General features: G+C 34.2%; 812 protein-coding genes, 88 pseudogenes, 3 riboswitches and 11 other annotated features (2 of these 914 cut by a window edge). Of the genes and pseudogenes, 676 read left to right on the top strand and 224 right to left on the bottom strand.

The window, feature by feature from the left end; translation table 11 throughout:
* The 26 genes and pseudogenes from fliI to JFU18_RS07080 all read left to right on the top strand — a co-directional run.
* On the top strand, window positions 1-895 hold the 3' portion of the coding sequence (fliI, locus tag JFU18_RS07200; protein ID WP_016094396.1) for a flagellar protein export ATPase FliI. Its footprint begins 410 nt before the window's first position; 895 of the gene's 1,305 nt are visible here — the last part of the coding sequence; its start codon lies off the left edge, out of view; the stop codon is at window positions 893-895.
* A 115-nt stretch (window positions 896-1,010) separates the two neighbouring features.
* Window positions 1,011-1,421, top strand: a complete 411-nt coding sequence (locus JFU18_RS07195; RefSeq protein WP_002012036.1) for a hypothetical protein — start codon at window positions 1,011-1,013, stop codon at window positions 1,419-1,421.
* Between the two features lie 10 nt (window positions 1,422-1,431).
* Window positions 1,432-2,541 carry a flagellar hook-length control protein FliK gene (locus JFU18_RS07190; RefSeq protein ID WP_201034959.1) on the top strand — a complete coding sequence of 370 codons (1,110 nt, stop codon included), beginning with the start codon at window positions 1,432-1,434 and terminating at the stop codon, window positions 2,539-2,541.
* Window positions 2,542-2,544: 3 nt separating this feature from the next.
* A complete protein-coding gene (locus tag JFU18_RS07185; RefSeq protein ID WP_002012033.1) occupies window positions 2,545-3,123 on the top strand; it encodes a flagellar hook assembly protein FlgD in 579 nt (192 codons plus the stop codon).
* 16 nt (window positions 3,124-3,139) lie between these two features.
* Window positions 3,140-4,363 (top strand): flagellar hook protein FlgE, encoded by a 1,224-nt coding sequence (locus tag JFU18_RS07180; RefSeq protein ID WP_002064635.1) that lies wholly within the window; start codon window positions 3,140-3,142, stop codon window positions 4,361-4,363.
* Window positions 4,364-4,412: 49 nt separating this feature from the next.
* Window positions 4,413-4,748 (top strand): DUF3964 family protein, encoded by a 336-nt coding sequence (locus tag JFU18_RS07175; RefSeq protein ID WP_002064636.1) that lies wholly within the window; start codon window positions 4,413-4,415, stop codon window positions 4,746-4,748.
* A gap of 275 nt (window positions 4,749-5,023) precedes the next feature.
* The gene (locus JFU18_RS07170) at window positions 5,024-5,509 is read left to right on the top strand and encodes a hypothetical protein (RefSeq protein ID WP_002064637.1); all 486 of its coding nucleotides are present in this window, start codon (window positions 5,024-5,026) and stop codon (window positions 5,507-5,509) included.
* 141 nt (window positions 5,510-5,650) lie between these two features.
* Window positions 5,651-6,559: a chemotaxis protein gene (locus JFU18_RS07165; RefSeq protein WP_002064638.1), complete on the top strand. Its 909-nt coding sequence runs from the start codon at window positions 5,651-5,653 to the stop codon at window positions 6,557-6,559.
* Window positions 6,560-7,049: 490 nt separating this feature from the next.
* On the top strand, window positions 7,050-7,997 hold the full coding sequence (locus JFU18_RS07160; RefSeq protein WP_201034978.1) for a DNA-binding domain-containing protein: 948 nt from the start codon (window positions 7,050-7,052) through the stop codon (window positions 7,995-7,997).
* Between the two features lie 95 nt (window positions 7,998-8,092).
* Window positions 8,093-8,322: pseudogene (locus tag JFU18_RS29820) on the top strand (Ger(x)C family spore germination protein); the annotation flags it as partial.
* Between the two features lie 448 nt (window positions 8,323-8,770).
* Window positions 8,771-10,003, top strand: a complete 1,233-nt coding sequence (locus JFU18_RS07155) for an N-acetylmuramoyl-L-alanine amidase (protein WP_201034960.1) — start codon at window positions 8,771-8,773, stop codon at window positions 10,001-10,003.
* 546 nt (window positions 10,004-10,549) lie between these two features.
* Window positions 10,550-13,285, top strand: a complete 2,736-nt coding sequence (locus tag JFU18_RS07150; RefSeq protein WP_201050290.1) for a sensor domain-containing protein — start codon at window positions 10,550-10,552, stop codon at window positions 13,283-13,285.
* A gap of 156 nt (window positions 13,286-13,441) precedes the next feature.
* Entirely contained in the window at window positions 13,442-14,218 is a 777-nt protein-coding gene (locus JFU18_RS07145) for a TerC family protein (RefSeq protein ID WP_002086470.1), read from the top strand.
* A gap of 104 nt (window positions 14,219-14,322) precedes the next feature.
* On the top strand, window positions 14,323-14,514 hold the full coding sequence (locus JFU18_RS07140) for a hypothetical protein (RefSeq protein ID WP_002158491.1): 192 nt from the start codon (window positions 14,323-14,325) through the stop codon (window positions 14,512-14,514).
* Window positions 14,483-17,422, top strand: coding sequence for a formate dehydrogenase subunit alpha (fdhF, locus tag JFU18_RS07135; protein ID WP_201034961.1), 2,940 nt, complete (start codon window positions 14,483-14,485; stop codon window positions 17,420-17,422). Before JFU18_RS07140 ends, fdhF begins: the two co-directional genes overlap by 32 nt.
* A 15-nt stretch (window positions 17,423-17,437) precedes the next feature.
* A complete protein-coding gene (locus JFU18_RS07130; RefSeq protein ID WP_098776897.1) occupies window positions 17,438-17,920 on the top strand; it encodes a helical membrane plugin domain-containing protein in 483 nt (160 codons plus the stop codon).
* A gap of 150 nt (window positions 17,921-18,070) precedes the next feature.
* Window positions 18,071-18,415, top strand: coding sequence for a Na-translocating system protein MpsC family protein (locus JFU18_RS07125; RefSeq protein ID WP_002012015.1), 345 nt, complete (start codon window positions 18,071-18,073; stop codon window positions 18,413-18,415).
* A gap of 16 nt (window positions 18,416-18,431) precedes the next feature.
* Complete coding sequence (fdhD, locus tag JFU18_RS07120; protein WP_201032856.1) at window positions 18,432-19,229, top strand: formate dehydrogenase accessory sulfurtransferase FdhD; 798 nt, start codon at window positions 18,432-18,434, stop codon at window positions 19,227-19,229.
* Window positions 19,230-19,249: 20 nt separating this feature from the next.
* Entirely contained in the window at window positions 19,250-20,266 is a 1,017-nt protein-coding gene (gene moaA, locus JFU18_RS07115) for a GTP 3',8-cyclase MoaA (protein WP_201032858.1), read from the top strand.
* A 207-nt stretch (window positions 20,267-20,473) separates the two neighbouring features.
* Complete coding sequence (locus tag JFU18_RS07110; RefSeq protein WP_151304690.1) at window positions 20,474-21,268, top strand: formate channel; 795 nt, start codon at window positions 20,474-20,476, stop codon at window positions 21,266-21,268.
* A gap of 24 nt (window positions 21,269-21,292) precedes the next feature.
* On the top strand, window positions 21,293-22,309 hold the full coding sequence (locus JFU18_RS07105; RefSeq protein ID WP_201034962.1) for a molybdopterin-synthase adenylyltransferase MoeB: 1,017 nt from the start codon (window positions 21,293-21,295) through the stop codon (window positions 22,307-22,309).
* Between the two features lie 19 nt (window positions 22,310-22,328).
* Window positions 22,329-23,642, top strand: coding sequence for a molybdopterin molybdotransferase MoeA (locus JFU18_RS07100; protein ID WP_201034979.1), 1,314 nt, complete (start codon window positions 22,329-22,331; stop codon window positions 23,640-23,642).
* Window positions 23,623-24,087 carry a molybdenum cofactor biosynthesis protein MoaE gene (locus JFU18_RS07095; RefSeq protein WP_201034963.1) on the top strand — a complete coding sequence of 155 codons (465 nt, stop codon included), beginning with the start codon at window positions 23,623-23,625 and terminating at the stop codon, window positions 24,085-24,087. Before JFU18_RS07100 ends, JFU18_RS07095 begins: the two co-directional genes overlap by 20 nt.
* A gap of 4 nt (window positions 24,088-24,091) precedes the next feature.
* Window positions 24,092-24,328, top strand: a complete 237-nt coding sequence (moaD, locus tag JFU18_RS07090) for a molybdopterin converting factor subunit 1 (protein ID WP_201034964.1) — start codon at window positions 24,092-24,094, stop codon at window positions 24,326-24,328.
* Window positions 24,329-24,376: 48 nt separating this feature from the next.
* Window positions 24,377-24,856: a cyclic pyranopterin monophosphate synthase MoaC gene (gene moaC / locus JFU18_RS07085; RefSeq protein WP_201034965.1), complete on the top strand. Its 480-nt coding sequence runs from the start codon at window positions 24,377-24,379 to the stop codon at window positions 24,854-24,856.
* Between the two features lie 29 nt (window positions 24,857-24,885).
* A complete protein-coding gene (locus JFU18_RS07080) occupies window positions 24,886-25,938 on the top strand; it encodes a P-loop NTPase (protein ID WP_201034966.1) in 1,053 nt (350 codons plus the stop codon).
* Window positions 25,939-26,025: 87 nt separating this feature from the next.
* Here the strand turns inward: JFU18_RS07080 and JFU18_RS07075 are convergent, their stop codons facing one another.
* Window positions 26,026-26,826: a flagellin N-terminal helical domain-containing protein gene (locus tag JFU18_RS07075; protein ID WP_201034967.1), complete on the bottom strand. Its 801-nt coding sequence runs from the start codon at window positions 26,824-26,826 to the stop codon at window positions 26,026-26,028.
* Between the two features lie 234 nt (window positions 26,827-27,060).
* Complete coding sequence (locus tag JFU18_RS07070) at window positions 27,061-28,422, bottom strand: flagellin N-terminal helical domain-containing protein (RefSeq protein ID WP_144512480.1); 1,362 nt, start codon at window positions 28,420-28,422, stop codon at window positions 27,061-27,063.
* Between the two features lie 256 nt (window positions 28,423-28,678).
* On the opposite strand from JFU18_RS07070, the gene JFU18_RS07065 reads away from it, so the two are divergent.
* From JFU18_RS07065 to JFU18_RS06985, 17 genes are all read left to right on the top strand, one after another.
* Window positions 28,679-29,464, top strand: coding sequence for a lytic transglycosylase domain-containing protein (locus JFU18_RS07065; protein ID WP_002168719.1), 786 nt, complete (start codon window positions 28,679-28,681; stop codon window positions 29,462-29,464).
* Between the two features lie 62 nt (window positions 29,465-29,526).
* Window positions 29,527-29,751 carry a flagellar motor switch protein FliN gene (locus JFU18_RS07060; protein ID WP_000775712.1) on the top strand — a complete coding sequence of 75 codons (225 nt, stop codon included), beginning with the start codon at window positions 29,527-29,529 and terminating at the stop codon, window positions 29,749-29,751.
* A gap of 14 nt (window positions 29,752-29,765) precedes the next feature.
* Window positions 29,766-30,752: a flagellar motor switch protein FliM gene (gene fliM, locus JFU18_RS07055; RefSeq protein ID WP_201034968.1), complete on the top strand. Its 987-nt coding sequence runs from the start codon at window positions 29,766-29,768 to the stop codon at window positions 30,750-30,752.
* 10 nt (window positions 30,753-30,762) lie between these two features.
* Window positions 30,763-31,122 carry a flagellar motor switch protein FliN gene (gene fliN / locus JFU18_RS07050; protein WP_002064660.1) on the top strand — a complete coding sequence of 120 codons (360 nt, stop codon included), beginning with the start codon at window positions 30,763-30,765 and terminating at the stop codon, window positions 31,120-31,122.
* A gap of 12 nt (window positions 31,123-31,134) precedes the next feature.
* The gene (locus JFU18_RS07045) at window positions 31,135-31,455 is read left to right on the top strand and encodes a hypothetical protein (RefSeq protein WP_000121176.1); all 321 of its coding nucleotides are present in this window, start codon (window positions 31,135-31,137) and stop codon (window positions 31,453-31,455) included.
* Window positions 31,452-32,210 (top strand): flagellar type III secretion system pore protein FliP, encoded by a 759-nt coding sequence (locus tag JFU18_RS07040; RefSeq protein ID WP_016092914.1) that lies wholly within the window; start codon window positions 31,452-31,454, stop codon window positions 32,208-32,210. Before JFU18_RS07045 ends, JFU18_RS07040 begins: the two co-directional genes overlap by 4 nt.
* A gap of 33 nt (window positions 32,211-32,243) precedes the next feature.
* The gene (locus tag JFU18_RS07035) at window positions 32,244-32,519 is read left to right on the top strand and encodes a flagellar biosynthetic protein FliQ (RefSeq protein WP_002011993.1); all 276 of its coding nucleotides are present in this window, start codon (window positions 32,244-32,246) and stop codon (window positions 32,517-32,519) included.
* Window positions 32,520-32,534: 15 nt separating this feature from the next.
* On the top strand, window positions 32,535-33,296 hold the full coding sequence (locus tag JFU18_RS07030; RefSeq protein ID WP_001055697.1) for a flagellar biosynthetic protein FliR: 762 nt from the start codon (window positions 32,535-32,537) through the stop codon (window positions 33,294-33,296).
* 10 nt (window positions 33,297-33,306) lie between these two features.
* Window positions 33,307-34,353 carry a flagellar type III secretion system protein FlhB gene (gene flhB, locus JFU18_RS07025; RefSeq protein ID WP_085310243.1) on the top strand — a complete coding sequence of 349 codons (1,047 nt, stop codon included), beginning with the start codon at window positions 33,307-33,309 and terminating at the stop codon, window positions 34,351-34,353.
* Window positions 34,354-34,376: 23 nt separating this feature from the next.
* Window positions 34,377-36,443, top strand: a complete 2,067-nt coding sequence (gene flhA / locus JFU18_RS07020) for a flagellar biosynthesis protein FlhA (protein WP_201033590.1) — start codon at window positions 34,377-34,379, stop codon at window positions 36,441-36,443.
* Between the two features lie 14 nt (window positions 36,444-36,457).
* Window positions 36,458-37,768: a flagellar biosynthesis GTPase FlhF gene (flhF, locus tag JFU18_RS07015; protein WP_201033591.1), complete on the top strand. Its 1,311-nt coding sequence runs from the start codon at window positions 36,458-36,460 to the stop codon at window positions 37,766-37,768.
* 43 nt (window positions 37,769-37,811) lie between these two features.
* Complete coding sequence (locus JFU18_RS07010) at window positions 37,812-38,615, top strand: flagellar basal-body rod protein FlgG (RefSeq protein WP_085310248.1); 804 nt, start codon at window positions 37,812-37,814, stop codon at window positions 38,613-38,615.
* A gap of 306 nt (window positions 38,616-38,921) precedes the next feature.
* A complete protein-coding gene (locus JFU18_RS07005) occupies window positions 38,922-40,220 on the top strand; it encodes an NtaA/DmoA family FMN-dependent monooxygenase (RefSeq protein ID WP_201033592.1) in 1,299 nt (432 codons plus the stop codon).
* Between the two features lie 183 nt (window positions 40,221-40,403).
* A complete protein-coding gene (locus tag JFU18_RS07000; protein WP_085310252.1) occupies window positions 40,404-41,240 on the top strand; it encodes a TrmB family transcriptional regulator in 837 nt (278 codons plus the stop codon).
* Window positions 41,230-41,958, top strand: coding sequence for an AzlC family ABC transporter permease (locus JFU18_RS06995; protein ID WP_201032867.1), 729 nt, complete (start codon window positions 41,230-41,232; stop codon window positions 41,956-41,958). The genes JFU18_RS07000 and JFU18_RS06995 overlap by 11 nt, the downstream gene beginning before the upstream one ends.
* Window positions 41,949-42,260 carry an AzlD domain-containing protein gene (locus tag JFU18_RS06990; protein WP_002086437.1) on the top strand — a complete coding sequence of 104 codons (312 nt, stop codon included), beginning with the start codon at window positions 41,949-41,951 and terminating at the stop codon, window positions 42,258-42,260. Before JFU18_RS06995 ends, JFU18_RS06990 begins: the two co-directional genes overlap by 10 nt.
* A gap of 62 nt (window positions 42,261-42,322) precedes the next feature.
* Window positions 42,323-42,493: a DUF3951 domain-containing protein gene (locus JFU18_RS06985; protein WP_201032869.1), complete on the top strand. Its 171-nt coding sequence runs from the start codon at window positions 42,323-42,325 to the stop codon at window positions 42,491-42,493.
* A gap of 82 nt (window positions 42,494-42,575) precedes the next feature.
* Here the strand turns inward: JFU18_RS06985 and JFU18_RS06980 are convergent, their stop codons facing one another.
* The 6 genes from JFU18_RS06980 to JFU18_RS06955 all read right to left on the bottom strand — a co-directional run bounded on the left by JFU18_RS06980 (window position 42,576) and on the right by JFU18_RS06955 (window position 45,891).
* Window positions 42,576-43,163: a VanZ family protein gene (locus JFU18_RS06980; protein WP_002011980.1), complete on the bottom strand. Its 588-nt coding sequence runs from the start codon at window positions 43,161-43,163 to the stop codon at window positions 42,576-42,578.
* Window positions 43,164-43,237: 74 nt separating this feature from the next.
* On the bottom strand, window positions 43,238-43,504 hold the full coding sequence (locus tag JFU18_RS06975) for a hypothetical protein (protein ID WP_201033311.1): 267 nt from the start codon (window positions 43,502-43,504) through the stop codon (window positions 43,238-43,240).
* A 36-nt stretch (window positions 43,505-43,540) separates the two neighbouring features.
* Window positions 43,541-43,900 carry a hypothetical protein gene (locus JFU18_RS06970; RefSeq protein WP_201032871.1) on the bottom strand — a complete coding sequence of 120 codons (360 nt, stop codon included), beginning with the start codon at window positions 43,898-43,900 and terminating at the stop codon, window positions 43,541-43,543.
* Window positions 43,901-43,911: 11 nt separating this feature from the next.
* Window positions 43,912-44,247 (bottom strand): antibiotic biosynthesis monooxygenase family protein, encoded by a 336-nt coding sequence (locus tag JFU18_RS06965; RefSeq protein WP_201033593.1) that lies wholly within the window; start codon window positions 44,245-44,247, stop codon window positions 43,912-43,914.
* A 180-nt stretch (window positions 44,248-44,427) separates the two neighbouring features.
* Entirely contained in the window at window positions 44,428-44,607 is a 180-nt protein-coding gene (locus JFU18_RS06960) for an H-type small acid-soluble spore protein (protein ID WP_001025736.1), read from the bottom strand.
* Between the two features lie 66 nt (window positions 44,608-44,673).
* Window positions 44,674-45,891, bottom strand: coding sequence for a helix-turn-helix domain-containing protein (locus JFU18_RS06955; protein ID WP_201032875.1), 1,218 nt, complete (start codon window positions 45,889-45,891; stop codon window positions 44,674-44,676).
* 117 nt (window positions 45,892-46,008) lie between these two features.
* Between JFU18_RS06955 and JFU18_RS06950 the strand changes: the two genes are divergently transcribed.
* Both JFU18_RS06950 and JFU18_RS06945 read left to right on the top strand, forming a co-directional pair.
* Window positions 46,009-47,277 carry an MFS transporter gene (locus tag JFU18_RS06950; RefSeq protein WP_002031019.1) on the top strand — a complete coding sequence of 423 codons (1,269 nt, stop codon included), beginning with the start codon at window positions 46,009-46,011 and terminating at the stop codon, window positions 47,275-47,277.
* Window positions 47,278-47,386: 109 nt separating this feature from the next.
* Window positions 47,387-47,911, top strand: coding sequence for an outer membrane protein assembly factor BamD (locus tag JFU18_RS06945; protein WP_002086429.1), 525 nt, complete (start codon window positions 47,387-47,389; stop codon window positions 47,909-47,911).
* Between the two features lie 40 nt (window positions 47,912-47,951).
* Here JFU18_RS06945 and JFU18_RS06940 read toward each other — a convergent pair whose 3' ends face one another.
* The gene (locus tag JFU18_RS06940) at window positions 47,952-48,845 is read right to left on the bottom strand and encodes a LysR family transcriptional regulator (RefSeq protein WP_201032877.1); all 894 of its coding nucleotides are present in this window, start codon (window positions 48,843-48,845) and stop codon (window positions 47,952-47,954) included.
* Window positions 48,846-49,006: 161 nt separating this feature from the next.
* Between JFU18_RS06940 and JFU18_RS06935 the strand changes: the two genes are divergently transcribed.
* The 5 genes and pseudogenes from JFU18_RS06935 (at window position 49,007) to JFU18_RS06915 (ending at window position 54,799) form a co-directional block, all read left to right on the top strand.
* Entirely contained in the window at window positions 49,007-49,999 is a 993-nt protein-coding gene (locus JFU18_RS06935) for an ABC transporter ATP-binding protein (RefSeq protein ID WP_002126662.1), read from the top strand.
* Entirely contained in the window at window positions 49,977-51,002 is a 1,026-nt protein-coding gene (locus tag JFU18_RS06930) for an ABC transporter substrate-binding protein (protein WP_201032879.1), read from the top strand. Before JFU18_RS06935 ends, JFU18_RS06930 begins: the two co-directional genes overlap by 23 nt.
* Before the next feature lie 12 nt (window positions 51,003-51,014).
* Window positions 51,015-52,686 (top strand): annotated as a pseudogene (locus JFU18_RS06925) (ABC transporter permease).
* The gene (locus JFU18_RS06920; RefSeq protein ID WP_201032887.1) at window positions 52,683-53,945 is read left to right on the top strand and encodes an MBL fold metallo-hydrolase; all 1,263 of its coding nucleotides are present in this window, start codon (window positions 52,683-52,685) and stop codon (window positions 53,943-53,945) included. The pseudogene JFU18_RS06925 and the gene JFU18_RS06920 overlap by 4 nt, the downstream one beginning before the upstream one ends.
* A gap of 20 nt (window positions 53,946-53,965) precedes the next feature.
* Window positions 53,966-54,799: a hypothetical protein gene (locus JFU18_RS06915; RefSeq protein WP_016103090.1), complete on the top strand. Its 834-nt coding sequence runs from the start codon at window positions 53,966-53,968 to the stop codon at window positions 54,797-54,799.
* 53 nt (window positions 54,800-54,852) lie between these two features.
* On the opposite strand, the gene JFU18_RS06910 is transcribed toward JFU18_RS06915, so the two are convergent.
* The gene (locus tag JFU18_RS06910; protein WP_201032889.1) at window positions 54,853-55,275 is read right to left on the bottom strand and encodes a YfmQ family protein; all 423 of its coding nucleotides are present in this window, start codon (window positions 55,273-55,275) and stop codon (window positions 54,853-54,855) included.
* Window positions 55,276-55,406: 131 nt separating this feature from the next.
* Here JFU18_RS06910 and JFU18_RS30320 point away from each other — a divergent pair.
* The 6 genes and pseudogenes from JFU18_RS30320 to JFU18_RS06885 all read left to right on the top strand — a co-directional run.
* Window positions 55,407-55,469 (top strand): annotated as a pseudogene (locus JFU18_RS30320) (multidrug transporter MatE); the annotation flags it as partial.
* 119 nt (window positions 55,470-55,588) lie between these two features.
* Entirely contained in the window at window positions 55,589-55,750 is a 162-nt protein-coding gene (locus tag JFU18_RS06905) for a hypothetical protein (protein ID WP_000109008.1), read from the top strand.
* A 161-nt stretch (window positions 55,751-55,911) separates the two neighbouring features.
* Window positions 55,912-56,547 carry a cupin domain-containing protein gene (locus tag JFU18_RS06900; RefSeq protein WP_002193122.1) on the top strand — a complete coding sequence of 212 codons (636 nt, stop codon included), beginning with the start codon at window positions 55,912-55,914 and terminating at the stop codon, window positions 56,545-56,547.
* Window positions 56,548-56,647: 100 nt separating this feature from the next.
* A pseudogene (locus tag JFU18_RS06895) lies at window positions 56,648-57,740 on the top strand (serine hydrolase).
* Window positions 57,741-57,863: 123 nt separating this feature from the next.
* On the top strand, window positions 57,864-58,439 hold the full coding sequence (locus JFU18_RS06890) for a histidine phosphatase family protein (RefSeq protein ID WP_201032893.1): 576 nt from the start codon (window positions 57,864-57,866) through the stop codon (window positions 58,437-58,439).
* Window positions 58,440-58,528: 89 nt separating this feature from the next.
* On the top strand, window positions 58,529-58,900 hold the full coding sequence (locus JFU18_RS06885; protein WP_201033594.1) for a hypothetical protein: 372 nt from the start codon (window positions 58,529-58,531) through the stop codon (window positions 58,898-58,900).
* A gap of 39 nt (window positions 58,901-58,939) precedes the next feature.
* Here the strand turns inward: JFU18_RS06885 and JFU18_RS06880 are convergent.
* The 3 genes and pseudogenes from JFU18_RS06880 to JFU18_RS06870 all read right to left on the bottom strand — a co-directional run bounded on the left by JFU18_RS06880 (window position 58,940) and on the right by JFU18_RS06870 (window position 60,535).
* Window positions 58,940-59,860 (bottom strand): annotated as a pseudogene (locus tag JFU18_RS06880) (alpha/beta fold hydrolase).
* On the bottom strand, window positions 59,812-60,141 hold the full coding sequence (locus JFU18_RS06875) for a DUF3147 family protein (RefSeq protein ID WP_002086410.1): 330 nt from the start codon (window positions 60,139-60,141) through the stop codon (window positions 59,812-59,814). Before JFU18_RS06875 ends, JFU18_RS06880 begins: the two are co-directional and overlap by 49 nt.
* Window positions 60,125-60,535 carry a MarR family winged helix-turn-helix transcriptional regulator gene (locus tag JFU18_RS06870; RefSeq protein WP_002030991.1) on the bottom strand — a complete coding sequence of 137 codons (411 nt, stop codon included), beginning with the start codon at window positions 60,533-60,535 and terminating at the stop codon, window positions 60,125-60,127. Before JFU18_RS06870 ends, JFU18_RS06875 begins: the two co-directional genes overlap by 17 nt.
* A 124-nt stretch (window positions 60,536-60,659) precedes the next feature.
* Between JFU18_RS06870 and JFU18_RS06865 the strand changes: the two genes are divergently transcribed.
* The gene (locus JFU18_RS06865) at window positions 60,660-61,487 is read left to right on the top strand and encodes a PP2C family serine/threonine-protein phosphatase (RefSeq protein ID WP_002012083.1); all 828 of its coding nucleotides are present in this window, start codon (window positions 60,660-60,662) and stop codon (window positions 61,485-61,487) included.
* 46 nt (window positions 61,488-61,533) lie between these two features.
* Here JFU18_RS06865 and asnB (JFU18_RS06860) read toward each other — a convergent pair whose 3' ends face one another.
* The gene (gene asnB, locus JFU18_RS06860) at window positions 61,534-63,357 is read right to left on the bottom strand and encodes an asparagine synthase (glutamine-hydrolyzing) (protein WP_201033595.1); all 1,824 of its coding nucleotides are present in this window, start codon (window positions 63,355-63,357) and stop codon (window positions 61,534-61,536) included.
* Between the two features lie 268 nt (window positions 63,358-63,625).
* Between asnB (JFU18_RS06860) and JFU18_RS06855 the strand changes: the two genes are divergently transcribed.
* Together JFU18_RS06855 and JFU18_RS06850 are read left to right on the top strand one after the other, a co-directional pair.
* On the top strand, window positions 63,626-64,192 hold the full coding sequence (locus JFU18_RS06855) for a sigma-70 family RNA polymerase sigma factor (protein ID WP_085310294.1): 567 nt from the start codon (window positions 63,626-63,628) through the stop codon (window positions 64,190-64,192).
* Window positions 64,189-65,286, top strand: coding sequence for a DUF4179 domain-containing protein (locus tag JFU18_RS06850; protein WP_201033596.1), 1,098 nt, complete (start codon window positions 64,189-64,191; stop codon window positions 65,284-65,286). Before JFU18_RS06855 ends, JFU18_RS06850 begins: the two co-directional genes overlap by 4 nt.
* Window positions 65,287-65,326: 40 nt before the next feature.
* Here JFU18_RS06850 and JFU18_RS06845 read toward each other — a convergent pair whose 3' ends face one another.
* The gene (locus JFU18_RS06845; RefSeq protein WP_201033597.1) at window positions 65,327-66,400 is read right to left on the bottom strand and encodes a beta propeller repeat protein; all 1,074 of its coding nucleotides are present in this window, start codon (window positions 66,398-66,400) and stop codon (window positions 65,327-65,329) included.
* A gap of 268 nt (window positions 66,401-66,668) precedes the next feature.
* Here JFU18_RS06845 and JFU18_RS06840 point away from each other — a divergent pair, with 268 nt between their 5' ends.
* Together JFU18_RS06840 and fbpA are read left to right on the top strand one after the other, a co-directional pair.
* On the top strand, window positions 66,669-67,568 hold the full coding sequence (locus tag JFU18_RS06840) for a cation diffusion facilitator family transporter (RefSeq protein ID WP_201033598.1): 900 nt from the start codon (window positions 66,669-66,671) through the stop codon (window positions 67,566-67,568).
* 193 nt (window positions 67,569-67,761) lie between these two features.
* Window positions 67,762-67,932, top strand: coding sequence for a Fur-regulated basic protein FbpA (gene fbpA / locus JFU18_RS06835; protein WP_002012091.1), 171 nt, complete (start codon window positions 67,762-67,764; stop codon window positions 67,930-67,932).
* A 49-nt stretch (window positions 67,933-67,981) separates the two neighbouring features.
* On the opposite strand, the gene JFU18_RS06830 is transcribed toward fbpA, so the two are convergent.
* Together JFU18_RS06830 and JFU18_RS06825 are read right to left on the bottom strand one after the other, a co-directional pair.
* Window positions 67,982-68,653, bottom strand: a complete 672-nt coding sequence (locus tag JFU18_RS06830) for a GntR family transcriptional regulator (protein ID WP_016092892.1) — start codon at window positions 68,651-68,653, stop codon at window positions 67,982-67,984.
* Between the two features lie 16 nt (window positions 68,654-68,669).
* Entirely contained in the window at window positions 68,670-69,635 is a 966-nt protein-coding gene (locus JFU18_RS06825; RefSeq protein ID WP_201033599.1) for a DMT family transporter, read from the bottom strand.
* Between the two features lie 369 nt (window positions 69,636-70,004).
* Here JFU18_RS06825 and JFU18_RS06820 point away from each other — a divergent pair, with 369 nt between their 5' ends.
* The 3 genes from JFU18_RS06820 to fumC all read left to right on the top strand — a co-directional run bounded on the left by JFU18_RS06820 (window position 70,005) and on the right by fumC (window position 73,977).
* Entirely contained in the window at window positions 70,005-70,664 is a 660-nt protein-coding gene (locus tag JFU18_RS06820; RefSeq protein ID WP_002030981.1) for a class I SAM-dependent methyltransferase, read from the top strand.
* Between the two features lie 395 nt (window positions 70,665-71,059).
* A complete protein-coding gene (gene nhaC / locus JFU18_RS06815; protein WP_085310304.1) occupies window positions 71,060-72,463 on the top strand; it encodes a Na+/H+ antiporter NhaC in 1,404 nt (467 codons plus the stop codon).
* Window positions 72,464-72,588: 125 nt separating this feature from the next.
* On the top strand, window positions 72,589-73,977 hold the full coding sequence (gene fumC / locus JFU18_RS06810; RefSeq protein WP_201033600.1) for a class II fumarate hydratase: 1,389 nt from the start codon (window positions 72,589-72,591) through the stop codon (window positions 73,975-73,977).
* Between the two features lie 97 nt (window positions 73,978-74,074).
* Here the strand turns inward: fumC and JFU18_RS06805 are convergent, their stop codons facing one another.
* Window positions 74,075-74,497: a PH domain-containing protein gene (locus JFU18_RS06805; protein WP_137058673.1), complete on the bottom strand. Its 423-nt coding sequence runs from the start codon at window positions 74,495-74,497 to the stop codon at window positions 74,075-74,077.
* Window positions 74,498-74,629: 132 nt separating this feature from the next.
* Between JFU18_RS06805 and JFU18_RS06800 the strand changes: the two genes are divergently transcribed.
* From JFU18_RS06800 to JFU18_RS06790, 3 genes are all read left to right on the top strand, one after another.
* Entirely contained in the window at window positions 74,630-74,821 is a 192-nt protein-coding gene (locus JFU18_RS06800; RefSeq protein WP_137058674.1) for a hypothetical protein, read from the top strand.
* Window positions 74,822-75,164: 343 nt separating this feature from the next.
* Window positions 75,165-75,929: a DUF2087 domain-containing protein gene (locus JFU18_RS06795; RefSeq protein ID WP_002189118.1), complete on the top strand. Its 765-nt coding sequence runs from the start codon at window positions 75,165-75,167 to the stop codon at window positions 75,927-75,929.
* Window positions 75,930-76,157: 228 nt separating this feature from the next.
* Window positions 76,158-77,567, top strand: a complete 1,410-nt coding sequence (locus JFU18_RS06790) for an MATE family efflux transporter (RefSeq protein ID WP_061688931.1) — start codon at window positions 76,158-76,160, stop codon at window positions 77,565-77,567.
* 53 nt (window positions 77,568-77,620) lie between these two features.
* On the opposite strand, the gene JFU18_RS06785 is transcribed toward JFU18_RS06790, so the two are convergent.
* The gene (locus JFU18_RS06785) at window positions 77,621-78,319 is read right to left on the bottom strand and encodes a peptidase E (RefSeq protein WP_201033601.1); all 699 of its coding nucleotides are present in this window, start codon (window positions 78,317-78,319) and stop codon (window positions 77,621-77,623) included.
* Between the two features lie 543 nt (window positions 78,320-78,862).
* Here JFU18_RS06785 and JFU18_RS06780 point away from each other — a divergent pair.
* From JFU18_RS06780 to JFU18_RS06755, 6 genes and pseudogenes are all read left to right on the top strand, one after another.
* A pseudogene (locus JFU18_RS06780) lies at window positions 78,863-79,260 on the top strand (DUF3942 family protein).
* A 125-nt stretch (window positions 79,261-79,385) separates the two neighbouring features.
* Window positions 79,386-79,802 (top strand): BlaI/MecI/CopY family transcriptional regulator, encoded by a 417-nt coding sequence (locus JFU18_RS06775; protein WP_002031086.1) that lies wholly within the window; start codon window positions 79,386-79,388, stop codon window positions 79,800-79,802.
* Between the two features lies 1 nt (window position 79,803).
* Window positions 79,804-80,616 (top strand): M56 family metallopeptidase, encoded by an 813-nt coding sequence (locus JFU18_RS06770; RefSeq protein ID WP_002012264.1) that lies wholly within the window; start codon window positions 79,804-79,806, stop codon window positions 80,614-80,616.
* A 54-nt stretch (window positions 80,617-80,670) separates the two neighbouring features.
* Window positions 80,671-81,384 (top strand): cytochrome c-type biogenesis protein CcdA, encoded by a 714-nt coding sequence (ccdA, locus tag JFU18_RS06765; protein ID WP_050000188.1) that lies wholly within the window; start codon window positions 80,671-80,673, stop codon window positions 81,382-81,384.
* Window positions 81,385-81,402: 18 nt separating this feature from the next.
* Complete coding sequence (locus JFU18_RS06760) at window positions 81,403-81,957, top strand: TlpA family protein disulfide reductase (RefSeq protein WP_002031090.1); 555 nt, start codon at window positions 81,403-81,405, stop codon at window positions 81,955-81,957.
* Between the two features lie 14 nt (window positions 81,958-81,971).
* The gene (locus JFU18_RS06755) at window positions 81,972-82,655 is read left to right on the top strand and encodes a prolipoprotein diacylglyceryl transferase family protein (protein ID WP_201033602.1); all 684 of its coding nucleotides are present in this window, start codon (window positions 81,972-81,974) and stop codon (window positions 82,653-82,655) included.
* A gap of 48 nt (window positions 82,656-82,703) precedes the next feature.
* Here JFU18_RS06755 and JFU18_RS06750 read toward each other — a convergent pair whose 3' ends face one another.
* Entirely contained in the window at window positions 82,704-83,249 is a 546-nt protein-coding gene (locus JFU18_RS06750) for a helix-turn-helix domain-containing protein (RefSeq protein ID WP_002012259.1), read from the bottom strand.
* Between the two features lie 149 nt (window positions 83,250-83,398).
* Between JFU18_RS06750 and JFU18_RS06745 the strand changes: the two genes are divergently transcribed.
* Together JFU18_RS06745 and JFU18_RS06740 are read left to right on the top strand one after the other, a co-directional pair.
* Complete coding sequence (locus JFU18_RS06745; RefSeq protein ID WP_201033603.1) at window positions 83,399-84,736, top strand: D-serine ammonia-lyase; 1,338 nt, start codon at window positions 83,399-83,401, stop codon at window positions 84,734-84,736.
* 154 nt (window positions 84,737-84,890) lie between these two features.
* Window positions 84,891-86,138 carry a DUF445 domain-containing protein gene (locus JFU18_RS06740; protein WP_201033604.1) on the top strand — a complete coding sequence of 416 codons (1,248 nt, stop codon included), beginning with the start codon at window positions 84,891-84,893 and terminating at the stop codon, window positions 86,136-86,138.
* Window positions 86,139-86,168: 30 nt separating this feature from the next.
* Here JFU18_RS06740 and exsE read toward each other — a convergent pair whose 3' ends face one another.
* From exsE to JFU18_RS06720, 4 genes are read right to left on the bottom strand one after another with little or no spacing between them, the layout of a single operon-like run.
* Window positions 86,169-87,125, bottom strand: a complete 957-nt coding sequence (exsE, locus tag JFU18_RS06735) for an exosporium protein ExsE (RefSeq protein ID WP_085310314.1) — start codon at window positions 87,123-87,125, stop codon at window positions 86,169-86,171.
* Window positions 87,122-88,192, bottom strand: coding sequence for a hypothetical protein (locus tag JFU18_RS06730; RefSeq protein ID WP_085310316.1), 1,071 nt, complete (start codon window positions 88,190-88,192; stop codon window positions 87,122-87,124). Before JFU18_RS06730 ends, exsE begins: the two co-directional genes overlap by 4 nt.
* Window positions 88,185-88,628 carry a hypothetical protein gene (locus JFU18_RS06725; RefSeq protein ID WP_002126705.1) on the bottom strand — a complete coding sequence of 148 codons (444 nt, stop codon included), beginning with the start codon at window positions 88,626-88,628 and terminating at the stop codon, window positions 88,185-88,187. Before JFU18_RS06725 ends, JFU18_RS06730 begins: the two co-directional genes overlap by 8 nt.
* The gene (locus JFU18_RS06720) at window positions 88,625-89,113 is read right to left on the bottom strand and encodes an RNA polymerase sigma factor (RefSeq protein ID WP_080019334.1); all 489 of its coding nucleotides are present in this window, start codon (window positions 89,111-89,113) and stop codon (window positions 88,625-88,627) included. The genes JFU18_RS06725 and JFU18_RS06720 overlap by 4 nt, the downstream gene beginning before the upstream one ends.
* Before the next feature lie 276 nt (window positions 89,114-89,389).
* On the opposite strand from JFU18_RS06720, the gene JFU18_RS06715 reads away from it, so the two are divergent.
* The 6 genes and pseudogenes from JFU18_RS06715 (at window position 89,390) to cls (JFU18_RS06690) (ending at window position 95,843) form a co-directional block, all read left to right on the top strand.
* The gene (locus JFU18_RS06715; RefSeq protein ID WP_002012250.1) at window positions 89,390-90,028 is read left to right on the top strand and encodes a response regulator transcription factor; all 639 of its coding nucleotides are present in this window, start codon (window positions 89,390-89,392) and stop codon (window positions 90,026-90,028) included.
* A gap of 4 nt (window positions 90,029-90,032) precedes the next feature.
* Window positions 90,033-91,132, top strand: a pseudogene (locus JFU18_RS06710) (sensor histidine kinase).
* 136 nt (window positions 91,133-91,268) lie between these two features.
* Window positions 91,269-92,207 (top strand): ABC transporter ATP-binding protein, encoded by a 939-nt coding sequence (locus JFU18_RS06705; protein WP_002086377.1) that lies wholly within the window; start codon window positions 91,269-91,271, stop codon window positions 92,205-92,207.
* A gap of 36 nt (window positions 92,208-92,243) precedes the next feature.
* A complete protein-coding gene (locus tag JFU18_RS06700) occupies window positions 92,244-93,353 on the top strand; it encodes an ABC transporter permease (protein WP_201033606.1) in 1,110 nt (369 codons plus the stop codon).
* Between the two features lies 1 nt (window position 93,354).
* Entirely contained in the window at window positions 93,355-94,500 is a 1,146-nt protein-coding gene (locus tag JFU18_RS06695; protein ID WP_201033607.1) for an ABC transporter permease, read from the top strand.
* A gap of 131 nt (window positions 94,501-94,631) precedes the next feature.
* Window positions 94,632-95,843 carry a cardiolipin synthase gene (cls, locus tag JFU18_RS06690; protein ID WP_201033608.1) on the top strand — a complete coding sequence of 404 codons (1,212 nt, stop codon included), beginning with the start codon at window positions 94,632-94,634 and terminating at the stop codon, window positions 95,841-95,843.
* Between the two features lie 53 nt (window positions 95,844-95,896).
* Here the strand turns inward: cls (JFU18_RS06690) and pyrH are convergent, their stop codons facing one another.
* Window positions 95,897-96,640, bottom strand: coding sequence for a UMP kinase (pyrH, locus tag JFU18_RS06685; RefSeq protein ID WP_002012233.1), 744 nt, complete (start codon window positions 96,638-96,640; stop codon window positions 95,897-95,899).
* A 380-nt stretch (window positions 96,641-97,020) separates the two neighbouring features.
* On the opposite strand from pyrH, the gene JFU18_RS06680 reads away from it, so the two are divergent.
* The 8 genes from JFU18_RS06680 to JFU18_RS06645 all read left to right on the top strand — a co-directional run bounded on the left by JFU18_RS06680 (window position 97,021) and on the right by JFU18_RS06645 (window position 109,433).
* Complete coding sequence (locus JFU18_RS06680) at window positions 97,021-98,292, top strand: cation:dicarboxylate symporter family transporter (RefSeq protein WP_002086365.1); 1,272 nt, start codon at window positions 97,021-97,023, stop codon at window positions 98,290-98,292.
* A 24-nt stretch (window positions 98,293-98,316) separates the two neighbouring features.
* Window positions 98,317-99,756 (top strand): aspartate ammonia-lyase, encoded by a 1,440-nt coding sequence (gene aspA / locus JFU18_RS06675; protein WP_002012229.1) that lies wholly within the window; start codon window positions 98,317-98,319, stop codon window positions 99,754-99,756.
* A 74-nt stretch (window positions 99,757-99,830) separates the two neighbouring features.
* Window positions 99,831-101,543, top strand: coding sequence for an oxaloacetate-decarboxylating malate dehydrogenase (malS, locus tag JFU18_RS06670; RefSeq protein ID WP_002012227.1), 1,713 nt, complete (start codon window positions 99,831-99,833; stop codon window positions 101,541-101,543).
* Between the two features lie 64 nt (window positions 101,544-101,607).
* The gene (locus JFU18_RS06665; protein ID WP_187770546.1) at window positions 101,608-102,906 is read left to right on the top strand and encodes an ATP-binding protein; all 1,299 of its coding nucleotides are present in this window, start codon (window positions 101,608-101,610) and stop codon (window positions 102,904-102,906) included.
* A 2-nt stretch (window positions 102,907-102,908) separates the two neighbouring features.
* On the top strand, window positions 102,909-103,841 hold the full coding sequence (locus tag JFU18_RS06660) for a response regulator (RefSeq protein WP_002135525.1): 933 nt from the start codon (window positions 102,909-102,911) through the stop codon (window positions 103,839-103,841).
* A 161-nt stretch (window positions 103,842-104,002) separates the two neighbouring features.
* Window positions 104,003-104,473, top strand: a complete 471-nt coding sequence (locus tag JFU18_RS06655) for a MarR family transcriptional regulator (protein WP_137057905.1) — start codon at window positions 104,003-104,005, stop codon at window positions 104,471-104,473.
* 146 nt (window positions 104,474-104,619) lie between these two features.
* Window positions 104,620-105,855 (top strand): MFS transporter, encoded by a 1,236-nt coding sequence (locus JFU18_RS06650; RefSeq protein ID WP_033730545.1) that lies wholly within the window; start codon window positions 104,620-104,622, stop codon window positions 105,853-105,855.
* A 371-nt stretch (window positions 105,856-106,226) separates the two neighbouring features.
* On the top strand, window positions 106,227-109,433 hold the full coding sequence (locus JFU18_RS06645; RefSeq protein WP_201033609.1) for a DEAD/DEAH box helicase: 3,207 nt from the start codon (window positions 106,227-106,229) through the stop codon (window positions 109,431-109,433).
* A 135-nt stretch (window positions 109,434-109,568) separates the two neighbouring features.
* Here the strand turns inward: JFU18_RS06645 and JFU18_RS06640 are convergent, their stop codons facing one another.
* Entirely contained in the window at window positions 109,569-109,700 is a 132-nt protein-coding gene (locus JFU18_RS06640) for a DUF3934 family protein (RefSeq protein ID WP_000047589.1), read from the bottom strand.
* Window positions 109,701-110,108: 408 nt separating this feature from the next.
* Window positions 110,109-110,368, top strand: a binding site (T-box leader).
* 70 nt (window positions 110,369-110,438) lie between these two features.
* On the opposite strand from JFU18_RS06640, the gene asnA reads away from it, so the two are divergent.
* Window positions 110,439-111,422, top strand: coding sequence for an aspartate--ammonia ligase (gene asnA, locus JFU18_RS06635; RefSeq protein ID WP_201033610.1), 984 nt, complete (start codon window positions 110,439-110,441; stop codon window positions 111,420-111,422).
* 538 nt (window positions 111,423-111,960) lie between these two features.
* On the opposite strand, the gene JFU18_RS06630 is transcribed toward asnA, so the two are convergent.
* Both JFU18_RS06630 and JFU18_RS06625 read right to left on the bottom strand, forming a co-directional pair.
* Window positions 111,961-112,413 carry a VOC family protein gene (locus tag JFU18_RS06630; protein WP_002165992.1) on the bottom strand — a complete coding sequence of 151 codons (453 nt, stop codon included), beginning with the start codon at window positions 112,411-112,413 and terminating at the stop codon, window positions 111,961-111,963.
* A gap of 280 nt (window positions 112,414-112,693) precedes the next feature.
* Window positions 112,694-113,923: an aspartate kinase gene (locus JFU18_RS06625; RefSeq protein WP_061688939.1), complete on the bottom strand. Its 1,230-nt coding sequence runs from the start codon at window positions 113,921-113,923 to the stop codon at window positions 112,694-112,696.
* Between the two features lie 201 nt (window positions 113,924-114,124).
* Window positions 114,125-114,311: riboswitch (Lysine riboswitch) on the bottom strand.
* 192 nt (window positions 114,312-114,503) lie between these two features.
* On the opposite strand from JFU18_RS06625, the gene JFU18_RS06620 reads away from it, so the two are divergent.
* The 3 genes from JFU18_RS06620 to JFU18_RS06610 are packed head-to-tail and all read left to right on the top strand — an operon-like array spanning window position 114,504 to window position 117,659.
* On the top strand, window positions 114,504-115,412 hold the full coding sequence (locus JFU18_RS06620; RefSeq protein WP_002126739.1) for a DoxX-like family protein: 909 nt from the start codon (window positions 114,504-114,506) through the stop codon (window positions 115,410-115,412).
* 4 nt (window positions 115,413-115,416) lie between these two features.
* Window positions 115,417-116,028, top strand: a complete 612-nt coding sequence (locus JFU18_RS06615) for a DUF4166 domain-containing protein (RefSeq protein ID WP_113708692.1) — start codon at window positions 115,417-115,419, stop codon at window positions 116,026-116,028.
* A 5-nt stretch (window positions 116,029-116,033) separates the two neighbouring features.
* Window positions 116,034-117,659 (top strand): YndJ family protein, encoded by a 1,626-nt coding sequence (locus JFU18_RS06610; protein WP_201050289.1) that lies wholly within the window; start codon window positions 116,034-116,036, stop codon window positions 117,657-117,659.
* A 27-nt stretch (window positions 117,660-117,686) separates the two neighbouring features.
* Here JFU18_RS06610 and JFU18_RS06605 read toward each other — a convergent pair whose 3' ends face one another.
* A complete protein-coding gene (locus JFU18_RS06605) occupies window positions 117,687-118,172 on the bottom strand; it encodes an 8-oxo-dGTP diphosphatase (protein WP_201032928.1) in 486 nt (161 codons plus the stop codon).
* 168 nt (window positions 118,173-118,340) lie between these two features.
* On the opposite strand from JFU18_RS06605, the pseudogene JFU18_RS30315 reads away from it, so the two are divergent.
* The 4 genes and pseudogenes from JFU18_RS30315 (at window position 118,341) to JFU18_RS06585 (ending at window position 122,989) form a co-directional block, all read left to right on the top strand.
* Window positions 118,341-119,584 (top strand): annotated as a pseudogene (locus JFU18_RS30315) (N-acetylmuramoyl-L-alanine amidase).
* Between the two features lie 257 nt (window positions 119,585-119,841).
* Window positions 119,842-121,221 (top strand): S-layer homology domain-containing protein, encoded by a 1,380-nt coding sequence (locus JFU18_RS06595; RefSeq protein ID WP_201032930.1) that lies wholly within the window; start codon window positions 119,842-119,844, stop codon window positions 121,219-121,221.
* Window positions 121,222-121,418: 197 nt separating this feature from the next.
* Entirely contained in the window at window positions 121,419-122,681 is a 1,263-nt protein-coding gene (locus JFU18_RS06590) for an MFS transporter (RefSeq protein ID WP_201033611.1), read from the top strand.
* A gap of 29 nt (window positions 122,682-122,710) precedes the next feature.
* Entirely contained in the window at window positions 122,711-122,989 is a 279-nt protein-coding gene (locus JFU18_RS06585) for a hypothetical protein (RefSeq protein ID WP_098776980.1), read from the top strand.
* 19 nt (window positions 122,990-123,008) lie between these two features.
* Here JFU18_RS06585 and JFU18_RS06580 read toward each other — a convergent pair whose 3' ends face one another.
* Window positions 123,009-123,473, bottom strand: a complete 465-nt coding sequence (locus tag JFU18_RS06580; RefSeq protein WP_201032934.1) for a hypothetical protein — start codon at window positions 123,471-123,473, stop codon at window positions 123,009-123,011.
* Between the two features lie 89 nt (window positions 123,474-123,562).
* Here JFU18_RS06580 and JFU18_RS06575 point away from each other — a divergent pair, with 89 nt between their 5' ends.
* The 5 genes from JFU18_RS06575 (at window position 123,563) to JFU18_RS06555 (ending at window position 128,946) form a co-directional block, all read left to right on the top strand.
* Complete coding sequence (locus JFU18_RS06575; RefSeq protein WP_085310357.1) at window positions 123,563-123,871, top strand: alpha/beta hydrolase; 309 nt, start codon at window positions 123,563-123,565, stop codon at window positions 123,869-123,871.
* 327 nt (window positions 123,872-124,198) lie between these two features.
* The gene (locus JFU18_RS06570; RefSeq protein ID WP_201033612.1) at window positions 124,199-125,014 is read left to right on the top strand and encodes a polyphosphate kinase 2 family protein; all 816 of its coding nucleotides are present in this window, start codon (window positions 124,199-124,201) and stop codon (window positions 125,012-125,014) included.
* A gap of 158 nt (window positions 125,015-125,172) precedes the next feature.
* Complete coding sequence (locus JFU18_RS06565) at window positions 125,173-125,712, top strand: PadR family transcriptional regulator (RefSeq protein WP_085310361.1); 540 nt, start codon at window positions 125,173-125,175, stop codon at window positions 125,710-125,712.
* A 35-nt stretch (window positions 125,713-125,747) separates the two neighbouring features.
* A complete protein-coding gene (locus tag JFU18_RS06560) occupies window positions 125,748-127,496 on the top strand; it encodes an MFS transporter (RefSeq protein WP_201033613.1) in 1,749 nt (582 codons plus the stop codon).
* Window positions 127,497-127,668: 172 nt separating this feature from the next.
* Window positions 127,669-128,946 (top strand): MFS transporter, encoded by a 1,278-nt coding sequence (locus tag JFU18_RS06555; protein WP_201033614.1) that lies wholly within the window; start codon window positions 127,669-127,671, stop codon window positions 128,944-128,946.
* 48 nt (window positions 128,947-128,994) lie between these two features.
* Here the strand turns inward: JFU18_RS06555 and JFU18_RS06550 are convergent, their stop codons facing one another.
* Window positions 128,995-129,978 (bottom strand): ketoacyl-ACP synthase III, encoded by a 984-nt coding sequence (locus JFU18_RS06550; protein ID WP_201033615.1) that lies wholly within the window; start codon window positions 129,976-129,978, stop codon window positions 128,995-128,997.
* 181 nt (window positions 129,979-130,159) lie between these two features.
* Between JFU18_RS06550 and JFU18_RS06545 the strand changes: the two genes are divergently transcribed.
* From JFU18_RS06545 to JFU18_RS06520, 6 genes are all read left to right on the top strand, one after another.
* Window positions 130,160-130,714 carry a cobalamin biosynthesis protein CbiN gene (locus JFU18_RS06545; protein WP_201033616.1) on the top strand — a complete coding sequence of 185 codons (555 nt, stop codon included), beginning with the start codon at window positions 130,160-130,162 and terminating at the stop codon, window positions 130,712-130,714.
* 480 nt (window positions 130,715-131,194) lie between these two features.
* The gene (hflX, locus tag JFU18_RS06540) at window positions 131,195-132,454 is read left to right on the top strand and encodes a GTPase HflX (protein ID WP_002012171.1); all 1,260 of its coding nucleotides are present in this window, start codon (window positions 131,195-131,197) and stop codon (window positions 132,452-132,454) included.
* A gap of 268 nt (window positions 132,455-132,722) precedes the next feature.
* Window positions 132,723-133,934: an MFS transporter gene (locus JFU18_RS06535; RefSeq protein ID WP_003188609.1), complete on the top strand. Its 1,212-nt coding sequence runs from the start codon at window positions 132,723-132,725 to the stop codon at window positions 133,932-133,934.
* A gap of 10 nt (window positions 133,935-133,944) precedes the next feature.
* Window positions 133,945-134,862, top strand: a complete 918-nt coding sequence (cysK, locus tag JFU18_RS06530; protein WP_201033617.1) for a cysteine synthase A — start codon at window positions 133,945-133,947, stop codon at window positions 134,860-134,862.
* 94 nt (window positions 134,863-134,956) lie between these two features.
* Window positions 134,957-135,469, top strand: a complete 513-nt coding sequence (locus JFU18_RS06525; RefSeq protein ID WP_307838347.1) for a GNAT family N-acetyltransferase — start codon at window positions 134,957-134,959, stop codon at window positions 135,467-135,469.
* 93 nt (window positions 135,470-135,562) lie between these two features.
* A complete protein-coding gene (locus JFU18_RS06520; protein WP_201033619.1) occupies window positions 135,563-136,387 on the top strand; it encodes a DUF4037 domain-containing protein in 825 nt (274 codons plus the stop codon).
* 41 nt (window positions 136,388-136,428) lie between these two features.
* Here JFU18_RS06520 and JFU18_RS06515 read toward each other — a convergent pair whose 3' ends face one another.
* Window positions 136,429-138,063 (bottom strand): putative polysaccharide biosynthesis protein, encoded by a 1,635-nt coding sequence (locus JFU18_RS06515; protein WP_201033620.1) that lies wholly within the window; start codon window positions 138,061-138,063, stop codon window positions 136,429-136,431.
* A 220-nt stretch (window positions 138,064-138,283) separates the two neighbouring features.
* Window positions 138,284-138,506 (top strand) — a binding site (T-box leader).
* Window positions 138,507-138,810: 304 nt separating this feature from the next.
* Here JFU18_RS06515 and JFU18_RS06510 point away from each other — a divergent pair.
* Window positions 138,811-140,154: a sodium-dependent transporter gene (locus JFU18_RS06510; RefSeq protein ID WP_061675714.1), complete on the top strand. Its 1,344-nt coding sequence runs from the start codon at window positions 138,811-138,813 to the stop codon at window positions 140,152-140,154.
* 118 nt (window positions 140,155-140,272) lie between these two features.
* Here JFU18_RS06510 and JFU18_RS06505 read toward each other — a convergent pair whose 3' ends face one another.
* A complete protein-coding gene (locus tag JFU18_RS06505) occupies window positions 140,273-140,977 on the bottom strand; it encodes a polysaccharide deacetylase family protein (RefSeq protein WP_016119999.1) in 705 nt (234 codons plus the stop codon).
* Between the two features lie 326 nt (window positions 140,978-141,303).
* On the opposite strand from JFU18_RS06505, the gene JFU18_RS06500 reads away from it, so the two are divergent.
* The 5 genes from JFU18_RS06500 to JFU18_RS06480 all read left to right on the top strand — a co-directional run bounded on the left by JFU18_RS06500 (window position 141,304) and on the right by JFU18_RS06480 (window position 144,781).
* Window positions 141,304-141,567 carry a CD3324 family protein gene (locus JFU18_RS06500; protein ID WP_002031213.1) on the top strand — a complete coding sequence of 88 codons (264 nt, stop codon included), beginning with the start codon at window positions 141,304-141,306 and terminating at the stop codon, window positions 141,565-141,567.
* 155 nt (window positions 141,568-141,722) lie between these two features.
* Window positions 141,723-142,409: a DUF421 domain-containing protein gene (locus JFU18_RS06495; RefSeq protein WP_201032948.1), complete on the top strand. Its 687-nt coding sequence runs from the start codon at window positions 141,723-141,725 to the stop codon at window positions 142,407-142,409.
* A gap of 264 nt (window positions 142,410-142,673) precedes the next feature.
* The gene (locus JFU18_RS06490) at window positions 142,674-143,315 is read left to right on the top strand and encodes a FusB/FusC family EF-G-binding protein (RefSeq protein ID WP_201032950.1); all 642 of its coding nucleotides are present in this window, start codon (window positions 142,674-142,676) and stop codon (window positions 143,313-143,315) included.
* A gap of 164 nt (window positions 143,316-143,479) precedes the next feature.
* Entirely contained in the window at window positions 143,480-144,376 is an 897-nt protein-coding gene (locus JFU18_RS06485) for an RCC1 domain-containing protein (RefSeq protein ID WP_201032955.1), read from the top strand.
* A 204-nt stretch (window positions 144,377-144,580) separates the two neighbouring features.
* A complete protein-coding gene (locus JFU18_RS06480) occupies window positions 144,581-144,781 on the top strand; it encodes a hypothetical protein (RefSeq protein WP_002141267.1) in 201 nt (66 codons plus the stop codon).
* Between the two features lie 166 nt (window positions 144,782-144,947).
* On the opposite strand, the gene msrA is transcribed toward JFU18_RS06480, so the two are convergent.
* On the bottom strand, window positions 144,948-145,481 hold the full coding sequence (gene msrA / locus JFU18_RS06475) for a peptide-methionine (S)-S-oxide reductase MsrA (protein ID WP_113708704.1): 534 nt from the start codon (window positions 145,479-145,481) through the stop codon (window positions 144,948-144,950).
* Window positions 145,482-145,727: 246 nt separating this feature from the next.
* Here msrA and JFU18_RS06470 point away from each other — a divergent pair, with 246 nt between their 5' ends.
* From JFU18_RS06470 to JFU18_RS06455, 4 genes are read left to right on the top strand one after another with little or no spacing between them, the layout of a single operon-like run.
* On the top strand, window positions 145,728-147,356 hold the full coding sequence (locus tag JFU18_RS06470) for a multicopper oxidase family protein (RefSeq protein WP_201033621.1): 1,629 nt from the start codon (window positions 145,728-145,730) through the stop codon (window positions 147,354-147,356).
* A gap of 16 nt (window positions 147,357-147,372) precedes the next feature.
* Complete coding sequence (locus JFU18_RS06465; protein ID WP_201032960.1) at window positions 147,373-148,617, top strand: copper resistance CopC/CopD family protein; 1,245 nt, start codon at window positions 147,373-147,375, stop codon at window positions 148,615-148,617.
* A gap of 27 nt (window positions 148,618-148,644) precedes the next feature.
* Window positions 148,645-150,135, top strand: coding sequence for a sensor histidine kinase (locus tag JFU18_RS06460; protein ID WP_201032961.1), 1,491 nt, complete (start codon window positions 148,645-148,647; stop codon window positions 150,133-150,135).
* A gap of 15 nt (window positions 150,136-150,150) precedes the next feature.
* On the top strand, window positions 150,151-150,840 hold the full coding sequence (locus JFU18_RS06455; RefSeq protein ID WP_201032962.1) for a response regulator transcription factor: 690 nt from the start codon (window positions 150,151-150,153) through the stop codon (window positions 150,838-150,840).
* Between the two features lie 44 nt (window positions 150,841-150,884).
* Here the strand turns inward: JFU18_RS06455 and JFU18_RS06450 are convergent, their stop codons facing one another.
* On the bottom strand, window positions 150,885-151,643 hold the full coding sequence (locus JFU18_RS06450; protein ID WP_002141274.1) for an SDR family oxidoreductase: 759 nt from the start codon (window positions 151,641-151,643) through the stop codon (window positions 150,885-150,887).
* A 261-nt stretch (window positions 151,644-151,904) separates the two neighbouring features.
* Window positions 151,905-152,150: a binding site (T-box leader), on the top strand.
* Window positions 152,151-152,253: 103 nt separating this feature from the next.
* On the opposite strand from JFU18_RS06450, the gene ilvD reads away from it, so the two are divergent.
* On the top strand, window positions 152,254-153,927 hold the full coding sequence (gene ilvD / locus JFU18_RS06445) for a dihydroxy-acid dehydratase (protein ID WP_002012150.1): 1,674 nt from the start codon (window positions 152,254-152,256) through the stop codon (window positions 153,925-153,927).
* Window positions 153,928-153,959: 32 nt separating this feature from the next.
* Entirely contained in the window at window positions 153,960-155,222 is a 1,263-nt protein-coding gene (ilvA, locus tag JFU18_RS06440; RefSeq protein WP_201033622.1) for a threonine ammonia-lyase IlvA, read from the top strand.
* 96 nt (window positions 155,223-155,318) lie between these two features.
* Here ilvA and JFU18_RS06435 read toward each other — a convergent pair whose 3' ends face one another.
* The gene (locus JFU18_RS06435) at window positions 155,319-155,546 is read right to left on the bottom strand and encodes a hypothetical protein (RefSeq protein ID WP_201032965.1); all 228 of its coding nucleotides are present in this window, start codon (window positions 155,544-155,546) and stop codon (window positions 155,319-155,321) included.
* Between the two features lie 52 nt (window positions 155,547-155,598).
* Window positions 155,599-156,702: a CapA family protein gene (locus tag JFU18_RS06430; RefSeq protein WP_201033623.1), complete on the bottom strand. Its 1,104-nt coding sequence runs from the start codon at window positions 156,700-156,702 to the stop codon at window positions 155,599-155,601.
* A gap of 213 nt (window positions 156,703-156,915) precedes the next feature.
* Between JFU18_RS06430 and JFU18_RS06425 the strand changes: the two genes are divergently transcribed.
* From JFU18_RS06425 to JFU18_RS06415, 3 genes are all read left to right on the top strand, one after another.
* Window positions 156,916-157,635 carry a DUF554 domain-containing protein gene (locus tag JFU18_RS06425; protein ID WP_000236011.1) on the top strand — a complete coding sequence of 240 codons (720 nt, stop codon included), beginning with the start codon at window positions 156,916-156,918 and terminating at the stop codon, window positions 157,633-157,635.
* Window positions 157,636-157,649: 14 nt separating this feature from the next.
* Window positions 157,650-158,516, top strand: a complete 867-nt coding sequence (locus JFU18_RS06420; RefSeq protein ID WP_002126793.1) for a GNAT family N-acetyltransferase — start codon at window positions 157,650-157,652, stop codon at window positions 158,514-158,516.
* Between the two features lie 116 nt (window positions 158,517-158,632).
* Complete coding sequence (locus JFU18_RS06415) at window positions 158,633-159,847, top strand: multidrug efflux MFS transporter (protein WP_002086285.1); 1,215 nt, start codon at window positions 158,633-158,635, stop codon at window positions 159,845-159,847.
* A gap of 55 nt (window positions 159,848-159,902) precedes the next feature.
* Here the strand turns inward: JFU18_RS06415 and JFU18_RS06410 are convergent, their stop codons facing one another.
* Window positions 159,903-160,664 carry a DODA-type extradiol aromatic ring-opening family dioxygenase gene (locus tag JFU18_RS06410; RefSeq protein WP_201033625.1) on the bottom strand — a complete coding sequence of 254 codons (762 nt, stop codon included), beginning with the start codon at window positions 160,662-160,664 and terminating at the stop codon, window positions 159,903-159,905.
* 209 nt (window positions 160,665-160,873) lie between these two features.
* Between JFU18_RS06410 and JFU18_RS06405 the strand changes: the two are divergent.
* From JFU18_RS06405 to JFU18_RS06385, 6 genes and pseudogenes are all read left to right on the top strand, one after another.
* A pseudogene (locus JFU18_RS06405) lies at window positions 160,874-161,335 on the top strand (alpha/beta hydrolase); the annotation flags it as partial.
* Between the two features lie 1,991 nt (window positions 161,336-163,326).
* Window positions 163,327-163,470 (top strand): annotated as a pseudogene (locus JFU18_RS29805) (IS607 family transposase); the annotation flags it as partial.
* A pseudogene (locus JFU18_RS06400) lies at window positions 163,430-164,560 on the top strand (RNA-guided endonuclease InsQ/TnpB family protein). The pseudogenes JFU18_RS29805 and JFU18_RS06400, both read left to right, overlap by 41 nt.
* A 141-nt stretch (window positions 164,561-164,701) precedes the next feature.
* A pseudogene (locus JFU18_RS06395) lies at window positions 164,702-164,932 on the top strand (pentapeptide repeat-containing protein); the annotation flags it as partial.
* 122 nt (window positions 164,933-165,054) lie between these two features.
* Window positions 165,055-165,414, top strand: coding sequence for a YunG family protein (locus JFU18_RS06390; protein WP_002086281.1), 360 nt, complete (start codon window positions 165,055-165,057; stop codon window positions 165,412-165,414).
* Window positions 165,415-165,467: 53 nt separating this feature from the next.
* Window positions 165,468-166,793: a bifunctional S-methyl-5'-thioadenosine deaminase/S-adenosylhomocysteine deaminase gene (locus tag JFU18_RS06385; RefSeq protein WP_201032967.1), complete on the top strand. Its 1,326-nt coding sequence runs from the start codon at window positions 165,468-165,470 to the stop codon at window positions 166,791-166,793.
* A gap of 207 nt (window positions 166,794-167,000) precedes the next feature.
* Here the strand turns inward: JFU18_RS06385 and JFU18_RS06380 are convergent, their stop codons facing one another.
* Window positions 167,001-168,383 (bottom strand): alpha/beta hydrolase, encoded by a 1,383-nt coding sequence (locus tag JFU18_RS06380; RefSeq protein ID WP_201033626.1) that lies wholly within the window; start codon window positions 168,381-168,383, stop codon window positions 167,001-167,003.
* Window positions 168,384-168,943: 560 nt separating this feature from the next.
* Here JFU18_RS06380 and JFU18_RS06375 point away from each other — a divergent pair.
* Window positions 168,944-170,571, top strand: a pseudogene (locus JFU18_RS06375) (peptide ABC transporter substrate-binding protein).
* A 64-nt stretch (window positions 170,572-170,635) separates the two neighbouring features.
* On the opposite strand, the gene JFU18_RS06370 reads toward JFU18_RS06375, so the two are convergent.
* A complete protein-coding gene (locus tag JFU18_RS06370) occupies window positions 170,636-171,166 on the bottom strand; it encodes a GNAT family N-acetyltransferase (protein ID WP_002126807.1) in 531 nt (176 codons plus the stop codon).
* A gap of 53 nt (window positions 171,167-171,219) precedes the next feature.
* Here JFU18_RS06370 and JFU18_RS06365 point away from each other — a divergent pair.
* A pseudogene (locus tag JFU18_RS06365) lies at window positions 171,220-171,492 on the top strand (M23 family peptidase); the annotation flags it as partial.
* Between the two features lie 59 nt (window positions 171,493-171,551).
* On the opposite strand, the gene JFU18_RS06360 reads toward JFU18_RS06365, so the two are convergent.
* On the bottom strand, window positions 171,552-172,847 hold the full coding sequence (locus tag JFU18_RS06360; protein WP_016103141.1) for an Nramp family divalent metal transporter: 1,296 nt from the start codon (window positions 172,845-172,847) through the stop codon (window positions 171,552-171,554).
* 493 nt (window positions 172,848-173,340) lie between these two features.
* On the opposite strand from JFU18_RS06360, the gene trhO reads away from it, so the two are divergent.
* Together trhO and JFU18_RS06350 are read left to right on the top strand one after the other, a co-directional pair.
* Complete coding sequence (gene trhO / locus JFU18_RS06355) at window positions 173,341-174,300, top strand: oxygen-dependent tRNA uridine(34) hydroxylase TrhO (protein ID WP_002086277.1); 960 nt, start codon at window positions 173,341-173,343, stop codon at window positions 174,298-174,300.
* A 135-nt stretch (window positions 174,301-174,435) separates the two neighbouring features.
* Window positions 174,436-175,783, top strand: a pseudogene (locus tag JFU18_RS06350) (IS3 family transposase).
* A 60-nt stretch (window positions 175,784-175,843) separates the two neighbouring features.
* On the opposite strand, the gene JFU18_RS06345 reads toward JFU18_RS06350, so the two are convergent.
* A complete protein-coding gene (locus tag JFU18_RS06345; protein ID WP_078185667.1) occupies window positions 175,844-177,319 on the bottom strand; it encodes a hypothetical protein in 1,476 nt (491 codons plus the stop codon).
* Window positions 177,320-177,494: 175 nt separating this feature from the next.
* Here JFU18_RS06345 and panE point away from each other — a divergent pair, with 175 nt between their 5' ends.
* The gene (gene panE / locus JFU18_RS06340) at window positions 177,495-178,427 is read left to right on the top strand and encodes a 2-dehydropantoate 2-reductase (RefSeq protein WP_061675695.1); all 933 of its coding nucleotides are present in this window, start codon (window positions 177,495-177,497) and stop codon (window positions 178,425-178,427) included.
* Between the two features lie 62 nt (window positions 178,428-178,489).
* On the opposite strand, the gene JFU18_RS30180 is transcribed toward panE, so the two are convergent.
* Window positions 178,490-178,618: a hypothetical protein gene (locus JFU18_RS30180; protein WP_002086273.1), complete on the bottom strand. Its 129-nt coding sequence runs from the start codon at window positions 178,616-178,618 to the stop codon at window positions 178,490-178,492.
* A 139-nt stretch (window positions 178,619-178,757) separates the two neighbouring features.
* Window positions 178,758-178,904: riboswitch (cyclic di-AMP (ydaO/yuaA leader) on the top strand.
* A gap of 142 nt (window positions 178,905-179,046) precedes the next feature.
* On the opposite strand from JFU18_RS30180, the gene JFU18_RS06335 reads away from it, so the two are divergent.
* The 5 genes and pseudogenes from JFU18_RS06335 (at window position 179,047) to JFU18_RS06315 (ending at window position 185,930) form a co-directional block, all read left to right on the top strand.
* Complete coding sequence (locus JFU18_RS06335) at window positions 179,047-180,873, top strand: APC family permease (protein ID WP_201032971.1); 1,827 nt, start codon at window positions 179,047-179,049, stop codon at window positions 180,871-180,873.
* Window positions 180,874-181,477: 604 nt separating this feature from the next.
* On the top strand, window positions 181,478-182,638 hold the full coding sequence (nheA, locus tag JFU18_RS06330; RefSeq protein ID WP_201032972.1) for a non-hemolytic enterotoxin NHE subunit A: 1,161 nt from the start codon (window positions 181,478-181,480) through the stop codon (window positions 182,636-182,638).
* Window positions 182,639-182,675: 37 nt separating this feature from the next.
* The gene (nheB, locus tag JFU18_RS06325) at window positions 182,676-183,884 is read left to right on the top strand and encodes a non-hemolytic enterotoxin NHE subunit B (protein ID WP_201032973.1); all 1,209 of its coding nucleotides are present in this window, start codon (window positions 182,676-182,678) and stop codon (window positions 183,882-183,884) included.
* Between the two features lie 106 nt (window positions 183,885-183,990).
* The gene (nheC, locus tag JFU18_RS06320) at window positions 183,991-185,070 is read left to right on the top strand and encodes a non-hemolytic enterotoxin subunit C (protein ID WP_201032974.1); all 1,080 of its coding nucleotides are present in this window, start codon (window positions 183,991-183,993) and stop codon (window positions 185,068-185,070) included.
* Between the two features lie 232 nt (window positions 185,071-185,302).
* Window positions 185,303-185,930 (top strand): annotated as a pseudogene (locus tag JFU18_RS06315) (LysE family translocator).
* Between the two features lie 237 nt (window positions 185,931-186,167).
* Here JFU18_RS06315 and JFU18_RS06310 read toward each other — a convergent pair.
* Window positions 186,168-186,436, bottom strand: a pseudogene (locus JFU18_RS06310) (hypothetical protein).
* Between the two features lie 341 nt (window positions 186,437-186,777).
* Here JFU18_RS06310 and JFU18_RS06305 point away from each other — a divergent pair.
* From JFU18_RS06305 to JFU18_RS06280, 6 genes are all read left to right on the top strand, one after another.
* Entirely contained in the window at window positions 186,778-187,728 is a 951-nt protein-coding gene (locus tag JFU18_RS06305; protein WP_002158329.1) for a nucleoside hydrolase, read from the top strand.
* 685 nt (window positions 187,729-188,413) lie between these two features.
* The gene (locus JFU18_RS06300) at window positions 188,414-188,857 is read left to right on the top strand and encodes a carboxymuconolactone decarboxylase family protein (protein ID WP_000083030.1); all 444 of its coding nucleotides are present in this window, start codon (window positions 188,414-188,416) and stop codon (window positions 188,855-188,857) included.
* A gap of 241 nt (window positions 188,858-189,098) precedes the next feature.
* Window positions 189,099-189,629, top strand: a complete 531-nt coding sequence (locus tag JFU18_RS06295) for a GNAT family N-acetyltransferase (RefSeq protein WP_201033628.1) — start codon at window positions 189,099-189,101, stop codon at window positions 189,627-189,629.
* A gap of 552 nt (window positions 189,630-190,181) precedes the next feature.
* Window positions 190,182-190,577 carry a DUF3224 domain-containing protein gene (locus JFU18_RS06290; protein WP_201033629.1) on the top strand — a complete coding sequence of 132 codons (396 nt, stop codon included), beginning with the start codon at window positions 190,182-190,184 and terminating at the stop codon, window positions 190,575-190,577.
* A 115-nt stretch (window positions 190,578-190,692) separates the two neighbouring features.
* Complete coding sequence (locus JFU18_RS06285; RefSeq protein ID WP_201033630.1) at window positions 190,693-191,583, top strand: virginiamycin B lyase family protein; 891 nt, start codon at window positions 190,693-190,695, stop codon at window positions 191,581-191,583.
* 670 nt (window positions 191,584-192,253) lie between these two features.
* Entirely contained in the window at window positions 192,254-193,201 is a 948-nt protein-coding gene (locus tag JFU18_RS06280) for a DNA-binding transcriptional repressor DeoR (RefSeq protein ID WP_201032978.1), read from the top strand.
* A 48-nt stretch (window positions 193,202-193,249) separates the two neighbouring features.
* On the opposite strand, the gene JFU18_RS06275 is transcribed toward JFU18_RS06280, so the two are convergent.
* Window positions 193,250-193,612: a hypothetical protein gene (locus JFU18_RS06275; protein WP_201033631.1), complete on the bottom strand. Its 363-nt coding sequence runs from the start codon at window positions 193,610-193,612 to the stop codon at window positions 193,250-193,252.
* Window positions 193,613-193,768: 156 nt separating this feature from the next.
* Between JFU18_RS06275 and deoC the strand changes: the two genes are divergently transcribed.
* The 6 genes from deoC to JFU18_RS06245 all read left to right on the top strand — a co-directional run bounded on the left by deoC (window position 193,769) and on the right by JFU18_RS06245 (window position 198,554).
* On the top strand, window positions 193,769-194,440 hold the full coding sequence (gene deoC / locus JFU18_RS06270; protein WP_002012110.1) for a deoxyribose-phosphate aldolase: 672 nt from the start codon (window positions 193,769-193,771) through the stop codon (window positions 194,438-194,440).
* Between the two features lie 105 nt (window positions 194,441-194,545).
* A complete protein-coding gene (locus JFU18_RS06265) occupies window positions 194,546-195,727 on the top strand; it encodes a NupC/NupG family nucleoside CNT transporter (protein WP_002035026.1) in 1,182 nt (393 codons plus the stop codon).
* Between the two features lie 36 nt (window positions 195,728-195,763).
* Window positions 195,764-197,065 (top strand): pyrimidine-nucleoside phosphorylase, encoded by a 1,302-nt coding sequence (locus JFU18_RS06260; RefSeq protein WP_002165965.1) that lies wholly within the window; start codon window positions 195,764-195,766, stop codon window positions 197,063-197,065.
* Window positions 197,066-197,098: 33 nt separating this feature from the next.
* Window positions 197,099-197,494: a cytidine deaminase gene (locus JFU18_RS06255; RefSeq protein ID WP_002158324.1), complete on the top strand. Its 396-nt coding sequence runs from the start codon at window positions 197,099-197,101 to the stop codon at window positions 197,492-197,494.
* Window positions 197,495-197,660: 166 nt separating this feature from the next.
* Complete coding sequence (locus JFU18_RS06250) at window positions 197,661-198,056, top strand: DUF2871 domain-containing protein (RefSeq protein WP_201032979.1); 396 nt, start codon at window positions 197,661-197,663, stop codon at window positions 198,054-198,056.
* 15 nt (window positions 198,057-198,071) lie between these two features.
* Window positions 198,072-198,554: a CcdC family protein gene (locus JFU18_RS06245; RefSeq protein WP_060751261.1), complete on the top strand. Its 483-nt coding sequence runs from the start codon at window positions 198,072-198,074 to the stop codon at window positions 198,552-198,554.
* A gap of 50 nt (window positions 198,555-198,604) precedes the next feature.
* Here JFU18_RS06245 and JFU18_RS06240 read toward each other — a convergent pair whose 3' ends face one another.
* Window positions 198,605-198,835 (bottom strand): DUF896 domain-containing protein, encoded by a 231-nt coding sequence (locus JFU18_RS06240; protein ID WP_001179619.1) that lies wholly within the window; start codon window positions 198,833-198,835, stop codon window positions 198,605-198,607.
* Between the two features lie 146 nt (window positions 198,836-198,981).
* The gene (locus JFU18_RS06235; protein WP_201032980.1) at window positions 198,982-199,689 is read right to left on the bottom strand and encodes an alpha/beta fold hydrolase; all 708 of its coding nucleotides are present in this window, start codon (window positions 199,687-199,689) and stop codon (window positions 198,982-198,984) included.
* 143 nt (window positions 199,690-199,832) lie between these two features.
* Between JFU18_RS06235 and JFU18_RS06230 the strand changes: the two genes are divergently transcribed.
* Window positions 199,833-200,705, top strand: coding sequence for a LysR family transcriptional regulator (locus JFU18_RS06230; protein WP_201032981.1), 873 nt, complete (start codon window positions 199,833-199,835; stop codon window positions 200,703-200,705).
* A gap of 53 nt (window positions 200,706-200,758) precedes the next feature.
* Here JFU18_RS06230 and JFU18_RS06225 read toward each other — a convergent pair whose 3' ends face one another.
* On the bottom strand, window positions 200,759-201,076 hold the full coding sequence (locus tag JFU18_RS06225; protein ID WP_235706399.1) for an urease accessory protein UreH domain-containing protein: 318 nt from the start codon (window positions 201,074-201,076) through the stop codon (window positions 200,759-200,761).
* 41 nt (window positions 201,077-201,117) lie between these two features.
* Window positions 201,118-202,110, bottom strand: a complete 993-nt coding sequence (locus JFU18_RS06220; protein ID WP_201033632.1) for a F510_1955 family glycosylhydrolase — start codon at window positions 202,108-202,110, stop codon at window positions 201,118-201,120.
* 223 nt (window positions 202,111-202,333) lie between these two features.
* Here JFU18_RS06220 and JFU18_RS06215 point away from each other — a divergent pair, with 223 nt between their 5' ends.
* Together JFU18_RS06215 and JFU18_RS06210 are read left to right on the top strand one after the other, a co-directional pair.
* On the top strand, window positions 202,334-203,617 hold the full coding sequence (locus JFU18_RS06215; protein WP_201032983.1) for an aminopeptidase P family protein: 1,284 nt from the start codon (window positions 202,334-202,336) through the stop codon (window positions 203,615-203,617).
* Window positions 203,618-203,735: 118 nt separating this feature from the next.
* A complete protein-coding gene (locus JFU18_RS06210) occupies window positions 203,736-205,370 on the top strand; it encodes a multicopper oxidase family protein (protein ID WP_201032984.1) in 1,635 nt (544 codons plus the stop codon).
* 51 nt (window positions 205,371-205,421) lie between these two features.
* On the opposite strand, the gene JFU18_RS06205 is transcribed toward JFU18_RS06210, so the two are convergent.
* A complete protein-coding gene (locus tag JFU18_RS06205) occupies window positions 205,422-205,967 on the bottom strand; it encodes a hypothetical protein (RefSeq protein ID WP_002141309.1) in 546 nt (181 codons plus the stop codon).
* A 438-nt stretch (window positions 205,968-206,405) separates the two neighbouring features.
* Here JFU18_RS06205 and topB point away from each other — a divergent pair, with 438 nt between their 5' ends.
* On the top strand, window positions 206,406-208,550 hold the full coding sequence (gene topB / locus JFU18_RS06200; protein ID WP_002012275.1) for a DNA topoisomerase III: 2,145 nt from the start codon (window positions 206,406-206,408) through the stop codon (window positions 208,548-208,550).
* Between the two features lie 386 nt (window positions 208,551-208,936).
* On the opposite strand, the gene JFU18_RS06195 is transcribed toward topB, so the two are convergent.
* Both JFU18_RS06195 and JFU18_RS06190 read right to left on the bottom strand, forming a co-directional pair.
* Window positions 208,937-209,680, bottom strand: coding sequence for a hypothetical protein (locus tag JFU18_RS06195; RefSeq protein ID WP_201033633.1), 744 nt, complete (start codon window positions 209,678-209,680; stop codon window positions 208,937-208,939).
* Window positions 209,681-209,713: 33 nt separating this feature from the next.
* A complete protein-coding gene (locus JFU18_RS06190; protein WP_201034582.1) occupies window positions 209,714-210,325 on the bottom strand; it encodes a zinc metalloprotease in 612 nt (203 codons plus the stop codon).
* Between the two features lie 321 nt (window positions 210,326-210,646).
* Between JFU18_RS06190 and JFU18_RS06185 the strand changes: the two genes are divergently transcribed.
* From JFU18_RS06185 to JFU18_RS06175, 4 genes and pseudogenes are all read left to right on the top strand, one after another.
* On the top strand, window positions 210,647-210,886 hold the full coding sequence (locus tag JFU18_RS06185; protein WP_201032986.1) for a hypothetical protein: 240 nt from the start codon (window positions 210,647-210,649) through the stop codon (window positions 210,884-210,886).
* A 245-nt stretch (window positions 210,887-211,131) separates the two neighbouring features.
* Window positions 211,132-211,260 carry a hypothetical protein gene (locus tag JFU18_RS30480; RefSeq protein WP_277956386.1) on the top strand — a complete coding sequence of 43 codons (129 nt, stop codon included), beginning with the start codon at window positions 211,132-211,134 and terminating at the stop codon, window positions 211,258-211,260.
* A gap of 15 nt (window positions 211,261-211,275) precedes the next feature.
* Window positions 211,276-212,013 carry a phosphotransferase family protein gene (locus tag JFU18_RS06180; protein WP_374101386.1) on the top strand — a complete coding sequence of 246 codons (738 nt, stop codon included), beginning with the start codon at window positions 211,276-211,278 and terminating at the stop codon, window positions 212,011-212,013.
* Between the two features lie 610 nt (window positions 212,014-212,623).
* A pseudogene (locus JFU18_RS06175) lies at window positions 212,624-213,870 on the top strand (DUF4153 domain-containing protein).
* 125 nt (window positions 213,871-213,995) lie between these two features.
* Here JFU18_RS06175 and JFU18_RS06170 read toward each other — a convergent pair.
* Window positions 213,996-214,961 carry an arsenic resistance protein gene (locus JFU18_RS06170; protein ID WP_085310469.1) on the bottom strand — a complete coding sequence of 322 codons (966 nt, stop codon included), beginning with the start codon at window positions 214,959-214,961 and terminating at the stop codon, window positions 213,996-213,998.
* A 312-nt stretch (window positions 214,962-215,273) separates the two neighbouring features.
* On the opposite strand from JFU18_RS06170, the gene JFU18_RS06165 reads away from it, so the two are divergent.
* The 7 genes and pseudogenes from JFU18_RS06165 to JFU18_RS06135 all read left to right on the top strand — a co-directional run bounded on the left by JFU18_RS06165 (window position 215,274) and on the right by JFU18_RS06135 (window position 222,307).
* On the top strand, window positions 215,274-215,966 hold the full coding sequence (locus tag JFU18_RS06165; RefSeq protein WP_201033634.1) for an FMN-dependent NADH-azoreductase: 693 nt from the start codon (window positions 215,274-215,276) through the stop codon (window positions 215,964-215,966).
* Window positions 215,967-216,202: 236 nt separating this feature from the next.
* On the top strand, window positions 216,203-217,561 hold the full coding sequence (brnQ, locus tag JFU18_RS06160; protein ID WP_085310473.1) for a branched-chain amino acid transport system II carrier protein: 1,359 nt from the start codon (window positions 216,203-216,205) through the stop codon (window positions 217,559-217,561).
* An 86-nt stretch (window positions 217,562-217,647) separates the two neighbouring features.
* A complete protein-coding gene (locus JFU18_RS06155; protein ID WP_085310475.1) occupies window positions 217,648-218,067 on the top strand; it encodes a VOC family protein in 420 nt (139 codons plus the stop codon).
* Between the two features lie 308 nt (window positions 218,068-218,375).
* On the top strand, window positions 218,376-219,389 hold the full coding sequence (locus tag JFU18_RS06150) for a CgeB family protein (RefSeq protein WP_033730339.1): 1,014 nt from the start codon (window positions 218,376-218,378) through the stop codon (window positions 219,387-219,389).
* A gap of 60 nt (window positions 219,390-219,449) precedes the next feature.
* Window positions 219,450-219,557 (top strand): annotated as a pseudogene (locus tag JFU18_RS06145) (glyoxalase); the annotation flags it as partial.
* Window positions 219,558-220,001: 444 nt separating this feature from the next.
* On the top strand, window positions 220,002-221,651 hold the full coding sequence (locus JFU18_RS06140) for a copper resistance CopC/CopD family protein (protein WP_201032987.1): 1,650 nt from the start codon (window positions 220,002-220,004) through the stop codon (window positions 221,649-221,651).
* A gap of 35 nt (window positions 221,652-221,686) precedes the next feature.
* Window positions 221,687-222,307 (top strand): YcnI family copper-binding membrane protein, encoded by a 621-nt coding sequence (locus JFU18_RS06135; protein WP_002126863.1) that lies wholly within the window; start codon window positions 221,687-221,689, stop codon window positions 222,305-222,307.
* 118 nt (window positions 222,308-222,425) lie between these two features.
* Here the strand turns inward: JFU18_RS06135 and JFU18_RS06130 are convergent, their stop codons facing one another.
* Both JFU18_RS06130 and JFU18_RS06125 read right to left on the bottom strand, forming a co-directional pair.
* Window positions 222,426-223,202, bottom strand: a complete 777-nt coding sequence (locus JFU18_RS06130; protein ID WP_201032988.1) for an alpha/beta fold hydrolase — start codon at window positions 223,200-223,202, stop codon at window positions 222,426-222,428.
* 185 nt (window positions 223,203-223,387) lie between these two features.
* Window positions 223,388-224,293: a DMT family transporter gene (locus tag JFU18_RS06125; RefSeq protein ID WP_137058018.1), complete on the bottom strand. Its 906-nt coding sequence runs from the start codon at window positions 224,291-224,293 to the stop codon at window positions 223,388-223,390.
* 97 nt (window positions 224,294-224,390) lie between these two features.
* Between JFU18_RS06125 and JFU18_RS06120 the strand changes: the two genes are divergently transcribed.
* The 4 genes from JFU18_RS06120 (at window position 224,391) to JFU18_RS06105 (ending at window position 227,241) form a co-directional block, all read left to right on the top strand.
* Window positions 224,391-225,260 carry a LysR family transcriptional regulator gene (locus JFU18_RS06120; protein ID WP_002012297.1) on the top strand — a complete coding sequence of 290 codons (870 nt, stop codon included), beginning with the start codon at window positions 224,391-224,393 and terminating at the stop codon, window positions 225,258-225,260.
* Window positions 225,261-225,379: 119 nt separating this feature from the next.
* Window positions 225,380-225,811, top strand: coding sequence for an Rrf2 family transcriptional regulator (locus JFU18_RS06115; protein WP_002186124.1), 432 nt, complete (start codon window positions 225,380-225,382; stop codon window positions 225,809-225,811).
* Between the two features lie 103 nt (window positions 225,812-225,914).
* Complete coding sequence (locus JFU18_RS06110) at window positions 225,915-226,565, top strand: DsbA family oxidoreductase (RefSeq protein ID WP_002064866.1); 651 nt, start codon at window positions 225,915-225,917, stop codon at window positions 226,563-226,565.
* Window positions 226,566-226,638: 73 nt separating this feature from the next.
* Entirely contained in the window at window positions 226,639-227,241 is a 603-nt protein-coding gene (locus tag JFU18_RS06105; RefSeq protein WP_159146463.1) for a nitroreductase family protein, read from the top strand.
* 164 nt (window positions 227,242-227,405) lie between these two features.
* On the opposite strand, the gene JFU18_RS06100 is transcribed toward JFU18_RS06105, so the two are convergent.
* Complete coding sequence (locus JFU18_RS06100; RefSeq protein WP_201033635.1) at window positions 227,406-227,825, bottom strand: GNAT family N-acetyltransferase; 420 nt, start codon at window positions 227,823-227,825, stop codon at window positions 227,406-227,408.
* A gap of 189 nt (window positions 227,826-228,014) precedes the next feature.
* On the opposite strand from JFU18_RS06100, the gene JFU18_RS30175 reads away from it, so the two are divergent.
* The 3 genes from JFU18_RS30175 (at window position 228,015) to JFU18_RS06090 (ending at window position 231,046) form a co-directional block, all read left to right on the top strand.
* Window positions 228,015-228,149 carry a hypothetical protein gene (locus JFU18_RS30175; RefSeq protein WP_002012306.1) on the top strand — a complete coding sequence of 45 codons (135 nt, stop codon included), beginning with the start codon at window positions 228,015-228,017 and terminating at the stop codon, window positions 228,147-228,149.
* A gap of 107 nt (window positions 228,150-228,256) precedes the next feature.
* A complete protein-coding gene (locus JFU18_RS06095) occupies window positions 228,257-229,867 on the top strand; it encodes an amidase family protein (RefSeq protein ID WP_201032990.1) in 1,611 nt (536 codons plus the stop codon).
* Window positions 229,868-230,026: 159 nt separating this feature from the next.
* Window positions 230,027-231,046, top strand: coding sequence for an AI-2E family transporter (locus JFU18_RS06090; protein ID WP_201032991.1), 1,020 nt, complete (start codon window positions 230,027-230,029; stop codon window positions 231,044-231,046).
* Window positions 231,047-231,092: 46 nt separating this feature from the next.
* Here JFU18_RS06090 and JFU18_RS06085 read toward each other — a convergent pair whose 3' ends face one another.
* Both JFU18_RS06085 and JFU18_RS06080 read right to left on the bottom strand, forming a co-directional pair.
* Window positions 231,093-231,377 (bottom strand): YesK family protein, encoded by a 285-nt coding sequence (locus JFU18_RS06085; protein ID WP_002086206.1) that lies wholly within the window; start codon window positions 231,375-231,377, stop codon window positions 231,093-231,095.
* A gap of 112 nt (window positions 231,378-231,489) precedes the next feature.
* On the bottom strand, window positions 231,490-232,434 hold the full coding sequence (locus tag JFU18_RS06080) for an L-lactate dehydrogenase (protein WP_002012312.1): 945 nt from the start codon (window positions 232,432-232,434) through the stop codon (window positions 231,490-231,492).
* A gap of 200 nt (window positions 232,435-232,634) precedes the next feature.
* Between JFU18_RS06080 and JFU18_RS06075 the strand changes: the two genes are divergently transcribed.
* The 7 genes from JFU18_RS06075 to JFU18_RS06045 all read left to right on the top strand — a co-directional run bounded on the left by JFU18_RS06075 (window position 232,635) and on the right by JFU18_RS06045 (window position 240,051).
* Window positions 232,635-234,071: a flavin monoamine oxidase family protein gene (locus JFU18_RS06075; RefSeq protein WP_201033636.1), complete on the top strand. Its 1,437-nt coding sequence runs from the start codon at window positions 232,635-232,637 to the stop codon at window positions 234,069-234,071.
* A gap of 117 nt (window positions 234,072-234,188) precedes the next feature.
* Window positions 234,189-235,106: a CobW family GTP-binding protein gene (locus JFU18_RS06070; RefSeq protein WP_170972649.1), complete on the top strand. Its 918-nt coding sequence runs from the start codon at window positions 234,189-234,191 to the stop codon at window positions 235,104-235,106.
* Window positions 235,107-235,404: 298 nt separating this feature from the next.
* Complete coding sequence (locus tag JFU18_RS06065) at window positions 235,405-236,622, top strand: substrate-binding domain-containing protein (protein WP_201050288.1); 1,218 nt, start codon at window positions 235,405-235,407, stop codon at window positions 236,620-236,622.
* A gap of 90 nt (window positions 236,623-236,712) precedes the next feature.
* On the top strand, window positions 236,713-237,486 hold the full coding sequence (locus JFU18_RS06060; protein ID WP_016103178.1) for an ABC transporter ATP-binding protein: 774 nt from the start codon (window positions 236,713-236,715) through the stop codon (window positions 237,484-237,486).
* Window positions 237,464-238,165: a branched-chain amino acid ABC transporter ATP-binding protein gene (locus tag JFU18_RS06055; RefSeq protein WP_016103179.1), complete on the top strand. Its 702-nt coding sequence runs from the start codon at window positions 237,464-237,466 to the stop codon at window positions 238,163-238,165. Before JFU18_RS06060 ends, JFU18_RS06055 begins: the two co-directional genes overlap by 23 nt.
* Before the next feature lie 22 nt (window positions 238,166-238,187).
* Window positions 238,188-239,048 carry a branched-chain amino acid ABC transporter permease gene (locus tag JFU18_RS06050; protein WP_193654048.1) on the top strand — a complete coding sequence of 287 codons (861 nt, stop codon included), beginning with the start codon at window positions 238,188-238,190 and terminating at the stop codon, window positions 239,046-239,048.
* A 49-nt stretch (window positions 239,049-239,097) separates the two neighbouring features.
* On the top strand, window positions 239,098-240,051 hold the full coding sequence (locus JFU18_RS06045) for a branched-chain amino acid ABC transporter permease (RefSeq protein ID WP_002126891.1): 954 nt from the start codon (window positions 239,098-239,100) through the stop codon (window positions 240,049-240,051).
* 164 nt (window positions 240,052-240,215) lie between these two features.
* On the opposite strand, the gene JFU18_RS06040 is transcribed toward JFU18_RS06045, so the two are convergent.
* Window positions 240,216-241,004: a LysR family transcriptional regulator gene (locus tag JFU18_RS06040; protein ID WP_002031321.1), complete on the bottom strand. Its 789-nt coding sequence runs from the start codon at window positions 241,002-241,004 to the stop codon at window positions 240,216-240,218.
* Between the two features lie 120 nt (window positions 241,005-241,124).
* Between JFU18_RS06040 and JFU18_RS06035 the strand changes: the two genes are divergently transcribed.
* The 12 genes from JFU18_RS06035 (at window position 241,125) to JFU18_RS05980 (ending at window position 252,640) form a co-directional block, all read left to right on the top strand.
* Window positions 241,125-241,691, top strand: coding sequence for a DUF4865 family protein (locus JFU18_RS06035; RefSeq protein WP_201033638.1), 567 nt, complete (start codon window positions 241,125-241,127; stop codon window positions 241,689-241,691).
* Between the two features lie 24 nt (window positions 241,692-241,715).
* Window positions 241,716-242,126, top strand: coding sequence for a tautomerase family protein (locus JFU18_RS06030; protein ID WP_002126897.1), 411 nt, complete (start codon window positions 241,716-241,718; stop codon window positions 242,124-242,126).
* Window positions 242,123-242,446 carry a carboxymuconolactone decarboxylase family protein gene (locus JFU18_RS06025; protein ID WP_242486437.1) on the top strand — a complete coding sequence of 108 codons (324 nt, stop codon included), beginning with the start codon at window positions 242,123-242,125 and terminating at the stop codon, window positions 242,444-242,446. The genes JFU18_RS06030 and JFU18_RS06025 overlap by 4 nt, the downstream gene beginning before the upstream one ends.
* Window positions 242,447-242,547: 101 nt before the next feature.
* Window positions 242,548-242,991 carry a MarR family winged helix-turn-helix transcriptional regulator gene (locus JFU18_RS06020; protein WP_002012331.1) on the top strand — a complete coding sequence of 148 codons (444 nt, stop codon included), beginning with the start codon at window positions 242,548-242,550 and terminating at the stop codon, window positions 242,989-242,991.
* Between the two features lie 52 nt (window positions 242,992-243,043).
* Complete coding sequence (locus JFU18_RS06015) at window positions 243,044-243,985, top strand: ring-cleaving dioxygenase (protein ID WP_201033640.1); 942 nt, start codon at window positions 243,044-243,046, stop codon at window positions 243,983-243,985.
* 16 nt (window positions 243,986-244,001) lie between these two features.
* Complete coding sequence (locus JFU18_RS06010; RefSeq protein WP_002126901.1) at window positions 244,002-245,057, top strand: LLM class flavin-dependent oxidoreductase; 1,056 nt, start codon at window positions 244,002-244,004, stop codon at window positions 245,055-245,057.
* Between the two features lie 624 nt (window positions 245,058-245,681).
* Entirely contained in the window at window positions 245,682-247,085 is a 1,404-nt protein-coding gene (gene cydA, locus JFU18_RS06005) for a cytochrome ubiquinol oxidase subunit I (RefSeq protein ID WP_201033641.1), read from the top strand.
* On the top strand, window positions 247,072-248,088 hold the full coding sequence (gene cydB / locus JFU18_RS06000) for a cytochrome d ubiquinol oxidase subunit II (RefSeq protein WP_016103182.1): 1,017 nt from the start codon (window positions 247,072-247,074) through the stop codon (window positions 248,086-248,088). The genes cydA and cydB overlap by 14 nt, the downstream gene beginning before the upstream one ends.
* Entirely contained in the window at window positions 248,088-249,809 is a 1,722-nt protein-coding gene (cydD, locus tag JFU18_RS05995; protein WP_201033642.1) for a thiol reductant ABC exporter subunit CydD, read from the top strand. Before cydB ends, cydD begins: the two co-directional genes overlap by 1 nt.
* Window positions 249,806-251,530, top strand: coding sequence for a thiol reductant ABC exporter subunit CydC (gene cydC, locus JFU18_RS05990; protein ID WP_201033643.1), 1,725 nt, complete (start codon window positions 249,806-249,808; stop codon window positions 251,528-251,530). The genes cydD and cydC overlap by 4 nt, the downstream gene beginning before the upstream one ends.
* Before the next feature lie 194 nt (window positions 251,531-251,724).
* Window positions 251,725-251,946: a hypothetical protein gene (locus tag JFU18_RS05985; RefSeq protein WP_063217781.1), complete on the top strand. Its 222-nt coding sequence runs from the start codon at window positions 251,725-251,727 to the stop codon at window positions 251,944-251,946.
* Between the two features lie 244 nt (window positions 251,947-252,190).
* Window positions 252,191-252,640, top strand: a complete 450-nt coding sequence (locus tag JFU18_RS05980; RefSeq protein ID WP_002012340.1) for a DUF6376 family protein — start codon at window positions 252,191-252,193, stop codon at window positions 252,638-252,640.
* A gap of 35 nt (window positions 252,641-252,675) precedes the next feature.
* On the opposite strand, the gene JFU18_RS05975 is transcribed toward JFU18_RS05980, so the two are convergent.
* From JFU18_RS05975 to JFU18_RS05965, 3 genes are all read right to left on the bottom strand, one after another.
* On the bottom strand, window positions 252,676-253,014 hold the full coding sequence (locus tag JFU18_RS05975; RefSeq protein WP_002135751.1) for an EamA family transporter: 339 nt from the start codon (window positions 253,012-253,014) through the stop codon (window positions 252,676-252,678).
* A complete protein-coding gene (locus tag JFU18_RS05970; RefSeq protein ID WP_002086172.1) occupies window positions 253,007-253,348 on the bottom strand; it encodes an EamA family transporter in 342 nt (113 codons plus the stop codon). Before JFU18_RS05970 ends, JFU18_RS05975 begins: the two co-directional genes overlap by 8 nt.
* A 202-nt stretch (window positions 253,349-253,550) precedes the next feature.
* Window positions 253,551-254,552, bottom strand: a complete 1,002-nt coding sequence (locus tag JFU18_RS05965) for a S66 family peptidase (RefSeq protein ID WP_201033644.1) — start codon at window positions 254,550-254,552, stop codon at window positions 253,551-253,553.
* Between the two features lie 219 nt (window positions 254,553-254,771).
* Here JFU18_RS05965 and JFU18_RS05960 point away from each other — a divergent pair, with 219 nt between their 5' ends.
* Complete coding sequence (locus JFU18_RS05960) at window positions 254,772-255,725, top strand: D-alanyl-D-alanine carboxypeptidase family protein (protein ID WP_201033645.1); 954 nt, start codon at window positions 254,772-254,774, stop codon at window positions 255,723-255,725.
* 241 nt (window positions 255,726-255,966) lie between these two features.
* On the top strand, window positions 255,967-256,566 hold the full coding sequence (locus JFU18_RS05955) for a nitroreductase family protein (protein ID WP_016094247.1): 600 nt from the start codon (window positions 255,967-255,969) through the stop codon (window positions 256,564-256,566).
* A gap of 44 nt (window positions 256,567-256,610) precedes the next feature.
* On the opposite strand, the gene JFU18_RS05950 is transcribed toward JFU18_RS05955, so the two are convergent.
* The gene (locus JFU18_RS05950; protein ID WP_170972603.1) at window positions 256,611-256,781 is read right to left on the bottom strand and encodes a hypothetical protein; all 171 of its coding nucleotides are present in this window, start codon (window positions 256,779-256,781) and stop codon (window positions 256,611-256,613) included.
* Window positions 256,782-257,376: 595 nt separating this feature from the next.
* Between JFU18_RS05950 and entFM the strand changes: the two genes are divergently transcribed.
* Window positions 257,377-258,663 carry an enterotoxin EntFM gene (gene entFM / locus JFU18_RS05945; RefSeq protein WP_201033646.1) on the top strand — a complete coding sequence of 429 codons (1,287 nt, stop codon included), beginning with the start codon at window positions 257,377-257,379 and terminating at the stop codon, window positions 258,661-258,663.
* 180 nt (window positions 258,664-258,843) lie between these two features.
* On the opposite strand, the gene JFU18_RS05940 is transcribed toward entFM, so the two are convergent.
* On the bottom strand, window positions 258,844-259,608 hold the full coding sequence (locus tag JFU18_RS05940) for an alpha/beta fold hydrolase (RefSeq protein WP_002135756.1): 765 nt from the start codon (window positions 259,606-259,608) through the stop codon (window positions 258,844-258,846).
* A gap of 277 nt (window positions 259,609-259,885) precedes the next feature.
* Between JFU18_RS05940 and JFU18_RS05935 the strand changes: the two genes are divergently transcribed.
* The 8 genes from JFU18_RS05935 (at window position 259,886) to JFU18_RS05900 (ending at window position 267,601) form a co-directional block, all read left to right on the top strand.
* A complete protein-coding gene (locus tag JFU18_RS05935; protein ID WP_201033004.1) occupies window positions 259,886-261,646 on the top strand; it encodes an ABC transporter ATP-binding protein in 1,761 nt (586 codons plus the stop codon).
* Between the two features lie 86 nt (window positions 261,647-261,732).
* Complete coding sequence (gene hitR, locus JFU18_RS05930) at window positions 261,733-262,410, top strand: envelope stress response regulator transcription factor HitR (protein ID WP_002031358.1); 678 nt, start codon at window positions 261,733-261,735, stop codon at window positions 262,408-262,410.
* On the top strand, window positions 262,407-263,480 hold the full coding sequence (gene hitS, locus JFU18_RS05925) for an envelope stress sensor histidine kinase HitS (RefSeq protein ID WP_016103187.1): 1,074 nt from the start codon (window positions 262,407-262,409) through the stop codon (window positions 263,478-263,480). The genes hitR and hitS overlap by 4 nt, the downstream gene beginning before the upstream one ends.
* Window positions 263,481-263,648: 168 nt before the next feature.
* Window positions 263,649-264,368, top strand: a complete 720-nt coding sequence (locus JFU18_RS05920; protein ID WP_002012353.1) for a 3-ketoacyl-ACP reductase — start codon at window positions 263,649-263,651, stop codon at window positions 264,366-264,368.
* 149 nt (window positions 264,369-264,517) lie between these two features.
* Window positions 264,518-265,189, top strand: a complete 672-nt coding sequence (locus JFU18_RS05915) for an O-methyltransferase (RefSeq protein ID WP_088039228.1) — start codon at window positions 264,518-264,520, stop codon at window positions 265,187-265,189.
* Between the two features lie 133 nt (window positions 265,190-265,322).
* On the top strand, window positions 265,323-266,201 hold the full coding sequence (locus JFU18_RS05910) for an aminoglycoside 6-adenylyltransferase (protein WP_201050287.1): 879 nt from the start codon (window positions 265,323-265,325) through the stop codon (window positions 266,199-266,201).
* 160 nt (window positions 266,202-266,361) lie between these two features.
* The gene (locus tag JFU18_RS05905) at window positions 266,362-267,192 is read left to right on the top strand and encodes a peptidoglycan-N-acetylglucosamine deacetylase (RefSeq protein WP_088039229.1); all 831 of its coding nucleotides are present in this window, start codon (window positions 266,362-266,364) and stop codon (window positions 267,190-267,192) included.
* A gap of 70 nt (window positions 267,193-267,262) precedes the next feature.
* The gene (locus tag JFU18_RS05900) at window positions 267,263-267,601 is read left to right on the top strand and encodes an SdpI family protein (protein ID WP_201033313.1); all 339 of its coding nucleotides are present in this window, start codon (window positions 267,263-267,265) and stop codon (window positions 267,599-267,601) included.
* A gap of 44 nt (window positions 267,602-267,645) precedes the next feature.
* On the opposite strand, the gene JFU18_RS05895 is transcribed toward JFU18_RS05900, so the two are convergent.
* Window positions 267,646-268,254, bottom strand: a complete 609-nt coding sequence (locus JFU18_RS05895) for an NUDIX hydrolase (RefSeq protein ID WP_002126927.1) — start codon at window positions 268,252-268,254, stop codon at window positions 267,646-267,648.
* Between the two features lie 81 nt (window positions 268,255-268,335).
* Here JFU18_RS05895 and JFU18_RS05890 point away from each other — a divergent pair, with 81 nt between their 5' ends.
* The 20 genes and pseudogenes from JFU18_RS05890 (at window position 268,336) to bcbE (ending at window position 290,070) form a co-directional block, all read left to right on the top strand.
* On the top strand, window positions 268,336-268,974 hold the full coding sequence (locus JFU18_RS05890) for a pyridoxamine 5'-phosphate oxidase family protein (RefSeq protein WP_002012360.1): 639 nt from the start codon (window positions 268,336-268,338) through the stop codon (window positions 268,972-268,974).
* A gap of 236 nt (window positions 268,975-269,210) precedes the next feature.
* Window positions 269,211-269,442, top strand: a binding site (T-box leader).
* Between the two features lie 114 nt (window positions 269,443-269,556).
* Window positions 269,557-269,788, top strand: a binding site (T-box leader).
* Between the two features lie 307 nt (window positions 269,789-270,095).
* A complete protein-coding gene (locus JFU18_RS05885; protein ID WP_149190403.1) occupies window positions 270,096-271,391 on the top strand; it encodes a homoserine dehydrogenase in 1,296 nt (431 codons plus the stop codon).
* Window positions 271,384-272,442 (top strand): threonine synthase, encoded by a 1,059-nt coding sequence (gene thrC / locus JFU18_RS05880; protein ID WP_002189302.1) that lies wholly within the window; start codon window positions 271,384-271,386, stop codon window positions 272,440-272,442. The genes JFU18_RS05885 and thrC overlap by 8 nt, the downstream gene beginning before the upstream one ends.
* On the top strand, window positions 272,439-273,332 hold the full coding sequence (thrB, locus tag JFU18_RS05875) for a homoserine kinase (RefSeq protein ID WP_002189304.1): 894 nt from the start codon (window positions 272,439-272,441) through the stop codon (window positions 273,330-273,332). Before thrC ends, thrB begins: the two co-directional genes overlap by 4 nt.
* Window positions 273,333-273,424: 92 nt before the next feature.
* Window positions 273,425-273,637: a DUF6366 family protein gene (locus tag JFU18_RS05870; RefSeq protein WP_201033007.1), complete on the top strand. Its 213-nt coding sequence runs from the start codon at window positions 273,425-273,427 to the stop codon at window positions 273,635-273,637.
* Window positions 273,638-273,854: 217 nt separating this feature from the next.
* Complete coding sequence (locus JFU18_RS05865; RefSeq protein WP_201033647.1) at window positions 273,855-276,158, top strand: glycoside hydrolase; 2,304 nt, start codon at window positions 273,855-273,857, stop codon at window positions 276,156-276,158.
* 359 nt (window positions 276,159-276,517) lie between these two features.
* Window positions 276,518-277,519, top strand: coding sequence for an LCP family protein (locus JFU18_RS05860; RefSeq protein WP_085310538.1), 1,002 nt, complete (start codon window positions 276,518-276,520; stop codon window positions 277,517-277,519).
* Window positions 277,520-277,581: 62 nt separating this feature from the next.
* A pseudogene (locus tag JFU18_RS30475) lies at window positions 277,582-277,842 on the top strand (sensor histidine kinase); the annotation flags it as partial.
* A 134-nt stretch (window positions 277,843-277,976) separates the two neighbouring features.
* Complete coding sequence (locus JFU18_RS05855; RefSeq protein WP_085310540.1) at window positions 277,977-278,798, top strand: peptidoglycan-N-acetylglucosamine deacetylase; 822 nt, start codon at window positions 277,977-277,979, stop codon at window positions 278,796-278,798.
* Window positions 278,799-278,812: 14 nt separating this feature from the next.
* Window positions 278,813-279,469, top strand: a complete 657-nt coding sequence (locus JFU18_RS05850) for a YkyA family protein (protein ID WP_002086134.1) — start codon at window positions 278,813-278,815, stop codon at window positions 279,467-279,469.
* Between the two features lie 158 nt (window positions 279,470-279,627).
* Window positions 279,628-280,308, top strand: a complete 681-nt coding sequence (locus tag JFU18_RS05845) for an MgtC/SapB family protein (RefSeq protein WP_002012374.1) — start codon at window positions 279,628-279,630, stop codon at window positions 280,306-280,308.
* Between the two features lie 77 nt (window positions 280,309-280,385).
* Window positions 280,386-280,922 carry a GNAT family N-acetyltransferase gene (locus tag JFU18_RS05840; protein WP_201033648.1) on the top strand — a complete coding sequence of 179 codons (537 nt, stop codon included), beginning with the start codon at window positions 280,386-280,388 and terminating at the stop codon, window positions 280,920-280,922.
* A gap of 250 nt (window positions 280,923-281,172) precedes the next feature.
* Window positions 281,173-282,981 (top strand): IucA/IucC family protein, encoded by a 1,809-nt coding sequence (locus tag JFU18_RS05835; RefSeq protein WP_201033649.1) that lies wholly within the window; start codon window positions 281,173-281,175, stop codon window positions 282,979-282,981.
* A gap of 67 nt (window positions 282,982-283,048) precedes the next feature.
* Window positions 283,049-284,890 carry an IucA/IucC family protein gene (locus JFU18_RS05830; protein ID WP_137057973.1) on the top strand — a complete coding sequence of 614 codons (1,842 nt, stop codon included), beginning with the start codon at window positions 283,049-283,051 and terminating at the stop codon, window positions 284,888-284,890.
* Window positions 284,877-286,115 (top strand): AMP-binding protein, encoded by a 1,239-nt coding sequence (locus JFU18_RS05825; RefSeq protein ID WP_201033650.1) that lies wholly within the window; start codon window positions 284,877-284,879, stop codon window positions 286,113-286,115. The genes JFU18_RS05830 and JFU18_RS05825 overlap by 14 nt, the downstream gene beginning before the upstream one ends.
* Window positions 286,112-286,387, top strand: coding sequence for a petrobactin biosynthesis protein AsbD (gene asbD / locus JFU18_RS05820; RefSeq protein ID WP_002064932.1), 276 nt, complete (start codon window positions 286,112-286,114; stop codon window positions 286,385-286,387). Before JFU18_RS05825 ends, asbD begins: the two co-directional genes overlap by 4 nt.
* A gap of 24 nt (window positions 286,388-286,411) precedes the next feature.
* Complete coding sequence (locus tag JFU18_RS05815) at window positions 286,412-287,362, top strand: DUF6005 family protein (RefSeq protein WP_201033651.1); 951 nt, start codon at window positions 286,412-286,414, stop codon at window positions 287,360-287,362.
* Window positions 287,363-287,430: 68 nt separating this feature from the next.
* Window positions 287,431-288,273 carry a sugar phosphate isomerase/epimerase family protein gene (locus tag JFU18_RS05810; protein WP_201033652.1) on the top strand — a complete coding sequence of 281 codons (843 nt, stop codon included), beginning with the start codon at window positions 287,431-287,433 and terminating at the stop codon, window positions 288,271-288,273.
* A 122-nt stretch (window positions 288,274-288,395) separates the two neighbouring features.
* Window positions 288,396-288,602, top strand: coding sequence for an alpha/beta-type small acid-soluble spore protein (locus JFU18_RS05805; protein WP_000113539.1), 207 nt, complete (start codon window positions 288,396-288,398; stop codon window positions 288,600-288,602).
* Between the two features lie 217 nt (window positions 288,603-288,819).
* A complete protein-coding gene (bcbE, locus tag JFU18_RS05800) occupies window positions 288,820-290,070 on the top strand; it encodes a bacillibactin exporter BcbE (protein ID WP_078184742.1) in 1,251 nt (416 codons plus the stop codon).
* Between the two features lie 48 nt (window positions 290,071-290,118).
* Here the strand turns inward: bcbE and JFU18_RS05795 are convergent, their stop codons facing one another.
* Complete coding sequence (locus tag JFU18_RS05795) at window positions 290,119-290,736, bottom strand: LysE/ArgO family amino acid transporter (protein ID WP_002189328.1); 618 nt, start codon at window positions 290,734-290,736, stop codon at window positions 290,119-290,121.
* A gap of 122 nt (window positions 290,737-290,858) precedes the next feature.
* Between JFU18_RS05795 and JFU18_RS05790 the strand changes: the two genes are divergently transcribed.
* Complete coding sequence (locus tag JFU18_RS05790; protein WP_201033653.1) at window positions 290,859-292,301, top strand: aminotransferase-like domain-containing protein; 1,443 nt, start codon at window positions 290,859-290,861, stop codon at window positions 292,299-292,301.
* 12 nt (window positions 292,302-292,313) lie between these two features.
* Window positions 292,314-292,481, top strand: a complete 168-nt coding sequence (locus JFU18_RS05785) for a DUF3933 family protein (RefSeq protein WP_201033654.1) — start codon at window positions 292,314-292,316, stop codon at window positions 292,479-292,481.
* A gap of 95 nt (window positions 292,482-292,576) precedes the next feature.
* Here the strand turns inward: JFU18_RS05785 and JFU18_RS05780 are convergent, their stop codons facing one another.
* Complete coding sequence (locus tag JFU18_RS05780; protein ID WP_002141372.1) at window positions 292,577-293,542, bottom strand: patatin-like phospholipase family protein; 966 nt, start codon at window positions 293,540-293,542, stop codon at window positions 292,577-292,579.
* An 82-nt stretch (window positions 293,543-293,624) separates the two neighbouring features.
* On the bottom strand, window positions 293,625-293,777 hold the full coding sequence (locus tag JFU18_RS05775; protein WP_201033655.1) for a YjcZ family sporulation protein: 153 nt from the start codon (window positions 293,775-293,777) through the stop codon (window positions 293,625-293,627).
* A 224-nt stretch (window positions 293,778-294,001) separates the two neighbouring features.
* On the opposite strand from JFU18_RS05775, the gene JFU18_RS05770 reads away from it, so the two are divergent.
* The 5 genes and pseudogenes from JFU18_RS05770 to JFU18_RS05750 all read left to right on the top strand — a co-directional run bounded on the left by JFU18_RS05770 (window position 294,002) and on the right by JFU18_RS05750 (window position 298,310).
* Window positions 294,002-294,754 (top strand): YwqG family protein, encoded by a 753-nt coding sequence (locus tag JFU18_RS05770; RefSeq protein WP_201033656.1) that lies wholly within the window; start codon window positions 294,002-294,004, stop codon window positions 294,752-294,754.
* Between the two features lie 146 nt (window positions 294,755-294,900).
* Window positions 294,901-296,061, top strand: coding sequence for a transglutaminase domain-containing protein (locus tag JFU18_RS05765; RefSeq protein ID WP_085310557.1), 1,161 nt, complete (start codon window positions 294,901-294,903; stop codon window positions 296,059-296,061).
* Between the two features lie 71 nt (window positions 296,062-296,132).
* Window positions 296,133-297,489 (top strand): annotated as a pseudogene (locus tag JFU18_RS05760) (IS3 family transposase).
* 131 nt (window positions 297,490-297,620) lie between these two features.
* Entirely contained in the window at window positions 297,621-297,821 is a 201-nt protein-coding gene (locus JFU18_RS05755; RefSeq protein ID WP_002141377.1) for a DUF4083 domain-containing protein, read from the top strand.
* A gap of 27 nt (window positions 297,822-297,848) precedes the next feature.
* Window positions 297,849-298,310, top strand: coding sequence for an NUDIX hydrolase (locus tag JFU18_RS05750; protein WP_002141378.1), 462 nt, complete (start codon window positions 297,849-297,851; stop codon window positions 298,308-298,310).
* 44 nt (window positions 298,311-298,354) lie between these two features.
* On the opposite strand, the gene nadE is transcribed toward JFU18_RS05750, so the two are convergent.
* Window positions 298,355-299,173, bottom strand: coding sequence for an ammonia-dependent NAD(+) synthetase (gene nadE, locus JFU18_RS05745; RefSeq protein WP_002064947.1), 819 nt, complete (start codon window positions 299,171-299,173; stop codon window positions 298,355-298,357).
* A gap of 264 nt (window positions 299,174-299,437) precedes the next feature.
* On the opposite strand from nadE, the gene JFU18_RS05740 reads away from it, so the two are divergent.
* From JFU18_RS05740 to JFU18_RS05730, 3 genes are all read left to right on the top strand, one after another.
* A complete protein-coding gene (locus JFU18_RS05740; RefSeq protein ID WP_085310561.1) occupies window positions 299,438-301,318 on the top strand; it encodes an FtsX-like permease family protein in 1,881 nt (626 codons plus the stop codon).
* A 118-nt stretch (window positions 301,319-301,436) separates the two neighbouring features.
* Window positions 301,437-301,724, top strand: a complete 288-nt coding sequence (locus JFU18_RS05735) for an AbrB/MazE/SpoVT family DNA-binding domain-containing protein (protein ID WP_002012401.1) — start codon at window positions 301,437-301,439, stop codon at window positions 301,722-301,724.
* Window positions 301,725-302,058: 334 nt separating this feature from the next.
* Window positions 302,059-303,009: a serine protease gene (locus JFU18_RS05730; protein ID WP_201033658.1), complete on the top strand. Its 951-nt coding sequence runs from the start codon at window positions 302,059-302,061 to the stop codon at window positions 303,007-303,009.
* A 40-nt stretch (window positions 303,010-303,049) separates the two neighbouring features.
* Here JFU18_RS05730 and JFU18_RS05725 read toward each other — a convergent pair whose 3' ends face one another.
* Window positions 303,050-303,358: an ArsR/SmtB family transcription factor gene (locus JFU18_RS05725; protein ID WP_137058543.1), complete on the bottom strand. Its 309-nt coding sequence runs from the start codon at window positions 303,356-303,358 to the stop codon at window positions 303,050-303,052.
* Window positions 303,359-303,465: 107 nt separating this feature from the next.
* Between JFU18_RS05725 and JFU18_RS05720 the strand changes: the two genes are divergently transcribed.
* Window positions 303,466-304,401 carry an aldo/keto reductase gene (locus JFU18_RS05720; RefSeq protein ID WP_201033021.1) on the top strand — a complete coding sequence of 312 codons (936 nt, stop codon included), beginning with the start codon at window positions 303,466-303,468 and terminating at the stop codon, window positions 304,399-304,401.
* A 49-nt stretch (window positions 304,402-304,450) separates the two neighbouring features.
* The gene (locus JFU18_RS05715; protein WP_113938265.1) at window positions 304,451-305,626 is read left to right on the top strand and encodes an MFS transporter; all 1,176 of its coding nucleotides are present in this window, start codon (window positions 304,451-304,453) and stop codon (window positions 305,624-305,626) included.
* Window positions 305,627-305,811: 185 nt separating this feature from the next.
* Here JFU18_RS05715 and JFU18_RS05710 read toward each other — a convergent pair whose 3' ends face one another.
* Together JFU18_RS05710 and JFU18_RS05705 are read right to left on the bottom strand one after the other, a co-directional pair.
* Window positions 305,812-306,036 (bottom strand): hypothetical protein, encoded by a 225-nt coding sequence (locus JFU18_RS05710; protein WP_002064959.1) that lies wholly within the window; start codon window positions 306,034-306,036, stop codon window positions 305,812-305,814.
* Between the two features lie 84 nt (window positions 306,037-306,120).
* Window positions 306,121-306,468, bottom strand: coding sequence for a DUF4257 domain-containing protein (locus JFU18_RS05705; RefSeq protein WP_000426320.1), 348 nt, complete (start codon window positions 306,466-306,468; stop codon window positions 306,121-306,123).
* A 196-nt stretch (window positions 306,469-306,664) separates the two neighbouring features.
* Here JFU18_RS05705 and JFU18_RS05700 point away from each other — a divergent pair, with 196 nt between their 5' ends.
* The 5 genes from JFU18_RS05700 to JFU18_RS05680 all read left to right on the top strand — a co-directional run bounded on the left by JFU18_RS05700 (window position 306,665) and on the right by JFU18_RS05680 (window position 311,720).
* Window positions 306,665-307,192: a DinB family protein gene (locus JFU18_RS05700; protein WP_201033659.1), complete on the top strand. Its 528-nt coding sequence runs from the start codon at window positions 306,665-306,667 to the stop codon at window positions 307,190-307,192.
* 182 nt (window positions 307,193-307,374) lie between these two features.
* Window positions 307,375-308,424 carry a ribosome small subunit-dependent GTPase A gene (gene rsgA, locus JFU18_RS05695; RefSeq protein WP_016102176.1) on the top strand — a complete coding sequence of 350 codons (1,050 nt, stop codon included), beginning with the start codon at window positions 307,375-307,377 and terminating at the stop codon, window positions 308,422-308,424.
* A 208-nt stretch (window positions 308,425-308,632) separates the two neighbouring features.
* Window positions 308,633-310,615 (top strand): methyl-accepting chemotaxis protein, encoded by a 1,983-nt coding sequence (locus tag JFU18_RS05690; protein ID WP_201050286.1) that lies wholly within the window; start codon window positions 308,633-308,635, stop codon window positions 310,613-310,615.
* Window positions 310,616-310,778: 163 nt separating this feature from the next.
* The gene (locus JFU18_RS05685; protein WP_016102175.1) at window positions 310,779-311,084 is read left to right on the top strand and encodes a hypothetical protein; all 306 of its coding nucleotides are present in this window, start codon (window positions 310,779-310,781) and stop codon (window positions 311,082-311,084) included.
* A gap of 267 nt (window positions 311,085-311,351) precedes the next feature.
* Window positions 311,352-311,720, top strand: a complete 369-nt coding sequence (locus tag JFU18_RS05680; protein ID WP_201033661.1) for a DUF3979 family protein — start codon at window positions 311,352-311,354, stop codon at window positions 311,718-311,720.
* A 33-nt stretch (window positions 311,721-311,753) separates the two neighbouring features.
* Here the strand turns inward: JFU18_RS05680 and JFU18_RS05675 are convergent, their stop codons facing one another.
* Entirely contained in the window at window positions 311,754-312,794 is a 1,041-nt protein-coding gene (locus JFU18_RS05675; protein WP_002031445.1) for a YkvI family membrane protein, read from the bottom strand.
* A 235-nt stretch (window positions 312,795-313,029) separates the two neighbouring features.
* On the opposite strand from JFU18_RS05675, the gene JFU18_RS05670 reads away from it, so the two are divergent.
* From JFU18_RS05670 to JFU18_RS05660, 3 genes are all read left to right on the top strand, one after another.
* Window positions 313,030-313,473 carry a Dps family protein gene (locus JFU18_RS05670; protein WP_002012416.1) on the top strand — a complete coding sequence of 148 codons (444 nt, stop codon included), beginning with the start codon at window positions 313,030-313,032 and terminating at the stop codon, window positions 313,471-313,473.
* A gap of 108 nt (window positions 313,474-313,581) precedes the next feature.
* Complete coding sequence (locus JFU18_RS05665) at window positions 313,582-314,082, top strand: DUF3939 domain-containing protein (protein WP_151304634.1); 501 nt, start codon at window positions 313,582-313,584, stop codon at window positions 314,080-314,082.
* Window positions 314,083-314,298: 216 nt separating this feature from the next.
* Window positions 314,299-315,240, top strand: coding sequence for an alpha/beta hydrolase (locus JFU18_RS05660; protein WP_201033662.1), 942 nt, complete (start codon window positions 314,299-314,301; stop codon window positions 315,238-315,240).
* Window positions 315,241-315,292: 52 nt separating this feature from the next.
* On the opposite strand, the gene JFU18_RS05655 is transcribed toward JFU18_RS05660, so the two are convergent.
* Both JFU18_RS05655 and JFU18_RS05650 read right to left on the bottom strand, forming a co-directional pair.
* A complete protein-coding gene (locus JFU18_RS05655; RefSeq protein ID WP_201033663.1) occupies window positions 315,293-316,294 on the bottom strand; it encodes an LLM class flavin-dependent oxidoreductase in 1,002 nt (333 codons plus the stop codon).
* A 104-nt stretch (window positions 316,295-316,398) separates the two neighbouring features.
* Window positions 316,399-316,590, bottom strand: coding sequence for a DUF3896 family protein (locus tag JFU18_RS05650; protein ID WP_002012420.1), 192 nt, complete (start codon window positions 316,588-316,590; stop codon window positions 316,399-316,401).
* Window positions 316,591-316,777: 187 nt separating this feature from the next.
* Here JFU18_RS05650 and JFU18_RS05645 point away from each other — a divergent pair, with 187 nt between their 5' ends.
* Window positions 316,778-318,250 carry a flavin monoamine oxidase family protein gene (locus JFU18_RS05645; RefSeq protein WP_201033664.1) on the top strand — a complete coding sequence of 491 codons (1,473 nt, stop codon included), beginning with the start codon at window positions 316,778-316,780 and terminating at the stop codon, window positions 318,248-318,250.
* Between the two features lie 75 nt (window positions 318,251-318,325).
* Window positions 318,326-318,910: a GNAT family N-acetyltransferase gene (locus JFU18_RS05640; RefSeq protein ID WP_002126982.1), complete on the top strand. Its 585-nt coding sequence runs from the start codon at window positions 318,326-318,328 to the stop codon at window positions 318,908-318,910.
* A 387-nt stretch (window positions 318,911-319,297) separates the two neighbouring features.
* Here JFU18_RS05640 and JFU18_RS05635 read toward each other — a convergent pair whose 3' ends face one another.
* The 4 genes from JFU18_RS05635 to JFU18_RS05620 all read right to left on the bottom strand — a co-directional run bounded on the left by JFU18_RS05635 (window position 319,298) and on the right by JFU18_RS05620 (window position 322,679).
* Window positions 319,298-319,867: a YdeI/OmpD-associated family protein gene (locus JFU18_RS05635; RefSeq protein ID WP_242486438.1), complete on the bottom strand. Its 570-nt coding sequence runs from the start codon at window positions 319,865-319,867 to the stop codon at window positions 319,298-319,300.
* Entirely contained in the window at window positions 319,852-320,784 is a 933-nt protein-coding gene (locus JFU18_RS05630) for an alpha/beta fold hydrolase (RefSeq protein WP_098635367.1), read from the bottom strand. Before JFU18_RS05630 ends, JFU18_RS05635 begins: the two co-directional genes overlap by 16 nt.
* 92 nt (window positions 320,785-320,876) lie before the next feature.
* The gene (locus JFU18_RS05625; protein ID WP_061675446.1) at window positions 320,877-321,806 is read right to left on the bottom strand and encodes a helix-turn-helix transcriptional regulator; all 930 of its coding nucleotides are present in this window, start codon (window positions 321,804-321,806) and stop codon (window positions 320,877-320,879) included.
* A gap of 225 nt (window positions 321,807-322,031) precedes the next feature.
* Window positions 322,032-322,679: a hypothetical protein gene (locus JFU18_RS05620; protein ID WP_157404896.1), complete on the bottom strand. Its 648-nt coding sequence runs from the start codon at window positions 322,677-322,679 to the stop codon at window positions 322,032-322,034.
* 353 nt (window positions 322,680-323,032) lie between these two features.
* Between JFU18_RS05620 and JFU18_RS05615 the strand changes: the two genes are divergently transcribed.
* Window positions 323,033-323,716 (top strand): DUF4145 domain-containing protein, encoded by a 684-nt coding sequence (locus JFU18_RS05615; protein ID WP_085310583.1) that lies wholly within the window; start codon window positions 323,033-323,035, stop codon window positions 323,714-323,716.
* A gap of 342 nt (window positions 323,717-324,058) precedes the next feature.
* Here the strand turns inward: JFU18_RS05615 and JFU18_RS05610 are convergent, their stop codons facing one another.
* The gene (locus tag JFU18_RS05610; protein ID WP_002141394.1) at window positions 324,059-324,961 is read right to left on the bottom strand and encodes an aldo/keto reductase; all 903 of its coding nucleotides are present in this window, start codon (window positions 324,959-324,961) and stop codon (window positions 324,059-324,061) included.
* 166 nt (window positions 324,962-325,127) lie between these two features.
* Between JFU18_RS05610 and JFU18_RS05605 the strand changes: the two genes are divergently transcribed.
* Entirely contained in the window at window positions 325,128-326,078 is a 951-nt protein-coding gene (locus tag JFU18_RS05605) for a CobW family GTP-binding protein (RefSeq protein ID WP_002086082.1), read from the top strand.
* A gap of 137 nt (window positions 326,079-326,215) precedes the next feature.
* Here JFU18_RS05605 and JFU18_RS05600 read toward each other — a convergent pair whose 3' ends face one another.
* Both JFU18_RS05600 and JFU18_RS05595 read right to left on the bottom strand, forming a co-directional pair.
* Window positions 326,216-326,686: a GNAT family N-acetyltransferase gene (locus JFU18_RS05600; protein ID WP_201033666.1), complete on the bottom strand. Its 471-nt coding sequence runs from the start codon at window positions 326,684-326,686 to the stop codon at window positions 326,216-326,218.
* A 136-nt stretch (window positions 326,687-326,822) separates the two neighbouring features.
* Window positions 326,823-327,774: pseudogene (locus JFU18_RS05595) on the bottom strand (metal ABC transporter substrate-binding protein).
* Between the two features lie 197 nt (window positions 327,775-327,971).
* Between JFU18_RS05595 and JFU18_RS05590 the strand changes: the two are divergent.
* Entirely contained in the window at window positions 327,972-328,196 is a 225-nt protein-coding gene (locus tag JFU18_RS05590) for a hypothetical protein (protein WP_002012427.1), read from the top strand.
* A 116-nt stretch (window positions 328,197-328,312) separates the two neighbouring features.
* On the top strand, window positions 328,313-328,972 hold the full coding sequence (locus JFU18_RS05585; protein WP_085310591.1) for an oxidoreductase: 660 nt from the start codon (window positions 328,313-328,315) through the stop codon (window positions 328,970-328,972).
* Between the two features lie 29 nt (window positions 328,973-329,001).
* Here JFU18_RS05585 and namA read toward each other — a convergent pair whose 3' ends face one another.
* Window positions 329,002-330,039, bottom strand: coding sequence for an NADPH dehydrogenase NamA (gene namA / locus JFU18_RS05580; RefSeq protein WP_085310593.1), 1,038 nt, complete (start codon window positions 330,037-330,039; stop codon window positions 329,002-329,004).
* A 133-nt stretch (window positions 330,040-330,172) separates the two neighbouring features.
* Between namA and JFU18_RS05575 the strand changes: the two genes are divergently transcribed.
* From JFU18_RS05575 to JFU18_RS05550, 6 genes are all read left to right on the top strand, one after another.
* Complete coding sequence (locus JFU18_RS05575; RefSeq protein ID WP_002031467.1) at window positions 330,173-330,625, top strand: methylated-DNA--[protein]-cysteine S-methyltransferase; 453 nt, start codon at window positions 330,173-330,175, stop codon at window positions 330,623-330,625.
* Between the two features lie 7 nt (window positions 330,626-330,632).
* Window positions 330,633-331,643, top strand: a complete 1,011-nt coding sequence (locus JFU18_RS05570) for a DUF2628 domain-containing protein (RefSeq protein ID WP_201033667.1) — start codon at window positions 330,633-330,635, stop codon at window positions 331,641-331,643.
* A 76-nt stretch (window positions 331,644-331,719) separates the two neighbouring features.
* Window positions 331,720-333,381, top strand: coding sequence for a peptide ABC transporter substrate-binding protein (locus JFU18_RS05565; protein WP_085310597.1), 1,662 nt, complete (start codon window positions 331,720-331,722; stop codon window positions 333,379-333,381).
* Window positions 333,382-333,440: 59 nt separating this feature from the next.
* Complete coding sequence (gene fosB / locus JFU18_RS05560) at window positions 333,441-333,857, top strand: FosBx1 family fosfomycin resistance bacillithiol transferase (RefSeq protein WP_201033668.1); 417 nt, start codon at window positions 333,441-333,443, stop codon at window positions 333,855-333,857.
* A 12-nt stretch (window positions 333,858-333,869) separates the two neighbouring features.
* Window positions 333,870-334,415 carry a short-chain dehydrogenase gene (locus tag JFU18_RS05555; RefSeq protein ID WP_002031473.1) on the top strand — a complete coding sequence of 182 codons (546 nt, stop codon included), beginning with the start codon at window positions 333,870-333,872 and terminating at the stop codon, window positions 334,413-334,415.
* Between the two features lie 13 nt (window positions 334,416-334,428).
* Window positions 334,429-335,040 carry a phosphoserine phosphatase 1 gene (locus JFU18_RS05550; protein WP_002012438.1) on the top strand — a complete coding sequence of 204 codons (612 nt, stop codon included), beginning with the start codon at window positions 334,429-334,431 and terminating at the stop codon, window positions 335,038-335,040.
* 46 nt (window positions 335,041-335,086) lie between these two features.
* On the opposite strand, the gene exsB is transcribed toward JFU18_RS05550, so the two are convergent.
* On the bottom strand, window positions 335,087-335,686 hold the full coding sequence (gene exsB / locus JFU18_RS05545; RefSeq protein WP_201033669.1) for an exosporium protein ExsB: 600 nt from the start codon (window positions 335,684-335,686) through the stop codon (window positions 335,087-335,089).
* Between the two features lie 181 nt (window positions 335,687-335,867).
* Between exsB and cotH the strand changes: the two genes are divergently transcribed.
* The 8 genes from cotH to JFU18_RS05505 all read left to right on the top strand — a co-directional run bounded on the left by cotH (window position 335,868) and on the right by JFU18_RS05505 (window position 343,570).
* Window positions 335,868-336,944: a spore coat protein CotH gene (gene cotH, locus JFU18_RS05540; protein WP_000937998.1), complete on the top strand. Its 1,077-nt coding sequence runs from the start codon at window positions 335,868-335,870 to the stop codon at window positions 336,942-336,944.
* Between the two features lie 105 nt (window positions 336,945-337,049).
* On the top strand, window positions 337,050-337,667 hold the full coding sequence (locus JFU18_RS05535) for an NUDIX hydrolase N-terminal domain-containing protein (protein ID WP_016102166.1): 618 nt from the start codon (window positions 337,050-337,052) through the stop codon (window positions 337,665-337,667).
* A gap of 104 nt (window positions 337,668-337,771) precedes the next feature.
* Window positions 337,772-338,374, top strand: a complete 603-nt coding sequence (gene uptA, locus JFU18_RS05530; protein WP_000881203.1) for an undecaprenyl phosphate transporter UptA — start codon at window positions 337,772-337,774, stop codon at window positions 338,372-338,374.
* Between the two features lie 96 nt (window positions 338,375-338,470).
* On the top strand, window positions 338,471-339,850 hold the full coding sequence (locus tag JFU18_RS05525) for a putative polysaccharide biosynthesis protein (RefSeq protein ID WP_201033670.1): 1,380 nt from the start codon (window positions 338,471-338,473) through the stop codon (window positions 339,848-339,850).
* A gap of 184 nt (window positions 339,851-340,034) precedes the next feature.
* On the top strand, window positions 340,035-340,976 hold the full coding sequence (locus JFU18_RS05520) for a magnesium transporter CorA family protein (protein ID WP_000932392.1): 942 nt from the start codon (window positions 340,035-340,037) through the stop codon (window positions 340,974-340,976).
* Window positions 340,977-341,174: 198 nt separating this feature from the next.
* Complete coding sequence (locus JFU18_RS05515; protein WP_000418724.1) at window positions 341,175-342,071, top strand: permease; 897 nt, start codon at window positions 341,175-341,177, stop codon at window positions 342,069-342,071.
* Window positions 342,072-342,074: 3 nt separating this feature from the next.
* Window positions 342,075-342,944, top strand: coding sequence for a TIGR03943 family putative permease subunit (locus JFU18_RS05510; protein WP_002012447.1), 870 nt, complete (start codon window positions 342,075-342,077; stop codon window positions 342,942-342,944).
* A 119-nt stretch (window positions 342,945-343,063) separates the two neighbouring features.
* Window positions 343,064-343,570 (top strand): acyl-CoA thioesterase, encoded by a 507-nt coding sequence (locus JFU18_RS05505; protein WP_002012448.1) that lies wholly within the window; start codon window positions 343,064-343,066, stop codon window positions 343,568-343,570.
* 129 nt (window positions 343,571-343,699) lie between these two features.
* On the opposite strand, the gene JFU18_RS05500 is transcribed toward JFU18_RS05505, so the two are convergent.
* Window positions 343,700-343,786, bottom strand: coding sequence for a YjcZ family sporulation protein (locus JFU18_RS05500; protein ID WP_000505094.1), 87 nt, complete (start codon window positions 343,784-343,786; stop codon window positions 343,700-343,702).
* Between the two features lie 159 nt (window positions 343,787-343,945).
* Between JFU18_RS05500 and cls (JFU18_RS05495) the strand changes: the two genes are divergently transcribed.
* The 4 genes from cls (JFU18_RS05495) to JFU18_RS05480 all read left to right on the top strand — a co-directional run bounded on the left by cls (JFU18_RS05495) (window position 343,946) and on the right by JFU18_RS05480 (window position 346,863).
* Window positions 343,946-345,130 carry a cardiolipin synthase gene (cls, locus tag JFU18_RS05495; protein WP_002141405.1) on the top strand — a complete coding sequence of 395 codons (1,185 nt, stop codon included), beginning with the start codon at window positions 343,946-343,948 and terminating at the stop codon, window positions 345,128-345,130.
* Window positions 345,131-345,162: 32 nt separating this feature from the next.
* On the top strand, window positions 345,163-345,627 hold the full coding sequence (locus tag JFU18_RS05490) for a spore coat protein (protein ID WP_002012450.1): 465 nt from the start codon (window positions 345,163-345,165) through the stop codon (window positions 345,625-345,627).
* Between the two features lie 196 nt (window positions 345,628-345,823).
* Window positions 345,824-346,003 carry a hypothetical protein gene (locus JFU18_RS05485; RefSeq protein ID WP_002086048.1) on the top strand — a complete coding sequence of 60 codons (180 nt, stop codon included), beginning with the start codon at window positions 345,824-345,826 and terminating at the stop codon, window positions 346,001-346,003.
* A 239-nt stretch (window positions 346,004-346,242) separates the two neighbouring features.
* Complete coding sequence (locus JFU18_RS05480) at window positions 346,243-346,863, top strand: NAD(P)-dependent oxidoreductase (RefSeq protein ID WP_002086047.1); 621 nt, start codon at window positions 346,243-346,245, stop codon at window positions 346,861-346,863.
* Window positions 346,864-346,887: 24 nt separating this feature from the next.
* Here JFU18_RS05480 and JFU18_RS05475 read toward each other — a convergent pair whose 3' ends face one another.
* The 3 genes from JFU18_RS05475 to JFU18_RS05465 all read right to left on the bottom strand — a co-directional run bounded on the left by JFU18_RS05475 (window position 346,888) and on the right by JFU18_RS05465 (window position 349,777).
* Entirely contained in the window at window positions 346,888-347,370 is a 483-nt protein-coding gene (locus tag JFU18_RS05475; RefSeq protein WP_000217328.1) for a DUF456 domain-containing protein, read from the bottom strand.
* Between the two features lies 1 nt (window position 347,371).
* The gene (locus JFU18_RS05470) at window positions 347,372-348,679 is read right to left on the bottom strand and encodes a hemolysin family protein (RefSeq protein ID WP_002086044.1); all 1,308 of its coding nucleotides are present in this window, start codon (window positions 348,677-348,679) and stop codon (window positions 347,372-347,374) included.
* Window positions 348,680-348,889: 210 nt separating this feature from the next.
* Window positions 348,890-349,777: a hypothetical protein gene (locus JFU18_RS05465; RefSeq protein ID WP_002168576.1), complete on the bottom strand. Its 888-nt coding sequence runs from the start codon at window positions 349,775-349,777 to the stop codon at window positions 348,890-348,892.
* Between the two features lie 269 nt (window positions 349,778-350,046).
* On the opposite strand from JFU18_RS05465, the gene JFU18_RS05460 reads away from it, so the two are divergent.
* The 6 genes from JFU18_RS05460 to JFU18_RS05435 all read left to right on the top strand — a co-directional run bounded on the left by JFU18_RS05460 (window position 350,047) and on the right by JFU18_RS05435 (window position 354,841).
* On the top strand, window positions 350,047-350,634 hold the full coding sequence (locus JFU18_RS05460) for a TetR/AcrR family transcriptional regulator (RefSeq protein WP_002086042.1): 588 nt from the start codon (window positions 350,047-350,049) through the stop codon (window positions 350,632-350,634).
* An 8-nt stretch (window positions 350,635-350,642) separates the two neighbouring features.
* Complete coding sequence (locus JFU18_RS05455) at window positions 350,643-351,287, top strand: HXXEE domain-containing protein (protein ID WP_002148541.1); 645 nt, start codon at window positions 350,643-350,645, stop codon at window positions 351,285-351,287.
* Between the two features lie 175 nt (window positions 351,288-351,462).
* Complete coding sequence (gene cbpA, locus JFU18_RS05450) at window positions 351,463-352,110, top strand: cyclic di-AMP binding protein CbpA (RefSeq protein WP_002186059.1); 648 nt, start codon at window positions 351,463-351,465, stop codon at window positions 352,108-352,110.
* Window positions 352,111-352,560: 450 nt separating this feature from the next.
* Window positions 352,561-353,898: a branched-chain amino acid transport system II carrier protein BrnQ4 gene (brnQ4, locus tag JFU18_RS05445; RefSeq protein ID WP_400517919.1), complete on the top strand. Its 1,338-nt coding sequence runs from the start codon at window positions 352,561-352,563 to the stop codon at window positions 353,896-353,898.
* Between the two features lie 66 nt (window positions 353,899-353,964).
* A complete protein-coding gene (gene csaA, locus JFU18_RS05440) occupies window positions 353,965-354,294 on the top strand; it encodes a chaperone CsaA (protein ID WP_001263027.1) in 330 nt (109 codons plus the stop codon).
* Entirely contained in the window at window positions 354,275-354,841 is a 567-nt protein-coding gene (locus tag JFU18_RS05435; RefSeq protein WP_137057348.1) for a DUF1572 domain-containing protein, read from the top strand. Before csaA ends, JFU18_RS05435 begins: the two co-directional genes overlap by 20 nt.
* On the opposite strand, the gene JFU18_RS29800 is transcribed toward JFU18_RS05435, so the two are convergent.
* On the bottom strand, window positions 354,814-355,119 hold the full coding sequence (locus tag JFU18_RS29800) for a permease (RefSeq protein ID WP_080466632.1): 306 nt from the start codon (window positions 355,117-355,119) through the stop codon (window positions 354,814-354,816). The two genes, JFU18_RS05435 and JFU18_RS29800, sit on opposite strands and share 28 nt — an antisense overlap.
* Before the next feature lie 4 nt (window positions 355,120-355,123).
* Window positions 355,124-355,420, bottom strand: coding sequence for a hypothetical protein (locus tag JFU18_RS05430; RefSeq protein WP_002012463.1), 297 nt, complete (start codon window positions 355,418-355,420; stop codon window positions 355,124-355,126).
* 89 nt (window positions 355,421-355,509) lie between these two features.
* On the opposite strand from JFU18_RS05430, the gene spoIIP (JFU18_RS05425) reads away from it, so the two are divergent.
* The 5 genes from spoIIP (JFU18_RS05425) to JFU18_RS05405 all read left to right on the top strand — a co-directional run bounded on the left by spoIIP (JFU18_RS05425) (window position 355,510) and on the right by JFU18_RS05405 (window position 360,333).
* Window positions 355,510-356,664 (top strand): stage II sporulation protein SpoIIP, encoded by a 1,155-nt coding sequence (spoIIP, locus tag JFU18_RS05425; protein WP_002135865.1) that lies wholly within the window; start codon window positions 355,510-355,512, stop codon window positions 356,662-356,664.
* Between the two features lie 286 nt (window positions 356,665-356,950).
* The gene (locus tag JFU18_RS05420; RefSeq protein WP_085310617.1) at window positions 356,951-357,448 is read left to right on the top strand and encodes a GNAT family N-acetyltransferase; all 498 of its coding nucleotides are present in this window, start codon (window positions 356,951-356,953) and stop codon (window positions 357,446-357,448) included.
* Between the two features lie 11 nt (window positions 357,449-357,459).
* Window positions 357,460-358,200 carry a M15 family metallopeptidase gene (locus tag JFU18_RS05415; RefSeq protein WP_085310619.1) on the top strand — a complete coding sequence of 247 codons (741 nt, stop codon included), beginning with the start codon at window positions 357,460-357,462 and terminating at the stop codon, window positions 358,198-358,200.
* A gap of 23 nt (window positions 358,201-358,223) precedes the next feature.
* Window positions 358,224-358,670: an NUDIX hydrolase gene (locus JFU18_RS05410; RefSeq protein ID WP_002065031.1), complete on the top strand. Its 447-nt coding sequence runs from the start codon at window positions 358,224-358,226 to the stop codon at window positions 358,668-358,670.
* A 187-nt stretch (window positions 358,671-358,857) separates the two neighbouring features.
* Complete coding sequence (locus JFU18_RS05405; RefSeq protein WP_201033040.1) at window positions 358,858-360,333, top strand: amidase family protein; 1,476 nt, start codon at window positions 358,858-358,860, stop codon at window positions 360,331-360,333.
* A gap of 49 nt (window positions 360,334-360,382) precedes the next feature.
* Here JFU18_RS05405 and JFU18_RS05400 read toward each other — a convergent pair whose 3' ends face one another.
* Window positions 360,383-361,600, bottom strand: a complete 1,218-nt coding sequence (locus JFU18_RS05400; RefSeq protein ID WP_201033041.1) for an MFS transporter — start codon at window positions 361,598-361,600, stop codon at window positions 360,383-360,385.
* A 275-nt stretch (window positions 361,601-361,875) separates the two neighbouring features.
* Here JFU18_RS05400 and JFU18_RS05395 point away from each other — a divergent pair, with 275 nt between their 5' ends.
* From JFU18_RS05395 to JFU18_RS05365, 7 genes and pseudogenes are all read left to right on the top strand, one after another.
* On the top strand, window positions 361,876-362,304 hold the full coding sequence (locus JFU18_RS05395) for an NfeD family protein (protein ID WP_002012470.1): 429 nt from the start codon (window positions 361,876-361,878) through the stop codon (window positions 362,302-362,304).
* Between the two features lie 2 nt (window positions 362,305-362,306).
* Window positions 362,307-363,278 carry an SPFH domain-containing protein gene (locus JFU18_RS05390; protein WP_002012471.1) on the top strand — a complete coding sequence of 324 codons (972 nt, stop codon included), beginning with the start codon at window positions 362,307-362,309 and terminating at the stop codon, window positions 363,276-363,278.
* A gap of 73 nt (window positions 363,279-363,351) precedes the next feature.
* Window positions 363,352-364,506 carry a stage II sporulation protein P gene (gene spoIIP, locus JFU18_RS05385; RefSeq protein ID WP_201033672.1) on the top strand — a complete coding sequence of 385 codons (1,155 nt, stop codon included), beginning with the start codon at window positions 363,352-363,354 and terminating at the stop codon, window positions 364,504-364,506.
* Between the two features lie 90 nt (window positions 364,507-364,596).
* Window positions 364,597-365,187 carry a histidine phosphatase family protein gene (locus tag JFU18_RS05380; protein WP_137057353.1) on the top strand — a complete coding sequence of 197 codons (591 nt, stop codon included), beginning with the start codon at window positions 364,597-364,599 and terminating at the stop codon, window positions 365,185-365,187.
* Window positions 365,188-365,253: 66 nt separating this feature from the next.
* Window positions 365,254-365,969, top strand: a pseudogene (locus tag JFU18_RS05375) (Cof-type HAD-IIB family hydrolase).
* Window positions 365,970-366,116: 147 nt separating this feature from the next.
* The gene (locus JFU18_RS05370) at window positions 366,117-366,662 is read left to right on the top strand and encodes a MarR family winged helix-turn-helix transcriptional regulator (protein WP_201033673.1); all 546 of its coding nucleotides are present in this window, start codon (window positions 366,117-366,119) and stop codon (window positions 366,660-366,662) included.
* A 204-nt stretch (window positions 366,663-366,866) separates the two neighbouring features.
* A complete protein-coding gene (locus tag JFU18_RS05365; RefSeq protein ID WP_201034585.1) occupies window positions 366,867-368,063 on the top strand; it encodes an MFS transporter in 1,197 nt (398 codons plus the stop codon).
* Here the strand turns inward: JFU18_RS05365 and JFU18_RS05360 are convergent.
* Window positions 368,032-368,493 (bottom strand): DinB family protein, encoded by a 462-nt coding sequence (locus JFU18_RS05360; protein ID WP_085310659.1) that lies wholly within the window; start codon window positions 368,491-368,493, stop codon window positions 368,032-368,034. The genes JFU18_RS05365 and JFU18_RS05360 overlap by 32 nt on opposite strands.
* A 171-nt stretch (window positions 368,494-368,664) precedes the next feature.
* Here JFU18_RS05360 and alr (JFU18_RS05355) point away from each other — a divergent pair, with 171 nt between their 5' ends.
* Window positions 368,665-369,861, top strand: coding sequence for an alanine racemase (gene alr, locus JFU18_RS05355; RefSeq protein ID WP_201033674.1), 1,197 nt, complete (start codon window positions 368,665-368,667; stop codon window positions 369,859-369,861).
* A 10-nt stretch (window positions 369,862-369,871) separates the two neighbouring features.
* Here the strand turns inward: alr (JFU18_RS05355) and JFU18_RS30470 are convergent.
* The 3 genes and pseudogenes from JFU18_RS30470 to JFU18_RS05345 form a co-directional block, all read right to left on the bottom strand.
* Window positions 369,872-370,006, bottom strand: a pseudogene (locus JFU18_RS30470) (class I SAM-dependent methyltransferase); the annotation flags it as partial.
* Window positions 369,999-370,865: a GNAT family N-acetyltransferase gene (locus tag JFU18_RS05350; RefSeq protein WP_085310661.1), complete on the bottom strand. Its 867-nt coding sequence runs from the start codon at window positions 370,863-370,865 to the stop codon at window positions 369,999-370,001. The pseudogene JFU18_RS30470 and the gene JFU18_RS05350, both read right to left, overlap by 8 nt.
* A 23-nt stretch (window positions 370,866-370,888) precedes the next feature.
* Window positions 370,889-371,767 carry a phosphotransferase gene (locus tag JFU18_RS05345; RefSeq protein ID WP_201033675.1) on the bottom strand — a complete coding sequence of 293 codons (879 nt, stop codon included), beginning with the start codon at window positions 371,765-371,767 and terminating at the stop codon, window positions 370,889-370,891.
* Window positions 371,768-372,130: 363 nt separating this feature from the next.
* Here JFU18_RS05345 and JFU18_RS05340 point away from each other — a divergent pair, with 363 nt between their 5' ends.
* Window positions 372,131-373,339: a macrolide family glycosyltransferase gene (locus JFU18_RS05340; RefSeq protein ID WP_201033676.1), complete on the top strand. Its 1,209-nt coding sequence runs from the start codon at window positions 372,131-372,133 to the stop codon at window positions 373,337-373,339.
* A 169-nt stretch (window positions 373,340-373,508) separates the two neighbouring features.
* Window positions 373,509-374,366, top strand: coding sequence for a YitT family protein (locus JFU18_RS05335; RefSeq protein ID WP_201033677.1), 858 nt, complete (start codon window positions 373,509-373,511; stop codon window positions 374,364-374,366).
* A 44-nt stretch (window positions 374,367-374,410) separates the two neighbouring features.
* On the opposite strand, the gene pdxR is transcribed toward JFU18_RS05335, so the two are convergent.
* Complete coding sequence (pdxR, locus tag JFU18_RS05330; protein WP_201033678.1) at window positions 374,411-375,811, bottom strand: MocR-like pyridoxine biosynthesis transcription factor PdxR; 1,401 nt, start codon at window positions 375,809-375,811, stop codon at window positions 374,411-374,413.
* Window positions 375,812-375,942: 131 nt separating this feature from the next.
* Between pdxR and JFU18_RS05325 the strand changes: the two are divergent.
* The 27 genes and pseudogenes from JFU18_RS05325 (at window position 375,943) to JFU18_RS05200 (ending at window position 402,162) form a co-directional block, all read left to right on the top strand.
* Window positions 375,943-376,364: pseudogene (locus JFU18_RS05325) on the top strand (GNAT family N-acetyltransferase).
* Between the two features lie 147 nt (window positions 376,365-376,511).
* Window positions 376,512-377,639, top strand: a complete 1,128-nt coding sequence (locus JFU18_RS05320) for a metallophosphoesterase (RefSeq protein ID WP_201033680.1) — start codon at window positions 376,512-376,514, stop codon at window positions 377,637-377,639.
* A 232-nt stretch (window positions 377,640-377,871) separates the two neighbouring features.
* Window positions 377,872-378,438: a GNAT family N-acetyltransferase gene (locus JFU18_RS05315; protein ID WP_061675480.1), complete on the top strand. Its 567-nt coding sequence runs from the start codon at window positions 377,872-377,874 to the stop codon at window positions 378,436-378,438.
* Between the two features lie 6 nt (window positions 378,439-378,444).
* A complete protein-coding gene (locus JFU18_RS05310) occupies window positions 378,445-379,005 on the top strand; it encodes a 2'-5' RNA ligase family protein (RefSeq protein WP_061675481.1) in 561 nt (186 codons plus the stop codon).
* Window positions 379,002-379,487 (top strand): GNAT family N-acetyltransferase, encoded by a 486-nt coding sequence (locus tag JFU18_RS05305; RefSeq protein ID WP_002127033.1) that lies wholly within the window; start codon window positions 379,002-379,004, stop codon window positions 379,485-379,487. The genes JFU18_RS05310 and JFU18_RS05305 overlap by 4 nt, the downstream gene beginning before the upstream one ends.
* Window positions 379,488-379,499: 12 nt before the next feature.
* Window positions 379,500-379,889, top strand: a complete 390-nt coding sequence (locus JFU18_RS05300; protein ID WP_002065050.1) for a cupin domain-containing protein — start codon at window positions 379,500-379,502, stop codon at window positions 379,887-379,889.
* The gene (locus tag JFU18_RS05295; protein WP_002127034.1) at window positions 379,870-380,298 is read left to right on the top strand and encodes a GNAT family N-acetyltransferase; all 429 of its coding nucleotides are present in this window, start codon (window positions 379,870-379,872) and stop codon (window positions 380,296-380,298) included. Before JFU18_RS05300 ends, JFU18_RS05295 begins: the two co-directional genes overlap by 20 nt.
* Window positions 380,299-380,606: 308 nt before the next feature.
* Window positions 380,607-380,903, top strand: coding sequence for a WXG100 family type VII secretion target (locus tag JFU18_RS05290; protein WP_000918598.1), 297 nt, complete (start codon window positions 380,607-380,609; stop codon window positions 380,901-380,903).
* 125 nt (window positions 380,904-381,028) lie between these two features.
* Window positions 381,029-384,805: a type VII secretion protein EsaA gene (esaA, locus tag JFU18_RS05285; RefSeq protein WP_201033681.1), complete on the top strand. Its 3,777-nt coding sequence runs from the start codon at window positions 381,029-381,031 to the stop codon at window positions 384,803-384,805.
* On the top strand, window positions 384,777-385,280 hold the full coding sequence (essA, locus tag JFU18_RS05280) for a type VII secretion protein EssA (protein WP_085310677.1): 504 nt from the start codon (window positions 384,777-384,779) through the stop codon (window positions 385,278-385,280). The genes esaA and essA overlap by 29 nt, the downstream gene beginning before the upstream one ends.
* Before the next feature lie 4 nt (window positions 385,281-385,284).
* Window positions 385,285-385,536 carry an EsaB/YukD family protein gene (locus JFU18_RS05275; protein ID WP_001007571.1) on the top strand — a complete coding sequence of 84 codons (252 nt, stop codon included), beginning with the start codon at window positions 385,285-385,287 and terminating at the stop codon, window positions 385,534-385,536.
* 72 nt (window positions 385,537-385,608) lie between these two features.
* Window positions 385,609-386,808 (top strand): type VII secretion protein EssB, encoded by a 1,200-nt coding sequence (essB, locus tag JFU18_RS05270; RefSeq protein ID WP_201033682.1) that lies wholly within the window; start codon window positions 385,609-385,611, stop codon window positions 386,806-386,808.
* Between the two features lie 43 nt (window positions 386,809-386,851).
* Window positions 386,852-391,363: a type VII secretion protein EssC gene (gene essC, locus JFU18_RS05265; RefSeq protein WP_201033683.1), complete on the top strand. Its 4,512-nt coding sequence runs from the start codon at window positions 386,852-386,854 to the stop codon at window positions 391,361-391,363.
* 12 nt (window positions 391,364-391,375) lie between these two features.
* A complete protein-coding gene (locus JFU18_RS05260) occupies window positions 391,376-391,798 on the top strand; it encodes a YwqH-like family protein (protein ID WP_016092741.1) in 423 nt (140 codons plus the stop codon).
* Window positions 391,799-391,801: 3 nt separating this feature from the next.
* The gene (locus JFU18_RS05255) at window positions 391,802-392,098 is read left to right on the top strand and encodes a TIGR04197 family type VII secretion effector (protein ID WP_000503891.1); all 297 of its coding nucleotides are present in this window, start codon (window positions 391,802-391,804) and stop codon (window positions 392,096-392,098) included.
* 20 nt (window positions 392,099-392,118) lie between these two features.
* Entirely contained in the window at window positions 392,119-393,621 is a 1,503-nt protein-coding gene (locus tag JFU18_RS05250; protein ID WP_201033684.1) for a T7SS effector LXG polymorphic toxin, read from the top strand.
* A 29-nt stretch (window positions 393,622-393,650) separates the two neighbouring features.
* A pseudogene (locus JFU18_RS05245) lies at window positions 393,651-394,434 on the top strand (hypothetical protein).
* A gap of 135 nt (window positions 394,435-394,569) precedes the next feature.
* Window positions 394,570-395,031: a DUF5085 family protein gene (locus JFU18_RS05240; RefSeq protein WP_085310689.1), complete on the top strand. Its 462-nt coding sequence runs from the start codon at window positions 394,570-394,572 to the stop codon at window positions 395,029-395,031.
* Window positions 395,028-395,474 (top strand): DUF5085 family protein, encoded by a 447-nt coding sequence (locus JFU18_RS05235; RefSeq protein ID WP_002186033.1) that lies wholly within the window; start codon window positions 395,028-395,030, stop codon window positions 395,472-395,474. Before JFU18_RS05240 ends, JFU18_RS05235 begins: the two co-directional genes overlap by 4 nt.
* 116 nt (window positions 395,475-395,590) lie before the next feature.
* Complete coding sequence (locus JFU18_RS05230; RefSeq protein WP_201033685.1) at window positions 395,591-396,124, top strand: hypothetical protein; 534 nt, start codon at window positions 395,591-395,593, stop codon at window positions 396,122-396,124.
* Between the two features lie 225 nt (window positions 396,125-396,349).
* Window positions 396,350-396,595 carry a hypothetical protein gene (locus JFU18_RS29795; protein WP_033708124.1) on the top strand — a complete coding sequence of 82 codons (246 nt, stop codon included), beginning with the start codon at window positions 396,350-396,352 and terminating at the stop codon, window positions 396,593-396,595.
* Window positions 396,596-396,777: 182 nt separating this feature from the next.
* Window positions 396,778-397,560 (top strand): hypothetical protein, encoded by a 783-nt coding sequence (locus JFU18_RS05225; protein WP_201050284.1) that lies wholly within the window; start codon window positions 396,778-396,780, stop codon window positions 397,558-397,560.
* Between the two features lie 63 nt (window positions 397,561-397,623).
* Window positions 397,624-398,412 carry a hypothetical protein gene (locus JFU18_RS05220; RefSeq protein ID WP_201033687.1) on the top strand — a complete coding sequence of 263 codons (789 nt, stop codon included), beginning with the start codon at window positions 397,624-397,626 and terminating at the stop codon, window positions 398,410-398,412.
* 204 nt (window positions 398,413-398,616) lie between these two features.
* Window positions 398,617-399,441: a DUF3952 domain-containing protein gene (locus JFU18_RS05215; RefSeq protein ID WP_201033688.1), complete on the top strand. Its 825-nt coding sequence runs from the start codon at window positions 398,617-398,619 to the stop codon at window positions 399,439-399,441.
* Window positions 399,442-399,540: 99 nt separating this feature from the next.
* The gene (locus JFU18_RS05210; RefSeq protein WP_201033689.1) at window positions 399,541-400,335 is read left to right on the top strand and encodes a hypothetical protein; all 795 of its coding nucleotides are present in this window, start codon (window positions 399,541-399,543) and stop codon (window positions 400,333-400,335) included.
* Between the two features lie 186 nt (window positions 400,336-400,521).
* Window positions 400,522-401,334 (top strand): DUF3952 domain-containing protein, encoded by an 813-nt coding sequence (locus JFU18_RS05205; protein ID WP_131246660.1) that lies wholly within the window; start codon window positions 400,522-400,524, stop codon window positions 401,332-401,334.
* A gap of 34 nt (window positions 401,335-401,368) precedes the next feature.
* A pseudogene (locus JFU18_RS05200) lies at window positions 401,369-402,162 on the top strand (DUF3952 domain-containing protein).
* A 349-nt stretch (window positions 402,163-402,511) separates the two neighbouring features.
* On the opposite strand, the gene JFU18_RS05195 reads toward JFU18_RS05200, so the two are convergent.
* On the bottom strand, window positions 402,512-403,297 hold the full coding sequence (locus JFU18_RS05195; RefSeq protein WP_016092730.1) for a GNAT family N-acetyltransferase: 786 nt from the start codon (window positions 403,295-403,297) through the stop codon (window positions 402,512-402,514).
* A 131-nt stretch (window positions 403,298-403,428) separates the two neighbouring features.
* Between JFU18_RS05195 and ytfJ the strand changes: the two genes are divergently transcribed.
* The 4 genes from ytfJ to JFU18_RS05175 all read left to right on the top strand — a co-directional run bounded on the left by ytfJ (window position 403,429) and on the right by JFU18_RS05175 (window position 405,445).
* Window positions 403,429-403,854, top strand: coding sequence for a GerW family sporulation protein (gene ytfJ, locus JFU18_RS05190; protein WP_016092729.1), 426 nt, complete (start codon window positions 403,429-403,431; stop codon window positions 403,852-403,854).
* A gap of 160 nt (window positions 403,855-404,014) precedes the next feature.
* Window positions 404,015-404,791: a hypothetical protein gene (locus tag JFU18_RS05185; RefSeq protein ID WP_002085994.1), complete on the top strand. Its 777-nt coding sequence runs from the start codon at window positions 404,015-404,017 to the stop codon at window positions 404,789-404,791.
* Window positions 404,792-404,842: 51 nt separating this feature from the next.
* A complete protein-coding gene (locus tag JFU18_RS05180) occupies window positions 404,843-405,163 on the top strand; it encodes a hypothetical protein (protein WP_201033690.1) in 321 nt (106 codons plus the stop codon).
* A 69-nt stretch (window positions 405,164-405,232) separates the two neighbouring features.
* A complete protein-coding gene (locus JFU18_RS05175; protein ID WP_002012518.1) occupies window positions 405,233-405,445 on the top strand; it encodes a hypothetical protein in 213 nt (70 codons plus the stop codon).
* A 29-nt stretch (window positions 405,446-405,474) separates the two neighbouring features.
* On the opposite strand, the gene JFU18_RS05170 is transcribed toward JFU18_RS05175, so the two are convergent.
* Window positions 405,475-405,813 (bottom strand): hypothetical protein, encoded by a 339-nt coding sequence (locus JFU18_RS05170; RefSeq protein WP_001253195.1) that lies wholly within the window; start codon window positions 405,811-405,813, stop codon window positions 405,475-405,477.
* A 359-nt stretch (window positions 405,814-406,172) separates the two neighbouring features.
* Here JFU18_RS05170 and JFU18_RS05165 point away from each other — a divergent pair, with 359 nt between their 5' ends.
* From JFU18_RS05165 to JFU18_RS05145, 5 genes and pseudogenes are all read left to right on the top strand, one after another.
* Complete coding sequence (locus tag JFU18_RS05165) at window positions 406,173-406,853, top strand: class I SAM-dependent methyltransferase (protein WP_002085991.1); 681 nt, start codon at window positions 406,173-406,175, stop codon at window positions 406,851-406,853.
* A gap of 93 nt (window positions 406,854-406,946) precedes the next feature.
* Complete coding sequence (locus JFU18_RS05160; protein WP_207192197.1) at window positions 406,947-408,635, top strand: formate--tetrahydrofolate ligase; 1,689 nt, start codon at window positions 406,947-406,949, stop codon at window positions 408,633-408,635.
* 90 nt (window positions 408,636-408,725) lie between these two features.
* Complete coding sequence (locus JFU18_RS05155; protein ID WP_002065080.1) at window positions 408,726-409,253, top strand: hypothetical protein; 528 nt, start codon at window positions 408,726-408,728, stop codon at window positions 409,251-409,253.
* A 19-nt stretch (window positions 409,254-409,272) separates the two neighbouring features.
* Window positions 409,273-410,442: a DEAD/DEAH box helicase gene (locus JFU18_RS05150; protein WP_002012513.1), complete on the top strand. Its 1,170-nt coding sequence runs from the start codon at window positions 409,273-409,275 to the stop codon at window positions 410,440-410,442.
* A 14-nt stretch (window positions 410,443-410,456) separates the two neighbouring features.
* Window positions 410,457-410,537, top strand: a pseudogene (locus tag JFU18_RS05145) (VOC family protein); the annotation flags it as partial.
* A 44-nt stretch (window positions 410,538-410,581) separates the two neighbouring features.
* Here the strand turns inward: JFU18_RS05145 and JFU18_RS05140 are convergent.
* Both JFU18_RS05140 and JFU18_RS05135 read right to left on the bottom strand, forming a co-directional pair.
* Window positions 410,582-411,220, bottom strand: a complete 639-nt coding sequence (locus JFU18_RS05140) for a zinc dependent phospholipase C family protein (RefSeq protein ID WP_085310711.1) — start codon at window positions 411,218-411,220, stop codon at window positions 410,582-410,584.
* A 29-nt stretch (window positions 411,221-411,249) separates the two neighbouring features.
* Complete coding sequence (locus JFU18_RS05135) at window positions 411,250-412,236, bottom strand: quinone oxidoreductase family protein (protein WP_002141439.1); 987 nt, start codon at window positions 412,234-412,236, stop codon at window positions 411,250-411,252.
* A 206-nt stretch (window positions 412,237-412,442) separates the two neighbouring features.
* Between JFU18_RS05135 and JFU18_RS05130 the strand changes: the two genes are divergently transcribed.
* Both JFU18_RS05130 and JFU18_RS05125 read left to right on the top strand, forming a co-directional pair.
* Window positions 412,443-413,021, top strand: a complete 579-nt coding sequence (locus JFU18_RS05130; protein ID WP_085310713.1) for a sigma-70 family RNA polymerase sigma factor — start codon at window positions 412,443-412,445, stop codon at window positions 413,019-413,021.
* Complete coding sequence (locus tag JFU18_RS05125; protein WP_201033692.1) at window positions 413,018-413,698, top strand: DUF3600 domain-containing protein; 681 nt, start codon at window positions 413,018-413,020, stop codon at window positions 413,696-413,698. Before JFU18_RS05130 ends, JFU18_RS05125 begins: the two co-directional genes overlap by 4 nt.
* Window positions 413,699-413,752: 54 nt before the next feature.
* Here JFU18_RS05125 and JFU18_RS05120 read toward each other — a convergent pair whose 3' ends face one another.
* The 4 genes from JFU18_RS05120 to JFU18_RS05100 form a co-directional block, all read right to left on the bottom strand.
* Entirely contained in the window at window positions 413,753-413,995 is a 243-nt protein-coding gene (locus JFU18_RS05120; protein ID WP_201033693.1) for a hypothetical protein, read from the bottom strand.
* Between the two features lie 311 nt (window positions 413,996-414,306).
* On the bottom strand, window positions 414,307-414,741 hold the full coding sequence (locus tag JFU18_RS05110) for a hypothetical protein (RefSeq protein ID WP_201050283.1): 435 nt from the start codon (window positions 414,739-414,741) through the stop codon (window positions 414,307-414,309).
* 85 nt (window positions 414,742-414,826) lie between these two features.
* Window positions 414,827-415,798, bottom strand: coding sequence for an MBL fold metallo-hydrolase (locus JFU18_RS05105; protein WP_201033695.1), 972 nt, complete (start codon window positions 415,796-415,798; stop codon window positions 414,827-414,829).
* A gap of 249 nt (window positions 415,799-416,047) precedes the next feature.
* A complete protein-coding gene (locus JFU18_RS05100) occupies window positions 416,048-416,257 on the bottom strand; it encodes a DUF3925 family protein (protein WP_000844974.1) in 210 nt (69 codons plus the stop codon).
* A gap of 225 nt (window positions 416,258-416,482) precedes the next feature.
* Between JFU18_RS05100 and bsaA the strand changes: the two genes are divergently transcribed.
* Entirely contained in the window at window positions 416,483-416,965 is a 483-nt protein-coding gene (bsaA, locus tag JFU18_RS05095) for a glutathione peroxidase (protein ID WP_201033061.1), read from the top strand.
* Between the two features lie 96 nt (window positions 416,966-417,061).
* Here the strand turns inward: bsaA and JFU18_RS05090 are convergent.
* The 3 genes and pseudogenes from JFU18_RS05090 to JFU18_RS05080 form a co-directional block, all read right to left on the bottom strand.
* Window positions 417,062-419,289, bottom strand: a pseudogene (locus tag JFU18_RS05090) (transglutaminase TgpA family protein).
* Entirely contained in the window at window positions 419,286-420,500 is a 1,215-nt protein-coding gene (locus JFU18_RS05085; protein ID WP_201034587.1) for a DUF58 domain-containing protein, read from the bottom strand. The pseudogene JFU18_RS05090 and the gene JFU18_RS05085 overlap by 4 nt, the downstream one beginning before the upstream one ends.
* Window positions 420,500-421,462 (bottom strand): AAA family ATPase, encoded by a 963-nt coding sequence (locus JFU18_RS05080; RefSeq protein ID WP_201033696.1) that lies wholly within the window; start codon window positions 421,460-421,462, stop codon window positions 420,500-420,502. The genes JFU18_RS05085 and JFU18_RS05080 overlap by 1 nt, the downstream gene beginning before the upstream one ends.
* A gap of 710 nt (window positions 421,463-422,172) precedes the next feature.
* Between JFU18_RS05080 and JFU18_RS05075 the strand changes: the two genes are divergently transcribed.
* Genes JFU18_RS05075 through narI form a run of 4 tightly spaced genes read left to right on the top strand, consistent with a single transcriptional unit; the run spans window position 422,173 to window position 428,578 of the window.
* On the top strand, window positions 422,173-425,856 hold the full coding sequence (locus tag JFU18_RS05075; protein ID WP_201033697.1) for a nitrate reductase subunit alpha: 3,684 nt from the start codon (window positions 422,173-422,175) through the stop codon (window positions 425,854-425,856).
* Window positions 425,846-427,321 (top strand): nitrate reductase subunit beta, encoded by a 1,476-nt coding sequence (gene narH, locus JFU18_RS05070; RefSeq protein WP_061675506.1) that lies wholly within the window; start codon window positions 425,846-425,848, stop codon window positions 427,319-427,321. The genes JFU18_RS05075 and narH overlap by 11 nt, the downstream gene beginning before the upstream one ends.
* 19 nt (window positions 427,322-427,340) lie before the next feature.
* Window positions 427,341-427,871 carry a nitrate reductase molybdenum cofactor assembly chaperone gene (gene narJ, locus JFU18_RS05065; protein ID WP_002031591.1) on the top strand — a complete coding sequence of 177 codons (531 nt, stop codon included), beginning with the start codon at window positions 427,341-427,343 and terminating at the stop codon, window positions 427,869-427,871.
* Between the two features lie 17 nt (window positions 427,872-427,888).
* Entirely contained in the window at window positions 427,889-428,578 is a 690-nt protein-coding gene (gene narI, locus JFU18_RS05060) for a respiratory nitrate reductase subunit gamma (protein WP_048561722.1), read from the top strand.
* An 81-nt stretch (window positions 428,579-428,659) separates the two neighbouring features.
* On the opposite strand, the gene JFU18_RS05055 is transcribed toward narI, so the two are convergent.
* A complete protein-coding gene (locus JFU18_RS05055) occupies window positions 428,660-429,352 on the bottom strand; it encodes a Crp/Fnr family transcriptional regulator (protein ID WP_201033698.1) in 693 nt (230 codons plus the stop codon).
* Between the two features lie 279 nt (window positions 429,353-429,631).
* Between JFU18_RS05055 and moaA (JFU18_RS05050) the strand changes: the two genes are divergently transcribed.
* The 7 genes from moaA (JFU18_RS05050) to JFU18_RS05020 all read left to right on the top strand — a co-directional run bounded on the left by moaA (JFU18_RS05050) (window position 429,632) and on the right by JFU18_RS05020 (window position 435,563).
* Window positions 429,632-430,645 carry a GTP 3',8-cyclase MoaA gene (gene moaA / locus JFU18_RS05050; RefSeq protein WP_201033699.1) on the top strand — a complete coding sequence of 338 codons (1,014 nt, stop codon included), beginning with the start codon at window positions 429,632-429,634 and terminating at the stop codon, window positions 430,643-430,645.
* A 17-nt stretch (window positions 430,646-430,662) separates the two neighbouring features.
* Entirely contained in the window at window positions 430,663-431,676 is a 1,014-nt protein-coding gene (locus JFU18_RS05045; RefSeq protein WP_201033700.1) for a molybdopterin-synthase adenylyltransferase MoeB, read from the top strand.
* Between the two features lie 43 nt (window positions 431,677-431,719).
* On the top strand, window positions 431,720-433,009 hold the full coding sequence (locus tag JFU18_RS05040; RefSeq protein WP_201033701.1) for a molybdopterin molybdotransferase MoeA: 1,290 nt from the start codon (window positions 431,720-431,722) through the stop codon (window positions 433,007-433,009).
* Between the two features lie 44 nt (window positions 433,010-433,053).
* A complete protein-coding gene (locus JFU18_RS05035) occupies window positions 433,054-433,524 on the top strand; it encodes a molybdenum cofactor biosynthesis protein MoaE (protein WP_002127097.1) in 471 nt (156 codons plus the stop codon).
* The gene (gene moaD / locus JFU18_RS05030; RefSeq protein WP_201033702.1) at window positions 433,521-433,754 is read left to right on the top strand and encodes a molybdopterin converting factor subunit 1; all 234 of its coding nucleotides are present in this window, start codon (window positions 433,521-433,523) and stop codon (window positions 433,752-433,754) included. Before JFU18_RS05035 ends, moaD (JFU18_RS05030) begins: the two co-directional genes overlap by 4 nt.
* An 80-nt stretch (window positions 433,755-433,834) precedes the next feature.
* A complete protein-coding gene (gene narK, locus JFU18_RS05025) occupies window positions 433,835-435,004 on the top strand; it encodes a nitrate transporter NarK (protein ID WP_201033703.1) in 1,170 nt (389 codons plus the stop codon).
* A 55-nt stretch (window positions 435,005-435,059) separates the two neighbouring features.
* Window positions 435,060-435,563: a SpoIIAA family protein gene (locus JFU18_RS05020; protein ID WP_043313905.1), complete on the top strand. Its 504-nt coding sequence runs from the start codon at window positions 435,060-435,062 to the stop codon at window positions 435,561-435,563.
* 222 nt (window positions 435,564-435,785) lie between these two features.
* Here the strand turns inward: JFU18_RS05020 and JFU18_RS05015 are convergent, their stop codons facing one another.
* The 7 genes from JFU18_RS05015 to JFU18_RS04985 form a co-directional block, all read right to left on the bottom strand.
* Window positions 435,786-436,259 carry a precorrin-2 dehydrogenase gene (locus tag JFU18_RS05015; protein ID WP_201033704.1) on the bottom strand — a complete coding sequence of 158 codons (474 nt, stop codon included), beginning with the start codon at window positions 436,257-436,259 and terminating at the stop codon, window positions 435,786-435,788.
* Entirely contained in the window at window positions 436,252-436,962 is a 711-nt protein-coding gene (locus JFU18_RS05010; RefSeq protein WP_201033076.1) for a sirohydrochlorin chelatase, read from the bottom strand. The genes JFU18_RS05015 and JFU18_RS05010 overlap by 8 nt, the downstream gene beginning before the upstream one ends.
* Window positions 436,959-438,383, bottom strand: a complete 1,425-nt coding sequence (locus tag JFU18_RS05005) for a uroporphyrin-III C-methyltransferase (RefSeq protein WP_201033705.1) — start codon at window positions 438,381-438,383, stop codon at window positions 436,959-436,961. The genes JFU18_RS05010 and JFU18_RS05005 overlap by 4 nt, the downstream gene beginning before the upstream one ends.
* A gap of 212 nt (window positions 438,384-438,595) precedes the next feature.
* The gene (gene nirD / locus JFU18_RS05000) at window positions 438,596-438,910 is read right to left on the bottom strand and encodes a nitrite reductase small subunit NirD (protein ID WP_201033706.1); all 315 of its coding nucleotides are present in this window, start codon (window positions 438,908-438,910) and stop codon (window positions 438,596-438,598) included.
* Between the two features lie 15 nt (window positions 438,911-438,925).
* Complete coding sequence (nirB, locus tag JFU18_RS04995) at window positions 438,926-441,331, bottom strand: NADPH-nitrite reductase large subunit (RefSeq protein WP_201050281.1); 2,406 nt, start codon at window positions 441,329-441,331, stop codon at window positions 438,926-438,928.
* 246 nt (window positions 441,332-441,577) lie between these two features.
* On the bottom strand, window positions 441,578-442,285 hold the full coding sequence (ric, locus tag JFU18_RS04990) for an iron-sulfur cluster repair di-iron protein (RefSeq protein WP_201033079.1): 708 nt from the start codon (window positions 442,283-442,285) through the stop codon (window positions 441,578-441,580).
* A 214-nt stretch (window positions 442,286-442,499) separates the two neighbouring features.
* Window positions 442,500-443,411 carry an excalibur calcium-binding domain-containing protein gene (locus JFU18_RS04985; RefSeq protein ID WP_201050279.1) on the bottom strand — a complete coding sequence of 304 codons (912 nt, stop codon included), beginning with the start codon at window positions 443,409-443,411 and terminating at the stop codon, window positions 442,500-442,502.
* Between the two features lie 208 nt (window positions 443,412-443,619).
* Here JFU18_RS04985 and exsG point away from each other — a divergent pair, with 208 nt between their 5' ends.
* From exsG to JFU18_RS04965, 4 genes are all read left to right on the top strand, one after another.
* A complete protein-coding gene (gene exsG / locus JFU18_RS04980) occupies window positions 443,620-443,772 on the top strand; it encodes an exosporium protein ExsG (protein WP_000395676.1) in 153 nt (50 codons plus the stop codon).
* 249 nt (window positions 443,773-444,021) lie between these two features.
* Window positions 444,022-444,231, top strand: a complete 210-nt coding sequence (locus tag JFU18_RS04975; protein ID WP_002085943.1) for a hypothetical protein — start codon at window positions 444,022-444,024, stop codon at window positions 444,229-444,231.
* 262 nt (window positions 444,232-444,493) lie between these two features.
* The gene (locus JFU18_RS04970; RefSeq protein WP_374101385.1) at window positions 444,494-446,104 is read left to right on the top strand and encodes a lipase family alpha/beta hydrolase; all 1,611 of its coding nucleotides are present in this window, start codon (window positions 444,494-444,496) and stop codon (window positions 446,102-446,104) included.
* A gap of 324 nt (window positions 446,105-446,428) precedes the next feature.
* The gene (locus tag JFU18_RS04965) at window positions 446,429-446,704 is read left to right on the top strand and encodes a stage V sporulation protein S (protein ID WP_002035358.1); all 276 of its coding nucleotides are present in this window, start codon (window positions 446,429-446,431) and stop codon (window positions 446,702-446,704) included.
* Window positions 446,705-447,064: 360 nt separating this feature from the next.
* Here JFU18_RS04965 and JFU18_RS04960 read toward each other — a convergent pair.
* Window positions 447,065-447,742, bottom strand: a pseudogene (locus JFU18_RS04960) (site-specific integrase); the annotation flags it as partial.
* A gap of 35 nt (window positions 447,743-447,777) precedes the next feature.
* On the opposite strand from JFU18_RS04960, the gene JFU18_RS04955 reads away from it, so the two are divergent.
* Window positions 447,778-447,954, top strand: a complete 177-nt coding sequence (locus JFU18_RS04955) for a DUF3954 domain-containing protein (RefSeq protein ID WP_307838357.1) — start codon at window positions 447,778-447,780, stop codon at window positions 447,952-447,954.
* A gap of 119 nt (window positions 447,955-448,073) precedes the next feature.
* On the opposite strand, the gene JFU18_RS04950 is transcribed toward JFU18_RS04955, so the two are convergent.
* From JFU18_RS04950 to JFU18_RS04940, 3 genes are all read right to left on the bottom strand, one after another.
* Window positions 448,074-448,940, bottom strand: coding sequence for an exosporium protein D (locus JFU18_RS04950; RefSeq protein ID WP_201050276.1), 867 nt, complete (start codon window positions 448,938-448,940; stop codon window positions 448,074-448,076).
* Window positions 448,941-449,234: 294 nt separating this feature from the next.
* Window positions 449,235-449,801 carry an exosporium leader peptide-containing protein gene (locus JFU18_RS04945; RefSeq protein ID WP_201033710.1) on the bottom strand — a complete coding sequence of 189 codons (567 nt, stop codon included), beginning with the start codon at window positions 449,799-449,801 and terminating at the stop codon, window positions 449,235-449,237.
* Window positions 449,802-451,382: 1,581 nt separating this feature from the next.
* A complete protein-coding gene (locus JFU18_RS04940) occupies window positions 451,383-451,667 on the bottom strand; it encodes a DUF4183 domain-containing protein (RefSeq protein WP_137058269.1) in 285 nt (94 codons plus the stop codon).
* A 390-nt stretch (window positions 451,668-452,057) separates the two neighbouring features.
* On the opposite strand from JFU18_RS04940, the gene JFU18_RS04935 reads away from it, so the two are divergent.
* The 4 genes from JFU18_RS04935 (at window position 452,058) to JFU18_RS04920 (ending at window position 455,020) form a co-directional block, all read left to right on the top strand.
* On the top strand, window positions 452,058-452,660 hold the full coding sequence (locus JFU18_RS04935; RefSeq protein ID WP_201033085.1) for a DUF6944 family repetitive protein: 603 nt from the start codon (window positions 452,058-452,060) through the stop codon (window positions 452,658-452,660).
* A gap of 201 nt (window positions 452,661-452,861) precedes the next feature.
* Window positions 452,862-453,332, top strand: coding sequence for an ArpU family phage packaging/lysis transcriptional regulator (locus tag JFU18_RS04930; protein ID WP_201033086.1), 471 nt, complete (start codon window positions 452,862-452,864; stop codon window positions 453,330-453,332).
* Window positions 453,329-453,871: a site-specific integrase gene (locus JFU18_RS04925; protein WP_201033087.1), complete on the top strand. Its 543-nt coding sequence runs from the start codon at window positions 453,329-453,331 to the stop codon at window positions 453,869-453,871. Before JFU18_RS04930 ends, JFU18_RS04925 begins: the two co-directional genes overlap by 4 nt.
* Window positions 453,872-454,066: 195 nt before the next feature.
* Window positions 454,067-455,020 carry a nucleoside 2-deoxyribosyltransferase gene (locus tag JFU18_RS04920; RefSeq protein ID WP_137058271.1) on the top strand — a complete coding sequence of 318 codons (954 nt, stop codon included), beginning with the start codon at window positions 454,067-454,069 and terminating at the stop codon, window positions 455,018-455,020.
* Between the two features lie 720 nt (window positions 455,021-455,740).
* On the opposite strand, the pseudogene JFU18_RS04915 reads toward JFU18_RS04920, so the two are convergent.
* Window positions 455,741-456,045: pseudogene (locus JFU18_RS04915) on the bottom strand (WGxxGxxG family protein).
* Between the two features lie 344 nt (window positions 456,046-456,389).
* Here JFU18_RS04915 and JFU18_RS04910 point away from each other — a divergent pair.
* Window positions 456,390-456,907 (top strand): annotated as a pseudogene (locus tag JFU18_RS04910) (DUF3231 family protein).
* A gap of 220 nt (window positions 456,908-457,127) precedes the next feature.
* Here the strand turns inward: JFU18_RS04910 and JFU18_RS04905 are convergent.
* Complete coding sequence (locus JFU18_RS04905; RefSeq protein ID WP_085310810.1) at window positions 457,128-457,805, bottom strand: hypothetical protein; 678 nt, start codon at window positions 457,803-457,805, stop codon at window positions 457,128-457,130.
* A 109-nt stretch (window positions 457,806-457,914) separates the two neighbouring features.
* Here JFU18_RS04905 and JFU18_RS04900 point away from each other — a divergent pair, with 109 nt between their 5' ends.
* The 5 genes from JFU18_RS04900 to JFU18_RS04880 all read left to right on the top strand — a co-directional run bounded on the left by JFU18_RS04900 (window position 457,915) and on the right by JFU18_RS04880 (window position 462,109).
* Entirely contained in the window at window positions 457,915-458,562 is a 648-nt protein-coding gene (locus JFU18_RS04900; protein ID WP_201033090.1) for an HD domain-containing protein, read from the top strand.
* A complete protein-coding gene (locus JFU18_RS04895; RefSeq protein ID WP_201033091.1) occupies window positions 458,559-460,454 on the top strand; it encodes an ABC-F family ATP-binding cassette domain-containing protein in 1,896 nt (631 codons plus the stop codon). The genes JFU18_RS04900 and JFU18_RS04895 overlap by 4 nt, the downstream gene beginning before the upstream one ends.
* Window positions 460,455-460,529: 75 nt before the next feature.
* On the top strand, window positions 460,530-461,261 hold the full coding sequence (locus tag JFU18_RS04890; RefSeq protein WP_016126856.1) for a Bax inhibitor-1/YccA family protein: 732 nt from the start codon (window positions 460,530-460,532) through the stop codon (window positions 461,259-461,261).
* A gap of 93 nt (window positions 461,262-461,354) precedes the next feature.
* A complete protein-coding gene (locus JFU18_RS04885) occupies window positions 461,355-461,609 on the top strand; it encodes a DUF4318 domain-containing protein (RefSeq protein WP_201033092.1) in 255 nt (84 codons plus the stop codon).
* Window positions 461,610-461,770: 161 nt separating this feature from the next.
* Window positions 461,771-462,109 carry a single-stranded DNA-binding protein gene (locus tag JFU18_RS04880; RefSeq protein WP_085310818.1) on the top strand — a complete coding sequence of 113 codons (339 nt, stop codon included), beginning with the start codon at window positions 461,771-461,773 and terminating at the stop codon, window positions 462,107-462,109.
* Window positions 462,110-462,158: 49 nt separating this feature from the next.
* Here the strand turns inward: JFU18_RS04880 and JFU18_RS04875 are convergent.
* The 3 genes and pseudogenes from JFU18_RS04875 to JFU18_RS04865 form a co-directional block, all read right to left on the bottom strand.
* Window positions 462,159-462,748, bottom strand: a pseudogene (locus JFU18_RS04875) (TetR/AcrR family transcriptional regulator).
* A 76-nt stretch (window positions 462,749-462,824) separates the two neighbouring features.
* Complete coding sequence (locus tag JFU18_RS04870; protein ID WP_235661789.1) at window positions 462,825-463,265, bottom strand: hypothetical protein; 441 nt, start codon at window positions 463,263-463,265, stop codon at window positions 462,825-462,827.
* Between the two features lie 28 nt (window positions 463,266-463,293).
* The gene (locus JFU18_RS04865; RefSeq protein ID WP_201033093.1) at window positions 463,294-464,427 is read right to left on the bottom strand and encodes an FAD-dependent monooxygenase; all 1,134 of its coding nucleotides are present in this window, start codon (window positions 464,425-464,427) and stop codon (window positions 463,294-463,296) included.
* Window positions 464,428-464,686: 259 nt separating this feature from the next.
* Between JFU18_RS04865 and JFU18_RS04860 the strand changes: the two genes are divergently transcribed.
* From JFU18_RS04860 to ileS, 10 genes and pseudogenes are all read left to right on the top strand, one after another.
* Window positions 464,687-465,814 (top strand): conserved virulence factor C family protein, encoded by a 1,128-nt coding sequence (locus tag JFU18_RS04860; protein ID WP_137057477.1) that lies wholly within the window; start codon window positions 464,687-464,689, stop codon window positions 465,812-465,814.
* A gap of 3 nt (window positions 465,815-465,817) precedes the next feature.
* A complete protein-coding gene (locus JFU18_RS04855; protein WP_085310828.1) occupies window positions 465,818-466,201 on the top strand; it encodes a thiol-disulfide oxidoreductase DCC family protein in 384 nt (127 codons plus the stop codon).
* A gap of 82 nt (window positions 466,202-466,283) precedes the next feature.
* Complete coding sequence (locus tag JFU18_RS04850; RefSeq protein ID WP_025149348.1) at window positions 466,284-466,718, top strand: BrxA/BrxB family bacilliredoxin; 435 nt, start codon at window positions 466,284-466,286, stop codon at window positions 466,716-466,718.
* A 49-nt stretch (window positions 466,719-466,767) separates the two neighbouring features.
* Complete coding sequence (locus tag JFU18_RS04845) at window positions 466,768-467,544, top strand: class I SAM-dependent methyltransferase (RefSeq protein ID WP_137057478.1); 777 nt, start codon at window positions 466,768-466,770, stop codon at window positions 467,542-467,544.
* Window positions 467,545-467,584: 40 nt separating this feature from the next.
* Window positions 467,585-467,799, top strand: a binding site (T-box leader).
* A gap of 45 nt (window positions 467,800-467,844) precedes the next feature.
* Window positions 467,845-469,533 (top strand): arginine--tRNA ligase, encoded by a 1,689-nt coding sequence (gene argS / locus JFU18_RS04840; RefSeq protein ID WP_201033094.1) that lies wholly within the window; start codon window positions 467,845-467,847, stop codon window positions 469,531-469,533.
* A 171-nt stretch (window positions 469,534-469,704) separates the two neighbouring features.
* On the top strand, window positions 469,705-470,034 hold the full coding sequence (locus tag JFU18_RS04835; protein WP_085310836.1) for a DUF2085 domain-containing protein: 330 nt from the start codon (window positions 469,705-469,707) through the stop codon (window positions 470,032-470,034).
* Window positions 470,035-470,063: 29 nt separating this feature from the next.
* Window positions 470,064-470,281 (top strand): annotated as a pseudogene (locus JFU18_RS04830) (hypothetical protein).
* A gap of 223 nt (window positions 470,282-470,504) precedes the next feature.
* Complete coding sequence (locus tag JFU18_RS04825) at window positions 470,505-471,383, top strand: class I SAM-dependent methyltransferase (RefSeq protein ID WP_201033096.1); 879 nt, start codon at window positions 470,505-470,507, stop codon at window positions 471,381-471,383.
* Between the two features lie 418 nt (window positions 471,384-471,801).
* Window positions 471,802-476,013: a bacteriocin-processing peptidase family protein gene (locus tag JFU18_RS04820; RefSeq protein ID WP_201033713.1), complete on the top strand. Its 4,212-nt coding sequence runs from the start codon at window positions 471,802-471,804 to the stop codon at window positions 476,011-476,013.
* A gap of 98 nt (window positions 476,014-476,111) precedes the next feature.
* Window positions 476,112-476,350: a binding site (T-box leader), on the top strand.
* A gap of 54 nt (window positions 476,351-476,404) precedes the next feature.
* Complete coding sequence (gene ileS / locus JFU18_RS04815) at window positions 476,405-479,506, top strand: isoleucine--tRNA ligase (protein WP_201033714.1); 3,102 nt, start codon at window positions 476,405-476,407, stop codon at window positions 479,504-479,506.
* A gap of 52 nt (window positions 479,507-479,558) precedes the next feature.
* On the opposite strand, the gene JFU18_RS04810 is transcribed toward ileS, so the two are convergent.
* Window positions 479,559-480,644: a DUF418 domain-containing protein gene (locus JFU18_RS04810; protein WP_201033715.1), complete on the bottom strand. Its 1,086-nt coding sequence runs from the start codon at window positions 480,642-480,644 to the stop codon at window positions 479,559-479,561.
* Between the two features lies 1 nt (window position 480,645).
* On the bottom strand, window positions 480,646-481,230 hold the full coding sequence (locus JFU18_RS04805; RefSeq protein ID WP_002136053.1) for a TetR/AcrR family transcriptional regulator: 585 nt from the start codon (window positions 481,228-481,230) through the stop codon (window positions 480,646-480,648).
* 327 nt (window positions 481,231-481,557) lie between these two features.
* On the opposite strand from JFU18_RS04805, the gene JFU18_RS04800 reads away from it, so the two are divergent.
* Window positions 481,558-483,069, top strand: a complete 1,512-nt coding sequence (locus JFU18_RS04800; RefSeq protein ID WP_201033100.1) for a M36 family metallopeptidase — start codon at window positions 481,558-481,560, stop codon at window positions 483,067-483,069.
* Window positions 483,070-483,174: 105 nt separating this feature from the next.
* Here JFU18_RS04800 and JFU18_RS04795 read toward each other — a convergent pair whose 3' ends face one another.
* Window positions 483,175-483,654 carry a hypothetical protein gene (locus JFU18_RS04795; protein ID WP_201033101.1) on the bottom strand — a complete coding sequence of 160 codons (480 nt, stop codon included), beginning with the start codon at window positions 483,652-483,654 and terminating at the stop codon, window positions 483,175-483,177.
* A gap of 254 nt (window positions 483,655-483,908) precedes the next feature.
* Window positions 483,909-484,120, top strand: a binding site (T-box leader).
* Between the two features lie 105 nt (window positions 484,121-484,225).
* On the opposite strand from JFU18_RS04795, the gene aspS reads away from it, so the two are divergent.
* The 3 genes from aspS to JFU18_RS04780 all read left to right on the top strand — a co-directional run bounded on the left by aspS (window position 484,226) and on the right by JFU18_RS04780 (window position 488,349).
* Window positions 484,226-485,524 carry an aspartate--tRNA(Asn) ligase gene (gene aspS, locus JFU18_RS04790; protein WP_201033102.1) on the top strand — a complete coding sequence of 433 codons (1,299 nt, stop codon included), beginning with the start codon at window positions 484,226-484,228 and terminating at the stop codon, window positions 485,522-485,524.
* A 168-nt stretch (window positions 485,525-485,692) separates the two neighbouring features.
* Window positions 485,693-485,941: a binding site (T-box leader), on the top strand.
* 116 nt (window positions 485,942-486,057) lie between these two features.
* Complete coding sequence (locus JFU18_RS04785) at window positions 486,058-487,398, top strand: sodium-dependent transporter (protein ID WP_087962962.1); 1,341 nt, start codon at window positions 486,058-486,060, stop codon at window positions 487,396-487,398.
* Between the two features lie 36 nt (window positions 487,399-487,434).
* Window positions 487,435-488,349, top strand: a complete 915-nt coding sequence (locus JFU18_RS04780; protein WP_201033103.1) for an alpha/beta fold hydrolase — start codon at window positions 487,435-487,437, stop codon at window positions 488,347-488,349.
* Window positions 488,350-488,388: 39 nt separating this feature from the next.
* Here JFU18_RS04780 and JFU18_RS04775 read toward each other — a convergent pair whose 3' ends face one another.
* Complete coding sequence (locus tag JFU18_RS04775) at window positions 488,389-488,964, bottom strand: nucleotidyltransferase family protein (protein ID WP_201033716.1); 576 nt, start codon at window positions 488,962-488,964, stop codon at window positions 488,389-488,391.
* Window positions 488,965-488,988: 24 nt separating this feature from the next.
* Window positions 488,989-489,786 (bottom strand): lipid II flippase family protein, encoded by a 798-nt coding sequence (locus JFU18_RS04770; RefSeq protein ID WP_002141610.1) that lies wholly within the window; start codon window positions 489,784-489,786, stop codon window positions 488,989-488,991.
* A 191-nt stretch (window positions 489,787-489,977) separates the two neighbouring features.
* Between JFU18_RS04770 and JFU18_RS04765 the strand changes: the two genes are divergently transcribed.
* The 6 genes from JFU18_RS04765 to JFU18_RS04740 all read left to right on the top strand — a co-directional run bounded on the left by JFU18_RS04765 (window position 489,978) and on the right by JFU18_RS04740 (window position 495,586).
* On the top strand, window positions 489,978-490,643 hold the full coding sequence (locus JFU18_RS04765; RefSeq protein ID WP_201033105.1) for an HAD family hydrolase: 666 nt from the start codon (window positions 489,978-489,980) through the stop codon (window positions 490,641-490,643).
* A 369-nt stretch (window positions 490,644-491,012) separates the two neighbouring features.
* Complete coding sequence (locus JFU18_RS04760; protein WP_002065163.1) at window positions 491,013-492,452, top strand: GntP family permease; 1,440 nt, start codon at window positions 491,013-491,015, stop codon at window positions 492,450-492,452.
* Between the two features lie 87 nt (window positions 492,453-492,539).
* On the top strand, window positions 492,540-493,742 hold the full coding sequence (locus JFU18_RS04755) for an iron-containing alcohol dehydrogenase (protein ID WP_201033317.1): 1,203 nt from the start codon (window positions 492,540-492,542) through the stop codon (window positions 493,740-493,742).
* A gap of 146 nt (window positions 493,743-493,888) precedes the next feature.
* Window positions 493,889-494,587 carry an aspartate/glutamate racemase family protein gene (locus tag JFU18_RS04750; protein WP_002065165.1) on the top strand — a complete coding sequence of 233 codons (699 nt, stop codon included), beginning with the start codon at window positions 493,889-493,891 and terminating at the stop codon, window positions 494,585-494,587.
* Between the two features lie 88 nt (window positions 494,588-494,675).
* Window positions 494,676-495,149 carry an SAM-dependent methyltransferase gene (locus JFU18_RS04745; protein WP_201033106.1) on the top strand — a complete coding sequence of 158 codons (474 nt, stop codon included), beginning with the start codon at window positions 494,676-494,678 and terminating at the stop codon, window positions 495,147-495,149.
* Window positions 495,146-495,586, top strand: a complete 441-nt coding sequence (locus JFU18_RS04740; RefSeq protein ID WP_016094139.1) for a GNAT family N-acetyltransferase — start codon at window positions 495,146-495,148, stop codon at window positions 495,584-495,586. The genes JFU18_RS04745 and JFU18_RS04740 overlap by 4 nt, the downstream gene beginning before the upstream one ends.
* Window positions 495,587-495,641: 55 nt before the next feature.
* Here JFU18_RS04740 and JFU18_RS04735 read toward each other — a convergent pair whose 3' ends face one another.
* Both JFU18_RS04735 and JFU18_RS04730 read right to left on the bottom strand, forming a co-directional pair.
* Window positions 495,642-496,169, bottom strand: a complete 528-nt coding sequence (locus JFU18_RS04735; protein ID WP_201033107.1) for an HAD-IIIA family hydrolase — start codon at window positions 496,167-496,169, stop codon at window positions 495,642-495,644.
* 29 nt (window positions 496,170-496,198) lie between these two features.
* Complete coding sequence (locus JFU18_RS04730; protein WP_201033717.1) at window positions 496,199-496,630, bottom strand: GNAT family N-acetyltransferase; 432 nt, start codon at window positions 496,628-496,630, stop codon at window positions 496,199-496,201.
* 166 nt (window positions 496,631-496,796) lie between these two features.
* Here JFU18_RS04730 and JFU18_RS04725 point away from each other — a divergent pair, with 166 nt between their 5' ends.
* The 8 genes and pseudogenes from JFU18_RS04725 to JFU18_RS04695 all read left to right on the top strand — a co-directional run bounded on the left by JFU18_RS04725 (window position 496,797) and on the right by JFU18_RS04695 (window position 503,570).
* Complete coding sequence (locus JFU18_RS04725) at window positions 496,797-497,507, top strand: ABC transporter ATP-binding protein (RefSeq protein ID WP_201033718.1); 711 nt, start codon at window positions 496,797-496,799, stop codon at window positions 497,505-497,507.
* Window positions 497,500-498,699 (top strand): ABC transporter permease, encoded by a 1,200-nt coding sequence (locus JFU18_RS04720; protein ID WP_201050275.1) that lies wholly within the window; start codon window positions 497,500-497,502, stop codon window positions 498,697-498,699. Before JFU18_RS04725 ends, JFU18_RS04720 begins: the two co-directional genes overlap by 8 nt.
* Before the next feature lie 282 nt (window positions 498,700-498,981).
* Complete coding sequence (locus JFU18_RS04715) at window positions 498,982-499,569, top strand: YpjP family protein (RefSeq protein ID WP_002031682.1); 588 nt, start codon at window positions 498,982-498,984, stop codon at window positions 499,567-499,569.
* Window positions 499,570-499,656: 87 nt separating this feature from the next.
* Window positions 499,657-500,193 (top strand): annotated as a pseudogene (locus tag JFU18_RS04710) (HAD-IIIA family hydrolase); the annotation flags it as partial.
* A 43-nt stretch (window positions 500,194-500,236) separates the two neighbouring features.
* Window positions 500,237-500,385 (top strand): annotated as a pseudogene (locus JFU18_RS30630) (VOC family protein); the annotation flags it as partial.
* An 11-nt stretch (window positions 500,386-500,396) separates the two neighbouring features.
* Window positions 500,397-501,328: pseudogene (locus JFU18_RS04705) on the top strand (aminoglycoside phosphotransferase family protein).
* A gap of 139 nt (window positions 501,329-501,467) precedes the next feature.
* The gene (locus JFU18_RS04700) at window positions 501,468-502,349 is read left to right on the top strand and encodes an AraC family transcriptional regulator (RefSeq protein ID WP_201050272.1); all 882 of its coding nucleotides are present in this window, start codon (window positions 501,468-501,470) and stop codon (window positions 502,347-502,349) included.
* Window positions 502,350-502,460: 111 nt separating this feature from the next.
* On the top strand, window positions 502,461-503,570 hold the full coding sequence (locus tag JFU18_RS04695) for an alpha/beta hydrolase (RefSeq protein ID WP_201033114.1): 1,110 nt from the start codon (window positions 502,461-502,463) through the stop codon (window positions 503,568-503,570).
* Window positions 503,571-503,621: 51 nt separating this feature from the next.
* Here the strand turns inward: JFU18_RS04695 and JFU18_RS04690 are convergent, their stop codons facing one another.
* On the bottom strand, window positions 503,622-505,079 hold the full coding sequence (locus tag JFU18_RS04690) for a serine hydrolase (protein WP_201033721.1): 1,458 nt from the start codon (window positions 505,077-505,079) through the stop codon (window positions 503,622-503,624).
* Window positions 505,080-505,277: 198 nt separating this feature from the next.
* Here JFU18_RS04690 and JFU18_RS04685 point away from each other — a divergent pair, with 198 nt between their 5' ends.
* The 5 genes and pseudogenes from JFU18_RS04685 to JFU18_RS04665 all read left to right on the top strand — a co-directional run bounded on the left by JFU18_RS04685 (window position 505,278) and on the right by JFU18_RS04665 (window position 510,590).
* Window positions 505,278-506,234 (top strand): thymidylate synthase, encoded by a 957-nt coding sequence (locus JFU18_RS04685; RefSeq protein WP_002065184.1) that lies wholly within the window; start codon window positions 505,278-505,280, stop codon window positions 506,232-506,234.
* 19 nt (window positions 506,235-506,253) lie between these two features.
* Entirely contained in the window at window positions 506,254-506,742 is a 489-nt protein-coding gene (locus tag JFU18_RS04680) for a dihydrofolate reductase (protein WP_002031690.1), read from the top strand.
* A gap of 154 nt (window positions 506,743-506,896) precedes the next feature.
* Window positions 506,897-508,882: a penicillin-binding protein 3 gene (gene pbpC / locus JFU18_RS04675; RefSeq protein ID WP_201033116.1), complete on the top strand. Its 1,986-nt coding sequence runs from the start codon at window positions 506,897-506,899 to the stop codon at window positions 508,880-508,882.
* A gap of 240 nt (window positions 508,883-509,122) precedes the next feature.
* On the top strand, window positions 509,123-509,758 hold the full coding sequence (locus tag JFU18_RS04670) for an FMN-dependent NADH-azoreductase (protein ID WP_002012622.1): 636 nt from the start codon (window positions 509,123-509,125) through the stop codon (window positions 509,756-509,758).
* Between the two features lie 111 nt (window positions 509,759-509,869).
* Window positions 509,870-510,590 (top strand): annotated as a pseudogene (locus tag JFU18_RS04665) (lysophospholipid acyltransferase family protein).
* Between the two features lie 37 nt (window positions 510,591-510,627).
* Here the strand turns inward: JFU18_RS04665 and trhA are convergent.
* Complete coding sequence (trhA, locus tag JFU18_RS04660; protein ID WP_002085872.1) at window positions 510,628-511,284, bottom strand: PAQR family membrane homeostasis protein TrhA; 657 nt, start codon at window positions 511,282-511,284, stop codon at window positions 510,628-510,630.
* 209 nt (window positions 511,285-511,493) lie between these two features.
* Between trhA and JFU18_RS04655 the strand changes: the two genes are divergently transcribed.
* The 4 genes from JFU18_RS04655 (at window position 511,494) to JFU18_RS04640 (ending at window position 514,043) form a co-directional block, all read left to right on the top strand.
* Window positions 511,494-511,673, top strand: coding sequence for a twin-arginine translocase TatA/TatE family subunit (locus tag JFU18_RS04655; RefSeq protein WP_002012719.1), 180 nt, complete (start codon window positions 511,494-511,496; stop codon window positions 511,671-511,673).
* A gap of 53 nt (window positions 511,674-511,726) precedes the next feature.
* Window positions 511,727-512,467, top strand: a complete 741-nt coding sequence (gene tatC, locus JFU18_RS04650) for a twin-arginine translocase subunit TatC (RefSeq protein ID WP_201033723.1) — start codon at window positions 511,727-511,729, stop codon at window positions 512,465-512,467.
* Between the two features lie 328 nt (window positions 512,468-512,795).
* Window positions 512,796-513,047: a DUF2535 family protein gene (locus JFU18_RS04645; protein WP_201033118.1), complete on the top strand. Its 252-nt coding sequence runs from the start codon at window positions 512,796-512,798 to the stop codon at window positions 513,045-513,047.
* A gap of 153 nt (window positions 513,048-513,200) precedes the next feature.
* On the top strand, window positions 513,201-514,043 hold the full coding sequence (locus JFU18_RS04640; RefSeq protein ID WP_201033724.1) for a DegV family protein: 843 nt from the start codon (window positions 513,201-513,203) through the stop codon (window positions 514,041-514,043).
* 188 nt (window positions 514,044-514,231) lie between these two features.
* On the opposite strand, the gene JFU18_RS04635 is transcribed toward JFU18_RS04640, so the two are convergent.
* Entirely contained in the window at window positions 514,232-515,206 is a 975-nt protein-coding gene (locus tag JFU18_RS04635; RefSeq protein WP_201050271.1) for an MBL fold metallo-hydrolase, read from the bottom strand.
* 335 nt (window positions 515,207-515,541) lie between these two features.
* Between JFU18_RS04635 and JFU18_RS04630 the strand changes: the two genes are divergently transcribed.
* Complete coding sequence (locus JFU18_RS04630; RefSeq protein ID WP_201033725.1) at window positions 515,542-516,129, top strand: SCO family protein; 588 nt, start codon at window positions 515,542-515,544, stop codon at window positions 516,127-516,129.
* Window positions 516,130-516,165: 36 nt separating this feature from the next.
* Here the strand turns inward: JFU18_RS04630 and JFU18_RS04625 are convergent, their stop codons facing one another.
* Complete coding sequence (locus JFU18_RS04625; protein WP_002012708.1) at window positions 516,166-516,633, bottom strand: Hsp20/alpha crystallin family protein; 468 nt, start codon at window positions 516,631-516,633, stop codon at window positions 516,166-516,168.
* Window positions 516,634-516,850: 217 nt separating this feature from the next.
* Between JFU18_RS04625 and asnB (JFU18_RS04620) the strand changes: the two genes are divergently transcribed.
* From asnB (JFU18_RS04620) to JFU18_RS04575, 10 genes are all read left to right on the top strand, one after another.
* Window positions 516,851-518,752, top strand: a complete 1,902-nt coding sequence (gene asnB, locus JFU18_RS04620) for an asparagine synthase (glutamine-hydrolyzing) (RefSeq protein WP_002012706.1) — start codon at window positions 516,851-516,853, stop codon at window positions 518,750-518,752.
* Window positions 518,753-518,843: 91 nt separating this feature from the next.
* The gene (locus JFU18_RS04615; protein WP_002012705.1) at window positions 518,844-519,203 is read left to right on the top strand and encodes a GNAT family N-acetyltransferase; all 360 of its coding nucleotides are present in this window, start codon (window positions 518,844-518,846) and stop codon (window positions 519,201-519,203) included.
* 45 nt (window positions 519,204-519,248) lie between these two features.
* On the top strand, window positions 519,249-519,584 hold the full coding sequence (locus JFU18_RS04610) for a hypothetical protein (RefSeq protein ID WP_078176649.1): 336 nt from the start codon (window positions 519,249-519,251) through the stop codon (window positions 519,582-519,584).
* A gap of 106 nt (window positions 519,585-519,690) precedes the next feature.
* Window positions 519,691-520,692, top strand: coding sequence for an N-acetylmuramoyl-L-alanine amidase (locus tag JFU18_RS04605; RefSeq protein WP_201033726.1), 1,002 nt, complete (start codon window positions 519,691-519,693; stop codon window positions 520,690-520,692).
* Window positions 520,693-520,926: 234 nt separating this feature from the next.
* Window positions 520,927-521,889 (top strand): ABC transporter substrate-binding protein, encoded by a 963-nt coding sequence (locus JFU18_RS04600; protein ID WP_002127211.1) that lies wholly within the window; start codon window positions 520,927-520,929, stop codon window positions 521,887-521,889.
* A gap of 132 nt (window positions 521,890-522,021) precedes the next feature.
* Entirely contained in the window at window positions 522,022-522,897 is an 876-nt protein-coding gene (gene dat / locus JFU18_RS04595) for a D-amino-acid transaminase (protein ID WP_201033123.1), read from the top strand.
* A 98-nt stretch (window positions 522,898-522,995) separates the two neighbouring features.
* A complete protein-coding gene (locus JFU18_RS04590) occupies window positions 522,996-523,643 on the top strand; it encodes a nitroreductase family protein (protein ID WP_002012699.1) in 648 nt (215 codons plus the stop codon).
* Between the two features lie 566 nt (window positions 523,644-524,209).
* Window positions 524,210-525,364: a group II intron reverse transcriptase/maturase gene (gene ltrA / locus JFU18_RS04585; protein ID WP_307838510.1), complete on the top strand. Its 1,155-nt coding sequence runs from the start codon at window positions 524,210-524,212 to the stop codon at window positions 525,362-525,364.
* A 507-nt stretch (window positions 525,365-525,871) separates the two neighbouring features.
* Window positions 525,872-526,360: a putative periplasmic lipoprotein gene (locus JFU18_RS04580; protein ID WP_002065200.1), complete on the top strand. Its 489-nt coding sequence runs from the start codon at window positions 525,872-525,874 to the stop codon at window positions 526,358-526,360.
* Between the two features lie 564 nt (window positions 526,361-526,924).
* Window positions 526,925-527,473: a cysteine hydrolase family protein gene (locus JFU18_RS04575; RefSeq protein WP_098167765.1), complete on the top strand. Its 549-nt coding sequence runs from the start codon at window positions 526,925-526,927 to the stop codon at window positions 527,471-527,473.
* Between the two features lie 32 nt (window positions 527,474-527,505).
* On the opposite strand, the pseudogene JFU18_RS04570 reads toward JFU18_RS04575, so the two are convergent.
* Window positions 527,506-527,595: pseudogene (locus tag JFU18_RS04570) on the bottom strand (NUDIX hydrolase); the annotation flags it as partial.
* Between the two features lie 412 nt (window positions 527,596-528,007).
* Window positions 528,008-528,367 (bottom strand): annotated as a pseudogene (locus JFU18_RS04565) (NUDIX hydrolase); the annotation flags it as partial.
* A 364-nt stretch (window positions 528,368-528,731) separates the two neighbouring features.
* Here JFU18_RS04565 and JFU18_RS04560 point away from each other — a divergent pair.
* The 5 genes and pseudogenes from JFU18_RS04560 to adhP all read left to right on the top strand — a co-directional run bounded on the left by JFU18_RS04560 (window position 528,732) and on the right by adhP (window position 534,106).
* Window positions 528,732-529,625: a mechanosensitive ion channel family protein gene (locus JFU18_RS04560; protein WP_201033125.1), complete on the top strand. Its 894-nt coding sequence runs from the start codon at window positions 528,732-528,734 to the stop codon at window positions 529,623-529,625.
* Window positions 529,626-529,792: 167 nt separating this feature from the next.
* Window positions 529,793-530,911: a GAF domain-containing sensor histidine kinase gene (locus JFU18_RS04555; protein ID WP_002031724.1), complete on the top strand. Its 1,119-nt coding sequence runs from the start codon at window positions 529,793-529,795 to the stop codon at window positions 530,909-530,911.
* 14 nt (window positions 530,912-530,925) lie between these two features.
* Complete coding sequence (locus tag JFU18_RS04550) at window positions 530,926-531,561, top strand: response regulator (RefSeq protein WP_201033126.1); 636 nt, start codon at window positions 530,926-530,928, stop codon at window positions 531,559-531,561.
* A gap of 286 nt (window positions 531,562-531,847) precedes the next feature.
* Window positions 531,848-532,702, top strand: coding sequence for a MurR/RpiR family transcriptional regulator (locus tag JFU18_RS04545; RefSeq protein WP_002031820.1), 855 nt, complete (start codon window positions 531,848-531,850; stop codon window positions 532,700-532,702).
* 380 nt (window positions 532,703-533,082) lie between these two features.
* Window positions 533,083-534,106, top strand: a pseudogene (adhP, locus tag JFU18_RS04540) (alcohol dehydrogenase AdhP).
* A 152-nt stretch (window positions 534,107-534,258) separates the two neighbouring features.
* On the opposite strand, the gene JFU18_RS04535 reads toward adhP, so the two are convergent.
* Both JFU18_RS04535 and JFU18_RS04530 read right to left on the bottom strand, forming a co-directional pair.
* On the bottom strand, window positions 534,259-535,278 hold the full coding sequence (locus tag JFU18_RS04535; RefSeq protein ID WP_002127221.1) for an ABC transporter permease: 1,020 nt from the start codon (window positions 535,276-535,278) through the stop codon (window positions 534,259-534,261).
* Window positions 535,275-536,177 (bottom strand): ABC transporter permease subunit, encoded by a 903-nt coding sequence (locus JFU18_RS04530; RefSeq protein WP_201050270.1) that lies wholly within the window; start codon window positions 536,175-536,177, stop codon window positions 535,275-535,277. Before JFU18_RS04530 ends, JFU18_RS04535 begins: the two co-directional genes overlap by 4 nt.
* 394 nt (window positions 536,178-536,571) lie before the next feature.
* On the opposite strand from JFU18_RS04530, the gene gntK reads away from it, so the two are divergent.
* The 13 genes from gntK to JFU18_RS04465 all read left to right on the top strand — a co-directional run bounded on the left by gntK (window position 536,572) and on the right by JFU18_RS04465 (window position 552,151).
* Window positions 536,572-538,110 (top strand): gluconokinase, encoded by a 1,539-nt coding sequence (gene gntK / locus JFU18_RS04525; protein ID WP_201033729.1) that lies wholly within the window; start codon window positions 536,572-536,574, stop codon window positions 538,108-538,110.
* Window positions 538,111-538,124: 14 nt separating this feature from the next.
* Window positions 538,125-539,474: a GntP family permease gene (locus JFU18_RS04520; RefSeq protein WP_002141651.1), complete on the top strand. Its 1,350-nt coding sequence runs from the start codon at window positions 538,125-538,127 to the stop codon at window positions 539,472-539,474.
* Window positions 539,475-539,492: 18 nt separating this feature from the next.
* On the top strand, window positions 539,493-540,389 hold the full coding sequence (gnd, locus tag JFU18_RS04515; protein WP_201033129.1) for a phosphogluconate dehydrogenase (NAD(+)-dependent, decarboxylating): 897 nt from the start codon (window positions 539,493-539,495) through the stop codon (window positions 540,387-540,389).
* 152 nt (window positions 540,390-540,541) lie between these two features.
* Entirely contained in the window at window positions 540,542-541,078 is a 537-nt protein-coding gene (locus JFU18_RS04510; RefSeq protein WP_002031805.1) for an NADPH-dependent FMN reductase, read from the top strand.
* Between the two features lies 1 nt (window position 541,079).
* Window positions 541,080-542,309 (top strand): MFS transporter, encoded by a 1,230-nt coding sequence (locus tag JFU18_RS04505; RefSeq protein WP_016102081.1) that lies wholly within the window; start codon window positions 541,080-541,082, stop codon window positions 542,307-542,309.
* Window positions 542,310-542,372: 63 nt separating this feature from the next.
* The gene (locus JFU18_RS04500; protein WP_201033131.1) at window positions 542,373-542,930 is read left to right on the top strand and encodes a YdcF family protein; all 558 of its coding nucleotides are present in this window, start codon (window positions 542,373-542,375) and stop codon (window positions 542,928-542,930) included.
* A gap of 102 nt (window positions 542,931-543,032) precedes the next feature.
* Window positions 543,033-543,980, top strand: a complete 948-nt coding sequence (locus tag JFU18_RS04495; RefSeq protein WP_033708324.1) for an ABC transporter ATP-binding protein — start codon at window positions 543,033-543,035, stop codon at window positions 543,978-543,980.
* Between the two features lie 3 nt (window positions 543,981-543,983).
* On the top strand, window positions 543,984-545,618 hold the full coding sequence (locus tag JFU18_RS04490; protein WP_201033730.1) for an ABC transporter permease/substrate-binding protein: 1,635 nt from the start codon (window positions 543,984-543,986) through the stop codon (window positions 545,616-545,618).
* A gap of 89 nt (window positions 545,619-545,707) precedes the next feature.
* The gene (locus JFU18_RS04485; protein WP_002085826.1) at window positions 545,708-547,135 is read left to right on the top strand and encodes a basic amino acid/polyamine antiporter; all 1,428 of its coding nucleotides are present in this window, start codon (window positions 545,708-545,710) and stop codon (window positions 547,133-547,135) included.
* Window positions 547,136-547,211: 76 nt separating this feature from the next.
* On the top strand, window positions 547,212-547,472 hold the full coding sequence (locus tag JFU18_RS04480) for a hypothetical protein (RefSeq protein WP_002085825.1): 261 nt from the start codon (window positions 547,212-547,214) through the stop codon (window positions 547,470-547,472).
* Window positions 547,473-547,578: 106 nt separating this feature from the next.
* Window positions 547,579-549,396 (top strand): AAA family ATPase, encoded by a 1,818-nt coding sequence (locus JFU18_RS04475; protein ID WP_201033731.1) that lies wholly within the window; start codon window positions 547,579-547,581, stop codon window positions 549,394-549,396.
* The gene (locus tag JFU18_RS04470) at window positions 549,386-551,236 is read left to right on the top strand and encodes a hypothetical protein (protein WP_002136129.1); all 1,851 of its coding nucleotides are present in this window, start codon (window positions 549,386-549,388) and stop codon (window positions 551,234-551,236) included. Before JFU18_RS04475 ends, JFU18_RS04470 begins: the two co-directional genes overlap by 11 nt.
* Window positions 551,237-551,551: 315 nt before the next feature.
* Window positions 551,552-552,151, top strand: coding sequence for a hypothetical protein (locus JFU18_RS04465; protein ID WP_201050399.1), 600 nt, complete (start codon window positions 551,552-551,554; stop codon window positions 552,149-552,151).
* Between the two features lie 101 nt (window positions 552,152-552,252).
* On the opposite strand, the gene racA is transcribed toward JFU18_RS04465, so the two are convergent.
* Complete coding sequence (gene racA / locus JFU18_RS04460; RefSeq protein ID WP_002012665.1) at window positions 552,253-552,795, bottom strand: chromosome-anchoring protein RacA; 543 nt, start codon at window positions 552,793-552,795, stop codon at window positions 552,253-552,255.
* 363 nt (window positions 552,796-553,158) lie between these two features.
* On the opposite strand from racA, the gene JFU18_RS04455 reads away from it, so the two are divergent.
* Window positions 553,159-554,514: a hemolysin family protein gene (locus JFU18_RS04455; protein ID WP_002127238.1), complete on the top strand. Its 1,356-nt coding sequence runs from the start codon at window positions 553,159-553,161 to the stop codon at window positions 554,512-554,514.
* 144 nt (window positions 554,515-554,658) lie between these two features.
* Window positions 554,659-556,083: an aldehyde dehydrogenase family protein gene (locus JFU18_RS04450; RefSeq protein ID WP_201033732.1), complete on the top strand. Its 1,425-nt coding sequence runs from the start codon at window positions 554,659-554,661 to the stop codon at window positions 556,081-556,083.
* Between the two features lie 120 nt (window positions 556,084-556,203).
* Here the strand turns inward: JFU18_RS04450 and JFU18_RS04445 are convergent, their stop codons facing one another.
* The gene (locus JFU18_RS04445; RefSeq protein ID WP_002141658.1) at window positions 556,204-556,596 is read right to left on the bottom strand and encodes a YueI family protein; all 393 of its coding nucleotides are present in this window, start codon (window positions 556,594-556,596) and stop codon (window positions 556,204-556,206) included.
* Between the two features lie 240 nt (window positions 556,597-556,836).
* Here JFU18_RS04445 and JFU18_RS04440 point away from each other — a divergent pair, with 240 nt between their 5' ends.
* Window positions 556,837-557,970 (top strand): BA2291 family sporulation histidine kinase, encoded by a 1,134-nt coding sequence (locus JFU18_RS04440; protein ID WP_002031784.1) that lies wholly within the window; start codon window positions 556,837-556,839, stop codon window positions 557,968-557,970.
* A gap of 33 nt (window positions 557,971-558,003) precedes the next feature.
* Here the strand turns inward: JFU18_RS04440 and JFU18_RS04435 are convergent, their stop codons facing one another.
* The gene (locus tag JFU18_RS04435; RefSeq protein WP_002012659.1) at window positions 558,004-558,753 is read right to left on the bottom strand and encodes a DUF4397 domain-containing protein; all 750 of its coding nucleotides are present in this window, start codon (window positions 558,751-558,753) and stop codon (window positions 558,004-558,006) included.
* Between the two features lie 801 nt (window positions 558,754-559,554).
* Between JFU18_RS04435 and JFU18_RS04430 the strand changes: the two genes are divergently transcribed.
* The 10 genes from JFU18_RS04430 to JFU18_RS04385 all read left to right on the top strand — a co-directional run bounded on the left by JFU18_RS04430 (window position 559,555) and on the right by JFU18_RS04385 (window position 569,074).
* Window positions 559,555-560,865 carry an aspartate aminotransferase family protein gene (locus JFU18_RS04430; RefSeq protein WP_033708325.1) on the top strand — a complete coding sequence of 437 codons (1,311 nt, stop codon included), beginning with the start codon at window positions 559,555-559,557 and terminating at the stop codon, window positions 560,863-560,865.
* Window positions 560,862-561,560: an acetate CoA-transferase subunit alpha gene (atoD, locus tag JFU18_RS04425; RefSeq protein WP_201033137.1), complete on the top strand. Its 699-nt coding sequence runs from the start codon at window positions 560,862-560,864 to the stop codon at window positions 561,558-561,560. Before JFU18_RS04430 ends, atoD begins: the two co-directional genes overlap by 4 nt.
* Window positions 561,545-562,207, top strand: coding sequence for a CoA transferase subunit B (locus JFU18_RS04420; RefSeq protein ID WP_002127246.1), 663 nt, complete (start codon window positions 561,545-561,547; stop codon window positions 562,205-562,207). The genes atoD and JFU18_RS04420 overlap by 16 nt, the downstream gene beginning before the upstream one ends.
* Before the next feature lie 16 nt (window positions 562,208-562,223).
* On the top strand, window positions 562,224-563,492 hold the full coding sequence (locus tag JFU18_RS04415; protein ID WP_002012655.1) for a peptidase: 1,269 nt from the start codon (window positions 562,224-562,226) through the stop codon (window positions 563,490-563,492).
* Window positions 563,489-564,388: a putative beta-lysine N-acetyltransferase gene (gene ablB, locus JFU18_RS04410; RefSeq protein ID WP_201033138.1), complete on the top strand. Its 900-nt coding sequence runs from the start codon at window positions 563,489-563,491 to the stop codon at window positions 564,386-564,388. The genes JFU18_RS04415 and ablB overlap by 4 nt, the downstream gene beginning before the upstream one ends.
* Before the next feature lie 178 nt (window positions 564,389-564,566).
* Window positions 564,567-565,952 carry an arginine utilization transcriptional regulator RocR gene (gene rocR, locus JFU18_RS04405; protein WP_002012652.1) on the top strand — a complete coding sequence of 462 codons (1,386 nt, stop codon included), beginning with the start codon at window positions 564,567-564,569 and terminating at the stop codon, window positions 565,950-565,952.
* Window positions 565,953-566,162: 210 nt separating this feature from the next.
* On the top strand, window positions 566,163-567,581 hold the full coding sequence (kamA, locus tag JFU18_RS04400) for a lysine 2,3-aminomutase (RefSeq protein WP_002012651.1): 1,419 nt from the start codon (window positions 566,163-566,165) through the stop codon (window positions 567,579-567,581).
* Complete coding sequence (locus tag JFU18_RS04395) at window positions 567,578-567,850, top strand: YokU family protein (RefSeq protein ID WP_002085797.1); 273 nt, start codon at window positions 567,578-567,580, stop codon at window positions 567,848-567,850. Before kamA ends, JFU18_RS04395 begins: the two co-directional genes overlap by 4 nt.
* Before the next feature lie 72 nt (window positions 567,851-567,922).
* A complete protein-coding gene (locus JFU18_RS04390; RefSeq protein WP_002085796.1) occupies window positions 567,923-568,138 on the top strand; it encodes a YozE family protein in 216 nt (71 codons plus the stop codon).
* A gap of 273 nt (window positions 568,139-568,411) precedes the next feature.
* A complete protein-coding gene (locus tag JFU18_RS04385) occupies window positions 568,412-569,074 on the top strand; it encodes a hypothetical protein (RefSeq protein WP_002012647.1) in 663 nt (220 codons plus the stop codon).
* Between the two features lie 4 nt (window positions 569,075-569,078).
* On the opposite strand, the gene JFU18_RS04380 is transcribed toward JFU18_RS04385, so the two are convergent.
* Entirely contained in the window at window positions 569,079-569,234 is a 156-nt protein-coding gene (locus JFU18_RS04380) for a DUF3930 family protein (RefSeq protein WP_002095676.1), read from the bottom strand.
* A gap of 149 nt (window positions 569,235-569,383) precedes the next feature.
* Here JFU18_RS04380 and JFU18_RS04375 point away from each other — a divergent pair, with 149 nt between their 5' ends.
* The 5 genes and pseudogenes from JFU18_RS04375 to JFU18_RS04355 all read left to right on the top strand — a co-directional run bounded on the left by JFU18_RS04375 (window position 569,384) and on the right by JFU18_RS04355 (window position 572,125).
* A complete protein-coding gene (locus JFU18_RS04375) occupies window positions 569,384-569,563 on the top strand; it encodes a YozD family protein (protein ID WP_002012644.1) in 180 nt (59 codons plus the stop codon).
* A 110-nt stretch (window positions 569,564-569,673) separates the two neighbouring features.
* Complete coding sequence (locus JFU18_RS04370; RefSeq protein ID WP_002141661.1) at window positions 569,674-569,856, top strand: hypothetical protein; 183 nt, start codon at window positions 569,674-569,676, stop codon at window positions 569,854-569,856.
* Window positions 569,856-570,676: pseudogene (locus JFU18_RS04365) on the top strand (serine/threonine protein kinase). The gene JFU18_RS04370 and the pseudogene JFU18_RS04365 overlap by 1 nt, the downstream one beginning before the upstream one ends.
* Window positions 570,658-571,413, top strand: a complete 756-nt coding sequence (locus JFU18_RS04360; protein WP_085310912.1) for a sporulation protein — start codon at window positions 570,658-570,660, stop codon at window positions 571,411-571,413. The pseudogene JFU18_RS04365 and the gene JFU18_RS04360 overlap by 19 nt, the downstream one beginning before the upstream one ends.
* 77 nt (window positions 571,414-571,490) lie before the next feature.
* Window positions 571,491-572,125: pseudogene (locus JFU18_RS04355) on the top strand (phosphatase PAP2 family protein).
* Here the strand turns inward: JFU18_RS04355 and JFU18_RS04350 are convergent.
* The 3 genes from JFU18_RS04350 to JFU18_RS04340 form a co-directional block, all read right to left on the bottom strand.
* Complete coding sequence (locus tag JFU18_RS04350; protein WP_002085782.1) at window positions 572,115-572,996, bottom strand: cation diffusion facilitator family transporter; 882 nt, start codon at window positions 572,994-572,996, stop codon at window positions 572,115-572,117. The pseudogene JFU18_RS04355 and the gene JFU18_RS04350 sit on opposite strands and share 11 nt — an antisense overlap.
* Window positions 572,997-573,572: 576 nt before the next feature.
* Window positions 573,573-573,887 carry a thioredoxin family protein gene (locus JFU18_RS04345; protein ID WP_201033733.1) on the bottom strand — a complete coding sequence of 105 codons (315 nt, stop codon included), beginning with the start codon at window positions 573,885-573,887 and terminating at the stop codon, window positions 573,573-573,575.
* Between the two features lie 79 nt (window positions 573,888-573,966).
* Complete coding sequence (locus tag JFU18_RS04340) at window positions 573,967-574,329, bottom strand: tyrosine-type recombinase/integrase (protein WP_201033140.1); 363 nt, start codon at window positions 574,327-574,329, stop codon at window positions 573,967-573,969.
* Between the two features lie 199 nt (window positions 574,330-574,528).
* On the opposite strand from JFU18_RS04340, the gene JFU18_RS04335 reads away from it, so the two are divergent.
* Window positions 574,529-574,684, top strand: a complete 156-nt coding sequence (locus JFU18_RS04335) for a hypothetical protein (protein ID WP_002065248.1) — start codon at window positions 574,529-574,531, stop codon at window positions 574,682-574,684.
* Window positions 574,685-574,690: 6 nt separating this feature from the next.
* Here the strand turns inward: JFU18_RS04335 and JFU18_RS04330 are convergent, their stop codons facing one another.
* Window positions 574,691-575,299 carry a hypothetical protein gene (locus JFU18_RS04330; RefSeq protein ID WP_002012636.1) on the bottom strand — a complete coding sequence of 203 codons (609 nt, stop codon included), beginning with the start codon at window positions 575,297-575,299 and terminating at the stop codon, window positions 574,691-574,693.
* A 76-nt stretch (window positions 575,300-575,375) separates the two neighbouring features.
* On the opposite strand from JFU18_RS04330, the gene JFU18_RS04325 reads away from it, so the two are divergent.
* The 4 genes and pseudogenes from JFU18_RS04325 (at window position 575,376) to JFU18_RS04310 (ending at window position 578,390) form a co-directional block, all read left to right on the top strand.
* Window positions 575,376-575,597 (top strand): hypothetical protein, encoded by a 222-nt coding sequence (locus tag JFU18_RS04325; RefSeq protein WP_201034588.1) that lies wholly within the window; start codon window positions 575,376-575,378, stop codon window positions 575,595-575,597.
* Window positions 575,598-576,113: 516 nt separating this feature from the next.
* Window positions 576,114-576,299: pseudogene (locus JFU18_RS04320) on the top strand (hypothetical protein); the annotation flags it as partial.
* 820 nt (window positions 576,300-577,119) lie between these two features.
* The gene (locus JFU18_RS04315; RefSeq protein WP_201033143.1) at window positions 577,120-577,695 is read left to right on the top strand and encodes a C1q-like domain-containing protein; all 576 of its coding nucleotides are present in this window, start codon (window positions 577,120-577,122) and stop codon (window positions 577,693-577,695) included.
* A 137-nt stretch (window positions 577,696-577,832) separates the two neighbouring features.
* Window positions 577,833-578,390 (top strand): C1q-like domain-containing protein, encoded by a 558-nt coding sequence (locus JFU18_RS04310; RefSeq protein WP_201033735.1) that lies wholly within the window; start codon window positions 577,833-577,835, stop codon window positions 578,388-578,390.
* Between the two features lie 92 nt (window positions 578,391-578,482).
* Here the strand turns inward: JFU18_RS04310 and JFU18_RS04305 are convergent, their stop codons facing one another.
* Complete coding sequence (locus JFU18_RS04305) at window positions 578,483-578,695, bottom strand: hypothetical protein (RefSeq protein ID WP_002012629.1); 213 nt, start codon at window positions 578,693-578,695, stop codon at window positions 578,483-578,485.
* A 220-nt stretch (window positions 578,696-578,915) separates the two neighbouring features.
* Here JFU18_RS04305 and JFU18_RS04300 point away from each other — a divergent pair, with 220 nt between their 5' ends.
* Entirely contained in the window at window positions 578,916-579,419 is a 504-nt protein-coding gene (locus JFU18_RS04300; protein WP_002012628.1) for a MepB family protein, read from the top strand.
* Between the two features lie 303 nt (window positions 579,420-579,722).
* On the opposite strand, the gene JFU18_RS04295 is transcribed toward JFU18_RS04300, so the two are convergent.
* Both JFU18_RS04295 and JFU18_RS04290 read right to left on the bottom strand, forming a co-directional pair.
* A protein-coding gene (locus JFU18_RS04295; protein ID WP_201050269.1) for an IS3 family transposase occupies window positions 579,723-581,077 on the bottom strand; the annotation gives its coding sequence in 2 pieces (ribosomal slippage) (window positions 579,723-580,624 and window positions 580,624-581,077; 1,356 coding nt in all).
* A gap of 132 nt (window positions 581,078-581,209) precedes the next feature.
* Window positions 581,210-581,404, bottom strand: a complete 195-nt coding sequence (locus JFU18_RS04290; protein WP_002165873.1) for a hypothetical protein — start codon at window positions 581,402-581,404, stop codon at window positions 581,210-581,212.
* Between the two features lie 569 nt (window positions 581,405-581,973).
* On the opposite strand from JFU18_RS04290, the gene JFU18_RS04285 reads away from it, so the two are divergent.
* From JFU18_RS04285 to JFU18_RS04260, 6 genes and pseudogenes are all read left to right on the top strand, one after another.
* On the top strand, window positions 581,974-582,969 hold the full coding sequence (locus JFU18_RS04285; RefSeq protein WP_201033146.1) for a glycoside hydrolase family 25 protein: 996 nt from the start codon (window positions 581,974-581,976) through the stop codon (window positions 582,967-582,969).
* A 556-nt stretch (window positions 582,970-583,525) separates the two neighbouring features.
* Entirely contained in the window at window positions 583,526-584,824 is a 1,299-nt protein-coding gene (ltrA, locus tag JFU18_RS04280; protein WP_201033737.1) for a group II intron reverse transcriptase/maturase, read from the top strand.
* 257 nt (window positions 584,825-585,081) lie between these two features.
* A complete protein-coding gene (locus tag JFU18_RS04275) occupies window positions 585,082-585,933 on the top strand; it encodes a peptidylprolyl isomerase PrsA (RefSeq protein WP_002031835.1) in 852 nt (283 codons plus the stop codon).
* A 524-nt stretch (window positions 585,934-586,457) separates the two neighbouring features.
* Window positions 586,458-586,679 (top strand): hypothetical protein, encoded by a 222-nt coding sequence (locus JFU18_RS04270; protein ID WP_002012623.1) that lies wholly within the window; start codon window positions 586,458-586,460, stop codon window positions 586,677-586,679.
* A gap of 565 nt (window positions 586,680-587,244) precedes the next feature.
* A pseudogene (locus tag JFU18_RS04265) lies at window positions 587,245-587,517 on the top strand (zinc ribbon domain-containing protein); the annotation flags it as partial.
* Window positions 587,518-587,627: 110 nt separating this feature from the next.
* A complete protein-coding gene (locus tag JFU18_RS04260) occupies window positions 587,628-587,963 on the top strand; it encodes a YolD-like family protein (protein ID WP_201033147.1) in 336 nt (111 codons plus the stop codon).
* A gap of 290 nt (window positions 587,964-588,253) precedes the next feature.
* Here JFU18_RS04260 and gerPF read toward each other — a convergent pair whose 3' ends face one another.
* A complete protein-coding gene (gene gerPF, locus JFU18_RS04255) occupies window positions 588,254-588,469 on the bottom strand; it encodes a spore germination protein GerPF (RefSeq protein ID WP_001141569.1) in 216 nt (71 codons plus the stop codon).
* A 212-nt stretch (window positions 588,470-588,681) separates the two neighbouring features.
* On the opposite strand from gerPF, the gene JFU18_RS04250 reads away from it, so the two are divergent.
* From JFU18_RS04250 to JFU18_RS04235, 4 genes are all read left to right on the top strand, one after another.
* The gene (locus JFU18_RS04250; protein WP_002127270.1) at window positions 588,682-589,020 is read left to right on the top strand and encodes a hypothetical protein; all 339 of its coding nucleotides are present in this window, start codon (window positions 588,682-588,684) and stop codon (window positions 589,018-589,020) included.
* Between the two features lie 325 nt (window positions 589,021-589,345).
* Window positions 589,346-590,053, top strand: a complete 708-nt coding sequence (locus JFU18_RS04245; protein WP_201033148.1) for an SDR family oxidoreductase — start codon at window positions 589,346-589,348, stop codon at window positions 590,051-590,053.
* Between the two features lie 253 nt (window positions 590,054-590,306).
* Window positions 590,307-590,966, top strand: a complete 660-nt coding sequence (locus JFU18_RS04240) for a DUF6944 family repetitive protein (RefSeq protein WP_002035373.1) — start codon at window positions 590,307-590,309, stop codon at window positions 590,964-590,966.
* Between the two features lie 300 nt (window positions 590,967-591,266).
* Complete coding sequence (locus JFU18_RS04235; protein WP_002085763.1) at window positions 591,267-591,479, top strand: YqaE/Pmp3 family membrane protein; 213 nt, start codon at window positions 591,267-591,269, stop codon at window positions 591,477-591,479.
* Window positions 591,480-591,546: 67 nt separating this feature from the next.
* On the opposite strand, the gene JFU18_RS04230 is transcribed toward JFU18_RS04235, so the two are convergent.
* A complete protein-coding gene (locus JFU18_RS04230; RefSeq protein WP_002085762.1) occupies window positions 591,547-591,756 on the bottom strand; it encodes a KTSC domain-containing protein in 210 nt (69 codons plus the stop codon).
* 466 nt (window positions 591,757-592,222) lie between these two features.
* On the opposite strand from JFU18_RS04230, the gene JFU18_RS04225 reads away from it, so the two are divergent.
* A complete protein-coding gene (locus JFU18_RS04225; protein WP_201033738.1) occupies window positions 592,223-594,766 on the top strand; it encodes a transglycosylase domain-containing protein in 2,544 nt (847 codons plus the stop codon).
* An 80-nt stretch (window positions 594,767-594,846) separates the two neighbouring features.
* Here the strand turns inward: JFU18_RS04225 and JFU18_RS04220 are convergent, their stop codons facing one another.
* On the bottom strand, window positions 594,847-595,125 hold the full coding sequence (locus JFU18_RS04220; protein ID WP_085310934.1) for a hypothetical protein: 279 nt from the start codon (window positions 595,123-595,125) through the stop codon (window positions 594,847-594,849).
* 238 nt (window positions 595,126-595,363) lie between these two features.
* Here JFU18_RS04220 and JFU18_RS04215 point away from each other — a divergent pair, with 238 nt between their 5' ends.
* From JFU18_RS04215 to JFU18_RS04180, 8 genes and pseudogenes are all read left to right on the top strand, one after another.
* Window positions 595,364-596,509 (top strand): MFS transporter, encoded by a 1,146-nt coding sequence (locus tag JFU18_RS04215; protein WP_201033739.1) that lies wholly within the window; start codon window positions 595,364-595,366, stop codon window positions 596,507-596,509.
* A gap of 15 nt (window positions 596,510-596,524) precedes the next feature.
* Window positions 596,525-596,796: pseudogene (locus JFU18_RS04210) on the top strand (HesB/YadR/YfhF family protein).
* A gap of 415 nt (window positions 596,797-597,211) precedes the next feature.
* Complete coding sequence (mmgD, locus tag JFU18_RS04205) at window positions 597,212-598,333, top strand: citrate synthase (protein ID WP_002127276.1); 1,122 nt, start codon at window positions 597,212-597,214, stop codon at window positions 598,331-598,333.
* Window positions 598,334-598,431: 98 nt separating this feature from the next.
* Window positions 598,432-599,868: a 2-methylcitrate dehydratase gene (gene prpD / locus JFU18_RS04200; protein WP_002085755.1), complete on the top strand. Its 1,437-nt coding sequence runs from the start codon at window positions 598,432-598,434 to the stop codon at window positions 599,866-599,868.
* An 18-nt stretch (window positions 599,869-599,886) separates the two neighbouring features.
* Window positions 599,887-600,795 carry a methylisocitrate lyase gene (gene prpB, locus JFU18_RS04195; protein ID WP_002168448.1) on the top strand — a complete coding sequence of 303 codons (909 nt, stop codon included), beginning with the start codon at window positions 599,887-599,889 and terminating at the stop codon, window positions 600,793-600,795.
* Between the two features lie 155 nt (window positions 600,796-600,950).
* Window positions 600,951-602,660, top strand: coding sequence for an acyl-CoA dehydrogenase family protein (locus JFU18_RS04190; protein ID WP_201033740.1), 1,710 nt, complete (start codon window positions 600,951-600,953; stop codon window positions 602,658-602,660).
* Window positions 602,661-602,676: 16 nt separating this feature from the next.
* The gene (locus JFU18_RS04185; protein WP_201033152.1) at window positions 602,677-603,567 is read left to right on the top strand and encodes an NAD(P)-dependent oxidoreductase; all 891 of its coding nucleotides are present in this window, start codon (window positions 602,677-602,679) and stop codon (window positions 603,565-603,567) included.
* A 39-nt stretch (window positions 603,568-603,606) separates the two neighbouring features.
* Entirely contained in the window at window positions 603,607-605,067 is a 1,461-nt protein-coding gene (locus JFU18_RS04180; protein ID WP_016126890.1) for a CoA-acylating methylmalonate-semialdehyde dehydrogenase, read from the top strand.
* Window positions 605,068-605,173: 106 nt separating this feature from the next.
* Here JFU18_RS04180 and JFU18_RS04175 read toward each other — a convergent pair whose 3' ends face one another.
* Window positions 605,174-605,806: a LysE family translocator gene (locus tag JFU18_RS04175; protein WP_201034589.1), complete on the bottom strand. Its 633-nt coding sequence runs from the start codon at window positions 605,804-605,806 to the stop codon at window positions 605,174-605,176.
* Between the two features lie 159 nt (window positions 605,807-605,965).
* Window positions 605,966-607,018 (bottom strand): enoyl-CoA hydratase/isomerase family protein, encoded by a 1,053-nt coding sequence (locus JFU18_RS04170; protein WP_002065275.1) that lies wholly within the window; start codon window positions 607,016-607,018, stop codon window positions 605,966-605,968.
* 350 nt (window positions 607,019-607,368) lie between these two features.
* On the opposite strand from JFU18_RS04170, the gene JFU18_RS04165 reads away from it, so the two are divergent.
* The 4 genes from JFU18_RS04165 (at window position 607,369) to JFU18_RS04150 (ending at window position 612,309) form a co-directional block, all read left to right on the top strand.
* Window positions 607,369-607,626: a hypothetical protein gene (locus JFU18_RS04165; protein WP_002012747.1), complete on the top strand. Its 258-nt coding sequence runs from the start codon at window positions 607,369-607,371 to the stop codon at window positions 607,624-607,626.
* Between the two features lie 184 nt (window positions 607,627-607,810).
* A complete protein-coding gene (locus tag JFU18_RS04160) occupies window positions 607,811-608,050 on the top strand; it encodes a DUF2584 family protein (protein ID WP_002085739.1) in 240 nt (79 codons plus the stop codon).
* 15 nt (window positions 608,051-608,065) lie between these two features.
* Entirely contained in the window at window positions 608,066-609,223 is a 1,158-nt protein-coding gene (locus JFU18_RS04155) for an exonuclease SbcCD subunit D (RefSeq protein WP_201033154.1), read from the top strand.
* The gene (locus JFU18_RS04150; protein ID WP_201033742.1) at window positions 609,220-612,309 is read left to right on the top strand and encodes an AAA family ATPase; all 3,090 of its coding nucleotides are present in this window, start codon (window positions 609,220-609,222) and stop codon (window positions 612,307-612,309) included. Before JFU18_RS04155 ends, JFU18_RS04150 begins: the two co-directional genes overlap by 4 nt.
* 86 nt (window positions 612,310-612,395) lie before the next feature.
* On the opposite strand, the gene JFU18_RS04145 is transcribed toward JFU18_RS04150, so the two are convergent.
* Window positions 612,396-612,569 carry a hypothetical protein gene (locus JFU18_RS04145; RefSeq protein ID WP_002012755.1) on the bottom strand — a complete coding sequence of 58 codons (174 nt, stop codon included), beginning with the start codon at window positions 612,567-612,569 and terminating at the stop codon, window positions 612,396-612,398.
* Between the two features lie 332 nt (window positions 612,570-612,901).
* Between JFU18_RS04145 and JFU18_RS04140 the strand changes: the two are divergent.
* A pseudogene (locus tag JFU18_RS04140) lies at window positions 612,902-614,271 on the top strand (lytic polysaccharide monooxygenase).
* Window positions 614,272-614,396: 125 nt separating this feature from the next.
* Here JFU18_RS04140 and JFU18_RS04135 read toward each other — a convergent pair.
* A complete protein-coding gene (locus tag JFU18_RS04135) occupies window positions 614,397-614,534 on the bottom strand; it encodes a hypothetical protein (protein ID WP_002012757.1) in 138 nt (45 codons plus the stop codon).
* A 483-nt stretch (window positions 614,535-615,017) separates the two neighbouring features.
* On the opposite strand from JFU18_RS04135, the gene alr (JFU18_RS04130) reads away from it, so the two are divergent.
* Both alr (JFU18_RS04130) and JFU18_RS04125 read left to right on the top strand, forming a co-directional pair.
* Window positions 615,018-616,214, top strand: coding sequence for an alanine racemase (gene alr, locus JFU18_RS04130; protein ID WP_201033156.1), 1,197 nt, complete (start codon window positions 615,018-615,020; stop codon window positions 616,212-616,214).
* A gap of 219 nt (window positions 616,215-616,433) precedes the next feature.
* The gene (locus JFU18_RS04125) at window positions 616,434-616,733 is read left to right on the top strand and encodes an ArsR/SmtB family transcription factor (protein WP_002012759.1); all 300 of its coding nucleotides are present in this window, start codon (window positions 616,434-616,436) and stop codon (window positions 616,731-616,733) included.
* A 63-nt stretch (window positions 616,734-616,796) separates the two neighbouring features.
* On the opposite strand, the gene JFU18_RS04120 is transcribed toward JFU18_RS04125, so the two are convergent.
* A complete protein-coding gene (locus tag JFU18_RS04120) occupies window positions 616,797-616,982 on the bottom strand; it encodes a YkvS family protein (RefSeq protein ID WP_002012762.1) in 186 nt (61 codons plus the stop codon).
* A gap of 652 nt (window positions 616,983-617,634) precedes the next feature.
* Here JFU18_RS04120 and JFU18_RS04115 point away from each other — a divergent pair.
* The 10 genes and pseudogenes from JFU18_RS04115 to JFU18_RS04070 all read left to right on the top strand — a co-directional run bounded on the left by JFU18_RS04115 (window position 617,635) and on the right by JFU18_RS04070 (window position 634,273).
* Complete coding sequence (locus tag JFU18_RS04115; RefSeq protein WP_002127286.1) at window positions 617,635-618,837, top strand: L-lactate MFS transporter; 1,203 nt, start codon at window positions 617,635-617,637, stop codon at window positions 618,835-618,837.
* Between the two features lie 628 nt (window positions 618,838-619,465).
* Window positions 619,466-620,251: a 2,3-dihydro-2,3-dihydroxybenzoate dehydrogenase gene (gene dhbA / locus JFU18_RS04110; protein WP_002012767.1), complete on the top strand. Its 786-nt coding sequence runs from the start codon at window positions 619,466-619,468 to the stop codon at window positions 620,249-620,251.
* A 26-nt stretch (window positions 620,252-620,277) separates the two neighbouring features.
* The gene (gene dhbC / locus JFU18_RS04105; RefSeq protein ID WP_201033159.1) at window positions 620,278-621,477 is read left to right on the top strand and encodes an isochorismate synthase DhbC; all 1,200 of its coding nucleotides are present in this window, start codon (window positions 620,278-620,280) and stop codon (window positions 621,475-621,477) included.
* A gap of 12 nt (window positions 621,478-621,489) precedes the next feature.
* The gene (locus JFU18_RS04100; protein ID WP_002192926.1) at window positions 621,490-623,106 is read left to right on the top strand and encodes a (2,3-dihydroxybenzoyl)adenylate synthase; all 1,617 of its coding nucleotides are present in this window, start codon (window positions 621,490-621,492) and stop codon (window positions 623,104-623,106) included.
* Window positions 623,107-623,130: 24 nt separating this feature from the next.
* A complete protein-coding gene (locus JFU18_RS04095; RefSeq protein WP_201033160.1) occupies window positions 623,131-624,024 on the top strand; it encodes an isochorismatase family protein in 894 nt (297 codons plus the stop codon).
* 33 nt (window positions 624,025-624,057) lie between these two features.
* Window positions 624,058-631,217, top strand: a pseudogene (locus JFU18_RS04090) (amino acid adenylation domain-containing protein).
* Window positions 631,214-631,438 (top strand): MbtH family protein, encoded by a 225-nt coding sequence (locus JFU18_RS04085; RefSeq protein WP_000184075.1) that lies wholly within the window; start codon window positions 631,214-631,216, stop codon window positions 631,436-631,438. The pseudogene JFU18_RS04090 and the gene JFU18_RS04085 overlap by 4 nt, the downstream one beginning before the upstream one ends.
* Window positions 631,438-632,880, top strand: a complete 1,443-nt coding sequence (locus JFU18_RS04080) for an MDR family MFS transporter (RefSeq protein ID WP_002127292.1) — start codon at window positions 631,438-631,440, stop codon at window positions 632,878-632,880. The genes JFU18_RS04085 and JFU18_RS04080 overlap by 1 nt, the downstream gene beginning before the upstream one ends.
* Window positions 632,881-632,944: 64 nt before the next feature.
* Window positions 632,945-633,694 carry a 4'-phosphopantetheinyl transferase Sfp gene (sfp, locus tag JFU18_RS04075; protein ID WP_201033162.1) on the top strand — a complete coding sequence of 250 codons (750 nt, stop codon included), beginning with the start codon at window positions 632,945-632,947 and terminating at the stop codon, window positions 633,692-633,694.
* Between the two features lie 36 nt (window positions 633,695-633,730).
* Window positions 633,731-634,273 carry a hypothetical protein gene (locus tag JFU18_RS04070; RefSeq protein WP_016094085.1) on the top strand — a complete coding sequence of 181 codons (543 nt, stop codon included), beginning with the start codon at window positions 633,731-633,733 and terminating at the stop codon, window positions 634,271-634,273.
* Between the two features lie 71 nt (window positions 634,274-634,344).
* On the opposite strand, the gene JFU18_RS04065 is transcribed toward JFU18_RS04070, so the two are convergent.
* A complete protein-coding gene (locus JFU18_RS04065; RefSeq protein ID WP_002012780.1) occupies window positions 634,345-634,617 on the bottom strand; it encodes an HU family DNA-binding protein in 273 nt (90 codons plus the stop codon).
* Window positions 634,618-634,821: 204 nt separating this feature from the next.
* On the opposite strand from JFU18_RS04065, the pseudogene JFU18_RS04060 reads away from it, so the two are divergent.
* Together JFU18_RS04060 and JFU18_RS04055 are read left to right on the top strand one after the other, a co-directional pair.
* Window positions 634,822-635,588, top strand: a pseudogene (locus JFU18_RS04060) (DUF3891 family protein).
* A gap of 14 nt (window positions 635,589-635,602) precedes the next feature.
* The gene (locus JFU18_RS04055; protein WP_193664643.1) at window positions 635,603-636,133 is read left to right on the top strand and encodes a DinB family protein; all 531 of its coding nucleotides are present in this window, start codon (window positions 635,603-635,605) and stop codon (window positions 636,131-636,133) included.
* Between the two features lie 48 nt (window positions 636,134-636,181).
* Here JFU18_RS04055 and JFU18_RS04050 read toward each other — a convergent pair whose 3' ends face one another.
* Complete coding sequence (locus JFU18_RS04050; protein WP_002065299.1) at window positions 636,182-637,549, bottom strand: alanine/glycine:cation symporter family protein; 1,368 nt, start codon at window positions 637,547-637,549, stop codon at window positions 636,182-636,184.
* 107 nt (window positions 637,550-637,656) lie between these two features.
* Window positions 637,657-637,776: riboswitch (glycine riboswitch) on the bottom strand.
* Between the two features lie 435 nt (window positions 637,777-638,211).
* On the opposite strand from JFU18_RS04050, the pseudogene JFU18_RS04045 reads away from it, so the two are divergent.
* From JFU18_RS04045 to thrS, 6 genes and pseudogenes are all read left to right on the top strand, one after another.
* Window positions 638,212-639,031, top strand: a pseudogene (locus tag JFU18_RS04045) (nucleotidyltransferase).
* A gap of 156 nt (window positions 639,032-639,187) precedes the next feature.
* Window positions 639,188-639,445: a PhzF family phenazine biosynthesis protein gene (locus tag JFU18_RS04040; protein WP_080448095.1), complete on the top strand. Its 258-nt coding sequence runs from the start codon at window positions 639,188-639,190 to the stop codon at window positions 639,443-639,445.
* A gap of 24 nt (window positions 639,446-639,469) precedes the next feature.
* Window positions 639,470-640,099, top strand: a complete 630-nt coding sequence (locus JFU18_RS04035) for a DUF4937 domain-containing protein (RefSeq protein ID WP_098168164.1) — start codon at window positions 639,470-639,472, stop codon at window positions 640,097-640,099.
* A gap of 99 nt (window positions 640,100-640,198) precedes the next feature.
* Complete coding sequence (locus JFU18_RS04030) at window positions 640,199-640,564, top strand: VOC family protein (RefSeq protein WP_002031902.1); 366 nt, start codon at window positions 640,199-640,201, stop codon at window positions 640,562-640,564.
* A 444-nt stretch (window positions 640,565-641,008) separates the two neighbouring features.
* Window positions 641,009-641,716 (top strand): pseudouridine synthase, encoded by a 708-nt coding sequence (locus JFU18_RS04025; RefSeq protein ID WP_002085707.1) that lies wholly within the window; start codon window positions 641,009-641,011, stop codon window positions 641,714-641,716.
* A gap of 121 nt (window positions 641,717-641,837) precedes the next feature.
* Window positions 641,838-642,062, top strand: a binding site (T-box leader).
* 37 nt (window positions 642,063-642,099) lie between these two features.
* Window positions 642,100-642,322, top strand: a binding site (T-box leader).
* 44 nt (window positions 642,323-642,366) lie between these two features.
* The gene (thrS, locus tag JFU18_RS04020; RefSeq protein WP_201033744.1) at window positions 642,367-644,286 is read left to right on the top strand and encodes a threonine--tRNA ligase; all 1,920 of its coding nucleotides are present in this window, start codon (window positions 642,367-642,369) and stop codon (window positions 644,284-644,286) included.
* 165 nt (window positions 644,287-644,451) lie between these two features.
* Here thrS and JFU18_RS04015 read toward each other — a convergent pair whose 3' ends face one another.
* Together JFU18_RS04015 and JFU18_RS04010 are read right to left on the bottom strand one after the other, a co-directional pair.
* Window positions 644,452-644,670, bottom strand: coding sequence for a helix-turn-helix domain-containing protein (locus tag JFU18_RS04015; protein ID WP_002168434.1), 219 nt, complete (start codon window positions 644,668-644,670; stop codon window positions 644,452-644,454).
* Window positions 644,671-644,680: 10 nt separating this feature from the next.
* Window positions 644,681-645,163 (bottom strand): DUF2975 domain-containing protein, encoded by a 483-nt coding sequence (locus JFU18_RS04010; RefSeq protein WP_016102056.1) that lies wholly within the window; start codon window positions 645,161-645,163, stop codon window positions 644,681-644,683.
* Window positions 645,164-645,551: 388 nt separating this feature from the next.
* Here JFU18_RS04010 and JFU18_RS04005 point away from each other — a divergent pair, with 388 nt between their 5' ends.
* The 5 genes from JFU18_RS04005 to JFU18_RS03985 all read left to right on the top strand — a co-directional run bounded on the left by JFU18_RS04005 (window position 645,552) and on the right by JFU18_RS03985 (window position 651,617).
* A complete protein-coding gene (locus tag JFU18_RS04005; protein ID WP_201033166.1) occupies window positions 645,552-646,319 on the top strand; it encodes an ABC transporter ATP-binding protein in 768 nt (255 codons plus the stop codon).
* A 13-nt stretch (window positions 646,320-646,332) separates the two neighbouring features.
* Window positions 646,333-648,216 carry an ABC transporter permease gene (locus tag JFU18_RS04000; RefSeq protein WP_201050268.1) on the top strand — a complete coding sequence of 628 codons (1,884 nt, stop codon included), beginning with the start codon at window positions 646,333-646,335 and terminating at the stop codon, window positions 648,214-648,216.
* A 272-nt stretch (window positions 648,217-648,488) separates the two neighbouring features.
* On the top strand, window positions 648,489-649,520 hold the full coding sequence (locus JFU18_RS03995; RefSeq protein ID WP_201033746.1) for an alpha/beta fold hydrolase: 1,032 nt from the start codon (window positions 648,489-648,491) through the stop codon (window positions 649,518-649,520).
* Window positions 649,521-649,744: 224 nt separating this feature from the next.
* The gene (locus JFU18_RS03990) at window positions 649,745-650,611 is read left to right on the top strand and encodes an ABC transporter permease subunit (RefSeq protein WP_002031892.1); all 867 of its coding nucleotides are present in this window, start codon (window positions 649,745-649,747) and stop codon (window positions 650,609-650,611) included.
* 1 nt (window position 650,612) lies between these two features.
* Window positions 650,613-651,617: an ABC transporter permease gene (locus tag JFU18_RS03985; protein ID WP_201033747.1), complete on the top strand. Its 1,005-nt coding sequence runs from the start codon at window positions 650,613-650,615 to the stop codon at window positions 651,615-651,617.
* A gap of 53 nt (window positions 651,618-651,670) precedes the next feature.
* Here the strand turns inward: JFU18_RS03985 and JFU18_RS03980 are convergent, their stop codons facing one another.
* Together JFU18_RS03980 and JFU18_RS03975 are read right to left on the bottom strand one after the other, a co-directional pair.
* The gene (locus JFU18_RS03980; RefSeq protein WP_201033748.1) at window positions 651,671-653,371 is read right to left on the bottom strand and encodes a pyruvate oxidase; all 1,701 of its coding nucleotides are present in this window, start codon (window positions 653,369-653,371) and stop codon (window positions 651,671-651,673) included.
* Window positions 653,372-653,454: 83 nt separating this feature from the next.
* Entirely contained in the window at window positions 653,455-654,192 is a 738-nt protein-coding gene (locus tag JFU18_RS03975; protein WP_085310993.1) for a ZIP family metal transporter, read from the bottom strand.
* Window positions 654,193-654,299: 107 nt separating this feature from the next.
* Between JFU18_RS03975 and JFU18_RS03970 the strand changes: the two are divergent.
* Both JFU18_RS03970 and JFU18_RS29780 read left to right on the top strand, forming a co-directional pair.
* A pseudogene (locus JFU18_RS03970) lies at window positions 654,300-654,665 on the top strand (SAM-dependent methyltransferase); the annotation flags it as partial.
* A gap of 349 nt (window positions 654,666-655,014) precedes the next feature.
* Window positions 655,015-655,713, top strand: a complete 699-nt coding sequence (locus JFU18_RS29780; protein WP_242486440.1) for a DUF7003 family protein — start codon at window positions 655,015-655,017, stop codon at window positions 655,711-655,713.
* 11 nt (window positions 655,714-655,724) lie between these two features.
* Here the strand turns inward: JFU18_RS29780 and JFU18_RS29775 are convergent.
* Window positions 655,725-655,826 (bottom strand): annotated as a pseudogene (locus tag JFU18_RS29775) (ArsR/SmtB family transcription factor); the annotation flags it as partial.
* Between the two features lie 472 nt (window positions 655,827-656,298).
* Between JFU18_RS29775 and JFU18_RS03960 the strand changes: the two are divergent.
* Window positions 656,299-657,612 (top strand): hemolysin family protein, encoded by a 1,314-nt coding sequence (locus JFU18_RS03960; RefSeq protein ID WP_088292232.1) that lies wholly within the window; start codon window positions 656,299-656,301, stop codon window positions 657,610-657,612.
* 386 nt (window positions 657,613-657,998) lie between these two features.
* Window positions 657,999-658,865 (top strand): MBL fold metallo-hydrolase, encoded by an 867-nt coding sequence (locus JFU18_RS03955; RefSeq protein ID WP_137077157.1) that lies wholly within the window; start codon window positions 657,999-658,001, stop codon window positions 658,863-658,865.
* A 165-nt stretch (window positions 658,866-659,030) separates the two neighbouring features.
* Here the strand turns inward: JFU18_RS03955 and JFU18_RS03950 are convergent, their stop codons facing one another.
* Both JFU18_RS03950 and JFU18_RS03945 read right to left on the bottom strand, forming a co-directional pair.
* The gene (locus JFU18_RS03950) at window positions 659,031-659,984 is read right to left on the bottom strand and encodes a nucleoside hydrolase (RefSeq protein WP_002141712.1); all 954 of its coding nucleotides are present in this window, start codon (window positions 659,982-659,984) and stop codon (window positions 659,031-659,033) included.
* A gap of 33 nt (window positions 659,985-660,017) precedes the next feature.
* The gene (locus JFU18_RS03945; protein ID WP_061688777.1) at window positions 660,018-660,620 is read right to left on the bottom strand and encodes a DUF2441 domain-containing protein; all 603 of its coding nucleotides are present in this window, start codon (window positions 660,618-660,620) and stop codon (window positions 660,018-660,020) included.
* Window positions 660,621-660,731: 111 nt separating this feature from the next.
* Between JFU18_RS03945 and JFU18_RS30310 the strand changes: the two genes are divergently transcribed.
* From JFU18_RS30310 to JFU18_RS03925, 5 genes are all read left to right on the top strand, one after another.
* The gene (locus JFU18_RS30310) at window positions 660,732-660,968 is read left to right on the top strand and encodes a hypothetical protein (RefSeq protein WP_232301881.1); all 237 of its coding nucleotides are present in this window, start codon (window positions 660,732-660,734) and stop codon (window positions 660,966-660,968) included.
* A complete protein-coding gene (locus tag JFU18_RS03940) occupies window positions 660,886-661,335 on the top strand; it encodes a DUF2798 domain-containing protein (RefSeq protein ID WP_002031882.1) in 450 nt (149 codons plus the stop codon). The genes JFU18_RS30310 and JFU18_RS03940 overlap by 83 nt, the downstream gene beginning before the upstream one ends.
* A 398-nt stretch (window positions 661,336-661,733) precedes the next feature.
* Entirely contained in the window at window positions 661,734-661,874 is a 141-nt protein-coding gene (locus JFU18_RS03935) for a proline iminopeptidase (RefSeq protein ID WP_201033169.1), read from the top strand.
* Window positions 661,875-661,958: 84 nt separating this feature from the next.
* Window positions 661,959-662,486 carry a GNAT family N-acetyltransferase gene (locus JFU18_RS03930; RefSeq protein WP_201033749.1) on the top strand — a complete coding sequence of 176 codons (528 nt, stop codon included), beginning with the start codon at window positions 661,959-661,961 and terminating at the stop codon, window positions 662,484-662,486.
* 297 nt (window positions 662,487-662,783) lie between these two features.
* Entirely contained in the window at window positions 662,784-663,287 is a 504-nt protein-coding gene (locus tag JFU18_RS03925; protein ID WP_201033171.1) for a GNAT family N-acetyltransferase, read from the top strand.
* A 375-nt stretch (window positions 663,288-663,662) separates the two neighbouring features.
* On the opposite strand, the gene JFU18_RS03920 is transcribed toward JFU18_RS03925, so the two are convergent.
* Both JFU18_RS03920 and JFU18_RS03915 read right to left on the bottom strand, forming a co-directional pair.
* Window positions 663,663-664,484 (bottom strand): class I SAM-dependent methyltransferase, encoded by an 822-nt coding sequence (locus JFU18_RS03920; RefSeq protein WP_201033750.1) that lies wholly within the window; start codon window positions 664,482-664,484, stop codon window positions 663,663-663,665.
* A 45-nt stretch (window positions 664,485-664,529) separates the two neighbouring features.
* Window positions 664,530-664,970, bottom strand: a complete 441-nt coding sequence (locus tag JFU18_RS03915; RefSeq protein ID WP_201050266.1) for a MarR family winged helix-turn-helix transcriptional regulator — start codon at window positions 664,968-664,970, stop codon at window positions 664,530-664,532.
* Between the two features lie 672 nt (window positions 664,971-665,642).
* On the opposite strand from JFU18_RS03915, the gene JFU18_RS03910 reads away from it, so the two are divergent.
* Both JFU18_RS03910 and JFU18_RS03905 read left to right on the top strand, forming a co-directional pair.
* On the top strand, window positions 665,643-666,050 hold the full coding sequence (locus tag JFU18_RS03910; protein ID WP_201033173.1) for a GNAT family N-acetyltransferase: 408 nt from the start codon (window positions 665,643-665,645) through the stop codon (window positions 666,048-666,050).
* An 82-nt stretch (window positions 666,051-666,132) separates the two neighbouring features.
* Window positions 666,133-666,786 carry an MBL fold metallo-hydrolase gene (locus tag JFU18_RS03905; RefSeq protein ID WP_201033174.1) on the top strand — a complete coding sequence of 218 codons (654 nt, stop codon included), beginning with the start codon at window positions 666,133-666,135 and terminating at the stop codon, window positions 666,784-666,786.
* A 126-nt stretch (window positions 666,787-666,912) separates the two neighbouring features.
* On the opposite strand, the gene JFU18_RS03900 is transcribed toward JFU18_RS03905, so the two are convergent.
* Window positions 666,913-667,536, bottom strand: coding sequence for a TetR/AcrR family transcriptional regulator (locus tag JFU18_RS03900; protein WP_002085667.1), 624 nt, complete (start codon window positions 667,534-667,536; stop codon window positions 666,913-666,915).
* A gap of 122 nt (window positions 667,537-667,658) precedes the next feature.
* Here JFU18_RS03900 and JFU18_RS03895 point away from each other — a divergent pair, with 122 nt between their 5' ends.
* The 22 genes and pseudogenes from JFU18_RS03895 (at window position 667,659) to JFU18_RS03800 (ending at window position 696,145) form a co-directional block, all read left to right on the top strand.
* On the top strand, window positions 667,659-669,893 hold the full coding sequence (locus JFU18_RS03895) for an MMPL family transporter (protein ID WP_201050264.1): 2,235 nt from the start codon (window positions 667,659-667,661) through the stop codon (window positions 669,891-669,893).
* Window positions 669,894-670,324: 431 nt separating this feature from the next.
* The gene (locus JFU18_RS03890; protein WP_201050262.1) at window positions 670,325-671,905 is read left to right on the top strand and encodes a spore germination protein; all 1,581 of its coding nucleotides are present in this window, start codon (window positions 670,325-670,327) and stop codon (window positions 671,903-671,905) included.
* The gene (locus JFU18_RS03885; RefSeq protein ID WP_085311018.1) at window positions 671,902-673,005 is read left to right on the top strand and encodes a spore germination protein; all 1,104 of its coding nucleotides are present in this window, start codon (window positions 671,902-671,904) and stop codon (window positions 673,003-673,005) included. Before JFU18_RS03890 ends, JFU18_RS03885 begins: the two co-directional genes overlap by 4 nt.
* A complete protein-coding gene (locus JFU18_RS03880; protein ID WP_201033177.1) occupies window positions 672,989-674,194 on the top strand; it encodes a Ger(x)C family spore germination protein in 1,206 nt (401 codons plus the stop codon). Before JFU18_RS03885 ends, JFU18_RS03880 begins: the two co-directional genes overlap by 17 nt.
* 199 nt (window positions 674,195-674,393) lie before the next feature.
* A pseudogene (locus JFU18_RS03875) lies at window positions 674,394-674,492 on the top strand (GNAT family N-acetyltransferase); the annotation flags it as partial.
* 54 nt (window positions 674,493-674,546) lie between these two features.
* Window positions 674,547-675,443, top strand: a complete 897-nt coding sequence (locus JFU18_RS03870) for a GNAT family N-acetyltransferase (RefSeq protein WP_201033178.1) — start codon at window positions 674,547-674,549, stop codon at window positions 675,441-675,443.
* 186 nt (window positions 675,444-675,629) lie between these two features.
* A complete protein-coding gene (locus tag JFU18_RS03865; RefSeq protein WP_060751767.1) occupies window positions 675,630-676,142 on the top strand; it encodes a GNAT family N-acetyltransferase in 513 nt (170 codons plus the stop codon).
* Between the two features lie 1,150 nt (window positions 676,143-677,292).
* Window positions 677,293-677,703 carry a MarR family winged helix-turn-helix transcriptional regulator gene (locus JFU18_RS03860; protein ID WP_201033183.1) on the top strand — a complete coding sequence of 137 codons (411 nt, stop codon included), beginning with the start codon at window positions 677,293-677,295 and terminating at the stop codon, window positions 677,701-677,703.
* 132 nt (window positions 677,704-677,835) lie between these two features.
* A complete protein-coding gene (locus JFU18_RS03855) occupies window positions 677,836-679,605 on the top strand; it encodes an ABC transporter ATP-binding protein (RefSeq protein ID WP_201033752.1) in 1,770 nt (589 codons plus the stop codon).
* A complete protein-coding gene (locus tag JFU18_RS03850) occupies window positions 679,592-681,448 on the top strand; it encodes an ABC transporter ATP-binding protein (RefSeq protein WP_201033753.1) in 1,857 nt (618 codons plus the stop codon). Before JFU18_RS03855 ends, JFU18_RS03850 begins: the two co-directional genes overlap by 14 nt.
* 643 nt (window positions 681,449-682,091) lie before the next feature.
* Window positions 682,092-684,047, top strand: a complete 1,956-nt coding sequence (locus JFU18_RS03845; protein WP_201050261.1) for an ABC transporter ATP-binding protein/permease — start codon at window positions 682,092-682,094, stop codon at window positions 684,045-684,047.
* A gap of 179 nt (window positions 684,048-684,226) precedes the next feature.
* A pseudogene (locus JFU18_RS03840) lies at window positions 684,227-684,851 on the top strand (TetR/AcrR family transcriptional regulator).
* Between the two features lie 35 nt (window positions 684,852-684,886).
* Complete coding sequence (locus tag JFU18_RS03835) at window positions 684,887-685,498, top strand: GTP pyrophosphokinase (RefSeq protein WP_201033319.1); 612 nt, start codon at window positions 684,887-684,889, stop codon at window positions 685,496-685,498.
* Window positions 685,499-685,620: 122 nt separating this feature from the next.
* Entirely contained in the window at window positions 685,621-686,460 is an 840-nt protein-coding gene (locus JFU18_RS03830; protein ID WP_374101396.1) for a YitT family protein, read from the top strand.
* 275 nt (window positions 686,461-686,735) lie between these two features.
* Complete coding sequence (locus JFU18_RS03825) at window positions 686,736-687,941, top strand: macrolide family glycosyltransferase (protein ID WP_201033190.1); 1,206 nt, start codon at window positions 686,736-686,738, stop codon at window positions 687,939-687,941.
* Between the two features lie 233 nt (window positions 687,942-688,174).
* Window positions 688,175-689,014: a TnsA endonuclease N-terminal domain-containing protein gene (locus JFU18_RS03820; RefSeq protein ID WP_201033755.1), complete on the top strand. Its 840-nt coding sequence runs from the start codon at window positions 688,175-688,177 to the stop codon at window positions 689,012-689,014.
* Window positions 688,986-691,138, top strand: a pseudogene (locus JFU18_RS03815) (Mu transposase C-terminal domain-containing protein). Before JFU18_RS03820 ends, JFU18_RS03815 begins: the two are co-directional and overlap by 29 nt.
* Window positions 691,131-692,771, top strand: a complete 1,641-nt coding sequence (locus JFU18_RS03810; RefSeq protein ID WP_201050258.1) for an ATP-binding protein — start codon at window positions 691,131-691,133, stop codon at window positions 692,769-692,771. Before JFU18_RS03815 ends, JFU18_RS03810 begins: the two are co-directional and overlap by 8 nt.
* A 322-nt stretch (window positions 692,772-693,093) precedes the next feature.
* Entirely contained in the window at window positions 693,094-693,363 is a 270-nt protein-coding gene (locus JFU18_RS29770) for a TniQ family protein (protein ID WP_307838512.1), read from the top strand.
* Entirely contained in the window at window positions 693,351-694,172 is an 822-nt protein-coding gene (locus JFU18_RS29765; protein WP_242486442.1) for a TnsD family Tn7-like transposition protein, read from the top strand. The genes JFU18_RS29770 and JFU18_RS29765 overlap by 13 nt, the downstream gene beginning before the upstream one ends.
* Window positions 694,173-694,259: 87 nt before the next feature.
* Window positions 694,260-694,682 (top strand): hypothetical protein, encoded by a 423-nt coding sequence (locus JFU18_RS29760; RefSeq protein WP_242488449.1) that lies wholly within the window; start codon window positions 694,260-694,262, stop codon window positions 694,680-694,682.
* Between the two features lie 557 nt (window positions 694,683-695,239).
* The gene (locus JFU18_RS03800; RefSeq protein WP_201033756.1) at window positions 695,240-696,145 is read left to right on the top strand and encodes a DUF2935 domain-containing protein; all 906 of its coding nucleotides are present in this window, start codon (window positions 695,240-695,242) and stop codon (window positions 696,143-696,145) included.
* A 201-nt stretch (window positions 696,146-696,346) separates the two neighbouring features.
* Here JFU18_RS03800 and JFU18_RS03795 read toward each other — a convergent pair whose 3' ends face one another.
* Window positions 696,347-697,237, bottom strand: coding sequence for a DMT family transporter (locus JFU18_RS03795; RefSeq protein ID WP_098634986.1), 891 nt, complete (start codon window positions 697,235-697,237; stop codon window positions 696,347-696,349).
* 114 nt (window positions 697,238-697,351) lie between these two features.
* Between JFU18_RS03795 and JFU18_RS03790 the strand changes: the two genes are divergently transcribed.
* The 4 genes from JFU18_RS03790 to JFU18_RS03775 all read left to right on the top strand — a co-directional run bounded on the left by JFU18_RS03790 (window position 697,352) and on the right by JFU18_RS03775 (window position 701,316).
* Entirely contained in the window at window positions 697,352-697,969 is a 618-nt protein-coding gene (locus tag JFU18_RS03790) for an XRE family transcriptional regulator (RefSeq protein ID WP_201033320.1), read from the top strand.
* 446 nt (window positions 697,970-698,415) lie between these two features.
* Entirely contained in the window at window positions 698,416-699,366 is a 951-nt protein-coding gene (locus JFU18_RS03785; RefSeq protein ID WP_201033757.1) for a hypothetical protein, read from the top strand.
* A gap of 241 nt (window positions 699,367-699,607) precedes the next feature.
* Entirely contained in the window at window positions 699,608-699,757 is a 150-nt protein-coding gene (locus JFU18_RS03780; protein ID WP_002012842.1) for an aspartyl-phosphate phosphatase Spo0E family protein, read from the top strand.
* Window positions 699,758-699,915: 158 nt separating this feature from the next.
* On the top strand, window positions 699,916-701,316 hold the full coding sequence (locus JFU18_RS03775) for a protoporphyrinogen oxidase (protein WP_201033200.1): 1,401 nt from the start codon (window positions 699,916-699,918) through the stop codon (window positions 701,314-701,316).
* Window positions 701,317-701,381: 65 nt separating this feature from the next.
* On the opposite strand, the gene JFU18_RS03770 is transcribed toward JFU18_RS03775, so the two are convergent.
* On the bottom strand, window positions 701,382-701,930 hold the full coding sequence (locus tag JFU18_RS03770; protein WP_016102030.1) for a hypothetical protein: 549 nt from the start codon (window positions 701,928-701,930) through the stop codon (window positions 701,382-701,384).
* A 230-nt stretch (window positions 701,931-702,160) separates the two neighbouring features.
* Between JFU18_RS03770 and JFU18_RS03765 the strand changes: the two genes are divergently transcribed.
* Window positions 702,161-702,712 carry a GNAT family N-acetyltransferase gene (locus JFU18_RS03765; RefSeq protein ID WP_002031946.1) on the top strand — a complete coding sequence of 184 codons (552 nt, stop codon included), beginning with the start codon at window positions 702,161-702,163 and terminating at the stop codon, window positions 702,710-702,712.
* A 43-nt stretch (window positions 702,713-702,755) separates the two neighbouring features.
* Here JFU18_RS03765 and JFU18_RS03760 read toward each other — a convergent pair whose 3' ends face one another.
* Window positions 702,756-702,941, bottom strand: a complete 186-nt coding sequence (locus tag JFU18_RS03760) for a cold-shock protein (protein ID WP_000286202.1) — start codon at window positions 702,939-702,941, stop codon at window positions 702,756-702,758.
* Window positions 702,942-703,027: 86 nt separating this feature from the next.
* Entirely contained in the window at window positions 703,028-703,231 is a 204-nt protein-coding gene (gene cspD, locus JFU18_RS03755) for a cold-shock protein CspD (RefSeq protein ID WP_002012849.1), read from the bottom strand.
* A gap of 383 nt (window positions 703,232-703,614) precedes the next feature.
* Between cspD and JFU18_RS03750 the strand changes: the two genes are divergently transcribed.
* The 4 genes from JFU18_RS03750 (at window position 703,615) to JFU18_RS03735 (ending at window position 706,553) form a co-directional block, all read left to right on the top strand.
* A complete protein-coding gene (locus tag JFU18_RS03750) occupies window positions 703,615-704,511 on the top strand; it encodes a CPBP family intramembrane glutamic endopeptidase (RefSeq protein WP_201033758.1) in 897 nt (298 codons plus the stop codon).
* 17 nt (window positions 704,512-704,528) lie between these two features.
* The gene (locus JFU18_RS03745; protein WP_201033759.1) at window positions 704,529-705,170 is read left to right on the top strand and encodes a chloramphenicol acetyltransferase; all 642 of its coding nucleotides are present in this window, start codon (window positions 704,529-704,531) and stop codon (window positions 705,168-705,170) included.
* Between the two features lie 238 nt (window positions 705,171-705,408).
* On the top strand, window positions 705,409-706,014 hold the full coding sequence (locus JFU18_RS03740) for a PRK06770 family protein (RefSeq protein ID WP_002085644.1): 606 nt from the start codon (window positions 705,409-705,411) through the stop codon (window positions 706,012-706,014).
* Between the two features lie 275 nt (window positions 706,015-706,289).
* Entirely contained in the window at window positions 706,290-706,553 is a 264-nt protein-coding gene (locus JFU18_RS03735) for a hypothetical protein (RefSeq protein WP_201033205.1), read from the top strand.
* A 101-nt stretch (window positions 706,554-706,654) separates the two neighbouring features.
* On the opposite strand, the gene JFU18_RS03730 is transcribed toward JFU18_RS03735, so the two are convergent.
* Complete coding sequence (locus JFU18_RS03730; RefSeq protein ID WP_201034590.1) at window positions 706,655-707,557, bottom strand: LysR family transcriptional regulator; 903 nt, start codon at window positions 707,555-707,557, stop codon at window positions 706,655-706,657.
* Window positions 707,558-707,686: 129 nt separating this feature from the next.
* Between JFU18_RS03730 and gabT the strand changes: the two genes are divergently transcribed.
* The 12 genes and pseudogenes from gabT to JFU18_RS03670 form a co-directional block, all read left to right on the top strand.
* A complete protein-coding gene (gene gabT, locus JFU18_RS03725) occupies window positions 707,687-709,012 on the top strand; it encodes a 4-aminobutyrate--2-oxoglutarate transaminase (protein WP_201033760.1) in 1,326 nt (441 codons plus the stop codon).
* An 11-nt stretch (window positions 709,013-709,023) separates the two neighbouring features.
* Window positions 709,024-709,716, top strand: a complete 693-nt coding sequence (locus JFU18_RS03720) for an MOSC domain-containing protein (protein WP_085311053.1) — start codon at window positions 709,024-709,026, stop codon at window positions 709,714-709,716.
* Between the two features lie 262 nt (window positions 709,717-709,978).
* Complete coding sequence (locus JFU18_RS03715; protein ID WP_201033761.1) at window positions 709,979-710,863, top strand: GNAT family N-acetyltransferase; 885 nt, start codon at window positions 709,979-709,981, stop codon at window positions 710,861-710,863.
* Between the two features lie 344 nt (window positions 710,864-711,207).
* Window positions 711,208-712,962, top strand: coding sequence for an ABC transporter ATP-binding protein (locus JFU18_RS03710; RefSeq protein ID WP_016092610.1), 1,755 nt, complete (start codon window positions 711,208-711,210; stop codon window positions 712,960-712,962).
* Window positions 712,955-714,751, top strand: a complete 1,797-nt coding sequence (locus tag JFU18_RS03705; protein ID WP_201033213.1) for an ABC transporter ATP-binding protein — start codon at window positions 712,955-712,957, stop codon at window positions 714,749-714,751. The genes JFU18_RS03710 and JFU18_RS03705 overlap by 8 nt, the downstream gene beginning before the upstream one ends.
* A gap of 99 nt (window positions 714,752-714,850) precedes the next feature.
* Window positions 714,851-714,931, top strand: a complete 81-nt coding sequence (locus JFU18_RS30465) for a DUF3983 domain-containing protein (protein ID WP_137059908.1) — start codon at window positions 714,851-714,853, stop codon at window positions 714,929-714,931.
* A gap of 115 nt (window positions 714,932-715,046) precedes the next feature.
* Entirely contained in the window at window positions 715,047-715,217 is a 171-nt protein-coding gene (locus tag JFU18_RS03695) for a hypothetical protein (RefSeq protein ID WP_170972783.1), read from the top strand.
* Window positions 715,218-715,244: 27 nt separating this feature from the next.
* Window positions 715,245-715,727, top strand: a complete 483-nt coding sequence (locus JFU18_RS03690) for an ArpU family phage packaging/lysis transcriptional regulator (RefSeq protein ID WP_201033215.1) — start codon at window positions 715,245-715,247, stop codon at window positions 715,725-715,727.
* Window positions 715,727-716,026: a hypothetical protein gene (locus tag JFU18_RS03685; protein ID WP_201033216.1), complete on the top strand. Its 300-nt coding sequence runs from the start codon at window positions 715,727-715,729 to the stop codon at window positions 716,024-716,026. Before JFU18_RS03690 ends, JFU18_RS03685 begins: the two co-directional genes overlap by 1 nt.
* Before the next feature lie 37 nt (window positions 716,027-716,063).
* Window positions 716,064-716,213: pseudogene (locus JFU18_RS03680) on the top strand (hemolysin XhlA family protein); the annotation flags it as partial.
* 32 nt (window positions 716,214-716,245) lie between these two features.
* A pseudogene (locus tag JFU18_RS03675) lies at window positions 716,246-716,486 on the top strand (holin).
* Window positions 716,487-716,536: 50 nt separating this feature from the next.
* Window positions 716,537-716,749 (top strand): annotated as a pseudogene (locus JFU18_RS03670) (spore coat protein); the annotation flags it as partial.
* A gap of 334 nt (window positions 716,750-717,083) precedes the next feature.
* Here the strand turns inward: JFU18_RS03670 and splB are convergent.
* The 3 genes from splB to JFU18_RS29755 form a co-directional block, all read right to left on the bottom strand.
* Entirely contained in the window at window positions 717,084-718,112 is a 1,029-nt protein-coding gene (gene splB / locus JFU18_RS03665) for a spore photoproduct lyase (RefSeq protein WP_201033223.1), read from the bottom strand.
* Complete coding sequence (locus tag JFU18_RS03660; protein ID WP_201033762.1) at window positions 718,109-718,372, bottom strand: transcriptional regulator SplA domain-containing protein; 264 nt, start codon at window positions 718,370-718,372, stop codon at window positions 718,109-718,111. Before JFU18_RS03660 ends, splB begins: the two co-directional genes overlap by 4 nt.
* A gap of 174 nt (window positions 718,373-718,546) precedes the next feature.
* On the bottom strand, window positions 718,547-718,720 hold the full coding sequence (locus JFU18_RS29755; RefSeq protein WP_000354585.1) for a hypothetical protein: 174 nt from the start codon (window positions 718,718-718,720) through the stop codon (window positions 718,547-718,549).
* Window positions 718,721-718,947: 227 nt separating this feature from the next.
* Here JFU18_RS29755 and JFU18_RS03650 point away from each other — a divergent pair, with 227 nt between their 5' ends.
* Window positions 718,948-719,310, top strand: coding sequence for a carboxymuconolactone decarboxylase family protein (locus JFU18_RS03650; RefSeq protein WP_201033763.1), 363 nt, complete (start codon window positions 718,948-718,950; stop codon window positions 719,308-719,310).
* Between the two features lie 118 nt (window positions 719,311-719,428).
* Here the strand turns inward: JFU18_RS03650 and JFU18_RS03645 are convergent, their stop codons facing one another.
* The 3 genes from JFU18_RS03645 to JFU18_RS03635 all read right to left on the bottom strand — a co-directional run bounded on the left by JFU18_RS03645 (window position 719,429) and on the right by JFU18_RS03635 (window position 722,687).
* Complete coding sequence (locus tag JFU18_RS03645) at window positions 719,429-719,884, bottom strand: TspO/MBR family protein (RefSeq protein WP_137058488.1); 456 nt, start codon at window positions 719,882-719,884, stop codon at window positions 719,429-719,431.
* Between the two features lie 1,183 nt (window positions 719,885-721,067).
* Window positions 721,068-721,928 carry an exosporium protein D gene (locus JFU18_RS03640; RefSeq protein WP_201033764.1) on the bottom strand — a complete coding sequence of 287 codons (861 nt, stop codon included), beginning with the start codon at window positions 721,926-721,928 and terminating at the stop codon, window positions 721,068-721,070.
* 174 nt (window positions 721,929-722,102) lie between these two features.
* The gene (locus JFU18_RS03635; RefSeq protein ID WP_078176188.1) at window positions 722,103-722,687 is read right to left on the bottom strand and encodes a LysE family translocator; all 585 of its coding nucleotides are present in this window, start codon (window positions 722,685-722,687) and stop codon (window positions 722,103-722,105) included.
* Window positions 722,688-722,804: 117 nt separating this feature from the next.
* Between JFU18_RS03635 and JFU18_RS03630 the strand changes: the two genes are divergently transcribed.
* Window positions 722,805-723,362, top strand: a complete 558-nt coding sequence (locus tag JFU18_RS03630; protein WP_201050256.1) for a helix-turn-helix domain-containing protein — start codon at window positions 722,805-722,807, stop codon at window positions 723,360-723,362.
* 321 nt (window positions 723,363-723,683) lie between these two features.
* On the opposite strand, the gene JFU18_RS03625 is transcribed toward JFU18_RS03630, so the two are convergent.
* Window positions 723,684-724,133 (bottom strand): BclA C-terminal domain-containing protein, encoded by a 450-nt coding sequence (locus tag JFU18_RS03625; protein ID WP_201033765.1) that lies wholly within the window; start codon window positions 724,131-724,133, stop codon window positions 723,684-723,686.
* A 362-nt stretch (window positions 724,134-724,495) separates the two neighbouring features.
* Between JFU18_RS03625 and JFU18_RS03620 the strand changes: the two are divergent.
* A pseudogene (locus JFU18_RS03620) lies at window positions 724,496-725,540 on the top strand (DUF4183 domain-containing protein).
* Window positions 725,541-725,602: 62 nt separating this feature from the next.
* Here the strand turns inward: JFU18_RS03620 and JFU18_RS03615 are convergent.
* Window positions 725,603-725,893 carry a DUF4183 domain-containing protein gene (locus tag JFU18_RS03615; protein WP_201050253.1) on the bottom strand — a complete coding sequence of 97 codons (291 nt, stop codon included), beginning with the start codon at window positions 725,891-725,893 and terminating at the stop codon, window positions 725,603-725,605.
* 477 nt (window positions 725,894-726,370) lie between these two features.
* Between JFU18_RS03615 and JFU18_RS03610 the strand changes: the two genes are divergently transcribed.
* Complete coding sequence (locus tag JFU18_RS03610) at window positions 726,371-727,663, top strand: exosporium glycoprotein BclB-related protein (protein WP_201050252.1); 1,293 nt, start codon at window positions 726,371-726,373, stop codon at window positions 727,661-727,663.
* Window positions 727,664-728,280: 617 nt separating this feature from the next.
* Here the strand turns inward: JFU18_RS03610 and JFU18_RS03605 are convergent.
* Complete coding sequence (locus JFU18_RS03605; RefSeq protein ID WP_201033768.1) at window positions 728,281-728,913, bottom strand: cupin domain-containing protein; 633 nt, start codon at window positions 728,911-728,913, stop codon at window positions 728,281-728,283.
* A 293-nt stretch (window positions 728,914-729,206) separates the two neighbouring features.
* Window positions 729,207-729,761 (bottom strand): annotated as a pseudogene (locus tag JFU18_RS03600) (TGS domain-containing protein); the annotation flags it as partial.
* 156 nt (window positions 729,762-729,917) lie between these two features.
* Here JFU18_RS03600 and JFU18_RS03595 point away from each other — a divergent pair.
* From JFU18_RS03595 to JFU18_RS03585, 3 genes are all read left to right on the top strand, one after another.
* Window positions 729,918-730,223 (top strand): luciferase domain-containing protein, encoded by a 306-nt coding sequence (locus JFU18_RS03595; RefSeq protein ID WP_002085572.1) that lies wholly within the window; start codon window positions 729,918-729,920, stop codon window positions 730,221-730,223.
* Between the two features lie 94 nt (window positions 730,224-730,317).
* The gene (locus JFU18_RS03590; protein WP_201033770.1) at window positions 730,318-731,628 is read left to right on the top strand and encodes a phytoene desaturase family protein; all 1,311 of its coding nucleotides are present in this window, start codon (window positions 730,318-730,320) and stop codon (window positions 731,626-731,628) included.
* Window positions 731,606-732,475, top strand: coding sequence for a sigma-70 family RNA polymerase sigma factor (locus JFU18_RS03585; protein WP_201033771.1), 870 nt, complete (start codon window positions 731,606-731,608; stop codon window positions 732,473-732,475). Before JFU18_RS03590 ends, JFU18_RS03585 begins: the two co-directional genes overlap by 23 nt.
* Before the next feature lie 35 nt (window positions 732,476-732,510).
* Here JFU18_RS03585 and JFU18_RS03580 read toward each other — a convergent pair whose 3' ends face one another.
* Window positions 732,511-732,669, bottom strand: coding sequence for a hypothetical protein (locus JFU18_RS03580; RefSeq protein WP_002085567.1), 159 nt, complete (start codon window positions 732,667-732,669; stop codon window positions 732,511-732,513).
* A 305-nt stretch (window positions 732,670-732,974) separates the two neighbouring features.
* On the opposite strand from JFU18_RS03580, the gene JFU18_RS03575 reads away from it, so the two are divergent.
* From JFU18_RS03575 to JFU18_RS03565, 3 genes are all read left to right on the top strand, one after another.
* Entirely contained in the window at window positions 732,975-733,568 is a 594-nt protein-coding gene (locus JFU18_RS03575) for an O-methyltransferase (protein ID WP_002085565.1), read from the top strand.
* Between the two features lie 348 nt (window positions 733,569-733,916).
* Window positions 733,917-735,029 carry a toxic anion resistance protein gene (locus JFU18_RS03570; RefSeq protein ID WP_201033772.1) on the top strand — a complete coding sequence of 371 codons (1,113 nt, stop codon included), beginning with the start codon at window positions 733,917-733,919 and terminating at the stop codon, window positions 735,027-735,029.
* A gap of 24 nt (window positions 735,030-735,053) precedes the next feature.
* A complete protein-coding gene (locus tag JFU18_RS03565) occupies window positions 735,054-735,887 on the top strand; it encodes a DUF3974 domain-containing protein (protein WP_201033773.1) in 834 nt (277 codons plus the stop codon).
* Between the two features lie 56 nt (window positions 735,888-735,943).
* On the opposite strand, the gene JFU18_RS03560 is transcribed toward JFU18_RS03565, so the two are convergent.
* Window positions 735,944-737,503, bottom strand: a complete 1,560-nt coding sequence (locus JFU18_RS03560; RefSeq protein ID WP_201033774.1) for a glycoside hydrolase family 10-like protein — start codon at window positions 737,501-737,503, stop codon at window positions 735,944-735,946.
* A gap of 226 nt (window positions 737,504-737,729) precedes the next feature.
* Between JFU18_RS03560 and JFU18_RS03555 the strand changes: the two genes are divergently transcribed.
* From JFU18_RS03555 to JFU18_RS03525, 7 genes are all read left to right on the top strand, one after another.
* On the top strand, window positions 737,730-738,035 hold the full coding sequence (locus JFU18_RS03555) for a PTS sugar transporter subunit IIB (RefSeq protein WP_000865888.1): 306 nt from the start codon (window positions 737,730-737,732) through the stop codon (window positions 738,033-738,035).
* Window positions 738,036-738,046: 11 nt separating this feature from the next.
* Window positions 738,047-739,330: a PTS sugar transporter subunit IIC gene (locus JFU18_RS03550; RefSeq protein ID WP_201033775.1), complete on the top strand. Its 1,284-nt coding sequence runs from the start codon at window positions 738,047-738,049 to the stop codon at window positions 739,328-739,330.
* Between the two features lie 78 nt (window positions 739,331-739,408).
* On the top strand, window positions 739,409-739,675 hold the full coding sequence (locus JFU18_RS03545) for a hypothetical protein (protein WP_002136308.1): 267 nt from the start codon (window positions 739,409-739,411) through the stop codon (window positions 739,673-739,675).
* 21 nt (window positions 739,676-739,696) lie between these two features.
* Window positions 739,697-740,848, top strand: coding sequence for an anhydro-N-acetylmuramic acid kinase AnmK (gene anmK, locus JFU18_RS03540; RefSeq protein ID WP_201033776.1), 1,152 nt, complete (start codon window positions 739,697-739,699; stop codon window positions 740,846-740,848).
* 18 nt (window positions 740,849-740,866) lie between these two features.
* On the top strand, window positions 740,867-741,766 hold the full coding sequence (locus JFU18_RS03535) for a BadF/BadG/BcrA/BcrD ATPase family protein (RefSeq protein WP_061689423.1): 900 nt from the start codon (window positions 740,867-740,869) through the stop codon (window positions 741,764-741,766).
* Window positions 741,767-741,901: 135 nt separating this feature from the next.
* The gene (gene plsY, locus JFU18_RS03530; RefSeq protein WP_201033777.1) at window positions 741,902-742,450 is read left to right on the top strand and encodes a glycerol-3-phosphate 1-O-acyltransferase PlsY; all 549 of its coding nucleotides are present in this window, start codon (window positions 741,902-741,904) and stop codon (window positions 742,448-742,450) included.
* A gap of 69 nt (window positions 742,451-742,519) precedes the next feature.
* Window positions 742,520-744,103, top strand: a complete 1,584-nt coding sequence (locus tag JFU18_RS03525) for an aminotransferase class V-fold PLP-dependent enzyme (protein ID WP_201050251.1) — start codon at window positions 742,520-742,522, stop codon at window positions 744,101-744,103.
* A 127-nt stretch (window positions 744,104-744,230) separates the two neighbouring features.
* Here the strand turns inward: JFU18_RS03525 and JFU18_RS03520 are convergent, their stop codons facing one another.
* Window positions 744,231-744,368 (bottom strand): DUF3956 domain-containing protein, encoded by a 138-nt coding sequence (locus tag JFU18_RS03520; RefSeq protein WP_002127410.1) that lies wholly within the window; start codon window positions 744,366-744,368, stop codon window positions 744,231-744,233.
* 343 nt (window positions 744,369-744,711) lie between these two features.
* Between JFU18_RS03520 and JFU18_RS03515 the strand changes: the two genes are divergently transcribed.
* The gene (locus JFU18_RS03515; RefSeq protein ID WP_000416118.1) at window positions 744,712-744,924 is read left to right on the top strand and encodes a hypothetical protein; all 213 of its coding nucleotides are present in this window, start codon (window positions 744,712-744,714) and stop codon (window positions 744,922-744,924) included.
* 247 nt (window positions 744,925-745,171) lie between these two features.
* On the opposite strand, the gene JFU18_RS03510 is transcribed toward JFU18_RS03515, so the two are convergent.
* On the bottom strand, window positions 745,172-745,501 hold the full coding sequence (locus tag JFU18_RS03510; RefSeq protein WP_201033778.1) for a YkvA family protein: 330 nt from the start codon (window positions 745,499-745,501) through the stop codon (window positions 745,172-745,174).
* Between the two features lie 218 nt (window positions 745,502-745,719).
* On the opposite strand from JFU18_RS03510, the gene JFU18_RS03505 reads away from it, so the two are divergent.
* From JFU18_RS03505 to JFU18_RS03490, 4 genes and pseudogenes are all read left to right on the top strand, one after another.
* Window positions 745,720-745,977 (top strand): hypothetical protein, encoded by a 258-nt coding sequence (locus JFU18_RS03505; RefSeq protein WP_201050250.1) that lies wholly within the window; start codon window positions 745,720-745,722, stop codon window positions 745,975-745,977.
* A pseudogene (locus JFU18_RS30305) lies at window positions 745,928-746,936 on the top strand (N-acetylmuramoyl-L-alanine amidase); the annotation flags it as partial. The gene JFU18_RS03505 and the pseudogene JFU18_RS30305, both read left to right, overlap by 50 nt.
* Window positions 746,937-746,978: 42 nt before the next feature.
* Entirely contained in the window at window positions 746,979-747,770 is a 792-nt protein-coding gene (locus JFU18_RS03495) for an exosporium leader peptide-containing protein (RefSeq protein ID WP_033733145.1), read from the top strand.
* Window positions 747,771-747,836: 66 nt separating this feature from the next.
* Window positions 747,837-748,038 (top strand): annotated as a pseudogene (locus JFU18_RS03490) (N-acetylmuramoyl-L-alanine amidase); the annotation flags it as partial.
* A 216-nt stretch (window positions 748,039-748,254) separates the two neighbouring features.
* Here the strand turns inward: JFU18_RS03490 and JFU18_RS29750 are convergent.
* A pseudogene (locus JFU18_RS29750) lies at window positions 748,255-748,443 on the bottom strand (hypothetical protein); the annotation flags it as partial.
* A gap of 18 nt (window positions 748,444-748,461) precedes the next feature.
* Here JFU18_RS29750 and JFU18_RS03485 point away from each other — a divergent pair.
* From JFU18_RS03485 to JFU18_RS03470, 4 genes are all read left to right on the top strand, one after another.
* Entirely contained in the window at window positions 748,462-748,731 is a 270-nt protein-coding gene (locus JFU18_RS03485; protein ID WP_201033256.1) for a hypothetical protein, read from the top strand.
* Between the two features lie 73 nt (window positions 748,732-748,804).
* Window positions 748,805-750,169: a DEAD/DEAH box helicase gene (locus tag JFU18_RS03480; RefSeq protein ID WP_201033779.1), complete on the top strand. Its 1,365-nt coding sequence runs from the start codon at window positions 748,805-748,807 to the stop codon at window positions 750,167-750,169.
* Between the two features lie 366 nt (window positions 750,170-750,535).
* A complete protein-coding gene (locus JFU18_RS03475; RefSeq protein ID WP_201033259.1) occupies window positions 750,536-751,246 on the top strand; it encodes a class I SAM-dependent methyltransferase in 711 nt (236 codons plus the stop codon).
* Window positions 751,247-751,364: 118 nt separating this feature from the next.
* On the top strand, window positions 751,365-751,778 hold the full coding sequence (locus JFU18_RS03470) for a VOC family protein (protein ID WP_137059925.1): 414 nt from the start codon (window positions 751,365-751,367) through the stop codon (window positions 751,776-751,778).
* Between the two features lie 176 nt (window positions 751,779-751,954).
* Here the strand turns inward: JFU18_RS03470 and JFU18_RS03465 are convergent.
* Window positions 751,955-752,586 (bottom strand): annotated as a pseudogene (locus JFU18_RS03465) (type 1 glutamine amidotransferase family protein).
* A gap of 272 nt (window positions 752,587-752,858) precedes the next feature.
* Here JFU18_RS03465 and JFU18_RS03460 point away from each other — a divergent pair.
* The 5 genes from JFU18_RS03460 to spoIISB all read left to right on the top strand — a co-directional run bounded on the left by JFU18_RS03460 (window position 752,859) and on the right by spoIISB (window position 755,794).
* Window positions 752,859-753,335, top strand: coding sequence for a MarR family winged helix-turn-helix transcriptional regulator (locus JFU18_RS03460; protein WP_002017049.1), 477 nt, complete (start codon window positions 752,859-752,861; stop codon window positions 753,333-753,335).
* A 153-nt stretch (window positions 753,336-753,488) separates the two neighbouring features.
* Window positions 753,489-754,226: a 2,3-diphosphoglycerate-dependent phosphoglycerate mutase gene (gpmA, locus tag JFU18_RS03455; protein WP_201033260.1), complete on the top strand. Its 738-nt coding sequence runs from the start codon at window positions 753,489-753,491 to the stop codon at window positions 754,224-754,226.
* A gap of 339 nt (window positions 754,227-754,565) precedes the next feature.
* Window positions 754,566-755,306 carry a type II toxin-antitoxin system SpoIISA family toxin gene (locus JFU18_RS03450; RefSeq protein ID WP_201033262.1) on the top strand — a complete coding sequence of 247 codons (741 nt, stop codon included), beginning with the start codon at window positions 754,566-754,568 and terminating at the stop codon, window positions 755,304-755,306.
* A 111-nt stretch (window positions 755,307-755,417) separates the two neighbouring features.
* Window positions 755,418-755,543 carry a hypothetical protein gene (locus tag JFU18_RS03445; RefSeq protein ID WP_000588712.1) on the top strand — a complete coding sequence of 42 codons (126 nt, stop codon included), beginning with the start codon at window positions 755,418-755,420 and terminating at the stop codon, window positions 755,541-755,543.
* A gap of 74 nt (window positions 755,544-755,617) precedes the next feature.
* Complete coding sequence (spoIISB, locus tag JFU18_RS03440) at window positions 755,618-755,794, top strand: stage II sporulation protein SB (RefSeq protein ID WP_002017052.1); 177 nt, start codon at window positions 755,618-755,620, stop codon at window positions 755,792-755,794.
* 19 nt (window positions 755,795-755,813) lie between these two features.
* Here spoIISB and JFU18_RS03435 read toward each other — a convergent pair whose 3' ends face one another.
* Window positions 755,814-756,203, bottom strand: a complete 390-nt coding sequence (locus JFU18_RS03435; protein WP_201033323.1) for a YxeA family protein — start codon at window positions 756,201-756,203, stop codon at window positions 755,814-755,816.
* 252 nt (window positions 756,204-756,455) lie between these two features.
* Here JFU18_RS03435 and JFU18_RS03430 point away from each other — a divergent pair, with 252 nt between their 5' ends.
* From JFU18_RS03430 to JFU18_RS03310, 26 genes and pseudogenes are all read left to right on the top strand, one after another.
* Window positions 756,456-757,925: an aminoacyl-histidine dipeptidase gene (locus JFU18_RS03430; RefSeq protein ID WP_201033781.1), complete on the top strand. Its 1,470-nt coding sequence runs from the start codon at window positions 756,456-756,458 to the stop codon at window positions 757,923-757,925.
* A gap of 359 nt (window positions 757,926-758,284) precedes the next feature.
* Window positions 758,285-758,434, top strand: coding sequence for a hypothetical protein (locus JFU18_RS03425; RefSeq protein ID WP_201033782.1), 150 nt, complete (start codon window positions 758,285-758,287; stop codon window positions 758,432-758,434).
* A 682-nt stretch (window positions 758,435-759,116) separates the two neighbouring features.
* On the top strand, window positions 759,117-759,776 hold the full coding sequence (locus JFU18_RS03420; RefSeq protein WP_201033783.1) for a CatB-related O-acetyltransferase: 660 nt from the start codon (window positions 759,117-759,119) through the stop codon (window positions 759,774-759,776).
* Window positions 759,777-760,494: 718 nt separating this feature from the next.
* Complete coding sequence (locus tag JFU18_RS03415; protein WP_201033784.1) at window positions 760,495-761,256, top strand: ABC transporter ATP-binding protein; 762 nt, start codon at window positions 760,495-760,497, stop codon at window positions 761,254-761,256.
* Window positions 761,257-761,272: 16 nt separating this feature from the next.
* Entirely contained in the window at window positions 761,273-763,120 is a 1,848-nt protein-coding gene (locus tag JFU18_RS03410; RefSeq protein WP_201033785.1) for an FtsX-like permease family protein, read from the top strand.
* A 350-nt stretch (window positions 763,121-763,470) separates the two neighbouring features.
* The gene (locus JFU18_RS03405) at window positions 763,471-764,637 is read left to right on the top strand and encodes a hypothetical protein (RefSeq protein WP_201033786.1); all 1,167 of its coding nucleotides are present in this window, start codon (window positions 763,471-763,473) and stop codon (window positions 764,635-764,637) included.
* 347 nt (window positions 764,638-764,984) lie between these two features.
* Complete coding sequence (locus JFU18_RS03400) at window positions 764,985-765,671, top strand: response regulator transcription factor (protein WP_002085507.1); 687 nt, start codon at window positions 764,985-764,987, stop codon at window positions 765,669-765,671.
* A pseudogene (locus JFU18_RS03395) lies at window positions 765,668-766,751 on the top strand (sensor histidine kinase). The gene JFU18_RS03400 and the pseudogene JFU18_RS03395 overlap by 4 nt, the downstream one beginning before the upstream one ends.
* Before the next feature lie 165 nt (window positions 766,752-766,916).
* Window positions 766,917-767,219: pseudogene (locus JFU18_RS03390) on the top strand (SDR family oxidoreductase); the annotation flags it as partial.
* A 448-nt stretch (window positions 767,220-767,667) separates the two neighbouring features.
* Window positions 767,668-768,981, top strand: coding sequence for a D-alanyl-D-alanine carboxypeptidase family protein (locus tag JFU18_RS03385; RefSeq protein WP_307838348.1), 1,314 nt, complete (start codon window positions 767,668-767,670; stop codon window positions 768,979-768,981).
* A 754-nt stretch (window positions 768,982-769,735) separates the two neighbouring features.
* Complete coding sequence (locus tag JFU18_RS03380; protein WP_201033789.1) at window positions 769,736-770,251, top strand: transglycosylase SLT domain-containing protein; 516 nt, start codon at window positions 769,736-769,738, stop codon at window positions 770,249-770,251.
* A gap of 141 nt (window positions 770,252-770,392) precedes the next feature.
* Window positions 770,393-771,550 (top strand): acyltransferase family protein, encoded by a 1,158-nt coding sequence (locus JFU18_RS03375; protein WP_002032176.1) that lies wholly within the window; start codon window positions 770,393-770,395, stop codon window positions 771,548-771,550.
* A gap of 89 nt (window positions 771,551-771,639) precedes the next feature.
* Window positions 771,640-771,832 (top strand): annotated as a pseudogene (locus JFU18_RS29740) (Fic family protein); the annotation flags it as partial.
* Window positions 771,833-771,934: 102 nt separating this feature from the next.
* A complete protein-coding gene (locus tag JFU18_RS03370) occupies window positions 771,935-772,966 on the top strand; it encodes a VanZ family protein (protein ID WP_201033791.1) in 1,032 nt (343 codons plus the stop codon).
* A gap of 142 nt (window positions 772,967-773,108) precedes the next feature.
* Entirely contained in the window at window positions 773,109-773,726 is a 618-nt protein-coding gene (locus JFU18_RS03365; protein ID WP_137057945.1) for an SGNH/GDSL hydrolase family protein, read from the top strand.
* 1,103 nt (window positions 773,727-774,829) lie between these two features.
* On the top strand, window positions 774,830-776,083 hold the full coding sequence (locus JFU18_RS03360; RefSeq protein WP_201033283.1) for an MFS transporter: 1,254 nt from the start codon (window positions 774,830-774,832) through the stop codon (window positions 776,081-776,083).
* A 13-nt stretch (window positions 776,084-776,096) separates the two neighbouring features.
* Entirely contained in the window at window positions 776,097-780,653 is a 4,557-nt protein-coding gene (locus tag JFU18_RS03355) for a non-ribosomal peptide synthetase (RefSeq protein WP_201033792.1), read from the top strand.
* A gap of 2 nt (window positions 780,654-780,655) precedes the next feature.
* Window positions 780,656-787,126: a non-ribosomal peptide synthetase gene (locus JFU18_RS03350; protein ID WP_201033793.1), complete on the top strand. Its 6,471-nt coding sequence runs from the start codon at window positions 780,656-780,658 to the stop codon at window positions 787,124-787,126.
* Complete coding sequence (locus JFU18_RS03345) at window positions 787,123-802,005, top strand: non-ribosomal peptide synthetase (protein WP_201050249.1); 14,883 nt, start codon at window positions 787,123-787,125, stop codon at window positions 802,003-802,005. Before JFU18_RS03350 ends, JFU18_RS03345 begins: the two co-directional genes overlap by 4 nt.
* A gap of 360 nt (window positions 802,006-802,365) precedes the next feature.
* A complete protein-coding gene (locus tag JFU18_RS03340; RefSeq protein ID WP_374101384.1) occupies window positions 802,366-803,070 on the top strand; it encodes a 4'-phosphopantetheinyl transferase family protein in 705 nt (234 codons plus the stop codon).
* Entirely contained in the window at window positions 803,057-803,779 is a 723-nt protein-coding gene (locus JFU18_RS03335; RefSeq protein WP_085311153.1) for a thioesterase II family protein, read from the top strand. The genes JFU18_RS03340 and JFU18_RS03335 overlap by 14 nt, the downstream gene beginning before the upstream one ends.
* A 375-nt stretch (window positions 803,780-804,154) precedes the next feature.
* Window positions 804,155-804,907 (top strand): annotated as a pseudogene (locus JFU18_RS03330) (SDR family oxidoreductase).
* A gap of 259 nt (window positions 804,908-805,166) precedes the next feature.
* The gene (locus JFU18_RS03325; RefSeq protein ID WP_201033288.1) at window positions 805,167-805,652 is read left to right on the top strand and encodes a DUF4879 domain-containing protein; all 486 of its coding nucleotides are present in this window, start codon (window positions 805,167-805,169) and stop codon (window positions 805,650-805,652) included.
* A gap of 498 nt (window positions 805,653-806,150) precedes the next feature.
* The gene (locus JFU18_RS03320; RefSeq protein WP_201033289.1) at window positions 806,151-808,112 is read left to right on the top strand and encodes a DUF3472 domain-containing protein; all 1,962 of its coding nucleotides are present in this window, start codon (window positions 806,151-806,153) and stop codon (window positions 808,110-808,112) included.
* 222 nt (window positions 808,113-808,334) lie between these two features.
* A pseudogene (locus tag JFU18_RS03315) lies at window positions 808,335-808,580 on the top strand (helix-turn-helix domain-containing protein); the annotation flags it as partial.
* Between the two features lie 1,231 nt (window positions 808,581-809,811).
* Window positions 809,812-810,198 carry a DUF1643 domain-containing protein gene (locus JFU18_RS03310; RefSeq protein WP_201033795.1) on the top strand — a complete coding sequence of 129 codons (387 nt, stop codon included), beginning with the start codon at window positions 809,812-809,814 and terminating at the stop codon, window positions 810,196-810,198.
* A 41-nt stretch (window positions 810,199-810,239) separates the two neighbouring features.
* Here the strand turns inward: JFU18_RS03310 and JFU18_RS03305 are convergent, their stop codons facing one another.
* The 3 genes from JFU18_RS03305 to JFU18_RS03295 all read right to left on the bottom strand — a co-directional run bounded on the left by JFU18_RS03305 (window position 810,240) and on the right by JFU18_RS03295 (window position 811,432).
* Window positions 810,240-810,482 carry a hypothetical protein gene (locus JFU18_RS03305; protein ID WP_201033796.1) on the bottom strand — a complete coding sequence of 81 codons (243 nt, stop codon included), beginning with the start codon at window positions 810,480-810,482 and terminating at the stop codon, window positions 810,240-810,242.
* 214 nt (window positions 810,483-810,696) lie between these two features.
* Window positions 810,697-810,858, bottom strand: a complete 162-nt coding sequence (locus tag JFU18_RS03300) for a hypothetical protein (protein ID WP_170972577.1) — start codon at window positions 810,856-810,858, stop codon at window positions 810,697-810,699.
* A gap of 115 nt (window positions 810,859-810,973) precedes the next feature.
* Window positions 810,974-811,432, bottom strand: a complete 459-nt coding sequence (locus JFU18_RS03295) for a DUF5065 family protein (protein ID WP_085311163.1) — start codon at window positions 811,430-811,432, stop codon at window positions 810,974-810,976.
* A 314-nt stretch (window positions 811,433-811,746) separates the two neighbouring features.
* Between JFU18_RS03295 and JFU18_RS29735 the strand changes: the two genes are divergently transcribed.
* The 4 genes from JFU18_RS29735 (at window position 811,747) to JFU18_RS03275 (ending at window position 817,121) form a co-directional block, all read left to right on the top strand.
* On the top strand, window positions 811,747-812,478 hold the full coding sequence (locus tag JFU18_RS29735) for a YncE family protein (protein ID WP_242486443.1): 732 nt from the start codon (window positions 811,747-811,749) through the stop codon (window positions 812,476-812,478).
* Window positions 812,479-813,045: 567 nt separating this feature from the next.
* Window positions 813,046-815,019: a penicillin-binding transpeptidase domain-containing protein gene (locus JFU18_RS03285; protein WP_201033291.1), complete on the top strand. Its 1,974-nt coding sequence runs from the start codon at window positions 813,046-813,048 to the stop codon at window positions 815,017-815,019.
* 751 nt (window positions 815,020-815,770) lie between these two features.
* Entirely contained in the window at window positions 815,771-816,304 is a 534-nt protein-coding gene (locus JFU18_RS03280) for an RNA polymerase sigma factor (RefSeq protein ID WP_002127457.1), read from the top strand.
* Window positions 816,294-817,121, top strand: a complete 828-nt coding sequence (locus JFU18_RS03275; RefSeq protein ID WP_201033292.1) for an SH3 domain-containing protein — start codon at window positions 816,294-816,296, stop codon at window positions 817,119-817,121. Before JFU18_RS03280 ends, JFU18_RS03275 begins: the two co-directional genes overlap by 11 nt.
* An 11-nt stretch (window positions 817,122-817,132) precedes the next feature.
* Here JFU18_RS03275 and JFU18_RS03270 read toward each other — a convergent pair whose 3' ends face one another.
* Window positions 817,133-818,893, bottom strand: a complete 1,761-nt coding sequence (locus tag JFU18_RS03270) for a peptidoglycan D,D-transpeptidase FtsI family protein (protein WP_201050248.1) — start codon at window positions 818,891-818,893, stop codon at window positions 817,133-817,135.
* A gap of 407 nt (window positions 818,894-819,300) precedes the next feature.
* On the opposite strand from JFU18_RS03270, the gene JFU18_RS03265 reads away from it, so the two are divergent.
* Window positions 819,301-821,436: a peptidoglycan D,D-transpeptidase FtsI family protein gene (locus JFU18_RS03265; RefSeq protein ID WP_201033293.1), complete on the top strand. Its 2,136-nt coding sequence runs from the start codon at window positions 819,301-819,303 to the stop codon at window positions 821,434-821,436.
* A 147-nt stretch (window positions 821,437-821,583) separates the two neighbouring features.
* On the opposite strand, the gene JFU18_RS03260 is transcribed toward JFU18_RS03265, so the two are convergent.
* Complete coding sequence (locus tag JFU18_RS03260) at window positions 821,584-822,381, bottom strand: IS3 family transposase (RefSeq protein ID WP_201050247.1); 798 nt, start codon at window positions 822,379-822,381, stop codon at window positions 821,584-821,586.
* A gap of 92 nt (window positions 822,382-822,473) precedes the next feature.
* A complete protein-coding gene (locus JFU18_RS03255; RefSeq protein WP_201031948.1) occupies window positions 822,474-822,770 on the bottom strand; it encodes a transposase in 297 nt (98 codons plus the stop codon).
* 407 nt (window positions 822,771-823,177) lie between these two features.
* Here JFU18_RS03255 and bla point away from each other — a divergent pair, with 407 nt between their 5' ends.
* Entirely contained in the window at window positions 823,178-824,104 is a 927-nt protein-coding gene (gene bla, locus JFU18_RS03250; RefSeq protein ID WP_374101395.1) for a class A beta-lactamase Bla1, read from the top strand.
* A 7-nt stretch (window positions 824,105-824,111) separates the two neighbouring features.
* Here the strand turns inward: bla and JFU18_RS30460 are convergent.
* Window positions 824,112-824,198: pseudogene (locus tag JFU18_RS30460) on the bottom strand (undecaprenyl-diphosphatase); the annotation flags it as partial.
* Between the two features lie 607 nt (window positions 824,199-824,805).
* Between JFU18_RS30460 and hblC the strand changes: the two are divergent.
* The 6 genes and pseudogenes from hblC to JFU18_RS29730 all read left to right on the top strand — a co-directional run bounded on the left by hblC (window position 824,806) and on the right by JFU18_RS29730 (window position 832,817).
* Window positions 824,806-826,125, top strand: coding sequence for a hemolysin BL lytic component L2 (gene hblC / locus JFU18_RS03245; RefSeq protein ID WP_201033294.1), 1,320 nt, complete (start codon window positions 824,806-824,808; stop codon window positions 826,123-826,125).
* A gap of 62 nt (window positions 826,126-826,187) precedes the next feature.
* The gene (gene hblD, locus JFU18_RS03240) at window positions 826,188-827,432 is read left to right on the top strand and encodes a hemolysin BL lytic component L1 (RefSeq protein ID WP_201034592.1); all 1,245 of its coding nucleotides are present in this window, start codon (window positions 826,188-826,190) and stop codon (window positions 827,430-827,432) included.
* A gap of 31 nt (window positions 827,433-827,463) precedes the next feature.
* Window positions 827,464-828,597, top strand: coding sequence for a hemolysin BL binding component B (gene hblA, locus JFU18_RS03235; RefSeq protein ID WP_016101979.1), 1,134 nt, complete (start codon window positions 827,464-827,466; stop codon window positions 828,595-828,597).
* Between the two features lie 511 nt (window positions 828,598-829,108).
* On the top strand, window positions 829,109-831,718 hold the full coding sequence (locus JFU18_RS03230; protein ID WP_201050245.1) for a putative mucin/carbohydrate-binding domain-containing protein: 2,610 nt from the start codon (window positions 829,109-829,111) through the stop codon (window positions 831,716-831,718).
* A 6-nt stretch (window positions 831,719-831,724) separates the two neighbouring features.
* Window positions 831,725-832,128 (top strand): annotated as a pseudogene (locus JFU18_RS03225) (fascin domain-containing protein); the annotation flags it as partial.
* A 436-nt stretch (window positions 832,129-832,564) separates the two neighbouring features.
* Window positions 832,565-832,817 (top strand): annotated as a pseudogene (locus JFU18_RS29730) (hypothetical protein).
* A gap of 219 nt (window positions 832,818-833,036) precedes the next feature.
* On the opposite strand, the gene JFU18_RS03220 reads toward JFU18_RS29730, so the two are convergent.
* The gene (locus JFU18_RS03220) at window positions 833,037-834,326 is read right to left on the bottom strand and encodes a glycosyltransferase family 2 protein (protein WP_085311181.1); all 1,290 of its coding nucleotides are present in this window, start codon (window positions 834,324-834,326) and stop codon (window positions 833,037-833,039) included.
* 269 nt (window positions 834,327-834,595) lie between these two features.
* Between JFU18_RS03220 and JFU18_RS03215 the strand changes: the two are divergent.
* The 12 genes and pseudogenes from JFU18_RS03215 (at window position 834,596) to JFU18_RS03160 (ending at window position 846,148) form a co-directional block, all read left to right on the top strand.
* A pseudogene (locus JFU18_RS03215) lies at window positions 834,596-835,362 on the top strand (glycosyltransferase family 2 protein).
* Window positions 835,363-835,366: 4 nt separating this feature from the next.
* The gene (locus JFU18_RS03210; RefSeq protein ID WP_201034593.1) at window positions 835,367-836,770 is read left to right on the top strand and encodes a CDP-glycerol glycerophosphotransferase family protein; all 1,404 of its coding nucleotides are present in this window, start codon (window positions 835,367-835,369) and stop codon (window positions 836,768-836,770) included.
* Window positions 836,771-836,998: 228 nt separating this feature from the next.
* Entirely contained in the window at window positions 836,999-838,024 is a 1,026-nt protein-coding gene (locus JFU18_RS03205; RefSeq protein ID WP_201033799.1) for an SDR family NAD(P)-dependent oxidoreductase, read from the top strand.
* Window positions 838,021-838,987 (top strand): annotated as a pseudogene (locus JFU18_RS03200) (dTDP-glucose 4,6-dehydratase). Before JFU18_RS03205 ends, JFU18_RS03200 begins: the two are co-directional and overlap by 4 nt.
* Complete coding sequence (pseC, locus tag JFU18_RS03195; protein ID WP_201031020.1) at window positions 838,987-840,192, top strand: UDP-4-amino-4,6-dideoxy-N-acetyl-beta-L-altrosamine transaminase; 1,206 nt, start codon at window positions 838,987-838,989, stop codon at window positions 840,190-840,192. Before JFU18_RS03200 ends, pseC begins: the two are co-directional and overlap by 1 nt.
* 21 nt (window positions 840,193-840,213) lie before the next feature.
* Window positions 840,214-841,188, top strand: a complete 975-nt coding sequence (locus JFU18_RS03190; RefSeq protein ID WP_201050243.1) for a cytidylyltransferase domain-containing protein — start codon at window positions 840,214-840,216, stop codon at window positions 841,186-841,188.
* Window positions 841,189-841,241: 53 nt separating this feature from the next.
* Entirely contained in the window at window positions 841,242-842,327 is a 1,086-nt protein-coding gene (gene pseG, locus JFU18_RS03185; RefSeq protein WP_201034594.1) for a UDP-2,4-diacetamido-2,4,6-trideoxy-beta-L-altropyranose hydrolase, read from the top strand.
* Window position 842,328: 1 nt separating this feature from the next.
* On the top strand, window positions 842,329-842,889 hold the full coding sequence (gene pseH / locus JFU18_RS03180) for a UDP-4-amino-4,6-dideoxy-N-acetyl-beta-L-altrosamine N-acetyltransferase (RefSeq protein ID WP_085311197.1): 561 nt from the start codon (window positions 842,329-842,331) through the stop codon (window positions 842,887-842,889).
* Entirely contained in the window at window positions 842,882-843,937 is a 1,056-nt protein-coding gene (gene pseI, locus JFU18_RS03175; RefSeq protein WP_201033800.1) for a pseudaminic acid synthase, read from the top strand. The genes pseH and pseI overlap by 8 nt, the downstream gene beginning before the upstream one ends.
* 667 nt (window positions 843,938-844,604) lie before the next feature.
* A pseudogene (locus tag JFU18_RS03170) lies at window positions 844,605-844,873 on the top strand (FtsW/RodA/SpoVE family cell cycle protein); the annotation flags it as partial.
* 337 nt (window positions 844,874-845,210) lie between these two features.
* Window positions 845,211-845,414, top strand: a pseudogene (locus JFU18_RS03165) (phage holin family protein); the annotation flags it as partial.
* Complete coding sequence (locus tag JFU18_RS03160; protein WP_201031016.1) at window positions 845,414-846,148, top strand: N-acetylmuramoyl-L-alanine amidase; 735 nt, start codon at window positions 845,414-845,416, stop codon at window positions 846,146-846,148. The pseudogene JFU18_RS03165 and the gene JFU18_RS03160, both read left to right, overlap by 1 nt.
* Window positions 846,149-846,347: 199 nt before the next feature.
* Here the strand turns inward: JFU18_RS03160 and JFU18_RS03155 are convergent, their stop codons facing one another.
* The 3 genes from JFU18_RS03155 to JFU18_RS03145 form a co-directional block, all read right to left on the bottom strand.
* Entirely contained in the window at window positions 846,348-847,325 is a 978-nt protein-coding gene (locus JFU18_RS03155) for a CgeB family protein (protein WP_201050241.1), read from the bottom strand.
* Window positions 847,326-847,356: 31 nt separating this feature from the next.
* Window positions 847,357-847,602, bottom strand: coding sequence for a CGEA protein (locus JFU18_RS03150; protein ID WP_085311207.1), 246 nt, complete (start codon window positions 847,600-847,602; stop codon window positions 847,357-847,359).
* Window positions 847,603-847,818: 216 nt separating this feature from the next.
* The gene (locus JFU18_RS03145; protein ID WP_193665755.1) at window positions 847,819-848,052 is read right to left on the bottom strand and encodes a CGEA protein; all 234 of its coding nucleotides are present in this window, start codon (window positions 848,050-848,052) and stop codon (window positions 847,819-847,821) included.
* 1,405 nt (window positions 848,053-849,457) lie between these two features.
* On the opposite strand from JFU18_RS03145, the gene JFU18_RS03140 reads away from it, so the two are divergent.
* Both JFU18_RS03140 and JFU18_RS03135 read left to right on the top strand, forming a co-directional pair.
* Window positions 849,458-850,657: an NAD(P)/FAD-dependent oxidoreductase gene (locus JFU18_RS03140; protein ID WP_201031024.1), complete on the top strand. Its 1,200-nt coding sequence runs from the start codon at window positions 849,458-849,460 to the stop codon at window positions 850,655-850,657.
* A 66-nt stretch (window positions 850,658-850,723) separates the two neighbouring features.
* Window positions 850,724-852,160, top strand: coding sequence for an MBL fold metallo-hydrolase (locus JFU18_RS03135; RefSeq protein ID WP_201031025.1), 1,437 nt, complete (start codon window positions 850,724-850,726; stop codon window positions 852,158-852,160).
* Window positions 852,161-852,656: 496 nt separating this feature from the next.
* Here JFU18_RS03135 and JFU18_RS03130 read toward each other — a convergent pair.
* The 5 genes and pseudogenes from JFU18_RS03130 to JFU18_RS03110 all read right to left on the bottom strand — a co-directional run bounded on the left by JFU18_RS03130 (window position 852,657) and on the right by JFU18_RS03110 (window position 860,226).
* Window positions 852,657-853,783 (bottom strand): annotated as a pseudogene (locus JFU18_RS03130) (Ger(x)C family spore germination protein).
* Window positions 853,780-854,882, bottom strand: a pseudogene (locus tag JFU18_RS03125) (GerAB/ArcD/ProY family transporter). Before JFU18_RS03125 ends, JFU18_RS03130 begins: the two co-directional pseudogenes overlap by 4 nt.
* Window positions 854,869-856,377: a spore germination protein gene (locus JFU18_RS03120; RefSeq protein ID WP_085311217.1), complete on the bottom strand. Its 1,509-nt coding sequence runs from the start codon at window positions 856,375-856,377 to the stop codon at window positions 854,869-854,871. Before JFU18_RS03120 ends, JFU18_RS03125 begins: the two are co-directional and overlap by 14 nt.
* Before the next feature lie 843 nt (window positions 856,378-857,220).
* Entirely contained in the window at window positions 857,221-858,264 is a 1,044-nt protein-coding gene (locus JFU18_RS03115) for a Fic family protein (RefSeq protein WP_085311219.1), read from the bottom strand.
* Between the two features lie 1,638 nt (window positions 858,265-859,902).
* Complete coding sequence (locus tag JFU18_RS03110) at window positions 859,903-860,226, bottom strand: hypothetical protein (protein WP_201033802.1); 324 nt, start codon at window positions 860,224-860,226, stop codon at window positions 859,903-859,905.
* A 458-nt stretch (window positions 860,227-860,684) separates the two neighbouring features.
* Here JFU18_RS03110 and JFU18_RS03105 point away from each other — a divergent pair, with 458 nt between their 5' ends.
* The gene (locus JFU18_RS03105; protein ID WP_201031027.1) at window positions 860,685-860,978 is read left to right on the top strand and encodes an ArsR/SmtB family transcription factor; all 294 of its coding nucleotides are present in this window, start codon (window positions 860,685-860,687) and stop codon (window positions 860,976-860,978) included.
* A gap of 182 nt (window positions 860,979-861,160) precedes the next feature.
* Here the strand turns inward: JFU18_RS03105 and JFU18_RS03100 are convergent, their stop codons facing one another.
* Window positions 861,161-862,285 carry an alpha/beta hydrolase gene (locus JFU18_RS03100; RefSeq protein ID WP_201031028.1) on the bottom strand — a complete coding sequence of 375 codons (1,125 nt, stop codon included), beginning with the start codon at window positions 862,283-862,285 and terminating at the stop codon, window positions 861,161-861,163.
* A 147-nt stretch (window positions 862,286-862,432) separates the two neighbouring features.
* On the opposite strand from JFU18_RS03100, the gene JFU18_RS03095 reads away from it, so the two are divergent.
* Complete coding sequence (locus JFU18_RS03095) at window positions 862,433-863,008, top strand: TetR/AcrR family transcriptional regulator (RefSeq protein ID WP_002085457.1); 576 nt, start codon at window positions 862,433-862,435, stop codon at window positions 863,006-863,008.
* A gap of 288 nt (window positions 863,009-863,296) precedes the next feature.
* Window positions 863,297-864,673 carry a lytic polysaccharide monooxygenase gene (locus tag JFU18_RS03090; RefSeq protein WP_201033803.1) on the top strand — a complete coding sequence of 459 codons (1,377 nt, stop codon included), beginning with the start codon at window positions 863,297-863,299 and terminating at the stop codon, window positions 864,671-864,673.
* A 153-nt stretch (window positions 864,674-864,826) separates the two neighbouring features.
* On the opposite strand, the gene JFU18_RS03085 is transcribed toward JFU18_RS03090, so the two are convergent.
* Both JFU18_RS03085 and JFU18_RS03080 read right to left on the bottom strand, forming a co-directional pair.
* A complete protein-coding gene (locus tag JFU18_RS03085; RefSeq protein ID WP_201050239.1) occupies window positions 864,827-866,242 on the bottom strand; it encodes a phosphatidylinositol-specific phospholipase C in 1,416 nt (471 codons plus the stop codon).
* Between the two features lie 421 nt (window positions 866,243-866,663).
* Window positions 866,664-867,233, bottom strand: a complete 570-nt coding sequence (locus tag JFU18_RS03080; RefSeq protein WP_002065511.1) for a hypothetical protein — start codon at window positions 867,231-867,233, stop codon at window positions 866,664-866,666.
* A gap of 644 nt (window positions 867,234-867,877) precedes the next feature.
* Between JFU18_RS03080 and JFU18_RS03075 the strand changes: the two genes are divergently transcribed.
* From JFU18_RS03075 to JFU18_RS03015, 13 genes are all read left to right on the top strand, one after another.
* Complete coding sequence (locus tag JFU18_RS03075; protein ID WP_201031030.1) at window positions 867,878-868,720, top strand: metallophosphoesterase; 843 nt, start codon at window positions 867,878-867,880, stop codon at window positions 868,718-868,720.
* A 216-nt stretch (window positions 868,721-868,936) separates the two neighbouring features.
* On the top strand, window positions 868,937-869,188 hold the full coding sequence (locus JFU18_RS03070; protein ID WP_002017002.1) for a hypothetical protein: 252 nt from the start codon (window positions 868,937-868,939) through the stop codon (window positions 869,186-869,188).
* Window positions 869,189-869,372: 184 nt separating this feature from the next.
* Entirely contained in the window at window positions 869,373-870,098 is a 726-nt protein-coding gene (locus JFU18_RS03065; RefSeq protein WP_201031031.1) for an ABC transporter ATP-binding protein, read from the top strand.
* The gene (locus JFU18_RS03060) at window positions 870,095-871,114 is read left to right on the top strand and encodes an ABC transporter permease (protein WP_201050236.1); all 1,020 of its coding nucleotides are present in this window, start codon (window positions 870,095-870,097) and stop codon (window positions 871,112-871,114) included. The genes JFU18_RS03065 and JFU18_RS03060 overlap by 4 nt, the downstream gene beginning before the upstream one ends.
* A gap of 24 nt (window positions 871,115-871,138) precedes the next feature.
* Window positions 871,139-871,792, top strand: coding sequence for a TetR/AcrR family transcriptional regulator (locus JFU18_RS03055; protein ID WP_201033804.1), 654 nt, complete (start codon window positions 871,139-871,141; stop codon window positions 871,790-871,792).
* A gap of 4 nt (window positions 871,793-871,796) precedes the next feature.
* The gene (locus tag JFU18_RS03050) at window positions 871,797-872,765 is read left to right on the top strand and encodes a YbgA family protein (protein WP_002127490.1); all 969 of its coding nucleotides are present in this window, start codon (window positions 871,797-871,799) and stop codon (window positions 872,763-872,765) included.
* Between the two features lie 216 nt (window positions 872,766-872,981).
* On the top strand, window positions 872,982-874,127 hold the full coding sequence (locus JFU18_RS03045) for an acyl-CoA dehydrogenase (RefSeq protein ID WP_098636724.1): 1,146 nt from the start codon (window positions 872,982-872,984) through the stop codon (window positions 874,125-874,127).
* A 15-nt stretch (window positions 874,128-874,142) separates the two neighbouring features.
* The gene (locus tag JFU18_RS03040; RefSeq protein WP_201031033.1) at window positions 874,143-875,480 is read left to right on the top strand and encodes an acetyl-CoA carboxylase biotin carboxylase subunit; all 1,338 of its coding nucleotides are present in this window, start codon (window positions 874,143-874,145) and stop codon (window positions 875,478-875,480) included.
* 26 nt (window positions 875,481-875,506) lie between these two features.
* On the top strand, window positions 875,507-875,722 hold the full coding sequence (locus JFU18_RS03035) for an acetyl-CoA carboxylase biotin carboxyl carrier protein subunit (RefSeq protein ID WP_001985297.1): 216 nt from the start codon (window positions 875,507-875,509) through the stop codon (window positions 875,720-875,722).
* 21 nt (window positions 875,723-875,743) lie between these two features.
* The gene (gene mvaB / locus JFU18_RS03030) at window positions 875,744-876,655 is read left to right on the top strand and encodes a hydroxymethylglutaryl-CoA lyase (RefSeq protein ID WP_002017011.1); all 912 of its coding nucleotides are present in this window, start codon (window positions 875,744-875,746) and stop codon (window positions 876,653-876,655) included.
* Window positions 876,656-876,659: 4 nt separating this feature from the next.
* On the top strand, window positions 876,660-877,448 hold the full coding sequence (locus JFU18_RS03025; protein ID WP_002017012.1) for an enoyl-CoA hydratase: 789 nt from the start codon (window positions 876,660-876,662) through the stop codon (window positions 877,446-877,448).
* Window positions 877,449-877,450: 2 nt separating this feature from the next.
* Window positions 877,451-878,992, top strand: a complete 1,542-nt coding sequence (locus JFU18_RS03020; protein WP_002017014.1) for an acyl-CoA carboxylase subunit beta — start codon at window positions 877,451-877,453, stop codon at window positions 878,990-878,992.
* Between the two features lie 48 nt (window positions 878,993-879,040).
* On the top strand, window positions 879,041-880,981 hold the full coding sequence (locus JFU18_RS03015) for an AMP-binding protein (protein ID WP_201033805.1): 1,941 nt from the start codon (window positions 879,041-879,043) through the stop codon (window positions 880,979-880,981).
* Window positions 880,982-881,427: 446 nt separating this feature from the next.
* On the opposite strand, the gene JFU18_RS03010 is transcribed toward JFU18_RS03015, so the two are convergent.
* From JFU18_RS03010 to JFU18_RS03000, 3 genes are all read right to left on the bottom strand, one after another.
* Window positions 881,428-881,622 (bottom strand): hypothetical protein, encoded by a 195-nt coding sequence (locus JFU18_RS03010; RefSeq protein ID WP_201031035.1) that lies wholly within the window; start codon window positions 881,620-881,622, stop codon window positions 881,428-881,430.
* Window positions 881,623-881,923: 301 nt separating this feature from the next.
* Window positions 881,924-882,361: an exosporium leader peptide-containing protein gene (locus tag JFU18_RS30300; protein ID WP_201033806.1), complete on the bottom strand. Its 438-nt coding sequence runs from the start codon at window positions 882,359-882,361 to the stop codon at window positions 881,924-881,926.
* Between the two features lie 197 nt (window positions 882,362-882,558).
* Complete coding sequence (locus tag JFU18_RS03000; protein WP_201031037.1) at window positions 882,559-882,927, bottom strand: FtsB family cell division protein; 369 nt, start codon at window positions 882,925-882,927, stop codon at window positions 882,559-882,561.
* A 328-nt stretch (window positions 882,928-883,255) separates the two neighbouring features.
* Here JFU18_RS03000 and JFU18_RS02995 point away from each other — a divergent pair, with 328 nt between their 5' ends.
* Both JFU18_RS02995 and JFU18_RS02990 read left to right on the top strand, forming a co-directional pair.
* Entirely contained in the window at window positions 883,256-883,423 is a 168-nt protein-coding gene (locus JFU18_RS02995) for a hypothetical protein (RefSeq protein WP_170972723.1), read from the top strand.
* A 166-nt stretch (window positions 883,424-883,589) separates the two neighbouring features.
* Window positions 883,590-883,970, top strand: coding sequence for a hypothetical protein (locus JFU18_RS02990; protein WP_002127497.1), 381 nt, complete (start codon window positions 883,590-883,592; stop codon window positions 883,968-883,970).
* Window positions 883,971-884,077: 107 nt separating this feature from the next.
* Here JFU18_RS02990 and JFU18_RS02985 read toward each other — a convergent pair whose 3' ends face one another.
* Window positions 884,078-884,380 (bottom strand): hypothetical protein, encoded by a 303-nt coding sequence (locus JFU18_RS02985; protein WP_306426517.1) that lies wholly within the window; start codon window positions 884,378-884,380, stop codon window positions 884,078-884,080.
* A 461-nt stretch (window positions 884,381-884,841) separates the two neighbouring features.
* Between JFU18_RS02985 and JFU18_RS02980 the strand changes: the two genes are divergently transcribed.
* Together JFU18_RS02980 and ltrA (JFU18_RS02975) are read left to right on the top strand one after the other, a co-directional pair.
* The gene (locus JFU18_RS02980; RefSeq protein ID WP_002032241.1) at window positions 884,842-885,198 is read left to right on the top strand and encodes a hypothetical protein; all 357 of its coding nucleotides are present in this window, start codon (window positions 884,842-884,844) and stop codon (window positions 885,196-885,198) included.
* A gap of 571 nt (window positions 885,199-885,769) precedes the next feature.
* Window positions 885,770-887,065, top strand: coding sequence for a group II intron reverse transcriptase/maturase (gene ltrA, locus JFU18_RS02975; protein ID WP_201050398.1), 1,296 nt, complete (start codon window positions 885,770-885,772; stop codon window positions 887,063-887,065).
* A gap of 118 nt (window positions 887,066-887,183) precedes the next feature.
* Here ltrA (JFU18_RS02975) and JFU18_RS02970 read toward each other — a convergent pair.
* A pseudogene (locus JFU18_RS02970) lies at window positions 887,184-888,645 on the bottom strand (IS1182 family transposase).
* A 225-nt stretch (window positions 888,646-888,870) separates the two neighbouring features.
* Between JFU18_RS02970 and JFU18_RS02965 the strand changes: the two are divergent.
* The 3 genes and pseudogenes from JFU18_RS02965 to JFU18_RS02955 form a co-directional block, all read left to right on the top strand.
* Complete coding sequence (locus JFU18_RS02965) at window positions 888,871-889,386, top strand: GNAT family N-acetyltransferase (protein ID WP_201031038.1); 516 nt, start codon at window positions 888,871-888,873, stop codon at window positions 889,384-889,386.
* A 46-nt stretch (window positions 889,387-889,432) separates the two neighbouring features.
* Window positions 889,433-889,993, top strand: a complete 561-nt coding sequence (locus JFU18_RS02960; RefSeq protein WP_201031039.1) for a nucleoside/nucleotide kinase family protein — start codon at window positions 889,433-889,435, stop codon at window positions 889,991-889,993.
* A 20-nt stretch (window positions 889,994-890,013) separates the two neighbouring features.
* A pseudogene (locus JFU18_RS02955) lies at window positions 890,014-890,247 on the top strand (DinB family protein); the annotation flags it as partial.
* A gap of 58 nt (window positions 890,248-890,305) precedes the next feature.
* Here the strand turns inward: JFU18_RS02955 and JFU18_RS02950 are convergent.
* The 3 genes and pseudogenes from JFU18_RS02950 to JFU18_RS02940 form a co-directional block, all read right to left on the bottom strand.
* Window positions 890,306-891,321 (bottom strand): annotated as a pseudogene (locus JFU18_RS02950) (D-alanyl-D-alanine carboxypeptidase family protein).
* A gap of 181 nt (window positions 891,322-891,502) precedes the next feature.
* Window positions 891,503-892,659, bottom strand: a pseudogene (locus tag JFU18_RS02945) (sensor histidine kinase).
* A complete protein-coding gene (locus tag JFU18_RS02940; protein WP_002016575.1) occupies window positions 892,649-893,344 on the bottom strand; it encodes a response regulator transcription factor in 696 nt (231 codons plus the stop codon). The pseudogene JFU18_RS02945 and the gene JFU18_RS02940 overlap by 11 nt, the downstream one beginning before the upstream one ends.
* Window positions 893,345-893,541: 197 nt before the next feature.
* On the opposite strand from JFU18_RS02940, the gene yqeK reads away from it, so the two are divergent.
* The 12 genes and pseudogenes from yqeK to JFU18_RS02880 all read left to right on the top strand — a co-directional run bounded on the left by yqeK (window position 893,542) and on the right by JFU18_RS02880 (window position 905,809).
* The gene (gene yqeK / locus JFU18_RS02935) at window positions 893,542-894,150 is read left to right on the top strand and encodes a bis(5'-nucleosyl)-tetraphosphatase (symmetrical) YqeK (protein WP_201033810.1); all 609 of its coding nucleotides are present in this window, start codon (window positions 893,542-893,544) and stop codon (window positions 894,148-894,150) included.
* A 13-nt stretch (window positions 894,151-894,163) separates the two neighbouring features.
* A pseudogene (locus JFU18_RS02930) lies at window positions 894,164-894,837 on the top strand (DUF3885 domain-containing protein).
* A 24-nt stretch (window positions 894,838-894,861) separates the two neighbouring features.
* Window positions 894,862-895,572, top strand: coding sequence for a 5'-methylthioadenosine/S-adenosylhomocysteine nucleosidase (gene mtnN, locus JFU18_RS02925; RefSeq protein ID WP_044440808.1), 711 nt, complete (start codon window positions 894,862-894,864; stop codon window positions 895,570-895,572).
* 16 nt (window positions 895,573-895,588) lie between these two features.
* Entirely contained in the window at window positions 895,589-896,224 is a 636-nt protein-coding gene (locus JFU18_RS02920) for an SDR family oxidoreductase (protein ID WP_201050234.1), read from the top strand.
* Between the two features lie 102 nt (window positions 896,225-896,326).
* On the top strand, window positions 896,327-897,175 hold the full coding sequence (locus JFU18_RS02915) for a GNAT family N-acetyltransferase (RefSeq protein WP_201033811.1): 849 nt from the start codon (window positions 896,327-896,329) through the stop codon (window positions 897,173-897,175).
* A 192-nt stretch (window positions 897,176-897,367) separates the two neighbouring features.
* Window positions 897,368-897,931, top strand: a complete 564-nt coding sequence (locus tag JFU18_RS02910; RefSeq protein WP_201033812.1) for a class I SAM-dependent methyltransferase — start codon at window positions 897,368-897,370, stop codon at window positions 897,929-897,931.
* 441 nt (window positions 897,932-898,372) lie between these two features.
* Window positions 898,373-898,853, top strand: a pseudogene (locus JFU18_RS02905) (SRPBCC family protein).
* A gap of 79 nt (window positions 898,854-898,932) precedes the next feature.
* Window positions 898,933-902,104, top strand: a pseudogene (locus JFU18_RS02900) (ATP-binding cassette domain-containing protein).
* A gap of 446 nt (window positions 902,105-902,550) precedes the next feature.
* Window positions 902,551-902,892 (top strand): PadR family transcriptional regulator, encoded by a 342-nt coding sequence (locus JFU18_RS02895; RefSeq protein WP_002085418.1) that lies wholly within the window; start codon window positions 902,551-902,553, stop codon window positions 902,890-902,892.
* A complete protein-coding gene (locus tag JFU18_RS02890) occupies window positions 902,889-903,404 on the top strand; it encodes a DUF1129 domain-containing protein (protein ID WP_201031046.1) in 516 nt (171 codons plus the stop codon). The genes JFU18_RS02895 and JFU18_RS02890 overlap by 4 nt, the downstream gene beginning before the upstream one ends.
* Before the next feature lies 1 nt (window position 903,405).
* Window positions 903,406-904,866: a serine hydrolase domain-containing protein gene (locus JFU18_RS02885; protein WP_201050232.1), complete on the top strand. Its 1,461-nt coding sequence runs from the start codon at window positions 903,406-903,408 to the stop codon at window positions 904,864-904,866.
* Window positions 904,867-904,996: 130 nt separating this feature from the next.
* Window positions 904,997-905,809 (top strand): MerR family transcriptional regulator, encoded by an 813-nt coding sequence (locus JFU18_RS02880; protein WP_201031048.1) that lies wholly within the window; start codon window positions 904,997-904,999, stop codon window positions 905,807-905,809.
* A gap of 140 nt (window positions 905,810-905,949) precedes the next feature.
* On the opposite strand, the gene JFU18_RS02875 is transcribed toward JFU18_RS02880, so the two are convergent.
* A complete protein-coding gene (locus JFU18_RS02875) occupies window positions 905,950-906,666 on the bottom strand; it encodes an SDR family oxidoreductase (RefSeq protein WP_201031049.1) in 717 nt (238 codons plus the stop codon).
* 186 nt (window positions 906,667-906,852) lie between these two features.
* On the opposite strand from JFU18_RS02875, the gene JFU18_RS02870 reads away from it, so the two are divergent.
* The 8 genes from JFU18_RS02870 to JFU18_RS02835 all read left to right on the top strand — a co-directional run bounded on the left by JFU18_RS02870 (window position 906,853) and on the right by JFU18_RS02835 (window position 913,988).
* The gene (locus JFU18_RS02870) at window positions 906,853-907,200 is read left to right on the top strand and encodes a winged helix-turn-helix transcriptional regulator (RefSeq protein ID WP_085311273.1); all 348 of its coding nucleotides are present in this window, start codon (window positions 906,853-906,855) and stop codon (window positions 907,198-907,200) included.
* Between the two features lie 292 nt (window positions 907,201-907,492).
* A complete protein-coding gene (locus tag JFU18_RS02865) occupies window positions 907,493-908,245 on the top strand; it encodes a class I SAM-dependent methyltransferase (protein WP_201031050.1) in 753 nt (250 codons plus the stop codon).
* A gap of 136 nt (window positions 908,246-908,381) precedes the next feature.
* Window positions 908,382-909,215 (top strand): alpha/beta fold hydrolase, encoded by an 834-nt coding sequence (locus tag JFU18_RS02860; RefSeq protein WP_201031051.1) that lies wholly within the window; start codon window positions 908,382-908,384, stop codon window positions 909,213-909,215.
* A 117-nt stretch (window positions 909,216-909,332) separates the two neighbouring features.
* On the top strand, window positions 909,333-910,127 hold the full coding sequence (locus tag JFU18_RS02855) for a VOC family protein (protein WP_201033815.1): 795 nt from the start codon (window positions 909,333-909,335) through the stop codon (window positions 910,125-910,127).
* Window positions 910,128-910,241: 114 nt separating this feature from the next.
* Window positions 910,242-910,949, top strand: a complete 708-nt coding sequence (locus JFU18_RS02850) for a phosphotransferase family protein (protein WP_201033816.1) — start codon at window positions 910,242-910,244, stop codon at window positions 910,947-910,949.
* Window positions 910,950-911,105: 156 nt separating this feature from the next.
* Window positions 911,106-911,702, top strand: a complete 597-nt coding sequence (locus tag JFU18_RS02845) for a TetR/AcrR family transcriptional regulator (protein WP_016091395.1) — start codon at window positions 911,106-911,108, stop codon at window positions 911,700-911,702.
* A gap of 204 nt (window positions 911,703-911,906) precedes the next feature.
* Window positions 911,907-913,286, top strand: coding sequence for a dihydrolipoyl dehydrogenase (lpdA, locus tag JFU18_RS02840; RefSeq protein WP_201033817.1), 1,380 nt, complete (start codon window positions 911,907-911,909; stop codon window positions 913,284-913,286).
* Between the two features lie 246 nt (window positions 913,287-913,532).
* On the top strand, window positions 913,533-913,988 hold the full coding sequence (locus JFU18_RS02835) for a cupin domain-containing protein (protein ID WP_201031055.1): 456 nt from the start codon (window positions 913,533-913,535) through the stop codon (window positions 913,986-913,988).
* A 114-nt stretch (window positions 913,989-914,102) separates the two neighbouring features.
* Here the strand turns inward: JFU18_RS02835 and JFU18_RS02830 are convergent.
* A pseudogene (locus JFU18_RS02830) lies at window positions 914,103-914,606 on the bottom strand (phosphotransferase enzyme family protein); the annotation flags it as partial.
* Window positions 914,607-914,994: 388 nt separating this feature from the next.
* Here JFU18_RS02830 and JFU18_RS02825 point away from each other — a divergent pair.
* Window positions 914,995-916,071 carry a helix-turn-helix domain-containing protein gene (locus JFU18_RS02825; RefSeq protein ID WP_201050231.1) on the top strand — a complete coding sequence of 359 codons (1,077 nt, stop codon included), beginning with the start codon at window positions 914,995-914,997 and terminating at the stop codon, window positions 916,069-916,071.
* A gap of 68 nt (window positions 916,072-916,139) precedes the next feature.
* Here the strand turns inward: JFU18_RS02825 and JFU18_RS02820 are convergent.
* Both JFU18_RS02820 and JFU18_RS02815 read right to left on the bottom strand, forming a co-directional pair.
* A pseudogene (locus JFU18_RS02820) lies at window positions 916,140-917,832 on the bottom strand (M3 family oligoendopeptidase).
* A gap of 17 nt (window positions 917,833-917,849) precedes the next feature.
* A complete protein-coding gene (locus JFU18_RS02815) occupies window positions 917,850-918,788 on the bottom strand; it encodes a DMT family transporter (protein WP_201033818.1) in 939 nt (312 codons plus the stop codon).
* 121 nt (window positions 918,789-918,909) lie between these two features.
* On the opposite strand from JFU18_RS02815, the pseudogene JFU18_RS02810 reads away from it, so the two are divergent.
* The 3 genes and pseudogenes from JFU18_RS02810 to JFU18_RS02800 all read left to right on the top strand — a co-directional run bounded on the left by JFU18_RS02810 (window position 918,910) and on the right by JFU18_RS02800 (window position 921,953).
* Window positions 918,910-920,072: pseudogene (locus JFU18_RS02810) on the top strand (aminotransferase-like domain-containing protein).
* Window positions 920,073-920,523: 451 nt separating this feature from the next.
* Window positions 920,524-920,940, top strand: coding sequence for a VOC family protein (locus JFU18_RS02805; RefSeq protein ID WP_002127537.1), 417 nt, complete (start codon window positions 920,524-920,526; stop codon window positions 920,938-920,940).
* Between the two features lie 134 nt (window positions 920,941-921,074).
* On the top strand, window positions 921,075-921,953 hold the full coding sequence (locus JFU18_RS02800) for an SDR family oxidoreductase (RefSeq protein ID WP_201033820.1): 879 nt from the start codon (window positions 921,075-921,077) through the stop codon (window positions 921,951-921,953).
* Window positions 921,954-922,187: 234 nt separating this feature from the next.
* On the opposite strand, the gene JFU18_RS02795 is transcribed toward JFU18_RS02800, so the two are convergent.
* Window positions 922,188-922,746: the 3' portion of a CPBP family intramembrane glutamic endopeptidase gene (locus JFU18_RS02795; RefSeq protein WP_085311295.1), read on the bottom strand. The gene runs 95 nt beyond the window's last position; 559 of the gene's 654 nt are visible here — the last part of the coding sequence; its start codon lies off the right edge, out of view; its stop codon occupies window positions 922,188-922,190.

Genomic DNA, 922,746 nt, shown 5'->3' with positions numbered 1-922,746 from the left:
AATTACAGATGTATTTGAAACGGGAATTAAATCGATTGATTCCATGTTAACGATTGGGATTGGTCAAAAGATTGGTATTTTCGCAGGATCGGGTGTTGGTAAATCTACCTTGCTTGGAATGATTGCGAAAAACGCAAAAGCTGATATTAACGTTATTAGTTTAGTAGGAGAACGTGGCCGAGAAGTAAAAGACTTTATTCGAAAAGAATTAGGCGAAGAAGGTATGAAAAAAAGTGTCGTTGTTGTAGCAACGTCAGATGAAAGTCACCTTATGCAACTTCGTGCGGCTAAGCTTGCAACATCTATTGCTGAATATTTCCGTGACCAAGGTAATAACGTACTACTTATGATGGATTCTGTTACTCGTTTTGCTGATGCACGCCGAAGTGTTGATATTGCGGTAAAGGAATTACCGATCGGTGGTAAAACACTGTTAATGGAAAGTTATATGAAAAAGTTATTAGAACGATCAGGAAAAACGCAAAAAGGGTCAATAACAGGTATTTATACAGTGTTAGTTGATGGTGATGATTTAAATGGTCCTGTACCAGATTTAGCTCGTGGTATTTTAGATGGACATATTGTATTAAAACGTGAGCTCGCAACTCTTAGTCATTACCCTGCCATTTCGGTATTAGATTCGGTAAGTAGGATTATGGAAGAAATCGTATCGCCGAATCATTGGCAACTTGCAAATGAAATGAGAAAAATTCTATCTATTTATAAAGAGAATGAATTGTATTTTAAACTTGGAACAATTCAAGAGAATGAAGAAAATGCTTATATTTTTAAATGTAAAAATAAAGTAGAAGCTATAAATACGTTTTTAAAACAAGGTCGAACGGATAGTTTTCAGTTTGAAGATGTTGTCCAAGCGATGCACCATATTGTATAGGACCTCGCCCTTTGAGGTCTTATTTTTTTGATTTTAATATTTCACAGATTTTTTTGTAAAAAAACTATATAATAGAAAAAGGTAACGTTATAATAGGAAGGGGCTATGAAAACGGGTGGATAAGCAGCAGTACGACACGATTAAATTGCAGATTAATCAAGAGAAAGAACATATCTTGAAAGAAGTGTACGAACTAACAGCTGAAAAAAGAAAAATAGAACAAAAAAAAGAATATGATCTATATGTTGTGAAATCACGCAATAAGGTTGTACAAACGGGACAACGTATTATGGCTGGTATGCTTTCATCACATACATTTTCACCTGAAAGAATAGAAGAATGGAATCGAAAAATTAAAAAAACAGAAGGTTTTATTCAAAAAAATGAAAGCTTTTTAGAGCAAATAAAAGAAAAAGAACGTGTCATTGATGAAATGTATGAAGAAGATTGTAAGAAGCTTGCGAAAGTAAAAGAAAAGCTGGAAGAAAAAATGCTTCTTGATTTAAAAATGTGTATGAACGGATGAGGTGGATGTAGTGATACAGTTTGTATTACCGGTGCAGCAAAGTTTACCTCCGCAAAAAGAAAAAGGGCTAGAAGTACAATCGAAAAATGAAAATTCTTCATTCGATAATACAATGAGAATTGAAAATAAAAAACAGCCGAAAACGGAGAAAACGAAACGAGAAGAAGCACCAGAAGAAGAGAAGAAAGAATATATTCTCGCAAAAAAAACGGTAACGAAAGAAGAGCCGATTGTAAAGAAAGAAGAAAAGAAAGAGACAGAACAGTTATTGTTAGCTGTATCTGAGCAGATGGTTGCAATTGAGCAATTGCGTGTGCAGCCAGAATTGTTATATCAATACATACAAAAAATACAGGCGTTATATAAAGAATACGGAAATATTAAACTGAACGAATTGCCCGCAGCTGAATTACAGCAATTACAAGAGCTTTTTTCTAACATGAATATTAAAAATGCCATATGTTTAGAAGACACAATGCAAATGGCGCTAGACAAGGTGACGATGCTAGAGCAGACGTTGCAAGTATTAAAAGTCGTAGAATCAGAAACTTGTAATATTGCAAAGAAACAAGAGGAGTCTAAGGAAGTAGAACTCCCGAAAGCAGAGAGCGATGATGTGAAGGTAGAGTTACCAAAAGTCGATCAGTTAAATGACTCAAGTTCGGCCGGAGCTGAGTTATTAAATAAAGCAACTGGGACTGATCAAATAGGAAAACAAAATAGTGGAGCTGAGAAGGTTACATTACCTGACTTAGGCAAGAAAATGGAAGCACAAGTAGAGGCTCTGCAAAAGTTTGTAGTGAAACAAGAACGTGTTTTATTCCAGCTAAATCCAGAGAAACTTGGTTCATTAACTGTATTTATGAAAAAGCATGGAGATCAAATTGAAGTCCATGTAGAAATGGAAAAACACGATGCGAAAAAGCGTGTTGAAATAATTTTTGACGAATTGAAGCTAAAGTTAAAAGAAAAAGAAATTAATATTCAAATTAGTTATTCAGAAAAAGATGAAAATCGTAAAGAACAGCGAGAGCAAGAGCAAAGACAAAAACAAAAATTAGCAAATACGAAACATGAGAAACAACAGTCAAAAGAATTTGCGGGATTATTGGAGGAATAAAGCGTGCCAACAGTTGGATTAAATACAACGAGTACAAATCATATTCCGTTACAAGCAGGAGCGCAAAAAAGTAATGTACCTGTTAACGGTGTACAATCGCCAGTTCAACAAACAAATGGAGTTTCAGCAGGAGAGCAAAAGACTCCTGGTGTAATGGGGAAAGATGATTTTCTAAAATTATTTTTATCAAGTTTCCAGCACCAAGATCCATTCAATGCGATGGATATGAATCAAATGATGAATCAGACAGCGCAGTTATCTCTTATGGAACAAGTGCAAAATATGACAAAAGCAGTTGATTCTTTAAGAACGACGATGTATTCGACAGCGCTTGATGGCGGAATGAAGTTTTTAGGGAAATACGTAAGAGGGATCGACGGTGACGGTAAAAAAGTAACTGGTCAAGTAGAGACAGTTCGCCTTGCGGAAAATAATGATGTACAGCTCGTTATTGATAATAAGATTGTATCTCTTCGCTTTGTTGAGAGGGTGTCTGATAAACCGATTGGAGAAACGAATCCAGAAGATGCAAAGAAAGACGATCAAAAAGTAACTGAAGAAGTAAAAACTACAAATTCATAAGGAGTGTACATACGTTATGATTAAAGCGTTATATACAAGTATTACAGGGATGAATGCAACACAAAATGCATTAAGTGTAACTTCAAATAATATTGCCAATGCACAAACAGTTGGTTATAAAAAACAAAAAGCAATGTTTGATGATTTACTATATAACAATTCAATTGGTGCAAAAGCCGACGATAAATATGCTGGAACAAATCCAAAAAGTATCGGTAACGGTGTAAAATTGAGCGGAACGGTTACAGATTATAGCGATGGTACAATTACTTTAACGGGTGGTAAAACGCAAGCAGCAATGGAAGGTAATGGTTTCTTCGTAGTAGGTGATTCAAAAGGCGGAAATATGGAATTTACGCGTAAAGGTACGTTTGCAATATCTTCAGATTACTATATTACGAATACAGAAGGACAATATGTATTTGCTTATCCTGCAAATGCCGCGACTGGTGAAGTTGATTTATCTGGTATTCCAGGACCGTTGCAAATTCCAATGGGAACGGCAATTGGTGGTATTCGAACATCAAAAGGTGTAGTTGGAGGGAATATTCCAGCTGATGCAAAAGCAATTGCACAAGAGATACCTGTATATGATAATGCTGGTAATACATGGACAATGCGTGTAGAGTTTACACAAACGAGCGAACATAATTATTCATATAAAGTACAGATGCGTAATGATTCGAAAAAAGCAACAACATTTGAAGATGTTCCAGGTGCAGGCGGTAATATGACATTTGATGCTGTTGGAAATCCAAGTCCGAAAGAGCAATCGGCTAATATTCCATTTAATGGCGGCAATATAAAACTAGACCTAAGTCAGTTAACGAATCATCCGACAGATAAAACATTATCAGTAACAGGTGTAGATGGTAGAGCAGCAGCAACTGTTAAAGATTGCTTTATTGCTGACGGTGGATACGTGATGGTAAAATATTCTGATGGAAGTATGAAAGCTGCTGGCCAATTAGCTGTTGCGATGTTCCCGAACGAAGGCGGCCTAATGAAAACGGGTAATGGTAACTATACGGCGACGAATACAACTGGTATTTTAGCACTTGGTGCATCTGGCCAAAACGGTGCAGGAAAAATACGTGGTGGTGCACAAGAAGGTGCAAACGTAGATTTATCTGTAGAATTCGTTGATTTAATGTTATACCAACGCGGATTCCAAGGAAATGCGAAAGTAATCAAAATTTCAGATGAAGTATTAAATGAAGTTGTGAACTTAATTCGATAATAAATCGTAAAGAAAAATTGTAACGTAGTAGGAAGGGTTTTATATTCGTATGACAAGACAAGAGCGAATTTTACAATTGCCTTTTTTCGAAAATAAACGTGAGCTTGCTGAGCAAGTGTTAAAAATAGAACGAGAAGAGCATATATATTTACCAGATCAATTTGAAATCAAACAAGTGCCTCCATATTCGTTTGGTGAAAAACAAGCAATCATTGGCTGTATACACGAGTTTTATTTCGTAAGTATTGGTAGCGATAGTGTTTGGAAGTATCAACTGTTTAAAGATGAGATGAAGTGCCGTGAGTTTTTCGTTATGTTGCCGGATATTACGGATCAGCAGCTTGCTTTTTGGTTCAATAACATTGAGCTGTTGAAAGGGGCTTAAAATCTCTTAAAAGCTTTCTTTTAGGTTTTGAGAGATGTCCTAGCGATGTGTAGTAGCGGTTAGTGCCTATGAGTGGATCGCGCATTGTGAGAACAGAGATATGGAGTGGTTCTAGGTTAGTTGAAGAGGCCAAAAGCCAAGTGTTTAGATGGTGCCTCATCACTTTTGGGAGAGAGGATTTATCCGAGTCTAGAAGCATTGATTTGAAATAGATTTAGATTAATTAAGATATTGTACAATTAGACTAAGTTTATATAAAAGGAGAGGTGAGGAGGATGGCGCAGAATAAGTATCGCGTTACATTCATTTCGCCAAGTGAGGTTGAGCAACGTACTGTAATGGCGGCGAGTAGTTTACCTAATTTAATACGTCAAGTAGAGAGTATTATTGCAGATCAGAACGGTTATTTTGTAAATGATAAAAAAAATAATTGCTATTTTAAAGTGATTAAAGAAAATGTTACGTTTATTCAATATGAGTTACTATTTTCGGATAAGGAAATTCACATTGAAAAGTTAAAACATATAGCACCGGCGGTATTGAAACAATTATTTAAAAAAATAAACGATCCGGAATTATATGCACTTGCACTCCTTGATGTTGATATAGCGACGAAAGAATATGTGCTAGGAGAAATGGGTCCAGAGCTAAGAATGAGAGTGGAAACAGAGCTTTCAAAAAAATGGGAAGCGATGCCGACAGAAATTGTAGGAGCACAAGAAGTGTTACTAGAGGCACTTGCTTCGTTTATACAAGATTAAGTTTTACCGGTAGTATTTCTACTTTAAAACTGTGAGAATCATTCAACTATCTATATTTTTCATATAGGTAGTTGACTTTTCGGTTTTAATAAAGCTTAATAATTAAATATACGGAATTAATGGAAGGGGAGCGACACCTTTATGTCACAAGCACAAAGTATTTTATTAGAAAGCGGAACAAACGAATTAGAAATCGTAACGTACACTGTTGGTGAAAATTTATTTAGTATTAATGTAATGAAAGTGCGTGAAATTATTAATCCATTCCCTGTTACAACTGTGCCAGAATCTCATCATGCAGTTGAAGGTGTTGTTCAAGTACGTGGTGAAATTTTACCTGTTATTAACTTAGCAACGGCTCTTAATTTAAAATCTATAAAACCACTTGATCAAACGAAATTTATCATTTCAGAATTAAACCAAATGAAAGTTATTTTCCGTGTTGATGAAGTGCATCGTATTCAACGTATTTCATGGGAACAAATTGATGAACCAGCTTCATTATCTATGGGACTAGAAGAAACGACATCTGGAATTGTAAAGCTAGATGGGAAAATCATCTTATTATTAGATTATGAAAAAATTGTATGTGAAATTAGCGGTACTGGTTATGACAATAAATCACTTTCAGGATTAGAGCAAAAAACAGATCGAGCTGAAAAAGTTATTTATATTGCAGAAGATTCAGCGATGCTTCGTCAAATACTAGAAGAAACATTATCATCAGCTGGATATACGAAAATGAACTTCTTCAGCAATGGTGCAGAAGCATTAGCTCAAATTGAAAAATTAGCAAAAGAGCAAGGTGAAAAAATGTATGAACATATTCACCTGCTTATTACAGATATTGAAATGCCGAAAATGGATGGACACCACTTAACGAAAGTAATTAAAGATAGTGAAGTAATGAATCAATTACCAGTCATTATTTTCTCTTCATTAATTACAAATGAATTATTCCATAAAGGTGAAGCAGTAGGAGCGAATGCTCAAGTAAGTAAGCCAGATATCCAAGAATTAATCGGGCTAGTTGATAAGTTAGTACTATAAAGCTTCTTTTAGTTGGAAGAGAGGAGCCAGCCATGTGTGTAAAGACAGAAAGGTTGAGTGTTTCTGAGATATTTTTGTTTTTCTGTAGCCACCGTGGTAATAATGGTCATTCTTTCGGTTAATTCGTTAGCGTTGTGTAAAACCCTCACCTTTACTATAAAGGTGAGGGTTTTCTTACATGATGTTCAATTATTTCATCTATAAGATTTCGTGGTGACGCAAGCTTTTTCGGTGAAAATATATTAGAAATACCATATAATATAATTAAGTAGAATTTTTCTGATATAATATTTTACTTAGCTATTTTTTATTTTTTAATATTTGTTAACAATCATTTTTTATTTCGATACTTTTTATACCTTTTTGTATGTTAATTATTTGACAGATAATTTCGAAATGTTATAATATGGATATGTAAAAATTTCTATTTTCTTAAAGGGCATGGGAGTCATATGAGAATTGTGAAAGGATGAGGGGAGTGACACAGATTATGTATCACCACACAGCAATCAATGTATTAAGTCTTTTACAAAACATGTCAAATAATAAAACGAACGATATGAAATTAGAGGCGGAATTTAAAAAAATAGAGAAACAATTCCAAATCGGGTATGAAGAGCTAATCGATTTATATAATAGAATGGTATTATTTCAAATAGATATAGAAAAAAATGGCGGTATGCGAGAATATGAAAAATCAGCGATTACTTGGTTGAAGTCTGAACTAGAATTATTGTATGAAGTGTATCAATTTTGTCAACGTCATGGCTTAAACATCGCAAATATTTCAAAATATGTTAGTAAAAATGAATTGAATCTTTTTCGAAAAACGGAAAGTCAATTGCAAAATACCTATTATAAATTAAAAAAACAAGAAATCCCGTTTGAAAATATTGAAAAACAAAAGCCGGGGCGAAAACGTAAATATGCACCTGTAAAAGAGACAATTGCTGAGACAAAACAAGAAAGTAAGCAGGAAGTAATTGAAGACGTTCGAAATGGAGATGATGAAAAAAGCCTCGTAACAGTTATATCTGGCATCGTGGATAACTTTGAAACAATTAGTCAATGTAGTGACAAGAAAGAACACGAATTGCATCAGTTCATGGAGGGAATCTATAAGCTTTCCAGTATGGCAGCAGAGCGTTCAAAAGATGAAAAGAATGCACGTGGTCTTGAAGGTGAATTAAATTCATTACGAGCTGAAAATGAAAGATTAAAACGAGAGAAGGAAGAACTCGTTCATGATATTAAAGAGATGACGCATCATTTAATTCATTTCATTACGAGCTCGGATATCGATCAAATTCGTACATTGCCTTACTTCGTAAAAGAATGCAAACAAGATCTACATAAGCTAGGGTTATATAACGCTCAAGACGGAAAAATGAAAATTATGGTTGACCGTAGTGGACAAGTTATGACCGTAACACAATAAAAAAATTGGGTACAAAATAAAAGGGAGATACATAGTGTATATGTATTTCCCTTTTGTTTTGTATGGAATCATTTCGGGCAGAGGAAAAGTTATAATTAATTTTAGTAAATCAAAAATTTGTACAAAAGGAAGGAGCTAGGTCTTACTTTGTAGTATTGTGATCCGAAAAATACTGGGAATATGCGTATTGTCACTGTGAAAGGGCTTAATACATAATGATTTTAAAGATAAACCGACTCTTCCTCAATATTTAACTGATTTAATTGAGGTGAATAAGTTGTATAATCGTACAGTTGTTATTACATTTCATCAACAAACTTTTAATACGGAGAATTGAAGAGTAAAGTAGGATTCCAAAGCATAGCCAAAAAGGTGGCTGTTATAAGTTATTTGCCTACCAAGATAATTAATATTTGTTTAAAATATAAGATTACTATTTTATTATACCGAGTAATTATTCACATTATATAATAATTACTTACTACATAATTAACATGGTTATCTTACAAAAATGTAAGGTTTTTTTAATTGACACTCGTACATATGAGTAACTATACTGGTTACACGACGTTGGTGAATATATTTAATAGTTTCTATCTATAAGTGTATGTCTCAGGATTCTTTTCGGAATAATAGTTCGATTTGTATTTAATATCTTTAATATAGGGATAACGCGGATTTAATCTATTCTTTATTCTAGGTCGTATTATTTAAAGATTAACTATAAATGATATATTTACCAACTTGTAATAATTTTTTAGAGGTGCTAAATTTTGAAGAAAAAATTAATTGCTACAGGAATTCTTGCTGGAAGTCTACTATCCTACTCATCTAGTGCATTTGCAAATACTCATAAATTCCAAGATGTTCCTGCATGGGCTGACAAATCCGTTAATTATTTAGTTGATAAAAAAGTATTGAGTGGTTATCCAGATGGAACTTTTGGTTCAAGTGATACATTAGATAGGGCTTCTGCGGCAACAATTATGACAAAGGCCCTTGGTATACATATTGACTTAAATGCAAAACCATCTTTTACAGATTCACAAAACCACTGGGGAACGCCGTATATTGCCGCAGCTGAAAAAGCAGGAATAATTAAAGGTGAAGGAAATGGAATATTTAATCCTTCTGGAAAAGTTACTCGTGCTGCAATGGCAACAATGTTAGTAAATGCATATAAGCTACAAGATAGAACAAATAGTAATGGGCAAAGTAAATTTGATGATTTAAAAGGACATTGGGGTGAAAAATTTGCCAATATTTTAATTGATTTAAAGATTTCTGTTGGTACTGATAATGGTTGGCAACCAAATAAATTCATAACACGTGCAGAAGCCGCACAACTTACTGCCAAAACAGATACCCTTCAATACAGTCCGAAAAACCCTTTAGAAAGTAAAACAATCATTATTGATCCTGGACATGGTGGTGCAGATCCCGGAAAGTCCACAAAAGGATTGCCTGAAAGTAAAATCGTATTAGACACTTCCTTACGCCTACAACAATTGCTCGAAAAACATACACCATTTACAGTTTTACTAACTCGTGAATCTGATACTAGACCTGGACATGACCAAAAAAGCTCTTTACAGGAACGTGTTAAATTTGCTAAGCAAAATGAGGGGGATATCTTTATAAGCATTCATGCAAATGCTTTTAATGGTAATGCAAAAGGGACAGAAACATACTACTATAAATCTTCTGAATCCGAAAAAACAAATCCTCATGTGGAAGAAAGTCGTGTGTTAGCGGAAAAAATTCAAACACGTTTAGTAGAGGCTCTTCAAACACGTGATAGAGGCGTTAAACATGGAGATCTTCATGTTATAAGAGAAAACGACATGCCAGCTGTGTTAACGGAACTGGCTTTTATAGATAATGGTATCGATTACAGTAAACTATTTACGGCAAACGGCAGACAGATTGCAGCAGAAGCCATTTATGAAGGGGTTTTAGATTATTATGAATGGAAAGGAAATAATGTATCTGAATATAGATTGTAATAGGTAAAAGAAAGTTTAGTAATTCTAGGAATATGAAATTTATAAATTGCTAAAGTATAGTTTTGTTATTTGAAATGTGTTTTAGTTTTATAGTGTATACTAGCACCGACTTATTAAGGATTATAAATAAGTCGGTGTTTAAGTTAGCGTACTTAATGAATACTATAGAAGTTATGAAGAAAAAAGATAAATAGATAGGGGCATACACCTACATTCATTATTTTTACGTGAAATTTTAATTTAAAAATAGTTAAGTTATATGATTCAGATGGGCAGTATACAATTAGTTCAAAGAAAACATTCTTTGAACTAATTAGCTATTAAATAAACTTGTTACATAAATAGTTCGTATAACAATAATTGATAGTGTTAAGGACATAGCTGTTCATATTTTTTTGTAATTCCTGTTATGGAATTGTTAAATATTTGCAGGTGTAATGTAAGGCTGCTTTATTTTGAAAGAAATCTTGTGAAATGGTCATAATATGAATAATAATTAGAAACAAATTTTTAAAAAATGATGAAAGACTTAAGAAGGTGAATATATTGCTTAAACATTCACATTTGCAATTTATCTTATTAACAATAGCTCTAATATTCTATATAAGCTTTTGTTTTATATTTTTATTTGTTTTTCCGAATCATTATTTTGTATCAGATTTTAATATCCGACTATCATCCTTAGTTGTTGAAACTACTGTATTTATCTCATTACTTTATTCTATATTATCCGGAAAAATTAAGTTAGGAGTATTCCGGGTTTGCATTACTATTGCAATAGGGTGTTTCTTGATCGGGAATTTTATATCCGCTTTTCAAGTACTTAATGTAGAATTACCGATACAAAATTTTAATATCTCTGATGTGTTTTTGTTGTTTTTCTTATTCTTCTTTCTCTTTGCATTCTTTTATAAAATCATTATGGAATGTAACAAGTGGGAAAAAGCGTATTTAATTTGTGATTTATGTATTGTTGTTACTGCTATTTTTACATTAGAGTGGTACCTGTTTAATAAACCTTCTGCAAATATCTTATTCTTATCAATTGGAGATGTTTTTCTCTCATTTATTTTTCCGATTATAGATTTATTACTTCTTTTATTAGGAGTTAGTCTAATCTTTCGACCAGCTATTTTTAATGCGAAAAGTAAATTATTTATTTTTATTCTCGTATTAACTGGATTGGCTATTACGGACTACTTGTATTTTTACTTACAAGATGATTTGTCAGATCGTTCACTTATATTATTAAGGTGTTTGTATAGAGTTTTCCTATTATTAATTGCTATTGCTGCTTCGATCTCAAAGAATGCATCTTCTAGAAGGAATTATTTCATTATCGATCCCACATTTGGGAAGAAACTTCTTGTTATATTTCCTTATCTTGCAGTTGCGGTATTAATTGGCTTTACTTTAAAAGAGCAAACTGCCTCGGCTACACTTATTACTGGGAATTGTATTGCATTTGTATTTGTGCTGATTCGTCATACTATCGTACGAATGCAAAACAGAGATTTAACCGAAATGTTAAAAGTGTTTAATAATCAATTAGAACAAAAAGTATCTCAAAGAACAGAAGATTTAATAAACAAATCCAATGACTTGGTCAAAAATCAAGAGAGATTTAAGTCATTATATGAGTATCATCCAGATCCTATTTTAACGATTAATTCAAATGGTACTGTGTTAAATATAAACCAGGCTGGAAGTATGTTATTAGGAAAAAACAGTGATGAATTAATAGGTAAAGAGTGCTTCTCGATTTTTTTAGACGAAGATAGATCTGAATTGGAAGCAGCTCTACAGGAAGGGAAACGATGCAGTTCGGCTTCGTTACAATTACGTGTGAAAAATAATAATGAGAAGGACATTCATTTTTGGTACGTCACCATTGTTCCTATTATGATAGAAGGACAAACTTTTGGGAGTTATGTAATGGTAAAAGACATTACGAGAATGAAGAAACAACAAGATGAGATAAACTATCTAGCATTCCATGATACAGTGACGGAGATTGGAAATCGAATATTCTTCCAAAAAGAATTAGAAAAATCCATTGAGCGTGCACGAAAAACGCAGGGTGAATTTGGACTCTTGTATATAGATTTAAATCGTTTTAAAACCATTAACGATACACTGGGACATTCAATTGGTGACAGTGTTTTAAAAGAAGTTGCTAAACGTTTTAGGACATGTCTGTCACCGGCTATTCCTCTAGCGAGAATAGGGGGAGATGAGTTTGCGATCATAGTCCATAACCACACAGAGCAACAGCTATTGGATTTGTGTGAAACTCTATTTCGTATAACTGAAGAACCATTTGTAGTTAATCAACATAGTTTTTATTTATCTCTTAGTATAGGAATAGCGGTGTATCCGTTTGGAGGAATAAATACTACTACACTTTTACAACATGCTGATATTGCTATGTATAGTGCAAAGGAAAAAGGTAATAATGCTGTTTGCATGTATGACGAGACATTATCAAAAAAAATAACAAGACGATTACGATTAGAGCAGGATTTACCGAAGGCATTAGAAAATAATGAGTTGTTTTTATTATATCAACCACAAGTTGACAGTAAGACTGGTATGGTTATTGGTGCAGAGGCTTTAATTCGTTGGCAACATCCAGAACTGGGACTTATTTCTCCTTTTGAATTTATACCTATCGCGGAAGAAACGTCGCAAATTATTCTAATTGGGAAATGGACGTTACAGGAAGCGTGTCGACAACTGAAAAAGTGGCATTCTGCAGGCTATGTAAATCTAAAAATGGGGATAAATTTATCTGCTATAGAGTTTGAACAGAAAGATTTTGTTCAAGCAATCATATCTACCATAGAAGAAGTAGGGGTACCTGCTAGTTCGATTGATTTAGAATTAACAGAGAGAATAGCAATGGTAGATGAAAAAGAAACGTTAGCGAAGTTAAAAGCATTAAAATCATATGGTGTACATTTATCAATTGACGATTTTGGCACAGGGTATTCTTCATTAGCATATCTCCCTTTGTATCCAATTGATACCTTAAAAATTCCAAGAGAATTTGTTAATAGGATCGGAAATTCTACTGATGGAAATGAAATTATTCATACCATTATTTCACTAGCGCATACTTTAAACATGAAAGTGATCGCAGAAGGGGTAGAAACGAAGGAACAATTAACAGTGTTACAACGTAATGCATGTTATCTAATTCAGGGCTATTACTACAGTAAACCTGTAAGTGAAGATGAATTCATCAAGTTTTTAAGCACAATGTCGCGTCGCCTTTTCTAAGAAAACCACAATCTAGATTTGTTTTTTGTTGAAATTATAACAAATAGAGGACAGCAAAGTAACTGTCAAAATGTTTTAGCATTTAATTTGGCTTAATAGGAAATTCTAATGAGCAAAGACCTTATCTGATTTTAGTTTTAGAAAGGAGAGAAGCGGATGGATTCAATATGGCTAGAGTATGCTTGGGCATTATTAATTTTAATCGGATTAGAAGGATTGTTATCGGCTGACAATGCCCTTGTACTAGCAGTTATAGCCAAGCATTTACCCGAAGAAGAGAAAAAAAGAGCTATAAATTACGGAATTATTATGGCCTTTGTTTTTCGATTTGCAGCCCTGTTTGCGATTTCATTTATTGCAAATGTTTGGCAAATACAGGCGATAGGAGCAGCTTATCTTCTTTACTTAGGATTAAAGCATGTCATTCAGGCGCAATTCGGAAAAAATAATCAAAATATTCACAAGGAAGATGAAAAGGAAGCAGCAGGAAAAAGTTACTGGTTCACAGTAGGAAAGATTGCATTAGCGGACCTTGCCTTTGCGATTGATTCAATATTAGCCGCAGTTGCTCTTGCTCTGGGGCTTCCAGATTCTCCGCTTGATGATTTCGGAGGTATGGATGGAGGACAGTTCATTGTTGTACTTCTTGGAGGGATAGCTGGACTTATTTTAATTAAATTTGCGGCAACTTGGTTTGTACAATTACTGGAGAAACGTCCAGCACTAGAAACAACAGCATATGCAATTGTTGCCTGGGTCGGCGTCAAACTTGCTGTAATTACACTTGCCCATGAGGATATAGGTATTTTAGATCATGATTTTCCACACAGTACAACTTGGACTTTAATCTTCTACGGAGTATTAGTTGCCATCGCACTCATTGGTTGGTTTGCACCGGGAAGTAAGTCATCTCAGAATAATCCTAAAATGTAATACAAAGGTCAGAGCATTATGTGCTTTGTCCTTTGTAATGATAATTATATTGTGTATTTTTCGATTTAACGCTATAATTACAGTGTTAAAGATGGAATCGTGATATGACCTGTTATGAATCTATCATTTTATTTATGAATAAATGGATTGGTATTTTAGCAAGATGTGCTAATAAACTACTCCACCATGATGATAACGTGCCAAAAATGTGGTGCGTATATTTTCGTGGTGGAGTTTTTTTATTCTCAAAAAGGGGGAGTAACCATGAACGACAGCATGGTTCATATTACAATTAACGGCAAAGAGTATATTGCTGAGCCTGGTTCAACTATACTGGGCATTATTAATGAGAACGGAATTGAACATCCACAAATTTGTTACGTGCCGGAAGTGGATCCTATTCAAACGTGTGATACTTGTATTGTAGAAGTGAACGGAAAGCTTGTGCGATCCTGTTCTACTGTAGTGACGAGCGGTATGAATATTGAGTTGTCCTCTACTAGTGCGAAGGCAGCACAACATGAGGCGATGGACCGTTTACTAGAAAATCATTTACTGTACTGTACGGTTTGTGACAACAATAACGGGAATTGTAAACTGCATAATACGGCAGAATTAATGGAAATTGAGCATCAAAAATATCCTTATGAGCCAAAAGTTGATGCAAGCGAAGTTGATATGTCTCATCCATTTTATCGCTATGATCCGAATCAATGTATCGCGTGCGGTCAATGTGTAGAGGTGTGTCAAAACTTACAAGTTAATGAAACGTTATCTATTGATTGGGAGGCAGAGCGCCCGCGTGTTATTTGGGATGAAGGAGTAGATATTAACGATTCTTCATGTGTAAGCTGCGGTCAATGTGTAACGATTTGTCCTTGTAATGCTTTAATGGAGAAATCGATGCTTGGTGAAGCTGGATTTATGACTGGGCTGAAGCCGGATATTCTTGAACCTATGGTCGATCTTATTAAAGAGGTTGAACCTGGATATAGCGGTATTTTCGCTGTGTCAGAAGTAGAAGCTGCGATGCGCGACACTCGTACGAAGAAGACGAAAACAGTATGTACGTTTTGTGGTGTAGGTTGTTCATTTGAAGTATGGACGAAAGGGCGCAAAATTTTAAAGGTGCAACCAACTTCTGAGGCACCAGTTAATGCAATTTCTACTTGTGTAAAAGGAAAATTCGGTTGGGATTTCGTTAATTCTGAAAAACGACTTACGAAACCTTTAATTCGTAAAAATGGAGTGTTCGTTGAATCGACTTGGGAAGAAGCGCTTCATGTAGTGGCGAATAAATTGGGCTCTATTAAAGAAGAGTACGGTAAAGGCTCTATCGGCTTTATTTCTTCTTCTAAAATTACGAATGAAGATAATTATGTTATTCAAAAATTAGCGCGTCAAGTGTTCGAAACGAATAATGTTGATAACTGCTCACGTTATTGTCAATCACCAGCGACAGATGGATTGTTCCGCACTATTGGAATGGGCGGGGATGCAGGAACGATTAAAGATATTGCGCAATCAGGTCTTGTTATTATCGTCGGTTGTAATCCAACAGAAGGTCATCCTGTGCTAGCAACTCGTGTGAAACGTGCGCATAAACTTCACGGTCAAAAACTAATTGTTGCAGATCTTCGTAAAACTGAAATGGCAGAGCGTTCGGATATCTTTATTAGTCCAAAGCAAGGAACGGACCAAGTATGGTTAATGGCTGTTACGAAATATATGATTGATCAAGGTTGGCACGATCAGCAGTTCATCGATGAGAATGTAAACTTCTTTGATGATTTCAAAGATAGTCTCGCGGAATATACGCTTGAATATGCAGAAGAGATTACAGGTATTTCAAAAGAAACGCTCGTTAAAATGGCAGAAATGATTCGTGATGCAGACGGTACGTGTATTCTTTGGGGAATGGGCGTAACGCAAAATACAGGTGGTTCAGATACTTCCGCTGCGATTTCAAACTTACTTCTTGCAACAGGAAACTATCGCCGTCCAGGTGCTGGTGCATATCCGCTTCGAGGTCATAATAACGTACAAGGTGCTTGTGATATGGGAACACTTCCAGGTTGGCTTCCAGGATATCAGCACGTTACTGACGATGTAGAACGTGCGAAATTTGAAATAGCTTACGGAGTAAAAATTGATAACAAACCAGGTCTTAATAACATTGAAATGCTTCACGCAATTGATGAAGGAAAAATGAAAGCTATGTACCTTGTTGGAGAAGATATGGCTCTTGTAGACTCTAACGCAAATCACGTACATGAAGTGTTATCAAGCCTTGAATTTTTTGTCGTTCAAGATGTGTTCCTTTCTAAAACAGCTCAATACGCTGATGTAGTATTACCAGCAGCGCCATCTCTTGAAAAAGAAGGTACTTTTACAAATACAGAGCGTCGTGTACAAAGATTATATCAAGTGCTTCCAACGCTAGGAGATGCGAAACCAGACTGGTGGATTGTGCAGGCAATTGCTAATAAATTAGGTGCAGACTGGAGCTATAATCACCCAAGTGAAATCTTTGCGGAAATGGCAAGCTTATCACCACTATTTGCACACGCAAACTATGAAGTGCTTGAAAGGTGGAACAGTTTCCACTGGGGAAGTTTTGATGGAACGAATACACCGCTTCTTTTCCAAGATGGATTTAACTTCCCAGACAAAAAGGCTCGTTTTGCGATAGCTGATTGGGTACGTCCTGCTGCATTCCCAGCAGAATACGATCTTCACATTAATAACGGCCGTATGCTTGAACATTTCCATGAAGGGAACATGACAAATAAATCAACTGGTATTCAATCGAAAGTACCAGGTGTTTTCGTCGAAGTTTCTCCAGAACTTGCAAGGGAACGCGGAGTGAAAACTGGTTCGTTAGTACGCCTTGTTTCTCCATTCGGGGCACTTAAATTACGTGCACTTGTAACGGATCGTGTAAAAGCGAATGAACTGTATTTACCGATGAACTCGACGGATAAAGAATCGGCAATTAATTTCTTAACAGGTCCTGCCGTTGACTTGCGTACAAACACGCCGGCATATAAGCAAACGAAAGTACGTATGGAAGTGTTAGAAGTTGATGGCGAAAATCCGATGCCAAAAACGAACCCACGTAATAAAAAGCGTCATCCTCAAAACGGAATTGAGGTAAATCGTAAGTGGGCTCGTCCAGGATACGTACATTTAACGGATAACTAAGGGGGAGAAAAGAATATGGCAGCACCTATTCAAGCGGTCCAGAAGCAGGAGCTAACTGAGGAAGACATAAAACAACAAAAACTCGAAGACTTAAAAGAACTGCTAGCTAATAATGAAGATGCTTTAAATCAAATGTTTAATATAGTAGGTGAATTAAATGACATTGGGGTGCTGGAAGCAGCAAATTCTATGCTGAAAGCGAAAGAACCAATCGCAAAAATCGTTCTAGGCCAAGTCACTCGTGAACCAGTTACAAATTTAATTAATAATATGATGGGCGCTGCAGGAGCTTTAACAGAACTTGATCCGGAACTTACGAAAAAGCTTATAGGTAGCGTATTGACAGGTATGGATGAAGGAAACCAGCATTTGCAAAGCAATAAAAAAGTAGGAATATTAGACCTTATGAAAGTACTGAAGGATCCAGATATTAATCGTGCTATCGGATTTGGTCTTCATTTCTTAAAAGGTATGGGTAAAGGGTTAAAAGAAGAATAGATAAGCAACAATAATAGTATTTCATATGTTGTTTGCGTACTTGAGGTAATTGTAAAAGATGATCCATTTCGTCTCATTATTAAATAGTTTAGACGAAATGATCATTTTGTTAAAATAGTTGTGATGGAATAACTAGGAAGGAATGAGAGTATGTCAAAAATGGTACATGAATTTAATGATATGATCCGAAAGCTTCGAAAAGAGTTGTTCGGGAAAGGGCCGGAAAGAATTCATACTGTATTTACCGAGAACATGGCGATTGCAACACTTTATGGGAATTTAACACCTACTGAGAAATTTATTTCGGGAACTACGGATGGGGCGGAAATGGTTCATATGGCTCGAACGAAAATGATTCAAGAAGTGTATGTGGCTAATCCTCATGAACATTTAGAAGAACTTGTTGGTGCGAAGTTAGTTCATCTGTTTTCTGATATGAAAGTAGATGAAGATATTGCAGTTTCCGTGTTTGTTTTTGATAAAAATATAACGTGAGAGAAGGATGCTCATCGTGAAATCGATTCAGGTGGAACGGAAAATTTTTAAATATGAGCAAGGGGAATTTAAACATATAGAGGACAGCATTGTAACAGAGTTTCCTGTTACGGTTAAAATTAACGGCCAGGAATTTGTTACAATGGTTAGTACTCCAGAGTATATTGAAGATATGGTAATTGGCTTTTTAGCCTCTGAAGGCATTATCCGAAAGTATGAAGATATTGATGAAATATGGATGCAAGAAAAAGAAGGCTATGTACATGTAAAAACGACGAAAATCAATCCTTATTATCGTGACATACAAAACAAACGTTATATTACTTCGTGCTGTGGAATGAGTAGGCAAGGGTTTGTTTTTGCGAACGATGCGCTGACTGCGAAAGAAATGAATGATATTCGCGTACAGATCTCTGCCGAGGATTGTTTTCGGTTAATGAATGATATGCAGCAATCTGCGTCTACGTTTCAACATACAGGCGGCGTTCATAATGCAGCTTTATGTAATGTGAGTGGAATTGTTTTAAGCCGCATGGATATAGGAAGACATAACGCTTTAGACAAAATTTACGGCTATTGTTTAAAAAATAACATTTCGATTGGTGATAAAATTATTGTTTTTAGTGGACGTATCTCTTCTGAAATTCTATTAAAAGTTGCGAAAATTGGCTGTGAAGTAATATTGTCAAAATCAGCTCCAACTGAGTTAGCGTTAGAACTAGCGGAGCAGTTAGGGATTACTACAATAGGCTTCATTCGTAATAAATCTTTAAATGTATATACGCATCCAGAGCGGATTATAAATATAAAATAAGTAGAAACGAGGCAATAATCATGAAATCTGTTACATTAGACAAATTAGATCGTCCTTTAAAGGATTTACGTATTTCTGTTACTGATCGCTGTAATTTTCGCTGTCGATATTGTATGCCAGAAGAAATATTTGGTCGTGATTATTCTTTTTTGTCTAATGATAAAATTTTATCTTTTGATGAAATTGAAAGGATTACACGTATTTTCGTTTCTTTAGGTGTAAGAAAGCTACGTATTACCGGGGGAGAGCCTTTACTTCGAAAAGACTTACCTGAACTCATACAGCGGTTAAACGAAATTGAAGGAGTAGAGGATATTGGTTTAACGACAAATGGATCATTACTTAAAAAGTTTGCTCCAGATTTATATAAGGCGGGTTTATCTCGTGTGACAGTTAGTTTAGACTCGTTAAATGAAGAACGATTCTCTTATTTAAATGGGAATAGAAGTAAAGTAAAAACGGTTCTTGCGGGAATACAGGCTGCAGCGGAAGCCGGAATGAAAATTAAAATGAACATGGTTGTTCAAAAAGGGAAAAATGAACAAGACATCGTTCAGATGGCAGAGTACTTTAAAGAGAATAAGCATATCCTTCGGTTCATTGAATATATGGATGTCGGAAATTTTAACGGCTGGGAATTAGGCGAAGTAGTTTCTAAGCAAGAAATAGTAGAGATGATTCATAAAGTGATGCCGCTTGAACGTATTGAGGCGAACTATCCTGGTGAAGTTGCGACACGTTATCGCTATATCGGTAGTGATGAAGAAATAGGAATTATTTCATCTGTAACGGATTCGTTCTGTTCATCATGTACAAGAGCGCGTATTTCAGCAGAAGGAAAATTGTATACATGTTTGTTTGCGTCCAAAGGAAACAATCTTAAAGAATTACTTCGCTTTGGATATACGGATGAGGAGATTACTAATGTTATTCGTGACATTTGGAATAATCGTTCAGACCGTTATTCAGATGAACGGTTAAGCAATACGAATAAAAAAGCAATGCCGAAAATTGAAATGTCGCATATCGGTGGCTGAGAAGCTACTAAGAATGTAGATTCTCTTTGTTAACGTAAATAGTGGGAAATGTGCAAGTTTTGTACACTTTCTATGAGTATAGTAAAAATGATGATTGATATTTCTGTAAGAGATATGCAGAGAGATTAAGCAGCATTCAAAAATCCTTACGATGATAAGGGTTTTTGGTGCTGCTTTTTTTAGATGAGAAAAATGGAGGAATTGGTTATGGCATTTCATAAACCGGAACAAATTGCTGCGCTTGTGATTGAATCCGGTGTTCAAAAGGTGAGGCAACCGCTATCAGCGATGCTTATTCTTGGTTTTTTAGGAGGAGCATTCATTTCGTTAGGATTTTTACTTAATATTCGTGTTCTAGGTAATGTACCAGAGCAGTGGGGAAGTTTAGTCAATTTTATAGGAGGAGCAGTTTTTCCTATAGGACTTATGCTCGTTGTTTTAGCAGGAGGAGAATTAATTACGGGAAACATGATGTCGATGGCCATGGCACTGTATGCACGGAAAATTTCATTGAAACATGTGTTAAACAATTGGACGTGGATCACTTTAACGAACTTCGCAGGTGCGCTTTTCGTAGCGTATTGTTTCGGTCATCTTGGCGGGTTAACTGAAGGTGCCTATTTAAATAAAACGATAGCGATAGCTCAAGATAAGTTACATGAATCTTTCGGGAGAACTTTAATTTTGGCAATTGGCTGTAACTGGCTCGTTTGCCTTGCAATTTGGTTAGCATACGGAACGAACGATTTAATCGGAAAGATTGTTGGGATTTGGATTCCGATTATGGCGTTTGTCGTAATTGGGTTTCAGCAAGTAGTAGCAAATATGTTTGTCATTTCAGCCGTGATTTTTGCGGGTCACCTTACGTGGATGGATCTTGCGAAAAACTTTGTGCCTGTCTTTATCGGAAATGTAATTGGCGGAGCTGGATTTGTTGGATTCGCTTATTTTTCTTGTTATCAGAAACAAAGTGCTACCGAAGAAGATGTATTGAAAAAATAACAGTATATGAAAGGAAGGCACCTCATGATAGAGCGGTATTCACGACAACAGCTGTTCACTCCTATTGGAAAAGAAGGGCAAGAGAAGATTAGAAATAAGCATGTATTAATAATAGGGGCAGGTGCGTTAGGAAGTGCAAGTGCAGAGGCGTTTGTACGTGCAGGTATCGGGAAATTAACGATTATTGATCGCGATTACGTAGAATGGAGCAATTTACAGCGGCAACAACTTTACGCTGAACAAGATGCGATAGAAAAGTTGCCAAAAGCAATCGCAGCGCAGAATCGTCTCAAACAAATTAATTCAGACGTGCAAATGCAAGCGCTAGTAATGGATGCAAGAGTAGATAATATGGAAGCTTTATTAGGTGGTGTCGATGTCATTATTGATGCCACAGATAATTTCGATATTCGGTTTGTAATCAATGATATATCACAAAAACATAATATCCCTTGGATTTACGGTTCTTGTGTCGGAAGTTATGGCATGAGCTATACAATTATTCCGAAGAAAACACCGTGCTTACATTGTGTGTTGAAAAGTGTTCCTGTCACAGGGGCGACGTGTGACACAGTTGGAATTATTAGTCCAGCTGTTCAAATCGTTGCAGCGTACCAAGTGGCAGAAGCATTCAAAATTTTAGTAGAAGACTATGAAGCAGTTCGGAAAACTTTTTTAATGTTTGATATATGGAGTAATCAATATCATTCTATCAAACTAGGAAAAATCAAAACGGAAGACTGTCCTTCGTGCGGAACAAATAGAACTTATCCTTATTTATCATACGAAAATCAAACGAAGACAGCTGTGTTATGTGGAAGAAGTACAGTTCAAATTAGACCAGCGCATAATAGACATTACAACTTTGATGAGTTAGAAAAAGTATTAAAGAATCACGGGAAAGTTGATCGGAATCCGTATTTGCTCTCTTGCCAATTAGAAGAGTATCGCATCGTCATTTTTCATGATGGTCGTGTATTCATTCATGGCATGAATGAAATTCAAAAAGCAAAACAACTATACTATCGGTTATTAGGCTAATAGAAAGGGATTGGTAATGATGGAAAGAAGGGTACCGATTACAGTTGAAGAGGCTGTTCGTAAAGTGATGGAATTTGCTAATTGTGGTGTAAAAGAACTAGTACCACTGGAATTAGCATACGGACGTACGTTAGCAGAAGATTTAGTGGCGGATCACGATGTGCCTTCTTTCAATCGCTCGCCATATGATGGATTTGCTATTAGGGCAGAAGATACTTCGCGAGCAAGTCGTGAGAATCCGATCGTATTTGAAGTAATTGGTGAAATTGGAGCAGGTTCCGTATTTCCTACAGAAGTAGGAGCGCTTCAAGCAGTTCGAATTATGACAGGGGCACAAATTCCGAAAGGATGTAACGCGGTCGTCATGCTAGAACTGACTCGTCATCGTCAATATAACAATATCGGAAAAAGCTATATGGAAGTGAGACGCTCATTTAAAGAAGGGGACAATATATCCTTTCAAGGTGAAGACGCACGTAAAGGAACCGTTCTCGCAAAAAGAGGTAGTTACATTAATCCAGGTATTTCAGCTCTTCTTGCTACATTCGGTTATAGCGAAGTTCCAGTAGCGAAAAAGCCCATAATTGGACTATTAGCGACTGGGAGTGAACTTCTCGATGTAAATGAAGAACTACAACCTGGGAAAATCCGAAATAGTAATACGTATATGATATCGTCTCAAATTCGAAGAGCAGGTGGAAGAGTAAAATACTTCGGGAAGTTTAGTGACGATTTTAATACGTGCTACGAAGCAGTGAAAAGAGCGTTAAGCGAAGTTGACATGTTAATTACAACTGGTGGTGTTTCGGTAGGCGACTATGACTATTTGCCAGCTATATACGAAAGGTTAGGCGCATCAGTTCTTTTTAATAAAGTAGCCATGCGGCCGGGTAGCGTCACGACTGTAGCGCAATTAAACGGAAAATTATTATTTGGATTATCAGGTAATCCATCTGCTTGCTATGTAGGTTTTGAATTATTCGTAAAACCTAGCATTCGTGCGTATATGTTTAGCGAAAAACCACATGTAAAACGAGAAAAAGCAATGCTCGGAGAAGACTTTCTAAAACCTAATCCATTTACAAGGTTTGTACGAGGTAAGCTTCAGTATAACGAAGGACAACTAATCGCTTATCCATCAGGATTTGATAAATCTAGTTCCGTTTCTTCATTAGCAGAATCAAACATTTTTATCGTCCTACAGGGCGGAACGAGAGGATATAAGAAAGGGATGTTTGTAGACATTCTTTTATTAGAAGATAACGAAGGTAGTGAATGGCCTTGGACATTCCGTAAAGTGGGGAGAGGTTTTGATGGGACAAGCAAGATTTGAAATTGTCGATAATCCGATTGTAGTTGAAGAAGTAACGAATAAAGTAGCAAGAAGAGAAGCAGGAGCCATTACAACTTTTATTGGAACGGTTAGAGAATTAACGAAAGGAAAACGAACGTTACATCTTGAGTATGAAGCATATAAACCGATGGCGGTAAAAAAGCTTACTGAAATTGGAGAAGAAATTAAGAAACAGTGGCCGGATGCGAAAATAGCAATCACGCACCGAGTAGGACGACTAGAAATAATGGATATTGCCGTTGTCATTGCAGTATCATCACCACATCGTAAAGTAGCGTACGAAGCGAATGAATACGCAATTGAACGTATAAAGAGAATCGTCCCAATTTGGAAAAAAGAATTTTGGGAAGATGGAACAGAGTGGATTGGAGATCAACTTGAAAATACTCCATATCCAGAAGGAAAACCAAAGAAAGAAGAATGAGAGAATGATTACAATTTTACTGTTTGCAAATTTACGAGAAGAAGTTGGCTCAGAGAGATTAGCCATAATAGAAAAAAGAGAGATAAATGTTCATCAATTGAAAAAATGGCTGAAAGATAACTATCAATTACAGACGCTAGATAAAGTTATGGCAGCAATCAATGAAGAATTTGTAACGGACGAAGATGTTGTAAAACCTGGAGATACCGTCGCGTTTATCCCGCCTGTAAGTGGAGGTTAATTCTTCTTATTTGAATACCGCATCTTTTATAAATTAAGGAGGATCATTATGAGTGAATTTTCGCACTGGAATGAAGAGGGCAGAGCCAAAATGGTTGATATCTCTCAAAAGGATATTTCAACACGCACAGCTGTTGCGCAAAGTACGATTTCTTTATCAAATGAACTATTTGAGGAAATTCAAAGTGGTGGATTGAAAAAAGGAGACCCGCTCCAAGTTGCGCAAGTTGCTGGCATAATCGGTGCTAAAAAAACAGCGGATATAATTCCGATGTGTCATCCGATATTAATCCAAGGAACAGACTTTACGTTTCATTATGAAAAGAAAACTGATGGCTATGAATTAATCATACGAGCTACAGTAAAATGTAGTGGGAAAACAGGTGTAGAAATGGAAGCATTAACTGCTGTATCAATCGCCGCCCTTACGTTTTACGATATGTGTAAAGCAGTTGATAAAACGATAGTCATGAAAGAAACGTATTTAGTACAAAAAACGGGTGGGAAAAGCGGAGACTTTTTTCACTAGGTAAAATAATTACAATGGAAGGAATGTGTATGATGATTACTCACGAACAGATTATGAACGCGTTAAGCCATGTCGAAGATCCAGAGTTACACAAAAGTATTGTGGAACTAAATATGGTTAGAAATATAAAAATAGATGGTACAGAAGTTGGGCTAGAAGTAGTTTTAACGATACAAGGTTGTCCGTTGAAAGCAAAAATTCAACAAGATATTGAAGAATCTCTTCGAAATATTGGGGCATCAAAAGTTTCTTTAACATTCGGTTCTATGACAACAGAAGAACGAGCAGCATTAACAGCATCTTTAAAGAAAGAGGCTAGAACAGAAACAGGTATGCCTAGTATGCTTCGATCTGATTCAGGGGTGCGTTTTATTACTATAACAAGCGGAAAAGGCGGAGTTGGAAAATCAACTGTGACGAGTAACCTTGCTACTGCTTTAGCTCGTATGGGCAAAAAGGTTGGGATTTTAGATGCAGATATATATGGATTTAGTATCCCAGCGATGATGGAAACGAAAGAAAAGCCAACGATGATCGATCAAACGGCAATTCCAGTCGTTAGTCACGGTGTTAAAATTATGTCGATGGGATTCTTCACAGATGGTAATAACCCAGTAATGTGGCGAGGACCAATGTTAAACAAATGGATTCAAAACTTCCTTGCGAACACGCACTGGGGAGAATTAGACTATCTACTTCTTGATTTACCACCTGGAACAGGAGACGTTGCGATAGATGTGGCTGCAATGATTCCACAAGCGAAGGAAATAATCGTTACAACTCCTCATAGTGTAGCTTCATTTGTCGCGTCTAGAGTAGGAGTAATGGCAAAACATACGAAACACGATATTTTAGGTATTGTTGAAAATATGGCATATTACGAAGAACAAGATGGCTCAAGAAACTATCTCTTCGGAAAAGGCGGTGGTGAAATGTTAGCAGAACAACTGCAAACAGAAGTAATCGTCCAAATACCTTTTGCAAAACGTGAAGAAAATAAGGGCTCATGTGTGTATGATGAAGATTCACTCGTTGGGGAGATTTTTACTTCTTTAGCTGAGGATATTATTTATAAAGGATAGGCTGATATAAAAAGTGGGATACATAGCACGTATGTATCCCACTTTTTATTTTTAATGGAGTTATTTCAATAGTTTTAAAGGTTATATTTAAGATTGCAGTAACTTCGAAACCATTTGCGGAATTTGATTAACTTGTGAAACCATACTAAGTGCAACTTCAGTTAACAATTTAAACTTTAAAAAATCACTCATCTCTTGCGCCATATCTGCATCTTCAATTCGAGAAGCAGCATCGGTTAACGCTGTACTTTGACTATTTAAATTCTCCATATTAAATTGCAAACGATTTATCATAGCGCCAAGATCAGCACGATGAAGTGATACATTTTGTAAAGCATCTCCAATTTTACGAATCGCCACTCTTGCTTCTTGTTCTGTTGAAATCTTGATGTCATGTTGTGTAGGGGAAGGGGGAATATATTTCGTGATATCTACTGTATGACCGATATCATCTAACGTAATAGGACGGTTTTGTCCGTCAAATACAGATAAATCATTAAACTGAGTTGTCTCACCGATATAGCTAATTTGTTCAGTTAAAGATTGAAACTCTTTATTCAGCGAATTACGGTTTGTATTTGAATTTGTACCACTTGCAGATTGAATAGCTAAATCACGCATACGTTGCAAAATATTTGTAACAGTTTGAAGGGCAGCTTCGGCTGTACGAAGCATCGATATCGCATCCTCATTATTACGAATTGCCACACGCATACCACTTTCTCTCGCATGCATACGAGTCACAATCGCAATATTAGCGGGATTATCAGAAGCATCATTCAACTTCTTACCAGTCGCCAAATGCTCCATCGCAACATTCATACGCCTCTCATTCTCATACAACGACTGCCTCTCATTCATACTTAAAACATTCGTACCAATACGCATAATAGACACTCCTTATAGATTCATATAGGGTCTTAAAGCTAATAAACGGCTATGAAAAGAAAAAGGGACTTATGCTCATTTAACATGGGATGGGGTAGGAATAGGCACTGACCGCTTCTAAATACGGATGGAGCTTCTCTCCAGGCTGAAAAGAAAGCTTTTAATCTATTTATATAGAAAAAATGAACCTCTCCGCAAGCAGAGAGGTTCATTCATGAAACTAACTCAAATGGCTTATTGTAATAATTTAGAAACCATTTGTGGAGTTTGGTTTGCTTGAGAAAGCATGCTGATACCAGCTTCGTTCAAGATTTTGAACTTAGTCATTTCAGACATTTCTTTCGCCATGTCAGCGTCTTCGATTTGAGAAGCAGCTGAAGCCATGCTAGCAGATTGGCTCTTAAGGTTGTTTACGTTAAAGTCAAGACGGTTTAATGTAGCACCTAGAGTTGCACGGTTGTCAGCAACTGTTTTTAATGCAGCATCAATTTTACTTACCGCATCTAATGGAGTACCATTTGTAGCAGCAGCTTTAGCAGTTTCAAATTTAGAAACTAAATCTTTAGAACCTACTGTATTCTCCATTACTCCTTTAGCATCTTCTAATTTTTGTTTGTTAACAGCATTACTTGTATCTGCTTCATAAACAGCTTTAGCAGCAAGGTAATCTTTAGCCGGTGTATCTAGGTTGGTTTTAGCTTGTTTATAATCTGTAACTAATTTAGCAGCTTTTACATCTTGGTCAGAAGCTACTGTAGCTAGAGTAAGTTCAGCTTTTTTACCGTTTTCTGAAGCTTCTAATGCATCGAATTTGTTAATTAATTCTAGGGCTTTAGCTTTATCATTAGGATCAACAGTGTTTGTAATAGCGTCTTTAGCAGTAGTTTTATCTCCTGCATTAGCAGCGGTAATATAAGCTTTTGCTAGCGTAGCAGCAGCTTTATCAGGACCAGCTGCTCCGTCACCAATCGCAATAACTGATGCTTTAAATGATGTAGTTAGCGCAGTAGCTTTATCAACAGCTTCACTTGCATCAACAGTAGCTTTTGCAAGTGGGTTAGCAGAAGCACCAATCGCTAATTGGTCAATTCCAAGAGATTTTAAAGAAGCTGATTTTAAGTTAATACCGATTTGTTGATTACCATCTGAAGAGTCTAATGTTTGAATGTCAATAGATGAATCAGACTGTAATAAGTTTTTATCATTGAATTGTGTGTTCTCTGAAATGTAAGTAATTTGCTTTTGTAGTTCTGCAAATTCTTTTTGCATTGCAGCTTGGTTATCAGATGTATTTGTGCCGTTTGCAGATTGGTTTGCAAGGTCACGCATACGAAGTAAGATGTTAGATACAGATCCTAAAGCTGAGTCAGCTGTACGGATTAATGACATACCATCTTGTGTGTTGTTAGCAGCTACGTTAAGACCGCTTTCACGAGCACGCATACGAGTTGCGATTGCAAGACCTGCTGCATCGTCAGAAGCGTTGTTGATACGTTTACCGCTTGATAAACGGTCCATAGAATTGCTCATTTTTGCTTGGTTTTGACGCATGTATTCTTGCGTACGTAAACTATTAATGTTTGTATTAATTCTCATGTTAAGAACCCCCATTTTTTTATATTGACTTTTCTGCAAATCGAAAAACGGTAATATGCGAAAAAATCGATTTCGAGATTTATTGTAAGCCTTGCTATAACGGGTGTCAACTAAAAATTCGAATTAATAAATATAAAAAAATAACAGTTTAACAATATATTCATTTTTTTATTAAAATATTATTAAAAGGATTATTGCAAACTTTTTTAAAAAACTCTAATATTAGATTATCTTTGTTTACCGAAAAGGTGATATTATGGTAATTGGAAATATAGTAAAAGAAGTTCTTGCATATAAAAAAGGACAAATGCAGCAAAAGTTAAGTAGTCCGCAGGCGTTCGTTAGTAGTCGTTTTCAAGATCAATTGCAGAGTGAACCTGTAAAAGAGGCGAAGGTTACTCCGCAAACGGCAAAAGTAGAAGATATGAGTCAGCCGGTACAATCTACGAAAATAGAAACGGTTTTTAATAAACCAGAAGAATCTATTAATAAAGTAGAGGAAGCGAGTAAGCCTGAGGAAAAAGCTGAAACGAAGAAAGTAGATGAAGTGCAAGTTGCACAAAAAGAGTTTGAGCGACGTTTCTCAGAAACGAAAAATGAGCCTGCTGATACGTGGGGATTAACGAATAAATATAATATTCAGAAAATACGTTCTTCAAATGAAGGTAAGTATGAGGATATTATTGATCGCGTAAGTAATACATATGGAATTCCGAAAACGTTAATTCAAAAAATGATTGAAGTAGAGTCTAATTTTAATCCGAAAACGGTGTCACATGCAGGGGCGATGGGGCTCATGCAGCTTATGCCAGCGAATGTGAAAGAGATGGGTATAAAAAATCCATTCTCACCAGCTGAAAGTATTGAAGGCGGTGTGAAAGAGTTAAGCGGTTATTTAAAGAAAAATAACGGTGATCTCGTATTGGCGCTTGCTTCTTATAATGCTGGCCCTGGTAATGTGAGAAAGTACGGAGGCGTACCGCCATTTAAAGAAACGCAAGGATATATTAAAAAAATATTAAATATCGACGTTTCAAAATAAGAAATTTCATATATAGAGAGAACATGAAATTTTCGTGAACATGATATGGGAGTTGGCTAGATTTGAAATTACAAGATGATATTCCGTTAACAATTTATTTTGAAATCGGAAATACGAAAAAGAAAATTGAAGATCTGCTTCATATTACGAAAGGTACATTGTATCGTCTTGAAAATTCAACGAAAAATACGGTGCGTCTTATGCTTGAGAATGAAGAGATTGGAACCGGAAAGATTTTGACGAAGAATGGGAAAATGTACGTTGAAATCGTTGAATTGAAAAGGTAGGGAAGGGGATTGTCATGAGTGGCGAAAAATTAAGCCAAGAGCAAATTGATGCCCTGCTGAAGGCGGTAAATGAAGGCGAAGAAATGCCAGCTTTCGCACAAGAAGCAGGGAAGCAAGATAAATTTCAAGAGTATGATTTTAATAGACCGGAGAAGTTTGGTGTTGAGCATTTACGTAGTTTGCAGGCAATTGCGTCTACGTTTGGAAAGCAGACGTCGCAGACGTTGTCAGCGCGTATGCGTATTCCAATTGAACTCGAGCCCTCGGCCGTTGAGCAAGTTCCATTTACAAGTGAGTATGTAGAGAAAATGCCGAAAGATTATTATTTATATTGCGTGATAGATCTAGGTTTACCAGAGCTTGGAGAAATTGTTATTGAGATTGATTTAGCGTTCGTCATTTATATTCATGAATGCTGGCTTGGCGGAGATAGTAAGCGTAACTTTACGATGCGCAGACCGCTAACGGCGTTTGAGTTTTTAACGCTTGATAATATATTCTTGCTTCTTTGTAAAAATTTAGAGCAATCATTTGAAAGCGTTGTTGCGATTGAACCGAAGTTTGTAACGACGGAGACAGATCCGAATGCGCTAAAGATTACGACAGCGAGCGATATTATTTCATTACTGAACGTAAATATGAAAACAGAGTTTTGGAATACGACGGTTCGTATTGGAATTCCGTTCTTATCTGTTGAAGAAATTATGGATAAGTTAACGTCTGAAAATATTGTCGAACATTCTTCGGATAAGCGTAAAAAGTATACGTCTGAAGTAGAAGTGAAAGTAAATCAAGTGTACAAACCTGTTCACGTTGCGATTGGTGAGCAAAAGATGACGATTGGTGAGATTGAGAAAGTTGAAGAAGGCGATATTATTCCGCTTCATACAAAGGTTTCAGACCAATTGCGTGGTTATGTAGATGGAAAACATAAATTTAATTGTTTTATCGGGAAAGATGGAACGCGTAAGGCGCTCCTATTTAAAAGTTTTATAGAGTAGGAGGATCCATATGAAGCATGAAGTATCTCCTGTGTCATTAATGGGATTAGAAGAATTTGCAGGGAAGCGAAATGAAGCGGGTAAAGCGCATATTGATACCGTTTCGGATATTTCGATTGAACTTGGTGTAAAGCTTGGGAAGTCATCGATTCAGCTTGGCGATGTGAAACAATTAAAAGTTGGCGATGTTCTTGAAGTAGAGAAAAATTTAGGACATAAAGTAGATGTATATTTAAGTGATATGAAAGTCGGTATTGGTGAGGCAATAGTAATGGACGAGAAGTTTGGCATTATTATTTCTGAAATTGAAGCTGACAAGAAACACGCGGCGCTTATGAAGGCGCAAAATCAAATGCAGGATAAAGAGTAGAGGAGGAGTCATATGTCGTATATGACGACCTTATTTCAAGTCGTTTTACTGTTTGGTGCGCTCGGCTATGGTGCATATTATATGACGAAAAAGACGCGCAAACAGCAGTTTTTTAAGCAAGGTGAAAACGGCCATATTCAAGTGAAAGACGGTGTTTATTTAAATCATCAAACGAGCGCCTTTTTATTTGAAGTGGACGGGAAGCAAGTGTTTACTGTTATAAGTAATAACGGTGTACAATCTGTGCAATTAACAGGAACAGGAAATCAGTTTCAACAAGCGCTAGAAGACGCGGTGAAGAGTGAAACGAAAAAAGTAGAGGATCCATCATGAGAATAAAGAAACAGTTATCGTTATTTGCCGTTATTTTCGTATTTTCTATTGTTTTTTCAATTGTTTTTGTAAATCCAGCGTATGCAGCCTCGAACGGTTTTATTAATTTCGAAAATGGAAAAGAGTTTACGAGTAATTCAAGTGTACAACTATTCGCACTCGTTACCCTTCTATCATTATCTTCTTCTATCGTTCTTTTATTTACGCATTTTACTTATTTTATGATCGTTCTTGGGATTACTCGTCAAGGGCTTGGGGTTATGAATTTACCACCAAACCAAGTGCTTGTTGGGCTCGCTTTATTTTTATCACTATTTACGATGCAACCAGTACTCGGTCAGTTAAAGAGTGATGTGTGGGACCCGATGACGAAAGAAAAAATAACAGTAAGTCAAGCTGCGGAGACGACAGCTCCGATTATGAAAGATTATATGTCGAAGCATACGTATAAGCATGATTTGAAAATGATGCTGAAAGTGCGTGGAGAAGAGTTGCCGAAAGATTTAAAGGATCTTTCATTGTTTACGCTTGTGCCATCCTTTACGTTAACGCAAATTCAAAAAGGTTTACTTACAGGGATGTTCATTTATTTAGCGTTTGTCTTTATTGATTTAATTATTAGTACACTTTTAATGTACCTTGGGATGATGATGGTACCGCCGATGATTTTAAGTTTACCATTTAAAATACTTGTTTTCGTATATTTAGGTGGATATACAAAAATCGTCGATATTATGTTTAAAACGGTCGCCTGAAGCGTTTGATGCTATGTGATAGGAGTCATATAAATGAATACGTCACCAATTATAGATATTTTCCAAACCTTTTTTTATAAAGGGGTTATGATTTTAATGCCGATTGCCGTTGTGAGTATGATTGTCGTTATTATTATCGCCGTTATTATGGCGATGATGCAAATTCAAGAGCAAACGTTGACGTTTTTACCGAAAATGGCGAGTATTGTGCTCGTTATTATCATTTTAGGTCCGTGGATGTTTCAAGAGTTAACGATGCTTATTTTAGATTTATTTGATAAAATCCCATCGCTATTGCGTTCGTACTAAGATAGGTGAACTGAAATGAATATGGAATTATGGGCGGCGACGTTTTTTGCGTTTTGTCGCATTACTTCATTTTTATATTTTCTACCGTTTTTCTCAGGCCGATCAATTCCGGCGATGGCAAAGGTTACATTTGGACTCGCTCTTTCGATTACAGTGGCAGATCAAGTGGATGTCTCTCACATAAAGACAGTTTGGGATGTAGCAGCTTATGCAGGAACGCAAATTGTAATTGGGTTATCACTTTCAAAAATTGTAGAGATGCTGTGGAACATTCCGAAAATGGCAGGGCATATTTTAGACTTTGATATCGGTTTATCACAGGCGAGTTTATTTGATGTAAATGCAGGGTCACAGTCCACTTTGCTATCAACAATTTTTGATATATTTTTTCTTATTATTTTTATTTCACTTGGCGGCATTAACTATTTCGTTGCCACGATTTTAAAGTCGTTTCAATATACAGAGGCGATTTCAAAATTGTTGACGACTAGTTTTTTAGATAGTCTACTCGCAACGTTATTATTTGCAATTACATCAGCGGTTGAAATTGCTTTGCCACTTATGGGCAGTCTATTCATTATTAATTTCGTCCTTATTTTAATCGCAAAAAATGCACCGCAATTAAACGTTTTTATGAATGCGTACGTAATTAAAATAACGTGTGGTATTTTGTTTATTGCGATGAGTGTACCGATGCTCGGTTATGTGTTTAAAAATATGACAGACGTATTACTGGAAGAGTATACGAAACTATTTAACTTTTTCTTAACGAAGTAGGGGGACGCGCATGGCAAAGGATAATAAAACAGAAAAGGCCACCCCGCAGAAGCGTAAAAAATCGCGTGAAGAAGGGAATATCGCCCGGAGTAAAGATTTAAATAATTTATTTTCCATTCTTGTATTAGCAGTTGTCGTTTACTTTTTCGGAGATTGGCTCGGTTATGAGATCGCACATTCCGTAGCGGTACTGTTTGATCAAATTGGAAAAAATACAGATTCGACCGAGTATTTTTATTTAATGGGCATATTACTTCTGAAAGTATCGGCTCCTATATTAATACTTGTATATGCTTTTCATTTGTTCAATTATATGATTCAAGTTGGTTTCTTATTTTCTTCTAAAGTACTTAAGCCGAAAGCATCACGTATTAATCCGAAAAACTATTTTACGAGATTGTTTAGTCGTAAAAGTTTAGTAGATATTTTGAAATCACTATTTTATATGGGATTAATCGGTTACGTTTCTTACGTTCTCTTTAAAAAGAATTTAGAGAAGATTGTTAGTATGATTGGATTTAACTGGACAGCGTCACTTACTGAAATTATTAGCCAAATTAAATTTATCTTTCTAGCCATTTTAATTATTTTAATCATTCTTTCAATTATTGATTTCATTTATCAAAAATGGGAGTACGAACAAGATATTAAGATGAAAAAAGAAGAAGTGAAAAGGGAGCATAAAGATAATGAAGGGGACCCGCAAGTAAAGGGGAAACGAAAAAACTTTATGCATGCCATCTTGCAAGGGACAATCGCGAAGAAGATGGATGGCGCAACGTTTATTGTGAACAACCCGACGCACATTTCAGTTGTGCTTCGTTACAATAAACAAATTGATGCGGCGCCAATTGTCGTTGCAAAAGGGGAAGATGAGCTCGCATTATATATACGAACGCTTGCCCGTGAACAAGAAATACCAATGGTAGAGAACCGTCCGCTCGCTCGTTCTTTATATTATCAAGTCGAGGAAGATGAGACGATTCCAGAAGATTTATATGTAGCTGTAATTGAAGTTATGCGCTATTTAATTCAAACGAAAGAACTTGAAGTATAATAGCGCGTTTGGAGGGGATCTCTTTGTTTAAGATGGATTCTGCAAGAACCTATTTTTCTATCTTTTTAGCAGCGTCATTCGTTGTGGCGCTCTTAATTCCACTTCCACCATTTATACTTGATATCGTTATCGTTTTTCTACTAAGTATGTCAGTGCTTATTTATATGCGAGCTACAAGTATTAACGAGTGGGATGAATTAAAGTCATTTCCGACGATGTTGTTATTAATCGGGATTTTCCGCGTATCGATTAACGTTTCGACGACGCGAGCGATTTTAACAGACGGAAATGCGGGTCATGTTATTGAAGAGTTCGGCCAGTTCGTAATTGGCGGAAACTTATTAATTGGTATCGTTATTTTTATAGTATTAATCATATTCCAGTTTATCGTTGCAAACGGTGCGTCTCGTACAGCTGAAGTAGCAGCTCGTTTTACACTTGATTCTTTACCAGGGAAACAAATGTCTATCGATGCTGACTTGAATCAGCGTCTTATTACAGAAAAAGATGCACAGGCGAAACGAAAAAAATTAAATATGGAAACAGAGTTTTACGGAGCGATGGATGGTGCCGGAAAGTTCATTAAAGGGGACGTTATTTTCGGGATTGTCATTTTATTTGTAAACATTATTTTCGGCTTAATTGTTGGTATAATGCAGCAAGGAATGAGCTTTGCAGATGCGGCTATTCACTATACACAGTTAACTGTCGGTGACGGAATTGTAAACCAAATCGGTTCGTTAATGCTTGCGATTTCAACAGGTATTATCGTAACGCGTGTATTTGACGGTTCAGCAGATACAGTAACTGAAGGAATCTTTAAAGAGTTATTAGCGCATGAAGTTGTTGTATATGCACTCGGTGGTTTATTTATCGCAATGGGTGTTTTTACACCGCTACCATTTTTACCATTTGCTCTCGTTGGAGGCACGATTATTTTCTTAGGAGTTCGTAATAAAAAGCGAATAAAGAAAGAAAAAGAAGACGAGCTTCAAAAAGAATTAGAAATGATTCAAGGCGATGAAGAGCAACTGCAACAAGTGGAAGATTCATTCGGAGTCTTTACAGATAAATATCCAATTATTGTAGAGCTCGGTTTAGATTTAGCGGCACTTGTAAAGCAGAAAATTAACGGGGAAACAGCTCGTGATAAAGTTGTTCTAATGAGGAAATCAATTATTACCGACCTTGGTATTAACGTTCCTGGAATTAACTTTAAAGATAATACGAGTTTTAGACCGCGCGGACGTTACATTATTCGTATTAAAGGTGCGAAAGCTGCTGAAGGTGTTTTAAAATCAGGTTATTTACTAGCACTGAAAACACCGAACGTAATGGCTGATTTAGATGCAGAACCAGCGAAAGATCCAATTTTTGGTGAAGATGGATATTGGATTTTGGAGCATATGGTACAAGATGCACAAATGAAGGGCTATCAAGTGTTAGAGCCGCTTAGCATTTTAATTACGCATTTAGATGTTGTCGTTAGACGTAACCTTCATGAGTTAATTCAGCGTCAACATGTGAAAGACTTGATTCACTCGCTTGAAACTGATAATGGCGTTTTATTAGAAGAAATTAAAAAGAAAGAAATTGATTTATCACTCGTTCAAAATGTTATTAAACAACTGCTGAAAGAAGGAATTTCAATCCGTGATTTACCAACGATTATTGAAGGTATTATTGACGGGAAAGAAATTTATCAAAACCATGTTGATGGTGTCACTGCATTTGTACGTGAATGTATTTCAAAAGTTATTTGTGAGAGTGCGAAAAATCCTGATGGGAAAATTTATGCAGCACTTTTCGCTGATTCGCTTGAGTTAGATGCAGATGTTGTTAATAATTCATACCAAGGTTATTTATTAAACTGGGATTTAGATTTAGAAACGCGTGTAGTAGAACAAGTACAGCGCGTTTTCAAACAAGCTCGTTTAATGGGACGAGAGCCAGTATTATTAACGCGTAGAAAAGATTTCAGGTTTGCGATTGTGAGACTTCTTGAACGTTATCAAATAGAAGCTAAAGTATTATGTATTAGTGAATTGGCACCAGAAATTGTTGTAGATCAAATTGCTTATATTGAATAGTAGGAGGTGAAGTAATGGAAAGTACAGAAAAAAAAGAAGCGTTAATGCGAATAAAAGCAGCTTCGAAAAATGAATTGTATCGAAAGTTATTTGACCAATATGGTACAGATTATTACTACGTTGTCGATGAAAGTGTAAAACGAAACATTCCGTTTTTTTGGAAAAAGAATTATGAAATGTTAGTCGCTTTTCCTGAAGATCAACAGGCTGAAAATAGCGAAGGAACAACTCAATTTCATGAGCAATTAATGGATGTTGTAGGTGAACCTTCAGAAGAAATCGTGAAGGTGAATGGAATTCAATCAGTCTTGCACAATTTAGAAAACGTAACGACTTCTATGTCGTACGCAGCGATGCAAACAGGAAATAGTGAAGAATGGGCAAGAAAAAAAGAGAAACTATTACAACTGTTTGAAAAAGGTATTGTCGTTGTGAAACATACAGAAGAGACGAAAGTAGCTAAAAAACAGCCTGTTGTGAAACAAGCTATTCCTGTAAAGAAAGAAGAAGTAGTTATAAAAAAAGAAAAACAGGAATCTGTACCATTTATTATTCAAAAAGTAATTCGGATGTTAGAACAAAACGATGTGGAACAATATTTCATTCATGCATATGCTGAAAAATTAAAAGTGAAGTTTGAGAATGCAACGATGATTACAGAAGAAGAAGTCATCGGATACATATTGGAAGATATGAGATCTCATTTCAATACTGAAAACGTATTTGAAAAAGAGGTACAAACAATTGCATTAATCGGTCCAACTGGCGTTGGAAAAACGACGACACTTGCGAAAATGGCATGGCAGTTTCACGGTAAGAAAAAAACGGTTGGTTTTATTACAACAGATCACTCTCGCATCGGAACGGTACAGCAACTGCAAGATTACGTGAAAACAATTGGATCAGAAGTTATCGCTGTGCGGGATGAAGCCGCAATGGCACGCGCGCTTACTTATTTTAAAGAAGAAGCGCGCGTCGATTATATTTTAATAGATACAGCCGGAAAAAATTATCGTACGTCAGAAACGGTTGAAGAAATGATTGAGACGATGGGGCAAGTAGAGCCAGATTATATTTGTTTAACGTTATCAGCTTCTATGAAAAGTAAAGACATGATTGAAATCATTACGAACTTTAAAGATATTCATATTGATGGTATCGTGTTTACGAAATTTGATGAAACAGCAAGTAGTGGTGAATTGTTGAAAATTCCAGCAGTATCATCAGCTCCAATTGTATTAATGACAGACGGACAAGACGTGAAGCAACATATACATATCGCTACAGCTGAACATTTAGCAAAACAAATGTTACAAACATCGTAAGAAAAGAGGTGAAGAATAAGGCGCTTGCCTTATTCAAATGAGTATGAACGGTCTTTATATAGGTTCTATGGGTATGATGAATTACATGCAGCATATTAATGTTCATTCGAATAACGTCGCAAATGCCCAAACGACAGGATTTAAAGCAGAAAACATGACGTCTAAAGTATTTGATGTGCAAGACACATATCGCCGCGGAGACGGATCGGCGACAAATATCGGTTCGGTCGATTACGCTGTCGTACCAGCTGCGACGCATGTGAACTTAGTACAAGGAAATGTACAAATGACAAATAGTGCTACAGATTTCTTTTTAGACGACGGTGCGGCTGGCACATCATCATTTTTCGTTACATCTAAAAATGATGAAACATTTTTAACGAGAGACGGTAGTTTTACATTAAATAGTGACCGTTATTTACAAACATCTTCAGGTGCTTATGTTATGGATGTAAATAATGAACGTATTCGTATTCCAGAAAATGTAGATTTCTTCGTATCTAATAATGGAGAAATTTATAGAGAAATTAACGAAGGAACGCTGCAAAAACCAGATATTAAGAGAATAGTAATTGCACAATTGCAAACGAAAACAGTCGATGCAGAAACGAACGCTCGCCTTGTGCAACGAGAAAATAAAAGTTTTACACTAGCAGAAGGTAACATCGCTGATTTACCGAATGGAACAGGGATTGTGAAAAATCATATGCTAGAAAATTCAAATGTAGATATGACGAAAGAGATGGCAGATTTAATGACGAATCAAAAAATGATTCAAGCATCGCAGCGCATCATGACTTCGTTTGATAAAATTTATGAAAAAGAAGCGAATGAAATATTGAGATAAAGTGAAACTTTAATCAGTGGGGGGCATCCCCCACTGATTATTAGTTGAACCAATCGGGCATTTACGGGCAGTTATTCCCCGCCTAACTTCTGGTTTTGAGCTAGGAGCCGTACTGCCCGTTAATGCGGGATAAAGGACTCCCATTAGCGGGAGTCTTTTTTGTTGTTGCATTTATTTCAGTAACATCATAAAATGATAATGATTATCAATGTCATTATTGTTATTCTTTAAAAAGAATGGAGGTTGTGATTGTATCAGTCTTTGCTTAACTAGGTGAATTAAAAACTAAGGGGAAGGTGTGTACATATGTCTACCAAAAAACAGCTTTGCATTGGGTTATGTTTGATTTCTAGAAAGAAAGAACAAGAGAATAAGTTTGATTCAGGAATCGATGAACAAGTAGAGTTAGCAAGACTGGCAGAGAAGGCTAAGTTAGATTTTGTTTTTAAAGCGGATTATTTAGTGACACATCCAGATTTAATTGCACGTAATAAGGGGAATGTAATTTTAGATCCAACATTACTTTTTACCGCTATTGCTTATGCGACAGAGAAAATTGGAGTCGTTACGACCGCTTCAACATCATTTTATCCACCATATATACTAGCGAGGCAACTACAATCTTTAAATTGGATTAGTAACGGCCGAGTAGGATGGAACATTGTCACATCAATTGATGGTGCTGAAAACTTTGGTGAGACAGGGATGCCACCATCTGAAGAGCGATACGCGAAAGCGGCAGAATGTACAGATTTAGTTAGAAAACTTTGGAGGAGCCATCCTTATGAAGTTTTAAAAGAAGACAACGCAGATGTAATTAGAGAAATGGTACAGCCAATTGAGCATCGTGGTGAACATTTTGAGGTGAAAGGTCCACTTAATGTTCCGCAACATATTTCTGGGGAAATGCCTTTATTTCAAGCGGGTGCTTCAGAGTCTGGCCGGAATTTTGCTGCTTCTGTTGCGGATGCAATTTTCGCCGCGATGCCAGATGTAGAGTCAGGAATCGAACTTCGTCAAGATTTAAGAAGAAGAGCAGAAAAGCATGGCCGAAAGCAAGATGATATACGTGTATTGCCTGGTTTATATTTCTTTATTGGTGATACATATGAAGAAGCACTTGAAATGCATAGGCAAGCTCATCAACATCTTACGAGGGAGAAGAGATGTGCTTTACTCGAAATGGTTCTCGGATTAGACGTTAGAGGGATACCATTAGAAAGTAAGGTTACTGAACATATGCTGCCGAGTAGGAATCAAACTGTACGCAGTAAAACACATGCCGAATTATTGCGGAATTTCATCATTAAAAATGAACCAACTGTTGAGCAAATACTAGAACGACCAGAAATTGTTGGTTCTGCTCATTGGGTCGCTATTGGCACACCACAAGACGTTTTCAAACAAATTATAGAAAGATTTGAAGCAGGGGCACTAGATGGATTCATTGCAATTCCAGGCGGACCTCCTAAATCATTGGATCTATTCTTTAGTGAAGTGATTCCTTTATTCGTGAGAGCAGGTGTATTTAGAGAAGAGTATACAGGTTCAACCTTGCGTGAACATTTAGAGGGGACTTTATCAAATACTTTGCTGTTAAAATAAGTGGAATAGTATGTAGAAAAGGTCTTTCATAAGAAGGCTTTTTCTTTTTTGTTAAAATTTCAGAATTATCAATTGACTTTAGGGGTCTTCTTTTTTTATATTAGTAGGTATAGTAATAACTACTAATATAAAATGAATGCATCGTTTTCAAATGAGAGCTATGTAGATTATGAGGGGTTACCGATGGATGAAATAATAAAAGAGTTACAAAAGTTAGGTTTTTCCCAGTATGAATGTAAAGCGTATATTGGACTATTAAAACATTATCCAGTAACAGGTTATGAAGTGAGTAAACAAACAGGGGTACCTCGTTCGATGATTTATGAAGTACTTGGCAAGTTGATGGATAAAGGAGCGGTGCATATCGTTCCTTCTGAACCAGTGAAATATGTACCAGTGCCAGCTACGGAATTAATGGATCGAATGCGAAAAGATTTTGAAAAGTCCTTTGCATTTTTAGACCAGAAATTAAATTGTTTAGAACAAGAGCGGCAAATTGATGTAATTTCGCATATTCGCTCAAATGATCGTGTTTTAAAAGAAATATGCAATATAATTAATAGAGCAAAAGAAGAGCTATGGATTTCTGTATGGGAAGATCAAGTGCACGAGATTGAGCCGTTCATTCATCAAAAGGAAGAGGAAGGCGTACATATATTTTCCATTTTATTTGGTGCTCCAGAAACAAAAATAGGAGCGACATTTCATCATAATTATATGACACCTCACGTCGTTGAAAAAAGAATGGGAGGTCATTTAACTGTTATCGCGCGTGATGGGGAAGAAGTATTAATTGCTAACTTCTCAAATGATAGCACTTCATGGGCCGTTACAACGTATGATCCAGCTCTAGTTCTCGTTGCTACGGAGTATGTGCGGCACGACATTATGGTGGAAGAGATTACGAAGGAGTTTGGAGCTGATAAATTAGATACATTATGGCGTGAAAACATAGATTTAGTTCATGTCGTAACAGGCAAACGTAGTATGGAAGAAATGGAGGGAGAGAATGGTGAATAAAGCTCAGGCACATATGACATTGCAGAGTGATGATACATTTCAACAAGGTGTAAAGGATTGTTTACCAACTGTATTTGGATATTTGAGCATTGGTATAGCGGCTGGTGTTATTGCGAAAACAGCTGGTTTCTCCATCATTGAAATTGCTTTTATGTCCACTTTAATTTACGCAGGTTCTGCTCAATTTATATTAGCGGGTATGTATGCAGCGGGTGCCCCAGCCTCGGCAATTATTTTTACTGTGTTCTTTGTTAATTTACGTCACTTATTAATGAGTGCTGCACTCGCACCTTACTTCACCAAGATACCTCTTTTTAAAAATTTAATAATTGGTTCGCAAATTACAGATGAAACTTTCGGCGTTGCAGTGCAACAAGCAGCACAAAAAGGCCATTTAGGCGAGAAATGGATGATGGGACTTAATGTAACAGCATATTTAAATTGGATTTTAGCTACAGTTCTCGGAGGGCTTTTTGGAGAGTGGATACCAGATCCTCATACGTACGGAATGGATTATGCGTTACCAGCGATGTTTATCGGATTATTTGTACTTCAGCTAATAAGTAGTAAACCGAAACTAGCCATTCATCTAAGTGTTGCAATTGTAGCGATTATTATCGCATACGTTTCACACTTATTTATGCCAGATAGTATAGCAGTTATTATCGCAACACTTTTAGCTGCGACAATCGGGGTGGTGATTGAAAAATGGAAGTAAGATTGGACGTATTATTCCTTTTACTAGCAGCAGGAGCTGTCACACTCGTACCACGTATTTTACCTCTTCTCGTATTTAGTAAACTACAAATTCCAGACTGGGGTTTAAAATGGTTAAATTACATACCAATTGCGATATTAGCAGCACTTTTAGCACAAGTATTATTTATGCATGAGACAGTGCAGTGGGATTATATCATTGCGGCAATTCCTACATTTTTCGTAGCGATATATACTCGTAGTTTATTAGGAACAGTATTAACAGGAGTCATTGTAATTATTTTGTTACGTTTATTTTTCTAAAAAGGATTCAGCTCATATAATAGCGAAAGGTGTAATAACATGAAATATATAGGGGTGGTGTTATGATACTTTTAACGATAGGTGCTATTTTATTCACGGTATTCATTTTCTTTATTATCGGTTTTATTACGTTTTTGATGGTGGTTGATAAGGCGACACCTCAAATTTATTACACACCTTGTGAAACTATGACAATAAAATCTAAAGGTAAAAATAGAAGGAAGAAAAGTTGAACGAAGGCTTTTCTTTCTTCTATTTTTCTTGCTTTATAATGTTCTATAAAACGTTATAGAACATGCTAATGTAAAAGGGAAGTCATGTTGAGGAATTGTTCGTTTCATAAATATATCTTAAAAAGGAATTCAATTTAATATCAAGTTTGTGTATAAATGTTCTATACACAAGGGTAAAGCCTTTTGATATACCATACCCTAAAATGACACCCATACAATTAAAAATTACATCGTTTATATCGACATATCGAAAAGTGAATCCGGCATAAAGTGCGGATAAAAGTTGTAGATTTTCTAACAAGAACCCTAAGACAATTCCTGATAAAACAACTTGTTTGAAATTCGTCTTTTTTATGTAAGGAAAACCAAAGCCAAAAGGAATTGTTAGTAGTATATTAAGTAATGATGTTGTTATAGCGAAATGCTCCGTGTTGAATGGTATAAAATTAGCATCTCTCCAAACATTTTGTCCAATTTCTTTTTTCATATTTTCATCTATAATAATTGGGAATTGGGTATAATTAAGTACTACACAAAGGTACAAATAAAATATTGAAAAAAATAGTAAGTACATGTTCCTCTTTTTTAGGTGTAACTTAAAAAAGAGGAGTAAAAATAACCATATAATAAATGCTCCAATAAGAATAAAACCATCAAAGTCAATTAGCATGTTTAAAATCCCTCATATTTTCATATTTAAACTATGATGTCTATTATTAGACATCATAGTTTAGTAGCAATATTTTAATTAGATATTTTTCCGTTCCCTTTTACATTCTGTCCATCGTCATTTGTTTTCCAAATAAATAAGTAGTATTCATTTGAATTTGTATCAACATTGTATGCACTAGAGAAAGATTTATTTATGCCGCCATTAACTGTTCCATAACTAGGGTCCGAACCCCATGCAGATCTGTACAGAGTATATTTTACATCGTAAGGTCCCATAGCTCCTCCATCAGTAGAATATACATATGCGCTCCCGTTGATATATACACTTCCTTTAGACAGTGTGTGGAACTGTTTGTTTTTACTACCATTTCACAGTCACATTCCCGAAAGAACTAACAACAATAATCCAAATAGAAAACTAATAAAAGAAAGAAAACCGATAGATATGGAAAAAATACGATTGTTCTTCCATTCGCGTGCGAAAACGATAAATCCTAAAACGCAAAGGAAAAACCAAATGGGTAGGAATATAAATCGACTAACTTTCTCAGGCAGAAATGAATAAAAATTTGTTAAATATAATATCCAATTCGTAAAAAATAGAGCACATACGATGAATGATTGTAAGTATGGTCGGTTTAGAAAATTTCCTTTTTTAACCGTCATAAAAATGAGAGCTAATGCTGAAATGAAGGGAATTATTATGAATATGAGTAATAGTAATGTTAGTGGCATATGAAACTCCTTTACAAGATTTCTCTCTGAAACTTATATTCTTTCTCAACAAGGCAGATACGCAGGTGGAAGTTTTCATACCATTGCTCACGGCCTCTTTTTTTCGCTTCTTTATGTAAGGCGTTCCTTTTCCAATTTTCAATTGCTTCAAGTGACTCCCAATAAGAAATTGTAATTCCGAGTCCGGAATGATCACGTGCGCTTTCTACACCTAAAAATCCAGGTTGCTGTTTCGCAAGTTCCTCCATTTTTTCGGCAACGGTACTATAATCTGTTTTATCATTTGAAAGGTTAGAAGTGAATATAACTGCATAATAGGGCTTGTTTTTTTCTAAATCATATTTCATTATTTTCCCCCTTAATGTATAGTTCGAATAATTAATTCATAGTTTGTATTTTAGCAGGTTAAAAAAAGAAGTAGAAGATTCTTATTTTTTTAGGTGTTGTAAAACAGAGGATAGAAGGGATTTATATTAAGTAATCTAAAGTAAGAAAAATGCCACTTCAAAAAAAAGAAGTGGCATTTTTTATATTTCCTCTAAGCTATTAACTGGAACAGTTAATTCGCGTTTTGGATTTGTTACTTCATATATGCGGGCGGTTTCGTTGCTTTCGTCAACGTGTTGAATCATAACAGGCATGCCTTGAAAACTGACATTGGCTTCTTCAGATGACTCGGAAAGCTCTTTTGCGCGTTGTATATTCATTTATATTCCTCCCATCATTATTATCTTTGCAAAAAAGGAGGAATAATATACCATTTCGAGACATTTTTAAAGTTTTTGTATTATTTGTAATGTTTCTTTAATAAATGAAGAGAAGATGGAATCAGGATAGTCATCTATCGCTTGAACTGCTTCTTTTGCTTCTTTCAGAGCAGATTTTTTATCTTGAAGTTCTATATAGCAAAGGGCACGATAAGATCCAGCTGTTAATAACCATGATTGATCAAGTGGATGGCTCATATAATTTGGTATGATAGCACGTTGTAATGTTTCCGAAGCTTCCTCGTAACGTTTTAAACCATATAAAGATTTTCCTTTTTCAAGATAATACAGTCCATTGTCTTGAAAAATTGGCTCGTTTTTTAGTTTTTCTCGAAAGTGCTCTAGATGCTCTAATGCGATTGTATATTCATTCGTAACGGTGTTGTAGTAATAAGCTTTTAATATATCTATATTTGCAATGGATAAAGTATCTTCTGTAAATATAGCAAATTGCTCAGATTTTTTTATGTAATATAAATATCGTTCTTTATCAGCTGTAATGATTTTTTGATAAGATAAAATACGATAAAAATCATCTGTTTTATAATACACTTGATGTTTTTTTGAAAATGCAAGTGCATCAAAAATGACTTTTTCACATTTTTCATAATCACCATATGCGAGTAAAATAATTGCTTCTTTTAAGTATAATTGTATATGCGTAATAAGATCCATTTCTAAATTCTTCGTTTTATATTCATCACGAATAATGGTAATCATCTGTAAACATTCTTTATATTTTTTACGTTTGAAGAGCATATAGTAAAACAGTAGTTTCGTTTCAGTGCTTTCTCGATATAAAGTATATTTTTCAAATATAGAAATAGCGGTTTCGACGTAATATTCAATATTATAATCGTTCATAATAGCTGCTCCAGTTATGAACTGTTTATATATACGAGCCGTATTTAAAGTAGAAGGTAGCTCTTTTTGAACGATAGGTAGTAAAGTATCATATACTTCATCGCATTTATTTGTCTTTATTAGTTCCTCCATTTTTTGAATGAGTTCTACAATTTCTCCATCATCATCATCTTCTAGTAAAAAACTCATTTCACATCCAAGTTTATTAGCGATATATTGTAATGTTTTCATAGAAGGTGTAGCTTTTCCATTTTCAATTTGACTTAACATACTTTTTGTCAGTTCTGAACCTGCTAATTCAGTTTGAGTAAGCTTTTTTTCTTTTCGTAACGTTTTAATTTTCTCGCCGAGAGTAGCCATCATATGCTCCTTTATAATCAAAAAGTTAAATGTAATTAAACTTTTCGTTGTAAAAATTGGAAAGTTGTATATATAATAAGTTTAGCACAATTTAACTTTTAAAGGGAGAGTGTCATAATGGGGGATGTAAGTATAGGTCAAAATGATTGGAAAATGAAGATTGCAACGAGAAATATTATTTTAATGATGATTGGAAAAATGACGTCCTTGTTAGGGGCGGGTATTTATACGTTTGCAATGGGATTATACGTATTAAAGACAACTGGTTCAGGAATGGGGTTTGCAACTACTCTTATTTGCGGATCAATACCAAGAATGATCTGTGGCCCAATTGCAGGTGCTGTAGCTGACCGTGTGAACCGAAGATGGCTTGTAATTGGCACTGATTTATTAAGTAGCTTAACAATGCTTATTATGTTTATTCTTGCTACTATATTTGGACCATCACTTCTGTTTATTTATGTATCAGCGGCATTATTATCAATTTGTGCAAGTTTTTATTCTGTTTCATTAACTTCGTCTATTCCTAATTTAGTAGATGAGGAGCGTATTCAAAAAGCGAGTGCTTTAAATCAGACGGCATCATCTTTATCGAATATTTTAGCGCCGATTATTGGAGGAGTTGTATTTGGTTTCTTTTCAATCAAAACATTTTTCCTGTTAAATAGTATTACATTCTTTTTAGCAGTTATTGTACAATTATTCATCGTATTTGATTTATATAAAAAAGAATTGGCCGAAAGTAAAGAGCATTTCTTGACGAGTATAAAAGAAGGTTTTTCATATGTGAAACGACAGCATGAAATATATGGTTTAATGAAAATTGCAGTAGGGGTAAACTTTTTTGCGAGTGCACTTTTCGTTTCGCTTCCATATATTATTATTAAAAATTTGCATTTATCCTCGAAGCAACTCGGTGTTGTAGAGGGAATGTTAGCAGTCGGGATGCTAATTGGTGCAATTGTTTTATCAGTACGTAAAGAAGTGAATAATCCGTTTCGTTCTGTTTATATTGGACTGTTTTTATTTGCGGGCTTGAGTTTATGCACAGTCTTTCCGTTGTTAGTTATCATTCCGAAAGTAGCAAGTTTTATTTACTATATCACTTTTATGATTTTAACCGGTATATCAATGATGGTTGTAAATATCCCGATGCAAGTACATATGCAAAAGACGACAGATCCAAACTATTTAGGACGTGTATTCGGTCTACTTGAAACAATTTCTACTGCAATCGCACCGCTTGGAATGATTGTATATGGATTATTATTAGATATGTTACCGACTAGCATTGTTATGATGACATTAGGTGGAGGATTATTGTTAGTTGTATTAGTTGGAGTAAAGCAGCATATGGCGAAAAAACAAGTGGATGTATCGGTTTAAAAGAAAATTTTAACAATATAAAAATGACCATATTAGTATTTTAGTTTTTGAAACTCCTTTTCATGTATGTTACAGTAAAGTGAGCAGGCAAAGAAAAGGAGAAAACATCATGAGAAAATTAAGTTTTGTAATGCTTTTTCTGTTAGTCGTAATGACTGGATGTAGTAATTATGACACGTATATTGAAACAGGTATGCAATCATTGAAAAATGAAAAATATAGTGATGCGATTATGTGGTTTGAAAAAGCGGAAAAAGAGAAATCAGGAAATGAAGCGAAGGCATATAAAGAAGTCGCTCAGTTACTAGATCGCGGTGCGACAGCATTAAAAGACGGTAAGTATTTAGAAACGAAAGATATTGCAAATGAAGTGTTACAAAAGAAAAAAGATGATGCACTTGAAAAAGCTGTGACATCAAATGCAGAGAATATGCTTCAAAAAGCAAAAGATGTGGAAGAGAAAGTAAATGAAAGAGTAGCGAAACGAAAAAAGGTAAATGAAGAAGGAATCGATAAATTAATTAAAGCTGTTGATAGTATAGATGATGTAAAAGAAAAAGAGAAAAAAGTTTCAGAAGCATTAGATAAGGCTGAAGAGGCACAAGCAAAAATTGAGGATAAGAAAAACAAATAGAGTTATAGTTTAAAAGGCTGTCGTGTATAACGACAGCCTTTTAATTTTTTTCTGCAAAAGAAGTAATGCTATGTAGTAAAAAAGAAATTATTTTAGAATTCCATCTGTCCTCATGATGAATGGTATAAATATTACGCTGAAATTCAAAATCAGGGATCGGTATATAGCATAGCTCATTTCGTTGTACTTCTTGCTCAATAGCAAGTTTTGAAATAAAGGCAACCCCATTACCATGTTTTAAAATTTGTTTCATCGTTTCTAATGAATCTAGTTCAATTTCTGATTGGAATGTAATGTTATGTGCTAACGTCCATTGTGTAAGTAAATCTCTCGTTGTAGATGGGTTACGATGCAATAATATACGTTCTTTTTCGATATCTTGTAATGATACATTTGTTCTTTTAGAAAGATGATGTTCTTTGGAAAAGGCAAGAACAAGTGTATCAGGCATTACATTCATTTGTTTTAGAAGTGGTTCGTCAAACGGTGCCGCAGAAATTACCCCGAGATCAATTTCATGATTTTGTAGCATCGTTCGAATTTCAGGAGCTGTTTTTACTATGAGTGTTATTTTTATATTTGGAAATTCGCATTGAAATTGGTGAACAACTTCTGGTAAAAGATAAGTCGCGGGTACATAACTAGCACCAATTGTTATAGCGCCTTTATTAAAATCTTTAAACTCTTGTGTGACCCGCCTAGCTTCTTTCATAAGTGCATCTATTTTACAAGCATAATGATGCAATGCCTCACCAGCTTCTGTTAAGAAATACCTTCCGGAACGTAATTCAAATAAAGGCACACCAAGTTCCTCTTCTAAGCTTTTTATATGAAACGTAATAGTAGGTTGTTTAACGCCAAGTTTTTCTGCAACGATAGTAAGCTTTTTATATTTCTTAATAAGCACTACAATTTCTAATTTTAAGAGATTCATGATAAGTTGGCCCCTTTTTCTTCTAACTATAGAAAAAATCTATAGAAATAAATAGTTTATTAGAGATTTTTTAATTTAATCTTTACAGTACATTAACATTCAGTATAAAACTTCCAGATAGAATGAAAGCAGGTTAAGAATGAGGGGAGAGATGTGAAACGATGGATATTAAAATTCATGGATTAGAAAAGGCATTTGGGAAAACACAGGCGTTAAAGCCGTTACAGATTGTAATGAAAAAAGGGGAATTCACCACACTTTTAGGACCTTCAGGATGCGGGAAAACGACTTTACTTAGAATGATTGCAGGGCTTGAGGAACCGGATAAAGGTGAAATATATTTTGGAGATAAGTGCATGTATTCTTCTGCTAAAAAGATAAAAACATCTCCTCATGAGCGGAATATCGGCATGGTATTTCAAGATTTTGCTTTATGGCCGCATATGACTGTATTTGAAAATGTTGCATTTGGTTTAAGGGCTACAAAGCAAACGAATCACTTAAGAGAAAAGGTAGAAGATGCGATAAAGCGAGTTCGTTTGCAAGGTATGGAGAAAAGATATCCGCATGAACTCTCCGGTGGACAGCAGCAACGTGTCGCATTTGCTAGAGCAATTGTAACGAAACCTCATTTTATTTTGTTCGATGAACCGTTAAGTGCACTCGATGCAATTTTGCGAGAAGAAATGCGATTAGAACTTATGGACATCGTTCATTCAATTGGTTTAACGGCATTGTATGTAACACATGATCAAACAGAAGCTATGTCAATGTCAGACCAAATTATTGTCATGAAGCAGGGTGAAGTATTACAAAAAGGAACACCAGAAGACATTTATGTGAAACCGTCTCATGAATTTGTTGCAAAATTTATTGGTAAGGCAAATTGGCTTGTAGAGGGGAAAAAAATGATTCGTCCAGAGCATGTGAGCTGGACAAAAAATGACTTGTGCGAAATGTATACAGGTGAAGTTCAGCACGTTACATATGTAGGAGAACGTTATGAAGTGAAAGTAAACATGGGGACACTCGGTGTATGGACAGCTTATCACAATAGTAAGCTAAGCGTTGGTAAACCGGTATCGTTATATGTACCAAAAAAATGTATTCATCATATAGGGGGAGAATCGTATGAAGAAATTCAGTTCGCTTAAGTCTTTATTTGTATGTACTTTACTATTTTCTGCTGTAGTAACAGGTTGTAGCTCAAAGACAGGCAGTGTAGATGCAAAAAATAAAAACGCTAATGAAAAGAAAATCGTTGTATATAGTGCAGGACCAAAAGGATTAGCAGAAAAAATTCAAAAGGACTTTGAAAAGAAAACAGGGATAAAAGTAGAAATGTTTCAAGGAACAACAGGTAAGATTTTAGCAAGAATGGAGGCTGAAAAGAAAAATCCAGTCGTTGACGTTGTCGTACTTGCTTCTTTACCAGCGATGGAAGGATTAAAAAAAGATGGGCAAACGTTAGCTTATAAAGAAGCAAAACAAGCTGATAAGCTTCGTTCTGAATGGTCGGATGATAAAGGACATTATTTTGGATATAGTGCTTCAGCATTAGGAATTGTGTATAACACAAAAAATGTGAAGACAGCACCTGAAGATTGGAGCGATATAACGAAAGGAGAATGGAAAGGGAAAGTGAATCTTCCAGATCCAGCACTTTCAGGTTCAGCTTTAGACTTTGTAACAGGATATGTGAAAAAGAATGGACAAGATGGATGGAATTTATTTGAACAGCTTAAGAAAAATGAAGTTACAGTAGCTGGGGCAAACCAAGAAGCGTTAGACCCAGTTGTAACAGGTGCGAAAGATATGGTAATTGCGGGTGTTGACTATATGACGTACAGTGCAAAAGCAAAGGGTGAACCGGTTGATATCGTATATCCAAAAAGCGGAACAGTCATTAGTCCACGTGCAGCAGGCATTATGAAGGATAGTAAAAATGTAGAAGGTGCAAAAGAGTTTATTGATTATTTATTATCAGATGATGTGCAAAAACAAGTTTCTAAAGCGTATTTGTTGCCAGGTAGAAAAGATATAAAAGTTGAAAATAGACCGAATGTAGAAGAGATTCCAGTATTAAATATTGATTGGAAAACAGTTGAGAAAGAACAAGATGAAATAGCAAAACAATTTAAGAAAGTATTTCAATAAGATGGTGATTACATGGTAAATCGATTCGTATCAGTAAGACAAGTTGGAATGACAGTAGCGTTGTTACTTGTGGCGATGTTAATCGTCATTCCGCTTTTTCTCATTTTATTTTCTAGTGTATATGAAAATAGCAGTTGGAATTTTTTAAAGCCTTTTGAAGTCATGCAGAGTGGTGGATTAGCTGGGATTTTTCTAAATTCGATGCTTCTAGGTGTACTCGTTGTAATAGGAGCTACAATATTTGCGTTTCCATTGGCGTTCATTATGAGCAAAACAGATGTAGGAAAGTATAGTAAGTTAGATATTGTTTTTATGATCCCATTTATGACCCCGCCCTATATCGGATCGATGGGCTGGATTTTGTTCATGCAACCTAACGGTTATTTTGAACAATTTTTTCCGGCTTTAAAGCCGATTTCATCATCGTTTTTTAGTTTAGGCGGTATGGTTTTAATTATGAGTCTGCATTTATTCCCATTCCTTTACTTCATGTTGAAAAACACGTTACTTCATATTGGGAGTAGTAAAGAAGAAGCGGCAGCAGTTCATGGTGGAAGTTTTTTCTATCGTTTAAGAAAAATAATACTACCGTTATTGTTATCAAGTTATGTAATGGGTGCTTTACTCATTTTCGTAAAGACGATTGCTGAATTTGGAACACCAGCTACATTCGGACGTAGAATAGGATTCCATGTGTTAACATCTGAGATTCATAAATTTATCTCTAGTTGGCCGATTGATTTTGGCAGTGCCACAGCACTATCTTCTTTATTACTTAGTGCGTGTATGCTCATTTGGTATATGCAAAATGTATTGAATCGAAAGTATACATATGCAATGGTTAGTGGAAAAGGTGTGAAATCTAAAAGGTATACTTTGTCTATATTTGCGCGCGTTATAGCATGGGTTTATGTAATTGGCTTACTAATAGTAGCAATTGGAATCCCATACTTTTCTATACTTATTGCTTCTTTGTCGAAGTTAAGAGGCGGTGGCTTACATTTTAATAACTTTACAACAAGCCATTATGAAGCATTATTTACAATTGGTTCTCCGGGATTAGAAGCTTTATGGAACAGTTTTCTTTTTTCACTCGTAACGGCGATTGTTGCTGTAATTATTGGCGTATTTTTGGCGCTTATGATTCGAAAGGGGAAAAAGTCCTCTGAAAAATGGCTTGATATGTGCGGCATGTTACCGAATATGGTACCAGGAATAGTGATGGTTGTAGGGCTTATTTTATTTTGGAATTCACCCTATATGCCTATGTCAATTTACAATACACCAGTCATGGTTATCGTAACGTATGTTGTTCTCTTTTTACCTTATACGGTGCAGTATGTAAAAGCATCGCTCGGACAAATTGATGATTCTCTTGTACAGGCAGGAAGTATTTTTTCTAGGAATTATATTTATATTTTTAGAAAAATAATATTGCCGCTTATTATTCCAGGAATTCTTGTTCGGATGGGCGATGACATTTACGATTTCGATAAGAGAGTTAGTAGCATCGCTTCTCGTACTACCTCCATCAGTAGAAACGTCAGCAACGTTTATTTTTGCTCAATTTGAACAAGGAGAAGTATCTATAGGAATGGCAATGGCTGTTGTTTCTGTTGGGCTTACAACAATGTGCTTATTACTTCTGCAACATATGGAGCAAAAACGAAAAGGGGTAGCATGATGAGGATGGAAGTATGGGGAGGAGCGGGAGAATACGGTCGTTCCTGCTATTTTGTAAAAAATAAAGAGACAAAAATAGTATTTGATTGTGGTATTAATCGATCATATGAGGATAGTTATCCTAAAATAGAAAGAGAAGTTGTTCCATGTTTGGATGCAGTATTTTTATCACATATTCATGAAGACCATACGATGGGTTTACCTTTATTGACGAAGTATGGATATAAGAAAAAAATTTGGACGACTCGTTATACGAAGGAGCAACTTCCAGCTTATTTTGAAAAATGGGGAAACTACAATCTTTCAAAAGGGTGGAATTTACCTTATAACGATCAAAATATTAAAGATCTAAATTATGTATGTATTGATGAGATTAGTAATCCAAATGAATGGATACAGATTACACCAACGTTGCGGTTTCAATGGGGGTATAGTGGGCATGTATTAGGAGCTGTTTGGTTTTTAGTGGATATGTGTAATACATACGTATTTTATTCTGGTGATTATTCAGCAGAATCTAATATACTACGAGCTAATTTACCTGAAAATTTGCGAAGCGATATAAAAATTGCAATTGTAGATGCCGCTTATCACACTGATGATGTTTCACAAAAGGAACGAGTAGACGAATTATGTGCAGAAATTGAAAGAGTTGCTCAAAATAAAGGAACGGCATTACTACCACTGCCCTCACTTGGTAGGGCGCAAGATATAGTATTGTATTTATATGAACGATATAAAGAGTTTCCGCTTATAGTAGATAAAGAAATTTTGGTTGGTTTTGAAGAAATGTTCATATATAAAGATTGGCTAAAAAATAATGAAAAACTTGAACGGGTTGTGGAGGATTTAAAAAGAAACATAATAGTTATGGATAAGGAAATTTGTATGCAAAATAGTTACGGAATAGTTGTAATGAGTGATGCGAATATGCAAACGAAACGAGCACAGTTGTATTATGAACAACTTCGGCATGAAGAACGAAATTCGATTATCTTTACTGGACATATTGCTAAAGGAAGTTTTGCAGAAAAAGTTTTGAAGGAACGTGTAGGTAAAGAATGTAGGGTGAAGCGAGTTCCATATAAAGTTCATCAAAGTATAAGTGACGTTAAGGAAATGTTAAATACACTATTACCAGAACATACGGTGTTAGTACATGCTTTGAAAGAGGATACGGATCGATTACAACAAAAGCTAAGCACAGCAGGATATGAAAATGTGTATTCGCTTACTCTGGAACGTATAGAAGTAATTTAAAATGTAAAGGAGATCGGTATATGAAAAAGGTATTTGTATTCGTAAGTATTTTCTTTTGTTGTTTCCTTTATCATGTTAAGGAAGGGTTTGCTGCTAGTCCAATGAAACCTAGTTTTGAAGTGAAGTTATTATTAAAGCCAGAACAAGTATTAGGTTATAACAAAGAGATGAAGCAAGAGGTACTAGAACATTTCCAGGCTGGTACAAATTATGAAAGAATACAGGTGCAATTTTTAGATACAGCAAATAAAAATTTAAGTAATGAAGGTTGGTTTGCGAGAATTCGAAAGAAAGAATTTAGTAAAGATTTTGAACTAACATATAAAAAAAGATATCCTATTCAAAATGGTGTAATTCAAGAAGCACTAGAAGTGGCTAAAAAGGATGGATTTGATAGTAAAACTGATAATTATGAGGCGGAAATAGATTGGGGATTTGAGAAGAAAACGTTAAGTATTTCAAATAAGAAAAGTTACAGTGCTAAAGGATATGGAGTACTTGATTTACCAAACGAACGAGTTGCTCAAAACATGTTAATAGAAAAGTTGCCAGGGAAAATGAACAAATGGTTGTATACGAATTGGGGAGAAGAAATGCTCAAGAATTCTCGTATTTATGGTCCTGTATTAATGAAACGGTATACAGGTGAATTTGAAAATATAAAAACGAATATTGAAATTTGGCCATTAAGTAATACCGGGAAAATAGAAGATGACTTCGTAATAGAAGTGTCGTTTAAAACAAATGAGGAAAGTATCGCGACAAAACAAAGAGAATTATTAATGGCGAGTATAGAGAAAAAAGGATGGTTGTTACCGAAAGATAGTTTGAAGACAGAGCTTATTTTTCAGTAAATAGGAAAGAAGGAATCCATGTGCCATGGATTCCTTCTTCTAATATATGAGTATTAAGCTAAATCAGCTGACACGAACATATCATTATTTTGAAGGTTTTTAGAGCGTAAACTATAAGCAACTACCTTCTTTTTATGTTGTTTTACTACATCAACATGCTCTTCATGACTATAAATATAAAATGTAAAATCTTTTTTGCCACGTTTTGCATTGATAATTAAAGGAGTGCCTTCATTGTGTGGTGGTGCATAATAGCGATCTAAAAATAATCCTTCGTTAAAATCATGAATAATTTTGGATTTCTTTTCGCCTTTTAAGTTATTTCCATTGATTGTAACAGTCACATTCTCTTCTTCAAGTTGTGGATGTGTTTCGTACTTGCTAATAATGGATTCAATAGCAGAGTTAGGAAGGCTAGAAACAATAATTTTAAATGCTCCAAATACAACTAACATTACAATAAACCAAGTCGTCATAGTATTTCATCCCCTTTATCTCACAGTAACGGTCCGTAAAATCCTGGTTGGTGCGGGCTAATAATCAGTGTGGGATAGATACCCCGTACTGACTAAAATTTCACTTTATCCTATTTAACAATATAACTCATGTGGCAATAGTACATATGGTGAAGTTTTGTATAATTTGTGAAAAATATTCCATTTTTATGAACTAAATATTAGAAAAATCAATTTTGTTACAAAAAGTTGAAATCGAAGTATTTTAAAAGAAAAAGGTTTATAATAAAAATATAACTAATAACAACATTACTAATTATAAGGAAGTGTAACTATGAGTACTGTAACAATCGTATATGGTATTATTCTTTCTACAATTATTGTTTTATTTATTGTCGGGGTATCGCGTTATATTCATAAGTGGAAAGAAGGAGTTGCGAAATTAAATCACATTGAAGAAGAACTTAGTGATTTAATGTTACATCATGGTAAGTAAAAAGTTTATTTTTTAACTAAATAATGTGAAAAAAATCACAAAACATGCTCTCATCATGAAGGCATGTTTTTTTGTTATGTGAATGATAGGCACATTCATACATTTTTTCCATACGATACAGTGTGAAAGTAGAAATGTTCGGAGTGGAAAAGAGGGATAAAATGAGTAGTTCAGGCTATGTTCCAGATAATAAAAATTTAAAGAAAAGCTCAGGAACTCCAAACCTTTTCTTTGATTCGAGAAAAAATGTCTTTTTTAAAAGAGATGAGAAAAACGTTGCATATGAAGTTACCTCAACGCAGTTACCTGCGATGATAGGAGGGGCGTTTGTTGATTTGTTTATGACAAAAGGGCATATGCGGGAACCACATTGGCATCCGAATGCGTGGGAATTAGATGTTGTTGTATCAGGAGAAGCAGTTACATCCATTTTAAATCCCGAAACGAATCAATTGCAAAATTATCATGTGAAAGCGGGGCAAACTGTCTTTATTCCAATGGGATGGTGGCATTGGATTACAGCGGTAACAGAAGAAGTACAATTACATTTGTTCTTCAATAACGATCAGTTTGAAACAGCAGAGGGGTCAGACATACTTAGATTAACACCGCCAGAAGTATTTCAAGCTGCATACGGTGTAAGTGCAGAAAAATTAGGAAAGGACCTTTCGCCAATTAAGGAGTCAGTTGTAATTGGTCCTCCTAACTCAAATCGACTAAATAGCGTTAAAGAAAGTGACGACTCAAATATAGTTGTTACGTTAAATGGACAAATAACATCATGTGAAATAGAGTAACTCTTTCTTTTTTTAGGAAGAGTTACTCTGTTTTGTATAATTTTGTATTTTTATTCGTTATAATTATTATATAGAAGGGAATTTATAGAGGGGGCATATTGTGAACATATTAAAGATTATAGGAATTGTTGCAGGAGTCATTATAGTAGCCGTTATAGCTTTCTTTTTTATTATGAAGTACTATTTGTCAAAAGAGGATCCTGATTACGTATTAAACTACATAAAAGAACATAAAGGTGATGAAACGTGTTCATTACTAATTAGAAAAAATGGGGAAGTATTAACATCTATAAATGAAAATGTAAAATTGCCATTAGCGAGTACGGCAAAAATCGTCATAGCAGTTGAATTTGCTAAGCAAGTGTCAGAAGGAAAAATAAGTCGAGATGAACAAATTTCATTGCAGGATTTAGAAAAATATTATGTTAAAAACACTGATGGTGGAGCGCATCCTGACTGGTTAGAAGATTCAAAAGTAAGAGAGTTAGTGCAAAATGGACAGATTACTTTAGAAGAAGTGGCTAAAGGGATGATTCATTATAGTTCTAATGCGAATACAACGTATTTGTTAGATAAGCTTAGAATAGAAAGAGTAAATGATAGCTTAAAAGAGTTAGAACTTACTAGTCATGACAAGTTCTCTTCGTATACTGCTTCACTATATATGAGAGGGTATGTAGAAAAGGAGCTTAATGAGCCAGAAAATCAATCGTTAGAAATGATACGTAACATGTCTAATGATGAATATAATAAGCACGTGTTACAAATACATGAATGGATGAAAGATGAAGGTGAATGGAAGAAACGTGATATACCATTAAAAATAGATATGGAATTCCAGCGTATTTGGTCAGATCGATTAGTGAGTGCAAATGCTAAAGATTATTTGAGTTTAATGGAAAAGATAAATAGTAGAAATTATTTTCCAAAATCAATGCAAGATGAAATTGATAATGTTTTTAAAGGAACAGTTGAAAATAGTAAGTTGGAATATCTCTGGTCAAAAAGGTGGTTCTACCGCATTCGTATTGACAAAAAGTTTGTATACTACAGATAAGAAAGGGAATAAGGTAGAAGTTGTAATTATGTTTAACGATATAGAAGATCAAGTTGCATATCAAAAGCTGAGAAATAATATAGATTATTTTATTCAAGATGCTATAACAGATGAAGAATTCAGAAAAAAGTTATAATGGAATAATTTTATTATGTAAACAAAAGAGCGCTTTTTAAAAGGCGCTCTTTTCTATTCATGATACAGGATTTCCTATTTACTGCATGGAATATAGATTGAAACTAAGAAAGGCAGTTGAATAATGACTACAGTATATTTCGTTCGCCACGCTCACTCTACATATACAAAGGAAGAAAGGGAACGTCCCTTATCTGAAGAAGGAGAGATTGATGCAGGTAATGTAACAAGTTTGTTAAAGGATAAAAAAATTGATGTTGTTATTTCTAGCCCGTATAAAAGGGCGATTCAAACCGTGCAAGGAATTGCGAATACATATAATTTATCAATACAACTGGAAGAAGATTTACGGGAAAGGTTATTAAGTAAAGAGCCAGTAACAGATTTTAACGATGCTATTCAGAAGGTATGGGAAGACTGGACTTTTGCATACGAAGGCGGAGAATCAAATGATGTAGCGCAAAGACGCGCTGTAATATGTATGCAAAGTATATTAAAAAAATATAAAGGTAAGAATATTGTAATAGGTACTCATGGGAATATTATGGTATTACTAATGAATTATTTTGATTCGAAATATGGTTTTCAGTTTTGGAAAACCCTTCATATGCCTGATGTGTATAAATTAACTTTTGATAATAATTGTTTCAGTTCTGCTGAAAGAATACAGTCTACAGATTATCAGATAAATAATTTGTAAAAGTTTATCAAAAAAAGAGGAAAGGGAGAAGGTATTGTAGAAGTATGACTTTGTAACATAAAAAATATTGGTTAAAGGAGGCTGTTTACATGTTTGAGAAAGAGAAAGAAGGGCTTATTGAAGTTCACAACGTATATGAAATCGCACCAGCAGATGGAGCAATTATAGGTATGGCAACGGAAGAAGAAGTGGAGATTGCTGCTGAACTGGAGTTACAGTACTATGCCCATTCTCGTTTATTAGAAGCAAATATTCAGTTAGACGGTTCCTCCTATAAAGAGTTACTTCAGGAGTTCCAGGAGTACGAAAGAAAATCAATGAACTTTTGGAGAGCAATACATAAACGTTTAGCTGTGCCGTGGGCATGGGTACTACGTATTGATGTTGCGAACGGTCCTATATATGTAAGCAATGGGAGTTCGTATTATGAAGAAGTCGATGATGAAGAAGACTATGAATAGATAAGTAAGGAAGCAGCTTTAGTTGCTTCCTTTTTTTATTTACAATAAGTGAATGGCTTCAATGATAGCATCTGGACGATCGTTTTCTATCCCGTGACTAGCATGTTCAGCCAAAATGTATTGGCTGTTTATTGAGAGATTTAATTGTTCACGAATAAGTTCTTGCCACATATCTTCAAGTTGTGTAGCTTCTTCTTTTGGCATACCGCCCTCAATCAATTGAGCAATAGAATATTGAGGATCTCTACCGATAACGATTAATGGTATTTCTAATGTTTTATGTTGTTTTTTTATTGAGCGAGCACAATTTTTCCACTCGGACAGTTCAGAAGCTGTCGCTTTATATAAGGAAGGAGATGTAGAAAATTTGATATGCTGTTTTGTTGTATTGACGAGCATAGGTTTTAGTTCAGTATAAAGCGCGTCTGCATCCATGTTGGAGTAGGTATGATATTTTTGTAGCCACATATCATCAGAATCAGTTTGATCAGAAACTGGTAAATGAAGCTCATCTAATCGGTGTAAGTTCATGGAAGTAGAATCAACTAAAAGAAGTGCTTGCAGCCTATCTTCATGTAACATTGCAAAATGTTGTGCACATAACCCTCCATAGGAATGGCCGATTAGAATGATTGGCTTGTGAATATGGAGTTTGTTTAGTAACATATGTAGTTCCTTTGTAACTTGCCTTGCTGTACGTGGAGTATTTCCTAGCTCACTTTTTCCGTAACCTGGGCGATGGTATGAAACAACTGTAAAGTGTTGTGAAAGCTCTTCTATAATAGGGAGCCAATCATAAAATGATCAAGTCATTCCTGTTTGAATGACTACAGTTTGTTTACTGTTACCTCTTATATATACTTCTACAGTTTGTCCAAATATCTCTATTGATCTATTAATAGTAATTCCCCCTAAGCTTGAAATACTTTTTGGCAAGTAAAGACGATACACCAGGCACATATGCCGAAGAGTATAGATGTACTAAGTGAAAAGGAGTTCTTTAAACCGATATAAACAATAAATAATAGTAGTGCGGATGCAGGAAATCCATATAATACGCCTAAAGCGAATTGACTTAATTCTTGTTTACTCCCACCTTCGAAAGAAATCCAAAATAGGCTTAGTAAACTAACGAGTGGAAGGGCAGCGATAAAGCCGCCTATCGTACTATAATGTTTAGCGACTTCAGTAATAACGCCGATAATAAGTGCCGAAACGATTACTTTAACGAGGAAATGCATATTTTGCCTCCTTCGCTAATAACGAAAAGGCTTTTTCAATTAATTGTTGTTCTTCTTTTGATAACTGTGATTCTAATATTTTTATCTTTTCTTTATCTAGTAAAGTATGCTTTTCTAATACTTCAATGCCTTCTTTCGTTAAAGTAAGGTTTACAACCCTTTCATCGTGTTTGTTTCTTTCTTTTATAATAAATCCTTTTTGAATAAGGCGCTTTACGTGTTCAGATGCTGTGTTATGAGAGAGACTAAGCTCAGTAGCAACTTTTCCAATTGTTATATCTTTCTCACGAGAAACGATTTGTAAAATACGAATAGCTTGGTGAGAAAGGTTGTCTTCATATTCATATCGTAAGTGATAATAAATACTTTCCCAATGTTGATTAATGTCTTTCATAATGATAAATCCTCCTATTTTTATATCGTATAGTAAGATATATTCGTTGATCCAGAAGTAAAATCCTTTTATTTTCATTAAAAATGTTGAAAAAGTTTATTTTTATTGAAATATAAGGTAATCTATGTGTAAAGGTATACATTTAGCAAGAGAGAGGATGATAGCTGTGAATACATTTAAATGGATTAGTCATGAAAAGATGTATGTAGATCAAATACATGTTGAAAAATGTGGTCCTCTTTCAGTCGGCGTATATGGAGGAAATCAAGAGAGTGATGCATATGAAAGAGGAGATGCAGTGCTAGCTTGGTGGGATCCGAAATTAGAATTTGAATTTGTTATGATTTTTGATACACATCATAAAACGAAAAATATACATTATATAATAGAAGCGATTTCAGAAAGAGAAGAAAAACTAAAAGAGTTATTTTCATACCCAATCCATTTAGCTTTTCATCATACACATATGTATTTATTAGCGTTATTTACAGATGAGCTCTTTATCGAGAAATGTGACCAAGATGATGAGGAACTTGCATGTTTAATTTGTTTACGAAAAGGCGAGTTCTTATATTGGCTATCAGTTGGTGATTGCTTCGCGTATTTATTCCATTCAGAGCAAACGAAAAATGGAAAAGGTAGGCTAAATAAGCGTAAGAACTATGAGTATATAGGAAGAAAAAATGTTTTTGCAGCGAATACACCTTGTTTTACATCAGGGGTAAGGGGATTAGAAAAAGGTCAGAATCACATTGTAATGGCAACGGATGGTATTTTAGAGTGTGATAAACTAAAGTTTGATGATGATCAATCTTTAGTAGAAATATTACACGACGGATCTTGTTTACAGATTGAGCCTGTATTAACAAATGTACTTCAGTGGAAAGGTAGAGATTGTGCCACTATTATTGGATGGTCCATCGATACTGAAAATAGACAATGTGCCAATTAATAAATGAAAGAGAGTTCAAGGGTTTTTGTCCTTGAACTCTTTTTTGTTAAGCAATATGAATATGATACGTTTTTAACCATTCATTTACTTGTAGCATATACTCCATAGCACTTCTTGCTTCAAAATTGGTAATCTCTTTGTTACTTTGATCAGCAATTGCAAGTAATATGGAATGGTTAATGAGTGAGAAAACAGGATTGTTTTTATTACTGCACATATCAAGCGTTAAATTGCGGATTGTTTGTAAATAGTATGGATCCTGTGAAGTAGGGTAAGCGCTTTTTCTTCTATTTCGCACATCATCAGGTAAAGCTGGTTTCAGCGCTCTACGTAAAATTCCCTTTTCGATATTATCAATACTTTTTATGTTGAAAGGAACGTTCCATAAATATTCAACTAATCTATAATCGCAAAACGGTACACGAACTTCAAATCCTACAGCCATACTCATACGGTCTTTACGGTCGAGTAAGAACGGAAGGAATCGTGTTAAAAATAAATAAAACATTTGACGTTGTTTCGCGGATTTTTTACTTTCACCTTCAAGAGTAGGTACTTCAAGAGCAGCTTCATGGAATCGTTTATTAATATACTGCTCAGGATTACATTGAGTTGTTACGTCGTTTAATAATAGAGAAGATGTGTTTTTCCAGTTTGTTAACCACGGAAACTTATCTACATATAATAGTTCTTCTTGATGAAACCAAGGATATCCCCCGAATACTTCATCAGCAGATTCTCCAGATAAAGCTACGGTTGCATCTTTTTTCATTTCGCAAAATAGTAAATAAAGTGAAGTTTCCATTTCACCAGCACTGGGTAAATCTTTCGCGTGAAGGGGAACGAATAAGTGATTTGCTAACTCTTCAGCATTCACAATAATGTCATGATGCGACGTCCCTACATGTTCAGAAACACGTTTTACCCAAGGAGCGTCTAAACCAGTGCGAGCAAATGTCAGTTCGAAATCTTTCGCGCTATTTAAAAAGTCGATTGAATATGTGTGAAGTGTTTTGTGTTCCTTTCTAAATTCTTTACCTGCCAGTGCAGTAATACCACTAGAATCTAATCCGCCTGATAACATACAAACGAGAGGAACATCGGCAATTAATTGTCTTTTTACTGTATCTTGTAAAATAGATAAAATATGTGATGATGTATCTTCAGTAGAATCTGTATGAATCTTACTTTCTAAATTCCAATACTTTTGAACTACTTTTTTATCACGTGTGAATGTTATAGAATGTCCAGCACGAACTTCTTGAATATGTTTAAAGACGCCACATCCTGGAGTTCGAAATAAGCCTAATCCAAATATTTCATTTATTCCATCCGCATCAATTTCAGCAGGAACAGATGGATGAGCTAATAACGCTTTTATTTCAGATCCGAAAATAATACTGTCATTTCTTTCCGTATAAAAAAGTGGTTTTACACCTAAATGATCGCGTGCTAAAAATAATTGTTGCTTCTGATCATCCCATAAGGCGAAAGCGAAAATTCCGTTTAAATGTTGTACGCAGTCTTCTTTCCATTCTAAATAAGCATGTAGTAACACTTCTGTATCTGAGTGAGTTTCAAATGCATGCCCACGTTTTTGAAGCTGCTCTCTCAGCTCACGAAAATTATAAATTTCTCCATTATAAGTAAGAGCATACGTATAATCACCGGCACGGAATGTTTTTGGCTGCGTCCCGCCTTCTGGGTCAATAACAATTAAACGTCGGTGTGCAAAAGCCGCATGAGGTGAAAACCAAAATCCTTCAGCATCAGGACCGCGATGCTGAATACTATTCGCCATCTTTTCTAAAATAACATGTTCATTTGAAAGATCCTTTTTCCAATCTACCCAACCTGTAATTCCACACATACAAATCTCATCTCCTAATTTAAAATTATAAAAGTAGATTAATTAAATGAAATGTACACCAGGTTAAAGAGTGTCTGCATAAATAGTGTACTACACTAATTGAATTACAGACTTGAGAAAATTTTCTTCAAGCTTATATTTATATGAGACAATGGCTAAGGAAAAGTATTCCATTACATACAAAAAATAAAAAAGATGAGAGAAAATATTTTTTTAGACGTTATATAGGGTGTAAAAGCTTTTACAAAAAAATAAGGGGAATCGCTACATGAAATCAAATGAGAAAAATTTTATAAAAAGATTACAACGGCAAAAAGAAGATGCGCTAGAATTCGTTGTCGATACATATTTACCACTTATAAAAGGAATCACGCACAAAGTTCTTCTTCCAGTTCAAAATGATGGACTCATAGAGGAATGTGTAAACGATATATTTCTTTCCATTTGGAATAACGCAAATAAATTTCATGGAGAGCCGAGTGACTTTAAAAAATGGATAGCGGCGATTGCAAAGTTTAAGGCGATTGATTATTACCGGAAAGCGACTAAAAAAGTAGAAATTATTTCAGATGAGTTTCATATAAGTACGGAAAAATCGGCAGAAGACGAATTAATTCTTATGGAAGATAGGGAAGAGTTATTGAAGCTTATTAATCAATTAGAACCGTTAGATCAAAAGGTGTTCATTATGAAATATCTTCTCGGTATGAAGACAGAGGAAATCGGTGACAAGTTAGGATTAACCAGGGCGGCGATCGATAATCGTGTGTACCGGGGAAAAAAGAAACTACAACAAAATGCTACGAATATTAGTTTTGGAGGTAGTGCAATATGAAAGACATTTATGAACTATTAAATGACATTGATATAGATGAAAAAGAACTTGAGACTTCTGAAATTGAAAAAGAAAAAGTGAAACGTAATTTAAAACGATCTATACGTACGAAGAAAAAGATGAAAACTTGGAAAAAAGGTGTCGCTGCTGCATCCATTTTAGTAGGATTATCAGTTGTAACACTCGGTATCGGATTTCCTACATATGCTGGAGGATTGCCAATTGTAGGTGACATATTCCGCTTTTTAGATAACGGTAGAACAGGATTATATGAAAATTATAAAGAGTTTTCGACTGAATTGAATATGACGAGAGAGAGTAATGGGGTTAAAGTTACAATTAATGATGCTGTGTTCGATGGTAGAACAATTACAATCACATATTCTATTGAGAGTGAAAAAGATTTAGGAGAGAAACCGTTCCTATTTGGAAGTCCGCAAGTTATGGGCTTTAATGGCGGAGGAGGTAGTTCAAACGTTTCAAAAGTTGGAGAGGGAAAATATGTAGGTATGACTACGATGAGTGGTCATGGTAGTGAAAGGTTAGATGTTGCAAATGTTTGGTGGGATATAGAGGCAATTGAGTTGGATTATGAAGGTAATGTAATAAAGGGGAACTGGAATTTCGCGCTTAGTGTAAAAGCAATGGATAGTACGGAAGTAAAGGTTAATAGGGTTTCTGAAAATGAATTAATAAAAGTAAATATAGACAAAATGGAAGTAACCCCAATGTCATGTATCGTTTTTTTCAATCAAGAAGAATCTAAGGCATTAAGAAGTATATGGGATAGTGCGGATGTTGAGTTAGAAATAAAAGATGATTTAGGAAATCATTATGCTGGTGAAGGAAATGGCGGAAGTAGTACAGTAGCAGAGCCACATAAAAGTAGTTGGAGTGCTACATTCCAAAAGTTAAACGAAAATGCAACAAAGCTTATCGTTACACCTCGTGTGCACTTGCGAGTTCATACACCTGAAAATCATGGTGGAGTGGAGTATGTGAATGGAAAAGAGAAGAAAATTGAAGTGCCGAAAAAAGAAGCGAAGAGTAAAGATATTGTTCTAGATGATATTGTAATTGATTTAAAGAAATAAAAGAGAGACTGCCTAAAAACATTAGGCAGTCTCTTTTTCGTTAAAAACTAGTTACGAGTAACGCATGCGGATGCTGCGTTTTATACTCATCTTTCCACGGAATATTTAGTTGTTCCCACGATTCGCCGCTATCATTGGATTGAAAGACGCCATTATTATTTAAAGTGTAAAACGTATGTGGTTCTGCTTCGTTTGTTGCAAACATTGAAATGACTGTACCAATTGCAGATGGTAGTCCTTGCTGTACTTGCTCGAACGGAGTATCTTTCGTTTTTCGATATATATAAGATTCATAAGGAATACGGTGATGAGCAAGATCAGCACTCGGTGCAGCAGAAACGAGAATCGTATCACAATCAGCTGGATTGATAGCCATGCTGTATAAATAATGATGTTCAAGTCCTTCACTACATGAGATCCAGCTGTTTCCACTGTTATAACTTTCAAGATATGCACGATCAGGTCCGCCCATAAATCCGTCACCACATGATGCATAAAGGCGATTTGGGGCTTCAGGGTGCATGAGTAATTGATGAGCATCGATAGGAGCACCGAATTTTTTATCAATCCATGTATGCCCTTTATCATTACTTTGAATAACAGCACCAGCTTCAATTGAAACATGGATTGTATTTGGAGTGTTTGGATCAACTGTAATCCAGCGAACGTGATGGGTGAAAGGTCTAGGCGGAAAAGCCCACGTATAAGAAGATAATAATGATTTCATATTTTTAAGTTCAGTCCACGTTTCACCACCATTTTCTGAACGGAATAAAGCACTAGGCTCTGTACCTACATAAACGACACCATATCCGTTAACTTGTTCATTAGGGCTTATCGTAATGGAAGTAATCGAAGAATGTAAAATACCATCCTCTTTAGGGAAATCAAAGTAACGATATGAATCTCCAATTGGTCTCCACGAATCCCCGCCATCGTCACTTAGCCATAAACCTCGTCCAAATGTCCCGCAATATACACGATTTGTTTGGAATGGATCAACCACAATACAGGTAGGTTGCATATTTTGTAAATGATATGTGGTTTCATAGTTACCATATTGTTCTTTTACTACAACAAGTTCACGCTCCATGCAGAGAAATAGTCGTTTCAATTTTGTAACCCCCTTAAAAATTCTTTCATTAGTAAACAATATGAAAATAAAAAAGAAGTAGTCTTGTTTTTAGTTGAGAAAAAGGACTTGTTTGAAAAGTAGCGAAGTTTGTATACAGAGGAAGCGGGATAAAGTGAAACTTTAATCAGTGGGGTATTGTTCATCTTCTACGGATTAGTAGCATTCACTATCGGGCGTTAATGGGGGATAAAGATAGGGAATGTGTTTCATACTAACATACAGATATTGCACTTAAAGGAGTATTTGTATGGGACATTCACATGATCACGGTCATTCAAAAAATAAAAAGGCGTTATTAATTGCCTTCCTATTAACAACAAGCTTTATGATTGCTGAAGTTATTGGCGGATTTGTAACGAATAGCTTAGCACTATTGTCTGACGCAGGGCATATGTTAAGTGATGCAGTATCCTTAGCTTTAAGTTTACTTGCGTTCAAGCTTGGGGAAAAAACGGAAACGGCCGCGAAAACATATGGGTATAAGCGAGTCGAAATGTTAGCGGCATTATGTAATGGTGTCGTTCTTATTGTCATTTCAGTATATATTTTTATTGAAGCAATTCTTCGTTTTAAGGAACCAGTTGAAATCGTTAGTAATGGAATGCTCATTATTGCTGTGCTTGGTCTGCTTATTAATATTGTATCAGCTTGGATATTAATGAGAGGCGGAGATGTGAAAGGTAATTTAAATTTAAGAAGTGCATTCTTACATGTACTAGGGGATTTATTAGGTTCAGTTGGAGCGATTATTGCTGCGTTACTTATCAAATTTTTTGGATGGACTGCTGCAGATGCGGTTGCTAGTATTCTTGTGTCTATTTTAGTCATTATAAGTGGATGGCGTGTAACACGTGATACAGTTCATATATTAATGGAAGGTGCACCGCAGCACATAGATGCTGAAGAGGTGAAAAATACATTATTAAATATTACTATTGTAAAAGAAGTTCATGATTTACATATATGGTCTGTAACATCAGATTTTCAAGTATTAACTTGTCATCTTATTATCGAAGGTAATGAAACGCAAAGCGTATTGAAAGAAGCAACGGATGTATTAAAGGGGAAATTTCATGTAGAACATGTCACCATTCAAGTTGAAATAGAAGGTGAATTTAACCATAATGAGACAACTTGCAAAGTATGAAAGAAAAAGGGTATGAAAAAATGTCATAACATTTTTCGCGTGGCATACATATATATAATGTGGCTACAAATACTTTGTAAGGTAAATATTTCATAAGATTACTTTACTTATTAAGAATCATCTTTTATAATCAAAAGTGGTAATTGATAAAGATTATCATTTTCAATGATCGTAGAAAGGAGTTTTTTAAAAGATGAGTAGTCAACTCCGTTTTGCTGTTGAAAATCGTAAGAGACATTTAATTGATGAGTTAATTGGAGCAGGGGTGTTTAAGATTCGCGACCGACAATTATACGAGCTGTCTTTAGAGGAATTGGAAAAAGAGTACGAGCATATTGAAGATTACGCAAATATTCAGGCATAGCATATAGATTATTAAAGAAGGAGCTGGTTACATTGCGTAACCAGCTTTATTATTTCACAGAAATTATTTTTTGTATTTCTTTCATTGGACGGAGCCAGTTTTGAGACATCATTTGTTCCATTCGTTTTTCGTCCTGCTTTTGTAGTGCTTGAATTATAGAGTGATGTTCTTTAATAGATTGACTTGCAGGCACGAAGTTTTGGAAAAATAAATATTCAAGGCGTAAAATGTGAAGTTGCATATTTTCTAGAAAAGGTTCAATATATCGGTTTTTAGCAATAGAAGTAATTGTATTGTGAAATCGTATATCTAGTTCTAAAGCTTTTTTTGAATCTTTTTCATGTATAGATTGTTGAAAAGCATCATTTATCTCGGAAAGTAGTTTAATATCAGCGTCTGTAACTTTTTGAAGTGCTTGCTTTCCTATAATTGAGTGAAGACCAGCTATCGTCTCATAAATGATAGATACGTCGTCTAGCTTAATAGGCGCGATTTTCGTTTTTTGCCCAGGTACCATTTCAACTAATCCAGAAAGCTCTAAAATTTGTAAAGCTTCTCTAACAGGTGTTCTGCTTACTCCTAGTGCTTCTGCCAATTCCCCATCATTTATTTTTTCATCAGGTCGTAAAACACCTTCTATAATCCAATCTTGCAGTTGATTTAAAACGAGTGACTTTGCTGAAACTCTTCCTGGTTTTTTATAATTTTGAGGGACAGGCATAGTGAATTCAATCCTTTCATTGTATATGTTTCTTTTTCGTATTAACAAGCTTTAATTTTGGTTTTCCTTTATCCGGTTTTTGGCTTAATATGAGCACCATTACAATTACACAAAAAGCACCTAATAACTGAAAAGATTGAAAGGGTACGTGCAAAATAAGCACAGAAGAAATAATAGCTGCGAGTGGTTCTGTACAGCCAAATAATGTTGTTTCTTTAGGCGTAAGGTATCTTATGCTATCTAAGTATAAATAAAATGCGATGAGTGTCCCGAAAATGACGACAAATGTAATGAGCGGGAGGGTACTTAGTTTTACATATTTCATAGTTGATAATAAAATGAATTCGTTTGTGGAAATAAAGTGTAAAATCGTTACGCCAATCCCCCCAATGATCATCCCCCATCCAACGATAACAGATGAAGACCACTTTTCTAACAATTCTTTTGAATACAAACTATAAAATGCAAGAGATAGTCCAGATAAAATGCCCCAAATGATAGCAGGTGTAGATACAGCTAAGTTATGAACAGAACCGTTTGTTAATAGGAGAAAAGTCCCTACTAATGAGAGGGTAATTGAAATATAATCAATTTTTGATGGACGAACGCTCCATTTGAAAAGTAAGTATACAGTGATAAATATAGGGGCTAAATATTGTAACAAAGTTGCAACAGCAGCGTTTCCTTCTTTAATAGAAGCGAAGTACGTGTACTGTACAGCAAGCATGCCTAAAAGACCGAACAAAATTATCTTATTTGCATCAGACTTTTGTTTCCAAATCCCAAATATTTCTTTTTTGTCCGCTCCGAATGATGACATAATGAGTAAAATAGCACCGGATATAAGCAAACGGATTGTAACTAACCATTCAGTAGAAACGTTTTCATATTGAAAAAGTTGTTGCGCAGCTGTTCCGGATAAGCCCCATAAACAAGCACCGATTACAACCATAATAATTCCTTTTAAACGATTTGAATCCATAAAATATATAAGTCCTCCTTTTTAAAAAAATATATTGGATACAATATGCAATATATCACAGAATGGAATATCAATAAACTGAAATTTCTAATTAAAAATAAAATTGTTTATCCCGCATTAACGGGCAGTAAGACTCCCACCTTGAAATCCGGCGAATGCGAGGAAGTTAGGTGGGAGTCGTGCTGCTCGTAAAAGTCCAAGTGGTGAGGGCTAATAATCAGTGGAGGATGGAAAAACCCCCACTGATTAAATTTTCATTTTATTAAGAACGATCATCTTTTTATGAAATATAATCATAATCGCGACGCCAAAAAAATAAAGATAAGAGTAATTTGGTTTGTTAAAAATATGTGTATAAGGAGATACGTGATGAACTGGGTTACTCATAAACCATCGTTTGAATTTGAAAATTTTAGTCCTATTATTCGGTCACAATCTGCGTGGAGTGGGCATTTAGATTTCGCATATGATTTAGTAAGATTTGAAGAACCAGCAACTTTAGTTGAGTTAGGTACGCATTTAGGTGCTTCCTTTTTTAGTTTTTGCCAGGGGGTAAAAGATGGTGGGTTAGCCACAAAATGTTTTGCTGTAGATACTTGGGCTGGAGATGGGCATACAGGTCCATATGGAGAAGGGGTTTTTCAAATAGTAGAAAAAGTGGTGAGGGATAACTACCTGAATATAGGGAATTTAATTCGGTCTACTTTTGATGATGCTCTGGATGAGTTTCAAGATGAAACGATAAATCTTTTGCATATTGATGGCTATCATACGTATGAAGCTGTTTCTCATGATTATAAAACATGGTTACCTAAAGTTGCGAAAAACGGTATTGTATTATTTCATGATATTGAAGTTAAAAACGGTGATTTCGGTGTGTATAAGTTTTGGGATGAGGTCAAGGTGAAATACCCTCATTTTCAGTTTGGGCATTCATATGGACTCGGAGTTTTATTTCCGAAAGGTTGTAGCGATAAGTTTTCGGAAATACTTAAAAATAAAGAAGAGATACAAAATATGTATAAATAAAAGAGGGGCATGCATCGATTAAATGATGTGTGCTCTTTTTTTATGTGGAAATATATTATTACATATGAGATGAAAGCGGTAGTAAAAAGTTTTGTTGAGGCAAATATTAAAAAGGTTATTATGGGTTAATAATTAGTGGGGATGGATAAAACCCTCATTGATTAAAGTTTTATTTCATTAGGTGTTTTTATCTAAATAAATAAAAATACAACATTTTTTATATTTTTCATTGCGAAAAGCGCAATCTACTTTTACAATAGAAAGGGTTGTGAATATATTATACTGAAAAAATAAATCGAAATAATATGAAAATTTTGTTTTGTCTTCGCTAATTGTATACTACATACACGTAAGACTACATACATCATGTTATCGACTTGTAAGGAGAGAAGAAAATGAAAAGTGTAAGATTACCATCGATGCTAGAAATTATTATTCTTTTATGCCTATTTCTTGCTGTCGTCTTTTCCTTCCAAACGATTTTTGATCTCCCAATTCAATTAGCGCTATTTATTTCATGGTTTTTAGTTATTGCGCTTGGATTAAGATTAGGATTTCGTTATCAAGAATTGCAAGATGCAATTACGAAAGGGATTTCTAATGGATTAGAAGCAATTCTTATTTTAGTTGCAGTTGGGGCTTTAATTGGAACGTGGATTGCTGGTGGGGTTGTACCTACATTAATTTATTATGGATTAGAATTCATTCACCCTAGCATATTCTTATTGGCAACTTTAATTATTTGTTCAATCACTTCTATCGCGACAGGAACATCATGGGGAACAGTTGGAACTGCAGGTATTGCTATGATGGCGATAGGTGAAGGGCTTGGATTACCACTTCCGCTTGTTGCGGGTGCAGTCCTTTCAGGAGCTTATTTCGGAGACAAATTATCACCACTTTCTGATAGCACAGTTCTTGCAGCTTCTATGGCGAAAGTAGATGTTATCGCTCACGTTCGAGCTATGCTCGTATTAGACGTTCCAGCTTATATTATTACCAGCATTATGTTTACTGTTGCTGGATGGATGTATGGCGGGGATAATGTAGATTTAAATAGAGTTGAGTTTTTAAAAGAATCTTTATTAAAGCACTTTGATATTAAAATATGGATGCTTGTTCCAGCGGTAATTGTTATTATGCTATTGGCGATGAAGAAACCATCTATGCCAACAATTGCTATGGGAGCTTTAATTGGTGCAATTTGGGCAACACTTTTCCAAGGAATGAACTTTGGAGAGGCAATTGGAACAGCATATAACGGATTCTCAATTCAATCTGGTGTCGAGTTTGTCGATAAGTTATTAAACCGTGGTGGAATTAATGGTATGCTTGGTTCAGTAGCTGTTATTATTTTCGGATTAGGTTTTGGTGGATTACTTGAAAAGTTAGGTGTTCTAAAGGTAATCGTATCGAAATTTGAGAAGAAATTAAATTCTGCAGGTAATGTAACATTGTCTACATTAATCGTTGCGTTTTTAGCTAACATATTTGGTTGTGCGATGTACGTATCACTTATTTTAACACCAAAAATTATGGAAGAAAGCTATGATAAATTAAAAATAGATCGCCGCGTATTAGCACGTAACTCAGAAGTAGGTGGAACTTTGACTTCTGGTATGGTTCCATGGTCTGATAATGGTATTTTTATGGCTGGTATTTTAGGTGTATCAACATTATCATACGTTCCATTTATGTGGCTAAGCTTCGTATCACTCATTTTAGCAGTTATTTATGGATATACAGGCAAGTTCATTTGGTATGTAGATGATGCGGATAAAGGAAAGCAAGCATCATAAAAAAATTACCTTCTGTGGTGGCAGAAGGTGATTTTTTTATATGAATCAATGAGAATTCTTATCATTTGATAGAAAGTCTGTTAAAATAAAAGATGTAGGTATTTTATTTTCAAGGGGATGAAAAAATGGAGTACAGAATTGAAAGAGATACATTAGGAGAAATGAAAGTTCCAGCTGATAAATTATGGGCAGCACAAACGCAGCGTAGTAAGGAAAATTTTCCGATTGGAACAGAGCATATGCCGCTTGAAATTGTAAAAGCATTTGCGATTTTAAAGAAGAGTGCAGCGCTTAGTAATCAAAAATTAGGAAAGCTATCAGAAGAGAAGACACAAGCAATTGTGGAAGCTGCTGATGAAGTTATCGCAGAAAAATGGAATGAACATTTTCCACTTGTCGTATGGCAAACCGGTAGTGGTACACAATCGAATATGAATGTAAATGAAGTAATTGCAAACCGCGGTAATCAAATTTTGAAAGAAAAGGGATCTGACGTACATATTCATCCGAATGATGACGTGAACATGTCTCAAAGTTCAAATGATACGTTCCCAACAGCACTTCATGTAGCGTGTGTAATTGCGGTAGAAAATCATGTATTGCCAGCTATTACGAAATTAAAAGAAACATTAGCAGAAAAAGTAACTGCATTTGAACATATTATTAAAATCGGTCGTACGCATTTACAAGATGCAACACCTTTAACGTTAGGACAAGAAATTAGCGGATGGCACCGTATGCTTGAAAAAACAGAGCGTATGATTGCAGATAGCAATACATATATGAAAGAATTAGCAATTGGTGGTACTGCGGTTGGAACTGGAATTAATGCGCACCCTAAATTTGGTGAGATGGTAGCGGAAGAAATTAGTCTGTTTACAGGTAAACAATTTATTTCTGCACCAAATAAATTCCATGCGTTAACGAGCCATGATGAAGTTGTATTTGCACATGGAGCATTAAAAGCATTAGCTGCTGATTTAATGAAGATAGCTAACGATGTGCGCTGGCTTGCAAGTGGTCCACGAAGTGGTCTTGGGGAAATTATTATCCCTGCAAATGAACCAGGAAGCTCTATTATGCCAGGTAAAGTAAATCCAACGCAAAGTGAAGCATTAACAATGGTTGTAGCACAAGTTATGGGGAATGACACAACAATCGGATTTGCTGCGAGCCAAGGTAATTTTGAGCTAAACGTATTCAAACCAGTTATTGCTTACAACTTCCTGCAATCTGCTCACTTATTAGCGGATGCAACCGTTTCGTTTAATGATAAATGTGCAGTTGGTATTGAAGCAGATGAAGAAGTAATTAATGAAAATGTAAATCGTTCATTAATGCTTGTAACAGCGCTAAACCCACATATCGGGTATGAAAATGCCGCGAAAATTGCAAAGCATGCCCATAAAGAAGGGTTAACTTTAAAAGAAGCAGCATTGCAATCTGGACTACTAACAGAAGAGCAATTTGATGAGATTGTAGATCCGAAAAAAATGATTGCTCCGAAAGAATAATAGAAGAAGCCAAGGTTCTTAGTATAGAATCTTGGCTTTTTTTGTATATTCATTTTTATGCTTCCTCCACTTGTACTATTGCAAGCTTCAAAAGATATTATTTGTTAGCAGACGTATTCATTACTTTCATATGTGGGCAGTTCTCTTTTAAGAGTAAAATGAATTTTTCTTCTTCTTGTGGTACGAAAGTTGTCACTGAGTCAAATAAATTATAATCAATTTCTAATTGCTGCCTAGTCCATTTTTCTGAACGGAGTGTTTTGCCAGAGTATTTAATGTGACGGATATTTTCAAATGGAATTTCAGTACGTAATATGAAACCGTGTTTTACAATAAGAGAAGATTCCGTTATGTTGTAGTGAGAGAAATAGAATGAAGAGAGATTCACGATATTTAACAGCATCATAAGAGTGAAAAAAATAGAATTTTCATTTTGGAAGAATAGCGAAATGAAAAAAAAAATTATAAATAATGTAATGAAAATGACGTGAAATGGATTTTTTTTCGCTTTAAACTTCAAGTTAGTCACCTCGTTATACGTGTTCATTAACTAAATTAAATCATAACATCGTAATAAACCGAAAGAATATGCAGAATTGCATATTCTTTCGGTTTATTATTCGTGTAAAATTTTTTGATAGGATAAATTTAAATGAAGTTTTTAGTAGTGGAGTGGCATAAAGTGACTAACAAGAATAGAAGTGTAGTGCTAGTCATAATTAGTTGTATGCTGATTATGAGTGGCTGCTCAAATAGATTCGTTGAGGATGGAAATCGAAAACATGTATTTGTAAAAGCAAGTAAAGTTTTAGTAGAGGTTGTTTATAAAATATATAAAAGGTAAAAGGTGTTTTCGTATATGGAAACACCTTTTTTGTAGTTAAAATTGAATGCTGAAGTTTTGGAATGTGTGAATGCCGGTTCCATGTTGAATTAGGTTTGTATCACTTAAATATTGAACAGCATATTTCACATTTTAATAATAAGTCGTTTCTAAAAACACATTCGCTGTTTGTTGGGATAAGTCCTTTTTATAACATATAAATAGATATTTTTATAAAAGTTTGTAAAATAGGTAAACGAAACATTGAATTGTTTGCTTTTTATATGGTAAGATGATGGAGTGGTAATAAACGATATCGTAATTTGTTTATGGTTTTAATAAACTTTTTGGAGGAATGTTTAGTATGAGTGATATTTCAGAGAAGTTTTGGGATGCGTCGATAGAGGAATTGAAGAAAGGGTATGTATTTGACGAGGAAGCAGAGGAGTATGTTTGTTTAGCTTGTGGAGAAACGTTTATTAAAGGAGTTATTTATCAAGAAAATCAAGTTTTGTATGAAGCAGAGAAGTTTGTACAGTTGCATATTCAAAATGAGCATACATCTATGTTTGAATATTTATTAAATCTTGATAAAAAGTTTACAGGCTTAACTGATTTGCAAAAGAAAATGGTTCAGTTTTTCCATATGGGACTTAACGATAAAGAGATTGTAAAAGAAATGGATGGCGGGAGCACATCGACGATTCGCAATCATCGATTTACATTGCGCGAGAAAATGAAGCAAGCGAAAGTATTTTTAGCGTTAATGGAATTGTCAGAAGAAAAATCAAAAGTTCAAACTAAATTTGTACCGATTCATAGAACAGCTACGATGGTGGATGATAGATACAATATTACAGAGGAAGAAAATGCTGAAGTTTTAACAGCGCATTTTACAGAAGGTTTGGATGGACCGCTTTCTAAATTTCCGAAAAAGCAAAAGCGGAAATTGATTATATTACGTCATTTAGTGAAGAAATTCGATAGTAATAAAAAGTATACTGAAAAAGAAGTAAATATAGTTTTAGAAAATATATATCCGGATTTTGTAACTTTGAGAAGATATTTAATCGAATATGGTTTTTTAGATAGAACAGCTGATGGAAGCCAATATTGGGTGAAGTTATAAGAATGAAGAGAAGAAAATGAATAGATGCACATAATAAAAACAACTATACAAAGAGATAGAGGATTACAGATACGAAAAATATGTTAAAGTTCTATGATGAATTTGAAAATAGTGAGTGGAAGAAGCAATTACTTTGACGAGCAAACAGTATAGAAATGGTTGGAGTAATTACAACTATTTGAGCACGGATTTAACCGTGCAGATTTTAAATAAAAGGAGAAATGAAATTTGAAACCACCTACAGATAACGATAAAGAAGGTGTAGAGTCACAGAAGTCAGAAACAGAACATAAGCCGATATGGAAATCGATGTCCATGTTTTTAGTGCCGTTACTTTTAAGTAATGTATTACAATCAGTTGGACAGTTATTTGGAATGGTAGTAGTAGGAAGATGGCTTGGCGTAAATGATCTAGCAGCTATATCGGCATTTTTCCCGTTATTTTTCCTACTCGTTTCATTTGTAATTGGAATTGGTTCTGGTAGTTCAATTTTAATTGGTCAGGCATTTGGTGCTAAAAATGAGGAGCGCTTAAAAGCTATCGTTGGTACGACGCTTACGTTTACTTTTATTATAGGAGTCGTGTTGGCGATAATAGGTAGTATTTTTGCGATGGATATTATGCGTCTTATGGGAACGCCAGAAAATATTATTGAAATAAGTGTGCATTACGCAAGAATTTTATTTATATCTATGCCAGTATTATTTTTATATTTTGCATACACAACATTTATGAGAGGTACAGGAGATTCAAAAACGCCATTTTACTTTTTAATCGTAAGTACAGCGCTAAATATGATTTTATTACCAATTCTTATTTTTGGCTGGTTAGGAGCTCCGAAATTAGATGTTTACGGAGCGGCCTATGCTTCAGTTATATCTACAGTTATTACGTTTATTGTCATGCTAGTGTATTTAAAGAAGAAAAATCATCCACTACAATTAGACGGGACAGTAAGAAAATATCTTCGTATGGACTGGGAGTTATTAAAATTATTGTTACGCCTCGGTATTCCAGCGAGTATTAATATGATATTAGTTTCATTATCAGAGATCGCGGTAATCGCATTTGTAAATCGGTACGGTTCAGATGCAACAGCGGCGTATGGTGTTGTGAACCAAGTTGCAAGTTATGTACAAATGCCAGCGGTTAGCCTCGGTATTACAGTATCAATTTTTGCAGCGCAATCAATTGGTGCGAACCAATTTGATCGATTACAGAAAGTTGTTAAGGCCGGAATTATTATGAATTATATCATTGGTGGTGTATTAATATCTCTTATTTACTTGTTCTCAAGAGATATTTTAGCACTATTTTTAACAAGTCAAAATACAATTGACATTGCTCATAGTCTAATCATGATTACATTATGGAGCTACTTAATTTTCGGTCATGCACAAATTATTAGTGCGACAATGCGAGCAAGTGGTACTGTACTATGGCCAACTGTAATCAGTGTTGTATCAATTTGGCTTGTTGAAGTACCTGTGGCGTATTATCTTTCTTACCATACGAGCCTTGGAATAGAAGGGATATGGATTGGGTATCCAGCTGCATTCATCGTCAGCTTAATATTACAGTATGCATATTATAAGCTTTCATGGCAGAAGAAACGAATTACACGATTAGTGAGTTAAAAGATGAAAATGTCCCTAAGTCATTATACTTAGGGACATTTTTTTATGAATGCTTATAAATAACTTTTTAAAGTTATGTCAAAATGTTGTCTAATGAGTTCTCCATTATTCATATAAAACTCCCAAGCTGTATCTGGCTCACCGATAATTTCAAATGAATCTTCTGTAATATATAAAGCGCAATTATCTTCTAATGCAATACCTTCTATATTACCTTGGTGAGTTTGTAAAAACGTATGGAAGGCATTCATTCTATTTAATTGATTGTAATGGGGGCAAAATCTTTTGTTAACAATACCCCAGCCACTACTTTCTATATAACCGGAACCTTCATAATCTGAACGAATGCTAGATGTGAACCAGCACATAGCACCGGCACTATATCCTGCAATAAGTGTTCCACGTTTTAAAGCAAATAGTAACTTTTCATCTAGTTTATGTTCTTTCCACTGTTCAAGCATGTGAACGTAATTTCCACCGCCAAGGTAAATTAAATCGGCAGAATGAATCATCTCATCTATTTCATATTTAGTAGGTGTTTCGGTTGAAATACGTAAAATTTGAACCTCACAATGTAATTGCTTTTCAAATGTTGCTAAAAATAACTTTATATATCCTTCATCATCACGACTAGCTGTAGGAATGAATAATACTTTTGGGTATTGTTTATTCGTTAATTCTATAAGTCGTTCATTAATATGCAAGTGATTTGGATCTTGTAAATCACCGCCACCAATGACAGCTAATTTCATAGTAAAGCACCACCTAATAATATTTGTTATGTAAAAATTCGATAGTGGGGAGTTACATTCCTTCTGTGATTTAATGAATAAGGGGAAATAAAGTGAACAATATATTGAAATAGCATAAGGATTCGATAGCTGTGGATAGAAAGGAATTAGAAGCAGTTTATCCCGCTATTTGCGGGCAGTAAACTCCCGCCTCAAAATTCGATTGGAGCAAAGCAGTTAGGTGGGAGCCCTGCTGCCCGTAAACGCCCGATTGGTGTGGGCTAATAATCAATGGTGGATGAACAAAATCCCCATTGATTAAAGTTTCACTTTATTGATATATAATACTGGAAAATATTGTTTCAAAATATGGGAACAATATGTTTAAATGAATATAACGACGTACTAATGAATGTTGAAAGAGTATTTATATTTAAAAAGTACAGGGAATACCAAAAGTTTTACAAAAGTGTTTTTTACTTTTTATAGGAACTTATTTTATAATATAGTTAAATTATATTAATATATTTATTAGTGTAGACTAAAAAGAGGGAGCGTGAAAGAGTGGATTTTCGATTTGAGTTCGCAGCGAAGGTGAAAGAATATTTAGATGATGAAAAAGATGAAAAAATAATAAAAGATGGACACAGAGATATAATTTATAAATATTTATATCCGTTAGAGAGTGAAATTGGAATTTTTAAAAACCCTAACTTTACTTTTTTGCATCAGGAAGACGTTCACATATAGTATTAGAAAATATTGAATTTAAAACAGAAGTAAACGTAGAAAGTAATATAATTGAAATTACAAAAATAGTGGATAATGTGGTGATTCCATTAGATACTATCGTAGCTAAAGATCGGGAATTATTTGCACTTGGGCGTAATGAGAAATTTAGTGTGCAAATATTAGAATATTATCTCTATGATACATTTGGAGAGAAGTTAGGTTTACAATGAATCGAACGTGGTACAGATAACTAATTAGTGGAGATTAGGATTCATTTAAGTATCAGTTAATATCATTTATGTTTGACCTTCTATATATTTTATACTACAATCTGTAGTGTGAAAGGGGCCATACGATGTTTACTCAAAACTACAAGTTAAATGAGCAAGGGCTAAATCACTTTTTCGGACCGCTTGAAGCGAAAATAATGGAAATTGTTTGGGCTACTGAGGGTATTACCATTAAAGATGTGCAACAGAGATTAAGTGAAGAATCCCCGGTGAATTTTAATACTGTAATGACAGTTATGAACAGATTAGTAGAGAAAGCACATTTAGAAAAGCATATTGTGAAAAGAAGTGGTATGTATCGTACTACACAAACGAAGGAAGAATTTTTATCTAATCAAACGAAGAAAATGACACAGGAATTAATGGGTGAATTTGGAGATCTTGTTGTGAACCATATGATAGATGAGTTAGAACAAGCTGATCCATCTTTAATAAAAAAATTAGAAGAGAAATTAAGTCGGCTAAAAAAAGAGGACCGATAAAATGAAGTGGCAAATGCGTAAAATCGTTTTGTTAGCAGTGACTATTAGTGTGCTTTTTTTAAGCATGTTAGTATACTACGTTACATACCCATTTCTTTTTCAAAATAAAGCATTTTTCCTTTCTCAATTTTGTTTATTTGAATTACAAAAACATATGAGGGAACTATCAATACTTCGTATAATGATAGCCGGATTACTGTTATTTACTGTAATCATTATGAGTAAAAGAATTTGGAAGCAATTTTTTTATAGTAAAAGATTGAAAAGAAATCTCGTGTCTATTACTAGAAAAGGAAAGCAAGTGTACGTATTATCAACGTTACAGATTACGGCATTTACAATTGGATTATTTCGACCGAAAATTGTCATTTCAGAAGGAATGTTTCAGGCATTTTCTGAGGAAGAAATTGATGCGATTGTATTACATGAGGAATATCATCAAAAAAATCGAGATCCATTAAAGTTATTTTTCTTTACATTGTTAGCTGAGGGAATGATGTATATTCCTATATTAAAAGGGATGTTGCAGCGTTATCATGTATATCAAGAGCTATCAGCAGATAAATATGCGATGCAAAAAATGAAATCTTCATTTGAGCTAGGTAGTGCATTATTAAAGTTAATTAAAATAAAGACGATGGAAAATCAATGTATTACAGCGTCGTTTGCGAAAACCGCAATTAATTTACGAATTGAGCAAGTGTTGAATGAGAAAGTTGTTAAGCTGAATATGCCATTACATACAAATTCAGTATATGTAACGTTAGGGCTATTTTGTATGTCGATTGTACTTATTGTCGGAGAGTGCATATAGCTTCTTTTTTTAATAATTAACACTACGTATTGTAGTGTGTTTAGGAGGGATAAAATGAATGCGGCGGATTTAACAATTTGGCTAGTAGTAGGGGCTGGGATACTTTCATTTATATCACCATGTTCTTTACCGCTATATCCATCTTATTTATCATATATTACAGGTGTGTCTATTCAAGATTTAAAAGAAAATCGTGGGATTATGCAAAAGTCAGCGATTATACATACAGTATTTTTTATGATCGGTTTCTCGGTTATATTTTATGTGTTAGGTTTATCGGTGAGTTGGATTGGGATTACTTTTTCATCTAATCAAAGATTGATTCAGCAAATTGGTGGGGTTTTTATTGTTTTGATGGGGTTATTTATGACTGGATTGTTTCAGCCTAAGTGGCTTATGGCAGAGAAAAAAGTGCAGTATAGAAGTAAATCGACAGGATATATTCGCTCAGTTTTGGTCGGCATGACATATGCAGCAGGATGGACACCGTGTGTTGGTCCGATATTTTCTGCAGTGCTTATGCTCGGGGCGACCAATCCGGAAAGTGCGCTTCTTTATATTACGGCATATACTCTTGGCTTTGCAGTTCCGTTTTTCGTGATGGCATTTTTTATTGGAAAGGTAAAATGGATTGTTACTTATGCCAATGTCATGATGAAAATCGGCGGTGGAATGATGATTTTAACAGGGGTTTTATTATATACAAATCAAATGACGAAAATTACAGCGTTCTTTATTCGTCTATTCGGCGGATTTACGGGATTTTAGAAATGAGGAGGAAGAAAAGTGAAGAAACTAATTGCTATTATACTAGCTGGGGCACTAATTTGGGCCGGAGTTAACTTTTATAATACTAAGAAAGAAGAAAAAGAAAGAAAAGCGAAACAAGCGGAGTTACAAGAGAAGGAAGTATTACCACAAGTGGGATTTAAAGCGCCGAACATAACATTAAAAGGATTAGATGGGAAGCTTTATTCGTTAAATGATGCAAAGGGAAAACCATATGTTATTAATTTTTGGGCATCATGGTGTGGTCCATGTGAAATGGAGGCTCCTGATCTAGTTCGTTTGTATGATAAATATAAGGAGGATGTTGAAATCTTTGCGGTAAATGCAACAATCGGGGATCCAGTACAAGAAGCGAGCGCATTTGCAGATCGTCACGGATTTAAATTTCCTGTTCTATTAGATATGGACGGAGTAGCTGGAATAGATTATAAAGTATTTTCTTTACCAACGACATTTTTTGTTAATAAAGATGGAATTATTGTAGATCATGCACGAGGTGTATTACCTCCAGATCAATTAGAAGAGAAGTTTAAGAAAATAATTGAGAATTAAGAGGGGATTTCATAGTGATGGAGTGGATGGTGAGGTTACAACCCGTTTCTCTTATAATAGGAAGTTTATTTGGATTTACTCTAATGAAACTAAGGATGAAAAAGCAAAATATTCAATATGAAAAAATGATGGATGCAGTAACGAATGGCTTTCTTATCATTGTATTAGTATGGAAATTCGCACCGGCAATTTTAAATCCGGTATGGGCCATTGGGGCGCCAATGCCAGCATTATTAGCTGTAGGAAGTATTCAGCATATTATAGTAGGGTGCGTAATTGCGAGTATATATATTGTTTGGAAAAGTAAAAAAGAGCAATTTTCTCTTCGGATTTTACTTGATACATTACCTTTTGGATTTTGCATGAGTATAATCTTTTATTTTATATTCCATCAAGAAGTAGGTGCACAAACGACACTGCCGTGGGGGATGAAAATATATGAATCAAAATTTTTGTATCATCCTATTTTCATGTATGAGATTATACTCGCACTCGGTATAATTGGCTCGTTATGGATTAAAAATGAAAGATTAGGAAATGGAAAGAATATAATCTTTTTTCTAATTTGCGAGGGAATTGCTCATATCATTATTTCACTTATTAGTGAACAAAATTCAGTTCTAGTTGGTCTTTCAATACAGCAAATAATCAGTTTTTGTGTTATTAGTTTAGGGATTTTGTTAGTACCAAAAAAATAAAAGTAGCCATGCACGGAGAGCATGGCTATTTTTGTATCATCATATGAATTAAAAAATCGGCGGAGTAACAGAAAATAAAACAATCGCATTTTTCTCGAATTGATTTACCCATTTATGTTTTAAATAAGCTGGTATTTTTACGCTATCACCAGTTTCTAATGTGTATTCTTCTTCATTTAAGTGCAATGTGATTTTTCCGTCTAATACAAATGCTAATTCTTCACCTTTATGTTCTAGAACATTTTCTGATGAAGCAGTATTTGGTGGGATAGTCATAATTGCTGTTGCTAAATTTCCTGTGAAATCAGGTGATAACAATTCATATGATAAATTATCGATAATCATTTTTTTTCTTTTATGAGAACGTACAATTAAATCGTCTGTATTATTTTCTTCAAGTAAAAAACTAAATGTTGGAACATCAAGAGCTTTTGCAAGTACCTTTAATGTTTGAATAGAAGGGTTAGCAGAACCACGTTCAATTTGACTAAGCATTGATGGTGTGATTTCGGCCATCTTTGCTAATTCTTTACTAGTTAATCCTTTTTCTTTTCTTTGTTTTTCAATCTTTTTACCAATATCTATATTTTCCATAATAAATGCTCCTTAATAATTATTAAATTATATTTAAATAAATTAAATTTAAATTAACTAAAATGAATTATTTATGTTAAACTATATTAAAATTAATTTAATTATAATTTATTATATGGCTATCTACAAGGATATGAGGAGGAAGAGGAATGAAGGAGATAGAGGCATTAAAAGAGCAATATCCACTAGTAAATAACTTAATCACAACAGAAGAAGTATTTTGGGTAAACCCGAATATGGAAAAGTATGAAACAGCAATAAAAAATTCGCCACTTAATGAAGAACATGTAAAAGATGCGGAAGAGAGATTAAAGCGTTTTGCACCATATATTGCGAAAGTATTTCCTGAAACGAAAGAAACAGGCGGTATTATAGAATCACCTTTAGTGAAAATCTCTTCTATGAAACAATCTTTAGAGAAAAGTTATGGGAAACCTATTTTAGGGGAATTACTATTAAAATGTGATAGCGGGCTTCCGATATCAGGATCAATAAAAGCTAGAGGCGGAATATACGAAGTGCTGAAACATGCAGAGCAACTGGCACTTCAGCATGGAATGTTAACAGGGAAAGATGATTATTCAATTTTAGATAGTGATAGATTTAGAGATTTTTTTGCGAAGTATTCAATTGCAGTAGGTTCTACTGGAAATTTAGGGCTTAGCATCGGTATTATGAGTGCGAAATTAGGTTTCAATGTGACAGTCCATATGTCAGCAGACGCAAAGGAATGGAAAAAAGATTTATTAAGAAGTAAAGGTGTAAACGTTATTGAATATGAAGCTGATTATAGTAAAGCAGTAGAAGAAGGAAGACTGCAAGCAGATGCAGATCCTAGCTGTTATTTTGTTGATGATGAAAACTCACATGATTTATTTTTAGGATACGCAGTAGCAGCGTCACGTTTACAAAAACAATTAGAAGAGTTAGAGATTGTAGTAGATGAAGAATACCCTTTATTCGTTTATCTTCCGTGCGGGGTAGGTGGTGGGCCTGGTGGAGTAGCATTCGGCTTAAAGTTATTGTACAAAGACAATGTGCATTGTTTCTTTGCTGAGCCTACGCACTCTCCGTGTATGTTACTCGGTTTAATGACAGGGCTTCACGATAAAATTGCCGTTCAAGATATCGGAATTGATAATGTAACCGATGCGGATGGACTTGCGGTAGGAAGACCATCTGGATTTGTCGGTAAAACGATGGAACCATTTTTGAGTGGAAATTACACAGTAAGTGATGAGGAGTTATATAGATTATTAAAAGAACTGGCTGATACTGAAAATATTTATTTAGAGCCTTCTGCATTAGCGGGTATGATAGGGCCGTTGAATGTATGTAAAGCTGAAAATGAGTATTTACAAAAACAACAGTTAACAGAGAAGGTGAAGAAAGGTACTCATATTGTGTGGGGAACTGGTGGGAGTATGGTTCCGGAAGACGTGATGAATGGGTATTATAAGAAAGGTTTGGAATTAACGTTAAAATAAAAATGAGGCTATTCACAGCCTCATTTTTTTCATGTGCATAAAATTCTTTGTTATTTTCGCATTAGTTCATTATAGTATAGATATAAAGGATTGCTAATATCGAATAAATATAACAAAAAAGCTTTATTTTACATAATAAGAGGATGTGTATACGATGTCATTACAGACTAAATATATAGCGGGTATTTCGCTTGGGGTTATGGGCGTAGGTTTTGCGGCTTCAATCCCTTTTCAAGGAACGGTAGCTGGAGAAATTATACAAGGTGGATTTGAAGCTGGGTTAGTTGGTGGACTTGCGGATTGGTTTGCGGTTACAGCTTTATTCCGTCATCCGTTGGGAATCCCAATTCCACATACAGCATTATTACCGAAAAATCGTAAGCGGGTAACAAAGGGACTCGTTTCTACGTTAGAAAATGAATGGCTGACGAAAGACAGTATTACAAGTAAAGTAAAAGAAATGCAGCTAGCGCAAATGGTACTGCAAATTGCTGAGAAAGAGTTACAGTCTGATGCTGTGAAAAAAGGAATTGTAACAATTGCTGAGAAAGCGATTCTTCAAATAGATACAGAAAAATTAGCTGTTATTATTGAAAAAGAATTAAAAACGTATTTGCATACAATTAACACAAGTAACATATTACAAGTGCTTGTGGATCAATTAGTAGTGCAAGAATATGATGAAAAAACACTTGATTACATATTAGTAAAAGTGAAAAATTGGACAGCAGAGGATGAAGCACGTTATCAGCTCGGAAGCTTAGGCATGAAGGCGATGGAAAACATAAAAGTAGATGGATTCCTACAGTTTACTTTGAAATCGTTTATGAATATTGTTGATGAGGATAAAATCGGCGGCATTTTGCAGAAGTTTATCATTAGCAATATTAACAGCTTACAAGATGCAGATAATAGCACAAGGCAACTTATATTAGCGAAAATTCGTCAAGAGATTATAAATGTAAAAGAAAATGAATCTTTATTACAGGAATTAGAGAAGTGGAAAGAAAAATGGATTGCAAATTGGGATGCTACTGACAAAATAAAAGAGATGCTAGAGCAAGTACAGAGTAGGGCAGTTACTTTTGTGAAGAATGAAGAATTTGCTGATAAATATGTTGTTCCATTCTTACAAACACAAATGAATAAAATAAAAGAAGACGAACTGACTGTTCAAAAAATAGAAGATTGGTTACAAAAACAAGTTGTTACTATTGTTGAAAAGAATCATTCGAAAATTGGAAAGCTTGTGCAAGAAAACCTTGATAAGTTAGATGATAAAACATTAATCGAAATGATTGAAAATAATGTCGGTAAAGATTTGCAGTGGATTCGTGTGAACGGGGCTGTTTGTGGTTTTATGATTGGATTAGTTTTAGAAGGAATAAAAGCGATTATATGAGAAAAACCTTCCACAATTGTGGAAGGTTTCTTATTTTTCGATAACACTCATATTTATATTATAAGCTTTCTCGATATTTAATTTGTACGTCCCATTTCCTGTTTTTATCGAGTTTTTATACCAATGTTCTTGCCCGTTTAATTCTGGATTTTCTTCTGAAGAATTATTTTCTTTTTTCGTTAAATCTTCTACTTGTTCCCAAGGTGTGTTCCCGTGAGTTTCTTTTTTGTTTGTTATGGCGATTAAAGATACATCACTTTCTTTTACTAAATGAACAGATACATTTGAACTTTCTTGTACAAACCAATTATTTTGTAATTGACCTGGATAAAGAGATAGTTCGTTATTTGAAGCGCGGATCTCTACATTTTTATTTTGCGGAAGAACGAGTGTTTGTTTCATCTGTGGTGTTGAGTTAAATAACGTATGCTGAACCGGTAATGATTTTAAAGTTATATACATCGTTTCTCCAGCTGTTTGAACTGAAAGGAAATCCTCTTGTTTTAAATTGAGTTTTTCATTTGCTTTCGTCGTCATTTCATATGTTCCAAGAAGATGAATTTGATTTGTATTATTTCCCTCTATCGTTAGAGGGTGATGCCCCGCATCCACTACAATTTTTTTGATAGATTCAGGTATATCAAGTTGTCCGTCTGGAATATTACTCGTTTGCCTAGTTGTGTTAATAGAATGACGAACTTCTTCTAGTAATCCAGTTGATAATAAACAGTAAAAAGCAATTCCAACGCTTCCTAAAACTCCGATAAAGAAAATACTAAAAATATCATATTTAATAAATGAATGTTCCTTCTTAGAAAATAGAAGGTATAGTAAAACTTCAGCGCCAAGTATGATAAGTAAAACAGGCCACCAGGCTGTTAATGTATCTAATGCTTGAACGCCTTTTACGACTGAAAATAGTAAAAAGCAACCTAATAAAATAATTGAAATCCCCATCGAGAATGTTCCAACGCGCCATGTTCTCATTCTTTTGTACCACCTTTGTTTTCTTTATTTCCAAGTAACAATTTAAAGCCGCCACCAATTAAAAAGAGAGCAACGATAGATGTTTGGAAATAGCGATAATATAGTTCGCTAAGATGAATATTAAATATAGTTGCAAAGTAGTCATTCAAAATAGGAAGGACTGTTTGATCTAATAAATAATAACCACCGAGTGTAATTAATCCGATACCGATCCATCTTTGATGATTTATAAAATAATCTATGATAGGTTCGTCATTAACACGTTCTTTTCCGTATTTTGCAGTTTGCTGTAACGCATCAAAAAAGCTATAGAACCAAATAATTGGTACTAAAAATAAAAACGCAGAAAGTCTTAATAAGTCGAGCAAATAAATAGATAGTAAAAAGGCTGCCATAAGCTGGAGACCACGGCGCTGTAAGCCTAAATACATATGTCCTGCTCCAGGAAACATTGCTAAAATGGAAGCGAATGTTTTATTTTTCTTTCCTTGTTCTCGGTGCTCTTCAAATTCTTCAAAAATAGTCCGATCAACTAATTGCTCTCCGCGTTCTTTTTTCTGTAGTTGTTGAACAACGTCGAAGAAGTTATAAATCCATAAAACAGGTAACGTAATAAGGAAGATAAGGAAACTTCCTTGAGATGTTAAGAGTGCAACGAATATAATCATACTTCCGATTCCTGTGCAAGCGACTAAAAATGTAAGTCCGCGTTGCATAAGTCCTAATTGAAAATGACCAAGCCCAGGAATGATTGATAGAAGAATGATATAAAATCGTTCGCTTTCTTTAGAGGACTCTGTAAATTCTCCGGCTGCTTGTTTTTTCGATTGGTTAATAATAGTGATAACTAAATCTAATAAATTGATCGCCCATAACACGACTAGTAAAAATAGAGAAAGAAAAGCAATATCACGCGCTCCTAATGCTATTGTACAAAATGCTGCAAAGATAAATAGAAATAAAGCCCCTCCGCTATATAAAATAAACCGTCCTATCTTTTTTAAATATAAATGTCCAAGCCCAGGAATTAGCCCTAACACAAGTGCTAAAAAGGGATTTTTATTCATGCTTTGAACCTCCGTCCTTTTTTGATGTGTCTACCGATTTGTTTACAATTTGTTGTGAGATAGAAGACTCGTTATGTTTTGAAGATTTCTCGAAATTTGATGTCGCTGTGAAAATATACTGGAATAAACCACTTACCATAAAAATAATTGTAGCCGCAGTCGCAATTATGTAGTGAATAATTGTGCGCTTTAGTGAGTTTGTTTTTATATTTTCATTAGGCTGTAACGTTTCAAAATTAATTTGCGTCATAACTTCGTTCGTAAATGAATCATCATTTATCATTGGAAGGTTTTCATGTTGTTCATCAATACTTTCCATATAAAGTGCTAAACAATGATCACATTCATAAAGATGTTCTTCCATAGATTCACGTTCATTGTTTGATATAACATCTAATGTATAATTGCGCCAATCTTCTTTTGAATAATGCATCATAGAAACTCTTCCTCCTTCCAATGTTTTTTAATCCATTTTCTTGCCCGATACAGTTTCATTTCGACTGTTTTCACTTCAATATTTTCTTGCAAAGCAATTTCTTGATAACTTTTTTCTTCTAAGTAATGTGCGAGAACGACGTCACGGTAATTGTCGGGAAGTTCTCGCAGTTTTTGAGCAATGAGTAATTTTTGCTCTTTCGTCAATAATAATGCCTCGATATTATGAGAGGATTTTATATTTTCCGCAGTTTCTTTACATAAGGAGAGTTCTTCGTTTTCTCTAGCTTTTTTTCTCTTATAATCAATAGCGTGATTGGTGGCAATACGTGCCATCCACGTTTTTAATCCGCGAAATTGATAATTTGGGAGAGAGGCGTGAATTTTTACGAATACTTCTTGTGTAACATCTTTAGCATCTTCTTCATGTCTTAAAATAGAAAAGATAACTTGAAAAATATAATGACGATATGTTTGTACAAGGATACGAAAAGCATGTTCGCTTCCTTGTTGTGCTTTTTCAACTAATTGTTTTTCCTCAATCGGTCTCTCCCTCCTTTTTGACGCATTCTATTATATAGACGTAAGAAATGATAAGTCACCCTACACATGTTATAAAAAAAGAATAATATATTTTTAGCAGGAGGGCTATATGAAAAAGGTGTGAAAAAATGGTAAAGAGAAGTATATAATGAGCAAAGAGGAAATGCTACATGGAGAAAGGATGTGAATGTTAGTAGGATAAGGTCCATACTAACAAACATGAAAATTAAAATATTAATAGCCGATGATAATTCTTTTATTAGAGAAGGTATGAAAATTATTTTAAATACATATGAAGAGTTTGAAGTATTAGATACCGTAAATGATGGAAAAGAAGCTGTAGCGTATTGTAAAAAGTATGAAGTTGATATTGCGCTTTTAGATGTTCGTATGCCAAACATGAACGGGGTAGAGGCGACGAAGTTAATTTGTGAAGAGACAAAAACGAAGCCTCTCATTTTAACGACATTTGATGATGATGAATATATTTTGGACGCAGTAAAAAACGGAGCGAAAGGTTATTTATTAAAAAATAATGATCCGGAGCGTATTCGTGATGCGATAAAAGGAGTTTATAACGGTCAAACTGTTATGCAAGATGTAGTGCTTGATAAAATTAAGTCTAATTTAATGGAAAGTAAAGAGGAAGAATCTAAAATTGATAAGAGCCTTTTCACAGAAAGAGAGCTTAGTATTATCGCATTAATTGCGAAAGGTTTCTCAAATAAAGAAATTTCGAAGCAACTTTTCATATCTGAAGGAACGATTGCAAATTATATTACATCAGTTTTAGGGAAAACTGGACTAGAACATCGCACGCAAATTGCGATTTATTACTTAACAGGGAAAGTAGATTAATGTTATGGAATTTTGGTTAACTGTAAGTAAACTTATTGTCTTTTTATATATAGTGTTTAGCTACATTCATTTAAATGTTACGAACTTACCATGGATTATACTTACTTTGCTTTTATATCTTTCTGTAAACGTGTTGATCTCTATATTTAAAAAAGATACGTACAAAAACATATTAACTTGTGTGTCAATTGGCGTAGTTATGTTATTTGCATGGAAGATTCATCCGTTTTTTATTTTGTTTTTACCTTTGAACTTATATGAAATTGCAAATTATTACATAAAAAAGAAATGGTTAATCTTTTTCATTATGATTCTTCCTATTATTTTTATAGGTGAAGGTATTCAGATGACGTATGGACTTATTAGTGCATTTTGTTTTTTTCCTTAACGATAGCTCACCGCTATATAGTACGATTATTAAAACTAGAAATGCAAAATGATAAAATGAGAAAAGACATACAAAGACTTACGAAAAGCTTAAATGAAAATAAAGATTACATAAGGCAATCTGAATACACATTTAAATTAGAGGAAAGAAATCGACTATCTCAAGAAATTCATGATAAAATCGGTCACTCAATGACAGGTGCACTAATTCAAATGGAAGCAGCGAAGAGATTAATGGAAATAGATAAAGTGAAATCTGCTGAGTTATTACAAAATGCCATTCATATTTCAAAAGATGGCATTGAAAGCATTCGGATTACATTAAAAAATATGAAGCCACCAACTGAGCAAATTGGCATTCATCGTATGAAATTATTCATAGAGGAATTTGCCGGTAAGCATGATATGAATATTCCTTTCGTTTATAAAGGTAACTTAGATATGATTTCTCCCATTCAGTGGAAAATTGTCGGTGAAAACGTTACAGAGGCGTTAACAAATGCGATGAAATACGCTGATGCGACAGTCATTTCAATCGATATTCATGTACTGAACAAGATGGTGAAAGTACAAGTGAAGGATAATGGTAAAGGTGCAGCTCTTGTTAAGAAAGGTCTCGGTATTATGGGGATGGAGGAGCGAACAGCGTCTGTAAACGGAAAAATTATTGTAGATGGAACAAGTGGTTTTTCAGTAACAATGTTATTGCCGATATAAGAGGATGAGACGAGGATGAATCATCTCATATGAAAAAAGTGAATAATCTCATGTGAAAAGGGTGAACTTCTGCACTGAGCAGGTTCATTCTTTTTGTTTATAATAAAAGCAGAGAAACCGAAATAGGGGTGAAATGATGAACACATTGGAAATTAAAAATTTAACGAAAAAATTTGGTGACTTCATCGCAGTAGATAATATGTCTTTATCTATTAAAGAAGGAGAGATATTTGGCTTTTTAGGATCAAATGGTGCTGGTAAAAGTACAACGATTAATATGATTGCTGGTTTGTTAAGAAGTAATGAAGGTGAAATTAGCATACTAGGAAAAAATATAAAGAAACATAATCGATTTGCGAAAATGAATATCGGTATCGTTCCGCAAGATATTGCGATTTATGAAGAGTTAACTGCCTATGAAAATGTGAAATTCTTTGCTGGATTGTATGGATTACGAGGAGCCGAGCTAAAAGCGAGAGTAGAGGAAGCACTTCAATTTGTAGGCCTTAGTGATAAACATAAAAGTTATCCGAAAAACTTTTCTGGCGGGATGAAACGAAGACTGAATATCGCTTGTGCAATCGCTCATAGACCGAAGTTAATTATTATGGATGAACCGACAGTTGGAATTGATCCGCAGTCAAGGAACTACATTCTTCAGTCTGTCCGAAAATTAAATGAAATGGGAAGTACGATTATTTATACGAGTCACTACATGGAAGAAGTAGAAGAGATTTGTACGAAAATAGCAATTGTCGATCACGGTAAAGTAATTGCAGAAGGAACGAAAGAACAGTTAAAAGCGATTATTACAGATACGAAAGATATTTGGATTGAAGTAAAGTCAGTAGAAAATTTAGATGTAGAAAATTTAAAAGAGATAAATGGTGTGAAAGCTGTTCAAATTGAAGAGAACGTAATCAAGGTAAACTCGGATGCAGGATTAAATAATTTAAATAAAATTATTCAGCATTTCATTAATCATGACATTGAAATTCGTTCGTTAGAGGAGCAGGCTCCAAACTTAGAAACAGTATTTCTTACGTTAACTGGAAGAAACTTACGAGATAAATAAAGGTAAATGAAGAAAAGGTAAAGGGAGGTTCATCAATTGAACATCTTTAACATTGCAGTGATGCACATTAAAAGAGATTTCAGGGACGTAAGAACTTTAGTTTTTATGTTAGCATTTCCGATTGTACTTATGCTTGTGTTAGGAACAGCGTTAACGAATGCATTTAATAGCGATAGTCAATCGTTTAAGGATATACAAGTGCTATATAAAGATGAAGCAAGTAGCACGTTTTCTCAATCATTTGAAGCATTTACGAAAGAAGTCGATAAATCAGGTATTCATTTTAAAAAAGCTTCCGAAGGTATAGATGGGAAAGAAGAAGTGAAGCAAAATAAATATGCTGCTTATGTAGAGTTAAATAAAGATGGTGCAAAATTTTATGGAAGTGACAAAAGTAGTATTGAGGGAAGTATTGTGGAAGGCATGCTTACAACATTTGTTGATAAGTACAACGTAGTGGCCGAAGTTGCAAAAGTAGATCCGAGTAAGGTTAGCGCAGTTATTTCAAATGGAAATCATAATGATTATATTAAAGAAACATCTTTACAAGCTGCTAAAAAACCAGGTTCTATGGATTACTATGCGGTTGTAATGACGACGATGATTGCACTGTACGCTGCAATGGGGGCGAGTTTTTTAATTCGAGGAGAACGAATACGTAAAACAGGAGATCGTTTAATTGCAGCACCTATAAGTAAGGCTGAAATTTTCATTGGGAAAGTGCTCGGTAGTCTTGTAGCGAATGCACTTTGTCTATTACTTGTCGTTTTATTTAGTAAATTTGTTTTTCAAGCGAATTGGGGCGACCATATTGGAATCATATTTATTATTTTACTAACAGAAGTCTTTTTAGCAATTAGCTTCGGTTTAGGAATCGGATATATTACAAAAACAGGTGAGGCATCTAGAGCGATTATTATGGTTGTTGTGCAATTAGCGTCTATTTTGGGTGGTGCGTATTTCGTAGTGGAAGAAAATTCCGTTACGAATTTATCACCATTAACGTGGGCAAACACAGCTATTATGAAAATTATTTATGCAAATGATGTAGGAGCGGCACTGCCGGTAATATCTTTAAATCTTGGGATTTCAGCAATCTTCTTATTAATTGCGATTATTGCATTACGTAGACGGGAGGGGCTATAGTATGAAAGATATTTTATGGCTCATACAAAAGACGTTATCTGTGCTTCTGAAAAATAAAAAGGGGTTACTCATTATTATTAGCTTGCCGATAATAGGAACGCTTATTTCCTTTTCGATATATGGGAATGTAGGGCAAGGAACGTTAAATATTGGGGTTATAAATAAAGAAAATCAACCTATCGCAAATGATACAGTGAAATTTTTAGAAGGACTCAATCATGTAAATGTTAGTAAAATTAAGGAATCTGAAGTGGAAGATAAACTCACTTCAAAAAAACTTGATGGTGTTATTACATTACAGTCGGGTTTTTCTGAAAGTGTTCGAGAAGGGAAACCGAGTCATATTGAGATTTCATCGATTAAAGGCGATCAAGTAACAGGATTTATAAAATCGTATTTATATAACTATGTTGATAACATCGCTGCGATTAGTAAAGTGGCAGGGGCCGATCAAAGTACGTTTAATAGTATGTACGCTGGTTATCAAAAAAGTTCATTTAAAGTAAAGTCTGAGACACTTGAAGATACTTCAAAAAATAAAGATATGACAAATCAAACGATGGGTTATCTTATTATGTTTATGTTATTTTCAGCAGCGAACTTATCAGGATTTATCTTAAAAGAAAAAGAGAATAGAACGTACTTTAGATTATTATCAACGCCGATAGATGGGAAGAAATTTATATTATCTAATGTTGCAGTAAATATGATGATATTAACAATACAAATTGTCATTGCAGTCTTATTTATGACGAATGTTTTTCACACAACTATAAATATGCCTTTCATAGTTATGATTGGTGTGCTTATGATATTCGCTTTAATTGCAATTGGTTTATCATTAGTCATTGTGTCTTTTTCAAAAAGTTCAACTGCTTCAAATGCAATGCAAAATATAGTAATAGTACCAACATGTTTACTTGCTGGATGTTATTTCCCGTACGACATTATGCCGAAAGCAGTACAAAAAGTAGCTGATTTCCTTCCACAGCGTTGGTTACTAGATACGATTTCAAAACTACAGCAAGGCATTCCATTTTCTGAGTTGTATTTAAATATTTTAATTTTATTCGCTTTCGCGATAGCATTCTTCTTAATTGCTATTTATAAGTTTGGAAGAAATAATGATGCGAGGAACTTTGTTTAATGAAAAAGGGTGTGGCGTAAATGCCACGCCTTTTTTGTTCGTAATTAAAAGTAAGGAATACATTTCGTATGAAAAAGTAATTTAATGAAACACTACGAAATAGTAAGTAATATGATCGGAAGGAAATCAAAATGATTAAAAAGATATTGCGAGTTACTTCTATTATTATTGCTATTTTCGTTGTTATTTTAATTTGGATGCATATTGACGTTACTCTCGGAAGGAAGATGGAAGCTGGGAAAAACATGCCGACAGAGTATGCGTCTCATTATAGTGATTTTCAATTATATGTAGAAGGGAAGTCGTTTTATAAACAGTTATTTACTGATATAAGGGAAGCGAAAAGTTCCATTTACACTTATTTTTTCATTTTGTCGGATGATAAAAGTAGCCATACTTTTTTAAACTTATTAAAAGAGAAAGCGAAAGAAGGAGTAAACGTATATTTATCGGTTGATTTAATTAATGATTTATCATTTGAAAGAAAGATGAAAAAAGAATTACAAGAAAGTGGTGTTCATTTTACATACAGTAGAAAACAAGAATTGCCATTCGGATTTTATTCAATTCACCATCGTAATCATCGTCGTATTACGACGATTGATGGGGAGATTGGCTATACGGGTGGCTTTAATATAGGAGATGAATATTTAGGGAAAGATAAGAAATTTGGATACTGGCGTGATTATCATGTACGACTCAGAGGAGAAGGAGCGAAAGATTTAGAAGAGCAGTTTGCTTTAGATTGGAAACGAGACACGAAAGAGGATATAAAGAGGAGTACGAATAAGGCTAGTAAAGGGAATACGTTACATACAATGGCTAGTTACAATGGGCATCACGTCGCTGAAAAATATGTAGAGTTAATAAAACAAGCGAAGCATTCGATTGTCATTACGACGCCATATTTTATAGCGAAAAATAAAGGGTTAATGAACGCTTTAATCGCGGCGCAGAAACGTGGTGTTACAGTAAAAATACTTTGGTCATATAAACCAGACATTCCTCTCATTAAAGAGGCGGCATATCCATACATACGTCAAGCTGTTAATAATGGGATTACTGTATACGGTTATAAAAAAGGTATGTTTCATGGAAAGTTAATGCTGATTGATAATGAATTAACCGTTATTGGTACAACAAACTTTACTGCGCGTAGCTTCTATATAAATGATGAGATGAATTTGTATATTCATGGTGGTCCTATCGTAGCGCAAGTAAATGAGGCGTTAACGCAAGACATTGGTGATTCGAAAGAGATGACAGAAACATTTTTTGACAACTTATCTTTCTGGGAGCGTTGTAAGGAGAAAGTAGTTGGATGGGTTGATTTTTATTTGTGACGATTAACGAACAAAGGGTGTCTATAAAAGGCACCCTTTGTTAATGGAAAATACTATTTTTCATGCACAAGCATCGAAACATCATCATTAATCAACGTCCCAACATGTTCACCTAAACAAATTCTTTTCATAACACCAGGCTCATCAAAGTTAAAGACGTGTGCCGGTAAATTATAATCTCGGGCAAGTAATAAAGCTGCTTGATCCATTACTTGTATGTTTTGCCTAACAATATCGTTATAGTTCAGTTTGCTGTACATTTTCGCTGATTTGTTATGTTTCGGATCACTTGTAAAGACACCGTCTACTCCTTGTTTTGCGACTAAAATGGCGTCGCTATTCATTTCAATGGCTCTTTGTACACTTGGGTAATCTGTTGTAACGAATGGTTGCCCGTTACCACCACCGAATATGACAACATAACCGTTATCTAAATGATGTACTGCACGTAGGCGAATATATGGTTCAGCTACTGCATTAAAAGGGATGGAAGTCATAACGCGTACTTCTCTATCTGTTTTACTTGTTAAAACGCCGCGAAGCATTAAGCTGTTAATAATCGTACCTAGCGTACCGATATTATCAGCTTCTACACGATCAATTCCCCATTCTTCAGCTAGATGACCTCTGAAAATATTACCGCCGCCGATGACAATGGATACTTCGATATCTAGGTCAATAATGGATATTATTTCGTTTGCGATATGTTCTAATCGTTTGGAGTTAAAGCTATTTCCAGATTGATCAGCGAGTGCGCCGCCACTTAGTTTAATTAAGACGCGTTTATATGGTTTCATAACAATTCCCCCTATATAGATTGCAATAAAAAAGGAACAAAGGCGAATGCCTTTGTTCCTTCGTAAGAAAATGAAATAGAAAAGAAATAGATATGATGAACTTCTTCACGTGATTTTTCATAACATCCACTCCTTTTCATCCCCATTTATTTAGAATACGTATATCTTTTAGATTATACGAAATAATCTGATGTTTTATCAAGGTTATTTTATTTCTTTTTTATAAAAAAGTGTCAATGAATATTATAAGAAATAAATTTGAATTTTTTGTGACGAACTTGTAGGTTTTTGTATGATTTTGTAGGTTCGCATATATGATGTGTGAGTAAGCTTTTATAAATACGAAATGAAAGCGTTCGCATAAAAGGGGATGAACATAAATGAAAAAATTCGGATTGGCAACACAAATTTTTGTCGCGCTTGTTTTAGGGATTGTAGTAGGGGCAGTCTTTTATGGCAATAAAACGGCGATTTCTTATATCACACCAATTGGGGATATATTTATTCACTTAATTAAGATGATTGTAGTACCAATTGTTATTTCAGCATTAATTGTTGCGGTAGCTGGTGTAGGTGATATGAAAAAGCTTGGGAAACTGGGCGGTAAGACAATTCTTTATTTCGAAATTATTACGACGATTGCTATTTTAATGGGATTACTTGCAGCAAATATATTCCAACCAGGTACTGGCGTTGATATGAGTAATTTACAGCAAAGTGATATTTCTTCTTATAAACAAACAGCAGATGCAACAGAGAAGAAAGGCTTTGCAGAAACGATTGTTCATATTGTACCGAAAAATATATTTGAGTCTATTACACAAGGTGACTTATTACCGATTATATTCTTCTCAGTACTATTCGGTTTAGGAGTTGCAGCAATCGGAGAAAAAGGAAAGCCTGTTTTTAACTTTTTTGAAGGTGTGCTCGAAGCGATGTTCTGGGTTACAAATCAAGTGATGAAATTCGCACCATTTGGTGTATTCGCATTAATTGCTGTTACGGTTGCAAAATTTGGTGTAGCAACACTACTTCCTTTAGGAAAACTAGTGCTAGCTGTATACGTAACTGTTATACTATTCGTTGTGATTGTATTAGGTATTAATGCGCGAATGGTTGGAGTAAATATTTTTACATTAATGAAAATTTTAAAAGAAGAACTTATTCTTTCATTTACGACAGCAAGTTCAGAAGCTGTTTTACCTAATATAATGAGAAAAATGGAAGAGTTCGGTTGTCCAAAGGCAGTTGCCTCTTTCGTAATTCCGACAGGTTATACATTTAACTTGACTGGATCAGCTATTTATCAAGCGTTAGCGGCATTGTTTGTTGCACAAATGTACGGTGTACACATGTCACTGACGGAGCAAATAACGCTATTATTCGTTCTCATGTTAACATCCAAAGGTATGGCGGGAGTTCCGGGTGCATCATTCGTTGTTGTATTAGCGACGTTAGGATCAATGGGCTTACCGCTAGAAGGCATCGCATTAATTGCGGGAATTGACCGCATTTTAGATATGATTCGCTCAGCTGTCAATGTATTAGGAAATGCATTAGCTGCCATTGTTATGTCGAAGTGGGAAGGCGAATTCGATGATGAGAAAGCAAAACAATATGTAGAAACGGTCAAACAAACAAAAGCAGCGTAAGAGATTGTTAAGGAGTGAGTAATCATGGCAACATTAACTGAAGTTAAAAATGGAGTACGAATTGAAAAAGATTTTTTAGGTGAAAAAGAAGTACCAAATTATGCGTACTACGGTGTACAAACAATGCGTGCAGTGGAGAATTTCCCGATTACAGGATACAAAGTCCATGAAGGTTTAATTAAAGCGTTAGCAATTGTAAAAAAAGCGGCAGCACTTGCTAATGCAGATGTAGGAAGATTGGAATTGAAAAAGGGTGGTGCTATCGCAGAAGCATCACAAGAAATCCTTGAGGGGAAATGGCATGATCATTTCATCGTTGATCCAATTCAAGGTGGTGCAGGAACTTCAATGAATATGAACGCAAATGAAGTCATTGCCAATCGTGCCCTTGAATTATTAGGAATGGAAAAGGGAGACTATGATTATATTAGTCCAAACAGTCATGTAAATATGGCACAATCAACAAACGATGCATTCCCAACAGCGATTCATATTGCAACATTAAATGCATTAGAAGGCTTATTACAAACAATGGGTTATATGCATGATGTATTTGAATTAAAAGCAGAACAGTTCGATCATGTTATTAAAATGGGTCGTACACATTTACAAGATGCTGTGCCAATTCGTCTTGGACAAGAATTTAAAGCATACTCCCGCGTACTTGAACGTGACATGAAACGTATCAAGCAATCACGTCAACATTTATATGAAGTAAATATGGGAGCAACTGCAGTTGGTACAGGCTTAAATGCAGATCCAGAATATATTGAAGCAGTTGTAAAACATTTAGCTACAATTAGTGAACTACCACTTGTTGGTGCAGAAGATTTAGTAGATGCAACTCAAAATACGGATGCGTACACTGAAGTATCTGCAGCACTTAAAGTATGTATGATGAACATGTCTAAAATTGCGAACGACCTTCGTCTAATGGCATCAGGTCCACGCGTTGGATTAGCGGAAATTATGCTACCAGCTCGTCAACCAGGTTCATCTATTATGCCAGGGAAAGTAAACCCTGTTATGCCAGAAGTAATTAATCAAATTGCGTTCCAAGTAATTGGTAACGACCATACCATTTGCCTTGCTTCAGAAGCAGGACAATTAGAATTAAATGTTATGGAACCAGTACTTGTTTTCAACTTACTTCAATCTATTAGCATTATGAATAACGGTTTCCGTGCCTTTACAGATAATTGCTTAAAAGGAATTGAAGCGAATGAAGATCGCTTAAAAGAGTACGTTGAGAAGAGTGTAGGAATTATTACAGCCGTGAACCCTCATATCGGCTATGAAGCAGCAGCTCGCGTTGCGAAAGAAGCAATTGCGACAGGGCAATCCGTTCGAGAACTATGTGTGAAAAATGGTGTATTGTCACAAGAAGAATTAGAGTTAATTCTAGATCCATTCGAAATGACACACCCAGGGATTGCAGGAGCAACTCTTTTAAAGAAAAATTAAAAGAAGAGGGGGACAATCCCCTCTTTTTTGTTTACAATATAGAAATGCTATATATGAATAGAGGTAGGGATGTTATGAGTAAGTTTACAGTGGCTTCTAATGGTGCATTAGAAACAACATTAAGAGGAGCAGAAGTATTATCAACACCACTTTTAAATAAAGGGGTAGCTTTCACACAAGAGGAAAGAGAAGAGTTAGGTTTAAAAGGGTTACTACCGCCAGCGGTTTTAACGTTAGAAGAACAAGCACGCCGAGCATATGAACAATTTAGTTCTCAGCCGGATGATTTATTAAAGAATGTATACTTAACAGCGTTACATGATCGAAATGAAGTGTTATTTTATCGTATTTTAACAGAGCATTTACGTGAAATGTTACCGATTGTATATACACCAACTGTAGGTGTAGCAATTCAAAGATATAGTCATGAATACCGTAAACCACGTGGCATTTATTTATCAATTAACGATCCATCAGGTATTGAAGATGCATTTGCAAATATCGGTGCAACAGCTGAAAACATTGATTTAGTCGTTGTAACGGATGGAGAAGGTATATTAGGAATTGGTGATTGGGGTGTTGGTGGAATTAACATCGCAATTGGGAAATTGGCTGTATATACGGCCGCAGTTGGAATCGATCCTAGCCGTGTATTACCGGTAATTTTAGATGTAGGTACAAATCGTGAGGAATTATTAAACAATCCATTTTATATTGGAAATCGTCACCCTCGTATAACAGGTGAAGCTTACGATGAATTTATTGATACGTTTGTTCAAGCGGTAAATAAACAATTCCCGAAAGCACTTCTACATTGGGAAGACTTCAGTTCTCGAAATGCACGAAAAATTTTAGATAAATATCGTCATGACGTTTGTACGTTTAATGATGATATTCAAGGTACAGGGGCAGTTTCACTTGCTGCTGTATTATCGGCAGTAAAAGCTTCTGGTGTACCGTTAAGTGAACACCGCGTTGTTGTGTTTGGTGCTGGTACGGCTGGAATCGGTATCGCAGATCAAGTAAGAGATGCAATGGTTCGTGTCGGCTTATCAGACGAAGAATCACATAATCGTTTCTGGTGTATTGACCGTAATGGGTTGGTTACAGATAATATGGAAGATCTTCTTGATTTCCAAATTCCATATGCAAGAAAAGAAGCTGAAGTAAGTGATTGGAAACAAAATGATGCTATCGGACTTGCTGAAGTTGTGAAACATGTAAAACCGACAATTTTAATTGGTACATCTACTGTTGCAGGCGCATTTAAAGAGGAAATTATTAAAGAAATGGCTTCTCACGTAGAAAGACCAATCATTTTACCAATGTCGAATCCAACGCCACTTGCTGAAGCGAAACCAGCAGATTTAATCGAGTGGACAGAAGGAAAAGCATTAGTTGCAACAGGAAGTCCGTTTGAACCGGTTACATATAACGGTGTAACGTATGTGATTGGACAGTCAAATAACGCACTTATTTTCCCAGGACTAGGTCTTGGTACAATTGTTGTTCGTGCAAGCGTCATGACGGATGGAATGTTCGCAGCAGCAGCAGAAGCAGTTGCAAGTATGGTAGATACAAGTCAGCCAGGAGCGCCTATTTTGCCAGAAGTTGAAGAGTTACGTAATATCTCTGAACTGGTTGCGATTGAAGTAGCGAAAGTCGCAGTTGCAGAAGGTGTTGCTAGAGAGAACTTAAGTGATGACGATATTAAGATTGCAGTAAAAGAAGCAATATGGGAACCGGAGTATCGCCAAATAAAAGCGGTAGAAAAGGTTAGAATATAGAAATAAAGCCCGTTTATAATTATAAGCGGGCTTTCACTTTTACAATTGAAAAAAAGCATAGGAAGTGGCACCTTTGAATTGGAATCAATTATGGAAGAAAGATATGTATCTTTTAATTATATTAATGGTTGTTGTTCCGATTGCTGGAGAGCTGAATTTTCATCCTTTTAATGATATGTTTCGTGTTAGTTTCGGGACACCGCTTTTCTTCTTTTTATTACTATTTTTAAGAAGAGTGCCAGCAGCAGCTGCAGGTATTCTTGTAGGTATATCTGTAGTCTTATTTCGTGTATGTCTTGACTGGGTATTGCAAGGTTCATTCCATATGACAGAATCATTTTATTTGCGTTATCCTGTGTTCTTTTATTATTTTATTTATGGAAGTCTTTTTTCGCTTTGTAGGGTGAATAAGTTTCATCAGAAGCCAATTGTGATAGGATGTCTTGGAATTACAATTGAAATTATCGCAAGTATGTCTGAACTTGCGTTTTATCATATGTTAGTGCTGGGGACAACGATAACAGTTTCTGAAGTGAATAAACTAATTATTATTGCTATTTTTCGTAGTTTCTTTGCGCTTGGTTTTTTAAATATGATGAACTTGTATGAAACAAAATTAAAAGAATCACAAGTGCGAAAAGAAAATGAAAAAATGTTGCTGCATCTTTCTAACTTATATGTGGAATCTGTTCATTTGAAAAAAACGTTACAAAATGCGGAGTTAATTACACAAACAGCGTATCAATTATATCGGAATTTACAAGCGAACGGTGATTCGAGTAGTAAAACAGCATTGAAAATAGCGGGAGAAGTACATGAAATAAAAAAGGATAATCAAAGAATTTTTGCAGGATTATCTAAACTGTTATTAGATAAAAATGTGGCTGAGTATGTAGAAGGACATGAGCTTGCGGAAATGATTGTGAGAATAAATGAGAAGTACGCTGAAATGTTGGGAAAAGATATACGTTTTTCTAAACATATAGAAGGTGAGCATGCAGAATATCATGTGTATACGGTCTTATCAATTTTTAATAATTTAGTTGCAAATGCAGTTGAAGCAATTGCGAATAATGGCGTTATTATTATTAAGTTATATAAACTTGATAACCATATATTTTTTGAAGTAATTGATGATGGACCTGGTATTGCACAAAAATATAAGAAATTAGTATTTAAGCCTGGATTTACTTCAAAGTATGATCAAACGGGAACACCATCAACAGGAATTGGACTTTCTTACATAAACGAAATGGTAACAGAGCTCGGAGGAGAAGTGAGATTAGAAGACCGAGAAACTGGCGGAGGGTGTAAGTTTGTCGTTTGTTTACCTGAGTGCAGTTTAAAGCGGGAAGGAGAATGAAGTTGTTTTATTATATCGTAGATGATGATGAAGTTTTCCGCTCCATGCTTTCACAAATTATTGAAGATGGCGATCTTGGGGAAGTAATTGGAGAGTCGGAAGATGGAGCTTTTATTGAAGCGGATCAATTAAATTTTAAAAAAGTAGATATTTTATTTATTGATTTATTAATGCCAATGCGAGATGGGATTGAAACAGTTCGCCATATTGCATCCTCCTTTACAGGGAAAATCATTATGATTTCTCAAGTTGAATCGAAACAGCTTATTGGTGAGGCGTATACACTTGGTGTTGAATATTATATTACGAAACCATTAAATAAAATTGAGGTTGTATCTGTTGTACGTAAAGTAATGGAACGTATTCGTTTAGAGCGCTCTATACATGATATTCAAAAATCATTGAATAACGTTTTTAAGTGGGAACAGCCGCAAGTTCGAAATGAGCCAATGCAAGAAGGAAAAAGAATAGCAGATTCAGGGCGCTATTTATTATCAGAACTCGGTATTGCAGGAGAGAATGGAAGTAAAGATTTACTTAGTATGTTGGAATATTTATATGGACAAGAAAAAGAGCAAACGTTTGAATTTGGATTTCCTGCGCTAAAAGATATCTTTCACCATATAACTATAAGGAAATTAGAGAATATAGCTTCAGATGCAGATATAGATAAGGAGAGAAAAGCATCTGAACAAAGGGTACGTAGAGCGATTTATCAATCGTTAAATCACTTAGCTTCCCTTGGATTAACAGACTTTTCAAATCCGAAATTTGAAAGCTATGCTCCGAAATTTTTTGATTTCACTGTAGTTAGAAAACGAATGACAGAAATGACAAAGGATGAAGTAGCAACTTCTGGCCATATACGAATTAATACGAAGAAGTTTATTCAAGTGTTGTATTTTGAGGCAAAACGGTTGATGGAGATAGAGTGAAAAGAGATAAGTGTTTCAGATTGTAGACAAAGTCTTGTTCAAGTGACATTGAGTTTCTTGGTGCTTAACATGCTTTTGACTCTCTTTTTTAATTAGAGTTGGAATAGAAACAAAAAATAAATATAATATTGTTAATGCACCAACGGGGAGGAGGACAGGACATGAATAAAGAAGAAAAGGTCATAGTGGGTTTCAGGGACTTATACAATAAGATTGTTTGGCTTAATAAGGATAAGATGGAAGACAGTCTTAAGGGTTATAATTCTTCTGAAGTACATTGTATCGAATACATTGAAAAAAATGTAGATTCTAACGTGACAAAACTTGCGGAGGCCTTTTATATGACTCGCGGTGCCATAAGTAGAATAACTAAAAAACTTATAAAAAAAGGCCTTATCGAAAGTTATCAGAAGTCGGATAATAAGAAAGAAATCTATTTTAGGCTTACTGAACAAGGGAAAGTAATTTATAAAATACATGAGGATCTGCACAAAGAGTTTGAAGAACGGGATAAAGTTGTGTTTGATCAAGTAACCGAGGAAGAATTTGATAGTATACTTAGCTTCGTGGAAAAGTATAGTAGACATTTGGATACAGAAATAAAGAAACAAGGTGTACATATTAAGTCGTAATCTATTCAAAAAATAAAAATGAAACGGCAGGCAGTCCAAGGATGGACCGCCTTTTTTATTGTTGTAATTTTGTTGACAGGGAAACGAAATGGAGTTATTGTTTTGTTGACAAGGAAACAAAAATAACTGTTGGGGAGAGAATGTAAATGTCCAAATTCAGATCACATAATGAACATAATACGGAACGAGTCATAGATAAACACGCCTTACTATTCGGTCTCATCTCTGTGTTTCTTTGCGGAATAGGATTCAGTATTATAATACCTGTCGTTCCATTTTTAGTGCAGCCATATACAAGTAATTCGGCAGAACAAGCGGTCGTCGTTACGCTATTAACTTCTGTTTATGCAGTCTGCGTATTTTTTGCGGCTCCCGCACTTGGAGCTTTGAGTGATAAATATGGTCGTCGTCCATTACTTTTAGTATGCCTTTTCGGTTCCGCAATCGGGTACTTAGTTTTTGGCATAGGAGGAGCTCTATGGATACTATTTGCTGGGCGCATAATAGAAGGTATAACAGGAGGGAGCATAAGCACTATCTTCGCATATTTTGCAGATATTATTCCTCCAGAACAAAGAACGAAATACTTCGGATGGGTAAGTGCGGTTGTAGGAGTAGGTACTGTAATTGGACCAACTATAGGTGGATATCTTGCCAAGTTTGGTTATTCTGTACCTATGTATTTTGGAGCAATAATAACTTTATTAAATGTTGTTTATGGAATCTTATATATGCCTGAGAGCCTTGACAAAAATAATAGATTGAAAGAGATTACCTTTGTAAGATTGAATCCATTTACACAGCTTGCAAATATACTTTCCATGAAAAATTTAAAATGGCTACTTGTCTCAGCATTTTTACTTTGGATACCAAATGGATCTTTACAGGCAATTTTTTCACAATTTACAATGGATACTTTTAGTTGGAAGCCTGCGTTAATCGGACTTATGTTTTCAATTATGGGATTCCAAGATATCATTTCACAAAGTTTCATAATGCCAAAACTTTTGACAAAACTTACTGATAAACAGATAGCAATTCTCGGAATGGTTTCGGAGATTATAGGTTATAGTCTTATTGCAGCATCAGCTTTGTTCTCATTTTATCCGTTTCTTATCGCTGGAATGTTTATATTTGGTTTTGGTGATTCCATCTTTGGACCTTCATTCAATGGGATGCTCTCGAAGTCTGTCGATTCTAGTGAACAAGGAAGGATTCAAGGAGGTAGTCAATCTGTTCAAGCTTTAGCAAGAATGATTGGGCCAATCATTGGAGGGCAAATTTATGTTTCACTTGGGCATGCCGCACCTGCTTGTATGGGGATCATCCTTATAGTAGCCGCAATAACAGTCTTATATAAGGGCACGCATGAAAATATGTAAATTACGTACTTTATCCTCCTTTTATAGACAGTAAGCCCCTTGTATCAAAATTTTCACATCCATCTCAATGGTGTGTGTGAAAAACTTTTATTACTCTTCTTCATAAAATCATATCTTTTAAATTATTGATGCGATGGCCGGTAAAACTTTTACATGAATAATGTAGAAGATATTTAAATACTACGCTGGAAGCTTTCAGAATCGCCTGCATAATAGGCAGTTTTAACAAGTACTGAAACTCTATTTGCTTACAGTCTGAGGTGTTTATAAATAAGTATCTTTTTTGTTAAACCAACATTTTATATTTACTCGTGAAGCATGTAAAATGTTAAGTAAGAGAAAATGGTTTTACAGTAAGGAAGTGTCAAAAAATGAGTTTTACATTAAATAAATCGATTATTAAAGAAGTATGCGGAGAGACCTCATATAAAAGAGGTGAAGCTTATTATAAAGCAAATAAAGTAATAATAAATCATTATGATGAAAATAAAGAAATTTGCGAGGCAACGGTAAAAGGGAATGAAGATTTTCATGTTACAGTAGAAAAAGCTAAAAAAGGTGATGTTGTTGCGAAATGTAGTTGTCCTTCGTTAGCGTCTTTTCAAACATACTGTCAACATGTTGCGGCAGTATTGATACAAATAAATTATAATCAGCAAACCGGTGGAATGGTGCCTATTAGTAGCGGAAACATGAGCGGAAATGAACAATTAACAAGCGGGATGTTTCATTTATTTGCAGAAAAACCATTAAGACCAAAAAGTAAACAACACCGTTTTGATACACGTGAAATACTTCATGTTGAATTTATATGTACGCCAGTAGTTACGAAAAATGGTGGGGCACTGCTAGGTATTCAGTTTAAACTCGCCAAGATGTATTTTGTAAATCATATTAGAGAATTTCTTTCCAATGTGGAGAAAAGAGAGTCCTATAATTGCTCGAATGAATTTACATATACACCGGATGTACATAGCTTTAAGCGAGAAACGGATGCGATTATTCAGCAGCTCATTAAAATTTATCATAATGAAAAAATGTATGAGGATACACTGGAAGTACATGCAAAACAAGATGATAGTATGATTTTAATACCGCCAGCTTCATGGAAGGATATGCTATCTTTACTTTCTAAAGTTGAGTTTGTGGGACTTAATCAAGATGGAAAATCTTTTCACGGTTTACAAATTTCAAAAGGGCTACTTCCTTTACATTTTGAGTTTAATAAAGGGAGTAACGGTGGGTTTACACTTTATATTGACGGCTTACAACAAGTAGAAGTAATGGATACGTATAGTTATGCTCTATTTGGAGGGAAACTGTATCAGTTGAACGCTGAGGATTGTAAGCGGCTTATCGAATTACAAAAAATGATGAATCGTTCTAGTAGTAACCAATTGTATATTCCAGCAGATAAGATGGAGCACTTTGTAGCAAAAGTTGTACCAGGGTTAATGAAGCTTGGTACTGTGCGAATTGATGAAGTAATATCAGATCGTGTGGAAACGCCTTCGCTAAAAGCAAAATTGTATTTAGATCGAGTGAAAAATCGTTTGCTAGCAGGTCTCGAATTTCATTATGGAAACGTCGTGATTAATCCGTTAGAAGAGGATGGGCAGCCATCTGTTTTTAATCGTGATGAGAAAAAGGAAAAAGAGATTTTAGACATTATGAGTGAAAGTGCCTTCGCGAAAACGGAAGGCGGTTATTTTATGCATAATGAAGAAGCTGAGTATAACTTTTTATATCATGCTGTTCCAACGTTAAAAGGTTTAGTTGATATTTATGCGACGTTAGCAATCAAATTACGAATTCATAAGGGAGACACAGCTCCTCTTATAAGAGTTAGAAGGAAAGAGAGAATTGATTGGTTGTCATTCCGCTTTGATATAAAAGGTATTCCAGAGGCAGAAATTAAAGGGGTATTAGTCGCTCTTGAGGAGAAACGAAAATATTATCGTTTAGCAAGTGGTGCTCTACTATCACTTGAGAGTAAAGAGTTTAATGATATTAATCAGTTTATAAAAGAATCTAGTATTCGAAAAGAATTTTTAAAGGGCGAAGAAATAGATGTCCCTCTTATTCGTAGTGTGAAATGGATGAATTCACTGCAAGAAGGAAACGTATTAAGTTTAGATGAGTCTGTTCAAGAATTGGTAGAGAACATTCAAAACCCTAAAAAGCTTAAGTTTGCGGTGCCAATTGGCTTAGATGCGATAATGAGAGAGTATCAAACATACGGATTCCAGTGGATGAAAACACTTGCCTATTATCGTTTTGGCGGCATTTTAGCTGATGATATGGGACTGGGGAAAACGTTGCAAAGTATTGCTTTTATAGACTCTGTTTTGCCGGAAATTCGAGAGAAGAAACTGCCTATATTAGTTGTTTCTCCGTCGTCCCTCGTTTACAACTGGCTTAGCGAGTTAAAAAAATTCGCTCCACATATTAGAGCAGTTATTGCCGATGGAAATCAAGCAGAGCGCCGAAAAATTTTAAAAGATATAACGAAATTTGATGTAGTAATTACGTCATATCCTTTACTGAGAAGAGATATAAGGTTATATGCGCAGCCATTTCATACGCTATTTCTTGATGAAGCACAAGCATTTAAAAATCATACGACGCAAACTGCAAGAGCGGTAAAAACAGTGCAGGCGGAGTACCGTTTTGGATTAACAGGAACACCTGTAGAAAATTCATTAGAAGAGCTATGGTCTATCTTCCACGTTGTCTTCCCAGAATTATTACCGGGAAGAAAAGAGTTCGGTGATTTAAGACGAGAAGATATTGCGAAGCGGGTAAAACCATTCGTGTTAAGAAGGTTAAAGGGTGATGTATTACACGAACTCCCAGAAAAAATTGAGCACTTACAATCATCAGAACTTTTACCAGATCAAAAGAGGCTTTACGCAGCTTATTTAGCAAAGTTAAGAGAAGAAACGTTAAAACATTTGGATAAAGATACGTTACGTAAAAATAAAATTCGGGTTTTAGCTGGTTTAACGAGACTACGGCAAATTTGTTGTCATCCTGCTTTGTTTGTTGATGACTATAAAGGTAGTTCAGCTAAATTTGATCAGCTGCTAGAAATTTTGGAGGAATGCAGAAGTACAGGGAAGAGAATTCTTATCTTTTCCCAATTTACGAAGATGCTTTCGATAATCGGACGTGAATTAAATCGTCAAGCAGTTCCATACTTTTATTTAGACGGGAGTACACCAGCGCAAGAACGTGTAGAGCTATGCAATCGGTTTAACGAAGGAGAAGGGGATCTATTTCTTATTTCGTTAAAAGCTGGTGGCACAGGACTAAATTTAACAGGTGCAGATACAGTTATATTGTACGACTTGTGGTGGAATCCAGCTGTTGAACAACAAGCTGCGGATAGAGCGTATCGAATGGGACAAAAAAATACAGTGCAAGTGATTAAGTTAGTAGCACATGGAACAATTGAAGAAAAAATGCACGAGTTACAAGAGAGTAAGAAAAATTTAATCGCTGAAATTATCGAGCCGGGAGAAGAGAAGTTATCTTCTATTACGGAGGAAGAAATCCGCGATATTCTTATGATTTAATATAGAAAAAGCTATGCTTTCATAGAGATGAAAGCATAGCTTTTTTGTTGTAATAATTATATTTTGTTTTGTACAAAGTAAAGAGATAAAGTGAAACTTTAAATAGTGGGAGTTGTTCGTCTCCCACTATTTATTTTATTTCTTTGTACCTTTACTTTTGTATGGTTTTGCAGCTTTCTTTTTCGCACTTGATTGCCAACGGTTCCATCCTTTACTTCCTGTACCTTGTCCTACACCTTTTTTCGGTTTTGCTTTCGTTTTACTCATATGATCACTCCGTTATATAAAAAATCTGATTTGATAATAGCCAATGTTTTAGAAAAATACTATCGATAAATGACTATGCTTGCTTTAAATAAAAACAAACTGCTTGAGTGCTATAGTATATCATGAAATTGCGAGTAAACTGAAAGGAATTATAAAGAAAATGAAAATAATAAGAAATACTGCGGATTCTATATTTCGAACAATCACACTAGTTGTTGTATATATGTTAGTTTCAATTAGTGAAATGTTTTTTGGATTGAAGAGACAAAGGAAATAAAAATGTTATATTAAGAACAATCGGTAAAGGCATAAAATAAAGAATTGAAAAATTTTTTAAAACTTTTTGTTGACTTTATCGATTTTTTGTATAGAATAATCATTAATAAAATGTTTCAGAGATGTGACAATAAAACGACTATGAAAGGACGAGTAGTAGTAGGATGTAGTTTAAGCGAGTCAGGGGCGGTGTGAGCCTGATACGAAGCCTATTATGAAGAACCTCCTGGAGTCGCTAACCGAAATCCTTTATAGGAAAGTAGACTTAGCCGGGAACTTCGCCGTTACAAGAAGAACAGTATCGAGATTTTTTAATCTCCGTACTGTATAAGTGAGCAACCTCTGTTGCTAATTTGGGTGGTACCGCGGAACCAAAGTCTTTCGTCCCAGTTTTTTGGGAAAGAAGGGCTTTTTTTGTTGGCTTCTTTTCACAACATCCAAACATTTTAGGAGGAAACCACCATGTATCAATCATTAATGACAGTAAGAGAGACTCAAATCGCAATTAAGGAAGTTAAAACATTTTTCGAGGATCAATTAGCAAAACGTCTTGAACTATTCCGCGTATCTGCACCATTATTCGTAACGAAAAAATCAGGATTAAACGATCACTTAAACGGTGTAGAACGTCCAATTGAATTTGATATGTTACATTCAGGAGAAGAATTAGAAATTGTGCATTCACTAGCGAAGTGGAAAAGATTCGCATTACATGAATACGGATATGAAGCTGGTGAAGGTTTATATACAAACATGAACGCGATTCGTCGTGATGAAGAACTTGATGCAACGCATTCCATTTATGTTGACCAATGGGATTGGGAAAAAATCGTTCAAAAAGAATGGCGTACTATCGATTACTTACAAAAAACAGTACAAACAATTTATGGAATATTCAAAGAATTGGAAGATCACTTATTTGAAAAGTATCCGTTCCTTGGAAAGTATTTACCAGAAGAAATTGTTTTCATTACTTCTCAAGAACTGGAAGATAAATATCCAGAATTAACACCGAAAGATCGTGAACATGCAATTGCGAAAGAACACGGTGCAGTCTTTATTATTGGAATTGGTGATGCACTCTGTTCAGGTGAAAAGCACGATGGACGCGCGTCCGATTATGATGATTGGAAATTAAACGGTGACATTTTATTCTGGCACCCAGTACTACAAGCTTCGTTCGAATTATCATCAATGGGAATTCGTGTTGATAGTAAAGCACTTGATGAGCAATTAACGAAAACTGGTGAAGACTTCAAACGTGAATATGATTTCCATAAAGGTATTTTAGAAGACGTACTACCATTAACAATTGGTGGTGGTATCGGCCAATCAAGAATGTGTATGTACTTCTTACGTAAAGCACATATCGGTGAAGTTCAATCTTCTGTATGGCCTGATGATTTACGTGAAGCTTGCAAGAAAGAAAACATTCATTTGTTTTAATAGAAGTGAGAGAGAATAGCTCAAACATAGAGCTATTCTTTCTTTTTTATTTTGTAAACAAATAGTTTACAGTGAGTTTTACTAATGGTTTCTTTTTCGTCTCCTTTTATATTGGATTTGGTTTGCTAATTATAATTGCATTCATTGATTATGAAAAAATACAGGTGGTTGTATTAGGAGTTGCACTATTCATGATGGTATTTTACTCGGATGTGAAGAAAGTTATTTTGAATGAATATAGAGCGTTTTTTCATGGGAAAGAGCGATAAGATATAAAATGAGAAGAGTCAGTTATATTTCCTAGGAAAGGATAAAATGAATAATTAAATTATTTTATAATGATTTTGGGATGTTGATAATATGTTAAAGAACGATTTGGATAGAGTCTTGAAATCTATGTGTAAAATGAAAATACATTTTTAAAAGCTCAAACAAGCATAACCACGTTCTAAAGTTAGGACGTGGTTAAAAATATGGTTTAATTGATAATGAAATTCTGTTTGGCAAAGCCAATAACTTTTTATAAAAAATTACTTAATTATTTGTTACCGATTTCTTCCGCCAAACCGATTAGAATTCCTTCGGTTCCACGAATGTAGCAGAGTCGATACGAGTTCTCATACTGAACTACTTCTCCAACGAGCTGAGCACCATGCTTAGTAAGTCTGGATACCATTTCGTCAATGTCTTCAACGGTGAACATGACGCGCAGATAACCGAGGGCGTTTACAGGAGCTGTCCGGTGATCTGCTATAGTAGGTGGGGTGAGAAATCGCGAAAGTTCAATTCGGCTGTGACCATCTGGCGTAACCATCATAGCAATCTCTACGCACTGAGAACCGAGTCCAGTTACGCGACCAGCCCATTCACCTTCGACAGTAGCTCGCCCTTCGAGTTTTAATCCAATCTCCTTGAAGAAAGAGATTGCGTTATCAAGAGATTCTACAACGATGCTGACATTGTCCATTCTTAGTAATCTGTTGTTTGCCATAGTCTTTATCTCCTTATGTGTAAAAATTTATCCCGCTATTTGCGGGCAATAAGACTCCCACCTCAAAATTCGGCGAATGCGAGGAATTTAGGTGGGAGATAACTGCCCGATTGTTGAATATAATGACTTTCTTCCGTTTTTTAACAATTTTATTGTTCTTCAAACGACTTTATTTTAAACTAAATAACCTTTTTCTCACTTTCCACTATGCAAACAGCTTTCTATTTATATAGGAAGGAAATAGATTCATATAATTTGTTGTAAGTTTTACTGGTGGAAATTAAATCATTTGCACTAAAGGTTCAATTTTCGCCATAAATGATTGATGAAGTGCTTCAACACCCGTTACTAAATGAAGACGGTCAATAACGACAGATACTTTAATTTCTGATGTACTTACCATTTTAATATGAATATCTTCTTCTTTTAAAGTAGTGAACATATTCGCAGCAACTCCTGGGTTAGATACCATACCAGATCCTACAATTGATACTTTTGCTAAATGATTTTCATATTCTACAGATTCGTAGTGAAGTGCTTCTTGATTTTGTTCCAATACTTCTAATGTTTCTCTTAAATCATTAGAATGGATTGAGAAGGAGAGGTGAACAGTTCCTTCATTTGTAATACTTTGAATAATAATATCTACATTAATATGTGCTGCTGCTAATGTAGAGAAAACTGTTGAAAGTGCACCTTGTTCTAATCCTTTAATTGTGACGCGTGTAATATTATCCTCAAATGCAATACCTTTAACGATTGATTGTTGTTCCATGTTACATTCTCCCCTTACAATTGTTCCGTTTTCTTGTTCCATACTTGAGCGAACTTCTAAAATTACATTATGATTTTTAGCGAATTCAACAGCGCGTGGGTGTAATACGCCAGCACCGAGGTTGGCAAGCTCTAACATTTCGTCATAAGAAATTTCATCTAATTTATAAGCATCTTGTACAACTCGTGGATCAGTCGTATATACGCCGGTCACATCCGTATAAATATCACATTTTTTTGCTTTTAGTGCAGCAGCTAATGCGACAGCAGTTGTATCGGAGCCACCGCGGCCAAGTGTGGTAATTTCATTTTCTTCACTTATTCCTTGGAAACCAGCTACTATAACAATCGTGCCTTCAGTAAGGTGAGACTGAATACGAGTGGTGTTAATGTCAGTAATCCGTGCACTACTATGTACAGATTCTGTCGTAATACCAGCTTGCCATCCTGTTAATGAAATTGCGTTATAACCTTTTGTTTGTAGTGCTATTGTTAATAATGAAATAGTTACTTGTTCTCCTGTAGATAGGAGCATATCCATTTCACGTTTACTTGGATTTTCAGTAATAGCGTTAGCAAGTGCTACAAGTTTATCCGTACTTTTTCCCATTGCTGAAACGACAGAGACAATACTATGTCCTCGTTCATATTCTTCAATAATTAAATTTGCTACATGTTGAATGCGTTCGACGCTTCCGACAGAAGTACCGCCAAATTTTTGTACAATCGTTTCCATTACGAATTCCTTCTTTCGTCCATTTTTAAGAATAGGTTAGGACATATACAAATCCCAATATTCCTGTAGTTACCAGAGAGAAAAACAAAAAACACCATCTCAAATAAGTGAGGATGGTGCTGTTACAGGAAAAGGGAAACAGAAAACGGAGCTAATAAAAAAACCGCCAAAAAAGGAATATCATAAAAATGATATCTCTTTTTTGTAGATAGCTCTTCATACGTACACGTCTGTACATATGACAGTTCTGTTTCTATTCGAAAACAGCCCCAATTGATAAATGCAGAGAAATTTATCAATTTCGGCAACACTTCCTTTCCTCTAAAATCATAGACATCTCTGTGTCTCCTTTAGAATACTTATAAGCGTTGCAACCTCTATCTCACGTTTTAGGCGAGAGTGTATGATTTATGAAGTTGTTGGTAACATTTGTTTTATAATAATTTAAATTTTTCAGGGAATCAAGTGTTTTTTGTATTTTTTTGAAATTCTATCTTTTTATTAAATTAGTTTGTGAAAAATGTAGCAAAATCGATTCATTGCATGTACATTGAAAATATAGCGCATGGGAGGTGGAAGGATGGGGAAGAAAAAGCCTATTTATGTAGCAACAGAAATGAACACAACAATGGAGAAACTATGGGCATATACACAAGAGCCTGATATACATACAGAGTGGGATGCTCGTTTTACTGAGATTTCGTATTTAGAAAAAAAAGAGGGAGAACCACAGAAGTTTTTATATAAAACAAAGATCGGATTTGGACTTGAAATAGCCGGAGAAGGGGAATCGATAGGTGAAATAAGAAAAGAAACTGGAGAACGCATTTCCTCTTTAAAATTTTGGACAGACAATCAATTATCACTTATACAAATAGGGCGTGGTTATTGGAAGTATACACCGAATGAAGAACATATTCATTTTGAAACGCAATATGATTATGATACGAGATTTGGTCGTATAGGAAATGTGATAGATTTATATGTTTTTCGTCCACTATTAGGTTGGGCGACAGCATGGAGTTTTGATGCTTTAAAATTATGGTTAGAAAAGGGACTTCATCCTAAGTTGCTAATTAGAAGAACGATGACGTATTGGCTAGTTTGCTTTTTATTTGCTTTCGTATGGTTATATCAAGGGATTGTACCGAAATTGATGTTTACTCATTCAGAAGAAGTAAAGATGCTTTCTGCACTAATCGGATCGAATGAAAGTAGTATTTTTATACTTAAAATAGTTGGATTTTTAGAAATAATATGGGGTGTTATGTGGCTATTGCCACTTCAAAAGCGAAAACTATTTATATTGCATATTATATTGTTGATAGTTTTAACATTAGCGGCAGGATCGACGAATATCGCTAGTTTTACGCAACCGTTTAATCCGATTACATTAAATTTTCTTCTAATAGGGTTATCGATTGTCGGTTATATAAATAGCACTAATTTGCCAAGCGCAAAAAATTGCAAGAGGACGAGAAAGGGATAAGTATATGGTTAATATTTATGAAAGATTATTAGGGGATTCTTATAAAAGGCTTCATCCAAAATTGCAGGAACGATATGCGATAACAAAGGAAAATAGCTTTATTGGCAAAGGGGAAATGGATGAAATTTATGGAGGATCTTTTTTCGTTAAATTAATATTAAAAATTACATCGAAGTTTCGAATGTTTTTCTCTGAGCGAGGGCAAAAAGTTCCGTTTGTGATACATAATACCGCTGAGCGAGATGAACATGGAAATGAGTTTGTACGGTGGAATCGTACTTTTTATTTTCATAATAAGAAAAGATATTTTAACGCTGTTATGCAGTTGGATGAAGAGAATAATGAAATTGTAGATTATTTTGGTGAGCCACATTTACTCGTTTCTACATTGAATTTTTATATTGATGAAAAAGGCGGGATGCATATTTCTTCAAAGAAACAATGGTTTTTTATGTTTGGAAGAAAAATCCCGTTACCAAAATTTTTATATGGAGAGGCAAAAATTGTTGAAAGTTATGATGATGCACTGCAATGTTTTCGAATTCATGTACAAGTACGGAATCCGTTAATTGGTTCGTTATTTTCATATAAGGGAACATTTGTGGAAAGGGAATAAACGATATGAAAAATATACTATTTGGGCTTGCTTGCTATATTATTTTTCTAATATGTGAGTGGTCAAATGTAAACCCAGTTGAAGCAATTATTTTATTATCTATTTTGTTATTTATCCCGATGTCTTTTTGTATTATTGACAAGAAAAAAAGAAATGGATCGTATGTATTATTTTATAAATTTGTATCGTTTTTATATCCAATCGCAGCAATCAGTGCGATGCTAGCTTTCGTAACAAATCACTATTTCTTTGCGCTACTTTGGTTTGCATATACAGGAATCGTTGCGTTATTTGGTGTAAGTAGATTGTTAGAAAGAGGATGGAAACCGATAGAAGAGACGGCTATCGATAGTGCGTTTATTTATTTGTTTTTAGGTGGTTTTTGGTTTTTTGCTTCAGTAGCAAAGGTTTCAATTATGCACTTTAGTTCTGACATTGTTTTACTTACAGCGGCACACTTTCATTACTCGGCATTTCTATTGCCGTTATCAGCTGGTTTACTTGGAAGGAAAAGAGAGCGGGGAAGTAAGTTATATGACTCTATTATGTTTATCATCGTCATTTCTCCAATGACAGTTGCAGTAGGAATTACGTATTCGAGGGTGTTTGAATTTTTTGCAGTGTTCATATATTTATGTGCCATTTATGGATATGGGATTTACGTATGGAGAACGAAATTCAATGCTATAAGTGCAAAGATTCTCCTTACTCTTTCATCCAGTATACTTATGGTAACAATAATGTTTTCACTCATATATTCATACGGGAATTTCAAACAAGTAATGACGATTACAATTGCACAAATGGTCTGGATTCACGGTGTTGTAAATGGAATTGGAGTAGCGTTACCAGCTTTTCTTGGTTGGATGATTGAAAAGAGTACTCCGAATTATAAATATTACGGGAAAACAATGAGCAGGTTAAGAGGAAATGCGACAGTTGGTGAAGCATTTTTACATAATAGAAATTTAATAGATAGCAAGGAATACAAAGGTTTAGTTGATAAAATGAATGATTTTCATAGTGAGGCATTTGACGTGACGAAGATTCCTTTAAGTATTACTCGTTTCTATGAAAATACAAAAGAGTATGAGTTACAATCGCATATAAAATGGAATCGTTGGTTCCGCCCGCTTGCATTTTGCTATGAGAAAATGAGTAAGCGTGTAGGACAAATACATTTAGGAATGGGCGGTAAGTGGGAAACGATGCATGGCTCTATCATTGGGGTAATAGATGAGAAGGATGGAAGAGAGAATGTAAGGGCTTGGCTAAGAAAAAATGAAGCAGGAGAATCTATTTTTGTAGCTCTTTACTCAAAACATACCCATGAGGATGAGAAATACATGAATATCGGATTACCTTTACCATATTCGAATATGACGGGGATTTTGAAATTATGTAATAAGAATAAAGATTTAATCATTACTAGTAAGTTGAGAAGAAATGGTAAGGGAGATGAGGGGATTTATTTATATACTCGTTTCTTTACAATACGTTTACCATTAGCAGAGACATTTATCATTAAAGAGAGCGCGAACCAAATGTTAACAGCTCACCATAGAATGTGGATATTCGGAGTCAAGTTTTTAGAAATTGATTATGAGATTAAGAAAATAGAGGAGAAGTAAGAGAAGCTTGGAGAGATTCCAAGCTTTTTATGTATGGGTAATTGTCATAGCAACTTGTTTATCTAAGTCACGATCCCAAACACGTTGAATTTCGAAAGTGCTTTTTTCAAAAAATAATGGGAATCTTTCTTTAAACCACCCTTGCATGGGAAGCTGTAACGCAGAGTCAATTGGAACCCATACTAATTCTCCTTCTGGAGGGTGAGGGAGAAGGTTACCTTCAAATGAATTTGTCCAATAATTGAAAACCATATAGCGAACCTGTTCTTTTGGATTTACATATTCATCTAATCCCTTAAAAGTTAAATTTGAAACAAGTAATCCAGTTTCTTCTTTTACTTCTCGTTTAGCAGCTTGAACGATACTTTCTGGGAAATCTACTTTTCCGCCCGGAGCGATGTAACCAGGGAAGCCTAGATGATCGGGGCGTTGTATTAGTAATACTTCATTATTATGCTGAATCATACACATTGTATAAATACGGTGTTCTATATCTTTCCAATTCTTGCTCATACGAATATCTCCTTTTATAAAATCTTATAGTTTTTTACTATAGTTATTTATGACAAAAAATACAATAATAATACAAAATTATACAAAATGCAATTGACTATTACTAATTTTCAGAACTATAATTATTCTGTTACATAAAACATTGTACTTGAGAGGGGAATATATTCTATGAAAAATAGAATAATCGCAGCAGGAGTAATTGCAGCTAGTATATTATCTTATTCATCTAGTAGTTTTGCACAAACAAAAACGTTTCCAGATGTCCCAGCTAAACATTGGGCAGAAGATTCTATTTACTATTTAGTAGAGAAAGGTGCAGTTAAAGGTAATGATAAAGGAATGTTCGAGCCTGAAAAAGAAATCACTCGTGCAGAAGCAGCTACAATGATGGCTAAAATCTTAAACTTACCAATCGATTCAGGTGCTAAACCATCTTACGCTGATGCTCAAAAACACTGGGCTACTCCAATCATCGCAGCTGTAGAAAAAGCTGGCGTTGTTAAAGGTAAAGATAACGGCACATTCGATCCAGACGGAAAAATCGACCGCGTTTCAATGGCATCTCTACTTGTAGAAGCTTACAAATTAGATTCTAAAGTAAACGGTACTCCAGTAACTAAATTCAGTGATTTAGAAAAAAGCTGGGGGAAAGCAAAAGCTAACATCCTAGTTGAATTAGGGATTTCTGTTGGTACTGGTAACAAATGGGAGCCTGAAAAAACTCTAACTAAAGCAGAAGCAGCTCAATTTATTACAAAGGCTGACTCAATTCAAGTTGGAAATCCATTAGTGGAAAAGGTAGTTATTATTGATCCTGGTCATGGAGGATTTGATCCAGGGAATCCAGGGCAAGGTGTAGAGGAAAGTGAAATTGTATTTGATATATCTTTAAGATTACAGCAATTGTTAGAAAAAAATACACCTTTAAAAGCTTTGTTAACACGTGAAGAGAACGGGAATCCAGGAAGTAACAAGAATGAGTCTCTTGTGAATCGAGTGAAATTTGGTCAAGAGAACAATGCAGATATATTTGTAAGCATTCATGCAAACTCTTCTCAAAATCATGATGGTTATGGAACGGAAACATATTATTATAAAAAATCCAAGCGTGGAGAAGAGACACAGATTGAAAAGGATAGCGAAGTATTAGCGAAAAAATTCAAAAGCGAGTAGTAGAGGCACTACATACAAGAGATAGAGATATAAAAGATGATCATTCATTTTATGTAGTAAATAAAAATACAGTACCAGCAGTTTTAACAGAGATTGCCTTTATTGATAATAATATAGATAATGGCAAATTAGCTACTGAATCAGGAAGACAAATTGCTGCAGAGGCAGTTTATGCTGGGATTTTAGATTATTATGAGTGGAAAGGTTTCGATGTTTCAAAATATCGTTTAGCTAAATAAAAAATATTAATTGTTAAGTCCATCATCTATATAGAGATGATGGACTTTTTATATGAGTTTATATAATTTTGTATCAAAATAAAAAGATATATCGTATTATGCTGATTATAAATAAAATAATGGTAGATTAGTTTATTTGTATCACGTATACTTTTAGTGTTGACTAATTAAGAGTTTGTTAGTTTGATAGGGAAAATTTTATTATAAAGGGAGGCAAGTTAACACGGGACAAGCATATACATAACGTGTTAAAAAATATGAAAAAAATTATTTCTAATGTGTTAGCAGTGACAGTCGCACTTCAAGTAGTGATGGCTCCGGCAACTTCATTTGCAGCTGAAAAAGATTTTCCAGACGTTCCAAAAGGTCATTGGTCGTATAAAGCAATTACTAATTTAACGTCAAAAGAAATTATTGCAGGATATGATAATGGTAAGTTTGGATTCGGGGATGTTGTAACTCGTGAGCAAGTAGCCGCATTAATGTATCGCGCGTTAAAGGCAGAAGTGAAAAGCGAATATAAAAATCCATACTCTGATATTAACGAAGGGACAACAATGTTCCAAAAAGAAATTTTAGCTTTAACAGATATGGGGATTTTCGTAGGTGATGGTAAAGGAACATTTAGACCGAAAGAATCTTTAACTCGTGCTGAAATGGCTGTAATTTTACAGAAAGCCTTTAAACTAAAAGTAAAAGCTAATCATACATTTAATGATGTTCCGAAAGATCATTGGGCAAATGAAGCGATTAGTGCATTAGAGTCTAACGGTGTTGCTGCAGGTAATGGAGCAGGTGCATTTAATCCAACAGGTGTTTTAACACGTGAAGAATATGCACAATTTTTATATAACGCCATGGCATCATATATCGATTTAGATGTAACATTACCTTCTAATGTAACAGCTCAAGAGATTGATAATTATATTAAAAGATATCATCCCGATAGTCCGCTTGTTGGAGTTGGACAAGACTTTATTAAAGCGCAAAACGAGTATGGCGTGAACTCTTTATATTTAGCAGCACATGCAATCTTAGAATCTGGATACGGGAAATCAGAAATTGCATATCGTAAACATAATTTATTTGGACTACGAGCGTATGATTGGGATCCATTCGCACATGCAAAATATTTACCATCTTATGGATTAAGTATTTCATACAATGCTGATTATGTGAGAAAGAATTACTTAGAACAAGGTGCTAAGTATTTCAAAGGTTACACATTACCTGCGATGAATGTAATGTATTCAACTGATAAAGAATGGGCTGGCAAAATCGCTAATATTATGGAACGTATTAAGCCTTTCAATAACAAAGATTATCAAAATATAAACCGATTGCCGAAAAACCCTAATACATTAAATGTAGAGGCATTAGGCGAAACAATTCCATATAAAGATTATGCAAAAGATGCGAAAGCTACTGTTCAAACTGTAGGATCTTACTATCAAGTTCCATTCCCGTTTAACAATCCAATTAAGAGTGTACCAAACGTTACACAAAATGAAGTTGGAAAATTAGAAAATGGTACAAAAGTAAATGTATATCGCGAAGATCCAAATGGCTGGGTAGAATTCTCACTTGAAAATGCTCCAGAAAAATATTGGACATTGAAGAAGAACTTAAAATTATAAAGTGGAAAGGTGTTTTCATATATGAAAACACCTTTTTTATTTATATTCAACATGTAATATTTGTAGATTCATTATGATATTCTTTTTTATATTTTTACCAATAATCTAACAGTTTCATATATAATTAAAGGCATTAAAGATTGAATTTTCTGTATTTATTCTTGGGTATTAACTTAATTTGAAAAGAGGAGAGAGATGTGCAAGGAGAAATACCAACAGAGAAAAATTCAGGTTATGTCGGTAAATTGTTATTGCCAGTTAAAATGTCACCACACTTTAAGTTTTTATGGATTGGACAATTACTTTCGACTTTAGGTAGTTCGATAACGATGGTTATTCTGCCAGTCGTTGTGTATTCATTAACTGGTTCAACAGTTGTAATGGGAATGACTATGGGAATGTACATGCTTCCTAATATTCTAGCGTTACCGTTTGCTGGATTAGTCGTGGATCGTATTGACCGGGTGAAATTGATGTTATTTACAGATATAATCCGCTGCATATTAATGCACTTATTTGCAACACTTATATTTATGGACGTTTTAACAATTCCACTTCTATATGTACTCGTAGCGTTATATAGACTTATGGAAGGGATATTTCAGCCGGCATATTCAGCTGTAAGAGCGAAAGTATTTGTACCGGAAATTCGAAATGCAGCTAACGCATTAACGCAAATGAGTAATCAGGGTATACGATTAATTGGACCGGCTCTTGGAGGGTTGATAGTATCAGTTACATCTGCAGGGATAGGCTTCGGACTAGATGCAGCAACGTATTTATTATCATTTTTATGTTTATTATTTTTAAAAGAAATTAAGTTTAAAAAAATAAAATCCATTGAAAAAAGTAAGATCGATTACAAACAAGAGTTTATGGAAGGTATTTTAGTTTTAAAAAGTCATCCGTGGTTGTGGATTACCATTCTAGTCTTTTCTTTCGTTAATATTTGTTATGCAGGCGTTATCGTTGTATTAATTCCATGGTTGTTTAATGTTCATCATCATTTTGAAGCTTACGTGTATGGCTTAGGTATGGCTGCTTCTGGTGCTGGAGCTGTAATTGCAGCACTAATTTTTGGTGGGAGGCAGCAGTGGCAAAAGAGAGGATTACTTGCGTATGGTGGTGTTTTAATAAGTGGAATGGCGCTATTAATTATGCCTTTCGTTTCTTGGGCACCTGCCTTAATTGGATTAATGGCAATTGAAGGATTCGGTATTATGATATTTGGGCTCATTTGGGAAACAAGTGTACAAGAGCTTGTACCAGAAGAAGCATTTGGGAGAGTGGCAAGTCTTGATATGTTAGGTTCATTTGCTTTATTGCCATTAGGGTATGTGGTTGTAGGCTGGTTAGCTACTGTAATAGGTGGAAAGATAACAATCATAATGCTAGCTATTTTAGTAATCATAACAATTGGAATGGCATTGTCTGTACCAAGTATTCGGCGGTTCGATTGATTATGTAGGCTAAAAGGGGGATATGGTATATGAATATAGAAAACCTACATGATTTACTAGTACATGAGTTGGGATGTAAATACGTTTTGGGAGAAAAGGTATTTGAAGCAAAGAATTTTACGGTGTATATTGCTACTCCTATAGAAAATAAAATGACATATAATCGATTCATCTTAATTAAGCATTTGTCTAATGAAGAGCCTTCCGTACATGTTTGGGACAAAAAAATCTGTGTAGACGCTACAAAAATACATATTGCAAAAGAAGTGACAGAAGCAATTCAATCTGGTTTTGTAAATGAAAAGTAAGCCCTAATCAAATTAGGACTTACTCTTCATTAAACACAAATGTTTGTTTCATTTTTTTACTCTCATGTACTGGATGGCCGTTGTAAGAGAAATTCTTTTCTTCCCAAGTAATGACGACTTTAAAATTATGGCTATTAAAGTCTAACGGGAATACCATGTAGTTAAAGCTTGTATGACTTTTTGAAACGTTGTTATTTAATGTAGTAGGGCTAAAAGTTGCTTTAGATGTAGGTGTGTTATCAAGTATTTCTACGGATACATTTGATACATCATTACCAATATTTTTTAAGAGTAAACTATACGTATCATATACACCTTGTTTTGGCTGCACTGCTTGCTTGTTTGAGTTATGAGATTTGTCAATTTCGATATACCACTGTTTAGACTTTGATGCAATTGGTAGTGATTGAAATGTGTATGCACTAGCTTGTATTGGTAGTGCTAAGCAGATTAGTGCAAAGAGAGAAAATATTTTTCGTTTCATCTTTAGAGAGCTCCCATTCTTTAATGGATTTATTTGTTATTATCTTCTCTTTTTAAGATAATATACCATGTAGTTTAGGGGAGGGTATATTGAAAGAATTAGTAAGTATGGGAAGCAGCATGTTTCTACAACTGTTATTTTTGTATATATTTATTTCTGTTGTTTTATTGGAACTCAATCCATGGTATGCGGTAGTGGTTTATGTGGCTATTGCTATAATCAGTCTTCTGCTAGGAATATACTCGATTGCTTTCTCTATGAAGAGTAGCTTGAATACTATTTTTCTAACACTACCAGGTGGAATTATAATAACATTATTTTCAATATTAATTATTGGATTTACAGTGATTGCTTACTTTTTACGAGAAGGAGATATTCCGCCTGTAATTCGTTTGTAGTATAAGTGAATCGATAGAGCTTCTATCTTTTCGTTATTAATCTTCCCAAGTATGTCACACGCACATTAAAAAAACAAGGAAACTATGTAAAGATTTTTCGGCATAGTTTCCTTATTTTGTTTTTTTTGATTAATAATAAATGCTTGCTAAAGGATACGAAAAAGCATATCAGGGGGATTAATTTATTAATATAAAGTAGCGTCCAACTTATAAAAGATAGATATAGGTGGAGGGGTACGAGTATTAGTTAAAAGAGATATTAATATGAAAATATTACCAATAAATATGTTAAAATAACATTGTCATATAACAAGGGGGATTCGTTTGATGGAAAAAGAGCATATTGCTAAAGTAGATTTAACGAAAAGAATTGAATCAAAATCTAAGTACAATAAGAAACTTGAAAAATATCAAATGCGCTTATTGGCACTACAGCAGATTTTAAAAGAAGAAAACATAGCTGTTATGCTCGTTATGGAAGGTTGGGATGCGGCAGGTAAAGGCGGAGCAATTAAGCGAGTGACTGAACATCTTGATCCACGCGGATTCCAAGTAAATCCAATTGGAGCGCCTACTCCTCATGAAAAACGGTATCATTATTTGCAACGTTTTTGGCGGAAACTGCCTCAGTACGGGCAAATTACTATATTCGACCGTTCATGGTATGGGCGTGTATTAGTTGAACGTGTTGAAGGCTTTGCTACAAACGAAGAGTGGACGAGAGCGTATGGTGAAATTAATGATTTCGAAAAACTATTAACAGATGATCATTACATAATAGGAAAGTTTTTCTATCATATTAGTAAAGATGAGCAGTTAAAGAGATTTACAGAAAGAGAGAACAACCCTCTTAAAAGGTGGAAAATTACAGATGAAGACTGGCGAAATCGTGAAAAATGGGATGAGTATGTCGAAGCAATAGAAGACATGTTTGAAAATACAAATAAGCCGAATGCAAAATGGCATATTATCGCGAGTAATGATAAATTATACGCCCGTTTGAAAACATTGAAAGTAATTATTTCATTAATTGAGGATTATTTCTTAGAGCATAATATAGAATTACCTTCTTATTATAATGAAATAAAAGAAGGAAAGAAAAAGAAAATTGAATCTGTGCAAGAAGTAAAGGTTAAAAAGTAAAGTTTGTATAGGGACTACTTGGTAATTTGTGTTAATTGAATTACCAGGTAGTTTTTATTTAGAAACATTTTACAATTTTTGAAAAAAGGTATATAATCAACAATCATATTAATATTGTTAATATGATTGTTGATTATATACTATACGGGGGTCTTAATTTGAAGGGAAGAGATGTTGTTTTAGGCTTATTAATGCAAAAAGAATTATCTGGTTATGATATTAAAATCGTTTTTGAAGACGTATTTACTCATTTTTTTGATGGAAGCTTTGGAATGATTTACCCAACATTACGTCAGTTGGAAAAAGAGGGGAAAATAAAAAAAGAGGTTATCATGCAAGAAGGGAAACCAAATAAGAAAATGTACTTTATTACAGATGAAGGGCGTGAAGAGTTTTATCAATACATGCAAACGGATGTAGAGAAAGATGTTTTACGTTCAGATTTTTTAATGAGGCTGTATTTTGGTAATTATAGTGATGATAGGGCGATAAAAAAATGGATTGAAGACGAAATTCAACGGAAAGAAGCATACATTGCGGATCTTCGATTGAAATATGAAAAATGGAGGGAAGGTATTACTTTCGTTGAGGAAATTTCACTTGATGTAGGTATTGCAACATATAGTGCGCAAGTAGAAACGCTGAAGAGAAAGTTAGAGCAGTTAGAAGCGAAAGACAATAATAAAACAGAAGAATGAAAATGTGTTCAAAATAAATAAAGGGGTAGATGAACATGGAGCAAGCAAGGGGACTGAAAATCGTCTTTCTAATGTGCTTAGGTATTTTTCTTTGTATGATTGATACGACAATTATGAATATAGCTTTACCGGCAATACAATCAAGTGTAAATACTTCGTTAGAAAAGATGTCTTGGGTATTAAATGTATATACAATGACTATTGCAGTACTCGCAATTCCGCTAGGACGGATAGCTGATATTTTTGGAAAAGCAAAGATGTATATTCTTGGTTTGGTGATTTTTGGTGGTGGGTCAGTACTTTGTGCTTTTGCTAATACAGGTGACTTCCTTATTTTTTCTCGTTTTATACAAAGTGTTGGAGCAGCAATTTTATTTCCGACAAGTATGGTAATTGGTGTATCAGCTATGCCGTTAGCAAAGAGGCATGTTGCACTTGCTATTTTAGGAGTAACGCAAGGATTGTCAGCTGCACTTGGTCCGGTAATAGGCGGAATTATTACGCAAAATGTAGGATGGAGATGGGTGTTCTTCGTCAATGTTCCGATTTGTATTCTTGGAATCATTTTATGCTGTATTATGTTACAAGTAAAAAATGAAGAACGTATTATTTCAAAAATTGATTGGATTGGACTCATATTAAGTAGTTTAGCGATTTTTTCTTTTACCCTCGTATTAGTGAAAGGTAATACGTGGGGATGGCAAAGTAATATCGCTTTGTCCTGTTATGCAATTAGCACTATTTCTCTTATTCTATTTGTTTTAGTGGAACGAAAGATTCATAATCCGATGGTGAATTTAAAATTATTTAAAGATCGAATGTTTGTAGGAGCGTCTATCGTTGTTATATTAAGTAATTTGTTTTTAATTGGAGTAACTGTGTTGCTTCCAACATTCTTGACAAAAATACAGCACCGAACGGAAATTGAAGCTGCTTTTTTAGTGACACCTATTTCAGCGATGATATTTTTTGTCTCACCGGTTGCAGCAACTTTAATTAAAAAATTTGGAAAAGTAACTATTATTTTGTCAGGGTTTCTTATTATGGGGCTATCCTACTATTGGCTGCAAATGATTGACGTCAATTCAACAAATACAGAAATTATTATCCCATGTATGATATTAGGCGTTGGATATGGTTTAGTAGTAGGTCCAATTACAGTTTTAAGTGCATCTTCGTTTGAAGGGGAATTATTAACTGCTTCTCAAAGTGTTGTCTCGATGTTACGTCAAGTAGGTATTGTATTAGCGGTAGCGATATTTGTATCTAACTTAACACACAACTTATCTGTAAATAAAGAGAATGTATATCGTTATGCAGAAGAAAAAGTGCGTAATATTCATGTGGATAGTGCTCAGCAAACTGAGATATTACAAGTAACAAAAGAAAAAATAGAGAAGAAAAGTATAGAAACAAATGTAGAAAAGAAACAAAATGAAACATTTGTGGGGTTAAGTAAAGAGAAAAAAGATGAATTAATTCACCAAAAGGTGGATGAGGTATTAAGTGGAGTACCAGTAGAATATAGAAATATAAAAAGAGAAGAAGTTACGAATCGAGTAACAAAAGAAGTTGAAAAACAAGAAGAGAATATAAAGAAAGAAATACTCGTATTTTCAAATGACGTGAATCATTATACTCAGAATCAGATGGCTATGAGTTTTACAGATTTATATAAAGCGAGTGTACCAATTATTTTAGTTTGTGCTTTAGTAAGTTTGTTGTTTTGGGAAGGGAAAGCTTTAAGTAAGAGGAGAAGGGAAAGAGTAGTAGAGGAAGTGTAAAGAAAACCAGGCTAATATATTAGCCTGGTTTTCTTTACACTAGTATGGAAGGAAGATCTGAGTTAAGTTCATTCAACTTATGACTATGATAAATTAACGAATACAATTATCATTAGATATGAAAATATAGTACATTAATAAGAGTAATGTATTTTATTAAGTAGGTGAGAAAATGTTAAATAAAGCGGATGCTTCAATAAGTAACCACATGTATACAGAAGAAGAGCAACAAAAATTATATAAACGAACGTTAATAATCGTAAGTATTTCACAAATGTTTGGTGGGGCGGGGTTAGCTGCTGGAATTACAGTGGGGGCACTACTTGCACAGCAAATGCTTGGGACAGATGCATATGCAGGATTACCAGCTGCTATGTTTACGTTGGGATCTGCGGTAGCCGCTTTCTTTGTTGGGAAGTTATCGCAAAAATATGGTCGCCGAATAGGACTTGCAACAGGGTTTATAGTAGGGGGACTAGGGGCTATTGGAGTTGTATTGGCTGCGTTAACAAATAGTATTATTCTTTTACTAGTTTCTTTACTCATATATGGTGCAGGTACAGCGACGAATCTACAATCTCGTTATGCTGGTACCGATTTAGCAGATAAGAAGCAGCGAGCAACTGCTATTAGTATTACGATGGTTATGACGACTTTTGGTGCAGTAGCTGGTCCAAATTTAGTAGGCGTAATGGGAGATTTTGCCCATTCAATTGGAATTCCTAACCTTGCTGGTCCGTTCATATTATCAGCAGTGGCATTTATACTTGCGGGTCTTGTACTTTTTGTTATGCTTCGTCCAGATCCGTTAATTATTGCTAACATAATAGAAAAATATAAACAGGAACATACATATAAAGGACAATCGGTAACTAATGAAACGTTAGAAAATAAACGGGGTATTACCATCGGAGCAATCGTTATGATACTTACTCAAATAGTTATGGTTGCGATTATGACTATGACTCCAGTTCACATGGGACACCACGGTCATGGATTAAGTGCAGTAGGTCTCGTGATTGGTTTTCATGTCGGTGCAATGTACCTGCCATCACTTGTTACAGGAATGTTAATTGATAAAATTGGCCGTACTAAGATGAGTATAGCTGGTGGGGTGATTTTACTTGCAGCGGGTGTCATAGCTGCGATAGCACCGAGTGATTCTTTACTATTATTAATTGTTGCTCTTTCTTTATTTGGATTAGGATGGAATCTCGGATTGATTAGTGGTACAGCACAAATCGTTGATTCCACAACTCCTTCTACACGTGCTAAAACACAAGGGAAAATAGATGTTTTTATTGCGTTAGCCGGAGCTTCAGGTGGAGCGATGTCAGGAATGGTAGTAGCTAATTCCAGTTATGCGGCATTATCATTAGCGGGAGGATTGTTAGCATTATTGCTAATTCCTGTTGTGATGTGGTCTCGGTTAGGTAAAAAAAATTCATGAAATTAAAAAGAGGTTCTAGTTATTTCCTAGAACCTCTTTTTAATTCGTTTAACTTAAATCCCACTCCACAATAAGCCCTAAATGCGTAAGTCCACCGCCAAATCCGTATAGCAAAAGTGTGTCTCCGTTATTTAATCTTCCTTCTTTTCTAGCTAAATCTAAAGCGAGTGGAATAGAGACGGAAGATGTATTCCCCATATCTTCCACACTCGTTAATGTTTTTTGAATAGATATTTTTGATTTTTCGCAAATAGATTCAATCATTCTTAAGTTAGCACTATGTGGTATGAACCAGTCTATATCATCTATTTGCAAATTTGCAGTATGTAATAGTTCTTTTATGCCGTATGGTACTGTTCGTACAGCCCATTTATATACTTTTCTTCCATTTTGAACGATTTTTTCACTTGTTTGTAGTGGTGTGCCATTCATAGTAGTAGATAAGTTTGTTCTGTATAGATGAATGCCACCGTCACCGTTTGTTCCCATGTGAGCAGCGATAAAGCTTGGTTTGTTTTCATCTCTTTCTAATAAAATAGCTCCAGCGCCATCACCGAACAAAATACAGGTCGTTCTATCGGTGTAATCAGTAACTTTAGATAATGTCTCTGTCGCTATGACGAGTACTTTTTGATGTGATCCAGAAGTGATTAAGCTATTACCGACATGCAGTCCGTATGTGAAACCAGCGCAAGTTGCATTTAAATCAAAAGCTAGTGTATGAGGTATGTTGAAGTATTGTTGTATTTGGCAAGCGACACTAGGAAAAACATAATCAGCAGTAGTTGTAGCGACGATGATACAGTCAATATCTTCTAAGTTTTTCTTATATGTTGTACATAAATTTTCGATGGCTTTAATGGCTAAGTGTGAGGAGTATTCGTCTTCGTTAGCAATTCTTCTTTCCTTCATTCCTGTTCTTTGTACAATCCATTCATCATTCGTATGGACCATCTTTTCTAAATCGTTATTAGACAATACTTGATCTGGAACATAAGTACCAATTGCGGTAATACGAGATTTAGAATTCATAGGGACATCTCCTATTTTTTATTTTATAACCTGATACTAATATCAGGTTATAAAAATGTCAATAAAGACTTTTATTGTATGGAAGCGATAATGTTTAATTTACTCTGGAGGAATTTGGCGAGTAGCTTAAAAATAATATACGAGAAGCTTTTGAAATTGATAATGAAGGGAGTGGGGCTCCTTGAAAAGAATTTTGCGCATGTTGTCTGTTATCATTATTTGTAGCTTTATTCTTATTGTTTTTCCAGATAAATCTTATGCTTGTGACTGTATTAAAAAATCTCCAGAGGATGCATTTCAAAAAAATGATGTGGTGTTTGAGGGGGAAGTAATTGAGGTTGGAAGGAAAGAAGGGATTGGAATTGAAGTTTTATTTGAAGTGAAGAAAATTTGGAAAGGGACAAGTTCTTCGCAAATTATTGTATATACAAATGGTGGTGATTGTGTGTTTCACTTTGTAGAGGGAGGAGAGTACTTAGTATATTCTTCTCAAAGAGGATCAGAAAAACAATTACACACACATAGTTGTAGTAGAACGAAGAGATTAGATGAGGCAGGGGCGGACAAAGTGGCTTTAAGTCAATTTACAAAAGAGTCTGTTCCAACGAAGAAAGTGAATTTAAAAGGGGATATGGTGAGCGGCTTAAGTTTGTGGCAAGTTGTGGTTATTGTTATAGGTGTATTATTCATTGTAGCTGTGGTTATTTTTATTGTGAGAAGAACTCGCAAAAAATGACGATTAAAGTAAAAATATAAAGATTTTCTTTCTGTTTCTATAGGTGGTTTAATCTTGTGAAAGCGAATTACTTATGCTACACTTTATGTAACTTAAAATGAACGGAGGGGCTTCCTTTGATCTTAATCAGATTACGTCTCAATACTTTGTGCCGATAATTGAATAGCGCTCAAAGGCTCTGTCTGTGTACAGAGTGAACGGGATTGGTCTGCCTATTTTAAAGGAACCCTTTATTAAGCTTATATGTGAAAAAGAGGGAGGGACGAATACGCCCTCTTTTTGTTTTGCCTTTATAAATAGAATGGGATCGTATAGGTGAGCACTTGTTGGATACGTATACTATCTTGGGACTTTTTGACCATGTATAGGACGAAAGCACTGCTTTCTTCTATTTCTTTGGTGAACCCTTATCCGTTTACGAAAACACAGGCAGTGACCTGTGTTTTTTATTTTGCGTAATCGAAATGGAGGAATAAATATATGGAAGAATTATTACAAAGAGCAATATTAGTTGGAGTAAATTTAGGTAAGGAAGCTGATTTTGCATATTCGATGGAAGAGTTAGCAAATCTTACGGAAGCTTGTGATGTGGAAGTAATCGGTCAAGTGACGCAAAATTTACAACGAGTAAATCCGTCGCATTATATTGGAAAAGGGAAGATTGAAGAAGTAGCAGCGTATGTGAAAGAAGCAGATGCAAATATGGTCATCTTTAATGACGAATTATCTCCTTCACAAATTCGAAATTTAGAAGAGGATTTAGATTGTAAAGTAATTGATCGTACCATTTTAATTTTAGATATCTTTGCGCAACGTGCGAAAACGAAAGAAGCGCAGTTGCAAGTAGAAGTGGCCCATCTTCAGTACATGATGCCTCGTTTAATCGGTCTTCGTGAATCTTTAGGAAGACAAAGCGGGGGAGTTGGCACGAAAAATAAAGGTGTCGGTGAGAAGAAGTTGGAATTAGATCGTCGTAAAATTGAAGAACAAATTGCGGCCCTAAATAAAGAATTAGAAGCACTTGTTGCACAGCGCCAAACCCAGCGTAAACAACGTAAGAAAAATGAAATTCCAGTTGTGTCGTTAGTAGGATATACGAATGCAGGTAAATCAACGATAATGAATACAATGCTTGAAATTTTTAATGGTACTGTAGAGAAACAAGTATTTGAAAAAGATATGTTATTTGCGACGTTAGAGACATCTGTACGAAATATTGATTTGCCGGATAATAAATCATTTTTATTAACGGATACTGTTGGATTTGTAAGTAAATTACCGCATCATCTTGTGAAAGCATTCCGTTCAACGCTAGAGGAAGTGGCGGAAGCAGATTTACTTATTCACGTTGTAGATTACTCAAATCCCAATTATGAGCAATTAATTGATATTACAAATGAAACGTTAAAGAAAATTGGCGTGGAAAATATCCCGACGATTTATGCATACAACAAATCAGATTTGGTAGATGTTGAAATTCCGAAAGTGCAAGAAGATCGCGTTTATCTATCTGCGAAGAAACATGTTGGAATTGAAGAGCTTGTAGAAGTAGTTCGTTCACACATTTATAAAGAGTATACGAAGTGTGAAATGTTAATTCCGTATGATCAAGGACAGGTAGTTTCGTATTTCAACAATCATGCACACGTTTTATCTACGAGTTATGAAAACGAAGGTACGAAAATGGCACTAGAATGTAAGACGAGTGATTATGAGAAATATAAGCGTTTTTCTATTTAATAAAAAAAGGCGATCCTAATATGTTTTAGGATCGTCTTTTTCTTCATAGTTGCAAGCCTTCCTTTCGTCCTGTCCCAGTATAAAAGAAAATACAGAGAGTTCATATAAACAATTCCGATAAAACACATAAAAAAAATATATTTTATTAGAAGTTGTATTTCTGGATAAAAAAACGAAACCAGTATAGAATAGAAATGTTTCAAAAATCAGAATTTATTACACCTACTGTAATAAATATATATTTTGTACAGAAAGGAGAAATACACATATGCAGGCAGTTTCACAAAAAAATACAGTAGAAACACCGACAATATATCGTATTTTATTTGCGATTAGCTTCGGACATTTTTTAAATGATTCGATGCAAGCAGTTGTGCCAGCGTTGTTTCCTATTTTGGAAAAAACGATGAATTTATCCTATATGCAAGTAGGGTGGATTGCGTTTGCGTTAAATATGACGTCATCGATTATGCAGCCGGTTTTTGGGATGTATTCAGATAAGAAGCCGTCACCGTTTTTATTACCGCTCGGTATGTTTTCGAGTATGCTTGGGATGATTGGACTCGCATTTGCACCGAACTTTATAGTTGTTATTATTTCTGTTTTATTTATTGGATTAGGTTCCGCGGTCTTTCATCCGGAGGGCGCTCGTGTTGCTTACATGGCAGCCGGTGCAAAACGAGGTTTAGCACAAGCGATTTATCAAGTGGGGGGAAATACAGGGAATTCTCTAGCACCTATTTTTACAGCATTAATTTTCGTTCCGCTCGGTCAAATTGGTTCTTTAGGTTTTACAGCCTTTGCAGCAGTAGGAATTGTATTACTAATTTTCGTATCAAATTGGTATAAAAATGAATTAGCCACTGGTGCTGTAAGAAGGAAAAAGAGGGCTGCACTTGAGGCTGAAAATGCGATTGTAAGTACGCACATTAAATTTGTTATTATACTTCTTGTTTTTCTAACATTCGTACGTTCTTGGTACGGTGCTGGTATCGGGAATTTCTATCAATTTTATTTAATAGAGCATTACGGTTTATCTATAAAAAATGCACAGTATTTCGTCTTCGCTTTTATGATTGCTGGTGTATTAGGTACTTTCTTTGGTGGTCCGTTAGCAGATAAATTCGGTAAGAAAAAGATAATTGTATTTTCAATGCTCGGTTCAGCACCGCTTGCACTTTTACTACCTCACGTTTCGCTCGTGTGGGTTGTACCATTATTTTTATGTATTGGTTTTATTAGTTCTAGTAGTTTTAGTGTAATTGTTGTATATGCACAAGAGCTTGTTCCTGGAAAAGTAGGGATGGTATCAGGGTTAATTGTTGGCCTTGCGTTTGGTCTTGGAGCATTAGGTGCTGTAGTCCTTGGAAAATTAGCTGATATGTATAGCCTTCAATTTATTATGCTATTATGTAGTGGTTTACCATTAATTGGACTTACTTCATTGTTGCTGCCAAATGATAAGAAAACGATAGAATAGGGGATGCGCTATGAAATTATGTGAAAATGTTACAGAATTAATAGGAGATACACCTGTCGTCCGATTATCTAAATTTATTCCAGAGGACGCAGCGGATGTGTATGTAAAACTGGAAATGTTTAATCCGTCACGCAGTGTGAAAGATCGTGCAGCCTATAATTTACTTCATGCCGCTGAGGAAAAGGGACTTATAAAACCTGGTGATACAATTATTGAACCGACAAGTGGAAATACAGGAATTGGCTTAGCGATGAATGCAGCTGCTAAAGGATATAAAGCTATTTTAATTATGCCAGATAATATGTCCAAAGAGCGTATTAATTTATTGAAAGCATACGGCGCAGAAGTAGTTTTAACACCAGCAGAACAAAGAATGCCAGGAGCAATTGCGAAGGCGGTAGAGTTACAAAAAGAAATTCCAAATAGTTTTATTCCGCAGCAATTTGAAAACCCAGCAAATCCGAATATTCATCGTTATACGACTGCACTTGAAATTTATGAACAAATGGATGGAGAGCTTGATGCATTTGTAGCAACCGCAGGAACAGGTGGAACAATTACAGGGACCGGTGAAACGTTAAAAGAGAAACTACCAAACTTATATATTGCCGTAGTAGAACCGAAAGGATCACCAGTGTTATCTGGTGGTGTTCCAGGCCCTCATAAACTAGTCGGAACAAGCCCAGGGTTTATTCCCAAAAACTTAAATACAGAAGTGTATAACGAAATTATGCAAATTGCAGATGAAGAGGCATTAACTACAATGAGGAACTTGGCAAGACAAGAAGGATTACTAGTAGGGCCATCTTCAGGAGCTTCTGTTTACGCAGCAATTATGATAGCGAAGCGTTTAGGTGCTGGTAAAAAAGTTTTATGTATTGCACCTGATACAGGGGAGCGCTATTTAAGTATGGGGCTATTTGAATAAAAGTGATAGAAGCACCTTAATAGTAAGGATGAAAATCCACTATTAAGGTGTTTCTTTTAGAAAAATAGATAATGGGTGAGTGGGGAGAATGACAATGAAGCTATTGAAACCAACATACGAATATAGCGAACAAATTATGGAGTATAGGCAGGCGTTTTTACATTCAGGAGAAGAACCGCACGGTAGTTGTTCTTTACAAAATTTCGATTCTATTGGTGAATGGTTTGAAAAAGTAAGTACACAAGAAGAAGGAAAAAATTTACCATCTAATCGAGTACCATCTAGTCAGTTTTTTAGTGTTGAGAATGGAAAAATAATAGGTTTTGTGAATATTCGACACCGGTTAAATCCAGAATTATTACTGGAAAGCGGTCATATCGGTTATAGTGTCCATCCGAATAAACGTCGCCTAGGTTACGCGACAAAACAATTGAAACTTGCATTAAGTGAAGCGCAAAAGTTAGGGTTGAAGAAAGTGTTAATAACTTGTGATAAAGCTAATATTGGTTCGGCTAAAACGATTCAAAAGGTTGGCGGTGTGCTAGAAAATGAAGTAGTTTCTTCTAATTCTGGCGAAATTGTTCAGCGTTATTGGGTAGAAATATGATTTAGTGGAAATTTGAAAAGGTAATATAATGTTTAATATCGAAATAGATAAATGAAAAGTAAGGGGAGTACTGCAGTTTTAGGGGGAAATGCAATGGGATTAAAAGAGAAAGCGATAGAGATGTCGGAGATTTATAGGCAAAACCAGAAAGTCGAAGCTATTATTTTAGCAGGATCTGTAGCGAGAAAGTTAGAAGATGAACATTCAGATATTGAATTACATATTTTATGGTCAGAACCACCAGAGGATGAAGAGCGTCTAGGTCCAATTAATAATATTGGTGGAACGATTTTGTCATATCATCCTTACGAGGACGAGGAATGGTCGGAAACGTATTTGACGAAAGAAGGAATTAAACTAGAGATTAGTAACTTTTTAACATTAACAGTAGAAAAAATTATTTCAGAAGTTATAGAGCAGTATGATACAAATTATGAGAAACAATGTATTGTATCATCGGTTCATGATGGTGTGAGTTTGTATGGAGAAGTAAAAGTACATGCTCTAAAAGATAGGATTGAAGTATATCCAGAAGAACTGGCGAAAAGGATGATTTCAGAAAAACTTTGGTTTAGTAATCGTTGGCATAATCGAGAGGCGCTTTTAAAACGAAAAGACTGGCTTATGCTTTATGATGTTATTTGTGAAGTACAAAGGGATTTATTCGGTGTTTTATTCGGTTTGAATAGAATGTACGTGCACCATCCTGCATTTAAATGGATGGCTTATAATGTAGAGCGTATGAATATTAAACCTGAAAATCTATATGAGCGTATGGCGGATACGCTGATAGAGGAACCGGAGTATAGTGTACAGGAGTTAGAAGTGTTGATCGAAGAGGTATTACATTTAGTAGAACAATATGCTCCAGAATTAAATATTGCTGAACAACAAAAGCGCATTCAATATGCGAAGTAAAAAAACAAGAGATGTAACAACGCGTTACATCTCTTGTTTTTTTATTTTACTAACTTTCCTAGTATAGGTAATCGTTGAATCCTATCACCGAGAATATGCGAAGCAAGTCCACTCGTTAATACGAATAAAAGATAAACAAGTCCTCCTGCTGCGGCGCATATAAACACAATGATCAGTGATTCTATATAAGATTGTCCAGGAATAATCCAGCTTATAATTGCTCTTAATGCAATTACAACAGCAGACATTGCTGCGGAGTAAATCGTAATAAGAAATACTGTTTTTGCTGTTTCGCCAATTTTAAATTTCGCAAACTTAACGATGCAGTACAACATAATAATATTTGAAACGAGATATCCAAGAATTGTTCCAAGTACAGCACCATGTCCACCGAATAAATGTAAGAGCGGTGTGTTCACCACAATTTTAACGAGAATACCGGCTGAGAATGCAATCATTGTTTTTCTTTGATAATCAATTCCTTGTAATATAGCGGCTGAAACTGTGAAAATTGCACTTAATACAGCAGAAGGTGCAAATGAAATTAAATATTGTGATCCACCAAGTGCAATTTCAGGATTTACATAAACCATGCGGAATGCATCGTAAGCGATACTAGCAAGACCGAATGCGGCTGGGATAGTGAAGAATAACAACACTTGAAATATCTTTGAAATTTGTCCTTGTAATTCATCTAGCTTCCCGCTTGTAAATGATTTCGTTATAGCCGGAATAATTGTTAATGAGAATCCAGTTGCAAGTGAAGCCGGAATCATAATTAACTTTTGGGCATAGTTCGTTATATAAGCGAAAACTGCATTCGCAGTTTCTAAAGGTTCTCCCATTGCTCTAAGGACATCAGCTACGGTATATTGATCTACTAACGTATAGAGCGGGATTGCAATGCCTACAAATACAATTGGAATTGCATAACGTAGTAATTCCATATAAATACTTCTTAACGGAATGTTTGATGATCTCGTTTTCAGCTCACCTTCAGGAGGTTTTAATCCATTATATTTTTTCCAGTACATCATTAAAATAGAGACGCTTGCAAGTGCCCCGATAACAGCACCAAATGTAGCAACTGCAACAGAAGAAGCTACTGAACCTCCTAATAGTTTTGAGACGATAAAACTACCAACTAAAATGAAAACGACACGTGCGATTTGTTCTACGACTTGAGAAACAGCACTTGGTTTCATATGTTGAAAACCTTGGAAATAACCACGTGTAACACTCATAGCTGGTACGATAATAAGCGCGAAGCTTAATGCTCGCATTGTAAGTGTTACGTCTGCGATAAATTGTGGATCTGGTGTTTTCGAGCGAATAATAAATTGTGATATGTACGGTGCTCCAATAAATAAAGTTAAAAATCCTAAAAAGCCCATAAACATCATTAATTTTACGCTCGAGTTATACAATTTTTTACTTGTACTATAATCACCAAGTGCATTATGTTTTGCAACAAATTTTGAGACGGCAATAGGAATACCAGCTGTTGAAAAGCTTAATAAAATACCGTACCAAGAGTATGCGTATCCATATAAAGCGACCCCTTGCGTTCCAACTAATAATTGAAAGGGGAAAAAGTATATAAAACCTAAAATTCGTGAAATCATTGTTGCACCACTTAATAAAGCGGTACCTTTTAAAACTTTTGAAGTAGACAAAATTCTTTCCTCCTACTCGTGCTGTCTTGCATTTATCGTATACTACTATAAACCTGCTAGAGAAGTTAATACAGTATAAACCATAAATGTTCTAATACTATTCATACAAAAGTCATATTTTGAATCTTTAAATAGAATGTAATGCATAAAATTTCAAAATATAAGTTGACACTATTTTTAATGTATGATAAAAATGATAGTAATCAATTCGGAAAATAATATTTGGGCAATGAAAGGGTATAGTAGTGAATATCTCCCTATTTCAGAGAGCTGATGGTTGGTGTGAATCAGTATATAGATTATTCATGAAGTTCGTCCTGGAGCATCTTTCATAAATCTCACATTATGAGGAAATGAAAGACGGTAGTTTATACCGTTATCAAATAAAGTGGTGAAGATTGTTTCACAACTAGGGTGGTACCGCGATATTTATCGTCCCTACGTATTTACGTAGGGACGTTTTTTATTTAGGTCCTAATTTTGGTGTGGCTTCATAACTAGGGTGGTACCGCGATATTTTATCGTCCCTACGTATTTGCGTAGGGACGTTTTTTATTTAGGTCCTAACTTTGGTGTATCTTCACAACTAGGGTGGTACCGCGATATTTTTGTCGTCCCTACGTATTTACGTAGGGACGTTTTTTATTAGGGAGGAAGTGAACGTATTAGAAAAGAGTATGGATAGAACAATATAAATACCGGATTGTAAAACAGAAAAAGATAAAGATAAAGAGAGGAGATTAACAAATGAATTCACAGCAATGGACATCGAAATTAGGTTTCGTATTAGCTGCAGCAGGTTCAGCGATTGGTCTTGGAGCGATTTGGAAGTTCCCGTATATGGCCGGAATTGGAGGAGGCGGCGCGTTCTTCCTTATTTTCATCGGTTTCACATTATTAATTGGTTTACCGCTATTATTAGCTGAATTCGTTATCGGAAGAAGTACACAAAAAGAGGCCGTTGAGGCGTATAGCGAAATCGCACCAAAAACACTATGGCCTTGGTTAGGTAAATTAGGGATTGTAACTTGTTTCATACTACTTTCTTTCTACAGTGTTGTAGGGGGATGGATTTTACTATATTTATGGAATGCAATTACAGGTAGACTATGGGAAGGAAATGGGGCATACGAAGCTACGTTTGGTGAAATCATTTCCAATCCATATTTAGCAGTTGGATCACAGCTATTATTCATCCTTATTACTATTTTTATCGTAAGTAAAGGTGTACAAAATGGTGTTGAAAAAGTAAATAAATATTTCATGCCAGCATTATTCGTATTATTCTTTGTACTAATTGTTCGTGCACTTACTTTAGACGGTGCTGGAGAAGGAGTTCGATTCTTCTTACAACCTGATTTCTCAAACGTAACGTCAGAAATCATTTTATATGCAATGGGGCAATCGTTCTTCTCGCTATCTGTCGGTGTAGCCGTTATGGTAACGTATAGCTCATACTTACCGAAAGAAGAAAGTTTACCGCGTTCAGCATTTTCTATCGTAGCTTTAACACTTGTTATTACATTACTTGCAGGGCTAGCGATTTTCCCTGTTGTATTCGCATTTGGAATGGAACCATCTCAAGGGCCGGGGCTATTGTTTATCGTACTGCCAGCTATTTTCAGTAAAATGGCATTCGGGAAATTATTCTTCATTGTTTTCTTATTACTATTCTTCTTTGCTACTATTACATCAGCAATTTCGATGTTAGAAATTAGTGTTGCGTCTTTAACAACTAAAGGTAAAAGTAAAGGGAAACGTGAAAAAATGGCTTTAATTGTTGGGTTGTTAATCTTTGTTGTAGGGGTTCCATCAGCCTTATCATTCGGTTTGTTAAGTGATGTGAAACCATTTGGGAAAACAATTTTTGATTTAGCAGACTATGCGGTTAGTAACATACTAATGCCACTTGGTGTTTTATTAGTTTCCATCTTTGTCCCTTTAAAAATGAAGAAAGATGTATTAATGAAAGAACTTGGTGTAAGTAAAAATAAAGGCTATAAACTGTTCGTATTATGGTTATTCTTACTTCGCTATATTGCACCAATTGCGATTATTATCGTATTCCTAAATGTACTTGGAATTATATAAAAAGAAAGGTAGCGTATCGCTCTATGATACGCTACCTTTTTATCCCGTAAAAGCCCGATTGGTGAGGGCTAATAATCAGTGGGGGCTGGACAAAGCCCCCACTGATTAAAGTTTCACTTTATTTTGCTCTTTTTTGTAATTCGTTTACTGTTACGAACTGATAGCCCTTCTTAGATAAAGAGTCTAAAATACCTTCAATGGTCTGTAAATTTTCATTAGACTCATCATACATAGAGTGTAATAAAATGATAGAACCTGGTTTTACATTTTTACTAACATATTCAATTTTATCAGCTGTAGATGTATAAAAAGTATCAGGTTCAAGGTCCCATGTGATTGTTTCGATATTGTTTTTATTTAAATAATAGGGCAGACCAATTAGCTTTTTACCGTTAGGTGGTCTAAAATCAATTTCATCTGTATATCCTGTTTGACGGATTATCGAGTTCGTTTTTTCTATTTCTTCTTTAATAAAAGAAGGAGTTTTGAAAACCATTCTGTTATGAGAGTATGTATGGTTTCCAATTTGGTGTCCAGATTGTACGATATCTTCTCCTAACGATAGGTTTTTCTCTAGTTCATTTCCGATTAAAAAGAAAGTAGCTTTTGCATTGTATCGATCTAGTAGCGGTAATATTTGTTTTACATTGTTAGTAGGACCATCATCAAAAGTTAAAGCAATCACTTTTTCATTTGTTTCTACTCGGTTTGTTAAACCTCCAAACAATTGAAAACTTCTTGCGTTCATCAATTTGTATGTTCCGAATAATGCTACAGTAATAATGAATAATGTAACGATTGTAATGATTATATTCTTTTTCATAACGCAACCTCACTATACTTTTGGATTGGACTAAAAAGTATTATATCAAACTAAGTAACTTCGTGCTTTAAAAAGGATGTGGATGCAAGGGGAGGAAATTTATCATATAATAAAATGCAAAAGGTATATTAGGAGGTGTTTATATGGCGATTATAATTCAATTGCCAGACACTGCAGCGTCTCATGCAAAGCCAAGTATGGAAATGGCGATACTTTGCGTGGGGTAGACAAGTAATATACAATCGCCTAAATGAGCTCGTATCATTTTTTATATTTGGCTTTGCACCTTATTGAAATGAACCATAAAAAATAAGGGGCGAGCAGAAATGAAATACGTTAAAGCTGCGACGGTTTTACCAGAAAGTTTAATTGCTGAAATTCAAAAGTATATACAAGGTGAAACAATTTACATTCCAAAACAAGAAACAAAACATTGTAAATGGGGTACACAATCTGGAGGAAGAAAACAACTAGATGAAAGAAACAAAGCTATTAAAGAAGCGTTTAAAAGTGGAATTTCCATTCATCAACTTGCGGAGGAGCATTTTCTTTCCGGAGAAACGATTAAAAAGATTGTGTATTCTAAATGAAAATAAAAGAGTCTAGTTCAATTATTAAATTGAACTAGACTCTTTTTGTTTTGTATCTATTGGATATGAATGGGCAAGATAATAGAAAAAATGTGCCGGCTTTTTACTAAATAGAATATAGAGCATTTGAGTGAAAAGCAGAAAGGTGAGCATATATGAATCATCTAGGACAAATAACGATAGAACTATTTTTTGGTTTTTTTGTGCTATTGATTGCTACTAAAATATTAGGGAAGACACAAATATCTCAGTTAACGCCATTTGATTTTATTTCTGCCATAGTTCTCGGAGAATTAGTAGGAAATACTATATATGATCCGGAAATAAAAGTATGGTCTATTTTATATGCAGTACTTGTATGGGTAGTGTTAATTTATACAATAGAAGTGATAACGCAAAAATTTAGGGGGACGAGAAGTTTTTTTGAAGGCTCTCCTTCAATCATTATCCGTAATGGATATATTGACCGGGAACAACTAAGTTCAAATCATTTGGATATTAATCAACTACAACAAATGCTAAGACAACAAAAAGATATATTTTCAATCCGAGAAGTTGAATATATGATTTTGGAACCTAATGGAAACATAAGTGTTCTGAAGAAAAGCAAATATGAATCTCCTACTATAAATGATTTAAGTTTAAAACATAAACCTGTATACTTACCGATTTCATTAATTAGTGATGGGAAAGTAGTTAAGGATAATTTGAGGGAAGCAGGATTTGATGAAGGATGGCTTTATAAACAAATAAAGCAAAAAGGGATTACTAAATTTGAGGACGTACTATATGCGGAATGGAAAACAGATGATGGATTCTTTTGTCAGGAGATGAATCGGTAGAAAATAACCGATGTAGTTATGTAATTTTCATTTCTAAACTATCTTTTACATATCAAAAAACTGAATCATTGTATACAATAAAGTGAAACTTTAATCAGTGGGGGTTTTGTTCATCCCACTGATTATTAGTTGAACCAATCGGGCGTTTACGGGCATTCGATCTCCCGCCTAACTTCTTTGCTTCAGCCGAATTTTAAGGTGGGAGTCTTACTGCCCGTTAATGCGGGGTAAGACTAGATCAACAATTTGTATGGAGTGATAAAGATGGAAGCTTTTATTAGAAGTGATCAATACAATTTTATAAAGTCACAAGCTTATATTTTAGCAAATGGGCATGCAACGGCAAATGATAGAGGTGTAATTCAAGCGTTAAAATCACTTGCAATTGAAAAAATAATACATGTATTTGAGAATTTAACGGATGAACAGAAAGAGTTAATTGATACGGTATTAACAGTTCAAAATAGAGAAGATGCAGAATCGTTTTTAATGAAAATAAATCCGTATGTCATTCCGTTTCAGGAAGTTACAGCACAAACATTAAAAAAATTATTTCCTAAAGCAAAAAAATTAAAACTGCCTGATATGGAAGAACTGGACATGAAAGAATTATCTTATTTAAGTTGGATTGACAAAGGATCAAGTAGGAAATTTATTGTAGCGAAAAATGATAAAAATAAGTTTGTTGGTCTGCAAGGAACATTTCAAAGTTTAAATAAAAAAAGCATTTGTTCATTATGTCATGGGCATGAAGAAGTAGGTATGTTTTTAGTTGAAATTAAAGGTGATGTACCAGGAACTTTCGTTAGAAAGGGAAACTATATTTGCAAAGATGGTGTAGCTTGTAATCATAATATGAAATCGCTTGATAAATTGAACGATTTTATTGAACGATTGAAGAAATAAAGAAGAAACCTCTAGTATTTAAACTGGAGGTTTTTATTTTTTGAAGAAGTAATAATAGGCTTCTTTTGTAGCTGTAGATTTATAAAAAAAGTCAGGTCATTTATAATGAAATTTGATAAAAATATCTATTTGGATACAGTTGCTTATTTTGAAGGAGGTAAAACATGAATTACATTTCACCGAAAGAAGAAATGTTAAAAGTGAAACGGTGGCCTAAAGATATGATAGCGGCAGGTCGTGGACATACAGTTGCTCTAAAATCGGATGGTACGGTGGTAGCAGTGGGGCGAAATAAAGAAGGTGAATGCAATGTAAGCGGCTGGCGTGATATTGAAGCAGTCGCTGCGGGCAATGTTCATATGGCGACGAACACTGGGAACGCTCATACAATCGCTCTTAAAAGTGATAATACTGTGGAAGCGGTGGGTTGGAATAAGCATGAACAATGTGATGTAAATGATTGGCATAATGTTGTAGCGGTTGCGGCAGGGTGGCGTCGTACCATTGGCCTTAAACCGGATGGCACAGTAATAGCAGTGGGGCGAAATAAAGAAGGAGAATGTAATATAAGTAGCTGGAGAGATATTGTGGTGGTCACGGCGGGTGACTGGCATACAGTCGGTCTTAAAATGGACGGCACAGTGACCACTGTGGGGAATAATCGATATGGCCAATGCAATGTAAGTGGATGGCGTGGTATTGTGGCGATAGCGGCGGGATATCTTCATACAGTTGGTCTTAAATCTGACGGTATGGTGACGGCTGTGGGTAATAATAAACATGACCAATGTGATGTAAGCGATTGGCGCGATATTGTGGCGATAGCGGTAGGGAGTAATCATACAATCGCTCTGAAATCAGATGGTACCGTGGTGGCAGTCGGCTGGAATGAGTATGGCCAATGTAATGTAAGTGATTGGCGTGATATTGTAGCGATAGCGGCAGGTTGTGCGCATACGGTCGGACTTAAATTAGATGGCACCGTGGTGGCAGTAGGTGATAATACATACGGTCAATGCGATGTAGGTAGCTGGCGCAACATCCGATTGCCTGGCAAATAGTTAATTCACAACAAATCACTAGTAATATTATTCTAGTTTAGGAGTAATTATGGAATAGGATATGTAGATAAGAATCCCTTTTTAAAAGAGGTTCTTATTCTTTTTCCATAAAATGAGTGTCTAAATGGAATTTTTGAACAAACTTTATTTCAAAGCTACAGTAGAAAGTATAAATTACAAATAAAGCATAGGAGAGCTGAAGAAATGCTTAAAAAGTTTTTGCTTTCTTTACCGGATGTTTTACTTGTATGCATTGTTATCTACATAACATACACAACTACTCTTAGTTTTGTACAGATGTTAGTAATTTCAATTGCAATCGGAATCGTCGGTGGTTTTGTTATAAGAATTTGTAAGGATGTATTCACGTATATAAGGTGGACAATTAAACAGAGGAAATCTTGAATACGTTGTATTGCTATTAGGAGGAGAGGAAATGACTAAGAAAAAGAGTAGAGTGAAAAATGAAATAGCACTTTGGACATTAACAGCGGTTGTTCTCATCATTGTATGGTACTTTTTTCAAAGATAAAAATGCATCGTACTTAAAAGGTACGATGCATTTTTATTATTATTTTTGCCAATTTTCTTTTATAAAGTCTTCACGACCAGATTCTTTTTGCTCGGTAGCATATTTCTCTGGATTCTTTTTATAGAAATGCTGGTGGTATTCCTCTGCTTCATAAAAAGGTGCAGCTGAGCGAATTTCAGTCACAATAGGACCTTTAAACATACCGCTTTCTGCTAGAGCTTGTTTTGATTTTTCAGCAAGCTCTTTTTGCGTTTCGTTATGATAAAAAATTGCTGTGCGGTAAGATGGACCACGATCGAAAAATTGTCCGCCGTCATCAGTTGGATCAATTTGTGGCCAATATAAATCTAGTAATTTTTGATAAGGAAAAATAGAAGGATCGAATGTAATTTGTACAACTTCTAAATGTCCAGATGTTCCAGTCTTTACTTGTTCGTATGTTGGGTTTTCTACATGACCACCTGCATAGCCGGAAAGTACTTTTTGAATACCGGGAAGCTCATCAAATGGTTTTACCATGCACCAAAAACAACCGCCTGCGAAGGTTGCGAGTTCGTATGTTTTTTCAGACATTGCTGTAATCCTCCTAAATATATATGTTTTATACAGTATTATATAAAATGTTTTATTGCGCAATAAAAAAGATTTAGAAGTAAATAAAAATTGAAATATATTTCTTTATAAAGTCTTTAAAATTCCTTCAAAGTTTCTTTTTTCTGAGTGTTATGATGTAAATCGAAGTGAATATGTGAGGTGATAGGCAATGAATCCACGTATGAAAATTAATAGTTTACAACAAAAAATGAAAGAGAGACTAATATGAAAAAAGAATTTATACAAAGTGATTTAAGAAATATATTGATTGCGGCATGCTTACTATTAGGGTTAGTTGTTTTCGGATATTTTTTAATTAATAATTACCCAGGTACAAATGAAAAAAAGAAGTTAAGAGACGTAACATCTACTTCAGAATCAATTACATCTCTTACGAATTCAGATGCCAAAAAAAGGGTTACAAAAACTTTTAATATTACGACGAAAGTAGCAAGTTTAGATTTGGGAAATGGAAAAAAGGTAGATGCATGGACCTTTGATGGAACATCACCGGGTACTCAAATTCGAGTTAAACAAGGTGAACGTATTGTTGTAAATTTGAAAAATGAATTACCAGAACCGGTTACAATCCATTGGCACGGATTAGATGTTCCTGCGGCGGTAGATGGTGTTCCAGGTGTTACGCAAAATGCTATAAAACCAGGTGAAACATATACATACGCATTTAATGCTGATCAGGTGGGGACATATTGGTATCATTCACATCAAAAAAGTGCAAAACAAACGGAGCGGGGACTATTTGGAACCATTGTTATTGAACCGAATAAAGCAGCTGTAAAATATGAAAAGGATTATACAGTGGCAATCCATGAATGGAAAGCAGGAGACATAAAAACCCGTAAGCATAATGGCGAACAAGATAAAGATTGGGATAGCTATCCTAGCAATCATATTCGAAATGAAAAGGCGCAAACTTTAGAAGGACCATTAATGATGCCAAGTAATGATCAACTCAAAGATTTATCTGATGGAGATGATTACGATGTATTTACATTAAATGATACAAGTGAGGGACTACGATTGGATGCAAAACCAGGTGAAACAGTACGCCTTCGCTTAATTAATGCTGGGAATAATACGCATTTAATGACATTAGTTGGGGCGCCATTTCAAATTATTGCATTAGATGGTCGTGACATAAAAGGTGGGGACGAGCTAGATAAAGCAATTCTTCCGATGGGAGCTGCACAACGTTATGACCTTGTTTTTAAAATGCCAGAAACAACGAGTGTAAAACTTATTAATGTTGATCCATCTAAGAAAATGAATCGAATGTTAACGACGACTATTGGGAACGGTTCTTTTCCGAAAAAACCTGTTGATATAAAGAGTTATCCATGGTTTGACTTTACGAAATATGGAGAAAAAGAAGTTGGCAAGTTTACGATAGATTCAAAGTTTACAAAAGTCTATGATATGGATTTGGCAGAAGGTGTGAAAGATGTAAATGGACAAGAAAAATGGGTGTATACGATTAATGGAAAGACATCACCTGACATTCCACCAATTAAAGTAGAGAAAGGGGATAAAGTTAAGATTCGATTTAAAAATAAGGGGGAAGAAATTCATCCAATGCATTTGCATGGACATACATTCCAGGTTATTTCTAAAAATGGTAAACCAATGGAGGGAAGTCCGATTTACTTAGATACAGTTAATGTTTTTCCGGGAGAAGAATATGAAATTGCTCTAGAGGCAAATAATAGTGGACTATGGATGGTTCATTGTCATCATCTCGTTCATGCGGAAAAAGGAATGCATACGATGATGAATTATGAGGGGGTAACTACTCCGTTTTCTACAGGAGATCACGCGGGTAATCATCCAGAATAATAATACGGAGGTTTTCATGCTTTATAGAATGATAGTATTTATTGTAATAAGTACAAGTATATTTTTATTTTCTCATAGTAGTGTATTTGCTCATACAAGTGTTGTAGGAGCCACCCCTAAAGAGGGTGAGGTTCTTACAGTACAACCGGAACAGATTATTCTTGAATTTAGTGAACCAGTTGCGGGAAATGTAGTTAATATTGAATTGCTAGATGCAAGTGCAAAGAGAGTGCAAGTATCAAAGGTTGAAATATTAGATAACCCAGCAAAAATAAAAGTGAAAATACCAAACTTAAATAATGGTACTTACACAGTAAGGTGGTCTATGATTTCTGCAGACGGACATCCGAGTGAGGGAGGCTATCCCTTTTCAATTGGAGAAGAAGTACAAACTAATGTAGTGGTAGAGGAAAATGCGAGTGGGAGTGGCTCAGTATTTTCAGATGTTATGATAGTAACACTACGCTATATTGTTGAGGGAATGATTTTAATTGGAGCAGGAGTAAAGTGGCTCGATATGTTTGTAAAGCGTTATAGATTACCTTCCATATTGCAAAGAATGAAGAATATGAAAAAGATTTTTTTCTCTATACTTGTAGTAGGATTAATAGCCGAATTAATAGTATATAAGTCAGTTATTCCGAAGGGAAGTTTACTTATTCATTCGCCATTTTCAGTTATTATTATGATTCAACTGCTATTATTAGTTCTTATGTCTTTGCGGCATATGGGGAACGAATGGTATGCGCTAATTTGGGGATTTCTTGTTGCGAGTTTTTCTTTCACAGGTCATGTATGGATTACTAATCCAAATTGGGCAGCAGTTATAATTAGAATGGTCCACGTTATGAGTATTGCAGTGTGGCTAGGAGCACTTATTTATTTAGCTCTTGTTATAGTGTGGACAACATTATACAAAATTACATTTGATCAAAAGAGTTTCCGTAAGCATTTTAGCATTATTGCTGGTATTTCATTTATTCTAGCATTTCTTTCTGGGGAATTAATTGTGTTTTTACAGACAAGGAATTGGGTACTTTTTAATTTTAATTCAATATGGACGAACCTTTTAAATATAAAGATTCTTACTGTATGTATAATTACAATTGTAGCATGGAGACAAACGAAAACATGGGGTAACGATATCGGAACAGTTAATCGCCGTTTATTGCTCTTAGAAATTGTTCTAGCTATACTCGTATTATTAGCTGGTATTTGGATGAGTCAAGTTTCGTTTCCGGTGAATTCTGTAACAAGCTAAAATTATAATGTTCATAGGAGTTCTGTAATGTCAATCCGTATTAGATTGCTGTTGTCGTATGTTGCGATGGTAATTATTCCAATCGTTTTTTGCGGTATAGCAGTTATGTTAATTAGTGTTACTTTATTTGGTGATATTCGTATTGCAAAAGCAATCATTGGTCTTAATCAAAATAGTCATTCTCTCATTGATAAAGAGCAGGAGGGAGCTATTCGTACAAAAGAAGATGAAGATGATATTTTTAGTAGGTTGAAAATTCTTTCATCGTATGCTCCAGATAAATTGGAGGATATAAATTTTTTAAAGGAAACTGATAAAGAATTAAACGATAATCAAGCAGGATTACTAATTCGAAAAAATGATGAGCTTAAATATTCATCCCCATATTTTAAAATCTCTTCGTTTGATAAATACCTACCCGCATTTGAAACGGAAGGACAAAGAAAGGGAATGGATGTGAAAATAGAGGGTAATTCTTTTTACTATAAGCAATTTGATTACTACGATGAAGAGAAGGATAAGGTTAGTATTTTTGTATTTGAGTATGTAAATCCTTTAGAAGAAATGATTAGAGAATTTTTCCCGTATTTCGTATGCTCTTTAATACTGGGGTTAATTATTACGAATGGAATATTAACATATTTTATATCACGGAGTATTATTAAACCCTTACATTCATTAAAGCAGGCAACGGAAAGAATTCAAAAGGGTGATTTAGATTTTCAAGTAAAGCCGCTTGCGAAAGATGAAATAGGTGAATTAAGTTTATCGTTTGAAGAGATGCGTGGCAGGTTGAAGGAATCGGTCGAGTTGCAAATGCAATATGAAAAGAATCGTAAAGAGTTGCTTTCAAATATTTCTCATGATTTACGGACGCCGATAACGGCTATTAAAGGTTATGTACAAGGAATTAAAGAAGGTATCGCTCGAACTCCAGAACAATTAGATAAATATTTAACGATTATTTATCATAAAGTGTTTGATATGGATCAATTAATTGACGAGCTTTTTCTCTTTTCAAAACTTGATTTGAAAGAGGAACCGTTTCAATTTGAAGAGGTTGAAATTAATCAATACTTATCTGATTGTATAGAAGAACTACAGCTTGAATTGCAAGATAAGGGAATTGCAGTGAGTTGGGATGCTCAAAAGGATACTTCTATTTTGGTAAAAGGTGATCGTGAAAAATTACGTCGTGTTATTACAAATATCATTTGGAATAGTGTGAAGTATATGGATAAAGAAGAAAGATATATAGGAATTCGCATGACCGAATCTATTGATTATGTAACGATTTACATAAAAGATAATGGGATAGGAATAGAGGAGAAGGCGATGCCTTATATATTTGAAAGATTTTATCGTGCAGATCATTCTAGAAATTCTAAAACGGGTGGAAGCGGACTTGGTTTGTCAATTGCACATCAGATTATCACACAACATGGTGGTGATATTTGGGTAGAAAGCAAAAAAGGTAAAGGAACGACGCTGGCATTTACATTACAAAAAATCAATTAGAAAAAGGAGAGCATCTTGAAAAGAATTTTAATTATTGAAGATGAAGCTATTATAGCAGAGTTAGAAAAGGATTATTTAGAGGTTGCGGGGTATACAGTAGATATTGATTACTCTGGCGAAAAAGGTTTACAAAGAGTTCTTCTGGAGGATTATGACTTGTTAATTTTAGACATAATGTTACCGGGAATAGATGGATATGAAATTTGTAAACAAGTTCGATTGAAAAAGGACATACCAATACTTATGGTGTCCGCAAAACAAGAGGAAATCGATAAAATTAAAGGGTTAGGTTTTGGAGCAGATGATTATATTATAAAACCATTTAGCCCAAGTGAAATGGTGGCGCGTGTAAACGCTCATCTAGCCCGTTATGATCGTTTAACAGGGAAGCGAGAAAAAATAAAAGATGAAATTCGTATTCGAGGATTGCTTATTTATAAATCGGCACGACGTGTATTTATAAATGGAACTGAGGTCATGTTAACAGGAAAAGAATTTGATTTATTAACTTGTATGGCGGAACATCCAAACCAAGTATTTAGTAAAGATCGTCTCTTTGAAACTGTATGGGGGATGGATGTAATTGGTGATGCAGCAACGGTTGCTGTACATGTGAAAAATATTCGTCAAAAAATTGAACTCGATCCATTTGATAAATCATACATTGAAACAATTTGGGGAGTAGGATATCGTTTTACACACTAATAAAAAAGTCAGCATTTTTGCTGGCTTTTTTATTGTAAATGAATTTACAAACAAGATCCTCCGCTAACATCAATCAATTGTCCAGTAACCCAGCGACTATCAGGAGAAGCGAGAAATGCAGCAGTGTCGGCAATGTCTTCTACTTCACCTAATCGATTGAAAGCTGAAATGTTAGTAGCATATTGTTTCATCATTGGATCGCTCAAGAGTTCCGCATTCATATCTGTTTTAATGAAGCCTGGAAGTATTGCATTTACAGTAATACCTCGTGCGCCAAGTTGTTTTGCTAGAGTGAAAGTCATTGTGTTAATTGCACCTTTCGTCATACTATATGCAACGAAATCAGGTAAAGAAATGCGAGTTGCGGCTGATGAGATATTAACAATCCGGCTATTGTCACGTAAACGCGGTAGAGCTTGTTGGATGATGAAGAATGGTGCTTTTGCATTTACTGAAACGATTCTATCAAAAAATTGTTCAGTCGTTTCTTCAATAAAAGCACCAGGTCCAATTCCAGCGTTGTTTATTAAAATATCAAATTCCGTTCCACCAGTTCGCTTTTGCAATTCAGTATCTAAAGAATTATATAGGTTTTCTACACCGTGTAAAGATTCAAGATTTGCACCGATAGAAAAAGCTGATCCGCCATTTGATTGAATTTCATGAACAGTTTCTTCAGCATCTTCTTTTCGGTTACCATAATGAACAGCAACTAATGCACCATCGTTTGCTAAACGTTTTGCGATAGCACGTCCAATTCCTCGGCTTGCTCCAGTAACTAATGCTATTTTACCTTTTAACATAGTTCTCTCATCTCCTCATGAAATTTTTATATGTTTTAAGTTGTTTTTCTTTATGTAGAAAAGCAAACATACTTAAGTAATATATGAGTACGTGTAAGAAGTTCATTCCAATTTTGTTTTGAGAAAAATAAACAACCTTTTGGTGTATGAATTGAACTTTAAAAATGAATTTTTAAAAAAATGTTGACAATGAAAAGAACAAAGTCCTATAATACGTTTAACAAATAAAAGCCAATTATGAATTTTCAGACTTTATATTATATATATGCAAAGAAGAGGAAAGTAGATGATTATGATCGTTTCAGAGAGCTACTCCAAGGCTGCGAGAGTAGTAAGCATCGAATCATTGAATATCACCTCGGAGCATCGCTTGCGAAAGGGAAACTGAGTAGAGGGCGGCGGTATCGTCTCCGGTAAAAGGACGGGGGTCTGGTTGGACCTACAAAGCTTATATTTCGTGAGAAGTGTAAGGAAGCTGAGTGGTAACGCGAAACTCTCGCCTCAGCAATCAAAGCTACTATTAAGTAGTAGTTGATTGCTGAGGTGAGAGTTTTTATTTTAAAAAATAGATTAAGTAAGAGAAAAAATGTGTAAGAAGGGATTTGACAAGATGAGAAGTGACATGATTAAAAAAGGTTTTGATAAAGCTCCGCATCGTAGTTTATTAAAAGCAACTGGTTTAAAAGATGAAGATTTTGATAAACCATTCATAGCAATTTGTAATTCTTTTATTGAAATTATTCCGGGTCATAAGCACTTAAATGAGTTTGGGAAACTTGTTAAAGAAGCAGTACGTGCAGCAGGCATGGTTCCATTTGAATTTAATACAATTGGAGTAGATGACGGTATTGCGATGGGTCATATCGGTATGCGTTATTCGCTTCCGAGTCGTGAAATCATTGCAGATTCAGTAGAAACAGTTGTAAATGCACACTGGTTTGACGGAATGATTTGTATTCCAAACTGTGACAAAATTACACCAGGTATGATGATGGCTGCACTTCGAATAAACATTCCAACTGTTTTTGTTTCAGGTGGACCGATGGCAGCTGGGAAAACATCTAAAGGGGAAGTTGTCGATTTAAGTTCTGTTTTTGAAGGGGTAGGAGCCTACCAATCTGGGAAAATTTCAGAAGAAGAATTAAAGGATATTGAAGATCATGGCTGTCCATCTTGTGGTTCTTGTTCCGGTATGTTTACAGCGAACTCTATGAACTGTTTATGTGAAGTGTTAGGTTTAGCTCTTCCTGGTAACGGGAGTATTTTAGCGATTGATCCAAGACGTGAGGAGTTAATTAAACAAGCAGCAGAAAAATTAAAAATTTTAATTGAAAGAGATATTAAACCACGCGACATTGTAACAGAAGAAGCAATTGATGATGCGTTTGCACTTGATATGGCGATGGGTGGATCAACGAATACAGTATTACACACGTTAGCACTCGCACAAGAGGCGGGGTTAGATTACGATATGAACCGCATTGATGCAGTTTCAAGGCGTGTACCGCATTTATGTAAAGTAAGTCCAGCTTCTAATTGGCATATGGAAGATATCGATCGCGCAGGCGGGATTAGTGCAATTTTGAAAGAGATGAGCCGAAAAGAAGGGGTACTTCACCTTGATCGTATAACCGCTACTGGGCAAACATTAAGAGAAAACATTGCTCATGCAGAGATTCAAGATAAGGAAGTTATTCATTCTCTAGAAAATCCTCATAGTGAAGAAGGAGGATTACGTATATTAAAAGGAAACCTTGCGAAAGACGGAGCGGTTATTAAAAGCGGAGCAACAGAAGTAAAACGATTTGAAGGACCTTGCGTTATTTTTAATTCACAAGATGAGGCGCTTGCCGGCATTATGCTTGGGAAAGTTAAGAAAGGAGATGTAGTTGTTATTCGCTATGAAGGACCAAGAGGCGGACCTGGTATGCCGGAAATGTTAGCACCAACATCAGCAATTGCTGGTATGGGATTAGGAGCAGATGTTGCACTTTTAACTGATGGTCGCTTCTCTGGTGCTTCACGTGGTATTTCGGTAGGGCATATTTCACCAGAAGCAGCAGCTGGCGGAACGATTGCACTTCTTGAACAAGGAGATATTGTATGTATTGATGTTGAGGAACGCTTGTTAGAAGTGAGAGTTAGTGATGAGGAATTAGAGAAGCGTAAAAAAGGGTGGAAACGACCAGAACCAAAAGTGAAAACTGGGTGGCTTGGACGTTATGCACAAATGGTAACATCGGCGAATACAGGTGCAGTTCTGAAAATCCCGAATTTTGATTGAGCCAATATAAAAAGAGATAAGGATGATATAAAATGGTGCAAAATGTAAAGGAGAGAGTGAAAATTGAAGATATCTTAATGGCTCATAATTGCATGAAAGATATCGTTATTAAAACACCGTTACAACGAGATTCAGTTTTATCTGAGAAATATGAATGTGACGTATATGTTAAGCGAGAAGATTTACAAGTTATTCGTTCTTTCAAAATTCGTGGTGCGTATAATTTAATTCAAAGTTTACCGAAAGAAAAGTTACAAAATGGTGTTGTTTGTGCAAGTGCTGGTAATCATGCACAAGGAGTTGCTTATACGTGTAATTTATTGAATATTCCGTCAAAAATTTTCATGCCGACAACGACACCTAAGCAAAAAGTATCACAAGTTGAATTTTTCGGTGGTGATTTCGCAGACATTGTATTAGTTGGTGATACATTTGATAGTTCTTTCCAAGAGGCGCAGCGCTATTGTGTAGAAAATAGGATGACATTTGTACATCCGTTTGATGATCCGTATGTCGTTGCTGGTCAAGGAACAGTCGCTGTTGAAATTATGCATGATATGGAGAAACCAGTTGATTATATATTTACAGCAATTGGCGGTGGTGGATTAGCATCTGGTATTGGTACATATGTAAAGGGGGTTAGTCCTACTACAAAGGTAATCGGTGTAGAACCGATGGGAGCTGCATCTATGAAAGAAGCTTTTCTTCAAAATGAAAATGTTGCATTAGAAAAGATTGATAGTTTTGTTGATGGAGCAGCTGTTAAGAAGGTAGGAAAGTTAACTTTTGAAACATGTAAAGATGTAATTGATGATATTGTTTTAGTACCGGAGGGAAAGGTTTGTACAACGATTTTAGAACTGTATAAGAAAAATGCGATTGTAGCAGAGCCAGCTGGTGCGCTTTCTATTGCGGCACTTGATCTATACAGAGATGAAATAAAGGGAAAAACAGTTGTATGCACGTTAAGTGGTGGAAATAATGATATTGATAGAATGCAAGAAATGAAAGAACGATCCCTTATTCATGAAGGATTAAAGCACTATTTCATCATTGAATTTCCGCAACGTTCAGGAGCACTACGAGAGTTTCTTGATAAAGGATTAGGACCGGAAGATGATATTACTCGCTTTGAGTATATTAAGAAACATAATAAAGAAAATGGTCCAGCTTTAGTGGGGGTAGAATTAAAGCATAAGGAAGACTATGAAGCTTTAATTACTCGTTTTCAAGAAAATAACATTCAATTCGTGGAGCTTAATAAAAATCCTGTGCTGTTTGATTTACTTATTTAATAAAAGAAAAGAGTTAACATACAATTCTACTTGAAATAAAAAAGATAGATACAGGAGGGAAATCCTGCTTGTTCTATCTTTTTTATTCTTTGAAAGTTAAACGAAATACGTTCCATATTCAAGTAGGATAAAGCTAGTTAACCAAAAAAGTATTGCAATACGAATGATTACATACATTGTAAATTCAAAGGGAGTAAGTTTTCTCTCTCGCTTTATTTTTCTTAGAAGTCTAACAGAAAAAAATGAACATAAAAGCAGGATCGCTATAGATATTTTATACACGTTTTCTAACAGACTTATATTTTCTAATAAGTTTTTCAGCATATTCATCACCTATCCCGTAATGTATGTTACAGAGAAATGAATCTCGTGCTGTTTAGTTGCGTTTGTTTATTATTTTCCCAGTGTCATCAATTTCTACATCAGTTGAAACCGTTTGTAAATATTGCAGTGCTTTTTTCTTTTCTTCTTCATTTACAGGAGAAACTTGGTTGTTGCGAATGATGTAAGGATTGAATGACATTTGGACATCCTTACCTTTAAAGGTTAAAGTTAATACGCCTGTTTCGGCACTCTTTCCATTTACATAATTCGGGAATAAAAAGTTTCCTAACGAGTATGCGATAGGAACTTTATTGTAATACTCAAATCCTTGTAACCAATGCGGGTGACTTCCAACGATTGCATCAGCACCCGCCTCTACCATTTTCGGAACATATTGTTTCTGGTATTCTATTGGGCGATTAGATTTTTCGACGCCCCAATGCATATAGACGATTACATAATCAGCATCTTTCCTTTGCTCTTGAATCGTTTTTGTTACAAGATCTAGGTCATATCCGTTTGCAACGCCGGGTTTATTGTCACCAGCTACCCAATTAAAGTTGGGCATAAAGCGTACAAAGGAAAGAAATTTAAACTTTTTTCCTTTTACAGTTAGTTCACGAGCAGTATAAGCATCTTCAGCATTTTTTCCGGCTCCAGTGTAAGGTAGTTTTAATTTTTCGACGTGAGAAATGGTGTCTAGTAGTCCATCTTGCCCATAATCAAGCGTATGGTTATTGCCAATGTTCACGATGTCATATCCGGTGTTTTTAATGGCTTGTAGTGTGGATGGATCACCTTTAATCCAAAATTGTTGCCCAGGTACTTTTTTTTCTCTCGTTGTAAATGCTGACTCTAAATTAACAAAAGAAATATCAGCTTTCGTTATTTCTTCTTTTACGTGTTGGAATGGATAATCAGCCCCATTTTTTTCGATTACGGGACGTAATTGCCAATCGAACATTGTATCACCAGAGAAGGTGAGTGTGATTTCAGGGTCTTCGGTTTTCTTTTCGCTTTTTGAAGCTGTTTTACTAGATTTGTTTTGCATATCAGGTTTGTCTTTCGCTTTTGAAATAAAAGAGTAGTTGATTAATAAAACAATTGGTGTAATGAAAAAGGCTATTAACAGAAATCGTTTTAGTAAAGTTTTCATAAATACCTTCCCTTTTGAGTTTATCCCGCAATTAGATTAACAATGAATCTACTAAAGGCAATCGGTCTTTGTATAGTTACAAAAAAATAGCGGGTTATGTAGTGAAAAACGTTTGTTAATATTCACAATATTACGTTAACATATAGGTAACCTGTAAATCAATGTATAAACCAAAATATAGAAATAAAGAATTCGAAGGGTGAAGAATGAGAAATGGTTATATTAGGAGCAGTTGTAAATGGGATTTGTATTATATTTGGTACTTTACTTGGTAAATTATTTAGTGCGATTCCAGAAAGTATGAAGGGAACAATTATGCATGCAATTGGTTTAGCGGTTACTGTACTTGGACTTCAAATGGCATTAAAAAGTGAAAATTTTCTTGTTGTCATACTAAGTTTAGTTATTGGTACGGTAATCGGAGAATGGCTACAATTAGAAGAAAGGTTAAAACTGTTAGGGGATTGGCTAGAAAATAAAGTTGGATCGAAAGGGAAAGGGAGCATATCAGAAGGCTTTGTAACAGCCACGCTTATTTTTGCAATCGGAGCGATGGGGATACTTGGTGCATTGGACAGTGGGATTCGCGGAAATCATGATATTTTATTTACAAAGGCGATTATCGATGGATTCATTTCTATTATATTAACGACAACTCTAGGAATTGGCGTAGTATTTTCAGCGATTCCAGTGATTTTATATGAGGGAGGTATTGCAGTTTTTGCAACACAAATTAATAGTTTTGTTCCAAAAGAATTAATGAATCAATTTATAGTGGAAATGACGGCTACTGGCGGTATTATGATATTCGCAATCGGATTAAACTTACTTGGATTTATTAAAATTAAAGTGGCAAATTTACTTCCAGGCATATTAATGGTTGGAGTAATTGTTTCTATTATATACGGTTATGGTTTGATAATAAGTCATTAGGGGAAGGGATATAGATGATGGAATTCCAATTTACAAAACGTGCATATAAAATATTGGAGATTGCAGCAGAAGAGGCTGAGTGTAGTAAAGGTATTATCCATCCAGTTCATCTATTTATAGGCGCTTGTAAGGAAGGTACTGGAGTTTGCGCGGAGTTACATATGTATTTATTTCACACGGTGGGTATGGATTTTTTAGCAAAGATATCGTTACTCCAACAATATTATGCAAATGAAATAGAATACATAAATGTTGGGGAGTTTAAAGTTTCAAATAAGACGATAGAAGTTTTAAAAGTAGCGAAGAAACGGATGGAACGTTTTCAGCAAATAGTAATAAATGAAGGGCATGTTTTATATGCAATTTTTCAAGGGGATACAGTTATTGATAAGGTTATAAGTGAAAAGATGAAAAAAGATCTATTGCAAATTACATCTGAACCAAGAGACTTGACGGTTGCATTAACAATATTTGATCCTATTTGTAATAGTTTAAGCTGTAATATTAGAAAAGCGATCTCTTCTGATTTTGAAAAGTTGGCACGTTTTGTTAAGGATGAATTTGGTGAGCGTTGGTTAAAATCTTTAGATTATGGATTTCGGACATATAAAGAAGAGTTACCTATTTTTATTGCTGAACAAGGAGGAGAAATCATTGGTTTCGCTTGTTACGATGTTGTGAGAGGAAAGAAAGGGTTGTTTGGCCCGATGGGTACAGCGAAACATAATCGTGTGAACGGTGTTGGGAAGACGTTATTGAATCATTGTTTATATAACATGAAGAAAAGCGGATATGAGTATGCAATTATAGGACAAGCAGGTCCGATTGAGTTTTACGAGCGATGCTGTAATGCACGTTTAATACCCATAGGAGATAATTAACTCTATCCCTTTGCAAAGAATGCAAAGGGATAGAGTTTTATTATGTATAAAGCAAATTACTAAACTTTTTCTAGAAAACGGTGTAGAATGGGTATCGAATGAAAGAAGGTGTGAAAATGGCCAGCTGGAAACGAAATTTAATGATTTGTTGGCTAGGTTGTTTTACCACTGCAGCCGGTATGAGTTTAGTAATTCCTTTTTTATCTTTTTATATTGAGGAATTAGGGGTGACCGGCACTTCTAGTATTGCACAGTGGTCGGGACTTGCATTTGGTGTGACATTTTTAATGGGTGCGATCGTATCACCAATATGGGGCAAGCTTGGTGATATACATGGTCGGAAATTGATGCTTATACGTGCGAGCCTTGGTATGGCGATAATTATGACGCTTATGGGGTTTGTGACAGATGTGTATCAATTAGTCGCACTTCGGTTTTTAATGGGATCGGTATCAGGTTTCCTTTCTACAGCGATGACACTTATTGCTGCAGAAACTCCGCAAGAACATTCAGGTTGGGCAATTTCTACAATTTCAACTGGAGGCGTGAGCGGTTCATTACTTGGGCCGATACTCGGAGGTTATTTGTCAGAGTTAATTGGAATGCGCCATGTTTTTCTAGTTACAGGAGCTTTCTTATTCCTTTCCTTTCTTATCGTCTTTTTCTTCTTACATGAGGAGAAACATTCTGCTAAAGAAAAAAAGGCACAGCCGAAAAAAGTATGGACGATGGTCCCTGCAAAACATTTAATAATAAGTTTATTTGTAGCAACGTTTATTATTCAGCTTGCAAATATGTCGATTCAACCTATTATTACGTTGTACGTAAAGCATTTGGCAGGACCAGGAACAGATCATATTGAAATGCTTGCAGGTGCAGTCATGTCTGCGACAGGATTAGCAGTAATTTTAGCAGCTCCTAAGCTAGGAAGATTATCAGATCATATTGGACCTCAAAAAACGTTAGTTGTAGCGTTGTTTGCTGCAGGAATTATTTTTATTCCGCAAGCATTTGTAACCTCAGCTTGGCAACTATTAATTCTTCGCTTTTTATTAGGTATTGCACAAGCAGGACTATTACCTTCCGTACAAACTCTACTAAAACAACATACGCCAACCCATGTAACGGGACGAATATTTGGATATAATCAATCGTTTCAGTTTTTAGGAAATATGATTGGGCCAGTACTTGGTGGACAAATTGCAGCTCATGCAGGCTTCCAATATGTTTTCTTCTCTACATCATCACTATTATTTATTGCGTGCATTTGGGTTTATTTTCATAGTAAGAACGAAGAGGTATCAGAGAAACGACATTTGGAAGTTAGTTAACTATGTGAATGAAAAACAGAAAAAGGATGAAGCAATATTGCTTCATCCTTTTTCATTAAAATTGAAGGCAAAGATAACTTAATGTACCAAGCTCGTAGCTACGGTGAATGACCGTACCGTCGTTCTCACCACTACCCATCGCGATAAATAGAGGAACAAAATGTTCCCCTCTTGGTACAGCTAATTGTGCATGAGGAGCATTTCTTTCCCAGTTAAACAATGCATCTTTATCGCTAGTATGCATATGATTTATAATCCAATCATCAAATTCAATCGCCCATTGTTCCGGAGTTGTTTCATTCCATTTTAATGCTCGTAAATTATGAACAGTAACTCCGCTGCCGATTACTAAAATATCTTCTTGTCCAAGTCCTTTTAGTGCTTCTCCAATTTCAAATTGTTCTTTTGCAGGAAGGAATGGATTTACTGATATTTGTACGACAGGAATATTGGCTTCTGGGTACATACGATGCAGGAGTGTCCATGAGCCATGATCTAAACCTCTCGTCATATTATGATGGACTGGAATGCCTTTGTTTTTAAATTTTGTTTCTAGCATAGACGCAATGCTAGAAGAGCCTTTCGCATGATATTTGATTTCGTATAACTCAGGAGGAAAACCTCCAAAGTCATAAATTGTTTCATATACTTCATCTGAAGAGGAGATCGTTAATACTTCACTTTCCCAGTGAGCGGTAAAAATAACAATAGCTTTCGGTTTATATGTTTCTCCAAGTGTCTTTAAAAAGCGTGTATAGTCTGTATCTTGAATAGCAAGCATAGGTGATCCATGTGCTAAAAATAGTGAGGGCATCATGATTAAAACCTCCTAAAAATATATTAATTACTTTATGTAAGTAACTATATAATTTTATTTTAAATTCGTCAAGATAATAGTTTAATATGTAATCGGAAAAATAGATCATTTGTCATAATGAAAGCAATTGCATATAATACATAATAAGAATAATGAATGTTTATTCATTATAAAAAAAGATATACATAATAGATTTGGAGGCTGTCGGAATGAGCATACAGGAAAATTTCGTTACGGCATTGGATAAATCGGAAATTTACTTGCGTAAATGGTTACCAGAAGGAAATCCGCGGGGAATTGTTCAAATTGCACATGGTATGACAGAACATGCAGGTGTTTATACAGAATTTATTGATGCCTTATTAGAAGCAGGATATGGTGTTTATGCTCATGATCATAAAGGGCATGGAAAAACAGTAAAAAGAGAAGAAGACTATGGTCATTTTGAACCAAATGTAGGTTGGAATCAGGCTGTGTCTGATGTTATCTTTGTTTCGGAAATGATAAAAGAAGAGCAGACATGCCCGTTATTTTTACTTGGACATAGTATGGGTTCTTTTTTATCAAGACGTGCTGTACAATTTAAAGGTGAATTATATGATGGATTCCTTATTTCAGGAACTGGTGGAAATCCAGGGCTTTTAGGAAGTATCGGTCATAAAGTAGCCACCTGTTCAAGATGTGCGGCTAAAACCCGAAAGTCAGAATATGGAAAAACTACACTCTTCAGAGCTTTAACCTTTGCTTTTTATAAAAACCAAATCCGCTGAAATTTGAGTTTGGATCTTTAAGTGAAAACTGATCGGGTTTCAATTTCATCTCTGTTACGGATGACCATATGCGTTATTTTGCACATTGAACCTGAAGGATTTCAACAACAGAGTTGAAATAAACCGTCAAGAAGAATGAAGAGAGTACCAAAATGTATACATTTTCATCTTCTTCTCGTTGATCTGGCGCGGATCTACTGGGCTTTGAGGTTACAGGAAAGTGAAATACGGCTATAAAAATCAGTTGAAGGATGTAACAGCACAATACCTGCGAAAATCGTTTGGGCTGTAAACATCGTTAACTTTCGTGATAGGATTAAGAAGAATCATATTTAAGTTGATTTCAGCGGATTCAGTGTAAAGCTATACAGCAAAGGGCTCTTTTCTTTGAAGTGAGGATTTCATCGGAGGATTGGAGTTGTCCACGAACAGTTTACAAGGCAAGAATTTATGTCTAAGGAACGATTTTCTGTGAAAGATATTGGGTAAGAAGAAGAAGGCCGAAAAAAGCTAACCATAAAATGTTTTCGGGATAAGTCCGTATCAGGTTTTACCGAAAACGCATTTTCGCAGTCTATGCTGGTTCCATACCCGTTTCGCATCGCTTCTGTCATCATCAAAAAGAACTTCTACGTTTTATGACTTATGATTTTTGGTACAGAATTTACAGTATCAGGAGCGGCAGGAAAGGAGCCTGCCGTATTTGGTTACCAGGATTTCAGGAGCGGAACTGAGCGGAATACCCGCAATATGTTGCTATATCGTTGAGTCATATACCAGAATTTTTGGAGTTTTGCGGAACTTAATAAACAAATGTTAGAGCTGCTTTCTTATTATTTATTCCCTGCACAGTTAATTTATTAAATTACAACACTTCCGGCGGAATCTCTGAAGCTCCGCTGCTATCAAAGCCTTTCACTTACAATCGCATCAGTTCGGAAGCAATGGTGGGGGTTCGCGCTTCACGGAACAATCCACCTAAAGCTTTGACGTTCGTTTTAACAGCGTGACGCTAAATGATGGTAAGCGAATGTTGCTGAAAAATCATCGGATTCGTTTGCGAGGTTATGATCACCCAAACACAGTAAAAAATGTTGGTTTTCAAAATGAATCATCTAAGTTAAGTTTGATTAGAATGGCATTCAGCGCGATATCTCTCGCATTCTTGACGAGGTAGCTAACGCGAAATACTGAACGGTGGAAAAGATGCTTCTGATAAATAAACAGCACCAGTGCGGCGTGGCATGGCAGCACGGGGAGTCTTTAAGGGATAACTAAGAGTGCGCTAACTCTGGACCGGAACCGGGTATAATCATTAAATATATCAAAACATGGGGTCCTATAAATTCTTTACTATTACGGATGGCGGGGTAAAGTCATTAATCATTTGGAGGGTGGTCAATATCAGAACTAATTACCTGCTGAAGATTTGCCGCATCTATTGTCTTTCACTAGAATTACCTGCAAAAACGATGGAATTAACAATACATAAAAAGACATTTCGGTGTCGGATTTTTCTATTCAGAAAGCCCGATATCTTTCAGCCGCATGTCAAGGGAGCGCACCCAAGTAATCTTTACAGTGTTGAGCCAGCCAGCGGAGTCGGTTCTAGCGGAGTTTTCAAAAACATTGAAGGCTGATCAGCAAATGTTTCTTACCTCTTAGCATCTTTGGGACAGCTGTTTGGGCCCTTATCAAGATGGTTCTGGAATAAAACTTATAAGAAGAAACTTAATATAAATTAACGGGCTTCGAAGACTCGTGGTTGGCGTTCTTCAACCCTTTTTAAAGCGGAACGTGAGGCTACAGTTATGGGTTTGGTTTAAGAGGTTTTATTCTCTTCGGGCCGCGTTAATATAACTAATTTCACCCCACTGCAAAATGCGGAGGATGGTTTCGTAGAAGACCTTGTTCAGATCATTACAGTATTTAGTTGTAAACTTCAAGGCAAGCGCTCTAAAAAGACCAAACAGATAATCAAGGAGTTGATTTCTGATGATATTGGCGAAGAAAGTCAGATTGATTCCAACGTCTGAACAAGAAAAAGTGCTTAGAAACCATGCTGGAGCTTCAAGATTCGCTTATAACTATTGTAAAAGAATGAGTGATAGATACTATAAGCTATTTGGAAAATCTGTTTCACAGTTAGCTTTACAGAAACGATTTACAAAGATCAAGAAGCGAAAGTGATATGAGTGGTTAAATGACATCAACGCACAAGTTCCAAAACAGGCTTCAAAAGATTTTGACAAGGCGCGAAAAAATTCGTTCAAAAAGTACAAAAATGGCTATCACACTTCTTATAAAACCAAAAAAGATTTAATCCAAGGATTTTATGCCAATTATGAAAGACTGATTATAGGAAAGAAAGTAGTTGATATTCAGTCTATTGGAGAAGTGAAAACAAGCCAACAACTACCAAGAAACAAAAAACCATCAAATCCAAGAGTTACATTTGATGGTCGTCACTGGTGGATTAGTGTAGGGTTCAAAGAAGAATTCGAACCACCAGAACTAACCAATGAGTCGATTGGTGTGGACGTTGGTTTAAAAGAGTTGTTTGTAGCTTCTAATGGTACGAAAGAACGAAATATAAACAAAGATGCTAAGGTTAAAAAACTTTTGAAAAGGAAAAAGTCAGCGCAAAGAGATATGTCTAGGAGATTTAAAAAAGGTGTAAAAATTCAATCTGCCGGATATGAAAAAGCTAAAACTGAGCACCTTCGGTTATCTAGGAAAATTACGAATATCCGAAATAACCATATCCATCAAGCAACAGCTAAATTGGTGAAAACCAAACCAATGAGGATTGTTGTGGAAGACTTACCTATCTCAAACCTGTTAAAAAACAAAAAACTATCGAAAGCATTTTCATTTCAAAAATTAAACTTCTTCTTTCAATGTTTATCATACAAGTGCGATAAGTATGGCATTGAGTATGTAAAAGCTGATAAATGGTTCGCCTCAAGCAAGATTTGCTCATGTTGTGGCGTTAAATACAACCATTCAGTTCAACCAGAAGGGCAGTGGAGTTTAAAAATACGTGAGTGGTGTTGTGTTGGGTGCAATAGCCATCACGAGAGGGATTTAAATGCTGCGATAAATTTATCAAGATGGGTAAAATAAATGCTTGGTAATAGGAGGTAACGATACTGCCTCGTGTGGAGTGTTATACCCCTCGTCCCTTCGGGGGTGCGAGAACACTTTGAAGCACTAACTTGTGTAAATTTGATTGAATTGTATAGATTTAGTTAAGTTTATCGTATCGGTATTCGTTTAATTGAAGCTGACCTATATGAATGTAATTTAGAAAAAGCAGATTTGCGTGAAGCGGATTTAACGGGCGCACAATTAGGTAAGGTGAAACTTAGTGGTGCGGATTTAAGAGGAGCTGTAGTTGATAGAGTTGATTTTAAAGCTTTTGATTTAAAAAACGTGAAATTAGATATAGCGCAGGCGGTTGCAGTTGCGAGATGTTATGGAGCAAAGGTGAATTAAATCATTTGTAACACCGTTCAATATATTGAACGGTGTTACAAATAGTAATGATTTTTAAAGATTGCCTTTTACCGCTTTTATAATATGATGTGTGAAATTGCTAATGTCAGGAGATGCTGAATATGGATAGCATAAAGATTAAACAACTATATGAAGCATTAAGAAAATCTTGGTCAATAGAAACGAGTTCTAAGTGGACGAGCGAAAGCCCAGCAAAGGGACAATGTGGTGTAACGGCCCTTATTGTCCAAGAATTGTGTGGGGGAGAGATAATAAAGACGAAGATAGGTGAAGTATGGCATTTCTACAATAAAGTAGATGGGAAAAGGTATGATTTTACTAGGACCCAATTTCATGAAACATTAAACTATATGGACATGAAGTCGAGCCGTGAAGAAGCATTTGCAGATACAAATGAAAAACAATATAGCATTTTGAAGGAAAAGACAACGAAAGAATTAAAATTATCTTTTGACTCTTAATCTTCAATAAGTTACTATAATGGTGGTAACTAATTAAAGGGAACTTCATAGAGTTGAAAGGGGAAATACTTTTGAAAACAACTTATGTAAACGCTACAATTGCAACGATGAATGAACAAAATGAAGTGATAGAAAATGGATATATCATTGTAGAAAATGATCAAATTATAGATATAAATAGCGGAGAATTCGCTAACGATTTTGAAGTAGATGAAGTAATTGACATGGAAGGAAAGTGGGTTTTACCAGGGCTTGTCAATACACATACACACGTTGTAATGAGTCTCTTAAGAGGTATTGGCGATGATATGTTATTGCAGCCATGGCTTGAGACGAGAATTTGGCCACTTGAAAGTCAGTTTACGCCAGAGCTTGCGGTCGCTAGCACGGAATTAGGATTACTTGAAATGGTGAAAAGTGGTACAACATCATTCTCTGATATGTTTAATCCTATTGGAGTAGACCAAGATGCAATTATGGAAACGGTATCAAGGAGTGGAATGCGTGCTGCTGTTTCAAGAACTTTATTTAGCTTCGGAACGAAAGACGATGAAAAGAAAGCGATAGAAGAAGCTGAGAAATATGTGAAGCGCTACTATAAAGAAAGTGGTATGTTAACTACGATGGTTGCGCCGCATAGTCCATATACATGTTCCACAGAACTGTTAGAAGAGTGTGCTCGTATTGCAGTAGAAAATCAAACGATGGTTCATATTCATCTTTCTGAAACAGAGCGTGAAGTACGTGATATTGAAGCACAGTATGGGAAGCGTCCAGTAGAATATGCAGCAAGTTGTGGATTGTTTAAACGTCCAACGGTTATTGCACACGGTGTAGTATTAAATGAAAATGAGCGTGCATTTTTAGCAGAACATGATGTTCGAGTAGCACATAACCCAAATAGTAATTTAAAACTAGGTTCTGGTATAGCGAATGTAAAAGCGATGCTAGAAGCAGGGATGAAAGTAGGAATTGCAACAGATAGTGTGGCGTCTAACAACAATTTAGATATGTTTGAAGAAATGCGCATTGCAACATTATTACAAAAAGGTATTCATCAAGATGCAACAGCATTACCAGTTGAAACAGCTCTTTCTCTTGCGACAAAAGGAGCTGCGGAAGTAATTGGTATGAAACAAACGGGATCACTTGAGGTTGGTAAGTGTGCTGATTTTATTACGATTGATCCATCTAATAAGCCACATTTACAACCGGCAGATGAAGTGTTATCACATCTTGTGTATGCAGCTAGTGGAAAAGATATAAGCGATGTAATTATTAATGGTAAACGTGTCGTTTGGAATGGTGAATGTAAAACGTTAGATGAAGAGCGTATTATATTTGAAGCAAGTCGTTATAAACGAGGTTTACAAAGATAGGTAATTTCAGGCTGTGGAGAAGACTTTCTCCACAGCCTATTTTTGTGCCTTTCCCTTTTTTATGTGTCAACACTGATAAAAAGAGGAGAAGGAGAGATTTTTTATTAGTGTTGATTAATAAAACAGAAGAGAATGGTTTAGATAAAATCACTAGTTTCAAAAAATCCTTCATGCAATCATTATTGCATGAAGGATTTTGATGTTTTCTTATTTTCTTGTCTCATTGACCCATGTAATAATGTCCCGGATGACATACTCGGGAACATTAGCAGGGATTTCGTATTCACTAGGAAGACTTGATTCCCCATCACCCTCGGTGAAAAAATGATTCAATTTCGGGTATTCTTTGAACTGGACATTCTTGCGGTTTGAAAGTCCTTCCTGCCATTTAGTATATTCATCTTTTACTGTTACTTGATAATCGCGTGCTCCTTGCAGAATGAGTAAAGGCTCTTTTCGTGATTTTGCCTCTTCAACTGGACGCCACCTAGAAACATCATACATAAAATGAGGCGACCCAAAATTGTAGCCAGCTGGAGGATGGTCAGGATTGAACGTAGGATCCTGGATAAAAGCGACCTGTCTTTTTAGTTCATCGATTTCTTCCTTTGACGCCCCAAGGTATTGATACTGATCAATGGCAATGTCAGTCAAAGGGCGAGCAGGTGGTGCAAGCAAGATACTTCCTCGGACAAGTGAGGAAGGCGCTTTGCTCAGTATACGAGGCATTGTGCCAGCTCCTAGGCTATGTCCAAGAATGAAAATATTATTTGGATCAATGCCTTCCTGCTGCGCTGCTGATTTTGCTGCATATATGGCATCATCTGTAGTATCACGGTCTAACGTAACAGGTTCTGTACTCATCTTTAATGCGTGTTCAAAGGTGCGTTTTTCATAGCGTAACACCGCAATTCTGTTGGACGAAAGGCCCGCCGCAATGTCTCGTAAGATTTTTGTCCCGAGATATGTACTATCGCGATCATGGATGCCAGCACCATGAACAAGAACAACTACGGGTACCTTTTCACCAGGCTTATGTTTCGGAACCGTTAATGTGGCTGGTAACGGATAGGTAGAATTTCCAATGACGATTTCACGTTCTTGATAGGAAGTAGGTTGATCATAGCTAGGATGCGGGATAATATAAGGTTCCGGAGGCATCCTTACCCCAACTTCATCTACTTTCCCGCCAGGTGTGAATTTAAGGAGTAACGGTATCGTAGTTCCTTGGGTAGTTCCTGGAATTTCCACCGTCTGATGGACCAAGTTTCGTTCTTTTATCACCGGGGTTCCCATGCTTTTTATCCCGCTCCAGTCACTTAGTTTCCACCAGTTTTGTAATGTGCTTGCTGTAAACTTGGATTGAAAAGCAGCAGACGTCAACTGAAGTGCCTCTGCATACTTACCTTGCTGGAGATATTCAAAAAATAATGATGTACGCTCCGTTAAAGAGATTCGTTTCTTTTCTGCAGATTGCTCCTCGCGTGTATCTGCGTGAATAGCTGTTGTAAGCGGGAAAGATGAAACACCTAAAGAAAAGAGTAGGGTAAAGGTAAGTACTGATTTTTGTATTTTCTTTTTTTTATTCATGTTTTAACCTCCAATATGTGATGGTAAAAAACAGGTATGGTAATTAGGGTTCTGGTGTAAAAACGTCTGAACCATTGATATGTTCATCTAAAACCAACAGTACTGACTTTGTCTTAATCGCTCTGGAAACTCTTAACCTCTTTTCCTTCACTTCATATTTTGACTATACGAAACAAAGCTCTCGTTTTTCTTACTTGAACCTTACAAAATCCTTAAGTATATAAGATTTGTAAAATAACACTTTCTATCCGAACTACTTTTTATATGTCAACACAGATAAAAAAGAGAAAAGGAAAAATTTCTTAGGATGATGCTTTAAAAATCATTGTGATGAAAGCGTATCTTTTTCTATGTAAGATTTAATTCCGAAAGAACATTTCCTTCATACAATTAAGGCGACAATTAGTTTTGATTTTATTAAGGAAAAGCTATCCTTTTTTAAAAGGATAGCTTTTTTTCTTGAACGAATAAATATTCAAAAGAATGTCGCATCTTTCTATTCATATTTCTGCTATAATATATAACGCTTTATAATATTTTATACTTAAGGAGAACAACTCATGAAGCGAAAGAAGAGCCGTTTAATGGTAATGGCACTTGTTACCGCTTTATTATTAACAGCTTGTAATAATAAAGCGAATAAAAGTGAAACAGAGGCAAAAAAACAAGTATTAAATGTAACAGTATCAGAAGAAATTCCTTCTCTTGATACTGCGAAAACGATGGATGGTACATCAGCACATGTTATGCAAAACATATTTGAAGGGTTGTATGTATTAGATGATCAAGATCAGCCTATTCCAGCAGTAGCAAAATCGTTTAAAAGAAGTGAAGATGGTAAAAAATATACATTTGATTTGCGTAAAGATGCAAAATGGTCAAATGGAGACAGTGTGACAGCAAATGATTTTATGTTTGCATGGAAACGTGCAATTAATTCTGAAACAGCGTCTCAATATGCGTACATGCTCTTTTACGTGAAAAATGCGAAAGAGATAAATAAGGGAACAATGCCTCTTGATGAACTTGGGGTTAAAGTTATAAATGATTATAAGTTAGAAGTGGAACTCGAACAGCCAATTCCTTATTTTTTACAGTTGTTAGCACTACCTATTTACTTACCACAGCATGAATCATTTTTGAAAGAACAAGGAAAGAATTATGCATTGGAACCTAGTAATCTCATATATAATGGGCCATTTGTATTAGAGAAATGGAAGCATGAACAAGAGTTTCAATTAAAGAAGAATGCTACATATTGGGATGAAAAGAAAGTGAAATTAGACGAGATAAACTTTCAAATTGTAAAAGATACAATGACGGTTGTTAATTTATACGAAGCTGGTGATTTGGATCGAGTGCCTATTAATTCGCAATTTGTAGACAAGTATAAAGGGAATAAGGAATTACATATGTCAAGCGATCCTGGAATTGCTATGCTACGTTTTAATGAGAAAAATAATGCGTTAGCAAATAAGAAAGTACGTCAATCTATTTCATTAGCGTTAAATAAGAAGGATTTTGTTACTCACTTTATTAATAACGGGGCAAAACCTGCAAGTGGACTTGTACCAGTTGGTCATGTAAATGAAGAGACTGGTAAAGATTTTAGAAAAGAAAACGGAGATCTTTCTCCATATGATTTGCAAAATGCGAAAAAGATTTGGGAAGAAGCGAAAAAAGAACTTGGAGTAGAACAAATAAAACTCGAGTTTTTAACGTTTGAACAAGATAACGCAAAACGTATGGCGGAATATATAAAAGGTGACTTAGAGAAGAATTTGCATGGATTAACGATACAAATTAAACAACAGCCATTTAAGCAGAAATTACAATTAGAACAAACAGGTGATTACGATATATCTATGGTAAATTGGGGACCAGATTATAAAGATCCAATTAGTTATTTAGAGCTATTTACGACAAATAATCCAAATAATAAAATGAATTATTCTAATCCTCATTACGATGAGCTAATAAAAAAGCTAAAAATGATCTTATACTAGATCAAAAGAAAAGATGGGAAGCGTTGCGAGAAGCTGAGCAGGTCATATTAGAGGACGCTGCGGTAGCGCCGCTTTATCATATTGGTTCCGCTTATGTACAAAAGGATTATGTAAAAGGAATTGAAAAGCATCAATTTGGTGGCGTTTATACTTATAAGAATGCTTATATCGATAATAAGTAAAACTATTAATCAAAAAAGAAACCTTACTTTTAAAAGTGAGGTTTCTTTTTTGGAATTATATCTATTAAACGGATTTTAATAAAGAATAAAAATTCGTATCATATGGGATATCATCTTGATACATATAGTTTTTTAGAATCCCTTCTTTTTCAAATCCTAATTTTAATAGCACTTTATTTGAAGCTTCGTTTTCAAGAAATACAATTGCCCCGATACGTTTTAAATGAAGCGTATGGAAGCCATAAGATATAATTTCAGAAACTGCCTCAGTAGCATATCCATTTCCCCAGTGTTCAGGCAAAAAGGCATAACTTATATTTGCTCGTTTATGTTCGGAAGACCAATCATGAAAACCAATTGTTCCGATGAGCCCTTTCTTGTCTTTTAATTCGATTCCCCATTTAATGCCGCTTCTTGCGTTGTACCCCAATTTAAAATTAGTAAGGATTTGTTTTACTTGATCCAAATTTTGCAATGGTTTTTGGCCATAATGGCGCAGGACATCGGTATTAGAAAAGCACTGTAATATACTCGGTGCATCTTCGTCGGTAAGTTCTCGTAAAATGAGTCGGTTGGTTTTTAATATAGGAAACATGCTTTCACTCCATTTCTTCTGAAACTAGAATGTGTTGTTATTATATAATTTAATCTGAAAATAAAGATTATTCAAGGGGTAAGGATGATTTTGAATCTATGGCTGTTAATCATATTTATTTACGACTAGATGAATCGGGGGTATTTTTGTTTCTTACACAAGTCGGTAACTCAGGAAGTTCAAGTGAACCACATTTACATATCCATCATCAAAGGCAGGATCCATCCAAGGTGAGTATGTTTTTCACTGAAGGCTTACCACTTTATTTTCGAACTGAAAAAGGTGCGATAATGCCGGAAAGAGGGACATACATAAGTGGTAAGTAGAAGGAAATCATTTCATACAAAAAGGGTATTCCAAATCAAATTTGGAATACCCTTTTTTATTAACCTACAAATGTTTGATACAGTAAGAAAATATTTAAAACGATAATAAGTGCAGCGATTAACCACGCGATAAATGTTGTAATGCGATGGTTGACGAGTGCACCCATAATCTTCTTATTACTTGTAAACATAATAAGTGGTACTAATGCAAAGGCAATACCGAAAGATAAGACAACTTGACTCATAACGAGAGCGTAAGTTGGATTTACACCTAAAGCGATAATAACGAGAGGCGGAATCATTGTTATAAATCGGCGTAAGTATAACGGAATATGCATTCGAATGAATCCTTGCATAATAATATCACCAGACATCGTACCAACAGAAGAACTAGATAAACCTGCTGATAAAAGTCCAATCCCAAATAATGCAGCCGATACAGGACCGACTAAATTACTGAACTGGTTAAAAGCAACATCAAGGTCTTCAACGTGCAAGCCGTTTTTAAAGAATAGTGCAGCTGCTACAATTAACATACTTGCATTAATTGCTCCAGCGATAACCATTGCAATAATAATATCGATGAATTCGAAGCGGAAAATCTTTTTCTTTTGTTCATCATTTGTTCCGACTACACGGCGCTGCGTTAAGGCCGAATGTAAATATATCGCGTGCGGCATCACTGTCGCACCTAAAATTCCAGCTGCTAAAAGGATGCTATCTACACCTTGGAATTTTGGAGTGAAAAGTCCGGAGAGTAGAGGGCTTAATTCCGGTTTTGCGTAAAAGACTTGGATACCAAAAGCGATAACAACGATAAAAATCATACCTGTTATGATAGCTTCTAATGGACGAAAGCCTCTGCGTTGAAATTCAAGAATAATAAATGATCCAACTGCTGTAATTAAAGCAGCTGGTAACATCGGAATTCCAAATAGTAAGTATAAGCCAAGTGCTGCCCCGATAAATTCAGCTAAATCTGTAGCCATAATAACGAGTTCCCCTTGTATCCATAAACCGATGGAAACTGGTTTGGGGAAGTTTTCGCGAGCTACTTCAGGAAGATTTCTCCCAGTAGCGATTCCTAATTTAGCTGATAAAGTTTGAATTAATACAGCCATTAAATTAGAAGCGAGTATTACCCAAAGCAATAAATACCCATATTGTGATCCAGCTGCGATATTTGTAGCGAAGTTCCCAGGATCAATATAAGCAACTGATGCGATGAAAGCAGGTCCTAAGAATGGTAACAGTCTTTTAAAGCCTTTTGTTTGTCCACTTAACGCTAAATGGGCTGATTGAACTGTTGTACTTTGAGAAGGGACTTGTTCATTTTTTGTTATATCTTTATTCATATTAGTATTCCCCTTTGAAATCTTAACTTGATTAAAGTTTCACTTTATTCTTACTCGTTATTTCAATACGTTTAGATATATGATGTGGCAATTTCATTTGAACATAAAAGTTTCCTTAATGCAAATTATATGACTGTGTGCAATGAATGGTGTGACGATGCAAAAATATTTTGGGAGTTTATGGTTGCTGAATAAGGGAGAAGATAATAAATTATAGGGTTGTTTTTGAAATTTATGTGAACATACAGCCTATATTACAGCATATTAATTGATGGAAATGAAATTGTATGATATATAATATATTGGGATTACAACCTAACCGTAGTGTTTTGTTCTGTAATCTTGTTTTTATTTCTGTTAACTTATAGAAAAAATTGTAAATAGAAGAAAATAGGCTACGTATAATTTTGTATATATTTTCTTATTATATATGTTTTGATATGAACGTTAACTTATACATGATTTTAAAATTTAGATAGGTGGTAGAAATACATTGGCAACTACAAAACCATATAGAGTATTACTATATTACATGTACACAACAATTGAAAACCCAGAAGAATTTGCTGAACAGCATTTAGAATTTTGTAAATCACTTGAGTTAAAAGGAAGAATTCTTGTAGCGACAGAAGGAATTAACGGAACTTGTTCTGGTACTGTTGAGCAAACAGAAAAATACGTGGAAGCGATGAACAATGACCCACGTTTTGCTGGAATCGTGTTTAAAATTGATGAGGCGGATGAACATGCATTCAAGAAAATGCACGTACGTCCTCGTTCAGAGTTAGTTACACTTCGTCTAGAAGACGACATTAACCCGAAAGAAATTACTGGGAAGTATTTAGAACCAAAAGATTTTTATGAGGCAATGAAACAAGAAGATACAGTTATCATTGATGCACGAAATGATTATGAATTTGATTTAGGACACTTCAAAGGTGCGATTAAACCAGATATTGAATCATTCCGTGAATTACCAGATTGGATTAGAGAAAATAAAGAAACACTTGAAGGTAAAAAGATTTTAACGTACTGTACAGGGGGAATTCGTTGTGAGAAATTCTCAGGTTGGTTAGTTCGTGAAGGTTATGAAGATGTAAGCCAGCTTCATGGCGGAATTGTAACGTACGGAAAAGATCCAGAAGTACAAGGTGAACTTTGGGATGGTCAATGTTACGTATTTGATGAGCGTATCGCTGTACCAGTAAACCAAAAAGAGCACGTTATCGTTGGTAAAGATCATTTTACAGGTGAACCTTGCGAGCGCTATGTAAACTGTGCAAACCCTGAATGTAACAAGAAAATTTTATGTTCTGAAGAAAGTGAAGCAAAACATTTACGTGCATGTTCTCATGAATGTCGTGTACACCCACGTAACCGTTACATCGTGCAACACGAATTAACAGAAGAGCAAGTAGCTGCTACATTAGAAAAAATCGAAGCAGGTAAGTAAGCAAAATTAGCTTAATAAAAAAACAGATGGTAGCATCGTAAAATGTACCCTACAGAATAGACACTGAAAAAAAAGTCTATTCTATAGGGTATTTCTTGTATAATGAGAGAAAATTGGGATCGGAGAAAGTTCAAAATGACAAAAAAGCTATTTACAGAAAGAGACATTCAAATTCTATCAAATAACCCCTACATAAAATCTGTAAGTCAGAAAGGTATCACTTATACACTTATACAGATGAATTTAAGCGTATTTTTATTGAGGAAAATGAGAAAGGAAAACTACCTCGAAATATTTTTGAAGAATGTGGTTTTGATATAGATATGATTGGAATGAAACGAATTATGTCATCAGGAAGTAGGTGGCGTGCTGCTTACAGAAAAAATGGTGTATTTGGTTTGCGAGATACACGCACCCAAAACGCGGGCGCGGGAAGAACTCTTGAGAGAGAGCTTACGTTAGAAGAGAAGTATGCTCGTTTAGAAGCCGAACGGAACTTACTAAAGGCAGAAAATGAATTGTTAAAAAAGATCAAACTTATGGAAGGGAGGATGAGAAGGAAATAACGTTATCACCTAGTCAGAAATATATCCTGATTCGTTCTGTCATCATAAAATATAACTTAAGAAATATGGTGAGTTATTTGTGTAAAGTAGTCGGTGTATCCCGTTCGGGATACTATAATTATTTTTCCATTTCATCTCAAGAACAACGGAAACAAAAGAACAATCAAGATGAAATCGTGAAAGAAATCATATTAAAAGCACTTCGATTTAGAAATCGAAAGAAAGGGGCTCGTCAAATAAAAATGACATTGGTGGGTCATTTTCAAGTTGTCTACAATTTAAAGCGTATCCGTAGAATCATGAAAAAATATGAGATTGTCTGTCCGATTCGGAAAGCAAATCCTTATAAAAGAATGCTGAAAGCTTCAAAAGAACATCGAGTAGTGCCGAATCAATTAAATCGAGAATTTAAACAAAACACCCCAGGAAAAACGCTTCTTACAGATATCACTTATTTAGTTTACGGTAAGAATAAAAGAGCTTATTTATCTACAATTTTAGATGGCTCAACCAATGAAATTTTAGCTTACCATGTTTCAGAACAGATGACATTAGACCTCGTAACAACAACTCTTCATAAACTAAAACGGAATAAGAGGATTCGATTGACTGAAGGTGCATATATTCATTCAGATCAAGGAGCCCACTACACAAGCCCTACCTACCAAAAATTAGTCAAAAAGCTAAAGCTCGGACAATCTATGTCAAGAAGAGGGAACTGTTGGGATAACGCTCCACAAGAATCATTTTTTGGTCATCTGAAAGATGAAGCACATATAAAACCTTGCGAGTCTTTTACTGAGTTGAAACAAGAGATTAAGAAATATATGACGTACTATAATCACTATAGATATCAATGGAATTTAAAAAAGATGACTCCTGTTGGATACAGAAATCATCTTCTTGATGTTGCCTAACTTTTTTAAAAATGTCCTTTACAAAGGGTACAGATTATCGTGCTGCCATCTGTTTTTTAGTTACTTTGTACTATCCTTCTCTTTCACAGCAGAAAGTACAGTTTGTTTTACCCATGCTTTTCTTCTTTTATGTTGTACACTCCATTGGTATAAACTTTGTATACCTAAAATAAGTGAAATGACTATACCGCTAATCGCTATTAATAGAGCGAAAAATTCAAAAGGCGATGATATTTTGTTTGAATCGGTGTTTCTTAAAAGGTCAATCATAGTAAACCCTAACATTTGGCCTACAACAGAATAGAGCGTTAAAATTAATAATAAGAGGCTATCTTTTTTTGAAGCAACATTTTCTTGATATTTAAATAAACTATCGAGATTTTGTTTCGCGTTCGTGTACAGTACTTCAATGTTAAAAAGTTTTCTTAGACGAAAGAAAATATCTTCACTTTGTGATTGGGATACTAATTCTAAAGAAAAATAATTAGCTGTAAACGAATTTATTGAATAAATTAATTTCTCTATCTCATTTGTATCTTGTTCAATATTTAATTCAGCATAGGCGTTTGCCATCTTTAATAAAACAACTTTATGAAATAAATTTAATAATAAAGCGTAATAAAACTCCCCGTACATTTGGCTAGCAAGTTTAGTGACTGCTTGTTCACCTTCATTTGTAATACATGTGAAAATATGTTCTTCCATAATAAAGTAACGGTTAGGAGCCCATCTTTGATAAGAATGTTTTGTTAAATAATTGTGAATATAAGGAACATTATTTGCACTAATATATGGCTTACCATCATCTGATAATCCAGAAAGACTGGAAGCTCGATATACATCGATTATATGAAGGTCTGACTCTTTGTTTATGGATAATAGAGTTTGTACATACATTCGCTGGTCTTCAAAGAAAGGGAATGTTTGAAAGTAAGAACTCCGCAATCTCTTGTTCTCAAAGAAGTCTGTTAAACCATGAAATAAATCACCGAATATAAGTTTTTCTACTTGTGAATATTTTTTTCCATCACATTCAATACAAATAGTCTCAGTCGTATCACTTTTAGTTTCAAGTACACGGAAGCGAGCCGCGAATTCAATTGCTTCTGATAATGTCATGTTAGGAGCGGTTTTTATTTCTGTCCGAATTGTTAAGAACCCAAGCTCATAAGGACAAAGTGTTACATCAATAGAATGTATCTTGAATGGAACGGAAATAAGGTTAGTTGTTAAATGTCCATTTAAATTAAGGTCTTTAGAATAGCGCTGTAATCCTTTTTGATGTTCTGAATGAGGAAAGAGAATTTTATTTGTAAAGGAAAGATAGTATGCTTCCATATTTTGATGTGAAACTTGAAATTTCCCGTAATATGTATTTTCATCTTCAAGATGATCGAGTCGAAAAGGTCGAAAATCATTTTTTTGTAAGAAAGGGAACATATTTTGTTCATATCCAGTTTTAAACGAAAACGGGAATATAAATTGAAATATAGCTGTTGTTACATCTTTTTCCTCGATTGTTTGTATTGCCTCCATTTACATTGTTTCCTTTCCGTATAAGCTATAGAAACAACATGCCCAATTTTTCTTGAAAATAACCTCTCTTGTTCATTAGATTAAGAATGAAAATTCAGCTTATTTAACAAGGGACATGTATAATGTTATGTATACTAAAATTAGTATAATTGTGTTAGAAAAAGGGGGATGTTGTATGCGTATTTTAGTATTAGGAGCTGGGGGCGTTGGCGGATTTTTCGGTGGCCGATTAGTAGAAAAGGGAGAAGATGTTACATTTCTCGTTCGCAGCAAAAGAAAACAGCAATTAGAAGAAAAAGGCCTTGTTATTCGTAGTGTTAATGGAGATTTTTCATTTCAACCGAAATTGGTAACGAAAGAAGATAGAACGACTCCATTTGATGTGATTTTATTTTCAACAAAAGCGTATCATTTACACGAGGCGACCATAGATTTAAAGCCGTTTGTAGGTAAAAATACTGTAATAATCCCATTGTTAAATGGTATCGCTCATTTATCACTATTACAAAAGGAATTCGGTGAAGAGAAAGTAATTGGCGGTCTATGCTTTATCGAGACGACATTAAACGATCAGGGAGAAATTGTACAAACGAGTGCTGCCAACAGACTTGTATTTGGGGAAATTAAGCCTCAAGATTCAGAGAGAATAAAGCTTATTTCTAAAACATTTGCAGATACAAAAGCTAGTTTTGTTTTAAGTGAAAATATTGTGCAAGATATGTGGCATAAATATTTATTTATCACCGTAATGTCAGGTGTGACAACATTAATGCGTGCGCCGATAGGACCGATTCGTGAGAGTGATGGAGGCCGAGAATTTATTAGGAACTTATTTGAAGAATCAGTGCAAATCATGAAATCTATGGGGGCTCCAGTTAAGGACAATATCGCCCAGGAACATATGAAAACGATTGATAAAATTTCGTATGACATGAAGTCATCGATGCAACGGGATATGGAAAAAGGTTCGCTCATTGAAGGGAAGCATTTACAAGGATACTTATTGAAATTAGCAGAGGAAATGTCTATAGATGTGCCTTTATTAAGTGTTGTGTATCAGAATTTAAAGGTATATGAAAAAATGATTTTTACTAAAGAAATGGTATGAAAAAGAGTAAAGGATAGCAAAATATAAATGTTGCTATCCTTTTTTTGTTTCTTTTTGACAATTTATTCGTTTCTTTTCGGTTTATCTGTCGTATTTCGTTCTCTTTCACGTTTACCATATAGCTGATTAATTTCATTTGCTACTGCATCTAAATAGGAATCGGAAAAAAGTGGCTTCTTTTCTTTAGACATACGGGACTCCTTTGTGGATTTTTAGTATTCATTATGTATATTTTTCGGTGGATTATGCGCAATCGTTTTAATTTTTTTCTTTTTTAAAATTTTTGTTTACTTTTTGAAAATAAAGGAGTATTATAATCCACAGTTTCAATTTTCTAAATCGCTGAAGCCGCATGGTGCGGGGGACCCGTTCTTATGGATTAGTACATAATCCAATGGGGTGAATCCTTGAAAAAGGTAGGGCTACTCATAGGCCCGAATCCGACAGCTAACCTCGTAAGCGTTATATTGAGAAGGAAGGTGGAGCTTGTGCGACAAAAAAAATAATGTCTACAAGTCTATTTCGTTATGGCTTGTAGACATTTTTGTTTTCTGAAGAAATAGTTTATCGCTGTAACTAGCAGAATCGTTCGTACAAAATTATTGGAGAGTGGACAGCATTGGTTTCATCTATTAAAAGATTTTTAATTGGAAGACCGTTAAAATCAACTGAGTTAGGAGAGCAAAAGCTTAATAAAACGAAGGCGCTAGCCATTTTATCTTCTGACGCATTGTCATCGGTTGCATACGGACCAGAGCAAATATTAATTGCACTAGCAGGTCTTGGAGCAATAGCTTATTGGTATTCCATTCCGATAGCTGTTGGGGTATTAGTATTATTGACAGCTCTTATTTTATCTTATCGACAAATTATTTTTGCTTACCCTCATGGCGGCGGAGCATATGTTGTATCAAAAGAAAATTTAGGGATGAATCCGGGATTAATAGCTGGAGGATCTTTATTAGTCGATTACATTTTAACTGTTGCAGTAAGTGTGTCCGCAGGTACAGATGCGCTCACATCAGCTTTTCCTAGTTTACATGCACATAATGTAATCATTGCGATTATATTTGTCATATTGATTACCATCTTAAATTTAAGAGGCGTAACGGAATCAGCTTCCGTTTTAGCATATCCGGTTTATTTATTCGTTGTAGCATTATTTATATTAATTGGTGTAGGAATATATAATATTTTGACTGGTCACGTTTCACCCACGCTGCATTCGCCAATTGGAACACCAGTTGCGGGAATTAGTTTGTTCTTACTGTTACGAGCATTTGCTTCAGGAAGCTCTGCTTTAACGGGTGTTGAGGCGATATCTAACGCAATTCCAAACTTTAAAGATCCTGCACCTAACAATGCAGCGAAAACATTGCTTGCAATGGGTGCATTACTTGCAGTTTTATTTTCTGGAATTGTCTTTTTAGCTTATTATTACGGAATTAATCCAAGTAAGGAAGTAACAGTCGTTTCACAAATTGCTGAACAAACTTTTGGACGTAATTTCATGTACTATTTCATACAAGGTACAACAGCTTTAATATTAATTCTTGCGGCTAACACAGGTTATTCTGCATTTCCACTATTAGCGGTTAATCTTGCAAAAGATAAGTTCATACCGAGAATGTTTACGATTAGAGGAGACCGCCTAGGTTATTCAAACGGTATTATTATACTTGGGATTTCTTCGATTATTTTAATTGTAGCTTTTCAGGGGAAAACAGAACACTTGATTCCGCTATATGCAGTAGGGGTATTTATTCCGTTTACACTTTCTCAAACTGGAATGGTACTAAAATGGCTTCGTGAAAAGCCTGAAGGATGGGCTTTAAGATTAACGGTTAATTTAATTGGTGCAGTCATTAGTTTTATCGTTATGAGCATGTTCTTTTTAACTAAGTTCGCACAAGTTTGGTCAATCCTTATTTTCTTACCTTTCATTATCTTCTTGTTCCATCGAATTAAGAAGCATTATGATGCAGTGGGCGATCAATTAAGTTTAAAAACTTGTGAACCACTTGTTCCGATTAAAGGGAATGTAATTGTCGTTCCAGTAGCTGGTATGACTCATGTAGTAGAAAATTCATTGAACTATGCTAAGGCTCTTTCTGCAGATCAAGTTATCGCTGTATATGTTGCTTTTGACAGAGAAGAGGAAAAGAAATTTGAAGAGAAATGGGAGAAGTGGCAACCTGAAGTAAGGCTTGTTACATTACATTCTCATTATAGAAGCATTATTCAGCCGCTTACAAAATTTATTGACACAGTGCAATATAAAGCGAGTGAATCAAATTACCGAGTTACGGTCGTTATACCACAGTTTATTCCGAAAAAAGGTTGGCATAACATTCTTCATAATCAGTCTAGTTTACTCATTCGTGCGTATTTACTCTATAAAAGAAATGTTGTTATTACGACAGTACCGTATCATTTGAAAAAGTAAGGGAATTTTTTAAGGATAACTTCACGAAAGTGAAGTTATCCTTTTTGTGTATATGCTATGCATAATTGCATATGGATTTAAAAAATATATTAGTATAATTTTAATAGCTATGAATATGTAGTGTTTCCTGTTGTGGTATATAGATAGTTTAATCGAGAAAGTGAATTGAATTTTATTTTGGGATAAGGACATGAGAGCTTGAAAATAAAGGGAATTAAAATACTTCTTTACGTTATATAAATAGCTGTGTTTAAATGACCTTACAGTACAAAACTTACATGAAAACAAAACGAAATTTCATACTTTCACACGTTAATTAGTTTAAAATGAATAATATTTTCATGTAATATATTCACTGTGTGAATGTGGAAATCGCAATAAAATAGAAAATTTATACAGTTCTATTCATACTAAGCACATATGAAAAGTTATGAAGTGTTTTATAACAATAAGTAAGTACTGTAGAAATAAAGTTTGAGAGAGGTGGTTCGTACATAACTCACGGTGAGAACGTTCTCTATTTTTAACCATCTCAAATCATTTGCAAGAAAATAGAATACTAAAATGCGATAGTAATAGTTGCTAATACATAGGAGGAGTTAAAGTGAAAAAGACTTTAATTACAGGGTTATTGGTTACAGCAGTATCTACGAGTTGCTTCGTTCCTGTAAGCGCTTACGCTAAGGAGGGGCAAACAGAAGTGAAAACAGTATATGCGCAAAATGTAATTGCTCCAAATACATTATCCAATTCAATTAGAATGTTAGGATCACAGTCACCGCTTATACAAGCATACGGATTAGTTATTTTGCAACAGCCAGACATTAAGGTAAACGCTATGAGTAGTTTAACGAATCATCAAAAATTTGCAAAAACGAATGTACGAGAGTGGATTGATGAATATAATCCGAAGCTAATCGACTTAAATCAAGAGATGATGAGATACAGCACTAGATTTAATAGCTATTATAGTAAGCTCTATGAACTAGCAGGAAAAGTAAATGAAGATGAACAGGCAAAAGCAGATTTTACAAACGCATATGGAAAATTACAATTGCAAGTCCAAAGCATTCAAGAGAGTATGGAGCAAGATTTATTAGAGTTAAATCGATTTAAAACGGTATTAGACAAAGATAGTAATAACTTATCAACTAAAGCTGATGAAGCAATAAAAACACTGCAAGGATCAAGTGGAGATATTGTGAAATTAAGAGAAGACATAAAAAGAATTCAAGGGGAAATTCAAGCTGAACTAACTACTATTTTGAATAGACCACAAGAAATTATTAAAGGTTCTATTAATATCGGTAAACAAGTATTTACAATTACAAATCAAACTGCACAAACGAAAACAATCGACTTTGTTTCTATCGGTACTTTAAGTAATGAAATTGTAAATGCTGCAGATAGTCAAACGAGGGAAGCAGCTCTTCGTATTCAACAAAAGCAAAAAGAGTTATTACCGCTAATTCAGAAGTTATCACAAACTGAATTAGAGGCGACTCAAATTACATTTGTTGAAGATCAAGTAAGCAGCTTTACAGAACTAATTGATCGCCAAATTACAACTTTAGAAACGTTATTAACGGATTGGAAAGTTTTAAATAATAATATGATCCAAATTCAAACAAATATTGAAGAAGGCACGTATACAGACAGTAGTTTACTTCAAAAACATTTCAATCAACTTAAAAAAGTAAGTGATGAAATGAATAAGCAAACAAATCAATTTGAAGATTACGTTACAAACGTTGAAGTACATTAAACAGAAAAATAATTAGCGATATAGGGAGAGAAGAAAAATGACAAAAAAACCATATAAAGTAATGGCTCTATCAGCACTTATGGCAGTATTTGCAGCAGGGAATATTATGCCGGCCCATACGTATGCAGCTGAAAGTACAGTGAAACAAGCTCCAGTTCATGCTGTAGCAAAAGCTTATAATGACTACGAAGAATATTCATTAGGACCAGAAGGCCTGAAAGATGCAATGGAAAGAACAGGTTCAAACGCTTTAGTAATGGATCTGTACGCTTTAACAATTATTAAACAAGGTAATGTTAACTTTGGTAATGTATCGTCTGTTGATGCGGCTTTAAAAGGGAAAGTGATTCAGCACCAGGATACAGCTAGAGGAAATGCGAAGCAATGGTTAGATGTATTAAAACCACAGCTTATTTCAACGAATCAAAATATTATTAATTACAATACGAAATTCCAAAACTATTATGATACTTTAGTTGCTGCGGTTGATGCAAAGGATAAAGCAACTCTTACGAAAGGTCTAACTAGATTATCAAGTAGTATTACTGAAAATAAAGCGCAAGTAGATCAGTTAGTAGAAGACTTAAAGAAATTCCGAAATAAAATGACGTCGGATACTCAAAATTTCAAGGGAGATGCAAATCAAATTACATCTATATTAGCTAGTCAAGATGCTGGAATTCCGCTTCTGCAAAATCAAATTACAACGTACAATGAAGCGATTAGTAAATATAATGCAATTATTATCGGTTCATCAGTTGCGACAGCTCTAGGGCCAATTGCAATTATCGGTGGTGCAGTAGTTATTGCTACAGGTGCAGGAACGCCGCTAGGAGTCGCGTTAATTGCAGGTGGTGCAGCAGCTGTAGGTGGTGGAACAGCTGGAATCGTATTAGCGAAGAAAGAGCTTGATAATGCACAGGCAGAAATTCAAAAGATAACAGGACAAGTTACAACTGCCCAATTAGAAGTGGCAGGACTAACGAACATTAAAACACAAACTGAGTATTTAACAAACACAATTGATACAGCAATTACAGCGTTGCAAAATATTTCAAACCAATGGTATACAATGGGATCGAAATATAATTCATTACTTCAAAATGTAGACTCTATTAGTCCAAACGACCTTGTTTTCATTAAGGAAGACTTGAATATAGCTAAAGATAGCTGGAAAAACATTAAAGACTATGCAGAAAAGATTTATGCTGAAGATATTAAAGTAGTAGATACGAAAAAAGCATAATTGAATAAGAATCGTAAGAGCGTTAAGTATTAATGAATGAGTTGAAGCTCCTGTTCAGTTGTGAGCAGGAGCTTTTGATATCCTTTAAAGAGAATAGGTGAAAAGTATGGAGAAAAGATTTTATAAGAAATGTCTTTTAGCAATAATGATTGCTGGAGTGGCAACGAGTAATGTGCTTCCTTTACATCCTTTTGCAGCGGAACAAAACGTAAAAACATTGCAAGAAAATGCGAAAAATTATTCTCTCGGACCAGCAGGGTTCCAAGATGTAATGGGGCAAACGACATCGAGCATATTCGCAATGGATTCATATGCAAAATTAATTCAAAATCAACAAGAGACTGATTTGAGTAAAATAAGTTCAATTAATGGTAATTTAAGAGGGAATATGATTCAGCATCAAAAAGATGCAAAAATTAATGCGGCATATTGGTTAAATAATATGAAGCCTCAAATTATGAAAACGGATCAAAATATTATTGATTACAACAATACTTTTCAAGCGTACTATAGTGACATGCTATTAGCGATTGATCAAAAAGATAGCGTAAAGTTAAAAGCGGATTTAGAAAAGTTGTATGCGGACATTTTAAAGAATCAAAATGAGGTAGATGTATTATTAGGGAATTTGAAAGCTTTTCGCGATAGAATGGCGAAAGACACAAATAGTTTTAAAGAGGATACAAATCAATTAACAGCGATTTTGGCAAGTACGAATGCTGGTATTCCAGCATTAGAGCAACAAATAAATACATATAATGATTCGATTAAAAAGAGTAATGATATGGTTATCGCTGGTGGTGTACTTTGCGTAGCGCTAATAACATGTCTTGCTGGCGGACCGATGATTGCGATTGCGAAAAAAGATATTGCAAATGCAGAACGAGAAATAGCCAGTTTAAAGAATAGAATTTCAGGAGCACAAGCAGAAGTGGCAATTTTGACAGATGTGAAAAATAAAACGACTAATATGACAGAAACAATTGATGCAGCAATTACAGCACTGCAAAACATATCAAATCAGTGGTATACGGTAGGTGCGAAATATAATAATTTACTACAAAACGTAAAAGGAATGAGTCCAGAAGAATTTACGTTTATAAAAGAAGATTTAAATACAGCGAAAGATAGCTGGAAGGATGTAAAAGATTATACAGAAAAATTACATGAGGGTGTGACGAAATAAACAGTGGACTAGTTCCGCTGTTTATTTTTTATCCCGTTTTTTGTGAGAGAGAGCTTGTAATTTTACCCATAAGTTTGCCGTGCATTTTATCAATGTAACTTTAGGATAATGTTTGGTCAAATTGATACTAATAACCTTGATAAACTCTTGATCACGCTTTTTATATTTAATATTTTAAGTAAAAAAGCTATACTATAGGCAAAACTAAAAATTGGAAAGGAAATACTAGAACATGGAAAATTATTTGTTATTTATCCTTACAGCAATCCTAATCATAATAATGCCTGGTCCCGGTTTTGCTTTAGTTACAAAAAACACTATCTCGCATGGTAAAAATGGTGGGATAAAGACCGTCTTAGGAACGGTATCTGGAATGATGATTCATACAATAATGGCTACGCTAGGACTCTCTGCCATCCTAATGAAATTCTCTATGTTATTTACATTTATAAAATATCTTTGGAGCTTTTTATTTAATTTACTTAGCTGTAAAGTCAATTAAAAGTGCCTTACATAAAAAAGAAGATATGTCAGGTTCAGTGGGAATGAACTCTAAGGATATTGGAACGATTAAAAGTTTTAGACAAGGATTTACCACGGCAATCTTAAATCCAAAAACTGCTGTATTTTTCCTTAGTTTTCTACCCCAATTTATTGTGAGCAATCAAAGTCATCTCTTCCAATTTCTTTTGTTAGGACTCACATTTACGACTTTGACAGCAATATGGTATTTACTTTATATCTCACTCATACGTCAATTAAGAACTTTTTTAAGAAAAGAAAAAGTGAACCGTACAATAGAAGGTATTACTGGCACAGTATTATTAGTATTTGGAGTTAGATTGTTTTTCCAAAAATAAATATGTATATGAAAAGAGAAATAATCAATGGTGGTTATTTCTCTTATTCACTTATTCTAAAACTACCATTATAGATTTCTAGAGGTGAGATGATTTTTTGTTGGGTATTTATGTTACTATCACTGTAAAAATTGTGAAGAAATGTACTTAAACTAACGGGGCAGGATAGTTGAATAAAAATATTTTTATAAGTTAAATTTATTGAATATCATAAAATATTTATAATTAAACTTTTTTCTAAATCAACACTCGATGGCGAGGTGGTGTTACCTCAAATATAATTATTTTATTTGAAGATTTCATTTTAATTTTTTCAAATCTTTTCATAGGTTGATATACAAAGACGTGTAGTGATAAGCCTATAACTGCAGTAATGTTTAAAATAATACTTATAATCATTAAAGACCATTCTATAACTGGAGAAAAGTATCCGTTCGTACTTAATGTAGAAGAACTTACATCTAGTATTAAAATAACTATTAGTATAAAGGTAAGTTTTTAACCAATTTGAATCCCCCCTTTTAAGAGTAATATCTTCATATCATTATATCTAAAAAATAAATTATATAATTGATTATAAGATAGTTATCTATGAGAATTTAACTTGTTTTTTCGTTTTGGGGTGTTAAAAAATTCTTAAGTTGATGGGCATGGGATAGCACACCATGCCTATGAACTTAAGAACAGAAACTTACGCTTGAACATAATATCAAATTTAGATGAGCAAAGCTATTTCAAGTGAATAGAATCCACTCTTTAAGAATACATAAAATATATACATACAAGCTTAGTCTGATCACTACATCATTAGTGAAAGTAGGATTCTATAGATTTTGGAGGAAGAGATATGAAAAAAAAGGTTCTCCTGTTTACAGATTTGGGGATTGATGATGCGTTTGCTATACTGTACACTTTTTTTCGTAAAGACATTCAACTTGTAGGAATTGTAGCCGATTATGGAAATGTATCCAGAGAAAATGCAATAAGAAATATTAACTATTTGAAGTACATTGCGGGAAGAGAAGAGATACCCGTATTCCTTGGTGCTTCTGTACCGTTGACAGGTATATTGATTCAGTATTTCCCTGAGGTACATGGAAAAGTCGGATTAGGACCTATCATTCCCCCTGAAATTTCATATCCAGTTTATCCTTTAAATGATATTTATCAAATTATAGAATCAAATTTAGAAGATCTTACAATTATCAATTTAGGAAGACTTTCTTCGCTAGCTACGACTTTTGTGTTGAATTTAGAAACAATGCGAAACGTAAGAGAATGCATTTGCATGGGGGGAGCTTTTTTCTATCCAGGTAACGTAACTGCTGTGGCTGAAGCTAACTTTTACTCAGACCCTTATGCAGCAAACTTAATTCTGCAGCATGCAAAGAACTTGACAATTATTCCTTTAAATGTGACTCAACATGCGATTGTTACACCCGAAATGGTCCAGCAAATTGATGCATTTCATCGGAATACACAGGACCTTGCAGGACTCATCATCAAACCTATGTTAGACTATTATTATAAATTCTACTCCAAGTCTAATCCTGGTATAAGTGGAAGCCCTATGCATGATTTTGTAACAGTGTGGTATTTGCTGAATCAAGAGGCTGTTGGCCTTTCAAGAGTACCCATTAAAGTAATTCCTGATCAAGGAGAAGGATTTGGTCAAAGTATTGCAGACTTTCGTTTTGCTACTAATCCAGGCTATAAAGCGCATAATGTAGCTTTTCAGCTTGATTATGAAAGATTCAAGAAGGATATTATGGAAACGTTTTTAAAGAAGAGAGTGTAACAGACTTTATTAACTTCAGATAATAGGGATTATGTGAATGAAATGCCACTTTACTTAACGTACAGGAATTCGACTTTTTTAAGTTAAAATTCGCTTAGCATATAAAACTTCCAAAATGTTGGCTGTATCCCATCACTATCAAGCTAACAAAACAAAATCCACCTAAAATGAAAAAATCCGCTGACTTCTCAAAGTAATTAACTGTAGTGAAAGAAAATTTTTATTTTGGGGGTACATTAAAACTTTAGCTTGACGGGCAGGGGGTCTCGTCACATGCCTATCAAGCTAAGAAATTAGTTGTTCTCCAAAACGAAAAAATTAACTAAATCCCCATAAATAACTATAGGAAGATAAAAACACTGTAGCTTTCGAATAAAGTTTGATCAAAATTATGTAGTTGTTTGGTGATAATAAAATTGTTTCATTTATAATAAAATCATTTAAAAATTAATAAAGTTATTCAATTTATTCTGACGGTAATAATAAAGTAATTAAAAAGTGAAAACATTTGTTTGGAAAATACGTTTACTCATTTGCGATATTTACGTACCATGAAACAACTAATTACACTGTCTATAACTGAAATTCTCTTTGATTTCGAATGCCTTACAAACAAAAAAATAGCACTAATGTTCGTATGAAGGTATAATTATAAGTATCTTAAAATCAAAGGAGGTCTTGCCTTATGAGTCAAAGAATTTCCTACTATGATGTTGCACCTGATGGCATGAAAATTATGATGGATATGGAGAAGTACACTAAGAAATCTACAATTAATCGAATTACTAGAGAACTTATAAAGATTAGAGTCTCTCAAATTAACGGTTGTGCTTTCTGCATGGATATGCATACATCAGATGCCCGTAAGATAGGTGAAACCGAACAACGAATTTATTGCTTGAATGCTTGGAATGAATGTGATTTTTATACACCTGAAGAGAAAGTTGCTCTTGAACTATCTGAGCATATTACTCTAATTCCCACTAAAAGAGTTCCTGAAGACCTATATAAGCGAGTACGTGAACACTATGACGAGAAACAATATGTTGACCTTGTTCTGGTAATTAATCAAATCAACAGTTGGAATAGAATTTCTATTGCAATGGGAAATACAGCAACTAAAAAATAATTGCTCTCAACGAACGGTAAATAAGAATAAAATTAAAGATGTTAAAAAATCACAATACAATTGTTTCATTTTTCTTTATTACGCAGTTAGCATAAACTGTGACATAACCAAATTTTTGAAATTTATTGGTTCATCCTTTATAGCTTTTATAATAATATTATCTTGAAACACGAAGGGACTGAACTATGCGCAGATATCAATATCTTGACCCCAAAATAAAAACATAATGGAGGTAAAAATATTGATTACAGAACTACAAACCGAAAGATTAGTTTTAAGAAAAATGAAAGTATCAGACTCAGCTAGCATGTTTACAATTTGGGCGGATCCAGAAGTTACAAAATTTATGAATATCAATAGTTTTACTGATGAAAGCCAAGCGGTAGATATGATTAAAATGCTTGATAAGTTATCTCGGGAAAACAGAGCTATTCGTTATTCAATAATTGAATTAGAATCAAATGAAATTATCGGTTCTTGTGGTTATAATTCATTTGATTTCAAAAACGCCAAAGCAGAAATTGGTTACGATATTAGTAAAGCTTTTTGGGGTAAGGGGTATGCGCCAGAAGCCATTCTCTCTTTAATGGATTATGCGTTTAGTACTTTAGAATTCAATAGAATAGAAGCAAAAGTTGAATCTGAAAACATCAATTCAATAAAAGTCTTACAAAAGTTAAACTTTACATTCGAAGGGACAATGAGAAAGTGTGAAAAATCTAATGAAAAGTTTATTGATCTAAGTATTTATTCAAAATTAATAACAGATTAACTTATATTACTTAGCCTACATTCCTTAAAATGTAGGCTATTAAATACCCTCGAAGCATCTTTAATTGCTATTAATTGAAAGTGAGGGCTACGGCTCTCTTTTTTAATTCACAATTTCTAGTACAATTGAAATAATTAAGAAACGTATAGAGTAATCCGTCCGATCTTAACCACTGAAGAAAAATTAACAGAGGAAGAGATCATGAACTTTGCTGTTGAAATGAGGGAAAAGAAATAGAAGGACACAACTATATAATAAGAAAAGTCTAGAAGATACGTAATATTTAAAAATGAACCGTCTCATAAAGAACATGTAGTAATTTCTACGTGTTCTTTTTTAATAAAAATGAAAGTAAACTGTTAAATAAAAATTTACTTTCAATGTCATATAAGAAGAACAAAAAATAAGTCGTCTTTTGCTCTTAACAGGGTCTTACCAGACGGCATCCGTTACTTTAGAAACACTCCTATGAGATATAATTATTGATGGTACTTTTTAGGTGATATACTGGAGGTAGATTACTCATCTAATGATGAAGGGAGGTTTACGCGTATGGAAGTAACATTTACAGTAAGTAAATGGGATGAAAAGCCAGTCAATGACACTAGAAAAGATTTCCCTATTAATATTGCCCATGTCGAATATGATATTGACGGTGAATTAAAAGAAAAAGCTTTTGTTGAATATTTATTATATTATTTAGAATCAACTATAGATGATGGTCACTTGGCTACTGCTAAAATTTCCGGATTTTTACATTTCGAAGGAATTTATAAGGGAAAACGAGGGACATTTACAGCTATAGAGCAAGGGATATTTGATAAAGGAAATCTAGATTCCCCTGCAACAATCATCAAAGCTACTGGTGAATTAGAAAGCCTGAAAGGGTCCTATAATTATAAGTTTACAGGTCAAACCAGTAAAATGATTCTAGACTTTGAATTCTAACAAAATATCTTATAATTTAGCAAAAAGGGCATCCACTGTAATACCAGGAATGTCCTTTTTTAAACTAAATTATACCGAAAAACAAGACTCGAAATTTTCAATGGGAGGAAATGATATGAGGATCACGATACAAGAATATGTGGTCAATGAAATAGATTCAGGACCATATGGAATAACCGTAGGAAAAGACGGAGCATTGTGGTTTACGGAACAGAAAGGGAATCAAATTGGTAGAATAAATGCTACTGGTGAAATAAATTCTTTTCCCATTCCGACAGCAAATGCAGGAGCTATGTCAATTATCTCGGACCAGACCGGTGACTTATGGTTTACGGAATATAACTCAAGCAAGATCGGTAAAATGTCGATGAACGGTCTTTTTGAAGAATATGTACTCCCTACAACGAACGCTGCACCTTTTGGCATAACGGAAGGCCCAGATGGAGCAATATGGTTTACAGAAATGAATAATGGTAGGATCGGAAGAATAACAAAGTCAGGGGAAATCACCGAGTTTGAATTGCCTAACTCCAAATCATTTCCCTCTTTTATTACTCTGGGATCAGACGGTGCATTATGGTTTACACAGAATCAGAACAATAGGATTGGGAGAATAACCACTAAAGGTGAGGTCAAAGAATATCCAATCCCAACACCCAACTCCGGGCCAGTTGGAATTGCGAGCGGACCAGATGGAGCAATATGGTTTGTGCAAATCATAGGCAATAAAATTGGTAGAATTACGTTCGAAGGTGAGATCAAAGAATTTGTTATACCGACGCCGAACGCTCGTCCTCATGCCATAATACCTGGGAAGAACAGAGATCTTTGGTTCACAGAATGGGGAGGTAACCAAATCAGCCGTATTACAGTTGAAGGAGTTATTACGGAATATACGATACCTACAAATAATGCAGAGCCACATGGTATCACGTTTTGTCCGGATGGCGATCTTTGGTTCGCTGAAGAGTGTAATCAAATTGGACGTCTAACAATCATTGCGTAATAGGGATATCGTCCATCGCTATCAAGCTCAGAAAAGTAAATATCCCATCACCATCAAGTTAAGAATTTGGTTGCTCCCCAAAACGAAAAAATGTGCTTTTTTGTTACAAGTAGCACAAAATTTCGTTCTGGGGGTACTATAAAATTTTAGCTTGATGGCTATGGGGTCTCGCCATCAAAACGTGAATTTCGCACGCTAAGGAATTTCTATGTTAAAAAACTTGGTTTTACCGTACGTTAAGGAAGTTCAATAAACAATATTTAATGTTTGTTATTGGAGGGTTTTGTTATTGTTACTACAGAAAGAACAAAAAGAATGAATTAAATATGAATCGATTTATCCCGCTATTTGCGGGCAGTAAGACTCCCACCTCAAAATTCGGTGAATGCGAGGAAGTTAGGTGGGAGTTGGACTGCCCGTTAAAGCCCGATTGGTGAGGGAAAATAATCAGTGGGGGATGGACAAAACCCCCACTGATTAAAGTTTCACTTTATCTGATTCAAGATCATTTGTATCGAGTGTATGAAGCTGAAAAATAAAAGTTTCATTGTAAATCCTAAGTGGAGTAGAAGTTTAGGTTGATAAATAAGGGAGTCGAAATTTCTTGCATAAAGCTGTATAATGCTTGTAACGAAAGGGAAATACAGGAAAGGATTTGTAATGAGGTACTATGGAAAAAGATAAACAACAATTAAGCGTTGAAGTTGCAAGATTATATTATCAATCAGATTATAGTCAGCAAGAAATTGCTAACAAATTAAATATCTCAAGACCGACAATCTCAAGATTATTAAAGTACGCGAAAGAAAAAGGATTTGTTCAAATTAGTATAGCTGATCCGTTTGCTGATTTAGATAACGTCGGGAACTTACTTAAAGAAAAGTACAACTTGTTAGAGGCGCATGTTGTATTTTCTCCAGTGCCAGAATATGCAACGATTACTGAGTATATTAGTAAATATGCAGCTGAGTATATGGAAAAGACAGTGAAAACTGGTGATATCGTTGGTGTAAGCTGGGGAATGACGATGTATGAAATCGCTAGGAAAATCGTACCGCAACATGTAAAAGGTGTAGAGGTTGTCCAGTTAAAAGGTGGCATTAGTCACTCAAGTGTAAATACATATGCGAATGAAACGATCGCGTTATTTGCAGATGCTTTTCAAACGACGCCAAGAAATCTACCTCTTCCAGTTATATTTGATAATGCGGTGACAAAAGAATTAGTGGAGCAGGATCGACATATTCATCACATTATTGAAATGGGAAAACAAGCGAATATTGCAATTTTTACTGTCGGAACAGTGCGTGATGAAGCGTTATTATTCCGATTAGGATATTTAGATATGGATGAAACGAACATTTTGAAAAAACAAGCTGTCGGTGACATTTGTTCACGTTTCTTTGACGGAGATGGAAATATTAGTAGTGAAGAAATTAATAAGCGTACAATTGGAATTGAGTTAGAGGAACTTAAATTAAAGAAACGTTCTATTTTAGTTGCAGGTGGTAATAGAAAAATAAAAGCAATTGATGGTGCGTTACGTGGCGGGTATGCAAATGTACTAATTATAGATCAGCATACAGCGAAAGAATTGTTACATTATCAAAAAGGTTAGAAATAAAAGGCTTTCTCAAAATATTAATTTTGAGAAAGCCTTTTATTTTTAGTATGAATAAATCAATGTGTAGTACCTTGTAAAGTATTTGTAAGGAACGCTCTTTGATTGATCTCCTTTTTCAAAAATTAGTGAGTTAGCCATAATATCTCTATCTACAAAACTCCATCCATCTTGCTCCATCATATCGATAAAAGGTTCCATTTTTCCGCGCTTTACTAAGTAGGGGTATTGATTATTTATCGGTTCTACTTCCACCATTTCTTTATCTTGAATAACCATCTTAGACATAGCTAAAGCAAATGGAACTGGGTTTCCTTCTTGGAAAATAACATCCCTTTTATAAAAAATAAATATGGATAGTGAGGTGCATACTAGCAATGTGAATATAAAGAATTTTGACTTAAACAAGTGGTTCACATCCTTTATTTACAAGCTTATACTACTTTCAATGTATTACAAGAAATTCCCTTCTGAAAAAGAATGAACAAAAGTTCAAAAGTGTATTTACATTTGTTCAACTAAGGGTTAGAATGAAGTTGTTAAAAGATATGAGGAGTGAAGATAATGAACATTGCAAAGTTAATTGATCATACAATTTTAAAACCAAATTCTACAAAAGAAGATGTTATGAAAGTAATCGAAGAGGCAAAGCAATACAAATTTGCTTCAGTTTGTATTAATCCTACATGGGTAAAGCTAGCTGCTGAAGAATTAGCTGGACATGATGTAGACGTTTGTACTGTAATCGGTTTCCCATTAGGAGCAAGCACTACTGAAACAAAAGCATTCGAAACAAAAGATGCTATCGCAAAAGGTGCAACTGAAGTTGATATGGTAATCAACGTAGGTGCTCTAAAAGATGGCGACAACGAATTCGTTGAAAAAGACATTTATGAAGTAGTACAAGCAGCAAAAGGAAAAGCTCTTGTAAAAGTAATCATTGAAACTTGCCTTCTAACAGATGAAGAAAAAGTTCGTGCTTGTGAATTATCAGTAAAAGCTGGCGCTGATTTCGTAAAAACTTCAACTGGATTCTCAACTGGCGGAGCAACTGCTGAAGATATCGCGTTAATGCGTAAAACAGTTGGACCAAACGTTGGCGTGAAAGCATCTGGCGGCGTTCGTACACGTGAAGATGCAGACAAAATGGTAGAGGCTGGAGCTTCTCGCGTTGGAGCAAGTGCTAGTGTTGCAATCGTATTAAATGATGCAAAAGGTGCTACAGATAACTACTAATCAATAAAGTGTGAAAAGCAATAGATACACGTTTAAAGTAAAGTGTATCTATTGCTTTAACAATTGAAAAGAATGTAAGCGGATACGAATGGGAGGAGAAGGCTTATGAAATACTTAATCGGTGTTTTAGGCCTCGTATTGATTTTAGGTATCGCTTGGCTTGCTAGTAATGATAGAAAGAAAGTCAAATATCGCCCAATCATAACGATGGTTATATTACAATTCATTTTGGGGTTTTTATTATTAAATACAAGTGTAGGGAATATATTAATTAGCGGAATAGCAGATGGTTTTGGAGAATTATTAAAATATGCCGCTGATGGTGTGAATTTCGTATTTGGTGGATTAGTAAATCAAAAAGAGTTTTCATTCTTTTTAAGTGTATTAATGCCAATCGTATTTATATCAGCTTTAATAGGTATTTTGCAACACATTAAAGTATTACCTATTATTGTGAAATCTATCGGTCTAGTATTAAGTAAAGTAAATGGGATGGGGAAACTCGAATCATATAACGCGGTAGCTTCTGCGATTTTAGGACAATCTGAAGTGTTTATTTCAGTTAAAAAACAACTAGGATTATTGCCAGAGAAAAGAATGTATACATTATGTGCATCTGCAATGTCTACGGTATCTATGTCTATCGTTGGATCATATATGGTGTTATTAAAACCGCAATATGTTGTAACCGCTTTAGTGCTTAACTTATTCGGTGGCTTTATTATTGCGTCTATCATTAACCCGTATGAAGTTACTGAAGAAGAAGATATGTTAGAAGTACAAGAAGAAGAGAAAAAGACATTCTTTGAAGTATTAGGGGAATACATTATAGATGGATTTAAAGTTGCGATTACAGTAGCAGCTATGTTAATCGGTTTCGTTGCCCTTATCGCATTCATTAATGCAGTGTTTAAAGGTGTAATCGGTATCTCATTCCAAGAAATTCTTGGTTATGTATTTGCACCATTTGCATTTATTATGGGTGTTCCATGGCATGAAGCAGTTAACGCAGGGAATATTATGGCGACAAAACTTGTATCAAATGAATTTGTTGCGATGACAGATTTAGCACAAGGAAACTTTAATTTCTCAGATAGAACGACAGCGATTATATCTGTATTCTTAGTTTCATTTGCAAACTTCTCCTCAATTGGAATTATTGCTGGGGCAGTTAAGAGCTTAAATGAAAAACAAGGGAATGTAGTCGCAAGATTTGGTTTGAAATTACTTTTCGGTGCAACGTTAGTAAGTTTCTTATCAGCAACAATCGTTGGCTTATTATTTTAACAGATTCATATAATATAAAAAGGAATGGTGATTGTAATGAGAATGGTAGATATTATTGCGAAAAAACGTGATGGAAAAGAATTAACAACTGAAGAAATTAATTTCTTTATTAACGGTTATACAGACGGAAGTATTCCTGACTATCAAGCGAGTGCACTTGCAATGGCAATTTTCTTTAAAGATATGACGGATCGTGAACGTGCAGATTTAACGATGGCAATGGTTGAGTCTGGAGAAACAATTGACTTATCAGCAATTGAAGGCATTAAAGTAGATAAGCATTCAACTGGCGGTGTTGGTGATACAACAACATTAGTATTAGGACCATTAGTCGCTGCTTTAGATGTACCAGTAGCAAAAATGTCTGGTCGTGGTTTAGGACATACGGGCGGGACAATTGATAAATTAGAAGCGGTAGAAGGATTCCACGTTGAAATTACGAAAGAACAGTTCATTGATATTGTAAACCGTGACAAAGTGGCTGTTATCGGACAAACAGGAAACTTAACACCTGCAGATAAAAAAATCTATGCACTTCGTGATGTAACAGGAACAGTAAACTCGATTCCTTTAATCGCAAGTTCAATTATGAGTAAAAAAATAGCAGCTGGTGCTGATGCGATCGTACTTGATGTAAAAACAGGTGCAGGAGCATTTATGAAAACAGAAGAAGATGCAAAAGAATTAGCTCATGCAATGGTACGTATCGGAAATAATGTTGGACGTCAAACGATGGCAGTAATTTCAGATATGTCACAACCTCTTGGTTTTGCGATTGGTAACGCTCTAGAAGTGAAGGAAGCAATTGATACTTTAAAAGGCGAAGGTCCAGAAGATTTAACAGAATTAGTACTTGTATTAGGTAGCCAAATGGTTGTACTTGCGAAAAAAGCAAATACATTAGAAGAAGCTCGTGAAATGCTAATTGAAGTGATGAAAAATGGAAAAGCAACTGAGAAATTTAAAGAGTTCTTAAGCAACCAAGGCGGAGACAGCTCGATTGTAGACAATCCAGAAAAAATGCCACAAGCGAAGTATGTAATTGATGTACCTGCAAAAACTTCAGGTGTGATTTCAAACATTGTTGCAGATGAAATCGGTATCGCAGCTATGTTATTAGGTGCAGGTCGTGCGACAAAAGAAGATGAAATCGATTTAGCGGTAGGATTAATGTTACGTAAAAAAGTTGGCGATGCAGTAAAAGAAGGCGAGCCGTTCGTAACGATCTATGCAAATCGCGAAAATGTAGAAGATGTAAAAGCAAAAATCTATGAGAACATTTCTATCGCTGAAACAGCAGTGGCTCCTAAATTAGTTCATACAGTTATTACTGACTAATCATAATTACATTTACTTTGAGGAGGAAATAATATGGATAAGAAAAAATATATCGAAGAAGCAAATAAGATGTTATCGAAAGCGTATATTCCGTATTCTAAATTTCCTGTTGGCGCAGCATTAGTTACGAAAGAAGGTAAAATTTATACTGGTTGTAATATAGAAAATGCTTCTTACGGTTTATGTAACTGTGCAGAAAGAACAGCGATCTTTAAAGCAGTATCAGAAGGTGAGCGCGATTTTAGTTACTTAGTCATTACAGGCGAAACAGACGGACCGATTTCACCATGTGGTGCATGTAGACAAGTTATTGCTGAATTTTGTAATCCGAAAATGCCAGTTTTACTAACAAATGTAAAAGGCGATGAAAAAGAAGTGACTGTAGAGCAGTTACTGCCTGGTGCCTTTTCAATTGAAGATTTAAAATAAGTTAAAAGGCCATTCCACAATTAATAGTTGTGGAATGGCCTTTTTTATTTTCAATAATAGAATGTAATAATCTGTTCATATTCCGTTCATAAACTTTGCGTAAAATGATTGCAGTGAATAAAGAAAATGACAATATGAATTGTCGTTCTACAGCAGGAGGAATATGATGAAGAAATTATATAATGCAGCATTCATTTACTTAATTATTGGTTTATTATCAGGTGTATTTGCTAGAGAGTATATGAAAGCGCAAGGAATTAAAGGATCCACTATGTTGCAATTAGTGCATACACACGTATTAGTGCTCGGCTTCGTATTCTTTTTGATCGCTTTAGCTCTATTTAAAGTATTTAATGTCCGTGAAACAAAAAGTTTTCGTGCGTGGTTTGTTGTTTATAACATAGGACTTATTTTTACAATCGCTACAATGGTATTTAGAGGTATTCTACAAGTGAATGGAACTGACTTTAATGGTTTAAGCCATATGGCTGGATTAGGTCATGTCATTATAAGTGTTGGGCTCGTTTGGTTTATGATTTTGCTCAAAAAATCTTTTAAATAGATAGGAGTGGAGAGTATGAGTTTAGCACTTTTATCAAGTATAGTAGCGGTTTGTATGGCCGTTGGAGTTATGTTTCTTCGCTTTAAGTCAGCGAAAAAACCGGTAACGAAAAAGAAAATTATATTACCGCCAATTTTTATGAGCACTGGTGCAATGATGTACTTCTTACCAGAGTTTCGATTAACGTCTTTAGAAATAGTAGAGGCAATTAGCGTAGGACTTATTTTCTCTATATTTCTTATTAAAACATCTAAGTTCGAAATAAGAGGCGAAGACATATATATGAAACCATCAAAAGCGTTCATATTTATTTTAGTTGGTTTATTAGCTGTCCGGGTAGCATTAAAATCATATTTAAGTCAATCAATTGATTTAGCACAATTAAGCGGGATGTTTTTCTTACTCGCATTTGCGATGATTGTATCGTGGAGAATTGCGATGTATCGCTCGTTTACTAAATTAGAAAAGACAATAAAAAGAGCTGGAATTTCTATATAGGAATTTCAGCTCTTTTTATGTTTTATACGATTGTTTTTTTAGTTTTGATTTCATTTGCTTAATTTTAAACGTATTTGAGCATCTTGTAATGCAACTGGTGTAACATTAAGACCATTGTGATCAACAATTTTTGTGTTTAATAAAATGGAATCTAAGCTCCCGCGAAATGTTTTTGTATAGTTTTGACGCAACATTTGTTGTTCTTGTTTTTCATCAACTGTTAATCCAGATGTTCTTTCTTTTTTTGATAATTCGTTAATACGGAATAAAATGTTTTGCATTTTGTTCACCTCTTATTTTAAATTAAATTAGTTACTTACTAATTTATAGTTATTTTAACTTTTTCATATGAATATGTCAAGAAGGGTAAAAGAAAAGTAGACACCCGTATTACAGTAAGTGGGTGTCTACAAGGAAAATATAAGGTTTAGCTTAATTCATGTAAGTGACTAACAAGTTCTGCTGTTTTAGAAAAGAATGGAGAATGATCAGCTTCCAAAGTAATGATTTTCACACAAGGAGTTTCTGTATTCATTCGGCGCTGAAAATCAATCGGAATTGCTCTATCTAGAGTCGTTTCGATATAAATACGATCTATAGTTCCAAAGTTTTCTTCAGATATTTTTATCTCTTGCTGGAATGGTCCTAGTGGTTGAGGACGCATTTGTTTGAAAGAAGATTCTTTAATAGCTGCATCTTCTGTAGCATTTAAAAATGTTTGTTCAGTCAACTCTGGTATAAGTTCTGCAGTCATGTCATTCTCATTAATTGAGAATTGTGGACCAGCTTCACCATCTAATTTACTACCAAGACTTTCTCCGCTTTGTGGTAAGAATGCACAAAGATATACTAATTTATCGATTTTATTTGGTATAAGTTCAGCTGTTTGAGTGATCACAATTCCACCCATACTATGTCCAACAAGAATAACTTTTTCATTTTGTTGATCTATAGTAGCTGTTACTACATTAACATAAGAATCTAACGTTATATTTTGTGATGGAGTCATATCTTTTCCACTTCCAGGTAAGTCTAGTGTAACAACTGTATGTCCGAAAGCCTCTAGTTGAGGTTTTACAAATTCCCATGCCCATTCGCCTTGCCATGCTCCATGTACTAAAACGTAAGTACTCATTTAACCAACACTCCTCTAATGATTATAAGATTTATTCTTTCGTGATATTGATGATGTATACTTAGTGTATAGGAAGTGGTTTGATAAATATAATGAAGGTTATTTATAGATGATATAAATATCTTTTATATAAGGAGAACAGAATGAACGTTTTTGATTTTAAAGTTTTTAAAAATGTGGCTCGGTTGAACAGCATTAGTTTAGCAGCGAAAGAATTACATATGACACAGCCGGCTATAACTCATATCATAAACAAATTAGAGAAACGATATGCTTTAACTTTATTTGATCGCTCTAGAAAAGGAACGATGTTAACTGAAAATGGAAAGGAATTTTTAGTTTGTGTAGATCGACTTCTAATGGAGTATGAAAACCTTGAAGAAACAGCTTTACAATTAAAAAATAATAACTTGTATAAGATTGTATTAGCTACATATCCTTCAGTTACTGTATATTGTTTGGCGGAGTGTATCGAACTAGGTAATTTTGATCAAAGTCAGTATGTGCTTGCAGTTCGAGAAGGAAGCTATCAAGAAGTGTTAGATTGGCTGTCTTCTGGAAGTGCAGATTTTTCTATTTCTATAAAAGAAAATTTAATACCAGGATTTCATTATGATGTAATTGGTGAAGATCCGTATGTTATGGTTTCTTCTAAGTCAGTTCCATCTGGTCTTACAATGAAAGAGTTGAAAAATTATCCTTTTATAATGCCGCTCTCTGGTTGTAAAGAAGTACTTGAACCATATTTGACGAAAAATGAAATAGTAGTTAATAAAGTGATGGAATCAGAGACAATTAGTTCGGCGTTAGCACTGGCTTTACAAGTTAAAGGAATAACAATCGTTCCATTATCAGGACTTCATAAACAAATTATTCATGACTTCATCGTGCAACCGATAGAAATTAAAATTCCACGACAACTTATTATGCAATGGTCACCTAAAAAAGAAAATGACCCATTGTTTCTGACGTTTGCTATGAATTTATTAGCGCAGTTACAAAAAAAGAAAAAATAATAACATGTTTGTAAAAAAGGTAAGTTCGACTCACTTGAACTTGCCTTTTTTATTTATACCCAATATAAGGATATATCATAAAGTCCGATTAAAATGAGTAGTACCCCTGCTATACGCTGAATGTTTTTTCCTGTTTTTCGGCTCTTTTTAAGTAGTGCTCCATTTAATCCAAGGTAGGAGATGATGAACATAAGTACAACGATAGGTAGAGCGGTTCCTATTGAAAAGAATGTCGGAAATAAGTACCCATAATTATATGATAAAGATAAAGGGATTAACGTTCCGAAAAATAGCACAAACATAGTCGGACAGAAAGCTAAAGAAAAGAAGAACCCAAGTGAAAATGAGCTGACTTCATTTTGTTTTCGTATAAATTTGATAGGGAAGATGGTAGAGAAGAAACTTCTTCCTTTTATAATACCTGATAAGTTCCATTTTTAGTAAGCTGTTTCCACGTTTTACCGTCATCTGTAGAGAGGAACACATTTGCTTTCATTGTAGCAAAAACTATTTCAGCTGAATTTTGAGGATTTTGTGATATGTACATAATTGTATCTTTAGAATCTAAAGATGGAATCTGTAAGTTTGTTTCTTCATTTGTAGCAATTGATTTCTTCGTAATCAGTTGCTCAGTTTGCTTATTAATAGAGGCATAGATAATGTCTTCATTACTTAATGTAACTGCGGTCGATTCAACTGGTTTAGAAAATAGTTCAAATGTATTTCCATAATCTGTAGACAAATATACACCGTCTTTAGCACTTACCGCGACTACACTAGATTGATCTGGATGTGCTGAAAAGGAATGGATTGTACTTGAAAGACCGTTTAATTTACTATTTTTCCAATCTTGTCCGTTGTTCGTACTGAAATAAAAACCTTGTTGTAATTTAGAATTTGGACGCTCATTGTATAAATAAATTGCTTCCGTATTATATCCGACAGCAAGGTTATGAAAATCAGATTCTCCATAAAAGGTTAGCTTTTCAAGGGTATTACCACCATCAGAACTTTTCATTAATCCTAAAGGGTTTTTTAAGTTTGCTCCTGGTTCAGGATGCCCGCTAGCAAAAAATCCATTTTTTGTTGTCTGAAAGCCCATATAATCGTGTAACTGTGTAGTAGTTTCAAACCATTTACCATTTTGATAAACTTTTATACCACTGTGAGTTGCGATAGAAACCCCAGGCATATTTCCCGCGTAGCCAATTCCATGAATGTGTTCGATTTTTCCAGATGTAATTTCTTTATAAAAGTTTTGCGGAATCGTATTTGCTGTTTCCTTATTTTTGGGTTGAGATTGCACGGTTTCTTTTTTAGCTGGTGCTGTTTCAGCATTGCTAGAACATCCTGAAATTATGAATAAAGAAGTAATTGCTAACCCTGTTGCTACATAATGTTTCACTTTTGTAGACTCCTTTCCATATATATGAGATTTTAAGTATATGGAATAAATGTCAAGAAATTGTGGAGTGGTATGCATAATTTAGAGTGGAAGGGGCCCTAGTAATGAAGATTTTCTTTTCTCTATGAGTACTATTAATTGACGAAAAATTATAACAATAATAGAATGAATTATATTGGATAATCAGTTTCAAAATTATACATAGAACGCTAGGGGGATTATTATGAAATCAACATTTTTTGCTCAAAATAGAGAACGATTAGTAAACACATTACCGGATGAATCTATTACTATTTTATTTGCTGGGCAAGCACCTCATATGTCAGCCGATGCACATTATAAATTTGTGCCGAATCGAAATTTTTACTATTTAACGGGAATCGATGAGCCAAATGTTATTTTCATGTTGAAAAAGTTTGGAAATAGTGTGGAAGAAACTCTTTTCATTGAAAAATCAGATCCAGTAATGGAAAAATGGGACGGTAAAACAGTTTCTAAAGAAGATGCAGAACAAATTTCAGGCATAAAAAAAGTTGTATATATAGAAAGCTTTGAGAAGACAATGGCAAATACACTTTTCACAGAAAATGTGAAGCATCTGTATTTAGATTTAGAGCGTCGTGAGTGGAAGGGTACTGAGACGAAAACGTTAGCGTTTGCTAAATATGTAAGAGAACAGTATCCACACGTTTTAATTGGTAATGTATATCCGCATATTTGTGAATTACGAGTGTTTAAAACGGAAGAAGAAATTGAAATCATTAAAGAGGCGATTGCTGTAACTAAAGAGGGTATTTATAACGTGCTGAAGCATGCAAAAGCAGATGTGATGGAATATGAATTAGAAGCTCATTTTGATTTTACGCTTAAATCATCTGGAATTAAACATCATGCATTCAATACAATTTTGGCGAGTGGTAAAAATGCTACAGTCCTTCATTATGAAGATAATGATGCACAAATTCAAAATGGTGATTTAGTGCTGCTCGATTTAGGTGCTCAAAAAGATTACTACAACGCTGATATTAGTTATACATTCCCAGCTAGTGGAACATTCTCTAGTCGCCAAAAACAAATATATAATATCGTGTTAAAAGCATTGAAAGAAACAACGGAGCTTATTAAGCCAGGATTAAATTTTGCTGCATTAAATGAGCATACAAAAAAGGTACTAGCAGAAGAGTGTAAAGAAATTGGCTTAATTCAAGAAGATGAAGAGTTATCAAAATACTATTATCATGGCGTCAGCCATTTCCTTGGTTTAGATACTCACGATGTAGGAACATACAAAGATAGAGTGTTAGAAGAAGGTATGGTTATAACAATCGAACCTGGTCTTTATATTGAAGAAGAATCAATTGGAATTCGTATTGAAGATGATATCCTTGTAACAAAAGATGGGTATGAAAACTTGTCAAAAGATATTATTAGAGAAGTTGAAGAGATTGAAGAGTTTATGAGTGAAAATAATGTGAATGTAAAAGAAGATGAAGTTGTTACGAAATAATCATTAGTAGAGGCGCTCAATTTTGGGCGTTTTTTTATTTGATCCATTGCACATCTCCATATTTTCTTGAAAATCATCTTTTATAATGATTTTGAAAAAGAAAAGGGAGGGGTTTTCGATGAAGAGATTTGTATTAACAGCAGTTACAGTCTCCGTAATATCTTTAATTGCTGCATGTTCTGCGACCACAAATACAACAAATGATCATAAAAATATGGACGATAAAAAAACAACACAGACTGAAACGGCTACAAAACCATTGAAAGTTGTAAAAGGGCCAGAAGTTACTTTAGTAGCGAAAGAAGAAAAGCAAAAGCTAAGTAACGGTGTTATTGTTCCAGTCTGGACATTTAATGGCTCATCCCCAGGTCCAGAAATCAGAGTGAAAAAAGGTGAAAAGGTTAAAGTGACATTAAAAAATGAATTATCTGCACCAGTATCTATTCATTGGCATGGGTATCCTGTCCCAAATAACATGGATGGAATTCCAGGTGTGACGCAAGATGCGGTTGAACCTGGAAAGAGTTTCACCTATGAATTTGAAGCGAACGTACCAGGAACATATTGGTATCATTCGCATCAAGATTCTGTGAATCAACTAGATAGAGGTTTATATGGTGCTCTCATTGTAGAAGATACTAATGAAAAATATGATAAAGATTACACATTAATGTTGGATGAATGGGTTACAGATAAAGAAGAAATTAATAAGCAGTTAAAAGAAATGACAAAAGGGCCAACAGGTAATAAATCTAAGGGTAATGAAAATACGAAAAAGAATGATGATATGAAAGGTATGGATCATTCCGGTATGGACAGTGATAAAAAAGACTCTAGTAATATGGCAGGAATGGACCATGGAAATATGAAGATGGAAGGTCATGATATGAGTATGTATGACTTATTCACAATCAATGGTAAAAGCGGAGATTTAGTAGAGCTGTTAAAAGTGAATGAAGGGGATAAAGTTCGTCTTCGACTCGTTAATGCTGGTTATCTATCACATGATATACATGTTCACGGTCATGATATAAAAGTAATTGCGACAGATGGTCAACCAATTAACGATCCAAAAGTTATAAAAGACAAAGTAATTTCAATCGCACCGGGTGAACGTTATGATATTGAATTTACTGCTAATAATACTGGAAAATGGTACGTTGAAGACCATTCAGAAAGTAAAGGTGCAAAAGGAATGAAAGCTGTTATTGAATATGATGGCAGCAAAGAGATGAAAGACAAAGCAGATGAAAAAGAAAAATTACCGAAATTAGATATGACGAAATATGGTGCTAAAAAACCAGGTAGTTTCACGTTAAATCAACAGTATATTGCCACATATAATATGGACTTGAATACGCAAATGAATGGAAATGAAATGGTATATACAATTAACGGAAAGGTATTCCCAGATATTGACCCAATTTCAGTGAAAAAGGGTGACTTAGTAAAAGTAAAATTAGTAAATCGCTCTAAAGTGGACGATCATCCGATGCATTTACACGGTCATTTCTTCCAGGTGTTAAGTAAAGATGGAAAACCGGTAGAAGGTTCTCCAATTGTGAAAGATACTTTGAACTTAAAACCAGGAGAAGAATATGAAGTAGCCTTTGTAGCAGACAATCCGGGTGAATGGATGTTCCACTGTCATGATTTACACCATGCTTCAGCGGGGATGGTAACAGAAGTGAAATATACAGATTATAAATCTGATTATGTTCCAAACCCTAACATTCCTAATAAGCCAGAATAATATGAAGCAGTTATCCTATGGATAGCTGCTTATTTATTTTCGTTGCAAGTGTTAATGCATATGTTGATCGTGCCCGGATGAAGATGGGGGAGTATGATCGGGGAATGTCACGAACACGGCAACGATAATTACCACACTAATTGAAAGTAATAATAAAAAACGCCGTTGGATAAAAGTAGAAAAGGTTTCTGATAAAAGTTGAATTATACATGACATAGTTATTGTTATAGTAAGTAAAAGACTAATGAACAGTATACTGTGGGCTTGTTGAGCGTTTAACATTTCTGTAATCATAGCTCCCATCATACTTGCCATTAATCCAGAGAACAGTCCTTCTAAAGCAGTATATAGGTGAAAACGTAGACCGACTAAAAAACCGATAAACCCACTAATCAAAATAGCAAGCAAAGTAGAATATAGTAATTCTCCTTTGAAGAGAATCCCTAAATAAAAACCTATACTTAAACCGATACACATACTAAAAGACATAATAAATACCATATACTCCATTAGGGTACCCTTACGTTTAGAAATATATGATGTAATAATAATCGAGATACAACAAAGTGTTAAGGCAGTTAACGTATAAGCGAACATCATGATACCTCCCTGTCCTATCATTCACTTCATCATATGTTCAAATGGAGAGTACTTATGCTAATATATATCTGCAAATTATCTGCACAATTTAAAAAAGGTAAGTTCAATATAATTTTCAAATAATGATGGTTCTCTTAGTGGACGATGCTTCATAAAGAATTGTTGTATTTATATTTTGAAAGAATATATGTAAGCAAGTAGTAGTGAATGGAAAAGATGTTCGATTTTTGAGCGTCTTTTTTGTCTATAAGCATGAGAAAGAAAGTGTTATATAATGAGTTTCTATTGTGAAGCCATAAAGAATAAGCGTATAATATTATAGGTCTCTCATTTGTGAGGCAAACCGCGAATGATAAATAAGATGGTTGTTTTATCATCGCTTCTAAACAGATAGACAATGAAAGTAACACTGGAATACAGATAGGGAGTTAGAAGATGAAATTAATTATTGCCGAGAAACCAGATCAAGGTTTGGCTCTTGTTTCACAGTTTAAATATCGCCGGAAAGATGGGTATTTAGAAGTAGAAGCAAATGAGTTATTTCCAAATGGAGCGTACTGTACATGGGCAATTGGTCATTTGACGCAGTTATGTAATCCAGAACATTATCACGCTGAGTGGAAGAAATGGTCACTTAATACATTGCCGATGATTCCAGAGCGTTTTCAATTTGAGGTAACAAAGTCAAAGTATAAGCAATTTAACGTTGTGAAACAGCTGTTACATAATCCACAGGTAACAGAAATTATTCACGCGGGCGATGCTGGGCGTGAAGGGGAACTGATTGTAAGAAATATTATTAATCTTTGCAACGTGCAAAAGCCAATGAAGCGTCTTTGGATTTCATCTTTAACGAAGCAAGCTATTTATCAAGGATTTAAAAACTTACTAGATGAAGCAGATACGATTAATACGTATTACGAAGCATATACAAGATCTTGCGCTGACTGGGTCGTTGGTATGAATGCATCGCGTGTCTTTAGTATTTTGCTAAAGAAAAAAGGAATGAATGATGTGTTTTCCGCTGGTCGTGTACAAACACCAACATTAGCACTCATTGTAAAGCGTGAAAAAGAAATAGAGAACTTTAAGTCAGAGCCGTTTTGGGAAGTGTTCGCAACCTTTAATATAGAAGGAAAGAAATATGAGGGGAAATGGGAGAAAGATAATGAGTCCCGCTTAAATGACCCTGATTTGGCAAATAAAATTGCAGCGTTTTGTCAAAACAAACCGGCTGTAGTAAAAGAAATGAAAACGGAGCGTAAAGAGTTTCAGCCGCCGTTTTTATTTAATTTATCAGCACTGCAAGCAACGGCGAATAAAGCCTTTAAATTTTCACCGAAAAAGACACTTGATATAACGCAAGCACTATATCAAAAAGGGATTGTCTCTTACCCTCGTTCGGATTCTAACTATGTTACACAAGGAGAGGCAGCGACGTTCCCTGATATTTTACAGAAGTTAAGTCAGTTTGATGAATATAAAGGTTTATTGCCAGCACCAATTGAATCGATTATGAATAATAAGCGTTATGTGAATGAAAAGAAAGTTACAGATCACTACGCAATTATACCGACAGAGCAAGTTACAAATCCAAGCAAACTATCAGGTGATGAAAAGAAAATTTACGATATGATCGTAAGAAGGCTGATTGCGGCGCATTATGAAGTAGCAATCTTTGACTACACAACGATTACAACTCTTGTAGACGAACGTGCTGCGTTCATTTCGAAAGGAAAACAACAAATTCAAGAAGGATGGCGTAAAGTCATTTTCCAAGACGATAAAGATGACGAAACGATTCTTCCAATTGTAGCTGAAGGTGAACAAGGGAAAGTTGTAAAGGTGAAAGTGAAAGAGGGGAAAACACAACCACCGAAACGTTATACAGAAGGACAACTTATTACGTTAATGAAAACGGCCGGTAAGTATTTAGAGAATGAAGAGCTTGAGAAAGTATTGAAGAAAACAGAAGGTTTAGGTACGGAAGCGACTCGTGCCGGTATCATTACGATGCTGAAAGACCGTAAATATATAGATGTACAGAAAAACCAAGTGTACGCAACCGACAAAGGGAAAGTATTAATTACAGCAATCGGTGATAAAATACTAGCTTCACCAGAAATGACAGCAAAATGGGAGCAACGCCTTGCGGAAATTGGAGAAGGTACAGCTTCACCAGCGACATTTATGGAGCAAACGAAAAAGCTATCAGCTAAAATTATTGAAGACGCGGTAGAAATGTCGGAGAAATGGGATTTCACCGGATTACATGTTGAATCGATTGAGCGAAAAGGATCGAAATTTACAACAGGTAAAAAGGTCGGGAACTGTAAAAAATGCGATGGCGATGTTATTGATAAGTCGACGTTTTACGGTTGTTCTAACTACAATACAACACAATGTGACTTTACCATCTCGAAGAAGATTTTAAGCAAAGCTATTTCGCAAAAAAACATGACGAAACTATTAAAAGGTGAGAAGACCGATTTAATTAAAGGCTTTAAAAAAGGTGAGAAAACGTTTGATGCGAAGTTAGAGTGGAAAGATAATAAGATTAATTTTGTGTTTGAGAATTAAGTGGTTTTAACAAATGAAAAAGCCCTTTCCCGAGTAAAATGTGCTGTATTAGGTTTGAAAATATAGATAGAAAAGAAAAAGCATGACAATTTTATGTCATGCTTTTTTATTTTATATGCAAACTGTTGATTTGTAAAAAAGATTGATGAGAACGTGTATGTTCAAGGATGGTAAATGTTGTGTAAGAAATAACAAATCTTTTATTGCCCATGACAAGTTTTTTTAATGTGCTTTAACGGGATTAGTATTGTATATGAAAAGCACTCTAATTAATAGAGTGCTTTCTATTTTAAAAACAAACCGTTAGTTGGTGTTTAATTTGTACTTTTTATTGTCTTGCAACACCCTAATTTACAAGCTTCGAAAAAGAGTTCGAATAACTCTTCCTATTTCTTTAAATTATTAATAATTTGGTTTTCCATGTCAGATAATGTAGTTTCTAAAGAACTGAACTCTTCATTTTTTATAGGGCTAGCATTATTAGGATTATTCTTATTTCCGTTTTTGATTGGGATCAAATTATGTTTTGGAGCATAGCGTTTAACTTTTTTATCTTTATCAATTGTAAATTTACCTTGATAAGAGTTTAAAGTAATAAATACTTTTTCCTTAAGACCAAAAAAGTCCTCTTTATCCTCTTTAGCGAATATTAAAACCTCGTCATCCTTTTTAGAAGTTGGAGCGCCATCAAATAGAACTTCAACTTCTGTGTTCAATTCATCTTTAGGTATTTTTAATTTTTCAGGATCATACTCTTGTAATTTTCCTTTTGTTGTTTTTCCACCGATTTCAACAATTTGAATTATATCTCCAGCTTTAACAGCATCGTTAAAACTCTTTGAAACTTGAATTTTCGAACGAGTAAATGTATTCGTATTAAAGTCAAAGTATTCGGAATCCAAAACTTTCCCTTCAACAATCACATCAGACTCTATTGTTAATGCTTTTGCATCTCTGAATCCTTTGGCGAAATCAGCAGATGTAATAACTTGCTCAACATTTTTTACTGCATTGGCGGATGCTTTTATTGTTGGCTGTTCAAATTTAGTTTCATTGCCACTATAAATATAAAATGCTACTGAAGTTATTACAGCAGTTATTATTCCTGCACTAATAGTTTTCTTTTTCATATATACATCTCCATCCGTAAGATAATAAAAAAATTAATATAATGAGTTGATCCCGTACAGTGAGCCTAAGTCTGGTGTATTCACATATCTTTTTGCATCACCAGGTTCACCAGAATCTAGCTGGCACATAATAGAGTCACCTTCCGCATTATTATGAGCAAGACCAAAAGCATGTCCCATTTCATGTGCAAGAGTACCTCTTTTATAAAAATCATTGAATTCATTATAGTTTGGTGCATTTATCAATATTTTCGTCCAAGAATAGTTTTCTTCATAAGGTTTAACTTCACTCCCGCTTTTGTAAAACCTTGCTATTCCTAGTGTATGTTCTGAATATGGGAAATAATTCCCTTTGTAAATATCCATTACACTGGAAGGCTTGTTAGTAGTTTTTCTAAATGAAATAGGTGTAGACAAAATGTGACCTGTATGCACCCAAGCACTCATAGAATCGTTAATTCTAGATGTTTCTCCAGATGCGGAACTATCAATCCAATAATACTGAGTCGAGTTTCCCCAGTCTCCAACTCCGCTTGTTAATCTGAAACCGAATGTTCCAAAATGGGTGCCCGCCGAAGCAGAGGATGGTAGAGTGATAGCTGCAGCAGAAATTAATGCCAAAGAAAAACCAATCAACTTTTTCATCTTTTTCACACAAAAACCTCCTGAAATTGTAATAAAGTGTAAGAAAATAGAATGAAATATATATTCATATATTATAATAACTGAAATTTAAGATAAAGTATATAGGTGTAAAACTCACCTTATATTTCTTAATAATATTTTAACATTCAGAATCAAATTGCGTGTATATAAAGTAAAAATATATTGTATGATTGGAATAAAAGAAAGGAAGATATAAATGGAAAAATTGAAATTTATATTTTTAACTTTAGGGGCAGTGATATTTATTTTATCTGGATGTAATGTTGATACAAATGATAGTGAAATTCAACTAAAAAAAGAGTGTGGGATCAATTAACTGATTCTCAAAAAAGTGAAGTGATAGGAGGATGGAAGAAAGCAGAAATACATAAGGTGGTTTTAACAGAAGAAATGATGAGAGGTATAAAAGATAAATCATATTTAAATGAAGAAGTTTACTTAATTAATTATAAATCTAAAAAGAGTGAAATCCTGGGAAATATAGGTGTATATGTGGATGCGGAAAGTGAAAAAATTATTGGAGGTCGTATTAGAGATTGACATTTGAATGAGCGGTATGGCACAAGAAACTTATTTGTTTTCATAAGTATTGTTTTTAAACAACAAATGAAAGAACTTTTAAATGTTTTTATGGAATTATTATTTAAAATGAAAAGCGCACTGTTCTATGAAGTGAACCCCGAAAACGGGACATGTAATGGAGTAAGACTTCAAAAAATAATGAATATATATTATATTGTTAGAGATAGTGAAGAGGATAAATTGTACAGAAATGGTTTTTTTAAATGGATATGTTGCAACAAGTAATAGATAAATTTAAGTTGAATGTGTTAGCAGTTGAGAACGTTCCTGAGTCTTTTAGTTCGATTGTATATAAAATCAAGCTAATTGATCATCGTACGGTATATATATAAATTCCTTATTCCAAAGTGAAACTTGAACGTGAGTATACTGTACTTAAACGATTATGCAATGAGCTACCCGTACCAGAAATATTAGACTATTGGGAAGGTAATGAAGATGTCACTGGAGCTTTATTATTATCCGAAATCAACGGTGTGCCAATTACTGAGAAGGTGGATAAAGCTTTAGCTTATGATATCGGAGTACACCACGCAATGCTGCATGCAATCATTCCAAATGAGCAGGATTTCAAAAGTGCCATTTCCAATGTATATGGTCAACGGTCTGAGTTTATTGAGCGACAATTTTATTCCTTTGCAGAAGATGTAAAAGAAGTGATTGATCCCTGTTTATACGAACAATCATTGAAGCATTTTGACCGTCAAGTGAAATTACTTCCATCTCCAGATGGACCTAGTTATATACATATGGATTTTCGATCAGGTAATATTTTAGTTCATGAAAATCGAGTAGTCGGCATCATTGATTTTGAAAGTGCACGAATTGGTGCAACCGAAATGGATTTTATAAAAATTAATAGTGATATTTTAATGAAATATCCTGGAACATGGGATGCGTATAAAAAAGGCTATGAGTCCATTCGTCCACTGATTGATTTACAAGAAGTTTTACCGTTTTATCGCTTTACCGATGCGTTTAATGCAATTGGTTGGTGTAAAAGAAGAGGTATTGAAAAGCATCAAACTTTTTTACAGGAGAGTTTAGCATATTTAAACGTTTTTTTAGGAAGGAGGGATAGTTGAAAGAGAATTATCTAACGTCAATAACTGAGATTTTATTTATAAAGATTTTTCCATATTTCATTATTCAACAATTGGGCGCAATTGAGGAAGATACACATGTATAAAATGATCAAATTTTTTTATGAAAATCCAATTAAAACCTCGTTGGAAAGGTATCCATTTTAATCAACTTTTTTCTAAATGGATGCTTTTTTAATTACAGTAACATATTGGTTTGCAAGCTGTTTTGGATCAAACTTTTTTATGAAAAAATCGTATCTAGTTGCCTCCTAGTTATAAAAGAAACTCCATTTTGATTAATCTTTTTTCAAAATGGAGTTTTTCTATTTGTTATTAAATAGGGATTGAAAGGTATTTTTTAATCAAACTTTATTTTAAAGCTACACAAACGATAAAAAATATTTGAAAAGGTAGTATTAAATACGACGGTGATATTATCTGTGTTATTTCTTTTGTATAAAAAACACGCAATAAAAATATCGCTCAAAATAATAAAATTTTATTGTAAAACGATAAAATTTATATTAAAATCAAAAACAGAATAAATAAGTTTGATGCTTTTTATTGAAAAGGTAACAACGTTATTTTTAAAATTAGAGGAGGTATAACTATGGACATTAACAATTTGATTATTGAAAATATGGATAACCCTCATGAGTTGGAGAGAATGTATAGAAAAGACCCGAATGCTTTTAAAAAGTCATTCTCACAAGCATGGGATGAAAACCCTGATTCTCAGCTTCTAGCTGCTTGGTATGAAAGATTGAATTTCAAGGAGACGGCAAATAAAGAAAAAATATCGCTGTTTCAAAAAGGATTCTTATTCATGGGCATGTTAGCTATTCTAGCTGGGCTAAGCACTAGAATCATTTTCCACTTTGTCGAGCAGGAAGCAATTGCTCCAATTAACTTGGCTTTTGGTGTAATTCCCTTTATTGCTGCTTATTTTATTTACAATAATACTCCGAAAAAAGTATTATTTATTTTCTTGCAGCGTTGTTCTTAATTGCCGGGTTGTATCTTAATATGTTGCCATTAAATTATAAAGACAGCAGTATCCTTGCGTATTTACATCTTCCTATATTGTTATGGGTCTTATTGGGACTTGCGTTTACAGGAAATGAATATTCAAAAGGCAGTACAAGATTAGCGTATATTAAATTTAATTTAGAATATTGTCTTCTCTACGCGAGCATGGCAGTGAGCGGAATGATACTAGCGGCATTAACCATGCAGTTATTTAGGTTTGTTGACTTGAATATAGAAGACTTCTATTTTAGTAATGTTATTTTATTTGGTGCTGCCGCTCTCGCTATTGTGGCTGCATACTTGGCATCAATGAATCTTAAACTTGCTAAGAATATTACACCATACATATCTAAAATTTTTAGTCCTCTCGTACTGATCACATTGTTGATTTATCTTATAACGGTTATATGGGTCGGGAAAAATCCGTTCTTGGACCGCAATTTCCTAATGGCCTTCAACGGAATACTCCTTGGTGTATTGGCTGTTACCATATTTTCCATTGTTGAGAGTGATTCAGACGAGAGAAAGAACATTTCAGATTATATCAATTTTGCCTTAATTGTTCTTGCGCTTATTATTGACACTGTGGCTTTATCAGCTATCGTATTCAGACTTTCTTCTTACGGGATTACACCTAATAGACTTGCTGTTTTAGGCGTAAACATACTGATTTGGGCAAATCTCATTTGGATTATGTTCTCCTATATGCGTTTTCTACAAAACAAATCAGGACCGACAGCTATCCAAGATGCCGTTACGAAGTATTTGCCAATCTACGGACTTTGGGCAGCTTTCGTTATATTTACTTTTCCTATAATGTTTAAATAGAAAGGCTTTGTTAATCTAACGACAAGTTAATTTTCTATAATGTATAAAATCCTTAGAGCGGATAATTATCGTTACTTCTATAATTTCTCGAAAATAAAAAACGTCCCAAAGTAGGACGTTTTTTATTATGTGTATTGCTGTTTTTTCTTAATAAGCAACAACACCTGTGACACACAAGCTAGTACTGGTAGTTCTATTAAAGGTCCAATGACTAACGCAAGTGCGATAAGAGGCTCGTCTGGAAAAGCTGTTACAGCAATTGCGAGTGCAACAGGCGAGTTTCTCGCTAATGTTGTTAAGCTTAGGCTTACAGTGTCTTCATAAGATAAATGCATCATACGTCCTACAAACTGTCCTAGTATAAAGTTAATTATGAAGAACAGTAATACTGGTATAAGTAACAATAAAACAACATTCATATTTTGTAATAAGTACTTACCTTGTGAGGCAAACATCGCTACTATTGCTAAACTTAAAAATACAATTTGAGCAGAGCTGAAAAATGGAATGAGTTTATTCTCCAGTGTTTCAACTTTTTTCATTTTATGCATAATGAATTTTGTAGCGTGTGCAAGTACAAATGGTAAGACGATTACGATAACAATGCTTTCCACTAAAACAGAAACCGCTACAGTCTTCATGACACCAGCAAATAAAAATAAATAAATGGGAAGGAGTAGTACTTGCAATATTAAATTTACAGGTAAAATTGCAGTAGAAAGTGCTACATTTCCTTTCGCTATTTCAGTAAAGATTAAGTACCAATCTGTACACGGAGTAACCATTAACATAATAAAGCCGACCCAAAGTGCTGGGTGATCTGAAAGAAATAACGCGCCTAATCCCCAAGCAAGAAAAGGTGTCCATATAAAGTTAATACCTAGGCTTGTTCCAGCGAATTTTAAGTTGCGGAATCCATTTTTTATTTCCTTTAATGGGATGCTGAGGAATAATCCATAAAGCATGAAAAATAAGAAGGGAACAATAAATTTTTCCGAATACATATGTATCATATTAAATTGTCCTAATATAACCCCGAATATAACAGCTGCAAGAATGATAAAGGTTTGAATCTTTTCTAAAGTACTCATTAACTAATCCTCTCTATAGATGAATATCCCTCTCTAGTTGTATTATACAAGGTATTTCCCTTATGTGTTTTTGAATTAATCATTTTGACTGAGGAAATATCTATGTTAAATGTTTTTAATTCAAGATTTTTTTATTTTTTAAAAGTTACTTGACTAAAGTAAGTGGATATATTACAATCACTTACATAAGGTAATTAAATAACAAAAAGTTTTGAGTTACTTAGGTTAAGGTATCTATTGGAACTTTTTATTAGAATAAGAATTTTTATGATGATGAATAATGAATATGATAAGAAAGTTTAGGTGAAGAAAATGGGATTATTTAGCTCGTTATTTGGTAAAAAAGAAGAAAATACAAAAGTAGAGGGGAATAAAACAATGTCAAAAGTATTATTTGTAAAAGCAAACGATCGTCCAACGGAGCAAGCAATTAGTTCAAAAATGTATGAAACATTTGTAAGTGCTTATAAGGAAGCAAATCCGAATACAGAAATTACGGAGTTAGATTTATTCGCATTAGATCTTCCGTATTACGGAAATATCGCTATTTCAGGTGGATATAAACGTAGTCAAGGAATGGAGATAACAGCTGAAGAAGAGAAGGCAGTTGCTACAGTGGATAAGTACTTAAACCAGTTTTTAGAAGCTGAAAAAGTAGTATTTGCATTCCCATTATGGAACTTTACAGTACCAGCACCATTAATCACGTATATTTCATATCTTTCTCAAGCGGGAAAAACGTTTAAATATACAGCGAACGGTCCAGAAGGTTTAGTTGGTGATAAGAAAGTAGTTGTTTTAGGTGCTCGTGGTTCAGATTACTCTTCTGAACAAATGGCTCCTATGGAAATGGCTGTTAATTACGTTACAAACGTACTTGGGTTCTGGGGAATTGCAAATCCAGAGACAGTTGTAATTGAAGGACACAATCAATATCCAGATCGCTCACAGCAAATTGTTGAAGAAGGTTTAGAGAACGTTAAGAAAGTAGCGGCGAAATTTTAATTAATGATAGTAAATGTAAAACCAACATGGATGACCATGTTGGTTTTTTAGTCTGGTTTCCATGTTAAAAAATGTATATTCATAAAATAAATGAAAAGTTTGAAAATAGTATTGCAAAATATTATATATCAAACTATAATGAGTTCAAGAATAGTTGATACTTAAATTAAATATTCAGAAAATTCAATTAGTTAAAATTGGAAATAAGATAAGGAAATTTGAATGGGGGTTATATTATGGCGAATAAAGTACCGTTTTCGTTCATAGTAGTTATCGGATTAATGTTATTTGCACTATTTTTTGGAGCAGGAAATTTAATATTCCCAGCGATGCTTGGTCAATCGGCAGGAGAGAATGTATGGATTGCTAACGCTGGATTTTTAGTAACAGGAGTAGGTTTACCATTACTAGGTGTATTAGCATTTGGTTTTTCAGGTAAAGATGATTTACAGTCATTAGCAAGTCGTGCTCACCCAGTGTTTGGGATTGTATTTACAACAGTTTTATACTTAGCAATCGGTCCGTTATTTGCAATACCAAGAACGGGAAATGTTTCTTATGAAATTGGTCTTAAGCCGTTTATGCCAGAGGGATTAGGTTCTACACCGTTAATTCTTTTTACAATTATATTCTTTAGTATTACTTGTTTTTTTTCGCTAAATCCTGCGAAAATTGTCGATATTGTTGGAAAAATTTTAACGCCAATTAAATTAACATTCATCGGTATTTTAGTAATCGTTGCTTTTATTCATCCGATTGGAGAAATGCAAGCACCAGTTGAAGGATATACATCACATGCATTTTTCAAAGGATTCCAAGAAGGATACTTAACAATGGACACGCTTGCATCGTTCGTATTTGGGATCATCATTATTAATGCAATTAAAGAAAAAGGTGCGAAAACGAAAACACAAATTATGGTTGTTTGTGCAAAAGCAACACTGATCGCTGCATCTATTTTAGCAATTATTTATACAGCTCTTTCTTATATGGGAGCTTCAAGCGTTGCGAAGCTTGGACATTTAGAAAACGGCGGAGAAGTATTAGCAAAAGTTTCTAACTACTATTTCGGATCATATGGCGGGGTATTATTAGGGTTAATGATTACAGTTGCTTGTTTAACAACAAGTGTGGGACTTGTATCAGCGTGTTCTTCATTTTTCCATAAGCTATTCCCAAATGTTCCTTACAAGGTAATTGCAATTACGTTATGTGTGTTTAGTGCTATTGTTGCAAACGTAGGATTAACACAATTAATCGCAGTTTCTGTTCCAGTATTAACAGCAATTTATCCACTAGCAATCGTGCTGATTTTCTTAACATTCTTCCACTCGTTATTCAAAGGTAGAGCTGAAGTTTATCAAGTGAGCTTAATCGTAACATTTATCATCAGCTTATTCGATGGATTAAGTGCAGCTGGAGTTAACATTGAAGTAGTAAGCCAAGTGTTCACTAAATTCCTTCCGATGCAGGAAGTAGGATTAGGATGGATCTTCCCAGCGATTATCGGTGGATTTATCGGCTATGGTATTAGCGTTGTAAAAACGAAAAATGGAGTGCAACCAGCAGCTGATGCAAATAAGAAAATAAGTTAAATGAAAAAAGTTATAGAATTTGATTCTATAACTTTTTTTGTTACTATTGATAAGAATAGAAAAAATAAAGTAGTAGGGGAAATAAAATGAAAAAAACAATTGACCATATCGGGATCGCAGTTCGTGATATAGATAGTACGATACATTTTTATGAAAAGGTTTTATCAGGGACTTTAATAGATCGATACGTAAGTGAAGCACCCGGTGTTGAAAGCGAAGTAGCCATTCTTGAAGTTGATGGTGATAGAATCGAATTACTTGCACCGACGAATAACACAACTTCTCCAATAGCACGATTTATAAAGCAAAAAGGGAAAGGTGTCCATCATGTTGCATATCGTGTAGATGATTTAGATGTAGCTTTAGAAGAATTAAAGGAACAGGGTATTCGAACGTTAGAACATACGCTTCGAATGAATAAACATGGTAGAAGGTTAATTTATCTTAACCCAGCGGATACGGAAGGGACGATTATTGAATATTGTGATTATCCGGAAGTGAAATAAAGGAAGTGTATTTTTGTGAAAGGTGTTACGTACTAATGTAACGCCTTTTTATTTGTATACTTTTCAATATTTCGACGAAAGTATTTCGGAATGTTGAATATATATTATGAGAAGCTATCCACTATCCTGTAGGAGTGGGCATGATTTTTTTTAGTATTTGCGAGCAAATGGAGCCGACTATAGGGTAAGCAATCCTCATTTTGCACAGTAATATATGAAAGAAAAAGAGTGCTTTATAACCAACTATATATTTTATGCAATACATATAATATAAATTGTGAATTTCATGTATTGGAGAGTGGTTATCTGTGGAGATTTCAAATAGTGCTGAAAATTTTAATGTATTATTTGTTACATCTAGTGTTCCTGTCTATTTTCCGGTGCTAGAGGAATCTATATATAATAGTTTGAAAAAGGCAATTCGTAATGTAACGATGGTAACATACGAAAACTTGGTGAAAACGGCTTTAAAGATAAAACCGGCACTCATTATTGTATTTCATGGTTTTGAAGAAGGGATAATTAAGGGAATTCAAGATTTAAAACAATACAACTTTAAAACTGCACTCTGGCTTACAGATGACCCTTACTTTACAGATGTGACGAAAAACTTAGTGCTTGATTATGATTATGTGTTTACGCAAGATACAGGATGTATTGATTTTTATAAAGATTTAGGTTGTGATAATGTATATTATTTGCCTTTAGCAGCAGAACCTCCTGTATATACACCGATACTTAGGGAAGAGGAATACATATTTGATATTAGTTTCATAGGGACTGCTTTTGATAATCGGCTCGCATTTATTGATTCAATTGCAGAGTACTTAGTGACTAAAAACACTCTAATTATAGGTTGTAATTGGGATAGACTAAAAAGTTATGAGTTATTGAAAGATAAAATTTTACTTTTACCATTTTTGGTTTACGAAAACAGTATAGGATATTACAAAAAAAGTAAAATCAACATGAATATACATCGCTCGATAGAGGATTTAACATTTAATAGAAATAGAGTAAAAGTAAATGCTTGTTCTATTAATAATCGTACATTCGAAATAGCTAGTACAGGTTCTTTTCAAATGACGGATATTCGTTCAGATTTAGAAAAGTGTTATATTCCAGGGGTACAAATTGAGACATTTACCTCAGCGGTTGATTTTATAGAGAAAGCTGAAAGATATTTATCGAACCCGGCACAAAGAAAGAAAATTGCGATGGAAGGGCTGAAGAGAACGCTAATCGAACATACATATGATAAAAGGGTACAACAGCTGTTAAAAATAATTGAAATGAACCCTAAAAAAGAAAATGAAATTTAAAAATAGGGAAAGAATGTGTTGAAACACAACATATTTAAAGAACAAGGTATTTGAATGGAAGAGCATACACTTCGAATGAATAAGCATGGTAGAAGATTAATTTATCTTAACCTAGCGGATACAGAGGGCACGATCATTAATTACTGTGATTATCCGGAAGAGAAGTAAAGGAAGTGTATTATGGAGAAAGGGTGTTGCGTAATAACGTAATACCTTTTTTATTTATCCCGCTATTTGTTGGCAATAAGATTCCCGCTTCAAAAGTCGGAGAATGCGAGGGATTTAGGTGGGAGATCGAATGCCCGTAAAAGTCCCACTGATTAAAGTTTCACTTTATGTATTTCACATTTTCTTCACAAATGATTCACGATAACTTTTCTTCTTTAGAAACTTACATAAATATATTTTATGCTATAATGATAATCTACTTTAAAAATATAAGTAATATATATATAAGTAGCTACTATTTTGTTAGAAGTGTAGAGGTGAGGAATAAATAGAGAGTGATACTAAATAGATCCTTATACTTAATCAGGTTAATATTTTATTAAGAAATAAAACTTGGGAAGTAAAAAGTAATGAAAGTGTAGTGACGAAAAAGAAAGAAGTGAAATGATTGTGAAAGTAATACGAAGGTTAGGGGCATGGCTATTAATAGCGTGCGTGTTTATCATATTGATACCAAAAAGCGCATCTGCTCATGCGTATGTTGTGAAATCAAATCCTGCTGAAAATGAAACGTTAAAGAAAGCACCATCTGTTGTGAAAATTGAATTCGATGAGGACATACAAGTTTCAAGTTTTAATACATTGTTCGTAAGAGACACCTCAGGTAAAAGAGTAGATTTAAAAGATGCTCATATTGATAAGAAAAACAAAAAAATATTAGAGGCTGGGTTAAAAGAGAATCTCAAAAATGGTCTCTACTCTATTCAGTGGAAAGCTATTTCAGCTGATGGACATCCGATTCAAGGAGTTATTCCATTCCGTATTGGATTAGCAGAAGCGGGAACAGATGATATAAAAGTAGAAGAGATGGGCTATGTTCCCCAAATCGATATGATTATGGAACGCGGAATTTTATATACAAATTTTTCTCTATTTATCGGTGTTCTATTATTTAATCTTATCCTTTATAAAGGAAGTGCAAGTCAAGTTCAGTCGAGGAGTAAGAAAATAATATGGATATCATTATTTGGGATATTCATTAGTTTACTTTTCAATTTACCGTTGCAAGCGAAAATAAATGCTGATGTTTCATGGCTAGAAGCATTCGATCCTTTATTATTAAAAGAAACATTACAGCTATCTGTTTTTGGTTATGTATGGATCACTCAAATGGCTCTTATTAGTACGCTTATGATTGTTACATATTTTGCAGTGAAGAGTGAGAGGCTTTCGTCGTTTAAAGTATGGAGCATTCCAATTGTATTATTTATTGGGTTACTTGTTATGAAAGCCTTCAATAGTCATGCATATGGATTAAAGTTTAAAGAAATTGCTGTCGTTATGGACTTTCTGCATTTATTCGCAGCTTCGTTATGGATGGGGGGGCTATCATCGATTGTTCTTCTGTTACGTAAAGAGGATGACAAGTGGACTATGTATTGGGATGCGATTAAGCGTTTTTCGCCATGGGCAACAGGTGCTGTCATTGTGATTTTATTAACGGGTCTTTTTAACAGTACATTTTTTATTCCCACGATCCATTCCTTATTTGATACGAAGTATGGATTGGCCTTATTAGCAAAGATACTTTTATTCGTGTGTATGGGGATATTGGGAATTATTCATTATGTGAAAGGGAGAATGCGAGCGCAGCAAAGGTTAGGAGCTACGGTGAAAGTAGAGTTTATCATTGGAATTATCGTTTTCGTAATCGTAGCTTTTATGACAAATGTACAAACGCCGCCGATGCCTCCTACGGGACCTTTTACAGAGAGCAAACAATTAGATAGTGGATATGAACTTACTTTACATGTAAGTCCTAATAAGGTAGGACAGAATACATTTCATATTACTTTGAAGGATGAGAATGGACAGCCTGTTACTGATATGGAACAAATTGTATTGACGACTCAATCTTTAGATATGAATATGGGCAAAGGTTCATTTAAAGTTTCGGCAGTGTCACCGGGAGAATATGAAGCGGAAGGTATGTATATTAACATGACAGGAAACTGGAATATACAAGTTCACGGATTAACAAAATCTCTTGATAGTTTCGATACGGATTATAAATTTATTGTAGGTGGCAGATAAAAAAGAAGTTATAAATGAAAAGGAGTTTATAGAAAATGAAACGTATAAAAAAATTAGGAACAACAATGATCGCAACAATAATTGCAATGGGGATTTTTTCGTTACCTGTTAGTGCTCACGTAACTGTGAAACCAGCAACTTCTGACGTTAGCTCTTGGGAGACTTATACAATAAAGGTACCTGTTGAAAAGAATATGGCAACAACAAAAGTCACACTGAAAATACCGTCTGGAGTCGAGTTTCAACAGTACGAGCCAGTGCCAGGGTGGAAAGTGGAAGAACAAAAAGATGCAGCTGGAAAAGTTAAAACTGTAATATGGGAAGCAACAGGAGAAGGGATTTTACCTGGTCAGTTCCAACGATTTACTTTCGTTGCTAAAAATCCAGATAAAGAGCAACAAATAGCTTGGAATGCATATCAACAATATAAAGATGGAGAAATTGTTGAATGGACAGGCGATGAGAAAGCTGAAAAGCCCCACTCACTTACTACGATTGCAAAAGGTACATCATTAACAGGAGAACATGGTGAAGTATCTAGTGTGGAAAAAAATGAAGGTACAAGTAATATGCAAACAATAGCAATTGTCTTATCAGTTTTAGCGATTGTATCTTCCGTAGGTACGTGTGTTTTTGTAGTACGTCGTAAAAAGTAGGGAACATTGAAAGGTCTCATTGAAAGTAATGAGACCTTTGTTAATAAAATTTTGAGATTAAGCAGCTTCGAGGGGGATTAGAGCTACAAATACAACATGGTTTATTAAGATAAGGAACTCAATTGACTGTCATTACTTCTTCTGGTAGGTTATCATGCTTAAGCCAGTTTTCAATTAAAGTATTAAATAGTTGGGGATTTGCTAAAGGGATTCTATGACCGATTTTAGGAATGATAATACCTGTGCAATTAGGATTGCTTTCAAGGATTGCAGTCATCGAGTCTTTCATGATTCTTTTTTCGTTTTCTCCAACAGTCACTAATATATTGCTACTAGCATTCTCGAAACCTTTTGGTATTGTAAACGACATATTTTCTTCTAATATCCTCACAAATGTATTTTTACTTATTTGACAACTTTCATGATAATAGTTATCAAATTGTGTTTCATCTATGTACATTGATTTTGCTTGTATTTTGGAAAACGTCTTACTCTTTATAAGTGGATAGGTTAAGCCAAGGGATCTTATTAATGTTTTAGCGAAAGGAATTAGTTTAACTAATGCGCTATTTATCATAGCGTATTGAATTAAGTTTGGTTTCATACTGAGCATTGCAATTAATACTTGAGCACCTAACGAAAAACCGATTACTATAACAGTTTTACCTTGTCCTTTTTCTTCAACTAATTCAATGATTTTTTCAGCACTAAAGTGTATTGAAAAATGATCCTTACTACTATTTTTCCCTTGCTCGGGTAAATCAGGAACAAGGCAGTGAAAGTTAGTAAAATGTTTAATTTGTTTGTCCCACATCCATCCACTGACTCCGCCCCCATGAATAAAAACCATAAGTGGAGAGCTTGAATCTCCAAATTCTTTATACTGTAAAACCATATAATTCCCCCTTATGATTAGAATTGTTAGTCCATACATATGTATTAGAGATAATATTTTCTACTTAATTATCATCATACAATAAAAAAGAAAAATTTTCCTTTTGCTAAGATGTTAAGTGACTGTACTCATAAAATGGTAAAAAAGAAAGAGCCTACAAGTGGTAGACTCTTTCTCATATCTATTTATTTCACTTCAACTTGCTGCCTTACAGCAAGTGCTTTCGGCTTTATATTTACAAAACAAATGCTTACGATAATAAATAAAAGTCCGATGAATAAGCTAATTGTAATGGCCTCATGTAAGAAAATAGAGCTTACAATAATAGCGATCAGTGGGATAAGGAACGTATAAGCCCCAACTTTACTTGCCTCACCAGCTCCTACAAGTGTAAAGTAAGCGAGCCATCCCATTGCAATAACAAAGAACGAGATGAATAGTAGTACACTTACAAATGGTATACTCCAAGCGATGTTAGACCAGCTCTCAAATTCTGAACCAAATCCGATTAAGCAAAGTCCGCCAATAATAAGCTGAAGTGTTACCATCCAAATGGCATTAACGCGGTGTCCAGTTTTCTTAATAAATACTGTGCCGAGTGCCCAGCCGATAGCGCACCCTAAAGCAAGTAGTACACCGATAATAGAAATATGTCCAGTTAAACTACTAGAGCTAATAACCCCAACACCAATAAATCCAAGAATAAGTCCGAAAATTTTCAAGCCGTACATAGATTCTTCAAGCCAAATCCATGAGAAAATGCCGAGTAAGACAGGTTGGAGAAATACGATTGCGGAGAAGAGTCCGGCGGGCATATACTGAAGTCCGACAGTTTGTAGTCCGTAAAACAAAATAATATTGAGTAAAGATGAAATAAAGTATAAATGCCAAGTTGCCTTTAAATTTAATTGTTTGTATTTCGGTAATGCGAAAGTAAGTAAGATAAATCCTCCTATTAATGTTCTAATCCCTGCAAAGAGTAGGGGTGGTGTGTAATGCAGAGCGAATTTTGATAACGGCCAATTAATTCCCCACATAATAACGAGAAATGTAAGGATTATGGCCGTCTTAGTTCGAGAAAGCTGTGTCACTGTAATCCCTCCTTGTTGTATTCCATTTCACTATGATATGATATCGACTATGATAAATAAAATGAATCTTTTTTATAAGGAGTATAAGTGATTAGTTATGACCATTACACAACTTCAAGTTTTAATTAAAACGGTTGAATTAGGGAGTTTTACGAAGGCTGCTGGGATGTTAAATATGACACAGCCAGCTGTAAGTCATGCGATTTCAAGCATTGAGTCCGAGTTAGGAGTTACCATTCTTATACGCGATAAACGAAAAGGGCTAATCGTTACGGATGTTGGAAATAGAATTCTTGTACATATTAGAGAAATCTTAAACGGCGTTGAGAAGATTGAACAAGAAGTAGCGATGGAGAAAGGGCACGAAGTTGGGACGATTCGAATTGGGAGTTTTCCGAGTGCTTCTGCACATTTCTTACCCAAAATGATAAATCTATTTAAGGAGAAGTATCCGAACTTAGAAGTCGTTCTTTGTGAAGGCACGATTAAAGAAGTTGAAGATTGGTTAGTATCGAGGGTTGTTGATATAGGAATTGTTATTTTGCCTAATAAAGATATGGAGATCGTGCCCTTAACGAAGGGGAAAATGGTTGTCGTCTTAAGAGAGGATCATCCTCTTTGTAAGAACGATTCTATTACAATAGGTGATTTAGAGAATGAACCAATCATATTATGTAAGGGTGGGTACGAACCACCCATTATCGATATGTTTAAACAAGCGAACGTACCACTTCGGGCTGAATATATAATTTCCACAGTTACAACAGCTTTAAATATGATTCAAGAAGGATTAGGAATCGCAATTTTGGCTGAGTTATCTTTAACGAGTTTACCAAAGAATATACAAACGAGAGAATTGGAACCACAAGTATGGAGAGAGATTGCTTTAGCTGTTCCTTCATTAAAGGATTCTTCAATCGCTGTGCAGCTATTTATTGAAGAATTTCAAGACTTGTTTGCAGAATAAGAAGAGGTGTCTCATATATTGTAATGGGGCACTTTTTTATTTGCTTTAAAAAATTTGTAAAAAGGATTGACTTATATTCACGTTGTAACTATAATGATTACATCGAGGTGGTAATCACAATGAAAATTAGTAGCCGCTTTTCTATAGCTGTTCATATTTTATCTATTTTGAAAAACAATCCATCTTCAGTTTGTACTTCGGACTATATGGCCGAAAGTGTAAATACAAATCCGGTAGTCATTCGTAAAATAATGTCTTACTTGAAACAATCTGGATTTGTTTACGTAAATCGCGGACCAGGTGGCGCGGGATTATTAAAGGATTTACATGAAATCACATTATTAGATGTGTATCATGCAGTGAATGTAGTGGAAGAAGACAAACTATTTCACATTCATGAAAAACCGAATCCAGACTGTCCAATTGGGGCGAATATTCAAGCTGTTTTAGAGGTTATTTTAGTTCAGGCGCAATCTGCGATGGAAGAAGTGTTGAGAAATATTACGATGGGGCAGTTATTTGAATCTTTACAACAAAAAATGAAAGCATAATATGATAATTGCAAGTCTCTAAAAGAGAATGCATATTTTTTTCTTAAAATTGTAACTGTTTTGGTTACATCTAAAAATAAAAAGAAGGTAAGGTGTAAAAGATATGACTGTAAAAATGAAAGTGTACTCAGATTTTATATGCCCGTTTTGCTTTTTAGCAAAAGGCCCATTAGATGAAGTAGCGAAAGAGAAAGATGTAGAAATCGAATGGATGCCATTTGAATTGCGTCCAAGTCCATATTCTAAAATAGATCCTTGGAACGAGCCAGATAAGTTAGGCTCATGGGATTCTTTCATTCTTCCTACTGCAAAAAAATTAGGGGTTGAAATGCGTCTGCCACGCGTTTCTCCGCATCCATATACACATTTAGCTTTTGAAGGGTGCCAATTCGCGAAAGAGCGTGGACTTGGAAATGAGTATCATCACCGAGTATTTACTGCGTTTTTTCAAGAAGAGCAAAACATTGAAGATATTGATGTATTAACGAAATTAGCGGTAGAAGTAGGGCTTCCTGAAGCTGAATTTAAAGATGCTTTAGTAAATCGTAAATATAAAGAAAAACATCAAGAAGCAATTCAGCATGCATATGATGAAGCAAATATTATGGCTGTTCCAACTGTCATGATTGGAGATGAAGTCATTCAAGGACTTGCTAGTAAAGAAACGCTAGAAAGAGTAATTGATAAAGAAATCGAAAAGGATAAAACAAATTCATTTGAAGGTATGCAATGTAAGACGGATGGATATTGCTAATTCGTCTTGCATGAAAGGCTCAAGTTTATTTGTTTAAATAAAAATAATAAAACATATATTTGGAGGAATTAAAATGTCAGCAACTACAACAAATTTAAAAGAAGCAATCGTGAACCGTCGTTCAATTCGTAAAGTAACAAAAAGTGCTACAATAACAAAAGAAAGAATTGAAGAAGTTTTAAAAACAGCTTTACACGCACCAACTTCTTTCAATATGCAAAGTGGCCGTATGGTCGTATTAATGGATGGAGAGCATGAAAAGTTTTGGGATATCGTAAAAGAAACACTTAGATCACGCGTGCCAGCAGAAAATTTTGAAGCAACAGTAGAAAGACTAAAAGGCTTCCATGCAGGTGTAGGAACAGTTCTATTCTTTGAAGATCAAGCAACAGTAGAAAAAATGCAAGCAAATGCACCATTATATAAAGATCAGTTCCCATTCTGGTCTCATCAAGGAAATGCAATGCTACAACATACTGTATGGATGTTATTATCAGCTGAAGGAATTGGCGCATCATTACAACATTACAATCCAATCGTAGATGCTGAAGTGAAAGAAACATGGAATATTCCAGCGGAGTGGAGTTTAGTAGGACAAATGCCATTTGGTGAGCCAAATGAACAACCAGGGGAAAGAACATTCTTACCTACTGAAGATGTAGTGAAATTTTATTGAGAAATTTAATATATACAGAGTTAAATAAATGAAAGGAGAGTACATATATAGCTATATATGTACTCTCCTTTCGTATGTAATGTTTAAATGCGATTGTGGAAAAGGTTACTGCAAGAATAATTTCTTTCATATGAATCGAAGTTTTCCCTACAATTAAAAATCTATCATGTTTTTGAAATGACAGTAAACATCCCCGTCATGTTTGGTGAGTAATTTTTAAAATCAAATTTTTCATAGAACGATTCTTTACCTTGTGATGCAAATAAACCGACAAACGCCTTATCAGGGGCATTCTCATTTAAGTATGCAACCAAAAGATGCATTATTTTTTTCCCAATACCATGTTTCTGATAATCCGGATGAACCACTATATCTTGAATATAGAAATAGATAGATCCATCACCAACAATTCTCCCCATGCCCACAATTTTTTCATTATCTTTGACCGTGATGCAGTGAATAGAATGCTTCAGTGAAGTATCCGCTACTTCAAAATTCATATAATTAGTCCATCCAACAGAATCACACAAATATTTGTACTCTTCCAATGTTGGAATGTTATGTTTAAACTCATATGTTTTCAAAATGCATCCTCCATGTCCTTAAATTCAATAAGTATATAAATTCGACATATTTTTATCTATTCCTCTTACGCAACAGAACTCCTTTTAGTTATTGAATTTAGTGTAGTTTCCTTATTTGTATTTGTGTTAATTTATAATAGTTTAGGGAAGAAATATAAGAAATAATCCGGTGAGAAAGGAAGTAGAAAAATGAATGATGAGAAAAAATATACAGTGGTAGGTACTGATGTTGATGAAGTGAAACGTTTAAATAAAAATTCAGGATTAACATATAATCAGGTGAAGGAATTGTTAGCAAAGCAAATGCAAAAAAAAAGTAATTAGATTGAAATCTTTCATTTTTTCATTTAGCATTTTGATTGGAGAGAGTTAAGTAAAAGGTAACTCTCTTTTTTATATAAATGAGCAACTTTTAGAGTGGAGGAAGCAACATGAAAAAATGGGTAAAGATAACGTTGTCTATCGCCGGAGGTATTGTTCTATTGGCGTGTGCCGGAGGATATTACGTGTATAAAAATTATTTTCCAAAGGAACCTGAGCGTATTGTATATGATAAAGACAGAGTGTTAAAACCGATACATAATCAGCTTGAAGGGATCGACATAGATAATATAAAGATAAAAGAAAAAGAAGTTGTAAATGCGACTGTGGATGAGCTTCAAAAAATGGTTGATGATGGGAAATTATCATATGAAGAATTAACGAGTATTTATCTTTTTAGAATACAAGAACATGATCAAAATGGAATGACATTAAATGCTGTTACAGAGATTAATCCTAATGCGATGGAAGTAGCACGAAAGTTAGATAAAGAGAGAGCGTTAAAGAAGAAATCGAACTTATATGGCATTCCTTTCATTGTAAAAGATAATATACAAACGGAAAAAGTGATGCCGACAAGCGCAGGAACTTATGTATTAAAAGATTGGATTGCAGATGAAGATGCGACGATCGTGAAGAAGTTGAAAGAAGAAGGTGCTTTTGTTTTAGGAAAAGCGAATATGTCTGAATGGGCAAATTATTTATCTTTTACAATGCCAAGTGGATATAGTGGGAAGAAAGGACAAAATTTAAATCCATATGGCCCGATTACATTTGATACATCAGGATCGAGTTCAGGATCTGCTACAGTAGTTGCAGCTGATTTTGCACCGCTTGCAATCGGGACGGAAACGACGGGATCCATAGTAGCACCGGCAACGCAACAATCAGTAGTTGGGTTACGTCCGTCTTTAGGTATGGTTAGCAGAACAGGAATTATCCCGTTAGCTGAAACACTTGATACAGCAGGGCCAATGGCAAGAACGGTCAAAGATGCAGCAACGCTATTTAATTCAATGGTAGGTTATGATGGAAAAGATGCTATGATAGAAAAAATGAAAGATAGAGATAGAATGGATTATACGAAGGAGTTATCGATAGATGGATTAAAAGGGAAAAAGATAGGGATTCTTTTTTCTATAGAACAACAAGATGAAATTAGAAAAGCAGTAGCGAAAAAGATTAGAAAGGACCTTGAAGATGCAGGTGCAATATTGACTGATGATGTTCAGTTAAACAGCGAGGGTGTAGATAATCTGCAAACATTAGAATATGAGTTCAAGCATAATGTTAACGATTATCTTTCACGGCAAAAAAATGTGCCAGTAAAATCGTTAGAAGAGATTATAGCGTTTAATAAAAAGGATAGTAAACGACGAATAAAGTATGGACAAACATTAATTGAGGGTTCTGAGAAATCTGCTATAACGAAAGATGAGTTTGAAAAAATAGTTCAAACGAGTCAAGAAAATGCAAGAAAAGAGCTTGATAGGTATTTAGTAGAAAAAGGTTTGGATGCTCTTGTGATGATTAATAACGATGAAGTTCTTCTATCAGCTGTGGCTGGTTATCCAGAATTAGCAGTGCCGGCAGGATATGATTCTGATGGTCAGCCGGTAGGTGTAGTGTTTGTTGGGAAACAGTTTGGTGAAAAAGAACTTTTTAATATTGGATATGCGTATGAACAGCAGTCTAAAAATAGACGATCTCCTAAAATATAGAGTTGATAAAGTAGTTTTTAGAAAAGTAGTAGATAAAAAAATCCGACAATAAAAAAGAAAAAAAGGATTCTTTCCAATTAGTAAGAAAGATTGTCTATAGAAGTTCATAAAATGTAATATATCCAATTTCCATCCATTGAAGGGGGAGGTTAATTCTTAATGAATGAAGTGAAAAATTTCTTTCGAAGCAGAGGGTTTCAACGGTTTCTCGTTTTAATAATATTAGTGCTTGTATTGTATGGATTAAAAAGTATGATTAATTTAATATTAATTACGTTTATTCTCACGTTTTTGATGGATCGATTTCAAAAGTTTATTTCAAAAAAATTGAAAGTAAATAGGAAAGTGGTTATTGCTTGTTTATATATTGTGTTAGTGACGTTTATTGTAACTACACTATATAAATATTTGCCTGTACTAACGATACAAATTTCACAATTAATTTATCAATTTAAATTGTTTTTTCAAAACCCACCTGATAACGAGATAATTAAATATGCACTTTCGACAATTAATGGAATGGAAGTATCGAAATATATCGAACAAGGTGTAGATGTCATTTATCAATCGATAGCAAACATAGGAAAAGTCAGTTTACAAATACTACTTTCTCTTATTTTAAGCTTATTTTTCCTATTAGAAAAAGAACGCATTATAGCATTTACTTCGAAATTTAAAGATAGTAAGCTGAAAATTTTTTATGAGGAGATTGCATATTTCGGTGAAAGGTTTGCAAGATCGTTCGGAAAAGTGATTGAAGCACAGTTTTTAATTGCGGTTGTAAATTGTGTACTCACTGTAATTGCACTTGTCATTTTAGGATTTCCACAGCTTCTTGTATTGGCTGTCATGGTCTTTCTACTCGGTTTGATTCCGGTTGCTGGTGTTATTATTTCCTTGTTTCCACTTTGTATCATTGCCTATAACGTCGGCGGGGTTGTGTATGTTGTTTACATACTAGTGTTCATTACAGTAATCCACGCTCTTGAAAGTTATTTATTAAATCCAAAATTTATGTCTGCAAAAACGAATTTACCTGTTTTTTATACATTTATGATTCTTATCTTTTCAGAGCATTTCCTCGGAATATGGGGGCTTATTATTGGGATTCCAATCTTTATCTTTTTATTAGATGTACTTGATGTAAATAATGATGAACCGATTAAAGATAATAAGTGATAGAAAATGACCGATGTTTTCTCTTGATGAAAACATCGGTCATTTATTATTTTTTCTTTGGAGGAGGTAGTTTAATGAAGGTATTTGCAATTAAAGCTATAATAACAGCAGCAAAAATAAAGACTGCGATTACACTAACTCCCATACCTGCCCATCCTCCTACAAGGAAGATACTTATCGGTATTGCTAACAAGCTTAAAATAATTAGAATCAATCCGAGATTTTTATCATATTTTTTAGTTGGAAATAGCGTTCTGATGATTAAGAAGAGGAAAAGTATTAAGGATGCTACAGCTAGCAAGAGGATTGCAATCGTCAAAGAATCATTCATGAAATCACCCCTTTTTATAGATAATATTACCGTTTAAATTGAGGGGGAACTATAAAAATATAAAAAAGCAATCCAATATAAATCGGATTGCTTTTTTGATTGAAAAATATGATTAAAGAACAGGAGCCATTGTTTCTTTCAACACTTGAACAGAGTGATCGAATTTTAATTCTTCCTCTTCACTTAGTTCAACTTCTAAAATTTCACGAACACCGCCGCGGTTTAAAACAGCAGGTACGCCGATATAAACATCTTGTTGGCCGTATTGACCTTCAAGATATGCTGATACAGTTAATACGCTGTTTTCATTGCTTAAGATTGCTTTCGTAACACGTAAAAGTGACATGCCGATGCCGTAGTATGTAGCACCTTTTCGTTCAATAATGTGATAAGCTGCATCACGAACGTTTACGAAAATATCATCTAAATCTTTTTGGTTATATGTGTTGTCTTTTTCAAGAAGCGTTTGTAGTTTTTGAATACCAATTGATACGTGACTCCACACAGGCAGTTCTGTATCACCATGCTCTCCGATAATATAAGCGTGAATGTTATGAGGTCCAATATCGAAGTACTCACCTAACATATAGCGGAAACGAGCTGAGTCAAGAGTTGTACCAGAACCGATTACGCGTTCTTTCGGTAAACCAGATTCTTTCCAAGTTACGTAAGTTAAAATATCTACAGGGTTTGTTGCGATTAAGAAGATGCCATCAAAGCCGCTATCCATAATGCTACGAACAATTTGCTTGAAAATTTTAGCGTTTTTCTCAACTAAATCTAAGCGTGTTTCACCTGGCTTTTGTGGCAATCCAGCTGTAATTACAACAAGATCTGCGTCTTTACAATCTTCATAACTACCTTTCCAAACTTTTGTTGGAGCTGGTGCGAAAGGAACGGCATGGCTTAAGTCCATTGCTTCTCCTTCAGCTTTTGCTTCATTTACATCCACTAAAACAAATTCTTCAGCTACAGCTTGGTTAATCATGCAGTAAGCATAACTACACCCAACTGCTCCTGTTCCTACTAATACAACACGGTTAATACCTTTTTTCATTTCAAAATTCCTCGCAATTTCATTAATTTTATTATGTAAGATAATACGTCTTACTTCTATAGTTTCATATCTATTTTATTACATTTTATAAAAGATATTCAAGTAATTGAAAATGTATCCGCTCAATTACTTGAATGAAACATAGGAATCCTGTTAAACGAATATAATTCAGTAAAATCCTTCATAAAAGGGGAATTGGCATGGGGAATCCATTATCGATGGAAGAAATGCTTCAAATTATTCATGAAGGGCTTGCCAAAACAAATAACCCCAAACGGATTACAATTGCCGGTGCAGGGATGTCTGGATTAGTTGCAGCATCTTTATTAAAAGAGGCTGGACACGAGGTAACGATTATAGAAGCGAATAACAGAATAGGTGGCAGGGTGTATACGATTCGTGAACCATTTAGCGCAGGGTTATATTTTAACGCAGGCCCTATGCGTATTCCGGATACTCATGATTTAACTTTAGCCTACATTCATAAATTTAAACTACCGTTAAACCTTTTTATTAATAAAACTTCTTCAGATATAATTTATACGAATAACAAAAGAACGAGATTGGATGTGTTTGAAAAGGATCCAAGTGTACTTGGATATCCAGTTTTAGATAAAGAAAGAGGGAAAACAGCAGAAGGGTTAATGTTAGAGGTATTGGAACCGATACTAAATTATATTAAGAAAAATCCTAATAAAAACTGGATTATTGTTGAAAAAAAGTATAAAACATATTCGCTCGGTTCATTTTTAACCGAGTATTATTCAGATGGGGCAATAGATATGATCGGAGTACTTCTTGATATGGAAGCATACATGGGAATGTCATTAATTGAAGTATTACGCGAAATGATCTTTTTCACTTCAACGACGAAATATTATGAGATAACGGGCGGAATGGATAAATTACCAAATTCATTTTTACCAGAGCTAAAGGATAATATTTTTATGTCGTATAAAGTAGAAAAAATTATACAGGAAGATAATAAAGTAATGATGCAAGTAACACATGAACAAACGTTAAATTCATTTATAGTAACTGGTGACATCGCTATTGTCACAATTCCATTTTCAGCTTTGCGATTTGTAGAAGTTCAGCCATATCATTTATTCTCTTATTATAAAAGGCGGGCAATTCGTGAATTAAATTATATTGCTGCAACTAAAATTGCGATAGAGTTTAAAAGTAGATTTTGGGAAAGAGCAGGACAATATGGTGGTAAGTCAATTACAGATTTACCTATCCGCTTTACATATTATCCGAGCTACGGCATTCATACACCAGGGGCGGCTATCGTTTTAGTGAGTTATACGTGGGCAGATGAGGCGTTAACGTGGGATAGTCTCTCGAATAGAGAACGTATTCGTTATGCGTTGAAAAATTTAGCGCAAATATATGGAAATGTGGTTTATAGTGAGTATGTTGCGGGAGAATCTTTTAGCTGGAGTCAAAATCCGTATTCTTGCGGAGCATTTACAGCTTTTGAACCAGGGCAAGAGCTTGAATTGTTTCCATATATTACGCCGCCAGCTGGCAGGGTGCACTTTGCAGGAGAACATACGACGTTAACACATGGGTGGTTGCAAGGAGCTATTGAGTCTGGAATTAGAGTTGCTCATGAAGTGAATGAAAAATGAAACGATAATCTAGCAGTTTTGTTTACAAATAGGTATTCTTTTAATAAAATGATAAATATAAATCGTAATTATTACGCTTTGAAGAAATTTGAAGTAGAGAAATGGATGGTCGGTCGTATGAGTAAAGTAGAGATTCATATATTAGGTGGTTTTTTAGGTAGCGGAAAATCAACATTGCTGCAAAATTTATTATTAGCAGAAAAGAAGAAAAATCGAAAAGTTGCCGTGTTAATGAATGAAATCGGTGAATACTCGGTAGATACAGATATTATTGGAAAAGAGAATGTGTTAAGGGAACTGCTGAAAGGATGTATTTGTTGTACGTTAAAAGAAGAGCTTGAAATTCAATTACATTCTTTATATCAACAAGAAAGACCAGATGTAATTTATATAGAAACAACAGGTGTCGCACATCCAATTGAAGTGTTAGATGCATGTGTATCACCAATTTTAGCTCCTTTCCTTGAAGTGAAATCTATAGTAGTCGTATTAGATGCAGTAAGATGGTTAAACCGAAGTATATTAAGTGCAAATGTACAACAGCTATTACATGAGCAAATGAAATATGGAAGTCATATTCTTATTAATAAATCAGATTTATTAACAGATTCGGATAAGAACAAAGTACTTGAAGACGTAAAAGCAATAAATAATCATGCGAAATTGTTTGAAACAAAGTATTGTAATATATCTTTAAAAGATATAGAAGAAGCTGAATTTGTGAGAGATGGAGAACATGAGACACTACATGTCAAACAGCATTTACATATACAAACGATGACGTATCAATTTACGAAATCGATTGATCAAGATAAATTATACGAATGGCTTTCGAATTTACCAGATAGTATTTATCGTGTAAAAGGATTTGTGAAATTCCATGGAGATAAATACCCTCACTTATTCCAATATTCATTTGGCGTACCAACTTTACTGGAACAAGACTTCGGTTTCCCGACAAATTTGGTAGTAATAGGGGAAGGATTAGATAAGAAGCAATTGGTTGAGGGGTTAGAGAAAGTCGAAAATAATTAATCGGTTTTTCTAATCATTTTTTTAGGTAAGCTGCAAATAATTGACTTAATGAATTAAGTTAATTATTTGCAGCTTTTTGCGTGATGATTACTGTAATGAAACAGTAATTTCATTTGAACAACGGAATATATATTGATTGTATGTCCGTTTCCATTTAATAGGAAGGTGATTATAGATTTGTGCCGAATGTAGAGGTTACTACAAGAGTTTTCCATTACCAATTTTAAAGTCATGATTACGGACAGGGGAATTTGGCGTGTTTGATTCTATCAGAAAGTAAAGTATGGGGAGGATCACAATGTCGATAAAAAAACGTAAATGGCTAAGAACGGTGGTTACTGGTTGTGTTTTAGGGTCATTATTAGTAACAGTAGCTTGTTCGGGAAAGAAGACAAGTACAGAAGATGAAAAAACGATTAAGGTAGGGGTTCTTGCTTCGTTAACAGGTCCATTGGAATCGTATGGAAAACAAACAGTGAACGGGTTTGAATTAGGGTTAGATTATACAACTGGTGGAACTGGGAAAGTGGAAGGGAAGAAGATTAAGTTTGTTGTAGAAGATACGGAAACGAAAGCCGATGTAGCGGTTAAGAAAGCTACGAAATTATTAGAAGAAGAGAAGGTTGATTTTTTAGTCGGATCATCTAGTTCAAGTGATACATTAGCAGTTTTACCACTAGCTGAAGAATATGAAAAAATTATGGTTGTAGAACCGGCAGTTGCTGATAGTATTACCGGGAAGAACTGGAATAAATATATTTTTAGAACAGGAAGAAACTCTTCGCAAGATGCGATTGCTGGGGCTGCCTCAATTGCTAAAAAAGATGTAAAGATTGCGACGTTTGCTCCAGATAATGCTTTCGGTCGTGAAGGGATTGCAGCATTTAAAGCGGGAGCAAAGAAATTAGGTGCGAATATTGTAAACGAGCAATACGCGGATACGAATTCAACTGATTTCACTGCAAATATTCAAAATATTATTAGCTCAAAGCCAGATTATTTATTTATCGTTTGGGCAGGTGCGAATTCACCATGGAAACAGTTGAAAGATATGAATGTGGAAGCGCAAGGTATTAAAATTTCTACTGGTGCACCTGATATACCAGCATTAAAAACGATGGATGCGCTAATAGGGATGCAAGGGTTTTCTGTTTATTATCACTCACTTCCAAAGAATAAGGTGAACGATTGGCTAGTAGAAGAACATAAAAAACGTTTTAATGGTGCTGTTCCAGATCTGTTTACAGCAGGAGGAATGTCAGCGGCAATTTCTATCGTCGAATCTTTAAAGAAAACGAAGGGCGATACAGATGTAGATACACTTATTAAGAAAATGGAAGGGATGGAATTTGAGACACCGAAAGGAAAGATGAAATTTAGAGAGAAGGATCATCAAGCATTACAAACTCTATATTCTATAACGCTGAAAAAGCAAGATGGTGTTGATTATCCAGTACCAGTGTTAGAGAGAGAATTAACGATGAAAGAGACAGAACCATCAATTCAGAATAAATAGACTGAATTTTCTGTTGTCTTTGTATAAAGAGGGAATACCCTCTTTATACTTGTTTCTTTCATAAACATGGCTTTCAGTGGGAGGAATTTTATGACACATTTGTTAGAGACAAAAAATCTTTGTGTATCTTTTGGGGATCATCATGTTATTAAGGATGTTAATTTAACGGTACAAAAAGGAAAGCTCATTTCAATAATTGGACCGAATGGTGCTGGAAAGACAACGCTATTCAATTTACTAAGTGGACAAATTTCTCCAACAAAGGGTGAAGTATATTTTAAAGGACAAGAGATTACAAATTTATCAATTTCGGATCGTACTCGATTAGGAATTGGTCGTTCTTTTCAACTTACAAATATATTCCCAGAGTTAACGGTACTTGAAAATGTTCGTTTAAGTGTTCAATCATTTGTGCAAGATTACTATAGTTTTTTTCCGAGTTCGGCAAAATTTAAGCAACAAGTTGGAGAGGCGAGACGTTTCTTAAAAACAGTATTACTTCACGAGAAAGAACATGTATTAGCGAAAGATCTAGCGCATGGGGAAAAACGAAAGTTAGAGCTTGCGATGTTATTAGCTTTAAAAACGGATGTGTTACTACTTGATGAGCCGACGGCAGGTATATCAGTTGAGGAGGTACCGGCTATTTTACAAGTGATTGAAAATATTAAGAAACATCCAGAGAGTACAATTGTACTTATTGAACACAAAATGGATATGGTACTAGGTTTGTCAGACCATCTTATCGTTTTATTCCATGGAGAGTTATTGGCTGAAGGTTTGCCCGAAGAAATGATGAAAGATGAGCGTGTACAAAGTGCTTATTTAGGGGGATTATATAGTGGCACTATTACAAGTGAATAATATAGAGACGTATTTAGATCAGTTTCATATTTTACAAGGGGTATCTCTTACTGTTGAGAAAGGAACGATTACTGTACTGTTTGGAAGAAATGGGGCAGGGAAGACTACGACATTACGTTCGGTTATGGGATTTCACCATATCGCACATGGTGAAATTTATTATGATAGTACACAAGTAAATGGATTATCTACACATTTAATTTCAAGGAAAGGAATAGGGTATGTACCAGAAAATCAAGGTATTTTTCACGACCTGACAGTAGAAGAAACATTCGCTCTTGCTAGGGGGAAGGGAGAAGAAGCGGAAGAAAAAATAGACTGGATGCTTGAATTATTTCCAGATTTAAAGCAATTTTGGCACAAAAAAAGCGGACTCTTAAGCGGAGGGCAAAAGCAAATGCTAGCAATTTCAAGAGCATTTATTAATAGTGATGGTTTATTACTTATTGATGAGCCGAGTAAAGGCTTGTCGCCCATTATGATAGAAAAATTAATGATAGCCATTTTGAAAATGAAGGAAAAAACGACTGTTTTACTTGTTGAACAAAATTTTATGATGGCTAGTCAAATCGGTGATTATTTTTACATTATGGATAATGGGCGCATTGTGCATAACGGTTTCATGGAGGAACTGCGAGAGGATAAGGAAACATGTCATAAATATTTAGGTATTTCTTAACATTGATACGGGGGGATAGAACGTGGATGTGCTAATTAACTTATTTGTAAATGGCGTTTCGACAGGGATGCTTATTTTTTTATTAGCGTCTGGTCTATCACTTATTTTCGGTTTAATGAGCGTACTAAATTTTGCGCATGGCGGTTTATTTGCATGGGGAGCATTTACAGGCGTTTGGTTATTTAATATGACAGATAGTTATTTATTAGCGCTAATTGGGGCAGTCGCTATGGGTATGTTCCTCGGTTTCATTTTAGAAAGATTTCTTATTAGACCAGTGTATGGAAACCATGTGCGGCAGCTTCTCGTGACACTCGGAGGAATGCTCGTTCTTAGCGAGTGCATCAAAATATTTTGGGGTCCTAATCCAATTGCTGCAAAATTACCGTTATGGCTTCAAGGCAGTTTTACATTTGGAGGAGTTATCTTAATAAAATATCGCCTATTCGTTATTTTAGTTGGGATACTAATTTACATCGCTTTACTATTGCTGCTGAAAAAAACAAAGATAGGACTTATGATTCGCGCTGGTGTAATGGATAAAGAGATGGTTCAAGCTCTCGGAATTAACGTAAAAGCGATATTCTCGTTTGTTTTTTTATTAGGAGCAGGGATGGCGGCGTTAGGTGGTTTTCTACTAGCACCATATTCAGGAGTTATTTTTGCTGAGATGGGTATGCAGTATGCGATTTTAGCTTTTATAGTAGTGATAATTGGAGGATTAGGAAGCGTACAAGGTTCAGCAATCGCTTCTTTAATTGTTGGATTAGCTGGTGCTTTTACAGCATATTTTATACCGGATTTATCACTTGCAATTAATATGTTAATGTTACTATTTTTCTTAATAGTGAAGCCAACGGGACTTGTTGGTGAAAAGGGGTGAAATGGTGAACAGTACATCGAATCGAATTAAAGTATACTTCGGAGTATTTATGCTCATTTGTTTAAGTGTATTTCCATTCGTAAATGATTCACGGAGCTTGTTAATTTTGTTCACTCAAATCTTCATCTTTGCTATTTTCGCTATGAGTTTTGATGTTCTCCTTGGATATACAGGTATTGTTTCATTCGGTCATTGTATGTTCTTTGGTATAGGGGCGTATGGGGTAGCACTTTTATTTGATCGACAAGGGGTGTCTATCACAAACTTTTTTATAGGAATAGCAGCCGCAATTATTGTATCAGCCATCGTTAGTTATATAATCGGTTTGCTTTCTTTACGGCTGAAAAGTCATTTTTATGCAATGTTAACGCTCGCTATTTCCCAGCTGTTTTTTGTACTTGCTGAAAAATGGCGTTCACTGACTCATGGAGGAGATGGATTTACATTTCGTGTACCAGATATATTCCGTGATCGTTTTACATTTTATTATATAACATTTATATGTCTAATCAGTATTTTCATTTTGTTACGTCTTTTCACAAAATCTTCAATTGGGAAAGTGTTAAAGGCGATTTCACAAAATGAACAACGAGTTGAAGCACTTGGCTATAAAGTTCTTCATTATAAAATTATTGCTAGTGTTGTTGCAGGAGTAGTTGCAGCGATTAGCGGTGGTTTATTTGTCATCACATTACGCTTTGTTAATACAACTGTATTTTCAATTGAAATGACGTTAAATGCATTATTGATGACAATGATTGGGGGAGTTGGAACGTTAATCGGAGCTATTGCTGGAGCGGGGATTATTGAATCACTGAAATATTATTTATCAGAACTAGCTACAGAGTATCCGATTTTTGAAAGGTGGACGATTATTCTAGGTTTATTATACATTATCGTGTTATTAGTTTTTCCAAAAGGATTAGTTGGAACGGTTAAGAAGTTGAAGAATTTTAAAAGAAGTAAGAAGGAGAAGAGTACAGGGGTGGAACAGAACGTGTAAAATAAGTCTTCAAGATGAAAAGGGATGTCCTAGTAGTTAAACATATTAACTAGGTAACATCCCTTTTTATTTTATTAAGCCGTACGATAGTATATGAAGTTATATTAGCGATTCGAAAAGGGATATTTATTTACCCGTAAAATACGACAAGTGTAGCCTTTTTATTAATTAAATAGTTCACCTGGAATCACTTTATCTAAGTCTCGAGTTGTAAAGAAGTTAATAGGTAGTTTTTCAACCGCGACATTTTCAACTGGAACTAATTTATCATTTCTAATCGGTAAAAAAGCTATCCCATTTCCCTCAACAATAAACTCTTCAATAAGCGAATAAGAATCTAACTGTTGAAGTTGATGCTGAGATAGATTGTTTTCTTTTAGAAATTGTATTGTCATATTTCTAAAAGGGCACTTTTTATCGTTACTAACAAAGAAAAGTTCTTTTGAAAAGTCAATGTTACACTGTTCTTTCGCTTTTAATAAGCCTACAGAAATTGAAGTGGTGAATACTTTTTTAAACGCTGCGTCGGGATAATCCTCATAAGTTATGACCATATCAACTTTTTGTTGCTGTAGTAGTTTTTGTAAATGGCTACTACTTTCTATATATATTTGATAATTCCTGAAATTTTCTTTAATACGCATACTTAAATAATTAGTCAAAATAGATTGTGACGTCGCTATTACATAAGAAGATGCACTTGTTTTAATTTCATCTTTGGCTTCTTCTAAAAGAGCTAATATTTTATTCGTGTAGTCTAATAAAATGTCACCAGAAGGTAACAGGGAGACACCTTTGTTATCTCTATGTAGTAAAGGCGTTTCTAATTCTTGTTCTAATTTTTTGATTCGCTCAGTTACATTTGGTTGTACATAGCCTAGCTCTTTAGCGGCTTTACTAATAGATCCTTCGTTAGCTACAGTTTTAAATATGATAAGATCATTTATTTCCATTCATTTCAGCCCCTTATACGGTATCATTATAAATGATATCAAACATAATTTATACCTATTTTACGTCAGCCGATCATCGGTTTATCATTATATATATAAGATCGAAAGTGAGTGATAAACATGATTGGTATGCAATATAAGGTCATTTTGCCAAAAGATTATGATATGGGGACTATTAGAGAAAGGGTGAAAAAGAATGGTTATAAAACGGATGGTTTTCAAGGGTTGAATTTTAAGGCTTATTTAATTGCTGAGGCAGGTAAGGATGGGGGTTTCCATAATTGTTATGCACCTTTATATATTTGGAATGGTCATGAAGGGATGAATAAATTTATCTTTGAAGGGTATTACGATAATATTTTGCAATCGTTTGGGTGGCAACAAATAAATATAGTTGTTCCATTAGTTGTTAATTTAAGTAATGATTTTAGAAAAAGTAGATATGCTGTTGAATATGCAGGGAGTATTTCTCAAAGTAAATCGCTGATTGGGACGCAATTAAATAAAGTAAATGAAAATGTGCAAAACATAGAAAAATGTTTAGGAAATGTAATAGTTTATAATCCGGATAAGTGGGGATATAGTCAATTCAGTTTTTATAAGGAAAAGCCTGAAATAGATGTAATGGGCGATGTTACTATTTATGAGATTTTACATATTTCACGAGGATATGTTGTTGAATGCTAAATTAAGAAAAAGGAATGAAAATCTATGCCTTTTGTGAACGTTTATTATCATGAAGATATATTAAATAAAGAAGAGTTGAAAAAGATAGGTGAATGTATCCATCTTGCATTAATTGAACATTTTAACATCCCTGAAAATGATTATTTTCAAATATTTTTACCTTATCAACAAAATCAATTTTTGTATAATCCATATTATTTGTTGGAAAGAGGAGAAATGAGAACTGAGAATATGATTCATGTTTCTATTACATGTGGACCTGGAAGAACAGTGCAACAGAAAAAAGGTTTGTATCAATCTATATCCTTTGAAATTTCAGCATGTTCTAATGTGAAAGTTACTGACATTTTTATTACATTACATGAGACAGCTGCTGAAAACTGGTCATTTGGTCAAGGGATGGCACAATTGGTAAAAATGAAGGGAGCAAAATGATGAATGAACCAATTGAATTTTATATTCCGAAGAAAATGAGAGAAATAGCACCTGTATTTTCTCATTATAGTGAAGAGATATTATTTGAGGAAGTGTGGCGGGATGCCACTTTAACATTAAGAGAAAGAAGCTTATGTACATTGTCGGCACTAATCGGTCTTGGTAATACAGAACAATTATCATTTCATCTGAAGCTAGCTAAACAAAATGGGATAATGGAGAATGAATTAATTGCATTAATAACACATATGGCTTTTTATGTTGGTTGGCCAAAAGCTGTGGCAGCTTTAAATATAGCAATGAATGAAATGGAAAGTTAAGAATAATGATTTTGGGAGGTATTTTTAACATATTTCTACTTGCATTACTATCACTTGAGTGGTAAAGTGATAGTAAGATCAACGCTAGGAAGTGATGAAACATGCGTGAAAATACGATAGGATCGTTAATATGGCTACGTTTAATACGATTTACGAACCAAAGTAATCAAATGTCAAATGAGTTTTTAAAACGTTTTGATTTAACAACAGCCCAATTTGATGTGCTTTTGCAAATACGGACTTATCAGCCATTAACACAAATGGAGTTAGCAGAAAAAGTTACCGTTACACAAGGCGGTATTTCTCGAATGTTAACACGTCTTGAAAAAGAAGGATATATTATACGAAAACAAGATTGGAAAACGAAAACAATTAGTCTTACAGAGCAAGGGGAAGCGGCTTTAGAAAGAGCATTGCCAGAGCAACTTGCATTTCAATCATCATTTTTTGATGATGTATTAAATGAAGAAGAGCAGAAAATACTATACGAGTTGATGTCAAAAGTTCATAAGCATAGTGAAAAAAAAGAATTACCGAATGAGTAATTTTTTTTACTTAATCAATTGACTAATCAAGTGATAAAGAGGAGGAAGTTTTATGTATACAATTCCAGGACATCACCACATTTCTATGGTGACTAAAAATGCGAAAACGAATAATAATTTTTATCGAGATGTTTTAGGATTACGCCGGGTGAAAAAGACAGTCAATCAAGATAATCCATTTATGTATCATTTGTTTTATGGTGATTTAACAGGGAGTGCCGGAACTGAATTATCATTTTTTGAAATGCCGAATGTAGGTAGAACAATCCGTGGTACAAATGCAATAACACAAATAGGCTTGCTCGTACCTTCAATAGAAAGTCTTACATTTTGGAAGAGACGTTTTGAGTCACTCCAGGTGGCGCATGGGGAAATTACAACTTACGCCGGAAGAGACGCACTGCACCTTGAAGATCCAGATGGTCTACGGTTAGTGCTGTTAAATAATAAAGATGAAGAGGTGCCTGAATATTGGACTGCATGGGATGAATCTTCTGTAGAGCAGAATCATCGTATTTTAGGCATGGGAACAGTTGAAATGACAGTGCGCAGTTTAAATAAATTATCAAAAACATTAACAGGTTTGTTTAGTTATAAAGAAGTATCTCGTTCAGACGATGAGGGGATTTATCAATCTATCGATGGTCAATCTTTTGGAGAAATTTTGGTGAAACAGCAAGATGGAGAGAGTGAAAGACCAGGAAAAGGAAGTATTCATCATTTAGCTATTCGTGTGAAAAATGATGAAGAACTGAGTTATTGGAATGAAGCGGTGAAAGATAAAGGGTTCCAATCAACAGGGATTATCGATCGCTTTTATTTTAAAAGTTTATATTTCCGTGAGTCAAATGGCATTTTATTTGAGATTGCGACGGATGGACCAGGATTTACAGTAGATTCAACAGTTGAAAAATTAGGAAAAGAGCTGGATTTACCACCATTTTTAGAAGAGAGAAGAAAAGAGATTGAAGAGAAATTAATACCGCTTTATTAAAAGGGAGAGAGCAACTATGGAAAAATACCGTATTGATACAAGTAAGGGAATTGAATTTGGATTATATTCAATTGGAGATCATATTTTAAATCCGCATAATGGTTCGAAAATAAGTGCAGAAAAAAGAATTCATGAACTAATTGAAACAGCTAAGTTAGCAGATGAAGCTGGAATTGATGTGTTTGCTGTCGGTGAAAGTCATCAAGCGCATTTTACAACGCAAGCTCATACAGTTATTTTAGGAGCTATTGCACAAGCTACGAAAAACATTAAAATCGCGAGTTCTGCAACAGTATTAAGCACGTCAGATCCGGTTCGTGTATATGAGGATTTTGCCACAATTGATTTAATTTCTAATGGTCGTGCTGAAATCGTTGCTGGTCGTGGATCTCGTATTGGGGGATATAGTTTACTTGGTTACGATGTAAATTATTATGAAGAACTATTTGAAGAGAAGATGGATCTTTTATTAAAAATAAATAAAGAAGAAAGTGTAACATGGAAAGGGCAGTTTAGAACGCCACTTGAACATGCGGCAATTATACCGAGAGCTAAAAATAACAATATGCCAATTTGGCGTGCTGTTGGAGGGCCACCTGCTAGTGCAATTAAGGCAGGACGCGCAGGTGTACCAATGATGCTTACGACACTTGGTGGCCCAGCTGTTAATTTTAAAGTTTCGGTTGATGCATATCGTGAAGCAGCTGAGCAAAGTGGTTTTGACCCAGCAACATTACCAATTGCAACAACAAGTTTATTTTATACAGCAGAAAATTCACAAGATGCACTTAGTGAATATTATCCTCATATTAATGCTGGTATGCTTGCGCTACGCGGTGGTGGGTATCCAAAACAACAATTTACTAACGCAGTAGATCACCGTGATGCGTTAATGATTGGTAGCCCGCAACAAATTATTGAAAAAATGCTTTATCAATATGAATTATTTGGACAGCAACGTTTTATGGCACAGATTGATTTTGGCGGTGTACCATTTGATAAGATTGAGAAAAACATTGAATTAATTGCTACCGAAATTATGCCGGCTGTTAGAAAATATACAACGAAATAATGATTAAAGTACCGGGAATATAATTTATTCTCGGTACTTTTTTATTTAGTCTGTTTGAAAAATGACAAAAAAACGAATTTTATGTCTAGAGAAAGGGGAGTTTTTTCTATTTGTGAATAACAATATTGTTGATTTGAATTTTGGAAATACATTTTTCTCTTGACAAAAATGTAACGTGTTTTTAGGTTTGGTTCGAGGACATTTTTCAAAGGGAAAGTCAAGCGTATGAAGAGAAAAACATAATAACAATTGATATAAGAGTGTGTTGTATGTTTGAAAAGTACGTTTTTAAAATGTGAGAAATCTAATTCAAAAAAATTACAAAAGACATATTTCAGACAAAATCCTGTCAATAATACGTCAAAAATCACCTGAATTTATTATGTAAGTATATTATACAATTCGATTAACGAATAAAACACTACTGAAATAGTGAAAAGGTAAATCGTATGAAGAAAGTTCTTTTGTAATTATCTAAAAAACTGACAATCTATATTTTCAGAAAGTACATAAACGAATTTATCTTTTTGTATTTCCAAATGATTGAATTGTTCGTTATGAAGTGAATTCATACAATTCAATCGATATTACGATATAAAAAAATATGAAGGAAGTGACTTTAGCATGGAAACGCTCGAATTGGCACGAATACAATTTGCATCAACAACGATTTTTCATTACTTTTTCGTTCCGCTGTCTATAGGTTTAGCTTTTATCATTGCGTTAATGCAAACGTTGTATGTGGTAAAGGGACAAGAAATTTATAAGAAGATGACAAAGTTTTGGACACAAATATTCCTTGTTAACTTCGCAGTAGGTGTAGTAACAGGTATTTTACAAGAATTTCAGTTTGGTATGAACTGGTCAACGTATTCACGTTTTGTTGGTGATGTTTTCGGACCATCACTTGCAATTGAAGGTTTATTAGCATTTTTCATTGAGTCTACATTCCTAGGTTTATGGGTATTCGGTGAGGATAAACTTCCGAAGCGAGTTCACCTTTTATGTATTTGGCTCCTCTCAATAGGAACAATGTTATCAGCATTTTGGATTTTAACTGCAAGTGCATTTATGCATGCCCCAGTAGGATATGAAATGGCAGCAGATGGACGTGCGCAAATGAATGATTTTTGGGCGATTATTCAAAATCCACAATTATGGGTACAATTCCCGCATACAATTACAGCGGCAATTGCAACTGGTGCATTCTTTATTGCAGGTGTAAGTGCATGGAAAATATCAAAAGGTCAAGAAACTGCGGTGTTTAAAAAATCGTTCCGAGTTTCTATCGTTGTTGGAACAATTACAACAGCATTCGTATTATTTTTCGGTCATGCACAAGCACAAAATTTAATTAAGTCACATCCGATGAAAATGGCAGCAGCTGAAGCATTATGGAATACGAGTGAGGATCCAGCGCCATTTACAGTATTTGCAAAAATTGATACAGAGAAGAAAGAAAATTCGTTTGAAATTCAAATCCCTTATATGCTAAGTCTATTGTCATACGATAAATTTAGCGGTCAAGTTGAAGGGATGAACCAAATTCAAAAACAATATGAAGAAAAATATGGACCTGGAGATTATATTCCGCCAGTACATACTATGTTCTGGAGTTTTAGAGCGATGGTAATGAGTGGAACATTCATGCTTCTTTTAGGAATGTACGGCTGGTTCTTATCAAGAAAAGATCGCTTAACTGAAAACCCTTGGTATTTAAAAATAATGGTATATGCAATTGCACTACCGTTTATCGGTAATACAGTAGGTTGGATTATGACTGAAATGGGACGTCAGCCTTGGGTTGTCTTCGGTGTTATGAAAACAGAAGATGCTGTATCTCCAAACGTTTCATTTGGAGAAGTATTATTCTCTCTTGTTTCATTCACATCACTATATTTAATTGTTGGAGGAATTACTGTTTACTTATTCGTTCGTATCATTAAAGGACATGCGAATAAGAAAACGAAAAAGGATTATCAAAGCCATGATCCATTTGATAAGGAGGAAGAGTATGTTATCTCTTAATGAGTTGTGGTTTCTAATTATCTCAACCTTATTCGTTGGCTTCTTTGTACTTGAAGGTTTCGATTTTGGTGTAGGAATCGTTTCAAGGTTTTTAGGGAAAAACGATTTGGAAAAACGTATATATTTAAATACAATTGGGCCGTTTTGGCACGCGAATGAAGTATGGCTTGTTTGTGCTGGTGGCGCTATGTTTGCGGCATTTCCGCACTGGTATGCAACTTTATTTAGTGGGTTTTATATTCCATTTGTGTTTATGCTTCTTGCATTAATTATAAGAGGTGTTTCCTTTAAATTCCGTGCGAAAATAGAAAATCATAAATGGAAGAGTTTCTGGGATTGGGGCATGTTTATTGGAAGTTTGTTACCTCCCATACTTTGGGGAGTTGCAATCGCAAACTTTATGACAGGTGTACCAATTGATGAAAGTAAAAATATGGTAGGCGGGTTCATGAAATTACTTCACCCATTTGCGTTACTTGGGGGAGTTATGTTTCTTCTTCTATGTATTGTTCATGGTTTGCAATTCCTTACTATACGTACAACAGGGAAATTACGAGAACGCGCACGTATTGCCGCGACAAAGATTGCACCTTTTGCATTAATAACACTTCTTGTTTTTGCAGCTGTAGGGTTATGGAAAACAGATATTTTCACCGCACATGGTTCAGAGTGGCTAATGGTTCCAATTGGAGCTTTTGTAGCGCTATTTGTTTCTACTTTATTAAATAAAAGAAGAAGAGATGGTTGGGCTTTCTTTATGACGAGTTTAACAATCATTTTGTTAAGTGCAAGTGTGTTCATCGGTATGTTCCCGCGTGTCATGATTAGCTCATTAGGAGCGGTAAATGATTTGACAATTTATAATGCGGCATCAGGACCTTATGCATTAAAATTGATGAGCTATTTTTCTCTTGCTATTTTACCGTTTGTTATCGGTAGTCAAATATGGAGTTTCTATGTATTTAGACAACCTGTTAAGTCAGACAAAGATTTGGAGTACTAATGAAAAGAAAAAGAGGACTTCCGTCGTATCCTGGTAGCCGAGTTTTATATGTAACTTTAAGTCTTATTAGCATTTTAGAGGCGTGTAGTATCATTGCGCAGACAGTATTTTTAGCACGAGCAATCACATTTTTATTTTATGGAGAAACAGTGCAAGCTGTGCTAAATGAAACTGTTTATTTTGGGATCACGTTTGCAGCACGCCAAATGTTAGTGCGAACATCGCAAATATTGGTGGAGCGTTTCGCTGAAAAAACAGGATTTGCATTACGTAAACAGTTAATAGAAGCATATTTTACGTTAGGGCCGAGATTTGTCCAAACGAATGGGACTGGTCATCTGGTTACTTTATCGATAGAAGGTATTGAGAAATTTAAAACATATATTGAATTGACAATTCCTAAAATGATTAGAAGTAGTATCGTTCCAGGGCTAATTGTTCTATATGTTTTTACACTGGACATTAAGTCTGGAATCATTTTAGTTGTAACGATTCCAATTGTGATCATATTTATGATCCTTCTAGGATTAGCAGCGCAGAAAATGGCGGATAGCCAATATGAGACATATCGTGTACTTTCTAATCATTTTGTAGATACGTTAAAAGGATTAGAAACATTAAAGTATTTAGGGAAAAGTAAACAGCACGAAGGAAAGATTGAAAAAGTAAGTAAACGATATAGAAAAGCAACGATGCGTACTTTGCGAGTTGCTTTTCTTTCTTCTTTTGCATTAGATTTCTTTACGAGTTTATCAATTGCATTTGTAGCAGTTGGATTAGGGATACGGTTAATAGATGGGACAATTATACTGTTGCCAGCTCTTACGATTTTAATTTTAGCGCCGGAATATTTTCTGCCGATTAAGCAAGTTGGAGCGAATTATCATGCTACATTAGATGGACAACTTGCAATGGAGCAAATAGAAGAAATTTTACAGAAACAAAAAGAAATAGAAAAGAAAGATTCAAATGTAGATATAGTATGGAATTCTTCTAGTAGTTTGAAATTACAAGATGTAAAAGTAAATAATGATGAATCTGAAAAGGCTATATTAGAGGGAATTGATTTTACTTGGCAAGGTAACGGTGCTATAGGCATTATTGGTGAAAGTGGGGCAGGGAAATCAACGTTAATCGATGTGTTAGCAGGATTTCTACCGCCTTCGGGTGGGAAGATGTTAGTAAATGGTGTGGAAATTGGTGAATCTACTCGAGAAGATTGGCAAAAAAATATTGCTTATATTCCGCAGCAACCTTATATTTTTCCGCTTTCATTAAAAGATAATATTTGTTTCTATGAAACGAATACAATTGATGAAGAAGTTGAGAGAGTTATTAATGAAGTTGGTCTTCGTTCGCTCGTTGCATCATTACCACAGGGGATGTACGAAAGAATTGGAGAAGGTGGACGTATGCTTAGTGGCGGACAAGAACAACGTGTCGCTATGGCACGTGCACTTTTAAGTAAAAAGCCAATCATTTTATTAGATGAACCTACAGCACATCTTGATATTGAAACTGAATTTGAAATAAAGCAATCGATGTTACGTCTGTTTGAAGGTAAGTTAGTATTTCTTGCAACGCATCGTCTGCATTGGATGAAGCAAATGGATCATATTCTTATTTTAAATAAAGGGGAAATTAAAGAAAGTGGAACATATGAAGAACTTTTAAAGAATGAGACATTACATTTTCATAGGGAAGAGAGGGGAGAGCGATGAGTAATTGGATTAAACCTTATATACAGCAAAATAAAGGTAGAATGACGTTGACTATTTTCCTCGGGCTTCTTGGAGTTAGTTCAGGTGCGATGCTACTTTTCATTTCAGGTTATTTAATTTCTAAATCTGCTCTCAGACCAGAAAATGTAATGGCTGTATATGTTCCTATAGTTGCAACGCGTGCGTTTAGTATAGGGCAAGCTGTCTTTCATTATTTAGAGCGTTTAGTAGGGCATGACGTCGTTCTACGAATTTTAGAAAAAATGAGAACAAAACTATATAGAATTGTAGAACCACAGGCGTTATTTTTCCGCTCTCGATTTCAAACTGGTGATGTACTAGGTGTATTGTCTGATGATATAGAACATTTACAGAATCTATATTTACGTACAATATTCCCTAGTATATTAGCGTTAGTTGTATATAGCATTTTCGTAATTGTTATAGGTGCATTTGACTTAGTATTTGCACTTATCGCAGCTTGTATGTTAGCTGTTATTGTTTTTCTTCTCCCATTCGTATCACTACTTTTGATGAAACGACATCATGTTGCTTTGAAGCGAGGAAGAAATCGTTTGTATCAACAATTGACAGATGCTGTATTTGGATTATCTGATTGGCAGGCGAGTGGTAGAAAAGATGAATTTATTAATGAGTATGTAGCGCAAAATGTCCAGTTGTTAAAGACAGAAAAGAGAGTGAAACGCTGGTACCATATTCGAGACAGTATCATTCATTTAACAGTCGGCATTGTAGTTATTTCAATGATTATGTGGACTGGAAATCAAGCGGCAAGTGAACAGATTGCACCTACAGTTATCGCAGCTTTCGTATTAATGACATTATCTGTGACAAATGCGCTTATCCCTATATCAGATGCTATTGATCGAATTCCATCTTATGTAGAATCTGCTCATAGGCTTAAAAGCGTAGAAAGTGATATCATTTTGCAAGATGGAAATGAGTTACCTGGAGATAAAGATTACGTTGCACAAAAACATATAGATATTGAACTGAGTAATGTGTCGTATAATTATCCGGATAGTAATGAACCTGTATTAAAAGATGTATCATTGCAAATAAAGGCAGGAAAGAAAATTGCTATTTTAGGTAGAAGTGGAACAGGGAAATCTACTTTACTAAAATTGTTAACTGGTGCACTACGTCCGGTGAATGGCCAAGTTATATTGAATGGTGAACAAGCTCGTACGGATTTTTTGTCAAAATATATTTCTGTATTAAACCAAAAACCACATTTATTCGATACGACAATTGGAAATAATGTGCGGATCGGTAAACCAGAGGCTAATGATGAAGAGATATGGAAAGCTTTAGAGAAAGCACAGCTAGCACCACACATTGCTTCTCTTCCTGATGGATTACAAACAAAAATGCATGAAATGGGAAAGAGGTTTTCTGGCGGAGAAAGGCAAAGGGTAGCATTTGCAAGAACTCTTATGCAAGAAACACCGATTATTGTGCTTGATGAACCGACTATCGGTTTAGACCCTAAAACGGAATTAGCCTTAATAGAAACAATGTTTTCTGCAACAGAAGAAAAGACTGTTATTTGGATTACACATCATCTTGTAGGAATTGAACATGTAGATGAAGTTATTTTCCTTGATAGTGGCCAAATCGATATGCAAGGTAGTCACGAACAGCTACTGAAAGAAAATGAGAAATATCGTAGGTTATATGAGCTTGATAAAGGTATATAGGAATGAAATGCAAAAAACCACAAATTCTTGGTAGTTCAAGGTTCGTGTTTTTTGTATTTGTGGTGAAATCATATAAGCCGTATAAGCTATTTGATCATGAAATGGTTATATATTGTTAGAAAGGGTGTTTAAAATCTATCCTTTCAAGGCAATACTTGAGCCATAGTGAATGGATTGTTGGAAGGCGTGATTATATGTTTGAAGAGGATGGCATTGTTTTAATTTTGGAGCCTGCTGATGAGCGGAATCTGAGGAAATTTATTTTTACAGTACCGAAGTCAGTTTATGAAAAAAAAGAAATTTTATTACATTACGGAACACCTTTAGGCCAAGGATATACAGACATTATAGAAGATATTATTAGTGTACATATAGACATAGATATTATAACAGTAATAGGGCATGTGAGAGGATAAAGAGAAACTTTAATTAGTGAGAGTTATACGTACCTGGAAAACAGACGTACTGAAAAATAAGTATGTCTGTTTTTATATTTAAATGAAGATAGTTTCGAGGTACATGTTGAACAGGATAATAATGATTTTTCTAGAATGTATAAGAGGAAGATTAAAAAATAAGATATGATGTGATAAAGTGTATAAGAAGAAAATAAAGTGTTTATAAATGAATAAAAGTATGGAAATTATTTAGGAGGTAAAAATGAAGTTTACAAAAACAATGTTACTTTCAATTGTAGTTTCAATTGGTTTGATGGGATGTTCGCTAGTAGAGGAAGGGAAGAACTCCATAGATTACGCTCAAAAAGCGACAGACTATGTAAATGAAATAAGTGCATTTGCAAATGAAGCGCCAGCATTAGCAGAAAAGGCCGTTAATGATGGGGAAGCCCGGAAAGAACTAGAAACGAAACTTACTGAAATTAAACAAGATATACCAGCTTTTAATGAATTAACACCACCAGATGTAGCGAAGGATCTTCACCAGCAAATCGTCGGGTATAATGAAAAGTTAAATACATTAATTGATACATCTATGACAAAGATAGAGGAAGGGAAAATGAATGTAGAGCAGTTTAAAAACTCTGAGCTTATGCAGACGATAGAACAAGTTCGTGATTTGAAAGATAAGGTTCAAAATTTAGGGCAATAACAAAAAGATCCGTTTATGATAAACGGATCTTTTTGTTATTGAATACAATAGATGATTACACCAATGACAATAATAATGTTGCCAATGATTTTTCGTTTCGTGATTTTCTCCCCTAGGAAGTACCAACTGAAAATTAAAATGATGATATAACTTAATGATTCTAATGCAGATGCTTGCTTTAATGCCATGCCCTTTAAGGCGATCACATTTAATCCGGCATTAATTACAAATAAAAAGTAGCCGATGATAACATAAGGATTCACATATTCTTTTATTCTAGAATCGTATTGTTGTAAAGTAGCCTTTTTTAATAATATTTGTGAGTAATTGGCTAAAATTATCCCAAATATCAATAATAACATATAACTATTCATCTTTTGTCACCACCACAATTCCGACGATAATAATAGCTGCGCCAAGTATGTGATTCCACTGTATCGTATCTCCAAACAGGAATACTGACCAAAGCATTGACCATAGTATGATAATCCCACGGTGTGAATATGCTCTAGAAATTTCAAAGTTCTTAATGACTTGTTGCCATAGAATTGCATATCCGAATAAAAGTACAACAAGTCCGAAGTAAGCAATAAAAAATGAAATTGATGCAATAGGGAATTGAGATGCCCATTTCATGTAAACCATAATGATAGAATATATCAAGAAGGCTACATGTAGAAATACATAGTTTTTAATAGTTGGTTTCATATATTCACTCTCTTTTACTTTATATACACGTATGTAAACTCGATGTATATAATCAATAGCTTCTTATTATATATAAAAGGCATATTGAAATGATTTTTGTTTATTTCTTCACATTCCAAAATATATAGTATCATGTCTTCTAATGTAAAACAATAGAAGGCAATGCGTAGCTTTAGAGCTGAAAATAATAGAGCTAGTAGAGTTAGATTTTCCACTGTTCTATAATTTGTATCGTTTTATTTGTTGCATCCATCTCTACTTGAATACCTATTGGCAAAGTAATCATTGGATGAGTATGACAACAGTCAAAATCGGCTAGAAAAGGAAGTTTTTGATTTTGTAATACTTCTAATAATATTTCGTAAGGTTTTCTATTTGTACCACAATCATCAAATTGCTCATGTTTTCCAAGGATGATACCTGAAACTTTATCAAAAACGCCGTTAATTTTAAGTGATGAAAAACTTCTTTCGATAGTAGCTGCATCTTTTGAGCTATCTTCAATAAAGAGAATGTCACCATCTTGAATAAGTGGCATATAGGGGCTACCCCAAATACCTTGTATAGTATTTAAATTCCCACCAATAATACGTCCAGTAGCTTTCCCACCAATTACTGAAATCCAATTGTTCGGTCGAAGATCTTTTTCTTTCGTTTTTTCTTCCCAATTAATAAATTCATCTGACCAAAATAACGGCTGGTTTATGTTGTAAGGAAGGTGTTGATCAGTTAATAAAGTATCCGCAAAATATTTGTACGTGCAATCTACGAAAGGCTCAAATTCACCAAAAGAAGGAACAAGTGCTGGACCATAAAATGTAGGAATTCCTGTTTTTGCATAAATACCTAGTAATAATGCTGTTGTGTCTGAATAGCCAATCATTAATTTAGGATTCTTTTGAAAAGTCTCATAATCAATATAAGGTAATAATGAATTTGAATTCAGTCCCCCAATTGTTGACATGATACAAGAGACGTTAGGGTTTCTAATCAAGTCATTTAATTCATCAGCACGTTCTTTAATGCTCCCGGAGCGATAATAATCATATTGACCTGCTAGTGAACCTTCTAATATATGAAAACCTTTCTGTTCTAAGTATAATTTTGCTCGCTCAAATCTCTTTGGAGAAGTATAGGTTACTGGTGAAGAGGGAGAGTAGATGCCAATTGTATCGCCATATTTTAATGCTTTTGGAAGTATCATTTGTATAAATCCTTTCTATTATATAGTGTTTTTGTGTTTAAATATAATTGAATATTCTTATATTTCGTTGTTTTTAGTGTAACACATATGAAAAAGAGAACGAGGTTGAAATTATAATTGTTATAGATGAATAAATATGCTTTTTACCTTGACGATATAAAGTAATTGTTGTTATGGTTAAACATGAGTGTATAAAAGGTTTGTTAAAGGAGTTTTAGAATGAAGCGGTTAAAATGGGGAAGATTAACAATCCTGTTAGTAGTAATTCTGGGTATATGTTGGTTCTTTTTCCAAGGAGTTCAAAAGAGTGAAACAAATGTAGATACTCAGCCTTTACAAGTGGCAGAGCTACCTAAAACAGGGCTATCTGAAAAAGTAGTTCCACCAAAATATATACCACCAGAAATTGATGCAAAAGCAGCTATTATTATCGATGCGAGTAATGGAGAAGTTATTTATCAAAATAATGAAAATGAAGCTGTTGCCCCTGCTAGTATGTCAAAAATGATGACAGCATATCTCGTTTTAGAGAGTATACATAATGGGAAAGTCCACTGGGAAGATCCAGTGAAAATAAGTGCAAAGTCGGCACAAACAGAGGGTGCAAAAATCCCGATGCAAGCAAATGATACATTAACTGTTAAGGACTTATATCATGCGTTAATGATTGAATCGGCTAATAATTCGGCTGTCGCTTTAGCGGAACATGTAGCTAAGACAGAAAAAAACTTTGTTCAACTTATGAATGAAAAAGCAAAGCAGTTAGAAATGTCAGATAAAGCTAAATTCGCGAATGCTTCCGGATTGCAGGAGCCCGACGGAAGTGAAACAAAAATGACAGCAGCTGACGTAGCGAAATTAGCGTATCATCTTATAAAAGACTATCCAGAGATATTAGAAGTGACTCACTTACGTCAAAGTCAGTTAGCATTTAATAATGTTAATGTTACAAGCACAAATGAGATGTTAAACAAAAATAATAAAGCTTTATATATAGAAGGAATAGACGGATTAAAAACAGGATTTACAGATAGCGCAGGGTATTGTTTTACAGGTACTGCAAAACAAGGTGATAATCGCATTATTACAGTTGTTATGGGGACAAAAAGTAAAACAAAACGTTTTACAGAAACACAGAAGCTGATGTCCTATGCTTTTCAATTGGTTAATTAGGTGAAGAATTAAGTTAATTGCTATAAAAAGAGACAGACAGTTTATTTGAACCTTGATTTTGGTGATAATAAGCTGTTTTTTAAATTTTGGGAGTATGGGGGGGAAACTCAAGTGATATCATTTGAGTTTGTTTTTGTTTGTTGATATTATTAAGTTAAGAACTTATTAATAATAAGTTCGAGAGGCATTATATGCTTCGTACATATGATACTGCCTCAAATGAAAATTGGAGGGAATTGTAATGGCAAAAGATTTTTACTCAGCAATTGAAGACAGAAGATCTATTTACGCGATTAGTAAAGAGCAAGTAGTTTCTGATGAAAGAATTCAAGAAGTGATTTATCATGCTGTGAAACATACACCTTCGGCTTTTAATTCTCAAAGTGCAAGAGTTGTTGTATTACTAGGTGAACAACACGACAAATTATGGAATGTTACGAAAGAAACGTTACGAAAAATTGTGCCTGAAAATAATTTTGCACCTACTGAAGAGAAAATGAATGCATTTAAAAATGGCTATGGAACAGTTTTGTATTTCGAAGATAGTAAAGTAGTAGAAAGTTTGCAAGAGAACTTTGCACTATATAAAGATAATTTTCCTACATGGTCTCAGCAATCTTCTGGAATGTTGCAATTTGCGATTTGGACAGCATTAGAGATTGAAGGTTTTGGTGCTACACTACAGCATTATAATCCGTTGATTGATGAAGAAGTAAGGAAAGAATGGGATGTACCTGCAAACTGGAAGTTAACTGCGCAAATGCCATTTGGTAAACCAGTAGTTTCTGCAGGAGATAAAGAATATCAGCCATTAGAAACTCGTGTGAAAATTTATAAATAAAATAAAAAATAGAAGGTGAACAGAGATATAATCTGTTCACCTTTTTATACATGGTATGAGTTTTTATGCTGAATTGTTTTCATTTGCTCTTTTAGTTCGTTTTTCTTTGTTTCAATGATTGTTACCTTTTTAAACGTTGTAAACGATAATAAGTGAGTAAGAGCAGAGTAAAGTTCGATATTATTATTCATGTGATCGTCTATTATTTTTTCCACAAATGCAACTCCTCTTTTTATGTGATTATACATATTCTATCAATAAAACCCTAATAATTCCATATTTAGTAGAGAAACGAAATAGTCAATTGTGTTTTTAGTATGGGAGTGCTCTCGAGGGGGCGTGAAATCTTACAAATCATCGCGTTGTTTAAAATTATACATAGTATAGAGAATTCATTTTCTTAAAATATTATACTATTGATTAATAAAGTGTTTTTTGTCATGATAAGAGTGTGCCTCATGAAAAAGAACTTTCTAGAAAAATATATTGTGTTTATGTATTAGATTAATGGAATTTTCATATTAGATAGAAAGTGTAAAATCTATATTGAAATAACGTATGAAATTTTAAATTTTGATGTAATACATAAGGAATTTGAAAAAATCGTTGCAAAAACACACTGTTTAATGATAAAGTTCACATGAAGTTCACACTAAATTCACTTCAATCGTTTAAAATAAACGATGTGTGAAAAATAAAACTCTTGCTAAAAAATGGAACTGGATGAATATTTTACTTTGATAATATTGTAAAGTACTAAGTTTATAGTTTTCTCAAGAGGATAGTAGGGAAAGGAAGTAAAGACAACTTATGAAAAAAGTAATCGCAGGTTTAGCAGCAGCATCTGTAGTAGGTGTAGCAGTTCCTGGAATGGATTCTGCTCATGCACAAGTTTCAAATGATGCGCTAAAAGAAATTAATGGACAAACTCAAACTCAAACTCAAACTCAAACGACTGTAACTGAAACAAAAAAGGTAGAAACAACTTCTGAATTAAAATACACGGTAACAGCTGATGTATTAAATGTACGTTCAGGTGCTGGTACAGGACATGACGTTATTTCTAAAGTAAAAGCAGGTCAAGTACTTCAAGTAATTGGACAAGAAAACGGTTGGTTCAAAGTTAGTGTAAATGGTCAAACAGGTTATGTAAGTGGGGACTTCGTAACAACTGGTGGCAATAAAGGAACTACTGTTCAACAAGGAACAGGTACTTACACAGTAAACGTTTCTTCACTAAACGTACGTACAGGCCCAAGTGCATCTCATACTGTTTTAGGTTCTGTAAATAAAGGGAAAACAGTTCAAGTTGTAGGTGAAGTTCAAGATTGGTTTAAAATTAACTTCAATGGTGGAACTGGATACGTAAGTAAAGACTTCGTAACAAAAGGTGGTTCAGCTGTATCTAACGAAACACAGCAACCAACTACAAACAACAACAACAATACTACTACAGTTCAAACTGGTGGTTCATATGTTGTTAATACAGGAGCTTTAAAAGTACGTACAGGTCCAGCTACATATAACCCTGTAATTGGTGGGGTAACAAACGGTACAGTATTAAACGTTACTGGCGCTGAAAATGGTTGGTATAAAATTAACCATAACGGCCGTACAGGTTACGTAAGTGCAGACTTTGTGAAGTTTGTAAAAGGCGGAGTGAACAATGTAGTTACTGGTGGTAACGAAGGTACTAATCAAGTACAAAAACCAACAGCACCAACAGGTGGAGATACATCTTCAATCGCTGGATTCGCTAGATCTTTAAACAATTCAAAATATGTATTTGGTGGTACAACACCTGCTGGTTTTGACTGCAGTGGATTCATTCACTACGTATTAAATCAAACTGGTCATAAAGGCGCTCGTCAAACAGTTGCTGGATACTGGAGCTCTAAAACAAAAACTAGCAATCCACAACCAGGTGATTTAGTATACTTCTCTAACACTTATAAATCAGGTCTTTCTCACATGGGTGTTTACTTAGGAAACGGTCAGTTCATTAGTGCAGAGAATGAAAATGTTGGTGTAAGAATTAGTTCAATTAATAACTCTTACTGGGCTAAACACCTAACAGGTTACACAAAAGCATACTAAGAAAAAGTAGTTTATATACTACTTTTCGTATAGAGAAAAGGCTTTCCAGGGAAACTTGGGAAGCCTTTTTCATATTTAGATAAACTAATAGTATAGTAGTGTTTATCACGCTTCAAAGTTCATTGGGGTTCGGGAAAATAATGAGTGGGGGTGGATAATCCCACTCATTAAAGATTGACTTTATGTCAATTTCCCGTGCAAAAACTTAGCATATAAATCATGAAAATAGTTTGGACGGAATAAGTTTGCTGCATGACCTGCTAATGGAATTTCTTTATATAAAACGTTCGGAAGAATGGACTTCAAATCAAAGAGACACGATTTATAGAGATGATCATGTTCTCCCATCACCCATAATATAGGATGGGGAAGTGCTTTTAATTTAGATTTTAAGTCGAATTCTAAGCGGTGTCGTAATGACTCAGCAATAATGGACGAGTGTAATTGTAATCCGAAACGGTAATAAATATTTCGGGAAATAACAGCGAACGGATTTGCCCTTAGTATTCCACTTGGAAAAATAGTACTAGCATACTGAGAAAGCCAAGATGAATATTCATCACCACGTTTTTCCCAAAAATTCTGAAAAACATTATATAAACGAGAAGGGTTATTATAATGTCCACCAATATGACAAATGCTCAATACTTTTTCTGGATGCATTTGTGCAAATGTCGTAGAGATATAACAGCCATAGCTTAGAGCACAAATATGAGCCTTTTTAATTCCCTCTTTTTCATACAAGTTCAATAATTGATCTACGAGGCGCTGTATTGAAAAGTCGATAGCTTCTCCTTTATCGTCGCCGTGACCTAATAAATCATAAGTTATAATGTTGTAGGAGGCAGAAAATCGTTTATGCTCTTTTTTGAAGGCGCGGCGATTTCCAACTAATCCATGAATAAAAATGATTGTTTCCTTTTCGGAATGTTTATTTGTTTGCAAAAAGGATACTCCTTTCAATGCTTCGGAGATTTATATAGTGTTTTAAATTAGCTAATTAATAAAATTAGTTATATATTTTCTATGCGTAGTCTATAATTTACATAGAATAATAATAAGTACCAGGTAATAATATCAGATATTTATACTTGTTGTAAAGATGAGTTTATATGTATATTTTGTAAAATTAGAAAAAAGTGTGTTTACATTCAGTTTACATTTATAGCGTATTCTAGTTTTAGAAAGAATAGTTTTGTTTATAACGAGGAGATGAACGACAATGGAAGTTAGGAATACAGAAAAGAAAAAAGGGAATTGGAGGCAGTTTTTACGTCTCATTCAAGATACAAATCCACCGAAAGGCATTCTTATTTTTGCATTAATAATGAGCTTACTTTCTACTGGAGCGAGTTTGTTTATTCCAATGCTGACAAAAGGTTTAGTTGATAATTTTTCACTTTCTTCAATTAGTACGGGACAAATTTTTGGATTAATTGCATTCTTTATTATTCAAACAATTGCTGCAGGATTGTCAATTTATTTACTGAATTATATTGGACAAAAAATTGTAGCTGGACTTAGAGAACGATTGTGGAAAAAGGTACTTATTTTACCAGTGTCTTATTATGATCAAAACAGAACGGGAGATACAATTAGTCGTATGACAAATGATACAGGTGTTGTTAAAACATTAATTTCTGAGCATTTGTCAAACTTATTAACAGGCGGTATCTCAATTATTGGGTCATTAATTGTATTATTTGTTTTAGACTGGAAAATGACAATTTTACTTTTAACGGTTATTCCATTATCGGTACTAATTTTAGTTCCACTTGGACGGAAAATGTATAAGATTTCAAAAGCACTTCAAGATGAAACGGCTTCTTTTACTAGTGTATTAACACAAGTACTATCAGAAATTCGTTTAGTAAAATCTTCAAATACGGAAAAAAAAGAATATGAAACAGGTAATACAGGTATCCAAAAATTATTGCAATTTGGTTTGAAAGAAGGAAAAGTGCAAGCATTAATTTCACCTGTTATGTCGTTTGTTTTAATGGCATTGCTTGTTATTATCGTAGGGTATGGTGGAATGCGAGTTTCTAGTGGTGCATTAACAACAGGTGAACTTGTAGCATTTATTTTGTATTTAGTTCAAATTATTATGCCGATGAGTCAGTTATCTATGTTCTTTACTCAGTTCCAAAAAGCAATTGGTGCAACCGAAAGAATTAATACGATTTTAGAATATGAAGTAGAAGATCATGAAACAGGTATGAATGTTACAAATGCGAAGCAGCCGATCGTTATTGAAAATGTACATTTTGAGTATAACGAAGAAGAGAAAATCTTGAAAAATATCGACTTCACGATTGAATCTGGAAAAGTAACGGCGATTGTAGGACCAAGTGGTAGCGGAAAAACAACTTTATTCTCGCTGTTAGAACGTTTTTATGAGCCAACTAGTGGTTTCATAAAATTAGGGAAAGAACCAATTACAGCATATTCATTACAATCATGGCGACGTCAAATTGGTTACGTTTCACAAGATAGTCCGTTAATTGATGGAACGATTCGTGATAATATTTGTTACGGTGTTGAGGGTGAAGTGACGGATGAAGAAATTGAAAAAGTAGCAGCGATGGCGTATGTTGATGCGTTTATTCATGATTTACCAAGTGGATACGCAACAGAAGTTGGAGAGCGTGGTGTGAAGCTTTCTGGAGGGCAAAGACAACGAATTGCGATTGCTCGAGCGTTACTACGAAATCCGCAAATCCTTATGTTAGATGAAGCGACTTCAAGTCTTGATAGTAAATCGGAATCGGTTGTTCAGAAGGCGTTAAATAACTTAATGAAAGGTAGAACAACTTTAGTTATTGCGCATAGACTTTCTACTGTTGTAGATGCAGATAAAATTATCTTTATTGAAAAAGGGAATCTTACAGGAAGTGGCTCACATGATGAGTTATTACGGACACATGACATGTACCGTGAATTTGCAATGCAACAATTGAAAATTAAAGAAGGAGCATTATAGAATGAAAACAAACAGTGAAGGGGCACTTCACTGTTTGTTGATTTTAGAGTGCTAAAAAGTATGTTAAGCAGAAAGGATATGATTCCTTGATACCCAAAATTTTAATTGTAGATGATGATCCGCACATTAGAGAACTTGTTTCTGTATTTTTGGAACGAGAAGGTTTTCAAACATATGAGGCCGTTGATGGATTAGATGCTCTTCGAAAAATAGAAGAAGTGAAAGTCGAAATGGCGATTATTGATATTATGATGCCAAATATGGATGGGTTTGATTTATGTTATGAATTAAGAAAATACTATGATATCCCAATTCTTATGCTGACTGCTAAAGGTGAAACATCTCAAAAAGTAAAAGGATTTCACCTCGGAACAGATGATTATCTTGTAAAACCATTTGATCCTTTAGAATTAGTTGTGAGAGTGAAGGCATTATTGAAACGTTACCAAATTACAGTATCGCAATCTATTCAAGTTGGGAATGTACTGTTAAATCGTAAAACATTTGAAGTTAACGTTGGAGAACAAACGGTGACGCTGCCGCTAAAAGAATTTGAGTTGCTCTTTACATTAGGATCTAAAGCGGGAAGAACTTGTTCAAGAGAGCAATTAATAGAAGACGTATGGGGATATGATTTTGAAGGGAATGAACGCACGCTAGACGTTCATATTAATCGGTTGCGTGAAAAGTTTCAAGAAGAGCTATCAAAGTTTAGTATAAGGACGATAAGGGGCTTAGGGTATCGCTTAGAGGTAAGTAAATGAGAAAAAGAGAAAGAATGAGTAAGATGAAGATGTTAAAAGTAATGGGGGCGATAGTAGCGCTCTTTGCTTTTCTTACTATAATTTGGTCAATAGCCTTTTTTGTATCGTCTAGTGTAATGAAAGCTTTTGAAATAAACGTATCGCCTTTTATTACTTTTCTAATTAGTGATATGGTCGGCTTTGTTTTTATCGTTCTTATTTGGACATTAATCGGAATTTTAATGAGACCGAAGCGAGAGGCGATGATTTGGACGATCATTGAACCGATACAAAAAATTGCAAAAGGGGACTTCTCTGTAAAAATACGGAATGAAGAAAAGTATGATGGTGAAATTGGTGTGCTTGTAAAAAGTATTAACGATATGACGGATGAACTTAATGCAATGGAGAAAATGAGACAAGAATTTGTATCGAATGTTTCTCATGAAATACAGTCGCCATTAACATCTATTAAGGGATTTGCTCGAGCGCTACAAGATGATAATCTACCAGTTGAAAAAAGAAAACATTATCTTACTATTATTGAAACTGAAACAACGCGATTATCTAAATTGAGTCAAAATTTATTGAAGCTAACACTTTTAGAGTCAGAGGAGTATTCACCAGAAAGAGCTACTTATCGATTAGATCAACAGTTGAAACAAATTGTGTTAAATAGTGAGCCTCTTTGGGATGAAAAAGGACTTGAGCTAGATCTGGATATGGATAAAGTGTGTGTTACTGCAGACAAAGAAAGTATGAGCCAAGTATGGATTAATTTAATTCATAACAGTATTAAATTCACACCAAATGGTGGCACGATTACAATTCATTTAAAAGAACATAAAGAATTCCTGGAAGTAAGTATTCATGATACGGGAATTGGTATATCCGAAGAACAGAAACAACATATTTTTGAACGTTTTTATAAAGCGGATTCTTCACGAAACCGTGCTTATGGAGGAAGTGGATTAGGTCTAGCAATTGTAAAAAAAGTACTCGACCTTCATCAAGGAAAAATAAAAGTTGAGAGTGTAGAAGGAAATGGTACAGAATTTATTGTGCGTATTCCAAATCATGAAGAAAAATAGTGTTAGAAGGAGGCCTTCTAACACTATTTTTCTTTAAAAATGCATTTACCATTACTATAGTTACCTATAAGTAACCTACGCACATAAAAGTGCATCATTGCCTTTTTACATAAACATAGCTACACTTTTAATATAATAAACAACTGAGAAGATTAAGGAGTGTTACACTTGGCAGAATTATTACAAGGAAAAAATGCTTTAATTACAGGAGCAGGTAGAGGGATTGGTCGCGCTGTAGCGATCGCATTAGCGAAAGAAGGCGTAAATGTTGGTCTTTTAGCTCGTTCAGAAGAAAACTTAAAAGCAGTTGCGAAAGAAGTAGAAGCAGAAGGCGTAAAAGCTGTTATTGCGACTGCTGACGTATCTTCATATGAAGAGGTAACTACTGCAATTGAAACATTAAAAAACGGTTTAGGATCTATCGATATTTTAATTAATAACGCTGGTATTTCTAAATTCGGTAAGTTTTTAGAATTAGAAGTTGCTGATTGGGAAAAAATCATTCAAGTAAACTTAATGGGTGTATACTATGCAACTCGTGCAGCTTTACCAAGTATGATTGAACAACAATCTGGTGATATTATTAATATTTCATCTACAGCAGGACAAAAAGGTGCACCTGTAACAAGTGCATATAGTGCTTCTAAATTTGGTGTTCTTGGTTTAACAGAATCGTTAGCGATGGAAGTTCGTAAACATAATATCCGTGTAACAGCTTTAACACCAAGTACAGTAGCAACTGACATGGCTGTAGACTTAGGATTAACTGATGGAAACCCTGATAAAGTAATGCAAGCGGAAGATATTGCAGAGTTTATCGTAGCGCAGCTGAAATTAAATAAACGTACATTTATTAAATCAGCAGGACTTTGGTCTACTAATCCGTAAGGGGTAAATTTATAAACAAAGAAGGGACATCTATTCTGTAATGGAATGGGTGTCCCTTTTTTATTTTTTTGTATGTAAAGCAGAATTGTCGGTATAATGTGAAATGAATGGTAGAAAAGCATGAAAAACTTGAAGGGGATGGTATTTCCATGAGTACGATTGAGAAATGGACGGCTGTTGATCAATATATGAGTGATGTATTAATACCGAAAGACTCTACATTAGAAGAAGTTCTTCAAGCAAATGCTTCAGCTAATTTGCCGGCACATGATGTATCGCCAACGCAAGGGAAGTTTTTACAACTATTAGTACAAATTCAAGGAGCTCGTAACATATTAGAAATTGGCACTCTAGGCGGATATAGTACAATATGGCTTGCAAGAGCATTGCCATCTGGAGGGCGAATTGTTACATTAGAAGCAAGTGAAAAGCATGCTGAAATTGCACGGAGCAATATTGAGCGTGCCAATTTGAATGATAAAATTGAAATACGATTAGGATTAGCGTTAGATTCTTTAAAACAAATAGAAAATGAGAAGTATGAACCATTTGATTTTATTTTCATAGATGCGGATAAACAAAATAACCCTGCTTATTTTGAATGGGCACTGAAACTATCACGCCCTGGTACTGTAATTATTGGGGATAACGTAGTACGTGAAGGTGAAGTTATTGACAATACTAGTAATGACCCTCGTGTACAAGGGATACGCCATTTCTATGAGCTAATAGCTGCTGAGCCGCGTGTAAGTGCTACTGCGCTTCAAACTGTAGGAAGTAAAGGGTACGATGGGTTTGTAATGGCAGTCGTAACAGAGTAATGTAAGGAGGAAAAAGGGATGAAAAAGAAGTTTCAAAAATTATAACGTGTATCTTGTACAACGAATTTAGCTCGTGGACCTCCAATTTACATAGCTTTATATTATATATTAAAAACTTGGAGGCTATAAGAAGATGAGAACTGAAAAAGAAATGTTAGACTTAATTATAAATACAGCAAAAGAGGATGAAAGAATTCGAGCTGTCATCATGAATGGGTCACGTGTGAATCCAAATGTGAAAAAAGATTGTTTTCAAGACTATGATATTATTTATGTTGTAAAAGATATACAATCTTTTACGTGTAATCATAGTTGGATTAATAGATTTGGAGAAATAATGATTGTGCAAATGCCGGAAGAAATGTCGTTACTTCCAACTGATAAAGACGGGAAATTTCCGTATTTAATGCAGTTCATGGATGGGAATCGAATTGATTTAATGCTAGTTCCAGTTGATTTAATAAATAAATTTATTGGACAGGATAGTTTAAGTGAATTACTACTGGATAAAGACAATTGTATTGGAGAATTTCCGCCAGCAAGTGATAAAGATTACGTTATAAAAAATCCTACAGAAAAAGAGTTTTTCGATTGCTGTAATGAATTTTGGTGGTGCAGCACAAATGTAGGGAAAGGGTTATGGAGAGAGGAACTTTCTTATGCGAAAGGAATGCTGGAAGGCCCAATGCGAGATATGTTAATCGTAATGATAGAATGGCATATTGGCATGAAAACAAATTTTACAGTGAATACCGGAAAGTTTGGTAAGCATTTCGAGCAATATGTTGAAAAAGATACGTGGGAGCAATTTAGAAAGACATTTTCAAATGCAGAATATGAAAATATATGGGAGTCATTCTTTGTAATGGGTGATTTATTTAGGGAAGTTGCGAACGAAATTGCTAACACATATGGATATCAATACCCGCAAGATGATGATGACAAAGTGACAAGCTATTTAAAACATGTGAAAGTTTTGCCGAAAGATAGTACATCGATTTATCCCGCATAAACGGGCAGTAAAACCCCCACTGATTAAAGTTTCACTTTATTAATTGTATAAAGCAGTAAGACTGTCCTAATTACGGACAGTCTTATTTTTGTTCATGAATAAGAAATTCTCTAACAAAGTGCAGATGAATCACATATGAAATTTTAGGGAGGTTTTTATCATGTATTATTTTTATGCGCCAGAAATGTTCGTTCCATTTCCTTTGGGGCTAGAACGCAATATTTCGTATGCTTATATGCCATATCATTCATTTTATTATGGAAACTATATAGACGCAGTGCCGTATGTATTAAATGTTCCGCAAAATGATCAAGTCAAAGTGAAGGAAGAGAATCGGGGGTCATGGACACCTTTTTCATGGGTTGAAAAATATGCGTATGCATTTTCAGGACCATACAATAAAGCGGAAGTAGCTCTTACATTTGATGATGGACCAGATTTAGTATTTACGCCAAAAATTTTAGATAAGTTAAAACAATATAATGTAAAAGCTACTTTTTTCTTACTTGGTGAAAATGCAGAAAAGTTTCCGAATGTAGTAAAGCGTATCGCGAATGAAGGGCATGTAATTGGTAATCATACGTATAATCATCCGAATTTAGCGAAAGTAAATGAGGCTGAGTACCGTAATCAAATTATAAAAACGGAAGAAATATTAAATCGTTTAGCTGGTTATGCTCCTAAATTTATACGTCCACCGTATGGTGAAATACTTGAAAATCAATTGAAGTGGGCGACGGAGCAAAATTTTATGATTGTACAGTGGAGTGTTGATACAGTTGATTGGAAAGGGGTAAGTGCGGATACGATTACAAATAATGTGCTAGGGAATTCATTTCCAGGAAGTGTCATACTTCAACATTCGACTCCAGGTGGACATTTGCAAGGATCTGTCGATGCACTAGACAAAATCATTCCGCAGTTAAAAACGAAAGGGGCACGTTTTGTAACACTTCCAAGTATGTTCCAGACATCTAAAGAGAGAAAATGAAAATGTTAATAATTGGGATTTTAAGAGTTGTATAGTATAATGAAGGTGTAAGTTAGGGGGGATATAATTGATGGATGCACTAGTAAACGTAGGAATGAGCATATTGATTGGTATTATATTTATACTTGCGGCACTTATTCTTCAAAAAAATCCACCGACGGATATTAACGCAGCATATGGTTACCGTACGAAACGGTCTATGAAAAATAAGGAATTATGGGATGCAGGTAACAAGTATAGTGCAGAAGTGATGAAACAAAATGGATTCATTATGATGTTAATTGGAAGTGTTATTAGTATACTGTTTAGATATCCACATACAATGATAGCGATTATGATTGTTATGCTGTTGTTAATTATACGATTATTTATACGAGTAGAGAAAAAATTAAAGATACTTGAGCAATAAAAAAATAAGACTCCCGAATAAAGTAAGTCGGGAGTCCTATTTTTTTATAAACTATTTTTGTTTAGCAATTCTTGTCCTTGCACTATAACAAATTCATAGTATTCAAGAGCATAAGGATAAATATCTTCAAATGTTATCGTTATCGGATTACTGTTTAAAACAGAATTAGTCGTTAAAGATGAAATCTCTCTTCTTAATAGTTGTAGAAAAGAAGTTGCATGTACTTTCATCACATCGTCTACTTCTTCACCTGGTGCAAATGGAAGTGGCTTTATTACATTGTGAAAATACATATGACAAAATTCACGATCAGTAAGATTTGAAATTTCATAATCTATTTTATAGATTCCTTTGTATGTTAGATCAGTAGTTTGAAAGAAAAGTCCTAATTCTTCTTCAATTTCACGAAGACCGCCAATTTGTACATCTTCATCATGCATAATGTGTCCAGCTGATGTAATATCCCATATATTCGGAGCTTCTTTTTTATTTTTAGAGCGTAATTGGAAATATAAGAACATATCCTCAGCATCTTTTTCTACAAACCAGCAATGAAATGTTTCGTGCCAATCACCGTCACGATGCACGTCATCACGTAATTTCTTTCCAAGTGTATTTCTTTCAGGATCAAATATTGTTAACCACTCTGTCATTTTAATTCCCCTTTCTGCAAATTTTATTATACAATATTTGTATTGAATTTTGGGAAAATAAAGAAAAAGGAGTGATTATTAGTGAAGATAGAGAATAAGGAAATAAAATCAATAATTTCAACTGAGGAAGAATTACGACAAATATTGGGGCAACCAAGTGAACGGGCTTTGAAAAAAGTTATTTCATCACTTGATCACCATTGTGTAGATTTCCTGTCTAAATCGCCTTTTCTAGTATTATCTACTGCAAATAAATTCGGAGAGTGTGATGCTTCGCCGAGGGGAGACGCACCTGGATTTGTATATGTATTAAATGAAAATAAAATTATCATCCCAGAAAGACCGGGTAATCGTCGTATAGACTCTATTTTAAATATAATTTCAAATTCGCACGTAGGGTTAATCTTTTTTATTCCGGGTCTTGGGGAAACACTCCGAATAAACGGTAAAGCATATATTACGAACGATGAAGAAATTTTGAAAGAAATGCAGGCGAATGGACGCAATCCGTTACTTGGAATTGTTGTTGAAATAGAAGAATGCTATATTCATTGTGCAAAAGCTTTTATTCGTTCAAAAATGTGGGATCCAGAGTCATGGTTAAATAAAACAGAGCTACCTTCAGCACCGAAAATGTTAATGGAGCATGCGAAAGTGAATGCTTCAGAAGAGGAAGTTGCACGTTCTTTAGAAGAAAGTTATAGGGAAAGATTGTATTAAAAATTATTTTTTAAATATAGTGTTGAAGTATGAAACTCTAAACGTTTTAGAGTGAGACTTTAACTATGAATATTGTTAATTTGTATGTGATGAATATATGTGCAAGAGAATACATCTGTATTAGATGATTTATTATTTTAAAATATAATTATTCATATTCTTAAAAATTGTGAAGAAAAATAGGCTTGCTTTTTAAAAAGTTGATAACTATAATAAGTTAACAAATAGACATGAACGAAAAAGTAACGATAAGGACATGAGATGATTTTTACGGTTTACAGAGAGGGAAGACAAGGCTGTGAGCTTCCTAACACGAAAAATGATCTTACCACCTTTGAACTTCAATAGTGAACGAGTAATCTAGTAATTATTGACGGTATCAGCCGTTATCTGAACTTGAGCAATCTAGAAGAAAGTAAGTCTAGGTTGGAACAAGGGTGGAACCACGAAAACACATTCGTCCCTTTCCTAGGGATGAGTGTGTTTTTTATAGTTTTTAAGATTGAAAATTTAAAATAATTAAAAAATAGCATTGATTTTGTTTTTTATGCGAGTATAATGAGTTAACAAATAAACATGAGCGAAAAAGTAACGATAAGGACATGAGAACATTTTTACGGTTTACAGAGAGGGAGGCCAAGGCTGTGAGCTTCCTAACACGAGAAATGATCTTACCACCTTTGAACTTCAATAGTGAACGAGTAATCTAGTAATTATTGACGGTATCAGCCGTTATCTGAACTTGAGCAATCTAGAAGAAAGTAAGTCTAGGTTGGAACAAGGGTGGAACCACGAAAACACATTCGTCCCTTTCCTAGGGATGAGTGTGTTTTTTTATCCCGCATTAACGGTCAGTAAGATTCCCATCTCAAAATTTGGCGGATGCGAGGGAGTAAGACGGGAGATCAACTGTCCGTAAAAGCCCGATTGGTTCAACTAATAATCAGTGAGGAATGGACAAAATCCCCACTGATTAAAGTTTCACTTTATTACTTTGAAAGGAGGTGCGGTAACATGAAACGATTAGTACGTACGGAAATAACCACCACCTGCATGATTAAAAAGCAGAGTAAGGTGATTCACAGGTGTAACAATTAAACTATTTAGGAGGAGATTAGAAAATGAATAACGTTATTAATGTTGGGGTATTAGGATTAGGTACTGTCGGAAGTGGTGTTGTCCATATTTTGAAAGAACATTATCGAAAGATCGCTCTTGATACAGGATATGAAGTAAAGGTAAAGACAGTCGTTGTACGTGATTTGGAAAAGGAACGTGATGTTTGCATTGATGGAATCGTAGTAACAAGTAATGTAGATGAAGTTCTAAATGATTCAAATATTGATATTGTAGTAGAGGTAATGGGCGGAATTGAAGAAGCAAAACAGCATATTGTTACGGCTTTACAAAATAAAAAACATGTTGTAACAGCAAATAAAGATTTAATGGCCGTATACGGTGCGGAGCTTTTGCAACTGGCAAATAAAAATGAATGTGACCTATGTTACGAAGCGAGTGTAGCCGGTGGGATTCCAATATTAAGAGGATTATCAGACGGGCTAGCTTCAGATCAAATTGAAAAAATAATGGGAATCGTAAATGGAACAACAAATTATATGTTAACAAAGATGAGTCAAAATGGATGGTCGTATGAAGAGGCTTTACAGGAAGCGCAAAAATTAGGGTTTGCAGAATCAGATCCGACAGCGGATGTAGATGGACTAGACGCTGCGAGAAAGGTAGCAATTCTTGCAAACTTAGGTTTTTCGATGAATGTTTCTTTAGATGATGTTCAAGTTAGAGGTATTCGAAAGGTTGAAAAAGAAGATTTAGAGATGGCCGAAAAATTAGGATTTACAATGAAATTAATTGGTAAAGCAGAGAAACAAGGATCAGCCATTCATTTAAGTGTAGAACCGACTTTATTACCAAGGCATCATCCGTTATCGAATGTAAATAATGAATTCAATGCGGTGTATGTTCACGGTCAAGCAGTAGGGGAAGTGATGTTTTACGGACCTGGAGCTGGGAAGTTACCAACTGGTTCTGCTGTAGTAAGTGATATTATTTCAATCGTTAAAAATATGAATCAAGTTCCGAAAAATAAAAGTGCGTTAAAAGAACCAGAGCCTTACGAATTACAAGGAGATGAAGAAGTAGTTTCGAAATATTTCTTACGTATTTCATTACGAGATGAGCCAGGGATGTTGCGAAAAGTAACGGAATGTTTCGTTAATTATTCTGTAAGTTTAAAAGAAGTTATTCAATTACCTTTAAATCGCGAACTTGCAGAAGTCGTTGTTGTGACGCATCGAACTTCAAAATATCAATTCGAACAAGTTTTAGGGGCGATAGAAGATGTCGCAAGTGAAATAAACAGTTACTACATTATTGAGGAGGAAAAACAATATGTATAAAGGACTATTAAAACAGTATGCTTCTTATTTACCAGTGAATGAAAACACACCTGATGTCAGCTTAATGGAAGGGAATACACCTCTGATTCCATTATTAAATATATCAAAGCAATTAGGAATTCAGTTATACGGGAAATATGAAGGAGCGAATCCAACAGGTTCTTTTAAAGACCGTGGCATGGTAATGGCAGTTGCAAAGGCGAAAGAAGAAGGGGCAGAGGCAATTATTTGTGCATCTACAGGTAATACATCGGCATCAGCTGCCGCATATGCGGCACGCCTCGGAATGAAATGTATTATCGTAATACCAGAAGGAAAGATTGCGCATGGGAAATTAGCGCAAGCAGTTGCTTATGGAGCGGAGATCATTTCAATAGAAGGGAATTTCGATGATGCACTTAAGGCTGTAAGAAATATTGCTGCAGAAGAGCCGATTACATTAGTAAACTCAGTAAATCCTTACCGAATTGAAGGGCAAAAAACAGCGGCATTTGAAATTTGTGACCAGTTGCAAAACGCACCAGATGTTCTAGCTATCCCTGTTGGAAATGCTGGGAATATTACAGCATATTGGAAAGGGTTCTGTGAATACGAGAAAGAAAAAGGCTATAAGAAGCCCAGAATTCACGGCTTTGAAGCGGAAGGAGCGGCGGCAATTGTAAAAGGACATGTCATTGAGGCACCTGAAACGATTGCAACAGCGATTCGCATCGGTAATCCGGCAAGTTGGTCGTATGCAGTAGAGGCTGCCGAACAGTCTAATGGTGAAATAGATATGGTGTCAGATGAGGAGATTTTACATGCGTATAGATTGTTAGCAAAAACTGAAGGAGTTTTCGCAGAGCCAGGATCAAATGCTTCATTAGCGGGCGTAATTAAACATGTTCAATCTGGAAAAATCAAAAAAGGCGAAACAGTTGTTGCAGTTTTAACTGGAAATGGTTTAAAAGATCCTGATATCGCAATTTCTTCTAATAAATTTGATATTGCAAGTGTGTCAAATGATATAGAACAAATTAAAGATCATATTAAAGGGGTGATTATGTCGTGATACCATTAAGAGTTCGTGTTCCTGCTAGTACAGCGAATGTTGGACCAGGATTTGATTCTGTTGGAATAGCTTTGTCATTATATTTAGAAGTAAGTGTAAAGGAAGAAGCTGATAAGTGGCAAGTGATACATTCTTTTGACGATTCAATTCCAAAAGACGATAAAAATTTAATTGTTAGCACGGCATGTAAAGTATGTCCTTCTTTATCACCCCATATAATAGAAGTTACTAGTAATATTCCGCTGACAAGAGGGCTAGGAAGTAGCGCATCAGCGATTGTAGCAGGAATAGAGCTTGCGAATCAACTTGGAAATTTATATTTAACAACTGATCAAAAGGTTCAAATTGCTACAAACTTTGAAGGACATCCAGATAATGTCGCTGCTTCTATTTTAGGTGGAACTGTAATCGGAGCACTTGATGGAAAAAATGTTTCGGTTGTAAGGATTGAAAGTAAGGAATTAGGTGTAATTTCTCTTATTCCGAATGAAGAGCTAAATACGGATGAAAGTCGATCTGTATTACCAGAGATGTTTCCTTTTCATGAAGCGGTTAAGGCTAGTGCGATAAGTAACGTATTAGTAGCTGCGTTATGTCAAAAGAAGTGGGAAGTTGTAGGTGAAATGATGGAAAGAGATCATTTCCACGAGCCATATCGTTTAGAACTTGTACCGTTATTACCATCAATTCGTAAATGTGCAAAAGAATTCGGAGCATATGGAACAGCGCTTAGTGGTGCGGGACCATCCATTTTTATTTTAACTCCGTACGAGAAGCGTAAAGAAATAGCTGACCAATTAGCGAGAGTATTTGCAGCTATGAAAGTATGTGAGCTTGAAATTGATCATAAAGGGATTACTGTAAATAAGGAAGAACATATTGGATTATAAAGAAAGCTAGCATCGCTAGCTTTCTTTACGTTATGGAGAATCTATTTTAAAGGGGATTTTTCGGAATAAACATTAATTTTAGAGGTGATTATATGAGTTCAAAAGAGTCACCAGAAGAAAAAAGAGAACGCATGAGACAAAGTGAATTGAAAAATAATCCTACCGGTTCTTTGAATGATGGACTCAACAGGGCGGAATCAGGTAGCCACGCTGATATGACAGGTGGTATGAATTGGAAAGGTACAGGGATATTAATTTTATTGCTAGTTTTAGGATATATTATATATAGTTACTTTTTCAGTTAAGGAAAGCTTGATGGAATTTAGATTTGCTTGATCTAATTATTAGTGAGAATAAAAAAAGGATTAAAGTCTCCCTGTATTACATATTTTCTTTAAACAGATTATAGTAATACGTAAATTTTTTTTGCTCATAATAGAGCTAGCATAATGCTAGCTCTATTATTTTTTGCCATATTCCTGTAACAAACCTCCTGTATATTCAGTGGTGGAGGTGCAGAAGATGAAAAAAATGATAGCGATATGTCTTCTTACAACATTGTCACTTTCGACTTTAGTCGGGTGTGATGTAAAAGGTAATGATGCTTTACAAGAGTCTAAAATAAAGAAAGCGACGTATAAAGATTTTACTTACGATGTAAATCCTGAGACTTTTACGTTAACTGTAGAACATGATGGTGTAAAAGAACAGGCATCACAACCGTTACCAAAAATGAAGGTTTCGAATTTGAAAAAAGACAAGGATCATACATCATGGGAATATCCGGATCAAAAAGTAAAAGTAAATTTAGAAAAGAAAAAAGACCACTTAAATATTGAAGTGGAATCGACTGGTGCAGAAAGTTTTACATGGCCAAAAGTGCAAGCTGAAAATTATACACTTCCGTTATGGGAAGGTAAGCAAATTCCGAGTAATGATGAGAATTGGAAGAAGTTTTTAAAGGATGATGCATATTCATTTGCTGAATCATTTTCTATGAAGTTTTTTGCATTAAATGGTTCTAAATATTCGATCGTATATATTGCGAACAATATGTTTAATAATGAATTGAAATTTCATTCAGATCCGAAAATAGGGTTTGATTTTACACATGAATTCCCGAGTATAAATAAAAATAAAACATATGGATTTCAATTATATGTGACAAATAATGATGCAGTAAGTATTGCTAAACTGTATAAGGATAATATTGCTCGAAAAGGTGAATTTAAAACATTACAAGAAAAGGCAAGAAAAAATAAAGAAATCGAAAAACTTTACGGGGCAGCTCATTTTTACTTTTGGAATCAAAATGGTTTATCAGAAAGTAACGTGAATTGGCCGAAGCTAAGAGAGCAAATAAATAGCCCGGTGTTTAGCCATATAAAAGAGCTTATTCAAAAGAATAGTTCGGAGCCTGGAGAACTGAGTGTGTTTGAGCAAGTAAGTAAACAAGATTTCATTGATAAGTACCAAAAAAATGTTATTTTACGCTATACAAACGAAGTATTATCTATGAAGGAATTGTATAAAGAGGATATTTTCCCGAAAGTTAATCAGGAAGCTAGTGTGTTATTAAAGAAAGGTGTAGATCACTTATCGAAGACAGAGCTGTATAGCTTAAATAAACATTTATTAAAGTCAGTACTCGGTGATGCAGTTGAAGAAGTAAGCAAATGGGGTAAAGCAGATGGAACGGATATAATAAAGGAAATGAAAAAAGTAGGGATAGACAAAGCGTGGATTGGTCTACCGAACTGGGAACAAGGATTTATGCAGCCTAATTTCGTTACAGAAGCTAAGGAAATGGGATATTTAGTTGGTCCGTATGATTCTTACCATTCTATTCACGAAAAAGCTGATAAAAATTGGAATACAGCTTCTTTTCAGGATCCATCGCTATATGAAGAGGCAACTGTGACGAAGAAAAATGGAGAAAAAGTGCAAGGATTTTTAGGTAGAGGGCGAAAGTTAAATCCAACTTTATCTCTTCCTAGTGTAAAAGAGCGAATGAACGAGATATTACAAAATGGACCTAAATATAATTCATGGTTTATTGATTGTGATGCAACAGGTGAAATTTATGATGATTATTCGGCCAAACATATAACGACACAAGAACAAGATTTAAAAGCAAGGTTGCAACGAATGGATTATATTGCGCAAGAAAAAGGTATGGTAGTTGGCTCAGAAGGCGGAAATGACTTTGCAAGTAGCACGATTGCATTTGCTCACGGCATTGAAACGCCTGTTATTAAATGGGACGATGAAGATATGAGGAAAAATAAAACAAGTCCGTATTATGTGGGCGGATATTGGTCACCGAATCAAAATGTTCCAGAAAAATATGCAAAACAAGTACCGTTAAAAGAAGAATATAAACAAGTATATTTAAATCCAGTATATTCGGTACCGTTATATAAATTAGTATACAATGATTCCGTTATTACAACGCACCACTGGGAATGGGGAAGTTTGAAAGTAAAAGATGAGGTAGGAAATCGTATGTTGTATGAGTTATTGTATAATGTTCCTCCGTTGTACCATTTAGATGAAGTAGAGTGGAATAAGCATAAACAAGAAATTACGCAGCATCTGAAAGTTTGGAATGAAGTTCATGAAAAGGCAGTAAAAGAAGAAATGACGAACTTTGCATATTTGTCAGAAGATAAATTAGTCCAATCTGCTTCATATGGAAAAGATATTAAAATTATTGTGAATTTCTCTAATGATGATGTGGAAATAGAAAAAACGAAAATAAAAGCAAAATCAGCTTTAATTTATAATAATGGGAAGCAAATGATATACACACCAAATGAGAAATAATAAAGTGAAATTTTAATCAGTGGGGGATTTATCCCTCACTGATTATTAGTCATCACCAATCAAAATTTCACGGCCAAAACTTGACTCTTTTATTCCTGATAAATTATGAGGTGAAAGTCTTACTACCTGCAAATAACAGAATGATAAATCTGTAAATTTGAACGTTTTGAAGTGTTAAATTTTTGAAGTTGATAAATAGTGACTTGCCAAAAATAAGCACGAGAGTATAATGTGAAATGGAATACATATTGGATTCATGATGTAACCTTACAAAAATGTAAGGTGATTGAAAGGAAATTCAATATGAAGATTACTAGACATACATTATACTAGGAAAAGAGAAAGAGAGGAGAATGAACATGAGCTCTGAATTAGAACAAGATACGAGAAGCAGTAAAAAACGTTCTAAAAGAAAATCAATAAAATGGTTCATTTTAATTCCATTTTTCCTACTTGTTTTTGGAGGAGTAGGATATGGATCGTTTATATATAACAAAGCAAAAGCTGTTGTAAGTGATGCATATGCACAAATTGATAAGTCATCAAAAAGGGACAAAGAAGTGGAACCTTTAAAGGATAATATTTCGATTTTAATCATGGGTGTCGATGGAAGCGAAATGAGAAAAAGCCAATATGGTGAAGCGGTTCGAACAGATGCACTTTTATTAGCGACAATTAATAAAGATGATAAATCCGTTAAATTAGTAAGCATTCCTCGTGATTCACGTGTTTATATTCCATCTAGAAAGAAATTAGATAAAATTACACACGCACACGTATTTGGTGGTGTTGAAAGTACAAGAGATACAGTGGAAAGATTTTTAAATGTACCAGTTGATTATTATGTGAAGTTTAACTTTGAGTCATTTGTACAAATTGTAGATTCAATTGGTGGTATTGATATTGATGTACCTGTTACTTTCACAGAACAAGATAGTAAAGACCAAGCAGGTATGATCCATTTAGAAAAAGGTTACCAACATTTAAATGGTGAACAAGCCCTTGCACTTGCTAGAACGCGTAAAATTGACAGTGACGCAATGCGTGGTCAAAGGCAACAACTTGTAATTGAAGCAATTGCGAAAAAAGCAATGTCTGTTCAATCAATTAGTAAAATGGGCTCTTTACTTGATGCAGTTGATAAAAATATGAAAACAAACTTAACGTTTGATGATATGCTTGCTATTACGAAAAATATGGCAGGATCAGATTTGCAAATGGAAAAGATGCAAATAGAAGGAACGGATAAACGTATTGGTGGTATTTATTATTACATTCCAAACGAAAAAAAAGTGAAAGACATTTCGACTAAGTTAAATGAGCATTTAGGTGTTACACCAAAACCAACTCGAAATGAATAAGTATAAAAAAAGGTTGGCCTCAGCCAATCTTTTTTTATGGAAATGGATTGCTTCATTTATTTTTAGTAGAAGGGCTACTAGTTTTCTCACGTCTACAGTTAAATCATTTTAATTTATATAAACAAAAGGTGCAATTGTACGATATACTAGAGGGAAGAATTTGGTAATTAACTCCTGAAATAGAGAAAATAAATTCATCTCATTGCAAGTTGAAAGCGAATTGAATTGATGGAAGATCAAACAGGTTAAAACAAATCTTCTTGAAAGTTGTACATAGTGCAATCAAGAATTGGTATGAAAAGAATAAAGAGTTTGTTGAGGCAGGAACAACAATTTTGATAAAACTCCCATTATAATTCATATTTTAGATTGTTTATATAGTGTAATAAAATAAATAGATGTATAATTATATTGGGTGATTTATATATAAGATTAATAGGGAGAGGAATTCGATAGAATGGAAAAGGCTTTTAAAATTAAACGAGTTGCAGTTGTTTCAGTAGCGATTGCAATAGTAGCTATTGGGTATTTCATGTTTCAATCTATTACTTCACCAGCAAAAGCTGTTGCGAAGCAAGAAAATATAGTGCAGCTTGCAAGTGAACAATCGAAAGTTGAAATGAATAAAACGGCGCCAAGTCGTTTTAACGGAATGGAAAGAAAAGTTGCTTATCTTACATTTGATGATGGGCCAGGAAAATATACGGCTGAATTATTAAATATGTTAAAACAGCATGATGCGAAGGCGACATTCTTTTTAATCGGAGCGAATGTAAAAGCGTTTCCTGATTTAGTAAAACGTGAAAATGCAGAGGGTCATTATGTTGGAATGCATAGTATGACACACAATTTTGCGAAGTTATATAAAAACGGCGAATATGTTAATGAAATGAAAGAAGATCAAAGCTTAATCGCAAATATTATTGGAAAATCACCTCAATTAACACGTCCACCATACGGGTCGATGCCTGGTTTAAATGAAGGCCTTCGAAACAAAGTAGTAGAGGGTGGTCTTAAAGTATGGGACTGGACAATTGATTCTTTAGACTGGAAATACAATAAAGTACCAGTCGATGCAGCGGCAGCACAAATCGCTCAAAATGTATTAGCTGGTGCAACAAATCCTCAAGAAGTCATTTTAATGCATGACATTCATCCGCAATCAGTTGCAGCTGTGCCAGCAATATTAAAGGGTCTAAAAGAAAAGGGTTATGAGTTTGAAGCATATCATGAAGAGAATCACTTCCCAGTGAACTTCTGGCATGATAACCGTATGTAATGGAGGAATTGAAGTTGAAATATGGAAAAGTAGCAGTAGTTGGAGCATTATCAGTAGGATTATTATCAGGTTGTTTCGGTGAAAAGCCAGAAGAAAATTTATTTACGGCTTTTGAAGCAGCATCTACACAGGAAAAATCTTTAGCAGATGACACAAAAAAATTAGAGAAGTTAGAAAAGCAAGGACAAGAACTTTATTCTCAAATTTTACAAGAAGGTAAAGAGCATAATGAAGCAGTTTCAAAGAAAATAGAGCAAGCTACTGCAAATGTAGACGAGCGTGAAAAAGTATTGAAAAACGAGAAGGAACAGTTAGAAAAAGCGCAGAAAGAAACGACATCCGTTCAAAATAATATTGAAAAACTCGAAGATAAGAAATTACAAAAACAAGCAAAAACAGTAGAAGAATCGTATAAAAATCGTTATGATGCCTTCCAAAAGATGAATGAGAATTACACAAAGGCGTTAGCGACTGAAAAAGAACTGTATGAAAAATTAAAAGTAAAAGAAACGAAGTTAAAAGAAATTGGTGAAAAAGTTAAAACTGTTAATGAATTAAATGTGGAAGCGCAAAAGGCGAAAGAACAATTTAATAAACATACAAAAGAGTATAATGATAATAAGTTAGCATTTTATAAAGATGCACAAATTAAAATTAAAGAACAAAAATAAAGAAAGATCTTAATTATAATAAAAAGCCGGGGAAACATTGTCAAAAATGTTTTTTCGGTTTTTTACTTTAAATGAATAGAAAAGACTGGAATTGATATCATAAAAGAGTTATAGTGAATTGTTCCAAGGGAAACATTGTAAAGTAAGGAGAATGAAATATGTCATATGAATTTTTATTCAAATTAGGTTTAGCACTCTTTTTAGGATTATTCATCGGAATAGATAGGCAGCTAAAGAATAAACCGCTTGGTGTGAAAACAAGTATGGTTATTTCCGTAGCGAGTTGTTTAATTACAATGGTTTCAATTGAATCAGTGAATGTTTATTCTGTACCGGGTCATACAAACATGGATCCAATGCGTCTCGCCGCTCAAATTGTTAGTGGGATTGGTTTTCTTGGAGCAGGGGTAATTTTACGAAGAAATAATGACGTTATTTCAGGATTAACGACAGCCTCTATGGTATGGGCCGCTTCAGCACTAGGTATTGCGATTGGTGCAGGTTTTTATATACAAGCGACGGTTGCTATGATTTTAATTATATTAGCGATTAACGTACTTCCGCAAATTGTGAAAATTGCAGGCCCTTATTCATTAAGACAAAAGGACTTATCTATAAAAATTACCGTAAACAAACATCGAGAGTTAGACGGGATTTTTAAGCAAATTAAAAATTTAAATATGCAAGTGAAACGAGTGAAAATTAAAGATATTGATAATGGGGCATCTCAGCAATTGGAAATGGTCATTTTAGCTCCAGAAGATTTATATACAACTGAATTATATAGTTCTTTAAAAGAAATCGATCATGTTGTTTCAGTAGAAGTTGAAAGTAGATAAAAAGAGTGATGAAAATTCACTCTTTTTTTAATGCATACAAAACATTTTGCTATAATTATTTTCTAAGGGGGATGAGTATGGTGGAGATACATATTAGAAGGGCAATAAAAGATGATATTTCGGCAATTGCAAAAGTGCATGTGGATAGTTGGAAAACAACGTATAAGGGGATATTCTCTAATGAAATTTTAGACAATATAACGTATGACCAACGAGAAAAGCTATGGGAAAGTATATTTCAAAAAGAAGACGGGCATCAATTTAGGTTTGTAGCAGAAACGTTAAATGGTAAAATAATTGGATTTATCGATGGGGGAGTTGAAAGAACAGGTGCATATAATTGTGATGGAGAATTATATGCAATATACATTTTACAAAAATATCAAGGAATGAAGATAGGACAAAGATTATTTCAAGCATTGCTATCGGAATGTAAAAAAGATAATATGCAATCTCTGTTAGTTTGGGTTGTTGCTAATAACCCTTCTAAAAAGTTTTATGAAAAATATAATCCGGAAAAAATTGACACGAAACTTTTAGAAAGACTACATGTAGAAGAAATAGCATATGCTTGGCGAAATATGGATTGTTTATACAAATCACTATCAATCTAGAAAACGATAATTTTATTATGTAAACTTAATTTACGAGAATGAAAAAATACATCAATTATTATATTGGTGTATTTTTTTGTTGACGGATTAAATGTTTTGAAAAGGTGAAAAGTTTAGTTAGATAAAAAAATTCTGAAATATACCTTGAAATGATTATCATTATCAATTAAAATCATAGTTGATAATAAAATTCAGCTGTCAGAAGTTTCACAAAAAAATGATAGTGTTCGTCTAAAAGAGGAGGAGCAGTATGCAGCATGCGAAACAAATCGCGGAACATGCAACAATACAAAGCTTTTTAAATTGTTATTTAAGAGAAACAGGAAGTGGAGAATGGATTACGGAGGATAAAAGGATAGAAAATATTTTCTGCCATTCATTTCAAAGAGACGCTATCCCTACTTATTTATGCTGCCCTTTATCGGCACAAAACGTTACTTTGTATGGGGAAGTTATATATAAATCGTCAACGGACCGTCATCTATTTGGAGAACAATTTTATTACCAAATTGGCGAAAATAAAAATGTTATTAAAGCAGATTATATTACGGTTATTATGTTTTTAATAAAGGAAATGTCTATTAACTATGGAGAAGGTACGAATCCTGATGAACTTATGCTTCGAGTTATCTGTAGTTGTCAAAATATTGAGAGGTTTATACAAGGAAGGGAGCAGGATACAGCTGAATTATATGGTTTCCATACGACTTTTATAGAGGCGGAGCAATCTTTATTATTTGGACATTTAACTCATCCTACACCAAAGAGTAGACAAGGTATATTGGATTGGAAAAGTTCAATGTATTCTCCTGAATTAAAAGGGGAGTGCCAACTTCACTATTTTCGGGCACATAAAAGTATAGTAAGTGAAAAGTCATTGTTACAAGATTCTACAACGGCGATGATAAAAAAGGAATTAAAGAACGATGAAAAGGTAGGTCAAGAATTTATTGAAGAGTACTGTCAAGAAGATGAATATTCATTAATTCCAATCCATCCGCTACAAGCAGAATGGCTATTACATCAATCTTATGTGCAAAATTGGATGAATCAAGGTGTACTTGAATATATCGGTCCAGTAGGTAAGTGTTATATGGCGACATCATCACTTAGAACGCTATATCATCCTCATTCGAAGTATATGTTCAAGTTTTCATTCCCTGTAAAGGTCACGAATTCAATGCGTATTAATAAATTGAAGGAACTTGAGAGTGGACTTGAAGGTAAGGAAATATTGAATACTAAAATTGGAGAGGTGCTAGAAAAGTTTCCAGGATTTGATTTTATATGTGATCCGGCCTTTATTACTTTAAAATACGGGGCACAAGAGTCTGGATTTGAAGTGATTATTCGAGAAAACACATTTTATAGTGAAAATGAAAATGATGCAACGCTTATCGCTGGATTAGTACAAGATGCAATTCCGGGTGAAAGAACTCGTTTAGCAAATATTATCCACCGCTTAGCGGATTTAGAAGATAGAAGCTGTGAAGAAGTAAGTTTAGAGTGGTTTAGACGATATATGAATATCTCTTTAAAGCCGATGGTATGGATGTATTTACGTTATGGCGTTGCATTAGAAGCGCATCAACAAAATAGTGTTGTTCAATTGAAAGATGGTTATCCAGTTAAGTTTTACTTCCGTGATAATCAAGGTTTTTATTTCTGCAATTCAATGAAGTCAGTGCTAGATAATGAACTAGCGGGTATTGGCGAACTTACTGGGAATTTATATGACGATTACATTGTAGATGAAAGATTTCGTTACTATTTAATTTTCAATCATATGTTTGGACTAATTAACGGTTTTGGTACAGCAGGATTAATAAAGGAGGAAATTCTTCTTTCGGAATTAAGGTCTGTACTTGAAGCGTTCCTTCCATATAACCGCGAACCTTCTACATTTTTAAGTGAATTGTTGGAAGAAAATAAATTGGCATGTAAAGCAAATTTGCTAACGAGATTTTTCGATGTTGATGAACTGACAAATCCTTTAGAGCAAGCAATTTATGTACAAGTAGATAATCCACTCGTTAGAGAAGTGGCTGTTCGTTCATAAGTAGTGCTAAAATTTCACGTAATACAAATAATGGAATTTGATATTCCGTATTATAGCGGAGGGATTTATGAAAGAAGAAGTTTATCACATAAAAATATTGAAGGCACTCCAATCAAAAGAGTACATTTCAGTAAGAAGAAGAGTATTCCGGCAATTAGTAGAATCGTTAATTTATGAAGAAATCATTACGCCGATTCGTATACAAAAGGGAGAGCAAATACTTTTTATTATACAAGGTCTTGATGAAAAGGATCAAAATGTAATGTACCAATGCTATGGACAAGAACGTATGACATTTGGGCGTATTTGTTTACATGACTCATTAATAATGAGAGTTCAAGATGAGGAAGAAGAAATACAATCAGTTTCACAATTTTTACAGGATATTTTTCGGATTGTTCAAGTGGATCGAACGAAATTGGATTCTTTTATTCAAGAATTAGAACAAACAATCTTTAAAGATACGATTGCACAATATGAGAGAAGTTGTGAAGAAGACTATATTGTGAAGTCTTATGATGAGCTTGAAAGCCATTTAATAGATGGACACCCGTATCATCCTAGTTATAAAGCACGCATCGGGTTTCAATATCGTGATAATTTTCAATATGGATTTGAATTTATGCAACCAATGAAAATTATATGGATTGCAGTTCATGAGAAATATACGACTGTAGGATATGAAAGTGAAGAGAGTTATAACTGTACCTTTAAAGAAGAAATTGGTGAAAAGAAAATCGAAGAGTATATGGATCGTATTCGAAAAATGGACTGTGATTCGAAGAAGTATATGTTTATACCTGTTCATCCTTGGCAGTGGGAGAACTTTATTATTCCGAATTATACTGACCATATACAGGATAAATATATTATTTATTTAGGGAAATCAGAAGATAATTATTGCGCGCAGCAGTCGATGCGGACATTAAGAAATGTTACGAATCGAGAGAAACCATATGTAAAGTTATCAATGAATTTACTCAATACTTCAACTATCCGTACATTAAAACCACATTCGGTTGTGAGTGCACCTGCTATATCGAATTGGTTAAAAGATATAGTAAAACATGATCCTTATTTAAGGGATGAATCGCGTTTAATTTTGTTAAATGAATTTTCGAGTGTTACGTACGATACGAATAAAAAAGCTACGTATGGCTCATTAGGATGTATTTGGCGCGAAAGCGTTCACAAATATTTAGATAAGAAAGAAGAGGCGATCCCATTTAACGGTTTATATGCCAAGGGAAAAAATGGGACACCAACTATTGATTTGTGGTTAAAGAGATATGGAGTAGAAAGCTGGTTACAATTGCTTATTCAAAAAGCAATTATCCCAGTTGTACACCTCGTTGTAGAGCATGGAGTCGCATTAGAATCACATGGACAAAACATGATTTTAGTTCATGAAGAGGGAATACCAGTCCGTATTGCACTAAAAGATTTTCATGAAGGACTGGAGTTTTATCGTCCATTTTTGAAAGAACTCGAAAAATGTCCTGACTTTACTAAAATGCATAAAACATATGCGAATGGTCAAATGAATGATTTCTTTGAAATGGACCGTATTGAATGTTTACAAGAAATGGTTTTAGATGCGCTTTTCCTATTCAATCTAGGTGAACTGGCTTTCGTGCTGGCAGATGAGTATCAGTTGAAAGAGGAACAATTTTGGATCATTCTTGTTGAAGAAATAGAAGATCATTTTGAAAGATTTTCGCATTTGAAAGAACGTTTTGAAGCATTACAATTATATGCACCTACATTTCATGCAGAGCAATTAACGAAGCGTCGTTTATATATGGATGTGGAATCGCTTGTTCATGAAGTTCCAAATCCATTGTATAGAGCAAAGCAACTTACAATACAAAAATCAGTTGTTACAGGGGGAAATCATGCTAATCGTTAATAAACAAGAATTTAGCAAATATGATTTTGAATTGAGATTACAAGGTTACGAGGGAGTGGAACAATTTCAAGAAGCAGAAGGAAATAGATTTGCACTTTGTCTGAAAAATCCATTCGATATTATTACGCTTGTGTTTTTCCTAAAAGAAAAAAGAGCATCTGTACTACTTATTCATGAAGATACGCCAAAGGATACAGCTATTGAAATGGCAAAGCGCGCAAAGTGTACTGCACTTTTATACGGAGAAAGTAACGACTTTACAAAATTAGAAGTTCCAAATCTATTACAAGAAGAATCGTCTTTATTGCAGTATAGTTCAGGTACAACAGGAGAGCCAAAACTGATTCGTAGAGCATGGACGGAAATTGAAACAGAAATTGCTGCTTACAATGAAGCTTTAAAATGTGAAGAAGACGAAGTGCCAATTGTAATGGCTCCAGTTTCACATTCATACGGATTAATTTGTGGCACGTTATCAGCAATTACGAGAGGTAGTAAGCCTATAATCATTACAAATAAAAACCCTAAATTCGCATTAAATATAGTTCGTAATACCGAAAAACATATCATATACGCAGTACCACTTATGTTACATATTATGGGGAGTTTTCCACAAGGGACTTTTCAGTTTCATAAAATTATGACATCAGGATCACCTTTGCCAGAAACGCTATTTTATAAGTTAAAGGGCATGACGAAATACATGATGCAGCAGTACGGCTGTTCTGAAGCTGGTTGCATTAGTATATGTCATGCTATGGAAACACATTTGGATTTAGGAAAACCACTTCCTCATGTAAGTATTAACATAGGGTCAAATGAAGATGAACCTGAAGAAATCGTAGTGAAAATTGCTGAAAAGGAGATTTATACAAAAGATTTAGGTTATAGATCTGAGCAAGGCCTTCATTTCATGGGGCGAATAGATGATGTTATTAATGTGTCCGGTCTAAAGGTATTTCCTATAGAAGTGGAAGAAACGATACTTCGATTAGAAGGTATTCAGGAGGCGATTGTATACCGGGGCAAGCATCCTGTGATGGGAGAAATAGTAAAAGCGAAAGTAGTCTCTCGTATTGAACCAGTACAAATACGAGAATGGTGCATACAGCATTTACCGTCTTATAAAGTGCCACATGAAATTGAAAATGTAGCAGAGATTCCGAAAAATAAAACAGGGAAAGTAAGTCGGAAGTTATTAGAGAGGGGAGAGATAACAACATGAGTCGTGAAATGTTAAAAGAAGCAGTTTTAAGTATTATGAGAGAAAAAATGGAACTGAAAAATGTAACGCATTTAGAAGAAACGATGCGTTTAAATCAAGATTTATATATAGATTCGGTAATGATGTTACAGCTTATAGTATACATAGAAATGGATTTAAAGCTATGCGTTCCAGAGGATGAGATAGACCCAAAGGCGTTTCTTACTGTAGGATCTTTGCTTGACTTTATGGAAGAGTTACAGCCGTTACACGAAATAAATGTGAATAACTAACCTTTTAGGAAAGTGGATGAGAGTATGACTTCAATTAAAGTTCACTGTTTAGTGAGTTGTTTTTGTGAAATTATAAAAAGGCGTAGCGATATAGATTTCCGTCCATTTTATTTCGGATTATGGGATGGAGATTTTGATATAACAGAAGGCGGGATTATTTCTTATCATTCCGAAAACATTAATCATGATAACTACTTACTTTGGTATGAAAAATTGTATGGCATTAAAGTGAACGAATGGTACGATCATTCAAAAGATAAAAGTAGCAATGTAGAAACATTTTTAGAATTAGTAGAAAATAAGCCGGAAAATCGTTACGTAATTGTAATGGTTGATATGTCTTTATTGCCTGAGAGAGAAAATAAGTTTCATCAAAAACCGTTTCCGCATTACTTAATGATATCGAAGACAGAGAAAGAAGAGGAATGGTTCATGCTTGATCCTGATTTTCGCTGGGAAGGGAATATGGAAAGAGAAAAAGTGCTCCATTCTGTTAAAGACAACCCATTTGGTGGAGGCTATTTCATTGATATAGAAGGAATTCAGGAGCCAACACAAGAGATGGTAGAAAGTTATTTCATGGAAACATTCAAAAAAGATGATAATGAACTAACAATGGAATTAAAAAAATTAATAATAAAAATGGTAAATGAAGAGGATGGGTATTCACTTTCCGGGCTCGTAACGGCAGTAAAGCAAATACCCGTATTGGCAATACGTAAATATAGCTATGAACATGCCTTTGCATACTTCCGTGACACTTTACAATATTCGGAGCAAGAATTTGATTATTGGTGTGATCGAGTGGAAGACATTGTACAAGGATTTACAAATGTACAGTACCGTGCTATTAAAATGGCAATGACAAATAATAAAGATATGTTATTACCAATTGTTGAAAAACTTGATGAAATGAATACAATTGAACTGCAAATTAAGGATGAACTAGAGAAACAGTTTCTGTTGTGGAAATAAATGGTAACGAATCAGTCTTTCTTAACTAATACAAGTTCATTGAATTTAAGATAAGGGAGTTCAAACCAATGAAATATTCGCTATGTACAATTTCATTTCGCCATCAACTAATTTCATTTACTGATATTGTTCAATTTGCATATGAAAACGGTTTTGAAGGAATTGAGTTGTGGGGGACCCATGCACAAAATTTATATATGCAAGAGCGTGAAACGACAGAACGAGAAATAGATTATTTAAAGGATAAAAATTTAGAGGTCACGATGATAAGTGATTACTTGGACATATCATTATTAGCGGATTTTCAAAAAACGATGGAAAAATGTGAACAGCTGGTAATACTAGCTAATTGGTTTAATACAAATAAAATTCGTACATTTGCCGGGCAAAAAGGTAGTGAGGATTTCTCGGAACAAGAGAGAAAAGAGTATGTGAAGCGAATTCGCATGATTTGTGATCTATTTGCTCCGCATAATATGTATATACTATTAGAAACACATCCAAATACGTTAACGGATACTTTGCCGTCTACTTTGAAATTGTTAGAAGAAGTAAATCATCCATATTTAAAAATAAACCTTGATTTTCTTCATATATGGGAGTCTGGTGCAGACCCTGTAGATAGTTTTCATCGATTAAAGCCGTGGATACAACATTACCATTTTAAGAATATATCATCAGCGGAGTATTTACACGTGTTTGAACCAAATAATGTATATGCCGCTGCTGGAAGTCGTATAGGAATGGTTCCATTATTTGAAGGTATTGTAAACTATGATGAAATCATCCGGGAAGTGAGAGATACTGATCATTTTGCTTCGCTTGAATGGTTTGGGCATAATGCGAAAGATATATTGAAAGAAGAAATGAAAGCATTAACGAATAGAAAATTAGAAGTAGTAAGTTCATAAGGTGAAATGATGAAAGAGTCTCGTTTAGGAGACTCTTTTTTTATTTTATCAATAACCAAAAATTACCATGTATTTAATTTCGGATTTGATACAGTTTAATATATATAAGGAGGTGATCGGTAATGGCTAGAAATCGTAACGCTAATCAATTAGCATCACATGGAGCACAAGCAGCTCTAGATCAAATGAAATATGAAATTGCACAAGAGTTTGGTGTACAGCTTGGGGCTGATACTTCTTCACGTGCAAACGGTTCTGTAGGCGGTGAAATTACAAAACGCCTTGTAGCGATGGCAGAACAACAGCTTGGTGGCGGATATACTCGCTAAATGTAGAAGGTTATAGGAGAAAGGAAGGATTCTTCCTTTCTTTTTTATTTTCAATTAATTGGTATGGATATATTGTGAACAGGATTCAAAGAATAGGAGTAATGCTATATTTTACCCAATTTCTTTTGTTGTAAATGGAAAGTAGTAAAGATGAAATAGCCCTGGTGGAATGTAAACATAATTTCCAGCAGGGCTATTATATGGTAAGAAATATATGATGAAAGGTTCCGAAATCAACATGTTAAAAAAAGAAAACTGTTGTTTAATTGCACTTGCATCAGTTCCACTTGTTATGACGCTAGGTAATTCAATGCTTATTCCAATCCTGCCAACCATTGAAAAGAAATTACATATTTCATCTTTCCAGGTATCCATGATAATTACAATTTATTCTATCATTGCAATTATACTTATACCGATTGCAGGTTATTTATCAGATAGATGGGGACGAAAGATGGTAATGGTTCCAAGTTTATTAATTGCAGCTATTGGAGGAGCGATAACGGGATGGGTATCATGGAAAGTTGATAACCCTTATGTTTGGATTCTTATCGGAAGAGCAATTCAAGGGATAGGTGCTGCTGGTGCTATGCCAGTTGTCATACCATGTGTCGGTGATTTATACAAAGATGAAAAACAGGTTAGTGCAGGTTTAGGAATCATTGAGACGTCAAATACATTTGGAAAAGTATTGAGTCCCATATTAGGATCAGCTCTTGCAGCTATTGTATGGTTCTTACCATTTTGGGCGATTCCAGTTTTATGTGTAATATCGATTGTTTTACTACTGGTACTAGTAAAGGCGAAGAAACAAGAAGAAGAAGTCCCACCACTTAAAGAATTTATTCAATCTATTATCTCTACGTTTCGAGAAAAGGGAAGATGGTTAATTGCCATTTTTATACTAGGTGCAATTATTATGCTTATTTTATTCGGAATACTTTTTTATCTGTCAACTATACTGGAGTCGAAGTACGATATTCATGGTATATGGAAAGGGTGTGTACTCGCTATTCCTTTACTTGTACTATCACTTAGCTCATATATGGCTGGTAAAAAAATTGGAGATAAACAAGATATTATGAAAAAGTGTATCTATATTGGATTTTTACTGGCTGCTGCATCTGTCTTCTTACCTTTATTTCTAAAAGGAATCTATTTGCTACTTCTTTGTCTCGTTATTATGGGGGGAGGAATTGGTATGGCGTTACCATGTCTAGATGCTCTTATTACACAAGGGATTGAAAAAGAGCAGAGGGGGACAGTTACGTCATTTTATAGTTCAATGCGATTTATCGGTGTAGCAGCTGGACCACCCCTGTATTCTTTTTTTATGAAAGGGGCAGACCATGAAGTGTTTTATTTAACAAGCATCTTCGCTGCTATTGGTGCTGTCATAGCAATTATTTGGATTAAACCAGCAAAAGATAAAATGATGTTAAAACAGAAACCGGAACCAACTTCATAATGCGAAAGAGAATTGCATGCCAATTACATAACATGCAATTCTCTTTAATTAGTTAGGAAAAACAACTTGTTTTAACATATAAAGTGCGACTCCCCATATGAGTAGCCCTGAAATTTTATTTAATACTATAATCGTTTTTCCTGTTGAGTCAAATCCTTTTAGAAATTTTCCAGCAAAAGCTAAACTAATAAACCAGATCCAAGAAACTATAATTGTTGCAAAAGTGAAAGCCCATTTCTCACTTCCTATGTACTGTATAGAGTTTGTTCCGATTACACCAATTGTGTCTAAAATTGCGTGTGGATTTAGTAATGAAACTGATGCGGCGAAAATAATTTGATTTTTTAAAGGCATGCTTTTTTCTTGTTTTACATCATTTGAAGGATCGCTTCTCCAAATAACCCAGCCCATATACATAAGAAAGAAAAATCCAATCATATACAAGGTGGTTGTTAACCAAGAAAAAGTAAGGAGTACAAGGGAAACACCTTGTACAGCAATTAATATTAATAATGTATCACATATAGATGCAGTCAAGACTACAGGAGCAGCTCGCCAAATATTTGGTTGACTAGCGCCTTGGTTAAAGACGAAAACATTTTGGACACCTAATGGAATGATAAGACCAAATGCAAGGATGATACCGTGAATAATTGCTTCACTCATCAGATTACCTCCTACTTAATTTGATTAATTATGATAGTCTATATTGTATAGAAGAAATGAAAATTTGTATCCATCCATATGGTTGGATAGGTTACCAACCATAAAATATGTGAGGTGATATAATGGAAAGGCTCGTTTGGAAACCTAATATGTCTTCATCTATTCCTTTGTATAAACAAATAGAATCTTATATAAAAGAGAGAATTGTTAATGGGGAATGGACAATTGGAACTAAATTACCTTCACAAAGAGCTTTGGCGCATGCGTTTGAAGTGAACCGAAGTACAATTGTAATGGCTTTTGATGAGTTAATAGCAAAAGGGTATATTGAGGGGAATGGACGGAAGGGAACAATTGTTATAAAAAATAGTGAGAATACTTCAACATATGCCCCGCCTCCAAACTGGCAGTCTTATGTAGAAACAGGACTTCATTATCCGAATCTTCCTGCTGTACAAGAGATTAATCAAGCTGAATTTACTCCCAATGTAATTCGATTAGGAACAGGTGAACTTTCACCGAGTCTCTTGCCTGAGAAAAAGATGAAGGGTATTATTAATAAAATTTTACAATCAAATGTTCCACTTGGGTATGAGGAACCGAAAGGAAATCTCCATTTAAGAGAAAAAATTGCGGAATATTTAAAAGGGCATGGGGTATATGTATCTCCTGACTCTATTTTAATTGTTTCAGGGGCAATTCAAGCATTGCAGCTTATTTCTATGGGGCTTCTTCCGAAAGGAGCGTCAATTTTATTAGAAAAACCATCATATTTATATTCGCTTAATGTATTTCAATCAGCAGGAATGCGCTTGATTGGAATACCAATGAATGAGAACGGTATAAATACTTCATACATTACAAAATATAAGAAACAATTTAACGCATCTATTTTATATACAATCCCATCTTTTCATAATCCGACCAATTTTAGTATGAACGCTAAGAAGAGGGAAGAAGTGATGGAGATATGTAATGAAATTGGATTACCTATTATTGAGGACGCGGTATATCAAGATTTATGGTTCGATGCACCAGTTTCAAAGCCTTTAAAGGCATATGATAAAAATGGTATCGTGCTACATATTGGAAGTATGTCCAAAGTCATTAGTCCTGGTTTAAGAATTGGATGGGTTGTTGGATCAGAATCAGTTATTCAAAGATTAGCAGATATAAAAATGCAAACTGATTATGGTTCAAGTTCTATATCCCAGCAGATTGCAGCGGAGTGGTTTGAAAATGGATTGTATGATGAACATTTACAGTTTGTAAGAAGTGAATTGAAAAAACGTAGAGATTTTATGATAAGTATGTTAGAAAAGTATTGTAGTGGCATTGCAACTTGGCATGAGCCAGTAGGAAGCTTTTACATTTGGCTACATATAAATCTACCAATTTCGAATCGTAGTTTATTTGAAAAAGCTTTACAAGAAAGGGTGTTGTTAAACCCAGGCACTTTGTATGATAGAAGTGCTAACCAATTTTTACGTCTTTCTTATTCCTATGCAACTGTAGAAGAAATTGAAGTTGGAATAAAAAAGATTGCGCAATTAATTAAAGGGTAAAAGGAGAAAACCATGAAACAATATGTGATTTGCCAAATTATCGATGGGGATAAATATTTAGCTGCTTATGCAGAGACAAAACAGGATGCAGTTGAAAAAGCAGAACTGTTAGGATTAAGAACCGGAAATCGTTACATAGTAATTACCGCAAAAGAAGCTGAAGGGTTAACTTATCCTTAAATAATGGGAGAGTACATAAGAAGTAAACAAGCCTAATAATGTACTATATTATTAGGCTTATTTACTATTAAAGTGTGACAGGGAAAATAATATAATTATGAGTCAAGTTGGCGGAAATACCGATTTGTTTTTCGATCCTGATTGCCGTCTCTATATTCATCAACATATTGTCTGAAGTTCCAGGATTGTAAAAACTTATTAGCTGCATTATAACCAGAGTTATAGAGCCATTCTTTCTCTTCTTTAGTTAGTTGAAAATTAGTACTGGTAATGATTCCTGTTGGAATTGTAATAGTTCTAGCCTTTGATTCTTTATCTAAATGACGTAAATCATGAGCTTGCATCATCGTTTTAAATAATCCTTTGAACATGGAAATAGGTTCGTCATAGTGGGCGGGATCAGCTTGAATCTCATCTTTTACAAAATGAAATCCAAAGGTAGGCCAGCGAGGAGAAGTCGGTGAATCGAAAATCCAAATTGGGTAATTACTTAAAATACCGCCGTCAACCATATAACAAGGTTGTTTCCATTTTGGGGTTCTCCATTTCACTGGTTCGAAGAAGAAAGGAATGGTTCCACTCATTCTTACTGCTTTAGCGATAGAGAAGCGATAATTTAAAAATCCGTAGTTTGGCAAGTCATCGGGAAAAATAACCATTTTACCATTGCTTATATCTGAAGCGATAATTTTGAGTTTATTCAAATCGGGTAAGTCTGTAAACAAATGAATTCCTTTTTTTCTAAGCAGGTCTTCTAGCCATTCTTCGAGAAATACATTTGAATAAATACCTAGAGTAGACCAAGCGCTTAATCCTTTACCAATAAAGGGGATTTTATCAAGAAAAGTTTTTTTAGTGAATTTTTCATAATCAATGTCTGTTACAATCGTCTTTAATTCGGAACAAGAATATCCTGCTGCTAGAAGAGCTGCAATAATAGCGCCGGCTGATGTTCCAGCTAAACGTTCCCATTCATATCCTTTTTCGGCTAACGCGCAAATTGCCCCTACATGAGCAATTCCGCGTACACCGCCTCCTTCAAAAACACCATCAATTTTCATTGAACATACTTCCTTTCTAAAAAATGAAAATGGAAAAAAAGCACGTATTGTACGTGCTTTTTTACAATAGTTTTTAAGTTTACTAGCAGCCTACAAAGCCGCCCCAACAGCTAGCTCCGATGATGATTAGAAGGATAAATAAAACGATTAATAAAGCGAAACCTCCATAACCACAACCGCCACCACAACTACCGCCGTAACCGTAACCACCGCCGCAACTATATCCGTAACTCATGTGGAATTCCTCCTTAAATTAAAAATAAAAATGAACGAGGGGAAAATGTACTGGAAGAAATAAAGAACTATCGTGTTTGTAGGAACAATGTATACTATGCTTTTTTAAACTTGTTCGCGTACGAGGGATAAGCCCGTTTTTTGGAGGGCTTGTTGAATTTACAATGAATGAAGTATAATCTTTGTGCTATGATACAAATAAGTATGTAAATGTAAGGAGAATTTATGGAACAGAAAATTGAAATATTAATTGATAAATATGAACTAACACATTTGAAACAGGAACTTATTAATACTGTATTTCCTTGTGTAAAAGTTGTGCCAAAACAACAGGAAATAATTGCGATAGGCAGTTCGAAAATGGGCGGAGTTCCTGATTTGCCAAATACATTTGAATATCCAACATACAAAGAGAATCCGTTACGTTTTATCGCACAATTTAATTTAAGTGATTTACAAAACGTTGGTATGGATCATAATCTTCCTAAGACAGGGATGTTATATTTCTTTAGTATTGAAAATTACTTTGAAGAAGATGTGGATCCAACCGAAGCTGGACGTATACTTTATTATGATATCCCTGTAGAGCAATTACGTAGAGCTGATGAAATACAAGCGAAATATAACCAGTGCGCAATTACTTTTGAACTGACGTATAAATTACCGGAGCTTTTCATTGAAGATGAGGCGGATTCAGATCGTTTCTTGCAATTACTTGAAGAGCTAATCCCAGACAACTATGATAATCATCAAATGTTTGGAGAACCATTCTCTGTACAAGATGAGGTATTGTACGAGACTGGACAATATATGGGGATAGATCCACAGCATATGACGCTCTTATTCCAAATTGATTCAGATACTAAAAATTGTAATATGATGTGGGGAGATTTAGGGATGCTTTATTTCTGTATTGGAAATGAAGACTTGAAAAATCGCCATTTTGAAAATACATGCTGTGTGTTGCAAACTTGCTAAAAAAAGGTTGTTCTTTTTCTAAAAGAACAACCCTTTTAAAAATGTTAAATATGCATAATCTCATATGACCTATTTTGAAAAGTATTGTATACTCTGAAACTATACGATACTTTTTTGTATAGTTATAGAATGTAAGGAGTGACAAGATGGGAAAGACAAGTAAGTATGTGACAGCTGCCGCACTTTGTTCAACTATAGTAATGGGAGGCTTACAGGCGTCAGCTGTATCTTATGCGGCTACGAATCCGACTACAGTGACAACACAATCAGATGCAAAGTTGTTAAATGATTTCAGAAAAGAATTAAAAAAACAGATTGATAATAGAGAAGAAAATATTACAATCACATATAAAACAAAAGATAGAAATGCTAGAAATATTATGGACCAATTGTATGGCGAGTTTAATAAAATTGTAGATGCTGATGAGTATGTAAAATATAATGTAGCGTCTACTAAATATTCTATAAAAGGGATGCCAGGGAATTATACATTTACATTACAAGTGAAGTATCGTGAATCAAAAGAGCAAACACAGTATGTAAAGTCTCAGGCGAAAGCAATTGTAAATTCTATCATTAAACAAGGCATGGATGAACATGAAAAAGTGAAAGCTATTCATGATTATGTTGTGAAAGAAGTATCATATGATACTTCTTATCAAGCATATACAGCGTATGAAGCGTTAGCGAATCGTTCTGCCGTTTGCCAAGGATATACATTGTTAACATATCAATTACTAAAAGAAGCAGGTATTCAAAATCATATTGTAACAGGTACAGGGAATGGACAAGCTCACGCATGGAATTTAGTGAACATTGATAACAAGTGGTACCACCTTGATACTACATTCGATGATCCAGTTCCTGATAAAGCTGGGCGCGTAACATATTCATATTTTAATATGTCTGATGAACAATTAAGCAAAGACCATGAATGGGATCGTAGTGAATATCCAGCGGCAACTACAAGCTACTTCAACGAATTAACAAGCAAAATAAAAGCCGGTAGTTCAAAAACTGCTGTATATGAACAAATGTTAAAAGAAACAAATTTAAAGTATTTATCTGCACAATACGGAGCGGAAAATTACAATGAGTTTAAGAAAAAATTACAGCAACAATTTGCTTCCAAGCCAGAAAAAGTAGAAGTACGATATAAGCAGTCAATGGATGGAACGATGCAAGATATAAAGAAAGTACTAGATGAAATAACTTGGCCAAAAGGTGCAAAGCGTGTATCTTATCAAGTTGCGCCATATAGTGCAATGGCAGGTTATTCATTAGCGACAATTACATTTACGTATTAATGAAAAAGAGCATCTTTGAACTGCACCCCAATTGTTAGACACAGTCTAACAATTGGAGGTGCAGTTTTTCTATGGCTAAATTTACAGCTGATGAAAAAATACAAATCGTTCTACGTTATTTGAACGGAAATGAAAGTTATCGAGAAATGGGTAGAGCGATCGGTATAAGTGGCACAATCATTTTGAATTGGGTAAACCAATATAAGCAGAATGGTGTGGAAGCTTTTCTAAAACGATGTACAAATTACACACAACAATTTAAACTAGACGTACTAAAACTTTATGATTGAAAACGGTATGTCCTTATTTGAGACGGCAGCTATCTTTAACATTCCTGCCCCTTCAACGATTTCTGTTTGGAAAAAACAACTCAAAACACAAGGAATTGATGCCCTTCAATCTAAAAAAAAGGGGCGTCCATCCATGAAAAAAGAGTCAAATAAACAAGTAAAACAAGCTTTAGCTGAAGGGTCAGTCGAAGCACTTGAAGCACGTATTAAACAGCTTGAAATGGAAAATGAGTACTTAAAAAAGTTGAATGCCTTAGTTCAAAACAAGGAAAAGTCACTAAACAAGACAAAGCGCAAGTAGTCTATGAATTAAGGCATAAATATTCGGTGAAGGCACTCGTGGAGTTAGCTACTATTCCACGAAGCACGTATTATGATTTAGTAAAGAAAATGAATCGCCCAGATGTAGATGCCGATTTGAAAGCTGAGATTAAAGTGATTTATGAGGAGAATGAAGGTCGTTATGGCTACCGTCGCATTCGTGATGAGTTAGCGAATCGTGGTCAGAAAGTGAATCACAACAAGGTGCAACGTATTATGAAAGAGCTTGGATTAAAGTGTGTTGTGCGTATGAAGAAATATAAATCCTATAAAGGGAAAGTCGGTAAAATTGCACCCAATATTTTAGAGCGTAATTTTTATGCAGATGCACCGAATCAAAAATGGGTAACAGACATCACAGAGTTTAAATTATTTGGAGAAAAACTGTATGTATCACCTGTATTAGACTTGTATAATGGTGAGATTATTACCTATACAATTGGTTCTAGACCGGCGTATTCACTTGTTTCAGAGATGTTAGAGAAAGCATTAGAACGTTTACCTGAAAACCACCAAACTACTGATGCATTCGGATCAAGGATGGCATTATCAAATGAGACAGTACGTCCGTACACTTGAATCAAGAGCTATCGTACAGAGTATGTCTCGAAAAGGAAACTGTTACGACAACGCAGTAATAGAGAATTTCTTTGGGATTATGAAGTCGGAGTTCCTCTATATAAAAGAATTTGAATGCATAGAGCATTTTAAAATAGAATTAGAAAAATATATAGATTATTATAATAAGAAACGGATTAAGGCAAAATTAAAAATGAGCCCGGTACAATACCGGACTCATTTGGATCAAGTAGCCTAATGAAATAACCGTGTCTAACTTTTAGGGGTCACTTCACTTTAAAAGGTGCTCTTTTTGCGTTTGATTATAATTATAGTGACTATTTAGAATTATGTGATAAAATAATTGAAAATAGAGGATGTGATAGCTGAATGAATTTGTTCGAAAATAATATATTTGCATTGATATATTTTTGTCTAGTAATCGGACTTATCGTTTTGTTTTTTGTATCATTTACTCTGTTCATTAAAAGATTATTGCAAAACAACACTATGAAAAAACAACATGTGATTAATATGAATCAGAAGTTAGATCGGATTATTGAATTGCTTGAAAAAGATAAAAAAGAATAATGGAAGATGGATAAAAAGGAGAAGCAGATGGCGAATTATATAAAGGAATTACGTGAAAAAATAGGGCATGATTATGTTATTTTGAATTTTGCAGGAGGTTGTGTATTTAATGAATTTGGTGAAGTGCTTCTGCAAAAAAGAGGAGACTTTAATGCTTGGGGATTTCCAGGCGGTGCAATGGAAATCGGGGAATCTGCGGCAGAAACTGCGATTCGAGAAATAAAAGAAGAAACAGGATATGATGTGAAAATTGATGAGCTCATTGGTGTGTATACGAAATATTTTCAAGCATATCCGAATGGAGATCAGGCACAGGCAATTGTAATATTCTTTAAGTTTTCAATCGTTGGAGGGAATACAAAAATAGACGGTGATGAAACGTTAGATTTGCAGTTTTTCCCTTTAGACAAAATGCCGCCATTGTTTAATAAACAACATGAAGATTGCTTGCAGGATTTATTAGAGAAAAGAGTAGGGGTATATCGTTAACGTATAAAAAAGAAGCTAAATGAGATTAGCTTCTTTTTTATGTTCTATTTCCACCAATCATCAAACATTGACGCTGGTACTTGTCTTTTATGTTCACTCACTTTGTAACGCTTCTCAATCTTTTCAGCAACGTCAGCTGGAACGGATTTACCTTCTAAATAGTCATCTAATTGATCGTAAGTAATGCCTAGCTCTGTTTCATCAGCTTGACCTGGTTTTTCATCTAATAAATCAGCTGTTGGCATTTTTAAGTAAAGTCGCTCGTCTGCACCTAATTCTTGTAATAAATCACGTCCTTGGCGTTTCGTTAATCCCGTTAATGGTAATAAATCTGCACCGCCATCTCCGAATTTTGTGAAGAAACCTGTTACAGCTTCAGCAGCATGATCAGTTCCGATAACGAGTAGCCCTTGTTGTCCGCCGATTGCGTATTGTGTAACCATGCGAATGCGTGCTTTTACGTTTCCTTTATTGAAATCTGTTAATGATTCGCCTAATAAGTTTTCGTATTGATTTGAGAAAGCATCAACTGTTGAAGCGATATCAAAAGCAACAGACTGATCAGCTTGAATAAATTGTAATGCTAATTGTGCATCATCTTCATCTTTTTGTACTTTGTATGGAAGACGTACGGAGATAAACGTTGCGTTACCACCTTCATTACGAACTTCTTCGACTGCAAGCTGTGCTAAACGTCCTGCCAGTGTAGAGTCTTGTCCGCCGCTAATTCCAAGTACAAATCCTTTTGCACCTGTAGTTTTTAAATAATCTTTTAAGAAATCAATTCGTTTACGAATTTCTACTTTCGGATCAATTACAGGTTGAACATGTAATGCTTTCATAATTTGTTCTTGTAATGTCATTATGTTTTCCTCCTATTCATATTAAAGCGGTAAATAAGTTTATATGTATATTGGTACATACTTCTATCCTTTATTATTTCGCAAAACTAACGAATATACAATAGGATGCGTGTATGAATGTAGTCATTATAATGAAACTGTTTTATATAAGCAATTGTTTAAAACCTTTCAATAATGTAAGGTTTTTGTCATTTGAATCGATGGAAGGTATTTCCGAACTTTACTAATATAAAAGTATAGTTAGTAGAAGGGCGGAGAAGTAGTATGAACATTAGAGAACTCGCATTTCGAAATGTAACGCGAAATAGACGAACATACTCAGCTTATTTTTTGAGTAGTGCATTTGCAATTATGGCCTTTTTCGTGTATTCATTTTTTGCGTTTCATCCGGCATTAAGTGCTGGAGAATTAGGACAGTACGTATTCGTAAGTATGTCTTTTGCGCAGTCTATTATTTACTTATTTACATTCTTCTTTATTTTATATTCAATGGGAATGTTTTTAAAAACGAGAAAGCGTGAACTAGGAATTTTAATGATGCTAGGTATGACGAAATATCAATTAAAGCGTCTTATCTTCTTTGAAAATATAATGATTGGAATAGGGGCAATAATTTTTGGGATTCTTTCAGGTATGTTGTTTTCAGGAATATTAATATTTGTAGCTCCGATGATATTAAAACTAGATATCTCTTTATCCTATTACATACCGATGAAAGCGATTGTTGTAACGAGTATTATGTTTTTCGTATTATTTATGATTATTTCATTGTTTAGTGCAGGAATGGTTCGTAAAAATAAAATTATGAAATTGTTTAGAGGATCAGCAGAGGCGAAGCCAGAACCGAAGGCATCTATAATTTCTTCTATATTAGCGGTAGTATTGCTTAGTGCTGGTTATGCAGGAGCTCTTATGTCACATGGTGCAATGGTATTTATAATGATGATTCCTGTTACAACGGTAGTCATTATTGGTACGTATTTGCTGTACAAGCAGTTGAGCGTCTTTATTATTAGACTATGTAAAAAAAGTAAACGCTTCTATTGGACACAGACAAATATTATTACTTTGTCAGATTTAGCATACCGTATGAGAGATAACGCAAGAATGTTCTTTATTGTAACGATTATTTCAACAGTAGCATTTTCAGCAATAGGTACATTGGTTGGGTTTGCTTCGATGACGAAAGAAATTATGGACAGACCAATTGCGTTTCACTATCAGTCTAAGCAAGGTAATAGCAATGAGCCACAGCATCTGAAAATCATTGACGAAGGATTAAAGAAACATAATATAGCAGCTTCAAAAATAAATATTTCATCGAAGAAAACGGAGGAGCAGTCGTTAAGAAGCGCCATTTTTATAAAAGAATCAGATTATAAAGAATATGCAAAGTTAACAGGAGAACCATTTAATACTGTATCAAATAAAGAGGCTTTATTTTTGTCAGTCGAAATACCCGGACCACCGATGAAAGAAAGAAAAGAAATTACTTTATCAAATATGAATGAACCTTTAAATGTGAAAAAAGTTAATACTTCTTCATTAAGTAAAATACTAAGAGGTAATGTGTATGTAATCTCTAAAAATCAATATGATTCATTACAAGATGGATTTAAAGAAGAAAAAGATTATATGTATAAAACACAATCCGCGAAAGATGAAATTGAGGTTGGTAAAGAGCTTACGAATCAGATTAAGCCTTATCAAGAACATTCAACGTTTAGTGCAGAAGAGTACGATCAAAATCAAAGTCTACAAATCGCAGGACCCATTTTATTTGTAGGTTTCTTTATTGGTATTGTATTTTTCGTTTGTGCAGGAAGCTTCCTTTACTTCCGTTTATTTTCAGATTTGGAGGACGATACTCGTTTATTTGAAATGATTCGAAAAGTTGGATTGACGAGAGGGGAATTATCGAAAGTAGTCACAATCCGCTTAGCGCTTTTATTCTTCGTTCCAGTTGGAGTTGCAACATTACACGGGGCAGTAGCATTAACTGCGTTAGGACAAATGTTTGAGTACTCACTGTTTAAAGAAAATACAATTGTATTAAGTATTTTCGTAGGTATTCAAGTTGTATACTTCTTAATTATACGATCGCGTTATTTAAAACAATTGAAAGAAAGATTGAATATTCGTTAAATGTGTTTTTTTAACTTTTGTACTATATTTTCTAAAAAGAGTAAGGCATTACCAAATATATAGTGATAAAATGAAAATAGCGAGGTGAAAAAAATAATAGAGAGTAAGGGGGAGTAACATGAAAGCAACAGGAATTATTCGAAAAGTAGATGAATTGGGACGGATAGTTATTCCTAAAGAATTACGGGATGTATTAGGAATACAAATCAAATCACCACTTGAAATTTTTGTAGAAGAAGACAAAGTCATTTTACAAAAATATCAGCCTTACAATGCTTGTCAAATAACAGGTGATGTTTCAGATCAAAATATTTCATTAGCAAATGGAAACATTACTGTTAGTATAGAAGGCGCAAAACATGTAATAAAAGAAATTGAGCAGTTTTTGAACAAGAGTAAGATTTAGTCTTAATTTATCCAGCTATTTGTGGGCAGTAAAACTCCCACCTCAAAACTCGGCTGAAGCAAAGAAGTTGGGTGGGAGTCGGGCTGCCCGTAAAAGCCCGATTGGTGAGGGCTAATAATCAGTGGGGGATGAACACCCCCCACTGATTATAGTTTCACTTTATATTATTCTTTTGAAAAACTGAAAAAGAAAAGGACCATAATGGGTCCTTTTCTTTTGTTTATTGAGAAATATTTGAGAGGAAGGGAAATGGAACGAATAAAACGAATGTTAAATCTAAACGCATTCAATAGTGGTCTGAAATGAAAATAATATATTTTCAGGAGGGATTACGATGAATAGTAGTACAGCGAATAAACAAAAAGGCATTAAATTAATTCCGTTTACTGTAAATAAAGTGGTTGAACAAGTAAATGAAATTCCACCAGGTGTACAATTGATTCATGCTCCGCAAGTATGGGAAAAGAGCGCGAAAGGAAAAGACATTGTCGTTGCTGTTTTAGATACAGGTTGTGAGGTAAATCATGTAGATTTAAAAGATCGTATTATTGGTGGGAGAAATTTCACAAAAGATTATGAAGGAAATCCCAATATTTATCTTGATAATAATGGGCATGGTACTCATGTAGCGGGGACAATTGCAGCGACTGAAAATGGAGTGGGTGTACTAGGAGTCGCACCACTTTCTAAAATGTTAGTTTTAAAAGTATTAGCTGGAGATGGTTCTGGAAGTTATGAGAAAATTATTGAGGCCATTCATTACGCTGTAAATTGGAGAGGACCGAATAAAGAGAAAGTGAGAATTATTTCAATGTCACTTGGTGGTCCGCAAGATGTACCAGAGTTACATGAAGCTATTCAAAATGCGGTAAAACAAGACGTACTTGTCGTGTGCGCTGCAGGAAATGATGGAGATTGTAACGATGATACTGAAGAATTAGATTTTCCAGGTGCTTATTCTGAAGTAATTGAAGTAGGTGCTGTTAATTTAGAGCGGAAAATTTCATGCTTTAGTAATTCAAATCAAGAAATTGATTTAGTAGCGCCGGGTGATGAAATACTGTCTACGTATCCAGAGGGGAAATATGCGGTATTAAGTGGTACTTCAATGGCGACGCCGCATGTCGCTGGGGCGCTAGCACTTCTCATAAAGCAGTGTGAGAGAGAGTATGGTAGAAAATTATCAGAGCCGGAAATATATGCGCAACTTATAAAAAGGACTGTACCTTTAGGGTATGAACGTACATCTGAGGGGAATGGATTAATAGATTTATTAAAAGAATAGTAATTACTAAAAAACATCTCATATTTATATGAGATGTTTTTTAGTATGGTTCTGTTGCATGTATTACGACGTCTAATAAACCGGGGAATCTAGCATTTAAGTCATCTTCACGAATTGAAATGAAACGTTGTGTGCCTTCAAGGCGTGTATACATAACACCAGATTCACGTAACACTTTGAAATGGTGAGATAAAGTTGATTTCGCAATTGGAATGTTTAACGCGCCACAAGATTGTTCATTTTTCTCTAGTAGCATAGTTACAATTTGTAAACGAATTTGATCGCTAAGTGCGTATAAGACAGAAGAGAATTGAATTTCTTCTCGTTTAGGATGATAGAGAGTACGCATTTTTTCACCTACTTGTATAAGTTAATATATTTGCACTATAACATATAAAGTGGTATATTTCTATTGTTCGAATATAATCGAACAATAGAAATATAGGGGGATAAAAAATGAAGTATACAAAATTACAAAAGGCAGGACTAAATATTTCGAAGTTGGGGTTAGGAACAAACGCTGTTGGGGGACATAATTTATATGCTGATGTGAATGAGGAAGAAGGAAAAAGATTAATAGAAGAAGCAATTCAGCAAGGGATTACATTTTTTGATACAGCAGATTCATACGGTTTCGGTAGATCAGAGGAATTGGTAGGAGAAGTATTAAAAGGAAAACGCCACGAGTTTGTACTTGCTACAAAAGGTGGAATTCAGCCTTTATTAAATGGAGAGGTTCATATTAATAATGAACGAAGCTATTTAAGAAATGCTGTGGAAAATAGCTTAAGAAGATTACAAACTGATTATATTGATTTATATTATTTACATTTTACAAATCCTGAAACAAGTTACATAGATTCAATTGGAGAACTTACTCGCCTAAAAGAAGAAGGGAAAATTCGTTCAATTGGAATATCTAATGTAAATGTAGAGCAACTAAAAGAAGCGAATCAGCACGGACATATAGATGTTGTACAATCACCGTATAATATGTTGGATCGTGCTGCTGGGGAAGAACTTTTGCCATATTGTATAGAATCAGGTATTTCATTTATTCCGTACGGGCCTCTTGCCTTTGGGATACTAGGTGGTAAATATACAGAATATTTCAAATTGGATGAAGGGGATTGGCGTCAAAGTGTAAATCTATTTGAAGAAAATAAATATAAGAGTAACTTTAAGAAAGTTGAGAAGTTAAAAGATTTATCTAAAGAAAAGAATCTCGAAGTATCGCATTTAGCTTTAGCGTGGTTATTAAACAAAAAAGGAATTGATACTGTTATTCCTGGCGGGAAGCGGGCAGAGCAAATAATAGAAAGTGTAAGAGCAGTGGATGTTTCATTGAATGAAAAAGTTATGAAAGAGATTGAATCTATTTTAGAAGATTAGTTGAAAAAAGGGATAGTTCCCTCTTTTTATATAAAAGGAGAAGGTTTAAATGAAAAGAGTGCTAGCTGTATTCTTTACGATAATGTTTATGATTGGTACAGATACTTTCTTAATTTCACCACTTTTGCCGACATTACAACAGGTGTATCATGTATCAACTGAATTATCAGGATGGATGGTGAGTTCATATGCTTTAGGATACGCTGGATTTGCGCTTATCGCTGGTCCTATATCAGATGGCTTAAACAGAAAAAAAGTGATGGTATTAGGAATGAGTTTTTTTGCATTAAGTACATTTTTGTGTGGAATGGCACCGAGTTTTTTATGGATGCTAACATTTAGATTTTTAGCAGGTGTAAGTGCAGCTTTTGTATCTCCACAAGTATGGGCATCTATTCCGCTCCTTATAGAGAAGAAGCAAATTGTAAAAGCAATTGGAATTGCAACAGCAGGGTTATCAATCTCCCAAATTTTAGGTCTGCCAATTGGAGCATATTTAGCAACGATACATTATACAACACCATTCTTCGTCATTGGTATATTATCAGCACTACTTGTCGTTCTTATTTATGTAGTATTACCAGAAATACAACCGGTTCATATAGGTGGAAGTAAAACAAACATCTTAAAGCGCTATAAACAATTACTTACAGATTCAAAGGTTTCACTTTCTTATTTTGCATATTTTGTTTTTCAAACTGGTAATTTTGCTGCATTTTCATTTTTTGGTGTATGGCTTTCCATTCAATTTGGCTTACAAGTTCATGAAATAGGAACAGCTATGCTCGTATTAGGGTTAGGAAATTTAACAGGGAATATTTTTGGCCCAAGAATCGTAAATAAAATTGGTTATAACCTTTCTTTCTATGGTGGAATTGTATTTACAGCTGTGCTATATGTATTACTTCCTCATGTAAAGAACATTATATTTGTGGAGTTATTATTCTTTGTTTTATTTTTTGTGACAGGAATTTTGTTTGTATTGATGATGGGGCGCTTACAAAATATGTCTAGTATAGCAAGAGGAACAGGAGCCGCTCTTGCTAATGCTTCTATGTATATTGGCCAAATGATTGGAGCGGCAATAGCAGGAATGTTATTTGCAGCATCTCACAATTTTATACTTGTAGGTAGTTTTACTGCGTTACTATATATAGGAGCTTTATTTTTGTTTAGAAAAAGTGAAAAGCTTAGTGAAGATAGTGAAACAGGAATTGCATCATAAAGCCTTTAAAAATAAATCGGGGAAATCCCAAAAAATAAAAAATCCCTAAAGAGATAGGGATTTATATATCGGCATATAGTTCCTTGGAAAAGGATATACTTAGTTTAACATATAGGACTACTTATATTTGTGAAATAGATGTGAAAGTAATGTGAAAAATGCCGTAATAAAAAGCACTGTTTTAGCTAAAACAGTGCTTTTCTCTTTGATTGAACAGTTGCTGCATTTTCATCATGTATGCCTGCATCATTAATAATTCGTTGTTTTGCTTTATTTAATAGATGGTTTACTGCTTCACCAAAATAGTTAGCTTCGCTTTTTGTGCGGGCTTCTCGTAAACATTTATAGTTTTCTAGCAGTTTCTCTTTTTCGGTGTTTGTTAAGAAATCTTCTATTTTCTTTTTTGTCATACGAAACACCCTTTCTTCTGACAAACGACGCAATAGAAAATATTTATTTTTTATTATAACAATAATTTTTAGAGAAAGTATAGACTAACGTCGTAATAGTTTGTCAATTTCTTGGATTTTCTCATCAGCTTTCCCAATTTGCGTATTTTTAGCCTGTTCACCACCAAGAGCTTGGTGAAGTAAAAACGTTTGACCGGAAATAGCGGTCACAATGGAGACTTTTATAATTTCTTTTATTAAGGTGACATCGAATAAAACGAGTCCAAGAAGTGCGGCGAGGCTACCTGTAAAAATATCAGTTAAAAATCCAAAATGAAAAAAAGTTTTTAAACGGCGTGGAAGCAATAACTTGCCTTGGTTATTGATCAGATGGGAAACGAAGCCAGTAATGCCACCAACGAGAACAGCGGTTAGCCATTGATACATTTCCATCGAATCCACTCCTTTTAGTGAATAAGATTCGATAATTTGATATTGATTCCTTTTAATATTTCATATAAGCATATTGAGAAAGTTTGTTTAGGTTTATTCCGTATTCAATTTAATTATAACAGAAAAATCTGATATATTTCAGTCTATTGTATGAAGCGGTTATTCCTTAATATGAATGTAGAAAGGGGTGCGTGATATGAATATAGATTATCGAATAAGAAGTGTAGATGGTTATACAAAAAATATAGGGGAATTAGTAAGCATGCTGGAACATACGAGGGCTGTAACATTACAGGGAATAAACGAGCTATCAGTTGAGCAATTAGATTTAATTATGCCGAGTGGAGGGAATTCCATCGGAGCGTTACTAAAGCATATAGCAGCTATTGAAAAAGCACATCAGCTTATTTCATTTCAAAAGCGTGACTTTACAAAAGAAGAATTAGAAATATGGGAAGATGCACTGTATTTAGGGAAAGCAGGGAAATCTATTCGTGGCTATGACATACCGTATTATGTACAACTTTTGCAAAGTGTTCGAGAAGAGTCGCTAAAGTATTTGAGTGAAGTAGATGATACATGGCTAATGTCAGAAAGAAAGTGGCCTAACGGTGTAGCGTATAATCAGCACTACCTTTGGTTTCATGTGCTAGAAGATGAAATTAGTCATCGCGGACAAATTAAAATGCTAAAAAATAAGTTATTTGAAAATTACGTTAAATGAGGTAGCTTTTTAAATCAATATTCCATATAATGAGAGTAATTAAAATAAGAACGGGGTGATGTATTATGGCGAAATTAACTTATATGAATAATAAACCAAATACAAAGGTGGACGGAAAGGGCGATACTCTATAAGTGAGCGCACGATCCTTCCACTAAGTTCAAACTAGGGAGGATATCAATTTGGATCAAAATATTTTAGAATCTTTCGGATGGGATTCTTTTTTTGAAGAACAAGCTGTAGAGAACTATGAAGTAGGGCGTATTTTACTTGAGCATAAGCATATATATCGGATTATTTGTAATGATGGTGAATATGTAGCGGAACTGTCTGGGAAGTTTCGTCATGAAGCGTTAACGAAGGGAGATTATCCGGCAGTTGGGGATTGGGTATATATAAAGAAAATAGAAAATGAGAAAAAGGCAATTATTCACCGTATTTTTCCGAGAAGAAGTTCTTTTTCAAGACAAGAAGCTGGTAACAGAACTGAAGAACAAATTATCGCAACAAATGTAGATTATCTATTTTTAGTGAATGCACTTAACCATGATTTCAACGTAAGAAGGATGGAACGTTATTTGCTGGTGGCTTATGAGAGTGGTGCAATGCCTGTTATTGTTTTAACGAAGAGTAGTTTATGTGAAGATGTGGAACAGAAAATTGCAGAAACTGAAGCGGTAGCAATCGGTGTTCCTATATTTGTTGTTGATAGCTTAGTGTACGTCGGAATAGAATTATTGCAACAATTTGTTTCACCAGGAAAAACAATTGCTTTAGTTGGATCTTCAGGTGCAGGGAAATCTACTTTATTAAATGCATTAATAGGAACAGCTGTAGCAAAAACCGGAGATATACGTGAAGAAGATAGTAAAGGAAGGCATACGACAACTCACCGTGAATTGTTCCAATTACCGAGTGGCGGTTTAGTAATTGATACGCCTGGTATGAGGGAACTTCAGCTTTGGGAAGGAAGCACGGCAATTCAAACTACATTTTCCGATATTGAAGATCTTGCAAATACTTGCCGCTTTCGAGATTGTAAACATGAAGGTGAACCAGGATGTGCAGTGCGAAATGCTATAGATAACGGAACTATACCCGTAGAGCGCTTACTAAGCTATAAAAAGCTGCAAAGAGAATTGGCATATGTTATGAGAAAACAAAACATTACTCTGGCAAGGGCGGAACGAGATAGATGGAAGAAGATTTCTAAACAACATAAAAAAATGTAAAAAACCAAAGGACTATTCCTTTGGTTTTTTGTATTTGTAAATTTTATAATAATATTATTCATATATATAGACAAAGGGGGGATATTTGTTTAAACTTTACAAGGTGTTTATCAAAAACGAATTGTAAAAATAGAGGATAGGGAATGGGATATATTCATAATTGGTTATTTATCTTTAAAACTTAATATTTAAATGTAGGAGGTTTATAATGAGTAAACTGTTAAGGTGGTTTCGAGATATAAAAGTAGCAAAAAAGCTATTAATTTCATTTTTGATAATTTTAATTGCGGCTGTCTCTATTATTGGAGGAATGTCTTATCAAACGGCTAAAAAGAATTTTGAATCACAAATTACGAGTAGTGCTCACGATAATATAAAAATATTAGATAATTTAATCAATCAAATGATTGAGGCGAAATTTAACGAAGTAAATAACTTTGCACGAGTGATTCATAGTGATATGTATCAAGGAGATAATCAAGATGAATTAAGAAAGGTATTATCTCAATATATTAATTTAAATAAAGATATTGAACAAGTATATGTTGCCGGCAATGATAAGAAGTTTGTGCAAGAACCAAATATACAAATGGCAGCAGATTATGATCCAACAACTCGTTCTTGGTATAAAGATGCAGTGAGTAAACAAGGTGGAATCGTGGTCACTGAACCGTATAAGGCGAAAGGAAATGGACATATTGTCGTAACGATCGCGAAACAAACAGAAGATAAAAATGGTGTTGTTGCGGTAGATTTAAGTTTAGAGAATTTATTGAAAACAACAAAGTTAATCAATATTGGTAAAAAAGGATATACTTTCATTTTAGATGGAAAACAAAAAATAATTGCGCATCCTCAAGAAAAACCAGGAGATAAAGCAGCTGATTCTTGGGCAAAGAGAATTTTCGAAGATAATCAAGGCACTTTTTCATACACGTATGATGGTAGTGAAAAGAAAATGGTATTTGCTACAAACTTAAAAACAGGTTGGAAAATCGGTGGAACGATGTACTCAAATGAAGTAATTGAAGCTGCTCAGCCTGTATTTTATAATATGTTAATTGTTATGCTTATTTCATTAGTTGTAGGAGGGGCACTTATTTATTTCGTAACTCTTTCTATTACAAAACCTTTAAAGAGATTAGTTGCCACTTCTAAAGAAATAAGTGAAGGAGATTTAACGCAAACAATTGAAATTAATTCAAACGATGAAATCGGTCAACTTGCAAAAGGTTTTAATGAAATGACAGATTCACTAAGAACGTTAATTGGAAGAATTAATACTTCAGCAGGGCATGTTGCAGCTGCATCTGAAGAGTTAACGGCAAGTGTGAGACAAGCGAGTGAAGCGACTGAACAAATTACATCAGCAATGGATGAAATATCAAGTGGTGCAACGACGCAAACAGCAAGCGTAGAAAATGGTGCTATGTTACTGTTTGATGTAACAGAAGGGATTCAGCATGTAGCAAATAGCTCATCATCTATTAATACTGCTTCTGCTCACACTCGCGAAAAAGCAGAAGATGGTGGAAAGCTAGTTGGAAAAACAGTAAATCAAATGCAATCTATTGCGGAATCTGTTTCACAGTCAGATGCTGTTATTCAGTTGTTGAATAACAAATCAAAGCAAATTGGTGATATTTTAGAAGTTATTCAAAATATTGCAGATCAGACAAATCTTCTAGCTTTAAATGCAGCAATTGAGGCTGCAAGAGCTGGTGAGCATGGAAGAGGCTTTGCAATTGTTGCTGATGAAGTACGAAAATTAGCAGAACAATCTAGTGTATCATCAAGTGAAATTAGTAAATTAATTTGTGAAATACAAGATGATATGAGTAAGACAGTAAAATCTATGAATAATGTAAATGAAGAAGTGCAATCTGGACTTGTTATTGCAAATGAAACAAAACAAAATTTTACTGAAATTTTACAATCTACAAATGAAATTGCTGACCAAATTAAAACGATGGTTGAAACAGCTAATGGGATGTCAAAAGGTGCAAATGAAGTATCTATTTCGGTTGGTCAAATTGCTATGACGGCACAAAATAATGCGACGAGTACACAAAGTGTTGCAGCGTCAGCTGAGGAGCAGTTAGCTTCTATGGAAGAAATTGGTTCTGCAGTCGGTACACTATCTCAAATGGCTGAAGAGTTACAAGTATTAATTGAAAGATTTAAAGTATAAAAGGGGAGGCTGTCTCAAAATAGCATTAGTGCTATTAGAGACAGTCTTTTAGCTGATAAACGGATTAGAGGTTCAATGTATTTAATGTTTGTCGAAAAATAGAGGAATTTGTTAAGCGGGTGTATAATTAATATAATATAGACTACGTTTAAAGGAGATCAGTATGGGAGTGTATTGGGGAACGAAAAGACATTCTTGGCTTAGCTATGTCTCGTTTTGGTTAAGCATTTTATTCTTTGTTGCTTTTTTAATTGAAGTGTTTGTATTTAAAACACTTTCAAATAGCTCATTACAAATCGTTAAATACTTTTATTTTATATTTGTTCCATTAAATATCATTCTTAGTTTAAGGTTATTATTTAAGAAGAATGAAAAGAAAATATTACCGATTTTTAGTTTAATTGTATCACTATTATTTGCAAGTTTAATTATAGTGTTAGCATTAGTAGCTACAGGAAAAGTCTTATGAGGAGAGTGATATAAATTACTCTTCTTTTTTGTGGTTTTTTAAGAGTTATAAGTAGTGTGTAGGAAATAAGGAAAGTGATAAGTTATCAGTAAGAGGACGTACTAGTGAATAGAGAGTGAACTGAAAATACTATATGTTTTGTATGTGTATATAAAGCAAATGAATGCAGTAAGATTCGTGATATATGGTACAATAAACATGGATAGTGATAGAGATAAAGGGTATATAAAATACTCATCGTTTTTTTAGTAAGAGAGGGGTTATCTTATGCTATACGAGGATTTGATGACATTATTCCAAGCTGTTCCGATAGAATTGGATAGAGGCGGCTGGAAATATATAATCCAGGAACAAAATGATAATTATGAAATTGTTGATGAAATGTTAAAAAAGCAAATGAATGTTGAATTGTATTTTAATGAGTATGATGAGGTGAAAATCACTTTATATAAAGATGGAAGCCCTATTACTACTATGCAAAGAATTGCTATTTCAAAAGTTGAGTTGGATGAAGAGGAAGACGGCATTCAATTCGTATTGGAACGCATGCCAAGTCGAATGATTCGTTTGCAATTAAAGCCATATCTTGCAGTAGAAATGGGGCCGTACTGGGAAGTATGTGAAGACTGTGAATGAAGATGAAAAACATCCGTATACACGGATGTTTTTTTATGTTTTTTGAAGTTGTTTAAAGGCAATAATCGGTAGTAAAATGATGCTCACCCAACCGATAATTGGGTATAGAATATGAAGTAATTCACTATATCCAATGAAACTAAAGCAATAACTAATTAGTAATATGAAGTAAATAATGTTATTACTTTTCCATCCGGTAATGGATTGCATTTGTTTTGTCATTCCGAATATATTCCCAACTAATGTTGTGAATACTTCACCAAAAATGATAAGAACAAAGAAAAAATGGAAAGTTGCATTAAACCTTCTTACAACTTCAGCCATTGGGATGTTATATTGATAAAATTGTTCAACGGATAATATTGCTAGATGGCTACATAATAAAATAAAGCAAAGCCCCGCGCCGCCTAAAATACCACCCCATAAAATAGCTTTTCGATCTTTTACTTCACTGGCCAATGGGACGAGAACACTTTGGGCGAGAGACAGATTTAATGCAACATATGTAATAGGGCTAGTAATCCATTTCATATTCCAACTTTCTGTAGGAACGGTGTCAATAATAGGAGTTGTACCATGAATAAAGGTTGTAATAGCAAGTCCGATAATGAAAATCATCATAATAGGTACGACAAGTGTATTCACTTCAAAAACACCTTGTAATCCCCGGCTCCCAATAATGAGGCAGGCGATGACTGTGATGAAAATACCAAGTTGTCTCGGGAGACGAAGTTGTTCTTCAAATACTGCCCCGGCTCCTGATAACATAACGCTAGTTACGCCAAATAATACGAGTAATAATAAAGTATTTACGACATTTCCAAATACATCCCCAAATAAATATTTATTAAATTCTTGCGCTGAAAATGCCCCGATTTGTGATGAAAGTAACATCATTTTTGTACCGAGCCAAATAAAAAAAAATCCACTTATACATATGCCAATGGTTCCGTACAATCCGTTAACTGTAAAAAATTCGACAATTTCTCGCCCAGTAGCAAATCCAGCTCCAACGACCGTTCCGATATAAGTAGCAGCGACTTTCTTTGCTACTTGCCATTGTTGATTGTCCATGTTATCCCTCTTTCTTCTATGATGAGCTTGACTTACTATTATGCATATGTGTGAGCTTGGACAATTAGACATATGAAGTAGTTGAAAGGATACATGAATTATATGATATTAGGGAAATATTAAGGTTGTTAAAACTTTGTTACATATAAGCTGTTCATTCAAAAGAATAGGGAATGTATGGTAAAATGAAGTTAGGTCATTAAAAGATAGTAACATGATAAGAGGAGTGGATTGTATGAGTACGAAAACGAATGTTGTTGAAGTATTAAACAAGCAGGTAGCAAACTGGAATGTATTATATGTCAAACTGCATAATTATCATTGGTATGTGACAGGACCGCACTTCTTTACATTACATGAGAAATTTGAAGAGTTTTATAATGAAGCAGGAACATACATTGATGAGTTAGCAGAGCGTATTTTAGCGTTAGAAGGAAAACCGTTAGCGACAATGAAAGAGTATTTAGCAACTTCAACTGTAATCGAAGGGACAAGCAAAGAGTCTGCAGAAGAAATGGTGCAAATTTTAGTAAACGATTTTTCTGCACTTATTCAAGAATTAAAAGAAGGTATGGAAGTAGCTGATGAAGCTGATGATGAAACATCGGCTGATATGCTATTAGCAATTCATACGACATTAGAACAACATGTATGGATGTTAAGTGCATTCTTAAAATAAACATAAATGGATTAAAGAAAAACTCTATTGAAAAATTCTTTCAATAGAGTTTTTTATAATTTTTCAGTTTTCTTTTATGCTATAATATAGTAAAAAGGAGGCGATACAATGTTTCGCTTTTTCAGAACTGGAAAAGAAGATAGGGAAATTACGAAAGATGAATTAGAACAAGCGATGGCGAAGTTTCTAGAAACGAATGCTAATATCGTTTATACAGTTTTAGTAAATGATGATTACACAGTAAATTATGATTTGTTAAAGCCCTATTTACCTGCATTTCCAACAAATTTTTTTCTGATAACGAAGGAAACGCTTGAAGTATTTGAACATACAGAAGAAAATTTAAACCTAGTTAAAGAAATTGATATCGTACAAAAGGCCGTAGATCAATATGTAACAGAAAAAGAAATGTTCCCAATTGTTGAAGATAGCGAAGATCGCCTCATATGCGGAGTGAAGCTAGGACCATATTTAAATCGTATATTAAAAAGAAACTTATATATTTCAGAAAAGCATTATTTAGTTTCAAGTAAACCAGATAAGAAAAAAAGAATAGTGGGCAGATGTTATGAGAACAACAATAATATTATTGTTGTCTTTTTTTATTAAAATATTGATTTTTCAGTTTATTCAGCTTTATACTACAACTAGTGGATAGGAAGGAGTGGTGTATTATGCGTATACATACATTAACTATTAAATATCATTCTGAGAATCAGGTATTGTTAAGTTAAATTGTAGAATTTAACTATTTATACCGTGACCCTAGAATGATAGGAAGATTGGAGAAGCAATTATTATAAAAGGTTACGGGGGAATTCCTATATGGAAAATAATATGACTTATATTAAGTTATTAAATGAAACGTTACATTGTTATGCAAATAAAGGAAGTTTTGAAGCGTATTCTTATATAATGAATAATGCTAAAGATGTAATGGGTAATGAAGCGCAAATATATAATTTTAAATATGCATTAGCAAGTGCAGCAGGACTTGAAGAAGAAGCGTTGAATTTAATGAAGAAAGCAATTATAGAAAATGGATTTTGGTACGGAAGTGAGTATTTAATTTCCGATGATGATTTAAAACCACTACATAAATTTGAAGAGTTTCATAGAATGGTTCAATTATGTAAAGAAAGAGAAGAATTAGCAAAGAAATCGGAACAAGCAGACGTGAAATATAAATACAGCAAACAAACTGAAAATCTACTAATAACACTGCATGGGGATCAAGAAAATATACAAATAATAGAACCATATTGGAACTCTGTAATGGAACAAGGTTTTATGCTAGCATTGCCTCAATCTTCCCAAATTCAATTTTCAGATGGATATGTTTGGGATAATATCGAAAGAGGAAGAGAAGAGTTAAAAGGACATTACAATAAGATTAAAGTGAATAAACCATTTGAGAATATTATTATTGGTGGCTTTTCTGCTGGGGCAAGAGTAGCGTTACATTTCATGTTACAAGGTGAAATAGAAGTGAACGGTTTTATTTTTGTGGCACCGTGGCTCCCGGAAATGGAAGAATGGGAAGAAATGATTGGAATATTGCATGATAAAAGCATAAAAGGATATATAATATGTGGGGATCAAGATGAAGATTGTTTTGAAGGTACACAGCAATTTGTAAAGTTATTAAAGGATAAAAATATAGAACATAAGTATAAAGTTGTGCCTAACTTAAATCATGATTACCCTCATAATTTTGATGAGTTATTAAAAGAAGCTATTGAATATATAGGAAGCAAAAACAATTGATTGGTAGTAAGAAAAGGAGATGCATCATATGTGATGCATCTCTTTTTCGTTATTATAAATTAAAAGCATCTGCCAATAGGCGATAAGAGTTTAATTTATGTTCAAATTGATGAGTAATCGTGACAATCATAAATTCGTCAGTATTATACGCTTTGCTTAAGTTTAATATTTTTTCTTTCACAGAAGACGGATCACCGACAATCATACGTTGACGATTTTCTTTTATGCGGAATAGATCATAAGCACTATACGAATAATTTTGAGCAGTTTCAATAGAAGGAGTACCAGTAGTCCGTTTTCCTTGTTCTAATAGTAAAATCGATAAATCAAGGCTTGATGCAATCTTCTCCGCTTCTTCATTTGTTTCTCCGCAAATAACAAAAATAGATACGATTGATTTTGGTTTATCACCTAAATAGGAAGGTTGGAATTGTTCTTGGTAAGCCTTCATTACTTCAGGGCCACCGTATCCGTTAATGAACTGTGCAAATGCAAAAGAAGCGCCTTGCTTTGCGGCAATCATTGCACTTTCTCCGCTAGATCCGAGCATCCACATTTCAGGAGATGTTGGGATAACTGGAGTAGCCTTTAAGTTTGCATAATGATGGTTTTCTGGTACTTGATCATGTAAGTACATAGCAACATCTGCAATTTGTTCTGGATATTGATCAAGTGAGACCATTTTACCTTCTTGAAGTGCGCGAGTTGCTATCGGCATACCACCAGGCGCTCTCCCGACACCAAGGTCGATGCGGCCCTTATAAAGTGCTTCTAAAACGCGGAAATTCTCGGCAACTTTATATGGACTATAATGTGGCAGCATAACACCACCAGAACCAACTCTAATACAGTCAGTTTTCGCGGCAATATGTGAAATGAGTATTTCTGGACTTGAACCAGCTAAGCTAACTGAATTATGGTGCTCGGATACCCAAAAACGTGTGAATCCGAGTTTCTCAACTTCTTGTGCAAGCGTAACTGTATGCGAAATAGCTTGGGCTGCTGTGCTACCATCTGAAATAGGTGATTGGTCTAATACACTTAATTTGATCATAGAATATACCTCTCAATCTTAATGTACATCCTATTATATATTTACTTACGAAAAATGCGTAATGAAATGCTCAAAAGGAAAAGTGAATAATTTTTTATCCGCTTTTAATGAGAAAACCCTCGTTCATAATGATTCATTTCGACTAAGTTTAATATATATTCGTAGTTATCAATTTCTAAATGTATTTGCTTGCGTTCTTCTTCAGTTAGTTTAACGCTAGTGAGTTTTTTACATAACTGCTGTTTCTTTAATTCTAAATGTTTTTTTGTAGCCTGATAATCGTAAGTACGTTTCATGCGTATCCACCCTTTCCATACAGTTACTATCTGTATGTTTATCATATGAAGCATGTGGAAGGGGGAGAGCTGCACCTTATGTATTTTTAGTGAATTTTCAAATTGTGGTGGTGTTATGTTTAAGTGAATTTATGAATAAAATGCACTAAACCACTAATTTGTATTTCATGAAGTAAGGGGTGGGATTGTGCAGAAAGATATAATGTTTAACAATGAGATGGGTGAAACGTTAAAAGTTATAAATAAGGGATTGAAGAAGACGACACGTCCGAAACAAATCATTGTAGTAGGGGCTGGTATGGCTGGATTAGTTTCGGCATCTTTATTAAAAGCAGCAGGGCATGAAGTAAAGGTTTTTGAAGCGAACAACCGTGTAGGTGGCCGCATAGAGACAGTTAGGATGGAAGATACTGGATTATATTTAGATGTTGGAGCGATGAGAATTCCGTATTCGCATACATTAACGATGGCATATATAAGAAAGTTTGGGCTACAGGTGAGCCCTTTTATTAATAGGAATGAGACAGATATTATATACGTAAATGGTCGGAAAACGACATTAAAACAATACGAAAAAGATCCAAGTATTTTAAGATATCCTGTGGAAATGAATGAAGTTGGGAAAACGTCTGAGGAACTATTAATGTTAGCGGTACAGCCCATTATAAATTTTATAAAAAAGAACCCAGAGAAAAATTGGGATATTGTAGTAAAGGATTTTGGGAAATATTCTACAGGTCAATTTTTAAAATATCATCCTTATCAATATAATACGTATTTTTCGCCAGTAACGATTGAGATGATAGGTGTTCTATTAGATTTAGAAGGTTTTTTAGAAAGGTCATTCGTTGAGACGTTACGTTTTTTATATATTATGCAAGAGGAGAGCGGATTTTGCGAAATAATAGGTGGGAATGATAGATTACCAAAGTCTTTTTTACCACAATTAGAAGAAAATATTATATATAATCAAAAATTAATGAAGCTTCATCAACAAGCCAATAGTGTAACAGCCTATTACCGGAACGAGGAAACTTTTGAATATAGTAGTATTACAGGGGATTTAGTTATTGTTACAATTCCTTTTTCAACAATGCGATTTGTAGAAGTAGATCCATTTGATTCGATATCTCATGCGAAGTGGAAAACAATTCGCGAATTGCATTATATGCCAGCTACAAAAATAGGAATTCAATTTAAAAGTCGTTTTTGGGAGGAACAAGGGCAATTAGGTGGGAGAATTATAACAGATCTTCCTATACGTTATGCGTATTATCCAAGTCATGGAATCGGTTCAAAAGGACCAGCCATTATGCTAGGGAGTTATACATGGTCATACGATGCATTACTATGGGATGGGTTATCAAAGGGGGATCGTATCTATTACACACTACAAAATTTAGCAACAATATTAGGTGGTCAAGTATATGATGAGTTCATGTCTGGAATATCAAAGAGTTGGACATTAGATCCATATGCGCTTGGAGGGTTTGCACTATTTCAAGCTGGCCAAGAATCAGAATTACAGCCAGTCATTGTAAAACCTGAGGGGAGAATATACTTTGCCGGAGATCATACAACGCTGTATCACGGATGGATTCAAGGTGCGATTGAATCTGGAGTGCGTGTGGCGATGGAAGTGAATGATCAAAAAGTTTAAAATTCAGAAATTTCTTTACTGTATAACTTGAGATGGATATTATTATATATAAAAGAATTATAGGGAGTGTTTACAGTGAATCCGTTATTATTCGATTTTCCTTCTGAATTTTATACTGACAGGCTTTTTATTCGAATGCCAAAACCAGGTGATGGTAAAGTTGTATATGACGCAATTCAAGCTTCAATACAAGAATTAAAACCTTGGATGGTCTTTGCACAAAAAGAGCAAACAGAGGAAGAAATAGAAGAGAGTATTAGAAAATCGCATATTCAATTTTTGCAGCGTGAGGATTTGAGATTACTAGTTTTTTCGAACGAAACAGGTGAATTTATTGCATCTGCCGGATTACATCGTATTAATTGGGATATACCTCAATTTGAAATCGGGTATTGGATTGATTCAAGGTTTAGTGGAAAGGGCTATATGGTAGAGGCTGCAAAAGGAATAACGGATTATGCTTTCACTGAACTGAAAGCAAACCGGGTAGAAATTCGTTGTGATTCTCTAAATAAGAAGAGTAGAGCGATACCAGAGAAATTAGGCTTTAAATTAGAGGGTACTTTAGAAAGCGCAAGTGTTGCGGTGGATGGAAATGGATTAAGGGATATGTGTGTATTTGCAATGACGAGAAATACGTATGAAAAAGAAGAGCTGTAAAGAACTATATAGACTAAACTAATAAGAGGATATTATGTTCAATATATGAGCATATATCCTCTTTTCCTATGCATATTATATTCGTTAATTAGATAGTAATAATTAATTAGGCTTAAAAAAGACAAGTTTGTGAAGAAATCTACTTAAACTATAGGGTGCTTTAATTGAAGATTCGCAACCAGAAATAATCAATCTTTATTATAAAAACCAAACTAGATAAATAAAGAACCAACTGTTTTGATCAAACTTTGTTTCAAAACAGTTGGTTTCTTTCTGTATAAAATCAGCGTTTGCAACTTACTTTTAATCGAACTTTATTCAAAAGCTACATATTCTTCTCTCTAAACAATCCAGGTATATATAAATTAATGCTGTTGATTGATAAAACTACGGTCTTAACATGTCTCCCTCTTTCCATGAATCGATTAATCGATTCAATCTTCTTAGCCTAGTTTCTTCTTTTTTGGCACTCATTACCCACCAAATAGAATCTCTTTTGTAAGAATCCGGAAGCTGATTAAAGAATTTCCAAGAATTTTGATTTTTTTTAATTTCATCCTCATATTCTTTTATTAAAGTAACGTTCCTATTAGCGGAAGAATAACCTGTTTGATCATTTCTTTGATTAAAAATAGTCAATCCTTCAGGCTTCATTTGATTAAGTTCTATTAATTTATGCACCTTTTGCACGTTAACTTTACTCCAGAGGCTATTAGACTTACGTGGAGTAAAGCGGATTTTATAGCTATCTTCATCAACTGTTTTTCGTATCCCATCAATCCAACCAAACGACAGTGCACAATCTACTGATTCTGACCAAGTAAGACTAGCTTTATTGGTCTTTTTTTTTGAAAAAACTACCCAAATCTCACTAGCTGTTTGGTGATGAATATCTAACGAATCAATAAATTCTGTTTGATTAATAAAAAATAAGGCTTCACTCATTTTATCAGCCATTTTAAAATCATTTGATTAAGCTCTTCAGGTCTTTCTTCTTGAATCCAATGACCAGTGTCCAAACTCTTAACGTCTATATTAGGTACAAAATCTTTTATATTTTGAAGTGGCGGAATAATATCTTTCTCGCCATATACCATCAATGTTGGCTGATGAATAATAGGAGAGACGTCACCTAATAAATGCCAATTACGATTTAGATTTCTGTACCAATTGATGCTTGGAGTGAAACCTGTCTTATTGAACCCTGAGATATAAACAGAAAGATCTTCATCACTCATAACAGGTTTACCTAATGGCTTGGTTGCTTTAGCTAGATTAATCATTTCCATTCCTTTACCAGGAACTTGTGATGGAGCATTCTTTCGATATAAGTTATTAAGAAATTGTGATGAATTTTCATCTAGTATAGCATCTGCAACACCTGGTTGTTTGTTAAAGTGAACAAAATAGTAATCGTCTCCAAAAACTTCTTCCATAAAATCAATCCAAGGTTTCTCTCCACGAACTTGATAGGGCAAGCATAAGTTAATCATTTTACGAACACGTTCTGGGTGCAGCAAAGCCATGCTCCAAACAACACTTGCACCCCAATCATGCCCCATAAAAATGGCATCTTTGTACTGATAGTGATCCAATAGAGCAACAAGATCACCGGTTAAATGTTTAATATCATATTTTGTAACTTCTTTGGGACAAGAAGATTCTCCATATCCCCGTTGATTGGGAATAATAACGTGATAACCTGCTTCTACAAGAGGAGTCACTTGATGTCTCCAAGAATAGGCATGTTCTGGCCATCCGTGGCAGAGAACGATAGGTCGCCCCCAATTTTTTTGTCCAGCTTCAAAAACTTCTAGTTTCACACCGTTAACTGAGATAAGTGTTGGTGTTGGAAATTCATAATTGTTTGTCATTTAACGTTCCTCCTAATTAAAATAAATGTGTCTTATAACAACAATATTATCACGGTGATTTGACAACAGTCTGTCAACTTTGAGAAACGCAATTAACGATATTTTTCAGCCATCAATCTGAGTTTTGAAGCAATTGCTTCACGCATTTCTTTTGGAGCTAAGACCTCTACATGCTCTCCAAAACTAAATATGAGAGAGAACAACCATTCTTTTTCGGGGAGTGTAGCTTTAACAAGAAGTTCACCTGTTTCTAACACCGAAATATCTTCTTTATTAAAAATATCCTCCACACGAGACTGCATTATGGAGGAAATCTTTAAGACAATTGTTGTCATTATTGTTTGCTCATTTAATAATGTCCTAATCTCATGATACGATTTTTCTCGACGTTCAAATGATTGATTTTCGATATAACAATCACTTATACGGGAAACTTTAAATATTCTGAAATCTTCTTTTGAAAGACAATAAGCAAATAAGTACCAAGTATAATTTTTAAATATGAGTGACATAGGTTCAACTCGTCTTTTGCTGACAATATTATTATAATTTCTGTAGTCAATCGTCAGTATATCAGTCTGTGTAATAGATTTTCTTAGCGTTTTAACTAATGACTTTTGTTCTAGAGATTCTCCAAAAGGATGTAAATCAATGATGATTTGTTCCATATGCAGCTTTAGTTCATCTGCCTTGTTTTTAGGAATGATATTTTCTAACTTTTCTATGGATGATTCTAGCTCAATGTCGTCAACCGTGGAATTAATATCTTTGAGAACAGAAAGAAGGGAGGACAGATTATTAAGAGTCAGTACTTGATGATTTAATTTATAATTTTCATAAATGCTGAATCCACCATTGTTTCCAGAGTGGGAAATGATAGGAATTCCGGCTAGATTGATTGTTTCAATATCTCGGTAAATAGTCCGAACCGACACTTCAAATTTTTGAGCCAATTCATTGGCTGTTATACGATTTCTATTAAGTAACATCACAATAATGGTTAACATACGTTCTATTTTCATTTTGTTCTCCTTAGATAAGGTTTCTTTTCATTCTACACTACACAATATGATGATACATTAAAAAAACTTTTCAAAAGAACTAATCTTTCATATACAAAAATATTATTCAAGTCTTGTATGCTTAGAGGTTCTTTTTTTACGTAACAAGTATGATAAAAGAATACTCAATACTTTTGATTGAGAAATTAAATCATGATATACTTTAAGTGCGAAACGTTATGAAATTTAGCAAGACAACACGAAAGCCAGTCCTACAGCGAATAGGACTGGCTTTTTTTTCGTTTGTTGCGAAGCCAAACGCGTGTTCAATACATGCGTCACACCATATAGTTCACCTTTTCCATTATGATTAATTGCAACGTCTAAATCATTGATAATTTGCTTCATGTATTCGAATGCAATACGCGTATTTTCATCAGTAGGTGCCCATTGATTAACTAAATCTGTTGATTCCATTGCTTCACCATTAGGATCTAAATGTACCGTACGGGCAACTTGCTTATTAGATATATAACTTGTTAAAAGGAACAAATTTATATAATCTTTTTCCAATTCTTTATTTCCTTTAATTAAATGGATTGGTGATTCATCATTGACTACTAGTGACTTCAAGTAATACTCGAAACCTTCATCGTTACTAGCTTTTTTCAATTTTGGGTCGTTCATCGGTTCGGAAAGTAATACGTTCATCTTTGAAACCCATTCTCCGATTTCAGCATTATAAATTTGGGATTCAGATGCTTCTACAATGTTGCTATTTGTTGAGTCATCTTTGTCGCTTGAATATTTAAGAGCCCCATATTCACGAACTCCAAGTGTGGCAATAAGTATAACGGCAATAGCAGCAGAACCGAATAAGATTTTTCTTTTCATTCTCAACACTACTTTCCCTAATAAAGTTAGTATAACCAATAAGAGGGGCTCTTACAAATAAACGGGAAAGGGATGGAGAAGTAATTGTAATTGAATGATTTAATTGTATTTTCTAAATAAAGATAAATTTGATTAGTAATGATATTACAACTCTTATTCAACTAACGGAGTGCTTTAGTTGAATTTTAAAGCCAAAAATAACCCACATATTAGATATGTTCTAATTTGTGGGTATCTTTTATTATGATACGTTCAAGTTAACTGACCTAAAAATAGGTGTCTCCTCGTTTTTTTATATTTAAAGAGGAAAACTATCCTATTGTAGAAATTTTATGAGAGGAGAGTGAGGAGGAATGAAAGAAGTTAGACTTTGTTTTCATTGTGGAAATAAAACACAGATGGAGTTAGTGACTACGTATAAACATAATATTCCTGAAGTTGAATATGAACCAGGTTACGGAGAAATACAAATCGGGGAATATTGGGATGTTTATAACCTTTTTCTTTGTCCAGTATGTCAGAAAGTTACATTAGAACTGAAATCCTCAAGTACTTTTGAGTGCGGACCAGATGGAACAGAATATTGGAGCGAAAAGGTATTATATCCTCTAATAGAATCTCAAGTAATAAAGTTTCCCTCCGGAGTGAAAGAGGCTTTTGAAGCAGCACATAAAGTGAGAAATATTGATGGAGCTATAACATCTCTGGCTTTAAGGAGAACACTTGAAAGAATGTGTAAGGATAAAGGTGCGGAAGGGAAAGATCTATATCGTAAATTGAAATATTTATCAGATAATGGTGTAATCCCACCGATTCTTTCAGTAATGTCTTCTATCATCAAAGATATTGGCAACGAAGCTGCACACGGTGATGATGTGGAATTTGATCAACAATTAGTAAGTTCCCTATTCAAATTTACAGAGATAATTTTGGAATATGTTTATGTAATACCAAGGCATCTAAAAAAAATTCAATTTGATATGGGCATAAGGGAAGAGGAAAATCAGAAACCAACAGTGGAGGTAACTAGCGAGTAGAAAATACTCGCTTTTTTTGATTATTTAAAAGTAAAAACAGGACACTTGTTTACTGCATTTCTAACCAAATAAAATGGGGAATAATTGATTCTATTGAAATATAAAGACTTTAAAGAAGTTGAAGAATCATTAGGGATGACTTATATATTTCTAATAGGTGTTTTTTTATATCGTATATAAATATATTCGAAAGTGATAAATTACTTATTCAACTAACGGGGGCTTTAGTAAAAGAAGAAAGGTTCTACATATTAGTCATATCTAATATGTAGAACCCTTTAATTTTTCTATCTTTTTTAAAATTAGGTCTTGATAAAATACAACAGCTCTTCTTTTTGTTTATTATGGTACAGGATGACCGTTAGAGCTTTCGAAAATTGTAAACCATTGTTGGCGGTCTAAATTAACTTTTGTTGCCATTGCAGCCGTTTTTACTCGATCTAATTTACCAGAGCCAACGATTGGCATCATTTTAGCTGGATGAGCAAGTAACCATGCATACATAACAGTATCGATGCTATCAACGCCGAGCTCAGTAGCAATTTTTTGTAAAGTTTCACGTACACGTACGGCGCGTTCTGATTGGCCAGTAAAGATTTCTCCACCAGCAAGAGGTGACCAAATCATTGGATTGATTCGTTTTTCTTGGCATAAATCAATCGTACCTTTTTCAAAATGCTCCATTTGCATCGCAGATACTTCAATTTGATTTGTAATGAGCGGGAAATCTAAATATGAACTTAACATATTAAATTGAGAAGGTAAAAAGTTAGAAACACCGAAGTGACGAACTTTTCCTTCTTGCTTTAAGCGTGAGAACGCTTCTGCCACTTCGTTTGGGTCCGTGAATGGATCAGGACGATGAATGAGCAATACATCAATATAATCTGTATGTAAGTTTTGTAATGAATCCTCCGCGCTCTTTATGATATGTTCAGCACTCGTATTGTAGTGAGCAACATATCGTTCTGGAAATTTCGGTGATGGGGGAGCGATTCCACATTTAGTGATGATTTGCATATTTTCGCGTAAGGAAGGCTTTAATTGTAACGCTTCTCCAAACAATCCTTCACACGTATACCCACCATAAATATCAGCGTGATCGAAAGTAGTAATCCCCAAATCCATACAGTCTTCAATAAAAGAAAGTAACTCTTGCTTTGGCATATTCCATTCTGCTAAACGCCAAAAACCTTGAATAATACGAGAAAATTCTAGCGTTTCGGCCATTTGAACTCGTTCCACTATAAGTACCCCCTATATGAATGAATAATATTTTTGAAAAGGCTTTCTTACTACGTATTATTATATAGTTACAGGGTCGTACATACAATAAATATGTTTTGCTACAAAAACGTTTTTCTCTATATGCTATAATGTAGAAACATATAGCTATAAGGAGATGTAAGGAATGATTCCAGTAACAATACTAACTGGTTTTCTTGGATCAGGGAAAACGACATTATTAAATCGAATTTTATCAGAGGATCACGGCAAGAAATTGGCAGTGATTGTAAATGAAATAGGGCAAATTGGTATCGATAATCAATTAATTATGAACGTTGAAGAAGAAATTATGGAAATGACAAACGGTTGTTTATGCTGTACTGTGCGTGAAGATTTACTTGTTGCTTTAAAACAATTACTGGATGTGAAAGCAGAAGGGAAAATGGACTTTGATGGATTAGTAATTGAAACAACAGGTCTTGCAAATCCAGGTCCGATTATTCAAACTTTCTTTTTAGATCCAGTTATTCAATCTGCATACCAAATTAACGGTGTTGTAACAGTTGTAGATAGCTATCATATACATAAACATTTTGAAAAGGGACTAGAAGCAAAAGAACAAATTGCCTTTGCTGATGTTGTGTTAGTTAATAAATTAGATTTAATTGAAGAAAATGAGAAAGAAAATCTCTTGCATGAACTTCAAGGAATTAACCCGACTGCAAAGTTAATCGAGGCGACTAACTGTGAGGTAGATATTCCATCGTTATTACAAATTCAAACGTTTAAAACGAAAGATACGCTGCAAATTTACCCTCATACAGAACATAACCATCTAGAAGGTGTAAAATCGTTTGTACTACGTGAAGAACGTCCATTAGATTTACAAAAATTGAATGAGTGGATGTCAGCTGTCGTTCAGGAACTAGGGGAGCATTTATATCGCTACAAAGGAATTTTATCTATTGATGGAGTAGATAAACGTATTGTTTTCCAAGGTGTGCATACGTTATTTGCTGCTTCGTACGATAGAGAGTGGCAAGAGGGCGAAGAGCGAGTAAGCGAAGTAGTTTTCATCGGAAGAGATATTAATAAAGAATGGTTCCAAGAACATTTTGAAGAATGTGTGAAATAAGTCTGCGTAAATCGCAGGCTTATTTTTTATGAGCATTTTAATGAGGTAATACTAGATTACAAAAATGAAGTATATAAGGGAAAGAAACTAAAAATAGAAAACATAACATTGATAAATGCATAATAAAAAGCCTGTTTTCACAGGCTTGTATTTTCATCTATAAGTAATTCCATTACAACACCTACAACTGGACCTTCGTCATCAATATCCCCATTTAAACGGAAGCCAAATGACTCATATAGTCCCATTGCGTGTTTGTTGTCAGGATGTAAACTTAAATAAATTATTTTACATTCGAATGTTTGTTGCAAGAATTGAATTAGTAAGCGAAGGAAACGTTTTGCGTATCCTTTTCCTTGAAATTGTTGGTCAATCATAAAACGATCTAACCATACGCTTTCATGTTTTTGGGAATACCAACCGTACATTGCGTATCCAACGAGTGTTTCTTTGTCATATAAGCCTACTGACGTTCCGTTTTCTTCATATAATGATTCCGCTAAAGAAAACGCATTGCTTTCAATAAACTGCTGCTGGTCTTTTGCTACGTCTAAAGCAGCAACTGAACGCCAATTATTTGCTGTTACTTCACAAATGTGAAGATTCATAGTTCCAACTCACCTTCTAAATTAGTATAGCTTACAAGCTAATATGGATAATTTTACTTGTTATTTTGGTCAAGTCAAGCGGAAACAGACAAAAAAGAAGCTGAATGGAATATTCAGCTTCTTATAAAAAAGTTGATTAGTTAGTAGCTTCTTTCAATGTATTTACGTTTTCTTCCATTAAAGTGAAGTAATCTTTATTGTTTTTTGCATCATCTTCAGAAATAGTAGCAAGGTGATTTAAACGTAAAATTTTTGTGCCAGTTTCTTGTTGAATAACGGATGCTACTTTTGGAGTAGAGAATGTTTCAAATAAAATATATTTTAGACCGTGCTCTTTTACTGTTTTTGTAATGTCAGCAAGCTGTTTTTGAGATGGTTCATCAGATGCTGAAATTCCAGCGATTGGAATTTGTTTCAAACCGTATCGTTGTTCCCAGTAGCCGTAAGCTGCGTGTGAAACTAATATTTCTTTCGTTTTTGCATTTGCAACAACTGCTTTAAATTGATCATCTAAATCAGTAAATTTTGTTTGTAGTGCTGCAAAGTTTTTTTCGAACTCTTTTTTATGTTCAGGCTGTAATTCTACAAGTGCATTTTTAATTTTTTCTGCTTGTTTCATCGCAAGAGTAGGGTCTATCCAAACGTGTGGGTCTTTATCGTGATGATGTTCATCTTCTTTATGACCGTCTCCATGATCGTGCTGCTCTTCTTCAGATGAAGCACGAAGTTCGATATCTTTAGATGCATTTACAATTTTTACGTTTTCTTTTTTTAATGATTTTTCCATTTTTTCGGCAAATGGTTCTAATTCTGCGCCGTTATAAACAAATAAATCGGCTTTTGCCACTTGTACAGTCTGCTTTTGACTTGGTTCAAATGTATGAGAATCCGCACCAGGTGGGTAAATTGTTTCTACATTTACATAATCACCACCGATTTTTTTTGCAAAGTCAGCGAGTGGGAAAATGGTTGTATAAACAGAAAGTTTCCCATCTTTTTTCGCTGCACTATCTTTGTTGTTAGAACATCCGACGAAAGATGAGTGTGAAAATAAGTATAAATGAAAATAGAGCTAATTTTTTAGGCATATAATTCTCCTCTTTTCTTTTTTACAATTATATTTTCTCCAAATATAAGAAGAAAATATCGTTTTAATACAAAACGGAATAATTACGTTTTAGGTTGCGAACCTAGTATAATACATCTTTATGAAAGTTGCAATAAATAATAATCATTACGATTTGATTTTGTAATAAATCTGTCAAAAAGAAAGGTATTAATTTTTATGATTGGTGCATATGTGACAATGTTACTTTCATATATTGGGAGGGAGCAGAAAAAAGGGGATGAGCGCTTGGGTTACTTCATGGAAGCTATCTTATTAATACTTGCGGTTGTTTTGCCATTATCTTTTGTTTTAATTTTTTTAAGAAGACTAATAAGTAATTTAGGGGATGCTACAACAATTACAAAATTGCCAGCAGAAGAAAAAGAAGAGAAAAAAGAGTAAGTAAAGCACTATGCACACGCATAGTGCTTTACTTATGGTAAAATGGGAGAACGGAAACTCCTGTTAGCGACGATTAGCTATAGGAGAGAATAGTAAATAAAGAGGTATACACATATATGAATAAGCGAACAGCGTTAGTACTTGGCGCAAGTGGGTTAGTTGGACAAGAAATAACGCGACTATTACTTGACTCAGATTACTACGATTCGGTTACTATTTTTGTAAGGGAACCATTACAATTACAGCATGAGAAATTGCAACAGAAACAGGTGGATTTTTCAGTATTAGAGGAATACAAAGAATTTTTTGCAGTAGATGATGTTTTTAGTTGCTTAGGAACAACGATAAAAAAAGCGAAGTCGAAGTCGAATTTTAAAAAAGTAGATTATGAATATACATTACGAGCTGCCTGCTTAGCTGAAAAACAAGGCGTGCAAAATTTTCTTGTTATTTCATCAATGGGAGCAAAACCTAAATCATTTTTCTTTTACTCGCAAGTGAAGGGGAAAATGGAAGAGGAGCTGAAAAAGCTAGTTATTGGTGGCATACATATTTTCAGGCCGTCATTATTAGTTGGAAATCGACAAGAATATCGTTTTGGGGAAAGAATGGCTGAGAAATTATCTCGTATTCTTCCGTTTGTATTTAAAGGGGCTTTTAAAAAGTATAAACCAATTTCAGCTAAAGATGTGGCGAAAGGAATGTATATAACAGCGCTGCGTGAAGAATCTGGTATTCATATTTATAGTTCAAACGATATTATAGAGATAAAATAAATAAAACCGAGAGGAATAACTTCTCGGTTTTATTTATTAGTTTTAATTTTTCCAGGTGCTCGTCGGTACTGATAGGGTTCTTTTAATTCAAAGCCAAGTTCATTGGCAGCTATTCTTGGGAAGTATGGATTACGAAGTAACTCGCGTCCGATAAAAATTAAATCTGCTTCGTTATTATTTAAAATTTGCTCTGCTTGTGATCCGGTTGTAATTAATCCTACCGCACCAGTCGCGATGTCAACATGCCCCTTAATATGTTTAGCATATTGTACTTGGTAACCAGGATACACATCAATATGTGCGGGTACAACAGCACCAGAACTACAATCGATTAAATCTACCCCTTGTTCTTTCATCCATCCTGTATACTGCACATAATCTTGAACTGTTAACCCGTCAGGATGATAATCATTTGCTGAAATACGAACAAATAACGGTCCGTTCCAAACTTCATTTACAGAGTCAATGATTTCGCGTAAGAAACGATAGCGATTTTCAGGTGAACCCCCGTATTCATCAGTCCGCTTATTTGAAAGCGGAGAAAGAAATTCATTAATAAGATAACCGTGAGCACCATGTAATTCAATAACGTCAAATCCCGCTTGTTTTGAACGTAACGCAGCTTTTTGAAAAGCTAATACGGTGTCTTTAATTTGTTGCTTACTCATTTCCACGGGTATTTTCATTCCATCGTTAAACGGAATTGCTGAAGGAGCTAAAGCGTCCGTTTCTAATTCAGCCTTTCTTCCGGCATGAGCGAGTTGAATGGCAGCTTTTGCGCCGTTATCATGTATAAATGCCGTCGTCTTATGTAAGCCTTCAATTAGATTATCATCCCAAATGCCTAAGTCTTTGTTAGAAATACGCCCTTCAGGTAACACAGCTGTTGCTTCAATCATAACTAAGCCTACTTGGCCAGCAGCCCTGGTTCCATAATGAATGAGATGAAAATTGGTTACTCGGCCATCCTCATTCTCTGATGAATACATACACATAGGCGACATAACGATACGGTTTTTTAGCGTAACGTCCTTAATTGTATAAGGTGAAAAAAGTTGAAGCTCCATCAAATATCCCCCTTGATTGAATTTTCTTACATTGTATCATCCTCTTTTTTGTTTCCCTAATAAAACGCTTATACGAAAAATTTTGTCTATTCGTGTTACAATGGCTAATATGAATTGAATTGGAGGATGACATATGTATCAGGCTTATTATGAAAGTGAATTAGGTTTGCTGGAAATTACAGCGAATACGAAAGGGATTACGTCTGTTATATTTGTTGAAGAAAGAAAAGAAGAACATAAAAATGAACTTGTTGAACAATGTATAAATGAATTAGATGAATACTTTGAAGGAAAAAGAAAAGAGTTTACAGTTCCATTGTCTGCTGAAGGAACACCATTCCAAAAGAATGTATGGGAAGCACTTTACACCGTACCGTATGGCGTAAGTGCTTCATATTTAGATATTGCAGATAAGGTTGGGAATACGAAAGCTGTACGAGCGATAGGAGGGGCAAATAGCCGGAATCCAATTTCAATTATCGTTCCATGTCATCGTGTAATAGGAAAGAGTGGAAAACTTGTTGGGTATGCAGGTGGTTTATGGAGGAAAGAGTGGTTATTGAAGCATGAAGGCATATTAAAATGAAGTATGGATGGAAAGAGGGATTGTTTTGAAATGTATAAATTGTGGGCGACCTTGTATTAATGATCAGTTGAATTGTGCAAATTGTCAACGGAACTTGCATAATAAACAAGGTGAAGAAAGCTCGCTAATAGACAAAGAATTAGAAGTATATGTAGGGAGACAATATCCATATTACAAAAGAAAATGGGAGCTTGAGAATAAGCGAATTGCTAGGTGGAGCTGGAATGGTTTGGCTGCTATTTTCAATGTAGGTTGGCTTGGATATCGTAAGTATTATTTACCTGCTGCTTTATTTATACTGTTATTAGTAGCATGTGATGCATTTTCTTATTATATGGGGTTCAACGTAGCATTGCCAATCATTAATATGGTGCCTCTTACGTTTTTATTACTCATTTTCATTCTATTTGGGATGGGGATTTTTGCAAATGGATTATATTATCAATTTGCAGAAAGGCGTATATATCGAATAAAAGCACGGGGAATTAAAGATGAATCGGTTGAAAATTATCTGATCCGTGATAGTGGTGGAACGAGTAAAATGGGAGCAACAATCGTTACTATTTTAGCAGTTGCTAGTATTTTTTTCAGTCATTTCTTTTTTCCGACTGATCGAGATATTATACAAAAAGTACGTACAAGTTCGCTTTATGAATATCCGTTCTTTTCGATTGGTGAATCGTTCGAAAATTATTTTCAAAATTCAGGATGGATATACTATCGGGGAACGGAAGGATTAGAATTAGTAGAATTTCAGGGGGAGAGTCCTGAGATGCCAAGGAAAAAGGTGAGAATTCAATTTATTGTTGATTATAAATTGGGAGAAGTGGAACCATATTCACTTACGATTAACGGTGAATCTAAAAATGAAGAAGAGTTTTTGAAGATAATGGAGGAAATATTTAAAGTTCAAAATCCATTTGATATAGAGGATGGCTTACAAGTAAATGCTATTCAACAAAGCGGAGGGAAAGCAATTTCTGACCGCTTTTTTCTTTTTATGAAAATAAATATTTAAAATAATCAGAATTTTTTGTATAATAAAATATATTATACAAGTTTTAACTTATACATATAGATTGGGGGAAGGAAGAATGAAGAGAAAGGTAACAACGATTGCTGCAGTTGCATTATCGGCTAGTGTACTGGTTGCGGGATGTGGGAATGGGGAGAAGGCTTCGACAACGAAGAAAGAATCAAGTAAGGGAATGGCAGATAAACAAGTTTTAAATTTGCTAGAAACAGCTGAAATTCCTTCAATGGATACATCTAAATCAACAGATTCTGTATCTTTCCGTGTATTTGTAAATGCAATGGAAGGATTATATCGTCTAGATAAAGATAATAAACCAACTCCAGGTATGGCCAAAGACGTGAAGATTAGTGAAGATAAAAAGACATATACATTTGAATTACGTGATGCAAAATGGTCAAATGGTGATCCAGTTCGAGCACAAGATTTTGTATATGCATGGCAACGTACATTAGATAAAGCAATAGCAGCAGAATATGCATTTATTTTATTTGATGTGAAAAATGCACAGAAAGTAAATAAAGGAGAAGTACCGTCGGATCAATTAGGTGTTAAAGCGAAGGATGATAAAACGTTGGTAGTAGAATTAGAGCAACCAGCACCTTATTTCCTTGAGCTTACTTCGTTCCCTACATTCTTCCCATTAAATGAAAAGTATGTAAAAGGACAAGGGGATAAATACGGATTAGAAGCAGATAAATTATTGTACAATGGACCATTTACAATGAGTGAATGGAAACATGAACAAAGTTACCAGTTAAAGAAAAACCCAAATTATTGGGATAAAGATGCTGTAAAATTACAAGAAATTAATGTGGGTATAGTAAAAGAGACAAGTACTGGGGTAAATTTATATGATAGTGATCAAGCAGACCGTGTCATTTTAAGTTCTGAGTTTGTAGACAAATATAAAAAGAATAAACCAGATGAATTTAAAACGAAGCTAGACCCACGTATGTATTTCCTACGTTTTAATCAAAAAAATGCAACGTTTAAAAATCAAAAGGTTCGTGAGGCGATTGATTTAGCGTACGATAAAAAAGGAATTGCGGATGTAATTTTGAATGATGGATCATTGCCAGCGTATTTCTTAGTACCTGAAAAGTTTACGACAGGACCAGATGGAAAAGACTTCCGTACTGTAAATAAAAATTTCCGTGACAGTAAAGATAATGCTACGAAAGCAAAAAAACTGTGGGAAGAAGCGAAGAAAGAACTTGGTCAAGATACAATTACAGTAGAATTACTAAATGATGATAACGGTAGTCGTAAAAAAGTGGGCGACTTTATTAAAGAAGAATTAGAGAAAAACTTACCTGGTATTAAAGTGAATTTGAAGCAACAACCATATAAGCAGAAGTTAGATTTAGAAAAGAAATTTGAATATGAATTCTCATTATCTGCATGGAGTCCAGATTATCCAGACCCAATGACATATATTGATATGTTCGTTACTGGAAGCTCATTTAATGAAATGGATTATTCAAATCCGAAGTACGATGATTTAGTAACAAAATCAAAAGGAGAACTACTAAAAGATGACGCAGCACGCTGGAAAGCACTTGCAGAAGCTGAAAAAATCTTAATTGGTCAAGATGCTGCAATCTCTCCTACGTACCAACAAAGTACAGCTTACTTAGAGAAGACGTATGTAAATGGTATTGCTAACCATACGTTCGGTGGCGACTTTAGTTATAAATGGGCATATATTACAAAGAAATAGTATAATAAAAGATGAGTGAATTTTCGCTCATCTTTTATTTGTTTAGGGAGGAACGTGGAGTGTTGAAAGGAATCAATCATCTTTGTTTTTCAGTATCAAATTTAGAAAACGCTATTATGTTTTATGAAAGAGTGCTAGAAGGAGAACTATTAGTTAAAGGGAGAAAACTTGCATATTTCAATATATGTGGAGTATGGATAGCACTGAACGAAGAGGCACATATTCCAAGAAAGGAGATTCATCAATCTTATACGCACCTCGCATTTTCTGTTGAACAAGAAGACTTTGAACGCTTACTGCAGCGATTAGAAGAAAATAAAGTTCATATTTTACAAGGAAGAGAGCGTGATGTGAGAGATTGTGAGTCTATATATTTTGTTGATCCTGATGGTCATAAATTTGAGTTGCATTCAGGGACGTTACAAGACCGTCTAAATTATTATAGGGAAGAAAAACCTCATATGACATTTTACTAAGGGGGGAAGAAGTTGCATGCACTTGTAATTGGTGGAACAGGAATGTTAAAGAAAGTTTCTATGTGGCTTTGTGATCAAGGATTTCGTGTGTCTGTTATTGGACGAGATGAAGTGAAATTAGAAAATGTTAAGCAAGCTAGTTCGGCACCAGAAAATATTACATGTCTTCCTTTAGATTATCAAAATGACGATGGTCTAAAGCGATCTATTACAAATACAATTGAACAGAATGGTCCAATTACATTAGTAGTTGCATGGGTACATTCGAGTGCTAAGCATGCATTACGACTCATTTGTAATGAAGTTGAATTGTCATCGGAAAAGTATAGTTTATTTCATATATTAGGTAGTAGTGCATCGCGTACGAAGTCACAAAAAATAGGTGGGACATTATGTAGTTATTATAGAATTATATTAGGGTTTATTTTAGAAGATACATATGCAAGATGGCTTACTCATGAAGAGATTGCTGACGGAGTTATAAAAGGAATTGAAAGTAAATGCACAGAATGGATTGTAGGGAGAGTAGAGCCGTGGGAATCGCGGCCAAAATGGTAAGGGGGCATGTGAAATGAAGACAACGGTATATGTAACAAGGCACGGTGAAACAGAATGGAATGTAGCAGGGCGGATGCAAGGACGGAAAAATTCAGCATTAACAGAGAATGGTATGATACAAGCGAAACAATTAGGGGAGCGTATGAAGGATTTACCACTCCATGCCATATATAGTAGTCCAAGCGAAAGAACGCTTCATACTGCTGAATTGATTAAAGGGGAACGCGATCTTCCAATTATAGAAGATGAACGTTTCTATGAAATAAACATGGGGATATGGGAAGGGCAAACAATTGCTGACTTGGAAATGCAATATCCAGAAGAAGTACATTTATTTTGGAATGAACCACATCTTTTTCAGTCAACATCAGGGGAAAACTTTGCGGCCGTTCATAAAAGAGTAATTGAAGGGATACACTTTCTTTTAGAAAAGCATAAAGGAGAAAATATTTTAATAGTTACTCATGCTGCAGCAGCGAAATTACTCGTAGGGCATTTTGCAGGTTTTGAAATTGAACATGTATGGGAAGAGCCATTTATGCATAGCGCGAGTCTTAGTGTGATTGAATTTGATGAAAACCGTGGTAAAGTAAAACAATTTGCAGATATAAGTCATTTTCAGTAAACGTAAAAAAGGTCGCAAAGCGACCTTTTTTGGTGGACATAAAAAACTAGCAATTACGTTTTTTATACCAGAAGTGATCGAATTTCTTATTCTTGCAAGAAGAAGACTTGTGTCTGCTATCTTTGCAATCGTCCCATTTGTGCCCATCATCATGACAGTCCTTACCATGATCACAATCATCATCGCAAGAGCGACCGTGTCCGTGAGGGAAGAATTCGCATTTTTTACAGAAACTTCGTTTTGTCCAGAAAAATTTCTTTTCAAAGCGTATGCATTTTGTAACGAAAGTACAATGCTTTCTGCGAGTACGTTTTGTAACTAAAACGCATTCTTTTCTACGCGTCACTTTTGTAACGAACGTCCATTTTTGAACGCGCACACGAGTGCATTTCGTAACAAACGTCCATTTTTTAACATGAGTACATTTTGTAACGAAAGTACAATGTTTTACGCGAGTACATCTTGTTCTTGGACATTTACGCCCTGTTGTACATTTACGCCCTGTTGTACATTTACACCCTGTTGTACATTTATGATGAGAGAATTTATCATCATCGCACTCAAAAGTACTTGGATCTTGGTGTAAGAAATCCTCCATACCAGCACTTTTGATTTCTTCAACAGCTTTTCTAATATCACGTTTCATAGAAATCCTCCTTATCGAGTGTTAAATTGAAAAGGTATTCTTTTTCCTTAACATAATATGAGATTCGACTTCTTTCTGAACAGGACAAGAGTGTAATTTTATATAAATAGATGATAGCGGATGTATGGACAAGACAAGGCGCATACATTGAATGAAGAGAACTGAGAAGGGATGAGAAAATATGCTGCCTTCATATGATTTTTTTGTTCATCCAATGTACTTAGTGGAATTGAAAAAGGACATTTGGTCAGATAGTCCAGTGCCAGCAAAATTAACTTATGGAAAAAAGAAGTATGACATTGATATCGTATACCGAGGGGCTCATATTCGCGAATTTGAGAAAAAGTCTTATCATGTTATGTTTTATAAACCGAAAAAATTTCAAGGCGCGAAAGAGTTTCATTTGAATTCTGAGTTTATGGATCCGTCTCTCATACGAAATAAATTATCTTTAGATTTTTTTCATGATATTGGTGTACTTTCGCCAAAATCACAACATGTATTTATAAAAATTAATGGTCAAATTCAAGGTGTGTATTTACAGTTAGAATCAGTTGATGAAAACTTTTTGAAAAATAGAGGGTTACCGAGTGGTTCTATTTATTATGCGATAGATGATGATGCGAATTTTTCGTTAATGAGTGAGCGAGATAAAGATGTTAAGACAGAGCTCTTTGCGGGTTATGAATTTAAATATTCGAATAAAAATAGTGAAGAACAACTGAGTGAATTTGTATTTCAAGCGAATACTTTGTCGAGGGAAGATTATGAAAAAGAGATCGGGAAGTTTCTACATGTAGATAAATATTTACGATGGTTAGCTGGAGTTATTTTTACGCAAAACTTTGATGGTTTCGTTCATAACTATGCACTATATCATAACGATGAGACAAATTTATTTGAAGTGATACCGTGGGATTATGATGCGACTTGGGGGCGAGATGTACAAGGGAGACCACTTAATCATGAATATATTCGTATTCAAGGTTATAATACGTTAAGTGCAAGATTGTTAGATATACCTGTATTTAGAAAACAATACCGAAGTATTTTGGAAGAAATATTAGAAGAACAATTTACCGTTTCGTTTATGATGCCGAAAGTAGAAGGTTTGTGTGAATCGATTCGTCCATATTTACTACAAGATCCATATATGAAAGAAAAATTAGAAACATTTGATCAAGAAGCTGATATGATTGATGAATATATAAATAAAAGAAGGAAGTATATACAAGACCACTTACATGAATTGGATTAATTTTGAAAGAGATTGGAACATTATCAATCTCTTTTTTTGTATAATAAAGATGTATCAATTGAATTGACGTAATATTTACTTAATAAAGAATGGAGATGTGGAAACATGACGGTCAAGTGGATTGATTGGGTAAAACAAATACAATCTATAGCTCAAGCGGGTTTAACGTATTCTAAGGATGTGTATGATATAGAGCGTTTCCAACAATTACGGGATATTTCAGTTTCAATGATGTCACATTACACAAAGACAGATTGGGAAGTAGTAGAGAATTTATTTGCAAGTGGGACAGGCTATCAAACACCTAAAGTTGATATACGGGCAGTTATTTTTCAAAATGAAAAACTATTATTTGTGAAAGAAAAAAGTGATAGGAAATGGGCATTGCCAGGTGGATGGGCTGATGTTGGTTATACGCCAACAGAAGTAGCAGCAAAAGAAGTTTTAGAGGAGACGGGCTATGAAGTAGATGATTTTAAGCTACTCGCTATATTTGATAAAGAAAAACATCAACCATCGCCTTCAGCAACACATGTATATAAAATTTTTATTGGCTGTAAGATTATTGGTGGCGAAAAGAAAACTAGTATTGAAACAGAAGATGTGGAGTTTTTTGGTGAGAATGAATTGCCTAATGTATCGATTGCTAGAAATACAGAAGAGCAAATTAAAGAAATGTTTGCCTACATGAAAGAACCTCAAAAAGAAACATTAATAGATTAATAATGCTTATGCCGATGATATTGTTGAAATGAAGATATTGGCAGAATGCGACCTTTATGTAATAATGGGATGGTATGTGAAGAAAAAAGGAGATAGAAAATAAAATGTTAGCAAGCATAATAGATCAGTTATTACAATTTTTTGCAAGCCTAGGTTACTTTGGAGTAGCGCTAGCTTTAATGATTGAAATTATCCCGAGTGAAATTGTACTTTCGTATGCTGGATTTTTAGTAGCGGATGGTAAAATTAGTTTTGTCGGTGCAGTTATCGCCGGAACTATTGGTGGTACTTTAGCCCAAATCTTTTTATACTGGCTTGGATATTACGGAGGGCGTCCGGTTGTAGAGAAATATGGGAAATATCTACTTATTAATAAACACCATTTAGACATAGCGGAAGGTTGGTTTAAGCGTTACGGAGCAGGAGTAATCTTTTCTGCACGCTTTATCCCAGTAGTACGTCATGCAATCTCTATTCCAGCAGGATTAGCTAAAATGCCGTTAAAACTATTTACACTATATACAGTAGTTGCGATTATTCCATGGTCAATACTATTTATATACTTAGGTGAAAAGCTTGGTGGAAATTGGCGACACATTAAAGAGTATGCATCTGATTACACACATTACATAATTATAGGGGCTGTTCTCTTTGTTGCTCTATACTTCGGTTTAAAGTATTTAAAAAAGAAAAAAGCAGCGCGTTAAAGTCAATGATTTTTCATTGGCTTTTTTTATTGTTTCAGTTCTAAAAAAAAGGAGTTGTCCATAATGTGTAATAATAAAGCGTAGCGGGGGAATGTGATGAAAGGATCACCGTTTTTACGTGGAACGATATTTTTAACGATGGCAACGATGATATCTAAAATGTTAGGGTTTATATATGTTATACCATTTACAGCAATGGTGGGTACGAGTGGGTACGTATTATATACGTATGCATACCGTCCTTATACAATTATGCTTAGTATTGCAACGATGGGATTACCACTTGCCGTTTCAAAAATGGTTTCAAAATATGATCAACTCAATGATTATCACACTGTTAAGAGAGTGCTAAAGAGTGGTATCGTTTTTATGGTCATTATGGGCGTTATTTCTTGTTTAGCATTATATATGTTAGCACCACATTTAGCTAAACTTGTGATTGATGGAAATGATCAGTCGGGGAATAGTGTGGTAGCTGTCACGCACAATATTCAAATTGTAAGTTTTGCGTTAATACTCGTTCCTGTAATGAGCTTGTTACGTGGTTTCTTTCAAGGTTTTCAATCTATGGGACCTTCTGCGCTCAGTGTAGTTGTAGAGCAATTTTTTCGGGTCTTAACTATTTTGATAGGAAGCTTTGTCGTTTTATATGTTATAAAAGCTTCTATTTCGTTGGCAGTTGGTATTTCAACGTTTGGAGCATTTATGGGAGCACTAGGTGGATTAAGTGTTTTAAGTGCGTATTATATAAGAAGGAGAAAACATTTAAAGAAAAAAGAGATTGCCAGTATACCACAAACGACGAAAACTTTTTTTTCGTTGTATAGAGAACTGTTTACATATTCTATTCCTTTCGTTGTAGTTGGATTAGCGATTCCGTTATATCAGACGATTGATACATTTACAATTAATAAACTACTTATACAAATAGGATATATGCAAGGAGAAGCGGAGAAGATTAATGCGATAATTGGTCTTGTCCAGATGGTTGTACTTATCCCGGTTTCCGTTGCGACTGCTTTTAGTATGTCTCTCGTACCTGAGATGACAAAAGCCTATACAGCAGGGAATGTGAAGTTACTGTACAAACATTTTACGAGGACGAATGTATTAGTAGTAGGTATTACGGTACCAGCGGCGATTGGAATGATGTTGTTAGCAAAACCAGTATATACTCTTTTATTTGGTGCCGGAAATGATCCGGAGATGGGGAGAGTTATTTTACAGTATTATGCTCCTGCCTGTATACTATTTTCGCTTTTTACAGTAACAGCTGCGATGTTACAAGGAATTAATCAACAACAGAAAACAGTGCTAGGATTAGTAATTGGTATTATTGTGAAGATAGTTTTAAATATCGTATTGCTTCCGTATTTCGATTATGTAAGTTTTATTATTTCAACATACGCTGGTTATACGATTTCAGTTGGCTTTAACTTGTGGATGCTTTCTAAATATGTTATAAAGGCAACATAAGCTTTTTAAGGCAGAGAGCACTCTGTCTTTTTCTTTGTTTAGAATATTTTTCTTATAAAAACGTTTTCAAAATAATTTTTCTATTGAAATTTAAACGTATGTTTCATATGCTGAGAATGGCGGTTCAAAAACTGTTATGTAAGAGAGGTAGATTCCTACATGTAAAAAGAATCGGGGTGATAGTATGTTAAATATTTATTTAACAGACCGAAACGGAAAACTACAAGAGGTTGAGGAAATGCAAAAGGGTTGCTGGATTAATGTACTTCATCCAACGGAAGAAGAAATTCAATATCTAGTACAAACTTTAAATGTAGACTTAGATTTCATTAAAGACCCTTTAGATGATGAAGAACGCTCTCGTATTGAAAAGGAAGACAATAATACTTTAATAATCGTGGATATTCCAACAGTTAGACATGATGAAGAAGGAAATTCGATTTATGACACGATTCCAATAGGTATGATTGTAATGCCAGATTGTTTTGTTACTATTTGCTTAGAAGAAAACCCAATTTTTGAACGTTTTATTAATCAACGTATTAAAGAATTTTATACGTTTAAAAAGACACGCTTTGCACTTCAGCTCTTATATACGATTTCTACTTATTATTTAAGATACTTAAAGCAAATTAACAGAAAAACAATCGATTTAGAGCACCAATTAAATAAGTCGATGAAAAATAAAGAAATTTTTACATTGCTAGGCCTTGAAAAAAGTTTAGTTTACTTTACAACATCATTAAAGGCGAATAAAATTGTAATTCAAAAATTAATGCGTAACAGTACATTTTTAAAAATGTATGAAGACGATCAAGATTTACTAGAAGATGTATTAATTGAAAATAAGCAGGCTATTGAAATGGCGGAAATATATAGTCACATTTTAAGTGGAATGATGAATACTTTTAGCTCTGTTATATCAAATAATTTAAATAGTGTTATGAAACTGTTAACGTCTATTACAATCATTTTATCGTTACCAACGATGGTTTCTAGTTTCTTTGGAATGAACGTAAAGGTTCCGTTTGAAGGGGAAGCACATGGTTTTGTAATTGTACTCATAATATGTGTAACACTATCTTTCACATTAGCGTTTGTTTTTTGGAAGAAACGTTACTTTTAACGAGAAGAAAGCTGCTCTAGCATAGTTGTGTAACTGCGCTAGAGCAGCTTTTTTGCTATGAAATCCTAAATTTTGAATAGAATATAACTTATAAAATGTAATGTATATGAAAGGGGTGAATTCCGTATAAGTCTTGTCCAATTCATAAAATGAGGTTAAAATTACATATTGTTAATGAAAAGTTGGAGGAAATACATCATGGAATTGTTTCAATTACCGAAAGCATTCCTGCAAATGAATACAATTTTTATCTCCATATTGATCGAAGCACTTCCTTTTGTGCTCATTGGTGTATTTATTTCAGGATTCATTCAAATGTTTGTGACAGAAGATATGGTAGCAAAATGGATGCCGAAAAATCGATTTCTGTCTGTTTTAATGGCTACTTTTTTAGGGATGATGTTTCCGGGCTGTGAATGTGGAATCGTTCCGATTGTAAGGCGATTAATCGGAAAAGGGGTTCCGCCCTATGCCGGGATTGCATTTATGTTAACTGGACCAATCATTAATCCAGTCGTATTATTTGCAACATACGTTGCCTTTGGAAGTAGTATGCACATGGTATGGTATCGTTCTATTGTAGCGATTATCGTAGCAATTATCGTTGGAATTATATTATCATTTATGTTTAAAGAACATCAATTACGAGATGATCACTTCCCAGAAGTGAATCATAAGCGTCCATTACGTAAAAAAATGTGGGATGTATGTACGCATGCTGTTGAGGAATTTTTCTCGATGGGAAAATATTTAGTATTAGGTGCGTTAATTGCAGCGGCAGTTCAAACGTTCGTACAAACTTCAACACTTCTTGCTATAGGACAAGGGCCGTTCTCTTCACCAGCTGTTATGATGGGGCTTGCTTACATATTATCACTTTGTTCAGAAGCGGATGCGTTTATTGCTTCGTCATTCCAGAGTACATTTTCAACAGCGTCACTTGTCGCGTTCCTCGTATATGGACCGATGGTGGATATTAAAAATATGTTTATGATGCTTGCAACGTTTAAAACGAAATTTGTAATTGTTGTGACGGTTACAGTTACACTTGTTGTTTATGCAAGCTCACTACTCATTTATGCGATGGGGTGGTAGGTTATGTTTCGAGCATATATATTATTAGGCTTTACAATTTTAATTGGACAGCTTCATATTTCCGGTAACATTACGAAGTATATAAATATGAAGTACGCCTATTTATCAAAAACTGCTGCTATTATTTTAGGTTTCTTAACGATTGTACAAATTATTATCGTTTTCCAAAAAGAACATCAAAAGGAAAAAGAGAAACATGATTGTAGTTGTGATCATAGTCATTGTGGGCATGATCATTCGAAAGATGAGAATACATGGTGGAAAAAAGTGTTTTCTTACACGTTATTCTGTTTTCCAATCATTACAGGATTGTTTTTCCCAATTGCAACATTAGATTCCGATATTGTTAAGGCGAAGGGATTCCATTTTCCAGTAGCGCAAGCAGAAAGTAAAGATCCATTTATGACAAGACAATTCTTAAGACCGGATACGAGTATTTATTACGGGAAAGAAGGATATCGTGGTGTAATGGAAAAAGGGAAGAAAGAGTTTGTTACGAAAGATAATATCACTTTAAAAGATGAAGATTTCTTAAAGGGTATGGAGACAATTTATAATTATCCTGGTGAATTTACTGGTAAAACCCTGTCTTATAAAGGATTTGTTTTCCGAGATGATTCTTCTAAAAAGGAACAATATTTCTTATTCCGTTTCGGCATTATACATTGTGTTGCGGATTCGGGTGTATATGGTATGTTAGTAAAAAAACCAGAAGGGGTAGAGTGGAAAAATGATGATTGGATTCAGATAGAGGGAGAAATTTCAACTGAATTTTATCAGCCGTTTCATGCGAATATTCCAGTGTTAGAGGTAACGAAATGGAATAAAGTTGAACAGCCGAAAGAACAATATGTGTTTAGAGGAGCCGATTAATAAAATCGGTTCTTTTTTATGGACTAAAAGTTCTAAAAATTGTTAATATTAAACGTGTAGTTCATGAGGTGTAGTGTATATTGGGATATTAGGGATAAATAATTAAAGGGGTGATAACAATGACTGAAGTAAAGGGTAAAACAGCTAATGAATCAAGGGTGTTTAAAACGAGTCGAGTATTTCCAACGGATTTAAATGATCATAACACGCTATTTGGTGGAAAGATATTGGCGGAGATGGATATGGTTGCTTCAATTTCAGCAACGAGACACTCGAGAATGGAATGTGTCACAGCGTCTATGGATTGGGTAGATTTCTTACATCCAGTACGTTCTTCAGATTGTGTTAGTTATGAATCTTTCGTAATTTGGACGGGAAGAACTTCTATGGAGATATTTGTGAAAGTAGTAGCAGAAGATTTAATTTCAGGTAAAAAACGTGTAGCAGCAACTTCATTCGTTACTTTTGTTGCGCTTAGTAAGGAGAATAATCCAGTTCCTGTACCGCGTGTTATCCCTGAGACAGAAGAGGAGAAAGAATTGCATCGAATTGCTGTGTTACGTGCAGAACAGCGCCATATTCGTAAGGCAGAGAGTAAGAAGGTAGCTACACTGCTAACTTTTTGATGTGAAATACTTTCCTAGTGGTACTATTTTGTAATAGGTTAGGAGATTTTTGAAATGAAAAGCGGACACCTAAAAATAGGTGTCCGCTTTTATAGTTTTTTCATCCCCATATCGTACTACAATAACTGCTTAGCAGAAGCAAGCAGCACCGACGATAATTAAGAGGATAAATAATACGACTAGTAGCGCAAATCCATTACCATGTGCGAAGCCCATTGTTATTTCCTCCTTTTATTTTAAGATACAACATACAATATGCAGATGAGCTCCTGTTTGATATGGACGTATATCATGCAATGACATATTTTTTGTATGATAATGTTTTAAAAAAGGAAAGATATAGGAATAACAGTAGTTAGAGAAAGGAACGTATCCATGAAGCGCTTTTTAATTGTAATAATTTGTTTTATAGGTGTATTCATATGGATGAACGTTGATGTGGAAATGGGGAAGAAAATGGCTAGTGGATATGAATTAGAAAAAATCCGATCAGGGGATTTTCAAGTATATACGAACGGTGATGAGTTATATAAAAGTTTATTTGAGGATATAAATCGTGCAGAAAAGAATGTGTATGTTCATTTTTATATTGTAGGAAAAGATGAAGTAAGCCAAAAGTTTTTACAGTTATTAGAGAAAAAAGCATCTAGCGGAGTAGATGTGAAATTGTCAGTAGACCGCATTGGCGGATATAAGCTTAAGAAAAAGATAATTAATCAATTAAAAGAAAAAGGCGTGAAGTTTACATTTAGTAAAAAACCTAAATTAAAAAACTTATTTTATTCTTTGCATCAACGTAATCATAGACGCATTGTTACTATTGATGGGAAAGTTTCGTACATTGGTGGCTTCAATATCGGAAAGGAATATCTTGGACAGGATCCTAAATTTGGTCCGTGGCGTGATTATCATGTACGCATCGAAGGGAATGGAGCTACTGATATGGAACGGAAGTTTGCGGAAGATTGGCAAGAAGATACGGGAGAAAAGTTTCCTATACACCAAGAGTTACCTGTACAAGGAAATGTAAAATATCAATACGTATTTTCGAATGGAAAAGGTTTATGGAAGGAGTATGGAGCGTTTTTAAAGAAGGCAAAACATTCTTTAATTATCGCTACACCATATTTTGTACCGAGTAAAGAAATGGTGAAGGGGCTGAAAGATGCATTAAATCGTGGTGTCCATGTAAAAATCCTCGTCCCATTTAAAAGTGATGCAGTATTGCTAAAACAGGCTGCCTATCCTTATTTGAAAGACATGTTAGATGCTGGAGCGGAGATTTATCAATATCGAAATGGATTTTTTCATGGGAAAGTAACAATCATCGATGAGGAAATGGTTGATATTGGTACAGCAAATTTTGATAATAGAAGTTTTTACTTAAATAACGAATCTAACTGTTTCATATATGATAAGACAGTCGTTGCTGACGTATGGAATCGATTAAAAGAAGACTTTCATAAATCAAAACGATTTTCTGAAGAAGATTTTGAGAAAATTAGTAGATGGGATTGGTTTCTAGCAAGAATATCAAATGTTATCGCATCATATTTATAGTATAGAGATGAAATAGGAAGGGAGGCGCTTTAATGGATTGTATGAAAGAATTGATGACATATAGTTACACACTTATATATAAAGTTGGAGAATACACGAGCAAGGTTCGAGATGAAGAATTAAAGGATATATTACAGCATCATTTGCCGTATATGTTACAAGCATATAATGAACAAGTGAATTTTCAAGAAGGAGAAAATATACAACATATAACTTGTAAACAAATGTGGCCGGAATTTACTGAAATGGATAGGGAAACAGATAATGAGTATACAGGGGATATTGGGATTGCTATTTGTTATATTTCACATTTGAAACGATTAGCATTAAAGTTTGCTCAAGTTGCAGTGGAAGTTGCGAACCCAGAGTTTCGTTCTTTCTTGGAAAATTGTTTTGTGAAAATGAATCGTTATGCTTATAGTGTTTGGCAATATGTTGTGAAGAAGGAATATAAAATTAAACATTTATATGAAAATGAAAGTGAGAAGTTTGCGTGAAAAACTAAGACGGAATGAAAGGCGTCTTAGTTTTTTTATGTCTAATGAAAGGCTCAATTAGAAGAATTGAGAAAAACCAGTTGTGTTATCGGAATATTTACAAAAGTTTACAATATCTTTACTGTTTTTAAATCTTCCCTTTAAAAAAAAGAGTAATATGGGATTGTACATATTCTATCAAAGGGAGGAAACGCAAATGAACAAATGGGTTAAGTCATTAACTGCTATGGCACTTGCAAGTTCTTTATTAATGGTAGGTTGTAGTAAAGATGAGGATAAAAAGAAAGAGGATGACACAACTTCGCAGCAAGATGAAAAGAAAGATAAAGAAACAAGTGGAACAGAAAAATCTTCTGATTCGAAAGAAAAGAAATAAAGTGAAACTTTAATCAGTGGGGATTTTGTCCATCCCCACTGATTATTAGCCCACACCAATCGGGCATTTACGGGCAGTTATCTCCCACCTAATTTCCTCGCATTCGCCGAATTTACTGCCCGCAAATAGCGGGACAAATGGATAACAGAGCTCCCTCACATATACGAGGGAGCTTTTTTGTTGTATATTTGTAAGTTTTGCGGAAAAATAGAGAGAAAGAATGGAAGAGGGGATAATATATGAAAGTATGCATATTAGGAGCGACAGGTAGAGTAGGATCACACATTATGAAATTGGCATTACAAGATTCATATGAAGTAACGGTATTAGTTCGTGATTTGAGTAGAGTGGAAACAGAGCATGAAAGGTTGCAAGTTATTAAGGGAAATGTATTAAGCGGAGATGATATAAAGGAAGCGATTAAAGGATGTGATATTGTAATTAGTGCTCTTGGAACTGATCGGAATGGGACGTTAGAGAAGAGTGTACCGATTATTATAAAGCAAATGGAAGAAGAGGGCATAAAGAAAATTGTTACAATAGGAACTGCTGGTATTTTACAAGCGCGAACAAACCCAAGTATATATCGTTTCCAATCAAAAGAATCGAAAAGAAAAATGACAACAGCTGCGGAAGATCATTTAGCTGCTTATGAAGCGCTGAATAATAGTAAACTATGTTGGACTGTTGTTTGTCCGACGCATTTAATAGATGGTGATGTAACCGGTGTATATCGAACTGAACAAGATATGTTGCCAACAGATGGATCGAAAATCACAGTTGGTGATACAGCTCAGTTTACATGGAGTTTACGTAATAAAAGCTTATACGAGAAAAGCCGAGTAGGTATTTCATATTAAAAAACCATCCCAAAATAGGGATGGCTAAAAAATGATATAGCATACAAAGATGATAATCATAATGATTTGGAGAATGGCTTTGGCTACTGTACTACTTAAAAAACCGACAACAGTTGCAATTCCGACTAAAAGGGCGTCTTTTGGCGCCTTTTTATGCATTAGTTCCGTAATAAATACAGATAAGAACGGTATGATAATAAGCCCGAATGGTGGGAAGAAGAACGATCCGACAATGATAGAAACCATACCAACACGTTCGCCCGATTTTGTACTTCCGTATTTTTTTAGGAAGTATCCATTTGCAATAAAGTCAGCAACGAAAATGAAGAGTGTAAAAATGACTTGAATAATCCAAAAAGATGTCGTTAACTCTCCGCCGTTTATTCCAAAATGATAAATGAAATAGCCAGCCCATACGGCAAGGATGCCAGGGATAATGGGGTATATAAAGGCAAGAAATGAAACAATGAAACAAGCAATGATACAAATTGTTAGTAAAACAGTCACTTTATAGCTCCTTTGTAGTATCTAATTTATGTACAGCAATCTTTTTAATTTGATGCCCATCAAGTTCTAATGCTTTAAATTGAAAACCATCATATTCAACTGAATAGCCAGCCTCAATATTTAAATCAATTGATTGAGAGAGAAGCCAACCACCAATTGTATCTAAATCACTTTCATCGATATGTAGGCCAAACATATCATTTACTTCAGAAATGAGTACTTTCCCATCTAAAACAGTAAGCCTAGGAGTACGCTTTTCAATCATTGGTGATTCGTCTGCGTCAAATTCATCTTGAATTTCTCCGATAATTTCTTCAAGAATATCCTCCATCGTTAAAAGGCCAGCAGTTCCACCGTATTCATCCATAACAATCGCCATTTGTACGCGGTTCTTTTGGAGGTGTATTAACGTTTTACGAATGGGAACTGTTTCAAATACAGTTAAAACAGGATGTATGTAGGCATCAAGTGGTTTGTAAATGCCTTTTGTTTGATTATGAAAAATCTCTTTCGTATTTATCATTCCGATAATATCATCTTTATCCTTTTCAATAATAGGATAACGTGTATACTTTTCAGTTGCAACGATTTTCATATTTTCTTCTAACGTATTTTCAGTAGATAAACAAACCATTTCAGTTCTAGGTACCATAATTTCTTTAGCAACACGATCATCAAATTCAAAAATATTATTTACATATTTATATTCGGTTTGATTAATTTCGCCGCTTTTATAGCTTTCACCTAAAATGAGTCGTAGTTCTTCTTCGGAATGGGCAAGTTCATTTTCTTTCGCAGGCTCCAAACCGAGTAATTTTGTGAAAAATATAGCTGCACTATTGAGAAGCCAAATGAACGGATACATAATTTTATCAAATAAAATAAGCGGTTTTGCAAATTTTAATGTGATTGCTTCAGCTTTTTGGATTGCGAAAGACTTAGGAACTAACTCGCCTAATACAACATGGAAAAAAGTAATCACACTAAAAGCAATAATAAAGGATAACGTGTTAGCCATTGTTCCAGTAATATTGATTTTTTCAAATAGTGGTCGCAGTAAATGTTCCACAGTTGGTTCACCAAGCCAACCAAGTCCTAAAGAGGTGATAGTAATGCCAAGCTGACAAGCGGATAAATAAACGTCTAAGTTAGATAAAACGCTTCTTGCAGCTAATGCTTGTTTATTACCTTCATTAGCAAGCTGGTCAATTCGACTTTTTCGTACTTTTACGACAGCGAATTCTGAAGCAACGAAAAAACCAGAAATAAGGATAAGTATAAAGATGAGAAAAATATTTAATATGTCCAAGTGTGTTCTTTATTCCTAATTTGGAATAAAGATGTCACCTCCTGTAATTATGTTATACTTTTATAATAAATCCAAATGAAAAGATTAGTCAAAGAAAATGGGTAAATAATGGTAGGTTTCTATAGTAGTTTTTTAATTTGCTGTTATTTTGTCCTCTATATAATAGGAATAACCGTCTACTTTTAATTTAAAGTAGACGGTTATTCTACGTTATGGTTTTGAAATACTTCTTGTTAAAGTGTATGTTTGCTGTTTATTGTAGTTTGTTGTCCATAGTGTTTGGAGAAAAGATAATACGCTGTATGGGATGTAAAGAAGTAATAAACCAATTGCGACAACTATAGGTGCATTTCCACCAAATTGAACGATAAATTGTAAGAGTCCGTTTACGTGAAAAACACATTCCATAAAAACAAATGAAAGAATAATGGAACTTAGAATAGATTTATGATTGGAAGTAAGCGCCATAAATAACGTATCAACAAGGAAGGCTGAATTTTTTATTTCGTATTCATTTGTATTATTTAAGAAAGGAAGCCATTTTTTTATTGCTTGCAGAACGATTATCATGGAAGTACTACATACGATGATAAAAGAGGAGAAGAAAGGAACCTTCATGAATTCCGCGATGTAGAGTAGTAGTAATAGTACTGAACATTGTAATATCACAGTACCAAAAGAATATGGTATCCAGCGCAATAAGGAAGTGCACTTTCTTACTGATCTCGGTGCTTTTAAAAATAGATGACCGATCCCTAAACTAATAAAGAAACCGATTACAAGAGTGAATGTGAAACGAACGATTGATAAAAAATATATTTCCCATATGTAGGGGAATAGTGGTGACGAATGGCTAGAAGTATGTATCATATTTTGTGTATTTATAATCTGATTTGCTGAGAAAAGGATAGGTTCATGCATCCAATCGATTCTTGGAATTGAAATAGAAAAAAGTTGTGCAAAGTTATGAAAAATGCTAATAAATCCAGTTGTGTAAGAGTAATTATGTGTAATGAATAATGCTGGAATAGGACTTATGACAAAAATAATAAAAATACCAACTATAAATTTACATATATGTGAGCGCAATAAGGACATACAACCACCTACTCTTAGAATATTCAGAAAATTCTTATTCTTATTTTAGCTTTTTTCAGGGAAGTTACAATATATTTTTCTTTACGTATTGGTATATGGATAGTTTTAAATTATTTTTAGAAATTTATTTTATGTATGGGATGAATGAAAAGAAATGTAGGTAAATGTCGAAAGGATTAAATTGATTTTTCAAATTGGAAAGTGATACCATAAAGTTAAACAATGTTTAAATCATTGTTTAATCGATAAATTCTAGAGGGGGAGATAAGTTGGGGGAAAATGAAAACATATCAACGAAAGAAAAGATTTTAAATACAACCTTGGAGTTAATTAAAAACGAAGGTTTTGAAAGGGTAACGATAAGGAAAATTGCATCATTGTCAGATGTAAATATTGCGCTTGTAAATTACCATTTTGGTTCAAAAGAAAAGTTGATTAGTGAGGCGATTAAAGTTTTGTTAATTAGCTTCCAAGGCACTTTTTCTATTTTAGATGATATTACAGTACCAGCGAAAGAAAGATTAAAAATATTTTTATTTGATTATGTACTAGTAATTCGGCAATATCCTGAGTTAGTCAGGAAGATTATTGCAATGGGAACTACGGTATTTACATCTCAATACGAATATGGAGATTTTTTGAAGAGGCTAGGTTTTAGTAAAGTGAAGAATATTTTGAGCGAAATAACAAATGAAGCGGATCAGGAAATTTTAATGATGATGACAGTGCAAATATTTGGATCCATTTTTCTTCCAGCATTAATGATGCCAATTCTTGAATCAGGGGCAGATATAAGAGTACTACCTATAGAAAAACAGATTGATTTCCTATTTGAACGCTATTTTTATAAAAATTGAGATAGTGGGTGATAGAGATGGTTAGTTTCTTTAGAAAGCATTGGTATGATATAGGGTTAGTTGTGGCTATTGTTGTCGTTGTTTGTTTAGTCGCGAATTTGGGAGAAATAAGTGAAATAAAAGTACTGTTAGCGTTAAGTTTTGTAGCCATTTTAGTGCATCAATTTGAAGAGTATCGTTGGCCAGGTTATTTCGCTGGTCTGTTTAATGTAGTTATATTTAAAAGTGATATACCAGATCGCTATCCATTAAATACGCAATCTGCTATGGTAATAAATATTTTGATTGCGTATGTTTTTTATTTACTTCCGGTTTTCTTTCAAAATATAATATGGCTTGGGATGGCACCTATTTTAATGGGTTTTTTTCAATTCATATGGCATGGTATTTTTGCGAATATAAAAGCTAAAACAATATACAATCCGGGATTAGGTGCGGTTGTATTACTACATGTTCCGATTGGTTATGCATATATGAGATATGTTCTTTTACACAATCTGGCTACAAATTTGGATTGGATATTAGGGCTGATCTATTTTCTAGTAGCTACCTATTTTTTAATTATAAAAGGAAATATGTTAATGAAAAGTAAGGAGACAAATCATTATTTTTCTAAAAAGCAATTAGGTCCGTACAATGATGCAGTAAAGTGATCCAGAATTCAGAAGGGATTTTTGATGCTGAAGAGAGTACAAGTGAATGATTCATGAATAAATTATGACGAAAAAATGAATAATTTTCAGAAAAATAAAATAATATATTTATTTTTTTCTGAAAATATAATATAGTTATGGCACAGAAAGTATTTTAGCATAAGGAGGCTTTTTTATGAGGATTAAAGGGAATTATGTGCCAAAAAGGGAAGTTTTGTTTTGCTCAAGTTCAATTACGATAGGGGAAACGCTGGAACATTTAAATAAAACGGGGTATCGTTGTGTACCAGTTTTAGATGAAAAAAAAGAGAAGTTTTTAGGGAATGTATACAAAGTAGATATTTTAGAATATAAAGGTTCACTTGAAGATAATGTATTACAATTATTGAACGATAAAAATGGGTACGTGAGAGAAGACTCTTCCTTCTTTAAAGTATTTTTTACAATTAAAAAACTACCGTATTTATCAGTAGTTGATGAAAAAGGGGTCTTCCTTGGTATTTTAACTCATAAAAAAGTTTTTGAACTATTAGAAGATGCATGGGGAGTCCATTCTAGTAAATATTCTGTCATGATTGGAACACAAGATTATAATGGGGCCATTCAAAAATTATCGACAGTGCTAAAGAAATACACTGGTATTCAAAGCTTAATGACTTTTGATAATGATGCTTTATTAGTACGTAGAATAATGTTTACATTGGGAGAAGAGTTTGAAGATAGTGAATTAGAAACATTGCTAAAGGATTTAGAAGATCATGGATTTAGAGTTGTGTATGTTGAAGAGATGAATAATCCACGTGAAGTTGAAACGATAGACTAACAAGTAAAAGCCATCTTATTTTTTGATGGCTTTTACTTTCTTTTGTATAAAAATATTCAAATATAATAAAATGTAAAAATCGTAAATTTCTAAAAAAATTTGTGTAATAGAATAAATAAAGGAGGTATGTGTGGATAATTTTGATTTTCAAAAAATTCTATTTAAAAATATGTTTTTATTTTTCAGCCAAATATGTTACTATATGTGTGATAAAAACAAAGAGGTCTGACAACTAAACTCCACGTTATAACACTCTAATGACTCAAATATTCAAAAAAATCAAAAATCAAAAATTAATAATTAGAGTAAGAATAAGGGGAATGGAGAAATTATGGAGAAAGACATTGCTTTGTAAGGGGCATATTTTATCATCTTGAGCAGAGAGGAGGATGCATAGCATATTGTGAAAAGAGATATAAACAATGAAAAAGTGCTATGCAAATGAAAAGCATGAAGGGACGTTTAAGGCCAGGTGATACGGTAGCGATTGGTTTAATGTTATTTGCACTATTTTTAGGAGCAGGAAATTTAATTTTCCCGCCAGTTTTAGGTCAACAAGCAGGAGAAAATGTTTGGATTGCTACAATTGGCTTCCTTGTAACGGGAGTCGGATTACCCCTATTAGCTGTAACAGCTGTCGCGTTTGTAGAGGGGGACTTGAAAGCGCTATCTTCTAGAGTTCACCCTATATTTGCGTTTATTTTCCCATTGATTAGTTATTTAGCGATTGGACCATTTTTCGCGATTCCGCGTACTGGAGCTGTTTCATTTGAAATGGGTATGAAGCCATTTCTATCAGAGACAATGGTTTCTGAGTGGTACATGCTATTTCTTTTCACTATAGTTTTCTTCGGAATAACGTGGTATTTATCATTAAATCCATCTAAATTAGTGGATTGGTTCGGGAAATTTCTTACACCATTGTTAGTATTGATTGTTGCTGTTATTGTCGGAAAAGCAATTATTGATCCAATTGGAGAACCGGCTGCACCTTTAGCTGCTTATAAAGAGAATGCTTTCTTTGGTGGATTTATTCAAGGATATTTAACGATGGATGCGATTAGTGCACTTGTGTTTGGGATTGTTGTTGTACAAGTTATTCGCTCAAAAGGGATAAAAGAGAGCGGACAAATCGCAAAAATAACAGTTGTATCAGGGATTATTGCTGTATTAGGCTTAACGTTAATATATTTATCACTTGCATATCTCGGATCTACAAGTACATCACTTGGTGTGTCGGAGAACGGTGGTCTTATTTTAACGAATGTTGTAAATGAGTTATATGGAACAAGTGGCAAAATTTTATTAGGACTTGTAATTATACTCGCTTGTTTAACAACTTCTGTTGGATTAACATCTGCGTGTGCTGGCTTCTTTACAAACTTATTCCCAAAACTTTCGCATAAAACGATTGTAACTATGGTATGTGTATTTAGTTTAATTGTATCTAACCTAGGGTTAACACAATTAATCACAGTAACATTACCAGTGTTAATGATCATTTATCCAGTTGCAATTGTATTAATCGTTCTTTCATATTTCCATAAATGGATAGGGAAGCGTAATACAATATATATCGGAGCTATTTTAGGTGCGTTGTTAATTAGTTTCTTTAACGGTTTAGAAAGTGCGAACATTAAAATTGATGCGATTTCTAATGTGCTACAAATGTTACCATTATATAAAGAAGGAATAGGATGGCTAATCCCATCATGTATTGGCGGGATTCTCGGTTTCTTCTTCTATAAATCAAATGAATCAAGTGAATTACAAAAGAAAGGTGCTTAGGCGCCTTTCTTTTTTTAAAGGGGATTTTTGTATTTTGTCTAAGTAATAATTGGGAGGAATGATAAAATGGCTAATTTTGAAGATTTTTTAACTTTTGATGTAAGAATTGGAACAGTAACACAGGCAGAGGAATTTAAAGAAGCGAGAGTGCCAGCGATTAAACTAGAAATTGATTTTGGGGAGCTTGGGGTCAAGCAGTCAAGTGCTCAAATTACGAAGAGATATAATCCAGAAGACTTAATCGGTCAGCAAATTGTTGCTGTTGTAAATTTCCCGCCAAAGCGTGTGGCAGGATTTAAATCGGAAGTGCTTGTATTGGGTGGTGTTCCTGAAGCTGGTGATGTTGTGTTGCTTCAGCCTAATATGGAATTGCCAAATGGAACGAAAATTAGTTAGTGTGAAGGTAGGGGTAAACATGGATATCGGACGAGAATATTTACAATGTGCCATTTCGAATTTCAAGGCAACACAAAAACAAGGAGAACGTGTACTTTCTCAATTATCTTATGAACAGATAATGTGGTCTGCTCATGAAGAGACAAATAGTATCGCGATTATTATTAAACATTTACATGGTAATATGCGTTCAAGATGGACGGGATTTTTAACGTCTGATGGCGAAAAAATAGATCGTAACCGAGATGGTGAATTTGAAGGTGGCTACAATTCAAAACAAGAAGCGCTTGCTGCGTGGCAAGAAGGGTGGGAGTATGTCTTTAAAACGATGGATGCTTTAACAGCAGAGCAGATTTTGCAGAAAGTATACATTCGGGGAGAAGAACACACTGTCATGCAAGCGATCGAAAGGCAAATTTCTCATTATGCTTTACATATTGGACAAATCATTTACATTGGTAAAATGTTAAAAGAAAATGAATGGGAGTGTTTAAGCATTCCTAGAGGTCAATCTACTAGTTATTTACAGAAAAAACGTTCAACGTAATAATATGAAAGAAACCGATATAAAATAGGAAGCAAAAAAATAAGCCAATTGATAGAGGGCTCCGTGAACATTAGAATGCTGCCAGCAATAAGCCCATATGTAATAAGAAAGAAACCAAAGAGTGTATTTATAGGAATAAAACGTGAGACAAATAATTGCTGATTTTTGAAACAAGTGTTGTGAAACAAATAAAAACGGAAATGCCGTGTAGAGGTAATAAGATCTTTCTTTCGAGCAATTCTTTTTTTGCATGTATGACAGATGAACGGTGGTTGCATTTCATTACGCTCCATTTTTTATATTTGTAATAATGTAAGACAAAAGTAAGTATAAAGTGTATGTTCCTATATACGCTCCTGCAATAAGGAAAAATGGATTCAGTAAAATTCCATGAATGCTTGTCATGAAAACTAAATTTTGTATTAAAACATCATATATATTAATAGAAATAATTGTCCCGAGTACATACAGTGCTAAGTATGCGGAAATATGTAGCACAATACGAATTTTAGGATGTAAAGCAAACAAATAAAAAATAAATGATAAGACGATTGGTAATGTTCCTATTAGTAGCTTCAATTCATTTCACCTCATTAACAATATAGCCGGAATTTAAGCGGTCTATTCTCTAGAGCTTGTACATAACTTGAAATAGAGAGGGTGATAGTATGAATCGAGGCTTTTTTTACGTGAAATTAACAAGTGTACGCAAGTTAATTATATTTATTATTACTACGGTATTAGCGACTTTCTTTCTTATTAGTGTAATGGTAACTTCCATGAAAGAGACAAAGTCAACGTATTTATATAATTGGTTAAATGAGTTATCAATGAATGGTTACATGTACGTTATTGGGAAAGAGAATCATTATTTTACACAGGAGTACCGGAATTTGAATCAAGACTTTTCTATTTCTTCATTCCTCTTTTCGATGGCTACGAATATTCGTTTTGATGATGTACGTAGTTTTGTCGGGAAAGAACTTCCGGGATTTGGGAAATATGATACAGAAATCGTTATAGCAGGTGAAGGAACAAATTATTCCAACTTACCGATAGAATCGAGTGTTCCGCTTGAAGAAGTAGTGAAGGAACGGACTGGAGAAGCTGGACAAGTTCCTAAGCCTGATCCGAATAAAGAGAAGAAACAACCAGCACAAACGACTGGAAAAAGACAAGTTGCATTGATTTATCATTCACATAGCTGGGAATCTTATTTGCCGTTACTTAACTTAACGAATGATCCAAATCCAAATAAAGCAACGAGTTCTGTAACGAATATTTCAATAGTTGGCGATCGATTGCGAGAACAGTTAGAAAGTGAAGGGATCGGTGCTACTAACGATAAAACTGATGTTGGTCAAAAATTAATAAGTAAAGGATTAAATAGTAATAGTTCTTATAAACTGTCACGAGAAATTGTACAAGAAGCGATGGCTGGTAATAAAGAACTCCAATATTTTTTCGATTTGCACCGTGATAGTGCACGGAAAAATGTCACGACAAAAACAATTGGAGATAAATCATATGCAAAGCTTGCTTTTGTAATTGGGAAAGGAAATAAAAATTATGAAAAGAACTTACAATTAGCAACAGCTCTTCATGAGGAAATTAATAAGAAATATCCAGGAGTGAGCCGTGGTGTAATTCAAAAGGGGTTCCAAACAGGAAATGGAGTCTATAATCAAGACTTATCAGGACAGGCGATTTTAATTGAAGTTGGTGGCGTAGATAATACAGAGGAAGAATTAAATAGATCGATTGATGTTCTTGCTAAAGCATTTGGAGGGTATTTTTGGCAAGCGGAAAAAGTGAATGGATAAAGTGGGAGTTTAATTAGCCGGAGTGTTTATCCTACTGATTATTAGCCCTCATCAATCAGAATACCCGTTAATACGGGATAAACGTAAGCGAGAAGCTTACGTTTTTTGTTTGTTCATAATCTATAGGTAGAAAGACATGTCACATTATAGACAAAATTCCCTATTATTATATTGATATCGAAATTTGTCTATTTATAGTAAGGAATTTAGAAAGGGATTTTCGGAATAATGGAGAAAATCTTTTTACAAGGAAAATTTTTAATTAACAGAATGGTAGGGGATCAAGGTGATACGAGAGATTAGAGTAGAAGATGCAACATCGTTTTTGCAATTAAATAAGCAATTGGACGAAGAGACGAAATTTATGTTATACGAACTAGGAGAAAGAAAAACTACAGTAGAGCAACAAGAAAAGATGGTCCAACGTTTTATGGGAAATGAATATGCGACAATATTTGTAGCAGTTGAAGAAGAGAGAATAGTAGGGTTTATTTTAGTTAATGGAAATAATATTCAAAGAAAGAGACATGTGGCAGGCATTGTAATTGGCATTTTGCAAGAGTATAGTGGCCGAGGTATTGGAACGAGTTTGTTTAAAGAAGTAGAGAAGTGGGCAAGATTACATGATGTATGGCGTTTAGAATTAACGGTAATGGCCCATAATACAAGAGCTCAGGCACTATATAGCAAAATTGGATTTGAACAAGAAGGTGTCAAAAAATCTGCTCTTATCATCGATGGAAAAGGTATCGATGAGTATGAAATGGCCAAATTATTAAAATAAGAGGTCGTTATATGAAAAAAAGATGGGTACTACTTGGTATCGTAGCAATGATACTGATCATTGGAGTAGCAGGAATAAATTATAAGATGTACAAGGAGCAAGAGGCGAAGGAAGTAAATGTAAACAATATATTTCCGAAAGCTAAAGAAACGATTGCTAATATGGATGGGGATATCGCAGTCATTAGTAATCCAAGTTCGATGCTTGTACTTGTGAATAAAAATAGGCGTTTACCAGATGGGTATAGACCGCCAGATTTAGTTGTTCCGAAAGTACGTTACTCTAGTGAAGGTGATCAAGAGAAGAAAAAGATGAGGAAAGAGGCAGCGTTGGCACTTGAGGAAATGTTTCAGCAAGCCAATAATGAGCGGATTTTCCTTTTTGCAGTCTCTGGATTTAGATCTTTTGATCGACAAAAAGCATTAAATACAATGTATAAAAGACAAGATGGAGAAGCAAAGACAGCGATGTCTAGTGCAGTCCCTGGTACGAGTGAACATCAAACAGGACTAGCTATGGATATTACATCTCAATCTGCTAAATTTCAGCTAGAAACTGTTTTTGGGGAGACGAAAGAAGGAAAGTGGCTTTCTGAAAATGCCCATAAGTTTGGTTTTGTTATTAGATATACGAAAGAGAAAGAAGGGATTACCGGTTATCGTTATGAACCGTGGCATGTACGGTATGTTGGGAATCCGCAAGCTACATATTTATATGAAAACCAACTGACGATTGAAGAAGTAACGCAGTAATGAATTGAGGGGAGAGGGCTAAGATGACGATGTTATATAAGAAAAAGGTACATGCATATATTACGAGAGAAAAAGAAGGGGTTATGCAACTACTCGTTTTTAAACATCGTGATATACGAGAGGCTGGTATCCAAGTGCCAGGTGGGACAGTAGATGAAGGCGAAACGTTAGAGGCAGCAATTTTACGTGAAGTACAAGAAGAGTCAGGACTACGCCATTTTTGTATCGAGCGCTTCCTTTCTGATTACATTATTTATATGAAAGAAAAAAAGGAATATCAAAAACGTCATTTTTTCCACATTTCATTATTAACAGATGTGAAAGATACGTGGGAACATATAGTAAGTGCTGGTGAGGAAGACAAAGGTTTAGTATTTTATTATGAGTGGGTTGATATTAACAAATGCCCTGAATTAGCAGGTAAACAAGGCGAGTTTTTACATTTGTTAGAAGAGGTATATGTGAAATAATAAAAAGGGTCTGAGGCGATATTATATTCGTTTCAGACTCTTTTTATTTCTCTGGAAATTAAAGGTTTTTAAACTGGTGAGTTGAATTCCTGTATAGGGATAGTAGTTGTTAATACGAGGAGCGGAGAAAATGAAAAAGTAATAGACATACGTCATATATATAAGGGCTTATAAAAGGAGAATGAAAATGGAAATTCAGTTCAATACACTACTGCAAAAAGAATTAACAATTCATGATATTCAAAAGGAAATGGAAGCTGGGAAGTTAACTTCAAAAGAACTAGTCATGTATTATCTTCATAGAATCGCAAAGTATGACCAAGATGGACCGAAAATCAATTCTATTTTAGAAATCAATCCGGATGCTATCTTTATTGCAGAAGCGCTAGATCATGAAAGAAAGACAAAAGGTGTAAGAGGCCTATTACATGGTATACCTATTTTACTTAAGGATAATATTGAAACGAATGACTCAATGCATACAAGTGCAGGTACGATTGCCCTGGAACAAAATATAAGTAGTGAAGATGCATTTCTCGTAAAAAAACTGCGAGAAGCAGGAGCGGTGATAATAGGAAAAGCAAATATGACAGAGTTAGCAAATGCAATGTCTTTTGAAATGTGGGCTGGATATAGCGCTAGAGGTGGTCAAACGATTAATCCTTACGGTACAGGAAAGGATGATATGTTTGTTGGTGGATCGAGTACAGGATCTGCCGTTGCAGTTGCTGCTAACTTTACTGTATTATCCGTTGGAACAGAGACAGATGCTTCTATTTTAAGTCCAGCTGTTCAAAACTCTGTAGTAGGTATTAAACCGACAGTTGGTTTAATTAGCCGTAGAGGAATTATTCCGTTCACATATTCTCAAGATACAGCCGGTCCGTTTGCTAGAACGGTAACAGATGCTGCTATTTTACTAGGGAGTCTAACTGGGGTGGATGAAAAAGATGTAGCTACTCATAAAAGTGAAGGCATGGCATATCAAGATTATACATCTTATCTTGATGCTAATAGTTTAAAGGGAGCGAAGATTGGTGTTTATAGCAATGCTCCAAAAGATTATTACGAAAATGGTGAGTACGATGAAAAATTGTTTGAGGAAACGATCCAAGTATTACGTAGTGAGGGAGCGACAGTAGTAGAAGATATTGATATTCCGTCTTTTCATAGGGAATGGAGTTGGGGAGTTCCACTTTATGAGCTGAAGCACAGCCTGGATAACTATCTTTCTAAATTACCTTCTACTATTCCAGTACATTCTATTTCGGAGTTAATGGAGTTTAATAAAAACATAGCAGAAAGAGCTTTGAAATATGGACAAACTAAGTTAGAAAGAAGAAAAGATTTTCCTAATACGTTAAGAAATCCAGAATATTCAAACGCAAGATTAGAAGATATATATTTTTCGCAAAAACAAGGTATTGATTTTGCGTTGGAAAAATATAATCTGGATGCGATACTGTTCCCTTCTTATATAGGATCTACTATATGTGCGAAAGCAGGTTATCCGTCTATAGCAATGCCTGCGGGATATATGGATAATGGGAGGCCTTTTGGAATTACTCTTGCAAGTGCTGCTTTTAGTGAAGGAGCATTAATTAAACTAGCATATGCTTTTGAACAAGCGACAAAACATAGGAAGATTCCCAACTTGTCATGAATAGAATAAACAAAAAGGACAGGAATTCCTGTCCTTTTTGTTTTAATGATTAAAGTGAAATATCTTTCTGCTCCGTCTTCTGATATTTTAATAAGTTAAAGGATAAACAAGCAGAACATAAAATAAGAAAAGCGGCGATAATATAAATAGTACGAACGCCGAACATATCAGTAATAATTCCAACGCTAAGCATAGAAAGACCAGAAGCTGTCGAGAGAAGTGCACCATGAGCTGTATACATCTTCGATAATAAAGAAGGAGTGACGCTTGATTGTAAAACCGTCGTTTGAGAAATATCTCTAATTTGATAACATGGCCCCATTAGAACACAAAGAAATAGAGCAATAAATCCGCTACTTGTCATACCATATAAAAATGTAAGAATACTAAACATAAGAGAGCCTATCGCCATGGAGCGTATTAAATTTTTTTGAATATATGTACTCATTTTCCACGCTAATATCCCGCCAATTAATGTGCCGACGTAATAACTTGTGTTAATATATCCCCACCAATCTTCGCCTTTATGAAGAACAGTCGTTACATATGCCATCGTAATAGCACCGATCCATATCGTCCCTGCGAAAGTTTCAATTAAGTCCATAATTGTAACGATGCGCAGAGACGGGTGTTGAAATAACAGTTTCCATCCTTCTAATAATGCAGTAGTTTTCGAAGAAGTGGGTTCTGCTACTCGTTCAGCTTGTATAGATTGTAATGAAAGGTGTAATGTAATACATCCGAAAATCATCAATATGTTATTAATCATGAGTGTCGAAGTAACGCCAATGAGAAGAACAATTATGCTTGTAAATGAGTATGCAGCGGCTTGTATAATTTGTGTTGAAAAGGAAAAGGCACTATTTACTTTTACTAATTTTTCTTGTGGTGTTAAGCGCGGGATAACGGCGTATAGTAGAGGAGCGCTCCAGCCACTACATAATGAAATGAAAATAACAAAAGTTAAAAGAGCAGAAATGTTTGTTGATAGTATAGGAAATAATATCATTAACAATATTAAAAGAGCTGTTTTAATCCATTGTAGAGTATATAGCAATGAATAAGATGGAAACCGATTCATTATAAGTGGTGCAGAGGTGTTCGCGATAAGATTTGTGATAACTTGTAATAATGGAAAAAGAGCAGTAATTGTAGCTGATCTAGTTGTGATATAGATGTGAGTTGTAATAATCATTATGTATACAATGTCAGCGAGAGTAATGCATATTTTGGAGCCCAAATAGTAAGTTAGTGAACGTTTAGGCAATAAGAATACCACCTTTCAAATCAATACTGCTTTTTAATTTTAATTATTATAATCTGTAATTTATATTTTTGAAAGAATTAAATTTTTTGTCATTTTTTGAAAGGGGTTTTCGTGTATAATGAAGAATATATTAATATAGCATTATATTAATGCTTGTTGTAACAGCGAATACATATAATAGCTTGTAGCAAACGCCCCCTCTATGAGAAAGGGCGGATAAACCATTCTTTTCTTCATATACATATAGAAAATGAGAAAGAAAGTGAGGGTTGCATATGGCTGGATGGGTGATTTGGTTTATAATAGCGGGTATTTTATTTATTGCAGAAATGTTGTCGATTACGTTTTACATGCTTTGGCTTGGAATTGGAGCTGTTGTCGGAGGTCTTATTGCTTTGTTTGCTCCTGATGCACTATTTTTACAAGTCGTTGTTGGGGCGATTGTAAGTTTAACATTGACTTTCTTTACGAAAAGAATTTCCAAAAACTTTCGAGAAGCAAAAGGTTTTACTGATACAGTAGATAAACTTGTTGGTAAAAAGGGAATTGTTATGCAAACGATTACAAGTGAAGTGAACGGTATTGTGAAAGTGGATGGAGATACTTGGACAGCTATTTCGGATACTCCTATTGATGCTGGAGAAAAAGTCGTTGTTATACAGAGGCATAGTACTATTTTACAAGTGAAAAAGGAGAGTGAATAAATATGGCAGTAGCATTAACGTTAACGATTATTTTCGCATTGATTGTCGTTGTATTTATTGCATTGACAATTAAAATTATTTCTCAGCAAAAAGTTGGGGTCGTTGAAAGGTTTGGTAAATTTCAACGGATTATGCACCCAGGATTAAATATTCTAATCCCAATTGTAGACCGCGTTCGTGTATATCACGATTTACGTATTCAACAAACGAATGTACCACCACAAAAGGTAATAACGAAAGATAATGTACAAGTAGAAATTGATACAATTATTTTCTATCAAATTGTTGAACCAGAGCTTGCGACATATGGTATTTCAAACTATGAATATGGTGTTCGTAATATTACATCTGCAACAATGCGTCAAATTATTGGTAAAATGGAGCTTGATGAAACATTATCAGGTCGTGAAAAAATTTCAACAGAAATTCGTTTAGCACTTGATGAAGCGACAGAAAAATGGGGCGTTCGTATTGAGCGTGTCGAAATAGTCGATATTAATCCACCAAAAGATGTGCAAGTATCAATGGAAAAACAAATGAAAGCAGAACGTAATAAACGTGCGATCATTTTAGAAGCTGAAGCAGCGAAACAAGATAAAGTCCTTCGTGCTGAAGGGGAAAAACAAAGTAAAATTTTAATGGCTGAAGGGGATAAAGAAGCGCGTATTCGTGAAGCGGAAGGTATACGAGAAGCGAAAGAATTAGAAGCGCAAGGGGAAGCGAGAGCGATTGAGGAAATCGCAAAAGCAGAACAAAACCGAATTGAATTACTTCGCGCAGCAGATTTAGATGAGCGCGTACTTGCTTATAAATCATTTGAATCATTGATTGAGGTTGCAAAAGGCCCAGCAAATAAAGTGTTTATTCCATCTAATGCAATTGAAACACTCGGTACTCTTGGGGCAATTGGGGAAATCTTTAAAGAGAAACAAACGAAGAAATTACCTTCGTCAGATACAGAAAAAGAACAATAAGAGTGAGAAAGAGAAATGGGATGCCATTTCTCTTTTTTTTTTTGCGTATATTACGAAAAGCTTGTACATATCCATGTATAAAGAAGGTGATACATTGAAAAAGTATGCAACCCGTATACATGGGAAGAAACTAATCTCGTTACTCTTTCTATATGCACTAGTCATAATTATTATTGCGTCGATTTTGACGTCGCTTTTACATACAATGAAATCGAATTACGTGAATCAATGGTTTGGAAAAGTATCGATGCAAGGTTTTGTTCAAATGATAGAAAGTGAGAATCGCTATTACGGATTTGATTATTTTAAGCAGAATAAAAGGGAGTCATTTGGAAATTTAATGTTCTCGATTGCGACGGATTTGAAAATTAAAGATTTAAGAACGTTTGTCGGTAAAGAAGTGCCTGGTATGTCAAAGTATTACTCTAACATTATCGTAGCTGGGGAAGGGACAAACTTTACGAATATCCCAAATGAATCTAGTGTACCGATTGAAGAAGTAACGAAAGAGCGAGAAGTAGCAAAAGATAAAGTTACAGAAGCTGAAAAGAATAATCCGGTTCAGAAAAAGAACGGAGCGAAAAAAGGTGAAAGTGCAGTATATATTTATCATACACATAGCTGGGAATCTTTCTTTCCGTTATTACCAGGGGCTACCGATCCATCAAGTCCAGATGTAAATGTGTCCTTACTAGGGAAACGTATGAAAGAACAACTTGAAGGACAAGGAATTCCGGTAGTTCATGATAAAACGAATATGGGGGATTTATTAGCGAGTAAAAAATGGAAATGGCCGCAATCATATAAAGCGTCTCATGAATATGTAAAAGAAACATTAGCACAAAATAATAAAATTGCGTTTCCGATTGATATACACCGTGATGATCAGCGGAAGAAGGTAACAACAAAAGTAATTAACGGGAAATCGTATGCAAAATTATATTTTATAATTGGGATGGAAAATGAAGGGCGTGCTGAAAATGAAAAAATTGCAAGAGCAATCAATAGTTATTTAGATGAAAACTATTACGGATTAAGCAGAGGAATCTTTCCAAAGTATAAAAAAGATGGAAATGGCGTTTATAATCAAGATTTATCTAAAAATGCGATGTTAATTGAAGTTGGTGGTGTTGATAATACATTAGATGAATTATATAACACAATTGATGTGTTGACGGAAGCGTTTAGTAAATATTATTGGAACAATGCGGAGAAAGTGAATGGGTGAGGAACGGGAAACCGTTCCTTTTTGTTATGGAAAGGTAAGAATGTGATATAATGGAATCTTGTGAATATTAAATGAGGAAGTAGGGGAAATATGCAAATACTACTAATACGCCACGGTGAATCAGAAGCGGATATTTTAAATGTACATGAAGGTCGAGCTGACTTTGAATTAACAGAAAAGGGAAGACAGCAAGTACAAAGACTTGTACAGAAAGTGAAAGCAGATTTCCCGCCAGATTTCATTTGGGCAAGCACATTAAAACGTGCCCGCGAAACTGGTGAAACATTAGCAGGAGGAATTGGGTGCCCAATTCAACTAGAAGAAGAATTAATGGAGTTTAATAATGGGGTACAAGCAGGGTTATCATTTGAAGAAGCGAAAAAATATCCAGAGCCAAAATTTCTTCATGATCGTTTTGAAAACGGGGAATCATTTATTGAATTTAGAATGAGAATAGAAGGAATTTTTTCTAAAATCGTGACAGAGAATACATATGACCGAATTGCAATTGTTGCACACGGTGGTGTAATAAATAGTATTTTACGATCGTTTTTCCAAATGCCAATTAGCATGGACTATTATTTTAAAATGGGAGATACGGGAATTAGTTTGATTGAACTTACGGATAAACAGAAAACTATTCATTTTATAAATGATACAAATCATTTAGAGGGAATGTAAGAGGATGTGTCCAAAGTTGTATTTTTCGATGTTGATGGTACCCTTTTAAGTGAGATTGATAGAAGTATGCACGAAAGTACAAGAGAAGCGATACAAAGGTTAATAGATAAAGGGATTCACGTAGTTGTGACAACCGGGAGACCATATAGCTTATGTTCACAATTTAAAGAGCTGGGCATAAACACGTTTATTTCTGCAAATGGTGCACGTATAAAATGTAGGGAAGAAGTTATACATAAATCGGTACTTTCAAGTGAAATTGTTCATGATATTTCAAATTTCGCTGAATTACATGGTATAGTGTTTCTTATTTTACAGAAGAATTTGCAATGAACGGTATTGCCTCGGATAATGAACGTGTAATTCAAGCGCTTAACGAGACATTAAATTTAGGAAGGTATCCTGAAAAAAGCAGGGATTTGTCAGAAGAAGTCTATTGTTTATGTCTGTATGCTGATGAAACAGAAGCTCAAAAATTCTTTGAAAGATATCCAGCACTTACGTTTGAACGTTTTCATGGTTACGTTATGAATGTGTTGGAAGATAGTAAAGTATCGAAGCTAACTGCAATGCAAAAGGTATTGGAACATCTGAAAATTTGTAAATCAGAAGCAATTGCTTTTGGTGACGGTGGAAATGATGTTGAGATGTTACAGTATGTAGGACTAGGAATTGCGATGGGGAATGGTGGAGAAGAGTTAAAAACAAGAGCAGATTTCGTTACAAAGAAATCAAGTGAAGGTGGCATTTCTTTTGCTTTAAAAGAGTTTGGGATTATTTAGAAATATTAGTTAGTCAGTGTGAAAAATCCTGTTTTAAAAACAGGATTTTTTTGTCTAACAATATTCTTGCAATAGAAGGAAGAAAATGAGTATAATAAAAAGTAGTTAGGTAAGCTAATTAAATGAAAGGAAGGAGAGTGAAAATGAATGGATTCAAAAAAAGATGCTCTTCCTTTAGGGATTGAGCCTTATGCAGAGTTAATAAAAAAGACAGCATCAGCGGATACGGATCCAATCGCAGCAAAACTTGGTTTGTTAATGTTATGGACGTCTGATAATGTTCTAGATGCAGTTGACGTAGATTTAGCTCCGCTTGGTATTTCAGAAAGTAAATTAGATTTTTTACTGTTGTTTATTTTGCGTGAAATGGAATCGAATGGAGGAGAAGTGAACATGAGTCCTTCGGATATTGCGAGCCGATTAGGGATTACACGTGCTTCTGTCACTGGCTTATTAGATTGGATGGAGAAACGAGAGTTAATCGTAAGATTCAATCATTCTGAAGATCGAAGAAGATTAAAGGTGAAAATTACTCCGAAAGGAAAAGAACTAGTTGCGCATTCTTTACCGACTTTTTGGTCATCTTGCGCGTCGTTAGTTGATGACTTTAGTCAAGAAGAGCGTCAAACTTTAGAGAAGCTATTAAATAAAATGCAAGTAACTATGCAGAAGAAATTAGGAGAAGGCAGATAAAGAAGTTGATTGTGTGAGTCAACTTTTTTATTTAGACATATAATTAGGTTACCTTATTATATGTCTGGCTAATTTGATGAGGGGTGGTGATATGTCTTTTAACGTAAACAAATTAAGTAAGTGTTAAAGGAATGTCGTTTTGAGTAGTTTACTTTAGATGTTTTAAACCGATGGGGAAAATCATTGTAAGGGGGAGATTTTATGATGGAAATATCAAAAGAAGTAAATAGTGAAAGGAATTACACAATAATGACAGCGGTGTTATGTTGGGCAGGCATGGTAGTTATGTCCAGCCTATATGTGACGATTCCTTTAACCGCTCTATTTTCAGACCTTTTTAAGGTTTCATTAGCACAATCTGCGGCTACAGGCAGTATATTTTCTGTTGGCTTTGCTATAGGTTGTTTGTTATTTGGGGCAATCTCTAATAAATATGGGAGAAAAAAAGTGATCTTTATTGGACTGCTTGCACTGTCGATTGTTTCTTTTTTCTTAGGGATTGTGGATAGTTTATTTTGGCTTGTTATTCTTCGAGGGTTACAGGGGATAGCAGCAGCTACATTTTCTCCAGTAGCGTTAGCTTACGTTGTAGAAATGTTTCCATTAGAAAAAAAGGTTACAACAATAGGGTTTGTTAGTACCGGTTTTTTAGTAGCTGGAATTGCAGGGCAAGTAATAAGTACAGCTGTTAGTCAGCATTTTGGATGGCATATGGTGTTCTTTCTTCTTAGTATCGTCTATATCATTACTGCTGTATTGGTTCATTATTCTCTTCCGAAAGGGGAAACGTCTCAATCCAATACTGATATTTTGGGACCAATTAAACAGATGGGTAAAGTTTTTACACATAAAAGCTTAGTATTGAGCTATATGATTGCATTTGTTTTATTAATGGCTTTTGTTAACATGTATACTGTTTTAGGGGATTATTTGAGCAGTCCTACTTACAATTTAACTCCAGAACAAATTCTTTATTTTCGCTTAGCGGGGCTATTTGGTATGTTGCTGTCACCACTTGCGGGTCGTTTAACAAAGAGATTCGGAGTAAGGCAAGTTCTTCAGGGCGGATTGTTGGTCGCTATTTTTAGTTTAAGTTCAATGGGCTTTATTTCGAACCTGCCGCTACTTGTAATGATGAGCATCTGTTTTGTAATAGGTATTGCTATATCCGTTCCATCGTTAGTTTCTCTTGTTGGCCAATTAGGAGGGGAAGCAAGGGGAATAGCAGTTTCTATTTATACATTTATTTTATTTTTAGGAACTAGTATAGGACCTATTATTTCTATTTATCTTATGAAAATAGGAGACTATGCTCAGACGTTTGTTTTATTAGGATTGATACTCTTTATTGGTTTTGTTTTCACTCTTTTTATTCGAATAAGGGAATGCAAGGATCTTTAATATGCTCACATAATAAAATATGAATTTGCCCGCGATGATGATAAAAATGTGCAACGATTTCAAGCAACCATTCGAATCGAGAGTAAGAAATACCCCAATAAGCAGTCATAATTTCCGCTAATTCTTCATTGGAATAGGATAAAAAAGTTTTAGAAAGTAAATCGTACCCTTGTATCATCGTTTGCTCTATTTGAGTAATTGTTTCTGGTGTTTGTTCTATATAAAAGGTATGTAAGTCTTTTTCCGTAATACCATTTAATATGAGTAAATCAGCATGGAAAATAAGGGAAAGATGTGTGCACATTTCAAATAATGACCGCTTTGATTCAATCGGCTTTATTTTCAAATCACTTTCAGTGTATTGGTTCAGTATTTGAATGGAAGTATCGATAGCAATTTTAACTTGATTCAATGCAGATGGAACAAACATTGTAATTATTCTCACCTCCGTATATAATAGTTTCTTAAGGGTATTATATCATACTCAAAATTCCGAAAATTCTAGTAGTTTGACTAGCATAGTGAAAAGTATTATATTGTAAAAGGTCATATGAAACGTGAAATAGAATGGAATGTAATTATTGAGTTAGGAGTTAGACCAATGAGCTTGAAATATGGAAGAGATACAATTGTTGAAGTTGACTTAAATGCGGTAAAACATAATGTAAAAGAATTTAAAAAACGTGTGAATGATGAAAATATTGCAATGATGGCTGCTGTAAAAGCGAATGGGTATGGTCATGGGGCAGTTGAAGTTGCGAAATCGGCTATTGAAGCAGGAATAAACCAACTTGCAGTTGCATTTGTAGATGAAGCAATTGAATTAAGAGAAGCTGGAATCACTGTACCTATTTTAATTTTAGGATATACACCAGTAGCAGCTGTAGAAGATGTAATTCAATATGACGTTATGATGACTGTTTATAGAGTAGAAGATTTACAAGGTATAGATGAAGTTGCAAACCATCTTCAAAAGAAAGTGCGAATTCATGTGAAAATTGATACAGGAATGAGCCGTATTGGTTTACAGGAAGAAGAAGTTAAACCGTTTTTTGAAGAGTTAAAACGTATGCGATATGTAGAAGTAGTAGGGATGTTTACACATTACTCTACCGCTGATGAAATAGATAAAACTTATACAAATATGCAAACAAGTTTGTTTGAGAAAGCTGTAAATACAGCGGAAGAATTAGGGATTCATTTTCCATATATTCATAGTTCAAACAGTGCAGGATCAATGGAACTTAGTAACACATTTCAAAATATGGTTCGTGTCGGTATTGGAATTTACGGTATGTATCCTTCAAGAGAAGTGGATCATACAGTTGCTTCCTTACAGCCAGCGTTGTCTTTAAAATCAAAAGTAGCTCATGTTAAACATGCGAAGAAAAATCGTGGTGTTAGCTATGGGAATACTTATGTAACAACGGGCGAAGAATGGATTGCAACTGTACCGATTGGTTATGCTGATGGTTATAATCGTCAGCTATCTAATAAAGGGCAGGCACTAATAAACGGAGTACGAGTACCTGTAATTGGCCGTGTTTGTATGGATCAGCTTATGCTAGATGTTACAAATGCAATGCCAGTACAAGTAGGAGACGAAGTTGTATTCTACGGCAAACAAGGTGAAGAAGAGATTGCGGTGGAAGAAATAGCAGATATGTTAGGTACAATTAATTATGAAGTTACATGCATGTTGGATAGAAGAATTCCACGTGTTTATAAAAAAAATGATGAAACGACTGCGGTTGTAAATATATTAAGAAAAAAACAAGAAAAAACTGAATCGATATGATTCAGTTTTTTTATTTTTGACAAATGAAAAATGTTCTATTTATACCGTGTAGTTGTATATTGTTACATCCTACAGATTTTAAAGAGGTAATAATTTCGTCTCTAAAATAACATGCTTCCTCGATAGAAAAGTCACTCCTATTCCAACAATCTATAATAATCATACTTTGTCATAATTTCAAAACCACATTGTGTATATAGTTTTAAAGCATTGTTATTTTTCGTTTCGACGTCTAATTCAATTGTTGAAACTCCTTCTGTAATAAGTGTATGTACCATATAACTAAGAATATCTTTACCATATCCTTTACCTTGATAAGAAGGATGAACGGCGAATCCTGATAGTGTAGTAGATTGCTCTTGCTCAGTAACTGTAATCGTTCCTATCACTTTTTCATCGATAAGAGCACTGTAAACTTGATGGGAAGATGAATCCATCATCTTTTGTAACCATGTGGATGTATTTGCTGCCGAATCTCCAAAAGCTTCACTAGCGATTTCTATAAGATCAGGAAGTAATTCAGAAGATGCAACAGTAAGATTAATATTATTTTTCATTGTTTTTTGTGCTTCGTTTGTTTTGAACTCCATACCGTATTCACTGTATAAATAAGGAAAGTTCATTTGTTTTGCAAATGATTTCCCTGAAATAGAGTCACCATTAATTATAAGAAGGGCTTCATCTGCCTCTCTTTTTTGTATTTCTTTCATTGCGGTTTGTAAAAGAGTAGTGCCTATATGTTGTTTCCTATAGTTCGGATGAACAAACCCTATTAACTCCAGTTTTGTTGGTCTTTCAAAGTCATACATACTTAATGCACCGATTAATTGAGTATCATCATAAAATAGAAAATCATTTATCACATCTTTATTACGAGCAGTTAAAAAGTTGACATGTAACTCTGACGAGTAATCAATTTGATCGTGTTGCCCGCAAATATGTGCTAAATCTTTCATTTGCTGAATTTCGTTTGCTGTTAAAGATTTTTTTTGTTCAATATTCATTTCATAATCCCTCTCATTCGTATTTAAAAATAGGATGGATGACTTAGCCACTTTTCTAACTCCACACTGCCCTGAACAGATAATAACCGGTACAAATATCGATAGGGATGTCTACATTCTTCAAGACGAGGAATGGGCATAATGGTTTCGTAACCTTGTTTAAAAGCATGAGCCTCTTTTTCTGTAAATACATATTCTAATCCAATAAAATCAAACTCTCGTGGAGCAATTGCATAAGCTTCTGTATCTACTAAACCAGTAATAGATTCTCCATCTGATAAAAACTGGGTAGGATCCATATCAATTAAAACGAGTGTAGATTCCTTCGGTGACGGCAAGGAAGAGAGCTGTGACTCAAAAGTATGAAATGCGTTATGTATACTCATATTATCGGAATAAAACATATTTACAAGGTTCTTGCTTACTTTTAAAATGTGAGATTTAAATTCTTCTAATGGAATGTGGAAAGTATTTGATGGGTTTCCTATAAACTCTGCTTGAAACGAATGAATTTCTGCTAGTCCTTTTCCAAGGCTGAATAAAATAGAATCAGGTTGTCCGAAAAATGATTGCAGCGTATTTCCGGTTAGTTTTTCGACGATTACATACTCTCGCTCATTTAAAACATGTTTTTGCAAAATAGTCGGGATGGGTAAGGTAGTATGCTTTTTCAATAATGCGTGTATTGTTTCTAAATGATGTACATGCCTTGGATCAATTCCAAAAAGATTTTTACATCCCCACCAAAAATCATTGTTGGGCTCTTCAGTCATTTTTGAAGAGCGAACAATAACTTCTTCAGCTTCTGTTTTAACAAGAAACACGTCGCTTGCATGGTCTTCATAACCTGGGTGTAAAGTTTGAACAGATAAAATAGGTGAACTGAATATTTGTTGTAGCATGAAAGGACTCCTTATTCTGTAAATTCTATAAATTCATTATATAACAGAATATGTACCAAGTGGATAATGATGGGGACAACATAGAACTTAAATAAATTTATGGTGAGAAATCAGTGTGAAAATTATATTTTTCTAGTTTTGTATGAATTATCAAAAAAATGTTTCTGATGATAAATCTGTAAAAATACCTGAATGTAAATCCCGTATTTTTCAATAAATGAAAGGTTAAGCCTACTTTTATAAGAGTTATAATGTAGGTTATGAAAAATATTTCTCAATAATAAAATGAAGAGAAAAATATGAAGAAGTAGAATAGATTACTTAATAGTTTTAAATTAATTATATTAGATAGGAGAGAATATTATGGCAAATGTACTCGTAATAAATTTCCCTGGAGAAGGTCATATAAATCCGACTTTAGCTATTGTAAGTGAGTTAATTCGGCGAGGGGAAACAGTTGTTTCGTATTGTATTGAAGATTATAGAAAGAAGATTGAAGCAACAGGTGCAGAATTCCGAGTGTTTGAGAATTTCCTCTCTCAAATTAATATTATGGAACGAGTAAATGAAGGTGGGAGTCCTTTGACGATGCTATCTCATATGATTGAAGCATCAGAGCGTATTGTTACTCAAATTGTAGAAGAAACAAAAGGGGAAAAGTACGATTACTTGATATACGATAATCATTTTCCAGTAGGACGTATTATAGCGAATGTTTTAAAATTACCTAGCGTTTCTTCTTGTACAACGTTTGCTTTTAATCAGTACATTACTTTTAATGATGAACAAGAATCGAGACAAGTAGATAAAACTAATCCATTATATCAATCTTGTTTAGCGGGAATGGAAAAATGGAATAGGCAGTATGGAATGAAATGTATTAATATGTATGATATTATGAATCATCCTGGTGATATTACTATTGTATATACTTCAAAGGAATATCAGCCGCGTTCAGATGTATTCGATGAATCGTATAAGTTTGTCGGTCCATCAATTGCTACTCGAAAAGAAGTAGATAGCTTTTCTATGGAAGATTTAAAAGATAAACAATTGATTTTCATTTCTATGGGAACAGTTTTTAATGAACAACCTGAGTTATATGAAAAATGTTTTGAAGCGTTTAAAGATGTAGGAGCGACAGTCGTATTAGTTGTTGGTAAGAAGATAAATATAAGTCAATTTGAAAACATTCCGAATAACTTTAAGTTGTATAATTATGTGCCGCAATTAGAATTATTACAGTACGCTGATGTATTCGTGACACACGGTGGTATGAATAGTTCGAGTGAAGCACTATATTACGGTGTCCCGTTAGTTGTAATTCCGGTAACAGGAGATCAGCCTTTAGTTGCGAAACGAGTGAGTGAAGTAGGAGCTGGAATAAGGCTTAATCGTAAAGAATTAACTTCTGAATTGTTACGTGAGACTGTAAAGAAAGTAATGTATGATGTAACGTTTAAGGAAAATAGTCGTAAAGTTGGAGAGTCACTTCGAAATGCTGGTGGGTATAATAGAGCAGTTGATGAAATATTTAAAATGAAAGTGAATTCATACTTAAAACTTAAATAAATGTTTGGAGCACACTTACTGAAATACGTAAGTGTGTTTTTATAAATAAATTACATAAAAAATCACTATAAAGGTGAAACTTTTGTGTATATAAACTGATATCTTTGAATTAGTAGTAAAATTACGTTAAAATAATACTAAGAAAATATATATGTTTTGGGGGTAATGAATGAAAAGAGTATTTGAATACGTATTATTAACAATTGGATCGATTATTGTAGCGGGTTCATTAGAGCTTATTTTAGCACCTAATGGATTAGTAGATGGCGGGGTAACGGCCATTGCTATTATGGCAAATAAAGTTGCTGGATTACCGCTTTATGGAGTATTTTTAGGACTTAATATCCCAATTTTACTATTTACTGCAAAAGTAATGGGTAAGAAGTTCTTTATCCGTACGTCTTATGCAAATGTTGTTACAACACTTGGATTGATTTATTTAAAGCCATTTCCAGCAATTACAACTTCGGAATTATTAATTGTACTTTACGGAGGAGTTCTATTTGGAGTTGGTGTTGGGATCGTTGTAAAAATGGGCGGGGCAATTGATGGATCAGAAATGTTAGCTGTTTGGATGAACAAACACTTTAAAGTACCAATTAGCACATTTTTACTTGCTGTTAATGCAGTTATTTTCATTTTTGTTGCCATTTTATTTTCAATCGAACAAGCGATGTTCTCATTAGCTATTTTCTATATTGTTACGAAAATGATTGATTTCATATTAGATGGTATTAATCAAGGAAAGAGCGTTATGATTATTTCTGGGAAAAATAAAGAAATAGGCGATTTGCTTATGAAAGACTTGCAATTATCCGTTACGTATCTACATGGAGAAGGTGGTTTTTTAGGAGAGCACAAGAAAATCATTTATTGTATTACAAACCGTTTCATTTATCCAAAAATGAAAGATCTCGTTCTCTCTGTAGATCCAACCGCTATAATTGAAGCTTCCTATTCAACAGAAACAACTGGTGTTAAGCGTCCAGGAAGGACTGCTCGATCAGGAGACGTATCAGAAAAATAGTGTGTAAAATAACTCCACATAAGTATAACTTATGTGGAGTTATTTTACTTAGGGAACCAGGCTTCCTTTAGTAATTTGACTACAATTTCGATACTATCTTCGGGAATGCTGCCGAAACCGAGTAGTACATAGGACGCCCCTCTTAAATTATGTACAGAATCATATGTAGAGAGTGGGTATAATTTGATTTGTTGTTTTGCAGCAGTATGAATCAGTTCTTGTTCGTTCATACCATTATGAACATGAAGTACGATATGCAGTCCAGACTGTTCGCCAAGTATTTGAACACGAGATCCCATTTCATTTTTGATAGATTTAACTAGTAATGTGTGCTTTCTTTTATATAACGTACGACTACGGTTCAAATGGCGCTCCCAATCACCATTGTGAATAAAGGTTGCAAAAGCGAGTTGCTGTATTGTGGAAACAGTTTGTTTAAACTTACCTTCAAGCTCTTTATAGATTTTTAATAGATGAGTTGGTAAAACGATATACCCCATTCGCAAAGAAGGTAAGAAGGATTTCGAGAAAGTTCCCATATAAATAACGCGTTCATTTGAATCTAGTCCTTGTAAAGAGGGAATAGGTTTTCCTACATAACGAAATTCTCCGTCATAATCATCTTCAATAATATATCCTCCGCAATCATTGGCCCATCTTAATAATTCGAGCCTTCTAGATAATGGCATAATCATTCCAAGAGGAAATTGGTGTGATGGAGTGACGTATGCTACATTGGAACGTGATTCACGTAAAGCTGAAATACGAATCCCTTTATCGTCTAATGAAATAGGGTGAACAGGAAGACCAGAACTTTGAATCATGGCAGTTATACGGTGAAATCCAGGGTTTTCGATTCCGTATTCTTTTTTTGAACCAAGTAGTTGAAGTAGTAGCCAAAGAAGAGGCTGCGTACCGGCTCCGATAATAATTTGATCAGGTGAAGAATGTACCCCGCGGGCATGGTATAAATATTTTGAAATATGCTCTCGTAGAACGAACTCACCTTGAGGATCTTCTCTAGCAAATAATTCATTTTCATACTGGAATAAAGTTTCTTGTAATGCTCTTTTCCAGTTTGTAATTGGAAAAGCTTTTTGATCAATCAGCCCTTGGCTACAATCATAGTCATATTGTTCTTTTTTTATATTGTTAGCGCTGTTTGACACAACTTGTTGTTTATTTTGAATGACATCAATATCAACTTCTGCAACAAAAATCCCGCGTTTCGGTTTACTTTCTACATAACCTTCAGCTAGTAATTGTTGATAAGCAGATTCAACAGTAATACGGCTAACATTAAGTTGTACCGCTAAATTTCTGTGAGAAGGAAGGCGTGTACCGGCAGGCAGTGATCCCTGAGAGATTTCTCGTTTCATATATTCGTAAATTTGTAAATAAATTGGTGTTTTACTTTCTAATTGCAATGGGATAGTAAGATCCATTTTATGAATTCTCCTTTAAAAACTGGCCATATAAAAAATAATCGAACTGTCACTTAAGTGAGGGGCAGTTACTTTTTATAATAATGATATAACATTTAGAAAATTTTATAAATAGTAAGGAGAGAATCATAATGAATATTAGAGAAGTAGTAACAGAAGCTGATTTACATGATGTATTCCCCGTATTACAGCAATTACGAACGAAACTTTCAAGAGAAGAAGCAAGTTCTTTATTTCAAAAAATGAAAGAAGAAAATTATAAACTACTTTCGTTACAGAATGAAGATGATGAAGTTGTTTGTCTTGCTGGTGTAGCAATTTGTACGAACTTTTATAATGAGAAACATGTTTTCGTATATGACCTTGTAACTGCGGAAGCTCACAGATCGAAAGGATATGGTAAAGTTCTTCTGTCATATGCAGAAAAATGGGGGAAGAAAAAGGGTGCAGTTCTATCGTTCTTACATCAGCGTTTCCAAGAGTTGATGCCCATCGTTTTTATGAAAGAGAAGGCTATGATAAGGTAAGTTATTCTTTTTATAAAGAGTTATAATATTAAGTAGGTTCCGTGTGTAAAAATATATGGAACCTATTTTCTTTTACAGATTTGAGCTAGGAACAGGTCTAGTAATATAATTTGTCGAATATTAGAAATTAACAAGGGAATATTGTATTTAGAGAATGTTAGGAGCGTTTATACTTGGAAAAAATAAAGAAATTATCTATACCAAATGATGTAAGAGTCATCATTATTTCTGATATTCATGGAGAATTAGATCTTTTTAAGGAGCTACTACATAAAGTTAATTTTAAAGATGATGATTATTTAATTATAAATGGCGACCTTTGTGAGAAGGGGAACGATAGCATTGGCGTCGTAAACTATGTCATGGATTTAGTAGTTAGCAAGCCAAATGTTTATGTAGTTGAAGGGAATTGTGAAGTTGTAGTTGAAGCGCTTGTAAATGAAAATCCTGCGCTAATAAATTATTTATGTACGAGAAAGAATACAGTTTTTAATGAATGGTTAGCGAAATTGAACGTTACCGTTAATAAAGAAAGTGATATTTGTGAAGTGAAAAAAATATTGATGAGCCATTTTTCAAAAGAAATAAAGTGGCTAACAGAATTGCCAACTGCTATTGAAACTGATGATTATATCTTTGTACATGCTGGCCTTGAAGATAGAGAGAATTGGAGACAAACAGACAGGAAAAATGCAATTGCAATACCAGAGTTTTTTAATAAGTCACATAGTGCGGATAAGTACGTAATTGTTGGACATTGGCCTGTTGTGAACTATTCCGATGAGGCGCCGTCTAACAATCCAGTTATTGATAAGGAGAAAAAAATTATTGCGATTGATGGTGGTAATGCGATTAAAGAAGCAGGGCAATTAAACGCATTTATTATTCAGAGGACAACTTCAGGTGATACGTTTTCTTATACATATGTAGATCATTTTCCACAGTATGAGGTATTGGCCGATTTTAATGCGAATGCAGTAATGCAGGGCGGGGTTACATATCCACATTATTACATAGAACCTGTGGAGAGAATGAAAGGTTTTACCGTATGTAAACAACTAGGAACAAATGAATTACTTCATGTGAAAAACGAGTATATAAAGCAACTTGAATCAGGTGAGTATACAGTGAAAACGGATATTTCTTGTGCGCAAATCAGTATTAGAAAAGGGGATACAGTTTCTTTAATTGATGGTAGCTGCATGGGATATGATTTAATTAAAAAAGATGGCGTAGAAGGCTGGGTAGAGAAAGGAATTCTACTTGAGGTAGAAAAGAAGGGAAATACAATATTTAGCTAAAATGGGAGGGATATAACCTCCTATTTTTTATTAACTATGTTACGAGTTCGTACTTCATCTAATTTTTTTCCGAAGTTCCGTTTCTAAATTAAATTCGAAAAAATTGGCTAATTTACATAAATAATTCGTATCATATAACAAAATTATACAAAATAGAGTAGAGTTTTGTTTTGATTTTTCTGAAAAAATATTATAATTGTATATGAAATAAAGAGGAATGTAGGAGGAAATTATGCAAAACGTTATATTAAAGGGGAACAAAGTTACAATTCGTACAATTGAGGAATCAGATATAAAAACATTATGGAGTATTGTATATAAAGAAGAAAACCCAGAATGGAAGAAATGGGATGCACCATACTTTCCAATATCAATGCAAGAATACACGCCATATAAAGAAAATTCACAAAAACGTTTAATAGAAGAGCCGCTATCGAATTTAATTGTCGAAAATGACGGTCAAATTATAGGGACAGTCGGATTTTATTGGGAGCATAAACCGACGCGTTGGTTAGAAATGGGAATCGTAATTTATGACCCAGCATACTGGAACGGTGGATATGGTACAGAAGCATTAACATTATATAGGGACTTACTATTTGAAAATATGGAGATTGGTAGAGTAGGGCTTACAACTTGGTCTGGCAATGAAAGAATGATGAAAGTAGCAGAGAAAATAGGAATGAGCTTAGAAGGAAGAATGCGAAAATGCCGATATTATAACGGGACATACTATGATTCTATTCGAATGGGAATGATTCGTGAAGAATGGGAAGTGCTATGTGTAACGAAGGGGTGAGGAAGCATGTACGCTATTATTGCTACATTTGATTGTGTGTTCACTAATAAAATTAGAGAATTGCAAAATGAATTAACAAATATAATTGGAATAAATCAACTAGCTGGAGTAGAACCACATATTACATTGGCTGATTATAATGAGTTAGATGTTAATTTATATACGAAGAAATTAGAGGAGTTTGTAGTTTTTCAAGAGAACATCTCCGCTGTAACTTTTCCTTCAGTTGGAACTTTTCCTACTAACGGAACGATCTTTCTAGCACCAACCATTACTGATGAGTTATTAAGACTTCATCATTCTTATCATGATTATTTCAAAGTTTTTCATGATAATCTACAGTCATATTACGTACCAGGAAAATGGGTTCCACATTGCACGATTGCTAATGGGTTAAATTCAAATCAATTTTTAAGTGTAATGGAATATATATATGAAAAGTTTGATGTTACACTAGCTTCGATTGAGAAGTTAAAATTAATTAAGGTAAATTATGAAGATGGTTTTGCCGTTTCTTCTAGTATTTTAGCAGAGTGTAATTTAAAGAGAATGGAGACATCGAGATGACATATGTAATTAGAGAAATGAAGCAAGAAGATATTCATGCTGTACAAAACGTAGCGAAAATAGCTTGGCATGATACTTACGAAGGAATTATTCCGGGAGAGATTCAAGACAACTTTTTAAATGAAGCGTATTCCGATGAAAAAATGAAATATCGCCTTGAAAATACACATTTATTTGTTGCGGAAGAAGAGGGAGAAGTAATTGGCTTTGCAAATTTTTCACCAATTAGACTGCAAAACGAAGCAGAATTAGGTGCAATTTATTTGTTGCCAGATCAGCAAGGGAAAGGGATAGGGACAGCTTTGTTACAAAAAGGGATCACGACGTTAAAAGGGATTCGAAAAATGTACATTCATGTAGAAGCGGAAAATGAAAAAGGAAAACGATTTTATGAAGCAAAAGGTTTTGCGGCTTTAGAGCAATTTGAAGAAGATTTCGAAGGACATATGCTGCAAACAGTGAGAATGGTTTTATACATATAAGGAGGATCAGAAATGAAGATTTTTGATTTCAGTGAAAAAGTGGGAGAGCATATATCAGCATTTCAATCTAACTTTATAATGTCAAAAATATTAAAACATCAAGGGAATATACATATCGGTTCTATGCATCTACAACCGAATGGAGTTATTGGATATCATGAAGCAGTTGTATCTCAACTGCTTCTAATTGTACAAGGAGAAGGATTTGTTTGCGGATCAGATAAAGAAAAAGTGAAGATAGGAGCTGGACAAGCTGCGTTTTGGGCGAAGGGCGAGTTACATGAAACGAGTACGGAAAAAGGATTGATGGCAATTGTAATTGAGTCAGACGGTCTTGAAAATGGTATTTCAATGATGATTAGAGGGCAGGAGGGAGAAAGGAATGATTACAAAAGCGGATGAGGAAGAAACGAAACAAATATTACATTATGCAGCTCAATCACTTTTCGAAGGAACGAGAGGAAATTGTCAACTAAGTACGGAAAAAGCGATTGAAATTACAAAACCTTTAGTAGAAAAAGGGGCATATTATATAGTTACAAAGGAAGAAAATAAAGTAGTGGGATGGATACTAATAGGAGAAAATGTGGACTATTTCTCTCGTGAAAAACTCGGTTTTATTTATGAATTGTATGTTTTTTCAGAGTATCGCGGGAGAGGATTATCACGAAAACTAATGAAAGCTGGGATCAAGGAACTACAAGAAAAGTATTCAGAAATTCGCTTGAATGTATTTACAGGGAACTTTGCAAAAGAAATGTACGAAGATTTTGGCTTCGTTGAAAGACAAGTAATCATGACGTTGAAGTGAGAAAACGATTTTAAGTGGGCGAAGAAACAAGAAAAAGAAAATGAGTATGTAATTTGCAAAGGTTATATTCTGAATTTTGGGCAAAAAAAGTTTTCTTGTTATTATTAAATAGAGGTAGAAACGCTTAGCAGTCCTTTTAAAAAAACAATAAATTTATATTATATAATATAATATTATTATGTTAAAAGAGAAATTTTGGAAAAATATCATTTTTTTGTTTAGAAATTTTTAAATTATTGATATAATCAATTTGTAGAATTGATTTTGGGTTAATTTTACTATTTTAAAATTTTAAGGGGGATTTAATAATGGCAGGACAAATTCGTATGTCACCAGAGGAGCTTAAATCAAAAGCGACTCGATATGGACAAGGTGCAAATCAAATTGAGGACATTTTACGTCAGTTACAAAACTTACAAAATGAATTAAGAGGAGAATGGGAAGGTCGTGCTTTCGAAGGTTTTGATCAACAGTTCAATCAATTAAAACCAAAAGTACAAAACTTCGCAGAGCTATTACAAGAAATTAATATGCAGCTTAATAAAACTGCAGAGGCTGTTGCTAGACACGACGAAGATCTTTCTCGTAATTTCGGTCTACAATAAAAACGGGCAAAAGAAATATATAATTTAGCCATGCAACTTTTGTTGTATGGCTAAATTGCTTTAAAACTAGAGTAAGATAAGGAGTCCTTAACTTAATAGACTCGCAGCCGCAGGAGTGATAAGTAGTGAAAAAGTTTAAGTGGAGCATCTTGTTGTTTATTATTTTAGCTCTTGTGCTATCAACAGGAGTCTCCTATTTAGCATTAAATCAAAATGTTAAGAAAGCTAATGAGAATAGCACGCCAAAAATGACAGTTGCATTAGTAAATGAAGATCAAGGAACTGTATTTGAAGGGAATAAAATAGCGTTTGGAGATCAATTTGTTAAAAATGTAAATAAAAATACGAAACAAGAATGGTACGTAGTTAGTCGCGGAGTAGCAGAAAATGGTTTGAAAAATAATAATTACAATATGATGATTGTAATACCTAATGATTTTTCTAGGAAGGCCGTTGCGATTGATTCAGAACTGCCGGAGAAATTAACGTTAAACTACAAAGTAAACGCGACTGGGAATAAAGATTTGAAAGCTGAAGCTGAAAATACAGCTTCTATGATTTTGGAGGACTTTAATAAACAAATAATTGATGTTTATTTTGCAAGTATTATCGGAAAATTGCAAGGCGCACAAGATAATATAGGTAAAATAATTGAAAAAGGAAACACTCAAACAAATATATACAAAAAAGATGTACATAGTCCGTTGGCAAATTATACAAATCAATTTAAAACGGTACAAGACTATACAGGGATTTCTGTTAATAGTTTTAAAGGATTTCAGGATGTCTTAAAAGGGTTTGGTCAAACATTAGATGAAGGAAATAAATCTAATAATACTTATTTGGAAGGTTTTAATAACTTTCAAAAAATGCAATCTGATAATAATTTGTTAGCTAATAATTTTTCGAGTCAATTTAATCAATCTATGAGTGAGATGGGTGCAGGTGATGCTTTAAAGCAGTTAAGCTCACTGGAATCGGCAAATAAAATTATTGCAAATCAATTTATGCTTTCAGAGAAAGAACCAAATATTTTAGCTGATGCTTCAGCAATTCAAAAATATTTAACAGATGTAAAAAAACAAGTATCAGAATATGATACAGAACTTGCAGGGAAGTTAGAGAGTGACATTCAAGCAACGATAAATAAACGATTACAGAAGTCTCTTTCAAATGATGGACAACAAGAAGTATTTATAAATACGTTAATGAAACAACCAGATGTTCGAATAAAGCAACAAATCGAGAATTTAATTACAAAATTACCTAGTTTAAATATGGAAGAAATAGTTCAAAGTGATTTGCCAGATGAAATGAAATTACAACTGAAAAATGTAATTCAATTTACAAATAAATATAATAAAGAAAATAATTTTAATTATGATCCTGTAAATAAAATCTCTTTAGGAAATTCAATTAAAGAAGTAAAGAATAGTCTTTCTAAGGATGGAATTACATTTAGTGATACAGCGAAAGTAATCAAGATGGAATCACCTCAAACTATGAACATAAGTATTCCAAGTGGCTTTGAACTATACGGAAGTACAGGATCTTTGTATATTGATGATGTGGATCATACAAGTGAATTTCTTCAAAACGGAGCAGTTACAATACCTGCCCGTAATGAAGGGGATTTAAAAATTAACCTTCATGTGAAGTTAATAGATCCAAGCATCAATATAGATGTTTTTTCTCCAGTAACATGGGAATGGAGATTAAATGGAAATTACGAAAAAGAAACTAGTTCTGGAAAAGAAGAGCCTAAAAAAGAAGAACCTAAAAAAGAGGATGAAGGAACACAATCCAAAAATAGCAAGGTGGAAAATGTAGTTAATAAAACGCAGTATGGAATAATGCCGCTAGTACACACTGCTAAAAAACCTATCATTCAAAAAACGGAACAGGATAACAATGGTAACGGAGGGACCCCTGAAGGCGGAACAGATCCAGGAGGAAATCCAGGAGGCGGAACGGGAACAGATCCAGGAGGAAATCCAGGAGGTGGAACGGGAACAGATCCAGGAGGAAATCCAGGAGGTGGAACGGGAACAGATCCAGGAGGAAATCCAGGAGGCGGAACGGGAACAGATCCAGGAGGAAATCCAGGAGGCGGAACGGGAACAGATCCAGGAGGAAACCCAGGAGGCGGAACGGGAACAGATCCAGGAGGAAACCCAGGAGGCGGAACGGGAACAGATCCAGGAGGAAACCCAGGAGGCGGAACGGGAACAGATCCAGGAGGAAACCCAGGAGGCGGAACGGGAACAGATCCGGGAGGAAACCCAGGAGGCGGAACGGGAACGGATCCAGGAGGAAACCCAGGAGACGGAACGGGAACAGATCCGGGAGGAAACCCAGGAGGCGGAACGGGAACAGATCCAGGAGGAAACCAAAACCAAGGTGATAACTCAAAAGTTATTGAACGAACGACTAATCAAGTTGTACATCAAAAAACAGAAAAATTAACAACTAATACATCTAATGTACTAATTAAAGAAGCAGTAGATACTGTTCAAAGTTACCAAGGTTTACTTAGTCTGTACCAAATGTATTATGGGATTGACTTAAGAACGAAAGATGTAGGTCCTAAGCTAGAAGAGGGAAGTTTAGATGCAATTGCGACTGATCAATCTTTGTACTATGTATTAAATAAACAAAGCTTAATTGATTTAATTTTAAACCTTGTTTCATCTAGTATTACGGCAGAAGTAAAGCAAGATATGACAGGTTTAAAACAAAAAATAGACGCTTATCAACAAGTGATTACTAGTGCGGATCAAAATTCAATGCTACTAGCGGAGAAATTAAATGTAACGACGCAGCAAGCAACTAGTATGAATGAAAATTTAGGAGAGTATTTAAAAGGTTTAGCGAAATGGCGTGAGAGTAGCTTAAAGCTAGTTGAAGAACAGCAAGTGCTAACAACAAATAATACTGGTGAGCAAACAGCTGTTTTATCGTTAGATTCTGGTATTAAATCATTAATGATGCAAAGTCAGTCATTGGTCGAGAGTTCGAAGCATAGTTTAACAACATCAGACGATGTATATAAAACATTTGATCAAATTAATGGACAAGCAAAAGAAATTCAAGACAGTGGAACGACAATTGTTTCAAAGGCTGATTCATTATTAAATGACTTTACAAAGAAAATGGACGATGATAAATCATTCTCCAAAAACTTTACTAAAATTTTGGCTAATAGCCGAATTGGTGATCGCCAAAATGAAATGTTATATCAATTTTTATCTAGTCCAGTTCAGAAACAAAATGATGGAGTCATTGTAGCTGGTAATGCTTTTACACCATATTTAATCGTATTAACTTGTTTTATTGTTGCGTTATTTACAGCATACGCAATTGCGAATCAAGAAAAGAAACGAACGCAATCAGATCATTTTGAAGAGAAATTCTCATTAATTGATATGAATGTACCAACTACAGTAGTGGCATTCGGTATATCAATTGTGGAAGGAATTAGTATAGGTATCATTTCTGGACGTCTTTTACAGTTCGGTCAAGATCAAAGTTTACTATGGATTGCGTTTATCACAATCATTATGATGGCGTTTGTATTGGTCTCAACATACTTATTACGACAAATAAAAATGGTAGGGATGTTTATACTATTAGTATTTTTAAGTATGTACCTATTTTTAACTGAAGCAGTTGGAAGTAAAGTAGATCAAATGTCGTCTGTTGGAAAGGTACGTCAGTTCTCACCACTTCAGTATATAGAAAGTTTTCTAAATGATTTTATTAGCGGTAAAGATACTGGAAAAGTTATTTTCATCGTGTTGTTTGTAATTGCCATTATAGGATTAGTTGGTAATCTATTTGTATGGCATAAGAAATGGGAGGAAAAAGAAGTAAATGATCAAACAATGGAGCATAGTGGCTAAGTTATCATTTCTCTCTATCCTTTTACTGTTTGTCGCGCTACCGATAAGGAGCGCGGCTGACAGTTATCTTGGTGATGATGGGAAGATTAAGTTTAAAGTAGATCGTGTTGAAGAAAACGACCAAGAAAAAAATAAAAAGGAACACAAGGAAACTGAATTAGATAAAGCATCGATTGAGTTATTTAATAAAGAAATAGAAGAAGAAATTCAGAAAAAGAAAAAGAAAGAACAAAAAGATATGGAAGCTTTACGAGATTCTCTTTTTATAAAACAAAAAGAAATAAACAGTGTTAAAGATACGAAAAATAGTTTATTTAGCAGTGAATACGTTGTCAGAAAAAGTGCAGATGAAGTAGCGAGTAATGAAACAATGAATGAAAAGCCAATTAGTACAACAATAATATTATTATTTGGCGGTGGCATTGTACTTATTTGCATCGGTATTTATACAGTTCTTCGCAAAAGTTGGAGGTAAAGTAATGGCAATACAAACACATATTAATGTAACGGTAGATTTTAGTAAATGGAATGGAAATACATATGATTTACGTATTCCGAATCATCAATCTATTAAATATTTGTTGAAAAATTTATTAGATACGCTAAAGATTGATAATCATGAAGGTTCACATTTTGTAATTAAAGTAAAGAATAAGTCAATTGTTTTAACAGATAATGATCGTTTAATCGATCACCAAATAACAGATGGAGATATTTTACAAGTTTTATAAAGAATATGTTTACTTTTAGTTATTTGAAAATAAGTTATTACGGGTTATAAAGAAAAGGAGAAGAGGATAAAAATGACGGAAAAAACAATTCAAATTGATGCAATGAACTATCAATTTCAAATAGAAAAGGAAAATTGGAAATTGGAGATGACAAAATCTCAAACACGTATAAAAGACTTCCGTCAATTTGATGTAATTACGGGCGTATCATCTGAATTTGTACCATTAACGATAGAGGAAACTGATGATATGTTTACCTTTATATTTCAAGTGGATAAAAAATTATATAAGTGGGATGATCTTAGCCGTTTTGGAAGAAATGAGAAATTAAGACTGCTTCGAAATGTTGCGCAGTTTCGTAAATATTTAAATAAACGAATCACGTTCTTTTTACATCCGGACAATATAGTTTTTAATGCTAATTTAATGCCAAGTATTATACATAGAGGAATTCGAGATATTGTTCCACCAACCCCGTTGTTAGAAGAGCAATTTTTAACACAATATAAGTGTCTAATTATCGCTTTATTCTCCAAAAAGCACAATTTTGATGATTTGTATGCTGGGTTACTAAAAGATGCAAAAGAAACAACATTTGAACAGACGGTTGCTCAAATGGAAAGCTTAGATGCATTACTGCAATTTCTTGATGACAGCTTTGAGAAGGAACAAACAAAAACAGAAAAAAATATGCAGTTAGTACCTAAAAAAAGCTATAAATCGTTTAAATACTTAGCTTTTTCCTTCATAGCGGCGACTGTGATTTTAGCTGCTCCTTTAATATATTTCACTTTTATAAAATTTCCTTATCAAAATAAATTATTAGAAGCAAATGCGAATTTCATAGCAACTGATTATGACAAAGTAATTACTCAATTAAATGAAGAGGAATTTGAATCGTTACCGATTGCATCTAAATATGAGTTAGCATTTGCATACATTACAGCTGAAAAACTAGGTGAAGATCAAAAGAAATCAATTATGAAAAATATTAGTTTGAAAAGTGATGAAAAGTATTTGCTGTATTGGATGTATAACGGAAAAGGTAATTTTGATAAATCATTAGATTTAGCTAAGACACTTGATGATCCTCAGCTTATTATGTACGGCCTTGTTAAACAAATTGAATCACTGAAAAATAATCCGGATTTATCAGGAGAAGAGCGTGATCAAAAGTTAAAAACATATGAGCAACAATTAGATGAATATCAAAAGAAATATGGAAAATCATCAAACGATAAAGACTCGTCGAGCACAGAGAAAAAAGAGTAAGCAAGCACTTGATGAGACAGTTGAAAAGGAGCAGTGAACACGGATGGAGCAACTATTAGTATTGACTTATGGAGACAAAATATATAAGTGCACATTACATCCAAATGAGCAATCAATAGTGTCGATTGGAAAAGAGTGGACAAATGATATTACGAATCCAAGTTTAGAACAAGAAGTAGAATTAAAGTGGAATAATGAAGTGAACGCTTGGATGGTACAAAATCAATTAATAGAGTTCAATAAGGAATTTGAGATTGGAAAAACTAAAGATGTGAGCTTGAAAATCTTTATATCTATTATTGGTACAACTAAAGTGTTTGATATCGGAACGAAACATTCTCTTACAATTAGTCAAAACAGTTATGATGATATTTCTATTATCGGGACAAATGTGGATTTAATGCTATCTCGTGAAACGTTGTACGATTCTTTTAGAGTAAACGTATATGAAGGGGATGTATTTCATAATTATACGAAGCTAAAAGATAGCGCTATGTTAGAAGCAGGAGATCAATTATATTTTGATGGTGTTTTAGTAGAGATAGGCAGTGAAGATATTCAAGTATTGTCTTCAGAAGAGAACGTTAAATCTACGTTACCTATTTTAGTAGAATCCGAAACGAATTATCAAAGTGGTTATCCAGACTATCATCGTTCACCACGTATTATTTACCGTGAACCAGAAGAGAAAATGACAATTGCAAAACCTTCAAGTATGCCGTCAAAACCGACTGAGCATTTGGCGAGAATTATTGCACCATCTCTTGTCATGATTGTCGTAACGGTATTACTCGCTATCTTTATGAAATATGGAATGTTTATTATTGCATCGATAGCGATGACATTAGTAACGATTATTGTTTCTGTCACATCTTATATAAAAAATTTAAAGCAATATAAAATTGACATTGTTGAACGTGATAAAAGTTATAGAGCGTATATAAAACAAAAAACGAAAGATTTACATGCAGAAAGTGAAAAGCAGCGTCATGCATTACAATTTCATAATCCAAATGTTGAAGTAATACGTAATATGGCTGTGCAAGTAAATCCACGTATATATGAAAAAACAATGCTACATCATGATTTCTTAACATTTAGCGTTGGGACAGGACAAGCTAATCCGAGTTTTGAAATCCAATTTAATGAAGAAGAATTTAGTCAAACGAAGGATGAATTAATTGATATAGCGCGTGAACTAAGACAGCGTTATCTTTCTTTGGAAGATGTACCTGTTGTAACAGACTTGATAAATGGACCGGTTGGCTATATTGGACAACGCTCTTTAGTGTTAGAACAATTACAATTATTAGTTGTGCAAACCGCGTTATTCCATAGTTATTATGACTTGCAGTTTATTACTATTTTTCCTGAAGAAGAAAAAGAAAAATGGGATTGGATGCGCTGGCTACCTCATGGAAGTGTTCGCGATATAAATGTACGTGGATTTGTATACCATGATCGTAGCCGTGATCAAGTGTTAAATAGTTTGTATCAAATATTGAAAGAACGAAAATTAAAACTAGATGAAAAAAGTTCAACTAATGAAAAAATGTACTTTGCACCGCACTATGTCGTTCTCATTACAGATGAAAAACTAATACTAGACCATGTTGTTATGGAATTCTTTAATGATGATCCGAGTCAATTAGGTGTATCACTTGTATTTGTACAAGATGTTATGCAAAGTTTACCGGAGCACGTGAAAACGGTAATTGATATAAGAGATGCAAAACAAGGGAACATCATCTTAGAACAAGGAGAGCTTGTTAACCGTCAATTTAAATTGAATCATGTACCGAAAGGGTTCAATTTAGAAGATGTCTCACGTGCATTGGCACCGTTAAACCATTTGCAAAACTTAAAAAATAGTATTCCAGAAAGCGTAACATTTTTAGAAATGTACGGTGTTGAGAAAGTAAAAGAACTGAATATCACAAGTCGCTGGGAGAAAAATGCAGCGCATAAATCTTTAGCTGTACCACTTGGATTACGTGGTAAAGAAGATATCGTAAACTTAAATTTACACGAAAAAGCACACGGACCACACGGGTTAATAGCAGGTACAACAGGTTCAGGTAAGTCGGAAATTATACAATCGTATATATTATCTCTAGCAGTCAATTTCCATCCTTACGAAGTAGCCTTTCTACTAATTGACTATAAAGGCGGCGGTATGGCGAATTTATTCAAAAACTTACCGCATTTATTAGGAACAATTACGAACTTAGATGGAGCACAAAGTATGAGAGCGCTCGCATCAATTAAAGCTGAATTGCAAAAAAGACAACGCTTATTTGGGGAAAATGATGTAAACCATATTAATCAGTATCAAAAATTGTATAAAGAAGGCTTAGTAAGTGAACCGATGCCACATCTATTTTTAATTAGTGATGAATTCGCGGAACTGAAGTCAGAACAACCAGAATTTATGAAAGAGTTAGTTTCAACAGCGCGTATCGGTCGTTCACTCGGAATCCATTTAATATTAGCTACGCAAAAACCGAGTGGTGTTGTAGATGATCAAATTTGGAGTAACTCGAAATTCAAACTAGCATTAAAAGTTCAAAATACGTCAGATAGTAATGAAATTTTAAAAACACCAGATGCTGCTGAAATTACATTACCAGGACGTGCGTACTTACAAGTTGGGAACAATGAAATTTATGAACTATTCCAATCAGCTTGGAGCGGAGCAGACTATGTAGAAAATAAAGAGGATAAAGAACATTTAGACGCAACAATATATGCAATAAATGATTTAGGACAATATGAAATATTAAGTGAAGACTTAAGTGGACTTGGTAGCAGTAAAGAAGTAATAAGCGTACCATCTGAACTGGATGCTGTTATTGACTACATTCACGATTACGCAGAAATAAATGAAATTGAAGCGTTAGCTAGACCGTGGTTACCACCACTTCCAGAAAGCGTATATCTACAAGACTTACATGCTATTCAGTTCAAAGAAGCATGGACGAAAGAAAAGAAACCATTAAAAGCAACAGTTGGTCTACTAGATCAGCCTGAATTACAATCACAAACACCATTAACACTAGATATTAGTAAAGACGGACACGTAGCGGTCTTCTCAAGTCCAGGCTACGGAAAATCAACATTCTTACAATCAGTCATTATGGATGTAGCTCGTCAGCATAGTCCGGAGCATTTGCATGTGTATTTATTAGACTTCGGAACAAATGGTTTAATGCCATTAAAATCTTTACCGCATGTGGCAGACATCATTACATTAGATCAAGTTGAAAAATGCGAGAAATTTCTTCGTCGCATAGAAGACCTATTAAAAGATAGAAAGCAATTGCTAAGTAAATATGGCGTTGCAAGTCTTGAAATGTATGAGAGAGCTAGTAAAGAAGTATTACCAACAATATTAATTACGTTAGATAACTATGATTCTGTTAGAGAAGCTGGATTTGTCGAAGACTTTGAACGCATTGTTGCACAAATTGTACGTGAAGGGGCAGCAGTAGGAATTCATTTAATGCTTACGGCTACACGTCAAAATGCATTGAGAGTACAAGTAAATACAAATATTAAACTACAAATTGCTCTATATATGATAGATGAGGCAGAATCTAGAGCTATTGTAGGAAGAACAGAGTTAAAAATTGAAGAATTAGCAGGACGTGGTTTAGTTAAAATTGACGAACCAACAATCTTCCAAACAGCTTTACCGACAAATGGAGAAGATGTCCTTACTCGAATTGAAAATATACAAGCTGAAGGAAAAGAGATGGATTCCTTCTGGAATGGAGAAAGACCGAAAGCAATTCCTATGGTACCTGAAGTTCTGGAATACAAAGAATTTATTGCATGGCCAGAAACAAGGAAAATTATTGAAGCAGGCAAACTAACATTTGGTGTAGAAACAGAAAGCGTTACACCTCTCGAATTAGATTTAACGGAAGCGTCTAATATTGTTGTAGGGGGAATTAAGAAAGATGAAGTTGAAAATGTAGTTCATCAATTCCTTCAACAGTTAGCAGACAGTGGTCACTTTGACCTAGGTTTAATTGATACAAGAACACGCAATTTCTCAAACTATAGAGAGAGCTCTGCTTTATATGTAGCTGAAAAAACAGGAATTGAGAAAACGATTAAACAAGTTACAAATGCTTATAAATCGAGAGAAGCGGCGTTTAAAGAGGAGCAGGAAGCATCAAGTGAAACAGTGAACCCGGCAGAATTTATTAAGAAATTTAAGCCGATTGTAATCGTAATCGCAGATGTAAATGATATTTTAAGTAATTTAGAAGATAGCGATATATATAGTTTGGCGGAATTAATAACAAATGGTGCATTTATGGGCATCCACTTCGTAATTGGCTGTGATGTTGATTCAATTGACAGTCGATACGACTTAGTTTCAAAAACAATAAAAACGCAATCTCATGTTATTTTACTTAGAAAATCATCAGGCCAAATGGTCTTCGATGTATCTAATAAAGATTTAAGTAGTACAAAATTAAATCCATTTGAAGGGTATTTTGTTGAAAATCGTTTTGCTACTAGAATTAAAGTGCCAACTATTTAAGGGGGGATTTGCATGGGGATAGAGGAATTAAATAGTCAAAAATCTGGTTTGTTAAGTAGTATAAGTCATCAACAAGGGCAATTGGCTGAATTACAAATGAAACTACGAAGGCTAACAACTGCTAAAGGGAAATTTGTAAATAATCTTGAAGCAATTAAACAAAATCAAGAGCAGTTTAAGTCTTTAGAAATAAACGAGAGTAGTTGGAAAGGGCAAAGAGCAACTACCTTTAAAGAAACGTATGAACAACAAGTTATTTCTAATTTGGGGAGGTTTATTGGAGAACTAGGGAGAGTGCAAGAAGACATCGATCAAGCTATACGGCGGCTTGAAAGAGAAATCGCTACATGTGAGTCTAGTATTCTTTCTCTAAGTAGAAGTGTTTCAATGGTTGACGCTAGTATTCAAGTAGAAGTACAGAAGGCGGGGAAATGATAAATGGGGGAAATTAAATTAAATAAAGGGGTATTTGATGCGAAAGTAAGTGAATTGAAAAGTGGCGCTAGTGATTTAGGTAAGACTAAATTTAATGGTATGCAGTTACATCGTACGAATTTAAGTAAACTGAAAAAATATTGTGAAGCGATTGAAAAGTTATCGAAAAAAGTGCAGCAATATGAACAAATACTACAAAAGGATATTAGTAGAATTCAGCAAACAGGACAAGAAATGGTTCAGCAAGATGAAAAGCTTGGAAAAGATTTGAAAGACAGTTCAGCTCACCGTGCTATGTAAAGGGATAGGAGGGAGAAAATATGAGCAAAATCATAGAGTTACAAGAAGTAAAAGAACTGCAAGAGCGCTTTAATTCAAGTGCTGAAGAGTTAAATCAACATTTGGAAACATTGCAGCAAAAAATAGAGGACTTTACACAAATTAACTCTTTTCAAGGGAAAGCTGCTGATACTATTAAGAATCATTTATCTACAGTTCATGGAGCTGTTATCACTGGATTTACAGTTACAGCGGAAATGTTAAAAAGTCAATTTCAAAAAGCAATAGAGGAATTTAACAGTGAGGTTGACAGTGATGCAGATGCGAAAATTCATGGAAGTTATTTGGATGATGTAAAGAAAAAAGTTAATGGATATAGTGAGGGATTCAGCCACTCTAATGAAGAGGCAAAAAAAACAGTAGGTACGATTAGTGACATCGTCGCAATTCAATATCCATCATCATCAAGCATCACTGAAGGTGCTGTAAAAAGCCAAAAAGAAATCAGTGATACATTAGAAAAATTAGAGACTTATAATAGTAAGCAAAGTGACCTGCAAGAATTTGATGAATTAATGCGTAAGATAGATGAGGGAATGCAACAAATAAAAGTGAATAATGGGAATTTGTCTAGCGCTTCAATAGGGAAGCTATTAGCTGACACATCAATTGGAAATATCATTAAGGGATTGGCAGATGCCATGACTAAGTTTGATATTGGGAATAAGGGAGCTAAGGCTACTTTAAATGCCTACATACGCATGCATTATGTTACAAAGAAATTGGGTTTTGATGCCCTTTTTGATCCTAAAGGCCGAAAAGGTAAAGGGGCATATACATTATCGACTTCTAAGAAAGAAGATATGGTTTTAGCAGAAAGAATACTTAAAATGGATAATAAAGATGACGTTTTATTCAAATATTTACAGGATAAATTAGAATTTAAATTCGAGGGTTTGAAAACAACAAAGGAACAAATAAAAAAGGCAAGCAGAAATATTTATAAATTACCAGAGTTTCAAAATTACGCAGATTTTCGGATGGATCGAGAGAACAAAGGAGTGCCTACCGCGATTGGGAAAAAAGGACTGAGTTCATTTAAAGCTGCTTGGGCAGACGGCTTAAAGGATATTAATCCTATGAAATGGAAAGAAGCGTTTAAAGGCCTAGGTAAAGCAGGAGGAATATTGAAAGGAGCAGGTATTTTTGGAGCGGTTGTGTCAGTTGGAGGTAATGTTGTTGATGCTAAAGAAGGTGGTTGGCAGTTAAAAGATGTAGTTGATGTAGCAACAGATTCAGCTGTAGATATTGGAGCAAATGCTGGAGCGATGGCAGCTGGTGCTGTAGCGGGGTCGTTTTTCCTTCCACCGCTTGGTACTGTGGTAGGAGCTGGTACGGCGGTAGTTGGTACATGGCTATTAAATAAAAAATGGAATGGGGAAGATAATGCGATAGATTATGTTAAAAAAGGAGTGAAAAATGTAACTGAAAAGATAAATGAAAAATTAAAAATAGGAGAAAAACTAAAATCTGTATTTTGGTAATTAGACTACACGAAAGGTGCTTATAGATGATGTGGAATATAAAAGAAGAAGATTTAGATAAGTTTAGGATGACATGTAAAGATCGTTTAAGTCCTGAGGGTGCAACGGTGTTTATGTTTGGAGGAATACTGTATAGTTCAATAGCTATTTTTTCTATTGTTTTATCAGTCTGGTTGGGATTACTGCATAGCTCTTTTCAATGATATTGAAATTGTTAAGCTAGAAGTGTTGTTATATGCTCTGCAAATAATCTTTTTTATTCTATATTTATTTCCAAAAGCTCAATTTAAATTTCAAAAGTTACAAACATTTGTCGTATTATTATATGCATTTCAATTAGGGACTATAGGGTTCACTGTTTTTATTGTTTTTGAAATAGCTAATTCTTCAATTGACCAGATTGCATTAATATATGCAGGGTTATTATTTATAGGAGCAGTTATTGTCCATATTATGGCAACAATCGATACATTTAAACAAGCGAGTAAAGGTGCATTTAGTACGGATGAGAGATCCACTTCATTTTTTAGTAATACAAAAGGAACTATGATGAAGGTGGCCACAATATACGTACTAATTCTACTTATTTTGAGTTATTTTCGTAATGATTTTGCCTTAGACGATTTTATAATGGGGGGTGTAGTAGGGAATATTTTAATGTATGCAGTGGCTATTGGTGCAGCGGAATTTCAATTATTAGCTTATTGTAGATTTAAATTTCCGTCATTTAACATATCATGGGAGCAACATAAAAGAGAGACTCCAAGATATCAAAAGAAAAATAAAAAAGGGAAATCGAAACGTAAGGCGTAAAGGAAATGAGTATAGTAGGTTTAAATGTTCGTCACTTACCATAATGTGGAAGGTATGTGAAGGAGAGCGTAAGTGACATTTGAAGAAACATAAAAAATATAGCCAAGAGAAAGAATAGTAAAAGGGGTAAGTATTATGAAAATTCAATATAAAGCGTTATCACTGTTAAATTTAATTAGTATTACTCAAATTGTAAAAAAAGAAGATTGGTTATTACCTGCTATCGCACTGAGAAATCAAGTTGTTCATAATGGAATATATGCTGTAGGTCCTGTTCTTTTTAAATATCAGCCATTGGACAATGAACCAGAGTACGGCGAATATACGTATTCTGTTCCAGTAAATGAACGTGTTAAATTAGGGGAGAATTCTGCATATGAATACGTTGATGGATTAATTATTGAAGAGGCATTAAGTGTTCGATTTACTGATGAAGATGGTGATATTGAGGAGGCTTATAATTTAATACATGAGTTTGCAGAACAGCATCATATCAAGTTAGATAATGGTTTTTATCACGTATGTTTAGACGTATACGGTGACATGTGGCTAGATATTTATGCTCCTATTATAGAAGTAGGTGAAACAATAAAATGATAATTGAAGGACAAAGTATTGCATATACAAATGTTGTTTCGAAAGAGTACTATTTTCATTACGAAGATATGGAAGAAGCAATTGAACATTTTATGTCAGAAATTGCAACAGCGAATTTAACAATAAAAGGTCCGATGTTTTATGCTTTGAAAAATATACCATCTGATGAAAATATGTACGTTGAATTATTTATGCCGGTAAATGAAGATAAAATTCCAGCATCAGAAACACTTCAATTTAGGAGCTATTATTATGTTGATGAGATGCTCATGAAACGATATACGGGAGATTATGAAAAATTAACAGAGCAAGTATATGGTGAAATGCTTCAGTATATGGAGGATAATAATCTGAATTTAGCCTCGCCAATTTATCATGTGTTTAGCGGTGATGAGTCTTTACAGTATGTTGAAGTGAAGATTGCTGTATTTAATGAAGAATAATATTTTAAGCTTGTGATCTATAGGGAAAAGAAAGTTTCATAGAAATAATAATATGTGGATGGTTTTATTCTATAAAATCCGAGTGTTATTTTTGCTTTGAAAAGTGAGGGGGATGTATGGGTTTATTTTCTAGAGAAAGAAAAGTGTACTTTCAGCAAGATTGTAAAGAGAGAAATGCCGAGATAGTTAAACAAAAAATATTGAGTAAAGCTTCAGCATCTGAATGTATAATAACTGGTGAAATGCTAGATGAAATAATTTCTGCTGAAAGTACTGTTGAAATGATTAATGATACTTTACGTTCTGGATCTGTGAAAGAAGGAATGGAAGATTCCCGATACCCTAAACTTTTGAGAGAAATTTCAAGAGTTTTATCCGTAAGTAATGCAAGTTTATTTCGCATGATTTTTTACTTTGACGTATATGAGATTCTTGTCGAAGTATCAAACACGACGAAAGCAATTATTCAATTTGAATCAGTAGATGAAGAGGTAAGAGATTCAACGTTTTCCGATATTAAAGTGATTGGTTTTATATATAGGAAAAAATCCACTGATCAGGAAATTGAAAAAATATCAGAGTGGATGTTAGAGTTTAAAGTATTGAGCGATAAGATAAAGGAACATAATGAAGCATTGCAAAAGAGATAGTTTTGAATAGTATATGGGGATGTAACATAAATAAAACCTTCTCTTTAGAATGAGGAGGTTTTTTATTCTAAAATCTATATGTAATTGATTGAACAATTCGATATGAGATTTTTCAATTGGATTAATCTGTATTGGTAGTAGTTACGTTCTGCAGTTCGCTTTGTTCTTATTTTGAAAGGGGAAATTTATTCGAAAGTCAATTTGTAAAGAGGGGAAGGTGTTATTTTGAATAAGGATCGGAATCTTTCGGAAACAGAGAAAAGTTTTTTTGAAAGGACAATAGTATCTATCTATAAAGCGTTAGAATTTATAATGAAATATACAATGATTCTAATAATAATAATGTCAATATTTGTGATAATTGCTGCTGTTTATTTTAAAATATATGAGGGTATAGGGGCGGGTGTATTCCTCTTAATCTCGTCATTATTTGCATATTTGGTATTTTTTAAGAAAAGTAAAAATGCCTAAATTAATAGCGAAAATAAAATTTTAAAGATTAACAACTATAATACGTTATTTGAAGAGGGAAAGTTTTGAATATGGCATGAATGTATAACAGCAAGAAAACCTTCTCTTTTCGTTAAAATGAGAAGGTTTTTATTTTTAATCTATATGATTTAAGTGAATGTGGTTAAAGGTGGGGCACTTGAATGTGGAAAATAAAAGAAGAAGATTTAGATCAATTTAGGGTGACATGTAAAAGTCGATTAAGCCCTGAGGGTGCTTTAGGTTTTATGATAGGAACAATAGTGTACGTTTCAGTTATGATGTTTTTTCTTATTGGTACTTTAGTAACGTTTGGTTGGGACTACTATACTACTTTATTCGAAAAAACAATTGTTAAAATTGAACTTGTGCTATATAGCTTGCAAATAATTTTTTTAATTCTATATTCATTTCCAAAAGCTCGATTTAAATTTCAAAAGTTTCAAACGATTGTCGTATTATTATATGCATTTCAATTAGGTACGATATTATTCACGGCTTTAATTCTTCCTGGAATTTCGGATTATATAATCGACGGAATTACATTAGTATATGTAGGTTTCTTATTTATAGGAGCAGTGATTGTTCATATTGTGACAACGATTGATATGTTTAAACAGGCAAGTGAAGGTGCATATAGAATGAATGAAAGATCTGCTTCCTTTTTTAGTAAAACAAAAGAAACTATGATGAAAGTGGCTTCAATATACACATTAATCCTACTTATTTTGATTTATTTTCATAATGATTATGCGATTGCTACTTTGATTGGATATGTAATAGGTACTGTTTTACTGTACACAGTAGCCGTTGGTGCAGCAGAATTCCAGCTATTGGTGTACTGTAGATTCAAATTTAAATCATTTAATATGACTTGGGAAGAAAATGAGAGAATGCGTGGGAGAACTCGAAAACAAAATAAAAAATTCAAAACGAAAAGTAAATAAGGGTGAAATAGAATTTAAGTGTATGAGAATTATTTAAACTATATAGAAGGTGAAAAAGTCTGGATGTGGAATATAAAAGAAGAAGATTTAAATGAATTTGAAAGTACTTGCAAGAATCGCTTAAGTCCCGATTGGGCTACAGGGTTTGTGTTTGGAACGCTGTTTTTTATTTCATTAATAATGTTTTTTCTTATTGGAGGGTTAATAAGGTTTGGTTGGAGTTATTACCAGACTCTCTTTGATAAAATAATTGTTAGCCTTGAGTTAGTGCTTTATAGTCTTCAAGTAATTTTTTTAATTATTTATCTGTTTCCTAAGATGCCATTTAAATTTCAGAAACTACAAACACTCGTGGTACTATTATATGCGTTTCAGCTAGGTACTATAACATTTACAATGTTGATAATCCCTGGAATATCAAATTATTCAATTGATCAAATTACATTAATGTATGTTGGGTTATTATTTTTAGGTGCAGTCATTTTACATATTTTAGCGACTATTGATACTTTTAGACAGGCAAGTAAAGGGGCATTTAATAAGGGAGAAGAATCCTCTTCATTTTTTAGTAAAACAAAGAGGATTGCAATAAAGTTTGCTGTAATTTATGTGTTAACTCTTCTCATTTTAATTTATGTGCATAATGATTATACACTAAATATTTTAGGATTGTATGCGGGAGGAACTCTAATAATGTACGCGGTAGCCATAGGTGCAGCTGAGTTCCAATTATTAGCCTATTGTAGATTTGAATTTCCATCATTTTATATTTCGTGGGAGGAACATGAAAGAGAACGTCAGAAAAGAGTAAAGCTTTATGAAGAGAGGGAAAAAAGCAAGCCAAAGAAATAAAATAAGTTTTGGTTTCTGGAAATTCGAATAGAATATATAAGCAATAAAGGATTGTATATAAATCGATGCTATTAAAAATTAAAGTATCTTCAATATAATCTGTATGAGTAAATAAATACCGGTAAGTAAAGGTGAACTATATTACTATCAAAATGGGAATGTAATGAACCTAAAAATGCCTAGAGAAATCAACGGGGTGTCAGTATGAAGTTAAAGAAGAAAGCTAAGATGATGATAGTTTTGTCGATAGTAGCAAGTTTATTAAGTGGATGTGGTTTTGGGGAGACGAAGATAGAGTATGAGAGATTAGTAAAGGCGTTGGATGAAGGGGATATGAAGACAGTTATGTCTGCGAGTGATGATGGGTATGCTTATGTGACCCAAAGAGGTATTTATAGTACGTTTGAGCAAAAAGAAGATGGAGAGCACAGTAAAACAATTCGTCAAACTACGGAAGGTGTATATAATACAAAAGATAAAAGTTTATATGGAGAGGCGATACAAACAGTTGCGACTGATATAGAAAAAGACAAGGGAAAAAGGACAAATGAAAATTATAAAAAAGAAACTATTTATAGTACTCATGTTAAGTATGAAAATGGACAGGTGAAAAGTCCGGATTCAAATCTAGATGTTTCATACGTGAACTTAATTGTAGATCGTTTAAATGGGATAGGGAAACTAAAGATGAAGCCCGAGGATGATATAAAAAAGTTTGATCAGCCTAATTCAGTGGGATATCGAATAACTGAATCTGAATTTAAAAATATTATTAATAATAAATTAAAGATACAATACGATGAATTTGATGGAGCAACAATTGTATTGCACCTGGATGCCCCAAAAAATCCAAAACAAATTTTGCAAATGAGGATAGATATAGACTTTAAAGAAAAGAATGAGGATGGAAAAGTAGTAGAAAATATGTTCCAAATAATAACGTATTTTAATAGAAAACAGGATAATAACCAAGATGCGAGACAGGAATATTTAAAATATAAGGTGCAGTACAACAAAAGAGATGGTTAAGAGTGGCGATGAAAATAAAAGATGTGAAATTAGTGACTAAGAAAATTGCATCTTTATTTTGGTAATATACTATAGTTCGGGGAAAGGTAGAGTTAACAAATGTGGAACATAAAAGAAGAAGATTTAGATGAATTTAAAATAACATGTAGACATCGTTTAAGCCCAGAAGGAGCTATGTTGTTTATGTTTGGTGGAATGCTTTATAGTTCGTTATTGATGCTTTTTATTTTTGGAGCATTAATTAGATTTGGCTGGGATTACTATCCGACTCTTTTTGACACAGTAATAGTCAGAATGGAATTGTTGTTATATAGCCTACAAGTAATCTTTTTTATTATATATCTGATCCCTAAGGTACGTTTTAAATTTCAAAAGCTCCAGACATTGGTGATATTATTATATGCGTTTCAGTTAGGTACTATAGGTCTTACGGCATTTGTTCTTCCAGGGATGAGTAATTATTCTATTAATTTTATTACGCTTATTTATGTAGGTTTACTAGTATTAGGAGCAATACTTGTTCATGGTGTAACAACAGTTGATACTTTTAAACAAGCAAGTAAAGGTGCATTTAGTATGGGAGAAAGATCTACTTCATTTTTTAATAAGGCAAAGAAAAATGTAATGTTTGGTGTGGCAATTTATGTACTAATTCTTCTTGTTTTAATTTATATACAAAATAATTACTCATTGAGCATAATGTTTGGTTACTTTATATTTACGTTCATCATGTACGCGATAGCCATAGGCGCAGCTGAGTTCCAATTATTAGCCTATTGTAGATTTAAATTTCCATCATTTTATATTTCATGGGAAGAACATGAAAGAGAACGCCAGGAATTCTTAAAGCGTTATAAAGAGAGAGAGGAAAAGAAAGCGAAAGAAATAAAATAAGTTTTGGATTCTGAAAATTCGAATAGAAAATATAAGCAATTAGGGCTTGTATATAAATCGATGCTATTAAAAATTAAAGTATCTTCAATATAATCTGTATGAGTAAAAAAACACCAGTAAGTAAAGGTGAAGTGTACTACTATCAAAATGGGAATATAATGAACCAGTAACCAACGGGGTGTCAGTATGAAGTTAAAGAAAAAAGTTAAGATGATGATAGTCATGTCAATAGCAGCAAATTTATTAAGTGGATGTGATTTTGGGGAGACGAAGATAGAGCATGAGAGACTAGTAAAGGCGTTGGATGAAGGGGATATGAAGGCTGTTATGTCTGCGAGTGATGATGGGTATGCTTATGTGAAAGAGAGAAGCATATATGGGATTTTTGAGGGAAAAGAAGACGGTACTCATAGTAAAACAATCTATCAAACAACAGAGGGGATTTATAATACGATTGAGAAAAAATTATTTGGAGAAACAACGGAGGAAATAGCTACAAATATTAAAAATGAAAAAGAAAAGGCGGATATTAGTAATTACAAAGAAGAAGAAATTTATCATACTAATATTATGTATGAAGGTGGGGAAGTGAAGACGGTAAAAACAGCATTTGATGTGTCCGCTGTTAAATTAATTATGGATCGCTTACAGGGAATAAAAGATTTAAAACCGTCAGAAGATACAAAAGGATTCGATGAACCGAATATTGTTAGTTATAGTCTAACAGAATCTCAGTTTCAACAAGTACTAAACGATAAATTAAAGTTAGAATATGATGAATTTATTGGTAGCTCAATTGGATTGCACTTTAATGCTATAAAAGATTCAAAGAAAGGATCTATGGGACTATTAGAAATAAGAATAGCTGTAAGTGTAAAGAAAGAAAATGTTTTAAAACAACAGCAAATATTTGTAAGCTTTAATGATAAAAAAAGTAATAATAAAATAAAAGAAGACTATTTGAACTATCAAAGACATTTTAATTATGTAGGTGATTAATGTGACCAAAAGATTAATTAATAAAATAATTATTATGATAGTAATGATTCTATTAGGTGCGTGTAGTTTTGGTGAAAAAAAGATAGATTATGAGCCGTTTGTCAAAGCTTTGGATGAAGGGGATATGAGAAAGGTTATGTCTGCGAGTGATGATGGATATGCGTATGTGAAAGAACGAGTTGTTGATTTTACTATAGAAACAAATGGTGATGAAAACCATTATAATACGCTGTATCAAACTACTGAAGGTATATATAATTTGAAAGAAAAATTGTTATATGGAATAACGTCTCAAAGAATAACAAGTAAAACAAAAGATGAAAAGGATAGACATAAGAATAATAATTATAAAGAAGAAGAAAAATATAATATAAACTTGCTGTATCAAAACGGAAAAGGTCAAGGATCTGATTCAAATTTGGATGTTACTCCTGTGAAATTGATATTTAATAGATTACAAGGTGTAGGGGATTTAAAACTGAAAGCAGGAGGTAACAGAAAAAAATTAATGAACCAAATTCAGTTGGATTTACTTTAACAGAAGCGCAATTTCAAGAAATAATTAATGATAAATTAAAATTGCAATATGATAAATTTGAAAATGCATCAATTGTACTTAACTTTAACGATTCAATAGACAATGAAAAACATCCAATGCAAATAACAGAATTAACAATTTCAATTGACTATAAGAGGCAAAATGATGAAGGTAAAATGTTAACACATAGTCAGCAAATATATGTGTATTTTAGTAGTGAAAAAAATAATAATCAAGAAGCTACGAAAGAGTATGTAAATTATAAAAAGAAATATGAAAATAATAAATGATTAAGTAAGTGAATGAAAGACCGAAAGTTGAGGAGGTTTTAGGTGATGCAATTACTTCTAATTGTATCATGATGGAATATTTAGAGAGATTAGTGTGGTGAATGTTTAATAATTATTTCTAGTTGTATTGGAGAGAATTAGAGCATAAAAATGCAGCCCCAATTGCTAGACTATATGTAACAATTGGGGACGTTTATCTATCCAAATTTAGTTTGAATACATAACATTTTTTAGTTAGAGTCATGGCTCCGCAAGTAGTTTCTTCATCTTCATAATAACGGTGTGAAATTTTTTGTAATTTGCTTTTATTGCTAAGTGACAACTATTTCTGTATATAGAGTAGCCCTTATTATCGGTACATCGTCCACATTCCAATGTCTTTAAACCCTAGGCGTTTATAAATTCGTCCAGCAGCTGGATTGTTATAAAATAAACAAAGTGTTCGGCCTTCGTTCGTAAAGTCTTGAATCATTTTTTGCAATATAAGCGAAGCATATCCATTTCCGCGGTAGTTCGGATGCGTACATACGCCAACAACCATAGCAGATAATGAATTTTCAGCGGAAGTTGAGGAGGATGCGATGATTGCGCCGTCTTTTTCAATATAATATGTACGTCCTGTATTTGTTTCGATAGCTTGCCTTAACATTTTTTCTGATTCATTAGCAGCCGGGAATTCAGCGATGTCACTTCGTAATTTCATAATTCGTTCTATATCATCGAGTGAGGCAAGTTTAATTGTTTCATGAATTGGTGTGCTAGGTAAGTTGCTGTCATTTAGACATTCGCAAAAATACATTTCATTTTTGGCGCCTAGTTGTACACTTGGAGCAGTTTCAAATCTTTCTACAATAGTTGACTTGCCAGAGAGTTTAAGCGGCTTATATGCGGAAAGAAGTGCCTCATAGTCAGTAACCACAAACTCTTCTTTACTATACGGTATAAATGTATCGTGAAAGCGAAGTAAAATGGATTTTAATGTTCCATTCTCTTTAAATACGCCCCATAATTCTTGAAAGTCTGTTTCATAACCGAAAGCTTCTAAATCCCCAATAATAAATAAGTTAAGGGCTGCTTCTTCTTTTAGAAAAGAAAATACTTGTTTATGATCTTTCTTTGTTAATTTTCTCATCATAACGAATCGACCTCTTTTTTATTTTTCTAAATATTACAACTTAAGTTTTTTGAAATCAATATAAAATTTTATGTTTAGTTCACCAACTTTCGGAAAAACTAGGAAAGATATGACAAAGGAGGTTATGAACGGTGGATCATCCAATTCAAGGATTAATGAGAGCAGCAATGGAAAATTTGAAGGAAATGGTCGATGTAAATACGATTGTTGGGGAGCCTGTTCAAACGGCTGACGGTGGTGTAGTGTTAACAGTTTCTAAAGTGGCGTTCGGTTTTGGAGCAGGAGGATCTGACTTCCAGACGAATGATGGACAAAGAGCGAACGGTAACCCTGCATTTGGTGGCGGTAGTGCGGGTGGTGTTTCTATTACACCAGTAGCATTTCTTGTAGTGAATAAAGATGGAGTAAATATTCTGCATCTACAAAATGCGACACATTTAGCAGAAAAAATAATTGAATTAGCTCCGCAAACAATTGATAAAATTCAATCGATGTTCCAAAAAGAAGAAAAGAAAGAGGGAAATAATCACCCTCAAAACCCAGATGATATCCTTTAAAAACGCCTGCTCATAAGCAGGCGTTTTTTCTTGTAATCAGTATGTAATAAAACACATGAAATTGTAAATAGTTTTTGAAGTTTTTTCTATGTTTCTAAAATTTTTCATGTTAAAATATGCTATAGAATTGAAACATATAAAACGAAGGTGGCTAGGTGCTTTGTCTGGAGGATCTGACCAAGTAAACAATATGATATATATTAATGGTAATCGTCGGGGTCATTGTTTTATTACATCTGGAATTACGTTTAAAGAGTTTGCAAGTAACATCCCTTCACCGCTTCATCAAGTATTGCTTTTAAAGCATAATTTTGAGTGGACAGATTTTCATTATCATACTTTATTTGAATATGTTGAGGAAGAAAACATACATAAACTCATTCAAGCAGAGATTGATGAATTTGATGAATTTTGTTGGGTAGATTTCGATGATGCAAGCGATTTAGATGAGTTAGAGCCAAAAGAAATTGCAGAATTATTATATTTGGCTCACAAAAAAGAACCACTTGGAAGAACGTTCTTCCCATTGTTGAAGAATAGATTCGTTTATTTTTCACATGATGACGGTTGGTACAACAAAGTGTATTACCGTAGAATCGGTGATTTTGTAGGAATGCTGAGTAAAGTGATTCCATATAAACTCGGTTCGTTTGGAAAGAAACGTTTTACTTTCTTCCAAAAATCAAAAATTTTCCCAGCAATTTCAAAGGAAGTTATCCTTGGGCTTATGCCGTTAATGGAAGATGGGTTATACATTGATTTAGCGGGGAAAATTGAGTCGAGAAGAGGTCTTGAAATTCCGGTATATGTAGTAGGATCATTCGAAAGTACGGATGAGGTACTAGATAATATCGATGAATTGAAAGCGGAAGCAACAGAAACGGGTTGGCTCATTTTTGATAAGAAAGAACAAGAGTGGCAATGGGTTGTAGACTAAGAAAACTTGGCGCATGAAGTCAAGTTTTCTTGTCTTTTGAAAGGAGAACAAATGAAGAAATATTATACAATTGTGGGTATTGTAAGTATTATTCTCGTGGCAATATTACTTATAACTTGTCCGAAAGAATCAGATTTTAAATTGTATTTAGAGGATAAGTATGCATTAAAATGTGACGAGAGTAGCTTTGAATGCACGCAAAATGTAGATGGAAAAAAAGAGAAATTGCAGTTTGAAAGTATTGATGCACGAAATGGTGTTTTCTTTATGACTGTAAAGCAAACGTATAAAACAGAAGCTGGTGTTATGAAAGAATATAGCGGAGTAGGTATATTCGGTACATTTCTTTTTGTTTCAGAGAAGACTTTCTAGTAATAGAAGGTCTTTTTTTTATGCTTATGTTCATATAGATGAAGTAAGACAAGCATAGGAGGGGTATTGATGAAGAAGGGATGTATCGTTTGTGGTGGTGAGGAGTTTTTTTCTTCAACATTATATGCACGTACGAAACAAGATTGGGCATATGCGCCAAACATGTACCGATTTGAAAAGGTGTTTATTGAGCATAGAGATGAAGAAAATTATCCGGTTTTTCAAGAAATTACAGCGAAGCATTGTTGTGGATGTGGTCATATCATGTTGTATCATGAATGAACACACCAAGTATAACTTGGTGTGTTTTTTTAAAATGCTGATAAAGCAAGCGGATATAGTAAAGTGAATAAAACAGAAAAACTGCCAAAACCAATTGCGGTATATCCAAGTGTTCTCGCCCCAAAATTGACAGCTAACAAGCCAACTAAAATAGCAAGGGAGCCGAGTGTAACAGGATAAAAAGCAATGGAGAATAACGAAAGAAATAATGCGACATAGCCTATCATTGCACCGGTGTTTGTACCTTCTATTTCATTTGCAATTTCTTTGCGCTCATGTCTAATCGGAATACCAGCTGGAGATATTTCAGCTGCATACTCTTCGTTTTTTTCACCACTTTTAAAATGATGATTTCTCTTTCTTCGCATGTACATCCCTCTCTTTCAATTGGGTGTATCTATAGTATCTTTCATAAGAAGCAGAACATGAGTATGAGTTAAACCCAAGTAAAGCAAAAATTGGAGAAAATAGATTCCGTTGTTATCCTGTTTATCCCGCTATTTGCCGTGCAGTAAGACCCCCACCTCAAAATTCGGCTGGAGCAAAGAAGTTAGATGGGAGTCGGGCTGCCCGTAAAAGCCCGATTGGTTCAAATAATAATCAGTGGCGGACGAACAAACACCCCCACTGATTAAAGTTTCACTTTATCTCCTTATGAAGATAAACAGGGATTTTGGAACATGATGTAGAATGAAATGAATGATAATACGTGAAGGTAGGGGAATGTATGGCGAAGTTTAATTGGCATGAATCGGCAGAGAAAAAATGGGATAACAATGCAGAGTTTTGGAATCAAAATAGTCAAGAAATGTGGGATAGCGGGAGCAGGAGTACAATCATTCCATTTTTTGAGCAGTACGTGGAAAAGGAAGTACAAGTTTTAGATGTTGGCTGTGGTGATGGGTATGGTACATATAAATTAAGTCTTACTGGCTACAAAGCGGTTGGGGTGGACTTATCGGAAGTTATGATTCAAAAGGGTAAGGAGCGCGGAGAAGACCCAAACTTATCTTTTATAAAAGGTGATCTTTCTTCATTACCATTTGAAAATGAGAAATTTGAAGCAATTATGGCAATTAATTCTTTAGAATGGACCGAGGAGCCGTTGCGAGCATTAAATGAAATAAAGCGTGTTTTAAAGAAAGATGGATACGCATGTATTGCAATTTTAGGACCGACAGCAAAACCGAGAGAGAACAGTTATCCGCGCCTATATGGCAAAGACGTTGTTTGCAATACGATGATGCCTTGGGAATTTGAACAGTTAGCAAAAGAACAAGGATTTGAAGTTGTAGATGGTACCGGCGTATATAAGCGCGGAGTAAATGAGAAGATGTTAGGTCAGCTACCTACAGAGTTACAACAAGCATTAACATTTTTATGGGTATTTATGTTAAAAAACGTATGACAAAATTGAAGGGTTTTAGGAGGTAAATAAGTGCAGAAAATACAAAAAACTGATACAATATCATCAGAATCAATTAAAGGGGGACTAGGGTACATGACAACTACTACAACAGTTAAATCTGATATTGAAATCGCACAAGAAGCAAGTATGAAGAAGATTCAAGAAATTGCAGCTAATTTAAATATTTTAGAAGAAGAACTAGAGCCATACGGACACTATAAAGGCAAGTTATCTCTTGATATTTTTAAGCGTTTACAAGATGAGAAAGACGGTAAAGTTGTTTTAGTAACAGCAATTAACCCAACTCCAGCAGGAGAAGGTAAATCAACAGTAACAGTTGGTTTAGGTCAAGCTTTTAATAAAATTGGTAAGAAAACAGTAATTGCACTCCGCGAACCATCTCTTGGACCAACAATGGGATTAAAAGGCGGAGCAGCAGGTGGCGGTTATTCTCAAGTAGTACCAATGGAAGATATTAACCTTCACTTTACTGGAGATATTCATGCGATTACAACTGCCAATAACGCATTAGCAGCGTTCATTGATAATCATATCCAACAAGGAAACACACTTGGAATTGATACGCGTAAAATCGTTTGGAAACGCTGTGTTGACTTAAATGATCGTGCCCTTCGTAATGTAGTAATTGGCCTTGGTGGACCGGTTCAAGGCGTACCGCGTGAAGACGGTTTTGATATTACAGTAGCATCTGAAATTATGGCCGTATTCTGCCTTGCAACAGATATTCAAGATTTAAAAGCTCGTCTATCTCGCATTGTTGTCGCTTATAATTTTTCAAATCAACCTGTAACAGTTAAAGATTTAGGCGTAGAAGGTGCGTTAACGCTTCTATTAAAAGATGCATTAAAACCGAACTTAGTACAAACATTAGAAAATACACCAGCTATCATTCATGGCGGACCATTTGCGAATATCGCTCACGGTTGTAACAGTGTTATCGCTACGACAATGGCAGCAAAATTAGGTGATTATGTTATTACAGAAGCTGGATTCGGTGCAGATTTAGGTGCCGAGAAATTTTTAGATATTAAAGTACGTGCAGCTGGTATTAAACCAGAAGCGGTAGTTATTGTTGCGACTATTCGTGCGCTTAAAATGCACGGTGGTGTGGCGAGAGATCAATTAAAAGAAGAAAATGTAGATGCGTTAGCAAAAGGTATGGAGAACTTACAGAAGCATGTTGAAACAATTCAAAGCTTCGGTGTTCCTTTCGTAATTGCCATTAACAAATTCATTACTGATACAGATGCAGAAGTTGCATACTTACAAGAATGGTGCAATGAGCGTGGCTATGCAGTATCCTTAACGGAAGTTTGGGAGAAAGGCGGCCAAGGCGGAGTTGACCTTGCTGAGAAAGTGTTAAAAGAAATTGAAAAAGGTGAAAACAACTACGCACCACTTTATGAATTAGAATTACCATTAGAAGAAAAAATCCGTACAATTGCTCAAAAAGTGTACGGCGCAAAAGATATTGAATTTGCTCCGAAAGCACGTAAGCAATTAGCTCAATATGAAGGAGAAGGTTGGAGTAACCTACCGATTTGTATGGCGAAAACACAATACTCTCTTTCAGATGATGCAACAAAATTAGGTCGCCCATCTGACTTTATCGTTACAATTCGTGAATTAAAACCATCTATCGGTGCAGGGTTTATCGTTGCGTTAACAGGAACAATGTTAACAATGCCAGGCCTTCCTAAACAACCAGCAGCACTACAAATGGATGTAAATGAAGATGGAAAAGCAGTAGGTTTATTCTAAAAGGTTGTAATTCATCTCGTTTATCTGTAAACTATATATACATCAAGTGGCGCCTTTCCATCGAAAGGCGCCTGTTTTTTGGAGGAAATTATGTTTGATCCAACTGCTTTTGAAAATTTAAAGGTAATTGTGGAAGGAGCTGTCTATGATTTCGATTTACACGGTGATATTCTCGTAACGGATCGAAAAGATGTGATGGACCTTGCTTCATTAAGTCGTATGTATAGTATTTCATTTCAACTAACAGAAACATTTAAAACGATGGTAGAGGCGACATTTTCACTATCTGTTGATGCAAAGAATTTATCAGGTGAAATATTAGAAGTACCTCAGTTTATACCAGGTTGTGAAATGAAGCTGGAATTTTCGTTCGAAATGGAGCAACCAGAGATAGGATGCGAAGAAATTGAAACTTTATTGCATTCTATATGGGGAAAAGAGCGAATGATTACGCAAAAAATTTCATACGAATATAATAAGCAAGCGATTTCATATCATAATAAGGTAGAGGTTCTATTTCAAAAATCGATTACAGAAGACCATGTTGATGATTTAATAGCTGTTATTTCACACATGATAGAAACGGTGCGAACAATACAACATTTTCTTCAAAAATAGAGATAAAGGAGAAAAACAAATGATAAAAGATATGCAACCATTTTTACAACAAGCTTGGGAGAAGGCTGGTTTTAAAGAATTTACTGAAATTCAAAAACAAGCGATTCCAACTATTTTAGAAGGACAAGACGTTATTGCTGAATCTCCAACTGGAACAGGAAAAACATTAGCGTACTTATTACCACTTTTACATAAAATTAATCCTGAAGTTAAACAACCTCAAGTTGTAATTTTAGCGCCAACTCGTGAACTTGTTATGCAAATTCATGAAGAGGTTCAAAAGTTTACAGCAGGAACGGATATTTCAGGTGCGTCTTTAATTGGTGGTGCGGATATTAAGCGCCAAGTTGAAAAATTAAAGAAACATCCGAGAGTTATTGTCGGTTCACCAGGACGTATTTTAGAGTTGATTCGCATGAAAAAATTAAAGATGCATGAAGTGAAAACGATTGTATTTGATGAGTTTGATCAAATTGTAAAACAAAAGATGATGGGTGCTGTACTTGATGTAATTAAATCAACGATGCGCGATCGTCAATTAGTATTCTGCTCGGCGACAATAACGAAAGCTGCAGAAGATGCGGCACGTGATTTGACAGTTGAACCACAATTAGTACGTGTAACACGTTCAGAGGCACAGAGCCTAGTTGAACATACGTATATCGTTTGTGAACGTCGTGAAAAAAATGATTATATTAGAAGAGTTATGCATATGGGAAATGTAAAAGCAGTTGCCTTCTTAAATGATCCATTCCGTTTAGATGAAATTACTCAAAAACTGAAATTCCGTAAAATGAAAGCGGCAGCTCTTCATGCAGAGGCAAGCAAACAAGAGCGTGAAGTAACGATGCGCGCGTTCCGTAGCGGGAAATTAGAAATATTACTTGCTACTGATATTGCAGCACGTGGATTAGATATCGATGATTTAACACACGTAATCCACTTAGAGTTACCAGACACAGTAGACCAATATATTCACCGCTCAGGACGTACTGGACGTATGGGTAAAGAAGGAACAGTTGTTTCTCTTGTAACAGAACAAGAAGAGCGTAAATTACTTCAATTTGCGAAAAAATTAGGTATCGTGTTTACGAAACAAGAAATGTTCAAAGGAACATTTGTAGAATCGAAACCACCAGCACCAAAGAAAAAGAAACCAGCTTTTACTGGTAAGAAAAAGCCTAGATAAATAATGAGAAAGACGTAACTATGCCTACTGGTAAATTGTTTAACTTTGCTGATAGTGAAGGGAATTACTTTGCAGTAATGGGAAAAAATAAATAATTATATAGTTATGTGAAAATCCCCCTCGTAAATAATGAGGGGGATTAAATATTTGAAGTCAATTTTTTATTAACGAGTTGTTCTATAAAAAATGTTCCTTTTTCAATTGCAGTCTCAATATAACCAACGATTTGATCAAATGAAAACACTTGTAAGTTTTCGTGCAAGTGTTGCTCAGGGTATAGCATATCTTCAAAAATATATTGCCGAAAAGCTAAAACATTCTTTCTAGAAATCTCCTCTATATTCACAATGTTAGCCTCTTGATTAAGTAGGGCGAAGAGCTGCTGTTCTTTATCGTAATGATGCAACAATTGTGCGTTCAATAATTTAAAATCGTTATAGTACATAGGTACGATAGTTTCGTCGTTTTCTATTCTGTTTTTAAGCCAAGGTAGAAAAAAGCCGCTTAGCCAATTATCATCGGCAATGAGGTGGGTATAATAACCTAAAATATAAGGGGAATCCAGATGATCTTCGTATTTATGAATAAATGAATCATAATCTATTCTTCTCGTATAGTTCTTCGTTGTACCAGCGTAAAAATGTGAAGTTCCTTTTTCTTTTTTTGAATGAACAGCATCAGGAGCTACACCACCAAGTAAGAAAGAAGTTTTATCTTGAATAGAAAGTTTCTCAGCAATACCGCTCGCGATAATGATATGCATAATTCGTGATCCCATGAATAACACCTCTATTTCATGTATTCATTTTAGGGAGCTGTCTGAACGTGTAGTATTACTTTCCCTGTACTTTGTCTACTTTCGACCCATTCATGTGCTTTCCCTGCATCTTGAAGGGGAAAAGATTTCGTAGCCTTAATTTGTAAACTTCCATCGCGTAAATAACGGAAAACTTCATTCGCAGTTTCTTGAAGCAATTCAGGACGTTTTTTCCGTGTAGTGCCAAAGCTGAAGCCGAGTATAGAACGGCAACTTGCGTGTAAATCTTTCGTTTGAAAACTACCAACTTCTCCGCTAGCATTGCCGAAATGGACGAGGCGACCGTAATAAGCAAGGCAGTTTAAACTTCTTTCAGAAACAGTTCCAGAAATAGAATCTAAAACAATATTAACGCCTTCTCCGTGTGTAAGCTGATTTACCCTCTCTACAAAATCTTCATCTTGATGACAAATAACATAATCAGCGCCAGCATCTAAAGCAATTTTTCTTTTTGCTTCACTTCCGACAGTCCCGATTACTTTTTTAGCCCCTAATAATTTTGCGAGTTGAATCGCGGTAGTACCAATTCCTCCAGCAGCTGCATGAATTAGAACAGATTCACCTTGTTGAATCCTTGCAACATTTGCGAGTAAATTATAGCTTGTAAAAGATACGATAGGGCAAGCGGCTGCAGTTTGGAAATTAACTTCATCAGGTAATACAAAAGTAAGATTTTCGTTCGCGACAACATATTCAGCGTAAGAGCCATTTTGAGGAAAAGTAATGACACGCTGGCCAGGATGAATGTTTTTTACATGAGAGCCTACGTGTTCTACAATACCAGCTGCATCTATCCCTGGAATAAAAGGTAAGGATTTGTTTCCTTTTTTGCCATAACGTGATTTAATATCGGCGAAATTAACACTAGTAGCAACAACGCGAATTAAAACTTGATTATCTGAAATTGTAGGAATATCCATGTCCGTATATTTCAACACTTCAGGACCACCGAATGAAGTTACAACGATAGCTTTCATATACATCCTCCTAAATTTGACTATATATATTATTTTAAATCTTCATTAGGAATTGGAAAATTATATAATTGTTATGCAGGGTTATAAGTGAAGCTTATGAAGTTATTGCATCATTATATTAATTTATTTGAAAAAACTTTGAAAGAAATCGAACGAAATATCGTTTTCTTGCCAATATATAGTGTAGGACAAAGGAGGGATGGTACATGAAGGGTGAAACAGTGTATACAGATTTAATCCAATTAACTTTATCAGGCAATAAAGAAGCATATAGCGAATTGTATGATAAAACGATTCAAGAAGTATATAAGACAGCACATTTTTTAATAGAAGATAAAACGGATGTAGATGATATCGTTCAGGAAATATACATACAACTATATGAATCGCTTCGTAAATATGATAGCGAGAAGCCATTTCGTCCTTGGCTAATTGGACTTGCAATTAAACAAATTCATTCTTATAGAAGAAAGAGGTGGATGCGATTACGAATTATAAAAAAAGCAGAAGAGCAAAGAAAACCAGTACAAATTGATTTTTCTAGCGATGTTGTAAGTAAAATATCAAATCAAAAATTAATCGAACTCATTCATAAGTTACCGTATAAATTGAAACAAGTTATTATCTTAAGATACTTACACGATTACTCTCAAGAAGAAGTAGCACAAATATTACATATTCCAATCGGTACAGTGAAGTCTAGAATTCATGCGGCATTAAAGAAACTACGTCAAAAAGAGCAAGTAGAAGAAATCTTTTTAGGAGAGGTAGGGAATGTGAAATGAGCTTAGATTGTAGAGTTAGAGAATCTATACAAGAAGAAGCGAAGGGGATTATTGCCCCGCCGGAGTTAAAAGAAAAAGTAATTGTTCAGATTAAAATGAAGCGAGGGGGGAACAAAAGGAAGAAGCGCCTTATTGCAGGAGTAATTGCAGCAGCATTTTTAATCCCGACGACTGGTTTTGCTTACCAATCTATTATGGCGGATGGTATATACGGATCTTTTGAGAACTTAAAAAAACATGCCGAAGCTATAACATTAGAAGGATACATGCGTTTTAATGCAAAGTTATCACAAGCGAAAGACGAAATGGGTGCGAAGGAATATGAAGAGTTTACAAAAGAACTAAAGAAATTAACAAATGCAAAGCTTGAGTACGGGGATTCGAACGGTAATATTGATTATGATCAATTATCACCAGCTAAAAAAGAGGAAATGAAAAAGGTAGAAATGGAACTTCAGCCGTATTTTGATAAATTAAATGGCCATAAATCTAGTAAAGAAGTATTAACTTCAGAAGAGTATGAACAATATATGGAAGCGTTAATGTCATATCAAACTGTATTAGTAAAAGCGAAATCGAGTGGTGGGATAACAGTAGAAGAAGTACCTGAAGCGTATAAAGAAAGATTTATTAAAGCAGAACAGTTTATGGAGTATGTAGATGAAAAGGTGAGATAAGTAAAAAAGCTCATAGCTTAAGCTGTGAGCTTTTCTTATTGAAACGTAAATATATTAACCACATATTCCTTTTGCTAGCAATAAGAAATATACAAATATTAGTATGACTCCATTTAATGTCGTACCAACTATTTTAAATAGCCAATTCTTTGATGCGATCGCAAAAATAATACCGAGTAATGAAAGAATACTTAGAAGCACAATAATTAATGTTAAATTTGCATTAGGTCCTCTTAAAACAAAGAAAGAACATATACTTGTGATAAACGTTAGAAACGAGAAAGTCCCTAATTTCATAATAAGTCTCCCTTGTTTGAAATGTATTTTGATTTAGTGCACGACTTTCTTTAGTTTAACATAAATTTCCTATTACCAATTAAATATATGAACAATAAAAAACGAGTATAAAATCTATGCGATTTCACACTCGTTTTGTTATTACTTAAATTTCCTTACCGCATGTATAGCAACTCTTACAAGGAGTATTGCACTTATAAATAAACCACCATAACCAACGACACTTAAAAATTGAACATTAGGTTCTTTTGCATACAAGTTAGGGGCAGAATTATCTTGATTTGCTTAATAAAGTGAAAGTGGGAAATCACTTAGTTATATTCCTTACTATTCTCCTTGTCTTTTTGTATAAAACAATCTAAAAGGGAATAACCAGCTATTAAACTAATTATCGTAACAAAAGTTGTATTTATAAGAATAATATTAGCTAAATAAGGTAGGTATGCACCAACTGGTGAAAAGAGTAGAGCTGGAGAAAAGGAAATGAATAGCGTAGGCAACGTAATCGCGATAAATTTATCCGGTTGAAAGCTCCAGTTTTGTTTACTCGTTTCGCGATTAATGGATTGTAGGAATCGTAATAAAATGCCGACCAAAAGAGGGAAGAGTGTAAAGTAGAATAATCTTGGATAGACGTTAAAGTTCACTTGCGCATCTGTATCTAAATAAAATTGAATTTTAACACCTACAACTAATAATAAGATGATAAATAATGTAAAGCAGAGATATAGCATCACTTTTTGCATTGCATTCCACCATCCTTTATTCAAAATATATTCAAAGAAAAAAGAGATATACAATAACTACTGTTGTATATCTCTTCTTTTACGGTTATTTAATAGTGGAGTTTGCTTTTTCTTGCTTCGTGAAATAATCTATAATGCCCATCGCACTAATTTCTATATCTAGATGTAGAATGTTATAAACGGAATGATCTGATGGAACGTTTACCTTTGTAAGGTGAGAAGAGATCTTATCCATTAATATAGTTTGTAAAGCTTTAGTCGCTTCATCGAAATCATTATACTGTTCAAAGACCTCTTTACCAGTATGAACGAAAATAGGTAACCAATGTTCCAGTTGGTTATATACTTCTGTAACATTGGATGATGCACCGTAATGGCCGAAATAAATAGTATCTACATTCATACTTTGAATATGATTTTTAGAAGCAATCATCGCATCTGGTTGGAATTGTGAAGGGGACGTTGATGGTAGATATAGTTCTAAACCAAGGTCTGCGAGTCCTCTATAGTAAATTCCTATTGTATCGCCAGTAAAAATGCCGTTTGTTAATGAATCGTGAATGCTAATATGGTGCTTAGCATGTCCCGGTGTATCATAAAACGTCAGGATGCGTTCTTCTGCAATCTGTAATGTATCACCATTTTGTACAATATGAACACGTTCTTCTTCTATAGGAAGAATTGGATCAAATAGTTTATCGAAATCTTCTTTGTATACAGCTTTTGCGCCTAAAATGAGTTTTGTTGGATCAATCATATGACGAGCACCGCGAGAATGCACATATAAAGTAGCATTGGGACACTTTTCCATCATTAAACCAGCAGCCCCGGCGTGATCTAAATGAACATGTGTAACAACAATGTTTTTTACATCGTTTAAATTAATATGTAATTGCTGTAAGCCGTCTAAAATATAGGGAAGAGAAGGGGCCGCACAAGTTTCAATTAAAGTAATATCGTCACCTAATAAAACGTATGTACCGGTGCGTTCATCATGTTGTAAGTCATAATCATCAATAAGATATAGATGAGAAGATAGTTGTTCTACTTTTTTCATACTTACCACTCCTTATATACGGTATGTATCTATTATACGCTAAAAATAGAAAAAGACAGAAAACGAAAGCTCGTCTTCTGCCCTTTTGTAATGTAGTTATCCCGCTATTCGCCGGGCAGTAAGACCCCCACCTCAAAATGCAGCGAAAGCAAAGAAGTTAGGTGGGGATCAACTGCCCGTAAAAGCCCGATTGGTGAGGGCTGATAATCGGTGGGGATGAAGAAAACCCCCACTGATTAAAGTTTCACTTTATCTCGTTTGTTCTTTATTGATAGACATAACGAACAGTCCAACAATGCCACCAACGATCGGAAGCATAATTTCTCCTGCTAAATTAAAGTAGGAGCTTAAAAATAAACCATTTACATCGATTACCCAGCCAATAACATACAATAACATCATATATAGTACGAAATAAAACTCGCGATTTGAAATCGTTTCATGTTGTGCAGTTTTCATAATGAACACCATCCTTTTCTATTATAATGGAAATATAAACTGTCACACTTTGTTCACAAATTAATTGTAAAACTTTCCATCATAAAAGTCTAGTATATTGTGTCGAATTTTCGAACGAAAATAAAGCGCTATCATTCTGGTATGTGAGTACGTAATAAGAGCTGTATATTCACGAATGTAGTATAGTATAAACATAGAATGATAGTGATGAGAGGGGTCGGAACAATGACAGTTTATGATTTTTCAGCTAAAACAATAACAGGAGAAGATAAATCGTTAAAAGATTACGAAGGAAAAGCACTTCTTATTGTAAATGTAGCTAGCAAATGTGGTTTTACACCGCAATATAAAGGATTACAAGAAGTATATGATAAATATAAAGACCGAGGACTAGAAATACTCGGTTTCCCTTGTAATCAATTTGGGGGACAAGAACCAGGCACAGAAGCTGATATTACTAGTTTTTGTGAATTGAACTACGGTGTAAACTTCCCGATGTTTGCAAAGGTTGATGTGAAAGGTGATAAAGCTCATCCACTATATACATACATGACAGAACAAGCACCAGGTTTACTCGGTATGAAAGCAGTAAAATGGAACTTTACTAAGTTTCTAATCGGAAAAGACGGGAAAGTAGTAGGGCGTTTTGCGCCGCAGACGAAGCCGGTGGATTTAGAGGTTGAGATTGAGAAGGTGCTTGGGGAATAATTAGGAGTTGGCTATCTTTTATTATGTTTACTAAAAAACACCTCAAAGAACAAAGTAGCTCTTTGAGGTGTTTTCTTTAAACTCACATTATCAAGATTAAATCACTCTATCGTAGTCGTTTGATTTAGGCAGAGAAGCTGCTTTTTTCATAAGCACTTCCCATAAGTGTACGGATGTCTTCCATTCGGCTGCGGCCTGTTCCTTTTGATACATAGCGTTCTCATAACTGAAAGTAAGTTGTTGCATATCGGCCGAGTTATAAAGTGTATCGATGTGGAGAGCGTATTCTCGGAATGTTTGACTTTCACCCCGTGGTATGCCGATTCTCGCAAATTGGTTTAAAAGTGTACCGTAAGCTTTTTGATAAACAGCATCATCTTTTCGGTATTTATAGAAAAGAATAATAAAAAATGTAATCCATTTCATTCTAGTGGTGAAGAGAATGTATCCGGTGATACTAATCGGTATCGTAGAGAGGAATACGTACCACCAAGAAAAATCATTTTTGGAATTTGTGATCTTTTTAGTAGAGGCTTCTTCTGTATTTTCTATTAAACTTTTGAGCTTTGCTTCATTGTTCCGTTGGTGTATTGGCTCGTTATTAGAATTATTTACTTCGTTATTTTGTGAAGTAGAAGCAGGAGTATTATTTGTAAAATTATAGGGATTGGTAAATCCTTTTGTTGGTTCGAATGGAATCCATCCGTATCCTGGGAAATATACTTCGACCCAAGAGTGTGCGTTATTGTTCGCGATTGTATAAACATTCTCACTTTCTGCAGAGGCAAGTGTATTCTCCAGAGTTCCTTCTGTAAATCCTTTTACCCAGCGAGCAGGAATCCCAGCAGAACGAAGTAACACAATCATAGATGTCGAAAAATTATTGCAGTAACCGCTTTTTGTATCGAAAAGGAATTGATCTACATAGTCTTGGTTTTTGGCAGGGTATAAGACATTCATTGTTTCGTATACAAAAGAATTGTCTGTAAAGTAATTTTCAATAGCTAATACTTTATCATATCGGTTGTCTTTATCATTTGTAAGATTGACAGCCAAGTCTTTTACTCGCTGTGGTAATGATTCGGGAAGTTGCGTGTACTTTGTCATGAAATAAGGATTTGATTCTTGACCTTCATTTGTTTTTACAGCTTTCAAGTTTTCTATGGAAAACTCTGGGACCCCATATGTTACTTTATATGAATTTAAAATAGTAGAAGAATCTCCGTCCATCGTATAGATTTTTTCTGAAAAGGGGTCAACGCTGTATGATACATCAGAAGAAGCCTCAACTGATACTAATCCTGCTGGATAGGTAAGGTGAGGATAACTTTTTTGCATGGTGATTGTTGCCTCAGTTATCTCCGTTTTTGTATTTGGTTCGTACCAGCTCACGACGTCGTTTTTATTTTTAAAAGAAACTTTTTTTCGATTTTCAGAAACATCCCAACCTTTTCCTGTATAAAAATCTTTTGTTTCTACTCTCCAATATTGTTTGTTTTGCGTTTGTGCTGTAAAAATAATTGTATTATCCGGCTTAAAAGGACCGCCTAATTGCGAGTCATCTAGACCATATCCAATTTTAGAAACTTCTTGTTCTTTACTTGCTTCAGATGTGTTGAATTTTAAAAAATTCATTGGGTTTGGCCATTGAGGGCCAAATTTTGGAGCGAAGTATGCGATGGTTGCTGACAATACAATAAATATTGTAAGAGGTCTAAGTAATTTTGAGATTACTCTAGCATAATTTTGTAAGTGTTCAATCTCTTTTATTCGTTCTATTTGAAGAAGACTAAGCATAAAAAAGCCGATGACAACAGTACGAATAATAGCGTAGTTTGCATTGTATAAATGTAAGTTATGAAAAGTTGTGATATAAATAATAGTCAATACAAGAAATAACAACCCACGTTTTTTATGAATAACCCAAAAAGAGCTGAAAGAACTCAAAAACCAAAATGATAGAAAAAATAATAATGTTGGAAAAACTGGAGAAATATCTAGCAAATTCCCCTGAAAAAACAGGGAGGAATTTCGAGAAATATCAGCAAAAAAATTTGTTAGCCAAAATGGATTTATAAAAGTATTTTTATAATACAGGAAATGAATGATGAATAAGATCGTGACGATCTTTATTGGAATCTGCCACCTTGTTTGAAAAAAGAGAGAGTGAAGCAAATTCCTATAAATATTACAAAAATATCTAATCTACCTACGTTTGTAATACCTATAAGGGGTCTTAGCCATTCTAGTAAAAGTAGAAGTGCACATACATGCATGAATAATCTGCTCATATCCCATTTGTATTTTGTTCGTAATGTTATCATTTGCTCACCTCAAAAAACACGTTTGTATACCGGTTCCCATAAACCACATTTACAAATATTTTTCGTTTTTGTAGAGTTTCTAGAATACTTAGTTCTCGATGTGAGAGTTGATTTGCTTTTTCTTTCACGACAAACACCATTAATTTTCTGTTTTTTATAGCAGCAAAGTCAGCCGCCTTTTGAATATCGGGAGAAAGATCGCTTGTCACGAATATAATTGTTACGGGCTCATAAATTTTTCTTAATTCCATTTCTACACTTTGAGAGAGCGGGAATATACTGTCTGCTTGTACTCTCGCTAAATGGCAAAAGATTTGTTGTAACTGCGTATCACCATTGTCTAAAGGGAAAAAAGTTCGTTCTTTTCCGACAGACACGAATGACGCTGGTGAATTTTGCTTCAAGACAGCCCTTACAATAGAGGCGGAAAATGTTACGACTGATTCGAATAGAGGGGACTCAGTTCTGTCCATAAATATCATGATATTATGGCTGCGCTGTTGTTCAAACTCTTTCGTCATAATATTGTTTGTTCGGGCAGTTGCTTTCCAATCAATCCATGAAAAGCGGTCACCAGGTTTATAGTCTCTGACACCGACAGAGATTGTAGAGTCCTTTGCTAAATTTATATTTGCTGAAAGCGCTCCTTGTTCGAAATGATTTTCCAATTGTCGATATGTTATATCTACGTACTGGGGATAGACTAAAAATGTATCTAGAACTGAAAAAGTTACTTCTTTCTCCATCATACCGAATAGATCACCAGTTTTGACACGTACGCTTGAAAAAGTGTGCTCTCCTCTAGGGATTGTGTCAATTGCATATTGAAACGAAATATTTCGTTTCAATCCTGGAAAGAGTATTACCTTATTCACCTTCGTTTGTCTACAATTTGTAAATTGTGATGGCAGTTCATCTTCTATAATTAAATAAAGTAAGGGAAAAGGAAATCTTCTTTTTATTGTAATAGTGCTTAAAAATTGTTCTCCTGCTGCATATTCATTTTGGTTTGTTATTCGTTTTACTTCAGCGTCTCGTAAAGCGTAGAAGGGAAGTAGTAGTGAATAAAGACCAATAGGAATCGTACTGTAAAACAAAAACCAACTTACAAATCCTCCTTGAAGCATAGCGTACACAAATGTTAAGACTAGGCATAAAGGGATTAGCAATAACTTCGTAACGTGATATAGTGCTCGTAGTAGTCGTTTCATCAAAGGTTTTTCGTCCTTTGAGTCGGCACGGTAGTTCTTGCAACGATTTTGGCGATAACTTGTTCTCCTGTTATTCCTTCAAATCTTGCTTCCATTTTTAGAATGAGTCTGTGAGCTAAAACGTAAGGAGCTAAAAATTTAACATCGTCTGGAATAACATAATTTCTGCCATGGATGAATGCATAAGCTTGTGAAGCTTTCATTAAAGCGATTGAGCCGCGTGGACTTGCACCTAGCTGTATAGAACTATAAGAACGCGTCTGAGTAACAAGTTTTACAATGTAATGCTTGATTGCTTTGTCAATGCTTACTTCCCGTACGCTTTGTTGTAAATAAAGTAATTCTTTTATTGTAGTAATAGCTTGTAAATGAGAGAGTGGATTTGTTTTTTCCATCCGGTTTAAAATTTCAAATTCTTCTTCTGGTGTAGGATATCCCATTCTTAGTTTCAATAAGAAACGATCGAGCTGTGCTTCTGGTAAAGGATATGTTCCCTCATATTCGACCGGATTTTGTGTAGCCATTACAAAGAAAGGTTTTGGTAACGATCTTGTAATGCCATCTATTGTGATAGTGCCTTCTTCCATACTTTCAAGTAAGGCAGATTGTGTCTTTGGAGATGTACGATTAATTTCATCAGCAAGTACAAAATTCCCCATAATCGGTCCAGGCTTGAACTCAAATTGGAGTTCTTTTGGATTGTAAATAGAAACACCTGTTACATCTGACGGCAGTAAATCAGGTGTGAATTGAATACGCTTGTAATCGGCATCAATGGATTTAGAAAGAGCACGTACTAGCATTGTTTTCCCAACGCCAGGAACATCTTCTAATAGTACATGACCTTCAGCTAAGAGAGCTGTCAAAGCTAAGATCGTTTCTTTTCGTTTTCCGACCATTAATTTTTCAATATTGTTGATTATTCTTTCTACTATGGGATGTAATGAATCAAGCTGGGGCATCGTAATCCTCCTAATTTTATTATCGTTTCTAATTCATTTTTATGTTAAAGAAAAGGAGTTCCTTCATTTTAATGCAGTATAATAGTAATCTAAGAGGTAAGTAGGAATGGTTTATATAAGTTCATATTGAGAACTTATATAAATAGGAAAAACTTAAATGTTAAAAAATCATGGTGATATACTTTATAATTTCTATGTCCCCAAAGGAAATCCTACTCATAATTTTATGAATATTCAGATTATATATGCAGATAACATCTAGTATAATTGTTTCCGTAATTAAGGGCAATACAGTAAATAATGATTTGTAGTTTTATCCCTCTATTTGCGGGCTGATTAAAGTTTCACTTTATATAAAATATGTCTTGATAATAGTATCGTTGCAGAAAAGTAAATTCCTTATAGCATTATTGAAGTAGTATCAAAACTCTTTTTAATATATTTATATAAAAACGTAGGAATTTCTCCTGCGTTTTTTCTTATGCAAAAAAAGGTGAATCCTCCAAATACTATTCTCCTAATAAGCCCACCGCTGACCGAAATCTTCACAACAAAACAAAGTAATCTTTACTTATAAATGTTTCCCCTTAAACCGATTTCCAAATGAATTTATGACAATCTCTTGAACTGTGCGAAATGTCACATCTGTATTTTACAACCTCTTTTATAGTAAGGGTATGTAAGAGAGACGTACTAAGGGAGTGAACAGTATGAAGAAGAAACCTTCAGCACTAATGAGACGTTTAAAATATTTTTCACCAATAGATCGTTATAACGATAATCATACACAAGAAACATATGAAGATCGTGAATGGGAAAATGTGTATAGAAAGCGTTGGCAGCATGATAAAGTAATTCGTTCTACACATGGCGTGAACTGTACTGGTTCTTGTAGTTGGAACATTTATGTGAAAGATGGAATTGTAACATGGGAAGGGCAGGAGCTTAACTATCCGACTACAGGTCCTGATATGCCTGATTTTGAACCAAGAGGATGTCCGCGTGGAGCGAGCTTTTCTTGGTACATTTATAGTCCGCTTCGTGTGAAATATCCATATGTACGTGGTGTGCTTTGGGAAATGTGGCAAGAAGAACTACAAAATAACGAGTCACCATTAGATGCTTGGAAAAGCATTGTGGAAAACCCTGAAAAAGCACGTAAGTATAAGCAGGCGCGTGGTAAAGGGGGATTCATTCGTGCGAATTGGGATGAAGTATTACAACTTGTTTCAGCTTCTTTACTTTATACAGTAATTAAATACGGTCCAGACCGCAATGTTGGTTTTTCACCAATTCCAGCTATGTCGATGTTAAGTCACGCTGCAGGTAGCCGTTTTATGCAACTTATGGGTGGACCGATGCTTAGCTTCTATGATTGGTACGCAGATTTACCACCAGCTTCTCCGCAAATTTGGGGTGATCAAACTGATGTACCAGAAAGTAGTGACTGGTATAACTCTGGTTACATTATGACATGGGGTTCAAATGTACCGATGACGAGAACACCAGATGCTCACTTTTTAGCAGAGGTTCGATATAAAGGAACGAAAGTCGTTTCTGTAAGTCCTGACTTTGCCGAGTCTACAAAGTTTGCAGATGATTGGATTAGTGTGAAACAAGGTACAGACGGTGCGCTTGCGATGGCAATGGGGCATGTGATCTTACAAGAATTTTACGTAGATAATCAAGTGGAATACTTCACAAAGTATGCGAAGCAATATACTGATTTTCCTTTCTTTGTCACATTGAAACAAAAAGGAGATCAATTCGTCGCTGATCGTTTCTTAAATGCTACTGATATTGGACGTGAAACAAAGTTAGGAGAATGGAAGCCTGTTCTTTGGAACGATAACACGAAAGATTTTGCAACACCTCACGGCACAATGGGATCACGTTGGGATAACGAGAAGAAATGGAACTTGCGTTTAGAAGATGAACAGACAGGTGAAACGATTGATCCACGTCTTTCTTTACTTGGAATGGAAGATAGTGTTGAAACAGTGCAAATTCCGTACTTCTCTGATGATGGAAATACAATATTAGAACGTACAATTCCAGTGAAAAAAGTTATGACAGAAGAAGGCGAAGTGTTCGTTACAACTGTATATGACTTAACGTTAGCAAATTACGGTGTGAACCGAGGTCTTGGCGGGCAAGAACCGAAAGATTTCAATGATGATGTACCGTTTACACCTGCATGGCAAGAGAAAATGACTGGAGTAAAACGAGAGCTCATTATTCAAATTGCTCGTGAGTTCGCGCAAAATGCAGTTGATACGAATGGCCGCTCGATGATTATTATGGGAGCTGGTATTAACCATTGGTTTAACTCTGATACGATTTATCGCACAGTTTTAAATCTTGTTCTTCTCGTTGGGGCACAAGGTGTAAACGGCGGCGGTTGGGCACATTATGTTGGTCAAGAAAAATTACGACCAGCAGAAGGATGGCAAACAATCGCGATGGCGAAAGATTGGCAGGGGCCACCGAAATTACAAAACGGTACATCTTTCTTCTATTTCGTAACAGATCAATGGCGCTATGAAGATACACCTGTTGGACATTTAGCATCACCAATTGAGGGCAACTCTCGTTATCAACATCACGGTGATTACAACGTATTAGCAGCACGACTGGGCTGGTTACCTTCCTATCCAACATTCGAGAAAAATGGAATTGAATTATATAAAGAAGCTGTTGCTGCTGGTGCAACAACGCAAGAAGAAATCGGAAAATATGTTGCACAAAAATTAAAAGAAAAAGAACTAAAATTTGCAATTGAAAATCCAGATAATAAAAACAACTTCCCGCGCAACTTATTTGTATGGCGTGCCAACTTAATTTCAAGTTCTGGTAAAGGCCACGAATATTTCTTAAAACATTTATTAGGCACAACAAATGGATTAATGAATGACGATAGTGATTCAATACGACCAGAAGAAATTAAGTGGCATGAAGATGCACCTGAAGGGAAGTTAGATTTACTCATTAATTTAGATTTCCGTATGGCTGGAACGGCGCTTTATTCTGATATCGTCTTACCTGCTTCAACTTGGTATGAAAAGCATGATTTAAGCAGTACTGATATGCATCCATTTGTGCATCCATTTAATCCAGCAATCGGTTCACCGTGGGAAGCACGCTCTGACTGGGATATTTTCACCTCTCTTTCTAAAGCTGTGTCAGATTTAGCGAAGAAAATCGATCTTGAACCAATGAAAGAAGTCGTTGCAACACCACTTCTTCACGATACACCGCAAGAATTAGCGCAACCACTTGGTAAGATTAAAGACTGGAGCAAAGGTGAGTGTGAACCGATCCCAGGTAAAACAATGCCGCAAATTCATGTTGTCGAAAGGGATTATAAAACGATTTATGACAAGATGACAGCGCTTGGACCAAATACCGGAAAACAACCGATTGGTACGAAAGGGATTTCTTGGTCGGCAGAAAAAGAATATGAGCAATTAAAGAGTCGATTAGGAGTTGTTCGAACGGATTCTATTGCGAAGGGGTGCCCAGACATAAAAGAAGCAATTAATGCTGCTGAGGCGGTATTAACACTTTCTTCTACAACAAACGGTCATATGGCGGTAAAAGCATGGGAAGCGCTTGAAAAACAAACCGATTTAAAACTACGTGACTTAGCAGAAGAACGTGAAGAAGAATGCTTCACATTTGAACAAATTACAGCGCAGCCTAAAACAGTAATTACTTCTCCGGCCTTTACGGGTTCTGAAAAAGGTGGACGCCGTTACTCACCATTTACAACAAATGTTGAACGTCTCATCCCTTGGAGAACGATAACTGGTCGACAATCTTTCTACTTAGATCACGACATGATGAAAGAATTTGGCGAAACGATGGCAACATTTAAACCAATACTGCAACATAAACCATTCCGTAAATCACGCCCTGAAGTAGAAGGGAAAGAAATTACACTAAACTATTTAACACCGCATAATAAGTGGTCGATTCATAGTATGTACTTCGATTCATTACCAATGTTAACGCTGTTTAGAGGTGGTCCAACTGTTTGGATGAATAAAGATGATGCGAATGAAGCTGGTGTTGCTGATAATGATTGGATTGAATGCTTTAACCGTAACGGCGTAGTCGTAGCACGTGCTGTTGTAACGCACCGTATACCGAGGGGGATGGCATTTATGCATCATGCGCAAGATCGTCACATTAACGTGCCTGGTACGAAATTAACAAGCACCCGCGGGGGAACACATAATAGTCCAACCCGTATTCACGTTAAACCAACACATATGATTGGTGGATATGGCCAATTAAGCTATGGATTTAACTATTATGGTCCGACTGGGAACCAGCGTGACTTAAACGTTGTAATCCGTAAACTGAAGGAGGTAGATTGGCTTGAAGATTAAAGCGCAAGTCGGAATGGTAATGAACTTAGATAAATGCATCGGCTGCCATACTTGTAGCGTAACATGCAAAAACACCTGGACAAATCGTCCAGGTGCTGAATATATGTACTTCAATAACGTAGAAACGAAACCTGGAATTGGTTATCCGAAACAATGGGAAAATCAGGAGAAATACAAAGGCGGCTGGGAATTGAAAAATGGTGAAATTCAGCTGAAATCCGGTTCGAAAATGAAGCGTCTTATGAATATTTTCCACAATCCAGATCAGCCAACAATTGATGATTACTTTGAACCTTGGAACTATGATTATGAAACGTTAACAAATAGCCCGCAGCGTAAGCATCAACCAGTTGCTCGTCCGAAATCAGCAATTACGGGTGAATTTATCGACAAAATTGAATGGGGTCCAAACTGGGAAGATGATTTAGCAGGCGGACATATAACAGGGTTACAAGATCCGAACGTCAAGAAAATGGAAGAAGGAATTAAAACGGATTTTGAAAATGTCTTTATGATGTATTTACCACGTATTTGCGAACATTGTATGAATCCATCTTGCGTTTCTTCTTGTCCATCGGGTGCGATGTATAAACGTGAGGAAGATGGGATTGTTCTTGTGGATCAAAATGCATGTCGTGCATGGAGATTTTGTGTATCGTCTTGTCCGTATAAAAAAGTATATTTTAACTGGCAAACAAATAAAGCTGAAAAATGTACAATGTGTTTCCCTCGTATTGAAGCTGGTATGCCAACAATTTGTTCTGAAACATGTGTAGGACGTATTCGATATATTGGGGTAATGCTATATGACGCTGACAAAGTAAAAGAAGCGGCTTCTGTTGAAAATGAAAAAGATTTATATGAATCTCAGCTTACTGTTTTCCTAGATCCAAATGATCCAGAAGTAGCAGCTGAAGCGAAAAAACAAGGGATTCCTGAAGAATGGATTAAAGCGGCACAACAGTCGCCAATCTATAAAATGATTATCGATTGGAAAATCGCTCTACCTCTTCATCCAGAGTATCGTACAATGCCAATGGTTTGGTATATCCCGCCGCTTAGCCCAATTATGAACATGGTGGAGGGGAAAGGTAGTAACTGGCAAGCAGAAGAGATTTTCCCTGCTATTGATAATATGCGTATTCCAATTCAATATTTAGCGAATTTACTCACTGCAGGAGATGAATCACATATTCGTCTTACATTGAAAAAATTGGCTGTCATGCGAACACATATGAGAGCATTACAAATTAATAAAGAACCAAATGAAGCTGTATTAAAAGAACTCGGTTTAACGAAACAGGATGTAGAAGATATGTATCGTCTTCTTGCTATTGCGAAATATAAAGATCGCTTTGTTATCCCGACGTCTCACCGCGAACAAGTTGCAGATTTATATAGCGAACAAGGAAGTTGTGGTTTATCTTTCGCAGGTGGGCCAGGCTCTTGTACGACAATTTCTTAAAAAAAGGGGGCAGAAAACTATGAAACAAAGTTTACAAACAGCTTTTTCTTGTTCTTCTTTTCTTCTCTCCTATCCTGAACTAGGTTGGAGGGAAGCTTTACTAGAATTACAGGAAGAGATTCAAGAAATTGAACAGGAAGAAATCAGAGCATCACTTACAACATTTATAAAAGAAGCGCTAAATAAAACAGACAACCAACTTATTGATTCTTACGTCTATACATTCGACTTTGGAAAGAAGACAAATATGTATCTTACCTACATGAAAACAGGTGAACAAAGAGAGCGTGGAATTGAATTATTAGAGTTAAAACAGCATTATCAAAAATCTGGTTTTAACGTAACAGATAAAGAACTACCTGATTATTTACCGCTTCTACTTGAGTTTCTTGCAAACGCGAATGAAAAAGATAGCGAACCAATTATGAGTAAATACACGGAAAATATACAAGCGTTGCACGGGCAATTAAAAGAAGCAAACTGTATGTATGAACCAATTCTCGCCGCTGTTCTACTCGCTATCAATACATGGGGTGTACAGGCAAATTAGAAAGGAGAGTTGTCAAAATGATGGATCAATTTCTATGGGTATTGTTTCCCTATATCATTTTTGCAATCTTTATCGGTGGACATATTTTCAGATACAACTATGATCAATTTGGATGGACGTCAAAATCTAGTGAACTATTAGAAAAGAAAATGCTCCGAATCGGAAGTCTATTATTCCACTTTGGGATCATGTTCGTAATTGGTGGTCATGTTATGGGGATTTTAATTCCAGAGGCTGTATATCGTTCAATAGGTATTTCGGAGCATATGTATCACGTAATGGCAATTAGTTTCGGACTTCCAGCAGGTGTCGCTTCTATCATCGGTTTAATTATATTAACGTACCGCCGCGTAACAGTAAAACGCATCATTGCAACGAGTACAAAGGGAGATTATATTGCGCTTATTTTATTACTTATCGTAATGCTGGCAGGACTTTCCTCAACGTTTTTAAACATCGACTCCAAAGGGTTTGACTATCGTACAACGATCGGTCCTTGGTTCCGAAGTCTCTTTATTTTCCAACCGAAAGTTGAATATATGATGGAAGTACCAGTGTGGTTTAAAATTCATATTCTCGCAGGGATGGGGCTTTTCGCAGTATGGCCATTTACTAGACTAGTACATGTATTTAGTGCCCCAATTAAATACTTAAGCCGTAGTTATGTAATTTACAGAAGACGTATTCCAAATGAATTGAAAAAATAATTTTGTTTTATATGTTTAGTAACTTATAAGGAAAGCCGAGATCTAATTGGAGACCTCGGCTTTCCTTATAGAAATTAGATGCTAATCAATGCTACAAACAGAAGCAGAGCAATCTTCACAAGCAATTTCACATTTTAAAAATTGTAAATCGTGAATTGTAATCTTTCCTTTATGAATAGAAATTGTACCCTTTTTTTTCAAATCATTTAACATTCGATTTACGCTTTCACGTGAAGTTGCACAGAAATTAGCAAGTTCTTGATTCGTTAAAGGTAAATCGATGAGAATACCATTTTCTTTTAACACACCATAACTATTTGTCATTCGAATGAGAGTAGAATACAAGGCACCTTTTTTGCCGTGTAATACTAAATCTCGGAACTTCGTTTGCATTCTTCTTAAATGTTCACTAATCCATTTCATAAATTCAAATACAAGTGCGGGCTTTTGGAGTAATTCTCTTTCTAACGCTTCACGCTTTATAACGCCTACTTCAACATCTTCAAGGCATTTTGAATTTAATAAATACTTCGCATCGTCCGTGAACAATGTTAATTCTCCAATAATGTCATATGCCGAACAAATACGGAGTGTCAACTCTTGCCCATCAGCACTTAGCTTACTAATTTGTACTTTTCCGGAGTGGATGATATAGAGTTCGGTTGCCTCCATACCTTCTTGAAAAATAAAACTTCCTTTTTTAATTTGCATTTTATATTCAACAGATGCAAGTAATTCCTTTAAATCTTGAGATAACTTCATACTGTTTGTCACAGCAATCACCTTTCTTCTTATAAGCAATACATTTTCTATTTTGAGTGTAAGTATGCTGAAAATGCAAGAGCTATTTCAAAATTGTTGTAAAATTTCAATGACCGTAAGGAGTAGGGACTGAAGATGTGAACAAAATGCGAACAGATTTGTGAAGAATTTTTGAATGGGGAAAGTAATGTGAGAAAAGTCACATTGAATATGTAGCTTCTTTTTTATAATGAAGGCAAATAAAAAAATTGAAAGCTTACTAATGATTGCAGTAGAAAAGAAGGGATATAGATGCACGAGAAGATGAAAGATTCTTTAGAGCGGCCACTTCAAGATTTACGTATTTCAGTTATTGACCGTTGTAATTTTAGGTGCACGTACTGTATGCCAGCTGAAGTGTTCGGACCTGATTATGCTTTTTTACAGGAAGAGTTTTTATTAACGTTCGATGAAATAGAAAGGTTAGCGAGATTATTTATAAGTATGGGTGTTAATAAAATTAGACTTACTGGCGGTGAACCTTTATTGCGTAAAGATTTACCGAAGTTAATTGCAAGGCTTGCAAAGCTAGAAGGCTTAAAGGATATTGGACTCACAACAAACGGTATTCATTTAGCAAAACAGGCAAGGGCATTAAAAGAAGCGGGATTAAAACGTGTAAACATTAGTTTAGATGCGATAGAAGATCATGTCTTCCGAAAAATTAATGGACGAAATATAAGTACAAAACCTGTATTGAAAGGAATTGAAGCAGCAAAAGCAGCTGGATTAGAAGTGAAAGTAAATATGGTCGTAAAAAAAGGGATGAATGATAGTCAAATTCTTCTTATGGCTCGTTATTTTAAAGAACAAGAAATTCAGCTTCGTTTTATCGAATTTATGGATGTGGGCAGTACGAACGGATGGAACTTTGAACAAGTTATTACGAAGGAACAATTAATAGAGAAAATTAATCGTGTATATCCGATTGAGCCCGCCCAGCCTCGTTACTTTGGAGAAGTTGCGAAATTGTATCGATATGTAGGGAGCGATGCAGAAGTTGGATTTATTACTTCTGTTTCTGAATCTTTTTGTTCCTCTTGTACGAGAGCTCGTATTTCGGCAGACGGTAAGTTTTTTACGTGCTTATTTGGAACGAAAGGAACGGATTTGCGAACGCTTCTTCGAGAAAATATTTCTGATGCTTCATTATTAAAAATTCTCCAACATACATGGGAGTGCAGAACAGATCGGTATTCGGATGAAAGAACGGCTGAAAGTACAAATAAACGTCCAAAAGTTGAAATGTCTTATATTGGTGGATAGCGAAAGGAGGATTCCCTATGCAAGAGCGATATTCAAGGCAAGTATTGTTTTCTGGAATTGGTGAAATGGGACAAAGAAAAATAAGAAAAAAACATGTGCTCCTAATCGGTGCGGGTGCACTAGGAGCTGCAAATGCGGAAGCGCTCGTTAGGATGGGGATTGGGAAATTGACAATTGCTGACCGTGACTACGTCGAATGGAGTAATTTACAGCGGCAACAGTTATATACAGAAGAAGATGCACAGCAGTGTAAACCGAAAGGAATTGCAGCGGCAGAGCATTTAAGGAAAATTAATTCTGAAGTAGAAATTGTACCTGTTGTAACGGATGTTACAATGCAAGAAATGGAAGAGTTAGTAAAAGAAGTGGATCTCATTTTAGATGCGACTGATAATTTCGATACGCGCCTACTTATAAATGACATTTCGCAAAAAGAAAATATACCTTGGATATACGGTGGATGCATTGGAAGTTACGGTGTAACGTATACAATTCTTCCGGGGGAAACACCATGCTTTCGCTGCCTAATGGATCATCCTATGGGCGGTGCAACATGTGATACAGCAGGAATCATTCAACCGGCTGTACAAATGGTCGTTGCTCACCAAGTGACAGAAGCGATGAAAATATTGGTGAATGATTTTGAGGTGTTAAGGGGAACGATGTTATCATTTGATATTTGGAACAATCAATATCTCTCATTAAAAGTAAATAGGCAGAAGAAAAGTACATGTCCATCTTGTGGGAATGTACGCACTTATCCAAGTTTAACATTTGAAGCACAGATGAAAACTGAAGTGCTATGCGGGCGGAATACAGTTCAAATCCGTCCAGGAATAAAGAGAATTCTTAATTTAGAAGAAATTCAAAAGCGCTTACAAAAAAGCGTGAGTGTCAAAAAAACTCCATATTTACTATCGTTTCTAGTAGATGAATATCGTTTTGTTTTATTTACAGACGGCAGAGCGTTTATTCATGGGACTAATGATATGAAAATGGCAAAACGATTATACGCAAAATATATAGGATGAACAGAAAGAGAGTTTATCCTTATCAAAACGAGGTGAAAAAAGAATGCTAGAAAAACGTAAACCAATTCCAGTAGCAGAAGCAGTTGCACGCATAATGGAGTATGCTCATCAAGGTGAAATAGAAAAGGTTTCTCTTATAGACAGCTACGGTAGAATGCTTGGAGAAGATGTTATTGCAGATCATGATGTCCCGCATTTCGATCGCTCTCCGTACGACGGATTTGCGATTCGAGCGGAAGATACAAAAGAAGCAAATAGCAGTAACCCGATTCAGTTTGAAGTGATTGGTGAGATCGGGGCAGGTTCTGTTTTTAGAGAAGAGGTGAAAGCATTTCAAGCTGTACGTATTATGACAGGAGCTGCAATTCCAGCAGGATGTAATGCGGTTGTTATGTTAGAGCTAACGGAAGGATTTGAAGAAAAAGAAAAGACTTATATGAAATTAAAACGCTCTTTCGCTGCTGGTGATAACATTTCTTTTAAAGGAGAAGATGTAAAACAAAATGCCATACTTGTGAAAAAAGGGACTTCTATTAACCCTGGAGTAGCAGCGCTTCTTGCTACGTTTGGTTATAGTTCCGTACATGTTGTAAAACAGCCGGTTATTGGAATTTTAGCGACAGGAAGTGAACTTTTAGAAGTACATGAACAGCTTAAATCGGGGAGGATTCGAAATAGTAATTTCTATATGATTGCTGCTCAAATTGAGCGAGCAGGTGGAATTGCACGCTATTATGGACAATTTGCTGACGATTTAGAGACGTGTTATGAGACCGTAAAAAGAGCAATAAAAGAAGTCGATATTTTAATTACAACTGGTGGCGTTTCAGTAGGAGACTATGACTATTTACCTGCTATTTATGAGAGATTACGAGCTAATGTACTTTTCAACAAAATAGCGATGCGACCAGGAAGTGTGACAACTGTAGCTGAATTAGAAGGAAAACTATTATTTGGTCTATCCGGTAACCCTTCTGCTTGTTATGTTGGTTGTGAATTATTTGTTCAGCCTGTTATTCAAACATATTTGTATAAGAAAGATCCGCACGTATTTCGTGCAGAGGCAATTTTGCAGAAAGATTTTCCGAAAGCAAACCCATTTACTCGTTTTGTAAGAGGGAGAGTAGAAATTGTAGATGGAACATTGCAAGCTACACCAGTTGGTTTAGATAAATCTAGTGCAATTTCTTCACTTGCAGAGGCGAATGCATTTATCGTCCTGCCGGGAGGAACGAAAGGATTTGAAGCAGGAATAATTGTTTCGGTATTATTATTGGAATCGAACATAGGAAGTGAGTGGCCGTGGAAAGAACCACTTCGATCATACAAGTAATAGAAAAATAGATTGCTAACTTATACGAAGGTAAGAGGTGCAAAATGACACATACGTATTATGAAGTAATTGATACACCTATTTCAATTGAAGAAGTTACAAACAAAGTAATTCGGTGTGAGTGTGGTGCGGTTACTACTTTCATTGGTACCGTCAGAGAATTTACGAAAGGACGTCGTACGCTATATTTAGAGTATGTAGCATATAAAACAATGGCGGAAAAACAGCTTGAGAAAATTGGTAATGAAGTAGAAGAGAAGTGGCCTGGGACATATGTAGCAATTACACATCGCATTGGTACATTGGAAATTTCTGATTTTGCTGTTGTTGTCGCCGTTTCAACACCACACCGGAAAGCAGCCTATGAGGCGAACGAATATATTATGGAGCGTATAAAACAAATTGTTCCGATTTGGAAGAAAGAGTTTTGGGAAGATGGTGAGTCATGGATAGGTGATCAGTTAGAGAAAATAGCATATGCAAATGGTGAGCCTGAAAGGGAGATGAGAACATGATTGAAGTACTATTATTTGCACATTTGCAAGAAGAAGCAAGTAAGCCGGCCTTGTACATAGATTGTGAAAATATTACGGTTGCTGAACTAAAGGAAGTTCTCATTAAGAAATACAGCGTAGCGATTTCAAACGAGATAATGGTCGCCGTAAATGAAGAGTATGCAAATGAGGATGACATTATTCAAACTGGCGATGTAGTAGCAATGATTCCGTCAGTAAGTGGTGGTTGATTCTTTTCAGCCTAATCATGTTAGGACGTGATTAGGCTGGAGAGAATGAATATAACTATGCATACATAGGAGGGAACAGGATGAAAAGTCCTAATTTTCAATTAAGTTTACAAACTTCTAATCTAGTTATCGGTTTTATGGTATGGGTTATCTTATCATCATTAATGCCATATATTAAAGCGGATATTCCATTAACTGCGGGACAAATTTCTATGGTCACAGCAGTACCGGTTATTTTAGGTTCTATTCTTCGCATTCCAATTGGTTATTGGACAAATCGTTACGGAGCAAGAAAATTGTTCTTTATTAGTTTTATACTTTTATTATTCCCTGTCTTTTACATTAGTGTTGCCAATTCTATGATGGATTTAATTATTGGTGGATTATTTGTAGGGATTGGTGGTGCTGTATTCTCTGTAGGAGTAACTTCTCTACCGAAATACTTCCCGAAAGAGAGTCACGGTTTTGTAAATGGTATTTACGGTGTGGGTAACGCTGGAACAGCAATTACTTCATTTTTAGCACCTGTAATTGCGACATCAGTTGGCTGGAGAACAACAGTACAGTGTTATTTAGTTTTACTTGCAGCATTTGCACTTATGAACTTTTTATTAGGCGATCGTAAGGAAAAAAAGGTGAATACACCATTAATGGAACAAATAAAAGGTGTATATAAAAATGAAAAACTTTGGTTTCTATGTATCTTTTACTTTTTAACATTTGGATCATTTGTTGCATTTACAGTATATTTACCAAACTTTTTAGTATCTCACTTCGGATTAGAGAAAGTAGATGCAGGCATGCGGACAGCTGGATTCATCGTATTAGCAACAATGATGCGCCCGATTGGTGGTTGGCTCGGTGATAAATTTAATCCATTTAAAATATTAATCTTCGTATTTATCGGCTTAACACTATCTGGTATTGTTTTATCATTCATGCCTAGTATGAACGTGTATACATTTGGTTGCTTACTAGTCGCATTCTGTGCAGGTATTGGAAATGGTACAATCTTTAAACTTGTTCCAATGTACTTCTCTGAACAAGCAGGGATTGTAAATGGGGTTGTGTCAGCTTTAGGTGGACTAGGAGGGTTCTTCCCACCATTAATTTTAACGTTACTATTCCAACTAACAGGTCATTATGCAATTGGGTTTATGGCATTATCAGAAGTAGCACTTGCTTGTTTAATCATTACAGTGTGGATGTATAGCCAAGAAAAGCTGTTAGTGATGTTAAAGAATAATTAATAGGGTAAAAAGGGTGTCTAGTAGAGGCATCCTTTTTCTACTTAAACAAAAAAGAATGAATTGTCTTATGAATAACAAGGCTCTTTTCGTAAATAATGTTGTTTTATTACTTAAGAATTTTATCCTTATTGATTTTATGAGAATTTTACGCATAATTGTAACTAAGGGAGATGATTCCAAGTTGAGTAAACAGAATATCAGCACAACAGTTTCAGGAGATTTAATTGTTACCCATCTAATTGGCAAGATAAAAACAGATGATGTTTATGAATGGTTTAATGGCTTTGAGCAAGTTTGTCATCAATTCATTTCCGAGGGCCGGAAATACAAATTGTTGGTGAATAGAAAAGGATACATGCCAAATCATTTTTCTGTTCAAAAAGCATGGAAAGATAAGTTCTTCAATGAAACCATTTTGAATCACAGTAAGGCAATTGCGTTTCTCCTTGAAGAAGGGGAGATAATGAATTATTTACAACAATCCAATACAAAAGAATCTGTAAAATTTTTTGATGATTATGAGCAAGCACTAATATGGTTGAATGAATATCCAATATAAAACCTTTATTGAACCCGGTGATCTCAAGCAACTGTTTTTTGCTCGTAATGTTGCAGGTGTCATGAAATTCACTTGCTTACAAGTATTCAATACTATTATTTTTCTTTGCAGATTCTTGTCCAATTGCCTGGGTGATTCTGAAAAATGAAACCAAAACAAAAAGAACAAACGTCTCTGAAAACGTTTGCCCAAAGTAAATTCATATGTTAGCTAAGAGATAGATTAAGACTTATGTGTACGGGAAAGATTTTTTATAAGCTTAGGAAGTATAGATGTTAGTTCCTGCTTCATACGCTTTGTAAACGATGGATCTTTACCTGAAGTTGAAATAGTCACAACATATTCATCATTTCGGATGACACCAGGTGTGTGAAACGATGATTCTGTACCATCACTTACAACGTTAACCCATTGGAAATCATGGGCGGCCTGTTTGACCATCATATTTACAGCATGATGATTAGTAGCTGCATAAATAAGGTGAGCATCTTTAATATCATCATTACTAAAAGTTTTTTGCTTCCAAGTAATATAAGGAAGTTCCTTCATTTCCTCGCAAATCTCTGGGCTGATAACGGTGACAAAAGCGCCTGTATCTTTTAATCCAGACGCTTTCCGATATGCGATTTTACCACCACCAACTATAACAACTACTTTTTTATCTAAATTAAACATAAGAGGATACATATTATACATACACACATTCCTCCATTCGTTCTAATAATGTTAACTTCATATATGTATCAAACTGAAGACAGTTGCAAGTCGTGATGTGATCATATTTTTTTGTATGCAACTTAATTTTTTGAAGCAACAAACCGGTAAAGAGAAGGTACGGCATGACATATACATGGGACGCAGTCGATGTTATCGTCTTGAGCTCAGCAGTAAAAGAGGGCGCTCCTTTCGTTAAAAAGGAGCACGATACTGGCATACCGAGTTTTCGTTCGACCGCTGCTCCGATTTGTTGTAACTCATGTATCGGCTGTGGATCACTACTGCCTCGTCCTACGAGTAAAACGCTACTATCTTGCTTTGGCATAGTTTCACGTATTCTTTTCACTACAAGTTCAACCATATGTGGATGCGTACTAAAAGGTGGTACAACTGAAAATGTTATTTGAGGATATTTCTTTTGTAGTTGCTTTATTTCAAAAGGAATATCACGTTTATAGTGAGCTGCTGCAAATAATAAAACAGGTACAATCATTATTTCAGTTGCACCCTCTAGTATTGCTTCTGTAACTGCATCCGAAATGGTAGGTGTCGTTAGTTCTAGAAAAGCTATTTTTTGACTCGTTTCGTTACGTTCTTTCATAACAGATTGAATAAAGTGAATGAATTGTTCGTTACCTTCTTGCAGTCGGCTACCGTGTCCAACATATACGATTCCTTTCATTGTGCCACCATGTCTTTCTTCATAATAGTGTCTTGTAATGGATGATCTACGTTATGAAATCCGACTTTATTTGCATAGTGTAAAGTTGGAATATCGGTATACGAGAATGGTAGAGTAAGAATATTGATAAAGTTAAGGCGTTTTATTTCTGCTAGAAACGTATCAATAGAAGCACGTCCTTCAAATACAATGCTATCCCATGAGAATTCAGAAAGCATACGAGAATGAATTTCATCGAAGCGATGATCAATTGTATACTCATGAGTCATCATATAAGACCCAGCACCAATTTTTTCTTGAATAAAACCAATTCGATTAATATTTCTGCCTAAATAAACAGTTGTATCGGAAGAGAACTCTGCTTGTTTACTTAGTAGCCCATATTGCATAAGTTTTTCTTGAGTGGCAACGTTCATATACTGCAGTTTCACCTGTAAGGAACGAATATCTTTCTGGTGTTTACTACATGATCGCATCAAGATTTCTACACTTTCATCTGAACAAAATACAAGGCGATCAACGTTAAAAATTTCATTGATTTGTTCAGATGTTAATGTGTATTCTTCCCTTTTGAAAGTTGGAATTTGATATGTTTCTGCACCGCATTCTTGTAACTTTTGCTTCATGAAACTGGTTTTATTTGTTGCGGATGCAAATAAAACTTTTTTACCATGCAATGGTTTACGTTCTTTCCAAGCGATTTGATCCCGTAAGGAAACGACATCACCAACAATTGTCATAGAAGGGTTAGAAATATTTTCGTTTTTGACGATAGGAACAATGGTTGAAAGTGTTCCTGTGACAACGCGTTGCTTTCCAGTTGTACCCCACTCAATGACTGCTACTGGCGTATCTGTTTTCTTTCCTGCTTGTAGTAAGCTTTCACAAATTGTAGGTAAGTTTTTTATACCCATGTAGTAGGCAATTGTGTCGCTATTGTGGGATGAATTATATTTTCCATGATCGGTTAAAGGACCTTTCGAATGCCCAGTTAGTAAAGTTACACTATTACTATAGTCACGGTGGGTGAGGGGGATACCTGCATAACTACTAGCGGCGATGCTAGCTGTAATACCTGGCACAATCTCGTATGGAATGTTCGCAGCCGCTAAAGTTTCTGCTTCTTCACCAACACGGCCAAAAATAGATGGATCTCCGCCCTTTAAGCGGACAACGATTTTTCCTTCTTTCGCAAATTGAAGGAGGTGGGCGTTAATCATTTCTTGACGCATAGTATGATTCTTTGGCATTTTACCGCAATAAATAAGTTCACAAGTTTCTTTTGTATAGCTAAGAAAGTTAGGGTTCAATAAGCGGTCATATAAGACAATATCGGCACGCTTTAAGCAATCTATCGCTTTTTTTGTAATAAGCCCTTCATCACCTGGTCCTGCACCAACTAAATATACATATCCGTTCATATTCGCACCTCGTTTATTTTTATTTAAAAGGAAGCCAGAGGAGGCTTCCTTTCGTAAATTACATGTTTATCCCGCATTAACGGGCAGTAAGACCCCCACCTCAAAATTCAGCGAAAGCAAAGTAATTAGGTGGGGATCAACTGCCCGTAAAAGCCCGATTGGTGAGGGCTAATAATCAGCGGGGGATGAACCAATCCCCGCTGATTAAAGTTTCACTTTATATAAATGTCACCATCAATAACTTCTACTTCGTACGTTTGGATACAGCCGTCATCAGGTTTTTGAACTTCACCTGTTATTAATGAGATTTTCCAATCATGCAGTGGACAAAAGACGAATTCTCCAGATACAATTCCTTCTGCTAACGGTCCGTTTTTATGAGGACAACGATTTTCTACAGCTCGAATATCTCCATTTGAAAGGCGGAATAGGGCGATAGACATACCTTTCATTTGCACTTCTTTACCGATTTGAATAGGAAGGTCTTCCGCACGCATAACTTTTATTTTTTCTTTCGTTTGTATCATATAGATCACAGCTCCTTATTTCACAGTTTCTACTTCATACATCGCTTTTAAAGACTTCGTTTCTAGTGCTTGTCCCCAAGCTTCCGTATATGTGCTCCGAGCTGTTTGGAAACGTTCATTTAGCGTAGTAACCATACTTGCATCTTGTAGTATTTCTTTTATATGATCGAAGCCTAATCGTTCTGTCCAATAGGCAGTACGCTCCCCGTAAATACCAGTTTCACGATAATATTGCATGTAAGCTGTAGCGATGCGAAGGACATCATCTTCAGTTGGGACAATCATTACAAAATCAGCTTCGCGTACTTCTGTACCACCATTTCCGCCAATATAAAGTTGGAATCCATTTTCAACACACACAACGCCGAAATCTTTCGTAAGTACTTCCGCACAGTTACGTGGACAACCTGTTACACCCATTTTCATTTTATGAGGTGTATCTACCATTTCTAATGACTGTTCAAGGAGCATACCAAGTCCTAAAGAATCTTTCGTACCGAAACGACAGAAGCGAGAACCAACACATGATTTTACATTACGAAGCGATTTTGAGTACGCATATCCAGAAGTCATATTTAAGTCAGCCCATACGTTAGGTAAATCTTGTTTCTTAACACCATATAAGCCGATTCGGCTCGCACCTGTAATTTTCACAAGAGGAACGTCATATTTTTTTGCGACTTCAGCAATTTTTATTAAATCATCTGCGGTTGTAACGCCTCCGTACATACGTGGAATAACAGAGAATGTACCATCATGCTGGATGTTACCATTCATTCTTTCATTAACGTAACGGGATGATTTATCATCTACATATTCTTCCGGAATCGCCATACGTAAATAGTAATTTAAAGCAGGACGACATTTCGAACAGCCGTCTTCATGTGCAAAACCGAGTACATTTCGTACTTCTTTTGGCGATTTTAAACCTTTCTCGTGAATGGCGGCTACGACTTCGTCACGTGATAAAGTTGTACATCCGCACATACCAGCAGACCGCGCAGAAGCATCAAAAGCATCTCCGAGTGTATGAGCTAGAACTTGTTCCACAAGCGGACGACATTTACCACAAGACCCTGCGGCTTTCGTGCATCCTTTAACTTCTTCAAAAGTAGTTAACTCTTGCTCTAAAATGGCATGAACGATTGTACCTTTCGTAACGCCATTACATCCACAAATTGTGTCATCCGCACTCATTGTAGCAACGTCAAGTTCACTTTCTTCACCAGTTTTGTGAAGAAGGGAAGCGGCTGTATATTCTTGTATATCTTCTTCTTTCTTTAACATGCTAAAGAGGCGTGTACCATCAGTTGCATCACCATATAAAACGATACCGACGACTTTATTGTCACGAATTAATACTTTTTTATAGGAACGTTTACATTCATCAAAGATTGAAATTGCTTTCGTTTGATCATCTTCATAAATTTGACCAGCAGAGAATAAATCACAACCTGCAACTTTTAATTGCGTACCGACGATGCTGCCCGCATATCCATCCGTTTGTAAATTCGTTATATGTTTTGCTAATATTGCGCCTTGTTCATAAAGAGGGGCAACAAGTCCATATGCGATACCGTCATGTTCCGCACATTCTCCAACAGCATAAATGGATGCATCATTTGTTTGCATATAGTCGTTAACTACAATGCCGTGATTTACAATTAAACTAGCATTTTTTGCTAAATGGGTATTCGGGCGTATTCCAACAGCCATCACGATTAAATTACAATCTACAACTTCACCATCTTCAAATTGAATGCCCTCAACATGGTCTGTACCAAGAATCTTTACAGTTTTCTTTTCCATTAGAAACTTCATGCCTTGCGCTTCTAAATCTTCACGCAATAGGGAAGCTGCTTTCGTATCTAGTTGTTGCTCCATTAAGCTAGGCATTAAATGAACAACATGTACGTCCATTCCTAAGTCAATAAGACCTCTTGCGGCTTCTAAACCGAGTAATCCACCACCAATGACAACAGCCTTTTTCTTTTCTTTAGCGGTATCCATCATAAATTGTGTATCTTCAATTGTTCGAAATCCTGTTACACCGGGAAGAGTGGAACCTTCAACTGGTAAAATAAAAGCACTAGAACCTGTTGCGATAATGAGTTTGTCGTATGTAACAGTACGATTTTTTTCTGTAATAATAATTTTTTCTTTTCGGTTAATACTTTGAACTCTTTCATTTGTATACAAAGTTATTTCATTTTCTTCATACCAACTGTATTCATTCATAATGATATCTTGCATATTTGTTTTTCTTTGTAATACATGAGAGAGCATAATACGGTTGTAGTTCGGATGTGGTTCATCTCCAAAAATAGTAATCTCATATAAATTACTATCATGTTTTAATATTTCTTCCATACAACGTATGCCGACCATACCATTTCCGATCATAACTAAACGTTTTTTCATTTTCGTTTCCCCTTTTTATGTGAAATGTTGAACAAAGGATTATATTTCTATTATAGAAAATTAAAAAAGAGGGAGATGTGATATTTATCACATTTTTATAATAATTCACAAATTGTTAAAATTCGGATTTATGTGAAGGGAGAAGCGAAAGGGAATATGGTTATATGGGTAGAGGGGAAGTGTAAATATTTTTTACACAATGAAAAAGCAGGACATGAGCATTTATACTCATGTCCTGCACTTTATTTATGCTTTTGAAATTGCACGCGGAAATAAAATATTATTTTCTAAATGAATATGCTCAAATAAATCAGATTCAATGGCTTCAAGGCGCTGGTAAACAAGGCGATAAGTGCCGCAAGCTCCTTCTGGTGGAGTAAAGTCATTTGTAACCTTACGAAGTTCTTTAATAATATTGCCAGCGTGGTTATGTTCATTTTCGAGCTCATCTACTACTTTACGTAACTTTGCATAGTTTTCATCAGTTGGATTTTGTTCGAATTCTAAAATTAACGGGAAATCTTCCGTTTCTTCTTTAATTAAATGTTGTTCTAATTCCATTTTAAGTTCATGAAATAGTTTATGAATTTGAGCTAAATGAGGCTGATTTGCTCCATGAACACGTAACACTTTCGTCACATATGGACTTAGCTGTGGCAACTCTTCATTTAAATAGCGATGATGCTTATTAATCACATAATCAATCAATTCACGATATGAAGCATTTTTCCAATCAATTTCAGATTCGTTTAATAGTTTCGTATTATTATAAAGCGTATTTAACTCTGTGATTACCTCTGTTACTGATAAATTTCTTTCATTAATTGCATCAATAAGTGGTCTATTACCACCACAACAAAAATCTATTCTATAGGACTTAAAAAGGTCGCTAGCTTTCGGGAATTGTGTAACAATCTCACCGATAATTGAAGTTTCAGTAAATGTATGTTTCATATGAATGCCTCCATAAAGTTTAAATGTAATATCTAAATTAAGAATAGCGATAAATGAAAAATAATGAGGTGATTGAAATCACTTTTTATGTGTCATTTTTGAGAATAAAAGAATGAAATTTATTTAAGAACGTATCTAAAAGAGGGGAAAGAGCGAGTAAATATAAGACGTTAAAGTAAAAAAGAAGCTTCTATTAAGCTTCTTTTCTTTACTATTATTCGCATGCAACTCCATCGCCGTCTTTATCTAGTTTACGGCTATACCCTGGTTGATCTCTATATAATGGAGCTTTCCCAGCAGACCTAACTGCGGCACAATTTGCGTAGGATACATTACTAGTATTTCCCGTAGTTGGTTGTGTTTGAGCTTGCTGTACTTTTTGCTGATCCTCTTGTTGTTTGCGAGCTTGTTCATCAGCCTGGCGTTTTTGCTCTTCTTGTTGTTTACGAGCTTGTTCATCAGCTAGACGTTTTTGCTCTTCTTGTTGTTGTTTACGAGCCTGTTCATCAGCTAGACGTTTTTTCTCTTCTTGTTGTTTACGAGCTTGTTCATCAGCTAGACGTTTTTCATCTTCTTGCTTAAGAGCTTGTTCATCAGCTAGACGCTTTTCATCTTCTTGCTTAAGAGCTTGCTCTTCGGCTTGGCGTTTTTCATCTTCTTGTTGTTTACGAGTTTTTTCGTCCGCTTCTTTCTTTTCTACTTCCTTTTTCTTTTCGTCATCTTTTTTCTCTTCACTATTAGAAGCGACTTGTTTATTAGTTGCTGTCGTTTTTTCAGAAGAAGGACCTGAAATACCTAATAGCACAACAAAAATGACAAATAAAATAGCTGTAATGATAAATTGTTTTTTTGCAACACCTGTCTTTTTAATTACAGATAATATTGCTAGTACGAGGAAAAATATAAATAGAATGAAACTTAAAGTAGAAAAAAAATCTACGACTGGGTGTTCAGATTTTGTTGAGCCAGTCATTATTAATATAATTGAAATCATAAAAAGAATAACAGTAGGACGACCATATTGTTTTGCTTTTCCATTTTTCTTAAAGAATGAAATGATACATAAGATTAAAAGAATAAAAGCTATAAAAAATAAAGCTACACCAATATTACTCAAAACTGCCATTTTCATACCTCCATTTGTAAGATTTTCTCTATTGATTATATAGGGATTTATTGGATATTACACGTTTTATATTAATTTAGAAAATTAATATTTTTAATAGACGTATAAACATTTATTTCGTATATAAGGAAAAATAGATATATTTACTATTACATTTTGAAAGAGATTTCATAAATTATGGTATATCGATTGAAAGGAGGAGATTTGAATGGAATTTCAATTATTAGTGAATTGTGTGTTACAAGAAGGGAATGCTTACTTTTTAGTAACTAAAGTAGACGATGTTATTACGTTGAAAGTGCCAATTACAGCAGGAGTAGCAGGTTTATTCTTAGCTTTAGGTGTACCAAGATGTTCTTAATTTAGCTTTTGATAGTAAAAGGATGAGGGACAAGCCTTCCCCTTTTACTATTACATAATTTTTTTATGTAAACTAAATAAGGATTTTTAAGTTTTTTAATATTATTTTTGCCATAGCACGTTTAAAACGGACATGCATATACTATAATGTTTCATTGGCCTTCGATGATGAACGATAGTTTTAAAAAGTGTATCGAAAGTAGAAGTGATATTCTTTTCAATAATGAAAATAAAAGAGGTGCTAGTATATATGAAAAGACGAACGTATGATATTCCAGTCGTATTACGAAGAGAATGGTTTTTAATAGAATTAGCGCATTTAACAAAAAAATATGGGATTGAAATAGCAACTAGTAAAATAGAAGATGCACCATTTCTAAGAGATCAAGTTACAGAATTCAAAATAGGAGCGGGTTTGCAATACGATAAATATGATGATGAGTACATCATCGAGTTTTAAACAAAGAAGCTGCGTATAAAAGGTTATTAAAGAGACCTTTTATACGCAGTTTTTTTGTAATGAGAAAGCTTTATTGAGAAATATTCAAAACGCTTATTGTAAAAAGGAATGAAGAAATGTTGAGAGAATAACGTTTGATAAGAAAGGAATGCAGCTATTAATTTCTTATTATATTGTAACGTAAAAGTAATTGATTAAATGGAATTTAAAACAATTGGTGTTCAACAGAATGGCAGCGTTTTCTTTCAGGAGAAAAAGGGGGATGTTAATGGGAATTATGAAAAGGAGTATCGCATTATTTATTGTACTTTGTTTTATGAGTCCGCTGGTTTTTAGTGCAAATGTACACGCGGAGGTTGTAACAGAGCTTAAGACTGGCTTTCCAGATCAAGAAGTATTTACTCCTGGAGAATGGTTTTTAGGTCAGAAACCTGCTAATTATGATGAGAATAAAACACCAATTCTCTTTGTACAAGGAAGAAATGGTAATGCGGATAGTTGGTATGGAAAGACAGTATATCATGAGATGAATGATATGTACGATTATGCTTTGAAAGCAGGCTATCAAACTGTATTTATTCAATTATATGATGCCGCGGGGAAAGGATCAGCTAGCCAATGGGACAATGGAAAATTGTTAGCACAAAAGCTTGAAGAGATTTATAATCATTTTGGCAAAAAAGTAAATATTGTAGCTCACAGTAAAGGTGGTATTGATACACAAGCTGCGTTAGTTGGATATGGAGCGAATCGATTTGTTGGAAATGTTATTACGCTTGCCACTCCGCATTACGGATCAAATTTAGCAGATTTATCATATAGTTGGTGGGCAGGATGGCTTGCCTCTTTATTAGGTCAAAAAGATGATGGGACATATTCATTGCAAATAGGTGAGATGGCAAAGTTTCGTTCTACAATAGATAATAATCCTGCAGCTAAATTAAATCGTTACTATACGGCTACTGGGACAAGCTGGGGACCTGTTTTTTCAGCACTATCTACGGGCGGGTTGTATTTGTCATCATACGGTTCGAATGATGGATTAGTGAACGAATGGAGTGCTAAGTTACCATATGGAACACATTTATTTACAGATTCACGATTTGATCATGATAATATACGAAAAGGTTCAGCCGTTTTTGCACGAATTGAACCATATTTACGGACAGCAAATGTACCAGTACCAGCTTTATTAGCCCCGAGTAATAGTTCAGAGGAAAAGGTAGAACAATTAAACACAACTTCTAATCAAGCTATTTTAGGAGGAGAGTTGTCACAAAATCAGTGGGTAGGACAAACTGTCGCAGTTGATAAAAAAGCCGAAGGGGTAGTTTCTATTTTAACAGCTTCTTCGGATGTAGAAATACAACTAATATCTCCAAAAGGAAAAGTTTATACAAATAAAGATAGTGCTGTATCTACTGGTGAAGGTGAATCTCTCTTTAAAGGAGCCACTATAAGAACATTTAAATTTGATAAAATGGAAGCAGGAGAATGGCAAGTTAAAATGATGGCGAAGCAGCCGAAAGATGCATATTTAATCGTGACCGATTACAAAAAAGATGCTCCTTTCGTCCTTCAAATGCCGGCAAAGGTTAAAGTAAATAAAGCAGAGTATAAACTCAAAAAATCACCTGTAGCTCCAGAAATGAAAGGCGATCTTTCAGTAACAGTACGAGTAATTAATAAAGATGGAAAATTAGTTTCTGAATCAAATGAATCGAAAAACATTAATACAACTACATTTACAGGTGCTTTGAAAAATATAGAACAGCCAGGTGTATATAACGTTACAATTGATATGAAAGGGATGAATAAGGAAGGACAACCTTATAATCGTACGATAGTTAAATCGGTTTATGTGGAGAAGTAGGAAAGAATGAATCTGTTTTAATAAAAAAAAGTGCCGAATTCTTGTGGTAGAAGGATTTCGGCACTTTTTCATGTTTATTAGATGAATAGAAAAGTGAAATAGGAGTTTATGTTCTATAAGAGGACGATAGGCATGAAAAAAACGTTATGGAAACTTAGTCATCGCTTTTTATTTATACAATTGAGCAGGAAGAAGGCAAAAAATATCGAATGAATGTAATTATACAGAATTGTTTGCATTTGGTATGAATAGTAGTTAAAGATACGTTAGTTATAGTTCAAACAGTAAGAAAAGAGAGATTAAATAATAGAGGGAGCAACTTACATGGAAAATATATTAAAGGTATCCTCAAAATCAAGTCCGAATTCAGTGGCAGGTGCAATAGCGGGTGTACTAAGAGCAAGTGGCAAAGTAGAAATCCAAGTAATTGGAGCTGGTTCTTTAAATCAAGCGATTAAAGCGATTGCGATTGCAAGAGGTTTTGTAGCTCCAAGTGGCATTGACTTGGTTCTTGTTCCAGCGTTTCAAGAGGTTACTATCGATAATCAAGAAAGAACAGCAATCAAATTAATTGTAGGTCCTAGAAGGAGAAGGTCTTAATAGCGAGCATTAATATAAGGGGATTTGAAAAGGTCAATAGACTCCAAAAAGTTAGACACGTTATTTCATTTGACAGTTCCTTGGGCGTGGATACAGTATTGTACCGGATTTATGACTTTTAATTCCTCTTTATATTTAGCGGATTTTTCTAGAAACTTAAAAATGCCAAATCCTTTGTGACATAAGGGATTTGGCATTTTTGAGGTTTTTATGTTTTTTAAAATCAACAATTCTAAAACTGCTCATTCTTCTCCCAAGATTCAACGAGATAGTATGAGAAACCTTATTGTATCAAGGTTTGTAAGTGGTAGTTTTCCATGATGCTCACATTTTGCTCACATTAAATCTTTTCATTTGTTATCAGGTGTTTTCACTAGATTTTATTATGCTCTCGAAGTTTTCTGCTGCTTGTTGCTGCATGTTCTGTGTGATGTGGCTATACTTGTCTAACGTCATTTGAATAGATGAGTGTCCTAAGCGATCTTGTACGATTTTAGGGTGTTCTCCAGCCTGAAGCATGAGTGTAGCGTGAGTATGTCGTAAGTCGTGTATACGAATTCGGGGAACACCAGCTTTTTTATAGTGATCATTCAAAAAGCGATGGGGAGCATCTATATGTAAGGGCGAATGTATCGTATTACCAGTGAAAATATAGGCCTCTTCATTCAAGTGTATACCCCAGCGAAAAAATTCTTTCTTTTTATAGGAATAGTAAGATTGTAACTTCTCTATAACAAAAGAAGAGATACTAATGTTTCTATTTGAAGACTTAGTTTTTGTAGCAGCTTTAAAAAGTCCTTTTTCTGTTTTTACAAGCGATTTATTAACCAGGATACGTTTATTATCAAAGTCAATATCTTTCCATGTTAGTGCAAGTAATTCTCCGCGTCTCATACCTGTATAGATTGCAAGTAAGAAGAACATATGGTACTTAATATTTTTTTCTTTTAGATACTGGAGGAATCGATTACATTCTTCGCTGGACCATGTCTTCATCTCACCTTGCTCTTCACGTGGTTTTTTAACCTTATTCATTAAAATAATCATAACATACGGGAGTGGTCTTAATGTGAATTACTAAAGAAAATCTTGTAGAAAGGACAGCTGAAATAGATTTGAAAATAAACGGAATATATGTTGTTAAAAATGGTCAGGTCCAACTAATAGAATCACCCCAAGGTGGATTTGGTAAACAATCATTTGTATATCAAAGTGGAAAAGTAATTCGTATGGAAGAACGAAAAACATAGTTACTTTAATCAAATTTGAATTTTGTTAAGAGATAAAATGTTGAACAAATGTGAATGATTAGATGATACTAAGGTAAAAGAAAAAGAACCCTTTATAAGGATTCTTTTGGGGAGTCAATCTAACATTCACATTCGTAATCACGGTAATATTCATCGCATGAATCATTCCTATCATTGCAGCAGATACAAAATGTCTTTTTGATCAATACTTCAATGAAATTAAGGAATTCGGTATTATTTGTGAGAGTAAGGCTTTGAAAATCTTCTACTTGAAATACTCTTGTTTCATTTGTAGCAAGAGTCACGATAATTGGTGTGGGAGATTTTCTTGTTTGAATAGTGACTTCGATGGGGGAGACATCTTCGGGAACAGATATTTGAAGTAATGTTTTGTTGTGATTATTAGTGAAATCTTCAAAAACTCTTCTTGAAGTGTCAGGGGGTACGATAATAGTTAAAGGTGCATTTTCGGTTGGGGTAGTTTCTGAACCAGCTATGGTATGAGTTTCGATGAAACAGTTATCTTTTTGATAGTGAGAATTTGATTGTTCTTTATAATACTTGTTACGAGAATCATTTTGATTATTGCAACAGATACAAAATGTTTTTTGAATGAATATACCAATATTGCTATTGATATTAGTATTATTTGTGAGAGTGAGGCTATGGAAATCCTCTACTTGGAATACCTTGGTTTCACCTGCAACTATTGTTACAGTAATCGGCAGACGAGAACTTCTTGTTCGGATAGTTACTTCAATTGGTTGGGAAGTACCGGGAATGCGAAGATCAAGTAATGTTTTATTGTGGTTATTGGTGAAATCTTCAAAAGCAGTTCTTGTAGTGTTAGTCGGTACGCTGAAATTTAAAGCTGTATTCGAACCAGTTATTGTATGGGTTTCAATAAAACAGTTGTCTTTTTGATGGTGAGAATAAGATTGTGTTTTGTAATATTTTTTACCATCTTTATAAAAATAATCAGCCATACTTATGTTGCTCTCCTTTCTTTGAGATATCTGTATATTTTATTAAAAAAAGAATAGAGTGCTTGTACAAAATAATAAAATCCGCTCTCGTAATTAATTAAAAACGTTATTTGATATGTAAATGTAAGAGCACTTGGGAAAGTGCTCTGTAAAGACTATCCAATCTAAAAAGAAAAGAATATAAAATATTTTATGAAGTTTTTTTGATTTTGTGTGTATTCTTTGTACGAAAAATTCATTAGAAACTGAAAACTAGATGCCATAATAGCATCTAGTTTTAAAGGAGTACTTGTACTAGTTTAATTTGATAATGTTTAATTCCAAAGCATTTATTCCATTATCACATGTACGAATGGCTGTTTCGCCTACAAAGCTATTATTTATAAGTTGAAGTGTTGAATTGGCTGGGACTGATAAAATAGTGTCCCCGATGAGTTGAGCGCAATCTACATCCTCTGAATCTTGTATTAAAAGACCGAAAGTAGCTTTGAAATTTGGAATCAGACTGTTATTTAATAGTATAGAAATGGTAGGCGAATAAGGGAATGAAAGGGCTACAGTCAAGTTAATTGAGGAAATGAAAGAAATTCGATAATCCCCAGCTTGTGTGATATTAATTGTGGTTGGATTTAACAGAGAAATTCCCCCTACCATAGGATCAGCCTGATTAAAAGAAAAAGGGGATTCGAAAGGGACTGTAATGATTTCCGTTTGCCAAAAAGTTCCGTAAGCTACTGATAGTGATCCAGTCGGCCCAGTCGGCCCAGTCGGCCCAGTCGGTAGTGTGAATGGTGGAACAGGTGGTAAAGTAGGTCCAACTAAATTAGGATTTATTGCAGCAGAAGATAAAAACTCGTCCATTATATTTTCACCTCTGAAGAGTTAGTATTACTAATAGTAAATGCAGGGGTAGAGAAAAGCGAAATGGACAAGTGAGGAATTAGACAATGGAAATTTCATAAAAGCGTTATATTGGATTGTTATAGGTTTTTAATTTGGTATAAATATACAGAAATGGTTGAAGGATAAACTTATAAATAACCCCTGTACTCTCCTCCTATAGAAAGTACAGGGAGCTGAGTTCTTGGGATGGTGAACAACAGCGATTAAATAATAATATGAGTATTCAGAAAAAACATTGAATAAATGTTTACGTTTTTTTAAAAAAGTAAATTGGTTTGAGACGAACAAAATAGTTATTTTATGATCAAAAATAAAATAACCCGCTATATAAAACGGGTTATTCCCACAAGGTGTGCAAGAAATTCAAGGTAATTGGACCAGAGAAACCTGTGAAATTCTTTGTGATAATAATGTATGCAAAGGAATCAATAAGATTGATGAAATTTTAACAAAATCCTTATTTAAATAGAAAATGACAGCTGAAATAGATATTAACTTTTATTATTAGGTTTTTTAGTTCGGACTTTTGCTCTTATTTCTAGAAGAGATTGTACCAAATATTGCTCCGGACATTGCTCCGATTAAAGTCATAAAAATTGCACTCCATGCTGCAAATGACATAATTAAACCTCCTAATAATAAATTTTTGCAACTATATATTTTATTATAACTGAATTCGTAAATGTAAAAGTAGGCAAAAGGTTAGAAAACTAAATAAAATCGTTATTTTAGCTTAAATAAAAAAGAGCACATATATAAGTGTGCTCTCAAATAAGAAAGGTAGAATGCTATGAATGGAAAGCTTCCATACAATAACATATGTTTGTCCGGTTTAAATGTGAGAAGTTTTTAATAAAAACGCTATTTTATAAAAAAAGAATTCGCTAACTGTAACGAGTTCTAAAAAAGGAGTCTAACTCAACTCTCAGGGAGTATTTTTTTCTATAATGGTACAGACCTGATATCGATCCGAAAAGAAGTGAAATGGAAATTATCATGATGAGATACTGTCTTAAATAGATAGTATTTGTAGGCTTCCATAGAATAAATATGGCTAATAAGACAAGTAGTGAAGTGTACATTGTATAAGATATTTGGAGCTTGATTCTAAGTCTTTCTATATCGTTGGTACCTATTTTCTTAAATATTATAGAGAATAAGATAACAGACGCTAGAGAGAGAAGGGTTGTCATACCTACAAATAAATTAAAATGAAGAATATCACTAGATAACCAGGATTCTATCCATTGGAAAATAGCCATTTTATCATCCTTTCTTAAATGTCTAAAAATAATGATTGTTAATATATGTATATATTAATATATTGTGGGTTATTGGAGGGTGACAAAAATTTCATTTTGTAGAAAAGAGGAAGCTAAAAAAGAGCACTATATATAAGTGCCCTTTTGGAGAGTGAGTATAAATTCCTATCATTCTATACTAGTATATGCACTGTATTATGTAGTTGCTACTAAAGTTAATGTCAGTTTTTAAAATTAGAGGTTTCTTTTAATGAAACCTCTAAAAAGACAACTAAAGTTACGTTATAGTAAATTCAATTGCAATAGGAGTACCTCCATCTAGGACGGCTCCTCCTACAATAGTAGCAGCTGTAGTAGTCACACCAGTAATAGTATCACCTGTTTGAATAATGCCATTAATATAAAGCGTAAAAAAAGCATAAGAAGCAGGGAATGTTGTTACAGCACCAGTGTCATCAGTGAAGTCTGTGTTAGCAAAAGTTAAATCCGCTCCAGCGGCAGTTCCTGTTGCTGCTGTACTTACAAATCTTCTTCCAGCTATAAAAGGCTTAACGATAGGCATTTATGTTCACCCCTTTTTGAGAATTAACTCAGACAAGTTTTTTGAAAGTCTTGTCCTGTATTGTATTCTATGTTGTGCTTCCTTTAAAAGATACGGCTTGTACACTAGTAAAAAAGTATAATTCTTATGTATTTATAAAATATAGGTTGGTTTGTTCTAAGTGATTAAAAAAGTATCTTACATGCAAAAATTTAATTTTGCCGCAAATAAAAGAGCAGTTAGCCCAGTCTAACTGCTCGATGCAGAGGAAATAACCTAGATGTATAGATATTATATGCCGAATTACTTATTTTATTCGAGGAGGGAGGAGGGAGAGAAGTAGGCCATTAACATGAAGATGTGCCAATTCATACCCTATAAGTACTAAATTAATGACGGGGTAGATGGAGAATGGATGATCCAATTAAGGAGATAGTTGGCGCTTGGTTTGTTGCAGTAGGGACAATTATTGCTGCGATTGGGAGTACACCTTTAAAAAGATTGAACAGCGAATTAAGAAAAGACTTGAACGTATGGGGGAATGTATTACAGGCAACGGGGAATGGTCTGGAAGCTGATGGACAAGGAGAAATATCCCTTGAATTGATTGGGAACGAAATCCAATCAATTGGTAATGTAACGGTTCTAACAGGACTCATTATAGAATTTGAAGATGAAACACAAAAAAAAATAGTGATTGCAGGAAATTGGATACAAGCATTAGGTGGTGTTACATCAATAGGTGGGGAAATAGAGGATAGTTCCAATATAGATGAATCGTATAACATTGTCGGGAATTTGTTACAAGCGACTGGTAATTCATTACAGGCAATAGGTGGAATAGATGAATTGAAAGCTAGTCGGGATAAAGTGGAGGGAATTTCGGAAGGTGATGAGGAGAATGGACAGCTTATAGTGATTACGGGGAGTTGGGTCCAAGCGGTCGGTTCAGTAGTTTCATTAATCGGTCAAATAAGAGAAGAAATCCAAGAGTTAGAGGAAAATAATTCATAGAAAACCTAATAAAATAATCCTTTTCTAATAACAAAGTTACTAAAATATGAGAAAATGATATAATAATACCAATTAAACATTTAGTCCTACTGGAAGAACCAGCGGGCATCAAACTATAAAGAGTATTAGTGATATTGCTCTGTAGTTTGGTGTCCGCTTTTTGTTTTTCATTAACAAAATAAATAAGGGGTGTTTTTATATATGATGCAATTAACTTTCTTACCTAAAATTGACCGAAAAGCAACACAGGTTCGTTTAGAAGAGACTTTAGAAAACGTTCGTATTTACAGACAATTTGGGATGATTAGAAACGAGATGAGGGTCACAGCCTCTAGCGAGGTAAGATATCATGGTCCAACAAACATAGTAGGAAAGCCAGCTGAAGATGTTGCTTTAGCAAATGTTGCAATGAGTGAAAGAGAATTAAAATTACAACGTTTATCATTTCAAATTGATAAGGCGTTAAGCCGCTTTAGCAAGAATCAAAGAGACATCATCGTAAAGCGATATTTAGAAGATGAAGAAGTCTTTGATTACATGGTTTATAACGATATTGGTATGAGTGAACGTACATATAGAAGAAATAAATCTAATGCTTTTTATAAATTAGCTTTCGCTCTTAGATTAGAAGTATATGAGACAGAAGAGCAGAATAGGAGGGAGTATCTATGAACTTTGTTCAACCTATTCGTGATCCAGAACAAATACAACATATTAAAGAATACTTAAAGGAAAACAATGAACGTAATTATATTTTGTTTGTGATGGGAATTAATACGGGGTTGCGTATAAGTGATATTCTAAAGCTTAAAATAGGCGATTTAAAGGATAGCCATATTTCAATGAGAGAAAAAAAGACAGGAAAACAGAAACGTATTCAATTAACTCCAGTGTTAAAGAGAGAATTACGTTGGTATATTGAAGAACGAGATGACAGTGAGTATGTAATTAAGAGCCGCGAAGGTACTAATAGATCAATCGGACGCAGCATGGCTTATAAGATACTGAGAAGTACAGCGGAAGAGTTTGGATTGAAGGAAATAGGGACCCATACGTTACGAAAAACATTCGGGTACCATATGTACATGCAAACAAAGAATATTGCTTTACTAATGGAGATATTCAATCATTCATCAGAGAAAGTTACATTAAGATATATTGGAGTAAACCAAGATGCGATGGATAAGGCTATGACTGGATTTAAAATATAGCAACGTCTTTTTTATTTTTTTGATTTTTATAATTACCCATTTATTCTGTGTTGTGTAACTCAAAATGGAAAGTGTTATGAAGCTATGAATATCAAGGACTTCAGCGATAGGGTCAGTTACACACAATATAAGATATGGGTAAGTCGATTATTTATATGTTAAGATTATGCTATAAAAAAGAAAGTAGTGATTGTGATGAGTGAAAGATGTCCGGTTTGTCAAAAATCTATTGAGGAACAACAATTAGTGGGAGTGGGAGGAGGACGTGTAGAGCAATATAAATGTGAGAATTGTGGTACATTTTCCATGGCTGAAGAAGCGAGATTTGAATTAAATGTAGAGCAGAAGAGAAAACTTTCTGCAATTTTAAGAAAGAGAACCATTAGAGGGATGGGGAAAATAATGATTTTTCTTAATCGACCAGATAAAAATCTTTCAGAATTTCCGTATCCTATTTATCTTTTAGAGGATCTATTAAGTGAATATCCAGATAGTGCTTCTGATAGGTTGGATGAGTCATTAATAAACTTAGCTAAATTGTCCAAATTTCCAGGTGACCCAGTATATATTCGTGAATCAGATAAATCTCTATTTTTTGTACAGAGTGTTCACTTGTTGGAAATGAAATATATAGCGAACCAACTATTTCAGGACGAACTGATTGAGATATCTAAGCTATCGGCAGCGGATTTCCCTGCGCATATTACAGTTACAGCGAAAGGGTGGAATCGTATTGCAGAATTAGAAAAAGGAAGAGAAGCGGATAATAAGCAGGCATTTGTCGCGATGTCGTTTAGTCCAAAAATGGATGGTCCATATAAGAATGCAATCACAAAAGCTATAAAAGAGGCAGGATACCAGCCTATCAGAATTGAAGAAGCGGAACATAATAATGACATAACTGATGAAATTATAGTCAAAATAAGACAAAGTAAATTTGTAATTGCAGATTTTACCGGACACAGAGGTGGAGTTTATTTCGAAGCTGGTTATGCGATGGGACTAGGTAAGACTGTTATATGGACATGTAAAGATGACGATTTTAAAGATATTCATTTTGATACTAGACAATTTAGTCATATTAAGTGGTCAACAGAAAACGAATTATACCAAAAATTATTAAATAGAATTAAAGCAACAATTAATTAAAAACATGGCAGAGTCGTGACCGCTTTTTGGCAGTAAATGTGCCGGTCGTTTTGGAGTTAACGTGATATATTTGTATTGTGAGAAGTGGCGGAAAACACAACTCACTATGTTGTTTTTGAAATTCTAAACGGTTCGTAATGACGGCACATAAAATCCGAAACCAGCAGATGGTACTGATTGGATGTTACCGTTAATAAGGAGAGTTTTTGCTCTTCTTTCAATCGCTGACTCCGAGACAAGTAGAAGCAACTACGGGAGAGTGATGTATTGTCGGCGATTGAAAGAGGTGTACAATCTCACAACCAAACAAACTAAAAAAATATGAAGCGCACAAACATGACTTGTCTATTTGGAACACCGCTATCTTTTATGGTAGTGGTGTTTTCCATTATCAATGATAAAACTTCATTTACTGTATTCTCCTTTTTTGTCGAATAGATAGAGAGAAGGGAGAGATAACATTGAATATCTGTGAAATATAAGATATGGGTATGTGAAGAAAAGGCATAAAAAAGAAGCGTAGTTTGTCAAATGGACGTAACGCTCCATTACCATCAAGTTAAGAAATTCATTGTTTTCGATTAATAGTATCTGTTTTTATGCGATTGTTATTGATTTTAAAAAATTACAAATCGCCTCATTAAAAGCGATTTGTAATTTATTCATTTTGCATTCTTTTGATAAATAAATATCTTTTAAAATTAAATGCAATTTTCTACATTAACGTGTTTCTGGATCTTTGTCTTTTTTCTAAGACCAAATAATCCTAATAGTCCCAATAAACCAAGCCAAGTCCAATTATTATTTTTATCACGATTATCATTTAAATCATTTGTCGTATTTACATTTCGAGTTCTCACATCATTATTAACTCTATTCATGTTATTGTCATTAACTCGAGTTGTAATATTATTATTGTTAACTCTATTCGTATTATATCCATCGTATTCAGCATGGACGCTTGTACCAAAAACCATAATAGTTAGTAATAGGGCACCTAAAATAGATGAAAGTTTTTTCTTCATGGTTTTCCCTCCTTTCGTATTTAGTAATGTCTCCAGTTCCTTTAGACAATATTCGGTTGAAAATATATAAAACCATTTGAATTTAAATTATGATAAACTTCTTTAATTTTTATTATTAAAAGCACTTATAATAATGGATTAAGTTAATTGAATGTATTTATTCTTTATAAGAATAAATTTTTGGTAACGGTACATTCTATGAGAGGTAATTACTATATTTGGGTAAGGTGTTCCTTATGAGTTATAAGAACTTATTTTCTTTAATCCAGAACATGATTGGGAAAATTTTTTCTATAGTAAGTATTGTTGCTAAAAGTCTAATTTCTTTAAGGAGGAATATTTTTATGGGTATTTTAAGTGGAAATCCACAAAATGAACCAATGCACTACGGAGAAATCTTTGGGATTTGGAGTTATCTTGCAGCGGCACAAGGTGCAATTGCTCGGATATCAAGTTCTTATTAACCACACAGGAGACGAGGATTTAAAGAAATTTTTAGAAAACCTTGTAGAGAATGATATCCAATCAGAAGTTGAAGAATTAAAAAATATATTAAAATTGAATGGTGTTGCATTACCACCAAGCACCTCCAGAAAGACCAGTTGCATCTATTGAAACGATTCCTCCTGGTGCTCGTATTAATGATGCGGAAATTGCAGCTAAAGTTTCTATGGATCTTGCCGCTGGGTTAGTAGCATGTAGCCAAGCTATGGGACAATCCCTTCGAGAAGATGTAGGAATGATGTTTGGTCAATTTCATATGAAAAAAGCACAAGTCGGAGCTATATTACTTCGTCTGAATAAGAAAAAAGGTTGGATTATTCCGCCTCCATTACATGTTCTACAATCAGATCAAGCATAATACCTAAATAAAATTCAATTTGTTCTTTAGTGAATACAGTTTAATTAAAGGACTATTTTTCGCTCATATTTTGCTCACAAATGCTATGGAAATACGTGAGAAAATATGAAGTGAATTTTCATAACGAAATATAGCGCAATAAATAAAAAGTGCTATAACCGCTTATTTAATGGGCGTTTATAGCACTTTTATATTTTTGTGTTATACAAAATAAACAACCTTAAAACTGCTCATTCTTCTCCCAAGATTCTACAATATAATGCGCAATCGTAGGATTAAATCCTTTACCAACTAAGAACATAATCGCAGCAACCTCAGTTAAAGCGTGTTGATGTGATGTATGTTTCGCTTCATTTAAACCGTAATCTACCCAAGGTTTTACGAAATCAAGTACAGGTTTCTTTAAAGGTAAAAACTGTGTACCGACAACTTGTTGGATTTGTTGTTGCGTTGGTTCTGTAATAGGTCCTGGTGGTAAAATTTGTGGCTGTGTAATATCGAATGTTGGACCAGGCGGTAAAATTTGTGGTTGCGTCGGATCGATAGTTGGTGGTTTAGGTGGTGAGACACGTGCGTCATAGTTTGGTTGATACATTTGTTGTTGGTATGGATTTTGTTGATATTGTGGTTGCGTCTCGTATGGATTACCTTGAAATTGAGGTTCTTGGCTAGGTTGTGCTACGTATGGATTTTGAGGATATTCATAATTTGGACGTGTGTCATAGGGGTTTTGAGGATATTCAGTTTCTTGATTTTGCGGTGTTGCGTATGGATTTTGTTCGTATTGTGGCTCTTGATGTTGTGTCTCTTGCTCCTCATATTGTTCAGCATATCTTTGTTCCTGATGTTGAGGATAAAGAGGTTGTTGTGGGTAAGGCGGTTGGTTATTATAGAACATTTTTATTCCTCCTTCATAATGATGCCTACCACCTAGTGTATGGGCGGACAAGAAAATATGTGATGAAAAAATGCGGGCGTGTTACAATAAGTAACTGGGTGAAGATAAAATGATAAAACAAGAAAAAATACAAAAAACAATAACTTTCGTAAAGCATATTTTAGAAAAAGATGCGAGTGGGCATGATTGGTATCATATTGAACGCGTACATAAATTGGCGATTTCTTTATCCGAGCAAGAAGGGGGAAATCGTTTTATAATTGAAATGGCAGCATTACTTCACGATGTAGCAGATGAGAAGTTAAATGAGAGTGAAGAAGCAGGAATGAAAAAAGTTTCTGATTGGTTAGAAGAGTTACGTGTTGAAGAAGAGGAAAGTAAACATGTTCTTCATATCATCGCCAATATGTCTTACAAGGGCGGTCATGGTGGCACAGTTGAGTCACTTGAAGGGAGAATTGTTCAAGATGCGGATCGTTTAGATGCTCTTGGTGCAATTGGAATAGCTCGTACATTTGCATACGGAGGGGCGAAAGGGAGATTAATGTATGATCCAACTATTCCGCCTCGAGAAGTGATGACGAAAGATGAATATAGAAAAAATAATGATCCATCTTTAAATCATTTTCATGAAAAACTTTTGAAGCTAAAAGATTTGATGAACACGAATGCAGCAAAACAAGAGGCTGAAATTCGTCATCGTTATATGGAACAGTTTATTGAACAATTTATGAAAGAGTGGAATGCACAAATATGAAAATGTTAACTGTGGAGAACTTATCGAAATCATATGGAGAAAAACCGTTATTTGATGGATTATCATGTAGTATTACAGAAGGACAACGTGTCGGAATTATTGGTGTAAACGGTACTGGTAAATCGACATTATTAAAAATTATTGCAGGATTAGAAACTCCTGATACAGGTGATATGACGCATTCACGTGGATATACAATTAGTTATTTATCACAGCAACCAGAGTTTGATGAAAAACTAACAGTATTAGAGCAAGTGTTCCATGGTGATACACCTTTAATTCGTCTTCTTCGTGATTATGAACAATCGTTATTAAATATCGAAAAAGATCCAAGTAATGAAAAAGTACAGGAACAATTATTTGCAGTGCAGCAACGTATGGATGCAATGAGTGCATGGGAAGCAAATGCGAATGCAAAATCGTTATTAACGAAATTAGGAATTACTGATTTTACAGCAACTGTTGGAAACCTATCTGGTGGACAAAAAAAGCGTATTGCAATGGCGCAATGTTTTATTGAAACACCTGATTTATTAATTTTGGATGAGCCTACGAACCATCTTGACCATGAGACAGTTGAATGGTTAGAAGAATATTTAGCAAGATATACAGGTGCGGTATTACTTGTAACCCATGATCGTTATTTCTTAGATCGTGTGACAAACCGTATTTTTGAATTAGATAACGGTAAACTGTATAGCTACGAAGGAAACTACAGTACATTTTTAGAAGCGAAAGCACTTCGTGAAGAGCAAGAATCGGCACAAGAATCAAAACGCCAAAATTTATATCGTCGTGAACTTGCTTGGATTCGCCGTGGTGCAAAAGCCCGTTCTACGAAACAAAAGGCGCGTATTCAGCGTTTTGATGAGCTGAAGGGACAAGAAGGACCAGCAGCGAAGCAATCAGTTGATATTGCACTAAGTGGAAGTCGTTTAGGAAAGAAAGTACTTGAATTAAAAGATGTAACGAAAAAATTTGGTGATAAAACAGTATTACATAACTTTAATCATATTGTGAAGCCTGGTGATCGTATCGGAATCATCGGAGCAAATGGAAGCGGAAAATCATCACTATTAAATATGCTTGCAGGAAAATTCTCTCCTGATAGTGGTGAAATTGAAGTAGGACAAACTGTAAAAGTTGCTTATTATACGCAAGAAAATGAAGAGATGAATTTAAATCAGCGTATGATTGAATACATTAAAGAGATTGCAGAAGTTATTCATACAACAGATGGAAAAGTCATTGGTGCATCTCAAATGTTAGAACGTTTCTTATTCCCGACGCATTCACATGGTACACCGCTTGGTAAACTATCTGGTGGCGAAAGAAGACGTTTATATTTATTACGTATTTTAATGGGAGAACCAAACGTACTATTACTTGATGAACCTACGAATGATCTAGATACACAAACATTAACAGTACTGGAAGATTATTTAGAAGATTTCCCAGGTGTCGTTTTAACTGTATCGCATGACCGTTACTTCTTAGATAAAGTAGTAGATGAATTGTTCATCTTTAGTGGTGAGGGCGAAGTGCGTGAATTCCTAGGTAGTTATACAGATTATTTAGAAATGGAAAAAACGAAAGAACTTATTGAGAAAGCGGAAGTTCAAAAAGAGAAAAAAGTAGTAGAAGAAGCTCCAAAACAACAACGTAAACGTAAACTTTCATACAATGAGCAGCGTGAATGGGAAACAATTGAAGATACAATTGCCGAACTAGAAGAGAAAATTGAGTCAATTGGAGAAGAACTTGCGAAAGTTGGATCTGACTTCACAAAGGCACAAGAATTATCTGAAGCACAGCAGAAAACAGAAGAAGAGCTAGAAAAAAAGATGGAAAGATGGAGCGAGTTATCAGACATCGTTGAAGGTTTAAAATAAAAACAAGCTGCATATATTGAAAAGTAAAGAGAAAAACTTTACACTATTGGTAGAACCTATTTTAGGAGGGAAAAAATGAGAACATCTAATCCAATGTTGAAAAAAGAGGCATTCCGTAAAGAGGGAGCAAATACTTCTGCGATGACTATTGGCGGAACAGTAGGCAAAACGTTTATCATGCTTATCTTGCTGCTTGCAACGTCTGTCTATTCATACATACAGATGTCAAATGGTACGATGAAAATGCCAGTATTAATTGGTGCTTTAGTTATTGCGGCAATCGTTGCGTTTGCATCTATCTTCTTCCCGCGCATATCACCAATTGGTGCACCGATTTATGCGGCAGTAGAAGGGGTAGTGTTAGGGAGTATTTCAGCAGTTTATGCAATGAAATTTCAGGATTCTATCGTTTTAAACGCTGTATTACTAACAATCTCAATTCTATTTGCGATGTTAGTTTTATATGCAACACGCGTAGTGAAGGTAACTGATAAATTCCGCACAGGTGTTATGGCAGCAACAATGGGAATTATGGTTATGTATTTAATCGTATTCTTATTAAACATGTTCGGTGTTTCTGTTCCATATATTCACCAAGGTGGAACAATTGGTATGATCATTAGTGCAGTTATTATTGTAGTTGCTGCATTAAATTTATTACTAGATTTCGATTTAATCGAAAATGGTGCACGTAGCCAAGCTCCAAAATATATGGAGTGGTACAGTGCAATGGGTCTAATGATGACGCTAGTATGGTTATACTTAGAAATTCTTCGTTTCGTTTCTTACTTTACGAAAAATGACTAATAAAAAATCCTGCATGAAATGTGCAGGTTTTTTATTTTTAAAGATAAATTGAAAATATGGATGTTGGCGACTTAAATTGAAGGGGGATGGAATATGATGAAAGAGAAAAAAGGGATTATGAAAAAACTATTTTCTAAAAGTTTTTTCATAGAACTAGATGACGCTTTAACATATCCATCAGCAGAAGTCATTCGTTCAGCTATTGAAGGATATGCGGCTGAATGTAATGGGAAATTAAAATTTGAGAGTAAAGTTAAACCGATTACTTTCTACTTAGAAAATGTAATGTACCGCGCTGAAATAAAGATGGCCGGCGGAGGATATTACATATCTTGCAGTGAAGTATAATATTTTTGGAAACCTTACATGTTTAAACTATGTAGGGTTTCTTTTTTTGATTTGTAAGATATAAAGCAATAATTTTTGCTTACAAACATATCATTTTGCGCTTTTTACCCTTCCAACCTTTTTCTTTACAATGAAGAAAAATATGTGAGGTGGTATAACTTATGATGAATCGAGTTGTATTAATTGGTAGATTGACAAAGGAGCCAGAATTATACTACACAAAACAAGGTGTCGCTTATGCGCGAATATGTGTTGCGGTGAATAGAGGTTTTCGAAATAGTTTGGGTGAACAACAAGTCGATTTTATAAATTGTGTCGTATGGCGAAAATCGGCTGAAAATGTAACAGAATATTGTACGAAGGGCTCACTTGTTGGGATTACAGGACGTATTCATACGAGTAATTACGATGATGAGCAAGGAAAGAGAATATTTAGAACTGAAGTTATGATAGAGAGTATTACATTTCTGGAGAGAAGGAGAGAGGGGGCATCGGGGTAAAACGTAAAGAGTATTAAAAGTTAAGAGGGCTTTGTAGCATAGCCCTCTATTATTTTTGATTGATACCTTCCCAAACAATATCCAACTGTTGATTAAGTATATTTTTCGCACTTGTTTCATTAGCGTGTAATAGCGAGTGGGACATTAGTGTATAAAAATAAGTACTCATAATAGTAGAAGTGATGATATTTGTATCCCATGGACTGTGTAATTTTCCTGTCTCTTTCGCTTCTGTAATAATAGAAGACAAACTTTCTTGTAGCTGTTGTATACTTTTTAATTCATTTTCTACTAAGTAGTTAGATTTAATAATTTCAAAAACAGCATGCGTCATTAATTCTCCTTGTCCAGTAAAGCGATCCAGTAAGTCTCCTAAAACAAGTTTGATTCGTTCTTTTGGATGTTCCACATTTTCATATGTTTTTAAGCTTTCATTCCATAGTTCAATTTGAGAATCACCTAAAAATAATAATATGTTTTCTTTTTTCGGAAAATAGTTGAAGAAAGTTCCTTTTGCAATCCCGCATGCAGTAGTAATATCTTGAACTGTTACATTTTCGTAACCACGTTCTTGGAAGAGCTGTACTGCTTTTAGGAATATGAGTTCTTTTAATTTTTTTTTCTCGTTTCTCTAAGCATATAATCTACTCCTAACAAAAACAATTATATCTATTTCTTAGATAATCTCAAACGAAATTTTATTTTATGCACAAATTTACTGTTTAATAAAATTTAATACAATCATGGGGGTTTTTAGGTCGTGTTGTACTTGAACGCCTTTAATAGTTGTATCATTAGAGTCTTCGGCTATTGTAATTGTCTCATCATCATTCACCCAAATTAATAAAGTTTTGATTGAATGATCTTCATATACAATTTCCATTTTACTCGATACAGATTCCATAGTTTGTTTTGTTAAGGAGATTTCTTTAGGTGTACCTGCTTGAATAGATTTGAGCATTTGTACAATAAATCCATTATTATTTGTTTCTGCTTTTACTGTAATATTTTCCTTCATATTTAATAACTTTACATCCGTTACATCATCTGTTTTTAATGCTAGTTTTGAGTCTGCTTTATTTGAGGTGTAAGCAGAGCATCCAAGTAAACTAATAAGTAATATAGTTGAAAATAAGATAGAGAGAAATCTGGTCATACTTTTCGCCACTTTTCGTTGTAGTTTTTTATAAATGAAAATTGTATAGTTCATGTGCTTGCTTTTCAGAAACCCATTTCGGAACAAGTTTCATTACTTGGTTTCTTAGTATAGTTAAGGATTTACTCTCTATTTGCGCCATTTTTCCAACTTTCCATGTAGTGTTTGAGATTTTTTCAATTCTATCTCGTCTTTTTTGTTCGTATTCTGTAAATGCTTGGCGATAGTGGGCATTATTTTTGATGCATTCAGCAAGAATAATAGCATCTTCAATTGCCTGACAAGCTCCTTGGCCTAAATTAGGTGTAAGTGCATGGGCAGCATCTCCAATAAAGAGGATGCGTTTGTCAAAAAACTGTTTCATTGGAATAAGGTCTACAATATCACGATGAATTATATTAACGTCCGATGCATTTTTTAAAATAGCTGGGATGGGATTATGGAAACTTTTGAAATGATTATACAAATCTGCTGTTGTATAAGCCTTGTATTTTTGATCTCTAGCTTTAGCGTTTATGAGCGCATACCAGTATACTTCGTTGTTAGGAAGAGGGACGATACCAAATCTACCGTTTGTTCCCCAAGTTTCAATAAAATCGTTTGTTAAAGATAGATTATGAGCTGGAGTTACGCCGCGCCAACACGTATAACCGGCATAACGATAACCATCACATTGTGTTACTTGTTTTCGAACGACAGAATGAATACCATCTGCAGCAATGAGTATATTGCCGAATGCTTCACTACCATCTTGAAATAATATTTTTAAGGCGTTTTCTTCATTTTGTTCTATTTTTACGCACTCTTTTCCCCATTCGACAGTACCTTTTTGTAGTTTGGAAAGTAGCAATTGATGTAAATCTTTTCGATGAATGGAGTACATTTTTGGATAACAAGCTGGAATGGTCAATTTACTAAATATAGTTCCTTTTTCGGATACAAGGTTAAAACCGTTACTTTCATTGCCGAATTTTTTTATTTGCTCAGAAATTCCATATGGTTCAAGTGCTTGCATTGCATTTGGGGCAATGATAATACCTGCACCAGCAACAGTAGGTTCAGTATTTTTATCATATACTTTTACATCTAATCCTATTTTTTGTAAGGAAATTGCTGCGCAAAGACCAGCAATACCACCACCAATAATCATGACATTATTCATTTGTTATCCCTCCACTTTCAAATGACTTTGATCATAAAATGACCGAGGTCATTTTGTGAGTTAAGATTAATGCCTTTTTTTGTTATTGTCAATTAGACTTTTAACTGTAGTTTCGGAATGATTAGGTGAAAATAGAAATAGTTAAACTTATATGAAATGTAGAAAAGGAATTAGTAAAGTTAAGCATCCGAGTAGGAGTATAGAGGGATAACATGTTACAATACAGCTAAGAACACGCAATAAAGGAGAGTATTTTTACGTGAAAATTAAAGCAATTGAACCGACGCCAAGTCCAAATACAATGAAAGTTATTTTGAATGAAGTATTACCATCAGGAGCGCGTAATAATTATACAAATGAAAATAAAGAACAAGCACCAGTGCAAGTGCAAGAAATCTTGAAGATTGAAGGCATTAAAGGTGTGTATCATGTTGCAGACTTTTTAGCAGTGGAGCGAAATGCGAAGTATGACTGGAAAGTTTTATTACAACAAGTTCGTGCTGTTTTCGGTGAAGAAATAGTGGAAGAAAGCGAAGAACAACAACTTTCTCATTTTGGAGAAGTGAAAGTGTTTGTTCAAATGTTCTTTACAATTCCGATGCAAGTGAAGTTAACAGATGGAACCTCAGAAGAGCGTGTTGGTTTACCTGATCGTTTTAAAGAATCAATTATGAAAGTGCAAATGTCTGCACCTAACGTTGTGAAAGAGCGTAAGTGGATAGAGCAAAGTACACGTTACGGTAATTTTGAAGAAATCGGGAAAGAAGTAGTAGAAGAAATTATTGCTGCTTATTCAGAAGAACGTGTAAATGAAACGGTTAAAGAATTATTAGATCAAGCAGGTGCTGTTGAAGTAACGATTCAAAAGCGTGAGCCATATAAAGTAACAGAAGAGATGATGAAAGATTCTGACTGGAAAAACCGTTTTGCAGCTTTAGAACAAATGGATCCAACGGAAGAAGATATGATGGTATTGAAAATGGCATTAGATGATGAGAAAGTATCTATCCGCCGCCTAGCAACAGCTTATTTAGGTATGGTAAAAGGTGAAGGAGTATTGCCGTTATTATATAAAGCGTTATTAGATCGTTCAGTAAGTGTTCGTCGTACAGCAGGAGATTGCTTATCAGACGTAGGTGATCCAGCAGCGATGTTCGTTATGATTAAATCTCTGAAAGATTCAAGTAAATTAGTACGCTGGCGTGCAGCAATGTTCTTATTTGAACTTGGTGATGAAAGTGCAATTCCGGCACTAAAAGCAGCAGAAGATGATCCGGAGTTTGAAGTGGCGATGCAAGCACGTTTAGCTTTAGAACGTATTGAAGGCGGCGAAGAAGCAAAAGGATCAGTATGGAAGCAAATGACGGAGTCTCGTAAAGGGGAATAGTTTATGATTGTTTTCTATGATAGTTGGTGCCCGATGTGTACGGCGGTTGCAGAACGTACGAAAAGATTAGATAAAAAGGGTAAGATGAAATTTGTTTCATTTCGAGATGAAGATGTAGTTGAGAGGTATGAACTATCTCAAAAATTACAAAGTAAGATGGAACAAAGATTGTATATTTTAAAAAATAATAAGTGGTATGACGGAATTCATAGCATTAACGTATTAGCAAAGGCCGTTCCATCTTATTGGTTTGCAGTACCGTTTATAAAACTATCTATCGTACTTGGATTTGGAAGTAAAGTATACGATTATATTGCCAACAATAGAAAACTTGTCCCAGTTGGACACTGTCGTGAAGGGGTTTGTGAAATCCCTACAAAAAAATGAAATCATCGTTATCTTTCTTTTGCACCTATTAATAGAGCGTGATATGATAAATTTGGAATGAAAGTTGAAGGAGAGATACAAGATGTCAAATGCATATGAAGAATACATGCGTCAAATGGTAATTCCAATGCGCCAAGAGTTAGTGCGTTCTGGATTTGAAGAGTTAACTACAGAAGAAGCTGTAACAGAATTTATGGAGAATGCATCAGGTACAACTTTAGTAGTTGTAAACTCTGTTTGTGGTTGTGCAGCTGGTTTAGCACGCCCATCAGCAGGTCAAGCGGTTGTACGTGCTGAAAAACAACCTAATCATCTTGTAACTGTATTTGCAGGTCAAGATAAAGATGCTACTGCGAAAATGCGTGAATACTTCGGAGAAATTCCTCCATCTTCACCATCTATGGCATTACTAAAAGGAAAAGAAGTTGTTCACTTCATTCATCGTCATGAAATTGAAGGCGCAACAATGGACGAAATTATTACAAACTTAGAACAAGCTTTCGAAAAGAATTGCTAAAGTAGGGGGAGAGTGAATCTCCCTCTTTTCTTTATATAGAGGTGAAAAAATGATAGTAACAACAGCAGGAAGAACAAATAAAGAAATGACAGCTTATGCAAATAAGGTAGCAGAAGAATTAAATTGTTCTTTCGTTAAACGTAATGACATACCAGTACATAAACTGCATGAGCAGTATGAACAAGATGTACTTGTTGTAGGCAAAAATCGATTAGCCATTTATCCAAAAGGAACGGAAGAGTCGTTTTTCTTTCATCCAAACTCAGCGATGTTTCGTGTGAAAAGGTTAATGCGCGGAGAGCACGATCCGTTTGTACAAGCTGCTAAATTAGAGAGCGGAATGACAGTATTAGATTGTACGCTCGGTATGGCATCAGATAGTATTGTAGCTAGTTATGTTGTTGGTGAAAGTGGAAAAGTAACAGGACTTGAAGGAAACGAATATATGTCTTACATCATGGGAAAAGGCTTGCAAACATGGTCTTCATCCGTTTCTGAAATCGATGAAGCAATGCAAAGAATCGATGTAAAGCAAACGGAGCATTACGCATTTTTAATACAATGTGAAGATAATAGTTATGATGTCGTTTACCTTGATCCGATGTTTGAAGAAACTGTCATAGAATCAGATGGAATTAAAGGATTAAAACACTTCGCTTTGTATCATGATATTACTGACGAAACAATTGCGGAAGCGAAGCGTGTGGCTAGAAAGCGTGTCGTTCTGAAAGATCATTTCCGTAGTTCTAGATTTGAAAAACATAATTTTCAAGTATACAAAAGAAAAAGTGCTAAGTTTCACTTTGGTGTAATTGACCCTTGCTAATTGTTTGAAAAGATGTATAATAAGCAATAATTAATTAAATATACTGTCTGTGATGAAGAGAGTAATCTTTTTCAGAAGGAAAGCGAGCTAGGGATGGTGTGAGCCTAGTGCAGAAGAAAAAGATGAAGCGCACTTCGGAGACGCTTCTTGAACGAATAGTAGAGTAAGCCGAGGCCCCCTGTCCTCGTTATAAACGGGAAAGTGGTTCGAAATGAACAACAAGGGTGGTACCACGGGTTAAAACTCGTCTCTTTTTTAGAGACGAGTTTTTTGTGTTTTAAAAAATAAGGAGGTTATAGTATGAATTATAAAACGCAGTTTGCGAAAAGTTTATCGAATATTTTTACGAATGAATTAACACAAAATCAAATTTTAGATTTAATCGAAACACCAAAACAAGATGAATTCGGAGATGCAGCGTTCCCATGCTTTTCACTAGCGAAGCAATATAAAAAATCACCAGCTATTATAGCGAAGGAATTGGCGGAGAAATTAAATGATCCGTTCTTTACGAAAGTAGAGGCTGTTGGTCCTTATGTAAATGTATTTTTTAATCGTGAAACAGTAAGTGATGAAGTATTAAAAATAATTTTAGCGGAGAAAGAAGAGTACGGTCAAAATCACTTTGGATGTGAAAAAACGGTAGTTATCGATTATTCCTCTCCTAATATCGCGAAACCTTTTTCAATGGGGCATTTACGTTCTACAATGATTGGTAATTCACTGAAACATATCGCCGAAAAGTGTGGGTATGAAGTTGTCGGAATCAATTATATTGGCGATTGGGGCACGCAGTTTGGAAAGTTAATTACCGCATATAAAAAATGGGGAAATGAAGAGGTAGTTAAAGAGGATCCGATACGTGAGTTATTTAAGTTATATGTTCAGTTTCATGAAGAAGCAAAAGAGAACAAAGAACTAGAAGAAGAAGGACGATCATGGTTTAAAAAACTAGAAGAAGGAAATGAAGAAGCAGTCGAACTTTGGAATTGGTTCCGTCATGAGTCTTTAAAAGAATTTTCTCGTATTTATGAACTTCTCGGTGTGGAATTTACAAACTTTCAAGGAGAAGCTTTCTATAACGATAAAATGGAAGACTTTATTGAGATTTTAGAAGAGCACGATTTACTTGAAGAATCAGAAGGCGCATTAGTCGTTAATTTAGAAAAAGAAGGTATGCCGCCATGCTTAATTAGAAAATCAGATGGTGCAACTATTTACGCAACGCGTGATTTAACAGCGGCATTGTATCGTCAAAACACATACGAATTTGATAAAGCACTATATGTAGTTGGCCCAGAACAAAGTTTACATTTTAATCAATTTTTCACTGTATTAAAAAAGCTAGGCTGTACTTGGGTTGATGGAATGGAACATGTACCGTTCGGGTTCATATTAAAAGATGGTAAGAAAATGTCGACACGTAAGGGCAGAATTATTTTATTGGAAGAAGTGTTAGAAGAAGCTGTTGCGCTTGCGGAACAAAATATTGAAGAGAAAAATCCGAATTTAAAACAAAAAGAAGACGTGGCAAAACAAGTCGGTGTTGGAGCGGTTATCTTCCATGATTTAAAAAATGAGCGTATGCATAATATCGAATTCTCATTAGAAAATATGTTGAAATTTGAAGGAGAAACAGGACCATATGTGCAGTACACACATGCGCGTGCCTGCTCTATTTTAAGAAAAGAAAGTGTAGAATTTGAAACGTGTACTTTTGAATTAAAAGACGATTACAGCTGGAGTGTAGTAAAATTACTCAATAAATTCCCGCAAGCAATTGAAGCGGCCTTCAACAAAAATGAGCCATCTATTATTTCAAAATACGTATTAGATGTAGCGCAAGCGTTCAATAAATATTATGGAAATGTTCGTATATTAGAAAAGAGCGAAGAGAAAGAGAGTAGACTCGCATTAGCTTACGCTGTGACGGTTGTATTAAAAGAGGGATTACGTTTACTTGGGGTAGGGGCACCTGAGGAGATGTAAAATAAAAATTTTGTAACAAAAAGGCAAATCAGACGGTCATTAATCTGATTTGTCTTTTTGTATTTTCTTAAATAAATTCTTATTTATAAAGTGTTATACGCTACGAAGTGTAAGAATTCTATAATTTTGTTACTAAATCAATTAAAATATTTATAGAGAGGATGGTCCGTATTGATTCGAAGTTTCATTTTAAAAATTCCTTGTCATAGACTACCGGAAAGGAGTTTTCTTAAACTACAAAAATACATGCCTTTATGTGCGCGATGCACAGGTATGTTTATTGGTTTATGTATGTTTCCAATTTACTTTTTAATAACACCTTCGTTTAGTCTCTCATTAATGCTATCCTTTTTTGCTCAAATTCCATTATTAATTGATGGATTCACCCAAAAGTGGAAATGGCGAAGCAGCACAAATTTGCTAAGAGTAACTACTGGCTTATTAAGCGGTAATGGTATGGGACTATTTATTGCATCTAGTATTATATGGATTACATCTTAAACCACATATCAACGGAGGTAGCTACTTACATGTTTTGGATTTACATAATTCTAATTTTTATATCAGGTGGAAGTGGAATTGGTTTTATCATTCATGAAAAATATATAGAAGCAACAATAGCTTTTGTTATTTGCCTATTATTTATGGTGCTACTATATTTTTATTTAAAAAGAAGCAAAAAAAGAGAAATTTAGATTGTGACGTAATAGATTGTACCGATTGCTCAGATTGTGATTGTACTATCTAAACTTCTATGTATTTCTTTTTTATGAAAAGGATTATATATCGTTTCAGGTATGTAATCCTTTTTATTTTTTTAAAAAATTAGTTTGTCAAATAGGTGGAGAGTAAAGAACATGTACGATTTAACGCAATAATTAGAACTAAAAATCTCTAAAAATATTAGAAACATAGGAATACGTTTATTGAATGGAGAACTTTAGTTTTGTATATAAAAGGAGGTGTTGTACTTGGAAGAGTATGATTGGAATAGTAAGCTAGAGTATTTAAGAAATACGAGAGATTTATATTATAACGATGATTATTTAAGTTTTTTAGTAAATACAGTTTGGAAGATTTTTGAGCCAGTACATATTGTTGATTACGGTTGTGGGTATGGCTACTTAGGTTTAATTTTGTTGCCGTTACTTCCAAATGGATCAAATTATACAGGTATTGATAGCGGGGAAGCATTAATAGCTGAAGCGAGAGAGTTGTTTCGTTCGCTTCCATATGAATCAGAATTTATTGAAGGAGATGCTACAGAAATTGAATTGGAAAATAAATATGATATAGCTGTCAGTCATGCTTTCTTATTACATATGAATTCGCCCAAAACGATGTTGCAAAAAATGATAAATTCAATTAAGGAGGGAGGAAAGATAATATGTTTTGAGCCGAATTGGATTTCTAATATGTCTTCATACATGCTAGATGGAGTAATTCAATCGAAAATTATCCAGCTTGGTGTTTTGCAGAAGTTATTTGAAGAAGATGCACACAGAAGTGGTAAAGATGGCAATATTGGCATGAAAATACCAATGTATTTAAGTGAATTAGGTGTTAAAAATATTGAATGTAGAGTAAGTGATAAAGTGAATTTTTTAGATCCTAATTTAAATCAAAATGATAAGCAAGGATTATATAATTCTCTAAAAGAAGAGGGGATTGCTAGTAATCCAGGTGAAAAACAACAATTTATAGATTGTTTAATGAGTCGGGGCTTAACATTTGCTGAAGCACTCGCTCAATATGAAGCAGAACTACGATTTTTTGAAATGTTTCATATACATGCATCTTTAGTATATGCTCCGAATATGAAAATTACATTTGGTGAAATAAAGAAGTAAATATCATATTAGAAAAGTAAGGGAGAAGGAGAATTGCTACATTTCTAATATGGATAGGTTGCCATTATTATCAAGGCTTGCCGGTAAATCGATATATCTTATCAAATCGTTGATATATTGTAAGTTACGATATATATTCAGGAAATCGTTAATATAATTTCATCCACTGAATGAAGGCTCAAAAAAGAAGATAAAACCCATCTTCGAATAATACATGTTATTTCATCAAATTAAACAAAATAACGAGAAAAAGTATCGTTTTTAAGATATTTAGTTATAAACTTGAATAATATTAAATAATATCGTTCATTATATGAGGTTTTAGTTGAATGCATACTATATGATGTGTAAAATCTAAGCAAGTAGGTTAGAATACTGCTTGCAAATGGCAGTATAAATAATAATTTGAGGTGAATGCATGCTAGATTTTAAGCAATTAGAGATTTGTTTGAAAGAAAAGAGATTCGTAGATGGATTACATGAGATAAATAATGAAATTGCGCATATAAAAGAAAAGAATAAGTTATCATACGTGAAGAAATGGCTTTCTAACGTCTCGTCAGCTAAGGAGTTTGATACATTAATTCGTCTTGCTGATGAAGGTTTGATGCATCAATATAGCTCCTTTTTAATTCGTTATACGTATAAAAAATTCCCAAATATGAGAACGCTCTCTTTATATTGTGATGAATTAATTGATGAACGTAAAATCCTTGATGCTGAACAATTGTTAAAAGATTCTTTGGAAAAGGTAAATGAAGAGGAAACTGATGCGGATGTTTTAACGAAAGCATACTTTACGTTAGTTAGATGTTTGCTAGATATGAAGCGAAATGAAGAGGCCTATGCCTATATGCAAAAGGCGGAAAAGTATAGTACACGTGCAGTTTTTGATAAATGGGGTTACTTATATATACAGACTGGTGAGTGGGAGAAGGCAGAGGAACAACTTTTATCCGGTCAGCAGCATAAAGATTGTGAAGAGTTAGCTACGTACTTATTGGCGCAATTATATGCATATAAAGGTGAACAGCAGCGAGCACTACAACTCATTAATGATGCGATTGCAAAGTTCCCTCAAGTACCATATTTCTATTTTGAAAAAGTAAAATATTTATTAGATTTAGAGCGCTATGAAGAAATGTTAGCGGTAATAGATAAAATTAATCATATGCTTCCGCATCATGCATATACAACTTATTTTATACATTTACGTGCAGAAGCATTTTATAAAATGAATAATATTCACGATTTGCAAGCACTATTGAAAAGTGAAAAGAGTTTAAAAAATTCTCTATATCATCATATAGAAAAAAATCCTGATGGAAAAAAGGTTCGTTTACCGATAGTTCCGGTTGTACAAAAGGATAACTATTGCGTTCCGACAAGTTTGGAAATGATGTTAGGGGTATGGGGAGAAAAACGTACGCAAGATGAAATTGCACAACATATTTTTGATGTAACAGGTTCTAAGTTTTCAGATACAGTTACATATATAGAAGAGCAAGGTTACGAATATCGTTATTTTCAAGGGAATGAGGAAAATTATAAGAGATTACTCAATCAAGGTATTCCCGTTTTATTAAGTATAGATATTGAGCACGCTTCCCATGTACAAGTGCTTTCTGGTTATGACGATGTACTGCAAGCTTTTTATATTCAAGATCCGAATTTCTTGGAACCGATTCTTGTGGAATATGATAAGCTACAAGAAAAATATCGTTATACAGATTGTTTAGCTATTACGTTTATACCGAAAGATAGAATGGAACAACTTTCATTTTTAAATGAGGAAGAACACACTTATTATAAAACAATCTTTTCTCTTACAGATCATTTAGGTGAGCAAGATAAAGAGGGAATTGAAAAGTTAGTACTATTTTTAAAAGAAACAAGTGAAAATCCAAACACTTGGTTATATACGATTAAACATTTAGATGCTGAAGTAGATAAAGATTTTATTCAGTTTTGTATAGGGAAATTAATGAAAAAGTTTCCGAGCTCTGACTTTGTGAAATTGCATAGTGCACAGTGTTTTATTCGTCTGCAGGATATGGAAAAAGCAGGACAGATGCTTCAAAGTGTGGAGAAGAAAAGCAATCAAGCGTTGTATCATTTTATAAATGGACGTTATTCTTTTGAGCAAGATAATTATGCAGAATCGATTGCTAGTTTTCGTTCATCATTACAATTGGATGCAGATCAACCAGTTGCGTGGAGTTTCTTAGCATTATCATACATGTATATGGATCAATCCGAAAAGGGGCTAGAGTATTCTCTAACAGCTATAGAACGTAGTCCAGAAAGGTTTACACTTGTAAATCACGGTTTAATTTTAATAGATTTAGAACGATATGAAGAAGCATATGGATTCTTTAATGATTTATTAAAAGAATATAAATATGAAGCGCACATATGGTATGAACGTGCAAGATGTGCTCAGTATTTAGGGAAAGTGTATTTGGCGGTAAAAGGACTTAAAGTGGCGATTCAATTAGATAAAACAGCAGCCTATTTATATACGAAGCTTTCGGAAATCTATGAATCGGATTTGGATGATGAGAAAAATACGAAGGAAATTCTATTACAAGGAATTCAAAATTGTGAAGATCAGGCGTCTTTATATGTTCGTTTAGGAGATTTTCATTTTCAAAATGATGAACTTGAAGAAGCGGAAACTATATATAAGCGTTCTTTAGAAGAAAATAATGAAGATGTATATTCTCATTTCGGTTTAATTCAAGTTTATATGGCAAAGGAACAATATAAGGATGCAAAAAACTATATTGTCAGTATTAATAAGCAATTTGAAGACAATCAAGATTTCCTTATGAATGCTGGTATGGTGTTATGGGATGCTGAAATGGCATTAGGTGAGGATGAAAAAGAGTTAAAACTTGCACTTTCTAAATTAGAGAACGGTATACGAAGCGTATACGCTAATATAGCGAGCGTGTTGGATGAGTATGTAAATCGAATAAAAGACACAGCTTTTGTGCAACGAGGCATAGCATTTTTAAGAACGTTAGAAAAAGAAAAAGAGGATGTAATTGAATACGGTTGTTACGCAGGTGTTTTATATGAATCTATTGGACAGTATGATCAGGCGATAAAACGGTATAATGATGCACTTAAGAAAAAACAAGATTCATTGCCGTATTTCCGTATCGGTGAAACATTCATGGCGTTAGGGCAATTTCAAGAAGCGAAGCATGCGTATGAAACATGTTTAGAAATGGATAAGAACTTCTTAGGTGTACATTTGCAGCTTGCTGAAATATACGAAAAAGAAGAGAATCGTTCCAAAGAACAAAAGCATATGGTCCAGGCGATGAAAGAAGAACCAATGCATATAAATATGGAATATTTAGCGCAGCTTTCAGTAGAAATGAATCTTCAGGAAGAATTGCTAGTTGAACTAGAAAAATTGGAGAAAGAAGTTCCTGAAACATGGCGTTTAGATGCGATTGCATACGTGTTTGGCGCGATGAATGACATAGATAAAGAAAAAGAATATATCGAATGCGCAATGAAAATAGATGAAGCGCATGTGGAAGTACTATATCATTATGCGAAATTGCTAGTTAAAAAGCAGAGTGCAGAAGCAATCGAAGTTGCGCTGAAAGTAATGCATAAAAATTTGGAAAGTGAACGTATTTTTGGTGTGTACGTAAAAGCAATGGAACAACATAAAAAATTATCCCAAATACGAGACGTACTTCATACGCTAAAGGTGAAAAAAGCAGAAAGAAGTACAGCGTTTATGTATGCAGCTACTGCGGTTGCCGAAAGATTAGTAGAAAGGCAACAAAATGAGCAACCGAAAAAATCTATATTTACAAGAGCATTTTATCGTATGAAAAATCGTGCGAAGGAAATTTCAATGATTACAGTTATTATTGATTTATTTGAAATCTCCTTAAAGTTAAATCCGAAAAATAGTATGGCAGCACAGCGTTTCGCAATATTTTATGAGAATGCGGCGATGAATAAAGAAGCTATAGAGGTTTTACAAACATCGTTAGAAAATAAGTGGGATTATGATGTAGCGAAGCAACTTGTAAATCTTTTCATTGAGTGTGAAGAAGAAGAAGAAGAAGATATGTTACGAGACGCTTTTGAATTAACGAAACAAATGGTTCGAGAGCTACCGGATGATTATGATACTCTTCTTTTACAAGCGAATGTATTATGTAAGCTAGGCGAAGAAAGAAAAGCCGAAAAAATTTACTTGCAATTAATTGAGAAAACACCATTTGTAAGTAGAGGATTCCTTGCTTTAGCAGAAATATATCAAAGTCAAGAGAGAATTGAGGACGCGATTCAGTTATTAGAAGACGCTTCTGTGCATCATCCGAATGAAACGGCAATTCTTCTTGCTTTAGCATCTTCGTATCATAGAGCTGGGCAAACGACAAAGGCAGAAAAAATAACAAGTGAAATATTAGCAATTGATGCTACTGACTTGTTAGCAAGATACGATCATGCTTGTTATTTAACATCATTAAACAGAAATGAAGAGGCAAGAGATGAACTTGAAATTGTGCTTCGTGAAGATGAAACAGGATTTTTCGCTGAACTTGCAGAGGAAGAAGAAGATTTAGCAGGATTGCGAGAATTTGAAAAGTAATTGTATAAGAATAGAGAAAAAGGGTATAAATAAAAATATATTTCGAATTAGTTGACAATTAATTGTTTAATGGCATAAAATAACTTTTAATAAAGTATACAAATCTGAAGACGAGAAAGAGTAAAATAGTGAGCTGTTCTCCAGAGAGCCGGTGTATTGCTGAAAGCCGGTGTGCAGACGTTATTTGAAAATCATCTCCGAGGAGCCGTGGCTGAATAAAGTAAGCTCGGACGGATGTCTACCGTTACAAAGAACGCGTATGTTAGTACGTTGCTAAGTGCTATTAGTGAAAAGCTAATAGAATTAGGGTGGTAACGCGGGTAAACCCGTCCCTACTTCATAGGGGCGGGTTTTTTGTGTGCTTTTAAAACATTCAAAGGAGTGATTGTAGATGAAGAAAGTAGATGTAAAAGAGTCGGCTGTAGGGAGAGAAACACGTATTCGTAAGCAGTGGAACGAACAGGGCATTTTTGAACAATCAATTCAGAATAGAGAAGGCGCACAATCGTTTGTGTTTTATGAAGGACCACCAACGGCGAACGGTTTACCACACGTCGGCCATGCACTTGGTCGGGCAATTAAAGATTTAGTAGCAAGATATAAAACGATGGCTGGATATAAAGTGTTAAGAAAAGCTGGCTGGGATACACATGGATTACCTGTAGAATTAGGCGTCGAAAAACAACTTGGTATTTCAGGTAAGCATGAGATTGAAGAGTACGGCATTGAGCCATTTATTCAAAAGTGTAAAGAGAGTGTATTCACGTATGAGAAGCAGTGGCGTGAATTTACGGAGAGCATTGGATATTGGGTAGATATGGATGATCCATACGTTACTCTAGAGAATCCATATATCGAAAGTGTATGGAATATTTTAGGGACGATTCATGAAAAAGGTTTGTTATATAAAGGACATAGAGTTTCTCCATACTGTCCAAGCTGTCAAACATCGCTTAGTTCACATGAAGTTGCACAAGGATATAAAACAGTGAAAGATTTAAGCGCAACGGTTAAGTTTAAAGTAAAAGATAGTGAAAATGAATATTTCCTTGGATGGACGACAACGCCGTGGACACTTCCAGCGAATGTTGCACTTGCCGTACATCCAAATATGGAATACGTTAAAGCGAAACAAGAAGGGTATGTATACATTGTTGCGAAAGAGCGTGTACAAGAAGTATTAAAAGAAAACTATGAAGTATTATCTGTTCACAAAGGCGAAGAATTAGTAAACACATCTTATACAGCACCGTTTCCGATGAAGGAAGTTACAAATGGGTACCACGTAATTGCAGCAGATTTTGTAACAGCAGATAGTGGTACAGGACTCGTTCATATCGCTCCAGCATATGGGGAGGACGATTATAAAGTCGTTCAAAGTGAAGGATTGTCGTTCTTACATGTTGTAGATGAGAAAGGTGAGTATACGGATGCAGTACCATTTCTTAAAGGTAAGTTTGTAAAAGATTGTGACGTTGATATCGTTCGTTATTTAGCGAAAGAAGGGTTACTATATCATAAAGAAAAATATGAACATAGCTATCCGCATTGCTGGCGCTGTGATTCACCATTACTTTATTATGCAGGAGAAAGCTGGTTAATCCGAACAACTGAGATTAAAGAAACATTTTTACGAAATAATGATTCTGTTAAGTGGTATCCAGACCATATGAAGCATGGACGGTTTGGTAAGTTTTTAGAAAACATGGTGGACTGGAATATTAGCCGGAATAGATATTGGGGAACACCTTTAAACGTATGGGAATGTGAAAGCTGCGATCATCAATTCGCACCGAAAAGCATTGCCGAATTAAGAAAGCATAGTACGAAAGAAACACCTGAAGATTTAGAATTGCATAAGCCGTATGTAGATGAAGTGCAAGTTTGCTGCGAAAAATGCGGAAGTACAATGAATCGCACACCAGAAGTAATCGATGTTTGGTTTGATAGTGGTTCCATGCCGTTTGCACAATATCATTATCCATTTGAAAATAAAGAGTTATTTGAAGAACAGTTTCCAGCAGATGTTATTGCAGAAGGCATTGATCAAACACGCGGATGGTTTTATAGTTTATTAGCCGTATCAGCGCTATATACAGGGAAAGTACCATATAAACGAGTGTTATCACTAGGGCATGTTCTAGACGAGGAAGGACAGAAAATGTCTAAAAGTAAAGGAAATGCACTAGATCCAGTTGATTTAGTAAATCAGTTTGGTGCAGATGCTTTAAGATGGGCTCTACTTGTTGACAGTGCTCCGTGGAATGCAAAGCGTTTTTCTGAAAGAACAGTACTGGAAGCAAAATCTAAATTTGTAGATACGTTAGTCAATGTATATAGCTTCTACGTTTTATATGCAAATTTAGATGAGTATAATCCGAAAGAAAAGTATGAAGTTAAACGTACGAAATTAGATGAATGGGTATTATCAAGATTGCATAGCACAACGAAAAAAGTGAGAACAGCACTTGATGATTATCAATTTACGAATGCAGCTCGTGAAATCGCGGCGCTTGTAGATGAAGTCAGTAACTGGTACGTAAGACGATCACGTAATCGTTTCTGGGAATCTGGTATGAATCCTGAAAAAGCAGCTGCGTATGAAACGCTTCATGAAGTGCTTGTAACAATTAGTAAATTAATCGCACCATTTACACCGTTTGTAGCTGAGGATATTCATCTGAATTTAGAAGGAAGAAGCGTTCATTTAGCAGATTATCCGGTTGTAAACGAATCACTTATCCAGCCCCAGTTAGAAGCGGAAATGAATGCTGTTTTACAAGTTGTTGAACTTGGAAGAAGTAATCGTAATCAACATTCATTAAAAGTAAAACAGCCGTTAGCAGAACTTGTATTACTAGCGCATAATGAAAATGATATGGATTGGGAATCTTATCGTGATATCATCATGGATGAGCTAAATGTAAAAGCGTTCCATGTTGAACTCGATGAAACGAAATACACGTCCTATCAATTAAAGCTGAATTTTAAAACGGCTGGGCCGAAGTTTGGTAAAAGTGTGAATGCAGTAAATGGCTGGCTAAAACAATTATCAAAAGAAGAAGTACAACACTTTGTATCTACAGAAAGAGCAGTTTACGAAGTAGCACCAGGAGAAGAAGTAGTTGTAACAGCTGAAGATGTATTAGTAGAGAAAGTTGCGAAATCAGGATTTTCAAATACAACTAACGGTCAATATACGGTAATGTTAGATACGAATGTAACGGAAGAATTGTTACAAGAAGGAGTAGCACGTGAATTTATTCGTGCAGTTCAAGAATATCGTAAGCAGTTGAATTTACCAGTTAATTTACGAGTGGATGTAATTCTTGATACAGAAGAAGAACTACAGCAAACGTTAACGAATCATAAAGATTTATTAGAAGAAAACTTACTCGTCAAGCAATTTACATTTGGTCACTTAACGAATGAGGACGATGAACTTTCTTTAGGTGAGACAAAGATCCGAATTAAATTAAACGCGGCTAATTAAAGAAAAAAGGAAGTTGGAATCATTCCAACTTCCTTTTTTGTATGAAGATAAATTAATCAGTTATTTTCCGCATAATCCATTCGATGGGTCCTCTAGAAAAGTTCCTTCGCCATAATACGCTAAATAAAATACTGAAAATGAAAAATGCAGTAGCAAATAATAAAACGAAAAGTAGTGTTTGATGTTCCATACGATTTAATACAATCAATGCGCCAATACCGATAAATACATGACTTACATAATGCGTTAATGTTAATTGTCCTGTTTGTATAATGGAAGTAACAAACCAATTATTTTCATATTTTTCAGCAATGTAGAGGCAAATTATTAATATAGCAATAGCAGATCCTGTAGCGGATGCGACGTATAATATATTGGGTAAAATGGGTCCTGTGTTAAACAAAAATGTAGAGGCTGCTTCACTAATGTATGGGATAAAAAGGTGTGTTAACCCTTTTGATAATAGCTCTATAATTACGGTTACTGTTAAACCCAGTAAGAACAACCAATGTCTAATTTTCCTATTATGAAGATCTAACCTGCCAATTATCATACCGATTAAGAAGAAAGAAAACCATGGGAAAATAGGGTGATAGCCATTAAAAAATAAGTTGCGAAGAAAACCTGTTAAGGTCCAAAAGTCTATATAGTTTATAAATGGGATTGTGCCTCCCCATCCTTCGAAGGCGTTGAAAGTAAGTTGGAGATATTGTGCAGCAAGTAAAATAATGATAGAAAGCCATATTAGTATAGTTCTTCGTACAGTAATTAGTAATGCAGCGATGAAAAGGTAAACGCCGTAGTAGTGTAAAATATCACCCGTCCATTCCATTACATACAATAATAATCCTAAAATAAATAAGAATAGTGATCGTTTCCAAATCAATATTCGGCTGGTATTGATTTTTATTTTCTCTTGGCTAGCAACAGATGATTTAGTCATTAAAGTTATGCCAATCCCAGCAAGTATAACAAACAAGGCAGAAGCTCTACCTTCAAAAAGTGTCATAAAGGTTTTTAACAGAGGAGGTCCATTTCCTTCCGCCCCTGTTATCACCATGAAATTAACTAGTAACATTCCAAACATTGCCCACGCTCTAGCAAAATCTAAGCCGATAATGCGCTTTTTTGTACTCACTTCAATCCCTGCTTTCAAAAATGCTATTTACAGCTTCAATCCATATTTGTTTATAATCCATATCTAAATGTAACATCATAAAATTCCCAATATTATCAAGAACTAATGCTAACATATGAGCTTTTGAAACTAGATTTTTATTTTGAATGAGTTGAAGTTCATTTGCTTTTGTTAGGAGTGATTCAAATCCGTTTAAATATTCTGTTTGTACAGTTAGTAATCGATCTTTGTACATATCGTTTCTTGAAGATAGTAATACATATTCTTGTAATACACGATTAAAATAAGGATCTTTCTGTTGTTCGTCTATCATTTTAAAGCCAATTTCAACACATTTCTCAATGAAATTCTCTTTCGTAAACTCTTCTGTATGAAAGAATGAGGAGAACTGCATCGCTGCACATAATTCATTAAAAATACTTTCGATTAATGCATCTTTAGATTTAAAGTAATAATAAATAGATGGCTTGGCAATACCAACTTCTTCAGCAATCATTGTATAGGTCGTTTTGGCAATGCCGTGACCGGCAAATAGTCGATAACTTGCTTCGACTATGGAAGAGAGTGTTTCTTCACTTTTGCTCATGATAAGTCCTCCTAATAAAAAAGGTTACATAAATCGTATCATTCATTAATATTATTTTCAACCTATCGTTAGGTAAAAAATAACTTATTTTTTTACACATTATTTTGGTGAAATATAGTTAATCGAAGTGGGAAATAAATATATTTCTAAAGTATTGTTCTCATTTTATACATAATTATTGAGAAAATTTCACTCACCATAAATGTGAAGGTAATAGAATTGCTCGTATAGAATTACTCGTAGATTCAATTTATCTCGTTACTTGTGGACAGTAATAGCTTTATAGGAATGGGGTAAAGGATTCAATTTATTAGGGGGAGTGGTTTTATGTTAAACAAAAAAATGGTGGCAATGGCAATGACTGTGCCATTAGTAATGGGGACGATTTCTACGGTTTCGGCATTGGAAAAACAACAGCAAGTAAAGCTAGAAGCTTATTCACCACAGAAAAAAGCAATTGAATATTTAAAAGGACATGCTACGGAATATGGATTGAAGGCAGACCTTTCAGACTTGCAATATATTTCTACAACAGAAACATCAGTAGCTTCATATGTTAGGTTCCAACAAGTGGTCAATGGTGCGCCTGTATTTTCAAAACAAATTACAGTTACTCTTAACGGAGAGGGAAAAGGCTTACTTGCGGTTTCTGATTATCAGCCTGTTACAGGTGTGAAGGAAGTTACGAAAAAAATTAGTGAAAAAGATGCAGAACAAAAATCGATGGCGTATGTTGGAGGAGAAAGTGAGCAAAACTTATGGGCTCCTACAGAAAAAGAATTCGGATATATTGTTGAAGAGGGAGTCGCTATTCCTGTATATAAAGTGGTAGTCCATTCTAATAATCCATTCGGTGCATGGGAAACATTCATTGATGCGGAAAATGGAAAGTTAATTAAAAAGGTTGATATAAACCGAAAAGCAGAAGGAACAGGAAAAGTATTTTTACCTAACCCTGTCGTATCTAGTGGAAGTTTAGCAGGGTTAAAAGATAATAATGATGCAGATTCAACAGCATTAACGAATCAATTGAAAACTGTTACGTTAAAAGGTTTAGATGGTACAGGATTTTTAATTGGTGAGTATGTTACGATTTCTTCAAAAGCGAAGACGAAATCTACAAACTTACAATTTAATTTTACACGTGCAAATGATAGTTTTGAAGATGTTATGTCATATTATCATATTGATACATTACAGCGTTACATTCAAGGATTAGGCATTAACAATATTAATAATCGTTCTATTAAAGTGAATGTAAATGGTACAACTGATGATAACTCATTTTATTCACCATCAACGAAAGCTTTAACTTTCGGTACTGGCGGAGTAGATGATGCAGAAGATGCGGGCATTATCGCGCATGAATATGGACATTCTATTCAAGATAATCAAGTGCCAGGCTTCGGAAGTTCACCAGAAGGTGGAGCGATGGGAGAAGGATTTGGAGACTTCTTAGGTGCTACTTATGAAGATGCAGTATCGACAACAGGATACGGGAAAGCATGTATTGGAGAATGGGATGCGGCTGCTTATTCTAGTTCAGATCCGACGTGCTTACGCCGATTAGATACGAATAAAGTATACCCGAAAGATATAACGAATGAAGTGCATAATGATGGGGAAATTTGGGCTCAAGGTCAATACGAAATGGCGCAATCTTTTGGACGTGATGTAGCAACAAAAATTATTTTACAATCACATTGGTCATTAACGCCAAATGCGAAATTCCGTGATGGAGCGAAAGCAATTAAGCAAGCGGATGCTCTTTTATACGGCGGACAACACGCGACTGAAATTGATCGCATTTGGGCAGCGAGAGGGATTAGTACGAATTAATATAAAAAAGTCGTGGCGTTTAAAAGCCACGACTTTTTTATTTGCTTAAGAACTGGTACTGGAAAATTTATTGGTAGCGGTAATAATGTACATATACCGATAAGTTCACTTTACTGCTTCTTTAAAAACAAAATGCTCTTTAAATTTTCTAGATTCAACTTTTTGACCGTTTCTCATGGAGCGGAAAGGATGTTCTTGCCACGTAATGATCACGTCAACCTTATCCGCTTTTGTAGAAACTGGAAAATTAGCGTGTTCAAATCCAGTTTTTCCGCCCGCTAGACGACTTTCTTTTAGGGAAAAGAGTTCATATTTTGTTTTCATATTTGGTTCATTCCGAAAAACTTCAACTTGTACATTATACACTTCACTTTTCCCAAGATTTTTTACAGAGAAATGATATGTTTGAAATACACCTTTTTTTGGTTGTAACAATTTTTCACTCGTTCTTTTTACTTCATCAATATTTACTTGCCATTGATCAGAATTTTGAGAGATTGGTAAAGATTTTGGTGAATAGGCATATGCTTCATTAACTACAACTAAGCATAATAGTAGGAGAAAGAAACTAATTGTTTTTTTCATATGTACACCTCCGATAAAACTTTAATAATAATATGCGTGGGAAATGCGTGATTTATGTAATAAAATGGAAAAATAAGTTCGATTGAAAGAATTTGAGAAGGATAAAACATTTCTAAGCTGTCAAATGATAATTGTATAGAGTTCAATGTTCATGTTACATATCTTTAGAAGGGGTCTGGTTAGTGAGAAATCGCAATATTTTTCTAAAAGGGCTTGCGTTTTAGAAAATAAAGAGATAGAATACTCTGTAAATATAAAAAGTGATGATTAGGAAAAGTACATGATGCAAGGGTCTACAGAGAGCAATCGGTTGCTGGGAAGATTGCGATACCGCATGATGGAAAGACACCTGTGAGTGTTGCTTTGAACGTGATAATTAGTAAAAGCAAACGGTACCTACCGTTATCAGGGCTAAGATGGTCATTATGACAATTTGGGTGGTACCGCGGAAAAATCCGTCCCTATTTATAGGGGCGGATTTTTGTATTCTTTGAAAGGAGGTGAGTGACTGTGGATGATGACGATGACAACAATAATGTAAATAAAAATAAAACTATTGGAGGGAAATGTAATGGATCAAATAATGAAGCGTTCACTCACACGAGAATGTACGGAACATGGCGGGAAGGTTGTATTACTACAAGGATGGGTAAAAAAGATTCGTCATCTAGGGAATGTTAGTTTTTTATTATTAAGGGACCGAACGGGAGTTATTCAATGTGTATTAGAAAACGAGTTAGCCGGATACAAAGTTGATGTTGAAAGTGTCGTCCAAATAATTGGAGAAATAGTAGAGACACCGAAAACAGAATTAGGTGTTGAAGTACTTGCACATGAAGTGAAAGTACTAAATGGAGCAGAATCACTCCCATTTGAAATAAATAAAAAAAAGTTACAAGTTGGCCTAGATCAACTGTTGAATGAGCGAGTATTATCGTTAAGACATGAGCGAATCGCGGCGATATTTAAAGTAAAATCTACACTCGTTCAAAGTTTTAGTGAATTTCTAATAGAGAACGATTTCACACGTATATTTACTCCGAAAATTGTCTCGCAAGGGGCAGAAGGAGGAGCGAATGTTTTTAAGCTTCCATATTTCCAAAAAGAAGCGTATTTAGCTCAATCACCACAGTTTTATAAACAAATGATGGTAGCGGGAGGACTCGAACGTGTTTTTGAAATTGCTCCTGTGTACCGGGCTGAACATCATAACTCGTCACGACATTTAAATGAATATATATCGTTAGACGTAGAACTCGGATTTATTCATGATTTTCATGAAGTGATGCAATTAGAAACGGATGTTTTACGATATATGTTTCAACAAGTAGCAAAAAACTGTGAAAAAGAATTACAGCTACTACAAATAGAAGTACCTGTCATTACAGAAATTCCTAAAATCACATTGGCAGAAGCGCAAGAAATTTTGAAAATGAAGTATCGGAAAGAATCTCCTGAAGGGGATTTAGATACAGAAGGTGAAAAGTTATTAGGGAAATATGTGAAGGAAACATATAATAGTGAATTTGTATTCATTACACATTATCCGAAAGAAGCGCGACCGATGTATACGATACCGAATAAAGAAAATCCAACTATTACTGATTCATTCGATTTATTATATAAAGGATTAGAAATTACATCAGGTGCACAGCGAATTCATAACTATGACATGTTACTTGCTTCTTTTAAAGAAAAAGGATTACATCCAGAGAAATTTCAATCTTATTTAAATACATTCCGATACGGTTGTCCACCACATGGTGGTTTTGGGATAGGATTAGAAAGGGTTGTATATAAACTTTTAGAATTAACAAACGTCCGAGAGGCGAGTGCTTTTCCGAGAGATTGTACACGTCTTATACCATAAAAAAGCATCTTCGCGATTATCGCGAAGATGCTTTTTTACTGTTCTTTCATTTTTACATTGAAAGTTTATAAAAATCCTTTTCGACAAAAAAATAATATATCCCTTGACAGTTATAAATATAACCGATATACTTCATATTAATTTCAAAAGAAAATATATTCTAAATATTAAAATGTGTTGAATAGGAGTAGTAAGGTCATGTATTTGTGCAGAGAGCTATGGGTTGGTGCGACATAGTCAAATGACATCCTGAACTCGCCTAGGAGCAGTAAGGTGGAACGGAATCACATTCTTAGTAAATCTTAACGGTTAACCTTCGATATTAGGTTTGTAATCAAACGATTACTACTAAGGTGGATTCATAATGGAATCAATAAGGGTGGTACCGCGTTAAGTAAATGGCTTAGCGTCTCTTTATATAGAGACGTTGGGCCATTTTTTTATTTTATAGAAAAAGAAATGGAGGTTTTATTCAGATTGATCAATAATATTTATTTATTAATATAAAATGATTTTAACAGGAGGAAAATAGGATGAAACAGACGGAGCAATGGACTTCGAAATTAGGTTTTATAATGGCAGCAGCAGGATCAGCAATTGGACTTGGCGCAATATGGAAATTTCCTTATATCGCTGGGAAGAGCGGGGGAGGAGCATTCTTTTTAATTTTTATATTATTTACTGTATTAATTGGACTACCGCTACTTATAGCTGAATTTATGATTGGACGCAGTACACAGAAACAAGCAGTTGGAGCATTTAAAAGTATCGCACCAAATACAGGATGGCACTGGATTGGACGTCTTGGCGTTGGAACTTGTTTTATATTACTTTCATTTTATAGTGTTGTAGGTGGATGGGTACTAATTTATTTATTCAGAGGAGTAACTGGACAACTTATTACTCCGGGACAAAATTACGGTTCGTTATTTACTGAAACAATTGGAAATCCGCTTTGGGCTATTACTGGACATTTCGCTTTTATGTTCATTACGATATGGGTTGTATCAAAAGGTGTACAAAATGGAATTGAAAAAGCAAGTAAATATATGCTACCAGCATTGTTTGTTTTATTTGTCGCTCTTATTATTCGTTCATTAACACTGGATAATGCGATGCAAGGCGTGAAGTTTTTCTTACAACCAGATTTCTCGAAGATTACTTCAGAAAGTATTTTATTCGCAATGGGCCAATCATTCTTTGCGATTAGTATAGGGATTTCGATTATGGTTACGTATAGCTCGTATTTAAATAAAAAAGAAAGTTTACCAAAATCAGCAGTTACGATTGTCGGATTGAATTTATTCGTTTCTTTATTTGCAGGTCTTGCTATATTTCCAGCAGTATTTTCATTAGGAATGGAGCCGACAGAGGGGCCGGGCTTACTATTTATTGTATTGCCATCTGTATTTAGCCAAATTCCATTCGGAGGATTGTTCTTAACTGTATTTCTTGCGCTATTTACATTTGCCACATTAACCTCGGCATTTTCTCTACTAGAGACGGTTGTTTCAGCATTAGCAAATGGTGAACAAGAAAGAAGAGCTAAACTTTCATGGATCATCGGTTTCTGCATTTTTCTAGTAGGTATACCATCGGCCTTATCATTTGGAGTATGGAGTGATATTACGATTTTTGGGAAGAATATTTTTGATGCAGTAGACTTCTTATCTAGTAATATATTAATGCCGCTTGGAGCGCTATTCATTAGTATTTTCGTATCATTCAAGATGGAAAAGAAAGTGCTAGAAGCTGAATTTTTTGTAGGTGGAAATTACGGAAAGAAAGTATTTACTTGCTGGGCATTTTTACTTCGGTTTGTAGCACCACTTGCAATAATTATTGTCTTTTTAAATGTAATAGGGATTATTTAATATTAAATGTTATAATATTCGGTAAAAAAGAAGGTGATGATCATAAAAACGAATTTGATTGAAGTTGGGAAATATATGAACATTAGAGGGAAAAAGCTATACGTTGAAACACATGGAAGTCCTAAAAATAAACCAGTATTATTTTTACACGGTGGTCCAGGTGAAAGCTGTTATGATTTTTCATTTCATCAAGCGGAACGATTAAAAGATTCCTTATATGTAATTATGATAGATCAAAGAGGAGTTTGTCGATCAGAAGGAATTACTGAGGAAGAATCTTTTGGATTAAATGATTTAGTTGAAGACTGTGAGGAAATAAGAAAACTACTACAAATTGAGAAATGGTCTGTAATCGGGCACTCTTTCGGTGGATATGTAGCATTGTTATATGCAAGGGCGTATCCAAATTCAATAGAGAAAATAATATTTGAAGGTCCGACTTTCGATTTTGCATTAACAAGTAGGGCTCTATTACAAAGGACAGGAACGTTATTAACAAATTATGGAAAAGAAGCGGCAGCAGAAGACTGCTTTGCTTATTTATCTAATAATGCTAGTTCAGAAGAGTTGTTAGAAGCTTATATAAGATTAAGTGCTGAATTAGAAGAAAAAAGAATGGAGATTTACAATTATAAAAAAGATGAGACAGACGATAGTTTATATAGTGATGAAGAGTGGGAAGTATTTTCAAATCGCTCCAAAATTCATTTTGATAGATTAAAATTAGAGGGAGCATGTCATACGTCATTATTATCTAAAATAAAAGATATACAAAATCCAATGTTATTAATTGTAGGAAAATATGATGTAGTAACGTGTGAAAAACAAATTGAAACATTTAATAAAGATGCTCGAAATGGGAAGCATATCATATTCGAAGAGAGTGGCCATACACCACATTATGAGGAAGCTGATCGATTTGCTGAAACAGTCATTCATTTTTTGAACTAAAAAAGAAAGAGCGCTTCGTATAATGCGAAGCGCTCTATTTTAAATTTCTGGATAAGTGATTGTAATATTAGGCCATTTACTTTGCCATTTCTTTTGATTAACTCTTTTGTTGTACATATGTATTCGTTCTTTCGTTTCCAGAAAATGAGGTGTAGGTTTCACTTGTAATGAAAGTACATCTTCAATTCCACATGGAGCTGTTAATATGACATTGTTTTGCTCGTCAAGCGTAACTCCTAAAGCGGTTGCTGTTTCAGGAAATTTAGAAATAGCATCAACAGAAGAAGAGTATGGTGGCATTCCATTCACTACATGCATGCGAGTTTGATTTTTTACTGACCAAGGGATAGAGGCATCCATATTCGCCAGCTTCTGTTTTAATGATTGTTCGTACGCCTCATCTTTATGTAATGGATCATAATAAATGACATCGACATCTGGCGTAGCCGTTCTTACTTCGTAGTTATATAAAGTATCCCAAATTTTAGAACGGACAAACCCAGCGCAAATCCACCAATCAGGTAGCTCTAGTGATTTTGCCAATTGTAATACATTCATCATCCATTCGTCGTTTTCTATTAATTGAATTAAATCTTGCTCTGTTTTTATATTCATTGATAAATACACCTTCCTAGTAGATTAATGCATCAGCTCAATAATCCATAAAATCCAGTGAGCACCTGGTACAAATAAAAGTTGTGCTAATAAGGTGCCGAGAAGTCTAGAAATCATTAGCCAACCATACATTTTACTCATAGATTCAGCGCCATTTTCTGATTGTAAAGCACGTTCTGTCAAAAGTGCTATACGTGGATCGAGTAACACTGTTAATAAAATTGTAGCAAAACCATTCACAAGGCCAGAAGCTGTACTTGCATTTGTTGCGTAATCTGGATTTAGAAAAGAAGCATAAAGGGCAGAAAGAACACCTGCTGTATAAATTGCAGTAGCAAACATGTTAATAAGCATAATACGCTTTGGGATACCACCGATACGCAATCTATGAATCATTTCAAATCTTGGAAAGCGCACATATTTTTTTGTGTACTTTAATTTTTGAATGTTATTTGTTTTCATCATTCGAATGAAAGAACCATCTGTTTCAAAGTTTTGAATGACATATCCAAATAGTTTTGTCAAAGTTGGATAAAGAATAATCGCAAGTAATGTACCGATGGAAGCAGATAATAGTACAAGTCGTATAGTATGCTCTAAATTAATAGAAGCATCTCGTTTTGCGTCATCGACAATCCCGCCAATTAAAAAGGCTTGTAGTAAATTTGACGTTCTTGAAATAAGTAATACCATTCCTACGACAGATAAGGCAACGACAATCTTTTTTAAACGAACACCAGCTAATCGAATACTATAAGAACTAGTTTCGACTGCGTGGATGACAATTGTGAAAGCCATTATAAAAATTAATGTAATTGACATTTGTTTCACCAGTTTCTATTAAAATAATTGTAACTTTTTTACTTTATCATATCTTTTGTGATTTTGTAACTGAAAGTATAAGGGTTAGAAAAAGTAATTTTCTGAAAAGTTAGATGATGATAGTATAGTAAAGGGATAAGTAGGAGCATGGCCTTAATGGGGTACATATAAAATCAGTGGGGGAATTAAATATGTATACAACATTTCTATTTGATTTAGATGGAACATTAACTGATCCGAAAGAAGGGATAATCAATGCTGTTCTATACGTGTTAGAAAAAATGGGGATTGAAGAAGTGAATATAAGTGAGTTAGATTCATTTATCGGTCCACCAATTCAACAATCTTTTGCAGATAGATATAATATGAATGAAATAGAAGTAGAACGAGCGGTGTTTTACTCTCGGGAATATTTAAAGCAAAGTGGTTTATTAGAGAATAAAGTATACGATGGAATTACAGCCCTATTGCAAGAATTAAAGGATGCTGGCAATCGTTTGTTTGTAGCAACTTCAAAGCCTACTGTATTTGCGAAACAAGTAATAGAGCACTTTCAGTTAACATCTTTTTTTGAAGAGATTGTTGGGAGTAATTTAGATGGGACAAGAATAAAAAAGGAAGAAATAATTGCTCATATTTTACAAACAAATGAAGAACTCAAAAAAGAAAAAATGGTGATGATTGGTGATAGAAAGCATGACGTAATCGGTGCGAACAGTAACGGAATTGCTTCAATAGGTGTATTGTATGGATATGGTAGTGAGATTGAATTGAGTGATGCTGGGGCGATTCATATAGTGAAAGATGTCGAAGAGTTACAAAGATTTTGTATAGAGAATAGTACGATAAAACTATAGAAATAGAACCTAGAAATCCCTTTATAACATATGACGATGAAATCGTTTTTGTTTAAAGGGATTTTACATATGTAATCGAATACTATAATTAGACAATTTTAGCATGAAAGATTTGTAATAAAGTAAAACTTTAATTAGTGGAAGTTTTGTCCATCAGGCACTGATTATCAGCCCTCACCAATCGGGCTGTTACGAGCAGTTGAAATCCCGCCTAGCTTCTGCACATTTGCTGAATTTTAAGGTGGGAGTCTTACTGCTCGCAAATATCGGGATAAAAAGAGGCGGAATGTCATGAAATAAAAGGGTTCGAAATACGAGTAAAAGTTCGCTGTTAAAAGATTGAATTTTCAGTTTAAAGGAGAGGTATAATTGGAGCTAGTTATTATATTATTAGCACTTAGCTTACTTATGTTTGTAGCGTATAGAGGGTTTTCTGTTATTTTATTTGCACCGATTTTTGCATTGTTTGCGGTATTTTTGACAGAACCTAGTTTTGTATTACCTTTCTTTTCTAATATTTTTATGGAGAAAATGGTAGGGTTTATTAAACTATATTTCCCGGTGTTTTTACTTGGAGCAATTTTTGGGAAAGTAGTAGAAATGTCAGGAATTGCTGATTCTATTGCAAAGACGATTGTAGAGTTGGTTGGAGAAAAACGTACGATTTTAGCGATTGTTTTAATGGGTGCTATTTTAACGTATAGTGGTGTTAGTGTATATGTAGTGGTATTTGCTATATTTCCGTTTGCAGCTAAGCTTTTTCGACAAGCTAATATTCCAAAACGCTTAATACCTGGAACGATTGTCCTTGGAGCAGTAACATTTACAATGGATGCGCTTCCTGGATCACCACAAATTCAAAATGTAATACCTACAACATTTTTTAAAACGGACATTTATGCTGCACCGATACTTGGTATTGTGGGGGCAATTTTTGTTCTCACGTTAGGTTTATTATATTTAGAGAGTAGGCGTAAGAAGGCAAAAGCAGCAGGTGAAGGGTATTTTGGTTTTAACGATGGGAATACTGAAATGGCAGCATCTTTGGAATTAGAGCAGAAAGAAATACCGCTGTTAAATAGTTTAGAAATTACGAGGGCACAACAACTTATTGCTTTTATACCACTTATTTTAGTAGGTGTAATGAATAAAGTGTTTACTATTATGATACCGAAGTGGTATCCGAACGGTTTTGACTTTTCAGCAATTGGTATGAAAGCATTTGGAAAAGTAGAATTGAGTGCGGTAGTTGGAATATGGTCTGTAGAATTGGCACTTATAATAGGAATTTTAACAACTCTTTTATTATATTGGAAACGGGTAGTAACAGGATTTCAAGCTGGATTGAATACAAGTATTGGTGGTGCGCTACTTGCAACAATGAATACAGGAGCAGAATTTGGTTTTGGTGGTGTCATTGCAGCACTTCCAGGCTTTGCAATTATGAGAGACGGCATTTCTGCAACGTTCACAAATCCTTTAGTGAATGGAGCGGTAACGACGAATATTTTAGCTGGTATTACAGGTTCTGCATCAGGAGGAATGGGGATTGTTTTAAGTGCGATGGGTGATAAATTTATTGCAGCAGCCAATCAATTTGATATTCCATTAGAAGTTATGCACCGTATCGTATCAATGGCATCAGGAGGAATGGATACATTACCACATAACGGGGCTATTATTACTATTCTTACAGTAACAGGTTTAACACATAAACAGTCATATAAAGATATATTTGCTATTACAGTTTTGAAAACGCTTGCTGTGTTTTTAGTTATCGCATTCTATACTATTACAGGAATTTATTAAAAATAGATACTATATGAATTGTAAAGATTTATTTAGTTGATATTTTATAAACTAAAACATTAATAAGGGGAAGAAGGGGTGGAGTACTTGCAAGAAGTTGCTGAGTTTCGTATGCCGAAGTCTGTACTATATGGAAGAAATTCAATTGAAAATCTGGGGGAACAATCAAAGAAGTTTGGGAAAAGAGCTTTTATAGTTACTGATACAATTATGGAGAAATTAGGGTATGTTGAAAGGTGCATAAAACAGCTAAATAAGAAAGGTATTACTGTTATTACATATAACAAAGTGAATGCTGAGCCTACAAATTTACACGTATTAGAAGCGTTAATGATTTGTAAAGAAGGAAAGTGTGATTTTATTATCGGTATTGGTGGTGGAAGTTGTATTGATGCTGCGAAAGCAGTAGCGGTGTTACATACTAATGGTGGAGCAATTGAATATTACGTCCAAAAAGATGTTGAAATAGAAAATGATCCACTACCACTCATTGCAATTCCAACAACTTCAGGTACTGGGTCAGAAGTAACAAGTGTAGCAGTAATTACGAATAAAAAAACAGATGTGAAAATGATGATGAAGCATCCGAGTTTTACCCCGCAAGTAGCGATTATTGACCCGATATTAACAAGTTCGGTACCACCTCATATTACGGCAGCGACAGGTATAGATGCATTATGCCATGCAATTGAAGCATATATTTCTAAATATTCACAACCACTTACAGATGTACTTGCTCTTTCGGCTATTGAAAGTATTATGAAATATTTACGTATTGCATATGAAGATGGAGATAATATGGAAGCAAGGGAAGCAATGATGATTGCTTCATTACAAGCTGGGATTGCTTTTTCAAATGCATCTGTTACATTAGTGCATGGTATGTCCCGTCCAGTGGGAGCATTATTCCATGTACCACATGGAATATCGAATGCAATACTATTACCTACAGTTTTAGAGTTTACAAAAATGAGTGCAATAAAAAGGTTAGCAGAAGTAGGACGTAGCTTAAACAAAGATTTGTATTCTCATTCTGATGAAGAAGTAGCGAACTACACGATTGCTGAAATTAAGAAACTTTGTTTTGATCTTCGTATTCCTAATTTAAGAGAATACGGAATTGACGAAGTTGAATTTGAAAATGCTATTTCTAAAATGGCGAAAGATGCAATTGCAAGTGGTAGCCCAGGAAATAATCCACGAGTTCCTTCTTATGATGAAATCAAACAGTTGTATCGAGAGTGTTTTAATTATCAATATGAAGATTCTATAAAAACATCAGGGTTTTAATTTCAGAATATTATAATAAAATTTCCTTGGAAATAGTTAAAACAAGACTTTATATTATAAATTTAAAGTCTTGTTTTATTGTGTATAATATACATAATAAAATATTGTTATTAGTTTTATAAAAATAGTTTAGGTAGGTGTTTACTATGAAAACGATAGGTCTTATAGGTGGTATGAGTTGGGAATCAACTTCAGAATATTATCGAATTTTAAATGAAGAAATAAAAAGTAGATTAGGTGGATTACATTCAGCAAAATGTCTGATTAATAGTGTGAATTTTGAAGAGATTGAACGATTCCAGTCTAGCGGAGATTGGGATGGAGCAGGAGAAGTATTAGGGAATACGGCGTATTCATTGCAGAAAGGAGGAGCAGACTTTATAATCATTTGCACAAATACAATGCATAAAGTAGTTGAGAAAATAAAGGAGAATATTAACATTCCAGTACTACATATTGCGGATGCAACTGCAAAAGAAATAAATAGAAAAGGTATTCAATCGGTTGGTCTGCTTGGAACAAAATATACGATGGAGCAAGATTTCTATAAATCACGTATAGAAGAGAATGATATAAAAGTAATAGTACCATTAGGAAAAGATAGAGAAAAAATAAATGAAGTAATATACAAAGAATTATGTTTAGGAAAGATAACATCTCAATCTAGAGAGTATTATAAAAGAGTTATAGAAGAGTTAGTGCAAAAAGGGGCGCAAGGAATAATATTAGGGTGTACAGAAATAGGGTTATTAATAAAGCAGGAAGACATATCAGTTCCGATATTTGATACAACGCATATACATGCGATTGAAGCAGTCAATTTCGCTTTAGATAATAGATTGTAATTATATTATGTAAACTTAACTCATTTGTCTGGAAAACATTCAGAAAATATTTTATAATGTAAGTGGTTACATTTAAGGGGGAATGCGGATGTTTTCATTTCAGCCAATCGCATTTGTACATAATGAAAGAAAGGAAATAAAAGATGATGAGTGGGGAGAAGTAAAATCTTATATTACTTTAACTGATATGTATACAGAGGAAAGTATACAAGGGATTGAAGATTTTTCTCATATTGAAGTTTTCTTTTATTTTCATAAAGTAACTGATGAACAAATTCAATATTTTGCTAGACATCCTAGAAATAATAATGATTATCCTAAAGTAGGCATTTTTGCACAGCGCGGGAAAAATCGTCCGAATCGCATAGGAGCTACAATTGTAAAGGTGGTCAAAAGAGAAGGTAAATCAATTATTGTTGAGGGGTTAGATGCTATTGATGGCACCCCTATATTGGATATAAAGCCGATAATGAAAGAGTTTATGCCGAAAGAAGAAATTCTACAGCCTAAATGGGTAACGGATATTATGAAACAGTATTGGAAGGGGAATAAAACAAAATGAGAATATATGAGGCAACAATTGCAGATTTAGATGGACTAGCATCTGTTTTTAATAACTATCGCGTATTTTATCGACAAGATTCCGATATTGAAGGAGCAAAAGTATTTTTACGAAATCGAATCGAGAGAAAAGAATCCATTATTTTCGTGGCAGTTGAAGAGGGAGAATATATCGGGTTCACGCAACTATATCCATCATTTTCTTCTATTTCGATGAAAGAGTTATGGATTTTAAATGATCTGTTTGTACAAAAGGCGAAGCGCGGAGCCGGAACAGGTAAAAAATTGTTAGAAGCTGCAAAAGAATTTGCATTAGAAAATGGTGCAAAAGGTGTAAAATTACAAACAGAGATTGATAATTTATCAGCACAACGATTATATGCTGAAAATGGATATTTAAGAGATAATCGTTATTTCCATTATGAATTAACTTTTTGAAATATATATAGTTAAATGAGACGTTTTCAAAGTGAAGACGTCTCATTTAATTTTTTTATTGATGATTTAAAATCCAATTTGTAGCGTCTTCAAAGTTTTCTGCGATGTAATTTGGTTCAATATGTGCCCATTTATCTCGGAATGTATGTAAAGCATCATATCCAGCGCCAGTTTGAACTAATATAGTCGTTGCATTTACTTTTGCCCCAGCAACAATATCCGTCCAGCGATCACCGATTACAGCGCATTTTGTTAAATCAAGCCCATGTTTTTCCGCTGCTTGCAGGAGCATACCTGCGCTCGGTTTTCGACATTCACATCCATCACCATGTCTATGAGGACAAAGGTAAATATCATCAAAACCAAACTCTTTTAATTCTTTCGTAAAATCATTCGCAGTTGCTTTTCCATCCGCGATACCTGGTTGATTCGTAAAAGAGAATAGTTTAATATTTTGAGCTTTTAACTTTTGTAAAGATTCCTTTGTAAAAGGAAATAAGGTGAAAGAACCTGGATAATGTATTGTAGTATCACCGCCAATTGTTCCGTCACGATCAATGAATATTGCTTCAATGTTTTTCATAGTTATAGTCCTTTCTTTGTACCAGTAGTTTAAAAATGTTTTACAAATCGATACCCATTCACTTCATAGCCCAATTTTTCATAGAAGGGGTGTGCTTCTTTTCGGTTCATTCCACTAACAAGCCAAGTACCAATACAGTTATGCTCTTTTGCTAATTGTTCTGCGTAGTCCATTAACACTTGTCCAATACCTTTACGACGTATTGTAGAATCAACACTAATAATTGAAATCTCTCCATAACGAGTTACATCTTCTAAATTTTCACGTATACGAAATCCTAGTAATCCAAAAATAGTATTCTCTTCCTCATAAACATATAAAAAATCAAAAGGGCTCATTTTTACGAATTGTAAACGATTATTCATATCTTCATTAGAGATAGAGGATCCTTTTAATTCTTTTGTAAGAGAACAAAGTGACTCTATATCATCTATAGTCGCTTCACGAATTTGAACTGACATATGATCAACCCCATTTACTTTAAAATCTTCAAACATTAAATATTCTGTTAAAGTATGTTTTTTCCTGCTACCGAAACAAATATTTTAGAAATGATATAATACTATATTAGGAGGGATATGTTATCATTTTCCTTGATTGTATTGTAAATGGAAAGAAGGGGAATGTATGCTAGAAGTGAATATCCGCTCAGCCGGATATGAAATTGGTGAAAAGACAGTTCATGATATTGCATTTGCAATTGAAAAAGGAGAGTTAGTGGCTCTTATTGGTGCAAATGGTGCAGGAAAGAGTACGACAATTAAATCGATACTCGGTTTGCTTGTCAATATGGATGGTGAAATTTCGTTTGGTGAAAAGAAAAATCCATATGCCTATGTACCGGAGCATCCCACTTATTATGATTATTTAACTTTATGGGAGCATATTGAATTGTTAATGGCTGCTCGTGGAAGTAAAGTAGGAAATTGGGAGGACAAAGCAAGGGAATTATTACATACGTTTCGAATGGAAAAACATATACACGAATACATATCAAAGTTTTCAAAAGGTATGAAACAAAAATCGATGCTTATATTAGCATTTTTAACAGAGCCAGATTTTTATATTATTGATGAGCCTTTTATTGGTTTAGATCCAGTAGCTACGAAAGAATTCTTGAACTACTTATATAAAGAAAAAGAGCGAGGAGCCGGAATTTTACTTTGTACGCACGTACTGGATACAGCTGAAAGAATTTGTGAAAGATTTTTACTCATTTCGCAAGGTACATTAGTAGCAGATGGGCATTTAGAGGCGATCCAATCGTTAGCAGAAATGCCAGGAAGTACACTGTTAGATTGTTTCGATGCAATTGTAAGGCGGGAACAAAATGATTAAACAACAGTTTAATAAAAGGTTACGTCATGAATTGCAAAGAAAATGGAAAGCGATTCGTTCTGTAACAGATTGGACAGTAGCATTATATATTATTATTCCAGCACTTATATTTGCGGGGATCTATTATCGTTCACTATGGATGAAAGAATTATCGATGGAAGAGACCATTTATTTTGGGTTAGGTTTACTTGCGTTTTATTTTGTCACATTTTCAAGAGGAGTTCGCTCATTTTTTGAACAAGCAGATAGTTTATTTTTAATTTCATACCCAAATCATATGCGAAAATTAATGAAGCTTGGCATTATATATACGTTAATTCGGATTGCAATAACGAACGCAATTGTAGTATTCATTATGCTGCCTATATTGATGAAAAGTACGGGAGCGACAATTATACAAATCGTACTGTTCTGGATGTTCTTTACTGTTTTTCGATTTATGCTATCGTTGTTGACGAGATTCATAAATGTACGTGTGGGGAAACGATGGGTTTTATTGATTATAAAAGATGTTATATTTTCTTTAAGTTTAGTCTATTTTGGAATCAGTGTATTTTTCATTTTTAAAAATCCATTGTATTTCATATTATTTACCGGCCTAGTAGCTGTACTTACTGTAGTCTTAGTAAAAGAAAAGATGAATTATAAAAATTTCTTTTTTAAAGAAGTTGAGAAAGAAAAAGAAGAAAGTATGCGCTGGACTGTAGGGATTATGCAAGTTGGTGGTCATGCAGCTAAACCAAGTAGTTCGAATAAAAAACCGTGGATGTTCCCTCGTTCTAAAAAGATATTAGGAAAAAAATCTGATTCGCGTATTGTAGAAGCTTTTTTAAAAGAATTTTTGCGTACAAGTAGTGCTATAATGTTTTATGTTCAAATTGTATGTATAAGTACTGTAAGTATTATCGTGACTCCGCAGTGGATAACAGCTATTATTCTTGTATTTGCTATAGTTGCTATTTCTCGCTATGCTCGTGATTATTGGGATGAATTTACGAAGAAAATGTTTCTACATTTATATTGTGATGAAGGAGAATTACTATTATTAAGGTGGAAGGCGGATCGTTATTTGCTCCTTCCAGTCGTATTCATATACGGGACGGTCATCCTTTCTCAGTTTTATTTATTACCAGCAGTAATTATTGGGGTTATTTTTATAGTATTCATTGGTTGGATTGTATTTTTACCATAGAAAAAGAGCCGGAAATGGCTCTTTTTCTAGTCTGTAACACACTGATAAATAAAATATACTAAAAGGAGTATGCTTGCGGCGGAGTACACGACATCTAAAGTCATCTGATTGCCCCCTCATTGTTGTTGTATTTATAGTGTATGAAATCTTACAATTTCATATTCAAGTGAAAAATATGTGAACGTTAACAAAATTGTAAAGTGCAAAAATTACAATCATTTTGTATAATAGAAGAAACAACCGTTATATAAAATATAATGAGTGAAAGGGGAGGGAACATAAATGCCAAATTGGTTTAGAAAAACCTTAGTCGCATTAATTACCGTATTTACGTTTGGTTTAGTGACGCCTCCTTCCATATTACTTGATAATGCCAAAGCTGCGGACAAGCCTACGAGCACAGCTGGGCAACAAAATTTGGAGAGTACGTCCTATACATATGAAGAAACAAATGATAGGTTAACCACCGATACTTTTGTTAACTATGCGATGCAAGAAGCAGAGAAGCAATCTATGCAAAAATTCGGCTCTAAAATTGGGCCTGTAATTGAAGATGAATTTAAAGATGTTGTATTACCTAAAATTGAAGAGGCAATTGCGGAACTTGCAAATGATGTGCCAGAAGAATCTTTGCAATCATTAGCGATTTCTCAAAGACCGGCTGGCGGAAATAATGAAAAGATTTTTCATGTTTATGACACGAAATCAGGAAATGACTTACTGCGATTTCATGTGAGGAGAGATCATCCACCGCAAGATGGATATTATTTTAATTTCCACTATCATCGTTTTGATGATGGATATTCAGGACACCATGAGTTAGGAAATATTTATTGGAATACGAATGTACCGCCGAAATGGTTGTCTTAAAAAGAACGAGAGAAATCTTGTTCTTTTTTTATGTTGATAAAAGGGTAAACTATGTTGTTGAATAATATAGGTTTAGGAAAAAAAGCAAAGGGAGTAGGGGAAGAAGAAATTGAGCATTTACGTAAATTAACGATGCCAGAGAGATGTAAGCAACTCGATGTACCACTGTATAAACTACCGATATTAGCGCTGGAGTTTTATAAATTATATCAGCCTGCCATAAAAGATCTCGTTTTATTCCATGGGATGAAGGATGTATTAGATGAATTACATAAAAAAGGCTACGGGATTGCGGTTATATCTTCGAACTCAGAAGAGCATATTAGGGCATTTTTACATAGTAATGGCATAGAAAATATTCAAGAAGTGTATTGTTCTAAAAATTTGTTTGGTAAAGATAAAATGATTAAAAGATTTTTAAAGTCGAAAAAGCTAACAGAACAAGATATGTTGTATGTCGGTGATGAACAACGTGATATTGTAGCTTGTAAAAAAGCTGGTGTGAATGTCATTTGGGTTTCGTGGGGGTATGACGTAATTGAGACAGTAAAAGGAGACGCGCCAGATTATATGGTTAATACGCCAGGGGAAATTGTGCAAGTAGTACAGGCGGCACATTCTTAATATAAATAAACTTTGAGCAGGTATTCATCATATTGAATTTTGGGTAGCAAAGTTTCTTACTGGCAATAAGGTGAAGGTTATACGTGGTCCAATTGAAATGAATCATTATTCGGATGTTACTATACAATAGACTTTTATAACCCGAAGGGCTTTATTGTAGAGGGTGCGTATACACCGAATACAGAAATGTAAGGAGAATAGACATGAAGATAATTACAACGTGGAAAAACAATATACAAATAGTAAAAGATGCTGCAAATATTGAAGAAATCTCTAAAGGTTTCTCACCTGATAAAAAATATATTATTACGACTAGTGATGATAAAAAATATTTATTACGGACAGGTGATATAAAAGAGTATGATAGGAAAAAATAGAGTTTCAAATTTTAAATGAAATGGTAAAACGTAACGTGCAGGCTCAAAGACCAATTGAACTCGGTATATAGGAGGAAGAAGATTTATGTTATAGTATTTTTTCATATTTAGAAGGAGAAGATGCTAAGAAGCTATTGCCTACATATACGCCAAGAGAACAATATGATATTGGTATAGCAGCAGGAAAAGACTTAGCAAAAATGCATACACATGAAGCTCCTAAGGATATACTCCCATGGTATGAAAGAGCAATGAAAAAACATCAAAAATATGTAGAGGCATATAAAACATGCGGAATACAAATTAAAAATGATGATGAAATCATAAAGTTTATAGATGAAAATGAAAAATATTTAAAGAACCGCCCAAATCGATTTCAACACGATGATTTTCATTTAGAAAATATAATTGTACGTGATGCGAAATATGTAGGTGTTGTTGATTTTAATGGCTACGACTGGGGCGACTCACTTCATGATTTCGTAAAAATAGCACTATTTGCAAGGGACATTAGTATTCCATATTCAATCGGACAAATAGAAGGATACTTTAATGGGAGAATACCAGAGGAGTTCTGGAAATTATATGCGGTGTACGTTGGCATGACAGTTTTCTCATCAGTTGTCTGGTCCTTACGAGCAGCACCGCATATGTTAGATGATACGTTAGAACGTCTTACTATAGTTTTAGAGGATCATAAAAACTTTGAATTATCAAAGCCAATCTGGTTTGATAGTGAAATGATGAATAAAAAATAAGGATAGCAGGTGGGAAATCTCACACCTGCTATTTGTAAATAACTCATGAGACGGTCTCTTTACATACTATATATGTAGTTTTTTATGAAGGAATGAAAACCTTGACGTCTACTTTATAATATAAAAAGGGGGTGGACTATTGAAAATCAGGCAAGGTAAATATGAAGAAATAAAATTACGTGATAGAATTCCAGGAATGGTTGAATATATAGAGGACACAATGTTACCTACTGGTTTTCACTATTATATTCCTCCTCACTGGCATAGAAGTATTGAAATTAGCCTAGTCGCATTTGGAGAAGTTTTCTTGTATGTGAATGGGCAAAAAAAGAAAGTATCCGCTGGCGAATTTATTTTTGTGAATAGTGGAGATGTTCATGAATTCGAAAAAGTTGAAAATACAAGTTGTGCAGTAATGATGTTAATTATTTCTTATGAATTTCTTAAAGAGGTAAATGGAGATTTTGATAAATATAGATTTAATATAAAAGAATCAGTTGTTCAGAAAACTAACCTCCGACAAATATTTTATGAATTAAAGGAGTTAGTCACAAATTCTGATGATTTAAGTTACATAAAAATTAATAGTTTAATTTATGAAATTGTTTATATTCTATTGCGATATTGCAAAGATGGAGAGAGCATAGACAATAATTATCAACTTGGAAATAAACAGAAAGAAATGATTACGTATATTTATAAACATTATGATGAAGAACTTAAACTGAAAGATGTAGCTAAACATTTTTTTGTAAGTGAAGAACATTTTTCACGTATGTTCAAAAAATCGTTCGGATCAAATTTTACCACTTTTTTAACGAGATACAGGCTCTATAAAGCTTATGAAGATATTATTAATAGTACAAATTCTATACAAGATATAGCAGTAAAGCACGGATTTCCAAATGTAAAATCATTTATTTCACAGTTTAAAGAAAAATACGGATATACACCATTACAGTATAGGAAAAATATCATATCAAAAAATGACAATAATCGAATCAAATATGAACAACAATAAAAATACGTTCATGGTACATTTTGTACATGGAACGTATTTTTATTTAGTAAACGGGAAGTTATATAATCCTGAATAATGAAAGCGTTTGAATTTAGAGGGGAGAAATATTAGATGACTAGAAAATATGACTTAGACTTATTAGAAAAAATGCAAGAAAAACAAGAAACCATCAATGTACAGGGAGCAAAAATTTTAGTGAAAAACATACCGGATTGCGATGAAAAAGGAGCGATGGATCCACGCCTTTATAAGGATACGAAGGTTCAAATGAATGTAATGCGGTTTATGCCTAAAAATATGATGAAAATGGATGCTTCTGAAAAATCAGTAAAGAATATGCGGAAACAATTTAATTCGATTAAAAGTGTTCCCATTGTCACTAAAGACATTAATATTATGCATAAAACTGTGAAAGCTGGAGATGGATTTGATATTCCGATAAGAATTTATAATAGTAGTTCTAAACAAGAGAATGCACCAATTCTATATTTTATTCATGGTGGAGGATTTATGGCAGGTTCACCAGATGTAGTAGAAGAACTTGTGAAATTGATAGTGGAAAAAACAGATATACTAGCTGTTTCTGTGGATTATCGATTAGCTCCAGAAAATCCTTTTCCAACTGGGCATACAGATTGTTACACTACTTTAAAGTGGATTTATGAGAATGCTGGCACATTAGGCGGTGATAAGAATAATATCTTTGTGGCAGGTGATAGTGCAGGAGGGAACTTAACACAGTATTGTACAACTAAAGATTTGGAAGATGGTAGGAAGTACGTGAAGGGACAGTTGCTACTGTATCCTACAATTAATATGTGTGATTATGAAGATGAGTTTTATTCTTGGAGTATAGATAAATATGAAATTGCTCCAAAGTATAAAAAAGGATTAGAAAAAATGCTTAATATTATGCATTCAATGGTTGGAGGTATGTCAGAAGTACTGGGTACGAAAGAAATTGATTCTAAGTATTTAAGTCCATATGTTGATGTATCCCCAGACTATCCAAGTACATTTATTACGGTAGGAGAGCATGACTTTTTAATGATAGAATGCTTAGCTTATGCAGCTAAATTAACTAACAAAGGAGTTGATACCGAAACAGTCCTTTATCGAGGTTTAGGGCACGCTTATGGAGATAACGTAGGTGTTTATCCTCAAAGTGAAGATTTAGCAATTGAAATGGGGAATTTTATATTAAAGCATAGTGGAAAGTAGGGAGAATGATGAAAAATAGAGGGAAGCGAAAGCTTCCCTCTATGAAATTAACTATTCAATCTTAGTAAATGTAAGAGGTTGGGTACTTAACATTGCAGGTACATGCAATTGAAGAGATGGGAATTCACCACTCACATTCATTTCATAAGCGAATAATAAACTCATTTTCATTTGGAATAAATCAACTTTTGCAGAGAAGATGTCGTAATGATGATGCCCTAATTGAATATCCATCTCCATAAATTGTACATGTAAAGAATCATCTTGTTTGTATATTTTCAGTGTTCCATAAGCAGGGTGCTCAAAAGTTCCGGTATAGTCATCTAATGTGTGAGAAGTGCTAGTCCCTTTTGTTGCTTCAGGTAGTGCTTCAGTTGCCTCTTTCATCATTTCCTTCATTTTTTCAGTATCTTCTACAGCACGTTTATGCCAGTCTATGGATTCTAATCCGAGTAGCTCGTCGTAAATTTGGTTTGCTAAATAAATAGGAAGTAATGTACCTCCAGCATTCGTTAATATAACAAGACCTACATTTTCATTTGGCATAAATGAAACAAACGCTGAAAATCCATCGATATTACCGCCATGATGAACCATTTTATAACCACGATAAGCACTAATAAACCAACCAAGCCCATAACTATTTAATGGAGATTCAGGAAGTGATAAAACTGGTTGATCTGGAATGGAATTATGTGGTGTATACAGTTGTTGTAATAATTCAGAGGAGATTAATTCATGATCTCCAAACTTTCCTTCGTTTAAGTGAAGAAGTACCCAATTTGCCATATCTTCAATTGTAGAATTAATACATCCAGCAGCGCCGACTGTATCGATGTTACGGAATGGAACTTCTTTTATTTCATCTTCATTTTCAATGTAAGGCAAAGCATAATCATTTGTAGTTTGTGAATCTGTAACAGAGAAGTTTGTATGTCTCATATTTAAAGGTTCTAAAATATATTCTGTAGCATATTGCTCCCACGTTTGATTTGTAATGTTTTCAACAATATAACTAATTGTTGCATACATTAAGTTGTTATATAGAAATGAAGTCCGGAACGGTGCATCAAGTGGTAAATGTCTTATTTTTTCAACGAGGTCTTTTCGAGATAAGGAAGAGCTATACCAAAGAGCCTCATGACGGCTTACACCAGTTCGATGAGAAGCTAAATCTCGTCCTGTAACTTGTGAGCTAGCAAGTAGTTCAGATAAAGAGAAGTTAGGTAAATAAGACTGGACAGGAGTATCCCAATTAAACTTTTTTTGCTGTGCTAATAAGCTTAATGAAAGTGTGCCAAAAGCTTTCGTTGAGGAACCAATTGCGAACCGAGTACTCGGTGTAACAGGTTCTTTTGTTTCTATATTTCGATATCCGAAACCTTCTGAAAGAATAACTTCACCGTCTTTTATAACAGCTACAGCAGCACCAGGAACGTTTAAATCCTTCATCATTTTTTCAACCGTTGTTTGTAACGAAGTCATAACAGGAGTTTCAATTTTAGACATACTTCTAACCTCCAAATATAAATTTTGTCCTACCGCACTATACTTTCGGTAATAGAAAATGAAAACCTTTTTAAATATGGAAAGTTAATAATTTTGTAAGAATTACTGAAATAATTTTTATTTATCAAGATTATTAAATTTATTGTTTTTCATGTTATGATAAATTTCATATAAGATTGAAAGAAGGTTTTCCTACATATGAAACATGCTGAATATGAATACTTAAATTTATGCCGTCATGTAATGGAGCACGGTACGAAGAAAGAAGATCGTACAGGGACAGGTACTGTATCTGTATTTGGTTACCAAATGCGTTTCGATCTAAGTAAAGGATTTCCTTTATTAACGACAAAGAGAGTGCCATTTCGCCTAGTAGCAAGTGAACTGCTTTGGTTTATGAAAGGTGATACAAACATTCGTTATTTATTGCAACATAATAATAATATTTGGAATGAATGGGCGTTTAAGAGCTGGGTAGAAAGCGATGAGTATACTGGCCCTGATATGACAGATTTCGGTCTTCGCTCACAACAAGATGAGGAATTTAAGAAGCGATACGATGAGCAAATGGAATTGTTTAAAAAGAACGTTTTAGAAGACGATGAATTCTCAACGAAATTTGGATATTTAGGAGACGTATACGGAAAGCAGTGGCGTGCTTGGAAAACGACAGCTGGTGAGACACTTGATCAATTAAAAGATGTAATTGAAATGATTAAGAAAACACCAGATTCACGCCGTCTAATTGTGTCTGCTTGGAATCCTGAAGATGTACCAAGTATGGCTTTACCGCCTTGTCATACGCTATTCCAGTTTTATGTAGCAGATGGAAAGCTTTCTTGTCAGTTATATCAGAGAAGCGGTGACATATTCCTTGGAATTCCATTTAACATTGCAAGCTATTCACTTTTAACACATTTAATTGCACATGAATGTGGTCTTGAAGTGGGAGAATTTGTTCATACAATTGGAGATGCACACATTTATACGAATCATTTTGAACAAGTAGAAAAGCAATTGGCACGTGAACCACGTCCATTCCCGAAACTTACATTAAATCCAGATGTGAAATCTGTGTTTGATTTTGAAATGGAAGATTTAACGATTGAAGGATATGATCCACACCCAGCAATTAAAGCACCGGTTGCAGTATAATTGTAGAGGAGATGAAAAAATGATTGTTTCATTTATGGTCGCAATGGACGAGAATAGAGTAATTGGCAAAGATAATAATTTACCTTGGCGTTTACCAAGTGAATTGCAGTATGTAAAGAAAACAACGATGGGCCATTCACTTATTATGGGCAGAAAGAACTACGAAGCGATTGGTAGACCACTGCCTGGAAGACGTAATATTATTGTAACACGTAATGAAGGGTATCGTGTTGAAGGTTGTGAAGTAGCACATTCTGTAGAAGAAGTGTTTGAACTATGCAAAAATGAAGAGGAAATCTTTATTTTCGGCGGAGCACAAATTTATGATCTCTTTTTACCTTACGTAGACAAGTTATATATAACAAAAATCCATCATGCATTTGAAGGAGATACATTCTTCCCAGAAATGGATATGACAAATTGGAAAGAAGTTTTTGTTGAAAAAGGTTTAACGGATGAAAAGAATCCGTATACGTACTATTATCATGTGTATGAGAAGCAACAATAATAAGAAGGATTGATGTGAAATTCACATCAATCTTTTTATTTGTATTCGTTAATATAAGTTTATAGATGATATTCAATAGTGCTATAATGAAATCTAGCATGTAAAAATGCTAAAATTTTCAAAAGTATTCATATAGAAAGAGGAGGAGAATCGATTGAAAAAGATATGGGGGATTCTTTTTCTTTGCTTAACGTTCATGTTAGTTGGATGCGGTAAAGAAGAAAAACCACAAGAAGCGTTTGATACATATACAAAAGCATGGAATAAACAAAAATTTGCAGAAATGTATGATCAATTATCAGAAAAGGCAAAAAAAGATATTTCAAAGAAAGAGTTCACTGAGAAATATGAAAAAATTTATTCTGGCATTGAAGTGAAAAACTTAAAAGTAGAAGCAGGAGAAGTAAAAGAAGATAAAAAAGATGAAGGTCCTGTTCCTTTTAAAGTAAGTATGGATACAGTTGGTGGTAATATCTCTTTTGGCCATGAAGCAAAAATGGTGAAAGAAAAAGATGGAGATAAAGAATCTTGGAAAATAGATTGGACTCCTGATTTCATTTTCCCTGGCATGACAAAAGATAGTAAAGTGCGTATGCAGGCAACACAACCAAAACGTGGTGAAGTTTACGATCGTAATGGAAAAGGTCTTGCGACGAATGGGAAAGCTTCTGAGATTGGAATTATTCCAGAAAAATTAGATGAAACTGCTCCGCAAACGAAAGAAGCAGTAGCGAAGTTGTTAAATATGTCTGTAGAAGAGATTGATCAAAAACTAGCTGCGAAATGGGTAAAACCAGGGTATCTCGTACCAATTGGAATTTTGCCTGAGGGAGCAACGCAAAATACGTACATCGATTTACCTGGTGTTGCAGCAAAACCTGTAAATGTTCGTACATATCCGTTAGGGGAAGCAGCAGCGCATCTTACTGGTTATATCGGAAAAGTAAATGCAGAAGATTTAAAAACGCTTCAAAAGAAAGGCTATCAAGCCGATGATCCAGTTGGTAAAGCTGGATTAGAGCAAGTATTGGAAGAACAGCTACGCGGGAAAAAAGGTGGCCGTGTCTTCATGGAGGATGCACAAGGAAAAGAAATTAAAAATTTAGCGAAAACAGATGCTGTTGATGGAGAAAATGTAACTTTAACTATCGATAGTGTTGTTCAAGAAAAAACGTATAATGAAATGAAAGGAGAAGCTGGTTCAAGTGCGGCAATTAATCCGAAAAGTGGAGAAACAATTGCTCTTGTAAGTAGTCCAGCTTATAATCCTAATTTAATTGCACGAGGAACATCAAAAGCACAACGCGAGGCTTGGAATAATGACCCGAAAAAACCGATGACGAATCGATTTACACAATTATCGGTACCAGGTTCTGTATTTAAGCCAATTACAGCTGCAATCGGTCTTGAAACGAAAACAATCGATCCGAAAGAAGAGTTGAAAATTGAAGGATTGAAATGGACGAAAGATTCTTCTTGGGGTAATTATTATGTAACGCGTGTAAAAGATGCAAATCCGATTGATTTTGATAAAGCGATGAAATACTCGGATAATATTTATTTCGCACAAGAAGCTTTGAAAATCGGAAAAGATAAATTTATGGCTGAGGCGAAAAAATTCGGATTCGATGAGAAATTACCAATTGAATACGGATTCCCAGCTTCTAAAATCGCAAATGATGGCATAAAAAATGATATTCAAATGGCAGATACAGGATATGGACAAGGACAAGTCTTAATGACTCCTCTTCATTTAGCTTTAACGTATGCACCGATTGTAAATGATGGAAAGATTCCGTCACCGTATCTTATTAAAACAGATAAACAACCAAAAGTTTGGAAAGAAAACGTGATTTCTAAAGAAAATCAAGATATATTGAAAACGGCTTTAACGAAAGTAATTAACGATCCAGATGGTACTGGAAAAATTGCTAAAATTGATGGTATGACTCTTGCTGGCAAAACAGGTACAGCGGAATTAAAAGTATCCAAAGAGGCCGAAGGAAAAGAACTAGGCTGGTTCGCTGCATTTGATTTAAATTCACCAGATATGGTCATTACAATGATGATTGAAGATGTAAAAGGTAGAGGCGGAAGTAACATTCCAGCTGAAAAAGTGAAACATGTTTTTCAAAAATAATATGTAATAAAGGGCTATCTCTATAGTGTATAGAGATAGCCTTTTTGCATGAGGAATTCTAGATATCTATATACTGAATTTTAAAGGAACAAAATAAATCATTAACTTACGAAAAAAAGTAGCTATTTTTTATTGACATCAAACATAACTTTTTGTATTATACTTACATAAGGTAAGTTATTTACTTTTAAAATATAAATCTCAAATTAAAGATAAAATGTGTAAAAGGGAGCTAATACAATGACAAAAGTACTATTTATTACAGCAAATCCAAATTCAGCAGAAGGTTCTTTCGGTATGGCAGTAGGAGAAGCTTTCATCGAAGCGTATAAAAACGAACATCCACAAGACGAAGTTGTAACAATTGATTTATTCAATACAACTGTACCAGCAATCGATGCAGACGTATTCGCTGCTTGGGGGAAATTTGCAGCAGGCGAAGGATTCGAAACTTTAAGTGAAAATCAGCAACAAAAAGTTGCAGCAATGAACAATAACTTAGAAACATTTATGCATGCAGATCGTTATGTATTCGTGACTCCAATGTGGAACTTCAGCTACCCAGCAGTAGTGAAAGCATACTTAGATAACTTATCAATCGCAGGTAAAACATTCAAATATACTGAAAATGGTCCAGTTGGCTTACTAGAAGGCAAAAAAGCACTTCATATTCAAGCTACAGGCGGCGTTTACTCTGAAGGAGCATACGCATCTATGGACTTCGGTCGCAATCACTTAAATGCGGTATTAGGATTCATGGGTGTATCAGACACTGAATATATTGCAGTTGAAGGAATGAATGCAAATCCTGAAAAAGCACAAGACATTAAAGAAGCAGCAATTGTAAATGCACGCGAATTAGCAAAACGTTTCTAATATAGAAAACTTCAAAATGTCCAAACACTTGTTGTTTGGACATTTTTTCTTCTTTTTCCTTCGTTTGTCTAGTATAATGAAGGTCGGAATGATAATAGGTGGGGGTTCTGTATGATTCAAACGTTTTTTAAAATCTTTTATTTAATTTTAATCGTAATTGCGATTACACCAAGGTTGTGGCGTATAAAAAGAAAAGCAAATGCGATGTCACCGCAAGAAAAAGATAGTGTTGTGTATAAAACAACAAACTGGTTTGGTAAGAAAATGGTGGGTGTAACTGGATCGACTGTAGAAGTAAAGGGACTTGAAAATGTTCCAAAAGACAAGCCGGTGCTAGTTGTAAGTAATCATCAAAGTAATATGGATATTCCTGTTTTACTAGGTTACTTAAATAAGCCAATTGGATTCGTTTCAAAAGCGGAAATTAAAAAGTTTCCGGTTGTACCAACATGGATGGAACTAATGAATTGTGTGTTCATGGACCGCAGCGATCGCCGTCAATCTCTTAAGGCAATTAAAGATGGAATTGAACTATTAAAGAATGGACATTCTATCGTAATTTTCCCTGAAGGAACGAGAAGTAAGGGTGGCGAAATTGGAGAGTTTAAAGCGGGTAGTTTTCACCTAGCAGTAAAATCTGGTGTAGCAATCTTACCTGTAACGTTAGATGGTACATATAAAATGTTTGAAGCGAATGGAAATCGTATGAAACCAGCTCATGCAACAGTAACGATTTCTAAGCCAATTACACCTGAAGAATATGCAAGTATGGATGCTAAAGAGTTAACCCGAAGATACAAAAGATATTATTGCATCTCAATTACATAAGTAATAAAAAAAGTTTCAGCTTAAACAAGCTGAAACTTTTTTTATGCTGCGGGTAAGACATAAAACAGTACGCAGAAAAACATCATTGTACTACCGCCTAGTACGAAGAGATGCCAAATGGCATGATTGAACGGAAGCTTTTCCCAAAGGAAGAATATAGCTCCGACAGAATACAAAATGCCGCCTATTAATAGTAGTGAGAAGCCGTGACCGGTTAAATTTTCATAAAGGGGTTTAATGGCAACGATGATGAGCCAACCCATAATGATATAACATAATGTTGATGTTTTAATAAAGCGACGAACAAAGAAGATTTTGAAAATAATTCCACCAATCGCAAGGGTCCAAATAATTGCGAGTAAAGTCCAACCGAGCGGGCCACGCAGTGTAATGAGTAGAAATGGTGTATACGTGCCGGCAATTAATAAATATATGGCGGAGTGATCTAAAATGGTAAATAACTTTTCTACTTTTGGATGATGGATACTATGTAGCAGTGTAGAAAATAAGTATAGAAGGAACATGCTTACACCATAAACGGTAAAACCAACAACAGCAGATGCTGTGCCATGTTTGGAAGCATGAATAATTAATATGATTAAGGCAGGGATGCTTAAAATGGCACCGATACCATGGGTAATTGCATTCGCAATTTCTTCTTTTACAAATTGGGTCATTCTTTTAATTTTTTGCGTCATAATGTTAATTCCTTTCACTGTATTGAGATAAGTTATATTTTCCTTAACCATATCATATACAAAAGGAATAGAAAATGATATTCAATTGATTATATTTTCGAATTTTTTCGATAAAAGACAACGGATACATTGACGTTTACGAAATTTTTTGACAAAATGAACTTATGGAATAGTAGGACAAGGAATCTACTTATGAAGGGGATGGGGAAATGTTTTCAAATATTGGCTTTCCAGGGTTAATTTTAATTTTAGTAGCAGTGTTAATTTTATTTGGCCCAAAAAAGTTACCGGAAATTGGGAAAGCTTTAGGGGAAACGTTAAAAGAATTTAAAAAATCAACAAAAGAATTGACTGATGAGGCATTTCAAGAGAAAGAAAAAAATAAATAAAAGAATATGCTAAAGTTTTTCTCGGAATGGATAAATAAAGTGTGGTGAACGAGATGGAAGATCGGGAAATGAGCGTAGTAGAACATATTGTTGAGCTTCGCAAACGAGTAATATATACAGTATTATCCTTTGTATTATTTTTAATTATTGGATTTACTTTTACGAAGGATATTTATTTTTGGCTTGTAAAAGATTTACCAATGAAATTAACTGTTCTCGGTCCAAGTGATGTGTTGTGGATTTTTTTCTCGATTGCTACAGTATTTGCTATCGTTTGTACAATTCCTTTTGCTACGATACAAATTTGGTTATTTGTAAAACCAGGTTTACATCCCAATGAACAAAAAATGACATTAATGTATATACCGGTATTGTCTATATTATTTATAGCAGGCCTATCTTTCGGTTATTTTATCGTCATGCCATTTTTATTTCATTTCCTAACTACAATTGGTAATGAGATGTTTAATACGATGTTTACAACGGAAAAATATTTTCATTTCGTATTAAATTTAACAGTTCCGTTTGCTGTTATATTTGAATTACCTGTAGTTGTTATGTTTTTAACGAGTATAGGTCTTCTAACGGCAGAATTTCTTCAGAAAATAAGAAGATATGCTTATGTCGTGTTGATTATAATTGCATCATGTATATCGCCGCCAGATTTTTTATCACATAGTTTAGTAGCGGTACCGCTTATTTGTATTTATGAAATTAGTATCGCTTTATCAAAGATAGTTAGTAAACGAAAACAGAAAAGAGAAGAAATACAGTCGAAAAGTGCCTCGTTATAAAGGCACTTTTTAATTTATTTGTTATACTCTAGCTATAATTGTATACAATATATAGAAGGAAAAAATTATAGAATCTCCAAAATTTAGACAAACTTTTCATTTTTATAAGTTTATACTGAAGTTATCAAGCTATATATGGATAATAAGACTCCTGTCTCAAAGGATATATAGGACAGGGTTCGAATTAGGTGGATATAAATGAAGTATTAACTTCTGAATGGGGCAGCTTAAGGATATTTTAGTATTCATAGGAAACCTACACTAAAAAACGTGTTAAAGAATAAAGTGGAGGAAGTTCAAAAATCCAACGAAAAAGAGGATTGATATTGTGATTACGAAAAGTTTTTATTTCACTCATGCAACAGGGAATTGTATTAAAATATTTGAAATCCCTGTCCTACAAACACAGCATCCATTAGCGTTTCTAATTCAGTCTCGTCTTCAATTATTTATTGCAAAAATTCAAAAACATAAAAACCCAAGATTCTCGTACTCTTTCCGTGAATATTTACAAAGTTGTTTGAAGTGGCATGATTATTCAAATGTATATAAGACAAATACTCTTGAAAAGAATGCATAATACACAGCAGGGACAGAGTTAGGTAGGCTCTGTCTTTTTCATTTTAGGTATAAAAATATAATTAATTTGGTGAAATTCATTCGAAATTGTTGAAAGCCTCGGGAATGCTAGTATAATAACAGGGAGAGCGTATTGGAAAGGGAAGAATATAATATGCAAAAAATTAAAATTGTAACAGATTCAACGGCAGATTTATCAAAAGATATAATTGAGAAGTATGATATTCATGTTTTACCATTATCTATTTCTGTAAATGGACAAACATACTTAGATCGTGTAGATTTGCAACCGGATGAATTTATTGAAGAAATGATTAAATCAGAAGAATTACCAAAAACATCACAACCGGCTATGGGTACATTTGTAGAAATGTATGACAAGCTAGGCGAAGATGGAAGTGAAGTACTTTCCATTCATATGACAGGTGGAATGAGCGGTACTGTCGCAACAGCGAATAGTGCTGCATCAATGACAGATACAAAAGTAACAGTTGTTGATTCTCAATTTATTACACATGCTTTAGCATATCAAGTAATTGAAGCTGCAAAAATGGCAAAAGAAGAATGCTCACTAGAAGATATTTTAAAACGTATTGATGAAGTAAGAAAGAATACTCGTTTATATGTTGTCGTAGATACATTAGAGAACTTAGTGAAGGGTGGACGTATCGGTAAAGGGAAAGCTTTTATCGGTTCATTACTTAATATTAAACCTATTGCAAGTTTAGAAGGCGGCGTATATAATCCGGTAACGAAAGTACGTAGCCAAGGGCAGATTGTAAAAACGTTGGCTAAACTATTCGAGGAAGATACTGCTGGGAAAGTGGTGAAAGCTGTTGCGATTCCACATGCTAAAGCAATTCCTTTAGCAGAAAGTGTAAAAGCTGCTGTTGAAAAAGTGAATGGATTCACTCAATCAGAGATTTTCTTTACAACACCAGTTATCAGTACTCATACAGGACCAGGAGCAATTGGTTTTATGTATTTAGCAGAGTAATAAAAAAGCTACTTGAAATGAATTTTCAAGTAGCTTTTTTATTATTTCAGGACAGAAAATAAGAAATGAGAAGGGCAATACAGGCGCTACCGCTAATTATATAGCGAGTCTGTAAATAATCTTTCATGGAAAACACCCTTTTCAATTTTTTTAAGTATATGATAAATTACTCGCAAAAATTAGTACTATTATACATGAGAAGTTTCTGTGATTTTTACTGGTTCTTTAACTGGGACAATAGGGCTATAAGTGAAAGTTTGACCTAAAAAGAGAACATGTAGTTGTTCCCACGGTAGCATTCGTAAATTCCAGTTATTTCGTAGTCGTGTTACTGCTTCCCTTGGTGTTTCATCTGCTAAAGCAAAAGTACCGTAGTGCATGGGAATGAAATGTGTAGCGTTTATATCTAGATACGCTTGCACAGCTTCTTCTGGTGAAACGTGAGACACTTTCATAAACCATTCTGGTTCATAGGCACCAATTGGCATAAGTGCAATATCGATTGAAAAACGTTTGCCGATCTCTTTAAATCCTTGGAAATAACCACTATCACCACAAAAATAAATGGTTTCTGAAGAAGTCATATTATCAATGATCCATCCTCCCCAGTGAGAGGTGTTCATATCAAATAATGTTCTTCTCGTCCAGTGCTGGGCAGGTACGAAGTGAAAAGAGACTTCATCAATTGTTGTACTTTCCCACCAGTTGTATTCTTCTACATTGGTGAATTTTTTACGAGTAAATAATTTTTTTAGCCCAATAGGAACAAGGTATAAGGCATCATCATTTAGTTGACGAAGAGATGAAAAGTCTAAATGATCGTAATGACCGTGTGAAATAAGAACGATATCGATTTTAGGTAGTTCTTTTATAGTGAGCCCTGGCTCAGTAAGTCGTGGAACTAACTTTAATTTATTTGCCCATACTGGATCTGTTAAAATATTTAAGCCGTTCGTTTGAATGAGAAAAGTTGAATGACCAATCCATGTGACAGTCGTTTTTTCAAAGTTATTTAGTAGAAATTTACTTTGTTTAACAGGTGATTGTTCTACTAGAAAAGAAAAGTCTTTTTTGTTTTGCTTTCTCTCTTTACGCCAACGTAAGAAGGAGCGAATTGATTTTTTTGTACTTGCATTATCCATATTTTCATAGCGCTTTGCCATGAACATCACCTCATTTAAAATCGTTGTAGTTGTATTGTACCGAAATGTTGTTAAGGAATACAGTGTTTAACATGGATTAATGTTTAAGTAATTGTAAAAAAATAGGGGGGGTTATTTACAAATTTAACAATGAACTTCGTTTCGCAAATAATGGTTAGAGAAATAATAGTAGTAAAATATATTTTGTCTAGTAATTCGCTTGAAATAAAGAAGTAACATACGTAAATTCGTACGATTTCGTGAACAAATGATGTAAACAATTTTCTCATAGTGTTTACTTTTGTTATGATATACATAACTTACATAAATTAAGGATAGAGAAAAGAGGTTTAATAATGAAGCGTTATCAAAAGTTAATTGGTCTTATGGTTGTATTTTGTCTCTTTGTACTTGCAGGTTGTAGCAGTTCAGGGTCAAAATTACGTAAACCGTTAAACTGGGATTTAGAAACTTTCCAATTTACAAATCAAGAAGGAAAGCCGTTTGGTACAAAAGATTTAAAAGGGAAAGTCTGGGTAGCTGATTTCATGTTTACAAGCTGTCAAACGGTTTGTCCGCCAATGACTGCTAATATGGCGAAATTACAGAAAATGGCTAAGGAAGAGAAATTAGACGTTCAGTTTGTTTCGTTTAGTGTAGATCCTGAACTTGATAAACCAGAAAATTTGAAAGCATTCATTCAAAAGTTTACAGAGGATACAAGTAACTGGAACTTGTTAACTGGTTATTCACTGGAGGATATTATAAAGTTTTCAAAAGATAACTTCCAGTCGCTTGTAGATAAACCAGAGAATGGGCAAGTAATACACGGTACATCATTTTTCTTAGTCGATCAAAATGGAAAAGTAATGAAAAAATATAGCGGCATTAGCAATACGCCATACGAAGATATTATACGTGATATGAAGCGATTAGCTTCTTAAAAAGAAGGGTGCTAAGCACCCTTCTTTTATTAGTATTCAGTCTATGGATAATATGTCATGCTGTTGTGGTAATTTCGGTGCGCGAATTTCTAATACACCGTTTTGATAAGAAGCTTTCGTTGCTTTTTTATTAATTAAATATGGTAACTTAATAATTCTTGACGCTTCTGAAATGGAACGTTCTCGGCGATAATAGTTATGAGATGTTTGTTCTTCTTCCGTCTCTTCAAGTATATCTTCTTTTACAGAGACTTTTAAGTATTCGCTTTGTATTTCAATTTGAATTTGTTCTTTTTGTATACCTGGTAGTTCGGCTGTAACGACGAGTTCGTCACCAACTTCGTATAAATCTACTGGGAATGTTAATAAACGGTTTCCTTTTTGGAAAAAATGATTTAAATCAGCAATTACGCCACGAAGAGGCGTTTGTTCGAAAAAATCATCAATTTGTTTTAAGTAATTACGAACCGGTGGGCGAGAAGAATCTTTTTTTTCTTCACTCATGGTATTACCTCCTAGAAATCAATTTGCAATATCATATGACAAAAGCGGAGAAAGGTGATTGCCTAGTTTTCATGTTTTCATAAAAAAATGTTAAAAATGTGAAATGGAGTGAGTTTTTTATAGTTTTTGGTCGCCATATTCAGTTGATTATGCTAGTATAAATAGGGTTGATATAGTAGTATTGAGACAGAATGAAAACTGAAAGAGGGTAAGAAGTATGTGTGGTTTTGTAGGATGTTTATGTGAAAACCCTAGAGAGTTTTCAGAAACAGAAAAACATCAATTTGAAAATATGAACACGATGATTTTCCACCGCGGTCCAGATGACGAAGGATATTTTCGTGATGAACATGTACAATTTGGCTTCCGCCGTTTAAGTATCATTGACTTAGAGGCAGGACATCAGCCGTTAACTTATGAAAATGATCGATATGTAATTATTTTTAATGGTGAAATTTACAATTATGTAGAACTACGTGAAATGTTACTTGAAAAAGGTGCAACTTTTGCTACACAATCTGATACAGAAGTTATCATTGCATTGTATGCACATATGAAAGAAAAATGTGTAGACTACCTTCGTGGTATGTTCGCATTTATGATTTGGGATCGTGAAGAAAAGACACTTTTCGGTGCACGTGACCACTTCGGTATTAAGCCTTTATACATCGCACAACAAGGTGATACTACATTCTTCGCATCTGAGAAGAAAAGTATTATGCATGTAATGGAAGACAAAGGGGTAAACCCAAAGTCACTACAACACTACTTTACGTACCAATATGGTCCAGAGCCAGAAACATTAACAATTGATGTTAACAAAATTGAGCCTGGTCATTACTTCGTAAAAGAAATCGGTAAAGAGATGGAAATCCATCGCTACTGGAATCCTTATTTCAACGCTTCAAGCGCAACGAAAGAGGAGCATATCCAAGCAATTCGTGATGTATTATACGATTCTGTAAAAGTACATATGCGTAGTGATGTACCAGTAGGTTCATTCCTTTCTGGTGGTATCGATTCATCTATTATTGCTTCTATCGCAAGAGAAATGAATCCAAATCTATTAACATTCTCTATTGGTTTCGAACAGCGCGGTTTCAGTGAAGTTGATGTTGCGAAAGAAACTGCTGAGAAATTAGGAGTTAAAAACCATAACGTATTCATTACAGCGCAAGAATTTATGGATGAGTTCCCAAAAATCATTTGGCATATGGATGATCCTTTAGCGGATCCAGCAGCTGTACCATTGTATTTCGTTGCGAAAGAAGCGCGTAAACATGTAACGGTTGTTCTTTCTGGTGAAGGTGCAGACGAGCTATTTGGTGGATATAACATTTATCGTGAGCCAAACTCGTTAAAAATGTTCTCTTACATTCCTAGCCCAGGAAAGAGTGTTCTAAAGGCATTAAGTGGTGCTCTTAAAGAAGGGTTTAAAGGAAAAAGCTTCTTAGAGCGTGGATGTACGCCAATCGAAGAGCGTTACTATGGAAATGCGAAAATCTTCCGTGAAGAAGAGAAAGCTGAATTAATGAAGTATTACGATGAAAGTGTTAACTACATGGATATCACGAAACCATTGTATAACGAAATTAAAGATTATGATGATGTAAGTAAAATGCAGTACATTGATATGTTCACATGGTTACGCGGCGATATTTTATTAAAAGCTGATAAAATGACGATGGCAAATTCATTAGAACTTCGTGTACCGTTCTTAGATAAAGAAGTATTTGACGTTGCATCTAAAATTCCGACAGAATTTAAAATTGCAAACGGAACAACGAAAGCTATATTACGTGAAGCTGCTCGTGGAATTGTTCCGGATCACGTGTTAGATCGTAAAAAGCTTGGATTCCCAGTACCAATTCGTCACTGGTTAAAAGATGAAATGCACGATTGGGCTGTAAATATTATTAAAGAAAGCAAAACTGAGCATTTAATCGAAAAACAGTATGTATTAAACTTACTGGAAGCACATTGTGCAGATAAAGGCGATTATAGCCGTAAAATTTGGACTGTACTTGCGTTTATGGTATGGCATCAAATTTATGTTGAGCATAAATACGATACGAATAAGTTCCACGAAGAAACAAAGCGTGCGTATAGCTTAGTTTAATAAAAAACCTTAAGGTCGCATTCGATCTTAAGGTTTTTTTCATAAATTGCATTTATTATTGATACAATAATAGTAAAAGGATGGACAACATATGATTACGTTTGAGAAAGTAAATACAGAAAATGAAAGCGCTGTAAAAGAAATGTTTCACTCACACAGCTTAGATGAGAAAAAGGTTCAGTATTGTGTAAAGGTTGATGATACATATATTGGTGTAATAGATTATAGCGTTCAAGAAGAGAGTGCTATTTTGTCACAGTTAATTATTCATTTTGATTATCAAGGTTATGGATACGGGACAAATACGTATTTTACATTTGAAGAAATGATGAAACAGAGAAATGTGAAAGAAATAAAAGTATTGCAAGAAATGTTTACGGAACAAGCTAAATCTTTCATAGAGGGATCTGGTTTTATTGAGGAAAATGGAATATATGTAAAGAAAATATAGTGAATATTGATTAGGTGATGATATGAATATAAGGTAGGTGGACGTATGACGATAACTTCTGGTCTTGTATTAGTTGGAGGTTGTTTTATAGTAGCAGAACTATGCCAGACTTTTATTCGGAAAAGAATGTATAAGAAGAGAAGACCATATGAATTACAATATATACCCGTGTTTGTAATTTTGTTTTGTATGCTATTTGTATTGCAAAACATAACGTATTTCCCACCTCTTTTGAACATCTTTTTGAAGTTTGGGTTGCTATATAGCGGCGGTGGGATATTTCTTTTATTTCTTTTATTTTGCATACGTTACATCCATTATCAATCGTATATATTCATTTTAAATTGGCTAAAGCAAAGCGATAGAAACCGCCTTACATAAGGGGGTTTTTTTATTTGTACTTGTAACGGAACTTGTACAATTAACATAAAATAGGACGAGTAGAAATGAAAGCTTATTACAATAAAGAAAGGAATGAAAAAGATATATGAAACTTGTTATAGACGCAGGGCATGGTGGATATGATTCTGGTGCTGTTGGTAATGGGTTAGTGGAAAAAGAGTTAACACTTCAAATTGCTAGACGTGTGCGAGATATTTTATCTGCAAATTACCCAATCAATATTAAAATGACACGTGATAGTGATGTATTTATCTCTTTATCAGAACGTGCTAATATTGCTAATTCATTTGGTGCAGATTATTTTATCTCATTTCACATTAATAGTGGCGGTGGCACTGGATTTGAAAGTTATATTTACAATGCGCTATCTAATAGTAGTTCCGCATATGAAAAGCAACAAAAAATGCATGCAGCAGTCAATCCTGTATTAACAAAATATGGTCTTCGTGATCGAGGGGCAAAAAAAGCAAATTATGCGGTACTAAGGGAGACTGCAATGGATGCAATTTTAACTGAGACTGCTTTTATTGATACAACATTTGATGCTAATTTATTGAAAAATCCACAATTTATCGAAGATCTAAGTCAAGCATATGCAAACGGAATAGCAGCTATTTTTGGAGTAGCTCCAAATCCGAATCCTCCAAATCCACAACCTCCAAATCCTCAGCCAACACCACAAACGAAGGGGATTGCTTATATCCTTGGGAAAAATGTGAATTTAAGAAGTGGTCCATCAACGTCTTCTTCAGTTATTCATCAACTAAACTCCCCAGAATCGTATGTCGTATATCAGGAAAGTAACGGATGGTTAGACTTAGGAAATGGACAATGGGTGTATAATGACCCTTCGTACATTAATTTTGTAAAGACGAGCAATAGCGATGGAAGTGCAATTGGTGTCGCATATATACAAGGAACGAATGTGAATTTAAGAAGTGGTCCATCAACATCTTCTTCAGTTATTCGTAAATTAAATAATCCAGAATCTTATTTAGTATATATTAATCAAAACGGTTGGTTGAACCTTGGTGGAAATCAATGGGTGTATAATGATCCATCATATATTAAATATAATCAATATTAGGAAATGAGTTTATAATGTAATATGAATGCGTATTTATGTATAACGTAGATACGCATTTTAAGAACATTTATTATTTTCATACTTATACACTTTATTTTAAAAATAAACATTTGAATAGCGGATAGAATCTAAAATGTATATATTGAAAAAGTTTTCTGATATACATTGACAATGTATGTAATATACATTAATCTTTAATGGTTAATGATAATCGATTTCATCTAGGGAGGACATATGGTACATAGTAAAAAAATATTTATGTTCTGCATTATGATACTTATGGTAATAATCGCAGGGTGTAGCAAAGAAGAGAAAAAAGAAAATGATACATCGGCTAAAGCAAAAGATTCGTATACTGTAAAGCATGCAATGGGTGAAACAACAGTAAATGGTACACCTAAAAAAGTAGTTGTTTTAACAAATGAGGGTGCGGAGGCGCTTTTAGCTGTCGGAGTAACACCAGTTGGAACTACAAAACCACGTGCTGGTGATGAATGGTATCCTCATTTAGCGAAAGATTTAAAAGATACGAAAGTTGTAGGTACTGAGCGTGATATTAATTTAGAGGCAGTTATGAAGCTTAAGCCAGATTTAATTATCGGGAATAAAATGCGTCATGAAAAAATATATGAGCAATTGAACGAAATAGCGCCAACTGTGTACGCTGAAACATTGCGCGGGGATTGGAAAGAAAACTTTACACTCTATACAAAAGCTGTAAATAAAGAAAAAGAAGGGCAAAAGGCTCTTGAAGATTATAAAAAACGTATTGAAGGAATGAAAGAGAAGTTAGGAGATAAATTGAATTCTAAAGTTTCTATTATTCGCTTCGTACCAGGTGACGTTCGTATTTATCAGAAAAACTCATTCTCAGGTGCTGTTTTAAATGATATTGGATTTAAGCGACCACCACTACAAGATAAAGATGAGTTTGCGATAAAAGGAATTACAAAAGAGCAAATTCCGAATATGGATGGGGACTACATATTCTACTTCACATCTGATAAAGATGCAGATAAGAATAACGAAGGAACCACGTTAGCAAAAGAATGGACAGAAGACCCACTCTTTAAGCAGCTACAGGCTTCTAAAGACAATAAAGTATTCCAAGTGGATGAAGTAATTTGGAATACAGCAGGCGGTATTAAAGCTGCAAACTTAATGCTAGATGATATTGAAAAATATTTTTTGAAATAAATGAATGGTTGAGTGCATCACTTTAAATAGGTGATGTACTTTTTTTGTTTAGTTAAATACAGAAAATTCCTTCTTTTAAGTGTGGATAAGTTGTACAATAAAACCAATCATGGAATAAAGGAGTGGAAAGGAATGAAAGCTACTCATAAAGATTGGATTTTGTTTAACGGAAGAATTGTAAATACGAAAGAAGAACAGCCGATGGTTGCGTTGGAAGAGCGAGGACTCCAATTTGGTGATGGCATATATGAAGTATTTAGGCTATACGATGGGAAGCCTCATTTATTAGACTTACATTTGGAACGCTTTTTTAAATCTATGAGGGAAATAAATATTGTTCCGCCGTTTACAAAGGAAGAGTTAGTTGAAGAACTTCATCAAATGATTGAAAGAAATCAATTTCAAGAGGATGGGAATGTGTATCTTCAAATATCACGTGGAGCTCAAGCTCGAAATCATGTGTATGAAAAAGATTTACAGTCAACATATTTTGCGAATGTTGTTTTGTTTCCAAGACCTACCGCTACTATGGAACAAGGAATAAAGGTTACTGTAGAAGAGGATATACGCTGGAAGTTCTGTCATATAAAATCTTTAAACCTTCTACCTAATATCATGATTAAAAATAAAATAAACGAGCAAGGGTATCAAGAAGCGATATTAGTACGAGATGGAGTTGTAACAGAAGGGTGTCATTCGAATTTCTTTATGGTGAAAAATAATAAATTAATTACACATCCGGCCGATAATTTCATTCTACACGGCATTACTCGTCACTACGTTATTACATTAGCGAAAGCTTTACATATTGAAGTAGAAGAGCGTGAATTCTCATTGCAAGAAGTATACGAGGCTGACGAATGTTTCTTTACAGCGACACCACTTGAAATATTCCCTGTTGTTCAAATTGGTGATGAGAAGTTTGGAAGCGGCGAAAGAGGACCAATTACGAAAAAACTACAAGCTGCATATGAAGAAAGTATTAGTTTGTTTAAAGTGACAAATTAATAATGAGGGGAAAAGCTGGTATTCCCCCAGCTTTTTTTCATGATATAATTCAACCATAGGACAAGTTTTGAAAACGCTGTAAAAAGGGGATTTAATATATGAATTATGAAGATTTTAAAGAAGTAATTCACGGTAGACGAAGTGTTAGAAAGTTTACAGAACAAGAAGTATCCACTAGTGATATAAAAGAAATTATTGATTGTGCTCGTTATGCACCGAGTGATACGAACTCACAAACGTGGGAGTTCTTGGTCATTATGAACCGAGAGAAAATTAAAGAAATTGAACAAATGACATGGGATGCATTACATAAACTTGCAGCAAAAGCAGCAGAAAATGGAGAAGAGAAAGCAGGGAAATTACTTACACGTTCTTTCGGTCCATATGCGACAGCTTTCTCTGAGGCGCCAGTATTAATCGTATGTTTGGCAACACCATATGAATCAAAGTTTCGTGAAAAGATATTTGATCCAATTGCCTTCGTTCCTGATTCAGTATGGGAAGAGGAAGGAATTAAGAGTAGCTGTTTAGCAGCACAAAACTTAATGTTGGCTGCACATGCGAGAGGACTGGGTACTTGTCCAATGACAGGACCTGTATTATTAGCTCAAGATGAACTGCGACAATATTTACAAATTGAGCCTCAAAAACAAATTAATATGGTAATTTCACTCGGGTTTCCGAAAGATAAGCCGAAGAAACTTTCTCGAAAAGAAGTTGATGAGATTACAACATTTATTTTCTAAATGTTATGTAGAAAAGACATTGAAATAGCAATGTCTTTTTTTATTTTGCGTGCCCAGCTAAGCTGGGCACTGCTTGCTGGTGAAAGTCCAGCCTAGGTAAGAGCCAAGTCGCCTAGTAGCTGACAGGCAGCTGGTGGAGAAATCCTAAGGTTGAAGCCCTGTGACAAAGTAACTTCTACTAGAAGTGCGAGCGAATCAACAGACCGTAACATAAAGTGAACCTTGCCGCCTCGTTAAAAGCAACCTAGCAATAGGACAAAGGGAAGTCGAGCCTGGTGAATATGGGCGAAGACCATGGAAGATGTGAAGAACTTGGAAATACGACATCGAAGAATCCCTCGGGGTACGGAGGGCGGTATGTTGAGAAAGTAGTGTCTGGAACTGGGGAGACCCTCCTTTGCCCTTTCTTTCAGAAAGGAGAGAGGAAACCTATAAGCATATACGAAATGGTGGACTGTAAAGAGGGAGTCGGAGGAGGTCATAGTACTGAATATCATAACGACAACACAACGTTATGTAGGGAAGGACCTCTACTTTGTTCATAAGTTGGAAGGAGGTAAGAGTGAGTGAATGCTGGAAAACTAGCTAACTACACTGATGTAAAAGCTCAAGAACTTTGGAAGACTTTATATCTTTGTGCCAAAGAAAGTTCAAGTCGTAGGTTTCACGCGTTGTACGACAAAATATATCGTCCTGACATATTGGCTGAAGCATGGAGAAGGGTAAAACGGAATCAAGGGAGCGGTGGAATTGATGGACAGACGATTGAAGAAATCGTGTATCAATATGGAGAACGAAACTTTCTCAATGAATTATATATAGAATTGAAAAGTAAATCCTACCATCCACAAGCTGTAAGAAGAATGTATATTCCAAAAGGTGATGGAAAACAAAGACCGCTTGGAATTCCCACGATCAAGGATAGGGTTGTACAAATGGCAACGAAATTGGTGATAGAACCTATCTTCGAAGCCGATTTTCAAGACTGTTCGTATGGATTTCGCCCGAAACGCACAGCACATCAAGCGATATCGAAGATACGGAAAGCGAGTAAAACATCTCATTGGATTGTAGATGTAGACATACAAGGATACTTTGACAATATTAATCATGACAAATTAATGAGGCTTGTAGAAAGAAGAATCAGTGACCGAAGAGTGTTAAAACTCATTAGAAAATGGTTGAAAGCGGGAATCATGGAACATGCGCAATTTCATGAAACGACATTAGGTACACCACAAGGTGGCGTGATATCTCCATTACTTTCTAATATATATTTAAACTATATGGATACCATTTGGGAAAAGAAGTGTAAACATTTGGGGGAACTAATTCGATATGCGGATGACTTTGTCATCGTATGTCAAACAAAACAACAAGCATTAGAGAGTATTCGGATACTACAATCCATTATGAATAAGTTAGAACTTACAATCCATACAGAAAAGTCGAAGCTAGTGAATACGTGGGATGGAAACGAGGGATTTGATTTTCTAGGATTTCACCACCGAAAATACCCTAAACATGTGAAAGGCGGGAAGAAAGTGCATGTGATGGCACATATTCCGAGCCAGAAAGCCATGAAGAAAATGCGGGAACGCATTAAAAGATACACAGAGCCGAGGAACAAACTGTATCTACAATTGGAAGAGATGGTGAAAGGTTTAAATAGAATTCTGCAAGGATTCAAGAATTATTATAGCTTATCTTCAATTGGATAGAGGTGGCTCTGTAAAATAGACTGGTACGTCCTAGAACGACTTAACCTTTTTGGAATAAGAAAAGAAATGTTCGAAAGAAACATGGTCGTATCAAGGACTTGATGAAGAAAACAACATATACACTCGTGAAAGTAGGAGGATAGAACAAAACTGAACGCCAAAGAAGGAAGAACATCGGAAAGCCGTATGAGGGAAAACCTCACGTACGGTTTGATGAGGGAAGCTGAAACAGAAAAGGGATGGCAAAGCCATCCCTAAAGAAAATTTAATCTGTTTCAGTTTTCTACTCTACGAATGGATATTTTTTTAGTAAATTGGGCTAAAATGATGAATAGAGTGGAATTACTATTTATTTCTTTAAAAAAATTAATGTTCTTAAAATGAAAGTATGGTACAGTAATCGTGAGCAAGCTAATATTTGTTCATGAAAGTGTTAAAAACTAGTTTTAAAATCAAGAAGTTATTTTTGTATAATAAATTATAATGAAATAACAGGGGGAATGAATTTTGAAGAAATTCATAATCGCTGGATTGTCTGTATTGTTATTAGTAGGCTGTGGTACTCCAAAGGAAAAAGAGGATGCACAGTCAAACCAGGAAGAACAAGTTGTAAATGCAAGTGATGAGAATATGGTCGTATTTCCTGAAGGAGCAGTGCCAATCGGAGAAGGGAAAGTAAAAGTAACTACTCCAGATGGTACTTCTGAAAATGGCAATATACCAACTGTATTCATAAAAAAGGATACTTTAATTCAGCAAGTCGAATTAGAACTTTCCAATTTTCAAAACGATAAAGAAACATTTGTATTTGTAGATCAAATATTTGCAGATAAACATCAAGTAACTAGTACAACACAGACAACAGTACAATTAAAAGAAAAGACGCTTGAGACAGGTAGTCATACGATTACCGCAGCTCAGTTTGAAAACAATGACCCAAAAGGAAAAGTCATTAGCTTGAATCAAGCGACGTTTGAAACGAAGCCTGCGTCTTAATATGGAAAAAGTACATTACTCAAAAGTAGTGTACTTTTTAGTTTGGATTGAATTATGTCATTGAGAATAATTTGTGTCACTTTTTAGTACGAATGAATAGGAAGAAATTATTCTTTACTATCATGTAAGAGAAAGGGATTGAAAGTTTGAAACGAGTTATTCGTATTTTCTTATTTATTATAATGTTTTCGGTCATTTGGTTTACTTTACAAGAGGCGGTTGAAGTTACGCTCAATTATCACATTCATGACTTGTTAATTGGAGCTGTATGTTTTGTCATTGTGTATCGGTTTTATCAAGCCTTAACGGACAATAAGAACCCCACCTGAAAATTCGGCACATGCGAGGAAGTTAGGTGGGAGATCAACTTGCCCGTAAAAGCCCGATTGGTGAAGGATAATCCCCCCTATGATTAAAGTTTGGCTTTATGATAAACTCGGATTAAGGTAAGTATTGAGTTGGAAATGTAGGGATTTCATTTGAAATGTCGAATAGTACATACGATGTCGTAATAACAAATTTTCTATTGTTTACTGTGAAACAGAAGAAGGAGAGATTGTAGTTATGAAAAGAGCTCTTATAAATATTGATTATACATATGATTTTGTAGCTGAAAAAGGTGCTTTAACATGCGGGAAACCAGGTCAAGAAATTGAGAAGGAACTTGTAAGTGTAACGAAACAATTTATTGAAAAAGGTGATTACGTAGTATTTGCGATCGATAAACATGAAGACAATGATGTATATCATCCAGAAGCGAAATTGTTTCCACCTCATAATATAGCAGGTACAAATGGAAGAGACTTATTTGGTGAATTACAAGATGTATGCGAGAAATATAAAAATGCAGAGAATGTATACTATATGGACAAAACACGTTACAGTGCTTTTGCAGGAACGGATCTAGAAATGAAGCTAAGAGAAAGAGGAATAGAGGAAGTGCATCTTGTAGGTGTATGTACAGATATTTGCGTCCTTCATACAGCAGTAGATGCTTATAACAAAGGGTTTCAAATTGTGGTTTATGAAAAAGCAGTAGCATCTTTTAATGCGCAAGGGCATGAATATGCACTTGGACATTTTAAATCTTGTTTACATGCAGAAGTGAAGTAAAAAGAGGCCTTTAAAAAGGCCTCTTTTTACGTTTAAATTGAGACGACATTTTGCTCAATTAGTTTTTTTATGAACGGGCTAATGTTTTCTGGTAGCCCATTTAAATCAAAAAATTGTACATTTGACACTCCCACCCCTAAAGGGGCCAGCTGACTAACGTCAGTGGGATTCTTGCTACCAAAGGCGAAGTCCATTTCTGGTATCGCTGACGTGCAAGATTGCGGTGTGCCATCACCACTCCCACAACAGACCATATAGGTTCGTGGGCTACGGTACTGTGACCATACCGTACAGGTTGTTCGTTCTCAACTGTTTTTACGTCTTTTGCATGACGACTTAATACATTTTACGGAGTAGAAGAATTGGCTACCCCAACCTCATATGTATTCTATTTTCAGAGAACAGTCGTTTTAGAGTCTTTTGCATGACTATGAATAAAGTATACCATGTTTTGCTATGCAAAAACGATGCTTTCATCCCACGTCTAAAGACGGACTAAAGTCCTGCGTGGGCTTTCCCGTATCGTAAATTCTGTAATAATTCAACTCCGTCTGCTTTTAACGAGCCACCTGTAATGTCTTTACAAAGGTATGCGATTGTTATAGGATAAAATTCATCTCCGTTCGGTAATTGTACAAAAAACTCTTTACCTGAAAATACACTTACTAACTGAAGTGTACCAATTTCAATACCTGTTTCTTCAAGCACTTCTCGTCTGCCAGCTTCTTCTGTGGATTCACCAAGTTCCACAAAACCTCCAGGAACACCCCAAATGCCATTTCGTCTTTGTTGGAGTAATATTTGTCCTTGTTCATTAAAAACAGCTACAGCAACTCCTGCTAGATTGAGTGGTCTTGATCCAACAACTTCTCTTAGTTCTTCGATATATCCCATTGTTTGTAACCTCCGTGAGTAAAAATAGTATGAAATGCAATATTCGATGTAATGTGAAAATATTCCTTGTAACGAGGTGAGTATTGCGGACTTAAAAGAAAGTCATTTATAAAAAATTCTATTGTAATATCCCTTTAGAGGATTAAAAAGGGTTATAGTAAATAGAAAAGAACATCTGAAGTTGAAAGATTGATTAAAGAGTTATATTGTTGAAGATGAACAATGAATACAAATACATATAGTTAAGAAAGTACGATTTAAGATCAGGATAAAAGATGTTTCGAAAACAAGTGTTGAGATGATAAATGCGTATTTAAAATATAGTAGCTTTGTATGAAATTTTTATTAGTAAGGAAGTGGATGGATGAGTTTATTAACGTATACTGAAGAGTTTTTTAATTATGTAAGGGAATTTTTACTTTTAAGGTTTTTACTATTTGCTTTAGTTCTTATCATTATTTCTTTTGTTATAAATCGCATTATTGATTGGTTTTTTAGGAAATCAAGCTTTTTTGATGAAGAGGTAGAGCAGACGATTCAAAGTGTAATTCGATCTATTTTTAGGTATATCATTATCATTAGTCTTATCATATATTTAATTAGTCAATTTGTAGATATAAAAAGTATTATTGCAGGTGCAGGGATAGCGGGAGTTGTCATCGGTTTTGCTGCACAACAGATGCTAAAAGATGTAATATTAGGCTTCGCAAGATTAGCGGACAAAGAGTTCCGTGTTGGCGATTTTGTTACTTTTAACGGAACAAATTCAGGAACCATTGAGGAAATTAGTATTCGTTTTATGCAAATTCGTGAATGGTCAGGAAAACTCCTTACCATACCACACGGAGAGATTAGAACGATACAAAATTTTAATAAAGGATGGATGCGAGTTATTGAACGCATCACGGTAAGTTATCAGGAAGATCCTACAAGAGTTAAGGAATTGTTAGAAGAAGTGTGTGTTGTTTGTAATGAAAAATTGGATCAAGGTCTTTATAGAGTAGATGATGAAGCTGTTGAACCATTTAAATATGTTGGAGTTACAGACTTAAATCCTAACCTTAAATATGTTGGATATGAATTTTGTATTACAGGTTTGATTAAACCGGAAGATTATTTTGAAACTTCTAGACAAGTAAGATTTGAATTAATGTCTATTTTTCATAAAAATCAAGTGCAAATGCCAGCAGCGAATATGTTCGTTAACACTGAAAGTTTACAGAATATCCATGTGGGACAATCTTTATCAGACAGTTAATGAAAACTAGCTAATTTCTGTTTTGGTTTAGAATTTAGATTTGTGAATCAGTAGATTTGAATGAACTGTATGGGATATCTCCGAAAAAAGAGCTGAAGGAATTCGGTTCTTTTTTGTTTGTAGTATTTTGAAATTTCTTAATGTTATAATGGTAGTTGGTGATGAGAATGAACATAGATGAAAAAGAGATGCATCGTTTAGAGGCATTAAAAGAAATTGCTGAGTTACTAAATGAAGCAACAAACTTACAGGAAATGTTAGGAAAAGTGTTACATACATTATTACAAGTTATGAATTTGCAAACAGGGTGGATATTCTTTATTGATGAAAGTGGAAAGCATCGTATGCTTGTAGACCAAAACTTACCCCCAGCTCTTACGTGGCAGGAAAAGAAGCCGATGTGTGAAGGCGATTGTTGGTGTGTAGAACGTTTTGTGAATGGAAGATTGGAAAAAGCGACAAATATTATTGAATGTAAACGAATAGAGGATGCGATTGAATGTAATTGGGGCGAGACAGAAGATGTTACACATCATGCGACAATCCCGCTAAGATCTGGATCAGAGAAATTTGGTCTATTAAATGTAGCCTCGCCTCATAAAACACATTTTTCTGAGGAGGAGTTAGCGTTATTAGAAGCGATTGCATTTCAAATTGGAACGACAATACAACGTATTCAATTAGTTGAGAAAGAACGAAAATATGTAGTTGTAGCTGAAAGGAATCGATTGGCTCGTGATTTACATGATTCTGTTAAACAATTGTTATTTTCAATTATGCTAACAGCGAAAGGGACTCTAAATATGACGAAGGATAGAGACTTGCAAGAGATGTTAAGTTATATTGGAGAATTATCACAGGAAGCATTACAAGAGATGACACTTTTGATTTGGCAATTAAGGCCTGAAGGATTAGAGAAAGGTTTAGCAGAAGCGATTCAAAATTACGGAAAACTGTTAGGGATTCAAGTGGAAGTTCGAATTGATGGAATGGTTTTAATTGAAGATGAAATAGAAGAAGTTTTATGGCGTATAAGCCAAGAGGCATTACATAATTGTAAAAAACATGCCTCATGTGAAAAAGTATGTGTTCATTTAAGGATAGAAAATAATAAGTTGCATTTTTACATAGAAGATAACGGAATAGGATTTATACAGGATCAAGTAAGAGAGTCAGCACTTGGTTTGAAAAGTATGAAAGAACGAATTGAATTAATGAGGGGAATTTTTCGAATAAAAGCAGAACCGGAAAAGGGGACAAAGATAGAAATTCAATTACCGGTTTGAGAGGGAGAACGTCAGTGAAAATTAAATTATTACTTGTAGAAGATCATCATATCGTTCGAAGGGGACTCGTATTCTTTTTGAAGACGAGAGAAGAATTTGAAATTATTGGGGAAGCAGCAAATGGTGAAGAAGCATTAACATTCGTCCAAACAGAAAGGCCAGATGTAGTATTAATGGATGTATCAATGCCGAAAATGGATGGTATTGAAGCGACAAAACGTATAAAACAATACGATGAGACAATAAAAATTCTTATGCTCAGTAGTTTTTCAGAACAAGATTACGTTTTACCAGCATTAGAAGCTGGGGCAGATGGTTATCAATTAAAAGAAGTGCAGCCAGATCAACTTGTTGCGTCAATCGTTGCGGTATATCAAGGAAACGCAAATTTTCACCCGAAAGTAACACCAGCACTATTAGGACGATCAGCAGTCAAGAAAGAAAAAGAGAATCCTTTTTCTATGTTAACAAAAAGGGAGCGAGAAGTACTTCGTGAAATTGCGAAAGGAAGAAGCAATAAGGAGATTGCAGCAGAACTTCATATTACAGAACAAACTGTGAAAACACACGTTTCTAACGTATTGGCTAAATTGGAAGTAGATGATCGTACACAAGCTGCCTTATACGCAGTAAAGCATGGGGAAAACTAGAAATAAGTATGAATAATTGTGTCATATGCTACGGAAGAATACATATGAGAAATTAAAATGTATAGAGATGCCGAATAAAGGTTTTTCTTCTTTCAATAATTAGGTACAATAAAGTGAAACTTTAATCAGTGGGGGGGCCATCCCCACTGATTATTAGTTGAACCAATCGGGTTTTTACGGGCAGTTGATCTCCCACCTAACTCCCTTGCATTCATCGAATTTTGAGGTGGGAGTCTTACTGCCCGTTAATACGGGATAAAGCTACTATGGAAGGGGAAGATACGCTATGCCTGGTACAAAAAGTGGGATTGGAAAGATTCAGGCTTCGTTAAATGGTTTATCACCGAAATTACGAAGTATTGCCGAACATATTTTGAAACATCCACAAGATGTTGTACATAAATCGATTACGGAATTAGCGGAAGTTACGAATAGTTCCGAAGCAACGATATTCCGCTTATGCAAACACTTAGGTTTTCAAGGGTTCCAAGACTTGAAAATTACATTAGCTCGTGAGATTGTACATACCCCGATGCAAAATATTCATGAGGAAGTATCGGTAGAAGATAATATTGTCACTGTTGCTAAAAAAGTTTTTCATTCACATATTACAGGACTGCAAGATACATTACATTTGTTAAACGATAACGCGTTGGAACAGGCAGTAAGTGCGCTGAATGAAGCGAAACGAATTGAGTTTTATGGAAATGGTGGTTCAGGTATTATTGCGATGGATGCTTATCATAAGTTTATGAGAACGGGTATTTCTTGTATTGCTCATACGGATTCACATTTTCAAATTATGGGAGCTGGCTTGCTGACAAAAAAAGCAGTGGTCATTGCAATTTCTCATTCGGGCAGTAATAAAGGTTTACTTGAAGCGTTAGAAGTAGCGAAAGCAAGAGGGGCCAAAATTATTGCGATTACGAGCTATCAAAAATCGGCATTAAGCCAACTTGCTCATATAACATTATATACTTCGACGCGTGAGACGGAATTTCGTACAGAAGCAAGTTCGTCACGATTAGCGCAGCTTAGTTTATTAGATACTTTGTATGTGGGATTGTCATTGCAGCGACAAGAGGAAACACTACAAAATTTACAAAGTATACGTGAAACTATTTCGATGAAGCGAATATAAAAAGCTCTTCAAATGAAGAGCTTTTTATATTGGCGAGTAGTCTGTTGATATACCCTCTAGATCTACTTGTTCTAAGTGTCTATAGAAATATGCCAATTACCTATAATAATAATCTCTCATCTTTTAGACCATTCATTTTTTAAACCTCGATATTTTGCATATGAAATTTAACAAGTAGCTTGATACATCAAAATACGTATTGGGTAATAATTCAAATATTGTTCAATATTTTACAATAAGCTTATGAAATTCCATGTTATGATGAACCTGTAATGATGATTGAACACTTAAATTTGGTACAATAATTAGCCAAAATAGTGAGGACAGTAGTTGTGAGATAAACTCATTAAAACTCTAAAACACTAAAGGGGAGATCACATATGAAAGCAGTAGTAGTTAATAAAAACAGCAAAGCAAATATTGAAGTTATTGAAAAAGAATTACGTCCGTTACACTCGGGTGAAGCGCTAGTAGATGTAGAGTATTGTGGAGTTTGCCACACTGATTTACACGTTGCGAATCATGATTTTGGAAACACCGATGGCCGCATCCTTGGTCATGAGGGTGTAGGTATTGTTACTAAAATTGCTGATGATGTTACTTCACTAAAGATAGGTGACCGTGTAAGTATTGCATGGATGTTCCAATCTTGTGGACGTTGTGAATATTGCGTAACGGGGAGAGAAACATTCTGCCGTGAAGTGAAAAATGCTGGTTATTCAGTAGATGGTGGTATGGCTGAACAATGTATTGTTACAGCTGATTATGCGGTGAAGGTACCAGAAGGATTAGATCCTGCTCAAGCATCATCAATTACATGTGCGGGCGTAACTACATATAAAGCTATAAAAGTATCAGACATTAAACCTGGTCAACCTATCGTAATCTATGGTTGTGGTGGATTAGGTAACCTAGCTATTCAATATGCTAAAAACGTATTTGGTGCAAAGGTAATTGCAGTAGATATCAATGACGACAAATTAGCCTTAGCAAAAGAAGTTGGTGCTGATATGACTATCAATCCAATTTCTCAAGGTCCTGCTGATAAAGTTGTTCAAGAGGAGTTTGGTGGTGCTTATGCTGCTGTAGTAACAGCAGTTTCTAAAGTAGCATTCAACTCAGCAGTTGATGCAGTACGTGCTTGCGGTAGGTTTACCAGTAGAAACTATGGATTTAAACATTCCACGACTTGTATTAGACGGGATTGAGGTAGTTGGTTCTCTAGTTGGTACTCGTAAGGATCTGGAGGAGGCATTTATGTTCGGCGCAGAAGGAAAAGTAGTGCCAGTTGTACAAACGTGTTCTCTAGATAAAGTACAAAATGTATTCGAAGAAATGGAACAAGGTAGAATTCAAGGACGTATGGTAATCGATTTTAAACAGCATAATTGTGATTGTAAATAATTCATTTTAAATATAAAAAGCATGAGTCTAGCAAAGGATATGTAAAAAAGTTAGACGGCATAAAAAAGATGATCCCTCGTATTCAATAGGGATCATCTTTTTTATATTCTACTAATATCAATGCCAATTAATACTTGATTGATGAGACATGATTAAAAGTTCACTTTATTTGCAAACGAAAAAGAATCTTTATTTTTAACAAATTTTTTATGATCTGGAACGGTTTGAATTGCTACAACTTGCGAATCTCTTGCTTTCAGTGCATCTTGAATCCCGATTGTCATAAGCTTAATAAAAAGAATCGTAATAAAGAATGAAACGAGAGTATAAAAAATAATCCACCATGAAAGATGCATTTCATAACGATTTAATCCAATAAGACCTGCCCAATCATTAGATAGAGAAACAGGTTTGGGTACTCCGTCATAGAGTTCCCGCATTTGTATCCCGCCAATTACAATGTTAAGCAACGCTAAATGGATAACGAGTATGAGTGCTTGGACGATATGTTCCATGAATAACACAAATAAGCGATCAAGTAATAAGACTCGTAAATGTTTTTTGATAATATGAAAACGGCTAGCACCCAGTAATTGTGAACTTAAAATGTAATCTCGTTTCATAAATTCATCAACCTCAGAGGAGATATATAAAGAAAGTGTAGGTAGAGCGACGAAAATAAGTACGAGAACTTGATAAAACGTAAATGAAATATTTGGATCTAATCTATCAGCATTTGATGTAATTACAATATTAACGGGCGTGATGAGTATGAATGCGATAAATAGAGTTGGGATATAATAAAAAACTTCTGAGCATGCCTGGAAAAATCTCTTGAATCTTGGAGCGTATAAACTTAAGAGGATTCCTATACATGTTCCGCATAAAATTCGAAAGAAGCTAATTGCCACGGCTAATAAAATGGTGAATTTTGCTCCTTCTACAATTTGTAAGAAAACAGACTCTCCAAAACGATCAGATCCAAAAGGTGGCATTAACGATGGCGAAAAGGGGGCCTTTCCAAGTAATTCGTTATTGTCATTGTAAAGTAACTGAGGAGGTTTTGGGATGTTATCTTTAAAGAACCAACTATAAATAAAACTAGCTGAAACAAGTATGAATAGATAAGTAAACCCGATTAAAAATCGTTTTGATTTCCAAATAGATTTCATAATGCTGCTCCTTTCAATTGCTTTTGCCATCTATTCATTATGAATGAGATTATTTGAAAAATGGCATAAAACGGTAAAATAATCATAACAAGTATGATAAATGCAGCTGGAGGTGATATAAACGCCTTCTTAAATAAAAATTGAATAATGCCTTCCATATTAAAAACAAATTCTAAAATGAATAAGTTAGAAAGTAAGAAAACAAAAATCGTTTTTAAATGGTGAAAGAAGTGGATAGATATATTTTTGAATAAATGAATGCATAGTATATAACTTGATGAAAGTCCTTTTCCATATGCAACCTCTACGTAATGTTTTTCATGTTCTTCTTTTATGTATAACACCATCATCCGAAACATTTGTAATGTAGGTAAGACTGCTAAAGATAAAATAGGGAGTAAATAAGCTCGATTTTCATTAAAAGAAATAATGGTGACAGGAGATTCCCCGAATTTCTGAAGTACCCATATGAAAAATATTTGCAAACAAATCATCATCATCATATCAGGGACAGCTTCTAATATGAACACAATTCGGTTTATCCATTTTTTTATATAATCTTTTGCTAAAAAATAAAAAAATGCCATACTAGATGATAGAAAGAGTGCAAGCAAAAAGGCTATAAATAATACAGTAAATGAATATAGGTAAGGTTCTAAAACAGTTGGAAATAATGGTGTCTTTTTGAAATGACCAAATTTCGGGTCTGATCCTATAACTACTAATGATTCAGGGGAGAAAACCTGTTTTAACATAGTAACGATCTGATTAAAAAAATGAATTGGTTGAAAAGTGAATCCCTGTTGAGTGATAAATAAATAAGGTAAATTTAGTAATAGTAAGAGTGATAAAAGAATTGATGAAAGTTTTATTGTGAATTGAGATATTTTATATAACATTAAATCCCTCCGACATCTTTTTACAACATTATACAATAAAATTCATATTTTGTTTTGATTTTTCAGAAAAATATAAATACTATTAGATTTTATAGTATGGGACATATATTTACAAGGTAAAAAAGTGATAGTAGGGAGCCACGCCCTATGTCCATCAAGCTAAGAAAACGAGAACTTATATATTATTATCTTTAGGTGGAGGGGAAAGAATGTTTGATAAATTAAAAAGGTTATTTAAAAAAGATAAAGAGAATGATTAAGAAGATGAGAGGTAGATTTTTGTTTGAAAAAAATTTTCTTTTCATAACTTGATTTATGAAAAAATATTTTATATACTAATTCATGTAAACGGTTTACTAGATCGTATTTTGCTAGAAACGAAGGGAAGATTCGCATGGAAACAAGGGGGAGAGTAATCGGGGTTGACATCGGTACCACAAGTACGAAAACGGTTGTATTCACTGAGAAAGGAAAAGTCGTTGCTTCACATGCAATTGATTATCCAATTATTCAACCGAACGTCGGATGGGCTGAGCAAGATCCTGATGTAATATGTGCTGCTGTATATAAAACTGTAAGCGTTGCCATTGAAAAGGGTAATGTGTCACCGGAAGATATTTCTTCTATCGGGATTAGTACAGCGATGCATGCCTTAATTGCTGTAGATGAAAACGGTGCGCCGTTAACGCGCTCTATTATTTGGGCAGATAATAGAAGCACAAAGCAATCAGAAAAACTATTACAACAAATGAATGGTCATGACATTTATAGAAGAACTGGTACACCGATTCATCCGATGTCACCACTTTCTAAATTATTGTGGATGAAAGAAGAAGAAACGGAGTTATTCAGAACTGCTCATAAATTTATTTCCATTAAAGAGTATGTCATTTATCAATTATTTTCACGCTATGTAGTTGATTATTCTATTGCATCTGCTACAGGGTTATTTAATTTAAAAACATTAAACTGGGATGAAGATGTTTTAACTATGTTAAATATGTCACCAGAACAATTATCAACACCTGTACCAACTACATATATTTTATCGGGAATGAAGCCGGAATTAGCACAAAAGATGGGTATTAGTGAGGATACTCCGGTTGTTATTGGTGCAAGTGATGGTGTTCTTGCAAACGTAGGTGTCGGTGCAATATCATCTGGCTCAGCTGCAATTACGATCGGGACAAGTGGTGCGGTTCGAACAATTTCATCGAGTGTTAATACAGATGAAAAAGGAAGAACTTTTTGTTACGCATTAACAGATGAGCACTGGGTGATCGGCGGACCAACGAATAACGGTGGAATATTACTTAGATGGTTACGTGATGAATTTGGTAGCCCAGAGCAAGAGGTAGCAAGAAAGCTTGGAATTGATCCTTATGATTTATTAATTAAGTATGCAGAAAGTGTACCAGCTGGAGCAGATGGATTACTATTTTTACCGTTTCTATCTGGAGAACGTGCACCCTACTGGAATGCAAATGCTCGAGGTACATTCTTCGGGATAAACCTTCAGCATAAACGTGAACATTTCATACGAGCAGTTATGGAAGGTGTTTGTATGAGTGTGTATTCAGTAGCACTTGCCATTCGAGATTGTACAGGGCCACTTACTGAAATACGTGTTTCAGGAGGCTTTGCGAAATCTGCATTTTGGAGACAAATGTTATCTGACATGATGGGGAAAGAATTGCTTGTTCCAGAAAGTCATGAAGCATCTGCGCTTGGGGCAGCAGCACTTGCTTTGTATGCAATTGGGAAAATTGATTCTCTTGAAGAGGTGAAGGATTGGATTGATATTGTCCATCACCATGTACCGAATAAAGAAAATACGGCTTTATATTTAGAGATGTTTTATATGTATGAACGACTTTACAATCGTTTGAAAGAAGAATTTGATTGTATAGCTGCTTTCCAACGTAAACAATAGGGGGATTGGGAGAAATGGTAGTTGGGATCGTACTAGCGGCTGTTGTTATATTACTTTTACTAATTACGGTAGTAAAATGGCATCCATTTGTCGCGTTAATTTTAACAGCAATCGGAGTTGGGCTAGCAATGGGGATGCCCTTAATTGGAACTTCACCACAACATCCGGGGATTATCGATTCTATTAAATTAGGTCTCGGTAATACGTTAGGGTTTTTAGCGATTGTTTTAGCTTTAGGAACAATGCTTGGAAAAATGATGGCTGAGTCTGGCGGTGCTGAACGAATTGCTAACACATTAATTGGACGTTTTGGGAAAAAGCGTGTTCACTGGGCAATGATGTTCGTTGCATTTATAGTAGGGATTCCGGTATTTTTCCAAGTTGGATTTGTACTATTAATTCCGTTAGTATTTACAATTGCGTTAGAAACAGGGGTATCACTTATTACAATCGGTATTCCGCTAGTAGCAGGTCTTTCGGTTGTACACGGACTTGTTCCACCGCATCCAGCAGCTATGGCAGCGGTAGGTATATTTAAAGCAGATGTAGGGAAGACAATTTTGTATGCATTAATTGTCGGACTTCCAACTGCAATAATTGCAGGTCCGCTTTACGGGAAATGGATTGGTGCTCGTATACATAAAGAAGTACCGTTAGATATAGCGGAGCAATTTATTGAAAGAGATAAGAAGAAGGAACTTCCTAGCTTCGGAAATACATTGTTTACTATTTTACTTCCAGTATTTCTTATGCTAGGTGCATCGATAGCGGAAGTAGCATTAAATAAAACAAGCCAACTTGCACAAGTATTGCATTTTATTGGAGATCCAATAGTCGCATTATTAATTGCAACGATATATTCTTTCTTTAGTCTTGGCTATGCAAAAGGGTTTTCTAAAGACAAAGTCTTACAAGTTACAAATGATTGTTTAGGCCCAATTGCAAACATACTGTTAGTTATCGGTGCAGGTGGTGCATTTAATAAAGTGTTATTAGATTCTGGGATCGGAACTACAATTGCGGAGATGGCGAAAGAATCACATATTTCACCGATATTATTAGGTTGGGGAATTGCTGCACTTATCCGAGTTGCAACGGGATCGGCTACTGTTTCTATGATGACAGCAGCTGGAATTGTAGCACCGATTGCAGCAAGTACACCAGGAGTAAATGTAGAGTTACTGGCACTTGCAACAGGAGCAGGGTCATTAATATTATCGCATGTAAATGATTCTGGATTTTGGATGATTAAAGAGTATTTCGGAATGACTGTGAAAGAAACATTATTAACATGGACCGCAATGGAGACAATATTATCTGTTGTAGCACTTGGATTAATTTCGTTATTAAATATATTTGTATAGAATGGGAGATTGATTAATATGAAACTAGGTTTAATTGGATTAGGAAAAATGGGATTCCCATTAGCTGAACACTTACATGAAGACAAGCATGAAGTAGTTGTATACGATGTAAATAATGAGCTTGTTGAAAAGGCAAGGGAATTAGGGATTACTGCTCGTCATACATTAAAAGAAATGATCTCTGAATTAGAAGCACCTCGTACAATTTGGGTAATGGTACCTGCAGGAGAAGTTGTTGAGTCAGTACTAAAAGATGTATATCCATTATTAGAGGAAGGCGATATCGTTATTGAAGGTGGAAATTCATTCTATAAGGATACGTTACGCCGTGCTGAAGAAGCGAAAAGCTTTGGCTTACATTATGTAGATATCGGTACATCAGGCGGTGTAGAAGGAGCTAGATACGGCGCTTGCTTAATGGTTGGTGGAGAAAAAGAAATTTATGATCAACTAGAACCTTTATTTAAAGATTTAGCAGTAGAAAATGGTTATTCATATGCAGGCCGCGTCGGTAGTGGGCATTTCTTAAAAATGGTTCACAACGGTATTGAATACGGAATGATGCAAGCAATCGCTGAAGGATTTGAAGTACTAGATAAAAGTGATTTTGATTTCAATTATGAAGATGTTGCAAAAGTATGGGCAAACGGATCGGTTATCCGTGGTTGGTTAATGGACTTAACTGAAAAAGCATTTGCAGAAGATCCGAAACTTGATGGCATTAAAGGTGTTATGAACTCTTCAGGAGAAGGGAAATGGACTGTTGAAACAGCGCTTGAATTACAAGCAGCGGCACCAGTTATCGCTATGTCATTATTTATGCGCTACCGTTCACAAGAAGATGATACATTCCACGGAAAAGTGGTTTCTGCACTTCGTAATCAATTCGGTGGACATGAGGTTGTGAAAAAATAGGAAATATTAGTTTTGTGAAACTCATACGAAAGTATGAGTTTTTTTATTTCTCATACTATTTAATGAAAGTTTTTCCCTCTTTTTACTGTGTTTTGTATAGAAATTTCTGATAATATATAAATATAACTTGAAAACAAAGGGGAGAAATAATTATGAAACTAGTCGTTATTAACGGTACACCAAGAAAATTCGGTAGAACTCGCGTTGTGGCAAAATATATTGCAGAGCAATTTGAAGGGGAGTTATACGATTTAGCAGTAGCGGAATTGCCTTTATATAATGGAGAAGAATCACAACGTGAATTAGAGGCAGTAAAAAAATTAAAAGCTTTAGTGAAAGCTGCGGATGGAGTAGTACTATGTACACCAGAATATCATAATGCGATGAGCGGAGCGCTGAAAAATTCGTTAGATTACTTAAGTAGCAGTGAATTCATCCATAAGCCTGTCGCATTACTAGCAGTTGCTGGAGGAGGTAAAGGGGGAATAAACGCATTAAATAGTATGCGCACTGTCGCTAGAGGCGTTTACGCAAATGCAATTCCAAAACAAGTCGTGCTTGATGGATTACATGTGCAAGATAGTGAACTTGGAGAAGATGCAAAACCATTAATTCATGATTTAGTTAAAGAATTAAAAGCATATATGAGCGTATATAAAGAGGTGAAAAAACAATTAGGAGTTGAGTGATATGTCCTCTCTTTATCATGATTCTCGCTTGTATTACATTCTAGGAGCCAATAGTTTATCCGCTATTGGTTCCGGGATTGTTATGATAACGATTCCGTGGTTGTTAATTAAGGAAAGTGGAGGAGAGACAACATTTGGTTATGTTTCTATCGTTGCGACTCTCATAATGTTTTTATTAACGCCATTTATTGGGCAAAGTATAGATCGTTTTTCAAGAAAATCTTTGTTGTTATGTAACGAAGGTATTGGGATAGCGATTATAGGAATGATGGCTATTTGGGGATTTGCTGGGCAATCATACAATTCTATTCATTACATTATTATTTATATAGCAGGTTCTTTCTATTATCTATTATTCTATCCCACAATATTTGCATTTAACCAAGAAATATTTCAATCAGAGCATTATAAAAGTTTAAGTGGCACGATGGAGATACAAGGACAATTAACGCAAGTTATTTCAGGAGCGGCTGCTAGCTTTTTAATTGAGATTATTTCTTTGAAATGGATCTTGTTAGTGGATATGTTAACTTTTGCAGGAGCATTTTTTCTTTTCTTATGTATACCGTATGTAAAGAAAAAAGAAGTAAAACGGAAAGCAACATTTAAGAAGCAATTGTTCGAAGGAATTCACTTTATGAAAAAGCGCCCTAAGTTATTTTGGTTTTTACTAGCGACTTATATGCCGTTTATCGGTGTCATGATGGCAAATTATTTAATCCCAGTATATATTTCAGATATACTCAAAGCTAGTGCCTCTGTATACGCAATTGAAGGTATGATGTACGGTGTCGGAGCGGTTCTTGCAGGAATAAGTATTCCAATCATGATGAAATATGTCAAAATAGAAATTTCAATCGTTATGACGATGGTTATTTATGTAATTTCAATTACCGCAATGATTATTGAGCCTTCCATTATGTTATTATATGGACTAGCGATTTTCCATGCGATTGGAAATGCTGGAACACGAGTGGCGAGAAATGTATTGATGATGGAAGAAATCCCAAACGAAGTAATGGGACGTGTGGACAGCTTATTTCGATTAATTGGCACAGGAATTCGAATTGTATTATTAATGTTGTTTACGGCAGGCGTATCTAAAGCAGGGGTAATGATCCCGTTTTACGTACTGAGCTGTATATTGATCCTATCATTAGGGATTGCTTTTTATTATGTAATTTCAAAACGTAAAACGGAAGCGAATGTGTCTAATAAATCAATTGTTTAAAAAATACTTCTGCCTCCTTTTCTTTTTCTATATAATAAAAAGAAAGGGAGTGTTAACTTATTTATGAACAAATGGATATTGCTTATAATCTTATTACTACCTCCGCTATACATCATTTATATGACGTTTCGAATGAATAAAGTTGCTCGTGAAACATTGAGTAATCACTCTCCATACGTTCTTATATTAGGTGCAAAGTTATTTGGAGATAGACCGTCTTTATCTCTTCAAAATCGTTTGGATGTGGCGCTCGAATATTTACATGCTCACCCTGAGGTGAAAGTAATTGTTTCAGGTGGTCAAGGGGAAGATGAAGATATACCGGAAGCTCACAGTATGAGAAACTATTTAATGGTACATGGTATAGATGAGAATCGTATTTTAATTGAAGACCGCTCTACAAATACGTATGAAAATTTAAAGTTTAGTATGGATTTATATGATGTAAAGCATGCGGTAGTTGTAAGTAATACGTATCATTTATATCGAACGAAAATAATTGCAAAGCGTTTAGGGATAAAGATGGAAGCTTTGGCTGCTGAAACACCGAGACGCTCTAAGAAAAAAGCGTATGTGCGTGAATATGCTGCAATTATGAAAACAATATTGTTCGACCGTTAGAGCTCAAATGAGAGCTCTTTTTTTGTATAATAAAGCGTATCATTTGAAATGAATGCTATATTCCATCAAAATAAAGGAAACAACATGAAAGGAGTTGTGTCTGTGATTCAATTTAATCATGTGTCAAAAGCGTATGAAGATGGCACAAAAGCAGTGGATTCACTACATTTAGAAATTAAAAAAGGAGAATTTTTTGTTCTCATTGGTCCGAGTGGTTGCGGGAAAACAACGACAATGAAGATGATTAACCGTTTAATTGAAACGACGGAAGGATCAATTTTAATCGATGGAAAAGATATTCAACAATATAACATAAACGAACTACGTTGGAATATAGGATACGTATTGCAGCAGATTGCGCTGTTTCCACATATGACAATTGCTGAAAATATTGCAGTTGTCCCTGAAATGAGAAAATGGACTAAAAAGGAAATAAAAGCACGTGTCGATGACTTGCTACAGATGGTTGGGCTCGATCCAGATGTATATCGTGATCGTATGCCAGATGAATTGTCGGGAGGGCAGAAACAACGTGTTGGTGTCGTACGGGCATTAGCCGCAAACCCGAAAATTGTACTTATGGACGAACCATTTAGTGCGTTAGATCCGTTAAGTAGGGAGCAGCTCCAGAAGGATATCGTACAACTGCAAAAAAAGATTCAAAAAACAATCGTGTTCGTAACGCACGATATGCAAGAGGCTTTATCACTTGGTGATCGTATTTGTGTAATGAAAGAAGGAAAAGTTGTTCAATTAGATACACCAGAAGGAATTATACATAACCCGAAAAATGAGTTTGTAGAGGAGTTCATTGGAAATCGTGGACGACCTTGGTATGAGGGGAAGAGTATAGAAGAGGTATTGCCGCTAGACGAGGGTATACGAATTGAAGGGAATGCTTTATCTTTACATTCGTCATTACAAGAAGCACTAGTCCGCTTACAAACTGAAGAGTCAGTGCCGGTTGAAGAGCATGGTCAATATGTTGGAGCGTTAACAAGTCGTCATATTGTCAATTACATTGTTGAACAAATGAAGGAAAGAGGCTAAACAGTGACTGATTTTATTCAAACGTTCCAAGAACGAAAAGTAGAATTGCTAAGTGCATTAAGTGAGCATTTACAAATATCGCTTATTTCACTATTTTTTGCAGTAATTATTGCAGTGCCGCTCGGCATTATATTAACGAGAAAAGAACGAATGGCTGAATTTATTATAGGGACTTCTGCTGTTATGCAGACAGTGCCCTCACTTGCTTTACTTGGACTATTAATTCCGTTAGTAGGAATCGGAAAACTGCCAGCTATAATCGCATTAGTTGTGTATGCACTATTACCTATTTTACGAAATACATATACAGGAATACGGGAATTAGATGAATCACTTATAGAAGCGGCGAGAGCTATGGGGATGAATAGCTGGAAAAGATTATGGAAGGTAGAGCTTCCGCTCGCATTGCCAATTATTATGGCTGGTATTCGTACAGCGATGGTATTAATTGTTGGAACGGCTACATTAGCTGCTTTAATAGGCGCTGGTGGACTCGGTAAGCTCATACTACTCGGTATCGATCGGAATGATCATGCGCTTATCATTTTAGGGGCCGTACCAGCTGCGTTACTCGCTTTATTCTTTGATATAGTACTTCGCATACTTGAGAGCCCGAAACGCTCTTCTAAGCGCGTTATATTGACGATATGTATAGTTGTAGTAATGATAGCTGCTCCATTTCTTTGGAATACCGAAAAGAAAGACATAGTTATTGCTGGTAAACTTGGATCTGAACCAGAAATATTAATTCAAATGTACAAACAACTTATTGAACAGGATACAGATTTACAAGTGGAATTAAAGCCAGGCCTTGGAAAAACAGCATTTGTATTCGAAGCGTTAAAATCAGGTGAAGTAGATATATACCCAGAATTTTCAGGTACAGCTTTATCTACTTTCGTGAAAGAAGAACCGAAAAGTACAAATCGTGATGAAGTATATGAACAAGCTCGTATTGGAATGGAAAAGAAATATAATATGGTTATGTTAAAGCCAATGGAGTATAACAATACATACGCACTAGCCATGCCGAAAAAAATAGCAGATCAAAATAACATAAATACAATTTCTGATTTAGGAAAAATTGCACAGGAAGCTAAAGTAGGATTTACATTAGAATTTGCTGATCGTGAAGATGGTTATAAAGGAATGCAAAAATTATATAACTATAAGTTTTCAAATGTTAAAACGATGGAACCGAAACTGCGCTATAGTGCAATACAATCGGGAGATGTTAACGTAATCGATGCATATTCAACAGATAGTGAACTTGAGCAATATGGGCTTAAAGTGCTAAAAGATGATAAAGGACTATTCCCGCCTTATCAAGGAGCATCATTATTAAGAAAAGAGACGTTACAGAAATATCCTGAACTCGAAAAAGTATTAAATAAATTATCTGGAAAGATTACAGATGAAGAAATGAGAAAAATGAATTATGAAGTAAATGTGAATGGGAAAAGTAGCGAAGAAGTCGCAAAACAATTTTTACAAAAGAGAAGTTACTTCGTTAATTTTACAATAAATATACAATTTTATATGTATGAAATGACCGTTCATTACAAAATGAACGGTTTTTTTGTGCATACTTATACATTTTTTCAAAAAAGTATTCCATTTTTCTTCATTTTCTTTTAGAATAAGTAATGTTTTCCTGAAAAAATATAAGAGAAACGTCTATTAGAGAAAAAGGTGACTTTAATAGTTGAACGAACATAACACCTAGAATGACAGATGGGGTGGTACAAATAGAAAAGAAGTTAGGATTTTTTCCGTTAATCGCATTAGTAGTTGGAACGATGGTTGGTGGCGGTGTTTTTAGTTTACCGCATGATTTAGCAGTAGGAGCAAATAGTGGTGCAACGATAATTGGTTGGTGTATTACAGCAATGGGAATGATTCCACTTGCGCTCGTATATCAAACGTTAGCAAGACAAAAACCGGAGCTTGAGGGCGGAATCTATAGTTATGCACGAGCTGGATTCGGTGAATATATTGGTTTTAACAGTGCTTGGGGATACTGGCTAGCAGGGATTTTAGGAAATGTTGCAACAATTATGTTACTGTTTAGTACATTAGGTTACTTCTTCCCAATTTTTAAAGGCGGAAATAATGTTGCGTCAATCGTAGGTGCATCACTTTTATTATGGACATTGCATTTTCTAATTTTATTTGGAATTCGTGAAGCCTCCATTATGAATGTTATCGCAACGATTGGGAAATTAGTTCCGATCTTATTATTTATTGTCGTGATGGTAACAGCGTTTCGCTGGGATACATTTACACATGACTTTTGGGGCGAAGGAACTATCTCAGTTTCCTCTGTACTAGGTCAAGTGAAAAATACAATGCTCGTAACCCTTTGGGTGTTCATTGGGGTTGAAGGAGCAGTTGTATTATCAGGAAGAGCTAAAAATAGTAGAGACGTTGGAAAAGCGACAGTACTTGGACTTATTTTAGTAATGTCTATTTATATTTTAATTTCTGTTCTGTCAATGGGAGCCATGACAAGAAAAGAACTTTCAGTATTAGAGACTCCTTCAATGGGACATGTATTAGAACATGTTGTTGGGCCATGGGGTGCAATGGCAATTAATATTGGATTAGTTGCGTCACTTGTAGGTACATTAATTGGTTGGTTTTTACTTGTTTCTGAAATTTCTCACGTAGCAGGAAAAGACGGCGTGTTTCCGAAAGTCTTTACGAAAACAAATAAGAAACAAACGCCGCATATGGCATTGTGGATTTCAAATATCGTTGCCCAAACTATATTTATAATCGTTCTGTTTTCACAATCGACATATCAAATTATGTATTTTATTGCGTCAACATCTATATTACTGCCGTACTTATTATCAGCGCTATTTCAATTGAAATTAGTCATCACGAAAGAGCTGAAAGTTGCGAGAGTAAAAAATGGATTGTTAGCATTAATTGCTTCCCTATACTCTGTATGGTTAATTTATGCAGCTGGTTTAAAGAATTTATTGCTTGTTTCAATCGTATATGGTATTGGGATTCTCGTGTATATGTTTGCAAGAAAAGAAAAAGGGAATCGTTGTTTTGCAGGCAAAGAGCGATATGTGATGTGGGCAATTGTTATTGCAGCTATTACATCACTTTATATGTTACTGACAGGAACTATAAAAATGTAAAAGTCCTTTTAATTTAAAGGGCTTTTTTCCTTGTCTAGAGAATATTTAATACATAAGATATTCAGGAGGGATGAAAATGGAAGAAAAAGAACAGTTGTCTAGAATTATGGATTTAGCTAGTGATTTAAGGAAAGTATTAGTACAAGAATCTTTTTTTAATCATCATCCTGAACTTCGAGGCGTGATTGAAAATTTAGCGAGTTCTGTAGAGAATTTGGCGAGTTTGCAGCAAAATAAAGATGAAAATGCCGAAGATCGATTACGGTACGTACTTGCTAAAATGAAAATCGCTCATAATGCCATTTTACAAGAAAAAAAAGCATTTCCTTCTCATTAATATACGTTTTAATTTTGAACCTGACGGATGACGTCAGGTTTTTTATTTCTAGTTTTAGATTGTAGTTCATACAATAAGAATAGTATGAAAAAAGAAGGTGACTACGTTGAAATTACATAAAGCTCTTCATCCAAGTTTTATAAAGCGAATGTATTATATGAGGTTTATTGGGAAGTTTGCAAAAGCTGAGGGAGAGAAGAATGGAGAAAATTTCTTTGTACAATGTCTTTCTTCAATACCTTTAACTTTACAAGAGTTATTTCCGACTGGAAAATATTTGTTTGAAGGATTATGCAGTAATAAAAAGAATGAAAAAATCTTTACTGATATAAAGAAGCATAAATTAGAAAAGCAACTGGTTATGTTTCGTCTTTATTATGATCGTGGAAATTTATTTCTGGAATTAATATGCACAGAAGAGCCTCGGGAAATAGCATCTTCATATAAATTGATTCCTTCACCAAAGGTCTCAAATTATAAAAAGAGAGCGTCTTTGGAACGGAAGTTAAGCAACGGTTATTTATCATTTCTTATGCCTAAATTACCAAAAGACTTTGAGCCTCCAGAATTATTGTGGCATGAAGGAAGGCTATATGGAAATTTATCGTTAAAATCATCAATAAGTTCAATTTCATATTTTGAGCAAAGAAAAGAATGCAAATATATTGAAATAAACGATTGGATGAAACATGTAGAAATAGCAGTAGATGATCATTTATATTTTGTAAGTGAAAATGTGTATGACCAACTAAATAAACGAATTGCTGAAGAAGGTAAGTTAGTTGAAGTAGAAGATATTAAAATGCAAAAGGATGACTGGGAATGGGATGAGCGTGAATCCTCTTTTTTGCAGTATGTACAAAGTATGGTTCGTAATAAAGGGTTATATTTGGATGATACAGATATATATAATTTTCACATTAGTATTAAAACCAATATGTTAACAATTGTTGGTGGTATACCAGGTGTTGGGAAATCACGCTTTGTGCAAGCTTATGCAGAATCACTTGGGTTACGTTATGGGGAAGAATTAATTTGGATTCCGATTTCACCATCGTATCAAGAACCACATGATATTCTCGGTTACCTTCATCCGAATGGTAATTTTATTGAAAGTGAAACGAAGTTAGTTCGGACATTGTTAAAGGCTAAAGAAAATCCAAATCAATTGTATATAATTGTGTTCGATGAAATGAACATGTCACATATTGAGCATTGGTTTACTCCGTTTCTATCCGTTCTTCAACTTGAAAAGAAAAATCGTATTTTGAGTTTGTATGAGAAAGTACAAGAAATAGAAAATCAAATTCCACCTTCAGTGGAAATTGGTGAGAATATTATTTTCGTAGGCACTGTAAATTTTGATGAAACGACGAAAGAGCTTTCCGATCGATTATTAGATCGAACAAATTTGATTACATTACAAAAAATTCCGTTTTGCGAGATGAGTATAGAACATGAGAAAGTTGTTCAGCAACCCCCGCTGAAAGTAACAACGGGAGAATTTCGACTCAATTGGTTTAGGAATAAAGAGATGATCGAAGTGTATACTGAAGAGGAATTAGAGTTATTGGATAAGTTACATGATGTATTATCATCACACGATATATCAAAAGGAATTTCTTTCCGATGTGCAAGCGCAATCGCTACGTATTTGCAAAATATACCGTTCCAAAATAATCAGTCCTATATGATTAGCAGGGAAGAAGGTTTTGATTTGCAAATAAAGCAGCGTGTATTAACGAAATTAAGGGGGACAGAAATGACAGTGGGCCCTCTACTTTCTGAAGAAGCAAAAAGGGGAGCGACATTGATACCACTTTTACAGTCTCCGCTTGCAAATCGTGTATCTACATTTGAACATTCTTTAGCTTATATAAGACAAAAGCGTAGAGAACTGGAGCTGTATGGCTATGCAAAATGAGGAGCGTTATGAAACAGCAATCGTCGATACGAAAGAAACGCTCCCGTTTGTATTGAAGCTAATTATTGGTACTGAGGGGAAAGGCGATTTTATCCTTTTAAACCGGCTTTGTACGTCTACTACAGCATTAGTTCAATGTATTTATAAAGTACAGGAATTAAAACCACTGAAATTACATTTCCATTATCAAAATCCAATGGATATTACATTCATATGGAATAAAGTATATGAGGGACAAAAGAATATAAAAGAGTCACAATATGAATTAAATGAAAAAAAACAAAGAGTATTAGTGTATGAACATGGAAAAACTGAATTTTTTTATCCGTGGCGCTGTGGCTTATACCATTTTGAAGTGCGTATAGAAGATAAAACTTATTATGGTGCGTTTCAAGTTGTTCCTAAAAACTTTTTTGATGACCAATTTGAAATGATTCAAGATTATGTGAAGTCAATTTTAAACGAGTTAATTTTAGATAGAGGTTATTACAAGAAAACTTTCTCAGCACTTAGCGATATTGAAGATTCTTCTTATTTGGTATTGTTAAGAAAGTTGCCACAAAAAATGAAAAGAATAAAACAAATTTTTAAGAAAGTAGAATCGAATGCGGAATTTGTACACGAATATGAATGGGAAACGAAAGCGCGGAAGGCAACGAGAAAAACTGCCATTATGACAGAAAGAAAGCTTTATGCGAAATATTACAACCGTAAATTTAAGGAGCAAAAAAATAGTATTGAAAATGCATTTCTTAAATTTAAAACGATGCAATTCTATTATTATTTACTTGAAGCAGAAATTTTTGTACGTAAAACTATTGAAATACTAGAAGGAGAAAAGAAGAAAAAGTCAGATGAATTTCAAGCTGTTAAAACAATTATGAAAACGATTGAACGAAATGGATCCGTGACGGATAGGGAAAAACAAAAATATAGAAATCTACATTTACTGAAAGAAGCAGATTTACGGAAAAGTTCTGTGAAAATACAAGAATATAAAATATTAGCTCATATCGTATATGAAAGTGTGCAATACTTTCGAAATTTATTGTATTCTCCATTTTGGAGGGAAGTTTCTGAAACAGCTACCATTAATTCGAACACTTTATCTATACCGCATCAACAATTAATCCACCATTTAGAATTGTTACCGCAACATACGGAGCAACCTCCATCTTTATTATTCGTATATAAACCAACGTTTTTAGTGTATGAGTATTACGCTTTTTTTATCGTTATTTCTATATTAGAACAAATCGGATTTGAAGATAAGAATCCTATCCGTGAACAAATACAAGAACATTTTTATTTAGACGGATTACAAGATGGAACGACAGTGATTTTACATCGAGATGATATAAAAGTGCACGTCGCGTTTAATGATTTAATTGAAACACACCCTCTTATTGCACTAAGCAAAGGAAGTAATTTTTATAACGGAGAGGACACAAAGAAGCCGGATATTCGTTTAGATTGTTATGTAAAGGAAGAAGAGAAGTATGTATATAAATCTTCTATTATTATCGAAGTGAAATATAGTCCTATGTACAATATTTTTCAGCCTGTAGGTAATACGAAAGCAACTGAGCAAATGTATAAATACTGGTCTATTAAGTATGTAGAAGAACAGAATGGCAAAAGAATTTTTAAGCGAAGAGCGATTTATGAAGTGATTTGTGTATATCCAGGTAGCCATATGCATAGTAAAAAAATTGAATCTGGATGTGGAGTGTTTTTACAACTATATCCATATAAAACGAAACAAGGAGAAGAGAAGTTGGCTGGGAAGCATGGGATGATTCAAATTTTTGAGAAATGGTTAAAAAGTAATAAAATGTAAAAGAAATCCTTTTTAATGAAGGATTTCTTTAGGTTAAGAAGAATTATATGCAGTACGGAAAGACACATTATACGGTTCGAACTTGATAGTGATTATCATTTTTTTATTAGAGTAATTGAATCTTGTTATGTTTGTAACAGTATGGGGAATTAAGGGGTTTTGCATGTGTATGAATGACTAATAAGTAGGAATTTAATTCATTTTGCAGAATATAATAAGACATAAATATTTTTAGTTGCATACGAAGATTTGTTCTTATATGATAGTAAGTGAAAGCGTTATCAAAAACGGAGCGGCGATGGGAAAGGCGGTTAAATATGTTCCGAGCGTGTTCAAACAAAGGAAGAGCATTTTTGGTTCGAGCAACTGTGGGGAGATTTTTGTGAAGAAAGAAACTTAATGTTTGTAGAACGTAATTTAAATCCATCACGATTTTTATTAATAGAAGATGAACATCATATTGGTACAGTAGAATGTATTAAGTTTACAGTACCTGAACAATCAAATTCTGAGTTTTTCTATCCGTTTTCTAAAAATGATTTAGTGAAAGATTTGAAAAATGTGTATGAAATAGGAAAGTTAAGTATTGCGAAAACGTCTCGGGGGAGAGGACATTTCAAAAGGCTGGCAGCTATTTTATTTATGCATGCGTTAGAGACGAAAGCGGAATGGTATATTGCAGCAGTTACAAAAAGAATGTATATGTATTTACTTACACTCGGTTTTCCAATCGAACCGATAGATAGTCCATTCCAGTTTCATGATACTTTACAAGGTGTACCAGTGCGAATTCATGCTCGAAAAGGGGCTACACATCTGTATTCTTTGAAAGAATTCCGTGATATTATTCAAGGGAATGCTCATGCGCAGGCACTTATTGCAGAATACAGTAAAAATATTATGTTAACAAAATGAAAATATATGAATATGTATAGTATGAAGAAGAGTTACTTATTACGGGCATCTGTTTTCATACAAAAAGTAGACCCTTATTCTCAGAATAAGGGTCTAAAATATTATAGTCCAAATATACTAAAAATCATTTTACGACGCTTCGGTTTCTTTTCTCTTTCATATGTTGGTTTTGCATCAGGAGTAATGTATATTGGTTCTTCTTTTTTTAGGGCAGCTTCTAGTTTTTGAATTCGTTCTAGCATTTCCTCTATTTCGCGGCGATGTTGTAAAAGTTGGTATGTAACGACATCATTTGCTTTATCTTGCATTTGTTCTTCCATTCGATCTAGTCTTCTCGTAATTGTGGTAAATTGAGCTGTTAATTGCTCAAAATCATTCGATGATGTGTTTTGAACAATTGTGTTTACTTGAGTTTTTAATTTTTCTACATCATTTGAAGATGGTTTTTGAGTAGTTTGAGAGTTTTGAGGCTGGTCCATTTGAGAGCGATGGTATTCTAACATTAGATCTAAATCACCTTGTGTGAAAATAAAATGACCATATTTATTTTTTTTAATCGTAAGATTTAATTGTTGTGCAATCCGGACAACAGCCTTTGGGCTAACACCTAATTTCTTTGCGATAAATGGTGTTTTATATTCCAAAATAATCCCTCCTATATATATCCTGTTGAATGATTTCTAGTTATGTAGCAAGTTCCCTTCAGGTGTGACAAAAGAAGTGTGGAATCGGCAAAGAAAGTGTTTTTTCACGAAGTTCAGCTGTTTAGCACATACTATTTATATAAATCATTTTTAGTTATCGGAAAATTGGGCTTATTATAGTTTGACGATAATAAGCTAATTAGATTATCATAATTATAAATATCTTTTTTATGTATGCATATAATATATAAAAAGGTGGTTACTAATGTAGAATTTTATTAGAGTATAAGAATGCTTACTTCACTTGAATAAATTTAAGTAGGAGGTGGCTTCCTTGCTTACACTGTAAGTAAGGAAAAGTATTTGGACATATATAGTATAAGTATAGTGATTGTTTTAATTGCCTTAACGGCATTTTTCGTTGCAGCAGAATTTGCAATTGTTAAAGTGAGGAGTTCACGAATTGACTATTTAATTGCAAAAGGAAATAATCGTGCAATATCTGTCAAAACAATCATTACAAACTTAGACGAATATTTATCAGCTTGTCAATTAGGAATAACTGTTACAGCTCTTGGGATTGGGTGGTCTGGTAAACCTGCGCTAAAGCACATGTTTGATGTGTTGTTTGCAAATTGGAACGTCCCTACTCAACTCGCAGACATTTTAGCTATAATTTTAGTATTTTTGTTTATCACATTTTTCCATGTGGTAGTAGGAGAGTTAGCTCCAAAAACATTTGCGATTCAAAAAGCAGAACAAGTGAGTTTCTTTGTTGCTAAGCCACTCATTTTGTTTTATCGTATTGCATTCCCATTCATTTGGATTTTAAATGGATCAGCTCGGTTAATTACAAAGTTTCTTGGGTTGAAACCACCAAAAGGGCATGATGAAGTGCATTCAGAAGAAGAATTGCGGTTGTTAGTTTCAGAAAGTTATAAAAATGGTGAGATTAATCAATCTGAATATAAGTATGTGAATAAAATATTTGAATTTGATGATCGTATTGCGAAAGAAATAATGGTACCACGAACAGAGATGAATATTTTAAATAAAGAAATGCCTGCTGAAGAGGCTTTACAAAAAATGTCTCATGAAAAATATACGAGGTATCCGGTTGTTGATGGTGATAAGGACCATGTAATAGGCTTTGTGAATTTTAAAGATATATTTACAGATTTTGTGAAGCACCGAGTTGTTAGTGAAAAGACAGTGGAGCAATATATTAGGCCAATTATTTTAGTTATTGAATCTATCCCGATTCATGATCTATTTTTAAAAATGCAAAGAGAAAGAACACATATCGCTATATTAATTGATGAATATGGTGGTACATCAGGTCTTGTAACCGTTGAAGATATTTTAGAAGAAATTGTAGGGGATATTCAAGATGAGTTCGATACTGATGAACAACCGGAAATCCAACAAGTTAGTGAGACGAAAACGATTTTAGAGGGAAAAGTACTTGTTAGTGAAGTGAACGCATTATTAGGTTTGACTATTGACGACGATGATGTCGATACGATTGGCGGTTGGATCCTAACAAAAAATATTGAGATTTCCGAGGGTGATACCATTGAGATTGAAAATTATAAATTTTGCGTAAAAAAATTAGATGGACACTATATTAAGAGATTAGAAGTAACGAAACCTTCAGAATCGATTGTTATTGTAGGAGATGAAAAAAAGATTTCGCTCCAAGAACAAATTAGTTCGTAAACTCTGCTTTGTAGCAGAGTTTTTTTGAGCAAAATGTTTTTTTGATGTATTAGGGCTATGATACAATTACACAAGTCAGACCTTTCACTAGGTGAAATAAATGAAATGTATTATTGTATACATATATTCGGAAGGAGAACCACTATGAAAAAACATTTATATATAAATGGGGTATGGAAATCAGTAGAGACGTATAAACCATTGTATGCACCATATTCTGAAGAAATATTAGCGGAGATTGCGCAAGGTACAGAAGATGACGTTAAGGAAGCAATAGTTTCGGCCAAAAATGCAATGAAAGAAATGAAAAAATTATCCGCATACGACCGTGCAACTATTTTAGAAAAGGTTGCGCAAAAAATGGATGAGAGAAGAGAAGAGTTTGCAGAGATTATCGCAAAAGAAGCTGCAAAACCAATTCGTGCTGCACGTGGAGAAGTAGATCGCACTGTTCAAACATATAAGTTTGCAGCTGAAGAAGCGAAGCGAATATATGGTGAGACGTTACCATTAGATGCTGCACCAGGAGCAGGTGGCCGTATAGCGTATACAATTCGACAACCAATCGGGGTTATTGGTGCTATTACACCGTTTAATTTTCCACTTAATTTAGTAGCACATAAGGTAGGCCCAGCAATTGCGGCTGGAAATACTATTGTGCTAAAGCCTGCCGACCAAACGCCACTTTCTTCGTATGCATTGGTAGAATTATTTGAAGAAGCTGGTTTACCAAAGGGAGCTTTCAATATAATTTCTGGACCTGGATCTGTTGTAGGTGAGGCATTAGTAAAAGATGAGAACGTTGCTAGTATTACTTTTACAGGAAGTCCGAAAGTAGGTATTGGAATTAAGGCAAAAGCCGGGTTGAAACGAGTGACGTTAGAATTAGGATCGAACGCTGCAGTAATTATTGATGAAGATGTTGAATTGACAGACGAAATAATTGAACGTGTAAAATGGGGCGCGTTTGTGAATAATGGACAAGTTTGTATTTCAGTACAACGTGTTTTTGTGCATGAACGCAAAATGGAAGAGTTTATTACAAAATTAACGAAAGCAATGGAAAACGTTGTAGTAGGAGACCCGCTTCATGAAGAAACAGATGTATCAGCACTTATTTCAAAAAAAGATGTGGAACGTATAAATTCATGGGTGGAAGAGGCAGTTAAGGAAGGAGCTAATGTTGTATACGGTGGTAACAAACGTGATGCAAGGATTTTTGAACCAACTGTATTAACAAATGTTCCAGATTATGTATCTGTTCAGTGCCAAGAAGTATTTGGTCCACTTATGACTGTAAATACATTTAAAGAATTTGATGAGGCTTTAGAACAAGTAAATAATTCACGTTATGGATTACAAGCAGGTGTATTTACAAATGATCTATGTAAGGCAATGCGTGCAATTGATGAATTAGAAGTCGGTGGTGTCATGATTAATGATATTCCAACGTTCAGAGTAGATCATATGCCTTATGGCGGTGTGAAAGAGAGTGGCACAGGCCGTGAAGGGATTAAATATGCAATAGAAGAAATGACAGAAATGAAATTAGTGTGTATTAAAAAATAAAGTAGATCGAGCTTAAACACCGCAATAAAAAACGAGCAGGAAATGTTTACGATTCCATACTCGTTTTTTATTGTTTGTTTTACGTTTCTCGGAACGATTTCATTTAATCAAGTGTACCTTTTACTTCATTTCTTGTTTGAAAATATCATCTTCGACATAAATATGTTCTTTATCTACAGCAGTGCTATGAGAGAGTACTAAACCTATTGGTGTTTCAGTACCTTTATTTTGAACAATTGTAAAATGAATATTTTTTTCAGTTGCTAATTTAATGTATTTTGATAAATGTGGGTAAGCAATGCTTCCATTTAGGAATAGTTGTAATGATTGAGAAGAACGTATGTTACCCGTTACTTCTGTATACACATTACTTTGCATTACTTGACCGATTGTTAAAGCGATTTCTACACGCTCACGTAATGTAGTTAAGTACATATTACGTTCTTCTGGTTTGTTTTGCTTTTGGCCATATATGCCTTCTTGGAGATAGTCTTCCACATTTTTATTTACCATATTTTTCACACCTTTCACTTCTTATTGTACGCAAGAATTAAAAAGGATGCAAAAAAAAGTAGTTTTGAACAGGAAAATAATTAAAAAAATGAGAAGAGAAAAGGGATATATGAATAAAACTTATTTATATAAGAAGGGAAAAATAAATTTTATCAACAGAAATTAACAAAATGTGACAACAATCTATTAACGAAATGTATTTTTTGTGTTAATATTCAAAATATAAAGGGTATTCGTCGTATGGAAATGGAGGGAATGGAGGTTTTTCCAATCGATAAGGATATTAAAGAAGTATTTTGTTCGCACTTGAAAAACAACAGGCACCAATTCGTAGAGAACTGGAAAAACAAAATGATAATTTCCGAAAAAGATCCATTTAAACAAGAGGTAGTTCAAAATGGAGCGAATTTATTAGAGTTAATTATTGAGCTTATTATGGAAGATAAAGACATTAATTATCTTCAGCCATTATGTGAGAAAATTGCCATTGAGCGTGCAGGGGCAGATGCGAATATTGGAGATTTTGTTTACAATGCAAATGTGGGAAGAAATGAACTTTTTGAAGCAATGTGCGAATTGGATGTAAGCGCTCGAGAACTGAAACCGATTATGGCCAAAATACATACTTGTTTTGACAAATTAATTTATTATACCGTTTTAAAATACTCAGAAATTATATCGAGGAATTTAGAAGAAAAACAGCAATATATAAATGAAACACATAAAGAAAGGCTTACGATTCTAGGGCAAATGTCGGCTAGTTTTGTACATGAATTTCGTAATCCGCTAACTTCGATTATGGGATTTGTAAAGTTATTGAAGACAGATCACCCTAATCTATCGTATTTAGATATTATTTCACATGAATTAGATCAATTAAATTTTAGGATTTCGCAATTTTTACTTGTATCGAAAAAAGAAATGTGGAATGAATCTGAACGTTTTTTGGTAAATGACTTATTTCAAGATATTATACAATTCTTATATCCAAGTTTAGTTAATGCAAATGTTTTGATTGAAAAGAATTTGCCGTATCCTATTCCACTCGTTGGTTACCGGAGTGAAGTGAAGCAAGTAGTTTTAAATATTTTAATGAATTCGATTGATGCTCTTGAATCGGTGAAAGAAGAGCGGAAAATTATCATTGATGTATTTGAAGAGGATCAGGCTGTTCGCATTGTTATAAAAAATAATGGACCTATGATTCCAGCAGACAATGTAGAGACTATTTTTGAGCCATTTGTAACTACTAAAAAGCTAGGAACTGGTATTGGACTATTTGTATGTAAACAAATTGTAGAAAAACATAAAGGATCCATATTGTGTCGTTCGGATAACGATTGGACAGAATTTCAAATTACGTTTCAAAAGTAAACAGTCTACACCATGCGAATGGTGTAGACTGTTTTAATTTGTAAGTATAACGGTTTCTAATTTTGGATCCTCAGTTGAATAACCAACTATTGAAATTGTGTAAATTGTATTTGGTTCAACGTTGAATTTTGGAATGGTTAATAGTACTTTTTTTGTATCAGCAAGTGAAACTTCAATATCTGCTGTACCAGGGCTAACTTGTAAAAAATCTGTTATTTGCTTAAAGAGTACATTTTCAAATAAATGATCCCCATCTTTTAAATTTACATTTACAACTGGAGTGTCTGGTGAAAAATGTGCAAATCGTATTTTTGCTTGACCAGATGGTAAATGAGTATTATCAAGAATGGGTTGTAATTGGAGATGATTATCGCTATTGACCGCTGCAAGGGTATAAGTGTGATTCCCCATTATTGGTACTAATGCTGAAAATATTGGAGTTTCGTTTCCGACAGGGACAATATCAATACGGTATTTACCTTGCACTAATGATAAATACGGACTGAATTGTTTAAAAGAAATATTTTTAATAACCTTTTGTCCGTTTATTATAATATCAACTGCTGGTGTATGGGGAGCTGTGTGGAAGATTCTCATATGTGACGGTAAAGTCGCTTCTTGTGAATCTCTCTTTTCATATGCTTGTACAAGTTTTGTAATTGCATCATAGTATTTCATATAGAGTTCTACATATCTTTTAGGATTGCTATATTGATAGTAACGAGCGAGCTGTTCGTAACGTGCAGCTTCTTGGCCGTATTTTTCAATTTCGGATTGAGTCATGAACATTCCTCCTTTATCATCATTACAAATATATGCGAAGCTAGAAAGAGGTTATGCAAAAAACTTGCCTTTCTAGAAGGAAAAGTTTAAATGGGGATTTTTTTATTTATAGGCAAACACACATACAAATCGATAATTGTCCTACATAAATTATAAAGGAAAGGTAGTTTGACTTTGATGGAAGGAGTGGAACCATTAGGATGGGGATATCCCCATAGTTATTGGGAATGAAGTTATGGAGGATTTGGTGCTATAGGCTGTGGGACGAATTATGGATTTGTATTATGAGTATTTCTATTAATTTTAGTGATGCGTTGGATAAGGTAATACCGATAAAAGAGCGTCGTGCCGAACTGATTAATGTGGTTAATCGGTTCTTTTTTTATTGTTCTAAACAGGTGGTACTATTTGTTAAGAAATAGTCATGATAAATGAGGCGAAGTAAAATGTCGAATTTTGTTTGAAAATATGCAATATAAAGTAGGATAATAGGAAGGAGAATAACGGGAGTTTCGTCGAAGTTTACACAATGTCAGCAATTGAGGAAAGTTGATATTATATTAAAAAAATATTCAATTTGCTGTTATCTTAAATCAGGAAGGGGTATTTAAGCGTACAGGTAGGGTTGGTCTTCACTTTCAGTTCTGAATTTTCTGTTTTTAAAATGATATTTAGCAGTCATTTGTATATTTTATAATAGTTTTTTGATAAATTCACTGCTTTTGCAGAGGATTCTTTTTTATGAAAGAAACGTCAATTTTCTTCATATACATATACAAATTGGAGAAATGGGGGAGCGCTATGCGCGATTACTTAATTAAACCACTTGTTGGTCAGCCGTATCCGATGATTTCACATGGAAAAGGCGTGTATTTGTATGATCAAAACGGAAATAAATATTTTGATGGTTCGTCTGGAGCGATTACGGCAGGTATTGGACATGGCGTAGCAGAGATAGCAGAAGTTATAAAAAAACAGGCAGAGGAGATCGCTTTCGTTTATAGATCACAGTTTACGAGTGAACCAGCTGAAAAATTAGCGAAGAAGTTAAGTGATTTATGTGTAGGAGATTTGAACTGGAGCTTTTTTGTGAATAGTGGTACGGAAGCAAATGAAACAGCTATGAAAATCGCAATTCAGCATTTTCAGGAGCGTGGCATTCAAGGGAAACATAAAATTTTGTCACGGTGGATGAGCTATCACGGGATTACAATGGGAGCTTTATCTATGTCTGGGCATCCACTGCGCAGACAACGTTTCGTTTCTATTTTGGAAGATTATCCGACTATTCCAGCTCCATACTGTTTTAGATGTCCTGTACAAAAGGTATATCCAACATGTCAACTTTCTTGTGCGACTGAACTAGAAAGAGCGATTGATCGAATTGGTGCAGAACATATTGCAGCTTTTATTGCTGAACCGATTATCGGAGCTGCTGGAGGAGCGGTTGTCCCACCGAAAGAATACTATAAAGTAATTAAAGATATTTGTAGTCATTACGATATATTATTTATTGCGGATGAAGTAATGACTGGACTTGGTCGTACTGGTGCATGGTTTGCGATGGAGCACTGGGGTGTAGAACCGGATATTATGACCCTTGGTAAGGGGCTAGGAGCAGGTTATACACCAATGGCAGCAACAGTTGTAAGTGACCGTGTTATGGAGCCAATTTTACGTGGATCACGTTCTGTAATGAGCGGGCATACGCTTAGTGCAAATCCATTGTCTGCAGCAACGGCTTTAGCTGTTATTGAATATATGGAGAAACATAATTTACCTGAAAAAACAGCAGAAAAGGGAGAGTATTTATTAAAAGGTTTGCAGAAAGTTCAGCAACAATCGACAATCATTGCCGATGTTCGTGGAAAAGGATTGCTAATTGGAATAGAATTGCAACCGTTTACAAAAGCGTCGGAGCTTATTTCAGTTGCTGCTAAAAATGGACTGCTCTTATACCAAGCTGTTTCAGGGCAAGCAGGAAAAGAGGATAGTGCACTGCTTGTTGCACCACCAATGACAACTACATATTCCGAGTTAGATGAATTACTTTCAATTTTTGTAAAGAGCGTGGAAGAGATGATGCAAAAAGGAGGGCATAGTATCGCATGACAACTATTACAAATACATTCGGTAAATTAAAAGAAATAGAGGAAGTAATTTCTTTGTTCCATGATGATATGACATTAATGTTTGGGGGATTTGGAGGAATCGGATCCCCTCCATCTTTAATTCAAGCTGTTTTAGATAAAGGAATTACAAATTTAAATTTAATAGGAAATGATACTGGATTTCCTGATGTAGGAATCGGTCGTCTTGTTACGAATGAAAGGGTTAAATCTTTAGTTACTTCTCATATTGGGTCAAATCCAAATGCGGGAAGACAATTAAATGAAGGAAGATTGCAAATTGAATTCTCTCCGCAAGGAACACTCGCAGAGCGTATTCGCGCTGGTGGTGTAGGGCTTGGTGGTATTTTAGTTGACGTTGGTGTTGATACGATTGTAGAAGAAGGAAAGCGTACAGTTGGAATGAATGGAAAGACATATTTAGTTGAAACAGCTTTAACGGCTGAAGTCGCAATTGTATATGCGAAAAAAGCGGATCCGTTTGGCAATCTTGTATTTGATAAAAGCGCTCGTAATATGAATCCACACGTAGCTATGGCTGGTGACATAACGATTGTAGAAGCAGAAGAAATTGTTCCACTTGGAAGTTTAGATCCAGAAGAAATTGTCGTCCCAGGTGTATTTGTAAATTATATCGTGCCATCGGAAGGAGTGAATTGGAAATGGGTATGGGCGTAGAAGTAAGAGATAAGATTGCAAGACGTGCAGCGAAAGAAATTCAGAATGGTATGCTTGTAAATTTAGGTATTGGAATTCCATCGCTTGTACCGAATCATTTGCCAGAAGATATGAATGTTATGTTTCATGCGGAAAACGGTATTGTTGGTATGGGACCAACGCCAAGTAAAGGGAATGAAGATGAGAATTTATGTAACGCAGCTGGTTTACCAACATCTCTTATTACAGGAGCAAGTTATTTTGATAGCTGCATGGCGTTTGGCATGATTCGAAAAGGATTACTTGATGTTACGATACTTGGTTCGTTACAAGTAAGTGAAAATGGTGATTTAGCGAACTGGATTGTACCAGGAAAACGCGTTCCAGGTATTGGAGGAGCGATGGATTTAGCGCAAAAAGCGAAGCGGGTCGTTGTTGTGATGAATCATGTTGATAAATACGGAAATGCAAAGATTGTTTCGGAATGTACATTGCCATTAACTTCGAAAAAATGTGTAGATTTAATTATTACAGACATGGCTGTCATGGAAGTGACCCAAAGAGGACTTGTCTTACAAGAATTAATGAGTCCATATACTGTAGAAGATGTAAAACGACATACGACAGCTGATTTTCATATAAGCTCAAATTTACTAGTAATTGAATGAGGGGAGTTGTAATATATTGGAGCAATTAAAAAAACAAGTTTGTGATTATATTGAGGGTCATGAAGAAGAGAGTGTAAAATTTTTAACACGATTAATTCAAGAAAAGAGCGTATCTGGTGATGAAAGTGGTGCGCAGGCAATTGTTATTGAAAAGTTGCGTGAGTTAGGTCTAGATCTTGATATTTGGGAGCCTGCTTTTAATGAAATGAAAGATCACCCTTATTTCGTATCACCTCGTACAAGTTTTACAGATAGCCCGAATATTGTAGCGACTTTAAAAGGAAGTGGCGAAGGGAAATCTATGATTTTAAACGGGCATATTGATGTCGTGCCAGAAGGGGATGTAAATCAGTGGGACCATCATCCATATAGTGGAGAGAAAATAGGAAACCGCATATATGGACGTGGAACAACAGATATGAAAGGCGGCAATGTTTCACTTATGCTTGCGATGGAAGCGATTATTGAATCTGGTATTGAACTAAAAGGTGATATACATTTTCAAAGTGTAATAGAAGAAGAGAGCGGTGGGGCAGGAACATTAGCTGCTATTTTACGAGGATATAAGGCAGATGGCGTTATTATTCCTGAGCCGACGAATATGAAGTTTTTTCCGAAACAACAAGGATCAATGTGGTTTCGTCTACATATAAAAGGAAAAGCAGCACATGGTGGTACACGTTATGAAGGAGTAAGTGCAATTGAAAAAAGTATGTTTGTTGTAGAGCATTTGAGAAAATTAGAAGAGAAGAGAAATGGTCGAATTACAGATCCGTTATTTAAGGGGATTCCGATTCCAATTCCAATTAACGTTGGGAAAATTGAAGGGGGAAGCTGGCCAAGTTCTGTTCCCGATTCATTAATTTTAGAAGGAAGATGTGGTATTGCGCCGAATGAGACTATAGAGGCAGCAAAAGAAGAGTTTGAGGGCTGGATTGGTGAATTAAAAGATGTGGATAGTTGGTTTGTAAAAAATCCTGTAGAAGTAGAATGGTTTGGGGCTAGATGGGTTCCTGGTGAACTAGAAGAAAATCATCCACTTATTACAACGCTTCAACATAACTTTGTTGAAATCGAAGGGAACGAGCCGATTATAGAAGCTTCGCCATGGGGAACAGATGGAGGTTTGTTCACACAAATAGCTAACGTACCCACGATAGTATTTGGTCCAGGAGAGACGAAAGTAGCACACTATCCAAACGAATATATAGAAGTTGATAAAATGATTGCTGCCGCAAAAATAATTGCATGTACATTACTAGATTGGTGTGAGGTGAAAAAATGAAATACTATGAATCTTTTAGTGAACAGACAAAGCATTATACAGTAGAAGGGGTTTTAGATTATTTTAATAAACGTATTAGAGTTGATCACTATACAGGAAATGTTGAAAGCATCATACAAACAATCGATGAATTAGCAAAGAAACATTCTTTCACTAAATGTATTATTAAAGGAAAGGGAGAGCATGTTTCAACATGGCTCTCTTTCGGTTTCTTACTGGAAGCAACGATACCTCATTATTTTCAAGGGCACGATGCGCACTTCTTCGTGAAATATCATAATGATGAAAGACGAAATAGTATTCATTGGACTGAGGAAGATACTATTTTAAGTGGTGTAAAAGAAAAAGAAGTGAAAGAAAAAATAGTCCCAGAGGAATTTGTGTTAAGAAAAGCGATAGAAGAGGATGCGGAAGAATTAGCAATTGTCTTTGGAAAAGTATTTGAAGTTTATCCGACACCTTTAAATGATGGGAATTATGTAAAGCAGACGATGAAGGAAGACGATACAATTTACTATGTTTATGAATTCGAGGGGAAAATTATTAGTACAGCATCTGCTGAAATGAACGTGAAAGAAGGTAATGCAGAATTAACGAATTGTGCTACATTACCTGAATATCGAAAACATGGTTTCATGAAAAGTCTGTTAATTAAATTGGAGGAAGAGCTCCAAGAAAATTCTATTTTTTGTTCTTATACAATTGCTCGCTCGCTATCTTTCGGTATGAATGCAGCCTTTCATCAATTAGGCTATACATATACGGGAAGGCTTGCGAATAATTGCTACATTTTCGATAAGTTGGAAGATATGAATATATGGGTGAAAGATTTATCAAGCTATTCGAAAGCAGTAAGACTCCCGCCTCAAAATTCGGCTGTAAAGCAAAGAAGTTAAGTGGGAGTCGGGTTAATAATAAAGCCCCACTGATTAAAGTTTCACTTAACCATAAATAAGCAATAAAAATATATATACATTTCATCAAAATAATAGAACGGAATCGTCATGCTTATAATCGCACAGAGGGTGCCGGAAATTCGGCGTTGAATTTGTCGGATTTTCGGCAAAAAGGGGGATGACATTGCTAGCAGTTTCGACACAGGAAGTCATTGAAGCGATTTTGGGCAGTATAGATGAGGCCATACATGCAGTAGATGAAAATGGGATTACAATATTTTATAATACAGTTGCTGCAAAACATGATGGATCTAAAATTGAAAATGTGCTAGGAAAGCATTTATTAGAAGCATTCCCGTCATTATCCAGAGAAACAAGTACGTTGATGAAAGTATTAGATACAAAAAAACCAATCGTACACCAAGTTCAACATTACCAAAATTTAAATGGGGAAGACGTTTGTACGGTCAATACAACGTTACCTATTTTAATAGATGGAAATATTGCTGGTGCTGTAGAAATTGCGAAAGATTATTCTACTATTCAAAAGCTTACTGATACGATTGTAGATCTACAATCGAAAATAAAACGATCGACTAGCAAAAAAACGGTGAAAAAGCATGTTGCATTCGAGACAATTGTAACTGATGATTCCCGCTTTAAACAGACGAAAGAGTTAGCACAAAAAGTAGCGCCAACCGATGCGAATGTTTTAATATATGGTGAAACTGGAACGGGGAAAGAGCTATTTGTGCAAGCGATTCATGAAGCTTCTAAACGGAAAAATAAGCCGTTTATTGCACAAAACTGTGCAGCTTTGCCAGAGTCGCTATTAGAAAGTTTGCTGTTTGGCACGACAAAAGGTAGTTATACAGGGGCAATCGAACGAGCAGGATTATTTGAACTTGTAGATGGAGGGACATTATTCTTAGATGAACTGAATTCAATGCCGCTTGATTTACAAGCAAAAATGCTACGTGTATTAGAAGATGGAGTTATTCGTCGCATTGGTGATAATAAGACGAGAAAAGTAGATGTTCGTGTTATTACTGCAATGAATCAGCCTCCAGAAGTATGTTTAAGAGAAAATAAAATTCGCACTGATTTATACTATCGATTAAATGTGTTTTCATTATATATCCCGCCGCTTCGCGAAAGAACTGAGGATGTACTGTTATTAGCGTCTTACTTTTTGAAAGAATATAATAAAAGTTATAAAAAAGGTGTACTTCAAATTGATAAGGAAGCGAAAGAAAGATTACAAGCTTATCAATGGCCTGGAAATGTTCGTGAGTTAAAGCATACGATTGAACATGCTGTCATTATTACAGAAGGGAATTCGTTAACAGCAAATTGCTTGCCACGAACATTTCGGAAAGAGAAACTTCCGAAGAAGAAAAGTATATTACCGCTTAGGGAAGCTCTTCATCAAATGGAAAAGGAATTAATAGATCAAGCGTTAATTGAAACGGAAGGGAATATTTTGCAAGCAGCAAAAATGTTAGGTATTCCGCGTCAAACGCTTCAATATAAACTGAGCAAGTACGACAAAACCGCCGAATAATCGGCGGTTTTTGTGTGTTTGCACCAATAAAAGAGCGTTTACATATATAACAAGTAATGAATATGATAGTAAATATCGTTTTAGTACAGCACTTAAAAATATTTATTCTCTTATATAATAGGGTATTTCTCGCATTTACTTATCAAGAATATGAAGTTGGCATAATTATTGCTTATATAAAGGATGAGCGTATAAAAAGGGGGAATAGCAATGTTACATGATGTATACAAACCAAATCGTCACTGGAAGGATATTGAATTATGGAAAGATGTTACAGAAGAACAATGGAATGATTGGGTTTGGCAATTAACGAATACGATCAAAACTTTAGATGATTTAAAGAAAGTAATTAACTTAACACCTGACGAAGAAGAAGGCGTTAAGATTTCAACGAAAACGATCCCGTTAAACATTACACCGTACTATGCTTGGCTAATGAATCCTGATGACCCACGCTGTCCGATTCGGATGCAATCAGTACCGATTTCGGAAGAGTTATATAAAACAAAATATGATTTAGAAGATCCTCTTCATGAAGATGAAGATTCACCAGTTCCAGGATTAACTCATCGTTATCCAGACCGTGTACTATTTTTAGTAACGAATCAATGTTCTATGTATTGTCGTTACTGTACACGTCGTCGTTTTAGTGGACAAATTGGAATGGGCGTACCGAAAAAGCAATTAGATGATGCGATTGCTTATATTAGTGAAACACCACAAGTACGTGACGTTTTAATTTCTGGCGGTGATGGACTTCTAATTAATGATAAAATTTTAGAATATGTATTAAAGAATTTACGAGCAATCCCGCATGTTGAGATTATTCGTATCGGAACGAGAGCACCAGTTGTATTCCCACAGCGTATTACAGAAAACCTGTGTAACATAATTAAAAAATACCATCCAGTATGGTTAAATACGCATTTTAACACTTCTATTGAGATTACAGAAGAATCGAAACTAGCATGTGAAATGCTTGCAAATGCAGGTGTTCCAATTGGAAACCAAGCTGTAATTTTAGCTGGAATTAATGACAGCGTTCCAATTATGAAAAAACTTATGCATGATTTAGTGAAAATTCGTGTTCGTCCATATTACATTTATCAATGTGATTTATCAGAAGGTATCGGTCATTTCCGTGCACCAGTTTCGAAAGGTCTTGAAATTATTGAAGGTTTACGTGGACATACGTCTGGTTATGCAGTACCAACTTTCGTTGTCGATGCACCGGGTGGAGGCGGAAAAATTGCGCTTCAGCCAAACTATTTAATTTCACAAAGTGCGGATAAAGTTGTTCTTCGTAATTTTGAAGGGGTTATTACAACGTATCCAGAACCAGAAAACTATATCCCAGGAAGAGCAGAAGGCTACTTTAAAGAAATTTATCCGACTTATGAAGAGAAACGTTCTGATATCGGCGTTGCAGGATTGATGAGTGATAAGAAATTTAATCTTGTTCCAGATGATTTACAACGTATGAATCGCCGCAAAGATTATGAAGTCAATGAAACGCATGCTTCTTTAAAAGATAAACGTGATAAGCGTGATCAATTAAAAGATAAAAAATATCAAGCACAAATAGCAAAGTTAGATGATGACAAAAAAAATGAGGGTGACGTAGTATGAATTGTATGTGGTGTGACAGTACAGAAGCGAAAGAAAGCTTGAATACTGTATATTGGGAATTACCAGATGGTACGAAAGCCATTGAAATCCAAGAGACACCATGTATTACTTGTTCCTCATGTGGAATGGACTATCAAGCAGACCATACTGTAAAAGAAATTGAAGATCAGTTGTTTTTAATTTATACGAAAGATTTGCCAAAACAACTAACATACGAAGAGTTGATGGGAAGACCACGTTTATTAAAAAGGAATTATTTCGACTTTTAACCAGCTTTTATGCTGGTTTTTTTCTTTTTTGCCTTGTATAATGTACCCAAGTTAGAAAGGTAGGGAATATTTTTGAAAAAGACATTTTACCATTATATGATGAAGCACCGTGCAGCTTTATTTAAAAATGAAATATCAGATTTAGCAGAGGCGATGTATGATGATTTAAGTTTTCCGAAGCAATCTGAAGACTATGATGTAATTAGTTCATACTTAGAGTTAAGTGGAATGCTAGAAAGTATGTCTATATTTGATGATGCATGGGATTTATATATACAAGAGAGATAACGATATGAAGTTTTAGGAAAATGAAAGCATAATGAATACATTACTTTGAAAGAAGTGAAGTATTCATTATGCTTTTTTATTTACAATACGTCTTGCTGTTAGAACATAAATGAAAAGTGAAAGCTAGTTTAAATACTAGCTTTTTTAAGTTATATACAAATTCTACTTTTTTATTGAAAAAATTTATGAATATAAGCTTCTGTGATAAGCGTTTTTATGTAGGTTGCATATACTGTTATCAAAATCACGACGTTTAAAAAAGGAGAGATATTGATGGCAAGGAAAAAACAACCTAAATATAACGTAGGGGACATAGTCGTGATTACGCTATATGGAACCGTTGGGAAAGTTACAAATATGAAAGTTTTAGATGGAGTTTACGTATACGAAGTAAATAATCACGATGGGTTTTACGTTGAGCAAACTTTGCAGCATGTAACAGAGCAAGAAATGAAAAAGGGCGACACAGAGTGGATTGAATTAAATTATAACTTTACGTTTGGTGATCTCGTGCAAGTAACTGGATATGATAAAGATGTTTTTCGTATTGTTGGTTTTCGTACAGAAGTATGGAGATATAAAAATGATGCATGGGAAGATACTATATATGAATTGTCACGAATTACTGATGGTGAATGGTTAGAAGCTGATGAATCGGATTTAACATTACTTGCCAATGCACAAACGGCAAATGCAATTTTGAAGAAAATGAAACAAGATAAAGCGGGTATGAATAAATTAGATTTAGGAAAATTGAAGTCAATTAACAATTCGAAAAAAGTAAGTGTAAAGACGAATCGCCAAGAAATTATTGATGGGTTATTAGATATTTATAATGATTATCATTTATTATTCGATACATTTAAAGATGAAGAATATAAAATTGTTATGGATGTTGTTCAAAATTATTTAGTTAAATTGACAGAGAAAAAATAGTTAACTAGAAAGAGAGAATAAATTGAACAACAACATATGCAGTATAAGGTATGCCTACAATTATTAAAAAAATAAAAAGCCATTTAATAAGAGAGTCTGCCCATTTATCTTCATGCATGAACTCTTCTTTTGTTTGCTCTACTTCGTATTGGTATTCCATTATTATTTCCCCCTTTGGATAGCTTGTACTAACATCGTATGCCCTTTACCTACATGATATGACTTATAAAAAAAGAAAAACTATTTTTCTAATCTCATATACATAATTTTGAGATTTTTTCATAAAACAGAAATAAAGGAGTGATGCTCATGAAGGAAATTGAAGTCGTAATTGACACGGAAGAGATTGCGGAGTTTTTTTATGAGCGACTAATTGAAAGAGGGTACGTTCCAAAAAGAGAAGAAATTGAGGACCTGGCAGATATTACATTTGAGTATTTATTAGAGAAATGCATGATTGATGAAGTTTTTGATGAAGAGGAAGATTGAAAGTAACGGCGGGCTTAACTCGTCGTTTTTTACTCTTTACAAACTTGTCACAAATATAGACAAGAATTGTTGGTATAATTAAAAGAAAATTTTATATAAGAGGTGAAGGGATGTTCAAAAAAATTATTGATTCTTTATTAGGAAAGAAAAAACATCGTTCGTATTCAAGTAGTGATTATCGTCATAGAGGGCGCTCGTATTCAAGTAGCGATAATAAACGACGTTCATCTGGTTATGGGCATCAGCATTATAAAAGAAAACGTAAAAGCCGTAGCTTCTTTTCAAGTAGCTGATGAAATGGCGTCGTATACTAGCTTTATTTGATAGACCACTGCGAAAAAATACAATCGTTGCAGAGCGTTATAAGATTGAATCAGTAATTGGAATGGGCAGTTATGGGGTTACATATGTCGTTAATGATTTACAAATAAATAAATATAAAGTCTTAAAACAATTAAGGCAAAGTAAACAAAGATATGAGTCTGGTAGAAAATCATTTGAGCAAGAGAAAGTGATTTTACAAACATTAAATCATGCGTCAATTCCTAAGCTACATGACCATTTCATATGGGAGAAAAAGAACTTTTTGTGATGGAGTATATGCCGGGGGAAAATTTCGAAGATCATATTTTCTTAGATGGGCAAGTATATGATGAACGTGAAGTTTTTGAAATTTTATATGAAGTACTAGGAATTGTTTCGTATTTTCATAGTAAAGGTATCATTCACCGAGATTTACGTATTCCAAACATATTAATGAAAGAAAATCAGATTAGTATTATTGATTTTGGATTGGCTAAATTGAAAGGTGAGGGTGATGAGCGAGCTATAACTTATGAAGGTGAACAAGCTTTGATGCGAGAAGTTCACTTTCGTAGCGATTTTTATGCTCTCGGTCATTTCGTATTATTTTTATTGTATGCTAGTTATGAATCGACTGAAAAAAAGGAAAAACCTTGGTATGAAGAGTTAGTGCTGGAAGAATATAATCGCGACATGCTGATGCGAATGTTACAAATGAAAGCGCCATACTATGAAAATGTACAAGATTTGAAAAAAGATGTAGCTTACGCTTTAGAAAGGATGGAGACCCCATGTTTCAAAAGTTTTTAGCAAGCGTTGGAATTGGAAGTGCAAAAGTAGATACTGTTCTTGAAAGAGATGAGTATACAGTTGGAGAAGAGATAGTAGGGAAGGTTCATATAACTGGAGGTTCAGTTAGCCAAGAAATTGAAAGCATTTACTTAACGTTGTCGACGTCATATGTAAGAGAAGTGGATGATAAAAAAGTAACGGCAACGTATGATTTGGAGCGAGTTCGTTTAACAGATCCATTTTCTGTAGAGCCAAATGAAAAAGTGGAAATTCCATTTTCATTTTTAATGCCAATTGAAGCACCACTAACACTTGGAATGAAAACGGTTTGGATTCATACAGGCCTTGATATTAAACGTAGTATTGATCCAAGTGACCGTGATTATATTCAAGTGTTGCCGAATGCACTATTGAACAGTGTATTAAATAGTGTAAATCAATTAGGTTTTAAAGCGCGTCATGTAGAATGCGAAGAATTACCGTATCGATTACGTAAGCAAGTTCCATTCGCGCAAGAATTTGAGTTTATTCCAGTCTCCGGAGAGTATTATGGGAAATTAGATGAATTAGAATTATTAATTTTGCCAAGTGCCCACGACCGATTAGAAATTATTATGGAAGTAGATAGAAAATCACGTGGATTGGCTGGTTTATTCGCAGAAGCGCTTGATCTTGATGAGAAGGTTATTCGCTTTACAGTAACAAACGAAGATATTCCAACGATGCAGCAAAAAATTAACAATAATATTTTTTAATAAACTATGCATAAAAAAGAAATGGGGAGGAAAACTAAAACAACCGCTCCATTTTTTTGCATAGTGAGGTTATGTATGTGAAACGATACCGACATTTATACTTGTTAAGTTGTACACTACTCATTTGTTTTGTCGCACTATCACTTTCGTATCATACCGCTTGTATTGAAAAATTTGATAATGTAGTCGCACACTTTATTCAAAGTTTCCGAAACGAGTATTTGACAACCTATTTTACTTGGGTGTCCTTTATCGGTTCAAAAAGAATATATTTCCCGTTACTCATTATACTTGTAATGTATTTTCTTCTTAGAAAAAAATATTAAGTGCATTACTTCTAACAATTAATTATTACGGATCACGTTATTTGAACAGTATGCTCAAACTATGGTATGAACGAGCACGACCTGATGTGACGCAGCTTGTTACAGCAACTGGATATAGCTTTCCGAGCGGTCATACGATGAATGCTACTGCTTTTTTAGGATTTATTGCATACGTCACAATTACAGAAGATCGTATTTCATTGCATAAAAAGTTGCTGATTATTTTTATAGCAAGCTTCGTTGTATTATCTATTTCAGTTAGCCGAATTTATCTTGGCGTGCACTATCCATCTGACATATTAGCCGGATGGGCAGCGGGCGGTAGCTGGCTCGTTTTATGTATTATATTTCATAAGGCGTTCATTAAAAAAGAACCTATGTCATAATAGGTTCTTTTTGCATGGGCTCCACATGAATATGAGCATGGTAAATTCCGAATTTTTTTCGAAGCATATCTTCAATATTGTCAGTAATACAATGGCTTTCGCTAACATCCATTCGAGCATCTACTTCAATTGTAATATCCACATACGTTTGGTTCCCATACATACGAGCACGAATATCTACAATATGTTCTACACCTGAAATATGCCCTATAGCATCAGCGTATTCATCCATTTTTTCAGGATCAATTCCATCCGTTAGCATATGAGAAGCTTCTACGAAAATTTCCCACGCGGTCTTACAAATAATAAGACCGACAAGTAAAGCTGCAATAGGGTCCAAAATAGGCATTTGGAACTGTGCTCCGACTATACCTACTACTGTACCAATACTTACAAGAGCATCTGATAAATTATCTTTTGCAGCAGCCTCTAATGATTTACTTTTTGTTCGCATTGCAATCTTTTTCGTATACTTGTATACACCGTACATAACGACAGCAGAAAATAAAGCTACCCATGCAGCAAGTACATTAGGTGCTGCTTGTTTCGGATTGAAAAACGATTGAATTGCACTAATAACAACTTCTAATCCGACCGTTGCCATAATAAAGGAAGCAACAAGTGATGCGATTTGTTCTGCACGCGAATGCCCATATGGATGATCTGGGTCACGAGGCTTACGAGAAATTTTCAGGCCAATTAATATTGCTAAAGAAGCACCAATATCCGTTAAGTTATTCAAACCGTCAGCACGTAATGCGCTAGAGAGGGTAATATAACTGATGATGATTTTCATAGAGGATAAAAATATGTAGGCTATAATGCTGACAATAGCACCTTTATCAGCTTCTTTATGAGAAAGAGAATCCATTTTAATCACTCGCCTTTCTACAAGGAATTTCTTTCTATACATAGAGTATCAAACGAAACTCGTGTGGGTCTATACAAACATTGTTGACGTTTTATAGCTTTTTAAGAAGGGGATAACAAAGTTTCGTTAAGGAAAAATATGTTGAAAAGTACAAAGTAGAAATTTATCCCGCTATTTGAGGGCAGTAAGACCCCCACCTCAAAATTCAGTTGGAGCAAAGAAGTTAGGCGGGAGTCGGGCTGCCCGTAAACGCCCGATTGGTGAAGGTTAATAATCAGTGGGGGATGAACAAAAACCCCACTGATTAAGGTTTCACTTTATTAAACAATTAATGATGATTATGGCAAATGGAAAGAGGGCGAGAATAATGATTCTCAAAATTTTTTTCATATATATTTTTCGCAAAATGACTCTTTGTAATTCCTCATGTGAGTAATATATAAGAAATGATAACAAAATTCTTCAATAAGAAGGGGAGAAAGCATTATAATATTCACTTTCCAGAAAGAGACAAAGGCAAAGAATAATTTAAAAACGAAAAAAACCTCTGATGATTTTTCAGAGGTTTTTCGTTTCTTAGTATGCTTCTAAAAACTCAGTAACTTGCTCTTCCGTTTTTGCATTTGCACTATGTAAGTGACCTAACTTTTCGCCATTTTGATATACAAGTAGGCTTGGAATACCCATTACTTGATACTCTTCAGCAATACTTGGGAACTGATCTTTATTAATAGAATACCATTCAAATTTATTGAACTCTTCCATTACATCTCCGATAAAGTTGTCCATACGCACGCAATCTGGGCACCATGTAGTAAAGAACTTAACAACTACTGGCTCCTCGCTTGCGATGATGTCTTTGAATTCCTTGTCAGACTTGATTTCTCTCATGTTTTTGACTCCTCTCAATGTCACACGGATAAGTTAGTATTTTTATGCAAAATCCGTGATTGCAAACATTTTGCAAACATTAGTGTTTTTGAAATAGATTGTTTGCAAAATCTTCGACTGCTTTTTCTTGTAGGCCTGGTACGACATGTGAGTAGGTGTCCAATGTGATGCCTACTCTTTTATGTCCTAATCGTTCACTGACAATCTTCGGGTGAATACCTTGTTTCAACATTAATGTTGCATGAGTATGCCTTAGATTATGGAACCGAATATCAGGAACCCCACTTTTCTTTATAAGCTTTTTCCAGAGCTGTGTCAAACTTCTGAAACGGCAGACCAAATCGTAGTCATTATAGCTTTCATCATATCGCTCTTTTTCCTCAGAGATTTTTTGCAGATGGTCATTTAGTGCCATTAAAGTAATGTCAGGTAAAATCAGCAATCTCTTTCCATTGTAGACCTAAGATTTCACCTTTACGCATTCCACATGTAATAGCAAGAAGATAAGCGATATAATAACGCTTTTCTTTTGCATGTTCTAAAAAACGAAGATCTTCTTCATCGATTAAAAAACCAGGGGGTTAACGCTGATTTAGTGGAGAGAGCTCATTATATCACTCTTTCGGAGGAGGTGAGTTAGGATGCGGAAATGGTTAAAGAAACTATTTTCGAAAAAACGCCCACCCTGCATTGTTCGTGAGGAACAAGAAGGTGAGCTTCAATTAAACGAAACTGATAGGATCTGTGAAAATTGTGCCCAAATTATGCATGGAAAAGGTATTGAAAGAGATGAATAGTACTCTTTACATCTTATTCCATATATAACAAAGCTGGTTAGCTTCTGATTCAAGCGCTATTAAATGATCATTATTAATAGAGTTATTCGTATACATTCTGTTCTTTTGGATGTTAAGAACCGTATAATTCACATCGTTATGTTCATTTGAAAATGTCGATTCGTTTAATAATGTCAGCGTTGAGTTGATGTTGTATTTATCAATTCGCTCTTTTTTTCCTTTGAAAAACAGTTTGATAAGATGCGGCTCATCATTAATGAGCAAACCGAGTTCAGGTGATGAGCGGACGATTAAATCATCTGATATCCAATGTGATTTACCTGGATCGAACCAAGAGACGTCTTTGTTTTTAATAAATTTTTTGTACTGTTTTATGACATCAATGTAGTTTTGCTTTTTCTTCTGATCAACCGTTTGCACTAATGTTTCGAAACATTCAAAAGGTAGTTCGTTTTGATGAAATTTAATAACAGTGTCTCGTAATTGTTTCCAGTAATCAAAAGCTGGTTGGTATTCCGGTTGAGATTTTAGATTTTTTACAAAGTTTGTTTTAGCGGCACTACTTTTCAGTGTGAAGTCTAAAAATTGTGTAAGTCCTACTTTAATTTCTGCCATATTACACCCCCTTTTCAAACATTACTAATTCGATAATGGAAAGGAAAATCCTGCATTTTTTAAGGAGGTGAGCTAGATACTAGAAAACCCGGTGTCCATGCACAATGGCTATGGCAAAGCTGATCCGCAAGAACAAGAGGGAATTATTACAACTTCTATCGATATCGAAAAGTTACAAGATGTCATAAGTCGAGCGGTAGTGATTTTGCAGGAGTGTCCAGAAGATGCTGAACTTGATGATTTAAATGGGAGCATTAATGAAGCGTTGGAATTATTACAAAAGTATTTGGGGCAATAAAAAAGGACGAGCAGTCGTACCTGCTGTCCTTTATAGGAGGAAAATTATTCTGGACTAGAACTACGAATAACCAGAAAACGCGCTTTTAACCAGTGTTGTCAAAGATGTAATAATCTGTGCAACATAAAAGCTTAGTCGGAATTCAAAACACCAAAATGGCTTGCGTTGGTAAACAGGCTCAAAAGTAGTATATGCAAAATGAAAAATTCCATACAAAAAGCAGACAACAATTTTGGTTGTCTGCCTGTGAGTTGAATGAGTTAGCTAATTGTGATAAAATGCTTTCCCATTACAAGAAGAGTGAAGCTGCTAGTTCAAATAGCTTGTAGGTAGTATTTTCGATATCTAAAAAAATATACAGAGAAAGCAGATAGGTGAAGAACCTGCCTGCTTACTACTGTAACAAAAGAAAGAAGTACTAGCCGTGGATACGACGGCTTGAAAATAGTATGTATTTTTATTTAAAAAATATTCAAGGGGTGAAGAAACATGGAGTGTTTGATAAATGGTTTCTATGAAATAGATAATGATTTTTTTGGTCCAATAAACTTTGCTAATGTTGTAGCTGTTTCATCCATAATTCAATTGAGTGCAGGGGATTTAGTCGAGATTTTTGCACAAAGTAGCGTAGCTGGAGTTATTAGTAATGTAGAAGATAGTACGTATTTTGAAGCTGCAAGATTCCCGTCTCCAAAAGTATAAGTGGTATGAAACCTTGTAAGTAATTTAATATCAGGACATTCCAAAATTTATACTCATCCTGTACGAGAACGGATAATTTATTTGTAGTGCATGAAGTATTTTAACGGTGTACAAGCTGTTTTGAAAGTGCTGGATAAATGAACTATATACTGTTAAATAGTGTCTGATGATTGTATACGAAACAGTCGAAGAAGAGTAGCGGTGTATGCAAAAAGAAATGCATGATGTTTAGGTAAAGAAAGCTTACTAGTTAGGGGATCTTACCGATTTAGTTTATGAAAAAAGGCCCTGTTGTCTCCAACAGGGCCTTTCCTAAAATGGCAAAGAGTAACTCTTACCTTACTCCTTGTCCATAGAATACACAAAAATTATACGTTTGTACAGGTCAATAATTTACAATAATAATATTTGAATATAATGCTTACAGGTAATTCTTAAGGATGAAAAAGTATTTGTTATAGAGTAAGTGTTGATTTTAAAGTGTTTTTAAGAGAATGTTTACAACTCAACGATAATAAAGGAATATTGAAATAATAAAATATGAAATATTGCATATCTCACTGAACAATATAATCTATTCAATAATAATAAAATCGTACAGAGGAGTTTTTTCTGAAAATCCGAGTTGATGAAACTAGATAATTTGTATTACTGATTTAACCATAATATTACATGAGTGCTTTGTTTTTAAAAGTTATACTTTATCTTCGCTCTACCTTATGGTGGAGCATTTTTATTTTTGTAATCGCAATAACCTGTCCAAACTTTCCAAGTCTAGCATACATATTATGCAGTAGTAGATTAGAAAGGAGCACTATATATGTCTTGTTATTACTACTGTAAGAATTGTGAGAGTTACCAAAAGAAAAATCATGATTGCTGTAAAAAAAGAAGTGATTATTATAATAAGTGCGGTAAAAGATGTGATGACTGTTCTTGCGATCATAAGGAGAATAACCTTGTAAGAGCATCTGCTTTTAGAGCTGTAAATACAGTTAATCAAAACCTTCCAGCTAATACTTTTGTTAAAGTATTATTTCAAAATGAACAATTTGATTTAGCGAACGAATATAACCCAGCAACATCAGATTTTACTCCGAAGACTAGAGGAGTTTATTCCGTAATTGGGACGATTGGTTTCTTTCCGAACGATACAAATTTAAATTATAGAGCGCGTGTAGAAGTTCGAGTGAATGGAAATGCGGCAATTGCTATAGATAACGACTTTTTTGGTCCAATAAATTTCGGCAATGTCGTAAGTGTTTCAACAATACTTCAATTAGATGCAGGTGATATTGTCGAGATTTTTGCACAAAGTAGTATAGATGGGGTTATTAGTAGTACAGAAGACGGTTCTCATTTTGAGGCTGCAAGATTCCCATCTCCAATTGTATAAATATTAAAAAGGAAAAAATTTTATTAACTCTGCTTCTCGGTGGAGTTTTTTAATTTCATAATAGCAATAGCTCGTCCAAACTTTTTAAATTTATTTTGCATAGTATACAACAATAGATTTAGAAAGGGGATATAAATATGTCTTATTATTATTGTAAGCATTGCAATGGCTATAAAAAGACAAAGCATAATTGTTGTAAGAAAAGTACAGATTATTACGATAAGTGTTGTGATAATGAGAAAGATAAACTTGTAAGGGCATCTGCTTTTAGAGCGGTTAGTACAGTAGATCAAAATGTCACTGCAAATACTTTTGTTAAAGTATTATTCCAAAATGAACAGTTTGATTTAGCGAATGAATATAATCCAGTAACATCAGATTTTATTCCGAAGACTAGAGGGGTTTATTCTATTATTGGTACAATCAGCTTTGCACCTAATGATAGTAATACGAATTATAGAGCGCGTGTAGAAATTCGGGTAAATGATAATCCAGCTATAGCGATAGATAATGACTTTTTTGGTCCACCCAATTTTGTAAATGTCGTAGCTGTTTCAACAATACTTCAATTACATGCAGGAGATGTAGTTGGAATTTTTGCTGAGAGTGATGTAGATGGACTGATTATACAAAATGATCCAGGATTTATTAGTACGCATTTTGAGGCTGCAAGATTCCCATCTCCAATAAAATAAAAGACATGTTTGTGATTTATGGACTATTTTTTTAAAAAAGGCTCTACCTTATGGTAGGGCCTTTTAGTTAAAGGTGTTAAATTGTTAATATATTAAAATAAATTCATAAACACTTGATAAGCAACACCTAGAGTTAATACGATAGCTAACAGTTTTGCTACCCATCTCGGTGCATTTAAATTTAGTAAAAGGGAATGACATATACTAAATGTAATGCCGAGTGTTAAAAGAATTGCGATAAGATATAAAATTAATAGGAATAAAGGTTGCTCTATGGAGCCGAAGTCAATTTTGGATGGATTCATGTAATATGTACCTCATTTTTTATTAATATATTAATGAAATAATGAAGAATACAGGGAATTGGAAGAGTAATGTAATAAATACTATAAAAGTAAATTTGAAGTTATGGATGGAGTAGATAAAATAATCTTTGAAAGACTATTCAAAGCCAACATTTGTTTAAGTTTAATATACAAGAACGAATGTTCTTGGTATACTGGAAAATAAAAAAGGTGCGTTTACATGACAAATTTTAGTAATATAATTGAAAAACTAGATGAAATGATTTACAAACCTAATAATCTATTAATTACTAAACGAAAAGAAGAAAAGCAAAATTCAGAATATGCAGGAGGGGTATTCCAGCTAAATAATAGAAGCATCCGATTTAGGGTATCAAAAATTACGCCTAATAAGATTGGACAATTTGTTTCTTTTTGGGAGAAGAATGCCTCCATGAGCAATCAGGCATTTTCTTATGATTCAGCTCCTAACCTTTTAGTTATCACTTGTATAGCGGATAATAAACTAGGACAATTTATTTTTCCAAAAGAGATTCTTCTAAAAGAAAAAATATTAAAAACTCAAAATCAAAAAGGGAAAATGGCTATGAGGGTTTACCCTATTTGGGATAAACCTATTAGTAATCAAGCTAAGAAGAGTCAATTGTGGCAACTTCATTATTTTGTCGATTTAAGTGATACTGAAAATGTAGCTACAGATAAATTATTAAACTTATATTCATAGCACATAATAAGAAAAAATTGAAATATTCAATGTTCGTTCAGATGATATTTGGAAATATTAACAGGGTAAGCCGTTAAGTAAAGAATAAAAAAGGAGCATACAAATAAAGTATGCTCAAAAAAAGATAGGTTTTATGAGTGGAGAATCTCCATATGATAATATATGCGCATTTCATTAATATGTGTAAAATATCAACAGAATATCAATTAATGAGTTATTTTAGTTTTTTAATGAAGTCATGTTTTGTGAAATGAAAAAGAGCCGTTTTGAAGTGACCCCTAAAAGTTAGACACGGTTATTTCATTAGGCTACTTGATCCAAATGAGTCCGGTATTGTACCGGGCTCATTTTTAATTTTGCCTTAATCCGTTTCTTATTATAATAATCTATATATTTTTCTAATTCTATTTTAAAATGCTCTATGCATTCAAATTCTTTTATATAGAGGAACTCCGACTTCATAATCCCAAAGAAATTCTCTATTACTGCGTTGTCGTAACAGTTTCCTTTTCGAGACATACTCTGTACGATAGCTCTTGATTCAAGTGTACGGACGTACTGTCTCATTTGATAATGCCATCCTTGATCCGAATGCATCAGTAGCTGGTGGTTTTCAGGTAAACGTTCTAATGCTTTCTCTAACATCTCTGAAACAAGTGAATACGCCGGTCTAGAACCAATTGTATAGGTAATAATCTCACCATTATACAAGTCTAATACAGGTGATACATACAGTTTTTCTCCAAATAATTTAAACTCTGTGATGTCTGTTACCCATTTTTGATTCGGTGCATCTGCATAAAAATTACGCTCTAAAATATTGGGTGCAATTTTACCGACTTTCCCTTTATAGGATTTATATTTCTTCATACGCACAACACACTTTAATCCAAGCTCTTTCATAATACGTTGCACCTTGTTGTGATTCACTTTCTGACCACGATTCGCTAACTCATCACGAATGCGACGGTAGCCATAACGACCTTCATTCTCCTCATAAATCACTTTAATCTCAGCTTTCAAATCGGCATCTACATCTGGGCGATTCATTTTCTTTACTAAATCATAATACGTGCTTCGTGGAATAGTAGCTAACTCCACGAGTGCCTTCACCGAATATTTATGCCTTAATTCATAGACTACTTGCGCTTTGTCTTGTTTAGTGACTTTTCCTTGTTTTGAACTAAGGCATTCAACTTTTTTAAGTACTCATTTTCCATTTCAAGCTGTTTAATACGTGCTTCAAGTGCTTCGACTGACCCTTCAGCTAAAGCTTGTTTTACTTGTTTATTTGACTCTTTTTTCATGGATGGACGCCCCTTTTTTTTAGATTGAAGGGCATCAATTCCTTGTGTTTTGAGTTGTTTTTTCCAAACAGAAATCGTTGAAGGGGCAGGAATGTTAAAGATAGCTGCCGTCTCAAATAAGGACATACCGTTTTCAATCATAAAGTTTAGTACGTCTAGTTTAAATTGTTGTGTGTAATTTGTACATCGTTTTAGAAAAGCTTCCACACCATTCTGCTTATATTGGTTTACCCAATTCAAAATGATTGTGCCACTTATACCGATCGCTCTACCCATTTCTCGATAACTTTCATTTCCGTTCAAATAACGTAGAACGATTTGTATTTTTTCATCAGCTGTAAATTTAGCCATAGAAAAACTGCACCTCCAATTGTTAGACTGTGTCTAACAATTGGGGTGCAGTTCATTTCTTTTGAAAGATGCGGCTCTTTTTATTATTTTGTTATCGTACTGTTCGAAATGATAAATCATAAAATTATACGATTAACAATTTGATAATGATCGGACTTCAGTTATATATTTCTTGAAGTCTGGATATTGAGATACAGTTTGGCAGGTAGGGGTGAATAGTTGATTAATTAAAGATACATTTGTAATTACTTCGTTACAAGGACCATAGAATGTAACTTTTAGCTTTGAATTCGGTGGAACTTTGAATACGATAGGGATTTTTTTCATTAAATAAACTCCTTACATAACAGAGGTTATATGTTTATTTCCTTTTAATTAGGAAGACATATTAATATAATATGTAATTTTTATTGTAGTTGATTATTACATATACTGTATGAGTTGATGTAATTTCTATTACGTATCAAAATAGTGTTGTGAAAAAATATATATCATGTTTATAAAAAGCTTAAAAACAGACTAATATGAGGGAATAAGCGTTAATTAACTTGTCTCTATATAATAAATTGTAAAAAGGCAGCTTTTTTTAGCTGCCTTTTTACAGGGAGATTGAAAAATCTTGGAGGTCATTCATGAGTATAAGCAAAAATTGCTTATATGTAGTATGTACATTATTTATAGTTTTATCCCAATATTTAGTATGAAATAAACGCAAGTTTATCGTTTACAAATGAAAAAAAGAAGGACTTATTTATTATGGATAAAAAGAAATTATTTAGTTTTAAAAAATGATGAAAATATATTTATTTGTCTTATAGAAGCTTGTTGCTATTAGGCGTATAGGTCTAGCAATAAAACAAGCTTTGAATAAGATAATAAAAAGGAGTTGATTAGTAATGGGTTATATTGTAGATATTTCGAAATGGAATGGAAATATTAATTGGGATATTGCAGCGTCTCAGCTAGATTTAGTTATTGCTAGAGTTCAAGATGGTTCGAATACGGTCGATTTTATGTATCAAGGTTATGTGAAAGAAATGAAGAAACGTAGTATCCCATTTGGGAATTATGCATTTTGCCGTTTTATATCTATTTCAGATGCAAAAAAAGAAGCGCAAGATTTTTGGAATCGTGGTGATAAAAACGCTAAATTTTGGGTGGCAGATGTAGAAGTTCAAACAATGGTAGATATGCAAGGCGGGACTCAAGCATTTATTGATGAATTACGCCGATTAGGTGCAAAAAAAATTGGTTTATATGTAGGACATCACACGTATGTATCATTTGGAGCTCGCAATATTGATGCTGATTTTATTTGGATTCCTCGTTATGGAGGGAATAAACCAGCATATCCTTGTGATATTTGGCAATATACTGATTCAGGAAATGTTCCTGGTATTGGAAAATGTGATTTGAATCAATTAATTGGGAATAAAAATCTTTCTTGGTTTATAGGTTCAAATCAAACAAATCAATCTAGTATTGGAGACAGTAAGCAACCAAATGGAATTGGTATTGCAGTTTCAAAATATGATGATGGATACGGAATTAATTTATATGAAAATCCTGCGAATCCGCAATTTATAGGAAGACTTACGAAAAAAATCCCATATTTAATCTATAAAGGTTATTGGGGAGGTGGCGAAAAAGATATGATTTGTTTAGGTGGTGAACAACAGTGGGCTAAGTTAGAACATTTTAATGTACAATGGTTTCATGCATATTCAAAGTACACACCTGGATATGAAATTAGAACGTACGATGGGCCAAACGGGAATGATACAGGTGCGGTCGATGGGAAGGTCCCTTATCGTATTTGGAATCGTCAAGATGGATATATAGATATAGGTGGGAACAAATGGATCAAAGAAGAACATGTGCAGATTAAATGATGTTAAAAAGTCGGCTTTATGCCGGCTTTTTTATTTAGCGTGCCCAGCTAAGCTGGGCACTGCTTGCTGGTGAAAGTCCAGCCTAGGTAAGAGCCAAGTCGCCTAGTAGCTGACAGGCAGCTGGTGGAGAAATCCTAAGGTTGAAGCCCTGTGACAAAGTAACTTCTACTAGAAGTGCGAGCGAATCAACAGACCGTAACATAAAGTGAACCTTGCCGCCTCGTTAAAAGCAACCTAGCAATAGGACAAAGGGAAGTCGAGCCTGGTGAATATGGGCGAAGACCATGGAAGATGTGAAGAACTTGGAAATACGACATCGAAGAATCCCTCGGGGTACGGAGGGCGGTATGTTGAGAAAGTAGTGTCTGGAACTGGGGAGACCCTCCTTTGCCCTTTCTTTCAGAAAGGAGAGAGGAAACCTATAAGCATATACGAAATGGTGGACTGTAAAGAGGGAGTCGGAGGAGGTCATAGTACTGAATATCATAACGACAACACAACGTTATGTAGGGAAGGACCTCTACTTTGTTCATAAGTTGGAAGGAGGTAAGAGTGAGTGAATGCTGGAAAACTAGCTAACTACACTGATGTAAAAGCTCAAGAACTTTGGAAGACTTTATATCTTTGTGCCAAAGAAAGTTCAAATCGTAGGTTTCACGCGTTGTATGACAAAATATATCGTCCTGACATATTGGCTGAAGCATGGAGAAGGGTAAAACGGAATCAAGGGAGCGGTGGAATTGATGGACAGACGATTGAAGAAATCGTGTATCAATATGGAGAACGAAACTTTCTCAATGAATTATATATAGAATTGAAAAGTAAATCCTACCATCCACAAGCTGTAAGAAGAATGTATATTCCAAAAGGTGATGGAAAACAAAGACCGCTTGGAATTCCCACGATCAAGGATAGGGTTGTACAAATGGCAACGAAATTGGTGATAGAACCCATCTTCGAAGCCGATTTTCAAGACTGTTCGTATGGATTTCGCCCGAAACGAAACGCACATCAAGCGATATCGAAGATACGGAAAGCGAGTAAAACATCTCATTGGATTGTAGATGTAGACATACAAGGATACTTTGACAATATTAATCATGACAAATTAATGAGGCTTGTAGAAAGAAGAATCAGTGACCGAAGAGTGTTAAAACTCATTAGAAAATGGTTGAAAGCGGGAATCATGGAACATGCGCAATTTCATGAAACGACATTAGGTACACCACAAGGTGGCGTGATATCTCCATTACTTTCTAATATATATTTAAACTATATGGATACCATTTGGGAAAAGAAGTGTAAACATTTGGGGGAACTAATTCGATATGCGGATGACTTTGTCATCGTATGTCAAACAAAACAACAAGCATTAGAGAGTATTCGGATACTACAATCCATTATGAATAAGTTAGAACTTACAATCCATACAGAAAAGTCGAAGCTAGTGAATACGTGGGATGGAAACGAGGGATTTGATTTTCTAGGATTTCACCACCGAAAATACCCTAAACATGTGAAAGGCGGGAAGAAAGTGCATGTGATGGCACATATTCCGAGCCAGAAAGCCATGAAGAAAATGCGGGAACGCATTAAAAGATACACAGAGCCGAGGAACAAACTGTATCTACAATTGGAAGAGATGGTGAAAGGTTTAAATAGAATTCTGCAAGGATTCAAGAATTATTATAGCTTATCTTCAATTGGACAGAGGTGGCTCTGTAAAATAGACTGGTACGTCCTAGAACGACTTAACCTTTTTTGGAATAAGAAAAGAAATGTTCGAAAGAAACATGGTCGTATCAAGGACTTGATGAAGAAAACAACATATACACTCGTGAAAGTAGGAGGATAGAACAAAACTGAACGCCAAAGAAGGAAGAACATCGGAAAGCCGTATGAGGGAAAACCTCACGTACGGTTTGATGAGGGGAAGCTGAAACAGAAAAGGGATGGCAAAGCCATCCCTAAAGAAAATTTAATCTGTTTCAGTTTTCTACTCTACATAAAGCTTGTCTCTGGCATGAAGAGAAATACTTGCAGAAAACACATTGATTTCACAATAGCGCTGTATAGTTCCTAATATACATTTATCAAAGTGAGGTATTTGAATTGAAAAAGAAAAAGCTATTTATGGGAACTATTATTGCATGTGTGGCGCTAACATTGTCTGCGTGTGGTTCCTCAGAAAATGTTGCAACATCAAAAGTAGGAAACGTGACAGAGAAAGAGTTAAGTAAAGAATTAAGGCAAACATATGGAAAAAGTACTTTATCTCAAATGATGTTAAATAAGGCATTGCTAGATAAATATAAAGTTTCAGATGAAGAAGCTAAAAAACAAGTAGAAGCAGCGAAGGAACAAATGGGTGACAAGTTTAAAGTGGCTTTAGAGCAAGTAGGATTAAAGAATGAAGATGAATTAAAAGAGAGAATGAAGCCAGAAATTGCACTTGAGAAAGCGATTAGAGCGACTGTCACAGATAAAGATGTGAAAGATAACCATAAACCTGAAATGAAGGTAAGTCACATTTTAGTGAAAGATGAAAAAACTGCGAAAGAAGTAAAAGAGAAAATAAATAATGGTGAAGATTTTACTGCTTTAGCGAAACAGTATTCGGAAGATACTGGTTCAAAGGAACAGGGCGGAGAAATAGCTGGTTTTGCTCCTGGTCAAACTGTGAAAGAGTTTGAGGAAGCTGCGTATAAATTAGATGCAGGACAAGTAAGTGAGCCAATAAAAACATCTTATGGTTATCATATAATAAAAGTGACGGATAAAAAAGAATTGAAACCATTTGATGAAGTAAAAGATACGATTCGAAAAGATTTAGAACAACAAAGACTGCAAGATGCGACAGGTAAATGGAAACAACAAGTAATCAATGATCTATTGAAAGAAGCAGATATTAAAGTAACAGATAAAGAATTTAAAGATACATTTAAATTCTTAGATGAGAAATAAGGTTTAGAAGAAAAACAGAGATTTAGCATAATGCTATATTTCTGTTTTTTTATTTTCAATAGAAAAGGGAACTCATATAGAGTTCCCTTTTCGCGTTAGTGTGTGTGTTATAAATAGATAGTAAGACAATACAATATTACATTTAAATATTAAGAATTACAATAGTAAAATTTGGATGTAGATAAAAGGAATAAGCAATTAAATTCGCAAAATGTTGAAATGATAATGTTTTAGTTAATTAATTTTGTTAAATATAAACTAAATATATTTTCTTGGAGTATAAATTAACTTTATAGGAAGTGACATGTTGAACATTTAGTACAAAAGGATGTTCTTAATGATGATAAGAATTATTTATCCCGCTATTTGTGGGAGTCTTACTGCTCGTAAAAGCCCGATTGGTGAAGGCTAATAATCAGTGGGTGATGGACAAAACCCCCACTGATTATTAGCCTTCACTTTATTAAAATAGGATGAATATTTTTATATTTACTAGATTATTAAATTAATTTGGGGGAGAATATATGAAAGTTATTTTTAAGAGAGAAGGCGGAGGGAAAATTTTTGAATCATCTAATGAAAATATAAGCGTTCTATTAGCTGTATTAAAAGAAACAAAAGGGATAAAGATTGGGATGGTTGAGTATGAAGTATTAGAATATAAACTGGAATATTATCGGAATCCGAAAAAAACAGAAACAGAGAGAGAATTACATATTATAATGCAACCCAAGCATATTCAATAAAGAAAGTGAAAAATTAATGAGTGTGAATCTTACTGCCTGCAAATAGCAGGATAAATGGTAGTAATTGTCGATATGTATGAAACTTATGAGGAATGAATTGTTTTACATCATAAGTTTCTAAAGCTTTGTAAGTTCGTTCATAATAAAAGTGTATGCTTTTGTTGAAGGATGGTTAATGAGATATAGCTGAAATTTGTATTCCAGAAAGAACGTTAGTTAGGATAGAAAAGTAAAATTAGAAATATAATTAGTTCAATAAAAGCGACTTCACATTAGGTGGAGTCGCTTTTATTGTTGCTACACGTATTCTATGATGCGATAGGAAGTGCAAAGAAATTTGATTAATAAAAGGGAGTAATAAATGAGTATGAATAAACTTTATATATTAAAGTTGCATTTTGTTTGAAAAATTTACATGTTGCACTTCCGTAAGAACGTTAGTTCGTGTATAATTAGAACGAATGTTCTTTCGAAGTGGCGATGTCTACAAATTCATAAATAGTTTTGAATTGGAAAGCTACGCTACATATAAATAAGAGATGGATAAAGTGTATTTAGAAATGAAATTAGTGAGGTAACATGGTCACAGTTTCGAACCATGTTGGAATATAAAGCAAAATGATACGGCAAACAAGTCATTGTCGTATCGAAAACATTTGCTTTAAGCCAATTATGCTCTTGTTGTTGATATCAAAACAAAGACGTTAAAAATCTAAACCTACGTAAATGGGACTGCCCTTCTTGTAGTACACATCATGATAGGGATATTAACGCAAGTATCAATCTAAAGAATGAAGCGATAAGGCTTCTAACCGCAAGGACTGCGGAGATAGCCTAATAAATTAGAGTTCGATAGAACTCTTTACTTAGGAATCCCCCACTTCTAAACGAAGTGAAAGTGGGGGAGTTCAAGAATGGATAGATATAGAAAATTGAGGAGTAAAGAAAATGAATTATGTAAAGGTACAGGAAAAAGGAAGAGAGTGGGTTCCATTTACAGTAATGTCGGAACAATTATTAAGTATGAGAAAAATTATTGGAGAGAAATTAAAATTCCAAAGGCCACTAATAACGAATGAAGCGAAAGAAAGCATTTCAGACAAATTATTAACTTCATTATTGTCTGAAAAAGAGATGTTAGTGACCTATTTTGAAGAAGGATACATACTTACGAGTTATATGACAGTGGTTCATATAAATCCAATTCAACAAATTGTAAAATGTACAGATGCATTTTATAAAACATATATATTTGCTGCAAGGGACATAATTGATGTAACTTAAAAGAAGCTGAATTTTGAAGTTTAGCTTCTTTAATTTATCTAGCTATTTGCGGGCAATTAGATTTACACCTCTTCAAAAAATTCGGCTGTGAGTCAGGATACCTGTAAAAACCTAATTTTTTGAAGAGGTGAAGAACTAAATGAAAAAGCAGCTAGATGGAAGCTAGCTGCTTAGTCCCAGGGAAAGGGAGAAAAAGATTGGTACTCAAAAAATCGACGATAGCTGTGTATCAGCCTGAGTATAGTATAGACAAATTTAAAAATGTTATACAAAAATGATTACAGAGCTGTTTAGGCCGTACCAACTTGGTTTTGATCTGCTAGATCAGAATCAAATGTATTAGTCGCACTAACCCCACTAAAAGTGTTCACTACGAAACCAACGTTAGATGCGCCAGAGCCGTTATAAGCTTTCGTATTCTCTTTTGGAGAAACATTGTAGAAATCACCTAAGTTGAAAGATCCGTTACTATTTTGTACAACTAAATTCCCAACAACTGAGGGCATAATTTTCACCTACTTTATAAGTAATTGTTTGCATTACTATATGAAGGTACAGTCTAATTGGTTCATTTGACAAATATTTCGGAATAGAAAAATGTTTGAAGCTTTGTTTAATCAATCGAGCAAAAAGTATGTTAAAATTAATGAAGAGCTGAATTTTAAAAAGAATAAATTTGAATAATTAATATATATGGAATTAAAGGAGGCAAAATGTAATGGATAATGTTATAAAAACAGTGGATTTAACAGATGCAGAATCAAGTAAACTTGTTGCTTATATTTATAGTAATGATGTCACATTGATCGAAAAAGCATTTTGTCCTAATGAAATAAAATTAAAGTTTAATGAAATAGCAATTTTATCGGCAATTAAAACCGCATATATTACGAAAGTATCTATAAGGAAAGAACTTGAAGCGATTTTTCACGATACAGGCGTTTTATTAGTAAAGCAAAATGTTGAAAGGAATAGTATTCAATCTATAACAATGCATTTTGAGCAATTTAAAAAGTTGCAAAATGAGATTGAGAATCTAAATAAAAGTATGTTATAAGACTAGGTGGAAATTTATTGATAGAGGTGGGCTCTGTTAAGTTGAAAAAGTGGATTGAAAAGTATTTGGATAAATCGAACCGTAAAAATAAATATACTTTCATTAAGGTGTAACCTATATTTATCGATGTGAGAAATGTAGGGAATAGAAGATACAATTTAAAAATAATAACGATACAAACAAAAAGAGTAACTATGATGGTTACTCTTTTTGTTTGTAATATGTAATATCAAAAATACTTCTAAAGTATGAAATGAATTGATACTTAAGTGAGATGTTGAATAAGAATAAAAAGAGTAATATTAATGGAAAGGAGGAGATGAAGTTGGAGCGAAACAACATTGGGAAACTTGTAATTATTACTGGAGTAACGCAAGGGTTAGGACGTGCAATGGTTGATAGGTTTCATGAATTGGGATGGAAAATAGCAGGGTGTGGACGCTCAAAAAATAAAATTGAAGAGCTTAATAAATATTACGGTGCTTCACATGATTTTCAAATAATTGATGTTTCAAATCATCACCAAGTTAGTAAATGGGCAAGTCGTATTATTAATAGGTATAGGGCTCCCGATATGTTAATAAATAATGCATCGATTGTTAATCAAAGTGCACCGCTATGGAAAGTTCCGGCTCAAGAATTTGAAAGTGTAATGAGTGTAAATGTGAACGGGGTAGTAAATGTCATTAGGGCGTTCGTCCCGGCGATGATAGCTAGGAAAGAAGGAATTATTATTAATATGAGCTCTAGTTGGGGAAGAGAAGGCGAGGCTGAACTTGCGCCATATTGTGCCTCGAAGTTTGCTGTTGAAGGTATCACGCAGTCAATGGCAATGGAACTACCAAATGGTATGGCAGTAGTTGCTTTAGATCCAGGTGGCAGTATTAGCACTCCAATGCTTCACTCATGTGCACCTCAATATGTAAAAGAATCTCCTACACCTGAAATGTGGTCACATAAAGCAATTCATTATATATTAAATATATCAATAGATAAAAACGGTGAGTCATTGACATGTCCAGTATGCATTTAATCTTCAGATAAGTATTAAATGTTATATTCACAGTTCTGAAGGACAAGCATATATTGAAGTATGTAGGAAGCATTTGCAAATTATACATTCATCGAGAAACTCCTTGTCAAAAAGAGCGCCTGAAAGGTGCTCTTTTGTATTATTAGTGCATTATGTGATGCACAAAATTACATATGAAAAATAGAATAATGAATTAAAGGTGATATTTGTTTGTTTTGAATGTACTAGAAAATTTAAATATAGGTGATGGGAAATGAACCTACGCGATTTAGAATTGACAGGTGCCTGGTTTCAAGTAGGAGGAAATCTTATAGCAGCAATTGGAACAACTAGAGGGTTTGCAGGGGAAGAAAAGATTGAGTCGGATCTCGTTATTGTAGGGAGTTCATTACAAGCTCTCGGATATATATTACAAATTATAGCAACTAATGATGCGAAAGATGAAGATAAATGTGAGAAGCAAGAGGTAACTATAGATAATAAAAATAAAGCGCTAGCGAAAACGGGGATTGAGTTATTAGCTTTAGGTAATATTTCAAATGTAATAGGAACGTATTTTAATCTCAATGAACAAATGAAAGAAAATGATTTCCTTATAATTACTGGAAATAGTTTGCAATCAATTGGCGCTTTTTTAGGAGTAGAAGTAGCATTGAATGAGATAAATGGAATACAGTGGATTATCGTATTAGGGAATTCAATGCAAAGTTTAGGTGCGGGATTACAAGCATATGAAGGTATTAAAAATATACCAAAAGAAGAAAAGGGAAAAGAAGACAGTAATATAGATAAAGAAGATCAACGTATAATAGGGCTAATAGGTATTTGGATACAGGCAATAGGTACTGTAATTTCAGCAATTGGATTAACCGAAATAGTAGAGGAACAACGATTGGAATCTAAGAAAAGGTGATGAAATACTCATTTCAATGAAGTTTGGAGTATTTCAATTTTAGAAGTAGGACAAGATGGATGTGTTAATTGTTTTTGTAGGCTTTTTCATATAGGCGTAGAATATACATATAAACGAACAGGTGAAAATAACTTGTTAACGTTAGTGAGAGGCTTCTCATTTAGTTATACTATTATATGTGATTTTTGTAATGATGAGTTCTTATATACGCTTTTAGAAATAACATGATTTCATAGGTTTGATAGTGTAGGAGATGGATAGGGAAGAAGCGAAAAATAAACATTAAGGAGTTTTTCAGACATGATGTACTTATTAGCAATTTTACTTCCGCCGGTAGCTGTTTTATTTTGCGGAAAGCCGTTTCAAGCGATTATTAATTTCATTTTAACCTTAATTTTTTGGGTTCCAGGAGCGATACACGCAGTTCTTGTCGTACATGATAAAAAAGCCGACAGGCGACTTAAAAAACAAGTTCAAGCGTATGATGAAATTAATAAAAGAAATAGAAGGTAAATTGCGATTGACATACAAAAAAGAAAGGGGATTTGATTCGCCTTTCTTTTTTGTATGCCAATCAAGTTTAAATTTTAGTATAGCGGTAAGAATTTTTAATATAAGTATTATGATAATAACTTTTAGAGTGTGCGTTTAATAAACCGGTGTAAATGCTTTCTGGCACATTAAAGAAATCATACATACCATTCTTTAGTTGAATACGTAAAATCATAGAAAAAGGATTATAGCCAACAGCAACTAATTTTTTTGAAATAACGGGAGATAGCTTCATCATTACGCAACTCCTTATTTTTCATTTTAGATGGTTTCTTGTAGAGAAGGGGATTGTCGTGTTGAAATCCTAATAATTAAAGGAGTATTATACTTATATGCAATATATTAAATGTTTGTTATACGTAATTATAAGGAAGTTCACACGAAGTACATATCGTTGTGCTATTTTTATTTCACCTTTGATTTATAAATAAGAAAATATTGACCATTTGAAAAAAAGGTATATTATTTATACGAGGTATTAAAAATTCACTTCTTACATTCTATGCTTTAAGGGGCAGTATTATTAGAAAAAATAGAAGTGAAAATAGTTTGTATAAGAAGTATTCTAAAATGTATAATCTGTGAATTGGGAAAATATTGAATGCTCCAGGTCAATATACTTTCTTGATTAAATGTATTTGGGAAAGTGACCTCAATATTTTCAAGTAAATCAACGGGAGAATTGAAAGGCAGGAGAAAGTAACATGTCAGAAAATTATCGTTCTCGAGAGGAGCGACGACAAGTTCAAAAGAAAAAACAGCCAGCTTCTAAAAAAACAAAACCAAAAGGTAAAACATCGTTTTTTCGTAAATTTTTAATCAGTTGTTTACTACTTGGTATTGTAGGTTTAGTGGCAGGGGTTGCTACCTTTTTCGTAATGATTAAGGATGCACCAAAACTTGAGAAAGCAAAACTTGTTAATCCGTTATCCTCAAAAATTTATGATAAAGACGGGAATTTGGTATATGAATATGGGAAAGAAAAGCGGACGAATGTTACGTATGATCAAATCCCAAAATTAGTAGAAAATGCATTTTTAGCAACAGAAGATTCGCGTTTTTATGAGCATAGCGGAGTAGACTTTAAGGGTACTGCACGTGCAGTTTTAGTTAGTCTTAAGGGAGATTATGGCTCTCAAGGTGGTAGTACGATAACGCAGCAAGTTATTAAAAACTACTTCTTATCGATGGAAAAAACGTCAAAACGTAAGGTTCAGGAAATATATTTAGCGTATAAGCTAGAACAACAATATTCAAAACATGAAATATTAGAGATGTATTTAAATAAAATTAATTTAGGAAACCGTTCATATGGAATTGCAACAGCAGCACAAAACTACTACGGTAAAGAATTGAAAGATTTAACATTACCAGAAGTTGCGATGCTAGCTGGCTTACCAAAAGCACCGAATAACTATGACCCAACGAAAAAAGAAAATGTTCAAAGGGCAACAGAAAGAAGAAATACTGTACTAAACCTAATGAATAGACATGGTTATATTACAAAGGCAGAAATGGAAGAAGCATCGAAAGTACCAGTGGATAAAAATATTAAGAGTGCAGCTGAACTACAAGCGATGCCATATACTGCATTTATGGATGCAGTAGTTAAAGAAGTAGAAAAGGAAATACCAGATGTTAATATTGGATCTGATGGTTTAGAAATTTATACAACATTGGATCCAAAAGCACAGAAATTAGCTGATAATATTTTGAATACAAATATTATTAATTATCCAAATGATAAATTCCAAGGTGCTTTCACATTTATGGATACGAAAACTGGAGAAGTTCGCGCTATAGGTAGTGGGCGCGGTGAAAATAAAGCAGTATTTAAAGGGCATAATATGGCGATTGAATTAGATCGTGCAGCTGGTTCAACTATGAAGCCAATCTTTGATTATGCACCGGCTATTGAATATTTAAAATGGGCTACGTATCATCAAATCGATGACTCTCCATTTAAATATTCAACTGGACAAGAACTTCGAAATGCGGACAGAAGTCATTTAGGCCCAATTACTATGCGTGAAGCGTTAAAAATGTCACGTAACGTTCCAGCAGTTAAAACAGCTAAAGAGGTAGGTATTAGTAAATCGAAAGAGTTCTCTGAGAAATTAGGTATTACATTTAATGTAGCACCGACAGAATCAACAGCGATCGGTACAAATGAAGCGTCACCAACTGAAATTGCAGGTGCTTATGCGGCATTTGGGAATGACGGTAAGTATACGAAGCCGCATTTTGTTAAGAAAGTAGTTTATCCAGACGGCAAGTCACAAAGTTTTGGACAAAAACCAAAATCAGTTATGGCGGATTCTACAGCATATATGATTACTGATATGCTTCGTTCTGTAGTTACATCAGGTACTGGTACATCGGCAAATGTGGCCTCTTTAGATGTAGCTGGTAAAACAGGTACAACTAACTATTCTTCAAAACAACTAGCACAATATGGAATTCCAGAAAGTGCAACTCGTGATAGTTGGTTTGCAGGATATACACCGCAATATACGATGGCAGTATGGACTGGATATACGAAAGATGGTAAAGACGAGTATATTAGTAGTAAAAATACGAAAATTGCACAGTTGATCTTTAAAGAAATGATGAGCGAGATGGCTACAGATAAATCACGCTTTAAAATGCCAAGTAGTGTTATTCAAGAAGGTAGTGAATTGCGTATAAAAGGTGAAAAACGTGATTCATCTCCAAATACGAGCGTACCGGATACAACGGAACAACCAAAACAAGATCAACAGCAAAAAACTGAAGAAGAGAAAAATCAAGAGGAATTAAAGAAACAGGAAGAACTTAAGAAACAAGAAGAGCAAAAGAAACAAGATGAACTTAAGAAGCAAGAAGAGCTTAAGAAGCAAGAAGAGCAAAAGAAGCAAGATGAATTAAATAAGCAAAATGAACAAAATAATGGAAATGGCCAAGGAAATACAACACCACCGAACAATGGTGGAGGCCAAGGAAATACAACACCACCGAACAATGGTGGAGGCCAAGGAAATACAACACCACCGAACAATGGTGGAGGCCAAGGAAATACAACACCACCAAACAATGGTGGAGGTCAAGGGAATACAACGCCACCGAACAACGGTGGGGATCAAGGAAATACTACCCCACCGACTAACGGTGGAGGAGGCCAAGGGAATACAACTCCAACGCCACCAGCAACAACGCCACCAACTACTGGCGGGAACACAGGAGAAGTCCCTGCCAATAATGGACAATAAGTAATGTATATAAAAGCACCAAAGGTACCGATAAAACGGTTCCTTTGGTGCTTTTTATATTATAAAGGTTAATATTATTTTTAAATGTTAAAAGTACCATAGAAATTTTGAAAGTAAATTGATGGGAAATGATAAAAAATTTGAGTTGGTGGTATTGGATAACTAGGGCCATAAAAAGTAGTACTACTCGGGTGTGTACCATGATGCCAAAATGAAGGGGTGACTTGGTCAGTCGATTGATATTGTTGCCAAGTGGCAGGAAGTTCGATGCCAACATCAGAACTAGCTGTATGAACGGCAGGAACATGTATTGAGGGAGCTGCTGGGACAACGGCGGTTATTCTTGGTGATACCCACATGAAAATGATCACTCCTAAGTTTCAATGATAAAGTAGTATATTCTTTTAATGCTTATAAAGGTACATATAGATAGGATTTTCGGTTAAAACATACGTACAAAGTCGTAAGACCAATGTGAATTGATGGTGGACCATTTATTACGAAAAGATACGCCTATTAGCGGAGGGAAAAGGAATATGAAACATATACAATGGATGTGTTAATCGTAATATTTTACGTGTTTATGGAGGGATTTTAATGGAACGATTATGGACGAAATCATTTATACAAATGACTATCGCGATGTTATTTTTATTTACGGGGTTTTATTTACTTGTTCCAACGCTCCCGCTCTTTATTAAAGAGATTGGTGGAAATGAATCGCAAGTTGGACTGATGATGGGAATGTTTACAATAGCGGCAGTTGTAATACGACCGATTATTGGAGGTATGTTAGATCAATATGGTAGAAGATCTTTTATTATTTTCGGACTCATATTTTTTGGGATAACGATGTATTCGTATAATTTAGCATCGACTATTGTCTTTTTAGCTGTTTTACGCGTTATTCACGGAGTGACGTGGGCTGTTTCTACAACAGCAGTTGGAACAGCGATAACTGATATTATTCCAGATTCACGTCGTGGTGAAGGGATGGGCTGGTATGGCATGGCGATGACAATCGCGATGGCAATTGGCCCGATGATTGGATTATGGGTTGTACAAAATTATTCATTTCATGGTCTATTCTTGTTAGCAACTCTTTTATCCTTTATGGCAGTCGTATTATCGTTAATAACGAAAATGCCATTCACGCGACAAAAAGAAAAAGGGAAAATTCAGCTGTTTGAAAAATCCGTTTTATCAATAACGGTTGTTGTTTTCTTTTTATCATTTGCATATGGAGGAATAACAACATTTTTACCGTTATTTGCGTCATCAATTGATGTGAATCCTGGGACATTCTTTCTTGTATATGCAATTGCTTTAACAATTGTACGACCTATTTCAGGAAAACTATTAGATAAGTATGGAGAAGTTTTTATCATACTTCCGGCACTATGTATTACTATTTTAGCGATAGTTGTACTAACGATTTCAAATGGTTTGATAGGTGTAATGATTGCAGCGGCATTATATGGTGTTGGATTCGGTTCAGCACAGCCCGCTTTGCAAGCAGCGATGCTTACAATTGTTGCTCCGAGTAAAAGAGGAGTTGCTAACGCTTCATTCTTTACTGCATTTGATTTAGGTATTGGATTAGGTGCGATTTTACTTGGAGTTGTTTCACAAATGTTTGGTTACCGTATTTTATTCACAGGTAGTGCAATTTCAGGATTAATAGCTTTAATTATATTTGTCATTTTTGTAAAACAAAGATTAGGCAAAAAGGATTTTGCGTAAACAGGAAGAGCGAAGATGAAAATTTCAATTGAACATGATGCTCGACGGTGCTTTAAGGAAGAATTGCGTATAAAGCATGATGAATCTATTTGATGTATTGTAAGGTACGGAGGAAATAGCTCAATTCAGCCCGGATATTCTTTAGGGATTGTTTCTGAGAAATCAGTTCGGGAAATAGTGTCAGTTGAGAAAGACGGTAGTTTATTTTTATAGATTTTGATGATCTTTCGTACTTTCAAAACTATGAATTAGTTGTAAGCTATCGTAAAGAAACGGAAGAAATTTAATTTAATTATGTAAAATAATAATTTTATTAAAAATAAATAAATTTTATATAAGAATTATATTTATGGGAATATGAAATAAATATTATAAAAAACCGAGCTGTGCATGAGTGCAACTCGGTTTTTTATGTTTGTTGAAGAAAAAGGGATTAAAGGTATATTTAGTGGGATTATATGGATAATTGTTATATTTCATTTTAAAACATTGTAAAAGGATGTCTGTCCTTTCTTTATAAAAGATGAAAGTTATTTTTGAAAAATTGTATTATTACATCGGTAAAAGTATAGGGAACTTATCGTTATAAAATAAATTGAAATCTTCTAAAAACTCTGATACATTGAAATAGAAATGTAGTTTCATATTATTGTAAAGGCTTACAGTTATGTGCACGAAGATCTATTAGGATTGGAGGAAATAATGATGAAAGCTGAAGAAAAATTTTCCCCGGGATTAGATGGTGTAGTAGCAGCGGAAACGAAAATTTCGTTTCTTGACACAGTAAAAGGTGAAATTGTAATTCAAGGGTATGATTTAATCGAACTCTCAAAAACAAAAGAGTATTTAGACATTGTGCACCTTTTATTAGAAGAACGTTTACCGAATGAGGATGAGAAAGCAACAATTGAAAAGAAATTAAAAGAAGAATATGCAGTGCCAGAAGGTGTATTCAATGTTCTAAAGGCATTGCCTAAGGAAACGCATCCTATGGATGGGCTACGTACAGGTGTGTCCGCATTAGCTGGTTACGATAGTGATATCGAAAACCGCTCGTTAGAAGTGAATAAAAGTCGAGGATACAAGCTTTTAAGTAAAGTGCCAAATATTGTAGCGAATAGCTACCATATTTTAAATAATGAGGAACCAATTGAGCCTCTTCAAGAATTGTCATATAGTGCGAATTTCTTCTATATGTTAACTGGAAAGAAACCAACTGAACTTGAAGAGAAAATCTTTGATCGTTCCCTTGTTTTATATAGTGAACATGAAATGCCAAACTCTACATTTACAGCACGCGTTATTGCATCAACGCAATCCGACTTATACGGTGCTTTAACAGGAGCAGTTGCATCCTTAAAAGGAAGTCTTCATGGCGGTGCGAATGAAGCGGTTATGTACATGCTTTTAGAAGCTGGTAATGTTGAGAAATTTGAAGAGTTATTACAGAAGAAACTATATAACAAAGAAAAAATTATGGGCTTTGGACACCGTGTTTATATGAAAAAGATGGATCCAAGAGCACTTATGATGAAGGAAGCATTAAAGCAGTTATGTGATGTGAAAGGCGATTATACACTATATGAAATGTGTGAAGCTGGAGAAAAAATTATGGAGAAGGAAAAAGGAATTTATCCGAATCTTGATTATTATGCTGCTCCAGTATATTGGATGCTTGGTATTCCAATTCAACTTTACACACCAATCTTCTTTAGTTCTAGAACAGTAGGGCTATGTGCACACGTAATTGAGCAACATGCGAACAATCGTTTGTTCCGTCCACGTGTAAATTATATTGGCGAGCGACATGCATTTAGTAAATAAAAACAACTGGGGAGTTGTTAGCGCCGCCCGCCAGATGGGTGTTTGACCGACACCCATCATTAATAATAACGAATTTTCGACAGAAAGGGAAGAATAGCATGATTAAAACAAATGAAATTAAACAAAAAGATGCATTATTAGAAGAAATTACGGACTATGTATTAAATAAAGAGGTTACAAGTGCAGAGGCATTCAGTACGGCTCGCTACGTATTACTTGATACACTTGGATGTGGAATTTTAGCACTACAATACCCAGAGTGTACGAAATTATTAGGACCAGTTGTACCAGGAACAATCGTGCCAAATGGTACACGTGTACCAGGAACATCTTATGTGCTAGATCCAGTAAAAGGCGCATTTAATATCGGATGTATGATCCGTTGGTTAGACTATAACGATACTTGGCTTGCAGCAGAGTGGGGACATCCATCTGATAACTTAGGCGGAATTTTAGCAGTTGCAGATTATATTAGCCGCGTTCGTATTTCAGAAGGAAAAGAACCATTAAAAGTACGTGAAGTACTAGAAATGATGATTAAAGCACATGAAATTCAAGGTGTACTTGCTTTAGAAAACAGCTTAAACCGTGTTGGTCTTGATCACGTATTATACGTAAAAGTAGCAACAACTGCAGTAGTTGCAAAAATGCTTGGCGGAACGCGTGAGGAAATCTTTAATGCATTATCACATGCGTGGATTGATAATTCTAGTCTTCGTACATATCGTCATGCTCCAAATACAGGTTCACGTAAATCATGGGCAGCAGGTGATGCGACGAGCCGCGGTGTTCATCTTGCAATGACTGCATTAAAAGGTGAAATGGGTTACCCAACGGCATTATCTGCACCAGGATGGGGATTCCAAGATGTGTTATTTAACAAGCAAGAATTAAAATTAGCAAGACCGCTAGAATCTTATGTAATGGAAAATGTATTATTCAAAGTGTCATTCCCAGCAGAATTCCATGCACAAACAGCTGCAGAATGTGCAGTGAAATTACATCCGGAACTTAAAGAAAGATTAGATGAAATTGATCGTATTACAATTACAACTCATGAGTCAGCAATTCGTATTATTGATAAAGAAGGTCCATTAAATAACCCAGCTGATCGCGATCACTGCCTACAATACATTACGGCAATAGGTTTATTAAAAGGAGATATCGTTGCGGATGATTATGAGGATGTAGTAGCGAATGATCCACGTGTAGATGAATTACGTAATAAGATGGTTGTTGTTGAAAACAAACAGTACAGTTTAGATTACCTTGACCCGAACAAGCGCTCAATCGCCAACGCTGTTCAAGTTCATTTTAAAGATGGTACTGTAACAGAAAATGTGGAATGTGAATACCCACTTGGCCACCGTTTCCGTAGAGACGAAGCAATTCCAAAAGTTGTTCGAAAATTCACTGCAAATATGGCAGGTCATTATTCTAGTAAGCAACAAGAAAAAATCCATGAAGCTTGTCTAAATGAAGAAAAACTAGAAAATATGAATGTAAACGAATTTGTAGATCTATTCTTAATTTAATAATAGGGGGAATTTAGAATGGCTTGGGTTGTGAATAAACAGTCGACACAAGAGGAGCTTACGAATCGCTTCCGAGCTTTAGTAGAAGCAAATGAAATTTTGCAAATTCCAGGTGCTCATGATGCAATGGCGGCTCTTGTTGCGAAAAATACAGGTTTTTCAGCTCTATATTTATCGGGAGCTGCTTACACTGCAAGTAAAGGACTACCAGATTTAGGAATCGTGACGTCTACTGAAGTAGCAGAGAGAGCAAGGGATCTAGTTAGAGCTACAGATTTACCAGTTCTTGTTGATATTGATACAGGATTTGGTGGAGTACTAAACGTAGCGAGAACAGCTGTAGAAATGGTGGAAGCGAAAGTTGCGGCTGTTCAGATTGAAGATCAACAATTACCAAAGAAATGTGGACATTTAAATGGTAAGAAACTTGTTACTACAGAAGAATTAGTTCAAAAAATTAAAGCGATTAAAGAAGTTGCGCCAAGTTTATATATTGTAGCACGCACAGATGCTCGCGGCGTGGAAGGATTAGATGCAGCGATTGAAAGAGCGAATGCATATGTAAAAGCAGGGGCAGATGCAATATTCCCAGAAGCGCTTCAATCGGAAGAAGAATTTCGTTTATTTACTAGCAAAGTGAATGCACCTTTACTAGCAAATATGACTGAGTTCGGAAAAACACCATATTATAGTGCAGAGGAATTTGCGAATATGGGCTTCCAAATGGTAATTTATCCTGTAACTTCACTTCGTGTTGCTGCAAAAGCATATGAGAATGTGTTTACGCTAATTAAGGAAACAGGTTCTCAAAAAGATGCACTTTCTAATATGCAAACGAGAAGTGAATTATATGAAACAATTTCATATCATGACTTTGAAGAGTTAGATACTGGAATTGCAAAAACAGTATTATCTGAAGATCAATAGGTAGAAGGATTTAGGCGATGAAAATACATCTTTGGCAAAACGAACTGCTTGATGTGAAAAATCATCGCCTTCTGTTTTCAATAATAAGATATTCCACTCATCGTAGACGAGCATATGCAAAGATCAACGAAGGCCGAAATGATAGGGGGATTCAGATGGAGAAAACGAAGTTACCATGGGATGAATTTTTTTCACTCAATAAAGATGTGAATAATACTTTCTTTACACCAGAAGATTTTTCAGGGGATGAAGATTTAATTGCAAAAACGACAGAACAATTCGTTAAACAAGAAATTGTCCCGCAAATTGAGAATATTGAACAACATAACTATAAAGTTTCTCGTCAATTATTTGAGAAAGCTGGGGAACTTGGATTATTAGGTATTGAGGTACCAGAAGATTATGGCGGATTCGAGTTAGGAAAGGCTGTCTCAGGTCTTGTAGCAGAGAAAATGGGTTACGCGGGTGCATTTAGCGTTTCTTTTAATATACACGCCGGTGTAGGTACATTGCCTTACATATATTATGGAACGAAAGAACAGAAAGAAAAATATTTACCGAAAATCGCATCGGGAGAATGGATTGGGGCTTATGCTTTAACTGAGCCAAATGCTGGTTCTGATGCATTAAGTGCAAAAACGAGTGCAGTATTGAATGAAGATGGTACTGCTTGGAAGTTGAATGGTGAGAAGCAGTGGATTACAAATGCTCATATGGCAGATGTATACGTTGTTTTTGCGAAGACAAATAAAGGAATGACAGCGTTTATTGTCGAAAGAACATGTGAAGGTGTATCAATAGGATTAGAAGAAAAGAAGATGGGGATTAAAGGATCTTCAACAGCGACGCTTATTTTAGAAGATGTTGTCATCCCCGCTGAAAATATTTTAGGGGAAGTTGGGAAAGGGCATCACGTAGCTCTTAATATTCTTAACTTCGCTAGACTAAAACTTGCTTTTGGAAATATTGGAACAGCAAAACAAGCAATCGGTTTATCAGTTCAATATGGAAAAGAGCGAAAACAGTTCCAAACGGAATTAGTAGATTTTACGATGATTCAAGAGAAAATTGCCAATATGATTATTTCTACATATGGAGCAGAAAGTGCAGCTTACCGTACAGCGGGTGTAATTGATGAAGCAATTCATGAGAGTGATGAAGATCTTATGAAAAAAATGTCCCGATTTGCAATTGAGTGTGCACTGAATAAAGTAAACGCTTCTGAAACACTTGCTTATATCGTAGATGAAGCTGTACAAATTCATGGTGGTTACGGTTATATGCAAGAATACGAAGTAGAACGATTATATCGTGATGCTAGAATTAGTCGTATTTTTGAAGGAACGAATGAAATTAATAGATTAACAGTTGCAAAAATGTTAATGAAGCAAATCGAGCAAATAGAAGATGCTGAAGTAGAAATTGATGTAGCAAATGTAGAAAGAAACCATCGTTACATTTTATTAGCGAAAAAATTGTTGAAACAATCTTTGAAAACGCTCTCTAAAACTCCAGGAATAAAAATTGAGCAAGAGCAAGAATATTCACGCGTATTATCAAATATGTTGACGGACGTGTACGTCATGGAATCAGCATTTTTACGTACGAGGAAAGCAGTTAGTAAAAATGGTGAGGAAAAAGAGCGTACGAAGCAAATGATAACAGGTGTTATTTGTGAAGAAGGATATCGTAAAGTAGAAGAAGCTGCGATTTCCATTCTTTCAGCAGCTGTCACAGAAGAACAAAATAGACAAGAAATATTAGCTGAAATCCGTCAATTATTAGTGCCTTTATACTCAAACTTATTTACGAAAAAGAGAGATATTGCGAAAGTTATTATAAATCGCGGGAAATATATTGTGTAAATAGGAGGAAAGCGATATGAAAAAGATTGGTTTTATCGGTTTAGGTAACATGGGTCTTCCAATGTCTAAAAATTTAGTTAATTCTAGCTACACAGTATATGGAGTGGACTTGAATAAAGAGGCGGAAGCTTCCTTTGAAAAAGAAGGAGGAATTATCGGCCTATCAATCTCAAAACTAGCAGAGACATGCGATGTGATTTTTACAAGTTTGCCTTCACCTCGTGCTGTGGAAGCGGTATATTTTGGGGAAGAAGGATTATTTGAAAATAGCCACTCGAATGTAGCTTTAATTGATACAAGTACAGTATCTCCACAATTAAACAAACAATTAGAGGAATCGGCGAAGGAAAAGAAAGTAGACTTTTTAGCAGCACCTGTTAGCGGTGGGGTAATTGGTGCAGAAAACCGTACATTAACGTTTATGGTTGGTGGATCGAAAGAAGTGTATGAGAAAACTGAATCTGTCATGGAAGTACTTGGAGCGAATGTTTTCCATGTTAGTGAGCAGATTGATAGTGGTACAACTGTTAAATTAATTAATAATCTATTAATTGGTTTTTATACAGCTGGTGTGAGTGAAGCTTTAACATTAGCGAAAAAGAACAATATGGATTTAGATAAAATGTTTGATATTTTAAATGTAAGTTACGGTCAAAGTAGAATTTATGAGCGTAATTATAAAAGTTTCATTGCATCAGAAAATTATGAGCCAGGCTTTACTGTAAATTTATTAAAGAAAGATTTGGGATTTGCGATAGAGTTAGCTAAAGAAAGTGAACTTCACTTACCAGTAAGTGAGATGCTATTAAACGTATATGAAGAAGCGAGTGAGGCAGGATATGGTGAAAACGATATGGCTGCTTTATATAAGAAAGTTAGCGAACAGTTAATTTCTAATCAAAAATAGTGCACTTATAAAAACCATGATAAAAAAGGAGAGAATATAATGATTACAACTGAAATTAAACGAGTGAAAAATCATATTAATGGCGAATGGGTAGAATCTACTGGTACGGAAGTAGAAGCGGTTCCGAATCCGGCAACTGGAAAAATCATCGCTTACGTTCCACTTTCTCCAAAAGAAGATGTTGAAAAAGCTGTTGAAGCGGCAAAAGCGGCATACAAAACATGGTCTAAAGTGCCAGTTCCAAATCGTTCAAGACAACTATACAAATATCTACAACTGTTACAAGAAAATAAAGATGAGCTTGCAAAAATCATTACGCTAGAAAACGGTAAAACGCTAACGGATGCAACTGGTGAAGTACAGCGTGGTATTGAAGCGGTAGAACTTGCAACATCAGCACCAAATTTAATGATGGGACAAGCTCTTCCGAATATTGCTAGTGGAATTGATGGATCGATTTGGCGCTACCCAATCGGAGTTGTTGCTGGTATTACACCGTTTAACTTCCCGATGATGATTCCATTATGGATGTTCCCACTTGCAATTGCTTGCGGTAATACATTCGTATTAAAAACATCTGAAAGAACGCCACTTTTAGCTGAGCGACTTGTAGAGTTATTCTATGAAGCTGGTTTTCCAAAAGGGGTATTAAATTTAGTACAAGGCGGAAAAGATGTTGTAAATAGTATTTTAGAAAATAAAGATATTCAAGCAGTTTCGTTTGTTGGCTCTGAGCCAGTGGCACGCTACGTATATGAAACTGGTACAAAAAATGGTAAACGTGTACAAGCGTTAGCAGGTGCGAAAAACCATGCGATTGTAATGCCAGATTGCAATCTTGAAAAAACAGTACAAGGTGTAATTGGATCTGCGTTTGCAAGTAGTGGAGAGCGCTGCATGGCATGTTCAGTAGTAGCAGTAGTTGATGAAATTGCTGATGAATTCATTGATGTATTAGTAGCGGAAACGAAGAAGTTAAAAGTAGGTGACGGTTTCAACGAAGATAATTATGTTGGACCATTAATCCGTGAATCTCATAAAGAACGTGTTTTAGGCTATATTAATAGTGGTGTAGCAGATGGAGCAACTTTACTAGTAGATGGCCGTAAAATCAATGAAGAAGTTGGAGAAGGTTACTTTGTTGGTGCAACAATCTTTGATGGTGTAAATCAAGAAATGAAAATTTGGCAAGATGAAATTTTCGCTCCGGTATTAAGTATTGTAAGAGTAAAAGATTTAGAAGAAGGTATTAAGCTGACAAATCAATCGAAATTTGCGAATGGTGCTGTTATTTATACGTCAAATGGAAAACATGCACAAACATTCCGAGACAATATTGATGCTGGTATGATTGGTGTAAACGTTAATGTTCCAGCACCAATGGCATTCTTCGCATTTGCAGGAAACAAAGCTTCATTCTTTGGAGATCTTGGTACAAATGGTACGGATGGCGTTCAATTTTATACACGTAAAAAAGTTGTAACTGAGCGCTGGTTTTAATAAAGTGAAATGATAATGAGTGGGGTGCATTCCCACTCATTATAAAAATAATACAAACGAAAATACACTACTCATAATGGAGTAGTGTATTTTCGTTTGTATTGTGTTAACTATTTCTTTCAAAGGCTAATTTAATACCAAACCCAATTAAGACGATTCCTGTAATCCCTTGAATATAACGCTGTGTCTTCGGTTTTTTCATAAAAGCACTAATTTTATCAATTAAAAATATATAAAAAGCAAACCAAATGACGGTTAAAATGAGATAAGTAAGTCCCATAACGAGAAGTTGTATAAATGTATTATGATTTGGATTTAAAAACTGTGGTAAAAAAGTTAAAAAGAAGACTGCAATCTTAGGATTTAGTAAATTTGTAAGAAACCCTTGGCGAAAGCAAGAAGTATGTTTATTGTCATTATTTATTGGAACGTCATTTGTATTTAAGTCTTCTGTGTTTCTTACTGCTAAAAGGGCTTTAATACCAATATAGACTATATATACAGCACCAACATATTTAAAAATAGAAAATAAAAGTGCAGACTTTACAATAAGTGCTGAAAGACCAATTACAGCAGCTAAAGTGTGAATTAAAAGCGCAACACAAGTACCAAAAACAGTTTTTACGCCGCCGATTTTACCGGCAATCAATGTGTTTTTCGTAGCCATTGCTGTATCAGGACCGGGTAGAATAATAAGACATATAGACATAATAATAAACAGAAAAAAATTTTCCATAATGTTATCCGCCTTCCTTTTTTGTTTTTAGAAAATTCGATTAACGTTAGTTTAACATACATTTTAGTTAAATAAAATTAAATTATATTTAAAATTATTTAACTAAAAAGAAGAGGCCATATAGAGTAGCTGAGAGTGTGCTACAATATATGGCCTCTTTGTTTAAGCGTTAAGTAAGTTAAAGAATCGATTTACATCTTCTTCTGAAACATCACTTAATTGTTTATATTTATAATTTGGATTTTGGTCTTTATCAACTACAACGGAGCGTACTCCTTCAAAGAAATCTTCATGTCGCATGAAGTTTTTAGCGAGTATAAGATCTGTCGCGAAACATTCTTCAACTGACTTTTCTTGGCCATCAATAAACTGTTTTAATGTTACCTTTAATGAAACAGGGGATTTGGATAATAGCTTTTCTTTCGTTGTTTGGGCAAATGGACTTTGATCTTTCTCTAACGATTGAATGATTCCCTCAATTGTATCGAATGCAAAATGCGAATTAATTTCTTCTACTGAAGAAGAAAGATTGCCATCTAAGTTTGGAGCAGTTGCAAATGTACGAATAACTTCTTTTAAATGAGTATGTACATCTTCTTTTTTCCAATTTACATTTTCAAGTGCGGTAAGGAAATTTGGTAATGAATCTGATGTCATAAAGTAATCAGCAGCGTTAATATATAATACATCAGGAGCTTTTAAAATAGATGCCGTTAAAGCAACATATCGACCAGTATATCCAGGCGCTTTATTTAAGAAATAAGCAGCACCGACATCCGGGAAGAAACCGATGTTCATTTCAGGCATTGCCCACTTCGTACGCTCTGTTACAATTCGATACGTCGCTCCATTTGTCAGACCGACACCACCGCCCATTACAATTCCATCTAAACAAGCGATAATTGGTTTTTTGTATTGATAAATAAATGTATCAATTTCATATTCTTCTTCAAAAAACTGCTCTGCATGTTGTAATGCAACTTCGTTAGAACGTGCTTCGTATAGCGTTTTAATATCACCACCTGCACAAAAACCTTTCGTCCCAGCTCCTTTTAAAACGATGAGTTCAATACGCTCATCTTGCTCCCATTCTTTAAGTTTTTGCCCAATTGGTTGTAACATGTCATAGGATAAAGAATTAAGTGCTTTTGGACGGTTTAAAGTAATCGATGCAACGCCGTTTTCGCTAACAGAAAATAAAACGTGTTCAGTCATTATAAATCCTCCCTTACTTATCTTTCTATTCTTATTTCTTGATACATGCTGAAATGTCCTCTATAATTTTTGTCTAAATTAGGTGCTTAGTGTTAGTATTTATCGCATATTTTGACGAGTTATATTTGCAGGATTTCAGAGAATGAAGAGGAATATTACAACATTACTGTAAGTGCTATTATTTGAAAATGTCGTGTTGAAGGCGCTATTATATGTATAACTTATATTGAGTTAGTATACGTGGCGTAAATTAAAGAGTGGATGTAGAAAAAGTTAAAAGGCTGAATTATCTAACTTTTAAAGAGCGCGGGGTTTGTATATAATTAGAAATAGAGAAAGGAGAGATCGGAATGCCAGGACCTTTACTATTGTCGGTTATTATTTTGTCATCTCTTATGGTAGGAATTACACAGTATTTTCATCATACAGATACGACAGAAGAAGTGAAGGCTAAGGTACGTCTCGTGTTTCCGATTTTTATAATATCTATTTCCATATGCTTTTTATTAAATAAAGATGGGTATGTTGTGGCCGTATTTGCGTTTTTTGTAGCGATTGTCTTAATAACTGTATTGTACTATGTTATGAAAGAGTACTTACAAAAATAAGGATGCCTGAAAGGGCATTTTTATTTTTGTAGATTAATAATTTCACATACCGTATTTCATATAAAAAAACATAAAATATTTATAATTAAAAAAGTATGTACATCGCGGTGTATTTACTTGTCAATCTTGCATGACCACTATACTATTAAAATGTAGAGATTAGAAAAAAGGGGTTGTATCTAGCATGAAATTTGAGATGCATACAAAAATTATTTCAAATGAAAAAGAAGTAAGATTACATATAGAAGATAATTTATTTCAATTAATTTTAGATGGTTATCATCTATTTACTATTCAAGAAATATTGCCTTTATATAAATCAAACGAAGAAAGAATCGGTAGTGCAATTGTCCAAAAGTTAGAATGGGAGAACGGAAAAACTACACTAAACTATCAGCTTGTTTCACTACAATCAGTAAACTAAAAGGAGAAGGGTAATATGAAGTTTTTTCATACAGCGGATTGGCATTTAGGTAAGCTTGTTCATGGTGTATATATGACTGAAGATCAAAAAATTGTGTTAGATCAGTTTGTACAAGCTGTTGAAGAGGAAAAACCGGATGCTGTAATTATTGCAGGAGATTTATATGACCGAGCAATTCCACCTACAGAAGCAGTAGACTTATTAAATGATGTATTACAAAAGATAGTTATTGATTTACAAACACCAATAATTGCAGTTGCAGGAAACCACGATAGTCCGGACCGCATACATTTTGGTAGTAATTTAATGAAAAAACAAGGATTACATATTGTTGGACAATTCCAGTTTCCATACAATCCTGTTGTTTTAAATGATGAATACGGAGAGGTTCATTTCCATCTCGTTCCGTATGCAGATCCAAGTATTGTTAGACACATATTGAAAAATGAAGATGTTCGTTCTCATGATGATGCGATGCGTATTTTTATGAACGAACTCTCTGAAACGATGGATAAAGAAGCGAGACACATATTTGTAGGACATGCATTTGTAACTTCTTCAGGAGAGGCAGAGGAAAATACGAGTGATGCGGAACGACCACTTTCAATTGGTGGTGCTGAATATGTAAATAGCCATTATTTTGATAAGTTTCATTACACGGCGCTTGGCCATTTACATCAAGCGCATTTTGTACGTAATGAGACAATTCGTTATTCAGGTTCACCACTTGCATATTCTATTTCTGAAGAAAAGCATAAAAAAGGATATTATATTGTGGAACTGGATGAAAAAGGTGAAACAACAATTGAAAAACGTTTACTTACACCACGTCGTAAAATGCGTACAGTAGAAGCGAAAATAGACGATTTATTGCTTCATCCAGTGAGTGAAGATTATGTATTTGTGAAATTATTAGATGAAAATCCTGTCTTGCAGCCAATGGAAAAAATACGTTCTGTATACCCAAATGCAATGCATGTTGAAAGATCTATTCAAAGACGAGAGTCCACAGATGAAAATGAAGTAACTGTTTCAAGACATAAAACGGATGATTTATCTCTTTTAAAAGCATTTTATAAAGAAATGAAAGGGCTAGATTTATCAGAAGAGAAAGAACGTCTATTTTTAGATGTTTTGCAAACAGTGCAAGAACGGGAAGGTGAGCGAGGGTGAGACCGATTCAGCTTATAATGACCGCGTTTGGTCCATATAAACAGAAAGAAGTAATCGATTTTAAAGATCTTGGTGAGCATCGTATTTTCGCTATTTCTGGAAATACAGGAGCTGGAAAGACAACGATTTTTGATGCGATTTGTTATGTATTATATGGAGAGGCTAGTGGAGAAGAGCGCAGTGATACAAACATGCTTCGTAGCCAATTTGCTGATGATGATGTTTATACAAGTGTGGAATTAACTTTTCAATTAAAAGGAAAAAGTTATGAAATTAAACGACAACTGGGCCATAAAAAACAAGGAAATAAAACAATTACAGGACATGCAGTCGAATTATATGAAGTAATTGATGAGGAAAAAGTTCCATGTGTCGATCGTTTTCATGTAACGGATGTAAATAAAAAAGTTGAAGATTTAATTGGATTAAGTAAACATCAATTTAGCCAAATTGTCATGTTACCGCAAGGAGAGTTCCGAAAATTATTAACATCTGAAACGGAAAATAAAGAAGAAATACTACGCCGCATTTTTAAAACAGATCGTTATAAATTAATGCGTGAGATATTAGATCAAAAGCGTAAACAATGGAAAGACGTCCTACAAGAAAAACAAAAAGAACGTGAGCTATATTTCCGTAATGTATTTAAATTACCAATACGTGATGGAGCATTATTAGAGACATTAGTGGAGCAAGAGCATGTAAATACACATCAAGTAGTAGAGGCATTAGAACAAGAAACAATTTGGTACAATGCAGAGGTTGAGCAATTACACTTAGAACAAAATGACAAAACGAAACAATTAAAAGAAGCAGAGGCACGTTTTCATGCAGCAAAAGCTGTAAATGAGAAATTCAAAGATTTAGAACAAAAGAATGAGAAGTACAGTATTTTACAAGAAAACCGTGCCGTAATCGAAATGAAAGAAAAATCTTTTAAACATGCGGAACAGGCGAAGCGATTATTACCATTTGAGCAATGGTATGAGGAAGCGATGCAATATGAACAGCAGTCTGAAAGTTTGTTAAAACAGATAATCGCAAAAAAAGAGCATATAATGAACAGTTTTGCACTTGCTCAGGAGAAATATGAAGCATTAAAGAATAAGGCATCCGAGCGAGAAAATGCTAAAAAACAAGTTCAAAGACTAGAAGAGTTACAGCCAATTATTGCATCATTAGCTGAGAAAAAGTTAAATTTGCAAAATGCTGAAATTCAAATAGGAAAATTAAAAGAAGGTATGCAAAAGTTAGATGAACAACTAGAAGCGCATAAAAATGAAAAACAAAGAATGTCTGGCGAATTACAGCAATTAGAAGCAGCCCTTGAACAATATGTGGCTAAAGTAGAAGAACTAACGAATATGCGAGAAGATGCAAAAGTATTAAAGCAGGCATATGATGTATGGCAAGAAAAACAAAAATACGAGCTAGAAAAAGAAAGTGCGTTTCATAAGATGCAACAGGCAGTTAGTACATATGAAAATATGGAACGCCGCTGGTTAAGTGAACAAGCTGGTATATTAGCTCTTCATTTACATGATGGTGAATCTTGTCCTGTATGTGGTAGTGTGGACCACCCGAAAAAAGCTACAGAGCAAAGTAATGCAATTGATGAAAAAGAGTTAAATGAGCTAAGAGAAAAGAAAAATATTGCGGAAAAATTACATGTTCAATTAGAAGAAAAGTGGAATTTCTACCGAGTTCAATATGAACAAGTGATAGAAGAAGTGCTAAAGCGAGGCTATCGCTCGGAAGAATTAGTAGAAACATATAGTGCGCTCGTTCAAAAAGGAAAGCAATTAGCAGCAGAAGTTAATGCGTTAAAAGCAAGTGAAGAAACGCGTAAGCAAATTGCTGTGAATATAAAAAGCGTAGAAGAAAAAGTAGAAGAACTCCAGAAACAAAAGCGTGAAGTAGAAACTGTGCAGCACCGTACTGAAATGGAGTGTATGCAGCTTCGTACGTCATATGAACATGATAAGCAAAATATTCCGGAAAGCTTGCAAACGGTACAAGCTTGGAAAGTACAGTTTGACCAAGCTCTGCAACAACTTAGGTTAATGGAAGATGAATGGGAGAAAGTACAAGAGGCGTATCAACATTGTCAAAATGAAAATATACGTATTCAAGCAGAACATGATAATGCTTCTAATCAATTTAATAGTGCAAAAGAGAAGAAAGAAGAGACTTTCACACGCTTTATGAAAGAGCTAGAACAAAGCGGATTTACAGATCAATTAACATATAAAGAATCCAAATTAAATGATGCTGAGATGGATAAGTTACAACAAGAAATCCAAAGTTATCACTCATCTCTAGAAGTACTTACAAAACAAATTGAAGAATTAAAAGCAGACTTAAAAGATAAAGAGTATATGGACATTTCTTCATTAGATGAGCAAGTGAAAGAATTGGAAATTAGCCTTGATATTATTAAAGAAAAACGACAACGTGCTCAAAACGCCGTATCATATATTACGGATTTACATGAAAATATTAAACGAATTGATGAACAAATTCATGAGGAAGAAAAAGCATTCCAAGAACTTGTTGATTTATATGAAGTAATGAAAGGGGATAACGATAGTCGTATATCCTTTGAACGTTACATCTTAATTGAGTATTTAGAACAAATTGTTCAAATTGCGAACGAACGACTACGTAAATTATCAAATGGACAATTTTATTTAAAACGAAGCGAACGAGTTGAAAAGAGGAATCGACAAAGTGGATTAGGATTAGATGTACATGATGCATATACAGGTCAAACCCGAGATGTAAAAACATTATCTGGCGGTGAGAAATTTAACGCATCACTTTGCTTAGCACTTGGAATGGCAGATGTAATTCAAGCGTATGAGGGTGGTATTTCCATCGAAACGATGTTTATCGATGAAGGATTCGGCTCATTAGATGAAGAGTCATTAACGAAAGCAGTTGACGCCCTAATCGACTTGCAAAAATCAGGTCGCTTTATCGGTGTAATTTCACACGTTCAAGAACTGAAAAACGCAATGCCAGCTGTATTAGAAGTAACGAAGCAGAAGGATGGTTGTAGTCAGACTAAGTTTGTGGTGAAGTAACAAGATTTAATTGCTGAAAAATTTAGTGAAATAATAAATAAAGCGCCGTCTCCTTATTGGAGGCGGCGTTTGTATGAAATAAGGAACTATGAGTTATCTGAAGTAGGCGGCGTATGTGATAATCGATTATAAGTTTTAAAAGCAGAAATTGCCGATATAACACCACCCGCTAAAAATAATGCTGATCCACCTACTAATATGATACGACTGACATATGTTTCTCGTGCTTCTTCAACTTCTTCTTGTAACATTGTAGGCATATGATTCCCTCCTTTATAAAAATGTGTTTTGTAATAGTATATACAAACGCCTAACATGTGTTAAAAATGAAGAGGTTGTATGTATAAGCATCTAAGTGAATTTAATATTTAGCTAGTGTTAGTATTAAGTTCAACGCTTCTGCACAAGTTTTAGTAGCTTATATGTCATAATATATCCGTAAAGTTAAATATTCAATAATAATGAATGAAACATTCGTTCATTATTAAGTGTGCGTTTCTTACGCACTCCCCAAAACAAGTGTCTTTATTGTTATTCTTTTGCATCAAAGCCCTCATCACACTACGAAGTATAACAAGAAGGGGATACGAACATGAATAATCGAATTTTAAAACACCTACTAAATATGAAGATGAACAAGAAAAGCCTGGGAGCCGTTGCATTAACGGCTGGAATCATAGGCACGACTCTCATTCCTCAAAATGCATATGCACACAGTTTTGTTGAAAAACCTGGAAGTCGTTCTGCTTTATGTAGCCCCACTTACGGCGCACTGAACGTGAACTGCGGAAGTATTATGTATGAACCTCAAAGTTTAGAAGCGCTCCAAAAGGATTTCCGCAAGTTGGCCCAGTTGATGGGCAGATTGCTTCGGCAGGCGGGAAATTTGGTGGTATTTTGGATCAACAAACAACAGAGCGTTGGTTTAAAAATACGATAACAGGTGGAGAAAATACGTTCACATGGAAGTATACAGCTCCTCACTTAACAAGCAAATGGCATTACTATATTACGAAAAAAGGTTGGAATCCAAATAAAGCGCTAACAAGAGCAGACTTTGAGCCAATTGGAACTGTACAACATGATGGTTCTGCAGCTTTAAACAATTTAAATCACAAAATTAACGTACCTACTGATCGTAGTGGATACCATGTTATTTTAGCGGTATGGGATGTAGCTGATACAGCAAATGCATTCTATAATGTAATTGATGTAAATCTAGTCAATAATGAAAAACCAGACACAGAAGTACCAAGTAATCCAAATGGACTTGAGGCAACAAAAGTTACAGCAAATAGTGTAGAACTAGCATGGACCGCTTCTACAGATAATGTAGGGGTAAAAGGTTATCAGGTCCTACGCAATGGAGAGATTATTGACACAGTACCAGGCACTCATTTTATTGATAAACAATTACAACCAAGTACTGAATACTCTTATACTGTAAAAGCGATTGACACAGCTGGAAATGTATCGAAAGAAAGTACGGCAGTTAAAGTGAAAACATCAGTAGCGATTCTTGATACAAAAGCACCTACACAGCCAAAAGGATTACACAGCATGGGAACGACAGCATCAAGTGTTGATCTGATGTGGAGTCCGTCTGACGATAATGACGGTGTAGACCATTACGATATTTACAGAGAAATATCAGGCGTAATGAAAAAAATTGGAACATCCAACACTACTTCTCATATGGACAAAAATTTGCTTGCTAATACTACATATAAATATGCGGTGAAAGTTGTTGATGTAGCTGGTAATGAATCAATACAAAGCGATGTATTCACAGTTACCACAAAAACTGAAAGCGCTTCATACGAAGCGTGGAATTCAAAAAAGGCATATAAAAAGGGAGATAGAGTCATGCACGAAGGGAAAGTGTATGAAGCTGTCCAAAATTACCAAGGAAATGGGGATCCAAACTGGATTTATGCTTTATCATTATGGAAAACAGTGTAAGCTTTTACTGGTTTTGAACTAAGGAATGACTGACGGGCTTTGGTGCAATAAAGTAATAATGAGAGTTCACTTTAAAGTTGAAACAAAAAAGACGACATATAAAATGTCGTCTTTTTTGTATGGATTTATTTTTCCTCCTGGTTTTCTACCTTTTCCGTTTTAGAAGCAAATCCGCTTTTAAACCCATCGATAAAATTACAACCACTTAATGAAAATACAAATACACATATAAGACCAACTAAAATACCCTTTTTGTAATTCACTTTAAAACAGCCTCCTAATTATCAATTCGCAAACTATATATTACTATATTCAAATGGTTAATATACATTAAAATTACCTTAAAAATGAATTGTTAAATTATATAGTTGTAGGACATGACGTCATCTTATGAATATTTTTATACAGTAGATATATTTATTACTCATATAGTATTACTTCGAAAAGCAATTGTATTACAAAGAGGTATATCTATACCTCTTCACCATACCACTAGACTGTAAAAATACATAATGTGTGTACCTTTTTGGATAGGTGAAGATATGTAAAAATATGAGGGTGAGAGTGAATGTGATTTTTAACGATTTTAGCTCACAAAAGGCTACGAGGTAAAAATAACTGAAGGAATACTAAAAAAATAATAACCGACGGATTTTCGTTTGAATACTAATGACTTTTACGGATTCATGAACTTGGCTCTTCAGGAAGAGCATTTTTGATAGCTTAATATAGGAGGTAAATAAATTATGAACGTTAACTACGGTAGACATACTATTATTGAAGTTGATTTAAATGCACTGCAACGTAATTTCCAACAGTACAAACAAGCTATTCCATTTGGTACAGCAATTATGACAGTTGTAAAAGCGAATGCCTATGGACACGGGGCAGTTCCGATTGCGAAGGCGGTAATAGAGGCAGGCACAAGTCACTTGGCAGTTGCGTTTGTAGATGAAGGAATTGAACTTAGAGAAGCTGGTATAACTGTACCAATATTAATCTTTGGATACACACCGTATGAAGCGATAGTAGATGCAATTACGTATGATTTAAGCATGACAGTATATACAATCGAGGATTTGCATGCTATAGAAGAGGTTGCTTCACAAATGGAAAAGAATGCGTACATCCATATTAAAATTGACACTGGAATGAGCCGACTTGGTTTACAACTTAATGAAGTCACATTGTTTTTACAAACATTAAAGTGTACAAAATATATTCAGGTTGAAGGAATGTACACGCACTTCGCTTGTGCAGATGAAAGGGATAAAATGTATACTCTCATGCAACAAGAGGTATTTCAAAAAGCCGTAAGCAAAGCAGAAGAGTTACAAATTGTTATTCCATGGATTCATGCCAATAATAGTGCTGCTACAATTGATATGCGAGAAACAAAAGGAAATATGGTCCGCCTTGGAATTGCGTTATACGGTCTCTATCCATCTGCAGATGTCAATCAAGAAGCTATTTCGTTACATCCTATCCTGACATTTAAATCAAAAGTTGCGCATATCAAAAAAGTAAAAAAAGGAAATGGGGTTAGCTATGGAGCAACATATACAGCGACAGGAGAAGAATGGATTGCGACGATACCGGTTGGATATGCGGATGGTGTCAGCAGGCAACTCTCGAATAAAGGGTTTGTATTAATAAAGGGTATGAAAGTTCCTATTATAGGACGTATTTGTATGGACCAGTTAATGTTGGACGTAACAAAAATCATGCCAATACATGTTGGGGATGAAGTGGTCTTTTATGGTAATCAAGGCGAGGAATCAATAAGTGTAGATTGCGTTGCAGATATGTTAAGTACAATTAATTATGAGATTACTTGTATGTTAAGTAGAAGGATACCTCGCATCTATATAAAAGACAATAAGCCAATCGAAATAATAAATGAACTACGAAGAAGTCCTATCAGTTTATGTATAAATGAATGAAGAATCTTCACCATAAATCTATGCTAACTTCACATGCAGCACATATTAAAATTGTATTATGTATATGTACCAAATAAATAAAATAAATAGCATTTCTGTTTTTAATGAAATGAAATCCTATTATTTCTATATAAGGGTCTGAGTTACATATTGGGTATTGTGGTTTTCTTTAGAAATGGATCTAAAGAAAAAGGAATCGATATAAAAGGGGAATGTCTTATGACAACATATACGAGCGAGATAAAAAAAAGTTTAGTAACTGAAGAAGATGTGGATATTTTAAAAATAATGGCGCATCCAATACGATTACAAATTGTAAATGAATTAAGTGCACGCAAAACTTGTAATGTAACACAATTAACAGAAATATTGAATATTCCTCAATCGACTGTTTCGCAGCATTTATCAAAAATGAAAGGTAAAGTGCTAAGAGCTGAGAGAAGAGGGTTAGAAATTTATTATTATATTAATAATTTAAAAGCAAGCAAGATTGTTAGTGTTTTAGGATATGTAAATTAATGAATTGTTATTATACAAAATAGCCTCCGCTGTTAAGCAGGGGCTATTTTGTATTGTATTGTTTTATTTATTTGCATTTAAAATTTTATAGTTTTTATGATTTACAATTGTTCGGTCAAATTCAAAAGTACCACCGCTTACATCTGTGACTTCAACTAAGACCGATTCAGTGTATAGTTTTAGTACAGATGCTGTGATCTTTAAGTTATTTCGTTGAAATAGTATAGTATCGCCTACGTTTGCTTTCATAGTACCTCCTTATAAAAGTCAGAAATGTTTGTTTATTATATATATTAAACCACGTATAGATATATTAGTGAATGTTTAGTTTTATTTATCAATAAAATATTTGTTGTTTAGTAAAAATTAAAGTGCAACATTATGTAAATGAATTATATATTTTCTATTTTTATGTATAAAATTGTAAAAAAACGTTGTAATTCTGTATGTTTCGTTAAAAAAACAAGATATATGGAAGTTGAAATGTATAAAAGATGGAATTTTTGATTCCAAGACTATTAAATGATTTGTATCAAGAAATACAGACGCAACATGTTATAAACGTTGAAGAGTTAAATAAGAATAGGATAAGCAAAATATTGAAGTCCAGCCATGGATAATTCGATAATTTTTTTGGTAAAAGAGGATGTGAAAGCTCCGTAAGTCGTATTGATGTAAAACATTATAAAAACTACTACGTATTTAACAAGTAGTTTTTTGTATTTCACCCTTCGTTTTCTGTAACTGATTCCATATTTTTGACGCTCCATCTTGTAAGTGCTTACATAAGCGAAAACATCCTATACAATGAAGTTGTTAAGTCGAATGAGGTGGCGAAAATAAAAATAAAAAAAGCATATTTAGCGAATAGCATTGAAATAGAAAGAGGAGGAGAGATGGTATGAAAAAATCATCGGTTAATCCATGGCTTGTTGTCCTTGGAACAGTCATAGTACAAATGGGGCTTGGTACGATATATACATGGAGTTTATTCAATCAGCCCTTAGTGAGTAAATACGGTTGGAGTCTTAACGCTGTTGCTATAACTTTCTCAATTACTAGCCTGTCTTTAGCGTTTTCAACTTTATTTGCGAGTAAATTGCAAGAAAAATGGGGACTTCGTAAACTTATTATGATAGCTGGACTAGCATTAGGAAGTGGATTAATACTTAGTTCACAAGCTTCCTCATTAATATTGCTTTATGTACTAGCAGGGGTTGTTGTAGGTTATGCAGATGGTACAGCATATATCACTTCATTATCCAATTTAATAAAGTGGTTTCCAAAGCGTAAAGGTTTAATTGCTGGTATTTCTGTCTCTGCATATGGTTCGGGTAGCTTAATTTTTAAATATATTAACGCACAGTTAATTGAATCAGTTGGTGTATCACAAGCGTTTATATACTGGGGTTTAATTGTTACAGCTATGATTGTCCTTGGCGCTTGTTTAATCCATCAAGCTGCAGATCAAGGAGCAGTTCATGAAACAAAAACTCAGGAATATACAACGAAAGAAATGTTAGGCACAAAACAAGTATACTTATTATTTATTATGTTATTTACATCATGTATGAGTGGCTTATACTTAATTGGTATGGTAAAAGACATTGGTGTTCAACTTGTAGGGCTTAGCGCAGCGACAGCAGCTAATGCGGTGGCTATGGTTGCAATCTTCAATACATTAGGTCGTATTATTTTAGGACCGTTATCAGATAAAATCGGCCGTTTAAAAATCGTTACTGGTACATTTGTTGTTATGGCAGCTTCAGTCTTGGTTTTAAGTTTCGTAGATTTAAATTATGGTATCTACTTCGTATGTGTAGCAAGTGTAGCGTTTTGCTTTGGTGGAAATATCACTATTTTCCCAGCTATCGTTGGTGATTTCTACGGTATGAAAAACCATAGTAAGAACTACGGAATTGTGTATCAAGGATTTGGATTTGGAGCGCTCGCTGGTTCCTTTATCGGTGCAGTTCTAGGTGGATTCAAACCAACTTTCATGGTGATCGGCGTATTATGTGTCGTATCATTTATTATCGCACTTTTAATCCAAGTGCCTAAGCAGAAAAAAGAAAAAGAAGAAGAGTATCGCAGTGTAGCGTAAGTATAAAAATCTTCTTTAACACTATGTTTACTAAAAAGCACCCTATTTAATAGGGTGCTTTTTTATGAATTACAACATGTGGAATTTTCTAGAGGCAAAAAAATGAGTAAAGTATCCGTTTGGATTATATTGGAATATCATAAATTGATATATTATATTCGAAATACTTATTAAATCTTAAATTATAAACACGACATGCATCGGTAATTGCAAGATATACTTTCTCGATATTTTCAGAAAAATGTTGAGAAAATATATACTTGAGTTTTTGGTAAGGCTTTGTAAATGAAGGTATCTACAGTTTATCCTCTTCAATTTTAAAAAGAGGAGTACGAATTAAATTTTTTAATGTAAGTACTTATTAATGCTTTTAGATGTAATTGTATTGAGAAGTACTAAAATATTTTATCTGAAAAATAAAAATAGGTTGACAAGTTTATTGAGAAAGATTATCATTTCGATGTAAGAATATTAAATGAAAAACATTATCAATGAATAATATTTTGATGAAAAGTACACTTGACCAATTAGTTTAGTAAGTGTATTATTTTTACATTGATAGTGATAATCGTTATCATTATCACTATTTGTTTAATTAGATCAATTTTCAAATGAAAGGATAGAGGAAATGAACTTAGGGGAATTTGATGGAAAAACGGTTTTAGTAACAGGCGCAGCTCAAGGTATAGGCAGTGTTGTTGCCAAAATGTTTTTAGAAAGAGGGGCTACAGTTATTGCGGTTGATCAAAATGAAGAGGGGTTAAACGTACTCTTAAATGAAAATGAATTAAATGAAACACGTATGAAAACATTTCATTTAGATGTGAGTGATAGTACCGCTGTTGAAGATATGGTAAACGGTATTGAAAATGATATAGCACCAATAGATATATTAATAAATGTTGCAGGGGTATTACGTATGGGACCAATTCACTCTTTAAGTGATGAAGATTGGAATAAAACCTTCTCTGTAAATTCTACAGGAGTTTTCTATATGTCTCGAGCAGTAAGTAAACATATGATGCAAAGAAGGTCAGGGGCAATTGTTACAGTTGGTTCAAATGCGGCAAATACTCCGAGAATGGAAATGGCTGCGTACGCTGCATCAAAAGCTGCAACGACAATGTTTATGAAGTGTTTAGGATTAGAGCTTGCAGCATACAATATTCGCTGCAACTTAGTTTCTCCTGGTTCTACTGAAACTGAAATGCAAAGATTACTATGGGCTGATGAGAATGGAGCTGAAAATATAATTGCTGGTTCTCAAAATACATATAGACTCGGTATTCCGTTACAAAAAATTGCACAACCTTCAGAAATTGCTGAAGCAGTATTGTTTTTAGCTTCTGATAAAGCGAGTCATATTACAATGCACAATTTATGTGTCGATGGCGGAGCTACATTAGGAGTTTAATAAAAAATTCAGGAGGTTTTAATACTATGAATGAACTTATAGCCGTAAAGGAACTGTCAGAAAAATTATTAGAAGATTATAAAACTGAATCTTCGTTCTTTTTCGCTTCACCAACTCGAACGATATTGACAGAAGGAGAGTTTACTACAGTAAAACATCATGAAATTGAAAGTTTTCCAGAACTTGTACAAGCGGTATTAAGTAATGCAAAACAAGCCGGAAATCCGAATCCTATCGTTGTTGGTGCTTTGCCTTTTGATCGTAGAAAAGAAGTTCAACTTATCGTACCAGAACATAGTAGAATTACTGAGCGTTTACAGTTAGAGACAACAAATGAGATAAAACGAAATGAGAAACTGACATTTGAAATGACACCGGTTCCAGCTCCTGAAGTTTATATGGATGGTGTGAAGCAAGGAATAGCAAAAATTCAGGACGGAGATTTAAGAAAAATCGTTCTATCCAGATCATTGGATGTTAAGTCTTCCGAGAAAATTGATCAACAAAAACTACTTCGTGAATTAGCGGAACATAATAAGCACGGCTACACATTTGCTGTTAATTTGCCGAAAGATGAAAAAGAGTACAGTAAGACGTTAATTGGAGCAAGTCCTGAATTACTTGTTTCACGTCATGGTATGCAAGTAATTTCTAATCCGTTGGCTGGCTCAAGACCACGAAGTGAGGATCCAGTAGAAGATAAAAGAAGAGCAGAAGAATTACTTTCTTCTCCAAAAGATTTACATGAACATGCGGTAGTAGTTGAAGCGGTTGCCGCTGCGCTTCGCCCTTACTGTCATATATTACATGTTCCAGAAAAACCCTCAGTTATTCATAGTGAAGCAATGTGGCATTTGTCTACGGAAGTGAAAGGTGAACTAAAGGACCCAAATACGTCTTCTTTACAATTAGCAATTGCTCTTCATCCTACGCCAGCAGTTTGTGGAACTCCAATGGAAGAAGCGAGAGAGGCTATTCAAAAAATTGAGCCATTTGACCGTGAATTCTTTACAGGAATGTTAGGGTGGAGCGATTTAAATGGAGATGGCGAATGGATTGTTACAATTCGTTGTGCTGAAGTGCAAGAGAATACACTTCGCTTATATGCAGGTGCTGGAGTTGTTGCTGAATCAAAGCCAGAAGATGAGTTAGCAGAAACATCAGCTAAGTTCCAAACAATGTTGAAGGCTTTAGGGTTAAGAGATAATGCGCTGAATGAAAAATAGGGGGAAGAAAGAATGTTAATAGGTTATACGGAATGGCCAAAAGAATTTGCCAATCGCTATCGAGAAGAAGGGTGTTGGCTTGGAGAAACATTTGGTTCGATGTTAAAAGAACGTGCTGAAAAATATGGGGATCAAATTGCGGTTGTAAGTAGTAATACGCATATAACGTATAGTGAACTTGATAAAAAGGTAGATCGCTTAGCTTCAGGTTTACTGAATTTAGGAATAAAGAAAGAGGACCGAGTTGTAATCCAGTTACCTAATATTATAGAGTTTTTCGAAATATGCTTTGCGCTATTTCGCATTGGAGCGCTTCCTGTTTTTGCACTACCTTCTCATCGCAGTAGTGAAATTAGTTATTTTTGCGAGTTTGGTGAGGCGAGTGCTTACATTATTTCAGATAAGGCTCTCGGCTTTGATTACCGAAAACTAGCAAGAGAAGTGAAAGAGAAAGTTCCCGCTTTACAACATGTAATCGTAGTGGGGGAAGAAGAAGAATTCGTGAACATAACTGATCTTTATATGGATCCGATTCCGTTACCAGAAGTTCAGCCAAGTGATGTTGCGTTTCTCCAATTATCAGGAGGGACGACAGGACTTTCTAAATTAATTCCTAGAACACATGATGACTATATTTATAGTTTACGTGTTAGCGCTGACATTTGTAATTTAAATGCAGAAAGTGTCTATATGGCAGTTCTTCCAGTAGCACACAATTACCCGATGAGTTCTCCAGGGACATTTGGAACTTTCTATGCGGGTGGAAAAGTAGTATTGGCAACTGGAGGTAGTCCAGATGAGGCATTTGCTCTTATAGAAAAAGAAAAAGTTACGATTACAGCGCTCGTTCCACCATTAGCAATGATTTGGCTTGATGCAGCATCTTCCCGTAACGACGATTTATCGAGCCTGCAAGTTATTCAAGTAGGAGGTGCGAAATTTAGTGCCGAAGTTGCGAAGCGTATTCGCCCTACATTTGGATGTACGTTACAGCAAGTGTTCGGTATGGCAGAAGGGTTAGTAAATTATACAAGATTAAATGATCCTGAAGAAATCATTATTCATACGCAAGGTAGACCGATGTCTACATTCGATGAAGTAAGGGTTGTTGATGAAAATGATAACGATGTAAAACCCGGTGAAGTAGGAAGTTTATTAACAAGAGGGCCATATACAATTCGTGGTTATTATAAAGCGGAAGAGCATAATGCACGATCATTTACAAAGGATGGATTTTATCGTACAGGTGATCTTGTAAAAGTAAATGAACAAGGTTACATCATTGTAGAAGGAAGAGATAAAGATCAAATTAATCGTGGCGGTGAGAAGGTTGCTGCGGAAGAGGTTGAAAATCATCTATTAGCACATGATGCAGTACATGATGTAGCAATTGTATCTATGCCTGACGATTATTTAGGAGAACGCACTTGCGCTTTTGTTATCGCTCGTGGACAAGTCCTAACTGCAAACGAATTAAAAATGTTCTTAAGAGAACGTGGTATAGCAGCTTATAAGATTCCAGATCGAATTGAATTTATTGAATCATTCCCACAAACAGGTGTTGGAAAAGTAAGCAAAAAAGAATTACGTAAAGTCATTGCTGAAAAACTTATTACAGTAAAACAATAATAAAAATCGGAAGGAAGTGATTAGATGGCTATCCCATCTATTTCAGTATATAAAATGCCAATTGAATCAGAACTACCAAAAAATAAAGTGAATTGGACGCCAAATCCGAAACGTGCGGTTCTTCTAATCCATGACATGCAAGAATATTTTCTTGATGCATATAGCGATAAAGAATCGCCAAAAGTAGAACTAATTTCAAATATTAAGGTGATAAGAGAAAGATGCAAGGAACTTGGTATACCAGTTGTTTATACAGCGCAACCTGGTGGACAAACGTTAGAACAACGAGGGTTATTACAAGATTTTTGGGGTGACGGTATTCCTGCTGGACCAGAAAAAAAGAAAATTGTGGATGAACTTACTCCAGATGAGGATGATATATTCCTAACAAAATGGAGATATAGTGCATTTAAAAAGACGAATCTATTAGAAATTTTAAATGAACAGGGAAGAGATCAACTTATTATTTGCGGTATTTATGCGCATATTGGCTGCCTTTTAACAGCTTGTGAAGCTTTTATGGATGGTATCCAGCCATTTTTTGTAGCAGATGCAGTTGCTGATTTTTCACTAGAGCATCATAAACAAGCATTGGAGTATGCATCTAATAGATGTGCAGTAACGACGTCAACAAACTTACTATTAAAAGATTTACAAAGTTTAAAGGGTGATGAGAGTGAAGGAATCACTTTACAGAAAGTGCATGAACTAGTTGCACAACTACTCCGTGAGCCAGTAGAGAGTATTGAAGTGGATGAAGATTTATTAAATAGAGGACTTGATTCGGTCAGAATTATGAGTTTAGTAGAGAAGTGGCGCCGCGAAGGGAAAGAAATCACTTTTGCAGATTTAGCAGAACGTCCAACTGTTGATGATTGGTACCGTTTACTATCTTCACAAGCAGCACAAGTGCTGTAACAAATAGACTACATAATAAAGGGGTAGTAAAGAATGCCTAATAGTCAAAAGATTCGTCATTCGTTATCATCTGCGCAGTCTGGTATGTGGTTTGCGCAACAATTAAATCCGCTTAATCCGATTTATAATACTGGGGAATATATAGAAATAAACGGAAATATTAATCAAGAAATTTTCGAGTTAGCTGTATGTAAAGTTATAACAGAAGCAGAAGCACTTCATGTTCGTTTCGAAGAGGATGAAATTGGCCCATGGCAAGTTATTGAGGAATCGTCAAAGTTTCATATGCATGTTATTGACGTTCGTAAAGAAAAAATCCTGAAGAAGCTGCTAAGGAATGGATGAAAAATGATTTATCTGTACCGATAGATTTAAAAGAAGATAAATTATTTACTGAAGCACTTATTCAAGTTGAAAATAATCGTTTCTTTTGGTATCAGCGCATCCATCACATTGTGATGGATGGCTATGGATTTTCACTTCTTAGCCAAAAGGTAGCGAATGAGTATACATCACTTATAGAAGAAACAAATAAGAATGAAAAGCCATTTGGTTCTCTTGCAAAAATTGTACAAGAAGATAATGAGTATCGTGAATCTAAACAATTTCAGGAAGATCGTACTTTTTGGTTAGAAAAGTTTGCAGATGAACCGGAAGTTATAAGTTTAGCAGAACGAGCGCCGAGAACATCAAATGGATTTTTACGAGAAACTGCTTATTTATCAAATGCTAGTACGAAAACTTTACTAGAAGATATTAATATTTCGTTAACGAGTTGGCCCGAATTTGTTGTAGCTGTAACAAGTATTTATATGCATAAAGTAACAGGTGCAAATGATATTGTTTTAGGTTTACCGATGATGGGGCGTCTTGGTTCTGTATCTATTCATACACCAAGCATGGTAATGAATTTAGTTCCACTTCGTCTCACTGTAACTCCAAATATAACTCTTGCGGAATTAATACAGCAAGTTTCTAAAGAAATTCGAGACGTACGTCGTCATCATAAATACCGTCATGAGGAGTTAAGAAGAGACTTAAAGCTACTAGGTGAAAATCAAAGGTTGTTTGGGCCGTTAGTGAATGTTATGCCTTTTGATTATGGGCTTAATTTTGCTGGAAATCGTGGCATTACACATAATTTATCAGCAGGACCTGTCGATGATTTATCGATAAATGTATATAAGCGCTTCGATGAAAATGAGCTAATGATTCATTTTGATGCGAATCCGGAAGTATATAACGGCGCGGAACTAGCATTGCATAAAGAAAGATTTATGAATCTATTAGAATTAGTGATAAATAATGATCACAAAGACGAGCCGATTGGAAAAATAAACATTACTCTTCCTGAAGAAAATCATAAAGTTTTATTGGAATGGAATGAAACTAAGAGAGCTGAAGAGCTAATTAATCTACCTATATTATTTGAAAAACAAGTACAAAAAAATCCAAATAATATAGCAGTTACTTGTAACGGGATAAAACTTACGTATAAAGAGCTAAATGAACGAGCAAATGAACTTGCAAACTATTTAGTAGAAGAAGGAATACAAGCAAATCAATTTGTAGCCTTAGTATTTCCAAGATCAATAGAAATGGTAGTTAGTATGTTAGCAGTTCTAAAGGCAGGTGCAGCATATTTACCGATAGATCCAGAATACCCAGCCGAGCGAATTAATTATATAGTAAATGATGCAAATCCGGTTTGTATCATAACACATTCATCTGTTTCATCTACTTTAGTTATAGAAAATGATATTAAAAAAATCATATTAGATAGCGAAGAAACGAAAATAGCGTTAAAAACATATTCTCATATGAATATATCATTTAAAAATAATGAATCACTTTTAAATCCAGCGTATACAATTTACACTTCAGGATCAACAGGAAATCCAAAAGGTGTAATTGTTTCTATGAAAGGTTTAAGTAACTTCTTATTGGCTATGCAACATACGTTTTCATTAAATGAAAACGATCATTTATTAGCGGTTACAACGTTTGCGTTTGATATTTCTGCTCTAGAAATATATTTACCTCTTATTAGTGGTGCAAGTATAACAATTGCTCAAAAAGAAGTAATCCAAGAGCCTTCTGCATTAACGACACTTTTACAAGAAGAAAGAGTGACAATTATGCAAGCTACACCGACGCTCTGGCAGGCGTTAATAACTGAATATCCAGAGCGGCTACAAGAGCTAAACGTACTCGTTGGTGGTGAAGCTCTACCAGCACATTTAGCAAATAAATTAAAAGAATTAGGTTGCTGTATAAGTAACTTATATGGACCAACTGAAACGACAATTTGGTCTACTTACATGAACATTGATGAAAGTGAAAGTGGTATACCTCCTATTGGAAAGCCAATTTGGAATACAGAAGTATATGTATTGGATGCAGGGTTACAACCAGTTCCACCTGGAGTTATAGGTGAATTATATATTGCAGGGGAAGGGCTTGCGAACGGATATTTAGGAAAACCTGAGTTAACAGCTGAACGGTTTGTTGCAAATCCTTATGGGAAAGCTGGAGCACGTATGTATCGCACAGGTGATCTTGTGAAATGGCGTAACGATGGTGTGTTAGAGTACATTAGTCGCGCAGATCATCAAATTAAAATTCGCGGTTTCCGAATTGAATTAGCTGAAATTGAAACGGTATTACAACGACATGAAAATATTCAACAAGCGGTAGTAATGGTACGAGAAGATCGCCCAAATGATAAACGAATCATTGCGTATATCGTTGCCGAAGAGAAGGAACCAATTAATCTTTCAGAAATTCGTTCTTATGTTTCAGAAAGTTTAGCGAATTATATGGTACCATCGGCATTTGTTGTGCTAGAAGAATTACCATTAACGCCAAATGGTAAGATTGATAGAAAGAAATTACCTGCTCCTGATTTTAATGGAATGAACAATGAGAGAGTTGCTAGAAATCCGAAAGAAGAAATATTATGTGATTTATTTGCTGAGGTACTTGGTGTTTCACGAATTAGTATAGATGATAATTTCTTTGAAATGGGTGGCCATTCGCTTCTTGCATCTCGTTTAATGGCAAGAATTCGTGAAACGTTAAGTGTAGAATTAGGAATCGGAAAGCTATTTGAATTACCAACTGTTGCTGAATTAGCGAAACAATTGGATCATGCAAAAAGCGCAAGACCAGCTATTAAGAAAGTAAGTAGGCCAAATGAAGTTCCACTTTCATTTGCACAGCGCAGGTTATGGTTCTTAAATTGTTTAGAAGGTCCAAGTCCTACTTATAATATTCCGTTAGTCATTCGTATGTCTGGAAAATTGAATGAGGAAGCACTGCAAGGTGCCTTTTATGATGTAGTGAAGAAACATGAAACACTTAGAACAATTTTCCCTAATGTATTAGGTAGTTCATATCAGGAAATTTTAAATATGGAAGACTTAAATCTAGAAATGATTATAACAAAAACATGTAAAGATGAATTAGAAAGTGTACTTTCAGAGGCGGTAAAATATAGCTTTAACCTTGATGTTGAGCCAGCAGTTCGTTTGCAACTTTTTAAAGTGAGTGAAAACGAACATGTTTTACTAATTCTTTTGCATCATATTGTAGGAGATGGATGGTCATTACAACCGTTAACGAGAGACTTTACAGCGGCTTATAAAGCACGATGTCAAGGTGATAGTGTTCAACTAGAAACCCTTCCAGTTCAATACGCAGATTATTCACTATGGCAACAACAGCTATTAGGTGATGAAACAAAACCAGACAGTATTATTTCAACACAATTAGATTTTTGGAAAGAAGAGTTAAAAGGTTTACCAGATCAAATGGAGTTACCTACAGATTACCAGCGCCCAATTGAAACTAGTTATCGCGGGGAAACAATTCATTTTCATTTAGATGAAGGTATGCATAGTAGGTTAGTGGAGCTCGCTCGTAAAAATGGAGTTAGTTTGTTTATGGTGTTGCAAGCAGGACTAAGTGCCTTATTTACAAGATTAGGTGCTGGAACTGATATACCATTAGGTAGTCCGATTGCTGGAAGAAACGACGATGTACTCACGGATATAGTTGGTTTATTTGTAAATACATTAGTGTTACGCACAAATACATCAGGAGATCCAAGTTTTAAAGAATTATTAAATAGAGTGAAACAGGTAAACCTTGCAGCTTATGAAAATCAAGATGTTCCATTTGAACGACTTGTTGAAGTGTTAAACCCAGTACGAACTCGAAATAGTCATCCGCTGTTTCAAGTTATGTTAGCTTTCCAAAATACGCCAGAAGCAACGTTTAATGTACCGGATTTAGAAGCGAGCCTTGAAATTCAAAGTGTTGGTTCTGCAAAATTTGATTTAACATTTGAAATTAGCGAGAGTACCGGAGTTGATGGTACTCCAAACGGCTTACACGGATTGTTAGAGTTTAGTACCGATTTATATAAACGTGAAACGGTTCAAAAACTAATAGAACGATTCATTCTATTATTAGATGATGCAGAGAAACATCCGGATCAATCAATTGGTAGATTAGAAATATTAACTTTAGCAGAGCGAAATACAGTTTTAGAAAAGTGGAATGGTGGTTTTCAAATTGTACCTGAAATGACATTGCCACAATTATTTGAAAAGCAGGCTCATGTAAATCAAAATTCTATTGCTGTCGTCTTTGAAGATGAAAAGCTAACTTATGAAGAGTTAAATAGAAAAGCGAATAAAATAGCTCGTTTGTTAATAGCGAAAGGAATCGGTCCTGATCAACTTGTTGCTTTAGCGATGCCGAGATCTTTAAATATGGTTGTAAGCTTACTTGCTGTTCTTAAAGCTGGTGCGGGATACCTTCCGTTAGATCCGGATTATCCGTCAGATCGTATCTCATTTATGCTACACGATGCGAAACCATCATGTGTTTTAACAAATTCAGATGTGGAAATTGAATGTTATGAGGCACTAAAGGTTTTAGTTGATGATGTGAACGTAATAGAAGAAATTGAGAAATATAGTGAAGACAATATAGATGAAATGGAGCGCATGAAGCCGTTATCTCCTTCACATATTGCTTACGTTATTTATACGTCAGGCTCAACAGGTAGACCGAAAGGGGTTATGATACCTCATCAAAATGTAGTAAGACTTTTAGGAGCAACTGATCATTGGTTCCAATTTGACGCAGACGATGTGTGGACGATGTTCCATTCATACGCTTTTGATTTCTCGGTTTGGGAAATTTGGGGACCTTTATTATATGGAGGGCGTTTAGTTGTAGTACCACATACTGTAAGTCGCTCGCCGAAAGAATTTTTACAACTGCTTGTTAAGGAAAAGGTGACTGTTTTAAACCAAACTCCATCAGCGTTCTATCAATTGATGCAAGCCGATCGTGAAAATGAAGAGATTGGTCAAAAATTATCTTTACGATATGTTGTTTTTGGAGGAGAAGCACTTGAACTAAGTCGATTAGAAGATTGGTATAGTCGTCATCCTCATAACTCACCGAAGCTTATTAATATGTACGGTATAACGGAGACGACGGTACATGTTAGTTATATTGAATTAGATGAGAGCATCGTCTCTTTACGAGCAAATAGTTTAATCGGGTGCAGTATACCGGATCTTAAAGTATACGTATTAGATAACTATTTACAACCGATGCCACCTGGAGTAGTTGGAGAAATGTATGTTGCAGGTGCAGGACTGGCTCGTGGATATTTAGGAAGAGCAGGATTAACTGCTGAACGTTTTATCGCAGATCCATTTGGGAAGCCAGGTACAAGAATGTATCGTACAGGGGACCTAGCGCGCTGGCGTCAAGATGGGACGTTAGATTATATAGGACGTGCAGATCATCAAATTAAAATTCGTGGATTCCGAATTGAATTAGGGGAAATAGAAGCGGTAATAATGAAACATCCTAAAGTTGAACAAGTAGCAGTTATTGTACGGGAAGATCAACCAGGGGATAAACGACTAGTTTCTTATATCGTCGCATCAAATAATGAAACGATTGATATGAATGAAATGCGTCAGCATGCAGGAGGTAGTTTACCAGATTACATGGTTCCGTACGCTTTTGTAGTAGTAAATGAGTTACCTTTAACTCCAAACGGTAAATTAGATAGAAAGGCATTGCCAGCTCCAGAATTTATTGCATCATCTTCTAGCCGCGGACCGAGAACACCGCAAGAAGAAATGTTATGTGACTTGTTTACAGAAGTTTTAAGTGTGTCTCAAATTGGAATTGATGATGGATTCTTTGATCTTGGTGGTCATTCACTTCTTGCAGTGCAGCTGATGAGTCGCATTAAAGAGGCACTTGGAGTTGAACTAAATATCGGAACTTTATTTGCAGCACCTACTGTTGCAGGGCTTGCTGAAAGACTTGAAATGGGGAATGGTCAAAGTGCACTTGATGTGTTGCTTCCATTACGAGCAAGCGGAGATCAATTACCATTATTTTGTGTACATCCAGCAGGTGGATTAAGTTGGTGCTATGCAGGACTTATGAAATCTTTAGGAACAGATTATCCAATCTATGGTGTACAAGCACGTGGTATCGCTGAAAATGAAGAACTTCCAAAAAGCTTAGAGGAGATGGCGGCGGATTATTTAAAACACGTTCGTGGAATACAGCCTCACGGACCATATCGTTTACTCGGATGGTCGCTTGGAGGAAATGTTGTTCATGCAATGGCGGCGCAACTTCAAAATGAAGGGGAAGAAGTAGAATTACTCGTTATGCTGGATTCGTATCCTGGTCACTTCTTACCGAATACGGAAGCACCTACTGAAGAAGAAGCGTTAATCGCATTACTTGCTTTAGGTGGATATGATCCAGATAACATGGATGGTAAACCACTTACTATGGAAAGTGCGGTTGCAATACTTCGCAAAGATGGAAGTGCATTAGCAAGTCTTGAGGAAGAGACTATTTTAAACTTGAAAGAAACATATGTAAATTCAGTAGGGTTGTTAGGGAAATACGTGCCAAAAGTTTATAACGGGGATATTTTATTCTTTAGATCTACTGTTATACCAGACTGGTTTGATCCTATTTCTCCAAATACGTGGCTAAATTATTTAGACGGGGAAATCGTGCAGCATGACATTGATTGTAGACATAAAGATTTATGTCAGCCAGGTCCACTTACAGAAATTGGACAAGTGCTAGCGAAATATTTGCAGAATAAGAAAGGGGTAAGTAAAGTATGACGAATCCATTTGAAAATGATAATTACACATATAAAGTATTAATGAATGAGGAGGGCCAGTATTCTCTCTGGCCTGCCTTTCTCGATGTACCAATTGGATGGAATGTCGTACATGAAGAAGCTAGCAGACAAGTTTGCTTAGAATACGTTGAAGTTAACTGGAATGATTTAGAGCCGAAAAAAAATCAAATTAGCGAAAAAATATTAGTAGGAAAACAATAATGAAAGTAAAAATAAATCCAAAAGTAGTTGTAAGCATCGTTTATATAACAGCGATGTTTATGGCTGCGATGGATGCAACGATTGTGAATGTAGCACTGCAAACGATAAGCAAAGAACTGCAAGTGCCCCCATCTGCAATGGGGACTGTAAATGTTGGGTATTTAGTTAGCTTAGCTATTTTCCTTCCGATTTCTGGTTGGTTAGGAGATCGCTTTGGTACGAAAAAAGTATTTTTAACTGCCCTTTTCGTTTTTACAATTGCATCTGCACTATGTGGAATTGCTAATGATATTACTTCATTAAACATTTTTCGTATCATTCAAGGTGCTGGTGGCGGACTTTTAACACCAGTCGGGATGGCGATGTTATTCCGAACATTTTCACCAGAGGAAAGACCAAAAATTTCTCGATTTATTGTACTTCCAATTGCTGTAGCACCAGCGATCGGACCAATTATTGGTGGTTTCTTTGTAGATCAAATGTCTTGGCGCTGGGCATTTTATATTAATCTGCCGTTTGGTATCATTGCGTTGCTATTTGGACTTCTATTTTTAGCAGAGCATATTGAAAAATCGGCTGGTCGTTTTGATTCTCTCGGTTTTGTTCTTTCAGCACCAGGTTTTGCGATGCTCATCTATGCACTCAGTCAAGGCCCGTCAAAAGGTTGGGTTTCTCCAGAAATAATTAGTATTGGGATAGCTGGGATTGTATTACTTACATTGTTTATTATTGTAGAACTTAAAGTAAAGCAACCGATGTTAGATTTACACTTATTAAAAGAACCGGTCTTTAGAAAAATGAGTCTTATTTCGTTGTTTTCATCAGCTGGTTTACTAGGAATGTTATTTATTTTTCCGCTTATGTATCAAAATGTAATAGGAGTTTCCGCGCTGGAATCGGGTCTTACTACATTCCCAGAGGCGATTGGATTAATGATTTCTTCGCAGATTGTACCATGGTCATATAAGAAATTAGGAGCTCGAAAGGTAATCTCTATTGGATTAGTAAGTACGGCGGTTATCTTTATTTTATTAAGTTTTGTAAATCATGATACGAATCCATGGCAAATTCGGGCACTATTGTTTGGCATTGGTATTTTCTTAGGTCAATCTGTCGGTGCGGTTCAATTTTCTGCTTTTAACAATATTGCACCACCTTCTATGGGGAGAGCAACTACTATATTCAATGTGCAAAACCGATTAGGATCTGCAATAGGAGTTGCTGTTTTAGCTAGTATACTATCTGGTTTTGGAAGTAATAACGTACAGAATAATGCACAGTCAGATTTTTTACCATATCAAGCAGCATTAATTGGATCAGCAATATTTTTACTCATAGCATTACTATTTTCTTTACGTATTTCCGATAAAGAGGTAATGTCAAAGAAGAATAAAAAGCCGTTATCTGTATTACAAAAAGAGAAAGAAGTTGTAAATGAATGAGTTGCAGCATGCTAATACTCTTTTAAAATAAAGTAATATTGGCATTTAAAAGGAGAGAGTTTACATGATAGAGAGTAAAGTTGTAGATTCTGTACCAACCCTTAATGAGAATAGTTGTCAAATATGGTGGGCAAGAATTTCAGATTTACAATCATGGCATTACAATTTGCTAAATGATGTAGAGCGAGAGAAAGCAAATTCATATCATCATTCGGCAGACCGTGCGCGTTTTATAATAGGTTGTGTAATTAGTAGATTAGTACTTGGAAAGGTACTTTCTATGTCGCCAGTTCAAGTGCCAATTGATCGAATGTGCCCAGTATGTAAATTACAACATGGCAGACCACAGTTACCAGAAGGGATGCCGCAAATATCAGTCTCACATTCGGGTGAGTGGGTTGTTGTGGCATTTACTAAATCTGCACCTGTGGGTGTTGATGTTGAGCAAATGAATCCAAATATAGATGTTATGAAAATGGCAGAGGGCGTATTAACAGACATTGAAATAGCACAAGTTATGAAATTACCTGATGAGCAGCGACTAGAAGGGTTTTTAACATATTGGACTCGAAAAGAAGCAGTGCTGAAAGCGACAGGTGAAGGACTATTGATTCCACCAGTAGAAATTACAGTATCAGCTCCAAATGCCCCTCCAAAATTGTTGATTTTTAAAGATAGACAAGAGTTAGCAGAAAATACAATGATGGAAGATGTAAGACCTAGTTTAGATTATATGGCTTCCATTGCAATATTTAGTAAAGAAGTAACTGAAATTACGCAGTTAGACGCGGGATTGCTATTAAATCATCGTTAATTTTTAATAAAATTTCTTATAGAAGAGGTGTTCCTCATGTTAGTAGCGGAAAATAGAAAAACTGAATTAACTTATAATGTACAGGCAATTAAAGATATGTTGTTTTCTAAAAATACGTCATCTATTCTAGCTTTAGAAAAACTTGTAAAAGATACAGTTCAGTTTGATGTACTTGAACAGGAAGCGCTTGATAGACAATACATTCCGAAAGAAGCAAAGAATTTCTTTGATAATAATGGAACATTTCTTTACCGCGTATCCAATGTTAGTTATAAAGGTAAGGTATTATCTGAAAATCTAATTTTTGCGGACACTTCGTTTTTACCGGATACAATAAAGAGTGAATTAGAGAGTGGAAATATTCCTGTTGAAAACCTTATAGAAAAGATGGAAGTAAGAAGAAACGTATTATATGAAGGATATCAGCCATCTGGAAATATTATCGAATTGTTTGATGGATGTTCTGTTATGGCGAATGTTTATCCAACTAGAAAATATCAAATTGTAAGTAACTGCAAATGTGTATTTTATATTTGTGAAGTGTATCATGCAGAGAATATAAAGGAACTGCTTAAATAAACAATAAACAATAAACAATAAACAATAAACAATAAACAAGAAACCAGCCTATAAAATGGCTGGTTTCTTGTTTATTTTACAGCTTCTTTTAATTCTTTTCCTGCTTTAAATGCTGGAACTTTACCAGCAGCAATCTGAATTTCTTCTCCAGTTTGCGGATTACGCCCTGTACGAGCAGATCTTTCACGCACTTCAAAAGTTCCAAAGCCGATTAGTTGCACTTTATCGCCAGATTGTAATGCATTAGCAATTGTGTCAAATACGGATTGTACAGCTGCAGAAGCATCCTTTTGAGAAATATCAGCTGATTGTGCTACATTTTTAACTAATTCTGTTTTGTTCATGTTTTCACCTCATAAAAATTTTTTTAGAATGAATGTTTTAGTATAATGGTTAGTAAAGATAAAGCTAACTTTGTGATTAGAAAGAATGCTGTATATTTATGTTAATTTCGTTGAAAGAAACTGAATCCCTGCTAATAATTAGGGATTAATTAAGAATTGATGCATACAACAAGCTGTAATATGAGGATGAGGGGGAATATACGGATGATTTTTCGTGAAAAGAATGAGAAAGAAAGTATATTAATTCGTCAACATGATCATGGTTTTTTAGCTGGTGAAATTGCAAGACATATAATAGAAGATTTTTTTGAAGATAAAATATACTTAAAAGAGACAATTGATGCTATATATGAGCATGATAGAGGATGGATAGAGCTTGATAAAGTACCAATTTTGAATGATACTAAAAATATTCCATATACATTTATGGATTGTCCAAGTTCATTACGTTTTGTTTTTTATACGATTGGTTTGAATGCAATTGAAGAGTCAAATCCATACGGGGCGCTACTTTGTAGTAAGCACTTTTTATCATTTTCACTAAATGAGGAAGATGAAGAGATGATGTCTTTTTATAAACATGAATTGGAACGACAAAAAGAATTTTGAAAACGTTAACAAAAGAACAATATGCGATGTTTGATAAACATTATAGATTATTAAAGTTTTGTGATGAACTTTCTTTATATGTATGTATGAATAAACCTGGTGTGAAAAAGAAAGATGAAATTGATTTATTTAAAGAGGGTTTTGAAGGAACAGAAATGTTTAATAGTAAGGGGGAGAAGCCTATTCAAGCTGAATGGGTGGATGAAGAAACAATTCAAATTACATCGTTTCCATTTAAAACGGAATTTTATACATATGTAAAATATAAAACTATAAATAAACATGAAGTTAAAGAAAAAGGGATTGTAAAAGCTGATAGAGAATCGGAAATGAAGAAGCAAAACATTCGTTTCATACAATAAGGAGGAGATTTAGATTGAAAGATTACATGTTAAAACAGTTTGATTACCATGCTTGGGCTAATACACGATTATTCAACCGACTAAAAGAGTTACCAAACTATGAGACAATTTTTAATGAACAGATACAGAGTGTATTCCCATCAATTAAGGATACTTTTGTACATATTTATATTACAGATCAAGTGTGGTTACACATATTGCATGGTAAAAGTATGAGTGAAGTAATACAAGACCGAGAAAAATTACGAAAACAAATCGAAACTAAATCGTTACATGAATTAGAAAAAATGTTTGAAAACATGGCAAATCAATATAAAGAATTTTTAAGTACAATACAAGACGTAAATACTGTATTTGTTATTGAGAACCCATATGCAGGTGCATTAGACACTTCCATTTTAGAGTTAGTGCAACACGTTGTAAATCATGGTACATATCATAGAGGGAATATAACAGCAATGATCCGTCAACTTGGTTATTCATCTACAATGATGGATTTTGTACTTTATTTACATATGGTTCAGGAGGGAAAGGAATTGAAATAGAGAAAAAAGGAATGGCTTATTATAAATGAGCCATTCCTTTTTTAGTGATTAACTTGCCTGTTTTTTATTGCTTTCTTTCAATTTCTCTGCTTGTAAAAAGCGATTCGTTTCAGCGACAACAATACCACTTAATCCGATTAGACCAATTAAGTTTGGAATCGCCATAAGTCCATTTGCAATATCGGCAAATGTCCATACGACACCTAGCTTTAAATTAGCACCTATTGCAATCATAACGATAAAGATTGCTTTATAATATCGTACAGCACCTTGTCCGAATAAATAAGCTACACACTTCTCTCCGTAATACGACCAACCTAAAATAGTAGAGTAGGCGAATAATATAATGGCGATACCGAGAATCATACTACCAGCAGTACCGAATACGGATTGGAATGCTAATGTTGTAGCTTCAACACCAGTTTTACCTGATTTCCATGCGCCTGTAGTAATTAATACTAGCCCCGTAATTGTACATACAATAAATGTATCTAGAAAAGTACCAGTCATAGAAACTAAAGCTTGTTTTGCAGGTGAATCTGTTTTGGCAGCAGCCGCAGCAATAGGAGCACTTCCTAAACCAGCCTCGTTAGCAAATACACCACGTGCCATTCCTATTTGAATTGCAGATGCAACTGTTGCTCCGATAAAACCACCAGCAGCTGCAGTACCTTGAAATGCACCAGAAAAAATAAGTGAAAATGCTTCTGGAATTTGATCAAAGTGATAGAAAATAATAATAAGGCCAGCGATTATATAAAAGAATGCTTTAATAGGAACGATATATCCAGTAACTCTACCAATCTTTTTTACACCGCCCAAAATAACGATAGCGATTAAGAATGACATGAGTATACCAGTTAATGCAGGAGGGAAAGAAAAATTGATTCGCATTGCCTCTGCAACTGAATTAGATTGAACCATATTACCGATACCGAAAGAAGCAGCTGTGCCGAATATAGCGAATAAAACAGCCAGCCATTTTTTCCCTAAACCACGTTCTAAATAATACATTGGTCCACCGGAGTATTCACCATTTTCATTACTAACACGGTATTTCACCGCAAGGATTGCTTCGGCATACTTTGTTGCCATTCCAAATAAAGCAGTAATCCACATCCAAAAGATTGCGCCGGGTCCACCGATTGTCACAGCAGTTGCGACACCTGCTATATTTCCCATACCAATCGTTGCAGCCATAGCTGTCATCAGTGCTTGGAAGTGACTAATATCTCCAGAAGATGATGTATCCTCTGATTTTTTAAAAGCTAGTTTGTGAGCGTATATTAGTTTACTAAATTGTAAACCTTTTAAGCGCACTGTGAGGATGATACCAGTTCCAACGAGTAGCAACAAAGTTGGTAACCCCCACACATACTGATTAATTTGTTCTAATACTTTACTTACTGTCTCCATCTGTATTCTCCTTTTTTAGAAAAAATAAAAACCACTTCAAGGAAATGAAATGGTCTCTGGAGAAACAAGGGATAGAAAAATAAACCGATACAAATCGGCATTTTCTTTCGCTTGTCTCTGTCCTTTTACCTGAGAGATTATCCGCTAGATTAGCGGATTTGCTCCTTCGGTGCTCGTTTTCCTCCGCGCTATATTAAGCGAGAGGGAGTCTCTCCAGAGATTCGTCCCCATGCAGTTCTACTTGTAAACAAGACCTGAGAGTTTCAAAGTTGGTTCAGCAACTTTTTGCCCCGTCGGTAGATCAATAGACCTTCTCCTGAATGGTTCATCCGAATTATAAAATTAAAAACTTAAACGCATTGATTCTGTATAGAATCAATAAAAACATTATAGATATAGAATTAGTGAAATGCAATCATTTTTTATTTTGAAATAGTAAATAAACTTATTTTTTTGATATTCCTAATTTATCTTCTATTTTATGATTTCAGGAGAGATTACTTATTATATATTCGAAAAATGAATGGTGATAAAAGAGATAGGACGTAACAATGTAGGATTCTTTATGTCTTACTTTTAAATTTTCAATTCTGAATTATTTGAATTATAATTGTTGTATGTGTGGAATAAACCAATATTTTATAGGGAAATGAGTTGATAAATTGCCAAGAATAAAAAAAATAGGGCGTTTTTGTCCTGTGGATGATGAAGGATTTATTATAAGCGATGCACATTTTAATAAAATTCAGCCTGTGTTTTTGGAGGTAATACAAGAAATAAAGGATACTTGTTGTCAATTTTTGCGGGATGATTTGCACAGTGTTTATATAAGGGGTTCTATTCCAAGAGGGATTGGGATAGAAGGGGTTGCAGATGTAGATATGATTATATTAGTTCGAAAGAATCCTCAAGTAATTGACTTAAGCTGGAGAAAGGAGCTAGAAGTCCAAATTACACAGCAGTTTAATTGTATATCAGGAGTGGAGTTAAGTTTTTATAGTGAAAAAGAAGTAATAAACTCAGAGGATTTTTCTTTTATAGGATTTATGATTCAGACACATAGTGTATGTATATTAGGTGAAGACGTAAAATTATATTTACCTAAATATAAAGTAAGTCAGGAGATAGTGTATGAACATCTCATTCATTTGCGGAAACAAATTGAACAAACACACGAAGAGTTAATTCATAATAAGGACGTAGATGATATAGAGGATTGTTGTCGTTGGATCATGAAGATTGTAGTCAGGGCAGGTCTAGCATTAACAATTGATAGAGAAGGGCTGTATTCCAGGGACTTATATCCGAGCATATGAGTTATTTAGTAAGCATTTTCCCGAACAAGAAAAAAATATGAGGAAAGCACTACAATATGTAATTGAACCGATAAAAGATATAGAAGAAATCTTATCATTTTTAGATACGTTTGGTGATTGGTTGATAGAAAAAGCAGAGGATTCTTTGAAAAATATACAAATTTAATAAACTATAATTTCATTATGTAAACAGATTGTATTGAAGAATAGAAGAGCGGAGAGATATTGGGATTTTTACATTGTGGATGTATTCTCGCAAGGCAAGTATTAAGGTAATCAACTTGCGTTATTTATGGAAAATTAGGAATTTTCTAGTTGGGAAATCAATGATCTTAATGTCCGTGATTTTGCAGATTATTATGGAATCACAGAGGATGTGGCAACAGGAAGCTCAAATGGATGTTTAGCGGCGTATCTTATAAAATATCGTTATCTTGGAACGGAAAAGATAAATATGCATGTTGGACAAGGGGATGAGATAAATCGCCATTCTCTAATACATATAGAAGCAGAGGTGATTGAGAGTAAAATTAATGTTTGCGTTGGTGGAAAAATAGAAAGTATTGCAAGTGGGAAATGAACCGTATCATAAGGGGGATTAGAAATGCTATTAAAAACAATATTTTGCAAGGTGGAAGAAGAGAAAAGGGAATTGTTTTCTGATGCGCAAGAAAAATGGCGTGATTTACAGTATTTAGACGGATTCTATGGACAATTTGGTGGGTGGAATGAAGCTGAAGCGTGTGTGTATACTTTATGGAAGGATAGAAATGCATATCAATCATTCATGAATGATGCTCATGATACAATTTTTTTAAATAGTAATCAAGAAGGCACATATACTTCCTGTAATATTGAAATGTTTCAAACGTTGTATGATATAACAGAAACTCCTTTGAAAGACGTAACTGCACAAGGGTCATTTGTAAGAGTTGCAATTTGCGATGTGAAAGAAGGAAAAGAAAAGGATTTTTTACATACGCAAGAAACAATTTGGAATAAAGGAATGGAAAATGCAAAAGGAATGTTAGGTGGAGTTGTTGGGAAGTCTTTAAAGACTGAAAATCGTTACATAGTATTAACGTATTGGCAAGATGAAATAGCACATGAACTCTATATGAAAGAAATTTTCCCAGAGTTATATCAGTTAGCAAATGTAAATGAGTATGTTGAAAATATAAATGGGAAGAGAGTTATTCGGAAGGAAGAATGGTCTGTTGCCGCTTCTAAATAAAGTTAGAACTTATTAAAGTAGCTAGTTTCGAAAAATTTGATGCAGAACATTAGTTCTTGTATAATTACTTTGTACAAGAATAAGAGGGGAGATATTTAAATGAGTAGAGTTTTAAGATTTGAATTGCAAGTCCCAAACCCTGAAGAAGCTATTCAATTTTATACAAATAGTTTTGGATGGAAGTTTGAAAAAATGCCTGGGCCACATGACTATTGGTTCATAATTACAGGTGAGAGTGATAGACCTGGTATCGATGGTGGATTAATGAAATCACCTGATGGTGCTACTAGGACAACTAATTCGATTGAAGTACCTTCAGTTGATGAGTACATAAATAAAGTTATTGAAAATGGTGGACAAGTAGTTGTACCTAAAACTGCTATTCCTAATATGGGTTACTTTGCTTATTGTATAGATAATCAAGGGCTACTTTTTGGAGTATGTGAAGAAAATAGTGAAGCGTAAAAAATTAGGGGAGTTCGAGATTATTTTGTTTGTTGAACGATGTTTTCTATCAAAGATTATAATTATTGAACACTTTTGTATAAAAACTAGTATTCGTTTAGTTGAAGAAGGATCCATTTTGATTATTTTTAAAAGGGTTCTTTTTTATTTTTCACATATTGTGAATTATTTAGGCATGATTAATCAAACTTATATCGGTATATTATCTATGAAAAAAGTAAATAAATGATGTTATATTCAAGGGTTAATCTATTGACTGCTAAACAGTTTGAGGTGAAAAGGAAAAGAGGACCAATTATTTTCGTGTAAACATGTAATTAAGTGAAGACGTCATATACCCTTTCATGTTAATATATTTAAGTTATAATAGGAGGCTTACCCTTTTGTATTGTACGGTAGAAGCAGTGTGAGCTTGAAATTTTTTATGAAAAGGATGTGCCTAACTTGCGTATCAATAAATTTATTAGTGAAGCTGGAAAAGCGTCTCGACGTGGAGCAGATAAGTTAATTAACGAGAGAAAAGTAATTATTAACGGTAAGGTTGCAAAAATTGGTGACCAAGTAAATCCAGGTGATGACGTACGAGTAAATGGAGAGCAACTTCGTATTGCTCGAGACCATGTGTATATCGCTTTAAATAAACCAGTAGGTATTACATGTACAAGTGAAAAAGCCGTAAAAGGTAATATTATCGATTTAGTGAATCATCCTTTACGAATTAATCACATCGGACGTCTCGATAAAGACTCAGATGGTTTAATTTTGTTAACGAATGATGGCGATATCGTTAATGAGATTTTACGTGCTGAAAACAAACATGAGAAAGAATATATCGTTTCAGTAGATAAGCCGATTACACCGGAGTTTTTAGAGAAAATGGCAGCAGGTGTTAAAATTTTAGATACAAAAACACTTCCTTGTGAAGTAACACAGTTATCAAAATATGAGTTCCAAATTATTTTAACACAGGGGCTAAATCGTCAAATTCGCCGTATGTGTGAAGCTTTGGGTTATCAAGTATACACGTTAAAACGTACGAGAATTATGAATATTGAGTTGAATAATTTACCAGTCGGACAGTGGAGAGATTTATCGAAAAAAGAGAAAAAACGCCTATTTTCAGACTTAAATTACGAACCACAAGATTGGTAAAAAAGAGAAGGGGAGGCCAAAAAATGTTTTTGGTTTCTTTTTTTTGAATAAAAAATATATTTTTAACACTTGTAAAAATAAAATGAATAGGATATATTAAATAACAATAAATGTAATTGTTACAAAAGCAAAGAAAAGGACACGAGTTATTTTAAACGGTTATACAGAGAAGGAAGGAAAGCTGAGAACTTCCTAACGCAGTAAAATAACTTACCACCTTAGAGCTGCACTGGGGAAATCAAGTATCTAGTGCCGTGTAAGCGACGTTACCCGCAAAAGAAGCCATTATGTTTTTTGTGATGGGAATCTGGGTGGAACCACGAATATAAGCATATTCGTCCCTATTTACTAGGGATGAATATGCTTTTTTATATTTTATTTCATAATAAGCGAAGAAAAGGACACGAGTTATTTTAAACGGTTATACAGAGAAGGAAGAAAAGCTGAGAACTTCCTAACGCAGTAAAATAACTTACCACCTTAGAGCTGCACTGGGGAAATCAAGTATCTAGTGCCGTGTAAACGACGTTACCGTAAAAGAAGCCATTGTATATTTGCGATGGGAATCTGGGTGGAACCACGGGTAAAAGCACACTCGTCCCTATTTTAGGGATGAGTGTGCTTTTTATTATGAAATGGAGAGATGAAAAATGAAAGAACAGATGATCGAAATTAAATTTCCAGATGGTAGCGTTAAAGAATTTGTGAAAGGCATTACTTTAGAAGAAATTGCTGGGGCAATTAGTAGTAGCTTGAAAAAGAAAGCAGTCGCAGGAAAAGTTAATGATCAGTCTTTTGATTTACGACGAAACATTGAAGAAAGTGCGAAAGTTGAAATCATTACTATGGATTCAGATGAAGGGATAAAAATTGCAAGACACTCTGCGGCACATATATTAGCGCAAGCTGTAAAAAGAATTTATGGTGATGTAAACCTTGGTGTAGGGCCAGTCATTGAAAATGGATTCTATTATGACGTGGATCTTCAAAGTAGTGTAAACGTAGAAGATTTACCGGAAATAGAAAAAGAAATGAAAAATATTATAAATGAAAATGTAAAGATAGAGCGAGTTGAGGTTTCTCGAGAAGAAGCAAAAGAATTGTTTCAAGAAATGAATGATAGTTTGAAATTAGAGCTTTTAGAAGCAATTCCTAATGGGGAAAGTGTAACACTGTATAAACAAGGTGAATTTGTAGATTTATGTAGAGGACCACATTTGCCATCTACTGGTTATTTGAAAGCATTTCAATTAACTCATGTTTCTGGTGCATATTGGCGAGGCGATAGTAACAATCAAGTGCTTCAGCGTATATATGGTGTTGCTTTCTCTTCTCAACAAAAATTAGAAGAGTATTTACATTTTGTTGAGGAGGCCGCAAAGAGAAATCATCGGAAATTAGGTAGTGAACTTGAATTGTTTATGTTTTCGGAAGAGGCTCCGGGAATGCCCTTTTACTTGCCAAAAGGACAGATTATTCGCAATGAATTAGAAGCATTTTTAAGAGAAATTCAAAATGAGTACAATTATCAAGAAGTGCGTACTCCATTTATGATGAATCAAGAATTATGGGAGAAGTCAGGACACTGGGGACATTACAAAGACAATATGTATTTCTCAGAAGTAGATCATAAAAGTTTTGCGTTAAAACCGATGAATTGCCCAGGCCATATGCTTATGTTTAAAAATAAATTACATTCTTATCGTGAGTTACCGATTCGTATGTGTGAGTTCGGTCAAGTGCATCGACATGAATTTAGTGGCGCTTTAAACGGATTATTAAGAGTTCGTACTTTCTGCCAAGATGATGCTCATTTATTTGTAACACCAGAACAAATTGAAGATGAAATCAAATCAGTGTTGGCGCAAATTGACTATGTGTATAAAACTTTTGGTTTCGAGTATGAAGTAGAGCTTTCTACTCGTCCAGAAGATTCAATGGGTGATGATAAATTATGGGAGCAAGCAGAATGGGCATTAGAAAATGTATTACAGTCATTAAATTATAAATATAGATTAAACGAAGGTGACGGTGCATTCTACGGTCCGAAAATTGATTTCCATATTAAAGATGCTTTAAATAGAAGTCATCAGTGCGGAACAGTCCAACTTGATTTCCAAATGCCAGAAAAATTTGATTTAAATTATATAGATGAAAATAATGAAAAAAGAAGACCAGTTGTCATTCACCGAGCAGTTTTAGGATCTTTAGACCGTTTTTTAGCAATATTAATTGAGCACTTTGGAGGCGCGTTCCCGGCGTGGGTGGCACCAGTTCAAGTGAAAGTAATTCCAGTTTCAAATGCAGTGCATGAACAATATGTAAATAGGATTGCAGATAAATTAGCACAAGCCGGAATTCGTGTCGAACGAGATATACGAGATGAAAAGTTAGGATATAAAATTAGAGAAGCGCAAATGCAAAAAGTTCCGTATGTTCTTGTTATTGGGGATAAGGAAATGGAAAGCGAAGCTGTAAATGTACGGAAATATGGTGAAGAGAAGTCAGAAGTTGTTGAACTAGATGCGTTTGTGAAAAGTATGAAAGAGGAAATTAAAAATAGGAAATAGAGATTGATAATAAAACACACCATTAATATGTAATACTGAAGTTAAAGTAATTAAAGATATATTAAATAACAATAATAAACGCAGAGAAGGGATAGCTTAATTGCTATCCCTTCATCTTAATTTCACAATCTAATCCCATTGGTTGAAGAAAGTTGTTATTTGTTTTTATTGAGTGTATTCGTCGCTTTTGTACTCCAAAATATCACCTGGTTGACAATCTAAAGTCTTACATATCGCTTCCAATGTTGAAAAACGAACCGCTTTTGCTTTCCCATTTTTCAGAATGGAAAGATTCGCCATCGTAATCCCAACCCTCTCCGAAAGCTCCGTTACGCTCATTTTTCGTTTTGCTAACATCACATCAATATTAATAATAATTGCCATATTCTCCACCTCAGACCGTTAAATCATTTTCTGATTTTATATTAATAGCTTCTTGTAAAAGCCTTTGGAGAACAGCAGCAAAAACGGCGATCACCATAGAGGCGAAAATGATGGTCAATCCGATTGGTATGAAACTTGGAGGATCAATTTTTTTTGCCATGAGATAGTAGAGTGGCATACCTAGCAAGTACAAGGTACTGATCGTGATGGCACAGTATTTTATATTCTTTAAAGCCTTTACCGATAATTCCGAGAACGCTTGGTTCTTATCAATATAGCTTAAAAGTTTAAAAGCTTGATACAGAGCAAAGTAAAAAGGTATCACTGCCGCGTACATATCAATTAAAACGAGAGATTTCATATAAGCAATATCTGGATACAATTCTCCAGCAAAATTCCCAATCTTAGGCACCAAAAATATGCACAATGCAAGAACTGGGAATCCTATAAAAGTAATAGCTAGCTTTAAAAAGAGTGTCGTAACTTGTTTCATAAAAAGCACCTCACTTATGTAATAACAACATGATTTTATCATGTTGTTTATCGTTTTGAAATAAAAATGTATTGTTTTTTATTTAATTATTATTGTTATTGAAATATATTTTGAATTTTGATAACAATAAAAAGCATTTCTCATTCCAAAGAAATGCTCTTATGAAGTGGTTTGTTTTTTTAACCTTACAAAAATGTAAGGTAAATGTAAGGGAAATCGAATGAAAGGATTTTAGAAAAGTGAGAATATTAAGCAGAGAAATCGTTTGTATTTCTTATGTATCTCAATCTGCATTTGGAAAATTTAAAAATTCTTAAGAATTTTTATGAGAAAGATATAAGAAATATATGGGAAATTTATACTATACAAAAGGGATGGAGTGAAAGAGATGTCAACAAATGTAGTTACTGTAGAAAGAGTAGAAAAAACGTATGGGAAAAGAAATGAGAATCAGTCAAAAGCATTAAGGGGTGTTTCATTAAGTATTAAAGAAGGAGAGTTTGTAGGGATTATGGGTCCATCTGGATCTGGTAAAACGACATTACTAAATGTGATCAGTACACTTGATCAAGCGACAGGTGGTAGTGTAACAATAGCTGGCACAAATATTACTTCTATGAAAGGGAATGCATTATCAGATTTTCGTTCTCAAAAATTAGGATTTATTTTTCAAGATTTTAATCTACTAGAAAATTTATCAATTTATGAAAATATCGCTTTACCACTTTCCTTGCAAGGCGTACCATCAAGTGAGATTACTGGAAAAGTAAATGGGGTTGCGACGAAATTAGGGATTACTGAAATTTTAACTAAATATCCGACTGCTGTTTCTGGTGGACAAAAACAAAGAACAGCGGCAGCACGAGCTTTAGTACATAATCCGGCAATCGTATTAGCAGATGAACCGACAGGAGCACTTGATAGTAAAAATGCAAAAAGTTTATTAGAAGCGATGCAAGATTTACATGAAAATCACAATGTAAGTATTTTGATGGTAACACACGATGCATTTAGTGCGAGCTATTGTGAACGTATTTTATTTATACAGGATGGACTTCTTTATAAAGAGTTAAAACGACAAGGAACACGAGAAAATTTCTATCAAGATATTTTAGGTGTGCTTGCCCAAATGGGCTCAGCAACTGAGTTGAAGTAAGGGGGGCGAGACTATGTTATTCAAATTATCACGTCATAGTATGAAAAAAATGTTAAAGGATTATATGGTTTTACTTATTGGTCTAGTCATTAGTATTAGTATTTTTTACATGTTCCAAACGATGGCGATGAATAGTGAATTTACAAAAGATAATAGTCTCATTGGTAGTATTAGGCTCGTCTTTTGGGTTGGTGCAATATTGCTTTCTTTCATTACAGTTTTTTACATCATATATGCCAATTCTTTTTTACTTACATTAAGAAGAAAAGAACTCGGTATGTACATGATGCTTGGAGCGAAAAAGAAAAAAGTAGCGCAATTATTATTTATTGAGACTTTTGGTATGGGGATTGTCAGTATTATTATCGGTATTTTAGTAGGAATAGTACTTGCTAGTGTAGCAGGAAATTTTTTAATGAATGGAATGGAGATTTCAGCAAAAGGTAATTACGCATCTGTGTACACACCAGCTATATTAGTTACATCTATTTTCTTCTTAATATTATTTTTCATTACTGGTTTAATGAATAGTTTCCGATTATTACGTAAAACAGAATTAGAGTTAATACGTGAAGATGAAACGCAAGATGAGGTGAAGAAAAGTAAGACTCGTACTGTTATTATGACAGTACTAGGTGTATTGCTAGTAAGTACAGGATATTATTTTATGGTGAATATAAAAATGTTTGCTGAACTAGGATTTATAATAGCGACAATTGTTACGACAGTAGGAACGTATTTCATTTTTAGCTCGTTGCTCCCACTTTTTGTAATGAAAATTAAAGGAAATAAAAAACGAAATGAAACGGGATTAAATAGTTTTACTTATGCACAGTTACGTTTTCGAGTAACTAGTTTATCGAGGGTACTAGGCACTGTAGCGATGTTAATTGCATTAGGTGCAGGTGCAATGACAGCAGGTATGGCGTTTCAAAAGAATGTAGGCATTATGACAGACTTCTCACGTGTATATGATGTCGTAATTCATAATCCAAATGAGCAAGATAAAGCGGCATTAAAAGAAATGGAAATTGTTGAAGAAAGCAAGTATAAGTATAAAGTAGATGGAGAAGCGGTTTATTATTTACGTAACGACTTAACTGAAAAACCACCACTTATTTCAGATCATTTTGATACAAAGACTTTAAAAGAACCTGCTCGTAAACGTGTGGCTACACCTTTAACTGAACCTGTCTATTCTGCTTTGGAAGCTCCTGAAGTAGCGAATAAGCTTCCTCGTATGCCAAAAGATTGGGAAGATGCGGTTGTAAGAGAGATACAAATTACACATAATCAGTTTAACGGAAAACCGGTAAGAATTGCAGATGAAGAGCATTACAAAGGAATTCAAGGAACAGAGCATACTGTAACATTAGCAAAAGTAGATGATATGAAAAAATATAAACCGTTATTGACAGAAATTGATAAGAGGCAAAAAGAACAAATTGAAAAAACAACAGGTACAAAAGTAGAATTATATACGAAAATGACAACTTATCAGTTCGTGAACAGTTTCATGAGCGGAACAATGTTTATGGGATTTTTCCTTGGAATTGCATTTTTAGCAATGATGGCGAGTTCTCTTATGTTCAAAATATTAACAGGAGCTTCTCGTGATGTACGCCGTTATGAAATGTTACGAAAAATTGGTGTGAGACGTAGTATGTTAACAAAAAGTATATATAAAGAGATTTCATATTTATTTATCTTCCCAGCAATTATTGGAATCTCCCACGTTTTAGTAGGGCTTAACTTATTCAGTTTCATATTAGTTGACCCATTTGTAAAAGTGTGGATGCCAATAGGAATCTTCATAGTAATTTATTTCATTTATTATTGGATTACTGTCCAACTTTATAAAGGTATGGTAATGCCGAAAGAAGAAGTAGCGAAATAGTTTGAGAAAAGAGTCCTTGTTTTGACAACAAGGACTCTTTTCTATATTTGTAATACATTGTGATCAAGTCTTTCTACGAATAATGTATTGAAAATTAAGAAAATATTAAGAGTTTATATAGCGGAAAGTTAAGAAGTATATGGGATATTAATAATGTAAAAAAGATTGAGATGAAATTGGAAAGTGCAATTGTTGTACATTCATATTTTTTTGAGGTAGTTTTACAGAACTAAATTGTTATTTTTACAAATTTATAAGAAAGGAAACGTCTTATGAAGAAGATAAAAAAATTAGTAAAACGTATTGCAGTCACTATTATACTATTAATAATTATGGCGTTAGTATTTCCTACATGGACCTCGCAAATAAAGGGGAAAAACAGTATAAGTACATTAGAGCAAGTAGAGATAAATGGAAGTGGTCATGAAATTATGATACGCGGAAAAGATAAGAAGAATCCAGTTATTCTCTTTATCCATGGTGGACCAGGTTCTTCAGAAATACCATATGCTCAAAAATATCAAGACTTATTGGAAGAGAAATTCACAGTTGTTAATTACGATCAAAGGGCAAGCGGGAAATCGTATCATTTCTTTGAAGACTATTCGAATCTATCATCAGACCTACTTGTAGAAGATTTATTAGCTATGACAGATTATATTTCAAAACGTCTTGGCAAAGAAAAAGTAATATTGGTTGGTCATTCTTACGGTACATATATTGGAATGCAAGCTGCCAATAAAGCCCCTGAAAAATATGATGCATATGTTGGAATAGGACAGATGAGTGATACAGTAGAAAGTGAAATGGATAGCTTAAACTATGTTATTGAACAGGCACAAAATGCGGGGAATCCAGATGAGGTTTCCTATTTAAAAGGGTTAACCGAAAAAATTAAAAATGGCGATACATACACTCCGCGAAATTATGTTGCGAAATATGGTGGAACATCAAGACTCATTGAAAATCCAGATGGTGATAACATGAGGATGCTATTTAGTAATGAATATAACTTGTTAGACGTAATTCGTTATAACGTTGGATTATCACATTCTCAAACTGTCTTATTAGAAAAAGATTTAAAGAATCCATTATCTACTAAAGTAACTAAGCTGAATCTACCGCTTTATTTTCTTATGGGTAAATATGACTATAATACTTCATTTCATGCAGCAAAACAGTATTTTGATAGAATTGAGGCGAATCAAAAAGAATTTATAGCTTTTGAAAACTCAGCACATTACCCTCAATTTGAAGAGAAGGAAAAGTTTTATGAGTGGTTGTGTGATACATTCGTAAAATGAAATTAAATAAAAAAGTACTTATTTTAAAAATAAGTGCTTTTTTATAGTATATAATCGAGCGAGAAGGAAAATGTTGGATAATAGTCGAAAGATATAATACAACTTCAGAGAAATGACGAGAATCGATATGTTTTGTCGAGAGAGGAGTTATTTTATTAAAAGGTATAGGTACTATACATAGTTTTAATTTCTGAATACTCATTTAAATAGAAGGGGTAATAGTTATGTTCATTCGAATTGGTAAGTGGTGTGGGGTTACATGTTTACAATTATTTGCGGCGCTTATTTGTATTCTATTTTTAGGGGCACTACCGCGTTTATTTAAGGGATTACAAATTGATCTAATCGGTTTTTGGAACACAGTTGTGTTTCTTGGAGAGAAGTTACTTCAACCAGGTGAAATTACGTATGGATTTCGGAATTCAAGAAAGTTATTTCCACAAATATGGATTCATTATGTAGAGACAATGTTTGTATTTATTTCGGCATTTATACTATCTTTACTCATTGCGTATCTTATCGTTGTGTGGGTATTACAGCGCTCTCAATCAAAGCAACGTATGTGGAATGGGATTTTCGTCGCACTTGAAAGTATTCCGGACATTTTATTAATTTTATTATCTCAACTTCTAGTAGTAATAATCTTTCAAAAGACAGGTTTTATGCCAGTGAAATTTGCAGGACTTGGAGAGGAAAGGGCTCGCCTGTTACCAATAATATGTCTTACTTTACCTACAACATTATTATTTATTAAGTTACTACTATTACGTTTCAGAGAAGAATTAGAGAAAGATTATAGTATATTTGCTAAGAGTAAAGGGCTAAGTTTAAGACATATTTTGACGCACCATATTTCAAGAAATGTCCTGTTAACAACAGTCTATTATGCAAAAACGAATATTTTATTTATGTTATCAAACTTATATATTATTGAATGGCTGTTTAATACGTACGGTATGTTCGTTTTCGTGAAAGAAAATTCAAAATTAGAAATATTTACAGTGAGTTTAGTTTTATTATACGTACCGCTTTTTATACTATTTCGTTTATTACATACGCTTTTACAAAATGTTATAAAGGAGCGTGTGTAACATGTGGCAAGTTGTAAAAAGAGATGTGAGATTTTGGCTAGGTGTTACTTTTTTGAGTGTACTAATGATTGTTAGTATTGGAAATACGCTGTTTTTCGATGGGAATATTCGTGAACTAACGATGATGTATAACGAAAAAGGAGAATTAGAGGCTGCTCCGTTTTCACCGTCGAGTAAATTTTGGTTTGGAACTGATGAGAAAGGCCGTGACCTGTTCCAGTTAATAATAGAAGGAGCGAAATGGACAGTTGGTGCAAGTATCGTTATCGCAGTTTTACGTGTAGTAATTGGAGGAGCTATTGGTTTATTACTTGGTATGTACAGTAAACGCTCATTTCCAGTTATCTCATCTTTTTTTGATCCGTTTAGTATTGTACCAATGATTATGATTTCCTATTTTATGTTAAATGCAGTTTTAACGTTCGAAAGTGGAGAGGCTGCTGCTCCGTTTCATTTACGGGTTGCGTTTCAAATTATAGTTCTTGCGTGCCTTGCTGTACCGACTGTTATGTTGTATGTGGCGCAAGAAGTAAAACGTATTAAGAATGAAGAATTTATGTTGGCGGCCACTGTGCTAGGCGGAAGTAAGTGGCAGAGGTTGAAACGCCATGTATGGCCGCATATGTTACCATCATTTCTTTTATTAGTAGCCCAGCAATTTGTAAGTACTTTATTACTCCTCTTGCATCTTGGTTTGTTGGAATTATTTTTTGGCGGAACAATAATTTTTGGCGCTATAGATGCAGATAGTGTAACAAAGGAATGGACTGGCCTAATTGGTCAAAACTTCCGTCACTTAACTACTCATACATGGATTGTACTTATACCAATCGCTTTCTATAGTATGACAATCTTGTCAGGGAATCTAATTAGCAATAGTATGCAAGATGCAATTAAACTAGGAAATGTTAGAAGAGCGAAACAGAAGAATGAAGAGGTGAAAGTAGAGAAACAAATACAGCCTACCGTGAATGATTTTTCATTTCATAGAGAGGTACAAAAATAAAGAAAGAAAGAAAGATAGCTGAAGACAAATTGTTTTCAGCTATCTTTTTTTCTTTAAAGTGGTGGTAAATCAATCTTACCTTCTTCAAATAATTCTTTTATCATATGTTTCGTATAACCGGCTGCTTGACCAAATGTGATTTTTGCTGGCATTGGTGCTTCATTTACATCTACAACTACATCAATAATGCATGGTTTACTTTGTTTTACTGCATTTTCAAAGGCGGGAAGTAAGTCATCTAACTGTTCTACACGGTATCCAATACCACCGCACGCCTCAGCATATTTTGCGAAATCAGGATTCGTTAAGTCTGTACCAAATTCAATATTTCCCATAACTTCTTGTTCAAATTTAATCATTGCAATTTTATTATTGTTTAATACAACGACAACGATTGGCAGTTTATATTTAACAGCTGTTACGAAATCATTCATTGTCATTCCAAATCCGCCGTCACCACAAACTGCAAACACTTGTTTACCCGGGAAAGCAATTTGTCCAGCAAGTGCACCAGGTAAACCGCAGCCAAGTGTTGCAAGCCAACTAGAAATGATAAATTTCTGGTTTGTCATACGGAAGTGCCTTGCAGTCCATACTGTTACATTTCCAACATCGACTGAAAGAATTGCGTCATCTTCTGCTACTTTCTGCAGTGCATGCATAACTCGTTGTGGTTTAATTGGAGTAGAAGAATCTTCTTCTTGAGTGTGTAATTTTTCTTCCCACTTTTTCATCATTTCTTGATGATGCTCTAAGAAGGAATGATCCTCGTGTTTTTCTACATTTTCAATTAACCATTTTAATGTTTTATCAGCATCACCAGCTAAGCCGATATCTGTCGTATAACGTTTCCCGATTTGTGCAGGGTCTGTATCAATATGAAGTGTTTTTGCTTTTTCGGGTAAGAAACCAGTGAACGGATAAGAAGTACCAACCATAATTAAAGTATCTGCATGCTTCATTGCTTCATAAGAAGGTTTCGTCCCGATTAATCCTAATCCACCGATACAAAGAGGGTGTTCATCAGGAACAATCCCTTTAGCTGGTAATGTAAGTACGATTGGAGCACCGATATGTTCTGCAAATGCAAGTAAAGAATCTCTCGCATGTTTAGCTCCTTTCCCGGCTAAAATAACAGGTTTTTTCGCTTCATTAAGTGCGAGTTTCGCTACATCTAAATCTTCTTCTTGCGGAAATATTACTGGTAATGTAAAGGAAGAGTTTGTAATGCGCGCACCATTTTTCACTTCAAATTTTGGAACATCATCTGGAATTGTAAGAACAGAGACACCTTTTTTTGTATATGCCATTCGAATCGCTTGATTCACTACAGCAGGTAACTGTTCCGCTGACATTATTCGTTGGTTATAAACCGCAACGTCATCAAACATTCTTTCTAAGTTTACTTCTTGGAAAAAATCTGTTCCGAGTAAATCGCTTTCTACTTGTCCTGAAATTGCTAGTACAGGAGCTTGATCGAGTTTTGCATCGTATAAACCATTTAATAAATGAATCGCTCCAGGTCCTGCAATAGCCATACAAACACCAAGTTTTCCTGTTAATTTCGCATATGCTGCCGCTGCTAACGCACCAGCTTCTTCATGGCGAACTTGAATAAATTTAATTTTATCTTGTTTTTTCCTTAAAGCTTCAATTATAGAATTGATGGAATCTCCAGGCATACCATATATGTGTTCTACACCCCAGTCAATTAAAAGATCCACTAATGCTTCACCGGCTGTTTTCCCAAACATAATCGTTCCTCCTTATTAATAGGTAGATACTATTATGTTTTGGAGAAAAAGGGAAAATATACAAATGATATAACTTATTTGTTTTAATGATGTCCAGTGAAAAGAGTGAAGGCTGTTATTAGTAAAAATCCACTAATAGACCACGATAGAAACGGAAGGAAAGGTAGCTGTTTTTTTGCTTTCCAAAGCATTTCGTGAATTGTGACATAGCCAAGAGAACCAATTGCGCTTCCCATAATAAGTCCTTGTAAATGGAGAGCTTTCCCGTCCATCATAATGCCAAAAACAGTACCGGTCCCTAGGATAAGAGAAAGTAATAAAGTTGTTAATAAAAATGAAATGTATTTATGTTTTGTAAAAAGAAATGGAATAATTAAAGCTAACCCTTCTGGAATATGGTGAATGACAATCGCAAGTAAGAAAGGAATGGCAGAGTCATTATGATTTATAAACGCTGTTCCTAATGCAAATCCACTCGGCATATTATGAATGAATATAGCAAAAGAAAGAAAAAGGAAGGTTTGCCATGCTTGTTGATCCTTTTTATGTATCATTGGATGATGACAATAGTTATCTAATAAGCTCATAACTAAAATACCGATAGCTATCCCAAGTATAGGACCTATTATTTCATAGCTTGAAAATGTTTCAGGAATAATTTCAAGTGATAAAAGCCCAAGTAAAACCCCACCACATAATGCGTATAAGCGATGCATCTTTTCTTCAATTAGTTGGCGTGTTGCTACTCCAACAGCACCTCCTAATAGTAATCCACCGAACGAAAAAAACGTAACGATTATAGGAATCCATAAACGTTCCATATCATCACACTCCAATTCTATCCCCTTGTTTTCAGCTTACTAATGGGGGAGGGAGATTAGTCCAAATTATTATGACCAATTATAGAGAAAAAACTGTAAATTCATTTAATGGTATATTCATATTTGACACACGTTTTCCGTCAAAGGAAGAATTAATACAACCATCTACAGAAGAATATTGGATAACTATTGCAGATGAAAAGGGAAGAAGATGTGATTTATATACTGAGATGAATTATGATTCAATTCAACAAATACAGCACTACATAACAACAAGAAGGTTTTATGAGGAGGATACGCTAGTAGAGGAACTGAAAACAACAATAGATCTTCGGTATACGTATCCGCAAGAATTAGAAAGATTACTTGTAGCGAATGGGTTTGAATTGTTACAGATATACAATGATTGGGAAGGGAATGAGTTGCAGGAGGATTGTTATTCTATGGTGGTAGTTTGCCAGAAGAAAAGATAGGGATGCTGATTGTTATATAGTAAGTTATTAGAAAAAATGATCAAACTGTATTTCACATTAACAATAGACTATGTGTCTTTGTTTTAATTGTAAGGAAGAATAAGAGGAGCTGCAGTGGAGTGCTATGGTGGGGACTGTGTATAAAGAAAATGAAGGGTAAGGTCATAATCAAATGTTGTTTACTGAGCCATTAGAGTTTTATATAATATACAAATAAACAAAACTGGATGTTTGCCAGTTTAGAGGGACATAAAAAAATGTCCTGGTATTTAGATAATGTTTATGAGTTAAATAAAGAAAAACGAATGTAATAAAAATTTACTATACTAACTTTATGGAGAGTAATGTTATGAAAGCAGAAAAAATACTTGAAACACTAGATAGGTACGCGGAGGAGTTTGATTTTCCAGTACTTGATAACTATAATTTTGACTTAGCACAATCCAGAATATCTGTTTTTCGAGAGGAAGACAAGTGGCTCATAGTATTTGAGGTTGTGGGCGTTGATGCAAACCTTGAGATATCGAATAACTTCTATGTGTATAGTAATAGCATGAGACAGCAAGGATTCTTTTCATATTTCGATGAAATCTTAACGCTTGTAAATGAAGAATATTGGTACGATGATGAAGATCATTTCCTTGTAGATCCTTTTCATATGGAGTTACTTTTGAAAGGAGAACGTATCACTTTAACACCAACTGTAGAAGAGTATAAGCGTTTAGGAATTGAAACTGATTCATTTCATCCTACCAAACTTATTCGTTTTTTAACTTCTAAATATAAGGAGAAATTCTGGGTAAATCCCTCGGACATATTAGATGAAACCAATGCAGAATTTAAACCAAATCTATTTTATCAAACAGAAGAATGGGAACATCCTGATATAAGTGATGATCAAAAACCGAGTGAGAGCATATTCTTTCAAAGTTTAGCTAAAGCGATTGAATTAAATAATGTGAATTTGATAACTGTAGGGAAAGTAAATAATGATTGGACCAATTGGACATGGAGTGATTTTGAAAAACAAGAAGAGGATGACATTTAAATAAGAAACTGTTTTTCCCCACCTATGATACATTGAAGCATTTGTAACATTATTTTATCGGTAAAGCCATGTATGAACTTCGCTTTCACATCTAAATCATTTGAGTTGAACAATCGTATTAGTTATTATTAATATGTGTGTCAAAATATTTTAAAAAAAGATTGATAAATGTTTCTTCGCTTATTTTTAATGTGAGAAGGAATGTAAATAATGAACAAAAAAATAATATGGTTAGTGGCAGCGAAGGAACTGTTATAGTGTTTGATGCACACATTAAGCGGTTTTATGTCACAGGAAAGAGAAGCTTTTTGTTTGAATTTCAGGGTATACAAAATGTAAACGTTGACTGGGATTTATTTCTCATGCTAACATATAGATAATTTAATCAAGGCGGTGGAAATGTATTGGACTCAGATGTTGACTCGGATAGGTGGCTAAATGACCTCGATTTTCTCAGAGTACCCCTCATCATTTTGAGAATGTAGATTTTATACAATCTCATGTCAATGTGTATGAAGTAGGTCTGGAAAGAGAAAATATAGCAGGAGGTGAATCCTTTAGTTTCAAGGAAGCTAAGGGAATTAGTTGGACATATTTAATTTAATCATGGTAGTGGTTTTAATCGCATGTACTGCATTTTTCGTAGCAATTGAGTTTGCTATTGTAAAAGTAAGAGGATCAAAGATTGATCAATTTGTATTAGAAGGAAAGAAAGGTGCGCTGGCAGCTAAGAAAGTGACATCAAACTTGGATGAGTATTTGTCAGCTTGTCAATTAGGGATTACAGTTACAGCAATGGGACTCGGGGCACTAGGTGAACCAACGATTGAGAGACTTTTACATCCTTTATTTGATAAGTGGAACATCAATCCTTCCATTGCAGGTGTATTATCTTTAGGAATTGCTTTTACTATTATGACGTACTTACATGTTGTAGTTGGTGAATTAGCACCAAAAACATTCGCGATTCAAAAGGCTGAGAAGGTTACTTTATTACTTTCGGCTCCGCTTATCTGGTTCTACAAAATCATGTATCCGTTTATTCGCTTGTTAAATGGCTCTGCAAGGATGATAACAGGAATGTTCGGCTTAAAACCTGCATCAGAGCATGATGTAGCACATACAGAAGAAGAATTACGATTGATTCTTTCTGAAAGTTATGAACGTGGAGAAATTAATCAAGCTGAATACAAATATGTAAATAATATTTTTGAATTTGATAATCGTATTGCGAAAGAAATCATGGTCCCCCGTACAGAAATTATAGGGTTACATGTAGATAATTCTTTAGCAGACCATATGAAAATAATCCGTGATGAAAAGTATACACGTTACCCAGTATTTGGGGAAGATAAAGATGAAATCATTGGCATGGTGAATGTGAAAGACTTCTTTATTCGTTATATGAATAAGGAAATAAAAGAATTCAATTCTATTCAATCGTATACGCGTCCAGTAATTGAAGTAATTGAGACCATACCAATACATAATCTTTTACTACAAATGCAAAAGAAACGTATTCCGTTGGCTGTGTTATATGATGAATACGGCGGTACGGCTGGTATTGTAACCATTGAGGATATACTGGAAGAGATTGTAGGAGAAATACGTGATGAATACGATGAAGATGAGCGTCCGCCCATCCAACAAATGAATGAAGGTCATGTTGTCGTAGAAGGTAAAGTATTAATTAGCGAATTAAATGATTTACTAGGATTACATATGAATGATAGTGATGTTGACACGATTGGTGGTTGGATTCTGATGCAGAATTATGATATCCAAGAAGGGCAAACAGTAAATAGCGAAGGATATGTATTTAAAATTCTTTCTAAAGACCCTCACCAAATCAAACGTGTTGAAATACAAAAAGAAATGTTGGAAGCAGCAACTGTATAGTTGCTGCTTTTATTCAATTGATAACATGGTAGCCCTCCTTATTAAATTCATTGATCAACTTTTTACCTGTTAACACATTACCGAAATAGGGAATGATTGGTTCCTTTGCATTCCAGGTTCAACACTCCTTCGATATTGTAAAATGTATCTCATTTATACAAATTGTAATATAATTTAAATGTAAATTCGTAGCGTAAAATAGATTAAAAGTAACAAATGTTGAGAAAGGATTCCCTTGTCAAAATTAGTATTTGTATTTCACTAGATAATAAAAAATGTAGAATGATTTTATTTCTGACATTGTTATTTAATAGTAATCAAAATACAAAATAAAGAATTTTCTCGGCTGGAAATTGTTACATACTCATAAAATGGAGGCAATAGTTATGCAGCAAATTAAAAAAATAGGAAACGCATTTTGGTACATGACACCTGTTTCCGAGACTGATAGACCTATCTTAGGAATGGTAGTTGGAAAAGAAAAGACTTTGATGATAGATGCAGGTAATTCAGAAGCACATACACAATTGTTTTTAGAAATGCTAAAAGAGCAAAATATCTCAAATCCTGATTTTGTAGCATTAACGCATTGGCACTGGGATCATATTTTTGGATTGCCTGTATTACAAAATGCATTGTCTATCGCACATTTTGAAACAAAAAAAGAGATGAACACACTTGTTTCTTATGAGTGGTCGGATGAGGCATTGGACGCACGAGTGAAAGAAGGTACAGAAATTGAATTTTGTGCGGACTGTATAAAAAAAGAGTTCAGTGAAAAACCAAGAAATATTCAAATTCTTCCGCCGTCCTTAACCTTTCAGAAACAACTTGAATTAGACCTTGGTGATGTGACATGTGTGTTAAAGCATGTGGGCGGAGACCATTCACATGACTCTGTTGTTATTTATATTAAAGAAGAAAAGATTTTGTTTTTAGGAGACTGTATATATGCAGATATCTTTTCTGCAAAGCGGAACTATACAACGAAACGAACGTTTAAACTGATACAAGAATTAGAGAAATTTGATGCCGAGACCTATATTCTTTCACATGGGGAAGCTATAGATCGAAATGAATTTTTGCGAGAGATTCGTTTATTAAAAACAGTAGGAACTTATACGGAAACTCATAAAGGCGATGAAGAGAAGATAAAGGCAGCATATAAACAAGAACTAGATAGAGAATTAAATGAAGATGAGCTAGAAACAATAACGTACTTTGTAAATGGTTATGAAATGGTTAATCTGTAAAACCTAACTCAAACCAGATTGAGGCTTATTCTGATTTGAATATAATTAAACTGTACAAAAAGAGTATTGAAAGTTAATTCAATACTCTTTTTAATAATTAAATATCCAAATTCCAACCAATTTCTAAATCTTTTTGCTGGCTCATCATCTGGGTTTACACGGCTTTCAACACTGGTTGTGATTAGCAGCTTTTTTAGCTAATTCAGTAATATATTCAAAGAATGCATCACGTTTTACATCATAAATGACATTTACTGGTCTTCCGTTAGCAGTTTCCACTGTACGTCCTTGGCTGGGTCCGTATGTATGAACGATACTAGCAATCGTTTTTGTTTTTGCAAGATCAGCTTTCCCAACAAACGCAGCAGTTAATACATCCCACAAATAGTAAGTAGAGTTCGTTGAGAAGTGAACGAGAGGGGGAACCATTGCATAGCATTGACCAAGGAAATCAACACCAATATACTTACGCTCTTTTGCCCACTGTTCACGTATGTCTATAGTTAGCGGAACCTGGTTTGTACTTTCTAGAGTTACTAAATCAATGATTATATTAGCATTCCAAACACGAGCTACTGCTTCGGGATCCCAAAATGAATTCCACTCGGCTGTTCCGTCATGTTCTGGCTCATGTACATTGCCTGCAGTACGAAATGTACCGCCCATCCAAACGAGACGTTCAATTTTATCTTCGATTATTGGAGATTCATATAGTGCACGAGCAAGGTCAGTCAGGGGCCCTGTAAATAATAAAGTTGTTTTTCCATCAGTTTGTAGAAGAGTCTCTATTATATGATGATGTGCAGGTTTTTTTGATGCAGGTGTAACAACTTTCCCAAACTCATTTAAAATTGGTAAAGCATCTACATAAAATGCATGCATCCGCCATTCTTTTGGAAATGGGTTTTTTCCACGAGAGTTGGACGCTGCTACCTCAATATTATTTTTGCCGAAGCGATCTATAATTTTACGACTGGCAGACATTGCTGGTTCTAAATAACAATCTGCAGGAATAACTGAAACACCTGTAAGTTCTATATTTTCCATCTGGAGTAGTAAAAATAGTGATATTAAATCATCTACACCACCATCATGATTGAAGTACACTTTTTTCATCATTTTAATCTCCATTCTTTAAAATTTAACCAGGAATTAAATTTTAATTGATGAAAAATCATCAATAATTTCCACCACTTCAATTCTCCCATTAATCAGTAACTCAGGAAGTTCATTTCTAACGTTTCCTTTCCAATACTCTCTAGCTTGTTCCATTTTTTGAGCGAAAGGAATACCATCTTCTTTCGGCAAAAGGTTTCCATCACCTTCAAAAGAACTTCCGATTACTCGTAGTTTAACAATCTGCAAAACTTCTCGATTATAAGAATCAAATAGTGCTTTCCATTTCAAAGCATCCTCATAGCTTTTGGAAGCATATAAGCAAGACAACCTTGAGGGATATTCAGGAAATTCTTGCAGTCTAACCATTTCTACAATCGTTTCTCTAACCGCTCTAATTGTTTGATCTATATAATTCAGAACTACTTTAGCATTTTCATTATTTATATGTAATTCCTTATTGATATAATGCCTTTTTAAAATTTGAATGGAGTCTTCATCATTAGAATTTAATTGTTCTCTTTCAAAAAAGAAGTGATAGAGGGTATTAGTTTGATTTTTGTCAAAGTGAATGATTTGTCCGATACTCATTGTTTTCCTTGTAACGATGTGATATGCGTAAAGTTCTGCTTTATTCATGGTTATCCTCCTAGTAGTAATTATCATATAATTCAATATTAAATTTAATAATTCAACATCAAAATATATAAAACCTTTGTAAGTAAAAAGTTATAAAGTGGGAGGATTGGAGTGAAGAGTGGAAGAAATGCACGTAAACGCTTTAAAAATGTTCACAAAATGTTCACTTACGAAGGAGTTTCCAATATCGATATAATGACAAAGACTCAAAGAGAAGGGATGATGAAAATTGCCAACAACAAGAAAGGAAAACCTCCAATTTGGTATGATGATGTGCCTCGGGATGGTTATCGTTATGACGTTTTACAATTTATTAATGAATGGAGCAGGAGGGCCAATTCATATTAAGGAGATCGCATTAGAACTAATAATTGGATTTATTATTGCGCTATTAATTGAAATATGTATCGTAGGACCGTGTGCGAAAAAGATTGTATTTGCATTACCATTTGATAAATCAAAAAAAGTAAACATGATTATTGCGATGGCAACAACAATGGTAATCGGAATGGTATTCTTTATGTCATTTTATGGAATGGCTATGATGTATTTACATAATGGGTTACATGGTGACTCATTCGCTTCAATTTATTTCTCGATTTTCATTAAAAATTTCATTATGGCGTACCCACTTCAATTAATAATAATGGGACCTCTTGTACGTTTCTTATTTGGAAAGTTTGTTTTGAAGAATAAAGGTGTTAATGTAGCGTAGTTAAAAATGTTTTATTTGATTATAAAAATTAAACAATAAAATGAATTCAATGTATCGAAAGAATTTGAAATGCATGTTAACAAATGTATTATTGAAGTTATGTGAAAGTGATTTAGTTAGGATAATAAACCTCTTAGTGTATGTTGTTAAAAAGCTGTACCTTTTTTGTATAAGGGTACAGCTTTTGTTGTAATATTTGTTTGGAATTTATATGGGGAAATGTAGCGATTATTCACCTGTAAAAAAATTAATATCAATTTAAAGGAGAGAGTTAAGTATGTAAAGAAAAAATATAAGTGAATGTGATCTCGATTTGTGGTGGAATAAAATACATTTAGTAGTTAGTTAAAAATGAAAGTCTAATAGTAAGGGTATTATACATAAGGGAGAGACGCAAAGTGATTAATTATATGTTAAAAGATGGTGAACGATATTTAGAAATATCTGATATTGTTATATTTGAAAATAGTGCACATTTTCCAGATGTCGAAGAAACAGATAATGTATGTGAAACGATTATAGGGTTTTTAGAAATATAGTATAAACACACGGATAGGATTAATTGCTTGAATATTGAATTATATAAGGTGTGAATTGTTTATTTAAGAACGGGAGGAAGCAATATGATTGAATACAGAAAAGCAAGAGTAGAAGATATACAAGGGATTATTAAAGTGTGTTCAGATGGTTATAGAAATACATATCCAGGTTTGTTGCCCCAGCAATACATAGAAAGTACGATTAAGGAATTTTACAATGAAGACAGGGTGAGAAATGAAATATTAAATATTAGCCAAGAGTGGAATGGCTGGTTTGTTGCAAGTGATAATGGAGAAATACTCGGTGTTGGTGGAGGTGGTTTCACTGGCAAAGAGACAGCAGAGTTATTTGTAATATATTTAAACCCAAATAGAAAAAGAGAAGGCATTGGTACAGAATTACTTTCTATAATTGCAAATGATCAAATTGAACGAGGTGCAAAAGAACAATGGGTTTCAGTTGCAAAAGATAATGATATGGGAATTCCATTTTATGAAGCAGTTGGTTTTAAATACCAAGATGAAAGACCAGCTTATGGGCTACCTGTAGGCGAAGGTTTCACATCTATTCGATACAAACGTGAGTTAGCAATTAGCTTAGTTGAAAGATAAGTAAAAAAGACCTCGTCCGAATTAAATTTAGTTTATAGTTGTTGAAATCAATAAAAGTAAAGGCAAGGACCTATTTGATATGTATAATATGTTTTTTCCTTTATATTATAGTTAGTTTTGAAAAAAGTTTGATAAAAAGGTCTATTTTGTAGGGTAATTACCTATGCATAAAATAACACTAATTTTTTGTACACTGTTGCTATAAATTCTCGTGAGAGTTGGAAAATAGCCGGGTTTCCAACCTGATGAGGTGCGAAGCTATTATGAGTGCAGTGACATAACTAGGAGGTTTCCACTATGACAGCTTTATTTAAAGCTATGGAGTTCCAGCTGAAAACTGAACGACTTGATCTGAGTATGTGGGAGGAATCCGATTCAGTCTGGATGAGAAAATTAATTGGAGAACGTGATGTGGATATGCCAACCCTTGACGCCGTTCGTAGCATGCTTATAGAGATGCGTAAGAGAGCAGGCGAAAATGGCATTTCCCTTCTCACTATTCGCCGACGAGACGAAGGTGATTTCATCGGATACTGTGGCTTGATTATCGGTCGTTCCACACTGGAAGAGCCGGAGATCGCATACGAGTTGTTCCGCAGTGCTCATGGCAAAGGCTATGCGACTGAGGCAGCATCTGTTGTGCTGGACGCTGCGATTGCTACGGGGCGCCACAGACTTTGGTCGACTGTCGGCGCGTGGAATGTTGCGTCCTTCCGGGTGTTAGAAAAGATAGGATTTGAGAGGCATCACAGTACGTGGGACGAGCGCGGTGAGATTGTTTGGAACGTACGCGACCTTTAGAAATCCCGGACCTAACTTGAAACTATTGAAAAGGAGAAGAGGTCATTAGTTTGGGCGAGAATCCAGATAAAGATAAAAGAACTGATTTATAATCCAAATAGTGACAAACTATAACTGAAGCATGTCCTCGAAAGCGGAGTGTTGCCTTCGCACCGAGGCTATGTCCTCCTCCCAAAACCAATCGAACGTTTCAAGTTATATATCTTTATTATACTGATTAAACTAAATATTTATTGTTTACTTATTTCATTCATTATGTAAATAAAAAGGATAATTAGCCCTCATAATGGACTAACTATCCTATAGATTATTATATGAATTTAATAAAATCGAGGTCTTCTTTTGTATATGATTAATATATAAGCTATAGATTTATCATTTTTCAAACCGTATATGAACGAACTTCAACATCTTTATTAAATTTACAATCCACATCATAATTCGTGTACTTCCATCCCAATCTTTATTTGTAGGTATACGTTTAAAGAAAGGGGAGCAGCTTAATATTTTTATGTTAGAAGACCACTTTTCTATTGTCTTTGGATTATTTACGTAAAAATACATCATAGCGCCGTTATTACCAGATTTTTTTACAGTAGCATTCGAAAGTGTCAGTGCGAACTTTGATTCGGCATCAAAATATAACTCTCCTCCAGGAAAACGTTTTGCCATAGCGACAAATATCTCCTTCAGTTCTTCTTCTTTAAAGTAATAAAACACACCTGCTGATATAAAAAGAATACCGTCTTTTGGATCATATTTTATATCGTTGAACCAAGAAGTGTCAAAATATGATTTGGCAATGCTTATATTTCGTGGTGTATCTTCAATTAATGTTTTGCGGAAAGCGATCGCATCAGGCAAATCAAGGTTATACCACTGTATAGTACCGTTATCAATTCTTGAAAAAGTAGTGTCTAGTCCAGAACCGATATTTACTATAGTAGCATTCGGATGTTTTCTAATAAATTGTTTAATAGTATCGTCTATTTTTCTTGCACGGGTAATATAAGTGATACATCCATATTCGCCAAATGTATCTGCTATTTTAGAGAAATCAAAGTCGCATTCTTTAATAATCCGAATAGCTTCCGTATCATCTAAAATATCCTTGTTTTTCTCACTACCATATGCTCGTCCCCATAGTGGAATAAGCATAGTACCTTGAACTGATTGTAAATCTATTTCTTTAACCATGAAACGTCCTCCATTTAATAATAAAAAAATATCATATATATATGATTAGTCGTTATTTAGCATTTTTGATAGCATTTTATTTGTTTTATACAGTCCGTAAGTTAAATCACGTTGATCTTCTTCACTGAGTTTTTCAAGATTACTAGTGAAATTATTATAAATTTGTTTCCATCTTTCATAATGTACTTTTTCAGCTTTATCTGTTAAGGAAATTAAAACAGCTCGTTTATCTACTGTATCTTGTTTTTTTACAATGTATCCGTTTTGCTCTAAATTACGAACGGTTACACTTAATTGTTGTTTAGGTATGTTTAAATAACTAGCAATCATTTTTAAATTTACAGCGACTTTTTGTCGGGCAATATACTCAACTATGTGTTGCTCTAAATGTGTAAATTCAGTGGATTTCTCTGATAATAATTTAAAAGTACCTGACATATTTAATAATAAATTCATGTATTCGTTTATTAATTCTTTATTAGTCATTATTTTTCGTGTCCTTTATCAATTTAGTAATTATTTTATTACTATTTTCACTTAAAATCAAATAATAACATTGATATTAGTAATTGTTTATTTACTAATATCAATGTTATTTAAATCGTGAGAGATGCAGTAGAGGAAAAGTTAAAGTTTTTTATGAGCGGTGAGTAGAAAGATTATAAAATATTACTTTATACATAAAAAACTAATGAAGCCAATGTCTTTTTCAGTCATTATACTATTAATAATTTTATGGTAAAATCTTTTACATAATGAAATAAAGGGGTAGTATTCTATGGGTTATTTCTCAAATAGTTTATTAGTTTTGTTTGTTCTTATCGTATGTAGCTGTATGATTTTTGGTTGATAATATAATGATGGATTGATATAAAAGAAGGTATCTCATAAAGATGAGATACCTTCTTTTTCTTATAATTGTAATTTAGATTCAGTATTTGGTGATGGTTGAAATGTATATATTTTATACTAACCATTAGTTGATATATTAAACAAATATTAAATAGAGAAATATATATGGTACCAATCTTATTAAGTTCCTTATGTTTTTAAAGAGAAGGAGTTTCATTTTTTCTTATTGAAGTATTGTTCTAGTCAGTTTAACGACGGTCAAAATTTTTTTGGAATAAAACAAAAAGGATGATAGGGAGTATTTACATGAAAACTATTTTAAATTACACGATTGAACCCCCTAAAGATTTCAATGAATTATTAACTATGTATGAATCTTTAGGATGGAATTCTCTTGAATTATCGGTTAACGAGTTAGAGCAAATGTGTAAACAAAGTTGGTATGCAATATATGTTTTTGATGACCAAAAGTTAGTAGGGATGGGACGCGTTATATCAGATGGTGTAATTACTGGCATTATTTGCGGAGTGTGTGTATTACCGGAATATCAGTCCAAAGGCATTGGAAAGGAAATAGTGGAACAATTAATCCGGCACTGTGAACAAAAACGAGTTATTCCACAACTTATGTGTGTTGAAGATTTAAAATATTACTATGAATCAATTGGATTTGAGGAATTTTCGATTGGTATGACGAAACATATTAAACGATAGCGAGGCTTTGTAATTTAGAATTACTTGTTTATCAGGCCAATTTTTAGATTTCAAAAATTTCATTATAAAGGAGAATAATGTTATGGAGATTGCTAAAGGGGTAGAGATGCTACATCTTGAATTTCACGGGTATATAATTCATCCAATTCTTTTATGGGATGATGAAATGGCAATTTTAATAGATACTGGATTTCCTGGACAAATTGAAGATATACGAGTAGAAATGGGTAAGGTTGGAGTATCGTTTGATAAACTAAAAGGCGTGATTTTAACGCATCAAGATATAGATCATATAGGTAGTCTTCCTGAACTATTACAAAACTGTGGAAGTAATATAAAAGTCTATGCTCACGAGCTAGATAAGCCATATATTGAAGGGGATTTACCTTTATTGAAAGATGGAAATATAGAGAATCCACCAAAAGGAAAAGTGGATGATACTTTGGTTGAAGGCCAAGAACTTCCATATTGCGGTGGTATTCTTATTATTCATACCCCAGGGCACACTCCTGGTCATATTAGTTTATATTTGAGACAAAGTAAAACTCTTATCGCTGGGGATTCAATGTATAGTGTAAACGGAATTTTAGGGGGAATTCATGCCCCAACTACTTTGGATATAAAAGAAGCGCAAAATTCTTTGAAGAAGTATTTAAATCTAGAAATTGATTCTGTAGTTTGTTACCATGGTGGATTAAGTAAGGGGAATATAAATGCACAAATTCAAGAGCTATAGATAAGAATTTTTTGTTAATCGGTGCTAAAGTATAATTTAATTGCTAGTATATAAATAAAACCCTTAAATTAATAAAGAGCATGTTTGAAGGAATTTCAAATGTGCTCTTTATTAAATATAATCAATTTAATTTTGATGACTTAATCCATTCCAATAAAACGAAACGATTTCTTTTGCTAATTCATCTATATTTGCAAGAGTAGGATTGTGATTCTCATCTTTAAAATTCCCGATTGATAATAAAGCGACGAAAGCATGGGCAGCAAATTTAGGATTTCCTTTAGGAATTTCTCCAAGGAGAATTGCGTTATCTAGCGCTTTTTCCAACACTTCATACATGTTATCCTCGGCATTTTTTAATTCCTTTAATTGCTCTTCAGATAAAGAAAGTTTTGCATCTTTCATAAAATTATTCATATCAATATCCATCGTTGCGTGTAAGTATACTGTAGCAAAGTTCAATAATCTTTCTTCCAAAGTTTTATTCGTAGAGAGTATTTGATCCATATTTTCTCTTATGCGCACCATCATTTGAATCATAGTAGCGGTAAATAGATCAGCTTTTGTTGAATAGTAATAGTAGACAGTTGCTTTTGTAACTCCACATTCTTTCGCGACCTCATCCATTGAAACAACTTGATAATTTTGAGTGAGAAATAACCTAGTTGCAACTTCTAAAATGATTTCTTTTGTAGACTTTGTATTTTTATTTTGACGAGGCCTTCCGAGAGGACGTTGTTTTTGATCCAAATACATTCGCTCCTGACATTTATTATTGAGATAATTATAACATAATTTTTTAATCATTCTTGATTAATTAACCGACCAGTATATATAATTAATATTGGAGGAAAAAAGGAAGGTGGGGTTTTATGAAAAAGCACCCGTTACATATGTTAGGGAGGCTTGTAGCAGGGAAGAATACGCAATGGATAACTTTATCGGTATGGATTCTTATTACATTAGTACTTTCATTTACGTTACCACAAGTAAACAGTACGAAAGAACCGAATCCGAAAAATTTACCTGAAACAGCTATGTCACAGCAAGCTGAAGCACTTATGAAAAAAGAATTTCCTAATAATGCAGGAAATCCGTTGTTAGTAGTATGGCATCGAGATGGTGGATTACAGTTAAAGGATTATAAACTCATACAAGATGTTTATAAAGAATTAAAGGCCAGTCCTTTAAAAGAACAATCAACATTACCACCATTTGATACAATTCCAGAGCAAGTATTATCAAAAAGTGCATCAACAGATGGCACATCATTTGTTACACCAATATTTTTTAATAAATCTGCTGGAACGGATATATTAAAAGGTAATTTAGAAGAGTTACGAAAAATAGTGAATAGTAAAGTGGATGAAGATCCGTTCAAACAAAAAATTACCGACTCTGGTTTACATGTTCGATTATCTGGACCTGTAGGTATTCAAACGGATGCGGTAAGTTTATTTAGTCAAGCTGATGTGAAATTATTAGTTGCTACTGTACTACTAGTATTGGTTTTATTAATTTTACTGTACCGTTCACCAATTTTAGCAATTTTACCTTTACTCGTTGTTGGTTTTGCATACGGAATTATCAGTCCGACACTGGGCTTTTTAGCAGACAATGGATGGATTAAAGTAGATGCACAGGCTATATCGATTATGACTGTCTTACTGTTTGGAGCAGGAACGGACTATTGTTTATTTCTTATTTCAAGATATAAAGAGTACTTGCTAGAAGAAGAAAGTAAGTATAAAGCATTGCAACTTGCGATAAAAGCATCAGGTGGAGCAATTATAATGAGTGCACTTACTGTAGTACTAGGGTTAGGAACGTTATTACTTGCTCATTATGGAGCTTTTCATCGATTCGCAGTTCCATTTAGTGTGGCTGTTTTCATTATGGGAATCGCTGCTTTAACGATTCTTCCAGCATTATTATTAATTTTCGGTAGAGTTGCATTTTTCCCGTTCATACCGAGAACAGCTGAAATGAATGAAGAGTTTGCAAGAAAGAAAAAGAAAGTAGTAAAAGTAAAAAATACTAAAGGGTTCTTTAGTAAAAAACTTGGGGATATTGTTGTACGTAAACCGTGGACAATTATTATGCTAACCGTATTTTTATTAGGAGGCTTGGCTTCATTTGTACCGCGTATTCAATACACGTACGACTTATTAGAATCATTCCCGAAAGATATGCCATCACGCGAAGGATTTACATTAATTACGGATCATTTTTCAGTTGGAGAATTAGCGCCAGTAAAGATTGTAGTAGATTCAAAGGGAAAAGATTTACCTATTAAACAAGAAATAGAGAAATTATCTTTTGTTAATAAAGTGAAAGAGCCAATGAAGGGAAAAGAAAATAATCAATTGCAAATGTATGAAGTTTCTTTAGTGGAAAACCCTTACTCCATTGAAGCATTAGATCAAATCCCTAAATTGAAAAATAGTGTAGAAAAGGTATTAAAAGATGAAGGAATTAGTAAAGCTGAGAATCATTTATGGATTGGCGGAGAAACAGCTTCCTTATATGATACAAAGCAAATTACTGAACGGGATGAAGCGGTTATTATTCCGGTTATGATTAGTATCATCGCTTTACTTTTACTCGTGTATTTACGTTCAATCGTTGCGATGATTTACTTAATTGTAACTGTCGTTTTATCTTTCTTCTCTGCATTAGGAGCAGGCTGGATTTTACTGCATTTCGGTATGGGAGCTCCCGCGATACAAGGTGCGATACCGTTATATGCATTCGTATTTTTAGTTGCTTTAGGAGAGGATTATAATATCTTTATGGTTTCTGAAATATGGAAGAATAAAAAGAAACAAAATCATTTAGAATCAGTTAAAAATGGTGTTATACAAACAGGTAGTGTAATTACATCCGCAGGTTTAATTTTAGCAGGAACATTTGCAGTATTAGGTACATTGCCAATTCAAGTTTTAGTTCAATTCGGTATTGTGACAGCAATCGGTGTATTGCTAGATACATTTATTGTAAGACCACTGCTTGTACCTGCGATTACAGTCGTTTTAGGACGCTTCGCTTTTTGGCCAGGAAAGCTTTGGAAAGAAGAAAAGCAATTACAAAAAGAAGATACTTTATAAAAGAAGGTTGCCGATAAAGTCAGTAAAACTGATTTTTAGGCCACCTTCTTTTTTATTAGTCTGATATAGAATGATCATTTTGAATATACAATGAAAAATATAGATGAAATGTAAAATGAGGTTTTAAGTGCATTAAAATTTTTCTTATCAGACATAATAATTCGTAAGAAATTCCAATTGAGTGAGGAATTTCTAAAATTATTTATCGTTATAGGATGATTAAAATGTGGGACATGATTGTTTTGTATGTACCTGAGTGGAAAGTTTTTATACAAGCCTTTATCGTACTATTCATTCCATATATAATTTCAAGATTTTTTAGTTGGATTCGCACATTAGAAAAAGAATAATATAACGAACTACATTCAAGTGAAAACAAATATTGATATGTAAAGAAGAATGGTATAAGAAGCTTTTTTGGAGAAAGAGTGATGAAGGTGAAAGCTCAAGATTCAATGGTTAATCAAAGAAAAGATCAAAGTAATACATATGAAGATGAGCCCACTAAAGTTCCTGAATCCTATTTTACAGGTAATTTCAATTTAGATTTAGAGGTTATAAAAAAAGAGGCTCTTGATAATTCGGACGTTTATTGTCGAGAGTTTAATATCGGCGGGACTAGCATCCGCGCAGTTCTTGTTTTTGTAGAAGGATTATCAGATAAGGATCTTATTGATATGCACATTATGAAATCATTAATGTGTAAGTTTCCTGATGAGTATAAAGATGAATCGTCTAATATGAAAGATAGTGTTTCAAAAGAGTTTATTAAAAACCGAGTTCTTCCTATTAGTGGAGTGGAAGAAGTGCAATCTGTGCAAAAAATGATGTCAAAGGTGTTAATGGGTTCAACGGCGTTATTTATTGATGGACTATCAGATGTATTAATACTTAATACAAAAAAAGGGAAAACACGCAATGTTGAAGAGCCGATATCAGAGGGGACGGTCAGAGGTCCACGGGTAGGTTTCACAGAAGTTTTGTCGGATAATACTGCTTTGTTACGGTTACATGGTGAAAACGAAGGATTATCTTTAATAAAGTTTCATGTGGGAGAACGAGCAAAAAAAGAATTGGTCGTTGCCTTTATGAAAGAGATTGCTGATTCGGAATTAGTAGAAGAAGTTAAGAAGAGAATTCAGAAAATTAATATTGATAATGTGCCAGAGTCAGGTTATGTAGAACAACTTATTGAAGATAATTATCTAAGTCCTTTTCCGCAAGTACAGAGTACGGAACGCCCTGATAAAGTAATCGCTGCACTAATGGAGGGAAGGGTTGCAATTCTATTGGATGGAACACCTTTTGCGTTAATTGTTCCGGTTACATTTAGTATGATGATGCAATCACCTGAAGATTATTATGAGCGCTGGATACCAGGGACATTGATTCGTTTATTGCGCTTTGGAACAGCTTTTATTGCTCTTTTTGCCCCGGCTCTGTACATTTCATTTATATCGTTTCATCCTGGATTGATTCCGACTAAGTTAGCCATTTCAATTATAGGAGGGCGAGAAGGCGTCCCGTTTCCTGCAATTATAGAAGGATTATTTATGGAAATTGCGATTGAAATTTTACGGGAAGCAGGGCTACGACTACCTAAGCCTATTGGTTCAGCGATGGGAATTGTAGGGGGATTAATTATTGGACAGGCTTCTGTAGAAGCTGGAATTGTGAGTCCGATCATGGTAATAGTTGTGGCGGCCACAGCTATTTCTTCTTTTGCACTTTCGCATTATAGTACAGCAATTCCATTACGTATTCTTCGCTTTGTAGCGATGTTTTTCGCTGCCATATTCGGATTATATGGAGTTATTCTATTTTTCCTATTTATATGCAGTCATATTGCAAGGCTTAAAAGTTTTGGTGTACCGTATGCTAGCCCGGCTGTCTTGTATCAATTTACTGATTGGAAGGATTTTATGGTTCGTATGCCAATTCAGATGATGAAGCGACGTCCGAAAATGTTGAATTTAAAAGACTATGTACGGAAAGGAAGTGAAGAGGAATGATTACGAACTCAAAGGATAAAATTCCTACTTCACAAGCAGCTGTTATTCTTATCAATTATATACTTGCTATCGGAATTCTCACTTTACCTAGAACCGCAGCTGAGAAAGTGAATACACCTGATGTTTGGATAACTGTTATTTTAGGAGGATTAATTGCGATGGTTGCAGGCATAATTATCGTGAAGTTAAGTCAACAATTTCCTGAAAAAACATTTTATCAATATAGCCAAGAACTTGTAGGGAAATGGCTTGGGGTGTTAATTAGTTTAATGATTATCAGTTACTTTTTTACACTTTCGTCATTTGAACTTAGAACGTTGGAATGTATAACAAGTTTCTTTCTACTAGAAGGTACGCCTGACTGGGCTATTGTTATGCCATTTATGTGGATAAGTCTATATTTAAATTTAGGCGGAATAAATGCGATAGCACGTTTATTTGAAATGATTTTTCCAATTACAGTTTTCATTTTTTTAGTGACATCTTTTATGAGTGTAGGAATATTTGAACTCGATAATCTTCGTCCTGTATTAGGGCTAGGGATTACTCCTGCACTAAAAGGCCTAAAAACAACAACTATGGCATATTCGGGAGCGGAAATTATGTTGTTACTATTAGCATTTATGAAGAAGCCATCTCAAGCTGTAAGGGTTGTAATAATTGGCACTATGATTCCTTTATTTTTTTATGTCATTACAGTTGTAATGGTTATTGGTGCGTTTTCTATCGATGGGGTATTGATGAGAACATGGCCTACAATTGATCTTATGAGAAGTTTTGAAATTCAAGGTTTAATTTTTGAACGGTTCGAATCTTTGCTATTAGTGATATGGATTATGCAAATCTTTGCAACATATACAATCTGTTATTATGCAGCTGCTTTAGGGTTATCACAGCTCTTTAATAAAAATATTCATTCCTTTTTGTATGGATTACTCCCAGTAATATATATCGTTGCCGCAATTCCGAAAAACATAAATGAGGTATTTGAATTTGGAAATTTGATTAGCAACGCTGCGATAATATTATTTGGTATTCTTCCGATTCTTCTCCTAATGATTTCGAAGGGGAGGAAAAAAAAGCATGAACCAAAATGTTAAAGGTAGAAAAATTATTATAAGAATAACGTCAATAGTTTTTCTCTTATTACTTACAGGATGCTGGAGTAGTCATGAAATTGAGGAGTTAGGTTTCGCTGTAGGTATAGCAATAGATAAAGAAAAAGAAACAAAGATTGAGAAAGAAATTGAAGAAAAGGGCGGCGGATATAAAAAGAAGAATTTGATAACAACCACCTATCAATTTGTTAAAGCACAATCATCATCAGACGGAGGAAAAGGTGGAGTATCGCAACAAAAAGCTTATATGAATGTTGCAGAAACAGGAGATTCTCTTCATCAATCAATACGTGAAGTTGCATTAAGAAGGCAAAGGCCTATCATTTTTCATCATACGAAAGTAATAGTTGTTAGTGAAAGTATTGCCCGAACCTATAAGTTAACGCAGTTATTAGACATCTATGTTCGTGATAATGAGATGAGACCTAGTTGCTTTATTATGGTTAGTAAAGGGCTAGCTAGTGATGTGTTAAAATCAAAAGAACTTGGGGAAATTCCAGCATTTCGCTTGATTGATATCGAGGATAACCAATATAGATCCTCACGAATTTTACCGCCGATGCCACTTGCAAAACTACCAGGAAAGGTGAAATCTGGGGCGAGTTTTCTTTTACCAAATGTGATTTCTATAAATGGAGAAGTGAAATATGTAGGTGCTGCTGTTATGAAAGGAAGTACAAAAAAACTCCGTGGCTTTTTGAACGAGAATGAATTAGAAGGCTTAATGTGGATCACTGCAAAAGGGAAAAGTGGCTTAGTGAAAAGTTATGATAAAAAGACGAAAAAATTAGTTATGTATGAAGTGAAATCTATGGAAAGTAAAATTACGCCCCATGTTAAAGGGGATAAAATCTCTTTCGATGTCAATGTGCAGTCTGTGGGACGGCTATCCGAAAACTGGTCTGAATCAGAGGAAGCTTTTAAAAATACATTTCTCAAAAGGACGGAGCAATCTGCGGAGCAAGAAGTGAAGCGATTAGTGAAGCATACATTACAAAAAATTCAAAAGGAATATAAAACTGATGTTGCTGGCTTTAATACTAGTTTGAAAATCGAGTATCCAAAAGTATGGAAGAAAGTTGAAAAGGATTGGGATAAAGTGTTTAGTAAGGCGCCAATTAAATATAATGTTAAGCTAACCATTGAAGACTATGGTACGGAAGGCGCATAACGAAGAAATAATTAAAAATATACAAAAGCTCTGAAGCATGAATTTTTTATAAAAATGCTCCAGAGCTTTTTATTGTGCAGGTTTATTGTATTTAGCAAATGAATGAGAAGATAAATATTCCATTTTGATATTCTTTATTTTGTAATTTTTTTATAAATGCTAGTAAATATAATCGCTAAAAATAGGAGTGATGAATGGAAAATTAGATTGGGTAAATGTATTGGAACCGTTTCATCCAAGTAAAGATGATGTTCCTTATGTAATAATGGGAAAAGTATTAAAAACAAAAGTGAATTAATAGCTTTGTTGTACATATAAGTTATTGGTTTGTAACATTTAAGGGGAAAACAAAATGACGATAATATCTATTGAAAAAGCTACAATTTTAGATGCTGAAAAGTTGACAGAAATAATGAAAAGAACATTCGATGAAGAAGCAAAACAATGGTTGTATGATCAAGATGGTGTAATTGATTATAACATTCAACCACCAGGATATTCATCAGTTGAAATGATGAAATATTCGATTGAAGAACTGGAATCTTTCAAAGTGATAGTGAATAAAGAAATTATCGGGGGAATTATAGTTACGATTTCTGGTAAGTCTTACGGTAGAATTGATCGTATATTTGTAGATCCTAAACATCAAGGAATAGGAATTGGAGCACAGGTTATTGATTTTATAGAAGAAGAGTTTCCAAGCGTAAGAATTTGGGATCTTGAGACGTCTAGTAGACAGATTAATAATCATCATTTTTATAAAAAAATGGGCTATGAAACAATTTTTGAAACGGAAGATGAGTATTGTTATGTGAAAAAAATAAAGATAGCTTTAAGCGAAGAAAACTTAGTTAAAAATAAAGATATGAAAAATGGTCAATACGAAAACTGTAATTTGGCAAATACAGAGTATTATCAAGTAAATTTAAAAAATAGTTCATATGTTAGCAGTAATGTAAGTCAATCAACCTTTAGAAATATTAATTTTAGAAATTCCTCATATGCAGAGTTAAATATTTCTGGCAGTAAATTTAATTTTGTGACTTTAGGTGGAGTTCAATTTAGAGATACAAGCCTTGGAGAGGATAAAGATCCTATTTCATTTGATAGATGTGATTTGGAAAGTACTACAATACGTAGTAGTAATCTGAAAAATATTGAAATAGAAAATTGTGATATTACCGGTATGAAAATAAATGGTATTTCAGCAGAAGAACTGCTTGAGTTGTATAATAGGGTGAAAAATTAAATAAAAAATCACTTAGCATATTCTAAGTGATTTTTTCATTTTGAACGAGAGGGAATATAAGAGATGATGTTCAAAAAGCAAATATTATATCGAAATAATTATATAAAAATAACACAAAGAAATAAGGGTTGGCAGGATTTTAATATGGGATATTAGAATATGAATATTTGAATGGAGGGGAAAAAGATGGAGATTAACGTTAGAGCAGTAGAAACACAAGATGCTAGAGCAATTCATCGTATATGCATACAAGATGATGTTTTACCTTATATGGTTTTCTTACCTAGTATGCGTGTAGATGCAATGGAGAATAGAATTCGAAATTTAGCACAGAATCAATTTGAATTTGTAGCAGAATATGATGGAGAAGTTGTTGGATTTGTCGGTTTAACCCAAAGTCCAGGGCGAAGATCTCACTCGGGTGATTTATTCATCGGAGTAGATAGTGAGTATCACAATAAAGGAATTGGAAAAGCACTTCTTACAAAAATGCTTGATTTAGCTGATAATTGGCTAATGTTAGAACGAGTGGAACTTGGTGTATTAGAAACGAATCCTAGAGCCAAAGTATTATATGAAAAATTTGGATTTATCGAAGAGGGTGTAAAGGTTGGGAATTTGAAGGCTCATGGGAATTTTGTTAACGAAATCATGATGAGTCGTTTTAGACCAAATGGTTTGATTGTACATAATAAATAGGTGTGAAATTAAAAGAAAGTAGTACAATTTAAAACAAAGTTATACATTTTAAAAGAAAGTGGTACATTGAAAGATACATTTTTGATTGATTAAATGAGGAGTGTAAGATTTATAACTATATACTTATTGTAAAATTAAGAGAAAATAATACATTAAAGTAAAAAAAGCATGATATATAATGGTCATGCTTTTTATTATGCTCAGAGTATTAAAATATTTACACATCCAATCATCATTTAAAAAAGAAAGAAAATTTATAAAATTAAAATTTTTTATAAGAGAAAATGATAATATATTAATAATAGAGGAGGGAAAAATAATGAAATTAACTAAACTAATGATTAGGAATTTTAAAGGTATAAAGGAATTAAGTTTGGATATTGAAAAAATGTAGATTATTATAGGACCAAATAATTGCAGTAAAAGTACAGTTTTAGAAGCTTTATGTACCTTTGGGTCAAGTAACTTAAAACTGGATAAAAATTTATATTATAGGCATGATACTTCTACCCCAATAACTTTCCATGCTACATTTTCAGAATTGACTGAAGAAGAGATTAACCTTCATGGAATAAGGGCCTCTATTCATGAACCTTCAGGTAAATTTATAGTCAGATCTGTATATACATATGGGAAAAAAGTTGAGAGAGCATCAAAATTGACAGGGAATGAAGAACAAGATTTAGGAGAGGAAGGATGGAATGGTAAGATGGGAGGGGGAGTTAATGGTACACACTTTATAAACGCCTTTCTGTGATTTGAACCATAAATTTGCCACCTTGGCAAGGTTATGGTTCTTTTTATTTGCGGCAAACTTATGCTTCAAATTTTTATGTTTAGGGGTTAACATACATACCCAATAACCTATCTTTAAAAATAACATTTAACAAGCTATTCCTTACACACCACACGCAACGATTAAATACAGGAAATTTTAAGGTACCCTAAAAAGAAAAAATTTATCTTTACACAGTTCTTATAACAATTTAGCTTATCTTAAGGCACTAAAAATAAAGTGAGAGAAATTGCTGTCTACTTCCGATTATGTATTAAAAAGTTTGATATAGGGATTAAAAAATTATTTGACAATCTAAATATAAAAGGATATTATCTTACACTATAAGATAATAAAAAAAGGGGGGGGGACTCAATGTTTTATAAAAAGTTGGCAGCAGAGTTTTTTGAATTTATGGTAAAAGCACAAAATAGATCGATGGGACCACTTGATCCGCAAGAATTTTCTCGTGGCGAAATGGGGATTTTGGTGTATTTAACGTTTAAAAAGGATGGAGTAACCTCTGGACAATTAAGTGAGGCTTTATTTGTAAGTACTGGCCGAATTGCTACCGCTCTTAAAGGTCTTGAAAAAAAGAATTTAATTGAGCGCCGTACGGATTCTACGGATAAGCGTAGAGTCAATGTATATATTATGGAGGCTGGTAAACAAATCATCTTAGAGAAACACGAGCAAGGAATTAAGAAAATGGAAATGAGACTGCAAAAGCTTGGGAAAGAAGACGCGCAGAAGTTTGTAGAGCTTTCAAAACGTTTGTTCTCATAATCATATATAAAACACCTTATAGATTTTGAAAAATAGGCAGTTTTCATGAGTATTATTAAATTTGCAGTTCAACACTGGACTGCATAAAAATTTATTATATATCTTACACTGTAAGATAAAAGGGGAATTGATATGTTGAAAATATTTAAATATTTGAAAAGGAATGAATGGATACTTGTTCTATTAAGTATAGCATTCATTACGGTACAGGTTTGGCTGGATTTAAAGCTACCGGACTATATGGCTGAAATCACGACATTAATCCAAATGGAAGGTACGAACTTTTCTCAAATTATTGGACCTGGAGCATATATGCTACTCTGTGCAGTAGGAAGTATGGTTACTGCCGTTATCGTAGGATACTTTGCTGCTAAGGTTGCAGCGGGATTATCAAAGCGTCTACGCGGATTAGTTTTTGATAAAACTTTATCTTTTTCGTTGGAAGAAATTAATCGTTTTTCGATAGCAAGCTTGATTACTCGTTCAACTAATGATGTTACGCAAATTCAATTTATTGTGGCAATGGGATTACAGATAATTGTAAAAGCACCAATTCTAGCTGTTTGGGCAATCATGAAAATTTCAGGAAAGAGCTGGCAATTGACAACAGCGACAGGTATAGCAGTTGTCGTTTTATGCATGATGTTAGCTGTGATTATTCTATTTGCAATACCAAAGTTCAAAATCATCCAAACTCTTACTGATAATTTAAACCGTGTAACTCGTGAGAACTTAACAGGGATGCGCGTCGTACGTGCCTATAACGCTAAGGGCTATGAAGAAAATAAATTTGAAAAAGCTAATATGGAATTAACAAAAACAAATCTTTTTACCAATCGTTTAATGGCAATTATTGGACCAGGAATGACTGCGATTATGTCTGGTTTAAGTGTTGCAATTTATTGGATTGGTGCTTATTTGATTAACGAAGCACAGATGATAAATCGAATTACAGTTTTCTCGGATATAGTTGTTTTCTCAGCGTATGCCATGCAAGTTGTAATGGCGTTTATGATGGTAAGTATGATTTTTATTATGTTACCTCGTGCTACGGTATCAGCAAAACGTATTATGGAAGTACTTGAAACAGAAGCGAAAATTAAAGAGGGTACAGTTACAGAAGGAAGACCAGGTATTGTGGGAGAGATTAAGTTCCGCAATGTTAGCTTTAAATATCCAGATTCAGAGAACCATATTCTTCGTAATATTAGCTTTACTGCAAAAAAAGGAGAAACGGTAGCTTTTATTGGATCCACGGGGAGTGGAAAAACAAGTTTGGTAAATTTAATTCCTCGTTTCAATGATGTTTCTGAAGGGGAAGTATTGGTTGATGGCATAAATGTAAAGAATTACAGACAAGAAACTCTACACGATAAAATTGGTTATGTTTCACAATCGTCTGTGTTATTCAGTGGTACTGTAACTTCGAACGTTTCCTATGGAGAATCTGGACATATGGATTCGTCACTAAATGCTGTCAAAGAAGCATTGGAAATTGCACAAGGGAAAGAATTCGTGGAAAAACTTGAAGGACAATATGAAGGGCAGATATCACAAGGTGGTACAAACGTATCTGGGGGACAAAAACAGCGTATATCCATTGCTCGTGCAATTTATCGAAAACCTGAAATATATATATTCGATGACTCGTTTTCGGCATTAGACTACAAAACAGACAGGGTTCTACGTTCTGCTTTAAGAAAAGAAACGAAGGATGCCACTACCTTAATTGTTGCACAGCGCATCGGAACAATTAAAGATGCAGACCGCATTATTGTCCTTGAAGAGGGAGAAGTAGTTGGGAATGGAACACATGAACAATTAATGGATAACTGCGAGACGTATCAAGAGATTGCATATTCTCAGCTTTCGAAGGAGGAATTGACTGATGGCCAAAAATGATTATACCATTGGAGATCATGAAAAAAACTCAAAAAATGAGAGACAGATGGGCGGAGGGCATAGTCCAATGGGTGGCAGGGCCCAAGGACAAAAAGTAAACAATTTCAAAAAAACGATTCAACAGCTGATTTCCTACTGTAAGTCTTATGTACCCATTGTTATTTTCGCCTTAATATTAGCTTTTGTGGGTTCTGCATTTAATGTATATGGCCCAGAAAAATTAAGTGAAATGACCGACATTATCCAAGAAGGGATTAGGGGTGACATTGATTTAGGTGCAATCAAAAATATTGGAATCATTTTAGTGGTTCTCTACGGATTAGGTTTGGTATTTAATTATATACAAGGGTTTATAATGGCAACGGTAACACAAAAAATCACAAAAAAAATGCGTACAGAATTATCGCAAAAAATGAATCGAATCCCTTTAAGTTACTTTGATAAAACGAGTTATGGAAATATATTAAGTCGTGTAACAAATGATGTTGATACAATTGGCCAAACGCTAAATAACAGCCTAGGACAATTAGTAACGGCAATCGCAACTTTTGTCGGCGCATTGATAATGATGTTCTATACAAACTGGATTATGGCTATAACAGGAATTGTTGCAACCTTAATTGGATTTATTCTAATGACATTGATTATGAAGCGTTCTCAAAAATACTTCGTACAGCAGCAGGCTGAACTTGGGAAAATTAATGGACATATTGAAGAAATGTATGCAGGTCACCATATCGTAAAAGCATATAACGGCGAAAAGGAAGCAAAAGAATTATTCCATACAATCAATGATCGTCTTTTTGATAATGCTTGGAAATCACAGTTTATGTCTGGGATTATGATGCCTATCATGCAATTTATCGGGAACTTTGGGTATGTAGCAGTTTGTATTGTTGGTGCATTACTTGTGACAAATGGTGTAATTACAATTGGAACAATCGTTGCCTTTATGGTCTATATTCGTTTGTTCACACAGCCTTTATCACAATTAGCACAAGCTGCAACGAATCTGCAATCTACAGCAGCAGCAAGTGAACGTGTATTTGAATTTTTAGCAGAAGAAGAATTGTCAGATGAAAGTGAAAAAACAATGAGATTAGACAATGTCAAAGGGGATGTGGAATTTAATCATGTTAAATTTGGCTATGATAAAGATCGTCTAATCATAAAAGACTTCTCTGCTAAAGTGAATGCAGGACAAAAAGTAGCTATCGTAGGTCCAACGGGCGCTGGAAAAACGACATTAGTCAATTTATTAATGCGATTCTATGAACTCAACAGTGGAGAAATTACTATTGATGGTGTTCCTATAAATCAATTAACTCGTGAATATGTGCATGATCTATTCTGTATGGTACTTCAGGAAACATGGCTATTCGAAGGGACGATTCGCGACAATATTGTCTATTCCAAGGAAAATGTTTCAGATGAAGAAATCATAGCAACATGCAAAGCAGTTGGGCTGCATAATACGATTAAAAACTTATCTAAAGGTTATGATACCTTATTAAATGATAAAGCGAATTTATCAGCTGGACAAAAACAATTAATTACGATTGCCCGTGCGATGATTGAAAATGCCCCATTATTAATTCTAGATGAGGCTACGAGCTCAGTTGATACACGTACGGAATTATTAATTCAAAAAGCAATGGATCGTTTAACAGTTGGGAAAACATCCTTTGTCATTGCACACCGTCTTTCGACGATAAAAAATGCTGACTTGATCTTAGTTATGAAAGAGGGAGACATTTTAGAAACAGGAAACCATGAGGAGTTACTAGCGAAAGGTGGATTCTATGCGGATCTGTATAATAGTCAATTTGAATCAGTCTCTTAAGTATTGATTACTAACTTCTTTCTCAGGATCCTTGAGGCTAAAAGCTGGTGAATGAAGTATGAAGGTTTAGTAGGTAGGGCTAGAAATAGATATAGACTCTTTCCAGACTATAAAATTAATTTACTGGATGGGGTTGGTTGAACAAAGACGAGTTTTGAGATTATTGCTCATGTAATTTAAATATCTTATGTTTGGCATACTATTCAGTTGTGCCAAAGGTCAAAAAAATTAGCAAATATGTAAAGCTCCATTAAATTAAAAATGGAGCTTACTTTTTTTTATACATTAAATCTTCAAAGTGTCAGGTGGCACATTTTGCGGATGGATATCATCTCCATGCATCTAGAAGTCCAAAAGTCGATTCACTTCCTAATAAGTTTTGGTTAAACCAATATGACAACGTGTCATATTTTTCCTTTGACGTATGACACGTTGTCATGTAGTATTGATTTATACCCAGTTGTGACACATTGTCATATGTTGGTTGGATTGGAGCGTAATAGTATTCTTAAACAAGACTTTGTTGATTTATCAGTATTTTGATTACAGATATTTCCCTCATTTTATTAGAAGAATATCTCAAGCGGAACAATAAGAGTTTTTCTAAATCATAAAAAAATCAACTTTATTAGGAGGAGCATAAATGAATTTATTAGAAGTTAAAAATATTAATAAATCATACACCATATATAAAAAAGAAAAGTCAACAATTCTCCATGATATAAATTTAACCTTTAATAAGGGGGAGTTCGTGTCTATACTTGGTGAATCAGGATGTGGAAAATCAACATTAATGAATATCATTGGCGGTATGGATTCTGACTTTAAGGGAGAGGTTCTTGTAGAAGGAAAGAACCTAAAGACCATGAAGGAATATGAAATTGATGATTATCGAAAAAGTAAAATTGGATTTGTTTTCCAAAGTTTTAATTTAATTCCTCACTTGAGCGTGTTAGAGAACGTAACGATTGCGATGCAGATGGCAAGTAAAAGCGAAAAAGAACGAAACGAAAGAGCAAAAGAACTTTTAGCTGAAGTTGGCTTAAAAGAACATATGATGAAAAAGCCAAATCAACTTTCTGGAGGGCAAAAACAACGTGTAGCAATCGCACGTGCATTAGCAAACGAACCAGACATCCTCTTGGCTGATGAGCCAACAGGAGCTTTGGACAAAGAAACAAGTCAACAAATACTAGAACTATTAGATAATATTGCAAAGAAAGGAAGGCTCGTAATTACTGTAACTCACTCTCAAAAGGTTGCCGATTCTGGTAGTAGGATTGTGAAAATCGATGACGGTAGAATTATCGAAGATATAAACCTGAAGGAGAGTTATCCATCTAACAAAAAGACTAAACAAGCGAAATCCAAAAGTCTAAGTCTAACTTCTTCACTCAAACTTGCGTTAAAAAATATGAAATTGAATGCAAAAAGAAACATACTAGTTGCTTTAGGTGGTTCCATCGGTATATTAAGTGTTATTTTGATGTTGTCTTTAGGTAGCGGTGTTACAAAGTATATCAATGATGAAATCAACTCCAGCATGAACCCTTTAATGGTTGAAATTACAAAAGGAAAAGAAGATAAGGCTGACAATTCCATGTCCATGCTAGCGGCAAAAGATCCTTTAAAGGAAGAAGATATTGAAAAAATTAAAAATATCGAGCATGTTAAGAGTATCGAAAACGTATCATCTTTTGACATGAAAAGTAGTGCATTATATGGAGATAAGCGTTCAGATATTATGAAATTTTCAACAATGACCGATTCTATAAAAAAAGAAAATTTAGAAAAAGGGAGTCTTCCTAGCGAAAATGAAGTTCTTTTAACACCAGCACTAGCAAAATCATTAAGCAATGGGGAAGACTACAAGTCATTAATTGGCAAAGAAATAAGTGTCTATGTGAACGAAATAGGACAGGGCAACAAACCAGTTACTATCGAAAATAAATTAAAAGTATCCGGTATATATAAAGCTGAAAGTATGGGACCACAAGGAACAACTATGGCGTATGTACAATATGAAACGTTAGAAAAAACATATGCAAAGCAAGGATTGACTTTAAGCCCTACTCAAATCAATGCTTTTGCTGAAAAACAAGAACAGGTAGAAGAAATTAAAACTGAATTAGGCAACTATGGATTTGAAAGTTCCCAAATGGCTGAAATGCTTAAACAAGTTACATCCTATTTAGATATGGCTACTGCACTCTTAGCAGGAATTTCGGGAATCTCTCTAATTGTTTCAGGTATTATGATTTTAGTCGTTTTATATATCAGTGTAGTTGAAAGAACAAAAGAAATAGGAATATTGCGCGCTGTAGGAGCGAGAAAGAAAGACATAAAACGAATTTTCTTCTCAGAATCCGCGTTGCTTGGTTTATTTAGTGGTTTAATAGCTGTGACAGGTGCCAGTGTAATTAGTTTGATTGGGAATACCCTTTTATCAAATAGCTTTGGTGCAGAGCTTATCAATCTAACAGCTCAAAATATGTTACTGGGTATAGCGGTAAGTATAGTTGTAAGTGTAATAGCAGGAATTATGCCAGCGTCCAAAGCTGCAAAGCTGGATCCAATGGAATCACTTAGGTTCGAATAGAATAGTCTTTTGTATCTAAGGTTAACACAAATATAATTTGTGTTAACCTTAGGATAATGAAGAGTCTCCATTAACAGGACTTAAATGAACTCTTTCGCTTTATAGAATATTAATAATGAAAAAGATCCATATTTATAAATGGGAATGACACATTGTCATTCATTCGATCGGAGGAAAAAATGCCTAAACAAACATTTTTTAATTTAGCAAGTGAAAAAAAGAAGCATTAATTCAGGCAGCAATGAAAGAATTTTCAAGAGTTCCATTATTCGAAGCATCGATTTCCAATATCATCAAAGATGCTTCGGAATACCGAGAGGGAGCTTTTATCAATACTTTGAGGGTAAAGAAGATGTTTTCTTCTTTTTATTAGATGAATATTCCAAAAGAGACAATGAAAAATTCATTTCGATATTAAAAGAAAAGGATGGGGATTTATTTGACGCATACATTGAGTTATACCAATATATGCTAACGAAATTTCAAAACCTAGAAAATAGAAATTTTTTTAGAAATGCCTTTTTGAATATGAATCATAAAGTTGAAAATACATTGACCCGAAATGTGAACGAGGAAAACTATAAGAGTCGATTATCAGAAATCATGATTTTGATAAATACAGAAAAATTGAACATTATAGAAGAACGAGAAATATTCCATATCATGAAGATTATCATGGCGGTGACATTTCAAAATCTTATTCAAAATTTTGCAAAGGAAATCCCTTTCGATGAGTCTGTGAAAAATTATGCTTTAGAACTTTCTTTGCTTAAAAAGGGGCTTTATAAAGGGGCAAATAAATGAAAGTTTTAGAAGTCAAAGAAATGAGGGAATTCCAAATGGAAGATATGCAAAAATGGGGTCAGTTTTTATTACCTTATAAGTTTGCTTTAGACGAAATGAAAACAAAAATCACTATTATAGCTGAGGAAGCAAAATATTTAAATAATCACAATCAAATTGAACATATTAAGACCAGACTCAAATCTTTAGAAAGTATTCAATCAAAACTTGATAGAAAGAAAATTGCTCCTTCCCTGTTAAATACGAAAGAACATTTGTATGATATTGCTGGGATGAGAATTATTTGTCCTTTTGTAAGTGATATCTATGATATCTATTCGCAATTATCTAACCGGAATGATATTGAGATTGTACAAGTGAAAGATTATATTACAAACCCAAAACCAAATGGATATCAAAGTTTACATGTAATTGTTCAGATTCCTGTGACACTATCCAAAAGTGTAGAGAAGGTTTATGTTGAAATTCAGCTTCGTACCTTAGCAATGGATTTTTGGGCTAGCCTAGAACATAAAATTTATTATAAGTATGATAAAGAAATCCCTTGCTACCTTGAAAAAGAACTTAAAGAGGCAGCGGAAACGGTAAAATCTCTGGATGAAAAAATGAAAGATATCCATAAAAAAGTAAAAGGTTTAAATTGTTAAACAATGATATGGAACCCAGGCAAGGAAAAGAATCTTTAAGTATAGAAATAAAAAATTTTTGAGGGAGATGCATGCGTTTGGCTGAAACTGCACAAAGAAAACTACAACATCAACGATTGCCTATGTTTCAAATTATTAAGCGGGCTATAGCTATAATCATTGGAGCGCTATTAATGGCCACAGGACTCGAAATTTTCTTAATTCCTAATCAAGTTATTGATGGAGGCATTACCGGAATCTCGATTATGCTTTCTCACCTCACCGGATTAAATTTAGGTATCTTCCTATTTATATTAAACCTTCCTTTTGTTTTTATGGGCCATAAACAAATTGGAAAAACCTTCGCGTTTTCTACTGTTTTTGGTATTTTAACTTTATCAATTTTAACTACACTTTTTCACTCAATTCCTGCATTTACAGATGATATTCTTCTTGCTACTATTTTTGGAGGCATGGCACTTGGTGTTGGGGTTGGTCTAGTCATTAGATATGGCGGGGCATTAGATGGTACAGAAATCCTGGCAATTCTAATTAATAAAAAAATTCCTTTTTCTGTAGGGGAAATTGTTATGTTTTTTAATGTTTTTATTTTAGGAGCCGCAGGATTCGTATTCAGTTGGGATCGCGCAATGTATTCCATTTTAGCTTATGTCATTGCATCGAAGGCAATTGATACCGTAGTTAATGGTTTTGAACAATCGAAATCTGTATGGATCATCAGTGAACAGCAGGAAGAACTTGGTGAAGCAATTAATTCACAATTAGGTCGTGGGGTCACATATCTTCACGGCGAAGGTGCTTATACGGGGGATAACAAAAAGGTTATTTTTTGCATTATTAACCGACTTGAAGAGGCTAAATTAAAATCTTTAATTGAAGAACTAGATCCAGCTGCTTTCTTAGCCGTAGCAGATATTACAGAAGTACGTGGAGGACGATTTAAAAAACGAGATATACACTAGTGTTAAAAATATCACAATATATGCCGCTTACTATTTAAATTGATTTAGGCGGCTATCAATCGCTTGTAACTAATATATAAAGATATTTCTCCACGGTAATTATAAAAAATATATCCATTACCATAAATCCCTAAACGATTCACTTATCATATATTTAATAATTTTCCGCTACTATTCTTTGCGTAAGTAATTCTATTCCTAAAAAATAATAATTTCACTTTAATATTTAATTAAGCTAATTATAAATGATGTTATATAAATGAGGAGTGTTTATTATGTCAAAAGTACTTTTTATTAATTTCCCCGGAGAAGGTCATGTGAATCCGACAATTGGAATTGTAAGTGAGTTGATACAACGAGGCGAACAAGTTGTCTATTATTGTATTGAAGATTATAGAGATAAAATTGAAAAGACAGGTGCCGAATTTCGAACATATGAAAACTTTCTCCCAAGAACAGATATTAATAAGGATGTTAAACAAAAAGCTAATCAGTTAGATATGTTATTTAACATGATTTCTGCCATGGATAGAATAATAAAAGATATTTTATCCGAAATCGAAGGTGAACAATTTGATTATGTAATTTATGATCATCATTTTGCGGTGGGATATATTATAGCATCTGCTTTACAATTACCAAAGATTTCTTCATGTACAACATTTGCTTTTAATGATTCTATTTCGTTATTCAAAATAGGTAATTCAGAACATTCAGGCGGAAAATCTCCTTTAAATAAAAATTGTATAGACATTATTAACAAATGGAAAGAACAATACGGAGTCATGTACGATAGCTTACGTGACATTTTAAGTAATCCAGGAGATATTACTATTGTATATACTTCGAAAGAGTACCAACCGTATGCAAATGAATTTGGTGATTCTTTTATATTTGTCGGACCTTCTATCACACCGCGTCATGATGTGGGAGATTTTCCTATAGAAGATTTAAAAGATAAAAAAGTGATTTTCATCTCTATGGGAACTATACTCAATCAACAACAAACTTTATATGAAAAATGTTTTGAAGCCTTTAAAGACATACCTGCAACAATTGTATTGGCAGTTGGTAAAAAAACAGATATAGAGCAATTTAAAAATGTTCCTCCGAATTTTATTCTATATAAATATGTTCCACAATTAGAAGTATTAAAGCATACAGATGTATTCATTACACATGGAGGAATGAATAGTTCGAGTGAAGCACTATATTATGGGGTACCATTAGTTGTAATACCTATTTCAGGAGATCAACCCTTAGTTGCTAAAAGAGTAACTGAATTAGGAGCGGGTGTTCATTTAGACAAAACGAGCTTAACCCCAGAAATATTACGGGAAGAGACAGAAGCAGTACTATATAGAAAAGAATTCAAAGAAAATAGTTGTAAAATTAGGGACTCTTTCCAAATGGCAGGGGGATATAAAAAAGCAGTGGATGAAATTCTGCACGTGCTTTCAAAAACAAACTATAAGAAATAAATAATAAATAATGAATAATGAATAATGAAACAAATCTAATGAATTGTATAGACTAGAAGGGAACTTTCTATATATAGAAAGTTCCCTTCAGGCTGTGGAGAAGAGTTTCTCCACAGTCTGAAAACGGATATTTTTATAAAAATATCCGTTTTTTTATAAACGAGGATATGTATTATACGCATAAAAATATCCAATACTGGGAATGATAAAATTTTTTTTAGAGGGGATGAAAAATGGCAAAGCGTAAAAATGATTGGACAGAAAAGAAAATAGAGAAATATATAAAAGAAGGTAGAGGACAAGGGGAATTAAATAACTATAAACCCTGGTTAACAATTCAAAATGTTTCTTCAATAGGGAATAGTTCTCGTTTGAAAGGATGGAAAACAAATAGAAGACATGAGTTATTGTCTGATTTAGAGCGAAATTATTTTTTTATAATGGAATGGATAGAAGAAATTATCGATATTCGTGAACAATTTCCGTTAAATCGGGAAATTACATATAAAATTGCTAAGGAAAAAGGAATTTGTCATCCTATTTGTACAAAAAATGAAACGTTAATTGTACTAACAACAGATTTTTTCCTTACAGTTAGAGAGGGAAATGGCATAAAATATCTAGCTAGAACTATCAAGCCTAGTAGTGAATTAGAAAATGAAAGGATAATTGAGAAGTTTGAGATAGAAAGAGAATATTGGGAAAGAAAAGGGGTTAATTGGGGGATTGTAACAGAAAAGGATATTCCTATCATTATAACCCAGAATATTTCATGGATTCATAAGTCTTATTATCTTGATGAAATTGAAGATGAAACGTTTGTAAAAGTCTTCTTTAGTTACTTAATGAGGTTTCAAAATATCGATAAGAATCTTATGGAAATATGCAACGAGTTTGAGGAACAGTACAATTTGGAACAAGGTTCGTCAATTAAATATTTTAAACATTTGTTAGCTAGGAAGTTGTTTTTTGTAGATATCAGTTCTCAAAAATTAAATGTACGAAGTTTAAGTGTAAATGATGTAGTTTTTAGTAAAAGAGGTGATGAAAATTGTGATTCTATTATCAGTTAATGAAACATTTAAGTCAATTGATGATTCAAAGGTATACAGATTGCTCTGGATAGATGAAGGTAATGTTATTACATATTTAATTGATGTTTATGATGAAAAAGCTATGCCTTTTGTAGATACAGTTAGAAATCTTCATGAAGGTTTTGCAAATGGACAGTACATAAAATTAAGTACAAACGAACTATTTCCAATTGTAAATCATGAAGAATTAAAAGAAAAAGATAAATTAATTAGGGATAAAGCATGGGGGGTTATACAAGATTTAGTAAGTAAAGAACCTAATATCTTCAAAAAAATGGGAGAGGCAAGCTCATTTCGCAAGCAACAGAAAAATTTGGCTGTACGAATAAGACTATTTATAAATATTTAAAAAGGTATTGGCAAAGAGGGAAAGTCAAAGATAGTTTACTTCCGGATTATAAAAATTGTGGGAATAAGGGAGAACAAAAGAACTGGAACGGAAACAAAACTGGTAGACCTAGAATTACAAACAGCACGGGAGTTAATGTTACATCTGAAATAAAAGAAATATTTAAGAGGGCTGTACAGTCTTATTATTTTTCAAATCAGGAAAATACACTAGCATATGCTTATAAAATGATGATTAGGGATAACTTTCAGTCGAGTGTATATTATCAAAATAATACCAAATATATTAAGATTTTGGATGAGGGAAATATACCTACTTTGGGACAGTTTTATTATTGGTTTAATAAAGAATATCGCATACAAGAAGTTACAATTGCTAAGTATGGAAGAAAGAAATTTGAAAGAGATTATAGGGCTGTTTTGGGTTCTTCTTCTTTTGAGGTTTTTGGACCAGGATCTAGGTATCAAATTGATGCAACTATTGCTAATGTATATTTAGTTTCTCGCTACAATGCTGACTGGGTATTGAAGCGACCGACGATTTACTACGTAACAGATGTCTTTACGCATTTGATTACTGGTTTTTATGTTGGGTTAGAAGGACCTTCATGGATTGGAATGATGATGGCACTTTTGAATTCTACTGTCAATAAGAAGGATTTTTGTGCGAATTATAATATATCTATTACAGATGATTGTTGGCCAGCGGCACATTTACCAGAAATCATCTTAGGTGATCGAGGAGAATTAGAAGGATATAATGTAAATCATTTGATAGAAGGACTTAATATTACTATTGAAAACAATCCATCTTTTCGCCCAGATTGGAAAGGAATTGTTGAAAAACTATTTGATACATCTCAAGAAAAAATACGGCCATTTTTACCTGGGTATGTTTCAAAAGATTGGGGGAAAAGGGGCACAAAAGACCCACGTTTAGGGGCGAAACTGGATATAGAACAATATACAAAAATTATTATCAATTTTATTTTGCATTACAATAAAAATTTCTATATGAAGAATTACATACGTGATAAAGATATGATAGTTGATAACGTAAAACCCACACCGATTGAATTATGGAAATGGGGCGTAAAAAATCGTGCGGGGAAATTAAGAGTCGTCCATCCTGATATTATGAAATTTTACTTAATGCCTAGGGGGTGTGCTACGGTAACTGCAAAAGGAATCAGATTTAAAAAAATGTTGTATAGCTGTGATACAGCAATTCAGCAATCATGGTTTTCTACAGCAAGAACAAAGAAAAGTTGGAAAGTAGATTTCTCATATGATCCACGCAATATGAATCATATTTATATTCATACAGGGAATGAAGAGATTTTTGAGAAATGTTATCTGTTAAAGCATCAAGAACGATATCAAAATAAAACTTTAGAAGAAGTTAAACAGTTAAACGCTATAGAAAATAAAGATTATAAAGAGAGAGAACATAGTTTATTACAAAGTGAAATTAACTTTTTTGATAATATTCAATCTATTGTTAAAGAAGCGATTAAAGAAACAAGTGAAAAACAAACAAAGAATGTAACGAAAGTAAAGAAAATTAAAGATATTAGTCATCATACTAAATTGGAGAGGAATGTACGAAGAACTGATGAAGTGTTTAAAATAGATAAAAATGAGGAAAAAACTTTAACAGAAGGAATTTATTTAGACGATCAACAAGAAAATGAATTCAAGCGCCGCTCAGTTAAAGAATTATTTAATAAAAGAAGGGGGCGTAAAAATGAGTGATGCTCTAAGGGAAGTTAAGTTAGATAATGGGACATACGCTTTAATAGCACAATATCAGTCACAGGAATTAGTTGATTATCAGGGGAATCCTTTAATAGAAGCTTTACCTAGTATATTGTCATATGAAGAGGCTTTTAATCAACTTAGTTTTTTACCTAATTATCATGAAAAAGAAAGAAATTTATCAGATCATCATCGATTTCATGCATTATTACGTTTAACTCGTTTTTTTCAACCAATTGCTCAAACATTAGACTTAGAAAGACGTTTTTCAAGATTTTTACGATATGGATATGTGAACCGGAACCCTCTCCAAAAACAACATATTCAAGTGCTAAATGAATTACATAATCAATTAGTAGAAAGAAATAATTTAAATTTGTCAGCAGATATACGTACTACTGCATCTAGTTTTACCTTAATGGGTTTCTCAGGTATTGGAAACTCAACAGCTATAGAACGAATCCTTTCATTATATCCTCAACTAATTATGCATAGATACCCCCTCAATACGCTTCAAATTGTTTGGTTAAAATTAAATTGTCCGCATGATGGATCGTTAAAATCATTATGTCAAAGCTTCTTTGAAAAGATAGATAAATTAATTGGGACAAACTACCTTGAAAGTTATGGTAAGTCCTCTAATTCTATAAGCTCAATGGTAACTAGAATGGGACAAATTTCTAGATTACATTGTGTTGGTGCATTAATCATAGATGAAATTCAACATCTGTTGGCGGCTACTGGGGATGCGTCAGAGAAAATGATGAATTTTTTCGTTACCCTTATTAATGAAATTGGTATACCGGTAATGATAATTGGGACTATGAGAGCTAGAAGCCTTTTACAAAAAGATTTTAGGCAAGCACGTCGTGGTAGTGGACAAGGAGATATGGTTTGGCAACAAATGAGCAATAAGGAAGATTGGGAAGTTTTAATTACAAGTATGTGGGATTATCAGTGGACAAAGCAATATGTAGAACTTGATCAAGGTTTATTGGATGTTATTTACGAAGAGAGCCAGGGGATTACTGATATCGCTATAAAGCTATTTTTACTAGCGCAGGGGCGAGCGATTGAAACGGGGATAGAAAAAATTTCATCAGGGCTAATTAGAAAAGTTGGTAAGGAAGATTTAAGGCTTGTTCAACCAATGCTTAAAGCTCTTAAATCGGGTTGTGAAACTGAGATAGCGGGGTATGAAGATATAGTATCGTTAGATATGCAAGACTATATTCTAAATAAACTACCAGTAATCGATATGAGAGCTAGGCTCCAAGATAAAAAAGAAAAAATGGCACAAGAGCGTTTGAAAAAAGAACCAACTAAAGTAGAGAAGTTAATTTTTGCTCTTATAAACTTAGATATTAATGAAAAAGATGCAGAAATAGCAATAAAATATGTAATAAATAAATCACCTAACGCTAATATTAATGAGTTGATGAAAGATGCTTTGCAGTATATGAAAGAGAAAGAAAATAAAAAAAGAAAAGAAATAGTGAAGGATAAAAATATATTAAAGGGTTTCATTGATGGCGGTAAGCAGAAAAAACAATCTGCATATGAAATCCTAAATAATGAGGGATATATTAAGAATCCTTTAAAAGAATTTAATTATAAAGAATTAAGGTGATGTTAATTGCTTGAGCATTTTCCTGTTCCGTATGAAGATGAATTGTTTTATAGTATAGTTTCAAGATATCATATGCGAAGTCCAGATTTATCTAAAAGGAAAACTCTTGAGAAGTTATTTGATAAAAGTAGTTTTTTTTAGGAATCCAATCCGTTGGTGTATTGAAACCTTTAGTGGATAATCTACAAGTGTTTTCAGATATGTATACTATAAAATATTTTATAGAAAGGCATTCACTGATACCACTGATTAGACCATTTAAAACAGAAGAGTGGTACGAGCAATTAAATGAAGGAATAGGTTCAAAAGTTTATCATAATCAATTCAGTTTAAAAAAGGGAATATAAAATCCAAAGAGCATTTATACTGTTGTTCAGCATGTATAAAGGAACAATATGAGCTTTATGGTGAAGCTTATTGGAATAGAGTACATCAGGTTCCAGGAGTTTTTGTTTGTATAAAACATCAAATACCTCTAATTAAGCATCCAACTAACATCACACACTTGTATACATATAAATTTATCTATCCTAAACTAAGGGATAGGATAGATAATGAATCTTTTTTGAAAATAAACTTATGGATGAATTAATAGGGATTGCAGAAGATGTAAAGTATTTGTTAAGTGAAAATTTCTCGTCTTTTGAGAAAGATTATTATGTTGAGAAGTATGAGACACTCCTGAAGATTAAAGGTATCGGATATCCTATGTTAAAAAGAACTCAACGCTTAAGTGAATTACTTCAAGATCATTATTCGCAAAATCTATTATGTATGCTGGAATCTTCATTTCAAATAAATGAAAGATCATCATGGGTAAATGATATTTTTGGTCAAGGTAGTATCCGATTTTGTCATCCAATTAGACATATATTGATTATGCGTTGTTTGTGTGGTTCTGTAAAAAACTTTTTGGAAAATGAATTTATATATGAACCTTTTGGAAAGGGACCATGGATATGCATGAATCCTTTAGCTAATCATTATTTGCAAAAAAACGTTAAAAAGGTGGAAATTAGTGTTCATGGATTAAATCGAGAAGTACAAGGAGATTTCACATGTAATTGTGGTTTCATATATAGACTTAGAGAAAGGGAACAAGATCCCCTAAATATCCTTTATTGGAGCAATAGAATTGTTGAAAAAGGAAATGTATGGGAGAGGGAATTTAATAAGCTTTTATCAAGTGGATGTACTCAGAAAGAAATCGCAATGAAAACAGGACTTACACCACCTACTATACGAAAAATATTAAGGGATCGTAAAAAAATAATAAAAAAACTAGACAGTAAAGAAACTTTACAGATTTCGCGAGAAAAGAGAACACTGGATTATAAAGAAAAATGGATACAATTAAGATGTAACTATCCAACCTATACAAGAGTAGAATTGGCTCATTAAAATCGAGCAGCGTATGCTTGGTTGAGTAAATATGAGAGAATATGGCTAGAAAGCCATTTACCGTCCAAAGTTTTGGGTAAAAATTCAATGAAAAAAAGTAAAGAAAGTTACTATAAAGAAGATTTAGTACATATAGAAAATGCCCAAAAAATAGTTAATGATTGGGAAGAATATGAAAAGGTTAGAGGTAAGTTAATTAGAAAAACGTACTCAGCTGTTACGAAGATATTAGGAGTATATAAAAAGTGTTCGAAAAAAAAGAATCATCCACTGTTGAAAGATTATATTGCGACAATTGAAGAATCTTTACAAGATTTTCAAAAAAGAAGGGTTCGATATATACTTGAACATAGGTTCAAAGATGTAGTAGTTAGTTTATCTGAAGTAAATGATGCAGCGAGTGTAAAAGTAGCAGTAAGAAAAGGAGAAGGGGATATAAAAGAATATATAAAACGGTTGATAAAGGAGCACAACCAATCAATCTTAATGAAAAGATACAGAAATATATAATTATTTTTGGAAATGTGAAAAAAAGCAATGTACTACACATCTAATATAAATGTATGGTACATTGCTTTTTATTTATAAACGAATAGTTCGGAAATTTGTATTGCGCAACTTTCTTTTAAGAAGAAAACAAATTTTAATTTGGAATTAAAGTTGTTAATGTACAACCATGTTTTAATGTCATTTAAAAGGATCATTAATCAGTAGGTTATACAGCCATTTTAATGTACAACTTTGTTTTAACATAACAATAGGGGTGTAAATTGAACAGAAATATCGATTTGTTTTGAAAAAAGTATGGCAAAAGGACGCCATGCTTTTTTCAGTTTATTAAAAATAAAGAACAATTTTTATTTAAAGGATGTTTTAAAGGATGAAGCATTAGGAATCATCTCAATCCGGAAAGCATATGACTTAATAGAATCTATTTCTATGTGCAAGGGGAATGCATATGTGGAAATTTCAAAAACCTTGAAAAAACGATTGCATAAGTATATTTAAATTTTATTTATTTTCATACATAGTATAATTGAGCATTCAAGGAACAAGGAGTGATTGTAATGTCGACAGACCAACCTATTCCTGGACATTTTATTATGGACCCACAGCGAGCTATGCTGTTGCCACCGGAATTGAAAGCAGCTCCATCTGAATCATTAACAGAACAATTATTTATTGAACGATCTATAACTGAAAATAGATTTTGGTTACGTATTATGAAAGAGCATGCTTTGTTTCTTGGTGAGGGGTTTAATCGTAACGATAAAAATTTAATTCAGCAAGTAGAACAGTTTTATAATCAGTTTGATAGACAGCTGCAAAAAGCATTTACTATTCCACAAACTGTTCAAACGGTAAGGCAATTAAATGAAGAGAGCATTCAGTTAGTGTATGCTTTTCGTAATTATAAAAGAAACTTACTAATTTTAATCATCAATTGTAAAGTGAAAGGGTTTAATTTTCCACTTTTAGTGGATCATGTTGCACGAGAAGCGGAATATTTTATGCGGACACTTCAAAAGTTTAATGAAGGCAAGATGGATCCTATTCAAGATGCGATTATTAGCGAGAATGTTTTCTGGTTACGAATTATGATGGAACACTCACGTTTTATTGGATCATTACTGGATCAATCGGAAAGAAATCTTGTTCATACAGCGTTGAAATTCGGTGATGATTTCGAAATTTTGCTTAACCAAGCTAGAGATGTTGAATCGATGTTATATCAAAAAGAACCGACATATCCGATTATAGGAAAAATGAATAAAGATAGTGAAAATGCCACTGTTGAGTTAAGGGATTTCAAAAAAGCAGGATTAGAGTTAATTCAAACATGTCAAATCCGAAATGTCATAAATCCATTGCTTGCTGATCATGTTACAAGAGAGGCAGAGCATTTCCTCTTCATGATTCATGTATTGGAGCAAAGGCTAAAGCAAAAGCAAGTGGAACAATCTCCGCAATAATAAATAAACAAGAAAAACATGGCAAACTAATGTCATGCTTTTCTTGTTTATCCCGCTATTTGTGGGCAGTAAAACTCCCACCTCAAAATTTGGCTGGAGCAAAGAAGTTATGTGGGAGTCGGGCTGCCCGTAAACGCCCGATTGGTGAAGGCTAATAATCAGCGGGGGATGAACAAAACCCCCACTGATTAAAGTTTCACTTTATAAATTGTGATTTGATTGTTTCGGTTGTAATAAAAATATTGCTAATCCAATGAAAATAAGTAGAATTCCTAGTCCTTGCTGTAAAGAAATTGTTTCATCTAAAATGAAATAGGCTAAAATACAAGTTCCAATTGTCTCTCCTAAAATACTCATCGAGATAACAGTAGCGCTCATCCATTTTAATAACCAATTAAAAATTGTTTGTCCTAAAATCGTTGCAATGAATGCAAGACCTATAAAGGACCACCATGTTTGTGCAGTGTAATTGAAGAAAGATGACTGCTGTGTGTAAGCAAATATACCGAGAAAGAGTGAACTACTGCCATAACTAATTACCGAGTACGGTATTAGGGATAGGTCTTTACGAACATATTGACTAATGAAAAAGTAAGCTGTTATGACGCCAGCAGCAATAAAAGCTAAAATATCGCCGTATAAAGCCTCGCCACTAATTTGAAAATCTTGCCACCCAATCACGATACTTCCTGAAATTGCAATAAGGCAGCCTATAATCGCACCTTTCGTAAACCGTTCCTTAAATAAAAAATAACCACCGACCATTGAAAATAAAGGTTGCAACGTTACGATAACTGTAGAACTTGCTATGGAAGTATACTGTAATGATTCAAACCATAGTACATAATGAGCTGCTAGAAATAATCCAGATAAGAGTCCAAATCCCCATTGCTTTTTTGATAATGAGCGAAGTTCGCTTCGATTGTTTGTATTAAATATTAGAAACGGTAAAAGAATTACCGTAGCAAACAATAATCGATAAAAAGCAGTGATTGCTGCAGGGGCATCGGCTATTTTTACGAAGATAGCTGAAGTAGATAAGGCGAACACGCCAAAAAATAAGATGAAATATGAAAGAATAGGTGATTTCAAAGTTTGTCCCTCCGATTGGTTGTTTATTATAATGAACTGTATATAATATAATGTACAAAAGTTAGTATATAAGCCTAAGATGAAATAAGGAAGGATTAATTGCCACTGTTTAGTATGTCAGCACAAAAGGGACAAAAGATGTATTATGATGGACGAAAGGAAGTTGTAACAATGATTCATTATCGGCTAGGTCAAACTGTTTTAAGTTATCGTAAGAAAAATAATATGACAATTCGTGAATTTGCTGATTATGCAGGAATCAGTACTTCACTTATTAGTCAAATTGAAAGAGGACATGCCAATCCTTCTTTAAATGTATTGGAATTAATAGCGAAAGCATTAAATGTACCGCTGTTTACTCTTTTTATTAATGATATTGATACAGACTCACTTATTTCTAAGAAGAAAGATCGGAAAAAAGTATATCGAGAAAATAATGATCATATTGTTTATGATGTGTTAACACCAGATTTTATGAAAGCTCGCATTGAAATGTTAATGATGGATTTAAACGGATATGCAAATACAACAGAAAGTCACTATTCCCACGAAGATAAGGAAGAAATTGCAGTTGTAATGAAAGGGGAAGTGTATGTGGAATTGGAAGGGAATGAATATTTTTTAGAAGAAGGAGATGTTGTGCGTATTCCACCGAACGTGAAACATAGATTTTTGAATAAGAGTAATGAAATGAATCACATCTTATTTGTATTAACACCTTCGTTAAGCTAAGGAAGTAGCTTAAGGATACATACTAAGTAAAGTATCAATTACATAAAGATTCGCGTGTATAATAAAACAACTATCTATAAATGCATACACATTTGATTTTCACTTTGTATGTTTAAGAAAATGAGAGATTTGACAAAAAAATAAGATAGTTCCATGACTATCAAACCAAATAATTCAGATAAACAAGGAGTAAAACGAGAGATTGTTCGTTATTTATTTCATAATCAAAACAAACACAATTATGGAAGATTGAGACTGCATTAGGGATGAATAAGTATCATCTCAAAATATTATTAGAAGCAAATTTAATTCTTGTTGAGCGACAGGGACAATTTTAATTTATAACTGTAAAGGAGGAAACTTTTCAAGAGTTTTCACCTGGCTTTTTGCCGACTTTGTAGATGCTAAAAAACCATTTTTATTAGGGTTTAGAGGGGATAAGAGAGATGGAAAATATAAGTGTATTAAAAGATGGGCTTTCAATTATATCTCAATGTAAAAAAGAAACAAATGATATTTGGCATGCACATTTCGGAGCAGCTGCCATTGCTAGTTATTTTTTTACGAAAAACAATAACATTGATGAAAAAACTGCCTGTAACATTTATTCTCAAGCGAAAATGATGCTCCATAAGCAAAGGTTAGGCGAAACAATTGATAATAAACAAGGTGTCGATTATCAAAGTGCTGAAGAAACGATAATTAAATCTTTGGAACAAACGATTGATGAACTCCATTGGGTTGGTCATAATGTAATTTACGCTTCTTTAAGTTTACTAGCCATTAAGGAGTTAAGTCATTGGGGGAGTGAGCAAGATATTAATAATATAGCAAACCTTATATTATCGTTTCAAAAAACAATTCCCGGTAGATCTTGGATTTGCTTTACAACTAAAGAAGTAAAGCAACTAATTATAAATAATGAGGAGATTCAAAGCGAAATTAAAAACCCGAAGCAATTATCTGATTTTATTTTAAGTGAATTATCTGAATTTAACGTTATATATAAGGCAGAATCACATCACGATTTAATTGGTCATATGCTTACCTTCTCACATGCGATTAATATATTATATGACTTAGGGCATATAGAATTATTTCAACGAGGAATAAAACCACTATTAAAGCTAGTTTATGTACTTAGAAAAAGTCGCAATTTAATGCCGAATGCCCAAATAATATTGAATTCTCCTGTAGATCGTTTACCTCTTACAAAAGCAAAAAAAGTTGATACACTTCCGCTAGATAATGCATTCTGGCTTAAAGACTACAGCGAATTTAATTGGGATTTTGGACACATATTTAAATTTTCATATAGTTATTTTGATCACTTAACAAGGGTTCCAGAATATAAAGATAAAACATTTGAGAAATTCTGTTGTATTATTAATGAGTAAAAGTGTCTAACTTTAAATTAATAGTAAATGGTACACATTCATAAACTAACATATTTATAAAAAATGGTAGAAAATTATAATGACCTGTAATAATAGGCTTAGTTTAAGTCTCTTTTTTTGTTAGTAGTATATTGTTTTTTCAAATATGTAAGATTTTACATTAGCATGAGACTTTTACTTATTATGTAAGTAGGCTATACTAAAATACATATATTTTGAAATTGGAGCGAATAAAGACGACATGGAATTAGTGAAGTTAGAAAAAATAATTGAATTGAAAAAAGAAGAATTATTGAATCTAGTCTCAAATTATGGACTTCAACATGAAAAAGTAATAGCACTCAGCCAAGAAATTGACAAATTAATAAACTGGTTTATGTTTTTAAAATAGAAAGAACTATGACGTGAGTTGAATATGTTATAGTTCTTTTTTATTCATATATATTGTCTAATTTCTTACAGAATGCGAAAGCTGCTAGTCGACTATGATAATTTTTGGTTATAATAATAAAGGAATTATTAATTGTATCGGTTAGGGGCGCAGCAAATATGAAAACAGTCGTTGTCATCGGTGGAGGTATTACTGGACTTTCTACTATGTTTTATTTAGAAAAATTAAAGAAGGATTATAATATAGATTTAAATTTAATCCTTATTGAGAAAGAAGAGTATTTAGGTGGTAAAATCCACAGTGTGGAAGAAAATGATTTTATTATGGAATCTGGAGCAGATTCTATTGTAGCTCGTAATGAACATGTTTTGCCGCTTGTAAAAGATTTAAATTTAGAAAATGAAATGGTATATAACGAAACAGGTATTTCTTACATATACTCTGATAACATATTACATCCAATTCCTGCTGACACTATATTTGGGATTCCTATGAGTGTTGAATCATTATTTAGCAGTACGCTAGTCTCAAAAAAAGGGAAAATCGTTGCTTTAAAAGATTTTATTACGAAAAATAAGGAGTTTACAAAGGATACATCACTTGCTGTATTTTTAGAAAGCTTTTTAGGGAAAGAATTAGTGGAAAGACAAATTGCACCTGTGCTTTCAGGTGTATATTCTGGTAAATTGAATGAGCTTACAATGGCATCTACGTTACCGTATTTACTTGAGTATAAAAATAAATATGGAAGTATTATTAAAGGTTTTGAAGAGAATAAAAAACAATTTCAGTCAGCAGGAAATAAAAAGTTTGTATCATTTAAAAGTGGACTATCTACGATTATTAATCGCTTAGAAGAAGTGCTGACTGAGACTGTCATTAATAAAGGTGTTGTAACAACAGTGATAAGTAAAAAAGGGGATCGGTATGAGGTTTCTTTTGCAAATCATGAGACAATACAAGCTGATTATGTCGTTTTAGCAGCTCCACATGATATCGCACAAACGTTATTACAGTCTAATGAGTTAAATGAGCATTTTAATAAATTTAAAAATTCATCGCTTATAAGTATTTACTTAGGTTTTGACATACTAGATGAACAACTACCGGCTGACGGCACAGGTTTTATCGTAACGGAAAACAGTGATTTACATTGTGATGCTTGCACATGGACAAGCAGGAAGTGGAAACATACATCTGGTAAACAAAAGCTATTAGTAAGAATGTTTTATAAGAGCACTAATCCAGTATATGAAACGATCAAAAGTTATAGTGAAGAAGAATTAGTACGAGTTGCTTTATATGATATTGAAAAGAGCCTCGGAATTAAAGGTGAACCGGAAGTAATTGAAGTTACAAATTGGAAAGATTTAATGCCGAAATATCATTTAGAACATAATCAAGCTGTTCAATCATTACAAGAAAAATTAGCCGTGCTTTATCCTAATGTATACTTAGCTGGTGCTTCATATTACGGTGTAGGAATTGGTGCTTGTATTGGAAACGGAAAGAATACTGCCAATGAAATAATTACGACATTGAATGAACAGTCAAAATAATAATATTGAATACATATGTAAATAAAATGTCCCTCCAACATAATGGAGGGACATTTTATTTATGATTATTTAACATTAATTACAATCTTTTTATGATTGGCTTTATTCTCTTTAATAGTTAATGTTGTTTTTCCAGATTCTTCAAATGAATACGGTGAGAGCCGATAAAGTTCTTTAATACTATGTTTTTCTTTTAATTTATTTGTAGGAATTAATGTTATATTAGGCTTCCATGTTTCCTGTTTGCCTGAAGGGTAGTCTACTATTATTTCTGGATTATTTAATTGTATTGTTTCCCAAGAGACAAAATACAGTTCAACTTCTGCATCTTTTTTTAGTAATTCTTCTGAGAAATAACCAAACTCACCAACATTACCAAAAACAGTGAAATTTTGATTTTGCAATTTAATATCTAAATATCTAGGTTGATATGTTGCTGCGTGATACATTCCGTATGAAAGAGAGAGTGTGGCAGCGATTAATATACCAACTGAAAATGTCTTAAAGCTATTTCCTTTAAAACTTGTCATCATAAATGAATTTGGTGTGAATTTTTTTGCGAATAAAAAAATGAGTAAAATGAGCAAGAGGGATAAGCCAATGAAAATATACATAAAGTTTAAGCACCTCCGTAAGAAATATTTACTGTTTTTCTATATTTTAACATGAGAAGGTGTAAATTAGGGGTGGTTTTTAGAGGGGAATTAATAAATACAACGAAGTTATATATTATTAATAGGATAAACATCGCTAGAAATATTTGATTTGTGGGACATTAAGGACTTTCCTAATTATAAATATTTTTTCTGCTATAATAAATGAGTAGAGAGAAAGGAGTGATCCTATGGTATTTCCTATGTTAGAAACAGAACGCTTGCGCTTAGTTGAAATAGAACAATCTTATTGTCAAAAAATATATGAAATATTCTCATTAGATGAGGTAACGTGTTATTACGGTATGAATTCTTTTACTGAGTTTGGACAAGCTTCACGTATGATTGAATCTTTTTCAAAAAATTACTTTGAGAAAAAGGCAATGCGTTGGGGGATTGTATTAAAAGACACAAATAATTTAGTAGGAACAATTGGATTAAATAATTTACAACTTTGGAGTAAACGCTCAGAGATTGGATATGATTTGCATCCTCGTTATTGGGGGAATGGTTATGCTTCTGAAGCTGCTCGAGAAATTATTACTTATGGATTTCGAGATTTAGGCTTATTTAGAATTGGAGCTATTACATATCCTGAAAATATAACTTCGTGTAATATGTTATCTAAATTAGGTTTTCAACAAGAAGGGCTGTTACGTGGATACATTCATCAAGGAAATAAACAACACGATGCATTAATGTATTCTATTGTACGAACAGATGTAGAGGATATTCATTATTAATAAAAAAGCCCCTCTTATTTAAAATAAGAGGGGCTTGTAAAAATCAACCTATTTTAGGTAATAAACGTTCTCCGCTTTTCATACTACTTTTACATAAAGGGCATTTAGGCTCTTCTTCAAATGAAAAGTTCTTTCTCATCCATCCTAAACAATCCTCTGATTCACATTCCCAAACAGGGGTTTGTTCTGGTGGTACTTCTGCTACATCGTTCTTTCGATTGCGATACATGTAACCACTCCTTTTATGTAAAAATTTTTAGTTATATATTAAAAAGGTTGTTAACCGAGTCGGTAACAACCTTTTTATTGATTGAATTATAGCTTTACAACGTTTTTAGCTTGAGGTCCACGGTTACCGTCTTCAACTTCGAAGCTAACTTCTTGACCTTCGTCAAGAGATTTGAAGCCGTCGCCAGTGATAGCTGAGAAGTGAACGAATACGTCGCTACCGTCTGCAACTTCGATGAAACCGAAACCTTTTTCGCTGTTAAACCATTTTACTTTACCTGTTAATGTCATGGTAATGCCTCCTAAAATTTAAAAAGATTACAATATGATCGGCCTTATTCGATTGAAAATAAAAGTTCACATATTATCAAAAATCCATAAGGAGTACAAAACATTCCTGATTGATACTTGATAATATGCAAAGAAAATATAGTGCTAAATTGACCTTAATTACTATCCTACAACAAATGGTGGGAAATAGCAAGTGCTTGGTAATATCAGTGAATGAATTGGGTGATACTGGTAAAAGGCGCGAAGACATCTCTTTTATTTATATATTATTCCTAATCTGAATTTATTCCAAACGGAAATCATTTATTTTAAAAAATATGTTTAATGGAAACGATATATATTTTAAGAATACAGATGATTACAATAATAAGGAGGATAGAATATTGCTAAATAAACAATTTAAAATAATTGAAGCAGCAAAAGAAGGAAGAAGAAAAGTTCATCCTATTTTCGCTGTTATACTTGCAATTGTATTTTTAACTTTAGGTGAATTTTTCATGTTGTTTATGCTGTTTTTACCGAAAGCGGATACATCATTTGTAAAGGCAATTTATAATAATATTGAGATGATATTAACGTTTGGTGGGGCTATATTTTTTATTTTTTTATGGATTAGGTTTGTAGAAAAAAGGTCATTTTCATCCATTAGTTTTTGGAAAGTGCAATGGATGAGAACGTATTTGAGAGGTGCGTTAATAGGATTTGTCTTCATTTCAATACCAGTAATTGTGCTTATATTAACAGGGATTGTAAAACTACAAATGCAACAAATTACGGCAACCGCCATATTTGGTATTGTAGGATCTTTAATTGCTTTTTTAATACAAGGTGCAACGGAAGAAATTATTGTACGAGGCTGGTTATTTCCAGTTATTTCTGTTAGAAGTCGTATATGGGTTGGGATTATAGTGACGTCCTTTTTATTTGGTTTTCTGCATTTACTTAATCCTGGTATTACAATCCTTTCAATATCGAATATAATATTAGTTGGTGTATTTGCAGCTTTTTACGTATTAAAGGACAGTAGTCTTTGGGGGATTTGTGCATGGCATTCCATTTGGAATTGGGCACAATATAATGTCTATGGTTTTGCAGTTAGTGGCATGACGATATATTCAACACCACTATTTAAACCTGTAACAAATGGGTCAGAAGTTCTTCATGGAGGCTCATTTGGTATTGAAGGTAGTATTATTACAACAATAATGCTTTCTATCGCTTCAATCGTTTTATGGAAACAGTTATGGGGGAGAAGAGTGAAACAACGAGATTTTAGTTAAGGAAAGTGGGAGAAACTATGGGGATTATAGCGTTTGAGGGAGCGAGTGCTGTTGGTAAGAGTAGCACATGCCGTGAACTAGAAAACAATTATGGAGCATTCATTATACCTGAAGTGAATTTTTTATTTGAAAGACCAAAAAATGAACATAGAACATGGTATTTTGAAAAACAAGTAGAGCGCTGGAATATAGCAGTGCAGAAGTCGCAGCAATATGAATTAGTAATACTCGATGGGGATATATATCAGCCACTTAGTTATAATTGGTGTTTTCATTTTGATATATTTAATCAGCCGTTATCTTTAATAGAAAACTTTTATAAAGAAAAGATGATAAATAGAGAAATTGGTTTTCCAGATCAATATTTTTATTTGTACACGAATGATGAAGAACTTAGAAAACGAAAAGAATTTGATGAGACGAGAAGCAGAAGAAATTTTGAAAAACATTTACATATATCAAAACCGTTGCAGCGTTATTATGAAAATCTCAATACCGTCACAGACGGGTACTGTAAATTGATTGAAGCAAAAAGTATAAAGTCGAATGAATTAGAAATTGTGAAAAGTTTAAACAGCTTAAAAGTATGTGAAGAAAGACGTTTTGATGTTTCGAGGTTAGATGTTATTACGAAGTGGTTAAAAGAAAATCGTGCATAAAGTAAAAACAACGAGTGTTTTAGAAGGCGCTCGTTGTTTTTTTGTTTCCATATAAATATAAAGGGAAATTTTGTAGAATATCTTTATTTTTTAACAGAATAATCTTTCAATTTCACGAAAAAAGAAATACAATATAAGGAAATATATATAAATAATATGATAGGGGATGGGATGAACTATTTTATATAAGAAATAATGAGGTAGTAAGAACAGAGATATTTGGGAGGAAACAAGCAAGATGAAAACATTATTTAAAATCATAGGAATTATAGCTGGTATGGCGGTAATCGGGGTAGGTGTAACGTATGGTATGCTGTATTATCTGAATAATAGTAAACCAGCTGCGAAAAAGGCATCACCAGCCGCTCCGGCAGTAGAAGTGCTAGCTGATAGTAATGTAAAAGCTGAAGATGCAAAGCTTTTAGAAAATGGCAATCATTCATTACCGAATAGTGGTTTTAATAAAAATTTTAAGTGGACAGATGAGAACATACAGACAGCACTACATGAAATGGCACATCAAAAAACGAAAGCTGATCAAAAATGGGGCTATATTTTTATTACACAAGAACGTATTGAAAGTTTACTCGAAATTATAAATAGTAATGATGTTGCACAAAAAAGTACATATGTGGATATTTTAGAACGATGGAAACAAGGAAAATATGAAAAGGTTGATGTAGACCACAACAAGATTTGGAAATTACAAAGTGGGAATTTAGGAGAAGGGAAAGGAGTAATGTCAGAAAAGGAGCAAAAAGAATTAATTAATCAAGTTTTTATACAAAAAGGTACATATTCAGGTAGTAAATTAATTGCAGGTGAGGTACAAGCTAATAAATAATATACATATTGATTTTGAAACACCTGTATTGTTATGAACACAAATGTTTTAATAAAAATGAGTAATTGCTTTTTAGAGCAGTTACTCATTTTTGTTATTACTCGCTTACTTTTCTAGTTTCTCTAATCCTTACGTTTTCTCAAGTGAATGTGAACTTTGAAAATAGTGAATATACTGATTTTTGGAAAGAAGAGAAAAGTGAGTTGATTCCTAAAGATTAAAAAGGGATAATGTGGTAAAGTTGAAGGAGCGGAAATAGACAGGAGGGATTGCCATTGCTACAAGCTATGTTACCAATTGTTCTAATCCTTTTTCTAGTCGTTTCGATGTATATAACATATCAAAAAAGAAAAAAAGCAGGGATAAAAGGATTAAAAAGTGCATTAACTTCTATTTGTTGCTTTTTAATTGCAATCTTAAATTTGTTTGCATATTGGCTTCATTTTGGCGGTGTTTTTACTTGGCTAGTCTCAATTGTATTGTTGCTAGTAGGGGCATATTTTACAAAATATATTCCAATCTCAAAAAAGGTACACTAAAATTACATGAATTTATACGTATCGGTTTTATTTCATAATGAAAAGAGATTATTCTATGGGGTCGTTGTGCAGCGGCTTCATTGGATAATCTCTTTTTATACTTATTTTTGTAAAGAATGTACTGTTATTTTGAGTTGCTCAATAAATTTCCGGGTAGAAGCGCACATATATTTATCTCTTCTATAAATAAGTCCTATCTCTATTGTTGGAGTGGGTTTTTCAATTTTAATAGCTTGTATGTGCTCACTTTGCAAAAAGTCTATATACGGTTTTGGTAACACGGTAATCCCCATACCTTGTGCGACCATTTGAATTAAAGATTCCATTGTACTAATTTCTAAAATTGGCTTTGGTTTAAAGTTAAAGTTTTGGCAATGAGATGTAATTAGTTCTGTTAAATAGAAATTTTTAGGTAGAAGAATTAAAGGATAGTCCTGTAACTCTTCAATAGATACATACTTACGTTCAGTTAAAGAATGGCTGGTTGGCACAACTAATGTAAGTTCACTTTTATATAGTGGGATAGAAACAATCTCTTTATCTTGCACCGGGAGAAATGTAATACCAATATCTAATTCATTTTGTAATAATTTTTCACGAATTTCTCCTGTACGAAGACCTAGTACAGAAAGCTCAATATTTGGATATGAATTATTAAAATTTAAAATAGTCGGTGGTAGTAAATAATTTACGACGGTTAACAATGAGCCGATTGTTAAGGATCCGTGCTGTAATCCGTTTAAATCTTGAATGGCAGAACGGGCTTGTTCGACTTCGTGAAAGATTGTTTTACTGTGCGATAATAAAACTCTTCCTGCTTCAGTTAAAGATATTTTTTTACCAATTCGATCGAAAAGTGGCATGCCCACTTCATGTTCTAATGCACGTATTTGTTGACTTAGTGAAGGTTGTGAAATGTTTAATTTCTCAGCTGCTTTTGTAAAATGTAATTCTTTCGAAACAGCTAAAAAGTATTCTAATTGTCGTAATTCGATTGAAATCACCTCAAGTTTAATCATAGGATATACCTATCATTATTATATAGATAATTGAATTGAACAATGGTTTTGTGGGATATATAATCACTTTATCAGAAATGGATTGATTAAAAAATTAAATGAGGTGAAGAAGAATTGTTGCAATCAAGTGTATTACCGGGCAGTTATTCACAAGTACTTCAAAAAAGGTATGAGGAGGCTGTACCGAAAGGAATATATCATTTAATGCCTTTATATGTAAAAGAAGCAAGGGGAGCGATAATAACAGATGTAGATGGAAATCAGTTTATTGATTTTGCTGGTGGAATTGGTATGCAAAATGTTGGACATTGTCATCCGAAAGTTGTAAGAGCGGTACAAAAACAAGCAGAATCATTTATACATCCTTGTTTTCATGTAACTCCATATGAAAATTATATTACTTTAGCGGAGAAAATTAATGAGAAAGTGCCAGGTACAAGCAAGAAAAAAACGATGTTTGCCAATAGTGGTGCGGAAGCGATTGAAAATGCTGTAAAGATCGCACGTAAAGTAACAGGGAGGAGGAAAGTAATTTCGTTTGAACGAGGATTTCATGGGAGAACATTAATGACAATGTCTTTATCGACCAAAGAAAATCCATATAAAGCAGGATTTGGTCCGTTCGTTTCAGACATGCATATATTGCCGTATCCGTACTATTACAGAGCTGAAGAAGGAGTTTCTCCTGAAGAGGTGGATTCTCAAGTCATCTATCAGTTTGAAAAGTTTTTAGAAGAAGTATCACCTGAACAAGTAGCAGCAATCGTAATGGAACCAGTACAAGGAGAAGGTGGGTTTATTATTCCTTCTATTTCATTTGTAAAACGATTACGAGAAATTTGTAATCAATACGGTATTTTAATGATAATGGATGAAGTGCAAACTGGATTTGGCCGAACAGGGAAATGGTTTGCGACGGAACATTTTCATATAGAACCTGACATAATGACTTTGTCAAAATCAATTGCTGGCGGTTTACCATTAAGTGCTATTGTCGGTCGTACGGAGTTGATGGACATTCCTGGGAGAGGACAAATTGGTGGAACTTTTGCCGGGAGTCCGTTATCATGTGCAGCCGGTCTTGCTGTATTTGAAATAATGGAAGAAGAAAATCTAGTTGAAAGGGCTCAGCAAATTGGAAATAGAATAATGTCACATCTACATCAAATGCAATTAAAGTACGAAGTGATTGGTGATGTTCGTGGAATCGGTGCAATGGTTGCAATGGAACTTGTAACGGATCGTATAACAAAAGAACCAGCAAAAGAACTAACAGTACAATTAATTGATGAATTCTGGAAGAATGGGCTTATAAGTATTGGGGCAGGGATATTTGATAATGTACTACGTTTTTTACCGCCTCTTGTCATTTCAAATGAAGAAATTGATAAGGGTTTTGAAATAATAAACCAATCTTTTAAAAAATTGTGCGGAAAGTGAGAGAGGCAATTATGATGAATAAATTATATGAGGTACTATCACTAAATATAGGATTCCCAAAAGAAGTTATGTATGGAGGAAAATTAATTCATACGGGTATAAATAAAACGAAAACAAAGGAACCTATATATTTATCATTTCTAAAATTTAAAGGTGATGGTCAGGCGGATTTAGTTCATCATGGTGGTGTGGATAAAGCAGTTTGTGTGTATTCGAGCGAACATTATAGTTATTGGGAAGAGACATTGAATCAAGACCTTGAATATGGAGCGTTCGGAGAAAATATAACAGTGAGCGGTATACGTGAAGAGGATGTTTGTATCGGTGATACGTTTGAGCTCGGAGAAGCGATTGTACAAGTAACGCAACCAAGACAACCTTGTTTTAAGTTAGCTAAGAAATACAATATTCCCAAGTTACCACTGTATTTTCAAGACACGGGATATACAGGATTTTATTTTCGTGTATTAAAAGAAGGGTGGGTATCACCAGTTGATACGTTAAAGTTGCTGAAGTCTGATCCAATAAGTGTTACAGTAGCGTTTGCTAATCGTATTATGCATAAGGAAAAACAAAATATAGAAGGGATAAAGAGAATATTAGAAGTACATGCACTTTCTACTAGTTGGAGAAAGACATTTGAAAAGCGACTGAGGGGAGAAGAAATTAATACGAAGGAGAGGCTTGAAGGAATAAAAAAATAAATAAATAAATATTTTTTATAAATGGTGCATTTCTATTAGTAAAAACTAAATAGAAAGCACTATTTTTATATAATAACCTTATTAATATGCAAAAATCTTAATATTGTTTTATTCGACTTGTTTTCAAATGGTGAAAACATAAAATTAATTGGACTATTTTTTTATATTTTATGATAGTATATTGATTTGTAAGATCTATTATTTTAAGAGTAGGTCATATAACCATATCTAATTTTATGGAATCGACATATGGAGGGACAACATGGGGAATGTTGAAAAATTTGCAAATATTCTAATGGAAGAACCGAAAAGAGAGCAGTTATTTCCTTTATTTGAAGAAGTGTTTGGGATTACGAGTCAAATATTGAATGATTTTTCAGAGAAAGGATATTGGGATTATACATATAAAGCTTTATCATTTATAGAAGATGATAAAGTGATTGCAAATGTTGCGGCATTTTCACTTCCGTTACTAATTAATGGTGAAAAAATAAATGCAGCGGGTATTCAATCAGTAATGACACATCTGAATTTTTGCAAACAAGGACTAATGACACGATTGCTTAATAAGATGATAAAAGAAATTGATAAGCAATTTGAATGTGCTTTCTTGTTTACTGAAACACCTGAACTATATAAATCATTTGGATTTCAAATTGTGCAGGAATATCTGATGACTATACCGTATGATAATAAGATTAATAAAGATTCTATACTTAGAAAGTTAGATTTTTATAATGAAGAGGATAGAAATTTAATAAATGAAATCATTGAAAATAGTCAAAGGCTTTCTAATATGTTTTCGACAATAAATTATCGATCTTCGTTTTATTTGAAAATGTATGACTTAAAATGGAATGAGAAACTGTATTATTCTAAGAAACTAGATGCGATGATTGTTTATGAAGTAGAAAATGAAAAGCTAAAGTTATATGGAGTATTTGCTCCAGTACTTCCGATTTTAGATGAATTATGTGAGGAAATCTCTGAATCATTTACAAAGATTGAATTTTATTTTTGCCCAGATCAATTAGGGATTGATGATGTACAATATACAGAATTACAGTCCAGTAAGTATTTGATGGTTCGGAGTAATAGAGAATTAGATTTTAGAGGATATAAATTCCCAGTTTTAACGGAGTTTTAAATATTTATATAGATGCTTTTTATGGAGAATAAAGGTAATAATCCTATTAAAATAAGTTTTTACACGTGAAAACCATCTGAAAATAATGATTCGCGATTGAATTTTACAATTGAACAAATATAAATAAAAAACCGCATTCTTTCTATTAAGAATGTGGTTTTTGTATTTACGTAAGATAAAGCGCATTTATTGACCGGAAAGTTATAAATGCTTATCATTTAATAATGTTAAATATTAATTTACATAATATAATAGGACTAATGAAGAAATTACAGACTATATCGCTTAAATAAGGAGGAATATGAATTATTCAATGGTAATTTCATAAAAAAAGGAGATTATGTATGAAATCATTTCGCAAGTTGTTACAGTATTTAAAACCATACATGTTCTTCGCTATTATTGGACCGCTATTTATGGTACTTGAGGTTGCGATGGACTTAATTCAACCGACAATAATGCAACATATTATTGATGTTGGAATTGCAAACCGGGATTTGAATTATGTAATAAAAATGGGGCTTCTTATGATAGGAGCAGCAGCAATCGGTTTAGTTGGAGGACTTGGTTGTATGATGTATTCTACAAAAGCTGCTGTTAATTTCGCTACAGACATACGAAAAGATGTGTTTGCGAAAATAGAAACATTTTCTAGCAAAAATCGTGATTCATTTGGAACAGGTAAATTATTAACAATCGTGACAAATGATATTACATCTATTCAATCGGCAATGACGATGACGTTACGTGTACTTGTCCGTGGACCGTTATTATTTATTGGAAGTATCATTATAGTCTTTGTAACAGCGAGAGACCTATTTCCAATTTTACTTGTTGTGGTACCCGTATTATTAGTTGCAATTGTATTGATTGCAGGTCAATCGAGCGGTTCATTTAAGCGAGTACAAGAAGCATTAGATAAAGTAAACACAAAGCTACAAGAAAATTTATCCGGTGTACGTGTTATAAAAGCATATGTAAGACAAAAATATGAAATCGCACAGTTTGAGAAAGTTAATACAAGTTTAACTGAAATAAATATTCGTGCAATACAAATTATTTCATTGATGATGCCAATTATTATGCTAGTTGTAAATAGCGGAATTGTAGCAACTTTATGGATTGGTGGCGAGAAAGTTTTTAACGGTACACTCCAAGTAGGGGCCATTTTAGCTTTTATTAACTATTTAAATATCATTTTAATGTCACTTATGTCTATTAGTATGGTATTTATTCAAATTGCCCGTGCTTTTCCATCAGCTGATCGTGTACAACAAGTCTTACATACTGAAGTTGATATTACAACTGAAGGCGACGTATATGAACCAAAACAAGTGGGTGGTAATGTAGAGTTTAAAAATGTTAGCTATAGTTATACGAAAAATAATGAATATGTTTTAAAAGATATTTCCTTTACTGTACGTAAAGGTGAAAAAATAGGGATTATTGGATCGACCGGAAGTGGTAAATCTACATTGGCGAAACTATTGCCACGACTTTACGATGTTGATCAAGGTGAAATATGTATAGATGATGTTAATGTGAAAGCATACGATTTGCAAAAACTTCGTGCTTCCATTGGCTTCGTTCCACAAAAGGCACTTCTTTTTTCAGGCAGTATAGAAGAGAATTTACGTTATGGCAAAGAAGATGCAACTTATGATGAATTGGAATTAGCATCTTCATCTGCTTGTGCGACTGAGTTTATCAATAAGCTGGAAGACTCTTATGAATATAACTTAACACAAGGTGCAACCAATCTATCTGGTGGTCAAAAACAACGTATATCTATTGCAAGAGCCCTAGTGAGAAAGCCATCTATTCTTGTATTAGACGATTCTACATCGGCAGTTGATGCGAAGTCAGAAGCTGTAATACAGGAAGCGTTAAGGACAAGATATAGTGGCACAACGACATTTTTAATTGCATCAAAAATATCTTCTATTATAGATGCTGATAAAATCCTCGTTTTGAATAACGGTGAATTAGTTGGAAATGGTACGCATGAGGATTTATTGGCAACTTGTGAAGTGTATCAGGAAATTTATCTTTCCCAAGGTGGTAGCCTGCAGCAAGAAGGAGGGGAAGAGCGTGCGTAATTTTCAAGGACAATTTGGAAATAAAGGTGGACGTAACAATCCGAAAACGGGAAAAACTAAGAATACTAAAGGAACTATAATGCGAGTATGGAACTATATGGGGTATCAAAAAGCATCTCTTATGTTCGTTATTATTCTTGTATTTATCACGACATTACTAGGTTTACTTGGGCCATATTATATGGGGGTCATCATTGATGAATACATTGTACCGAAGGATTTAAGCGGGACAGCCAGAATGTGCATGATACTCATTGCAATATATGGGATAACCGTATTATTAACATGGTTACAAACATTTGTAATGATTAATGTTGCATTAAAGACTATACAAAAAATACGACAAGATATTTTTGAAAAAATCCAAACACTTTCTCTACGATTCTTTGATGTACGTTCTCAAGGTGATTTAATGAGCCGTGTGACAAATGATATTGATAACTTAAATCAAGCTTTGACACAAAGTGTTGTGCAAATCATTTCATCAGCGTTAACGTTTATAGGTGTAACAATTGCGATGTTTTCATTAGATTGGATTTTAGCGATTGTAACTTTAATTACAGTACCTATTATGTTTTTCGTTACGAAAAAACTAGTTGCTTATAGTGGGAAAAACTTTGCGAAGCGTCAAAAGGATTTAGGAGAATTAAATGGATTTATTGAGGAAGCTATTACAGGCGCAGACGTAACTACGTTATACGGAAAAGAAAAAGAAACCGTACATAACTTTAATGAAATTAACGAACAGCTAAGAATTTCAGCAACGAAGGCTGAAACGTTTTCAGCATTTATTTTTCCAAGTATGAACTTTATTAATAACTTAGGAATGGGGCTTGTAATTGGAACTGGATCGGTAATGGTATTAAACGGAATGACAACAGTAGGTGTCATTGCAGCTTTTATTAATTATTCTCGACAATTTTCAAGACCACTTAGTCAATTTGCAACTTTAATGAATACGATTCAAGCGGCAGTTGCTGGAGGAGAACGTGTCTTTGAAATTATGGATGAAGTACCAGAAATTCAAAATAAAAAAGATGCAGTACTTGTACAAAATTTACAAGGACATGTTAGGCTTGAGAAAGTTTCATTTGGATACGCACAGGACAACATGATTTTAAAAGATGTGAGTCTCGAGGCGAATCCTGGGGAGACAATCGCTTTAGTCGGTCCAACTGGATCAGGAAAAACAACAATTATTAATTTGTTAACTCGCTTTTATGACATTCAAAAAGGGCAAATTAGCATTGATGAAAAAGATATAAAGGATTATGATATTAATTCTTTGCGGAGTAAAATAGGGGTTGTTTTACAGGATACGTATTTATTTGCAGGAACGATTATGGAAAATATTCGATATGGACGTTTAGATGCAAGTGATGAAGAAGTAGTTGCAGCAGCAAAAGCAGCATCAGCACATTCTTTTATAAAACATCTACCGAATCAATATGAAACGGAAATTGCTTCAGAAGGTTCGAATTTAAGTCAAGGACAAAAACAACTCCTTGCGATTGCACGAGCGATTTTAGCAGATGCAGATATATTAATTCTCGACGAAGCAACATCTAATATTGATACGAGAACAGAATTACAAATTCAATCTGGATTAAATAATTTAATGAGAGGGCGAACAAGTTTTGTAATCGCTCATCGGCTGAAAACGATTGAAAAAGCAGATCAAATACTTGTAATTAAAGATGGTAGTATTTTTGAAAGAGGAAATCACGAATCTCTTATGGAAGAGAAAGGATTCTACTTTGATTTGTATACAAGTCAGTTTAAAATTTAACAAAAATATTGATGTAATGCGGTTTCTCGTAATAAGAGAAACCGCATTTTTTGTATTTGCAAACATTGCTATTCAATAGTCTTTCGTTAAATGTTTTAACTGCATCCTCTTGTATTTCCGGTAAAACAAGTCAATAACGCTTGGAAAAACATTTTTGTACAAGCTGGTATTTTAAAGTGAAAGAAAAATAAATATCGTCCGGCTAGAAAACTAGAGGACATCAATTCATTAAAGCAGCAATGAGAGCTGTTTTAGGAATAGGTGTCCTTTTTATTTTGAAAAGGGAGATGGAGAAATGAAGGCACTAAGAGATCAGTTACGTGAATGGAAAAGGCAATCTAAACAAGCAAAGAAGAAAAACAAGAGAAAACGAAAAGAAAAATTAAGCAATCGTGACATTGAAGGTTTAATTGGAATTCGTGGGCCGCGTTATGAACGTAGAAGTGGAGCTTTAAGACAAAAGTAATTAAAAAATAAAAAGGAGTGGTCTTACATGACTAAACAATTATCTTTCTTATCAAAAATCGATAGAACAGCAACACAGGAGGAATTAGAAGGCGTGTTGGCAAGCGTACGTATACATAGGCAATTTGGGATGATGCGTAAAGAAATGAAAGTCACTCCTTCTTATGAAATGCGTGAGCACGGTCCTACACATGCAGTTGGAAAGCCATTAGAAGATGTTGCTATAGCAAATATTCAACAAAGTAAACGAGAAGAATGGCTTGAAAGGATGTCATTACGTATTGATCAGTTTCTAAATCGATTAGGAAACGGACGTGCAGGAAGTATCCAAAGGGATATTATTTGTAAACGTTATTTAGAAGAAGAGGATATGTGTGATTACATGGTTTATAACGAAATCGGAATGTCAGAGCGTACTTATCGACGTTGGAAGTCTAAATCGTTTTATAAACTTGCTTTTGCACTTGGATTAGAAGTTTACGAGACAGAAGAGACTGGAGGTAATGAATAATGAACTTTGTTCAGCCGATATGTGATCCAGAAGAGTTGAGCAAGTTAGTTACCTATTACGGAATGATAGCTGACGACACGGATTCAGTATTCACTGACGAAAATAAAACTGCTATTAGTCTATATAAATCGGTTTCTATTTCTATTCAGGCCATTCAAGAATTAGAAGTAAAACATAATAAAGAAATAGCCGAAATCAAACAGCAACATGCAGATGATAATAAACAATTGTACAGTGAAATAGATGCACTAAAAAAGTTAGTTCAAAAATTAATAAACGATAAACCAGAGCAGCCATAAGCTGGTCTTTTTTTGTTGCCTAAAAGGGGTGGTCATTGTGGAAGGATTACAAGAAGTAAGAAGTGATGTTCAAGAAATCAAGGACATTCGTTTAGAAATTAAAAGTTTAGAGATGCGAACAACAGGTAACGAAAAAGACATTATCAATATTAACAAACAGTTAGATAAAATTAGCGCCAATACTACCTAGATTTTCCGACTTATTGTAGGTGGTATGTAATGGTTAGTTTAGCTGTAATGATTGGAATTGTAGTAGGTCTTTCACAAATGGCAAAAACAATTGGATTGCAAACAAAATATGTTCCGTTATTGAATTTAACGCTTGGCATTGTGCTAGGCGTTTTATTTATGGACGGAGATATAAAAACAAATGTTATTTCAAGGAATCATCATTGGACTATCAGCAAGTGGATTACTTGACTACATAAAAATTATAAAAAAGGATGTTGATGCTAAATGAAAAAGACAATTAAACTAGCTTCCTCTGTATTTATGACGTTATTGCTCCTGTTAAGTATTTCTATAGCAGACAGTGAGAAAGCTGATCGCGTAGCACAAGATTTGTTTCAAAAATCATCTATTAAACAAATTAATAAACAAGAAACTGTTATTAGAAATTCTAGAAATGTTTCAGTTACGACTACTGATACAGATATAGCGGTAAATGTTCAAATTCTTCTCCAAATTTTATTAGCTTTACTAGTTAAATTGAACATTTTATAGAATGTTTATCCTGTTCTCTAAATGTAGTGGTTCTTTATATGTGAATATCCACTGTTTTAATTGTAGTACAAGCTATGGATATTTATCATGACTAGATTAAGAATCAACAATGTCGAAGTATTAATGTAAATTTCTTTTTAATAAAGATAAATCGCCTTTAGAAGGACGATTTATCTTTTTATTTGTTTTATTTCATTATTTTAATAAGTAAGTTTTTGTTTATAGAAATTTGAATTTCCAATGTTTCTAAAGGGTGCATTAGCACCATATTTTGTCTTTTTTGGGGTGAGTAATTTCTAAGATTAGTGAAGAAAAGAACGTTCTTCTTTTCTTTTTATGTAAAATATTCTAACTTCGCATTAGGAAAGAACTGTTTCATATAGGAATACAGATGATTTTTTATATCCTCTTCTTCTTCTTTTTGATAAATGTATTTTCCGATTCCATATTTCCCCCATTTATATCTTCTTTTCTCTTCATCTAATTCTAATTTTGTCATCGGGTAGTTTTTTTCAATCACTCTCTTAGCTGGCTTTGTAAAACGATGTTGAATAAACTCAAATGTAATATCATCCCGTGCGTCAAGAGGTAATTCAGCATTCAAGCGTTCAAACATATGATAGTACCCATCCTGCCAGCCTTCATGAAGATAAATAGGCGCTACAATGAAACCAAGTGGATATCCTGCTCTAGCTACTTTTCCTGCTGCCTCAATTCGTTTTGCTAAGGGAGAAGTTCCGGGTTCAAAGTTTTTAATCACATAATCAGCGTTTACACTAAAGCGAAATCTTGTTTTTCCATTATGTTTAGCATCAAGTAAATGATCTACATGGTGGAATTTCGTAACAAACCTCAATTTCCCATATTCAGATTCTCCAAAATGCTCGATGGCCCGTTTAAGGGTATGCGTTAAATAATCGATTCCTACAATATCTGAAGTACACGACGCTTCAAATCTTGTTAATTCGGGTGCGCGCTCCTTCATGTATTTGTCAGCAGCATCTAAAATTTCTTCAACATTTACATATGTTCTTATATAAGGCTTACTTCCCATCGTTGTTTGTAAATAACAATAATGACAATGTCCCATACATCCCGTTGCAAAAGGAATTGCGTACTCTGCTGAAGGCTTGGAAGTATCAAATTTCAGTGTTTTTCTAACGCCAACAACCAGCGTAGATTTTGCTACTCGATACTTTTGAAAATCGTTATCGCCTGGCAAATCTCTTACTTGATTATGAGAAGTAGTATGTCGAATTTCAACATCCATCTTTGAAAACTTCTCAAAAAGTTCTTTCCCCAAAGGATAATCTAATGCTTTAGGTTCAAAATATACAAGCTTAGGCATAAATGGCTTATTCATTCCAACATCCCCTCTGAAATATCACCATAATAGTAAGCGTACGCTTGGTTTGCCTCATCTTCTGTAGCATATACAGCCATCTCATTTGTTAGTGGATAATATGTTTCGTAAAGAAATAGTGCTAATTCATTAGGGCTTTCAGGATTATTTACAACTGCTGCAGCTTGTATATTAGCTACGTCCTGCGTGTGGGGATTTCGATAAAAAATATAGACAATGTCACCAGCATGATACGTGTTACTTTCAGAAGAAAATTCCATTCTATCACCATCTCATTTCATATAATTCAATGCGCAAAGCTTTACTTTATAATTTTCCTGTAGTGTAACTATTTAATTTCATTGATAAGATTACGTCATACAAATATACTTTGAAATATGAATAATAATTGCACTAACAAAAAGGCAAGCATATATCAATGCTTGCCTTTCGTTCTAACGACGATGTTCAACAAGATCAATTACACCTAAAACGACGTGAGCTAAACCAAAACCAAATACTGTATTTGCAATCATTTTATTAGTTCCACGGGTTTGTTTAAGAGCATAACCTGCTGCTGTCACTGCTGTACCTAGAGCTGTTGGAATTAATCCTTCACGAATGTCCACAGTGATGCCTCCTTGTATCGTAGTTAGTAAATTTGTTTTAATACTTTGAAGTAAAGTATTGAAACAAGTATTAGTATTTTTCTTTTTAGTAAAATTATGTGGAATTTTCATGAATAAATATTGCGGATTCATTGCAACAATCTTTGGCTAATTATGATTAATCAAAACTATTTAGGTCCATACTAATCTGTGTTTAATACATACTAGACATGGGAGTTGAATGAAAAATGGAACATAAAGGTAAAAATCCAACAGAAGATGCACTACTTCAGTACAAATATGGTTTGGGAGTATTTGCTGAGAAGATGCCGAAACTTACTGAACAATTTAATTCATTTACGGATGAGTGCTTTAAAGATGGGGCGTTATCAAAAAAGCAAAAACAATTGATTGCATTGGGCATAAGTCTTTATTCTCAGGATGAGTATTGTATTATTTATCATACAAAGGGATGCATTGATCAAGGAGCTTCTGAACAAGAAATCCTAGAAACCGTTGGAGTAACAGCTGCATTTGGATGTGGCCCTACCATGAGTCAAGCAGTCACACTTGTTCAAAATTGTATAGAAGAATTAAAGAAAATTAATTAATTGGAATAGGATTGCTTGCGTGAAAGCTTAGCTTTTTTATTTCCATAATGTTTATTTCTTGATTAACAAACAAGAAAAACTTGAGCATTTTTGGTTATGCTCAAGTTTTGATACAACATTAATTTATACTAAAAATTGTCCAGGATAAGTATGTAGCAAATGCAGACCATAAAAGATATGGAATGAACAAATATGCTGATATCCTAGATGATTTGAAAGAAAACACAATTAGCAATAACGTGGTAATTGTGATTAAAAAACAATCCATTGTTGCTAAAAGTAAATTCTTTTGGCTAAATTGAAAATAACTGAATGCTTGATTGCAGATATAATTTAAAAGGAATAGGGACCAAAATAGTTTTTGATTAAATCCGTACTTGTTATAAATAATTGTAACTGATAATGCAATAAGTCCATATAATAAAGCCCAAATAATTCCGATTATTATACCAGAAGGTGTCCAAGGTGGTTTTTCCAGGGCATCATACCAAACACGATCGATAGGGAATAAAATACTGGAAAGATAAAATAAACCATATGCGAGTAAGAATACCATGATACTAGATTTTTTCATAAACATTCTCCTTATTTTATAGCAGATTACAGAACTCTATAAAATAGTATGTCCTTTCAACAAATAAAATTATTATATTCAATATGTACATAGGTATTCTCACATTTTTAATTCATCATTAATTAACAACTTTATATTTACTACGTTCTTTTCGAGAGATTTAAAATGAAAAACTACCTATTTAAAATGGTGGTTTTATATTTTTATGAATTTAACATGTTAATTAGAGCTTCTCCATCAATTAATTCAATGAAACAACCTTATTGTCACTGCACAGATATGTCACATTTAAAAATAGGTTTAATCAATTAAAAAACACTAATACGAAATACTCATAAAATCATTCGTGATATCAGACATATTATTACCCCAAAAACAGAATACGGTCATTCCTTGGATGAGGAAACAGCTTTTACCTCTACAGTAGTCTATGTAGAGGCGTGCCACCAATCTCCCTATAGACGAATAGATTATGAAACGAAAGAGAAATATAACTGTTTTCTCTCTTATTTCTAGAATACCAAGTGAATTTTACATTCCCCCCTATATCTTATGGTGAAATTTTCATACGGTTCATTAAAAACAGCCACATTATCCACTACAAAACAGCCACGAATTAAAAACAAGTAGTGATATCATAGAAAAACGTTATCAGATATACGTACATTTAATGCAACACGTGAAACGAAATGAAACTATATAAAACGAAGGTATATTTTCCGCACAAAAGTATAACGAAAAAATAGCAGTAGTTCATTTTTTGCAGTTCCAAAATACAGAGAGAAGAAACTGGAAGAGTTAGCAGCTAAGTATGATATATTTGTGAGGGAATATGTAATAAAAGAAATATAAAAAAGTGCTAACAAGTTTGCAAACGAACTTGCTAACACCTATACGAAATAGATATAAAATATCGCTGATATATCCATTTGAAAATGGGATTACCTAATGAAATAGCGCAAAATTAAACTATTTAATAATGAGAGGCTACAACTTTGATTTGTATACAAGTCAGTTTAAAATTTAACAAAAATATTGATATAATGCGGTTTCTCGTGATAAGAGAAACCGCATTTTTTGTATTTGCAAACATTGCTATTCAATAGTCTTTCGTTAAATGTTTTAACTGCATCCTTTTGTATTAATGGGGAAATGTAAAAGGAGAGATTTTTTTTCGGTTATTCTAGCAATCATAATCATTGTCGTATTCATTGCAACATTCATCGCAAGGGCTGTTCTGATCGTTGCAGCAAATACAAAACGTTTTATTGATAAATATATCAATAAAATCAAAGGAATCGGAATTATTTGTGAGGGTAAGTTCTTGGAAATCTTCTACTTGAAAAATCCTTGTTTCATTAGGAACTATCGTAGCGATAATTGGTGTGTTAGAAATCCTTGTTCGAATAGTTACTTCAATGGGACCGGAATCGTTAGGAACAGATATTTGAAGTAATGTTTTGTTGTGATTAATAGTAAGATCTTCAAAAACCACTCTTGAAGAGTTAGGGGGTACGATAATATCTAGAGGTACATTTCCAGTTGAGGAAGTTCCCGAACCGGCTATGGTATGAGTCTCAATAAAACAGTTACTCTTTTGGTTAAGAGAATGTGATTGTTCTGCATAGTAATCATTTTGGTCATCACAGCAGATGCAAAACGTTTTTTGAATAAAAATACCAATATCGCTACTTGTATTGGTATTATTTGTGACAGTGAGGCTTTCAAAATTTTCTACTTGAAAAATCCTTGTTCCACCTGTAGCTATTGTAGCAGTAATTGGTCTACGAGCATTTCTTGTACGAATAGTTATTACAATCGGTGCAGAGGTGCCAGGAACATGAAACTGAAGTAATGTTTTGTTGTGATTATTAGTAGAATCTTCGAAAACTATTCTTGAAGTGTTAGCTGGTACGACAATATCTAGAGGTATATTTGAACCGGCAATCGTATGCGTTTCAATGAAACAGTTCTCTTTTTTGTGGTGAGAATAAGAATAGTTTTTATAGTGCTTTTTCCCATGTTTATAAAAATAGTCAGCCATTCTTTAATCTCCTATCTTTTATTTGTCTATATATTGTATTTAATGAGGATAAAAACTGTTTGTACAAGGTAGAAAAAAGTTTTATTTAGGAGAATAAGAGAAAAAGCTTAAGATATACGTACTGTAGCGTTTGGTTCAGTTAAACAAAATATAAGAATTAGAATGAGTATAGAGCTAGCTTATAACGATTGATATAGCACTGAAAACCAATAAAACAGCCATAATGATGTTAAATAATTGAGTATGTTTTAATAATAGTTTTTGGAACATTGAACCAAACAGGCTCCAACTAAATGTACTCATTAAACCGACTACACCTAGAAATAATGAAAAAAGTAGAAAACTTGAATATGAATTGTAGTAAGGGAGAATAAAAGTAGAAACTACAGTCAGTCCGAATAATATCCCTTTAGGGTTAACAAACTGAAGAAAAATCCCCACTGTAAATAAGTTTTTATTATCTTTTTCATCGGGATCCGTACTGCCTTTACTAGTGAGTATTTTAAAAGCTAAATATAACATGTATGCTACTCCTAAAATTTTTAAAGGTAATTCGATTTTAGGTAAAATATTAATTAGTACTATATTAAAGAAACTACATAAAGAAGTGAGGAGGAAAAAACCGAAAGCTACTCCAAAGCAAAATTGCATGCTCCTTTTCAAACCAAGTTGATTTGCGTATGTCATAGCTAAAAAATTGTTAGGACCGGGCGTGAAGCTACTAATAAAAACAAATAATAAAAAAGAAAATAAAGGCATTTCAAAACCCCCTAAGTATTTTTCGTGTGTTATAATGACCGAAAAGAACAATATAACGTGTGCTTTTTATTATACATAACGGTCGTTATATTGTATATAGTGTAGGAGTGTTTTTTTATGGAAGAAATTCAACTTATTTTGGCGAAAAATATAAAGGCAATACGTGAGAAAGAAAAATTAAGTTTAGAAAAGGTTTCCCAATTAACAGGTGTGAGTAAAACGATGATTGGACAAATTGAAAGAGGAGATTCAAGCCCGACACTAACAACAATATGGAAGATAGCGAATGGTTTAAAAGTGTCTTTTACGTCTTTAATTAATAATCCACAGCCTGATACGAAAGTGGTTTTACGAAACGATGTTCAAGTATTATCAGAAGACAATGGGAGATATAAAGTGTATCCTTCTTTTCCTTTTCAAGATGATAGGAACTTTGAAATCTATACGGTTGAAATTGAAACGGAAGGAAAATTAAGTTCGGAAGGCCATAAAGAAGGGACCGAAGAATTTATAACGGTGTTTGAGGGAGAATTGATAATTGAAATAAATAATTGTCAATATACATTAAATAGCGGAGATTCAATTCGCTTTAAGGCGGATAGACCGCACTCTTATCATAATTCCGGACGAACGCTAACTCGGTTAAGTATGACCATTTATTATCCGACTTCATAAACTTGCTATTTTATTTAGAATATAAAGAGATATGTTTTGATAAAACCATCTATAAGAGATGGTTTTATTTATTACAATTTTAAAAAAAGACACTCATTTGAGTGTCAACACAGTATTGCTCTCGCGTATAGGATTGGAGAATATTTCTCAAATACGTATTGAGATGGTTCGTAAAGGAGAAACCGTCTTCATAAATAACTTAACATTGATAGCGTATAGAGTAAATTGATAATGTTTATCCGGAATATTTAGTATAGATAGTTTCTACTATCTATATAGGGGAATGGCATTTAAAGCTAAGAAGAAAAAATGAATCATTTATTAATCAACTCGTATAATTGTTAGAGAGGCGCCAGTTGATCCACCACCGATTAAATTGACAATTGATAAGAGACCGAATAATTGAAGAGAAATAGTATTACCTGCATTTAATATTGTAATTAAATTATTATTATAACTTGAAGTAGATAAGGCAGGAGATAGAATTGAGCTCAGAAGTGATGTAGATCCGTTTAAAATTAGTCTTGAACCCGCAAGAAGTACAGTTGTAGTATTAATTTGATAAGAAAGATAATAACGTCCCGTTACAGGAACTGTAAATAAATCATTCGCACTATTGACTGCAAAGCTATCAAGGCTTTGATTGTTTGAGAGTGGTATGTTAGTACCACCTAGTACAACTGAAACTGTTCCACCCACTGTATTATTTGCAAACATAGAATTTGTTGTAACGTTTATGCCGGTACTACCCGTGGGTCCGGTATTACTCATGGGTCCAGTACTACCAGTAGGACTAGTTAGTCTATAAGGAAGGATAATTGTACGTCATTATTTTGGGGATTTTCTCTATCTTTATTTTTAATTAAAATCACCTCATTTTTATGATAAAGGAGATACTTTTCATATATTCTATTAATAATATTTTTTATAGTAACGGCATGCTGTTTAAAATACATACATTTTTAGTAAGTTACATTAAATTTGATTTTGTACAAAGATTTTAATCGAGAGATTAATAGTGTTTTTTTAGATAATTCTTTTAACATTTCGGAACATCTAACATTTAATAAATACTATAGAAGGGAGATGCAAATTTGAATCGATATGACAAATTACCAATTTCTAAGGAAGTTATGGATTCTAAAAATATTGGTCCTACATTTCCACCTCTTCCGTCTATTAATTTTCCAACCGGAGCGACCGGAGCAACAGGAGAAACCGGAGCAACCGGAGCAACAGGAGAAACAGGAGAAACAGGAGAAACAGGGGCAACCGGAGCAACAGGAGTAACAGGAGAAACAGGGGCAACCGGAGCAACAGGAATAACGGGAGAAACAGGGGCAACAGGAGTAACAGGAGAAACAGGGGCAACCGGAGCAACAGGAGCAACAGGAATAACAGGAGAAACAGGAGAAACAGGGGCAACCGGAGCAACAGGAATAACGGGAGAAACAGGGGCAACCGGAGCAACAGGAGCAACAGGAATAACAGGAGAAACAGGAGAAACAGGGGCAACCGGAGCAACAGGAGTAACAGGAGAAACAGGGGCAACCGGAGCAACAGGAATAACGGGAGAAACAGGGGCAACCGGAGTAACAGGAGAAACAGGGGCAACCGGAGCAACAGGAGCAACAGGAATAACAGGAGAAACAGGGGCAACCGGAGCAACAGGAGTAACAGGAATAACAGGAGAAACAGGAGCAACCGGAGAAACCGGAGAAACAGGAGCAACAGGAGAAACCGGAGAAACCGGAGAAACCGGAGAAACAGGGGCAACCGGAGCAATCGGAGAAACAGGAGAAACAGGAGAAACAGGGGCAACAGGAGAAACCGGAGCAACAGGAATAACGGGAGCAACAGGAGCAACAGGAGAAACAGGGGCAACAGGAATAACCGGCCCAACGGGAATACCGGGAACAATCCCAACAACAAACCTATTATATTTTACTTTTTCAGATGGGGAAAAACTTATATATACTAATGCAGATGGTATAGCACAATACGGTACAACACAAATCTTATCACCAAGTGAAGTTTCTTATATTAATCTATTTATAAATGGAATTCTTCAACCACAACCTTTTTATGAAGTTACAGTCTGGTCAGTTAACTTTATTAGATGCTGAACCACCCTCACAAGGATCTTCAATTATCCTACAATTTATTATTATCAATTAAAAAGGACAGATTTCCTATAAAGAGAAATCTGCCCTTTTTGTTCTAAATTTGGTTAGTTAAAATTAAGTGATGATAAATTCAATTGTAATTGGAATTCCACCGTCTAATACATCTCCGCCAGGAATTGTAATAGCACCAGTAGGACCTGTGGTGACACTGGAGTTCACGCTAGGTTGAATTATGCCGTTTACATAGAGGTTGTAATACGTAAAAGTCGGAAAGGTAGTTGCAGTAGTACCGGCATCGTTTAAACAAGCTGTTGCAGCAATTGCAAAAGCTGCACCTGTTCCTGTTCCGACTCCTAGTGTAGATGTAAATCTTCTAGAAGCGATAAATGGTTGAATAATTGGCAATTAAATTTCAATCCTTTAATTATTTTTTGAACGAAGTATAGAATAACTTGTCCACTATATTGTATGAAAGTTTTTTATAATAGAAACGGCTTCATGATTATAGAAGGAACACAATATTAGTAAAGGTATCATTTTTAATTATTTGAAAGAATGATGTTGTTACTTGTGGAATATATGCTAATGATTTATTTATGTTTTAATTTTTAAATGAAAATGTGCTTTTGGACCTAATAGATAAACGTGGAAAAATAAAATAAACTCTTAAGTTTAGGTGTTTAATCTAAGCAGTCAATTATTAAAAACATATAATTAATATGTGAGTCATGAACATAATTAAATTACGTTTTCAAGTTTGATTATAATTCATGTTTCCTATTTTAAGAGAAACATATAAATCAACTACTTTTTACAATCGCATCTTTTATAGTTCTTAGAATAGGAAAACACTCAACTATAAGAAAAGTAAGGAGGAAATAAATGTCACATAACAATTGTTTTGGTCATAATAACTGCAATCCGATTGTTTTTTCAGCAGATTGTTGTAAAAATCCACAGTCAGTTCCTATTACTAGCCAACAATTAAGTCAATTAATTACTTTACTAAATTCATTAATATCAGCTATTGCAGCATTTTTTGCAAATCCAAGTAATGCAAACAGATTAGCGTTACTCGATTTATTTAATCAATTTTTAATTTTCTTAAATTCCTTATTACCTTCCCCAGAAGTTAATTTTTTGAAACAATTAACTCAAAGTATTATAGTTTTATTACAATCTCCAGCACCTAATTTAGGACAATTGTCAACATTATTGCAACAATTTTATAGCGCTCTTGCACAATTCTTCTTCGCTTTAGATCTTATCCCTGTATCCTGCAACTCAAATATCGATCCTGCAACTTTACAAGTTCTTTTTGGTTTATTAATTCAATTAATCAATGCTACTCCAGGGGCGACAGGTCCAACAGGTCCAACAGGTCCAACAGGTCCAACAGGTCCAACAGGTCCAACAGGAGCAACAGGAGCAACAGGAGGCGGAGCAACCGGAGCAACCGGAGCGACAGGAGCAACAGGAGCAACAGGAGCAACAGGAGGCGGAGCGACAGGAGCGACAGGAGCGACAGGAGCAACAGGAGCAACAGGAGCGACAGGAGCAACAGGAGCAACAGGAGCGACAGGAGCGACAGGAGCAACAGGAGCAACAGGAGCGACAGGAGCAACAGGAGCAACAGGAGCAACAGGAGCAACAGGAGCGACAGGAGCAACAGGAGCAACTGGTGGCGGAGCTATTATTCCGTTTGCTTCAGGTACAACACCATCTGCGTTAGTTAACGCGTTAATAGCTAATACAGGAACTCTTCTTGGATTTGGATTTAGTCAGCCTGGCATAGCTTTAACGGGTGGAACAAGTATCACATTAGCGTTAGGAATAGGTGATTATGCATTTGTAGCACCACGCGCAGGGACTATTACGTCATTGGCAGGTTTCTTTAGTGCAACAGCTGCATTATCTCCATTAACACCTGTTCAAGTGCAGATACAAATATTAACTGCACCTGCAGCAAGTAATACGTTTACAGTACAGGGCGCACCTTTATTATTAGCACCAGCATTTGCTGTAATAGCGATTGGTGCTACAGCATCAGGTATCATACCTGAAGCAATTCCGGTAGCCGCTGGGGATAAAGTATTATTATATGTTTCATTAACAGCTGCTAGTCCAATAGCTGCAGTTGCTGGATTTGTAAGTGCAGGTATTAATATCGTCTAACTTGTTACAATGTTTGTTTGAAATTTAAACAGGCATTTGTATATAGCCCCTCCTAATTTTATTAGGTGGGGCTATATTTTTTGTGGGAAATTAGAAATAAATCAATTGAAAAGTTACTCTTTGTTAAGTTGGTATATAAGAAAAAACAAAATTTATGATTTACACTTTATTGTTTATGGAATAAGTTATATGGTTTGAAAAATTACATATAAACAAAAAAGATGAATTCTATTAAAACAGAATTCATCCATTAAATAAACTATATACTAGTGGGTTAAATTGTTAATCATGAGCGGTGAAATGTCATTGCTCAAATTAGTAATAAACTATTTATTTTTATTACAGTTACATCCTTTTTCTTTACATAGCCTTGCTCGGCTAAATCTCTTTGTGACTGGGAATCGGAAGATTGAGAGTTCGAAGATTGAGAGGATGCTGAAGAGCTACTATTTTTATTATTAGAGTAGTTTTTTCGATAGTTATAATTACTCATAGTACTATCACCTCCAATTAAATATATAAATATTATATGTATGTACTCTATTAATTGTTACGATAAAAAATCTCCTCGATATTTTCCGAGGAGATAAATGGTGGTTCTATTAAAATGATACTAATTAATACCCCCAGTATAGAGGGAAGTAATAAGAATCTTGGTAATATAGATTTTGTTGTTGAGTAGGGGGCTGAGTTGACTGATTTATCATGTCGCGGTTTTGATTACAGTTTCCGGGAGGACCAATTACCGTAGTGGATTGAATTGGGGATACTGCTTGTTTCCATTGTTGTTCATTGAGGCAATAAGTATGAGCCATCATATTAGCGGGAGTTAATCTTAAAATATCAGAACCAAAAATAACTTCTGGGGTTGGGGCGTCGAATATAGCTAATAAATGAGTATTATCTGCTGAAGCAATTTCATAATGCCACCACGCTTGTGGAATGTTGGCAACTTGCCCTGGTTTTATCGGTAAGTTTAATATTTGATTCGTAAATGGATTAAGTAAAGAAACAACAGCAGATCCTGAAATACAGTAAACAAGTTCAGCTGCATTTTGATGAATATGTGGTTCTACAACGTTGCCTGTACTTAAATAAATATCTAATAAAGAAGTATTTTCTAAAGTGTTTAATTGTTTAATGCCAAGTACATTTATATAATTTTTGGCATCTTTCTTAAAAAAATTACTTTTACTTAAATCATGAGTGAAGTTCGTTGAAGGAGAGGTGTAGTCAATAGTAGAAGTCACTCGTATTACCTGCCTTTCTTTAGGTAAGTATGGATACAACTTTAGGATATGTGCCTAGTGTTAGTTATGTGCATTTGTCTGTATCATAATAAATTCACCTGTTTTATAAAGAATATAGGTTGTGCTTCTTATTTCTCATAATGTAAATACGGATAAAAATTAGAGCGAACTAATGAAAGTTGGAATTATTGATGTTAGGTTAGGAGTAAAAATATTAAAATTTATTTCGTATATTTTAATGGTTACGTTATATGAAAAGACCAATGCCTTATAGAAAGGAATTGGCCTTGTATTTAAGATAGTTTTTGATGAATCATTAATTGTGCTTTAGCAGTATTAGCGTAATTTAGCCACTCTAATTCCAAGTTTTGTTTTAAATCGAAATGGATTTCGATGACGTCAAAATGAGATACCTTTGTTTTAAGTGGAACAGGCATCCCATTTACTTTTACTTTTTTCATGCTATGTGCAATTTTTGGAAATGCAGAGAAAGAAAAATCAATGATTGTAGCACCATCAGGTAAATAAACTGGTTGTAAATCTGTAGTATAAGCTGTAATAGTATTTTCAAATAGTTCATACGATACTAAACTACGGAAAGTGATTGGATCTGTAGTTAATAAATTGTTATTCACAATTGTATCAGCCATTATTTTATAAGATATTGCTTGAATATTTGCAGTTCTATCATTCAATAAAGAAAAAATACCGTTATCTTTCAACGTTTTTGCTATTTGTGTTTGAATGATAATTGTTTGTTCAGCATCATTCATATTGACTTTAGTTTTTAAGTTGTTATTAAAATGGCTATTTTCAAGTGCTATATTATCCTCGAAATAGTTTATAGAATAAATACCCTTTGAAATTGTTTTAAGTGTGTAAAAAAATAAAGATATTGAGATTAAACTATATTCGTATATCCATTCATACTTTGGATTGATGGAAAAAAGTAATGAACGTGTTAATTTAATATTACATCAATCATTAAAAAGGGGTGAAGGTTCATGTCATTTAGTGAAATGATTAGAAATGAAGTACTTGGCTGGGCAGGTGTTTCTGAAAAACCGCATCGATTTGGTGGTATTGAAATAAATTATGGTAAGAAAGAACTTGGTCATTTGCATGGCGATAAGTTAGTTGATTTACCATTTCCAAAGGTAAAGCGGGATGAATTAGTGAGCCAAGGATTGGTGAAACCACATCACGTATTACCTGAATCAGGATGGATAAGTTATTATATAAAGAGTGAAGATGATATTCCATTTGCAATTGAGTTATTTCGTATGCAATATGACAGAATAAAAAAATAATGAAATAAAATAGATAAGTAAAAATATATTTTCATGTCACATCCCTCCTTAATCGTTCGTCTCGTATGTAGAACGGATAAGGAGGGATTTTATTATGAAACATTTTGATGTAGCAATTGTTGGTGGTGGGCTTGCTGGATTAACAGCATCTATATATTTAGCGAAAGCTGGAAGGAAAGTTATTGTATTAGAAAAGTCCAGTCACTTCGGTGGTCGAGGGATGACTATAAATAAAAACGGCATTTGTATGAATCTTGGTGCACATGCTTTATATAGAGGTGGAGAAGCGTTTATAACTTTTAATGAGCTAGGAGTAAATCTTCCAGGTGGAATCCCATCTACAAAAGCACATGGAATATGGAAAGGGGATATTTATACCATTCCAACAGATTTTCGCTCTATTTTATCAACACCGCTACTTTCATGGTCTGCAAAAGTACAGTTCGCTCGTCTTATGATTCATTTAGGAAACTTAGATGTAGAAAAAGTTCCGAAAATAAGCCTAACTACATGGGCAGAAAATGAAATTAAAGATCCAATGGTTCGAAATATATTTTATGCATTATGCCGAACAACAACATATACGTATGCTCCTACAATACAATTAGCATCTTCCGTACTAAAGCAAATACAGCTTTCTATGCAAGAAGGAGTACTTTATGTAGATGGTGGTTGGGAGACGATAATAACAAATTTAAGAGGAATAGCGAATACTAGTGGTGTACAATTTCTGGCTAAAAAGCATGTTTTAAAAATAGAGCATTGTGAAGGGAAACAAAGAATACATTGTTTTGACGATGAAGTATTTGAAGCAGGGGCAGTTATTGTAACAACTCCACCGAAAGAGGCATGTAAAATTATAAAAGGTACAGAAGGAACAAGTTTGCAAAAATGGAGTGAACAATCTATACAAGTGACCGTGGCAGCGTTAGATATTGGTTTAAAACAATTACCAAATCCTTTGCATCATTTTGCATTGGGATTGGATCAACCTATATTTTTCACGAATCAATCGAGAGCAGCTAAATTAAGTGAAGATGGATCAATTGTAGTGAGTCTAATTAAATACCATAACCCTGTACTAGAACTGAATCATATTCAAGAAGAGAAAGAACAGTTAGAAAATATGATGGAATTGTTACATCCGAATTGGAAAAGAGAAGTTGTTGCACAGCAATATTTACCGAAAATTACGGTAGTACATGATTTTCCTCATATTGACCGTGTTGAAAAACCAGGCCCTAATATACCTGAAATGCCAGGTGTTTACGTTGCAGGAGATTGGGCTGGGCATGATGAAATATTAGCTGATGCTGCGGTAGCAAGCGGGAAACGTGCAGCGTTACACATTTTAAAGAAATTTGAAAGTGAGGCAGTTCATCATGGAAACGGAGCAGTTATATGAAGCGTATCAACCATTATTATTTTCGTTAGCATATAGAATCCTTGGGAGTGTTATGGATGCTGAAGATATCGTCCATGACGTATTTATATCGTTTAATAATATGGAGGACGTTCAATCTATAGAAAATATGAGAGCCTATTTATGTAAAATGGTAACAAATCGCTCAATTGACAAATTACGTTCGGCAGCACATAAACGTAACGTATATGTCGGAATGTGGTTGCCAGAGCCATTTGTGGAAGAGATTGATGATCCATCAGAGTCATTTGTAATGAAAGAATCAATTTCTATGGCATATTTATTACTTTTACAACAACTGACTGAGGTAGAGAGGGTTGTTTTCATATTAAGAGAGGTTTTTAGTTATGACTACGAAGAAATCGCTTCGATTGTAGAAAAGAGTAGTGTGAATTGCCGAAAAATCTTTCAACGTGCACGAAAAAGTATTTTAGATAAGCCGAAGCAGTCAACATTAAGTACGAAGAAGATGGCTGCTTACGTGGAGAAATTTGTATCATCATTGCAGTGTGGGGATACGCAAGGCATGTTAGAAGTTTTAAAAACAGATGCGATATTTAAAGCAGATGGTGGTGGTAAAGTTACAACTGCAATTCATCCAATTTATTCTGCAGATAGAATTATAAGTTTATTCTTTGGAATTGGGAAGAAGTTCCCGGTAGAATACGTTGTTGATTTTAAGATGGTAAATGGTGCCCCAGGCGTTATTGTTAATGTAAATAATAAAGTGACTTATGTACTTTCATTTACATTTGAGAATGAGAAAATCTCAAACATTTATATGATGGTTAATCCTGAAAAACTTATGCACTTAAATGTAATAGTATAAAAAAGACGCATTTCTTTAGAAGTGCGTCTTTTTTTTTATTTTTCTAACATTTCAAGAGGTACATCTTTTTCGCCGGCTACCTCGAATTTTATTTCCCCGTCTTCTTCATAAATGCGTTTAATAATCGGTATAGTTATCATTAGTTTTTTATGCTGTTTACGTCTTCTAGCAGCATCTAAGTTAATCACGTTCATGTGTAAGCATCCTTTCTTACAGAAATATATAAACAAAAGAAAATGCGTCCGAAAAGGGCGCTTAGTTGAATTAGAAATACCGATTCATTTAAATGGGGTTTAGATTATCTTATAATTGAAAACTGATTGTAAAATAATGTGAATTAAATAATTGCACGTAGAAATTAACTTTACCAAAAAACGAAACAATATGCTATAAAAAATTTTAATTCTTTGTCGTATAACAGGAAAAAGGTGTGCATTTCGCATATAATGAAAAGTAGACGGGCATCATGTACTTTTTCATCATATTGCTTGGAAAGGCGATGGAGAAAATGAATACTCTAGATTCATTATTATTGCAACTTGAACAATATGGAGAAGAGCATGATCGACATAAAGAAAAAAGAGAAGAAAAATTAAGAAATATTTCTCGTGAAATGGGGCAGTTTTTATCAGTATTAGTAAAGGGCTGCAATGCAAAAAAAATTTTAGAAATTGGAACTTCAAATGGCTATTCTACATTGTGGCTAGCAAATGCGGTAGAAGAAACAAATGGAAATGTTATAACTGTAGAACTTTCTTCAGAACGGGTTGGAGAGGCACTTGGAAATTTTGAAAGGGCAAATCTTACACAGAGAATCGATATTCATAATCAAGAGGCTGGGGCATTTTTAGATTCGCAAGTAGATCGTTCATTTGATTTTATTTTCCTAGATTCAGAGCGCACGCAATACATGTGGTGGTGGGAACATATAAAACGTATTTTAGAGCCAAAAGGTTTTCTTGTAATTGATAATGCAACTTCTCATGCGGGGGAATTAGCTGGATTTATAAAGATGATTGAAGAAGACGTTACGTTTGAAACCGTGTTATTAGCTTTTCAAAAGGGAGCATTTGTTGCGCGGAAGAATAATTAGAAGTGGACCTAATATAATTATCACATTGAAAGATAGTATATGTCAAAAGATAGAGCATTGTATGAATTTAAGAAGGTAACTAAATGGAATTTCAAATTAATATTCAGTGGTGATAAGTAAGGTAAGCTGTGAAGAATCCGTCTTCAGCATGTTGTTCTCTAGGTCTTAAGTCTGAGGAAAATAATGACGAGAACAGGTATACTTATACTATGAAACAGGGAATGACTGCATAAGCAGGTATTTCTTGAAAAATCGATTTCAAGCAAGCAAAAATGTATATGAAATACGATATATTAGATGAAATATAGTGCACATAAATTCGCACATATAAATAAAGGAGCGATTTTGTTGACTGAACTCGAGAAAAAAGAACCTGTATCGATTGTGAAAGATAATAATGTAGAAGTAGTAGTGGATACAGTAATAAAAGATGTAGAACTTGAAGAACTGAATAAAGAAGCAGATCTTTATGTACAAAAGTTAAATAGCGAGCAAAATACAGATTTATCAAAAGTATTGTCGCAGCTTGGAGACTTAGGGGATAAAGAGCAGCAAGCGGCAGGACAAACGCTATCAGCTTTAAAACGTCCTGTGACAGCGATGATGAATGGAAAGAATGAAGAAATTCCAAATACATTGTTAGAATTACGAAAAGTGGTATCAGAACTTGATCCAAACTCATTAAAAGCAACTGGTATGAAGAAACTTATGTTTAAAGTGTTTAAGAAAAATCCGCTTGAAAATTACGTGCATAAATATCAATCTATAGATAAGCAAATCGAGGAGATTATAAGATCACTTCTCATTGGCCGTGATAACTTGCAAGAGGATACGGTTGGTCTTGAAATGTTAAAAGAGCAATCACACGATAAAATTCACGCTCTTGATAAACAAGTATACTTAGGAAGAAAACTTGCTGGTATGCTTGAAGCTGAGAAACAAAATCCAGAACGTCAAAGGGATATTCCGTTAATAAATGATGCATTAGAAAAGATACTTGTGCGTACTCGTAATATGCAACAAGCAAAAAGTGTATTATTACAATCTATCGCATCTGTAGACATCATTAAGAAAAATAATGAAAAGCTATCAGAGGCAATTCGTAATGCAATTACGATGACGCAAAACGTTATAACGGTTTCAGCTGCAATTCAGCTCGCATTAACAAATCAACGTAAAACAATTGATGCAGTTAATGCGACAAATGAAGCGATTGAATCAATGGTATTAAGCAATTCTCAAGCATTAAAACAAAATACAGAAGAAACAACAAAACTCCTTGAAAATCCTGCAATTAGCATGGATAAATTACGTGAATCATTCCAAAATGTATTTGCCGCTATTGAAGCATCTGAGAAATCGTCAGAACGTATTATTGAGTCTAGTAAGAAATTTGTAATTGAACTAGATACATTTAATGATGAGATGAAGCAGAAACTCATTCAGCGTCCAAGGAAATAACAGACTTTTAGAGGAGGTGAAAAAATGAGTTTCATTCAAGGAGTATTATTACTATTAGGATCATTACTTTTAATCGCATTTACTGTCGTTGTTTTAGTTGTATACTTCGGACGTAAACTTTATTTTTCATGGACGAAACCATATAAGAGAGCACAAGATTCCATTGAGAAATTATCAAACAAATCGACACCGTTTTTACAAGAGTTTACGCAACATCCACTCTTTTATCGCTGGATTCGTACGGAAGGAAAGAAAGAACAACATACATTGAATACTCTTTTCTGTACATCAGGTCAACGTACGAGAGAACAAGTATTTTCAATGTTACCGAAAGAAAAACAGAAAAAAGTGCATGTAATGGCAAAAACAACGAAAAAGCTTACAAATGAAGATATCGATGTGGCCGCGATGAAAGTGAAAGATTTCTTAAGACAAGAAACGCAGCAAACTGTAAAACCGACAGACTTATCGTTTTATAAATTGTATTTCTATGATCGATATCCAGATGCATTAAATACAATTCAAGCATATAAACGCTCGATTAATCCTTCACTACAAAGAACGGTTGATGACATTACAATTTCAGTATTAAATGCACTTCCGTACTATCAAGAACAACGCATGTTTGAACAACAACATAAACTTGAAACGTTCTTAATGAAAGATTTAACAGCGATGTTATCATTAGTGGTACAATTACCACCATCACAACGTCCTGAAAAAGAAGAAGAACTAAAAATATACTTGCAAAATTTCCAAAAAGAAATGGAAGTAGTAGAGCGTGATATTCGCGACTCCATTGATCATGATTTGAATGTGAAGATGAGAGCAACGACTGAGAAGTTTAAGAATAAATAAAAAAGGCGCCTTAAAAGCTAAGTATTTCTCAGCTTTAAGGCGTTTTTTTTGAGATTTTATTTTGCCTTAACGGTAGTAAAACTAGAAGGAATGCTTTCATTATGCAATCGATCAACTGCAGTTACCACATACGTATACGTTTCTCCAGAAATAGCCGTTTTATCTACGTAAATTTCTCCAAGTTTTGTTTTTCTTACAGTAGTAAGTAAATGTTTTGGGTTTTGTATATCCACTTCATTTTTTCCATTCACACGGTAAATGGCGTAATAAGAAGAGTCATTATCTCTATTGTCAATTATTCCTACGGCAATACCTTCATCTCTTGGAATGGCACCTTTTAAAGTAGGTTGTTTTGGCGGATCATGATCAAGCCAAGGCATAGGTGGAATTAATGCAGGGTGTTTATATATGTCTTTTGAGAGTCTATCTTTAATTCCAAGTGGATTGTTATTTATATCTTTTAAACTGAAATGCATACTACCTTTTATTTGTGGATATTGATGGTTTAAAGCGATTTGCTTTGGATATTCTTCTGGCTCAGACCAAGCAGGCACAGAGTTGTTATTTATTTTATAAGCCGCTTGACCGATGTATAGGTGAATCGGTTTGTTATTTGTTTCTTTTACCCACCAATCTACTAATATATCATATGCAGCAGGTGTGAAACCTATATTCCAATATATTTGAGGTGTAATGTAGTCAATGTACCCTTTTTGTATCCACTCACGTGTGTCAGCATAAAGGTCATCGTAGTTTCTTTGACCTGCGGTTGTATTAGAGCCAGTTGGATCGTCAGCTATATTTCGCCATACACCAAATGGACTAATGCCAAATTTCACGTATGATTTTTCTTGTTTTATAGCAATATTTAATCCTTTTACAAGCTCATTTACATTGTTACGTCGCCAATCTTCTATGTTTGAAAACTGACCATTATTATACGTTTTATATGTTTTTTGATCAGGAAATTCTTCGCCAACTACTTTATAAGGGTAAAAATAATCGTCCATATGAATTGCATCAACATCATAATTTTTTACGATTTCTAAAGCACCTTCCGTTATAAAGTTTTTCACATCTGGAATACCAGGGTTGTAATATAGCTTCCCGCCGTAAGGTACAACCCAATCGGGATGTTGTCTTGCAGGGTGATTATTTGATAATCGATTTATATCAGTGTGATTCATCGTTATTCGGTATGGATTAATCCATGCGTGGAATTCTATATTTCTTTTATGTGCTTCTTCAATCATAAATGCGAGCGGATCGTATCCAGGGTCTTTTCCTTGTGTACCCGTAATGTATTCAGACCAAGGACCGTAATTTGAAGGATAGAAAGCATCAGCAGTCGGTTTAATTTGTACAACGACTGCATTCATACCAGTGTTTTTTACATCGTCTAATAGTCTTATAAATTCTTGTTTCTGCTTTTCAATAGGTAAGCCAGTTTTTGAAGGCCAATCAATATTGAGAACAGATGCTAGCCATACAGCGCGTAATTCATGTTTTTTGTAAGTAGTATTTACTTCAGCATAAGTAGAGTGAGGGGAAATGAAAGAGAAAGGAGTAAACAATATGACGATACAGCACATCATTACTAAACGTTTCATAATCATTTATACGCCTCCCTATTATACGATTATTTAAAATAATATATGATGTTAGGTTGGCCCTGCAATTGAGAAAAATAAACATTGAAACATTAATTTAATAGGAAAAATATTTTTAGTGAAATTTACTTTCAGTATAACTAAATCGTTTCATTTCTTCATATGCTTGTTAGTAAAGTGAAACTTTCTTTCATTTGAAAGAAACAATTTATAAGTATAGGAGGATTCAATAATGAAAGTTTTATTCGTTTGTTCTGGAGGAATGTCCAGCGCAATTGTTGTAAACGCTTTAAAAAAAGAAGCAGAGAAAAAAGGTATGAACATGGAAGTGCATGCTATTGGAACAAGTGAGGTGGAGGAAGAAGTAAAGAATGGTTGGGATGTTGTAATGGTTGCACCTCAAGTTAGACATCGATTTGACGCTGTAAAAAAACTTACAGAACAAGAATCTATTCCGTGCGGTATTATTCCGCCGCAAGCATACACGCCGCTTGGTGGACCGACTTTATTAAAAACTGTAAATGAATTAATTAGTTAGGGGGAAGCGTTATGAATAAGTTTGTCACGTTTCTTGATAAAAACTTATCTGGACCGATGGCAAGGCTTTCTGAACAGAGGCATTTACAAGCAATCCGTGATGGAGTTATTTCGGCGTTACCATTTATTATCGTAGGGAGTTTCTTTTTAATAGTAGCATTTCCACCATTACCGAAAGATAGTTTCATATCAGTTTGGGCATTGAAAAATCAAACAAGTATATTAATACCATATCGTTTAACGATGTTTATTATGTCTTTATATATAGCATTTGGTATAGGATACAATTTAGCGAAAAGTTATAAGTTAGATGCTTTATCAGGGGCACAGTTAGCAGTATGCTCACTACTTTTAACATTGACGCCCGAATTAATCGATAAAAAAGGATTTATGCTTCCGATGACAAATCTCGGGGGGCATGGATTATTCGTAACGATGATCGTATCTATTTTATCAGTAGAGATTTTAAGATTTTGTAAGACGAAAAATGTAATGATTAAAATGCCAGAACAAGTACCGCCGTCTGTTTCACGTTCGTTTGAAGCACTTGTACCTGCTGCATTCGTAATTATTTTAATGAGTTTAGTAACTGTCGTTTTTAGTATTGATTTACATCATGTAGTTGATAAATTAGCGGCACCGTTAGTAAAAGCTGGTGATAGTTACTTCGGTGTAATCATTCCAGTATTTTTAATTACATTTTTTTGGTCATTCGGAATCCATGGTGTGTCGGTTGTTGGAACTGTTGCCCGGCCATTATGGGAAGTATATTTAGGGAAAAATGGTGAAGCAGTTGCTAGTGGAGCAGATCAGTTGCCATTCATATCACCAGAGCCGTTATACCAATGGTTTATATGGATTGGTGGTTCTGGTGCGACGTTAGGGCTTGTATTAGCTATGATTGTATTTGGTCGATCAAAATATTCGAAAGCATTATCAAGAACTTGTATTGTTCCTGGTATTTTTAATATTAATGAACCTGTTATTTTCGGATTACCGATTGTACTAAATCCAATTTTAATTATCCCGTTTATCATTACACCACTCGTAACAGCAACTGTTGCATATTCAGCAACTGCGATGGGATTTGTAACGCCAACACATATTATGCCGCCGTGGACATTACCAGCTCCAATTGGCGCGTATTTAGCCACAGGTGGAGATTGGCGTGCAGTGGTATTAGTTTTTATAAATATAGCAATATCATTCCTTATTTACCTACCATTCTTTAAAATGTACGACAAAAACATGCTTGAAATTGAGAAAAATGGTGATGGGGAAGCTGTTAATCCGTAAGTTTTATATTTTATTTTTGAGTGATAGGCATTTTGTCTATCACTTCTTTCACATTAAGTCCAGAGAGGGTGAAATAGAATGAATATAAAATTTAGCTATAAAGGTGTATTTTTATTGTTATTTGGAGTGATATGTGCAAATTTACTTTTCGTACCTTTATTAAGAATGCTAAATCTATCACAAATGCATAGTATATGGCTCGTTACAAGCTTTGCGGCAAGTATTCTGCTTACGGTAGTTGTTTCTTTCATTGATGGATCGTTTGCATCGAAAGCACAGTTGTTTTTTAGATTTATATTGTTTTCTGTAGGTTGTACGTTGTTTACTTACATAATTGTTTTTTAGTGAATAGGGGGCATGCATATTATGTATATTGCAGGGATAATGTCCGGTACATCGTTAGACGGAATAGATGTAGCGCTCGTTCATGTAGAAGGAAACGGTGTAGATTCTAAAGTCGAACTCATTCATTTTACTACTGTTCCATTTTGTAAGGATATAAAAAATGAGATACTGCAGGCTTTATCAATTGATACATCTAATGTTCAATTGATATGCATTTTGAACTTTAAGCTTGGTTTATGTTTTGCCAATGCTGTGGAGGAAGTTTGTAAAAAGGCTGATTTGTCATTGGAACAATTAGATTTAATAGGTTCTCACGGACAAACGATTTATCATCAGCCAAAGCAAGAAGGCAATAGTATTTCTTCGACATTGCAAATTGGAGAACCAGCAATTATAGCATATGAAACGAACACTACGGTTATCTCTAATTTTCGAACGATGGATATGGCAGCAGGGGGACAAGGTGCACCACTTGTGCCATATTCAGAGGTCATTTTGTATCGTCATCAAACTAAAAATAGATTACTACAAAATATTGGCGGAATCGGTAATGTTACAGTAGTACCAAGTCATCTAAGTGATAAGAGTGTTATTGCTTTTGATACTGGCCCAGGAAATATGGTAATCGATGATGTATGTCAAAGATTATTTCAGTTGCCATATGATCAAAATGGTAGGATTGCAAAACAAGGAGTAGTTGTAGATGAAATTTTGACATATTGTATGAACCATCCATTTTTGAAAATGAATCCACCGAAATCAACTGGTAGAGAACAGTTTGGAGAAGAGTTTGTAAGTGAATTATTGAAGCGGTTTGAAAAGCATGGTAAAGAAAATCTTTTGACGACTGTCACGATGTTTACAGCAAGTTCAATTGTTCATCATTATAAGGAGTTTATTCTGCCGTATTATGAAATCGATGAAGTAATTTTAGGTGGTGGGGGCAGTTATAATCGTACACTTGTTGAAATGATACGAAATGGATTGAAGGAAGAAAGGTGCGCGATATTCATTCAAGAAGATATAGGCTATTCTTCAGAGGCGAAAGAAGCAATTGCCTTTGCGATATTAGCAAACGAAACGCATCATCGTAATCCGAGTAATGTGCCGAGCGCAACAGGTGCAAAGCAATCTGTAGTTTTAGGGAATATAACATTCCCTCCAATAAGATGATGAAAATGAGGCGAACATATGAAGTATATGATTGGAGTAGATGGTGGGGGCACGAAGACAGAAGCAATTGCATTTGATCAAGACGGAAACGAAGTTGTAAGAGGTACGAGTGGGTTTGGAAATATATTAATAGATTATGAAAAAGCAGTTTCGCATATTATGGAGGCGATCGATCAATGCAAGAAAGCTTTAATAGATGGGCACTGCGTTTGTATTTGTTTAGGGTTAGCGGGTATAAGTGGAGCGAATACAAATGAATTAACATTACGATTAATAAAGAAATATGAAACGAAAATTGAAGTTTTTAATGACGCAATGATTGCACATGCAGCTGCTTTAAAAGGTAAGAATGGAATATTAACTATAGGTGGTACAGGTGCGATTTGTATAGGAAAGAAAGACGAAGTGTACGAGTATAGCGGTGGATGGGGACATATTTTAGGGGATGAGGGAAGCGGTTATTGGATTGCGTTACAAGGTTTAAAGAGAATGGCAAATCAATTTGATCAAGGAGTTAGACTTTGTCCATTAAGCTTAAGGATTCAAGACGAGTTTCGACTTTTAACATCATCTCATATAAAAAGACTAGTATATAGTTCTTCAAAAGATAAAGTTGCAGCAATTGCACCATTAATTATAGAGGAAGCGAGGAATGGGAATGATGATGCACATAAAATTATTCTGCAAGCGGCTAAGGAATTAACGATAATTACGGTGAATATTTACAACAAGATGCAGTTTGATTTATCACCTTTAATTGCAGTAAGTGGCAGTATATTGCGTTTCGTTCCTGAGATATATGCTGAATTTAAGAAATGCTGTGAGAAAAGTATGGGAGAAGTTATATTCGTATCACCATCAGAAATGGCAGTGAAAGGAACATATCATTTAATGAAGGGTGTATATTTTATAAAATAGAAGTATGAGAATTTTTGTATGATTTGTAAAAATATGATGTTAAAATATACAAAGGGATGTAAAGCAAGAAAAAGTACAATATGCATAGTCATTGAATATTGTATAAGTACTCCCATGTAGAAAGTGAATGATTACATGATTAATAGTATGCAATTTTTGTATTTGGTGGCTTCTTATTTATTTGGAAACATATTGACCGCTTATATAGTAACGAAATGGAAACATAATGTTGATATTCGTGAAGAAGGAAGTGGTAATCCTGGCGCAAGAAATATGGGGCGCGTATATGGAAAGTGGTCTTTCGTCGCTACATTTTTAGGTGATGCGATCAAAGGGGCAATCGTAGTTTCTATTGCAAAATACCTTTTCGAAGATTCTACATTGGTAATGTTAGCTTTACTGGCTGTTATACTTGGACATATTTACCCAATTTTATTTAAAGGCAAGGGCGGAAAAGGCATTTCAACATTTATTGGAGGGTTAATTGCATTTGATTATTTGATAGCGCTTACTCTTATTGCTGTTTTCATTATATTTTATTTAATCTTTAAAGGATTTACTAAGCCCGGACTAATTACAATCGCTTGTTTACCAGTTTGCATGATTTTGTATTCTTACTCTATTGTTACGACTATTTTAAGTGTACTTATCATTGTACTTATTTTATATGTAAATCGAGAATGAAATGAACTTTTAATAAGTGGAGTTAATCTCCACTTATAATTTTTATTAAATACATAAAGGAGATACAACATGGGGTTAATTTATAAAGTTGCTGATCAAGCTTGGGAATTTGAAAGTATACATAAATTGAATTATAAAACATTTGTAGAAGAAATTCCGCAACATGAAGAAACGAAAAACCGTTTTCGTATAGATCGATTTCATGAAGAAAATACATATTTAATTTGTTTAGATGGTGAGAAATTAGTAGGTATGGTCGCGGTGCGGGGAAAACGACCATTCTCATTAGATTATAAAATTTCAAATATAGATTTTTATTTACAAGAGCATGGAGAAAAAGTATATGAAATTCGGTTGCTCTCAGTAGAAAGTGAATATCGAAATGGAAGAGCGCTATTAGGCTTAATTCGCTTTTTACATCGTTATTTACTTCTAAATGGATATGAATTGGCACTCATTTCAGCTACAACACGTGAGCTTCCTTTATATGAGCAAATGGGATTCAAATCTTTCCATACGTTAGTTGGTACTGAAGAAGCAGCCTTCCAGCCAATGTATGTTACCCCAGCTATGTTTGAAGAGTCGAGTGTTGGAGGTATTATGACGAAAGAATATACGTTTTTACCTGGTCCAGTGGATATTGAAGAAAATGTTCGAAAGGCATTTTCTACTAAGCCTATTTCGCATCGTTCTAAGTCATTTCAAGTGACGATGGAAAATGTAAAAAAACGATTACTTCAAATAACGAAAGCAAAACGTGTACAACTTATGTTAGGAACAGGAACGTTAGCGAATGATGCAATTGCTTTACAGTTACGTTCATTAAAAGGTAAAGGACTAGTTTTAGCGAACGGGGAGTTCGGTAATAGATTAATTGAGCAGGCAAAACGTGCACATTTAAATTTTGATACGCATAAAAAAGAAATGGCAGAGCCGTTTATTTATACAGAATTAGAAAAAATAATGGCAACTGGAAATTATGAATGGCTTTGGTTTGTTCACCATGAAACATCAACTGGAATGTTAAATAATTTAGAAGAACTAAACATTTTTTGTAAAAAATATCAAATGAAACTATGTGTAGATTGTATAAGCTCAATTGGAGCAATACCAATAAATTTGAAGGATGTATATTTTGCAAGTGGTGTAAGCGGAAAAGCGATTAAATCATATACAGGATTATCTTTCGTTTTTCATAACCACATTGTAAAAGTAAACGAGGCAGTACCTGCTTATATGGACATTGGTATGTACGAAGAAAATGAAAGTATCCCATACTCCCATTCATGGAATTTAATTTATGCATTGCAAGAAGCATTAAAAATATTTGAAGATGAAATGGTATTTAAAAAAATAAAAGAGGCGTATGCTTATATTGAACAAGCTATTAATACTATGGGTTTAAAGTTTGTTTCACCTAAAGATCATGCCGCGCCAATTATAGTTACCATTCAATTAAATGAAGATCAGTCTTCTAAGGCGCTAGGTGATGCGTTAGCGTTACAAGGATATATTGTTCATTATGAATCAGCATATTTACAAAAGAATAACTGGATTCAAATAGCATGTCTGAATCACTATAAAGAACGTGATATGAAGAGGATGTTAAATTGTTTGCAGATGTGTGTGTTAAAGAAAGTTCTTTTAACGTAAATGCTTGTATATTTATTATATAATTTCTACAAGGCTATGAGTCACACTTGCTAAGTGTATAGAAGTGCATTTTTTGACAAGAGTTTAAAAGAGAGCGAAAGCTCTCTTTTAAACTTACTTAAATGAATTACCCACAGATTGGAATACCGAGAACTCTCAAAGCTAGTGCTACTTGAAGAGTAATTTCCAATCTAGCAATTTCGATGCCAGCAACTGTGAGTACTAAAAAAGGTTGGCCGTTTACGAACACAATACAACTTTCCATATATACGCCTCCTTTCTAGTGATCTACTACAGTATATGAATAAAACTATAATACGTTATAGTTGGATTTATGAATTTTATAAAAATAATAGATTTACCCTATGTTTACGAAACAAATGGAGTTTCATAGTGTTAATAATTTAATTGTTAGACAAGGAAGCATCTATAATAAGATGCTTTTTATTATATTTACGTTTCAGCGTGACAATAAATAAAGTTAATCGATGACGAATTGAGAGGGAAATATATTGATAAATATTTGTATGAGGTAAACTAAGAAGGTTTTAGAAAAAAGAAAAGGAATTTTTATACTTGTAACATAAAAATTCTAGGGGGATGTTAATATGGAAAAAACTATGATGGTAGAAACAACAAACATGATGATGTCTATGGAAAAAATGATGTGTGAAATGAAGTGTATGAAAATGATGATGAATAACATGATGCAAATGGATGTAGAAATGGATAAGGCAATGATGGTGAAAATGAATGAATGTGATGAAATGATGAAGACTACTATGTCTATGATGAAAGCGATGAAAGAGAAATGTTGTTGAAGTAGCAAAGTATAGCGTAAAATGATGATGATCTTGTAAATTTAAATTAGTAAAGAGCCTGTTTTAGTTGGTAAATTAAAATAGGCTCTTTTAACTATTGTTCAAAAATAAATTGAGTTGACAAAAAAGAACTAAAAGATTATTTTAGTTCTTTTTTCTGTATTAACACTGTTCAAATCATTTGTTTAAAAGCTATAGATGATGGTTAGGCAGTGAGAAAAGACAAGTAAGAGCCTATCTTTCTTCGTTAAATGTGTGCTGAAGTAAATAATGATTCCATTTTTACTTTGCTCTTTTCTCGAATTTCACTGTCCGCATGGCGCATTACAAATTTATGCGCTATAGCGATTGCTAAAACATCATCTAATAAGCCGATCCCAATAATAGCAGCTATATCTGGAATGAAGTCGATTGTTAATACGTAATAGGATAAAGCGGCTAATATTATGAATTTCGCTTTAGTAGGTAACCCTTTTTTTCTCATTGTGTAGTATAAAATAATACTTTCATATACGCTTGATTTCCCGAGGTTTGCTGAGCTTTTTTTGAATTTTTTCCAAAGTGTCTGTTTCTCCATATAAACACTCCTTTTACAAAAACATAGATTTTTTAAAAGGATGGACAAAGAAGCGAAAGAATAATCAATTTTATTGTTTTTTCTTATTGTATATTTCGATATTTATAAGCGAATACCTGTTCAAAATAAAACAATGCTTGTTAAGCGGATACGAATATGGAGATGGATGAAGAGAAAATCTGTTTTGGAAAGCAAATAAGTTTCCGATAGAGGTTTCAATGAATTATTTGCGTTCTGCAACGAAGGCAGAAAAAACTTTTGATTTCTTAATACCGACTATCTTGACAATAATTATTAGATTGTTTATAGCGTATATGAATCCGAATACAACAATAATATTGAAAGGAATTAAGGATATAAATAATCAATCACTTACATTCATTCCAATTTTAGCTGGTTTTAATATAGCTAATTACCTCGTTCCTTATGATTCTAGTACTTGCTGGTTCATTTGCTACAAGTATTTTTGCGGATAGAACGTTTTTTATCCCTAATTTACCAAAACAATCATATCGTTTTTGCATAGGTGTTTATGAGGGCGTAGTAGCTCATAGTACAGCGACTTCTGAAATATTCAAAAGTATGAATCTCGTACATGAAGAAACGCATTTGTTCAATATGCTGTTGATTGAGATGAAACAATCCAAATCGCTAATATAAAATACATTGCATATGGCGGTGGACCTGCTGCTAATAAACGATTTGTACATGTAGAGTTATGTGAAACAGCAGACCATACAAAGCTCGAGCGTTCATATGAAAAATACGTAAAACTTTTAGTGGAAATCTTAAAAGATAACAAGTTATCTGTAGGAAAAGGATTGTGGATTCACTACGATGTGATTAAATACCTTGGCGGTACAGATCATGAAGATCAACTTGATTATTTAAAATCTCATGGGGGATCAGGAGCTCAATCCCGTGCTGATGTACAACGCGCATACAATAATTCTAGTGTGGATGTTTCTGTACCTGAAAGCCACCTAAACCAACAGAAGTACCAACAGCTGTAACCGATGGTATAGCTTATATTAAAGGCTACAACGTTAATTTACGTAAAGGACCAGACACAAGCTATTCTAAGATTCGTCAACTAAATAAATCAGAAGCTTATGTTGAATGGGGCGAAAAGCCTGGTTGGTTAAACCTTGGTGGAGAGCAATGGATTAAGAACAATCCATCCTATGTGAAGTTTAGTAAGAAAAGTACAGTAGATTCTTCTATTGTAGGAAAGCGTGTTGTTTCTAAAGTTAATATTCTACGTTTCTATGATGCTCGATCTTGGCAGGATAAAGACGTGGATGGTTTTGTAGATGTAGGTGAACTATTTACAATTTTTAGGAAGTTAAATATGGAAGGTTCAGTACAATTTAAGGCGCACAATAGTATAGGGAAAACATATTATATTACGATCAATGAAGTTTATGTATTTGTAACTGTATTACTACAGTATAGTACACTCATAGGAGGTAGTTATGTGTTTGATAAAAATGAAATACAAAAGATAAATGGGATACTTCAAGCTAATGCATTAAATCCAAATTTAATTGGCCCTACACTTCCCCCAATCCCACCATTTACTTTACCCACAGGTCCAACAGGAGGGACAGGCCCAACGGGAGTAACGGGTCCAACAGGAGTAACGGGTCCAACAGGAGTAACGGGTCCAACGGGAGTAACGGGTCCAACGGGGGTAACGGGTCCAACAGGAGTAACGGGTCCAACGGGAGTAACGGGTCCAACAGGAGAGACAGGCCCAACAGGAGGAACTGAAGGTTGTCTTTGTGATTGCTGTGTTTTACCTATGCAAAGCGTTTTACAACAACTTATTGGAGAAACTGTTATTCTTGGCACTATTGCAGACACACCCAACACGCCCCCGCTTTTCTTTCTATTTACTATCACTTCTGTGAATGATTTTTTAGTTACAGTTACAGATGGCACCACAACCTTTGTGGTCAATATATCTGATGTAACAGGGGTAGGTTTTTTACCACCAGGACCACCTATTACATTACTTCCACCTACCGATGTAGGATGCGAGTGTGAATGTCGTGAACGACCAATTAGACAATTACTGGATGCGTTTATCGGATCTACAGTAAGTCTTTTAGCAAGTAATGGTTCTATTGCAGCAGATTTTAGCGTGGAACAAACAGGACTTGGGATAGTACTAGGGACATTACCTATAAATCCAACTACAACCGTTAGGTTTGCAATTTCAACTTGTAAAATTACAGCTGTGAATATAACCCCTATTACGATGTAGTCTATTTCTTTCAGAAGTATCTGTTGCTACTCGATAAGAAAAGCACAGTTTATTTGTCCACCTTGAAAACGTATTGTTTTCAAAGTGGACAATCTACGTTTCTAGGATGCTCCATCTTGGAAATATAAAGATGGAGCTGGTTCTGTAGATGCAGGGATTTATGATTGATGCAAAAGTGAGTGTCAATGGTTCGCCACAGTACAAAGCACACAGCAGTAAAGGGAAAACATACTATGTTGTTGCAAATGAAGCCTATTTATTCATCTAACGCACTATACCTTCATGAGTAATTAACCATGCCCCCTTATTCTTTCTATATCCTTCATTTGTAAAGTTCTTACTACTATATTATTGGCGTACAATATATGGCTAAATGTATCTAAATGGTTTTCTAAACGTACAAAATTCCCAAATTGATATGGTAAGGCTATAAAAATTATAATGAAAAATAATAAATATCTCTAATGCACTATTAGGATTTTTCCATTTTATATTGCAAACCATCTTTCTGAAAGATAAGCTCATATGCTAAATCAAAATGAAGGTTATATAATGCTTTCGTATTACATATTAAATTGTAGAACTTAGTTCCTTGATGTACATATTGGTGTAATTTATTTTGAATTGGTGAAACAATGATTTTTAAAATTACGTTAATATCTTCATTAAAGAAGTTATAGGAGGGAATAACTTGGGCTCATTATTTGATGTAATAGCAGATGTTATTTTATTTTATCCTCGAAATGATATGAAATTAAAACATTATATCGCAAAATTAAGTGAATTAGAGTGGTTTCGAAGGTTACACGAAGATCCGAAGTATACAAGTTTAATTTGGAGTAATAGAAAAATTAAAAAGTATATTTTGACTTCTGCAAATATAGAAGCATTAATAAAATCCGAGAAAAAACAAAAAGAATTTGTTCATCTAGTACAGGATGAATATAAAAAAAGAAGATAAGAATTTTTTTATTTTTCATATTTGGCGAAACAAATGGTACAATGAAAGCTAGTGTGAAAAATAAGGAAAAGAAGTGGTCTATTTGAAAAACTTTTTAGAATTAGGAATTAGTGAAACTTTTAATCATACATTACGTGAAAATGGAATTACAGAAGCAACACCGATTCAGGAGAAGGCAATTCCTGTTATTATGTCAGGTAAAGATATTATTGGGCAGGCGAAAACAGGAACGGGTAAAACGTTAGCATTCGTGTTACCGATTTTAGAAAAAATCGATCCAGAGTCTAGTGATGTTCAGGCTTTAATTGTTGCACCAACAAGGGAACTAGCACTGCAAATTACAACTGAAATTAAAAAAATGCTTGTTCAAAGAGAAGATATTAATGTACTAGCGATATATGGCGGACAAGATGTAGCACAACAATTGAGAAAATTAAAAGGTAATACACATATTGTTGTAGCGACACCAGGACGATTATTAGATCATATACGACGTGAAACAATTGATTTAAGTAATCTTTCAACGATTGTACTAGATGAAGCAGATCAAATGCTTTATTTCGGATTCTTATATGATATTGAAGATATTTTAGATGAGACACCTGATAGTAAACAAACGATGTTATTCTCAGCAACGATGCCAAAAGATATTAAAAAATTGGCGAAACGTTATATGGAAGAGCCGCAAATGATTCAAGTACAAAGTGAAGAAGTAACGGTAGATACAATTGAGCAGCGTGTCATTGAGACGACAGATCGTGCAAAGCCAGATGCACTTCGTTTTGTTATGGATCGTGATCAGCCATTTTTAGCAGTTATTTTCTGTCGTACAAAGGTTAGAGCAAGTAAGCTTTATGATGATTTAAAGGGACTTGGTTATAATTGTGCTGAACTTCATGGTGATATACCTCAAGCGAAACGTGAAAGAGTCATGAAGAGTTTCCGCGAAGCTAAAATTCAGTACTTAATTGCGACTGATGTAGCAGCTCGTGGACTTGATGTAGATGGTGTAACGCACGTATTTAACTTTGATATCCCTGAAGATGTAGAAAGTTATATTCACCGCATTGGCCGAACAGGACGTGCAGGTGGATCAGGTCTTGCAATTACGTTCGTTGCCACGAAAGATGAAAAACATTTAGAAGAAATTGAAAAAACGCTTGGTGCACCAATACAAAGAGAAATAATCGAACAACCGATGATAAAAAATGTAGATGAAAATGGAAAACCGGTACAAAAGCCGGCTCCAAAGAAATCAGGTCAATATCGTCAAAGAGATAGCCGTGAAGGTTCAAAAAGTGGTTCAAGACGCGATTCGGGAAATAACTCAAGAAGTGATTCAAGAAATAATTCGAGAAATGAAAACAACCGATCATTTAATAAGCCAAGTAATAAGAAAAGTAGTACAAAGCAAGGTCAGCAAAGACGTGGCCGTTAAATCTTAAAATAGTAATCGGGATAAAGAGGGTTGTTATTATTTGTCGATAAGTTGATAAATAATAACAATCACCGATAAAATTTCAGATATGATTGTAAATCATTTTATTTATTAGATAGACAAAAAAGAGTCGCGAAAAATTGCGGCTCTTTTTTGTTCTTTATTTTGAAATTAGTATATACACGATAAGTTCGATTTATGAAGCAATTTAATTTCATTTACCGTAATAAAAGTAATTTTAAACATTTATTAAGAAAATAAAAAATGTTTGCGGAGCTCCTTTATTAATGGGGAGCTTTTCTTTTGTTTAAACTATCTGACGTGTTATTATAAAATTATTCTGAATTTTTAACAGGAGGCGTTTTAATGAAAAGTGAAACGTTACATACACAAGAAGATATTTTGAAGATGATGGATACTTTATTAAGACCCGCAGTACCATTTTGGAATGAATTTTACACGAATAGAGAAAAAGATGTTCCGTTTTTTGAAAATGTTCCAGATGAGAATCTAGTTTCGTATATACAAAAAGAGAGTGTTTCAAAAGGGAAAGTATTAGAACTTGGATGTGGTCCAGGAAGAAATGCAATTTATTTAGCGAAACAAGGGCTTGATGTAACAGCCGTAGATTTGTCTATAGAAGGAATTAATTGGGCCAAAGAGAGGGCGTTAGAAAACGGAATAGAAATACAATTTGTTTGTGAATCGATTTTTAATTTGGATTTTCAAGATGAATATGATTTTGTATATGATTCCGGTTGCTTGCATCACATTCCACCACATAGAAGAATGAATTATGTTGATCTAGTTAAAAACTCATTAAAATCGGGTGGTTATTTCGGATTAACATGTTTTGCAGCAGGTGATTTGAATGAGCGAAATGGATCGGAAATAACGGACTGGGATGTGTATAGAGGATGGAGTTTGCAAGGTGGTCTTGCATATTCAGAAGAAAAGTTAAGAGAGATATTTAAAGAATTTGAAGTAATTGAAATTAGAAAAATGAAGCAAATTGAACAACCAAATAATATGTTTGGAGAATCATTTCTTTGGACAGCATTATTTAAGAAGAAATAAAACATAGATAATTGACAAACTCATCGTTTTTATAGACAATACACTTATAAGAATATACGTTCGGTTTCATTGTCCGATGTATGTTTTGCATAAATACATAACAAGGGGATGTCTCTAAATGGGTAACACAAATCAAAAAATCACTACGTTTTTAATGTTTGAGGGCAAAGCTGAGGAAGCAATGAATTTTTACACATCGCTATTTAATCAATCAGAAATTGTAAGTATCTCTCGTTATGATGAGAATGGACCAGGTAAAGAGGGAACTGTAATTCATGCAACTTTTACGCTAAATGGACAAGAGTTCATGTGTATTGATAGTTATGTAAAGCATGATTTTACATTCACTCCAGCTATGTCTCTTTATGTAACTTGTGATACGGAAGAGGAAATCGAAACAGTTTTTAATAAACTAGCACAAGATGGAAAAGTTCTTATGCCTTTAGGTTCATATCCGTTTAGTAACAAGTTTGGCTGGTTAAATGATAAGTATGGTGTGTCTTGGCAGTTAACTCTTGCTGGAGATGAATAATTAAAATAATATGGTGATATTAATGTTATAAAAAATAAAAGGGATGATACAAGATAAATATGTATCATCCCTTTTATTTTTTGTTTTACAACCGTCATCGGTTGTATTTATAACGACTTTAGGGGTGCTTTTTAAGTTTTTTATATAATATAAAACTGCTAATTTAATTTTTCAGCTTATCTAGTAATTGAATTCATTAACTGGAAGAAGTATTCAGGCTTATAAGTCTTATTTAGGTTATACCATGAATGTAACGTATCTGGTGCAAATACATCAATTTTTTCAATACTTCCATTGCAAATTCCAGAGGAGCTACTCCTGATGCAGTAATCAAATTTTCATCACATACTGCAGGTTCCATCTTATAAAGTTGTTCTCCTTTATAATTAGGACAAACCATTTTAATATATTCTAAATCATTGCTTGTATGTTTTCTAGAATCTAGGTATCCAAAATTCGCTAACCCCTCAGTTGCACCACAAATGGCAGCAACAATAGTGCCGAGTTTTAACGCTTCACCAATTTTTTTTAAGATAGGGTGATGAATGCTTTCCCCCCAAGTAGTCCCTCCAGGTAAAACTAAAAGATCGTTACTCTCAAGAGTACATTCATCCAGGGAAATATCTGGCTTTATGCTCAGTCCTCCCATCGTAGTAATAATTTCATTATTAGCTCCTACTGTAACTACCTTTAAAGGGGCTAACTCTTTTTTGAAATATCTTCCTGAGTTTAGTTCTGCAATTAAATGTCCATATTCCCAGTCTGACATCGTATTAAATACATAAAGATAAACTTTTTTTGTTTGCATACAATAACACTCCAATCACAATTGAGTTTTTCAAAAAAATTAATAAATAAATTTTACAATATTTATTATTTGAATTTAACCTATTTCCTTAAGAATTCTTTAAAAAATAATTTGGATACTTTATTTGAAGGTATGGTTTACGAATTAAACAACCTTCAAAAAATATAATAGTTGAAATTTATTGGTTTTAGAATGAAGAAATTAGGCTCAATATACCAACTTAATTATTCATAATTGAGTTGTGGTATAATTTACATACAGGGGGAAAGTAGATGACACAACATAAAGAAGAGCAAATGAATGAGGCATTAGCATTATTTTACTTTGCATATAAAACTTTTACAGAAAAACCAGATGAAATAATAAAAGAGTATAGTATACAGCGTGTACATCATAGAATTCTGTTTTTTATCGCTCGTTTTCCAGGGCTTAGTGTAAATGAACTGCTATCACTTTTAGAAATAAGTAAACAAGCTCTTCACGGACCGTTGCGCCAACTGTTAGATAAAGGACTTATTGAGAGTAATGAAGCTGCACATGATCGTCGTGTGAAACAGCTGTCTTTAACAGAAGAAGGAACAGACTTAGAGAAAAAACTGAGCGATGTTCAAAGAGAACAAATGGGAGCTATTTTCTCACAGTTTGGCGAATCATGTGAAGAAAATTGGCATCAAGTTATGAATGAAATGGCAAATAGCCGTTCAGGATTTGATGCATGGACGTCTAAGCGTGAAATACCAGTAGAATAAAAGATAGAAACAGTATCTTGTTTTGTAGTTTGGAAAATCATAAATTTTTATCTGTATATTTGGCAACTATGGATAAAAAATTCACATTGCCAAAAACTTTATATGTGTACGTATTGAAATTTTAAAATTCATATTTCCGAGAGGGGAATTATAATGATAAAACTTGTACTCATTCGTCACGGACAAAGTTTGTGGAATCTTGAAAATCGATTTACAGGATGGACAGATGTGGATTTATCAAAGAATGGATTAAGTGAAGCGAGAGAAGCAGGAACAATATTAAAAAAGAATGGATATACATTTGATGTTGCGTATACCTCGGTACTAAAACGAGCAATTCGTACATTATGGATTGTACTGCATGAAATGGATCTCACTTGGGTCCCTATACATAACTCATGGAAGTTGAATGAACGCCACTATGGTGCACTACAAGGATTGAATAAAGACGAAACTGCAAAAAAATATGGAGATGAACAAGTTCATATTTGGAGAAGAAGTATAGATGTGAGACCGCCTGCACTTACTGAAGATGATTCTCGATATGAGGCGAACAATCCAAGATATAAAACGTTAAAAAAAGATGAATTCCCATTGACTGAATGTTTAGAGGATACGGAGAAAAGAGTAGTTGATTATTGGCATTCAGAAATTGCACCGTCATTAAAAAGTGGTGAAAAAGTAATTATTTCATCGCACGGTAATACAATTCGTTCGCTAGTGAAATACTTAGACAACCTTTCAAGTGATGGTGTGGTTTCATTAAATATTCCAACTAGCATTCCGCTTGTTTATGAGTTAGATGAAAAATTACGTCCGATTCGTCATTATTACTTAAGTATGGATGGAGAAGTACCTGAAGGGGAAATTCCGAAACATATATCTTTTTAACATGAAAATTTGAAACGCATGCTTGTCTACATATACAATGTAGATTCATGATAAAGTGAAACTTTAATCAGTGGAGGGTGTTCATCCCGCACTGATTATTAGCCTTCACCAATCGGGCTTTTATGGGCAGTTGATCCCTCACCTAACGTCTTTGCTTTCGCTGAATTTTGAGGTGGGGGGGTCTTACTGCCCGTTAATGCGGGATAAAAGACGTGGCCTGCTTCTAATGTATATGCGATGTTGCTAACTTTAGAAGGTTGTCCACGTCTTTTGTCATAAAGAGAGCTGTTTGTGCATGTAATGGTATCGTGAGTAGTTTTGGAATGGAGGGTGATGTGATTGACGATCTCTAACATTCGAATTGGCTTATTTATTTTAGCAATCGTCTTTATTGTTCTTGTTTTCTTTTATTGGAGAAATGAAGAGTTGTACGAGGAGAAGAAACAACGAATTCGAAAAACGTGGTACGGTTTGTTCATAACATCAGTCACAGTTTATTTCACGATAAAAGGAATAGATTTAACCCTCTGGAAAAATCTTTTAATGTTTACTGCGATGGTAATTTTCGTTGATATTGCATTCATTTTGACACCAAATATTTCAGAAATATGGGGCGCAAAATTCAGCGATATTGGAAAGACGGTCCAATCAATTAAAAGGTCATTAATTGCTTCAAAAGCAAGAGGAGAAATATATACGACAATTATTCAAAATGTGAATCCAACAGCCTTTGGGACAATGGAATGGCAAATGGAAGAGGAATATACAAAAAGCTTAAACGCATTTTTAGATTCATATGGGGAAAAGATTGGTGCGAAAATTGTTGTATTTGAAGCGGTGAAGGAATTAAATACAAACTTTCGTGGTATCCGCTCTCAATTTAGTATTATTGTTCCATTAGAACACATCGAGCAATTGAATGAGCAGAAAGCGGTGCAAGTAGAAAATGTCGGAATTATACCAGCAAAAATAGTTAGTGATGTTTTCATTGTTATTGATGGGAAGAAAAATAACCTTCAAGATCGAGATTTTGAAAATGTATATAATTTAACAATTCATCATAGTTATTTTAGTAAATAAGGACAGAATTTTTTCTGTCCTTTTCACCTATACATAAAGGGAGAACAAATTCAGACAAGCTTGTATAAAATTGGACAATCATTCCTACACTAGCACGTAGAGGTGATTGTAGTGATAAAAGATTATGACAATGATTTTTTTAAAGAAGATAATGAAGATACAACAGATTTCTCTTTAATAAAAGGAGATACTTTGCAGCAAGTAGAAGAGTTAGAAGAAGAATTAAAAAGAAAATGATACGTGTACACTCTGTCTGCATTTGCTATATAATATAAATAAAAGGTTGTATCTTTTTGAAAAGGGGAGAAGAGATGGCAGAAGTAAATGCTCAAAAATCTTCGTTTTTTAAAACTAAAAAAGAAGAATCAAATACAGATTTCTCTCTTGTGAAAGGTGCATTAACAGAAAATATAAATCGTTTAGAAAAACTTATGGATAGTAATAGTTCGAAATATGCTCGAGTGAAAAAAATAAAGGAAAATGCATAAGAGCATTTTCCTTTATTTTTTATTTTGCATTAAACTTTTCTTTTACTTTTAAAGGTAAATCCGCTTTTTGAATTTCTTCATAGGATTTTACTTCAATCGATGATATTTCATTTTTATCTTTATTTTCTTGGTCTACATACATGCACAAAAATGCCTTTTCATTTAATTTTTGATCGTTTGATTGTTTTTTACTTCTAAATGTAATTTGTTTTCTTACTCCATCTTCATCATATGCCGGCAATGTGTAGTTCCGTAAGTTCCTACCTTCTATCTTTTCAATAAACCCTTCACCTTTTATCTGTACGTAATATACATCCTTACCGATTCTATTTAGAGAAGCTCTTTCGCACCCGATAGTTAAGTTGCAAAATAATAAACTTAGTGTAATAACAGATGAAATTTTTTTCATTTTCATTTATATACTTTAAATTAGGTATTTAAAGTATACGGTTATTTTTTTAATAGAAAAATCGATTTTGATTACAGCACTCTTACAATCTTGTAAGAGTATAGCTTTTTTATACTAAATTAAAAAATATAAGGATGGAATGAATAGGTTATAATGAATTTTTGAAATCTTAAAATAAAAGTAAAATAATGAATCATGGTATAATAATAAAGGACGTACATATTATTTTGTCAATTGGAGAGGAGCTTAAAAATGTATTCTACTTTAGAACAATTAACAAAGCACCCTGTATTTTATCATTTTGCAGAAATTTCAAAGATTCCTAGAGGATCAGGTAATGAAAAAGAAATTAGTGATTACTTAGTGAGTTTCGCAAAGGAACGTAATTTAGAAGTTATTCAAGACGAAGCGTTAAATGTCATTATAAAAAAAGAAGCTACTTCTGGTTATGAGAATGTTCCAGCTATTATCATTCAGGGGCACTCTGATATGGTGTGTGAAAAAAACCAAGCGACAGTTCATGATTTTGAGAAAGATCCAATTGAATTAAGAATTATTGGAGATATGTTATATGCAAACGAAACTACTTTAGGTGCTGATAATGGTATTGCCGTTGCATATGCATTAGCATTATTAGATTCAACAGACATCCCACATCCAGCTTTAGAAGTTGTTATTACAACTGAAGAAGAAACGACAATGGGCGGTGCATTCGCTGTTGATTCAAATCATTTTGACGGAAAAATATTTATTAATATTGATTCTGAAGAAGATCATAAATTACTAGTGAGTAGCGCAGGTGGTGCGAAAGCAGTTGAAACGATTTCAGTGATTTGGGATGAAGCGTCAGTAGATATGGACACATACCGACTATATGTTGGGGGACTTAAAGGTGGACATTCTGGTTTGGAAATTGATAAACAACGCGGTAATGCGAATAAAGTATTAGGACGAGTTTTACGTGATTTATCACTTCACATTCAGTTTAATATGAGTGAAGTTCATGGCGGCTTAAAAACAAATGCAATTCCGCGTGAAAGTGTAGCTACAATTTTATTACGTGCAGAAGATGTACAGCAAGTAGAAGAAAAACTAAAATCATGGACACGTATGTTACAAGAAGAGCTACGTGCTGTTGATCCGGATGTTCATGTTTCACTTACAAAAGTAGAAGAAAAGGCGGAAAAAGTCTTTTCTAAAGAAACACAAAAACAGCTTATTTCTTCATTATTCTTAATTCCAAATGGTATACAAAGTATGAGCATGGATATTAAAGGTCTTGTAGAAAGCTCAACTAATTTAGGAGTTATTCAAACACTGCAAGATGAGATTAAATTACGAAGCGAAGTGAGAAGTTCTGTAAGTAGCTTAAAACAACATATTGTAGATGAAATTAGGTATATTGCGGAATTAGTAGGGGCAACATTTGAAAAAGAGTCTGAATATCCAGAGTGGCCATATAATCCTAATTCGCCTATCCGTAATTTATTCGAAAAAGTGCACCAAGAAAAATACAGCAAAGATGCTGAAATCTTCGCAGTACATGCAGGAATTGAGTGCAGTGTATTTGTTCAAAAAATGCCTGAGTTAGATGCTATTTCATTCGGTCCAGATATCTTTAATGTTCACACTCCAGATGAACATATTAGTATTTCTTCTGTTGTGAATAATTGGGGATTTTTCGTTGATGTAATGCAGGGAACGAAAGAATTAGCTAAGTAATAAAAGACGGAATAAAAAGCAGCCTAAATTTATAGGTTGCTTTTTTGTATAGAATTTTATGTGAAGCAAAATAATGGCCAAGAAATTTACCTATTGTTGATTTAAAATAAAGTTTGATAAAAAGATCTATTTTGCAGAGTATCTCTTTCTTCAACAATCGGGCCATTTAATTGAATAAGACTACACAAAAAGTCGCTTTCCCGTACCTAAGGAAAACGACTTTTTAGATTGGTTTTTCCCTTATTATCAAGCTTTTTACTTTAAGTTCCTTTGACTAATAAGGTTTACTTCAGTAAAATAAGGTATATTATATTTGTTGAATAGATTCTCTTTAAAGACAAGAAAAGTAGGTGAACAAAGTGGGGAAATATCAATTGGATTACAAAGGTCAGGCAGCTGTGGCAAAGTTTCATGAAAAACAGACGCCTGCCAAATTTGATAAAAAGCAGCAACTTGAAAAATTGCGTGCGGAGTATTTGAAAAACAAGCAAAAACAAACAGATAAATAATACGTTATGTTTTTCTGAATTTTCTTTATGTAATGCATACAAACACAAGAAAATAGGTAAGTTATTCATCGTTCAAATATATACAGGCTATTTTTTCAAACCTCTTACTTAATGAACTAAAAAGTCGATTCCTTGAGATGGGAATCGGCTTTTTTAATAAGTGACATTTCCTTAGCGTTGTAAATCCGCATTTTCCTGATACTACCCCAAGAAGTAATTGAGGATAATGTATCTACCACAGTCGGGCGCTTTAATTGAGTAAGGTTCACAAAAATTATCAAACTTTTTCTATTCGCTCTTTTATCAAGGTTTATTAAGTTAATTTAATCAAACTTTATTCAAAAGCTACACCTATGTAAAGTTCTACTGTAATATTATACCCCCCTTGATAAGGAGAAAGTATTACTACACAAGTGTCATGTGAATTTCATGTACCGTAATTTAAATAAAAAAATAAAGAGTTTCAAAAAAATATAAAATGGTTTTCTTGTCCGCACTCTCGGATTTATTATAACTTGGTTAATTTGACTTGTGTAATTTATTACGTTATGATTTTTCATTATAACTGAAAGGCTTGAAGATAATGATTCGTCGTTTGAAAAAGTTTAAAAATGTCGCTGTCGTATTAAGCTTCTAAGTAAATTGCAAAAATCTACAATACTTAGAAGCGAGGAATATAGTTATGAAGCATCCATTATTTAATCATTGGTCTGAAACAAAGTATTTAAAAGATATAGTAACAAATCCACTCATTGAAGTAGGAGAGTACTCCTATTATTCAGGGTATTATGGAAATCAAAATTTTGAAGATGGTTGTGTAAGGTATTTATGGGGCGATGCTAAGTCCCAAGCACTTTTCAATCCAATTGAACAGATGGGTTGGCATCTTGATAAACTTATTATTGGAAATTATGTTTGTATTGCAAGTGGCGTTATCATTTTAATGGGTGGTAATCATAATCATCACTCAGAATGGATTACAGTGTATCCATTCGCTGAGCAAATAGAACATTCATATGAACCGAAGGGCGATACAATCATTAAAAGTGATGCCTGGATTGGAATGAATGCTATTATAATGCCAGGCGTTACAATCGGTGAAGGTGCTATCGTTGCAGCAGGATCTGTCGTAAGTAAAGATGTTCCGCCATATACGATAGTGGGCGGTAATCCTGCTAAGGAAATAAAGAAACGGTTCACTGATACAGAAATGAATATGCTAATGGAAATGCGTTGGTATGATTGGGATAGAGAGTTGATTGAGAAGGCAATTCCTCTTTTATCTAGTCCAGCCATTGAACCAGTATTTGCTTTTTATAAAAATGAAGTAAAAAATAAATAAATCAGCTAGAAAAACTACATTCAATATAGGATGTAGTTTTTTTATTATTTGTACTAGAAACAATTATGAAATAATCTCCCCATTATGGTTTAGTTTTTATAAATTATCTTAAGAAAAATTAAGAAATATAACCAGTAGTTCTTAATATGTTTTATTTATAATTCAAATGATTACACAAAATTGTTTCTTCATTTTCCCTTCAAGGTGTTCCATCACGAATTACTCGCCCGGAGGTAGAAAAGGTAGCTTATATGTTAGAAGTTTCAGCGATACTCCAAAAGCATCCACCTGAAGTATCTAGTGGGCAGCAACATGTATACTTGTGCATGAGCCAGCCATTATAAAGTTTATAAAGGCTGCAGCAATGATTCTTTTTTGTGAGATGGCGAAAAAGGATTTTTTATGTGCAATTCATTGTGTTTTCTTAACAAAACACCTAGTGCTTTCTTATCTTAAAGGGGAACATATTTATTACTTAGATTGTCTATTACATGTATTACTAAAAATGGATATTCAAATTAAATACAATAAACCCCGTTTGATACCTATTTTTATGTATTACAAAAGTATGAAAGGACTTATTATTTTGAAAAATAAAAGGATGTGTATTGGTGGTGGACAAGTTTAATACTTTTACAGATGAAGCATTGCAAGTGGAAACGAAAAAGACATAACTCAAACAGTAGCTTATCAATCATACAAACGTAGGAGGATATATATGACGAAACCAGTTGTAGACGTGAAAAACGTTCAAAAAGTGTACGGTAAAAAAGCTGAGAATCAATCACACGCATTAAAAGGTGTTTCATTCTCGATTCAAGAGGGGGAGTTTGTCGGTATTATGGGGCCATCTGGTTCTGGCAAAACAACATTATTAAATGTAATTTCGACACTTGATAAAGCGACAGGTGGTGTTATTGAAATTGCAGGAACGGATATTACGAAAATGAAACAAGGTGAGCTTTCAGATTTCCGTTCACAAAAATTAGGGTTCATTTTCCAAGATTTTAACTTATTAGAGAACTTATCTATTTATGAAAACATTGCACTTCCACTTTCCCTTCAAGGTGTTCCATCACGAAATATTGGGCCGAAAGTAGAAAGGGTAGCTGATATGTTAGGAATTTCAGCAATACTTCAAAAGTATCCATCTGAAGTATCTGGTGGACAGAAACAGCGTTCAGCAGCAGCACGTGCACTTGTGCATGAGCCGACAATTATTTTAGGGGACGAGCCAACAGGAGCTCTTGATTCTAAAAATGCAACAAGTTTACTTGATGCAATGACAAACTTAAATAAAGAGCAAGGTGTATCTATTATGATGGTTACACATGATCCATACAGTGCAAGTTACTGTCAGCGTATTTTATTCATTCAAGATGGTGAGTTATATAAAGAAATTCACCGTAATGGTACACGTGAAGAGTTTTACAAAGAAATTTTAGACGTGCTTGCAGACTTAGGCACACAAAAAGCATAAGAAAGGAGGTTTGGGCATGTTATTTAAACTTTCCATGTCAGGGATAAAAAGTAAGTTACAAGATTATATTGTATTACTTATTGGTCTAATTGTATCTATTTCAACTTTCTATATGTTTCAAACGCTATCACTAAATAAAACGTTCCTTGAATCTAATGCAAACGTTGGTCCTATTGTATTAATATTCCAAATAGGTTCCTTTTTATTAGCGATTGTAACATTTTTTTACATTATGTATGCAAACTCTTTCTTATTATCTCTTCGCCAAAAAGAGTTTGGTATGTATATGATGTTAGGAGCAAAAAAGTATAAAGTTACATTACTGATGTTCCTTGAAACAATTGTATTAGGTGCGGCATCACTTGTAATTGGGATCACAATTGGTGTAGGACTTGCAGAAGGTATCGGACAGTTATTAATGAAACAATTGGAGTTAACTGGAGAAGGTTACAAAGCTTTGTACATTCCATCTATGGTTGCTACTTGCATCTTCTTCTTTGCATTATTTGTACTATCAGCAAGTATGAATAGTATTAAATTATCACGTATTTCTGTATTACAACTTGTACATGCAGATGCACAAACAGAGCGTGTCGCGGTAAAAGGAAAAATGACAGTTGTAGTTGCATTCCTTGGTCTGATTTTGTTAGGTATTGGTTATGCATCACTGCTCTATATACCACAGGCAAAAAATCTAGGAACCGTTCCTACATTAATGGCTCTTGGATTAATCGCAGCAACTGTTAGTACTTACATGTTGTTTGGATCACTTCTCCCAGTTATGATTAAAAAATTAAAAAGTAATAAAAAGCGTAGTGAAAAAAGGCTTAATGCTTTTACCTTTGCTCAATTAAACTTCCGCATTAATGGCCTAACAAATGTGCTTGCGACGGTAGCGATCTTAGTAGCCCTTGGAGCAGGTGGAATTGCGTGTGGTATGGCATTTAAAAATGACGTTTTAAAGCAGACTGATAAAGGAACAATTTACGATTCGGTAGTTCATAATCCAACAGCAGAAGAAAAGAACATTTTGAGTAGTATTTTATTTCAAGAGAAACTTGAATATCGTTACAAAGTAGATGATAAGTATGTTTATTATATAAAAGAAGAGCTAGAGAACAATCGTCCTTTAGTAAAAGATAGAAAAAATGAGAAGATAATGAAAGTTTCAGAAGAGATTCCCATGGATGCATTTGCATTGTCAAGACAATGGGGTAAAGAGGATGCGGAATCAAAACAATGGAGAGAAGCTTTCGAAACAATTCAGCCAAATTATATACATCCTGATCATAAAATAAAAATTGTAGATCAAAACATATACGATAGTATGAAAGATACAGAAAATACGGTGTTTATTGGGAAAACAGATGTTTTTGGAGCATACGTAAAAGAATGGAAAAAAATTGATGAATTGCAGGTAGTTAAATATAAAAATGTGAAAGTGGAAGAACTGGATAGTAAGTATCAAACATATAAGGCGAATCAAAGTTTTTCCAGCGGACTAATGTTTATGGGGTTCTTCGTTGGAATTGCGTTTTTAGCAATGATGGCAAGTTGCTTAATGTTTAAAATTCTATCTGGCGCATCTAAAGATAGTATACGTTATCAAATGCTTCGTAAAATTGGTGTTCGCCGGGAATTATTAACACAATCGATTTATAAGGAGTTATCCTTCGTATTCTTAGTCCCAGCAATTATCGGTATTGTTCACATATTAGTTGGTATGAATATGTTTGGCCCTCTTTTAATCGATCCGTATTTTCGAATTTGGTTACCAATTGTTATTTTCATAGTGATTTACTCGATTTACTACTGGATTACAGTTCAATTGTATAAAAGAATTGTACTTCCGAAAGAAGGTTAATGTAATAATGTTATGTATACTAAGTATCATCATAATTGGCCCCCGTTATGATGAAGGGAAAGGAAGTGGGAAAATAGTATCGTTCCTACATTGAGTACTACTTTAACCTTATTTGTAGGAACTCTTGCACTATCCCCTTACAATAAAATTGAATAATCATCCCATATTAATTGTTAACTATAACCGGAATTTTGACAGGATGGAACAATTATCAAAATAATATCTTGTATAAATTGTGTCTATTATAGCTATTATTTAAAATTGGGTCTGCACCAAAAGAGTGTAAATAAACATAAAACTTGTAAACCTTATTCATCATAAGGATTATCGTTTTAGAAAAGGAGTGTGTGTTGAAAAAAATTTTAAAGGTAATTTTAATCTTATTAGTAATATTTATAGGAATTATGTTGGGAAGCATAATTTTAAATAAAACATATCATACAGAGTTTAAGTCATTAGATAACACGGATCAAAAGATGTTAAAAGAATTAGCTACTATTTATAAGAGCTTTGAAGAATCGAGTGATAAACTTTGGAATGAAGATTATCGCTTCGAAAAAATGCCATTGGTTCTGATACGTAGTAATAAAGACGGGGGATTCTTTAGACAAGAAGCTTATGCAGTTAATGTAACGGGATTAGAAAATAGTATTTTTGCAAAGGAAATAAAAGTCTCAAATTCTCTGCATCTACCTAAAGTCTATCGCTTAACTCGTTTTGATTTTAGAACTATTTCTACCTGGTTTCCTTGGAACTTTGGGACAATAAATATTAATGATATGGATGTATTTTATTTAAAATATCATCCTAAAATGTTTAGTAATCCAGATTTATATTTTGATTTTTCATCTTTCTTATTACATGAAGGTTTTCATGCTTATAAACAAAAAGATTGGACATATGATGCAAATGGTGGAGAGTTTATTCACGAATATCCGATTAATAAAGAAAATTACGCGCTAATGGGATTAGAATTTAAGCTATTAGATAAAGCAATGATTGATACAAGCCCAGAAAGTATTAATCAGGCATTATATGATTGGACAATTGTACGTAACTATCGCTATAAAAAATGGCCTCAATTAATTGGGGAAACAAAAACTGAAGCAATAGAAGGTTCAGCACGATACTTAGAGTATCGTTATAGTAAGTTAACTGGTGGAAATCTTATGGTACTTGCAAAGAAACAGAAGCCATATCATGTTACTTTTATGGAGGCGTTCAACTTCGTTGCTAATGGACAGGCAGAATCTCCAAAGTTTTTAGAGCGGAGTATGAGATATGAGACTGGTTCAGCCCTTGAATTAAGCATGGACAAAGCAAATATTCCATGGAAAGAAGCTATTGAAGATAGTGCAACCAAACAAGGAAAGACACCATATGAAGTATTAAATACGTACTTTAATATAAATAATACGCCCACAATTGAAAATAAAATCAAAGAAATTAAAGAGAACAATGACTATGAAACACTTTTAGAACAAGGAGAAAAACTGGTTAAAATAAGTAACGAGTAAAGAAAATAAGATTTGAAAAAGAATTTCCTTTAATGAGCGTATTGAAGAGGATTCTTTTTTCATTTTATAAGTTATATAAACTACAGGTGTAATCAAAAAAGTTTAATTAAAAGAAGGAATCTCAAAATAATTATTTTTTATTAAAAGCTAAATTTAATGAAGAAGAAAACTTATTAATTGTAAATGGATCTAAAGAAAATTTCGAACAATATTTAAGACATTATCTTTTATACCGATTATGTTATTTTGGCGCTTTTAATTGCAAGTATATACTAAAGAGAGGATAGAAATGTACCACCTGCTTTTGCCTTTAGTTGTTCAATACGAGAAAAATGTGGAGGAATATGATGGAGTCAAAAATTCTTATTGTTGATGATGATAAAGAGATTAGAAATCTTATCTCTGTTTATTTGGAAAATGAAGGTCTGAAAACTCAAAAGGCAGAAGATGCTATTGAAGCTTTAAAATTGTTAGAAGAAAAGAAGTTCGATCTTATTATTTTGGATATTATGATGCCTAATATGGATGGTATTGAAGCATGTATGAAAATTAGGGAAGAACGAAATATGCCTATTATCATGCTATCTGCAAAATCAGAGGATATAGACAAAATTCAGGGGCTAGCGTCTGGTGCCGATGATTATTTATCAAAACCGTTTAACCCGTTGGAGTTAATCGCTAGAGTAAAATCCCAATTAAGAAGGTTTAAAAAATACAATACGCATACAGATAATAATAAAAGCATCTTAGAAATTGGTGATTTAACCGTGAATACAGATACACGTCAAGTATGGGTAAGAGGAACGGAAGTAAGGCTAACTCCAAAAGAGTTCGATATACTCAAACTACTTGCTCGTAACAAAGGAATTGTTCTCAGTGTTGCAAAAATATATGAAGCAGTTTGGAAAGATGCTTTTTATAAATCGGATAATACTGTCATGGTGCATATTACAAAAATAAGAGACAAAATTGAAGAGGATTCTAAACATCCAATTTATATTAAAACTGTTTGGGGAATTGGGTACAAAATATGAAGAAGGTTAGTTTTAGAAATAAGATAATTATAAAACTTCTTGGTGCTGTTGCAGTTAGTTTTTTTGTTTCGTTTGGTTTAACAATCCTCACTTTTCTATATGTCATAATACCATTAAATCTAAATCACTATCTTGATGATCTTAGTACATTTGAAAATAATATGCTTACATTTCTTATATTCGCGTTAGCAATCTTTACTTTTATAATCATTTTTTTGATATTGGTTCGAAAGAAAATAATATATTTAAAGCTCATTTCTGATAGTGTTAATGATATTGCCAATGGAAAGTCTGGGTTTGACAATTGGGATTGAGGGAAAGGATGAATTGACTCATCTTGCTCAAAATATTAATTATATGTCCAAGGAATTGGAGAATACATTTGAACAAGAAAGACAATTGGAACGTACAAAAAATGAACTCATAACCAACGTATCTCATGACTTACGCACACCGTTGACATCTATTATCGGCTATGTAGATTTATTAAAAAGAGGGCAATACGACAGTAAAGCACAATTACAGGAGTATCTCGAAACCACTTATTTAAAATCACAGAGATTGAAATATCTAATTGATGAACTATTTGAGTACACCCGTTTATCAGACATCGATGCTAAGTTAAACATTAACGAAGTTGATTTATCAGGCTTGTTGGAGCAAATAGTTGGAGAATATATTCCTATATTTGAAAAGGCAGGTTTAAGTGTTCAAAAATCAATAACGGAAGAAACAATACCTATTTTCATGGATGTAGAAAAAATGGTACGTGTTTATGAAAATCTGTTTATGAATGCGATAAAGTACAGCATGAAACCATCCGAATTATCAATATGTCTTGAACTAATAGGTAACAAAGCAATTTTAAAAGTATCAAATAAAGTCGAGAAGCCGCCTGTTAGCGATCCTAATAAATTATTTGAAAGGTTTTTCAGGGGTGATAAGGCCAGAAAAGATGATCAAGGAAATGGACTGGGACTCGCTATTTCAAAAAGAATTGTTGAACTTCATAATGGTAATATACATGCAGAATATAAAGTAGGCTGGATGTCCTTTATTGTTGAACATCCAATTAAATAGAATGGCTTATGGAATGAAAGGTTCCATAAGCTTTTTTTAAAAACTTAAGAAACTTCTTAAGTTAATAATTCAAGTAGGCCATTCATAGTAGAAATGATACTGACAAATTATTTTATTTATTACTATAAGGTGAATACTGGAATGAAGGGGAAGTTCATTGATATCTCTCCGAGTGTTTTTGCCTACAGTATATTTAAGGGGGCAATAAATACACTCACTCGTACTTTAGCACAACAACTTAGTGCCCTTGGTATTACAGTAAATGCAATTCTCCCGGGCATAATTAATACAGAAATGAATGCCGAGACATTGGGGAATCAAGATGGACAGAAATATGCTGCAGATTTATCGACTTTTAATAGGTGGGGAGAACCTAAGGATATAGCTGATATTGCAGGTTTTCTTTCTTCATCAGACAGTCGTTGGGTAACTGGTGAGTTAATTGATGCAAGTGAAGGAAAATGCTAAAGATGTAATTAGAGAAGAATAGCAAAAGTCATAGTAATACGTGGTTCTGGTGCAAATATAGTAATTTTTGAAAAGTGACTGACAGACTCTGTCAAGTAGATAATAAGAAAACGGCTAAGCTACCAGTGTGTTTCGATATTTAATCGGGGCACACTGGTTTTATTTTTTTATAAATGTGGAACAAATGTATTACTTAGATTGTCTATTAAGTGTAATCCTAAAAGATATGAAAGTACAGATCATTTCGAAAAATACAAAGGTATTAAAAAGAGGGATATGTGTGGGAACACTAAGTGTCAGTGTGCCTAAAAGGGTGGGATGAGATGGTCTATATGAAAGTGGTTCTAATGTCTTATATGTATATAGAATTTGATAACGCTGTCTATTTTTTGGAGGATTATATTAAAATAACGTTTTTTTGAGTACAAAGATATTGGAGGTAACAGAAGTGAAAAGTATGTTTTGCAAGAGATTTATTACAATAGTAACAGTGCTTACACTATTTTGTAGCATGGCCGTTACATTTGGAAGAGCATCAGCGGAAACAGTTCCTGCTATAGACGTAGAAGCAGGATCAGCAATTTTAGTAGAAGCAAATTCCGGGAAAATTTTATATCAAAAAAATGTAGATGAATCATTAGCAATTGCTAGTATGACAAAAATGATGAGTGAATACTTAGTTCATGAAGCGGTGGATAAAGGAAAACTTAAATGGGATCAAAAAGTTAAAATTTCTGAATATGCATATAAGATTTCGCAAGATCGCTCATTATCAAACGTTCCATTAGAAAATGGTGGCTCTTATACGGTCAAAGAGTTATATGAGGCAATGGTAATCTACTCTGCAAACGGTGCAACAATTGCTTTAGCTGAAGAGATTGCTGGAAAAGAAGCCAATTTCGTGAAAATGATGAACGATAAATCAAAAGAGTTTGGAATGAAAAATTATAAATTTGTAAACTCTACAGGTTTAACAAACCATGATTTAAAAGGACATCACCCAGAAGGGACAACTCCAGACGAGAAAAATAAAATGTCCGCAAGAGATTGTGCGATTTTAGCACAACGTCTTATTCAAGATTTCCCGAAAATATTAGATACAGCAAAAATCCCTAAAAAAACATTCCAAAAGGGTGGCAAGTATCCGATTGATATGACGAACTTTAACTGGATGTTAAAAGGCTTAATTAAGCAATACGAAGGTGTAGATGGGTTAAAAACAGGAACTACTCCAGAAGCCGGAGATTGTTTTACTGGTACAGTAGAAAAAAACGGTATGCGTCTAATCTCTGTAGTTATAAAAGCAAACTCTCATACAGCACGTTTTGATGAAACAAAGAAATTATATGATTATGTATTTGCAAATTTTGAAGTGAAGAAGGTCTATGGAAAAGATTCAGTAGTAAAAGGTCATGAAACAGTGCGAGTAGCAAATGCAAAGGACAAAGATGTAGTTGTTCAAACGAAGCAAGCTGTTTCACTTCCAATGCCAAAGGGCAACAAAGACGTTTATAAAAAAGAATTTAATGTATCGAATAAAGAACAAGAAGCGCCTATTAAAAAAGATGTAACAATTAGTAAAATGACTATATCACCTAAAGATAGTACAGATCCTGGATTTTTATCAGGTAAATCATTACAAGTAGACCTTGTAACAAAATCTGAAGTAGAACAAGCAAATTGGTTTACACGTTTAATGCGCGAAATAGGATCTTTCTTTAGCGGTATGTGGAATAGTGCGGTTGATATAGTAAAAGGCTAACTTTGTAGGATAAAACTAAATATTAGCCTGAAATAAAAGGTTTCAAAGTATTATAGATTCTTATGTGGATGGCTTGGAATGGAAGATTGCATTAATTCTCAAATCTGGTTCTTCGGAACTTTCGGTATTGCAATCAAGCTAAGATAAATTTGTATCCATATAATCAAAAAACGCTATTCTTTTTGTAGAAATATACAGAAAGGATGGCGTTTATTATGAATTGTTCGATTCAAAGGGTTCTGGTGCAAGGCTAGTTTAATAAAGTTACATGATGAAAATACATTCATTATTCCATCAAGTGACAATAAAAATAAATACCTGGTACTTATTCCTGTTATTAAATTTTATAAAAATTTAATAACATCTTTTCTTCTTATTAAATATTTTGTTTTAAATTAATTATATAAAGAAATGGAGGCCGAAAAATGAATTTTTTAAAGAAATTTAAGTATCTTTTTATAGTGTTTATCCCTATGTATATAGTTATTCTTTAATTTCAATCGAATAAAAAAGCAAGGTATTCGAGAAAAAAGTACGGTACCATACAGAGAAAACGCTCTCCCATACAAAAGTAAATTGTACCGAAAGTGATAAAAGCGAATGTTATATGGAGGGACCCCCCTAATAATTTTACCTGAAAATCGGTAATTAATGAAACAAACAATAACAAGATGATACATGATTACGAGTTAATATCCCCAAAAGATAGGATTACTAGTGACAATCTTTGATACTGACAATTGAGGTGACGTCGATGAGAGGGACATTAATAAAAAGTGGAGTATTTATTTTAGTTTTAACAGGAGGGCTATATCTTACAAAATACGCATATGACCATCATACTAACCGAGTTAAAGTAAGAGACACGATTCAACAAATATCAATAGAGCATGGTATACCACCATGGATTCCTTTATCTATTGCATTCCATGAAAGTAAGTTTGATCGAAAAGCAGTCGGAGATCAGGGCACATCATTTGGACTGTTTCAGCTTCATCGAGGTGGACTAGCACCTAAAGATTTAACGAACGAAGATTTGAAAAATGCAGAAACCAATACTCGAATTGCAATATCTAATATGATAAATGCATATAACCGTGGTTTACAGCAAAATTTAAAAGGACCAGAGCTATTAAAATATGTTGCTAATACCTCAGGGTGGCCTGGGAATAAGGGTGTTCAATGGACAAATAAGCAGACAGACTATAACGAGGGTTTAGAAAACAGTTTTAAAATATTTTCTAAACGACAATACGATTTTATAGAATGAAATTTCTTTTTCTTTCTATTATTATATAACTTATGCCTAAATACGAAAGTTCCCTAAAACAGATACATAGATTGACTTTGTACTGCTTATATTAGGAATTTAAAGAAACAATATGTATAATTCTCCCACTACAATAGTATAGTGGCCTTTATTAACAGCAAAATCTACAATTTACAAGGAGAACATTTTATGAGTAAGAGAATAAAAGAATTAGATTCCATACGAGGGTTAGCGGCACTGACAGTGGTATTTGGACATTTTTGTTTAATGCTACCATCGTTACCTAATTCTATTAAATTTTCTCCGCTTAGGTTTTTATGGGCTGGCGGGGAAGCTGTAATCGTTTTTTATGTACTCAGTGGTTTTGTGTTATCTATGGCACTTTATCATTCAAAAACAAATTATTGGGGATATTTAATTAAGCGATTTGTACGAATCTATATTCCTTATTATTTTTGGATAATCATTACCTTTGCTTTATTTATTTTGTTCTCGCCGTATGAAGTGGCTGGACTACGGGATTGGTTCTATGATAGGTGGCAAGGGTCTATAACAAAAATAGATATTATAAACCATTTTGTGCTTCTTAATAACTTTTTTACGGAAAATTATAATCCAGTTATCTGGTCATTGGCTCAAGAAATGCGTATATCTATTGTGTTTCCGTTGTTATTCCTTCTTTTTTATAAACTGAGTTGGAAGAAAACGATACTATTTGCTTTGAGCTTTTCTTTAATTAGTGTTTTCCTTAATATGTTGCATATAGGGAAAGCAGAGGGATTTTATAATGGTTATGCCGATACACTGCATTTCACATCGATGTTTATGGTTGGAATGTTACTTTTTAAGCATCAGGAAAAGCTTATCTACTTATATAGGAATATGAAAAAATTTAATAAAGGATTTCTTATTGCATTAGGGATTATTCTATATTTATATTCCATTTTAATTTATGGTTTTTCCCGTAATGATACTACTTTCTTATTAAAAGATTGGGGTGTCGTAATCGGTGTTAGTATATTTATAATAATGGCCATGAGTAACCTAAAAGTGAAAGCATTTTTAAATAAGAGTGTATTTGTATACTTAGGAGAAATTTCATACAGTATCTATTTGTGTCATTTTCCAATCATGATGGTACTATTTAAACTTTTGTATACAAAGATACCTATCTTTTTCCTTCTTGCTTTGTGTATTTCAATGACAATACTTTTTTCTATAGTTTCGTATCATTTAATTGAAAAGAAATGTATCAACTGGGCAAAACAAAGAACAACAAATTTTCGAAAAAAAGTGTAATGCTTGAAGGAATTTTATTTCTTTAGTAAATATACGAATATGACCGATTCCTAAGTATATTAGGAATCGGTCAATTACGGATTCTATATAAATATACTAAAATTGAACAAATTTTTAATTTTATACTTAACTCCAAAAATCCTCTTACTAAAGAGAATCTTCGTAACGTTTTTCCAGACATAGCCGAAAGTACAATTAGTAAAACGCTAGTTTCCTTGTAGCTGCTTGGTCAAATAAAGTCTGGTTTCAAGAGGAAGAAATGCTCAATGTATACAGGTTTAATTCTGTATTAATAATTATTAGGGGTAACAACATATCGCTATCTATATCTAAAATGTTATATAAAACTATTGAATATTTTATTCGTAAAAACAGAGGTGTAAAATGAATTTTATTTCCGAACTACTTGTTACCTTTGCAATTCCTACAATACAGCTCACATTCTTGTTACTACTCATTTTTGTTTTTAGCTACTTTGTAGTATACAAAAAGGTATGTAAAGGAGGGGGGAAATTTACCGTACAACAAGTTATATTCTTTATATTGATAATAGGATATTATGCCCTTGTATTATCAGCCACTTCATTTGGTCGTCCAGATGATATAACTTTCGCAAGAACAATTGACTTTGATGTACTTAGTGTTTATAAAAAAGCATGGAATACCTTTTCATTTTCTTCTTTTTTCCATATCATTGTGAATATAGGTATGCTTTTTCCGTTAGGAATTTTATTACCTTTATTTAGTAATGTTTTTCAAAAAACAAAATGGATGTTAATCAGCTCAATTATAGCAAGTTTATTGATTGAAATCCTTGAATTTATAATGCAACGTGGAAGTATGGAACTAGCCGATTTACTTCATAATACTTTAGGAATGATGCTAGGATATTCTATGTTAAATATAGTTCTTATATTGTTGAAGAAAAAAGAACCAGATACACAAATGATCACATATTTATTTCTTCCGATTACAGTAAGTTTTGTTGCACTTGGAATAATGATTTCGTATCAAATGAAGGAATTTGGGAATATGCCTTTAGATCCCATTACAAAAACAGACATGACTGATGTCACTATAAAAACATCAATAGAGTTAAAAGACGAAGGTAATAAAATGCCTGTTTACAAAGAGGAAATTACAAAAATGCCTAATGACAATGAGCCAGTTACAAAAAAATCACATATTCGAGATGTCGAAATCCTGTCTCCCAAAGAAGTATTTCAAAAACTAAAACAAGGAGACTTTGATCCTATAATATCTTTCAAAGCAGGTGATACATTAGTCATTACAGATTATAATATAGATTACTACGCTGATACAAAAGGCTTTTCTCAACCTATATATGTTTTTCAAGTACGCTTAAATGATAATGGGAAAGATAGTTGGTCTCAACCTATTTCTGCGAGAAGATAACGTAGATTTTCATGTTTTTGTTCATGTGAAATAGTTTAATCGAGTTGTCTTGCTCATTTGAAAAATCTCCTATGGAATTTAATTGAAATTGAAAAACATTTAAGAAGAACAATTACGCTGTGGGCTATTGTATAGTGTAGATATGAATAACAAAAAAGGGGGACTATATATGTGGAAGCGATTTGTAGCGATTGGTGATAGTTTTACAGAGGGGATAGGGGATGAAGTTGAGGGAATAGCATTAAAAAGCTGGGTAAATCATTTTGTTCAACTGTGTGTAAACGATTTAAAGTATGCTAATTTTGCAAAGCGTGGGTTAGTAACTAAAGAAATTCGCTCGCAGCAATTGGAAAAGGCATTAACTTTTAATCCAGATTTGGTTAGTCTAATTGCAGGTGCAAACGATGTTTTAAAAGGACGTTGGAATCATCAAGCATATAAGAACGATATGGAATTTATGATAGATACATTAAGTAAAGCTGGTGCTGATATTATTATAGCAAACCTTCCAGATTTTACTGTTAGGCTTCCATTTCCTTCTGAAAAAAAACAAGTATTAAAAGAACAATTATTAGAGGCAAATGAAGTTATACTTTCACTGAGTAGAGAGTATAAGCTTCATCATGTTGACGTTTGGAATCATCATTTAGTTAATGACAATACGCTTTGGTCTACGGATTTAATTCATCCGAACTCAAAAGGATATGTAAAAGTTGCTGAATTGATTTTTAGTAGTTTGCCTGTACAGAAGGCAGAATAATAGTTTGCAATTTAACGAATACGATATTAATTGTACTAAGCTATGTTTTTTAGTAGATGGAGAGAACTAAAAACTTAGCAAACAAAGCGTATCTACGATATATTTCTACAGTAGTGCACAAATGCAGAATCACAAGGAAAGATCACCTACGGAAATAGGTGATCTTTAAACATTTTTATACCTAAATTAATATATATTATATTACTAAATAAATTCGTACTGCATAAAAATTGAGTTCTTTTATAGAAAAACTGATGTTACATTATCTTAAAATATATTATATTTTACAAGAGATTCATAACAATATTATATAATAACATAGTCAAATCATATTTTGGGGATTTATCCCGATTGCGTATAATGTGTAATTTTTTTGAAGCAGTAATGTCCAATAAATTAAATAAGTAGTAAATGTAAAAGTTTCAATACTATATTATTCAATCTTTGTTATGAGTACATTAGTAATTGTTAGTATTATATTTTTAATATCTACTTTAGTTATTGGAATTAATTTTAATAGAAAATATGTAGGATAAGGAAAGGTACATATACTTTATTGTATATGTACCTTTTTATTTAGTAGGATTTATAGTCTCTATAAACTATTATGTTAATAAAATTAAAAAACTTAATTCTTGATATCCTTATGGTTAAAGCCATCTATAAAATGACAATATAACTAAATAATTGTTTGGTATGATTTGTGGATTTAGTTTTTTATCCGAATTTTCTGATTCAAATATTTCAACTTTATGGATATAGTAGGTGAAATATTTGTGTGATAGTATTTGAGATAGAAAAAAGCCAACTTTAAAAAGGATGTGAATTGAATGTGCAAACAACTGTAAATGGTTATATTAAGGTAATGTTTAGCTGTTTTTAGTGTAAGGCAAAGGTCTATTTTGTAACAGTTGATATAAAAATGAAGAAATAGGTGTACTCTAATTTATCTGACTATTTTAAAAACACGAAACCTTGAGATTAGTCTAGGTTTTAACGAAGTTAAATTCTAGGTGAAATATCTATAATGATTAATTAGGTTTAATAAAGGGGTACCTTATACGCAAAAGCGTTTATATTAGTAACCTAAGGAGCTTGCTTTTATGAAAACTACCGATTCAAAAGGCCTATTAGGAAATAGGGTTTATTTACAAGTTTTCTCTGCCTATTCATTGCTTATGCTTGGTGTTTTTATTGATATGTTAGCGATTATGACTATAGTTGGGTTTGAATGGGAAGTAGATCCTACCATGATTGGATTGATTCCTGTTGCATATGCACTTCCTGGAATTATTTTTGGCTCATGGGCAGGTGTTATTGCAGATCGTTTTAGAAAAATTCCAATTATGATGTTCTGTAATCTAATGGTTGGTCTAATAACAATTGCTCTTTTATTTGTACAAGATATCCTCTGGCTCTTAGTGGCATTAATGATTCGTTCCATTTTTATTGTTTTCTATTATCCTGCACAGCAAACACTAACAAGACAGATTGTATCCCCGGATTTGCTTACTAAAGCAGTAAGTATCAACGGAATAGTAGAGCAGGGTACCAAGATAGTAGGCCCACTTATAGGCGGCATGTTGCTGAGCTGGTTTCAACCAGAGTTCTGCCTCATTATAAGAGCTGTAAGTTGTTTATTAGCTACCTTAGTTCTGATACCCACAATAAAATTTAAAGAAACTATATCGAAAGAATTTGTTGAAAAGCAAAAACAAAGTACTTGGACCGCTTGGGTACAAGGATGGGGTTATGTGTTATCTAATCGGATAATATTATCAACTATGATTTTCGTTACAATAGCCATGGCAGTATTACAATTAGTAGACTCACAATTCCCAACTTTATTTAAGAGCTTATTCCCACATGATAAAAGTAAAATGGGATATATCATTTCTATTATTGGTCTTGGCGGAATCCTTGGTGCATTACTAACTCAGAAATTAAAACAATTTCAATATGGCTGGGTAGTATGTGGAGGTATGGTTTTAATGGGAATTGGTTTTTGGGGGATTGGTTTGATAACGCCCGGTACGGTCTTCGTTTTGGCCTATTTAATTAGTTTTATCGCTGGTATTGGAAGTGGGCTGATGCTTGTATCTAATCAAGTCATTTTACAAATAGAATCCGATCAAGATCAAGTAGGAAGAGTATTTGGTATTCAAAGCAGTTTAACAAATGCAGTTCTAATTATTTCTCCTGCTATGAGTGGCCCATTAGTGCATTTGTTTGGAGTAACTCAACTCTATGTTTATGGAGGGATTGGGCTTGTTATCATTGGAGTAATTGGAGTTTCAATGCAGAAATATTTATGGGCTAAACATAAACACGAACCTATAAGAGCAAATAATTTTTGAAGGGAAGATTTTTATGACCAATGAGGAATGTTATCCATTAAGCCATCCGCAGCGAAGAATATGGTATACAGAAGTTATTCATTCTGATAAAGGAATATGTAATTTAAGATTCTTATTTAAACTTCATCGAAAAATGAATTATTCAAAATTAAACCAGGTTGTGAATCGTGTTATCAGTGAAAATGACGGTCTGTGTATTAGGTTAAAAGAAAATGGGCATCAGGAACCGAAACAATATTTTATTAAACATGAAGAACAAGAATTTGAGTTTTTTGATTTCAGTAATGTGGAGAATACAAATTTGCTTGAGGAATGGATTGAGCAGAAAACAAAAGAAACGTTTACATTATTTAATTCGAATTTATACTATTTCGCTTTAATAAAATTAAACGATAATGAATGTGCAGTCTTTGGAAATGTTCATCATATTATTATGGATGGTTTATCAATTCAAATATTTACTGAGCAGATTGCAAAATATTATTATGAAATGCATAACGAGAATGAGGAAGGCGAAATTAAAAATTCATATGTTCAATTTCTGACCAATGAACAAACATACTTGAATAGTAGTCGCTTTCAAAAAGATCAAAAATTCTGGTTAGAGGAATTTAAAACACTGCCATCTGTGACCGGATTGAAGCCCTATAATACGTACCAAGTTAGTACCAAAGCATCACGTGAGACGTTTATATTAACGGAGCATTTGAAGAGAAAGATAGAAAATTTTTCTGAAGATTACAAAATTAGTTTATACACCCTTTTTGTTGCTGCTTTCTCGTTGTCCATGTATCGGTGGACCTCATCGCTTGATATTGGTTTAGGAATGGCTTACGGCAACCGTATGAATAAAATGGAACGAAAATTGATTGGAATGATGGTGAGTACAGTTCCTTTAAGAATGGATATTGATCCAGAAGAAGAAGTACTTTCATTTATTAGTAGGGTGTCCAGAAAACAAAGTAAATCATTAAGACACCAGAAATATCCATTTGATTTGTTATTAAAGCAGATTAATAAAGAGAATAACAGTAATGTGAGACTTTTCGGAACTACGATTGATTATAGAGATCGTGATGAAAGTGGTGACTCACTATGGATTCCAAACCATGAAGAGGTACAAGATTTTGCAGTGCATATTGAAAATCTAATTGATATTGACTCTTTACATGTACATATTGATTATCGTGAGGAGCTATTTTCTAAGGAAGAGATAAAACGGTTTTCTAACGTGATGTTAGCGATAATGGAAAACATTTTTGAAAAACCAAAGCAGAAGGTAGCTGAAATCGAAATCATTTCTGATGAAGATAAAAGAAAAAGTTTAGTTGAGTTCAACAATCCTAAGCTGGATTTCCCATCTCAAGTAACTATTCATGAATTGTTCGAACAGCAAGCGTTGAACTATCCAAGCGATATTGCAGTTACGTATGGAAAAGAAAAAGTTACTTATAGGGAGCTTAATGAACGTGCAAATCAGTTAGCTCATTATTTGCAGAAAAAGGGAGTAAGACCTGATACTTTAGTTGGACTGTGCGTTGAACGTTCCCTCGAAATGATTGTAGGTATTTTAGGGATTTTGAAGGCTGGTGGGGCTTATGTTCCACTTGATCCAGCATATCCAGAGCAGCGACTTCAATATATTTTAGAAGATGCTAGCATTCAGTTATTCGTAACGCAAGAAAGTTTAAAAGAATTGAAATGGTTACCAGAAAATGTTGAGTCGATTTGCCTGGATCGTGATCAAGATGAGATTGGGAAAGAAAGTAAGATTTTGCCGGTTTCTGATGTCAGTTCCCAAAATCTAGCATACGTGATCTATACTTCGGGATCAACGGGGAATCCAAAGGGCGTTATGATAGAGCATCACAATGTCATTCGGTTATTTAAATCGACGGATTGTTGGTATCAGTTTAATGAAAAAGATACTTGGACGCTTTTTCATTCTTATGCATTTGATTTCTCAGTATGGGAAATTTGGGGAGCATTATTATATGGTGGAAAATTAGTTGTTGTTCCGTACTGGATTAGTCGATCACCTAAGGATTTTTATAAATTATTGGTGGAGGAAGAAGTCACAGTTCTAAATCAGACACCTTCCGCATTTCGACAATTAATACGAGTGTGTGAACAAGAAGATAAGAATAAAAACTTGCAGCTGCGTTATGTGGTATTTGGCGGAGAAGCGTTAGAACCTATTAGCTTGTTACCGTGGTTTCAAAGGTCTGGGGAGAAAAAACCACAGTTAATTAATATGTATGGAATTACAGAAACTACAGTTCATGTTACATATTATCCAATTACTCTAGATGATGTGCAGCATGCTTCAAGAAGTAATATCGGAAAACGAATTCCAGATTTAGAAGTGTATATACTAGACGCTTATCAACAACCTGTTCCTATAGGTGTAGATGGTGAGCTTTATATTGGCGGGGCAGGGCTTGCACGTGGGTATTTAAATAGACCTGAATTAACAGCAGAGCGCTTTATATCTCATCCATTTAGTAGTGATTCGAAAGCAAGATTATACCGGACAGGAGACTTAGCGAGGTATTTGCCGGATGGGAATCTGGATTATCGTGGAAGAATTGATCATCAGGTTAAAATACGTGGTTTCCGAATTGAGATTGGGGAGATTGAGTCTACTTTAAATGCATATGCATCTATAAAAGAGGCAGTTGTAATTGTAAGAGAAGATCAACCGGGCGATAAACGATTAGTAGCATATGTTGTAGGAGATGGAAATGTAGGTGCGTGGAGAGAGTATCTTAAAGCGAAACTACCAAGTTATATGGTTCCTTCGGGATTTGTGGCGATGGAAGCTATTCCACTTACAGCTAACGGTAAAGTTGATCGTGAGGCCTTACCTGTGCCGGAGGAAAAGCAGATTAAAAATGAAGCTGTTGCCCCTCGGAATAGTAACGAACAGATACTGGCTACCATCTGGAAGCAAGTGTTAGGTGTTAAAAAGGTGGGAATCTATGATAATTTCTTTGAAATTGGTGGTGACTCGATTCTCAGTATTCAAATCATATCTCAAGCAAGTCAAGTGGGGTTAAAACTTACTCCAAAGCAAATGTTTGAATGCCCAACTATTGCTGAGCTGGCAAAAGTGGCTATAGAAACGCAGGGAGTACAAGCGGAGCAGGGAATTGTAACAGGAGATGTACCACTCACTCCAATTCAGTACTGGTTCTTCGAGCAAGAACATTCACGTCCGGAGCATTGGAATCAATCGATGCTTTTAAGAGTAAAAGAGAGATTGGACGTGAAGTTACTAGAAGGAGCGATCTTAAACTTACTAAAGCATCATGATGCTTTACGTTTCCGGTACGAACAGTTACCAAATGGAACGTGGAGGCAGAGAAATGAAGGGACTGATGAGCTGTCAGTACTCCATGTTGTAAAACGGAACAGAGTCAATGGAAAAGAGTGGAATAAAATAATACAAGAAGAGATGAACATTAATCAAGCTAGTTTCAATTTAGTTACTGGTCCGTTAATGAGAGTAGTTTATTTTGAGGACACATTGACTGGGAATGATCTGCTATTCTGGGGGATTCATCATTTAGTAGTAGATGGAGTATCATGGAGGATTCTATTGGAAGATTTACAGGCGGTATATAACCAGATGAAACAAGATCAAGAAGTTAGTTTACCTGCAAAAAGTACATCTTTTAAAGAGTGGTCTGAACGACTCCAGACATACAGTGATTCGGGTATTTCAAAAGAAGTATACGATTATTGGAATGAACAAATAGAAAAAAAAACGATGAAAATTCCAATGGACTATCCAATACAAGAAACAACAGAAGAATCGATTGATCAAGTGACGAGGACTTTAGGAATAGAAGAAACACACGAATTGTTACACGAAGTTCCAGTCACTCATAAGACAAGGATTGATGAGGTACTATTAACGGCATTAGGACAAGCTATCGTCGATTGTACAAATCAGCAAACGGTTTCTATTCATCTAGAAGGACATGGAAGAGAAGAGGTAATTGAAGGTATTGATTTATCAAGGACAGTGGGCTGGTTCACGAGTATTTATCCCGTTCATCTCAATTTTCAAGGAACTCAAACACCTATTGAAGGGTTAAAGGCTGTCAAAGAACAATTGCGTCGAATTCCGAATCGCGGAGTTGACTATGGTATTTTACGTTACTTGAATAAAGGATTACTTCCGTTTTATCAGCAAAAGCCTTCAATAAGCTTTAACTATTTGGGCCAATTTGATCAGGTTTTTTCAAGGGAATCTTTGTTTATGCAAGAGACAGGATTTACATTTTTAAATCATGCTCCAGATTCCAAACCATCTCATCTAATTGATGTTATCGGAATGGTGAAAGATGAAAAGTTACATTTTGTTTGGATGTATAGTAGAGAACAGTTTTCTAAATTAAAAATTCAATTGATAGCAGATGGTATGTTGAGGCATCTTCGTCAACTTATAAACAAACCAACAACAGAGTCTGCTTTTACGGTATCAGATTTTGCTGATGCAGAGGATCTTACGGAAGAAAGCTTGAGCAAAGTATTACTTAAATTAAAAAAGAAGAGGGTGTAAAAATGGGAGACATTATTGATATATATGGTTTATCACCATTGCAAAAAGGAATACTGTTTCATACTTTATACGATCAAGATGATGAACATTCTTTTTCTTATATTGTACAAGTAGGTTTCTTGCTCGGGGGGCAATTGGATGTTGCTACTTTTGAAAAGGCCTGGGAATATGTTATTCATCGACATGAGGTTTTACGTTCAGTATTTGTGTGGGAGGAAGTAGAAAAACCACTACAAGCGGTTTACCAACGTCTTCCTTTTACTATTCATCAAGAGGATTGGAGCGCCCATTCACACAAGGAAAGGGCGAAGAAATTACAACAGTTTTTAAATGCAGATCGTAGAAAAGGATTTTTATTGGATGAAGCACCATTGATGAGAGTCACTGCGATTAAAGAGGCAAAAGAGGAAACGAGAATTATTTGGACACATCATCATATTTTGCTAGATGGATGGAGTGTGTCATTGGTCTTTAGTGAAGTGATGGAAGTTTATCTCAAGATGATAAGGGGAGAATTATTGAATCTTCCTAAATCTCTTCCTTATAAAAAATATATCCAGTGGATAAATAAACAAGATCAAATTCAAGCAGAGGAATTTTGGAAAGAAGAATTAAAAGGGTTCTATGCACCTACTCCATTAGCAATGGAAAGAAAGGATCAAGGACAAGAGAAGGGCTATGGAGAGTGTGTTTATCAAGTATCTGAGGAACTTACTGAGAATTTACAAGAGTGGGTACGAAATAGTCGATTAACGTTGAATACGTTAGTACAAGGTGCATGGGCTTATTTGATGAGTAGGTATAGCGGTGAAAGTGACATCGTATTTGGCGTAACTAGTTCTGGACGTCCTACGGATTTAATGGGAGCAGAGAATATGGTAGGCCTATTTATTAACACATTACCTACTAGAATTCGATTAACGGATAATACATCAGTAGTAGATTGGCTTCGTAAAATACAGATGAAAGAAATGGAACGAAGACAATATGAGTATAATTCGTTGATAGATATTCAAGGATGGAGTGAGGTTCCGCGAAATAGCTCCTTATTTCATACCTTGTATGTGTTTGAAAATTATCCAATTCAAGGTGAGAGAAATGATGATTTAAGATTAATAGATGTTAAAAGCGCGGAACAAACAAATTATCCTTTAACGCTCATTGTAATGCCCGGTAAGAAAATTACTTTAAAGTTGATGTATGATCGAAGCTATTTTAATGAAGAAACAATAAATCGGATTCAGAATCACTTATTGCAAATACTAATTCAGATGACGAAGAGCCTAGATTCAAAACTCTTTGAAATTACTCATTTAACAGCGGAAGAACAGATACTGTTACTAGAGGAATGGAATCATACTCAAGTAAATTATTCGGCTGAAGGCATGATTCATACGATATTTGAGGAGCAAGTAAAAAAAACACCGGAAGCAATCGCGGCTATTTACGAAAATGAACAAATTACCTATAAAGAGTTAGAGAAGCGTGCGAATCAACTAGCTCATTATTTACAAAAGCATGGTGTAGGCCCAGAGTCTCTAGTTGGGGTATATATGGAACGTTCATTACAAATGATGATAGCGTTATTAGGGATTTTAAAATCAGGAGCAGCTTATGTTCCACTTGACCCTACTTATCCAGAGAGTCGGCTTCGATATATATTAGAGGATGCTGGAATCGAAGTACTAGTGACGGAAGAGAATTCTAAAAATTCGTTTGTATCTGAAAATATTGAAACGATTTGTATGAATAAAGATTACACTGCAATTGAAAAAGAAAAATCAACCCCATGTATAAGTGGTGTAACAGGAGAAAGTTTAGCGTATGTTATGTATACTTCAGGATCTACAGGGAATCCAAAGGGAGTAATGATTGAGCATCATTCAGTAATCAATTATCTAGAATGGATGCAACATAAATATCCACTTTCTGAAAAGGATGTGGTCTTGCAGAAAACGCCATTCTCATTTGATGTCTCTGTTTGGGAGTTGTTTTGGGGTATTCACGTTGGTGCAAGTGTATCTTTCCTACCTCCAGGTGGAGAAAAAGATCCTTCTATTATAGCTGAAGTGATTAAAAAACATCAGGTTACTATAGTTCAATTTGTACCTTCGATGTTATCTGTTTTCTTAGATTACTTCAATCGTATTGAATTGAACATGAATTGTTCGTCCGTACGCCATGTATTTTCTGGTGGGGAAGAACTAAGTTCAGGGTTAGTTAGACGATTTCAGCAGAAATGGAATTATAGTGGACAAGTGAAATTAACCAACTTTTATGGACCAACTGAAGCCACTATTTATGTGAATGCATTTGATATTCAGCCCAATCAAGAATTTGTTTCTATTGGGCAGCCAATACAGAACACGCAATTATATGTATTAGACCAAAATCAACGCCTGCAATCAATAGGAATTGAGGGTGAGCTATATATTGGTGGTGCTGGTTTAGCACGTGGATACTTAAATCGTCCGAATCTTACTGCTGAAAAATTCGTTTCGCATCCATTCCGATTTGGGGAACGACTATATCGAACAGGAGATTCAGTAAGATATCTAACTGATGGAAATATAGAATTTATAGGTCGAATGGACCATCAAGTCAAAATGCGTGGTTTTAGGATTGAATTAGGAGAAATTGAAGCGACTTTAGAAAAATGTTCGTTTATTAAAGAGGCTGTTGTATTAGTTAGAGAAGATCGTCCAGGTGATCAACGATTGGTTGCATATGTAATAAGCGATGGAAATACCCAAGAGTGGAGAGAGTATTTACAAAACCAATTACCGAATCATATGATTCCAGCGCACTTTGTAGAGTTAGAACACTTCCCGCTTACTCCGAATGGGAAAATTGACCGAAAGGCCTTGCCAGAACCTGATGAGCAAGCTATTGGAGATTTAAATGTTCTACCTCGGACGCCATCGGAAGAGCTTATTGCCTCGGTTTGGGGTCAAGTGTTAGGGACAGAAAATATTGGTATTCAAGATTCCTTCTTTGAACGGGGTGGGCACTCACTACTTGCTACTCAAATCGTCTCTCGATTGCAAGAATTGTTCCAAATCAAAATCCCATTACGTGAACTTTTCAAGCACGATACAGTGGCAGCATTGGCGAAACGATTAGATCAGTTACGAAAAGAAGATAAAAAACGAGAGGTTGCCCCCCTTGTACCTATGAAACGAGAAGAAGCTATTCCACTTTCCTATGCGCAGAAACGTCTATGGTTTATTGATCAATTAATGCCAAATAGTGCTATGTACAATATTCATGCAGCGTGTCGCTTAACAGGTAAATGGTCAATTGAAGCATTGGAGGCCGGATGGAATCAATTGTTGGAGCGTCATGAATCATTACGGACGATAATTCTAGAACAAGAGGGTGAACCTTTTCAACGGGTTCAATCTCATGTATTCAGACATATCCCTCAAACGAATCTAACAAATCTCTCTTTGGAAGATAGGGAAAGAGAAATGAAACGGCTCATTCAAAACGAAGTTGAGGAACCATTTCATTTTGGACAAGGTCATCTGATTCGAACACGAATATTGAAAGTGGACAGGGAAGAATGGATTCTTATTTGTACGATGCATCATATTATTTCAGATGGATGGTCAATGGGAATCTTACTTGAAGAATGGATGGCTTTTTATGAAGGAGCATTAAACGGCAAACCGGCGGAATTGAAGGAGTTATCTATCCAATATGCAGACTTTGTCATGTGGCAGAAGGAATTGCAAAAAGAAGAGAATTTGAATCAGCACCTTCAATATTGGAAGGAAGAATTGTCTGGGGAACTACCGGTTTTACAATTACCGATGGATCGTCCTAGACCTGCAGTTCAAACCCATCGTGGTGCAAGTCAGTCTTTAATAGTGGCGAATTCCCTACAGGAAAAGCTCAAAGATTTAAGTCTGCAAGAAGGATGCACTTTATTTATGACATTGATGGCAGCGTATCAAAGCTTCCTTTCTCGTTATACAGGACAGGACGACATCTTGGTTGGAAGCCCGATCGCTAATCGAAATGTGAAAGAGATTGAGGGATTAATAGGTTTCTTTGCAAATACGTTGGTTTATCGAGCTGATTTCAGCGAAAATCCGACGTTCCAAGAACTTTTGTCGCAGGTAAGAAAAAAAGCACTAAAAGCATACGAGTATCAGGACATCCCATTTGAGAAAGTGGTAGAATCTGTAAAGCCGGAACGGAATACAAGTCATTCACCAATATTCCAAACCATGTTTACTTTACAGAATACGAAACAAGAGTTTCTTCAGCTATCTGAAAGACAAATGGAACTCATGGAAAGCCATGTTTCTGTTGCAAAGTTTGATTTGAGTTTATTTGCTTCTGAGACGGAAGAAGGATTATCACTAACCTTTGAATATAATACTGATTTGTTTAATGATACAACCATTGAACGTATGGTAAGTCATTTTGAACATTGGCTAAATCAAATTGCCTCTTATCCAAAATGTTTACTATCAGAATTGAATATGTTATCGAAAGTAGAATATAGGCAACTACTAGAGGAATGGAATGAATCAGCTGTTATAGATATACAAGAAGGCACGATTCATACAATGTTTGAAGAACAAGTGGAAAAAACACCAGAAGCAATTGCAGTAGTGTGCGAAGATGAAAAACTAACATATCGAGAGTTGGACGAACGCTCGAATCAGTTGGCACATTATTTACAAAAAAATGGTGTAACATGCGAATCATTAGTTGGGATTTGCGTTACACGTTCATCCGCGATGATTGTCGGTCTCTTAGGAATTATGAAGGCTGGAGGAGCATATGTCCCCATTGATCCAGCGTATCCGAAAAGTCGACTGCAGTACATTTTAGAAGATGCTCAAATAAAGGTACTGGTGACACAGGAAAAGTTACAACAAAAAATGGTTATACCTAAATTCGTCAACGTCATTTGTATTGATCGTAATCGAGTAGAAATAGAACAAGAAGTAACTACGGTATGTACGAGTGAAGTGACGGGCGATAACTTAGCTTATATTATCTATACTTCAGGTTCCACTGGAAATCCAAAGGGAGTAATGATTGAGCACAGGAATACAGTAACAATGATTCATTGGGCGCATCAAACGTATTCCCGAAAGGAATTAGCGGGAGTATTAGCTTCAACTTCACTATCTTTTGATTTATCCGTTTTTGAAGTATTTGTTCCCTTAACGATGGGTGGTAAGGTGATTGTCGCTGAAAATGCTCTACATCTAGACAAGTTGTCTACCAAAGGTGTGACTTTGGTTAATACTGTGCCATCGGCAGCAAAGGAACTGGTTCGAGCAAAAACAATTCCTTCTTCAGTAAAGGTAATGAATTTGGCTGGAGAACCGTTACCATATCCACTTGTTCAAGATTTATACGAGAGAAGTACGATTGAGAAGGTGTACAACTTATATGGACCGTCCGAAGATACTACGTATTCCACGTATATGGAATTAGAAAAGGGTGTCATGCATAGGGTACCACCAATTGGTAAACCAATCTTCAATACAGAAGTATATGTACTGAGTGCTGAACAAAAAATGGTCCCAATTGGTGTAGTTGGTGAGCTGTACATTGGTGGATCAGGGTTAGCACGTGGATATTTAAAACGCCCTGACTTAACGAAAAATCGATTTATACCGCATCCGTTTAAAGAAGGCGAGCGAGTATACCGGACTGGAGATCTAGTAAGGTATTTGCCGGATGGAAATTTGGAGTATGTTGGACGAATTGATTATCAGGTGAAAATTCGTGGGTTCCGGATTGAATTAGGAGAAATTGAAGCGGCATTACAAAAGCATACATTAGTTAACGAAGCTATTGTGATGGTGCGGGAAGATTATCCTGGCGATCCACGTTTGATTGCTTATGTTGTAGGGGACGGAGATGCTCAAAAGTGGCGTGATTATCTCAAGGATCAACTACCAAATTATATGATTCCAGCCTATTTTGTTGGATTAAATGCATTTCCACTTACTCCTAATGGGAAAATTGATAGGAAGGCCTTACCAGCACCAGAGAGACAGGAGATAGCAAGTGGTTATATTGCTCCTCGTACGTCTACGGAAAAAACAATCGTTTCGATATGGCATGAAGTTTTAGGTATGGAAAACATCGGAATTCAGGATTCGTTTTTTGAAATTGGTGGCCATTCACTACTTGCTACGCAAGCTGTTTCCAATCTTAAAGAGGCTTTTGGAATCGAGATACCATTGCATGATTTATTTATGTTTCATACGGTGCAGCAATTGGCAGAACAGATTGATCAATTGCTCGATAACAAAAATCAAGAAATGCAGAATGATAGTAAGGAGAATGTAAGTCTTCAAGACTATATTCAAAAAGAAGCAGAAGTGAGTAATGATGAAGAATTACTAGAACTGCTTAAGCAATTAGAAGAGCTATCAGAGGAAGAAGCACAAGGGATATTCGAGAGTAATTTGATTGAGGAAGGGGTAAAAAAATGAGAAGTGATTTACTTGCAAAGCTGAGTTCACTTTCTCCTGAGAAGAGAGCATGGCTTCAGAAGCAAATGCAAAAAAAGGAGAATAAAGAAGCACTCCCGTTGTCTTATGCACAACAACGTTTGTGGTTTATGGACAGATTTAATCCAAACAGTTCTTTATATAATATTCCAACGGTATGGCATCTAAAAGGAAATTGGATACCCGAAGCATTAGAAAAGGGATTCAATCGACTCATTGAACGTCATGAATCATTACGAACTGTTTTTAAAGAAGTAGGAGAACAACCTGTGCAACAAATTGTCGAATTCCTTCCTAAAGCATTACCTGTAAGAGATTACTCTCAACTTCCTCTAGAAGTAAAAGAAAAAGAGGTAGATAGTTTAATTGCGAGAGAAGCGCAAGAACCATTTGATTTAATGAATGGTCCTTTAATTCGTAATCAGCTTGTTCAATTAGAGAAGGATGAATGGTTATTACTGTGTACGATGCACCATATTATTTCTGATGCTTGGTCCATTGGTATATTCATGAATGAATTACTTGCTTTCTATGAAGAAGAAACGTGTGGAAATCCTGCTAAATTAAGTTCATTATCTATTCAATATGCAGACTTTGCGAAGTGGCAAAAGGAGTGGTTGCAAGGTGATGTGCTAAATCGTCAGCTTACGTATTGGCAGGAAGAATTGTCTGGTGAGCTTCCTATCTTACAACTGCCAGTGGATCGACCTCGACCGGTTAAGCAGACTTACTCTGGGGCTACGCATCATGTGATTTTTCCTTGTAAATTGCTCAGTCAATTGAAGGATATAAGTCGACAAGAAGGATCTACTTTATTTATGACTTTAATGGCCGCATACCAGAGCTTTCTTACTCGTTATACGGGACAAAAAGATATTCTAGTCGGTAGTCCGATTGCGAATCGGAACCATAAGGGAGTAGAAGGATTAATTGGTTTCTTTGTTAATACGTTGGTTTACCGATCAGATTTGAGTGGTACCTCTACTTTTCGGGAGATTTTGAACCAAACAAAGAAAAAGGCGTTAAAAGCTTACGAATATCAAGATATACCATTTGAAAAAGTGGTAGAAGCTGTGCAACCTGAACGAAGCATGAGTCATTCCCCTATCTTTCAGACCATGTTTACGCTACAGAATATAAAACAAGAACGACTAGATTTGCCTGGTAGAAGTATTGAAATGGTAGAAAGTAATATGTCTATTGCTAAATTTGATTTGAGCTTAACTGCCTATGAAGTGGAAGAAGGTCTATTTGTCTCATTTGAATACAACACGGATTTATTTGATAGTAGTACCATTGCACGTATGGCAGGCCATTTTGAGAACTGGCTAAATGAAATCACGTATCATCCAGATGAATCATATACAAAGCTGTCAATGTTATCGGACACTGAGCAGAAACAACTCCTAGAAGAATGGAATGATACGGACGTAGTTTATGGTCATGATTGTATGATTCATGAGCTATTTGAGCAGCAAGTTGCACGGACACCTGATGCAGTGGCGGTAGTTTATGAGGGTGGAAAGCTAACGTATCAAGAACTCAATGAAAAATCGAACCAATTGGCACATTTTCTACAGAAACGAGGTATCGGACCTGAATCATTGGTCGGTATATGTATTGAACGTTCTCCTGATATGATTATCGGTCTCTTTGGGATTTTGAAAGCAGGTGGGGCTTATGTCCCACTGGACCCAAGTTATCCCGAAAACCGCCTGAGATACATTTTGGAGAATTCACAAATTCAAGTGCTGTTAACAAAAGAGGCACTACAGGACTGGTTACCTAAAGATATTCAAGTAATTTGTTTAGAGCGGGATCGAGTAATGATTTCTAAAGAGAGTAATTTAGCTCCAGTGAGTGGAGTAACAGCAAATAACTTAGCCTATATCATATACACTTCGGGTTCGACGGGAAATCCAAAGGGGGTAATGATTGAACATCATTCCGTTATAAACCGCCTACAGTGGATGCAGAAAAAATATCCATTGTCCGAGGAGGATACAATCCTACAAAAGACACCGTTTTCGTTTGATGTTTCTGTCTGGGAATTATTTTGGTGGTCATTTGTAGGAGCACGTGTTTGTTTGCTTCCACCAGGAGGAGAGAAAGATCCTGCGGTGATTGAGGAGTATATTGAACGATATCGTGTGTCCACCATGCACTTTGTTCCGTCGATGTTATCTACTTTCTTAGATTATATGGAACTATATAATTCGAAAAGGGATGTATCGTCTTTAATTCAAGTTTTTACTAGTGGAGAAGCGTTAAACACTGAGCAGGTTCGCCGGTTTAAGGGGATCTTTTACAATGTTCAGCAAACAAAGTTAATTAACTTGTATGGTCCTACTGAAGCGACTGTGGATGTGACTTATTATGATTGTGATTTAGAAAAAGAACCAATGCTTATTCCGATTGGTCGTCCGATTGATAATACAGAGTTGTATGTGTTAGATCAATATCAACAAGTGGTCCCTATTGGTGTGGCAGGGGAACTTTACCTTGGAGGAGTAGGATTGGCACGTGGCTACTTCAATCGACCAGATTTAACTACTGAACGTTTTATTCCGCATCCCTTTAAGGACGGGGAACGATTATATCGAACGGGTGACCTGGTGAGATATATGAATGATCGTAACTTAGAATATATTGGAAGAATAGATAACCAAGTCAAAATTAGAGGATTCCGAATTGAATTGGGAGAAATTGAAGCAGCTTTACATGATCACTCATCTGTAAAAGAGGCAGTCGTGTTGGTGAGGGAAGATCGACCAGGAGATAAGCAGTTAGTAGCTTATGTAGTGGGTGAAGGAGATACTGGAGAGTGGCGTGAATATCTCAAGAAGCAATTGCCACATTATATGGTTCCGGCATACTTTTTCCAAATTGAAGGTATGCCACTCACCCCAAATGGTAAAGTGAATCGGAAAGCCTTACTGGAATTAGAAGAACAGTTCATAAGTGAAGATATTACTTCATCACGAACACCAGTGGAGGAGCTCATCGTTTCCGTTTGGAGCCAAGTGTTAGGTATAAAAAATATTAGTGTTCAGGATTCCTTTTTTGAAATCGGTGGTCACTCACTACTAGCTACTCAAGTAGTGTCACGTTTACAGGAAATCTTTCAAATCGAATTACCAGTACGTGAACTATTTGAATATACAACGGTGGAGTCACTGGCAAAGCGATTAGATCAGTTACGTAAAGGAGATAGAAAACGAGAGATTCCGCCACTAATACCGATGGAACGAGGAGAAACTATTCCACTATCTTATGCCCAACAACGCTTATGGTTTATTGATCAATTTACACCTAATAGTGCTCTTTACAATATGCCAATGGTATGTCGCCTTACAGGGAATTGGCTACTTGAAGCATTGGAAACGGGATGGAATCAACTAATAGAACGTCATGAATCACTGCGGACGGTCTTTGACGAAGTGAACGGTCAACCCGTACAGCAAATTGAACCGTATGCTTTTCAATCAATTCCGAAAACGGATTTAACTATGCTTTCTTCTGAAGACCGAGAAGAAGAAGTTAAACGTTTAATTCAACAAGAAATAGAAGTGCCATTTGATTTAACAGAGGGTCCATTAATCAGGGCAAGTTTTTTGCACGTGGGAGAGGAAGAATGGATTCTCCTTTGTACTTTACATCATATCATTTCAGATGGATGGTCAATGGGAGTCCTACTTGAAGAATGGATGGCATTCTATGAGAAAGCAACTGATGGAAAGGTAGCAGAAATTGAACCATTACCGGTTCAATATGCCGACTTCGCTCAGTGGCAAAAAGGATGGCTGAAGGAGGAAGTGCTTGATCAACAACTCCAATATTGGAGGGAAGAATTGTCTGGGGAGCTTCCTGTACTCCAACTTCCTACGGATCGCCCGCGTCCCGTAATACAAACTCATCACGGGTCGACATACACTCTGGTTCTGCCAAGCATGCTACATGATAAATTGAATGAACTTAGTCGAAAAGAAGGGGCTACACTCTTCATGACGCTGTTGGCTGCATATCAAAGTTTTCTATCTCGTTATACGGGACAAGAAGATATTCTGGTCGGAAGTCCAATTGCGAATCGGAATTATAGAGAAATTGAAGGACTAATTGGTTTCTTCGTTAACACGCTGGTTTATCGAGCTAATTTGAGTGGTAGACCGACATTTCAAGATGTACTGTATCAGGTTCGTCAAAAGGCATTGAAGGCGTATGAATATCAAGATATCCCTTTTGAAAAAATTGTAGAAGTTGTGCAACCAGAGCGAAGTACAAGTCATTCGCCAATCTTCCAGACTATGTTCATCTTGCAAAATATGAAACAAGAGTTTCCGGTGTTATCTAGTAGAAGTATTGAAATGATAGAAAGTCATAGTCCAATTGCAAAGTTTGATTTAAGTGTAATGGCAGCTGAGACGGAAGAGGGATTACTTTTTACTTTTGAGTACAATAAGGATTTATTCAATGCTACTACTATTGAACGGATGGCAGGACACTTTGAGAAGTGGCTACATGAAGTTTCTCATTGCCCACAAAATCCGTTGCATGACCTGAGCATGCTATCGGAACCCGAGCGTACTTTGTTATTAGAAACATGGAATGACACTGTAATGGAAATGTCCCATCAGGGTCTTATTTGCGACAGATTTGAGGAGCAAGTAGCAAGGCATCCTGATGCGATTGCGGTAGTTGATCAAACAAAACAGTGGACTTATAGTGAACTGGATACACAAGCAAATCAGTTGGCAAATGTTTTACAGCGAAAGGGAGTAGCTCCAGAGTCAGTCGTGGGAGTTTATCTTCCGAGGTCAGCTGAGCTCATGGCAAGTTTACTAGGCATATTAAAAGCTGGTGGAGCTTATGTTGTTTTAGATCCGTTGTATCCAAAATCAAGGTTAGAATACATGATTGAAGATGCAGGAATTCAATTTGTAGTGACGGCGGAAGGACAAGAAGGCCATTTCGCACACGTCGAAATGGTGAGGTTAGAAGAATTAACGGTGGAAAGCGTAATCGCACCTACACGTCAGATAAATCCAGAGAACTTAGCCTATATTGTCTATACCTCTGGTTCTACAGGAAAACCAAAGGGTGTCATGGTTGAATATCGCTCATTCATGAATATGGTTTCTTGGCATCAAGAAGTTTATCGTATTTCAGCAGAGGATCGTGCGACTCAGATTGCGGGGATTGCTTTTGATTCGGCTGTCCAGGAGATTTGGCCGTATCTAACTGCTGGTGCAGCACTCTACTTGTCAACAGAGGAACTGAGAATTAATCCAGAAGCACTAAGGGACTGGCTCATTGATTCACGAATCACAGCTAGTTTTGCACCTACGCCTATTCTGGAAAGACTCTTGAAATTATCTTGGCCAGGTAAAACGGATCTTCGTTTTATCATTACCGGCGGGGATCAATTAACGCAGTATCCATCTAACGATATTCCTTTTGCGGTAATTAATCAGTATGGTCCATCGGAAAATACAGTCGTTACCACAGATTGTTATGTACCTGTAGGAGTGACAACAGGTACGCCATCGATTGGTCGACCGATTGCGAATACAGAAGTTTATGTGTTAGATTCTCATCTTCAGCTAGTACCAATTGGTGTAATTGGAGATCTCTATATTGGAGGGAAGAGTCTTGCACGTGGATATGCTAATCGTCCGGATCTTATAAAGGAAAAATTTATTCCACATCCTTTCAAGTCAGGAGAACGTCTCTATTGCACAGGAGACAAAGCAAGTTATCTTTCTGATGGTAATCTCCAGTTCCATGGACGTATAGATGACCAAGTGAAAATTCGTGGTTTCCGGATTGAATTGGGAGAAATAGAAGCTGTTTTGCAGGCGCATTCTTCTGTGAAAGAAGCAGTTGTATTGGTACGAGAGGATAATCAAGGTGATAAGAGATTAGTAGCTTATGTAGTTGGTGAAGGAAGTGTCCATGAATGGCGAGAATATCTACAAACACATTTACCTAATTACATGGTTCCAACAAACTTTATTGAGATGGAATTTTTACCACTTACACCGAATGGAAAACTTGATTTGAAGGCATTGCCTATACTTAGTGAACAATCCGCCGAAAATACTGTCTACCCACGAACTCCGCTGGAAGAACTTATCGCTTCAGTGTGGAGTCAGGTGCTAGGAATAGGAGACATGGGTGTTCAGGATTCTTTCTTTGAGCTTGGTGGTCACTCTCTACTTGCTACACAAGTGGTCTCACGCTTACAGGAAGTCTTTCAAATCAAATTGCCAGTACGTGAACTGTTCGAATATTCAACGGTCGAGGCATTATCGAAACGAATGGATCAGTTACGTAAGGGGAGCGAAAAACGAGAAATTCCACCATTGGTGCCGATGGAACGAGGAAATAATATTCCACTATCTTATGCCCAACAGCGCTTATGGTTTATTGATCAATTTGCACCTAATAGTGCACTTTATAATATGCCAATGGCATGCCGCCTTACAGGAAATTGGTTACCTGAGGCATTGGAGTTGGGATGGAATCAGTTGATAGAGCGTCATGAATCTTTGCGGACTGTATTTTATGAAGAGGATGGCCATCCTGTGCAGCAGATTCAACCGTATATTTTCCGTCCGCTTCTGCAAATGGACTTAACTAAGCTTTCATTAGAGGAGAGAGAAAGAAAGTTGGAGCAATGGATTCAAACTGAAGTCGAATCTCCATTTGATTTAGAACAAGGACCATTGTTCCGTGGGAAACTCATAAGAATTTCAGAAGAAGAATGGGTTCTTCTGTGTAATATGCATCATATTATATCGGATGGATGGTCGATGGAAATCTTGCTTCAAGAATGGATGGCATTTTATGAGAATGCGATTGGTGAAAAACAAGCAGAGCTGGAACCACTACCAGTTCAATATGCCGATTTTGCGCAGTGGCAAAGAGAATGGTTGAAAGATGAAGTACTATATCAACAGCTTGCATATTGGAAGGAAGAATTATCTGGTGAGTTACCAGTCTTAATGTTGCCAATGGATCGTCCGCGTCCGCCAGTGCAAACCCACCATGGATTAACTCATAATGTTTTGTTGTCACGCTCATTAATGGATAAATTAAACGAACTAAGTCGTCAAGAAGGGGCCACACTTTTCATGACCTTATTGGCATCGTATCAAAGTTTCCTTGCTCGTTATACGGGACAAACGGATATTATTGTTGGCAGCCCAATTGCAAATCGAAATTATCGAGAAATTGAGGGGCTAATTGGTTTCTTTGTCAACACCTTGGTTTATCGAGCTGATTTAAGTAATGCACCGGCATTTCAAGAGTTGTTGTCTCAAGTGCGGATAAAAGCATTGAAGGCGTATGAGTATCAAGATGTTCCGTTTGAGAAAATTGTAGAGGTTATCCAACCTGAACGAAATACAAGCCATTCTCCGATTTTCCAAACCATGTTTACTTTGCAAAATACGGGACAAGAGCTACCAGAACTACATGGAAGAAATATAGAAGTAATGGAAAGTAACGCTCCAATCGCTAAGTTTGATTTAAGTTTAACTGCTGCAGAAGTGGAAGAGGGTTTATTACTTACTTTTGTTTATAGGACTGATTTATTTGACAGCTTAACTATTGAATCTATGGCCGAACATTTTGGAAACTGGTTGAATGTAATCGTGGAGAATCCTGATAAATCATTAGCTAAGTTGCCTATATTATCAGGATTACAGCAAAAACAGTTGGAAGAGTGGAATAATGATGCTGTAGCATATCCACAGGAAAGTACGATTCATCAGCTGTTTGAAGAGCAAGTAAATCGTACACCTGACGCGGTGGCAGTGGTAGATGAAAACCAGCAGTTAACGTATCGAGAGCTCAATGAAAAAGCTAATCAATTGGCCCACTATCTTCAGCAATGCGGGATTGGGAATGAATCATTGGTTGGACTTTGCTTTGAGCGTTCAGTTGAGATGATTGTTGGTATTTTGGGGATTTGGAAGGCTGGAGCAGCATATGTTCCATTGGACCCATCATATCCAGAAAGTCGCCTACGATATATTTTGGAGGACACTGGAATTCAAGTATTAGTTACGAACGAGTCATTAGAAGGCTGGATACCTAAAGAGGTCAAGATAGTTTGTCTAGATAGAGATCAAGCAATGATTTCACAAGAAAGCATTCTTTCACCAAAATGTGAAGTAATAGGAGAAAATTTAGCATATGTTATTTATACTTCGGGATCGACGGGGAATCCAAAGGGTGTCTTGATACAGCATCATTCTGTAATAAACTTGTCGCATGGTTTACAAAAAGAGGTTTTCAAACATGAGATACCATCTAACATGCATGTCGGTTTAAATGCGTCAATTGCCTTTGATGCATCTATTCAGCAATTACAAATGCTGTTGTATGGTTCAAGTTTGTATATTATTCCGAATGAAGTACGAAGTGATCCGGAGCAGTTTGTAGCTTATATTAGGGAGAACAAGTTAGAAATCTTTGATATAACACCTTCATTGCTTCAATTACTTATAGATGTCGGATTGTTAGAAACGTACGATGACGTTCATGTTCCAAGTAAGGTATTGGTTGGTGGTGAAGCGATTATGCCGTCATTATGGGAACAGCTAGTAGAGACTGATAAAATTGAGTTTTATAATGTATATGGTCCTACAGAATGTACGGTTGATGCAACATGCTATCATATCAAAAAAGATAGTAAGAGAGTAACGATTGGGCGTCCGTTGCCTAACGTTCAAACTTATGTATTGGATAGAAATTGGTTGCCAGTTCCAGTTGGTGTGATGGGTGAACTTTATATCGGAGGAGCAGGTCTAGCAAGGGGATACTTGAATCGACCAGAGTTAACATCCAAACGATTTATTTCTCATCCATTCAAAGAAGGCGAGAGGTTATATAGAACAGGCGATCTTGTGAGATATCTTTCTGACGGAAATATAGACTACTTAGGAAGAATGGATAATCAAGTGAAGATTAGAGGATTTCGAATCGAACTTGGGGAGATTGAGTCGACTTTACAGGAGCATGACTTGGTAAAAGAGGCAGTTGTAATAGTTAGGGAAAATCAGTCGGGGGATAAGAGGTTAGTAGCTTATGTAGTGGGCGAAGGCAGTTTAGAAGAATGGCGAGAGTATCTTAAAACAAAACTACCAATCCATATGATACCTTCCTACTTTGTCGAAATGAAAGAATTACCGCTAACCATAAATGGAAAGGTTGATCGGAAATCGTTGCCTATACCAGATTATCAAGGAATACAAGAAGGCTACGCGGCCCCAAGAAATGAACGTGAACATAAGCTTTCTATCATTTGGGAACGTGTGCTGGGTTCAAAACGTATTGGTATTTATGATAACTTTTTTGAAATTGGTGGAGATTCAATTCTTAGCATTCAAATTGTCTCTCGCGCGAAGCAAGCTGGTTTACAGTTGACACCAAAACAACTATTTGAACACCAAACGATTGCTGAGTTGGCGCAAGTAGTCAAAGAAGAACAAGGTGTACAAGCTGAACAGGGAATTATAACTGGAGAGACGATACTTACACCTATTCAGCAAAGGTTTTTTGCACAAAATCACCCTAACCCACATCATTGGAATCAATCCATGTTCTTTAGAGCGAAAGAGAAATTGGATATAGGATCACTGGAAAAGGCAGTGAGTAACCTTCTACTTCATCATGATGCCCTGCGTTTAAGATATGAACGTTTACCTGAGGGGGCTTGGAAACAATGGAATGAAGGAATAGAAGAACAATTGATGCTGACTGTCATTTCATTAGACGAAGTGCCGGAAGTGGATTGGCATGAAGTTATTCAAAAAGAGATTAATATTGCACAAGAAAGATTGAATTTACATGATGGTCCTTTAATGAGAATGGTGTATTTTGATGAAGGTGAGAAGACTGGCCGATTATTTTGGACAATTCATCACTTAGCCGTGGATGGTGTTTCTTGGCGAATTTTATTGGAAGATTTGCAAACAGCGTATACGCAAGCAGTCCAAGGGCAGAAAATTCAATTACCTATGAAGAGTACATCTTTTAAAGAATGGTCGGAGAAATTACATCATTACGCTGAAACTGGAATATCAAAAGAAGTGCTACATTACTGGGAGCAGCAGTCTGAACAAGACGTAGTTATACTGCCGGTAGATGGTACTATAAGTAATCCAGTAAGCGCAGTAACTGAGGAAATTACTGTGGTGTTAAATGAGAATGAGACCCGTATGTTATTGCAAGAGACTTTAAGTACTCACCGTGTCCAAATCAATGAAGTATTATTAGCAGCATTGGTACAAGCTACGGCAGCATGTACGGGGCAGCCGATATTGAGCGTAGATTTAGAGGGACATGGCCGAGAAGAGATTATTGAAGATGTTGATTTATCGAGAACCGTGGGATGGTTTACAAGTATTTACCCAGTTCATTTAAATATTACTAGTGCTAATACGCCAATTGCAGCATTAAAAGCAGTTAAAGAACAAGTTCGCAAAATTCCTAATAAGGGTGTTGATTATGGGGTGTTGCGTTACATGAACGCAACAATGTGTGAGCAATTAAGCTCCCAATATACACCGTCTATTAGTTTTAACTATCTTGGACAATTTGACCAAATGTTTTCTAGCGATGCAATGTTTATTCCGGAGAACGAATTTAAGCGTTTAGATCATGCTGCCGGTTCCAAGCGATCGCATGTAATTGATGTAATTGGGGTTGTAACGGATGGAAAACTTCAGTTCACTTGGGTATACAATGTTGGACAATTTGCCAAATCAACGATTCAAAGTATTGCACAGAATATGCTATATCAACTGAGTAGATTGATTCGATCTTCAGATAGAGAATCTGCATTGACCATTTCGGATTTTGCAATGGCTAATCTTAGCCAAGAAGGTTTGACAAATGTACTAAACAAAATGCATCGCGGAAAGAACAATCAGATTACTGATTTATATCCACTATCACCTTTGCAAGAAGGTATGATTTTCCACACATTGCATGACCAAGGGGATGAACATGTTGCACCGTATATAGTGCAATTGAGTTTTATGATTCAAGGGAAAATGGATATTCCTACTTTTGAGCAGGCGTGGAAATCTGTAATTCAGCGGCATGAAATTTTTCGTACAGCATTTGTATGGGACGAAATTGAAGAACCTGTACAAGTGGTGTATGAAAATATCCCATTTAAAGTGAACAAAGAAGACTGGCGTACAATGACAAGTGAAGAGATAGAGGAAAAAAGAAAAGTCTTTTTGGCATTAGATCGAAAACAAGCCTTCCAATTTGATGAAGCACCATTGATGCGGGTAACAGTCATTCAAGAAGGTGAGGAAGAATATCGGATTGTTTGGACGCATCACCATATTTTACTGGATGGATGGAGTTTACCATTGGTCTTTAATGAATTACTTACAGTTTATCAGAAGAGAATGAATGGAGAAGCTGTGAAGTTACCTAAGTCCTCACCATATAAGAAATATATCCAATGGTTAAGAGAGCAAGATAAGGAGCAGGCGGAACAATTCTGGAGAGAGAAGCTAAAAGGTTTTACTGCACCAACTTTGCTGGGCTTAGAAAGTAAAGAGGAAGAAAAAGGTTACACAGAGAAGGTTACGTATTTATCAGAAGAGCAGACTCAAGCGTTACAAGGATGGGCGAAACGCAATAAACTTACTTTGAGTACAGTAATTCAAGGTGCATGGGCATATCTCATGAGCCGATATAGTGGAGAAAATGACATTGTCTTTGGTGTAACAAGCTCAGGGCGTTCTACGGAGATTATTGATGTTGAAAACATTGTAGGTCCTTTTATTACAACGTCACCGACGCGAATTCAATTGATGGATGATATAAAAGTAATGGATTGGTTGCAGAAGATACAAGAGGAAGAGATAGAAAGAAGACAATATGAGTATGCTTCTTTGACAGAGATTCAGGGGTGGAGTGAAGTTCCTAGAGGAACACCGCTGTTCAATAGTTTATATGTGTTTGAAAATTATCCAGTGAAAGAAGAGTCTTCAGAAAATCTGGAAATTGGTGAATTGGAAGGAGTAGAACAAACCCACTACCCATTAGGGTTGGCTGTAGTTCCAGGAATCCAGTTATCATTAAAGTTAATGTATGACCGTAGTAAGTTTAATAGAGTAACCATTGAACGAATGCTGGGTCATTTACACCAAGTGTTAATGCAAATGCTCAAAAACATTGATCAAAATCTATCGGAGCTAGTATATATTACGGAAGCTGAACAAAGAAAGCTATTGGAAGAATGGAATAATAACGCTATATCCTATCCACGTGAGAATGTAATTCATCAACTATTCGAAGAGCAAGTAAATCGTACACCTGACGCGTTGGCAGTGGTAGATGAAAAACAGCAACTAACGTATCGAGAGCTGAATGAAAGAGCTAATCAATTAGCCCATCATTTACAGAAATGTGGAATTGGGACAGAGTCATTAGTTGGCCTCTGCTTTGATCGATCAGTTGAGATGGTTGTTGGTCTTATGGGAATTTGGAAGGCCGGAGCAGCCTATGTTCCATTGGATCCATCGAATCCGGAAAGCCGCCTGCAATATATTTTAGAAGACACAAGAATTAAAGTGTTAGTTACGAATGAGGTATTACTAGGATGGATACCTAAAGAAATCAAGACAATTTGCCTAGATAGGGACCAAGCAATGCTTTCTCAAGAAAGCAAACTTTCACCAATATGTGAGGTAACAGGGGAAAACTTAGCGTATGTTATCTATACTTCTGGTTCGACAGGGAATCCAAAAGGGGCTTTAGTACAGCACCATTCTGTAATAAACCTATCATATGGTTTACAAAAAGAAGTTTTCTCACATGAAATACCTAGTAATATGCGCGTCGGTTTGAATGCGTCAATTGCCTTTGATGTATCTATTCAGCAATTACAAATGTTGCTTTATGGTTCAAGTTTATATATTATCCCAAGTGAAGTTCGCACTAATTCGGAACAATTTGTGTCCTATATTAGGGAGAATAAATTGGAAATGTTTGATATGACACCTTCATTACTTCAATTACTTATAGATGGAGGATTGCTAGAAATAAGTGCTGATGTTCATGTACCAAGTAAGATATTAGTCGGTGGTGAAGCGATCATGCCGTCATTATGGGAACAGCTAGTAGAGACCGAAAAAATTGATTTTTATAACGTATACGGTCCTACAGAATGTACGGTTGATGCAACGTGTTATCATATTCAAACAGATAGTAAGAGAGTTACAATTGGACGTCCGTTGCCGAACGTTCAAACTTATGTATTGGATAAAAATTTGTTACCTGTTCCAGTTGGTGTAACAGGTGAGCTATATATTGGTGGTGCAGGTATAGCGAGAGGATACTTGAATCGCCCAGAATTAACAGCAGAGCGATTCATCCGTCATCCATTTAATGAAGAAGAGCGTTTATATCGTACGGGAGATTTGGTTCGTTATTTACCCGATGGTAATTTAGATTACTTGAGAAGAATTGATAATCAAGTGAAAATTAGGGGCTTTCGTATTGAACTTGAAGAGATTGAAGCGAATCTAGAGAGGCATCCATTGGTAAAAGAAGCGGTAGTTTTGGTAACAGAAGATAAATTAGGAGAGCAGAGATTGATTGCTTATGTAGTTGGAGATGGAAGTATGCATGATTGGCGTGAATATCTCAAGACACAAGTACCGAATTATATGGTTCCCGCACACTTTATTAAGGTAGACGAGATTCCTCTTACAACGAATGGAAAAGTTGATCGAAAAGCATTGAACAATTTAACTATTCAAAGAGAAAATAACTTTTCTACACCAATCATTCCAAGGGATGAAATTGAATATCAGTTGATTAAAATCTGGCAGGATGTGTTACAGATAGAAGATGTCTATGTAAATGATGATTTCTTTAATAGAGGAGGACACTCTCTCCTTGTAATTAAATTAGTTTCAAAAATTAGGGAGAAGTTTGGAAAAGAGATTAAGGTGTCTACATTGATTAAGAATCCAACAGTGGAAGGAATCGCATGCCTTATTCGTGATAAGCATGATATGACGAAATCAGTATCAGCGCTGGTTCCACTACAAGAATCAGAAAAAAGACCTTTCTTCTGCATTCATCCGTTTATGGGGAATGTATTCTGTTACATTCAACTGGCAAGATTACTTAAGAACCATTGTTCATTTTATGGTTTACAGAATCCTCTTATAGAAAAGAAAGAAATTGACGAGTTGACCTTGCCGGAAGTAATTCAATTTTACATCGAAGAAATAAAATGTGTTCAGCCAGAAGGTCCATATCGTCTTGGAGGATGGTCTTTAGGCGGTGCAATTGCTTATAAAATCGCAACTGTACTAAGGAATCAAGGTGAGGAAGTTGAGTTGTTGGTACTAATGGATACAAAAGTACCTTCAGAGCAGGATTATAAAACAAGAGAGGATATGCTCTCATATATATATGAGCATTTCATTCCTAGAGATCTTACTGAGCAGGGGGAAGACCTCGTCCATGAACAAGATATGCTTGTAGAGCGATTAATTATGGAAGGAGTAATCCCGCCTGATGCAGATCTTATCAATTTGAAGCAAGTTATCAATGCTCATAGGAAATGCCTGAACATAATGGTAGAGCATGATTTAATACCATACTCTGGAGAAGTTCTCTACTTTAGTGCTGAGGAAGGAAAAGAGTTGTTTACAGATTGGGGACCTTTATTAAAAGGAAGAGTAAATAAGTATTCTGTCCCTGGATCGCATGAAGAAATAGTAGACTTCCCCGCAGTTGAAAAGATAGCTAAGTATCTATTAAATGAATTTGAAGGAATAAAAAAAACAGCCCTTTCATTAACGGAAAAGTAGAGAGCACAAAAGATGTAACGCTATGAACGAAAAGGCAGCCTAATACCTGCATATCAAGTGTAGGGAATAATAATATATTAAGAGCATTATTTTTAAAGGGGATAATGCAAAAATTACTTGGTAGAGACATAGAAATCTTTATGAGTTACCCATAGTATGATGTAAATGCTTTGAAATCTTTGTAATAGAAGCGAATGCCTGATGATATTACTGAGGAAAGGTGCATATTTTCATTGATATGTAAATATGCACCTTTTCTATTGTATATGCAATTTAATAAAGTTAATTTGAATTTCTGTAACGTTCATATATGAAGCAATCCTTTAAAAAAGGAAGTGATTTATCATACAAATTCAAGCTGTGAAAATACCAAAGAATATTGAAAGTCATTTGTTTAAGCAACTTAGTAACTTAGTTTCAAATGAGAAGAAAGAACGAATGAAGCGTTTATTAAATTCATGCGACATGAATAGAACTCTGATAGGAGATTTACTAATCCGATCTCTAATCTGCCAAAAGTATAAAATTAATAATGAAGAAATTAGATTTAGATATAATGAGTATGGAAAACCTTTTGTTGAAAAATTTTCTGACTTTCACTTTAATGTGTCACATTCAGGAGAATGGGTAGTTTGTACTACTGCTAATTTTAATGTGGGTATTGATATAGAAAAAGTTTCAGAAATAGAGGCTTTTAAAGTAGCAAAAGAATTTTTTTCAGCGGAAGAATTTTATGATATATCTAATATGAATTCTGATGAACAAATTAATTATTTTTATGATTTATGGACATTAAAAGAAAGTTATATAAAAACGATTGGAAAAGGGCTTTATACCCCGTTAAATTCATTCTCTATAAAAAAAGAGTCACGAACTTTAATTTCATACAAGAATATACCTAAAAACTTTTACTTTAAACAATATAACATTGATCCAAATTATAAGATATCTGCTTGTGCAACAAGGGATGAATTTCCGCAGGAGATAATAATTAAAGACATTTATACAATTTTCCAAAATATATACAAATTTGAAAGTAAGGAGAAAATCAATGCAGAAGACTAAACTTTTTTGCTTTCCACATGCTGGGGGATCTGCGTTTAGTTACGCAAAATGGAAAAATCACTTTAATCCATATATTGAAGTAGTCCCAATAGAGTTAGCTGGTAGAGGGTATAGAATTGAAGAAAGGTTGTACCAAAGTATGGAAGAGGCCGTAAATGATGCCTACACCAGTATAGTTAAGCAAATAGACGCTTCGCCCTATATTCTATTCGGGCATAGCATGGGAAGTTTGATCGCTTATGAAGTAGCCAGAAAAATACAGGATTCTAATAATGTATTACCTGAATTTCTTGTTTTGTCCGGTAGAAACCATCCAAATAGTAAAATAAAAAATATCCGACATAATCTTTCTAACGAACAATTCAAAAAAGAAGTTATTGCAATGGGAGGTACACCATCTGGGGTACTTCAATCAGAAGAATTAATGGAGATTTTTCTCCCTATTCTAAGAGCAGATTTTAAAATTGTCGAGACATATATTCATGACAATAATACACAACCATGTGATATTGATTTTCTTATATTTAATGCGGAAAATGATGAATTTACTACATATGATCAAATAATAAAATGGAAGCAATACACAAGTAAAATGTGTACTTTTCATTCTTTTGAAGGTAATCATTTCTTTCTAAATGAAAATATTGAAGAAATAGCAAATAGTATTATAAGAAAGTTAGATTCTAAAAGATTATCAAATAGTTTTTAGGGTTTTTCTAACTATACTCATGCCTAAGAAACAAAAATATTAAAGATGAAAAATACAGGCATTGCTGAAATATTATTGAATATAGGCATAGAAGCCTAAACGAACTGTTTAAAGGCAGAAACTCTAAGCAAAATGTATATGAATTAACTTTAGTTTAAGTCGGCTTTACCTATAATACTATCTAGATTCTTTATTATACTTAGTACAAAGTACATAACGTATATAAAGCTAATGAATATGTGAAGTGAAAAGGCCGACTCTTATAATTATGAGAGTCGGCCTTTTGGTTTTATGGATATCAAATTAGTGAGCAACATTTCAAAGGGTATCTTGTGATATAACTAAGTAGAATTTTTTAAACAAGGGGATGATGAGATGAATAAATTGAAGGGGAAAATTGTATTAGTAACAGGGGCTAGTAGAGGAATAGGACGAAGCATTGCCTTATATTTGGCGCAGGCTGGTGCGTTAGTCGTTGTTCACTATAGTAAAAGAAAAGAAGAAGCAGAAAGTGTAGTGGATAAAATTAAACAAGATGGCGGTTCCGCATTTGCGATTAGTGCAGACTTAAGTACCTTTAACGGCATTAATAAATTGTATTCAATATGGATCAATCTCTTCAAAAATATATAGGTGATACTACATTTGATATCCTTGTAAACAACGCTGGAATTGGGCAGATTTTAATGTTAGAGGAATCTACAGAGGAGTCTTTTGATGAGGTTATGAATATTAATGTGAAAGCTCCATTTTTCATTATTCAAAAGGCTTTGCCACGTTTAAAAGATGGAGGACGGATTATCAATATTTCGTCTTTTGTCACACGGGTAGCCTCCCCAAGTGTTTTTGCCTAAGGGGGCAATAAATACACTCACTCATACTTTAGCACAACAACTTGGTGCTCGTGGTATTACAGTAAATGCAATTCTCCCAGGCATAATTAATACAGAAATGAACGCTGAGACATTGGGCAACCGAGATGGACAAATATATGCTGCAGGTTTATCGACCTTTAATAGGTGGGGAGAACCTAATGATATAGCTGATATTGTAGGTTTTCTTTCATCATCAGACAGTCGTTGGATAACTGGTGAGTTAATTGATGCAAGTGGTGGATCTTGCTTATAATGCTAGAGGAAAAGCCAACTTAAATTAAGGTGGCTTTGCAATTCTATTATTTATTTGTTAAACCAGTGAACTATGTACCATTTTTTAGCTCTTAGAATAGCCACCTTGAGATGGGTCCAAATGTGGTAAGTCAATCAGGGTAGAGAACTAATTATGCTTTAGTATGATTTATGTTAAGTATAAATGGTAAAAAGCAATGAATATGGACAATTTCATATGTAAATAGGTACTTTTTGTTAACTCTCTTAAAGGGAAGGGAATGTATGAAATTAGTATGATAGAATCAATTTGTATTAAAGCGAAAGGGGATGAGAGTATGCTAAAAAGAATGATTTTAGGAGTTTCATCATTAGTAGTGGGAGCAACAGTTGGCTTAGCGACTGATGTTTCTGCAGCACCTGCACCACCATTAACATCATTAAATGTGGTAAAAGTTGAATCTCAATTAGGCGGGGTTGAATTTATTGGTCCTAATAATTTAAGTACAGTTAAAGATCACGGAGGGAGCTATTTATACATTTATACAAATGAAATGGGATATGGTAGAAATCCAATTGCACAAATGAGTGGTCAAAAACTAAAAAAAGTAGATTCTAAGATGATTGATATAAATGGTGATAGAACAGTTGATGGATGGGAATATAAATGGGATGCTTCGGGACAGCAAAATGGTCAATTTAAATATCAGAATACATCTACAAATGCACCTTGGAATACATTATCTACGTCATTAAATATTAAATAAACTAACAGAAGAATTCGATTTTATTTTTTTATGTTTGCAATATATGTAATGTTTAGATACCTAAAGGAGTCTACGTTTTTAAGTGGGCTCTTTCTAGCTAATGATAAGATATCAGCAAATTGATAAACTATTTTGTCTAATTGGCAAATCAAAAGTTTACATAACATTTTTCTAGTAAACAATTCTGAGTTTACTAGTGTGATCAATAAAGGAAGGAAATCTTTCATAAAATCAACTAAGTTATTTAGTGGGTCTTTCATCATAAATATCTAAAACTACATATTTATGAAATTTTATAGAATTTTCACTTTATATTTAGTCCTAAATCATACGATTTTAATACAAAATACTATAATTTGATTAGTAATAGCAGTGAAAAAAACATTAAATATATCTAGGCTTTAAAGCTAATGTTACTTTATTACGTAATTTGTTTAAAGGGATATATAGAGTTATTATTCAATGTAACTAAAATAATTTAAAAGGAGATAGGAAGTTATGTTTAAAGTAAAAACAAATGGAAGAATCAAAAAGATTGTTATGATTTCTGCGGCTTGTACCATGATGTCAATGTATGGAGCACCAATTTCTAGTACAGAGGCAGCAATCCGATCGCATGCTCCATCAGTTTATGTAACACCACAAAATACTGCTGCTTCAGATATTATTAGCATAGACTGGTCACCAATCCAAACGGCACCTTATACATATTGGGCTGTACATAACTGGAATCAGGGAGGAGAGGGTGGCGGTTATGCTGGCTTCCAACAACAAAGCGGTTTTGATCAAACCGGTAAACGTACCCTTCACTTTGCACTTTGGGATCCAATAGCATCAAACCAAGCAATTAAAGCTGAATATTTATCGCCGACTTCAGAAGCCAGTAGATTTGGTGGAGAAGGAACAGGTTTGAAGGTACAAACAACTTATAATTGGAAAGATAGTGAATGGTATCGAATGACACTACGTTCTTGGCAAGAAGATGGTCATACAAAGTTTGGCCAGTGGATAAAAGATAATAAATTAAATCAATGGAAGTTAGTTGCTATTATGGATCATCCAGTTGCGAATGTTCCATTTAACTATGGTCTATCGATGTTTCAAGAGGACTGGGCTGGTAATGGACAAGATGTAAGAGAAGCACGTCTTAAAAATGGATACAGCAGAAACGTTTCAGATAAACAATGGAATTCTTGGAATAACCAGCGTATCTCTGGGCAACAGGATACGTCCTATCAATACGATGGAGGAGCAACTTCAGAATATCTATGGGTTAGGGCAGGAGGACATACTCAATCAACTATTGGTACTGGAAAAACATTTAATATAAATCAGCCTAGTCAACCAGAAATGGGAAATTTAGATTTTGATATTCAAAATATTCGCTTTGAAGCTGGAAAATTAAATGTTTCATGGGAATTGAAAGAACAAAGTACTCCACAGTTTAAAGGGGAAATTGAAATCTATGACAATGAAAAGTTAATGGGACAACCTTTGAAAGTAATCGATAATATTAAGTCCTACCAAACTGAGGTAAGTCAAACTATGCAATTGCCTCAAACGGCTTTTGCTAAAATTACATTAACAGACATATTTGATCGAACTGCAGAGAAAAAAGTAGAAATTACAAATGGAAATTCTGATATTTTAGCAGGGAATCAATTTGCATGGTCCCTAAAAGGATATAGTGATCGAGAAATTGCAAAAGTGGATTATAATAAAGCGGCAGAAGAGCTGAAAATCAAATTAGAAGCTGGTGTACCGCATTCTTATTTCAATAGCACATATGCAAGTATTAAAGTCCAGAACTCATCTGGTAGCGTTATGTACAATAAGGAAATCATGGGAAATAGACAACAAAATGCTGAAACCCAAACAGTACCTGTAAAAGTAGGAGATTATTTAGAATTCACTCATATAGAAGGAGACGCAGTAAAGGAAAAGACACGCGCAACATTAACGAATCTTGAAAATAACAAAAATGAGACTATTGGAAAGTCAGCAAGGTATCAGGTTACAAAAGAGGGATTAAAGAAAGTAGAAAAAATGCCAGAGACAACAATTCTAGATGGAAAACAATTTGCATGGTCATTAAAAGGATATAGTAATCGAGAAATTGCAAAAGTAGATTATAATAAAACAGCAGAAGAGCTGAAAATCAAATTAGAAGCTGGCGTACCGCATTCCTACTTCAATAGCACATATGCAAGTATTAAAGTCCAGAACTCATCTGGTAGCGTTATGTACAATAAGGAAATCATGGGAAATAGACAACAAAATGCTGAAACCCAAATAGTACCTATAAAAGAGGGAGATTATATAGAATTTACTCATATAGAAGGGGAAGCAGCAAAGGAAAAAACACGAGCGACTTTAACTAACCTTGAGAATGGAAAACAGGAATATATAGGAAAGAAAAGAACATATCGGGTTACATCTACAGGATTAATAAGACAATAGACGTACTAAAAAGTTGGGGGAATCCCCAACTTTTTTATCATTTTAGTCAAGAAGATTCCTTCTTCAAGGAATGCGAAGTGAGTAGGTGGAGATAAATTGGCTTCGAATAAGGGATGGCGGAAAGCTATCTTAATTGTTCAACATACATAAACTGTTACTCCACTACTTATCGAATGTATGTTTGTTGTATGATGAGAACATGCCGAAATGGAGGTGAAATGAATGATGATTAATAAAACCTATAAGTTTCGTATCTATCCAAATCAAGCACAAGTCCCCCTAATCAATGAAACGATTGGCTGTTATCGTTTTGTATTCAATCATTTCCTATCCTATCCCTATGGGATAACGCATACAAAGAGAAAGGTAAAGGTAAATGTTTGACATATGGTACATGCTCTATCAAACATTTCTACAATGAAGAAAGAGTTTGTTTGGCTAAAAGAAGTGACAGTGGGGGGAGTTCAAAGAACTACATTGCTAACTTTTCGTTAAACTTACCCAAATAAGTTAGGATTACTTTCGGATTGACTTCTGATAGAATCCAGATACCGAAAATGATCTGCAGCTGTACATGTAACTTTATCAATAAGTATGCAAATATTTTTAAAACTAATTTTTATACAAAAAATGTATAGTTATGACAAAAAAGTTTCCTTAAACCAATATTTTTGTTTTAGGTAAATTTAAGGTGCGTAATTAATATGCATTTTTCGATAAAAATGAAGAATATTGAATTAATATTCCTCCGTCATGGTATATTTCGTTATATTTTGAAAAATCATTTCACAAACACTATGTAATACTCTATGGGAACATTATTAAATTCGAACGATATTAACAGAACTTTGTTAATAATTAGCTAAAAAAGTATTGTACGATTAAATACATTATGTTACATTTACATTACAAGGTTGTTACAAAATAATATAATTATTTCGATAGTGTTTCTTGTTATTTCCACAATGTTACGAAAGCTATAGGTGTTTTATGTGTATAGGAGTGTGTGTAGTAAAGAGTCTGAGTTGAAAATACGTGCACACTTTAAATTTCCTTTCTGTCTGAATGAAGAAGACTACCAACTAATTAAGGGGTTTAAAGTAACAACTTTAAATAAAATGTGCTTCCTTTCCCACACACAATTTAGTGCATATTTAAAGTACAGCCTAGTTGCTACACAGACTCTTGTACATATAAACATTAAGGTGAAATAGAGATAAGGATTTATTACATACATAATAAGCACTACTTAGCTAAACGTAAAAATATTATCTGTGCATTTTTATGAAATGTTAAAATGCCTAGATGATATTTTTTTGAAGATTTCTTGGATATGTTTATGAATAACAATTTCTAATACTTAATGATTCTCTACTACTAAAATATCCAATAATTTATGTAATTGGATTTATAGGGTGTATGTACATTCACTTATATAGGGAAAATGAGGTTTTTCATATGAAGTATAGTTATAAAGTTTTTATATTTATTTGGACAATTATTTTATTGTTTTTTCTACTTTATTATGGTTACAGTGAAATTTCCGACACCGAGCAAGTACCAATCATAACAATCAAAAAATAGAAGCAAAAAATATTGAGAAAACCAAATGAGATAAAAATAGATACAGTAGAAAGACTACTACAGGAAGTAATTAATCGTACGAAGTTAGATGAAATATTAGAAAGAAAAAACTTTAATGGAAAATATGTTGATTGCTACATGGGGTGGAAATTGTAGATATCACAATCGGCACAAAGATATTCATGAGTTATTTAAAGGTTACCATTTACACTGCCTAGGGAAAACAAGGGATGGGTTTCCGAGACATCCTTTATATTTAAGTAATGATTCCCAGCCAATAGATTACATAAAACCAGAGCGAATTGTACACCGTTTCATTCGAACTGCAAGCAACCAAGAACGAACAAGTAAAGAAGGGCGCACAACAAACTGTAATGGTGAAACAGGAGGGGACGCATGGATGTGGTGTTCAATCTGTCATGAAGAGCATCCCATTACAGGATCCCCTGCTTGCTTATCTTGTATCAATAAACTCGTAGAAGACTATCATAAAGAAGCATGAAAAAATCCCCCGCACCTAAACAACGGAGTGGGGATATACATTTAACCAAGGTTTAATTCAATTCTGCGTTTTTCTATATAATCTAGAGTTTTTTGAAATTCATCATGTTTTCTCTGTTTCTGTTCTTTTTCGCTTTCAGAATCTAAATACGATTCCATTACAATGTCTTCTAAATCGAATTCTTTTCCGTTTCTCGGATTGGTAACTCGAATAGAATAGAGCTTTATTGTATCTGTGACACGATTCGAAGTCCCAAGGATAGTAACAGGAGCTCCCCTAAACAATAAAAATGAACTAACTCCATGTACTATTTTAAAGATTTTAAACTTTGCATTTAATTCACCTCTGCTTTTCTGGTGTTATATTTAAAAAGAGAACCAGCAGGTTTGCAGGTTCTCTTCTGATTATCCTTAAAGATGTAAAGCAGTTTTAACTATAGAATATATTGAGTCTCTATAGAAATCAAACATAAAATTAGTATATACTTTCATGCAAATCTTATTGTAATAGAAACTCAGACCGAATCATAACAGTTGTAAATGGATCCAATTCGATTTCGGCCATCCCAGTATCCGCATCATAACCAATGACACATCCTGTCATCCCTTTTAAAATACCAACATGGATTGTGGCATCCTCATTAACTGTTACAACTTTCATCACATTCAACTCCGTTTCTATAATAGGATTTGACTCCCCATGTATTCATTTGATTCGTCAGATAACAAAAACGCACCGTAACCCAGTGCGTTTCAGACAAATATACCTATATGTTTTACTTTGTAATTTGGAAGGAGCCGCCATAATAATATGAATTGTCTACCTTTAGTACTGCCACATATGTACCTGGTGTGTAAACCGTTGTAATTGGTGTTGTGAACCTAGAATAGTAGTGGTGCCCAGCCTCACCTGCAGAAATGGTTCTGTAGCGCTGCAATTCACCATCTCCGTTCAATCGATAAATCTTTACAACACCCACATCTTTTCCGCCTATATACACCGTCGTATCAAACGTACCACCTTGTTTTAACGTATCAGGGGCTAACTCTTGTAGATAGTCCGCATTGTGATGTAATAAGAAATACGTTTGCCATGGCCAATCATCCACAACAGCTGAAGCTTGCTTAATCGTATTTACTTCAGCGCGCGCTTTATCAGGTAGCGTACTGTCTAAAACGATAAGACCTGAAAAGGTTAAGGCGCCAATTAAAGCAAATGAACATAATTTTTTCATATTAAATTCCTCCCGTTTATCTGACATTGTCATAGTCCACTTACAGGTATTAGGTTGTCATCCATTAATTGGTTTATTATTCTAAAATCAATATATCATTTTCTTTTAATTTAATCAAATTAGAATTTTCGAACAAATTATGGGGGTAGATAGAATTCTACCTTTCTCCGTTTTTTCTATCATACAGAAGAAAGAACAGAGGCGATAAAGAAATTGCAGTTATCGATATTGATCAATTTAAAGTAATTGATATCATTGATATCTCGCCGGAATTTGCACCACATGGTTTAGTTTATAATGAAAAAAAAGACTTATTGTATGTAAGTGTTGAATCTGGTGAAGGAGGAATTTTAATTATTAATCCTAACACGAGAAAAGTGCTAGATAGAATCTCTACAGAAGCAACAGGTCCACATTGGTTTGTTACGAATACAGAGGGTACAAAAGGATATTCTTCTAATAAAGAGGCACCCTTTATATCGGTTTTAGATACACATGCTAAGGAGTTAATTGGAAAAGTATCTATGCCCTATGGTAGTGAAGAACTAGCTATTTCTCCTAAAGGTAATCGAGTTTACATCCCTTCATCATGTTTACTTGGAGACTACAAAGAGGAGCAACCTATACTTAGCATCATTAATACAGAAACCGATAAAATAATAAAGACAAAATCATTTTCAGATTTAATTACCCCGGTTCATGTAACGAATGATGGGAAAGTATTGGTAGGACATATGCGTTTTCAGAAAAAGGATGGAGAGAGAACAAGAAGTATGTTTTCTCCAGCACCAGGGTATGTTTCTGTTCTTGATGGAGAATCGTTAAATGTGTTAGGTACAATAGAAGTAGATTTACTCCCAATTACAATGCGTTCTTCTACAGACGGAACGGTTGGATATGTTTCTAACCTTAGATCAGGGACAATAAGTGTATTAGATTTAGTTAATTACAAGAATGTTCATACCATTGAAGTTGATCCAGGAGATCGAAATGTAGATCCTTCTGTAAATCAAGGAGCTCACGGTATAGCGTATATAGAAAGATAAAATAAAAAAACGCTATTCTTTTTGTAGAAATTTACAGAAAGGATGGCGTTTTTTATGTATCTATTAATTTCTGATGAATTCCAATTAGGTCTATGTTTTTGTCGGCTAGGAACGCGTGTTATTCATTTTTATATAAGGGTCACCATATATGTCCATCAACTTAAGAAAAACAAATCTAACTATTAACGGCTCGAAGTGATGAAAATGACAATTATACTCTAAGTAGTTTTTGTTATTTATTGATGTAGAATCCTTATTATAAGGATTCTATTTTTTATATCAAAAATCTATAAAGAAAACAGATAAGATCGGCGAAAAAGAACTAAAAGGTATTTTAAATGAATTTTTCAAACAATACTTAATGATAACGTTCGCTAAATATATTCGCTTCTTATGTTTGCAAGAAGCTTACAAACTTTCCTCTTCCAATGCAACTTAAGCGTAAATTAATTTTTTTGTAAATGTGGAACAATTTCATTACTTACACTGTCTATTAAGAGTTAAAACATTTTTTATTTAATAAATTAAGAAAGGAATAATCATTTTTAACTAAGGGAGAAGATTGAATTGAAAAAATTATGGATGCTGTTTTTCATTTGTTTTGCAGTTATGTTAGTAGGATGTAATAAAAACGAACCGCCAAAACAGGCATTTGAAGAATATATTAATTTATGGAATGATAAAAAATTTGCAAATATGTATGATCATTTATCAGAACATGCAAAAAAAACGATTTCTAAAAAGGAGTTCACAGAGAAATATCAAAAAATTTATGAGGGTATTGGAGTTAAGAATTTAAAAATTAAAACGAAAGGAGAGAATACTAAAGATAAAGAACTTTTTCTTTTTGAAGTTAATATGGATACGGATGGAGGAACAGTTTCATTCATCCATGAAGCAAAACTCGTGAAAGATAAAGATAAGGAATCTTGGAAAATAGATTGGACACCAGACTTCATTTTCCCAGGTATGAAAAAAGATTACAAAGTACGTATGCAAACAGAGCAAGGAAAACGCGGGGAAATATATGATCGAAATGGAAAAGGGCTTGCAACGAATGGAAAAGCGACTGAGGTTGGAATTATTCCAGAGAAACTAGGTGAAACGGCAGCGCAAACGAAAGAAATAGTAGCACAATTACTTGATATGTCTATAGAAGAGGTCGATCAGAAGCTCGCAGCAAAATGGATAAAACCAGATTCCTTTGTACCAATTGGTATTTTAAAAGAGGGAACCAGACAGAATGATTATATTGAATTAGAAGGAGTTTCATCTCGCCCAGTAAATATTCGTACGTATCCATTAGGAGAAGCAGCGGCACACTTAACAGGATATATAGGAAAGGTGAATGCAGAGGAGTTAAAATCGCTTCAAAAAAAAGGTTATCAAGCAGATGATTTAGTGGGTAAGACAGGTTTAGAGAAAGTATTAGAGAATAAATTGCGTGGTGAAAAGGGTGGACGCGTATTTATGGAAGATGAGAACGGGAAAGAGATTAAAAACGTAACAAAACAAGAAGCAAAAGAAGGGAAAAATGTTACGTTAACAATTGATGCTGCAATTCAAGAAAAAATCTTTAATGAGATGAAAAATGAAGCAGGATCTAGTGCAGCGATCAATCCTAAAACGGGTGAAACAATTGCACTTGTAAGTAGCCCTGCTTATAATCCAAATACGATAGTTAGAGGAGCATCAAAAGCTCAACGGGAAGCATGGAATAACGACTCGAAACTGCCAATGACGAATCGTTTCACACAAGCATTTGTACCAGGTTCTGTATTTAAAACGATTACAGGTGCAATTGGTTTGGAAACGAAAACAATAAATCCTAAAGAAGAATTTAAAATTCAAGGATTAAAATGGACAAAAGATTCATCGTGGGGAAATTATTATGTAACACGTGTGAAGGAAGCTAGTCCAATTGATTTTGATAAGGCAATGAAGTACTCTGATAATATTTATTTTGCTCAACAAGCTTTGAAAATGGGGAAAGATCAGTATGTAAATGAATTTAAGAAATACGGATTTCATGAAAAACTACCAATGGAATACGAATTTCCTATTTCAACAATTGCAAAAGATGGGATAAAAAACGATATTCAACTAGCAGATACGGGATATGGACAAGGACAAGTATTAATGACACCACTTCATTTAGCATTAACATATGCACCGATTGTGAATGAAGGGAATATTCCATCGCCTCATCTTTTAAAAGAAGCCAAAGTCGCGGGGAATTGGAAAGAAAATGTGGTTTCTAAAAAGAATCAAGAGATATTAAAAAGTGCATTAATAAAAGTCATTAATGACCCTGATGGCGCGGGGAGAATTGCTAAAGTTGATGGTGTAACTCTCGCTGGTAAGACAGGTACAGCAGAACTGAAAGAATCGAAAGAAGCAGAGGGTAAAGAACTTGGATGGTTTGCAGCTTTCGATGCAAGCGCGCCAAACATGATTGTTACCATGATGATTGAAGATGTAAAAGGAAGAGGCGGGAGCAACGTTCCAGGTGAAAAAATAAAACATGTTTTTCAGAAATAACACTAAATTATAAGGTGAAATTTTTTACTAAATTTATTATAGGTATGCTTAACTCAATGGTATGAATTGGGCAAAACAAAGAACAATTAAGTTTCAGCAAAAGCATTCTCCCTAATTGAGAATGCTTTTTCTATGTTATTGTGGCTCTAGAAAGTTGATATCGCATCATTTTCATTATTTGCAAGTACGGGCTGATTGGTAGTTTGTCCTAAATACTGATTTGAAACCAGAGGGTTCAGTCGGAAGTGCAATTCCGATTGGGACAGGTACTAATACAGTCTGGTGATAAAAAATTTGTTCATTTTTATTTTCATATCTGAAATCTTGGTGTTGCTAATAGTAAATATAACAGAAGAGCAAATTGAAATAGACAAATGAGGGTGATTTTAAACTTTAACAAAACAGTTATTTAGTAAAAAATAAATAGAGCACACAAATAAGTATGCTCTTAGAAAAAATAGGTGATACAAATCGAGTGTTGCGTGAAATTTAAGAAATCATAATCAGATTTTTATGAGTAAATTTTTAACATTGTATGCATTACTTGTTTTTTTGAGCCTGTCATAAAAAAGACTGTATAGGTGATTATCTAATGAAATGTATTGCACACCTTTACATTATACAGGAGGATTCTTCTATCAAAAAAAGATAAACAATGGAACAAATGAAACTTGTATCATGTCTATATATTGAAACCATATTAAAAGTGAGGGCAGCTTTATGTTTATTCAAATAAGTTTGAGGTGTGGAAATGGAACAGAAGTTTATTGAAAAATGTAATCATGATGAGCTTGACTATGTTATAAAAGACTATTGGCAAGATGTATGGAATTATTCATTTATTATTACGAAAGATCCACACTTATCAGATGACATCACACAAGATGTATTTATTAAGGTTTTTAAACATTGGAATTCGTTTCGAAAGGAGTCATCTATTAAAACGTGGATATTAAAAATTACAAGAAATACGGCAATAAACTATTTGAAATCCTCTTATTTTAAAAGGATATCTTTAGTGGGATTTTTTAGTGACGATAAGCAATCTCCATCGGCAGAACAAGAATTTTTTAATCAAGAGGAAATGAATGATGTGTGGGATGTTGTATTAAAACTACCTAAAAAACACCGCGAAATACTAATATTGGACGCGAAATATGAATTATCTTATGAAGAAATGGCTGAAACATTAGGTGTATCCATTGGAACAGTCAAATCTAGGTTAAGCAGAGCAAGAAGTAAAGTTTCAAAATTAATAGGGGAGGGTAGAAGTGATGAACAGTAAAAAAAATCCTGACTGGTATAGCAAATTAAAAAATGGACCAATGGAGCGTCGTAAAGATGAAGAAGCATTTATTTATAAAATAAAGCAATCGATATACCAAAATAGTGAAGTAGATTCTGTAACATACAAGAGACCATTTCGTAAAAAAGCATTGCCTATTGTAGTTGTTTTGGTCTGTACAATGTTATTTTTTATTGTTCAACAACCTTGGCTTGATGATAATAAATCACCGGTACAAAGTAGTACTCAAATTAAGCCGAAAACAAAAGATGAGTCTGCTCAAGATCCATCATTAAAACAATTTATGAATGATTTATATCGAAGTACAAATTTAAAAAATGAAAATGACCTGTATAGAGCGTTAAATGATGAAGTTCTATTTAAAGGGAAAAGTTATCAGAAGGATGAATTGAAGTTTGATGAGGATATTTTTCATGAGTTGCAAGTCGCTCTTACAATGGGGGGAGAATTTGCAAATGATACAAAGAAAGCATACAAAGTACCAAGTGGATTGACAGAAAGTAACCAACCAAAGCAATCGCATTTTATATATGCAACTGTTACTGGAAATAAAACGAAAATTTTAGCTGAACCAAAACGAGAATCACAAGTTTTATATGAAGTATCTAATGAAATGGTAAAAGCTTTGATTCCAGAAAAAGCGCAGAATGATGGATATATAAAAATATCGACAATAAACGGTTATACTGGATATGTACAAAAAGAGTATGTTTTAACTGATATTAAATATTCTTTCATATTTGAAAAGAATGATGAAGGTATATGGGAAATAACGAATATAGATTCTATATGGTAAAAGAGGAAGGTTCACTTTAATGAACCTTCCTCTTTATCTTTATCCTCTTTTTGAAGTGAATTCCAGCACTCTAAAATTTCTGATGTAACGAGAGCAGCAATATTTTTTTCTGAATTACTACCAGGAATAACGACAGAAATAGCAATTTTTGGATCTTCGGTAGGAGCATATGCAATGAAAAGAGAATGATTTATCATTCTTTCTTGCTCGTTCGGAGAGCCAGTTATCCCTGTTTTACCCGCGACATGAAAGGGCAAGTTTTTAATCTCCTCTATATTTTGACTCATCCCACCTTGCACGACACTCCAAAATTTCATAGGATAACGATTTGAACTTTCTAAGAGTGGTTTAAACTTTTTTGTTTCCTTATCGTCTTGACCAATAATAGCACTTACGATTTGAGGTTTATATTTATCACCTTTACTTGCCAAAGTTGCTGCATATTGAGCAAGTTGTAGAGGGGTGTGTACTTCATTTCCTCCCCAAGATGCATTTAATAAAGCAGAGATTCCATTTTCAAACTTATTAGATGGATGAAATTCATATTCTCCGTCTTCTTCAAAGGGTAAATCAATACCAGTTTTAGAGCGGAGGCCAAATTGCTTTAAATAATCTGTCCATATATTTGCTACTTTTTCTATATTCCCATTATTTCGGTTGAATAAGGGGAGAGCTACTTTTGCCGTCATAAATGTATTTGATGAATTAATGATAGCTTGACTCGGTGTAATTTCACCTGTTGGTGTTCCAGGAGCATTAGTGATGTTATTTTGATTATCATACTGAAAACTACCATTATCCAAATATGTATCCTCAGGTTGAAAAAGCTTTTCGTTTAATCCGATTAAAATAGTAAGTGGCTTTATAGTAGAGGCCATATTTACATAAGATTCACCATACTTTAATTTTTGAATTGCTTTATTTTGCGAAAGGGATTTAATGTTTTCTTTTTTAGATGATACATGTGTATTTAATATATTTGGATCAAAAACTGCCGAATTGGCCATAGTTAATATTGCGCCAGTTTTTACATCGGTTACTACTGCATAACCAGCATTAGCATCAGGTACTTTCTTAATTTGAGATCTTAGTGCTTCCTCTGTTTTTTGCTGCAATTTAGAGTCTAAAGCTAGCCGGACATCTTTTCCTTTTTGTACTTTTTGAATGTTCCATAAGAACTTTTTATTATTCATTTTAAAAATCAGAGTTTTTCCGGGTTTTCCTTTTAAATCATTTTCATATTGAAACTCAATCCCACTTTTACCAACAGGTATATTTTTAGAATTAAGGTCATTTTCTACATACCCAATTAATTGTGAAGCAATTTCGTGTTTAGGATAATATCGAATCAATTCATCTTTAATTATTACATTATTGGGTTTGTTCTTGTTTATGAATGTAAGTTCACGCTCATTTATGTCAGAGTATAACGCTATATCATTCATAGTCTGCTTTTTACAAGATTGTTGTAATTGTGATTTTATGTCCTCTGCAGAAATGTCATGTTGAAACTCGTTTGAAAATTGATTGAAAAAAGCTAATGTGTTTGATGTATCTCGATTCGATAGCTTTTCATCATTAGAAGTGCAATATAGAGACTTAACTTTCTTATTTGTAGCTAGTATTACACCATTTTGATCAAAAATTTTTCCTCTTTCAGCTGAAGAAGTTGCGATAGTAATTGAAATGAAGTTGATTTTTACTAAAATTAGTAAAATCAAACCTACAATAGAAAGAACCGCAAAAAATCTCCATCTTTTCGTATGTAACATATAACCCTCCCTTATGTAGCCTATTCCATCTTATAGTTAATTATTTTTTTGTAAATGTGGAACAACTTTATGATTTAGATTGTCTATTAAGTATTACAGCATGAAGAAAGGAACAATCAGTATGAAAAAAGTACATGTTAATAGCAAGTCTATGTGTAAGTTTAATATGAGTCATTATACAGTTTAGCATTTCTAATGCAGGCGACAAAAAAATAGAGAAAAAACAGGAAGGGAGATTTATCAATTACGCGGCTAAACCAAAAGGAATGGATGCTTACAAGGATTTAACAAAAAAGATAAGACACTATTATAACTGAATAGTGGTTTCTAATATATAGGGAACGCTTTTAGTATATTTATTTACTAAGTATTAGTGAGGATTTCCTGAAGAATTATATGGAGGATTTATGAAAGAACAAAAAGTAAAGAAACAGAAGACATATATATCTATTCGATTGAATATAATGTTCCTTTGCATATTTGTACTATTCTCAGCTATTATTATGCAGCTAGGAAAAGTACAAATCGTTGAGGGAGAGGCTTATAAGAACCAAGTGGAAAACAGTCAAAATGAAACAACTAGTATACCAGTTCCACGTGGACAGATTCTAGATCGAGAAGGGAAAACGGTCGTTAATAATAAATCTCTTCGCGCAATTACGTATACAAGGGTGAAGGGGATTACGAGTGAAGATGTTTTAAAAACAGCAAAAGACTTGGCGAAGGTACTTGAAATGCCTGAGCAAGATATAAATAAATTAACCGATATCGATAAAAAAGATTTCTGGATGCAATTGAATACGAAACGTGCGGAATCAAAGATTACTAAAAACGACATAGGAAAGTTTAAAGAAAAGGGAATAGAGGGAAAAGAACTAGACAAAAAAATTCAAGACTTAAGACGAAGTCGCGTTACAGAAGTAGAATTGGCAGAATTAACAGCACAAGATTTAAAGGTGTTAGCTATTAAAAGTAAAATGAGTTCAGGTTATCAACTGACACCACAAATTATAAAAAAAGATGTGACAGATCAAGAATATGCGCGGATAAGTGAAAACCTTGCGGAGTTTCCAGGAGTAGATACAACAGTTGATTGGGAACGTAATTATGTAAATGGTAATTTATTTCGTTCCGTGTTAGGTAATATTACAAGTAGTGAAGAAGGATTACCGAAAGAAAACTTAGATTCTTATTTGGTACGTGGATATAACCGTAATGATCGTGTAGGAAAAAGTTATATTGAACAACGATATGAAGATGTATTACACGGCACAAAAGAAGAAGTGAAAAACATTACTGATAAATCAGGAAACATTATAAACACAGAAATAATCTCTAAAGGAAAAAGTGGTAGTAGCTTAACATTAACGATTGATATGGAATTACAAAAGAAAGTGGAAGAAAGTATAGAGAAAAATTTGAGAGCTTTTAAGAGTTCAGAGCCATTGTTGGACCGAGCGTTTGTCGTCATGACAAATCCGAATAACGGACAGATTTTATCTATGGCAGGCAAAAAGATTGTAGAAAAAGAAGGGAAAATAGAGATTGAGGATTTGGCATTAGGTAACATGACAACTTCGTATGAGCTAGGATCAGCTGTAAAAGGCGCAACGTTATTAACTGGATATGAGACAGGGGCAATACAGCCAGGAGATCAATTTTATGATGCACCGATGAAATTTAAAGGTACACAAGCCAAGAAATCATGGAATGTATCCGGATTTGGTAATGTTAATGATTTACGAGCTTTACAAGTATCTTCGAATGTATACATGTTCCAGACAGCTTTAAAAATTGCGGGAGTTAATTACGTACCGAATGGTTCATTGGATATTAAACAAGAAGCATTTGATAAAATGCGTTATTATTTTAAACAATTTGGTTTAGGGGTACCAACAGGTATTGATTTACCGAATGAAATAATTGGGCAAACGAGAAAAGTAGATAGTCAACCTGGGTTTTTACTAGATTTTTCTATCGGTCAGTATGATACGTATACGCCATTGCAATTGGCACAATATATTTCAACTATTGCAAATGGTGGATATAGAATGCAACCCCAAATTGTACAAGAAATACGAGAGCAATCAATAAAAGAAGAAGAGGTCGGTAAAGTTATACGCTCTATAGAGCCTGTCGTATTAAATCGAGTTGATATGAAGAAAGAACATATTGATCGGATAAAAGAAGGCTTTAGATGGGTATTCCAAGAAGGTGATGGAACTGGCGTGAAGTATTTCAAAAATGCGCCATATAAACCAGCAGGAAAGACAGGGACAGCTCAAACTGTATATGGTGGAGATGATCCAATTGGTAGAAATGCAAAAGGAGAACGTATGGAATGTTACAACTTAACATTAGTTGGATATGCTCCATATGATAATCCAGAAGTAGCATTTTCTGTAGTAGTCCCATGGCTTCATGATGATAAAAATGGAATTAATTCTATAATTGGAAAGGAAATTTTAGATGTATACTTTGATTTAAAAAAGCAACGTATACATGGTGAAGCTGCTAGTACAGATAGTTCGAATCAAAATTAGTAAAATTTGTGCACTTTTCTCAGGGGAAGAGACCCTGTTTATATAAAAGCCTTTATAAGTTAAAGAAAAAGGAAGATTTGAAATAAGAGATAGCGGCTATCATAGTGCAGTGACCCCTGTCAAGTAGACAGTATTAAAAAAGCGCAACTAAGCAACCTGAGTTCTATATTTATATGGACTCAGGTTATTTAATTTCTTTTGAAATCTTTGATGATTATAAAAGTACATATATTTACGCACGGCAAGTTTGACCTCATTCGCTTTATGGAAGGAGTGTAAATGAAAACACTCTGCCTTAAAGTGACTGAAGAAGTTTTCCATACAAGCATTATCCCAACAGTTGCCTCTTCGAGACATACTTGTCTTCATCTGATATTTTTTAAGTAATTGATTATATTGACGAGATGTATACTGGGACCCTTGATCACTATGTAAGAGGATTCCCTTCACATTTCGTTTTTTCTTTGCCTTTTTAAGTGTATCTAACACAAGTTTTAAGTCGTTTCTACGACTGGTTTCATAGGCAACAATTTCATTATTGTATAAATCCTTAATAGCGGATAAGTACAAGCGCTGTCCATTGAAAATCAAATAGGTAATATCGGTTACCCATTTCTCATTCGGTTTTGAAGCTTGAAACTCCCTATTTAGATGGTTCTCTGAAATCACATAAGCTTCTTTTTTTCCGTAATAAGGTCGTTTTTTCCTAATTACGGCTTTGATACCTAGTTCACTCATCAATCTTTGGATGCGTTTATGATTCAAATGAAGGTTATATGTGGCTTTCAGCCACACTTGTATTCTTCTATATCCATAAATTCCTCTTAATTTTTTATGACACTTCAATATCTTTTTCTTAATTTCGATATCCTCTGATTGTTTTTTTGAAGGCGTCGTATGCCGTTTTATCCATTTGTAGTACCCACTTCTGGTTACACCAAGCAATATCGCATAGAATGGTCACTGTATAACCTGTTTTTGTCATTTCATGGATGACTTCGAATTTTTTATTTTGGATACGACTTTCATTCCTCCTTTTACATCCCTAAGAGCTTTTTTAACATTTCATTTTCCGCTTCTAATCGTCTGATCTTAGCTTCAGGATCTTCGGGTCTAACCCTTGGTCTACCTAAACCTGGTCCTTTCGCTTTACCGCGTTTTTCTTCTAGTCCTTTGATTCCTTCAGCTTCAAAGTGTTTCACCCAACGACTTACAACCGAGTGATGAATACCTAATTCTTTCGCAATGGTTTTATAGCTCATGCCTTCTATTAAGTATAAATCTATAGCTTGTTTCTTAAATTCTACATCGTAAGTGACTCTAATTTTTCCCATGAAAAAATCCCCTCCATAGTAAACAGGTTAATGTGCTTTCTTTTTCCTGTCTACTATAAGGGGATCATATCATAGTTGCTATCTCTTACTTTTGTTAATATCTTGGCTACTAGTTAAAAAGGTTTTAAATTTATCCCGCTATTTGCCGGGGAGTAAAACTCCCACCTCAAAATTCAGCTGGAGCAAAGAAGTTAGGCGGGAGTCGGGCTGCCCGTAAAAGCCCGATTGGTGAGGGCTAATAATCAGTGGGGGATGAACAAAACCCCCACTGATTAAAGTTTCACTTTATGGAACAAACTTGTTTTTTAGATGGTCTATTATGTGTACGTATAAAAACAGGTTTTCAACTAGGATACAGTGTATTGAATTTACTACTTGGTTTCAGTATTGAAAATTTGAAAGGAATGATGATTTTGAAAAACAAGAGGATGTTAAAAATAGGAATATGCATTGGTATATTAGGTTTAAGTCTTACAAGCCTAGAAGCTTTTACAGGAGGGGCATTGCAAGTTGAAGCGAAAGAAAAGACCGGACCAGTTAACCATAAAAATCATGCGACGTATAAAGAATTCTCTCAACTTGAGAAAAAATTTGATGCTCGATTAGGTGTGTATGCTATTGATACTGGTACAAATCGAACAATTGCTTATCGACCTAACGAAAGATTTGCCTTTGCATCAACCTACAAGGCATTAGCGGCAGGGGTATTGCTACAGCAAAACTCAATTGATAAATTAAATGAAGTTATCACTTATACGAAAGACGACTTGGTGGAATATTCACCCGTTACAGAGAAACATGTAGATACCGGAATGACATTAGGACAAATTGCTGAGGCCGCTGTTCGTTCCAGTGATAATACTGCAGGGAACATTCTATTTAATAAAATAGGCGGACCTAAAGGATATGAAAAAGCGCTTAGACAGATGGGTGATCGGGTTACTATGGCTGATCGCTTTGAGCCAGAGTTAAACGAAGCTACTCCAGGAGACATTCGTGACACTAGTACAGCGAAAGCCATTGCTACCAATCTTAAGGCTTTTACGGTCGGAAATGCACTTCCAGCTGATAAACGTAACATTCTTACAGAGTGGATGAAAGGAAATGCTACAGGAGACAAACTTATTCGTGCAGGCGTACCAACTGACTGGATAGTTGGAGATAAATCAGGAGCTGGAAGTTATGGGACACGCAATGATATTGCTATCGTTTGGCCGCCAAATAGAGCACCCATTATCATCGCAATTTTATCTAGTAAAGATGAAAAAGAGGCTGCCTATGATAATCAACTAATCGCAGAGGCAACTGAAGTGATAGTTAAGGCTCTTAAATGATAATTTCTCAATTCTTTATGTAATGTAATTGAAAATAGGAACCTAGAAAGCGATTCTTTTTACTGTGAAAAGAATCGCTTTTTTGTATTCCTATAATGAGTAGTAAGTATATAAGCGAAAATTATTATTTCATGGACAATTTATCCCCTAAAGTGCATGAGGGAAATTTTCTCCTGTGGTGTTCGTAGCAATATGATTATTATGTATACGATAATAATATTTTGGAGTAGTTAAGCTAGATACTCCTATATGGATATGTAATTTTACATATCCATATAAAAGACACATATGTGTTAATCACTATTAAATTATATTGAAATCATTTTTAAGTAAGGGATTCATATAGATTTAAGGGAATCAAAGAATTTTTATGTTTAATTATCATAGTATAATTATTTCACTTTATGAAATGAAATTTGTATTTAACTTTTTTAAATATAATATTTTTAAATTCGAATAATAAATATCTGAAAAATTAAATTTAATCAATGTGATTTTCAGGTTTACTTATGAAAAACATAGTGTTTAAAATGAGGGGGAAGTAAGGTCCTTATATTCTATCAAAAATAAATAAAAAACGAGATACGATTACTCTATCGAAAAAATTTCTATCCTCAAGTGTGTGTGATGAAATCCTAACGTTAGGTTGTACAAAATTTACGATTAAAACTGTAAAAAACAATAGTGAAGAGGTGTACGGAATGAAGAATAAAATTATGACAGGATTTTTAATAACATCAATCGTTACTGGAGCGACTATTCCTATCAATACTCTCGCAATGCCAATCGTTCAGGCAGAAACGAAACAAGATAATATAGATATTTCCTCAGCATTACGAAAAATAGGTGCACACTCCAAATTAACACAAACCTTTATAGATGGAGCCTTAGCAAGTCCGAATATGCAACTTGAAGAAGTTCCATCTTTAAATACAACTCAATTTCTAATTAAACAAGATATGAAAGAGTGGTCATCAGAACTATATCCAAAATTAATTCTACTAAATTCAAAAAGTAAAGGATTTGCAACCAAATTTAATAGCTATTATCCAACATTAAAAGGATTTGTAGATAATAAGGAAGATAAAGAAGGGTTTATAGATAGACTGGAAGTTCTTCAAGATATGACTATAACAAACAAAGAAAACGTGCAACGTCAGATTAATGAGTTAACAGATCTTAAACTACAGGTAGATAAGAAACTGAAAAATCTTGATACAGATGTGGTAAAAGCACAGAGTGTACTTAGTTCAGAGGGAACAGGAAAAATAGACAAGTTAAAAAATGAAATGCTAAATACAAAAAAATCAATTCAAAATGATTTAGAGCAAATAGCATTATTACCAGGAGCTTTAAATGAACAAGGGCTAAAGGTATTCCAAGAAATTTATAGCCTATCAAAAGATATCATTGAACCGGCTGCTCAAACAGCGGTAGTAGCGTATAACAAAGGAAAAGAAATAAACAATGCTATTGTAGAAGCAGAGAAGAAAGCAGAGCAAGAAGCAACAGAAAAGGGAAAATCAGCTATAGAAATTGAAGTTGCCAAAAAAGAAGCACGTGAAACGATAGAGAAAAGTAAAAAAGGTGAAATTGCTGCAGCTGCAGTTACGAAAACGAAAGAGTATGATCTTATGAAAGTAATTGATCCTGAAAAAATTAAAAAAACATATAGTACCTTTGCCGAAATTAATAAATTAACAGCAGAGCAAAGAGCATATTTAAATGATTTAGAGAAACAAAATCAGACATTATATGACTTAACAACTAAATTAACAGTAGCAGATTTACAAAAATCAATGATTCTTTTCATGCAAAATGATTTGCATACATTTGCTAATCAAGTAGATGGAGAAATTGAGCTAATGAAACGTTATAAAGAGGATTTGAATCTAATAAATAATAGTATTACAAAATTATTGACTGAAGTTGATACTAGTAACACTCAGTCTCAAAAAGATACATTAAGACGACTAAAAAATGTAACAAATCAACTCGAAGAACAAGTTTATAAATTTTAATATTAAGAATTTAGGTTTAATAAAAAGATAATAACTCAATTGAAAATAAGGAGGAGAATCAAATAATGAAATTTCCATTTAAGGTCATAACTTTGGCCACTTTAGCAACGGTTATAACTGCTACGAATGGTAGTACTATTCACGCACTTGCACAAGAACAGACAGCACAAGAACAGACAGCACAAGAACAGAAAATAGAAAATTATGCGTTAGGACCTGAAGGGTTAAAGAAAGTGTTGGCTGAAACAGGCTCTCATATTCTTGTAATGGATTTGTACGCAAAAACAATGATTAAGCAACCGAATGTAAATTTATCCAACATTGATTTAGGTTCAGGAGGGGGAGAATTAATCAAAAACATTCACCTGAATCAGGAACTGTCACGAATCAATGCAAATTACTGGCTAGATACAGCGAAGCCAAACATTCAAAAGACAGCACGTAATATTGTAAATTATGATGAACAATTTCAAAATTATTACGACACACTAGTAGATACTGTAAAAAAGAAAGATAAGGCGGGCCTCAAAGAAGGAATAGGGGATTTAATCGGTACAATTCATACAAATTCAAATGAAGTTACGGAAGTTATTAAGATGTTAGAAGCTTTCAAAACAAGGTTGTATACAAATACTGTAGATTTTAAGAATAATGTTGGAGGTCCAGATGGACAAGGAGGATTAACGGCTATATTAGCGGGAAAACAAGCACTAGTCCCACAACTTCAGGCCGAAATTGAGAATTTACGTTCTACGCAGAAAGCACATTTTGATAATGTATTAGCTTGGTCAATTGGTGGTGGATTAGGAGCAGCTATTTTAGTTATTGGAACGATTGCAGGAGCGGTAGTAATTGTTGTGACCGGTGGCACAGCGACACCAGCTGTTGTTGGTGGTCTAACAGCTCTAGGGGCAGCTGGTATCGGTTTAGGAACAGCAGCTGGTGTTGCGGCATCTAATCATATGAACTCCTATAACGAAATTTCTAATAAAATCGGAGAATTAAGTATGAAAGCCGATCTTGCTAACCAAGCAGTTATTTCACTTACTAATACAAAAGACACGTTGACATATTTGTATCAGACAGTGGATCAAGCAATCATGTCTCTAACGAATATTCAGCAACAATGGAATACGATGGGAGCGAATTATAAAGATCTATATGATAATATCGACCAAATACAAGAACATAAACTTTCTTTAATACCTGATGATTTAAAGGCTGCAAAACAAAGTTGGAATGATATTCATAAGGATGCAGAATTCATTTCAAAAGACATTGCTTTTAAACAAGAAAAAACAAATTAAAAATCAATATATATGTATAGGAGGAATTAAAATGAATAAAAACTTTCCTTATAAACTACTTGCTGTATCGACGTTTTTAACTCTGACAACAACTACTGTAGTTTCTCCAGTGGCAGCCTTCGCAAGTGAAAGTAAAATGGAACAAACTAGTACCGAAGATATATCTCTTTCTGTAAACAGCGAAAAGATGAAAAAAGCTTTGCAAGATGCTGGGGTATTTGCAAAATCCATGAATGATTACTCTTATTTGTTAATTAAAAACCCAGATGTTAACTTTGAAGGAATTGACATTAAAGGATATACAAATCTACCTAGTCAAATTCTACAAGATCAAAAGAATGCAAGAGAGCATGCTACGAAATGGGATTCACACATAAAAAAACAACTTTTAGATACACTGACGGGGATTGTAGAGTATGATACTAAATTCGACAATTATTATGACACATTAGTAGAAGCGATTAATGAAGGGGATGCAGACACATTAAAAGAAGGCATTACAGATTTACAAGGTGAGATTAAACAAAATCAAGCATATACACAGAATTTAATACAAGAACTAGCTAAGTTAAGAGATAGTATTGGAGAAGATGTCCGGGCATTTGGAGGTCATAAAGATATTTTACATTCGATTCTGAAAAACCAAGCATCTGGAATTGATGAAGATGAAAAGCGCCTAAATGAAGTTTTAGAGCAAGTAAGACATTTTAAACAAGTAGAATCAGATGGAATAATAACTGTATCAATTCCCTCAATTCCTACGTGGATTGCTGGTGGTGTAATGATAGGGGTAGCAAGAAATAATTTAGGTACGTTAGAGCCGTTGTTAGCACAATTACGTCAGACTATAGATTATAAAGTAACATTAAATCGTGTAGTTGGTGTTGCGTATAATAATATTAATGAAATGCACAATGCGATTGGATCGGCTATTAATGCACTTACCTATATGTCTGCACAATGGCATGATTTAGATTCTCAATATTCGGGAGTGCTTAGTCATATTGATAAAGCATCCCAAAAAGCGGATCAAAATAAATTCAAATTCCTAAAACCTAATTTGAATGCAGCGAAAGATAGTTGGAAAACATTGAGAGCGGATGCGTTTACATTAAAAGAAGGGATAAAAACATTAAAAATGGATCCTGTTTCTTCAAAAAAATAGCGGAATACGGTATTTGTTGCAAGGGCATTTATACAGTTATAAAATGATTTTTTGTTCTTTATAAATTGAAAAGACGGAGGTATAATCAGGCCTCTGTCTTTTATTTTATTGAAATATTTTTATAATTCCATCCTATATGTAGAAAGTAGTTATACAAGTTTGAATTTTTTAGGTGAATGATTTTTATGAATTTTTCCGTAAAACCTAATCTATGATTAGTGAGCTTTATATTCTTATTTTCCTAATTGAATACTTTTATACAATTAGATGGAAGTTAATAATACTAAATCAAAACATAATAGGTTGTTATTGATGAGTTTATCGCAAAGTTGTTATTTTATGTGTCATCAAATAACATTTATAAACAATTAGACATAAAGAAAAGGAGACTATTATGAGAAAAAATAGAGTATTAGATACAACATAAATAGCGTAAAAAATTTTTGGTGTAAAAACGTAATAAATAAAATAATAATCCTTACATGTACTAAGGGAAAATGAGGGAGATAATATGGGGAATAACTCAAAATATAAAACTAGAAAAATACTTGCAGCTACTGCTACAGTAACTATGCTTGCGACTGGAATGATTTCTTCACCGGATGTCTTTGCAGAGGAAATGCAGCAGCAAAAAAAATTATCAACATCACTGCAAGAAGAAAAGTCAGTTAAATTAGAAAATAGAACATATACAGTCCCAGGAAAAGGGGATGTTGAGGTACTAAAACAACAGGAAAGAAAAAGTATGGCATTTAGTCCATATGAACCCACTGGTTTATATGCAAAGCCAAATGAACAAATAACGATTAATGTAGAAGGAAATCAAAATATTCAAGCATACATTGGAACGTATTCGTATGATGCTTCTTGGAGAGAAGATTCTAAAATAAAATCATTTACATTAAAACCTGGTATAAACACAATTCAATCTCCAAATGGGGGGATGATTTATTTTTATAATAAACAACAAGGTGGTACCATTCGAACAACAGTCACAACAGGTGGAACGACTACTCCTTTTTTTGAACTAGGAAAGCATACGAAACAAGATTTAATAAACATGTTGGACCAATATCCCAATGCACATGCAGTGGAGTTAAAAGGAGAACGTGTATTAATTACGGCCAGCCCTGCACGTGTTAAGAAATATTTGTTAGGTTCTAATACAGATCCTGTACAACTCTTAAAAAAGATGGATGAAGCTACTCGAATTCAAGACAAAGTAGCTGGTTTATCCGAGGAACAAGTAGATAAACATTATATTCATTACGTAGAAGAAAATCATTCTCCCGATTATTATATGTATGCAACTTCTTATCGAACCGCATATGTAGGAGATGCAATCCAATACGTGTTAGATATTAATAAATTTATAAAAGATGGCTGGGGTCCTTGGCATGAGGCAGGGCATTTGAGACAGCAATCACCTTGGAAGTTTTATAATATGACAGAAGTACAAAATAATATTTACAGCCTTTCTGTAGAAAAAGCATTTACATCTAATCAATCTTTTAGATTGCAACAGGAGGGCGCTTATACTAAGGCATTTCAATACTTAGAACAACCTAATAAAAATTATGACGAAGTTAGTGATGTTTTTGTTAAGCTTGTTATGCTTTGGCAACTACAGTTAGCATATGGAGAGGACTTCTATCCTAAATTGCATCAATTGTATAGAGACATGTCTTCAAGTGAACTTCCACAAACTGATGAAAATAAAAAACAATTATTTATGATTTCGGCATCAAAAGTAGCCAAACAAAATTTGATACCTTTCTTTGAGAAGTGGGGATTGCGTCCGAATAACGATACCATTCAAAAAGTGGCTACATTAGGATATCCAATTTTAACAGCAGAGATTTGGAAGGGTACGGATTCTAATCCAATTAAACCAGATGTGCCTAATGAAAATAATATTTTAGAAGGAAGCCAATTTGCATGGTCACTAAAAGGAATTAGTGATTTCGAATTTGCTAAAATCAATTTCAATAAGTCGACAGAAGAAATGAAAATTGACTTAAAAGCAGGCATACCACATCATTATTTTAATGAAACGTATGCGAGTATTAAAGTACAAAATGCATCAGGAAAAGTAGTATACAATAAAGACATTTATGGAAACAAGCAACAAAATGCTGAATCGCAAAAAGTTCCAGTTAAAGTAGGGGATTATATTGAGTTAACACATCTAGAAGGTGTGCATAGAGCTACTTTCACAAATGTAGATAACAGTAAACAAGAAAGCTTTGGAAAAAAAGCAATGTACGAAGTTACAAAAGAAGGTCTGAAGAAAGTAGAAAAAATGCCAGAAGCAACAATTTTAGACGGAAATCAATTTGGCTGGTCACTAAAAGGAATTAGTGATTTCGAGTTTGCTAAAATCAATTTCAATAAGTCGGCAGAAGAAATGCAAGTGGACTTAAAAGCAGGTGTACCGCATCATTATTTTAATGAAACATATGCGAGTATTAAAGTACAAAATGCATCAGGAAAAGTAGTATACAATAAAGACATCTATGGAAACAAACAACAAAATGCTGAATCGCAAAAAGTTCCAGTTAAAGTAGGGGATTATATTGAGTTAACACATTTAGAAGGTGTGCATAGAGCTACTTTCACAAATGTAGATAATAGTAAACAAGAAAGCTTTGGAAAAAAAGCAATGTACGAAGTTACAAAAGAAGGTCTGAAGAAAGTTGAAAAAATGCCAGAAACAACGGTTTTAGACGGAAATCAATTCGGTTGGTCTTTAAAAGGATATAGTGATAGAGAAATCGCAAAAGTAGATTATAATAGGGCAACTGAGAAAATGCAGGTGAATTTAGAAGCTGGTGTACCACATTCTTACTTTAATAATACGTATGCAAGTATTAAAGTACAGAATTCATCCGGTAGTGTTGTGTACAATAAGGAAATAGTGGGAAATAGACAACAAATTGCTGGAAGCCAAACCGTGCCCGTAAAAGTGGGAGATTACATTGAGTTTACCCATATAGAAGGGGAAGCGGTAAAGGAAAAGACACGCGCTACACTTATTAACCTTGAGAATAATAAACAAGAATATATAGGTAAAAAAAGAACCTATCGCGTTACTTCTACGGGATTAAACAAAATAGATTAACATGAAGAACATTCAAATGCGGGTGCACTACAAGGTGTGAATTTATTTAATGGAAGTTGGACAGTTGCTATACAGGCAGCAAATTTACAATATGTTTCTGCTGAGCCATCGGGAAATGTGATAGCTAATCGTAATGCAGTTAATGAATGGGAGAAATTCGAATTAATTCCGACTGGGGAATTATATACGTACGCTTTAAAAGAAAAAAGTAATGGGAAATACGTTTCGTTTGAACCAAATGGTAGAGTAGTAGCAGATCGTACATCAATTGGGGCATGGGAAAAGTTTATTTTATATAATGGTGGAGACAATAGGATATATGTATTACAAGCACTGAGTAATGGTAGATTCATATCAGCTAATGGTGGTAGAGAATTAACAGCTAATAGTTATATGTAGCTGGAAGCTGAGAAAGATTTGTTATTGTATACCTTTAAATTTTGAAGTGTTATATATCTAAGTGATAATGGTATGTTTAGTTGGTATGAATTCCCATAAAAATAAAGTGGTAAGTACTTAATATAAGTGTATATTAACGTGCAAACAGGGCTGCAAGTAATTGGTAGTCCTTTTTGTATGTGGAATAAGGACTTGCTGAGGATGTAATGAGAAGAAAAAGAACCCTATAGGGTTCTTTTTCAAGGCATATTAACAGTAAGGAGAATCATGAAATGCTACTTCAAATCTTTATTAGGGGAAAGATTTTGAAAAAGCTTAACATACAGCTATTTTTACATAAATGTAATATATAGTAAATTGATAATGTTTATACTTACTATTACTAATATTCAATTAATATAGTTTACACTATTGGTATAGTGTAAATGAACGTTTAATGCAGTATATATTCAAAAATATGAGTAAATGATAAATTGTCTTACAAATATCTTATTTTTTAATAATTATATCTATAACGTTTATCAAGATGAAAATTAACAAATGGATGGCTTTAGGATTTACGTTGGTTGTAATAGAAAAAGGTATTAAGGCAGGATATGACTTCTACACACATGATTACTATGGTGTCAGTTGGAGTTTAGCTATCATTGTCTATTGCATATACGAGATGAAAAATTATCATATTGAAACAAATAAATAGCCGCAAAAAATAAGGTGTTAGTAGGCGAAATGCTTATTAAAATATACAATAAAGAATGGGAAAAAGTATATTAGTTTTAGAAATTTGAGTTGAAAAGCGGCTAACAAAAGCTAAGAGTGATTAGAACATTCATAGATGTAATAAAAAGAGGTTAACCCAAGTAGCTATTCAGCTATATTTTGGGCAACCTTCTTTTTATATTTATTTGTAAAATCCCTGTCACTCTTCTCGGTATTCTTCAGCTAAGTGAGAGGGATATGATGAAATAGGAGGGCCAATCTTAAAGTGGGCTAAATTGGTCTTTGAAATTGCTATACAGTTCTTTAATAAATAAAGTTTTTGTAATATGTCTTTATCTATTGGATGAAGCATGTGATTTGTCATAATGAAATAATTGTGATGATAAATAAATACTTTTCCTTCAGGGAGGATCGTTTGATTGGATAAATTCGGATGAATAGGTGGTCCATCTGAAAATTGATCTAAACTATTTTGTGAAACTTTAATAATTTCTTGAGCTGTAAATTTAAATTTGCGAAATGCTATCGTGTTAATGAAAAGACGTTTTTGATTATTTTCTATATAAAACAACTCTTTTTTTTCGTTTTGTACAACCCGTAAATTTGGAATTGATTCTGCAAGGGTTATGGGGGGACCTTCTGTATATTTGTAGATGAATGGATCGGGGATTAAGACAATTTCATTTTGATTATATTTGAAGTAGGAAAGCATGTCTTTTGAAATGAGCCTACGTTTAAAATTATCAATTAAAAATACTTCACCTTGTGAATTACTAAACAAAATACCATTTAAATCCTTTGAAGGGAGGTTAGCATATAGGTTTTGGAAAGAAAATGGTGTTTTAAAAGTAATATCGAGCACTTTGCTAATAGGATAAAAAGGTTGGAATGTATTTAGGCGTTTCCAAAACATTGCATCTCCAACAAACCAATATATAGGATTTGTATCCCAATATTCGCAATATTTTTCATAAACCTTTAATAATATTCTTCTAGTATGCATAACTGAACAGTGATCTACAACATTTGCAGCTGTATATAAAATTTTTGAAGCTTCTCTCACAAATTCATGTATAGGTTGTAGGTTATAATCAACATATTTTACGTATTGAGAAGAGTACACTACATCTATTTCAGGATGTTTTTCTAAGAAAGATAACATTTCAGCTAATCTATTTGGAAGATACATAGTATCATCCGTTAAATAACAAATATAATCCCCATGGGTTAATGGAAGTGCCTCATTGATAAGTGTTGCATATCTTGTAGTTTTATATCTCTCATTATCTTGTATAATACTATTTTTATAATTAATTCGAGGATCATCTAAATAATTTTTTATAATATTTATAGTTTCCGGACAGGAGTTATCATCCATAATAAAAAGTTCCCATTCTTTATAAGTTTGCATTAGGACACTTTCAATAACTTGATTGATTAATGATGGTTTATTATAGCTAGTAAGGATAATTGATATTAGGGGTTGCAAAGTCTTCACCTCTTTTGAGAATATTGAATGTGGTTTTTCTAGTGAAATCTAATAATTAAACCTGTATTGATACTTTCTTATTTATACTTGAATAGTTTATTACTTTGTAATAGATATGGTATGGATTATAGTGGAGTGGAAAAATATATGCTGCTATAAATTTTAATAGATATATAAATCTTTTTAAAAATTATCGGAACGGATTGTCCTTCTTGTTTATATAATAACGTAACTGTTTTTGTATTTGTTGATAAGGAGGAGAGGGAGATTTGCCTAAAATTTCAGTTATAATGACAAGTTACAATAAGCCTACGTTTGTTGCAAAATCGATATTAAGTGTATTAAACCAAACTTTTCAAGATTTTGAACTTTTTATAATGGACGATGATTCTAATGAAATGACCCAGAAGGTAATTCAACCATTTATAAATAAGGAAAATGTACATTTTTATAAAAGTAATGTGGCCCATATTTCTGAACGGACAAAAAAGTCAGATATGCTGCTTTAATTAATGAGGCACTTAAGTATGCGAAAGGGGAATATATAACTTATATTACAGATGATAATCAATATGAAAAAGAACGACTCGAAAAGATGTCTAGTTATCTTGATAAGAAAAAAGATGTTCAAATTATTTACTCTGCATCAAAAACGATTCATATAGATGAATCAGATTTGCCAATAAAAACGGTGGAAAGGCCTGCTAAAAAAATTACTAATAATGCCCCATGTACAATTGATCATTGTTCTATTATGCATAGAGCCTCTGTTTTACCAATTCTTGAAAAAAGGTGGAATTCTTACTGGGATGAAGATCCTCAGTTTTATCGGATAGGAGATGCACGCTTTTTTTGGAGATTAAATCACTATTGGGATTTTTATCCTTTAGATGAAATTTTAGATATCAATTATATAACTCCTCATTCAATACATGCGCAGTTATTTGCTGAAGAAAAAAATGAATTTGTACAATTATTACCGCCACAAAGAACATGTAAAGAATTAAGAGAAGACTTAAGAAAAAAAAGAGGGTGAAAAATTGAGTGAAATTTATTTGAAAAATTACTGGTTATTAAATCTAGAGTATATAAATATTTTTTCCGAGTTAAAGCATTATAACATTCCTTTACCATTACTAAGTAATTTTTATCAATATTTAGATGCAGATGTTAAAAATAAAATGAAAGAAAATAATTTTTATAAGCAACTGTCAATTGAGCCCATAGAGGAAACACAGTTACAGTTAGAGTTTGAAAAAAGAATGTCTTCATTTCAAGCAAAAATAAAAAGAAAAAATCGAAATGGAGCAATCCTTCTAAATTCAGATTATCTCCGTTTTTCAGTAAGTAACTTTATCCACTTTAATCCAAATCAAACAAAGATATTAACAAGATCAAAAAAGACAGAACTTTATGGTCTTCCTACAATTTGTGCACCAGATTATATAAATAAAGCCTCTAATACCGCACATGTTTTCATAGAAAAAGCTAAAGAAATCTTTTTAAAGTTTAATAAGCACCCACTATTTTCAAACATGTTTTTTCAAAAAAAATTACTAAGTGACCTTCCTATCATGATTGAGAAACTTAATATGGCCTATTTCATTTTTAAAGAACAAGATATTTCTAGTGTGATTGTTGGTACTACGGAAGATGTAACAAGTAGAGCTCTTACTTTTCTTTCTAGAAGTGAGGGGATACCAAGTTATTGTCTTCAGCATGGTGCAATAATGGGAGAAGAAGCATATTTTCCAGTTTTCGCTACGAAACAGGTCGTATATGGGAAATATGAAGAAGATTGGTACCTTCAAAAAGGGAGTAGTGAATCTCAAATAGAGATTGTGGGGCACCCCAGATTTGATGACATCTTCAATAGGACATATATGGATAAGAAAGAGCTTTTTAAAACATTAAAAATAGATCCCACTACAAAAGTAATTTTTATTGCAACCCAGCCATTTAAAACTTCATTTTATATTGAACTGACAGAAAAGTTAGTGAAGGACAAAAATATTACGGTTATTATAAAGCCTCATCCTTGGGAAAAAGGGCGTAACCTAGTGGGAGAATATATTAGGTTAAGTAACTTATATCCTAATGTTAAATATATAACAAATGAAGTGAACATGTATGATGTTATTTTACATGCAAATCTTGTGGTTATCTCGAATTCAACGGTAGGGTTAGAGGCAATGTTATTAGATATACCTGTAGTTGTTTATAAATCGCTATTAGAAGATAGAGATTATAAATATTACGATACACTAGATTGGCTTGTAAATCACTCTATTGAAGATATGCTTAGCACGGTTAAAAAGGTCCTAAATGATTCTTCACAATCAAATCTAGCGAAAGAATTAAGAAGAAAATTTATTAATGAAAACTATCCGCAAGAAGCATGCACTAAAAAATTGATAAATTTAATTCAAAGTGAAAAAGATTGAGCTCATCATCCCTTATTTATTTTTGAAGTAAGGGATTCCTAAAACAACACCATATCCTCAGATTTTAATGATCAATATGTAACATAAATTTGCAATAAAAACGTATGTTTCAATATGCAAAAGCTAGTTTATCTCTCACTTAATTGTTTGCCTATAGAACTACACACGAATTGAGGAGAGAATATTCTTGGCTAAAAGTTATTTTAATAAGAGGAGGTATACATTTCTATGTTTTTTAAAGATAAAAACGTTTTAATTATTGGTGGAACAGGAACAATTGGAAAAAGCATTCTTTCTAATGTTCTACAGGAAAAGCCAAAAGTTGTAAGGATTTTTAGTAGAAGTGAATATAATCAATTTTTATTACAAGAAGAATTTAGGGATAATAATCAAAATATACGTTATTTAATCGGGGATATTCGCAATTATGATCGATTATTTAGTGCGATGGAAAATATTGATTATGTGTTCCATGTGGCAGCGATGAAGCATGTTTCTTTTTGTGAATATAATCCGTTTGAAGCGGTTTTGACCAATATTTTTGGAACACAAAATGTAATAAGAGCGGCAATTGCCCAGAAAGTAAAAAAGGTGATTTTTACAAGCTCTGATAAAGCAATTTCACCAACAAATAATTACGGTGCAACAAAATTGACTGCTGAAAGATTGATTACGTCAGCGGAATATTCAAAAGGTTCAAGTGAAACGATATTCGCAAGTGTTCGTTTCGGGAATGTTATGGGGTCAAGAGGCTCTGTTATTCCTTTATTTGAAAACCAAATTAAACAAAATCAAAAAATAACTGTAACGGATCTTAGTATGAGTAGATTTATGATGACACTGAACCAAGCAACTATGTTAACAATTGAGGCAATGAAAATAGCAACGGGTGGTGAAACTTTTATATTAAAAATGCCAGTCATTTCATTAAATGATTTAAGTGAAGTGATGATAGAAGAAGTCACAAAGTTGTATGGGTTGCCCAAGGAGAATATTAAGGTTGAAGAGATTGGGTTAAAACCTGGTGAAAAAATGTATGAAGAACTTATGACATATGATGAATCTTTACAGGCTTTTGAATTACCAGATATGTTTATCATACCTAGTCCATTAAAAAAGGGTACTCAATATGAAAATGCAAAAAGGGCGAAGGCAGGGTTTTACCGTTCTGATCATCAAAATGCGATTTCAAAAGAAGAGCTTAGAAATTTAATTTTAAACCAGCAACTATTAGCAGGAGGGGAGAAACTATGAAAATATTAGTAACTGGTGGTGCAGGTTTTATTGGTAGGTGGGTTGTAAAGAAATTGTTGCAGGATAAGCATGAAGTGTGGATATTAGACAATTTAGCAAATTCAACTACTGCAAATATTACCGAGTTTGCACACGATTTAAATTTAAAGCAATGCATTCAAGGAGATATTAAAGACAAAAAATTAGTTGCTCAATTATTTGAAAATTATTCATTTGACCTTTGTTATCATTTAGCAGCGAGTATCAATGTTCAAGATAGTATAGATGATGCTAGAACAACTTTTGAAAATGATACAATAGGTACTTTTAATTTGTTAGAACAATGTCTTAAGTATAATGTCAAAATGGTCTTTATGAGTACTTGTATGGTATATGATAAAGCTACTAATATACAAGGGATATCAGAATTAGATCCGATTAAACCAGACTTCTCCATATGCTTGGATCAAAAATTGCTGCTGAAAACATGGTGTTATCTTACTATTATGCTTATAAGCTCCCTGTTGTGGTTATTCGTCCATTTAATACGTATGGCCCATTCCAGAAAACTGGTGGTGAAGGTGGGGTTGTTGCCATTTTTATAAATAATAAATTAGATAAAGTACCACTAAATATTTATGGGGACGGAAAACAAACGAGAGACCTTTTATACGTTGAAGATTGTGCAGATTTTGTTGTGGCAGCAGGATACTCTGCAAAAGCAAATGGGCATATTATCAACAGCTCGGAACAGGACAAGATATATCCATTAATAAATTAGCAGAATTGATTTCGGGAAATAAAGTAAATATTCAACATGTAACTCATATCCATCCACAAAGTGAAATTCAAAAATTATTATGTAACTATGAAAAAGCAAAAACAATATTAAACTGGGAACCGAAAGTTTCTTTAGAAGATGGAGTTAATAAAACAGAAGAGTGGATTAAATCTTTAAAAATTTATCCTAAGGAGAAAGAATAATGGTAAGGCAAATTCTCGGTATACATGGAGGAAAACCTGTTAGAGAAAAATATTTACCATATGGTCAGCAACAAATTGATGAATGTGACATTCAAGCTGTTGTAGACGTATTAAAAGGGGATTTTTTAACAACAGGACCAATGGTTCAACAGTTTGAGGAGGCTATAGCGAAATATGCGGGAGCAAAATACGCTGTTTCTTTTTCAAATGGTACAGCTTCATTGCATGCTGCCTGCTATGCAGCTGGCATAACTGAGGGAGATGAAGTAATTACAACTCCAATGACATTTGTAGCAAGTGCAAATTGTATTTTATACCAGGGTGGAAAGCCGGTCTTCGCCGATATTGACAATGAAACATATAACATTAGTCCTAAATCTATAGAGGAAAAGATTACAAACAAAACAAAAGCCATCATTCCCGTACACTTTACTGGGCAGCCTGTAGAGTTAGATGCAATAGAAAAAATAGCAAAAGAAAATAATTTGATTATCATTGAAGATGCAGCTCACGCATTAGGAGCCACATATAAAAATAAAAAGATTGGTTCAATTGGTGATATGACAATGTTTAGCTTTCATCCGGTGAAACATATTACTACCGGAGAGGGCGGAGTAATTACCACAAATAATCCTCTGTTTTATGAAAAACTTGTTCAATTTCGTACGCATGGAATTGAAAGGAATCCTCAAAAACTCCTTGAAAATCATGGGCCTTGGTATTATGAAATGCAATTCTTAGGTTACAACTACAGATTAACGGATATACAAGCTTCTCTTGGTTTATCACAGTTAAGTAAATTAGAGTCTTTTATTAAGATTCGAAAGAAATATGTAGACATCTATAATAAAGAATTTAGTTGTTTACCTGAAATCATCATACCAAAGCAATTGCCTCAAACCGATTCAAGTTGGCACCTTTATATCATCCGTATAAATACTAAATTATTAAAATGTAATCGAAAAGAAATTTACGAGGCATTACAAAAAGAAAATATTGGTGTGAATGTGCACTATATTCCCGTACATTTACAACCGTTTTATCAAAAATTAGGTTATGAAAAAGGTATTTGTCCGCAAGCAGAAAACGTATATGAGGAAATAATTACGCTGCCTCTATTTCCTAAAATGACAGAAGCTGATGTGTGGGATGTAATAAAAGCAGTGAGAAAAGTTCTTTCGTTTTATAGAGTTACTAAAAATTAAAAGAAAGGGGTGTTATTAGAATTGCAAAACCAAAAATTGTTAAGAGCAGTTACAAAAGTTGATATTAAAAGGGGAGAGATTATTACAGCTAATAAAGTAACTATGGAATTAGATATTGTTGAAAATGCACTGAACGAGCTTGAAGCAGAGGAATTATTACCTCAGGTAGCTGTATATAATTTGTCTGCAGGTACCCCATTAACAAAAGAGGTGATTGAACCTCCAAAGGTAGTAATAATTGTACTTTGCCGGTTAAAATCTACTAGGTTACCTTTAAAGGCGATATTGCCAATACACGGAGTTCCTTCCATTGAACGATGTCTAGTAAATACATTAGCTATTCCAGGAAAACACCAGGTCATACTTGCTACTTCAGATGTTACGCAAGATGATCCTTTGGAAAAATTTGATTTAGATGGGGAAGTTAAGATTTTTAGGGGCGATCCAGAAAATACCGCAGATCGCATATTCCAAGCTGCAAAACAAGAAAATGCAAATATTGTCATACGGATTACAGGGGATTGCCCAGCTGTGTCACCAGAAATTAATGCTTTTTTACTAGATGAACATTTAAAAAGCGGTGCAGATTATACACAGGCAGAGTTAAGTACGTTACCTGTCGGAACAGCAGGCGATATTTTTACATTAGAGGCAATCGAACGACTATTACAAACCCAAAAACCTTTAACCTATGCAGAATACCTTCCGTTTTATTTTATTAATAATCCACATTTATTCCGTATCAATATAGTGAAACTCCCCCCAGCATTTTGTTATCCTACTTGGAGGTTAACATTAGACGAACAACCAGATCTAGATATGTTCAATAAACTTTATAAAATTTTGAATGTAAAATCTAAACCTTTATTTTTTCATCAAATAAAAGATTACATCCTTCGAAATTCTGAACTTATTCAAATTAATAGTCATGTGAAATTGAAATGGGCAAATCAACAATCATTAGTAGATGAGCTAAATAGAGAAACAAAATTATAAATTAATAAATTGTAGTGCTTTTAGTGAGGAGGGAGTAACTTGCTTGAGAAAAAATTGCCTTTCGCGCCGACGCATCTATTGAGATAGGTACTGGTCATATTATGCGTTGTTTAACATTGGCTCATGAGTTACGGAATAAAGGTGCTCAAGTATATTTCATTTGTCGTAAGCTACAAGGTGATTTGCATCAATATATTTTAAATAAAGGATTTCATGTATTTTTATTAGATGCAGATGGTGAAAATACGAATTTCTTAAGTACAGTACACGGGAGTTATTTATACTGGCTAAAATATCATTGGTTTGTTGATGCAAAACAGACAAATGATATCTTGTCACAACTTCCCAACTTTGATTGGGTAATTGTTGATCATTATGGATTAGATAATAAGTGGGAGTCTGCTTTAAGAAAAAATGTAAGAAAAATCATGGTAATCGATGATCTTGCAAATCGAATGCACGACTGTGATTTGTTACTAGACCAAAATTTATACGATAACCTTAATGGTCGCTATAAAGATTTAATACCAGAGCACTCATTAGTAAAATTGGGGCCTAAATACGCTATACTACGGCCAGAGTTTTATGCCGCTAAGAAATTTTCACGAAAAAGAACAGGAGAAATTGAGAGAATCTTTATTTTTTTTGGTGGACATGATGTAACAAATGAGACATTAAAAACGTTAAGAGCCTTACAAAATATAAATAAAGATAACTTAAAAATAGACGTGGTGGTAGGGAGCCAAAATCCGCATAAAGAGGAGATTCAAACTTATTGTAAGAGTGTTTGTAACGCCTCATTTTATTGTCAAATAGAGAATATGGAAGAGCTTCTCGTACAAGCTGATTTTGGGATAGGAGCTGGGGGCACAACCACATGGGAACGCTGCTTTCTTGGATTACCTTCTATAACAATTACAACTGCCCAAAATCAAATTGAAGTAACCCAGGCTGTAGCGAAGGTTGGAGCTACATGGAATATTGGCACAGCTAAAAGTGTTTCGGATAAAACAATTACGAAATGCCTAAACAAACTTTTATCAGATTCTAAAATAGTGAAAGAAATGTCTAATAAAGCTCTTTCTATACAGTGTGCCAGTAACTCAAATGAAATAGCAAAAATTATTTTAGGAGGATAGTATGTTAAATATTGGGGATTTTCAATTGAAAAAGTTAGAAAAGAAAGATTTAGAACTTATTTTACAGTGGCGGAATACAAAAGAAATTCGCTCGGTTATGTATGAAGATCATCAAATAACAATAGACGAACATTTAAAGTGGTATGAAAAACTAGTAGTGGATGATACAAAAGTTGCAAGATTATTAACATATGAAGAAAAACCAATTGGATTTGTTAATTTTACAAAAATAGATAAAATGGATCGGACTTGTTATTGGGGATTTTATATAGGTGAAAAACAAAGCGTAAAACGTGCTGGAACGGTATTAGGTTTATTAGCATTAGACTATATTTTTGAAAAAAAAGACATACACAAAGTTTGTGCAGAAATAATAGAATCAAACCGTATTAGTTTAAATTTCCATCAGAAATTTGGGTTCCAAGAAGATGGAAGATATGAAAACTATATTTACAGGGATAATGATTATATTGATGTTATTACAATGGCCCTGTCTCATGAACAATGGGCGGAAAGGAAAGAAGCAATAAAAAAAGAACTTGAAGGTGAAAAAAATGAGTAATGTATATATCAGAGGTAGAGAGATTGGCAATAGCTTGCCACCATTTATTATTGCAGAAATGTCAGGGAATCATAATCAATCATTAGATAGGGCGTTGCAAATTGTAGAGGCAGCTGCGGAGGCTGGGGCACAAGGATTTAAAATTCAAACATATACACCAGATACAATGACTTTAAATATAGAAAATGGTGATTTTTTAATTCACGATACAAAAAGCTTATGGAAAGGTAAATCACTTTATCATTTATATAAAGAAGCTTATACACCATGGGAGTGGCATAAACCCATTTTTGATCGCTGTATAGAGTTAGGGATGGTACCATTTAGTACGCCGTTTGATGAAACAGCTGTAGACTTTCTAGAGTCATTAAATGTTTCTTGTTATAAAATCGCATCTTTTGAAAATACTGATATTCCCCTTATACGTAAAGTAGCAGCAACAGGAAAACCAATAATCATTTCGACAGGTATGGCTTCGATTGCTGAACTAGATGAAGCAGTAAGTGCTGCGAGAGAAGAGGGATGTAAAGAATTAATTCTATTAAAATGTACAAGTACGTATCCTGCATCTCCAAAATCTACAAACATAGTTACCATACCTCATATGAAGGAGTTATTTAAATGTGAGGTAGGTTTATCTGATCATACACTTGGAGTAGGGGTATCTGTAGCGAGTGTTGCCTTTGGGGCAACAGTAATTGAGAAACATTTAACGCTCTCGAGATCGGATGGAGGAGTTGACGCTGATTTTTCAATGGAACCAGCTGAATTTAAATTATTAGTAAGCGAAACTGAAAAAGCATGGGAATCTTTGGGGAATGTATATTATGGCCCTACTGATATAGAAAAAGATTCGTTAAAATTTAGAAGATCATTATATGTAGTAGAAAACATAAAAGCGGGAGAAGTCTTTACAAATGAGAATATTAAAGCTATTAGACCAGGGAATGGTTTATTGCCAAAACACTTATCCAAAATTATCGGAAAAAAAGCGAGTAAGGATATTAAAAAAGGTACACCTATTTCTTGGGATTTAATTGGATACTGAGGAAATTAGAGCGTTTATAGAGGGATTTATAACAAAAATACTATTTTAGTAGAGAATAAATTTTAAAGGCCCTGTTTTTAGACAGGGACTTTAAAAAGGGACATTTAATAACTGAAGGTACCTTTATATTACTATTATTGGAATATGGATACCATATGTTGGATGTTGAGAAATAAAAAATTCATTCGGCACAACAAAGCAGTCAGCGAAGTTAGCTAACCACTTGTTGCACAAAAGGAAATTAGGCCCTGCAAGTAATAGATGTGTAACCTAAAGTTACATTTATAGTGTAAACAAGATTGCATATGGTATACGAAATTGTATGTAATAAAAATTTCATTTTGTAGAAATAAAAAAGGCAATCGTCGCCGAATCGCCTTTTGATAAAACAGAGCACTTTCAAACATAATGTATTCGAAGTCTTACGATATGTGTAAATAAAGGAGCAGCTAGTAAAAGCTAACTGCTCAATACAGAAAAGAGAAGAACTACAGGGACGGTTAAATGAGTTCTGGCTTTCGCCTATCTTTATTATTGACGGAATGTTTAGTTTTATGTTGATAAACCTAAAAAGAGCACATTTAAAAAGTACTCTTTAAGGAAAAAGTGAGATATCTCGAAGTAAATTAGGTTTTTTTACTTGGAAATAATATATGACTAATTCATCATAATGTTACTTCTTATATATCGAGTAACTATAATTGCTTATTCAGCAGAGAATCTGTTTGGTACATTATTATGTGCTGGGCCAATTAGTGTTTTAACACTGCAAATCTTTCAAAATATTGGTATGATTGTTGGGGTAATGCCGGTAAAAGGAATCGCACTTCCTTTTTTTTATATGGAGGGAGTTCGCTATTTTCAAATATGATACTGATGGGGTTTATTTTATCGGTGCATAAAAATTATAAAAAATTCATGTTTCAAGTTAATTAAAAGTTAAGAATGTGTCTAGGTATGTTTTTGCAAAGGTTAATTTCTGAAAACGAAAAGAAATAAGATATAGTCCGGCTAGAAAACTAGAGGACACCAATTCATTAAAGCAGCAATTAAAGCTGTTTTAGGAATAGGTGTCTTTTTTTATTTTGAAAAGGAAGATGGGGAAATGAGGTGTTAAGAGGTTAATTACGTGAATGGAAAAAGTAATCAAAACAAGCTAAAAAGAAAAATAAGTAAAAACGAAAAGAGAAATTAAGCACTCGTGAAATTGAAGATTTAATGGGATGCACAGACCTTGTTATGAACATAGAACTTGGAGTGTTAAGACAAAAGTGAAAAAGCGTTTGGAAGTAACCGTGCTATTCGTAAAGGGACTATTTTCTTCTTCATGGGTAATAAGTTACTTTCACTTTTAGAAAATGCAGGACGCATGGGAATTCCACACCCGCAAGCTTTAACAAATGCAGTTAATATTTTGGGTGGTAAGAGCAATAAGACAAACTCTGAATATACTAATAAAAAAGGAGATGTAGAGTAATGGCTAAATATAGTTTACATGGTGGTCACAATAGTATTGTACAAGGTGCTAATTGGGGTAGTAGAAAAGAGCATGTCATGGATCGTCAGGTTAAGGATGCGATTGCAACTAAATTGAGAGCTTTAGGACACACAGTATATGATGATACAGACGAAATAGGCTCAACTCAAGCGCAAAACTTATCAAATATTGTTCGTAATTGTAACTCTCATTCAGTTGACTTTGTAATCTCATTTCATTTGAACTCTTATAATGGCACAGCAAATGGTGTGGAAGTGTGCTACTATGACCAACAATCGTTGGCAGCAAAAGTATCGGCACAACTTTCAAAAGATATAGGTTGGTCTAATCGTGGTGCTAAGGAACGCAAGGAACTTTATGTTCTAGCTAATACAAAGGCACCAGCAATTTTAATTGAACTTGGATTTATCGATAATGATGCAGACATGGCTAAATGGAATGTTGATAACATCGCTAACTCAATTGTGTATGCTCTTACAGGACAAACTGGAGACGGTGCAGTTCAATTGCTCAAAGTACAAACTGGAGGTGTAGGATTCAGTAATTTACAAGTCTTATCCCAAGCGATGGTTGACGCGGGTATTGACGGACAAATTGTTATTCAGAAAGACGGTATTGGATATGCTGTTACAAATGGATACCCATCCGGAAATATCGATAAGTTTACGGCTTGGTTAGACGAGCGCAAGTGGTATTATTTTTATGTGAAATAAAACATAAGAATTGTTTGGTGAATAAAAACAGTAGGTATCAGATTCTATAGGTAGATGCTTATATCTTGAATTCCATATTTATAGATGTTAGTGTGAATATACACCATTTCTTATTTATTTATGAACATTATCTGTAGAACGAATAGATTAATTTGAAAAAATCCCCTTGTGCACCTATATGCAGAAGGGGATTTTTATTTTAATGAAGGTGTGATTGTAAAATAGTCTTTATAAAATGGATTCTCTCATGAAAAGTATGCTGGGTAATAACTTTTGTATGGATTTTTCCGACCATTAATTCTTTTAGAATCGTATCATTCAAATGAAAAGATACTTTATTTAAACAGTCTTCAAAGCTGTTATAGGATATAATTTCATCTTTATTGAAGAAAGATGAAAGGTCAGATTTTTCTTCAATAATTTGAAATCCTTGGCAAGCTGCAATATCAAAGGTACGATTATTAATAGTATTATTTTTCACTCTATTTTTATTTTTATTCTGTGGAAATAGATGACTACGATGCGGATTTAATATAAGACTAGCGTTATTATAATAGAGAGCAACTTCTTGAGGTGGAATCCATTCTTCTATAATCTTAATTCTTCGGTGATTTTTCCATTTTTTTAATAACTTATTTCTCCAGTGCTTACCAATAATGGTATAGTGATAAGGGGTTTTTTCCAAAAGAAACTGTATCAATTTCACACGGATTGGATAAGGATATCCAATGAACAAAACTTCACTTTTATATTTTGGATTTTTTAGACTAGGTTTAAATACATCTATATTAGTTGCTAATGGTAAGTGATATACATTGATATATCCTAAAGCTGTGTAATATTTAAGTGCTTCGCTATCAATAGTAAATATAAAATCAAAGTTATTTAATAGAAGAAGCGAAGTATCTATATAAAATGGATCCTCAGTTAACCAGACAGCTAATTTAATGTTCCTTTTTTTAAAATAATGAATTGCTTTTTGTGGTAGATGATTCCCTAATAAGGTGAAAACAATATCAGGATGAAATGTTGCCGTAATGAAATCCAATTGTTCGAGTAATTCACACGGCTGTACTGCTAACCATTCAAAATTTTGATCGATAAATGCTCTCTGTATGCTTTGATCTAGATATTGATAGATTTTTGAGTAACCAGAAGTAATGTATAAGAGTTTCATATTTCAATCCCTGCTTTAGGTTTAAAATATATTATGAGATAAACGTAACACTTTCTATTTCTTTACAACTGATCTTAGTAATACTTGTAGTAGGAGGAGTAACTGAATTTTCCTCTTCTAATGTGACGATACAAGTAGTAGGATTGAAATTTGTAAAAATAGCAGGTCCAATAATATTTCCAGATTTACCAGTAACAGTAACGACTTCGCCTGGTTGTAAATTTTTAAAAATACTACATACTCCACCTGAACAACCAAATAAATTGCATAAGAACAAATTTATCCCTCCTTTAAACAATATACTATATCATATGAAAGTTTGTAGAACGATGTGTAGACAAGTAACCTTTAGAAGAGAAAAAATTGAAATTAAATCAATTTATTGAAACAATAGAATGGTACATTTTAAGGTACGCTGATTAGATTTTTCATGAAAAAAGACATTCATTAGAATGTCTTAAATATGGATTAAGCTAGAACAATATGAATCATCTTAAGGAGTGATTAAAGTAACACTTTCTATATCTTCACAACTTATGAATATAGTATTGGTAGAAGAGGGGGTTATCACATCTTCTTCTACCAATACTACTGCACATATATTCGGAAAGAACAGTGAAAAAATAGCAGGTCCAATAATTTGACCTGATCTAGTAGTAACTGTAACAACTGTTCCCGTTGGCCACGAAGAGAATAAAAAACAGGCTAAACCTGTACAATCTGCCATATTAAATCCTCCTAACTTTAAGTTTTGATTAAAATAATAAAGTCCAAACATTTTATAGTGTATGTGATAGTAATGTGAAGTGTTTGGACTAATAGAAGTCACCTCTGGGCTTTATCCCTTCATAATCAATTTGATAACTATTAAACCTACAATACAAAGGGTTAAAAATACAATATGGTTAGAAGGTTTATATGTAACTATTTTTAAAAGGGCTTGTTAAGGGTAATAAATAAATGTCTTAAAAATGTAGCAAAAAATTGAACAAAAGCATTATCTAAAAAAAGAACACAAATCAGTGCTCTTAGAAAGTAGACTATATGGTTTTTGGATTAGTATATAATATCATATGCTAGTTTCTTTTAAGTGTGTAAATAAAATTAAATAAAAAAGAAAAAAATACATATGTGCTCCATAAAAAGGTGACAGCTCATAAGGACTAATTTGCAAGCTGAATATAGATGCCAATCCAACTAATATATGCATTTTCCCATGCAGAGTTAAAAGATTCTATTATTTTCTCCGATAGAAGTACCCTTTCTCAAAAATTGAGTTTAATAGTGAAAGTGAAGCTCTAAAGAGCTTAAAATAATACGCAGAAGGAGAATGGTTTTCAACCAATTATTTATCGTAACAAATAGGAGTTAGATGAGTTATTGCCAATTTTCACCCCAAAGCTTAAGCAGAGCTTTTAATAGAGGGATTTCTTAATTGTTTTGTAATATAATGGGCTCCTATCCGAGGGATTTTTTTTATTACAATTTGACAATTTCATGTACCGTAATTATTAATAAGAAAATCAAATATCTACAACAAAGGGATTCAGTCGAAGCTAGGTCAAACTAGTCCACAGTAATACATTAATATATAATGCATAAAAAGCTTATATTCATCTTTTTTCTTTCTGTAGGTAAATAATGTAATTTTATAATAAGTGTTTACACAGCAGCTCAATTATTATATATACCGACTGCTCACATTATTGAGGGACTAGAAAAACAACAAAGACGTTCTCAAATGCATGTATAGATATTTATAACAAAGATTCAAAAAAGAATAGGTAATATAGCTATTGGAATAAGATTGTTTTTGTCTATCTCCTGAAAAGGAGGATGGACAAACCATACCAAAGAAACTTGCATTTCATTATCTATAGAAGTGTAATGTCATTAAAGTGAGATAGGATACAGGCTAATATTGAGAAATGTAAAGTTTGTAGAGTTTGAAACAAATTAAAGAAGTAACATAAGGGATTTAAGCATATAGTAATGTCGACGGATAAAGTTAACGGAATATTCGTTTTAATAAGATAAAATAATAGTATTTTTATCTTATAATATTGTTACTACGATGAAATAAGGCTAATAATTAGTTAACTTAAAAATTAAATTCAGATAGGAAGAGGATAATGAAGACCAGAGATAATTATAAAATTATTGTGATTGGCGCTGGGACTGCAGGACTATCTTCTACTGCACATTTGTTACGAAATGTATCCCTATTGAAAGAAAGTATAGCTATTATCGATTCATCTAAAAAACATTACTTCCAACCACTATGGAGTTTAGTTGGGGGAGGAATTGTTTCAAAGGAATGTACGATGCGTGATCAAGAATCACTTATTCCAAAAGGAGCAACGTGGATTCCTAAAAGTGTCGTTAAGTTGTTTCCAGATGAAAATAAGATACTTTTAGATGATGGAATGCTACTTGAATATGAGATTCTTATTGTAGCATCCGGTATACAAATAAATTGGGGCGGTATTAAAGGCTTAAAGGAGTCTATTGGGACTAATGGGGTTTGTAGCAATTATTCTTATAAATATGTTGATTCTACTTGGAGAGAAATTGAAAAATTCAAAGGAGGAAATGCGATTTTTACCCACCCCAATACTCCTATTAAATGTGGTGGTGCCCCACAAAAAATTATGTATTTAGCAGAAGAGTATTTTTGTAATGGCGGTTTGAAAAACAGAAGTGAAGTAATGTTTTATTCTGCGAACGCTAACATATTTCAGGTACCGCGTTATGCTGAAACATTAGAACAAGTACTAGAAAGAAAGCAAATTATAACGAACTATAATAAAAACTTAGTAGAAATTATCGCTGAAAAGAGAGAAGCAATTTTTGAAGATACGCAAACACTGAAACGAGAAACAGTACCATATAGTATGATACATGTTGTTCCACCAATGGGGCCACCTAACTTTATTAAAGAAAGTGAGATAAGTGATCATCAGGGGTGGGTAGATATAAGTCCTTATACTTTGCAGCATGTAAAATATAAGAATATTTTTGGACTTGGAGATTGTACCAATTTACCTACATCTAAAACTGGAGCGGCAATTCGAAAACAAATACCTGTCTTAAAACAAAATATTTTGGACGTACTTAATGGAAGAGACTTGCAGGCTAATTATGATGGGTATACATCCTGTCCGATTGTTACAGGATATAAAAGTCTTATACTCGCTGAATTTAACTATGAACATGAGCCTCAAGAAACGTTTCCGTTTAATCAAGCGAAAGAACGGTATAGTATGTTTTTACTTAAAAGGTATATGTTGCCCTATATGTATTGGAATTTAATGTTGAAAGGGATTCTATAGGGGAAGTTAGAAAGTTGTTGTTAAAACTGAAAAGTAATTTGAAATAACTATTTGGAGGGAATAGCTATGCTTTTAAAATATTTTTATGATGAAAAATTAGCACATGCTTCCTATTTAATCGGTTGTCAGAAGGAAGGCGTAGCAATTGTAATTGATCCCAGCCGCTATATAGAACAATATATAGAATTTGCTAAGAAAGAGGGAATGGAAGTAATTGCTGCGGCTGAGACTCATATTCATGCAGATTTCCTATCTGGGTCTAGAGAACTTTCCCTTCTTTTTAATGCAAATTTATATGTATCAGATGAAGGCGATAGTGATTGGAAATATCAAAATCTTAACGAGGGCCGATACAATTTGGTTAGAGAGGGAACAGAGTTTAAGGTTGGTCATATAAAATTCAATGTCATTCATACCCCAGGGCATACGCCTGAAAGTATTTCCTTTTTAGTAACCGATACAAGTCAAAATAATTATATGAATGATAAACCGATAGGAATATTCACAGGTGATTTTATATTTGTAGGAGATATAGGTAGACCCGATTTATTAGAAATTGCTGTTGGTATTAAAGATACCGCAAAAATAGGAGCGAAACAATTATTTGATTCTATACAAAAAATAAAAATACTCCCCGATTATTTGCAAATATGGCCATCACATGGTGCAGGAAGTGCATGTGGAAAAGCATTAGGAGCAATTCCAACTTCCACATTAGGTTATGAAAAGATGTTTAATTGGGCGTTTCAATGTAATGATGAAGATAATTTTATATCGAATTTATTGACGGGACAGCCAGAGCCTCCAAAGTATTTTCCATTAATGAAGCATTTAAATAAGTATGGTCCACCAACTCGTAAGAAGAGAGAGATTACTGCTATTTATATAATAGAAGAACTTCAAGAAGTGATGAGGGGTGTTCAGCAAATAGTTGATATAAGGGATGTAGAGTGTTTTGCTGCTGGCCACATCGAGAAGTCAATTAACATACCTTATAACAATTCTTTCACAACTTGGTGTGGGGGGATATTAGATTATAAAAAAGAAACTTTAATAATTTTAGATGCGGAAAATGTTAAAGTGGAGGAAGTTATTAGAGACTTTGAGTCCATTGGCTTAGATAATATTATTGCTTTTGCACCTTCAAAGGTAATTCAAAGATTCCATAGTTTAGAGATTTATAAGGAAAAAACATCAAATGAATTATATCCTTTAATAAGAGATGGAAGTGTAAAGGTTATCGATGTGCGTAGTAAAAAAGAGTGGGATGAAGGACATCTTCATGATGCAATACATATCACTTTAGGTAATCTACTTGAACGGCTAGATGATGTACCGAAAAATTGTCCAATAGTTTTACAATGTCGAACGGGGTTACGTTCCGCTATAGCAGCTAGCATTTTACAAAAAGCTGATATAAAGAAAGTAGTTAATTTAAAGGGAGGATTTCTTACGTGGAAAAAAGAAGGGCTCCCCTATACAACATGTAATCAAGAAATTTGAAATATATCAAAAGAGTCAAATGGAAAGAAAATAGAATCATTTGAAATAATCTAAGGGGATAAATAATAAAATTCAATTGCTATCAGTATGGGATATATAAACTAAAAATGATTTATTAAAGCCGCATTAAACGATAAAATTAAGCACAAATATGCTGATGTGTATCTATTCTATAAAAGTACATAAAACTAAGATATTCGAACGAACTCAAAAAGCCGAAACCCCTTAACTTAGGAATTTCGGCTTTGATAATGGTATCTGGCATGTTTACCGCAATAGAGTTATAAGTTCTTAAATTCCTTAAATTAGAAACTTGTACTTGATTACCGTAGTTAAATTGTTGCCCTTTTAAAAGAACTGGTTAGAGAAAAAAGAAAAATCTATTGGTTAGCATTTAACCGAAAGATTTTTCTTTGAATTAGCGTCTTTTATATCATAATTATTGAGGAAGGGAAATTCGACTGAGAAATGCTGTCAAACAAAAGAATAGGCTAATCTAATTTCTAATGGTCCCAGTATCTTTTATTTTGACGTGTGTTTTTACAGTTATTTTAGCCTCTGCTAATGCTTGCAACCAATCTCCTTTTAGTTTTTTCCACTCGTTATATTGAAAAGCTCTAGCATATAACGATAATCCGATAGGATCAATTTTATTCTTTTGTAATTCATACAACATATTTTGTAATTTCTTATTAATTTCTTTTTGAACCTCATTTTCTAAATTATGTATGTTTTTTTATTATCATAATGCTCCTTAATTAAATGTGCGTTAGTTTTTTCTATTAAAGCTACATTTGCATTTATATCGAGATTAAATACAAACTTTCCGTTTCGAAAATTAACATCTACCTTCCTTGTCGTATTCTGTACCAAGATAGAAGTGTTTGGTTTTTTGTTGGATTTTTTAGGAGGAAGCACAAGGTGTAGTATCATCCGTCCTTTATTTTTGGGCTTATTTATAAGATTGAAGAATTTAACATCTTTTTTAGGGATACGAGTTAAAAATTTTCCTTGTCGATCTAAAAGTGCAATTCCTATCGTGTCAATTTCATTTTTTGTTTTTTTAATAACTGGAACAGCTTGTGTCATTCCTTCTTCGTTTTTTTCTCTCATTAATTGTTGGATAGTGGAAGAAACGGATTGATTATTTTGAATGGAGGATTCGATTACACTACTTATATAAGATGGTAGTGATGGTTTATCGGGCTTATTAATTGTGAAAATTTCTTCTACAGGTCCATCAACAAGTACTACTTTAGCATTAATGGTAGCGTAAGGATCACGGTAAGAAGAATCAAGCTCCTGCATCCAATTTGCTTCTTGTGCTAATTTTTTCCCAATTAAAATGATTTCAGCTTTTGAGGCTGTCATATAACCCGTTAACTTCGTATCTATCTTACTGAACCCATTATATACAGTTGATGCCTGCGTCCAATGCTCTATAGTACTTTTTTGCTGTTTATGATGAAAGAGTGGTATGCTTGTGCCCACCTTTACGTCTCCATTAGAGTTTCTATCCAAGGCAATTAAAAGGATTAATGAAACCTTCTCAAGTGGAATTCTCTGACTACAACTAATTAAACATACACAACAGATTACAATCCATATCCATTTTCGAATCAAAGCTGTTTCCTCCTAGTAAACCAAGTAAAAAGAATGCTGTATGCGAAAAAAAGATTGGTAATAGAATAAAGAAAATGATATTTAAGATATCCATAAGAGAATATATAAACAAATATTGATCCACATCGGGATTTAGAAAAACGAATAAGCCGACTATTAATAGCATAAAACCGACCGACAACCAATTGCGAACGGTTTTTTGAAATAAAATGGTCACAGATTCGAAACTGAAAAATAAATACGGATATATTGTAGTAGAAAATACAACCAAATAGTAAGCGATATATATAATTTCTAATCGTTCTATGAATGAAAAACGAACCCCTTTTAACAAATGAAATACTGGCCAAATTACGTCTTTTATCCCCTCCGGACTAAAGTATATATAAGAAAGAATAGTCACATATAGATAGAAAAACATGGTTCCAGTATTCGCTATTAGTATTCCTTTTATGGCTTTTTGTTTTTTTTGTAAGAACGGATAAATAAAATATGCAATTTCTAAGCCAGCATAAGGGGTAATTGTTTCTTTTGTTGCCTTTACAATAGGGGATATGCCATCTTTAAAAATAGGTAGTAGGTGTAAAGGATTGTAGTTACTTTTTAATGAAAACAGAAGAAATAGTGGCATCCAAGCAGTGAAGAAGAAAACAAGCATAGAATAACTAGTAAGAGCCCTTATCCCACTCAATGATAAAATAATAAAAGGCAATAGTAATAATATGGCGATTTGATAAGCAGGAGTGGAAGGGAATATCCACACTTTTATAATGTCAGTTGCCTTTAATAAAGTATTAAAACCAGCAAAAAATAGATAAAAGGCATATAAAAGAAGAAAAATTGTTCCTAGCCATTTACCAAAGTATGCTTTTAAAATCTGTGAGAAATTTTTGCTAGGACTTTTTTGTAACATTAATACAATAAATACGCCAATTATAGAAGTAACCATCCATCCCATAATGATAGAAATCCAGCCATCTGTGCCAGCGGTAGTAGCAAGTGGGCTTGGCATAATTAACATACCTGATGCAAGTTGCAGTGAATGGATGAAAACAATAAATTCAAATAAAGTTATGTTTTGAAATTTAAGATTCCCCATGCGAACCACCTTCTTTTTTCTTTTTTTGTTTCGGCTGTCCTGTACTCGAGCGGGTCGTGATCATGGAAATAGGAAATCTTACAAAAGAATCTTTTAACTCTTGGAGACGAAATGGTGCAATTGGCAATCCATATGGTGAACCATAGGAAGTTAATGAAACAAAATGAGCAAATAAGAGCATTAATCCACTAACAATACCTACAATCCCATAAAAATAGGCCAATAACATCATTGGAAAACGAATAAGCCGAATACAACTTGATAAATCATAATTAGAAACAATAAATGATGCAATGGCGGTAATAGATACGATAATAACCATAACGTTACTTACAAGCCCGGCTTGAACAGCCGCCTGACCAATTACAATCCCTCCAACAATTCCAATTGTTTGTCCAATTGGTTGTGGTAAGCGAATACCAGCTTCACGTAGCATTTCTAGTGTGATTTCCATTATAAAAGCTTCCAATAAAGGAGAGAAAGGGACTTTAACTCTTGACGTTGCAATAGAAGTGTATAGATCTAAAGGAATGATTTCAAAGTGAAAAGAGACTATAGCAATATAAATTGCGGGTAAAAAAATAGCTATAATAAATCCTGCAAATCGTAATAAGCGAAAAAATGATGCAATGAGCCAATGTATATTATAATCATCTGGAGTCTGAAAAAATCCAATTAAATTCATTGGGACAATCATCGCACCAGGAGATCTATCAATTAACACTGCTACTTTTCCATCAAGTATATGATTAGAAATGGCATCTGGGCGTTCACTTAAATAAGCCTGTGGAAAAGGAGTCCAATTTTGATCCTTTGTAAAATTAGATAGTTCTCCAATGCTCAATATCGCATCCGTTTTAATTTTACAGATTCTAGTTTCTATTTCTTGGACCACATCTTCGTTTGCTACATCCCCTAAGTAAATTAAATAGACTAAAGAAGTGGCGCGTTCTCCAATTGTCATTTTTTTAATTTTCAATTCAGTAGAAGGAATATATCGACGAATTAAGCCTATGTTTTTTGTGGCATTCTCAATAAACCCATCATGTGAGCCTTTAATAGTAACTTCTGAAATGGGTTCTTGAATCGCTCTTTCTGCCCAGCCTTTTGTATTTATTAGAAGGGACCTCTTTTCTCCTTCCATAAACAGTACACATTGTCCCTCAAGTAATCCTTCTTTAATTTCATTCCACGTACATACTATTTTGGTATGAGTAGCAATAATATTAGAATTAAATATTTGACTGTCTTCATTCACTTCTTGTAATAATGGTGTAACAACATTTCCTTTTAATGCAACACCATCTGTAAGGCCTTCAAAATAATATAGTAAAATATTCGTGTTTGTTTTTAATTGCAAAGGATGTTCAATCAAATCTGCACTAATATCAAAGATGTTATCTAATGTATTTTTAAGTTCTTTTAAGTTACTTGTTTGGATTTTTTCAATGGTTTTATCTGTCTTTGTTTCTAGGGTCTTTTCATTTAAGGACAAAATTGACACCTCTTTAATATATAACGATTCGTTGTAGTTATTATTTTTATATGTTTGAATTTTATTCACTAATTTAAACGGATTGAGATCAAGAATAACTAAAAATGAAGTACTATATTATAAATTCAATAATTGAGAGTAAAAAAGTAGATGTAATTTGTGTAGAAATCTAAGTATCAAGATAGAAGTGAAATTTGAATGATTATAATAAAAAAGAACCCTTGATAGGTTCTTTTTAATAGTTGGTAAATATGTTGTCAACAATAGATGGCGATAAAGGTAGTAATTTAGATGTCTTTATGTTACTCAGCTGAATTTTGTAGGAAGAATTATTTTTTCATACCTCAATGCTCAATAAAAAAGGACATTTCATTTATTTGGGTGTTTTAGTGTATTTGAATTTTGCACGCTAACAAATTTTGTTTAGGGACAAAATGTGAAGTTTTATTCTGAAATAACAGAAAGTTAATGCGGCAAAATTCCTATTGGTAATTTGGATAGGTATCAAATATTTCTTTGGCCTTATTTTCTTGATATGACCGTACGTTTATATGTTTCTAAGGGAAAGAAATATTTTTATTTTTATTACCATCTATTGTTTGATTAAGATGGTAACACGAAAATGAAACGTTTACAACCAGAAAATAAAGAAAAAATATTAAAATGCGACTTTTTTCGACAAATATTCCTATAAAACGTTTTGTAGGAATTAGAAATAACTAAATTAGTAATAATAGCTTAATATATTAAAGTGAAATTCAATGAATAAGAGTCCAAAGGCATGAATTTAAATGATAAAGTTATAATTTTCTTTTTTGAACTGTAAGTGTTTTACAAGTATAGTTAAACTTTAATCCAACTAGCATTTCTTCCTTTTTTCACTAGCTTAATATGGCCAAACAATTGCAAGGAATTTAAAGCCTTACTGATTGTACTCTCTGCTATGTCTGGATATGTGTTACGAATACACTCCTTAGTAAAGGGTTGTTTTTGTTTAAGGATAAAATCCTGAATTCTCTCCACTTTAGTATGCTTACATATAGAATCTAGAACTGTATTATGAAGATCTTTGTACGCCTCTAATATAATAGTTAAAAACGTTTTTAACCAAAAGCTACTATTATGTTCCTCGCAGTACCAATTTACCGAAGATTTATAAATCGAATTGTAATATTCAGATTCATTTTTCTTAATGTATTTATCCAGACATACATATTTTACAAATGTATTTCCACTCTTAATTAATAGCAATTGCATTAACATAAGTGCCAATCTGCCGTTACCCTGATTAAAAGGGACTATGCAATAAAAATTAAATATAAAACGAGCTATTAATAAAAGTGAATGATGGCCCTTACTAGAATTTAATGAGTTATATTGATCACATAATTGTTCCATTACTTGTGGAATAAGCTCATGTGGAAGAATGCGGTAACTATTTAAGTGCATTCCGTTTTCAGGAATACCTGGAATAGTAAACGGTTTTTCGCGCCATTTGGCACTGTCAGAGGTAATGTAATGTATTAATTGAAAATGTAATTCCTGTATAGTCTCTGGATTGATTAATAAATCACAGGAATTCTTATGTACAAAAGTAAGTGTTTGATAAAAACAAAAGATAGCATCTTCCGAAATATTTTGAGGTACTATATCATCTAAAATAAGTTCTTTTAATCTTTTATTTGGGACTTTTATATCTTCATAGGTAGTAGTAAAGTTTTTTATGTAATGAAGTGGTATGGTTTTTTCTAAGCTAGTAAATATATCAGGATTTTGTTCCTGATAAGCAGCTAATTTTCCTTTTAATTCACTAATTTCACTGATTATATTTAATAGTCTCCTTTTTAATTCAATATTTTTATACTTGTCATCGAAAAAATTTCTCATTTTTATTCCCCCTGTAACCCCTTAACATGCTGTTACATAAATCTTTCCATTCTAAAGATAGTTTACAACATTATTTTGAAATAACAATATATTTATTTTGATTTTGAACTTATTTTAGAATCAAAATTGTTATTTAAATTTGGTTAACGAGTTAGAACTTATGATTAATCATGTTTGAATAAAGAATGAATATACACAGATAGAAAATATAATTTTAGAATTATTATTAGTGTAGTTTGCTGTATTATTCTTGGGAATTTACTAGAAAGTAACTAATTTTCACAAATAAAATAAAGAAATCTTAAAGAGGAATCAATAGGATCTAATTTGAATAGGCATAATCCTAACATTAAATGTGCAAATGTACAATAATTAAATGAAAAAAATATGAAAATATCGACTTTTTTCGACAAAATAAATTAAATAGAAAAACAATCTAATGTAAGAAAATTGTTGCTTTAGATGGTCTCTGCATTTCATAAATTAATATTGAAGGAATTATCAAATGATTTTTACGAGTAATAAAAGAGTAGATATATAAATTAAATTGTGACAATTATAAAGTTAGTATTCTCCATTTTCATTATTTAATTTAACAAATTTAATAATAGTAAGGTAACTTTTCTATATTTAATATAAGTATTTGATGGGGTATGCTCATAAAAAGTGTCATTTTTTATATATCCATGTAGCATTTAGCGCTTGTATTGCGAAATATTTTGAAATAAGTTAATTTAAATATTAGGTACAGAAACATTTTAAGGAAAAGAGTCAGTATAAAAGTACCCTGAAAAACGTTTCACCCTAAAAACGTTTTTCCTCAAGAGAGATTTTCAGGAGCACTAAAGTTTTTTAATTTGTTTCTGTGCCTTATTAGATAAAAATAATATAATAAGTTGTTTAGAAAAGGTGAAAAATTCCCCCATTATAAAATGAATTCATATCACTTAACGTCCGTATGTTCTAGTTAAAGTAGGAATTTAAAGAAAAGGAAAGGGCTAGCTCTAGTTATAATTAGTGCAATAAATAGGGGGCTACTCAAATTTTTTTGTTTGATTTGGTAGGAGTAATATTTACGTTTGTTGGACTAGGTGTATTAAAGTGCATACCCTTTTTGATTCAACCGATGAGGCGCTAATCAAGGATTTAATCATCTAGAATTTAAAAAGGTTAAATGTGGAACTGAATTTTCTGCTAAATTAGTAGAGACTAAACCTTAAATTGAACTATTCACTACTTAACGTCCTGATAGATTGTTTGAAGTGTTAGTAGGCAAATCTAAAAATAAAAAAGGATATTCTACTCTTCTTTTATGTATATAAAACAAAGTGTAAGGTAAGTTCCAGATCCAAAGTGTTTTATTTAATATTCATTCAATCTCATGCGTACTACTTTTATTTTCTTAAGAGCATGTATTTGCGTGGATGCTCTTAAGAGAATAAAATGCCTAAAAAAATAAGTATAAGCATACATTTTAAAAATTGATATATCGTATATTATAAAAAACTCCTTGTTCTTCAAATAACGAACAATACAATGTGAATGAAACTCTCAGAAGAATTTACATATAGAATTCATCTTAACTCAAAAAAACACATTTTATGCAAAATTATATTTGCTGCTATAGAAGGGTGGGGGTTAACATGACCAAAACTTGGTGTAGGTTCGTATTCCTTGTAAAATAAGTGATTCTTTACTGTTTTCTCTAGTTGTATCTATTAATGATTCATCAGGTTTCCTTCCAGTGGAAGGGACATAAGTTGTTACTACCCTTGGAAATATATTAATAAACACCCATTCAAATTTGTCGATATTTTTATTTCCAAATTCTAATGTTTCAATTGGCTTAATTGTATTTTCTCTATCAAAAAATTTTATTATGTAAAACCTTTTTGAGAGGTCACTACTATGTTCAATAGTCCAAATTAAATTTTCCATTTTCTTGATTTGCAACAAGTCCATTTCCGAAAATCCTTTCATACATAAATATAGCGAATATTCCTATTCTATACTATATATTTTGAAATTTAAATAGTTATCTTATACGATGAGATAAAAAGAAGTTAATACTCTAAAATTTATCTTAGAAAAGGACACACCTATGCATACATATGCTATAGGTGTGTCCTTTTTAGTTGTTTATAAGTTTCCTACAGAGTTATTGAAGTAACGTTTCAACAGTGTCTCCATAGTGAAGTGAGATTCATTATATAAGATTCATTTAAACCGTATATTAAGTTCATATGAATCGCATATTGGAATTTTACAATATGCGTGTAAGGCGTTTCTGAAATTATATTATTTTGAAAATATAAACTTCAATATACCAAAAAGTAAGAATATTAAACCGTAATAATTTTAGAATATACTTCTAATTAAAAGACGTGCGGAAATGCACGGATAATAAAGGAGAATTTCTTATGACAATGTATAAAAGTGAAATGAAAAAGAGTGTAATAACTGAAAAGGATGTAGATATGTTAAAAATAATGGCACATCCAATTCGATTGCAAATTATAAACGAGTTAATTCAGTATAAAAAATGTAATGTTACACAATTGACGGAGCTTTTAAAAATTCCACAATCTACTGTTTCCCAACATTTATCGAAAATGAGAGGCAAGGTGCTAAAGGCTGAAAGAAAAGGCTTAGAGATGTACAATTATATTACTAATTTAAAGGCGAGTCAGATTGTAGGGATTTTAGGTTTGTAAATAAACAAAACTTCACACATATCATTATAAGTAAAGCACAGAATAATCCCCCCACAAATAAGTGGGGGATTTCTTTTATGACAAAATATCAGTTTTTTTGAGGAGTGTCACGATAGTCACCATGTTCTAATGTGTTAGTATATGAAAAATTTTGAAATTGCTAAAATGCTTAATATTATTCACTAGAAGTTATGTCGCAAAAATCTTTTAATTTCATCAAAAGCTAAGTGACGATGACCAGCCTGACAATGTTGTTCACCACCAGTTTTCTTAGTGAAAACTACAGAAGTGATGGAGGCTGCATTACATAGCTCCGATTCGATTTGCGGTAATCGGCCAATTGGAACGTACTGATCGTCTTCACCAGCCAGGAGCAATACTTCTTGATTTATGAACTGACCGATTCCTGCCATCGTATGTTTTTCAAAGTTTTTAAGTAAGTTAAATGGCGTTTTTTCACCTGTATTTTCCATACCTTTTTTAACTTTCCAGTTCAGGTCGATGCTGGTGGCCATCATTTGTTTAAACATGGTATTAATTTTGTCAGCTTCATTAGTAGCCAGAAGCGTGGTCAATTTATTCCAGATATTATCCGGCATGCGCATCTTGAGTGCATCAAGGCCACTATAAAAAATATTAAAGGCGATGACTTTGTCGATTCGTTTTTCAAAAGCGGCGGCACGCATTGCCAAGTAGCCGCCCCAAGAAGCCCCGAGAATACTAACACGGTCAAGTTTGAAATAGTCAATGACTGTGGAAACGGGCTTCTCCCAGTTGTGGATGAATTTTAAGCCGTTTTTCAGTGCTGTTCCTTGTCCAGGTCCATCAAAAACTATAATATTATAATTGATTCCTATGAGGTAGTTCATCATCTTCATCATTTCCTCCATGTAGGAATCGTAGCCTCCAAAGAAAAGTAGTGTATTACATGCGCCTGGTGTCATGAATTTGATTGCAGGAAGATAGGAATCTTCATAAGGAATTTGATAGGTTTCATACTCAAAGTCATGAAAGCCCTTATAAAAAGTTTCACGGTATTTTTGGTACACTTTTTCTTTTTTTGGATCGGATGATTCCATATAAAACTCGGCAGCCTGATAATAAACCGAAGCTAGATCGAAGTCTTTCTGATGCTCCCGCATTGCTGCATATTCTATCCAAGTGTTATACCAGCTGTCCGTGTCTGTAAGTCTTGGGATGATGGCTTGCAAATCCTGATTTGCCCGCTCATCGTCTTGATAGAAATCGTTGAAAAAACGGTTAATTTGCAAATTGAACTGTTCGTTGTTTACATACTGTTTAAACATAAAATCCCTCCTTATATTTGACTACAAGGTAAGGATAAGAGAAGTATATTAAAGAAACAACAAGCAGGAAAGGGTAAGAAGTACGAAATCGAACCATAAGGATATAAATGGTTTGATAAGCAACTTTGGGAAGGAGATTGATTATTAATGGGAGAGGATGTTCGCGTTTATAAAACGAAGAAAAATATTTCTAATACACTTATTACCCTCTTGAACGAAAAAGAGTTTGGGCGAATTACAACTAAAGATATTTGCATACATGCTATGGTGAGTAAGTCCACATTTTACAGCCATTTTGCAGATAAATATGATCTTTTGGAAAAATTAGTGCAAAATTATGTCTGCTGGTTCAAGGAAGAAATTGAATTTCGTTTCGCATTAATAGAGAATGGAAATGTGGCTCAAGCTATTAATATGATAACCGATAAGATCTCAGCGCGAAAAAAAGAGGTTGCAACTTTACTCCATGTACGTGTTCCCTCAGCGGATTTACGTTTAGAATTAGAATCCATTTTATATAATGCCTGCTATTCCTATTTGAAAGAGCAGCAGGTTGAAGTAAGTGTGCCGATTGACTTTGTAGCTCAGTTGTATACAGCAAACGCAATGGTGTCAATCAATTGGTCGCTGAGCAACGATAAAAATCCAGATGTGGTTGAACTAATCGATAATATGCAGGGATATGTTTTTGATCTGATTTTATCAGGTGGTGAGAGAATGTAATAAATCATGAAACCTGCTTAATAATGTAGTTATCGTGTGGGGTGTGGTTGTAAAAAATTAAGTAATCGATATTTGGATTTTTTGTGAATTTTTATTGGTTTTTTATAAACTCTTTACTACATAATGTTACAAAATAGAATTAATTTGCTTAATTTAGCCCCATATCAGGTTAATAAATAAACTAAATGTGTTTATGTTATTGAACTATTAATATATTAGTAGGTGATTTGTTCGTTTATCCCTATATTGCTATTATATTAGCGTAAACAATATATTGGGGGGACAAGTATGAATTTGAAATTAACATCTAAGTTAGAAAGATTAAGAAAAAGTAAAAAAGGAATTGGTGCTTGTGTTTTAGCTGCAGGGGTGACGGCAATTACAATGATTCCTCAAAGTGCATATGCACATGGGTTTGTTGAAAAGCCGAGTAGTCGTGCTGCTTTATGTAGTCAGAATTATGGAGCATTAAATTTAAATTGTGGAAATGTAATGTACGAACCTCAAAGTCTAGAAGCACCTAAAGGATTCCCAGATGGTGGACCGATTGATGGGAAAATTGCTTCGGCAGGAGGATTGTTTGGAGGGATTCTTGACCAACAAACATCAAATCGCTGGTTCAAAAACACAATAAAGGGGGGAGCAAATACATTTACATGGAAATACACAGCGGCACATTCTACAAGTAAATGGCATTATTACATTACAAAAAAGGGATGGGATCCTAATAAACCATTAACACGTGCTGAATTAGAACCAATTGGAACTGTGAATCATGACGGTTCGGCAGCATCAAATAATTTAACACATACAATTAATGTACCAACTGATCGCAATGGTTATCATGTTATTTTAGCTGTATGGGATGTAGCAGATACGTCAAATGCGTTTTATAACGTAATTGATGTGAATTTAGTAAATAATGAAACTCCCGACACAGTAGCTCCAAGTCAACCAACGGGGGTAAATGCGTCTAAAGTTTCTGCCAATAGTGTTGAACTAACATGGAAGGCCTCTACTGATAATATAGGCGTAAAAGAATATCAAGTGTTACGTAATGGAGAAGTAATTGGTACGGTACTAGGTACAACTTTTACTGATAAAAAATTAAAAGCAAATACGGAATATACCTATACAATAAAGGCATTAGACGCTGCTGGAAACATATCAAAAGAAAGTGAAAAACTAAAGGCTAAGACAACAAATGAAATTCCAGATAAAGAGGCTCCGACTCAACCAAAAGGATTACATAGTATGGGTACAACAGCGACAACTGTTGATTTGATGTGGAGTCCGTCTGAAGATAATGTAGGTGTTGACCATTATGTTGTATATAGAGAAAACGCAGGGGTTATGAATAAAATTGGGACAACGGATAATACATCCTTTGTGGATAAAAATTTAAAGGCAAATACATCGTACAAATATGTAGTGACAGCGGTTGATTTAGCTAGAAATGAGTCTAGTAGAAGTGATGTTTTAACTGTAGCAACAAAACTAGAGGGTTCTACTTATGAAAAATGGGATGCAAGAAAAGCATACAATAAAGGTGATAAAGTAGTACATGAGGGAAAAGTGTATGAAGCGATTCAAAGTTATCAAGGGAACGGCGATCCAAATTGGATTTTTGCACTATCGCTTTGGAAGCCAGTTTTAAATAAATGATATGTGGAAAAGGGTAGTTATCACTTATTCTATGTGCAATACTGGAACAGGGGTGCAATTTTTACTCTTCATCCCAATATATACGAAATGAAATTATTGAAGAACCCCAATGGTATTCCATCAAAAAGGAATTCCATTGGGATTCTTTATTTTTTAATTTGTAATAGCGTATATTTTCACTGTAAATTTGTTAGTGGCACCAAGTGGGCTTGCAATATAATATTTAGTATTCGTATAAGCTTCAGTCCTAGATCCATGTGAAATATTTTTCCAACGAGTAGAATCTGTACCTAGGGAAACGTCAATCATTACATTGAAAGAGATAGAAGAAGGATGATCTTTTTCTGAAGGCTCAATAATCCATTTTAATTCCTTAGTACCTACAGGTAAACTATCAATTTTAAAGTTTTGACTGGATCGATTTTTTTGACCGGATAAAGGACTAGATTCGGAAGAAATTTGCGAAATTAATATTTCTTTTTCATTCGAATGTATACCATTTAATTTAATGATACTATCAATTAAACCTGGACCAGGAAAATCAGCTGCAATGATACCAGTATGTTTCATTCCACCTTGTTGTAAGAACTCAGTTCCAAGTGTATTCATTCCACCATAAAATACTTGACCATTTATATCACGAGGGAAATCTTCCCACGCATTAGTTGTAGCTTTTTGAATCATCTTGGGGTTACTATCAGTATTTCTGCTCTCTTTACCACTTGCAACAAACCAAGGATAAACATTATTTAATAATGCAGCAGCACCACCTGTGCCACTAAAATGGTTAAGATAGATTTTATCATTGTTAAAATTATTATTTGCATTTTGAAGGTGGGTTTTCACCGCATTCCATTTTTCATACATTCCGTCTGGTCCGTTTTCAATTTCAAATGTATCTTGTATATTTAAGCTATCGTAATTAATACCATATTGCTGAGAGGCTGTAAAGTTTTGTAAGATTACAATTTTCCCTCGGATGTCTCCTAGAGTAGGATTATTTCTTTTTGAAGTTGGTACAGAACTCGGATCCCAAAAATAGGAAGAATTAAGGTCTTTGTATTTATTAAGTATTTCCTCGAATGATAGTGAGCCACTTTCAGGAGTAGTTTCTTCTTTTAAGCGCATTAAAATTGTTTCTGTGGGATGATCTTTTAAAAATTGAATTGCCTCTTTTAATACATCTTCAAACATTGCTTTTTGATTTACAATCCCATGGTACATTGCAAAAGAATCTTTTACACGTTTAACACGCATATCTACATATCGAATTCCGGAATTTAATTGTTGTGGTAGACTCATAGTTTGATTTCTTGTCAAATTTTCATCAAGAAAACTTGCTCCATGTAAAGCCATTGTACCGTGAGTCCCTGGAATAGATATTTCACTCAATTTTGTTGAATCTGCTACTTTCGACATCCATGCTGGGTTTTGATAGCCTATATTGGATTCATAGGAATAACCTGGATGACTATCAGCGAAAATAGTAGATGGTGTACTTAAACTTACTAGTGTGAAACAAGTAAGGATACTAATTTTAAAAAAATTCTTCATTTTTATTTTGTTCATTTTATCTCTCCTGACTTTTAAACAATAGATATAATAAAACAAGATGATTTTTTACTACATCTATTGTTTTCATTCTTAAAGTAATGAATTTTTGTGTTTGAAAAAATCAAAATAGGGTAGGAAGTTATTTGAGATTTTAATAGTTTGTTGTAATGAATTGTATCTAATAGTCAAACGGATTCTTAAAGAATTGAAGCATAGATAGGTAAAAAACAAACTTTCCGCTGTACTGTATACAAACAAAACAGAAGTCTTAAAAAAGACTTCTATTTTGTGACATATAATGAATGATAAGGTGGTTAACAAATCAAGATAATGTGACTGAGTGGTAAAAATCTATTTATAGCTGTTTCAGAATTTTTTATAACAAGGTTACTTATGAAAAATGGGACTCTGTTAGGCTAACAAAAATTAAGAAATTCTACTCATTAAAACTTAAACTAACTACAGTTGCGATAGATTGGGCTGCATGTTCCCAGCTGCCATCTATAACTTTCCCAATCTGCTGACCGAGTGCATTTAAATCATTTGGATTAACTGGAATCCCATTATAAGCAGCAAGAATTGATAAAAGTGGAGCGGCAAAAGGTGTCCAACCACCTCTATCAATATTAAATACAGGCTTATCTATTACCTTTCCATCTTGCACTGTAAACTCATAATAAAATTGATCATCTGGACGAAAACTTAAATGATGAGAAATTTGTCCCTTAACATATGTTTTACCGCCACCTAAATTTACTACTTCAATTGGTTTTACATTAAATTCATGCTCAAATACTTTAATTTTTTTAACTTCTGGACCATTTAAGGCAGCCTTAACCGCTGTTTCCAAATTATTTTGTGCGAATGGTTGAATACTCATTTGTGCCTCTTTTTGTTGGATAGGAGCCTCTTTTTCTGCAGCAAACACCGATGTAGTCGGTAGTGCACCTGTAGCTAATGTAGCTGCAAGTGCTGTCGTCATCATGATTTTTCTTTTCATCTTCATAGTTTTCTTCCTCCCTTAAAGTTATGATATATAATTTTTAAAAGACTGACATGGGGCAATATTTTATTTCATAATGCACGCAAAAACTAGGTTAAGAATTATGTCAGAAAATCAAAATTAATTATATATTCATTTACAATGATATCTATCTACACATGTTTTTTCAATTTTCTAACAAATGGTACAATAATAACTTTTCATAAGGTAATTTATTGTTTCAATTCTCTCTATGCACGTTTTAAACAAATTAAAATCGGAGTGGTAATAATATATTTGCAAGCAAATGTCGTATATAATTCGAGAAAAGTACACAATTTTTTTATAAAAAACTATAGGAATTATCGTTATATCGTTATCAAACTAAGTAAGATAAATAATAATATGATGAAGAGCTTCCAGTGATTCGCTATAAATTCACTGAAAAATGAGCATGACATCATACACTCATGCACGACAACTAGGATATCAAAGCTCCACTTTATAGCGAATGAGCTAATACGAATGAGATTGAAAAATTTTATTAGTGGCGTATAAAACTATAAAAAACACTGCAAATCAATTAAATAATATCAGTTATTCTGAATGCGAAGGGCACGTAATATTTATTGTGAACTGTAGTACTGATTAAGATTTTAGGAGGAAATATGAACAAGAAGACTAAAAGAATCATATTAATTATTGGTATATTAGTAGGCATTAGTATCTTTTTATATTTACAAAACAATTTAATAAGTATAACTGAGGTTAAAATAACCTCTAGTAAAATTCCCTCTTCTTTTAAAGGATATAAAATACTACAAATTTCAGATTTACATAATAAAAAATTTGGTGATAATCAGGACGTATTAATCAAAAAAGTGAATAATTCGAATCCTGACATCATTGTTATTACTGGTGATTTAATAGATAGTAAATCGTACGATGCAGAAATTAGTCTGCAAGTAATACGAGAACTTGTAAAAGAGTATCCTATATATTTTGTGACAGGAAATCATGAAAAGTGGTCGGGAAAATATAACAGTTTAGAGAAAGAATTGAAGAAACACCATGTTACTGTTTTAAGAAATGAACATGTAAGCATTCGAAAAGGTGAGCAAGAAATAAACTTGCTAGGTATTGATGATCCGGAATTTAATACTGGAGATATTGATGAAGGAAGTATTGTAAAAGATGCAATTGTAAAAGCAAAAATTGAAACGCAGCCAGATAGGTATAATGTATTATTATCCCATAGGCCTGAATTTTTAGAAGCATATGCTGATGAGCAAGTAGATTTAGTATTATCGGGTCATGCACATGGGGGACAAGTTCGGTTACCTTTTATCGGGGGATTAGTTGCTCCTAATCAAGGAATACTGCCCAAATATACAGCGGGTTTATATGAACAACAAAATACGTCTATGATAGTTAGTAGAGGATTAGGCAATAGTATCATTCCGCAAAGAATTTTTAATAGACCTGAGATTGTAGTCGTGCAGTTAAATTAATCTGTACGGCTTTTTTGTTCAGGGGAATAATTTAAAGGTAGTTTTTCTTGAGTACAAGTTTCCATTACAATTTTGTTAAAATTTTTCAACGTTACATAAAGTAACAAAATTTGACCTATTGAGTTTGTTATAGTGTAAATAATCAAAAAACTTAAAAATTAGTCGAGTTAAAATAGTTATTATTAAGCAATATTAAAAATATAAAGGGGTGTACAAATGCATAAAGAATTTGAAATTGAAGAATATACGGCGATTGAGGAGCAAATTCATTATTATAGTACGTCTTTATTAGTAAGTCATCCTGAGCAAATTGTAAAGTATTTAGAAAAACGGTTGGAAAAGTATGCAGAAACGTTACAATATGCACATTTATATCCGGAAACGGTTATATTACCAATACAGCAAATAGTTATCGAATATTCTTTAGATGTTGCTAGAATTAGAAGGTATTTAAATTTAAAAACATAAATAAAATCGAATAATTTACAATGAAACAGAGTCGACTTTAAGAAAAAATATTCTAATGTCGACTCTGTTTCATTGCTTGAGTAAATAACAGAAAAAATATTTATTTGAAAAGTTTTACATATAATAACTCGAGAGTAAAATAAAAGTGAGTACTCACTCATTTTAAAGAAAAGGGGGATTTTTAGTGCAGCAACCTTCAATTATTTTACGAGATGTATCAAAAAGTTTTGGGAAAAAAGAAGTTTTGCATAACCTTTCGCTGCAAGTTGAAAAAGCAGAAATTTTTGGCTTGGTTGGACCTTCCGGATCTGGGAAAACAACACTCATTAAAATGATTGCAGGTATTAATGAGTCAACTACAGGGGATGTAATTGTTTTTAATACAAACATGCCTAATCTAAATGAAATGAAAAGAATTGGTTATATGGCTCAGGCTGATGCATTATACGAAGAACTATCGGCATATGAAAATGCAGATTTTATTGCAACGATGTATGGGTTAAAAGGTAAGCGTAAGAAAGAGAGAATCGTAGAAGTTTTTGAAATTGTGCAATTATCAGAGCATATGAAAAAGCAAGTACAGCATTTTTCAGGTGGAATGAAAAAACGTTTATCATTGGCGATAGCACTCCTTCATGAACCAGAAATATTAATTTTAGATGAGCCAACAGTTGGGATAGATCCTCTAATTCGAAAATCGATTTGGGAGAAGTTTTATGACCTTAAAAAGAAAGGAACAACTATTATTGTAACAACGCACATTATGGATGAAGCTGAGTTTTGCGAACGTCTAGGGCTAATTAGAGAAGGGAATTTAGTTGCGATTGGCACACCGGAGGAATTGAAAAAACAAACATCTTCTGGACGAATTGAAGATGTCTTTATGTTAGAAGGAGTGATTGAATCATGAGAGTTAATGGTGTAGTTATCCGTATCATTCGTCAATTTTTTCGAGATAAGCGTTCTTTAGCAATGATGTTTGGGGCACCAATGTTATTACTTTGGTTATTATCGCTAATATTTACACAAAAAGACTATATAACGCATATTGCTGTAGTCGATGTACCTGCTCCTATAGTAAAAGCAATGAAAAATCAAGAAGCATCAATTTATGAATATAGTAAAGACAAAGCAATTTTGGAATTAGAAAAGCAAAAGGTAGATGCAGTAATTCATTTAGAAAATGGAAAAATGAATCTTCTATTAGAAGGCAGTGATTCATCAAAAAACCGTGCGGTACTTCAAGTATTGCAAAAGAGTACAGAGAAGAATAATGTATCAATGATGAAGCCTGAAGTGGATTATTTACATGGCTCTAAAGATATTACGATGTTCGATGGGCTTGGTCCCGTATTAATTGGTTTCTTTACATTTTTCTTTGTATTTATATTGTCCGGAGTATCTTTTGTAAGAGAACGTTTAAGTGGTACATTAGAGAGATTATTGTCCACACCAGTGAGAAGATGGGAAATAGTTTTAGGATATATTATTGGTTTTGGAATCTTTGCATTTATACAATCTATTATAATTGTAAGTTTTTCAGTTTATATTTTAGATTTATATGTAGTCGGCTCAATATGGCTAACGCTACTTATAACATGTATGCTTTCTTTAACTGCACTAACATTAGGCACATTTTTATCGGCATACGCAAATAATGAATTTCAAATGATTCAATTTATACCGCTTGTTATCGTGCCACAAGTCTTCTTTTCTGGGTTGTTTCCAATGGAATCCATGAATACATGGTTACAAATGTTAGGTAAATTATTTCCACTCACATATGGTGCTGACGCTATGAGACAAGTAATGATTCGGAATCAAGGGTTTACAGAGATTGCATTAGATCTTACTGTATTACTACTTTTTTCACTATTATTTGCAGTAGGAAATGTATTTGCATTAAAGAAACATCGCAAAATATAATGATGATAAAAAGGAGCACAATAAATGAAGAAGGATTGGCTGGAAGAATTAGTTGCCGCAACGAATACTGATAAACGTAATGAACGTCAAATGCGTATATTAGAGGCAGCTGTTGATATGTTTGGAGAAAAAGGGTACGCCTCAACTTCAACGAGTGAAATTGCAAAGCGAGCTGGTGTAGCGGAAGGAACAATCTTCCGCTACTATAAAACGAAAAAAGATTTATTGTTTGCAGTCGTGATGCCGACCTTAACAAAGTTTGCTGCACCATTTTTCGTACAAGCCTTTGCAAAAGAAATATTTAAAACAGAGTATGAATCGTATGAAGTGCTTTTAAGAGTAATAATTCAAAATAGATTTGAATTTGCTAAAAAGCACTTTCCAATGATAAAAATATTAATTCAAGAAGTACCATTTCAGCCGGAACTAAAAAGTGAAATACAACAATTAATAGAAACAGAACTGCTTGTACATTTTAAAAAGCTGATTGCAAAGTTTCAAGAAGAAGGGGAAATTATTGAACTTCCACCATCTTCCGTATTCCGTCTTACTTTATCAGCTGTATTAGGGTTGCTCTTAACGAGGTTTTTATTATTGCCGGAAGAGAAATGGGACGATGAAGTGGAAATTGAAAATACGATTCAATTTATATTGTATGGACTAACGCCACGGAGGTAATGTGATGCGACAATTTGCTAAACCGATAATTGTTGTAAGTAAATGTTTAGAATTTGATGCCTGTCGTTATAATGGAGAGATGGTTCCAGATTTAACAATTCGAAACTTGCAGCCATTTGTTACATTTATACCTGTATGTCCTGAAGTAGAAATTGGTTTAGGGACTCCTCGTGAAACGATACGTATTGTAGAAAAAAATGGTGCGAATAGGCTTGTACAACCGTCAATACGAGAAGATGTAACTGAAAAAATGAATGAATTTTCAAATGCATTTTTACAAACATTACCTGAAGTTGACGGTTTTATTTTGAAGAATCGTTCGCCAAGTTGCGGAACTCGTGATGTGAAAATCTATTCTGGTTTTGAAAAAGGGCCAGTAAAAGGAAAAGGAACTGGATTATTTGGTGGAGCAGTAATAAAAAAATTTTCGCATCTTCCAATTGAAGAAGAAGGTAGATTGTCGAATTTTATTATTAGAGAGCATTTCTTTACAAGATTGTTTACAATCGCGCATTACAAAATGATTAAACATACTAAAAACATAAAAGAACTCGTAGCGTTTCAATCAGATTATAAGTATTTATTTATGGCATATAATCAGGTGAAACAAAAAGAATTAGGGCGTATTATTGCAAATCAAAAAAATGAAACAATTGAAGTCGTATTTGATAACTATGAGAAGACTTTATATGAATTATTTATTCGCGCGCCTCGCTATACATCGAATGTAAATGTATGTGAGCACATTTTCGGATATTTTAAAACAAAGCTAAAAAAACAAGAAAAAGATCATTTTTTAGAGCTGTTACAGAAGTATTCTGAAAAGAAAATCCCACTTAGTAGTTTACTTGTCATTTTAAAAACATGGGCCATTCGATTTGATGAAAAGTATTTATTAAGACAAACATATTTCGAACCATACCCTGAAGGGTTAGTAGAAATTTCTGATTCGGGAAAAGGTAGAGATTATTAAACAATAAATTACATAATTCGACACAAAACCTCCTATGTTGTTGTAGAACAATGTAGGAATTTTTTTGTGCATTGGTACAGAATCTGTTTTAAAATTAAGTTATGACAGAATTGTAGCAATTGTCTAACTAATATTCGTGTCTTTTAAGAAGTAATGTTTGTAGTAGAAACTCGCACGCTGTCGAAACTCAATATTCGATAAGGGGTGTGTAGCGGAATGGAATTTACTCTAACTCGCGAAAAACAAATGATTAAAGAAATGGTACGTGATTTTGCTGAAAAGGAAATCGCACCGAAAGCTGTATATTATGACAAAACTGCGGAATTTCCATATGAAACATTTCAAAAAATGGGCGAACTAGGATTATTAGGTATCCCATTCCCGGAAGAGTATGGAGGTTCAGGTGGCGATACGTTATCGTACGCGTTAGCTGTTGAAGAGATTGGTCGTGCTTGTGGTGGAACAGGTTTAAGCTATGCTGCAACAATTTCATTAGGTGCTTCTCCAATTTATTATTTCGGTACAGAAGAACAAAAACAGAAATTTTTAGTTCCAATGGCGTCAGGTAAAACGTTAGGTGCTTTCGGATTAACGGAGCCAAATGCTGGATCTGATGCAGGGGGCACACAAACGAAAGCATTTTTAGATGGCGATGAATATGTTATTAGTGGTGAAAAGTGCTGGATTACAAACGCAGAGTATGCAAATACAATTATTGTAACCGCTATCAACGGTTTTGAAGACAATGGTAAAAAACGTATTTCTGCATTTATCGTACCGACTACTAGTGAAGGATTAACGATCTCAAGCCCTTACGATAAGATGGGTGTTCGTGCTTCTAATACTTGTGAAATCGTACTTGATGGTGTACGTGTACCGAAAGAAAATATTCTTGGTGATGTAAATAAAGGATTTAAACAATTCTTATATACACTTGATGGAGGACGTATTTCAATTGCAGCATTAGCAGTAGGTATTGCACAATCTGCATTTGAGCGTGCATTGCAATATGCGAAAGAACGTCAACAATTTGGAAAACCGATTTCTAATTTCCAAGCGATTCAATTTAAATTGGCTGATATGGCGACTGAAGTAGAATTAGCGCGTAATTTAGTACATAAAGCAGCTTGGTTAAAAGATAACGATAAACCTTTCGGTAAAGAAGCGGCTATGGCAAAGTTGTTTGCATCTGAAGCTGCAAGTCGTATAGCAAATCATGCAGTACAAATTCATGGTGGATATGGCTATATGCGTGAATATGAAGTTGAACGATATATTCGTGATGCAAAACTTTTAGAAATTGGTGAAGGAACTTCTGAAATTCAACGTCTCGTAATTGCAAGACATTTAGGATGTAGATAAAAAGGAGGGGTCACTATGTTTCAAAAAATATTAATTGCTAATCGCGGGGAAATCGCAGTTCGCATTATGAAAACTTGTCAAAAACTTGGCATTCGCACTGTTGCTATTTATTCTGAGGCTGATGAAAATGCCCTTCATGTAAAATTGGCAAATGAAGCTTACTTAGTAGGCGGTCCACGTGTCCAAGAAAGCTATTTAAACCTTGAAAAAATTATTGAAATAGCTAAGAAGACAAATGCTGAAGCAATCCATCCGGGGTACGGATTATTATCAGAGAATCCATCTTTTCCGATTCGCTGTAAAGAAGAAGGAATCGTATTTATCGGTCCTTCAGAAGAAATCATTACTAAGATGGGAAGTAAAATTGAGTCACGTATAGCGATGCAAGCAGCAGATGTGCCAGTAGTTCCAGGCATTACTACAAATATTGAAACTGCTGAAGAAGCAATTGAAATTGCGAAACAAATTGGTTATCCATTAATGCTTAAGGCATCCGCGGGCGGCGGAGGCATTGGAATGCAGTTGATGGAAACTGAGCAAACGCTCACCAAAGCATTTGAAAGTAATAAAACAAGAGCTCAAAATTTCTTTGGTAACGGAGAAATGTATTTAGAGCGCTATATAGCAGATGCACATCATATTGAAATTCAGCTTTTAGCAGATACACATGGTAATACAGTGTATTTATGGGAACGCGAATGTTCAGTACAGCGCCGAAATCAAAAAGTAATTGAAGAAGCACCTTCACCATTTTTAGATGAGGGTATACGAAAGGCTATGGGAGAAGTTGCTGTACAAGCTGCTAAAGCACTTGGTTATACAAATGCAGGTACAGTTGAGTTTCTTGTAGATGATCAAAAGAACTTTTATTTCTTAGAAATGAATACGAGATTACAAGTAGAACATCCAGTTACAGAAGAAATTACTGGGTTAGACTTAGTTGAACAACAATTACTTATCGCATATGGTGAGAAGCTATCATTTACACAGGATGATGTAAAACGTAGTGGTCATGCCATTGAGGCTCGTATTTATGCAGAAGATCCGAAAACATTCTTCCCATCACCTGGGAAAATTACAGATTTAACGTTACCGACAAATATACGTATTGATCACTTTTTGGAGAATCAAGTAACGATTACACCTTTCTATGATCCAATGATTGCGAAAGTAATCGCACATGGTGAAACTCGTGAAGAAGCGATTTCAAAATTAAAAATTGCTCTAGAAGAGTTAAAAGTAGAAGGTATTAAAACAAACACACCAATGTTACTGCAAGTACTCGGAGACGATGTGTTCAAAAGTGGTATTTATACAACGGGTTTTGTAACGAAACAACTTGTTAAAAAATAAGAGTTATGAATATTAAGGGGGAAAAAATGATGACGAAAGTATATGCATCGATGGCAGGAAATGTTTGGAAAATTGTTGTAGGAGTAGGAGATACAGTAGAGGAAGAGCAGGATGTCGTCATTTTGGAATCTATGAAAATGGAAATTCCAATCGTTTCAGAAGAAGCCGGAACTGTTATGAAAATTAACGTACAAGAAGGCGATTTTGTAAATGAAGGAGATGTATTACTAGAAATTGAATAGGGAGATATAGGGGGAAGCGAATTGAAACTACCTAATTTTGCTGTCATTAAAGAAGTCGGGCCACGTGATGGCTTACAGAATGAAAAAAAGATTGTTGGCACAAAAGATAAAGTAAAATGGATTCAACTACTTACAGAAGCTGGATTGTCGTACGTTGAAGTTTCCTCATTCGTTCACCCTAAATGGGTTCCTGCATTAGCAGATGCAAGTGATGTATTTTCTGAGCTAAAAAGGGATCCAAATGTTACATATGCAGCGCTTGTTCCAAATCAAAATGGTTTGGAACGAGCTTTTTTGCAAAATGTAGATGAGGTGAATGTTTTTTTATCAGCAAGTGAATCTCACAATAAAAGTAATATTAATAAATCTATTAAAGAAGCATTAGCTGTAATTGAAGATATAACAAAACAGGCAACGTTCGAAGGTAAAAAGGTAAGAGGCTATGTTTCTACTGTATTTGGATGTCCTTATGAAGGGGATATAAGTGCCACAGCAGTTGACGAAATATGTAATCAACTATTTTCATACGGCATTTATGAAGTTTCTCTCGGGGACACGATTGGTGTAGCGAATCCATTACAAGTAGAACAAGTATTAGAACATCTATTAAAGAAGTATGATGCTTCGCAGTTTGCAATGCATTTTCATAATACGTATGGAATGGCTCTGGCGAATGTAGTTAAGTCTTTAGAATATGGTATTACAACGTTTGATAGTTCTTGTGGTGGACTCGGAGGATGTCCTTATGCACCAGGAGCATCGGGTAATGTTGCTACTGATGACTTAGTGCATATGCTCCATAAGCTGGGAGTCCAAACTAATATTGATGAAGAAAAGTTATTGAGAGCTAGTCAGTTTATTCAAAGTAAGTTGAATATCCAATTACCGAGTCATGTGTATAGAGCGCTTCAACATAAAACGATAAGTAGGTGAGAAGATGCTACAATTACAAAACATTTCCGTTGACTATGTAACACCGCATGTTGTAAAGATTTCGTTAAATCGTGAAAGACAAGCAAACTCATTATCTTTGGCATTATTAGAAGAATTACAAACTATATTAACTCAAATAAACGAAGAATCAAATACGCGCGTTGTTATTTTAACAGGGGATGGCGAAAAAGCATTTTGCGCTGGTGCTGATCTAAAAGAGCGTGCCAACATGAGTGAAGAACAAGTTCGCCATGCTGTGGGTATGATTCGTTCTACTATGGAGATGGTGGAACAATTACCACAACCAGTTATTGCTGCTATTAATGGAATCGCACTTGGTGGAGGTACTGAATTAAGCTTAGCTTGTGATTTTAGAATTGCTTCTGACACTGCGAGTCTAGGTCTTACTGAAACTTCTCTTGCAATTATACCTGGAGCAGGTGGTACGCAGCGTTTACCGAGATTAATTGGAGTCGGTAGAGCAAAAGAATTAATTTATACAGGAAGACGTATTTCGGCGCAAGAAGCGAAAGAATATGGTTTAGTAGAATTCGTAGTACCAGCTGATTTACTAGAAGAGAAAGCAATTGAAATTGCAGATCGAATTGCTAAAAATGGTCCAATTGCCGTTCGATTAGCAAAAGAAGCAATTTCAAATGGTATTCAAGTAGATTTACATACCGGCTTACAAATGGAAAAACAGGCGTATGAGGGCGTAATCCATACGAAAGATAGATTAGAAGGATTACAGGCATTCAAGGAAAAACGCAAACCAATGTATAAGGGGGAGTAAATATGTTAGATCAAAAACAACAATCTAATTCATTTGAAGAACGAGTTGAAACAATTAAGCAAGGCGGGGCACCGAAATATCATGAACAAAACAAAGCAAAAGGAAAACTTTTTGTTCGAGATCGTTTAGCTCTTTTATTCGATAATGGTGAATATGTGGAAGATGCATTATTTGCAAATTGTGAACAAACCGGGTTACCAGCTGACGGCGTTGTAACTGCAACTGGTAAAATACATGGTCGCACTGCGTGCGTAATGGCAAATGATTCAACTGTTAAGGCTGGATCATGGGGAGCACGTACAGTTGAAAAGATTTTACGTATTCAAGAAACGGCTGAGAAATTACGTGTACCGTTATTTTATTTAGTTGACTCTGCTGGGGCACGTATTACAGATCAAGTTGAAATGTTCCCTGGACGCCGCGGTGCGGGAAGAATTTTTTATAACCAAGTGAAATTATCTGGAAAAGTGCCACAAATTTGTTTATTATTTGGACCTTCAGCAGCTGGTGGTGCGTATATTCCAGCATTTTGTGACGTTGTTATGATGGTTGAAGGAAATGCTTCTATGTATTTAGGGTCTCCGCGTATGGCTGAAATGGTTATCGGTGAGAAGGTAACTTTAGAAGAAATGGGCGGAGCACGTATGCATTGCTCAGTATCAGGATGCGGAGATGTTTTATGTAAAACAGAAGAAGATGCAATTACGCAAGCAAGACAATATATTTCTTATTTTCCAAGTAACTATTTAGAAAAGACTCCTTTGATTACACCTCAAGAACCGAAACAGTTCGATAAAACGTTAGAAGAAATCATTCCAGAAAATCAAAATGCTCCTTTCAATATGAAAGATCTCATTAACAGAATTATTGATGAAGGTTCTTTCTTTGAAGTGAAAAAATTATTTGCTCAAGAACTAATTACAGGTTTAGCACGCATTGATGGTAAGCCAATTGGCATTATTGCAAATCAGCCGCGTATGAAGGGCGGCGTATTATTCCACGATTCAGCTGATAAAGCAGCGAAGTTTATAAATTTATGCGATGCATACCATATCCCATTATTATTCCTTGCAGATGTACCTGGATTTATGATTGGTACAAAAGTAGAACGTGCCGGAATTATTCGTCACGGTGCAAAAATGATCTCTGCAATGAGTGAAGCAACTGTACCGAAAATTTCTATCGTCGTTCGAAAAGCATATGGAGCTGGCTTATATGCAATGGCAGGTCCAGCGTTTGAACCAGATTGCTGCTTAGCATTACCAACAGCTTCTATTGCAGTAATGGGTCCAGAAGCAGCGGTCAATGCTGTATATGCAAATAAGATTGCAGCTTTACCAGAAGAAGAGCGTGCAAGCTTTATTGCTGAAAAACGAGAAGAGTATAAGAAAGATATTGATATTTACCGTTTAGCATCTGAGATGGTGATTGATGGTATTGTTCATCCAAACAATTTACGTGAAGAGTTAAAAGGACGATTCGAAATGTATATGAGCAAATATCAAGTATTCACGGATCGTAAACATCCTGTATATCCAGTTTAAAAGTCCTATTTAGGGCTTTCTTGCTCAAAAAATCAAGGAGGGGAAAACATGAAACAAGCAGTTTGGTTTCCAACAGAAGAATATAAAGAAAAAACGCGTTTATTTAGTTGGATGAAATCATTAGGCTATGAAGATTACGAAGCTTTTTATAATAAGTCAATTGAAGAAACAGCTTGGTTTTGGGGAGAAGCTGAGAGAGCAGTTGGCTATCAGTGGATGAAACCATATACTGAAGTGTTAGATTTAGAAAATGGTACACCGTTTGCACAGTGGTATACTGAGGGAACTTGTAACGTTGTAGAATCTGCTTTATCTCGCTGGCTTGCAGACGATAAAACGAAAACACAAGCAGCACTTATGTATGAAGGGGAAAACGGAACTTCGAAATCATTTACATATGAAGAGCTTGACAGCTGGGTAAGCCGTGTTGCCAACGGTTTGAAACATGCTGGTATTGAAAAAGGTGATCGTGTAACAATTTACATGCCAATGATTCCTGAAACAGTTGTTGCTATGTTAGCGGTAATGAAAATTGGAGCGATTATTTCACCAATATTCTCAGGTTTTGCTGCTGATGCAGTAATGACACGTGTACAAGCGGCTGGTTCAAAAATGGTTATTACCGCAGATGGCTTTTCACGCCGTGGGAAAATTGTTTCATTAAAAGATGAAGTAGATAAAGCTTGTGAACATTGTCCAACTGTTGAAAAGGTGGTAATTGTTCGTCATGCAGGAAATGATTTTACACCGCATAATTATGATTTTTCATGGAGTACGTTAGAAAAAGAAAAACCATTTATACATGCTGAAGAAATGAACAGTGATGATCCATTAATGCTTATATATACATCTGGAACGACTGGTAAGCCGAAGGGGACAGTACACACACATGCTGGTTTCCCGCTAAAATCTGCATTTGATGCAGGGTTTGGAATGAATATAAAACAAGGCGACCGAGTATTATGGGTAACTGATATGGGCTGGATGATGGGACCATTTTTACTATTCGGCTCTTTAATTAATGGCGCAACAATGGTTATGTATGAAGGTGTCCCAGACTTTCCAGAAGCAGACCGCTTATGGGAGACAGTCGATAAATATGAAATTACTCATCTCGGTATTTCACCAACGTTAATCCGTGCATTAATGGCAAAAGGTGATGAATATGTAAATAAACACTCGTTAAAGAGTTTAGAAGTATTCGCATCAACAGGAGAACCTTGGAATCCAGACCCATGGATGTGGTTATTTAATACAGTTGGTAAAGGTAAAGTACCAATTTGTAACTATTCAGGTGGAACTGAAATTTCAGGTGGGATTTTCGGGAATGTCCTAATTAAGCCGATCGCACCGATTAGTTTTAACGCATCTTTACCAGGAATGGCAGCGGTTGTACTTGATGATCAGGGTAAACCAATTCGAGATGAAGTCGGAGAATTATGTTTAGAAAAACCTTGGGTAGGTATGACGAAAAGTTTCTGGGAAGATGATGAACGTTATGTAAACACATATTGGTCACGCTTTGAAAATAAATGGGTCCATGGGGACTGGGTTATTTATGACGGTGAGCAATACATCATCACAGGACGTTCAGACGATACGCTAAATATTGCAGGGAAACGTATTGGGCCTGCTGAATATGAATCTATTCTTGTGAAACATAATGAGGTAATAGAAGCAGCGGCAGTTGGTGTACCGGATGATGTAAAAGGAGAAGTTTGTCATTGTTTTGTTGTATTACGAGATGGTGTAACATTCTCAGGAGAATTAAAGAAAGAATTAATGAGTTTAGTAAACTCTCATATTGGTAAAGCTTTATGTCCAAAAGACATCCACGTTGTAGAAGATTTACCAAAAACACGAAATTCTAAAGTAATGCGACGTGTCATAAAAGCTGCTTACTTAGGAAAAGAATTAGGAGATTTATCGTCACTTGTAAATCCTGAAGTGGTACCCTTTATTCAAGGACTACAGTCTAGCAAACTATAAAATTACGAATGAGCTCTATGTAAATAGAGCTCATTTTTAATGTTTACAAAAAGATAAGAGAGAAAAAGTAAATTTGAAGTTAAAAAATCTACTATTAGTGTTAAGTATATCTGTTTGTTTTTAGTTTTTATCAAAATAGGATACTATAGCTGTCTATTCAATGGAGTGATTGAATTTTGTTAAGAATGAAAATTTAGTGAAGAAAAAAGTAATGAATAAAAGGAGAAATCCCTGGGGGACAGGGATTCAATAAGGGAGATATTATTGTTGTTCAATGTCGAAATTTGGCGTATTCGACAAATTAATATTATCACGAATTTTCAGGAGATTGTGATAGTGGATGTGTCAAAAATGTGTACGGCTTTCATATAAAAGTGTTATTTAAATAGGAAAAGGGAAAAGAATTAAGTTCACTCGTTCTTAAGATTTTTTCCCTTTTAAATTTACTATTTGTTCGTTGTTCTATATACATCTGAAATTGGTAAATCTTCGCCATGTAAAGCTTGAGTACTGTCCTTTTTGTTTGAATTATGTGCCTCCTGAGAGGTTTCTTGCAGTTGTTCTTGGGCCTTACTAGGGGTATTCAGCGCATCTAATGACACAGAATCAAGTTGTTGACTTAATAAATCTTTTTTATCCATGTTATGTAGCTCCTTTTTGAACTTAGATATAAAAACAAAGTATTTTTAAATAGTTACGTGGGTATTATGTATCTTTGAATGGAATTATATACACAAACTATATTGAGAATTTAACTAATTATAAAAATTACTTGTGCTGACAAGCTTAAGAAATATAAAGATCATTAGTTCTTAATAAAAGCGTTATTTTAGTAGGGTGTTACGAAATTTCATTTGAAAGGAACATCCCAATGATAAAAAAGAGCACTGTAAATCAGTGCTCATCTTATTAGATATTGCTTAGTCCTTAAAAATAAAACCGTTACGGACAATTCACAATGGTAATAGTGACGCTAGCTATTGTTCCAGGAGAATCAAGAAGTGAAGCAGTAACGGTTACTGTTCCAGGCCCATTAGCGGCTAGAAATACAGCGGTAAAGTTACCTGAAGCATTGGTAATGACCGCAAGAGGAGCCATGAAAGCAAGAGAAGGGTTACTAAATGAAAAACTGACCACTACCCCTGGAGTAGGACTACCGTTTACTAATACTTGACCCGAAAAAAATAAAGTATTATTTCCTTGAGTGGATACACATGCTGTGGTTTCGTTAGAAGTCAAGATAATAGATACAGGCCCAGCAGGAAGATTAAATCCAGTTGGTCCGGTTGATCCAGTAGGGAATTGAAAGGGTGGAACAGGTGGAAGTGTAGGTCCAATAGAACCCGGATTAAGTGCAGCAAAAGATAAAAACTCGTCCATTATATATTACCTCTAAAAATCGTATTACTAATAGTAAATGTATTGATAGAGCAATGTGAAATGGACAAGCGGTTGTATTTTAATAAATTAAACAAAATAGTTATTTGATAGAAAAAGAAATTAGTATGTTTATTTTAGAAATTAAATATAAAAAGGCGATTATCGTCAAATCGCCTTTTGGGTAATGCAGTGTAATTTTATTCAGTTATTTGAAATATAGTTTCATTCGGTTTAGAAAATCCATACAGTTTCCTTGCGAATTTTAAAATTTCTTCTTCACTACCTGTTAAAGCCTTAACATCATTTTTAAGGGAATGACCATCCTTCTTTAAAGAAGATAATTTTTGTTGCTCCGTATTAAGCGTGATTTGTTTTTCTTTAATCATTTCTTGTTGGTTATTAAGAGAATATTGAAGGACAAAAATTACAGGTAATATAAAAGCCAAAGTAGCTATAATACGGTGTCTTGTTTTTTTATTATTACCTTGTTTGGTGTTAGCGTTCACTTGCTGTGAGGGTATCTTAGGATTTGATTGTTGTGATGATATTTTTGGGATGTTTCCCATTAAAATGCCTCCATTACTGATTGTAGAATTTAAACTGTTTAAAAGTATTATAAATGTTCAATGGGAATTTTAGAAGATAGTTTAATATAGGTGCGTTTTGTAAAGTTTAAACAAAATCCCTATTTAAATAAAAGGAACTCCGATTGTCTGCGGGCTCCTAAGGGTAATCGTCAAGTAATGACGTACTCGACTAGTTAACGATATCATGAATTTTTTGGTAAATACACTGGTAAATGTGTCCAAATTAATGAGAGCATTATTTGAAACAAAAACGCTATTTTAATAGGGAGGGGAATAATGATGATTCCATGGGACAAGCGAGTATACATTGTATCAAGGTGATCATTTTATTACAGAGGGGACAATTTTAGAGGTTAGTGAAAAGGCGAATAACTCATTATATTGGCTTTGGTGCATGCTAGCTCCAAGCTATGAAAAAGTGTGCGGTAATAGTACAAAGCGACTTCGGTTGATTCGGATAGATGATGAAGAATGATATAAAAATTTCATTTTGTAGAGAAATGAGGTGATTAAGGATGGGCATAGAATATGCCATGTTTGTATTAAAAAAGAGCAGAATTTAGCCTATATATAAAGATGTTGGAATTGTTCTAATGGGGGGAATATCTGAAATATAAATAATTGAGGGGAGTGAACTAATAATGGAAACTAGTACTTTTTTAGGATTGTTTTGGGGATGGATAACGGTTATCGTATCGGGAATACTTTTCGTACGTCCATCGGTACTACGTGAATTGAAAAAATTAGTGGTTGAAGACAGAGGATTTGGTATTATGTATGGTTTTCTATCGATTTTCCTAGGGTTAGGTAGTGTAATCCTACATAATGTATGGGTATTCAACTGGCAGGGGTTCCTAACGGTTATTGCATGGCTTGCATTATTAAAGGGAATCTACATAATTGCATATCCTGAACCATCCAAGAAAACAGACTTTGAATTAAGGGTACTATCTACACGTATAGCGCTCGCTATCATTGGCGCCTTGGCTTTATGGATGCTTATAGTAATCTATATAAAATAATCTTTTTCTAATAAGAACTATATTAAAATAAATCTCTACGTGTTCATTGACAAAAAGCTGACTATACTTAGTCAGCTTTTTGTATATTACATTCTAGTATTTATCGGTCACAAAAGACATGTTCTCTCTTTTAAGTCGATATCGAAAATATTACCAATTTTTTCTTTTACAATGACAACAAATAAAGAAACATTTACAACGACACTTATTTCGTTTAGAACTCCAATCATCATCACAATGATTCTTTTCTTTAGATTTCCACCAATCATCATTACAATGCTTTTCCTTAGAACTCCAATCATCATCACAATGATCCTTTTCTTTAGATTTCCACCAGTCATCACAACAATGCTTTTTCTTAGAACTCCAGCAATCATTTTTCCAGGACATTCTTTTATACCTCCCTTCAATAGGATTCATACTATTCTATGTTTTAGTAAAAGAATGGCTTGTTTATTAACCTATTATTTAACCTTTATATGATAGAGTGCTTTCTACTAGATATAGAATTCATACAAACTATGCTAATTTTCAAGAGATAGTTGAGAGAACTACTGGTTATGATATTAATCAACAAACACTTGTTGAAGGAAACGTTATGATTTTAAATAATATCTTATTTTGGAGTACGCTTTTCTGAATGTATATTTCACAATGGTAAAGGAAAAATACACCATATCACTGCGAACAAAACCTATGTATATGTGAAGTAATAGGAAAAGGTGGTCCCTATTCAAGGAGCCGGCTTATTAAAAGTATAAATAAGAAGGTTTAGTACAAGTGTTTGTTTTTTTGTTTCTATGCTTTTGTCTCGTACACTTTTAAGCTATTTGACATACTTTACTAGTAGAAAGGATTAGGGGGTGAGGTTTTGGGTTCTCGATTTAATAATTGTAGAAAGAAATGTACGTGTAAGCATGATGATTGTTGGGACATTTTTGAAGAGTGTAAAAAGGAAAAGAATGAGAAATGTGACAGCTCTTGTGTACAAGGAATTAGAGATGAGCTTAAAAAATTAATTAATAAAACAGTGCGAATTAACACTGAAGGACGTACTTATATAGGTACTGTTTCTTCGGTAACTTGCGATGTTGTTAAGCTAGCTGCTATTCCTGGTTCAGTTGCAGCAATTATATCTCTTTGTAAAATTGAAGCAATTTTACCACCTGCTACAACTGTTACTGATGAGTTTGATTTTAACGGTGTTGACGTAGCAAATAAAGATTAATTATGCTTTATTGATGCTAAGCCATTCTTATGAATGGCTTTTTATTTTGCGTGCCCAGCTAAGCTGGGCACTGCTTGCTGGTGAAAGTCCAGCCTAGGTAAGAGCCAAGTCGCCTAGTAGCTGACAGGCAGCTGGTGGAGAAATCCTAAGGTTGAAGCCCTGTGACAAAGTAACTTCTACTAGAAGTGCGAGCGAATCAACAGACCGTAACATAAAGTGAACCTTGCCGCCTCGTTAAAAGCAACCTAGCAATAGGACAAAGGGAAGTCGAGCCTGGTGAATATGGGCGAAGACCATGGAAGATGTGAAGAACTTGGAAATACGACATCGAAGAATCCCTCGGGGTACGGAGGGCGGTATGTTGAGAAAGTAGTGTCTGGAACTGGGGAGACCCTCCTTTGCCCTTTCTTTCAGAAAGGAGAGAGGAAACCTATAAGCATATACGAAATGGTGGACTGTAAAGAGGGAGTCGGAGGAGGTCATAGTACTGAATATCATAACGACAACACAACGTTATGTAGGGAAGGACCTCTACTTTGTTCATAAGTTGGAAGGAGGTAAGAGTGAGTGAATCTTTGGAAAACTAGCTAACTACACTGATGTAAAAGCTCAAGAACTTTGGAAGACTTTATATCTTTGTGCCAAAGAAAGTTCAAATCGTAGGTTTCACGCGTTGTATGACAAAATATATCGTCCTGACATATTGGCTGAAGCATGGAGAAGGGTAAAACGGAATCAAGGGAGCGGTGGAATTGATGGACAGACGATTGAAGAAATCGTGTATCAATATGGAGAACGAAACTTTCTCAATGAATTATATATAGAATTGAAAAGTAAATCCTACCATCCACAAGCTGTAAGAAGAATGTATATTCCAAAAGGTGATGGAAAACAAAGACCGCTTGGAATTCCTACGATCAAGGATAGGGTTGTACAAATGGCAACGAAATTGGTGATAGAACCCATCTTCGAAGCCGATTTTCAAGACTGTTCGTATGGATTTCGCCCGAAACGAAACGCACATCAAGCGATATCGAAGATACGGAAAGCGAGTAAAACATCTCATTGGATTGTAGATGTAGACATACAAGGATACTTTGACAATATTAATCATGACAAATTAATGAGGCTTGTAGAAAGAAGAATCAGTGACCGAAGAGTGTTAAAACTCATTAGAAAATGGTTGAAAGCGGGAATCATGGAACATGCGCAATTTCATGAAACGACATTAGGTACACCACAAGGTGGCGTGATATCTCCATTACTTTCTAATATATATTTAAACTATATGGATACCATTTGGGAAAAGAAGTGTAAACATTTGGGGGAACTAATTCGATATGCGGATGACTTTGTCATCGTATGTCAAACAAAACAACAAGCATTAGAGAGTATTCGGATACTACAATCCATTATGAATAAGTTAGAACTTACAATCCATACAGAAAAGTCGAAGCTAGTGAATACGTGGGATGGAAACGAGGGATTTGATTTTCTAGGATTTCACCACCGAAAATACCCTAAACATGTGAAAGGCGGGAAGAAAGTGCATGTGATGGCACATATTCCGAGCCAGAAAGCCATGAAGAAAATGCGGGAACGCATTAAAAGATACACAGAGCCGAGGAACAAACTGTATCTACAATTGGAAGAGATGGTGAAAGGTTTAAATAAAATTCTGCAAGGATTCAAGAATTATTATAGCTTATCTTCAATTGGACAGAGGTGGCTCTGTAAAATAGACTGGTACGTCCTAGAACGACTTAACCTTTTTTGGAATAAGAAAAGAAATGTTCGAAAGAAACATGGTCGTATCAAGGACTTGATGAAGAAAACAACATATACACTCGTGAAAGTAGGAGGATAGAACAAAACTGAACGCCAAAGAAGGAAGAACATCGGAAAGCCGTATGAGGGAAAACCTCACGTACGGTTTGATGATGGGAAGCTGAAACAGAAAAGGGATGGCAAAGCCATCCCTTTTCTCAGAGTGTTGGGAAACCCTTTAGGGTTCCCAACACTCTGTAATCTTTTTTGATTTTAGCGAAAGAAAACAACAAAAAATAGTAGAATTTAGAAAAATAGCCCTCCACCAACCCCTTTTTGGTTAGATGGAGGGCTATTTTTTTCATGTTTTGACAAGCGGCGGTGAGGTAAGCCTGCATTTGGACAGATTTCAGCCCTCGAAACCGAGCATATCGATAGCCATGTAGTTCTTTTGCATCCGCAAAGCTTCGCTCTATAGTTGAACATCGTACTTTATACAACTTTTTCCCTGTAGCTGTTAGTTTGTTTTTTCTAGCGATATCTTTATATTTCTCCCATATATGATGGGTGATAACTTTTTGTTTTTGTTTCTTTGAAAAGCATACCTCACGTAGCGGACAAACAGCGCAGTCTTCTGGATTCGATTTATATTGACGATATCCTTCGCGATCCGTTGTCGCATATTCTAAAATACATCCCATCGGACAAGCAAATGCATTCATTTCTTCTACATATTTAAATTGGCTTTTCGGTACTTCTTTATTTCTCTTTCCAAATCGGCGATACCCCATCACCATAAATATATTTCTTTCTGATAACTTCTTACAGATATATCCTGTAAAATAGCCTGCATCAAGAGCTACAGCTTCCACTTCAAACCCGAATTTATCAACTTGAGCTTGTAGACGTGCTAAATACGGCTCGGAATCTGCCATATTTCCAGCCGTTATATAGGTATCTGTAATAATATTGTACTTCGCATCAGTCGTACGATGATCTAAAAAATGAAAACCGTTCGGTTTTCCATCTCTCATTAAAAATCCACTATCTGGATCCGTTGTACTTATCCGAGTTTTTTAGTAGGGGTATCACTTTCCTTTCTAGGTTTTAATTCTTTTTTCCGTGCGCCTCACGATCTTCGATTACCGCAGCTTCTAGTTCATCTATATAGAACTTTGCCTTTTCTTTTTTATATTTATGTACAAATTTATTTTTATTGGCATTGGCCTTAATGTGTGTGGAATCTGTCATCAACGCACGTCCTCCTACCATACGGCGCTCCGTCGCTTGTCTCACAATCTCATCAAAAATTTCTTCGAAAATATTTGTATGAACGAAACGAGTACGGCGATTCCAACTGATTGTAGAATGATCTGGAATTGTATCTGATAGAGAGAACCCTAAAAACCAACGGTAGGCAATGTTCGTTTTAATCTCCTTTTCCAATTGACGCTCAGAACGAATACCATAAAAATATCCAATAAACATCATCTTAAATAAAACGATAGGATGGATTGACGGACGGCCATTGTTTTCACAATAATAAGGGCGTAACTTCTCCTCAATAAAATCAAAACTAATTGTCGCTTCAATCGCACGAAGGAAATGATCTTGTGGAACCAATTCTTCTACAGAAACAGATACACGCTCGTCGCGATGATTTTTTAAAGCACCCATCATAAGAAATCTCTCCTTTTCCTCTTTTTTATCAGTGTTGACACATAAAAAGAGGTTCAGACACAAAAATAGGCTGTGGAGAAGGCTTTCTCCACAGCCTGAGAAAAGGGATGGCAAAGCCATCCCTTTTCTGTTTCAGTTTTCTACTCTAAGTTTAAAAGGGAATATATTTTTCATATAGAAATAAATTTGAAGGTGTATAAAAGGTTGTGTGAAAGGAGAATGAGAGTGATCAAGCTGAAACAATTTACAAGAACTGATTTCAAACAATTAATAAATTGGATTAATTCCGAAGAATTTTTAATACAATGGTCGGGAAATGCATTCACATATCCTTTAAATGAACAGCAATTAGAGAAATATACAGAATGTGCAAACACACTGGCATTCAAAATAATGGATGAAGAGACTAAAGCAGTTATTGGTCATATTTCTCTTGGACAAATAGATAATATAAATAAGTCTGCTAGAATTGGAAAAGTGCTAGTTGGTAATACGAAAATGAGAGGGCGTTCTATAGGGAAACATATGATGAAAGCCGTACTTCGTATTGCTTTTGAAGAATTAAAACTACATAGAGTAACTCTTGGTGTTTATGACTTTAATAAGTCAGCTATTTCTTGTTACGAAAAAATAGGTTTTGTAAAAGAAGGTTTATTAAGAGAGTCAAAAAAAGTAGGAGAAACGTATTGGAATTTATGGGAAATGAGTATGTTAGAATATGAATGGAACAATAAAAAATAGTGTTTTATAATTATATTATGTTAACAAAAGGGGTTTGGTGGGAATCGTGAATAAAAAAACAAAAATAATTTCAATTGCAGCTGTTTCAGTGGGCGGTAAAACTACCATTACAGAAAGTTTAGCTCATGAGTTGAAAAACTCAAAGGCTCTATATTTTGATAGATATAAATTTGATAACTGTCCGGTTGATCTTTGTAAATGGATTGATGATGGAGCTAATTACGATGAATGGGTACTTACACCGCTAATGAATGATATTCAGCGTTCTATACAAGATAGTAGTTTAGATTATATTATTGTAGATTATCCTTTTGCATACTTAAATAGAGAAGTGGGACAATTCATTGATGTAACTATATTTATCGATACACCTTTAGATATTGCGTTGGCTAGAAGAATTTTGAGAGATTTTAAAGAAGATACAATGAGTGAAATACATAATAATTTGAAACATTACATGACACATGCGAGAAAAGCTTATTTAGAGGCAATTCATACTGTTAAGCCGAATTCGGATATTGTATTGGATGGATCTTTATCTATAAGTGAAATAATTGATCAAATAATAGAGGAACTTAATCGAAGAGAAGTGATTGTGAATGGTTAAATGTATAAAACGATATGTACAAGTCATTATCTGATTTATATAGAAGAGAATTAGATAAGTTTTTGCAGTTATGGTCTGGCGACTTCGAATCAAAAATATTGAAAGCTTCATGGACAGATAGATCATATAAATGCGGTGAAGTTTTAAGGCATGTAATTGTACATGAAATTCATCATATTGGTCAGATATCTATATGGGCAAGAGAATTAAATCTTCAGCCCGTTTCAGCGAATTTAATTGGAAGAGGATTGTAGATTTAGAAACCAACTTGCAGTGTAAACACAAGTCGGTTTTTATATATAAGAAGATTTCTTAATTAAAATCCTCGGCTTTTTTTGACGTATATATATAAACATTAAGATTGTAATGATGAAAAAGATCATAATCGTTTGTATGATTAAATTTTTAAACTGAAACAATATTGTCCAAGATGTAACAGCATCTTTAAAAGCTTGGAGTGCAGAGTACGAGGAAGGATCAAAACCGTACTGAAGTAACTTTTTTGTTTCAATAAAAGTACTGTTTTCATCACCGGCGTCTAATATTACTGAAATAAGTCTAGTATCTCCTCGTGTGGCTGTACTGACAAAACTATAATTACCATTAGTTGAAAAACTAGTTTGTAAGCCGTCAACACCTTGGAGTTTAATGTTTTTATTAAGGGAATATATCATTTTATTTGTATTGAAAACTTTTGAATCTTTGAAGGTAAATTGGTAAGAGGTTAGTTTCGTAACATTCAATACATCTGGAAAGTCTTTTACTAATTGTGTTGCTAGTTTAGCGACGTCTATCGATGTTGTAGTTGATTGTTTATTCGTATCGTTATTAATTCCAGTAGCATTTAGAAACGGGGATGGTTGTGATAACTTTAGTTGTTTTGCTTTGTCATTCATTAAAAGTGTAAAGTTATCTTCGTTTCCAGCAATGTGTTCTGCAAGGGCAAGTGCGGAACGATTATTCCCTGTCAAAAACAATGCATGAAGTAGATCACGAACCGTCGTTTTATCTTTCGAAGTTATTTGTATAGGACTCGTTTCTGCTCGGAAAACTTCGTTACTTATTTTTACCAATTCATCTAACTGTATTTTTCCTTCATTCAGTTGTTCCAGTGCGATATACTCTGTCATTAATTTAGATAAAGTAGCTGATTGTATAGGAGTTTCTTCATTTTTTTTATAAACAATCTCACCAGAATTAGTATCTATTAAAATAGCTGATTTAGCTTGAATAATTGGATCATTTACATAAAGATAAAAATATAAAACGATAAGTGCAGTAATAAGAAAAGATAATAATAAAATTGTTATTTTTTTCAAGAATTGCATTAGCGATCCTCCTACTATTACATCAATAATATTATTGTAAAAAGGAATGCTTAATTAGGAAGAAAGAAAAGGTAAAGAATTTCTAAAGAATTTTAAGGAATTCTTTAATTTTGGATATTGATGGAATATAAAAGGTTCAATTTCTTATATGATAAAAAATTGAACCTATAAATATGTGGTATTAAGCTTTATAAGGGAGTAATTTTACAGTGAAAGTTGTTTTTTTATCATCGCTATATACTTCAATTGTTCCTTTATGCAATTCAACAATACTTTTTGCAATTGCTAATCCGAGCCCAGATCCACCAGTGTTTGTTGAACGTGATTTTTCAACACGATAAAAACGTTCAAAAATATGAGGTAAATCAGTACTAGGGATAGGTTGTCCGTAATTTGTTATATCAATTGTAATCATGTTATTGCTTTCGTAAGCAGTAATATCAATATGATCTCCATCATTTCCATAAGTAATAGCATTTATGATTAGATTTTCAAACACACGTACTAATTTATCCCCATCAGCTAGTACCATTAGCTTTTGAGATGGGAAAGAAGGGCGACATTCAATATTAGCTTCTTGAAGCTGTATCCGAAATTGGACAGTTAATTGTCCAAGCAATTCTACAATATCAATAGGAACAGAATATAAACTTAACTCCTTATTTTGAACGCGTGTATATTCAAACAAGTCATTCATTAATGCATTAAGACGAGTTACTTTATCGTAAATGACTTGAATATAGTATCGTAATTCTACTTCATCTCTATAATTATCATGATGGATTAAATTTACGTATCCAACTATAGATGTAAGAGGGGTTCGTAAGTCATGTGATACATTTGTAATAAGTTCGCTTTTTGCTTGTTCTGCCTGTCTTTCTTCATCAATCGAAACTTTTAATTGCTCAATAATTTGATTGACCCCAGTTGCCAGTTCTTCTAAATAATTATGGTGTACGATGGAAACTTTATGATTAAAGTTTCCACTTGCAATATACCGAATCTCTTCAATCATTTTTTTATACAAGTTTCATAGTAAACCTTTCTTTCATGACGATAAAAAATGTATAAATAGGATGAGAAAATAGAAAATAAAAACAAATAAGATACAATCATCATCCATAAAGACTCTTTTAATCCAATATATTTTTCATGGCCAAAAATTCTAATGAATTCTTTTCCTAGTTCGCTTAGAGTAAGTGAACTCTCAATTACACTCGTTACGAGGCGAAATATAATTAATTCGGTAATTGGTGTAAGAGTGATAGCTAATAAAAGCCAAAAAATAAGCTTCCACTTTGGTATATCTTTTAATATATCAAATGCTTCATTTCTCAATTTTATATCCTACTCCCCAAACCGTATGAATTAGTTTTTCACCATTCATTACGGTTTCAAGTTTATCGCGTAAATTACTAATATGGACCATTACCGTTTTATTAGAACCATAACCGTCTTCATTCCAAACTCGTTCGAATATCTCTTCAGAGCTAAATACTCTTCCAGTATTACTCGCTAGTAAATATAAAATATCAAATTCGATAGAGGTGAGTTTAATATATTCTCCATTTACTTTAACAGTATGATTATGTTTATGTATTTCAACAGAACGAATACGAATAATACCATCTTCATTCTTTTGGGAAGTAGCATTTTGGAAAGAGGATCTTCGTAATAAAGCTTTCACTCTAGCCACTAATTCTAGTGGATTAAACGGTTTAATCATATAATCATCTGCGCCGGTCATAAGTCCTAAAATTTTATCCATATCTTCAGCCTTTGCACTAAGCATAAGGATAGGTACAGTATTATTTTCACGCACTTCTTGACAAACTTCCAATCCGTTTCGTTTTGGCATCATAATATCCAAAAGCATAAGATCAACTTCATATGTACATATCATTTGTAATGCTTCATCACCATCATAAGCTTTATAAATGTTATAACCTTCATTTCGTAAATAAACAGCCAGTAATTCTACAATATCTTTATCATCATCAATAATTAATATGTTTTTATTCATTTTATAGTTAGTTCCTTTCCTTACAATTAATCAACATTACTATAATATCAAACATTTATGTATTTTGTAGTAATGTTTCTACATAAAATTTCATGTATCGTATTAAAAAGGAATTAAAACATTCATAACGAATATAAAATAAGAAGGATATTTAAACTCCACATTATACTGAAAGGTAGTTATAAGGGGGACTTGCTATGTTATATAATGATATATATTCATTTACTCCAACTGGAAAAATAGAAAATGATATTAAAGCTTTTCTATTAAAATACAATAAAGAATTTACATATAAACATTCAATTCGTTTGGCAAATGAGGCGAGAAAAATTGCGAAAATATTTTATGAAGATGAAGAAAAAGCAGCGATTGCAGGGTGTTTACATGATATTAGTGCAATCTTTCCGAATGAGGAGCGGATTGCAGTTGCTGAAGAATTTGGCATAGAAATATTACAAGAAGAACGAGAATTTCCAATGATTATTCACCAAAAATTATCGAGAGTAATTGCAAAAGAGGTATTTAAAGTAGAAGATAAAGAAGTTTTAAATGCTATCTGTTGCCACACTACGTTGCATAAACATGCAACAAAGATGGATTTAGTATTATTTATTGCTGATAAATTAGAATGGGATCAAATAGGGACACCGTCATATTTAATTGAGGTAAAAAAAGGATTGGAAAAATCTTTGGAACATGCTGCTTTTGTATATATTTCATATTTGTGGGAAAGAAAAGATACATTAAAAGTCATACATCCGTGGCTAGAAGAAGCATATTGGCATTTAAAAGAAATTGTAGAGTAGAAAGGGTATAAAAATGCAATTAAAAGAATATATGAATCAAACATTCCCAGGAGTTACGTTAGTACCGTACATATACTCTCAGTGGGAAAAACATCTGCATTTTGATTTTGGGAAAGATAAATATCAATTTAAAGAAGATGGTAACACTTATAATATGGAATATTTCACACAACTATATAGGTATAATAAAAGTCTATTTAAAGATATATTTTCAAAAGAAGATGCCGTCTTTTTAGTCACAAATGTTTATCGATTTAAACAGGAAAATATAAAAAATGCGCAGAAAATAAATGTATACAATAGGTTTATTAAAAAGAGGGGTTTAAAGTTTCATATAAGACAAGAAACATTCCCTTTTCTATTTGAAGATGAAGAAGCTGACTTATATTGTACATATCAATTTTCTTTAAAATGTCTTGCTGAAGATATTAAATATGAACCGCTTATTCAAGCAGCTAATCATGAAGATTTCCCTGACCTACGTCCACGCTTAGGGCGAAAAAAGAAATTTCATATCCAGATGTATTTTTTATAAATGTAACAAAGGATATTATCATGTTTATTTATGATGATAGAGGATGTGAAGTAATTGCGAAGAATAAAGAAAAGATACGGGAGTTATATGAGAAGTATAAAGAGTGGATACAAGAATATGAACGAGAGAGTATAGATGACTTATTTACATGAAAATAGGAGGAAGTGAAGTGTGTAATGAAAAGGATCGCAATTGTATCTGCATGGGAACCAGAGCTTACGTATTTGCATCAACATTATCCAAGTGAGCGTGTAGAAAAAATAGCAGCTTGGGAATTTCATTTTCATTCTATTAATGAATTAGAAGTTATTTCAGTTGTAACTGGTGTCGGTAAAGTAAGTTGTGCTAGTTGTGTACAACTATTAATAAGTGAATTCCAGCCAGACCAGTTATTTATGACAGGGATTTGCGGGAGTTTATCAGATAAGGTGAAAAATGGACACATCGTTGTAGCTCTTAATACTTTACAGCATGATGTTACAGCGGCTGGTTCAGGAGAAGATAGTTTTAATCTATATGATGGTAGAACGGCACCTATTGAAACAACTAAATCACTCGTAAAACGAATGAAGAAATTGCGTTCGTATGACCCGGTCCATTTTGGTACATTTCTATCTGGAGATCAACGTATTCGAAGTTCAGAAATGAGGTATTTACTTCATACTGTATACGGTGCTTTAGCCGTTGATCAAGAAGTGGCAGCATTTGCTTATGTATGTCATGTAAATAAAAAACCATTCCTATGTTTAAAAGCTGCCTCAGATCAAGCGAATGACAAAACGAAAGAAGAACAAAAGGTTTTTAAAATGTTAGCATGTGAACGAGCATGTGAGCATTTAATTACTTTTTTACGTGTTTATGAGATTACTGTAGTAAATAATAGATAGTTAGAGGGTTTTAATATTGGAAGCTACAAATAAAATAGCAATTCTTGGTGCGAATGGTAAAGCTGGAAAATTCATCGTAAATCATGCGTTAGAAAAGGGATATCAAGCAAAAATATTAACGAGAACTTCTGAAAATATGAGGATAACTAATGAAAATATAGAGACTATCATTGGGGATGCCCGTGATCTTTCTACAATACAAGAATTACTTAAAGGTTGTAGGGCTGTAATTAATGCGGTGGGACAACCGAAAAATGAACCTTATATTTTTAGCACAGTTATGAAGCATATTTTAAAAGTAATGAAAGAATATGAAATAAAACGTTATATTCTTATTTCTGGAGGCTCCTTAAATGTAGAAGGAGATCAGAAGGGAATTGTAAATAAAATAGGGGCTAATTTGTTTCAATTATTTCTTCCAAAGATGATGAGGGATAAATATAAAGAATTGGAAATTATACAAAGTAGTGATGTAGATTGGACAATTGTTAGATTACCGTTTGTTATAGAGGGAAATGGGATTGGTGATATTAAAGAGAGTTTAGTAGATATGCCAGGAATCAAAATTCAAAATGGGGATATTGCACCGTTTGTAATAAAACAAATTAATAGTGAAAGATATATAGGAAAGTGTCCGCTCATTTCAAATTAAGAGATATCGTTAAAAATTAAAGAATAATGGATATAGTGGTAATAGTTTATTTCATGTGTTTGAATGTTGAGTTTAATACAAGTAAGTGGAGGATAATTCTATATGATTCAATATAAAAGGTGTAATGAAGTAAATATTGATTTAGTATATGAAGCGTTTAAAGATGGTTTTTCTGATTATATTATTAAAATGGAAGTTTCAAAAAAGGATTTTGTACAACGGTTTTTGGGACCAGAAGGTAACTCGCTAGAACACTCCTTTATTGCGTTAGACGGTGACAAATGTGTTGGTGTAATACTTGGTGGTATTAAGGTATATGAAAGTATAAAAACAATGCGCTGCGGAACATTAGCTGTTCATCCAGAATTTCGAGGTATTGGTGTAAGTCAAAAGTTATTTGAGTTACATAAAGAAGAAGCGACACAAAATAAATGTAAGCAGCTTTTTCTTGAAGTTATTGTAGGAAACGATCGGGCGATTCATTTTTATAACAAATTAGGTTATGAAAAAGTATATGATCTTTCTTACTATAATTTAAATGATTTAACTAAAATAATGAATAAAGGAAATAGAGATATTGAAGTAATACAATTAGAATTTCCAACATTTAAAGTTGAAATTCAGAAATGGCTAAACTTCCATATAAATTGGCAAAATGATATTGATTATATCGAAAAAACAAATCATACATTTTACGGTGCATATGTTGATAGTGATATAAAAGGTTCTGTATGTGTAAATGAACAAGGAAAAATTAGTTTTATTTTCATAGAAAAAGATTATAGAAATATTGGTGTTGGGACGAAATTATTACAGGTAGCAAGTGAAGAAGGAAAGTTATCAAGTTTATCAATTGGGTTTCCAAACAACAATTTACTGGAAGGGTTTTTAAAGAAATCTGGATTTGAAAAGAATTCTTTAGCACAATATGAAATGTATTTATTGCTATAAAAAGCGGAGGGAATTATTCTTTTCGCTTTTTATTTTGTACTATAAACGTTTTTGCTGTATGTGGGAGGATAAGTAAAAACAACAGAAGTTTTGTTATCTATCTCATTGAACTAACTGGCACTTTAGTTGAAGAAGGAAAAAATATAGTAACCATAGAATATATTAATACATTAAAAGATTTATGAGGTGAAAGTGATGGCAATTAAGCAAGACGAAATTAAAGTAGTAGTCGGAGCTGGAGTATTTAATAATAATCCAGGTTGGGTTCAAACGCAAGAAGATGAACTTAATTTACTAAACAATACCACTTGGGAAGAAAGATTTGAATACAATTCCATTTCAGCTATTTTAGCAGAGCATGTATGGGAACATCTTACTTTTGAAGAAGGTGTAAAAGCAGCTGAAATTTGTTATAAATTTTTAAAGCCACCAGGTCATATTCGGTGCGGAGTGCCTGATGCATTTTTTCGAGATGAAACCTACCAAAATATAGTTCAAATAGGCGGCCCTGGCCCGAAAGACCACCCAGCTGCAAGCCATAAAATCGTACATAATTATAAAACATTAACGAAAATGTTTGAAATTGCTGGATTTGAGGTAGTTTTACTTGAATATTGTGATGAAAATGGTCAATTTTATTACACAAAATGGGATGCGAATGACGGCGTTATTTTCCGTTCGAAAAGGTATGATTCTAGAAATAGAGGCGATAAACTGGGTTTTCCATCGCTAATTGTTGACGCGATTAAAAGGTAAGTCATTCACCTAAAATAGGTGTTAGTTCTATCAGTTCATGAGTCGCAAATGCGGCTTTTTTTATTTTTTTTGTAAACCTACGTTTAGCAAGGAATTAGACATACATAATAAGTGATTTTGAACATTACATAACTTGATTTGAATACTATATTAGCTCTTATTAACACCATTTATCTTAAAGGAAATTGCTTTTAAATATTTAATGGAAATATTATATAAAATAAATAAATCAACGTTTTCTCATGTTGAATTTTTTTGTGGAAATGTTGAGGTACGCCTATTGTAATAAACATATGGAGAGAATATATAATAAATCAATGTTCAAATTACCATTCACACATTAAATTAATATTTCATTGCCATAGAGATTTCTTTTATACATAAATTCGTGTAAAATAAAATAAGAACATATATTCTGTATGCAAGTAGGAGGCAATAAATATGTTGGCTGAAATAGAGAAACAAACTGACGGCTATATTGTGAAATTTGAACGCCAATTTTCTTATACAATAGAGGAAGTTTGGTCTGTTTTAACTGAAAACAGCAAGCTTAAAAAATGGATGTCTAATTTACAGATTGAAAATCTTAAAACAGGTGGAATTATAAAGTTCGACATGATGGATGGTTCATTTTTAAATATTGATATTTTAGAGTGCCAACTAAATTCAGTACTTGAATTCACATGGGATAAAGATTGTGTCCGATTTGAAATACATAAAGAGGAAAATGGTTCTCTTTTACTTCTTAAAGAATACATTCAGGAATTAACTGATCATACACCGAAAGATATAGTCAGGTTGGCATATTTGTTTAGATCTTTTTTCTTCCGTTTTAGAAGGAGAAGAGAAGGTGTTTTCAAAAGATGAGTGGGAATATTGGTTTGATAATTATAAGGTTAAGGTTGATGAGTTGAAAGATTAGGGATTAAATTCATGGTATTTATTATGTAATTATTATCTTATAAAAATGATTTTTAAAAACAATAAGAATAGAGGTTAATATGAAAGTAAATCAATTAATTGCTAATAACATAAATAAACTTGATACTGTTATTCCATTTAATAAATCACTTGGTATTCGTTGGTTTATCTGGATCTGGAAAAACAACTATTTGTCAAACAATTGGTGAAGAATCAAAGAAGCGTCTAGTTTCCTTATTGCCAAAGGCTGAATATCAATATTTATTTCCTAATATTATGGAAACTAATTTTAGTGCCATTAAGATGGAGGAAATGCCTTTAGTACTTTTTTTAGGAAAATCATCAATTTCTTCCAATCCGCGTTCGACGATTGGTACTCATACAGGTGTTTTTAAAGAGATTCGTGAAAAACTAGCGGAAGAATTTAATCTTTCACCTGAAGTCTTTTCATTTAATAATCAATTAGGTTGGTGTGCTGGCTGTAAAGGGCGTGGTACTACTAAAAATATTGAGTGTGAAAAATGTAAGGGGAAACGTTATAGTGAAGAAGTTGAACAACGTACTATTGAGTTATTTGCTAAATCACATACAATTTCGGATATTAACGATTTAAGTGTTGAATCTATTCTTTCATTAGCAGAAGAATTAAATATCAGTGAAGCAAAACAACATATACTGCAAAATATTATCAATATGAACATTGGTTATTTAACATTAAATCGAATTATGGGTACGTTGTCAGGTGGAGAATTAACACGACTTTACTTAGCTGAATTCATGGCAGTTAGTGAAAATACTGTAATTATTATTGATGAGATTTCAGTTGGACTTGATAATGAAACATTGTTGCAAATATTAGAAGAAATCAAGCAATTAGGGTGTAAAAATCAAATCTGGCTCATTGATCATTCAGATACAGTACTGGATACAACAGATGAGCAATTCTTCTTCGGACCTGGTAGCGGAAAATATGGTGGACAAATCGTGAAAGAATCACCAAGACCAAAACCAATACTAACGGAACGAAATTACGAAATGCCAACAGAATATTATACATTCCATGAATTATATTGCCGAAATATCCAAATGACTGAGTTTCAGATTCCTAAAAATAGACTTGTAACTGTTACAGGAGAGTCTGGATGCGGGAAATCTACACTTGTCAATGAGTGTTTAGCTACAGATTTCTTGAAACGGTATCCAAAAGATAAACTAGTTATGGTAGGGCAAGATCGAAACCAATCGATTACAAGTCGATCAACTGTAGCAACTTTCCTAGATGTTAAAAAGAAACTGACAAAGTATAGTGAAGAAATTGATGATATTTTTGAGCGCTCAATTGAGGATATTATTGATGAAATTCCAAATGAAGATATTGCGTATAAACGCTTGAGCCTACTAATCAAATTAGGACTGGGATATTTAACATTAGAACGAAAAACACAAACATTATCAACGGGTGAGTTTCAATGTGTTCATTTAGTTTCTGAGTTATTTGCAAAAACAAGAAATCCACATACATTGTTTATTTTTGATGAGCCCTCAAAAGGTTTATCGCAAAATATTTTAAATCAATTTATAGATAGTGTTAGAGGGATATTGCAAGATGAATCAGTCACTATCATAATGATTGAGCATAACAGTTACATGCTAGAAAGCTCTGATTATATTGTCGATTTTGGAAAAAGACAGGTTGAATCTATAGAGCATCTTGATGTAGTAAGTCATGAGGATTATTATCGTCAAAAAAGCAGTGTGAATAATGCTGAACAAATACACATTTCTTCAACGCTTAAGCGTAAAGAAGGAGTTCACTATTTAAAAGCAAATCATATTAACTATTTTAAAAATGCTGAAAACGTTTATAAGGGTGGTATTTTAAAAAGCTTATCATCAATGGCACGATTAATTTATGGTGAATATGAATCTGATACAATGGCACCTGTTGTTGCTATTGATCTCGAAAGACATTTGTATAGTCAATATAGTTTCTTATATGAAATTGGTGGATTGATCAATCATATTGTAGCTGCTCATCCGACTAATAAAGATACGAGAAGTTTCGATTTCTATTCTCAGGATAATCATTGCCCATCTTGTTCTGGACGTCTTCAAATTGAAGTTTTTGATAAAGAAATTACAATTCAAGATAAAAACGTTCCATTTTGGGATGGTCTATTCGATCCGGAAATCATGAAAGTATTAAAATTTTATCAATATGAAAAAATAGAATTTCTATTTGAAGAAATTAAAAATGAGCTTGGTCATGATTTGACGAAAAGCTATAATGATATGTCTGAGGAAGAGAAACATACATTTTGGTACGGCTATTTTGATAAGTCCTTTTATGATAAGAAAGGAAAGACACGTAGAACATGGGTAGGATTTAATACGATTATTGGCGGGTATATTGTTATTTCAAAAGCAGCTATTAAAGAAGATATTAAGACTTCTAAAGAAATGATGACATGTCCAATTTGTAAGGGGACTTTATTAAATCACCACAAACCACTTAATTTTGGAGATACAGATATTCGTGAAATTATTAATCAGCCGCTTAGCGAAGTATTAAAAATTGTAGGAGATTTGCCTGTACTCGTCAAGTTGAAATCTATCGTAGGTGACGATATGATTATGACAGAAGATGTTTCTTTATTACCTAGAAATATACAAGTCGCACTGAAAATGTTTGAATTAGAACAAGCAAGCTTTTCAAATTATGAAATGGTGTTACAAAATGTTTTACCATTCTGGGACGAAATAAAAGGAAATATAGAATCCATCTGCTTCAACAATCAAGTAACTATTTGTGATTTTCCTAATGTTTATGAAACAAGAGAAACCATTATAGATAAGTATTTCACAAATGGTAAATATAAAAAACTAACATATGTATACGAAGCATTTGGTTACAAAAAATTAATTACCCAAATTAATAAAATTAAAAAAAGCAACCCGTGTCCATTCTGTAACGGAAAGAAAGTTATAACCGAAGATAATCTACATGATGGCGTGTTTAAATTAACAATTCCATGTATAACTTGTAATGCAAGTGGTATTAACGATGAAGGACTTAAAGAAATTGTTGATGGAATAGATGTGCAAACATGGTTAACTGGAAAAGTTAGTAATGTTGTGGATGAAAGCTTACGAACTGAGGATGTTGCAGACATTCTAATATTTAATCGAATTCGTGAGTTGGATAAACGAGATATGATGGCGGTTTATAAATGTCTTGAGAAAAATAATTAAATTAAGAATAAAAAATAGTGGTTAGTAAGTGATTAAAAACTCATTTGCAATAATTTGCAAGTGAGTTTTTGTTTGGAGAAGAACTTGTTGATTTTAAAATTTTAATTTATTTTGACAAAAGATTTAAAAAAAGTCACTTGTAATACTTAAAGAATTTATTTGTAAATTATAAGTTGAAAGATATAGCAGGTGGGCAAACATGATTAAATATGTTTTTATTAAGTTTTAGTAAGAACTTCTACATCGGTGAGATGGAGTGTTAACACTTTAATAATAATAATTTATTATATAATTATTATTGTATAAAAATGATTTTTTCGGGGTGATAAATAAAACTCTGATATCTATATCTAATTAGATGAAAAGAATCTGAGGTTTTTCTGATTCTTTAAATTTAACAGAAATATATACTTGAATGAAGTATATATTTCTGTTAAATTTATCCTATGGATAGAACAAGTTTAATTAAAGGGAATTTAGAAATGTGTGTATTGTCTATTTTGTCTACAAAGAAAAGTTATGGTTATGAAATTATGAAAGAACTCGAAGTACATAATTTAAAATTGAAAGGAGTAGGAAGTATTTATCCCATTTTAACTAAACTGAAAAATCAAGAGTGGGTTAATACTTATCAAGAGGTGACGGATAGTGGTAAAGTTAGGATTTATTACGAAATTAATGAAAATGGAAAATTGCGTCTTGAGAAGAAAGTTAATGAATGGTTAGAGTTGCAATCTGATATTAAAATATTATTAAAGAGTGGTTTGAAAGGAGACCTTCTGAAATGAGGAGTGAATTAAAAGGTAAAGAACAGCAATTTTTAACTGGCGTACTTAAGGAATTAAAGCAATACGATATAAGTTTAGAAGAAAGGGAAAATATTAAACAACAAATTTTAGAGCATATCCAAGAATGTCGTGAACATGGTGAGGAAAGTATAAATGACCTAGGAACGCCTCAATTATTTGTTCAAGACTTTTTGGAGATAAATGAAATTGATCTGCGAGTGAAAATGAAACAACTTCAAAATATAAATAAAAAATCTAATACATTAATCATAATTGGTATATTCGTCGCATTTATTACATACCTCATTTCACAAACTACACTTTCAATATTTTTAACTGAATCCCTTAATTCAACCGACAGTGAAAATAACTTTAATTTTAATCTTTTATATCGAATAGCAGAAAATCAATGGTGGAACTCTATATTAATAATGATTAGTTTAATGGTTTCTTTATTAATATCTATAATTTTAGTAATTTATAAAAAAAGAAAGTTATCCGAAGTACATTAAGATGAAGATATCGAAATATAAATTGTTTCTAATTTGTATAGTTTGTAATGTATTAATGTTATGTATTGCACATTCAAAAGTTTACGCTCAGCAAAATATTAGAGTTACTTTAGATATTTATATTGAAAAATTTTTAAAGGAACATAAAATTCCAGGGGCTTCAGTAGCTATTGTACATAATAGAGATGTATTTTACACAAAATTATGGGGGGTTACTGGAGAATCTGAAAAAAAGATAACTAGTAAAACACCATTTGCAATTGGATCAATAAGTAAATCTTTAACTGGTCTAGCTATAGTGAAGTTAATAGAAAATAAAAAAATAAATTTAGAGGATTCAGTTCAACAACATCTTCCTTGGTTTAAAGTAAAAGATAATCAATCGGCCTCAAATATAACAATCCAACATCTACTAACACATTCAAGTGGAATGAGTACCTATGAAGGTTTAGCATTATCAGATAAGCAATCAAAGACTACTACGGCAATAAAAGAAAATGTAATGAAACTGTCGAATGTAACATTAACTGCTCCCCCAGGACAAAAATATCAATATAGTAATGCAAATTATCTCGTTCTTGGTGCACTTATTGAGGAAGTTTCAAAAGAGACATACTCTACTTATATGGAGAAGCAAATTTTTCAGCCATTAAGAATGAATGGTGCAGCAGCAAATAGTGAAGATTCTTATAAAAAGGGTTATTTAACAGGTTATCAATCATGGTTTGGAATACCAAGAAAAAGTACGGTGTCGTATGATAATGGTGGGACACCATATGGATATATTACAGCAAATCTAGAAGATATGATTCAATTCATTAAGTTTTTGAATCACCAAGAGCATACACAATTTTTAAATAAAGATAGTATGGATCTTTATTTATCTCCATTATATAAAATAGATTCAGCGAAATATTATGGTTTTGGACTGAGGACAACAAATATAAATGGAAACGAAAAGATGGTTTGGCATTCAGGCTCAACTCCTGATTCACATGCAGAAATATTTATTTTAAATGAAACTGGTCAGGGTGTTGTGATTTTAACGAATAAAAATCATGTTTTAGAAGAAGCATCACTACCAGAATTTAAAAAAGGAATTATTAATATTTTGAATGGTGAAGAACCGGTTGATATACCAAAAAATATACCAATAGTTCAAATTGGTATGTCAATATTAATATTCGCACTTTTCATTACAGCAATTATGTTAATAATAAAGTATAAACGTAAGAAAATTTGTAAAAAAATGACCTGGCTTTTTCTAGGGAGTTTATTTCTAATATTATCTATTACTTTAATTCCACTTCTTATTTATAGTACAAATTCACCGTGGCAGACGATTAAAACGTTTTCTGCAGATGTAGCGTTGCTCATTAGTATTATAGTTACTTTATTGAATGTAAATGGATTAATATCAATATATATTGCGTTGAAAAGCGAATTGGTAAATAAGTCGTAAGAGCTTTTAATTATATAAATATAATACATTAAATAATTGTTTAAACTGTTATAAATAGTTGACTCTCACACAATGTCATTGTTTAAGCTTAAGTTGAGCTTCGAATAATTGTAATAAATAGGAGGAACTAATGTTCAAAATAGGGGATTTTTCAAAACTTTCTTCCATTAGCATACGTATGTTGAGACATTACGATAAAGTGGAATTATTACAACCAGTAAAAGTCGATGAGCAAAGTGGTTATCGCTTTTATTCAGCAGCCCAATTAAAGAAAGTAAATCAAATTCAAGTGTTAAAAGATATGGGATTTAATATTGCCACTATTAAAGAATTAGTAGAGAGTGAAAATATTGAAGTAATAAAGTCACAATTTGAAAATCGTAGTGCTCAAGTAAAGGAAGAAATGGACGATCTCAAAAAACAATTACGTCTCCTCGAAGACTCAATGAAAACGATGAGAGAGGATGTTATTGAAATGAACTATCATGTTTCATTAAAAGAAATTCCAGAAAGAAATGTAGCAAGTGTTAGAAAGGTTATTCCATCGTATAATTGCGAAGGGGATTTATGGAGTGTATTGATGCAAGAAATTAATGTTAAAAATATTAGTATAGCTAATCCGAGTTATAGTATTGCTACATTCCATGATCAAGAATATAAGGAAAATGATGTGGATGTAGAAATACAGATAAATATTTTAGGGGAGCATGAAAATACAAAAGATGTTAATTTCAAAAAGATAGATCCATCCTATGTAGCTTCAATAACAGTTAACGGAAGTTATGAACAAATGACAGCTGTAAATGAGGCGGCAGCAAAATGGATTGAAACGGAAGGTTATGAATTAGCTGGACCGATGTTTAATATTTATCACGTTAGTCCAGCGATGGAATCAGATCCTAATAAGTGGGTTACAGAGGTTTGTTATCCGATAAACAAATAAACAATAAAGTAAAAAAGGCATCGTATATGCCTTTTTTACTTTATTTCCATCTGAAAATATTTAGCACAAAGGACTCGTTGATTAACCATAATAGCCTCCTTAATACTAGTTAATCTAAGGAGGCATTGAATTGTTATAAATTAATGATATGTGTATCCTCCATCAGGAAATAATACATTACCTGTAGTAAAACCATTTTGCATTAAATACAGGACAGTATGTGCAATTTCATCATTATACCCAGGTCTCTGTAAAAGAGAAAGAGATTTATAATCTTCATAAGCAGCTAGTCTTTTCTCATTTTGTTCATTCTCTCTTCGTATCGTTCCAGGAGAAACAATATTAACTCTAATAGGAACTAATTCAACAGCTAAAGCTTTCCCTAAGCTTTCAATAGCACCATTACAAGCGCCATAAGCAGGTGCACCTTTAAGTGGTCTTTGACTAAATGCACCGGACATTAACACGATAGATCCAGAGTTTGAAAGAAAAGGAATCGCATATTTTACGGCGTAATATTGTGGCCAAAACTTTCCGATAAAGCTGCTTTCAGCAATTTCCTCTGTAGCGGTTATTGGTCCAAGTGTGTAAGAGGCTCCCGGTGTGAATAAATGATCAAAATTCCCAACTGTCTTGAAAAAATCTTGTAATTGCTCTTTATTTTGATTATCCAATACATAAGTTTGAAGATGGTTGTTATTTATTAATTCTCGAGAAATTTTTAATTTTTCTTCCGAGCGTCCTGCAATAATAACATGTGCACCTTGTTCGATTGCTTGTTTTGCTGTTACTAATCCAATACCAGAGCTTCCACCAATGATAACGATACGAGTATCTTTTAATGTAGTAATAGACATATTTTAGCCCCTCCTTTAATAAAAACTTTAAAATAAAACTGCTATGCTTTTATTATTCGCTAAAAGATTGCAAGTGAAAAGTACGCACTTTATATGTACATAGTCGCAAATTTCGTACTAATCGCTTGTTATATGGATACATAATATAAAAAATTACGCATTATAATTTATGATTTGAGGGGAGTGGTGAGGAAAGTGAATTTAGAGGAACCGAAATTAAAAGGGGTAATAGCGACATTACAAATAATCGGTGGGAAATGGAAGCCACTCATTTTATTTATATTATTAACAGATGGAACGAAACGGTTTGGTGAATTAAAGCGATTAATACCAGGCATTTCTCAAGGAACATTAGCGAAGCAGCTCCGTGAATTAGAGCACGATGAACTAATAAAACGCGAAATTTATCAAGAAATACCACCTAAAGTGGAATATAGCTTAACTGAGCATGGAAAAACAGTCAGTATTGTTTTGGATAGTATGTGTGGTTGGGGAAGAGGACATTTAGAATATATCGATAAAAATAAACTATAATATTATTATGTAAACTAAATGGGATTTGTCGAAACATATCGTTTTAATAATTTTTATTTTATAATATATAATTAAATAGTGTTATAGGTTATTATATATGCAGTCTTCCAGATGAGGTGATATAGATGAAATGCTGTATCGTTCGAAGTAACTAGTTGTTCGGGGCTGAAAAAATGCGTAGCAGATATAAAAGGAGACATAGGCCCTTTTACGATAAAATCAACTATGAGTCTATTTCAAGGATCATCATAATTAAACATTTGATGCATTTTTACAAAGGGGCAATAATAAAATGAACGAATTAGAGTATAAAAACTTTTATGATAAAGTGGGACGATTAAACGGATGGGACTTTAGTAAATTAAAATGTGAAACTGTAGGAGACATTTGGGACTTTTATGATGAAGTAAAAATAAGATGTAAACCAGCAGACATTCTAATTGATGTTGGTACAGGTGGAGGCGAGAATGTACTAAAAATAGCATCTTCAGCTGCATCACTGATTGGAATAGATAATTCTAATGGAATGATCAAAACAGCACATTTTAATTTGAATAAAGCAGGTGTACAAAACGTTGAATTTCTCCAAATGGATTCTGAAGTTTTAACGTTTCCGCATGCTCATTTTGATATTGCTTCAAGTTGTCATGCGCCGTTTGTAGCATCTGAATTGGCAAAAGTAATGAAAAAAGGTGCTTTTTTCTTAACACAACAAGTTAGCGAACATGATAAATTAAATCTTAAAGAAGCATTTGGTAGAGGGCAATGTTTAGGTGAAAGAGATGGTACGTTAAAAGATAAGTATATGGGTGAACTTATTAGTGCAGGATTTGAACTCGTACAAGTACGTGAATATGATGTTACTGATTATTACAGTACTCCTGAGGATCTTATTTTCTTATTAAAACATACGCCTATTATTCCTAGATTTGGAGAAAAAGAAGAGGACTTTAATATTTTACAAAAGTTCATTGACGCTAATAGTTCCGAAAAAGGTATTCGTACGAATTCAAAAAGGTTTATGATTATTGCTGTTAAATCATAGTGTATTTTAACGTAAAAGCTGATTTTCTTTAAAAGAAAATCAGCTTTTTTTGTGGAAAAAAATGCAGGGAAAACTTAAAAATCATAGAAATAGGTAAAGTGGTAATCTAAAAATTGAAATATAGGGGATAATTATTTTGAAACGTTACTATATTAACAATGAAAAAATAAACGCACATATTACTGAGTGGGGAAATAATGAAAAGCCCGTCATCTTTTGTTTACATGGGTTAGGTAGTACGAGTTTAAGTTTTATAGAAATTGCAGAAGAATTAAAGGAAGAGTATAGATTTATCTCCATTGATGCACCTGGGCATGGTAAAACACCGCCCTTTGAAAGAACGGAAGATTATGAGATGCTGAATTTAGCAAACTGGTTAAATGAAATAATAAATGAACTGAGAATTGAACATTTCTATTTTTTATCACATTCGTGGGGAAGTTTTGTAGCACTATTTTATTTATTAAATAATCCAGAAAAAGTACTAGGAAGCATTCTTATTGATGGAGGATATCAAACAAAAAGGCTTCAAGAAGAAACGCTTGAAGAGGAAATCGCGTATTACGAAAAGGATTTTGAAGAATATATTTTTAATAATTGGGATGGATTTTTCAAAAGTGAAAAAGAAGCATATAATAGGTGGTCTCCATTATTAGAAATTTCTGTAAAAGATCTAGGGATTGAAATGGATAATAAAGTATGTTGGCATGCGAGAGGTACAACAGCTGGTAATATAATAAGAGGTATGCATAAAGATGAAACGATAGATATTTACGAGAAGTTACCGGCTAATATTATATTGCTTCGAGCTACAGTTCCACAAATATGGGATGAATATAGAGATAAAACAGTGAAAATTTTCAAGTTAAAAACTGGCGCGAAAGTAAAATTAATCTCTGATACTACACATTTGTTACACTGGGATAAACCAGAAGTTGTTATTGAGGAAATAAAAAGTAATTGGAGCTAACATATTCATACTAAAGTTGTAGTTTTTACACGAAAAATCCACCCTTCGGTTTGATTTTATCTATTTATAAGTGTAATACAATAAGAATAGATAATAAGAAACAAGGGGGAATGTAAAGTGATTACACATATATCAGATATAAAACTACAAACGGTTTCTATAGAAGGGGTAAAACAAGTTTATAAAGACATATTATCTTTTCCAATAAAAAAAGAAACCGCATCATATATTCAATTTGAAGTAACACCGTATACAACAATTAGTTTTCAAGAAGTATATGAACCAATTGCACCTGCGCATTTCGCTTTTGAGATCCCATATTCAAAGTTCCATGAAACGGAAAAATGGCTTAAAGAGTCTGGATTACTCATTGTGAAATGGAAAGATGGTCATACAATTGGTGAGGAGAATGGTCTATTCAATTTATACTTTAAAGATGGTGATGGAAATCTTCTCGAAATTATTGCACATAGTTATATTAAAGAAGATGTATTAGTCCCGCATTCACCGTTAAACATTTTATACGTAAGGGAAATTGGTCTTCCGGTTAAAAGTGTACCTGTATTTACGGAATGGTTGAAATCAAATCTAGACATGAAAACGAAGGAAGATGGGGATGTTTTTAACTTTGTAATAGGTGGCACTGCATATATCGTTGCAACCTGGTGGCAGCGACCGTGGATTCCAATCGCGATGAAAGCTTTACCACCGAAAGTACATGTTTCATTCGGAACACCGGATCATGCGTTTTTACAACAAATCCAAAATAACTTTAAGAAAAATGGTGTTCCATTTGAAAGTAAACATACTGAAGTATTGTTTATTCAACAAGGGTATTCATTTTCTGTTTTGCATACACCGGAGTTTCATTCCGATATTCCTAGAAAATTAAACTTACCACTTTCTATATAATTATAGGGAGGGTAAGTTTTTTCATTTTCATGAAGAAGGGTTTCAGTATAATTACACTGAATTTATAGAGGACTATAAGGCGTTATTCTAATTTACTGTAAGGAGAGAAATGAATTGAATCTAGGAAATCCGATAGCCAAAGGAAATACGGCTGAAATTTATCTTTGTGATAATAAAGTTGTGAAATTGTTTAAAGAATGCCTCCCTAATACAGAATCTCTATACGAAGCACAAAAACAAAAGTATGCATATTCATGTGGTTTACACGTTCCTAAAGTGTTTGAAGTTACAGAGATACAAGGTAGACAAGCTATTATTATGGAATATGTAGAAGGGGAAAGTGTTGGTGAGCTTTTGCTTAATAATTTGAGTAAAGCGGAGCATTATATAAGTATATGTGTTAGTGAACAACAAAAAATTCATGCTATATCTGTGAGCTCGGATGAAATAGAACCGATGGAAGAAAGGCTTTATCGTCAAATTAACTCCGTACATGATCTGGATGAAAAACAAAAGGGAAATATATTAAAAAAGTTAGATTCAATCACATTTGAACCTAGAGTATGTCATGGTGATTTTCATCCGTTTAATTTAATTATGAGTAATGGTGATGTGAATATTATAGATTGGGTTGATGCTAGTTCAGGTGATATTCGTGCAGATGTGTTTCGGACATACTTATTATATTCACAGAATTCAGTGGAATTAGCTGAAATGTATTTACATATATATTGCAAAAAAACAGGTCTATTAAGAGATGAAATTTTCCAGTGGGCTCCTATTATTAGCGCAGCTAGATTGGCAGAGAGTACACCTCTGTAAATAAAAGATGTTTTCAAGTATTTATTTTGATCCCTATTAAAATAGTGAATCATTTATTTTTTTACTCATTGATTCTCTCCGTTATTTTTCTTGCTAATTCATTTCGATTTGTCATATACTTAAAAGAGACCAAACGTTTTCTTTTAGGAGGACACAATGCGTAAAGGTGAATTAACAAAAAGAATGATTCTTGATCGTTCCTCTGCTCTGTTTAATGTAAAGGGGTATAGTGGTTCTTCAATTTCTGATATTATGCGAGAGACTGGGCTAGAGAAGGGCGGTATTTATCGTCACTTTAAAAATAAAGATGACTTGGCTGTTCAAGCCTTTCAGCATGCAACTTCACAAATGGGAGTGCGTTATGTCGAAGAGATAAAAAAAGCATCCAATACGTTGGATAAGTTAAAAACTTTTATTTCAGTTTTTACATCTCTCATTCATAATGATCCTCTTCCTGGAGGGTGTCCAATCATGAACGTAACGTTAGAAGCAGATGATTCCCATCCTCTCATGGCAGAACAAGCACAGATAGCGATGAATCAATTACTTGGAATAATTGAAAAGATTATTACGTATGGAATTGAGCAAGGAGAGTTAAAATCAGATACTCAAGCAAAACAGATTGCTATCATCTGGATTTCTTCTCTTGAAGGAGCACTTGCCTTGTCACGCTTATACCAAGATACAGTTTATATTGATACAGTATCGTCACGACTTTTAGATGAATTGGAAAAACAAATTACGGCCAACTAAGCCGTAATTTTTATCGCAAAAAAGAGACTGTTCGGTTTCTTTTTTTGAGGGGGTGATCACTTAATAGAAATTCCATGATGGAACTATGAAAGAACGGATGAGAGAAGAATGGTACTAATACAAAATAGTAAATTGAAAAACGTGTAGAATATGAACGATTTCGGCCTACCTGTTTCTAATTTTTGGAGGAGTGTGAAAAGGGATATGAGAGAATTTGAAACAATCGTAATTGGATCTGGCCCTGGAGGATATGTTGCTGCAATAAGAGCTTCACAATTAGGGCAACAAGTGGCAATTATAGAAAGAGAGAATCTTGGTGGCGTATGTGCTAACGTCGGCTGCATTCCATCTAAGGCACTTATTTCTGTAGGTCATCGTTTTGAGGAAACAAAGCATTCAGAAAATATGGGTATTTTTTCTTCTGGTGTAAATGTTGATTTTGCAAAAGTACAAGAATTTAAAAACAACGTTGTAAAGAAATTAGTAGGTGGTGTAGAAGGGTTATTAAAAAGCAATAAAGTAGAAGTGATAAAAGGTGAAGCTTATTTCATGGATGCTAACACTATACGAGTAACCAATAAAGATGCAGCTCAAACATATACATTTAAAAATGCAATTATAGCTACTGGATCACGCCCAGTTGAAATTCCAACATTTAAATTTACAAAACGTGTGATTAACTCTACAGGTGCACTTAGTTTAACTGAAGTTCCAAGTAAATTGGTTGTAATCGGTGGTGGTTACATTGGTACTGAATTGGGCTCTGCTTACGCTTCCCTCGGTTCTATAGTAACAATTATTGAAGGAGGTAAAGATATTTTAACTGGCTTCGATAAACAAATGACTCAAATTGTGAAAGAAGACCTTATAAACAAAGGTGTTACAGTAATAGTAGATGCATCCGCTAAAGGTGTAGAAGAAGTTGAAAATGGTGTAATTGTTACCTACGAAATTGGTGGTGAAGAAAAGAAAGTTGACGCTGATTACGTATTAGTAACGGTTGGCCGTCGTCCTAATACTGAAAATATGGGTTTTGAAAAAATCGGTATTGAGTTTTCTGACCGCGGTTTATTAAAAGTTGATCAACAATGCCGTACTAACCTTCCGAACATTTTTGCTATAGGAGATATCATTGCTGGTCCACAGCTTGCACATAAAGCATTTTACGAAGGGAAAGTAGCTGCCGAAGCTATCTCTGGTGAACTATCATTTGTTGATTACTTGGCAATTCCAGCAGTTTGTTTCACAAATCCTGAATTAGCTACAGTTGGTTATGCTGAAGAGCGAGCAAAGGCAGAAGGCATGGAAGTAAAAGTGATTCAATCCCCATTTTCAGCAAACGGTCGTGCACTTGTATCAAATGAAGGAAAAGGGTTCTTGAGGCTATTGGTGCGTAAAGAAGATGGTGTATTAGTAGGTGCTCAAATCGTGGGAAATGGTGCATCAGAAATAATTGCCGAAATGGGTTTAGCAATTGAATCAGGCATGACAGTTGAGGATATTGCATTAACACCACATGCTCAACTAACTTTAAGTGAGATTGTGATGGAAGCTGCTGAGGCCATAATTTACAATTTTAAATAAATATTAATTAATAAAAATTGGATTGCTTCGTTTTTTAGAAATTCTAAATAAAATAAATGTAGAGATAAATAAATATGTAAAAAACAATCTTTACTAATAAACTTCTTAATAACATATTATGGCTAATTGAGCCGTTTTTTTACCGCAAAAAAGAGACTATTCGGTTTCTTTTTGTGAGAGGATTTATTCATTTATTAGAGAATGAAAAGTGAAATTATGGAAAATGAATATGAGAGGAGAATACAAATGAGTCAATTTGTTAATTCAACAATGGAAGGTAAAAATTTTAGTGCTGTTCAAGTAGGAAAGTGGGAGGATCTGCTTCAATATAAAAATGGAAATCCATTTAAAGCTCCTGGAAAGGTATTTCTTAAAGATGACTTACAATGTACAGGGATGGAAGCTTCACTAAATGTTTTCCCTCCAGGCATTTCAATGCCCTTTTATCATAAGCATAGAGAAAATGAAGAGCTGTATATCTTCGTCAAAGGACAAGGGGAATTCAAGATTGATGATGAAATCCTTGAAATCAAAGAGGGTACTGTCATAAGGGTGGCACAAGAGGGGGAAAGAATTTGGCGTAACAATTCAAGTGAACCTCTTTATTTTATTTGTATTCAAGCTAGGGCAAATACTTTGGAAGAAAGTAATATCGAGGATGGTATTAAGCTAGATAAATTCGTTGAATGGATTGAAAAATAGGTGCCACTGTACGATTAAATATCGTTTCGCTCCTTGTATTTTGTCTTTTGAAGAAAACTTATCTATAGAAAAGTACACCCAATTGTTAAACTGAATGTAACAATTGGGTGTACTTCATAGGAAACCAACTGTGTTTAAAGAATGGCTTTTTTCAATCTTTATTCTATAAAGGTTCATTATCCGTACTTGCTCCTCAGTTAACTCTTCTTTATTCCAATACATATGCATTAAACTATATTCGAATATCTCCTTTAATTTAATAAACAATGGAAGCTGCTCTATCATTTCTTTAGGTAGATCATTTTCCTCCTGGTATCCGTCGATTATTGCTTTTGTAATAGAATTCTCATAGTCGACTATGTTGCCATTCCCAACGAAAGAATATTCTATCGCGCTATAGACTGGAACAGCTAAATCGAATATGTAAAAATGTTTTTGACAGTCTTGAAAATCAATCATTGTTAAATTTAAATCATTGTCCACTAATATGTTTTCTAACCATAAATCTCCGTGTATTAAGCCATAATTTGAAGGATTCTTTGGCAGTTCCTTTGTAGAAGCTAAAACGTCAGATGCAATTTCTCTTATAGTAGTTTCTTCTTTAGGGATATAGTTTATTAATTAGTTTAAGTATCTCTTTTTCTATATTATTCATTTTAACTTCCTTTCCAAACATAAATTTTCCACTCACAAAACTACTAGTTCCTTAACTTACAAATTTCGTGTTTTATTTGGTAGAATCCTTTAAAAAAGATTTATCCCGTAAAAGTCCGATTAGTATGGGATAATAAGCAGTGGGGAGGAACAAACTCCCCACTGCTTAAAGTTTCACTTTATTGGAAAGTTAAGTAAATGTATGACAAAATAAGATAGCTGAAAAAATATGAAATGAGTAATTACATATGATATTTAAAGGTTCTAGAGGGTGGTTAATGTTATAAACCACAAGAAATATCAAAAGAAAGAAGTGGATACTTCTTATAATATTTAGTGAGGAGGGAGATAAATGAATGAACATATACAGCTAATGATTGAATGGATTGAGGGCAATTTTAAAAAGGAGTTTTCATTAGATAAATTATCTGATTATATGGGGTATTCTCCTTACTTCTGTTCGTTTAAATTTCATCAAGTAACGGGGATAAGTATTAGACGATATATTCTTCTTAGAAGATTGTATTTATCAACGGAAGATTTGACGAATGATAGAAAGATAATTGATATCGCATTTGATTACGATTACTCTTCGCAAGAGGCTTATAGTAGAGCATTTAAAACTGTTTTTGGTATCACCCCAGGAAAATTCCAACTTAACAAAATACCGGTTCAATCATTTATTAAACTCTCAATCAATGATGGCAAGGAGTGGGATAGAATGAATTTTTCTAGAAAAGTTGAAGTTAATCAGTTACGAAATGCGAAGAGTGAGCTGTTTGATAAAGATGTACTAAACATATTAAATGGTCAATTTATGTATGAAGAATTTAAAAGTGAAAGACTAATGGGGGAGTCTGATTACGCTCCATTTAATGAAGCTATGTGTGTAAATGCGACTACTGCACAGATTTTTGATGATGAGTTTATTAAAACAAGGGCAGAAGGACATCAAGGTACTGTAGAAAATTATATGAAAAAGGTTATTCATCCTTTAGAGAATCTTTTTAAGAAAGAGTATAAATGTATCGTTTTATGGTTTGGTGAGGATATGTTTTGCCAAATGAATCTACTTACCGTACTTTCTTACCTTGAACAGTCTGATTATAAGGGAAAAGTATACTTAAATAGCTTCAGAGAGGATGAATTTAAAGTAAGTCAAATTGAACTTGAATTAGGGAACTATTTTTCTGTTTACAATGAAGTTCTAGTAAATCATAAAAAGCCATCTCATGAGATACTACCTGTAATGTATCAGGCGATAGATTTATATTTAGAGATGCTAAAAGAAAATAATGTAGTAGTAAAGTATATCTCCAAAAATAAAGATTTACCAACACAAGAGTTACTAACAAGGTTGTTTAATCTTTTTCCAACAATAGGATATGGGGACCTACAATATATAGAGCTTATTAATAAAGCGAGATAAAGATTCAATTTGTATTGAATAAAAAAACAATAAAAAATGCACCTATAAGGACAGATGCATTTTTTTATTTATATTTGTTTAAGTAATTCCAATTCCTCTTCTACAAATGCCATTAATTCTTTTATTGTCTCACTAGAAAAATCAAAACGAATTCCGACTGCTTCATATACCTCTGGTAAGGATTCAGAGCTACCTAGAGATAATGCTTTTTTGTATTTTTGTAGTGCTTGTTTAGGATTCTCTTTATATTGTTTATACATTTGCAATGCACCAAGTTGCGCGATTGCATATTCGATATAATAGAATGGTATTTCGAATATGTGTAGTACAGGTAACCAGCCAGTTGCTATCCAGTTTTCATAACCTTCAATATTTACCACATTCGATTGGTAAGTGTTATGTAATTCTAAATATTTTTCATTTCTTTCTTTAGCAGTATGATTTGGATTTTCATACATCCAATGTTGGAATTGATCAACGATAAGCATTTGTGGTAAATACTTAACAATATCTTTAAAGAAATCTAATTTTGCTTTTATAAATTCTTCTGTATCCTCATAAAATGTATCCCAATACTCCATCGAAAACAATTCCATTGTCATGTCTGGCTAGCTCAGCTGATTCTGAAGGGATTTCTAAATATTTTTGTAGCTTTAGCTGCTTCATACATTCATTATGAATACTATGTCCCATTTCATGGAGGAAAGTAGTAACATCATAATGTGTATGATTGAGATTCATAAAAATAAAAGATAATTGAGAAGCAGGTAAGTGTTCGCAAAATCCTCCAGGTGCTTTTCCTTTACGACTTTCTAAATCTAAGCAATCATTTTTATGCATACGGCTCAATAATGCAGAAAATTCTGGGTCTAGTTTTTGTAAAATATGAGAACTTTTTTCGATTAAATCACTCTCGTCTTCAATGGGTTTTAATACTTTTTGATTTGGTGCGGCTGCTTTTAGATCCCACGGACGAAGTGTATCTACTTGAAGTTCAGCTTTTTTCTCATTAAATATATTATCAATAAGTGGTACAACGTATTTACGAACGGATTCTGCAAGTTCATAGCAATCATCAGCCGTATAATCAAAACGTTCATGTTTTTTAAACATATAATCACGATAATTATCTAATTGAATGTTTTTTGCCTTTTGGTGACGGATTGCAATTAATTCATTTAAAATATGTTGTAAATTATTTTCAACAGATAAGAATTTTTCAGAAATGAGCGTTTTTGCTTTTTTTCGTATATCACGATTCGGATTTTGTAAGTAAGACTGTAGTTCAGTAATTGTTTTTTCTTCGCCATCCCATAGTGCAGTCAAACTGCCTGTAATTTCGAAGTACTCGGTTACTAATTTGTCTTCTTTTACTTCTAAATCAATGTTCTTTTCACAAAATAATGTTTGCGCATTTTTTGTTTTTTTATCTAGTAAGCTATAAGTTTTTGGATCAAGTTGCATTCGAAATGGTGACTCTAAATATTTATTATCAAAGGAATTTTGATAACGTTTCAAAAGAGGCCTTACATATTGTTGATCATATTCAAACGTATCTTTTATTTCTTTGTTATCTGTATTACATTGAAAGTCAATATAGTGTGATCTCAATTGTTCTTCGATTTCCCATATTAATTTCGACTGTATTTTCAGCCAATTTTCTAAATCTTCTCCTGAAGAAATGGGTTTACTTAATAAAGTAGATAATTCGTTCTCTAGCTCATGTATATTACGGATATCGATCGTATTAGAGTTCTGCATTATTTACCCCTCACTTTTTATTTACTCAAGGAGGTATTCTTCTTTTTCGCTATGATTCCTTTTTTTCCTAGAAAATTTGTGCCTATTACTCCAAGAACAATCATAAGTGTACCGACAATATGATAGTAGGCAATTTGCTCGTGTAAGAATACAACGCCTGCGATAATGGTAATAAGTGTAGATAAGTTGCTAAAAACACTTATTTTGGCTGCTTCAATATAAGATAATGAATAGTTTAATAATAATGCTGTCAGTAAGGAAGATAGTAATCCTAAATATAAAATGGAGATAAGGAATGTTCCATTCGTAAATGGCTTAAAGTATACAGTTATTGTACCTTTGTTCATATGGTCAATGATTGCGATGAAATTAAAACTAATAAAACCGATTGCCGTCATTGTGTATGTTAAATCCATCAGCTTGAATTTCTTTGTCATTTTTCGAGCTAATACATTGTAGCAAGCAGATGATAATGCCGATAATAAAATGAGAATAACACCGATGAAGCTCGTTTCATGAGCCCCTATACCATTCATAACAAATATATAAATGACACCTATGACAGAAATACATACTGATGTTTTTTGCCATGTATTCGTGTATTCTTTTAAAAAATAGGAAGCTAGTATCATCGTAAATATAGGGATTGCTGCTTGTATAATTCCAGCTTCAGATGAACTTGTATATACTAAGCCAAATGCTTGGAAAGCAAAGAACAATGCTGGATAAAATATTGCGATTGGTAAAAGGGCAAGTATGTTTTTAAATGATATATTTAACTTTACAAAACCGAAAATAACCGGAATGCTTGCTGCTATGAAGGCAACTGTAAAACGGTGAGCCAGAGTATCAAGAGGACTCGTAATGGTTAGTGCTAGTTTCACAAACATAAATGAAAACCCAATAATAAATGAATAGAGTAATGCTGATATATATGCTTTTGTTGTATTTGTCATAATTCCACCTCATAGTAGTTGATTTCTTACTGGCCAGTATACGTACATAGTAATCCTTCTGATCTAGTGCTACAATGTGAACAAATACAAACTGTACCGGTACAAAAAAATAGGAGGTGTAATGATGTATAAATATTTACATGTTTTGAACGACTTAGAAAGTATGATTCAAAATGGTGAGATAAAAGAAGGAAAGAAATTACCGTCTATACGGTCGCTTGTTACACAATATGAATGTAATAAGGCGACTGTAATACGAGCGCTACATGAATTGGAAAAGCGTCATATTATTTATTCTGTACCTCAAAGTGGATACTACGTTGTTAAGAAATCTGGGAGTTACATAGAAAATAACGAGATGATTGATTTTGCTTCCTCAGCACCAGATCCAGATGTTTTTCCATACTTAGATTTTCAGCATTGCATTAATAAAGCGATTGATACCTATAAGAATGATTTGTTTATATACGGAACACCGAAAGGGTTACCATCTTTAATTTCGGTTGTGCAAAAACAGTTAGCAAACTATCAAGTTTTCACAAAGGAAGATAATATATTTATAACGTCAGGTGTGCAGCAGGCGCTTGCAATACTAACTTCTATACCATTTCCGAATGAACATAATATGATTCTAATTGAACAGCCAAGTTACCATTTATATATTGAATATGTAGAAACAAATAACATTCCTGTAATCGGAATTAAGCGTACGCATGAGGGGATAGATTTAAATGAACTAGAGCGGATATTCAGCACAGAAAAAATTAAATTCTTTTATACAACTCCAAGATTTCATCATCCACTTGGAACTTCGTATTCTAAAAAGAGAGAGAAAAGATTATTAAACTTGCGAAGAAATATAATGTATTTATAGTAGAAGACGACTATTTAGCAGATTTAGAAACTGATTCAAAAGTAGATCCGTTTTACAGCCAAGATAATTGTAATCATGTTATATATTTAAAAAGTTATTCGAAAATCATCTTTCCTGGTTTGCGAGTCGGTGTTGCAGTCATCCCGCAATCCATTGCAGATGCCTTTTATAAGTATAAAAAGATTTTAGATATCGATAGTCCTATGATTTCGCAAGCTGCTTTAGAAATTTACATAAAGAGCGGAATGTTTGATCGGCATAAACATAAAATAAAAGCATCTTACTACAATAGGTCAAAAAAACTAGCGGCAGTAGTAGAAGGTGTTCAAAATGAAAATCCACATTTGTTTACTTCTAGAACAGTAGATCCAATTGGAATACACACTTGTTTACAGTTGAAAAAAATATAGTCACGGACACATTTATTAAAAATTTAAGCAAGAGTCAAATAAGCATAGATTCTATTGATAAAAATTATTTAAGTAACTTTCATAAAGAGAGATTGTTAAAGTTAAATGTATCTAATGTAAAAGAAGAAAAGATTGAAGAAGGGATTGGCAAAGTAATTGGGGAAATAAAACGAACGAACCGTGTGGATTTTCAGTTTAAAAAAGAATAAAAATTATGAGGGGCGTGTTTTGAATAGAATAGCTTTGTTTGTATGTATTGCTCTTATTGATTCACAATATTATTGTTTAATTACAAAAAAATCGTTACGTTCATGATCTGCCATTAAAAGGGCATTTTCTTGAATATGGATAAGAGAATAGGTTATTTATATGTGAATTAAAGGTAATTCAGAAGATGTTATTTCGTTTTAGTATGTGGAAATATTACTCAACATTATGGAGGAGATCGATTATGAGCAATACACAGACATTACGAGGGCTAACCACAGTTAGTTTTTGGACAGATAATCTAGCAGCCGCAAAGAAATGGTACGCTGACCTATTAGGAAGTGAACCATACTTTGAACGTCCAGGATATGCCGAATTTCGCATTGGCGACTACCAACACGAGCTAGGTTTAATCGATAGCCGTTATGCGCCAGCTGATTCAGTGACCGGCCCATCTGGCTCTATAGTGTACTGGCATGTTGATGATGTAACAGCAACTTTCAATAAGCTACTGTCTATGGGAGCAAAAGAATATGAGGCACCTACAGAGCGCGGCGTGGGATTCATCACGGCTTCCGTAGTTGATCCCTTCGGAAACATATTAGGCGTTATGTACAATCAGCACTATTTAGATGTGCTGATTTCGAACAAAAAAGCATGAACTTCGCTGCTGCACAACGAGGCATAGGGTGCAATGCTAATCAAATTTAATTAATATTATTTTAACCCCTTCTTAAAATCAGAACGGGGTACCGAAAATAATTATACTTGATTATAAAGAGTAAGGAGAATCACATGAAACCATTACAAGGAAAAGTAGCAGTTGTAGCAGGTGCAACAAGAGGTGCTGGAAGAGGTATTGCGATGATGCTTGGTGAAGCTGGCGCAACTGTATATGTAACAGGAAGAAGTACAAAAGGGAATTTATCCTGTATGGGAAGAACTGAAACGATTGAAGAAACGGCAGAGCTTGTTACAAAGCAAGGCGGAAAAGGAATAGCAGTTCGTGTTGATCATACGGTAGAAGAAGATATTAAAGCATTATTTACAAAGATTCAAGACGAACAAAATGGACAGCTTGATATTTTAGTAAACGATGTTTGGGGCGGCGATCCTTTAACGGAATGGGAGAAACCTTTCTGGGAACACAATCTACATAACGGACTACTTATGCAACAAAGAGCTGTTCATTCTCATATAATGACAAGCCATTACGGTGTACCATTAATGGTGAAAAATAAAATGGGACTTGTTATTGAAATTACAGATGGAGTCGATTATCAATATCGAGGTAATTTGTACTATAGTTTAGCAAAAGTCTCAACAATTCATTTAGCAGAAGCTATGGCGAAAGATTTAGAACAACACAATATTACAGCTGTCGCAGTTAGTCCAGGATTCCTTCGTTCAGAAGCGATGTTAGATATATTTGGTGTAACAGAGGAGAATTGGCGAGAAGGAGCTAAACAAGACCCTCATTTTATCGCATCAGAAACTCCTTTCTTTGTTGGAAGAGCAGTAGCAACCTTAGCAAGTGATCCAAATGTTCATGAAAAAACGGGACGAGCGTTAAGTTCATGGGAATTAGGAAGAGAGTATGAATTTACAGATATGGATGGAAGACGCCCAGATTGGGGGGAATATTTTGAGGAGAATGTTTTGAATCAAAATTAATGTTTTTAGAGCACTCAATAGCTGAGTGCTCTTTTTCTTTATACTGTACACAAATAATAAAGTCCTCTTAAAAATAAAGTGAAACTTTAATCAGTGTGGAGGTGTCCATTCTCCACTGATTATTAGCCTTCACCAATCGGGCGTTTACGGGCAGTTATCTCCCACCTAACTTCCTAGCATTCGCCGAATTTTGAGGTGGGAATCTTACTGCCCGCAAATAGAGGGATAAAATAGTTATTTAAAAAGCATTGGTACAAATGAAATACAGTCAAAAATAAAGTGACAAATCCAACTTACCCAAATACTTTTTGAATTTTTCCATATATAATTTAGTGCTAATCTAACTGGGATTATAGTTATTAATAACTGCATTGGCACAAAACCATAAGCTGGAATATGCCACAAAGTGAACAACAAACTACATATTAATGATGCCGTGCCAAATTTTAATCCTAATTTTTGTAATGCGATAATTATATTAGTGCAAATCAACTCTTCACCCATTAACATAAAGGGTACACGGAATAAAATCATAGAAATACTTATTACTTCAGCAACGGAATTTTTAGTTGCAGGTTCAAAAATGTAACTGAATATTAAGTTGGAAGCTATACCTACGATAATTGTTAAAGGCAAACCCCAAAGTAATGTCTTAATATTAAAATGTTTAAATTGCTCTAATGATATTTTTCCTAAAAAATAGTATCCTATAATTCCACATAATACAAGATTCCATAAAGCTTCAAGAATCATTCCCAATACTTCAGGTATATTATCCCCTAACACTGCGAAA

Source organism: Bacillus sp. TH22, from assembly GCF_016651015.1.
Taxonomy (GTDB): domain Bacteria; phylum Bacillota; class Bacilli; order Bacillales; family Bacillaceae_G; genus Bacillus_A; species Bacillus_A mycoides.
The sequence above is the reverse complement of the archived record's forward strand: the minus strand, read 5'-3'. Positions and strand labels throughout refer to the sequence as shown.

Coding starts and splice junctions, on each gene's coding strand:
- JFU18_RS07180 (WP_002064635.1), top strand. CDS start 3,140: ATGATTAAAGCGTTATATACAAGTATTACAGGGATGAATGCAACACAA.
- JFU18_RS07175 (WP_002064636.1), top strand. CDS start 4,413: ATGACAAGACAAGAGCGAATTTTACAATTGCCTTTTTTCGAAAATAAA.
- JFU18_RS07170 (WP_002064637.1), top strand. CDS start 5,024: ATGGCGCAGAATAAGTATCGCGTTACATTCATTTCGCCAAGTGAGGTT.
- JFU18_RS07165 (WP_002064638.1), top strand. CDS start 5,651: ATGTCACAAGCACAAAGTATTTTATTAGAAAGCGGAACAAACGAATTA.
- JFU18_RS07160 (WP_201034978.1), top strand. CDS start 7,050: ATGTATCACCACACAGCAATCAATGTATTAAGTCTTTTACAAAACATG.
- JFU18_RS07145 (WP_002086470.1), top strand. CDS start 13,442: ATGGATTCAATATGGCTAGAGTATGCTTGGGCATTATTAATTTTAATC.
- JFU18_RS07140 (WP_002158491.1), top strand. CDS start 14,323: ATGACCTGTTATGAATCTATCATTTTATTTATGAATAAATGGATTGGT.
- fdhF (WP_201034961.1), top strand. CDS start 14,483: ATGAACGACAGCATGGTTCATATTACAATTAACGGCAAAGAGTATATT.
- JFU18_RS07130 (WP_098776897.1), top strand. CDS start 17,438: ATGGCAGCACCTATTCAAGCGGTCCAGAAGCAGGAGCTAACTGAGGAA.
- JFU18_RS07125 (WP_002012015.1), top strand. CDS start 18,071: ATGTCAAAAATGGTACATGAATTTAATGATATGATCCGAAAGCTTCGA.
- moaA (WP_201032858.1), top strand. CDS start 19,250: ATGAAATCTGTTACATTAGACAAATTAGATCGTCCTTTAAAGGATTTA.
- JFU18_RS07110 (WP_151304690.1), top strand. CDS start 20,474: ATGGCATTTCATAAACCGGAACAAATTGCTGCGCTTGTGATTGAATCC.
- JFU18_RS07105 (WP_201034962.1), top strand. CDS start 21,293: ATGATAGAGCGGTATTCACGACAACAGCTGTTCACTCCTATTGGAAAA.
- JFU18_RS07100 (WP_201034979.1), top strand. CDS start 22,329: ATGGAAAGAAGGGTACCGATTACAGTTGAAGAGGCTGTTCGTAAAGTG.
- JFU18_RS07095 (WP_201034963.1), top strand. CDS start 23,623: ATGGGACAAGCAAGATTTGAAATTGTCGATAATCCGATTGTAGTTGAA.
- moaD (WP_201034964.1), top strand. CDS start 24,092: ATGATTACAATTTTACTGTTTGCAAATTTACGAGAAGAAGTTGGCTCA.
- moaC (WP_201034965.1), top strand. CDS start 24,377: ATGAGTGAATTTTCGCACTGGAATGAAGAGGGCAGAGCCAAAATGGTT.
- JFU18_RS07080 (WP_201034966.1), top strand. CDS start 24,886: ATGATGATTACTCACGAACAGATTATGAACGCGTTAAGCCATGTCGAA.
- JFU18_RS07075 (WP_201034967.1), bottom strand. CDS start 26,826: ATGCGTATTGGTACGAATGTTTTAAGTATGAATGAGAGGCAGTCGTTG.
- JFU18_RS07070 (WP_144512480.1), bottom strand. CDS start 28,422: ATGAGAATTAATACAAACATTAATAGTTTACGTACGCAAGAATACATG.
- JFU18_RS07065 (WP_002168719.1), top strand. CDS start 28,679: ATGGTAATTGGAAATATAGTAAAAGAAGTTCTTGCATATAAAAAAGGA.
- fliM (WP_201034968.1), top strand. CDS start 29,766: ATGAGTGGCGAAAAATTAAGCCAAGAGCAAATTGATGCCCTGCTGAAG.
- fliN (WP_002064660.1), top strand. CDS start 30,763: ATGAAGCATGAAGTATCTCCTGTGTCATTAATGGGATTAGAAGAATTT.
- JFU18_RS07045 (WP_000121176.1), top strand. CDS start 31,135: ATGTCGTATATGACGACCTTATTTCAAGTCGTTTTACTGTTTGGTGCG.
- JFU18_RS07040 (WP_016092914.1), top strand. CDS start 31,452: ATGAGAATAAAGAAACAGTTATCGTTATTTGCCGTTATTTTCGTATTT.
- JFU18_RS07035 (WP_002011993.1), top strand. CDS start 32,244: ATGAATACGTCACCAATTATAGATATTTTCCAAACCTTTTTTTATAAA.
- JFU18_RS07030 (WP_001055697.1), top strand. CDS start 32,535: ATGAATATGGAATTATGGGCGGCGACGTTTTTTGCGTTTTGTCGCATT.
- flhB (WP_085310243.1), top strand. CDS start 33,307: ATGGCAAAGGATAATAAAACAGAAAAGGCCACCCCGCAGAAGCGTAAA.
- flhF (WP_201033591.1), top strand. CDS start 36,458: ATGGAAAGTACAGAAAAAAAAGAAGCGTTAATGCGAATAAAAGCAGCT.
- JFU18_RS07010 (WP_085310248.1), top strand. CDS start 37,812: ATGAACGGTCTTTATATAGGTTCTATGGGTATGATGAATTACATGCAG.
- JFU18_RS07005 (WP_201033592.1), top strand. CDS start 38,922: ATGTCTACCAAAAAACAGCTTTGCATTGGGTTATGTTTGATTTCTAGA.
- JFU18_RS07000 (WP_085310252.1), top strand. CDS start 40,404: ATGGATGAAATAATAAAAGAGTTACAAAAGTTAGGTTTTTCCCAGTAT.
- JFU18_RS06995 (WP_201032867.1), top strand. CDS start 41,230: ATGGTGAATAAAGCTCAGGCACATATGACATTGCAGAGTGATGATACA.
- JFU18_RS06990 (WP_002086437.1), top strand. CDS start 41,949: ATGGAAGTAAGATTGGACGTATTATTCCTTTTACTAGCAGCAGGAGCT.
- JFU18_RS06985 (WP_201032869.1), top strand. CDS start 42,323: ATGATACTTTTAACGATAGGTGCTATTTTATTCACGGTATTCATTTTC.
- JFU18_RS06980 (WP_002011980.1), bottom strand. CDS start 43,163: ATGCTAATTGACTTTGATGGTTTTATTCTTATTGGAGCATTTATTATA.
- JFU18_RS06970 (WP_201032871.1), bottom strand. CDS start 43,900: ATGCCACTAACATTACTATTACTCATATTCATAATAATTCCCTTCATT.
- JFU18_RS06965 (WP_201033593.1), bottom strand. CDS start 44,247: ATGAAATATGATTTAGAAAAAAACAAGCCCTATTATGCAGTTATATTC.
- JFU18_RS06960 (WP_001025736.1), bottom strand. CDS start 44,607: ATGAATATACAACGCGCAAAAGAGCTTTCCGAGTCATCTGAAGAAGCC.
- JFU18_RS06955 (WP_201032875.1), bottom strand. CDS start 45,891: ATGGCTACTCTCGGCGAGAAAATTAAAACGTTACGAAAAGAAAAAAAG.
- JFU18_RS06950 (WP_002031019.1), top strand. CDS start 46,009: ATGGGGGATGTAAGTATAGGTCAAAATGATTGGAAAATGAAGATTGCA.
- JFU18_RS06945 (WP_002086429.1), top strand. CDS start 47,387: ATGAGAAAATTAAGTTTTGTAATGCTTTTTCTGTTAGTCGTAATGACT.
- JFU18_RS06940 (WP_201032877.1), bottom strand. CDS start 48,845: ATGAATCTCTTAAAATTAGAAATTGTAGTGCTTATTAAGAAATATAAA.
- JFU18_RS06935 (WP_002126662.1), top strand. CDS start 49,007: ATGGATATTAAAATTCATGGATTAGAAAAGGCATTTGGGAAAACACAG.
- JFU18_RS06930 (WP_201032879.1), top strand. CDS start 49,977: ATGAAGAAATTCAGTTCGCTTAAGTCTTTATTTGTATGTACTTTACTA.
- JFU18_RS06920 (WP_201032887.1), top strand. CDS start 52,683: ATGATGAGGATGGAAGTATGGGGAGGAGCGGGAGAATACGGTCGTTCC.
- JFU18_RS06915 (WP_016103090.1), top strand. CDS start 53,966: ATGAAAAAGGTATTTGTATTCGTAAGTATTTTCTTTTGTTGTTTCCTT.
- JFU18_RS06910 (WP_201032889.1), bottom strand. CDS start 55,275: ATGACGACTTGGTTTATTGTAATGTTAGTTGTATTTGGAGCATTTAAA.
- JFU18_RS06905 (WP_000109008.1), top strand. CDS start 55,589: ATGAGTACTGTAACAATCGTATATGGTATTATTCTTTCTACAATTATT.
- JFU18_RS06900 (WP_002193122.1), top strand. CDS start 55,912: ATGAGTAGTTCAGGCTATGTTCCAGATAATAAAAATTTAAAGAAAAGC.
- JFU18_RS06890 (WP_201032893.1), top strand. CDS start 57,864: ATGACTACAGTATATTTCGTTCGCCACGCTCACTCTACATATACAAAG.
- JFU18_RS06885 (WP_201033594.1), top strand. CDS start 58,529: ATGTTTGAGAAAGAGAAAGAAGGGCTTATTGAAGTTCACAACGTATAT.
- JFU18_RS06875 (WP_002086410.1), bottom strand. CDS start 60,141: ATGCATTTCCTCGTTAAAGTAATCGTTTCGGCACTTATTATCGGCGTT.
- JFU18_RS06870 (WP_002030991.1), bottom strand. CDS start 60,535: ATGAAAGACATTAATCAACATTGGGAAAGTATTTATTATCACTTACGA.
- JFU18_RS06865 (WP_002012083.1), top strand. CDS start 60,660: ATGTGTAAAGGTATACATTTAGCAAGAGAGAGGATGATAGCTGTGAAT.
- asnB (WP_201033595.1), bottom strand. CDS start 63,357: ATGTGTGGAATTACAGGTTGGGTAGATTGGAAAAAGGATCTTTCAAAT.
- JFU18_RS06855 (WP_085310294.1), top strand. CDS start 63,626: ATGAAATCAAATGAGAAAAATTTTATAAAAAGATTACAACGGCAAAAA.
- JFU18_RS06850 (WP_201033596.1), top strand. CDS start 64,189: ATGAAAGACATTTATGAACTATTAAATGACATTGATATAGATGAAAAA.
- JFU18_RS06840 (WP_201033598.1), top strand. CDS start 66,669: ATGGGACATTCACATGATCACGGTCATTCAAAAAATAAAAAGGCGTTA.
- fbpA (WP_002012091.1), top strand. CDS start 67,762: ATGAGTAGTCAACTCCGTTTTGCTGTTGAAAATCGTAAGAGACATTTA.
- JFU18_RS06830 (WP_016092892.1), bottom strand. CDS start 68,653: ATGCCTGTCCCTCAAAATTATAAAAAACCAGGAAGAGTTTCAGCAAAG.
- JFU18_RS06825 (WP_201033599.1), bottom strand. CDS start 69,635: ATGGATTCAAATCGTTTAAAAGGAATTATTATGGTTGTAATCGGTGCT.
- JFU18_RS06820 (WP_002030981.1), top strand. CDS start 70,005: ATGAACTGGGTTACTCATAAACCATCGTTTGAATTTGAAAATTTTAGT.
- nhaC (WP_085310304.1), top strand. CDS start 71,060: ATGAAAAGTGTAAGATTACCATCGATGCTAGAAATTATTATTCTTTTA.
- fumC (WP_201033600.1), top strand. CDS start 72,589: ATGGAGTACAGAATTGAAAGAGATACATTAGGAGAAATGAAAGTTCCA.
- JFU18_RS06800 (WP_137058674.1), top strand. CDS start 74,630: ATGAAGTTTTTAGTAGTGGAGTGGCATAAAGTGACTAACAAGAATAGA.
- JFU18_RS06795 (WP_002189118.1), top strand. CDS start 75,165: ATGAGTGATATTTCAGAGAAGTTTTGGGATGCGTCGATAGAGGAATTG.
- JFU18_RS06785 (WP_201033601.1), bottom strand. CDS start 78,319: ATGAAATTAGCTGTCATTGGTGGCGGTGATTTACAAGATCCAAATCAC.
- JFU18_RS06775 (WP_002031086.1), top strand. CDS start 79,386: ATGTTTACTCAAAACTACAAGTTAAATGAGCAAGGGCTAAATCACTTT.
- JFU18_RS06770 (WP_002012264.1), top strand. CDS start 79,804: ATGAAGTGGCAAATGCGTAAAATCGTTTTGTTAGCAGTGACTATTAGT.
- ccdA (WP_050000188.1), top strand. CDS start 80,671: ATGAATGCGGCGGATTTAACAATTTGGCTAGTAGTAGGGGCTGGGATA.
- JFU18_RS06750 (WP_002012259.1), bottom strand. CDS start 83,249: ATGGAAAATATAGATATTGGTAAAAAGATTGAAAAACAAAGAAAAGAA.
- JFU18_RS06745 (WP_201033603.1), top strand. CDS start 83,399: ATGAAGGAGATAGAGGCATTAAAAGAGCAATATCCACTAGTAAATAAC.
- JFU18_RS06740 (WP_201033604.1), top strand. CDS start 84,891: ATGTCATTACAGACTAAATATATAGCGGGTATTTCGCTTGGGGTTATG.
- exsE (WP_085310314.1), bottom strand. CDS start 87,125: ATGAGAACATGGCGCGTTGGAACATTCTCGATGGGGATTTCAATTATT.
- JFU18_RS06730 (WP_085310316.1), bottom strand. CDS start 88,192: ATGAATAAAAATCCCTTTTTAGCACTTGTGTTAGGGCTAATTCCTGGG.
- JFU18_RS06725 (WP_002126705.1), bottom strand. CDS start 88,628: ATGATGCATTATTCAAAAGAAGATTGGCGCAATTATACATTAGATGTT.
- JFU18_RS06715 (WP_002012250.1), top strand. CDS start 89,390: ATGAAAATTAAAATATTAATAGCCGATGATAATTCTTTTATTAGAGAA.
- JFU18_RS06705 (WP_002086377.1), top strand. CDS start 91,269: ATGAACACATTGGAAATTAAAAATTTAACGAAAAAATTTGGTGACTTC.
- JFU18_RS06695 (WP_201033607.1), top strand. CDS start 93,355: ATGAAAGATATTTTATGGCTCATACAAAAGACGTTATCTGTGCTTCTG.
- cls (WP_201033608.1), top strand. CDS start 94,632: ATGATTAAAAAGATATTGCGAGTTACTTCTATTATTATTGCTATTTTC.
- pyrH (WP_002012233.1), bottom strand. CDS start 96,640: ATGAAACCATATAAACGCGTCTTAATTAAACTAAGTGGCGGCGCACTC.
- JFU18_RS06680 (WP_002086365.1), top strand. CDS start 97,021: ATGAAAAAATTCGGATTGGCAACACAAATTTTTGTCGCGCTTGTTTTA.
- aspA (WP_002012229.1), top strand. CDS start 98,317: ATGGCAACATTAACTGAAGTTAAAAATGGAGTACGAATTGAAAAAGAT.
- malS (WP_002012227.1), top strand. CDS start 99,831: ATGAGTAAGTTTACAGTGGCTTCTAATGGTGCATTAGAAACAACATTA.
- JFU18_RS06655 (WP_137057905.1), top strand. CDS start 104,003: ATGAATAAAGAAGAAAAGGTCATAGTGGGTTTCAGGGACTTATACAAT.
- JFU18_RS06650 (WP_033730545.1), top strand. CDS start 104,620: ATGTCCAAATTCAGATCACATAATGAACATAATACGGAACGAGTCATA.
- JFU18_RS06645 (WP_201033609.1), top strand. CDS start 106,227: ATGAGTTTTACATTAAATAAATCGATTATTAAAGAAGTATGCGGAGAG.
- JFU18_RS06640 (WP_000047589.1), bottom strand. CDS start 109,700: ATGAGTAAAACGAAAGCAAAACCGAAAAAAGGTGTAGGACAAGGTACA.
- asnA (WP_201033610.1), top strand. CDS start 110,439: ATGTATCAATCATTAATGACAGTAAGAGAGACTCAAATCGCAATTAAG.
- JFU18_RS06630 (WP_002165992.1), bottom strand. CDS start 112,413: ATGGCAAACAACAGATTACTAAGAATGGACAATGTCAGCATCGTTGTA.
- JFU18_RS06625 (WP_061688939.1), bottom strand. CDS start 113,923: ATGGAAACGATTGTACAAAAATTTGGCGGTACTTCTGTCGGAAGCGTC.
- JFU18_RS06620 (WP_002126739.1), top strand. CDS start 114,504: ATGGGGAAGAAAAAGCCTATTTATGTAGCAACAGAAATGAACACAACA.
- JFU18_RS06615 (WP_113708692.1), top strand. CDS start 115,417: ATGGTTAATATTTATGAAAGATTATTAGGGGATTCTTATAAAAGGCTT.
- JFU18_RS06610 (WP_201050289.1), top strand. CDS start 116,034: ATGAAAAATATACTATTTGGGCTTGCTTGCTATATTATTTTTCTAATA.
- JFU18_RS06605 (WP_201032928.1), bottom strand. CDS start 118,172: ATGAGCAAGAATTGGAAAGATATAGAACACCGTATTTATACAATGTGT.
- JFU18_RS06595 (WP_201032930.1), top strand. CDS start 119,842: ATGAAAAAAATTATTTCTAATGTGTTAGCAGTGACAGTCGCACTTCAA.
- JFU18_RS06585 (WP_098776980.1), top strand. CDS start 122,711: ATGAATATAGAAAACCTACATGATTTACTAGTACATGAGTTGGGATGT.
- JFU18_RS06580 (WP_201032934.1), bottom strand. CDS start 123,473: ATGAAACGAAAAATATTTTCTCTCTTTGCACTAATCTGCTTAGCACTA.
- JFU18_RS06570 (WP_201033612.1), top strand. CDS start 124,199: ATGGAAAAAGAGCATATTGCTAAAGTAGATTTAACGAAAAGAATTGAA.
- JFU18_RS06560 (WP_201033613.1), top strand. CDS start 125,748: ATGGAGCAAGCAAGGGGACTGAAAATCGTCTTTCTAATGTGCTTAGGT.
- JFU18_RS06555 (WP_201033614.1), top strand. CDS start 127,669: ATGTTAAATAAAGCGGATGCTTCAATAAGTAACCACATGTATACAGAA.
- JFU18_RS06550 (WP_201033615.1), bottom strand. CDS start 129,978: ATGAATTCTAAATCTCGTATTACCGCAATTGGTACTTATGTTCCAGAT.
- hflX (WP_002012171.1), top strand. CDS start 131,195: ATGGAAGAATTATTACAAAGAGCAATATTAGTTGGAGTAAATTTAGGT.
- JFU18_RS06535 (WP_003188609.1), top strand. CDS start 132,723: ATGCAGGCAGTTTCACAAAAAAATACAGTAGAAACACCGACAATATAT.
- cysK (WP_201033617.1), top strand. CDS start 133,945: ATGAAATTATGTGAAAATGTTACAGAATTAATAGGAGATACACCTGTC.
- JFU18_RS06525 (WP_307838347.1), top strand. CDS start 134,957: ATGAAGCTATTGAAACCAACATACGAATATAGCGAACAAATTATGGAG.
- JFU18_RS06520 (WP_201033619.1), top strand. CDS start 135,563: ATGGGATTAAAAGAGAAAGCGATAGAGATGTCGGAGATTTATAGGCAA.
- JFU18_RS06510 (WP_061675714.1), top strand. CDS start 138,811: ATGAATTCACAGCAATGGACATCGAAATTAGGTTTCGTATTAGCTGCA.
- JFU18_RS06505 (WP_016119999.1), bottom strand. CDS start 140,977: ATGAAAAAGAATATAATCATTACAATCGTTACATTATTCATTATTACT.
- JFU18_RS06500 (WP_002031213.1), top strand. CDS start 141,304: ATGAAATACGTTAAAGCTGCGACGGTTTTACCAGAAAGTTTAATTGCT.
- JFU18_RS06495 (WP_201032948.1), top strand. CDS start 141,723: ATGAATCATCTAGGACAAATAACGATAGAACTATTTTTTGGTTTTTTT.
- JFU18_RS06490 (WP_201032950.1), top strand. CDS start 142,674: ATGGAAGCTTTTATTAGAAGTGATCAATACAATTTTATAAAGTCACAA.
- JFU18_RS06485 (WP_201032955.1), top strand. CDS start 143,480: ATGAATTACATTTCACCGAAAGAAGAAATGTTAAAAGTGAAACGGTGG.
- JFU18_RS06480 (WP_002141267.1), top strand. CDS start 144,581: ATGCTTAAAAAGTTTTTGCTTTCTTTACCGGATGTTTTACTTGTATGC.
- msrA (WP_113708704.1), bottom strand. CDS start 145,481: ATGTCTGAAAAAACATACGAACTCGCAACCTTCGCAGGCGGTTGTTTT.
- JFU18_RS06470 (WP_201033621.1), top strand. CDS start 145,728: ATGAAAAAAGAATTTATACAAAGTGATTTAAGAAATATATTGATTGCG.
- JFU18_RS06465 (WP_201032960.1), top strand. CDS start 147,373: ATGCTTTATAGAATGATAGTATTTATTGTAATAAGTACAAGTATATTT.
- JFU18_RS06460 (WP_201032961.1), top strand. CDS start 148,645: ATGTCAATCCGTATTAGATTGCTGTTGTCGTATGTTGCGATGGTAATT.
- JFU18_RS06450 (WP_002141274.1), bottom strand. CDS start 151,643: ATGTTAAAAGGTAAAATAGCATTAGTTACTGGAGCAAGCCGAGGAATT.
- ilvD (WP_002012150.1), top strand. CDS start 152,254: ATGAGAAGTGACATGATTAAAAAAGGTTTTGATAAAGCTCCGCATCGT.
- ilvA (WP_201033622.1), top strand. CDS start 153,960: ATGGTGCAAAATGTAAAGGAGAGAGTGAAAATTGAAGATATCTTAATG.
- JFU18_RS06435 (WP_201032965.1), bottom strand. CDS start 155,546: ATGCTGAAAAACTTATTAGAAAATATAAGTCTGTTAGAAAACGTGTAT.
- JFU18_RS06430 (WP_201033623.1), bottom strand. CDS start 156,702: ATGAAAACTTTACTAAAACGATTTCTGTTAATAGCCTTTTTCATTACA.
- JFU18_RS06425 (WP_000236011.1), top strand. CDS start 156,916: ATGGTTATATTAGGAGCAGTTGTAAATGGGATTTGTATTATATTTGGT.
- JFU18_RS06420 (WP_002126793.1), top strand. CDS start 157,650: ATGATGGAATTCCAATTTACAAAACGTGCATATAAAATATTGGAGATT.
- JFU18_RS06415 (WP_002086285.1), top strand. CDS start 158,633: ATGGCCAGCTGGAAACGAAATTTAATGATTTGTTGGCTAGGTTGTTTT.
- JFU18_RS06410 (WP_201033625.1), bottom strand. CDS start 160,664: ATGATGCCCTCACTATTTTTAGCACATGGATCACCTATGCTTGCTATT.
- JFU18_RS06390 (WP_002086281.1), top strand. CDS start 165,055: ATGGATAGCATAAAGATTAAACAACTATATGAAGCATTAAGAAAATCT.
- JFU18_RS06380 (WP_201033626.1), bottom strand. CDS start 168,383: ATGAATAAAAAAAAGAAAATACAAAAATCAGTACTTACCTTTACCCTA.
- JFU18_RS06370 (WP_002126807.1), bottom strand. CDS start 171,166: ATGTTTCCTATATTAAAAACCAACCGACTCATTTTACGAGAACTTACC.
- JFU18_RS06360 (WP_016103141.1), bottom strand. CDS start 172,847: ATGAATAAAGATATAACAAAAAATGAACAAGTCCCTTCTCAAAGTACA.
- JFU18_RS06345 (WP_078185667.1), bottom strand. CDS start 177,319: ATGGAGGCAATACAAACAATCGAGGAAAAAGATGTAACAACAGCTATA.
- panE (WP_061675695.1), top strand. CDS start 177,495: ATGCGTATTTTAGTATTAGGAGCTGGGGGCGTTGGCGGATTTTTCGGT.
- JFU18_RS30180 (WP_002086273.1), bottom strand. CDS start 178,618: ATGTCTAAAGAAAAGAAGCCACTTTTTTCCGATTCCTATTTAGATGCA.
- nheB (WP_201032973.1), top strand. CDS start 182,676: ATGACAAAAAAACCATATAAAGTAATGGCTCTATCAGCACTTATGGCA.
- nheC (WP_201032974.1), top strand. CDS start 183,991: ATGGAGAAAAGATTTTATAAGAAATGTCTTTTAGCAATAATGATTGCT.
- JFU18_RS06305 (WP_002158329.1), top strand. CDS start 186,778: ATGAAAAAAAAGGTTCTCCTGTTTACAGATTTGGGGATTGATGATGCG.
- JFU18_RS06300 (WP_000083030.1), top strand. CDS start 188,414: ATGAGTCAAAGAATTTCCTACTATGATGTTGCACCTGATGGCATGAAA.
- JFU18_RS06290 (WP_201033629.1), top strand. CDS start 190,182: ATGGAAGTAACATTTACAGTAAGTAAATGGGATGAAAAGCCAGTCAAT.
- JFU18_RS06285 (WP_201033630.1), top strand. CDS start 190,693: ATGAGGATCACGATACAAGAATATGTGGTCAATGAAATAGATTCAGGA.
- JFU18_RS06280 (WP_201032978.1), top strand. CDS start 192,254: ATGGAAAAAGATAAACAACAATTAAGCGTTGAAGTTGCAAGATTATAT.
- deoC (WP_002012110.1), top strand. CDS start 193,769: ATGAACATTGCAAAGTTAATTGATCATACAATTTTAAAACCAAATTCT.
- JFU18_RS06265 (WP_002035026.1), top strand. CDS start 194,546: ATGAAATACTTAATCGGTGTTTTAGGCCTCGTATTGATTTTAGGTATC.
- JFU18_RS06260 (WP_002165965.1), top strand. CDS start 195,764: ATGAGAATGGTAGATATTATTGCGAAAAAACGTGATGGAAAAGAATTA.
- JFU18_RS06255 (WP_002158324.1), top strand. CDS start 197,099: ATGGATAAGAAAAAATATATCGAAGAAGCAAATAAGATGTTATCGAAA.
- JFU18_RS06250 (WP_201032979.1), top strand. CDS start 197,661: ATGAAGAAATTATATAATGCAGCATTCATTTACTTAATTATTGGTTTA.
- JFU18_RS06245 (WP_060751261.1), top strand. CDS start 198,072: ATGAGTTTAGCACTTTTATCAAGTATAGTAGCGGTTTGTATGGCCGTT.
- JFU18_RS06240 (WP_001179619.1), bottom strand. CDS start 198,835: ATGCAAAACATTTTATTCCGTATTAACGAATTATCAAAAAAAGAAAGA.
- JFU18_RS06235 (WP_201032980.1), bottom strand. CDS start 199,689: ATGAGTACTTACGTTTTAGTACATGGAGCATGGCAAGGCGAATGGGCA.
- JFU18_RS06230 (WP_201032981.1), top strand. CDS start 199,833: ATGAACGTTTTTGATTTTAAAGTTTTTAAAAATGTGGCTCGGTTGAAC.
- JFU18_RS06215 (WP_201032983.1), top strand. CDS start 202,334: ATGAAATCAACATTTTTTGCTCAAAATAGAGAACGATTAGTAAACACA.
- JFU18_RS06210 (WP_201032984.1), top strand. CDS start 203,736: ATGAAGAGATTTGTATTAACAGCAGTTACAGTCTCCGTAATATCTTTA.
- JFU18_RS06205 (WP_002141309.1), bottom strand. CDS start 205,967: ATGTTCGCTTATACGTTAACTGCCTTAACACTTTGTTGTATCTCGATT.
- topB (WP_002012275.1), top strand. CDS start 206,406: ATGAAATTAATTATTGCCGAGAAACCAGATCAAGGTTTGGCTCTTGTT.
- JFU18_RS06195 (WP_201033633.1), bottom strand. CDS start 209,680: ATGAAAAAGAAAACTATTAGTGCAGGAATAATAACTGCTGTAATAACT.
- JFU18_RS06190 (WP_201034582.1), bottom strand. CDS start 210,325: ATGAAAAAGTTGATTGGTTTTTCTTTGGCATTAATTTCTGCTGCAGCT.
- JFU18_RS30480 (WP_277956386.1), top strand. CDS start 211,132: ATGGATATGTTGCAACAAGTAATAGATAAATTTAAGTTGAATGTGTTA.
- JFU18_RS06170 (WP_085310469.1), bottom strand. CDS start 214,961: ATGAGTACTTTAGAAAAGATTCAAACCTTTATCATTCTTGCAGCTGTT.
- JFU18_RS06165 (WP_201033634.1), top strand. CDS start 215,274: ATGGGATTATTTAGCTCGTTATTTGGTAAAAAAGAAGAAAATACAAAA.
- brnQ (WP_085310473.1), top strand. CDS start 216,203: ATGGCGAATAAAGTACCGTTTTCGTTCATAGTAGTTATCGGATTAATG.
- JFU18_RS06155 (WP_085310475.1), top strand. CDS start 217,648: ATGAAAAAAACAATTGACCATATCGGGATCGCAGTTCGTGATATAGAT.
- JFU18_RS06140 (WP_201032987.1), top strand. CDS start 220,002: ATGATTGTGAAAGTAATACGAAGGTTAGGGGCATGGCTATTAATAGCG.
- JFU18_RS06135 (WP_002126863.1), top strand. CDS start 221,687: ATGAAACGTATAAAAAAATTAGGAACAACAATGATCGCAACAATAATT.
- JFU18_RS06130 (WP_201032988.1), bottom strand. CDS start 223,202: ATGGTTTTACAGTATAAAGAATTTGGAGATTCAAGCTCTCCACTTATG.
- JFU18_RS06120 (WP_002012297.1), top strand. CDS start 224,391: ATGACCATTACACAACTTCAAGTTTTAATTAAAACGGTTGAATTAGGG.
- JFU18_RS06115 (WP_002186124.1), top strand. CDS start 225,380: ATGAAAATTAGTAGCCGCTTTTCTATAGCTGTTCATATTTTATCTATT.
- JFU18_RS06110 (WP_002064866.1), top strand. CDS start 225,915: ATGACTGTAAAAATGAAAGTGTACTCAGATTTTATATGCCCGTTTTGC.
- JFU18_RS06105 (WP_159146463.1), top strand. CDS start 226,639: ATGTCAGCAACTACAACAAATTTAAAAGAAGCAATCGTGAACCGTCGT.
- JFU18_RS30175 (WP_002012306.1), top strand. CDS start 228,015: ATGAATGATGAGAAAAAATATACAGTGGTAGGTACTGATGTTGATGAA.
- JFU18_RS06095 (WP_201032990.1), top strand. CDS start 228,257: ATGAAAAAATGGGTAAAGATAACGTTGTCTATCGCCGGAGGTATTGTT.
- JFU18_RS06090 (WP_201032991.1), top strand. CDS start 230,027: ATGAATGAAGTGAAAAATTTCTTTCGAAGCAGAGGGTTTCAACGGTTT.
- JFU18_RS06085 (WP_002086206.1), bottom strand. CDS start 231,377: ATGAATGATTCTTTGACGATTGCAATCCTCTTGCTAGCTGTAGCATCC.
- JFU18_RS06080 (WP_002012312.1), bottom strand. CDS start 232,434: ATGAAAAAAGGTATTAACCGTGTTGTATTAGTAGGAACAGGAGCAGTT.
- JFU18_RS06075 (WP_201033636.1), top strand. CDS start 232,635: ATGGGGAATCCATTATCGATGGAAGAAATGCTTCAAATTATTCATGAA.
- JFU18_RS06070 (WP_170972649.1), top strand. CDS start 234,189: ATGAGTAAAGTAGAGATTCATATATTAGGTGGTTTTTTAGGTAGCGGA.
- JFU18_RS06065 (WP_201050288.1), top strand. CDS start 235,405: ATGTCGATAAAAAAACGTAAATGGCTAAGAACGGTGGTTACTGGTTGT.
- JFU18_RS06060 (WP_016103178.1), top strand. CDS start 236,713: ATGACACATTTGTTAGAGACAAAAAATCTTTGTGTATCTTTTGGGGAT.
- JFU18_RS06045 (WP_002126891.1), top strand. CDS start 239,098: ATGCTCATTTGTTTAAGTGTATTTCCATTCGTAAATGATTCACGGAGC.
- JFU18_RS06040 (WP_002031321.1), bottom strand. CDS start 241,004: ATGGAAATAAATGATCTTATCATATTTAAAACTGTAGCTAACGAAGGA.
- JFU18_RS06035 (WP_201033638.1), top strand. CDS start 241,125: ATGATTGGTATGCAATATAAGGTCATTTTGCCAAAAGATTATGATATG.
- JFU18_RS06030 (WP_002126897.1), top strand. CDS start 241,716: ATGCCTTTTGTGAACGTTTATTATCATGAAGATATATTAAATAAAGAA.
- JFU18_RS06025 (WP_242486437.1), top strand. CDS start 242,123: ATGATGAATGAACCAATTGAATTTTATATTCCGAAGAAAATGAGAGAA.
- JFU18_RS06020 (WP_002012331.1), top strand. CDS start 242,548: ATGCGTGAAAATACGATAGGATCGTTAATATGGCTACGTTTAATACGA.
- JFU18_RS06015 (WP_201033640.1), top strand. CDS start 243,044: ATGTATACAATTCCAGGACATCACCACATTTCTATGGTGACTAAAAAT.
- JFU18_RS06010 (WP_002126901.1), top strand. CDS start 244,002: ATGGAAAAATACCGTATTGATACAAGTAAGGGAATTGAATTTGGATTA.
- cydA (WP_201033641.1), top strand. CDS start 245,682: ATGGAAACGCTCGAATTGGCACGAATACAATTTGCATCAACAACGATT.
- cydB (WP_016103182.1), top strand. CDS start 247,072: ATGTTATCTCTTAATGAGTTGTGGTTTCTAATTATCTCAACCTTATTC.
- cydD (WP_201033642.1), top strand. CDS start 248,088: ATGAAAAGAAAAAGAGGACTTCCGTCGTATCCTGGTAGCCGAGTTTTA.
- cydC (WP_201033643.1), top strand. CDS start 249,806: ATGAGTAATTGGATTAAACCTTATATACAGCAAAATAAAGGTAGAATG.
- JFU18_RS05985 (WP_063217781.1), top strand. CDS start 251,725: ATGTTTGAAGAGGATGGCATTGTTTTAATTTTGGAGCCTGCTGATGAG.
- JFU18_RS05980 (WP_002012340.1), top strand. CDS start 252,191: ATGAAGTTTACAAAAACAATGTTACTTTCAATTGTAGTTTCAATTGGT.
- JFU18_RS05975 (WP_002135751.1), bottom strand. CDS start 253,014: ATGAATAGTTATATGTTATTATTGATATTTGGGATAATTTTAGCCAAT.
- JFU18_RS05970 (WP_002086172.1), bottom strand. CDS start 253,348: ATGAAACCAACTATTAAAAACTATGTATTTCTACATGTAGCCTTCTTG.
- JFU18_RS05965 (WP_201033644.1), bottom strand. CDS start 254,552: ATGATACTTCCAAAAGCATTAAAATATGGCGATACAATTGGCATCTAC.
- JFU18_RS05960 (WP_201033645.1), top strand. CDS start 254,772: ATGAAGCGGTTAAAATGGGGAAGATTAACAATCCTGTTAGTAGTAATT.
- JFU18_RS05955 (WP_016094247.1), top strand. CDS start 255,967: ATGGCAAAAGATTTTTACTCAGCAATTGAAGACAGAAGATCTATTTAC.
- entFM (WP_201033646.1), top strand. CDS start 257,377: ATGAAAAAAGTAATCGCAGGTTTAGCAGCAGCATCTGTAGTAGGTGTA.
- JFU18_RS05935 (WP_201033004.1), top strand. CDS start 259,886: ATGGAAGTTAGGAATACAGAAAAGAAAAAAGGGAATTGGAGGCAGTTT.
- hitS (WP_016103187.1), top strand. CDS start 262,407: ATGAGAAAAAGAGAAAGAATGAGTAAGATGAAGATGTTAAAAGTAATG.
- JFU18_RS05915 (WP_088039228.1), top strand. CDS start 264,518: ATGAGTACGATTGAGAAATGGACGGCTGTTGATCAATATATGAGTGAT.
- JFU18_RS05910 (WP_201050287.1), top strand. CDS start 265,323: ATGAGAACTGAAAAAGAAATGTTAGACTTAATTATAAATACAGCAAAA.
- JFU18_RS05905 (WP_088039229.1), top strand. CDS start 266,362: ATGTATTATTTTTATGCGCCAGAAATGTTCGTTCCATTTCCTTTGGGG.
- JFU18_RS05900 (WP_201033313.1), top strand. CDS start 267,263: ATGGATGCACTAGTAAACGTAGGAATGAGCATATTGATTGGTATTATA.
- JFU18_RS05895 (WP_002126927.1), bottom strand. CDS start 268,254: ATGACAGAGTGGTTAACAATATTTGATCCTGAAAGAAATACACTTGGA.
- JFU18_RS05885 (WP_149190403.1), top strand. CDS start 270,096: ATGAATAACGTTATTAATGTTGGGGTATTAGGATTAGGTACTGTCGGA.
- thrC (WP_002189302.1), top strand. CDS start 271,384: ATGTATAAAGGACTATTAAAACAGTATGCTTCTTATTTACCAGTGAAT.
- JFU18_RS05870 (WP_201033007.1), top strand. CDS start 273,425: ATGAGTTCAAAAGAGTCACCAGAAGAAAAAAGAGAACGCATGAGACAA.
- JFU18_RS05865 (WP_201033647.1), top strand. CDS start 273,855: ATGAAAAAAATGATAGCGATATGTCTTCTTACAACATTGTCACTTTCG.
- JFU18_RS05860 (WP_085310538.1), top strand. CDS start 276,518: ATGAGCTCTGAATTAGAACAAGATACGAGAAGCAGTAAAAAACGTTCT.
- JFU18_RS05855 (WP_085310540.1), top strand. CDS start 277,977: ATGGAAAAGGCTTTTAAAATTAAACGAGTTGCAGTTGTTTCAGTAGCG.
- JFU18_RS05845 (WP_002012374.1), top strand. CDS start 279,628: ATGTCATATGAATTTTTATTCAAATTAGGTTTAGCACTCTTTTTAGGA.
- JFU18_RS05840 (WP_201033648.1), top strand. CDS start 280,386: ATGGTGGAGATACATATTAGAAGGGCAATAAAAGATGATATTTCGGCA.
- JFU18_RS05835 (WP_201033649.1), top strand. CDS start 281,173: ATGCAGCATGCGAAACAAATCGCGGAACATGCAACAATACAAAGCTTT.
- JFU18_RS05830 (WP_137057973.1), top strand. CDS start 283,049: ATGAAAGAAGAAGTTTATCACATAAAAATATTGAAGGCACTCCAATCA.
- JFU18_RS05825 (WP_201033650.1), top strand. CDS start 284,877: ATGCTAATCGTTAATAAACAAGAATTTAGCAAATATGATTTTGAATTG.
- asbD (WP_002064932.1), top strand. CDS start 286,112: ATGAGTCGTGAAATGTTAAAAGAAGCAGTTTTAAGTATTATGAGAGAA.
- JFU18_RS05815 (WP_201033651.1), top strand. CDS start 286,412: ATGACTTCAATTAAAGTTCACTGTTTAGTGAGTTGTTTTTGTGAAATT.
- JFU18_RS05810 (WP_201033652.1), top strand. CDS start 287,431: ATGAAATATTCGCTATGTACAATTTCATTTCGCCATCAACTAATTTCA.
- JFU18_RS05805 (WP_000113539.1), top strand. CDS start 288,396: ATGGCTAGAAATCGTAACGCTAATCAATTAGCATCACATGGAGCACAA.
- bcbE (WP_078184742.1), top strand. CDS start 288,820: ATGAAAGGTTCCGAAATCAACATGTTAAAAAAAGAAAACTGTTGTTTA.
- JFU18_RS05795 (WP_002189328.1), bottom strand. CDS start 290,736: ATGAGTGAAGCAATTATTCACGGTATCATCCTTGCATTTGGTCTTATC.
- JFU18_RS05790 (WP_201033653.1), top strand. CDS start 290,859: ATGGAAAGGCTCGTTTGGAAACCTAATATGTCTTCATCTATTCCTTTG.
- JFU18_RS05785 (WP_201033654.1), top strand. CDS start 292,314: ATGAAACAATATGTGATTTGCCAAATTATCGATGGGGATAAATATTTA.
- JFU18_RS05780 (WP_002141372.1), bottom strand. CDS start 293,542: ATGAAAATTGATGGTGTTTTTGAAGGAGGCGGTGTACGCGGAATTGCT.
- JFU18_RS05775 (WP_201033655.1), bottom strand. CDS start 293,777: ATGAGTTACGGATATAGTTGCGGCGGTGGTTACGGTTACGGCGGTAGT.
- JFU18_RS05770 (WP_201033656.1), top strand. CDS start 294,002: ATGGAACAGAAAATTGAAATATTAATTGATAAATATGAACTAACACAT.
- JFU18_RS05765 (WP_085310557.1), top strand. CDS start 294,901: ATGGGAAAGACAAGTAAGTATGTGACAGCTGCCGCACTTTGTTCAACT.
- JFU18_RS05755 (WP_002141377.1), top strand. CDS start 297,621: ATGAATTTGTTCGAAAATAATATATTTGCATTGATATATTTTTGTCTA.
- JFU18_RS05750 (WP_002141378.1), top strand. CDS start 297,849: ATGGCGAATTATATAAAGGAATTACGTGAAAAAATAGGGCATGATTAT.
- nadE (WP_002064947.1), bottom strand. CDS start 299,173: ATGACATTACAAGAACAAATTATGAAAGCATTACATGTTCAACCTGTA.
- JFU18_RS05740 (WP_085310561.1), top strand. CDS start 299,438: ATGAACATTAGAGAACTCGCATTTCGAAATGTAACGCGAAATAGACGA.
- JFU18_RS05735 (WP_002012401.1), top strand. CDS start 301,437: ATGAAAGCAACAGGAATTATTCGAAAAGTAGATGAATTGGGACGGATA.
- JFU18_RS05730 (WP_201033658.1), top strand. CDS start 302,059: ATGAATAGTAGTACAGCGAATAAACAAAAAGGCATTAAATTAATTCCG.
- JFU18_RS05725 (WP_137058543.1), bottom strand. CDS start 303,358: ATGCGTACTCTCTATCATCCTAAACGAGAAGAAATTCAATTCTCTTCT.
- JFU18_RS05720 (WP_201033021.1), top strand. CDS start 303,466: ATGAAGTATACAAAATTACAAAAGGCAGGACTAAATATTTCGAAGTTG.
- JFU18_RS05715 (WP_113938265.1), top strand. CDS start 304,451: ATGAAAAGAGTGCTAGCTGTATTCTTTACGATAATGTTTATGATTGGT.
- JFU18_RS05710 (WP_002064959.1), bottom strand. CDS start 306,036: ATGACAAAAAAGAAAATAGAAGATTTCTTAACAAACACCGAAAAAGAG.
- JFU18_RS05705 (WP_000426320.1), bottom strand. CDS start 306,468: ATGGAAATGTATCAATGGCTAACCGCTGTTCTCGTTGGTGGCATTACT.
- JFU18_RS05700 (WP_201033659.1), top strand. CDS start 306,665: ATGAATATAGATTATCGAATAAGAAGTGTAGATGGTTATACAAAAAAT.
- JFU18_RS05690 (WP_201050286.1), top strand. CDS start 308,633: ATGAGTAAACTGTTAAGGTGGTTTCGAGATATAAAAGTAGCAAAAAAG.
- JFU18_RS05685 (WP_016102175.1), top strand. CDS start 310,779: ATGGGAGTGTATTGGGGAACGAAAAGACATTCTTGGCTTAGCTATGTC.
- JFU18_RS05680 (WP_201033661.1), top strand. CDS start 311,352: ATGCTATACGAGGATTTGATGACATTATTCCAAGCTGTTCCGATAGAA.
- JFU18_RS05675 (WP_002031445.1), bottom strand. CDS start 312,794: ATGGACAATCAACAATGGCAAGTAGCAAAGAAAGTCGCTGCTACTTAT.
- JFU18_RS05670 (WP_002012416.1), top strand. CDS start 313,030: ATGAGTACGAAAACGAATGTTGTTGAAGTATTAAACAAGCAGGTAGCA.
- JFU18_RS05665 (WP_151304634.1), top strand. CDS start 313,582: ATGTTTCGCTTTTTCAGAACTGGAAAAGAAGATAGGGAAATTACGAAA.
- JFU18_RS05660 (WP_201033662.1), top strand. CDS start 314,299: ATGGAAAATAATATGACTTATATTAAGTTATTAAATGAAACGTTACAT.
- JFU18_RS05655 (WP_201033663.1), bottom strand. CDS start 316,294: ATGATCAAATTAAGTGTATTAGACCAATCACCTATTTCAGATGGTAGC.
- JFU18_RS05650 (WP_002012420.1), bottom strand. CDS start 316,590: ATGAAACGTACTTACGATTATCAGGCTACAAAAAAACATTTAGAATTA.
- JFU18_RS05635 (WP_242486438.1), bottom strand. CDS start 319,867: ATGGCTGATAAAATGAGTGAAGCCTTATTTTTTATTAATCAAACAGAA.
- JFU18_RS05630 (WP_098635367.1), bottom strand. CDS start 320,784: ATGACAAACAATTATGAATTTCCAACACCAACACTTATCTCAGTTAAC.
- JFU18_RS05625 (WP_061675446.1), bottom strand. CDS start 321,806: ATGAAAATAGAACGTATGTTAACCATTATTGTGATGTTACTTAATAGA.
- JFU18_RS05620 (WP_157404896.1), bottom strand. CDS start 322,679: ATGAAAAGAAAAATCTTATTCGGTTCTGCTGCTATTGCCGTTATACTT.
- JFU18_RS05615 (WP_085310583.1), top strand. CDS start 323,033: ATGAAAGAAGTTAGACTTTGTTTTCATTGTGGAAATAAAACACAGATG.
- JFU18_RS05605 (WP_002086082.1), top strand. CDS start 325,128: ATGATTCCAGTAACAATACTAACTGGTTTTCTTGGATCAGGGAAAACG.
- JFU18_RS05600 (WP_201033666.1), bottom strand. CDS start 326,686: ATGAATCTTCACATTTGTGAAGTAACAGCAAATAATTGGCGTTCAGTT.
- JFU18_RS05590 (WP_002012427.1), top strand. CDS start 327,972: ATGATTGGTGCATATGTGACAATGTTACTTTCATATATTGGGAGGGAG.
- JFU18_RS05585 (WP_085310591.1), top strand. CDS start 328,313: ATGAATAAGCGAACAGCGTTAGTACTTGGCGCAAGTGGGTTAGTTGGA.
- namA (WP_085310593.1), bottom strand. CDS start 330,039: ATGGAGCTTCAACTTTTTTCACCTTATACAATTAAGGACGTTACGCTA.
- JFU18_RS05575 (WP_002031467.1), top strand. CDS start 330,173: ATGTATCAGGCTTATTATGAAAGTGAATTAGGTTTGCTGGAAATTACA.
- JFU18_RS05570 (WP_201033667.1), top strand. CDS start 330,633: ATGGAAAGAGGGATTGTTTTGAAATGTATAAATTGTGGGCGACCTTGT.
- JFU18_RS05565 (WP_085310597.1), top strand. CDS start 331,720: ATGAAGAGAAAGGTAACAACGATTGCTGCAGTTGCATTATCGGCTAGT.
- JFU18_RS05550 (WP_002012438.1), top strand. CDS start 334,429: ATGAAGACAACGGTATATGTAACAAGGCACGGTGAAACAGAATGGAAT.
- exsB (WP_201033669.1), bottom strand. CDS start 335,686: ATGAAACGTGATATTAGAAAAGCTGTTGAAGAAATCAAAAGTGCTGGT.
- cotH (WP_000937998.1), top strand. CDS start 335,868: ATGCTGCCTTCATATGATTTTTTTGTTCATCCAATGTACTTAGTGGAA.
- JFU18_RS05535 (WP_016102166.1), top strand. CDS start 337,050: ATGACGGTCAAGTGGATTGATTGGGTAAAACAAATACAATCTATAGCT.
- uptA (WP_000881203.1), top strand. CDS start 337,772: ATGTTAGCAAGCATAATAGATCAGTTATTACAATTTTTTGCAAGCCTA.
- JFU18_RS05525 (WP_201033670.1), top strand. CDS start 338,471: ATGAAAGGATCACCGTTTTTACGTGGAACGATATTTTTAACGATGGCA.
- JFU18_RS05520 (WP_000932392.1), top strand. CDS start 340,035: ATGTTAAATATTTATTTAACAGACCGAAACGGAAAACTACAAGAGGTT.
- JFU18_RS05515 (WP_000418724.1), top strand. CDS start 341,175: ATGGAATTGTTTCAATTACCGAAAGCATTCCTGCAAATGAATACAATT.
- JFU18_RS05510 (WP_002012447.1), top strand. CDS start 342,075: ATGTTTCGAGCATATATATTATTAGGCTTTACAATTTTAATTGGACAG.
- JFU18_RS05505 (WP_002012448.1), top strand. CDS start 343,064: ATGACTGAAGTAAAGGGTAAAACAGCTAATGAATCAAGGGTGTTTAAA.
- JFU18_RS05500 (WP_000505094.1), bottom strand. CDS start 343,786: ATGGGCTTCGCACATGGTAATGGATTTGCGCTACTAGTCGTATTATTT.
- cls (WP_002141405.1), top strand. CDS start 343,946: ATGAAGCGCTTTTTAATTGTAATAATTTGTTTTATAGGTGTATTCATA.
- JFU18_RS05490 (WP_002012450.1), top strand. CDS start 345,163: ATGGATTGTATGAAAGAATTGATGACATATAGTTACACACTTATATAT.
- JFU18_RS05485 (WP_002086048.1), top strand. CDS start 345,824: ATGAACAAATGGGTTAAGTCATTAACTGCTATGGCACTTGCAAGTTCT.
- JFU18_RS05480 (WP_002086047.1), top strand. CDS start 346,243: ATGAAAGTATGCATATTAGGAGCGACAGGTAGAGTAGGATCACACATT.
- JFU18_RS05465 (WP_002168576.1), bottom strand. CDS start 349,777: ATGTCCTTATTGCGCTCACATATATGTAAATTTATAGTTGGTATTTTT.
- cbpA (WP_002186059.1), top strand. CDS start 351,463: ATGAGGATTAAAGGGAATTATGTGCCAAAAAGGGAAGTTTTGTTTTGC.
- brnQ4 (WP_400517919.1), top strand. CDS start 352,561: ATGAAGGGACGTTTAAGGCCAGGTGATACGGTAGCGATTGGTTTAATG.
- csaA (WP_001263027.1), top strand. CDS start 353,965: ATGGCTAATTTTGAAGATTTTTTAACTTTTGATGTAAGAATTGGAACA.
- JFU18_RS05435 (WP_137057348.1), top strand. CDS start 354,275: ATGGAACGAAAATTAGTTAGTGTGAAGGTAGGGGTAAACATGGATATC.
- JFU18_RS29800 (WP_080466632.1), bottom strand. CDS start 355,119: ATGCAACCACCGTTCATCTGTCATACATGCAAAAAAAGAATTGCTCGA.
- spoIIP (WP_002135865.1), top strand. CDS start 355,510: ATGAATCGAGGCTTTTTTTACGTGAAATTAACAAGTGTACGCAAGTTA.
- JFU18_RS05415 (WP_085310619.1), top strand. CDS start 357,460: ATGAAAAAAAGATGGGTACTACTTGGTATCGTAGCAATGATACTGATC.
- JFU18_RS05410 (WP_002065031.1), top strand. CDS start 358,224: ATGACGATGTTATATAAGAAAAAGGTACATGCATATATTACGAGAGAA.
- JFU18_RS05405 (WP_201033040.1), top strand. CDS start 358,858: ATGGAAATTCAGTTCAATACACTACTGCAAAAAGAATTAACAATTCAT.
- JFU18_RS05395 (WP_002012470.1), top strand. CDS start 361,876: ATGGCTGGATGGGTGATTTGGTTTATAATAGCGGGTATTTTATTTATT.
- JFU18_RS05390 (WP_002012471.1), top strand. CDS start 362,307: ATGGCAGTAGCATTAACGTTAACGATTATTTTCGCATTGATTGTCGTT.
- spoIIP (WP_201033672.1), top strand. CDS start 363,352: ATGTATAAAGAAGGTGATACATTGAAAAAGTATGCAACCCGTATACAT.
- JFU18_RS05380 (WP_137057353.1), top strand. CDS start 364,597: ATGCAAATACTACTAATACGCCACGGTGAATCAGAAGCGGATATTTTA.
- JFU18_RS05370 (WP_201033673.1), top strand. CDS start 366,117: ATGGATTCAAAAAAAGATGCTCTTCCTTTAGGGATTGAGCCTTATGCA.
- JFU18_RS05365 (WP_201034585.1), top strand. CDS start 366,867: ATGGAAATATCAAAAGAAGTAAATAGTGAAAGGAATTACACAATAATG.
- JFU18_RS05360 (WP_085310659.1), bottom strand. CDS start 368,493: ATGTTTGTTCCATCTGCATTGAATCAAGTTAAAATTGCTATCGATACT.
- alr (WP_201033674.1), top strand. CDS start 368,665: ATGAGCTTGAAATATGGAAGAGATACAATTGTTGAAGTTGACTTAAAT.
- JFU18_RS05350 (WP_085310661.1), bottom strand. CDS start 370,865: ATGAATATTGAACAAAAAAAATCTTTAACAGCAAACGAAATTCAGCAA.
- JFU18_RS05345 (WP_201033675.1), bottom strand. CDS start 371,767: ATGCTACAACAAATATTCAGTTCACCTATTTTATCTGTTCAAACTTTA.
- JFU18_RS05340 (WP_201033676.1), top strand. CDS start 372,131: ATGGCAAATGTACTCGTAATAAATTTCCCTGGAGAAGGTCATATAAAT.
- JFU18_RS05335 (WP_201033677.1), top strand. CDS start 373,509: ATGAAAAGAGTATTTGAATACGTATTATTAACAATTGGATCGATTATT.
- pdxR (WP_201033678.1), bottom strand. CDS start 375,811: ATGGATCTTACTATCCCATTGCAATTAGAAAGTAAAACACCAATTTAT.
- JFU18_RS05315 (WP_061675480.1), top strand. CDS start 377,872: ATGCAAAACGTTATATTAAAGGGGAACAAAGTTACAATTCGTACAATT.
- JFU18_RS05310 (WP_061675481.1), top strand. CDS start 378,445: ATGTACGCTATTATTGCTACATTTGATTGTGTGTTCACTAATAAAATT.
- JFU18_RS05305 (WP_002127033.1), top strand. CDS start 379,002: ATGACATATGTAATTAGAGAAATGAAGCAAGAAGATATTCATGCTGTA.
- JFU18_RS05300 (WP_002065050.1), top strand. CDS start 379,500: ATGAAGATTTTTGATTTCAGTGAAAAAGTGGGAGAGCATATATCAGCA.
- JFU18_RS05295 (WP_002127034.1), top strand. CDS start 379,870: ATGATTACAAAAGCGGATGAGGAAGAAACGAAACAAATATTACATTAT.
- JFU18_RS05290 (WP_000918598.1), top strand. CDS start 380,607: ATGGCAGGACAAATTCGTATGTCACCAGAGGAGCTTAAATCAAAAGCG.
- essA (WP_085310677.1), top strand. CDS start 384,777: ATGATCAAACAATGGAGCATAGTGGCTAAGTTATCATTTCTCTCTATC.
- JFU18_RS05275 (WP_001007571.1), top strand. CDS start 385,285: ATGGCAATACAAACACATATTAATGTAACGGTAGATTTTAGTAAATGG.
- essB (WP_201033682.1), top strand. CDS start 385,609: ATGACGGAAAAAACAATTCAAATTGATGCAATGAACTATCAATTTCAA.
- essC (WP_201033683.1), top strand. CDS start 386,852: ATGGAGCAACTATTAGTATTGACTTATGGAGACAAAATATATAAGTGC.
- JFU18_RS05260 (WP_016092741.1), top strand. CDS start 391,376: ATGGGGATAGAGGAATTAAATAGTCAAAAATCTGGTTTGTTAAGTAGT.
- JFU18_RS05255 (WP_000503891.1), top strand. CDS start 391,802: ATGGGGGAAATTAAATTAAATAAAGGGGTATTTGATGCGAAAGTAAGT.
- JFU18_RS05250 (WP_201033684.1), top strand. CDS start 392,119: ATGAGCAAAATCATAGAGTTACAAGAAGTAAAAGAACTGCAAGAGCGC.
- JFU18_RS05240 (WP_085310689.1), top strand. CDS start 394,570: ATGAAAATTCAATATAAAGCGTTATCACTGTTAAATTTAATTAGTATT.
- JFU18_RS05235 (WP_002186033.1), top strand. CDS start 395,028: ATGATAATTGAAGGACAAAGTATTGCATATACAAATGTTGTTTCGAAA.
- JFU18_RS05230 (WP_201033685.1), top strand. CDS start 395,591: ATGGGTTTATTTTCTAGAGAAAGAAAAGTGTACTTTCAGCAAGATTGT.
- JFU18_RS05225 (WP_201050284.1), top strand. CDS start 396,778: ATGTGGAAAATAAAAGAAGAAGATTTAGATCAATTTAGGGTGACATGT.
- JFU18_RS05220 (WP_201033687.1), top strand. CDS start 397,624: ATGTGGAATATAAAAGAAGAAGATTTAAATGAATTTGAAAGTACTTGC.
- JFU18_RS05215 (WP_201033688.1), top strand. CDS start 398,617: ATGAAGTTAAAGAAGAAAGCTAAGATGATGATAGTTTTGTCGATAGTA.
- JFU18_RS05210 (WP_201033689.1), top strand. CDS start 399,541: ATGTGGAACATAAAAGAAGAAGATTTAGATGAATTTAAAATAACATGT.
- JFU18_RS05205 (WP_131246660.1), top strand. CDS start 400,522: ATGAAGTTAAAGAAAAAAGTTAAGATGATGATAGTCATGTCAATAGCA.
- JFU18_RS05195 (WP_016092730.1), bottom strand. CDS start 403,297: ATGATGAGAAAATTAACAAAGAAAGATCATAAACAAGTATTTTCTTTT.
- JFU18_RS05180 (WP_201033690.1), top strand. CDS start 404,843: ATGAAGAAATATTATACAATTGTGGGTATTGTAAGTATTATTCTCGTG.
- JFU18_RS05175 (WP_002012518.1), top strand. CDS start 405,233: ATGAAGAAGGGATGTATCGTTTGTGGTGGTGAGGAGTTTTTTTCTTCA.
- JFU18_RS05170 (WP_001253195.1), bottom strand. CDS start 405,813: ATGCGAAGAAAGAGAAATCATCATTTTAAAAGTGGTGAAAAAAACGAA.
- JFU18_RS05165 (WP_002085991.1), top strand. CDS start 406,173: ATGGCGAAGTTTAATTGGCATGAATCGGCAGAGAAAAAATGGGATAAC.
- JFU18_RS05160 (WP_207192197.1), top strand. CDS start 406,947: ATGACAACTACTACAACAGTTAAATCTGATATTGAAATCGCACAAGAA.
- JFU18_RS05155 (WP_002065080.1), top strand. CDS start 408,726: ATGTTTGATCCAACTGCTTTTGAAAATTTAAAGGTAATTGTGGAAGGA.
- JFU18_RS05150 (WP_002012513.1), top strand. CDS start 409,273: ATGATAAAAGATATGCAACCATTTTTACAACAAGCTTGGGAGAAGGCT.
- JFU18_RS05140 (WP_085310711.1), bottom strand. CDS start 411,220: ATGGGATCACGAATTATGCATATCATTATCGCGAGCGGTATTGCTGAG.
- JFU18_RS05135 (WP_002141439.1), bottom strand. CDS start 412,236: ATGAAAGCTATCGTTGTAACTTCATTCGGTGGTCCTGAAGTGTTGAAA.
- JFU18_RS05130 (WP_085310713.1), top strand. CDS start 412,443: ATGAAGGGTGAAACAGTGTATACAGATTTAATCCAATTAACTTTATCA.
- JFU18_RS05125 (WP_201033692.1), top strand. CDS start 413,018: ATGAGCTTAGATTGTAGAGTTAGAGAATCTATACAAGAAGAAGCGAAG.
- JFU18_RS05120 (WP_201033693.1), bottom strand. CDS start 413,995: ATGAAATTAGGGACTTTCTCGTTTCTAACGTTTATCACAAGTATATGT.
- JFU18_RS05110 (WP_201050283.1), bottom strand. CDS start 414,741: ATGCAAAAAGTGATGCTATATCTCTGCTTTACATTATTTATCATCTTA.
- JFU18_RS05105 (WP_201033695.1), bottom strand. CDS start 415,798: ATGAAAAAAGTAGAACAACTATCTTCTCATCTATATCTTATTGATGAT.
- JFU18_RS05100 (WP_000844974.1), bottom strand. CDS start 416,257: ATGAAAACTGCACAACATGAAACGATTTCAAATCGCGAGTTTTATTTC.
- bsaA (WP_201033061.1), top strand. CDS start 416,483: ATGACAGTTTATGATTTTTCAGCTAAAACAATAACAGGAGAAGATAAA.
- JFU18_RS05085 (WP_201034587.1), bottom strand. CDS start 420,500: ATGAAACGACTACTACGAGCACTATATCACGTTACGAAGTTATTGCTA.
- JFU18_RS05080 (WP_201033696.1), bottom strand. CDS start 421,462: ATGCCCCAGCTTGATTCATTACATCCCATAGTAGAAAGAATAATCAAC.
- JFU18_RS05075 (WP_201033697.1), top strand. CDS start 422,173: ATGAAGAAGAAACCTTCAGCACTAATGAGACGTTTAAAATATTTTTCA.
- narJ (WP_002031591.1), top strand. CDS start 427,341: ATGAAACAAAGTTTACAAACAGCTTTTTCTTGTTCTTCTTTTCTTCTC.
- narI (WP_048561722.1), top strand. CDS start 427,889: ATGATGGATCAATTTCTATGGGTATTGTTTCCCTATATCATTTTTGCA.
- moaA (WP_201033699.1), top strand. CDS start 429,632: ATGCACGAGAAGATGAAAGATTCTTTAGAGCGGCCACTTCAAGATTTA.
- JFU18_RS05045 (WP_201033700.1), top strand. CDS start 430,663: ATGCAAGAGCGATATTCAAGGCAAGTATTGTTTTCTGGAATTGGTGAA.
- JFU18_RS05040 (WP_201033701.1), top strand. CDS start 431,720: ATGCTAGAAAAACGTAAACCAATTCCAGTAGCAGAAGCAGTTGCACGC.
- JFU18_RS05035 (WP_002127097.1), top strand. CDS start 433,054: ATGACACATACGTATTATGAAGTAATTGATACACCTATTTCAATTGAA.
- moaD (WP_201033702.1), top strand. CDS start 433,521: ATGATTGAAGTACTATTATTTGCACATTTGCAAGAAGAAGCAAGTAAG.
- narK (WP_201033703.1), top strand. CDS start 433,835: ATGAAAAGTCCTAATTTTCAATTAAGTTTACAAACTTCTAATCTAGTT.
- JFU18_RS05020 (WP_043313905.1), top strand. CDS start 435,060: ATGAATTGTCTTATGAATAACAAGGCTCTTTTCGTAAATAATGTTGTT.
- JFU18_RS05015 (WP_201033704.1), bottom strand. CDS start 436,259: ATGTATAATATGTATCCTCTTATGTTTAATTTAGATAAAAAAGTAGTT.
- JFU18_RS05010 (WP_201033076.1), bottom strand. CDS start 436,962: ATGAAAGGAATCGTATATGTTGGACACGGTAGCCGACTGCAAGAAGGT.
- JFU18_RS05005 (WP_201033705.1), bottom strand. CDS start 438,383: ATGAACGGATATGTATATTTAGTTGGTGCAGGACCAGGTGATGAAGGG.
- nirD (WP_201033706.1), bottom strand. CDS start 438,910: ATGATACAAACGAAAGAAAAAATAAAAGTTATGCGTGCGGAAGACCTT.
- nirB (WP_201050281.1), bottom strand. CDS start 441,331: ATGAAAAAACGTTTAGTTATGATCGGAAATGGTATGGTCGGCATACGT.
- ric (WP_201033079.1), bottom strand. CDS start 442,285: ATGAAACATACATTTACTGAAACTTCAATTATCGGTGAGATTGTTACA.
- JFU18_RS04985 (WP_201050279.1), bottom strand. CDS start 443,411: ATGGCAGTTTTGAGTAATATTGGTGTAGCTTTATTTTTTATAGCTTTT.
- exsG (WP_000395676.1), top strand. CDS start 443,620: ATGGAATTTCAATTATTAGTGAATTGTGTGTTACAAGAAGGGAATGCT.
- JFU18_RS04975 (WP_002085943.1), top strand. CDS start 444,022: ATGAAAAGACGAACGTATGATATTCCAGTCGTATTACGAAGAGAATGG.
- JFU18_RS04970 (WP_374101385.1), top strand. CDS start 444,494: ATGTTAATGGGAATTATGAAAAGGAGTATCGCATTATTTATTGTACTT.
- JFU18_RS04965 (WP_002035358.1), top strand. CDS start 446,429: ATGGAAAATATATTAAAGGTATCCTCAAAATCAAGTCCGAATTCAGTG.
- JFU18_RS04950 (WP_201050276.1), bottom strand. CDS start 448,940: ATGGCTGATTATTTTTATAAAGATGGTAAAAAATATTACAAAACACAA.
- JFU18_RS04945 (WP_201033710.1), bottom strand. CDS start 449,801: ATGGACGAGTTTTTATCTTCTGCTGCAATAAATCCTAATTTAGTTGGA.
- JFU18_RS04940 (WP_137058269.1), bottom strand. CDS start 451,667: ATGCCTATCGTTAAGCCTTTTATAGCTGGAAGAAGATTTGTAAGTACA.
- JFU18_RS04935 (WP_201033085.1), top strand. CDS start 452,058: ATGGATGATCCAATTAAGGAGATAGTTGGCGCTTGGTTTGTTGCAGTA.
- JFU18_RS04930 (WP_201033086.1), top strand. CDS start 452,862: ATGATGCAATTAACTTTCTTACCTAAAATTGACCGAAAAGCAACACAG.
- JFU18_RS04925 (WP_201033087.1), top strand. CDS start 453,329: ATGAACTTTGTTCAACCTATTCGTGATCCAGAACAAATACAACATATT.
- JFU18_RS04920 (WP_137058271.1), top strand. CDS start 454,067: ATGAGTGAAAGATGTCCGGTTTGTCAAAAATCTATTGAGGAACAACAA.
- JFU18_RS04905 (WP_085310810.1), bottom strand. CDS start 457,805: ATGTTCTATAATAACCAACCGCCTTACCCACAACAACCTCTTTATCCT.
- JFU18_RS04900 (WP_201033090.1), top strand. CDS start 457,915: ATGATAAAACAAGAAAAAATACAAAAAACAATAACTTTCGTAAAGCAT.
- JFU18_RS04895 (WP_201033091.1), top strand. CDS start 458,559: ATGAAAATGTTAACTGTGGAGAACTTATCGAAATCATATGGAGAAAAA.
- JFU18_RS04890 (WP_016126856.1), top strand. CDS start 460,530: ATGAGAACATCTAATCCAATGTTGAAAAAAGAGGCATTCCGTAAAGAG.
- JFU18_RS04885 (WP_201033092.1), top strand. CDS start 461,355: ATGATGAAAGAGAAAAAAGGGATTATGAAAAAACTATTTTCTAAAAGT.
- JFU18_RS04880 (WP_085310818.1), top strand. CDS start 461,771: ATGATGAATCGAGTTGTATTAATTGGTAGATTGACAAAGGAGCCAGAA.
- JFU18_RS04870 (WP_235661789.1), bottom strand. CDS start 463,265: ATGACCAGATTTCTCTCTATCTTATTTTCAACTATATTACTTATTAGT.
- JFU18_RS04865 (WP_201033093.1), bottom strand. CDS start 464,427: ATGAATAATGTCATGATTATTGGTGGTGGTATTGCTGGTCTTTGCGCA.
- JFU18_RS04855 (WP_085310828.1), top strand. CDS start 465,818: ATGATTGTTTTCTATGATAGTTGGTGCCCGATGTGTACGGCGGTTGCA.
- JFU18_RS04850 (WP_025149348.1), top strand. CDS start 466,284: ATGTCAAATGCATATGAAGAATACATGCGTCAAATGGTAATTCCAATG.
- JFU18_RS04845 (WP_137057478.1), top strand. CDS start 466,768: ATGATAGTAACAACAGCAGGAAGAACAAATAAAGAAATGACAGCTTAT.
- argS (WP_201033094.1), top strand. CDS start 467,845: ATGAATTATAAAACGCAGTTTGCGAAAAGTTTATCGAATATTTTTACG.
- JFU18_RS04820 (WP_201033713.1), top strand. CDS start 471,802: ATGCTAGATTTTAAGCAATTAGAGATTTGTTTGAAAGAAAAGAGATTC.
- ileS (WP_201033714.1), top strand. CDS start 476,405: ATGAAGAAAGTAGATGTAAAAGAGTCGGCTGTAGGGAGAGAAACACGT.
- JFU18_RS04805 (WP_002136053.1), bottom strand. CDS start 481,230: ATGAGCAAAAGTGAAGAAACACTCTCTTCCATAGTCGAAGCAAGTTAT.
- JFU18_RS04800 (WP_201033100.1), top strand. CDS start 481,558: ATGTTAAACAAAAAAATGGTGGCAATGGCAATGACTGTGCCATTAGTA.
- JFU18_RS04795 (WP_201033101.1), bottom strand. CDS start 483,654: ATGAAAAAAACAATTAGTTTCTTTCTCCTACTATTATGCTTAGTTGTA.
- aspS (WP_201033102.1), top strand. CDS start 484,226: ATGGATCAAATAATGAAGCGTTCACTCACACGAGAATGTACGGAACAT.
- JFU18_RS04785 (WP_087962962.1), top strand. CDS start 486,058: ATGAAACAGACGGAGCAATGGACTTCGAAATTAGGTTTTATAATGGCA.
- JFU18_RS04780 (WP_201033103.1), top strand. CDS start 487,435: ATGATCATAAAAACGAATTTGATTGAAGTTGGGAAATATATGAACATT.
- JFU18_RS04775 (WP_201033716.1), bottom strand. CDS start 488,964: ATGAATATAAAAACAGAGCAAGATTTAATTCAATTAATAGAAAACGAC.
- JFU18_RS04770 (WP_002141610.1), bottom strand. CDS start 489,786: ATGTCAATTACATTAATTTTTATAATGGCTTTCACAATTGTCATCCAC.
- JFU18_RS04765 (WP_201033105.1), top strand. CDS start 489,978: ATGTATACAACATTTCTATTTGATTTAGATGGAACATTAACTGATCCG.
- JFU18_RS04750 (WP_002065165.1), top strand. CDS start 493,889: ATGAAAACGATAGGTCTTATAGGTGGTATGAGTTGGGAATCAACTTCA.
- JFU18_RS04745 (WP_201033106.1), top strand. CDS start 494,676: ATGTTTTCATTTCAGCCAATCGCATTTGTACATAATGAAAGAAAGGAA.
- JFU18_RS04740 (WP_016094139.1), top strand. CDS start 495,146: ATGAGAATATATGAGGCAACAATTGCAGATTTAGATGGACTAGCATCT.
- JFU18_RS04735 (WP_201033107.1), bottom strand. CDS start 496,169: ATGAAAAACATTGAAGCAATATTCATTGATCGTGACGGAACAATTGGC.
- JFU18_RS04730 (WP_201033717.1), bottom strand. CDS start 496,630: ATGTCAGTTCAAATTCGTGAAGCGACTATAGATGATATAGAGTCACTT.
- JFU18_RS04725 (WP_201033718.1), top strand. CDS start 496,797: ATGCTAGAAGTGAATATCCGCTCAGCCGGATATGAAATTGGTGAAAAG.
- JFU18_RS04720 (WP_201050275.1), top strand. CDS start 497,500: ATGATTAAACAACAGTTTAATAAAAGGTTACGTCATGAATTGCAAAGA.
- JFU18_RS04715 (WP_002031682.1), top strand. CDS start 498,982: ATGCCAAATTGGTTTAGAAAAACCTTAGTCGCATTAATTACCGTATTT.
- JFU18_RS04695 (WP_201033114.1), top strand. CDS start 502,461: ATGACTAGAAAATATGACTTAGACTTATTAGAAAAAATGCAAGAAAAA.
- JFU18_RS04690 (WP_201033721.1), bottom strand. CDS start 505,079: ATGTCTAAAATTGAAACTCCTGTTATGACTTCGTTACAAACAACGGTT.
- JFU18_RS04685 (WP_002065184.1), top strand. CDS start 505,278: ATGAAACATGCTGAATATGAATACTTAAATTTATGCCGTCATGTAATG.
- JFU18_RS04680 (WP_002031690.1), top strand. CDS start 506,254: ATGATTGTTTCATTTATGGTCGCAATGGACGAGAATAGAGTAATTGGC.
- JFU18_RS04670 (WP_002012622.1), top strand. CDS start 509,123: ATGACAAAAGTACTATTTATTACAGCAAATCCAAATTCAGCAGAAGGT.
- trhA (WP_002085872.1), bottom strand. CDS start 511,284: ATGACGCAAAAAATTAAAAGAATGACCCAATTTGTAAAAGAAGAAATT.
- JFU18_RS04655 (WP_002012719.1), top strand. CDS start 511,494: ATGTTTTCAAATATTGGCTTTCCAGGGTTAATTTTAATTTTAGTAGCA.
- tatC (WP_201033723.1), top strand. CDS start 511,727: ATGGAAGATCGGGAAATGAGCGTAGTAGAACATATTGTTGAGCTTCGC.
- JFU18_RS04640 (WP_201033724.1), top strand. CDS start 513,201: ATGCAAAAAATTAAAATTGTAACAGATTCAACGGCAGATTTATCAAAA.
- JFU18_RS04635 (WP_201050271.1), bottom strand. CDS start 515,206: ATGGCAAAGCGCTATGAAAATATGGATAATGCAAGTACAAAAAAATCA.
- JFU18_RS04630 (WP_201033725.1), top strand. CDS start 515,542: ATGAAGCGTTATCAAAAGTTAATTGGTCTTATGGTTGTATTTTGTCTC.
- JFU18_RS04625 (WP_002012708.1), bottom strand. CDS start 516,633: ATGAGTGAAGAAAAAAAAGATTCTTCTCGCCCACCGGTTCGTAATTAC.
- asnB (WP_002012706.1), top strand. CDS start 516,851: ATGTGTGGTTTTGTAGGATGTTTATGTGAAAACCCTAGAGAGTTTTCA.
- JFU18_RS04615 (WP_002012705.1), top strand. CDS start 518,844: ATGATTACGTTTGAGAAAGTAAATACAGAAAATGAAAGCGCTGTAAAA.
- JFU18_RS04610 (WP_078176649.1), top strand. CDS start 519,249: ATGACGATAACTTCTGGTCTTGTATTAGTTGGAGGTTGTTTTATAGTA.
- JFU18_RS04605 (WP_201033726.1), top strand. CDS start 519,691: ATGAAACTTGTTATAGACGCAGGGCATGGTGGATATGATTCTGGTGCT.
- JFU18_RS04600 (WP_002127211.1), top strand. CDS start 520,927: ATGGTACATAGTAAAAAAATATTTATGTTCTGCATTATGATACTTATG.
- dat (WP_201033123.1), top strand. CDS start 522,022: ATGAAAGCTACTCATAAAGATTGGATTTTGTTTAACGGAAGAATTGTA.
- JFU18_RS04590 (WP_002012699.1), top strand. CDS start 522,996: ATGAATTATGAAGATTTTAAAGAAGTAATTCACGGTAGACGAAGTGTT.
- JFU18_RS04575 (WP_098167765.1), top strand. CDS start 526,925: ATGAAAAGAGCTCTTATAAATATTGATTATACATATGATTTTGTAGCT.
- JFU18_RS04560 (WP_201033125.1), top strand. CDS start 528,732: ATGAGTTTATTAACGTATACTGAAGAGTTTTTTAATTATGTAAGGGAA.
- JFU18_RS04555 (WP_002031724.1), top strand. CDS start 529,793: ATGAACATAGATGAAAAAGAGATGCATCGTTTAGAGGCATTAAAAGAA.
- JFU18_RS04545 (WP_002031820.1), top strand. CDS start 531,848: ATGCCTGGTACAAAAAGTGGGATTGGAAAGATTCAGGCTTCGTTAAAT.
- JFU18_RS04535 (WP_002127221.1), bottom strand. CDS start 535,278: ATGAAATCTATTTGGAAATCAAAACGATTTTTAATCGGGTTTACTTAT.
- JFU18_RS04530 (WP_201050270.1), bottom strand. CDS start 536,177: ATGTTATATAAAATATCTCAATTCACAATAAAACTTTCATCAATTCTT.
- gntK (WP_201033729.1), top strand. CDS start 536,572: ATGGAAACAAGGGGGAGAGTAATCGGGGTTGACATCGGTACCACAAGT.
- JFU18_RS04520 (WP_002141651.1), top strand. CDS start 538,125: ATGGTAGTTGGGATCGTACTAGCGGCTGTTGTTATATTACTTTTACTA.
- gnd (WP_201033129.1), top strand. CDS start 539,493: ATGAAACTAGGTTTAATTGGATTAGGAAAAATGGGATTCCCATTAGCT.
- JFU18_RS04510 (WP_002031805.1), top strand. CDS start 540,542: ATGAAACTAGTCGTTATTAACGGTACACCAAGAAAATTCGGTAGAACT.
- JFU18_RS04505 (WP_016102081.1), top strand. CDS start 541,080: ATGTCCTCTCTTTATCATGATTCTCGCTTGTATTACATTCTAGGAGCC.
- JFU18_RS04500 (WP_201033131.1), top strand. CDS start 542,373: ATGAACAAATGGATATTGCTTATAATCTTATTACTACCTCCGCTATAC.
- JFU18_RS04485 (WP_002085826.1), top strand. CDS start 545,708: ATGACAGATGGGGTGGTACAAATAGAAAAGAAGTTAGGATTTTTTCCG.
- JFU18_RS04480 (WP_002085825.1), top strand. CDS start 547,212: ATGGAAGAAAAAGAACAGTTGTCTAGAATTATGGATTTAGCTAGTGAT.
- JFU18_RS04470 (WP_002136129.1), top strand. CDS start 549,386: ATGCAAAATGAGGAGCGTTATGAAACAGCAATCGTCGATACGAAAGAA.
- JFU18_RS04450 (WP_201033732.1), top strand. CDS start 554,659: ATGAAAAAACATTTATATATAAATGGGGTATGGAAATCAGTAGAGACG.
- JFU18_RS04445 (WP_002141658.1), bottom strand. CDS start 556,596: ATGGTAAATAAAAATGTGGAAGACTATCTCCAAGAAGGCATATATGGC.
- JFU18_RS04440 (WP_002031784.1), top strand. CDS start 556,837: ATGGAAATGGAGGGAATGGAGGTTTTTCCAATCGATAAGGATATTAAA.
- JFU18_RS04435 (WP_002012659.1), bottom strand. CDS start 558,753: ATGACTCAATCCGAAATTGAAAAATACGGCCAAGAAGCTGCACGTTAC.
- JFU18_RS04430 (WP_033708325.1), top strand. CDS start 559,555: ATGCGCGATTACTTAATTAAACCACTTGTTGGTCAGCCGTATCCGATG.
- atoD (WP_201033137.1), top strand. CDS start 560,862: ATGACAACTATTACAAATACATTCGGTAAATTAAAAGAAATAGAGGAA.
- JFU18_RS04420 (WP_002127246.1), top strand. CDS start 561,545: ATGGGTATGGGCGTAGAAGTAAGAGATAAGATTGCAAGACGTGCAGCG.
- ablB (WP_201033138.1), top strand. CDS start 563,489: ATGAAATACTATGAATCTTTTAGTGAACAGACAAAGCATTATACAGTA.
- rocR (WP_002012652.1), top strand. CDS start 564,567: ATGACATTGCTAGCAGTTTCGACACAGGAAGTCATTGAAGCGATTTTG.
- kamA (WP_002012651.1), top strand. CDS start 566,163: ATGTTACATGATGTATACAAACCAAATCGTCACTGGAAGGATATTGAA.
- JFU18_RS04395 (WP_002085797.1), top strand. CDS start 567,578: ATGAATTGTATGTGGTGTGACAGTACAGAAGCGAAAGAAAGCTTGAAT.
- JFU18_RS04385 (WP_002012647.1), top strand. CDS start 568,412: ATGGCAAGGAAAAAACAACCTAAATATAACGTAGGGGACATAGTCGTG.
- JFU18_RS04380 (WP_002095676.1), bottom strand. CDS start 569,234: ATGGAATACCAATACGAAGTAGAGCAAACAAAAGAAGAGTTCATGCAT.
- JFU18_RS04375 (WP_002012644.1), top strand. CDS start 569,384: ATGAAGGAAATTGAAGTCGTAATTGACACGGAAGAGATTGCGGAGTTT.
- JFU18_RS04370 (WP_002141661.1), top strand. CDS start 569,674: ATGTTCAAAAAAATTATTGATTCTTTATTAGGAAAGAAAAAACATCGT.
- JFU18_RS04360 (WP_085310912.1), top strand. CDS start 570,658: ATGTTTCAAAAGTTTTTAGCAAGCGTTGGAATTGGAAGTGCAAAAGTA.
- JFU18_RS04350 (WP_002085782.1), bottom strand. CDS start 572,996: ATGGATTCTCTTTCTCATAAAGAAGCTGATAAAGGTGCTATTGTCAGC.
- JFU18_RS04345 (WP_201033733.1), bottom strand. CDS start 573,887: ATGAGAGAAATCAAGTCTGACAAGGAATTCAAAGACATCATCGCAAGC.
- JFU18_RS04335 (WP_002065248.1), top strand. CDS start 574,529: ATGCGGAAATGGTTAAAGAAACTATTTTCGAAAAAACGCCCACCCTGC.
- JFU18_RS04330 (WP_002012636.1), bottom strand. CDS start 575,299: ATGGCAGAAATTAAAGTAGGACTTACACAATTTTTAGACTTCACACTG.
- JFU18_RS04315 (WP_201033143.1), top strand. CDS start 577,120: ATGTCTTGTTATTACTACTGTAAGAATTGTGAGAGTTACCAAAAGAAA.
- JFU18_RS04310 (WP_201033735.1), top strand. CDS start 577,833: ATGTCTTATTATTATTGTAAGCATTGCAATGGCTATAAAAAGACAAAG.
- JFU18_RS04305 (WP_002012629.1), bottom strand. CDS start 578,695: ATGAATCCATCCAAAATTGACTTCGGCTCCATAGAGCAACCTTTATTC.
- JFU18_RS04300 (WP_002012628.1), top strand. CDS start 578,916: ATGACAAATTTTAGTAATATAATTGAAAAACTAGATGAAATGATTTAC.
- JFU18_RS04290 (WP_002165873.1), bottom strand. CDS start 581,404: ATGAAAAAAATCCCTATCGTATTCAAAGTTCCACCGAATTCAAAGCTA.
- JFU18_RS04285 (WP_201033146.1), top strand. CDS start 581,974: ATGGGTTATATTGTAGATATTTCGAAATGGAATGGAAATATTAATTGG.
- JFU18_RS04270 (WP_002012623.1), top strand. CDS start 586,458: ATGAAAGTTATTTTTAAGAGAGAAGGCGGAGGGAAAATTTTTGAATCA.
- JFU18_RS04260 (WP_201033147.1), top strand. CDS start 587,628: ATGAATTATGTAAAGGTACAGGAAAAAGGAAGAGAGTGGGTTCCATTT.
- gerPF (WP_001141569.1), bottom strand. CDS start 588,469: ATGCCCTCAGTTGTTGGGAATTTAGTTGTACAAAATAGTAACGGATCT.
- JFU18_RS04250 (WP_002127270.1), top strand. CDS start 588,682: ATGGATAATGTTATAAAAACAGTGGATTTAACAGATGCAGAATCAAGT.
- JFU18_RS04240 (WP_002035373.1), top strand. CDS start 590,307: ATGAACCTACGCGATTTAGAATTGACAGGTGCCTGGTTTCAAGTAGGA.
- JFU18_RS04235 (WP_002085763.1), top strand. CDS start 591,267: ATGATGTACTTATTAGCAATTTTACTTCCGCCGGTAGCTGTTTTATTT.
- JFU18_RS04230 (WP_002085762.1), bottom strand. CDS start 591,756: ATGATGAAGCTATCTCCCGTTATTTCAAAAAAATTAGTTGCTGTTGGC.
- JFU18_RS04225 (WP_201033738.1), top strand. CDS start 592,223: ATGTCAGAAAATTATCGTTCTCGAGAGGAGCGACGACAAGTTCAAAAG.
- JFU18_RS04220 (WP_085310934.1), bottom strand. CDS start 595,125: ATGTGGGTATCACCAAGAATAACCGCCGTTGTCCCAGCAGCTCCCTCA.
- JFU18_RS04215 (WP_201033739.1), top strand. CDS start 595,364: ATGGAACGATTATGGACGAAATCATTTATACAAATGACTATCGCGATG.
- mmgD (WP_002127276.1), top strand. CDS start 597,212: ATGATGAAAGCTGAAGAAAAATTTTCCCCGGGATTAGATGGTGTAGTA.
- prpD (WP_002085755.1), top strand. CDS start 598,432: ATGATTAAAACAAATGAAATTAAACAAAAAGATGCATTATTAGAAGAA.
- prpB (WP_002168448.1), top strand. CDS start 599,887: ATGGCTTGGGTTGTGAATAAACAGTCGACACAAGAGGAGCTTACGAAT.
- JFU18_RS04190 (WP_201033740.1), top strand. CDS start 600,951: ATGGAGAAAACGAAGTTACCATGGGATGAATTTTTTTCACTCAATAAA.
- JFU18_RS04185 (WP_201033152.1), top strand. CDS start 602,677: ATGAAAAAGATTGGTTTTATCGGTTTAGGTAACATGGGTCTTCCAATG.
- JFU18_RS04180 (WP_016126890.1), top strand. CDS start 603,607: ATGATTACAACTGAAATTAAACGAGTGAAAAATCATATTAATGGCGAA.
- JFU18_RS04170 (WP_002065275.1), bottom strand. CDS start 607,018: ATGACTGAACACGTTTTATTTTCTGTTAGCGAAAACGGCGTTGCATCG.
- JFU18_RS04165 (WP_002012747.1), top strand. CDS start 607,369: ATGCCAGGACCTTTACTATTGTCGGTTATTATTTTGTCATCTCTTATG.
- JFU18_RS04160 (WP_002085739.1), top strand. CDS start 607,811: ATGAAATTTGAGATGCATACAAAAATTATTTCAAATGAAAAAGAAGTA.
- JFU18_RS04155 (WP_201033154.1), top strand. CDS start 608,066: ATGAAGTTTTTTCATACAGCGGATTGGCATTTAGGTAAGCTTGTTCAT.
- JFU18_RS04145 (WP_002012755.1), bottom strand. CDS start 612,569: ATGCCTACAATGTTACAAGAAGAAGTTGAAGAAGCACGAGAAACATAT.
- alr (WP_201033156.1), top strand. CDS start 615,018: ATGAACGTTAACTACGGTAGACATACTATTATTGAAGTTGATTTAAAT.
- JFU18_RS04125 (WP_002012759.1), top strand. CDS start 616,434: ATGACAACATATACGAGCGAGATAAAAAAAAGTTTAGTAACTGAAGAA.
- JFU18_RS04120 (WP_002012762.1), bottom strand. CDS start 616,982: ATGAAAGCAAACGTAGGCGATACTATACTATTTCAACGAAATAACTTA.
- JFU18_RS04115 (WP_002127286.1), top strand. CDS start 617,635: ATGAAAAAATCATCGGTTAATCCATGGCTTGTTGTCCTTGGAACAGTC.
- dhbA (WP_002012767.1), top strand. CDS start 619,466: ATGAACTTAGGGGAATTTGATGGAAAAACGGTTTTAGTAACAGGCGCA.
- dhbC (WP_201033159.1), top strand. CDS start 620,278: ATGAATGAACTTATAGCCGTAAAGGAACTGTCAGAAAAATTATTAGAA.
- JFU18_RS04100 (WP_002192926.1), top strand. CDS start 621,490: ATGTTAATAGGTTATACGGAATGGCCAAAAGAATTTGCCAATCGCTAT.
- JFU18_RS04095 (WP_201033160.1), top strand. CDS start 623,131: ATGGCTATCCCATCTATTTCAGTATATAAAATGCCAATTGAATCAGAA.
- JFU18_RS04085 (WP_000184075.1), top strand. CDS start 631,214: ATGACGAATCCATTTGAAAATGATAATTACACATATAAAGTATTAATG.
- JFU18_RS04080 (WP_002127292.1), top strand. CDS start 631,438: ATGAAAGTAAAAATAAATCCAAAAGTAGTTGTAAGCATCGTTTATATA.
- sfp (WP_201033162.1), top strand. CDS start 632,945: ATGATAGAGAGTAAAGTTGTAGATTCTGTACCAACCCTTAATGAGAAT.
- JFU18_RS04070 (WP_016094085.1), top strand. CDS start 633,731: ATGTTAGTAGCGGAAAATAGAAAAACTGAATTAACTTATAATGTACAG.
- JFU18_RS04065 (WP_002012780.1), bottom strand. CDS start 634,617: ATGAACAAAACAGAATTAGTTAAAAATGTAGCACAATCAGCTGATATT.
- JFU18_RS04050 (WP_002065299.1), bottom strand. CDS start 637,549: ATGGAGACAGTAAGTAAAGTATTAGAACAAATTAATCAGTATGTGTGG.
- JFU18_RS04035 (WP_098168164.1), top strand. CDS start 639,470: ATGCTATTAAAAACAATATTTTGCAAGGTGGAAGAAGAGAAAAGGGAA.
- JFU18_RS04030 (WP_002031902.1), top strand. CDS start 640,199: ATGAGTAGAGTTTTAAGATTTGAATTGCAAGTCCCAAACCCTGAAGAA.
- thrS (WP_201033744.1), top strand. CDS start 642,367: ATGAAAGAACAGATGATCGAAATTAAATTTCCAGATGGTAGCGTTAAA.
- JFU18_RS04015 (WP_002168434.1), bottom strand. CDS start 644,670: ATGGCAATTATTATTAATATTGATGTGATGTTAGCAAAACGAAAAATG.
- JFU18_RS04010 (WP_016102056.1), bottom strand. CDS start 645,163: ATGAAACAAGTTACGACACTCTTTTTAAAGCTAGCTATTACTTTTATA.
- JFU18_RS04005 (WP_201033166.1), top strand. CDS start 645,552: ATGTCAACAAATGTAGTTACTGTAGAAAGAGTAGAAAAAACGTATGGG.
- JFU18_RS04000 (WP_201050268.1), top strand. CDS start 646,333: ATGTTATTCAAATTATCACGTCATAGTATGAAAAAAATGTTAAAGGAT.
- JFU18_RS03995 (WP_201033746.1), top strand. CDS start 648,489: ATGAAGAAGATAAAAAAATTAGTAAAACGTATTGCAGTCACTATTATA.
- JFU18_RS03990 (WP_002031892.1), top strand. CDS start 649,745: ATGTTCATTCGAATTGGTAAGTGGTGTGGGGTTACATGTTTACAATTA.
- JFU18_RS03985 (WP_201033747.1), top strand. CDS start 650,613: ATGTGGCAAGTTGTAAAAAGAGATGTGAGATTTTGGCTAGGTGTTACT.
- JFU18_RS03980 (WP_201033748.1), bottom strand. CDS start 653,371: ATGTTTGGGAAAACAGCCGGTGAAGCATTAGTGGATCTTTTAATTGAC.
- JFU18_RS03975 (WP_085310993.1), bottom strand. CDS start 654,192: ATGGAACGTTTATGGATTCCTATAATCGTTACGTTTTTTTCGTTCGGT.
- JFU18_RS29780 (WP_242486440.1), top strand. CDS start 655,015: ATGAAAGCAGAAAAAATACTTGAAACACTAGATAGGTACGCGGAGGAG.
- JFU18_RS03955 (WP_137077157.1), top strand. CDS start 657,999: ATGCAGCAAATTAAAAAAATAGGAAACGCATTTTGGTACATGACACCT.
- JFU18_RS03950 (WP_002141712.1), bottom strand. CDS start 659,984: ATGATGAAAAAAGTGTACTTCAATCATGATGGTGGTGTAGATGATTTA.
- JFU18_RS03945 (WP_061688777.1), bottom strand. CDS start 660,620: ATGAATAAAGCAGAACTTTACGCATATCACATCGTTACAAGGAAAACA.
- JFU18_RS03940 (WP_002031882.1), top strand. CDS start 660,886: ATGATGATGTGCCTCGGGATGGTTATCGTTATGACGTTTTACAATTTA.
- JFU18_RS03930 (WP_201033749.1), top strand. CDS start 661,959: ATGATTGAATACAGAAAAGCAAGAGTAGAAGATATACAAGGGATTATT.
- JFU18_RS03925 (WP_201033171.1), top strand. CDS start 662,784: ATGACAGCTTTATTTAAAGCTATGGAGTTCCAGCTGAAAACTGAACGA.
- JFU18_RS03920 (WP_201033750.1), bottom strand. CDS start 664,484: ATGGTTAAAGAAATAGATTTACAATCAGTTCAAGGTACTATGCTTATT.
- JFU18_RS03915 (WP_201050266.1), bottom strand. CDS start 664,970: ATGACTAATAAAGAATTAATAAACGAATACATGAATTTATTATTAAAT.
- JFU18_RS03910 (WP_201033173.1), top strand. CDS start 665,643: ATGAAAACTATTTTAAATTACACGATTGAACCCCCTAAAGATTTCAAT.
- JFU18_RS03905 (WP_201033174.1), top strand. CDS start 666,133: ATGGAGATTGCTAAAGGGGTAGAGATGCTACATCTTGAATTTCACGGG.
- JFU18_RS03895 (WP_201050264.1), top strand. CDS start 667,659: ATGAAAAAGCACCCGTTACATATGTTAGGGAGGCTTGTAGCAGGGAAG.
- JFU18_RS03890 (WP_201050262.1), top strand. CDS start 670,325: ATGAAGGTGAAAGCTCAAGATTCAATGGTTAATCAAAGAAAAGATCAA.
- JFU18_RS03885 (WP_085311018.1), top strand. CDS start 671,902: ATGATTACGAACTCAAAGGATAAAATTCCTACTTCACAAGCAGCTGTT.
- JFU18_RS03880 (WP_201033177.1), top strand. CDS start 672,989: ATGAACCAAAATGTTAAAGGTAGAAAAATTATTATAAGAATAACGTCA.
- JFU18_RS03870 (WP_201033178.1), top strand. CDS start 674,547: ATGACGATAATATCTATTGAAAAAGCTACAATTTTAGATGCTGAAAAG.
- JFU18_RS03865 (WP_060751767.1), top strand. CDS start 675,630: ATGGAGATTAACGTTAGAGCAGTAGAAACACAAGATGCTAGAGCAATT.
- JFU18_RS03860 (WP_201033183.1), top strand. CDS start 677,293: ATGTTTTATAAAAAGTTGGCAGCAGAGTTTTTTGAATTTATGGTAAAA.
- JFU18_RS03855 (WP_201033752.1), top strand. CDS start 677,836: ATGTTGAAAATATTTAAATATTTGAAAAGGAATGAATGGATACTTGTT.
- JFU18_RS03850 (WP_201033753.1), top strand. CDS start 679,592: ATGGCCAAAAATGATTATACCATTGGAGATCATGAAAAAAACTCAAAA.
- JFU18_RS03845 (WP_201050261.1), top strand. CDS start 682,092: ATGAATTTATTAGAAGTTAAAAATATTAATAAATCATACACCATATAT.
- JFU18_RS03835 (WP_201033319.1), top strand. CDS start 684,887: ATGGAAGATATGCAAAAATGGGGTCAGTTTTTATTACCTTATAAGTTT.
- JFU18_RS03830 (WP_374101396.1), top strand. CDS start 685,621: ATGTTTCAAATTATTAAGCGGGCTATAGCTATAATCATTGGAGCGCTA.
- JFU18_RS03825 (WP_201033190.1), top strand. CDS start 686,736: ATGTCAAAAGTACTTTTTATTAATTTCCCCGGAGAAGGTCATGTGAAT.
- JFU18_RS03820 (WP_201033755.1), top strand. CDS start 688,175: ATGGCAAAGCGTAAAAATGATTGGACAGAAAAGAAAATAGAGAAATAT.
- JFU18_RS03810 (WP_201050258.1), top strand. CDS start 691,131: ATGAGTGATGCTCTAAGGGAAGTTAAGTTAGATAATGGGACATACGCT.
- JFU18_RS29765 (WP_242486442.1), top strand. CDS start 693,351: ATGGATGAATTAATAGGGATTGCAGAAGATGTAAAGTATTTGTTAAGT.
- JFU18_RS29760 (WP_242488449.1), top strand. CDS start 694,260: ATGAAAAAAAGTAAAGAAAGTTACTATAAAGAAGATTTAGTACATATA.
- JFU18_RS03800 (WP_201033756.1), top strand. CDS start 695,240: ATGTCGACAGACCAACCTATTCCTGGACATTTTATTATGGACCCACAG.
- JFU18_RS03790 (WP_201033320.1), top strand. CDS start 697,352: ATGTCAGCACAAAAGGGACAAAAGATGTATTATGATGGACGAAAGGAA.
- JFU18_RS03785 (WP_201033757.1), top strand. CDS start 698,416: ATGGAAAATATAAGTGTATTAAAAGATGGGCTTTCAATTATATCTCAA.
- JFU18_RS03780 (WP_002012842.1), top strand. CDS start 699,608: ATGGAATTAGTGAAGTTAGAAAAAATAATTGAATTGAAAAAAGAAGAA.
- JFU18_RS03775 (WP_201033200.1), top strand. CDS start 699,916: ATGAAAACAGTCGTTGTCATCGGTGGAGGTATTACTGGACTTTCTACT.
- JFU18_RS03770 (WP_016102030.1), bottom strand. CDS start 701,930: ATGTATATTTTCATTGGCTTATCCCTCTTGCTCATTTTACTCATTTTT.
- JFU18_RS03765 (WP_002031946.1), top strand. CDS start 702,161: ATGGTATTTCCTATGTTAGAAACAGAACGCTTGCGCTTAGTTGAAATA.
- JFU18_RS03760 (WP_000286202.1), bottom strand. CDS start 702,941: ATGTATCGCAATCGAAAGAACGATGTAGCAGAAGTACCACCAGAACAA.
- cspD (WP_002012849.1), bottom strand. CDS start 703,231: ATGACATTAACAGGTAAAGTAAAATGGTTTAACAGCGAAAAAGGTTTC.
- JFU18_RS03745 (WP_201033759.1), top strand. CDS start 704,529: ATGGGGATTATAGCGTTTGAGGGAGCGAGTGCTGTTGGTAAGAGTAGC.
- JFU18_RS03740 (WP_002085644.1), top strand. CDS start 705,409: ATGAAAACATTATTTAAAATCATAGGAATTATAGCTGGTATGGCGGTA.
- JFU18_RS03720 (WP_085311053.1), top strand. CDS start 709,024: ATGATGAATAAATTATATGAGGTACTATCACTAAATATAGGATTCCCA.
- JFU18_RS03715 (WP_201033761.1), top strand. CDS start 709,979: ATGGGGAATGTTGAAAAATTTGCAAATATTCTAATGGAAGAACCGAAA.
- JFU18_RS03710 (WP_016092610.1), top strand. CDS start 711,208: ATGAAATCATTTCGCAAGTTGTTACAGTATTTAAAACCATACATGTTC.
- JFU18_RS03695 (WP_170972783.1), top strand. CDS start 715,047: ATGAAGGCACTAAGAGATCAGTTACGTGAATGGAAAAGGCAATCTAAA.
- JFU18_RS03690 (WP_201033215.1), top strand. CDS start 715,245: ATGACTAAACAATTATCTTTCTTATCAAAAATCGATAGAACAGCAACA.
- JFU18_RS03685 (WP_201033216.1), top strand. CDS start 715,727: ATGAACTTTGTTCAGCCGATATGTGATCCAGAAGAGTTGAGCAAGTTA.
- splB (WP_201033223.1), bottom strand. CDS start 718,112: ATGAATAAGCCATTTATGCCTAAGCTTGTATATTTTGAACCTAAAGCA.
- JFU18_RS03660 (WP_201033762.1), bottom strand. CDS start 718,372: ATGGAATTTTCTTCTGAAAGTAACACGTATCATGCTGGTGACATTGTC.
- JFU18_RS03650 (WP_201033763.1), top strand. CDS start 718,948: ATGGAACATAAAGGTAAAAATCCAACAGAAGATGCACTACTTCAGTAC.
- JFU18_RS03645 (WP_137058488.1), bottom strand. CDS start 719,884: ATGAAAAAATCTAGTATCATGGTATTCTTACTCGCATATGGTTTATTT.
- JFU18_RS03640 (WP_201033764.1), bottom strand. CDS start 721,928: ATGGCTGACTATTTTTATAAACATGGGAAAAAGCACTATAAAAACTAT.
- JFU18_RS03635 (WP_078176188.1), bottom strand. CDS start 722,687: ATGCCTTTATTTTCTTTTTTATTATTTGTTTTTATTAGTAGCTTCACG.
- JFU18_RS03630 (WP_201050256.1), top strand. CDS start 722,805: ATGGAAGAAATTCAACTTATTTTGGCGAAAAATATAAAGGCAATACGT.
- JFU18_RS03625 (WP_201033765.1), bottom strand. CDS start 724,133: ATGAGTAATACCGGACCCACGGGTAGTACCGGCATAAACGTTACAACA.
- JFU18_RS03610 (WP_201050252.1), top strand. CDS start 726,371: ATGTCACATAACAATTGTTTTGGTCATAATAACTGCAATCCGATTGTT.
- JFU18_RS03595 (WP_002085572.1), top strand. CDS start 729,918: ATGTCATTTAGTGAAATGATTAGAAATGAAGTACTTGGCTGGGCAGGT.
- JFU18_RS03590 (WP_201033770.1), top strand. CDS start 730,318: ATGAAACATTTTGATGTAGCAATTGTTGGTGGTGGGCTTGCTGGATTA.
- JFU18_RS03585 (WP_201033771.1), top strand. CDS start 731,606: ATGGAAACGGAGCAGTTATATGAAGCGTATCAACCATTATTATTTTCG.
- JFU18_RS03580 (WP_002085567.1), bottom strand. CDS start 732,669: ATGAACGTGATTAACTTAGATGCTGCTAGAAGACGTAAACAGCATAAA.
- JFU18_RS03575 (WP_002085565.1), top strand. CDS start 732,975: ATGGAGAAAATGAATACTCTAGATTCATTATTATTGCAACTTGAACAA.
- JFU18_RS03565 (WP_201033773.1), top strand. CDS start 735,054: ATGAGTTTCATTCAAGGAGTATTATTACTATTAGGATCATTACTTTTA.
- JFU18_RS03560 (WP_201033774.1), bottom strand. CDS start 737,503: ATGATTATGAAACGTTTAGTAATGATGTGCTGTATCGTCATATTGTTT.
- JFU18_RS03555 (WP_000865888.1), top strand. CDS start 737,730: ATGAAAGTTTTATTCGTTTGTTCTGGAGGAATGTCCAGCGCAATTGTT.
- JFU18_RS03550 (WP_201033775.1), top strand. CDS start 738,047: ATGAATAAGTTTGTCACGTTTCTTGATAAAAACTTATCTGGACCGATG.
- JFU18_RS03545 (WP_002136308.1), top strand. CDS start 739,409: ATGAATATAAAATTTAGCTATAAAGGTGTATTTTTATTGTTATTTGGA.
- anmK (WP_201033776.1), top strand. CDS start 739,697: ATGTATATTGCAGGGATAATGTCCGGTACATCGTTAGACGGAATAGAT.
- JFU18_RS03535 (WP_061689423.1), top strand. CDS start 740,867: ATGAAGTATATGATTGGAGTAGATGGTGGGGGCACGAAGACAGAAGCA.
- plsY (WP_201033777.1), top strand. CDS start 741,902: ATGATTAATAGTATGCAATTTTTGTATTTGGTGGCTTCTTATTTATTT.
- JFU18_RS03525 (WP_201050251.1), top strand. CDS start 742,520: ATGGGGTTAATTTATAAAGTTGCTGATCAAGCTTGGGAATTTGAAAGT.
- JFU18_RS03520 (WP_002127410.1), bottom strand. CDS start 744,368: ATGGAAAGTTGTATTGTGTTCGTAAACGGCCAACCTTTTTTAGTACTC.
- JFU18_RS03515 (WP_000416118.1), top strand. CDS start 744,712: ATGGAAAAAACTATGATGGTAGAAACAACAAACATGATGATGTCTATG.
- JFU18_RS03510 (WP_201033778.1), bottom strand. CDS start 745,501: ATGGAGAAACAGACACTTTGGAAAAAATTCAAAAAAAGCTCAGCAAAC.
- JFU18_RS03505 (WP_201050250.1), top strand. CDS start 745,720: ATGAATTATTTGCGTTCTGCAACGAAGGCAGAAAAAACTTTTGATTTC.
- JFU18_RS03475 (WP_201033259.1), top strand. CDS start 750,536: ATGAAAAGTGAAACGTTACATACACAAGAAGATATTTTGAAGATGATG.
- JFU18_RS03470 (WP_137059925.1), top strand. CDS start 751,365: ATGGGTAACACAAATCAAAAAATCACTACGTTTTTAATGTTTGAGGGC.
- JFU18_RS03460 (WP_002017049.1), top strand. CDS start 752,859: ATGACACAACATAAAGAAGAGCAAATGAATGAGGCATTAGCATTATTT.
- gpmA (WP_201033260.1), top strand. CDS start 753,489: ATGATAAAACTTGTACTCATTCGTCACGGACAAAGTTTGTGGAATCTT.
- spoIISB (WP_002017052.1), top strand. CDS start 755,618: ATGGCAGAAGTAAATGCTCAAAAATCTTCGTTTTTTAAAACTAAAAAA.
- JFU18_RS03435 (WP_201033323.1), bottom strand. CDS start 756,203: ATGAAAAAAATTTCATCTGTTATTACACTAAGTTTATTATTTTGCAAC.
- JFU18_RS03430 (WP_201033781.1), top strand. CDS start 756,456: ATGTATTCTACTTTAGAACAATTAACAAAGCACCCTGTATTTTATCAT.
- JFU18_RS03420 (WP_201033783.1), top strand. CDS start 759,117: ATGAAGCATCCATTATTTAATCATTGGTCTGAAACAAAGTATTTAAAA.
- JFU18_RS03415 (WP_201033784.1), top strand. CDS start 760,495: ATGACGAAACCAGTTGTAGACGTGAAAAACGTTCAAAAAGTGTACGGT.
- JFU18_RS03410 (WP_201033785.1), top strand. CDS start 761,273: ATGTTATTTAAACTTTCCATGTCAGGGATAAAAAGTAAGTTACAAGAT.
- JFU18_RS03400 (WP_002085507.1), top strand. CDS start 764,985: ATGGAGTCAAAAATTCTTATTGTTGATGATGATAAAGAGATTAGAAAT.
- JFU18_RS03380 (WP_201033789.1), top strand. CDS start 769,736: ATGAGAGGGACATTAATAAAAAGTGGAGTATTTATTTTAGTTTTAACA.
- JFU18_RS03370 (WP_201033791.1), top strand. CDS start 771,935: ATGAATTTTATTTCCGAACTACTTGTTACCTTTGCAATTCCTACAATA.
- JFU18_RS03365 (WP_137057945.1), top strand. CDS start 773,109: ATGAATAACAAAAAAGGGGGACTATATATGTGGAAGCGATTTGTAGCG.
- JFU18_RS03360 (WP_201033283.1), top strand. CDS start 774,830: ATGAAAACTACCGATTCAAAAGGCCTATTAGGAAATAGGGTTTATTTA.
- JFU18_RS03355 (WP_201033792.1), top strand. CDS start 776,097: ATGACCAATGAGGAATGTTATCCATTAAGCCATCCGCAGCGAAGAATA.
- JFU18_RS03350 (WP_201033793.1), top strand. CDS start 780,656: ATGGGAGACATTATTGATATATATGGTTTATCACCATTGCAAAAAGGA.
- JFU18_RS03345 (WP_201050249.1), top strand. CDS start 787,123: ATGAGAAGTGATTTACTTGCAAAGCTGAGTTCACTTTCTCCTGAGAAG.
- JFU18_RS03335 (WP_085311153.1), top strand. CDS start 803,057: ATGCAGAAGACTAAACTTTTTTGCTTTCCACATGCTGGGGGATCTGCG.
- JFU18_RS03325 (WP_201033288.1), top strand. CDS start 805,167: ATGTATGAAATTAGTATGATAGAATCAATTTGTATTAAAGCGAAAGGG.
- JFU18_RS03320 (WP_201033289.1), top strand. CDS start 806,151: ATGTTTAAAGTAAAAACAAATGGAAGAATCAAAAAGATTGTTATGATT.
- JFU18_RS03310 (WP_201033795.1), top strand. CDS start 809,812: ATGGAAAATATGTTGATTGCTACATGGGGTGGAAATTGTAGATATCAC.
- JFU18_RS03300 (WP_170972577.1), bottom strand. CDS start 810,858: ATGAAAGTTGTAACAGTTAATGAGGATGCCACAATCCATGTTGGTATT.
- JFU18_RS03295 (WP_085311163.1), bottom strand. CDS start 811,432: ATGAAAAAATTATGTTCATTTGCTTTAATTGGCGCCTTAACCTTTTCA.
- JFU18_RS03280 (WP_002127457.1), top strand. CDS start 815,771: ATGGAACAGAAGTTTATTGAAAAATGTAATCATGATGAGCTTGACTAT.
- JFU18_RS03275 (WP_201033292.1), top strand. CDS start 816,294: ATGAACAGTAAAAAAAATCCTGACTGGTATAGCAAATTAAAAAATGGA.
- JFU18_RS03270 (WP_201050248.1), bottom strand. CDS start 818,893: ATGTTACATACGAAAAGATGGAGATTTTTTGCGGTTCTTTCTATTGTA.
- JFU18_RS03265 (WP_201033293.1), top strand. CDS start 819,301: ATGAAAGAACAAAAAGTAAAGAAACAGAAGACATATATATCTATTCGA.
- JFU18_RS03255 (WP_201031948.1), bottom strand. CDS start 822,770: ATGGGAAAAATTAGAGTCACTTACGATGTAGAATTTAAGAAACAAGCT.
- bla (WP_374101395.1), top strand. CDS start 823,178: ATGATTTTGAAAAACAAGAGGATGTTAAAAATAGGAATATGCATTGGT.
- hblC (WP_201033294.1), top strand. CDS start 824,806: ATGAAGAATAAAATTATGACAGGATTTTTAATAACATCAATCGTTACT.
- hblA (WP_016101979.1), top strand. CDS start 827,464: ATGAATAAAAACTTTCCTTATAAACTACTTGCTGTATCGACGTTTTTA.
- JFU18_RS03230 (WP_201050245.1), top strand. CDS start 829,109: ATGGGGAATAACTCAAAATATAAAACTAGAAAAATACTTGCAGCTACT.
- JFU18_RS03205 (WP_201033799.1), top strand. CDS start 836,999: ATGTTTTTTAAAGATAAAAACGTTTTAATTATTGGTGGAACAGGAACA.
- pseC (WP_201031020.1), top strand. CDS start 838,987: ATGGTAAGGCAAATTCTCGGTATACATGGAGGAAAACCTGTTAGAGAA.
- pseH (WP_085311197.1), top strand. CDS start 842,329: ATGTTAAATATTGGGGATTTTCAATTGAAAAAGTTAGAAAAGAAAGAT.
- pseI (WP_201033800.1), top strand. CDS start 842,882: ATGAGTAATGTATATATCAGAGGTAGAGAGATTGGCAATAGCTTGCCA.
- JFU18_RS03160 (WP_201031016.1), top strand. CDS start 845,414: ATGGCTAAATATAGTTTACATGGTGGTCACAATAGTATTGTACAAGGT.
- JFU18_RS03155 (WP_201050241.1), bottom strand. CDS start 847,325: ATGAAACTCTTATACATTACTTCTGGTTACTCAAAAATCTATCAATAT.
- JFU18_RS03145 (WP_193665755.1), bottom strand. CDS start 848,052: ATGGCAGATTGTACAGGTTTAGCCTGTTTTTTATTCTCTTCGTGGCCA.
- JFU18_RS03140 (WP_201031024.1), top strand. CDS start 849,458: ATGAAGACCAGAGATAATTATAAAATTATTGTGATTGGCGCTGGGACT.
- JFU18_RS03135 (WP_201031025.1), top strand. CDS start 850,724: ATGCTTTTAAAATATTTTTATGATGAAAAATTAGCACATGCTTCCTAT.
- JFU18_RS03115 (WP_085311219.1), bottom strand. CDS start 858,264: ATGAGAAATTTTTTCGATGACAAGTATAAAAATATTGAATTAAAAAGG.
- JFU18_RS03110 (WP_201033802.1), bottom strand. CDS start 860,226: ATGGACTTGTTGCAAATCAAGAAAATGGAAAATTTAATTTGGACTATT.
- JFU18_RS03105 (WP_201031027.1), top strand. CDS start 860,685: ATGACAATGTATAAAAGTGAAATGAAAAAGAGTGTAATAACTGAAAAG.
- JFU18_RS03100 (WP_201031028.1), bottom strand. CDS start 862,285: ATGTTTAAACAGTATGTAAACAACGAACAGTTCAATTTGCAAATTAAC.
- JFU18_RS03095 (WP_002085457.1), top strand. CDS start 862,433: ATGGGAGAGGATGTTCGCGTTTATAAAACGAAGAAAAATATTTCTAAT.
- JFU18_RS03090 (WP_201033803.1), top strand. CDS start 863,297: ATGAATTTGAAATTAACATCTAAGTTAGAAAGATTAAGAAAAAGTAAA.
- JFU18_RS03085 (WP_201050239.1), bottom strand. CDS start 866,242: ATGAACAAAATAAAAATGAAGAATTTTTTTAAAATTAGTATCCTTACT.
- JFU18_RS03080 (WP_002065511.1), bottom strand. CDS start 867,233: ATGAAGATGAAAAGAAAAATCATGATGACGACAGCACTTGCAGCTACA.
- JFU18_RS03075 (WP_201031030.1), top strand. CDS start 867,878: ATGAACAAGAAGACTAAAAGAATCATATTAATTATTGGTATATTAGTA.
- JFU18_RS03070 (WP_002017002.1), top strand. CDS start 868,937: ATGCATAAAGAATTTGAAATTGAAGAATATACGGCGATTGAGGAGCAA.
- JFU18_RS03060 (WP_201050236.1), top strand. CDS start 870,095: ATGAGAGTTAATGGTGTAGTTATCCGTATCATTCGTCAATTTTTTCGA.
- JFU18_RS03055 (WP_201033804.1), top strand. CDS start 871,139: ATGAAGAAGGATTGGCTGGAAGAATTAGTTGCCGCAACGAATACTGAT.
- JFU18_RS03050 (WP_002127490.1), top strand. CDS start 871,797: ATGCGACAATTTGCTAAACCGATAATTGTTGTAAGTAAATGTTTAGAA.
- JFU18_RS03045 (WP_098636724.1), top strand. CDS start 872,982: ATGGAATTTACTCTAACTCGCGAAAAACAAATGATTAAAGAAATGGTA.
- JFU18_RS03040 (WP_201031033.1), top strand. CDS start 874,143: ATGTTTCAAAAAATATTAATTGCTAATCGCGGGGAAATCGCAGTTCGC.
- JFU18_RS03035 (WP_001985297.1), top strand. CDS start 875,507: ATGATGACGAAAGTATATGCATCGATGGCAGGAAATGTTTGGAAAATT.
- JFU18_RS03025 (WP_002017012.1), top strand. CDS start 876,660: ATGCTACAATTACAAAACATTTCCGTTGACTATGTAACACCGCATGTT.
- JFU18_RS03020 (WP_002017014.1), top strand. CDS start 877,451: ATGTTAGATCAAAAACAACAATCTAATTCATTTGAAGAACGAGTTGAA.
- JFU18_RS03015 (WP_201033805.1), top strand. CDS start 879,041: ATGAAACAAGCAGTTTGGTTTCCAACAGAAGAATATAAAGAAAAAACG.
- JFU18_RS03010 (WP_201031035.1), bottom strand. CDS start 881,622: ATGGATAAAAAAGATTTATTAAGTCAACAACTTGATTCTGTGTCATTA.
- JFU18_RS30300 (WP_201033806.1), bottom strand. CDS start 882,361: ATGGACGAGTTTTTATCTTTTGCTGCACTTAATCCGGGTTCTATTGGA.
- JFU18_RS03000 (WP_201031037.1), bottom strand. CDS start 882,927: ATGGGAAACATCCCAAAAATATCATCACAACAATCAAATCCTAAGATA.
- JFU18_RS02990 (WP_002127497.1), top strand. CDS start 883,590: ATGGAAACTAGTACTTTTTTAGGATTGTTTTGGGGATGGATAACGGTT.
- JFU18_RS02940 (WP_002016575.1), bottom strand. CDS start 893,344: ATGAATAAAAACATATTAATTATTGATGATGATAAAGATATTGTAGAA.
- yqeK (WP_201033810.1), top strand. CDS start 893,542: ATGTTATATAATGATATATATTCATTTACTCCAACTGGAAAAATAGAA.
- mtnN (WP_044440808.1), top strand. CDS start 894,862: ATGAAAAGGATCGCAATTGTATCTGCATGGGAACCAGAGCTTACGTAT.
- JFU18_RS02915 (WP_201033811.1), top strand. CDS start 896,327: ATGATTCAATATAAAAGGTGTAATGAAGTAAATATTGATTTAGTATAT.
- JFU18_RS02895 (WP_002085418.1), top strand. CDS start 902,551: ATGGATAGAACAAGTTTAATTAAAGGGAATTTAGAAATGTGTGTATTG.
- JFU18_RS02890 (WP_201031046.1), top strand. CDS start 902,889: ATGAGGAGTGAATTAAAAGGTAAAGAACAGCAATTTTTAACTGGCGTA.
- JFU18_RS02885 (WP_201050232.1), top strand. CDS start 903,406: ATGAAGATATCGAAATATAAATTGTTTCTAATTTGTATAGTTTGTAAT.
- JFU18_RS02880 (WP_201031048.1), top strand. CDS start 904,997: ATGTTCAAAATAGGGGATTTTTCAAAACTTTCTTCCATTAGCATACGT.
- JFU18_RS02875 (WP_201031049.1), bottom strand. CDS start 906,666: ATGTCTATTACTACATTAAAAGATACTCGTATCGTTATCATTGGTGGA.
- JFU18_RS02865 (WP_201031050.1), top strand. CDS start 907,493: ATGAACGAATTAGAGTATAAAAACTTTTATGATAAAGTGGGACGATTA.
- JFU18_RS02845 (WP_016091395.1), top strand. CDS start 911,106: ATGCGTAAAGGTGAATTAACAAAAAGAATGATTCTTGATCGTTCCTCT.
- lpdA (WP_201033817.1), top strand. CDS start 911,907: ATGAGAGAATTTGAAACAATCGTAATTGGATCTGGCCCTGGAGGATAT.
- JFU18_RS02835 (WP_201031055.1), top strand. CDS start 913,533: ATGAGTCAATTTGTTAATTCAACAATGGAAGGTAAAAATTTTAGTGCT.
- JFU18_RS02825 (WP_201050231.1), top strand. CDS start 914,995: ATGAATGAACATATACAGCTAATGATTGAATGGATTGAGGGCAATTTT.
- JFU18_RS02815 (WP_201033818.1), bottom strand. CDS start 918,788: ATGACAAATACAACAAAAGCATATATATCAGCATTACTCTATTCATTT.
- JFU18_RS02805 (WP_002127537.1), top strand. CDS start 920,524: ATGAGCAATACACAGACATTACGAGGGCTAACCACAGTTAGTTTTTGG.
- JFU18_RS02800 (WP_201033820.1), top strand. CDS start 921,075: ATGAAACCATTACAAGGAAAAGTAGCAGTTGTAGCAGGTGCAACAAGA.